Source organism: Syntrophobacter fumaroxidans MPOB, assembly GCF_000014965.1.
Classification (GTDB): Bacteria; Desulfobacterota; Syntrophobacteria; order Syntrophobacterales; family Syntrophobacteraceae; genus Syntrophobacter; species Syntrophobacter fumaroxidans.
This window is the reverse complement of record NC_008554.1, coordinates 1-847,500: the sequence shown is the minus strand read 5'-3', so window position 1 is coordinate 847,500 and position 847,500 is coordinate 1. Positions and strand designations below refer to the sequence as shown.

The 847,500-nt window shown below is 59.8% G+C and carries 679 protein-coding genes, 11 tRNA genes, 1 rRNA gene, 1 other RNA gene, 1 pseudogene and 3 riboswitches (1 of these 696 only partly in view); of the genes and pseudogenes, 332 read left to right on the top strand and 361 right to left on the bottom strand.

Annotated features, from left to right (window positions below; genetic code table 11):
• Positions 1-380 (bottom strand): 16S ribosomal RNA (locus tag SFUM_RS03610); it reaches 1,182 nt to the left of the window's first position.
• A 366-nt stretch (positions 381-746) separates the two neighbouring features.
• On the bottom strand, positions 747-1,679 hold the full coding sequence (locus tag SFUM_RS03605) for an NAD(P)/FAD-dependent oxidoreductase (RefSeq protein ID WP_041439758.1): 933 nt from the start codon (positions 1,677-1,679) through the stop codon (positions 747-749).
• 304 nt (positions 1,680-1,983) lie between these two features.
• On the opposite strand from SFUM_RS03605, the gene SFUM_RS03600 reads away from it, so the two are divergent.
• The 8 genes from SFUM_RS03600 (at position 1,984) to SFUM_RS03565 (ending at position 8,390) form a co-directional block, all read left to right on the top strand.
• Positions 1,984-2,406 (top strand): (deoxy)nucleoside triphosphate pyrophosphohydrolase, encoded by a 423-nt coding sequence (locus SFUM_RS03600; protein WP_086014335.1) that lies wholly within the window; start codon positions 1,984-1,986, stop codon positions 2,404-2,406.
• Positions 2,407-2,585: 179 nt separating this feature from the next.
• Positions 2,586-3,962: a cytochrome c biogenesis protein ResB gene (gene resB, locus SFUM_RS03595; RefSeq protein ID WP_011697568.1), complete on the top strand. Its 1,377-nt coding sequence runs from the start codon at positions 2,586-2,588 to the stop codon at positions 3,960-3,962.
• A 7-nt stretch (positions 3,963-3,969) separates the two neighbouring features.
• Complete coding sequence (gene ccsB / locus SFUM_RS03590) at positions 3,970-4,821, top strand: c-type cytochrome biogenesis protein CcsB (protein WP_011697567.1); 852 nt, start codon at positions 3,970-3,972, stop codon at positions 4,819-4,821.
• Between the two features lie 17 nt (positions 4,822-4,838).
• Positions 4,839-5,087, top strand: coding sequence for a twin-arginine translocase TatA/TatE family subunit (locus tag SFUM_RS03585; RefSeq protein WP_011697566.1), 249 nt, complete (start codon positions 4,839-4,841; stop codon positions 5,085-5,087).
• 290 nt (positions 5,088-5,377) lie between these two features.
• On the top strand, positions 5,378-5,917 hold the full coding sequence (locus SFUM_RS21340) for a twin-arginine translocase TatA/TatE family subunit (RefSeq protein WP_011697565.1): 540 nt from the start codon (positions 5,378-5,380) through the stop codon (positions 5,915-5,917).
• On the top strand, positions 5,914-6,687 hold the full coding sequence (gene tatC, locus SFUM_RS03575) for a twin-arginine translocase subunit TatC (RefSeq protein ID WP_011697564.1): 774 nt from the start codon (positions 5,914-5,916) through the stop codon (positions 6,685-6,687). Before SFUM_RS21340 ends, tatC begins: the two co-directional genes overlap by 4 nt.
• Before the next feature lie 36 nt (positions 6,688-6,723).
• Positions 6,724-7,422: an XTP/dITP diphosphatase gene (locus SFUM_RS03570; protein ID WP_011697563.1), complete on the top strand. Its 699-nt coding sequence runs from the start codon at positions 6,724-6,726 to the stop codon at positions 7,420-7,422.
• 248 nt (positions 7,423-7,670) lie between these two features.
• Entirely contained in the window at positions 7,671-8,390 is a 720-nt protein-coding gene (locus tag SFUM_RS03565) for a DUF4384 domain-containing protein (RefSeq protein WP_011697562.1), read from the top strand.
• A 113-nt stretch (positions 8,391-8,503) separates the two neighbouring features.
• On the opposite strand, the gene SFUM_RS03560 is transcribed toward SFUM_RS03565, so the two are convergent.
• The 4 genes from SFUM_RS03560 to SFUM_RS23245 form a co-directional block, all read right to left on the bottom strand.
• Positions 8,504-8,731 carry a rubredoxin gene (locus SFUM_RS03560; RefSeq protein ID WP_011697561.1) on the bottom strand — a complete coding sequence of 76 codons (228 nt, stop codon included), beginning with the start codon at positions 8,729-8,731 and terminating at the stop codon, positions 8,504-8,506.
• Between the two features lie 226 nt (positions 8,732-8,957).
• A complete protein-coding gene (locus SFUM_RS23070; RefSeq protein ID WP_153307199.1) occupies positions 8,958-9,122 on the bottom strand; it encodes a hypothetical protein in 165 nt (54 codons plus the stop codon).
• 393 nt (positions 9,123-9,515) lie between these two features.
• Positions 9,516-10,955 carry an HD-GYP domain-containing protein gene (locus tag SFUM_RS03555; protein WP_011697560.1) on the bottom strand — a complete coding sequence of 480 codons (1,440 nt, stop codon included), beginning with the start codon at positions 10,953-10,955 and terminating at the stop codon, positions 9,516-9,518.
• Positions 10,952-12,727, bottom strand: a complete 1,776-nt coding sequence (locus SFUM_RS23245; RefSeq protein WP_011697559.1) for a HEAT repeat domain-containing protein — start codon at positions 12,725-12,727, stop codon at positions 10,952-10,954. The genes SFUM_RS03555 and SFUM_RS23245 overlap by 4 nt, the downstream gene beginning before the upstream one ends.
• Positions 12,728-13,560: 833 nt before the next feature.
• Here SFUM_RS23245 and SFUM_RS03535 point away from each other — a divergent pair.
• Positions 13,561-14,841 (top strand): MFS transporter, encoded by a 1,281-nt coding sequence (locus tag SFUM_RS03535; RefSeq protein ID WP_011697558.1) that lies wholly within the window; start codon positions 13,561-13,563, stop codon positions 14,839-14,841.
• Entirely contained in the window at positions 14,838-15,398 is a 561-nt protein-coding gene (locus tag SFUM_RS03530; protein WP_011697557.1) for a protein kinase domain-containing protein, read from the top strand. The genes SFUM_RS03535 and SFUM_RS03530 overlap by 4 nt, the downstream gene beginning before the upstream one ends.
• 6 nt (positions 15,399-15,404) lie before the next feature.
• Here SFUM_RS03530 and SFUM_RS03525 read toward each other — a convergent pair.
• The 5 genes from SFUM_RS03525 to SFUM_RS03505 form a co-directional block, all read right to left on the bottom strand.
• Positions 15,405-15,480 (bottom strand) — tRNA-Val (locus SFUM_RS03525).
• Between the two features lie 74 nt (positions 15,481-15,554).
• On the bottom strand, positions 15,555-17,435 hold the full coding sequence (locus SFUM_RS03520; RefSeq protein ID WP_011697556.1) for a tetratricopeptide repeat protein: 1,881 nt from the start codon (positions 17,433-17,435) through the stop codon (positions 15,555-15,557).
• A complete protein-coding gene (locus SFUM_RS03515; RefSeq protein ID WP_011697555.1) occupies positions 17,428-18,180 on the bottom strand; it encodes a pseudouridine synthase in 753 nt (250 codons plus the stop codon). Before SFUM_RS03515 ends, SFUM_RS03520 begins: the two co-directional genes overlap by 8 nt.
• A 102-nt stretch (positions 18,181-18,282) precedes the next feature.
• The gene (gene trpS, locus SFUM_RS03510) at positions 18,283-19,275 is read right to left on the bottom strand and encodes a tryptophan--tRNA ligase (protein WP_011697554.1); all 993 of its coding nucleotides are present in this window, start codon (positions 19,273-19,275) and stop codon (positions 18,283-18,285) included.
• A gap of 165 nt (positions 19,276-19,440) precedes the next feature.
• The gene (locus tag SFUM_RS03505) at positions 19,441-20,106 is read right to left on the bottom strand and encodes a site-2 protease family protein (protein WP_011697553.1); all 666 of its coding nucleotides are present in this window, start codon (positions 20,104-20,106) and stop codon (positions 19,441-19,443) included.
• Positions 20,107-20,439: 333 nt separating this feature from the next.
• On the opposite strand from SFUM_RS03505, the gene SFUM_RS03500 reads away from it, so the two are divergent.
• A complete protein-coding gene (locus tag SFUM_RS03500) occupies positions 20,440-20,916 on the top strand; it encodes a deoxycytidylate deaminase (protein ID WP_011697552.1) in 477 nt (158 codons plus the stop codon).
• 35 nt (positions 20,917-20,951) lie between these two features.
• On the opposite strand, the gene SFUM_RS03495 is transcribed toward SFUM_RS03500, so the two are convergent.
• The 5 genes from SFUM_RS03495 to SFUM_RS03475 form a co-directional block, all read right to left on the bottom strand.
• Entirely contained in the window at positions 20,952-23,618 is a 2,667-nt protein-coding gene (locus SFUM_RS03495; RefSeq protein WP_011697551.1) for a CBS domain-containing protein, read from the bottom strand.
• A gap of 12 nt (positions 23,619-23,630) precedes the next feature.
• Positions 23,631-24,515, bottom strand: coding sequence for a site-specific tyrosine recombinase XerD (gene xerD / locus SFUM_RS03490; protein ID WP_011697550.1), 885 nt, complete (start codon positions 24,513-24,515; stop codon positions 23,631-23,633).
• A gap of 183 nt (positions 24,516-24,698) precedes the next feature.
• Positions 24,699-26,360 carry a hydroxymethylglutaryl-CoA lyase-like TIM-barrel protein gene (locus tag SFUM_RS03485; protein WP_011697549.1) on the bottom strand — a complete coding sequence of 554 codons (1,662 nt, stop codon included), beginning with the start codon at positions 26,358-26,360 and terminating at the stop codon, positions 24,699-24,701.
• Positions 26,361-26,489: 129 nt separating this feature from the next.
• Positions 26,490-27,923 (bottom strand): acetyl-CoA carboxylase biotin carboxylase subunit, encoded by a 1,434-nt coding sequence (locus tag SFUM_RS03480; protein WP_011697548.1) that lies wholly within the window; start codon positions 27,921-27,923, stop codon positions 26,490-26,492.
• A gap of 211 nt (positions 27,924-28,134) precedes the next feature.
• A complete protein-coding gene (locus SFUM_RS03475) occupies positions 28,135-28,398 on the bottom strand; it encodes a hypothetical protein (protein ID WP_011697547.1) in 264 nt (87 codons plus the stop codon).
• A 259-nt stretch (positions 28,399-28,657) separates the two neighbouring features.
• Between SFUM_RS03475 and SFUM_RS03470 the strand changes: the two genes are divergently transcribed.
• Positions 28,658-28,734, top strand: a tRNA-Trp gene (locus SFUM_RS03470).
• A gap of 144 nt (positions 28,735-28,878) precedes the next feature.
• Here the strand turns inward: SFUM_RS03470 and SFUM_RS03465 are convergent.
• Complete coding sequence (locus SFUM_RS03465) at positions 28,879-30,975, bottom strand: serine hydrolase domain-containing protein (RefSeq protein ID WP_167321310.1); 2,097 nt, start codon at positions 30,973-30,975, stop codon at positions 28,879-28,881.
• Between the two features lie 1,217 nt (positions 30,976-32,192).
• On the opposite strand from SFUM_RS03465, the gene SFUM_RS03455 reads away from it, so the two are divergent.
• Entirely contained in the window at positions 32,193-34,925 is a 2,733-nt protein-coding gene (locus SFUM_RS03455) for an MGH1-like glycoside hydrolase domain-containing protein (RefSeq protein WP_011697545.1), read from the top strand.
• Between the two features lie 358 nt (positions 34,926-35,283).
• Here the strand turns inward: SFUM_RS03455 and SFUM_RS23455 are convergent, their stop codons facing one another.
• Entirely contained in the window at positions 35,284-35,709 is a 426-nt protein-coding gene (locus SFUM_RS23455) for an Lcl C-terminal domain-containing protein (RefSeq protein WP_208597097.1), read from the bottom strand.
• A gap of 1,491 nt (positions 35,710-37,200) precedes the next feature.
• Between SFUM_RS23455 and SFUM_RS21335 the strand changes: the two genes are divergently transcribed.
• The 5 genes from SFUM_RS21335 (at position 37,201) to SFUM_RS24080 (ending at position 46,858) form a co-directional block, all read left to right on the top strand.
• Entirely contained in the window at positions 37,201-40,275 is a 3,075-nt protein-coding gene (locus tag SFUM_RS21335) for an InlB B-repeat-containing protein (protein ID WP_011697542.1), read from the top strand.
• Between the two features lie 1,684 nt (positions 40,276-41,959).
• Positions 41,960-44,062, top strand: a complete 2,103-nt coding sequence (locus SFUM_RS23450) for an ATP-binding protein (RefSeq protein WP_011697540.1) — start codon at positions 41,960-41,962, stop codon at positions 44,060-44,062.
• Between the two features lie 891 nt (positions 44,063-44,953).
• Positions 44,954-45,877 carry an ABC transporter ATP-binding protein gene (locus SFUM_RS03435; RefSeq protein WP_011697539.1) on the top strand — a complete coding sequence of 308 codons (924 nt, stop codon included), beginning with the start codon at positions 44,954-44,956 and terminating at the stop codon, positions 45,875-45,877.
• A complete protein-coding gene (locus SFUM_RS03430) occupies positions 45,874-46,662 on the top strand; it encodes an ABC transporter permease (RefSeq protein WP_011697538.1) in 789 nt (262 codons plus the stop codon). Before SFUM_RS03435 ends, SFUM_RS03430 begins: the two co-directional genes overlap by 4 nt.
• 25 nt (positions 46,663-46,687) lie before the next feature.
• The gene (locus tag SFUM_RS24080) at positions 46,688-46,858 is read left to right on the top strand and encodes a DJ-1/PfpI family protein (protein WP_011697537.1); all 171 of its coding nucleotides are present in this window, start codon (positions 46,688-46,690) and stop codon (positions 46,856-46,858) included.
• 43 nt (positions 46,859-46,901) lie between these two features.
• Here SFUM_RS24080 and SFUM_RS21325 read toward each other — a convergent pair whose 3' ends face one another.
• The gene (locus SFUM_RS21325; protein ID WP_011697536.1) at positions 46,902-48,992 is read right to left on the bottom strand and encodes a peptidase U32 family protein; all 2,091 of its coding nucleotides are present in this window, start codon (positions 48,990-48,992) and stop codon (positions 46,902-46,904) included.
• A 510-nt stretch (positions 48,993-49,502) separates the two neighbouring features.
• Here SFUM_RS21325 and SFUM_RS03410 point away from each other — a divergent pair.
• Both SFUM_RS03410 and SFUM_RS03405 read left to right on the top strand, forming a co-directional pair.
• On the top strand, positions 49,503-50,237 hold the full coding sequence (locus SFUM_RS03410; RefSeq protein WP_011697535.1) for a hypothetical protein: 735 nt from the start codon (positions 49,503-49,505) through the stop codon (positions 50,235-50,237).
• An 83-nt stretch (positions 50,238-50,320) separates the two neighbouring features.
• A complete protein-coding gene (locus SFUM_RS03405; RefSeq protein WP_011697534.1) occupies positions 50,321-51,055 on the top strand; it encodes a hypothetical protein in 735 nt (244 codons plus the stop codon).
• Positions 51,056-51,288: 233 nt separating this feature from the next.
• On the opposite strand, the gene SFUM_RS03400 is transcribed toward SFUM_RS03405, so the two are convergent.
• Complete coding sequence (locus SFUM_RS03400; protein ID WP_011697533.1) at positions 51,289-52,032, bottom strand: creatininase family protein; 744 nt, start codon at positions 52,030-52,032, stop codon at positions 51,289-51,291.
• Positions 52,033-52,110: 78 nt separating this feature from the next.
• Entirely contained in the window at positions 52,111-53,424 is a 1,314-nt protein-coding gene (purB, locus tag SFUM_RS03395) for an adenylosuccinate lyase (protein ID WP_011697532.1), read from the bottom strand.
• Positions 53,425-53,705: 281 nt separating this feature from the next.
• On the opposite strand from purB, the gene SFUM_RS03390 reads away from it, so the two are divergent.
• On the top strand, positions 53,706-54,686 hold the full coding sequence (locus SFUM_RS03390; protein ID WP_011697531.1) for a deoxyribonuclease IV: 981 nt from the start codon (positions 53,706-53,708) through the stop codon (positions 54,684-54,686).
• Between the two features lie 154 nt (positions 54,687-54,840).
• Here the strand turns inward: SFUM_RS03390 and SFUM_RS03385 are convergent, their stop codons facing one another.
• The 20 genes from SFUM_RS03385 to SFUM_RS22835 all read right to left on the bottom strand — a co-directional run bounded on the left by SFUM_RS03385 (position 54,841) and on the right by SFUM_RS22835 (position 79,143).
• Positions 54,841-56,262, bottom strand: coding sequence for a glucosamine-1-phosphate N-acetyltransferase / UDP-N-acetylglucosamine pyrophosphorylase (locus SFUM_RS03385; RefSeq protein ID WP_011697530.1), 1,422 nt, complete (start codon positions 56,260-56,262; stop codon positions 54,841-54,843).
• A 609-nt stretch (positions 56,263-56,871) separates the two neighbouring features.
• Positions 56,872-57,303: a response regulator gene (locus SFUM_RS03380; protein ID WP_011697529.1), complete on the bottom strand. Its 432-nt coding sequence runs from the start codon at positions 57,301-57,303 to the stop codon at positions 56,872-56,874.
• A 96-nt stretch (positions 57,304-57,399) separates the two neighbouring features.
• Positions 57,400-57,789, bottom strand: coding sequence for a response regulator (locus tag SFUM_RS03375; RefSeq protein WP_011697528.1), 390 nt, complete (start codon positions 57,787-57,789; stop codon positions 57,400-57,402).
• Between the two features lie 330 nt (positions 57,790-58,119).
• Positions 58,120-58,773 (bottom strand): sensor histidine kinase, encoded by a 654-nt coding sequence (locus tag SFUM_RS21320; RefSeq protein ID WP_011697527.1) that lies wholly within the window; start codon positions 58,771-58,773, stop codon positions 58,120-58,122.
• A gap of 273 nt (positions 58,774-59,046) precedes the next feature.
• Positions 59,047-60,288, bottom strand: a complete 1,242-nt coding sequence (locus SFUM_RS03365; RefSeq protein ID WP_011697526.1) for a response regulator — start codon at positions 60,286-60,288, stop codon at positions 59,047-59,049.
• 34 nt (positions 60,289-60,322) lie between these two features.
• Positions 60,323-62,449 (bottom strand): SulP family inorganic anion transporter, encoded by a 2,127-nt coding sequence (locus SFUM_RS03360; RefSeq protein WP_011697525.1) that lies wholly within the window; start codon positions 62,447-62,449, stop codon positions 60,323-60,325.
• A 147-nt stretch (positions 62,450-62,596) separates the two neighbouring features.
• A complete protein-coding gene (locus SFUM_RS03355) occupies positions 62,597-62,965 on the bottom strand; it encodes a response regulator (protein ID WP_011697524.1) in 369 nt (122 codons plus the stop codon).
• Positions 62,962-64,686 carry a sensor histidine kinase gene (locus tag SFUM_RS03350; RefSeq protein WP_011697523.1) on the bottom strand — a complete coding sequence of 575 codons (1,725 nt, stop codon included), beginning with the start codon at positions 64,684-64,686 and terminating at the stop codon, positions 62,962-62,964. Before SFUM_RS03350 ends, SFUM_RS03355 begins: the two co-directional genes overlap by 4 nt.
• Before the next feature lie 286 nt (positions 64,687-64,972).
• Entirely contained in the window at positions 64,973-65,944 is a 972-nt protein-coding gene (locus SFUM_RS03345; RefSeq protein WP_011697522.1) for a universal stress protein, read from the bottom strand.
• Between the two features lie 66 nt (positions 65,945-66,010).
• The gene (locus tag SFUM_RS03340) at positions 66,011-68,692 is read right to left on the bottom strand and encodes a PEP/pyruvate-binding domain-containing protein (RefSeq protein WP_011697521.1); all 2,682 of its coding nucleotides are present in this window, start codon (positions 68,690-68,692) and stop codon (positions 66,011-66,013) included.
• A 119-nt stretch (positions 68,693-68,811) separates the two neighbouring features.
• Entirely contained in the window at positions 68,812-69,234 is a 423-nt protein-coding gene (locus tag SFUM_RS03335; protein WP_208597169.1) for a response regulator, read from the bottom strand.
• A gap of 157 nt (positions 69,235-69,391) precedes the next feature.
• Positions 69,392-69,808, bottom strand: coding sequence for a response regulator (locus SFUM_RS03330; protein WP_011697519.1), 417 nt, complete (start codon positions 69,806-69,808; stop codon positions 69,392-69,394).
• 162 nt (positions 69,809-69,970) lie between these two features.
• The gene (locus SFUM_RS03325; protein WP_011697518.1) at positions 69,971-70,426 is read right to left on the bottom strand and encodes a universal stress protein; all 456 of its coding nucleotides are present in this window, start codon (positions 70,424-70,426) and stop codon (positions 69,971-69,973) included.
• Positions 70,427-70,435: 9 nt separating this feature from the next.
• A complete protein-coding gene (locus SFUM_RS03320; protein ID WP_011697517.1) occupies positions 70,436-71,158 on the bottom strand; it encodes a type 2 periplasmic-binding domain-containing protein in 723 nt (240 codons plus the stop codon).
• Between the two features lie 2 nt (positions 71,159-71,160).
• Positions 71,161-72,414, bottom strand: coding sequence for a sulfite exporter TauE/SafE family protein (locus tag SFUM_RS03315; RefSeq protein WP_011697516.1), 1,254 nt, complete (start codon positions 72,412-72,414; stop codon positions 71,161-71,163).
• Between the two features lie 504 nt (positions 72,415-72,918).
• Positions 72,919-74,355 carry a sigma-54-dependent transcriptional regulator gene (locus tag SFUM_RS03310; RefSeq protein ID WP_011697515.1) on the bottom strand — a complete coding sequence of 479 codons (1,437 nt, stop codon included), beginning with the start codon at positions 74,353-74,355 and terminating at the stop codon, positions 72,919-72,921.
• The gene (locus tag SFUM_RS03305; RefSeq protein WP_011697514.1) at positions 74,340-75,818 is read right to left on the bottom strand and encodes a sensor histidine kinase; all 1,479 of its coding nucleotides are present in this window, start codon (positions 75,816-75,818) and stop codon (positions 74,340-74,342) included. The genes SFUM_RS03310 and SFUM_RS03305 overlap by 16 nt, the downstream gene beginning before the upstream one ends.
• A gap of 23 nt (positions 75,819-75,841) precedes the next feature.
• On the bottom strand, positions 75,842-76,786 hold the full coding sequence (locus SFUM_RS03300) for a universal stress protein (protein ID WP_011697513.1): 945 nt from the start codon (positions 76,784-76,786) through the stop codon (positions 75,842-75,844).
• A gap of 42 nt (positions 76,787-76,828) precedes the next feature.
• Entirely contained in the window at positions 76,829-78,064 is a 1,236-nt protein-coding gene (locus tag SFUM_RS03295; protein WP_011697512.1) for an Nramp family divalent metal transporter, read from the bottom strand.
• A gap of 551 nt (positions 78,065-78,615) precedes the next feature.
• Entirely contained in the window at positions 78,616-79,143 is a 528-nt protein-coding gene (locus tag SFUM_RS22835) for a hypothetical protein (RefSeq protein ID WP_150109419.1), read from the bottom strand.
• A 57-nt stretch (positions 79,144-79,200) separates the two neighbouring features.
• On the opposite strand from SFUM_RS22835, the gene SFUM_RS03285 reads away from it, so the two are divergent.
• The 6 genes from SFUM_RS03285 to SFUM_RS03255 all read left to right on the top strand — a co-directional run bounded on the left by SFUM_RS03285 (position 79,201) and on the right by SFUM_RS03255 (position 85,444).
• On the top strand, positions 79,201-79,761 hold the full coding sequence (locus SFUM_RS03285) for a hypothetical protein (protein ID WP_011697511.1): 561 nt from the start codon (positions 79,201-79,203) through the stop codon (positions 79,759-79,761).
• Between the two features lie 19 nt (positions 79,762-79,780).
• Entirely contained in the window at positions 79,781-80,848 is a 1,068-nt protein-coding gene (locus tag SFUM_RS03275; protein ID WP_011697510.1) for a sulfite exporter TauE/SafE family protein, read from the top strand.
• Positions 80,849-81,072: 224 nt separating this feature from the next.
• The gene (locus SFUM_RS03270) at positions 81,073-81,261 is read left to right on the top strand and encodes a hypothetical protein (protein ID WP_041439734.1); all 189 of its coding nucleotides are present in this window, start codon (positions 81,073-81,075) and stop codon (positions 81,259-81,261) included.
• Positions 81,251-81,901: a hypothetical protein gene (locus SFUM_RS03265; protein ID WP_011697509.1), complete on the top strand. Its 651-nt coding sequence runs from the start codon at positions 81,251-81,253 to the stop codon at positions 81,899-81,901. Before SFUM_RS03270 ends, SFUM_RS03265 begins: the two co-directional genes overlap by 11 nt.
• The gene (locus SFUM_RS03260; RefSeq protein WP_011697508.1) at positions 81,898-82,272 is read left to right on the top strand and encodes a response regulator; all 375 of its coding nucleotides are present in this window, start codon (positions 81,898-81,900) and stop codon (positions 82,270-82,272) included. Before SFUM_RS03265 ends, SFUM_RS03260 begins: the two co-directional genes overlap by 4 nt.
• A gap of 475 nt (positions 82,273-82,747) precedes the next feature.
• A complete protein-coding gene (locus SFUM_RS03255) occupies positions 82,748-85,444 on the top strand; it encodes a PEP/pyruvate-binding domain-containing protein (RefSeq protein WP_011697506.1) in 2,697 nt (898 codons plus the stop codon).
• Between the two features lie 4 nt (positions 85,445-85,448).
• On the opposite strand, the gene SFUM_RS03250 is transcribed toward SFUM_RS03255, so the two are convergent.
• From SFUM_RS03250 to SFUM_RS03240, 3 genes are read right to left on the bottom strand one after another with little or no spacing between them, the layout of a single operon-like run.
• Entirely contained in the window at positions 85,449-85,850 is a 402-nt protein-coding gene (locus SFUM_RS03250) for a response regulator (RefSeq protein ID WP_011697505.1), read from the bottom strand.
• Between the two features lie 12 nt (positions 85,851-85,862).
• Complete coding sequence (locus SFUM_RS03245; RefSeq protein WP_011697504.1) at positions 85,863-86,270, bottom strand: response regulator; 408 nt, start codon at positions 86,268-86,270, stop codon at positions 85,863-85,865.
• Between the two features lie 9 nt (positions 86,271-86,279).
• Positions 86,280-88,046: a sensor histidine kinase gene (locus SFUM_RS03240; protein WP_011697503.1), complete on the bottom strand. Its 1,767-nt coding sequence runs from the start codon at positions 88,044-88,046 to the stop codon at positions 86,280-86,282.
• Positions 88,047-88,334: 288 nt separating this feature from the next.
• Between SFUM_RS03240 and SFUM_RS03235 the strand changes: the two genes are divergently transcribed.
• Entirely contained in the window at positions 88,335-90,962 is a 2,628-nt protein-coding gene (locus tag SFUM_RS03235; protein WP_011697502.1) for a PEP/pyruvate-binding domain-containing protein, read from the top strand.
• Positions 90,963-91,087: 125 nt separating this feature from the next.
• Here the strand turns inward: SFUM_RS03235 and SFUM_RS03230 are convergent, their stop codons facing one another.
• The 8 genes from SFUM_RS03230 to SFUM_RS21315 all read right to left on the bottom strand — a co-directional run bounded on the left by SFUM_RS03230 (position 91,088) and on the right by SFUM_RS21315 (position 98,223).
• Positions 91,088-91,870, bottom strand: a complete 783-nt coding sequence (locus SFUM_RS03230; RefSeq protein ID WP_011697501.1) for a hypothetical protein — start codon at positions 91,868-91,870, stop codon at positions 91,088-91,090.
• The gene (locus SFUM_RS03225) at positions 91,867-92,076 is read right to left on the bottom strand and encodes a hypothetical protein (protein ID WP_011697500.1); all 210 of its coding nucleotides are present in this window, start codon (positions 92,074-92,076) and stop codon (positions 91,867-91,869) included. Before SFUM_RS03225 ends, SFUM_RS03230 begins: the two co-directional genes overlap by 4 nt.
• A gap of 136 nt (positions 92,077-92,212) precedes the next feature.
• Positions 92,213-92,827 carry a DUF4881 domain-containing protein gene (locus SFUM_RS03220; RefSeq protein ID WP_011697499.1) on the bottom strand — a complete coding sequence of 205 codons (615 nt, stop codon included), beginning with the start codon at positions 92,825-92,827 and terminating at the stop codon, positions 92,213-92,215.
• Positions 92,828-92,877: 50 nt separating this feature from the next.
• Entirely contained in the window at positions 92,878-93,948 is a 1,071-nt protein-coding gene (locus tag SFUM_RS03215) for a sulfite exporter TauE/SafE family protein (protein WP_011697498.1), read from the bottom strand.
• A 49-nt stretch (positions 93,949-93,997) separates the two neighbouring features.
• Positions 93,998-94,297: a DVU0150 family protein gene (locus tag SFUM_RS03210; protein ID WP_011697497.1), complete on the bottom strand. Its 300-nt coding sequence runs from the start codon at positions 94,295-94,297 to the stop codon at positions 93,998-94,000.
• A 103-nt stretch (positions 94,298-94,400) separates the two neighbouring features.
• Positions 94,401-94,820 carry a universal stress protein gene (locus SFUM_RS03205; protein ID WP_011697496.1) on the bottom strand — a complete coding sequence of 140 codons (420 nt, stop codon included), beginning with the start codon at positions 94,818-94,820 and terminating at the stop codon, positions 94,401-94,403.
• A 590-nt stretch (positions 94,821-95,410) separates the two neighbouring features.
• Positions 95,411-95,785: a response regulator gene (locus tag SFUM_RS03200; RefSeq protein WP_011697495.1), complete on the bottom strand. Its 375-nt coding sequence runs from the start codon at positions 95,783-95,785 to the stop codon at positions 95,411-95,413.
• 176 nt (positions 95,786-95,961) lie between these two features.
• On the bottom strand, positions 95,962-98,223 hold the full coding sequence (locus SFUM_RS21315; RefSeq protein WP_011697494.1) for a sensor histidine kinase: 2,262 nt from the start codon (positions 98,221-98,223) through the stop codon (positions 95,962-95,964).
• A gap of 131 nt (positions 98,224-98,354) precedes the next feature.
• On the opposite strand from SFUM_RS21315, the gene SFUM_RS03190 reads away from it, so the two are divergent.
• Positions 98,355-99,773 carry a sigma-54-dependent transcriptional regulator gene (locus SFUM_RS03190; RefSeq protein WP_011697493.1) on the top strand — a complete coding sequence of 473 codons (1,419 nt, stop codon included), beginning with the start codon at positions 98,355-98,357 and terminating at the stop codon, positions 99,771-99,773.
• On the opposite strand, the gene SFUM_RS03185 is transcribed toward SFUM_RS03190, so the two are convergent.
• From SFUM_RS03185 to SFUM_RS03150, 8 genes are all read right to left on the bottom strand, one after another.
• Positions 99,748-100,176: a response regulator gene (locus tag SFUM_RS03185; RefSeq protein WP_011697492.1), complete on the bottom strand. Its 429-nt coding sequence runs from the start codon at positions 100,174-100,176 to the stop codon at positions 99,748-99,750. The genes SFUM_RS03190 and SFUM_RS03185 overlap by 26 nt on opposite strands.
• The gene (locus tag SFUM_RS03180) at positions 100,173-101,114 is read right to left on the bottom strand and encodes a sensor histidine kinase (protein WP_011697491.1); all 942 of its coding nucleotides are present in this window, start codon (positions 101,112-101,114) and stop codon (positions 100,173-100,175) included. The genes SFUM_RS03185 and SFUM_RS03180 overlap by 4 nt, the downstream gene beginning before the upstream one ends.
• A 99-nt stretch (positions 101,115-101,213) precedes the next feature.
• Positions 101,214-101,612: a response regulator gene (locus SFUM_RS03175; protein ID WP_041439726.1), complete on the bottom strand. Its 399-nt coding sequence runs from the start codon at positions 101,610-101,612 to the stop codon at positions 101,214-101,216.
• A gap of 87 nt (positions 101,613-101,699) precedes the next feature.
• Positions 101,700-103,364: a sensor histidine kinase gene (locus SFUM_RS03170; RefSeq protein ID WP_041439723.1), complete on the bottom strand. Its 1,665-nt coding sequence runs from the start codon at positions 103,362-103,364 to the stop codon at positions 101,700-101,702.
• Between the two features lie 264 nt (positions 103,365-103,628).
• Positions 103,629-104,693 (bottom strand): radical SAM protein, encoded by a 1,065-nt coding sequence (locus SFUM_RS03165; RefSeq protein ID WP_208597095.1) that lies wholly within the window; start codon positions 104,691-104,693, stop codon positions 103,629-103,631.
• Positions 104,660-106,615 (bottom strand): molybdopterin biosynthesis protein, encoded by a 1,956-nt coding sequence (locus SFUM_RS03160; protein ID WP_011697487.1) that lies wholly within the window; start codon positions 106,613-106,615, stop codon positions 104,660-104,662. Before SFUM_RS03160 ends, SFUM_RS03165 begins: the two co-directional genes overlap by 34 nt.
• Before the next feature lie 112 nt (positions 106,616-106,727).
• Positions 106,728-107,543 (bottom strand): carbon-nitrogen hydrolase family protein, encoded by an 816-nt coding sequence (locus tag SFUM_RS03155; protein WP_011697486.1) that lies wholly within the window; start codon positions 107,541-107,543, stop codon positions 106,728-106,730.
• Positions 107,544-107,591: 48 nt separating this feature from the next.
• Complete coding sequence (locus SFUM_RS03150; RefSeq protein ID WP_208597094.1) at positions 107,592-108,368, bottom strand: endonuclease/exonuclease/phosphatase family protein; 777 nt, start codon at positions 108,366-108,368, stop codon at positions 107,592-107,594.
• A 681-nt stretch (positions 108,369-109,049) separates the two neighbouring features.
• On the opposite strand from SFUM_RS03150, the gene qrcA reads away from it, so the two are divergent.
• From qrcA to SFUM_RS03120, 6 genes are all read left to right on the top strand, one after another.
• A complete protein-coding gene (gene qrcA / locus SFUM_RS03145) occupies positions 109,050-109,604 on the top strand; it encodes a menaquinone reductase multiheme cytochrome c subunit QrcA (RefSeq protein ID WP_011697483.1) in 555 nt (184 codons plus the stop codon).
• A 113-nt stretch (positions 109,605-109,717) separates the two neighbouring features.
• Positions 109,718-112,099, top strand: a complete 2,382-nt coding sequence (locus tag SFUM_RS03140; RefSeq protein ID WP_041439722.1) for a molybdopterin-containing oxidoreductase family protein — start codon at positions 109,718-109,720, stop codon at positions 112,097-112,099.
• A gap of 13 nt (positions 112,100-112,112) precedes the next feature.
• The gene (qrcC, locus tag SFUM_RS03135; RefSeq protein WP_011697481.1) at positions 112,113-112,871 is read left to right on the top strand and encodes a menaquinone reductase iron-sulfur cluster-binding subunit QrcC; all 759 of its coding nucleotides are present in this window, start codon (positions 112,113-112,115) and stop codon (positions 112,869-112,871) included.
• Between the two features lie 94 nt (positions 112,872-112,965).
• Positions 112,966-114,219, top strand: a complete 1,254-nt coding sequence (gene qrcD, locus SFUM_RS03130; RefSeq protein ID WP_011697480.1) for a menaquinone reductase integral membrane subunit QrcD — start codon at positions 112,966-112,968, stop codon at positions 114,217-114,219.
• A gap of 598 nt (positions 114,220-114,817) precedes the next feature.
• Positions 114,818-115,606 carry a hypothetical protein gene (locus tag SFUM_RS03125; RefSeq protein ID WP_011697479.1) on the top strand — a complete coding sequence of 263 codons (789 nt, stop codon included), beginning with the start codon at positions 114,818-114,820 and terminating at the stop codon, positions 115,604-115,606.
• A 31-nt stretch (positions 115,607-115,637) separates the two neighbouring features.
• Positions 115,638-116,078 (top strand): hypothetical protein, encoded by a 441-nt coding sequence (locus SFUM_RS03120; RefSeq protein WP_011697478.1) that lies wholly within the window; start codon positions 115,638-115,640, stop codon positions 116,076-116,078.
• Positions 116,079-116,425: 347 nt separating this feature from the next.
• On the opposite strand, the gene nadB is transcribed toward SFUM_RS03120, so the two are convergent.
• Positions 116,426-118,087, bottom strand: a complete 1,662-nt coding sequence (gene nadB / locus SFUM_RS03115) for an L-aspartate oxidase (protein ID WP_041439714.1) — start codon at positions 118,085-118,087, stop codon at positions 116,426-116,428.
• A 295-nt stretch (positions 118,088-118,382) separates the two neighbouring features.
• Here nadB and SFUM_RS03110 point away from each other — a divergent pair, with 295 nt between their 5' ends.
• From SFUM_RS03110 to SFUM_RS03055, 12 genes are all read left to right on the top strand, one after another.
• The gene (locus SFUM_RS03110; RefSeq protein WP_011697476.1) at positions 118,383-119,099 is read left to right on the top strand and encodes an HAD family hydrolase; all 717 of its coding nucleotides are present in this window, start codon (positions 118,383-118,385) and stop codon (positions 119,097-119,099) included.
• A 25-nt stretch (positions 119,100-119,124) separates the two neighbouring features.
• Positions 119,125-119,868: a hypothetical protein gene (locus SFUM_RS03105; RefSeq protein ID WP_011697475.1), complete on the top strand. Its 744-nt coding sequence runs from the start codon at positions 119,125-119,127 to the stop codon at positions 119,866-119,868.
• 79 nt (positions 119,869-119,947) lie between these two features.
• Positions 119,948-120,205: signal recognition particle sRNA large type (ffs, locus tag SFUM_RS22320), an RNA gene on the top strand.
• A 349-nt stretch (positions 120,206-120,554) separates the two neighbouring features.
• Positions 120,555-120,929 carry a c-type cytochrome domain-containing protein gene (locus SFUM_RS03100; RefSeq protein ID WP_011697474.1) on the top strand — a complete coding sequence of 125 codons (375 nt, stop codon included), beginning with the start codon at positions 120,555-120,557 and terminating at the stop codon, positions 120,927-120,929.
• 21 nt (positions 120,930-120,950) lie between these two features.
• Complete coding sequence (locus SFUM_RS21310; RefSeq protein WP_049766270.1) at positions 120,951-122,237, top strand: polysaccharide deacetylase family protein; 1,287 nt, start codon at positions 120,951-120,953, stop codon at positions 122,235-122,237.
• Complete coding sequence (locus SFUM_RS23240; RefSeq protein WP_011697472.1) at positions 122,224-122,733, top strand: GNAT family N-acetyltransferase; 510 nt, start codon at positions 122,224-122,226, stop codon at positions 122,731-122,733. Before SFUM_RS21310 ends, SFUM_RS23240 begins: the two co-directional genes overlap by 14 nt.
• 85 nt (positions 122,734-122,818) lie before the next feature.
• Positions 122,819-123,391, top strand: a complete 573-nt coding sequence (locus SFUM_RS03085; RefSeq protein ID WP_011697471.1) for an RNA polymerase sigma factor — start codon at positions 122,819-122,821, stop codon at positions 123,389-123,391.
• Positions 123,378-123,569: a hypothetical protein gene (locus tag SFUM_RS03080; protein WP_041439710.1), complete on the top strand. Its 192-nt coding sequence runs from the start codon at positions 123,378-123,380 to the stop codon at positions 123,567-123,569. The genes SFUM_RS03085 and SFUM_RS03080 overlap by 14 nt, the downstream gene beginning before the upstream one ends.
• A gap of 100 nt (positions 123,570-123,669) precedes the next feature.
• A complete protein-coding gene (gene lepB / locus SFUM_RS03075) occupies positions 123,670-124,314 on the top strand; it encodes a signal peptidase I (protein ID WP_011697470.1) in 645 nt (214 codons plus the stop codon).
• 611 nt (positions 124,315-124,925) lie between these two features.
• Entirely contained in the window at positions 124,926-125,627 is a 702-nt protein-coding gene (locus SFUM_RS03065) for a type 1 glutamine amidotransferase (protein ID WP_011697468.1), read from the top strand.
• A 538-nt stretch (positions 125,628-126,165) separates the two neighbouring features.
• Positions 126,166-126,600, top strand: coding sequence for an iron-sulfur cluster assembly scaffold protein (locus SFUM_RS03060; RefSeq protein ID WP_011697467.1), 435 nt, complete (start codon positions 126,166-126,168; stop codon positions 126,598-126,600).
• A 17-nt stretch (positions 126,601-126,617) separates the two neighbouring features.
• Entirely contained in the window at positions 126,618-126,872 is a 255-nt protein-coding gene (locus SFUM_RS03055) for an FmdB family zinc ribbon protein (RefSeq protein WP_041441554.1), read from the top strand.
• Between the two features lie 379 nt (positions 126,873-127,251).
• On the opposite strand, the gene SFUM_RS03050 is transcribed toward SFUM_RS03055, so the two are convergent.
• The 14 genes from SFUM_RS03050 to SFUM_RS02985 form a co-directional block, all read right to left on the bottom strand.
• Entirely contained in the window at positions 127,252-128,382 is a 1,131-nt protein-coding gene (locus SFUM_RS03050) for an AI-2E family transporter (protein ID WP_011697465.1), read from the bottom strand.
• A gap of 774 nt (positions 128,383-129,156) precedes the next feature.
• A complete protein-coding gene (locus SFUM_RS03045) occupies positions 129,157-129,474 on the bottom strand; it encodes a DUF1269 domain-containing protein (protein WP_083763928.1) in 318 nt (105 codons plus the stop codon).
• A complete protein-coding gene (locus SFUM_RS03040) occupies positions 129,475-130,032 on the bottom strand; it encodes a lipid-binding SYLF domain-containing protein (RefSeq protein ID WP_011697463.1) in 558 nt (185 codons plus the stop codon).
• Positions 130,033-130,154: 122 nt separating this feature from the next.
• Positions 130,155-130,646 carry a hypothetical protein gene (locus SFUM_RS03035; RefSeq protein ID WP_011697462.1) on the bottom strand — a complete coding sequence of 164 codons (492 nt, stop codon included), beginning with the start codon at positions 130,644-130,646 and terminating at the stop codon, positions 130,155-130,157.
• A gap of 145 nt (positions 130,647-130,791) precedes the next feature.
• Complete coding sequence (locus SFUM_RS03030; RefSeq protein ID WP_011697461.1) at positions 130,792-132,195, bottom strand: aspartate ammonia-lyase; 1,404 nt, start codon at positions 132,193-132,195, stop codon at positions 130,792-130,794.
• A 138-nt stretch (positions 132,196-132,333) separates the two neighbouring features.
• A complete protein-coding gene (locus SFUM_RS03025; RefSeq protein ID WP_011697460.1) occupies positions 132,334-133,641 on the bottom strand; it encodes an anaerobic C4-dicarboxylate transporter in 1,308 nt (435 codons plus the stop codon).
• A gap of 42 nt (positions 133,642-133,683) precedes the next feature.
• Positions 133,684-134,202: a hypothetical protein gene (locus tag SFUM_RS03020; protein WP_011697459.1), complete on the bottom strand. Its 519-nt coding sequence runs from the start codon at positions 134,200-134,202 to the stop codon at positions 133,684-133,686.
• Positions 134,203-134,690: 488 nt separating this feature from the next.
• Positions 134,691-135,602, bottom strand: a complete 912-nt coding sequence (locus SFUM_RS21300; protein WP_011697458.1) for a hypothetical protein — start codon at positions 135,600-135,602, stop codon at positions 134,691-134,693.
• Positions 135,599-136,414, bottom strand: a complete 816-nt coding sequence (locus tag SFUM_RS03010) for a DUF2092 domain-containing protein (RefSeq protein ID WP_011697457.1) — start codon at positions 136,412-136,414, stop codon at positions 135,599-135,601. Before SFUM_RS03010 ends, SFUM_RS21300 begins: the two co-directional genes overlap by 4 nt.
• Positions 136,415-136,676: 262 nt before the next feature.
• Positions 136,677-137,555, bottom strand: coding sequence for a tetratricopeptide repeat protein (locus SFUM_RS21295; protein ID WP_011697456.1), 879 nt, complete (start codon positions 137,553-137,555; stop codon positions 136,677-136,679).
• 62 nt (positions 137,556-137,617) lie between these two features.
• The gene (locus tag SFUM_RS03000; protein ID WP_011697455.1) at positions 137,618-137,989 is read right to left on the bottom strand and encodes a response regulator transcription factor; all 372 of its coding nucleotides are present in this window, start codon (positions 137,987-137,989) and stop codon (positions 137,618-137,620) included.
• A gap of 253 nt (positions 137,990-138,242) precedes the next feature.
• Positions 138,243-138,863: a response regulator transcription factor gene (locus tag SFUM_RS02995; protein WP_011697454.1), complete on the bottom strand. Its 621-nt coding sequence runs from the start codon at positions 138,861-138,863 to the stop codon at positions 138,243-138,245.
• A complete protein-coding gene (locus SFUM_RS21290) occupies positions 138,860-141,106 on the bottom strand; it encodes a sensor histidine kinase (protein WP_011697453.1) in 2,247 nt (748 codons plus the stop codon). Before SFUM_RS21290 ends, SFUM_RS02995 begins: the two co-directional genes overlap by 4 nt.
• Positions 141,107-141,330: 224 nt before the next feature.
• Positions 141,331-141,654 carry a hypothetical protein gene (locus SFUM_RS02985; RefSeq protein ID WP_011697452.1) on the bottom strand — a complete coding sequence of 108 codons (324 nt, stop codon included), beginning with the start codon at positions 141,652-141,654 and terminating at the stop codon, positions 141,331-141,333.
• A gap of 363 nt (positions 141,655-142,017) precedes the next feature.
• Here SFUM_RS02985 and SFUM_RS02980 point away from each other — a divergent pair, with 363 nt between their 5' ends.
• Positions 142,018-142,443, top strand: coding sequence for an iron-sulfur cluster assembly scaffold protein (locus SFUM_RS02980; RefSeq protein WP_011697451.1), 426 nt, complete (start codon positions 142,018-142,020; stop codon positions 142,441-142,443).
• 290 nt (positions 142,444-142,733) lie between these two features.
• Here the strand turns inward: SFUM_RS02980 and SFUM_RS02975 are convergent, their stop codons facing one another.
• The 9 genes from SFUM_RS02975 to SFUM_RS02930 all read right to left on the bottom strand — a co-directional run bounded on the left by SFUM_RS02975 (position 142,734) and on the right by SFUM_RS02930 (position 156,562).
• A complete protein-coding gene (locus tag SFUM_RS02975) occupies positions 142,734-143,063 on the bottom strand; it encodes a cupin domain-containing protein (protein WP_011697450.1) in 330 nt (109 codons plus the stop codon).
• A gap of 245 nt (positions 143,064-143,308) precedes the next feature.
• A complete protein-coding gene (locus SFUM_RS02970; RefSeq protein ID WP_011697449.1) occupies positions 143,309-144,073 on the bottom strand; it encodes a DUF6125 family protein in 765 nt (254 codons plus the stop codon).
• Between the two features lie 654 nt (positions 144,074-144,727).
• On the bottom strand, positions 144,728-146,140 hold the full coding sequence (gene glnA, locus SFUM_RS02965) for a type I glutamate--ammonia ligase (protein ID WP_011697448.1): 1,413 nt from the start codon (positions 146,138-146,140) through the stop codon (positions 144,728-144,730).
• A 530-nt stretch (positions 146,141-146,670) separates the two neighbouring features.
• A complete protein-coding gene (gene glnD / locus SFUM_RS02960; RefSeq protein ID WP_011697446.1) occupies positions 146,671-149,265 on the bottom strand; it encodes a [protein-PII] uridylyltransferase in 2,595 nt (864 codons plus the stop codon).
• A gap of 13 nt (positions 149,266-149,278) precedes the next feature.
• Positions 149,279-149,617 (bottom strand): P-II family nitrogen regulator, encoded by a 339-nt coding sequence (locus SFUM_RS02955; RefSeq protein ID WP_011697445.1) that lies wholly within the window; start codon positions 149,615-149,617, stop codon positions 149,279-149,281.
• 48 nt (positions 149,618-149,665) lie between these two features.
• A complete protein-coding gene (locus SFUM_RS02950) occupies positions 149,666-151,324 on the bottom strand; it encodes an NAD+ synthase (protein WP_011697444.1) in 1,659 nt (552 codons plus the stop codon).
• A gap of 306 nt (positions 151,325-151,630) precedes the next feature.
• Positions 151,631-153,157, bottom strand: coding sequence for a sigma-54-dependent Fis family transcriptional regulator (locus SFUM_RS02940; protein ID WP_011697442.1), 1,527 nt, complete (start codon positions 153,155-153,157; stop codon positions 151,631-151,633).
• A 573-nt stretch (positions 153,158-153,730) separates the two neighbouring features.
• Positions 153,731-155,308 carry a DUF4301 family protein gene (locus tag SFUM_RS02935; RefSeq protein ID WP_011697441.1) on the bottom strand — a complete coding sequence of 526 codons (1,578 nt, stop codon included), beginning with the start codon at positions 155,306-155,308 and terminating at the stop codon, positions 153,731-153,733.
• A gap of 192 nt (positions 155,309-155,500) precedes the next feature.
• On the bottom strand, positions 155,501-156,562 hold the full coding sequence (locus SFUM_RS02930) for a peptidylprolyl isomerase (protein WP_011697440.1): 1,062 nt from the start codon (positions 156,560-156,562) through the stop codon (positions 155,501-155,503).
• 516 nt (positions 156,563-157,078) lie between these two features.
• Between SFUM_RS02930 and SFUM_RS02925 the strand changes: the two genes are divergently transcribed.
• Positions 157,079-157,282 carry a cold-shock protein gene (locus SFUM_RS02925; protein ID WP_011697439.1) on the top strand — a complete coding sequence of 68 codons (204 nt, stop codon included), beginning with the start codon at positions 157,079-157,081 and terminating at the stop codon, positions 157,280-157,282.
• Between the two features lie 427 nt (positions 157,283-157,709).
• On the top strand, positions 157,710-158,450 hold the full coding sequence (locus SFUM_RS02920; RefSeq protein WP_011697438.1) for an MJ1433 family protein: 741 nt from the start codon (positions 157,710-157,712) through the stop codon (positions 158,448-158,450).
• A 465-nt stretch (positions 158,451-158,915) separates the two neighbouring features.
• On the opposite strand, the gene tgt is transcribed toward SFUM_RS02920, so the two are convergent.
• From tgt to SFUM_RS23235, 3 genes are all read right to left on the bottom strand, one after another.
• The gene (gene tgt, locus SFUM_RS02915) at positions 158,916-160,037 is read right to left on the bottom strand and encodes a tRNA guanosine(34) transglycosylase Tgt (protein WP_011697437.1); all 1,122 of its coding nucleotides are present in this window, start codon (positions 160,035-160,037) and stop codon (positions 158,916-158,918) included.
• Between the two features lie 75 nt (positions 160,038-160,112).
• A complete protein-coding gene (gene queA, locus SFUM_RS02910) occupies positions 160,113-161,186 on the bottom strand; it encodes a tRNA preQ1(34) S-adenosylmethionine ribosyltransferase-isomerase QueA (protein WP_011697436.1) in 1,074 nt (357 codons plus the stop codon).
• On the bottom strand, positions 161,176-161,379 hold the full coding sequence (locus SFUM_RS23235) for a DUF2065 domain-containing protein (protein WP_011697435.1): 204 nt from the start codon (positions 161,377-161,379) through the stop codon (positions 161,176-161,178). The genes queA and SFUM_RS23235 overlap by 11 nt, the downstream gene beginning before the upstream one ends.
• Before the next feature lie 516 nt (positions 161,380-161,895).
• Between SFUM_RS23235 and alr the strand changes: the two genes are divergently transcribed.
• The 4 genes from alr (at position 161,896) to SFUM_RS02885 (ending at position 167,506) form a co-directional block, all read left to right on the top strand.
• Positions 161,896-163,023, top strand: a complete 1,128-nt coding sequence (gene alr / locus SFUM_RS02900) for an alanine racemase (RefSeq protein ID WP_011697434.1) — start codon at positions 161,896-161,898, stop codon at positions 163,021-163,023.
• A gap of 208 nt (positions 163,024-163,231) precedes the next feature.
• Positions 163,232-164,911, top strand: a complete 1,680-nt coding sequence (gene argS, locus SFUM_RS02895; RefSeq protein ID WP_011697433.1) for an arginine--tRNA ligase — start codon at positions 163,232-163,234, stop codon at positions 164,909-164,911.
• 31 nt (positions 164,912-164,942) lie between these two features.
• Positions 164,943-165,728, top strand: a complete 786-nt coding sequence (locus SFUM_RS02890) for an SPOR domain-containing protein (RefSeq protein WP_011697432.1) — start codon at positions 164,943-164,945, stop codon at positions 165,726-165,728.
• 206 nt (positions 165,729-165,934) lie between these two features.
• On the top strand, positions 165,935-167,506 hold the full coding sequence (locus SFUM_RS02885) for an adenylate/guanylate cyclase domain-containing protein (protein ID WP_011697431.1): 1,572 nt from the start codon (positions 165,935-165,937) through the stop codon (positions 167,504-167,506).
• A gap of 83 nt (positions 167,507-167,589) precedes the next feature.
• Here SFUM_RS02885 and SFUM_RS02880 read toward each other — a convergent pair whose 3' ends face one another.
• The 4 genes from SFUM_RS02880 to SFUM_RS02860 all read right to left on the bottom strand — a co-directional run bounded on the left by SFUM_RS02880 (position 167,590) and on the right by SFUM_RS02860 (position 172,859).
• The gene (locus SFUM_RS02880; protein WP_011697430.1) at positions 167,590-169,587 is read right to left on the bottom strand and encodes an adenylate/guanylate cyclase domain-containing protein; all 1,998 of its coding nucleotides are present in this window, start codon (positions 169,585-169,587) and stop codon (positions 167,590-167,592) included.
• Positions 169,574-170,290, bottom strand: coding sequence for a DUF4384 domain-containing protein (locus tag SFUM_RS02875; protein WP_041439700.1), 717 nt, complete (start codon positions 170,288-170,290; stop codon positions 169,574-169,576). Before SFUM_RS02875 ends, SFUM_RS02880 begins: the two co-directional genes overlap by 14 nt.
• A gap of 57 nt (positions 170,291-170,347) precedes the next feature.
• Entirely contained in the window at positions 170,348-172,012 is a 1,665-nt protein-coding gene (locus SFUM_RS21285) for an SUMF1/EgtB/PvdO family nonheme iron enzyme (RefSeq protein WP_011697428.1), read from the bottom strand.
• A gap of 388 nt (positions 172,013-172,400) precedes the next feature.
• The gene (locus tag SFUM_RS02860; RefSeq protein WP_150109417.1) at positions 172,401-172,859 is read right to left on the bottom strand and encodes a hypothetical protein; all 459 of its coding nucleotides are present in this window, start codon (positions 172,857-172,859) and stop codon (positions 172,401-172,403) included.
• 984 nt (positions 172,860-173,843) lie between these two features.
• Between SFUM_RS02860 and SFUM_RS02850 the strand changes: the two genes are divergently transcribed.
• The 9 genes from SFUM_RS02850 (at position 173,844) to SFUM_RS02810 (ending at position 184,457) form a co-directional block, all read left to right on the top strand.
• A complete protein-coding gene (locus SFUM_RS02850; RefSeq protein WP_011697425.1) occupies positions 173,844-174,293 on the top strand; it encodes a hypothetical protein in 450 nt (149 codons plus the stop codon).
• Positions 174,294-174,952: 659 nt separating this feature from the next.
• On the top strand, positions 174,953-176,176 hold the full coding sequence (locus SFUM_RS02845) for an MFS transporter (RefSeq protein ID WP_011697424.1): 1,224 nt from the start codon (positions 174,953-174,955) through the stop codon (positions 176,174-176,176).
• A 116-nt stretch (positions 176,177-176,292) separates the two neighbouring features.
• On the top strand, positions 176,293-178,251 hold the full coding sequence (ftsH, locus tag SFUM_RS02840) for an ATP-dependent zinc metalloprotease FtsH (protein ID WP_011697423.1): 1,959 nt from the start codon (positions 176,293-176,295) through the stop codon (positions 178,249-178,251).
• 256 nt (positions 178,252-178,507) lie between these two features.
• Complete coding sequence (folP, locus tag SFUM_RS02835) at positions 178,508-179,368, top strand: dihydropteroate synthase (RefSeq protein WP_011697422.1); 861 nt, start codon at positions 178,508-178,510, stop codon at positions 179,366-179,368.
• A gap of 316 nt (positions 179,369-179,684) precedes the next feature.
• Positions 179,685-180,461, top strand: coding sequence for a type III pantothenate kinase (locus SFUM_RS02830; protein ID WP_011697421.1), 777 nt, complete (start codon positions 179,685-179,687; stop codon positions 180,459-180,461).
• On the top strand, positions 180,458-181,351 hold the full coding sequence (locus tag SFUM_RS02825; protein ID WP_011697420.1) for a S66 peptidase family protein: 894 nt from the start codon (positions 180,458-180,460) through the stop codon (positions 181,349-181,351). Before SFUM_RS02830 ends, SFUM_RS02825 begins: the two co-directional genes overlap by 4 nt.
• 4 nt (positions 181,352-181,355) lie before the next feature.
• Positions 181,356-182,483 (top strand): serine hydrolase domain-containing protein, encoded by a 1,128-nt coding sequence (locus SFUM_RS02820; RefSeq protein WP_011697419.1) that lies wholly within the window; start codon positions 181,356-181,358, stop codon positions 182,481-182,483.
• The gene (locus tag SFUM_RS02815) at positions 182,464-183,897 is read left to right on the top strand and encodes a UDP-N-acetylmuramate--L-alanine ligase (protein ID WP_011697418.1); all 1,434 of its coding nucleotides are present in this window, start codon (positions 182,464-182,466) and stop codon (positions 183,895-183,897) included. The genes SFUM_RS02820 and SFUM_RS02815 overlap by 20 nt, the downstream gene beginning before the upstream one ends.
• Positions 183,894-184,457, top strand: coding sequence for an epoxyqueuosine reductase QueH (locus SFUM_RS02810; RefSeq protein WP_011697417.1), 564 nt, complete (start codon positions 183,894-183,896; stop codon positions 184,455-184,457). Before SFUM_RS02815 ends, SFUM_RS02810 begins: the two co-directional genes overlap by 4 nt.
• A gap of 33 nt (positions 184,458-184,490) precedes the next feature.
• Here the strand turns inward: SFUM_RS02810 and SFUM_RS02805 are convergent, their stop codons facing one another.
• Both SFUM_RS02805 and SFUM_RS02800 read right to left on the bottom strand, forming a co-directional pair.
• On the bottom strand, positions 184,491-184,787 hold the full coding sequence (locus tag SFUM_RS02805) for a 4Fe-4S binding protein (protein ID WP_011697416.1): 297 nt from the start codon (positions 184,785-184,787) through the stop codon (positions 184,491-184,493).
• 48 nt (positions 184,788-184,835) lie between these two features.
• Entirely contained in the window at positions 184,836-185,429 is a 594-nt protein-coding gene (locus SFUM_RS02800) for a 2-oxoacid:acceptor oxidoreductase family protein (protein ID WP_011697415.1), read from the bottom strand.
• 264 nt (positions 185,430-185,693) lie between these two features.
• Between SFUM_RS02800 and SFUM_RS02795 the strand changes: the two genes are divergently transcribed.
• A complete protein-coding gene (locus tag SFUM_RS02795; protein ID WP_011697414.1) occupies positions 185,694-186,125 on the top strand; it encodes a hypothetical protein in 432 nt (143 codons plus the stop codon).
• 211 nt (positions 186,126-186,336) lie between these two features.
• Here SFUM_RS02795 and SFUM_RS21280 read toward each other — a convergent pair whose 3' ends face one another.
• The 5 genes from SFUM_RS21280 to pilM all read right to left on the bottom strand — a co-directional run bounded on the left by SFUM_RS21280 (position 186,337) and on the right by pilM (position 191,340).
• Positions 186,337-187,011 carry a L,D-transpeptidase family protein gene (locus SFUM_RS21280; protein ID WP_049766267.1) on the bottom strand — a complete coding sequence of 225 codons (675 nt, stop codon included), beginning with the start codon at positions 187,009-187,011 and terminating at the stop codon, positions 186,337-186,339.
• Positions 187,012-187,081: 70 nt separating this feature from the next.
• Positions 187,082-189,040 carry a type IV pilus secretin PilQ gene (gene pilQ, locus SFUM_RS02785; RefSeq protein WP_167321308.1) on the bottom strand — a complete coding sequence of 653 codons (1,959 nt, stop codon included), beginning with the start codon at positions 189,038-189,040 and terminating at the stop codon, positions 187,082-187,084.
• A gap of 37 nt (positions 189,041-189,077) precedes the next feature.
• Positions 189,078-189,665 carry a type IV pilus inner membrane component PilO gene (locus tag SFUM_RS02780; protein WP_167321307.1) on the bottom strand — a complete coding sequence of 196 codons (588 nt, stop codon included), beginning with the start codon at positions 189,663-189,665 and terminating at the stop codon, positions 189,078-189,080.
• A gap of 38 nt (positions 189,666-189,703) precedes the next feature.
• Entirely contained in the window at positions 189,704-190,291 is a 588-nt protein-coding gene (locus tag SFUM_RS02775; protein ID WP_011697410.1) for a PilN domain-containing protein, read from the bottom strand.
• Positions 190,288-191,340 (bottom strand): type IV pilus assembly protein PilM, encoded by a 1,053-nt coding sequence (pilM, locus tag SFUM_RS02770; protein WP_011697409.1) that lies wholly within the window; start codon positions 191,338-191,340, stop codon positions 190,288-190,290. Before pilM ends, SFUM_RS02775 begins: the two co-directional genes overlap by 4 nt.
• Before the next feature lie 149 nt (positions 191,341-191,489).
• Here pilM and lepB (SFUM_RS02765) point away from each other — a divergent pair, with 149 nt between their 5' ends.
• Positions 191,490-192,155, top strand: coding sequence for a signal peptidase I (gene lepB, locus SFUM_RS02765; protein WP_011697408.1), 666 nt, complete (start codon positions 191,490-191,492; stop codon positions 192,153-192,155).
• Between the two features lie 282 nt (positions 192,156-192,437).
• On the opposite strand, the gene SFUM_RS02760 is transcribed toward lepB (SFUM_RS02765), so the two are convergent.
• Positions 192,438-193,610 carry an exo-beta-N-acetylmuramidase NamZ family protein gene (locus tag SFUM_RS02760; RefSeq protein ID WP_011697407.1) on the bottom strand — a complete coding sequence of 391 codons (1,173 nt, stop codon included), beginning with the start codon at positions 193,608-193,610 and terminating at the stop codon, positions 192,438-192,440.
• A gap of 521 nt (positions 193,611-194,131) precedes the next feature.
• Here SFUM_RS02760 and SFUM_RS02755 point away from each other — a divergent pair.
• Both SFUM_RS02755 and SFUM_RS02750 read left to right on the top strand, forming a co-directional pair.
• Positions 194,132-195,526 carry an FAD-binding oxidoreductase gene (locus tag SFUM_RS02755; RefSeq protein ID WP_011697406.1) on the top strand — a complete coding sequence of 465 codons (1,395 nt, stop codon included), beginning with the start codon at positions 194,132-194,134 and terminating at the stop codon, positions 195,524-195,526.
• A 112-nt stretch (positions 195,527-195,638) separates the two neighbouring features.
• Positions 195,639-197,408 carry a M3 family oligoendopeptidase gene (locus SFUM_RS02750; protein ID WP_011697405.1) on the top strand — a complete coding sequence of 590 codons (1,770 nt, stop codon included), beginning with the start codon at positions 195,639-195,641 and terminating at the stop codon, positions 197,406-197,408.
• Positions 197,409-197,427: 19 nt separating this feature from the next.
• Here SFUM_RS02750 and SFUM_RS23890 read toward each other — a convergent pair whose 3' ends face one another.
• From SFUM_RS23890 to SFUM_RS02735, 4 genes are all read right to left on the bottom strand, one after another.
• The gene (locus SFUM_RS23890) at positions 197,428-197,562 is read right to left on the bottom strand and encodes a hypothetical protein (RefSeq protein ID WP_279614597.1); all 135 of its coding nucleotides are present in this window, start codon (positions 197,560-197,562) and stop codon (positions 197,428-197,430) included.
• A 77-nt stretch (positions 197,563-197,639) separates the two neighbouring features.
• A complete protein-coding gene (locus SFUM_RS02745; RefSeq protein WP_011697404.1) occupies positions 197,640-198,722 on the bottom strand; it encodes an aminoglycoside phosphotransferase family protein in 1,083 nt (360 codons plus the stop codon).
• 3 nt (positions 198,723-198,725) lie between these two features.
• Complete coding sequence (locus SFUM_RS21275) at positions 198,726-199,700, bottom strand: sugar phosphate nucleotidyltransferase (RefSeq protein WP_011697403.1); 975 nt, start codon at positions 199,698-199,700, stop codon at positions 198,726-198,728.
• A gap of 79 nt (positions 199,701-199,779) precedes the next feature.
• Positions 199,780-202,947, bottom strand: coding sequence for an SLBB domain-containing protein (locus SFUM_RS02735; protein WP_011697402.1), 3,168 nt, complete (start codon positions 202,945-202,947; stop codon positions 199,780-199,782).
• An 808-nt stretch (positions 202,948-203,755) separates the two neighbouring features.
• On the opposite strand from SFUM_RS02735, the gene SFUM_RS02730 reads away from it, so the two are divergent.
• Positions 203,756-203,830, top strand: a tRNA-Thr gene (locus tag SFUM_RS02730).
• Between the two features lie 126 nt (positions 203,831-203,956).
• Here the strand turns inward: SFUM_RS02730 and SFUM_RS21270 are convergent.
• From SFUM_RS21270 to SFUM_RS02705, 5 genes are all read right to left on the bottom strand, one after another.
• Entirely contained in the window at positions 203,957-204,271 is a 315-nt protein-coding gene (locus SFUM_RS21270) for a hypothetical protein (RefSeq protein WP_011697401.1), read from the bottom strand.
• A 147-nt stretch (positions 204,272-204,418) separates the two neighbouring features.
• The gene (locus tag SFUM_RS02720; protein WP_150109416.1) at positions 204,419-204,973 is read right to left on the bottom strand and encodes a hypothetical protein; all 555 of its coding nucleotides are present in this window, start codon (positions 204,971-204,973) and stop codon (positions 204,419-204,421) included.
• Positions 204,930-206,072: a helix-turn-helix domain-containing protein gene (locus SFUM_RS02715; RefSeq protein ID WP_167321306.1), complete on the bottom strand. Its 1,143-nt coding sequence runs from the start codon at positions 206,070-206,072 to the stop codon at positions 204,930-204,932. Before SFUM_RS02715 ends, SFUM_RS02720 begins: the two co-directional genes overlap by 44 nt.
• Positions 206,073-206,112: 40 nt before the next feature.
• Positions 206,113-206,730 (bottom strand): tyrosine-type recombinase/integrase, encoded by a 618-nt coding sequence (locus SFUM_RS02710; protein ID WP_083763920.1) that lies wholly within the window; start codon positions 206,728-206,730, stop codon positions 206,113-206,115.
• 24 nt (positions 206,731-206,754) lie between these two features.
• Complete coding sequence (locus SFUM_RS02705) at positions 206,755-207,246, bottom strand: site-specific integrase (protein WP_011697397.1); 492 nt, start codon at positions 207,244-207,246, stop codon at positions 206,755-206,757.
• A 1,712-nt stretch (positions 207,247-208,958) separates the two neighbouring features.
• Between SFUM_RS02705 and SFUM_RS02695 the strand changes: the two genes are divergently transcribed.
• On the top strand, positions 208,959-212,366 hold the full coding sequence (locus SFUM_RS02695) for an outer membrane protein assembly factor BamB (RefSeq protein WP_083763919.1): 3,408 nt from the start codon (positions 208,959-208,961) through the stop codon (positions 212,364-212,366).
• Between the two features lie 690 nt (positions 212,367-213,056).
• Here SFUM_RS02695 and SFUM_RS02690 read toward each other — a convergent pair.
• Both SFUM_RS02690 and SFUM_RS02685 read right to left on the bottom strand, forming a co-directional pair.
• Positions 213,057-213,800: a transglycosylase SLT domain-containing protein gene (locus tag SFUM_RS02690; RefSeq protein ID WP_011697396.1), complete on the bottom strand. Its 744-nt coding sequence runs from the start codon at positions 213,798-213,800 to the stop codon at positions 213,057-213,059.
• A gap of 770 nt (positions 213,801-214,570) precedes the next feature.
• Positions 214,571-215,407 carry an SDR family NAD(P)-dependent oxidoreductase gene (locus tag SFUM_RS02685; protein WP_011697395.1) on the bottom strand — a complete coding sequence of 279 codons (837 nt, stop codon included), beginning with the start codon at positions 215,405-215,407 and terminating at the stop codon, positions 214,571-214,573.
• Between the two features lie 577 nt (positions 215,408-215,984).
• Here SFUM_RS02685 and SFUM_RS02680 point away from each other — a divergent pair.
• Positions 215,985-216,791 (top strand): cyclase family protein, encoded by an 807-nt coding sequence (locus SFUM_RS02680; protein WP_011697393.1) that lies wholly within the window; start codon positions 215,985-215,987, stop codon positions 216,789-216,791.
• A 179-nt stretch (positions 216,792-216,970) separates the two neighbouring features.
• On the opposite strand, the gene SFUM_RS02675 is transcribed toward SFUM_RS02680, so the two are convergent.
• Both SFUM_RS02675 and SFUM_RS02670 read right to left on the bottom strand, forming a co-directional pair.
• The gene (locus tag SFUM_RS02675) at positions 216,971-218,095 is read right to left on the bottom strand and encodes a glycerol dehydrogenase (RefSeq protein WP_011697392.1); all 1,125 of its coding nucleotides are present in this window, start codon (positions 218,093-218,095) and stop codon (positions 216,971-216,973) included.
• 18 nt (positions 218,096-218,113) lie between these two features.
• Positions 218,114-220,222, bottom strand: a complete 2,109-nt coding sequence (locus SFUM_RS02670; RefSeq protein ID WP_011697391.1) for an alpha/beta hydrolase — start codon at positions 220,220-220,222, stop codon at positions 218,114-218,116.
• Between the two features lie 635 nt (positions 220,223-220,857).
• On the opposite strand from SFUM_RS02670, the gene SFUM_RS02660 reads away from it, so the two are divergent.
• From SFUM_RS02660 to SFUM_RS23885, 9 genes are all read left to right on the top strand, one after another.
• Positions 220,858-221,874: an SAM-dependent methyltransferase gene (locus SFUM_RS02660; protein ID WP_011697390.1), complete on the top strand. Its 1,017-nt coding sequence runs from the start codon at positions 220,858-220,860 to the stop codon at positions 221,872-221,874.
• A 544-nt stretch (positions 221,875-222,418) separates the two neighbouring features.
• Entirely contained in the window at positions 222,419-223,636 is a 1,218-nt protein-coding gene (locus tag SFUM_RS02650) for a hypothetical protein (protein ID WP_011697388.1), read from the top strand.
• 800 nt (positions 223,637-224,436) lie between these two features.
• Entirely contained in the window at positions 224,437-225,534 is a 1,098-nt protein-coding gene (locus SFUM_RS02645; protein WP_167321304.1) for an MBL fold metallo-hydrolase, read from the top strand.
• Positions 225,535-225,650: 116 nt separating this feature from the next.
• Entirely contained in the window at positions 225,651-227,699 is a 2,049-nt protein-coding gene (locus SFUM_RS02640; RefSeq protein ID WP_083763917.1) for an MBL fold metallo-hydrolase, read from the top strand.
• A 178-nt stretch (positions 227,700-227,877) separates the two neighbouring features.
• Entirely contained in the window at positions 227,878-228,408 is a 531-nt protein-coding gene (locus tag SFUM_RS02635; protein ID WP_011697385.1) for a YeeE/YedE thiosulfate transporter family protein, read from the top strand.
• Positions 228,405-230,396, top strand: coding sequence for a rhodanese-like domain-containing protein (locus tag SFUM_RS02630; protein ID WP_208597093.1), 1,992 nt, complete (start codon positions 228,405-228,407; stop codon positions 230,394-230,396). The genes SFUM_RS02635 and SFUM_RS02630 overlap by 4 nt, the downstream gene beginning before the upstream one ends.
• 1,333 nt (positions 230,397-231,729) lie before the next feature.
• Positions 231,730-232,560 (top strand): class I SAM-dependent methyltransferase, encoded by an 831-nt coding sequence (locus tag SFUM_RS02620; RefSeq protein WP_011697383.1) that lies wholly within the window; start codon positions 231,730-231,732, stop codon positions 232,558-232,560.
• A 143-nt stretch (positions 232,561-232,703) separates the two neighbouring features.
• The gene (locus SFUM_RS02615; protein WP_011697382.1) at positions 232,704-233,408 is read left to right on the top strand and encodes a M15 family metallopeptidase; all 705 of its coding nucleotides are present in this window, start codon (positions 232,704-232,706) and stop codon (positions 233,406-233,408) included.
• A 107-nt stretch (positions 233,409-233,515) separates the two neighbouring features.
• On the top strand, positions 233,516-233,953 hold the full coding sequence (locus tag SFUM_RS23885) for a DUF1573 domain-containing protein (RefSeq protein WP_271121192.1): 438 nt from the start codon (positions 233,516-233,518) through the stop codon (positions 233,951-233,953).
• Between the two features lie 259 nt (positions 233,954-234,212).
• Here the strand turns inward: SFUM_RS23885 and SFUM_RS02605 are convergent, their stop codons facing one another.
• Positions 234,213-234,476 carry a hypothetical protein gene (locus tag SFUM_RS02605; RefSeq protein ID WP_011697380.1) on the bottom strand — a complete coding sequence of 88 codons (264 nt, stop codon included), beginning with the start codon at positions 234,474-234,476 and terminating at the stop codon, positions 234,213-234,215.
• 521 nt (positions 234,477-234,997) lie between these two features.
• On the opposite strand from SFUM_RS02605, the gene SFUM_RS21265 reads away from it, so the two are divergent.
• The 3 genes from SFUM_RS21265 (at position 234,998) to SFUM_RS02590 (ending at position 238,046) form a co-directional block, all read left to right on the top strand.
• The gene (locus SFUM_RS21265; protein WP_049766265.1) at positions 234,998-235,654 is read left to right on the top strand and encodes a methyltransferase family protein; all 657 of its coding nucleotides are present in this window, start codon (positions 234,998-235,000) and stop codon (positions 235,652-235,654) included.
• A 119-nt stretch (positions 235,655-235,773) separates the two neighbouring features.
• Positions 235,774-236,142, top strand: coding sequence for a hypothetical protein (locus tag SFUM_RS02595; protein WP_150109413.1), 369 nt, complete (start codon positions 235,774-235,776; stop codon positions 236,140-236,142).
• Between the two features lie 84 nt (positions 236,143-236,226).
• Positions 236,227-236,308: riboswitch (cyclic di-GMP riboswitch) on the top strand.
• Positions 236,309-237,494: 1,186 nt separating this feature from the next.
• Complete coding sequence (locus SFUM_RS02590) at positions 237,495-238,046, top strand: Ros/MucR family transcriptional regulator (RefSeq protein ID WP_011697377.1); 552 nt, start codon at positions 237,495-237,497, stop codon at positions 238,044-238,046.
• A gap of 38 nt (positions 238,047-238,084) precedes the next feature.
• On the opposite strand, the gene SFUM_RS02585 is transcribed toward SFUM_RS02590, so the two are convergent.
• A complete protein-coding gene (locus tag SFUM_RS02585) occupies positions 238,085-239,110 on the bottom strand; it encodes a hypothetical protein (RefSeq protein WP_011697376.1) in 1,026 nt (341 codons plus the stop codon).
• 279 nt (positions 239,111-239,389) lie between these two features.
• Between SFUM_RS02585 and SFUM_RS02580 the strand changes: the two genes are divergently transcribed.
• From SFUM_RS02580 to SFUM_RS02570, 3 genes are all read left to right on the top strand, one after another.
• Positions 239,390-241,252, top strand: coding sequence for an ATP-dependent helicase (locus tag SFUM_RS02580; protein ID WP_011697375.1), 1,863 nt, complete (start codon positions 239,390-239,392; stop codon positions 241,250-241,252).
• A gap of 205 nt (positions 241,253-241,457) precedes the next feature.
• Positions 241,458-242,114 (top strand): methyltransferase family protein, encoded by a 657-nt coding sequence (locus SFUM_RS02575; RefSeq protein ID WP_041441503.1) that lies wholly within the window; start codon positions 241,458-241,460, stop codon positions 242,112-242,114.
• 375 nt (positions 242,115-242,489) lie between these two features.
• A complete protein-coding gene (locus SFUM_RS02570) occupies positions 242,490-243,230 on the top strand; it encodes a nucleoside-diphosphate kinase (protein ID WP_011697373.1) in 741 nt (246 codons plus the stop codon).
• Between the two features lie 801 nt (positions 243,231-244,031).
• Here SFUM_RS02570 and SFUM_RS02565 read toward each other — a convergent pair.
• From SFUM_RS02565 to SFUM_RS02505, 13 genes are all read right to left on the bottom strand, one after another.
• Positions 244,032-245,870, bottom strand: coding sequence for a VWA domain-containing protein (locus SFUM_RS02565; RefSeq protein WP_011697371.1), 1,839 nt, complete (start codon positions 245,868-245,870; stop codon positions 244,032-244,034).
• Positions 245,871-245,958: 88 nt separating this feature from the next.
• The gene (locus SFUM_RS02560; RefSeq protein WP_011697370.1) at positions 245,959-246,999 is read right to left on the bottom strand and encodes a magnesium chelatase ATPase subunit I; all 1,041 of its coding nucleotides are present in this window, start codon (positions 246,997-246,999) and stop codon (positions 245,959-245,961) included.
• 3 nt (positions 247,000-247,002) lie between these two features.
• On the bottom strand, positions 247,003-250,815 hold the full coding sequence (cobN, locus tag SFUM_RS02555) for a cobaltochelatase subunit CobN (protein ID WP_011697369.1): 3,813 nt from the start codon (positions 250,813-250,815) through the stop codon (positions 247,003-247,005).
• 36 nt (positions 250,816-250,851) lie between these two features.
• A complete protein-coding gene (locus SFUM_RS02550; protein WP_011697368.1) occupies positions 250,852-251,622 on the bottom strand; it encodes an ABC transporter ATP-binding protein in 771 nt (256 codons plus the stop codon).
• Positions 251,619-252,629: a FecCD family ABC transporter permease gene (locus SFUM_RS02545; RefSeq protein ID WP_011697367.1), complete on the bottom strand. Its 1,011-nt coding sequence runs from the start codon at positions 252,627-252,629 to the stop codon at positions 251,619-251,621. Before SFUM_RS02545 ends, SFUM_RS02550 begins: the two co-directional genes overlap by 4 nt.
• A 5-nt stretch (positions 252,630-252,634) precedes the next feature.
• Complete coding sequence (locus tag SFUM_RS02540; protein WP_011697366.1) at positions 252,635-253,606, bottom strand: ABC transporter substrate-binding protein; 972 nt, start codon at positions 253,604-253,606, stop codon at positions 252,635-252,637.
• Positions 253,606-255,999: a TonB-dependent receptor gene (locus SFUM_RS02535; protein WP_049766263.1), complete on the bottom strand. Its 2,394-nt coding sequence runs from the start codon at positions 255,997-255,999 to the stop codon at positions 253,606-253,608. The genes SFUM_RS02540 and SFUM_RS02535 overlap by 1 nt, the downstream gene beginning before the upstream one ends.
• A gap of 871 nt (positions 256,000-256,870) precedes the next feature.
• A complete protein-coding gene (locus SFUM_RS21260) occupies positions 256,871-257,722 on the bottom strand; it encodes an energy transducer TonB (protein ID WP_011697364.1) in 852 nt (283 codons plus the stop codon).
• A gap of 340 nt (positions 257,723-258,062) precedes the next feature.
• A complete protein-coding gene (locus SFUM_RS23230; RefSeq protein ID WP_167321303.1) occupies positions 258,063-258,407 on the bottom strand; it encodes a helix-turn-helix domain-containing protein in 345 nt (114 codons plus the stop codon).
• A 242-nt stretch (positions 258,408-258,649) separates the two neighbouring features.
• Positions 258,650-259,549, bottom strand: a complete 900-nt coding sequence (locus SFUM_RS02520; protein WP_011697362.1) for an ROK family protein — start codon at positions 259,547-259,549, stop codon at positions 258,650-258,652.
• A gap of 208 nt (positions 259,550-259,757) precedes the next feature.
• On the bottom strand, positions 259,758-260,723 hold the full coding sequence (locus SFUM_RS02515; protein ID WP_011697361.1) for a YheT family hydrolase: 966 nt from the start codon (positions 260,721-260,723) through the stop codon (positions 259,758-259,760).
• A gap of 36 nt (positions 260,724-260,759) precedes the next feature.
• Positions 260,760-261,155 carry a phage holin family protein gene (locus SFUM_RS02510; protein ID WP_011697360.1) on the bottom strand — a complete coding sequence of 132 codons (396 nt, stop codon included), beginning with the start codon at positions 261,153-261,155 and terminating at the stop codon, positions 260,760-260,762.
• Positions 261,156-261,436: 281 nt separating this feature from the next.
• Entirely contained in the window at positions 261,437-261,628 is a 192-nt protein-coding gene (locus tag SFUM_RS02505) for a hypothetical protein (protein ID WP_041439658.1), read from the bottom strand.
• Positions 261,629-261,782: 154 nt separating this feature from the next.
• On the opposite strand from SFUM_RS02505, the gene SFUM_RS21255 reads away from it, so the two are divergent.
• On the top strand, positions 261,783-263,042 hold the full coding sequence (locus tag SFUM_RS21255) for a lytic transglycosylase domain-containing protein (protein WP_011697359.1): 1,260 nt from the start codon (positions 261,783-261,785) through the stop codon (positions 263,040-263,042).
• A gap of 272 nt (positions 263,043-263,314) precedes the next feature.
• Here the strand turns inward: SFUM_RS21255 and SFUM_RS02490 are convergent, their stop codons facing one another.
• The gene (locus SFUM_RS02490; protein ID WP_011697358.1) at positions 263,315-265,909 is read right to left on the bottom strand and encodes a [protein-PII] uridylyltransferase family protein; all 2,595 of its coding nucleotides are present in this window, start codon (positions 265,907-265,909) and stop codon (positions 263,315-263,317) included.
• Positions 265,910-266,153: 244 nt separating this feature from the next.
• Between SFUM_RS02490 and hisH the strand changes: the two genes are divergently transcribed.
• Positions 266,154-266,792 (top strand): imidazole glycerol phosphate synthase subunit HisH, encoded by a 639-nt coding sequence (gene hisH / locus SFUM_RS02485; protein WP_011697357.1) that lies wholly within the window; start codon positions 266,154-266,156, stop codon positions 266,790-266,792.
• Between the two features lie 12 nt (positions 266,793-266,804).
• Entirely contained in the window at positions 266,805-267,584 is a 780-nt protein-coding gene (gene hisF, locus SFUM_RS02480; protein ID WP_011697356.1) for an imidazole glycerol phosphate synthase subunit HisF, read from the top strand.
• A gap of 193 nt (positions 267,585-267,777) precedes the next feature.
• Here the strand turns inward: hisF and SFUM_RS02475 are convergent, their stop codons facing one another.
• From SFUM_RS02475 to SFUM_RS02455, 5 genes are all read right to left on the bottom strand, one after another.
• Positions 267,778-268,086 (bottom strand): ferritin family protein, encoded by a 309-nt coding sequence (locus SFUM_RS02475; RefSeq protein ID WP_011697355.1) that lies wholly within the window; start codon positions 268,084-268,086, stop codon positions 267,778-267,780.
• A gap of 302 nt (positions 268,087-268,388) precedes the next feature.
• Positions 268,389-269,741 (bottom strand): phosphomannomutase/phosphoglucomutase, encoded by a 1,353-nt coding sequence (locus SFUM_RS02470; protein ID WP_011697354.1) that lies wholly within the window; start codon positions 269,739-269,741, stop codon positions 268,389-268,391.
• A 207-nt stretch (positions 269,742-269,948) separates the two neighbouring features.
• Positions 269,949-270,158 carry a hypothetical protein gene (locus SFUM_RS02465; RefSeq protein ID WP_041439647.1) on the bottom strand — a complete coding sequence of 70 codons (210 nt, stop codon included), beginning with the start codon at positions 270,156-270,158 and terminating at the stop codon, positions 269,949-269,951.
• Positions 270,159-270,351: 193 nt separating this feature from the next.
• A complete protein-coding gene (locus tag SFUM_RS02460; RefSeq protein WP_011697353.1) occupies positions 270,352-270,906 on the bottom strand; it encodes a nucleotide triphosphate diphosphatase NUDT15 in 555 nt (184 codons plus the stop codon).
• Between the two features lie 98 nt (positions 270,907-271,004).
• Entirely contained in the window at positions 271,005-273,731 is a 2,727-nt protein-coding gene (locus SFUM_RS02455; RefSeq protein WP_011697352.1) for a PD-(D/E)XK nuclease family protein, read from the bottom strand.
• Between the two features lie 425 nt (positions 273,732-274,156).
• On the opposite strand from SFUM_RS02455, the gene SFUM_RS02450 reads away from it, so the two are divergent.
• From SFUM_RS02450 to SFUM_RS02435, 4 genes are all read left to right on the top strand, one after another.
• Positions 274,157-276,478 (top strand): cysteine synthase, encoded by a 2,322-nt coding sequence (locus SFUM_RS02450; RefSeq protein ID WP_011697351.1) that lies wholly within the window; start codon positions 274,157-274,159, stop codon positions 276,476-276,478.
• A complete protein-coding gene (locus SFUM_RS02445) occupies positions 276,457-277,452 on the top strand; it encodes a 5-formyltetrahydrofolate cyclo-ligase (protein WP_083763914.1) in 996 nt (331 codons plus the stop codon). Before SFUM_RS02450 ends, SFUM_RS02445 begins: the two co-directional genes overlap by 22 nt.
• Before the next feature lie 123 nt (positions 277,453-277,575).
• On the top strand, positions 277,576-278,541 hold the full coding sequence (locus SFUM_RS02440) for a L,D-transpeptidase family protein (protein WP_011697349.1): 966 nt from the start codon (positions 277,576-277,578) through the stop codon (positions 278,539-278,541).
• A gap of 199 nt (positions 278,542-278,740) precedes the next feature.
• A complete protein-coding gene (locus SFUM_RS02435; protein ID WP_011697348.1) occupies positions 278,741-279,064 on the top strand; it encodes a DUF6684 family protein in 324 nt (107 codons plus the stop codon).
• Between the two features lie 109 nt (positions 279,065-279,173).
• Here SFUM_RS02435 and mlaD (SFUM_RS02430) read toward each other — a convergent pair whose 3' ends face one another.
• From mlaD (SFUM_RS02430) to SFUM_RS02415, 4 genes are all read right to left on the bottom strand, one after another.
• A complete protein-coding gene (gene mlaD, locus SFUM_RS02430) occupies positions 279,174-279,668 on the bottom strand; it encodes an outer membrane lipid asymmetry maintenance protein MlaD (protein WP_011697347.1) in 495 nt (164 codons plus the stop codon).
• Positions 279,669-279,683: 15 nt separating this feature from the next.
• Complete coding sequence (locus tag SFUM_RS02425; RefSeq protein WP_011697346.1) at positions 279,684-280,460, bottom strand: MlaE family ABC transporter permease; 777 nt, start codon at positions 280,458-280,460, stop codon at positions 279,684-279,686.
• Between the two features lie 135 nt (positions 280,461-280,595).
• Positions 280,596-281,384 carry an ABC transporter ATP-binding protein gene (locus SFUM_RS02420; protein ID WP_041441484.1) on the bottom strand — a complete coding sequence of 263 codons (789 nt, stop codon included), beginning with the start codon at positions 281,382-281,384 and terminating at the stop codon, positions 280,596-280,598.
• Between the two features lie 138 nt (positions 281,385-281,522).
• On the bottom strand, positions 281,523-281,885 hold the full coding sequence (locus SFUM_RS02415) for an STAS domain-containing protein (protein ID WP_011697344.1): 363 nt from the start codon (positions 281,883-281,885) through the stop codon (positions 281,523-281,525).
• Positions 281,886-282,212: 327 nt separating this feature from the next.
• Here SFUM_RS02415 and SFUM_RS02410 point away from each other — a divergent pair, with 327 nt between their 5' ends.
• From SFUM_RS02410 to SFUM_RS02360, 11 genes are all read left to right on the top strand, one after another.
• Complete coding sequence (locus SFUM_RS02410) at positions 282,213-282,737, top strand: nitroreductase family protein (protein ID WP_011697343.1); 525 nt, start codon at positions 282,213-282,215, stop codon at positions 282,735-282,737.
• Positions 282,738-282,743: 6 nt separating this feature from the next.
• Positions 282,744-283,391 (top strand): MBL fold metallo-hydrolase, encoded by a 648-nt coding sequence (locus SFUM_RS02405; protein WP_011697342.1) that lies wholly within the window; start codon positions 282,744-282,746, stop codon positions 283,389-283,391.
• A gap of 263 nt (positions 283,392-283,654) precedes the next feature.
• Positions 283,655-284,233, top strand: a complete 579-nt coding sequence (locus tag SFUM_RS02400) for a hypothetical protein (protein WP_041439636.1) — start codon at positions 283,655-283,657, stop codon at positions 284,231-284,233.
• A gap of 362 nt (positions 284,234-284,595) precedes the next feature.
• A complete protein-coding gene (gene coaBC / locus SFUM_RS02395) occupies positions 284,596-285,828 on the top strand; it encodes a bifunctional phosphopantothenoylcysteine decarboxylase/phosphopantothenate--cysteine ligase CoaBC (protein ID WP_041439630.1) in 1,233 nt (410 codons plus the stop codon).
• A complete protein-coding gene (locus SFUM_RS02390; RefSeq protein ID WP_011697339.1) occupies positions 285,806-286,600 on the top strand; it encodes a uracil-DNA glycosylase in 795 nt (264 codons plus the stop codon). Before coaBC ends, SFUM_RS02390 begins: the two co-directional genes overlap by 23 nt.
• Before the next feature lie 347 nt (positions 286,601-286,947).
• A complete protein-coding gene (locus SFUM_RS02385) occupies positions 286,948-288,267 on the top strand; it encodes an NfeD family protein (protein WP_167321302.1) in 1,320 nt (439 codons plus the stop codon).
• A gap of 55 nt (positions 288,268-288,322) precedes the next feature.
• Entirely contained in the window at positions 288,323-289,108 is a 786-nt protein-coding gene (locus SFUM_RS02380; RefSeq protein WP_011697337.1) for a slipin family protein, read from the top strand.
• The gene (locus SFUM_RS02375; RefSeq protein ID WP_011697336.1) at positions 289,101-289,430 is read left to right on the top strand and encodes a Rho termination factor N-terminal domain-containing protein; all 330 of its coding nucleotides are present in this window, start codon (positions 289,101-289,103) and stop codon (positions 289,428-289,430) included. Before SFUM_RS02380 ends, SFUM_RS02375 begins: the two co-directional genes overlap by 8 nt.
• 247 nt (positions 289,431-289,677) lie before the next feature.
• Positions 289,678-289,878, top strand: coding sequence for a hypothetical protein (locus SFUM_RS02370; protein ID WP_041439627.1), 201 nt, complete (start codon positions 289,678-289,680; stop codon positions 289,876-289,878).
• Positions 289,879-290,108: 230 nt separating this feature from the next.
• Positions 290,109-292,094, top strand: a complete 1,986-nt coding sequence (locus SFUM_RS02365; protein ID WP_011697334.1) for a pyruvate carboxylase subunit B — start codon at positions 290,109-290,111, stop codon at positions 292,092-292,094.
• A 42-nt stretch (positions 292,095-292,136) separates the two neighbouring features.
• A complete protein-coding gene (locus SFUM_RS02360; protein WP_011697333.1) occupies positions 292,137-293,126 on the top strand; it encodes a malate dehydrogenase in 990 nt (329 codons plus the stop codon).
• 175 nt (positions 293,127-293,301) lie between these two features.
• Here the strand turns inward: SFUM_RS02360 and SFUM_RS02355 are convergent, their stop codons facing one another.
• Together SFUM_RS02355 and SFUM_RS02350 are read right to left on the bottom strand one after the other, a co-directional pair.
• The gene (locus SFUM_RS02355; RefSeq protein ID WP_041439624.1) at positions 293,302-293,484 is read right to left on the bottom strand and encodes a hypothetical protein; all 183 of its coding nucleotides are present in this window, start codon (positions 293,482-293,484) and stop codon (positions 293,302-293,304) included.
• Between the two features lie 156 nt (positions 293,485-293,640).
• A complete protein-coding gene (locus SFUM_RS02350) occupies positions 293,641-294,009 on the bottom strand; it encodes a molybdenum cofactor biosynthesis protein MoaE (protein WP_011697332.1) in 369 nt (122 codons plus the stop codon).
• Between the two features lie 396 nt (positions 294,010-294,405).
• Here SFUM_RS02350 and SFUM_RS02345 point away from each other — a divergent pair, with 396 nt between their 5' ends.
• The 4 genes from SFUM_RS02345 to mce all read left to right on the top strand — a co-directional run bounded on the left by SFUM_RS02345 (position 294,406) and on the right by mce (position 298,322).
• Positions 294,406-296,085: an acyl-CoA mutase large subunit family protein gene (locus tag SFUM_RS02345; protein ID WP_011697331.1), complete on the top strand. Its 1,680-nt coding sequence runs from the start codon at positions 294,406-294,408 to the stop codon at positions 296,083-296,085.
• 51 nt (positions 296,086-296,136) lie between these two features.
• Positions 296,137-296,538, top strand: coding sequence for a cobalamin B12-binding domain-containing protein (locus SFUM_RS02340; protein WP_011697330.1), 402 nt, complete (start codon positions 296,137-296,139; stop codon positions 296,536-296,538).
• 405 nt (positions 296,539-296,943) lie between these two features.
• A complete protein-coding gene (gene meaB / locus SFUM_RS02335; protein ID WP_011697329.1) occupies positions 296,944-297,921 on the top strand; it encodes a methylmalonyl Co-A mutase-associated GTPase MeaB in 978 nt (325 codons plus the stop codon).
• On the top strand, positions 297,918-298,322 hold the full coding sequence (gene mce, locus SFUM_RS02330) for a methylmalonyl-CoA epimerase (RefSeq protein WP_011697328.1): 405 nt from the start codon (positions 297,918-297,920) through the stop codon (positions 298,320-298,322). The genes meaB and mce overlap by 4 nt, the downstream gene beginning before the upstream one ends.
• 107 nt (positions 298,323-298,429) lie before the next feature.
• Here the strand turns inward: mce and SFUM_RS02325 are convergent, their stop codons facing one another.
• The 14 genes from SFUM_RS02325 to SFUM_RS02255 all read right to left on the bottom strand — a co-directional run bounded on the left by SFUM_RS02325 (position 298,430) and on the right by SFUM_RS02255 (position 315,399).
• A complete protein-coding gene (locus SFUM_RS02325; RefSeq protein WP_011697327.1) occupies positions 298,430-299,071 on the bottom strand; it encodes a DedA family protein in 642 nt (213 codons plus the stop codon).
• A 99-nt stretch (positions 299,072-299,170) separates the two neighbouring features.
• The gene (locus tag SFUM_RS02320; RefSeq protein WP_011697326.1) at positions 299,171-299,890 is read right to left on the bottom strand and encodes an alpha/beta hydrolase; all 720 of its coding nucleotides are present in this window, start codon (positions 299,888-299,890) and stop codon (positions 299,171-299,173) included.
• A complete protein-coding gene (locus SFUM_RS02315; RefSeq protein ID WP_011697325.1) occupies positions 299,890-300,624 on the bottom strand; it encodes a class I SAM-dependent methyltransferase in 735 nt (244 codons plus the stop codon). The genes SFUM_RS02320 and SFUM_RS02315 overlap by 1 nt, the downstream gene beginning before the upstream one ends.
• 130 nt (positions 300,625-300,754) lie before the next feature.
• Positions 300,755-303,922, bottom strand: a complete 3,168-nt coding sequence (locus SFUM_RS02310; RefSeq protein ID WP_011697324.1) for an efflux RND transporter permease subunit — start codon at positions 303,920-303,922, stop codon at positions 300,755-300,757.
• Complete coding sequence (locus SFUM_RS02305; RefSeq protein ID WP_011697323.1) at positions 303,919-305,142, bottom strand: efflux RND transporter periplasmic adaptor subunit; 1,224 nt, start codon at positions 305,140-305,142, stop codon at positions 303,919-303,921. The genes SFUM_RS02310 and SFUM_RS02305 overlap by 4 nt, the downstream gene beginning before the upstream one ends.
• Positions 305,143-305,554: 412 nt before the next feature.
• Complete coding sequence (locus SFUM_RS02300) at positions 305,555-306,532, bottom strand: alpha-ketoacid dehydrogenase subunit beta (RefSeq protein ID WP_011697322.1); 978 nt, start codon at positions 306,530-306,532, stop codon at positions 305,555-305,557.
• A 35-nt stretch (positions 306,533-306,567) separates the two neighbouring features.
• A complete protein-coding gene (locus SFUM_RS02295) occupies positions 306,568-307,530 on the bottom strand; it encodes a thiamine pyrophosphate-dependent dehydrogenase E1 component subunit alpha (RefSeq protein WP_011697321.1) in 963 nt (320 codons plus the stop codon).
• Positions 307,531-307,569: 39 nt separating this feature from the next.
• On the bottom strand, positions 307,570-309,108 hold the full coding sequence (locus SFUM_RS02290) for an efflux transporter outer membrane subunit (protein ID WP_011697320.1): 1,539 nt from the start codon (positions 309,106-309,108) through the stop codon (positions 307,570-307,572).
• Between the two features lie 217 nt (positions 309,109-309,325).
• A complete protein-coding gene (locus tag SFUM_RS02285) occupies positions 309,326-309,988 on the bottom strand; it encodes a CerR family C-terminal domain-containing protein (protein WP_011697319.1) in 663 nt (220 codons plus the stop codon).
• Positions 309,989-310,713: 725 nt separating this feature from the next.
• The gene (locus SFUM_RS02275) at positions 310,714-311,790 is read right to left on the bottom strand and encodes a cytochrome b (protein ID WP_011697318.1); all 1,077 of its coding nucleotides are present in this window, start codon (positions 311,788-311,790) and stop codon (positions 310,714-310,716) included.
• Between the two features lie 24 nt (positions 311,791-311,814).
• Positions 311,815-312,819 carry an ethylbenzene dehydrogenase-related protein gene (locus tag SFUM_RS02270; protein ID WP_011697317.1) on the bottom strand — a complete coding sequence of 335 codons (1,005 nt, stop codon included), beginning with the start codon at positions 312,817-312,819 and terminating at the stop codon, positions 311,815-311,817.
• 85 nt (positions 312,820-312,904) lie between these two features.
• Positions 312,905-313,882 carry an ethylbenzene dehydrogenase-related protein gene (locus SFUM_RS02265; RefSeq protein ID WP_011697316.1) on the bottom strand — a complete coding sequence of 326 codons (978 nt, stop codon included), beginning with the start codon at positions 313,880-313,882 and terminating at the stop codon, positions 312,905-312,907.
• A gap of 30 nt (positions 313,883-313,912) precedes the next feature.
• On the bottom strand, positions 313,913-314,413 hold the full coding sequence (locus tag SFUM_RS21250) for a QcrA and Rieske domain-containing protein (RefSeq protein ID WP_011697315.1): 501 nt from the start codon (positions 314,411-314,413) through the stop codon (positions 313,913-313,915).
• Between the two features lie 416 nt (positions 314,414-314,829).
• Positions 314,830-315,399 carry an OsmC family protein gene (locus tag SFUM_RS02255; RefSeq protein WP_011697314.1) on the bottom strand — a complete coding sequence of 190 codons (570 nt, stop codon included), beginning with the start codon at positions 315,397-315,399 and terminating at the stop codon, positions 314,830-314,832.
• Between the two features lie 468 nt (positions 315,400-315,867).
• On the opposite strand from SFUM_RS02255, the gene SFUM_RS02245 reads away from it, so the two are divergent.
• From SFUM_RS02245 to SFUM_RS02225, 5 genes are all read left to right on the top strand, one after another.
• The gene (locus tag SFUM_RS02245; RefSeq protein ID WP_011697313.1) at positions 315,868-316,473 is read left to right on the top strand and encodes a nitroreductase family protein; all 606 of its coding nucleotides are present in this window, start codon (positions 315,868-315,870) and stop codon (positions 316,471-316,473) included.
• 58 nt (positions 316,474-316,531) lie between these two features.
• Positions 316,532-317,461 carry a ribonuclease Z gene (locus tag SFUM_RS02240; protein ID WP_150109411.1) on the top strand — a complete coding sequence of 310 codons (930 nt, stop codon included), beginning with the start codon at positions 316,532-316,534 and terminating at the stop codon, positions 317,459-317,461.
• Between the two features lie 63 nt (positions 317,462-317,524).
• The gene (locus SFUM_RS02235; RefSeq protein ID WP_167321301.1) at positions 317,525-318,637 is read left to right on the top strand and encodes a radical SAM protein; all 1,113 of its coding nucleotides are present in this window, start codon (positions 317,525-317,527) and stop codon (positions 318,635-318,637) included.
• Positions 318,638-319,049: 412 nt separating this feature from the next.
• Positions 319,050-319,331, top strand: coding sequence for a type II toxin-antitoxin system HicA family toxin (locus tag SFUM_RS02230; RefSeq protein WP_150109410.1), 282 nt, complete (start codon positions 319,050-319,052; stop codon positions 319,329-319,331).
• A 47-nt stretch (positions 319,332-319,378) separates the two neighbouring features.
• Positions 319,379-319,744, top strand: coding sequence for a type II toxin-antitoxin system HicB family antitoxin (locus SFUM_RS02225; protein ID WP_011697308.1), 366 nt, complete (start codon positions 319,379-319,381; stop codon positions 319,742-319,744).
• Positions 319,745-320,369: 625 nt separating this feature from the next.
• Here SFUM_RS02225 and purN read toward each other — a convergent pair.
• The 14 genes from purN to SFUM_RS02155 all read right to left on the bottom strand — a co-directional run bounded on the left by purN (position 320,370) and on the right by SFUM_RS02155 (position 336,235).
• Positions 320,370-321,221, bottom strand: a complete 852-nt coding sequence (purN, locus tag SFUM_RS02220) for a phosphoribosylglycinamide formyltransferase (RefSeq protein WP_011697307.1) — start codon at positions 321,219-321,221, stop codon at positions 320,370-320,372.
• 66 nt (positions 321,222-321,287) lie between these two features.
• Positions 321,288-322,097 (bottom strand): phosphoribosylformylglycinamidine synthase subunit PurQ, encoded by an 810-nt coding sequence (locus SFUM_RS02215; protein WP_011697306.1) that lies wholly within the window; start codon positions 322,095-322,097, stop codon positions 321,288-321,290.
• A gap of 46 nt (positions 322,098-322,143) precedes the next feature.
• Positions 322,144-325,173 carry an AIR synthase-related protein gene (locus SFUM_RS02210; RefSeq protein ID WP_011697305.1) on the bottom strand — a complete coding sequence of 1,010 codons (3,030 nt, stop codon included), beginning with the start codon at positions 325,171-325,173 and terminating at the stop codon, positions 322,144-322,146.
• Positions 325,174-325,190: 17 nt separating this feature from the next.
• Positions 325,191-325,739: a manganese efflux pump MntP gene (locus SFUM_RS02205; RefSeq protein WP_011697304.1), complete on the bottom strand. Its 549-nt coding sequence runs from the start codon at positions 325,737-325,739 to the stop codon at positions 325,191-325,193.
• A gap of 198 nt (positions 325,740-325,937) precedes the next feature.
• The gene (locus SFUM_RS02200; protein ID WP_011697303.1) at positions 325,938-326,321 is read right to left on the bottom strand and encodes a PilZ domain-containing protein; all 384 of its coding nucleotides are present in this window, start codon (positions 326,319-326,321) and stop codon (positions 325,938-325,940) included.
• Between the two features lie 21 nt (positions 326,322-326,342).
• The gene (pheT, locus tag SFUM_RS02195) at positions 326,343-328,745 is read right to left on the bottom strand and encodes a phenylalanine--tRNA ligase subunit beta (protein ID WP_011697302.1); all 2,403 of its coding nucleotides are present in this window, start codon (positions 328,743-328,745) and stop codon (positions 326,343-326,345) included.
• Between the two features lie 298 nt (positions 328,746-329,043).
• Entirely contained in the window at positions 329,044-330,054 is a 1,011-nt protein-coding gene (gene pheS / locus SFUM_RS02190; protein WP_011697301.1) for a phenylalanine--tRNA ligase subunit alpha, read from the bottom strand.
• A gap of 1 nt (position 330,055) precedes the next feature.
• Positions 330,056-330,409 (bottom strand): 50S ribosomal protein L20, encoded by a 354-nt coding sequence (gene rplT / locus SFUM_RS02185; RefSeq protein WP_011697300.1) that lies wholly within the window; start codon positions 330,407-330,409, stop codon positions 330,056-330,058.
• A gap of 33 nt (positions 330,410-330,442) precedes the next feature.
• On the bottom strand, positions 330,443-330,640 hold the full coding sequence (rpmI, locus tag SFUM_RS02180; RefSeq protein ID WP_011697299.1) for a 50S ribosomal protein L35: 198 nt from the start codon (positions 330,638-330,640) through the stop codon (positions 330,443-330,445).
• Positions 330,641-330,878: 238 nt separating this feature from the next.
• Complete coding sequence (gene infC / locus SFUM_RS02175; RefSeq protein WP_041441456.1) at positions 330,879-331,388, bottom strand: translation initiation factor IF-3; 510 nt, start codon at positions 331,386-331,388, stop codon at positions 330,879-330,881.
• A 93-nt stretch (positions 331,389-331,481) separates the two neighbouring features.
• The gene (thrS, locus tag SFUM_RS02170; RefSeq protein ID WP_011697297.1) at positions 331,482-333,416 is read right to left on the bottom strand and encodes a threonine--tRNA ligase; all 1,935 of its coding nucleotides are present in this window, start codon (positions 333,414-333,416) and stop codon (positions 331,482-331,484) included.
• 225 nt (positions 333,417-333,641) lie between these two features.
• Positions 333,642-333,716 (bottom strand) — tRNA-Val (locus SFUM_RS02165).
• A gap of 216 nt (positions 333,717-333,932) precedes the next feature.
• Positions 333,933-334,481, bottom strand: a complete 549-nt coding sequence (locus SFUM_RS02160) for a CDP-alcohol phosphatidyltransferase family protein (RefSeq protein ID WP_011697296.1) — start codon at positions 334,479-334,481, stop codon at positions 333,933-333,935.
• Entirely contained in the window at positions 334,478-336,235 is a 1,758-nt protein-coding gene (locus SFUM_RS02155) for an ICP22 family protein (protein ID WP_011697295.1), read from the bottom strand. The genes SFUM_RS02160 and SFUM_RS02155 overlap by 4 nt, the downstream gene beginning before the upstream one ends.
• A gap of 278 nt (positions 336,236-336,513) precedes the next feature.
• Here SFUM_RS02155 and SFUM_RS02150 point away from each other — a divergent pair, with 278 nt between their 5' ends.
• The 6 genes from SFUM_RS02150 to SFUM_RS02125 all read left to right on the top strand — a co-directional run bounded on the left by SFUM_RS02150 (position 336,514) and on the right by SFUM_RS02125 (position 342,234).
• Positions 336,514-336,792: a DUF4911 domain-containing protein gene (locus SFUM_RS02150; protein ID WP_011697294.1), complete on the top strand. Its 279-nt coding sequence runs from the start codon at positions 336,514-336,516 to the stop codon at positions 336,790-336,792.
• Positions 336,793-337,010: 218 nt separating this feature from the next.
• Positions 337,011-337,778, top strand: coding sequence for a Crp/Fnr family transcriptional regulator (locus SFUM_RS02145; protein ID WP_011697293.1), 768 nt, complete (start codon positions 337,011-337,013; stop codon positions 337,776-337,778).
• Positions 337,779-337,785: 7 nt separating this feature from the next.
• On the top strand, positions 337,786-339,156 hold the full coding sequence (gene miaB, locus SFUM_RS02140) for a tRNA (N6-isopentenyl adenosine(37)-C2)-methylthiotransferase MiaB (RefSeq protein WP_011697292.1): 1,371 nt from the start codon (positions 337,786-337,788) through the stop codon (positions 339,154-339,156).
• A gap of 110 nt (positions 339,157-339,266) precedes the next feature.
• Positions 339,267-339,764: a bifunctional nuclease family protein gene (locus SFUM_RS02135; RefSeq protein WP_011697291.1), complete on the top strand. Its 498-nt coding sequence runs from the start codon at positions 339,267-339,269 to the stop codon at positions 339,762-339,764.
• A gap of 118 nt (positions 339,765-339,882) precedes the next feature.
• Complete coding sequence (gene ade, locus SFUM_RS02130; protein ID WP_011697290.1) at positions 339,883-341,613, top strand: adenine deaminase; 1,731 nt, start codon at positions 339,883-339,885, stop codon at positions 341,611-341,613.
• Positions 341,614-341,772: 159 nt separating this feature from the next.
• Entirely contained in the window at positions 341,773-342,234 is a 462-nt protein-coding gene (locus SFUM_RS02125) for a ferritin-like domain-containing protein (protein WP_041439610.1), read from the top strand.
• A 174-nt stretch (positions 342,235-342,408) separates the two neighbouring features.
• Here SFUM_RS02125 and SFUM_RS02120 read toward each other — a convergent pair whose 3' ends face one another.
• Positions 342,409-342,954 (bottom strand): Smr/MutS family protein, encoded by a 546-nt coding sequence (locus SFUM_RS02120; protein WP_167321300.1) that lies wholly within the window; start codon positions 342,952-342,954, stop codon positions 342,409-342,411.
• 274 nt (positions 342,955-343,228) lie between these two features.
• On the opposite strand from SFUM_RS02120, the gene SFUM_RS02115 reads away from it, so the two are divergent.
• Both SFUM_RS02115 and SFUM_RS02110 read left to right on the top strand, forming a co-directional pair.
• Positions 343,229-344,116: a ribonuclease D gene (locus tag SFUM_RS02115; RefSeq protein WP_011697287.1), complete on the top strand. Its 888-nt coding sequence runs from the start codon at positions 343,229-343,231 to the stop codon at positions 344,114-344,116.
• 88 nt (positions 344,117-344,204) lie between these two features.
• Complete coding sequence (locus SFUM_RS02110; RefSeq protein WP_011697286.1) at positions 344,205-345,959, top strand: YcaO-like family protein; 1,755 nt, start codon at positions 344,205-344,207, stop codon at positions 345,957-345,959.
• A gap of 445 nt (positions 345,960-346,404) precedes the next feature.
• Here the strand turns inward: SFUM_RS02110 and SFUM_RS02105 are convergent, their stop codons facing one another.
• Positions 346,405-347,325, bottom strand: coding sequence for a prenyltransferase (locus SFUM_RS02105; RefSeq protein ID WP_011697285.1), 921 nt, complete (start codon positions 347,323-347,325; stop codon positions 346,405-346,407).
• A 902-nt stretch (positions 347,326-348,227) separates the two neighbouring features.
• On the opposite strand from SFUM_RS02105, the gene SFUM_RS02100 reads away from it, so the two are divergent.
• The 7 genes from SFUM_RS02100 to SFUM_RS02070 all read left to right on the top strand — a co-directional run bounded on the left by SFUM_RS02100 (position 348,228) and on the right by SFUM_RS02070 (position 359,042).
• Positions 348,228-351,422 (top strand): helicase-related protein, encoded by a 3,195-nt coding sequence (locus SFUM_RS02100; RefSeq protein WP_041441445.1) that lies wholly within the window; start codon positions 348,228-348,230, stop codon positions 351,420-351,422.
• Between the two features lies 1 nt (position 351,423).
• Positions 351,424-354,867, top strand: coding sequence for an Eco57I restriction-modification methylase domain-containing protein (locus SFUM_RS02095; protein ID WP_011697283.1), 3,444 nt, complete (start codon positions 351,424-351,426; stop codon positions 354,865-354,867).
• Between the two features lie 215 nt (positions 354,868-355,082).
• Positions 355,083-355,568, top strand: a complete 486-nt coding sequence (locus SFUM_RS22830; protein ID WP_150109408.1) for a hypothetical protein — start codon at positions 355,083-355,085, stop codon at positions 355,566-355,568.
• Between the two features lie 369 nt (positions 355,569-355,937).
• On the top strand, positions 355,938-356,237 hold the full coding sequence (locus SFUM_RS02090) for an AbrB/MazE/SpoVT family DNA-binding domain-containing protein (protein ID WP_011697282.1): 300 nt from the start codon (positions 355,938-355,940) through the stop codon (positions 356,235-356,237).
• 691 nt (positions 356,238-356,928) lie between these two features.
• Positions 356,929-358,281: an NHL repeat-containing protein gene (locus SFUM_RS02080; RefSeq protein WP_011697281.1), complete on the top strand. Its 1,353-nt coding sequence runs from the start codon at positions 356,929-356,931 to the stop codon at positions 358,279-358,281.
• 123 nt (positions 358,282-358,404) lie between these two features.
• The gene (locus SFUM_RS02075; RefSeq protein ID WP_041439604.1) at positions 358,405-358,632 is read left to right on the top strand and encodes a type II toxin-antitoxin system Phd/YefM family antitoxin; all 228 of its coding nucleotides are present in this window, start codon (positions 358,405-358,407) and stop codon (positions 358,630-358,632) included.
• Entirely contained in the window at positions 358,629-359,042 is a 414-nt protein-coding gene (locus SFUM_RS02070) for a type II toxin-antitoxin system VapC family toxin (RefSeq protein WP_041439602.1), read from the top strand. The genes SFUM_RS02075 and SFUM_RS02070 overlap by 4 nt, the downstream gene beginning before the upstream one ends.
• 292 nt (positions 359,043-359,334) lie before the next feature.
• On the opposite strand, the gene SFUM_RS02065 is transcribed toward SFUM_RS02070, so the two are convergent.
• The 6 genes from SFUM_RS02065 to SFUM_RS02040 form a co-directional block, all read right to left on the bottom strand.
• Positions 359,335-360,171 (bottom strand): rhodanese-like domain-containing protein, encoded by an 837-nt coding sequence (locus SFUM_RS02065; RefSeq protein ID WP_011697279.1) that lies wholly within the window; start codon positions 360,169-360,171, stop codon positions 359,335-359,337.
• A gap of 96 nt (positions 360,172-360,267) precedes the next feature.
• The gene (locus SFUM_RS02060) at positions 360,268-361,014 is read right to left on the bottom strand and encodes an arginase family protein (RefSeq protein ID WP_011697278.1); all 747 of its coding nucleotides are present in this window, start codon (positions 361,012-361,014) and stop codon (positions 360,268-360,270) included.
• 93 nt (positions 361,015-361,107) lie between these two features.
• On the bottom strand, positions 361,108-361,713 hold the full coding sequence (locus SFUM_RS02055; RefSeq protein ID WP_011697277.1) for a Tgt2/MlaC family protein: 606 nt from the start codon (positions 361,711-361,713) through the stop codon (positions 361,108-361,110).
• 130 nt (positions 361,714-361,843) lie between these two features.
• Entirely contained in the window at positions 361,844-362,284 is a 441-nt protein-coding gene (mlaD, locus tag SFUM_RS02050) for an outer membrane lipid asymmetry maintenance protein MlaD (protein ID WP_011697276.1), read from the bottom strand.
• A gap of 173 nt (positions 362,285-362,457) precedes the next feature.
• Positions 362,458-363,234 carry an MlaE family lipid ABC transporter permease subunit gene (locus SFUM_RS02045; protein WP_011697275.1) on the bottom strand — a complete coding sequence of 259 codons (777 nt, stop codon included), beginning with the start codon at positions 363,232-363,234 and terminating at the stop codon, positions 362,458-362,460.
• The gene (locus SFUM_RS02040) at positions 363,231-364,019 is read right to left on the bottom strand and encodes an ABC transporter ATP-binding protein (RefSeq protein WP_011697274.1); all 789 of its coding nucleotides are present in this window, start codon (positions 364,017-364,019) and stop codon (positions 363,231-363,233) included. The genes SFUM_RS02045 and SFUM_RS02040 overlap by 4 nt, the downstream gene beginning before the upstream one ends.
• 446 nt (positions 364,020-364,465) lie before the next feature.
• Here SFUM_RS02040 and SFUM_RS21245 point away from each other — a divergent pair, with 446 nt between their 5' ends.
• The 3 genes from SFUM_RS21245 to tmk all read left to right on the top strand — a co-directional run bounded on the left by SFUM_RS21245 (position 364,466) and on the right by tmk (position 366,855).
• Complete coding sequence (locus SFUM_RS21245; RefSeq protein WP_011697273.1) at positions 364,466-365,482, top strand: FAD-dependent thymidylate synthase; 1,017 nt, start codon at positions 364,466-364,468, stop codon at positions 365,480-365,482.
• A gap of 62 nt (positions 365,483-365,544) precedes the next feature.
• A complete protein-coding gene (locus SFUM_RS02030; protein WP_011697272.1) occupies positions 365,545-366,165 on the top strand; it encodes a dUTPase in 621 nt (206 codons plus the stop codon).
• A 51-nt stretch (positions 366,166-366,216) separates the two neighbouring features.
• Complete coding sequence (gene tmk, locus SFUM_RS02025; RefSeq protein WP_041439600.1) at positions 366,217-366,855, top strand: dTMP kinase; 639 nt, start codon at positions 366,217-366,219, stop codon at positions 366,853-366,855.
• A 181-nt stretch (positions 366,856-367,036) separates the two neighbouring features.
• On the opposite strand, the gene SFUM_RS02020 is transcribed toward tmk, so the two are convergent.
• From SFUM_RS02020 to SFUM_RS01995, 5 genes are all read right to left on the bottom strand, one after another.
• Positions 367,037-369,388 carry a RodZ domain-containing protein gene (locus SFUM_RS02020; protein ID WP_041439598.1) on the bottom strand — a complete coding sequence of 784 codons (2,352 nt, stop codon included), beginning with the start codon at positions 369,386-369,388 and terminating at the stop codon, positions 367,037-367,039.
• A 676-nt stretch (positions 369,389-370,064) separates the two neighbouring features.
• Positions 370,065-371,255, bottom strand: a complete 1,191-nt coding sequence (locus SFUM_RS02010; RefSeq protein WP_011697269.1) for an HD domain-containing protein — start codon at positions 371,253-371,255, stop codon at positions 370,065-370,067.
• Positions 371,256-371,474: 219 nt separating this feature from the next.
• Complete coding sequence (locus tag SFUM_RS02005) at positions 371,475-372,014, bottom strand: hemerythrin domain-containing protein (RefSeq protein ID WP_041439593.1); 540 nt, start codon at positions 372,012-372,014, stop codon at positions 371,475-371,477.
• Positions 372,015-372,456: 442 nt separating this feature from the next.
• Positions 372,457-373,770 carry a (Fe-S)-binding protein gene (locus SFUM_RS02000; protein WP_011697266.1) on the bottom strand — a complete coding sequence of 438 codons (1,314 nt, stop codon included), beginning with the start codon at positions 373,768-373,770 and terminating at the stop codon, positions 372,457-372,459.
• 2 nt (positions 373,771-373,772) lie between these two features.
• Positions 373,773-375,155: an FAD-binding oxidoreductase gene (locus SFUM_RS01995; protein ID WP_011697265.1), complete on the bottom strand. Its 1,383-nt coding sequence runs from the start codon at positions 375,153-375,155 to the stop codon at positions 373,773-373,775.
• 269 nt (positions 375,156-375,424) lie between these two features.
• On the opposite strand from SFUM_RS01995, the gene SFUM_RS01990 reads away from it, so the two are divergent.
• The 10 genes from SFUM_RS01990 (at position 375,425) to SFUM_RS01945 (ending at position 389,726) form a co-directional block, all read left to right on the top strand.
• On the top strand, positions 375,425-375,982 hold the full coding sequence (locus SFUM_RS01990) for a LutC/YkgG family protein (protein WP_011697264.1): 558 nt from the start codon (positions 375,425-375,427) through the stop codon (positions 375,980-375,982).
• Positions 375,979-378,144 carry an L-lactate dehydrogenase (quinone) large subunit LdhH gene (gene ldhH, locus SFUM_RS01985; RefSeq protein ID WP_011697263.1) on the top strand — a complete coding sequence of 722 codons (2,166 nt, stop codon included), beginning with the start codon at positions 375,979-375,981 and terminating at the stop codon, positions 378,142-378,144. The genes SFUM_RS01990 and ldhH overlap by 4 nt, the downstream gene beginning before the upstream one ends.
• Positions 378,145-378,453: 309 nt before the next feature.
• Complete coding sequence (gene scpC / locus SFUM_RS01980; protein WP_011697262.1) at positions 378,454-379,977, top strand: succinyl-CoA:acetate CoA-transferase ScpC; 1,524 nt, start codon at positions 378,454-378,456, stop codon at positions 379,975-379,977.
• A gap of 32 nt (positions 379,978-380,009) precedes the next feature.
• Positions 380,010-381,521, top strand: coding sequence for a succinyl-CoA:acetate CoA-transferase ScpC (scpC, locus tag SFUM_RS01975; protein WP_011697261.1), 1,512 nt, complete (start codon positions 380,010-380,012; stop codon positions 381,519-381,521).
• Between the two features lie 748 nt (positions 381,522-382,269).
• Entirely contained in the window at positions 382,270-384,120 is a 1,851-nt protein-coding gene (locus SFUM_RS01970; RefSeq protein WP_011697260.1) for a thiamine pyrophosphate-dependent enzyme, read from the top strand.
• Between the two features lie 17 nt (positions 384,121-384,137).
• On the top strand, positions 384,138-384,665 hold the full coding sequence (locus SFUM_RS01965) for an indolepyruvate oxidoreductase subunit beta (RefSeq protein ID WP_011697259.1): 528 nt from the start codon (positions 384,138-384,140) through the stop codon (positions 384,663-384,665).
• Positions 384,666-384,888: 223 nt separating this feature from the next.
• Positions 384,889-385,770, top strand: coding sequence for a branched-chain amino acid ABC transporter permease (locus SFUM_RS01960; protein ID WP_011697258.1), 882 nt, complete (start codon positions 384,889-384,891; stop codon positions 385,768-385,770).
• Between the two features lie 35 nt (positions 385,771-385,805).
• The gene (locus SFUM_RS01955; protein WP_011697257.1) at positions 385,806-387,650 is read left to right on the top strand and encodes a branched-chain amino acid ABC transporter ATP-binding protein/permease; all 1,845 of its coding nucleotides are present in this window, start codon (positions 385,806-385,808) and stop codon (positions 387,648-387,650) included.
• A gap of 18 nt (positions 387,651-387,668) precedes the next feature.
• Complete coding sequence (locus SFUM_RS01950; RefSeq protein WP_011697256.1) at positions 387,669-388,394, top strand: ABC transporter ATP-binding protein; 726 nt, start codon at positions 387,669-387,671, stop codon at positions 388,392-388,394.
• Between the two features lie 3 nt (positions 388,395-388,397).
• Positions 388,398-389,726, top strand: a complete 1,329-nt coding sequence (locus SFUM_RS01945) for a phenylacetate--CoA ligase family protein (RefSeq protein WP_011697255.1) — start codon at positions 388,398-388,400, stop codon at positions 389,724-389,726.
• Between the two features lie 89 nt (positions 389,727-389,815).
• On the opposite strand, the gene SFUM_RS01940 is transcribed toward SFUM_RS01945, so the two are convergent.
• Positions 389,816-390,478 carry a phosphatase PAP2 family protein gene (locus SFUM_RS01940; protein ID WP_011697254.1) on the bottom strand — a complete coding sequence of 221 codons (663 nt, stop codon included), beginning with the start codon at positions 390,476-390,478 and terminating at the stop codon, positions 389,816-389,818.
• Positions 390,479-391,053: 575 nt separating this feature from the next.
• Here SFUM_RS01940 and SFUM_RS01935 point away from each other — a divergent pair.
• The 19 genes from SFUM_RS01935 to SFUM_RS01845 all read left to right on the top strand — a co-directional run bounded on the left by SFUM_RS01935 (position 391,054) and on the right by SFUM_RS01845 (position 417,587).
• Positions 391,054-392,766, top strand: a complete 1,713-nt coding sequence (locus tag SFUM_RS01935) for an ArnT family glycosyltransferase (RefSeq protein WP_011697253.1) — start codon at positions 391,054-391,056, stop codon at positions 392,764-392,766.
• Between the two features lie 454 nt (positions 392,767-393,220).
• Positions 393,221-394,519: a phenylacetate--CoA ligase family protein gene (locus SFUM_RS01930; protein WP_011697252.1), complete on the top strand. Its 1,299-nt coding sequence runs from the start codon at positions 393,221-393,223 to the stop codon at positions 394,517-394,519.
• Positions 394,520-394,609: 90 nt separating this feature from the next.
• Complete coding sequence (locus tag SFUM_RS01925) at positions 394,610-395,800, top strand: ABC transporter substrate-binding protein (RefSeq protein WP_011697251.1); 1,191 nt, start codon at positions 394,610-394,612, stop codon at positions 395,798-395,800.
• Positions 395,801-396,122: 322 nt separating this feature from the next.
• Complete coding sequence (waaF, locus tag SFUM_RS01920; RefSeq protein ID WP_208597090.1) at positions 396,123-397,139, top strand: lipopolysaccharide heptosyltransferase II; 1,017 nt, start codon at positions 396,123-396,125, stop codon at positions 397,137-397,139.
• Positions 397,140-397,340: 201 nt separating this feature from the next.
• The gene (locus tag SFUM_RS01915) at positions 397,341-398,240 is read left to right on the top strand and encodes a lysophospholipid acyltransferase family protein (protein ID WP_011697249.1); all 900 of its coding nucleotides are present in this window, start codon (positions 397,341-397,343) and stop codon (positions 398,238-398,240) included.
• Positions 398,195-399,448: a glycosyltransferase family 9 protein gene (locus tag SFUM_RS01910; protein ID WP_049766257.1), complete on the top strand. Its 1,254-nt coding sequence runs from the start codon at positions 398,195-398,197 to the stop codon at positions 399,446-399,448. The genes SFUM_RS01915 and SFUM_RS01910 overlap by 46 nt, the downstream gene beginning before the upstream one ends.
• Complete coding sequence (locus SFUM_RS01905) at positions 399,445-400,194, top strand: glycosyltransferase family 2 protein (protein ID WP_011697247.1); 750 nt, start codon at positions 399,445-399,447, stop codon at positions 400,192-400,194. The genes SFUM_RS01910 and SFUM_RS01905 overlap by 4 nt, the downstream gene beginning before the upstream one ends.
• A gap of 72 nt (positions 400,195-400,266) precedes the next feature.
• A complete protein-coding gene (locus tag SFUM_RS01900) occupies positions 400,267-401,427 on the top strand; it encodes a glycosyltransferase family 4 protein (protein ID WP_011697246.1) in 1,161 nt (386 codons plus the stop codon).
• Between the two features lie 178 nt (positions 401,428-401,605).
• Positions 401,606-402,715 (top strand): glycosyltransferase family 9 protein, encoded by a 1,110-nt coding sequence (locus SFUM_RS01895; protein ID WP_011697245.1) that lies wholly within the window; start codon positions 401,606-401,608, stop codon positions 402,713-402,715.
• A gap of 135 nt (positions 402,716-402,850) precedes the next feature.
• On the top strand, positions 402,851-403,987 hold the full coding sequence (locus tag SFUM_RS01890) for a glycosyltransferase family 9 protein (RefSeq protein ID WP_011697244.1): 1,137 nt from the start codon (positions 402,851-402,853) through the stop codon (positions 403,985-403,987).
• Positions 403,988-404,021: 34 nt separating this feature from the next.
• The gene (gene rfaQ / locus SFUM_RS01885; RefSeq protein ID WP_011697243.1) at positions 404,022-405,080 is read left to right on the top strand and encodes a putative lipopolysaccharide heptosyltransferase III; all 1,059 of its coding nucleotides are present in this window, start codon (positions 404,022-404,024) and stop codon (positions 405,078-405,080) included.
• Positions 405,081-405,798: 718 nt separating this feature from the next.
• Positions 405,799-406,650 carry a pantoate--beta-alanine ligase gene (gene panC, locus SFUM_RS01880; protein ID WP_011697242.1) on the top strand — a complete coding sequence of 284 codons (852 nt, stop codon included), beginning with the start codon at positions 405,799-405,801 and terminating at the stop codon, positions 406,648-406,650.
• Between the two features lie 53 nt (positions 406,651-406,703).
• Positions 406,704-407,078, top strand: a complete 375-nt coding sequence (gene panD / locus SFUM_RS01875) for an aspartate 1-decarboxylase (RefSeq protein WP_011697241.1) — start codon at positions 406,704-406,706, stop codon at positions 407,076-407,078.
• A gap of 118 nt (positions 407,079-407,196) precedes the next feature.
• Positions 407,197-408,366, top strand: a complete 1,170-nt coding sequence (metK, locus tag SFUM_RS01870; RefSeq protein ID WP_011697240.1) for a methionine adenosyltransferase — start codon at positions 407,197-407,199, stop codon at positions 408,364-408,366.
• A gap of 194 nt (positions 408,367-408,560) precedes the next feature.
• On the top strand, positions 408,561-409,817 hold the full coding sequence (gene ahcY / locus SFUM_RS01865; RefSeq protein WP_011697239.1) for an adenosylhomocysteinase: 1,257 nt from the start codon (positions 408,561-408,563) through the stop codon (positions 409,815-409,817).
• A gap of 42 nt (positions 409,818-409,859) precedes the next feature.
• Positions 409,860-411,365: a murein transglycosylase A gene (gene mltA, locus SFUM_RS01860; protein WP_049766256.1), complete on the top strand. Its 1,506-nt coding sequence runs from the start codon at positions 409,860-409,862 to the stop codon at positions 411,363-411,365.
• A gap of 740 nt (positions 411,366-412,105) precedes the next feature.
• Positions 412,106-413,527, top strand: coding sequence for a DEAD/DEAH box helicase (locus SFUM_RS01855; protein ID WP_011697237.1), 1,422 nt, complete (start codon positions 412,106-412,108; stop codon positions 413,525-413,527).
• 150 nt (positions 413,528-413,677) lie between these two features.
• Positions 413,678-414,583 (top strand): ATP-grasp domain-containing protein, encoded by a 906-nt coding sequence (locus tag SFUM_RS01850; RefSeq protein WP_041439586.1) that lies wholly within the window; start codon positions 413,678-413,680, stop codon positions 414,581-414,583.
• Positions 414,584-414,854: 271 nt separating this feature from the next.
• Positions 414,855-417,587 carry a M16 family metallopeptidase gene (locus SFUM_RS01845; protein WP_011697235.1) on the top strand — a complete coding sequence of 911 codons (2,733 nt, stop codon included), beginning with the start codon at positions 414,855-414,857 and terminating at the stop codon, positions 417,585-417,587.
• Positions 417,588-417,729: 142 nt separating this feature from the next.
• Here SFUM_RS01845 and SFUM_RS01840 read toward each other — a convergent pair whose 3' ends face one another.
• The 5 genes from SFUM_RS01840 to SFUM_RS01820 all read right to left on the bottom strand — a co-directional run bounded on the left by SFUM_RS01840 (position 417,730) and on the right by SFUM_RS01820 (position 426,136).
• A complete protein-coding gene (locus tag SFUM_RS01840) occupies positions 417,730-418,671 on the bottom strand; it encodes a radical SAM protein (RefSeq protein ID WP_011697234.1) in 942 nt (313 codons plus the stop codon).
• 138 nt (positions 418,672-418,809) lie between these two features.
• Entirely contained in the window at positions 418,810-419,247 is a 438-nt protein-coding gene (locus SFUM_RS01835; protein ID WP_011697233.1) for a MerR family transcriptional regulator, read from the bottom strand.
• 414 nt (positions 419,248-419,661) lie between these two features.
• The gene (locus SFUM_RS01830) at positions 419,662-422,145 is read right to left on the bottom strand and encodes an alpha-amylase family glycosyl hydrolase (RefSeq protein ID WP_011697232.1); all 2,484 of its coding nucleotides are present in this window, start codon (positions 422,143-422,145) and stop codon (positions 419,662-419,664) included.
• A gap of 193 nt (positions 422,146-422,338) precedes the next feature.
• A complete protein-coding gene (locus SFUM_RS01825) occupies positions 422,339-424,345 on the bottom strand; it encodes an AGE family epimerase/isomerase (protein WP_011697231.1) in 2,007 nt (668 codons plus the stop codon).
• 288 nt (positions 424,346-424,633) lie between these two features.
• Positions 424,634-426,136: a DJ-1/PfpI family protein gene (locus tag SFUM_RS01820; protein WP_011697230.1), complete on the bottom strand. Its 1,503-nt coding sequence runs from the start codon at positions 426,134-426,136 to the stop codon at positions 424,634-424,636.
• Between the two features lie 1,503 nt (positions 426,137-427,639).
• On the opposite strand from SFUM_RS01820, the gene ilvD reads away from it, so the two are divergent.
• The 6 genes from ilvD to SFUM_RS01790 all read left to right on the top strand — a co-directional run bounded on the left by ilvD (position 427,640) and on the right by SFUM_RS01790 (position 433,244).
• On the top strand, positions 427,640-429,313 hold the full coding sequence (ilvD, locus tag SFUM_RS01815; protein WP_011697229.1) for a dihydroxy-acid dehydratase: 1,674 nt from the start codon (positions 427,640-427,642) through the stop codon (positions 429,311-429,313).
• Between the two features lie 17 nt (positions 429,314-429,330).
• Positions 429,331-430,218 carry a class I SAM-dependent methyltransferase gene (locus SFUM_RS21240; RefSeq protein WP_049766255.1) on the top strand — a complete coding sequence of 296 codons (888 nt, stop codon included), beginning with the start codon at positions 429,331-429,333 and terminating at the stop codon, positions 430,216-430,218.
• Between the two features lie 178 nt (positions 430,219-430,396).
• A complete protein-coding gene (amrS, locus tag SFUM_RS01805) occupies positions 430,397-431,410 on the top strand; it encodes an AmmeMemoRadiSam system radical SAM enzyme (protein ID WP_011697227.1) in 1,014 nt (337 codons plus the stop codon).
• Positions 431,407-432,075, top strand: a complete 669-nt coding sequence (locus tag SFUM_RS01800; RefSeq protein ID WP_011697226.1) for an endonuclease III domain-containing protein — start codon at positions 431,407-431,409, stop codon at positions 432,073-432,075. The genes amrS and SFUM_RS01800 overlap by 4 nt, the downstream gene beginning before the upstream one ends.
• A 46-nt stretch (positions 432,076-432,121) precedes the next feature.
• Entirely contained in the window at positions 432,122-432,601 is a 480-nt protein-coding gene (locus tag SFUM_RS01795) for a universal stress protein (RefSeq protein WP_011697225.1), read from the top strand.
• Positions 432,602-432,713: 112 nt separating this feature from the next.
• Positions 432,714-433,244 carry a hypothetical protein gene (locus tag SFUM_RS01790; protein ID WP_150109405.1) on the top strand — a complete coding sequence of 177 codons (531 nt, stop codon included), beginning with the start codon at positions 432,714-432,716 and terminating at the stop codon, positions 433,242-433,244.
• Between the two features lie 509 nt (positions 433,245-433,753).
• On the opposite strand, the gene SFUM_RS01785 is transcribed toward SFUM_RS01790, so the two are convergent.
• The 4 genes from SFUM_RS01785 to SFUM_RS01770 all read right to left on the bottom strand — a co-directional run bounded on the left by SFUM_RS01785 (position 433,754) and on the right by SFUM_RS01770 (position 436,624).
• Complete coding sequence (locus tag SFUM_RS01785) at positions 433,754-434,287, bottom strand: Ros/MucR family transcriptional regulator (RefSeq protein WP_011697223.1); 534 nt, start codon at positions 434,285-434,287, stop codon at positions 433,754-433,756.
• 720 nt (positions 434,288-435,007) lie between these two features.
• Positions 435,008-435,340, bottom strand: coding sequence for a ferredoxin-thioredoxin reductase catalytic domain-containing protein (locus tag SFUM_RS01780; protein WP_041439582.1), 333 nt, complete (start codon positions 435,338-435,340; stop codon positions 435,008-435,010).
• A 7-nt stretch (positions 435,341-435,347) separates the two neighbouring features.
• A complete protein-coding gene (locus SFUM_RS01775; protein ID WP_011697221.1) occupies positions 435,348-435,593 on the bottom strand; it encodes a glutaredoxin family protein in 246 nt (81 codons plus the stop codon).
• 218 nt (positions 435,594-435,811) lie between these two features.
• A complete protein-coding gene (locus SFUM_RS01770) occupies positions 435,812-436,624 on the bottom strand; it encodes a TIGR02757 family protein (protein ID WP_011697220.1) in 813 nt (270 codons plus the stop codon).
• 520 nt (positions 436,625-437,144) lie between these two features.
• Between SFUM_RS01770 and lpxK the strand changes: the two genes are divergently transcribed.
• The 10 genes from lpxK to SFUM_RS01715 all read left to right on the top strand — a co-directional run bounded on the left by lpxK (position 437,145) and on the right by SFUM_RS01715 (position 449,901).
• Complete coding sequence (gene lpxK / locus SFUM_RS01765; RefSeq protein ID WP_011697219.1) at positions 437,145-438,290, top strand: tetraacyldisaccharide 4'-kinase; 1,146 nt, start codon at positions 437,145-437,147, stop codon at positions 438,288-438,290.
• 205 nt (positions 438,291-438,495) lie between these two features.
• On the top strand, positions 438,496-439,455 hold the full coding sequence (locus SFUM_RS01760) for a ribonuclease FAU-1 family protein (protein WP_011697218.1): 960 nt from the start codon (positions 438,496-438,498) through the stop codon (positions 439,453-439,455).
• Between the two features lie 182 nt (positions 439,456-439,637).
• Positions 439,638-440,453, top strand: coding sequence for a DUF2760 domain-containing protein (locus tag SFUM_RS01755; protein ID WP_150109403.1), 816 nt, complete (start codon positions 439,638-439,640; stop codon positions 440,451-440,453).
• 280 nt (positions 440,454-440,733) lie between these two features.
• Positions 440,734-443,649, top strand: a complete 2,916-nt coding sequence (locus SFUM_RS01750; protein WP_011697216.1) for an Hsp70 family protein — start codon at positions 440,734-440,736, stop codon at positions 443,647-443,649.
• 515 nt (positions 443,650-444,164) lie between these two features.
• Complete coding sequence (locus tag SFUM_RS01745) at positions 444,165-445,499, top strand: sigma-54 interaction domain-containing protein (RefSeq protein WP_011697215.1); 1,335 nt, start codon at positions 444,165-444,167, stop codon at positions 445,497-445,499.
• A gap of 280 nt (positions 445,500-445,779) precedes the next feature.
• Positions 445,780-446,088: a hypothetical protein gene (locus SFUM_RS23445; RefSeq protein WP_011697214.1), complete on the top strand. Its 309-nt coding sequence runs from the start codon at positions 445,780-445,782 to the stop codon at positions 446,086-446,088.
• Positions 446,089-446,160: 72 nt separating this feature from the next.
• Positions 446,161-446,616: a flavodoxin domain-containing protein gene (locus SFUM_RS01735; RefSeq protein WP_011697213.1), complete on the top strand. Its 456-nt coding sequence runs from the start codon at positions 446,161-446,163 to the stop codon at positions 446,614-446,616.
• A gap of 71 nt (positions 446,617-446,687) precedes the next feature.
• Positions 446,688-448,007: a cytochrome ubiquinol oxidase subunit I gene (locus SFUM_RS01730; protein ID WP_041439579.1), complete on the top strand. Its 1,320-nt coding sequence runs from the start codon at positions 446,688-446,690 to the stop codon at positions 448,005-448,007.
• A gap of 14 nt (positions 448,008-448,021) precedes the next feature.
• Positions 448,022-449,062, top strand: coding sequence for a cytochrome d ubiquinol oxidase subunit II (cydB, locus tag SFUM_RS01725; RefSeq protein ID WP_011697211.1), 1,041 nt, complete (start codon positions 448,022-448,024; stop codon positions 449,060-449,062).
• Positions 449,063-449,535: 473 nt separating this feature from the next.
• Entirely contained in the window at positions 449,536-449,901 is a 366-nt protein-coding gene (locus tag SFUM_RS01715) for a PilZ domain-containing protein (protein ID WP_011697209.1), read from the top strand.
• A gap of 54 nt (positions 449,902-449,955) precedes the next feature.
• Here SFUM_RS01715 and SFUM_RS01710 read toward each other — a convergent pair whose 3' ends face one another.
• The 3 genes from SFUM_RS01710 to SFUM_RS01695 form a co-directional block, all read right to left on the bottom strand.
• On the bottom strand, positions 449,956-450,198 hold the full coding sequence (locus SFUM_RS01710) for a hypothetical protein (RefSeq protein ID WP_041439577.1): 243 nt from the start codon (positions 450,196-450,198) through the stop codon (positions 449,956-449,958).
• A gap of 107 nt (positions 450,199-450,305) precedes the next feature.
• Positions 450,306-450,551: a hypothetical protein gene (locus SFUM_RS01705; RefSeq protein ID WP_041439575.1), complete on the bottom strand. Its 246-nt coding sequence runs from the start codon at positions 450,549-450,551 to the stop codon at positions 450,306-450,308.
• A gap of 437 nt (positions 450,552-450,988) precedes the next feature.
• Positions 450,989-451,300: a hypothetical protein gene (locus tag SFUM_RS01695; protein ID WP_011697206.1), complete on the bottom strand. Its 312-nt coding sequence runs from the start codon at positions 451,298-451,300 to the stop codon at positions 450,989-450,991.
• Positions 451,301-452,033: 733 nt separating this feature from the next.
• Here SFUM_RS01695 and SFUM_RS01690 point away from each other — a divergent pair.
• The gene (locus SFUM_RS01690; RefSeq protein WP_011697205.1) at positions 452,034-452,495 is read left to right on the top strand and encodes a cache domain-containing protein; all 462 of its coding nucleotides are present in this window, start codon (positions 452,034-452,036) and stop codon (positions 452,493-452,495) included.
• 1,038 nt (positions 452,496-453,533) lie between these two features.
• Positions 453,534-454,853, top strand: a complete 1,320-nt coding sequence (locus tag SFUM_RS01675; RefSeq protein WP_011697202.1) for an SBBP repeat-containing protein — start codon at positions 453,534-453,536, stop codon at positions 454,851-454,853.
• A gap of 201 nt (positions 454,854-455,054) precedes the next feature.
• On the opposite strand, the gene SFUM_RS01670 is transcribed toward SFUM_RS01675, so the two are convergent.
• The 3 genes from SFUM_RS01670 to SFUM_RS01655 all read right to left on the bottom strand — a co-directional run bounded on the left by SFUM_RS01670 (position 455,055) and on the right by SFUM_RS01655 (position 456,931).
• On the bottom strand, positions 455,055-455,498 hold the full coding sequence (locus tag SFUM_RS01670; RefSeq protein WP_011697201.1) for a hypothetical protein: 444 nt from the start codon (positions 455,496-455,498) through the stop codon (positions 455,055-455,057).
• Between the two features lie 287 nt (positions 455,499-455,785).
• Positions 455,786-455,861 (bottom strand) — tRNA-Ala (locus tag SFUM_RS01665).
• Positions 455,862-456,463: 602 nt separating this feature from the next.
• On the bottom strand, positions 456,464-456,931 hold the full coding sequence (locus tag SFUM_RS01655) for a tetratricopeptide repeat protein (RefSeq protein ID WP_011697199.1): 468 nt from the start codon (positions 456,929-456,931) through the stop codon (positions 456,464-456,466).
• A 538-nt stretch (positions 456,932-457,469) separates the two neighbouring features.
• Here SFUM_RS01655 and SFUM_RS01650 point away from each other — a divergent pair.
• Complete coding sequence (locus SFUM_RS01650) at positions 457,470-458,042, top strand: flavodoxin family protein (RefSeq protein ID WP_041439571.1); 573 nt, start codon at positions 457,470-457,472, stop codon at positions 458,040-458,042.
• A gap of 159 nt (positions 458,043-458,201) precedes the next feature.
• Here SFUM_RS01650 and SFUM_RS01645 read toward each other — a convergent pair whose 3' ends face one another.
• The 9 genes from SFUM_RS01645 to SFUM_RS01605 form a co-directional block, all read right to left on the bottom strand.
• Complete coding sequence (locus SFUM_RS01645) at positions 458,202-458,402, bottom strand: hypothetical protein (protein ID WP_011697197.1); 201 nt, start codon at positions 458,400-458,402, stop codon at positions 458,202-458,204.
• A gap of 339 nt (positions 458,403-458,741) precedes the next feature.
• Positions 458,742-459,803: a nicotinate-nucleotide--dimethylbenzimidazole phosphoribosyltransferase gene (cobT, locus tag SFUM_RS01640; protein WP_011697196.1), complete on the bottom strand. Its 1,062-nt coding sequence runs from the start codon at positions 459,801-459,803 to the stop codon at positions 458,742-458,744.
• Positions 459,804-459,928: 125 nt separating this feature from the next.
• A riboswitch (cobalamin riboswitch) is annotated at positions 459,929-460,130 on the bottom strand.
• A gap of 26 nt (positions 460,131-460,156) precedes the next feature.
• Positions 460,157-460,432 (bottom strand): DUF3303 domain-containing protein, encoded by a 276-nt coding sequence (locus SFUM_RS01635; protein ID WP_011697195.1) that lies wholly within the window; start codon positions 460,430-460,432, stop codon positions 460,157-460,159.
• 295 nt (positions 460,433-460,727) lie between these two features.
• The gene (locus tag SFUM_RS01630) at positions 460,728-462,362 is read right to left on the bottom strand and encodes a protein kinase domain-containing protein (protein WP_011697194.1); all 1,635 of its coding nucleotides are present in this window, start codon (positions 462,360-462,362) and stop codon (positions 460,728-460,730) included.
• 535 nt (positions 462,363-462,897) lie between these two features.
• Complete coding sequence (locus SFUM_RS01625; RefSeq protein ID WP_011697193.1) at positions 462,898-465,417, bottom strand: hypothetical protein; 2,520 nt, start codon at positions 465,415-465,417, stop codon at positions 462,898-462,900.
• A 346-nt stretch (positions 465,418-465,763) separates the two neighbouring features.
• Complete coding sequence (locus SFUM_RS01620) at positions 465,764-466,381, bottom strand: GTP-binding protein (RefSeq protein ID WP_011697192.1); 618 nt, start codon at positions 466,379-466,381, stop codon at positions 465,764-465,766.
• On the bottom strand, positions 466,369-466,785 hold the full coding sequence (locus SFUM_RS01615) for a roadblock/LC7 domain-containing protein (protein ID WP_011697191.1): 417 nt from the start codon (positions 466,783-466,785) through the stop codon (positions 466,369-466,371). The genes SFUM_RS01620 and SFUM_RS01615 overlap by 13 nt, the downstream gene beginning before the upstream one ends.
• 141 nt (positions 466,786-466,926) lie before the next feature.
• Entirely contained in the window at positions 466,927-468,081 is a 1,155-nt protein-coding gene (locus SFUM_RS21235; RefSeq protein WP_011697190.1) for a pentapeptide repeat-containing protein, read from the bottom strand.
• Between the two features lie 482 nt (positions 468,082-468,563).
• Positions 468,564-469,553: a queuosine 5'-phosphate N-glycosylase/hydrolase gene (locus SFUM_RS01605; RefSeq protein WP_011697189.1), complete on the bottom strand. Its 990-nt coding sequence runs from the start codon at positions 469,551-469,553 to the stop codon at positions 468,564-468,566.
• 214 nt (positions 469,554-469,767) lie between these two features.
• Between SFUM_RS01605 and SFUM_RS01600 the strand changes: the two genes are divergently transcribed.
• From SFUM_RS01600 to SFUM_RS01580, 5 genes are all read left to right on the top strand, one after another.
• Complete coding sequence (locus tag SFUM_RS01600; RefSeq protein WP_011697188.1) at positions 469,768-470,961, top strand: ABC transporter substrate-binding protein; 1,194 nt, start codon at positions 469,768-469,770, stop codon at positions 470,959-470,961.
• 79 nt (positions 470,962-471,040) lie between these two features.
• On the top strand, positions 471,041-471,916 hold the full coding sequence (locus tag SFUM_RS01595) for a branched-chain amino acid ABC transporter permease (protein WP_011697187.1): 876 nt from the start codon (positions 471,041-471,043) through the stop codon (positions 471,914-471,916).
• Positions 471,917-471,929: 13 nt separating this feature from the next.
• The gene (locus tag SFUM_RS01590; protein ID WP_011697186.1) at positions 471,930-472,910 is read left to right on the top strand and encodes a branched-chain amino acid ABC transporter permease; all 981 of its coding nucleotides are present in this window, start codon (positions 471,930-471,932) and stop codon (positions 472,908-472,910) included.
• A gap of 2 nt (positions 472,911-472,912) precedes the next feature.
• Positions 472,913-473,626, top strand: coding sequence for an ABC transporter ATP-binding protein (locus SFUM_RS01585; protein ID WP_011697185.1), 714 nt, complete (start codon positions 472,913-472,915; stop codon positions 473,624-473,626).
• 4 nt (positions 473,627-473,630) lie between these two features.
• A complete protein-coding gene (locus tag SFUM_RS01580) occupies positions 473,631-474,335 on the top strand; it encodes an ABC transporter ATP-binding protein (protein WP_011697184.1) in 705 nt (234 codons plus the stop codon).
• A gap of 159 nt (positions 474,336-474,494) precedes the next feature.
• Here the strand turns inward: SFUM_RS01580 and SFUM_RS01575 are convergent, their stop codons facing one another.
• Positions 474,495-475,187, bottom strand: a complete 693-nt coding sequence (locus tag SFUM_RS01575; protein WP_011697183.1) for a CBS and ACT domain-containing protein — start codon at positions 475,185-475,187, stop codon at positions 474,495-474,497.
• A 32-nt stretch (positions 475,188-475,219) separates the two neighbouring features.
• A complete protein-coding gene (locus SFUM_RS01570; RefSeq protein ID WP_011697182.1) occupies positions 475,220-476,503 on the bottom strand; it encodes a CCA tRNA nucleotidyltransferase in 1,284 nt (427 codons plus the stop codon).
• 225 nt (positions 476,504-476,728) lie between these two features.
• Between SFUM_RS01570 and SFUM_RS23065 the strand changes: the two genes are divergently transcribed.
• From SFUM_RS23065 to SFUM_RS24075, 3 genes are all read left to right on the top strand, one after another.
• A complete protein-coding gene (locus tag SFUM_RS23065; RefSeq protein WP_153307198.1) occupies positions 476,729-476,869 on the top strand; it encodes a hypothetical protein in 141 nt (46 codons plus the stop codon).
• A 551-nt stretch (positions 476,870-477,420) separates the two neighbouring features.
• Entirely contained in the window at positions 477,421-478,932 is a 1,512-nt protein-coding gene (locus tag SFUM_RS01565) for a 2-isopropylmalate synthase (protein ID WP_011697180.1), read from the top strand.
• Positions 478,933-478,989: 57 nt separating this feature from the next.
• Complete coding sequence (locus SFUM_RS24075) at positions 478,990-479,148, top strand: 2-hydroxyacyl-CoA dehydratase (RefSeq protein WP_353743158.1); 159 nt, start codon at positions 478,990-478,992, stop codon at positions 479,146-479,148.
• A gap of 235 nt (positions 479,149-479,383) precedes the next feature.
• Here the strand turns inward: SFUM_RS24075 and SFUM_RS01560 are convergent, their stop codons facing one another.
• Both SFUM_RS01560 and SFUM_RS01555 read right to left on the bottom strand, forming a co-directional pair.
• The gene (locus tag SFUM_RS01560) at positions 479,384-479,743 is read right to left on the bottom strand and encodes a hypothetical protein (RefSeq protein WP_011697179.1); all 360 of its coding nucleotides are present in this window, start codon (positions 479,741-479,743) and stop codon (positions 479,384-479,386) included.
• 188 nt (positions 479,744-479,931) lie between these two features.
• A complete protein-coding gene (locus SFUM_RS01555; protein WP_011697178.1) occupies positions 479,932-481,038 on the bottom strand; it encodes an NAD(P)-dependent alcohol dehydrogenase in 1,107 nt (368 codons plus the stop codon).
• 345 nt (positions 481,039-481,383) lie between these two features.
• Here SFUM_RS01555 and SFUM_RS23880 point away from each other — a divergent pair, with 345 nt between their 5' ends.
• The 5 genes from SFUM_RS23880 to SFUM_RS01530 all read left to right on the top strand — a co-directional run bounded on the left by SFUM_RS23880 (position 481,384) and on the right by SFUM_RS01530 (position 486,106).
• A complete protein-coding gene (locus tag SFUM_RS23880; protein ID WP_049766254.1) occupies positions 481,384-483,102 on the top strand; it encodes a sigma-54 interaction domain-containing protein in 1,719 nt (572 codons plus the stop codon).
• Between the two features lie 293 nt (positions 483,103-483,395).
• Positions 483,396-483,668 (top strand): 4Fe-4S binding protein, encoded by a 273-nt coding sequence (locus SFUM_RS01545; protein ID WP_011697176.1) that lies wholly within the window; start codon positions 483,396-483,398, stop codon positions 483,666-483,668.
• Positions 483,656-484,717, top strand: a complete 1,062-nt coding sequence (gene vorB / locus SFUM_RS01540; RefSeq protein WP_041439567.1) for a 3-methyl-2-oxobutanoate dehydrogenase subunit VorB — start codon at positions 483,656-483,658, stop codon at positions 484,715-484,717. The genes SFUM_RS01545 and vorB overlap by 13 nt, the downstream gene beginning before the upstream one ends.
• Positions 484,714-485,517 (top strand): thiamine pyrophosphate-dependent enzyme, encoded by an 804-nt coding sequence (locus SFUM_RS01535; RefSeq protein WP_011697174.1) that lies wholly within the window; start codon positions 484,714-484,716, stop codon positions 485,515-485,517. The genes vorB and SFUM_RS01535 overlap by 4 nt, the downstream gene beginning before the upstream one ends.
• A gap of 7 nt (positions 485,518-485,524) precedes the next feature.
• Complete coding sequence (locus SFUM_RS01530; RefSeq protein WP_011697173.1) at positions 485,525-486,106, top strand: 2-oxoacid:ferredoxin oxidoreductase subunit gamma family protein; 582 nt, start codon at positions 485,525-485,527, stop codon at positions 486,104-486,106.
• A gap of 226 nt (positions 486,107-486,332) precedes the next feature.
• Here SFUM_RS01530 and SFUM_RS01525 read toward each other — a convergent pair whose 3' ends face one another.
• Positions 486,333-487,286: an aldo/keto reductase gene (locus SFUM_RS01525; protein WP_011697172.1), complete on the bottom strand. Its 954-nt coding sequence runs from the start codon at positions 487,284-487,286 to the stop codon at positions 486,333-486,335.
• A 393-nt stretch (positions 487,287-487,679) separates the two neighbouring features.
• Between SFUM_RS01525 and SFUM_RS01520 the strand changes: the two genes are divergently transcribed.
• The 5 genes from SFUM_RS01520 (at position 487,680) to SFUM_RS01500 (ending at position 496,068) form a co-directional block, all read left to right on the top strand.
• A complete protein-coding gene (locus SFUM_RS01520) occupies positions 487,680-489,176 on the top strand; it encodes an acyl-CoA synthetase (protein ID WP_011697171.1) in 1,497 nt (498 codons plus the stop codon).
• Between the two features lie 179 nt (positions 489,177-489,355).
• Positions 489,356-491,002, top strand: coding sequence for a thiamine pyrophosphate-binding protein (locus SFUM_RS01515; RefSeq protein ID WP_041439563.1), 1,647 nt, complete (start codon positions 489,356-489,358; stop codon positions 491,000-491,002).
• Between the two features lie 417 nt (positions 491,003-491,419).
• Complete coding sequence (locus tag SFUM_RS01510) at positions 491,420-491,662, top strand: hypothetical protein (RefSeq protein ID WP_011697169.1); 243 nt, start codon at positions 491,420-491,422, stop codon at positions 491,660-491,662.
• Positions 491,655-494,870: a PAS domain S-box protein gene (locus SFUM_RS01505; protein WP_011697168.1), complete on the top strand. Its 3,216-nt coding sequence runs from the start codon at positions 491,655-491,657 to the stop codon at positions 494,868-494,870. The genes SFUM_RS01510 and SFUM_RS01505 overlap by 8 nt, the downstream gene beginning before the upstream one ends.
• 880 nt (positions 494,871-495,750) lie before the next feature.
• On the top strand, positions 495,751-496,068 hold the full coding sequence (locus SFUM_RS01500; RefSeq protein WP_011697167.1) for a hypothetical protein: 318 nt from the start codon (positions 495,751-495,753) through the stop codon (positions 496,066-496,068).
• A gap of 187 nt (positions 496,069-496,255) precedes the next feature.
• Here the strand turns inward: SFUM_RS01500 and SFUM_RS01495 are convergent, their stop codons facing one another.
• The 4 genes from SFUM_RS01495 to rlmD form a co-directional block, all read right to left on the bottom strand.
• Complete coding sequence (locus tag SFUM_RS01495; protein WP_011697166.1) at positions 496,256-497,431, bottom strand: AI-2E family transporter; 1,176 nt, start codon at positions 497,429-497,431, stop codon at positions 496,256-496,258.
• A gap of 40 nt (positions 497,432-497,471) precedes the next feature.
• Complete coding sequence (locus SFUM_RS01490) at positions 497,472-498,101, bottom strand: tetratricopeptide repeat protein (protein WP_041439560.1); 630 nt, start codon at positions 498,099-498,101, stop codon at positions 497,472-497,474.
• A 181-nt stretch (positions 498,102-498,282) separates the two neighbouring features.
• Positions 498,283-500,556 (bottom strand): PBP1A family penicillin-binding protein, encoded by a 2,274-nt coding sequence (locus tag SFUM_RS01485; RefSeq protein ID WP_011697164.1) that lies wholly within the window; start codon positions 500,554-500,556, stop codon positions 498,283-498,285.
• Between the two features lie 66 nt (positions 500,557-500,622).
• Positions 500,623-502,047, bottom strand: coding sequence for a 23S rRNA (uracil(1939)-C(5))-methyltransferase RlmD (rlmD, locus tag SFUM_RS01480; protein WP_041439559.1), 1,425 nt, complete (start codon positions 502,045-502,047; stop codon positions 500,623-500,625).
• A gap of 722 nt (positions 502,048-502,769) precedes the next feature.
• Here rlmD and SFUM_RS01475 point away from each other — a divergent pair.
• The 7 genes from SFUM_RS01475 (at position 502,770) to SFUM_RS01445 (ending at position 509,846) form a co-directional block, all read left to right on the top strand.
• Positions 502,770-503,654: a UbiA-like polyprenyltransferase gene (locus SFUM_RS01475; protein ID WP_011697162.1), complete on the top strand. Its 885-nt coding sequence runs from the start codon at positions 502,770-502,772 to the stop codon at positions 503,652-503,654.
• 123 nt (positions 503,655-503,777) lie between these two features.
• Entirely contained in the window at positions 503,778-505,625 is a 1,848-nt protein-coding gene (locus SFUM_RS01470) for a menaquinone biosynthesis decarboxylase (RefSeq protein WP_041441348.1), read from the top strand.
• A 240-nt stretch (positions 505,626-505,865) separates the two neighbouring features.
• The gene (locus SFUM_RS01465) at positions 505,866-506,711 is read left to right on the top strand and encodes a phosphate ABC transporter substrate-binding protein (protein ID WP_011697160.1); all 846 of its coding nucleotides are present in this window, start codon (positions 505,866-505,868) and stop codon (positions 506,709-506,711) included.
• Positions 506,712-506,752: 41 nt separating this feature from the next.
• Positions 506,753-507,637: a PstC family ABC transporter permease gene (locus tag SFUM_RS01460; RefSeq protein WP_011697159.1), complete on the top strand. Its 885-nt coding sequence runs from the start codon at positions 506,753-506,755 to the stop codon at positions 507,635-507,637.
• Positions 507,621-508,499, top strand: a complete 879-nt coding sequence (pstA, locus tag SFUM_RS01455) for a phosphate ABC transporter permease PstA (RefSeq protein WP_011697158.1) — start codon at positions 507,621-507,623, stop codon at positions 508,497-508,499. Before SFUM_RS01460 ends, pstA begins: the two co-directional genes overlap by 17 nt.
• Positions 508,484-509,266 carry a phosphate ABC transporter ATP-binding protein gene (locus SFUM_RS01450; RefSeq protein ID WP_011697157.1) on the top strand — a complete coding sequence of 261 codons (783 nt, stop codon included), beginning with the start codon at positions 508,484-508,486 and terminating at the stop codon, positions 509,264-509,266. Before pstA ends, SFUM_RS01450 begins: the two co-directional genes overlap by 16 nt.
• A gap of 109 nt (positions 509,267-509,375) precedes the next feature.
• Complete coding sequence (locus SFUM_RS01445; RefSeq protein WP_011697156.1) at positions 509,376-509,846, top strand: HAD family hydrolase; 471 nt, start codon at positions 509,376-509,378, stop codon at positions 509,844-509,846.
• 234 nt (positions 509,847-510,080) lie between these two features.
• Here the strand turns inward: SFUM_RS01445 and SFUM_RS01440 are convergent, their stop codons facing one another.
• Together SFUM_RS01440 and SFUM_RS01435 are read right to left on the bottom strand one after the other, a co-directional pair.
• The gene (locus tag SFUM_RS01440; RefSeq protein WP_011697155.1) at positions 510,081-512,147 is read right to left on the bottom strand and encodes a PAS domain S-box protein; all 2,067 of its coding nucleotides are present in this window, start codon (positions 512,145-512,147) and stop codon (positions 510,081-510,083) included.
• Positions 512,148-512,914: 767 nt separating this feature from the next.
• Positions 512,915-513,517: a DUF1287 domain-containing protein gene (locus SFUM_RS01435; protein ID WP_011697154.1), complete on the bottom strand. Its 603-nt coding sequence runs from the start codon at positions 513,515-513,517 to the stop codon at positions 512,915-512,917.
• Between the two features lie 790 nt (positions 513,518-514,307).
• Between SFUM_RS01435 and SFUM_RS01430 the strand changes: the two genes are divergently transcribed.
• Positions 514,308-515,390, top strand: a complete 1,083-nt coding sequence (locus SFUM_RS01430; protein WP_011697153.1) for an IS110 family RNA-guided transposase — start codon at positions 514,308-514,310, stop codon at positions 515,388-515,390.
• 584 nt (positions 515,391-515,974) lie between these two features.
• On the top strand, positions 515,975-516,835 hold the full coding sequence (locus SFUM_RS01425; RefSeq protein ID WP_011697151.1) for an amino acid kinase family protein: 861 nt from the start codon (positions 515,975-515,977) through the stop codon (positions 516,833-516,835).
• A 44-nt stretch (positions 516,836-516,879) separates the two neighbouring features.
• On the opposite strand, the gene SFUM_RS01420 is transcribed toward SFUM_RS01425, so the two are convergent.
• Positions 516,880-517,098: a hypothetical protein gene (locus tag SFUM_RS01420; protein ID WP_041439553.1), complete on the bottom strand. Its 219-nt coding sequence runs from the start codon at positions 517,096-517,098 to the stop codon at positions 516,880-516,882.
• A gap of 105 nt (positions 517,099-517,203) precedes the next feature.
• Here SFUM_RS01420 and SFUM_RS01415 point away from each other — a divergent pair, with 105 nt between their 5' ends.
• Positions 517,204-517,590, top strand: a complete 387-nt coding sequence (locus SFUM_RS01415) for a PadR family transcriptional regulator (RefSeq protein WP_049766253.1) — start codon at positions 517,204-517,206, stop codon at positions 517,588-517,590.
• A gap of 45 nt (positions 517,591-517,635) precedes the next feature.
• Here the strand turns inward: SFUM_RS01415 and SFUM_RS01410 are convergent, their stop codons facing one another.
• The 5 genes from SFUM_RS01410 to SFUM_RS01390 all read right to left on the bottom strand — a co-directional run bounded on the left by SFUM_RS01410 (position 517,636) and on the right by SFUM_RS01390 (position 521,494).
• Positions 517,636-518,433, bottom strand: a complete 798-nt coding sequence (locus SFUM_RS01410) for a hypothetical protein (RefSeq protein ID WP_011697149.1) — start codon at positions 518,431-518,433, stop codon at positions 517,636-517,638.
• A 282-nt stretch (positions 518,434-518,715) separates the two neighbouring features.
• A complete protein-coding gene (locus SFUM_RS01405) occupies positions 518,716-519,207 on the bottom strand; it encodes a Spy/CpxP family protein refolding chaperone (protein WP_011697148.1) in 492 nt (163 codons plus the stop codon).
• 10 nt (positions 519,208-519,217) lie between these two features.
• Positions 519,218-519,625, bottom strand: coding sequence for an anti-sigma factor family protein (locus SFUM_RS01400; protein ID WP_011697147.1), 408 nt, complete (start codon positions 519,623-519,625; stop codon positions 519,218-519,220).
• Positions 519,622-520,185: an RNA polymerase sigma factor gene (locus tag SFUM_RS01395; RefSeq protein WP_167321299.1), complete on the bottom strand. Its 564-nt coding sequence runs from the start codon at positions 520,183-520,185 to the stop codon at positions 519,622-519,624. Before SFUM_RS01395 ends, SFUM_RS01400 begins: the two co-directional genes overlap by 4 nt.
• A 118-nt stretch (positions 520,186-520,303) precedes the next feature.
• Positions 520,304-521,494, bottom strand: a complete 1,191-nt coding sequence (locus tag SFUM_RS01390) for a putative sulfate/molybdate transporter (protein ID WP_011697145.1) — start codon at positions 521,492-521,494, stop codon at positions 520,304-520,306.
• A 276-nt stretch (positions 521,495-521,770) separates the two neighbouring features.
• Here SFUM_RS01390 and tsaA point away from each other — a divergent pair, with 276 nt between their 5' ends.
• Positions 521,771-522,253, top strand: a complete 483-nt coding sequence (gene tsaA, locus SFUM_RS01385; RefSeq protein WP_011697144.1) for a tRNA (N6-threonylcarbamoyladenosine(37)-N6)-methyltransferase TrmO — start codon at positions 521,771-521,773, stop codon at positions 522,251-522,253.
• Positions 522,254-522,276: 23 nt separating this feature from the next.
• Here tsaA and SFUM_RS21230 read toward each other — a convergent pair whose 3' ends face one another.
• Together SFUM_RS21230 and SFUM_RS01370 are read right to left on the bottom strand one after the other, a co-directional pair.
• The gene (locus tag SFUM_RS21230; RefSeq protein ID WP_049766252.1) at positions 522,277-524,670 is read right to left on the bottom strand and encodes a CocE/NonD family hydrolase; all 2,394 of its coding nucleotides are present in this window, start codon (positions 524,668-524,670) and stop codon (positions 522,277-522,279) included.
• A 228-nt stretch (positions 524,671-524,898) separates the two neighbouring features.
• Positions 524,899-526,305 (bottom strand): amidophosphoribosyltransferase, encoded by a 1,407-nt coding sequence (locus SFUM_RS01370; protein ID WP_011697142.1) that lies wholly within the window; start codon positions 526,303-526,305, stop codon positions 524,899-524,901.
• 352 nt (positions 526,306-526,657) lie between these two features.
• Between SFUM_RS01370 and hgcC the strand changes: the two genes are divergently transcribed.
• Positions 526,658-526,948 carry an HgcAB-associated protein HgcC gene (gene hgcC / locus SFUM_RS01365; RefSeq protein WP_011697141.1) on the top strand — a complete coding sequence of 97 codons (291 nt, stop codon included), beginning with the start codon at positions 526,658-526,660 and terminating at the stop codon, positions 526,946-526,948.
• A gap of 19 nt (positions 526,949-526,967) precedes the next feature.
• Positions 526,968-527,807: an arsenite methyltransferase gene (locus tag SFUM_RS01360; RefSeq protein WP_011697140.1), complete on the top strand. Its 840-nt coding sequence runs from the start codon at positions 526,968-526,970 to the stop codon at positions 527,805-527,807.
• Positions 527,808-527,912: 105 nt separating this feature from the next.
• Here the strand turns inward: SFUM_RS01360 and SFUM_RS01355 are convergent, their stop codons facing one another.
• The 6 genes from SFUM_RS01355 to dnaK form a co-directional block, all read right to left on the bottom strand.
• The gene (locus SFUM_RS01355; protein ID WP_011697139.1) at positions 527,913-529,016 is read right to left on the bottom strand and encodes a permease; all 1,104 of its coding nucleotides are present in this window, start codon (positions 529,014-529,016) and stop codon (positions 527,913-527,915) included.
• Positions 529,017-529,182: 166 nt separating this feature from the next.
• Complete coding sequence (locus SFUM_RS01350) at positions 529,183-529,527, bottom strand: ArsR/SmtB family transcription factor (RefSeq protein WP_011697138.1); 345 nt, start codon at positions 529,525-529,527, stop codon at positions 529,183-529,185.
• A 241-nt stretch (positions 529,528-529,768) separates the two neighbouring features.
• Positions 529,769-532,390 (bottom strand): ATP-dependent chaperone ClpB, encoded by a 2,622-nt coding sequence (gene clpB, locus SFUM_RS01345; RefSeq protein WP_011697137.1) that lies wholly within the window; start codon positions 532,388-532,390, stop codon positions 529,769-529,771.
• 85 nt (positions 532,391-532,475) lie between these two features.
• On the bottom strand, positions 532,476-532,808 hold the full coding sequence (locus SFUM_RS01340; protein ID WP_011697136.1) for a chaperone modulator CbpM: 333 nt from the start codon (positions 532,806-532,808) through the stop codon (positions 532,476-532,478).
• An 18-nt stretch (positions 532,809-532,826) separates the two neighbouring features.
• Positions 532,827-533,801, bottom strand: a complete 975-nt coding sequence (locus tag SFUM_RS01335; RefSeq protein ID WP_011697135.1) for a DnaJ C-terminal domain-containing protein — start codon at positions 533,799-533,801, stop codon at positions 532,827-532,829.
• A 204-nt stretch (positions 533,802-534,005) separates the two neighbouring features.
• Positions 534,006-535,901, bottom strand: a complete 1,896-nt coding sequence (gene dnaK / locus SFUM_RS01330) for a molecular chaperone DnaK (RefSeq protein ID WP_011697134.1) — start codon at positions 535,899-535,901, stop codon at positions 534,006-534,008.
• Positions 535,902-536,418: 517 nt separating this feature from the next.
• On the opposite strand from dnaK, the gene SFUM_RS01325 reads away from it, so the two are divergent.
• The 13 genes from SFUM_RS01325 (at position 536,419) to SFUM_RS01265 (ending at position 559,020) form a co-directional block, all read left to right on the top strand.
• Positions 536,419-538,605: a vitamin B12-dependent ribonucleotide reductase gene (locus SFUM_RS01325; RefSeq protein WP_011697133.1), complete on the top strand. Its 2,187-nt coding sequence runs from the start codon at positions 536,419-536,421 to the stop codon at positions 538,603-538,605.
• 19 nt (positions 538,606-538,624) lie between these two features.
• Positions 538,625-539,335: an endonuclease V gene (locus tag SFUM_RS01320; RefSeq protein WP_208597089.1), complete on the top strand. Its 711-nt coding sequence runs from the start codon at positions 538,625-538,627 to the stop codon at positions 539,333-539,335.
• A 107-nt stretch (positions 539,336-539,442) separates the two neighbouring features.
• Positions 539,443-540,738, top strand: coding sequence for a tetratricopeptide repeat protein (locus SFUM_RS01315; RefSeq protein ID WP_011697131.1), 1,296 nt, complete (start codon positions 539,443-539,445; stop codon positions 540,736-540,738).
• A 509-nt stretch (positions 540,739-541,247) separates the two neighbouring features.
• On the top strand, positions 541,248-543,110 hold the full coding sequence (locus SFUM_RS01310) for a hypothetical protein (RefSeq protein ID WP_011697130.1): 1,863 nt from the start codon (positions 541,248-541,250) through the stop codon (positions 543,108-543,110).
• Positions 543,111-543,153: 43 nt separating this feature from the next.
• Positions 543,154-544,323: an ABC transporter permease gene (locus SFUM_RS01305; RefSeq protein WP_011697129.1), complete on the top strand. Its 1,170-nt coding sequence runs from the start codon at positions 543,154-543,156 to the stop codon at positions 544,321-544,323.
• 875 nt (positions 544,324-545,198) lie between these two features.
• The gene (locus tag SFUM_RS01300) at positions 545,199-546,323 is read left to right on the top strand and encodes a glycosyltransferase family protein (RefSeq protein WP_011697128.1); all 1,125 of its coding nucleotides are present in this window, start codon (positions 545,199-545,201) and stop codon (positions 546,321-546,323) included.
• Between the two features lie 428 nt (positions 546,324-546,751).
• Positions 546,752-547,408, top strand: a complete 657-nt coding sequence (locus tag SFUM_RS01295; protein WP_011697127.1) for an ABC transporter permease — start codon at positions 546,752-546,754, stop codon at positions 547,406-547,408.
• Between the two features lie 26 nt (positions 547,409-547,434).
• Positions 547,435-548,169: an ABC transporter ATP-binding protein gene (locus tag SFUM_RS01290; protein WP_011697126.1), complete on the top strand. Its 735-nt coding sequence runs from the start codon at positions 547,435-547,437 to the stop codon at positions 548,167-548,169.
• Complete coding sequence (locus SFUM_RS01285) at positions 548,166-552,938, top strand: FtsX-like permease family protein (protein WP_083763896.1); 4,773 nt, start codon at positions 548,166-548,168, stop codon at positions 552,936-552,938. Before SFUM_RS01290 ends, SFUM_RS01285 begins: the two co-directional genes overlap by 4 nt.
• A 78-nt stretch (positions 552,939-553,016) precedes the next feature.
• Positions 553,017-554,996 carry a DUF6785 family protein gene (locus SFUM_RS01280; RefSeq protein ID WP_011697124.1) on the top strand — a complete coding sequence of 660 codons (1,980 nt, stop codon included), beginning with the start codon at positions 553,017-553,019 and terminating at the stop codon, positions 554,994-554,996.
• 115 nt (positions 554,997-555,111) lie between these two features.
• Complete coding sequence (locus tag SFUM_RS01275; protein WP_011697123.1) at positions 555,112-557,076, top strand: OPT family oligopeptide transporter; 1,965 nt, start codon at positions 555,112-555,114, stop codon at positions 557,074-557,076.
• 470 nt (positions 557,077-557,546) lie between these two features.
• A complete protein-coding gene (locus SFUM_RS22295; protein ID WP_041439546.1) occupies positions 557,547-557,714 on the top strand; it encodes a DUF1328 domain-containing protein in 168 nt (55 codons plus the stop codon).
• Between the two features lie 403 nt (positions 557,715-558,117).
• Positions 558,118-559,020, top strand: a complete 903-nt coding sequence (locus SFUM_RS01265) for a phosphodiester glycosidase family protein (RefSeq protein ID WP_011697121.1) — start codon at positions 558,118-558,120, stop codon at positions 559,018-559,020.
• 114 nt (positions 559,021-559,134) lie between these two features.
• Here SFUM_RS01265 and SFUM_RS01260 read toward each other — a convergent pair whose 3' ends face one another.
• Together SFUM_RS01260 and SFUM_RS01255 are read right to left on the bottom strand one after the other, a co-directional pair.
• Positions 559,135-560,238 carry a DUF362 domain-containing protein gene (locus SFUM_RS01260; RefSeq protein WP_041439543.1) on the bottom strand — a complete coding sequence of 368 codons (1,104 nt, stop codon included), beginning with the start codon at positions 560,236-560,238 and terminating at the stop codon, positions 559,135-559,137.
• Positions 560,239-560,377: 139 nt separating this feature from the next.
• Positions 560,378-560,659 (bottom strand): transcriptional regulator, encoded by a 282-nt coding sequence (locus SFUM_RS01255; protein ID WP_011697119.1) that lies wholly within the window; start codon positions 560,657-560,659, stop codon positions 560,378-560,380.
• Between the two features lie 360 nt (positions 560,660-561,019).
• Here SFUM_RS01255 and SFUM_RS01250 point away from each other — a divergent pair, with 360 nt between their 5' ends.
• On the top strand, positions 561,020-561,361 hold the full coding sequence (locus SFUM_RS01250) for a phasin family protein (RefSeq protein ID WP_011697118.1): 342 nt from the start codon (positions 561,020-561,022) through the stop codon (positions 561,359-561,361).
• Between the two features lie 225 nt (positions 561,362-561,586).
• On the opposite strand, the gene SFUM_RS01245 is transcribed toward SFUM_RS01250, so the two are convergent.
• The 3 genes from SFUM_RS01245 to SFUM_RS01235 form a co-directional block, all read right to left on the bottom strand.
• Positions 561,587-563,284 (bottom strand): ABC1 kinase family protein, encoded by a 1,698-nt coding sequence (locus tag SFUM_RS01245; protein ID WP_011697117.1) that lies wholly within the window; start codon positions 563,282-563,284, stop codon positions 561,587-561,589.
• A 59-nt stretch (positions 563,285-563,343) separates the two neighbouring features.
• Positions 563,344-564,759 carry a cardiolipin synthase gene (cls, locus tag SFUM_RS01240; RefSeq protein WP_011697116.1) on the bottom strand — a complete coding sequence of 472 codons (1,416 nt, stop codon included), beginning with the start codon at positions 564,757-564,759 and terminating at the stop codon, positions 563,344-563,346.
• A 257-nt stretch (positions 564,760-565,016) separates the two neighbouring features.
• Entirely contained in the window at positions 565,017-566,180 is a 1,164-nt protein-coding gene (locus tag SFUM_RS01235; protein ID WP_011697115.1) for an MFS transporter, read from the bottom strand.
• A gap of 94 nt (positions 566,181-566,274) precedes the next feature.
• Between SFUM_RS01235 and SFUM_RS01230 the strand changes: the two genes are divergently transcribed.
• Positions 566,275-566,940 carry a class I SAM-dependent methyltransferase gene (locus tag SFUM_RS01230; protein WP_049766251.1) on the top strand — a complete coding sequence of 222 codons (666 nt, stop codon included), beginning with the start codon at positions 566,275-566,277 and terminating at the stop codon, positions 566,938-566,940.
• Here the strand turns inward: SFUM_RS01230 and SFUM_RS01225 are convergent.
• The 6 genes from SFUM_RS01225 to SFUM_RS01200 all read right to left on the bottom strand — a co-directional run bounded on the left by SFUM_RS01225 (position 566,933) and on the right by SFUM_RS01200 (position 572,088).
• The gene (locus SFUM_RS01225) at positions 566,933-567,703 is read right to left on the bottom strand and encodes an endonuclease/exonuclease/phosphatase family protein (protein ID WP_083763894.1); all 771 of its coding nucleotides are present in this window, start codon (positions 567,701-567,703) and stop codon (positions 566,933-566,935) included. The two genes, SFUM_RS01230 and SFUM_RS01225, sit on opposite strands and share 8 nt — an antisense overlap.
• Before the next feature lie 361 nt (positions 567,704-568,064).
• Positions 568,065-568,679: a histidine phosphatase family protein gene (locus SFUM_RS01220; protein ID WP_011697112.1), complete on the bottom strand. Its 615-nt coding sequence runs from the start codon at positions 568,677-568,679 to the stop codon at positions 568,065-568,067.
• A gap of 143 nt (positions 568,680-568,822) precedes the next feature.
• The gene (locus SFUM_RS21225) at positions 568,823-569,881 is read right to left on the bottom strand and encodes a hypothetical protein (protein ID WP_011697111.1); all 1,059 of its coding nucleotides are present in this window, start codon (positions 569,879-569,881) and stop codon (positions 568,823-568,825) included.
• 430 nt (positions 569,882-570,311) lie between these two features.
• Complete coding sequence (locus SFUM_RS01210) at positions 570,312-570,965, bottom strand: lactate utilization protein (RefSeq protein WP_011697110.1); 654 nt, start codon at positions 570,963-570,965, stop codon at positions 570,312-570,314.
• A gap of 30 nt (positions 570,966-570,995) precedes the next feature.
• A complete protein-coding gene (locus tag SFUM_RS01205) occupies positions 570,996-571,469 on the bottom strand; it encodes a ferritin-like domain-containing protein (protein WP_011697109.1) in 474 nt (157 codons plus the stop codon).
• A gap of 73 nt (positions 571,470-571,542) precedes the next feature.
• Positions 571,543-572,088 (bottom strand): Ros/MucR family transcriptional regulator, encoded by a 546-nt coding sequence (locus SFUM_RS01200; RefSeq protein WP_011697108.1) that lies wholly within the window; start codon positions 572,086-572,088, stop codon positions 571,543-571,545.
• Between the two features lie 832 nt (positions 572,089-572,920).
• On the opposite strand from SFUM_RS01200, the gene SFUM_RS01195 reads away from it, so the two are divergent.
• Positions 572,921-573,346: a hotdog fold thioesterase gene (locus SFUM_RS01195; RefSeq protein ID WP_041439541.1), complete on the top strand. Its 426-nt coding sequence runs from the start codon at positions 572,921-572,923 to the stop codon at positions 573,344-573,346.
• 98 nt (positions 573,347-573,444) lie between these two features.
• On the opposite strand, the gene SFUM_RS21220 is transcribed toward SFUM_RS01195, so the two are convergent.
• The 3 genes from SFUM_RS21220 to SFUM_RS01180 form a co-directional block, all read right to left on the bottom strand.
• Entirely contained in the window at positions 573,445-575,955 is a 2,511-nt protein-coding gene (locus SFUM_RS21220) for a PAS domain S-box protein (RefSeq protein ID WP_011697105.1), read from the bottom strand.
• A 259-nt stretch (positions 575,956-576,214) separates the two neighbouring features.
• The gene (gene trhA, locus SFUM_RS01185; RefSeq protein ID WP_011697104.1) at positions 576,215-576,868 is read right to left on the bottom strand and encodes a PAQR family membrane homeostasis protein TrhA; all 654 of its coding nucleotides are present in this window, start codon (positions 576,866-576,868) and stop codon (positions 576,215-576,217) included.
• A 325-nt stretch (positions 576,869-577,193) separates the two neighbouring features.
• Positions 577,194-577,802 (bottom strand): SagB/ThcOx family dehydrogenase, encoded by a 609-nt coding sequence (locus tag SFUM_RS01180; protein ID WP_011697103.1) that lies wholly within the window; start codon positions 577,800-577,802, stop codon positions 577,194-577,196.
• A gap of 370 nt (positions 577,803-578,172) precedes the next feature.
• On the opposite strand from SFUM_RS01180, the gene tatA reads away from it, so the two are divergent.
• The 4 genes from tatA (at position 578,173) to SFUM_RS01160 (ending at position 580,160) form a co-directional block, all read left to right on the top strand.
• Positions 578,173-578,394, top strand: a complete 222-nt coding sequence (tatA, locus tag SFUM_RS01175; protein ID WP_011697102.1) for a twin-arginine translocase TatA/TatE family subunit — start codon at positions 578,173-578,175, stop codon at positions 578,392-578,394.
• Positions 578,395-578,652: 258 nt separating this feature from the next.
• Entirely contained in the window at positions 578,653-579,210 is a 558-nt protein-coding gene (locus SFUM_RS01170) for an NUDIX hydrolase (protein ID WP_011697101.1), read from the top strand.
• A gap of 11 nt (positions 579,211-579,221) precedes the next feature.
• Positions 579,222-579,689, top strand: a complete 468-nt coding sequence (locus SFUM_RS01165; protein WP_011697100.1) for a GreA/GreB family elongation factor — start codon at positions 579,222-579,224, stop codon at positions 579,687-579,689.
• A gap of 252 nt (positions 579,690-579,941) precedes the next feature.
• Positions 579,942-580,160 carry a hypothetical protein gene (locus SFUM_RS01160; protein WP_011697099.1) on the top strand — a complete coding sequence of 73 codons (219 nt, stop codon included), beginning with the start codon at positions 579,942-579,944 and terminating at the stop codon, positions 580,158-580,160.
• A gap of 129 nt (positions 580,161-580,289) precedes the next feature.
• Here the strand turns inward: SFUM_RS01160 and SFUM_RS01155 are convergent, their stop codons facing one another.
• The 14 genes from SFUM_RS01155 to dprA all read right to left on the bottom strand — a co-directional run bounded on the left by SFUM_RS01155 (position 580,290) and on the right by dprA (position 599,581).
• Complete coding sequence (locus SFUM_RS01155; protein ID WP_011697098.1) at positions 580,290-580,934, bottom strand: methyltransferase domain-containing protein; 645 nt, start codon at positions 580,932-580,934, stop codon at positions 580,290-580,292.
• 394 nt (positions 580,935-581,328) lie between these two features.
• Positions 581,329-581,829, bottom strand: coding sequence for a pyridoxamine 5'-phosphate oxidase family protein (locus tag SFUM_RS01150; protein ID WP_011697097.1), 501 nt, complete (start codon positions 581,827-581,829; stop codon positions 581,329-581,331).
• 238 nt (positions 581,830-582,067) lie between these two features.
• Positions 582,068-583,561 carry a C1 family peptidase gene (locus SFUM_RS01145; RefSeq protein ID WP_011697096.1) on the bottom strand — a complete coding sequence of 498 codons (1,494 nt, stop codon included), beginning with the start codon at positions 583,559-583,561 and terminating at the stop codon, positions 582,068-582,070.
• Between the two features lie 832 nt (positions 583,562-584,393).
• A complete protein-coding gene (locus tag SFUM_RS01140; protein ID WP_011697095.1) occupies positions 584,394-586,001 on the bottom strand; it encodes a hypothetical protein in 1,608 nt (535 codons plus the stop codon).
• Between the two features lie 371 nt (positions 586,002-586,372).
• The gene (locus SFUM_RS23060) at positions 586,373-587,977 is read right to left on the bottom strand and encodes a hypothetical protein (RefSeq protein WP_011697094.1); all 1,605 of its coding nucleotides are present in this window, start codon (positions 587,975-587,977) and stop codon (positions 586,373-586,375) included.
• 53 nt (positions 587,978-588,030) lie between these two features.
• Positions 588,031-590,925 carry an alkaline phosphatase family protein gene (locus SFUM_RS21215; RefSeq protein WP_011697093.1) on the bottom strand — a complete coding sequence of 965 codons (2,895 nt, stop codon included), beginning with the start codon at positions 590,923-590,925 and terminating at the stop codon, positions 588,031-588,033.
• 615 nt (positions 590,926-591,540) lie between these two features.
• Positions 591,541-592,536, bottom strand: coding sequence for a nucleotidyl transferase AbiEii/AbiGii toxin family protein (locus SFUM_RS01125; protein ID WP_011697092.1), 996 nt, complete (start codon positions 592,534-592,536; stop codon positions 591,541-591,543).
• 15 nt (positions 592,537-592,551) lie between these two features.
• Positions 592,552-593,148: a DUF6088 family protein gene (locus SFUM_RS22290; protein WP_011697091.1), complete on the bottom strand. Its 597-nt coding sequence runs from the start codon at positions 593,146-593,148 to the stop codon at positions 592,552-592,554.
• Positions 593,149-593,755: 607 nt separating this feature from the next.
• A tRNA-Phe gene (locus tag SFUM_RS01120) sits at positions 593,756-593,831 on the bottom strand.
• Between the two features lie 37 nt (positions 593,832-593,868).
• Positions 593,869-594,510 carry a hypothetical protein gene (locus SFUM_RS01115; protein WP_011697090.1) on the bottom strand — a complete coding sequence of 214 codons (642 nt, stop codon included), beginning with the start codon at positions 594,508-594,510 and terminating at the stop codon, positions 593,869-593,871.
• Between the two features lie 21 nt (positions 594,511-594,531).
• Positions 594,532-595,296 carry a 16S rRNA (uracil(1498)-N(3))-methyltransferase gene (locus SFUM_RS01110; RefSeq protein WP_011697089.1) on the bottom strand — a complete coding sequence of 255 codons (765 nt, stop codon included), beginning with the start codon at positions 595,294-595,296 and terminating at the stop codon, positions 594,532-594,534.
• Positions 595,297-595,311: 15 nt separating this feature from the next.
• Positions 595,312-596,103 carry a prepilin peptidase gene (locus SFUM_RS01105; protein WP_011697088.1) on the bottom strand — a complete coding sequence of 264 codons (792 nt, stop codon included), beginning with the start codon at positions 596,101-596,103 and terminating at the stop codon, positions 595,312-595,314.
• Positions 596,104-596,105: 2 nt separating this feature from the next.
• Positions 596,106-598,409, bottom strand: a complete 2,304-nt coding sequence (gene topA, locus SFUM_RS01100; protein ID WP_011697087.1) for a type I DNA topoisomerase — start codon at positions 598,407-598,409, stop codon at positions 596,106-596,108.
• An 11-nt stretch (positions 598,410-598,420) separates the two neighbouring features.
• Positions 598,421-599,581 (bottom strand): DNA-processing protein DprA, encoded by a 1,161-nt coding sequence (gene dprA / locus SFUM_RS01095; protein WP_011697086.1) that lies wholly within the window; start codon positions 599,579-599,581, stop codon positions 598,421-598,423.
• Between the two features lie 204 nt (positions 599,582-599,785).
• Between dprA and SFUM_RS01090 the strand changes: the two genes are divergently transcribed.
• Positions 599,786-601,072: a peptidase U32 family protein gene (locus tag SFUM_RS01090; protein WP_041441290.1), complete on the top strand. Its 1,287-nt coding sequence runs from the start codon at positions 599,786-599,788 to the stop codon at positions 601,070-601,072.
• A gap of 461 nt (positions 601,073-601,533) precedes the next feature.
• Here the strand turns inward: SFUM_RS01090 and SFUM_RS01085 are convergent, their stop codons facing one another.
• From SFUM_RS01085 to SFUM_RS23440, 12 genes are all read right to left on the bottom strand, one after another.
• Entirely contained in the window at positions 601,534-602,766 is a 1,233-nt protein-coding gene (locus SFUM_RS01085; protein ID WP_150109396.1) for a (2Fe-2S) ferredoxin domain-containing protein, read from the bottom strand.
• Between the two features lie 340 nt (positions 602,767-603,106).
• Entirely contained in the window at positions 603,107-604,528 is a 1,422-nt protein-coding gene (locus SFUM_RS01080; protein ID WP_011697083.1) for an NADH-quinone oxidoreductase subunit N, read from the bottom strand.
• Positions 604,529-604,552: 24 nt separating this feature from the next.
• Entirely contained in the window at positions 604,553-606,028 is a 1,476-nt protein-coding gene (locus SFUM_RS01075) for a complex I subunit 4 family protein (protein WP_041439538.1), read from the bottom strand.
• A gap of 61 nt (positions 606,029-606,089) precedes the next feature.
• On the bottom strand, positions 606,090-608,048 hold the full coding sequence (locus SFUM_RS01070) for an NADH-quinone oxidoreductase subunit 5 family protein (protein ID WP_011697081.1): 1,959 nt from the start codon (positions 608,046-608,048) through the stop codon (positions 606,090-606,092).
• Positions 608,049-608,053: 5 nt separating this feature from the next.
• Positions 608,054-608,362, bottom strand: a complete 309-nt coding sequence (gene nuoK / locus SFUM_RS01065) for an NADH-quinone oxidoreductase subunit NuoK (protein ID WP_011697080.1) — start codon at positions 608,360-608,362, stop codon at positions 608,054-608,056.
• Positions 608,359-608,886, bottom strand: a complete 528-nt coding sequence (locus tag SFUM_RS01060) for an NADH-quinone oxidoreductase subunit J family protein (protein ID WP_011697079.1) — start codon at positions 608,884-608,886, stop codon at positions 608,359-608,361. Before SFUM_RS01060 ends, nuoK begins: the two co-directional genes overlap by 4 nt.
• Before the next feature lie 20 nt (positions 608,887-608,906).
• Positions 608,907-609,356 (bottom strand): NuoI/complex I 23 kDa subunit family protein, encoded by a 450-nt coding sequence (locus SFUM_RS01055; RefSeq protein ID WP_011697078.1) that lies wholly within the window; start codon positions 609,354-609,356, stop codon positions 608,907-608,909.
• A gap of 16 nt (positions 609,357-609,372) precedes the next feature.
• Positions 609,373-610,362 (bottom strand): NADH-quinone oxidoreductase subunit NuoH, encoded by a 990-nt coding sequence (nuoH, locus tag SFUM_RS01050; RefSeq protein ID WP_011697077.1) that lies wholly within the window; start codon positions 610,360-610,362, stop codon positions 609,373-609,375.
• Between the two features lie 64 nt (positions 610,363-610,426).
• Entirely contained in the window at positions 610,427-611,548 is a 1,122-nt protein-coding gene (locus tag SFUM_RS01045) for an NADH-quinone oxidoreductase subunit D (RefSeq protein WP_011697076.1), read from the bottom strand.
• Positions 611,541-612,014, bottom strand: a complete 474-nt coding sequence (locus SFUM_RS21210; protein WP_011697075.1) for an NADH-quinone oxidoreductase subunit C — start codon at positions 612,012-612,014, stop codon at positions 611,541-611,543. The genes SFUM_RS01045 and SFUM_RS21210 overlap by 8 nt, the downstream gene beginning before the upstream one ends.
• Positions 612,014-612,544: an NADH-quinone oxidoreductase subunit B gene (locus SFUM_RS01035; protein WP_011697074.1), complete on the bottom strand. Its 531-nt coding sequence runs from the start codon at positions 612,542-612,544 to the stop codon at positions 612,014-612,016. Before SFUM_RS01035 ends, SFUM_RS21210 begins: the two co-directional genes overlap by 1 nt.
• Positions 612,523-612,906 (bottom strand): NADH-quinone oxidoreductase subunit A, encoded by a 384-nt coding sequence (locus SFUM_RS23440; protein WP_011697073.1) that lies wholly within the window; start codon positions 612,904-612,906, stop codon positions 612,523-612,525. The genes SFUM_RS01035 and SFUM_RS23440 overlap by 22 nt, the downstream gene beginning before the upstream one ends.
• A 784-nt stretch (positions 612,907-613,690) precedes the next feature.
• Between SFUM_RS23440 and proC the strand changes: the two genes are divergently transcribed.
• Positions 613,691-614,506, top strand: a complete 816-nt coding sequence (gene proC, locus SFUM_RS01025; RefSeq protein WP_011697072.1) for a pyrroline-5-carboxylate reductase — start codon at positions 613,691-613,693, stop codon at positions 614,504-614,506.
• Positions 614,507-614,539: 33 nt separating this feature from the next.
• Here the strand turns inward: proC and SFUM_RS01020 are convergent, their stop codons facing one another.
• The 7 genes from SFUM_RS01020 to SFUM_RS00990 form a co-directional block, all read right to left on the bottom strand.
• Positions 614,540-615,286, bottom strand: coding sequence for a translation initiation factor IF-2 (locus SFUM_RS01020; protein WP_011697071.1), 747 nt, complete (start codon positions 615,284-615,286; stop codon positions 614,540-614,542).
• Between the two features lie 158 nt (positions 615,287-615,444).
• Positions 615,445-615,765, bottom strand: coding sequence for an AzlD domain-containing protein (locus SFUM_RS01015; protein WP_011697070.1), 321 nt, complete (start codon positions 615,763-615,765; stop codon positions 615,445-615,447).
• The gene (locus SFUM_RS01010) at positions 615,758-616,465 is read right to left on the bottom strand and encodes an AzlC family ABC transporter permease (RefSeq protein ID WP_011697069.1); all 708 of its coding nucleotides are present in this window, start codon (positions 616,463-616,465) and stop codon (positions 615,758-615,760) included. The genes SFUM_RS01015 and SFUM_RS01010 overlap by 8 nt, the downstream gene beginning before the upstream one ends.
• 35 nt (positions 616,466-616,500) lie before the next feature.
• Positions 616,501-617,328: a carboxylating nicotinate-nucleotide diphosphorylase gene (gene nadC / locus SFUM_RS01005; RefSeq protein WP_011697068.1), complete on the bottom strand. Its 828-nt coding sequence runs from the start codon at positions 617,326-617,328 to the stop codon at positions 616,501-616,503.
• Between the two features lies 1 nt (position 617,329).
• A complete protein-coding gene (locus SFUM_RS01000) occupies positions 617,330-620,008 on the bottom strand; it encodes a valine--tRNA ligase (RefSeq protein ID WP_011697067.1) in 2,679 nt (892 codons plus the stop codon).
• A gap of 156 nt (positions 620,009-620,164) precedes the next feature.
• On the bottom strand, positions 620,165-621,160 hold the full coding sequence (locus SFUM_RS00995; protein WP_011697066.1) for a hypothetical protein: 996 nt from the start codon (positions 621,158-621,160) through the stop codon (positions 620,165-620,167).
• A 181-nt stretch (positions 621,161-621,341) separates the two neighbouring features.
• Positions 621,342-622,376: a deoxyguanosinetriphosphate triphosphohydrolase gene (locus SFUM_RS00990; RefSeq protein ID WP_011697065.1), complete on the bottom strand. Its 1,035-nt coding sequence runs from the start codon at positions 622,374-622,376 to the stop codon at positions 621,342-621,344.
• 202 nt (positions 622,377-622,578) lie between these two features.
• Between SFUM_RS00990 and SFUM_RS00985 the strand changes: the two genes are divergently transcribed.
• The gene (locus SFUM_RS00985; protein WP_167321298.1) at positions 622,579-623,754 is read left to right on the top strand and encodes an LptF/LptG family permease; all 1,176 of its coding nucleotides are present in this window, start codon (positions 622,579-622,581) and stop codon (positions 623,752-623,754) included.
• The gene (gene lptG, locus SFUM_RS00980; RefSeq protein WP_011697063.1) at positions 623,751-624,833 is read left to right on the top strand and encodes an LPS export ABC transporter permease LptG; all 1,083 of its coding nucleotides are present in this window, start codon (positions 623,751-623,753) and stop codon (positions 624,831-624,833) included. Before SFUM_RS00985 ends, lptG begins: the two co-directional genes overlap by 4 nt.
• Positions 624,834-625,041: 208 nt before the next feature.
• Here the strand turns inward: lptG and SFUM_RS00975 are convergent, their stop codons facing one another.
• The 5 genes from SFUM_RS00975 to SFUM_RS00955 form a co-directional block, all read right to left on the bottom strand.
• Positions 625,042-625,407 carry a response regulator gene (locus SFUM_RS00975; RefSeq protein WP_041441281.1) on the bottom strand — a complete coding sequence of 122 codons (366 nt, stop codon included), beginning with the start codon at positions 625,405-625,407 and terminating at the stop codon, positions 625,042-625,044.
• Between the two features lie 24 nt (positions 625,408-625,431).
• Positions 625,432-626,646, bottom strand: a complete 1,215-nt coding sequence (locus SFUM_RS00970; RefSeq protein WP_011697061.1) for a glycosyltransferase — start codon at positions 626,644-626,646, stop codon at positions 625,432-625,434.
• 16 nt (positions 626,647-626,662) lie between these two features.
• Complete coding sequence (gene hflC / locus SFUM_RS00965; protein ID WP_011697060.1) at positions 626,663-627,667, bottom strand: protease modulator HflC; 1,005 nt, start codon at positions 627,665-627,667, stop codon at positions 626,663-626,665.
• An 11-nt stretch (positions 627,668-627,678) separates the two neighbouring features.
• On the bottom strand, positions 627,679-628,734 hold the full coding sequence (gene hflK / locus SFUM_RS00960) for an FtsH protease activity modulator HflK (RefSeq protein WP_150109394.1): 1,056 nt from the start codon (positions 628,732-628,734) through the stop codon (positions 627,679-627,681).
• A gap of 94 nt (positions 628,735-628,828) precedes the next feature.
• Positions 628,829-629,017: a hypothetical protein gene (locus SFUM_RS00955; protein WP_041439534.1), complete on the bottom strand. Its 189-nt coding sequence runs from the start codon at positions 629,015-629,017 to the stop codon at positions 628,829-628,831.
• A 228-nt stretch (positions 629,018-629,245) separates the two neighbouring features.
• On the opposite strand from SFUM_RS00955, the gene SFUM_RS00950 reads away from it, so the two are divergent.
• The 4 genes from SFUM_RS00950 to SFUM_RS00935 are packed head-to-tail and all read left to right on the top strand — an operon-like array spanning position 629,246 to position 631,706.
• Entirely contained in the window at positions 629,246-629,656 is a 411-nt protein-coding gene (locus SFUM_RS00950) for a threonyl-tRNA synthetase editing domain-containing protein (protein ID WP_011697057.1), read from the top strand.
• 10 nt (positions 629,657-629,666) lie between these two features.
• Positions 629,667-630,155: a universal stress protein gene (locus SFUM_RS00945; RefSeq protein ID WP_011697056.1), complete on the top strand. Its 489-nt coding sequence runs from the start codon at positions 629,667-629,669 to the stop codon at positions 630,153-630,155.
• Positions 630,156-630,185: 30 nt separating this feature from the next.
• The gene (locus tag SFUM_RS00940; RefSeq protein WP_011697055.1) at positions 630,186-630,668 is read left to right on the top strand and encodes a universal stress protein; all 483 of its coding nucleotides are present in this window, start codon (positions 630,186-630,188) and stop codon (positions 630,666-630,668) included.
• Between the two features lie 30 nt (positions 630,669-630,698).
• Positions 630,699-631,706 (top strand): NAD-dependent epimerase, encoded by a 1,008-nt coding sequence (locus tag SFUM_RS00935; RefSeq protein WP_011697054.1) that lies wholly within the window; start codon positions 630,699-630,701, stop codon positions 631,704-631,706.
• Positions 631,707-632,496: 790 nt separating this feature from the next.
• Here the strand turns inward: SFUM_RS00935 and SFUM_RS00925 are convergent.
• The 3 genes from SFUM_RS00925 to SFUM_RS00910 all read right to left on the bottom strand — a co-directional run bounded on the left by SFUM_RS00925 (position 632,497) and on the right by SFUM_RS00910 (position 635,762).
• On the bottom strand, positions 632,497-633,807 hold the full coding sequence (locus SFUM_RS00925; protein WP_011697053.1) for an SBBP repeat-containing protein: 1,311 nt from the start codon (positions 633,805-633,807) through the stop codon (positions 632,497-632,499).
• 456 nt (positions 633,808-634,263) lie between these two features.
• Positions 634,264-634,704 carry an EF-hand domain-containing protein gene (locus SFUM_RS00915; RefSeq protein WP_011697052.1) on the bottom strand — a complete coding sequence of 147 codons (441 nt, stop codon included), beginning with the start codon at positions 634,702-634,704 and terminating at the stop codon, positions 634,264-634,266.
• Between the two features lie 614 nt (positions 634,705-635,318).
• Positions 635,319-635,762 carry an EF-hand domain-containing protein gene (locus tag SFUM_RS00910; RefSeq protein ID WP_011697050.1) on the bottom strand — a complete coding sequence of 148 codons (444 nt, stop codon included), beginning with the start codon at positions 635,760-635,762 and terminating at the stop codon, positions 635,319-635,321.
• 382 nt (positions 635,763-636,144) lie between these two features.
• Here SFUM_RS00910 and SFUM_RS00905 point away from each other — a divergent pair, with 382 nt between their 5' ends.
• From SFUM_RS00905 to SFUM_RS00885, 5 genes are all read left to right on the top strand, one after another.
• Positions 636,145-637,830, top strand: coding sequence for an FAD-binding protein (locus tag SFUM_RS00905; protein ID WP_041441273.1), 1,686 nt, complete (start codon positions 636,145-636,147; stop codon positions 637,828-637,830).
• Position 637,831: 1 nt separating this feature from the next.
• Complete coding sequence (locus SFUM_RS00900) at positions 637,832-638,494, top strand: succinate dehydrogenase/fumarate reductase iron-sulfur subunit (RefSeq protein ID WP_011697048.1); 663 nt, start codon at positions 637,832-637,834, stop codon at positions 638,492-638,494.
• Positions 638,495-638,703: 209 nt separating this feature from the next.
• Positions 638,704-640,059 (top strand): MmgE/PrpD family protein, encoded by a 1,356-nt coding sequence (locus SFUM_RS00895; protein ID WP_011697047.1) that lies wholly within the window; start codon positions 638,704-638,706, stop codon positions 640,057-640,059.
• Between the two features lie 558 nt (positions 640,060-640,617).
• A complete protein-coding gene (locus SFUM_RS00890; RefSeq protein ID WP_011697046.1) occupies positions 640,618-641,016 on the top strand; it encodes a CBS domain-containing protein in 399 nt (132 codons plus the stop codon).
• A gap of 489 nt (positions 641,017-641,505) precedes the next feature.
• The gene (locus SFUM_RS00885; protein ID WP_011697045.1) at positions 641,506-642,693 is read left to right on the top strand and encodes a hypothetical protein; all 1,188 of its coding nucleotides are present in this window, start codon (positions 641,506-641,508) and stop codon (positions 642,691-642,693) included.
• A 331-nt stretch (positions 642,694-643,024) separates the two neighbouring features.
• Here SFUM_RS00885 and SFUM_RS00880 read toward each other — a convergent pair whose 3' ends face one another.
• Positions 643,025-644,143: a M24 family metallopeptidase gene (locus SFUM_RS00880; protein WP_011697044.1), complete on the bottom strand. Its 1,119-nt coding sequence runs from the start codon at positions 644,141-644,143 to the stop codon at positions 643,025-643,027.
• A gap of 340 nt (positions 644,144-644,483) precedes the next feature.
• Here SFUM_RS00880 and SFUM_RS00875 point away from each other — a divergent pair, with 340 nt between their 5' ends.
• The 3 genes from SFUM_RS00875 to mtaB all read left to right on the top strand — a co-directional run bounded on the left by SFUM_RS00875 (position 644,484) and on the right by mtaB (position 647,494).
• Positions 644,484-644,909, top strand: a complete 426-nt coding sequence (locus SFUM_RS00875; protein ID WP_011697043.1) for an NIL domain-containing protein — start codon at positions 644,484-644,486, stop codon at positions 644,907-644,909.
• A gap of 160 nt (positions 644,910-645,069) precedes the next feature.
• On the top strand, positions 645,070-646,158 hold the full coding sequence (mnmA, locus tag SFUM_RS00870; protein WP_011697042.1) for a tRNA 2-thiouridine(34) synthase MnmA: 1,089 nt from the start codon (positions 645,070-645,072) through the stop codon (positions 646,156-646,158).
• A 13-nt stretch (positions 646,159-646,171) separates the two neighbouring features.
• Positions 646,172-647,494: a tRNA (N(6)-L-threonylcarbamoyladenosine(37)-C(2))-methylthiotransferase MtaB gene (gene mtaB, locus SFUM_RS00865; protein ID WP_011697041.1), complete on the top strand. Its 1,323-nt coding sequence runs from the start codon at positions 646,172-646,174 to the stop codon at positions 647,492-647,494.
• Between the two features lie 21 nt (positions 647,495-647,515).
• Here the strand turns inward: mtaB and SFUM_RS00860 are convergent, their stop codons facing one another.
• On the bottom strand, positions 647,516-649,204 hold the full coding sequence (locus SFUM_RS00860; RefSeq protein WP_011697040.1) for a DUF6178 family protein: 1,689 nt from the start codon (positions 649,202-649,204) through the stop codon (positions 647,516-647,518).
• Positions 649,205-649,571: 367 nt separating this feature from the next.
• On the opposite strand from SFUM_RS00860, the gene SFUM_RS00855 reads away from it, so the two are divergent.
• The 4 genes from SFUM_RS00855 to coaE are packed head-to-tail and all read left to right on the top strand — an operon-like array spanning position 649,572 to position 652,552.
• The gene (locus SFUM_RS00855) at positions 649,572-650,336 is read left to right on the top strand and encodes an ABC transporter ATP-binding protein (RefSeq protein ID WP_011697039.1); all 765 of its coding nucleotides are present in this window, start codon (positions 649,572-649,574) and stop codon (positions 650,334-650,336) included.
• Positions 650,315-651,541, top strand: coding sequence for a SufB/SufD family protein (locus tag SFUM_RS00850; protein WP_011697038.1), 1,227 nt, complete (start codon positions 650,315-650,317; stop codon positions 651,539-651,541). The genes SFUM_RS00855 and SFUM_RS00850 overlap by 22 nt, the downstream gene beginning before the upstream one ends.
• A 44-nt stretch (positions 651,542-651,585) precedes the next feature.
• Complete coding sequence (locus tag SFUM_RS00845) at positions 651,586-651,912, top strand: hypothetical protein (protein WP_011697037.1); 327 nt, start codon at positions 651,586-651,588, stop codon at positions 651,910-651,912.
• Between the two features lie 37 nt (positions 651,913-651,949).
• Positions 651,950-652,552, top strand: coding sequence for a dephospho-CoA kinase (gene coaE / locus SFUM_RS00835; RefSeq protein WP_049766247.1), 603 nt, complete (start codon positions 651,950-651,952; stop codon positions 652,550-652,552).
• Between the two features lie 149 nt (positions 652,553-652,701).
• Here the strand turns inward: coaE and SFUM_RS00830 are convergent, their stop codons facing one another.
• Both SFUM_RS00830 and SFUM_RS00825 read right to left on the bottom strand, forming a co-directional pair.
• Positions 652,702-654,600 carry a peptidylprolyl isomerase gene (locus SFUM_RS00830; RefSeq protein WP_011697035.1) on the bottom strand — a complete coding sequence of 633 codons (1,899 nt, stop codon included), beginning with the start codon at positions 654,598-654,600 and terminating at the stop codon, positions 652,702-652,704.
• Between the two features lie 19 nt (positions 654,601-654,619).
• Entirely contained in the window at positions 654,620-654,823 is a 204-nt protein-coding gene (locus SFUM_RS00825) for a PLDc N-terminal domain-containing protein (protein WP_041439527.1), read from the bottom strand.
• Between the two features lie 617 nt (positions 654,824-655,440).
• On the opposite strand from SFUM_RS00825, the gene SFUM_RS00815 reads away from it, so the two are divergent.
• The 6 genes from SFUM_RS00815 (at position 655,441) to SFUM_RS00785 (ending at position 663,980) form a co-directional block, all read left to right on the top strand.
• Entirely contained in the window at positions 655,441-656,487 is a 1,047-nt protein-coding gene (locus SFUM_RS00815; RefSeq protein WP_011697032.1) for a 3'-5' exoribonuclease YhaM family protein, read from the top strand.
• 53 nt (positions 656,488-656,540) lie between these two features.
• Positions 656,541-657,548: a DNA polymerase III subunit delta' gene (holB, locus tag SFUM_RS21205; protein ID WP_011697031.1), complete on the top strand. Its 1,008-nt coding sequence runs from the start codon at positions 656,541-656,543 to the stop codon at positions 657,546-657,548.
• Entirely contained in the window at positions 657,517-658,314 is a 798-nt protein-coding gene (locus tag SFUM_RS00805; protein ID WP_011697030.1) for a PSP1 domain-containing protein, read from the top strand. Before holB ends, SFUM_RS00805 begins: the two co-directional genes overlap by 32 nt.
• A 163-nt stretch (positions 658,315-658,477) precedes the next feature.
• On the top strand, positions 658,478-660,388 hold the full coding sequence (metG, locus tag SFUM_RS00800) for a methionine--tRNA ligase (protein ID WP_011697029.1): 1,911 nt from the start codon (positions 658,478-658,480) through the stop codon (positions 660,386-660,388).
• Positions 660,389-660,729: 341 nt separating this feature from the next.
• Positions 660,730-662,508, top strand: coding sequence for a glycosyltransferase family 39 protein (locus SFUM_RS00790; RefSeq protein ID WP_011697027.1), 1,779 nt, complete (start codon positions 660,730-660,732; stop codon positions 662,506-662,508).
• Entirely contained in the window at positions 662,505-663,980 is a 1,476-nt protein-coding gene (locus tag SFUM_RS00785) for a glycosyltransferase (protein ID WP_011697026.1), read from the top strand. Before SFUM_RS00790 ends, SFUM_RS00785 begins: the two co-directional genes overlap by 4 nt.
• On the opposite strand, the gene rsmB is transcribed toward SFUM_RS00785, so the two are convergent.
• The 4 genes from rsmB to def are packed head-to-tail and all read right to left on the bottom strand — an operon-like array spanning position 663,981 to position 667,613.
• Positions 663,981-665,330, bottom strand: coding sequence for a 16S rRNA (cytosine(967)-C(5))-methyltransferase RsmB (gene rsmB, locus SFUM_RS00780; RefSeq protein ID WP_011697025.1), 1,350 nt, complete (start codon positions 665,328-665,330; stop codon positions 663,981-663,983).
• Complete coding sequence (locus SFUM_RS22755; protein ID WP_011697024.1) at positions 665,327-666,130, bottom strand: DUF116 domain-containing protein; 804 nt, start codon at positions 666,128-666,130, stop codon at positions 665,327-665,329. Before SFUM_RS22755 ends, rsmB begins: the two co-directional genes overlap by 4 nt.
• A 26-nt stretch (positions 666,131-666,156) precedes the next feature.
• Entirely contained in the window at positions 666,157-667,134 is a 978-nt protein-coding gene (gene fmt, locus SFUM_RS00770; RefSeq protein WP_049766246.1) for a methionyl-tRNA formyltransferase, read from the bottom strand.
• Positions 667,101-667,613: a peptide deformylase gene (gene def, locus SFUM_RS00765; RefSeq protein WP_011697022.1), complete on the bottom strand. Its 513-nt coding sequence runs from the start codon at positions 667,611-667,613 to the stop codon at positions 667,101-667,103. Before def ends, fmt begins: the two co-directional genes overlap by 34 nt.
• Before the next feature lie 459 nt (positions 667,614-668,072).
• Between def and SFUM_RS00760 the strand changes: the two genes are divergently transcribed.
• Entirely contained in the window at positions 668,073-669,083 is a 1,011-nt protein-coding gene (locus SFUM_RS00760; protein ID WP_011697021.1) for a glycosyltransferase family 2 protein, read from the top strand.
• A gap of 45 nt (positions 669,084-669,128) precedes the next feature.
• Positions 669,129-670,241 (top strand): glycosyltransferase family 4 protein, encoded by a 1,113-nt coding sequence (locus SFUM_RS00755; RefSeq protein WP_011697020.1) that lies wholly within the window; start codon positions 669,129-669,131, stop codon positions 670,239-670,241.
• 336 nt (positions 670,242-670,577) lie between these two features.
• Here SFUM_RS00755 and SFUM_RS23695 read toward each other — a convergent pair whose 3' ends face one another.
• The 9 genes and pseudogenes from SFUM_RS23695 to SFUM_RS00710 all read right to left on the bottom strand — a co-directional run bounded on the left by SFUM_RS23695 (position 670,578) and on the right by SFUM_RS00710 (position 679,884).
• Positions 670,578-671,177: a hypothetical protein gene (locus SFUM_RS23695; protein ID WP_244148089.1), complete on the bottom strand. Its 600-nt coding sequence runs from the start codon at positions 671,175-671,177 to the stop codon at positions 670,578-670,580.
• Positions 671,178-671,789: 612 nt separating this feature from the next.
• Positions 671,790-672,536 (bottom strand): annotated as a pseudogene (locus SFUM_RS24070) (ArnT family glycosyltransferase); the annotation flags it as partial.
• A gap of 24 nt (positions 672,537-672,560) precedes the next feature.
• Positions 672,561-673,292, bottom strand: coding sequence for an SDR family oxidoreductase (locus SFUM_RS00745; RefSeq protein WP_011697018.1), 732 nt, complete (start codon positions 673,290-673,292; stop codon positions 672,561-672,563).
• 2 nt (positions 673,293-673,294) lie between these two features.
• Positions 673,295-674,593 carry an FAD-binding oxidoreductase gene (locus SFUM_RS00740; protein WP_011697017.1) on the bottom strand — a complete coding sequence of 433 codons (1,299 nt, stop codon included), beginning with the start codon at positions 674,591-674,593 and terminating at the stop codon, positions 673,295-673,297.
• A gap of 21 nt (positions 674,594-674,614) precedes the next feature.
• Positions 674,615-675,040 carry a GtrA family protein gene (locus SFUM_RS00735; protein WP_011697016.1) on the bottom strand — a complete coding sequence of 142 codons (426 nt, stop codon included), beginning with the start codon at positions 675,038-675,040 and terminating at the stop codon, positions 674,615-674,617.
• Positions 675,021-676,319: an NAD(P)/FAD-dependent oxidoreductase gene (locus SFUM_RS00730; protein ID WP_011697015.1), complete on the bottom strand. Its 1,299-nt coding sequence runs from the start codon at positions 676,317-676,319 to the stop codon at positions 675,021-675,023. The genes SFUM_RS00735 and SFUM_RS00730 overlap by 20 nt, the downstream gene beginning before the upstream one ends.
• Positions 676,320-677,196: 877 nt before the next feature.
• The gene (istB, locus tag SFUM_RS00720) at positions 677,197-677,976 is read right to left on the bottom strand and encodes an IS21-like element helper ATPase IstB (protein ID WP_011697013.1); all 780 of its coding nucleotides are present in this window, start codon (positions 677,974-677,976) and stop codon (positions 677,197-677,199) included.
• The gene (istA, locus tag SFUM_RS00715; protein ID WP_041439521.1) at positions 677,973-679,223 is read right to left on the bottom strand and encodes an IS21 family transposase; all 1,251 of its coding nucleotides are present in this window, start codon (positions 679,221-679,223) and stop codon (positions 677,973-677,975) included. The genes istB and istA overlap by 4 nt, the downstream gene beginning before the upstream one ends.
• 88 nt (positions 679,224-679,311) lie before the next feature.
• Entirely contained in the window at positions 679,312-679,884 is a 573-nt protein-coding gene (locus SFUM_RS00710; RefSeq protein ID WP_011697011.1) for an NAD-dependent epimerase/dehydratase family protein, read from the bottom strand.
• 618 nt (positions 679,885-680,502) lie between these two features.
• Here SFUM_RS00710 and SFUM_RS00705 point away from each other — a divergent pair.
• Positions 680,503-681,879, top strand: coding sequence for an IS1380-like element ISSfu1 family transposase (locus SFUM_RS00705; RefSeq protein WP_100255602.1), 1,377 nt, complete (start codon positions 680,503-680,505; stop codon positions 681,877-681,879).
• A gap of 193 nt (positions 681,880-682,072) precedes the next feature.
• Here the strand turns inward: SFUM_RS00705 and SFUM_RS00700 are convergent, their stop codons facing one another.
• Positions 682,073-682,447, bottom strand: a complete 375-nt coding sequence (locus tag SFUM_RS00700; RefSeq protein ID WP_011697008.1) for a UbiA family prenyltransferase — start codon at positions 682,445-682,447, stop codon at positions 682,073-682,075.
• A 1,590-nt stretch (positions 682,448-684,037) separates the two neighbouring features.
• Between SFUM_RS00700 and SFUM_RS22815 the strand changes: the two genes are divergently transcribed.
• Together SFUM_RS22815 and SFUM_RS00690 are read left to right on the top strand one after the other, a co-directional pair.
• A complete protein-coding gene (locus tag SFUM_RS22815) occupies positions 684,038-685,552 on the top strand; it encodes a hypothetical protein (RefSeq protein WP_150109392.1) in 1,515 nt (504 codons plus the stop codon).
• A gap of 418 nt (positions 685,553-685,970) precedes the next feature.
• A complete protein-coding gene (locus SFUM_RS00690) occupies positions 685,971-687,023 on the top strand; it encodes a glycosyltransferase family 2 protein (RefSeq protein ID WP_041441253.1) in 1,053 nt (350 codons plus the stop codon).
• Between the two features lie 19 nt (positions 687,024-687,042).
• Here the strand turns inward: SFUM_RS00690 and SFUM_RS00685 are convergent, their stop codons facing one another.
• Both SFUM_RS00685 and SFUM_RS00680 read right to left on the bottom strand, forming a co-directional pair.
• Positions 687,043-687,948, bottom strand: a complete 906-nt coding sequence (locus tag SFUM_RS00685) for a hypothetical protein (protein ID WP_011697005.1) — start codon at positions 687,946-687,948, stop codon at positions 687,043-687,045.
• A gap of 108 nt (positions 687,949-688,056) precedes the next feature.
• Complete coding sequence (locus tag SFUM_RS00680) at positions 688,057-689,238, bottom strand: bifunctional glycosyltransferase family 2/GtrA family protein (RefSeq protein ID WP_011697004.1); 1,182 nt, start codon at positions 689,236-689,238, stop codon at positions 688,057-688,059.
• Between the two features lie 169 nt (positions 689,239-689,407).
• On the opposite strand from SFUM_RS00680, the gene SFUM_RS00675 reads away from it, so the two are divergent.
• The 4 genes from SFUM_RS00675 (at position 689,408) to SFUM_RS00660 (ending at position 695,364) form a co-directional block, all read left to right on the top strand.
• Positions 689,408-690,757 carry a glycosyltransferase family protein gene (locus tag SFUM_RS00675; RefSeq protein ID WP_011697003.1) on the top strand — a complete coding sequence of 450 codons (1,350 nt, stop codon included), beginning with the start codon at positions 689,408-689,410 and terminating at the stop codon, positions 690,755-690,757.
• Between the two features lie 556 nt (positions 690,758-691,313).
• The gene (locus SFUM_RS23875) at positions 691,314-691,757 is read left to right on the top strand and encodes a type IV pilin protein (protein WP_086014334.1); all 444 of its coding nucleotides are present in this window, start codon (positions 691,314-691,316) and stop codon (positions 691,755-691,757) included.
• A gap of 193 nt (positions 691,758-691,950) precedes the next feature.
• On the top strand, positions 691,951-694,389 hold the full coding sequence (locus tag SFUM_RS00665) for a tetratricopeptide repeat protein (protein WP_011697001.1): 2,439 nt from the start codon (positions 691,951-691,953) through the stop codon (positions 694,387-694,389).
• 180 nt (positions 694,390-694,569) lie between these two features.
• A complete protein-coding gene (locus SFUM_RS00660; RefSeq protein ID WP_011697000.1) occupies positions 694,570-695,364 on the top strand; it encodes a hypothetical protein in 795 nt (264 codons plus the stop codon).
• A 67-nt stretch (positions 695,365-695,431) separates the two neighbouring features.
• Here the strand turns inward: SFUM_RS00660 and lspA are convergent, their stop codons facing one another.
• The 7 genes from lspA to pilB form a co-directional block, all read right to left on the bottom strand.
• Positions 695,432-695,893 carry a signal peptidase II gene (lspA, locus tag SFUM_RS00655; RefSeq protein ID WP_011696999.1) on the bottom strand — a complete coding sequence of 154 codons (462 nt, stop codon included), beginning with the start codon at positions 695,891-695,893 and terminating at the stop codon, positions 695,432-695,434.
• A gap of 179 nt (positions 695,894-696,072) precedes the next feature.
• Entirely contained in the window at positions 696,073-698,859 is a 2,787-nt protein-coding gene (gene ileS / locus SFUM_RS00650) for an isoleucine--tRNA ligase (protein WP_011696998.1), read from the bottom strand.
• A 366-nt stretch (positions 698,860-699,225) separates the two neighbouring features.
• Positions 699,226-700,857: a chaperonin GroEL gene (gene groL / locus SFUM_RS00645; protein WP_011696997.1), complete on the bottom strand. Its 1,632-nt coding sequence runs from the start codon at positions 700,855-700,857 to the stop codon at positions 699,226-699,228.
• Positions 700,858-700,913: 56 nt separating this feature from the next.
• Complete coding sequence (gene groES, locus SFUM_RS00640; RefSeq protein WP_011696996.1) at positions 700,914-701,204, bottom strand: co-chaperone GroES; 291 nt, start codon at positions 701,202-701,204, stop codon at positions 700,914-700,916.
• Positions 701,205-701,343: 139 nt separating this feature from the next.
• On the bottom strand, positions 701,344-703,059 hold the full coding sequence (locus tag SFUM_RS00635) for a two-component system sensor histidine kinase NtrB (protein ID WP_011696995.1): 1,716 nt from the start codon (positions 703,057-703,059) through the stop codon (positions 701,344-701,346).
• 1 nt (position 703,060) lies between these two features.
• Positions 703,061-704,278, bottom strand: a complete 1,218-nt coding sequence (locus tag SFUM_RS00630) for a type II secretion system F family protein (protein ID WP_011696994.1) — start codon at positions 704,276-704,278, stop codon at positions 703,061-703,063.
• Positions 704,279-704,344: 66 nt separating this feature from the next.
• The gene (gene pilB / locus SFUM_RS00625; RefSeq protein WP_041439514.1) at positions 704,345-706,039 is read right to left on the bottom strand and encodes a type IV-A pilus assembly ATPase PilB; all 1,695 of its coding nucleotides are present in this window, start codon (positions 706,037-706,039) and stop codon (positions 704,345-704,347) included.
• 414 nt (positions 706,040-706,453) lie between these two features.
• On the opposite strand from pilB, the gene SFUM_RS00620 reads away from it, so the two are divergent.
• From SFUM_RS00620 to SFUM_RS00610, 3 genes are all read left to right on the top strand, one after another.
• Positions 706,454-706,738, top strand: a complete 285-nt coding sequence (locus SFUM_RS00620) for a PxxKW family cysteine-rich protein (RefSeq protein ID WP_011696992.1) — start codon at positions 706,454-706,456, stop codon at positions 706,736-706,738.
• A 427-nt stretch (positions 706,739-707,165) separates the two neighbouring features.
• Complete coding sequence (locus SFUM_RS00615) at positions 707,166-708,374, top strand: transketolase C-terminal domain-containing protein (protein WP_011696991.1); 1,209 nt, start codon at positions 707,166-707,168, stop codon at positions 708,372-708,374.
• Positions 708,375-708,407: 33 nt separating this feature from the next.
• The gene (locus SFUM_RS00610; RefSeq protein WP_041439512.1) at positions 708,408-709,307 is read left to right on the top strand and encodes a thiamine pyrophosphate-dependent enzyme; all 900 of its coding nucleotides are present in this window, start codon (positions 708,408-708,410) and stop codon (positions 709,305-709,307) included.
• A gap of 357 nt (positions 709,308-709,664) precedes the next feature.
• Here SFUM_RS00610 and SFUM_RS00605 read toward each other — a convergent pair whose 3' ends face one another.
• The 10 genes from SFUM_RS00605 to mnmG all read right to left on the bottom strand — a co-directional run bounded on the left by SFUM_RS00605 (position 709,665) and on the right by mnmG (position 721,003).
• The gene (locus SFUM_RS00605; protein WP_011696989.1) at positions 709,665-710,663 is read right to left on the bottom strand and encodes a beta-ketoacyl-ACP synthase III; all 999 of its coding nucleotides are present in this window, start codon (positions 710,661-710,663) and stop codon (positions 709,665-709,667) included.
• 14 nt (positions 710,664-710,677) lie between these two features.
• A complete protein-coding gene (locus SFUM_RS00600) occupies positions 710,678-711,469 on the bottom strand; it encodes an SDR family oxidoreductase (RefSeq protein WP_011696988.1) in 792 nt (263 codons plus the stop codon).
• A gap of 57 nt (positions 711,470-711,526) precedes the next feature.
• Positions 711,527-712,207: a tRNA1(Val) (adenine(37)-N6)-methyltransferase gene (locus SFUM_RS00595; protein WP_041439510.1), complete on the bottom strand. Its 681-nt coding sequence runs from the start codon at positions 712,205-712,207 to the stop codon at positions 711,527-711,529.
• 47 nt (positions 712,208-712,254) lie between these two features.
• Positions 712,255-713,601 carry a DUF1015 domain-containing protein gene (locus SFUM_RS00590; RefSeq protein ID WP_011696986.1) on the bottom strand — a complete coding sequence of 449 codons (1,347 nt, stop codon included), beginning with the start codon at positions 713,599-713,601 and terminating at the stop codon, positions 712,255-712,257.
• 221 nt (positions 713,602-713,822) lie between these two features.
• Positions 713,823-714,539, bottom strand: coding sequence for a DUF434 domain-containing protein (locus SFUM_RS00585; RefSeq protein ID WP_011696985.1), 717 nt, complete (start codon positions 714,537-714,539; stop codon positions 713,823-713,825).
• A 36-nt stretch (positions 714,540-714,575) separates the two neighbouring features.
• Complete coding sequence (locus SFUM_RS00580) at positions 714,576-716,285, bottom strand: long-chain-fatty-acid--CoA ligase (protein ID WP_011696984.1); 1,710 nt, start codon at positions 716,283-716,285, stop codon at positions 714,576-714,578.
• A 96-nt stretch (positions 716,286-716,381) separates the two neighbouring features.
• Positions 716,382-717,353: an electron transfer flavoprotein subunit alpha/FixB family protein gene (locus SFUM_RS00575; protein ID WP_244148087.1), complete on the bottom strand. Its 972-nt coding sequence runs from the start codon at positions 717,351-717,353 to the stop codon at positions 716,382-716,384.
• A gap of 37 nt (positions 717,354-717,390) precedes the next feature.
• Positions 717,391-718,191 (bottom strand): electron transfer flavoprotein subunit beta/FixA family protein, encoded by an 801-nt coding sequence (locus SFUM_RS00570; RefSeq protein WP_011696982.1) that lies wholly within the window; start codon positions 718,189-718,191, stop codon positions 717,391-717,393.
• A gap of 352 nt (positions 718,192-718,543) precedes the next feature.
• Entirely contained in the window at positions 718,544-718,981 is a 438-nt protein-coding gene (locus SFUM_RS00565; protein ID WP_041441240.1) for a Fur family transcriptional regulator, read from the bottom strand.
• Between the two features lie 93 nt (positions 718,982-719,074).
• Positions 719,075-721,003 carry a tRNA uridine-5-carboxymethylaminomethyl(34) synthesis enzyme MnmG gene (gene mnmG / locus SFUM_RS00560; protein WP_011696980.1) on the bottom strand — a complete coding sequence of 643 codons (1,929 nt, stop codon included), beginning with the start codon at positions 721,001-721,003 and terminating at the stop codon, positions 719,075-719,077.
• A 303-nt stretch (positions 721,004-721,306) separates the two neighbouring features.
• On the opposite strand from mnmG, the gene mnmL reads away from it, so the two are divergent.
• From mnmL to SFUM_RS00510, 9 genes are all read left to right on the top strand, one after another.
• Positions 721,307-722,221: a tRNA modification radical SAM protein MnmL/YtqA gene (gene mnmL / locus SFUM_RS00555; protein WP_011696979.1), complete on the top strand. Its 915-nt coding sequence runs from the start codon at positions 721,307-721,309 to the stop codon at positions 722,219-722,221.
• A gap of 139 nt (positions 722,222-722,360) precedes the next feature.
• Entirely contained in the window at positions 722,361-722,810 is a 450-nt protein-coding gene (gene gspG, locus SFUM_RS00550; RefSeq protein WP_011696978.1) for a type II secretion system major pseudopilin GspG, read from the top strand.
• Positions 722,811-722,912: 102 nt separating this feature from the next.
• Positions 722,913-722,999 (top strand) — tRNA-Leu (locus SFUM_RS00545).
• Positions 723,000-723,062: 63 nt separating this feature from the next.
• Complete coding sequence (gene tig / locus SFUM_RS00540) at positions 723,063-724,370, top strand: trigger factor (RefSeq protein ID WP_011696977.1); 1,308 nt, start codon at positions 723,063-723,065, stop codon at positions 724,368-724,370.
• A 14-nt stretch (positions 724,371-724,384) separates the two neighbouring features.
• Positions 724,385-724,993: an ATP-dependent Clp endopeptidase proteolytic subunit ClpP gene (gene clpP, locus SFUM_RS00535; protein ID WP_011696976.1), complete on the top strand. Its 609-nt coding sequence runs from the start codon at positions 724,385-724,387 to the stop codon at positions 724,991-724,993.
• A gap of 563 nt (positions 724,994-725,556) precedes the next feature.
• Positions 725,557-726,810, top strand: a complete 1,254-nt coding sequence (clpX, locus tag SFUM_RS00525; protein ID WP_011696975.1) for an ATP-dependent Clp protease ATP-binding subunit ClpX — start codon at positions 725,557-725,559, stop codon at positions 726,808-726,810.
• Positions 726,811-727,009: 199 nt separating this feature from the next.
• Positions 727,010-729,457, top strand: a complete 2,448-nt coding sequence (gene lon, locus SFUM_RS00520) for an endopeptidase La (protein ID WP_011696974.1) — start codon at positions 727,010-727,012, stop codon at positions 729,455-729,457.
• A gap of 104 nt (positions 729,458-729,561) precedes the next feature.
• A tRNA-Val gene (locus SFUM_RS00515) sits at positions 729,562-729,637 on the top strand.
• A 13-nt stretch (positions 729,638-729,650) separates the two neighbouring features.
• Positions 729,651-729,727: transfer RNA gene (locus tag SFUM_RS00510), tRNA-Asp, on the top strand.
• A gap of 441 nt (positions 729,728-730,168) precedes the next feature.
• Here SFUM_RS00510 and SFUM_RS00505 read toward each other — a convergent pair.
• Together SFUM_RS00505 and SFUM_RS21195 are read right to left on the bottom strand one after the other, a co-directional pair.
• Positions 730,169-730,588, bottom strand: coding sequence for a chromate resistance protein ChrB domain-containing protein (locus tag SFUM_RS00505; protein WP_011696973.1), 420 nt, complete (start codon positions 730,586-730,588; stop codon positions 730,169-730,171).
• On the bottom strand, positions 730,585-731,055 hold the full coding sequence (locus tag SFUM_RS21195; RefSeq protein WP_011696972.1) for a Chromate resistance protein ChrB: 471 nt from the start codon (positions 731,053-731,055) through the stop codon (positions 730,585-730,587). The genes SFUM_RS00505 and SFUM_RS21195 overlap by 4 nt, the downstream gene beginning before the upstream one ends.
• Positions 731,056-731,261: 206 nt before the next feature.
• On the opposite strand from SFUM_RS21195, the gene SFUM_RS23435 reads away from it, so the two are divergent.
• From SFUM_RS23435 to chrA, 5 genes are all read left to right on the top strand, one after another.
• A complete protein-coding gene (locus SFUM_RS23435) occupies positions 731,262-731,438 on the top strand; it encodes a hypothetical protein (RefSeq protein ID WP_208597087.1) in 177 nt (58 codons plus the stop codon).
• 42 nt (positions 731,439-731,480) lie between these two features.
• Positions 731,481-731,822 carry a DUF2148 domain-containing protein gene (locus tag SFUM_RS23430; protein ID WP_011696971.1) on the top strand — a complete coding sequence of 114 codons (342 nt, stop codon included), beginning with the start codon at positions 731,481-731,483 and terminating at the stop codon, positions 731,820-731,822.
• 55 nt (positions 731,823-731,877) lie between these two features.
• Entirely contained in the window at positions 731,878-733,134 is a 1,257-nt protein-coding gene (locus tag SFUM_RS00490) for an MFS transporter (RefSeq protein WP_041439504.1), read from the top strand.
• The gene (locus SFUM_RS23225; RefSeq protein ID WP_011696969.1) at positions 733,131-733,451 is read left to right on the top strand and encodes a rhodanese-like domain-containing protein; all 321 of its coding nucleotides are present in this window, start codon (positions 733,131-733,133) and stop codon (positions 733,449-733,451) included. Before SFUM_RS00490 ends, SFUM_RS23225 begins: the two co-directional genes overlap by 4 nt.
• Before the next feature lie 104 nt (positions 733,452-733,555).
• Positions 733,556-734,752, top strand: a complete 1,197-nt coding sequence (gene chrA, locus SFUM_RS00480; protein WP_041439501.1) for a chromate efflux transporter — start codon at positions 733,556-733,558, stop codon at positions 734,750-734,752.
• 172 nt (positions 734,753-734,924) lie between these two features.
• Here the strand turns inward: chrA and SFUM_RS00475 are convergent, their stop codons facing one another.
• Together SFUM_RS00475 and SFUM_RS00470 are read right to left on the bottom strand one after the other, a co-directional pair.
• Entirely contained in the window at positions 734,925-735,593 is a 669-nt protein-coding gene (locus tag SFUM_RS00475) for a cytochrome b/b6 domain-containing protein (RefSeq protein WP_011696967.1), read from the bottom strand.
• A 3-nt stretch (positions 735,594-735,596) separates the two neighbouring features.
• Entirely contained in the window at positions 735,597-737,249 is a 1,653-nt protein-coding gene (locus SFUM_RS00470) for a tetrathionate reductase family octaheme c-type cytochrome (RefSeq protein WP_011696966.1), read from the bottom strand.
• Between the two features lie 1,220 nt (positions 737,250-738,469).
• Here SFUM_RS00470 and SFUM_RS00460 point away from each other — a divergent pair.
• On the top strand, positions 738,470-740,002 hold the full coding sequence (locus SFUM_RS00460) for a hypothetical protein (RefSeq protein WP_041439498.1): 1,533 nt from the start codon (positions 738,470-738,472) through the stop codon (positions 740,000-740,002).
• 137 nt (positions 740,003-740,139) lie between these two features.
• Here the strand turns inward: SFUM_RS00460 and SFUM_RS00455 are convergent, their stop codons facing one another.
• The 4 genes from SFUM_RS00455 to rbp form a co-directional block, all read right to left on the bottom strand.
• Positions 740,140-741,369 (bottom strand): nucleotidyltransferase domain-containing protein, encoded by a 1,230-nt coding sequence (locus SFUM_RS00455; protein ID WP_167321297.1) that lies wholly within the window; start codon positions 741,367-741,369, stop codon positions 740,140-740,142.
• Positions 741,370-741,557: 188 nt separating this feature from the next.
• Positions 741,558-743,414: an ABC transporter ATP-binding protein gene (locus SFUM_RS00450; RefSeq protein ID WP_011696962.1), complete on the bottom strand. Its 1,857-nt coding sequence runs from the start codon at positions 743,412-743,414 to the stop codon at positions 741,558-741,560.
• An 842-nt stretch (positions 743,415-744,256) separates the two neighbouring features.
• Positions 744,257-744,439 (bottom strand): hypothetical protein, encoded by a 183-nt coding sequence (locus SFUM_RS00445; RefSeq protein WP_041439495.1) that lies wholly within the window; start codon positions 744,437-744,439, stop codon positions 744,257-744,259.
• 810 nt (positions 744,440-745,249) lie between these two features.
• Positions 745,250-745,618 carry an RNA-binding regulator gene (gene rbp, locus SFUM_RS00440; protein WP_011696960.1) on the bottom strand — a complete coding sequence of 123 codons (369 nt, stop codon included), beginning with the start codon at positions 745,616-745,618 and terminating at the stop codon, positions 745,250-745,252.
• A gap of 553 nt (positions 745,619-746,171) precedes the next feature.
• On the opposite strand from rbp, the gene SFUM_RS00435 reads away from it, so the two are divergent.
• Positions 746,172-746,732, top strand: coding sequence for a DUF3558 family protein (locus SFUM_RS00435; RefSeq protein WP_011696959.1), 561 nt, complete (start codon positions 746,172-746,174; stop codon positions 746,730-746,732).
• Positions 746,733-747,197: 465 nt separating this feature from the next.
• On the opposite strand, the gene SFUM_RS00430 is transcribed toward SFUM_RS00435, so the two are convergent.
• The 5 genes from SFUM_RS00430 to eno form a co-directional block, all read right to left on the bottom strand.
• A complete protein-coding gene (locus SFUM_RS00430) occupies positions 747,198-747,974 on the bottom strand; it encodes a LutC/YkgG family protein (protein ID WP_167321296.1) in 777 nt (258 codons plus the stop codon).
• A gap of 45 nt (positions 747,975-748,019) precedes the next feature.
• Positions 748,020-749,447, bottom strand: coding sequence for a LutB/LldF family L-lactate oxidation iron-sulfur protein (locus tag SFUM_RS00425; protein WP_011696956.1), 1,428 nt, complete (start codon positions 749,445-749,447; stop codon positions 748,020-748,022).
• Positions 749,448-749,465: 18 nt separating this feature from the next.
• Positions 749,466-750,248, bottom strand: a complete 783-nt coding sequence (locus tag SFUM_RS00420) for a (Fe-S)-binding protein (protein WP_011696955.1) — start codon at positions 750,246-750,248, stop codon at positions 749,466-749,468.
• A gap of 163 nt (positions 750,249-750,411) precedes the next feature.
• Positions 750,412-750,486 (bottom strand) — tRNA-Cys (locus SFUM_RS00415).
• A 253-nt stretch (positions 750,487-750,739) separates the two neighbouring features.
• Positions 750,740-752,020 (bottom strand): phosphopyruvate hydratase, encoded by a 1,281-nt coding sequence (gene eno, locus SFUM_RS00410; RefSeq protein WP_011696954.1) that lies wholly within the window; start codon positions 752,018-752,020, stop codon positions 750,740-750,742.
• Positions 752,021-752,203: 183 nt separating this feature from the next.
• Here eno and efp point away from each other — a divergent pair, with 183 nt between their 5' ends.
• Positions 752,204-752,776, top strand: a complete 573-nt coding sequence (gene efp / locus SFUM_RS00405) for an elongation factor P (RefSeq protein WP_011696953.1) — start codon at positions 752,204-752,206, stop codon at positions 752,774-752,776.
• 4 nt (positions 752,777-752,780) lie between these two features.
• Complete coding sequence (gene epmA, locus SFUM_RS00400; protein ID WP_011696952.1) at positions 752,781-753,707, top strand: EF-P lysine aminoacylase EpmA; 927 nt, start codon at positions 752,781-752,783, stop codon at positions 753,705-753,707.
• A 52-nt stretch (positions 753,708-753,759) separates the two neighbouring features.
• Here epmA and amrB read toward each other — a convergent pair whose 3' ends face one another.
• The gene (gene amrB, locus SFUM_RS00395) at positions 753,760-755,004 is read right to left on the bottom strand and encodes an AmmeMemoRadiSam system protein B (RefSeq protein WP_011696951.1); all 1,245 of its coding nucleotides are present in this window, start codon (positions 755,002-755,004) and stop codon (positions 753,760-753,762) included.
• 189 nt (positions 755,005-755,193) lie between these two features.
• Between amrB and SFUM_RS00390 the strand changes: the two genes are divergently transcribed.
• From SFUM_RS00390 to SFUM_RS00375, 4 genes are all read left to right on the top strand, one after another.
• Positions 755,194-756,897, top strand: coding sequence for a tetratricopeptide repeat protein (locus SFUM_RS00390; RefSeq protein ID WP_011696950.1), 1,704 nt, complete (start codon positions 755,194-755,196; stop codon positions 756,895-756,897).
• 71 nt (positions 756,898-756,968) lie between these two features.
• Positions 756,969-757,754 carry a LolA-like protein gene (locus SFUM_RS22810; protein WP_011696949.1) on the top strand — a complete coding sequence of 262 codons (786 nt, stop codon included), beginning with the start codon at positions 756,969-756,971 and terminating at the stop codon, positions 757,752-757,754.
• Positions 757,751-758,227, top strand: coding sequence for a Mut7-C RNAse domain-containing protein (locus SFUM_RS00380; protein WP_011696948.1), 477 nt, complete (start codon positions 757,751-757,753; stop codon positions 758,225-758,227). The genes SFUM_RS22810 and SFUM_RS00380 overlap by 4 nt, the downstream gene beginning before the upstream one ends.
• 31 nt (positions 758,228-758,258) lie before the next feature.
• On the top strand, positions 758,259-758,654 hold the full coding sequence (locus SFUM_RS00375; protein WP_011696947.1) for a hypothetical protein: 396 nt from the start codon (positions 758,259-758,261) through the stop codon (positions 758,652-758,654).
• 267 nt (positions 758,655-758,921) lie between these two features.
• Here SFUM_RS00375 and SFUM_RS00370 read toward each other — a convergent pair whose 3' ends face one another.
• The 3 genes from SFUM_RS00370 to fusA all read right to left on the bottom strand — a co-directional run bounded on the left by SFUM_RS00370 (position 758,922) and on the right by fusA (position 762,803).
• Positions 758,922-759,461 (bottom strand): MogA/MoaB family molybdenum cofactor biosynthesis protein, encoded by a 540-nt coding sequence (locus tag SFUM_RS00370; RefSeq protein WP_011696946.1) that lies wholly within the window; start codon positions 759,459-759,461, stop codon positions 758,922-758,924.
• 10 nt (positions 759,462-759,471) lie between these two features.
• Positions 759,472-760,587 (bottom strand): DUF4388 domain-containing protein, encoded by a 1,116-nt coding sequence (locus SFUM_RS21190; RefSeq protein WP_011696945.1) that lies wholly within the window; start codon positions 760,585-760,587, stop codon positions 759,472-759,474.
• A gap of 140 nt (positions 760,588-760,727) precedes the next feature.
• Complete coding sequence (gene fusA, locus SFUM_RS00360) at positions 760,728-762,803, bottom strand: elongation factor G (protein WP_011696944.1); 2,076 nt, start codon at positions 762,801-762,803, stop codon at positions 760,728-760,730.
• Positions 762,804-763,316: 513 nt separating this feature from the next.
• On the opposite strand from fusA, the gene SFUM_RS00355 reads away from it, so the two are divergent.
• The 20 genes from SFUM_RS00355 (at position 763,317) to SFUM_RS00260 (ending at position 783,802) form a co-directional block, all read left to right on the top strand.
• Positions 763,317-764,303 (top strand): tyrosine recombinase, encoded by a 987-nt coding sequence (locus SFUM_RS00355; RefSeq protein ID WP_011696943.1) that lies wholly within the window; start codon positions 763,317-763,319, stop codon positions 764,301-764,303.
• A gap of 91 nt (positions 764,304-764,394) precedes the next feature.
• Positions 764,395-764,934, top strand: a complete 540-nt coding sequence (gene hslV / locus SFUM_RS00350) for an ATP-dependent protease subunit HslV (RefSeq protein WP_011696942.1) — start codon at positions 764,395-764,397, stop codon at positions 764,932-764,934.
• A gap of 5 nt (positions 764,935-764,939) precedes the next feature.
• Complete coding sequence (gene hslU, locus SFUM_RS00345; protein ID WP_011696941.1) at positions 764,940-766,340, top strand: ATP-dependent protease ATPase subunit HslU; 1,401 nt, start codon at positions 764,940-764,942, stop codon at positions 766,338-766,340.
• A 99-nt stretch (positions 766,341-766,439) separates the two neighbouring features.
• Positions 766,440-767,336: an acetylglutamate kinase gene (gene argB, locus SFUM_RS00340; RefSeq protein ID WP_011696940.1), complete on the top strand. Its 897-nt coding sequence runs from the start codon at positions 766,440-766,442 to the stop codon at positions 767,334-767,336.
• A 69-nt stretch (positions 767,337-767,405) separates the two neighbouring features.
• Positions 767,406-768,596 carry an aspartate aminotransferase family protein gene (locus SFUM_RS00335; protein WP_011696939.1) on the top strand — a complete coding sequence of 397 codons (1,191 nt, stop codon included), beginning with the start codon at positions 767,406-767,408 and terminating at the stop codon, positions 768,594-768,596.
• Positions 768,593-769,531, top strand: a complete 939-nt coding sequence (argF, locus tag SFUM_RS00330) for an ornithine carbamoyltransferase (RefSeq protein ID WP_011696938.1) — start codon at positions 768,593-768,595, stop codon at positions 769,529-769,531. The genes SFUM_RS00335 and argF overlap by 4 nt, the downstream gene beginning before the upstream one ends.
• An 86-nt stretch (positions 769,532-769,617) precedes the next feature.
• Entirely contained in the window at positions 769,618-770,823 is a 1,206-nt protein-coding gene (locus SFUM_RS00325) for an argininosuccinate synthase (RefSeq protein ID WP_011696937.1), read from the top strand.
• A 29-nt stretch (positions 770,824-770,852) separates the two neighbouring features.
• Positions 770,853-772,253, top strand: a complete 1,401-nt coding sequence (argH, locus tag SFUM_RS00320; RefSeq protein WP_011696936.1) for an argininosuccinate lyase — start codon at positions 770,853-770,855, stop codon at positions 772,251-772,253.
• A 23-nt stretch (positions 772,254-772,276) separates the two neighbouring features.
• On the top strand, positions 772,277-773,368 hold the full coding sequence (locus tag SFUM_RS00315) for a fibronectin type III domain-containing protein (protein ID WP_011696935.1): 1,092 nt from the start codon (positions 772,277-772,279) through the stop codon (positions 773,366-773,368).
• A gap of 206 nt (positions 773,369-773,574) precedes the next feature.
• Positions 773,575-774,849: a diaminopimelate decarboxylase gene (gene lysA, locus SFUM_RS00310; RefSeq protein ID WP_041441224.1), complete on the top strand. Its 1,275-nt coding sequence runs from the start codon at positions 773,575-773,577 to the stop codon at positions 774,847-774,849.
• Between the two features lie 175 nt (positions 774,850-775,024).
• Positions 775,025-775,888, top strand: a complete 864-nt coding sequence (gene dapF / locus SFUM_RS00305; protein WP_011696933.1) for a diaminopimelate epimerase — start codon at positions 775,025-775,027, stop codon at positions 775,886-775,888.
• A 10-nt stretch (positions 775,889-775,898) separates the two neighbouring features.
• A complete protein-coding gene (dapA, locus tag SFUM_RS00300) occupies positions 775,899-776,774 on the top strand; it encodes a 4-hydroxy-tetrahydrodipicolinate synthase (protein WP_011696932.1) in 876 nt (291 codons plus the stop codon).
• Between the two features lie 33 nt (positions 776,775-776,807).
• On the top strand, positions 776,808-777,611 hold the full coding sequence (dapB, locus tag SFUM_RS00295) for a 4-hydroxy-tetrahydrodipicolinate reductase (protein ID WP_011696931.1): 804 nt from the start codon (positions 776,808-776,810) through the stop codon (positions 777,609-777,611).
• 263 nt (positions 777,612-777,874) lie between these two features.
• Positions 777,875-779,041, top strand: coding sequence for an LL-diaminopimelate aminotransferase (locus SFUM_RS00290; protein ID WP_011696930.1), 1,167 nt, complete (start codon positions 777,875-777,877; stop codon positions 779,039-779,041).
• A 42-nt stretch (positions 779,042-779,083) separates the two neighbouring features.
• The gene (gene folK / locus SFUM_RS00285; protein ID WP_011696929.1) at positions 779,084-779,578 is read left to right on the top strand and encodes a 2-amino-4-hydroxy-6-hydroxymethyldihydropteridine diphosphokinase; all 495 of its coding nucleotides are present in this window, start codon (positions 779,084-779,086) and stop codon (positions 779,576-779,578) included.
• Between the two features lie 13 nt (positions 779,579-779,591).
• Positions 779,592-779,849, top strand: coding sequence for a TRASH domain-containing protein (locus tag SFUM_RS00280; protein WP_011696928.1), 258 nt, complete (start codon positions 779,592-779,594; stop codon positions 779,847-779,849).
• A gap of 21 nt (positions 779,850-779,870) precedes the next feature.
• Positions 779,871-780,536: a fructose-6-phosphate aldolase gene (gene fsa / locus SFUM_RS00275; protein WP_011696927.1), complete on the top strand. Its 666-nt coding sequence runs from the start codon at positions 779,871-779,873 to the stop codon at positions 780,534-780,536.
• A gap of 169 nt (positions 780,537-780,705) precedes the next feature.
• Positions 780,706-781,341 (top strand): lytic transglycosylase domain-containing protein, encoded by a 636-nt coding sequence (locus tag SFUM_RS00270; RefSeq protein ID WP_011696926.1) that lies wholly within the window; start codon positions 780,706-780,708, stop codon positions 781,339-781,341.
• Positions 781,342-782,099: 758 nt separating this feature from the next.
• On the top strand, positions 782,100-782,690 hold the full coding sequence (gene pgsA, locus SFUM_RS00265; RefSeq protein ID WP_011696925.1) for a CDP-diacylglycerol--glycerol-3-phosphate 3-phosphatidyltransferase: 591 nt from the start codon (positions 782,100-782,102) through the stop codon (positions 782,688-782,690).
• Positions 782,691-782,704: 14 nt separating this feature from the next.
• Positions 782,705-783,802: a putative NPN-dependent ornithine cyclodeaminase gene (locus SFUM_RS00260; RefSeq protein ID WP_011696924.1), complete on the top strand. Its 1,098-nt coding sequence runs from the start codon at positions 782,705-782,707 to the stop codon at positions 783,800-783,802.
• Positions 783,803-783,848: 46 nt separating this feature from the next.
• Here the strand turns inward: SFUM_RS00260 and SFUM_RS00255 are convergent, their stop codons facing one another.
• Together SFUM_RS00255 and SFUM_RS00250 are read right to left on the bottom strand one after the other, a co-directional pair.
• Positions 783,849-784,784, bottom strand: coding sequence for a carbamate kinase (locus SFUM_RS00255; protein ID WP_011696923.1), 936 nt, complete (start codon positions 784,782-784,784; stop codon positions 783,849-783,851).
• Positions 784,785-784,895: 111 nt separating this feature from the next.
• Complete coding sequence (locus tag SFUM_RS00250; protein ID WP_011696922.1) at positions 784,896-786,224, bottom strand: cyclic 2,3-diphosphoglycerate synthase; 1,329 nt, start codon at positions 786,222-786,224, stop codon at positions 784,896-784,898.
• Between the two features lie 658 nt (positions 786,225-786,882).
• Here SFUM_RS00250 and SFUM_RS00245 point away from each other — a divergent pair.
• Positions 786,883-787,119: a hypothetical protein gene (locus SFUM_RS00245; protein ID WP_150109391.1), complete on the top strand. Its 237-nt coding sequence runs from the start codon at positions 786,883-786,885 to the stop codon at positions 787,117-787,119.
• 251 nt (positions 787,120-787,370) lie between these two features.
• Here SFUM_RS00245 and aat read toward each other — a convergent pair whose 3' ends face one another.
• Genes aat through clpS form a run of 3 tightly spaced genes read right to left on the bottom strand, consistent with a single transcriptional unit; the run spans position 787,371 to position 790,739 of the window.
• Positions 787,371-788,075, bottom strand: a complete 705-nt coding sequence (gene aat / locus SFUM_RS00240; protein WP_011696920.1) for a leucyl/phenylalanyl-tRNA--protein transferase — start codon at positions 788,073-788,075, stop codon at positions 787,371-787,373.
• Positions 788,076-788,093: 18 nt separating this feature from the next.
• A complete protein-coding gene (gene clpA / locus SFUM_RS00235) occupies positions 788,094-790,424 on the bottom strand; it encodes an ATP-dependent Clp protease ATP-binding subunit ClpA (protein ID WP_011696919.1) in 2,331 nt (776 codons plus the stop codon).
• The gene (gene clpS, locus SFUM_RS00230) at positions 790,425-790,739 is read right to left on the bottom strand and encodes an ATP-dependent Clp protease adapter ClpS (protein ID WP_041439485.1); all 315 of its coding nucleotides are present in this window, start codon (positions 790,737-790,739) and stop codon (positions 790,425-790,427) included.
• Positions 790,740-790,869: 130 nt separating this feature from the next.
• Here clpS and aroC point away from each other — a divergent pair, with 130 nt between their 5' ends.
• The gene (aroC, locus tag SFUM_RS00225; RefSeq protein WP_011696917.1) at positions 790,870-791,925 is read left to right on the top strand and encodes a chorismate synthase; all 1,056 of its coding nucleotides are present in this window, start codon (positions 790,870-790,872) and stop codon (positions 791,923-791,925) included.
• Positions 791,926-792,126: 201 nt separating this feature from the next.
• Here aroC and SFUM_RS22805 read toward each other — a convergent pair whose 3' ends face one another.
• The gene (locus tag SFUM_RS22805) at positions 792,127-792,459 is read right to left on the bottom strand and encodes a hypothetical protein (RefSeq protein ID WP_011696916.1); all 333 of its coding nucleotides are present in this window, start codon (positions 792,457-792,459) and stop codon (positions 792,127-792,129) included.
• 372 nt (positions 792,460-792,831) lie between these two features.
• On the opposite strand from SFUM_RS22805, the gene SFUM_RS00215 reads away from it, so the two are divergent.
• Entirely contained in the window at positions 792,832-793,698 is an 867-nt protein-coding gene (locus tag SFUM_RS00215; RefSeq protein ID WP_011696915.1) for an ABC transporter substrate-binding protein, read from the top strand.
• 23 nt (positions 793,699-793,721) lie between these two features.
• On the opposite strand, the gene SFUM_RS21180 is transcribed toward SFUM_RS00215, so the two are convergent.
• The 12 genes from SFUM_RS21180 to SFUM_RS00145 all read right to left on the bottom strand — a co-directional run bounded on the left by SFUM_RS21180 (position 793,722) and on the right by SFUM_RS00145 (position 810,417).
• Positions 793,722-794,687: a formate dehydrogenase accessory protein FdhE gene (locus SFUM_RS21180; RefSeq protein ID WP_049766240.1), complete on the bottom strand. Its 966-nt coding sequence runs from the start codon at positions 794,685-794,687 to the stop codon at positions 793,722-793,724.
• A gap of 86 nt (positions 794,688-794,773) precedes the next feature.
• A complete protein-coding gene (locus tag SFUM_RS00205) occupies positions 794,774-795,427 on the bottom strand; it encodes a 4Fe-4S dicluster domain-containing protein (RefSeq protein WP_011696913.1) in 654 nt (217 codons plus the stop codon).
• A gap of 12 nt (positions 795,428-795,439) precedes the next feature.
• Entirely contained in the window at positions 795,440-798,490 is a 3,051-nt protein-coding gene (gene fdnG, locus SFUM_RS00200) for a formate dehydrogenase-N subunit alpha (RefSeq protein ID WP_150109390.1), read from the bottom strand.
• Between the two features lie 289 nt (positions 798,491-798,779).
• On the bottom strand, positions 798,780-799,583 hold the full coding sequence (gene fdhD / locus SFUM_RS00190; protein ID WP_011696910.1) for a formate dehydrogenase accessory sulfurtransferase FdhD: 804 nt from the start codon (positions 799,581-799,583) through the stop codon (positions 798,780-798,782).
• 71 nt (positions 799,584-799,654) lie between these two features.
• Positions 799,655-800,122, bottom strand: a complete 468-nt coding sequence (locus tag SFUM_RS00185; RefSeq protein WP_011696909.1) for a winged helix-turn-helix domain-containing protein — start codon at positions 800,120-800,122, stop codon at positions 799,655-799,657.
• Between the two features lie 27 nt (positions 800,123-800,149).
• Complete coding sequence (locus tag SFUM_RS00180; RefSeq protein WP_011696908.1) at positions 800,150-801,784, bottom strand: FmdE family protein; 1,635 nt, start codon at positions 801,782-801,784, stop codon at positions 800,150-800,152.
• A 780-nt stretch (positions 801,785-802,564) separates the two neighbouring features.
• Complete coding sequence (gene fdhF / locus SFUM_RS22265) at positions 802,565-805,279, bottom strand: formate dehydrogenase subunit alpha (protein ID WP_083763874.1); 2,715 nt, start codon at positions 805,277-805,279, stop codon at positions 802,565-802,567.
• 815 nt (positions 805,280-806,094) lie between these two features.
• Complete coding sequence (locus tag SFUM_RS00165) at positions 806,095-806,823, bottom strand: energy-coupling factor ABC transporter ATP-binding protein (protein WP_011696905.1); 729 nt, start codon at positions 806,821-806,823, stop codon at positions 806,095-806,097.
• Entirely contained in the window at positions 806,823-807,515 is a 693-nt protein-coding gene (locus SFUM_RS00160; protein WP_011696904.1) for an ABC transporter permease, read from the bottom strand. Before SFUM_RS00160 ends, SFUM_RS00165 begins: the two co-directional genes overlap by 1 nt.
• 33 nt (positions 807,516-807,548) lie before the next feature.
• Positions 807,549-808,394: an ABC transporter substrate-binding protein gene (locus SFUM_RS00155; protein ID WP_011696903.1), complete on the bottom strand. Its 846-nt coding sequence runs from the start codon at positions 808,392-808,394 to the stop codon at positions 807,549-807,551.
• A gap of 251 nt (positions 808,395-808,645) precedes the next feature.
• Positions 808,646-808,756: riboswitch (molybdenum cofactor riboswitch) on the bottom strand.
• A 182-nt stretch (positions 808,757-808,938) separates the two neighbouring features.
• Complete coding sequence (locus SFUM_RS00150; RefSeq protein ID WP_011696901.1) at positions 808,939-809,388, bottom strand: Fur family transcriptional regulator; 450 nt, start codon at positions 809,386-809,388, stop codon at positions 808,939-808,941.
• A gap of 90 nt (positions 809,389-809,478) precedes the next feature.
• Positions 809,479-810,417, bottom strand: coding sequence for a metal ABC transporter solute-binding protein, Zn/Mn family (locus SFUM_RS00145; RefSeq protein WP_011696900.1), 939 nt, complete (start codon positions 810,415-810,417; stop codon positions 809,479-809,481).
• A 682-nt stretch (positions 810,418-811,099) separates the two neighbouring features.
• Between SFUM_RS00145 and SFUM_RS00140 the strand changes: the two genes are divergently transcribed.
• The 12 genes from SFUM_RS00140 (at position 811,100) to hdrA2 (ending at position 828,746) form a co-directional block, all read left to right on the top strand.
• On the top strand, positions 811,100-811,933 hold the full coding sequence (locus tag SFUM_RS00140; protein ID WP_011696899.1) for a sugar phosphate isomerase/epimerase family protein: 834 nt from the start codon (positions 811,100-811,102) through the stop codon (positions 811,931-811,933).
• A gap of 63 nt (positions 811,934-811,996) precedes the next feature.
• Positions 811,997-812,302 carry an MTH1187 family thiamine-binding protein gene (locus SFUM_RS00135; RefSeq protein ID WP_011696898.1) on the top strand — a complete coding sequence of 102 codons (306 nt, stop codon included), beginning with the start codon at positions 811,997-811,999 and terminating at the stop codon, positions 812,300-812,302.
• A 27-nt stretch (positions 812,303-812,329) separates the two neighbouring features.
• Positions 812,330-812,566, top strand: a complete 237-nt coding sequence (locus tag SFUM_RS00130) for a KH domain-containing protein (RefSeq protein ID WP_011696897.1) — start codon at positions 812,330-812,332, stop codon at positions 812,564-812,566.
• 179 nt (positions 812,567-812,745) lie between these two features.
• Entirely contained in the window at positions 812,746-815,217 is a 2,472-nt protein-coding gene (locus tag SFUM_RS00125) for a Lon protease family protein (protein ID WP_011696896.1), read from the top strand.
• 953 nt (positions 815,218-816,170) lie between these two features.
• Positions 816,171-816,944 (top strand): DUF364 domain-containing protein, encoded by a 774-nt coding sequence (locus SFUM_RS00115; protein WP_011696895.1) that lies wholly within the window; start codon positions 816,171-816,173, stop codon positions 816,942-816,944.
• A 774-nt stretch (positions 816,945-817,718) separates the two neighbouring features.
• The gene (locus tag SFUM_RS00105) at positions 817,719-818,000 is read left to right on the top strand and encodes a 4Fe-4S dicluster domain-containing protein (protein WP_011696894.1); all 282 of its coding nucleotides are present in this window, start codon (positions 817,719-817,721) and stop codon (positions 817,998-818,000) included.
• A gap of 63 nt (positions 818,001-818,063) precedes the next feature.
• Positions 818,064-819,221, top strand: a complete 1,158-nt coding sequence (locus SFUM_RS00100) for a 2-oxoacid:acceptor oxidoreductase subunit alpha (protein ID WP_011696893.1) — start codon at positions 818,064-818,066, stop codon at positions 819,219-819,221.
• A gap of 351 nt (positions 819,222-819,572) precedes the next feature.
• Positions 819,573-820,415, top strand: a complete 843-nt coding sequence (locus SFUM_RS00095; protein ID WP_011696892.1) for a 2-oxoacid:ferredoxin oxidoreductase subunit beta — start codon at positions 819,573-819,575, stop codon at positions 820,413-820,415.
• A gap of 31 nt (positions 820,416-820,446) precedes the next feature.
• On the top strand, positions 820,447-821,067 hold the full coding sequence (locus SFUM_RS00090; protein WP_011696891.1) for a 2-oxoacid:acceptor oxidoreductase family protein: 621 nt from the start codon (positions 820,447-820,449) through the stop codon (positions 821,065-821,067).
• The gene (locus SFUM_RS00085; RefSeq protein WP_011696890.1) at positions 821,067-824,417 is read left to right on the top strand and encodes an FAD-dependent oxidoreductase; all 3,351 of its coding nucleotides are present in this window, start codon (positions 821,067-821,069) and stop codon (positions 824,415-824,417) included. Before SFUM_RS00090 ends, SFUM_RS00085 begins: the two co-directional genes overlap by 1 nt.
• Positions 824,414-826,036 (top strand): hydrogenase iron-sulfur subunit, encoded by a 1,623-nt coding sequence (locus SFUM_RS00080; protein ID WP_011696889.1) that lies wholly within the window; start codon positions 824,414-824,416, stop codon positions 826,034-826,036. The genes SFUM_RS00085 and SFUM_RS00080 overlap by 4 nt, the downstream gene beginning before the upstream one ends.
• 274 nt (positions 826,037-826,310) lie before the next feature.
• A complete protein-coding gene (gene hdrA2, locus SFUM_RS00070) occupies positions 826,311-828,746 on the top strand; it encodes a CoB-CoM heterodisulfide reductase HdrA2 (RefSeq protein WP_083764175.1) in 2,436 nt (811 codons plus the stop codon).
• A 196-nt stretch (positions 828,747-828,942) separates the two neighbouring features.
• Here the strand turns inward: hdrA2 and SFUM_RS00065 are convergent, their stop codons facing one another.
• Positions 828,943-831,693 (bottom strand): [protein-PII] uridylyltransferase family protein, encoded by a 2,751-nt coding sequence (locus SFUM_RS00065; RefSeq protein ID WP_011696888.1) that lies wholly within the window; start codon positions 831,691-831,693, stop codon positions 828,943-828,945.
• Between the two features lie 232 nt (positions 831,694-831,925).
• Here SFUM_RS00065 and kdsB point away from each other — a divergent pair, with 232 nt between their 5' ends.
• From kdsB to SFUM_RS00035, 6 genes are all read left to right on the top strand, one after another.
• A complete protein-coding gene (gene kdsB, locus SFUM_RS00060; protein ID WP_011696887.1) occupies positions 831,926-832,678 on the top strand; it encodes a 3-deoxy-manno-octulosonate cytidylyltransferase in 753 nt (250 codons plus the stop codon).
• Between the two features lie 570 nt (positions 832,679-833,248).
• Positions 833,249-834,424 (top strand): glutamine-hydrolyzing carbamoyl-phosphate synthase small subunit, encoded by a 1,176-nt coding sequence (gene carA, locus SFUM_RS00055; protein ID WP_011696886.1) that lies wholly within the window; start codon positions 833,249-833,251, stop codon positions 834,422-834,424.
• A 470-nt stretch (positions 834,425-834,894) separates the two neighbouring features.
• The gene (carB, locus tag SFUM_RS00050) at positions 834,895-838,137 is read left to right on the top strand and encodes a carbamoyl-phosphate synthase large subunit (RefSeq protein WP_011696885.1); all 3,243 of its coding nucleotides are present in this window, start codon (positions 834,895-834,897) and stop codon (positions 838,135-838,137) included.
• Positions 838,138-838,273: 136 nt separating this feature from the next.
• Positions 838,274-839,737 carry an amidophosphoribosyltransferase gene (gene purF / locus SFUM_RS00045; RefSeq protein ID WP_011696884.1) on the top strand — a complete coding sequence of 488 codons (1,464 nt, stop codon included), beginning with the start codon at positions 838,274-838,276 and terminating at the stop codon, positions 839,735-839,737.
• A 27-nt stretch (positions 839,738-839,764) separates the two neighbouring features.
• Complete coding sequence (locus SFUM_RS00040) at positions 839,765-840,838, top strand: KpsF/GutQ family sugar-phosphate isomerase (protein WP_011696883.1); 1,074 nt, start codon at positions 839,765-839,767, stop codon at positions 840,836-840,838.
• A gap of 95 nt (positions 840,839-840,933) precedes the next feature.
• Complete coding sequence (locus SFUM_RS00035; protein WP_011696882.1) at positions 840,934-842,763, top strand: M48 family metallopeptidase; 1,830 nt, start codon at positions 840,934-840,936, stop codon at positions 842,761-842,763.
• A gap of 80 nt (positions 842,764-842,843) precedes the next feature.
• On the opposite strand, the gene SFUM_RS21175 is transcribed toward SFUM_RS00035, so the two are convergent.
• Both SFUM_RS21175 and queD read right to left on the bottom strand, forming a co-directional pair.
• Positions 842,844-843,974 (bottom strand): DUF2333 family protein, encoded by a 1,131-nt coding sequence (locus SFUM_RS21175; protein ID WP_049766239.1) that lies wholly within the window; start codon positions 843,972-843,974, stop codon positions 842,844-842,846.
• A 35-nt stretch (positions 843,975-844,009) separates the two neighbouring features.
• A complete protein-coding gene (gene queD, locus SFUM_RS00025) occupies positions 844,010-844,393 on the bottom strand; it encodes a 6-carboxytetrahydropterin synthase QueD (RefSeq protein WP_011696880.1) in 384 nt (127 codons plus the stop codon).
• A gap of 399 nt (positions 844,394-844,792) precedes the next feature.
• Here queD and SFUM_RS00015 point away from each other — a divergent pair.
• Both SFUM_RS00015 and SFUM_RS00010 read left to right on the top strand, forming a co-directional pair.
• Positions 844,793-844,869: transfer RNA gene (locus tag SFUM_RS00015), tRNA-Met, on the top strand.
• 309 nt (positions 844,870-845,178) lie between these two features.
• Positions 845,179-845,466: an integration host factor subunit alpha gene (locus SFUM_RS00010; RefSeq protein ID WP_011696879.1), complete on the top strand. Its 288-nt coding sequence runs from the start codon at positions 845,179-845,181 to the stop codon at positions 845,464-845,466.
• A 336-nt stretch (positions 845,467-845,802) separates the two neighbouring features.
• Here the strand turns inward: SFUM_RS00010 and dnaA are convergent, their stop codons facing one another.
• The gene (dnaA, locus tag SFUM_RS00005; protein ID WP_083763872.1) at positions 845,803-847,170 is read right to left on the bottom strand and encodes a chromosomal replication initiator protein DnaA; all 1,368 of its coding nucleotides are present in this window, start codon (positions 847,168-847,170) and stop codon (positions 845,803-845,805) included.
• Positions 847,171-847,500: the final 330 nt, after the last annotated feature.

The window sequence follows — 847,500 nt, the reverse complement described above, 5'->3', positions numbered from 1 at the left end:
ATTCCTCACTGCTGCCTCCCGTAGGAGTCTGGCCCGTGTTCCAGTGCCAGTGTGGCTGATCATCCTCTCAGACCAGCTACCCGTCGTCGCCTTGGTAGGCCGTTACCCTACCAACCAGCTGATAGGACGCAGGCCCATCCCCGAACATCGGCTTCTCTGAGAGGCCGACTTTCATCGTAGAGCTCCCGCTCCACAATCGTATCCGGTATTAGCAGCACTTTCGCACTGTTATCCCGGTCCCGGAGGTAGGTTACCTACGCGTTACTCACCCGTGCGCCACTTTACTCGCCCATCCGAAGATTAAGGCTTTCTCGTTCGACTTGCATGTGTTAGGCACGCCGCCAGCGTTTATTCTGAGCCAGGATCAAACTCTCCAGTTTATCCCTTAAATCTCTCTCTCTAGGCCCAGCACCTTACCCACTATTTAGTTTCCAAAGAACAGACTCGTTCCCGCTCAGGGACTTTTCAATCTACCTTCTTCGTCAATACTTGTCAAGCGACTTTATTTCGCTTCCCTTCCGCGAGAACCGTTCGCGGTTCAATCTCCAGCGAACGGGGCTTTCTACACCCCCTAGCGGAACAGGTCAAGCAAAAACTTTCAAAAAACCGAATCGTCTCGATTTTGCCCTTCACGCCGCCGGAACGCCCGTCAACCTTCGCGCGGTTCCGGCAACAGAAGGCGCATTGTAGGGGGTTTGATCCACTTGTCAAGGACTATTCCGCGACGGGCCCATTCCCGGCAAACGTCAATCCCCGCTTTTCCCCGTTTTCATCCGCCGGGCGTATCCGCTCGCTTCCATGCCGGCCACGCATCCTTCCCCCACCGCCTTCGCCATCTGCCAGGGGGGGCCGCAGATGTCCCCGGCCGCATACACACCCGGCACATTGGTCTCCTGCTTCTTGTTCGCCCGGATGTACTGCATGGTCTCGGGATCGAGAGCGACATCGAGCTTGGTGGCCAGCTCGAGGGCGCCTTTGGCCCCGAGTTCGATGAACACCCCCGCGGCTTCGATTTCCTCGCCGTTGTCGAGCACCACCTTCTCAACTCCCATAGACCCGACGATCGCTTTGACTTTTCGCCCCGGATGTTTGTGGATGGGGCTGGAATTCACCTGAAATGCCAGGTTCTCGCTGACGCTCAGCTCCGTATAGATCAGGTGCACCTCGGCGGCGATGAGCAACAGAGAGAGCGCTCCGGAGCACGCCGCGCTTTCGTTCCCCGCCACCACGACAACCTGGTTGCGAAAGAAGTTCCCGTCGCATTCGACGCAGTAACTCACGCCCTTGCCGAGCAGATCACGTTCCCCGGGCACGTTCAGTCGGTTTCTCGAAACACCCATGGCCAGGATCAGGGACCAGGCGGTCAGGACGGCGCCGGATTCCAGCTTGATGGAGAATCTGCCGTCCTCCCCGCGTCGCAGGTCCAGCACATCCTCGTCGATGAAACGCGCTCCAAATTTTTGTGCCTGCGTCCTCCCCTGTTCGAGTATCTCCCGACCGCTCAAGGTGGTGTCCATGCAGCAGTAGTTTTCCACGTGAGCCTTGAACAGGGAGCTCTTGTGCATGCGCCCGAGGACCGCCACGGCGGCCTTGCCGCGGGCGGCGTGCACGGCGGCCTGGAGACCTCCCGGACCGCTCCCGAGAATGATCACATCAAAGTCGCGCAACCTCTCTTCCATATCGGTGCTCCTTCCTTCGATGCCGTCCGGCCCGCTTCTTTGCCGGGCATTGCGCTCCCGCCCGGCATGCGGGGTGGAAAGCGGGTTGAACGGCGCAAGTTGACTCGATCGTTCAAGGCGGCTACCATCGTCAGGTGACATACTGGCATATAAGGCCGTTCCCGCTCCGATGCAATCGCCTTGCTCCCGGTTCGCCGGGGGAATGGGACGCGGCCGACGAATGAGCTCGACTTCCGGTCCGGGTTCGCGCGGCACGGCAGGCAAGCGGGAAGTCCCGTCCGGCTCCGCCGCTGGGGATGAGCAGATGGACAAATGGATCGACAACGAACCGTATCCCAGGGTCACGGCGGCGCTGATCACCAGCCGGGGACGGTTTTTCATCGCGCGGCGCCCTGCGCACAAAAGCTTCGGCCTGTGTTGGGAATTCCCGGGAGGCAAAGTGGAACCGGGAGAAAGCCTCGAGCAGTCGCTGGTGCGGGAAATCCGTGAAGAGCTTTGCTGGGAGATCGGGGTCCGCGAATTGTTTCAGCGCATAAGGCATCGAAGCGAAGGTTTCTCCATCGAGCTCTACGCCTACTGGTGCGAAATCCTCGGCGGAGAAATGTGCCTCAAGGAACACATTGCTTTCGAATGGGTCCGTCCGGACGAAATGAGCTCCTTCGCCTTCACTCATGCGGATCGGGAACTGGCGAGGCTGCTCGCCCTGCTGCCTTCCGTTTCCGGTTGAAACCGGATGCACCTCCTGGAAGACGCCCTCCATCGTCAACCGGGCGGATTCCCGGGAATGCGCCGAGAAACGGATTGCGGTGCGTAGCATTTGTTTCCTTGCCATCTGAAATCTCAGAGGTTAATAAAGATCGATTGTTCGGAGGCTGCCCATCGACCGCTCTGAAAGGCTGACCAGACATGCAGCAGAAACCGGGACTACCGACACAAGTATACGAGGCATTCGCCTCCCTGAAGCTGACCCTGTTCATTTTTCTGGCCCTGGCCTTCGCATCCCTGGTGGGGACTCTTCTCCCCCAGGGCCTCACCGCGGAACAACTGGAGCAGCGTTTCAGCCCGGGGGTGGTCCATTGGATTCAAACCCTCGGCCTGCACGATCTCTACCGGGCCGGCTGGTTCCGAGTGCTGTTGTTTCTGCTCTGTTTGAACCTTGTGGTGTGCACTCTGCAAAGGCTTCCCAAGACCATCAAGCTGGTTCGCCACCGCGAAGAGGAAATCAAGCCGGAGAAGCTGGTGAAGTTCTCCCTTCACAGGCAACTCACCAGTGGATTGCCCTGGACGGGAACCAAGTCCTGCCTGCAGGAAACGATCAACGAGGTTTTCGGAGGCTTGAAGCCGTTTGAAGGCGGCGACAAGTCGTTTTCAGGCACTGCCGAGAAGGGGCGCTGGTCCCGGCTCATGGTCTACGGAGTTCACCTGAGCGTGCTCCTGATCCTGTTCGGCGCCATGCTCGGGTCCGTGCTCGGGTTCAAGGGGTTCATGAACATTGTGGAAGGGACCTCTTCCAACGAGGTCGTGCTCCTTTCGGGGAACGAAACGCTCACACTTCCCTTCACGGTGCGTTGCGAGAAATTCGATGTTTCCTTCTACGATACGGGCGCCCCGAAGGAATTCCGATCCGACCTGACGATCGTTCAAGGGGGCAGGGATGTGCTCAAGCACGCGCTGCTCGTAAACGATCCCCTGGAATACGATGGAATCACGCTTTACCAAGCCTCCTACGGATCGATTCTGAACGAAGCGGACGTCGAATTCGAAGATCTCGACAGCGGAAAAGTTTACAAGATGACGTTGCCCTACCGGGAGATCGTTACCGTTCCGGACACCCGAGACCAGGTGCAGATCATAAATTTTCAAAAGGATTTCAGCCGGTTCGGTACGGCGGTCGCCATCATGATGCGCAAGGAAGGGCAAAAGGCGGCCGGTTCCTGGATTCTCGCGGACAGACCCGATTTCCACGGAAACCGGATAGAAAACTACAAGATCAAGGTGACCCGCATGGGGCAGTCGTATTATACGGGGATCCAGGTCAAGAAGGACCCCGGCGTGTGGGTCGTGCTGTTCGGCTTCACGCTCATGGTTGTCGGGATCGGGCTGACGTTTTACACCAGTCACCGGAGATTGTGGGTGCATGCCGAACCCGTTACGGGTGCGGACGCTCTTTCGAAGGTCATCATCGCCGGCAGGACCAGCAAGAACACCGACGGATTCGAGGAAGAATTCGAGCGCTTGTGCGAACGCCTCCAGAATCGGCTGAAGCCTCAAGACAAGGGGTAAACGAACGATGATCGACAGCTCTCTCCTGCTCAGCATCACCACCTTCGCGTACCTGCTCTGCACGGTTCTTTACCTCTCCGGGGTCGTATTCCGCGCCAAGCGTTTGCTTGCCGCTGGAACCTTCTGCGCGGCGGCCACCATCGTGGTTCAGACCATCGGAATCATCCTGCGCTGGGTGGAATCCTACAGCCTTGGCTACGGTCACGCCCCCCTGTCGAATCTTTACGAATCATTGGTATTCGCCGCGTGGGCGATCATGGTGATCTACCTGGTTTTTGAGTTGCGAAGCGGGCAGCGCGCCCTCGGGGTCTTTCCGGCCCTGTTCGCCTTTCTCGCCATGGCCTACGCTTCATTCTCCACCAACATCGATTCCAGGATTCAACCCCTGATCCCGGCCCTCAAGAGCAACTGGCTGATCGCTCACGTGGTGACGTGCTTTCTCGGATACGCCGCGTTTGCCGTATCCTTCGGCATCAGTATCCTGTACCTGGTTGCGCGCGGCCGCTCCGGCAATCCCGGAACGGCGGCGTCCGTCTCGTTGCTGCCGACATCGAAGCAGCTGGATACGTTCAACTACCAGATGGTGCTCTTCGGCTTTCTGTGGCTTTCGGTGGGGATCATCACCGGTTCGATCTGGGCCAATTCGGCTTGGGGAACCTACTGGAGCTGGGATCCCAAGGAGACATGGTCCCTGATCACCTGGCTGATCTACGCGGCGCTGCTGCACTCGAGGGCCATGCAGGGTTGGAGGGGCAAGCGCGTCGCCTGGCTGTCCATTTTCGGTTTCGGCTGTGTCCTATTCACCTATTTTGGAGTCAATTTTCTCTTGAGCGGCTTGCACAGCTACGCCACCAAGTGAACCGGAGGAAAACGCGCATGTTTGGTCTAGGTCCCCTGGAACTCTTGCTCATTCTTATCCTCGTCCTCTTTTTCTATGGTGGGAAGAAACTCCCGTCCATCGGCGAGGGTCTCGGCAGGTGCATCACCGAGTTCAGAAAGTCCATCCGATCCCAACCCGTACCCGAACCCGGCAAGGAATCCGCCTCCTCGCCGGACTTGTCCCGGACGGGCGGAAGTCTTCCGCCGGGAACCGGGCGGCAGGGCGAGGAGCGGGCGGAGAAGTGACGATTGGGTGGGCGTCCGAAAGGGCTGTGTCTTCCTCGGCCTAAAACTCTTTTTTCCGGACCGATCTTCTGAACGATCCGGGGATGTGATAAGATGTGTTGGAATTTTGCGACACGAGGGCGGTTCCCCGCGATTCCCGCGTCCTGTAACGGCTCGATTCGCGCCATCCCGTTACGAAGGGAAGAGTCCTTTCTTATTGAGCGCGGCGGGTCGGCTCATCGGAGCGGGCGGTCTCAAGTCGGTTTTTCCTCCCGAAAGGTGATTCGAATACCCGTCGAGGAGTTTGTGCAATGTTTGGGATAGGGTTCGAAGAATTGCTCCTGATCCTGGCCATCGCGTTGATCGTGGTGGGGCCCAGCAAGATTCCCGACGTGGCCCGGGCTCTTGGCCGCGGTTATGCCGAGTTCAAGAGAGCGATGGACGATCTGAAGGGCACACTCGATCAGGACGAAACGGTGCGGGGTATCAAGGAGGAATTTCAGGCTGCGCAAAGACAGATCAACATCAGCCGGACGTTCGCCCAGGCGGCCGATGCGGGCCGCACGACCGCGCAAACCGCAGCGTCCGCGCCCGTGGAGACCGTTGCGGAACCCGCCGCTGAAGCCAGGAACGGGACCGATCCGGACGCTGGCTCCGACGTGATTCCCGAAAACCGTCCCCCGGAACGCCCGGCGATCGATTCCGACCCTCTCGCGCAAACCCGTTCGGAGGCGATATCGGCTCCCGACCTCAAACCTGAACCATTCCCGGGCGAATCCGCCGAAGAACCCGCGGCCACCGGTCCCAGCGGTCCTTCCGTCGCCAAACCCCAAGTCGAGACCGAAAAATGACCACTGACAAAATGCCCTTCACCCAGCACCTTGAGGAATTGCGCCGAAGACTCGTCATTTCAGCCATCGCGGTCGGCCTCGGCTTTATGATCTGTTACGCATTCAAGGAAATGCTCTTCGAGGTGCTGATGAAGCCATGGATCGAGGCCCTGCCCAAGGGACAGGGAGCGAAGCTGATTTACACGGCGCCTCACGAAGCATTTTTCACGTACATGAAAGTATCGCTCCTGGGCGGCACTGCACTGGCGGTGCCGGTGATTCTCTACCAAGTCTGGCGCTTTGTGGCCCCGGGCCTCTACGAAAACGAAAAGAAATACCTTCTGCCCATCGTTTTCGCCTCCTCCGTATTCTTCCTGGGCGGGGCAAGCTTCGGTTACTTTTTCGTATTTCCCGTCGGGTTCCAGTTCTTCACCTCGTTCGCCAGCGACTTCATCACTCCCATGATGAGCACCCGGGAGTTCTTTTCCTTTTCCATCCGAATGCTCCTCGCGTTCGGCCTCGTGTTCGAGCTGCCGGTGTTCATGTTCTTTCTCGCCCGGCTGGGGTTGATTTCGTCGGACTACCTCCGCAAGAAAAGAAGGTACGCCATCGTTATTATCTTCATCATCGCCGCGGCGGTTACACCCAGCCCGGATGTCTTTTCCCAGTGCCTCATGGCAGGCCCGCTGATCCTTCTCTACGAGGCCAGTGTCTGGATCGTGTACTGCTTCGGAAAGAAGGAAAAGCGTTCCGCCGGCACGGAGGAGGAAACCGCGGAGTCCACCACCTAACCGATCGGGAAGGAACCTGGAGGGAACACTCAGAACATGGAACACGCCATACTCGTCATCGCGACCAGGAACAAGGGAAAATCGAGGGAGATCGGGAAATACCTCGAACATTTTCCCGTGGAAGTCAGGGATCTGAATGATTTCGGTCCCATTCCCGAAGTGGTCGAGGACGGTGCGACTTTCGAGGAAAACGCGTACAAGAAGGCTCTGTTGACGGCCAGAGTCCTCGGCCTGCCGGCGCTCGCCGATGATTCCGGGCTGGAAGTCGCGGCCCTGGGCGGAGCGCCCGGTATCCATTCCGCCCGGTATGCCGGTCCCGACGCGTCGGATGCCGCCAACAACGAGAAACTGCTGGCGGCCCTTTCGGGAGTGGAAGACCGGGCAGCCCGGTTTTGCTGCGTCCTTTCCCTGGCGGTGCCGTCCGGTCCCGCCCTTACTTATGAGGCCTTTTGCGAGGGCACTATCCTGACCGCTCCGAGAGGGGATAACGGTTTCGGCTACGACCCGCTTTTCCACTATGCGCCGGCCGGGAAGACCTTCGCGGAGATGAGCCTCGACGAAAAGGCCAAGGTCAGCCATCGCGGCCGCGCACTGCTTGAATTGCAGCGCGAATTCGACCAGGTGCTCAAGTGGTTGCATGCCAGGACCGCCGACGAGAATCTGCGCCGCGGCGTGGGACATGACATGTGTGTCACGGGGGAAGACCCCCGGGGCACGGAGCCGAAGATGGAGTGAGAGAGCGTCGTCTCTGCCCTTCACCGGCGCAAACTGCCTGGAGCCGGGCGTACGCAGTGAAACACAAAGACCGTCGTCGTCATTCATTTGAAGCGTCATGTTCGCGGGACACTATTGACCGTGAAGATGCGCCGTGCCGGGGGATTTCCCCGGGAAAAGCGCCGAACCTTCCGGGCGACTCGTGATATGGAGTCCCGCGGAGAGCTTCGCCTTTCCGCATCGCGGGCTGGTTGAGGGGGAGTCGTGAGATGAAGATGAATCGAATGGCTTCAGCGCATCATGCGTCGGTAGTCGGATGCATCGCTCTCTGTTTTTTCTGTGTAGGCGTCCTGGCGGCTCCGCCCGCCGGTTTGGCGGCGGAAGCCAAAAAGGACAACATCCTTTTCAAGGTCGCGTTCGGCGCATTAATCGGAACCGAAACCGGCATGCGGTTGGAGCCGGTGAGAAACAGCACCATCCTCAAGAGCGGCGACAAGTTCAAGATGATGCTCGAGATGGAGAAGAAGTGCTATCTATACGTGATTTACAAGAACTCCCAGGGAGAGATGAGCCTGCTCTTTCCGTACGACATCGAGCAGTTCGAGACGAACTACCAGACTTCCAGGAAATACTTTCTGCCTCCCCGCGAAGCCTGGTATGAACTGGACAGCCGCACGGGCAGCGAAACGTTCTACGTGATCGCCTCCAGCCAGAGGCTCCGGGACGTCGAGTATCTGTTCACCCGGTACGATTCGGCCGAACCCTCAAGAAAGCGGGGCATCGCTTTGCAGGTGCTGTCGGCACTGGACAGAATCCGCGCGGAAAATCGCGATTACACGATCGTGGCCGAAGCCCCGCTGACATCCGACACGACCACTCGAGGGGTGGAGCGATCGCAGGGCGCAGACCCCACGGACATCTCTTCCCTGGCGACACAGGTCCGCGCATCCGACTTCTACTCGAAAACATACGTCATCGAACACCGCTGATAGACCGGGTGAGAACTTCATCGCCCCCCGGCGAAAGCGGCAATCCTTCGGGGGCAAGCCTCAGGGCGGTCCTGCCGTCAGCCGCCGCGCACACCGGCATCGACACGGCGTGGCTACTTCCCCGTGGGCAGCTCACACGGCGTTTCTCCGACGGAACCCGGACCCGCCAAAGGGCGAAAACACTTTTTCGTTCCCCCGCACACCGGGCATTTCCATGAATCCGGGAGGTCTTCAAAGGACGTGCCCTTGGGGATTTTTCCCTTCCGGTCTCCCCTGTCCGGATCGTAAACATAACCGCAGTTGACCGTCTGGCATCTCCACATCTCTTCCGGTTTCGACATATGATCTCCTCATTCCGGCAAACCGTTCATTCCATCCATCTCCATAGCCCCGATCGAACCGCACCCGCCCGCTGCCCGGCACCAAGGGCGACGGCCCGGCCACCGCTCTCCCACGGACGCCTCGCCCCGCGTATCGGCTGAGGGAACCGGCCGGCCCGGCAGCGGACTTGCCGATCCTTCGCGGTCTCCCTGGTGTGAAACCATGGGCCGGCACAGACTGGAATCCCTACCCCTTGCCTCGTTCCGGCACCGAGCGGCGCCTGAGGAGTATTCTGCGGTCCTCGGCGACCACCACTTCCCAGTCGTGCCTCAGCGTCCCACTGCGCATAATGATCTTCCGTCCGACTTCCAGCCGGTTCGGACCGAAAACAGGCACCCCGTTCCAGTGCATGGTTCCCTCCGTCTCTTGAACCCCTCTGGCACAAGGATATCTCAAGAACAAGAAGCGTGCCACTGCATCGGCGGCGACGCCATTTCAGAAAACATTGCAATTCCAATCTATTGTGAAAGATGGCCGATTCGGGTCGCCGGCAGGGCCGCAATTGAATTGAGACAGTCCTGAGACACTTCGGAAATGGAGGGCGCCGTTTCGTGGAGGTTCCGAACGCCGACGGGCGGGAAATCGTCTCAGGTTTGATTTTGAGACACACCTGTCTCACGACACACAGGAGGCAGACGACGAGGGAGTTTGTTGAGAAACAACGGAGCCACGGAATCGGCGCGAGCGAGCGGAGTCCCGGCATAGGTGAGCCTTCGTCCTTCGATGAAACGACACAAGCCGGATTCACCTTTCGAGGAGAAAGTGCACCGGCTGGATGCCGAAGGCGACCGGATGAGAGCTTTTGAGGATATTCCTGACCAATTCGCCTGTTCTTGAGTTCTTCTCGTCGAGATCGATGATTTCTCCTCCAACGAATTCGCCCTGGTCGTTTTTCCTGACGACGACGATACGAGGAAGCGTCCTGTCACGCCCGTTGGGATAGTCACAGACGATCCCCACGTCCCCCGTGTCGAGATGGAGGAGGGTGCCGATGGGATATACGCCGAGCATGCGGGCGAACACCTTGAGCAGAATGGGATCGAACTCCTCCCCCGCTTTTTCCGCCATCATTCTGACCGCCTCGTCGGGACTGTAGGCATACTTGCGATACGCGCGGGGGGACGTCACCGCATCGAAGAAATCCGCGATGTGCAGAATTCGGCCGAAAAGGCTCACCCTTTCTTTCGAAGGCATCTTCGGATAACCGGAAAGGTTGTGATTCAGGTGGTGTTCGAGCGGCGCCAGGGTGATCCTCGATTTCAGATCGTGAGAGGCATGCAGGTTGAGAATCTGCCGGGCACTCCACAGGGGATGCTTTTCGATTTCCGCCCGTTCAACCTCACTGAGCTTGCCCGGTTTCTTGACGATTTCCGGGGCGATCTCCACCTTTCCCAGGTCATGGAAAAGGCCGCATATTCCCAGGTGAACCTGGGAGCTCCTGGACAACCCGATGCGGTTGCCCAGACATAGGGAGAGCACGGCCACATTGACGGAGTGTCCGTAAGTATAGTCGTCGTAATCCTTGATGGTGCTCAAGCCCATGAACAGAGCCTCATCTTCCTGGACCAGGTCGACCATATTCTGCACAATGCGTTGCGCCTTCCACACCCCGACACTCGCTCCCCTGGACAATTTCCTGGTGATTTCGCAGACGGCGGCTCTGGACCGCAGGTAGGTTTCCCGAACTCTTTCCTTGACGCGGCTTCGTTGGCCGGGTTCATCGGTCTTGACCGCATCGAGGACATCCACCCAGCCGATTCTCTTCTCATCCCTTACGCGCCGGACCAGCCAGTCCCAATCCCTGTTGTCCCCGAGCGATTCGACCAGGAGCCGATGGAAGGAAAGGATTTCGGTTGCGGGCGCCTTTTTCATGTGACTGTGAAACACGAATCCCACAGGACCCTTCCGGGCGAAGGACTCAATCAGTCCTTGAAAATAGAGACCCGTCCCGTGGTGGTATCGAACCCTGGTCCCCTGCACGAAGAGCTGCCCATCGGAGAAAATGATCGTCAGCCCTTCCTCGGTCATGACGCCTTCGGCGGATGCGAGCAGGAGCGCGAGGCCCCTTCTCACAACCTGGTTGTTGTCCTCGTAGAGCCTGATGACCTGAATCATCCGGAAAAAGGCGATCAGGAACTTCTCTTCTCGAAACGCAACCCGTGAAGCTTGCCGGGCAAGGGTCATGAGCGTTCTCCTGGTGCGGACATCCGTGCCGACCGAACCGCCTGCCTGACACCGGGGAACGGGCTGCGGGCAGCCTCCTCGAGCACCCGTTCGGCCTCCTCGCTGCCAAGCGCGAGCAGGCCCGAGGCCGCGCCCTGTCGTCCGACGGATTTGAAGCACATCCCGAGCCGATTTCCCTGCACAAGCATCTTGCGAAGAAATATGAAAGCCTTGGTAGAACCGCACGCCCCCAGGGTCCTGAAGCATTCCAGCGCAAAGCCCTTTTCAAGCTTATGAAAACCCGGCGCCGAAATGGTGTTCATCAGGAGCGCCTCGGCTTGCTCGCATTTGCGCGATCCAAGGTAATCCAGGAGGGTCCTGCGGACAACGCTGCTGTTGCGGTTGATCAACCGGAAGACCCGGTCGGGGCACCAGGCCTTGATCCTGCCCAACGCACCGATCACCTGGCAGGGCACCGCGTCCGAGGGATGATCGATCATGCCGAGGAGAATCGTAACGGCGCGCGGCCCCCCTACCCCTGCCAGCAAGTCGATGAGCACCAGGATCTCGTGGTCGCCCGCCTGTGTGAGCATCCGTTCGATGGGGCCCACATCGCGCCTCGCCAGCGCGATGATCGTCTCCGTCAGCATCTCTCGGACCTGAGGCGACCACACCGCCATCAGAATCGGGACAAGTGCTTGAATCGACTCCGGCGGCAAAAACCCGAGGCACTCCCCAATCTGCCTCAGTTGCGACCGGTCGGCGTCTGCGGAGCCTTTCATCAGCACTTCAAGGGAGTCTCGTGACGACAGGGAATGAAACAGTCCGTCGACCTGCTCCGACACCCAAAGTCGATCGGAACCGCATTGGCTCCTCAGGTTGTGAAGTGTCTTGAAAATCCTGATGACCACTTCGAAACGGGAGATCGAGAAGGCTTTTCTCACCTCTTCCTGTATATATTCAAGAACGGCAGTGAACAGACTTTTCTCTTCCTGGTGTTCGAGGATGTCCACAAGCGTCTTCAGAAGCTCTTCGGTCGGGTCAAGCTCTTCTTCCCTCTCGACCATTTCGCGCAGGGCCGCTCTCTCTTCGGCACTCAAATCCTCCACGCCGTAGCCGACTGCCGGGAACAGCGGTGATTGAGGGTCATGTGAAGCCGAAGCCTCACTGAGCAACGAGGAAAAGGGCTGTGGAGAGCCGGGGGCGTCGAACGGAGGCCCGCCCTGTATGGTCCCGCTCTTGAATGGGTTGAATTCGGGCCGCTGCCCGGCCCGCGCGATTTCCTCCCTTGTTGCTCCCGCAAGGGAGGGGTCGTCAATGGCGGCCACATCCAGGATGCTGCTCACGGCCTCGAACTGAATGTGCGGCAGATTGGAATCCCAAAGTGCGGATACGAGGTCCTCCTCCGCGTCCACCGAGAGCCTGGTGTAGCGGTGGAAGATTTCAATGAGCCCTTCCACCTCCCAGGTTTCGATCCCTTCCTGGAACTCCAGCCACCGAAGTCCGTCGCAGTAGAGGAGGAAGGCGAATTCGCCCGAAGCTTCGCCGTCTTTGAAGATGATATCGCCGTTATAGAGGAAGTGGTTCTTCCCGATCTCAAGCGTCAGCGGACCGTAGGTGTCCAGGAACCGGGCCAGATTGGCCTGGAACCAGGTCAACGACTGCTGTCGGGTGGGATTGCTCTTAGGAAACATGGAGTGCATCTTGATGACGCGGACCAGCGAATCCATTATGGCCCTGGCTGCCTTTGCTTCCTTGAACGCGTAGTGTTTTTCCAGGTCGTGATCATCCATACCATCCGCCTCTGGAATACCGTCAAAGCGATCGCCCGGCAACACCGCGCCGCATGCCACCGATCATGATCCGGTACCGACACGACTCGATGATGATGTCTTTCTTCGAAGCATGGATTGTAGTACGTGCAGATTCAGCCGTGCGGAACCGTGACGGGGCCTGAGCCGAAGACCGCGGCGCCTTCCCCGACACGCGCGGCTCCAAGAAGACCCGGCATGCCCCCGCGGCCGCGCGGAATCCTCCCCTTCCCCGGCAGGCGTGAAGGACGGGCCCCCCGGAATTGCATACCGCCCGCCGGCAGGAACAGGCTGATCCTGACGACCGCTCCGCTTCGGGGGCCGCTCATCCAGGTCCGCCTATTCCCGATTGTCCAACTGGCTCTCATTTTCCGATATCGATATTGGCACGGCTGTGCCGCACAGCGGCCTATACTAGCTCAAGATCCGCCGGCACTCAAAGAAATTGCCGCATCGCGCTGCAATTATGGTGATTTTTTGCGGATTTCGTGATAGCGGGCTTTGGCGAAACCTCGACCGGGGACCTTGTGCCGAAAAAGGGAGCGAGACCGACCGGTGAAACAGGATTCGTGAGGCGGCCGGATGCGCCGCTGCGGTCTGCATGCGCTCGCTTCGGGCGAGACCGACCGGTGAAACAGGATTCGTGAGGCGGCCGGATGCGCCGCTGCGGTCTGCATGCGCTCGCTTCGGGCGACACCGACCGCTCCTCAAGGCCTCAATGCGTTGGGCTGCGAACCTTTCGTTCCATCCGGTCCGGTCCGGAGCTCGAAGGATGCGGTGACTTTCAATTTTTCACGGGCCGTCAGGAGCAAAGAATGAGCGATCTTCAGTTGGAACAGCGAACCGTAAGGAGAGTCTTTTGGCGTCTGATGCCGTTCCTGGGCCTGCTGTACATCGTCGCCTTCCTGGACCGTGTCAATGTGAGCTTCGCCGCGCTGTCGATGAACAACGACCTCGGATTCAGCAACGCCGTTTACGGATTCGGGGCAGGTATCTTTTTCGTCGGCTATTTTCTGATGGAGGTGCCGGGCAACCTGATCATGGCCAAAGTGGGAGCCAGGCTGTGGATCGCCCGGATCCTCGTCACCTGGGGCATCATTTCCGGTTTGACCGCCTGGATTTCAACCCCCCTGGAATTCTACATCGTCCGGTTCCTGCTCGGAGTGGCGGAAGCGAGCTTCTTCCCCGGCATCATCTATTATCTGAGCACGTGGTCCCGCATGAAGGACCGTGCCAGGGCCGTGGCGTTCTTCATGATGTCTTTGCCGCTCTGCAACATGGCGGCCTCCCCGTTATCGACCTATCTTCTCGGCATCGATTGGATGGGTTGGCCGGGCTGGAGGTGGCTGTTCATCCTGGAGGCCGTCCCTTCCGTGATCCTTGGCATCATCACTCCGTTCTACCTGACCAACCGGCCCGAGGACGCCAGGTGGCTGGACGATGAGGAACGGTCCTGGCTGGTGAGCGCCCTTGCCCTCGAACGGGCCGCAAAGCTGGAGAAGAAGAGCTATACCGTCTTGCAGGCCTTCGCCGACCGGGATGTGCTGATACTCTCCGGGGTCTATTGCGCCTGGATTTGCGGTTTCTACGGCGTGACCCTGTTTCTGCCCATCCTGGTGAAGGCCCTCTCGACGACTCTGAGCAACCAGGCGGTCGGTCTGTTGGTGATGGTGCCCTATGTCTTCGCTTTTTTCGCCATGTACTTTATCGGACGGCATTCGGACAGGACGGGCGAGCGCCGCGGTCATGCCGTCGCCGGCCTGTTGACCGGGGCGGTGGGGCTGGTGGGCAGCGTTTTCCTGGCCGACATCAGCGTGCCCGTATCCATGGTCTTTTTCACCATTGCGGTCATGGGCATCTACGGCGCCTTCGGTCCCTTCTGGTCCATTCCCTCCTCTTTCCTCGCCGCCACCGCTGCAGCCGGAGCAATCGCCATGATCAACAGCATCGGCAATCTCGGCGGATTCATCGGCCCCTATGCCATGGGGACCATTCATGACGCCACCGGTTCCTTCACCGGGGGAATCCTGTTCCTGGTCGTCTGCCTCCTCACGGCCGCCGGACTGCTCATGACGCTGCGTAAAACGGGGCGGTGAGGCCCCGTCCGGCAAACACGGGGCGGCATCTGCTGCCGTCCAGGCGGTTCATTCCCCCGGGCCGGACCGTGGGAATACTCTCAAGCGTCCTCGATGCCCTGGACTACGCCCACCGACAACACATCATCCACTGGGACATCAAGCCGGCCAACATATTGATCGAAACCCACACGAACCGTCCGATCATCACGGACTTCGGGATCGCGCGGCTCTTGCGCGGCCCCAGCGTCGAAACGCCCCGGATCGTGGGAACTCCGGTCTATATGTCTCGGGAGCAGATACTGGGCGGGCCGGTCGATGCCCGAGCCGACATCTACTCCGTCGGGGTCGTGCTCTTCGAAATGCTCGCCACGGATCTGCCGCTCCCGCTTTCGACCGAAGACGTAAAACGGCTGTCCCTTCACTCCACGAACCGAGCCCTCGATCGATACCTTGAAATCGACGTAGCCGAACTGCGGGCCGGGTACGCCCTGGCGAGGCCGACCGAAAAGGATTTCCGCACGGGGGCCGCACCAAAATCAAAGAGCCGACGCTTGCGAATCGGCTCTCCGTCTTGACTTTCATGGTGGGCGGAAGAGGATTCGAACCTCCGACTTCCACCGTGTGAGGATGGCACTCTCACCGCTGAGTTACCCGCCCTTGGTTGGTTGCGTTTATACAATGATTCTCCGCCCCGCGCAATACAAAAACTCCGCCGCGGCGCCAACCGCCCGCTACTCGGGCTTCTTTTTCGTCACCATCAGCATTTTGATGCGCAGGTAGTCCTCCTTGGCTTCCTTGTCCTTGGGATCGAGCTTCAGCAACAACTCGAGCCTCTTCAACGCCCCGGCATGGTCCCCCGAAGACTCACACAGGTTGGCGGCCTGCCTCAGGTGCTTCTTTTCTTTCGGCTGGAGCCTGTTCAGGTGATCCAGTTCCTTGATCGCCCCCTTGTTGTCCCCGGTTTTCAAGGCGGCGAAAAGCGCGTAGTTGTGCAGGGCAACCATCTCCGGATGCTGTTGGGATGCGGTCCGGAAGAAGGCCGCCATGCCCTTGTAGTCCTTTTTCTGTTCATAGGATTTGAAGATCGTATCGTAGTAGCTCGTGTTTTTTGGATCGAGCTGGGCCAGGGACTGGATCACGGCGGTAGCCGCCTTGTCGTTTTTCTGCTTTCGGTAGATGTCGAGCAGATACTTGCGCGATTCCACGTCCTTGGGATCGAGGGCTACAACCGCCTCGAAACATGCCGCGGCCTTGTCGTATTTCCTGGCATCGTAGTAGAGCACGCCCAGGTTGTGCTGGATCGTTTTGTTCCTGGGCTGAGTCGCGGCCAGTTTCTGATAGGCGGCCTGGAGCGCGCCCTTGTCCTTTCCTTTTTCGAGGATCGCCACCAGCCTCACCAGGGCTTCCCTGTTCTGAGGATTCTTCTGAAGCATCGCCTCGTACGTGGACCGCGCCTGCGTCAGGGCACCCTTCTTTTCCTGCAGCTCACCCAGCTGCAACCAGCTCTTTGTGTCGCCGGGATTTTTCTGCAGGTATTTTTCCAGGGCCTGTATGGCCTTGTCCGGATCGTCGCTTTGCTGATAGGTCACCGCCAGGTTGTACAGCACATCGGGATCCTTGATCCCCGCTTTGATCGCCTTCTCATAAGACGTGGCGGCTTTGGCCCAGTTTTTCGTCTGCGTGTTCAGATCCGCCAGGAACAGCATGAGGGAGCTTTGAAAGGCTTTCGGAATGTGCTGCTGGTGCTTCTCGAGGAACCGCGCGGCATCCTCCTTGGATTTCTTTTTCTGTATATATTGGAGGAACTCCTTGAAGGTCTCGGGTTCCTCGGACAGTTTGAAGAGGTCCAGGTAGACCATCAACGCGTCGTCCACCTTGTTCTGGATCTGGTAGACGAGCAGGAGCCGCTCCGAAATCGACTTGGACTTCCCGGACGCATCGATTTCCCGATATAACCTCCCGGCTTCATCGTATTTCTTGTCCTCGAAATAGAGCCCGGCCAGTTGCGTCTTCACGAGCACGTTCCCGGCGTTCTCCTGCAAGGCCTTCTCAAGAAAGAAAATCTTGCGGTCCAGGTCCGAGGTGGCGTTGGCCTTCTGCACCCAGTCGCGGGCATCCAACTGCACGAGAAAATTGACCTTCCCGATGAAACGATTCCAGAGCAGCACCCTGATTTCGATCGCTTTCGGCTTCTCGAAAGATTCCTGTGGGAAAAGGTCCTGGATGACAGCGGGTTTGTTCAAAATCGCCTTGACGTTCAGATCGGCGGATGCGGCCTTGGTCCCCCAGCTGACCCATCCGTCGGTCTGGATTTCCAGGAGCCGGAGCGAGTCCCGTGGGTTGAGGACCACCTGGGAATCCGGCAGCAGCACGACTTCCTGGCCGTTGTGCTGAAATCGCAGCGCCACGAGCTTCTTGGGAAAAGGAAGGTAGGAAGCCAGGTCGTCCGCGGACCCGGTGATCACCAGGGAATAGACCGATCCCGCCAGAACGGCGAGCAGCACGAACAGGACAATCCATCGTCCGCTGCCGCCCCCTTTTTTGACGGAACGGGTTCTCACCACGGATTCGTCCAGATTGAACGAGTATTTCCCTCGTTTTCTGCTACCCATCTGCGTTGCGTTGCTCCTTGTCCAGATGCACCAGTTTGTACAGGAGTTCAACCTCCCCGGATTTCAGATGCCTGGAACCGCCGGGTTTCAGGCTGCCGAGCTTGAGGGGTCCGAAAGCCACCCTTTTGATGCTCAGCACCGGATGGCCGACCGCCTCCCCCATGCGCTTGATCTGACGATTCCAGCCCTGATGGAGGACGATTCTCAACCGGGTGCTCCGGGGAGACGATCCGATCACCGTGACCTCCGCCGGCGCCGTCATGCCCTCTTCTAACATCACCCCGGTACGCAGCCGGTCGAGCGCCGCCGGGGTCGGATGTCCCATGGCCGCCACTTCGTAAGTCTTGGTCACTCCATAGCGGGGATGCTGCAGCCGGTTCGCCAGTAGGCCGTCGTTGGTGAGCAGGAGAAGTCCCTCCGCGTCGAAATCCAGGCGTCCCACCGGGAACAGGCGCGCGCCCGCGTCGGGAACGAAATCGAACACCGTCTTGCGCCCCTGTGGATCGCGGGCCGTTGTGACACAGCACCTCGGCTTGAAGAGGAGCAGATACACCCTCGATTCGACCATGGCGATCGTGACCCGGTCCACCGTGATCCGATCCGCATGCGGGTCAACCTTGACCCCGAGCTCCGTGACCACGATCCCGTTCACGACGACCCGCCCCTGCCGGATCACCTCCTCGGCACCGCGCCTGGAGGCAATGCCTGCCTGAGCGAGCACTTTCTGCAGCCTCACTTTTGTCATCACTCGTGTTTCACTGCAAACCACGAATCCCGGCAGCCCCCTGCTCCGAATGCTCCGCCGCCCGCGGGCGCATCGCCACTCGAGGGAACCGCCCGCATCCGCCTAGCTCATGCCGACGGCCTTCCGAACTTCCGCCATGGTCAGGGCCGCTTCTTTTCGAGCCGCGGCATTTCCCGTTAAAACGACTTCCCGAACCCGGTCCGTTTCCCGTTCGAGCTTCAATCTGCGCTCATGGATGGGACCGAGCCTGCTCAACACATTATGCATCAATATCTGTTTGCATTCAACACAACCGATCCCGGCGGTGCGGCAGCCGCGCGCGACATCGGCGACCTGCCCGGGCGAGGAGTACAGTTTGTGATACGCGAACACGGGGCAGACTTCCGGGTCGCCGGGATCGTTGCGCCGGATGCGCTGCGGATCCGTCATCATCTTGGAAATTTTGTCCTTGACGCTCTCTTCCGGCTCGCTGATGAAGATGCAGTTGCCGTAGCTCTTGCTCATCTTGCGCCCGTCCAGGCCGGGTAACACCGGGACTTCCGTCAGGAGCGCGTCGGGAATGGGGAACACCTCCCGCTCATACATGAAATTGAACCGACGCGCGATCTCCCTGGTCAGCTCCACGTGAGGCAACTGGTCTTTGCCCACCGGCACGCCGTGGGCGCGGTAGATGACGATGTCGGCGGCCTGGAGAACAGGATACCCCAGGAATCCGTACGTCGACAGATCCTTCTGGTCGAGCTGCTGCAGTTGCTCCTTGTACGTCGGAGTCCGTTCGAGCCAGGGCAGCGGCGTGATCATCGAAAGCAGCAGATGCAACTCGGCATGCTCCTTGATGTCCGACTGGATGAAAAGCGTGGATTGCGCCGGATCGAGCCCGGCCGCAAGCCAGTCGATCACCATCTCCCACGTGTTCTCCCGAATCTGCCCGGGAGTGGCATACTCCGTCGTGAGGGCATGCCAGTCGGCAACGAAGAAGAAACATTCGTACTGCTGCTGGAGCTGGATCCAGTTGTCGAGTGCTCCGTGCAGATTTCCCAGGTGAAGCCTCCCTGTCGGGCGCATGCCGCTCAGGATCCTTTTTCTTTCGGTCATTCGCAAGAACTCCTCTCTTTGAATTCATCGGGACGCGGAACCGAGCCCGCACAAACGATATGAGCGACCGCCGCCGGCAGGTCCGCGGATTCGCGCGAACTTCAGCCTCCGAGCCCCGCCAGGCCGGCCCCCGTATCGGCTCGCCGGCGAGCGGGCCCGGCGGCGTCATCCGAGAAACAAGTCCACAAAAGCTTTCAGAACCGGCCTGACGATCTGGCTCCAGGAACCCGTGGCGATCAGGACCACGAGGATCAGCATTCCAAATCGTTCCAGGCGGGCCAGCCGGTATGCAAGGCTCTCCGGAAGCAGCCCCACCAGGATGCGGCCCCCGTCCAACGGCGGGATGGGCAGCAAATTGAGGACCGTCAGCACCAGGTTGAATTCCACCGAAATACCGGCCATTTGAGCGAGCGGCACCACGATCCAGGGCGCCCATCCGGTCTGCGGGATGACACCGCCGGAAAGCCCGAGGACAATAAGACGATAGACAACGGCACTCGCGCCGGCCAGGACCAGATTCGTCATCGGTCCGGAGGCGGCCACCAGCGCCATGTCCCTGCGACCTCGCCTCAGGTTTCCGAAATTCACCGGCACCGGCTTGGCCCAGCCGAAGAGGAACGGGGATTTGGTCAGAATCAGGATCGCCGGCAGCAGCACCGTTCCGATCAGGTCGATGTGGACGAAGGGGTTGAGCGTGATCCGCCCCGAGAGGCGTGCCGTGTGATCCCCGAGCTTCTCCGCCACCCAGCCGTGCGCGACCTCGTGACACACCACGGCAAGCAGCAATGGAACCACGTACAGCGCCGCCTTCACAATGAACTCTTCACCCATCCCGACAGTGTCCTCCGGCCAAGTTGCCGCGCGGCCATCCCCGCGCTCCGTAGGCTCCCGTCCGCAAATCCGTTCTCAAACGCGCGTTTCACCGCTCCGCGCCGCGGAATCCCGGAGCCTTGCCCCGCCGATTTGCATTGTAACAAAGGCCTGCCAAGCGCGAACATCTTAAAGTAGAAAACCGCGGCCGGGTCAAGCAAATTCACGATTTGAAACCGTTTTCCCCCGGCGGGCGATGCCGTGCCTCAAGCCTCCCGGAGCCGATCGCGCGGGAGAAATCTGTTGCCAGATCGGGGCAAATCCCCTATTCTTCACCCGGCGGAAGGAGCAACCATGAACAGACCCACCAAGAGCGAGTACTACACCGAGATCGCTCTGTCCGTGGCGCAGCGCAGCACGTGCCTGCGGCGTCGCTTCGGGGCGGTTATCGTCAAGAGCGATCAGATCATCAGCACAGGCTACAACGGTGCGCCGCGAAAGACGGCGAACTGTATCGACCTCGGCTATTGCGCGCGCAAGCAACTGAGCATCCCCGCGGGGCAGAATTACGAACTGTGTCGCGCCGTGCACGCGGAAATGAACGCGGTCATTCACGCGTCGAGACTGGACATGGTGGGAGCCGATCTCTATCTGGCGGGACTCGACGTTGAGACCGGCAACCAGGTGATCCACCCGGAACCCTGCCTGCTGTGCCGTCGGGTAATCATCAACGCGGGCATCCAGCGCGTGGTGGTTCCCGCGGAATCGGAAGGATTCCATTACATCGACGTCGACGACTGGATCCTTCAGGACCGCGTCTCCTTCAAGTAGGGAGCGCGCCGAAGCCCGGTCCCTTTTCGCAGGTCTCACGAAGCCGGGTCGGGGACCTCCCCTTCCCCGCCGAAGAGCTCCGCATGCCGCTCGCGCAGATAAGCAAGCTCTTCCTGGCGGTCTTTCACTTCGCCGTTCAAACGCGCATCCAGCAGTTCATCCAGAATCACCCGGTAGATAGGCCCGGGCGGCACACCCATTTCCTTGAGATCCCTGCCCTTCAGTTCGGTGGAAACGTGTCGATAGCGATGGAAATAGTGGCTGACGGCACGCCGCGGTGTTTCGTCCTGCGCCTTCGCCATCATAAAAACCAGTTCTTCGGGCTTGAACGGCTGGAGCGCCCGGAAGATTGCGCTCGGTTTGTGCTCTGCCGCGGGGAAAAACCCCCAGAGCAGTCCGCTCACCGTCCGGTAAGCCCAGGCAATGCGTTCCCGCTGGCCGGCGGTGAACTGCAGCCTGCCGCAGGCGTCCTCCACGTCGGCCGCCGCCAGGCCTGAAAACAGGCCCAGCATGTAGACCCACCAGCGCTCGAGAGGCTCATCCAGGAAGCTCAACCGGTGCCAGGAAACCACTTCGCGCAACCGAACGAACAAATCCTCCAGCTTCTGATCGAACAGGATGTTGGCGCTCAGCACCGGCCACACGGCGAACTCGTTCATGCGGCGCAGAGGCGGCAAAGGATCGTCTTCCACCATGATGAGCTGGATTTCATGCAGGAGGCGACGGCCCCCCAGCTTCTGAAGCAACCCCATGCGGACCGCATTCCGGATGAGCGCCACGGTCTGCTTGCCGATCCTGAATCCGAATCGCTGTTCGAACCGGATGGCCCTGAGAATCCGTGTCGGGTCCTCCACAAGGCTCAGGTTGTGAAGGACCCGAATGGTCTTGTCCTTCAGGTCGCGCTGTCCGCCGAAGAAATCGATCAGTTGGCCGAATTCTCCGGGGTTGAGCGCAAGCGCCAGGGTGTTGATCGTGAAATCCCGCCGGTACAGGTCCATTTTCAGGGAGCTGAATTCCACAATCGGCAGGGCAGCCGGATACTGATAATACTCGAAACGCGCCGAAGCCACGTCCACTCTGCGGTCATCGGGAAAAATGAGCACGGCGGTATTGAACTTCTTGTGGAACCGGCAGCGGATGCCGTGTTCCCTGGCGTATGTCCTGGCGAATTCGATGCCGTCCCCTTCAACCACGATGTCTATGTCCAGGTTGGAACGCCGGAGCAGGAGGTCCCGCACGAACCCCCCCACCGCATAGGCCTTCATCCCCAGGTCCTTCGCGAGCTTCCCGAAATCCTTGAGTGTCTGGACAATTTCACGGGGCAATTGCTCCATTATCACCGCAACCACGTTCTTGCGTTTGGACCAGGCGGCAAGGTTCGTATCCCCGTAGAGCGACCGGGCGTTGGTGGTCTGGTCTTCAACCAGGAATTTCAGCAGGTCTCGGCGGGTGATGACTCCGATCACCCGGTTGTCCTCCATCACCGGCACGATCCTTTGATGGCGTTCGACCAGGTAGCTTTCAATCTCGAGCAGCGTGGCGTTGGGACCGACGGTGCTGAAGTCGGTGGTCATGAACTCCCGTACCGCCCGCTTTTCCAGCCCGTGAAATATGGCCTTCTCCAGGACCTGGCGCGTGGTCAGGCCCACGATCCGCCCATCCTCCATGACCGGCATCGAATTGATGTTGTAGCGGATCATGCTCTGCCCGGCTTCGGCCACGGTCACCTCGGGCTCCGTGAAAATCACCGGGCTGGTCATCATGCTCTCCGCCGTCGGATAGGGATGAATGTAGCTTCTGAGGAATTCGAGCAGCTTGTTTTCCACCTGGAAAAGCGTGAGGTCCTTGATGCTCGCGGAAGCCGCCGTCGCGTGCCCGCCGCCTCCAAAGTAGGCCGCCACGGTGCTGACGTTGATTTCGGGAATGCGGCTGCGCCCCACCAGGTAGACGCGGTCGTCCATCCGGGCCAGGGCGAAGACGACGTCCAGATTTTCAATGTCCTTGAGCTTGTGCACCAGCACGGCGAAATCCCCGACGTACTTCTCGACGGAGACCGTGGCGATGCAGACGTCGATGCCCGCGATGCCGTAGGTTTTGGCCGAGGTGATCAGCTCGTTGAGGAGGCCGACCTGCTCGGCCGTCAGTTCCTGGGTGACCATGTCCGATACGGCGTTCAGATCGGCTCCGCTGCGCAGCAGGAATGCCGCGGCTTCGAAGTCCTCGGGGGTCGTGTTGTTGAAGGTGAAGGAACCGGTGTCCTCAAAGAGCCCGAGGCTCATGATGGTTGCCTCCTCCGGAGTCACCTCCAACCCGCGCTCCCGGATGAGCTGCGTCAGGATCGTGACCGTGGCCCCCACCGGCTTGATCAGGTTGAAGACGCCTTGGATATCGTCCTCGGCGTCCGGATGGTGATCGTAGACGTGGATGTCCATCCCCGGACGATCGAGAATTTCCACGAACCTGCCGATCCGCGAAATCTGCCGGGTATCCACCAGGATGAGCCTGCTGACCCGGTCCAGGTCCAGATCCCGGAGCCGCTTGAAGCCGTAGATGTAGACCGTGGAGTTGATGAAATACTCGCGAAGCGTCTTCTCCTGCGAACCGGGAAAGACCAGCACCGCGTCCGGATACAGCTTTTTGGCGGCGATCATGGAAGCCATCGCGTCGAAATCGGCATTGATATGAGTGGTGATCACCTCCATTGCGGATTCCTGCTACGGTCGCGGGTGAAATTTCAGGTGAACTTCCTTCAACCGTTTTTTCGCCACATGAGTGTATATCTGCGTCGTCGAGATATCGGCGTGCCCCAGCATTGCCTGCAACGACCGAAGATCGGCTCCGTTCTCGAGCAGATGCGTCGCGAAGGAGTGACGGAGCACGTGGGGAGTCAGGTTCTGCCGGATTCCCGACTTGAGCGCATACTGCTTGATGATTTTCCAAATGCCCTGCCGCGTGAGCTTCACGGCGCGGCGGTTGAGGAAAACCTCCCGGCTTCGGCCGTCCTTCAAGAGCCGTCGCCGTCCGTCGCGGAGATAGATTTGAAGCGCCTCGCCGGCCGGTTCTCCCATGGGGACCGGCCTTTCCTTGTCCCCTTTGCCCCGGGCCACGAGATACCCGGCTTCGAGGTGGACTTGATCGAGTTGCAGGTCCGCGAGCTCGCTGACCCTCAGCCCCGTTGCGTAGAGCAGCTCGAGCATGGCCCGGTCTCTCTGTCCGAGCGGAGTGCCCGCGGCCGGCGCGGCCAGAAGCGCATCGACTTCCCTGCCCGTGAGGGTCTTCGGCAGACCCGGATTGAACTTCGGAAAACGAACGAGCGCGGCAGGGCTCCCGGACATTTTCCCGGTTCGCTCGAGATACTTGAAGAATGCGCGCAGGGCGGCCAGGCGTCGCGCCTTGGATCGGTGGGAAAGCCTGCCCGAAACGGATTCCAGGTAACTCACGATGTCCTCCCGGGATACCGCCTCCCAGCTCGACACACCGTGCTTCCCGAAGTAGCCGAGCATCTCCTGCAGATCCCCGCCGTACCCGGCAACCGTGTTCGGGCTCAACCCTTTTTCCACCGTGATATGGTTCAGGAACAGATCAAGCCACCGGTCCATCGACCCACCTTCGCCGCCCTCTCCATACACAAAAGGCACGGCAAGCCGTGCCTTGCTCATCCGGATGAATGACCGGGCGATGCGGGCAGAGCCCATCGGAACGCATCCGTCCCCAGTCGCCGCACGCCGCTCCCTGCCGCACGCCGCCTCCCACGCCGGGCACCGGGGCCCGGAAGCCCGGCATCAAACGGCCGGCTCCTTGGAACTCACGGCCGTCGTATAGGTCTGGAAATGATAATCCAGAAGCAGCGCCGTGTGAACCATCCCAGCCGACTTGCGGGTCGACACGATGTCAATGTGATGCGTCTTTCCGTCGTAATCGGCGAACGTAATCCGAGTCCCGTCCGCGAATCCGCCCCGGTTGAACCACACCTCGGGGGGCAGCATCCACGTTTTCCCGAACCGCTCCTCGAAAAGGAAATATTCCACCGCATCCCTGGGAAACTGAAGGGCCAGGCACAACTCCTCTTCCGTCACCGGCCGTTTCAGCTTCAACGCGAGCTGACGCCGCCTCTCTTCCAGGTCTTCATCCGCAAGATGCTGGACGCCCGCCTCCGTCGAAAGAATCTCATCCCATCTCTTGCCGTCCGTTCGCCCGGATTCCAGCACCTTCTGATAGATCCATTCATGCGGATCGTAAAATGGAAACGGCCCATACCGGCCCAGGAGCAGTCTTTTCAAATCGTCGGAAGGCTTTTCGTAACGGCCGTGCAGGATATTGTTCATGGCGGTTGCCCAGAGGATCTGGCTGCCGGGTGTCACCATCCATATGTTGCCCAACTCGCGATTGACTTCGCTGAGCTCGCTGAAGATCTCCTGAGTGCGGTCCATGAGGCCCGCCTTTTCCGCCTGCTCGAACGCGATACTCGCCGCCCCGCCGGGCAGCTTGTGCTGCTTCACCGTCGGATCGAACCCGTGATAATGGCCTTCGTACTTGTCGTAAAGACGGCGTTCGCGCCGCAAAATATCGGATGTTTCCAGGAGCGGCTGAATGTTCAAACCCGGCGCCGAACAGCCATAGTCGTGCAAGGTCTGAATGAAGCTCAATGCCGGAGCCTGACTGTAAATCCCCCCGAATCCGTGGTCGGAGACCTCGACGATTTTCACCCCTTCCTGAACCGCCGCGACCATTCGGGCAAGATCGTTGCCGTCGGTATTGTGGCCATGGTAGGCCAGAAGCAGGTTCGGGAATTCCCTGCGGATCGCTTTGACCAGTTCGCCGATTCGCAACGCGGATCCCAGCGAGGAGTGATTCTTGATGCACAAAATGATGTCCTCACCCATCGCGGAAAGGATTTCGGCGACCTTCCCCGCATAGAACGCATCGGTGTGTTCCGGCCCGGTGCTGAAGCAGATGCAGGGCATGAGAAGCTTGCCCGCCTTTTTCACCTCTTCGGCCGCCACCATCAGGTTCGGAATATGATTGAGGAAGTCGTAGAGGCGCCAGACGTCGATATACTCGGAGAACAGCCTCACGGTCATGCGCACGACATTGTCCGGATAAGGCCGGTAGCCGAACAGGTTTCTCCCCCTGCACACCGCCTGCAGGAGCGTGTTGGGCATGGCCTTTCGGACCAGTCGAAGCTTCTCGACGGGATTGATCTGCTTGCGCATCAGGTCCACGTGCACCGTGGCCCCCCCGGTGATCTCGAAAGCGAAGTAGCCCGTCTCATCACGATACGGCGCCACCCGGAGCGTCGTGGCCGGCATGATGCGCGCCTTGAAATCCGACTGGGAAACGTCCCTTTCGTTATTCGTCATGAAATATCCGGGCGTCTTCCGGAGGCATTCCAGGATTTCCCGGCTCGACATTCCGGGAATGATGGGTCGTCCGTTCTCAGCCATTGAATCGTTCTCCTTCAGGGTTCGGCCGATATCCGCGGGTGGCCGCCGTTCTTCACGTCCTCAGCCGGACCGCCGCCTCGATGCGGCCCGAATCCGTGCACCGTGGGGCGGCCGGGAACGGTCTCAGCCCTAGGCATAAGGATTATACCCGCGGGCATTGATCTCAGCAACGAGGCTTGCCAGCTTCTCCAACTCGGGAACCTCGTCCTGGTAGTCCAGAAGATGAGGGTGCGTCTCGATATAGGACGTGTCGAACCGCTGCTCGATGAAATCCGGGTCTTTCACAATCTGCTTGTAGTAGGGGATCGTGGTCTTCACGCCGGCGATGGCAAAACTTTTCAGGGTCCGGTCCAGGCGGTCCACCGCCTCCCGCCACGTGAATCCGTAGACGGTGAGCTTGACCAGCATCGAATCGTAGTACCGGGGAATCTCGTAGCCCTGGTAAACCGCACCGTCCAGGCGTGTCCCGTGGCCTCCCGGCGACTGGTAGATCTGAATCACGCCGGGGCTTGCCATGAAGTTGTTCTTCGGGTCTTCCGCATTGATCCGAAGCTCGATGGCGACCCCGCGAAAAGTGACGTCCTTCTGAGTGATGGAAATCGGCTCGCCGGCGGCAATCCGGATCTGCTTGCGCACGATGTCGATCCCGGTGATCATTTCGGTGATGGTGTGCTCGACCTGGATGCGCGTATTCACTTCGAGGAAGTAGTAATTGTCGGCCTCATCCAGCAGAAACTCCACCGTGCCCGCGTTCACGTAATTGCACGCCTTGGCCGCCTTGACGGCGGTCCGGCAGACGTTTTCCGACAAGTCGGCGGGAAGCGAGGCGGGGGCGATTTCGATCATCTTCTGGTGCCGTCTTTGAATCGAGCAGTTCCTCGTGCCGAGGTGAATCACGTCTCCAAACCGGTCGGCGACGATCTGGACTTCCACGTGCCTTGGATTGCCCAATCCCTTCTCCAGGTAGATGTCATCGTTGCCGAACGCCATCCGGGCTTCGGAACGCGCCATCTTCAGGCCCTTGATCAGCTCGCCCACGTTCGTCGCGACCCGAATGCCGCGTCCTCCACCGCCTGCCACCGCTTTCACCATAATGGGGAAGCCGTATTCCTCCGCGAAATCCACGGCGTCCTGCTCCCCCAGCTCACCCTCCTCCAGGATATCGGTCCCCGGGATGACCGGGATCCCGGCATTCTTCATGATCCTGCGCGCAACCACCTTGTTGCCCATATCGATGATGACCTGGGGGGGAGGCCCGACAAAGACCAGGCCCGCGTCGGTGCATTTTTTCGAGAACATCGGGTTTTCCGCCAGAAAGCCGTATCCCGGATGGATCGCTTCCGCACCCGTGCTCAGAGCGGCCTGGACGATCCGGTCGATGTTCAGGTAGTCCTTGCGCGGTCCCGATCCGAGACAGACGGCTTCGTCGGCGCGCATGATGTGCATCGCCGTCTTGTCCGTCTCCTCGTAGACGGCAACGGTCTTGATTCCGAGTTCCTGGGCGGAACGTATGATACGAATGGCAATTTCGCCCCGGTTGGCCACCAGAAGTTTCTTGAACATACGTGTAAGCTCGCTTGTGTGCAGCAGGACACTCTTCCTCCTGCTCCACGAAACAGGAAAGGCACAAAACACGACCCCTTGAAAACGGACGACTCTATCGTGGACAGTCTAAATAACACAGGTCGGGCGACAACATCAATGCCGAGGTATCGTCAGCAAACTCGAATGCGAGGTCAATCGCCGATGAAGTCTGAGCAACGGGGAAGCGCGTTCAGATCTGTATGCCGGAAGATTTTCTGTAGAGGCGACGCCTGCGGTTTCGTTCGTTGAGATACTCGCGATCCAGCAGATTGCAGTGGTATGGCTTGATCACAGCATTAACTTCCCACTTCGGGCGATTCTCGTCTTCCGAAAGGTCCTTGATGCTGTTCCAGTAGGCATGGTTATAGAATTCGCAGTCAAGACCGTTGTTAAAGAATTCACAATGCTGTTGGCTCACATACTTTTCATATTTCTTGCAGTATTTGATCTTCATTTCGCCCCCCCCCTTTTGAGAGTGATAATAGACAATTGGAAAGAAAATTCTGCGTCCGCGGTGAATTCAAGTTGAACCTAAGCAGAGCGACGAAGTTTGGCAAGATGTTTGCGAAAAATAGCTCGAACTGAGAATGTGAAAACGTGCACAATCAATCCCGGCCTGCACCGCTGTTTTCCTTCTACCACGGCTTTCGGCGCGTGTCCAAGATTTTTCTTTACTTCGCCCCGGGAAACCTTTATATAATTTTTCGCTTCGCAGGCCAGTAGCTCTAACGGTTAGAGCATCGGACTCCAAATCCGAGGGCTGGGGGTTCGAATCCCTCCTGGCCTGCCAAGCAAATACGAAGGGGTTGCGGCCGAGATGCCGTGACCCGTTTTTGTTTGAGCGCACGGTCGGGTTTTGAACCGCCGCGTGCACCGTCAGTCCCAGGTTTCCAGCAGAAATATGCTTGGAGATTCAGCCTTTCCCCCTGAACTCTCAAGGTTGCAGCGTCAGCGTGACGGTCGTTCCCGGCGCGCCGTACAGGAGCAGGTAGGAACCATCGTCGACCGAACCGACAATGGTCTTCTCCCCCATGCCCCAGTCCTTGAGATCGAATTCCGCATTATATAGATACCACGAGCACGCGCCGGCCAGGGTCAGAGCTGAAGCCGCCGGGCACCGGAACCACTCGCCCAGCCCTTCGGGGCCGATCGTCACCGTGCCGCGCCCCGACTCCGGAGCGGGGACGGTCTCCAGCGGGCGGTACCGGGTGCCGCACCAGAGAATCCATTCCTCTCCCTCCCTCGCCTCGATCACCAGATCACTGAGCCCCCACCCGTTGTCGATGGGAATCTTGAGACACATACGGGCGACATGATCACTATCCCTCGGATCGACGACCTGTGCCAGGTCAAGTCCCGCTGAACGGAGCGATACGGCGAGGTACCCTTCAAGACCCTGGACCTCTCCCAGGCAAATCAGGGGAGGCTGCCGCCCCAGAGCCAGAAAGGCGCTGCAAGGTTCATTGGCCGTCAGCCACCGCCTGCCGACGCGCGCCTGCCACCGGGCCGACAGGGGCTGGCCGGGGAGGAGTTCATGGCCGACGGGGAGTTCCATATCGTAGTGCCCCATCCCGAACGGGGCACGCACGGCCAGATAACGGCGGCCGGCTGCCACAAATCCGCGGTATGCCCTCTCGGGACAGCTGTCGGCCACGAAGCGACCATCCTGACGAAGCCTGAGTCCTTCAGGAGCGGGGTGCCAACGATCGTTGACGAAGCTCGAGAGGGTCAGGGTGCGATCGGCACCGACATCCAGCCGATACAGGCCGTAGCTGCCGGCGTAGATGCCGGTGAAGGCAGCCGGTTCCCCGTCACCGGCCGGGATGGCCGGGAGAGTGGCGGGTTCCGGCGGCACCGGCAACCGGGCGATGCGCCCCCGCTCGGCCAGCGCGTGGAGCAGAACCCGCTCGGCCAGGGGAGTGGCGATGCTCCCTATCCCCATGCTGTTGGTGACCATGACCACGACCGCGAGGCGCTCGTCGGGGGCGACGATGAAATAGCTGTGATAATGATCGGCGTCGCCCGCCTTGTGCCACCCCGTCACCCCCGCGGCCGCCAGCCCCCCCTGAAGTATGCCGTCCCAGCCGAGGCCAAAGTGGACGTGATGATCCGTGACCGGGTTGAACGCCAGGTTCACGGTCTGGTCCCGACCCATCTCGGCCACGGCTGCTGCGGAGAGAATGCGCCGGCCCCCCCGCCGGCCGCCATTGAGGAACATCATCGCCAGGTTTCCCAGATCGCTCGGCGTCGAGAAGAGGCCGCTGGAATAGATGTTGGTGTATTCCTGCGGCTCGGGCCGCCCCGCTTCATCCAGCCCGGGGGCAAAGCTGCCGGGGGCAAAGGGTTCCAGGGCGAAGCGACTGTGATTCATCCCCAGCGGTTTCAGGATTTCCTGCTCGACGAACTCGGTGTATGGCTGACCGGTGACTGCGGTGACCAGGCATTCGACCAGCATAAAGCCGTCGTTGCCGTACACCGCCATCTCGCCCGGCGCGTGCTTGAGGCGTTCGGTGGCCAGCATGTCCCGAACCTGGGCGGCGTAACCATGGAACGGCACAACGGTGAGAACGTTTGGGAAATGGATGCCGGGGAGTCCGGACGAGTGGTTGAGCAGCATGCGCACGGTGATGTCACGCCACGGTTCGTCGTCGGCCATGCGGAAATCGGTCACGTAGCGGACCAGCGGGGCATCGAGTTCCACCATCCCTCGATCGACCAGGATCATCGCGGCAACCGCGGCGATCACCTTGCTGCAGGAAGCGATGCAGAAGAGGGTTTCCGTGGTAGGCGCTGCACCGTGGGCCCGGTCGATGGAGCCGAACGCCTCCGCCCAGAGGAGGCGCTCGTGATCGACGAGGGCGACGGAGACGGCTGTCGTCTTGCTCTCACTCCCGGCCAGTTCCTTCACGATCTCGGCGCCGGAAGCGGCGATAGTGGCAGCATACGCGAGCGGCAGATCGCCGTTATCGCAACTGCGACGGGGCCGTAAGTGTAGGTGCCGGTCAGTGCCGGTAATTTTGGGGCTCGCCACGGTCGTCTCCTCTGAGGGTACCGAGTCGGGTGCCGGGGTACGCTGCCGCAATGAGCTTCACCCCTCAAACGGGTTTTGAGGTTTTGACCATAAAGGATTGCGGGTAGCCCCCTTTGAGCGGGCAGCAATCGCAAAGCCGCCGTCTTCGCCGGGGGACACTTAGTATTTCTCGCTCACCTTAAATACCATGAAAGTTCCGACGATTTCCATTCCGTTCCTTCTTCTGCACGGCCATAGAGGGTTAAGTATGGGCAGTAAACCCCAGGGAGCTCCGATCTGTGAAGATTCCCCCAAAGGCGGGGAAGTTCCCGGCGTGTGGTTGAGTTATGGATCCGGAGAGCGGAAAGCATCTGTCAGGTAATACGGATCTGCGTTCATAAGAGATGATACTCTAAAAGCGTGGGGGACGTATCCCCCACACCCCCTCGCCGCTTCGCGGCTCCGTGTGGCGCTGCGGCGGCGGCCTTCGGCCAGTCGCCGACAGCGCCGAGCACTCGGCCTCACGCGCTTGCGCGTGTGGCCGAAACTTGGGGGGTGCGGGGGAATCATTCCCCCGCTCTTTTGTGCTTGAAAGATCCATCTTGAACGCAATTATCCATGCCCCCTGCGACACCCGCGAAGCATGAAAACAGACTCCCGAGGGAGTCTGTTTTCTAGGTAACTTCGTATAAGACGTGATGCGCACGGCCCCGTCCTTCCCCGACACAATCCTGCGATAGAGCTTCCGAACGGCAAACACCGCTTGCACGAAAGGGAAAAGGCACAGCAACGGACTATGCTTGACTTCTTTGAGTAGAGAACTCATCATTGAGATACTCCATGAGCTCTTTCGGACGTTCATCTCGCCTTCTCCTCCCAACGCGGCGCAGGTCCTCTGTTCACCAGTGACGGCAACCGGCACTCGGTCAGGTCAAGATGATCTCATGCAGACGATTTGGCCATGCTCCGGGAGCAATCAGCACTTTCGATACGGATTCCGTATTCCCGGCGGAGTTTCGCCGCTAACCTGCGACGATGCGATTCGCATGCGATTGTACCACCGGTATCCCTCGCAGCGAGGGGAAAGACCGTTGAAAACCTGCCGTGGCAGGCAGAGAAGCCCAACGCAGCCCCTGTTCTCTTAAGGGACGACCTGCCTGCTCACTCCCGGGGGCTTTCGGGAAATGGTTTTGTGAGGAACACATCCAACCTGGAATATGAGAATCGGGAGGGAGCACATGACCGCAGAATCCATACGGCTGGAGGAATCCCGCGCAGGAAAGGCGGACTGGAAGAAGTGGGGGCCGTATCTCAGCGAGCGGCAGTGGGGGACGGTCCGCGAGGATTACAGCGAAAATGGCGACGCCTGGAACTATTTCACGCACGACCAGGCGCGCTCGCGGACCTACCGCTGGGGTGAGGACGGCATCGCCGGCCTTTCCGACAACAAGCAGCGGTTCTGCTTTGCCCTGGCCCTTTGGAACGGCAGGGACCCCATTCTCAAGGAACGCCTCTTCGGCTTGACCAACAGCGAGGGCAACCACGGCGAGGACGTCAAGGAGTATTACTTCTACCTCGACAGCACGCCGACCCACTCCTACATGAAGTTTCTTTACAAGTACCCCCAGGCCGCATTCCCCTACGAGGACCTGGTGGAGACGAACGGCCGGCGCACCCGGGACGAGATGGAATACGAGCTCCTCGACACCGGTGTCTTCGACGGCGACCGCTATTTCGACGTTTTCGTTGAATACGCCAAAAAGGGCACTGAAGACATCCTGGTGCAAATTACCGCTGTAAACCGAGGACCGGAAGAGGCCCAACTGCACCTCTTGCCGACCCTGTGGTTCCGCAACGACTGGGCTTCGTGGATTTCAAGGCCGTCGGAGAAACCGCGGCTCCGGCAAATAGACGGGTCACCGGGCGTGATGGCGGCTGTTGGCGCACATCCGCTCGGAGGCGAATACACCCTGTACTGCCAGGGAGATGTGCCGCTGCTCTTCACCGAAAACGAAACGAACAATGAGCGGCTCTTCCCCGATTACCCAAACGCCGGCCCGTACGTGAAAGACGGCATAAACAACTGCGTGGTGCTGGGTCAGCAGGGCGCGGTGAACCCCGAGAAGGCGGGAACGAAATTGGCCGCCCACTACCGGCTCACCTTAGGCCCCGGCCAATCGGCGAGGGTGCGGCTGCGGCTCGTCGGAGGGCCCCCTGCCGGAAAAGGCCGGAAAACAAAAGCCTCCGCATCCCCGTTCGGGCCGGACTTTGACGAGACTATGACGGCCCGCATCCGGGAGGCGGACGAGTTCTACCGGTCGGTGACCCCGCCTTCGGTCTCCCCGGACGCGGCCAACGTCATGCGCCAAGCCATCGCCGGCATGATGTGGAGCAAGCAGTTCTATTTCTTCGACGGTGACCAATGGCTGGACGAACACCGCGCCAACCCGCTCCATACGGGGAGCCGGGAGTTCCGGAACCGGGAGTGGTTCCACATGATGAACGAGGACATCATCTCGATGCCCGACAAGTGGGAGTACCCCTGGTACGCCGCCTGGGACCTCGCCTTTCACACGCTGCCCATCGCCATCGCCGATCCCGACTTCGCCAAGGAGCAGATGGAGCTGATGCTCCGTGGAGTCTACCTGCATCCCAGCGGCCAGATCCCCGCCTACGAGTGGAACTTCAGCGACGTGAATCCCCCGGTCCACGCCTGGGCGACACTTTTCCTGCACCGCACCGAGCAGGCCCTGCGCGGCACAGTCGACCTGGACTTTCTCAAGACCGCCTTCAACAAACTCTTGCTGAACTTCACCTGGTGGGTGAACCGAAAGGACCGCTTCGGCAAGAACGTCTTCGACGGAGGCTTCCTGGGGCTCGACAACATCGGCGTCTTCGACCGCAGCGCCCCGCTTCCGACGGGAGGCCACCTCGAGCAGGCGGACGGAACGGCGTGGATGGCCCTTTTCACTCAGAACATGGCGGAGCTCGCCGTGGAGCTCGCCACTCACGACCGCGCCTACGAGGACATGGTCGTAAAATTCATAGAGCACTTCTACTATATCGCCGGCGCCATGAACCGTCCCGGTCAGGAGGGCATGTGGGACGAGGAAGACGGCTTTTACTACGACATTCTGAGACTTCCCGACGGCAGCGCCCAGAGGCTCAAGGTGCGTTCGATGGTGGGTCTCTTGCCCCTTTGCGCCACCACGGTCGTCGACAAATGGCAGAGGGAACGCATTCCGCGGGCGATGGGACAATTGCATGAGCGTCTGCGCCGCATGCCGGAGCTTATGGAGCCGATTCACCCCACGGGGCCGGGTCATTTCGGCGTGGCGGAGCGGGGGATCATCGCTCTGGTCAACCCGGAACGGCTCCAGCGCATCCTCACCAGGATGCTTGACGAGGACGAGTTCCTGAGCCCCTACGGCATCCGCTCGCTCTCCAAGTTCCACGACCGGCACCCGTACATCTTCCACGTGCACGGCCAGGAACATCGGGTGGACTACCTGCCGGCCGAGTCGAACACCGGTATGTTCGGCGGCAACTCCAACTGGCGGGGGCCGATCTGGATGCCGGTGAACGCGCTCATCATCCGGGCGCTTCTGAGTTTCTACCTTTATTACGGCGATAACTTCAAAATTGAATGCCCCACGGGGTCCGGCAAGATGATGAACCTCTTCGAAGTGAGCAAGGAGATCGCCGACCGGCTCACTCGAATCTTCACCCGCGACGAATCCGGCCGACGGCCTGTCTATGGCGGGACGCAGAAGTTTCAGAGCGACCCCCTCTGGCGCGATCACATTCACTTCTACGAGTACTTCCACGGTGATAACGGTGCGGGGCTTGGAGCAAGCCACCAGACCGGCTGGACCGGGCTCGTGGCCAAATTTATCCAGCTCTACGGTCTCATCGAGCCCCAAAAGGCTCTCGAGGCGGGTAAGGAGGCCGCGTTTCGCAAGGGCTCCTGACGTCCGGGAGCGGGCAGGGAGTGGAATTGCGCACCGGAACTGCGCGCCGGGATCCCGCCAAGTCCGGCGCCCGGACGAATGGATGGACTACGGCTCGCTTGCTTTCCAGCGGGTCTTGCTCGAAGCGTTGTGCATGTGGAATTCCCTCTCGGGCACCGGGAGACCCTGTTAACGATCGGGATGGAGCGCGGGGGCCCGATGCCCGACGCCGCTTCCGGCTGCCTCTGACGGGTTGCGATTTGAATCGTCTGATGCACCTGTTGCGGCTGAGATCACCACAAAGGCGAATCGAAGTCCAGCTTCGAGCATGGTACCACAAACAGGGGCATCGAAATGTGCAGATGATTTCAGCTTGTATTCATCGAACCGGCCACACCCCCCACGAACCGGTTTTTGAAGCGCCGGCCGGATAGCCGAAGCTGAAGTCGTAGATCCAGGCAGTGTTCGAATTGGCTGCACAAGTGGTTGAAGACCAGGGAGTTCTTGCCCAGGTTACGCCCAGGAAAGGATCTCCCTCGCTCCAATGCCCGGTTCCAGCCCTGTTCGACAAAGCCGGATCCCAGAATCGGTAGGCCGTCAGGCTTTCCAACTCCCTCACATTGGGCAGGCGCCAATTGCCCGCAACTGAGCCGTCGCTGAGGCCGCAATAGCCACTTTTCAACCTGTTTGCGGAGACGAGGGCGCTGTTCCAGCTTCGAGAGTTGCTCGTGCCCGTATCGCCGGCATAGAACTTCTTGCAGTTCACATCCTTCAGCCAGATCAGGCCTGTCAGGTTATCCCTCACCGTTCCGTTCCCTTTGTCGGTAAAGCGGGGTATCGGCCAGGCAACTCCCTTCCGCAGCTGACCGTCGTCTCTCGGTCCATAAGTTATCCTCTGTCCCGTCTTTGGAACAGCAGCAGGAGGGGCAGCGGCCGCCTCGATTGCCGACACCGCAGAATCCGTGCAGGAAAACGCGTCTTCATCGTTGACGTCGATTTGACTTTGATCCGGGCTTCCGGCAATTCCAGCTCCCCAAAACCCCAGCATACCGGCTAAGCAAAGAGTTACCGTGATCATGGCTCTCATTTTATGCTCCTCTGCAAGGCTTATCCGAAGTGAAAACCCCGAAAGGCCCACCAATGAACGTGTGCCCTCGCCGCTTGCTCCCGGCTGTCGCCGCGGACGCGGCCACCTGGAGGCCCTCTCCGGCCGGACCGCTTCCTCCGTGGAGATTTCTCGGTCGGTTTTGTCTTTGACAACAATATATCAGGAGAAAACGCTTTGTTTAATTCTTTACTGATGAGCCGCTTCGAATTTTCGTACCCACTCCGGAGCCGGACCTCGATTCCCCTTTTGCGCTGCTCCAAGCGGCGAGGATCGCCGGGAGTGAGGCCCGCGGCGACTCGTCGGCGGCAGACCAAACGCGGCCTTTATCGTGAAATTCCCAACCCGCGCCTGTGTCCAGGCATCCGGGCGCTTTACCGAGAGGACATGGAAGGGTATTCCCTCGGCGTCTGCGGGGGTGAACCGCAACCAGGAGGAAGAAAAGACGATGCGCTGTTCGTAACCCCGAACTTTCCCAGGCGCCGGCATCTCTTTTTGCCCGACCCGTGCATTGTAACCTTACGGGGACGTCGTGTTTTCCAAGGAATGATACCCGTCGAAGAAAGCCTGCAGCTTCTAGCATTCCGTGCAAAAAATCCGGCTTTCCGATACTCTTTACAAAGGTGCGCAAGGACACCTCTTTGAAGCCATCTTCAGCGGTTTTCAGGCGCTTTCCTAAAGATTCGCCCGGATTGCCCGACGGATAATATCCATCCATCAACTCACAGATTGGAATGATGATTAAAAATCTTTAACCTCTATGATGTATGGACATTCTTTCAATCCTCAACAATATATTCTATCCTGAACAATAAGCTTATTTTTTCCCAAAAGGTTGCAGTGTGTCCCGAGTCTGCGGCGCTGTATGAAAAGATTGGAAATGCGTTGTTGCCAAGAATTGACTGTTCAACATCCCGGATGATGTCGATGGAATTATGACCATGTTGCATGGATGAAAGACGCCATCGACCCGGATCCCGGGTTGATCGAGGTGTATCCGGGGGTAGCTTTCGATTTTGACCATTTGAAGCGACAGAGTTTTTGGAACTGAAACCTTCTCCAACGCGAACATTCGGCCCGATCACGCGCTGCCGCCGATTGGCGGCAGCTGAGCATCCATATTCCTGAAGCGCTGAGCTGCAAATGTCGCGGCGCTTCGCAAAATTCATCTCGAGAACAAAGGGGCAATCCATGTCGACACGGTGGGTAAAGAGCGTTCTGGCGATCTGTCTGATCTTGGGGATGTTGTTCTCAGCGAGTAACGCACCCGCGGAATGGAAATGGGAATTTCCCACCAAATCCACCGGAGATCTCAGAGGTGTCTGGGGCTTCTCGGCGTCGGACATCGTTGGAGTCGGCACTTACGGGACCATCAGTCGCTATGACGGCGTCAGTTGGACCCCGATGTTCAGTGGAACCCATCAGAACCTGTCCGGCATCTGGGGAGTGTCTTCAGCAGACCTGTATGCCGTCGGCGATTCGGGCACGATCCTGCACTACGACGGTTCCGCCTGGAGTCCCGTCGTCGGCGGAATCTCGCAGCATCTTTACTGTATCTGGGGGACGTCCGCCGATGACATCTTTGCCGGAGGCGCCAACGGCACGATCCTGCATTACGATGGTCTTTCCTGGTCGCAAATGACCGTTCCCGTCACCGTCTCGCTTTACGGCATCTGGGGAACATCCGCCCAGGACCTGTTCGCGGTTGGCGCCGGGGGCACAATCCTCCACTACGACGGCTTTTCGTGGGGAATCATGACCAGCGGGGTCTCGTCCGAGCTGCGGAGCCTTTGGGGCGCATCTTCAGCGGATGTCTTCGCCGCGGGCTTGTCCGGCACCATTCTGCACTACGACGGCACGGAATGGGAACCTATGGACAGCGGGACCTCGCAGAATCTCCTGGACATCATGGGTACGTCGGTCGCAGATATATTCGCAGCGGGCTCAATGGGGACCATCCTGCATTTCGACGGCTCCGGGTGGACCTCCATGGCGAGTGGAACCACCCGGGATCTTTACGGTTTGTGGGAAGCATCTCCCACGAATGTCATTGCAGTGGGGCCTAACGAAACGGTCCGCCGCTTCGACGGCACCACGTGGAGCAACGGCGCGACCTGGACCTCGATTGGCTCCGGGACGATTCAGGCAGTTTGGGGAACCTCCACCTCGAACGTCTTCGCAGTGGGCTCCATAGGCCTGATCCTGCATTTTGACGGCAGTCAGTGGGGAAATATGAACGGGGCCGGCCTGCTGGGAACTCCTTTTCTGGAAGGCATCTGGGGCGCTTCCCCGTCCGATGTCTATGCGATAGGCCGCTCCGGAGCACTCTTTAAGTTTGACGGGTCATCGTGGACACAGCAGATGTTCCCGCAATACTATTCCCGTGACGTATACGGAATCTGGGGCACCTCTTCTTCCGACATTTTCGCTGTGGGCAACGGGATCAGACATTACGACGGTTCCTCCTGGTCGTACACCAGCCCGACCCCATACCTGCTTTACAGCGTATGGGGACTGTCCTCATCCGACGTTTACGCCGTCGGACAGTACGGTACCGTAATGCATTACGACGGCTCCTCGTGGACGTCAATGAATGCGGGGCTGGCCGGAAGTTTTGAACCTGTCGGTGTCTGGGGCACTTCTCCGGATAATGTCTTTGTGGCCTCAGGAGGTGCGCTCTATCGTTACGACGGCTTCGGATGGAACACCGTGAGCTACGGCAGTCCCGGCATCAACCCCGCGTGCATCGTGGGCACGCCCGGTTCAGAGCTCTTCGCCGGCGGCGACTTCGGAACGATTCTTCAGTACACGGGATCTTCATGGGACCGATCCCTGGTGATCGGAGGTTATCATAACAATATCGTCGGGCTGTACGTGGTGCCGGGCCCAAGGCTCTATGCGCTCACGGACAAAAAGGGGCTGCTGTACAACGACAGCTTCTACAAAATCACGGCTGCCGCAGGCCCCAACGGAACCATCTCGCCGGAAGGGCAAATTGATACGCTGGAAGGCGGCGCCAGGACGTTCTCCATCACTGCAGATTCCGGGTGGCATGTAGAGGACGTGCTCGTGGACGGAACGTCGGCGGGGGCGACGACCTCATACACCTTCACCAATATGACCGCAAACCACACCATCTCCGCGGCCTTCGCCGCAGACACTTACACCATCACGGCCTCGGCGGGCGCAAACGGCTCCATCGCCCCTCAGGGCGCCGTCAGCGTCAACCACGGCTCAGACCAGACCTTCACCATAACCCCGGCGACCGGCTACCATGTGGCCGATGTGCTCGTGGACGGAACGTCGGCGGGGGCGACAACCTCATACACCTTCACCAACGTCACCGCAAACCACACCATCTCGGCGACCTTTGCCGTCAACACCTACATCATCACGGCCTCGGCGGGCGCAAACGGCTCCATTGCCCCCCAGGGCGCCGTCAGCGTCAACCACGGCTCGGACCAGACCTTCACCATAACCCCGGCGACCGGCTACCACGTGGCCGACGTGCTCGTGGACGGAACGTTGGTGGGGGCGACAACCTCATACACCTTCACCAACGTCACCGCAAACCACACCATCTCCGCGGCCTTCGCCGCAGACACTTACACCATCACGGCCTCGGCGGGCGCAAACGGCTCCATCGCCCCTCAGGGCGCCGTCAGCGTCAACCACGGCTCGGACCAGACCTTCACCATAACCCCGGCGGCGGGCTACCACGTGGCCGACGTGCTCGTGGACGGAACGTCGGCGGGGGCGACAACCTCATACACCTTCACCAACGTCACCGCAAACCACACCATCTCGGCGACCTTTGCCGTCAACACTTACATCATCACGGCCTCGGCGGGCGCAAACGGCTCCATTGCCCCCCAGGGCGCCGTCAGCGTCAACCACGGCTCGGACCAGACCTTCACCATAACCCCGGCGACCGGCTACCATGTGGCCGACGTGCTCGTGGACGGAACGTCGGTGGGAGCGACGACCTCATACACCTTCGCCAACGTCACCGCAAACCACACCATCTCGGCGACCTTTGCCGTCAACACTTACATCATAACGGCCTCGGCGGGAACAGGCGGAACCATCTCTCCTTCAGGCCAGGTGAGCGTTCAGCACGGGGACTCCCGTCTTTTCACCATCACTCCGAAGAAGGGCCGCCGAGTCGCGAAAGTACTGGTTGACGGGGTTTCGGTGGGTGCGGTGACACAATACACCTTCACGAATGTCACCTCCGCACACACCATACGGGCGACGTTCAAATGAGGGCGATAAGGCCCGTTGCCGGCGCCGGGACGGGCCGCACCTCAGAAACAGAGGCCATGGCCGATATCGGCGGGAACGAGAACTCCGTTCTCTCATGGAGGCCTCCGGGCGATCCCCGGAGGCCGGTGGGCCTGCGCGACAATATTGCCTGTGCCGACAATCGCCGCGGCCGGTAAGATGCTTGTCGATCCGGCCGGGCGATTTCTCCGGGAAGAGTCCCGCACTCGACTCCTTTTCCGGATGCGCAAGCCGGGATCACATTGTGGCCATCGGGCGCGGATTTGAGGCTTGCCCAACGTTGCCTGTACCTGGGTATTCATGATGCTGCACATGACGCCGGGCGGCTCCGGGGCGGGTCGTTGTCGTCACGTTGCGCAGGGCGGATACGTCCCTCGTCACCGGGAGACACAGTTCCCGGTATTTGCAGGTCGTTGTCGTCACGTTGCGCAGGGCGGATACGTCCCGAGCCGGAAATGCCACAGCACGCAGTCTCGGGATTCACATTTCACGATTTCGGAATGGGAACCGGTCACGCAATCCAGGCATTTGCGCCGTATGGCTTTCAGGCAGGCCGGGTCGCCCCCTCGAATCCTCCCGAACCGGAATGGGTGCAACGGACAGCCTTCCGCCGCGCAGGACGAGACTTCCTTCCTTTGATCGGCACAGCACCACAGGCAATACTCCCGTATTGCCCTCAGCGGCGACCAGTTCAGTTGTCGGTAAGGATTCTGACTCATAAAACCTTCGTGCCGGCGGATCGCTTCGAACTGCCAGCCACACTCGCCTCCTTGCGGTGAGCCGCCCCGCCATCACTTCCCCCGACCAGAGCGCGGGTTGCCCGTATTTCCCGCCATTCCCGGAATGATCGAAGAGCGCCTTGTTTCATGAAAATCTCTACCGGGCGACGCAGCCTGCCTCATCGCGGCTACAGTCCGTGCATTTATCTCTGAAACAATCTGTTTCACCGGAAGAATACATTACTCATTCGGTTCCCGCAATGAACCCGGCGCGCTCTCCCGATATCCAAACCCCACAATACCCATTGGACGAATGATACCATGCCCCCTTGGGTACTCAAAATTCCCGAGCCGGGGGCGCCGTGACTACATTGCCTCGAACCGTCCCTACACCCGGCGCTCCCCCTTTTTACACCCTTTTCCCCACTTGCCTTTGCAGGGCAAGGGCATATGTTAGATCAAACTATACAGTGATTATTCAACGTCGTGGATTTCGTTCTCCCCGGCCGGCAGGGCGGCGGTGCGCTTCGCCGGTGCAACGAAAGCCGTTGTTCGCTGATTTGGCGGTGTTCTCCGGTGTGTTCCCTTCCGGGAGCCATGAAGACGCTCGCGACCGACAGTCAAAGACGTCCGGGGCATCTGCACCGGCCATTCCCGCGGAGCCGGAAATCCGCATCTGCAAATGCCTCCGGGCGCCGACCGCCTCCGGGAGATGTTCAGGGCGGATCGTTCGATACGCTCACAACCATCGACGGGCATATGAGTTTCGCGTTTTTGAACGCGTCGCTCGTGGACGTTCATGGGAATGACTGCCGGAAGCCGCATCCGGCAAGACCGTCGTGTCCGGCCTTCAAAATCTCTTACCGCGCCTCGACCGGTTCCCGTTCTTCCATCCGGTCGTTTCGAAGGCCGCGGTCCCGGGCCTGCAGAGCCGCGGGGGTCGTGTCATGGAGGAAGATATCAAGACGAGAAGCCAATTGCTCGCCGAGCTGAACGAACTGCGCACGCGCAACCTGCAACTTGAAGACGCTCTGCGGCAGCGGCCGTCCAACCAGGCGGACAAAGCCGCGACGGTGAGGCAGGAACCGGGATCGACCCAATACCGCCTGCACCTCGAACAACTCCTCAGCAAACGCACGCGGGAGCTTGCGGCGAGCAACAGGAGACTCGAGCGGGCGATTGCGGATCGAAAGAGAATCGAAAACCGGACCCGGGCCGGCAACTCCTTGCTCAAGTTGCTGACGGAAGCGGGATCCCTGCAGGAATACCTGGATCGGGCAGTGCTCCTCCTGCGCACCTGGAGCGGGTGCCGGTGCGCGGGCATCAGGCTTTTCGACGACGCCGCCCGCCCATGCGCGTCCTATCTCGGTTTCAAGAAGAAATCCCCGGAATCCGAAAATCCCTTCCTGCTCGATCACGACCATCCCGTATACGCGCGGGACATCGTCGATAGAGACAAATCGCAGGACCTTCCGTATCTGACGCGACAAGGCTCCTTTCTGTGTTCCGACACCGCCGCAACGACTGCACCCGATGACGATCGGGTAAGCACCCGACTCATAAGCGAATGTGTCCGGTCCGGATTCGCGTCGGTCGCCGTGATCCCCATTCGACACGCAGAGCGTGTCGCGGGCGCGATCCTCCTCGCCGACAGGAGACCTTGGAGGGTTGCCGCGCATGCGGTGGAGCTCATCGAATCGAACACCCACTTCATCGCGGACGCCGTTCACAGGTTCCAAACCAGGGATGAGCTCCGCTTTAAATACGATACCCAGGAGGTCATCGGAGCAATCCTCGGCCTGTCCCTCCAGGATATCCCCCTGGAAGAATTCCTTGCGCATTCGCTGAACAAGGTGTTGTTCAGTCCCAGTCCCTCGCTCGGCTTTCAGCCGCAAGGCGCGATCTTTGTCGTCGGAGAAGATCGCCAAACGCTCGTCATGAAAGCCCGGATCGGAATTCCCGACCGCGTGACGGCCAACTGCGCGCAGGTTCCGTTCGGGAAATGCCTCTGCGGGCAGACGGCGGTGGACGGAACGTTCCGCTATTTCGAGTGCGTCAAGGGCACGAACGGCTCCCCGCATGAAACGGCCAGGCCGCACGGTCACTACTGTGTCCCGATCCTTTTTTCGGACCAGACCCTCGGCGTCATGAACCTCACTTTGAAAGCCGGCCACCCGCACGACCGGCGTGAAGAAGAATTTCTCCTTGCGGTGGCCAATGTCATCGCGGGGATTCTTCAACGCAAACAGGTGGAAAAGGAGTTGCAGCTCCATACTCAACGCCTGGAGCAAAGCAATCGGAATCTTCAGGATTTTGCCTTCGTCGCATCCCACGACCTGCAGGAACCCCTGCGCAAGATTCAGACCTTTGGAGAACGTCTGCGTTCAAAATACGCCGACGTTTTGTCCGACACGGCGATCAACTACCTGGAGAGAATGCAGAACGCGGCCGCGCGGATGCAACGACTGATCGATGCCCTGCTCACTTTCTCGCGCGTGACCGCAACGTCCGGCCGGCACGAAATGACCGATCTGCGCGACGTGATCGGAAGTGTGCTCAGCGACCTGGAGCTTTGCATCGAACAAGCCGGAGGCCGGGTGGAGGTCGGATTCCTGCCCGTGGTCATGGCCGATGCCGACCAGATGTGCCAGCTCTTTCAGAACCTGATCGGCAACGCCCTCAAATTCCAGGCGGAGGGAAGCCCCCGTATCGGAATCCGCAGCCATTGGTTCGCGGACGGGCCATCGGACGAACCCGCGGACTCCCCCGGCTGGTATCGCATCTTTGTGGAAGACAACGGAATAGGTTTCGACGAGGCCGACCTCGAACGGATTTTCGCTCCGTTCCAGAGGCTTCACGGGCGCGAAGCCTTCGAAGGAACCGGCATGGGGCTGGCGATCTGTAAGAAGATCGTCGAAAGCCACGGCGGGGAGATCACGGCCAGAAGCACACCGGGAAACGGCGCAACCTTCATCGTCACGCTCCCCGCCGGCAGGACCGCAATAGCAGGTTGCGTTCAAGATGGATGCATTGGGCCGGAGGGCATTTAGTCCTCCCCTTGTATGTTGGCTATGACGGCAGGGGCAAGGGGTTTGGGACTGTGGGCTGCGCTGCCGCGCATCCCGCCCTTGCCGCGCGATTCAAGAGTTGACGAAGAACACAGTTGCCACGCACCGATGTGCACTTCAGACATACAAGAGGAGGGCTTTATCCCCGCCCGCCCGATGAACCCGCCTTGCATGCAAAATTCTATGAACCCTCGGCGCGGAACCCGACATGGGCGAACGGGCCGATCCATTCGGTCTTGACCCGCACCGAATCGCAATTACTTTCCAACTATGCATACTGATAGGAGAAACGATTTGGTAAAAGAGGCGGCTCCGGACTGGAGCCTCGACGCGACGGATTGGTTGAGGTTGCCAATGCCTGGATGCGAAGGTTCCGGGGTGCGATGTCGAGGCAAAGGGGTCCGGTGCCGGGGAGGTTGTGAGATGGAACCCGTTTCGATCAAACACCAGGAGTTTGCATGTGCCGCCTGCGGCGAGGAATACGATCGCGAGAGCGCCGTGTCGGAGTGCCGCATTTGCCATAGAACGTTTTGTGACGCGTGTGTCGACGAACACAACCTTTGCGTCCCTTGTAAAGGCTGAACAAGTCAATGGATGGAACCGCGGTCGGTTCCATCGTCCCGATGAAAGAATCGAGCGCGACGGCCTCACGCCGCCGCGCTCCCCGCGCACGTCCACCACTCCGGACGGACCCCCGGCCGTGTTCGAGACAATGCTCCTCGCCCGCACTGAAGGATTCCCATCGGGGCAAACCGGGATAAATGGTTGAGCTGAAACGGGCGGGTTTGCTATCATGAAGTGGAGCCTCAATCTCACGCGAAAACAACGCCGACCTGAGACGTTCGGGCGAAAGGAATTGCCGGGGCAGCACAAATGACCAACGCTCATGCACCAGTCATCGAGGCGCGGAACATCACCAAGCGGTTTGGTGATTTTCTCGCCGTGGACGCCATTTCGTTCGACCTTCTGCCGGGTGAATGCCTTGGCTTGCTGGGCCCCAACGGAGCGGGAAAGACCTCGACCATAAGGATGGTCTACGGTTTCTCGCCGCTCACGGCGGGAACCTTGAAGATTTTCGGCGTCGACGTGAGTTTCGGCTGGCGGGCGGTCCGGTTCGGCATAGGAGTCTGCCAGCAGGACAACAACCTGGATCCGGATCTCACCGTCCTGCAGAACCTCGAAGTCTTCGCGGGCTACTTCGACATTCCCCGCGGCGCGGCACGGGAAAAAGCCGATCAGCTCCTGCGGTTCATGGCGCTCGATCACCGTCGAAACGACATGGTGAGCAGCCTCTCCGGGGGCATGATGCGGCGAATGGTCCTTGCCCGCGCCCTGATCAACGACCCGCAGCTCCTGATCCTGGATGAGCCCACCACGGGGCTCGATCCTCAATCGCGGCACCAGGTTTGGGAAAAACTCGAGAAGCTGAGAGCTCAGGGGCTGTCCATCCTGCTCACCACGCACAACATGGATGAGGCCGCCAGGCTTTGCGACCGGCTCATCATCATGGATCACGGCAAAATACTGGTCACGGGAAGCCCCCTCGATCTGGTGCGCGAATATGCCGGACACCACGTTCTCGAAATCCTGGAACCCGCCGACGAACTGCGCGCGTTCGTCCGGGCACGGGAATTGATGCACGACAACCTCGACCACCGGCTTATCATCTACGGCGGCGAAAACGACCGGCTCTTCGAAAGCATCGGCATGGATTATTGCGGGGAAAACTGCATCCGACGCATGGCCACCCTGGAAGACGTTTTTCTGAGGCTCACCGGAAGGGAGCTGAGAGAATGAGAATCGGACGGTTCGACGTGTCGCGGCGGTTCATCCGCGTCTGGCATCGCAACCTGATCGTCTACAGGAAGATCTGGCTCGTCAACTTCCTGACCCCGCTCCTGGAGCCGCTCCTCTACCTGGCCGCATTCGGAATCGGTCTGAGCGCGCTCATCGGCAGCGTGCGCGTCGAGGGAATGGAACTTTCCTACGTCGTCTTCATCACCCCTTCCCTGCTCGCCATCACGATGATGTACAACGCCTTTTTCGAAAATACCTACACCTCCTTCGTGCGTATGTATTATCAAAAGACGTTCGATGCGATGCTGGCCACGCCGCTTTCCCTCGATGAAGTGATCACGGGAGAAATCATGTGGGGCGCCACCAAGTCCCTCATCGCCACGGTGATTATGCTGGGCGTGGTCAGCGCGTTCGGCCTGGTGCGCTACCCGGAGGGGTTGCTCGTCATCCCGCTGTCTTTCCTTGGCGGCATAGCGTTCGGCGCCATCGGGATGGTTTTCACAGGCGTCATTCCGAGCATCGACATGTTCAATCTGCCGATATTCCTGTTCATTTCGCCCATGTTTCTGTTCAGCGGGACCTTTTTCCCCATGGAAGGTCTGCCCGGGTGGGCGCAGAAGCTGGCTCTTCTTTTCCCGTTGACGCACCTGGTGCAGGCGACCCGCTGGCTCTGCCTCGGGGTGTTTCGGGTCGAAATCCTGTGGGGACTTGCCTATCTGGTTGCCTGCTGCCTCGTTTTCTTTCCCCTGGCGCTGATTGTCATGAAGCGACGCCTCATCCACTGAAGTCCGCAACTGCCGCACCCCCGAGGTGCCCGCGGGAAGGACGGTGACCGGGTGGAAATCGGCGGCCGTGGACGTCAGGAACGCCGGAGCCGAATGCTTCGATCGTGAGATGATGGAAGACCGGAACGTGGTGTCCGGCCGTGATCCGGCAGCTCTCCCGGCATATCTCGAGGTGTCGTTAAGGAAATTGAATTGAGCCGAACCCGGGAGGAGTCTTCTTCGCGCGGCTCCAGCCGAAATCAGGGTTCGCGGTCGAAGTTGAACGGATGGCAGGTCCCTTCGAATCTGGATCGTCTGAACCCGAGAATGAGCTTGTGAAACTCCAGGGCCTTCTCGTCCGGTGCTTCACTGATATCGATGAGAAAATGGCGGTGCCCCGCCTCGCGCAAACGGGACAACCTGTCGAACCAGCAAACGGGATGATCCGCGTAGACGCGGGTGCCGTCGGATTTCCTTTCCATCATGTAGACGTCCCCGCGCAGGGTCGAGAAGGGTTTGCCTTCTTCGAGTTTCGGAGTCAGCCTTGAAGTGAAGAGCGGCGGCCATGAATACACACTGACGATCGGCTGCGAGGGGAGGGGCATGCGGCCCAGGAGCTGCAATTCCTTGAAGGTGATTTCGGGGGAGAGCACACTCCAGCGGCAACCTTCCTCCGCCATGGCAGCCAGCGCCGCCCCGTTGCGCAGGTTGAACCGGGGACCGGCGATGAATCCCGGACCCTGCCTTTCGGCGAACAGATCGAAGTGACCCCAGTTGTTCAATTCCCAGAGCAGAAAGCCCTTGTCGACAAACCAGTTGACGGCGCGCGCGTAGTATTCGAGGTCGGACTTTTCGGAAATCAACGGCGGCAACGACCACACGAAGCGGCTCTTTTGAGCCTTCGGCAGCCGCTGCCTCGCCATGCGCTCGAGATTCGTCCTGGTAGCCGTGAGCAGGACCCGCCAGGGGTTGCTCTTGAATGCTTCGGCCATGTGATGGAGTGTTCCCGTCTTGATGGTGAGACGCTCCTCCTGTCGTTCGACACCACCGGCTTCCGGGCGTTCGCCGAGAGCTCCCGCCCTCCCGGCCGGGTCGGAAAAAGTCTTTCGGTAGGTCAGGGGCTTCACATTCTTGAGCCGGTTCGGGACAGTCGTGTGAGCCCCGGCGCTTTCTGAGGCGATTCGAAACAACCGGTCGCCTGCCTTGAGCCCTCCCCTGCCGCTGACGACCACGACATCTCCCGGCTCAGCCGCAGCCAGCCGCGTGCCGGCGAGCGCGGCAATCCCCGTCACTCTGAAGATGGGCTCTTCTTTCCCTTCCTTGGATTCCGGGCGCAACCGATCGCCCGCCTTCAGCCCGCGCCTCAGCGAAACATGCGCTCCATCCTGCGAGATCTTCTTTACCGTGCCGATCCAGAGACCGCTGGACCCCGATCTGTGAGGAGTCAAAACGGTCTCGTTGAAGTTTTTTTCCAAGAAGCCCGAAACCAGCCGTCTCGACGGAGCATCGGCGATCCACTGCATCCCCTCCCGGACCGCCTCCGATGTGTGAGCTTCGTCGGCGTCGAGGACAAGCCTGTAGGCCTTGACGACCCGGCTGACGTAATCCGCGGGCTTCATGCGTCCTTCTATCTTTAAAGCCGCGAGTCCCAGTTTCTTCAGCTCGGGCACGAAAGGCAGCGCGCTGAAGTCATTGCAGGAGAGAAAGTAGCCGGTTTTCCTGCCCTGCCTGAACTGCAGCCGGCAAGGCTGAACGCACCGCCCCCGCAGTCCGCTGTGACCGCCTCGGAAACTGCTCGTCAGGCACATCCCGGAGTACGAAAAACACAACGCCCCGTGGACGAAGACTTCCAGTTCCGCGCCGGTCGAAGCGCGAATCCGGGCGATCTCGTCCAGGGTCAATTCGCGGGCCAGGACCACCCTCGAGACTCCCATCCGCTGCATTTGACGCACCCCGGCGCTGTTGTGAATCGTCGTGAGCGTGCTGGCGTGCAGTCTCAAGGACGGGAACAGCCTGCGCGCCAGGTGAATGACCCCCGGATCCTGGACGATCAGCGCATCCACCTGAAGATCCGACAGCGATTGCAGCACATCCGGTATTCCGGACAATTCGGAAGCGGTCACCAGGCTGTTCAGGGCGACGATTACCGAGACCCGTCTCGCGTGGGCATATGGAACGAGCCGCGCAAGCTCATCGAGCGAGAAATTCACGGCCGATGCCCGTGCACTCAACTGTTTGAGCCCGAGATAAATCGAATCCGCGCCGTTATCCACCGCCGCGAAGAAACCCTCCATGTGCCCCGCGGGAGCGAGAAGCTCGGGGAGCTTGTCGTTCCTCTTGCCCGATTCCATCTTCAAAACGGTCTCCGGACTGAATGAATGTTGTGCCTCAACGGGTCGTCGCACGACGCGACCAACCCCCAAGTCGAGCGATTCCAGGGCCCGGAACGTCCATTCGGGATGCGCAAAGCCCGCCCCGCAGGAGGCCGGCCAACCCGTCGGAAAGGCACGGGGTTTATCCCCCGCGGTGAATCATGCGCTCCCCGTCTTCCGTACTGAATCGCTCAATGGTGATAACCGATAACGCCTCCAAGGAAAACCGTCTTGGGATCACCTTTCGGTTCGGCCGAAGATTCTCGACCCTCAATCCGTCCGTTCAGAACTCCGGTGCGGTATCCGTTCAACCCGCGCGGGACAGATTAAATCGGATTAAGCTGCACTCATTGATTGCGTATGTGTTTGACTCCGAACGGCAAGATGATAAGCTGTGAAATTGAAGACTTATGTTCGGACAACCACGGTCCCGCCGGACCCCGCGCGTGTGCCGCGCCAATGACCATGCCGACACGGAGGGAGTGTATCATGAGAAGAGTGTCTTTGTTGCTGAGTGTCGTCATCGTGCTTGCAGCCCTTTGCGTTCCTGTGCGGGGGGCCACAATCCAGGGGAGCGTTCTCGAAGCGAAGGCCCCCCACAATCCATTGAGCAGGGATGGGCGCGTGACGCTCTACAAAAAGAGCGGAACCGAATGGGTCTATGCAAGCGGCGCGTCCGTTGACGAGACCGATACCACCTTCGCGTTCAGCGGTCTCGCGGCGGGAGCGTACAGCCTGTTCGTTACGGGAGACGATTACGTCAGCGAGTACTACAACAACACCACCCTGGAGGGCGAAAGAACGGAAATTCCCCTGGCCGCCGACGACACCTACGACGCAGGCGATATCTATCTTCGGGACCTCCCCATCAGGCTCGACAATCCCGCCCTCTCCTCTCATTCTGTCCCCGCTTCCGGCGGAACCGTAAGCGCCACGGTCGATGTCGTGAACGACACCACGGCAGAGAAGACCGTGCTGGTGAGGGCGGTGCTGACGGCAATGCGGACCGCGTTCAACGCCACCTACATCCGCACCATGCACCAGTGCGGCAGCAAGACCGTCACGGTCCCCGCCCACACGACGGTATCGACGACCGTTTCGATTGTCATCCCCGGGTCCGCGAGCCCGGACGTCGACTACAACGTTCAACTGCACCTCGGCCTCGACAAATGGAGGCCCCTGTCCGACTCTTTGTACGCCGGGTATATTGCGAAGCTTCGCTAGGATTGCAGCGCTCCACAGACTCCGGGACGGCCCGCACCCCGGGCTGCGCCACGAAGAACTGAACCGCCTCGAGGAGGGGTAAAATGAAAAAATACTCGTTGTTCCTGAGCGCGATCATAGTTCTGGCGGCCTTCAGCTTTCCGACTCAGGCCGCGACCATTCGAGGGAGAGTGCTCGAACAGGCGCCTCCCCACAACGGTTTGGCCACTTACGGATCGGTGACCCTTTACAAAAAGAGCGGCACAAGCTGGGTGTATACCAGCACCGCGCACATCACCACGACCAACGTATCGTTTCTCTTCAAAGGTCTTGCAGCGGGAACGTACAGCCTGCGCATCGAGGGATATAATTACAAGACGGAATATTACAACAACACCACCGTGTACGAAAACAGGACCGAGATAACCCTGGCCGCCGACACGATCAGGAACGTAGGCGACATCTACCTCAACCCTCTCCCCATAAGGCTTGCCAACGCAAGCCTTTCCACGCACAACGTCCCCGCCGCCGGCGGAAGGGTGATCGCCACGTTCGATGTCGTCAACGACACCGCTGCCGACAAGGAGTTGCTGGTAATGATCATGCTCGAGGCAAAGCGGACCATCCAAAACGCAACCATCGTCAGCGGGGAACTTCAGGGCGCGAGCAAGTCCGTTACCGTACCGGCTCACAGCACGGTGACGGCAACCAAAGCCATCGACATCCCCGAGACGGTGCCCGCACACACAAGATTTGACGTCAATCTGCACCTGACGCAGGACAAGTGGTGGCCGCAGGCCAACCCGGAGTTTCTCGGAATTATTTATAAGAGCCCTTGAGAACGGGGTGTGCCGCCGCCATGCCCCCTTCACTCCAGTGTTTGTGGCTCCCGGATCGTTAAGGGCTTGCCTTCCGTGCCGTGATCATTTCGCCACGCGGAGCCGGAGATAGGGTTCTCTATGGGGTTTTCCGTTGATTGAAATCCAGGAGACCTCGATCCCCGGGCACACAACCCGGCCCCGGGGAAGCAGACCCGACATCCGGTCCCGGCCCCCCTGTTCCGGCAGGAGACTCAGGCGGGATCGGATTCGGGAGGTTCCGACCAGTTTTCCAGCTTCTCAATGATCTCGACGAGCGCTTTCACCGAGCGTTCCATGAAGAGCTTACCTTTTTCGGCGTTGCCCGCCGCGGGGTTTCCCCAGACCCCGCCCGGCCAGAAGGCCTGCTTGTTCCGCACCAGGATATGCCTGGGGAAAGTCGGGTACTCCTCCGGAGCCCTCCCCGTGACGCATTCCGGATGCAGGTGAAGCATGAGGGAGGTCTCCACCTCGCCGGCATGGGAGTCTCCGGGCGTCTCAATCAGATCGGTCCACACCGCCGCGCCGATATCCAGCACCGAGAGGACCGCTATCCTCAGGTCGTCGAATTCAAACAGCACCCGCTCGCAGGCATCGGCCAAAGCGGCCATGTGCGTCCACCCCGCATGACCGCTCAACACCAGTACGTTGAGCAATCCCTGCTGGTGAAAACCGCGCAGGATGTCTTCCACCAGACACTGCAGCGTGCTCCCCCTGATGCCGATGGTGCCCGGATGCCGACTGCCGCTGCGACACAGGCCGTAATAGATCGGCGGAGCCACCCACACGCCCGCCACCCGGGCCACCTCCCCGGCCAGCGCAACGGCGTGAAGCGCATCGGTCCCGAGCGGCAGGTGGGTGCCGTGCTCCTCGACCGCGCCGCACGGCAGAATGACCGTCCTGCAAGTCTTCCGTCCCTCGGCAAAGGCGCTCATCGTCACGTTTTCGATCAGCGGCATGGGGGCCTCCCCTGTATCCGCCGTGCTTCGAACCTTGAACGGATGATCCGAAATCCGGCAGTGACTCTTTGAATGGCTTCAGACAGGGTGTGGACTTCCCCGCCCGAACACCTTTTGAAAAATGGTGTCCACATGCTTCAAATGATAGCCCATGTCGAAAATGGCATCGACTTCCCCGGCACTCAGGTGCTTCATCACGTCGGGGTCCGCCTTGAGCGCATCCGGCAGTTGCCCTCTTTCATGCCAGACCTTCATGGCGTTTCGTTGGACGATGCGGTAGGCCTCCTCTCGGGATATGCCCTTGCGCGTCAGCGCCAGCATCGCCTGCTGAGAGAAATACAGGGACCCGGTCAGGTCGAGGTTCCGGAGCATGTTGGCGGGATAGACGACCAGTTTGTCCAGCAGTCGGGTCAGACGGGCCAGCATGTAATCGAGGAGAATGGTCGAATCCGGGCCGATGATCCGTTCCACCGAAGAATGACTGATGTCGCGTTCATGCCATAAGGCAACGTTTTCCATTGCGGCAAGCGCATTCCCGCGCAATACCCGGGAGAGCCCGGTCAGGTTCTCGGAAGCGACCGGGTTGCGCTTGTGGGGCATGGCCGACGATCCTTTCTGTCCCTCGGCGAAGTACTCTTCGGCTTCACGCACCTCGGTCCTCTGCAGGTGCCGGACCTCCACGGCGATCTTCTCGATGGAGCATCCCACGAGGGCCAGGGTGGTGAAGAATTCGGCGTACCGGTCGCGCTGGACGATCTGGTTCCCCACAGGTTCCGCCACAAGTCCCAGCCTGGCGCAAACCTGCTCCTCGACGGCGGGATCGATGTTCGCATAGGTCCCGACGGCCCCTGAAATCTTTCCCGCCCGGATCGTTTCCCGCGCGTCGGCCATGCGCTTCCGGTTCCGTTGCATCTCCGCATGCCACAAAGCGAATTTGAGCCCAAAAGTGATCGGCTCGGCGTGGATGCCGTGGGATCGGCCGATCATGACCGTGTCCTTGAACTCGAACGCTCTCCTCCCGAGCACCTCGAGAAGCCGGTCGAGATCCTGCAACAACAAATCCGAGGCTTCCTTGAGCAGCAACGCCATGGCCGTGTCCAGCACATCGGAGGATGTGAGACCTTCGTGAATGAACCGGGAGGACGGGCCGACATGCTCGGCCACGTTGGTCAGGAACGCAATCACGTCGTGCTGGGTCTCGCGTTCGATCTCCTGGATGCGATCGACGTCGAAGGCGGCTTTCTCCTTTATCCGCCGAAGATCCTCGGCCGGTATCCGCCCGCTTTCGGACAGCACCTCGCACACCGCGATCTCGACATCCAGCCACTTTCGATACTTGTTCTCGAGGGTCCAAATGTTGCCCATTTCGGGCCGCGTATAGCGTGGGATCATATTCCGGCTCCAATAACCGTGATTATTCGCGTTGTGCGGATGCCTCGGCGGCGTTCGATGAATACAATAGACAAAATCGACACGGCGCCTGGAAGGAAAACCGGGGAATTCCGCATTCGGAGAGTGAGCTTCACCGCGCCCAACCCGCGGAACTCCCTATAACACAGGGCAAATCCTTTGCCAAGACAAGGCGTGATGGCAACCGACCGAAACAGCGTTTCGCGGTTCCTCCGCGTCGCTCCCGCGGAAATTGCCGCGACCTGCGAAAGGAGTCCTCGAACATGCCTCTGCTCGGCGCTCACATGTCCATCGCCGGAGGACTGCACAACGCTTTTCAACGCCTGCTGCAGGTACGGGGAGAGGCCCTGCAGGTGTTTCTGAAGAATCAGAGGCAGTGGCACCCCCCACCGTTGAGCGCCCATGCCGTCCGCCTGTTTCAGGAGGAACGGGACAATTTCGCTCATGTCCCCGTCGCCGCTCACGACAGCTATCTCATCAACCTGGCCGCCCCCGATCCGGACATCGCGGAAAAATCGGTCGGTGCATTCGCGAGCGAGCTCGACGCGTGTGCGCAACTGGGCATCGAATTCCTGATCCTCCATCCGGGGTTTCACCGCGGCGCGGGAATATCCACGGGCATCGCCCGCTTCGCGAAAAACCTGGACCGTGCCTGTGCCCTTGCGAAAGCGCACTCCGTGACCGTGTTGATCGAAACCACCGCGGGCCAGGGTTCCGGAATCGGGTCGAAATTTGAGGAAATTGCGGACATGTTGATGAAGTCGAAGGCCGGCCGGCCCCTCGGAGTCTGCTTCGACACGTGCCACGCGTTTGCCGCGGGATACGACCTTCGAGACGAACGCTCCTACGAACGCACGTTTGACCGCTTCGAAAAGACCATCGGACTCCGTTTGCTGCGCTGGTTTCACCTCAATGATTCCAAGGCGGGCTTCGGTTCCCGCGTCGACCGGCACGAACACATCGGTCGGGGAAGGATCGGGCTCCAGGGGTTCCGCCTGCTCGTCAACGATCCCCGTTTCGAGTCACATCCCATGGTGCTCGAAACTCCCAAGGGCAAGGATCTTCGCAACGACAGGAAGAACCTGGCGACGCTCCGATCGTTGCTGAGATCCGTTGACGATTCTGAAAGCGAACCTTTCGAAGAAGATCGAGAGGCCGATCCTGAAAACGGGGGCGAACGACGCCCCACGCCTCGGGATCCGGCGGGATCGCTCAAACGAGGGAAACCTTCCGGTCACACCTGATCGAAAGGGAAATCTCACCCGCCGGGACCATGGTCAAACCGGAGTCCCGTTCGGGGGGATGTCCGGGGCGGGCGAAATGAAACCCGTCCCCGTCGTCCCGTGCACGGGACGCAGCGCGTCATTTCCCGGGCCGCCTGTGCCCTTCCGGTCCGTTCTAAGCCTGCAGCTCCATCGCGGGATGCAGTCCCTGCAGGGCTCCTTCCGTGATATGCCGTACAACGCTGTGGGAGATGTTGGCGTTTTTCTGTGCGTGCCCCATTCCGTGACCGCTCGCAAACAAAGCTCCGTTCGCTTCCAGGATGTGCTCGATACGGTGTTCGAACCCATGAACGAAGGCGGCTCCCTTCCCCCGGAAAACCAGGTTGCCGCGCTTCAATTCGCCGTCGCACCGGGATAGATCATCCAGGCTGACGGTGTTCGCCGCGAGATCGGCCCGATTTCGGATGTATCCGTAGACCAGGTGCCTGGGCGGAATATCGACGGCCTCATCGAGGTCCGCTATCGTGTGGGGCATGACGATACTGTGTTCCCCGATGGTCAACGGATGGTCGGAAGAACCCCGGAGGAAGGAATTGAAGCCGACGAACACGTTTTTCCCGAGTCTGGCGAATACGATCTTGCCGCCGTGCGCGGTGACATCCCGTCCTTCCAGGTTTGCCCCGACCAGGATACAGTTCTCCTGAGCGTTCGAACCGTCTCCCATGACCGTGTCTTCGACGTACGCCCGCTGGGCCACGAGAACGTCGGAGCCGATGCGGGCATTCCCTTTGACCACGGCGAATCGGCTCACCGAAGGACGTTCGGGAACCGGGACATCCGGGTGGCCCTCGGCCATGTCGAACCGCGCATCGATATCGGATTTCCGCTGCGCGACAAAATCACCGATGATACCGCCCGGCTCACCTCCCGGTTTGAAACGGACATAGCGCTCCAGGACATCGCGATCGAAGGTGTAGCGGCATTCAAACTTGTCTTTCGCCCTGACCCAGACGCATCCGTCCTCCACCCGTTCACGATACAGCTCTCCGGCCTGGACGTAGGAGAATGTTCCGACGACGCTGTCCTGCACCGACGTCAGGTCCACGGTGGCAAACGGACCGAGATAGCTCCCGCGGATGGGTGATCCGTGAATATTGGCGTAATGCATGGCGATCGTGTCCCGAATGTCGAACACCTCGGGAGACCCGGGATCGTGACAGTTGCTGTGGACGAGCGTATTGACAAGATAGCTGTTCCGGACATGGATCACTTCGTGGTCCTGGACGGGAACCTTCATGCCGGAGCAACTGACCGTATCCCCCTTGCACTTCAGTTCATCGCCGCGAACGTCCGTTTGGAAAAGCACCGAGCGTTCCACAACACACTGGCCAAGGAAATAGCTTCCCGCCGCGTTGCTTTCGCGTATCACGTAACGTGCGGGATGGTGCCCGGTAAAGGCGTAGACAGCCCCCTGCCGGGTGAAGCTCGGCAGGGGGATCAACTCGCGCACATACGGTCCCACGTCGGTGAACGGCTCCTTCAAGTGTAAGTTGGCGCGATCGATCACATGGCCTATGAGTCTTTGCAGCTGCTCCATGCGCACTCCTCTTCTGGTCGGCGGCGGCCCGCCGGCATCGTACGTTGAGAACCCCACCCGTCGGCACGTTGAGATGAAGGCAACTCGGAAGTGAAAGACCCCGTGCCGATCCTCGGCACCGCCCCGACGCCGCGGCCGCAAAACCGCGGCATTGCACTCCCGGGGTGAAAGGAGAAGACCCGCCCCGGCCGAATTCGACTCGCGAGGAACGGGACATCCCCTTTCGGGGCTGCCTGTTTCCACTCCGAAAGACGCAAAATGAAACACCGGTTGAATTGAAAGCGAACCTCAATCGCCTGATGGAACAAGGATTCATAATACAAGGTTTCACGGGAGTGTCAACGGGGGGGCAGGAGAAGACGCCGGTTCGCCGAGCACATGCTGAAAGACCCGACCGATCGCATGCACGGGAGGGCTTGACCGCATCATGTCAGAGTTCGTTCAGCTCGGGGGCAACACCACGAACACCGAGTGCCTGCGCGACCGACCGTGCAATCGCGATGATGCCGCGGCTCCGACAGACCCGAAAGAGCACTGGCGACGGCACGCAACGGGAAGCCGGAACGCACAAACCGCTCGCGCATCCCCGGCATGCCGATCGGTCCGTTGTCATTCCTCCGTCTGGGCCAGGAGGATCCTCTTGATTTCGGCGTTGCGAATCCGCATTTCGTGTTCGGATTTGCGGACATACGCATTCACGATCTTTTCGATCAGTTCCCTGTTCTCGGTCGGTTTCATGAGGTAGTCGAAAGCTCCCATCTCCATCCCCTTGACCGCCGTTTCAACAGTGGCGTGTCCCGTGAACATGATGACTTCGACGAGGGGTTTCAGGGTCTTGATCTCCCTGAGCGTGGAGATTCCATCTTTGCCCGGCATCAGCACGTCCAGAACCACCACGTCGACGTCCGTATCCCGGAGCATCCCAACCCCTTCGTCTCCGTCCAGAGCCTTTACCACCGAGAAACCGCGGTTTTCCAACCGTTCGGCGAGAACGTCGAGGAATTCCTTTTCGTCATCGATGATCAAAACACGGATTTTCATCTGCAAACCTCCCTGGGGTCCGACTAACGGCAACGATTTTACGTGCCTTCCCACCGAATCGAACAGCCTTCACGGCCGGAAACGCCGGCGCAAGCATCACCCGGCCTCGCATCCATCCGGGCTCCACGCCGGCACTCGACAGGCATCCTTCAAGGCATCGACAAGCGCATCGATATCGACGGGCTTTTGCAGGTAACCGCACGCGCCTTGGCGCAAAGCGCAATCCTTGTCCTTTTCCGAGCCGTGTCCGGTCAGGATAATCACACGAACCTCCGGATGGCGGCTCTGCAGGCGCCCAAGAATCGTCAAGCCGTCGATTCCCGGCATTTTGAGATCCAGCACAATCACGTCCGGAATCCTCTGCGCCACCAAGGCAATCGCCTCCTCGCCGTTCAACGCCACTTCCGTGTCAAATCCCCGGATCCTGAGCCGCTCGCACAGCGTGGTCACGAATTCCTCTTCATCATCCACCAACAGAATTCTCAAATCAATACATCCCCAAAATCTTCAGAATCGGCAACACCCCCTGGAACCGGCGACCTTACGGCGTCCATCGTTGTTATACCGAGGTCCGTTCAGGATTACACAACACCTGCCCGGCCGAAGGTGACGCTCATCGGGATAAACCCCACCCCTATCGACCGATATCCCGGTCAGAGGCAGGAGAGAGCTTTATGCCCTCCCGCCCCATGCACCCATCTTGAACGCAATTATCCATGCCCCCTGCGACACCCGCGAAGCATGAAAACAGACTCACCCGGGAATCTATTTTCCAGGTAGTTGCCCATGATGCTCGCCGCGCCCGCAAACCTGGTACTACGCGTTCACCAGAGCGATTTCCACGCCGAAACAGGATGAGGCGGGTTCGACCGTCGCGCCGATGCTTCCGGCCAACAGGACAAGCTCCTCCCAGTCCGCGGCACCCGTCATTTCGCACGTCAGCCCGACCCGATCGTCCGCGCCTCCGGTGGCATGCACCCGGACGATGGCTTCGCTATCGTTGCCGACGACATCGACCGCAACCTCGGTACCCGGCGGAAGCCGTGTCCAGCAGCATTCCATGGCCGCGAACACCGCCGACTGGAGCCGAAACGGCGAGACGCACAGCCGGGGCCTGTCCCCGGACGATCCGACGTTGAGCTCGATCCGCTTCAGCCTGGCGAATCGTCGTGCCAGGAACACGGCGTCCTCCAGGGCCTGGTGCAGGTCGACCCGCGCCCTGGACTCATCGGGAGTGTGAGCGAACCGGTTCAACCGGTCCGAAAGCTCGACGCCCCGGCGCACCTGGCCCATCACGCTCGCGAGGCCCCGGTTGAACCGGTCCCGCTGAGCAAATTCCACTTCACGGTTTACCGCCAGCAGATCCTCGAGCAATCCGGCGGTCTCCTTGATGATCGCCAGCACGTTCTTCATCTCGTGGGTAACACCGGCGGTGACTCTCCCAAAGAACTGCAATTCCTTCGGTTCCATCTTCCCTCCGTGCTCCTGGCGAGTATGAGTGCGCGGCGGTTGCCGGACAGGATTTTCATCGGGACCGACACCGCTCGACTCCCGGGCGCGAAGCGCCGATTCGGGAGGGCGTAAAGCCCGCCTCCTGGACCAAAGGCAGACCAACCCGTTGAGCGGGGGCGGAGCGCAGGCCCGCCTCCGGTGAATCGTGCTTTCCCCGTCCCGCGTATGGGAATCCCTCAGTTCGGAACTCCGTTCCGACGGGCGAATCGGGCCGTGCGCAACGATCCGTGATCAGGCTTCTCCGGATTCCCGGCTTTTCTTATCCTTGAGCTTTCTGTACGCGCTTTTCATGGTACGGGTCAGGGTATCGATATCGACCGGCTTTTCGAGATAGGCACATGCACCCAGCCCCAGGCATTCCCGCTCGATCTCCTTCGACCCGTGGCCGGTGAGCACGATCACTTCGACGTTGGGATGCTCCCGTTTGACCCGCCTGAGCACTTCGAGCCCGTCAATTCCGGGCATCTTGAGATCCAGCACCATGACCTCCGGCTCATCCTCGGCGACCAGCGAAAGGGCTTCCTCACCGTCATACACGACGGCTGACGCCATGTCGCGCATCTGCAGGCGTTCGGACAGCGTCTGAACGAACTCGCGCTCATCATCCACCAAAAGGACTTTCGAAGGCACCGGCAACTCGAAATCGAATTTCCGATAGACGTCGGACTGATAGTAGCCTGAACCGACCCTGGTTTCCACCCCTGTGACGCCGGACACCTTCCCGGCCAGCGCCTTGAGCTCCTGTTCGAGCGCCGACAGGCGCATCACGTGCTTGTTGATGCTCAGGGTAACGGTGCCGCACTCCGCCTCCACCCCGACGTCATGACCGGCCAGAGCGAGTTTCAATCCAACCTCGGCGGCAAGTATGAAATCCTCGACCGCCTGCCGGGAAGCGTCGGTGACCCGCAGGACATCCGAGCGAATGTTGTCGCACACGACAATGGCGGCCGACTCCACGGAGTTCTTGTCCATTGGAAGAACGATATCGTAGAGCTCCGGACTCCAGGGGTCCTTCGATTTGAAAAGATACTCCACCCAGAGCACGAAGCTCTCGTCTTCCCTGTGGATCCTGCGGGCGGCTTCCTTTTCGTCCAGGTTCTCCTTTTTCGAGAGGACCGTGGCCCGGTGTTTCATGTCCGCGATGGTGAGCACCTTCAGCACATGGGAAATGCCCCTCGGGATCATGTGACCGATGAGGCCGAACAGCAGAAAGTCGTCCGCGCGCATCCGATCGGCCAGCGCCCCCCGTAGAAAGGCCAGGGAACGTTCCCGTTCGTGGGTAAACTTGTTGAAAACCGACGGCTTCCCGGCCATTGCCTTGAGCAGTTTGGATTCCTCGACTTTGAACCGTTTGGAAGCCTCCCGGACGATCTCCCGGTCGTCAACCAGATCGTATCCCAGCATTTCCACGAGTTCTCGGGCCACCTCATCGCCGTTGCAGTAAGAGCCATAGAAAAGAGAGATGACTGGCATCGCGTTTTTCCTCTGAATCTCTGAAGTTCAATGTTTACAGAAAACACACCGCCTGCAGTGGACAACTGTCTTCACACTGTGTGTGCGCTTTCGAATGAATGCTTTCGACAGCCCTTTCGAGGCTCGGGTAAATGTTCTCCTCACCGATTTTTTCCAGGAGATGCGTGCGCTTCATGACCGCCAGGACATTCTCGTTCACCCCGCTGAAGGAAATCCCGTACCCCGCGCTCCTCACCCGGTCCACGATAAGGGACAGCGTTTCCTCCCCGGATGCGTCCATATCATTTATACCATTGGACACGATCAAGAAATGCCTCAACTCGGGCATCGACATTATTTTTTCGGATACCTGTTCCTCCAGGTAACCGGCATTGGCATAAAAGAGCTGTCCATCGAAGCGGATCACGGCGATGTGACGGCATTCCCTGAGGCCGAAATCCCGTGCGCTCTGGTACGAGCGATCGGGATACATGGAAAGGGTCGTCACTTTCGGTCGCATGCTCTTGTACAGGAACATCCCGAGGGAGAGCGCGACACCGATCATGATGCCCTTGTCGAGGTGGGGTGCCGTGATGAGCGTACAGACGAACGTGACGACGGAAAACACCCCATCGTACCATTGCGCCTTCCAGGCGTGAATGAAACCCGAAACGTTGATCAGGCCGATGACCGCCATCATGATCACCGCGGCCAGCACCGACTGGGGCAGATAGTAGAGGAGCGGGGTGAGAAACAGCAACACGATGCCCACCGTCACGCTGGTGAAGACGCTTGAGAGCCCGGTCACGGCCCCCGCCTGGATATTCACGGCCGACCGTGAGAAGGACCCGGATACGGGAAAGCTTTTCCCGAACGCTCCGATGATGTTCGCAATACCCTGCCCGATGAGCTCCTGGTTGGGGTCCAGCCGCTGACCGGTCTTTGCGGCCATTGCCTTGGCAATGGAAATGGCCTCCATGAATCCAAGGAGCGAGATGATGGCCGCGATGGGAAGCAGGTGAAGAACCGCCCTCAGATCGAACTTTGGAAGCGAGAGGGCAGGCAGCCCCTGCGGGACTTTCCCGACCACGCTGCCGCCCCCCATCAACATCAGCCCTCCCTCGTCCAGGGGTGAATTCCCGACCTTGACGCGCCACACGGAACCATCGGCCTGTCCCTCGACCGGAGCCCGACCTTTCAGATAGTAGGATTCCCGGCCGTCGGGTGAGGTCACGCGGGTGAAGAGCAGCGAGCGGATGGCGGTCCTTTTGTGGTGCGTTTCCTCCTTGAGCTGATCCATCCGGGCGACGATGAGAGCGGTCTGATGCCGCAGTTCGAGGGTGACGGACGCATGAGGCCCCTGGCGCTCTTCCGCATCGCTCAGCCTGGGACCCAATTCGGCGCGGTCCGCGCCGAGCTTTGCGATTTCCCTGATGCCCGCATTGAATTCTCGAACCAGTTCCCGGCATTCTTCCGATGCGATCAGGTCCAGCGGAGCCTTGACGTTCTTCTCGAAGCCCGTGGCCCACGAAATGATCGTCGTCAGCACCACGGCGACCAATACGTATGGAATGCGCTTGTCGATGCGCCGCAATACATACATGACCGCGAACGCAAACACGCCCAGCGCCAGGCTCGGCCAGTGCGTGTAGGTCAACGCCGCCTCGGCCACCCGGTACACGGTTTCGTAGTGATGCTCCGCATCATCCACGAAGACATCGAACATTTTGGACATCTGCGAGGTCGCGATGATGATGGCGCCCGCGTTCGTGAAGCCGTTGACCACCGGGTGGGACAGGAAATTCACGACCAGTCCGAGCCTGAGAATCCCTAGGACCAGTTGGAAACCGCCCACGATGAGCGCCAGGAGAATCGCGTATGCAACGAAACCCTCGCTGCCCACTGTGGCCATAGGCCCCAGCGCAGCGGCCGTCATCAGGGAAACGATGGCAACGGGGCCGGTGGCCAGTTGGCGGCTCGAGCCGAACAATGCGGCCAGCATCGGCGGGAGCAGCGACGCGTACAGTCCGTAGTGGACGGGCATTCCGGCGAGCTGAGCGTACGCCATGGATTGAGGGATCAATATGAGCGCCACTGTCAAGCCGGAGATAAGGTCCATTCTGACGGTCCCGATGTTGACCTCTCTGATCCAGCTCAGGAATGGGAAAACACGCCTTAACATGACAAGAACATCTCCTGTGTTTCCATTGATGTGAACCGACGGATTCACGCACCCGTCAATCCGTCGCGGACCCGGCGGACCGGGCGCCGTGGTTCATGATGCAGGCGAATGGCCGTGGAAAGCGGCATCCCGAAAAACCGCATCGGGCTATCCCGTATCGAGGATGCCGCCGATGGTTTTCATCAGTTCATCGATGCTCAAAGGTTTCATGAGGAAAACCGCGCCGTGGAGCGCCCCGATCCGGAGCTCCTCTTCGCTGATCCCCTGCCCGGTGAGCAGTATCACCGGAAGGGACGGGCATTCGATTCTAAGCCGTCTGAGGAGTTCCATCCCGCCCACCCCCGGCATCAGGACGTCCAGCAGCACGAGGTCGGGGCGCTCCTGCCTGATGGCGGGCAATGCGTCCTCTCCCCTGAATACCGTCCTGACATCAACCCCGCGCAGCCTCAGGCGCTCGGCCAGGGTCGAGGCGAACTCCTCCTCGTCATCCACCAACAATAATTTCCATTGCTTCATTTGCTATCCTGAAGATCCTCCGCGGATTTTCGGGGCAGGTACACGGTCATCGTGGTTCCATGCCCTACCTCGCTCTGCACCTGGATGTCGCCGCCGAGCCGTTTCGCGATCCCGTAGGTGATCGAAAGGCCAAGGCCCGTTCCGCTCCCCTTCTTGGTCGTGAAAAACGGTTCGAAAATATGTTTGATCGTCTCCGGCGACATGCCGCAGCCGTTGTCCTGAATGGAAACGGCAAGGGTATCAATGTCATGCTCCCATGAAGTCACGGAAATCCTGCCCCCGTCTTCCACGGCGGCAAACGCGTTGTTCAAGAGATTCAGGAACAGCTGCTGCAGCTGGCCCCGGTCGGATGCAATGCGGGGCAGGCTCTCCGCCAGTTCCATTTTGATCTCGAGGTTCCGGTAAAGCGCTTCCTTTTCCAGGAAAGAGAAGGTTTCCCGGATCACTTCGTTCAGATCCAGCGTCTCGATATGCACTTCCATCCGGCGGGCGAATCCGAGCAGCCGATGCGTGATGGACCGGCAGCGGTGCACGGAATTCAGGATCGAATCGATGAGGGAAAGGAATTTCGCCTTTTCGGGAAAGTCCGCCCCATAGCCGATCAGGTCTTTCATCAGGCCTGCTTTTTCATTGATGATGGCCATGGGATTGTTGATCTCGTGAGCCACCCCGGCGGCCAGCCGCCCGATGGAGGAGAGCTTGTGGCCGTGCTGCATCTCCCGAAACGCCGCCTCCCTGCGTTCGTCACTCTCCCGCAAATGCCTCACCATCACGTTGGTCAACCGAAACACCACCAGGAAGATGAGGATCACGCTCACGAGAAACACGAGGAACAGCTCGGTTTTCAGAGTCGTCCAGGCCCTCAGCACCTCGGCCCTCGGCTTCACGACTGCGAGGATGTACGGAGAATGGGGAAAGTAGGTGTAGGCCAGCAGTATTTGCCTGCCCTGCGTGTCCTGTTCCTCGAGCACGGTCGCCTCGTTGGTGAACGGAGGCAGAGGCATCGGAAAGGGTTCGAGCACTCCCCCGTACCACTTGGACGGAGTTTGAAAAATGCCGCTCCTGTTGAGCAGAAAGGCGTCGCTTCTCGGGTCGAGGCGCATGGAGGCGATCAGGTCATTGAACCTCTCCGTGTCTATGGTTGCGCGCAGGATCCAGATCCTGCCCTCGTTGTTGCGTTTCTGGATGGCGATCACGATATGCGGAAATTTCCGGTAGCCCATGAACACGTCGCTGATATAACTTCCGCGGATCTGCACTTCGTGGAACCAGCTCTGTTCATGATAGTTCTTACCTTTCAGCTCGTAAGGCCCCACGTAGCTGACCTGCACTCCATTTCCGTCGATGAGCCCCAGGTCGACGAATCCGCCGAATTCCTGCCGCGTCACCGTGAAAATCCGATTCAGGGTATTCTCGTCGGCCAACTGATCGAAGCTGTAGGCCGAAGCGATGAAACTGACGGCGGACAGCCGTTCGGCCAGGAACAGCTCGAAAGAATGCCGGGTCTTGTCCACCAGCACCCGCAGAGGATTGAGGATTTCGTCCTTGAGCGACGTCTGGTACTGGTGATAGTTCACCACGGCCATGAAAAACAGGGGAAAGATGGTGACCAGGATCATCAGGATGATCATGTTCCTGCGAAGCAACCGGTAGCGCTCCGGGGATTCCCCGCCTTCCGGAAAATCAAGCAGTCGAACCTTCGTCGGCCATTCCCATTTCATGGAATTCACTTCTCCGTCGCGCCGCCGTCGCCCGGGCGCGCCATGACCCGAGGCAATGCCGTGCCCTTCGGCGGCGGGCCGCATCATCCGTGTTATCGAAGCTCTGCCCGGGGGTTCCTGAAGAGGTTATCGCTTGAGGACTTGAACGCGGATTGGACGGGGCGCGCTTCCGCCTCCCGCTTATCCGAATGAAGCGTAGACAAGGAAAGGGAACCGAGGCCGGTTATCCCTATACAACAGCTTGCGGTCCGACCGCCATTAAATTCATAATTCGTGAAAAAGATCTTTAACTCACCACCCAAACCGTCCGGTCTTTTGCCAACTGGATCACCTTGTTGCTGATACGACCCATGAAGAACTCCTGCACCCTGGACAGGCCCCTTCGGCCCACGACAATCGTGTCGCACCCTTCCCGCTCGGCTTCCTCCATGATCGCCACCGCCCTGCTGGCGGCTCCCGTCACGATCTTATCGCGTATCCGCTCGGCGGGCGCCCCAGCATCCAGGAGACAACGCCGTGCCTCGGCAAAACGCGGCTCCATGGCCTTTCTCACCTGTTCGAGCTCTTCCCGGACTCGGTCCTGCAAGGCCGGATCGTCGTCTTTGAGCGCCATCCCCCCATACAATCGCTGGAAAAGCGTGACGCTGCGAATCGCATGGAACAAGGTCACATCGCACTGAAACGTGCCTCCCGGCATTTCGGCTACATGACGCACCGCCAACATGGCCCCGTCCGAGACGTCCATTCCGATCAGGATTCTTTCGGGGCCCGCATTGCCCCCAATCACCCAGATGGGCACATTCGAGACTTTCTCGATCACCTTCTGCGCGATGCTTCCCAGCACAAAGTCCTTCAAATCGCTGAGTCCGCTCCGGCCAAGCACGATCGCATCGTAGGAATCCAGGGCCTCGGAGGCGATGTCCCGAGCGATCCCCACCTTCCGGTTCCGGGTGAGGATCGACACGGCACCTTCGGGAAAACCCGCGGCCACGAATACTTCCCGCGACCTTTCCATGAAGTCCCGGGTCAGTTTCTCCTGCTGCTGCTCCCAGGCGCCGATATTTACGATCCGATAGCGATACGCAGGCTCCTTATCCATGTCCAGGAATGATTCCGGCACTCGTGTCACTACATGGAAAAGCACCACCTGCGCCGTCCCGGGGGAAACCGCCCGACTCACGTAGCGCACCGCCTCGAAGGCCTGCTCGGAACCGTCTACAGCCACCAGGATTCGCTTCTGCTTCTTGGATGTCGCCATCTGGCCTTCCTTCCTCGCTGAGCCGAAATAAACCCCCACTCGGTCCCCCGGAACGCGGCACGGAGATCATGAAGTCCGGGGTTCCCCCTCCTCCCGGGCGGAACTCTCGCCCGGTTGCCCGTCGACCACCGCGGCCGTCTCATCCCGGGAACCGAGGACCCTCGAGAGGTCCTTGAGTATCTTCTCCCGATGGTGATTGTACGATGCGTCATTGGACATGATCATGTCCAGTTGGCGCGTATGGATGATCAGGTAGCCGAGCATCTTGAGCTTGCGTTTCATGTACGATTCATCGAAACCCTCGATGCGGGCAAGAACCGCGTCTTCCTTTACCTCCACCCGAAAACCGTATTCGTCCAGGATGCCCGAGACGAAAACAACCCGGCGCAACCGTCTTTGAAAATCGGCTGCCCCCCCCTTGAACTGAAAGCTGATGTAGTTTTCATGGGGCCGTTCTCCGACAAGCGCCTCGATCGTGCAGAAATGGAACCCGAACCTGGAGCTGAGGCTGCAGAAATTCCTGGAGAGCATGAAATAGTTGCGATTGACGTAAGGGGACGGCATGGACGGATCGAGAGCCGGATTGGCGCTCGCTTCCAGAAGGATGGACATAAACCCCTTGGAATCCACGGGCGGCGGACCTTCCCACGGCACGGCCACGATCCCTTCCCACAAAGCGAGCATGGGAATGGAGACGATGTTGTCCAGATGAACGAACTTACCCGGAACATCCTCCCTGAAGCCGTCATCCAGGTTGATGATCCACCATTGCATGGGAACATCGCACACCAGCTGCTTACTGGCTCTTTCCGAGAAATGGTGGTCGTTTCCGAAGCTGAACATCTCCTTGACCGATTTTTCGTGGCAGAACCGGGTGATGTCGTGGAGGGTACGGCAGTTCTTGGGTTTGAAATCGGACGAATCGGGATCCAGGAGGTTCAGGGGCACGATGTGCTTGTCGACCTGGCGCAGTATCTCGTAGACCGGGCTTCCCACCATCAGGCCGGTCCTGGGCTTGGCCCGGCCGAGCAAGGCTTCCACCGTCCCTTTGTACACCCTCAAGGCGTCCGCGTCCACCGTCACCGCCTCGCCGTTTGCGAGCTTTTCCGTGGCCTCCGGAACACCGAAGATTGCCGGCACACCGAACTCCCGGGCGACATTGGCCAAGTGGCCCGCGGCGCTGCCCTGCTCGGTGATCACCGCCGAGGCATGTCCCAACAGCGCGGCCCACCTGGGCAAGGCCTGCTGAGTGACCAGCACGCTGCCCCTCGGGAAAAGAAGGGTGTCGCTGTTCTTGCGGACCACATACACCGGGCCGTATCCCACCCCCTGACTGGCCGTGACGCCCGAGCTCAGAAGCACCTCGCCGAAGACCGTCTCATCCGCCCCTTCGGCCCGAACGGCCGTGCCTTCACTCACTTTCAACGGTCTGCACTGCAGCAGGGTGATGGAACCGTCCTTGTCCACGGCCCATTCGATGTCCTGCGCACAGCCGTAGTGATCCTCCAGGACCATCGCGATGCGCGCCAGCTCCAGGGCCTGGGCGTCGGCAATCGACGGCTCGGCGCTCTTCTCCTCCACCACGTCCAATCGGCACACCCCCTCATCGGGATAGCACACGAACTGGTGGCTCTTGTGCTGAATCTCTTTTCGAACGATCGTGGGCGGCTCGCTCCTCGAAACGACGAACTCGTCGGAAGTCACGCTCCCGTCCACCACCGACTTGGGCAGCCCCCACACCGAGTGAATGTGTATCGAGTGATCCCTGATGTTCATGGGGTTGCAGGAGTAGGTCACCCCGCCGGCGATGCCGTTGATCATCACCATGCACCCGACGCTCATGGCGACCTCTTCGGCAAGGATGCCGCGCTCCACGCGGTAGGAGATCGCCTGGAGGCTGTACTTGCTGGCAACGATTTCCTTGTAGGCCTCCATGAGGTTTTCGGAGCTCACGTTCAGCTCGGACCGATACTGTCCCGCAAAGGACGCCCCCAGAGCGTCTTCACCGAGCGCACTGCTGCGCATCGAAACCTTCACCCCAGCCCCGGCCGTCCGTTCCAGCGCCTCGTATTCGGCGCGAATCGCCCGTTCGAGGTCTTCGGGCATTTCCGCCCGTATGATCAACTGCTGAATCTCCGAGCTTACCGCATAGAGCTCGTCGAGCTTGTCAACCGCCGAGGACTGCAGGATGCGATCGATTTCCGGCTGTAAGTCATTAGATTCAAAAAATCTTTCCTGAGCTGCCGAGGTGATCGCGAACCCGGGAGGGACTCTGAGGTTCAAATTGTTGAATATCTCCCCGAGATTAGCCATCTTGCCCCCGACCAGGTCGGCCATGTTCCTGTCGATCGATTCGAAGGGAATCACGTACCGGTCCCCCGCAAACGACTTCCTGGTCTGCAGGAGTTGGTTGATGGAATCCTGGATGTCCTTGAACCGCCCGAACAGGTCCCTGTATTTTCCGGGTGCAAGCTGGTCGAGGTTTTGGACCATGCGGAACACATTCACGGAAACCGCCGTGCAATTCGCGCGGATGAAGGACATCCCGAAAGGACGGTGTCCCCGCAGGGCGTACTCCATCTCCGACATGATCTCCAGTGCCTTGTTGTTGGCGGCCAGCAGCAGCTTGAAACTGTGATAACGATCCTTGAACGCAGTCCGCAGCGCTTCCACGTCCGAAGGACGTGGCGCTCCCTTATCTTTCCCGCCGAACTTCAGTTTTCTCAAAAATCCAAAGAGACCAGCCATATGGAACGATCACAGACTATGGAAACTCGAGGGTTGTCAACAGGTTTGCGCCCGAAGGCGCTCGCGGAGGGAATGAGCGGTCGCAGCGGCGGTTATGATGCCGCGTGCGCGCGTAGCCTCTACTTCCGGGTCGAGACCTTCTCGACGACTTGTTCCGCACGCCGCTGGTGCAGACTCTTTTTCTTGTAGGCATCCTGCAGCTTATACAGGAGCTCGTCGATGTCCATGGGCTTGAGCAGGTAGTCGAAGGCGCCCAGTTCCATTCCTTCAATCGCCACCTCCATGTTCGCGTGCCCCGTGAGCATGATGATCTCGATGACAGGATACTGCTTCTTGATTTCCCTGAGGGTTTCCAATCCGCTCATGCCCGGCATTCGCACATCCAGGACCACGACGTCCGCAGGCGCTTCCTTGAGGACCTCGAGGGCCTCTTCTCCACTGGTCACGGCATCCACTGCCAGGTTGCGCTTCCGGAGCCTCTTGACCAGCGTTTCCAGGAAATCCTTCTCATCATCGACCAGCAGGACACGAAACGAGTCCACGGAAATCCCCTCCTCCATTCTGGGCCATTTCAAAAGAGTCCTGTTCACGCGATCCAATCAAAAAATTATACACCATATGAGCCCTTCGACAAAAGGCTCCTTTTTGAAATAGTCCCGTGGATTCGGAGAAATCCTATCCGTTTTTAGACGCGCAAGGTCAGAGGTCTTCTCCCGCATCCTCCCCGACGCTTGAGAACCGCTCGGGGTAAAACCTCGCGAGCATCTCGCGGACGGCATCCTTCAACAGGTCCATATTCCCGTTCTTTTCGATATAGGTTTGGATGCCGTCGCCGGCTCCCCGTTCGGAGCTTTCGGCAAGAAAGGTGTGAATGACGATCGGGATTGGTGGGCGCCTGGCCTGGATTTTTTCGAGAAGAGCGACCTCCCCGGAGTAGGGAAGATCCGGGTCCAGGATCAGCAGATCGGGAGGGCTGTTTCCATGGACAAGCCGTGCGGCCTCTTCCCCGTTCCTCGCCGCCTCGACCTCAAAACCCTCCATGGCCAGTTCTCTCTGAATGAGTTCACGCACGTTCGGATTGCGATCTGCCACCAGTATTCGGAAATGCCGCCCCATGGGTGCCCGTCCTCGATGAACGTTGCTGAATACGCGAACCGCGATGAGCGCTTCGACTCCCTGCGGGGTCACCCCGGGCCAGAGAGCCGCAAAGGGCGGGCGCGGCGATGAAGCCGCGCCCGCCGGCCACGATCGGAAATCCTCACAACCGGACAAGGAACACTACGACGTCCTTTCCGCCGGCATTTTGACGAGGTACACGGAGCAGGGGCTGTATTTCATGACCTGGGAGGCCACGCTCCCGAGCTTGAAACGGGATGAAGTGCTCAACCCCCGGCTTCCCATGATAACGAGGTCGATTTTCTCCGTTTCCGCAAAATCGATGATCGCGTCGGGAACCGAGATGGAGGTCGCCACGGTTTTTGACCCGGTGGGAACGACGTTCTGGGCGTCAAGGACCTCCAGGGCCTGCTTCACGGCTGTGTTCGCCAGGTTTTCGATGCTTTCCATGGTTCTTTCCCTCCGCTTGGGAGAGATCTCATGGTCTTCCATACCGCCGATGAAAGGGACTACGCTGATAACATACACCTCAGCGCCCTTGCACTTGACGAAATCGACGGCGACTTTGAGCGCTTCCAACGAATGCGCGGAACCGTCTACGGGAACCAAGACCTTCATTTTCCCCTCCTATACTTCCTTTTTCACCTTCGCTTTTTTCATGCTGAGCCCCATCCCGTCGAACAGGTAGAAGATGGCGTATCCCCACCACATGGTGTACAGGACGTAGAAAACAAGAAGGCCGGTCATCAGAAAGGCCTTGTCGATAACCCGCTGTGACTCGATACCGTAAAAGTTGTACGACGGCTCAATCCCTTTTCGCATCACCGAGAGGATAACGCTCGCCTCTTCGATCTTCTTGGCTTTCTGGAGTTCCTTCACCGACTTGTTGAGCGCGCTCCACCACACACTCATCACTTCCTTCTCATCGAACCCGTAACGGGCGGCGATTTTCGCGCCCTCATTCTTGTACATCGCATCGGAGTCCGCCAGGGCGCTCGCCAGAGTTGCGCCGAGGTCCCCGTTCAGGGTCAACTGCTTGTCGTTCGCAACGGCCTGAGCTCCGGCCACGGTGAATACCTTGACCGCCTGCTTGGCCGCTTCCGCGCTGTCCATGGCCACCGTGACGGAAAACGGTTTTCCTTTGAACTGCTCGGCGTTTTTGCCTATTTCAGGAATAAAATAGGAGGAGCCTTTTGAGAGCTTGTTGAACAGTTCGTCGGAATATTCCAGGCCATTGATCTTGCCTTTCTGCCCGGGGAAAATCGGGGAGAAAATCAGCGCCAGAACCCCCACGAAGCTCACGGCAAACAATAAGCCCATATTGAAAGTCTTCTTGTGCCTGATCAGCATAGCTATTCCTCCTCCCTCAACGATCCGATATTGCTGAAGAACTTGCTGAAAATCCAAATACCGAAGGCTGCGACGACGATCCAGAACACGATGTTGCCGAAGGTCTCGATTGCCGAATATACCGGCTTCGGAATGTTAAACACCTCCAGCTCAGTGAGCTTCTTGGGCAACGTGGCGGCCCGGTTGACAAATCCGGCGATGATCGAAACGGCGTAGAATCCACGGATGTGGATGCCCTTCACGACCTTGGTGGTGAGCGCTCCGACCTGGATGCCGAAAAGCGAACCGATGAGCATGCCCATCGCCAGGGTGTAAAAGACGTAGCCGTAAATCGCGTACTGTCCGATCGCGGCAAGACCGGCGGTGAAGATGATCTGCAGAATGTCGGTGCCCACGGTCGTCATCGAGGAAACGCCGAAGATGTACACAAACATGGGAAACGTGACAAACCCGCCGCCGACCCCCATGATAGCGGCCAGAATACCCACCACGACGCCGCCCAGCGCCACAACGACGCCGGAGATGCGTTTCCCGCCGGGAACGAAATCCTCATCGAACTGGATCATGGGCGGAAGGTTCATGGACTGGAGCTTGAGGGCCACGGACGGGGTTCCCGAAGGGCCGCCGCCGTGAGCGTCGCCGCCTCCCCCGGGCGCTTTTCTCGAGCGCAGGAAGTCGATGAGGGCGTAGAAGCCCAGGAATCCGAGAAGAATTGCATAGACCGCGCTGATGAATGCTTCGCTCAGGAGGGGATCCTTGTTGTAGAGCCCCTTGTTCAAGGCGCCGCCGATAAACGTTCCGCCTGCGGACCCCACCAGGAACGCAACGGCCAGCTTGGTCGAAACGTTTCCCAGCTTTTTATGGACGGCCGTACCCATGATGGCCTTGGCAAAAATGTGAAACAGGTCGGTGCCGACGGCCAGGATGCCCTTGACCCCGGCGGCCATCAACGCGGGGGTGATGATGAAACCGCCGCCGGCGCCGATACACCCCGTGATGAGACCGGCCGCCAGCCCGATGGCCATGGACACCACGAAGATCATGGTCGAATAATAGGCGGGAGCGTAAGCTTCCTTCCCCCCCAGCAGGGAAGCCGCTTCAAGCAGCGACCCGGCCAGGATCGGCGTGAGCATGAGCAAGAGAATCAGCAGCTTCTTCCTGTTCCTGATGATGGACAACGAGACTTCGTAGTCCCATCGCGCGTGAGCCACGGAAGCGGCTTTCAAGAACTCATAAACCTTCCTGGGAACACTCATTGAAAAGACCTCCCTGATGCTGTTGGTTGCAAAAACATGTGCTCTTCCCCTCCTTTATCCAATCATCCCGTTATGTTGGCTTATTCCGGCGGGGAACCCGCCGGGATTGCTTGCGGGACACGCAAGTGATCCTTGGCAATGCCCGTGCCAAATGCCGCATGACCGGCGAGATTTTTCAACCGAACGATTTCAAAGGGGAAAAGCGACGGACTGAGAAATTGAAGTGCGTTGAGGCGCGCCACGGGGTGTCAGGTTTTTTTACAGTCCGTAAAGGAATGGTCGAAACGCGAAAAGACGGGGCCGGGGACCCCCTTCCCCACGGGCAGGCGTGGCGGGGGCAATTTCATGGAAAAACAAGGGGAAAGGGAGCCGGGCCGGGCATCGTCCACCGCCCGCGATTCGCACCGAGCGGTTGCCGGGGCGGCATCAGCCGGAAATTCATGGAGAGCCGACAGAGGGAACGGCGCGCCGGACCGGCTCCGGCAGGCAAGCGTGCGCAAGCGATCAGGGCGTCTCGCCGCTCAATGGAGCCCCGGCCTTCAAACGGTATTTTTCGATCTTGGACAGCAGTGTGGGGCGCGACAGCCCGAGCAGCCTGGCGGCTCGAGTCCGGTTGCCGCCCGTCAGATTCAGGGCCTCGCCGATCAGAAGCCCGGCCAGGCGATCCATGATCGAATCGAAAGCGTTTCCCTCGCCCTCGGAGAGCAATACTCTCAGCAACCACTGCCGGATGGTTTCGTCGCTGAATTCATCTTCAGTCCCTCTGAGCGAGGCTCCACTGCCGATCGCCTTGCTGAAGTCCTCGGCCGCGATCGGACACCCGCGGCTGAAGATCAGGGACTTCTGGACCGCATTGGCCAACTCCCTGACGTTCCCGGGCCAGGAATACCCCTGGAGCACTCCCCTCGCCGTGTCCGCCATCCCCGGGTTGTCGATCTCCATTTCCCGGGCATACCGCATGAGGAAATATTCGGCGAGGAGCGCCAGGTCCTCGGGCCGCTCCCGCAGAGGCGGCAGCCACAAGGTCACCACTTTCAGCCGATAATAAAGGTCTTCCCGGAATTTCCCCTCGGCAAGCGAGGCTTCGAGATCGCGATTGGTCGCGGCAATGATTCGAACGTCCACGGGAATCGGTTCGCGCCCCCCGAGACGCTCGATGCTCTTCTCCTGCAGCAGCCTCAGAATCTTCGCCTGGATCGAGAACGGCATGTCCCCGATTTCATCGAGCAGAACCGTGCCCCCGTTGGCTTGCTCGATTCTCCCGACCCGGCGATTGACCGCGCCCGTAAACGCGCCCTTTTCATAGCCGAACAGCTCGCTTTCGAGCAGGGTTTCCGGTATGGCCACACAGTTGATCACCAGAAACGGCTTGTCGGCCCTTTGGCTGTGCTGGTAGATGGCCCTCGCAACCAGTTCCTTGCCCGTTCCCGATTCCCCTCTGATCAGCACCGTGGCGTCGGTGGATGCGACCCTGCCGATGGCCTTGTAAACCTCCTGCATGGCCTTGCTCCGTCCGACGATGGCTTCCTTGGAGGCCGCCTCGGGGATGACGTCCAGCTCGACGCGCGATCTCATGAACCGCCCCGCCTCGATGGCCTGATCGATCAGCACCAGGATTTCGGGGATGTTGAAGGGCTTGAGCACGTAGTCGAAGGCCCCCATTTTCGTCGCCTCGATGGCCGTCTCGGTGGTCCCGAACGCCGTCATGATGATGACCGGCAGCCGCGGTTCGAACCGGCGTATCGCCTGGAACGTTTCGAGACCGCTCATGCCGGGCAGGCACACATCCATGATGAGCAGGTCCAGCTCGGCCGAGCGCGCGACGGCCAGCCCGGCCTCCCCCGAAGGCGCCGTCTTGACGGAATGCCCTTCCTGGCTGAGCAGCTTCTCGAAGCTCTGCCGCAGTTGAGGATCGTCATCCACAATCAGGATCGCAGCCAAGCGCCGTCCTCCTTACACGGAAGCGTAATGATGAACGTGGCCCCCTTGCTCTGCCGGGCCCGCAGATTGAGACAGCCTTTGTGTTCCTCGATGATCCTCGCGGCAATACTCAACCCCAGCCCGGTGCCCTCCTCCTTGGTGCTGAAAAAGGGCTGGAACACCTTCTCCCGGATAGCCTCCGGGATCCCGGGCCCATTGTCGCTCACGCGCACCACAGCCACGCGCCCCTGCGGTTCGGTGACCCCCTCCTCCTCGCGGATCAGGATCTTCCCTCCATCCCCCATCGCCTCGCAGGCGTTGACGATGAGGTTCACCAGGACTTCCTTGAGTTGCTCGGGATCCCCCTCGATCTCCGGCAGCCGGCGCTGCCGGTAAAGCTCGAGCGTGACCCCGTAAGATTCGATCCGGTGCCGCAGCAACTGGATCGCCATGTCCACGACATCGGACGGGCTGATCCGCTGCATCTTAAGCTTCGGAGGCCGTGAGAACTCAAGGAAGTTTTGCAGGATGTTGTCGATGTGACGAATCTCATCGGAGATCACGTCGAAGTCCTCCTTCTGGTTGGAGGACAGGTCGAGGGTCCTTTCCATCGTGAAAAGGCGCATCTTCACCGATGTCAACGGGTTGCGGATACTGTGCGCCACCCCTGCCGCCAGTTTCCCCACGAGGGCCAGCTTCTCGGACTGGAGCAGATGCTCCCTGCTCTGTTGCAACTGGGTCTGGGTCCGGTCCACGTCCTTGAGCAGCCCGTGCACATTCTCCGCCAGAGCTTTCACCTCATCGGCGGGGCGGGAACCCGTTCGTCCGGTCTCGACGGCCAGCCGGCCGATGGGCTCGAGGATCCGCCTGTGAATCAGGATCACAAGCCCAAGGCCGAGCGCGATCCCCAAACCCATGACCGCGAAGGAAATGGAACGCAGGAGGCTCATCCGTTCCAGGATGTTTGTCCTCACCAGGGATATTTCGCGGTACTGCATCTGTTTGTACTGCTCGCAAAGCTCCCTTACGGAATAGAAGGGATTGCGGGTTTCCCGGACGAGCTTCAGGCCGCCATCCCTGTTCCCGGAATCATAGAGGCTTATCGCCTGGTCCCTTGCGCCGTTATGACGAACGTACTTGGACTCGATTTCGTTGAGCAGCTCATGGTGCCTGTCCGAACGGGACAGCTCCCTCGCCTTCTTCAGCCATTCCTCGAATCCCAAACGGTGATGATCCAGCTGGGTCAGCCACTCGGCGTTCCCGTCCAGGAAATAGTAGCTCAACAACCCCCTCTGCATGGCCAGAGCCGTTTCGAGCTCCTGGGTGACGTTCACGGCCGCCACGCTCGTGTCAATGGAATTGACGAAAAGCGAGGTGGCGCGCCGTATCCACCAGATGCCCAACAGGCTCGAGGCAATGGTCACCGACACGAGCAAAACGATCACCGTCAGGATTCCGCCCCGCAAACCGACACGATTGATCATACCCCTCGGCACCCCTGTTCACTTCATGACGTTGTCCCAGTGCAGACGCGGCCTTGCCGTCCAGGCTCTTCCGGAGCCCGTATCAACAGCAGCGGACCGTCGAATTGCGCCGCCACCTTTCGTGCCGGCGCGTTCGCCCAAAAGCCGCCCAGCCCGGCAGGACCTTTCGTGGGCATGACGATCAGGTCGGCATCGACTTTGCGCGCACACTCGACCAGCACGGCCGCCGCCTCTCCGCGCTCGACCCTTCCTCTAACCTTGATCCCAGCCGCCGCAAGCCTCTCGACTTCGCCCGTGAGCGCAACGGCGGCCTCCTCCGCGGCCATCTCCAACACATGCCGGGCGGCGCGTGGAATGAACCGGCCGGTCGCGGCCTCTTCCGCACTCACGCTTCCCGGCGTTGGAACGATGCTCAGAAGGTGAAGCTCGCCCCCGGTCAACCCGGCCATCTCCGCCCCCGCCCGGACGGCGGCCTCCCCGGGTGCCCCCGGCTCGACCGGGATCAGAATCCGATCGGGTCCGAAAACCCGTGCCGCACCCTCCTCATCGGCCCTCACGAGCAGCACCGGCGTCAGGCCGTGCGTTACCACCTGTTCGGCGTTGCTGCCGAACACAAACCGCTTCACCCCTCCCCTGCCGTGTGTGCAGAGCACGACCAAGTCCTGATCGAGCTCCGCCGCGTGCTCCGCAATGCTCCGCGGAATGTCCCCCAGAGGCACGGTATGGACGTGCATGTCCACCGACAGCCCGCAAGCTCGCAGCCGTTCAGCGATCGTCCGGAGGTACGTTTCCGCTTCCCGCGCTTCACGCAGGTGCGTATCGCCATGGATGTTGAAGGGAGGAGCCTTCTCGATCACGTGCAGGAGCGTGACGGCACACCCCGTAAGTCTTCCCAGCCGCTCGACGATTCCCAGCACCGATTCGGCCAGGCGCGAGCCATCCAGCGGCACCAGCATGCGTGAAAACATCGAATAACCCTCCGGCACGGCGAGGCGCTCCCCACCCGTAAATCATCCGCCGAAAGCAAGAGTGTACAGCAGGTAAACGTTCAAAGAAAGAATCAATGCGGCCACGGCATAAGCGATTACCGTCGTCGTCGGCCGGTTCGCCAGGACGCCCATGAGCTTTGCATCGCTCGTGAAAATAACCAGGGGAATCACCGCAAACGGCAGTCCGAAACTGAGCACCACCTGGCTCACCACGAGCGTATGGGTCGGGTCCAGGCCGAGCCCGATGACGATCAGGGAAGGCAGGATGGTCACCAGTCTTCGAATCCACAACGGGATATGAAACCGCATGAACCCCTGCATCACCACCTGCCCGGACATGGTGCCCACGGCAGACGAGGAAAGCCCGGAGGCCAGGAGCGATATGGCGAAAATCGTGCTCGCGGCGTTCCCCAGCAGCGGGCTCAGCGTTCGGTACGCCTCCTCGATCGTCCCGACCTCGACCATCCCCTTCGCGTGGAACGTCCCGGCCGCCATGATGAGCATGGCGCAATTGACCGCCCCGGCGATGCTCATGGCGATCACCACGTCCATCAATTCGAAGCGGAACAGTCGCTTGAGCTTTGCGGGATCCCTCACCACGATACGCCCCTGCGTCAGGGCCGAGTGCAGATAGATCACGTGGGGCATGACCGTCGCCCCGAGAATTCCCGCCGCCAGCAAAACGCTTTCATCCCCCTTGAACCCCGGCGCCACGGCGGCCTGCACGATCTGCCCCCAATCCGGACGCACCAGCACGAGCTCGATGAGATACGAGAGCGCCACGATGCCGATCAGCACGCTGATCACCGCCTCGAAGGGACGGAACCCGTATCGCTGCAGACCCAGGATCAGGAAGGTGATCAAAGCCGTGAGCAACCCGGCCCAAAACAGCGGAATGTGGAAAAGAAGAAAGAAACCCACCGCCGCGCCGATGAATTCGGCCAGATCCGTCGCCATGGCCACGGCCTCCATCACCACCCACATGACCCACACCAGCGGGACCGGCAGCCTCTCACGACTGACTTCGGCAAGATTGAACCCCGATGCGATACCGAGCTTGGCCGACAGGACCTGGATCAGGATCGCCATTGCATTGCTGGCGATCACGACCCACAACAAGGCATAACCGAACCTGGCGCCGCTCTGGATGTTCGTTGCGAAATTCCCCGGATCGATATAGGCGACCGCCGCCACGAAGGCCGGTCCCAGGAAAGGCAGGAGCCGTCTGTGCCAGGGCAGCCGGGCGGATTCGCCCAAAATGGCCTGCGCTGCGGTTACGGTCCCGAATTCCCCGACGCTCCTTGTTGAGTCCGAATCGTTCACGATCGCACGGCTCTCATTTGTATTCCTAAACGTTTGCGGTCCCGCGGCCGATGGAGAGGCCCGCAGTCCAGGCCTTCCATCTGCCCGGAACGGGCGCCCAGGAGGTCCGAAACGACGGGTCGGGAAAGGTCGAACGACTTGAACTGAAATATAAGACTTTTGAGCTTAACCACCATGTTTTTCTTCATAATCCGTGAAATTCATATAGAATGTCCCTGCCTTCGCGCACTCCGGAATCGATGCGGAGGGCTTGCGAACAGCCGGTGCGGCGTCGCGGGCATTTCGACAGGACGGCGGCTCGCGAACGACATAAGAGAGTAAGGTCCCGTATCGGATGCGCATAAGATGTTCCGGACGCTCCGCGACTGAAAAAGCAGGCTCCCCGATGATTTTGCTGTGTCACCTGATAGTTTCACTTTAGTGATATCAGGTGATTATGTCACTTAATCGTGTCACATGATTGTTGACAAGCAGGTTTCGTCTATTTACAATGGGTCGCGCAAATGGTCGAGTTGGTTGAATGTGGCATCCTGAACTAACCAGCCTGCCCAGGCAGGCGGCTGAGCATCTGCGATGGTGCTTCTCCCGGTCTTGAAAGGAACGGTACTGCCCCGGGCAAGGGGTCCCGGGTTATGAAGGTCGTTCGAACGAGAGGGGTTTTCCGGGGTAAGCTCGGCCTCCCTGCGTCGGCGCATCCCGGTGTTTCCCTTCGCAGATTCCTTGAAAATGAAAAATGCGGACGTACCCGAGAACGGTATGTCCGACGACGGTCCGTCCGCGCTGGCGGGGTTTAGCGGGCGGGAATTGCGCGGCAAATTGTGCAATACTTCACGAGGTGAGTTTTTGGCGGCGCGGTCCCCGCGCAGCTTCAGACAAGCGTCGGCCGAGCGGCCGGTGGTGTTCTTTCCTGTTTCGACCGGCTCCCCCCTTGTTGCCGGTAGAGGGACTGTGGTGGGTTTTTCATAATCGACAACAGATAACGATAAGGAGGTGACTATCCACGGAAAGATCATGGGACGCTGACGACCTTTTGGAAGTGGAATTGCACACTGGATAGAGGAGTTACCGGCATGGCTGAACCATCAAAGACAAAAGGTACGATCAAGTTCGTCGTCTGGACTGCGATAGCCGCAGCACTCATTAGTTATCTATGGATCGAGTACTACAACGGAACTCTGGTATCGTGGTATTACTACAAGGCGAAATCCGACGGCTGGGCCGTCAATGCGAATGCTTTCAAAGATGCCGGCAAGGACAAACCGGCCGTTCTGCAGATCGGTTCCTTCGAGACAATCGAAGGGTTGCAGGCCGTCCCGGTGAAGAAGGGAGACCGTCTTCCGGCCAACACCAACGGCATCATCGACAAGAAAACGGTCGAGGAGGGCAAACGGGTCACTCTCGACGGAAATACCTTGAAGGTGACGGTGCCGATGCAGGTCAAAGAAGCCAAGGGGTTCAAGTTCAAGGACACCTTCAAGCACAAAGGCATCCAAACGAGCGAATGGGGCGGTGCCTGGTGCGTAGCGTTCATCCTGGTCCTGGGGTTTGCCCTGGGCATGATGGCCGAGGGGTTCACGGACATGTGCGGGCTTAAGCTCACCAAGATCAAGCACTACGAGGGTGTTCACTGACCTGAAAGGAGACGGATTCATGTTTGACTTCATCATTGCAGGAGTTCAAGCGCCAATATTCCTTCTCGTCCTGACCGGCATGACGGTCGGCATGGTTGGAGGTTTCATCGGGGTGGGCGGCGGTTACATGGTCACGCCCGCTCTGATCGTATTCGGTTTTCCCGGGTACATGGCCTCCGGAATCGACGTCACCCACATCGCCGGCAAGTCGGTCGTTGCGACCATCAGGCACCGCCAATTGGGAAACATCGACTGGGTCCTGGGGCTCGCCATGGTGGGCGGCACCATGATGGGCGTGGAGATGGGGGTCAGGCTCCTCAACTACACGAAGTCCATCGGCCTCTCGGGAATCGCCTTGCTCACCGGCTCTGTCGGAATCATGGTCGGTCTTTTTCTCTACACGCAGATTGAAACCCACCGGGCGCAGAAAAAGATCCAGGAGCTTGCCAAGGAAGGAAAGACGGTGGGACGCGAGTTGAGCACCAGCAACATCCCGAAGTTCTTCCAGAGCATCTCGCTTTTTCCCATCATTCGCTGCCACGTGGCCCGGATCGTCATCTCCATGTGGGTGGTCGTCCTGGTCGGCATCGCCACGGGCGTGTTGGCAGGGTTCTTCGGCGTGGGCGGCGGCTTCATTCGGGTTCCGGCCCTCGTCTACGTGGTTGGCGCCACCACGCACATCGCCGTGGGCACCGACCTCCTGGAAATCGTGGTATCCGGCGGGTACGGAGCGTTGAGGCATTTCGCAAGCGGCAACGTCGACATCATGGCGGTCTTCTTCATGATCATCGGCGCCATGTTCGGCGCGCAGTTCGGCAGCATTGCCACGTCCTACGTTCGTGGGCCCGCCATCCGGTACATCCTGAGCTACTCGCTGATCCTGGCGACGGTGGGGGCTTTCCTCAGGCTCGTTTATATGCTCTCCGCGCAGAAGTACGAGTTCCTCAACTTTTTTGCGGTCGTCTTCACCCTGGGCGAGATGATTTTCCTATGCCTCTTCATTTTGTCTCTCGTCTACTTCGCGGTGAGGCACCGCCACGGCAAGTGGGTCCCCGCGTGGATACCCTCGCTTGTCGTTGTGCCGTAGCGGGATGAGCTTCCGGCAGGGTTCCCGAATCCATGACGGGAGAGGGGACTCGGAATTGCCGAAATCGTGACTTTCGGATTGCAGGAAGGAGTGCTGGAAGATGAAATCGCTCTTGGATTCCATGGCGGTGTACTGGTGTATTCTCTTGCTCTTTTCCCTGGGAGCGGCGGGCTTGATCTATATATTCTGGTTGAAGGATGCTCTCATCTAAAGGAGACGGCACAATGCAGATCTTTCTCAACATACTGTTGTACGGGTTTCTTGCCTATTGGCTGTATGAATCCATCGCGGCAAAAGACTACTGGTATGCTTTCGTGGTCACCTTTGTCGTCGTCGTAGCCGTTGTCGTCTCACTGCTGCCGGGATATCACGCATCGAAGGTTTCGCCCGGTGCATACCCGTATGAAGACTGATCCCGCGGACCTGCGCAGGGAGATCGCGCAGCTCTACCCGAAGCGCGACAGAGGGGATCTGACGGAAAGGGTTTTCCAGGCGAAACTCGCCGAACGGACCGTCGCCCTCTATCGCGCGCTCATCACGGGAAGAATGGCCGAAGGTGAGTCCATTGAATGCGAGCACCACTTCGTGTGGACTCACTTTCGGCTCATGCAGTCTATCCTGCGCGAACCCGCGCAGCAGGCGACCAGCCTTTTCCTCACAAACAGGAGGCTGTTTCGCCTGCGATCCACCATCATGCCAACCCAGCCGCCCACGGCGGACACTCGGGACGAGACATCCATCGACGTTGTTCCCCTGGACCGGATCCTCGCCTTGAAGAAACGCTTCCAGGTCCGGTCCGGAGAGATCATTCTGGGGGTCATGTTCTGCGGGATTGCACTGGCTTTTCACAGCTGGCTCTCCATTACGGGCCCTTTCCTCCTCGGACTCGGCGCCTTGGGCGTGCTTCACGCTCTGCTCCTCCCCACCCGGTGGATCGAAGTGAAGACCGTGGACGCCGTTCCGGATACGGACCCCATCGTGATTTACGGGATTCGCAAGAAAGACGCGAAGAATCTCGTGCGCTGCCTTCGGGAGAAATTGAGTCGTTCATGAGCGGGATCAGGGTGCTCCTCGTTGACGATGAAGTCGAATTCACCGCCAGCATGAGCCGAGTGCTGCGTCGCCGGGGCTTTGACGTCGAGGTGGCCGACAACGGTCTCGCGGCCCTGCCGCTTGTTGCCGGGAAAGCCTTCGACGTGGTTGTCCTCGACGTGAAGATGCCCGGAATGGACGGAATCCAGGCCCTGCAGGAGATCAAAAGACTGTCGCCCGAAACCCGCGTGCTCGTGCTGACGGGCCATTTTTCCATTGGTGAAGAGGAAGAGTTGTCGGCCGGCGGTGCATACGCATACCTTCTCAAGCCATTTCCGATTCTGAAGCTGGTGGACCTCATCACTTCCGCCGCCGGGCATCCTCCCGCCTGACGGGTTTGGACGAGGCGGGAAAAGACAAAACCCTCTCCCGTACACGCAATCCCACACGGGAAGGGCTTTCCGCCCTTCCACCCGATGCCGCCGTCTTGAATGCACCCTGGAACAATATCCGGTTCCGGGCGCGAATTCAGGGCAAACCGGGGGCATCGCGGCTTGCGGCCCGGGATCGTTCCGGGCGGGCGCAAGCGCGGGGCTTGCCCGACCCGGACAGGAGGGCCTGCCCGATTTTCCGCCGGCCGGGAAAAAATCCGGCGGGCAAGGATTTTTCGCCGCCGGACTTCGCTTCGCCGCCGGTTGCGCGTGTTCATGGCATACGAAAACCCGATGTTTCTTACAGGCGCTCGGGATTATCCCCGATAACACAACCCATCCCGCTTTGCACCGGCTCGGCGTTCGGTTACACTTGACCGTCAAGTCGCGATCAGGGTGTCGTACCATCTCGTATGGCTCTACAGCAGGAGAACCCGTGAACTCACCACAACAGACGGGCATCGATCCCGGCCTCCCGCCGCAAACCGATGCGGCGACTCCTCCCGAGTCGGGTGGGGAGACGATTGCTCGCCGGGCGTGGCGCGCCTTGCTGCAATTCCTGGAGATCATCGGGCTGCGCCGGGAAGACACCGTGGACCACGCTCTGCAGGTAGCGAGGCTGCGGCTCTATCACACCGAGTTTCGCAAGCTCATCTCGGCAAACCACAGTTTCCTGGAAAACCTCGGCGAACTGGATGCGAAGCTCCAGGGGGGCGAGCTCACCGACCGCCCGCAGGTGAAGCGGAAGGTGATCCGCCTCATTTCGGACATTCATGCGATGGTCGAAAGCATCAACGCGATTTCCTCCGACCGCTATGCCGGGCTCAGGAGCGCATTCGAGCGGATCACGGCTTCCTTGTCGAAGATCATCGAAGAGGCGACGGAATCACCGTCCAGGGAACTGCTCCTGGACATGTCGGAGGTTTCGGCGGCGCATGCCGAACTGGCCGGAGGCAAAATGGCCCACCTGTGCGAGCTGGCCAATACCCTGGGTCTGCCCACTCCGGACGGTTTCGTGGTCACCACCGAGGGGTACCGTCATTTTCTTGAAGACGGCGGCATCCGTTCGTGGATACAGGAAACGCACCTCGATCCGCTGACCCCGCACGACGCCGATCGGCTGAGCCGCACCCTGCAGGACCGCATATTGTCGCTCCCCGTTCCACCCGCGCTCGCGCAAAAGATCGAAGAGGCCTACGACCGCCTTGCCCGCAGGCTCGGCGCCGAACCCACCCTTGCCGCCCGGTCCAGCGCCGTCGGCGAGGACAGCGACTTTTCGTTTGCGGGCCAGTTTCTCTCCCTGCTCAACGTTCCACGGGAGCATCTGTGCGATGCCTACCGCCGGGTCGTTGCAAGCCTCTATTCCAACGAGGCGGTGCAATATCGTCTTCTTCACGGCATCCCGGGCGAATCGGCGCAGATGGCCGTGGGTTTCATCGCAATGGTGGACGCGGCGGCCAGCGGCGTCGTCTTTTCACGCGATCCCACCCGACCGGATTCCGGCAGGGTGCTGATCCAGGCGGTCAAAGGTCTTGGCGTCCTCCTGGTGGACGGCAAAACCTCTCCCGAAGTGATTCACGTTTCCAGGAACACGGAGGCGCCTGAAATCCTCCGGGTTGCTTCCGCCCAGAAGAGTCATGTCGTCTTTGCTCCCGGCCTCGGCGTGCAGGAAGTGGAGATGAGCGACGTCGATGCGGCGAAGTCCAGCCTGACGGATGATGAAGCTTTGCAGCTTGCGCGCTGGGCGGTTCAACTGGAAACTCATTTCGGCGTCACGCAGGACATCGAATGGGCCATGGACTCGAACCGGCGCCTGATTCTCCTCCAGTCACGGCCCCTGCGCCTGGCGGCCCGGGAGGCTTCCGCCACGCGCCGGCCACTCGATTTGCCGCTGTTGCTGGACTGCGGCGAAACGGGTTGTCCGGGAGTCGGTGCCGGACCGGCCGTTCACATGTCGGACGATGACGACACGGAATCTTTTCCTGAAGGAGGGGTCCTCGTCGCCAGGCGCTCTTCGCCCCGGTTCATCCGGCTGATGTCCAAGGCGCGAGCGATTGTCACGGATGCAGGCAGCACCACGGGGCACATGGCTTCGCTGGCCAGGGAATTCAGAATCCCGACCCTGCTGAACACCGGGAACGCAACCCGGGTGATCCCCAACGGCGCAATCGTCACCGTCGATGCGGGAAACGGTTTTGTCTACGAGGGCGAAGCGCCCGACCTGATCGACAGGGAGCTCGAAAAACGACAGGAAGCGGATTCCGCCGCATGGAGGCGAAACACCCCCGGATTCCGTTTTCTCAAAAGCCTTTGGGACCTGATATCCCCTCTGAACCTCACGGACCCCGGTTCGGCGTCCTTCACGGCCGACGGATGCCGGACGCTCCACGACATGGCCCGGTACATCCACGAGAAATCCTATCGGGAAATGTTCATGCTGGGCGACAACGTCGGCGATCTGAGGGCATCCAGCTACTACCTCGACATTTTCCTGCCCATCGACCTGTATGTTCTGGACCTCGGGGGCGGTCTTTCCGGAACGCCCAAGAAACGCAAGATCAAGCGTGCCGACATCGCGTCGGCGCCGCTCTCCGCGTTGCTCAAGGGCATGCTCCACGAAAAGATCCCGCGTTTCGGGGCGAGACCGATCGATCTTCGGGGTTTTGCTTCCATCGTGATGCGGCACGCCATCACCAGTCCGGAGGAAGAATCCTCCTTTCGGGATCCATGCTACGCCATCATCTCCGACAACTATCTCAACTATACCGCCAGGGTCGGCTACCATTTCAGTGTGGTCGACACTTACTGCGGCCTCACGCAGAACAAGAATTACATCAGCATGGTGTTTCATGGAGGTGCGGCGGACATCGTACGAAGAGCGCGACGAGCGAAAGCCATCGCGGGCATCCTGAAGGAACACGGATTCACCGTGAAGCTCGAACACGACCTGGTCAGCGGCCGTTTGAGCAAGACGACCCGCGAGGAGACGGTCCAGCACCTCGAAATGCTCGGCTCTCTTTTGCAGTTCTTTCGCCAGATGGATGCGGCGATGACAAGCGACGACGCCGTCGATATCTTCAAGGATGCGTTCTTGAAAGGCGACTACGCGCTGGAGGAGATTTCACGCTCCTAAGGCATCATTCCTTTTGCGCAACGTCCATGGAGAAACACTTGCGTTCGTAGGCGTTTTCGATGCTCGTAACCAGGGTGTCCAAAGGGCACGGCTTGAGAAGAATCTCGTCGCATCCCATTCGGAGTGCCTCCGACACCTCTTTCATATCGATGTTCCCCGACAGGATGATCACCGGCGTGACGGGATCGAGCTCCCGTATGGCCTTGAAAGTCGCCAGGCCGTCCATGCCGGGCATCCGCACATCCAGGACGATGACGTCGCTCTCTTCCTTTGACAGCAGCTCCAGACCCGTCGGCCCGTCCGGGGCTGTCCGCACGGCCATCCCCCGCCTTCGAAGAACCTTCAACAGCGATTCGGTGAAAAGCACTTCGTCATCGATCAGCAACACTCGTATCGACTCTGCCATTTCGATTTGCCCTCACGCATCCTTTCCGGTGTCCAGGGCCGCCTCGTGAATCAGCTTGCGCTGGTGGGCCTGCCCGATTTTTTCCTGCAGCTCGTCGAGTTGGATCGGCTTCAACGTGTAGTCGAACGCCCCGTATTGCATCCCGTCGAGGCCGGTTTCTATGGAGCCTTCCCCCGTCAGAATGATGACCTCCACAAGAGGCTTTCTTCTTTTGAGGATTTTGAGTGTCTCGATGCCATCCATTCCGGGCATCCTGAGATCGAGAATCACCACGTCGAATTCCTCTTCGTCCACGGCGCGGACGGCGCTCTGCCCGTCATGGACCACCGCCACCGCGTATCCTCTCCTCGAGAGCAGTTTGGACAGGTTGTTCGCGAAAGCTTCTTCGTCATCGACCAACAGGATCCTGGCTTTCTGCATCGTCTGGTCCTATGAAGGCGGAGCCGCCTCTTCCCGGCCGGCGCCCTGAGATCCGAGCGGAAGGAAAATAATGAAATCCGTTCCCTTGCCCACCTCGCTGTTGACGGAAATCTCTCCTCCCAGGGATTTGATGATACTGTATGAGATCGACAATCCCAGGCCGGTTCCTTTCCCGACCGGCTTGGTCGTATAAAAGGGATCGAAGATCCTGTCGAGGTGCTCCGGTGGAATTCCGGACCCGGTGTCGGATATGCGGATCTCGATCCCGTTTCGCTTCTCGTCATGGCGTGTCTTGACGCGAATGGTTCCGTACGGTTTCCCTTCATGAGCGTCGATGCCGTTGGTCACGCAGTTCAGAAGCACCTGTTCGAGCTGGAAGGCATCGGCCAGCAAGGAGGGAAGCCCCGGCTCGAATTCCGCGACGATCTGCACCCCGCTCGTCTGCGCCCTCTTCTGGATAAGCTCGATCACCTCCGCAAAACACGCATTGATGTCCACCATCTCCGCTTTGGATTTGATGCGTCGTGAAAACCTGAGCAGGTTTTGCGTGATGCGGCTGCAGCGATGGATCTGGGCATCGATCTGGTCCATCGACTCATAGAGCTGCTGCTTGAATTCTCCGTCGAAGCTCGCCGCCTCGTCGGCCATATCCCTGACCAGTTGGTTTTCGGTCAGAATGACGGCCAGCGGGTTGTTGATCTCGTGCGCCACGCCCGCGGCCAACTCCCCGATGGAAGCCAGCTTGCTCGCCTGCAGCAACTGCCTGTTGAGTCGTTCCTCCCCTTCATCGCGTTTCTCGATGGTCTTGATCATGTGACGCGTCGTGATCACCGATACGATCAGGATGGCGATGATGCTTATGGAAAGAAAGATCATAATCGCCCGGTTGGCGCGGCTCACCTCCTCGACCACCTCGGCCTGGTCCTGTTTCACCACCAGGAGCCAGCGTGGTTCCTTGAGCCAGGAGTAAGCCACCACCTGCCGGGACCTGCGCAACCCCATCTCCTCGGAGTCGTATTCCAGCATCCTCACCCCGCTCTCGCCGCTGAACATATCCATGTCGAACGGGGACTGCATCATGATCTTGCCGCCGAGTCGGGGACTGGTCTGATAAATGCCTTGCTCGTTGAGCAGGAACACCTCGCCGCTCCTGCCGATCTTGACGTTTTGCAGCAGGGAGCTCAAAGACTCCGTGTATATGGTAGCTCTCAGTATCCACTTCGCTCCCCCTTCGGAACGAAGAATGGCAATGATGAAGTGAGGGATTTTACGATATCCCATGAACATGTCGCTGATATAGACCCCCTTCTCCAGGAGTCCCTTGAACCAGAAAGTCTGCGAATAGTCCTTGTCCATCAGGTCGAAAGGACCGTGGTAGGCGAGGTGTTTCCCGTTCTCCCCAATGACCCCCAGGTCGTCGAAATACGGGTCCTTGTGGTTGAGAATCCCGAAGAGCCTTTTTAGATTGGCGGGTTCCTTCAGATACTCCAGAGGGTGGCTCAGCGCGACCAGCGTCAGGTCCGCCGTCCGCTCCTTCAAAAACAGTTCGATAACATTCTGATTGTATTCAACTTTCCTCTGAAAGTATTCCTCCATCCGGGCTGTGGAGAACTCCGAGTAATACCTGTAGATGCCGTATCCCACCAGGAGAATGGGGACCACCGAGCAGATCAGCGTGAGTGTTATGAATTTGACGTACAGCTCGGAATAGCTCTTCCTATGGACTGCCTGCCCATCAGGGTGGAGATTCCCGCCTGCGTCGTCCAGTCCGCTCATGGAGTGACACCTTGTTCCAATAGAGGTTGATGAAATGAATAATATATGCGAAAGGCGCCGGCTGGCAATCGAATTCGGACGTCCCGGGCGGCTCGCGGCCACCGCCCGAACGCCCGGGAACCGGGCGTCGCAGAAGTGGGCCGTTCGCGTTGAAAGCTTTGCCGGCGGAGACCCGGAGGCGGATTAGCTGTTGAACTATGCATGCCCAACGTTTAGTATCCAAGAGAACAAGTATCGAATCCGGGGCCTTTCCTCGGAAAGCCCGCATTTTCGGAGCGACTCCCGCATATGTCGGAAAGATTCAAATTTCTCAGTTGGCTTAAGCCGCGCCGAGCCAAAGCCCCGAAAAGCGATTTTTCGGAGGCGTTTCGGGCGAGGTACGAGAGTTTTCAAGAGTTGCTCGCTTCCAATAAGGAATTGCTCAAAATCATCACTGACCTCGAAGAGAAACTCCGCGGCCAGCAGATTTTCGGCATGTCCTATGTGAGAACACAGGTCGCGCGCGCCACCTTTCACACCCTGCGCATGATCCGGAGCCTCAACGCGCTTTCCGCGCAGAAATACCCTCACCTCTTCGATGCATTCGAACGGATCAACACGCGAGTGAAGGAAGAAGTGCTGGTCAGGAAGGAGACCTCCCAGGCTCGGCTGACCCTGCCCTATTCGAGCGTCACCAAGGAAATGGTGGATACGGTGGGCGGAAAGAGCGCCAACCTGGGCGAGGTTCTCAACCGGGTGGGACTCCCGGTTCCCGAAGGATTCGCCATAACCACCGCCGCTTATGATCTTTTCCTCGCCAGAAACGAGCTCGTCGACGAGATTCAGAAAAGGAAAATGGAGCTCGATCCCAAAGACCCCGAGAGTTTCAATCTGGCCGGGGAGGACATTCAGCGGCTCATCATCACGGCACCGGTCCCCGAGGAGTTACGGGAAGCCATACTGGAATCCTACGAGCAAATGATCCGCCGGGTCCCGCAAGAGGTCTCCCGGGGCGGGCGCCCGCGCATATCCATGCGAAGCAGCGCCATCGGGGAGGACAGCGACCTTTCCTTTGCCGGTCAATATCTGTCCCTGCTCAACGTCTCGCACGACAAGATCGTGCAGACTTATGTCTTCATCATCGGCAGCCTTTTCACGCCGCGGGCCATTTCCTACCGTTTGAACATGGGAATCCGCGACGAAGATGTCGCCATGAGCGTTGCGTGCCTGCGCATGGTGGATTCCGTGGCGAGCGGCATCGTGTACTCGCGTCACCCCTTCAACCTGCTGCAGGACAACGTCATCATCACCGCCGTGTGGGGTCTTGGGCCCTACGCCGTGGACGGCGTCATCACCCCCGACTCCTACACGGTCGCAAAGGATTCGACATTCGCGATCCTCGAGACGAAAGTCTCGCACAAACCCGTTCAGTTGGCGAGCGACCCGGACGGGGGGCTGATCGAAATCCCCGTGCCTGAAGACCTCCGGGATGCTCCCTGTCTTTCGAGCGAACAGATCCGGCTCCTCGCCGACTATGCCGCACGGCTTGAGAAACACTACGGATGCCCACAGGACATGGAATGGGCGCTCGACCGGGACGGGACCATTCTCGTGCTTCAAACCAGACCTTTGCGCCTGGAAAGCCGCGGTGCGGAGCAGGAAGCCAGGACCATACCGGAACTGAGCCAATACCCTCTCCTGGTACCGGACGGCGCCGTCGCGTCGCCGGGAGTCGGTTTCGGAAAGGCGTTCCTGGTTCGCTCCGAAGAGGATCTCGTCGATTTTCCGGACGGCGCCGTACTCGTCGCCAAACACTCCTCGCCCAAGTACGTCGTCGTGATGAACAAGGCCTCCGCTATCGTCACGGATTCCGGAAGCGTGACCGGGCACATGGCCTCCGTTGCCCGCGAATTCGGCATCCCCGCGATATTGGACGCGAAAGTCGCAACGAGCTCCATCCCGGGCGGCACCGAAATCACGGTGGACGGTTATTCCGGAAGAGTCTACCAGGGGAAGGTGCAGGAGTTGCTCAGCCTGCAAATCCCGAGGGAATCCCATATGAAAGGGACCCCCGTGTACGAAACCCTCAAACGGGTGAGCGAATGGATCGTGCCGTTGCGCCTCTTCGACCCGAAATCGCCGGAGTTCACCCCGGAACACTGCAAATCCATTCACGACATCATGAGATTCGTGCACGAATCGTCATACACGGAGATGTTCCGGATCAGCGATCACGTCTCCGAAACCACCGGCGGCGCGGCCAAGCTCGAAGCTCCCATCCCGCTCGATCTCTACGTCATCGATCTCGGCGGCGGTCTCAAGGAATCAGCCGCAGGGCGCAATCGCATCAAGGTGAACCAGGTGACGTCCATTCCTTTTTGCGCCGTCCTCAAGGGCATGCTTCACGAGGACCTTCGCTACCACCGCCCGAGGCCCGTTCACCTCAGCGGCTTCCTGTCGGTCATGAGCGAACAGATGCTCACGCCGGCCTACTCCGGCGCCGAGAGATTCGGGGACAGAAGCTATGCCGTCATATCCGACAAGTACCTCAACTTCAGCTCGAGGGTCGGGTACCATTACGGGGTTCTCGATTCCTATTGCGGCCGGACGATCTCAAACAATTACATCACCTTTTCCTTCAAGGGCGGAGCCGCCGACGACATCCGCAGGTCCCGGCGGGCCCGGGCCATCGCGAAGATACTCGATGCCCTGGACTTCGTTGTGGAAGTCGTGGCCGACCGCGTTGACGCCAGGTTCCAGAAACATGAAGCGCAGATCATCGAAGACCGGCTCGACCAGATCGGCAGGCTCCTGCAGTTTACGCGGCAGATGGACATGCTGATGGACAGCGACATGAGCGTGGCCCTGATGGCCGAAGCCTTCCTCCAGGGCGACTACCAGCTCGAAGCCGGCGGGCGAAAGGAGAGCTCCCGGTAGGTTGTCCTTCCGGGCGCGGCATCGCTCTGGTCGCGGGGCGGGAATTGGTGAGCGCGGGAACCCCCGCCGGCCGCACCGCGGGGAAAAACTCCGGGGTTCCGTGGAGCCCGGGTCGTCTTGTCCCGTTATCCTTTTTTCACCAGGGTGCCGGGCTCCACTTCGCACTCGGACGACACCCGCGCCACGGCATCTCTCTCCGACGCAGCCCTCACTTCCACGGTCTCCAGGGGCGTTCCGCTCTTGTCCAGGAGCGTCACTTGCCCTCCCGCGCGCACGCCGTGGAGGGTCCCGAGGCCAAAGGCGATTTCGCGTCCGTGCTCCGTGTTGACGATGTGGTAGACTTCCGCCATTCCTTTCCGCAGAAGCAGCCGTTCCCTTTGTCCCGACATCAGGTAGACGACCCCGAGCGTCAACAGCAGCAGCCCCAGGGCGGCCAGGGCGGCATGCCACGGCGAGACGTCCGCATGCCGGAGGATGAAGGACTTGGAATCCAGGTGCATGCTCCGGGCGTTCCCGTATACTCTTACAACCAGGACGGCCGTGGGTTTTTCCGGCTGATTCCCCGTGCTCACTTTCACTTCGTAAACGCCGGGGCGAATTTCGGGATCGGTGCGCAAAGTCCCGCGCCACATGGCTCCACCCAGCCAGAAGCCCCGGTGCAGTCCCTCGAAAACCAGCTTGATGGAGCCTGAGGTGCTGACGTAGGAAAGCTCGTCCACCCCTTTGAGGTCGTCCTTCAAGGGGCCGTTGACGCCGACGGATTCCCCCGGAAGCAACTCGAAGTCGTTGGGCGAGCGCCCGAACTGGGCGTAGAGCCCGTCAATAAGGGCGAGGGCAAGGATGGCGCACAGAAGCGCGCCAAACCTGCCCGTCCAATTCCTCCACACGGTGATTTGATTCAGAGTCATAACGCGGGGTGAGTTTCCCTGGGGAAGTATTTCCGCATGAGCAGGCAGGCCAGAATGAGCGTGGGAACGAGCATGGAAAAGAAGCACTTGAAAAACAGCGGGGTGAAGTTGTCGAGATCCGAATTGGCAATGTAGATGCTCACCGTCAGCTGGATGAGAACGACAACGTCCACAATCGCTATGGCAATTTTCTTGTAGAAATCCATGTGAACAATTCCTTATCCGCCAGATTCCCTGGTCTTGCCGATGTCCTTGCCGATTGAACGCCCGGCTCGCTTTCGGAGGATTGGATAAAGAGCCGCCGCTTCATGCGGGCGGCGGCCCTTTGCGATCCTTTGAGACTTACTTCTTGTAGATGTCCGTCCTGCTGATGTTCATGAACCGAAGGGCCTTGCCGGGCTCTTTGAAAGTCATCCGCACCTCGTCGCCCGCATCCCAGGTATGGTCGGGCAGGGCGAAGTACTCGTCCGGCAGGGAGAAGGTGATAAAAATCTTCTGTCGGCCGGAATAGATGCTGATGGTCTTCTTTTCCCGGTCCACCGACGGGAATTTCTTGGCCTTGTTTTCCGCCTCGTTGAAAACGAGGGGATCGTTCCTGCCCACGTTGTCCTTCTCTTCGATCAGGGTATAGGTGATCGTTTTGAAGTTCTGCGAGGCAGGGTCGAAGATCGTGATCTGGCGGGACTTGGCATCCAGATTCATCCTGAGCCCCACCTTGGGTTCCGGACCCATTTCGGCCGGATCCGTCGGCAGGCTGTAGGTCATCGGGGGCAGATGGCTGTAATCCGGGTTTTGGGGATCGGCCTTTTCGTCCCTGATGATGGTCACCGTACGCTTTTCCTTGTCCAGCGCGATCGCCCTCCCCTGGTCAACCTTGGAGTATTCCGAGCACCCGCTCGCAAAAACCAGGGGCAGTATGAACAACAGAGCATATATCCATGTCCGATTCTTGGCCATTATGGTTCTCCCTCTCATATGTCTCATGACACCGTCGTCAACCCCACGGGCTAGCTCGCGATAGCGGCAGCCTTCTTTCTCTTCTGGGCCACTTCCTGCTTGGCGCCCTGGACCATTTTGACCATGATGTACAGGGACAGGGCACTGACAACGGCCAGCACGAAGAACGTGGCGGCAACGTCGCAGAAGGCCTTCGATTGGGGGAAGTATGTGGGTATGAGCTTGAGAGCCACGGAAATGGCGCAACCGATGACGGCGCAGCCGAACGCGATCCGGATTCCGTAACCCTTGATGTACTTGGTCGCGACCGTTCCGATCTGTGCTCCGATCGCGGCCCCGATCAGCATGATGATGGCCGCCACCAGTTCGGTCCTGCCCTTGTACGTGTAGGTGGCCGCGCCGTAGAGTCCGGAGATCATGACCTCGAAGAGATCCGTTCCAACCGCCACGTGAGTCGGACAACCAACGATGTAGATCAGGGACGGCATGCGGATGAGACCGCCGCCGATCCCGAGAATGCCGGCCAGCCAGCCGGTGAGGAAACTGACCATGATGGGCAGCCACGCGGAACAGTAGATGCCGGCGACGTCCAAATGGATCATCGGGGGGATCTTGATCTTGTGAAACGTCTTATGCCACTCGAGACCGGTGGCCAGCTTGTCGAGCTCCTTGCCGGCTGCGGCTGCTTCCTTCTCCTTCTTCCTCCTCTTGAGCACGTCGCCGAACACCATGTACGTGATCAACATGAGCAGCAGGATGTAGAGCCAGCGCACCACCAGTTCCACGCTGCCGATCCGCTCCAGCCACATGATCATCTGGGCCCCGATCTCGAAACCGATCACCGTGCCGACCAGCATGATCATGCCGAGCTTGTAATCGACGTTTCCGAACTTGCCGTGGCGCATGGTCGAAATCAGCGACTTGCCGGCCATATGGGCGATGTCGGTGCCAATGGCGAATGCCATGGGAAAGCCGAGGATGTTGAGTCCGGGGGTGACCATCCACGCGCCGCCCATTCCGAAGAAACCGCCAATGACACCGACACCGATGCCGAGAATGATCAAGCCGGGCCAGAAAATCTTGACGCCCGCAATGGGCATGAGAATATAGAGCCAATCCATATCATTAACCTCCTAAGTCGCAACAAAAAAACGCGTCCTCGCCGGACAATCAATGTTCAGCCAACTCCCTCGATTTCAGGTCGATGCCGATGTGAGTCATGACGATATCGGCCACGACACCGAAGATCACCCCGATCACCGGAATGAGTACCACGGTGAGAATCGTGAAGTAGAGATGGCTTTCATTGTAGAGATTGGCCCACCATGCCATGATGCCGCTGAGCTTGCGGGTGTCGGCCACTATGACCATCGGCGCAACCGGCCCACCACCGGCCGCGAGCGCCATTCCCGGTATCAAAAGAAATAGTGCGCTACTGAATCCAAGAATCTTCGACCACAACTTGTGCATTGGTTAAACCTCCATGTTCCCCAGATTGAGACTTCCTGCCCGCGTTCCTGTCGCCGAACCGAACGACGGCCGGCTCCACTTCCCTGGTTTACCGCCGGTTTCACTATCGAATCACCGCGACGCTGCACGGTGCGTGCGCGACGACCTTCGACGCCGTGCTTCCGAGCAGAAACCGCTTGAGCCCGGTGATGCCGGTGCTGCCCATGATGATAAGGTCGTGCTTGTCTTCCTCCGCCCTGCGGATGATGTTGTTCGCAGGAACCAGGCCCGTCTCGAGCACGGTCTTCACGGCGATCCCTTTTGCGTCAAAAAGCGCTTTGGCCTCCGTGAGGGCTTTCTGGGCCTGCGCTTCAAGTTTTCCCTGGATATTGAAAGGCATTTCCTCCAGGTCGTCCCGCGCATAATAGGCCACGGCCATCAGGGTCACTTTCGCGCCTTCCTTCTCCGCAATCTCCAGAGCCCTCTCCACCGCCTTGGCCGATCGTTCCGAACCATCAGTGGCCACCAGCACGTTTCCCCACATATACCGTCCTCCTCATCTCTTCGATGTGTGCAATATCGGTCACCTTCACCTGCGCCGGTGGAAAGAGCAACATGCGTGCCATTCATTGCAGCCGCGTCGAATTTAATGAAAGTCCACGCCCGTTAATGTTCCGTCAAAAAATCGGAGCGCACGCCGGCCCCGCAGACGATCGAATATGAAACTTCCAGATGACAGACCTGTCACCAATTGATGACAGGCAGACGGACGCGGCACCACCCGAGCCCCGGGATGACATCATGTCGAGCTGCGTCCAAGAAGGCTCAACACCTGCTCGGCGGGAGATGGACGCGGGCGGAGATAAACCCCGTCCCTACGGACCGATGTGCCCGTCATACGTAGGGGCGGACTTTATGCCCGCCCGCCGGATGCTGTCGGCTTGAACACAATCGCCCATTGCGTCGGCGGCACCTGCGGAGCATGGAGACAGGCCCAGCCGGGAATCCATTTTCTACGTGACAGGATATAAGAATGCGCTCCGTACCGGAGGCAGTCGGGCAGGAGATGACGGGCATCGCCTTCCGCCTGAAACGCGCTCCGAATCATGCGTGCTGAGCGGACACTTCAGAACGTCAGGCCACGGCAAAGCAGAGGGCATCCATTTTCTTTCTGAAGACCTCCACCGTGATGGGTTTGATGACGTAGTCTTCGGCGCCCAGGGAAAGCGCTCGGCTGATGTGGTGTTTCTGGTGCAGGTAGGCGTCGACCACCACCATGGTGGTGGGGGCGATTCTTCTGAATTTCCTGAGCAGCGAGTAGTCCTCGGCCATGACTGCGCCCATGTCCGCGAGGATCACGTCGAAGGTGAATTCTTTCAGCAGATCCAGGGCGTCGCGTTCGTTGGAAGCCAGGTAGCATTTGCAGTCCCGGTGGGTTTCGAGCGCTCTTGCAAACAGCTCGCTGACGTCTCTGTCCGGCTCAACGATAAGGATCATCTTGCGGCTCATTTCGGAGTCTCTCACAATCCACGGTCGGCTGAGTTGTTTCGCAGGAAATGCACGGTACAACGTTCGGAAAATCGGGCAGGACACCCCCGCGTCCCTGCCTCCCGCGCCGCCGAAGGCAACGCCTTCCCGAGCGCGAAGCAATCTTCCGATCCGGATCGCTTACAATTTTTGTGCCATCAACCCAGTGGAGGCACAGAAGGGTCGGTGGTTTCGTCGAAAGCGTCTTTCTTCGTTTTCAACGTGACAGTGAAAACCGTCCCCGTTTCCCCCGGACCGTCCTCCTCGGCGTGGCTCGCGCACTCAACGGTCCCGCCGTATTTCGAAACGATGCCGTAGCTCACCGAAAGGCCCAGCCCGGTGCCTTCACCCACCTTCTTGGTGGTGAAGAACGGGTCGAAGATCTTGGCGATGAGTTCCTTTCTGATGCCGCAGCCCGTGTCGGCAACGATCAACTCGACATCCTCCTCGCGACGCCCCGTTCTGCTGATTATCCTCAGGACCCCATCGCCATCCATGGCGTGGATGGCATTCCCCACAAGGTTGAGCAGCACCTGCTGCAACCCCCTGGAGTCGATGTTCACCGGGGGCAGGTCGGAGGCCAGAGCAGTCTCCAGCCTGATCCGGTTTATGTCAAGAGTGTGCTTGACCACCGAGACGACTTCCTGAATGTTCTCGTTCAAGTCACATCGGTCTTCGGCTTCCTCGCTCATGCGCGCGAAACTGAGCAGCCTTTCCACGATGCTCTTGCAGTGCAGCCCGTGCCGCTCGATTGTTTTGAGATCGTTGTATTCCATGGTTCCCGGATCCATGCGCTCGAGCATCAGGTCGCAGAAGCCGAGCATGATTCCGATGGGGTTGTTGATCTCATGGGCGACTCCCGCGGCCAGAGTGCCCAGGGAAGCGAGCTTTTCGGAATTGATCAACTGCCGCTCCAGATTTTTCCGATCGGTGATGTCCCGGGCGATGCCGAGAACGTGTTCGTGCTCCCTGCCGGCTTCCCGGACCGGTATGTACTGGATGTTGAACCAAAGCTCCCTGTCGTGCAGGTTGAAGCCCGATTCGGCCCGCTGCGCCTTGTCCGAGCTCAGCGCCTTGCGCACGATGTCAAGCTGCTCCGTTGCCTGCTCCCGCGGCAGAAAACGAAAAAGGCTCTGTCCGGCCAATTCCTCCCCGCTCACCCCGAAGACCCTGGCCATGTGCTGGTTGGCCGTCTTGATGACCCCCGCGGAATCCAGTGTGAAAATCATGTCTTCGGCGCTCTCGATGAGCGACCGGTACTTGGCCTCGGATCGTTCCAGCTCCCCCGTGTAGCGGCGGATATCATCGGTCTTGAGCGCGACTTCCTGCTCCAGAATCGTCGACCAGCGCAGCTCGTGCAGGACCACGCTGGCACTCCCGAGGACAATGATGAAAATAACGAATCCCTGGAGAAGAATCTGCTTTCCGTAAATCTGGCTGACCTCCGCCTCCACTTCGTCCGCGGGCGCGACGACGGCGACGGACCAGTTGTAGGTCAGGTAAGGCCCCTGGATTCGCACCGGGGAATAGGCGATGAGCTTTTCCATGGGCGCCGCCACATCGCGATGCCAACCGGACGTGTACGTCCCCCTGCCCTCCTTGCCCCTGAGCATCTCCTCGCGTTGGATCTGATTGATGTCATTGAACGAAATGGCGGGATTCCGGCTGCTTCTCACCTCGAATGCGTTCTCTCCGATAAAGGATGCCTCCGGATGGTGGAGAAAGTTCCCCGAGGAGTCGATCACCCAGGCATACCCGGTCTTCCCCGACCTTATGGGGGGAATGATTTCGCGCAGCAGCTTGCTGACGTCCAGGGTCACCTTCAAATATCCGGCGAATCCCCGGGACGGGCGCGGGTGCAAGGCGTCGACCGCCTCCTCGCGGGTGGGGGTGATCAAGTCCAGCACGATGGATTTCTTGTCCTTCGAAGGATCTCGGGGACGCGCGCCGGTACCCATCACATTTCCGCGGTTGCTGAGCTCCGAGGCCCACGACATGTACGCGCCCGCCTCCTGCGGAACGACCCCGTAATACCCGGTCGCTATCCCCTGATCGTTGGCGATGAACATGGTGTTCCCGTCCCGGTCCACCCGCCTGATTTCGATGATATTGTCCCTGTAGAGGACCGGCATGGTCGACATGAGCAGTTGATCGTAACTGTTGGGATCGTTGTACTGCACCGCAGGCAGGGAGTTGAGCAGGGTCAGGTCCGCGATGGCGTTCTGGATGTTCCTCTCGATCCTCTCGGCCGTCGTTCTGGCCAGAACGAGCTGCTGGTCGTTGAACTGCCCCCGGATGACTCCCTTCATGTGCCTGGACGAAGTGATTCCCAGGTAAAAAGCGATGCCGACCATCACCAGGCTGACGACGCCTATGATTTTCAGAACCCTGTGGAGCTTGAGCCGTTCCTTGGTTTCCATGAGTCCAACACTCCGCTTTGCACTCCTGGTGGTCACCCCCCTGAAACTTTTAGATGACATTTCTGTTGACTTGGCGTCAATAGTGCAGTCAATATGTCCGCACACACGGACAAAAACCCTGGGGGTACGAAATGCCCGGCAAAATCTTGATGGTCGATGACGAGCAGGATATGCTCTCGCTCCTGTCCCGCATACTGTCCGACCGGACGGACCATGAGATCACGTCCGTCGACGATCCCCTGCAGGTGACGGAACTGCTCAAGAAGAACGATTACGACCTGGTCATCACGGATTTGCGGATGCCGGGTCGCGACGGCCTGGGAGTCATGGAGGCCGTGAAACAGAAGAATCCGAACACCGCGGTCATCATCATGACCGCCTACGGAACCATCGAATCAGCCATCGAGGCGACCCGCAAGGGCGCGTTCGATTATGTCACCAAGCCGTTCCGAAAGGAACGCATCCTCCACGTCGTCGATCAGGCCTTGAAATGGCAGCAATTGCAGAAAGAGAACACTTACCTGCGGGAACGGCTCGAGGGAAAGTCGCAGTTCGCGTCTCTTATCGGCTCCAGTCGCGCCATGCGGACGCTGCACAACCAGATCGATCGCGTGGCGAAGACGAGCGCGACGGTGCTGATCACTGGGGAGAGCGGCACGGGCAAGGAACTGGTGGCCCGAGAGCTTCACAAGCACAGTCTGCGCAAGGATGAACAGTTTATTCCGCTGAACTGCAGCACTCTGCCGGAGTCCATTATCGAAAGCGAGCTGTTCGGCCACCTTCGCGGCTCTTTCACCGGAGCGCTGCGGGACAAGAAGGGATTGATCGAGGAAGCCAATCACGGCACCCTCTTTCTCGATGAGATCGGCGACCTGAGCATGGCGATGCAGGTGAAGCTGCTCCGGCTTTTGCAGGAAGGCGAATACAAGGCCATCGGCTCGAATACCATAAGAAGGGTGGATATACGGTTCATTGCGGCCACCAACCAGAATCTCCACGAAAAGATCAGGAGGGGCGAATTCCGCGAGGACCTTTTCTACCGTCTGAACGTGATCAACATCGTTGTGCCGCCTTTGCGGGAGCGGCTGGACGACATTCCCCTGCTGGTCCACAGTTTTCTCGAAAAATACAATGTTCTGCACCACAAGAACATCAAGCGGGTCTCCCCCGTGACGCTGAACGCCCTGATGCAAAGAGATTGGCCGGGAAATGTCCGGGAGCTCGAGAACACCATCGAACGCGGGGTGATCATGGCCTCCGGAAACACCCTGGAAACCGAAGACGTCACGCTCCCCTGCCGCGAAGCTCCTTCCTCCGAAACTCCGTTGTTCTCGGAGGGCGACATCTATTCCATGCCGTTCAAGGAAGCCAAGGACAAGCTCATCGAGGAGTTTCAGTCACAATACATCTCCAAGGCGCTCGCCCGGCATTCCGGCAACGTTTCGCAGGCGGCACGGGAATCGGGGCTCAAGAGACAATACCTGCACCGCCTGATGCGTGAAACCAACGTCGATTCAAAGACGTTCAAGAAGCAAGGTCCGACGGACTGACCTGCGCCTTTCGTCTGCGTTCCTCGCGGGCGACTTTGCGTTCGTAGGCGGATTCGATCTTGGCCACGAGCTCGTCCATCGCACACGGTTTCAGAAGATACTCGTAGCCGCCCAGTCGCATGATCTCCACGGCGATGTCCACGGAAGCGTGCCCCGTCAGTATGATCACCTCGAGATCCCGGTGCGTTTTCTTGATTTCGGCCAGGGCTTCGATCCCGCTGATCTCGGGCATCCTCACGTCGAGCAGCACGACGTCGTAAGGCCGGTTGTTCAATTCCTCCAGGGCCTCTCTTGCGCTTCCCGCAGTATTGGCTTCGACCCCCTGCACGCCGAGCAGTTTGCGAAGCGTGATCCTGAACCTCTCCTCGTCATCGACGATCAGCACCTTCGGTTTGCCTGTCATCCCGTTGTTCCTTTCCTGCGACCGACCGGAAGCCGCACCGCAAAGGTCGTTCCCTTTCCGACTTCACTGGCCACCGTGATCCGGCCGTCCAGTTTGGTGATTATCCCATGGCAGATGGAAAGCCCGAGTCCCGTGCCTTTCCCCGGGGGCTTGGTGGTGAAGAAAGGGTCGAAAATCTTGTCCCTGTTCTCTTCGGGAATGCCGCAGCCGGTGTCGCTCACCGAAAGCTCCACGTATCCGTTGTCCACGACCCTCGTGGCGACGGTGATGCACCCGCCCGCATCGATCGCGGCATTGGCGTTGATCAGCAGGTTGAGGACCACCTGCCTGAGCTGTGGAGCATCGGTCTGCACCACCGGCAAGTCGGGCTGGTAGTCTCTGTCGATCTTGATCTTGCGCTTGACGGCCTCCCTCTCCACGAGTCGCACCATGTCCTCGACCAGCTTGTTGATGTCCGTCGTCTGGATGAGAGGTTCCCGCTTTCTGGCAAAATCCAGGAGCTTATGCGTGATTTCCCGGCAGCGGTCGACCTGCTTGCCTATTTCCATAAGGGAGTCGAGGAATTCCGCCAGGTTTCCGCCTCCGCCCGTGCCCGCATCCTTTGCCTGGTGCTTCATCCATTCGACTTCCTGCCCGATGATCGCCAACGGATTGTTGATTTCATGGGCGATTCCGGAGGAAAGCTCGCCTATGGCGGCAAGCTTCTGCGACTGGATGAGTTGTCGATCCAGGGACAGTTTCTGCTCGTTCGCCTTTGCCAGCTGCAGCACCAGTTTTCGGGTGAGTAAAAACGCGCAGCACAACACGGGTAGGGAAATCAGACCGAATTCGGGGCCGGCCTTGATCCAGAGAAGCACGCCGAGCCCCGCTATCAGCAGGGCGATCAGGTATGGAAACCAGGCGCGTCGGAGAGCCATAAAATTTTCAACGATCTTCATGATGGTCGTTCATTCTGCAATCCGTACCGGCATGAAAAACCACGTTCGAATGGGGACAGGGAGGACGGGACCTTCGCCCGCGAGCACTCTATCCGGCCTCTAGCCCCGCCGGAGCTTTTCCTCGTGGATCGATTTTCTCTCGCGCGCCTGCCGGATCTTCTCCATCAGTTCATCGAAATCCGCGGGCTTGATGACGTAGTCGAACGCACCCAACTGCATTCCCTGCATGCCCGACTCGACGGAAGCGTGCCCCGTGAGCATGATGACCTCCATGAGGGGTCTCTTTTTCTTCATCTCCTTAAGGGTTTCTATGCCGTCCAGTCCGGGCATTCTGACGTCCAGGATCACCACGTCGAAATGCTCCGTTTCGAGATATTTCAACGCTTCCACGCCGCTGGTCAGGCCGACGGCGTCCACTTTGCGCTTTCTCAAGCGTTTCACGATGGTTTCCAGGAAATCGGTCTCATCATCGACAACCAGTACTCTGAAGCCTTCCATAAGCATGCCTTTCACAAGAAAGTCCCGATGACGCCGCACGCCTTGCGATCCGAATCCGGGGGGGGGCATCTTCAACCGCAGGCCCCCTCAGGCCGTCGCATGGTTGACGATAGGCAAGTGAATGGAAAACGTGGTCCCCTTGCCGACCTGGCTTGCCACCTTGATTGTGCCTCCCAGTTTTTCAACGATGGAATAGCTGATGGAAAGCCCGAGTCCCGTCCCCTTGCCGACTTCCTTGGTGGTGAAAAAGGGGTCGAAAACCCTGCCCAGCACTTCGCTCGGAATGCCCGGTCCGTCATCGGCGATGGAAACGCTCAACTCCCTGTTCTTGAGATCATATCCGGTCGATATGGTAATGACGCCGTTCTTCCCGATCGCATCGATGGCGTTGTTGAGGATATTGAGGAAAACCTGCTGGAGTTGAGATGAATCGCTCGTAGTCGTTGGCATATCGGGATCGAGCGTCGTGCGGATCTCGATGTTTCGATAGTGCGCCTCGTTTTTCAGAAAGTCGACGGTCTCCTCGATCACCCGGTTCATGGTCACCTGTTCCTGGATGGGTTCCATGCGCCTGGCGAACCCGAGCAGGCGATGCGTCACTTTTCTGGCCCGTTCCACATGATAATCGATCTTTTTCACCGCATCGTCAAATTCCTTGAAGTTCTCACTTGCCTCGACATCTTCTTCGCTCAAAAGGTCCTTCATCCAGCCGACCTTTTCTTTGATCACGGCAAGCGGGTTGTTCACCTCGTGGGCAATCCCCGCAGCGAGCTTTCCCAGCGCGGCCATCTTGCTCGACTGCACGAGCCCCGCATCCAGCGCCGCTTTTTCACGGTCCGTCTTGACCAGTTGCCGCACCACGGCGTTGCTGACCAGGAGCGTCCCCATGACGATCACCAGCACCCCACCCAGCACCAGGGCGATCACCAGCACCCGGGTCCTCAGGATCGGCGTCAGATTCTCCAGGGGATCCTCCTTGATGACAAGAAGCCACTGTTTGTCCTTGAGCCACACGATCCCGTACAGGGCTTCCTCGCCGCCGAGCTCCGTTTCTTCCACGCGCGCTCCCTGAAACTTCGGGAAAATCGGGTAGCCGACCTTGCCGAGAAGCTCCCCGCCGAAACGCGGTGAAGTTTGCAGGATGTTGTCCTTGTTCATCAGGAAGGCATCGCCTTTCATCCCGATCTGCGCCGCCTTCACCATGGCTTCGAAGATGTCCGTGTTGATGGTCGCCCGCAAAATCCAGGTCTTCTCTCCCTCGCGACGCATGATCGCGATCACGAAATGCGGGAATTTCCGGAACCCGGTGAAGACGTCGCTGATGTAGATTCCCCGGAGCATCGTCTCTCCGAACCACTCTTCGTTCCTGTAGTTCAGACCTTTGAGCTGATACGGACCGACATAGGCCACGTGATTGCCCTCGGCGTCGATGATGCCCACGTCGACGAACGACTTCGATCGCATCTGCAGCAGCGTGAAGACTCTCGTCAGGTATCTTTCATCCCCCAGTTGATCGATGGAGTTGGTGTACACCAGGGTGTTCAGCTGCGACACGCGCTCGTCCAGAAAGAGATCGACGGCGTTGGCCCTGTTCTCCGTCAGCGTTCTGAGACTCTCCATGACCTTGGCCTTGTAGGAAACGCTGAACTGGTAGTAGATGCTGAATCCGACCACGAAAAGGGGCACGAGCGAGAAACTCAACGTCGTCGCTACGATTTTCCAGTGCAGTTTTCGGTAGCTTCTGTCTTCCATTCTCATCATCCTGAACCCCCGGGGCACCGGGAGGGGGAGGAGCATCCGGATCGAATCCGAATCAGCGTGAATACACATCGGTCGCAGGCCGGCTTTGTCCCGCGCCCGATGATCGTGTTGCCGGGAACTGCGGGTCGGAGCACGAGAACGACCCCGATCGGTTTGGCACAATCATTGACATTCAGCAGAAACGCCGCCGCGTCGGATCAGGTCTTTGGGCGACACGCCCCCCATACGTCGGCGGCAATAATCCGAGGGCCGGTTTCACTGCATCTTCGGCAAACAGTCGACCTCGTCCCCCGTTGAACACGTCTGGGTGAAACCGTTCTCGAATTCCAACTCCGAAAGGACTCGAAAAGCATCCCCATATTCCTCGTCGGTGACTTTACGGTCAAGCGGAGGAAGGTTCAGCGCCTTGTGAGCGGGAAAGTACTGGTTCATGAGACTGACCCACAGCTCCGGCCCGATGTGCTCGGCAAGGAAGGCGAAACTGCCTCTCGTTCCCGCCGCGTCTGCCGGCAGCACCAGGTGACGGACCATCATCCCCCTGCAGGCAACGCCGTCGCCGTTCGTTTGGAGCGGCCCCACCTGCCGCCACATTTCCAGCAGCGCCCGTCGGTTGAACGCGACGTAGTCGGCGCAGCCGGAATAGCGCAAGGCCGTCCGCGGGTCGGAATACTTAATGTCCGGCAGGTAGATGTCGACGATCCCGTTCAGAAGGCGCAGGGTCTCCTCCGTCTCATAGCCGCTGGTGTTGTAGACGATGGGAACGCGCAGCCCCAGCGGCACGGCAAGCACCAGGGCTTCCAGGAACCCCGCCATCTGGTGGGTGGAGGTGACGAGATTGATGTTGTGCGCGCCCCCGGCCTGAAGCTCCAGCATCGCCTCCGCAAGCTCACGCGCGGAAAAGCCGCGGCCGACACCCATCTGGCTGATGGGATAGTTCTGACAGAATACGCACCTCAGAGCGCATCCGGAAAAGAATACGGTTCCCGAACCGCGCGTCCCGGATATCGGTGGTTCCTCCCACGGATGGATGCCGACGGCCGCAATCTCGATCCCGCTTCCGGTGCCGCACACCCCCAGCTCTCCCCGGCTGCGATCGACCCTGCAGCGCCGCGGACACATCACGCACCGGGAGAGGAGCCGGCGCATCGCCGCGGCCCTTCCGCTCAGCCTTCCTTCACGGTGCAATCGCATGTACCCGGGTTCGGGCGCGGAGGCCGGCTTCCCATCCCCGTTCGTACCGCTTCCGCCCGTCCCGCCGCGGCGGACCTGCTCACCCGTCTCGTCCATCATTTCCCGGAGAGCCACTTCTTCCCGTCCCACTGTCCCGCAAGGGTTCCCGACATGGAGACATCGTAGCCGCCGAGCTCGGAAACCATCTTTCGAAACCTGCCGGACGTGATGATCTCCATGAGAAGGCCCATCTTCGGATCTTCCCAGAACGATTCGGGGATCACCAGGTCGTAGCGCTCCTCGGCGACCGGGATAAAATCGAGACCGAGCGCCCGTGCCGCGGCGAAAATGGCCATGCCCGCGTCTGCCCGCCCGGAAAGGACCGTGACCGCAATCGCCATGTGGGTGAACTCTTCCTGGTCATACCCGCGGATTTCCTCCGGAGCGAGTTCTTCCTTGCGCAAGCAGTAGTCGAAGAGGATTCGGGTACCGGAACCCCCCTGGCGATTGATGAAGGCCACGTCCGGCCGCGCCAAATCCCGCACTCCACGGACCCCGGCGGGGTTTCCCCTGCGAACGAGCAGTCCCTGCTGACGCACGGCCAGGGTCACCAGCCGGATCGGAACACCCTGGAGGTAACGTTCCACGTAGGAATGGTTGTAGCCGCCCGTGGCGGGGTCCAGCAGGTGGGAGCCCGCCAGATGCGTCTGCGCGCGCCTCACCGCCATCAGTCCTCCGAGGCTTCCGACATTGCCGGACGACAGCTGCATGCGGCCGTCCCGGCGTTTGATCTCGTTGGCGAGCACATCGATGGTATTGTCGTGGCTTCCGATCATGATCATCGTGTGGTCGAGCTGCTCTTTGGGTCTGAGCAGTCTCACGCGGACGATTTCGCCCTGGTCGAGCCCTTCGAGCTCCTGGGGAACCCTGAGAATGCCGTCCGCCCTGGTGAGCGACGTGATCACGCCGGCGCCCCGCTGCAGGGGCATGGCGATGAGTTTGCCCTGAACCCGTCCCAGGATGACGCGCACGAATTCTTCCAATCCGAGCTTCGACGGCGTTTTCCGTGCGATCTCGGCGTCCACTTCATCGTAGGAAGGACAGGGCAATCCCTGGAGCCGGTACAGCAGAGGCCGCACGAACTGCTCGAAGGCCAGTATCGCGGAAACCGGAAATCCGGGAACCCCGACCACGGGCTTACCGCGGACGATCCCGAGAATAGTCGGCTTGCCGGGCATCATCGTGACCCCGTGCACGAGCACTTCCCCCAGTTCGGCAACGACCGCCGCCGTGAAATCCTCGGACCCGGCGGAAGAACCGGCGTTGATGAGGACCAGGTCCGCCTCCGAATCCACGGCCCTCGCCAGCCCTTCCCGTATGCCGGCATAGTCGTCGGCAATGATTTCCCGCAGCTCGGCAACCCCCCCGCATTCCTCGACCATGCCGCTCAACACCGTGCCGTTGAATTCGACGATCTCCCCGGGTGCCGCCTCCCCGGCACGGCTCGCCGGAATGAGTTCCGTTCCGGTCGGCTGAATCCACACCTTCGGACGGGCATAACAGCTGACGCTCAGCACCCCGGCCGCGAGCAACGCCCCCACGTCGGGCGGCCGAATCCGGTGGTGCTCGGGCAGCAGCAGCTCTCCCGCGACGATGTCCTCGCCCACCTTGCGCACGTGCTGCCAGGGAAATGCCGCCGCACGTATCTCCATCGTCGATTCGTCCACCTGATCGACATGCTCGATCATGATCACGGCATCCGTATCGGACGGCAGCGGGTCGCCGGTATCCACCGGGAATGCGGTCTTCCCCACCTGCAGCCGGATGGGAGTGGTGTCCCCGGCCCCGAACGTGTCCCGGGCCCTGACCGCAATGCCGTCCATGGCGGACCCGTGATAGTGGGGAACGGAACGATCGGCGATCACCGGACCGGCGGTCGTCCGGTGCAGCGCATGCGTCGTGGGAACGGTTTCCACCGCGCACCTCCGCTCCGGGTCCGCACCCATCCAAAGCGCGGCGGCCTCCTCGAGCGTTTTCATTTTCAGGTAAACGTTTCTACTTGGCTTTTCCATGAGTCTTTCGTCTCTTCGTCGCGCTCACCCCAAGACCCCGCTGATCACCGCCCGCAAACCGCCGGCCAGACCAGCCTGTCCGGAATCGAGGCAATGATGTCTCCAACCCGTGTCACACCGGGCGCTGAAAGCCGAACCGATCGAAGAATTCCTTTCTGAACTTGTTGCCGCTGCCGAGGTTGACTTCCCCCACGTAGACCTGCTCGAGCTGGTCGAGCTCGATCTGCACCCAGGGGTCGAGGGAATCCAGCCCTTTCACCCATCGCCTGAAATCATCCTTGTCCAACATCCTCGGGGGACCGATGACGAAACTTCCCCCGCCGTGGTGATGCACCCTGCGGCCGTTCAGCAACGCGTTGTAGTCCGCCGTATTCACCCCCACCACCGGTACGAAGTTGTCGAAGGCGCGAACCATCGCCCCCGTCTTCCAGTGCCCTCGCAGAACGGGGAACACGCTCATGTTGAAGATGATCTCCACCCCCTGGTCCACCAGTTGCCGACCCGCTTCGGGCTGCCCCCAGAAATCGATGCACACGGGAAGACCGATCTTCCCGAAGTCCGTCACGAAGGCACGGAACAAGCCGTCCCCGGGCGATATTCCCAGCTCGTTCCGCTCCAGGCTGCCGACATTGCGCTTGCGCTGCCGCCCCAGGATCTGGCCCGACCGGTTGAAAATCGTTGCAGTGTTGTAGAGCTTGTCTCCATCGCTTTCAACGATTCCGGCGACGATATAGGCCTTCAACTGCCGAGCCGCCCCTCCCAGTTCCTTCTCCCCCTGAAACGGGAAGTATTCCGGGAAGCAGATGATATCGAGCTTCTCGGTCCGGCACTTTTCCAGAAGTTGCAGGGCATGCCCGAGGTTTCTCGGATCGTCGAACAATGGGTATGGTTTCGGCTGGATAATGGCGATTCTCACGTGGTCCTTCATTTCGACTCCATGCCGCGGGCGCCGGCCTTTCAAGGCCGCGGCACCCGCTCAAGCCCATTTCACGTCGGCGAAACAGGGAAAATGGTCGGATGGGTAACGCCCGCTTTCCTGGTCGCGGACCACGACCTGATCCAGGACCCGCATATCCCGGCTCGCCAGGACCCAGTCCATGCGCGCGATCTGGGGGATCCCGGTGAACTTGTGATAGGTCATGCCGCTCTCGTCTTCGCTCCTTCCCAGGGCCTCCCAGCAATCCTGGAGAACATCGGTCAGCAGCCGGTGGGCAGGCGAACCGGGAACATCGTTGAAATCTCCCATCAGGATACAGCTCCCGTCGCGTCCACAGGCCCATTCGGCGACGCGCTCGGCCTGAGCGGCCCGCGCCGCGTCCCCGATATGATCCAGGTGCGTTACGCCCACCCACACCGCGCGTCCATCCTCCAGACTTTCGAAGCGCCCGAAGCTGATCATCCTCGGGAATGCGCTGTCCCAGGACTTGCTGCGATGCACCCGGGGCGTCAGGGACAGCCAGAACTCATCCCCCTCCAGGGGACGCATGACGTCGCGCCTGTAAAAGAGTGTCGGATACTGGCAGGACTCGTCCCAAAACCGTCGGGGAGCATACAGTTCGTAGCCCTGGAGATGCTCCTCGAGAAAGCGCAGCTGACTCACCATCCCCTCCTGGGTCCCGAGAACCGAAGGACCGTATCGAGCCACAATCCTGGCGACCATGTCCCGACGGCAGCCCCACCGGTTTTCTCCGTCGGAATCATTCTCGAAACGCAGATTGAAGGTCATCACGCGCATCAGCCTCGCCCCCTCCATGTACCGCCCTCCGGCCGATCCGTCATTCTTGCCGCGGATTGCGAATTCTCCGGTGTCCAACTCGATTCGATTTTTATGAATAGCACAAAACGAACGCATACAGCACTCCGGAATGAGCCTTCATTTTTATTTTACCCGGACGGAGATGCACCGGTCCACCCTGAAAACCCGCCCGAAGCCGCCGCCCGAAACGTTGCACGCGGCCGCGACCGCAGGCGGGGAACCGGCCAACGAGCTCCTGCGATACGACCGGACTCCGAATGTCCGCGCCCGCTCGCCGGCGACATCGCCCCAGTTTGCTCACGGATGCACAATCCTTTTTTTGTCAAAACCGGCACCGCACCACCCGGTTGGTTCGAAGGGGGAATCCCTTGCCAGGCGCCCCATTCCGGAAAATTCTCACAATAGGGGCGTGTTGTGCAATGCTTCACCCCATAATGCACAGTCCTGTGCATTCATTGAAGAATAGACGCAAAATCGGCATCTTGCTTTTTTTCTTGACAACCGAAACGAGAAGCGATTAAGTAGTCCGAACCTTGTGAAAAATAATTTTTGAAGTGGCGCCAGGTCTTGTTTTACGGGTCTCGGCGGCATCTTTTCGGTTTGGTTTCGGGTGTCTTGTTTTTTTGGTTCTTTTTGGATCGCACAATACTTGTAAATCGGAACAATCGAGGCTGTCCTATGAAAGAAGAGAACAAGAGCGCTTCCGGTAAGGTGGTGGGGGGAGTCGTCTTTGCTGTGGGGTTCATCGGCGCGTTGGTATTCGGCTGGGTGATCGGCCCCGACCTCCTGTACTCCCAGAAGGCCCAGCCCATCAACTTCAGTCATGTGGCACACCAGGACACCACCTGCGAAGACTGTCATGCTTTCCGCCCGGACGGCACGTATGTCGGTATTCCGAAAATCGACAAGTGTAAGGAATGCCACGAGAGTCAGATGGGACAGGAGAAATCGGAGCAGATCCTGGTGGACGAATACATCCAGAAGGAACGCGAGGTTCCCTGGCTGGTGTATGCCTGGCAGCCGGACAACGTCTTCTTTTCTCACGCTCCTCACCAGGCCAAGGGCGTCAAGTGCGAGAGCTGTCACCGGCCGGTGAAGGAGGAGAAGGTCGTTCCCTATTTTTACGAGAATCGTCTCACCGGGTACAGCAAGTCGACCATGAAGATGGTCGACTGCGAGAAGTGCCACGCCGAGCAGAACGGCAGCAACAATTGTGAAATCTGCCATAAGTAGTACGGTTGCAGGTCATCCTTTAGGGGTTACGGATATATTTTCAATAAAATACATACGCCGTTCATGAGAGGGTTGATCGAATGAAGGTTGGGAGGAGAGCTGTATTACAGTTTATGGCTGGAGCGGTGGGCGGCACCCTGCTCTCACCACTGCCGTGGAAGCTGACGGATGACGCCGCGATCTGGTCACAGAACTGGTTCTGGCGCCCATCCCCGGCACGGGGTGAGATAACCCGCAAACCGACCGTTTGTGCTCTGTGCGAAGGAGGCTGCGGCGTCCAGGCCAGGCTGGTCGACGGCAAGCGCGCCATCCTGCTGGAGGGGAACCCGAATCACCCCGTCAACCAGGGCGGCATATGCGCGCTGGGGGCCGCGGGTCTTCAGTTCCTGTACGCTCCGTACAGGATTGCGCAGCCGCTCAAGCAGACCAAGAGGCGGGGAGATCCGACGGGATTCCAACCCATCGCGTGGAACGAAGCCGTCGGTGAACTGGCCAAGAAGCTCGGTCAAATGCGTGCCGACGGCAAGCCCAACGGCCTGGCCGGCATCACGAGGCGTCGGTGCAGCAGCATGGATGCCTTGCTGAACCAGTTCTTTGCCGCCTACGGTTCTCCGAACCTGTTCAAGATGCCGGCGCACGCAGACAGCCTCAAGCTCGCGGGTGCCGTCACCACGGGCCGTGAAGCGCCGTTCGGCTGCAATATCGAGGACGCTCCGTACATCCTGAGTTTCGGGGCCGGCCTGGTTGAGGGCTGGGGTTCTCCGGGCCGCATGCAGGCCGCGTTCCGGCGTTGGCGCCAGGGCGGCAAGAGCGCCGCGAAGATTGTCCAGGTGGATTCCCGCTGTTCGACGACGGCCGCCATGGCGGACCGGTGGATTGCGGTGCCCCCGGGCACCGAGGCGGCCCTTGCGCTCGGCATCGCGCACCTGATGGTCAAGGACAAGCTCTACGACGCCGAATTCATGGCCGACCGGGTCTTCGGCTTCGAGGACTGGACGGACAGCCAGGGCAAGAACCACAAGGGTTTCAAGTTCCTGGTGCAGACCGATGCCTACACGCCGGAGGCGATTTCGAAGCTCACCGGTGTCGACCCCGCCAAGATTCGTGAGCTGGCCAAGGAATTCGGCACTCAGAAGGGTGCCGTGGCCGTTTGGGGCCAACCCCAGGGAAGCGTCCCCAAGGATATGTACAACGAGCTCAGCTTTCTGGCTTTGAACGCGCTCAAGGGCAACATCAAGGCGGGAGGAGCGATCGGCCTAGCCCCCGAGGTGCCGCTCGGCGCCCTTCCCGAACTGCCGGGCGACCCTTCGGCTTTGAAGGGGCTCAAGCAACTGCGCCTGGACCTTGCCTCCTCGCAAAAGGGCCCTCCGCCCGTTCTGCCCGGCAATAACCTGCATGGGTTCCTCGACGCGGTTTCCAATGGGGGCAAGTACCCCATCGAAGTCATGTTGGTTCACGAGGCCAATCCCGCGTACGGGCTTTGCGAAAACAAGCTCTTCCAGCAGGCTCTGACCAAGATCGGGACCCTCGTTTCCCTTTCGTCATATATGGATGAAACGGCGCAACAGGCGGATCTGATCCTGCCCATTCACACCGCTTTCGAGGGATTCGACGACGTCATCGGCATTCCCGGCGCGCCGTATGCCTACTACGGCGTATGCGCTCCGGTCCTGAAGCCGCATCTGAACACCAAGGCGGCCGGAGACATTGTCATGTCGGTTGCCAAGCAGTTGGGAGGCTCCATCGCGGCGGCCCTCCCCTGGGCTTCCCATGAGGAGTATCTGAAGAAGCGCGCTGAGGGGTTGGCGGCGTCCGCCAGGGGTGCCTTGGCCGACAAGAAGGGGGTGGAGCTGTGGAAGCTTCAGCCTGAGGAGGCGGTCAAGCCCAACTACAAGGATGGGGCCGATCTCTGGAAGAAGCTGGCCGGCGGGGCCTGCTGGTACGACGCGCCCGTCGATCCGCTCAAGGATCTCAAGACGGAGTCCGGAAAGTTCGAGCTTGCGGCGCAGCTTCTCCTGGCCAAGGGACAGACCGGAGACGACGACCAGGTTTACCTGCCGCACTTTTCCCAAGTGCCGCCTCGCGGGAGCGACAAGGATTATCCGCTCCTGCTGGTGACGTACCAGATGTCCGCGCTGGCCGATCGGGATCTCGCCAATCCGCCGTTCATGACCAAGACGGTGTTCGATTTCATTCTCAGGCAGAACGATCAGTTCGTGGAGATCAATCCCGCCACGGCATCGGAGCTCGGAATGGCCGAGGGCGATTCCGCGGTCCTGAAGACGCCGCAGGGCGAGGTCCCGGTGCGGGTGCACCTCTACGCCGGGGCGCGGCCCAAGGTGGTCTATCTTGCTCAGGGTTTGGGCCACAAGGCCTATGACGAATACATCAAGGACAAGGGTGTCAATGCGAACGGTGTGGTCGAAGTCCAGCTGGACCGGGTCACCGGCCTCGGGACCGTTTGGGCTGCTCGTGCTCATTTGCGTCGCGCCTAGGGGGGTATAATCCGTGAGCGATACAGGACATTCGGAAGGCAAGCTTCGTTACGGCATGGTGATCGACCTCGACAAGTGCACCGGCTGCATGGCATGCAGCGTGGCCTGTCAGGCGGAAAACAATATTTCGTTTCGCGCCGACGAGTCGAATAAGCTCCGTTCGATCACATGGATGGAGATTTACCATCTGAACAACGGCAAGGGGTATCCCGACTACCAGTTCGCTTACCTGCCCAGGCCTTGCATGCACTGTGATGCGCCGCACCATTCCCCGTGCACCTTCGTGTGCCCGGTGAATGCCACCACGCGGGATGAGCGCAACGGCCTCGTGACGCACATCTATCCGCGCTGCATCGGCTGCCGGTACTGTATGGTGGCGTGCCCCTACCATGCCCGCGACTTCAACTGGTGGGATCCGGCATGGCCGAAACCCATGGAATCGATGCTCAGCCCGGAGGTCAGCCCCCGGATGCGCGGCGTGGTCGAGAAGTGTACCTTCTGCAGCCACCGCATGATGAAGGCAAGGTCCAAGGCATACCTCGACAAGGCGGACCTCGAAGCCGTCGAATATACGCCGGCGTGCGCCGAAGCCTGCCCGACGAAGGCCATCACCTTCGGAAACATCAGGGATGCCAACAGCGAAGTGGGAAAGCTCATCAAGGATCCCAGGGCTTTCAGGATTCTGGCCAAGCTGCACACCGAACCCAAGGTCTACTATCTGAGCGGGCACGAATGGGTTCGCAAACAAGCGGACAATGTGGTGAAGGGTTGAGGCGGGTTGGAATTGCCGCCGTCAGGGTTTCTGCTCATCGGTTAGGCTGTTTTAGCATTACTCACTGTCAATGCACCAGAATGAGGGGTCGAGAATGGATAAGGCATTGATTCCCGAAGGATTGAAGCGCTGTCCGCTTCCCGTGTTTGGGATCTGGGCGCTGATTCTCCTCGCTATCATAGGATGGGGAGTGGGTGCCGGGGCCATGGTCTTGCTAAAAGCGCTGAATGTCACCGGGTTGAACGACTACTTCGGCTTCGGGGCATACATTACGGTTGACCTCGCGATCATTGCGCTTGGAGCCGGAGCGTTTTTCTCGGGCTTTTTATATTATGGTTTGTCCCGTTTCTTCCCGGCGCTCAAGGAACTCTACAAGATCATCAATCTCGCGGTCATCATCGGGTTCGTCTGCTACACCGGCGCCATCGTCATCCTGCTCCTCGAAATCGGGCAACCCGTTCGGGGCTGGTTTCCATACTGGCACGCCAATGTGCACTCGATGCTCACCGAAGTGATCTTCTGCATCACCTGTTACGCCATCGTGCTGCTCATCGAATACGTGCCGATCATTCTGGAAAACCGTAAGCTGCAGGAGCACAAGGCGGTGAGAGTATTCGGCCACAGCCTGCACGATTGCATGGCGATCTTCGCCCTCACCGGCACGTTTCTGAGCTTCTTCCACCAAGGCTCGCTGGGCGGCGTGGCCGGCGTCCTCTTCGCGCGCCCCTTCGCCTTTCGAGGCGGCTTCTTCATCTGGCCGTGGACGTTCTTCCTCTTCATCCTGTCCGCCATCGCTTCCGGACCGGCGTTCACGGCGCTCGTCTGCCGGGCGATCGAGAAGGTGAGCCGCAAGAAGCTCGTCGATTACAGCGTTTATGAGCTCATCGGCAAGATCGTCGCCGGCCTGCTGAGTTTCTACATCGTGTTGAAAATCATCGACACGCTTTACTGGGCATTCGTTCAATCCCCGGAATTCGGATTCACCCTGGGTGATTTCTATCATGGCTCCGCCTACGGCATATGGCTCCTCATCACCGAGATCATCATCTGCGGCGTGATCCCGGCGGCGGTTCTGCTCACGCCCAAAGGCAGGAAGAACAGCTTCCTCCTCTTTCTCATGTTCTTCCTCGACATCGTGGGGGTGTCGCTCAACCGCTACGTCATGACCGTGCAGGCCATTGCCGCCCCGGTGATGCCCTTCGACAAGTGGGAAGTCTATATGCCCACGGTTTACGAGGTGGCCCCCTCGCTGGCCATGCTGGCTTATTGCGTGCTGATCATTTCCTTGTCGTACCGGTACCTGCCCCTCTTTCCGAGGGAGAAGGAGCTGAACGCGGTGTACAAGTAAGCTGCCTCGATTCCTGGTTTGAGTATTCACACGGATACCCGGACCGGTTCGCACGCCTTCCGGAGGGCCGCTCAGGCCCCGGAAGGCGTTTTTCTTTGTCTCCTTTTCGACACCCCGGGGGACCGACCCCTGTCGATGTCGCGTCACGGCTTTTTGTTTGACTCTCCGGGTGCCGAATGTTAGCTTTTGAAACAAACCGCTTAGGATTTATGGGCATAACGCTTCGAGACGACAACGATTCGGAGGGCACATGAATTCCTTTCTGCGGCGATGTCGGGGGGACGGGTGGTGGACTGCGTCGCTCCCGGTGAAGTGCATTCCGGGCGCGGGCGGATTCGTCCCGGGTTTGAGGGATCCCCGGGGCGCGTGGCGCCGGTCCGGAAGGGCTCAAGGCCCGCCCCTTGTATGCGACGGCCTGACCAACCCTTTGGGGAGGGTCGCGGCTTATCCCTGCCCGCAGGGAATCGTGCTTTCCCCTCCCTGTGGGCGGAAGGGCTCTATTTGGATTTGCGTCTCCCGGATGGACGCTCGGTCGGGAGCGGAAGGGGAGTTTGCGCCCCGGACGGTTAAGCTCCCGGCACCATAACGAATTGAAACCATGTCTGACAAATTGAGACTATTGGACCTTTTCGAAGGGAAACGTCATCAACTGACGATCCTGACTGTAAGCGTCCTCGCTTTTCTCGTGCTCGAGCTTTTGATATACATGGCGGCGGCCGGACAGGCCGGGCAGAAATCACGCGTCATCGTCACCGACCCGAAGACCGGGGGCAGCGTTTACGAAGCAAACGGCACGGCGCTCACCAGTTACGAGAGGATGGTGTTCGAGAACAATCACGGTCCTCTCCAGAACTACAGCGTGCGCATCGACACCCGGGAGGTGCCCTTTCCTTTCCGGGCATGGATTTCGGCTGCGGTGGGAGTGCCGGTCGGCTTGGCGCTGCTTGTGTCCTTCCTGGTCAAGGTTTACCTGCTGCTGCTCTACGGCGATGACAGGCGCGCTGCGCAAGGCGAACCGGGAGCCCCGCTCGAGACGGCGGGGCGCTTTGGCTCGCTGTTTCGCCGACTCCACCAGGTTTCCGTCTTTCACATCGGTTTTGCGGTCCTTTTATGCGTGCTGCTGCTGTGGATGATCCCCAACGCGGTGGAGGACTTCGCCAGGGCCGGCATGACCGCGGTCCGCGAATACCAGTGGTTCTTCCTTGGGGCCTCGTTTTTCGTGGGAGGTCTCATCGTCTGGGTGATCTACCTGCGTTACCGCCTGTCGAGGCAGATGTTGGAGAATCAACTGGATCTCGAGAAATTCCGAGTGGAAAAACAGTACCTTTTGCAGTGCGAACAGGCTCGATTGCTCCCGGAAGCTGCAAGTGAAACGCAGGAAGGGTGAACCTAGGGTTCACGTCGCGAAGGATATGTAAATGTGGTTCAAGAACCCGTTCAAGAAGAGGCCTCCCAAACCCAAGGCCGACGAGGAAGCTCGGCAGGACCCGACAAGCATCAACGAGGGAATATACTATCTGTACCTCATCATCGGGCTGCAGGTGCTCTTCGTGCTTGTCCTGGCGTCCATCATCATGGTGGTGGGCAAAGTCATGGCCACTCCCGTGTGGGTGTTTCTGTTCGCGTTCGCCATGTGCATCGGCGGCGGATACACCATATACCGAAAAGCCAAGAAGCAATTTCAAAAGTTCCGTGACACCATCAGCCGCACGGATCTGTCCAACCGCAATTACGAAATCAGCTTCATGGGAGGGATGCTCACGATGAGGGTGGAACAGGCGCCCCCTCGGCCTCTCCTGGAAGCCCCGCAACCCAATGTCGTGGAAACCAAGACCATCGAAGGGGAGACGATCCGGTAAGCGGACGTGTCCCTCTCAGCCGCGCAAAACGGAGGTCCGTTCAAGCTTGCACCACACCTGCCCGGCGGGAGGTTGGGCGGGACAAAACCCGCCTTGGCGGCGGCCTTGCCAACTCAAGAGTTGACAAGGAACACAGTGGCCCCGATCGTGGGCACGAAAAACCCTGCCCACCCTTGCATGAGCCGTTGTGCCGGTCAGACGTACACGGGGAGGGCTTTTGCCCTCCCGCCGAACGCACTCATCTTGAACGCAAAATCGTATCAGCCGGCATCTCCGCCACCCCCGGCACGTTCACCTGAGCGGCGGTCGCAGGGTCCTTCCCATTCCCGGAAACGGGGACCGGCGCGCTATCCGAAAACCGTGCTGACGAATTCTTCCGCGGGGGGCCTGACGAGGATGGTATCCTTGAGCCACCTGGCATCATCCTTCTGTGGATGGTCGAGGTTGTAGTGCAGGCCGCGACTCTCCTTGCGCAGTATGGCGCTGCGAATGATGAGCTCGGCCACCAGCGCCAGGTTCTGCAACTCCACCAGATCGCTGTGAATGGGAATGTTGGGCATGTGTTCCCGGATTTCCATTCGAATGTGCGCGATGTGATTCTGAGCGAGCGCCAGCCGTTTGTCCGTCCGGACAATACCGACGTAATTCCACATCAGCCTGCGGATAATGTCCCAGTTGTGAGCGATGAGCACCATTTCACTGTTGAGCGGGTCGCTCTGCGCGCGCCGCGGCACAGGCCAGACGCCTATCTTGGGTAATCCCTCCTTGTGCCACAGTTCCATGCGCCGCGCGCAGTCAATGGCCGCCTGGTGGGCCATCACCATCGCTTCGAGCAGCGAATTGCTCGCCAGCCGGTTTGCGCCGTGCAGACCGGTGCACGCGCATTCCCCGATGGCGTAGAGGCGGTCGAGCGTGCTCAGGCCGTTGAGGTCGGTCAAAATGCCGCCGCACATGTAGTGAGCGGCCGGCACCACCGGCATTGGGTCCCGCGTGATGTCGATGCCCAGCGACAGGCACTTCTCGTAGATTCCCGGAAACCGCTTTTTCAGAACTTCGGGGTCCTTGTGACTGATATCCAGAAACACGCAATCATCGCCCGTTTTCTTCATTTCGCTGTCGATGGCCCGCGCCACGACGTCTCTAAAGGCGAGGTCCTTGAGGGGATGGTAGTGTTCCATGAAGGCCCTGCCCCGTCGGTCGATGAGGCGGCCCCCTTCGCCGCGCACCGCTTCCGAGATGAGGAAGTTCTTGGCCTGGGGATGATAGAGGCAAGTCGGGTGGAACTGGACGAATTCCAGGTTGGCGAGGGTCGCGCCGGCCCGGTAGGCGATGGCGAGTCCGTCCCCGGTCGCCACATCCGGATTGGAGGTGTAGAGATAGACCTTTCCCGCCCCGCCGGTACAAAGGAGGATGGCGTGGGCCCGGAAGACGTGTATCTCCTGCGCGGCCGTGTCCAGCACGTAAGCGCCGCGACAGATATCCTGCTGCTGCAGGGTGACGGATCCCGCCTTGATCGACTGGTGCTGCACCAGGAGGTCCAGCACCAGGTGATTTTCGAATATGGAGATGTTCGGATTGGCCTCCGCCGCGCCGATGAGCACTTTCTCCACGGCCTGACCGGTCATGTCGTGAGCGTGCAGGATACGGTTGCGGCTGTGTCCTCCTTCGCGCCCGAGGTCGAACTGGCCCGAGCTCGAGACGCTCGCATTGAAGGGCACGCCCAGCTCAACCAGTTCCCGGATGCGGTCCGGTCCCGTCCTGACGACCAGATCCACGGCGTCCTGGTGGCATAGACCGTCGCCGGCATTCAGGGTATCCTGGATGTGCAGCTGGAAGGAATCGTCGGGCCCCACCACGGACGCGATCCCGCCCTGGGCGTAATTTGTGCTCGTCTCCAGCTTGTCCTTTTTCGTTACGATCGCCACACTGCCGTTCCTGGACGCCTTGAGCGCAAAAGTCAGCCCGGCGATGCCGCTGCCGATTACAAGGTAGTCGAATTGAAAATCCATGGCTTGTTTCCACTCTGAGGAAAAAGCGGTCCGCGCCCGAGCGGGACTGAGGCCGAGCTGCGAACAACCGGTTGTCATTTCAAGCAGCGGCGAGGACTGCCGCACCTCCCGAGGTCCGGCCGACCCGCTTCGCTCGACGTGCAGTGTCCCTGAAGACGTGAGGCAATCCGGCGTGAGGCCGTCCCCCGGGGCGCTCCACGGGGAAAAACTCCATGAGTCATTGACAGTCGGTACTCTATTCTATAAGTAAGACCATGTAAAGGCTTCTGCTCTCGACGACGCGGCGAACCTCCCCATGAATTCGCGCATTGCGCAACGGATCGGCAAGATGGAAATGGTGAAACGACAGCGGACGGATGTGGTTTTCCCGGCCCCACCAAAGGTGGTCGCCTTCGATTGCGACGGTGTGCTCTTCGATTCCAGGGAAGCGAATATTCACTTCTACAGCCACATCCTGGAACAGGTGGGCCGGCCCCCGGTGCGTCCCGACCAGGTCGAATTCATCCACATGCACCCGGTTCGCGAATCGCTGATGTACCTTCTCGAGGACGGACCGTTGTTCGACGAGGCGTACCAGTACTTCAAAAAGATCGATTTCACTCCGTTCGACACCTATCTGCGCATGGAGCCCGGCATCGAGAACGCGCTCCGGTTCGCCAAGTCGCATTTTCTAACGGCCCTGGCCACGAACCGTACGGTTTCCACCCTCGAGCTTCTGGCCCGCTACGGACTGCGCAAGTATTTCGATCTTGTCGTTTCCGCATCCGACGTCGATCACCCGAAACCCCACCCCGGGGAGATGGACCGAATTCGTGCATTCTTCCGGGTCGGCGCCGAAGAAATCGTGTACGTAGGGGATTCCACCGTCGACGAAGAGTTCGCCGCCAACACCGGAGTTTTCTTCGTCGCCTACAAGAACCGTCGCCTGAAGGCACATTACTACATCGATCACCTGAAGGACCTCACGGTTCTGCTGGAATCCTGCCGAAGCGAATCCGCCAACGGAACGTAACCTGAACTCCGGGGAGCGTCCGAACGTGAATTCCCCACTTTCGACATCACCCGTTCTATCGAGACTCCGCCTCATGGGCACGGTCCACCATGACGCGAAGGGATACACCCGGCTCAGGGCTTTCCTCGGTGATTTTCGGCCCGACATCATTCTCCTGGAGCTGAGTCCCTACGCCTGGATGTTTCGCAAACGTTTTCAGGTGTCCTTCCAGCGCAAGCTCGAGACAAACCTGGCCCGTGCCGTCGCGGTCAGCGGCATGGATCCCCGCCAGGCCAGAAAGCACACCATGGTCACCGCCATCCGCCGCCAGATCGCCCTGCCTTTTGAATATCGCGCGGCCTCGGCTCACGCCGCCGGGACCGGCGCGAGTCTCGTCCTCGTGGACTATTCGGGCTTCAGCCGGAAATGGATCGAATCCTGGCCGGAAATGATTTCCGCCGAGAACCTCCGGGGTCTCCTCTGCCTGCCTTCCACGCTCGATTCCATCGACCGGGTGTATCGCACGGCGCAGCGCTGCATCGCGACCAATCAGCCGCCGGTGCCGGGCATCACGGTGTCCGCCTCCGATGTCGACCTCTGGCAGGAAAGGGAATGCCGCATGGCCAGGAAGATCGTCGCCGCGCTCTATGCCCGCCGGCCTGCAAGGCCTCTCTACCTCGGGGGCTGGTGGCACCTCACCAGGGACTCCCGCATCACGACTCTCCGGGAGTTGCTCGGCGCCGAACCGGGTCGCTGCATGCTCCTCGATCGCGGCCCGCTCGGGAACTGACCCCGGTTCCGCGGCAGCCCGTTGCATTTTGGCGCGAATAGTGTTACAAGTCCCATGCGGTTCCAGATAGTCCTCTTGGTCGTGCTAGACGGGGAGTTAGCGGTGCCCTGTGGCCCGAAATCCGCTCAGCGGGGTTGAATCCCCTTTGAAGGGCTCGTGCCTGGCCGGCTGTTATCATTTCTGGTGCCGATTGGACACCTCGCAACAGACGAATACGAACCCCGTCAGGTCCGGAAGGAAGCAGCGGTAAGTATCACCGGCTGTGTCGTGGTCTACTCTAATCAGGTCCCAGGAAGTCGGGCAGCCTGGTCACGCAGGTTCGACAAAGGGTGCACGGCCAAGTCTGTTTTCCCCGGGAGGCCGGACGGCTCGCGGTTCTCCGGAAGGGGCGGTTCGAGTGACTTTTCGGGTGGGCGGGGTCATATCCCCGCCCGTTTTTCGTTTCACGTCCGTCTGCCTTCACAGCGGCAACCCTTTTCGGAATACGTGACAAAAAGGCCCCGCGCCTTCCTCCGGCTCCGGCGTTGCGCACACCCCTTCGGCCGTGCCAAGGCACAAAAACCGCCATCCGCCGGTTGCGGCTGCCGCGTGCGCTCTCAGTCGACCGTGATTACAATGGAACCCGAAGCGGCGCCGGCTTTTCAGACCGGCACGGGCCATTAACCTCGTCCGAAGAGGATTCAACCATGCCAGTATTCGTCAGAATCGTTTTGCTCGGGTCGGCCGTTCTCCTTCTGGTTCTGACCGGCACTCAGCCCCGGACCGACGCGGCGTCCCCCGTTTACGCCGACGTGGCCAAGATTTTCCAAAAACACTGCACCAGTTGCCACAGCGGCGCTAGAGCGCCTGACAAGTTTCGCATGGAGACTTACATGGATGTGATGCAGGGCGGTAGAAACGGTGCGATGGTTCTGCCCGGCGATCCGGCCGGGAGCGAGATCATCAGGCGGGTCAAGGGCGCGAGCACGCCCCGCATGCCCAAGAACGGCCCGCCATGGCTTTCCGCCGATGAGGTCCGTGTCCTTGAGAAATGGGTTGAAAACGGTGCCCCCGAGGCCTAGCCGCATCCCAAAGGTTTTGCGATGATCGATTGCGGCGGTCGACGCCGGGCAGGCCCACTGCACAGATGGACGGCGGGAGCGGTTCTGACTTTTGCCCTTCTTTTCCCGGGCCTCGGCGGGTCCGTCCCCTTTCCCGGCATCGATGCATGGCTCGCGCAGGCCGGCGCGCCTCCGGAAAAGGACGGCGACCACCCGTTGAAGCTGCCTGCGGAGGGCAGGAGCGAGGCAATCGTGTTGCACGGATTCTCGCACAACGATAATCCCCCGGGAGTGCCGTCTCCGGAGAACGGGAAGAAAGCGGGCGGCTCAGGCGGCTCCGCGAGCGGTGACGAGCACCCGGCGCATCCGCAGTCACCCCGGGAGCCCCTGGCGTTCGGCTCCCGTGCGATTCTCGATGCGTGCTGGTCCGGAGAGGAACTGGAAGCCGACGCACCGCGACTCGAGCGGCGGGGTCCGACGGCAGTTCCGGAAAACCTTCGCACCGCGGTCGACTTCCGCATCGCGCGCCCTCCCCTGCCCCAATCGCTTCGCAACTCCATTCGCCGGGTCAGGCCCGTCGGAAGCGGGAAACCCGTTGCGCTCACCTTCGATCTTTGCGAGACGGCCGGAGGAGTCAGCGGATATGACGCCGGGATCGTCAACTGGCTGCGGGCCAATCGGGTCAGGGCGACCTTTTTCGCCGGCGGCAAGTGGATGCAGACCCACCCTGAGCAGACCCTGCAGCTGATGGCCGACCCGTTGTTTGAAATCGGCAACCACTCGTGGACTCATGCCAACTTCCGGGAGCTCGGCCGAAGCCGAATGGAAGAGCAGGTGCTGCGCACCCAGGATCAATACCGGTTGCTGCGCGGCCTTCTCGAATCGAGGGAATGCGCGCGGCGGGCGGGTGCCCGGGCAATGGACGATATTCCCCGGGAGCCGGTCCTCTTTCGCTTTCCCTACGGCACCTGCAATGCCGAGGCGCTCGGCTTTCTCGCGTCCCGCGGCCTGGCGGCGATTCAATGGGACGTGGTCACGGGGGATGCATCCACGAGCCAGACGGCGGGCGGGATTGCACGAATCGTCCTTTCGCGCGTCAAGCCCGGTTCCATCATTGTCTGCCACGCCAACAGGCGCGGCCACGGCACGGCGGCGGCTCTTCCTTTGTTCGTTCCCAGGCTCCGGGAAATGGGGTACGATTTCGTCACCGTCAGCGAGCTGCTGGCGAGCGGCACGGCGGAGACTTCGCCCGACTGCTATGAAGAACGGCCGGGCGACAACCGAAAATACGACAAGATCACGGGAGTCGGGAAGCATGCCGACCACTGAATCACCGTTTGCTGGGCGTTCGTTCGCCTTGGGCGCCTGCCTGCTCGAACGCCTGGAGGAGGCCGACGCGCGTCCGCTTGCCAAAATTCTTCTGAGCAACGAACCCTGGCTCACCCTTCATTCCACGCTGGACGGGATTCAGCGCTACTTTCTGCGACGCGACCCCGGCCTGTGGCGGTTCACCGCGCGCTTCGACGGAGCGCCCGGGGGAGTGGTCTGCGTGCGCCATCCCTGGTTGTTCGGCCCGTACCTGGAGCTCATCGCCCTCGACCGGCCGTACCAGGGGCAAGGGGTCGGCCGCGACATCGTCCGCTGGATGGAACGGCAGGCAAAACCCGTGTCGGCCAACATTTGGACGTTGGTGTCGGCCTTCAACGAGCCCGCGCAACGTTTCTACGCCGGGCTGGGTTTCGAGGAGATCGTTCCCATTCGCGACCTGGTGATCGCCGGGCACGTCGAAATCCTGATGCGCAAGACCCTCGAGGAACCCCGATGAAAGGCGTCCTTCAAAAAATACTTGGAACCTTTTCTTTTCCTCTCCGTATTAGAGAGAAAAAGAATCGGCGTTCCGAGGAGAGGGAATGGAAGAAGACCGCGCGGTCATAGCCAGGATAAAGAACGGGGATACCGGAGCGTTTGCCGTGCTGGTGCAAAAGTACCAGGGAAGGCTTCTGACCTTTATCCACCGCATGGTCCGGGACGGGAAGATCGTGGAAGACATCGGCCAGGAAGTCTTTCTGGACGTGTACAAATCCTTGAGGAACTTTGATGAAACACGAGGAACTCCCTTTTCTGCCTGGCTTTTCATCGCGGCGCGCAACCGTTGCGTGAACGAGTTGCGGAAGAGAACGGGAGAGCATTGCGTTCATATCGACGCGGTGGATGCCGCCGATCTCGGAGTGGACCTGCGGACGGCGGAGCACCTGCTCCTGGAACATGAGAGGCGAAGCGCGCTCCGGGATTCCCTGGCGAAAATTTCGGAACCGTTGCGCAAGCCGATTTTCATGTGGCTCAACGGCGGTTCCCTGGCGGAGATCGCCGAAGCGTGCGGGGTGTCGCCGGGAACGGTGAAATCGAGGCTCTTCAGAGCCAGGGAAAAGGTAAGGGTCTGCGTGCAGCACCAGGCGGGAGGCAAGAACCATGACGGAGTTTGAACCTTCGAACGAATTCGTGTCCAACGTGATGAAGCGCGTGTTCGCCTGCGAGGCGGGGCTCGCCGAATGCAGGCGGCCGTTGCGGGAGCGACTGTATGCGTCCAGGCCGTTCCGGTACTTGATGGTTCACTGTGGTGCCCTTTTTGGAGTTCTGTCCCTCCCCGCCACCTGCCTTTGAACCCTGGATCGCGTCGGCCCCGCGGCGCTCGAAGGCGTGACGGCGGCCCGCGGCTGTGCGATGCGCCGGACCGCACCGATAATGGAAGAAGGACCACACCATGACCAAGACCCCCATTCCCACGGACCGGAAACCCCGCCCCAGGCAGGCGGTCATCTGGGAATACACCCGTTCGATCCTCCTGGGCGTCGTTCTCGCCCTGCTGATCAGGACCTTCATCGTGCAGGCCTACGAGATTCCCTCGGGGTCCATGGAAGACACCCTGGCCATAAACGACCACATCCTCGTCAACAAGTTCATCTACGGCACGAAAATCCCCTTCACCGACCTGCGAATCCTCGAATGGCGCGAACCGGCCCGCGGGGATGTCGTCGTTTTCGAATACCCCCTGGACCCGAGCAAGGACTACATCAAGAGGATCATCGGGTTGCCGGGCGACCGGATCCGGATTGCCGACCGTCAGGTCTACATCAACGGCCAACTCTACGAGAATCCCCACGCGATCCACAAGGGACGCGAAATCGTACCGAAGCTCGCATCGCCCCGGGACAATACGGACCCCATCGTCGTTCCGCCGAACTCCTACTTCGTCCTGGGCGACAACAGGGACAATTCCTATGACAGCCGGTTCTGGGGGTTCGTGAGAAAAGACCGGATCAAAGGCCTGGCCTTCATCAAGTACTGGGCGTGGGATTCGGAGCGCCACAGTGTGCGCTGGCGAAGCATCGGGGACGTGATCGACTGATACGGATTTGCGTTCCAAATGATACTCTCAAAGCGTGGGGGACGTATCCCCCACACCCCCTCGCCGCTTCGCGGCTCCGTGTGGCGCTGCGGCGGCGGCCTTCGGCCAGTCGCCGACAGCGCCGAGCACTCGGCCTCACGCGCTTGCGCGTGTGGCCGAAACTTGGGGGGTGCGGGGGAATCATTCCCCCGCTCTTTTGTGCTTGAAAAATCCATCTTGCACGCAACTTCGTATGAGGCGTCATGACTGGGACCGGTGACCATCGGAACAAGGCGAAAGGATCGGCAGCGGCCGGTATGAAGATTGCACCGTCAGAAACCGCTGTCGGAGACGGATGCCCCCGAACGATGAAGACAGGTTGTGCCGGGGAACGCTGTCGTGTGGAAAGAGAAACGGACCGGCCCGTCGGGCCGTGCAGGAGGACGACGTGCGGCATACCCGCGCGGAGGCGACGCCGGCAGGCCTGACCCGGCGGACCGCAGGCACATGATGAGCGCATCCCGGCTTCTGAAGGCTTTCCGGTTCCCGGTTCTCACGGCGAGGAAGCGGCATGCCGGGCGCTTCCGGTTCGATGCCTGCGACACCTTTCAATTTTCGTGGAGGAGCGATCGATGAAACTGCACACCCTTCAGCATGTTCCCTTCGAAGGGCTCGCCAATCTCGAAAAATGGGCCGTGAAGGCGGGGTTTTCCATATCGTGCACGGGGCTTTACGCCGATGCGGCCCTGCCCCGCGTCGCCGATATCGACTGGCTGGTGGTCATGGGAGGCCCCATGAACATTTATGAAGAAGATCGATATCCGTGGCTGGTGGAGGAAAAGAAATTCATTGCCGAGGCGATTGAAAAGAACAAAATCGTGCTGGGCATCTGCCTCGGGGCGCAGCTCATTTCGGATGTGCTCGGCGGTAAGGTTTATCGGAACGGCGAAAAGGAGATCGGCTGGTTTCCGGTGTCGTTGACGCCGGAAGCCGCGGAGTCGGTGGTCTTCAGCGCATTGCCGCCCCGGTTCACGGCGTTCCACTGGCACGGAGACACCTTTCACCTCGCCCCCGGCGCAACCCGGACCGCCCGGAGCGACGCGTGCGCCGTTCAAGCCTTCGAAGCCAACGGCGGGCGGGTCGTCGGGCTCCAGTTTCACCTGGAATCATCCGCCGAGAGCATCCGCCTGCTGATCGACAACTGTGGCGATGAGCTGGCCCCCGCGCCTTACATCCAGCGGAAACATGAAATCGTCTCGCAGGAACATTACCTCGGGGAAATCAGTACGACCATGACCACCCTGCTCGACGCCGTGAAGCGGAACTTCGCCTGATCCCCTGCTGGAGCGGTCTGCGACGAATGCATTCCCCCGCCCCTCAGGGGCGGGAAGACGCAGGGGCAAATCCGCGGCGCGGGTCGCGCACGGGCCTTTCGTCCGTTGGTCGTCCAGCGGCCGAGCCGTTCCCACCTTCTTTCCCGAACGCGCGTTTTTTCGCCTCGGAGTCTGCCGAGGGCGGAGAGCGGTACGGCATCGTCGAGATGCCGCCGGACCGGCTTCCGGCCTACGGGATGCTCCGTGCGTCGGGAGGATGAAGATGCCTCGCGCTCGCACGTTTTCATGGTTGATTGTGAATTCACGGGTCATGCCGGTTTTTGAACAGGGCAGGTTTGACGGGTTTCCCCCCGGTCCCGACATTCCCGGCTTCGTGCCGTTCCGGTTGGTGAATGCGACAAATGCCGTGTGTTTTTCAACAGGTAGTTGACGCAACGGCAATTATTCGTTAATTCATATGACGCTTTTCCCGACGTTCGAAATCCATCGGCCCCGGGAAAATCATTTCGGCGCTGGACACTCAAGCGGGAGACAACTTGTGGACAATCAGAGACCAGGTACATCACAGGCCGATGTGGAGCATCTCCAGAAGATGCTGGCCGAATCCGGATACTCCCGGAAGGCCATCCGTCTCTTCATCGAGAAGCCCCATATGGGTACGATACCGGACGCGGATCACGTGAGTGAAATGACGGGCACGTGCGGCGACACCATGAGCGTTTGCCTGAAGGTCCAGGACGGCGTGATCCGGGACTTGAAGTACCAGGTTCTTGGGTGCCCCGGCGCGGTTGCTTCCGCCATGGCCGCCGTGGAGCTGATCAAGGGAAAGACCATCGAAGAGGCCCGCTCCCTCAATGACGGGGACATCTTTCGCCTTCTGGAAGAAATCCCGGCACAAAAGCACCACTGCATCCAGCTTGCCGTGAAGACCCTGAAGAAGGCACTCGATGAGTACGCCCGGAAATCCGATTGACAGCAAAGGACATCACCATGCCTCTTTTTGACTTTCTGTGCCTGGAATGTGGGAAGACGAGCGAAGTGCTGGTCACTTCCTCCAACGCATCGCCGGCCTGCAGCGAATGCGGAAGCGTCAAGCTGAAGAAACTCCTCTCCGCGCCGTCGTCCTTGTCCGGAGCGCCCAGGCACGGGCTTCCCGGAGCCGGTGACACGGCCTGCTGCGGCAGCTCGCCCGCACAAGCTCATTGCGCCGGGCCGGGGAGTTGCTGCGGGAGGAATTCGGGCTGATCCCCCCTGCCCGCACCTGATCGGGTCCGGCGAAGAACGCCCTGCCGGCAACCGTTGCGATGGTGCAGGAGCGCACCCAATTGTAGGGGTCCGTCACGTCCACTTGGCTGTCGCTCACGCAACTCACGAAAAGCAGCCTCTTGGCGGAGCGGCTTTGATGAGAGGCACAGCGGAGAGAATATCGATTTTTCCCGGGGCAGCTAACAATTGCACCATCCGCAGAGCCGACCGTCAACCCCGACGGCACCGTTGATGGTCGATTTGGGTGTCTTTCCGAAAAGTGAAAAGTGTAGGTTTGACCCCGTAATCCCGGCGATCGCCGACTCCTGAAGAATCAGCGCCGTCATCCGCGCGTTGCTCCAGAACGATGGCCGGCGGCTTAGCCCGCCTGCTGCGACTCGCTTTCCGCCTGCGCCTGCCCGGCATCCGGGTTGGCCGCCACCCAACCCATAAAGACCTGGTAGCCCAGCGTCAGCAAGGTGGCGCCGACGAACATCCCCAGGATCCCGGCGGTCCCCATGCCGCCCAGCGCGCCGAGCAGGATCACCGGCATCGGAGCATCGACCCCCCTTCCCAGCATCAGCGGCTTCAGCACGTTGTCCGTCATTCCCGAGAGGATCAACACCACCGTGTAAGCAACCGCTGCCGCGTTGCCGTAATGACCGCTCATCCAGATGTACACGATTGCGGGCAGGGTCACGATCAACGCCGGAATCTGGGCGATACCGAGAACCAGCACGATCAACGCAAGCGCACCCGCCCACGGGACCCCGGAGACCAGCAGAGCCAGGCCGACGATGATGGCCTGAATGAAGGCCACACCGATGACCCCCTGGGAGACGGCACGAATGGTCGACGTGGACAGTCTCGCAAATTCGCCGCCTCGCTCTCTGCCGACGATGCGCTCGAAGATCGCCAGGCTGCCGCGACCGCCCGACTGCCCGAAGGCCATGATGATGCCGGCGACGATGAACGAGGCTATGAACTGCAACAATCCACCGGCGATGCCGGCGACGAAGCCCAGTGCTGTCTTCGCCAGTTCTCCAATCTTCGGCTGCATGCTCTGCACCAGTGCCGGCAGGTCGGCATATGCCCTGGACCAGATGTCGTGGACCTTCTTGCCGACGACCGGCCATCCCTCCACGCCGGGACGCGGTGCCGGAATCTTCAGCGAGTTGTTCTGCACGTCGTTGACCAGCTGATGCACCGAATCGCCAAGTGAACTCATCAGCATCGCCGTCGGCACAACGATCAGCATGAGGCCGACGATGACCAGCAGGGCTGCGGCAAGTCCTTGCCTGCCCCCGATCCTGCCCGCCAGGAATTGGTGGAGGGGAAAGATCGTAACGGCCAGAATGAGCGCCCAGACCATCAGCGTCAGGAACGGGGAGAGCACTTGGTAGCAAAGCATGGCCAGGACGAGGATCAGGCCGGCACGGATCAGGATATCCATAAAGCGGGAGGCCACCCGCTGCTCGAACTCGTAATCAGACTGGGAGGGTATGTTCATTGGTATCTCCAGTAGTCCAACCACCATGTCTTCCACGCAGATTGTCGATCATACCCCCATTCGGGCCGATCGTCCGGCCGGCCGGATAATTCCAATAACCTGCGGTCATGATGGGATGGAGGCTATATGTGGTCGCCGGTTCAGCCGCGGTTCATTCTCCCTGAATGGCCTCAGGGGCAACCCTGGCCCGGAATTCCGCCGAGTATCGTTTCTGTTGCGTTCCGCTCATGGACAATTCTCTTTCGTCGGTGTGACTTTGTCCCGCAAAACGGGACCGTTCATTGCGTGGACTTCCCCATCGAAACCGTGCCGGAGCAGACTGATACGAAGTTGCGTTCAAGATGGATCTTTCAAGCACAAAAGAGCGGGGGAATGATTCCGCCGCACCCCCCAAGTTTCGGCCACACGCGCAAGCGCGTGAGGCCGAGGGCTCGGCGCTGTCGGCGACTGGCCGAAGGCCGCCGCCGCAGCGCCACACGGAGCCGCGAAGCGGCGAGGGGGTGTGGGGGATACGTCCCCCACGCTTTGAGAGTATCATTTGGAACGCAATTATCCATGCCCCCTGCGACACCCGCGAAGCATGAAAACAGACTCACCCGGGAATCTATTTTCTAGGTAAATCCGTATGAAGTCTTCCGGGGTCATGTGATCGCTCTTTTCTCCCGTGAAATGTCGGCGCACCGGCCCCAAGCCTCGTGCAACACCCAGTCTGCCGGTTCGCCAAACCAAATCTGCAATCAACCGCCCGCAACAGGAGGGAAATCTCGTCCTCACTCATTGATTGTCTGCCAGGACTGCCGCAAGTTTGGCCTCATTTTCGTGCGACAGGGAGGTTTGAAGAATCTTGCCCCCGGTTCCCTTTATCTCGTCAAGGACCTTATCCGGCGTTGCTTTCCTTGCAAGAACGAAGAGAGCAGAGGAGTTTGGATGCAACTGAGCAGCAAGTTCCTTCATAAACTTACCGTTTATTCCGACGTCGGCGAGGGCCCCTCCGACCGTGCCGGCCGTGGCGCCGGCGGCCATTCCCAGGAGCGGATTCAAAAAGATCACGCCGATGAGTGCCCCCCAGACCCCCCCTCTCGCTGCCTCCAGCTACTTGCTGATCCTGGTGACTTTCGTACCCTGCAGGCCCAGGCCGCCCATCAGTCCCCTTTGACTGAAGAAGAAGGCGTAGACATCCGACTGAAGCGTCGTGGTAGTCATCGATCCGGCTTTCCCGACATCCACGATAACAATGCTGGGGCCGGTACCAAACTCCCACCCATTGCTTCTGTTGACCCAATTGAGCGCAGAGTCAGTCATGAGGAACAGTGCGTACCCATACTTCTGCACCCCCGCCTGCAGTCCGTAAGAAGCCTGAACGGTGTTGTAGTAGCCGACGATTTTCCTGTTCATCAAAAGAGCACCCTCGCCATATTGGCCTCCCACGATGAAACCTCCCTTGACAATGCTCGGAAAGACAAGGATGGCTCTGGCTTTTTTGCCCAGCGCCGCGGCTGAAGGTGATTGCGCATACAGCTGCTGCAGTGCCTTTCCCACATCGCGGTTGATTTCTGCCGCGGATGCTCCCGAAGCCGAATTCGGGGTAATGAGTGCACTTCCCACAAACAGGAAGGTCAAGAGTGCCAACATCAAATGAAAATATCTCATACTCGCTCCCTCATTCTCTGTCAGTCTGGTTTTGCAAGGCCCGTGGACAATCCATGAAGAGCTCCGAAGACAGTGGACGGCAATGGTCCCGCCATTCACTCCCGCGCCCTCGGACATATGAGTTAGCCATCCGTTTTTGCCAGCGGTATTTTGCGGGCAAATTCATACATTAGAGCAGCCTGGACCTTGTTCTCTATCTGGTAATATCGGGCGACCTTTTTGTCGGGCAGAGCCTTTCGGAACTTGGGCAAGTAGGCCTGGTGGAGCTTCAGCCGCAAAGTCTCAATGGTCATATACTCGTCGAGCAGCTTTTTGGCCATTTCGTTGGTCAGCTTTTCGTAGGAATCCGCATAATCGTCAAGCAATTTGAGAGTTCGTGCGCGAAGAAGAAACAGCTCATCCTGATATCGTTCATAGACCGGCCAGAAGACTTTCCCTTCGGCCTCTGTGAGCTGCATGTTCCCTGCAACCAGGAGTTTCTTGTCGGCGCGGGCCTTTTCGAGGACGATCTGCATGTTATCCGCCGCTTTTTCCTGAGCGGGCACAGGGGCGGCAGCCAGCACAACGGCTGCAATCAGAAAAACGGTTAGAACCACTTTGTGTTTCTTCATCATCCGCCTTCTCCTTTCACGGGTCTTCTCATGTTCTTTCCCTTGATCGTGCTTCCATTTGCACGGGGAACATTCCGAGGCGGATCGAGGCAATTGCACTCCGATCCGCCCCGTTTCTCTTTGTTGGGGGCGGTTTCCGCGGGACTTCCTACTGTTCGAACTTCGGGCTGATGAGATTATCGAATGAAAAGACCTCGTCCCATTTTTCCTGCGTCAGCAGCTTGCGCTCATTGACTACGATCTCGTGCAGCGATTTCTCGGTCAGGAAGCCCTCACGTGCGATCTCCGCGCATTGCTTGTAGCCGAGAGAGGGTTTCAGCACGGTCACGATGCCAAGCGAGTTGAGCACCATGTCGCGCGTCCGGTCCGCATTGGCCGTGATGCCCTCGATGCAGTTTACCCGAAGGCTTTCGACCGCGCGCTGCATCGTCATGATCGAGGCGAAGAGAGCGAAGGTGATCACGGGCTCCATCACATTGAGCTGCAGTTGTCCCGCGGAGGCCGCCAGCGAAACCGTGAGATCGAGTCCGATCACCAGGAACCCCGTCTGGTTCACCACCTCCGGGATGACCGGGTTGACCTTGCCCGGCATGATCGACGAACCGGGCTGCAGCTGTGGGAGGTTGATTTCGCCGAATCCGCAGCGCGGGCCCGAGGCGAGCATGCGAATGTCGTTGCAGATCTTGGTGAGCTTGACCGAGGTGTGCTTGATCACGCCGGAGAGCAGCACGTAGTCGCCCGTATCCGATGTCGCCTCGATAAGATCTTCTGCCAGGGTGAATTCTATGCCGGTTAGCTCGGAGAGGTATTTCACCGCGAGTTCGGGGTAACCGGGTGCCGCAGTAACGGTCGTGCCGATCGCGGTCGCGCCGAGGTTGACGCCTTGCAGCATCTGCCGGACCTCGGCGATCCGATGCACCTCCTCGCCGACCGTCGTGCCCCAGCCGTGGAACTCCTGGCCAAGTGACATGGGGACCGCGTCCTGGAGGTGGGTTCGCCCCATCTTGAGAACATTTTCGAACTCCTTGGCCTTGGCGAAAAAAGCGTCCCGGAGCCGGCCCAGCGACTCCATGTAGCTTTCCAGCCGCAGGATCAATCCGAGGTGGAAGGCTGTCGGATATACGTCGTTCGTTGACTGCCCGAAGTTCACATGATCGTTGGGATTGACGTACTGGTACTCGCCCTTTTTATGCCCGAGGCTCTCCAGCGCGAGGTTCGCAATCACCTCGTTGGCGTTCATGTTGACCGAGGTGCCCGCACCGCCCTGGATGAAGTCGGTCACGAACTGGTCGAGCATCTCGCCCGCGATGATTCGGTCGCACGCGCTAATGATCGCTTCGGCAATCTTGGGGTCGAGCACGCCGAGGTCGCGGTTCGCCATGGCGGCGGCCTTCTTCACGTAGCCGAACGCCTTGACGAAGTTCGGCTCCTTGGACACCGGCATGTTGGTGATGAGGAAGTTCTCCTTGCCCCGCAGCGTCTGGACGCCATAATACACGTCGTCCGGAATCTGTTTCTCACCCAGGAAATCCTTTTCTATCCTGTATCCCATGGTCTCCTCCTTAAGGTTTAGCTCGCGAGTTCCGCTCACGTTCCGCGTTGTTCATCACCAAAAGACATCGATTTCTTACCGATTGTTCGACAAGTCTTATGTTCCTATGTTCATCCCTCACGATCGAGGGCTGGGATGTCAGAGAATGAGGCGCCCGAAGACATAACCGAGAACAATCGCAAAGGTGATGGTCAGCACGCCGGGGATCAGGAACGGGTGATCGAAGACGTATTTCCCGATCCGGGTCGAACCGGTATCGTCGAATTCGACCGCCGCCAGCAGCGTGGGGTAGGTGGGGAGGACAAAAAGAGCGCTCACGGAAGGAAACGCCGCCACGGCCGCCACCGGACTCACTCCGAGCGCCAGGGCAACGGGCATCAGGGCTTTGGCGGTGGCCGCCTGAGAATAAAGGAGCATGGCCGCAAAGAACAGGACGACGGCAAGCATCCACGGCTTGGATGCCAGAAGGTCTCCCGCGAGGATGTTGATTTCCTTGAGGTGCGCCGAGACGAACGTGGTCCCGAGCCAGGCGACGCCCAGGACGCAAATGCAGGCACTCATGCCGGATTTGAACGTGGCCGCGTTCACGATGTTGTTCGTCTTGACCTTGCACAGCAAGGCAATGAGCGAGGCGGCGGCAAGCATGAACGAGATGATGGCATGGTCCCGGGCCAGAATGGGCTTCTTGATCAGGCCCACGGTCGGGCTGATGGCCGTGGCGTAAAAGACCACGCAGACGATGGCGAGACCGAAAATGAGGACTGAAAGTTTCGCCCCGGGGGGAAGAACCTTTTCTTCGACGGATTCGGAGGGATCCTTGACGAGCCCTTTGGCGAGGCGGTCCTGATATACGGGATCATCCTTGAGTTCCTTTCCCATGAAATTGGTGATGATTGCCCCAAGCATGCACGCGATGAAGGTGCTGGGGATGGTGATGAGCAGGAGCTTGACATAATCGACCCCGACCGGTTCCAGCGCGGATGCAACGAAGACAACCGCCGCGGATATGGGGGAGGCTGTGATGGCGATCTGCGATGCAACCGTTCCGATGGCCAACGGCCGCGAGGGGCGTATCCCCTCCTTTTTGGCAACCTCCGCAATAACGGGCAGGGCCAGAAAGGCGGTATGGCCGGTGCCGGCAAACAGGGTCATGAAATAGGTCACGGCCGGCGCCAGGAACGTAATATATTTAGGATTTTTCTTGAGGACTCTTGCGGCGACCTGCACCAGGTATTCCAGGCCCCCCGCCTCCTGCATTGCTGCGATGGCCGCTATCACCCCCATGATGATAAGGATGACGTCGAACGGAATGTCGCCCGGTTTCAAACCGAACCCAAGACTCAGAACAAGGACTCCGAAACCACCGGCATATCCTATCCCGATGCTGCCGAGCCTCGCTCCGAGCCAGATGAAAAAAAGAACAACCAGCAGCTCAACGATCCACATGTCCTCTCTCCTTAACGAATGCGGTTGACTGACAGCTCGGTGTCAAGGGAGCTTGTAGGTGCCGCTCAGATCCTTTGCAAAGCCGCCTATTCCGGCCTCGCTCGTCGCCTGCTTGAACGACATCATGGACCAGGTAAAACGGATGGTGCCGGTTATGCCTTTGGCAGGACCGGTGCCGCCAATAATGGTTCCGGTGATGCTGCTTCCCTGTTCCATCCGCGTCCCTTTGAGGATCAGGTGGATTTCTTCCCCATCCAGACTCCGCCATACGCAACGCATGTCACTGCCCGTTTCCGAGTCTGCAAGGCCGATGCATTCGGCCCAGAAATCGCTTTCCTTCCCGATTTTTTTGATCAACCTTACGTGACCGGAAAGCTTGAAAAGCGCTGCTTCCCTCCCGTTCCCGAAAGCGAGCACTTCCTTGGAGCCATTGGCAACCCAGGTGCCGGTAAAGGTGCCTTCTTCAGCGGCCAGAACCTGTGAAACCGTGCTTTGTGATGCCGCCAGGCACCAGAGAGACAATGCGAGGAGAATGCACAATCTTTTTGTTCGATTTCCCATGCGAACACCTCTTTGTGGCTGTGTGTGAAGAGTTGTATCCCCACCTTGAAAACCCTGTGGCGGCCTACAGGACGGGAGCCAGGATTACCTGGGGCCCGCATCCGGCATTGGCAAACCGGAGGACATCCCGTGCCGGTTGTTTGGCGCGTGTGCCCTGTGTCCGAATCTGTCCCGGGTATGTGATGAAGCCTGATTCAGGTCATGAGAACGACAAGAACCGCACCCCCAATCGCGAGCAACATATTGCCCGCGGCGAAAGGCACGCTGAAGCCGAGCACGGGCGCACCCGGCTCCTGCCCACATCGCAAACCACGCCGAAGGAACCTACCGGGCGCACCAATCGAAGGGGTCACCGCTATTGAAGCGTAACCCCCTCTCTCCCATCGACATGAAAACGCAGTCAAGACTCCAACCAGGCAGGCCCATGGACTGAGGCCCAGCCCCATGGCCGAACTCAATGGATCGGAACCAAATCACCCGGTCAGCACTCAGTAGCCTGGAGGCGGGTTGACGACGACGTAGGTGACTCCGTCCCCGGAGTATGCCGGCTGATACCAGGTGCCGCCGCACTGACGATAGGAAACCCCGCCCACGACCACCGTGGTGCTCGTGCAGGGAAGCGAGGAGTAGGCTGTAGCGGAGATCGCGGTACCGACGGCATAAGCCGCGGCGGCACCGACGGCTGCAGCCCCCCAGTAACCAGGACCCCAGTAGCCGCCATCCCAGTGATCGTCATAATGTCCGTACCCGTGGTCATAGGCATCACCGACGGCATCCTGGCGCTGGCCCTGCCGATCAGTGCGCTGTTCCTGGCGGGTCCCCTGGCGATCGGTACGATTTTCCTGCCGGGTTCCCTGGCGTTCGGTGCGTGAATCCTGCCGACCCGAACGGACATCGCTTCTGTCCCCCGACCTCTGGGTGCGCGCCTCCTGGCGTCCCTGCCGGGTGTCCTGGCGTCCCTGGGCCCTATCGGTACGCTGCCCCTGGCGCTGGCCGCGCATCTCGGAACGCTGTCCGCCCATGCCGGCCTGCCGGCCCTGAGCGCCGTATGACTGGCCGCCGCGACCGCCGGAATAGCTCCTGCCACTCCCGCCATACCCTTGGCCGCCGCGACTGCCGGAATAACTCCGACCACCGCCGGAATAGCTCCGCCCGCCACCGGAATAGCTCCGACCGCCGCCACCCATCGAAGACCTCGATGAAAAGCCGCCGCCGCTGGCGGGCCCGGACCTGTTGAACCCTCCGCCTCCGCCCCTCGACATGCTGCGACCCCCGCCGCCGCGGCCGCCTCCACCGCGGCCTCCTCCGCCTCGGGCTTCTGCGTCAAGGGCGATTAGAAACATCGCAAATACAAGGATGGTCACTATGGACAGTATCTTCTGAAATGAGCCGTATCTCATTTTTTGCCTCCCTTTTTCACCTTCTTCACATCGGGCTTTGCCACCTCCAGCTCGGCCAGGAACGCAATTCGCTGAACCCCTTCCGGAGGGGTGAAAGAGAAGAATCCCTGGGGTGGATTCGGGGAGAGATTCCATTCGGTGAAATTCGCCCAGAACTGTGGCTGCCCCTCCGCAAGCTTGTACGTCATGACGACGCGACGCGGCAGCGGGTCACCCTCAGTGGGAATCCAGAACTGAAAATCCACGGTGTCGGTGCGACCCGCCAGGTGGATGCACGGGACGTCCATGGCGGCAACCTTTTCGACCACATCGACGGAAAGCATCCGGCGTTCCAGTTCCGCGGGGAAGTCGCGTACGTACATCAGGGACAGGGGCAGACGGAGCTGAAGATCATTGACAAGGTAACGGAGCGCGCTGTCCAGGTCGCCGGGTTTGCCGGCGGTGGCGTACACCTTGTCCCCGGGGCTGTAGACGATGATCTCCTGCCCGTTGAAAATCGCCTGCGCTTTTTCCCCGTCGCTGCGCTCGGTGTCCACTCGCATTCGGTCGGGCCGAACCAGGGTAACCTGGCGGACCTCGCCGAATTCGATCTTCTGACCCGTTTCCTGGAGCACATCGTACCCTGCGCTAAGTCGGAAACTGAACTGTCCGGCCTGTGCGAGAAAATTTGCCGTGCGCATGAGGATGGCCATGCCGTCGGCCTGGGAACCGGAGGGGACCGCGGCCTGGCCTTGCGCAGCGGATCCGGGGGCTGCGACCAGACATGCACTCAACAAACAGATTACAGCAATGAGAAGTTTTCGTAATATCATCTGGGTCTCCTATGTTGGGGTGGTGGAGGAAATGTCCTCCTTCCTCTGGATTGGCTTGACTCCCGGGGAACTAACCCGACGATCCCGCTGGTCTGACATGCCTGCGCAACCAGACCCGACAGACCAACGGCCGGCACGATCCCCGGCCACGCCCACTCCACAAGATGGAAGCCCCAGGCGGGGGAGAGCCACGCAAAGCCCTTGGTCGCAGAAGTCGTTGCCATCCCCTTCGTGCGCTTCGGTAGTGCACACGTCACGTCCTTCACCGTGCTTTCCCCGGAGAGGCTACATTCACGGATTTTCCAGCCGGCTCGCAGTTTTGCTCCTCCCGGCACTTCTTGAGCAAGGCCAACGCCTCCTGGCAATCATCCCGGGCACCCGCAGAATAGGCGGCCCGGCAGGAGGATGAAACCACCCGCTCCAATTCCTGGACGGCTTCCTCGGTTTTTCCCAGCTGATAAAGGGTCTCGGCCAGGAAAAGATGGTTGGTGCTGTTTTCCGGAGCGATTACCACCGCGGCTCGGAGATGTTCGAGCGACTGGTCCATGTTGCCTTCCGACAACGGCCAGACTGGCGCCTTGCAACGGATGCGCCCCAAAACACGATGCGGGCCGCCTTTGTCGTAGGTCTCATCGATGCCTAATGCGACCTTGAGCTCGTCGACGATAACCGACAGCAAACGAAGCGACCGGCCGGCTCCACCTGCTCGGGCCAGCCCGGCAAGGTTCATCGCCAGCCAGTAATGGCCTTCAACTCGTGCCGGCTGCTCCTTGCTGAGACACTCCGCATAATACCGACCCTTGTTGAAGTGCAGTTCGCTTTCGCTCTTCTCGCCGAGTTCCCCCAACGTGAAACAAAGCCTCGCCAGTTCAACCAGTGCGATGTCTCTCCGTCCTCCGTTCCGTTGCAGCTCAGTCTCGTACTGATTCACCTTCCGCCTGGCTTCGGCCGAGTCGAACGGGTATCCGGAAGGCGACGCGGCGACTTCTGCCGGATTCTTCTTCACAACCGGAGCGGTTTCAGTGGTGCCGGAGGCTTCGGCATGCTTCAGTGCAGGACTCCGCATGCTCTGAACGCAGCCACCGAGCATTATGGACAACACCATAGATGCAAAGACTTTCATAAAAGTGTCGGGTCTCATCTTGCGTCTCCCGTCGGAAACCGAGCTCCAATCGCCGTGTGGCAGAATTGGACCAAATGACCTCAATTCACGCAGTACGGGTGAATCGCATCGAGAAGCATCTGCTCGTCGAACGGCTTCCGGAGATAGGCGACAGCTCCAAGCCCCAGGGCCTGCGCTTCAATCCCGGGACAGTCGTGGCCGGTTATGAAGACCACCGGAATCGGGGTGTGTGACGCGGCGAGGACCTGCAACAACTGAAGCCCGCTCATTCCGGGCAGTTTGATGTCCAGAATGAGGCAGCAGGCGTTTTGCACCGAGCCGGATGCAAGCAACTCCTCCGCGGAGCCGAACCCCCTGCTTTGATATCCTGCCGATTCGAGCAGGAGCGCCAGAGACTCGAGGACGGACTTGTCGTCATCTGCGACAAAGACAGTGCATTGTTTCCAGGTCATGAGCAATCACCCCGATGACGATCAATCCCGGACAAAATGAGTGTCGCTTACAACATGTCGAAGACCCGATTCATTCCTTGCTTCATTCTGATGGGCACCTGCCCTGGACACGATCAGGGGGGCACCGGTACGAGATGGAGAGGGGTTTTCAAACGCTTTTGGGAAGTCTCTTGCGGGTATAATTCCAGAGTGGCGGGAATTGCGCAATTGTACCTTGGTACAATAGTGCCGGCTTTTCGGTCCGGGAGGTGGACTAGTCCTGTGGTTTTCCGAGGCCCAGCTTCTCGGCATAGCGGACCAGGTCGGCCATGGAATCCGCTTTCATTTTTTCCATGATCCGCCTGCGGTGGGCCTTTATGGTCCGCTCGGTGGTTCCGAGTCTGTAAGCTACCTGTTTATTCAACATGCCGGAAACGAGGTGGGTGAATACTTCGTGTTCACGAGGACTCAATGAATCGATCAACTTGTGTATTTCTCGCAATTTCTCTTTTTCACGCCTTGTCCGCCGGTCCTGCTCAATCGCCCGGTGAATCGCTCTCAAGAGGTCCTGCTCATCGCAAGGTTTCTGGAGAAAGTCCACTGCACCTGATTTGACGGCACGAACGCTCATGGGGATCGTACCGTGTCCGGTGATGAAGATGATCGGGAGAGAGATTTTCGCATTGAGCAATTCATTCTGGAGATCCAAACCGCTCATTCCGGGCATGAGCACGTCGAGCAGGAGACAGCCAGGGGTTTCAGGGTCGGCGCCGTCGAGAAAATCACGGGCCGAGGAAAAACTCCTGACCTCCAGCCCCGCAGACTCCAGCAGAAACTGCAGGGAATCGCGGTGTGAAGCGTCATCGTCAACGATAAATATGGTTGTGGGGTTCATCTTGCGGCAGCCTGTAGAGTAAAATAGAAAGTTGCTCCTCCGTCAGGATTATTCTCGGCCCCCATCGTGCCCCCATGAGCATCGATAATGTTTCGGCAGATGGCGAGCCCCATTCCCAACCCTTCGGGTCTGGTCGTGTAAAACGGCTCAAAAAGCCGATCCTTATGATCCTCGTCAATGCCCGCGCCAAAATCTCTGATTGAGACTTTCACGCCCTGATCTTCCCAGGCCTCGGTCCTGAAGACCAGCCGGGGGGAATCCGGCAGAACACCGCTCATGGCGGCAACAGCATTCAAGGTGAGGTTTATGAGTACCTGCTGCAGTTGAACCCCGTCGCCCCGAACCGCGGGCAGCCCCGGCGCGAGCTCGGTCACGATAGACAACCCCGTCAGGATCGAATCGCCTCGAAAGAGATCGACGGATTTCCGGATGACTTTGTTTATGCTCAGTGCACGGTAGTGGGGTTCCTGCTTTCTAATCAAGGCCCGGACTTCGCGGATCACCTGGGCCGCCCTTTTTTCATCCCGGATGATGCCTTGAAGGGCTTCGCTGACTTTGCTCAAATTGGGTTCGGCAGCGGCAAGAAATCGCCGTGCGGCGTTGGCGTAGTTGAGTATCGCCGCCAGGGGCTGATTGAGCTCGTGAGCAAGAGAACCGGCGAGCTCCCCGAGGGCGGCCACCCGCGAAATATGGGAAAGCTCGTCCCGGTGTCGCTGAACCCTGGCTTCGGCCATCCTCCTTTCCGTCACATCCCTGTTGCTTGCCCGGATACCCAGGAAGTCACCATTCTGATCGGTTACCGACCGGCAAGTGTGGTCTATCCAGCGGGTTTCGCCGGCGCGGGTGAGTATGCGGAACTGAATTTCCCGCGACTCCGATTCGGGTCCAATGCCCGCTTTGTGTCGATCCCAGATGTGGCGATCTTCCGGGATGATGATCTCATGGCGAAGAGATGGGTTTTCGATAAATTCCTGCGGGCTGTATCCCGTAATGCGCTTGCAGGAGGGGGATACATAATTCAAGCTCCCATCCGGGGCCGACCAGTCCTCCCAATCATAGGTGTAGTCGGCAACTGTCCGATACTTCGATTCCGCGTTTCGAAGAGCGCGATCAGCCCGGAGCTGCTTCCCACGACTTACGAAGAGGGCGGATATGAGGAACGCCTGGATGAAGACAATCAAAAAAACCCCGACGATCTGCCACCGGTATTCTCTCCAAAGGGAAAAATCCCTGTGGCGCAGAATGCTGCCTTGAGGGAGGTTTTCCTCCCCGACCCCCCACCGCTTGAGCTCGCGCGCGTCAAAAATATACCGATTCGCACCTCCCTCGGAAGACTCCCTGTCGCCGGGCCTTTCCCCGCCGAGGGTCCGAAGCACTGCCTGGGCCGTCCTGACTCCCAGGACGGATTGACTGACAAGATGGCCGCCTACAATCCCGTAATCGATGTATGTTTCGGATATACTATAAATGGGTGCGTTCGCCTGCCTGGACAAGAGGGCAAGAGCCTCGGGGGACCTAAAGGTCTTTCCGCTGCCATCCCGGGTGACAGTAAGGTAAAACACCAGGGAGTGCTCGGGAACCTTCGCAACTCGATCGATGAGCTCATCCATGGGGAGCCCGGAGAGGTACTGGAGATCAACCTGGTTTTCGAAACCGCGAAAGCCTTCCCTGGCCAATCCGTGAACCAATTCGTCGTATCGCGAGACCCCGCTTACAACGAAAACCTTGCGGGCGTCAGGATGCAGGCGGAGCGCGAGAGCCAGCGTCCCCTCCATATCCAGCTTGCCGGTCACCACCGCGGCAAGGGATGTCGATGGGAGGTCACCAAGGAGCCTGGGGTCCTGTTCGACGACAATGACAGGGACATTCTGAAACGTTTCGGGGCTGTGTTCCGCCACGAAATCGAGAGATGGTCGCAGCAAGGCAACAACGAGGTCGATTTCGATGCCGGAGTATTTCTCGCGGTACAGTCCGACGAGCTTATCGCGATAGTCCTTACTCGTGAACCTCGTCAGATCCATGCATTCGACGTAGAACTCGAACTGGTAATCCTTCGAGGCTGTCAATGTTGATCGAAGGCTGTTGTCGTAACTGATGAACCCGGGCACGCTGCTCTCAAACGGGAAGAGAAGCAAGATCCTCTTAACGGGCACCGATGCCGATGAGCCGTGAGAAACCGCAAGAAACAGGAGTCCAAGAAACAGAAATGCGGCGGCTTTCCCTGCATGCTCCATGGATCTCATAAGCCGTTTGTCTCCGAAAACGACTGGAAGGCAGAATATTTCAATGCACTACTCGGGTTTTGTGATCGTGGGTCACATCGAGATGGTGGCTCCCCCGTATTGAAAACGCTGAACGGAGTATTTTGTCAATTCGTTTTCAATTTTTCGCTTCTTTTTGATAACCCGTTTCCAATTCCTCTAACATATTTGGAATCAGACTGCAATCTACGGTCTGTGCAATGATCTCAGCCGCGAGAGCTGCCGGAAACGGGTCCAACCTCGACCCTGCGGAGGCGACCCGCGGGGGAGAACGCGCGAGAGAAGGTGAATTCAAACCCTGAAACGGTGGACTTCTTCTCCCAGAGCCTGCTCCGGGCATCGTGGTTCGAAAGAGTGGAGCCCGAAGGATCCGTGACGGTGGTCAGATGCCCCTTGCCGTTGGCGCGCTGGTCGTAGGCATACGTCACGCTGTAGGCCCCAAGGCCTCCCGCGGCCGGGGAGCTCGCCTGGAGCGGGCGGTAGAAGACGTCGGTGGTGTAGTGCGTGTGCCTCTTGCATCGACCCTCCACACCAGGGTCCCTCCCGCCCGGTACCCGTAGGCGGTGGTCCCGGAATCCGGGGAACTCGTCCCGATCAGCCGTTGACACGTATGGGCTCTCGCTCACTTGCCCCACGAAAACAGCCTCTTGGCACCCCGGAAGAAATGTCAAGCTTTCCGGGGCAGCCAAGAATTTCAGTATTGTCAGGACAGACAGTCAACCCTCCCGGCGCCTCTGATGGTCGATTCGGGTGCAAAAGTGAAAAGTGTAGGTTTGACCCCCATATCGCATTGGGATAGACTGGGGTGAAACGATTTCCCGGACCCCCGCCTCCTACAGCCCGAGGCGGCCGCAGGGCCCGGCCTTTGCTGCACTGCCGCGGGAGAATTGCAAATGGATGACAAGACATTGGACTTCTGGCGGAACCACTCCGTGCGATTCCTCGAAATGGCGCTTACGGATCACTATCGCGAAGTTCCGGCCAATCCCGACGGATACGCCAGAGTGGTCAGAGAGTGCGGAGACACGGTGGAGATGTTCCTGATGGTAAGAGACGGCAAAATCCGCACGGCCTCCTTCGAGACCAACGGCTGCATTTACTCGGTCGCCTGCGCCAACACCGCCGTTCACATGGCCTCCGGCTTGACTCCCGAGGAGGCCCGGCGCATCACTCCGGACCAGATCGTGGAGTTCTTGGAAACGCTTCCGCCCGAAGAAGAGCATTGCGCGGAACAGGCGGTGAAAGCGCTCCGCCTCGCCCTGGCCGATGCCCGCGACGGCGAACGGCAGCCCTGGAAGAAGTATTACCAGCGAAGGTAGCCTGACGGCGGGCCGGTGAAGTTTGATCCCGCCCGGTCGTCGTCGACCGTGACAGCCGGTCGGAACCACCGCCCCCGCAAAGGGCGCGATGGTCCAGGGAAACCCACCCCATGCCAAGTTGCATTCAAGTCCATATCGTTGGACGGAAGGGCATAGAGCCTTCCCCTGGCTACACCTTCCCGGCACATCGCTCCAGACAAGGCAGGGATTCATCCCCTCCTGCGTCACCTCCTCCTGCGTCACCTCCTCCCGCCGGGCAGGAGCCGTATGATCTTTGACGCACCTCGGTATCAGTAGTAGACGGCCAGCCAGATCGTCTTCTCGTTCGGGTCGGTCCATTCGACCCGGTGCTTTGCGTGGGCCGGGATATTGATCCAGTCGCCGGTTTGCAGGACGACCGGCTCCTCCCAGCCTTCGAAGAGCAGCCCTGCCCTCCCCTGCAACACCATCACCCACTCGCTCTTCTCCTGATCGTACCAGAATCCTTCATGGCTCGCCTGCCCGTGCGATACGATCCGTTCGATCACGATCGTGTCCGTCCTGACGATGGCCTCGCAAACCTCCTCGGGGATCTCGTCCGGGATCGATTGAAAGATGTTCTCCGGCAGTCGCAATTTCATGACACCTCGTATCCCTCTACTGCGTCCACCCGCGGCAGCGGCCTCCGGTGAACGCAACGGTTTGCACCCTCAACGGCATGGGACCTATTCGACTTATTGGACCTATGAGGCGATTTCTGCTTCAAGCAGAAAACAGAATAACCACGCTTCGTCCGCTATTGCGCCCCGATACGACTTCCGCGCCGGCTTTCGAACATCCGGGCCACGGCCTGTCGCCCCCCGGACGTCGAACCGGCCGCGACCGTTCACCGACCCCGGGGTTTGAGCATAAACTTCCACGCACAGAACCAGCCCTCCGGATGCCTGTCCGGCGGGCAGCCGATGCATTCCGTTTCGATGCCGGGATCGATGGCCGAGGCGAAGTAGGGATACTCGATCATCCCTGCCGACTTGCAGGGGTAATCGGGAAGCCCCTTGCGCTTGCGGGCCATCTGCACGCGGCATTCCTCCATGCGGAAGATGAAACTGTGTTCGTCCACGTCCTCGATGCTCTGTTTGTTGATCCTCGAGTACATCCGGAACGCCAGGGCGGTCTTGAGGCCGTCCAGTCCCGGCAGCTTGGGCAGCTCGAGGAACCTCTTGATCCTGAAGGCCTCGTAGAGCGAAAACCGCCCCCAGCACATGTCGTTGGCGTGCTTCGCACTGACCATGCCGAAGGGTTTTTCTACCTCCCGGAACCAGACCCCGTCGTTTGCCAGCCAGTTGGCGCAGACCGCATCGATGAGGTTCAGAAGCTCCTCCCTGCTCATGGCGGTGAGGGCGGCAGGATAACCCCTGTCATCGACTTCGAAGCCCATGGCGGCTCCCAGCCTTCTCATCACAATCCCCAACACCCTGTCCCCCGCCGTGGCCTCCGCCTCGGCGGCCCGCTCGAAACCGAGCCGGCTTTCAACCTCCCTGAACCAGTAACCGTAGTGGATCATGGTGCACCGAAGCCCCTCGATCACCCAGCGCACCAGTTGGCCCTGAGACAGTTCCGCAATGCATTTCGGTTTGGCGTCCTCCGACATTTCTCCTCCCTGGATGCGTTTCCCCGGTTGAGAGCGATCCCCCGCGTCAATTTTTCCACAAGACCGTGCCCATTTCCTTTATAGCTTTTCCCGGTCACGGTTGCCAGAGATTGAACGCCATGCGGACGGAATCCGCCGATCGGTTTCCGCCGGCCCCGGCTTCCGGGGTGCGCGCCCACGGCTTCGATCGATACGACAGGATTGACAACGATTGACGGGCAAACATTGAAAAGCAAGAAAAAAAGCGGGGGAATGATTCCCCCGCACCCCCCGGGGATTCGGCCCACGCGGTTACGCGTGGGCCGAGCGTCGGGCGTTGCGGCGCCTGTCCCGCGCTTCGCGGGGCGGCGCCGCAACGCCGCTCAGCCAAGTGCCTGCAGCATTGCAGGAAGCAGATCAAACCATGTCCCGCACAGCGGCGCCACAGCGCCGCGCAGAGCCGCGCAGCGGCGAGGGGGTGTGGGGGGCAACGCTCCCCACGCTTTTTAAAAGCATTCCTTGCGCCGTCCGCGAACGCAGCAGCCCAATGAAAAGACCGGCCCCTCCCAATGCATGGGGGAGCCGGTCTTGTGGGGAGCCATCCATACGAGGCGGCCGGGTCGAGAGCGGATTCGCGGCCGGACTCGGCTTACCTCTTCCCGGGCAGGCCGGGGTTTAGACGTCGAAGTAGAGTTTGAACTCGTGCGGATGCGGTCTCATGCGGATCGGATCCACTTCGTTCAGCCGTTTGTATTCGATCCACTTTTCGATGACGTCCTCGGTGAACACGTCGCCTTTGAGCAGGAATTCGTGATCGCTTTCCAGGGCATTGAGCGCCGCGTCGAGCGAACCCGGCGTCGAGGGCACATCGGCCAGTTCTTCCGGGGTCATGGAGTAGATGTCGCGATCCAGTGGTTCGCCCGGATCGATGCGGTTTTCGATGCCGTCGAGGGCGGCCATCAGCAGGGCGCTGAACGCCAGGTAACCGTTGCAGGACGGATCGGGGAACCGGACTTCCATGCGCTTGAGCTTGGGCGATGCCGAATACATGGGTATCCGCACCGAGGCGCTGCGGTTTCTGCTCGAGTAGGCGAGGTTCACCGGCGCTTCGTACCCCGGCACCAGCCGTTTGTACGAATTGGTCGTGGGGTTGGTGATGGCGCAGATCGCGGCCGCATGTTTGAGCACGCCCCCGGCGGCGAACAGGGCCATTTCGCTCAGCCCGGCGTACTTGTCGCCCGCGAACATGGGTTTGCCTTCCTTCCAGATGCTCATGTGGATGTGCATCCCGGAACCATTGTCGCCGTAGAGCGGCTTGGGCATGAACGTGACGGTCTTGCCGAAACGGCGCGCCACGTTCTTGACCACGTACTTGTACCACTGCAGGTTGTCGGCCATCTTCACCAGGGTGGACGCCTTCATGTCGATTTCGGCCTGCCCGGCGGTGGCCACTTCATGATGCTGGCATTCGACGGGAATTCCCACTTCCATCATCTTGAGAACCATCTCGGTCCGCAGGTCCTGCTGTGAATCCACCGGAGGGACCGGGAAGTATCCTTCCTTGTGACGGGGCTTGTACCCGAGGTTGGGGTTTTCCACGCGGCCGCTGTTCCAGATCCCTTCCACGGAATCGATGTGGTAGTAGCCGAACTGGCAGCCGTCGTCGAAGCGTATGTCGTCGAAAATGAAGAATTCCGCTTCGGGGCCGAACCACGCGGCGTCGCCGATCCCCGTGAACTTGAGGTATTCCTCGGCCTTGTGCGCGATGTAGCGCGGATCCCTGGTGTAGCGCTCCTTGGTCACCGGGTCCACCACGTCGCAGATCATGGTCAGGGTGGGAACGGCCATGAAGGGATCCATTTTCGCCGTCGTCGGATCCGGGATGATCAGCATGTCGCTGGCGTGGATCGGCTGCCACCCGCGGATACTCGAACCGTCGAAACCGTAGCCGTTTTCGAAATCGGATTCGCCGAGCTCATCGATGGGGTTCGTGAAGTGCTGCCAGGTCCCTACGAAATCCATGAATTTGAAATCCACCATCTTGGCGCCGTTCTGTTTTGCATACGCCAGAACTTCTTTCGGGGTCATACCTGATCCTCCTGTAGGTTTGGAATGAATTGGGAAAGGTCACCGAGTCAATAGGCAAATAGCTTGCCAAATCCTGTCCGAAACCCATGACGGGCGACTTTTTTTATCCCGGGGCGGCCAGTGTACATTTCCCCTTCGCCCGGCGGGGAAAACACGCCGCGCGAAGACCGCCTGAGCATCGGCTGGCGCGTCCGCGGGCTCGACCGTCTCCCCCAGTGAAAAAAATTTTCTCCCCGGCGCGATTTTTCCGCGCGATCGGCCCCGAGCATCCGAAAACCCGAGTGAAAGCCTTCCATCGAATGCAAAAACGGAACAAATTTGTTCTATCATTCTGCCCGTTCCGGGTCGTTCGGTACCCACAGCCTCAGTATCTGAAACCTAACTGCCCGATTCGTCAGGATTTCGTCCGGTGTGACGGCTCGTCGATTCGACGATACAAAAATGTTACCTTCGGATGCCGCTTTCCGAACACTCGACCCGCGCCCCACATTCTCACACCACTGGCGCCGGACCGCCTGCGTTCGGCCGCGTCAGCCCACCCGCGTGAGACTGTCCAGGAGGCTTACGCGAATCTTCTCGTGCATCTCATAGTCCATCAGCTTGTTGCCGCTCAGATCCGTCACGTAGAAAACATCTGCAACTTGAGCGCCGGGAGTGGAGATTTTGGCGAGCTGGATGGAGACATCCAGGTGGTACAGGGTGTCGGTGATGCAATGGAGCACCCCAGGACGGTCCCAGGTGTAGACTTCGATGATGGTGTAGAAATCGGACGCCTCTTCGTCGACGAGCACGATGTCGTCCTTGCGCGGAAGATTCTTCTGCTGCAAAATTGATGGTTTTCGTTTGTTCGACAGGAGCTCGTCCAGGTACCCGCGGTGCTCGAGCGCCCTGCCGAGATCGGCCTCCACCCTTTCCCACAGTTCCCGCGGATGCAGCGGGTCGGGAAGCCGTTCCACGATCAGCACATCCAGCGCCACGCCGGACTCCCAGGTGAAGATGTCGGCCGAGAGGATATTGAGCCCGCGCGCCCACAGGACTCCCGTGATGAGCGCGAACAGGCCGGGACGATCGGCGGTGACGACCGTCAACTGCCACATTTCGCCCTCGGCCGGGCTCGAGGCCAACACCAGGGGTTTGTTCCCCAGCGCCCGCTCCATCCGGTGATGCTCGACGATCGCGGTCGGGGCCTGGGACAGGAGATAACGGTACGAAACCCGTTCCAGCCAGTGCCGAACCCTTTCGCGCTCGGCCGGATCGCTCACCAGGTCGAGCACGTTTTCCTGGACCTCCCCGGACCGCTGCTCCAGGTCCTGTCCCTGGAGATCGCCCCGCGCAAGGACCCGGTCGACCTTGACGAACAACTCCCGGACCAGTGAGGCCTTCCACGTGCTCCAGGCGCCGGGGCCGGTGGCCCGGGAGTCGGCGATGGTGAGCAGGTAGAGCATCTGGAGGCGCTCCCGGTCCTTGATCTGGATGGCGCATTGAGCGATGGGCTTCTCGTCCATCAGGTCGCGCTTGAGCGCGGTTTCGGCCAGGATCAGGTGATGCTCCACAAGAAACCGGAGCAGGCCGGTTTCGTGCGTGTCCAAGCCGAGCCTTTCCGCAATGGGCCCGGCCATGGCGCCGCCGCGCACCGCATGATTCCTGCCGTCGCCCTTGCCGATGTCGTGCACGAGCGCCGCGAGGTAGAGGACCCGCCGCGACTTCACGTGTACGAAAATGTCACTCGGGTTCAGTTCGCCCGCGACCTCGTCGTCGCCCCGTTCCATCTGGTGCATCTGCCAGACCGTCCGCAGCAGGTGCTCGTCGACCGTGTAGAGGTGATACACGTCATTTTGCACCCGGTAGCGCACCGCGGCGAATTCGGGAATGAAGACCTCGAGGAACCCGGTTTCGAGCATCACGTTCACGACCGAAAACGCGTGCTCGGAATCCAGCAGGATATCGAAAAACTGCTTCACCACCTCGGGATCTCTTCTGGCTTCATCGGTGAAGACCGCGAGGTTCTCCCGGATGATCTGCCCGGCCTGGTGGTGGAAGTGCGCATCGGAGAGGGCGGCCTGCCAGAAGAAGCGCATCAGCAGGCGCGGATCCTTTTTGATCCATTCCGGTTCCATGAAGTTGAGGTGCTTGCCTTCGAGCAGGAACGGTCCGGGAAGAATCCTGCGCCGCGGGCGCAGACCCGGAAAGCTTTTCTGCGTTTCTCCCACTCGTTCCAGGAAGAACGACGCGGTGCGGCGGATGCGCGACGTGTGCCGGTAATACAACCGCATGAACACTTCCACCGCGGAACCCTGCTGACCGGCCATGCACCCGAACCGCTCGGCGATCTGTTCCTGTTCCATGAACAGCAGCTGATCCTGCCTGCGCCCGGTCAGCCGGTGCAACTGCAGGCGCACGCGCCAGAGGAAATCGTACGCCTGCTCCAGCCAGAGCTTCTCCTGGTTGGTCATCAGCTCCTTGCGAACCATGGCCGCAAAGGAAGGATCCCGCAGGAACACGTGGCCGGCCCAGCGCAGGATGTGGACGTCCCGCATGGCGCCGACCCCCTCCTTCACGTGCGGTTCCTGCAGGTAGGAGCTTCCGCCGTACTGCTGTTGGCGTTCCTCGCGGTAACCGACGAGGTTCTGCAGGAATTTTTTCCTGCTCTGCCTCCCGAAGCCGTTGAAAAAGGATTCGCGCCATTCCGAGAACAGCTTGGGATCGCCCGCGATGAGCCTGGCTTCGAGGATGTTGGTCAGCACGGTGAAGTCATCCTGGGCCATCCGTTTCATCGAGGACAGGGAAGCCGTTGCGTGGCCGACTTCGAACCCGCTGTCCCACAGGCAGTAGACCAGTTCCTTGAAAAGGGCCTCGTGGGATTTGACCAGCCGGTTTCGGTACAGCAGCAGGAGATCGATATCCGAGGCGAATCCCAGCTCGCCGCGTCCGAAGCCGCCGACCGCAAGCAGCCCCCAGCCGTCCTCGGGCACGACCGTTTCGGGAAAAGCCTTCCTGAGGCTTTCATGAAACTGGTGCGCGTAGGTGCGCGCCGCAAGCACGCCGGGGACGTCCTCCCGGCACATCTGCTGGAAGGTTTCCCGGAGGTCTTTGAGCTTTCGGGAGAGCTGGGGACGCAAGTGCATCGTGTTATCCGTTCTACAGCGCTTCTTCGCCGGTTTCACCCGTTCTGATGCGAATGCATTCTTCGAGGGGGATCACGAATATCTTGCCGTCTCCGATCTTGCCCGTATTGGCCGCGCTCCGGATGGCCTGCACCACTTCCACCACCTGGACGTCCGCCACGGCCACTTCGATCTTGATCTTGGGCAGAAAATCGACCACATATTCGGCCCCGCGGTAGATCTCGGTGTGTCCCTTCTGGCGCCCGAATCCGCGGACTTCCGTCACGGTCATCCCCTTGATGCCGAGCGCGGTGAGTTTTTCCTTGACGTCATCCAATTTGAACGGCTTGACAATGGCTTCGATTTTTTTCATCGGATTCTTCCTCTGAAACTGATGGTTCCCTGGTCGGTGCCGCAGGGATCATGAGCACTGCCGCGCCCCGCCTTCCCTGTAGCCGTGAGCGATGGGATTGCGGCGCCCCATCCCGAATGCCTTGGTGGTGACCCTGAGAATGGGGGGCGCCTGCCATCGCTTGTATTCGTTGCAGTCCACTCGATCCGTCACCCACTTGACCAGAGCGGCGTCCCAGCCGTGAGACGCAATCTCTTCGGCCGGCAGCCGTTTTTCCACGTAGTCGGCCAGAATGGCGTCGAGGACTTCGTACGGGGGCAGAGTGTCCTGATCCGTCTGATCCGGTCTCAATTCCGCGGACGGCGCCCTCACGAGGGTCCGTTCCGGGATCCAGTCATGCTGTGCGTTCAATTTTCTTGCCAGTTCGTACACCATGGTCTTCGGGACGTCCCCGAGGACCGACAGTCCACCGTTCATGTCCCCGTAGAGCGTGCAGTAACCGACGGCGATTTCCGACTTGTTTCCGGTGCTGAGGAGGATCCGGTTGAACTTGTTGGAAATCGCCATGAGGATCATCCCCCGGATGCGGGCCTGGAGGTTTTCTTCCGTGACGTCCCGAGGCTGCCCGTGGAACGGCGGGGCAAGCGTGCGCAACGCAGCGTCGAACAAATCCCCGATGGGCACCGTTTCGAAAGCGATCCCCAGCCGTCGGGCAAGCTCTTTTGCGTCTTCGAGGCTCTCCGGGGCGTTGAAGGGGCCGGGCATGCCGACCCCGAGCACGTTTTCCGCCCCCAGGGCCAGAACGGCGAGGCAAACCGTCAGGGCCGAGTCCACGCCTCCGCTCAGCCCCACCACGGCTTTCCCGAAGCGATTCTTGCGGACGTAGTCCCTGAGGCCCAGAACGAGCGCCTCGATGACTTCCTCCGCCTGGTCTCCGCCAACGGCATGCAGTTTCCCCGCGTGCGTGCGCGTATCGTAGACGACGAAGTCTTCCCTGAAGTCGGCGGCGCTTGCCACGAGCTTCCCGGCCTCGTCCCAGACCATACTGTGCCCGTGGAAGATCAGTTCGTCGTTTCCACCCACCTGGTTCACGTAGATCACCTGGGTCCCGGAGCGCTGCGCATGGCTTCGCAACAGCTCTCCCACGTAACTCGCCTTGCCCACGTGATAGGGCGAAGCCGAGATGTTCACGATCACGCTCACCGAAGCCTGTTCGAGCTCGCGAATAGGATCGCAGTGATACAGCCGGCGCGGCAGGAACCGCGGCACGTTCCAAACGTCCTCGCAGATGGTGATCCCCAGCCGCTCCCCCCTGAAGTCCACCCAAGTGGCATGCTTGCCGGGCTCGAAATAGCGCTCCTCGTCGAACACGTCGTAGGACGGCAGGAGCATCTTGTGCGCAATCGCGGCCGGTTTTCCGTCGTCGAAAAAAACCGCCGCGTTGTGGTACGGTTTGCCGGTCCCGTTCGGATTCTCGTCCACCGCCCCGAAAATCACTCCAATTCCCCGGCTTGCCTCGCGAATTGCCTCCCAGTGCTCCCTGCTCGTGCGCACGAAGCTCGGCTTGTCGAGCAGATCGCGCGGAGGATAACCGATGAGCGCCATCTCGGGAAAGACGACCAGGTCGCAGCCCTCCCGGCGGGCCCGGTCGACTCCGTCGCAAATCTTGGCCGCGTTCCCCTTGAAATCCCCGATGAAGGGATCGATCTGTCCTATGGCTATTCGCATTCGCGTATCCTGTCGCTTTCAGGTTCACCGTGAACGGCGGACGACGGCCTTCCCGGCGACGGCGAAGGCTCGGGGAAATCCGGTGCCTTCAGGCCCGCCGCGCAAACGGCGGGGTTGTCGGCCGGAAACCGGGCCTGCCCACCGGCCGCTGCTTCAAGGGGCAAGAACCGTGCCATGATGCCCTGACGTTCCGAATCGCCGGGGATTGCCTTTGAACGCTTCACCGCAATCGCTCTCCCACCCGGCGTGCGAGAGCGGGGCGGACCCATCGGCCTCCCGGAGCCTCTTTGCGCCCGGGTGCGCCGGCTATGCCGGGGCCTTGACCCGGAAGCGCCTCGGATCGATGCCGTATTTTTCCACCTTGTATTGAACGATCCGCTTGGTGGTGCCCAGGAGACGGGCGGCCTGGGACTGGTTGCCGCGCACGTCTTTGAGGGCGTCCGTGATGAGGTCCCTTTCGAAGGCGCTCACCAGTGCCTCGAGCTTTCCCCGGCTGACGTTCTGCATTCCGACCGGCTTCATCTGAAGCGTCGGCGGCAGATGCCAGGAATCGACGGCATTCCCGCCGGCGAGCAGCACGGCCCGTTCGATGCAGTTCTCCAACTCCCGGACATTCCCGGGCCAGTGATAGCACATGAGCATGTCGATGGCGCTGGTGGTGATTCGCTTCACATCCTTGTCCAGTTCCCGCGCGTACTTGAGCACGAAATAATCGGCGAGCAGCAGAATATCCGGTCCGCGTTCCCTGAGCGGCGGGAGGAAAATCGGGAACACGTTCAGCCGGTAGTAGAGATCGGACCGGAAGGTCCCCAGCGCGACTTCCTTTTCCAAATCCTTGTTGGACGCCGTAATGACACGGACATCCACCTTGACCGTCCGCGAGGAACCGAGAGGCTGGAATTCGCGTTCCTGGAGAACGCGCAGCAGCTTCGCCTGTGCGATGGGAGACAGCTCGCCCACCTCGTCCAGGAAGATCGTTCCGCCCTGGGCTTCTTCGAAGCGCCCGCGCCTGCGCGTGACGGCGCCGGTGAAAGCCCCCTTCTCGTGACCGAACAGCTCGCTTTCCAGGAGAGTGTCCGGCATGGCGGCGCAGTTGACCTGGACCAGCGGCCCCTTGGCTCTGCGACTGTTGTCGTGGATGGCCCTGGCCACCAATTCCTTGCCGGTCCCGGTTTCCCCCGAAATGAGCACCGTGGTGTTGGTGTCCGCCACCTGGTCGATGGCCCTCAACACCTCCTGGATCACCTTGGACCGGCCGATGATGTTCGTCGTGGGCCGTCGGGCCTCGGCCAGCATGCGCCGCAGACGGCTATTCTCCTCTTCCACCGCGCGAAAATGGACCACCTTGCCCAGGAGCTCCGCCACGGCCGACAGGATTTCGACTTCCTTGTCGAGGTCCTCCACCCGGCGAGCCAGCTTGTCGGCCGAGAGCACCCCCACGCTCCTGCCCTGATAGAAAATCGGCACGCACAGGAAGGCCAGTTCCTCGCGGTTGAGCGAACGCCTCGCCCCGGTGCGGTCCAGGAAGAGCGCCTCATCACCCAGGTTGGCAATCCCCATCGGACGGCCGCTCTGGGCGACCTTGCCGGTGATCCCCTCCCCGGGCCGATAACGGATGGTGCCCCTCTCGACGTCAACCCCGCGGGCCACGTCCAGCCATGCCTCCCCCGTCTGGAGATCCAGCACCGAGACCATACCCCTTTCCATGCCCAGCCGCGAGCTGAGAATGTCCAGCGTTTGCTGAAGCTGATCCTTCAATTCGGCGGAACGCGATACCACTCTCGCGATTTCGTGGAGTGTCCGCAGTTCTTCCAGGTTGTAGTTTTCGCTCATGTCCGGTGATCCCGCCCTTCCGCAGTGTGATGATTACCGGCATCAAATATCCCATTTCTACAAAATTGTCACTCTTTAGTTTGCCGTTTCAAAAAGGCCGCCTGCCCATGCGAATCGCCGGCACCGAATATTCTGCCGTAATCACATCACATTCCTTCAAGATATCGCGTCCCGTCCGACTCATGGCTTGCTCCGCGATCTCCCTGTACAATAAAAGATCGAATGAGTCTGAAAAGAACACGAAAGAACCCGGATCAGCGCTTTGGTTTCACCGTGCCGCGGCCCGGCACCATCTCATTTTTTTTGTCATTCGCCCAAGGTCGGCGCCCGGTTTCGAAGGGACAGGACAGAGTGGACGGGAGATGCGGCCTCACGCTTGGGCACGACGAAACCGTACCACCCTTGTACTCAGCTCAATAGTTGACAAGGAATACAGTCGCTACACTTTTGAGGGCGGAAATGACGACGCGGATTTTCATGTTTCTTCGGGAGCTTCGGGCTCACGGCGGTTTGGGGGATGCGGCGAAGAGTCGTTTGCGGCTGAAGATCTTCCCGGGCCGACCGGACGCCGGCCTAATATTCCTCGGGCTGGTGTTCGGGGCGGAGCAGATCGAACACGGACTTCACGGGATTGAAGGTTATCTTCGGAACCTCAACGATGTGAGTGATCCATCCGGCCATGCTGCCGTTCCACAACCCGGGTAGCTCCAAGGCCTTGAGATCCTTCCCGTCCTTGGATTTCCTGGTGATGAACACCGCATCGTCGTCGATGAACCGCCTCAAGTCGAAATTATTCCCCGCAAAATCCCGCAACCCGCAGACCAGGTCCACGGGATTGAAATGCGTGGAGGACATCCATGTTTCCCTTTGCCGGGCGGAATCGAAATCGACCTGGGCTTTCTCGACGATCTGGATCGAGACATCGCCGTTGTCATGCGCGACCCAGAACGGCGCGCCTCCAGGTTCCCCTGAGTTGGGAACGACTCCGCAGACCCGTATGGGCCGATTCAGCCTGTTCATCAACACGCGTCCTCTTTCTTCCAGGGAGCGCGCGGCGAAATCATCGGGAAAGCGGATGAGCAGCTTTCCCCTGGCATAAGATTCCATCTCCTCGATCAATTCCGGGGAAGGCTCTTCGACGAGTCGCCGCAAGTACCCGTGCACGGTATCCTGGATCTCCGCCAGGCATCCTGCAAGCACCTTTTTCCAGAACACGATGTGGTCTTTGTGGCGGTCGGGAATCAGGTTGTCCACGTTCTTGATGTAAACGATGTCTCCCTTGAGATCGTTCAGGTTCTCAATGAGGGCGCCGTGTCCGCCGGGCCTGAAGTGCAGGCGTCCGTAACGGTCCCGGAACGGACGGTTCTCCATATCGACGGCAATGGTGTCCGTGGATCTTTTCTGGAAGGAATAACCGATCTCGTACGTTGTGCCGTAGCGTTCCTCGTAGGCCACCCTGACTTTCTCCATCAATCTCTTGAACCGCTCCTCGTGATCGATGGACACGGTGAAGTGAACGCGGCACCTTCCACTGCGCTTGCCCATGTAGAACGCCGACTCGGTGAGGTGCTCCTCGAAGGCGGTCCGCGTCTCGTCCGGGTAGCGGTGGAATTTCAGCAGGCACTTGGGCAGGTTGCCATAGTTGATACCCCGTTCCGTGAGCAGGTATTCCAGAATCGTTCGGTATTCGCAATGGCGGATGAGCATCGCCAACGAGAAACCGTCCGCCTGCAGGACCTTTTCCAGATCCCCCACGAAGGGGAACAGGTAAAGCCCCTCCAGGAACGTCATGAAATCGCAGGCCACCGCCACACCCTGCCCCACTCTGCGGTGCAGTTCCTCGACGTCCAGAAACTGGGGCATGTAATAGATTTGAAGGAGGGATTGAAACATGCGCGTGGCGGCACCCGAAGCCGGGATGAACTTCATGAACCGCTCGGCCTGGGCCGCGCTTTCGTGATACCGCAGGAATCGCTCGATCTCGCTCGTGAGGATTTTGTGCACCCCGTCCTCGACGGTGCACGGTCGGTCCAAAGTGATGAGAGAAGAGGATTTTCGAAATATTTCGATCTGCGCCAGAACCCGGTCTACGGTAAGCCCATGGGATTCGATCTGCCGGCGGTCCGCATCACTGAACAAAACCCTTTCCATAGGATTGCATCCGCTCTGAGCTCTGCCCGCGGCATCGCCGGCGACAGGGGGCACCCCTGCCCGCCGACGTTCCTGTGGGGCCGGCGGGCTCCACCCGCCCCCGGGAATCTGCGGCTCAAGATGACTCGGTGCTGCACCGCAGGGCGTGACGGCGCGGATGCTCAGCACCCGCGCCGTCCACGTGCGCAACGATCAGTTGACGGGAAATATTTCTATCTTTGCCTGGGCTTTCAATTCTTCAATGTACTTGGCCAGTTGCTGATTGACCCTGTCCTGTTTCAGGTGCTGGGCTATCCGATCCTTGATCTCGTCGTACTTCATGACGCCGGCCTCTTTCTTGTCGGTGACCTTGATCACATGATAGCCGAACTGGGTTTCCACGATATCACTGACGGAACCGACCTTCAGTGCGAAGGCCGCCTGTTCGAAGGGGCCAACCATCTGGCCTCGCTGGAAAAAGTCCAGATCGCCGCCTTTTGCCGCGCTCGGACATTCAGACACCTCTTTGGCCACCTTCGCGAAATCCTCGCCCGCCTGCACCTTCTTCTGAGCAGCCGTGATCCGTTCCTTGGCCTTGGCCTTGTCCGCATCGCCGGCTTTGGGGTCGACCTTGATCAACACATGGCTTGCACGGACCATCTCCGGCGTTTTGAAAAGCTCCGGATTTCCGTCGTAGAATTTCTTCGTCTCTTCGGGCGTGATCGTGATCTTGGAAGCAACCTGCTCGTCAATCATCTTGCGGATGCCCAAGTCCTGGGTGAACTGGGCCTTGAGCGATTCCTCCGTAAGATTCAGATTCTTCAGCGCCTTCTTGAATTCATCCTCGTTGGGGAACCGCTGCTTGAGAGTCGCAATCTCCTTGTCCACCTCGGCCGGATCGACCTTGACGCCGAGCTTGGCCGCCTGCTGCTTGAGCACTTCGCGTCCCACAAGACCGTCCAGGACCTTCTTTTTCATCTCCGCGACCTGAGCCCCGTCGGGGGCCTGGCCGGACATTGCCATTTGTCGCTCAAACCGCTTGGTCTCGGATTCATATTCCGCCCGGGTAATGACCGTTCCGTTCACCACGGCCACTTTTTCGCCCTTGGCGGGTTCCTTTGAGGCCCCTGACTTGGCTGCCGTCTCGTTCGATGCGGCCGTCGGTTTGGCGTCCTTCTTGGCAGCCTTTTCGGCGGCCCCGACGGGAGAGAGAAAAACCACAACAAAAAAGGAAGCAAGGATCGCCGGAATCCATCGTGAACCTTTTCGCATCATGCCAATGCTCCTATCGAGTGAGAAAAAAATGAACCCACGACGACACTTGACGACCTTCGCGGGTTTGTGACAGCGCCCCCGTTCAGCGCACACGCGTGTGCGACCCGACCGGGACATTTGAAACGTCGCAGTATAATCATCTTAAAGGGAAAGAGTCAATAAAAGTGTCGTTTTCTTAGAAAAACGTTCACTTGAACCTCAGCGGCATTCCAATGCCTGCACGAAACCCGCAAAAAGCCCGGCGGTCCGGGAAAGACCGTATTCGGCATCCGAGCCGCAGTGCATTCATGCCATCCTTTTTGCATGTGCCATATACATCAACTCCTCATTTTCCTCTTGCATTCACGTGCAAAAGACGCTAAACGCTTAATTTATTGGATTATATCAAATAGCGAGTTGGGTTTGCTGTTTTGGAGCCCGTCGAAGTCGGTCTTGCGCCTGATCTAAACGGATTCAAATTAGCTCAACCTCAAATTCCCGACGAGCACTCATTCATTTGAAAGGAGGGAGACGAAGATGGCGGAAGGCCGAGTCAAATGGTTCAACGAGAAGAAAGGTTACGGTTTCATCGAGACGGACGGCCAGGGCGATGTTTTCGTTCACTACAGCGCAATCGAGGGAGCGGGCTTCCGATCCCTGAACGAAGGCGAACAGGTCCGCTTTGAGGTCGAACAGGGTTCGAAGGGACCTCAGGCCGTCAGAGTGCAAAGGGTTCAATAGCCGACGCAACCGAACACCGGCGACGACCGAGACATTTCACGGGCCGGGGCTGGCCTGAGCTCCGGCCCTGTTGTTTCCGCCCGTGGGCGGGACGGGACAGCCGCCGGAAGGCATCCGCGAAATCAACGGTTCCGCAGCCGCGCCGATCCCGTCTTCAAAGGGAAACTGCCACCGCTCAAATTGATCGAACGATCGATGGAGATTGCCGCAGTAACAGCGAAACAGCCTGCGTACACCATGGAGGACGGGCAAGCGCCTATTTTGACTATCCACAGGGAGAACCCTCTCGGAGCCCTTCGACATCGTTGCCGCCCTTCAGACCCTTCGCTGCGAGGTCCCGGAGCGTAGAAATTCGGCAGCGGAGCTTCTCAAGAAGACAGAAGGGAGATCGGGCGCCACAGATACAACAAACGTCCTGGAGTATCGCATGGTCCGCCTGTCATGGAAAGTCTGCGTCGGATTGATTCTGGTGGCTTCGTCCCTGCTGCTCGGGATTATCCATGTCGTCCTGTTCAAGGACCCTCAAACCCTCCTCTTTTATCTTGTCCTGGACATTGTGTTCGTCCCGGTGCAGGTTCTGCTCGTCACCATCATCATTGAACGGCTGCTCAACGAACGTGAAAAACAATCCATGCTGAACAAGCTCAACATGGTCATCGGTGCTTTTTTCACCGAAACCGGAACCACTCTCATCAAGCAGATGGGGCACACCTGCATGGACCTCCACGAACTGGAACAGCACCTTGCCGTCTCCGATGATTGGGACAACACCCGGTACGTGATCGCCATGCGACACATCGAAGACTTCACATGTCGTTTCGGATTGCCCATCGAACAATTGGAGCGGTTGAAAGCATTCCTGCTTTCGAAGAAAGGCTTCCTCCTGGGATTGCTGCAGAATCCGAATCTTTTGGAACATGACAGCTTCACCGACCTCCTCTGGGCCGTGTGCCACCTGAGCGAGGAATTGGAAGCACGGGGAGACCTGTCCGGTTTGCCCCCCAGCGATCTGAGGCATATCGAAAACGACATCCGAAGGGCTTTCGGAATTCTGGTGCGGGAATGGCTGGTCTACCTGCACCATCTGCGCAGCCACTACCCCCACATCCACTCGCTCCACGTCAGGACAAACCCGTTCAACCCGCAGGCCAGCCCGGTGGTTCAGTGAGACCCGTGTCTGTCAGTCCCTGAAGTTCGACCCACCGGGCGGGTGAAACATGAACCAGGTTCTGGACGGTTCCTCGCTGTCGTTCTTGTAGACCTCCTGGACCGGATGCCTGGCGCGTGGCCACAAGCAACCGATATTCAAGGATTTTTTCCACAAAATCCGGGTTCCCATCCAGTTGGTCGTCCAAATGTCAATCCTGCCCCCGGACGCGGTTTGTCGGAAGCGTTCACGATCCAGCCTGTAACCTACCCGTCATCGGTTATGCGGAAATCTTCGCAGCGGAGCGACTTGTCCGGCGTGCCGGCACTCGAATTGACCTCACCGCTGCTCCCCTCGACCCCCGCAATACCGTAGGGTTGGACCCGGCAAAAACAACAGCAACAGGCAAATCGCTAACGTTTTCATTCTGCATTTTCCTTCCAGAAATATTGCATTGAAAGGGGATTCCCATTAACACAGTCCGGTTCATTCCTCCGCCGGCTCCCTGTTTTCCCGGTCCAGATAGAAAGACCGGCGCCATCGATCGAAGGCATTGGCTTCGATGGCCTCGCGCATGGCCGCCATGAGCCCCAAATAGTAGTGGAGGTTGTGAAGTGTGTTCAGCCGGTAGGCGAGCAACTCCCGGGCCAGGAACAGGTGCCTGAGGTAGGCCCGCGAAAATCGCCGGCAGGTGTAACAGGAACATCCCTCCTCAATGGGACGATCGTCGTCGGCGTAACGGCTGTTCTTGATCTGGATGCCGCCGCGGACGGTGAAGAGCATCCCGTTTCGAGCGTTGCGCGTGGGCATGACGCAGTCGAACATGTCCACTCCGCAGCGGACGCCTTCCACGAGGTCTTCGGGCGTCCCCACCCCCATGACGTATCGGGGCGATGCGGCGGGGAGCCCGGGGGCCACCGCTTCGAGCACGGACAGCATCTCCTCTTTGGATTCCCCGACGGAGAGGCTGCCGAGGGCATATCCGTCGAAACCTGTTTCCACGAGCCTTTCCAGGCAATCCCGCCTCAGATCGCAAAAGACTCCGCCCTGGACGATCCCGAACAGCGATTGCTCCGGCAGCGTGTGGGCCTCTTTGCTCCGGGCCGCCCATCTCACCGTGCGCAGCATGGATTCCCTGGCGTATTCGTAGGTGACCGGATAAGCAGTGCATTCGTCGAAGCACATGGCGATATCGGAGCCCAGTTGCATCTGGCATTCCATGGAGGTTTCGGGGGTAATTGCGTGACGGGCTCCGTCGATGTGCGATTGGAAAACAACCCCATCCTCTTCGATCCGGTTGATCCGGGCCAGGCTGAAGACCTGGAAGCCCCCGCTGTCGGTGAGGATCGAACGGTTCCAGTGCATGAACCGGTGCAGCCCCCCCAGGCGGGCGACCCGTTCGGCTCCGGGCCGCAGGAGCAGATGATAGGTGTTCCCCAGGATGATGTGCGCGCCCAGATCTTCCAGTTCATCCGGCGAGAGACTTTTTACGGATGCCTGGGTACCGACCGGCATGAAGACGGGAGTGTCGAAGGTTCCATGAGCGGTTCTCAGCCGGCCCCGCCGTGCATGGCAGGAGGCATCGCGCGCGATGATCCGAAAATCCATGTTCGTGACTCCTTCCCCCGTTGGGCACGATAAGGAAACGCCGGGCGAAGCAGGCGGTTTCCCGGTCCGGGCCGGCTACAGAATCAGCATCGCATCGCCGTAACTGAAAAACCGGTACTCACGGCGGATCGCTTCCCGGTATGCTTCCAGGATTCGGCGGCGCCCGGCAAACGCCGAAACGAGCAGAAGAAGGGAGGACCTGGGAAGGTGGAAATTGGTGATCATCGCATCTACGACTTTGAACCGGTAGCCCGGGTAGATGTAGTGCGCGCAGGCCCCCGCGGCCGGCATGATTTCGCCGCGCCGGTGGGCGATCCACTCCAAACTCCTCACGACCGTGGTTCCCACCGCGACGATACGTCTTTTCCGATCGATCGCGGACCTGATCCGCTCCGTCGAATCCTCGTCCACCCGCACGTATTCCGGATGCATCTCGTGGTCCCGGATATCGTCGACCCTGATGGGGGCGAAGGTGCCGTATCCCACATGAAGGGTAATCCGGACGACTTCGACCCCCGCCCGTGCGACGGCCTCCAGCAGTGCCGAGCTGAAGTGAAGGCCGGCGGTCGGCGCGGCCACGGCTCCGGGATTTCGCGCATACACCGTCTGGTAGGCTTCGGCGTCTCCGGGAAAGTCACCGGTTCCGCTCCGGTTGATGTATGGCGGAAGCGGCACCGCTCCAATCTCCGAGAGGATCGTCATCAGCGGGCGGTCGTCAGGGAACCGGACTCGAATCCGCCCGCCGTCGCCTGCCTCGAGAACTTCAGCGACCGTACCGTCGGGAAGCGAGATCAGGCATCCGGGCCGGGTGCGTTTTGCGGCCGCGGCAAGACACCAGTAACCGTCCCGCCGCCCTTCGGCTTCGCTTTTGTAGGGTTCCGTCACCAGCAATTCGATCCTGCCGCCCGAATCCTTGAAGCCGATCAAACGCGCCGGCACCACCCGGGTGTCGTTGACCACCAGCAGGTCTTCGGCGTGCAGATGGTCCGGCAAATCCCGGAAGCGAACGTGATCCATCGCGCCGCGGCCTCGGTCCAGCACGAGAAGACGGGATTCCTCCCTTCGGGATAAGGGGGATTGTGCGATCAGGGAGGGAGGGAGATCGTAGTCGTATTCCCGGAGTCGGTAGGAAATGCGCTCATCCGCCATGCCGACGGCCCCAGTACACGAAAAGCAGGCCAAGGACCATGAGCACGCCGCCGAAAAGGCGCAGGTAACGGCTTGGCGCGGGGATGACGACCTCGATCAGCCATTTCTTCAGATAATCGGGGGAAGCCAGGTACGGCAACCCTTCCAGAAAGCAGATCAGTCCCAGTACGGTAAGCAGATAGCCCGCGTGCATTCTCTCGTCTTCCTCCCCGGGAAACCCTTCAAGAATTCCTTCCCATTGATGTGCGAATGGCCTAACATATTTTTCACGGAATAGGAAGGGTATCCGCGCCCATCGACGCGTCGCCGGGATTCGGGTTCCACGGCGCATCACGAGACCGCCGCGGGCATTGCGGCAAGAGGCTGTGAACCGGGTTGGTCCGCTACAAAGCATGAAGGCCTTCGCCGTCCCTTTGAATCGGCATGAGCGGGGCGGCTCGCGATGGAATGTGGAGCAGCACGGGGCTCCCGGACGTTTACAGGGGAAAGCGCGGCTGTCGGCGTTTGCGGGCCTTCAGGACACCCGTGCCGGCGGGGGATGACGGTTGCTCCTTCCTGAAACGGAGGGAATCCGGGAAGACCCGGCCGGTGCATGGCTGCCGGGGGCGCCACTCCGCGGTCCGCCGATATGAGCGGCAGACCCGGCCTTTCGCGCAAAATGGGGATGAAGCGCGAATCGAGGAGTCAACGAACGCATATGGAGTTGAAGATGGCTCACAGTTGGGTGGAAATCGATCTTGCGGCGCTGCGGCACAACTATTCGCGGGCAAAGGAGCGCCTCGCGCCGGGAAGCCGGATTCTCGGCGTGGTCAAGTCGGATGCCTACGGGCACGGCATGATCCCGGTGGCCAGGGAGCTGGTCGCCTGCGGCGCGTCCTTCCTGGCCGTAAGCAAACACTGGGAAGCCGTGGATCTGCGCGCGGCGGGCATCCGACTCCCGATTCTCTGTCTGCTCGGCGTGGAACCCTCGGAAATGGCCGAGGCGATCCGCAACGAGATTCGCCCCGTGATCTACCGCATCGATCATGCCCGCCGGCTGAGCGACACGGCCCGCAGCCTGAATGCGACGGCGACCGTGCACGTGAAGCTCGACACGGGCATGGGGAGACTGGGAATCCCCTGCCGGCATCTGGAAGCATTCCTCAACGAGCTTCTGACGTTGCCTGCAATAAGGCTGGAAGGCGTCCTCTCCCATTTTGCAAGCGCCGATGAAGCGGACAAAACATCCAGCACCCTCCAGTTGACCCGGTTCCGGGAAGCCATGGCGCTCCTATCCGCTCGAGGTTTGAGCGTCCTGGGGCACATCGCCAACAGCGCGGGCCTGCTGGACCTTCCGCAGGCGCATTTCGATCTGGCGCGTCCCGGTATCATGCTCTACGGCTCGCCTCCTTCCCTGGAGCTGCATAAGCCGGCTGATCTGCGCCCCGTGATGACGTTCAAATCGAAGATCATCCAACTCAAGGACGTCCAGGCCGGACAACCCATCGGCTACGGCGGGACCTTCGTCACCGCGGCGCCGGGTCGAATCGCCACGATCCCCGTCGGATATGACGACGGATATCCGAGGCTGTTGTCCAACCGAGGCCGGGTGCTCGTTCGGGGCATGAGCGCCCCGGTGGTCGGGAGGGTCTCCATGAACATGATCACCGCGGATGTGACGCACATACCGTCCGCCCGTGAAGACGACGAAGTCGTTCTCCTGGGTGCCCAGGGGACCGAGCGCGTCACGGCGGAGGAAATCGCGCAGTTGTGCGGGACCATCAGCTACGAGATATATTGCAGCATCGGGCGAAATCGGTTCAAGTCGTTCCATAACGGGATTGCAAACTCGAACTGAAGGCCGCACCGCAGGCCGCCGCGGCGTCCACGGCCGCGAAGGGGCGAAGACGGAGGCCGGTTTCAACGAAGTGAGCGCAGGCGCGCATCGGCTTTCCGTTCCAATCGCGGGGACAAGGCATTCGCGAGACGACGACAGGCTTGCGCAGGCGGGTGCAGCTGATATATAAGGACTCAATTTCAAAAGGTCGCGGAAGGAACACACACTAATGTCCACTGTCCGAAACGTTCTCATCGGGATGCTGTCCGATTCCCTGTCGCGCCTGCTGCCCGAAGCATCGGAGCATCTCGACCCGACTTGCATTGAACTGGACATTCCCAAGCTTCCCGAACACGGGGACTATGCAACGAATGTCGCCCTCGCCCTGACCCGCCGGCTGAAGCGGAACCCCAGGGAAATTGCCGGAAAGATCGTGGGCGGTCTCAACGACCCGGACAACCTGCTTCAGAAAGTGGAAATCGCGGGGCCGGGGTTTATCAACTTCTTCTTCCATCCTCGAGCCTGGCACGGAATCCTGACCGACATCCTGGCGGATCCTCGCAATTACGGGCGACTCGACTTGGGCGAGGGACACAGAGTCCAGGTGGAATTCGTCAGCGCCAATCCGACCGGGCCTCTTCACATCGGCCACGGCAGAGGCGCGGCAACCGGCGACGCCCTCGCGAACATTCTCGAAGCGTGTGGCTACGCCGTGGAGCGCGAATACTACATCAACGATGCGGGAAACCAGATGGACACCCTGGGAAGGAGTCTTTACTTCCGGTACCAGGAAGCGCTCGGCGAACCCGTCGAATTCCCCGACGCCCACTATCGGGGCGAATACATGAAGGATCTGGCCCGGGATTTTCTGCGCGACAACGGCGACCGTTATCTGCGCGCCCCCCTGGACGAAGTCCTCCCGTTGTTCACGCGCTTTGCCGCCGATCGCATCCTCGAAGGCATCAAGGACGACCTGGGTGAATTCGGGGTTTCCTTCGACCAATGGTTCAGCGAGCGATCCCTCCACGCGGAAGATGCCATTCGCCGGACCGTGGAAGACTTGAACCGCAGGGGATTCATCTACGAAAGCGAGGGAGCCGTGTGGTTCAAGAGCACGGCGTTCGGCGACGAAAAAGACCGGGTGGTGATCCGGGCAAACGGCGTCAGCACCTATTTCGCCGCTGACCTTGCCTATCACAGAAACAAGTACGACCGGGGCTACGACAAGGTCGTGGACATCTGGGGCGCAGACCATCACGGCTACGTGGAACGGATGCTTGCCGGCGTGGAGGCTCTGGGACGTAACCGCGAAGACCTGCGAATCGTCCTGGTCCAGCTCGTCAACCTGTTGCGCGCCGGGAAACCCGTAGCGATGTCCACGCGGGCGGGCGAGTTCGTCACGCTCAGGGAAGTCGTCGACGAAGTCGGCAAGGACGCCGCCCGCTTCATTTTCCTTACCCGGCGCTCCGACAGTCCGCTCGACTTCGATCTCGATGTGGCCAAGGCCAGGACCAACGACAACCCGGTGTTTTACGTGCAGTATGCGCATGCCCGGCTGTGCAGCATCTTTCAGGTGGCCGCGGAAAGAGGTCTGGTCTGTGACTGGGCGAACGGTAAAGACATCCCGGATCTCGGTCTTCTCACTCTCGCGCAGGAATTGCAGATCATCAAGTTCCTGGGCGAATACCCTGCGATCCTGGCCAATTGCTCGCGGTCCATGGAACCGCATTTCATCCCGTACTATCTGCACGAGCTGGTTTCGCTTTTTCACAGCTATTACAACCAGAACCGAGTGATCGGAGACGATCCGGAACTGACCCGGGCCAGGCTGTTCATGGCTGCGGCCATTCGCGAGGTTATACGGAATGCCCTGGAATTACTGGGAGTTTCGGCCCCGGAAAAAATGTAGACCACCGGCATAGTGTACAAGGAAATCCGCTTTGGGCACTCCTCCCAAAATATCCGCTCGTAATCTCGAGCAGCAGCAAGCTGCCAGGAATCAGAAGCGGTTTGTCTTTTCATTGGGCCCGAGACAGATCGTCCTCTGCGCGGCGGGTCTCTTGCTCGCCATGTGCTGGATGTTCATATTCGGAATCCTGGTGGGGCGGGGGCTGCCGATGATATCCTCGGAAGACGTTTCCGTCCGGGCGGAATTCATGCGTTTCCTTGGCCTGGACCGCCCGCCTCCCTCAACCGTCGAGAAAGCCGCGGAAACATGGCAGGCGCCGGAGAAGATGTTGGAGTCGCTCAAATACTACGAGGAACTGACCCGCAAGGAGGTCTTCACCCAGGCCAAAACCGCCGTTCCACCGGGCGCCCCGTCGACGTCGCCTGCGGCAAAAGACGCCGCGGCAGATACCCGGAACAAACCGACCAAGTCCCTGCCGGTCCCCTTGTCGACGCCGGACAAACCTGAGTCGTCGGACTCGGAAAAGACGGGTTCGGGGGCCGGCGGCCAGGAGCCGGTGGCGGCAAACAACGCTTCGGAACACTTCACTCTGCTGGTGGCGTCGCTAAAAGACGCCGACAACGCTCAGAAGCTCGTGGAACAGCTGCGCGCCAAAGGGTACGCACCACGGCTGCACACCCTCGACCTCAACGGCGGTGGACGATGGAACCGGGTCCTGGTCGGTTCTTTTCGCAACAGGGAATCCGCGTTGAAATTCGCAGCCGACTTCAATAAGAAGGAACGCATGGAAGGACTGGTCATTCGCGAGTCCAATTGAGTCGATCGCCTGTCGTGGGGCGTGTTTTGGAGAGGGGGGACGTGAAGCCGTCCCTTGTGTTTTTCCCGGAGTATGCAGGCCGGATTATGGACTTGAGCGGTCCGACGGTTCCAAGATAGTACGATTCCATGACCTTTGGCCGACGTTGAAGAATTGGACGCTCCCGGCAAACAGGGCTTCCACGGGAAGCGGACGGGACACGGAGCATGGCGAGACTGATCATCCACGACACGGAAGGCGTGCAGGAAATCGATCTGGTGGATCGCAATTCCATCGGAAGGCTTTCTCGAAATCGCATCAGGATTGCCGACGATCTGGTGTCCAAGGAACACTGCCTGATCTATCTCGATCCCAGGGGCGGGTACGGCATCAAGGATTTGGGCAGTCAGAACGGCACTTTCGTCAACGGACATCGCATCGTTCGCGAAACACCCCTGAGCGACAGGGATGTGGTCACCATCGGCAGGACAAGCTGTATTTTCCTGGCCGGGGACCTCCCGCACGGGACCAGCGACGGCATGGAAGCGACGATCCAGTTCATGGACGCCGACCGTTCGTGGTCACAGATTGCCCAGGACCGTTTTCTGCCCGAAGAAGAAATCTGGGATGAGAAGGTTCTGCGCGCCGATTATGAGAAGCTGCGCATCGCTCACGAGCTCCAACGCGAAATCGGGCTCGAGCTCAATCTCGACCGGATCTTTAATCGCATCCTGGACCGTACTTTCCAGCTTCTCAACTGTGATCGTGCCGTCATTTTGATGGTGGGCGAAAACGGCGGGATGGAAGTGCGGGCATCCAAGACCCGTCATTCCGGCGAGGACCTGGTGGTGTCTTCGACCCTGGTCAATTTCGTTCGCGAACACAAGGTGGGCCTGATTTGCGGGGACGCCCTGGCGGACGAGCGTTTCAGCTGCGCCGAATCCATATGCAATCGCAATATTCGTTCCTCCATGGCCGTGCCCATCGTTTACGAACAGGAGCTCCTGGGAGTCATGATCATCGATTCCTCGGCCTCGGTCAGAGCATACGCGGAAAAGGATCTGCTGCTCTTCAACAACATCGCCCACCAGACTTCTCAGTTCACGATGATGGCGAAAATGGCCAAGCGAATCGAGGAGGAAGCTCTGACGCGAGAGCGTTTTCAGCGGCTCATGTCTCCCGACCTGGCGGAAATGGTGGTCTCGGGCTCGATCAAGGTCGAAAAGGGAGGGCAAAACCGCGTTGCGACCATCCTCTTTGCCGACATCCGGGGTTTCACGTCCATGTGTGAGAACATGCGGGCGGCCGAAGTGCTCATCATGCTCAACGAGTTCTTCGAACTGATGGTCGATGTGGGCTTCCGCCACGAAGGCACCGTGGCGAACTTCATAGGGGACATGATCATGCTGGTTTGGGGCGCTCCCGTTTTTCATCCGGACGACCCGGTTCGAGCCGTCCAGGCGGCGGTGGAGATGCAGGAGGTTCTTGCCGAATACAACAGGGGGCGTAGAGAAAAAGGGCTGCCGGAAATCGGAGTCGGCATCGGCATCAACACGGGGGACTTAATGGCGGGGTACCTGGGGTCCACGCGAACCATGACCTATTCGGTGATCGGGGATCCCGTCAACGTGGCATCCAGGCTCTGCGCCCTGGCCAGGCAGAACCAAATCCTCATTTCGGAACACTCTCGTTTGAGTGTCGACAATCATTTCGAGACAGCCGAGATCTCCACTGTCAAGGTTAAGGGCAGAAAGGCTCCCATCAGGATTTACGAAGTGGTCGGAAGAAAGCGGAATTGATTGGAGCCTGCCGGCCTGCCGGCCCCGCATGCCGGCAACCCCCCAACACGAATCGGGTTCGGTCGGCCTTCCTGCCGCTTCCGTCACACATTCCCGGCACTGTTCGAATCCTGCACTTCACCCTGTGACACCGTTACCTCGTGCACGGCAACGGGCTCCGCGATTCCCTTGACCTTAATTTCCCCCAATGCCTTCGTCTGGAATCCGTCCCCGATCAACTGCCTGGTCCGTTCGGAAATGAGAATGCCCCCCACGGGAGCGTTGGATTCGAGGCGCTGGGCGAGATTCACCGGGGATCCGAGGACCGTGTACGAAAACTGCCTCCTGGATCCCATGTTGCCGACCACCACCTCACCCGTGTTGATTCCGATACGCACGGCAAGAGGAAACCCTCCCGCATTCCGCCAGGCATTTTGGAGCTCTCGCACGCGACGCTGCATGTCGATGGCGGCCTGAACGCATCGCGTCGCGTGATCCTCCTGGGGTTCGGGGTCGCCGAAGAACACCATCAGCCCATCCCCGATGTACTTGTCCACCGTGCCGCCGTGGTTGAACACGATCTCGACCATGGCGTCGAAATACTCGTTCAGAAAACCGCGAATCCGGTCGGGTGCGAGGGCCGAGGAGTACGTCGTGAAACTCGCGATGTCGCTGAACAGCACGGTCAGCTCCTTGCGCTGCGCGCTCATGGCCATCGATTCGGGATGGGCCATGATCTTTTTCACCACAGCCGGCGGGAAATAGGCTTCGAAGGATCTTCTGTACACTTCCTTCTGTTTTTCTTCGTTGATGTACCGGTAGGCAAGCACGAGGAAGACGGCGAGGCCGATGGAAAGGACCGGCCTGACGACCTGCGGGATCGCGTGCAGCGAAAAGAAGCTGACAAGCGCTCCGCCCGCGCACAATGCCACCATTCCCGCCGCACTCGCGGTGAACGCGACCGAAGAAAAACTTCGTGCCAGGACAATCAGGCACGCCATCAGGGAGAGCTCGACCAGGAACGCTTCCGCCGCAGTGCTCTCGCGAAAAAAATCTTCCGTGAGGATAGTGTGGATCGCGTTCGCGTGCATTCCGCTCAACGGATACTCCGTGTCGGTCGGCACCGGCCTGAGGTCGGTCGATCCGGTGGAGACATCGGAGACCACGACGATCTTCCCTTCCAGTTCGTCCCTCCATACCTCCAATTCATCTCGGCTGTCGGAAGCAATATACACGTCGGCGAAATTGTAATGCTTCATCGTCTCCCACGGGCCGATAAAGGAAACGATCATGCTCCCGGCCCGGTCGATGGGGATGCGGATATCGCGCGGGGGAGCCCCCGGTCTGCGCGCCTGCTGCAGCACGACCGCCTCCGCCGGGACAACCCGGATGTGTTGCGGAGGCACCCCGAGATAATCGCAAATGACGCGAAAAGGCAGGCTGGGATAGAAACCGTCTTCGTAGCGAACCAGCAGGGGCACCCTGCGTACGATGCCATCCGCGTCGATCTTGATGCTGATGTGTCCCAAGCCTTTCGACACGGCGGCCAAAGCGGGGAAAGTCGCCAGCGGGGCCGAGCCGCGATGGAAGCCCGTGACGTCGCCCTCCACGTTCAACACCCACTTCGTTGAGGCCAGGGTGCGGAGCGCTTCCTCGTCCACTTTGGTCTCGCGCGCGGCTCTTTGCGGGGAAAGCGCCAGGGCAAGGCCGAAATAGGCATTGCCCGCCTCACGCGCGGCTGCGATCAGTGCCGGATCGTCCCGGTCATCAGGTTTTGTCCCGAAAATAAAATCATACGCCTGGGCCGCCGTGCGCATCGCGGCGAGATTGCGCACCACGCGCGCGAATTGAACCCGTTTGAGATAGAAGTCATCGAGCCTGTGAAGCGTGGAATTGGTGATGTCCACGTGCACGACGGTCGGGTCGTAGACGGGTCGAAGCCACGAAACGGATGAACGCAGCACGAAGAGTTTATCGACGAGTTGAGAATTCCAGGGTTCGAACACCCATGGCAGGAGTCTGAAGCACAGCGCCACGACGGCAAAGGAGGCCACGACCAGGGCGGTCGTGGCCCGAACGTTCCCCCGTCTACTTGTGCTCAACGTTGTAGGTCCTGGACACGACACCGGACGAAGCGATCTCCTCGGCCAAGGTCGCCACGTCGGGCAAGGCGGGTCCGGCCTGCTTCGGGACTCCCCTGACCGCTCCACCTATTGCGACAGGCCGTTCCGCGGGGGCTGCCAGATCCCGGCCCTGCCTCTTGAGGGTCCGTATCTTATCCAGGATCTTGTTCGAGAGTTGGTGTTTGGTCTGGGCATCGCCGGCCCGGTATGAGGTATACAGCGCCTCGAGGCCGAGGAGGCGCTCGGCCGACGCCAACAGATAAAATTTTTCGGTTCCCGGCTGCTTGTCCAGCTCGAACCACGCCTCGCCGCGTGGAATGTAGTATTTGACCGCGGGCCGGTAATCCGCCGTGAACTGTTCGAAAGAATAGGGAAACAGCAGTGTCAAACCGTCTCGTTCGTTATGGTGGAAGACGTAAATGAAACTCTTTCTCTTCATTTCAATCATGAGTTTCAGACGATCGCCCGTTTTCAGCGCCGCATCCCGGCCCACAGGCACGATTCGCGACTGCCCGTCCTCCTCCGTCAAGGCTCCGAACGCCCATTTGAACTCCACCGCGGGTGTTTCCGCCGCACCTGTGAAGCACACGTTCGAGAGCAGCAGGCAGGCGCAAATCGCCAGAACCGACATCACCATCCGCGCCGGCACACTCCATTCCATCCTGTTCCTGAAGATGAACATCTCCCCCTCTCCTCGTAACCTCATGCGGACCCGTCCCCCGATCGGAAAGCGGACCGGCTAGGGTTCCCTCACCAATCGAAACCCGAGATCGTCGTTCATTGCCTCGGGCAAGCCGCTGCCCCGGTCGGCACACCTCGCGCCGCCCGGCTGCGAATGCCAGTATCCCCCCCGGACGACCCGACCGGTTCCGGCAGTCCGGTCCGTAAACGACGGATTCATCCGATCGTGCCTGGTATAGGCATCGACGCCGTATATGTCCTCGCACCACTCCCAGACGTTGCCGAGCATATCGTAAATGCCGAAATCGTTCGCCTGGAAAGTACCCACAGGGGCTATCGCCGCGTAACCGTCGTCGCAGTCGTGTGATTCCTCCCATTTCCACTGCCGTTTCGCCGTCAAATCGGCCACGTTCTCATGAGTGCAGGCCTTGTTCGGATCATCCCCCCAGTACCTGGAGGACTCCTTTCCGGCCCGGGATGCGTATTCCCATTCGGCCTCGGTGGGAAGCCGGAATTTGTACTGGCCGCCGTTTTGACCCTTCAGCCACTGGGCAAAATCATTGGCATCGTTCCACGTGACATAAACCACGGGCTGATTGTCTCCATTGAGCGATACCCCGGAATAGTCCCTGCTGTTGTGATCGGCACGGAATTTTCTGAACTGGCCGTTGGTCACTTCGGTGCGCGCCATCCAGAAGCCGTCCACGCATACCTCGTGCACCGGCCCTTCATCGGCTTCACGGTCCTTCTCGGTCTGGGGGCTGCCCATGAGAAAGCAGCCTCCGGGCACCCATACGAACTCCATCCCGGTGATCGGTTCCTTCCAGGTCTTGAGTGTCCTGGCAGGCTTCTCGCCTCTCGCGGTGACCGTTTGCGGCACTGGAACCGGCTTGTCCGGAACCGGAACGGGTGGGGTCGCGGCGGTGGGAAACTTGAAGTAGAAATCTCCTTCCAGGGAGGAGGACTCCCAGGGAACCTGTTTCCCCTGGGTTGTCTCCCGCACGCTGGACCGCACCTGCTTGAAAACGTCCTCGATCCGCAGCCCGGGAGCCTCCATCGCCTTGACCAGTTCGCCCGTGTAAACTCCGTGGTCTCCCGGCCCGTCGTTTGCCACCGCCCCTGGGGCCGTCGCATAGGCCACGATCGTACCCGTGGGGGCATTCATGGAAGCCAGTCCCTGCATGGAAGAACGGAAACTCCGCGCAAACGGATTGTCCCGGCATGCGTCCAATATGACGATGTTCAAACGATTTCTGGCGTAATCCATTTCCGTCAGAACCGCGCCGACATCCACGGCCTCGTATTCCACCTGTTTCTCGTGCTCGATGGCAGCCCCCACCGGAATCAGGTAGTTGCGTCCGTTCACCTGCATACCGTGTCCGGCATAATAAAACAACCCGACGCCCCCCTTGAGCAGCCTCTGGCCGAAGGCCTGGATTTCCTTCTTCATCTCCTTCTGGTTGAGGTTCTCATGCTCGACCACATCGAAGCCGAGTCCCTTCAGGGTCTCTCCCATGGTGCGCGCGTCGTTGACTGCATTGCGCAAGGGAGCGGAAGCGTAAGCCCCATTCCCGATCACCAGCGCGGTGCGTTGCTCCGCCTGGGAAGCATTTTCCACCGGCGGGGCCGCGTCGGCTCCCCAGACCCGGTCCACGGGCCCGGACGCCGCCAGCAGTACCGTCGCCATCATCAGTAAGAAAGTCTTGGTGCTCAATCCCAGCATCTTTTGTCCGTCGTCCTCCCTGCCCTAAAGTAAAAAAGGGAGTTTCCAACCCGGGTCAGCTCCCTGATTCGCAGACGCTCCCCGGGGTGGCTCCCCCGCAATACCGTACCGCGTCCGCCGACGCGGGCAAGTGTGCAGTTCACACGCGCTCCGGCGGCAAGTCGCCACCGTATCGGCACTTAGACCGGGAAATTCGGTCACTTCCGCGACGTTCCCCGAACAGGCGGATTATAAGAAAACCCATTACAGTCTTCAAACACAATGAAAAACAGCGTGTACTTCCAACAGGTTAAACTCGATATCGCCTTGTCGCGCGGTCCGGGCCCGCCTGTCCACCGGCGGCTCCATTCGCTCCAGCCCGGTCCGAATGTTCTTGCGATGAAGCCGTTTATTTTCTTCTGAGCACAAATGCCTGCCTCACGGGGATCGCGCCGAGCACTTCCCGGACCTCGGCCAACTGTTCCGGATTTGCCTCCACGGTTTCCCAGGACGCGACGAGTGCGCAGTCGCCGTCCTTTTTGATAAAGATCGGAACCGTCTTACGTGACGGCCGTTTCCCTTCGAACAGGACATTGCCTGGATCTTCCGGGCGAACCAGCTTGCATTCCACGCCGAACGACTCCACGACCTCGTAAAGCGTTGCAGCAGTGTATTCTTCGAGGGAGAAAGGCCTGAGCTTCCCGTCTTCCAGCAGGAAGAGGCCGTTGTCCTCCCGTTCCGGCACCGCCGCCGATCCCGATGAAGGAATCGCGGACTCGGGGCTCTCCAACTCGTTTCGTGGGGTATCCTTGCGTTTCATAAAGAAATGCTCCTTGATTTTCCCGGACCTGATCAGTTTTTCCAGCATGCCGTCATCATCGCCGCGATTCCGACGGAAAGCGTAACAATCATCCCGGCACAAAAGGCACCTGAAGTTGGGTACTCGGCACTCTTCATTCTTGCACCAGACGTAGGCGGACATTCCTGAGGCTCTTCCATTTGATTGTGGTGCGATGCTCCCCGACCTGAAAAAGGGGCTCGCAGGAGCGGACATCTCCACGGGAGAAAAACCGGCGCGCCGCGTGCGGGGACAAATTGCACGATTGCAGGCCTGACCCCGTTTGCACGTAGGTATATTACCTCAAATGGTCTCCGGATGGTACGGCAATATCCATGGCGACTGCATCGGCCAGAAACGGGACGGAAGAGCGGCGAACACCATTCGAACGCCTTTCCAGGCGGAACGCTCGCCCGGTTTTTTTCACTTCCTCGACCCACGCAGCAGGAGTTCTATTCATGACCCCACCGGCGCCGCTTTCACGAAAGGACCGCCGCGGCCCTTTCTTTTCCGTCGGCTCCGTGTCCGCTCCCTCCGGGGAGGGAGCGATCCTTCCCCCGCTTCCGGCGGCGACGGCGCGGTTTCCCGGATGCGCCATCCCGCGCGGTCGAGTCGCTCCCCGCGGGGTAAACCTCCGCGCCGCACATGCCGATTATGAGAAAAAGGAACCCACCGGAAAGCCGGCGGGCGAAAAGACTTTCGTGAAGCGCCCGTCGGATGCTCGTGAGTGTTTCGAATCCTCCGGGTTCCGCATATTGAGAGGTACTAATGCAGGCAACCACGTTCAGCACGCGCCGTGGGAGGACGCGACCACCGTCGGGTCCGGGTCCGGACGGTCTTCTTCTCTCCCGCAGAAGCCGGGCGAGTCCGCGGCGGCGGCCGGGGCCGGCAATGATCTACAATTGTCTTGATTCATGGGCGCTAATATATGAAAATGCGCCTCGATGACGAATGCACACTAACCTATTGAATAAATAAATAAACAGGGATTTCTCCGGAAAAGGGAGTATTGCCATGAGATCGGTCCATGCCGGATGCAATGCCGCCAAGATTTTGATTATTGTTCTGGCCGCCCTCATTACCGCTTCATGCGGCATGGCGACCAAAGAAGAGAAACAGCACGAACAATTCGTCGCCGCCATCGACGGGTACAATGCCGCTTTCCGGTGGCAGGACTACAAGACCGCATCGGGCTTCGTGGATCCCGCGAACCAGGAAGCGTTCTGGAAAGAAGCGGATGCGTTTCTCAAGGAAGTGAGGATAATGGACTATGAAATCAGGAACGTATCATTCGAAGCCAACGGTCTTCGAGGCACCGTGTTCATCAACTGCCGTTTCTACCTGACCAGGGAACCCAGCCTTCAGAGCAAGATGATTCGCCAGACGTGGCAGTTCCTGGAAAAACCGAAGACATGGCAAGTGACGAACAGTGGGTATCAGGCGATTCTGGCACAAACCCAATAGTCCGCCGACGTTTTGATTTGCATTTATCCGCGCTCCGATCCGGCGCCGGAGTCCATGATCGACGTTCATGCACCCCTTGAAGGGATGCATATAGGAGACAGCCGATACGGAAAAGCAACGAAGCCGTTTGGGCGGGCCGGGTTCCGCGCGAAGTCGCGGCAAACCCTGTTGATCCGACGGGATAACCTTTCTTTCCGGTCTTCGAGTGCTCATAGCAGGTTGCGTTCAAGTCCGCAGCATTGCGCGGGAGGGCATAAAGCCCTCCCCTTGTATGTTGGCTATGACGGCAGGGACAAGGGGTTTGGGACCGTGGGCTGCGCTGCCGCGCATCCCATCCTACGCGACTCAAGAGTTGACAGAGAACACTGTCGCTGCTCCTGACCGGCACATCGGTCCGCAGGGACGGGGTTTGTCCCCTCCGCGTCACCTGCCGCCGGGCAGGTGTTGTGTGATCTTGAACGCACCCCGGTCTCAATTGGCATTCTGGATGGAGCCAGCCGGCTTGTTCGCACGGTATCGACTCGCGAAACCGCTTCCACCGCACTCGCCTTCGCCGGCAGGTCGCCGACGTTTTCATCGGGTATGGTGTTCCATAATTCCCGAATGACGGGGCGGCACCATCCTTCACACTCACATTTGCGAATCGGACACGACACGACATGAATCCGGACGATCCATCGTTGAAGTCCACCGTGGCCTTTGTCCGTCTTCTTTTCCTGTGCTGTATCGTATGCTTTTTTTGTTATGTCGGCGCGTACATGCGGGTTCCGGTGGTTCCACTGTTTGCGCTGTCCCTGGGCGCGGATGCGTTCGAAGTCGGATTGATCAATTCTTCCTTTCTTTTCATGGCCGCGCTTCTTTCACTTCCACTGGGAATAGTGTCGGATCGGCTGGGCAGGAAGTCCCTCATTCTGGGAGGAATTCTACTGACGTCACTGAGCTCCTTTCTCCTCTGCCTGTGTCGAAATCCCATGCAGATGGTCCTCGTTTACCTCCTGTTCGGGGTCGGCTTGGCCGCTTTTGCCCCGACGTTGATGTCCTACGTTGCCGATTTCGCTCCCGCGACGCACCTGGGGCGCTCCTACGGTTACTACACCATGGCACTGTACGGAGGCATGAGCCTGGGACCCGCATTGGGCGGAGCCCTCGCGGAGGTCACGGGTTACCCGGCCGTGTTCGCGATTTCGGGAGGTTTCGGATTCCTGATGTTCTGCCTTGTCCTGGTGTTGCTGCCCCGGACACCCCGCACCGCCGCCCACTCTTCCCGAAAGCTCGACAGCATGGCCGTCGCGGGGACGTTCCTCACCAATCGTCCTCTCCTCGGCTGCTGGATGGGGACCCTCGGGGGGTGTTTCGGCCTGGGGATGTTCGTGACTTTTGTTCCCCTGCATGCCGCGGAACAGGGCATATCGGTGGCGAGCATCGGCCTCATTTTTGCCTCGCAGTCGCTTTTCAACGCGGTTGCGCGGATCCCGTTCGGCCACTTTACCGATCGAGTCAAGGACCGCGGTGCCGTTGTGGTCTTCGGGCTGATCGGCTTCTCGATCGCCGTTTCGGGGATCGCATTCTCGACCGGCATTTTTCACTTCATCGGCTTTTCGATCGCACTCGGGATCACCATGAGTCTGACGTTCACCGCGCTGGGAGCGCTCATATCCGAGGTGGTCCCGCATGATAGCCGCGGGCTCGCCATGGGAGGCTACAGCACCTGCATCTACCTTGGAATGATGCTGAGCGCCGTGAGCATGGGCGCACTGGCCCGCGACCTGGGATTCAAGAGCGCGTTTTTGGTCACGGCCGGGGTCATCGCATTGACGGGCGTCGTCTTCCGGGCCTTTGTGACCAGGATTCCGCCTTCCCCATCGGCCGGGAATCTGTTATAGAAGCGGCGTAGAGTGTCTGTGGGAGACTTTCCATTTGTTCTCTCGGCCAATAGCGAATAAAATATAATGTTACAAACGATATCGGGGAATCGACACCGTTCAAGGAGGCATCGCTGTTGAGTCCGTTCTATAAAAATCTGGCCCTATGGCTGGTCATCAGCCTTATGGTGATTTTGTTGTTCAACATGCTGCAAAAACCCCAGAGCTCCAGCATCGAGACCACCTACAGCCAACTGATGGCCTCGGTTCAGAAAGGGGAAGTCGCAAAGGTCACCATCCAGGGCGATCGCATTCTGGGAACCTACAATGACGGCAAGCTCTTCCGCACCCACGTTCCCAGAGACCCGGATATGATCAAGATGCTCAGGGACCACGGGGTCGACATCCAGGCCAAGCCCGAGGAGGAAAACCCCTGGTACGTGTCGGTCCTGGTGAACTGGTTTCTCCCTATGCTCCTGCTGGTGGGGATGCTGATTTTCTTCATGCGCCAGATGCAGGTGGGCGGCGGAAAAGCCATGAGCTTCGGCAAGAGCCGGGCCCGGCTGCTCAATGAGAATTCAAAGAAAGTCCTGTTCAACGACGTCGCGGGCATTGACGAAGCCAAGGAAGAACTGCAGGAGATTGTTGAATTTCTTAAAGATCCCCGTAAGTTCACGCGCCTGGGGGGCAGGATTCCCAAAGGCGTCCTCCTGGTGGGGGCTCCCGGCACGGGAAAAACCCTTCTTGCAAAAGCCATTGCCGGGGAAGCCGGCGTTCCCTTTTTCACCATCAGCGGTTCGGATTTTGTGGAGATGTTCGTCGGGGTAGGTGCGTCCCGGGTCCGGGATCTGTTCATGCAGGGCAAGAAGAACGCCCCGTGCATCATATTCATCGACGAAATCGATGCCGTCGGGCGGCACCGCGGCGCCGGCCTGGGTGGAGGACATGACGAACGCGAACAGACACTCAACCAGTTGCTGGTGGAAATGGACGGATTCGAGTCCAACGAGGGCGTGATTCTCATTGCGGCCACCAACCGTCCCGACGTATTGGACCCGGCTCTGCTCAGACCGGGCCGCTTCGACCGGCAGGTGGTGGTGCCCGTCCCCGATATCCGCGGACGAGAAGGCATTCTGCATGTCCATCTGCGGGCCAAGCCCCTGGCTCCCGACGTCGATCCCAAAGTCCTGGCGAAGGGAACCCCCGGGTTTTCGGGGGCCGACCTCGAGAATCTGGTGAACGAGGCGGCCCTGCTTGCCGCTCGTAAGAACAAGGATCTCATCGACATGGCCGATTTCGAATCGGCCAAAGACAAGGTGATGATGGGCCTGGAGCGCAAGAGTATGATCCTTACGGAGGAGGAGAAGCGCAACACCGCCTATCACGAAGCCGGGCATGCGCTCGTGGCCAGGCTGCTGCCGGGGGCCGATCCGCTCCACAAGGTGACCATCATCCCGCGGGGACGCGCGCTGGGGCTCACCCAGCAACTCCCTGAAGACGACCGCCACACCTATTCGAGGGACTACCTGCTGGACAGCATCGCCATCCTGATGGGCGGACGCGTGGCCGAGGAACTGGCGTTCAACCAGCGGACCACGGGCGCCTCCAACGACATCAAACGCGCCACTCAGCTCGCCCGTCGCATGGTGTGTGAATGGGGCATGAGCGAGGATATGGGCCCGGTCAGTTTCGGAAGGCAGGAAGAACAGGTTTTTCTGGGGCGCGATATTGCGCAACACCGCGACTTCAGCGAGCAGACCGCCATTTTCATCGACAAGGAGGTCCGCCGGATTGTCGATGAAAACTACCTTCGTGCCCGACAGATGCTGAGCGACCGCTTCACTCTATTGGAGAAGATCGCCGAGGGGCTGCTCGAAAGGGAAACCCTCGACCTGCGGGACATCGATCGGATCATCCTCGAGGTCGACCCGGGGCTATACGATGAGATCAAGCGCAGGGAGCCTCCGCGCCCCCCGGAACTTGAAATTGCCGTAGACGGCGTCGGCACGCAGGAAGCCGTCGCGGAACAGCCCGAAGGAGGCACGGCATCGCCGGATTCCACTTCCGCCTCCGAGCAGAAGAATCAGGGCACTTGAGGGCACGGGGAGGCTGACCGCAGTGCCGTTCGCGGGCCACGGGATGCGGCAACCTGTCCGGCCTTTCACCCGGGCGCATTCTCCGGCTCGATGCTTCCGGCACCTCCCCCCTTCCATCCACTGCTCCAGGCTTTCCGCCGCGACACCCCGCGATACCAGCCATGCCGTGGACCGGCGGTTCGGAGGCGGCTCCATCGGCACCGCCCCGCGGACTGTCCGGGAGATTCATGCGGAAGTTACCGCACAAAGGTGCTTCATGAGCATTTCGGAGCGAAAGGATTATATCCTCAGGCTGAAATCCGGTTGCCTGTCCCTTGGGCGGCGGACGCTCGTGATGGGGATTCTCAACGTCACTCCCGATTCCTTTTCGGAGGCCGGGAAGTTCTTTTCATTCGACTCCGCGGTCGAGCAAGCTTCGGCACTGATTTCCGCCGGCGCGGATATCCTGGATATCGGAGGTGAATCCACGCGCCCATTCTCCGATCCCGTGCCGCTGGAATCCGAGCTTGAGCGGGTGCTGCCCGTCATCGAGGCCGTCCGAGCCGTTGGAAATGTCCCGATTTCCATCGACACGACCAAGGCCGAGGTCGCAAAACGGGCCATCGAAGCAGGAGCGGACATCATCAACGATGTGAGCGCCATGCGATTTGACGAGAACATGGTCAAGGTGGCCTCGGATTCGGGCGCACCGGTGATTCTGATGCACATGCAGGGCAATCCGAAGAACATGCAGCAGGAACCACGTTACGCGTCCCTGCTCTCGGAGATCGTCGCCTTTCTGGAGGACCGCATTCAATTTGCCGTCCAAAACGGCGTGGACCGCTCGCAGATCATCGTCGATCCGGGAATCGGCTTCGGGAAAACCGTCGAACACAACCTGTCTTTGATCCGGAATCTCCCGGCTTTTGGTTGCCTGGATCGTCCTGTTCTGCTAGGAGCTTCAAGGAAACGATTCATCGGGAGTATTCTGGGGCGGTCTCCGGATGACCGGGAAGTCGGGACCGCGGCGGTGAACGCCGTCGCCATTGCGTCCGGCGTTCACATTCTGCGGGTGCACGATGTCGGTTTTCACCTGCAGGTCGCCCGGATGGGTGACGCGATACGGAGCGCCGGGTAAGCCGGCGGACTTCCCGCGAGCCGAATCGATGTGCCGGTCGACTGCACGGGACGAACGGACATCCCGGAGCCTTCTTTCCGGTCGAGGGGAGAGGCGCGAAGATCGGTGGGCCGGCACGGGCGTCCGGTCAGTTCAGTCGTTCGGCGCCGGACCGGTCACGCGCGTTCCGGCCGCAGACGTCGTCCGGAACAAGGCCGACGATCCCGCCCCGGGCGCGTTGCGAATATCCAAAGAGGTACACGGCAGGCGCTCGGGCGCGAACTTCGAGTCTTTCCAGCGGCTCGGCTCATTCGTCGCACTATGAAGGGGATTCGATATGCTCCTGGCAATGGACATCGGGAACACCAACACGGTGCTCGGCCTTTTCAACGAACAGCGGCTGGTCCATGACTGGCGGATCAGAACCGAGGTGAACACCACGGTCGATGAGTACGGCATTGCAATCCGCAGCCTGTTCGACGCTCACGGTTTTTTCGTCGCGGACGTCGGCAGCGTGATCATCTCCTGTGTGGTTCCACCGGTCCTCAATTCCATCGAACGGTTCTGCAGGAAGTATTTTAACATTCAGCCGATCATCGTCGGGCCGGGCATCCGCACGGGCATGCCCATTTTCTACGACAACCCGAAGGAGGTTGGCGCCGACCGCATCGTCAATGCCGTGGCCGCCTATGACTACTACCGGTGCGCCACTATCGTGGTCGACTTTGGGACCGCCACCACTTTCGACTACATCTCGGACAAGGGCGAATACATGGGCGGAGTGATCAGTCCCGGGATCATGATTTCCTGTGAAGCGCTCTTCTTCAAGACTTCGAAGCTGCCAAGGGTCGAAATTTTCGCCAGGCCGCCTTCGGTACTGGCCAAGAACACCATTGCGTCCATGAATGCGGGCATTGTCTACGGCTACGCAGGTCTCGTGGAAGGCATCATCACCCGGATGCGAAATGAAATCGGGACCAATCTGAAAGTCGTCGCCACAGGCGGGCTGGCTGCGCTGATCGCCAGTGAATGCTCACTCATAGACGACGTGGATGATTATCTGACGCTCAAGGGGCTTCGGATCATCTTCGAACGGAACAAGAAGAATCCATGAAGCTGCGCCCTCTCAAACCCGGCGATCGTATCGGTCTTGCGGCACCATCGAGCCCATTCGATCGGGAAGCTTTCGAGCGGGGCACGGCAGTCCTTGAAGCCGACGGTTACCGACCCGTACCCGGCAGACACATATTCAAGCGGAACCACTACCTTGCCGGAACGGACGCCGAGCGCGCCGAAGATCTGATGCAATTGCTCGCCAACCCCGAGATTTCAGCCGTGGTGTGCATCCGGGGCGGCTACGGAAGCGGCAGGCTGCTTTCCCGGCTGCCGTTTTCCTCCCTGCGCGATCACCGCAAGCTCTTTCTGGGCCACAGTGACATTACATTCCTTCATCTTGCTTTTGCTTCTCAAATGGGATGGATCACTTTCCTCGGCCCCAATCTTACCGGGATCGGACAGTTTGAATCGCAGTGGGAATACACCCGCAGGGTGCTTGCGGGAGAAACGGAATGCTCGTGGCGATTTACATCCGGTCAGGTACTCCGGGAGGGCACCGCCGTCGGAAAGGTCCTGGGCGGAAACCTGACCTGCCTGGTACACCTTGTGTCCACGCCGTTTCTTCCGGAGCTGGAGAAGGTCATGCTCCTCGTGGAAGACCGCGGAGAGGCCCCGTATCGACTGGACCGGCTCTTTACCCAACTGAAGTTGTCCGGCAGGCTGGAACGCCTCGCCGCCCTTTTGCTCGGGGAGTTTCACGAGTGCGGGGACCGCGCGCTCATCCACGAGATGATCCTCGAGCAGGTGCGAGACTATTCTTTCCCGGTCGTTGCGGACCTTCCGTTCGGCCATGGTTCGGTGAATGAAGCGATCCCGCTCAACGTGGAGTTTTCGTTGAACACGTACGAGGGAAGTCTCAGAGCGGTTCAGAGTCCTTTTTGCGGATAGAGCCTTGATTGCGCAAATCGAACAACTCTTTGAGGATGGTCTGCGGGAAGGCATCTTCTCGGGAGCGAGCCTCCTTGCGGCGGCCCGCGGGACAATCCTCTTCGAACGTCAGTGGGGTCACACCCTTTCCGGAGGATCGCCGATTTCGACGGAAACCCGCTTCGACCTCGCCTCACTGACCAAGATTCTCGTCACCACCCCACTGGCCGTTTGCGCGGCGAGCAGGGGCGCGCTCCGACTCGACCACACCCTGGATGCGTTTTTTGCGCCCGATGTGTTGCCGGCGGACAAACGGGACATCTCCATCCGGCACCTTTTGAACCATTGCTCGGGGCTCCCCGCCTATCATCCCTTTTACCGCGACCTGATCTCACTGCCGCCCCCGAGCAGACGGCCCGCGCTGCTCGACGCCATCCTCCGCACCCCTCTCGCCGCTCCTCCCGGGACGGTCGCGTGTTACAGTGATCTCGGCTTCCTCCTCCTGGGCATGATTCTCGAGAAGCTATTCGACGGCAGGCTCGACCAGGTTGCCCGCAAAATGGTTTTCGATCCCTTCCGGATCGATTCGCTGCACTTCCGTTCCATGGAGGTCCCCACCGGTCCGGAAATCATCCCGTCTCTTTCACCTGCCGACGGGCTGTCTTTTGCGGCAACGGAACATTGCCCATGGCGAAAGCGTCTGCTGGTCGGAGAGGTACATGACGAGAACTGCTACTGTCTTGGAGGTGTCGCCGGGCACGCCGGCCTGTTCGGGACCGCGCGCGGCATTTTCACCCTTCTTTCCCGCTTTTTGGATATTGCCCGGGGGGACTCCGGGGAGCCTGCCTGGTCCTCCGACATCCTGACGGAATTCTGGAGCAGGCAGGGCATCGTTGCGGACAGCACCTGGGCACTGGGATTCGATACGCCCAGCGCTTCGAATTCGAGCGCGGGCCGCTTCTTCTCACCCCGTAGCGTTGGGCACCTCGGCTTCTCCGGCACATCCGCCTGGATGGACCTCGAAAGGTCCGTGATCATCATCCTCCTCACCAATCGGATCTATCCGACCCGGTGCAATGAGAAACTCAAGGCGTTTCGACCTCTGGCACATGATCTCACAATGGAATTGCTGCATGCGACGCAAGAATTCTAAGACCATCTATCTGCTCGGCATTGGCGGAATCGCCATGGGCACCCTGGCGACAATGCTGACGGAAAAAGGCTTCAACGTCACGGGGTCCGATCTGAACCTCTATCCCCCCATGAGCACTCACCTGGAAACGCTCGGGATACCGGTCTGCCAGGGATACGACGCCGCCAATCCGGAGAAGTGCGCGCCGGATCTCGTCATCATCGGCAACGCCATCCGGAGAACCAACCCGGAAGCCGAGTACGTGCTGAGCCATGGTCTGCCGTACCTTTCGATGCCTCAGGCCATAGCGGAATTCTTCCTGTGCGCCCACAAGAGCATGGTCGTTGCCGGCACGCACGGGAAGAGCACCACTTCTTCCCTGCTGTCCTGGGTGCTGTCCCGGGGCGGGCTGGATCCGAGCGTTTTTGTGGGAGCGTTCATAAAGAACTGGAACAGCAGCTACCGTATCGGCCGCGGCCCTTTCATGGTCATTGAAGGCGACGAGTACGACACGGCGTTTTTCGACAAGGGACCGAAATTCCTGCATTACTCACCCTGGATCGGCATTGTGACCAGTGTCGAGTTCGATCACGCGGACATCTTCACGGATTTCGAGGCTGTCCGCCGCGCCTTTCGCTCTTTCGCGCGACTCATCCAACCCGACGGCCACCTGATCCTCAACGCCGACGACGCGAACTGCCTGGCCCTGGCAAAAGAATCCCGCGGCCGCGTAACCACCTACGGGTGGTCCCGGACTGCCGATTGGCGTATTGTCGATATGATTCACACCGACGGACGGATTCGATTCACTTATGAGAATCCCCTGTCGCGGGGAACGGAGTCGATACTGACGCGCATGCCGGGCAGGCACAATGTGAGCAATTCCATGGCCGTGATGGCCGCGGCCTCGCTTGCGGGTCTCGACAGGAACGCGGTGCAGGACGGGTTGCTGACTTTCGAAGGCGTGAAACGGCGCCAGGACATCCTGGGTGAAATCGGCGGGATTCTGGTCATGGACGACTTCGCCCATCACCCCACGGCAGTCCGGGAAACCATTCAGGCATTGAAGGACTTCTATCCCCGAAGGCGCATTTTCTGCGCCTTCGAACCGAGGACCAACTCGAGCCGGCGCAGCGTATTCCAACAGGCCTACACGACTGCTTTCGACGATGCTTTCTGCATCTGCATCAAGCATCCCCCCGGCATGGACGCCATTCCACGAGAAGAACGGCTGGATGTCCAGAAACTGGTTGCCGATATCGCCGAACGGGGAAAGGAGTGTCACGGCTTTGCATCGGCAGAAGATCTCATCGGCTTTCTGGTCGACCACTGCGCTTCGGGAGATCTTGTCGTGTGCATGAGCAACGGGAGTTTCGACGGACTGCCGCACGGACTTTGCACCGCCCTGGCGCAAAAGCATGCAGGTGCATCATGACGACGCGCCGCCTGCTGCTGCATATGTGCTGCGGTCCTTGCGCCATCTATCCTTTGAGAACGCTCAGAGCGGACGGCTGGTCCGTGCACGGGTTCTTCTACAATCCGAACATACAACCCTGCCGGGAATTCGAACGCAGACTCGAGGCCGCGCGCACGGTATCGGAACGGGAAGAGCTCCCGCTGATCGTTCGTGACGATTACGATCCGGTGGAATTCCTGCGGAACGTCGTCTTCCGCGAGCAGCAGCGGTGCGTCTACTGCTATTCGGTTCGAATCGAGGCGGCGGCGCGGATTGCCCGGAAAAGCGGTTTTGACGCCTTCTCCACCACCCTGCTCTACAGCAAGCTCCAAAAACATGAACTGATCGAGGAAATTGCGCGCGACACCTCGCGGAGAATCGGAGTCCCCTTCATCTACCGGGACTTTCGTCAAGGCTGGAGGGAAGGTCACGAAGCGGCGAAAATGATGGGCATCTATCGGCAGCAGTATTGCGGGTGTATCTATTCGGAGGCGGAGAGATACCATCGCGGAGGGAAGAAGGACCGCCCCCCGAAGTAATCCGTCGAACCAGAGGCTTCCGGTTCCTCCCGTTCATGCCTCCTCATGTTCTTCAACCATTTCTATGGCCTTGCCCGGACACTCCTCGGCGCAGATTCCGCATCCCTTGCAATAGTCGAGATCGATTTCAACAGGGATGGATCGCTTCACCACACCCTCCGGACAGTACAGCCAGCAAATGAAACAGGACGGACGGCGGTTTTTCGACGGAATACACTTCGCGTGGTCTATCCGGGGCCGAACGGACCTCCAGTCGCCGGTCCTGCCCGCCTCTCCCTTGCAGAGCGCGGATCGTGCCTGAGTGAATTTGTCTTCTCTCGCCTTGTTCATGAAGTCTTCCTTCCGCTTCCTTTTCTTTGCACGACAGCCGCTCACGTATCACGCACAAGCCAGTTTGCATTCCTGCAGGATCGAGGTCCCGGCATAGGCCGCTCGCGCACCCTCGACATTTCTCTCGCCGGCCTTTCCCGGGAAGTGATTCCGCAACGCCTTTTCGATGCTCTCCAGACTGATCAGCCCCGTGGCCCTGGCCACGCCGCCCAATATCGCGGTATTGAAGATAACCGCTCCCGATATGATGAGGCCCGCCTCCTTCGCCCATTCCGTGGCGTTGGTCGTTGCGACGTTGACCGCATTCTTCAACCGGATCGCACCGGGCTCTTTTGCGCTGTTGATGATCACGATTCCCTCGGGGCCCACGCCCGCGCTCACGTCCACGACCCTCAGCAGGGTCTCGTCCAGGACGACCACGATGTCAGGTTGTTCCACCAGTGAGAACGTGCGAATCGGCTCTCTTCCGAACCGGGTGGTCGCGATGATCGGGGCGCCTCTTCTTTCCGCTCCGAAGAAAGGGGCCGCAGTGACCCCCCGGTACCCCTCGTAGTAGGCGGCTTCCGCCATAATCATCGCCGCAGTGACCGCACCTTGCCCGCCGCGGCCGTGCCATCTCATCTCAATGCACTTTTTCGTCATTGCAAAGCCTCGTTCCCGTGTTGCCAGTCTCTCGTGCACGACCGGACCCCGGCGGGTTCGGATTTCACCTCACCGCGACCGCGCCGCCGCAATGCCGCCCGTTTCACTCGATAAGGGCGACGGCCGGTTTCAGCGCACTAGTTTAATAGCGCTTTGCCTGGTGCGAGTCAACACTGCCGTACTTTATTCTTGCACTTCTGCGGCCTTTCGGTCTATTTGCATGCCGTGATCCCACAAATTGAAGCTACACACGGAGGTTACACCATGGACGGCAAGCGCGCACCCATTCCCGAGATGCTGTTGGACAACGGGCTGACACTCCATTTCGAGGATCGTTCACGTCCGATCCCCGGAGGGCGCAGCCAGGTCGTTCTTTGCATATCCATTCCGTTTCGCGTCAGGGAATTCGTTGCCGAGGATCCCGAAATCACGCCCGAGCAGGCGGCACAAGTACTCGGCGACACGGTAACCTACTCCGTGGAGAAGGTCCGTAACTTCGTCCCGCAGGAATCCGTCGAGCAAAACCTCCAACAAATGAGGGAGGAATTCATCCGCTCCAACCTGGCCTACCTTCTCAATCCCTCATTTCCAAGGCGGTTCCTGATCAAGAAGGTCCGGGAAGCTCTCGAGGCACGCCGACTCGAAGAGGCACATTCCAGGGCGCTCCACGATTCCGCTCCGGAACACGACGATTGAACCTTGCGCGCCGATTCCGGTGACCGTTCGGCAAGAGGCTACCGGGACGCCGCCGCGGGTCCGGACGGCACTCTCCCAATGAAGCCAAACGGCACGCCTGGGGGGGGACGACTTCATCCACTTCATCGAGAAGCACACATGCGGGAAGACCCGCGATCCCCTTCGTTTTCTCTTGATTCGGGATAATTCGGGATAATTGCTGGATAGCGGATTAAGGACGGATGGAAACCGGCGTGCCCACCGAAGCGACCGTAAAGAGCTCCTCCATGTCGCTGTCGTAGAGGGCGATGCTGCCGTCGGTCCAGTCTTTGTGGGCTCCCCCGGCGTGGATAAAAATCTTCCCGCCGAGCACCGTGCCCGAGGGAGGGGCGGACCTGTTGTCCGCGGCGCGAAGAATGTCACGGAATTCCAACGGGGTGATCACACCGGAGAAATACGCCTTCTCGGCATGCCCACGGCCCGGATAGCTGATGGCAAGCGATTTTTTCAACCGCTCGGAAGAACCCTTGACGATAATGAAGAAATCTCCTTCGGGAGTCCTTCCATCGCCATCACGATCCTTGTCCCCGCTCGGATGCGGCCCCAGGCCGATCGGGTAATCACGAACGAGCACATTGGATTGGATGACGTACAGCCTCCGTTTTTCCTTGTAGACGAAAATTTCGGGACTCTTGATCGCTGAGGCGGGTGTGAGGTAATCGACACGGAGCGCGGCCTTCTCGTGGCCGGCGCGTTCAATGACGGAAGAGTCCCCGTCCCATGTTCCCTCCGCATGAGCCGATTCCATTTTGGATCCGGTCTTCTGCACGGAGCATCCGAACAGGCAGAGAACCGACATGCACAAGAGCAGGGACAACCACTTTTTCGTTGCTGGCTTGCAATCCATATTCAACATTCTCCCCCCAGGACCGGAAGCATTTTCCTATATGCAGATACAGATTGCAAGCCAGAAAACCCTATGTGCGATCAGAAGGTTTCGTCACATCCACAATTTTCGGGCAGATGAAAATCAAAATTTCGTTTCTTTGCGCATCGACCTCGTTTGATTTGAACAGCCTGCCCAGAATGGGGACGTCGCTGAGTCCGGGCGTGGCCGTCTTCTTGGCTTCATCCCGATTTCGGATGATGCCGCCGATCACAATGATGTTGCCGTCATCCACCAGCAGTTCCGTGGAAATCTTTCTCGTATCGATACCGGGCTGCCCCTGCGCTCCGGTTACGGTGCTCGAGGGTTCGTCCTGTTTTGCCTCGATGGTCATCCGCACCTTGTGGTCAGGAGTGATATGCGGCGTCACGGCGAGCTCGAGCACGGCGTCCTTGAAATCCGTGCCCGTGATGTTGGATGCCGTATCGCCGACCTTCAGGTAGGGAATTTGCACACCCTGGGAGATCACTGCCTTGACGTTGTTCATGGTCAGAACTCTCGGAGCCGCCATGATGCGAATCTCGTCGGCGGTTTCGAGGGCCGAAATAGTGAGGTCCACTTTCAGCAGCGTCGTACCGACCATCTGCGCAAGGTTCAGAGCGAACAGATTGGCCGGCGGGCTGTTGATCAGAAAATCCGTGAACGGCACGGTCGCCGAATGATTCGGGGTATCGCCGCCGAAGCCCAGGTTCATGCCGAGGGACCGTTTGACTTCCGAAGTCAACGTGATGATGCGGGCTTCGATGAGCACCTGGGAAGTGGGCCGGTCAAGCCTGTTCAGAAGCATCCTGGCGTTGTTGATACGGCCCGGATAGTCGCTGTAAATGATCAGGCTCGTCCGCTCGTCGACGGATACCTTGCCCTTATCGCTCTTCGCCTCGTTGATCTTGCTGGCGACATCGGTCACCTGGGCGTAGTTCACCGTAAGATATGCCGTATTGATCTCTCCCAGATCCTTGCTGGTCAACAGGTATTCCTGCTTGGCCCTGATGGCTTCCGCCTGCTGGGCCCATTCGCTTTTGAGCTTGCTCCGCCTGGCGATGCGAATCACGCTCCCGACCTGCTCCTGTCCCAGATCGTTCATGGATATGATCATGTCCAGAACCTGATCCCATGGGACCTGTTCCACCTTCAGGGTCACCTTGCCCGTGACGTCCGGTTCGATCACAATGTTCGTCCCGGTCAGATCGGCCAGAAGCCGCAGGACGTTCCGCAGATCGGCGTCGAGCAGATCAAGGCTGATCGGTTTGCCCGTGTACTGCTTCCTGGCATGACGCAATTCGGGGGCTCCCCCCCCCGGCCTGGTGGCTGAATATTCGGGGAACTGCTGGTCCGCCCCCTGGACTTCCTCCCCGGCATCGCCGGCTCCACGGCGCGCCGCAGCCTTGCCCGGCCTGGTCTTTTCCGCCGTGGCAGGTTTCTCCGCAGCGGCGCCGGCCGCCGCAACCTGCTTCTTTTCCGCGAAACGCAGGTTCACAACAATGTCGTTGTCGACACTGTCGACGGTATAATCACTGATGGGCTGCCGGACATTCCCGACGATCCGGACCCCCGCCTTCGCTCGCGCATAGTTGAGCTTGACCCTGCTCGACTTGCCGGGCAGCGCGGGCTTGGCCGCCCTGGCGGTCACATCCCCGATTTCCAGCACGAATCTGTCTTCGCCCAGGCGCCGGAATTGATAATCCTTCAAGGGGCCGCTGCCCGCTATCCTGAGCACCGTCTCCAACCCGGATTCGTCCATAGCGACACTCAACAACTTCGCGCCTTTTCCCGCCGTTGCAGATTCGGCCGTCGGCGTGGCTGCCGCAGGGCTCGGGCTCGCAACACCGGCTTTCGGGCTGGATCCGCCTTCGACGGAGCCGGGAATCGCACAAGCCCAGCACAAGGCAAACACCAATACAAAAGCGAAACAGCTCATTTTTCGAAAACCGACGTAATGCATGTGCCCCCCTCTTATCCCAACTCTTTCTTCCTTCAACAGCCAATCCATGTTCGGTCCTTCTCGATCGGCATGACGATTACCGGAATCATTTCTTCTTCTGGTCCTTCTTTGCATCCTTCTGCACGGGCCTGTCCACGAACCTGTACGTGACGATCGTACATCCCACCTGCAGGCCGCTTCCGCTTCCCTTATCCTTCACCCGATTCAGGGTCAGAGTCTCCACCTTCAGAATCCGGTTGAGCTTGCTGACGTTGTCCAGGAAGACTTCCAGATCGTTGAACGATCCCAACAAATCCAGCCGGATGGGGATGACCGAATAGAATTCCTTCGGCTGTTCCGGTTGAGGTTGGAACAAAACATTTTCCAGACCCACTTTTGCACCGAGTTGGGAAACGCTTTCGAGCAAGCCCGGAATCTCCTTCTGGTCCGGAAGCAAGGCGAGAAGACTGTTGAAATCCGCTTCCGAGGCGGCGAGCTCCTTCTGGAGCTTGTCCACTCGAGCGGCGGCCTCCTTGAGCGACGCCAGCTTCTTCTGCTGCTCGGCCACACTTGCGGTCACTTTCGCCAGCTCCTTTTCCTGGTCCTCATAGACGAGGTAGTAGAAACCGGCTCCGAGGATCGCGAGGGTGATCAAGAAGAGCAACGCCTTTTGAGCGAGCGGAAGGCCTGCCAACTTCTCCGTAAATGCACCGGTCGGTATAAGGCTCTTTTTCATGACGGTTTTGTCGCCAACCTCTTTTTGACTTCTGAAAAAGGAAAGAAACGATAACTCAGTTGAAATTCCCTCAGCTTCTTCTGCGCAATAACCGTTTGCCGCGAATGGATGAGGTTCACGCTCCCTTTCTCGATATAGGGAGACGACTCCAGATTTCTCATGAATTCCACGAGCGCCTCATTGCTCATCGCGGTGCCGTCCAGAGTGATCGTGGTCCCGACCTGGCTCAACCGATCGAACCACATTCTCTCGGGAGGGAGTTGGACGCTGAGGAGTGCCAGGACGCGCACAATCGTGTCGCGGTCTTGCTGCAGATCCCTGATGATCGTGCGCTTCTTGTCGACCAGTTCCTTCTTCTTGGTCAAATCCTTCAGCATCTCCTCAAACTTGGCGTACTTGGCGACCTCCTGCTGAAGGCGAGAGAGCTCGGCCTTCTTGTCCTGAATCTCGCGATCCTTCAGGAACCAGGCGGCGCCAAGGGCGATGGCCATCAGGATGATAGACAGAAAGTAGATGGAAACGAACTGCCTTGCTGTTTCCCTCTTCTTCTTCGCACGAACCGGAAGTAAGTTTATTTGGATCATTTCTCTTTTGTCTTTCTTAGCGCCAATCCAAGTGATATTGCCATCTGCGGGCCAATAAACTCAATATACTCCGGATCAAACAACTTCGGGTCACAGTCCACCCGTTTGAATGGGTTGAATATTTCCACCGCCACTCCCATGTTCTCCTGAAACACGCGGTCCAGTCCCGGAATACGGCAGGATCCCCCGCTGAGGAAAATCCTCTGAATGGTCTTGTCCGGATAATTGCTGTAGTAGAAATCTATTGCCCGTTTGCACTCGCTCACCCAGTTCCTGACCGTCGAGACGAACAGCCCCTCAATTTCCTTTACCGGAAAATTCACCGAGATTTCCCCCAGCTTCAACCGCTCCGCCTCTTCATAGCTCACCTTGAAGTAATCCCGGATGCTCTCGGTAATCTGGCTTCCCCCGATAGATATACCCCTTGTGAATACGGGAACCCCGTTGGAAGCAATATTCATAATGGCTTTGGCAGAACCTATGTCAATAAGAGCAATATTCCCTTCGAAACTGCCGTATGTCGCTTCAAAAGCATTGCTCAAGGCGAAGAAATCAACATCCACCACGTCCGTGTCCAGCCCCGCGGCCCTGACGATTCCCACGCAGTCGCCGATGGATTCCTTCTTGGCCGCGACCAGCAGCACGCCCATGTAATTCGGACGGTCCTTGGCGACATCCAGCACCTGGTAGTCGACATCCACCTCCTCGATGTTGTAGGGAATGTACTGACCGAGCTCCGCATGCATGCGACTGTCGAGTTCCTCCTCCGTCATGGTGGGCAGCTCGATTTTCTTGATCATCACCTCATATCCGGATACCGCCGTCGCCACGGTCCTCTCTTTGACCTTCAAGTGAGAGGTCAGATGCTTGATGCAGTTGGACACAAGGTCAGGTTTGTTCACTCTGCCCTCGTTGAACGCCTCACGCGGAACCGGGACTAGCCCGACGTTCGCCAGAGTGAGCCTGCCCTCCTTGGCTTTCAACTGTGTCAACTTGACGGAGTGGGAGCCAATGTCCAAGCCCAGTAGATTCTCTTTTTTTGCAAACATAAAGGCGACCCGTAAAAATCATTTAAGGTTTTTGATTGACATCTGCCGCTATTTCGACTTTACCATCGCCGGTTGAAACCATGCAATAAAGTTGTTATTTTAAAAAATTGTCGACCAGCATTTCTTCTTGATCACGAGAGGAGCCCAACTTGCGAAACCCGCCCGAGAAAAACACCGGTTCCAAGAGAACCAAGAGCCTTCTTCGGGAGTACACCGAAGCCATCGGCATTGCGATCCTGCTGGCCTTGTTCATCCGAGCGTTCGTCGTGCAGGCGTTCAAGATCCCCTCCGGCTCCATGAAAACCACCCTTCTTATCGGCGATCACATTCTGGTCAACAAGTTCGTTTACGGCATCAGGCTCCCGATCCTCAACAAGGAGATCCTCCATTTCAGCAACCCGAAACGCCGTGACATCATCGTGTTTCAATATCCCGTCGACCCATCCAAGGACTTCATCAAGAGGGTCATCGGCGAACCCGGCGACACCGTCAAAATCATCGATAAAAAGGTCTATGTCAACGATCAGCCGCTTGATGAACCTTACACCGTCTTCACCGACCCAAAGATCCAACCTGCCGGTGTGAGCCCCAGGGACAACATGGGCCCCGTGGCCGTTCCCCCCGACAGCCTGTTCGTCATGGGCGACAACCGCGACGAAAGCTACGACAGCCGGTTCTGGAAGTTCGTCAAGCTCGATGCCCTGAGGGGAGAGGCCTTTATCATCTATTGCTCCTGGAACCAGGATGGCGAACTCTCACTCTCATCCTCAGAAAGCTACATCCGCTGGAACCGGATAGGTAAGTTGCTGCACTGAAACACCCTCGCCAAGCTATTACAGATACTTGGAATTAACATCATATTAAGTTTCATGATTCTAATCGGAATGAAATCATTGGGACTTAAGTATTTTTTCAGACGAATGATACTTGTTCATTCCGAACGAATTTTTCCTAGGAACGCTCTATCTCAGGTGTATTGCTCTCCAATCACTAGGAATACGATGCGGGAATCCTCCGCCGGTCCCCTTGCCCTGCCGCTCAAATAGCGTTGTCCCCACGTCCGACCTCGCTTCCCCAGCCTATCGATCTCCCCCTCCTCAGGCGTAGAGAAAAAGCCCTGCACACTTCGCCCAATAGGCCGCAAGCGGGTTTGCCCAACCTCGCGCCACTCCTCCGGGGTCCGCTCCGTTGTCGAGCTTCTCCCTGAGCTTCCCGTCCCCAAGCAAAATATCGATGGGAAGCTTTTCCGTTTCATATTCGTACGGCGGCTCCAGCCATTTGAACTCATCCGGATTGAGAAGTCTCAGCCCGCGGATCAACGTCAGGCCCAGGCGATAGGGAGAAAAGGAAACACGGTCGGTGACATGGATCTGAAACCCATGGCAGAGTCTGCCCCGCCATTTGTCGAACATCGGCTCGAAGCTCACCGGCCGAAAAACAACCCCCTCCAGTCCCGCACCCGCCAGATAGTCTCCAAGGCGGCGCCGGTTGACGAACGGCGCACCGAATACGTGGAACGGGAGCGTTGTGCCCCTGCCCTCGCTCACGTTCGTGCCTTCGAGCAGCACCATGCCGGGATAGAGCAAAGCCGTTTCCCAGGTGGGCATATTGGGGGACGGGAAGAACCAGGGGAGGCCGGTGTCCGGGAAATAGTCACGCCGCCGCCACCCCTTCATCGGAATGACCTGAAGATCGCAGTCCACGCTGCATTCTTTGCAGATGAACCGTGCCAGCTCACCCATGGTGAGACCGTGACGCATGGGAATGGGATATCTGCCCACGAATGAACGGTACCCGTCATCGAGTATATTCCCCTCGATGGAGATGCCCCCGATGGGGTTGGGCCGGTCAAGGACCACCACCTTTGTCCCGGAGCGGGCCGCGGCCTCGAGGCACAGTCCCATCGTCACGCCGTAGGTATATACCCGCGTTCCGACGTCCTGCAGATCGATCACCAGGACATCGATGCCGTCCAGCGTCTCCCGGGAAGGCTGTCGGACTTTCCCATACAGGCTGACGACGGGAAGGGAGGAGTCCTCGTCCCAGGAGTCGTCGGACTCGATCATGTTCGCCTGCTTCTCGGAATGAAATCCGTGCTGTGGAGACAACAGGCAGGTCAGCCTTCCGCCTGTCCGACGCAGCAGATCCCTGACATGCTCGAAAGACTGAGTGACGGACGCCTGGTTTACCAAAAGACCGAGCCGGCCGGATCGAAACCAGCCGGGAGGGCTCGAGGCCAAAACCTCGCATCCGAGAATCACTTTCCCCATGGTCGACCTTCGCTTTGCCGTTTCACCCTCCCCTGCCGCAACACTTCACGGCAGGTCGAACCATGCTGCCGGGTCGAAAACCGGATTTTCGACCCGAATGACGCGTTTCCTGGTGCAGACGTTCTTCGCTCTAAGATACAATCGGCCGGAGGTCAGGTTTTATTAACTTGCTAGCCTATACCAGATGAGAATTAAATTTAATAGGAATATATGGACAGAAATTGCGAAACTCCGCTCCGTGCTGTATTTTTTCGGGACCGACCGCTTGAGGGTGCGGTTTCCCCGGGTCTCTCGACGGATCAGGTCCGGATACCGAGATGCGCTCAAGATCACGCAACACCCACATGGCGGGAGGCGCAAGGGCATTGGAGCTGTGGGCTGCGCTCTCGCTAAGCCCACCCTTTGTCTCCTTGCCGCCGCAGTCGGAAAGCCCCCTGTTGCGCGGGGCTTCAACCCCGCTCATGCAGCCGGTCTGCAGGTACCCGGCCGGATGAGCTCACTCTCTTCGCAAAAGGATGGCGATGACGATCCCGATAACCGAAATAACCCGCATCGTCGGCAAGGACCACGTGCTGACCGCTCCCGAGGAACTTCACTGCTACGGTTATGATGCGAGCAAAATGAAGGCCAGGCCGGAATGCGTGGTCTTTCCCGGAAGCGCCGCGGAAACGGCGGAGTTGCTGGTGCTTGCCAACCGGGATCGTTTCCCCGTGTACCCTCGAGGCGCGGGCACGGGAATGGTCGGCGCGGCCATTCCCAGCGGCGGCGGCCTGGTGGTGGCCCTCAACCGGCTGAACAGGATCCTCGAAATCGATGCTGAAAACATGACGGCGATCGTGGAACCGGCCGTCGTCACCGGGGATTTCCAGAAACGGGTTCTCGAGTGCGGGCTTTTCTACCCGCCCGATCCGGCGAGCCTCCAGTTTTCCACGCTGGGAGGAAACGTTGCGATGTGCGCGGGCGGCCCGAGAGCCGTCAAGTACGGAGTCACACGCGATTACGTGTTGGGACTCGAAGTCGTCCTTCCCACCGGTTCCATCATCCGCACGGGAACCCGGACCATGAAGGGGGTCGTCGGATACGACCTCACGCGACTCATGGTGGGTTCGGAAGGGACGCTCGGCATCTTCACCAAGATCATCCTCCGCCTGATCCCCGCCCCGGAAGGCGTTCGCACCATGATGGCCGTCTTTCCCAGGCTCGACGACGCCGCCAATGCGGTATGCGACATCATCAAGCACAGGATCGTCCCATCCACCCTGGAGTTCATGGATCAGCCCACCATTGGAGTGGTGGAGAATTACCTGCATGCCGGGCTGCCGACCGAGGCCGAGGCCATTCTGCTCATCGAGGCGGACGGCCGGGAGGCGCTGCTCGACGAGGACGCTTCCCAGATCGAACGGCTCTGCCGCGAGGCCGGCGCCGACGCGTTCAAGACCGGCAGATCCCCGGCGGAACGCGAGCAGCTCTGGAAAGCGCGCAGGGCCATTTCGCCCGCCCTGGGCCAGATCCGCCCCGGCAAGATCAACGAAGACGTGACCGTTCCGAGGACTCTCATCCCGTCGCTCATCCGCTTCATCCAGGGACTGGCGTCAAGGCACCGCCTGACCATCGTCTGCTTCGGCCACCTCGGCGACGGAAACATCCACACCAATATCATGCTCGACCGCAAGGACGCCGATGAGCGCAAGAGGGCCGAGAGGGCCGTCGAGGAACTGTTCCGGAAGGTTCTCGAGCTCGGCGGCACGCTTTCCGGCGAACATGGCATAGGAATCGCCAAGTCACCCTTTCTCGAGCTGGAAGTGGGACGGGACGGCCTTGCCGCCATGCTCAGGATCAAACAGGCCCTGGACCCATTGAACATTCTGAACCCCGGGAAGATGTTCGTCCCCAACCGGGCTTTTTTCGGCGAGTGAGCGGATGCCGCATGCCCGACGCCAACACGCCGGACGGACGGCGTGCGGTGCCGCGCGGGTCCCCGGAATTCGCGCCTCGACGCACCCTCAACGCGCGTCCACGAGGAGAACCATGAACGACCCCGCGGAACATGTCGTCTGGAACCTCAACGATCTATACAGCGGCCCCGACGCGCCGGCGATGGAGCAGGACCGCCAATCGGCCAACGATCTCGCCGTGCAGTTCGCAGCCAGGTACCGAGGCAAGGTTGCCGCGCTTTCCCCCGAGGAAGCCTCTGCCGCCATACGGGAATACGAAGCCCTGCAGGAAATCCTGCAAAAGCTCGATGCCTACGCCGCTCTCCATTTCGCCACGCGGACGCGGGACCCGAGTACCGGCGCGCTGCTGCAGGCGATTCGCGAATTTCGCAGCCAGGTTCATCGCGATACGCTGTTTTTCGAGCTCGAATGGGCTCAGATCGACGACGAAGCCTTTGCGGCCGCCCTGCGACACTCCGCACTCGGTCCCTACCGCCATTATCTGGAATTGTCCCGCCGTTACAGACCCCATCTGCTCACCGAGCCGGAAGAGAAGATCCTGGCGGAAAAGGAACCCGTGGCCAACGACTCCTGGACCACGCTTTTCGACAAGGTCCTGGGACACCTCCGCTTCGGCCCGGGCGAGCGCACGGAATCCGAAGTCCTGAGCGACCTCTACGCAGGCGATCGGACAGTCAGGCAACAGGCCGCGCGCGAGCTGACGCAAGGCTTGACGGAAATGCTTCCCGTTTTGACCCACATCTTCAACACGATCCTTTTGGACAAGGCCGTTACCGACCGGTTGCGCCGGTATCCGCACTGGCTCAGGGCGAGGAATCTCGCCAACGAGGCGGAAGATGTAATGGTGGAAGCTCTGGTTGAAGCCGTCTCTTCGCGTTACGACGTCGTCCGGCGTTATTACCGGCTCAAGCGGACGCTGCTCGGTTACGAAGAGCTGTTCGACTACGACCGCTATGCGCCCATACCCGGACTGCCGAAAAAGGCTTTTTCATGGGAGGAGGCAAAACACCTGGTACTTTCGGGTTTCGAAGCGTTTTCGCCGGAATTCGCTGAAATTGCGTCGGATTTCTTTCGTCACAACTGGATCCACGCCCCCGTGCTTCCCGGCAAACGCAGCGGAGCGTTTTCTCACCCCACCGTTCCTTCCTGCCATCCGTACGTGCTCGTCAACTTCACGGGAACGTCCAGGGACGTGGCGACCCTCGCCCATGAACTGGGGCATGGGGTCCACCAGGTTCTGGCGAGAAAACAGGGGCTGCTCAACGCCGACACTCCGCTCACCCTGGCCGAAACCGCCTCGGTGTTCGGGGAGATGATCGTGTTTCGGCACCTTCTCGAACGGGTCGAATCCCGCAAGGAACGCGCCGCCCTGCTTTGCAGCAAGCTCGAAGACTCTTTCGCGACAGTGTTTCGCCAAGTGAGCATGAACCGCTTCGAATCCGCCGTCCACAACCAGCGCAGGTCCGGCGGAGAACTCGACCCGGAGCGGATTTCACAATTCTGGCTCGATTCGCAGAAACAGATGTTCGGGGATTCCGTCACGCTCACCGGGGACTACCGCATATGGTGGTCCTATATCCCCCATTTCATTCATTCCCCGGGCTACGTGTACGCCTATGCCTTCGGCGAGCTCCTGGTGCTCTCCCTCTACCGGCAGTACCGGCAGACGGGTGCATCCTTCGTGCCCCTCTTCCGCGACCTCCTCGAAGCCGGTGGAAAAGCAAGCCCGAATGAGCTCCTGTCGCCTTTCGGCATTGATCTTTCAGACCCTTCCTTCTGGAAACGGGGGCTGGAGGTGATCGAAGGGATGTTGGACGAGGCGGAACAATACGCTCGATCCTGACAGGCCCGCAATCGAGGGTCTATTTCTCTTCTGCGGCACGCTTCAGCGCGGCGAGGCTTTCGTCAATTCTCTTCTGATCCGTCTTGATGTTGATCGGGTTGGGACGGTGCTTGCGCGCCCGGATCTTTTCCGTTTTCTGGGTTTTGGAAGCCATGGTTTCAATCTCCTTGACACAAGATGTCGTTTCAACTTCGCTGGTCGAGCGCCCTGGATCGGTGCACCCCGCCTATATCAGTTTGCCGCCGCAAAGTCACGAAAAACCTGAGCCCCACCGGTGGGGAAAGTGAAGGCGGCTTCGCGAGCAACGGTTTCGACGCATTCCTCGAGCCGCGGGAAGCACCCCGCGAAATGCTCCCTCAAGAGGCGCGTCAGCTCCGCCCAGGCTCCCGGCACGTAGGCCAGGAACCGGGTTTTCCCCTTGCTTGTGCCCAGATATCCGAAGGCTCCGAGGATCTGCAGATTTCTACACAACCGCACCCACCGGTAATGTTTCAGGAAGGCATCGATGGAGCCGCCCAGGAATTTCCGCGCGTCGTCCCAGTAGAGCCGGCACAGCACTTCCTGGAGCCTCGCGGGCAGCGCCACGTAGGGATCGATCAACAGAGAAGCCAGATCGTAAGCGGGAGGCCCGAAGCGCATTCCCTGAAAGTCGACCAGGCCAAGCTTTCCTTTGCAGACCATCAGGTTCCGGCTCTGGAAGTCCCGATGGAACACGAACCGGTCCGACCCGGTCCCGGCGGCTTCGGCGATCCGCTCGAAATCGCTCCGCAGGTCTTCCCGGTCGATCTGCAACCGCATCAGGGAAACGAGGAAGGCGCTTCTGAAATACTCCAGCTCCCGTTCGTAAACGAATGCGGGGTCGTAGAACGCGCCGTCGAAGCAATAGTCCGCTCTGAACCCGTCCCGCCCCTCCCTGTGAAGGCGCACCAGCACTTCAAGCGCCTTTCGGTAGACGGCCGTCACGCTGCTCCTGCCCCTCAGGACCTGTGCCTGGAGGTGCCGATCGCCGAAGTCCTCCAGGAGAAACCAGCCCCGGGCGGCATCCGCCCAGAAAATCCGGGGAACCGGGACGCCTCTTCGGTGCAGGTGCTCACCGATCTTCAGGTATGAGTCGTTTTCGTCCAGTCCCTGGTGGTTCTTTCGAGGCGAGATCAATGCGACGTAATGATCGGCGCCACGGCGCACGCGAAAGAAGCGCCGATCGGAACCGTCGCCCGCAAGCGGCGTCACGTCGGCCGAATCGAGGGGGAGTCGCAGCGCGCCGGCGGCGTGGTGCAGCATCGGGCGCAATTCCGGCAACATGATCGTAGGCATGGCTCACCCCTGCCGCGGTCCGGTGAAGATCTCATCCTCATGAATGCCGCCCACGACGCTTCCGTCGGTTGCGATGCATCCGCGCAGGCGGCTGCCGGGTTCGACCGTCACGTTGTCCCACAGGATCACGTCTTCGAGGACCGCGCCTTCCATGACGACGCAGCCCTTGCCGACCGTCACCACACCGCGCAGCTCGGCGCGCGGATCGACGAAAGCGCGCGGATCGATCCGGACCCTGCTTCCGCAGTGCAGCGGAGGAAGGAAGTCTTCGGGCATTCCGGCAAGTTCCACGGTAAGGTCCCGGTAGGCGCGGATCGACCCCATTTCTCTCCAGAACACCCGGGGACGGCGGATCGCGCGAGGATGGCGCCCCGCCCGGATCAATTCGCGGTAGAGCGCCAGGATATCCGAGAAACGATCGGGGGGAAGCACGGAAAGGATGGACGGATCGATGCAATGGATGCCGGTGAAGGCGAGCAGCCTCACGTTCGGGAGGCTTCGCTTCAGCTCCGACGCTTCGGATCCGAACCCGAGGATTCGATCGTTTTCATCCACGGCCACGTTGTTGAACCGAGGGCAGTCGTGCAGCAGGAGACTCACCGGTCCCCCGTGCTCGGAGTGCTTCCGCGGCAGTTCCCGCAGGGGAACGTCGCAGACGATGTCCCCGTTGATGACGAGAGCCGGTTCCGTTCCGAGGAAGTCGAGGGCGTTTCGCAAGCCGCCTCCCGTGCCCAGCAGAACCGGCTCGAAGCGGCTTTCCAGCGGGATCGGCCAGGTGTTTTCCGCGACGGTGGAAACGAGCTTCTCGCCCAGGTGATGAGCGTTGACGACGGCGGCGCAGGCTCCGGCGTCCCGCAGTCGCCACATCCAGAAATCGAGGACCGTCGTCCCCATGAGGGGCACCAGGACTTTGGGACGAGCCAAAGTCAGGGGGCGCAGCCGCGTACCGAGCCCCGCCGCCAGGATCATGGCTTTCATGCGGGACCGTCCGGATCGGCGCCCGCCATGCCGCGCCCCACTCGTGGAGAGAGGATTCCGATACGCACGGCGCCCGTGGTTAGAGCCTCAACAACACGCCGGTCCCGACGGCGATCTGGTAAAGGACTGTCGTGAGGTCCTTGAAGTTTCGCATCCATGCGACCTTGTCCAGCTTGTCGGGAACAATGACCGTATCCCCCGGTTCCAACCTGCCGTTGGCCCCGGTCTGCCACCTGGCGGTCGCAACACACCAGAAGATGCCTCTCCCGGGCTGGACGGCGGACCCGTCGGCCTTGAGGATGAAGACGTTGCCCTTGTCCGCCGTCGGGGAATATCCGCCGGCCTGGTCGATGTAGTAGGAGTAGTTCCTGCCCGGCTCGTATACGAAGGCGGTCTGGTTGTACACCGCCCCGATGACCTGAACCACTCGAGGATTGATGGGGATGTAGATCTGATCGCCTTCTTCGACTTCGATGTCGAAGGCCGTCCCTTTGAGCTTCCGGGGCTCATCCAGCTGCACCACCACCCTCCCCTTCGCCTGAAGCGTCCTGAGGGTGTCGAGGAACAGCTTCTGCTGCTTGGCCTGCGTGGCCTGAAATTCGGCTTCGCCGGGCGTCATCTCGCCCATCAGGTTGGCCGCACTGTTGGCCAGCACCTGGCGCCCGAGCATGTCGATGAGCTCCCCCATCTGCCGCTGCTGCAACTGCCTCACGCTCTCCCGGAAAAGGGAGGAACCGCGCTTATAGGCCCTGTCCGTGAAGCCCCCGGCCCGCTCAAGCAGGGAGGACAGCCTCTCGCCCTTCTGAAGCGCGTAATCCCCGGGGTATTTGACTTCGCCGTAAATGGACACCTTTCGGTACAACTGCCAGTCCGGAACGCTTTTCACGGTGAGGTAGTCGTCGCGGTGCAGCAGAATGTCGAAGTCGGGATCACCGGCCAGCGCCAGGGTGGGATTGACCTGGATCTGCTCGGTCCTCGGCCCGGCCTCGGTCGGAACCACGCGGGTGATTTCCGCGTTATCCGCGGCCGCCGTCTTCTTCAATCCTCCGGACAGCTTGAGCAGGTCGGAGAGCTTCATGTTTTCGCGGAACTCGAAATCACCCGGCCTGTTGACCGCGCCGCTGACCCTCACTCGTTCCCGTTCCTGCATTTCCCACTTGCTGTACACGGTGATCGTGTCATAGGGCTCCAGGAGGATGTTCTGGCTCCTGTCCGTCCCCGAGATCGCCTCCCTCAGGTTGAAAGTCCTGTATTCCTGGTGGTTGTCCGGTGCAACCAGCCTTTCCACGAGCGCATATTCCAGCATTGCGTCCGGGAGAAGCGCATCGAAATTCCGGATGATGTCCTTCACCCGCATCCCGTGCTTCCATTCGTACTCGCCCGGTCTGCGCACGTTCCCCTTGAGGATGATCCGGTTGGTGACGAACATGCTGATGGGGAAAACCTTGACGATGTCTCCGTCCTGCAGAACGATATCTTGTTTGCCCTTGATGCCCTGCATGTCCACATCGAGAAAAATCTTGGCCTTGCGCTGGCTGACCCGTTCCACCTGGATGCGCTGCAGATAGGCGTCCGCCGTGGGACCACCCGCCATCTTGATGGCTTCGGAGAGTTTCGTCTTCCCTTTCATTTCGAATATGGCCGGGCGTTCCACGTTGCCCGCCACCCCCACCATCGATCCGATGGGAGGAATGTACAGGACGTCTTCGGCCATCAACTGCCGGTCCTTGGTTTTGTCACCTTTCAGGAGCAGTTCGTACAGGTCGAACACGGCGATCGTGTCCCCGTTTCGCTTGAGCTCGATGTTGCGCATCGAACCCGCCTTGCTCGGGCCGCCCGCGGCGAGCAGACCGTTCACGATGCTCGACATGGACGTGACCAGGTAGGCGCCGGGATTGCGTGCGTTTCCAACCACGTAGACCCGGATGGTCTTGAGGGACCCCATGCTCACGTTCATCTGGAAGTCCTGGTAGTACTTGGAGAATTCATTCTTCAGAGTATCCTTGACCTCCTGGAAGGTCATGTTGGTGACGCCGATGATTCCGATCTTGGGAAGGGAGATGGTCCCGTCCCTGTCCACGATAACATCCCAGGTGCCTTCGACGCTCCCCCAGACGGCGATCCGGATTTCGTCGCCCGGTCCGATGACGTAGGAGGGGCTGACCGGAACATTGAGGATGGGCAGCCCGAACTGTGTGCTCATCGGGCCGGTATGCCCGGTTGTTCCGGGAATTCCGGGCATGCCCGGAATGGTCTGGACGCTTGTGCCGCCGAGCATGCCCGGCACTCCGGTGGTGCCCGGCACGGCAGTGCCGCTGATGGGAGACCCCGTGATCAGCGGCGAACCGGAATTGATGAACAGATCGTAGCCGAACTGCTTGATGTCGAACGATATGCTTGCGGGGGTTGAAGTGGATTTACCCGCGACGAATTCTTCGAAGGGAGAGAGCGGCTCAACCGGCAGAATGGGGGGGACCGCGAGCTCAGCGGGTTGCTGATACGGAACCTGGCCCGCCTGATAGCCTCTCGAAGTGGGGGGCGTCGGCTGGGGGTAGCCCGGCTGGCCGGGAACCATTGGCTGTTGCACGGGCATCTGCAGGGATACCCCGGGCTGCAGGGACGGAACCTGGCCCGGGATTGCGGACGGCTGATACGGAACCTGGCCCGCGACGCCGGGCTGCGTCACTGGGGCGCCCTGAACCGGAACCCCCGGTTGCTGGTAGGGCACTTGGGACGTCCCGACTCCAGGCTGGGTGACCAAAGCCTGCCCCGCCACACCGGGAGCGGGCTGATAGGGACCTTGGGCGGCCGTGCCCTGGGGCGGCTGATACGGAACCTGGCTCGGAATACCGGGCGCCTGGTACGGGACCTGTGTCGCCACGCCCGGCGGCTGATAGGGGATCTGGCCCGGCCCGCACGGCTGCAGATACGGGACCTGGCCCGCGGTGGAGGGCAAACCGGGAATCACCGGAGGTGTTCCGACCGGCGGAAGCTGACCGGGCAGGAGCGTCTCGCACGGAACCGGCATCATCGCCTGGGGAAGCGTCAGGGAAGGCAAGCCCGGGATCCCGGGGATCGTCGTGGTGGTCGGGCTGGACCCGGTGGTCGCACTGACCGGAGTGGAGGTCGTGGCAAAAGGCGGAGCAAGCGGTGAGGGAATCTGCTGAAGCTGCTGTGCGCAAACGCTGTTCCAACAGAGAAGGAAGGACAGGAGAGTGGCGCAAAACATTTTCCTCTTGGATCTCATACATATGCTCCTGAGTTGCAGACCGCCGAGCCCCTACCGGGCATGATCCAGACACGCGCTCCAGCGCAGCCGTCCGCCATATTTCCGAGGCAAAACGAGCACCTGGGGCGTCTTCGCAGGGTATCCGCCATTACTTGCACCGCTAAGAAGAAGCCGATTATCCTGGATACCCCTCCCGATGTCAAGCTCCTCTGAACTCACCCGCGCGCGAGCCGGGCGGAGGCGCTTCGAGCACGGTCTTGACGCCCATCACCCAGACGCATCCGCGCGAGCGGATTGCAGGGGTAGCAGCTCGAAAAGACATCTCGTTTGCTGCTGACGTATCCGCGCGCGGGCCGATTGCAGTCATATATGCAGCATTCCAATTATATTTCCAATGACGTATCCGCGCGCGGGCCGATTGCAGGCATACCGTTTCGGTGTGAATCTGATCATATCGCGATGTACCCGCGCGCGCGCAGCTTGCAGGCCTAACCGTGCGCTGCCCTGATGCATACCGCCGATGTACCCGCGCGCGCACAGCTTGCAGGGGTAGCGTTGCCCTCTGCTCATCCCATGCAAACGACGCATCCGCGCCACGGAGCGAATATCAACAATGTCCGGGAGATGACCAAATCCGGAACCCGGCGTCCGTGCCCCGCCGGGCGGAAGCGAGTGAGGCGATCAGGTCGGCAGCCGCGCTCTGCGCGTCCGTCGCACCCTTGTCCTGCCCCACCTCGCACCGAGCCCCAAACGACCTGCTTTTGCCCGCCTACAATTGCCTTGACCTGCTCTGAGAGCGCATGATATAAGGCCAGACGTTTCAAGGGCCGGCGTAGCTCAGTGGTAGAGCAGCTGATTCGTAATCAGCAGGTCGCGGGTTCGAATCCCATCGCCGGCTCCATGTTTACAGACATCCGATTTTTCGGGTGTGCGTATAGTGTGCACGCGGGCAAGTTGAGCGACTATTTTGCCGCCGTGTCCCTTTCTTCGGAGTTGTTGTATAGTTAAAATATTGCCACGGAACGTTTCAGGACGCTTTAGAGGGGGACTTCTGAAAGCGCGCAAGCACTTCAGAGGGGACATCGCTCGCTGTGGCCTTCTCCAAGACGGTCTTCGGACCGTTTTCTTTTTTGATGGACGCAGGCATATAAAGAAACGATTCGGACCCGGCCGGGGGCCGGATCTCCCGGTGCATTTGCAGATCAGCCTGGCTCATCCCGAGCTTGGCCCTGGCCTCGGCCACTTCGATGCCGATCCGGACAAGTTCCTTTTCTTCATCAAAGAGTTCTCCGAACCGTTTGTCCTGCAACTTCTCCTGCAGGTGATCCCTGAAAGTTCTCATCGAACAAGCTCCCTGAGCTTTTTCTCATCCACCCTGGCAAGGAAATCGCTTCGGCATCTCTTGGCTTCTCGGATATCGGATGCCGGCACCCTGGCGGCCGACTGTCCGCTTAACTCCATCACTCTCCAGCCAGAATGAGAGATGATTTCATACTATACTCTTGTTCAGTCCCTCCCCGGTGATGCGGCTCTGCTTTCCTTCGCCTATGCACCGCCGAAATAAACTGTCGCCAAATTGCGGTGCAACTGTTTTCTGCAATCCGGTTGTCTTCAGGAGTCTTTCCATCGATATCCCGCGGTCCGAATGTCCGAGCATTGCCAAGGCTCTGATGGCGTTGGCATCCCCAGAGGAATAGAGCGCTTCTCCAACGAGATTCTCATGGATCAATGCGAGCGCCTCGAGTTCCCCTTCGTGAAGTCCCTCGACAAACCTTCTGTCGAAGCAGAGTCTCAGGCCGGCCATTTGGGACGCTGTCGCAGCAAACTCCTGCACTTTTCCTTCGGCTATCAGTCTTTTCATATTGATAGGTTCCGGCAACTGCCCTTTGACATGAAACAGAGTTTCTTCGTGGGCAACAATCGAGGAAACCAGCACTTCGGCTCTTTCGATCAGACTTTCCCACACACCCAGGTTGAACGCTTCAATGATGATGCAGGCATCAAGCAACACGCACTTTTGTTTTGCCGGCGTTGTCTTTTTCATCACCAAACCCGTATTTTCTCAGGACATCATTGAGATCGGCAATACTGGCTCCGAGCAAGGAGGCGAATTTGGATCGGGACAATTTGCCTTTCTGGTGGGCCAGGAATGCGAGTCGAACGAAGCGTTCCGGAATCTCCGGAGGGCTGTGCCAACATTCGGACATGGAGCAGCGGTCCAGTTCCCTGAAGGCTGGGTCGCGCAGCATTTTGGTAACCGCTGCCCTCGGAAAACAATTCAAATTCAGGAGACGATAGAGGAGTGCCTCAGTCGAAACATCGAAACTCCGCGCCAAGTCAACTAGATCGCTGTACGCTATTTTGCTCTCCGTGACTCGAGCGTAGAATACCATCCTCACCGGATCAGCCGGCAGCAGGAGTTGTGACGCGAACGCGTTGGCAATCGATTCCACCTTGCTCCGCAGATCACTCTGTTCGGAGAGCAGACCGGGCGGGAGGCTATTCCAGGTTATGAGATGAAACACCTCGTGAGCAAAATTGTAGTTTCGGCGCCACGGCGCCTCCCTCGAATTCATCAGTATGGCGGGTCCGAACTTCCCCCAAACCGATGCGGCAGAGCCTTCCTCCAGTTTGTCATACCAGATCTTGACTCCGTAAACATCCTCCAGGGTTTTTTCCAAGACTGCAGCGGGCCTGTTCCCAAGATCGAATTGCCGTCTGACTTCATCTGCGAGCCTGGTTGCATCGCTGAGATTCACTCGTTCCGGGTCGACCTCCAGCGAGGGAAATCGGGCGAGACGCGTGACTCCGACGGCTTCCTCAAGCCAAGCATATTGGTTACATCTTTGAAGGAATCTTGCCTCTGTAACCTCGCGTCCCTGCATCGGCTCCGCCCTCCACAAGATGGAGGGGTCCGGCTCCGCCTCGACCGGCATCAACAAATCCGCCACCGGAACCAGGAGGATCCTTGACAATTGCGCAATCTCTACGGCCTTGATCTCCCGGTCGCCGCGCTCAATTGACGATATAGTCTCTGCGGAACCAAACCCCATCTTTTCGGCCAGTGTTGTCTGATTCATGCCGAGACGCTTCCTGAGTTCCTGTATTCGTCGACCGATGGCTTCCTGTATGCTTCCACTCACGACTTTCCTCCCAAGCTTCCAAGATTCTATGAATTTCTGCCTAAATGGTAGCATATTTTTTTATTTTTTCAAGCTTCTCTTGAAATTGTTTTCTCATCAGATCAGCCATTAAATTCTCAATGAAGAGCAGAAGCGTCTTCTGTTGGCCGTAATATGCCCTTTGCGCGGATTCGATATCATTCTCAACGGCTTCTTCCTTCTTCTCTTTTGGCGTGATCACTTCGGCACTCTTCTCAACTGCCCGGCGCATGGCCTCATCGCTGAGGTGTGCATAACGTTGCGTGGTAACAGCTTGTTTGTGGGTGCGCAACCCTCCGACGGTGTAGAAATCGACGCCGGAGGAAACCAGGTTGGAGGCAAACGAGTGCCGAATCCCGTGAAAATGGAACGACGCGGGGAGTTTGGCTTCCTTCCTGACCATCTCCCACGGTCCCTTGAAACCGGTCAGCATGGCGCCTTCCCTGCCGGGGAAGACATATTCACTCTTTCGGGCCAGGTCCTCAATCGCCGAAAGCGTCGTGTCGCTCAACGGGATGATCTCGGTCTTGCCGCCCTTCGGCGCCCGGAGGGTCAAGATCTTCCGCTCAACGTCGACATCGCCCCACTTCATTTTGAATAGTTCCCCGCGCCGGCATCCCGTGAACACGGCAAACCGGATGGACGCCGCCGTCTGCTTGAACGGCTAGGCGTCCAGAACTTTGAGAAGCCTCTCCGTCTTCTCATCACTGAGGAACTCCGTCACCTTGTTGTCGAGCTTCGGGAGTTCGACGCCGGCGCAGGGATTGGCACCCTTATGGATCCTCCACCGGGTGGCCAGGTTGAAGAGCCTCTTGAGCAGCACGACCACGTGTTTGATGGTCGCCGGTGTGCAAGGCCGTCCCTGCTTGTTTTTGGCCTTCTTCATGGCGAGCTTCATCTTGTTGATCTCGAAGGCGTTGATTTCCTCCAGCGCTTTGCCCACGAATCTGGGCTTCAGATGGCAATCGTAAAGGTATCGGTCATTCCGCCAGGTCCGCTTGTGTTCCTTCGTCCAAGGCAGGAAGTGGTTATCGAAGGAAACGTTGAGCGTGACTTTCTCCGCCGCCTTGTGGTCGGCGATGTCGTATTCGACACGGGCCAGGTCCCCCTTGATCGCCCCCTCCACCTTCCGCGCCATGGTGAGGTTGTCCACCACCCTTGTATGCCGCCTCCCTTTGTTCGACACGCTCACCCGGTATTTTTTTGAACGCCCGAAAGGTTTTCCGCACTTCGAGCAGTGGCCCGCATCCAGACCCTAGCTCGTTTTGCAGCTGGCACAAAATATGTGGATTGCCATGGTGCCCTTCCCTCCCCGGTACGCACGACCGTCTGGAAACCCGCATTCCACGGTGAGCAAATAGTGTGCACGAAAACATCACAAGGCGTAAGAAATGGCCCTACCCGATGAAACGAGAATACGGCTAACATGCTGGAAATATCAAGAAATGCGACAAGAGACGAAAAGGAGTGAAAAGTAGTATAACCTGATTCATAATTAACATGTTGCGGGTTCGAATCCTATCGCCGGGTCCTTGAAATTCAAGGGGTTACGAGTTTCTTTCGTAGCCCTTTTCTCATTTATGGGGAGTTTTGTTTGGATTGATCCTTGCACTCCTCCCCTATTCATGATATGCAATCACCTGCTCTTTGCCCCCCCCAATGAAATGGCATCCGGTGATCTTCGGGAAGATGCACCCCGGGGCTCTTTGGAAGTCATGTCGTAATACTTATTCAAACGAGAACCCAACATTGGATCCCAACGCTTCTGTCGCTCTTGGGGCGCATTTCTTGCGCCTTTGGCTGATCTTGGCAAGAAGCGAATTTCTCGGCGCGATTCAGACAGAGGGCGGACCGGGAGGAAGAGACCGATCGTTTCCTCCCTCATCCTGGCCGCGGTATTTGCTATGAATTCAGCAGTCGGCGCGGATGCGGTCGACATCGTCGGATATTTGGGCCTCGAGGCCGGGAACCGGTCGATCAGTCGTAAGACAGGGGCCACGTCCAAAAGCGATTATGTTGCCGTCAATTGGGCAGATGGGCGGATCGAGCGCCGGTTTCCCAAAATGAATGAAACAGCCGGCTCTTCGAAAGCTCGGACGTCTTCGAAGTGACATAGGCAACTATATGAATTTATAAATAATATATGGAATCATCAGTTCGTGCGATGGCTGGGAATGACTTGTGTCTTATTGAACTCGGGTTCACGATTTCAGGATTGCTCACCCTCAACACCGCCAGCCAGCATAGCGGAGCAATGAAGAATCGGAGAACGAATGCCGCTATGATCTTCGTCGCCGGTTTGCCTGGCACGTATAAGCACTTGGCTGTCTGTACCACGTCAGGAACCTTCGCCAGCTTCATTAAGCCTATGACTTATAGCTACTGGTCAAGGCAGGAGAGAAATATCAACACGCTGTTCGCGCCCGACAGTTCGAACTCGAAAATATATACTTAAATGATCACTAGAACAACGGAAGTTGCAGAAACTCGAAGTCAACACAGCATAGATCTGATTTCATTTCATAAATTCACTCTATCAATTAACTATCCTGATCTGATTTTGACAAATACAAAATAGAACATAACACACTGTTCCAATTTGTTTAATATGATTTAAATATTAATATTAATATAAATTTAAATGATGATTAAATATAGCACAACACGCTACAGTGCTTGTGACCAATCAACAAATAATGAAAATTTCTGAATACATCCTGCTTGTTGCATCACCATTTCGTCGATTGAAATGTATACGACTCCAATGCGCATTGTGGAATCTGTTGGGGACAAAATTCATGCATTATTATGTCGAAATCGCCGGAAGAATTTCGTTTGCATTGCATTTTTCAGAGTTGAGGTAAACAAATGAGAAATACTGAAAGCATCGGTCATTCATCCCTTCTGAAGATGATAACCTTCAACTTTTCCGCTCGACTCCGAAATTCGATTTTTGGATGTCTACTCTTTTGGGCCGTTCTGCTGTGCTTTTCCCACCCCGTTCTTGCCGGCGCCGAAGAGACGCCGGCATGGTCCTTTGAGACAGGCGGCCCTATTAAATCTTCACCGGCGATAGGGACGGACGGGATGGTTTACGTTCAGTCAAGCGATGGTAGCTTGTATGCGATCAAGCCCGACGGAAATGTGAAATGGTCTGTTGGAATTGAAGGCCACCCCAATTTGTCCCCGGCTGTAGGCGATGATGGAACAGCCTATTCAGCCGGCGCCGGGAATTTGCTTCACGCCATCAATCATGACGGAACGCCTAAATGGTTCATCGATATCGGCGGCGCTCCAACTTCATCCCCCGCAATGGGAGCAGACGGTTCAGTAATCATTACCGAGGGAGCGAATATCTTATCCATCAATCCGGATGGAACCCACAAATGGATTTTTTCACCCGGCTCGCGAATTCAAGCAGTTCCTGCGATAGGTAAAGATGGAATGGTATATGCCGTGACGGAGAATGCAGTTCTGTACGCAATCGATGGTTACGGAATTGCCAGGTGGTGCTTTGAATTGAAATCAAAACAGATGAATTGCTCCTCCACGTTGGATCCGGACAACACGATTTTCATCCTGTTTGACCGCATTCTCTATGCTGTCAACACCACCGGATGCATTCAATGGTCCCTCGATAAGATCCTCTCATCTTCCGCACCTGGTACGGACGGAATTGTCTATGTTACTGCCGATTCCAGAATCTGTGCGGCCGGTTTCAATGGAACCCTGAAGTGGTCCTTCCCGATTTCCGATCGCCTGGACAGCGCTCCGCCGCCGGCCGTGGGTTTTGATGGACGCATATACCTCGGCAGGCGCGACGGACGTATAGATGCGATCGGCTTGGACGGAAACCAGGTAGGCTTTTTTGATTTGCATCAGCAAATCGATGCGCCGGGAGTTGTGGGACCGGATGGGACCCTCTACGTGGGCTCCGAGGATTCCCGCCTCTACGCGATAAAGAGTCGTTCGAGCACAAAACCGGAGCTTGCCGGTCAGGAACGCGAATCTCCTATTCCCGGCATCACCGGTTCGGCAGCCTCCTGGACGGGAGCGGTCAGGGGGGTGCTGCACCAAAATTCCGCCACCGGCCCGGTCCTGGCGGGAGTAACCGTAACCTGCGGCGGGAAAACCACCACCACGTCATCCACCGGGGCCTATGTACTCACGGGGATATGGCAGGGGAGACAGGTCCTTTCCTTTTCCCGCAATGGTTTTCAGGAAAAATCCCGGTTGATACTCATCACTGCCGGACAAACTCTGAACGCGGGAAATGACTTCCTGGTCAAGACCCCGACGGGAACGGCCAGGGGGGTGCTGCACCGAAATTCCGCCACCGGTGCTGCCCTGGCGGGGGCAACGGTAACCTGCGGAGGGAAAACCACCACCACGTCGTCCACCGGGGCCTATTCACTCACAGGGATTCCGGAGGGCAGACAGGTTCTTTCATTCTCACGCAACGGTTTTCAGGGAAAATGCAAATGGGTGCTCATCCCTGCCCGACAAACTCTCAACGCAGGAAATGATTTCCTGGTTTCAGCAGCTACGAACTATCTGACTCTGGTCAAACAAATATCAACCAAATACCGTGCAAAGGCCGGGACAACTATTTCGGACAAAATAGACGCGACCGTTCGACCGCCCGCCAAAGCCACGGCCGGCGCCGACTTGGCGGCGTTCTTCCTGTCGGCGGGAGCGGGTTCCGCCGCAATATATTCGGCCGCCTGGAGTGCAATGAAAAATCCTAACGATGCGATAGCCGCCAACACTCTTGCCGTTGCACTGGATGGTATGGGAGACTCCGATTCCGCGCTCAAGATATTGCTCTATGCAGACGGGATCAAGCCCAATTTGCCGGTGATCGCCCTGGATCTCGGGTGGGTCTACCTTCACAAGGGAAATATCAAGAATGCGACGTTATACTTCAACAAAGCACTCGCGCTCTCTCCCGGCCTTTCCTCCGCCAAACTCGGACTGGGGCTTATCGCCGAATCGCAGGGCCATCACAAAACGGCGCAAACCAACCTTATAGCCGCCTTGACGACTTCCGTTTCAGCTTTCGGAGCCAGCCAGCTCCATGCTGCCGAGCAGGCGATATCCGATAGCGGCGGAGCGGAACGCACCGACCCGATCAGCAACAAGACGGCATCGGATTCCACAACCGTAATTCCGCCCATTCAGATTGCCTCCGGCATCAGCGGCCAGGATTCGTTGTCTTCAATCGCAAGCTCCGCTCAAAAGTTTGAAAACGCGTACGCCAGACTGAACAACTCGATTTCAACTGCTTCACAAGAATTTGAGGCTTTGGCGATCAAGGTGAATGAAGAGGCCCAATCCATGGTTCAAATCAATACGGATGGGATCAAAGAATACTTCATGTTTGACAAAGAACATTTTCTTATGACGGATATACAAGATATCATAAATCACAAGTCAACTATTCTTGTAAATGCATATATGGATTGGTGGGCTACAGAGAATGAGAATTATATGCAAGCAGATTCCACTTTAATAAATCAGGAAACTGCCGAGATCTACGCTTGCAATTACGATGAGACCTGCGAAGCCCAAGTCAGATATAAATACTGCATGAAGAAAAACAACCTTGGAAAGACACATTTTCTTGCGGATGCTAACAAGATTGCTTCAACGAGCAAAAGTATGGCTTCTGTTCTTACGAAATTTTCTGCATTGGCTCGTCCTATCATCAAGAAAATTCAATGGCCGACACTGAATCAATTTGAAAATAAATTCCTGCAGCTGAATACGCTTAACCTATACTACTTTCTGTCAGCAGCTGCCAAGAACTGCACCGAAGGCGCTCTCAATCTAGTCAATAGCCTTTATCTTTGCGTCCCGCCTCCGGAACCCGACACCAGCGCCACCGATGACCCCTCAATCGGAAGATCGGCCACGAAGTGGTGTCCCTTCAAGGATGCACCGCTTAAGCTCAACTTGATCGTGTTCAGCTATGAACTGGCTTGTGACCATGTTAAAATCGGCGGCACTTATAACTTCATTACCGGTTCCATCAAACGCGACTTCCTGAAGCACCAAACCGAAGTCTTCATAGGAGCGGGCGCCGTTGTTAGCTACGGCAATGGGGCCATTGGCGGCAACGCGGCGGTTGGCGTTGTTTTCACGGTGGCGGCCGGGCAGGTCCAGGACATCGGCCTGAGCAGCACGGTGAGCACATCGCTTGGCGGTGTTTACTCCGCTTCCGTCAACGGGCGCATCGGGGTCAACAGCGGCCCGAGCATAACCGGCCCCTTTTGAACCGGATACCGAAAAACTCGTTCAATTGCCGTTCGATGGGGCGTCTTGCCGCCGGAACCGAGCCTGTCAGCCCCGGTGTGCATGTATTCGGGGACGATTTGTCGCGGCGTTGTATCGACCCCGTCTGCCCCGATCGGGCAGAGATGCTTCCACGGAGCCTCGGCTTGCCCGCAACTCGAACATTACGCCGAAAACCGGACGGGAAAAAGGCGCCTGACAATCGCAAGATAGCGGAAGCAATCGCACCGGAGAGCCAGAACAACGGGAATCCTCCGGTATGTGCTTCCGGGAGGTTTGCCGCACGATTAAGGTCCTTGGCCTCGGAACGGGAGTAGCTCATTCTACCTTTCCGGCATCGGTACTGCCCGGAACCCCGTGCAGCGGAGCCGTCCCGACGGCGCGCCGAGCACCACGCACCCCCGGGTGCGCGGCCCCCATGAAACGAGGCTGCCCCACAAACTCCAACTACAAGCGGGCCGTGGTGGTATGGTGCTCATCAGTCCGTGAATGCGGCATTGCCGTCGGTTTCATGCCAAGGGAGCAAGACATAAGCAGGATCAGGCAATCCCCCTTGAGACCGCACGCAACTCCCGCCGGCACGCAGAAGATTCAGGCACCTTCCATGTCTGGAGAAGCCGATTTTTCACGAATGAGCAGAGAGACGTCGACCTTCTGGTGTCTCTGTCGCTCCTAGCGTTGCCGGGCGCCTTTGGGCAGTTCGTACCCGTACCGCGCCGGGTCGCTCAGGACCGCCTTGATCGCCAAAACCTTGAAAACGTAGCGCTCCGTCTCCTGCGGCAGCATCATCTTGTAAAAATCCGACTGTCCCTGCGCGCGGGATTCGTCCATGATGCGCTTCTCACCGCAGCAGTAAGCCGCCAGCGCAAGAGACCAGCTCCTGAAACTGCGGTGAAGATCCCCCAGATACTGGAGAGCGCTCTCCGGGGACCGTTCGAAGTCATTGCGCATTTCCGCCCATCTTTTCCTATCGGCGGTGCTCAGCGGAGGCTCGCTTTCCGCAAGGGCCACATATTTCAGGTCTTCGGGCAGGTTGAGGCGCCGCAGGCGTTCCTCCATCCACTGGAAATAACCGTCCCTGCGTTTCAACCACCGGTAAATCTGCGCATGGTTGTATACGACGAGAGTGAACTCCTTGTCGAATCGCTCCATGACCTCCTGGTTTTCCAGCGGGACGTGCTCCCCGCAGAAATCCATCCTGCCGGGAGGAGGATAATAGGCGACCATGCCGGGGCTCTGATGCGCCGGACGCTGGACCTGTACGGGCGCCGCCGTCCTTTCCGCCTGAACCGCCGCCTGAACGGGCGGACCGGCGGGGGCGCTGGTTTCCGCCGTTGCACAGCCGATCACGCCGGCCGCCATGAAAAGGGCCGCCACGAGGTAGACCAATCTCCGGGGTTTAGAGCAATCCTGCATAGGGTGCCTCCACATCCGATAATCCCTTCGACCCATATCCCTTACGAGTTCGAAACCGTCCACCGCACAAACCCCTCAACGTCCCAAGGGGTCACCCGCACATTTCACGAAATTCCATGAGCCGCCGCCCCGCAACGAAGCATGGAAATCTGTCGGGCCGGGGCATTTTCACAAAAAAGGGCCTCCATCCATAATAAGGCATCGACTTGCGCGCCACGCACCCGAACCGAATCATCAGGGTGGATTCTGCCAAGAATTTTGGAAAACAACCCCGGGGGCTCTCAAAACCATACGATTCTCCAATCGAAGATGCAAGCGATAGCTCATCGAACCCGATTTTTTCCAGGGCGCCGCCTGCCGTCCCCCTCCCCCGTCTCGACGATTCGGCAGGTGATACGGATTTACCTAGAAAATAGATTCACGGGCGAAACTGTTTTCATGCTTCGCGGGTGTCGCAGGGGGCATGGATAATTGCGTTCAAAATGATACTTTAAAAGCGTGGGGGACGTATCCCCCACACCCCCTCGCCGCTTCGCGGCTCCGTGTGGCGCTGCGGCGGCGGCCTTCGGCCAGTCGCCGACAGCGCCGAGCACTCGGCCTCACGCGCTTGCGCGTGTGGCCGAAACTTGGGGGGTGCGGGGGAATCATTCCCCCGCTCTTTTGTGCTTGAAAGATCCATCTCTTGAACGCAACTTCGTATGACTCGGCAAACCCGTCGTGCGCGTCCGGTGTTTTTCTCCACGTCCATCGTCGTGGCCCGCGACGGACCATCAGCGATCCAGCAGGCCCCTGTCAATAAACCGCTGTCGCCTGTCCCGTGCAATCGACCGCATGACGACATCGTTGCGGGCAGGATCGGTCCGGATGTTTTCGTACATCGCCCGCGCAAAGTCGGTGACGGGAAGGATCCCGCGGCCGGCCTCGACGCCTTCCAGGATCTCGAGGGCGGCATGATCGATGCCGATCGCCTCTTCGGGCATGGGCAGTTCCTCGTGGACCGTATAATCCAAGCCCCGCTGAAAGATTTGCGTGGCGACCGCGCCGGGGCAAACCGCCGTGACTTTGATGTTGTAAGGCTCCAGCTCATAGCGAAGACTCTCGCTGAATCCAACGACGGCGTACTTAGCGGCGCAATAGACCGCCTGGTAGGGCAGCGGAACGATGCCCGCCACGGAAGCCGTATTGACGATGTGCCCATGTCCCTGTTCGAGCATGAGCGGCACCACCGCCTGCACGCAGTGGATCACGCCGTAGAGGTCAACCCCGAGGATCTTATCCCACACGGCCAAGTCGACTCCGATAAACGGCATCTCCAGGCCCACGCCGGCATTGCTGAACATGTAATCGACGGGGCCCCCGGCGGCAATGTCCGCGATATATTCCGCAACGGCCCTTGCGTCGCGCACATCCAGTTCCCGCGAAAAAGCCTTTCCCGGGTATCTTTCCAACAGGTCCGCCGTTGTTCGCAGGTTTTCCCGGTTGGTTTCGCGCCAACCGGACATATGAACCACCGCGCCCCGCCCGAGCAGTTCCTTGGCGAGACCAAGCCCGATGCCGCTCGATGAACCGGTGATGATGCACACTTTTCCCTTAAACGGTTCGCTCATTTCTTCATGCTCCTTTGTTTCGCGGTTTTGGAACGAAGGGAGTGTCATGACGGGTTATATACTATAATACTGCAGGCATCCCTGCCCGGCCTTCCTCCAATCGATTCGGACGCCGTCCTTGTCAAGCTTGAGGCATTTGCGTCAGCCCGTTCCGAAAAGAATCTTGAAACCGTGTGTCGGACTGCATCATCCCGCATTTTGGAGAGCCGACACGGCTTTCATTCCGGTTCACACGCAATGACCCGTTGGTCACCGTCAAACATAAGCCTGGCACTGTGCGCAACGATGGCATATTGTTGCAGGACCCCGCCGGGGAACACGGAAAGGTGCATGCATAGAAAGGACGTGAAGAAGGCGCCGATGCCGGGGATTCTTGAAACCCGACGGGATGGCGCCACGGTGTGCCTGCCATGCAGTGTGAAACAACAATCTTTTGCCACTACCGGCCGATCGGCCGGGCAGGACCGATCGGCCATGACGGGGCTGATGGCCGGCAAACTCGGATGAGGGCAAGAAAAGGGAAAATTGCGCCGCCGTCCTGCGTGACGTCAAAACTTCCACTCGGAAAGGAGTTCCCATGCAACTCGACACCCGCTTCTCTTTCTTCGCTGCCGCGATCGTATCGCTGATTCTGCTTGCCGCACCGACGACCTCCTCCGCCGCCTCGGAAGAGAAGCTCGTCGACATGACCTTCCCTTTTTCGGAAGAATCGATCTACTGGCCCACCGACAAGCCCTTCACCCCGACGGTCGTATTCAAAGGGATCACGGACGGCGGCTGGTGGTATGCGTCGAATCAATATGCCGCCTCGGAACACGGCGGCACTCACGTCGATGCTCCGATTCATTTCCATGAGCACGGACGCACCATCGGCCAGGTTCCGCTTCAGGAATGGATCGGCCCCGCGGTCAAGATCGACGTCACCGGCAAGTCCCTGGCAAATCGCGATTACCAGTTGAGCGTGGAAGACCTGCTCGCGTGGGAGAAGAAACACGGGCCCATCCCCCAGGGGGCCTGGGTCATTATGTACAGCGGCATCGACGACCGTTTCTATCCGAACCGGAAAGAAGTGCTCGGCACCGACAAGACCGGAATGGATGCCGTCGCGGAGCTGCACTTTCCGGGATTTTCACCCGAAGCGGTCGACTTTCTCCTCGCCAACCGGGCGATCACCGGCATCGCAGTGGATACGCCGAGCATCGATCCGGGGTCCTCGAAGGACTTCAAGGCGCATCGAGCACTCTGCAAGGCGCAGAAGCTCGCCCTCGAGAATATCGCGAACCTGGACAAGATTCCGGAGTCCGGCGCGATGCTCTACGTGATCCCCATGTTCATTCAAAACGGGACCGGAGCCCCCGCGCGCGTATTCGCGAAGCTGCCGTAGAATCCAGGCCGGCCGCCATCGGGCGGGAAGGCGCGAAGCCTTCCGCTCACCTCAATTGCATGAGTCGAGGCGAGTCTATTCCCGCCTGTGTCAGTTCTTCTTGATTTCACATGATGTATTCTTGAGCGCAATTCGGGGATTGAATGCGAATTGGTGTCCATCGATCCCGGTGACGCCCGTCATTCGGGCGACGGGAGCTTTCCATTCCCCGGCAACGCTCTTCCCAGGGCATCGGCTTTCAGAATGGCATCGGCAACCCGGTTCGCGGACACCTCGAAAGGCTCGTTGTGAATGGACTCCCCCGTCCGGGTCGCTCGCAGGGCGATTCTTTCCAGCATCTCGCCGGACAGCTCCCGCAGCCCGATCTGAGCCAGCGTGACGGGCAGACCGACCTGCGCGCAGAATCCCATCACTTCATCGATCGCCGACCTGTCGCTCTTTTCGAGCACAAGCTGGACCAGCGTGCCGAAAGCCACTTTTTCGCCATGGGTGAAAGCGCGGGTCTGCGGGGCCGCGGTGAGTCCATTGTGAACGGAGTGGGCCGCGGCCAGACCCGATGACTCGAAACCCAGCCCTGAAAGCAGCGTATTGGCCTCAACGATTCGCTCGAAGGCCGGGGTGACGGTCTGCGTCCCGGCGGCCTCGACCGCCTCCACGCCATCCTCGAGCAGGGTCCGGTAGCACAGCTCGGCAAGAGCCAGCGCACTGCGCGTCGAGCGCCCGCCCCGAAGATTCCGGGCCCCGGAAGCCGCGCAGGCCCTGGCCTCGAACCAGGTTGCAAGAGCGTCCCCCATGCCCGAGATCAGGAGCCTCGGAGGAGCCTGCACGATCACCCGGGTATCGACCAGCACCAGAACCGGGTTTCGCGGCAGAATGCGAACTTCCTCCACGGCGCCCGATTCGCCGTACACGACGGAAACGGCACTGCAGGGAGCATCCGTCGAAGCCAGGGTCGGGCAACTCACAAAAGGCAGGCCGAGTTCCGCTGCGCTTGCACGCGCCGCATCCAGGGCCTTTCCTCCTCCGGCTCCGATGACGACCCTTGCGGGGAGAGCTTCCGCCGCATGCCTGATGCGAAGTATTTCCGCCAGAGAGCATTCGCCTCCGAAGCGGTGTATGCCGTAGCTGCAACCCACCTCTCCCAGGGTTTGCCTCCAAGTGCCGGAGAGCTGTGCGAGCGCCGATCCGCCCGCAACGATGAGAGCGGGGCCCTCGATGCCCAGTCCGGCCATTTCCGCGCCGAGGATGGCGGTGGCATCAAGGCCCTGTGTATACCGAGCCGGGGAGGAAAAGACGCTGAACATGCGAATGCGTTCTCCTTGTCAGCGGGCAAGCGACTTGTCGAGCAGGCCGAAATGCCAGGGGCGCGCGCCGCCGATGCGAACGCCGACTTCGGCTCCCTGCTCGATCGCCTCGAATTGGCCCGCCTCCAGGGTGAACACCAGTCGATCGGTGGCGCCGGACGGGTAGTGCGAAAGAGCGAAGGTCTTGTCGCCCACGACGAGCGTCGGCAGCGCTCCACCCACCGGAAACGAACGGCTCGAAGCGACCTCGATCTCCACGGCCGGAACGCGCGCCTTCTCCGATACGCCGGCGGCCGCCCCGCCCGGGAGGCGGATGGCGACGATCTCGTTGCGATCCGCTTGGGCTTCATCCCGCGCGCGGGTTTGCACCACGGTTTCGCTCCCGACTTGCGTTTGCGCATCCGATGCGAGAGCGCCGTTTCCGGCGCGGGCCTTGGTCAGGCGCACATTCGCAAGGTAAATGAAAGATTTTGGACTGCGATCGAAGGTGAAACGAACGCCGCGGAAATTGGACAGATCGGCACCCGTGAAATCGGACAGCGGAATGCGAACGGTCTGGAACAGCTCGTTATAGTTGACCCAACTGCCCTGAAACGAACCGCCCGGGCGGCGCACCACGGCCACGGATTTGAGAGACACCGGATTGGAGAGAACGGCATCGGCATTGGCGATGGCTATCGAAAAGTCGACGTCCCCGGTCGGATCGCCCGGCGAGCAGCAGAGTTTGTCGAAGCAGCGCAGCATCACGCGGAATTCGAGGGCGTGGTAGTTGCCGACGTCCAGCCCCTCGCCCGCGGCGGCGGCGTTGACCTGGAAAAATCCGCCCGCTCTGCGCCAGTCGATCGCGGCGGCACGCTGCGTCGGATCCTGGTTCTTGCCGGCCGTTCCATGTTCGTAGCCCGAAAGCCCCGAGGATTCATTGGCCACATTCCGACTCGAAAGCCCGGTCCGCCGGTTGAAATTGTCGATGACAAAATTCTCGCATCGGCGGGGGCTCCGCGTGAAACCCCGAGCGTATGACGTCTCCGAAGCCAGTCCCGACGGTATGGGGAAGCTGGGATCGAAACGCCTGGCCAGCCCTTCGACGGGCGCGGGCCCCAAATTGGAGCGGAAGAACGGCACCAGCGACCGCAGCGCAGTGCGGCGCTGAGACGCTGATCCTTTCAACTGGGGAAAGATCGCTGTCTGCCCGATGCATCCCATGGAGTCCGAAATCTGCCATTGCGTGTTGTAGAAATTGTGGTTTGCACCGAAGACCTGAAAGGTGGATTTGCTCAGCGAATCCGCCTCCGCCGCGTCCTGGAGCATCCGGTCGAACGGCTTCATCCCCTCGAGGTCCGCGACGTCCCCGTCGCAGCCGGGCAGAAGGACGTTCCACACAACACCCACAGGGTTCAGGGTGCGACTCGTCTGACCATCGACGGGGCCGATCTCGAACAGGGAGCGAAATTTGAGCCCCGGGATACGTTTCGGCCAAAGACTGTCGGGATCGTTCAACTGGGCCACGGCCGCGCGCATGCCCTCCCCGCCGCGAGAATGCCCCATCAGCCCGACCTGGGTGAAGTCGATGAAACCCTTGAGTTGAAAACCGAGCGAAGCGGGCGCGCCGCCTTCGGTGTTCCATTTCGCCAGTTCCTGCAGGTGGCGCAAAACAAGACGTCCGCGTCGCAGGTTGAGACCGTAGTCGTCGGTTTCCGGCTTGGCTCCGTTGACGCCGCGGTTGGCATTGATGGAAACGACCACGTATCCGTACGAGGCGAGAGTCCCCGCAAGATAGGCGTAACCGAGATGATTGGGGGTCACCACGTAGCCGGACGGGCACTCGCCGGTCGTCGTATAATCGACGCGATCGTCTATTCGCACGCCCAGTTCACTGTCGTATCGCCCGCAGGTGGGGTGGTTCCCATGAAGAAAAACCACCAATGGATAGGATCCGCGCGGGCGCGGGCGCCAGACATGAGCCCACAGTTCCGTCTTCACGTCGGATGCCACCGAGGCATGGATTCTGGCGGGCAGCTTGTATTCCCCGTCTATCACTTCAAGGGTTGCCGCACCCGCCCATGAGGTTCCGAGCGCGATTGCCAGGGCAATAACCGAAACGGCGATGGTTCTCTTCATGGAATTCATAGCGTGTTCTTTCCTCGCTCGCGGTGTTGGAAAACCCGTCCCTATGCCCAAAGCCGGCCCCTCCCCTCCCATCAAGGGGCGAGGCACGGATGAAACTCCCGACCGTCGATAGAATCCCTGTGGGTCATTCGAATTCTGCTGCATTGCCGTTTCCGGATAGCAGGTACTCCGAAGATTGTCAACGAGCCCCGTGGATGGAGCCTCGCGTCGTTCTCCGGCCGGGCGTGTGATTGGCAATGTACGGTCAAGAGTTTGCATGGATATGACCATGAATATTAAAAGTGAATGTGACGATCCATTTGTTCGTCGGAGATTCAAGCGAAGGTATGCATCGCGGCCCGGAAACGGGCCGGGAGTTCCCGGCGTCCTTGTCGCCGGCCTTCCGCGTCGGCGGGGAAGGCAGAGGGTCTTCTTCCTGTGTCCTTTGTATGTGTCCTTATGTGTTGACGAATTTTGAGCTCGAAGACATAATGCCCCCATTCCCTTTCCAGAGGCAGGTTCTATGGGTGAGCAAGCCGGACCGCTCGATCATCATATTCTCCGGGTGCATTTGAAAGGATTCCTCTCACCGGCCCCGCCAATCCCCGTCATGCGACCCGCCGAAACGTCCGAAACTCGAACAAGGAGATGATCCAATGAATCCGCGGTACCTGATAGCCTTCCTGCGAATTCTGAAAGTGCCCGGCCTGTTTCCCCTCATGAAAGACTGGCAGGCATTGGTGAGAATGCATTTCCTCCATGCCGCTTATGAATCGGGCCTGTTGAAAGCCCTGGCCGTTCCGTGTGAAAAGCAGGTGTTGATCGACAAGCTTCAGGTGAAGCGCCCGGAGCTGTTCGATGCCCTTTTGGACGTGGGACTGGCCACAAAAGAATTGGGAATGAAAAACCGGCTGTTCTCCATCAAGGGCAAACGGTCCAAAGCCGTCGTGGGTGCCAGGGGGGATATGCTGGCCGCCATGGTCCAGGCCAACATCACCTATTACAGCGACGCCTATCGCCATGCGGCCCGTCGCCTTCGAGGGGACGATCTGGGGGACGACCTGCACAGGATGGGCGATTTGGTTGCCCGGTTTTCGAAGCTCGCCGAACCGATCATGAAGGATTTTATCGTGGGCCTCGTTTCGGGCAGGAACCCCATGCGCATCCTGGATGTGGGGTGCGGTTCGGGTGTCTTTCTGCATGCCGCCCACAGCGCCAACCGAAATGCGACGGGCGCGGGCCTCGATATCGATGAGGCAGCCGTCCGACAGGCAACAAACAACATCGCCCAATGGGGACTCGAGGACCGTTTCCGCATTTTTCACGGAGACACGCGTCATCCCCCCGGAGGGCTCGAAGGCCCTTTCGACCTCATCACCCTGTTCAACATCCTGTATTACTTCAATGAAGAGGATCGTATCGAACTGGTTCACAATCTGCGCGCCATGCTTGCCCCTCAAGGCGTACTGGCGATCGCGACGACCTGCCACAGCATGGGAATGGATGTCGCCGCGGCACACCTGAATATGGTCAACTGTTCCCTGAAAGGACTGACACGACTTCCCCGCCTGGAGGATATTCTATCGCTGCTGCATCGATGCGGATTCCGCCGGATTGACACGCATCGTTTCATTCCGGGAGGAACGCTCTATGGAATCGTTGCGGGCAATTGATGAATCCAGGCCCGGCCGCAAGACACGGCGTGAAGGGTTCAACCTCCCAAAGAAGCGCTGAAAAGCCGCCCGGGTGAACGTTTCTGTTGCCGCGTGTCGCGCCGGTGCGCCGGTCGGACGTAGACGCAAAAGAGGGCTTTATGCCCCCGCCCGATGCACCCATCCCGAACGCAACCCGCGTATCACTCCCCGGCCCGGAATGGTCAAAGGATATCGGGGAGCCTTGCGAGCCGTATGAACGCCGGACGCAAAACGTTCGGCACCCGCCGCTTTGACCGTCCCGATCTGTTCGCTTGTTTGTTCGTCGCGGCCTGTCCGAAAAACCTGCGGCGAACCCTTCGGCTCTCTCCGCCACCCATTCGTGTCGACATCTCCCATTCGTGTCCATGGACACAGTTTCGCGGCGATGCTAGAATTGATCGAAAGCTGTCTGCCGGAGGCTTTCCGGCGAAAATCGGCGCGTTCGAGCGTTTTGTCCCGCAGCGGGGATTCATCAAATGCTCCGTTCCCGCTTCGAGATGCCACATCCCGGAGAACCGCATCGATGAAGAAAAAGTGGGCCTTTGCACTCCTCGCGGTGACGGCATTGATCCTGCTGTCCCTGCTGACTTTCATGATCAGCCACATCCTCGCCCTGTCGGAGATCCTGGGGAGAATACATCCTGCCCTCGGGCTCGTTTCCAATTGCCTGCTGCTGGGACTGCTGGCCCTGTGCCTTTTCTGGCTCATCGGCGCTCACGTATTTCGTCAGAAGCCTCTAACCATGCTCTCGAATCCGAGCGCCGCACAGAAAGAGCTGTATCTTGCGAAACTGTCCAAGAGGCTGGAATCCAATAAATACATCATCGCAGGCGGCCTTCGCGCTTCTTCCGTGGACCGCCTCCCCGAATTGACGGCTTACCTGGACGACCTTGCCGTCCAGGAGATCAAGCTGGTCGGCAAGAGAGTATTCGTTGCAACGGCCATTTCCCAGAACGGGCGGCTCGATTCGTTGATCGTCTTCTTTCAGGTGGCCTCCCTGGTTTGGAAGATATCGCGCATTTACAACCAGAGCCCGCACCCCATGGAACTCTGGAAGATATATACGAATGTCCTCACCGTTTCGCTCGTTTCCTACGGGCTGGACGAAGCGGATCTTGCCAACCAGATTGGAAGCATCATTTCCCCGATTATCCCCCACGCCGTCTTTGACAAGGTTCCGTTCGTGGCCACGATTGCCAGGACGTTCTCTCACTCCATTTTCACCGGAGCGGCCAACGCCTCGCTGGCATGCAGGGTGGGAGTGGTGACGAAGAACTACATCGGCCTCAAAACCTGCCCGGATTCATCCGTGAAGCAGCGTCCTTCCCTGGAAGCTCTGCAGATACTGAACGAGATTGTCGCCGAGTCATTGCCGAAGGTCCTGGGTGCGCTGGGCGGGTCGATCAAGAGTATTTCCGCCAGGGGCATGCGGAAAGCTTCCGGCGCGGTTGCGGACACCGCCACCGGCTTTGCCGGCGGCCTGGGGAATGCCTGTCAGGCCGTGGGCAGAAAATCGAGCGATGCCTACAACTCGACGAAGCACGGCGCAAGGAAGGTTGCCGGAGCCGTCCGGTCCGTTTATGACGCCGTGGGAGACAAAGCCGGTGACGTTTTCGAGGCAACCGCCGGCGGAGTGAAGAAAGTCTCCTCCACGGCCGCCGGTGTCGCCGGGAAAGCCGTTGCGGGTCTCAAGAAGCCGGTGCGCAGGATTTCATCCTTCTTGTTCAGGAACAGTGAATAAGCTCCATCACGCCATGCCGTCGAAAATGGGATTCAAGACCGGCTGACGCATCGCGGGCACCCGGTCCGCGGCACAAGGCCCCTCATTTGTGCCCGTCCACCCCTTTATTCCGGACCATTCCGCTCTGCTTCCAGGCACGGGCAAAATGCTTCAACCGCCGCCGGCTCCACTTTGCCGATCGCCCGCAAGGCATTCCACAACGCCGGGCAATTGACGGCTCTGCCGGGAAGGGCTTCGTTCCGGGCAGACCCCGTGGTTCGCCCGTGGAACGGCATCACCCGAAACCCGCCGCGTATTGAAAAAGCTACCGCCCGGCATTAACTTCCTTGCACTCGCGCTACAGCCATGAGGTGCAGTGATTTGAAGGCTTCTCCCCCATGAGGTCCAAGAGGTTGGGAAATGCTCGCGCCATAGCGAAACGTTGGAGCGGTCTGGAGCGGTTTCAGTGAGCTCCATTCCCGGGAAATCCCGCGGTGACGGGCCGTCCGAACTCCATCCGGCGATGGCCCGCTCCGATAAAGACCCCTGGACACAACCGGTCGTTAGCGTCCGGAAATCCACGCCGGGAGACGTCAAAGATACGCCGGTCGGGACTGTGCCCTGCAACGGCCCGGCGGGGTTATACGCTTGGCCCCGCCCTCGACCGACAAAAGCCGCGGCAACGGCCGATCATGAACAGCCCGCAAGGGGCATGGCGAGCGATGGCCTTTGCCGGTAGGCGGAATCGCAAGGACCCGTTGAATCCTGTTCTCGAGGAGTACGGGGAAACCGGGATGATCCCGGTTTCCGGAAGCGGCCTTATGAGAAAATCGATAATCCTTTTTCTTGTTGTTGTGTTGGGGACCGCCTTGTTTTTTTCCTGCATGCACAATCCCGCGCCTTTCGATGAGGCGAAGTGGCGCCGGCAGGTCGACGCTCAGAGCGTCGAACAGCTCTACGCGCCGCATTTCAACGACGGGCGCTACTTCAACCCCTGGGCGCCCATGGAACACGGGGGATTCTGGCGTCTGGTGAAATGGAAGATGTCGAGCAAGGCGCACTATTCGGAGGAAGAAAAGAATCACCGGCCGAAATTCATCCCGGAGTTGAAGGCGCGGATTCAAGGGATGCCCGAAGGCGATTTCATCGCGTGGATCGGGCACAGCACATTTCTGTTGAGAATAGGCGGGGACTACTGGATCACCGACCCGATCTTCTCGGAAAGAGCGTTTCTTCCCAGGCGGATCACTCCTCCGGCGATCACCGGCGAAGAGTTGAAAGCCCTGGCGCCCTCCTTGAATGTGCTGATTTCCCATAACCACTACGATCATCTCGACGAGGAGAGCGTTCGTTCCCTGCCCCGGGCTTCACGGTTTTACGTTCCGCTCGGTCTCGGGAATCACGTGGCGTCACTTCACGAAGGCGCGGTTCAGGAGCTCGACTGGTGGCGGGAAATCGATTTGGGAGGTGGGAACAAGCTCGTCTGCCTGCCGGCGCAACACTGGTCCAGGCGATTCGGTCAGGGGTTCAACGAAACCCTGTGGGCCGGTTTTCTTCTGATCACTCCGGAGATTTCCGTCTATTACGGTGCGGACAGCGGTTATTTCATCGGCTACAGGGAAATCGGAAGACGATACCCGAACATCCACTACGCCCTGCTGTCGACCACGGCGTACCATCCACGATGGTTCATGCACTACGCGCACAAGAGCATCCCGGAGGCGCTGGACGCCTTTCACGATCTCGGGGCGCGGTATTTCATCCCCACACAGTGGGGAACCTTCCCGCTGGGCGATGAACCTCCGGGTTATCCGGCCCTGGACCTCATGAGAACCATTCAAGAAAGGAAACTCGACCCATCCCGGTTTCTCGTCCTGGACATCGGAGAGATCCGCCCCCTGCGTGGAGCGCGGGAGTGAGCCTTCGCCGGAAATCGGCCGCAGTTTTTCGATCTTTTGGAAGACGCCGTCCCGACGGACTTCGTCATGAATGTTTGTTTTGATCTCACACAGAAATGACAAGGAAGGATTCTCTCATGAAGAACCCCACCGACTGCAAACGGCTTTACCTGAGGAACATCGCCGTCGCCACCGTGTTCCTGTTGAGCTTCGCTTTTCCGTGGAGCTTCGCCGGCGCGGCCTCGATCAAGGACTCGGAATCCGCGACTCACGGGAGTGAGGACGCTTTCCACCAGATCGTGGACACATACAGGTTTCCCGGCTTCGAGGTCGTGCAGTTCAACCTGCCCGTCTTGAGCCACTATTCCTACCTGCTGATTTCCGGGAAGGAGGCGCTCTTGGTTGATCCGGACCGGGACATCACCGCCTACCTCGACCATGCGAAAAAACACGGCCTGACCATCAAGGGCGTCTTTCTCACCCACTCCCACGCCGACTTCGTCGCCGGACACCTGGAACTGGTCCGGGCATTGAACGTCCCCGTCTATCAGAACGCCGCCAGTGGCGCAAAATACAAGATCGAACCGCTGAAAGAAGGCTCGACGTTCAAGGTGGGCGCGGCCATGGTGAAAGCCGTGGAGACTCCCGGCCACACGCCCGACGGCATGTGCGGCCTGGTTTTTTCGGAGGGGGATGACCAGCCGAAAATGATTTTCACCGGGGATACCCTGTTTGTCGGATCCGTCGGAAGACCGGATCTGCTCGAAGGGAAAATGACCGCCGCCACCCTGGCTTCCATGAGCTACGACACCTGGCACAATGTCCTGTCCAAACTTCCGGACACGGTCGCGGTGCTGCCCGCGCACGGTGCGGGTTCCTTGTGCGGCGCGCACCTGTCCGACGATCCTTCGTCGACCATCGGCAGGGAAAGGTCGTCCAATCCGTACATACGGCACAAGGGCCGCAGCGAGTTCATCTCGGCGGTGCTCGAAGGCCTGCCCGAGGCACCGCAGTACTTCAAGCACAACGCCGCCATGAACCGTGAAGGACCGCCCCTGGTGTCGTGGGATGCGGCGCCCGTCCAGGCGAAAGTCGATGAATCCATCACCCGGGTGGAAGACCTGTGGCTGGTCGACCTGCGGGATCCCAAGCCCTACTCTGAAGGGCATGTTCCGGGATCGGTGAACATCGGGCTGCGAGGCCGCCTGGAAACGTGGGTGGGCACAATCGTGCCTTGGAAGGCCCCGATGGTGCTGATCGGTTCTTCGGCGGAAATCAAGGAAGCCGTCCTGCGCCTGCATCGAGTGGGTTACACGGGATCGGTGCTGCCGTTCGAGGCCTGGACCAGGGCCGGCCTGAGTCTTGCCCGGAGCGGGACCGTCAAGCCCGGCGAGCTTTACGCTCAAATGCAGGACGGCAGCGCTCCCATCATCGTGGACGTGCGCCTGCCCAACGAATGGATGGCGCTGCGCATCGGGACGGTGGTGAACCTGCCCCTCAACCACCTGGGTGAGCTTTCCCGCAAACTCGATCCCGCTCTGCCGGTGGTGGCGGTCTGCAACAGTGCGTACCGGTCGAGCCTGGCGGTGGGCATCCTGCAGCGCAAAGGATTCAAGCAGGTTTCAAGCCTCGAAGGGGGCAGCGCGGCGTGGATTGAAGCGGGCTACCCGGTATTCGGAAGCGAGAAGCAAGCCGCCGGCTCCTCCGCACCCAGGCGTCACGTTCATCTTGCGGAACGGATCTCCCCGGCGGATTTGAATCGGCTGCTCAAGGATTTGCCGGGAACATTCGACCTGGTGGACATTCGCCCGCCGGAGGCATTCCGGGATTATTCCCTGCCCGGATCGACCAACGCCGATCCGGCGGACGTCCTGTCGAACGCGGGGTACCTCACGGGCGCGGGACCATTGATCATCGTGGACCGCGACGGCTCCCTGGCGATGATGATCGCCGGCATTCTTTCACAGAAGACCAAGAGACCGATCAAGGCCCTGCACGGCGGGCTCGATGCCTTCTGGGAGGAGACGGAGTTGAAGGCCGCCGTGCGGGCGGTGCCGCTTCCCGGCGGGGGACCTAAATTCCAGGGGCCAGCAGCCCCGGCCCCGGCTCCGGTCCCGCAGCCCGCGACTTCGGCGCCCGCTCCGTCCACTCCCGGCACGCCCAAAAAGAAGTCGGCCGGCTGTTGAGTCGGTTTACGGAAACCAGGCGAGACAATGCTTTTCATCGCGGGGAGCGACGGCGACACGGGCTGATTGATTCGCGTGTCGTCACCGCCCTGCGAAAGCCGCCATGGATAAAGCAACACGGAAATGGCCGCAAGCGGTTTTGTGCACTTGTAAGCCACTCAGCAAAGAGGACTAGACCATGAATCCCGACCAATCCATTCATTCAAACGGTCCCAGGCCATACATGAACCCCTATTTGGCCGGTTTGATCCTGGGCGCCGTGCTTCTTGCCGCCTTCCTGGTCCTGGGAACCGGTCTCGGAGCATCCGGAGGCATCGCCCGCGTGGGCGCCGCGGCGCAGGGCGCGCTGATGCCGCAACATGTTGCGGGCAGTCCCTACTTCGGCGCCTGGGGAAGTAATCCGCTCAGTTACTACCTGGTCTTCATGTTTGCGGGCACCCTTCTCGGGGGCCTGGTGTCCGCCGTTGCGGCACGCCGGGTCCAGCCGCAGCTCGAGCGCGGGCCGACGGCCTCGCCCCGACGGCGTATCCTCATGGCTTTGTCGGGCGGAGTCCTGGCGGGCTTTGCCAGCCGCCTGGCTTCGGGCTGCACCTCGGGCCAGGCGCTCACAGGCGGAGCAATGCTGGCCACCGGCAGCCTGCTCTTTCTCGTATCCCTTTTTGCCGCCGGTTACGCCGCCGCGTGGTTCGCCAGGAGGCAATGGTCATGATCACAACCTTCTTCGGCAACGATGCCTTGGGAAGCAGCACGGCCATGGCGGTTTCGCTGCTGGTGGGCTTCGGTTTCGGATTTGCGCTCGAACGCGCGGGTTTCGGGAGCTCCAGGAAGTTGGGGGGGATTTTTTACTTTCGGGACATGACGGTGTTGAGAGTCATGTTCACGGCGATGATCACGGCGATGCTCGGGCTGCACCTGGCCCTGTCGCTGGGGATCGTCGCTTCCGACCAGATTTACTTTCTTCCCACCGTGTACGGCGCGCAAATCGTCGGCGGCGTGCTGTTCGGTATCGGGTTCGGCCTGGCCTGCTGGTGTCCGGGCACGGCGGCCGTGGGCGTGGCATCCGGGCGCCTCGACGCGCTGATTTACCTTTTCGGGGCAGTCCTTGGGAGTATCCTGTTCAACGAGATCTACGGCCTGCTGGAACCCCTGTACACGTGGGGCGAGAGCGGAGTGAAATTCGTCTGGGAGGCTCTGGGCGTGTCCGCTCCGTTTTTTGCCCTGGTCTTTTCGGGCCTCGGCGTGGCCGCGTTCTGGTTCGCGGAATGGATCGAGAGGCGAACCGCCGGTACGGGTCCCTATTTTGGCAGTCCCTTCCTCAAAGCTTTCAGCGTGGCCGTCCTGGCCGCCGCTTTTGGCGTGGCGGTACTTCCGTCGGCCGGCATCGATCGGGCCGCCGTCTCCCGGCTCGGACCTCCCCCCGAAACGGCTATACTTCAGACCATGCAAGCCGGTGAAGACCACGTCGAGCCGGAAGCGCTCGCCGACCGCCTCATGACCGGCGATCCGTCGCTCCTGCTGGTGGACATCCGGACTCCGGGGGAATATTCCGCCTTTCACATCAAGGGCGCCTTGAACGTCGCCCCCGCCGACCTCCCTGAAACCCTCGCTCCCCGCAGGGACAGGGGGACCATCGTCCTCTATTCCAACGGGATGACCCACCCCGCCCAGGCACGAGATGCCCTGGCACGCATGGGGTTCAACAATGTCACCATCCTGACCGACGGTTTGCAGGGTTTCATGCACCGCGTGCTGAAACCCGTTTCACTGCGTGAAGCGCCGCTCACCGCCGAAATGGCGGCTCAGGTGGAAGCGTGGCGCGGGTTCTTCCTGGGGACCGCGACCGCCCGGGCCGATGATTCGCAAGGGAGCACCGGCGGCATGCCCGGGCTGGTCGAAACGGCGTGGCTGAACGAGCACCTCGGGCGCGGCGACGTGCGCATCATCGAGACACGTTCCCAGCCCGCCTACAACGGCGGTCACCTGCCCGGCTCGGTGCGGATGGACCCGGAGCATTTCCGCGGGGTGGTCGGCGGGGTGTCGTCCATGGTGCTGCCTGTCGACATGATTGTCCGGCACCTGGAGTTGCTGGGCATCAGGCCCGAAACGACGATCGTCGTCGTGCCGAGCGAGAAGATCATGGACGCAACACTCATCGGGACCGCCCTGGAACGGGCCGGGCACCGGCGCTACGCCATTCTGAACGGAGGCTGGGAAAAATGGCTGGCGGAACGTCGCCCGGTGGATACTCTGCTGCCCGCCATCACCGAAACCGCCTATCCCGCCCCGCGAGAGGCGGACCGGTTCACCGTGGATTACCGGACCGTGCTGGAGCATGTGCATCGGCGCAGCGCGGTGCTGCTGGATGTGAGGCCCGCCGACTATTTTTCGGGGGCGAAGTCCGACGAAGCCCGCGCAGGGCATATTCCGGGAGCCGTCAACCGTCCTTTCGCCGACGACCTGGCGACAATCGACGGCATCACGAGTTTCAAGCCGCGGGCGGAGCTCGAAGAGGCCTACGCGCGCCTGATTCCCTCCAAGGACACGACGGTGGTGGTCTCCTGCCGCACGGGGCATCAGGCCAGCCAGACGCGCTTCGTGCTCCAAAACATACTGGGGTATCGGAAGGTGTTCTGGTACGACGGCGGGTGGGCGGAGTGGTCCAGCCGGCCGGAACTGCCCGTGGAAACGTCCCCGTGAGCGGCCGCGGCGGCGGTCACCCGTTTCCTCCCTCCATGCTCTTCAATGGATGCCGCGTTCATGGCGAGGCCGGGGACCGCCCCCCGGCCTCAGCTGTCGGCGGGGTCCGTCGTCTCCTTGTGAAAGGGAAGTCGGCATTGTTACAGCCCGGGGTGGTGCGCCATGATCTTGACGGCGTGGCGTTAGTCGATCAGTTCGACCGGTTGCAGCCGTTTTGAAAGGAAAAAGGGCCGGGTTGCCCGGCCCTATAGGTACCGACCCCAACCCAGCCCCCGCCGAATAGGGTCCGTCCTCCGTTATTACGCATCAACTGCCTGATCTGCTGCCTGCCTTGAAATCAGCGTCGCTATCAACGACCGAATTTTGTTTGAGCAAGAAAAGTGCCAGAACCCGTTTCATAGCAGGCGGAAAGGTCAGATTCTCCATAGATCGGGTCTGCACAAAGGGAACGGGAGGACCCGCCTTCGATCGTCGCCCCGTGGCAAAACAGCTCGGATGACAAAAATTGTCAGTTTCCTGGCATCTTGTTAACAATTCTTGTCATGCCTTGACTCGTTCCTGTCCCTTGATGATTCGAGCACACCCATTCTCATGCTCCGGCGGTGTGGCCCGGGACAGGACAATTCCCTTGAAACAGAGAATAAATGTGGACATGGTCGAGAAGCCACACGGTTGTTCGATCGACGTCGAACAACAGGGTCTTCCCCATGTCCATTGTTTTTTCGCAGCCTTGCGGTGTTCGTATGCTGCACGAACCATAACGCCGATGCATGATGCATCGCCGGCGAGGCGGGCATCATGAAGGATTGCCCGGAGATCATGGCTTTCATGCGTTTAGGGTGGCGCGATTATCATTGACGTTTTGGGGGTCTTCCGGGAAATGAGGTCCTGCATTCTCAGAGCAAGATACTCATCAACCGGATGAATCCATTTTCGTCGGCATCGTCTCAGGCGTCCTGAGCACCTTGCCCGGTGCATCACTTGTTCACTGGTGAAAACTCCGCCACCTTCGCCAGGACTCCACCATCTGCGCGAATAATTCGCCACCTATGCGAAAACTCCGCCACCCGCACAAAAACTTCGCTGCCTCTTGATCGGATCGAACCGGTGCGTTAACCTGTCGGTGTTATTCGACAACGTGCGGTGGATTCCCCAATGAGAGCCGAGGCGGTCCGCGCGCCTGTACGACCCCGTGATTCCCGCCTTGCGGACGAAAGACGCTGCGGGCGGCGCACCCCGGATCCGTTTGAGGAACACCTCCCGGCGGCGGGGCGTTGTCGTACGGTGCGGCGGGGGTGAGCGGGCGAAGCACGGACGCGCGTTCATCCCGCGGATGATGTTCACGAACCCGGAGGTCATTCTCGTGGAAGCATACGTGCACGGATATTCCGAAACAGAGGCCGGACGGTTGCAGGACCAGGCGAGCACACTCGTGGAGCTCCTGCATCCGTCGGTTTCTTTTCCGGCCGGGAGCCGCATCCTGGAACCGGGCTGCGGCGTTGGTGCTCAGACTCTGTATCTTGCAGGGAAAAATCCCGCCTCCCGGATCACTGCGTTCGATATTTCGCCGGATTCGGTCCGGCGGGCGCGGGAGAAAGTGGCGCGGGCGGGATTGTCGAACGTCGCCGTGGAGGTGGCGGACATCTTCAATCTGCCTTATGGTGCTGGAACGTTCGACCATCTGTTCGTGTGCTTTCTGCTCGAACATCTGCAGGACCCGGCGGCTGCTCTCCTGAGGCTCAAGGACATGCTGCGGGAGAATGGTTCGGTCAGCGTGATCGAAGGGGACCACGGTTCCTACTACTGCCATCCGAGGAGCGAGCGGGCGGACCTTGTCGTTCGTTGCCTGGTCGAGGTCCAGGCGCGAAAGCGCGGCAATTCGCTCATCGGACGGGAACTCTACCCCTTGCTCGACCGGGCAGGCTTCCGAGAGGTGCAGGTTTCGCCGCGCATGGTCTACGTGGACCGGACCCGCCCTCAACTGGTCGAAGGATTCACCCGGAAGACATTCATCGCGATGATCGAAGGTGTGCGGGAAGAGGCCCTTTCCCTCGAGCTCACGGATGAAGAGACATGGGATGGGGGCATAGCGGATCTCTACCGGACGACCCGCGAGGACGGTACGTTCTGCTACACGTTTTTCACGGCCGTTGCGTTCAAATAAGGGCCGCGCCGCCATGTCCGAGCCCGGGTACGCCGTTGCTTTTTTGGATGAACTCGGCCCGATTCCGTCCGCACTCCGACCGCCCGAACGCCGTTTTCGGCGGTTCGTCCGGTCGGTTTGAAACCGTTTAAGAGGAACTTCGGATGTTCGAGCGAAATTCACGATTTCTCCTTCTCCTCTGCCTGTTCGTTCCTTTCTTCGTTCCCCTCGCCGTCGCACAGGAGGCCGGGCTTCCGGACGGTTTCGTCTACGTGGATGAGGTCGTTCCCGGTGTCAACGTCGAACTGCGCTATCACACCGAACACAATTTCGTCGGCACGCCCATCGACGGGTACCGGGGAGCCAGGTGCATTCTCACCCGGGAGGCCGCGGAGGCGCTCAAAGGTGTCCAGGAAGACCTCAAGCCCTTTGGTCTCGGGCTGAAAATCTATGACGGGTACAGGCCACAGCGAGCGGTGAATCACTTCGTTCGATGGGCTCAGGATCTATCGGACACGCGCATGAAACAGGAATTCTATCCGGGTGTGGACAAGGCGGACTTGTTCAAGGAAGGCTATATTGCCGAGAAATCGAGCCACTCGCGCGGCAGCACCGTGGACCTGACCATCGTGCCGCTGGAAGCGGCGGAATCGGAGGCTGAGCTGGATATGGGCGGCGCATTCGACTTTTTCGGCCCCGAATCCCGGCCCGATTGGCCCCTGTTGACTCCGAGCCGGCGCGCACACCGGATGCTGCTGCAGACCCTCATGCGAAACCACGGTTTTCAGCCGTATCCGAAGGAATGGTGGCACTATACGTTGAAAAACGAACCATACCCGGACACCGTCTTCGACTTCCCGGTTCAATAACGGAGACCGGGCATGCGAGCCCCGAGGCCGGAAGAGCGATATGCGCGCCCGGCCGCACCCGGCACGCCGGGCGCGCTCATCCAAATCCATGAAGAAAGAAGGGGAAGATGATACGATCGTTTGGAATGAAACCGTGGCTTATCGCCGTGCTCCTTGCGGCGTTCCTGAACGGTTCGGGCCTGTGCGCCGTCGAGAACCCGGGACCGGCCCTGCTCCTTTGCTCCGAACCCCAAGCCGGGCCCTGTGCCGAGCTTCTCGAGACCACCCACGACTTCGGCAAAATCACCCTGGGCGACGTGCTGGAACATGAATTCAAGGTGGGAAATCCCGGGAACGATACACTGGTGATCGAAAACGTCCGCGTCGGATGAGGATGCTCGACCCGATTCGATCGGGACATCCCGCCGGGCGGCGAGGGAAGCATCACCATCATTCTCGACACGAAACGCTGCCGGGGCATCAACAGGAAGTCGGTCCTGGTCTATGCCAACGATCCCCGAAACGCCTCCTTTTGGCTGAACCTGACATGGGAATACAAAGACTGAAGTCCAACCACGTGCACGAGGCGATCCGGGCAAGCCACCAACAGCCATAAAAACGGGACCAGACACAAAAACCATCAACGGCGTTCCGGGGAACGGTGCAAACCGCTGCAGTATTCCCGCCCTTGGTCTGCCTCGGACTTCGGCCGCGAACTCCCCGCGCAAGCGTTGTGCTCTCACCCGGACGGTTCGTCGCGGAGGCTCGATATCGTCGAAGGCGTGGAACGCCGCGCCGATGGAAAAGACCACCGCTGGACGCGCGTTAGAAACGGTAGATCCCCATCATTCCGATTCCGCCGTTGATCGAGTTACGTCCGATCCTTCCCAGCTGGAACTTCTCGTCAACGTCCAGTGCGAACAGGCTGGTGCCGTAGTTCGGATTGCTGAAGAGGAACTGAACCTCCGCCCTCGGCTCCACCTGGAGCAGACCCGAGTAGGGATCACCGTAGAGCCAATTCTGATCGGGCATGGTGGCACACCCCATGACTCCGGCCAACACCGCGAGGACCAGAAGTATTCGCTTCATCTTCCATTCCTCCTTTTTTCCCGTGTCCTGTAAGAAAAACCTAACCATCTTCCAGACGGGACGCAATCAGCATTCCCACAGAGCGAACCGAAGGGAAACGCGATCGGCTCCGCCCATGTTTCTCTAGAAAACAGGATGAGCCCCCCAGGAGCGCGTTGCCCCCGATCATGGTCGAGGTTGCCTGAGAATTATGCTGATTGTATCTCAAGCATCTGATATCATGCGTCAATCTGCCGGAACAAGGGGAAGTTCAACGCCCGCGCCTTGCGACATCGAAAGCGAGGCCGCTCGAGGCGTAATCAAGGGCAGATCAAACCCGGGTGCACAAGATCGTCATGGAGAAGCCTCGGCTTATTCATGCCGCCCCGGGCTCGCCGGCCGAGATGCCGGATGTAAACCGGGAGGTCTCTCGCGCGCTTGGCCGTAACGGTGCGCCGAATCCACGAGTGAAGGCCGCGGACGTCGGGACTTGGGGAGCGGATCTTCGGATTTTACACTTTGGCCCCGAAAGGAATCGGACCATGGTTGCCCCCGACAAGCCGGACCTCCGGCAACGCTTGTTCGACATGCTTCGCACCCCATGGGTTGACAAGACCATCGCCGTGGCGGCGGCTCTCCCTTTTGCCCACATCTTCCTTGCGGTAACGAAGCGAGGCGCCCTGAGCGTTCCGCTCGTCGTGATCATGATCAATCATCTGATCATCATCACGACCACCGTGCTGCGCACCTCCCCGGTTCGCATCACGCCCAATCCCTGGTACTGGCTGCTGGCGTTCGTGGCAACCTACGGCGGCCTTTTCGTGCCCGCCCTCGTCGCAGGAAAAGGAGTCCCCCTCCTCCCTTCCGCGGTCAGCGACGTTCTTTCCCTGCTCTCCCTGGTCGTGCTCCTGTTTGCGCGCCTCAGCCTGGGGCGGAGCATCGGATTCGTTCCGGCCCAGCGGGTTATCGTCACGGGCGGTGCGTACCGGATTGTCCGCCATCCGATTTATACGGGCATCTTCCTTTCCTTCATCGCCTGGACGCTGAGGGACTACTCACCGCGGGTTCTGGCGATATCGGTCATCGGGTGCGGCCTGTTCGTTCTGAAAAGCTTCATCGAGGAAAGGTTCCTGCGGGAGGACCCGGAATACCGTGACTATCTCACGCGGGTGCGCTGGCGCTGGTTTCCCGGAATATGAAGGGTTGATAGATTCCGCCGGACTCCTGCACAGACCGCCCGGCTCCCTCGTTCGATCGCGTCCGTCGCCCGCGCCCGCCCTGCACAAATCTCTTGAACTATAATCGCCAGGTTATAAAGTTGATCAAAGCAATGGGTATGTGGACGGTACCGACCATCAAATCTGAAAGGCGAGGTATGAAACGGCTTATTGCGGCAGTCTTCATTCCGGTCCTCCTGGCAGTGGGTTGTGCACCCGTCGAATGGGTGAAGCCCGGGGCGACCCATGCCGAATTCGAACGAGACCGAATCGCTTGCGAACGCGAGTCGGGGCTTACTTCTTCCGGAGCTTTCCGCCCTCTTGAAGAACCTCGAAACACCGGTATGAGCATGAAACACATTGGCCTGAACGAACAGAAATTTGAAATGTGCATGAAGGCCAGAGGTTGGCGCAAATCCGCCGACCGAATTCCTGAAACCCTGAAGTTGGAATCTGCCGCGCGGCAGTAAGAGATTATATCATGGGGAAACTAAAATTTTTGTTGACTGATACTCCTTGATGATTGATTATCTTCTTACATGTTGCAGTGACTAGTTAGAAAAAGCCAAATCCATCGCAAGGTGGAGACGGAAAGCCGCGGGTCTCCTTCCCATTCGAGACGGCCGGGTTGCCTGATCAAGCCACCACACATTTGCTTGTAATACAGTATTGTCTGAGACCTTCGCCGCAGTCATTTGAGACTGTGCGTTGCGAGGATGTGCAGAGGCGGATTCTGTCCGGCGCGGAGGGGAGCCGGGCCTGTACATGTTTGCATGGCGGAGCTTTTCAGGAATGATATGACCGCGATCCTATCGTTTCACGCCTACCCTAGGTCGTGCGGTTCAACAGGCGAAATCGTCCTTGGGCGAATTCCCGCCCGGGTGGCGATGACGACAGGAAGCGAAATCAAAAACTCAAACCAATCGTGGTTCCCAGGATTCGGATATAGGCTGAATAATCAACTGCATTGCTCACTGCGGGTACGGACGGGCGAACCTGACCCATCGAATATACATGGCGTACGCGGGGAATTGTAGCCGAACCGATATTATTCCGGCGGGCATTCGACAGATGTTTTTTGCGGACGGGTGTAGACTCATTGTCCTTGGCCTGCATCATATATGGGTGTGAGTCGGGTCGCAAACCATCGTCTTCTCGTGATGGCCCGGGCGCTCGCTGTATCGGCGAAGGCAGTGGGCCGTCGCGTCCGTCACTCTGTCGGGAAGCGGGAACGCAGTCGGCGTTTGGGTGACACCCTTTTTCGTGGGTTGTCTCGACCGAATTCCAAGCTTTTTCCCATTGATCGGCAGCCGCCGGACAAGACCGCCGCTACCGGTCGATCATGTTTTTGCACGTGTTTCGAGTGGTTTTTTCGATGCCGTTGGCGTGGGATAATTCTTGTCCGTTTATGGCAATAATAGTCAAATAACAACTATAATAGCATATTTTTACAGATTTTGAGTATTTAACTCACAGTTGCGGGCGTACGGGTTTGTCCGGGCAATGGAGAATATTTCAAGAATTGCCTTCTTCAAGCTGCTGTCCCATGGAGACGTTTGTGAATTAATCGATGAATCAAGTTTTTTTGTCGAATGGGGAAAAACCGTCTATTTGTCCTTAAGAAAAGACAATATTTGCCGATCAGAATTGTAGAAAAAGTAAATAATACCTATTCCGGGTGCAGGTTTATTTTTGTTGGTTGTCGATTGGTCGATACTCCATTTCTATTCTTGCCATAGTACGAGAATCACTGTGGCACGGCTTATGGGATTTGATCATTGGTTCCTGTTTGTGCCCTAACATCACAGAGGAGGAAGAGAGTATGACAAAAAAGCTGCTTGATATCGCTGCCGAAATCATTCAGGCCCAGGCGTCCGTCGGCCAGATGACGCCGACCCAAATTGAAGAAGCACTCATCAAGACCTTTTCCACGTTGCAGAAGATGCAGAAAGCGGAAGAAAAAGGCCTCTTTCTGGACGTGGCGGCCATTGGAGAAGGCGTTGCGCTCGAGGGTGGAGCTTCATTGAAGCAGGACCCGAAAAGCTCAATCCAGGACGACAAGATCACCTGTTTGGAATGCGGGACACAAATGCGCCAGCTTACGGCAAGGCATCTGAGCGCTCACGGTCTCACCCCGAGAGAGTATAAGAAGAAATGGGGGTTTTCGTTTAAGCAGCCGCTGTCGGCGAAATCGCTGACCAAGGCGAGAAGCAAAGCGGCCAAGAAACGCGGATTGCCGGAAAACCTGGTGAAGTTCCTGGAACAGAAAAAGCAGGAAAAGGCTATGGCCGAGCAGGCATCGGCCACCACCGAATCGGGCACCGGTTCTTCCCCGAAACCGATGACCAAGCGGAGGCCGGCAAAGCAGGTTTGATTCCGGCGTCTCTCCGCGCGGGTCTACCCCGGTGGCTTTTACGGTGGGCCCATGCGGAGAGGCGACCCCATGCCGGGAGCGGCCTGGAACTGGGACAAGGTGGAGGGCATTCCCCCCACGGGGGCCGCCATCCCGGGAATCGAGCCGGAGAAACGTCCGATCCCCGTGCCGGTCAAAGTGCTTCCCGGCAGTCCCGATGACGTCCGCAGCCGAGAGGACAGCGCATCGAGGATCGCCGTCACTGCCGCCGAGCTCAAAGCAACCTGCGTGGATTGATCCTGCAGGCTCGACGTCATGTCGTACTGGCCGGCGAAATAGCCGTACTGCCCCGCTGTGCCGCCGAGGGCGCCGGTAACGGGGACGAATCCGTATGCCCCGGCTTGAGGTCCGTAGGAGAGCGCGGCCATGCCCGTCTGCAACGGCAGGGTGCCATACTGCCCCGGAAACGCGGAGATCGAGGTCAGCTGGGGAGCCGCGAGTGCAAGCGACAGGTCGTAAGTGTACTGCCCCACGGCGGCGGAACCCGGAGTGGTCGGCGGGAGAATCTGAACGGCTGTCGGGAGCTGGAAGCGGCTCGACGACGGACGTCCTGCCGTCGCGGTCCCTTGAAGTCCGCTCAGGATGAGATCGGCCAAACCCGAATCCAAACCCATCGAAAGACCCGAGAGGATATCCGGGGCCCCCGGAATCGCGCCGGGCGTTGTGGAGGCGAACACGTCGGATTGTCCGAAGATCGGAGTTCCCTGACCGGTGCCTGTCGTGGAAGTGCCCTGCAAGGGACTCGACCCGGTCTGACCGATACTCGGACCGTATTGGCTCAGCAGACTTCCGTACTGACTGGCAAGGCTTCCGTAGTAAGACGTCACCGGCCCGTACTGGCTTGCGAACCCGGCGGAACCAAGCGACACGGCGGGTTGAGGTGGTCTATATTTTGCCGCCCGTGGCGCGGCGGCGCCGCCGGCGCCTTTCCCGCCGCCCTTGCCGCCGCCTTTGGCCAAGGCCGGCTCACCGCACCCGACGACAATAACGGCAAGAGCAACGAGTGCAAACAGCGTCTTCTTCATCAGGCATTCTCCCTTTCTGCCGGACATGCTTCGTTGAACCATAAGTCAGCGGGCTTTTCTTTTCAAGGCATTTCAACCCGACCTGTCCGTCCGGCGCATCCGCGGGGGGGATACGCATTTTCCCGCACCCCCGTTGTGCTCCCCGGCAAATTTGTACAAGCATTATGCCGTGATGCGATCGAAATAACACTTTCCCCTTGTGCCTCGACGTCCCCCGGAGTATCTTCCACTGCCGTCGACGGAATGCCGTCGACCTTTAACGCATTCGGGAGTGGCAACATGTCCATGCAGTCTCTCTCGCCCGTGCAGATGGAAGCCGTTTCCCACGTGGAGACTCCGGCCATCGTCACGGCGGGTGCCGGCAGCGGTAAAACCAGAACGCTCACGAATAAGATCGCCTACCTGGTCAACAACCTCCACTACGACCCGGAACGCATCCTGGCCATCACCTTCACCAACAAGGCCGCCGACGAAATGAAGTCACGGCTCGAAAAGATCACCGGCAGGAGTGCCGGAGATTTTCCGTGGGTCCGCACGTTCCACAGCGCCTGTTTCAAGATCCTCAAAGTCCATTGCGAACTGCTCGGTTACAGGAAGCCGCTGCTCATTCACGACGCCTCACAGCAGAAGGCGCACTTGAAAAAAGTGCTCGCCGAGCTCAATCTGGACCGCCACTATCTTTTCGCCGCGGCCAGCCTGATTTCCAAAGCCAAGAATTCGGCCGACCCCGTTCTCTATCTGGCGAGTAACGGTCGCGTGCCCAGGAGAAAAGAAGCCTACCGGATTTATAACGAGATGCTGGCTCAAAGCAATTCCGTCGATTTTGACGACATCTTGCTCCTCACGCGCGATTTGCTGCAAAAATATCCCGAGATAAGAAAGGCTTACCGCAACCGGTTCGATTACATCCTGGTGGATGAATTCCAGGATTCCAATGAAATCCAGAACCAGATCATCGATCTGCTTCTCAAAGACGGGCGTTTGACAGTGGTGGGTGACGACTACCAGAGCATTTACCAGTTTCGGGGCGCCAATCCATTTCATTTCATAAACTTTCCGCAAAAATACGCCAAGGCCAGGGTCTTCAGGCTTGAGGAGAACTTTCGGTCGACCCGGCAGATCGTCACCGCATCCGACCGTTTGATCGCTCACAATCTGCAGCGCATCGAGAAACAGTGCTTCAGCCGCAGGGACGGACAACCGGTGACGGTCGAAACATTCTACAACGAGCAGATGGAAGCCGAATGGGTGGCCGATCGGTGCCGGGAGCTCCTGAATGATGAGAATATCCCTTACCGGGAAATCGCCATACTCTACCGGACCAAATTCACGTCCCTGCCCTTCGAGCGCGCGTTGCGCTCGGCCGGGGTTCCCTACACCATGGTCGGAGCGCAGGGCTTCTTCCAGCGGCGGGAAGTCCAGGACATCAATGCCTACCTGATCTGTGCCGTGAACCCGAGCGACGACATTTCCTTCGAACGGATCGTCAACGTTCCCCGGAGAGGAATCGGACCGGGAGCCTTGAAGAAGATTTTCGGCTGCAAGGAAAGGAACATGTCCCTGCGCGACGCCGCCCGCAAGGCGATCGACGGCAGGCTCATTCCCAAGAAGGCCGCCGCCGAGCTGGACAAGCTTCTTTCCCTGCTCGAATCCATCGCGGAGGAGAAGCCCGACGCGGCCATGCACAGGGTCATGAAGGAAACCGATTACTTCGCCCATTTGAGTACCCTCTCGGATGATGGGGACGACCTCGAAACCCGGTTGGAGAACATCAAATCCATGATCTACGACGCCGCCGGGAAGGCCTCGATCCCTGAGTACCTCGAGGATGCGGCACTCATCCGGGACGATCAGGACGAGACCGACAACGGGAACGGAGTACGCCTTTCCACCATCCATGCCGCCAAGGGGCTCGAATTCAAGGCCGTGTTCGTTGTGGCCGTCGAGGAAGGCATCCTGCCCCACCGCAAATCGATTGAGACCGAAAGCGAGATCGAGCTCGAAAGGGGAATGGAGGAGGAACGGCGACTCATGTACGTGGCCATGACCAGGGCATCCGAGCTGTTATCTCTCAGCGCCGCCGCCACCAGGCGGGGAGAGCTCGCCAGGCCTAGCCCCTTTCTGGCGGAAACCGGGTTGTAGGAACGCGCAATGCACCCCGGCGGAGTCGCCGGTTGTGTGATGATGCCCTCGGCTCGGCGCATTTACATTGTCTGTTATGAGTCACCGGATCATGGAGGTTTGAGCGGGAATACTCCCGGCACCGGCGATTTTCGTGCTTCGTTGAGAACCTCCCGCTCGTGGAGACTTGTGAAGAGTGCAGGTGAACCCGACGCGACGGAAATTTGTGAAAAGTGTAGGTTTGACCCTGAAGATGTCCCTGGTCCTGTTCCTTGGAATCGTCGCTCTCGCCTGGACAAGGCAATGGCGGACAGCGAGCATCTGGAGCGACTACCCGGTCAATGCGGATAACGTGTTCGTCGGCTTGTACATCTTGTGGCTGCTGGTGGAGACACCGGTTGCGGGAAGGGATGCCGACAGCGAAGGCAAGAAAACGTCGGACTCCGCAACGTGCCTGGTCTATGGTACCGCCCAGGCCTTGACGTTCCTCTCCGCACTGTGGTTCCCTTCGGTTTGGCACTCGCCGAACATTGCGCATTTTTTCGGCATGGGTCTCTTCGCGGCCGGCGGCTGTTGCCGGCTGTGGGCGATCCGAACGTTGGGAAAGTTCTATTCGCACCTGGTTCGCACCATACCCCGGCACACAATAGTGGATTCCGGCCCCTATCGCTTCGTCAGGCACCCGGCCTACGCCGGAATGCTCATCGCCAATGCGGGGATATGCATCGCCTTTCTCAACGCGGTGACGCTTTGTATCTTTCTTTTTGCTCTTGTGCCCGCCATTCTTCTGCGGATCAGGATCGAGGAACGGGTACTTTTCGCAATCGAAGGCTATTCCCATTTTGCCCAGAACAGAAAGAGGCTGTTCCCGGGGATATGGTAACTGGAAAAGACAGCCGGCGAATACTTGAGCGCAACGAAGAAGCTCCGAAGCCGGCCGCACGCCGGACCCGGAGTGCGCGAGCCGGGCCCAATTGTCCTTCCCACCCGGTACAACCCCCTTGTAACCATGTGCGCTCTTGGTGCATAATTGGCGCCCATTCGAAACGGCCCACGCGGTCATTTCGAGCGAAGTGAGCGAGCCGTCGCCCGCCGCAACAGGAGAGGACAGCTCCCTTTCTCCGGAACGACTGCGCAACGCCGTGAATCCTGATGGAGCGTCGATTCCGGACGGATCGGGACCGACTGCGATGCGACGGGAACGGACGGGTTATGCGAAACGGCGGCATTCTCGAACTCCAAACGACAAGGAGAATACATGCGCGACGACCTCCAACAGACGCTTGTCCTGATCAAACCGGATGCCCTTAAAAACTCTCTGACCGGATACGTGCTCTCGCAGTTTTCAGAGTTTCACACCGGCTTGACCTTCGCCGGAACCAAAGTGGTGCACGTGACCAGAATGCTCGCAGAGGAGCACTATGCGGAACACCGCGGCAAGGTCTTTTTCCCGGCGCTTATCGAGATGATCACGGGGCACCTTCATTATCCCGGGGAACCGGACAAACAGCGGGTCATCGCCATTGTTTACAAGGGACCGGATGTCATACGAAAGGTGCGCGAGATCTGCGGCCCCACGAATCCCCATGTGGCCAGAGACGAAAAACCCGGATGCGTTCGATCCCTCGGAACGGTTGTCGCCCTCAAAGATGCGCAGGGCAACATTGTCGGGGATAGAATGGACAATCTCATCCATGCCTCGGCCACTCCGGAGGAAGCGGAACGCGAAATCAAACTGTGGTTCAGACCGGATGATATTCCCCCTGCAATAAGAGCTTTCCCCACGGTTCATAGCGAAGCGTGTTTCTACTACAAGGACGGACGCCTGTTCGAGAACTATGAACCCGGCACCGTTTGTGTGCTCGCCCCAGGGGATGTCGCGTGGGAATCGGACCTGAATACGCTCAAGGCCTTTGCCGAGGGCATTCCCACCGATTCGTCGCTCCAGGGGGTTGTGGCCAAGTACCTGTTGAATCGTAAAGTGTCCCTGTCCTGGTGACCGTCAGGCGGGATCGATTTCGAGCTGGAGACCGGAAGTCGGAGTTACACCTTTGTCGGGCGTTTTCATGCATGTCCGAAAAGGAAGGGGGCAGGCGCCCGAATCGCCTGCCCCCTTCCTTTTCGCGAAGGTATGAGCCGAACGGCGCCCGTCGTCGCGCCGTTGCGTGAGGCTGCTCTTTGCGTGAGCCCGGTCCTTGCTTTTCCCGAGGCGATTCGCATCCTCGCGAGAATCGCGCCATACTTTATGGCCCGAAAGTGCGGGATTTTGGCGGGATTTAATGCGCATGGCGGGATTATGGCGCTTTAAATGAGCCCAAAATCGCGCCATGGCGACCGATCGATTCCGTCCCGGAGCGGGAATTCCAGGCTGAACAATGGTTGGCATCGTTCTTGCTTAATAACACGGGCAAGCAAGAGAAAACTCTTTCCTCCTCTGAAGCCGGCCCGTCTGCCCCACGGATCGGCTTTTTTTTATTCGTTGATCGCGTGCAAAGCCGAAACCCCGGTGAGCGCTTTTGCCTGCTTCGCAGGGGGCGCCAATAAATCCCCGAATGACCGCCTCTCATACGGATTTGCGTTCGAGATGATACTCTAAAAGCGTGGGGGACGTATCCCCCACACCCCATCGCCGCTTCGCGGCTCCGTGTGGCGCTGCGGCGGCGGCCTTCGGCCAGTCGCCGACAGCGCCGAGCCTTGGCCTCACGCGCTTGCGCGTGTGGCCGAAACTTGGGGGGTGCGGGGGAATCATTCCCCCGCTCTTTTGTGCTTGAAAGATCCATCTCTTGAACGCAACTTCATATCAGTTCTTTCTGCGCGAAACCAGCTCGGCGAGGATTTCGGCCTTCAGGGTGTCGCAGGTAAAATAATCCGCGTCGAGACTCACGGCGAGCCGTTGCGCCAGGTCCAGCCGCATGATGCCGGATTTGTCTTCCGTGTCGACCACGATGAAGTCCGTGTTTTTCATGCCTTTGAGGAGCCCGGCGCATCTTTCGACCTCCTCGGGCACGGGAATGCCGGTGATGCCCTGATTGGCCCGCCCATCGCTCACCACGGCCGCGACGATTCTGAGAGCCGGTTCCTTTATGAGCACTCGCCTGATGAGGTTGTAAATCGCAACCAGAGCGGCCGGGAGCGGAGTTTTCCCTCCGACGGGAATTTCCGCGAGCCTCCTGGATGCCAGTTCGACACTGGAGGTCGGCGGCAGGACGACCTCGGCCCCGTCCTTGCGGAATGCGATCAGGGACACCTTGTCCCGCTTGTGATAGCAGTCGGTCAGCATCGAAAGGACCGCCCCCTTGGTCTCGATCATCCTCCTCCTGGCCCCCATGGAACCGGAACAATCCACGGCGAAGACCACCAGGTGCCCCATTTTCTTTTCGCGCCTTTTGAACCGCAGGTCTTCGCGCGAAACGATGAGGTTTCCCGTACGACCTCGCAGGATCTGCCAGGGCGCTGCCGCACGCAAAGTGGCATCGACAGCGACGTCGAGCTTTTTCGCCCGGAGTATGCTCCCGACGTACCGTCCCGCCTTGCCCGAGAATCGCGTGTTCGTTCTTCTCCCGGAAGCATTGCGTTCGATCCTGTCCTTCGCGAAGCGCATCCTTTTCACCTTGAAGGAATCGCCCACCGGGAAGACCTCTTCCCGGGAGTGCCCTTCCCGGGACTTCGGAGACGAATGGGCCTGGCTCCCGTCTCCATCCGCGGGCGCTTCCCGGGCCTCGGCCCCGCCGCGGCTCGAATCCCCCGCCTGTTCCCGCTCCTCGGCCCGCGGTATCTGCGACTGCTGCTCCCGCATCTCCTCTTCCCTCGGAGGAGCGGCACTTCGCCTTCTGTGGATCAACGCCAGGGGAACGACCCTCTTGACATGTTTGGCCGACAAGGCACGAGCACCACAAAACGCGGCATAGGCCCGCGCGGCCCTGAGCAGGGCGATATCCCCGCGGTGTCCCTCGATACCGGCTTCGATGCACGCCTCCACGGCAAGTGCCCGCATTTGGGAAGGCACGGCGACCCGTTCGAGCAGCCCCCGCGCTCGTTCGATTCTCTTCTTCACTTTCGCCTCAATCCGGCGCAAGCGCAGATCGAGGGCCTCATCCGGGCAATTGTGCGCGAGCGCCCTCGTCTTCGTGCCTTGTTTTTCCGGCGTCTCGAAGACGGCACACAGGCCGAAATGATCGATCGTTGCGGCCGAAACCGCTCCCTCCTCGGGATTCATGCCGGCAAAGAGGCAGAGCCGTCGAGAGATCGAGCCTTCCTCTATTGCGCCAACGATTCCGTCTCCCTCCCGATTGTTGAGTATTAGACTCAAGAGGTCCTGGTTCAAAAGATTGACGTCGTCTATGTGCAGCACGCCTCCAAGCGAGCGCTGGAGGAGGCCGGCCCGCATGGACCGCTCCCCCGTCCGGACGGCTTCCTCGAGGTCGATGCCTCCCAACAGGGCATCTTCGGTGACGTTTAAAGGCACTTCCACGAATGGTGCGCCTTCAGGAAGGAGATTCCTCGCCGAACGCGCCAGAGTGGATTTCCCCGTCCCCTTGTGCCCAAGGAAGAGAACGCCTCCGATGCCGGGGTCGATCAGGTTGAGGATGAGAGCCAGTTTTGCCCTCGCGTGACTGACTATCCTGGCAAATGACATCATGCATTCCTTGAAGACCAAACCGGTCTCACGCTACGATTGAACGGCAAACTTCGGGACGACGCTGTGCACGGGCGGACGCCCCCTGTCGTTACGAAATCGCAGCGCCGTCACTTCGGCCCAACTGCTCGATCACCGCTTCCATTTTGCTTGCCCCCGATCCGATCTCTTCGAACGGGGCCCGCTTGAGCCTGTGGTTCAGTGCCGGGCGAACGATATCCTTGATATCTTCCATTTCGATGCGCTCCCGCCCCTTCAAGGCGGCGAGCGCTCTCGCCCCTCTGAGAATCACGATGTCCGAGCGGTGGCCGTCCACATGAACCGCCGAGGTGACCCCGACCACCTTTTCCAGGATTTCGTCCGGCATCTTGATGTCCTGAAGGTTTCGCCTGGCCCGGACGATCCGCTCCGACAAGGATCGCTGGTCGGGCTCGATTTTCTCGAGAAAAGCAGCGGGATCCGCATCGAACTCGAAGCGTCTCCTGAGGATTTCCATGCGCGGCTCCCTTTCTCGAATGGACCGTACGTAGACACAGAGACCGAAACGGTCCAGAAGCTGGGGCCTGAGGTCGCCTTCCTCGGGATTCATCGTGCCCACGAGGATGAAGCGGGCGGGATGCGTGAAGGAAACTCCTTCCCGCTCGACGAAATTCCGCCCCATGGCCGCGGAATCGAGCAACAAATCGATGATGTGGTCTTCGAGCAGGTTGACTTCGTCCACATAAAGAAAGTTTCGGTTTGCATCCGCGAGAATCCCCGGTTCGAATCGCTTTGCCCCGTGTTTGAGGGCATGCTCGATATCGAGCGTTCCGACGAGCCTGTCCTCCGTGATGCCGAGAGGGAGCTCGATCACTTTCATCTTTCTCGTCTCGCTCTCCAGAGGGCGCCCCGGCGACGCTTTTTCCACGCAGGACGTGCACAGGTTTTTGCCGTCGGGATCGCAATTGAACGCGCAGCCCCTGGAAACGGCGATTTCGGGAAGGAGATCCGCGAGGGCCCGCACCGCGGTGCTTTTCCCCGTCCCTTTCTCGCCCATGATGAGGAGCCCCCCGATGGTGGGGTCTATGACGTTGAGAATAAGACCCAGCTTCATCTGATCCTGACCGACAATGGCCGTGAAAGGAAAAATCATCCCCTAACCCTTTCGTCCCAGAGTCTCATCCATTTTCCCCTTCCAACTTTCCACTTCGCGTGAAGTGATGATGTCGATCGAGCCGCCTTGAAAGTCGCCTTCCATTTCTCCGGTCTTTTCCTCGATCCATCCCTCGATCTCGACATAGATTTCCTTGAGCGCGTCCCGCACGTCGGCGGACGGAGCCCAAAGCCCCCGTTCGGCCGCCTCGATCAGTCTTCGGGCGGTCTCCTCGAGGGCGTACGGGTTGTTCTCCTCGAAGAACTTCCGATTCCCCTCGTCCATGAGGAAGGTTCGGGCAATGTCGTCGAAGATCCAGTCATCCACTTCCCTGCTCGTGGCTTCCCATCCGTAGACCCTGCCCACCCGCTTGCCGATCTCTCCCGCGCCCTTGTAGCCGTGTTCCTTCATTCCTTCGATCCATTTCGGGTTGAGCAGCTTCGTCCTCACGATCCTGCGGATTTCGTCGGCAAGATCCCTGACCCGGACCTCGCCCATTTCCCTCGTGTCGCCGTAGTATGTCTTGATGTCCCTGCCCGAAACGACTTTTGCGGCGTTGATGAGCCCTCCGTGAGTGCCGAAATGGCAGCAGCATCCGAGAAGGTCGTATTCGTCGGTGACCGTCTTGGCAAAAGTCAGTTCGACCGTTTCGAGGCTCCTGGACAAATGCCGGTGAGCGGGCTCGCCGAACACTCCCTTGCCGTAAGCGTACCCGTTCCAGTAAAGAAACACGTCGCAGAGATCCTTTTCGTCCTTCCAGGCGGACGCGTACACGGCAAGCTGGGTCCCCGCCTGGTAGACCCCGGGCATGCTCGAGAACAGCCGAAAGGTCCCTTTTCGGAACGCCTCGGCTTCATCCTCGGCCGCCCCGCTCTCCTCCATGTGCGCCAGGAGATGCCTGCGAACGAAATTCCGGTCCGGCGGTTCATCGAGCGCGGCCACGGCCTGCACCGCCTCGTCGATCAGCTCGATGACGGACGCGAAATTGTCCCGCGTGATGCCGGACACCCGCACCGTGATATCGATCCTGGGGCGTTTCAGCTCTTCCAGGGGAATGATTTCAAATCCCGACACTTTTCCGTTTGCCTGCCACACGGGCCGTACGCCGAGCAGGTACATCATCTGGGCCATTCCTTCGCCGTCGGACCACATGATGTCCGTGCACTGCCAATAGAAAGCGATGTTCTCGGGGTACTTCCCCTCCTCGTTCAGGAATTTTTCGATCGTCAGGCCCGCGAGTTGCACCCCCACTTCCCAACCTGCACGGGACGGCACCTTGTGAGGATCAAGCGAGTAGAAGTTGCGTCCCGTGGGGAGGATATCCGGCCTGCCCCGCGTGACGATCCCGGACGGCCCGGGCGGAACATATCCGCCCGCCGCTCCGTTCAGAAGCGCCGACATCTCGTCGGTGAGCGCCACCCGTTTTCGAACGTCGTCGATCTTCTCCTGTACGCAGGCGATCGCGGATTCGAACCGGGAGATATCGTCGAAGTGCGATTGCATGATGTGCGCAAGGGGCGCTTCTCCCTCAAGGTAGGCCGTGCAGATCGCTTGCGCTTTTTCATCCACGAGGTTTTTGCCGGCCGTCTCATCGAGCGCCCGGAACCCCTCGTCCCTTTCCATCAGGCTTTTCACAACCCCACGCAGCGATTCGGGGGTGTTCTCGTACCTCACGACCGCGTAAATGAATTCGGACAGCCTCTCGCCCTCGGGGATGCTTCCGAACACGTGCATGCCTTTGGGGATATAAGTGTTTTTGAGCAGCGAGAGCGCCTCGTGCGCCGCCTTCAATACTTCATCGAAGGGCGCGTCATGGTCGATCTTCATCCCCTGCAGCAGGTTCCCGGCTTCGAGCCGCGCCTCGATCATGTGTCGAAGCGTGTGGGCCTTGCCCGGTTCGACAAGCTTGATTTTGTCGTATTCGGACATGAGCCGTTCGAGCTCGTCCAGGTCCCCGTAAAGCTCCCCCCGGACCATCACCGCCTGCATGTGATCCACCAGCACGGCACAGCTCCGGCGTTTCGCCGTGGTCCCCTCGGGTGGGTTGTCCGCGTTGTAGATGTAGAGATTCGGCATCTCGTCGATGCCGATATCCGGAAAGCAGCCGCTGGACAGCCCCGTGCCCTTCCCGGGCAGGAATTCGAGATTCCCGTGCGTTCCGACATGAACGATCGCATCCGCGCCGAAATCCCGCGAAAGCCACTTGTAGGTGGCCACGTACTGGTGCGGCGGCGGCACATTCGGATCGTGCAGAATCCTGCAGACCTGCCCGTCGCACCGCGCTCCCGCGCAGCCCCTCTTCGGCTGGACACAGACCACGGCGTTGCCGTACCGCACCCCCGTGACAAGGATTTTCCCTTCGTGGACCATCGCCGCCGGCACGCCGTCCTTTTCCTCGCCGGGCGGGCGCCCCCATGCTTCGATCATTCTGTTGCGGGTCGCTTCGGGCAATTCATCGAACCAGCGCGAATAGCCCGCGACGTCGAGTTGCGCCAGGCAGCCTCCGCGCGCCGCAATTTCCCCGGTCGTGGTCCACCGGAACTCGGAAATCGCCTTTCGTTCGAGGATTTCATCGATGAGGGCCTTCCCGTTTTCCGGAGGAGTCACCGCGTATCCCTCATCCTTCATTCGACGCAGGACCCGGGCAACGCTCTCCAGGGTATCCAGGTGCGCTCCACCGCCGACCGTGGCTTCAACGGAGGCGCACGGATTGTTGTGAAGGATGAAGGCGATCTTTTTCAGGCGGTTGGGTGTGCGCCGCAACCGGACCCACCTGGAAATCCGGCGGGCCAGGCGGTCGATCCGGTCCGGAATGGCTTCGTACATTTCCTCCTCCGGATTGCTCACCCCTTTGCTCGCACCCACCACGAGCGGTTCGACAACCCCCTCGAACTCCGGGAGCGCGATGCTCCAGGCGACCTGCTGCCCGAGGCCCGCCGGGTCGTCAAGCCATTGCGTCCGGTCCTTGTAGTAGGAGATGACGGGGTTCACGAGGGGAACATTCAAGGCTTTGAGCAGACCGACGCCGGATTCCGCCTGCGACTCGGATGAATTCCCCTTTTTCTGCCCGAGGAAGAAAACCGTGAGTTTCACGACCGCCTCGACGAGAGGGCTGCCGTCTTCCGCCAGGAGGAACCCGCGCACCACGTCCTCGCCCCCCAGGTTGCCCAGGTTGGTGTCCTTGACGGAATAGAAGAACACGGGCAGCACGCCCAGGCCCTGCTCCTCGATGGCGGCGATGGTCCGACTTTCCACCTCCAGGTTCCCGGACACCCAATTGGAACGGGAGAAGAGCACGCCCACGAGCGGCCGGTCCTTGTGGGGATAGATTTCAAGGTATTCCCGGGTGGTATCGAAAGGTCCGCCCCATTGCGGGTGGAAAATCCCTTCCCATGCCGTCTCTTTCGGGGGGTCATAAGGAATCTCGATGGAAAAAACCGCCGCCGCGAGGTACTTCAGCATCTCCCTGAAATTGTCCCCGCCATTGAACAGGAGGTAGCGGTACACGTTCGCAACGATTTCGGGATTCACGTTGGAGAGCTTCCAGGAGGCGATGTCCGGCCCCACCGTCACAACCGGAATCCGACCGCGACAATCCTTCAGCTCATCTTCCAGTTCGTCCCAGAACGACTCGGTCGTCCTGTAGAACAGGATCAGGTCGGCGCTTTTGACTTCCTTCCTGCATTCCCGCAGTTTTAGAGGGTCGAGGTTCAGCTGCTTGTTCGAGTACGCCCTGAGATCGAACGTTCCGGTCTCGGCGGCGGCCTGCTTGAGGAGCGGAACATAATTCGACCACATGATGGACAGGAGCTTCATGCGTCTCTCCTTGCCGAGTCTACGATCCGGCTGTTTTCAGATTCTCGGGCATATCATCCGCAATCCGCTGCCCGTGAGGAACTCGACTTCCAGCCCGTAGACGTCCCAGAGATTCTTCCGGGTGATCGCATCGTCGGGCGTTCCGTGCGCGATGAGCCGCCCCTGCTTCAGGAGAAGCACCTGGTCGGAAAACATGAGGGCCATGTTGGGATCGTGAAGATTCATGATGACCGTCAAGCCTCTTTCCCGCACGATCTGCTTCACTTTGGCCAGGATCAGGTTCTGATTCCTGAAATCGAGGTGAGCGGAAGGTTCGTCGAGGAGCATCACCGGCGCGTTCTGAGCCAGGCAGCGGGCCACGAGCACCATCTGCCGTTCCCCGCCGCTCACCCTGGTGTACGGGCGGGAAGCCAGGTGACGAATGCCGAGGGCTTCCATCGCCTCGTGGGCCAGGTCCGAGTCCTTTTCCCCCGGCGACGAAAACACGTCCACGTGGGCCGTTCTCCCCATGAGCACAATGTCGAAGCAGGTGTAGGGAAACGGGGGCTCGTGCTCCTGGGGCACCGAGGAGATTCTTCTGGCGATTTCCACTCGTTTCAAATGCTTCATCGATTCCCCTTCGAACAGCACGTCCCCTTTCTGAAATTTCCAGATCCCCAGCAGGCATTGGAAAAGCGTCGTTTTCCCGGAGCCGTTGGGGCCGAGAACCGCCGTGATTTCACCCCCGCGGGCAAGAAAATCGATCTCGCGCAGGACCGTCTCCCGCGACCCGTTGTGAGAAAAGGTGACTCCCCTGACTTCGATCATTTTCCCCAGCTCTCCTTTGCGCCCCGTTTCATCAGGTAGACGAAAAAAGGCGTGCCGCTCAACGTCGTGATGATCCCGACGGGGAGGTCGAACGCCGTGAGGTTCCTCGCCAGGGTGTCGGCGAAGATCATGAAAGCCGCCCCCACGGCGAGGGAAAAGGGCACGAGCACCCTGTGGTCCGGCCCGACGAGCATTCTCGTGAGATGGGGCACCATCAACCCCACCCACCCGATGATGCCGCTGACGGATACGGCGCTTCCGACGGCAAGCGAGGCGGCCCCAATGAACAGAAGCCTGTCCCGCTCGACGGGTATTCCAAGTGCCCGGGCTTCGTCCTCCCCCATGGACAGCGCGTTGAGGCGCCACCGCATCAGGATCAGGGGGAAACTCACCGCAAGCATGGAGAGCGACACGACGCCCACGGCCCGCCAATCCGCAAGCGAAAAGCTCCCGAGAAGCCAGTAGACGATGCTCACCAGTTTGTGGGGGTCCACCAGGAACTTGAGTATGGAAACCAACGCGCTGAAGAATGCCGAAACCACTATGCCGGACAGCACGAGATGCAGGCGCGACACCTCTCCCTGGGTTCGCGCGAGCATGTAGGTGGAAAAGGAGGCGACCAGGCTGAACAGGAACGCCGCAACCTGGATCGGAAACTGTGGAAAGACGGCCACGGACAGGGCACAGCCGAATGCGGCCCCGGACGACAGCCCGAGAATGAACGGATCGACCAGGGGGTTGCGGAAGATTCCCTGGAGAGTGACCCCCGCCCCGGACAGGGCCGCGCCGACCACGCCCGAGAGAACCACCCGCGGAAGCCTGATTTCCCACACGATGGAAAGCTCCGGCGCGGGGGTCGCGTCGAAGAAAAAAACCTTGGACAGCAGGATCTTCGCCGTCAGGAGCGGAGAAATGCCGTATGCCCCCCAAAAGAGCGACAGCCCGCCAAAAAGCAGCGGCGATATCCCCAGTGAAAACTTCAGCCATTTCCTGTTCACGAAACCCATCCGACCTAGTCGAGAGCCAGTCCTTCCAGCGGAACCCCGAAACATTTCATGTGAAACTCCCGGATCGCCTCCAGGGCTTCCCTACTATCGAAGCATCCGGGATGCGCCTTGTAAGCCATCCAGAGCGCGAGCGTGCTGACGGCGGGCGACCAGGTGGACAAGGCGGGGGCCTTGTAAACGCGCCCGTTCCTGACCGCTTTGACGGACTTCCACTGCCGGTTCGACGCGAGATCCCCGGGACCGTACCGAGCGCTCCCCCAGATGAAGATCACATCGGGGTCCCACGCAACGATCCATTCCAGCGAAACGTCCGCCTGCTTCGACGGTATGTGTTCCGCGGGGTTGACCGCCCCGATCAGGCGAATGAGATCCTGCTGGAGGCCGATCCCGCCGCTGACCGTTGTGGGCTTCGTCCAGACCCACAGCACCTTCGGACGTTTCTCCGGCGCGACCTTCGACACTTTCGATGCCGTGGCCGCCAGGCTGTTTTCCATCAAGGACCGAACCTCGCGTGCCCGGTCCTCCTTCTGGAAGATTCTCCCGTACAGATCGATCACCTGGTAGAGCTCGCGGAGACTTTCCGGCCACACGGAGATGACCTTGAGCCCTCTTTCGACAAGGAAAGCCGTGACCTCCGGCTTGTAGGACCAGGTGATCACCAGGTCAGGGTGCAGGGACAGGAGGGTCTCGACGTTCACCGAATCCCCAGTGCCCACGGAGGTGCATGCCTTAAGCTCGGGGAACCCCTTGAGCACCGCGCTGTCGAACGCCCACCGGTTTATTCCCGCCGCGCGGTCCCATATGCCGAACACCGGGATGAGATCGTAGAGCGAGAGAAAGACGACCCTTCTCACGGGGAGCGCGATCTCGACGTCCTTTCCCGCCGCGTCCTTCAGGGTGAGCGCGTGGGCCAACGCCGGCGCGGCGCCGGCCGCCACGAACAGGACAAGTTGAAACCAGACCAGAATTGCCGCCATCAGAATCTCGCCGTCACCCCCCCGAAGAACTGCCTCCCGGGGGCTTTGTAGTAGCTGTAGTAGTTGTTGTCGAAGATGTTGTTCACCGCGAAATCGATCGTCGCCCAATCCGTCAGCTTGTATCTCGCCGCAAATTCGCCCACGAAATACGCATCGTAGGAACCGTACACCCCGGAGACGGTGTCCAGGTTCTGATCGCTGCTGTACTGCTTGCTGACGTAGCGCCCGATGGCGGTGAAAGAAAGCCTGCGGTATTTTACCTCGCCCCCGGCGCTGAACATGTACCGGGGGACCCCGGGGAGCTGCTTGCCTTCCGTGAGCGGATTCGCGGGATTGTCCAGCATCTCGCTGTGAGTGTACGTGAAACTGGTGAAGAGCTTCAGGCATTCCCACGGCCTGGTTTCCGCTTCCAGCTCGAAACCGTCGGTTTCGGCCTTTCCGGCGTTCGTCTGGACGAGAAGCGTGGGGGTCACGGTTCTGAAGTAGATGAAGTCATCGATGGTGTTGTTGAAATAGGTGAGCTTCAGCACGGTGCTCTGTCCGATTTTCTGCTCCACCCCGATATCCCACGAGAAACTGCTCTCGGGATCGAGTTTCGGGTTGCCCTGGTAGACCGTGCCGTAGCTGGTGACCCATGTTCGATACAGCTCGTACACGTTGGGGGGCCGGAATGCCGTCCCGACGGACGCCCTGAACGTCGTCCCGTCCAAGGGCTTGTAGACGACGGAGCCCTTGGGATTGACCGAAAACTCCCCTTTTGAATCGTAATACTGGGGATAGCCCGCGACGCCGACCTGGTCGGCCATGCCGTCGAAGGTTTCCCAGTAGTCGCCGCGCAGCCCGGCGTAGAGGGTGACGTCCCTGAAGAGCGCTATTTCGGCTTGCGAATAGAAGGAAAAGATATTGTCCGCTCCCTTGGCTTCATAAGTCAGGTCCGCCTTGGACCCGGTGTCGGTCCAGTCGGTCAGGGCGTGTTCCTGGTTGTTGGCCTCGTCGTGGCGGAAGGCGGTCCCCACGATGAGCATGTGCTTTTCGAGCACGGGAATGGACAGCTGTGCGTCCGCGTGGTAGGCGCGAGTGGGGGTTTCGCTGATCGTGCCGGGCCCGCCGGACCGGGTGGCGGTTGACGACGATGGAGTGACATACCAGTTTGTCGGCATGTCGATGAGCCCCCCGGAGAGCTTGAGCACGGAATCCCCGAAGAGGCGGGTTTCGAGGCCGCCGTTATATAGATTCTGGAGAATGCCGCCTCCGCCGCTGAGAAAAGACCCTTCGGTGAAGCTCAGCGTATTGCCCCTGAAGTTGACGGGGCCGGACCAGATGGTATCCCCCATGGCGTTCGTCAGATAACTGTTGGGATTGTCGTACCCGTAGCCGTACTGGTTGTTTCGGTATGAAAAGAATACCTTCGCCTCCTCACAGACGTCGTAGGAAAGCTTGAGCCCGCCGGACTGCGTCCACCAGCTGTTGTCGCCCGTATCGCCGATGATGAAGGCCGGGTTCCCGTAAGTGTCCGTCGTGGGAACGGCTCCCCTGGCTGGGGTCCCTCCCGATCCGCTCGGTTTTTTCACGACAAGGCCGCTGGGGTACCCGTCGCTCGACTTGTATCCGAAGCTGGCGAGCAGCCTCAGACGGTCGAACAGTTTGTCGCCGTACGATCCGTAGGTGCTCCAGTAATTGTCGCTGCCGTACCCGCCTTTTACGGTGAATTCCCGCTTCTCGGGCATGCGGGTGATGATGTTGACCACGCCGCCCATGGCGTTTCCGCCGTAGAGGGAAGAAAACGGCCCGCGGGCGACTTCGATCTGCTGCACGTCTTCCGGGTTGATCGAATTCCAGTCCACATGACCCGTATAGCCGTTGTTCAACGGCTGGCCGTCCAGCAGGACGAGGGTTCTCTTCTGGTCCGGCAGCCCCCGCAACGTCACCCGGCCCGTGGTGTCGAGCCCCTTGGCGCGCTTGTCGAACAACCCGGGGACCAGGTTCATGGCCTCGTCCACCTTCTGGATGTTCCGGCTTTCGATGTCTTCCCTGGTGACGACCGAAGTGGCGGCCGGCACGTCCACGATGGATTTTTCCGTCCGAGTCGCCGTCACCACGATGGGATCGAGCGGATGGTCCTTTTTTGCCGTCTCATCGGCATGGCCTGGTGCTGGAGCGCCTTCGGCGGCGGTGTAACCGATTTCGGAACTCCCGGTCCGGGATTCCGCCGGCGCGACCTTTTCCGCGGCGTCCGCAGCAACCGCGACCGCCGGCAGGAGAAGGCCGGGCAGCAACAACAGGAACATGACCAGGAAGCACGCGGCAATTCCGGGCCGTTCGTTCGCTTGAACCGAATGCGAACGTGAGCGTGACAATGCGACAAACCTTCGGACGATTCCTCTCGATTCCATGAAATACCCCTCTCTTGTCCGACGCCTTTTGCTGTGCTAGAAAAGGCGTGTGAATGGGTCTCCATTCATTCCGGGGAGCAGGTCCCGCCTCGGCCAAAGGACCGGGACCTGCTCCATTCCTCCTCCTGCGGGGGGTGGCTCTCCCATGCCCCTTCATCCCCGCGTTCAATCCGATTTCAAAGCCCCGCAGCTCCGTCACGGGAGCGCACGGGCGTCGTTCCCCGCTTCCCGTGAAAAGCTTCACCCCCTCTCTCTCTTCCCCTTCGCATACAATTTTACCTAGAAAATAGACTCCCTCGGGAGTCTGTTTTCATGCTTCGCGGGTGTCGCAGGGGGCATGGATAATTGCGTTCAAGACGAGTGCGTTGGGCGGGAGGGCACGAAGCCCTTCCCCTGTATGCGTCTGCCCGGCACATCGGTCCGTGGCAACGGTGTTGTTCAGTAGGGTGGGATGCGCGACAGCGCAGCCCACGGTCCCAATACCCCTGCCCCAGCGCTTGGCGCCATGAACGACCTGGAGCCGACGCGTGGAACGCCCCCATTGAAGAGGCAGGCGGCCGCACGCTTTCGCAGCGCTCATAACGAGTGCGGATGCACGAGAGGCCCGGCCTGATCGTGGGCACGCTGTTCCCTCCCGGCCATACCATCGGCCCGATGGGGAAGCTCCCGGCCGGACCGTGGGCACGGAGGAACCGTGCCCACCCTACGAATCCGCACGGTCCCCGGTGTTTATCCCCGCCCGCGTCACCTCCCGACTGCGTCTGACGGGCACATCGGACCGTAGGGGCGGGCTTTATGCCCGCCCGCATGACCTCCCGACGGGCAGATGTTGTGCCGTCTTGAAGCGCCTCAATGTCGCTCCCGCGCATACCTACCCCGAATTCGTGAGAGCGAACCGGATGGGGAGCACAGCCCTCGACTTGACGGCGTGTCCGTTCAACCTGGCCGGAGTGAAAGTGGATTCCCTCACCGCCAGGATCGCCTCCTCCTCGAAACCGGAGCCCGCCCGCGTCAAGACTTCAACGTGGATCGCGCGCCCCTTTTCATCGATCGTCACCCGCAGCACAACCGTGCCCTCCTTCCCCAGTTGCCGCGCAACACTGGGGTACCTCGGTTTCACCAGGCGATGGAACCTGGGACCGTTTGCGGCTCCGAACCGGGCGTCCACCACCCCTTCGCCCGGTCCTCCCGGGCTGAGGGACCCCGCGCCCGCGCCCGCATCCACGGAACCACCGGACGGAGTCCCCGAAGCAAAGGTGCCGGGCCCGATGGAGGCGTGCGATCCCGCTGCCGCCGCACCTTCTCCCGCGGAGGATTCCGCAGGGTCCGCCGGCCGTTGTGCGTCGGCGCGGATAGCCGCGAGCGGAACCACCCGGGAAGCACCCTTCGGTTTTGCCGGGGGTTTTTCTTTCTTTACGGACCGGTTCCGAACGGGCGGTTCAAGTTTCGGCTCCTCGGGCCGCTGTTCGGGAGGGGGCAATTGCTTTACCGCGCAAACCTCTTTCGGTGCGGCATGGATGTTGTCGTCCGCAGCGGGGCCGCCTTCCCCGGCTCCGTTCCCGTCACAGGGGATTTCCGCCCGGCCGTGGAAATCCGCCGGGGATATGAGCCGGACCTCCATCCAAGGCGGCGGCCGGTAGATCGCAAGCGGCGTGGCCCAAAGGACGCACGCAACGCCGAGATGACCCAGGATGGATATGGTGAGGTTCTGCCAAAGCCGCATGACTCGAAAACCGACCGGGCTGAAGGTAAAAAAAAGAAAAAGGCCGCAAAAGCGCTCCCCCCCGCCTACGGCGGAAGACAAGGCTTTCACGGCCTCATTGGACGAAATCGGAATACGGATATGGTTCCGGCCGCAACCCCGCGACCGGGCTCACGAGCAGGCGGCCCCGCACCTTCGTGGTGCGTTGCACTCCCCCGGGCCCATTGCCGGCTCATTAACGCTAAGTATCCATTAGACAGGGTCCCGTGTCAATGGATTTTGCCCGGAACCCAAACCGAGCAAGGCAACCGGTTGGAGGCCGAGAAGGTAGGGATCACCATAAACGAATCCACGGATTCAGCTACCGCGCTGCCGCTTTTTTCATCTTTTCAGGGTCTTCTTCCTCGGTCTTCCCGGAATCTCTTGCTGCAGCCCTGCGCCTAATGCCGATGCTCAAATCGCAATCCAGTGCCTCGGCAATTTGCAGAAGGGTCTTGAGCGTGGCGTTGGAACCGTTGTTCAGGAGCCTGGAGACCGAGGCCTTGCTCACTCCGAGCGAGTCGGCAAGCTGTTTTCGATTCATGCTCCTGCGCTCCATGGCTTCCAGGATTCTCTCCGTGACCTCGATTTTGAGCGCCGCGAGCTTGAATTCGAAGCTGTCCCGCGCTTCGTCGCGCATTTCCTTGAACCACCCGTAGGCCTTCACGTCATTCTCCTGGTATGTCCCCTCACTTGGCGTGACCGCAGGTCTATCGTTGCAGAAATGAGAGAAGATGCATGATTCGTTCCTGCCGGAAAGACAGATGTGAACGGACGGATGAGCACCCCGGGGGTCGAAAGACACGCTCCCGCAGCCGATCCCTTTCCGCCTGAAGTCGCGAAGTCCGCTCATGCGCCCTTCGTCGCCCGGCGGACAACCGCTGCGAGCGCATTCTCATCCCCCGCACTTCACCCCCAGAGCCAGGCGGCGCCGCGCACTCCGCTGGAGTCGCCGAACCGCGGAGGCACCAGGCGCGTGTCCACCCGGTCGGAAAAGACATAGGCGCCCCACAGCCGTGGGACGTTGCGGTACAGGCGCCGGATGTTGGACATGCCCCCGCCCAAAACGATGACGTCGGGGTCGAGGATGTTGATGACATGCGCCAGCGAACGGGCCATGCGGTCTTCGTACCGCAGCAGGGTGTGCTCGCACGAGGGATCGCCCTCGTCCGCCCGGGCGACGATTTCCTCCGGCGGGAGCCGGTCCCCCGTGGACAGTGCATGCAGGGCCGCCATGCCCGGGCCGGAAAGGAACGTCTCGATGCACCCGTAGCGACCGCAGTAGCAGCGCGGCCCCGGCCGTTCGTCGTCCTTCGGCCAGGGAAGCGGATTGTGACCCCATTCTCCGGCGATGGCGTTCACGCCTTCCAGCACCTCGCCTCCAACCACGATCCCCGCGCCCGTGCCCGTGCCGACGATCGCTCCGAAGACCACCCGCGCTCCGCGGGCCGCTCCATCCCGATATTCCGAAAGAGCAAAGCAGTTGGCGTCATTAGCGATGCGAACGGGGCGACCGAGCACGGCTTCCAGGTCCCGCGCAATGGGTTTTCCGTTGAGACACACGGAATTGGAATTCCTGAGCAGGCCGGTGGCCCTGGAAACGGCCCCGGGAGTGCCGATCCCGACGCTTCCCCGTTCCCCCCCGAGCTCGGCCTCGACTTTCGAAACCAACCGGGCCACGGCCTCGAGGGTGGACCGATAATCGCCCCGCGGAGTGGCTTCGCGGAATCGCGCGAGCTCATTGCCGCCGTCGTCCAGGGCGATGATCTCGATTTTCGTCCCCCCCAGGTCGACCCCCAGTCTGAGCATGGTCCCCTCACCTCCCGATCCGTCGCCTGTCATCCGGCCGCCGCCGCGGACGCCGCGCGGGCACGGCATCGCGACGATTGCTGGTCCGTCTCCCGGAATGCCGCGCCGGGGCGTCGGCGGCAAAGGCTTTCGACACTCATGGAAACCTCGTCTCGGCTCCTCGGGCCGTGCCGCGTTGCGGTCGCGACCCGGAGGCGCGCCGTTCGGCCTACATCGCGTCCAGGAATTCGACCGCTCGCCGCTCGGACCAGTACCGGCCGTCCCTTGCGAAGGACACGAAGCCGACGTGCCCGCCGCTCCCCGGCAGCTCCAGGAAGAAGAACGGGCTTCGGCGCGCTTGTTCCACGGGACGGCATTCCGGGGTCAGGAAGGGATCGTCGAGGGCGTTCACCAGCAGCGCCGGAACCCTGATTCTCTCGAGATACGGCTTACAGCTCGCCCTTCGCCAGTAGTCTTCGGCGTCTTTGAAACCGAACAAGCGCGCCGTATATCGATCGTCGAACTCCTTGAAGGTCTTGATCCGGTCATAGTCGCGATCGTCGATTTCACCGGGCATGAGCTCCATTTTCCGCCGGATTTTTTCATGCAGCAGCTTCAGGAAACGCCGCAGGTAGAACCGATTGCCCGGATCGGCCAGCCGACGGGCGCTCGCTCCGAGGTCGCAGGGCACGGAAAAGGCCGCCGCCCCGCAGACGGGCATCGCCAGGCTCTCTCCCTTTTCGCCCAGGTACTTCAGGACGATGTTCCCACCCGCGCTGAACCCGATCAGCGCAACCTTTTCGTAGACGCCGGAGGCAACCGCGTGAGCGATCACCGTGCCGAGGTCCCCGGTTTCCCCGCTGTGATAGAACCGCAGCCGCCGGTTGATTTCTCCGCTGCAGCCGCGATAGTTCCAGGCAAGAGCGTCCCATCCCGCGCCGTTCAGCGCCCTGACCATGCCCATGACGTACGCGCGCGTCGAATCTCCCTCCAGGCCGTGGCAAACGACACCCAGCCGCCGGGCCCCCATCCTCGACCAGTCCAGGTCCAGAAAATCCTCATCGGGGGTGGCGATCCTCTCCCTATGGTAAAAAACCCCGTCCACCTTTCGCAGCAGGGCCGGAAAGATCGTCTGGATATGCCCGTTGGAAAACAGGGCGGGAGGCACGTACGATGAAGGATCGATCAGCGGCATGTCACTCCGTACCGGGTTTCGAGGAAAGGTCCGAGGTTACCCCCACCGGTTGCCGTCTTTTTTCTTCAAGTCGATGATTCCGCCGCTTTCCCGGTCATCGATGAAGGCCGACAGCACCCAGCCGACCACGCTGATCACCAGCGCTCCGAAAACGGCGGCCCAGAACCCCTCCACGTGGAAGCCGGGAATCACCGAAGAAGCCATCTTCAGCATCAGGGCATTGATGACGAAGGTGAACAAACCGAACGTGAGCACGTTGATCGGCAAGGTCAGGATGAGGATCAGCGGCCGGAGGAAGACGTTCAGCACACCCAGCGTCGCGGCGGCGAACAATGCCGAGAAGAAACCGCTCACGCGGATCCCTTCGATGAGATACGATGCGCATACGATTGCGAAGGTCACAACGAGCCACCGCAAAACCAAGCCCCTCATCCACAGCCCTCCATTCAGCGCCGTCTGGACCGCACCGAATCACTTCCAATCATGCCCTCGAACATTCCGACGCGCTCAATCTAGCCCAAATCGGGCGCTTTGAAAACACCGTTTCCCCCGGTGCGCCGGCGCAATTCCAATTTGGGAATCACAACCCGTCGGGGGCTCGTTTTGGATGGACAGGAGGCGGATACTGAGGTAAAGGTTTCGGACGAGGAAGCATTGCCCGGGGCCCCGGGACATGATGAATCTACACAATCAGATTTGATTTGCCGGAATGCTCAGGACCGAGGAGCCTTGTCCATGGAAGGGACTTTGTCCGTCGCCAGGCCGGACGGAGTCCGCAGGGACCTGCTCGGAGAGGTCGTCTGAAGGCTCCAGCGGGCGACGATGAGAACCGCGAAAAAGCGGCCCGGTCCCCCCCCGGCATGGGTCCGATACATGGAGGGAAGATATAGGGCGTTCCGAGACATCGACGCCCCTCCCGGTGCCCGCCCGAGACAATCGGAGTGAACACGGCACGCGGTGCGCCCCCCCGATACCACCCGCATGGAGGATGGGCGCTTCTTCAACGGCTTGGAAACATCGTCATCGAATCAGAAAGGTCCCAGAGAACGAGGTTTGAACATGTTGAATCGAATCGGTTTCAGAGGCGTTGCTCCCGCCGTGCTCGGCATCCTGCTGTCCATCGTCTGCTCGGGCTGTACCACCACCCCGCAGCCATCCCCGAGCGTCTCCCCTCAGCCTCAGCCCCCGGCCGCCAGGGAACCCGTTCACGTCGCGCCGCAGGCCGCACCCGTATCCTGTGCCGCCACGTTTCCATATTACCCGCCCCCCGACCGGCTGGATCTCTGCGGGGAGCCGGTTCCATTGCAGCACGACTCCGTGAGGGAACGCTTCGACCGTGAGTTCACCACGGTGGTCTATAACCATGCCCAGGTTTACCTCTGGTTGAAGCGCATGGATCGCTATTTCCCGCAAATCGAGGAACGCCTGAAGTCCATGGGTCTGCCGGACGACCTGAAGTACGTGGCGATCGTGGAAAGCGACCTGGTGCCGAATGTGGTTTCCCCCAAGGGAGCGGCCGGCCCCTGGCAGTTCATGCCCGCGACCGGATCCGCCTACGGCCTGCATCAGCAGGGCTCCATCGACAAGCGATACGATTTCGAGCGATCCACGATCAGCGCTTTCCGATACCTGAGCGATCTGAACCGCAAATACAACAACTGGGCACTGGCAATCGCCGCGTACAACTGCGGCGAAAAACGGATCCTGGACGAATCCCGGGCACAGGGAACAAGGGACTATTACCACCTGAAGCTTCCGACGGAGACGGAGCGCTACGTAATGCGAATCCTCGCGGTCAAGGCGGTCCTCGGCAATCCGACCCGATACGGGTACTGCCTTCCCAAGGGAATGGGCTACGGTGAGCTGAAGGTGGACCGCGTGACCATGAACCTGTCCTGTTCCACCCCCATCCAGACCGTTGCCGCATGCGCGGGCACCACGTACCGGGAATTCAAGCGGCTCAACCCCGAGTTCCGTGCCGAGGTCATCCCTTCCGGCTGCCACGAGGTCAAATTCCCCGCCGGATGCGGTCCGGCCTTCGAACAGAATTTCAGCGCGAGCCGGGCGTCCATGTCCTCCTCCGTTCCGGAGCCGTCGTCGGATGAGGCTCCAAGGGAGCCGGCCCAGGTGCGTCAGCCAAAACCCTCGCCCCTCAAGGCCAAGTCCCGACAGCCCGCGGAAACTTTCCACACGGTCAGGAAAGGAGACACTCTGTTCAGCATAGCCAGGCATTACAGGGTGAACGCGCAGGACATCAAGAAGGCCAATCGTCTCAGGGGCAACGACATCGTTCCGGGACAGAAGCTGAAGATCCCCTGAGCCTGTGCGCTCGTCGTCCTTCCGGATGATCGCTCCTCCGAAGGCGGCGATCCATCCCCGACGTTCCGTCCCCCCTTCCGCGGGACGGGAGGCGGAATTCCGCGATCAACTCCGCCTCCGCGCCGGTTTGCGTTTTTCCGGGAATGGCGCCGGTCCCTCGCCGGCGTCGTCGGCCATGCGGTTCATGACCATGAAGTCTTCGTCATGATCGCACGCGGACCGCTCATCGAGGTCGATGGTCCCGCGGAAGGCCCCCGCCGACGTTGTACCGCTCAGGCCGGCATCTCCGCGGGGCCGTCCAACCAGAAAAGAAGCGCTCTTTTCAGCTCGTCGATCTGCTCGGGATCGCTGACTTTCTCTCCCTGATGGGTCCTGACGTAGAAGACGTCGGCGACCTGGTCGATCTTGGTCGTGATCTTCGCGACGGATATACGGATTTGCAGCTCGAACAGGGTCCTGCCGATCGTGTAGAGCAGCCCCACCCGATCCACCGTGTAGACCTCCAGGATGGTGTACATCGCCGATGATTGGTTATCCACCAGGACCTGGCTCGGCGCGGTCCGCATCGGGACCTGGGAGGCCGGCCGCCGCCGGGCATGCTCGGCAATGCGGTAGTCGAGCGCCATCTTGCCCAGCAGCAGGCGTTCCACATCCAGCCGAACCGCGTTCCAATCCATCCCGCCTCCCGCGCCGCCCGGCAGGCGACACTGAAAGATCAGCAGAATCAATCCGTTGTGCATGGTAAACACCTGCGCTCCCAGGATGTTCATGCTGTGAAGCGTCAGGAGGCCGGCACACCGGGAGAGCAGCCCCGGTTTTTCCCAGCTCACGATGGTGATTTCCGCGGTATCGCCCGAAGACTCGACCTCCCACACGAAGGGCGTATCGGAGGACTGGAGATGGCGCCACATGCGCAGGTGCCTGGCGACGGCCTTCGGCTGCATCGAAAGAAGGTATCGCGGAACCAGTTGGGAGAAATACGAGTCCAGCTGTGCCTCGTCCACCAGGTCGAGCACTTCGTTGCGGACCTGGTTTCGCAACCGTTCGATTCTTTCCGTGATGGCCCGGGCGCTCGGTTCTCCCTTCTCGAGCAGGTGTCGGATGCTGTTGTAGAGGGCGAGAACCGGCGTGTCCCTCCATTTCTGCCGGGCCTTGGGTCCGGTGGACAGCATGTCCGCGTAGCTCAGCAGAACGAGCAGATCGAGCAGTTCGGAACTGCCCACCGCAGCCGCGCATCCGGCCAGCATCTCCTGGTCCGCAAGGTCTCTGAGCGAAGCGCTGTCCATGAGCAACAGGTGCTGGGCCACAAGAAAACGGACCTTGGAGGTTTCCTCGGGTTCCAGGCCCAGGCGGCGCGCAATGGCCGGAATCATTTCTCCGCCTTTGGCCGCGTGCCCCCTTCCCGAACTCTTCCCGATATCGTGCAGCAATCCGGCCAGGTAAAGCCAGACGGGGTCCTCGATGCCCCGGGCGATCTGGGTGAGCTCGGGTTCGGCCGCCGAATAGAAGCCGGCCCGTATCTTCTTCAATTCGCTCAACGTACGCAGATGATGCTCGTGAATGGGATACAGGTGAAACGCGTCATGCTGCGCCAGCCCGTAGACCGCGGCAAGCTCCGGTATCAATGCGGTGAACAGGCCGTTGTCGCAAAATCGTCGGAACGCGGGAAGGTCTTCCGAATCCGCCCGGATCAGTGCGAACAGTTCCTCTTTGACCAGCGGATCTCCGGAGGAGGAATTCAGTGCGTTACGATGATGGTGGACCCATTGCCGCGTGACGTTGGCGAACCCCAGCCCTCCTTCGGCCGCGAGGCGGAACAGGTGGACGAGGTGTCCGGGGGTCGCGGGGTAGCGGTCCGTTTGAATGTGGATCTTCCCGTTCAACACGAAAAGGCCCTCTTCCAGGGGCTCGCCCCGCATTTCCCCGGCTGCGGGAAGGTTTTCCCGGCTCTCCCTCAGGCGCTCCCAAAACTCCGCGGAAACCACCCCCACCCCGTGAAACAGCTGGAACACTTCCTGCATCAGGCTTTCCACCGGGAGGTAACCGGCTCTTTCGGCGTAGCCGAGCTTGTCCGCCAGCAGTCCCTGCTCGTCGAAATGAAGCACGCCGGACGACTTATCCGACAGGCTCCTCAACAGGCCCAGCAGGCGCATGTACGATTTTTCCGCATGCCGGATGAAATCCACCTCCCGGCGCACCAGGTATCCCATGAAGATGGCATCATCCAGGCTCCGGATATTGGATGCGATGCGGCAGGCCAGCCGTATCGCCACGATGTCGGAAAGGGCGCCCGGATTGTCCTGCAAATCGGGCTCGAGCCAACTTTCGGGTTTCTGCAGCCTCCCCTCCCTGGCTTTGACCGTGCCGTACAGGCGGGAAAGCAATTCCTCGCGCCGCGCCTCGATAAATCCCTCGATGCCCTTCTCAGCCTGTTCCAGCAATTGGCGATTCCCGGAGACATACCTCATTTCGAGCAACTCCAGGAATGCCTCAAAATCGCCTTCGAGCGCGATCATCAGCGAATCGATGGTCTCCCGGCGCAAATCCACGGTCCAGCCCGCCTCGGTCAGGGGCACGGTGATTTCGTCCAGCCAGCTTGCATTCCACAACGCGGAATCCGTCATCAGGAAAAGGATGCGCACCGGCTGACCGGGGCCGATGACTCCGCGCGCGAAACCGTCCAGGCCGATCACCGCGGCGCTGGACCGGAAATGCTCCGTATCCTGGCTGAGCCGGTTCACGAGCCGGTTGTAAAGGGAGATGATGGCGATTTCCAGCAGACTCGTGTGCCGGATCAGGGCATCCTCGCTGCTGTCGCTCAGGACTTGCTCCCGCTGTTTTCTCAATGACTCTGAAATAGAATGCATCTCGGGTTACCTTTCCTTGGATGTCGTTGCGCACAACCCACGATGAATATTAAGCCATCGCCCGTCAATTTGCATTCCCGAAGCAGTTTTTCGCTGCGCGCTCCACCGGGTGGCGGTGGAAAGCGAACGGACGTCGCACCGCGCGTCACAACGCTCCACGGCCCGCGGCCTTGACCGTGTGCCTCGTTCCGACTATTTTACTTGAAAAATATTTTGAGGACACACCAAGTCGGAGGAGCACGCAGTGATCGCAATTCTGGACTACCGGGCCGGCAACCTGACCAGCGTTGAAAGAGCATTGAATTTTCTGGGATTCCCTTGCCGCATTACGCACTCGCACGACGAAATCAGGGACGCCGACCGTATCATCTTCCCGGGTGTCGGGGCTGCGGGGAAGTCCATGGCGGATTTGCGGGAGCTCGGCCTGGATGAGCTCCTCCGGGAACGCCGATCCTCGGGCATACCCATCCTGGGGATTTGTGTCGGAATGCAGGTCCTGTTCGACCACAGCGAGGAAAACGACACCGTTTGCCTCGGGATTCTGCCCGGCGCAGTCCGCCGTTTCCCGAACGATCTCACGGACACGAAAGGGGAAAGGCTGAAGATACCGCACATGGGCTGGAATTCCGTGGCGTTCGACAAGGCGCATCCCGTTTTTGCCGACGTCCGGGAAGGCAATGAATTCTATTTCGTGCATGCTTATTTCCCGGACCCGCGCGACAGCGATCACATTGTCGGCCGCACCTTGTACGGAATCCGTTTTGCCTCCGCAGTCGCCCACGACAGCCTCGTCGCGGTTCAGTTTCACCCCGAAAAGAGCGGACCTCCGGGATTGCGTATCCTGGCCAATTTCTGCCGGTGGGACGGCCGAGTGTCCCGATAGCGAGGAGAGAGAATGCTGAGCAAACGGATCATCCCCTGTCTCGACGTTCGCGACGGGCGGACAACCAAGGGGATAAAATTCAGGAACAACGTCGACATCGGCGACCCGGTGGACATGGGACGATTCTATTACGAGGAGGGCGCCGACGAGATCGTGTTCTACGACATCACCGCGTCGAGCGATCGTCGGGGCATCATGCTGGACGTGGTGAAAAGGGTTGCGGAGACCATCTTCATCCCCTTTTCCGTCGGCGGAGGGATCAGGACCCTCGAGGACATGCGGGACGTGCTCCTTGCGGGTGCCGAGAAGGTCAGCGTGAATTCCGCCGCGGTGCTCAATCCCGATATCATAAGCCAGGGCGCGGAAGCGTTCGGGAGCCAGTGCATCGTCCTGGGGATGGACGTCAAACACGTCGCGCCCTCCACCAGGATTCCTTCCGGCTACGAGATCGTGATCAACGGGGGCCGCACGACCACGGGATTCGATGCGCTCTGGTGGGCATTGGAGGCGGAGCGCCTGGGAGCGGGAGAGATCTGTCTCAATTCGATCGACGCCGACGGCACCCGCGACGGCTACGAGTTGAGGCTGACCCGGCTGATCTCCACCAGCGTCCGGATCCCGGTCATCGCATCGGGCGGAGCCGGAACTCCGAATCATCTGGCCGACGTGCTGAAGCAAGGCCGGGCGGACGCCGCGCTCATCGCCTCCATGGTCCACTACGGCACCTACAGCATCCGCCGGATCAAGCAGTTTCTGGACGACAACGGCATAAGGGTGCGGAAAACCTGGTGAGAACACCGTCCGCGGACCGCCGTGCCAAACGGTGAGAGCGAGTCGCCGAAGGGATTGTCCCTCCGACACCCCCCTCTTTTCCCGTCACGCAGGGGAATGGCGCCGGCCGTTACTCTAAGCGCCTCCCATCGGCTCATCTTCCCCCGTCACGCGCGGGAATGGCCGGGCAGTGCGGCGCCGCCCCGCTCACGTCCTATTTCTTCAGCTCCCGGATCATTTCCTCGACTTCTTCAGCGCCTTTCTTGTAGAAGCCTTCCTCTTCGGGCGCCAGTTCCTTCAACAGCCTCAGGAACTCCCCCGCATGGACGATCTCTTCTTCGGCAATGTCCCTGAGCACCGTCGCGGCAAGCTCGTTGTCGATTGATTCCGCAAGCTGCACATAGAGCTGCACGGCCTCATACTCGGCCGCAACCATGAACCGGATCGCCCTGATCAGCTCCTCGTGCGTCAGTTTTCTCTTCTCCAGCGCCAAACCCGAAAAAGCAGTCCCGAAGTCCGGCATGATGTCCTCCTTTAATCGAAGTCGGGGTCCAGACATGATATACGGGTCGTTCCCGCCCTTCGCGGCGAAAACCTTGCGAGCGCGCTCCCGGGCCCGTCGAAGACTCCGGCCGGCAGCGAGGCAACGCTCTCCCGCCCACGAAACAGCTGTGCAAAACCCAAGCTAATGTGCCCCGCGGGCGGGGTCAATAGCTTGCGCCTGCTCTGTTGAACGACCGTCGTCGCGCTCCATGCCGAACGCCGAAACGCACTCCGCCGTCTCGGCGCATTCGGGGGAAACCCGCCGTTCGGAATGCATTGCGGTCAACGGTTCATGATCGCGTGGAGTGTCCCTTCCACCAGGTTGCGGATCGCATCCAGGCGTTCGGGGGAATCGGCCTCGTAGCGAAGCACCAGAACGGGTTGGGTGTTGGATGCGCGCACGAGCCCCCAGCCGTCGGGAAATACGATGCGCGCGCCGTCCACATCGATAATCCGGAATTGTTTTTCTGCAAACGATCGCCTGGCCTGTTCCACCACCTCGAATTTGATATCGTCGGGACAGGGGATCCTGATTTCGGGAGTGCTGAAGGTCGGCGGCACGCCTTCCAGCAGCTCGGGAATGGTCTTCCCGGTAGCCGCCAGGATCTCGATAAGGCGGCAGGCGGAATAGATTCCGTCGTCAAAGCCGAAATATCGATCCTTGAAGAAGACGTGGCCGCTCATCTCTCCGGCCAGAACCGCGTCGACTTCCCTCATCTTGGCTTTTATCAAAGAATGCCCCGCCTTCCACATGATTGCCCGGCCGCCGTTGCGCTCGATATCGTCATACAGCGTCTTCGAGCATTTCACCTCGGAGATGAACAGCGAACCCGGACGGCGGGACAGAATTTCGCGGGCGAACAGGATCATCAGTTTGTCTCCGAAAACGACTTCGCCCCGGTGATCGATGACCCCCAACCGGTCACAGTCTCCGTCAAGTGCAATGCCGACATCCAGATTCTCCTTCACAACCAGTTCCTGGATGTCCCGCATGTTCTCCATGACCGTGGGGTCGGGCTCGTGATTGGGGAAGGTGCCGTCCATTTCGCAGTAGAGCGGGTAGACCCGGCATCCCAGGTCGCGGAGCAAGGGGAGAGCGACGGGTCCCCCGGTGGCGTTCCCCGCGTCCAGGCCGATTCGCAGGCTCCGCTTCGGGCGCACGCTTTGGAGCACGTAGTCGATGTAAGGCTCCTGAATGGCGAACTGCCTGATTTCTCCCCTTCCGCCCGCAAAATCCCTTGACTCCATGAGTTCCCGAATTCGCTGGATTTCAGCTCCCGAGATGGTGTCGACACCGTTGCAGATCTTGAAGCCGTTGTATTCCGGAGGGTTGTGGCTGGCGGTGATCATCACGCCGCCCTCCCGCTTCAGGTGATGAAGCGCAAAATAGAGGAGCGGAGTGGGACAAACGCCGAGGTCGACGATATCGAGCTCCGTTTCCAGCATCCCTTCCACGAGCAAATCCCGGAACCGATCCGAGCTCAGACGACAGTCCCTTCCCACGACCACCCGGGATTTTCCCTGACGGACCATATAGGTGCCGAAGGTTTTGCCCAGCAGGTAGACGTCACGGTCCCGGATTTCAGAACCGACAATACCCCTGATATCGTATTCTCGAAAGACGTTCGGATCCACGAAGATCAGCTCCTTTACTCGACATGGCGGCCACGCAGGCGGAATAGCTTGGGAATGCGGACGGCAAAACGACAACCGGCCCGCCCGATAAAGGCAGGCCGTGGCGGCGGTGCTCTGCCGGGCTCACCGAGGATCGTCTTCTCAGCCCGTCAGGCCATGATGGTGGAACGATGCGGGATGCAGCTCAACGCAGGCGGCAGGGCAGACTCAGTGATGCCCGCTTTCCTCGCCGCCCTTCATGCGCTTGATCGTCAGGATAACGCTCGCCACGAGGCCGATCCCGATCACCGAAAGCGCGCCGTACAACGCCGCGAAGAAGACGGTGTGGCTGGGATCGTACCAGGGTATGTCCATGGGCAACATACTGGAGACACTGCGTTTCAGTTCCGCACACAACAACTCGCCTACACCAAACATGATACCCCCTCATTGCGTATAAGCAGGCTTTTCAGCTGGACAAAACCATTCAAAACTCGTGAAACCTTTAGCAAACATTTCTTTGCGGGTCAATTACAAAAACGCTCCGAAAAAAATCCGACCGCCTGCGCCGTTCGGCTCGAACGCATGTCCTGGAAGGCCGAGCGTGCCACAGGCGCAAGAACGACCCGCCTCATGGCGCGCCGTGCAACTCTCTGAGCTTCTCGCACACCAGGCGGTCGGTCGGGAAGGCAAGATCTTCGGGCAACTCGTCCAGGGCGAAGAACCGTGCATCGGAGGCATCCGAGCCGGGACGAAGCGTTCCTTCGCAACGCGTCCCGAGGAACCATACGCCCACCGTGTGGTGTCGCGGGTCATGAAAATTCGAATGAACCTCAAAAACCTTGCCCGCTTTCACCCTCAGTCCCGTTTCCTCGAAAAACTCCCGCTCGGCGGCGCGCCGCACATCCTCGTGCCATTCGACGTGCCCGCACGGAATGCACCACATGCCTTCGTAGGTGCCGGAACGTTTTACAAGGAGCAGCCTGCCTTCTTCAACCAGGATCACGGCGACGCCGACCGTCGGGTTACGGTAATGGATGACGTTGCAGCTTGAACAGTGGAGTCGCGGGTGAGCGCCTTCCAGCCTGATCCCGAGCACCTTCCCGCAATACGCACAATATCGCGGCTCCCAATGCTTCCCTTTCAGAGCCGCGCCGCACTCTTTCTCGGTTTCCCGACAAGACATGCCCGACTCCCTCCATCCCGGTCGTTCACCGCCCGAAACCGCGAATCGGAAACCGCCGCCGTGCAGCGGATTCAATCGGTTCCGGCGGCCTCCGCCCCTTACCCCCGGCCGCGCTCGACCGGGTTGCCCGGCGCTGCGCAACCGCTCGCGGCTTCAGGCCCCGCAAAAAGCAGCTCTCCGCAGAGACATTCATAGTCGCAGCGCTCCTCGCACGGCTGCAAAACCCACAATGGCGCCAATTGGCCGCGCCTTGCAGCGTCGATCTTCTCCGCAAGGACCGATTCCCACTGCGACAGGAAGGATTCCATCCGCTCATCGGCTCCGATCACAAGGCAATGATTCAATTTGCGGACGGACTGAAGAGCGATGTACCCGGCGGCCAACGTCACCCGGCGGTCTCCGATCGCGGGGACCAGGCCCTTGCGAACGGCCAGCAGGTAGACCGGAAGTTGCGGGGCTTTGAAGTCTTCGAGCACTTCCTTCATGCCCGGCGCGGCGCCGGTCTTGTAGTCCCAGCATATGCAACCGAGCTCGGAATGAAGATCCAGCCTGTCGAGCCGCCCTTTGATCCCCACCGGGCAATCGCGGAGTTTCAAGTTGTCGAAGCTCGGTTCGAACGCCGTCCAACGCCACCCCTCCCCAAACCTGGAACACTCGAGCGCGAGCCATTCCTTGAGCAAGCCCGGCGCGCCTTCCGCTCCGCCCAGCAGCCTCGCGAGTTCCACTCGCCAGTGCGCAACCCGAGCCTGTTCTTCAATATCCTTGCGAACCATCTCGTCGAGCAGCCGGCACAATGCTTCGGGCTCCCGCTCGTGGCCGCCCGGAATCCCTCGGAGTCTTCTGCCGAAGCCGGCCAGGAGCGCGTGGATTTTCCGGCCACGGACCGCCGCGTCAAGACCGCGCGTTGGGACGGGAAGCGCTTCGAGTCCCAGTATGACCCGCAGAAAGAACCGCCCGGCACAGGCCAGCAAGAGCTCCAGTTCGCTGACGGAGACCTCGGACGGAAACCGGAGACGCTCGGCCCGGTAAAGGTCGGGAGCCGATTCGCCCCCGGCATGCGTTTTGCCGGCCGGCTCCTTGCGCTCCATGGCCGCGGCGATCCCTTCAATGCCGTCCCTCACCCATCTTGCCCTCTGCATCACGGGCAGGTCATGGCGCCACGGGATCACGGGGGCCATCGTCTCTTCGGACGCCGGCCAGAACGGAGAGGGCAGGCAAGGTTCGCCCCCCTCGCCGAGCAACGGGCGACTCACCACGGTTTCCCGAGCCGCCGCCTGAACCTGACCGAAGAGATGTGCCGCGAACTCGAACTGGCTTTCCGCCGTACCGCCGAGAACAAGCCTGCGCTCCCGCACGCTCAGAAACGGCAGGGACCTGGCCGGCTGCGGAATGACGCCGGAAAGAAAGCCGGGCACAAACAGCCTTTTGAAGGCCAGTCCCCGCAGTTCCAACTCGCCGATTACCTGAATGCCCGCGTCCTCGAAACCCGAAGGTTGAACCGGAGCCTTTTCTCCCGCCGCAGTGAGCCATGCCGCAAACTCCGCGGCACGCATCGAAGAATCGCCCAATTCGGCATCGAAGCCGTCGAGCAGGCCGGTCAGCCGCTGCCAGGCGATCCGATCGCGCTCATTGGCGATGACCGGAAATTCCATTTGCTTCCAGAACGATCGAAGGCCTGCGCTCCACTCGGATGCGGCACGCGTGCCACGATCCGTGAGAGCGCCGAGTCCTTCGGTCAGCTCCGCACCCCGCCGCGGCAGGACATCTTCCCGCCCGCCCAGGGAACCCAGCAGGGCCGTCAGCCCCTTCTCGATTCCCTGCTCCCGCCAGACCCGGTCCCACTGCGCGAGCGCCCTGCCGCGGGCTCCAAAATAACCGTAATACGGTGAACGCAACAGGCTGAACAGCTGCGTCCCGGATTCGCCGCCCAGGCAGAAATCCAGGGGCAGAAGCGCCGCCCTCCAGAGTGACTGGGAGGTCAGCACGTCGCCGGCCAACAGGTTGTAGGCGGCATTCTCGCCTTCGAGCTGGGCTCCGAGAAGATCCTTCAAATGTTGTGACAGGATGGGTGCATACGTCCCGCGATCGAGAAGCACCACGGCAAGCTCATGGAGACGGCCTTCCCCGGCTCCACGAATCAGGTCGCCGAGCAGCCCGAAGACTTCCTGTTCCCGATCCGCGTAGACGACGGCGCGCGGTTTCGCCTTCACCTGTGGAAGCGGCAGTGCGAGGGCACCATGCGTGTCGGCCAACCGGGAGAAAAGCTTCTTCTCCCAGTACCCGGCAAACTCGAATCCCGCTATCACCGTCTTCGACGGAACCGCGTCGGGGTTCAGGGACAGGAACGAACCCAAACGTTCGGGAAGCGACGCGGGATGGAAGAGCAGCAAGGCGCGGAGTGCGTCACGGTATTCCTTCCACACGCCGCGCCGCCATTCCACCAGGCGGTTGGCGGGATCTCCCTCTCCCGGGTCGATGCCGTAACGCAGACAGCCCGCAAAGCTCTCGTCGACGGCGACGACAAGCGGGAGGTCAGGAAGAAGCGGTTCCGGGGGGGGATTGTGCCGCAGGATTTCCCGGATCAGCCGCCATCTCGTGAAATCCGATGCGGGCCATTCGTTCGGCCATGAGTCCTCCCAGCAGTCCATTGCCCACGCGTTGAACGTCCCGACCGCAACCCCATCCCAGCCAGGCGCGCCTTGTCTGCGATACCGCCCGCGGGCACGCAGTCTCAACTGATTGGCAAACCGCTCCGTTTCCGAAAGCACCGTGTGCCCGTCGGTTATCAGGTCCAGAAGCTTCTCTTGATACTCGAGATTGGTCATGCGCAACCCAGCGATTACGGCCCGCGACTGCGCCGGGGGATCGGTCACCCTGCCGCCGGGCGATCCGGCGGGGCAATCAATGGAAAGACTTTGACAAAAGTCAGTCAGGCTGAATATATAATCAAAACTGAGCGAATCCACCCCGCGGAACGAGACGGAAGAAGGCGCTTTCCCCCTCGCTCGATACGTGGCGGATCGGGCTCACGCCCACAATCATCACCCGGGACGGGCTGCAGTTCCGCTTCTTCGAGCCGGTGCGCCCGGGAATGAGCTCCGGCCCCGTCGAAAAAGCGGGAAATCGGCCCCAGTATTAGTATCAGGTGTGGAACACGCTGGCAATTTCAAACTGCCGAAAGGTATGTCGTCCAACGGCAGGCGGCTCCATCACAGCGACTCATGACCCGGAAAAGGGAAGCTTGTCCGCGATGAAAACTGTCTTTTCAAACGTTCTTGAATCTATCGGCAACACGCCTCTGATCCGCATCAACCGGTTGAACCCGAACCCCGCGGTCACGCTGTATGCGAAACTGGAAGCGAAGAACCCCGGCGGTTCCATCAAGGACCGCACGGCGCTCTTCATGATTGAATCGGCCGAACGCGACGGCCTGCTGACTCACGAGAAGATCATCATCGAGGCCACGAGCGGCAACACGGGGATCGGCCTGGCGATTGTCGCCGCCGTGAAGGGGTACCGGCTGATGCTTGCCATGCCCGAGACGGCCAGTCTCGAGCGGCAGAAGATTCTCAAGGCGCTCGGCGCGGAGATTCTGCTCACTCCCGGAAACCTCGGCACGGACGGCGCCATTGAAAAGGTATACAGCCTGGTCCGGGAAAACCCCGACCGCTACTATATGCCCGACCAGTTCAACAACCCGGCCAACCCCGCGGCTCATCATTTCGGTACCGGCCCGGAGATCTTCGAACAGACCGAAGGCAAGGTCAATACGGTCGTGGTCACGCTGGGAACCACCGGGACGGCCATGGGTATACTCCAGGCCATGAAGGAGCGGGATCCCGCCATCAGGGTTGTGGGGGTTGAGCCCTACCCGGGGCACCGCGTCCAGGGGCTCAAGAACATGAAAGAGTCCTATGTCCCGGGAATATTCGACCGGCACGCCCTGGATCAGATCATCCATATCAAGGACGAGGATGCTTTCGAAATGGCCAGGCGCCTCGCGCGGGAAGAAGGGATTTTCACCGGTATGAGCTCCGGGGCGGCCATGGCCATAGCCGTCAGAGTGGCCGAGGAAATGCGGGAGGGCATCGTCGTGGCCGTGTTGCCCGACGGCGGGGACCGGTATCTGAGCACCAACCTCTTCACCACGCTCCTGGAACCCGATTTTCATTTCTTCAACTTCCTCGAAAGGAAAAAAGTCGACTTCAAGCCCGTGGTCGAGGGTAAAGTGAGAATTTGCGTTACCGGCCCGCCCCTCGACAATCCCCTGACCCTCGGCGAATCGCGCCGGTTCCTGCTGGCGGATTTCCTGGCTCGATTTCTCACGGCCAAGAGTTTCTCGGTGGAACAGGTCGTCCAGGTTCCCGATCTCGACAGCCGCACGATCGGTGGGTCCCTCGCCTCAAGAATGCCGCTCTCCGCCTACACGCGGCAGCAGCTCGACCTGATTCTCGAGGACCTGGATCGACTCGCCGTCAAGAGGGCCTACCGCTATCCCCGTTCTTCGGAGCACATCAACGCCATTACGGAAGACACCAAGACCCTCGTCAACAAGGGGTTGGCTTACGACAAGCTCCGGTCCGTGTACTTCAACCTGTCCGGCAGCAAGGACTATGGAGCCCTCTCCAGGGTCAACCTGAAGAAGATCCGAATCGGCACGACGGTGGATCTCGACGCCTATGAAAAACTGAATCCCAGGGATTTTGCCCTGCTCAAACGCGCCACCCTCGCCGAGCTCAAGCGCGGGGTGTGCCTCAAGACCGACTGGGGAAACGTCATCCCAACGTGGCATATCGCGGCGGCCTCCGTTGCTCTGCGCGAGCTGGGCGCCCCCATCGACATCCAGGTGAGCAGCGTGGACTTCCTGTTTCCGCACCTCGAGAACGTGCGCGAGATCGGTCATGCCCTCACGGGAAAACCATTCGCCAATGTCTGGATGCTGAGCGAGCGCATGTGGTCAGGCGCGGACGTCAAGCGGGAAGACGGGCTGAGCGAGGAAACCCCCATCCGCGAATTGAACAAGCTGGGGTATTCACCCATCGAAGTCCGGTACTGGTTGCTGAGCAACCACTATCGAAAGCCGATCCACGTCACCCCGGAGAATATCGACAATGCCCGGCGCGGATACCACCGCTTGAGAGAGTTCATCCATCGCGTGCAGCACGCCCGGACGGCGTCTCAAGATCACAAGCTGCTGCCCGAGATGATCTACGCCCTCGAGCAGGGGTTCTTCGATGCGCTCGCCGATGATCTGAACGTGCCCCGGGCCTTCGCATGCCTGTTTCGTTTCATCCGGCAGTTCAACCCGATTCTGGACCGCGAGGAGTTCAGCGAAGCCCAACGCCGCCAGATCACGGACGTGTTCTACAAGATCAATGGAATCATGGGCATTTTCGACCTGGAGCTGCAGCCTTTGTCCGAGGACGACCAGGAATTGATCCACAGGCGTGAGAAAGCCCGAGGCTCAGGGGAGTGGGATACCGCGGATCGTATCAGGGAGACGTTGCTCCAGCGTGGGCTGAAGGTGATCGACACTCCTCTCGGGACCCGATGGGAAAGAGTCGAACACTGACCCCGGAAGCCGATTCCGCCGAGGCCCTCGACCCTCCCCGCGGGGCCGAGCCGAACCCCGCTCCACGCACGCCGCGGTCGGAGGCGTCAGCCCAGCCGGGACCCGCATTCTTGTCTTATGGGCAATCACCGGTTAAAGTGCGAAGCAAGCGTATGCAGGCCCCGTTTCCGGAAAACCGGGTCGTGCGGCCCGAGAGTCCCGCGGCGCTCTGTCGCCGCCGATGCATGGGCAATGACGCGATCCGGGGCCGGGAGGTAATGCACCCGTTGGATATTGCGGACATCGTTTCACGGAAAGATCAACTGCGAACGAGCTTTTTGTCGGCCGGGGGCCGATCTCCGGCACTACCGCCCGAAGGTGCGCAGGGAAAAGCGGCAGAGCGCCTGAGACATCTTCCCCGCTACAGGGAAGCGCAATCGGTGATGATCTCTCCGGTCTCTTCTCTTTACCAGGTCAGGTTGAACGCGCTCACCGACAGGAAGAGGCTCGTCATGCCGACTCCGGGACTCCACAAGGGTTTTGTCGTCGTCGAGCCCGGGTTCATTCCGCCGAGACAGAGGCATTCCGCCGTTCAGCCGGGTCCGGAAAACCCTTTCGCGACGCGCATGCCCTACCGGGAACCGCCGGGGTTTCTCATTGACTTGATAGTGACCGAAGGTTTGATGGTGGGCCGCGATGGCGGGCGACTCGGGGACGGTTCAGGCCATCTGGATTTGCAGTGCGCGATCCTGAGCTCCCTTGGATGGCTCCACCCGGCCTTTGAAGTGGTCGGCCTCGTGGAGGATTGCCGGGTTGTGCCTTCTGTTCCCATGAAGCCCGGCGATGTGGAGATCCATTGGATTGTGACGCCCAGCCGCATGGAACGCACGCCGGCTACGGCGCAGGCCCGGATCGGGATTCAATGGGACAGGCTGTCGTTGAAGCAGATAAAGCGCAACGATGCGCTGTTTTTTCTCTATCGCGCGAGAAGTTGACCATCGTTGACCCGAAAGCCGGCCTCTTTCGAGAAAATTCTTGATCTGGCCGCCCATAGTCTCTATTGTACGGCGCATCTTGACAGGCATCACAAGCTTACTTAATTAACAGGGAATCGGACCATGAAGAACCGGGCTCTCTTGCTTCTGCAACTCCTGATCGCAATTTCGCTTTTTGTTTCCCCACCCGCCTATGCCGACGAAGAAGAGGACGAGGTATTCACAGCGACGCTCACCCGGTACAATTACCGCATCCCCGACTTGACGGTGGTGGGAGAACCTTCATGGTGCACTGTGAAACCCAAGGATACCCTGCTCGATATCGCGAGGCGCTATGGCCTGGGATACAATGAAGTCGATCTTCTGTTCCCGCGCATGGACGCATGGATACCCCCGGCGGGCAAGCGTATTGCAGTCCCCACGTTTTGGGTGTTGCCCCCGACGCAGCATCGGCAACTGGTGATCAATGTTCCGGAACTGAGGATTTATTTTTTTGACAAATCCGGCAATGCGGTGCAAACCTATCCCATCGGAATCGGCGACGAAGGATGGGAAAGCCCGATCGGAACGTTCAGCATCACCGAGAAGCGCCCCAACCCGACTTGGTATATCCCGGCGTCCCTGCAGGAAAAATATGGAATGGCGCAGATGCCCCCGGGTCCGGAGAATCCGTTGGGGGAATTCATGATGAAGTTCTCCGCCGGAGCCTACGGAGTGCATGGCACGGCGATGCCCTGGGGGGTGGGCAGACTGGTGAGTCACGGTTGCATCAGGTGCTATCCGGAACACATCCGGATCCTCTACCCGCAGGTTCCGGTGGGATACAAGCTGGAGATGATCTATGAGCCCATCAAGTTCGGGCAGAAGAACGGGCAGGTTTTCGTGGAGGCTCACCCCGACGTGTACCGGAAGATTCCCGACTACATTCAGTACGGCTTTGACAAACTTGCTCAATATCCTCTGGAAAAGCAAGTAGATCGAAAGAAATTTACGATGGCTCTGACATTGCAAAATGGTGTCCCTACGAATGTAACGCGATTGTCGCCTGACGATAATTCGCTAAAACTTGTTGAATTTTCTCAGGAATAAATCGTCCCAGTCCTGGCGCGAGATGGGGGACCTCCTTGTCCCGGGAAGAAAAATTTCTTGATTTTATAAAAGTTCTGACGTAGCATTTGTTCGTTTTATTGAAAATACTCGTGGAAGTAGCGTAAGGAATGTGGACAATTACTGGCGATTCTCGAGCGAAGAGAGGGGGTGAGAGGACAAGCAGCCCTAATCGTTTAGTGTGGTACAGAGGAGAGGTGGTTCAGTTTTTGGTTTCGATTGGTTTCTTAAGGAGGAAAGAGTTATGAAGAGAATAATGGCAGTTTTGTTTGTAGTGGCTTTGGCTTTTACCATGATTTCCGGCTGTTGCGCCACGACCGATTGCAAGAAGTGCGCCGATCTTTGCCAGGCAGCTCTCGACAAGGCTCAGGCTATTGAGCAGTCCTGCACCGCCAGCGCCAGGGCCGCTGAAGCAGCCGCTCAGAAGGCCGAGGCAGCCGCTCGCAGGGCCGAAGCCGCCGCCGACAAGTGCGAACAGATGCTGATGAGAAAGATGAAGAAGTAAGTTCGCAAACTCATCATGCTTTGTAAAGCCGGCGGGCTTTCCGCCGGCTTTTCTTTTTTCTTCATTGCGTCTCTCGCTTTCGTTTCTCGCTTCGTTTGCGGGAAACGGGCTACCGCAGCGCGCCGTCGTCCTGTTTGCCTTCCCCGCCCTGCCCTTTGGGCTGTTCCACACTGCCGAACACGAACCTGCCCAGCAGGTTTTCGATATCGAGCGGCGGCTGAGTGTCTCTTATGGCGCCGCCCGGCTTGATGTACTGGTCGGAGGCCCCCGCGGTGACGGACACGTATTTGTCGCCGATGAGCCCCGACGTCTTGATACTGGCGATGACGTCATCTTCCAGCTTGACGTCCTTGTTGATGGAGAGCGTAACCACCGCCTCTCCGTCTTTCAGGCCGATGCTCTGTACCTCGCCGATGGCCACGCCGGCCATGAACACCTTGGCTTTGTCCTTCAGTCCGGCCACCGTGGAAAATTTTGCCGTGACCGGATAGTCAGACCCTCCCCACAGATTCAGATGGCCGAGCTTGAACGACAGGTACCCCAGGCAGGCCAAACCGATCAGTAAAAACAATCCGACACCGAATTCCAACCCTCTTCGCTCCATCGTATCAACCCCTGCTCACAGCAACACCGACGTCACGACATAGTCGCAGACGAGAATGGAAATCGACGAAAGCACCACGGCGTTGGTCGTGGCGCGACTCACCTGCTCCGGGCCGAAGTTGTTTTCATCGACCCCCGCATAATAACCTTTATAGGTGCAGATCCAGATGATCAGGACCCCGAAGCAGATCGATTTCACGATCCCCATGTAGACGTCCTTCCACACCACGCTTGATTCCATGCTGTCCAGGTAGGCGCCGGCATTCACCCCCAGGAGATTGACGCCGACCAGGTACCCGCCGACGATCCCGACCACGTCGCAAAACGCCGTCAACAGAGGCAGGGCGATCAGCGCTGCCAGAAGCCTGGGGGTGATCAGATAGGAATGAGGGTCTATCGCCATGCACTCGATGGCGTCGATCTGCTCGTCAATCCTCATGATGCCGATTTCCGCGCACATGGCGGAGCCGGCCCGGCCCGTAACCATAAGGGCCGTCAGCACGGGCCCCAGCTCGCGGATCAGGCTCAAAGAGACCGCCTTGCCGAGCCACCCCTCCGATCCCACGCTGGCCAGGGCGTAATATCCCTGCAGTGCCAGTACCATCCCCGTGAATATCGCGGTGAAGCCGATGACGAGGAACGACTTGGTCCCGATGAACTGAATCTGCTTGACGACGGAAAGGAATTTTCCGGGAGGCCTGGTTATGCCCGCGAGCATTCGGCCCAGAAAGAGGCCGAGACGGCCGAGAAATCCCACTTGGACGACCGTGTAGGCACCGAGGGAACGGATCATTTCGAACACCGCGCCCTCCTCGCCCCGCCTTCACCCCTTCCGGTATCGATCATGCCTCGATTTCTCCTCATGAATACCGTCAAATACAATAGGCATTTCGCGCTTGGGACCTTCCCCGCCCGATAACTCCGCGCATCAACCCAACAGGCTGGAGAGATAGTTCTCGATCCCGGTCTGTCCCGAATCCGCCCGCCTTTGCAGAAACTGGACGACCCGCTCATCCGTGTTCGCCCTGATCGCTTCAGGGGTGCCGGACGCCAGGAGACGCCCCTGGTCCATCACGATGATCTGGTCGGCAATCTGAAACGCGCTTTCCAGCTCATGCGTAACCACCACGATGGTCATCCCCAGGGCCTCGCGCAAGTCCAGGATCAGCCTGTCCAATCCGGCGGCGGTGATCGGATCGAGGCCGGAGGAAGGCTCATCCACGAACAGGATTTCGGGATCCATCGCCAGTGCCCTCGCCATCCCCGCCCGCTTCTTCATTCCGCCGCTCAACTGCGAGGGCATGAAGTCGCAAAAATCGGACAGTCCGACCATGTTCAGCTTGATCAGGGCCATGAGGCGGATCGTCTCGTCCGCCAGCCGGGTATGGACCTTCAAAGGAACGGCGATGTTCTCGGCGACGGTCATGGAATTGAACAAGGCTCCACTCTGGAACAGGATTCCGACCCTGCGCCGGTAGTCCTCCAACTGCCGTCCGTCGAAGGACCCCAAATCCTCCCCTTCGATGAAGATCCTGCCCGGATCGGTGCGTTTGAGTCCCACCAGGTGGCGCAACAGGGTGGTCTTGCCGCACCCGCTCACCCCCATGATCACCGTCACTTGGCTCCCGGGAATGGTGAGACTCACATCGTAGAGCACCTGGTGCCCGCGGTAACGGCTGTTCAGTCGATCGACGACGATCATGTCGGAAGAATCCATTTCCAGTTCCCGTGCCCAACGCCCCGTTTGAAAGGTTTTGTCGAACCCCTTTTCTCTATCCCCGCGAACCGCCGTGAGCTGCGCCGTCGCCACAAGGCATGACGATCACCCGCGCCATCCCCGCGAACCGCCCTCAGCTCACCCGCGAGAATCGCGCCGCTGCGGGCCTGCGCCGGAGGCGGCCAATGGCCCCGAGGCGCCCTGCTCGAAGACCCCGTTGAGGCGCGCCAGTCGGATCATCCGCGTGGCGGGTTCGCTCGGGTTGGTCAAGTGCACTTTCCCCTTCCTTGCCGAAAGGACCCTTAAAACCTCCACCAGCATGGCGACACCGGAGGTGTCCATCCTCTCGACTTCCGCAAGGTCGATACGCAAGTCCTTGATCCCCTTAGCCTTCACCAGACGCAACAGGACCTTCCTGATGCCGGGGACCGACTCGCGGTCGAGAACTCCCCCCAGTTCCACAACAGGCCTGTGCTCCTCCCAATAAACCTCGAGACTCACTCTTGCCCTCCCGCAGCAACCGCCCGAAGCGCCCTCCCCTCGCAGGTCACAACACGTCGAACCCTTCTGGCGATTCAATACGAATCGGTCCGGCGATCCCAAAATGAACGGCGCTTCAGTCAAGAAGGGGAATTATATTTGACAAAGGCTCTTTTGTGTATCCCAAAACACCTTCCGATGTAAGAAATGCTTTTTACTCGGTTTTGTGCACCTTGCTTGACCTGACCGTGTTTTCCTCACTATACTGCTTTTCACTGTTTGCGAGCCTATGTGCCCTGTTTTCGGCACAGACCGTTTATTGAGCCGCAAGAACATGGAGGTCCCGCAGTGAGTGGGGTTACGACTGAAACGGATACGATCCGGACAATACTTGCCCGCCGCAGCGTCCGGCAATTCACGGATGCCGCCGTCGACCGCAGGTTGATCGTGGAAGCTTTGCGAGCCGCTTCGTGGGCGCCCTCCGGTCTGAACAACCAGCCATGGCGTTTCGCACTCGTGTGGGAACCCGTGCTGAAAGACAAGATAGGCGCCTTGACTCGGTATGCGACGGTTCTCAGGTCTTCCGCGGTATTGATTCCCGTGTTCATGGACAAAGAGAGCTCCTATGACTACGTGAAAGACTGCCAGGCTGTCGGCGCGTGCATCCAGAACCTGCTGCTCGCGCTCCACTCGCTTGAGCTCGGGGCGGTCTGGATCGGAGAGATACTCAAGAACAAGGAGAAAATCCTTGAAGTACTGGAACTGCCCGAACGCCTCGAGCTCATGGCGGTAGTCGCGGTCGGCGTGCCGGCCCACCGGAACCAGACTTCCCACCGGCGCCCGTTGGAAGAGCTCATTTTACTCGAAAGGTAGGTCTCGATGCCGTCCCAGGATTTGCGGATCGTCCTCGAACATATTCCGGTGGGCATGTTCCGGACAAACTGCTATGTCCTCGGCGAAACACGCTCTCATCGAGCCGTGGTCATCGACCCGGGGGCGGAAGGAGAGCGCATTGCCGGACGCATCGGGGCACTCGGGCTTCAGCCGGTCGCCATTCTGATCACACATGCTCATATCGACCACGTTATGGGAGCCTGGAGCCTGAAGGAGGAACTCGGCGGGGAGATCTTCCTCCACCCGAAGGATCAGCCGCTCCTCGACGACCACATGATCGGCCTGGACGACCTTGCATGTGCGCACGTCCCGCGGTTCGCGGCGGACCGCACCCTGGAGGAAGGCGATGTCCTGGACTTCGGTCCGATCCGTTTGTCGGTGATCGAAACCCCCGGTCACACGCCGGGACACGTATCCGTGTATTTCCCTGAAGCGAAAAGCATTTTCGTCGGCGACACAATATTCGCCGGCTCCATCGGCAGGACCGACTTCCCCGGCGGTTCGCACGATCGGCTGATCCGGTCGGTGAAGGAAAAAATTTTCACACTGCCCGGCGACACGCTGGTTTATCCCGGACACGGTCCCGGGACCACAGTAGAACGGGAGATGAGGACAAACCCGTTTTTTCGCTGAATCCCGTTCCGATGAGGACGCTTCCGACGTTCCCAATGTCGGGCGCGACCCGTTCCGGGACAGGCTCGCCTGCCGGGACAGCAGGCCCGGTCGCCTGCGTTGGCCGTTCGGGGGAACGGGGTCCGGAAATCCGGGCCGATTCCGGAGCCTCGGTGGAGGGGTGGTTTTCCTTCACCCGGGGATTGTCCGATCCGGTCTTATCGATATCGAGCCCGCGGGACACCATTGAAAGACTCGTCGACCAAGGATATGGAGGCAAGAGAATGAAGATGCCGAAGCACTACCGAATGATGATCGTCATTGGCGCAGCCATCCTCATCATCTCCCTTGGCGGGTGCGGCAGTCTTGGAGTAGGCCAGTCGAGCCCTCCCCCCAACCCCGTCGCTCAGTCGTCCGAACCGGACACCCCGCCCGGCGAGCCTCCGGCGAGTGCTCCCCCGGCGAATACGCCCGTGGCAAGCGCGCCCCCCGCAGCCGCTCCTCCAAGCCCTCCACCTCCGACTCCGACTCCGACTGCGCCGCGGCCCCAGTTCTACGATTTTCAGGACATTCCGATCCCTTCCGAGCTGGACCTGGTGTCCAAGGACTCATACGTGTTTCAGGCGGGTGCGCTCAAAGCCGGTTTGTTGACCCTGAGGGGGCGGGTCGACGTCAACTCGCTCATCAACTTTTTCCAGATGGCATTGCCCCGGGAGCACTGGAAACTCAAGGGCGGTTTCCGTTACAAGCGCTCCGTTCTGATTTTTGACAAGCCGGACAGAACCTGTATCATTAATCTGTATGAAAAAATGTTTTATACATACGTGGAGATATTGGTTGCGCCGGCCGGAAGTCAAGTCTGAATCGATCGAACCCGTGTCCGGCCCGCTCGTCCGTATGGTGGAGACGACCGCCGGCGCGGCATAAGCCGGAAGGCCGATATTTCCATGGGGACACCCGCTTGCGCGCAAGTGAGGACGGCCGCTTCCATGCCCCGCTGCGGCGCTTCCGATCACGACGGTTCGATGGCCGTGAAACCCCAGCCCGCCCAAACGGGTGATGCGTTCCCGACGCAGGGCGGGATGACGGTGGCGGATCGATGCAGGCAGGCCGGCAAGCCGTCGGGTTTCATTGGGACGGCGCATTCCGGAACCGCTTCAGCCCGCGCTCTTCGGGGCGTGCCATGGGCAATGGTCCAATCAGGTGGGACACGGGAAGGGATTGCATGCTCAAGGACAAGTCGATTCTACTGGGCGTCAGCGGCGGCATCGCGGCATACAAGGCCGCTGAGATCGTACGCTGCTTCGTGAAGGCGCAGGCAGCGGTACAAGTGGTGATGACGGCGAATGCCCGGGAATTCATCACGCCGCTCACTCTTCAGGCCTTGTCGGGCCGGCCCGTTCTCACCAACCTGTTCGACTTGGAACACGAATCTCGAATCGGGCATATCGAAGCGGCCCGCAGGGCGGATCTGGTCGTCCTGGCTCCGGCCACCGCCAACCTGATGGCCAAGATGGCTTCCGGAATCGCCGACGATTATCTCACCACGATACTACTCGCCACGACGGCGCCGGTGCTCGTTTGTCCCGCGATGAACGTGAAGATGTTCGAACATCCGGCAACGCAACGCAACCTCTCCACATTGCGGGAACTGGGCTGCCATGTATTGCCTCCCGCGGTGGGAAGCCTTGCGTGCAGGGAAGAAGGAACGGGCCGCCTGGCCGATATTCCCGACATCCTCGAGGCTTCCAGGCGTTTGCTCACCGCCCCGAGCCTTGCCGGAAGGCGGATCCTGGTCAGCGCGGGCCCTACCTGGGAACCGTTCGACCCGGTTCGATTCATCAGCAATCCATCCACCGGAAAGATGGGATATGCGCTCGCCACGGTTGCTGCCAGACGCTCGGGCGAGGTGCACCTGGTCTCCGGCCCCAGCACGCTTGCCGCGCCTCAGGGTGTGCGACTCAGCAAGGTGGTTACCGCGCGTGAAATGCAGGAATCCGTGCTTGCCCTCGCGCCGGGGATGGACGCCATCGTCATGGCTGCCGCGGTCAGCGATTTTCGCCCGACGGAGGAGGCGCCGCAGAAGATCAAGAAGATCGCCGGCGAGGAAGCCGTCCGGCTGACCAGGAATCCGGACATCCTCGCCGCGCTCGGGCGGTCGCGCCCCGGCGGCAGACACCAGGTATTGGTGGGCTTTGCGGCGGAAACCGAGAACCTGATCGAAAATGCCCGAGAGAAGCTCATCGAGAAGAACCTGGACTTCATCGTGGCGAACAATCTCACCCAGTCCGGCTCCGGATTCGGCTCCGATACGAACCAGGTCAAGATCCTCGACCGTGACGGCACCATCACCGAACTGCCCTGCCTGACCAAGGAGGAAGTGGCCGAAATGGTTATGGATCGCGTGGAGCAACAGCTTGGAAAGGGGGAACACGATGACGCCGTCCGGGAAGACTGAGCGAGATATTGCCGAAACGTTGCGTCAATTGCGACTGGTGATGACCGGTCTGCAGGTTGCCGGTATCGAGGATTGGGCGGCGGCTTGGAGCGATCCCGCCGTTGGCTTGCCGGAGCCCGAAAAGGCGATCGAGCAGGAGCCGGACCCGGCGGGCGGCCTGACGGTGATTGCCGGGGAGTTGGAGGGTTGCCGCCGTTGCCGGCTCCACTCGGAGAGGACTCGAATCGTTTTCGGAGAAGGTTCGGCGCACGCCCCGCTGGTTTTCGTGGGAGAAGGACCCGGTTTGGAGGAGGATCGACAGGGACGGCCCTTCGTCGGCAGGGCGGGCAGATTGCTCGACCAGATGATCAAGGCCCTCGGATTCCACAGGGAGGCTGTCTATATCTGTAACGTGGTCAAATGCCGTCCTCCGAAGAATCGGACTCCCGAGTCCGAGGAAATCGCCAGGTGCGGGCCTTTTCTGATCAGGCAGATCGAAGCGATTCGACCGCGCGTTATTTGTGCGTTGGGCGCGTGCGCGGCTCAGACGCTGGTCGGTACCGGCAGCAGCATTTCCAGGCTGAGAGGGAGCGTACACTACTGGCGGGGAATTCCGCTGATTTGCACGTTCCACCCCGCATACCTGTTGCGCACGCCGGCGCAGAAGGCTGCAGCCTGGGAGGACCTGATCCTGGTGCGCGACCTCTTGAAAACCGGTTGCGTTCAAGATGGCGGCATTGGGCGGGAGGGCATAAAGCCCTCCCCCGCGTCTGACCGGCACATCGGTCCGTAGCAAGGGGCGGGGTCTATCCTTGCCCGCGTCAGCTCCCGCTGGGCAGGTGTTGTGTAATCTTGAACGCGCCTTGATAGGAGAACATCGGTGGAGCCCGGCTCCTCGCCATCCGGCGGTACGGATTGAGCTCCACCCGCCGAGGGCTTTTCCTGAAAGACCCGCGCCTGTCCATGCGCGTCTCTTTCAGCCCGGCGAGTGCGTTGCCGACGGCACGGCACCCCCGCCCGCAGGTATCGATACCCTGGGCGCCGGCTGCCGCGGGACCTTTTTGGCAGGTCCGGTATTGTACCATTCAGGGTGAAGCGCGTACGATGTCTTTGAGCAGACATCCCCGGGGAGGTTTTGAGATGCTGAAGTCCCTTTATGCCAGGATCCCGTTTCATGCCGCATGGTTTCTTGTTGTCGGCGCCCTCGTCCTCTTCCCCTTCAACGGTTGCATTGCCGGTTCCGATCACGTCAACATCGTCGAAATTCAGGACACGATCAACCCGGGCGTCGAGGACTTCATCAGGTATGCCGTCGCCACATCCGAGGAGGACGGCGCTCAGTTTCTCGTGATTCTGCTCGATACCCCCGGGGGACTTCTCACTTCGACCCGGGGCATCGCCCAGGCTATCCTCAACGCGAAGGTCCCGATCGTGGTCTACGTGTATCCCAGCGGAGCACAAGCGGCGTCGGCGGGAGTGTTCATCACCGCGGCGGCCGACATCGCGGCCATGGCGCCCGGAACGAACATCGGCGCGGCACATCCCGTGATGGGCGGAGGAGAGAATGTCCCCAGCACCATGGATGAAAAGGTTCTCAACGACACGCTGGCGTTTTCCAGGAGTATCGCCGCCCAGAGGGGGCGCAATGCGGAATGGCTGGAACAGAGCATTCGCCGGAGCGTTTCCGCCACCGCCGAAGAGGCCTTCAAGGAGAACGTCATCGACCTGGTGGCCGACGACCTGCCCGCGTTGATGAAGAAGCTGGACGGATGGAACCTTTCCAAGGGGGGGAAGTCTGTCGTGCTGCAGACCCGGGCAGTCGAGCAGCGCACCCTGACGCCCAGTTGGCAGCACCGGGTACTCCGGGGAATCGCCAACCCGAATCTGGCCTATATTCTGCTCATGATCGGCCTGGCCGGGCTCTACTTCGAACTGTCCCAGCCGGGAGCGATTTTCCCCGGCGTCATCGGGGGCGTCTCGCTTATCCTCGCCCTGTACTCGCTTCAGACGCTTTCCGTAAATTACGCCGGCTTTCTGATCATTCTCCTTGCGGTGATTTTCTTCATTCTGGAAATCAAGGTGGCCTCACACGGGATGCTCAGCATCGCGGGAGTGCTCTGCCTGGTTCTCGGTTCCCTCATGCTTTTCCGGGCTCCGGGCAGCACCACGGCCCTGGCCATGTCCGTATTCATTCCGACGGTCCTCACGGTATCGGCGTTTTTCGTGACCGTGGCCAGTCTCGCCTTTCGCGCCCAGATCAGCAGGCCGCAGATCGGCGTGGAGGCGTTCGAGGGGCTCATCGGGGAAGCGCACACCGATCTGCGACCCGCGGGGAAGGTGTTTGTGAACGGCGAACTGTGGAATGCAGAAGCAGATGAAGAAATTCTTATGGGAGAACAGGTCCAAGTCGTCTCGATGCATAATTTAAAGTTGAAAGTAAGGAAAATCAGTGGTAGATAGTGAAAATTGTTTCTAGCCCACTCCAAAAGGGGTGCGGGGTTCCAAGGAGGAGGAAATGCCCATCGGCGTGTACATTGTGGTTGTGCTGGCCGTGCTGTTTCTCGCAACTGCCATTCGCGTTTTGAACGAATACGAGAGGGGCGTGATTTTTCGGCTGGGCCGGGTGATACGGGCGAAGGGGCCGGGCCTGATCATACTCATTCCGATGGTCGACCGCATGCAGAAGGTCAGTTTGCGCCTCGTGGCCGCGGATGTGCCCGCTCAGGACGTCATCACGCGCGACAACGTTTCGGTCAAGGTCAGCGCGGTGATCTATTTCAGGGTTGTGGACCCGGTGAAGGCGGTCATTTCCGCGGAGAATTATCTTTACGCCACCAGTCAGCTGGCTCAGACAACGCTGCGAAGCGTCTGCGGCCAGGGAGAGCTGGACGATCTGCTTGCGGAAAGAGACAAGATCAATTCGCACATCCAGGAGATACTCGACCGTCATACCGAGCCATGGGGCGTGAAGGTGTCCGTTGTCGAGCTCAAGCATATCGACCTGCCCCAGGAGATGCAGCGGGCCATGGCGAAGCAGGCGGAAGCCGAGCGTGAACGCCGCGCCAAGATCATCGGGGCGGAAGGTGAATTCCAGGCGGCGTCCCGGCTGTCGGAAGCGGCGAAGATCATCCAGGAACATCCCGTGGCGATCCAGCTCCGGTACCTGCAGACCTTGAGGGAGATTTCGTCCGAAAACAATTCCACCACGATCTTCCCGATACCCATCGACCTTTTCAGGCCGTTCATACGCCTGGCCGAACTCTACGACAGGAAACAGGAAAAGGAGCAGCCAATTGGGTAAGCAAAAGGATAAGACCACTAAGGAGAAACCTCTTGACAAAATGACCGCGAAGGAACTCCGGGAGCTCGCCATGACTCTCGAGGGAATCGTCGGCGTTCATGCGATGAACAAGAACGAGCTGATTGCCGCCATAAGGGAGGCGAAAGGCATCGTGGACGATAAATCCAAGAAGAGCTCCGTCGACGTTCGCGGCATCAAAGTGAAGATCAGGGAGCTCAAGGAGAGAAGGGAAAAAGCCAAGGAGGAGGGCAATCGCAAACTGGCCGACGCGTTTCGACGCAGGATCGGCAATCTCAAAAAGAGGAGCAGGCGAGCGGCCTGATTGCGAGATATCTTTCGGATCCCGGCATTGTTCAGTTGCAACCGATTCGGTTTTGATCTTAAAATAGGACTACGAGATAAAATTCACATAGTCGGGGGATCAATCTTCACCTTCTTTGTGAAGGTTTGAATAGCGCCGATGGAATTCGCGGAGCCGGAAATCGGCGGTGACGATTTTCAGCGGCGGCCTGCTGGAGTGGAAACGGCGCGAGAAGCGGAAACGGTGGCACTTGATGAGGAGGGAATACATGCAAGAAAAGAAGAAGGTGGTTGCGGCTATTGCTACAGCATTGGCTTACTATATGCAAGCCGAAGAACAAGCCATGCTTGCGCTCCAGCAGCAAAGGGCTGCACAAGGACCGCGCCAGCTCTTTAATCCGTACGCCCTGGCGGGCAGAACCGCCGCGATGGATGTCCGGTGGACCTGGCAGATGCGTTTGGCTCGGTAGTGGCAAGCACGCCCGCCGGCGAGGAGGCAGCGTTCTGTCGAGAACCCGGGTGGGTGCCATAACATTTCAATCATGGCCTTGAGCCATGCGATCTTAGGATATCCTGAGGGTTTGCGCGGTTGTTGGAGGCAAACCTCTCCAGGGTACGGTTCCTGATGTTGAAGTCTGATGCTGAGGTGAGCTGAGGCGGAGTGAGTACAATCTCTCGAATGGAAAAAGGAGACACAAGGATGGAGAACAAACATCTGCACGGCACGTCATTGATCGCGAAGCTGCAGGACGATCCAAAAGTGAAAGTGGACAACCCGATCAAAATCGGAGACCTTACTTTCCGTGACGGACATCAATCGCTCTTCGCCACCCGCGGAAGAACGGAAGACCTTTTGCCGATCGCCGAGGAAATGAACAAAATCGGATACTGGTCGATGGAAGTCTGGGGCGGAGCGACTTTCGATACGATGCACCGTTTTCTCAATGAAGACCCCTGGGAAAGACCGCGCCAGTTGAAGAAGTATCTCAAGGACACCCCCATGATGATGCTGCTTCGCGGTCAGAATCTGGTCGGATACCGCAACTACGCCGACGACATGGCCGAAGCCTTCGTCGACCGCGCCTGCATCAACGGCATCGACATTTTCCGCACTTTCGACGCGGTCAACGACTTCCGGAATTTTGAAACCGTTATCAAGCCCATCAAGAAACACAAGAAGCACTTCCAGGGGACCATTTGCTACTCCCTGACCGAACCCCGCATGGGCGGCCCGGTGTACAACCTGGACTATTACGTCAAGAAAGCCAAGCAGTTGGAAAACATGGGCGCGGATACCGTCTGTATCAAGGACATGGCCGGTTTGATCGCCCCTTACGACGCCTACTACCTGGTCAAGGCCTTGAAAGAAAACGTCAAGGTCCCCATTCATCTCCACAGCCATTTCACCTCCGGCATGGCCGACCTGGCGCTGCTCAAGGCGATCGAAGCCGGTGTCGATATCGTCGATACCTGTCTTGCTCCGTGGGCGTATCGCAGCTCCCATCCGGCCATCGAGCCCCTGGTCATGACCCTCAGGCACACCAGCAGGGACACGGGTTTCGACCTCCATCAGCTTGCAAAGTGCAGTACGCACTTCGAGAAGGTGTCCCCGAAGTACCGCCATCTTCTCGATGACCGTATGGCCACGATCGACATCGGCGTTCTGCTGCATCAGACGCCGGGCGGCATGCTGTCCAACCTGATCAATCAGCTGCGCGACATGGGCGCCTCCGACAAGCTGGACGCCGTGTTCAAGGCACTGCCGCAGGTCCGCAAGGAAATGGGCCAGGTTCCCCTGGTGACCCCGACCAGCCAGATCGTCGGCATCCAGGCCGTGAACAACGTTCTTTTCGACACCCCGCAAGAGCGTTACAAGATGATCTCCGCGCAGAGCAAGGACCTGTTCTACGGTCTGTACGGCGAAACCCCGGTTCCCGTGGATCCGGAAATCCAGAAGAAGGCGCTCAAAGGCTATCCTCGCGGTGAAACCCCGACGACCGCCCGCCCCGCCGACGTGCTGGAACCGGAAATGGAAAAGAACTGGAAGGATATGGAAGGTCTTGCCAAGGACATCGACGACGTTCTGATCTACGGCATGTACCCCATGACCGGCAAGCGCTTCCTCAACTGGAAGTACGGCAAGGAGCCGGTGCCCAAGGAAGTCATGCCCAAGACCCTCGAGGATTGCGCAAAAGAGGCGGATCTGGTCAAGAAAGCCAAGGCCGGCCTCCTCGTCGAGAAGCCGACCAAGGTCGCTCCCGAAAAGGGACCCGGTCTGCGCACCTTCAGCGTGTTTGTGGATGAGGAGTTCTTCGAGGTCGGCGTCGAGCAGATCGGCGGCGCTCCCGCCATCACTTCCATCACCCCCATGGTTGCTCCTGTAGCGGCTCCCGCCGCAGCCCCCGCCGCAGCCCCCAAGCCTGCGGCAGCACCCGCTGCAGCTCCCAAGCCCGCGGCCGCTCCGGTCGAGGGTGGGACCAAGCTGGAAGCTCCCATGCCGGGCATGGTCATTCGCTACGAAGTGAAGGAAGGCGATTCGGTCAAAGAGGGCGACGTCGTGATGATCCTCGAGGCCATGAAGATGGAAAACTCCATCACGGCCCCCGCTGCCGGCGTCATCAAGCAGATTTGCTGCAAGGACGGCCAGAGCGTGCAGAAGGGTGACGTGCTGGCGGTCATCGGCTAGCGGATATCGAATCGAACTCAAGCAAGAGAGGAGAATGTCGAAATGGCGAAAAAGCCTGTTCGTGTCACTGTCACCGGAGCCGCCGGCCAGATCGGCTACGCTCTGTTGTTCCGCGTAGCCAGCGGCCAGATGCTGGGCCCCGACCAGCCGATTATCCTCCAGATGTTGGAACTGCCGATCGACAAAGTCCAGGCGGCGCTCAAAGGCGTCATGATGGAACTGGAAGACTGCGCATTCCCCCTGTTGGCGGACATGATCGGTACGGGCGATCCCAAGGTTGCCTTCAAGGATTCCGATTATGCGTTGCTGGTCGGCGCCAGGCCGCGTGGTCCCGGAATGGAGCGCAAGGATCTGCTGCTCGAGAACGCCAAGATCTTCATCGAGCAGGGCAAGGCGATGAATGCGGTGGCCTCCCGCGACATTCGGGTCATCGTGGTCGGAAACCCCGCCAACACCAATGCCTGGATCGCCATGAAGTCGGCCCCGGATCTGCCGAAGGGGAACTTCACCGCGATGCTGCGCCTGGACCATAACCGTGCGAAGTCGCAGCTTGCCACCAGAACCGGCAAGCCCGTGGCCAGCGTTGAAAAGATGATCGTGTGGGGCAACCATTCGCCCACCATGTATCCGGACATCCGGTTCTGCACCGTCGACGGTCAGCCCGCGGTCAAACTGGTGAATGACGAAGCCTGGTATCGCAATGAGTACATCCCGAAGGTCGGCAAGCGCGGCGCGGCGATCATCGAAGCCAGAGGCTTGTCCTCCGCGGCTTCGGCGGCCAACGCGGCCATCGACCATATGCACGACTGGGCGTTGGGCACCAATGGCAAGTGGGTCACCATGGGACTTCCGTCCGATGGTTCCTACGGCATTCCGGAAGGCACGATGTACGGCGTGCCGGTCACTTGCACCCCGGGCAAATATGAGCGGGTAAAGGGGCTGGAGATCGATGCCTTTTCGCGTGAGAAGATGGACTTCACGCTGAAGGAACTCACGGAAGAGCAGGCCGGCGTGAAGGAAATGGTCAAATAGGATCCCTTCAGGTTCTCACGGGGGAGGGAACCGGTCTTGACGGCCGGAACGCCCTTCCCCGGGGAACCGCTTGTCAGGTGGAAACACAAAAGGCGGCTTTCGCCGCCTTTTGTGTTTCCACGATCATTCCGTTGTTCCGGGCTTGACGGAGGACGGGCCCCCCTGCCCTCCCCGCCTAATGCCGCTCGGCGCCGTATTTCAGGCGAAATTCCTTGATGTTTCGTTCGTCATATCTCAGGATCGCATCCTGGAAAGCATGCAACCGGGCGCAATCCCTGCTGCACTCGTCCTTGTTGAGATGCACATTCTCACAGGTCCGACAGGGACTCTCGACAGTCTTCACAAACGGAACAGCCATTTTTTTCCAATCCTCCGGAGTAGAGACACCTGAAAGCCGAAGCCATATCGAGTGACGAATCCGGTCCAGATATAGAACAATTTTTCACAATGTGTCAAGAGTAATTATGCTTTTGCATACACTGTCGGATAGGTGCCGCCCTCCCCGGTGTTTCACTTAACGCACGGGAGAAAGCCCCTCCTTTTTCCGCACGGCTTCCTTCTTCAGTCGGTTGACCGTTGTCTCGAACACGGGAAAGACGTTCTCCCTGATGTCCCCCGCCACAGCCACCAGCATCACGTCGTCTCCCACTTGTCGGCGGCCGGTGAAGAGGTGAGCCTCAACCGCAGAGATCCCGGGAGCCTGACGCATTTCGGCGATTATCTCGCGCCAGGCATTCCAGTCCGCATCGATTTCGAGGAACTCGGCCTTTTCCCCGGCGCGGGTGGTACCCCTCACCACGCCGTTGTGGCAGACGATCATGCCCACCTTGTCAGGATCCGTCTCCTTTTTGATCTTTGCGACGAGCGCGTTCAAGTCGGTCATGATTCCATCCTTTCCGGGTTGGTTGTTCTTTCTTGGCATGTTTGCTTTTTCGAGCCGAACCGGGCAAGCGATTGTACCATATTTACCAAATTCTACGCTCGAACCATTGATTCATGTTGATTCTTAGCGGCCTTGCTGCTATAGACTTTACGGGATAGTCTACTTGTTCCCGTGGGATCTTCCGTACGTCTGTTGGACAGAGGCCGGGTGCGCTATTGTATCCCATCAATCCACACCAAATCACTCTTTTTTGCCCGGGACCGGTCCCTTCTCGATTCGGTGGAGGCTGGTCCGCGAACGCTCGAACGCTTTCCGGTTCGTGCTTTTTTTAACAGAGTCCGTTGGGAGTGATCGAACGGGCAGCATCATGTGGAAATCGTGTTGAGGAGGGTAAGCATGTTTGACGAAAAAGCACTACAGAAAATCAAAGCTGGCAAGGACAAGTGGGAACAGGGAACTGTCGCCAAGACACTCGCCAAATCACCCGAGAGCAAGAAGGAATTCACCACCATCTCAGGCGCTCCCGTGGAACGGCTGTACACCCCTGCCGATGTCGCCGGGATCGACTACGAGAAGCACATCGGCTTCCCCGGCGAATTTCCCTTCACCCGCGGTGTCCAGCCGACCATGTATCGGGGCCGTTACTGGACCATGCGGCAGTACGCAGGGTTCGGCAGCGCCAAGGACACCAACGCCCGCTACCGTTACCTGCTGCAGCAGGGCCAGACGGGTCTGAGCGTTGCTTTCCATCTGCCCACCCAGGCCGGATACGACAGCGACCATCCCCTGTCCATGGGTGAAGTCGGAAAGGTGGGCGTGGCCATCGACTCGATCGAGGATTTGAAGGTGCTCTTCAACGGCATCCCCCTCGACAAGGTGACCACCTCCATGACCATCAATGCGGCCGCCACCGTGCTTCTCGGCATGTACCTGGCCATCGCCGAAGAGCAGGGAGTGCCTTACGACAAAGTGGGCGGAACCGTGCAGAACGACGTGCTCAAGGAAATCATCTGCCGCGGTCAGTACATTTATCCTCCCAAGCCCACCATGCGGTTGACCGTCGACCTGATCGAGTTCGCCCAGAAGTTCGTGCCCCGCTGGAACTCCATCAGCATCAGCGGCTACCACATCAGGGAATCCGGCTCGACGGCCGCCCAGGAGATCGCGTTCACCCTCGCGGACGGCATCGCCTACGCGCAGGCGTGCATGGATCGGGGCATTCCCGTCGATGCATTCGCAGGACGTTTGAGCTTCTTCTTCAACGCTTTCACCAACGTGCTCGAGGAAGTGGCGAAGTTCCGCGCGGCTCGCAGGTGCTGGGCGAAGATCATGAAGGAGCGTTTCGGTGCAAAGGATCCGCGCAGCATGATGTTGCGTTACCACGTGCAGACCGGCGGCGTGACGCTGACCGCTCAGCAGCCGCTCAACAACATCGTCCGTGTCGGCCTCCAGACCTATGCCACCGCCCTCGGCGGAGCACAGTCGCTGCACACCAACTCGTACGACGAAGCCCTGTGTCTGCCGACCCAGCAGGCCGTTACCGTGGCTCTGCGCACGCAGCAGATCGTCGCCGAGGAAAGCGGTGCCACCGACACCATCGATCCTTTGGCCGGGTGCTACTATGTCGAGGCAATGACGGACAAGATCGAGGCGGAAGTCCACGAGTACATCAAGAAGATCGACGCCATCGGCGGGACCCTGTCCGCCATCGAGCAAGGCTACATCCAGAAGGAAATCCAGAACAGCTCCTACCGCTTCCAGAAAGAAATCGAGAACAACGAGCGGGTATACGTGGGCATCAACAAGTACACCATGGAAGAACCGCCTCCCGAGGGTCTCTTGAAGGTGGATATGTCCGTTGGCGAAGTCGAAGCCGCCAAGCTCAAAAAACTCCGTGCCACCAGAGATCAGGCCAAGTGGAAAGCTGCGTTGGACAAGCTGAAGAAAGTCTCCCAGACAGACGAGAACGTCATGCCGACCGTCATCGAGGCGGTGAAGGCCAAGGCCACCGTCGGAGAAATCTGCGACGTATGGCGGGAAGTTTTCGGCGAGTATCGTCCAAAAGAATTCGTCTAAGAGATTTGACCACATACGGGATCATCAACTGTAATTAGCGGAGGAAATTTCATGGCTAGTAAGATCAAAATAATCGTCGCAAAACCCGGTCTTGACGGGCACGACCGGGGTGCCAAACTGTTGGCGAGAATATTTGCCGAAGCTGGAATGGAAGTGGTCTACACCGGCCTGCGCCAGACCCCCGAAATGATCGTCAACGCCGCTCTGCAGGAAGATGCCGACGTGGTTGGTCTCAGCAGCCTTTCCGGTGTACACAACTACTTCTTCCCCAGGGTGGTGCAACTGATGAGGGAGAAGGGACTCAAGGACGTTCTGATCGTCGGCGGCGGAATCATTCCCCAGGAAGATTACGAACCGTTGAAGAAGGCCGGCGTCCAGGGCGTTTTCGGTCCCGGCACGCCGACGACTGAAATCGTGAAGTTCATTCAGGACAACGTTCGCGCCAAGAAGTAGTCGAGATCAAGACGAGCCCCCGGGAAGCCGAACGGCTTCCGCCCGGTTTGTTCCCGGGGCGCTCGATGCGCTCCGATCATGCGCCCCTCCCCCGCACTTCCGGGGGGAGGGAAACGAGCGAGGTTGCGGGCGCAGGATAGCCTTCCCCCGTGTCTCTCCAGCGGGAGGGACTTGCTTCGATGACCTCGGAAGAGGGTGGTGAGGTGAAGAAGTTATCCGGTTCGCGATGATTCCACGTTCTTTCATTCCACTCACCTCGCTGATGAATCGCCCGATTGATGGAAAAGCACGAGGAGAATCCCACTTCTTCTCCGGAACACTGATCTCCGAATCTTTGCGGTATCGAAAAACGAAAACGGTCGCAGTTTAGGTCGCAGGCAGCGCAGTGAAAGGAAAGACATTGTAATGGCAACGGATTACGTCAAGGAAATCCTTGAAGGCACCCATCGGTACGCGGCACGACTGATCACTTGGCTGGAAGATGAAGACCCAAGGGGTCACGAAGTCATGGAACGGCTCTACCCTCATACGGGAAAAGCTTACGTTATAGGGATTACCGGTTCACCGGGTGCGGGAAAGAGCACTCTGACGGACAAGCTCACCCGCGTGATTCGCCAGGAGGGGCTCACTGTGGGGATTGTCGCTGTCGATCCGTCCAGTCCGTTCACCGGCGGAGCGATCCTCGGGGACCGCGTCCGGATGAGCGAGCTCAGCGAGGATTCGGGAGTGTATATCCGGAGCATGGCCACTCGAGGTTTCCTGGGCGGGATGGCAAAAGCGACCGGCGATGTGGTGAAGGTCCTTGACGCTTTCGGCCAGGACATCATCATCATTGAAACGGTTGGCGTGGGTCAGGACGAAGTGGATGTCATCGGCATTGCGGACACGACCTGTCTCATCCTGGTTCCGGGCCTGGGAGATGCCATTCAGAGCATGAAGGCGGGGATCATGGAGATTGCCGATGTCTTCGTGGTCAACAAGGCGGATCGGCCGGGAGCAGATCAGCTCGCGGCGGAGGTCTGCCATCGGGTGGAGCAGGACGCACACATCAAGCCGACGGATTGGAATCCTCCCGTCACCAGGACCGTTGCCGTCAATGACGAGGGAACCACCGAGCTTTGGCAGTCCATCCAACGTCACCGGCAGTTCTTGCACGAGAGCGGCAAGTTCATCGAGAAGCGCCGTCAGCACACCTGCGACGAGACCTTGCGGATGATCCACAACGAGCTCTTCCGCATCGTCAGGAGCCAGCTCGAAACCAGCGGACAGCTTGACCACCTCGTGGAAGACATCCTGGATCGCAAACGCGATCCGTACAGCATCATGCGGCAAATCGTCAACAAGTGGCTATCCATCCCACAAAAGCACAAGGAGGCGTCATGAAGGTTCTCAAACTGGATCATATCGGTATCGCGGTGAACAGCATCGAAGAATGCAAGAAGCTCTATGCGGACATCCTCGGGCTGCTCCATGCCGGCAGTGAGACCGTCGCCGAGCAGAAAGTGACCACGGCGTTCTTCCCGGTGGGTGACACCGAGATCGAGCTCCTCGAATCCACCGCCCCCGACGGCCCCATCGCCAAATATCTCGAGAAGAAGGGCGAGGGCGTTCAGCACCTCGCTTTCCGTGTGGACAACATCGAGGCGGCCCTGGCCGAGCTCAAGGCCAAAGGCATCAAGCTGATCGATGAAGTGCCGCGGCGCGGCGCCGGAGGAGCCAAGATCGCTTTCCTCCATCCCAAGTCCACCTTCGGGGTTCTGGTCGAAATATCCCAGAGGGACTAGCAGCTGAAACACCAAGGGGGCATGGTTCACACCATGCCCCCTTTTCGTTTATGCTTTCCCGGAAAACCACGGCACATCCGGCTTCCAAATCCCCAACGAGGAGTCTCCTATTCCCCCTCCGAGGAAGACGCCATCGCCTTCCGGCTCCTGGCGCCGATTCTTGCCCTGACAAACCACGCGGCGCCTGCCAGCAGCGCAAGAACCACCACGATATCCACCTGGTGCGAATAAGTCTGCACGACGGACCAGTGTTCGCGGAGGACCATGCCGCAACCCAGCAGAAAGGAGTTCCACAGGGTCGCGCCGATGAGGGTGGCGATCAGGAAGCGACCCAGCGGCATTTTGCCGGTCCCTGCGGGAATCGAAATCAGGTGCCTCACGACGGGAACGAACCGGCTGACAAAAATGGTCAGAGTGCCGCTCCGCCGGTTGAAAAACGACTCCGTCCTCTCCAGGTCGTGCGCATCGAGCAGCAGGTATTTCCCGACCTTGAGCACCAATGGCTTGCCTCCATGATAGCCCATCAGGTAAGAGGCAAGGGAGCCGATGATGGAACCGGCGCTGGTGGCGAGTACGGCAATCCAGAGATTCCATTTCCCGTCGGCCACCAGGAACCCCACGAAAGGCATGACCGCCTCGCTCGGGATGGGGGCGATCATGCTCTCCAGCGCCATGAGAAAGGCGGCACCAAGGTACCCGGTGGTTTCAAGGCACCGGATCGCGAAATTCGAAACCATTTCCGTCAGCAAGGCCGTGTCTCCTGTCGTAGATTAAAGAAAGCCCGAACTCCGTTCACTCCCGTTCACACTCCCGGGCAGGTGTTGTGTCATCTTGAACGCGCCTCGGTATCAGGTCGAAAAGCGCTCCCGAAACCAATCGACGCTCAGTCTCAGGGCGAGCCGCCGCCATTCGGGATCGAGGATGCGGTGTTCGGCCGTTCTCAGGAGCACCAGGTTCCTGGGTTCTCCCAGGCGTCGATAGATGTCCGTTGCCTGCTCCCAGTGGACCAGGTCATCCTCCTGTCCGTGAATCACCAGTATCCCCGGAATCGGCCCCAGCGATGCGAGCGTTTGCGGGTGTCCGAGCTTGAATCCCGCGGGGAAAACGTGCGCCAGCTCATCACCGTCTTCGAGAGCGGCCCTGATTCTTTCCAGTCGGAAGGGCGTCGACCAGCAGACCAGCGCGTTGACGGGATGCCTGCCGGAATCCCTCATGAGCAGGGAGACGTACCCTCCCATGCTGGAGCCGAGCAGTCCCAGGGGACCGGCCATCCAGGTCCGGGCTCTTACATACCCCAGGACCGCGTCCAGGTCCCTCAACCACGACTCCAACAGGTTGGGACCGAGCGGCGCGGTGCATTCGCCGGCCCCGGAAAAATCGAAACGAACGGCCGCAATGCCCACCGCCCTGAGTTCCTCGGCAATGGAGAGGTACTTGGTGCTGTCCTTGGAGCTCAACAGCCCGTGGCAACACACCACCGCGGGAGAAGGCAGCTTGTCCGGCAGATGAATTTCACAGGCCAGGGCGCCGGCTCCCACCGGGATCATGACACGGCTCACCGGGCTCATCAGGTTCCGCCCCCGTCCGCGCACGCAGCGGAATCCACCCCGGATTCCTCGGGGACACTCCGCTTGCGGCGTATGGCATAGAGACATATCTTCTCAGCTTCTCCGCAGCTTCGAACCTCCTGCACTTTCTCCTTGAACTCGAAGTACCTGGTCAGCTCTTCGAAAAACCTCGGAGCATGCAATCCCTGGTTCTTTGCCAGAAAGATCATCCCGTCGGGTGCGACGGCCCTGCGCAGGAACCGGACCAGCAGAGGATACGACTTCCGGTCGTAGATCACTTCGGACCCGAAAACGATATCGTAGGGCTCGAAAGGAGAGGGATCGTTCCAGTCGAGCTTCAGGATCTTCATTTCCGTCAGCCCGTTCAGCCGGGCATTGGCCCTGGCAAAAAGAAGCGCGTCTTCGTTGATGTCGCTGAGAGTGACCCGGTGTCCGCAAAGAGCTGCATAGAGACCGACCACTCCCATGCCCGCTCCTATCTCGAGCAGCCGCCGACCGGGCACCACGGGCTGCTTGCCGAGAAACCAGGCGAGCAGAAAACTCGAATCCCAGACCTTGGCCCAGAAGGGCAGATCCATGATGCCCACGCCGCCCGAATCCACCAGTCTTTCGATGTATGCTTCGAAATCCGTCAATTGCAGGAGTCGAAGGGTTCTGTCCCCGATCTTGAGGGGCACCACCTCGACTTCATACTTCTGCCGGATGAGATCCATCAATGTGTCCAGCTCGTCCACCGTTTCCGTCCCTGCCTGTTTTGAAACAATTCAACGACAAGCCCCGCCCTCCGCCCCCGCGGTTCCCCCGGAGCGGTTCGCCGCCACCGCCCGAGGCGAACCGCTCCACTGCGAGACGCACATCGGTCCCTCACAACGCCGACGTTTTCCGCCGCGGCCTCTCCATGACTTCGCTCCCAACGGCTTCCGGCGTCGCTTTGCGGGCGGCTGGCTTGAAAACCCTTCTCAGCATTTCCTGGAACGACTCCATGTACAAATAGACGACCGGCGTGATGTAAAGCGTCAGGAGTTGCGAGAGCACCAAGCCTCCGACGACCGCCAGACCGAGAGGCTGCCTGGCTTCCGCTCCCGCACCGATCCCGAGCGCAATCGGCAGCGTCCCCATCAGCGCCGCCATGGTGGTCATCATGATCGGTCTGAATCGGAGGATGCATCCCTCATAAATGGCTTCAGCCGGTGATTTGCCGTACTCTCTCTGAGCGCTCAGGGCGAAGTCGATCATCATGATCGCATTCTTCTTGACGATCCCGACCAGCATGATGATTCCCACAAACGCATAGATGCTCAGGTCCACGCGGAAGATCATCAGGGTGAGCAGCGCTCCCACGCCCGCCGACGGAAGCCCTGAAAGGATGGTCACGGGGTGGATGAAGCTTTCGTAAAGGATGCCCAGCACCATGTAGATGACCATGATGGCAACGATCAAAAGGACCCACATGCCTTTCATGGACTGCTGAAACTGTTGGGCGGTCCCCTGGAAGCTGCTGCTCAACGTGGCCGGCAGCCTCAGTTCCCGAACGGCCTTCTCAATCTGGTCCACAGCGTCGCCGAGTGCGACCCCGGGCTTCAGATTGAAGGACACGGTGACGGAAGCAAACTGTCCCGTGTGGTTTACCGTCATGGGACCGACATTCTGCCTGATTTTTGCCACGGCCTCGGTGGGCACCAGTCGTCCGCTGCTCGATCGCACATAGAGCAGGGACAGGGCGGAGGGGTCCTCCTGGTATTTCGGATCGACCTCGAGAATAACCTGGTACTGGTTGATCGGAGTGTAGATCGTGGAGACCTGCCGCGCACCGTATGCGCTGTAGAGCGCATTCTCGATCTGTTCAGCCGAAACGCCCAGGGACTGCGCCTTGTCACGGTCAATATCGACGACCACCTGAGGATTCGTGATCTGCAGATCGCTCACCACGTCCTGCAGTCCGGGCAGTTCTCTGAATTTTTCCTCGAGCGCGGGCGCCCACTGGTAGAGCTCCTTCGTGTCCGGTCCCTGGAGGGTGTATTGATACTGGCTCTTGGTTGCCCTCCCCCCGATCTGAATCGCCGGCGGGTTCTGGAAATAGACATTGATTCCCGGGACCGCGGCCACCTCCCCGCGCAGCCGGGCAATCACCTCGGTCACGTTCGATTCGCGCTCGGATCGCGGTTTCAACCGCATGAACAAGCGGCCGCTGTTCCCGGTGGGGGTTCCTCCCGTGGCTCCGGCGCCCGACATGAAACCGGCGACGTCCGGATCCTTGTTGATGATCGCGGCCACCGCTTTCTGGCGTTCGACCATGGCCGCGAAGGAAATGCCCTGCCTGGCCTCGGTGAAACCCTGCACCTGTCCCGTATCCTGGCTGGGGATGAAATCCTTCGGAATTGCCCAGAAAAGGTATCCGGTAGCGATCAGCAAGACGGCTGAAAGGAGCATCATGGAAGCCTTGTGCCTGAGGACGAGCTTCAGGCTCCAGTCGTACGCGCCGAGCATCCCCTGGAAGAACCGTTCGGCAGTGTTGTAGAAGGCACCGTGCCGTTCGGCGCCGGGAGCTTTCAGAAACCTGCTGCACAGCATCGGCGAGAGGGTCAGGGACACGACCCCGGAAACGAGGATGGCCGCCCCGATGGTGACCGCGAATTCGTGGAAAAGCCTTCCCAGGATGCCCCCCATGAACAGGAGGGGAATGAACACGGCCGCCAGGGACAAAGTCATGGACAAAATGGTGAAACCGATTTCCCTGGAGCCGTCGAGCGCGGCCTGGAGTTTGCTCTTGCCCATCTCCAGGTGCCGGACGATGTTTTCGAGCATGACGATGGCGTCGTCGACGACGAACCCCACCGAGAGGGTCAGCGCCATGAGCGACAGGTTGTCGAGGCTGTAGCCCAGCATGTACATCACCGCGAATGTTCCCACGATGGACAGGGGCAGCGCAAGGGAAGGGATGATGGTCGCGGACACGTTTCTCAGAAAAAGAAAAATCACCAGCACGACAAGGCACATGCTCAAGTATAGCGTGAACTTGACGTCCTCGATGGAATGGCTGATCGATTCGGAACGATCGTAGAGGATATCCAGTTTGACCGATTCCGGGATCTGCATCCGGAACATCGGCAGAAGTCCCTTGATGCGGTCGGCGACCTGGACGGTGTTGGTCCCGGGCTGCCTCTGGATGGCCAGAATAATCGCCCGCGACGTGTTTCCCCCGCTGTTGAACCACCCGGCCACCTTGTCGTTCTCGACGCCGTCGATGACTTTTCCCAGGTCCTGGAGACGGACCGGAGAGCCGTTGCGGTAGGCCACGATCACCGGCTTGTAGGAAGCGGCGTTGACAAGCTGTCCCGTGGCCTGAACCGTGAATGCCCGGTTTTGACCGTAGAGCGTTCCGGTCGGCAGGTTCACGTTGCTCTTGGCGATCGCCTGTTCGACTTCGTCGATTCCGATGCCAAGCGAGGTGAGCGCATTGGGGTTGACCTGCACGCGAACGGCATATTTCTGCGACCCGAAGACCAGCACCTGGGCCACGCCGCCGAGCATCGAAATCCTCTGGGCGACGAGCGTCTGGGCATACTCGTCCACCGTGGAAAGCGGGAGTATGGGGGAGGCCAGCGCCAGGTACAGGATGGGCTGGTCCGCGGGATTCACTTTGCGGAACCAGGGGGGCGTGGGAAGCTCCGGCGGCAGGAGACGCTGGGACTTGGCGATGGCGGTCTGGACATCCTGGGCTGCGGCGTCAATGTCCCGATCGAGCGAGAACTGCAGCGTGATCCGGGTGATCCCCAGCGCATTGACCGAGGTCATCGAATCCAGCCCCGCGATAGTGGAAAACTCCCGTTCCAGGGGGGTCGCCACCGACGCGGCCATGGTCTCCGGGTTCGAGCCGGGCAGGTTCGACGAAACCTCGATGGTGGGATAGTCCACGTTGGGCAGCTCGCTCACCGGCAGCGACCGGTATCCCATCAGGCCGAAGAGCAGGATCGCCAGCATCACCAGCGTCGTCGCAACGGGCCGTCGGATGAACAGTTCGGTGATATTCATCGAGCCTTTTCCCCGGTGCCTGCATCCCCCTCCTCAACGACCCTCACCTGGGAACCCTGCGCAAGCCTGAGCTGCCCGTCGGTGACGACCTTCTCCCCGACGGCGATCCCTTTTTCGATCACGAGTTCCCCGTCCACGTCCCGCCCCACCGTCACGCGCCGATATTCAACCGTGGCATCGGGCTTCACCACAAAGGTGTACTGTCCCTCCTGGCCGGTCTGAACCGCGTGCGAAGGCACGACAATCGCGCCGCTCCGAGTGGTCAGGGTCAACACGACATTGACGTACTGGCCCGGCCAGAGGAACTTGTCCTTGTTGGCGAATGTTGCTTTGAGCTGGATTGTCCCAGTGGCGGGATCCACCGTGTTGTCGATGAAGGACAGTTCCCCCTTCACAACGTCCCGCTCGTTGCCGGAAACCGTCGCGAGGACTTCGAGCTTTCCCGCCGCCATGTGTTTTTTCACCTCGGGGAGGTTCTGCTCGGGCACGGCAAAAGACGCGTAGATCGGGCTGATCTGATTGATCACGACCATCGGGTTGGCATCGTCGTTGTCCTTGACCAGGTTCCCCAGGTCGACCTTGGTTTCACCCGTCACCCCGTCGATGGGCGAGGAGATGTGGCAGTACCTGAGCATCAGGCGCGCGCTTTCGAGGGCCGCTTCGTCGGCCCGCACGGCGGCTTCCAGGGCCGTTGCATTGGTGAGCACCTGGTCGTGCAGCTCCTGTGAGACATATCCTTTATGCGCCACCTCGCCGTAGCGCCGGGTCTGCCTTCGAGCGTTCTCCAACTGAGCCCTGTTCTTGGCCAGGTTGGCCTCGGCCTTCTTCACCTCCGCTTCGAAGGGCCTCGGATCGATGGTGAACAACGGGTCGCCCTTCTTCACCTCCCGCCCCTCGGTGAAATGGACGCCCACCAGTTCTCCCGTCACCTGCGCGCGGATAGCCACCGTATTGTAAGCCTGCACTTTGCCGATGGCCTTCAATTGCACGGGAACGGTCTTCTCCACGGCGGCGCTCACGGTCACGGGCACCACCACCGCTCGCTTCGCGCCTCCACCCCGACCCTGCCCGGAAATGTTCTCCGAGCACGCCGAAACGGACAGGGACACCCAAAGGATCCCCACCGTCCACAAGAAACGTTTGGACCACATGGCCATCGTCGACTTCAAAGACCTCATCCTTTCGAGGACCTCGATTCCTCGCCTCACGAAGTCAACCATCGGTTCCTCAAACCGGCGAACGAAGCGATCAGCGGGCCTTCTCCAACCCCCCGTCAACCGCGGCCTCACAACCCGTCATGAAAGTCATCGTCATTCCCGCCCAACGGCATGAGTGGGGAGTCACCCGCGAAGCGTGCAACGCCATTTTGCGTTTCGGTATCAGTCATTTCCGGAGCTTTTCGCGCGACGCCCGCACTCCCGGATTATAATTGACCCGACCGGGCACGGGAAGTGGCGCCCCGCAAACACGCCCCACTCTCGACGAGCCGGGCGGAAGGTTCCGCCTTCGCCGGCCGTGGCGCGCCCCGCGGCAGGGTGCGGCCGCCCCCGGGCAAGTCGCCCCCCCTCGCCTCTTTCCGCTTCCATCGGGCGGGCTGTTACATTCAATACGCGCCTTGAGCCCGGGCACGACTCAGACGATGCTTTCCACCGCCTTTACCAGGTCGTGCTCGTCGGGGATGTAGAACGCTTCGAGCGGCGGGCTGAAAGGCACGGGGATGTCCGGGCCGGTCACCCGTCGGAAAGGCGCTTTGAGACTGCCCAGCGCTTCTTCGGCAACCAGGGCGCAGATTTCTCCGGCAAACCCGCCCGTTCGCGTGGCCTCGTGGAGCACCACCAGCCGGCCGGTCTTTCTCACGGAATCGAGAATCGCATCCTTATCGAGCGGCGCGAGGGTGCGCAGATCGATCACCTCGGCGGATACACCCTTTTGTTCCAGCAGCGCGGCGCCCTTCATGGCCGCTCCCAGCATCTTGGACCAGGTCACGATGGTGACGTCGGAACCCTGCCGTTTGACGTCCGCCTTCCCTATGGGAACCAGGTATTCCTCTTCGGGCACCGGTCCGGGCACGAAATAGAGCAACATGTCTTCGATGAACACCACGGGATTGTCGTCCCGTATGGCGGACTTGAGCAGGCCCTTGGCATCCGCCGGGGTTGAAGGCATCACCACCCTGATTCCCGGACAGTGCGCGAGCCAGGCTTCCAGGTTATGAGAATGTTGGCATCCCGCCTTGAACCCGGCCCCGCTCTTTATCCTCACCACCATGGGGAAAGTGCTCTTCCCGCCCGACAGGTACCGGAGCTTTGCGGCATGATTGACGATCATGTCCGAAGCGAGGGTCACGAAAGGATTGAACATGATTTCCACCACCGGCCTCAATCCCATCACGGAGGCGCCGACCGCCAGTCCGGCGATGGCCGCCTCCGAAACCGGCGTATCCTTCACCCGATCCGGGCCGAATTCCTCCAGCAGTCCGAAGGTGGGAAGGACCGGAGCGGCGTGAATGCTCACCCCGACGCCCTCGCCCGCGATAAAAACATTCGGGTCGCGAAGCATTTCCTCTCTGAGCGCCTGGTTCACCGCCTGTCCCATGGTCAGTTGCTGCATGATTCACCTCCCGCGCGATCCGTGATTGGTCTCCGTTATACGTATACGTCCGACAGGGCATCTTCCGGATCGGGCCAGGGGCTTTCCTCGGCAAAACGCACCGCGTCTTCGACAATCCTCGAAATTTCGTCCTCCATCGACTTCAGCGCTTTCTCATCGAGCAATTCCTGCGCCAAAACCTCATCCCGCAGCCTCGGGAGGGGGCAGCGCTCCTTCCACGAGGCGATTTCCTCCGGGGGCTGATACAGTTGGTGATCGCTCTCGCCGTGGCCGCGGCAGCGATACGTCTTGCATTCGATCAGGCTGGGACCTTCACCCGCAACAGCCCTCGCCCTCGCTCTTTCCGCGGCCGCGTAGACCACCCTGGCGTCATTGCCGTCCACCACGATTCCCGGAATGCCGTAGGCGACCGCCCGGTCGGCCATGTCCCTGATCTTCGTGTGCTCCTCGTAGCGTTGCGCCCCCGCATACAGGTTGTTCTCACACACGAAAAGAACCGGGAGGTCCCACAGCGCGGCCAGATTCAAGGCCTCATGAAAGGAGCCCTCATCGGCGGCCCCGTCGCCGAAAAAGCAAACCGTGACGTTCTTCTGCTTCCTGTACTTCTGAGCGAAGGCAACGCCGGCGGCTATGGGAATGCCGCCTCCGACCACCGTGGTGGTGCAGAGCGCATTCACCTCGGGCACCGCCACGTGCAGGGTACCGCTCTTGCCCTTGTTGAACCCGGTGCGTTTGCCGAAACACTCGGCCATGAGGGCGTTGGGATCGGCTCCCCTGGCCAGCAGGTGCCCGTGGCTGCGATGATTGGGCACGATCACGTCCTGCGGTTCGAGCGCGGCGCACACGCCGGCCGCAACCGCTTCCTGACCGGTGCACAGAATCATCATGCCGGGCACCTTGCCCTCGATTTGGCAGAGTTCCGTGAGTTTCTCCTCGAAGCGGCGCGTGAGGAGCATGGAACGAAGCATCTCCAGCAGTTTCTCTTTTGTAGGCGGCATGGCGATCCGTCTCCCGTTCTCATGAAATGGCGATGGGCATTATTGCCCCTGGCCGACCGGGTTCTCGGGAGCATTCCGAGCCACCGGACGGGCGGCTGCTTCGGGCGGCACATCCCATCCGCCCCCGAGGGCCTTGTACAGGGCCACGAGATCGGCGGACACCCGAAGGGTACTTTGAGCGTATTGATCCTGCGTGACAAAGAGGTTGCGCTGGGCGTCGAGCACGTTGAGGAAGTCCACGAGTCCCTTTGCGTACAGTTCGTAGGAAATGTCGTATGCACGCCGGTTCGAATCCACTGCAAGCTTGAGGGACTCCCGGGTATCCTGTTCCTTGGAGTACGCGATCAGGGCATCCTCCACATCCTTCAGAGCCACGAGAATCGTCTTTTCGTACGTGTGGAAAGCCTGCTCCTGGCGGGCGTCCTGCACCTTGATATTCCACCGGATCCTGCCGGCATCGAAAATCGCCCAACTCACCGAAGGACCGATGCTGAAGTAGTTGCTGCCGGGCGTGAACCATTTCGATGAAAACATGCTCTGCTGTCCCACCGTGCCGGTCAGGCTGAATTGCGGAAAAAGCTGCGCCGTGGCCACGCCGATGCTTGCGGTTGCCGCCGCAAGCTGCCTTTCGGATGCGCGGATGTCGGGCCGCTGCCGCAGCAGGTCGGAAGGCAACCCGGCAGGCACGCCGGGCGGCACGGGCGGTATCGGCTCCTCCTCGAGAAGCTCTTCGAGCAGCAATTCCGGCTTGCCGCCAAGGAGCACGCCGAGTTGGTGGATGGCCTGCCGCATGCCGCTCTCAAAGGCCGGAACCGTGGCTTCGGTGGCCGCGAGTTGCGCCTTCTGCTGCGCGACGGCCAGTTCGCTGCTCAAACCCGCCTCGAACCGCGCCTCGGTCAACTCCAGGGTCTGCCGCTGCGAGGCGATGTTGTTCCGGGCGATCCCCAGGCGGAGTTGAAAGCCGCGAATCTGCATGTAGCTCACCGCGACGTCGGAGACCAGCGTCACCAGGACGCCCCGGAGGTTTTCCACGCTGGCGGCGAGATTGGCGTCCGCGGCTTCCACCGCGCGCCGCGTGCCCCCCCACAGGTCCAGTTCCCAGCCGGCGTCGAACCCGACCTGGAAAAGGTTGGTCGAGCCGGTTGAGACTCCGCCGACGGTTGCCGCGGGGCTGCTTCCCGAGGACACGAGCGGCGGATTCGTGGTGGTCAGGCTCTTCTGGCTGTACACATAACTCCCGTCCGCGTTCACCGTGGGGAAAAGATCCGCCGCGGTCACGCCCCGCTGGGCGCGGGCTTCCCGGACCCGGGCCGCGGCGATTTTCAGATCCTTGTTCGCGCGGACCGCCCGTTCGATGAGGTCGTTCAGCTTCGGGTCCTCAAAGAGGGTCCACCATCGCGAAATGTCAGGCGCCGCGGCGACTTCGACCCCCTTGGGCTCCTCGCTCCACTGTCCGGGCATCTCCGAGGGCGGCGTCCTGTAATTCGGGCCCACCATGCATCCGCCGACTACGGCGACCAGCCCCAGTATCAGGCTCCGGGTCCACCGAAACCGCTTCATTCCCTGAAGGTCAATCATCGCCTGGCTCCATTCGCCCTCCCGTGCCCGGTGGGCCACTCGGATCAATTCAGTCTTCTTTTCACGCGGCGTGTTCGGCCTCCCCGCCCCCGGCGGGCCGCTGAAAACCGGGCAACCCGTCGTGCATGGATCGTCGCCCGACGCAGGGGAATCCGGGGTATCTCCCGGCCGGGGTCAATTGCGCCGGAGCCCTACCCCACTCAGCATCTCCCGCGTTTCAACCCATGCGCGGATTGTCCGTTTTCGCCTGCAGTACCCTCAATCCGTTCAGTGAAAAGCGCATGATGTGCCCCGCCAGCCGTTCGATTTCGGGAACGTCGAAAGACTGGGCATACAGTGCCTTGAGCACCGGCCGGCACAGGTGATAGTACAGACACTGGCCGAGGATGCTCATCGCGCAAAGCCGGATTTGCTCCTCGTCCCCGCCCGCCCCCGCAAGCTCCCGGACGATGGACATCAGGCTCCTGTGCAACGGGCCGAACCCCGTCAGCACCATTTCGTCGAGCGCTTTCGTGGGCTGTGCGATTTCCCTGATCATCAGTTTGCCGTGCCACGCCGGCCGCCCTTCATCCGTGACCCGGTAGAGCATGGAACGGATGAACGCGTAAAGCCTGTCCTCGGCCGTCGCGTCGCCGTCGAGGCCCAGATCGGGCGGATATTTCTTCAGTGCCGAATCCAGCGTGTACTTGAGGACCGCCGAATAGAGTCCTTCCTTGTCCCCAAAGTAGTAATTCACGGCGGCGACGTTCACCCCGGCCCGCCGGGAGATCTCCCGCACCGTGGCATCGCGGAACCCGCGCGCCGCGAACGTCTCCCCGGCCGCTTCGAGCAGCCGTTCCCTGGTGTCTGCGCTCCTGCCGCCGCCTTTCAGCATGCCCATGCCGTCACCCGGTTGATAACCCCCTGCCGGAAAGATATTCGAATTCAAACGAATCCCGAATTCAAACGAATGCTTAAAATATTGGGATCATGGTGTCAATGGTTTTCGAAGGACGTGGTTTTCGGACGGTATTTTGTGGGAAGGCTTTCCATCGAAGGCGGGAACCCCGGGGACCGGGCCCGCACGAACGCCGGGTCCTGAAGGCACGCGCCCGCCGGATCCGAGTCCCCGCGGAACCGGACGAGCGATTCGGTGACTTGAATCAAAAGACACGCGACGCGGGCGAACGCCCGATCCGAACAGTTATGGAGAGATTCGCCCCGAAGAGGATAATCATCGCGCCACACAGGCACATGCCATCCGAACAGGGTGCGGGGCATTGTGAAGAGCGCAGTGAACCGCCCGCGCGGGATGCACGGAATGATCGAAAATTGTCCGTTGTGCAGGTGCCTCCATAATCCACGTGGCCTCGTGCTCAACACCCTTCAGCCCAAAAGCGCGGTCAAGCATCGACGTGAACATGCTCTTGGGCTTCCTCCGTATGGTTCGATTGCCCTCAAACAACAGGGTCCTGGCATGTCCATTTTCTTTTATCGGCTATCCGGGTGAGCGTTTGCCGGATGAGCCTTGATCTTGACCACCCGTAAACAAATGCGAGCAGGGATAGGTCTGCCTTGCTTCCCGAGTTCTTTGACGAGAGAAACCGGAGGATGGATGGTGAGGCCTCACGGGCGCGGAGTCATGAAGTGTTCAATATAGCCCAGGAGGGAAAGACCTGAGAGCAAGATCAGCATTATGACCCCCAAAACCATCACCGTTTTTCGTTTTGCCGGGTGACGGGAGGGGGAACGGTCGAGGAACGGCAGGGCTATCAGCAGCGCGGCCAGGCCCCCGGGGATAACAGCCGTGCCGATGAACATGAAGGGGCCTTTGAAGATACTGACCAGTTGATTCAGCGCCAGGACCCACCACTCGGGCTTGGGCACGTAGGCGGAATCCGTGGGATCTGCCGGGCTGTCAAGGGGGGCCGGCCAGTACGCGGACACCAGGCCGAGAACCACCGCCACGGCTGCGAACAATAGGAGCCAACGGTTGATCAGATCCGGGACCAGGGGGATGCATCCTCGGTCCGTCTTGCCTTCCCTGAGCGGTTCCGATAACCCCCGATGCGCCAGAAAATGAAGGTGAATGACAATCAGGGCTACGAGTAGAGACGGCAGGAAGAGGCAGTGCAGTACGTAAAACCGGGTGAGCGTGACGATTCCTGTCCGGGGCCCTCCCTGCAACAGGCGCAGCGTCAAGTCGCCGACCACCGGGATGGACGAGATGATGCTGTTGCGAACCTGGGTCGTCCAGTAGCCCTTCTGGTCCCACGGCAAGAGATCGCCTGTAATGATGAAAAGCGGCACGACCAACATGATCAGTACCCCCGAAATCCAGACGAACTGCCTCGGGGCTTGGTAGGCTGCGGTGAGGAAAGTCCCCGCCAGGTGGAGTCCCAGGACAACGAGAAGCAGGTTCCATGCATAATAGTGTACGCCCCGGACGATATCCCCGAAGGGCACCGAGAACTGAGCAAAGTCCACGCTGTCGTAGGCTGCGCCGGGGGTAGGTGAATAGTAGAACATCAGAAAGGCCCCGCTCAGAAAGAGCATGACCACCAGCACCAGACTCAATGATCCGCAAAAACGCGTCCACCCGAAGGCATCGCTCGCCACGCGCACAGCGCAGAGTCGTTCCGCATAGCCGTCCAGGGCAAGACGGTTGAGCAGCTTCCCTGACGATTGTCCTGTGCCGTTCATTATATTTCCTTTCACCCAGTCCTTTCAGCGGCTGAACCTCAGGATCATTGCCCGGGTCGCCTTCGAATGATCATCGCCTGAGTCGTCGAATACGGCCATGGCGAAGCTGTATTCCTTGCGAGGATTAAACGCTACATCATCTTCGCGCCCCGTGTCGAGCTTTCGGTAAAGCATGACGGTCCAACCGCCGTCGGCATATTGACCGATGGCCTTCACGTCGGAGCGGGAACCGTCTGGTTTCTTGGGCATGCGGTATGGGATGATATCGCCCGCTTTGAACACCGCGTCGTCGGGAATATTGACCGCTTCTTCAAAAAGCAGAAAGCCCGGCGCGGAAGGAATCCGCGACGGGTCCTGCATATAGAGGGGCCTGGTCTTGTCTGGGGTTTCGTTATTGACGTCGCCGCCGCCGCCGCCATCCGCTCTGCGCCCGGTGGTCCGATAGGAGCCGGAGGGGTTGTCGGCCAATGTTAGCCAACCGTCATCGGCGTGATGGTAAGGGTTGGAGCGGGCCGCCTTCCAATGCCACAGGTCCCCTTTTTCAGCGGGGGTCTCGGTGGCAAATTTCCATTCTTTGCTGGGAACATCAGGGGGACTGTGGCAGACCACGGTGCAGCCCTTGGTGGCGAACCCGTTGATCCGGCTGATCTCAAAAAGTAGCGCAATCCGGTCCTCGTCGCCCTTCATGTGGGTCCAGTTTTGGCCGTCGAATTTCCAGGATTGCTTGACCACGCTCTCCGTAGGATCTTTCCACTTGAACAGAAAATAGATGCTTTCGGCGGTATATGCGGCCATCGCGGTCACCGTTACTTCCTCTTCTGCAAAGCTTCCCCTGCCCTTCAACCGGACTTCGACCGGGCGCACCTGTTGCCAGGCAGGATCATCCAGCCCGGTTGGAGCCTTCTGGAGATATTTGGCGGTGACGACCCACGACGGCTCGGCCGCTTCCAAATGACAGCGTCCTGTAAGAATCACCCCGAGGGCAACGACCAGAACCAAGGTCAGTGCCCTGGCAATCCCCGCTTTCATGCCTTCTCCTCTTCGTCCTCGACCACGATTTGTGGCCGCCAGCCTGGCTTTGCCTGGAGTCCTCAGCCTCTCTGGAGGGGTGCGACTAACGGCCGAATTCGAGCACCAGGGCTTCGGAGTCATAGGAATCGTAGTCCATTGAATCGTCGAAAAGCGCCAAGGCAAAGCTGTACTTCTTCTTGGTGTTGAAGGCGACATCGTCGTCGTTTCCGGTGTCCAGCTTGCGGGAGAGCATCACCGTCCAACCTCCGTCGGCGTAACGACTTTCAGCCTTGATATCAGCTCGAGATCCGGACGGTTTCTTCGGCATCCGATAGGTGAGGGTATCGTTGGCCTTGAATTTCCCATGATCGGTAATCTCGACCGTGTCTTCGGCAAGAAGTACGCCGGGGGCGGACGGTTTCTTTGAGGGGTCCTGCATGAATTGCGGCTTTGATTTATCGGCGGTTTCGTTGCGGGCATCGCCCCCGCCGCCGGCATCGTCCTTACGACCGGTTTTTTCGCCGGCTGCGGTCAACCACCCATCGTCGGCGGACTTGTACGGGTCGGAGCGGGCCGCCTTCCAGTGCCACAGGTCGCCCTTCTCACCCGCCGATGCAGTAGCGAATTTGAAGTCCTTCACCGCTGCTCCTGCGGCCCCGTGGCAGGTCACAGCGCACCCCTTGGTGGCAAAGTTGTTGATCCGATTGATCTCGAAGAGCAGCGAAATCCGATCCTCGTCGCCTTTCAGATGGGTCCATTTTTCACCATCGAACTGCCACGCCCCTTTGGTCACACTGTTGGTGGCATCCTTCCACTTGAAGAGAAAAAAAATCTCGTCGTCGGTGTAGACGGCCTGAGTGATTACGTTCGCCTTCTTGCCGGCAAACTTCTCTTTGCCCGCAAAGGGAATGTCGAGGGGTTTTGCCTTTTGCCAAACCGGGTCATCCAATGAAGTCGGGCCTTTCGGCACCTTGGCGGCCGCAAGCGTCTCGATAGCCGCGCTGGTGGCCAGATCCGCCATGAATGCGTTCCCGCAGATTAAAACAGCCAGGAAGAGCAATAAGATTGCCGGAGTCTTCATCTTGTCCTCCTCTGTTTGTGAGTGGGCCCTTCAGGCAGGCATTAAGACCATCAGTTTGCCTTCTTCCACCTTGTGAGCCCATGCAACCAGCGGTTTGGTCGGGGGCCCGGCAATCGGTCGGCCATTGATATCGAATTGGCCGCTGTGGCAGGGACATTCGAAAATTCCCTTTTCCTTCCGCCAGATCACGTTGCAGGCAAGATGGGTGCAGGTCGATGAAAAAACGGTGATTTTGCCAGGGCTGTCAAGTTTGGCCCAGACGAAGCCGCGTTGAGGAAGCACAAGCCACCCGTCCTTCACCATGAATTCGTAGGACAGCATCTCGATCCCGCCCGGTTTGAGCTGATCGACCGGTCCGAAATCGATCCACCTGGTCGTCCCTTTTTTCAGCGCCGGAGCGGCAACATAGGAGAGAAGAGGGACCCCGGCGAGGACTCCGGTTGCCCCGGCGAGCAGTGCGCATTTAATGAAAGCCCGTCGTCCGGGACGTATACTTTCATCCGGATAACCACAGGTTGTATCAGAAGCCATACACCACCTGCAGGTAAGGGAGTATTTTCAAGTGATGGAGAGATAGGACTCGATCTCAGTTAAAAAACAAGCTAAGAAAGCGCCTATGGGTTGTCAATAACACTTATGGTATTTGGGAAATACCTGGGCCCGCCCCTTCTGCCGCGCAGGCGCGATGCTTCGGTCCCGCAGATCCGTCCCTGAGGCTTCCGGAACTTATCGGCCGGACAATCGGCAAATGATATGGAAGATAGGATCGGGGGGCTTCGGGTCACGCAGCGGCGGGGCCGCTCTTCATCTCGTTCGAGCGTGCCCGCAGGGTATGGCCATTCGTGTGGTGTGAGGATATCATCAGCCCGGGAGTTCCTGGTTCTTCGTTGCGAACCCCCGGGTGATGGAGAATTGTGAAAAGTGAAAAGTGTAGGTTTGACCCCAAATTATTGAACCGTGACCCTGGTGGAATTGGAGACGGTGTTGAAGACCGGCGAATACTTCTGCGCCTCCCGGATCAGTTCCTGTTTCTCCTGCTCCGACAGGTCGGCATCGATTGTGAAATACACCCTGATCTCCCGGTATCCGACAGGAACATCTTTCGACAGACCCAGGAACCCCCGCAGGTCCAGGTCGCCTTCCAGGCGCGATTCCACCCCTTTCAGCTCGATCCCCTTCGCCGCCGCGTGATAGACCAGGGAAGAGGTCAGACAACCCGCAAGGGCCGTGAGAAGGTATTCGACCGGGTTGGGCCCCTTGTCTTCTCCGAGAAGCACCTCGGGTTCATCCGCGTCCAGTTCGAAGGGTTTCTCGTGGGGATGGTCTTTCAATGCGCCGTAGAAATCCGTGATCGTCGTGTGATTGTGTCCCCCTCCGATCCACTTGTTCTTCACGCGGAACCTGAATTTGGCGATCTCCGGTTCAGCCTTGACCGCATCTATCGTATCGAAGAGTCGGTTTACATCGACTCCATTCACCGTACGTTCATCTCTTTGTTCAGCTGCTTGGAAGCTCATGCGACTTCACCTCCCTTCTTCGTTGAAGTTAATCATCCAACGACCGGGTTCCAGACCTACGAAAGCCCCATTCGCCGAAGCGCAGCCGGGATCCGGGAAATCGACTTTTCCCCTCGAATTGCACCGGAGTCCCGGGACTGCCGTCAATGGAGACGGAACCCGTGGCGTCGTCCCTGCGACCGCCCCCTCGTTCCTGCCGGGGCGATGGGAGCCTTTTTCCTGTCCGCCACGAACAAGGGCGTCATCGACGCTCATGAGCGTGTTGATCTCCGCCTTGTGCCGGTCCGCCGGGAACACGGGCGCATTTTTCCCTGGACAGGTTGATCCCCGGGGGATATTGAACCGAAAACATGAGCCGAATAACGCGGCGTTTCAGTAATCGGGGACTTCGGCGATGCAACCGGGGGAATCGAGATCGAGTCGAAGTTGCCGAGTCGGGAAACCAAAACCGCAACCAGGAGAATCGCCATGCAAAATGCGCTGATCGTGAGCCTGTTGATGGGAATGATCATGATTCCGGTGGTGGATGCTTTTGCGCAACCGAAGGACGCGAACATTCCGGACGCCGTTACCGTCATCCACAGTCGCAAGAGCGTTCGCAATTTCACCGGGGAGACCGTGGGCAGGGACGTTCTGGAGAAAATCGTCAGGGCCGGCATGGCCGCGCCCACGGCGGTGAACAGACAGCCATGGTCGTTTGTGATCGTGACCGATCGAAAGACTCTCGACACGCTCAACGACGCGCTGCCCTACGCCAAGATGCTGAAAAAAGCCGGTGCGGCCGTCATCGTGTGCGCCATACCCGGCAAGGCATTTGAAAACAGCACGGAGTTCGCGGTCATCGACAGCACGTGCGCCAGCGAGAATATCCTGCTCGCAACGGAAGCATTCGGGCTCGGAGCGGTCTGGACCGCCGCGTATCCCTACAAGGACAGAATGGATATCGTGAGAAAGACCCTGAATATCCCCGAAAGCGTCATCCCCTTGAACGTCATTCCCATCGGGCATCCGACGGGAACCGACAGGCCGAAGGACAAATACCGGCCCGAGAACGTGCACTGGGAAAAGTGGTAGGCGCCGAAAAACGAACGCGGCGGGCCCCGGCGTTCAACCCTGCTGAAAAGGATATCTTTTGGATTGTATACTCTTGGGGAGCGGCGGCATGATGCCCATGCCGGGTCGATACCTCGCATCCATGGCGGTCAGGCTGGACGGCAGGCTTTACCTCTTCGATGCGGGCGAAGGAACGCAGCTTGCCTGGAAAACCTGCCGCATCGGTCTGCGCGGCCTCTCGGTCGTGGCCGTCACTCACCTTCACGCCGATCACTGCCTCGGCATTCCCGGCCTGATGATGCTCAAAGCCCAGCTGGACGATCCCGAGCCGCTCACCGTCATGGGCCCCCCCGGCATCCGCGAGTTCATCCTCGAGAATCACCGCATCCTCGACTTTCATTTGAATTACCCGCTCGAATTCATCGAGTGGTCGGCCGACGCACCGGATTGGAAAGCGTACGAAGACGAACTGTTGCGCATATTCTGGGAACCGCTGGAGCACACGCGGTTTTGCCTGGGGTACCGGGTCGAGGAACTGGAACGCCCGGGGCGGTTTCACCCGGATGCGGCCGACGCGCTGGATATCCCTGAAGGCCCCCTGCGCGGCAGGCTCCAGCGGGGGGAGAGCGTCACCCTGCCCTCAGGTACGGTCGTCGCCGCGCACCAGGTCTCCGGACCGCCGCGCAGGGGCAGACATCTCGCCTACGTGGTCGATACCCGCCCGACTCCCGCAATCCAAAGGCTCTGCCAGGGTGCGGACCTGGCGTTCATCGAGGGCATGTTCCTCCCCGAGCATGCCGAACAGGCACGCGCCAAGGGTCACCTGACCGTGGTCGAGGCCGCCCGGGCGGCCCGCAAAGCCGGGGCTCGGCGGGCCGTTTTGATCCATATCAGTCCCCGGTACGGCGAGGAAGACCTCGATCGCCTGGAACGCGCGGCGCGTGAGCACTTCCAGGATGCCGTCGTGGGCAGGGACCTCCAGGTCTATTCGGTTCCCCTGCCGGATTGAGGGATGCCTGGTCTCCACCTTTCCCGCAAAGGACCGTTTCCCAGGAAAAGGCTTCTTTTCTCCATGAAGACACGAATCAACCTGGCGTTTCTCAAGTCCCTCTTCTCGCGTGCCCGCGGCAGACCCTTCGGAGCATGGCAGATCGAGCTGACCACGCGCTGCCCCCTGCGATGCCGGATGTGTATCCGGTCCGGAAATCCATCCTGGCACCACGCGGACATGGACATCGAGCGTTTCCGGGCGCTCGCCCCGTATTTCAGGAACGTTGAAAGCGCCGTCCTCGAAGGCTGGGGAGAAACCCTTCTCTATCCCCACCTGGTCGAAGCGGTTCGCATCGTCAAGGAGGCCGGCACCGCGGCCGGCTTCGTCACCAGCGGATGGGGCCTCGACGCGCACCGCAGCGCTGAACTGGTGGAGGCCGGGCTCGATTTCATGGGCTTCTCCGTTGCCGGCGCGACCCCCGCAATGCACGACGCCGTCAGGATCAACTCCAGCCTGGACGCCGTGCTGGCCGCCGTCGAGGAGGTCCGACGCGCCAAAACGGACCGGAAGGCGCTCACCCCGTCCCTTCACTTCGTCTTCCTGATGGTTCGCGACAACTGCGCCGACAGTGTGCCGTTGATCGACCTGGCCGGGGAAAACGGCATCGACACCGTGCTGCTCATCAATCTCGTGCATGTGGCCGACGCCTGGCAGGATCGGCAAAGAATGTTCGTGTGCAGCGGCGAGGCCGACGAATCGGTTCTGGTCGAGGCAAACGCCCGGGCCGTGGAGCTCGGCGTCAAGCTGCGCCGGGCGTCCCTTTCCGCCTGCGATATAGCGGTCTGCGAGGAGAACCCTTTAAGGAACCTCTGCATATCCGTGAACGGAGAGGTCACCCCATGCGTGTTCCTCTGTCCGCCCGTCCCCTCCCCGTTCAAACGGATCTACTGCGGGACGGAGGTTTTCGTTCCGCGGGTGAGTTTCGGAAACATTTTCGAAGAGCCGTTCGAGGCCATCTGGAACGATCCGCGCTACGTCGCCTTTCGCGATGTGTTTTCTCAGCGCGAAAAAAGCTTCCGGGAGATGTACTCGGCATTGATGTCCGACTCGAACCGTTTCGCGGCGCTGCGACGCCATGCGCCTCCCCCGCCCCCGGAACCCTGCCGCACCTGCCACAAGATGCTTGGCGTCTGACCGGGACCATAAGCCGGGGCACCATTGCGGGAATTGATCGTCCAGCACCGGGCCTCACGCCCCCACTGCGGAGCAGTACAACCGGGCAGGGCTGCCCTGGTTCGAATACTACAACAGCGATCTCAAGGCCCTGGATGGAAGCGGCAAAATCAAGCGTCTGAAAAGCATTGCCGATTTGAGTAAGGACAAGAAGGAAACCGTCCTGCCCGAAAACACGCCCATCGGACAGGCAAAGACCATTACCATCAAAGGAGACGGCAAACGGAAGATCGTGAGGGAGGGAAGCTTTTAGAACGCGCGGACTGTCCCCTGTTCCCGGAATCCGAACACCCGCGGAGAGCGCGCCGCCGAGCTTTGCACGGCAGGGCGATGTCGAGTCGTTCCGGACGGAAAAGCCATGGATGGATGCACCATGAATGAAGAAGAAGGATTGGACCCGGCGCAAAGGCGAACCTTGTACGAGATCCTGGAAAACTCCTTTCGAGCGAAGTCGGGATGGGACAAGGTCGAGGGGTTGTTTCGCGCTCTCGGAGCCGGTTTCGCCGACAACGGGGATTCCCGCATCCAGGTTTTCCTCAACGACGTGGTCGCGGTCTTCCATCGCCCGTACACGCAAAAGGAAATCCACAAGGGGGCTCTTATGTCCGTCAAAAGGTTCTTGATCCAGGCAGGGGTGGCAAAACCGGGAGAATAATCCCCAGCCCCGCATTTCCAGCGGACCCGGTTGCACGGGGACAAACCATGATCACGATGCGATACGGAAAATACATTGCCTCTGTCGAATTCGATCAGCAGGCAGGGATTCTCTACGGGGAAGTGACCAATCTCAATGACGTGGTCACGTTTCAAGGCCGCTCGGTCAGTGAGTTGGAACAGGCACTCAAGGAATCCATCGAGAGCTACCTGAACGCGTGCGCCAGATTCGGCAAGGAACCGGAGAGGCCGTATACGGGAGTATTCCAGGTCAGGATACGCCCGGAAGTGCACCGATGGGCCGTCATGGCCGCACAGAGCGAAGGCAAGAGCCTGAACAAATGGGTGTCCGAAAAACTGGAGGAGGCTCTCAAGGGAGAGCATCGCATTGCCAACGATCAGCCGGTCCGATAACGGGACCATGGCACCCGTGAGGGCCGGATCCCCCGCGGCTTTTGTTCCGGGCGAGTCGAGCTCATGTGCGCCGGACGCCGGCGTCATGGGACATTGCGTGTAATACAATTTTGCATTCAAGATGAGTGCATCGGGCGGGCGGGGATAAAACCCCGCCCCTTGTATGTCTGACGGGCACTTCGGCCCGTACAAAAGGGGGTTATACCCGCCCGCGTCACCTTCAGGCGGACAGGTGCCGTGTAATCTTGAACGCACCTCGGTATAAGATCGCAGGGTACGGGACCCGCGAAACGGCGGGGCCGGGCATCCGCCCGCGTCTCATACGGATTTACCTAGAAAATAGATTCCCGGGTGAGTCTGTTTTCATGCTTCGCGGGTGTCGCAGGGGGCATGGATAATTGCGTTCAAAATGATACTCTAAAAGCGTGGGGGACGTATCCCCCACACCCCCTCGCCGCTTCGCGGCTCCGTGTGGCGCTGCGGCGGCGGCCTTCGGCCAGTCGCCGACAGCGCCGAGCACTCGGCCTCACGCGCTTGCGCGTGTGGCCGAAACTTGGGGGGGCGGGGGAATCATTCCCCCGCTCTTTTGTGCTTGAAAGATCCATCTCTTGAACGCAACTTCGTATCAGGCACTCGGGTCGGAAAAGCGGCAATCTTGCGGACCTGCGTCCAAGACCTTTCGGACCCAGGATTCCATGATGCGGGAATATTCGGGATCGCGGATCACCGTCCTGGCTCGACCGCCCGCCGCGGGGACCAGTTCGACCCGGCCCGCGGCCAGCCAGTTGATCACCTGGGCGTACATTTCATACTCCAGCTGCAATCCGCGTTGCCGGACCTTTTCGACATCATCTTCCGGCAGGATTGGGTAAACGGCTTGAGCGATGATCGGACCGGAATCCTCCCCTTCGTCCACGAAATGGATCGTGATCCCTCCCCACCTGCAGCCGTAGGAGAAGGTGTCCTCGTAACCGTGCTGTCCGGGAAACGCAGGCAACAAGGCGGGGTGAATGTTGATGACCCGCAGTTTCCCCGCCCGGTTGAAGTGATGGAGGAAGAAAGGCGTCACCAGGCGCATGAATCCCGCCAGGCAAACGTAGTCCGGCCGGTAGGCCTCGATGGCCGCGATCATTTCCGCCTCGGCGCTCATCAGGCGGACCAGCCTCTTGAGCCGCTCCTCCCGGTCTTCGTGATGCAGGATGTTTTGCGCGCGGTCCACTGCGTCCACGTCCACCGGCAGTTTTCGCTCGAGCACCGTCCAGTCCTGTTTCAGGAATCCCCTGTAGTCGACGACGCGCGCCGGGATGCCCGCCGCCTCGGCTCGAGCCAGTCCCCGTATCCCCGGACGGTCCGATGCCACGACCACGATTTCGGCCGCCAGCCTGCCGTCACGGGCCCGGTCGATGAGCGCCTGCAGATTCGTGCCGCTCCCCGAAACGAGGACGGCGATGCGCAGCCTGGAATCAGATTCGGACATGTCGCCTCATTCTCCCCGAAGTCGACCGGAATTCACCGCCCACGGGCATCAATGGAACCACGGTCATCAACGGAAATAGTTCACCGCGTTGCGGAACAGTTTCAGGCCCTCTCCTTCCCGGGGCGCGACCGTCCCGCTCCGCCTGGCGAGCTCTCTTTTGCGCGTCCATTCGGGATGGTTCGTCCAGTCGTTGAACGCTTCCGGGTGAGGCATCAACCCGGCGACTCTGCCCGTCGGATCGCATATGCCCGCAATGTCCGCCACGGACCCGTTGGGATTGGCGGGGAAGGCGCCGCCGGCAACCTTGCCGTCCGCCCCGGCGTAGCGCAGGATCACCTGCTGCCGTCGTTCGAGCCGTTCCAGGACATCCGTTTCAGCGAAGAATTTGCCCTCTCCGTGACGCACCGGGAGCTCGATCGCCTCGATGCCTTCGGTGAGAACGCAGGGAGAGGCCGCATTGCCGATCAAGTTCACCCACTGGTCCCGGAAATTCCCGCAGTCGTTGTTGATGAGCGCCACTTCGCGCTTGAGCACACCGGGCTCGAAACCGGGCAGCAGACCCAGATTCACGAGCACCTGGAAGCCGTTGCAGATCCCGATCACGATGCCGCCCGAGGCGACGAACGCCTGCAGATCGTCTCCCAGTCGATGCTTCAACCGCATGCCCATGATGACGCCGGCCCCGTGATCGTCGCCCCACGAAAACCCGCCGCCCACGACAAAGATGCGATAATCGGCCAGGCGCTTCTCCCTCTGCGCCAACGAATTGAGGTGGACCCTTTCGACGTCCGCCCCGACGATGGTCAAGGCATAGGCAGTCTCCAGGTCGCAGTTGAGACCGAACCCCGTCAACACCAGGGCTTTCACGCGGCTCATCGCTCGCTCCTGAATGATATCCGAAACACGCCGGGAAAGACCCGGCTCATTCGCCTCTTTCCCCGCCCGCTCCGAATTTCCATGAGTGCTTCAGTTCTCCCACGGGTTCCTCCAACAGCACGTTTCCACTCCTCCCGGCGACGACAAACACCGGTTCGGCCAGGACCTCCCCGACCGGAGCGCACGGCAGCCCGCCCGCCATGGCTTCGAAGGCGCCGCGCATGGCGGGTGAAACAGTGAGGATGAAGCGCCCGCACGACTCGCTGAACAGGATATGATCGTCGCGCGGTCCGGGACCGCTTTTCGCCTGCGCGCCCGCATGCGCAACCGGCACTTTCTCCAGGTCGAGCCTCATTCCGAGTCCCCCCGCCATCGCGGCCATGGCTGCGTGGACTCCCAGCCCGCCCCGGTAGATGCCGTGGCAGGAGGCGACCAGCCCCTCCCTTATGGCCTTTTCCACCACCCGATAGACGGGCAGCACCGATTCGGGATCGAGCTCGGGAACGTTCCGCCCGAGGTATCCGAAGCAATCGTAATACTCGGAACCTCCCAGCTCGTCGTGGGTCCAGCCGAGCACATAGACGAGATCCCCGGCGGTCTTGACGTCCATGGTCTGACAATCGGAGATGTCGGGCACGACGGTGGTCGCCGTAAACTGCATCGTCGGCAGCCCCGATATCTTGTGCCGTTCCCCGTAAGCCCCGCCAAGATGCCCGTCCACGTACATGCTGTCCTTGCCCGAGAGCAGCGGAATGCCGAAAGCAAGGCAGATGTCTCGAAGCGCCCAGTTTGCCCGCACGAGTTGAGCGGCCTTGTACCTGCCGTCCGGATTGCTCACGGGGTCGTATTGAACGCTCGGCCAGCAGAAATTGTCGACCCCTCCGATCTCCTCAAGTCTCCCCCCGACGGCCACCAGCCGCCGCACCGCTTCATCGATGGTCGCGGCAACCATGTGGTAGGTGTCGATGGCGGAATAGGTCGGATTGATCGACTGGGAAACCGCCAGCCCCCGCCTGCTTTCCAGGGCGGGGCGAAGGACGGCCGCATCGTTGGGCACGTCACGGTCCACGCCGGTCATCAGCTTGATGACGCTGCCCCCCTGCACTTCGTGGTCGTACTGCCGCTGGATCCATTCCCGGGAGCACACGTTGGGGCGGGCCAGGACATCGTGCAGCAACCGCCCGTAATCCGCCGGTTCCGCAAGCACCGGCTCATGCAGTCCGCGGTTGTCCGGAGGTTGCCAGTCGGCTTCGAATTCCCATTGCGGGAACGCTTCCGTGAAGAGACTCAGGTCGAGGCACGCGCAGGTCTTCCCCCGGTACGTCAGGTGCAGCCTGCCGTCGGAGCCGTATGTGCCGATGGCCGTGCTTTCCACTTCGTGCCTGCGCGACAGTTCCATGAACCGGTCGAGATGCCGGGGATTGACCGCCACGGTCATCCGTTCCTGGGATTCCGATACCCAGATCTCCCACTGATCGAGGCCTTCGTACTTCAGGGGAACCTTGTCCAGCTCGACGCGGGCGCCCCCGCAAAACCGCGCCGATTCCCCGACCGAGGAGGAAAGACCGCCGCCGCCGTTGTCCGTGATGAATGAAATGAGCCCCTCGTCGCGCGCTTCCAGCAGAAAATCGTGCATCTTCTTCTGGGTATAGGGGTCGCCGATCTGAACATGACCCGCGGGGGTGCTTTCACTGTAGATCTCGCTGGATGCCGTGACTCCGTGGATACCGTCCTTGCCCACGCGACCGCCGCTCATGATGATGAAATCTCCCGGGTCCGGGCGCTTGAGATCCGAAGGTTCCCCCCGGACCAGCCGCGGCATGATGCCCAGGGCGGCCACGAACACCAGGCACTTGCCGAGAAAAGACGGGTGGAAGAACAGGTTTCCGAAAGGCGTCGGAACCCCGTGCTTGTTTCCTCCGTCCTTCACCCCTTCCACGATGCCGTCGAGCAGCCGTCGGGGGTGCAGGTGCGGCCGCAACGGACCCCGGTAATCCTTGGGCCCCACGCAGTACCCGTAGAGGCCGGCCGTCAGCCTCGCTCCCTTGCCCGTTCCCATGATGTCCCGGTAAATCCCCACAATGCCCGTGAGCGCTCCGCCGTAGGCTTCCATGTTGGATGGGCTGTTGTGGGTTTCGCCGGTGATGACGTAGTTGTTGTTGTCGTCGAAGCGGGCAACGCCGGCGTTGTCCCAGAGGACCGATACCACCCAGTCCTTCTCCGCCTGGATGGCAAGCGTGGGGGCTTCGATACAGGTCTTGAAGAGGTTGTCCACGACCGTGCGCTCGCCGGTCGCAAGATCCCGGTAGTGGAACTTCCCCCGAAACGTGTTGTGATTGCAGTGGTCGCTGCGGGCTTGCGAAATCGCTTCGAGCTCGACGTCCGTGGGCGCCCCCAGGCCCATTTCGCGGCGCGCCCGGACGACCTCCGGACGAGCGAAGTAGTCGAGGATCACCGGAACGTCGAGGGGATTGAGCGCCAGGTTGCGCTCGTCGCTCAATCGCATCAGGTCTTCCGGGGATTCGATGGGCATCTCCCGGGTTTCGGGAGTGTGCGGAAGCACCACCCTGGGCAGAATGATCCCGACTCCCCCGGCGGGATCCCATTCGTCGTAACGGTATATGCGCCACTGCTGGACGATGTCGTTGGCAAGCAACTCACGCGCAACGGTTTCGACTTCCGTTTTACCGAGGCGGGTCCCCGAAAGGAGGTAGAGCCTGGACGTGTAGGCGGACTCTTCCGCGCCCAGCTTCCGGCCGAGCAGATCGGAGATGGCCTCGACAGCCACACTGCCCGCGGTATCCCTCACGCCGGGGCGGTACCCCACCCAGATCGCCCAGTCGAACCGAACCGCCGACGTTCCGTACACCGACACCTGTGTCACCGGGTTGGTGAATATCTCCTTGCGGACGGCCTCGAGCTCAACCCCGGTAAGCCCCGTGTCGAGTGTCAAGATATGAATGACACGGGCCCGTTGGACATCCCAGCCGAAGTAGTCCTTGATCTTTCGGCACAGGCCGGCCCCTTCGGCGTCAAACAGATGTTCTTTGAGCGATATCTCAAGTCGTGTCGCCATGGCATGATTCCAATGCGTCAGAACAGAAGCAATTTAACGGCTATCGCCACCAAAATCAGCCCGCCCACGGTCTCCATCCTTCGGCCAAACTGTCTCGAGAGCCGATTCCCGAGCCTCATCGCCCCCCAGGTCATGATTCCGGCGGTGATGCCGATCCACACCGCCGAGAGGAACAACTGCTGTCCGAGAATGCCGAAGCTGAATCCCACCCCCAGGGCATCCATGCTGGTTGCCACGGAGAGCATGACCAGGCTCGATCCTTTGGTGGGATCGGGGCACTCCCCGTCCTCGGCTTCGAGCGAGCGGAAGCTCTCATAGGCCATTTTCCCTCCGATGAAAAGCAGCAGCGCGAACGAAATCCACGGTCCCCACGTGCTCACCAGATCGGCGGCGCGACTTCCCACGAACCAGCCCGCGATCGGCATCATCATCTGGAACAACCCGAAATGGAACGAGAGGCGGAAAATCTGGCGGGGATTGCAGAACCTGGTCCCGACGCCCATGCCGACGGCAAAAGCGTCGCACCCGAGCGCCAGCGCCACCAGGACCGTTTCAACTACGCTCAAGGCTCTTTCCTTACATGCACAGCCGTTCGGGATTCCCTATCGTGATCCCGAGCGAAGGGAGAATTCGGGCACCGGCTATGGTAAACGGGGTATCGCGACAGCCTCGATCGATCGCCCGAGGCTGGACTGTCTCTCAGTGCGGCTTCCCGGCACGCACTCCTCTCGACGGGCATCCTGGCGCCCGCAACGTGAAAACTCTCAGGTGTAGTAACAGCTGTAACTCACGCCGATCGCCGGATATTGCTCGGCCAACTCGGCCAGCAACCGCTCCGTGTCGCGTTCCGCATTGACGAACTTGACCCCCATCCCTCTCGGGGTCAACGCATCCGACGGACCATGAATGTTCGCCCAGACAACCTCGCCGTAAACCTCGACGGGATTCCTCATGCCCGGAAACTGCAGCACGAGCCTGAGCTTGGCGTTCAGCGGCGCCGGCTCCTGGCAGACCACCAGAATCCCGCGCTCGTTGAAATGCATCGATGTCCCGCGGCGCAATTGATCACCCATGAAATACGTCACCAGACAGGGCTGTTTCTTCTCCGGTCCCCCGTCTTTCGATGATGGACGTTCCCGTTCGCTCATTCTTCGGTCCCTCGGCTGTGATCATCTCAACCTGGCGTCGAACTCCACCAGAACCTTGCTCACCAAACCTTCATGGAGGCGGTTCACTTCCTCGTCGGTCAAACTGCGGTCGGCAGCCCGGTAAACCAGCCTGTACCCGATGCTCTTTCTTCCGGCCCCCAATTGCGGGTCTCTATATATATCGAATATATCGATGTGTTCCAAGAGCGCTTCACCCTGACTCCGGATGAAATCGAACGGCCCCTGCACGGGAACGCTCTCGTCCACGACGAGCGCCATGTCCCGCGAAACCGACGGGAATTTCGGCAAACTGCTGAAAAAGGCGGGCGGCCGCGCGATTCCGAACAGTCTCTCGAAATCGAGATCGAACACGAACACGGGTTTCTTCAGGTCGAAGGCGGCCCGGACGTCGGCGGCCACCCTTCCCACGGCTCCGAGGTTCAGTTCCCCGTGCATGATCGTGGCGGCGCATGCCGCGTCCAGATAAGGAGGCGGAGCTTCGGAGTCAAATCGAACGCCCTCGATGTGCAAGAGTTCCAGGATCCCTTCCACGATGCCCTTGGCGTCGGCATAATCCACGTCGTCATCGCCGCCGTAGAGCAGGTTCAGGGAACGCTTTCCGGCCAGAATCCCGGCCACCTCGTGGACCTCCTCGGGGAGCGGGGCCCCCTCGACGGGCAGAAACACCTTGCTCAATTCGAACAGCTTCAGATCGTCGTTCTTGTGATCGAAGTTGTACCGGGCCGTTTGCAGCAGGCTCGGCACCAGCGTGGTGCGCATCACCGCCTGCTCCTCGCTGAGCGGGTTCCTGATCTGAACGGGATTCAGGCGCCTGTCGCCCGCCGGGAATTTCAATTTCCGAAGGGATTCCATCGAAACGAACGAGTAGTTGATGGCCTCAAAGAACCCCGCGCCCTCGAGATAGCCCTTGATGTCCATCCGCGCCTGCAGATGCCGATCCAGCGAAGCGGCTTCCATTCGCACCTCGGGGTAGGTCACGGGCACCCGGTCGTATCCGGCCAACCTGGCGATTTCCTCAGCAAGATCGACTTCGCGCGTGATGTCGGGCCGGAAAGTCGGCGGGATCACCTCGAGGCCGCCGCCGTTCTCCTCGACCTGCATCTCGATGGAGCGGAGCGCCCCGGCCATTTCCGCGGGGGTGAGGTCCGTTCCCAGAAAACGATTCACCCGGTCCGTCCTCAGGACCAGCACCGGTTTCTCGGCGGGGCGAGGATACGCGTCGACCCTTCCCGTCGCGAGGTCTCCGCCGCCGACTTCCACCATCAGTTGAGCAGCCCGGTCCAGGGCGCGGATCACACCCTCCGGGTCCACACCCCGCTCGAAACGGTAGCTCGACTCCGTTCGCAAGCCGAGCTTGCGACTGCTGCGCCGTATGCACCTTGGTTCGAAGCAGGCGCTCTCGATGAGCACGCGCCTCGTCCGCGCGCCGATTTCCGAATCGAGTCCTCCCATTATCCCCGCCACGGCAACCGGTCCCACACCGTCACAGATCATCAGGGTATCCCCGAACAAGATTCTCTCGGTTCCATCCAGCGTGGTGAATCGTTCGCCCTCGCGGGCATAACGCACGACGATCCGTTGCTCGCGCAAAAGGTCGAAGTCGAACGCATGCAGCGGTTGCCCCAATTCCATCAGGATGTAGTTCGTCACATCCACGATATTGTTTATGGACCGCAATCCGACGGCTTCCAGCCTGTCCTTGAGCCATTGCGGAGAAGGCCCGACGGTGATTCCTTCGATAACGCGCGCGGCATATCGCGGGCATCCATCCGGAGCATCGATCCGAACCGAGGCAAGGGAATCGACCTCCGGCCCGGTTTCCCGGCACGCAACGGCCGGATATCGCAACCGCACGCCGGAAATGGCCGCGATCTCGCGGGCAATGCCGACGATGGACAGGCAGTCGCCGCGGTTGGGGGTCACCGCGACGTCGAGGATCGTGTCGTCTAGATCCAGGGCTTCGGACAAGGGCACCCCCACAGGCACCTCGCCCGGCAGAGGCCAGATTCCCGAGGCGTCTTCGCCCAGTCCCAGTTCCTTCTGCGAACAGAGCATGCCCAGCGAGGCCACCCCTCGAATCGTTGCCTGCCCGATTTTGACACCACTTGCCAGTTCGGCGCCGGGAAGCGCCAGCGGAACGATCTGCCCCGCCTTCACATTGGGCGCGCCGCACACGACGGAGTACCGTCCGTGCCCGTCGGAAACCTCGCAGACGCTCAGACGATCCGCCCGGGGGTGCGGCTCAACCTTTTCCACCCGTGCCGTCACCACCCTGCCCAGGCATGGATGCAAGGGATGACAGCCGTCGATTTCGAGCCCCACCATCGTCAGTCGATGCGTCAGTTCCTCGACGGAAAGCGAGGTCTCAACATAATCCCGGAGCCACTTCAAGCTGACAATCATCTCGAATTCCTTAATGTTATTATCGGCATGGCAGCGTTTGAACCCAAGCGAATACTATCATCGACCGCCCTCGCGACACCCACTCCCTGCATCGGGCGCGCAGACGAATGCCGGCTTTCACGCCTCGGCACCGCGCGCACAACGGCTGCCCATTCGATGACGACGGCTGAAGATCGGAATTACAGGGTGGGACGGAAGGCGGATGCTTGAAAGTGACGGGGCTGCCCCCTGCGATTCCGCCACATATCCCGACTGGCGTCGCCTGGACGTCCGTTCGTGCGCCGGAACGGTTCCCGGCTTAAAACTGCCTGAGGAAGCGGAAATCGTTCTCGAAGAAAAGCCGCAGATCATCGATCCCATATTTGAGCATGGTGATCCGTTCGATTCCCATGCCGAAGGCAAAACCGGTCACTTCCTCGGGATCGTAGCCGACCATCCTGAAAACCTCCGGATCAACCATACCTGAACCGAGAATTTCCAGCCAGCCCGTCTGTGAACAGACCCGGCATCCCTCGCCCTTGCACATGACGCACTGAATGTCCACTTCGGCGCTGGGCTCGGTAAACGGGAAAAAACTGGGGCGGAAACGCAGCCCCACATCAGCTCCGAACATCTGGTGGACGAAAATGGTGAGTATTCCTTTCAGATCGCCGAAAGAAATGTCCTTTCCCACCATGAGTCCTTCCACCTGGTGGAACATGGGCGTGTGGGTCACATCCGAATCGCAGCGGTAGGTCTTGCCTGGAGCGATGACCCTGATGGGCGGACGACGCTTCTCCATCGTTCGCACCTGCAGGGGCGAAGTGTGCGTTCGCAGGACGACGTCGTCCGAAACGTAGAAGGTGTCTTGCATGTCCCGGGCCGGGTGGTCCCTGGGGATATTCAGGGCCTCGAAGTTGTAATAGTCCAGTTCCACTTCGGGGCCTTCCACGATCTCGAAGCCGAGCCAGTTGAAGATTCGGCACACTTCCCTGGCGACCTGGCTGATGGGATGCAACCGCCCGCGCGGCGGTCGTCGCCCCGGAACGGTGATATCGATTTGTTCGCGGCGTCCCGCCCCCTGCTCCCCCCCGCGTTCCAAGGCTTCGGCGAACAGGGCTTCGAGCCTGACTTTGGCCTCGTTGAGGACCTTGCCCACGGCCGGTCTTTCAGCTTCCGGGACTTTGCCCATCTCCTTGAAAAGCCTGGCCAATTCGCCCTTGCGACCCAGAAAACGCACCTTCAACTGCTCAATGGCCCTGGCATCGTTGGCCAAGGCAAGAACTTCGTGATCGGCGGAATTCAGGAGCTTTCGAACGGCGTCTTCCATTTCAGGCGGCTTCTTTGGCGATCCGGGCCAGTTTGGCGAATGCTGCAGGGTCGTTCACGGCAAGATGGGCCAATGCCTTGCGGTCCATGTCGATGTTTGCCTTCTTCAGGGCATGCATGAACCTCGAATAGCTCAGGTCATGCTCGCGGGCGGCGGCATTGATGCGCATGATCCACAGGCTTCGGAACTGGCGTTTACGGGTCTTGCGGTCGCGGTAGGCAAACTTGAGGGCACGATCCACCGTTTCGGAAGCACTGCGAATCAGCTTCCCGCGGCCGCCACGATAGCCTTTCGCCAACTTCAGGATTTTCTTGCGGCGCTCGCGCGATTTAACAGCTTTCTTTACTCTAGGCATTACCGATACTCCCTCTGTCTATTCGCCGATCCTCTACAGGTAAGGCAGCATGTGTTCCAGGGCCCGAACGTTGATCGCGTCCACCGCCGTACCCTGCCGCAGGCGACGCTTCCGCTGCGGGCTCTTCTTCGTGAGAATATGACTCTTGTTCGCCCTGGCCCGCATGAACTTGCCCGTTCCGGTCCGTTTGAACCGCTTCGCTGCCGCGCGGTTCGTCTTCATTTTTGGCATCACTCGATCCTTTCCACTGCTCCATTCACAAGAACATTCACGCCCGATCGCAGAAACTCAAAACGGCCCCGCCGCCCCCTCGCTGCTCCGCATACCGCTCAAGCCGCCGGCCGCCGCCGGGAAAGCCTTCTCCCGAGGCCGGGAAACGGGGGGATGAAGACCGAAACAATCTCCGATTCGGAAACACGTAAATTTATTAAGCTTCGAAAATCGTGTCAAGCCTTTTTTGTTCAGGCACTCATGCCTTCGGCGCCAATATCATGACCATGTTACGCCCTTCCATCTTGGGCGGTTGTTCGATCACGGCATCTTCCTTCAGTTCTTCCCTGACCCGCTCCAGAACCTTGGTTCCCTGGTCGGTATAAGCAATCTCCCGCCCACGAAAGAGGATGGTTACCTTGGCTTTGTCTTTCTGGGCCAGGAACCTCTTGATGTGCCGAATTTTCACGAGCAGGTCGTGTTCGTCCGTTTTGGGCCGAATCTTCACTTCCTTGACCTGGATAACGGTCTGCTTTTTCTTGGCTTCCTGGGTTCGCTTGTTCTGCTGATATTTGAATTTTCCGTAATCCATGATCTTGCAGACCGGCGGATCCGCGTTGGGAGCCACCTCCACCAGATCCAACTCGTCCTGCGCGGCCAATTCCAGTGCCTTCTTCAGACTCAAAACCCCCAATTGCTGCCCGTCCTGGCCGATCACCCGGACTTCAGAAGATCGAATCCTCTCGTTGACATTGACTTGCTTATCCAGAACCACATCCTCCTTTCCGATCGCAGATCCTTTGGGTTTGCATTTCTCGCCACCCGTCGAACGGCACCCGCACCGTCCGCGTCGGATGCCGTCCTATACGATTCCCAGCCCCACCCGTCCCTTGGTGGCCTCCAGACATTCCTTCTGGATCATCGCCGCAAAGGCTTCGGGGGCAATCAGTTCCAGTTGAGTCCCATCGCGCCGGCGCGGCGCTACGCCGCCCGCGGCAACCTCCCGGTCTCCGATCACCAGCATGTATGGGACCTTCTGCATTTGCGCCTCGCGAATCTTGTAACCGAGCTTCTCGTTGCGGTCGTCCAGTTCGACGCGCACACCCGCTTCCCGCAGCCGGTCGTACATGTTGCGGGCGAATTCGATCTGCCCGTCGGTCACGGTCACCACAATGGCCTGAACGGGGGCGAGCCACGTCGGAAACGCTCCCGCAAAATGCTCGACCAGGACCCCTATGAACCGCTCCAGGGACCCCAAAACCACACGATGCACCATCACCGGCCGGTGCCGGTTCCCATCGACGCCGACATACGTGAGGTCGAATCTGTCCGGCAACGTGAAATCGCACTGGATCGTGGCGCATTGCCATTTGCGATCCAACGCATCTCTCAATTTTACGTCAATCTTGGGCCCGTAGAACGCCCCTTCGCCTTCGCACACCTGGTACGGAATCCCCTTGTCTTCCAAGGCGTCGATAAGGGCGCTCGTGGCGCGTTCCCAGTCTTCATCCGAACCGATGGATTTTGCCGGGCGGGTGCTGATTTCCATTTCATGATTAAACCCGAAAATGCCCATCACCTCAATCACAAAGTCGATAATGCTTTGAATTTCACCGTGCAACTGCTCCGGCGTGCAGAGGATATGCGCGTCGTCCTGTGTAAACTGCCTTACGCGCGTCAGACCGTGCAGCACGCCCGACCGCTCATGGCGGTGCACGGTGCCGAGCTCGAAATAGCGCAGAGGCAGATCCCGGTAGCTTCGCAGCCGGGACTTGTAGATAAGCATATGGGCAAGGCAGTTCATGGGCTTGATGCCGTAGGACTGCTCCTCGATCTCGGTGAAGTACATGTTCTCCCGGTAGTGCTCGAAATGGCCCGACCGTTTCCACAGCTCCGTCTTGAGCAGGGTCGGCCCCATAACGATATGATACCCCCTGCGCAGGTGCTCCCGTTTTTCGAAGGCCTCCAGGATGTGCCGCAGCAACGCTCCCCTGGGATGGTAGATGACCATTCCCGCGCCGACCTCGTCGCTGAAGCTGAAGAGATCCAACTCCCGGCCCAGACGCCGGTGGTCCCGCTTTTGAGCTTCTTCCAGAAAGTGCAGGTATTTCTTGAGCGCGTCGCGATCGGCAAACGCCGTGCCGTAAATCCTCTGCAGCATGGCGTTGTGCTCGTCGCCCCGCCAGTAGGCCCCGGCCACGCTGGTCAGCTTGAACGCCCTGACGTACCCGCTGTGGGGCACATGAGGTCCGCGGCACAGATCCACGAAATCGCCCTGCGTGTAAAAAGAGACCGTCGGATCCGAAAATCCCTGCAACAGCTCGACCTTGTATCCTTCTCCCCGGCGCGTGAAGAAGTCGATGGCTTCGTCGCGAGGCAGCACTTTCCGTTCGAATTTCAATTTCGCCCCGACGAGCTCCTTCATCTTCGCCTCGATCCTGTCCAGATCGTCCTGCGTGAACGGCCGTTCCACCTCGAAATCGTAATAGAACCCGTTGTCGATGGCCGGCCCGATGGCCACCCTGGCTTCGGGGAACAGCGACTTGACGGCCTGGGCCATGACGTGGGCGGCACTGTGCCGAAGAATCTCGAGCCCCACCTCGGAATCGGCCCGTATTCCTTCAACGGCGGCGTCTTCCTCGATCCCGACGATCAGGTCCACGGGCACACCGTTGACCTTGGCCGCCACCCAACCGTTCGGCCCTCCGGAAGCTTTCAGGACCTCACCGGCGGAAACGCCCCTGGGAAAGGATTTCGTTGTACCGTCTGCCAGCGTTACACTTATCTCTGCGCTCATTTCGACTTCCTGCTGTTGGAAACCCTCGCGGTTTGGCCGCCGAACCCGGGAATTTAACAAAAAAGGCACCCTGCCCTACAAGGGAAGATGCCTCTCATGAGTACGATCCTGCATCTGATGAAGCTATTCTTCGAACTGTATTCAGGATCCAACGAGCCAACCAGGCGCCTTATCTCAGATGTTATTGACGCTCCTGCTTATGCGATACACAAAGTCCGGCAAATGTGGTAGGCACGGGCGGTTTCGAACCGCCGACTTCTACCGCGTCAAGGTAGCGCTCTCCCCCTGAGCTACGTGCCTACGGGTTCTTGTCTCTATAACGGCACGGCAGGATCATGTCAAGCAAAATGCGGAACGCAGGCCTTTCGCCCCGGGCTTCCGCGGCCGGGTCGGTTGCGGCTTCCGGAAGGCGCTTCGGTCGGCGGGAACGACATCGAGCGTGTTGTGCACGGCGACCTCCGCCGGCGGGCCAAAGAGCCCCGAAGGCGGCTCATTGACCTTCGGCGCGGCATCCCTTCAATCCGCGTGACCGCCCCGCCGGCTGTCCAGCAAGGCAATCCCGATCATAATGTACTGAACGCCGCCGGCAACGGTCAGCACCGCGGTGGTCACGAAAAGGGCCGTGTATCCCCCCTGAGGAAGCTGAAACAGCCCGGAACCCATGGTCGCGAGAATCGTCCCCAACTGAAAGAGCGTGGTGAGCTTGCTGAGCAGCACGGGCTGGATCTCCACCCGCACCTGGTGAAACATGAGGCTCAACAGGCCGAGCAGGATGATCGCATCACGGCTTACCGCCACGATCACGAGCCAGTAGGGAATGTACCCCATGTGCCCCAGCAGGACGAAGGAGGTGACCAGCAGGATCTTGTCGGCCAGCGGGTCCAGGTAGGCTCCAAGCTTGGACTTCTGATGAAACACGCGAGCAATCAGCCCATCGAGCCCGTCGGTCGCGCCGGCAATGAAGAAGACCGTCAGTGCTTCGTTGAGCCTGTTTTCTAGGAGCAGCCACACCAGCACCGGAGTGAGCAGGATGCGCAGAATGGTGAGCAGATTCGGCACCGTCATGGTTTCGGCCCGGGTTGCGGCACTGCCTGCCGAACGAACAACACTCGTGTCGTCCGCGTGTCGGGCGACAAGTCATCGATTTTGATCGTGACCCCGCCGGAGAGCACCCTCCCGTCGAGTGAGGAAAGCGTGCGGCCGTCGATTCCGCCGAGCCGGATCACGGTCTCCTGGGGCCCCATTTCCATTCCGAGCATGGTCATCCCCCGCGCCTGCTCCCGGAGCAGCTTCTCCACCTCCCTCCAATACGCGTGATGGTCCGCCGCCTGGAGCCTCAGCACCCATTCCCCCTCGCCGGCCACGGGCACCGGGCCGGCCGGAGCCGCGGCGCGAGTGTCCCCGGACAGCAACCCCGTCAGCTCATTCGTGACATCCCCGGCAAGCTCCATGGCTCCTTCCTGGTTGGTCAACTCTTCGAGGTTCCGGGTTTTGCGGAGCTTCCCCAGGGACTTGCCCGACGCCGCTTCGATGATTTGAAGCTCGGCATCGAGACGCGCGGGTTCCTTGCTCCGCTGGTGCAACACCACCCGGCCCACCACCACGTTCCGGATTCCCAGCATCCTGGCCTGGGATACCGCCTGGCTCGAAGAGGCGTTCCCCATGTTGTCGACTTTGAGGGCTCCGGGTTCCGGAAAGTGCAGGGTGTAGCGGTAGTCCAGCAGTTCCTGGACAACACTCGCCGCAAAGAGCCCCCGGGGGTCTTTCAGGTCTCCGGGCAGGTACCAGGTCTGGTCCCATTTTTCCGAGACCGCCCAGAATATCTCGTTGGAAGTCGAGGTTATTCCGCGTGGGCCGCCGGCCGGGACCGGGGCCGCTTCTCGAGCCTCAGGCCGCGCCTTGCCCTGCGCTCCGGCCGGAGCTCCACCCTGTCCTTCACGGGCAGGTTCACCGCCGGCCGTGTCGGAAGCCGCATCGCCATCGTCTTCCGCTTCCCCCGCGGGGGCTCCGGGGCGGATCCTCGCCGAAGGTTCCTCCCGAGCTCCCGCCGGAGGTCCACCCTGGTCCTCGGCCTCCTGCTCATCGCCCGGTTCGTCCGTCACCGTATCGCCGTTTGCTTCCGCGTCATCCGAAGGGGCTCCGGGGCGGATCCTCGCCGAAGGTTCCTTCCGGGCTCCCGCCGGAATTCCGCCTTGTTCCCCGACACTCTCCTCATCACTCTCCTGGTCGGTGACCCCCTCGCCGTCCTCATCCGCATCCCCCGCCGGGCCTCCGGGCGGGGCCTTGGCCCCGCCGTTCGAATCGTCCGTCACCCGGGCTCCGGGCCGGACGGGTGCGGGCTCCCCGGGGCCTGCGCGGGGAGGAACCGCGTCTTCATCTCTTTTCCCATCCTCCCCCGCATCGTCGGACGCGTAGATGTCGAAAGCGATGAGGTCTTTTTTCAACAGCCCCATTGCCACCGTAACCTGCCCCGCAACCTGATACCTGCCGTTCTCGACGGTTTCGGAAAAGACCTGGTATGCATCCACGTATCGTTCCGGCTGGCGAAGCACTTTGTCCTTGATGGCCTGAAACTTGGTCCCCATCTGTGACGTGCTCAGGAATGTACCCACGGCCTGCGTGATGGCCTGCACCTGAAATTCACGAACGGCATTCTGCTGACTTTTTTGCCGATTCTGGGGATCGTAGGGCGCCTGCCCCTGGCTGAAAAACACGGTCTGACTCCATCCGTCGCGAGGGTCGAGCCCAAAGGCGGAGGTCAACAAAAGCGCGGCCAGCGCCAATCCCGTCACAACGCATTTTCTTGCGGCATGTGTCATACGGATCGTCCTCGGAATAGACTCCCACCCGGGTTGAGCGATTCCGGGGCTCGCAACGCCGATCGGAGCGAATGCAAGGGCCGCCCCCGCAGGAGGCCGACAACCCCGTCGGCCGGAGGGCAGGGTTTATTCCCGCCCCGCGCTTGGAATCGGTCAATCTGCATATCCCACTGACTCCCCACCCGGCAATAGGAGTAGAAACAGTTGTGCAACTCCCGTCCTTGAGGGTATATTCCTGGTAACACAGTCGCCGGAGAAACTAAAGGGAGAAATAACCGTTGTCTGTTCCCACAAACTGCACGATTCACCGGTTCCTCATGGACCCGATTCAAATCCATTACCTCCGATTTGTCCTGGAGGCCTATGAAGGGATGGCCATCCTTTCCACCATCGACCGAAAACTCGGGCTCGTTCAACTCAACATCGCTCCGGGGTGCGAACGCGACCTGGACGCCATTCTACACCAGGAACGGAAATTCCTGAAGTATCGTCCCATCGATATCGAAAACCGACCCGAGCGACCCGCCCGCTCCGGTGAACCGGCAGGGTTCATGTAAGTCGAACGAATATCTTGCGTGGCTTGAGCTTGATCTGCAATTCACTTGCAATACCATGGGGAATTGGCTAAACAATATATCGAGCGATTGTTCCGCGCGGTTGATCTGAACAGGATACTCCAACTGCACTTTGCGGTCGGGGACAGTGATTTGCCGATCCGACGAACGGTTTCCCCCTCTCAGGGAAGCAGAAATCCCCTTGGTTGGGAACTTCACGAATGCACGCAATCGTTGACAACGTTGAAGAAGAGAGAAGCGGGCTGAATCCGGCCCAAGCCCTGGAGATACACACTTACCGTTACGGCGATGAGATATTCAGAGAGGGCGAGGAGTGCTCGTGTTTCTTCGTGATCCTCAGCGGTCAGGTGAGAATCAGTCAGCGGGGGAAAAAGGTACGTGTCCTGGAAGACCAGGATGTTTTCGGCCTTGAAAACGTCATTTTCAAGAGAGCGGCGCACTACACCGCTCGCGCCCTGACCAAGTCGCGTGTCGCCGCCTATGGCCCGGAAGCTCTCGACCACGTGATCCGGGAAAGCCCCAGGATGGTCAGGAGCGTCCTCGTGTCGACCCTGCATCAGCTCTCACAGACCACCAAGCACCTGCTGCACGACGCCGACGCGTTTGCGCTCGAAGACGTGAGCGTCAACTTTTACAATGATGGTGAAATCATTATCGAGGAAGGCACGACGGGAAGCAGTTTTTACCGGCTGGTTTCAACCCAGGGCGGTCTGCGTGTGACCATTGCGGGACATGAAGTGGCCCGAATCGAAAAACCCGGCGAGTTTTTCGGCGAAATGGCCGGGCTTCTCAGCCTGCCCCGACAGGCCACCATCACGAGTCTGGGAGACAGCGTGGTCGAGATATACAATATCGACGATCTGGAAATTATAATTCGAGATTATCCGGACGTTGCTCTTCAGATGATGCGCACTCTCGTTTCCCGGCTGGTGGAAATCAACCGCAAGTTCGCAGGAAGTCTCGCATAAGAAAACCATGATCACTCCGCTTGCCAAGACGGCCCCCGCGCCGCGTTACCTGTACGTTCGCACCTTCGGCTGCCAGATGAACGAATACGACAGTCAGCGGGCCCTCCGGCTGCTCTGCGCCGTAGGGTATCGTCCCACTTCGGACATTGCCGACGCCGACGTGATCTTTCTCAACACGTGCTCCGTGCGCGACAAGGCCGAGCAGAAGGTCTACTCCTTCCTGGGGCGTCTGCGCCGCCTGAAGGCGCACCGTCCATGGCTGAAAATCGTTGTCGCGGGATGCGTCGCTCAGCAGTTGGGCGACGGCCTGCTCAAGCGTTTCGAACACGTCGACCTGGTGGTTGGGACCCGCGGAATCGGCTCCATCGCCTCTTTGCTGGAAGAAGTCGAACGGTCGAAACGGAGGGTCGCGCATTTGCCCGCCGAAGAGCTGCAGGGGTTCACGACGGATAAGTGCAGGACGGTGGGGACCGGTGATGTGGTCGCTCAGGTGACCATCATGCAGGGCTGCAACAATTTCTGCACCTATTGCATCGTACCGCACGTTCGAGGGCGCGAAAGGAGCCGCGCGCCCGACGACATCCTGCGCGAGATCGACTTCCTGGCGTCCCGCGGCGCCAGGGAAGTGCTGCTGCTGGGACAGAACGTGAATTCCTACGGCCGGGGGCTGCCGGACCCGATTTCTTTTCCCGATCTGCTGCGCCGCATCGGGAAGGAAACATCCATCAGGCGGGTCCGCTTCACCACGTCCCACCCCAAGGACCTCACGGAAGATCTCATCGAGTGTTTCGCCGGCCTGCCCTTTCTGTGCAAACACCTGCATCTGCCCTTTCAGTCGGGTTCGGACGGCATCCTCAAGCTCATGCACCGCGGGTACACCGCGCGGCAGTACCTCGAAAAGATTGCCCGGCTGCGGGAGGTGTGTCCTGAAATCGCGCTTTCGACGGACGTCATCGTGGGGTTCCCCGCAGAGAGTGAGGAGGACTACCTGCAAACCCTGCGGCTCATTGAAGAGGTCCGTTTCGACTCGCTTTTCTCATTCCGCTACTCGGACCGTCCGCTCACGCGGGCAGCCGGTTTTCCCGACAAGGTGCCCATGGACGTCAAGGTCCGAAGGCTGGCACGGTTGCAGAGCATCCAGGCAGACATTACTTTGCAGAAGAACCTTGCCGAAACAGGGACTGTCCGGGAGGTGCTCGTAGAAGGTCCGAGCAAGGCGTCCAACGGGCAGATGACCGGCCGGACCCAGCAAAACAGGATCATCAACTTCCAGTGCCCTGTCGATCTCACGGGTAAAATCGTTCCTGTCCGGATTGTCGCCGCCTATTCCCATTCGCTCAAAGGCGAACTGTTGTCTCAACCGGGGAAAGAAAGTTAAGGGTTTCCTTTGCCGCCGATGCCGTTTAACATTCAAGGGCGTCGTGTCATGATCGGACCGGCCGACACCGAATCGCTCCACCGGTGGACGGGATCATCCAAGGAGGCATCATGTTCAAGGAAATGAAGGTCACGGGGCTGGTGATGGATCCGCAGACCAACACGCCCATCCTGATATTGAGGGACGTCAAGGACGATACCACCCTCCCCATCTGGATCGGCCTCCTCGAAGCGACCTCCATCGCCACCGAGCTGGAGAAGATCCAGTTCCCCCGTCCCATGACGCACGACCTGATCCGCAACTTCTTCAACCATCTCGATGTAAAAGTCGAACGCATCGAAGTGTGCGATCTCCGCAACAACACTTACTACGCCCTCATCTACATCCGCGATCGAGACCGTGTCAGCTCCATCGACGCGCGGCCCAGCGACGCCATCGCCATCGCGTTGCGCACGCAGGCTCCCATTTACGTGAAGGAGGAGGTCATCTCCAAGTTCCAGAAATCCGATGAATCGGCAAAACCGGTTTTCGACAAGGAAAACCGGGAAAAATGGTCCGAGCTTCTGGAAGGGCTCAATCCGGAAGATTTCAGCAAGTACAAAATGTAATTTCCTTCCCAACGACCACGCTTGTTTATATATTGCCGCAATCACCGTTCTTTTCGGGCGCCCGGTCGGCTGAGCGGGCGCAAAAAGTCGAACGTTCGATTCTGCATCGGAGGGGTGAATGAAGTGGGATACAGGCCGCATGGCGCGGATCATCGAAGCCGCCCAGGGCAAGCGTGTCGTTGATCTCTGCATACGGAGGTGCCGCCTGGTCAACGTGCTTTCGGGCAGCATCGACACCGTCGATCTGGCAATCCACGAGGGGTTCGTCGCGGGCTGGGGGAGCTATCGCGCCGCGCGCGAGATCGATGCCGACGGGATGTACGTCTGCCCGGGATTCATCGACGGACACATTCATATCGAAAGCACGCTGCTCGCTCCCGCCCAATTCTGCGCCGCGGCCGTGCCGCAGGGAACCGCGGCGGTGGTGGCCGACCCCCATGAGATCGCGAACGTTTTGGGGCTGAGCGGCATACGCTATTTTCTGGAAGCTTCCGAAGGCCTGCCTCTGGACTTCTTTTTCAATCTTCCGAGCTGCGTTCCCGCCACGCCCCTGGAGACGTCGGGCGCCGCGCTGCGCGCTCCGGATCTGGACGCTCTGCTGCCTCACGAGCGGCTCATCGGTCTTGCCGAGATGATGAATTTCCCCGGCGTTCTCTCCGGCTTTCCCGACGTGATCGACAAACTGCTGCTCTTCCAGGCGCGGCGCATCGACGGCCACGCTCCGCAACTGGGCGATTTGGGGCTCAACGCTTACGTCGCCGCGGGAATCACTTCCGACCATGAATGCACGACGCTCGAGGAAGCCCGCGAGAAGCTGGCCAAGGGCATGACCGTCATGATCCGCGAAGGCGGACAGTCAAGGGATCTCGCCGCCCTGTTGCCCGCGGTCGACGAGCACACCTGGCCGCGCTGCTGCTTCGTGAGCGACGACGTTCATCCGGACGGGCTTCTCCGGGAGGGTCACATGAACGTCATCGTGAATCGTGCCATGTCGTTGGGGATGGCCCCCGTGAGGGCGCTTTCCCTGGCCGCCCTGACGCCGGCAAGGCATTTTCGCCTGGACCGCCGGGGAGCCCTTGCCCCGGGGTACCACGCCGACTTCAGCATGAGTCCCACCCTCAACCCCTGGCAGCCGGAGCGCGTGTTCAAGGCGGGCGTCGAGGTGGCCCGCGACGGCCGCCTCCTTCTCGATCTCGGGAACGGCAACGGCGTAGCGGCTCCTCCCTCCCCCATGCACATCACGCGCCTTCTGGCCGAGGATCTCGTGGTGCCCGCACAGCCCGGCCTCCTCAGGATCATCGGGGTCCGGGAGGGGACTCTGCTCACCCGCAAGATCGTGCTCCCGCCCAAAATCCACGAAGGGGCCGCGGTGGCGGACCTCGATCGCGACATTCTGAAGCTCGCCGTGTACAACCGCTATGTCCCGGACCGCCCCCCCGCGGTGGCTTTCGTGCAGGGGTTGGGACTCAAGGAGGGGGCCATCGCCACCACGGTGGCCCACGATTCGCACAACCTGATCGTGGCGGGAGCTTCGGATGCGGACATCCTCCACGTGGTGGACGCCGTCAGGAAATCGGGAGGAGGAATGGCCGCGGGTCGAACGGGAGCCGAGGTGGACGTGCTTGCGCTGCCCATCGCCGGGCTCATGTCCGATCAGCCCGTGGAACGGGTCGCCGAACGGCTGGAACAGCTCCAGGGCCGCGCTCGCGCCGCGGGGAGCGGACTCCGCAACCCCTTCATGGCATTGTCGTTTCTGGCGCTTCCCGTCATCCCCGAATTGAAGTTGACGGATCTTGGACTGATCGACGTTTCGACGTTTTCCCCCGTTTCGCTGTTCGAAACGTCGTGAACGGCCCGGATCACCGCGGGCCATTCCGGACCGACACCGATCCGGACCGGGATTCCATGGAAAATGGATTCCCGGGTGAATCTCTTTTGTGCTTCGGGGTGTCGCCCGAAACATGACGGTTACGTTGAACAATTTAATAAGCAGACCCAGGAGGTGGAGATGAGCACGGTTTCTTGCAGTTCCATGGATGACGTCATCAATTTCGCCATATCGCGGGAAGAAGCCGCCATGGACTTTTACCAGAAATGCGCGGACCGGGCCAGGAACCCCGGCATCAAGAAATTCTTCCAGGAAATGGTGCAGGAGGAAGAACGTCACCGCGCGCTGCTCAAGGACTTGAATCCGATGGACCTTGGCACGCTCACGCTGGACAAGGTCGAAGACCTGCGGATCAGCGACTACCTGGTCGAAGTCAAGTTCACGGAACAGGTCACCTACCAGGAGGCGCTCACCCTGGCCATGAAAAAGGAAGAGAAGGCCCACGCCTTCTACGAGGCCTGGAAGAACAAGTGCATGCACGAAAAGACGGCCAAACTGTTCGAAATGCTCGCCGTCGAGGAACTGAAGCACAAGCGGAAGATCGAAACCCTCTACGACGAGGAAATCCTCACCTGGGATTAGCCCCCGGATGCCCCCCTCGGGAGGCCCCCTCGCGAGCCTCCCGGGACTTCGTCCTTCCCGCCTGCTCCATTAATCCCGTTCCCGCTTCAGACATTATAGTCCGTTGGCCGAGACACCTCTGTGCAGGTCAGTGCTCCGAATCGGGCAAATGCGGAAACGGCCCGCGGTGAACGCTCAATTCGCCGGCGTCACCAGCGGGGCGCCGCCCTTGTTTCGGCGCAGGAGAATGTAGAACGCCCCGGCCCCTCCGTCGTAGGAGCGGGCGGAGGCGAAGGCGAGCACCATGCTCTTGAGCGGGGCGCGGATCAGCCACGAAACGAGACCCTGCTTCAGCACCGGCTCCTTGTCCCTGGAATTGAGCCCGCGGCCCGAAATGATCAGGATGCAGCGCAATTTCCGGGCAAAGCTCTCCTGCACGAAGTCGATGACCACCGCCCTCGCCTCGGCCCGCGTGTAACCGTGCAGGTCCACGTATTCCTGGTAACTGAAGTCGCCGTTGCGGAGCTTCTTGAGTACCTTCGGGGACAGTCCCACCACCGCGCCGTCCACGTACTCGTCCGAGTAGACCAGTTCGAAGGGAATATCCCCGGACACCAGATCCTCGAGGTGGGTGAGGGCTTCCAATTCCTCCTGCTGGAGGAACCGCGCGGGAGTGCCGACGGGAGCCGGGGGAGGCACCCGCTCCTGCCCGGCCCGGTCGATGGGCACGACACCTTTCATCGCTTCCCGAAAGAGACGATCGCTTTCCTCGGCTTCGACGGAAACCGCGGCGGGAACGTCATGGGCCGGTCGGGTTTTCTTTGCGCGATTCTTTGACGGCGGCGCTGCCGGGTGTTGCCCCAAGGCGCTAAAAGGAGTATAGAAAGCCTGCACGCGTTGTTTTTTTTCACGCGGACGTTGTGCCGGATCGGGAGATCCTGTTTTGCGCTTGCGCATGGTCGGCCTCTCTTTCAGCATACAAATATCACAGCGGAATTTGACAGGAAACCCTTTCATGAATCCAGTTGTCGTCATCGAAAAGCCATCCGAGCTCGATGCCCTGGTGCGACAGCTTTCCACCGCCCGCCATCTGGCCGTCGATACCGAATCCAACAGTTTCTACGCCTACTTCGACCGGGTATGCCTCATCCAGATTTCGAGCCCGGAGCGGGACTACATCATCGACCCGCTCTCCCTCAAGGATTTGAGCGTGCTCGGACGACTTTTCGAAAATCCCCGGATCGAGAAGGTCCTCCATGCCGCGTCCAACGACGTCCTCGGCTTGAGGCGCGACTTTCAGTTCCGATTCAACGGGCTTTTCGACACGGCCATCGCCTGCAAGCTGCTCGGCTACAAGCAGCTCGGCCTGTCCAAGATCCTCGAAACCCATTTCGGGGTCTCCCTGAACAAGCGATGGCAGCGTTATGACTGGGGGAAGCGGCCGCTCGTCCCCGACCAGCTCGATTATGCGCGGTTGGACACCCATTACCTGATTGCGCTCCGGCATATGCTCGCGGCGGACCTGCAGTCCCGGGAGCTCTGGGCGGAAGCCTGCGAAGCTTTCGAAAAGGCCAGCGAGCAGCAGGTCCCGGAAAAGACGTTTCATCCCAGGGGCTTCCTCCAGATCAACGGCGCCCGGTCGCTTGACGCCGCGGGGAAGAGCATCCTGAAGGCGCTCTACATGTTCCGGGAAAAAGAGGCTCGCAGGCGGGACCGGGCACCGTTTCGCATCATGTCCAACGAGGCCTTGCTCCGCCTTGCCGACGCTCGGCCCGACAGCGTGGATGAAATCTCTCGGATCAAGGGGCTGCCCCGCAGTTTCCACGACCCGAAGGCGGCGTCTTTTCTAATCGAGATCATCAGGCAAAACAACAACTCGAACGATACCGAAGCCAGGGAATGACCCCCCGGGGAATCGTTCGCGACGCCGGGACCGGCCCCTGCGCCGGCCTCCCGGTGAGCGGCGACGGCGTTGTTCTCAGGAGACGCAGATGAGCTCACGAGTATTCGTTGCCGACTGCTTCAAGGCTTTTCGCCACGACCAGGACAAGGCCAGAAGTCCCGACGACACCGTCGCCTGGGTCAGGAAGCGGTTGTCCGGGCTCAACGTCGATATCCTGAACAAGACCATCCGCATCGACACCGGGCGCCTCGACATTCCCGTCTACATCAGCCTTTGCGGCTCGGATGCAACGCGCCTGACCGGCACCAAGAAACAGATGGGCAAAGGCGCCTCTCCAATCCAGGCGGAAGCGAGCGCCTTGATGGAGCTCATGGAGCGCTACAGCTTCTTCTCGTTCATCCACCAGAGCGATTTCCCCACGCTCCGCTACCGGGAAGTGCCGCAGCAGGTGGTGTCGCCCGAGGACTTCAAGCGGTCCATCCACGATGAGACCACGCCCGTCGACCTGGTGAGGAGCTTCCTCCAGGATTTTCCCCTGCGCTGGGCTGTTGCCCGGAACCTCACGCAGAAGATTTATCAAATGATCCCCATCGACTGGTTCTACCTCATCAACGAGTACAACGGTCCGGCGGCCGGAAACACCATCGAGGAGGCCATCCTGCAAAGTCTTTGCGAAGTGGTGGAAAGGCATGTCGGGTCCGTCATCTGCTACGGCGAACGCCCCACCCCGACGATCGATCCCGGCTCGGTTCGAGACCCGGCCGCGGTGGAACTGATCGACAAGTTCCGAAAGCAGGGGATCGTCCTGCATCTCAAGGACTTCTCCCTGGATACCGGGATCCCTTCCGTCGGAGCGCTGGCCTACGACCCGTCGACGTTCCCCGACCGGAGCGAGATCGTCTTCACCGTCGGGACCACCTCCAACCCCGAAAAATCGCTCTGCCGAGCCCTGACCGAAATCGCCCAGCTCGCGGGCGATTTCGAGAACCGGACCTCCTACCGGCCCACTCTGCCCAAGTACGCTTCCCTCGACCAGGCGCGCTACCTGACGGACGATCACGAGACGATCCCCATCAGCGCCCTTCCCGACCTTTCGCACGACAACATGCGGATCGAAATCGAGCGTTGCGTGGACGCCCTGAAACGGATCGGCATGGAAGTCATGGTCATCAACGTGGAGCACCCGGAACTGCAGGTGCCCGCCGTCTACACCGTCATTCCCGGCGCCCACTTCCTGGAGCACACGCGCGACACGGATTTCGCCCAGCACGCGGCGCGAACGATCCTCAGGGGCTGCGCCCCCGGGGAGGTCGTCGCTCAGATGGAACGGCTGCTCAACCTTTTCGGCCCCCGCTACGATCTGACCTTTTTCCTCGCCCACGGCCTGGAGCTCGAAGACAAACCCGGGCCCGCCATCCCGCTTTTCCGCAAGGCGCTCGAACAGGAACCGGACCCGAGAGAGCTGGCGAGCATCCACGTCCACATTGCCTCCTGCCACAAGGCGCTGGGAGAATACGAACCGGCGCTCGAAGCCCTGGAGCGCGCGGAGCTGCTCAACAGCGAGCTCAAGGAAATCTATAATCTGCGGGGATTCTGCTATTTCAAGCTGAAGAAGCATCACGAAGCGATCGAGGCGTTCGAGAAGGCGATCGAACTCGACCCGGGGTCGGCCATCGACTACGCCAACATCGGGTCCAACCTGAGGGACCTCGGCCACAGGGAAGAAGCCATCAAGGTCTACCGGATCGCCCTCGAGCTGGACCCCGGCATCGATTTCGCCCGGGAGAACATCGACCGGCTGGAAGCCGACCTGGCCCGGGAGCGGGCCGCGGGGCAGAGCTGAGACCGCGGCGCGTTCAGGATCACTCAACGCCTGCTCAGCGCGAGGCGGCACCGGCCGAGACGAAACCCGCCCATGCAAGGACCGATGTGCCGGTCAAACGTAGCAACCGTGTTCTTTGTCAACTTTCGAGTCGCGTAGGGTGGGATGCGCGACAGCGCAGCCCACGGTCCCAATACCCTTGCCCCAGCGCTTGACGCCCTGAACGATCTGGAGCCGACGTGAGGAACGCCCCCATTGAAGAGGCCGGCGGCCGCACGCTTTCGTAGCGATCATGACGAGTGCGGGGGCACGAGACCCGGCTTGACGTGGGCACGGAGGAACCGTGCCCACCCTACGGAACCGCACGGTCCCCGGGGTTTATCCCCGCCCGCGTCACCTCCCGACGGGCAGGTGTTGTGTCGTCTTGAACGCAACCTGGTCTGAGACCGGTTTCAACTGCTTTCCGTCACGATATGGGGAAGATCTTTCCCAGGATGTAACCCACCCCCAGCAAGACCTGGGTCAGCAGGATGAACATCACGTTCGTGCCCAGAGCCGGAACCAGCCTGCTCATATCCCTGTATTCCCCGGCCCCCCGCATGGCTTTTACGGCCAGAGGCAGAGTGAACAACGCGATCAGGCAATAGACCGGCATCACGACTCGACCGGTTGCAACGGTCAACAGCACGCACCCGACAATCCAGACATAAACGGATACCGTCGCAATCCTGAACACCCGGGCGGCGGCCTCCATGCCGTACACGACGGGGGTCGTCTTCCTGCCGCCCATCCTGTCCGCCTCCACATCGGGAAACTCGTTCAGCAGGAGCAGGTTGTGCACCAGGATACCGCTGGGAACCGAGGCGACCAGGACGACCCAGTCGTATCGGCCGGTCTGCACGAAATAGAAACCCATTATGGGCAATATGCCCAGCCCCAGCCCCGGCGACCACTCGGGCCGGTTGGTTCTCAATATCACGGGCGTATACAGGACCAGGCACAGAATTGCCGCAACCAGGAGCGGTATCAACTGCCAGCCGCTCACGATCACGAAAAAAACGCCGATCATCAGGGCGGCTACCGACGTGACGACGCCAACCCAGAGCGCATGTCCAAGCGGAAGTTTCCCGTCGGGGACGAGTCCGCTTCCCCCGCTGAAAGGGGTCCTGACGACGTGCAGGTCGATTCCGCTCTTGTAATCGAAATAATCGTTTATGGCATTGGCGCTGCCGTGGGTCAGCACCAGCCCGAAACCCGCAAGAAGAGCGTATCCGAGGTTGAAGGACCCGTAGTACCAGGCGATCGCCGTTCCAAGAAAGGCTAGAACAACCGACAGAAAGAGGAATTGGGGTCTCGTTTCCTTGAACCACAGTATCAGTCTTCCCATGACATCTCCTCCACCCGGAACACTGCATGAAACCGTGCGCTGTTCGTCCGAATCGCATCTTGAGACCGGGTCTTCCCCGAATGACCGCCGCCGCGAAGCCGAAATCCGCAAGACCATACGATTCTCCGGTCAAACGCGCAAGCGATATGTCAAGGAGGGCGGATTTGTCCCTGCACCGAAAGTATTGCGCGCCGGGAAGCCGGAGAGAAACCGGCGGATCTTGTTTATAGGATGGGAGCCACGGCCCCCGCCCGCATGCGAACGGGATACTTGCCGTCGAATACGCCTCGGTGGGCGGCATTGCCCTTCCGCCCGGACGCGAACGGGATACTCTTCGAATTCGACCAGCCGGGATTCCCCCACCGGTTTGATTAATGACATGGACAAGGGCTTGCGCCCGAAATTCCCGGCAAATCGGTAGCAGGGGAAGATCGGCCAAAGTGGTGTCAGGACATTTTAGGAACTTCAGCAGGCATTACCGGAAGATGTGTTCCGGGCGCGGTCCGCGGGATTCCGGCCGGCTCTTTTCAACACACCGACCAGACCCGGCGCCGCCGGACGTCGATAGTCTCCAACCACGTTCTGCGGGGGATTGAAGGCAATAGGGAATTGAATACCCCGAGCCAGGCCGGAATTAGCAGGGATGCTAATTCCGCCTGACCCAATATGAAAACGGCCTCAAGGAACCAGAAACCTCTACTTCCTTTCTCGTTTTGACACCTTGCACCTGATTGGAGTATTCTAAGAAAGTGCGAGCCGGCGGCAATCCCAGAACCGGAATGTACCGATTGGGAAGGCGCGTTGCAGCCAAGAATAATCCGAAAGAAAGGAACAGTATGGTTCAACAGCAATGCTCAAACAGCAAGAATTTCGAAGAACCTTCGTCAAGTTCAGCTGAGCATATGCATACTGATTTGTCTTTTATTACAAACGAACAGCATCAAAGTTTAAGAGATCGATTTGAAGTGCTCATTAAAGACACTTCTTTTTTTGACTGCCTGGTGGGATATTTCTATACCAGCGGCTTCCATGCGTTGTATCACTCATTGGAGAAAACCGAAAAAGTCAGAATCCTCATTGGTATCAGCACCAACCGGCAAACCTATGACTTATTGGTGAAAGCGGGCAGCCCCACGCAAGAGGTCATGCAATTCTCTCATGCCGAAACCAAAGAGGAAATCGAAAAGCTCGTTGAGGATGAGTTCGCAGACTCCGAAGACAACCGAAACGTTGAAGCCGGAGTCCACAAGTTTGTGGCGTGGGTCAAGGACAAGAAGTTGGAAATCCGGGCCTATCCGTCGCACAACATTCACGCCAAACTCTATATTATGACTTTTTGCGAGGGAGATCGAGATGTTGGCAGGGTTATCACCGGTTCGAGCAACTTCACCCAAGCCGGATTGATCGATAACCTGGAGTTCAATGTGGAGTTGAAAAACCGCAGTGACTATGAGTATTCCCGAAAGAAGTTCGAGGAGTTGTGGCAATCGGCGGTGGACGTCGGCGAGCGCTATGTACAGACCATCCAACAGAAGACTTGGCTCAGCCGGAATATCACGCCCTATCAACTCTATTTGAAATTGCTCTACGAGTATTTCAAAGATGAGCTCAGTCAGACCGATGAGGTGTTTATCAAATACCTGCCCGAGGAGTTCAAGAAGCTGGAGTACCAGGAGCAGGCCGTCTTGAACGCCAAGAAGATTTTGCTGGAATACGGCGGGGTTTTCATTTCCGATGTGGTCGGGTTGGGCAAAACCTATGTCTCGGCCATGCTCGCCGGGCAACTGTCCGGCCGAACCTTGATCATTGCTCCGCCGGTACTGCTCGAGAAAACCAATCCCGGTTCCTGGCCCAATGTGTTTTCCGACTTTCGCGTGTCTGCTGATTTTGAATCGTTGGGCAAGCTCGACGATCTCCTCAAACGGGGCACCGAGAAATATGAAAACATCATCATCGATGAAGCCCACCGTTTCCGCACGGAAACCACGGCGACCTATGAGAAACTGGCGGAGGTCTGCCGGGGCAAGCGGGTGATCCTGGTCACAGCGACACCGTACAATAACGCGCCCAAGGATATCTTGAGCCTGCTGAAACTCTTTCAAAAAGCCAAGAAAAGCACGATTCCCAATCTACCCGATCTTGAAGGATTTTTCAGCCGCCTGGAGCAGAAGCTCAAGAACCTGGATCGCCAGAAGGACTATGACAAATACATCAGCACGGTCAAAGAGAACGCCCGGGAAATTCGGGAAAAGGTGCTGAAGTACCTGATGGTGCGGCGGACCCGGACCGAGATCGTCAAATACTTTGCCGAGGATATCCACCAGCAGCGGCTGAAATTCCCCGTGGTGGAGAGACCGGTGCCGCTGTTTTACGAGCTCAACGGGAAGGAAGACCTGGTCTTTACCAAGACCGTTGAGCTCATTGCCCAGAAGTTCAAATATGCTCGATACATGCCCCTGCTTTATTATCAAGGCAAGGTGGACCAGCTGGAAAAACAATCTCAGCGGAACATGGGCCGGTTTATGAAGATTCTGCTGGTCAAACGCCTGGAAAGCAGTTTCTTTGCCTTCAGGAATTCGATTGACCGGTTCCTCCGTTCCTACGAGCTGTTCATCAAGGAATTTGACAACGGCAATGTTTACGTCAGCAAGAAGCACACCCGCAAAATCTTTGAACTGCTGGAAAACGATGACGATGACGCCGTGCAGCGGCTGATCGACGAAAGCAAGGCAGAGCGTTATCCCAGCAGCGAATTTGCCGAAGCGCTGCGGCAGGACCTCCAGCATGACCGGGATGTGCTCTTGGAGATCAAGGAGCTGTGGACCCGGGTGAAACGCGATCCCAAGCTCTTCACTTTTCTCAATGAATTATCGACCGACGCCGGACTCAAAAAGAATCATCTCATCATCTTTACCGAATCCAAGGAAACCGCGGACTATCTGTTTGCCAATTTAGAGCACCACTATCCGGAAAAGGTGCTGTGCTATACCGGCGCCTCGGGGGAAGCCACCCGGGACAAGGTGATTGAAAATTTCGATGCCCGAGCCCGCCATCCCAAGCAAGATCATCGCATTCTGGTAGCCACCGAGGTATTGGCGGAAGGCGTGAACCTGCACCGCTCCAATACGGTGATCAACTATGATATCCCCTGGAACCCAACGCGCATGATGCAGCGGGTCGGCCGCATCAACCGGATCGATACGCCGGCGAGCACGATCCACACCTACAATTTTTTTCCCACCACCCAATCCAATGACCAGATCAAGCTCAGAGAGGCGGCGGAAGCCAAGATCAACGCCTTCTTGACCCTCCTGGGCGGCGATGCGGAACTGCTGACCGAAGGAGAGCCGATCGGCTCCCATGAGCTGTTCGACCGGTTGCTGTCCAAGCACACCCTGGAAGGCGATGAGGAGCAAGGAGAGACCGAGCTGAAGTATCTCCACGTTATCAAGGAAATCCGCGACAAGCATCCGGACCTCTTTGAAAAGATCAAGCGGCTGCCCAGGAAGGCCCGCACCGCCAAGACTCACGCCGAACAGGCCGATTCCCTCATCACCTATTTTCGCAGGGGGAAACTGCAGAAGTTTTTCCTGGCGGCGGATCATCCGGAAGCCAAAGAGCTGGATTTCCTGCTGGCGGCTAAATTCATGGAAAGCGGATCGGAGGATGCAAAGAGAGAGCTGCCCAGTCAGTTTTATGACTTATTGGACAAAAACAAGGAAGCGTTCGTTCTGGCCACTACGGAAGAACTGCCTCAACCCAGGGCCAAGGGCGGAGGCCGGGACAGCGCCGCCAACCTTCTCAAGATTTTGAAGGTGACGCAGAAGAACACCCAAAAGCTGACCGACGATCAGGAACTCTTCCTCAAGAAGGTCTTCACACAGCTGGCGGAAGGCGGGCTGCCGAAGCAGACCGTCAAACAAACCCTGAAAGCCCTCAACGATCTCAAGAATGAATTGATCAATCCGTTCAAGGTGCTGGCAGTGCTCCAGACCCACATTCCCCCCAAGCTCCTGGAAGGGCATTATGCCGAACAAAACCCGTCGGTCTCCGGTAAGCGGGAAGTCATTTTGTCGATGTATTTGAGCGGTGAATAGCATGGATAAGCAACAGGCACGCAAACTCATCAAGCAAACATTTGAGCAGCCGTTTGAGAAGACGCGCTTTACCACGCTGATCAAAAATCTTCTCAATCGCTGTGAGGAAGCGCCACTTTCCTACAAGGGGCAGTACATCCCGGATGCCTACAAGCCTTATATCAGTGCCCTGGATCGTATCGGCAAATTCCACGACGGGGAGCACGCCGTTGATATTCTGGTGATCAAGCTCAAGAAGGAAACCTCGCTGGAACGCGCCCGCACCATGCAGCGGAATTTCGTCGCCTGGTACCTCAACGGCAGCCGCGGCGACAAGCTGAAAGACGCGGCACTGGTCGCGTTCGTCTCCCCGGAGGAAACCGACTGGCGTTTTTCGCTGGTGAAGATGGATTACCGGTTTGAACAGACGAAAACCGGCAAGATGAAGGTGAAGGAAGAGTTCACCCCGGCCCGGCGCTGGTCCTTCCTGGTGGGCACCAACGAACAAAGCCATACCGCCCAGAGTCGACTGATCAATCTACTGGCCAATGACGAACAGACACCGACGCTGGCCGAGTTGGAAGAAGCCTTCAACATCGAAACCGTCACTACGGAGTTCTTTCTCAAATACCGCGACCTGTTCATCCGGACCAAGGAAGCGCTGGACCGGGTGGTGCGGGGCGATCCCAGGATCGAGGCGGAATTCGAGGCCAAGCAGGTGAACACGGTGGACTTCGCCAAAAAGCTCCTGGGACAGATTGTCTTCCTCTACTTCCTGCAAAAGAAAGGCTGGTTCGGAGTGGGCCGAGATGCCCCCTGGGGAACCGGTTCGAGACAATTCCTGCGCGAGCTCTTTGAGCAAAAGCACGGCCGTTACGGTAATTTCTTCGACGATATCCTGGAACCTCTTTTTTATGAAGCGCTGCGCAACGACCGCAGCCACGATGATGATTACTACAGCCGGTTCAACTGCAAAATTCCGTTCCTCAACGGTGGGCTGTTCGATCCCATTGACGATTACGATTGGGTCCACACCAACATCAACCTGCCCGACAGCCTCTTTTCCAACCAGAACCGGACCGCCGAAGGCGACATCGGCGATGGAATCCTGGACATTTTCGATCGTTACAATTTCACCGTCAAAGAAGATGAGCCGCTGGAAAAAGAAGTCGCCATCGATCCGGAACTGTTGGGCAAAGCATACGAAAAGTTCAACGCCATTCGGCCGGACAACTTTGAAGAGTACAAACAGGTTTTAAGAAGCGGCAAGAAGGGGGATGAGAACAAATTCAACAAGCAGTTCGGCGTCTACTACACGCCCCGCGAGATCGTCCACTACATGTGCCGGCAGAGCCTGATCAATTACCTGCACACCGAATTGGGCAAGGACATAGTCACACACAAAAAGCTGTTTGAAAAACAGACCACGATGTTCGGGAATCAAGCGAAAAGGGGCCAACTGGACTGCACCATCGAGTACAAGCTGACGCCGCAGATTTCCAGGAAAGACATCGAAACCCTGATCCACCTGGGCGAACAGGTCAGTGCCAATGAGGCGCGGGTGGAAAACAAGGGCAAGGAGACCGTCACCTATTCTTACAAGCTGCCGGAAAGCATCCGCAAGAACGCAGGGCCGATCGACCGGAAGCTGGCGGATATCACGGTGTGTGATCCGGCGGTGGGCTCCGGTGCTTTTCCCGTGGGCATGATGACGGAGATTGTTCGAACCCGAAACGTGCTGTCCACCTTTATTCAGGAAGACAAGCCAACCCCGTATGACCTGAAGCGTCGCTGTATCGAGCATTCCCTGTACGGCGTGGATATTGACGCCGGTGCCGTTGAGATTGCCAAGCTGCGGCTGTGGCTCTCGCTGATCGTCGATGAGGACGATATCAAGAATATCAAGCCGCTGCCCAATCTGGAATACAAGATCGTCTGTGGAGACTCGCTTCTCGGGTATCCCTACAAGCCAATGGGACTTGATGAAGTTGAAAAACTCAAAGAGCAGTTCCTGGAGGAAGTCAATCCAAAACGGAAGAAGGAATTGAGAAACCGCATCGATGCAGCAATCTATGGGTTGTTCAAGAATACCGAAAAGAGCCTCGGATACCAAGTCACCATGGATTTCAGGACTAACTTTTCCGAGGTGTTTCGAACAAAAGGTGGATTCGATGTAGTGGTGGCCAATCCCCCCTACGTACGACAGGAGGCGATTCGACACCTCAAGCCCAAGTTTAAAAAAATTTTCAAGGATTTCTATTGTGGTACGGCGGATATCTATACGTATTTCTATAAATGCGGCGTCGACCTGCTGAAATCCAACGGGCATCTCTGCTTCATCGCTCCCAACAAGTTCATGCGGGCCAGTTACGGAAAGAATACCCGCACCCTGCTGACCACCCGGGCAACCCCGAGGCTGGTCATCGATTTTGGAGACCTGCCGATCTTTGATGCCACAACCTATCCGTCCATCCTGCTGATTGAAAAGCGGAAACCGGATGGGCGGGATAAAGCCGTTACGGCTACCTTTACCGATGCGTCCCAGCTTGCAAAGCTGGAAGATAGCCTCTTGGACATCGCTTTCCTCATGCCTGTGAAAGCCCTCAGCAAAGAAGGTTGGAATTTGGAGCGCTCGGATGTCTTGTCATTAATGGAGAAGCTGAAGAAAATAGGCGTCCCATTGGGTGAGTACATCCAAGGACGATTCTATCGGGGGGTACTGACAGGTTTGAATAAAGCCTTTGTCATTGACGCCGCCACGCGTGAAAGGTTGATTGCCGAAGATCCGGCCAGTGCCGACGTTATCAAGCCTTGGCTCCGTGGCCGCGACATTCGCAAGTGGAAGGCGGAATGGGCGGGATTGTATGTCATCAATATCGCGAGCAGTTCCAACAAAACATGGCCATGGTCGAATGTAAAAACAGAAGCTGAGGCTGTTCGCCAGTTCGAAGAGACGTATCCGGCGATTTACCGGCATTTAGCACCGTGGGAAAAAGAGTTGCAGAAGCGTGACGATCAGGGGAAATTCTGGTGGGAACTCAGGTCATGTGCCTACTATGAGGCATTTGAAGGAACCAAGATCATCTATCCTGATATTTCACAAGCATCGAAGTTTAGCTGGGATCAAAGCAATTCATATCTTGGCAACACGGTTTACATGATCCCAACGGACAAGCTCTGGCTTGTAGGGCTCCTGAACTCAAAATTTATCTGGTGGTATTACTCCAATATCACTTCAACTATTCGCGGCGGCTTTGTCCGTTTTTTCAGCCAGTATATGGAAACTATCCCAATTTCGCTAATTTCCGATAGCCAAAAAACCTCTATAATCGAACGCACTCGTGCCATTCTTGCTGCCCCTGGCAGCCCTGCGGTTCCCACGCTCGAAGCGGAAATTGATCAAATTGTCTATGTCCTTTACAACCTGACTCCCGAGGAGATTCGAATTGTGGAAGGGGTGAATTAAGATGTTTTTCACAGGAATGAGCACATTGGAATTAGCCAATCACATAGTGGTAATGATGAGTGCAGTTGATTATTGGATTATTATTGTATAATTATTTTTATATATTAAAACTTTTTGGTTTTGCACAGTTTTGGAGTGCAAAGGCATATCTTAGGATTGAGAATTTGTCGTGCGCACAGCGTCCACTCTGATACAGTAGATCGGAGGAACATCTTATGAAATCGGAACATAATGAAGAATTACTCAAGTTTACTTATAATTATCAAAAATCAGAATTGGAGTATCGCCGTAATCGGGAACACCAGATTTTTAGCTGGACTGCATCTATATTGTTGGCAATTATAGCTGCTTTGTTTTTCAAGTCTCCTAGTACTGAAATCCTTTTCAAAACGCAAAATATTGCATGGCGTTTATTATTTTCCATAGTTGTTATTGGCTTGACTATCTATTCCATTGGTTGGCAGCACTATCACAACACAAAGGCCGCCAGCCATAAAAAACTAATAATATCGATTATAGATAAACTTAAACTATTTGATGGCAACTCTCCTATTCTTTCCTCCAAATGGCGAAGTTGGGGAACCGAGTATGTTGGTTTTAGAGGTCAACATAAATATCCTAGCAAAATGTCGGCAACTGCTTTTTTGGGTATAGTCGGATTATTAGCTATTTGGATAGATTTTATATTGAAAATGAATTGATTTTATGTCGGTGAACTAAGAGGGATTCAAGATGGTGGCAGATAATTCTTATTTGCATTAATTTTGCTCGTGCCATACATACGAGTGAACGCATTTTCCTTCCCTCAGGCGTTTTCAGTATTCGTCAGGTTAGCTCTTTCTCAGTACGCACCTCACGGGCGCCTCGTGATGAAATCCTTATTTTACGCGGATCCTTGATTCTCGGATGACAAGATCCACCCAATGCCAGGTAAAGCATCCCTTCAAGGGCACCGGGCAATATGGAAAGGAAACTCAGGGGCGTTGACAGGGCGCTCCTTTCTGCTGTAATTTATTACGTAATTACGTAATATGTAATTTAGGTGAAATCCAAATGGAGTGAGGACAGCCATGCCGCTGGTCAGAGTGATCAGAAACGGACAAATCACGATCCCCAAGAAGTTGCGGGCCACTTTGGGCATTGAAGAAGGGGATCTTTTGGAAGTGAAACTGAGCCAAGGAGGAATGACCATCAAGCCTAAAACCGCCGTGGACAAGGAACTCTCCAAAGGGCGGTTCTTTCGGATGGTGGAGGAAATCCGGGAAAGCGTCAAGGACGCCGATCCCCGGGAGGTGGATGCGGCGCTGGCTGAAGCAGTGCGGGCCGCCGGGAAAGCCACGAGCAAAAAGATGAAGCCCCGACGCTCATGAAACCAAGAGTAGTGCTGGATGCCAACGTCCTGGTGAGCGCGATACTCAAGCCCGCATCCAATCCGGGTCACATTCTTGAGCCGGTACGGCGGAACGCTGTCCAGCCCTTGTTTCTCCGGCTATCCTGGCCGAAGTAAAAGCGGTGCTCCTTTATCCCCGTTTGCGTAGACTCCACCGTCGCAGTCCCACATGGATCAAGTCCTTTATGTAGGAATTGGCCGATCTCGCCGAAATGACCCCAGGCGCTTTGATCGTTGATGCCGTCAAAGCTGATCCGTCGGATAACATCTATCTTGCCTGCGCGGTGGAGGGAAAAGCGGATTTCGTGGTGTCCGGTGACAGCCACTTAAGAGATCTCAAGGCTTGTCAAGGAATCCGGATCGTTGATCCGGCTGCGTTTCTGCAGATCATTGCGCATCACTGGCCTGGAGCGAGGATCGATGGAGGGCCGCAGTCCCGTCCCCGCACAGCTTCACGCACGTGTGAACGATTGACCCGCACGGGATGCGAAACCCTAAAAGAATGTTATCCTTTCCTCCGGGATCGTATAAAATTGAAATATCATCGACACGCTGTAAACATACCCGGAAGCGCCGCTGATTCATTCCTCCCGCTCGCCTCACGTTCATCTCGGATCGCCTTCGCGACGCCGCCGGGGCCGAATCGACACATTTCCACGGGAGGGTCGGTCATGAGACAGTCGGAACGAGCTAATCCGTACCTGGGTACGATTGCGGCCGCGCTGTTCGTCTTTTCCGTTCTTTGCTGCGGAGCCGCCCGGGCGGGCGGCACGGACGAGGGCAGAGCGATACTCGTCGACGCGCATGGCAACGTCTATGTTTGCGCCAAGTCGTGGCGAAGCAGCGATCAGCAATTCGGCATTGTCACGATGAAGTACTCCTCCTCCGGCAAGAGACTCTGGGCAAGGCGCTTCACGGACATCAACAACAACGGAACCTGGGGTCAGGGCAGCGTCGCGTTGGATGGAAACGGCAACTTCTACCTCACCGGACAGACCCTGGATCGTAAATTACTGGTTCTCAAGTATACGCCGGCCGGATCGCCGGTCGTATCCAAATACAGTTTTGGCGGCATCCCGGTGGGAAGCGGAAGCAACGGAAGAGCCATCCACGTCACGCCCGACGGCAAGGGTATTTACGTCACCGGTGAATACTGGAACTCCAGCAACTCCACGTGGGACATTGTGACGGCAAGGCTCGGGCCGGACCCCGACATGGAGTGGACGACACGCAGAATTGCGTCGAAGCACCAGTTCGCCCGGGCCATGGTGGTGGGTACGAACGGCAACGTCACTGTCACCGGGCAAAATTTCGACGCCGAGGCCGACACGTATGACTACCTCACGATCAAGTACAACGCCCTGGGAAAGATTGAGTGGGCCAAGACGTACAATAAGGGCACGTGGGACGAACCTTTTTCCGTGGCGGTGGACCCCGGCGGGAATGCCATTGTGACGGGATCGGCCGGCAGCGCGGAAGCGACACGGGACTTCGTGACCGTGAAGTATTCGCCCGGGGGTGTCCAGTCCCCCGCATGGATTTATGACGGGGCGGCTCACGCGCTCGATTACGCCGAGACCGTCAAGACCGATGCGAACGGCAACGTCTATGTGGCCGGGACTTCATCCGGCGCCTACAACTGGGACATCGTCCTGCTGAAATACAACTCGTCGGGTCAGAAGGTCTGGACTCGAAGCTACAGCAACCTCTGCAATGACTTTTTCGACGAAATGGCCCTGGATAAGAACGGCAATATTTACGTGGCCGGACATTCCGGATCGGGAGGTTCAGGGACCTGGGACTACCTCACCATGAAATACAACCCGAACGGAAAGAGGGCTTGGACGAAGTTTTTCAACAGCAGCCACAACAGCGCCGACATGGCGCTTTCACTCACCGTGGACGGGAGCGCCAATGTGTACGTGACCGGCAAATCGTACAACGGGACGGACTACGATTGCCTCACCGTCAAGTACGATACCAATGGAAACCTGGTCTGGTCCAGGCGCTACGATTCGGCGTAGCCTCTTCTCCGGCAGTTCGCTGCGCTTTCCGCCGTCCTCTCCATGCATTGTTTTCCTTGCAAAACGTACATATCCGTGTACAATACGGATGGGATCGACATCCCCTGGAGTGAGGTGACGGTAATGCGAGAGACGAACGTGGTGGAGCTGCGAAAGCGCATCAAGCATTATTTCGACGCAGTGGAGAGCGGCGAGGTGGTCCGGGTTTACCGGAACGGCAAACCGATTGCTGAAATCCTGCCGCTCACGAAGAGGGAGGCTCCGTGGAAACGGGAAGGCCCACGGCTGACTGTTCCGGGCCTGTCGCTCAGCCGGGAAATTCTGAAGGACCGGGCGGAATCCGACACATGAAAGTCTTCTTTGACACCTCCGCGTTCGTCAAGAGGTACGTCGAGGAACCCGGGACGGAGAAGGTTCTCGAGATATGCGACAAGGCGGATCAACTGGTTCTTTGCGTCATTTGCCTTCCCGAAATGATTTCCACGCTCAACCGGCTCGTTCGCGAAGGCAGGCTGCAAAACGACGAATATCGGAAGCTGCGGGACCTCGTTTTGGAGGAAATCGAAGACGCCGAAATCTGCTTCCTCACCCCCGAGGTCGTCGCTCAAACGATAAAGTGCCTTGAAAGCAACGTGCTGCGCGCCATGGACGCGCTTCATCTCGGATGCGCCCTCGTCGTTGAGCCGGACCTGTTCGTGTCTTCCGATCGACGGCAACTTGAAGCCGCCAGAAGAGCGGGCTTGAAGGTCATGGAAGCGTGAGATACCCGAGTCCGCCCGGAAAACCCTGATCCGGCCGGGAGAATTTCCTTGCCGTCGGTCGGCAACCTCGCGGCGTGCAAGGCCGGGCATTGAGAAGAAGTGTCGTCACCCTTCCCCGGCGCCGTCCGAATCCGCCTTCCGGCTCGCCTGTTCGCGTTGCGCGCGGCGACAAACCCGACAATGTCGGTGATCGCGTGAGCCATCATGCACGCAGACAGGTCACGGGTCAGGATGTAGAAGACGGACAATGCGCCTCCCGATACGAAAAAGGTCGCGAGGTCCCCCGCTCATCTCACGCGCTCATCTTCTTCTCGAGCAGCTCGGCCAGCATGGACAGGTGCGCCTTTTCCTCGTCGGCGATGTGAAAGAGAATGCGCCGCGTCTTCTCGTTGGAGCTCGCCGCCCCCATCCGCAGGTAGAGATCGAGGGCCTGGCTTTCCACCATCATCGCGATGTCGAGGTACCCCGCCGTGGTCTTCATGAAGGACTCGTTTTGCTTCATGAAGTCCTGAATGTCCAATCCGCCTTCCATGATCCGCGACGAGCCCCCGGGCACATCCTCGGGCGGTGGCTCATCCGGGGCATGCTGTCGCAGCAGCTCGCGCAGCGTCTTCTTGTGGCTTTCTTCGGCCCGCACCAGCTTCACCAGCAGGTCGGCCAGGTCCGGCTCCGTGGTCCGCACTCTGACCGCCTCGTGGAAATCCAGCATGCCCTGTTCCATGGCGTAGGCGAGCAACACCGCTTCCCGCGGGGATTCGCGACCGCTTGCGAACTCCAGGTGGAATTTGACCGGGTTGGCCGCGGTGGGCTGCTCCCACGCCTGGATACCGCCCAGCAACTGGTAGACTTCCGAAAACCCATGGTGAGCGAGAAAGGAAGCGGCCGTCGCGCTGCGGCCTCCCACGGCGCAGTAGACCAGGACGGGCCTCTTCCGGTCGAGCCCCCCGATGGAGTCGGGCAGACTCGGCAAAGGGATCAATTGCGCCCCGGGCAGGTGTCCCTGTTCGTACTCGGTCGGTTGCCGCACATCGAGGAGGAGGTAAGTGCCCTCTTTGTGTTCGTCGATGAATTCCTTGGCCTCATCCGGGTAGAGTGACTTCACGTCCCCGGAACCGCTTCCCGCCGTCATTGATTCACTCCCTTCCCCGGCGTTCGGGCCGTATCGTCCGGACACTGCTCCGGCAACCCGCGCCGGCCCCAAGATACGGGACCTGCGAAATGCCGCCTACGACCCGCTCAGGCCGCGAAGAAAGGCCCGCACGTTCTCGCCCAGCACCTGGTGGTTGTAGCCGCCCTCGAGCAGGCCGAAACAGCCGACCTGCAGCCGTTTTGCGGTGTCGTGGACCATGCGGCCCATGGCCTGGTAGTCCTCGGTCAGCAGGACTCCGCCCCAGTCCTGGACATGATTGTCGAACCCCGCCGACACGGCGATGATGTCCGCCGCCGCGGATTCGAGATGCCTGGACACGTCCGAGAGGTATTCCTTTCGATCGTGCGATTCGGGGTTGTGAATGGCGACGTACCCTTTGGGCTTCAGGATGTTCACGGTGCCGTCGCCGTAGTGCATGTCGAAATCGAGCACGTATGCCGTCTTGATATGCCCGTTTCGCTTCAGGTGGTCCAGGGCCACGGCCATGTTGTTGAAGTAGCAGAACCCCCAGTAACTGTCCGCCGATGCATGATGGCCGGGAGGCCGGATCAGGCCGAAGCAGGGTTCCTTGAGCCCGGTGAGAGCGGTCTGGATCGCGCCTCCGGCGGCGAGGCAGGCGATGTTGTACAATCCCTGGTGCGTGACGCTCTGTATGTGCGACTTGCTGTGGATGGCGGCAATGTCCTCCGCTCCGGCGGGATAGGCATCCTCGAAGACCGCCTCGTCGCGGATGGCGCCGAGAATCGCCTCAATCCGGCCCGGGGCCGCCGCGGGTTCATGGGTATACACCTGCTTGAAGTCCTCGTGAGTCACAACCTTCATGCTTCACCTCCTCGATCTGATTCAGTGCAAGGCAACAGGCCGCATCATCCTCATCCGGCCTCGAAGGGCGCAATCCCGAGACGGAGCCCGGGCTCAGCCTTTTCCCGGACCCCCGGCTTCCTCGGCGATCTTCTTCATCAGCCCGCGGAACCCTTCCCTGCGAAACGTCTCCGCGAAACGGACCCGATAGCCGGCCACCAGCGAGACTTCTTCAATGTTAACGTCGTAGACCAGCCACTGTCCATTCACATTTCGCACGGAATAGTCGACGGAGATCGAACGCCCGCCGGAGACCACGGCGGTGTGCACCACGAAGTACTGCCTGCCCTTCGGTCTTTCCTCTTCGAACACGACGGATTCCTCGTCGAACCGCTCGATCGTCGCGATGTAGGAAGTCTCCAGCAGGCTCGCGAAGGCCACCTCGAACTCCCGCTGCTCCGCCTCCGAAATCTTCGGCCAGAACTCGCCCAGGCAGCGCTTCGCCATTTCCGAAAAATCGAAGCGCTCCTCCACCACTTTGAATATCCTGTTGCGCCGCTCCAGCATCCGATCCGGCGATTTGAGGCTCGGATCCTTCAGGATCTCGACGACTTTCTCGACGGAAACCCGCAACTGCTCCATCGGTTCACCGGCCGAAGCCGGCGCGGCAATGAAGAGCGACGCCGCCAAAAGCAAAGCAATCACCATTTTCCCGACCATTCCATTCTCCTGTGAGAGCCGAAAGGACGCTGGACTTTTCCCGACGATCGAGCGTCGGGCGGGCGGCTCCTCCCGGCACCCCCGCCGGAGGCTCCCGGCCCCGTGAAGCGATTGTCCGTCCGGCACCCCGTCACTTCTTCTCGAACATGTACTTGCCGATCAGCTCTTCGATACTGATCGCCGATTCCGTCTCGATCAACGTGTCGCCCGGGCCAATATCCCTGCCCGACCCGCCCGGAATCAGCTTCACGAATATCTCGCCGATGATCCCCTTTGTGCGGATGGAAGCCACGGTATCGTCGCTGAGGCGCACGCCGTCCCTGATCGCCATGACCACCCTGGCCTGGTTGTTTTCGAGGGTGATGTCCAGGACCTTTCCCACCCGGACCCCGGCAATCTCGACCGCCGCCCCTCTTCTGAGCCCGGTTATGGAGTTGAACAGCGCGTTCACCCGGTAGTGGGGTTCCCCCAGGGCGCCCGGCCCCCCGACAACCAGGGAAAGATAGGCCATGCAGACGACTCCCAGGATGAAGAAGACCCCCACCGTGATTTCGAGCGATGGACGATACATGAACACGCCTCCCAAACCTGGAGAAAATGACACGGCACGAATGGAAACCCGCCCGCTCGGGGTCCCCGCCCCTTGATGCGGCCCACCAGCCGGTTGATGTATGGAAACCCGCCCGCTCGGGGTCCCCTCGGCATGGCCCCGTCACGCCGACGGCTCCGTGCCCGAAAACCGTGTCAAAGCAACAGCGAGGTCACCATGTAATCCAGCACCAGGACCGCAATGGAGGTGATCACGACCGCGTTGGTCGTGGCCCTCGACACCCCCTCGGCGGTTGCCGCGGCGCCGTAGCCCATCATCGAGCAGATCCAGGACATGGCAAGCCCGAACACCGCCGATTTGAACAATCCGCCCGCGACGTCAAGGTACGCCACGGCTTTCGTCATGCCGCCGAAGAAATGGACTTCGGGCACCCCGTAGATCACCACCCCCACGAAATACCCGCCCAGTATCCCGACGACGTCGAAAAACGCGCATAGAACCGGCATCGAGACCACTCCCGCAACTATCTTGGGCGTAACGACGTGTTTGATCGGGTTGACGGCCATCATCTCGAGGGCGTCGATCTGTTCCGTGAGCCTCATGATGCCGATTTCGGCGGTCATCGCCGAACCGGCGCGGCCGGTGACGATCAGCGCGGACAGCACGGGCCCCAGCTCGCGCACGATGGACAGTGCGACCAGGGCTCCGAGGATGTTTTCCGTCGCGCCTCCCCGCAGCATGTGAAGGGCCTCAAGGGCAAGCACCATGCCGGTCGAGAGCGCGGTCACGAAGATGATGATCAGCGATTTCGCGCCGATGAAGACGATCTGCTCCAGCGACCTCCTGATTTTGAGGGGCGGCACGAACCCGTATCCGAGCGCTTCGCCCAGGAAGAGCAGGCTCCTGCCCGCAAGGCGGACGGCATGCACGCACCTGCGGCCGTTCAGGCCGAACGCCGAAGATATCGTCATGGGACCCTCAGAATGTCGTCGTAGTAATTCTTTTCGGTGCGGTTGAAAGGGATCGGCCCCTCGGGCTCCCCGCGGATGAACTGCAACACCCTGGCGTCTTCGCTGCCCCGGATTTCCTCGGGGGTCCCTTCCGCGATCTTCCTGCCAAAAAACAGAATGATGATTCGGTGCGCGATCCGGAAAGAGGAAGGAATATCGTGCGACACGACCACGGACGTCACCCCCATGGCGGTGTTCAGATCCACGATGAGCTTGTTGATCACGCCCGCCGATATGGGATCGAGACCGGATGTGGGCTCGTCGTAAAAAACCGCCCTGGGGTCCATGACGATGGCCCGGGCAAGTCCTATCCGCTTCGCCATCCCTCCCGAAAGCTGCGACGGCATGAGCTGTTCCATCCCGCGCAGACCGACCATCTCCAGCTTCATCGTGACCATGGCTCGAATGACCGGTTCCGCCAGGCGGGTGTGCTCGCGAAGCGGAAATGCGATGTTCTCGAAAACGTTGAGGGAATTGAACAGGGCGGCCCCCTGGAACAGCATGCCCATCTTCTTTCGTATTTCGTAGAGCTCGCTTCTCGACAATCCGGTCAATTCGCGATCCTCGAAAAATATCTTCCCGGAATCGGGACGTTCCAGCCCAACCAATTGTTTGAGCAAGGTCGACTTTCCCGAACCGCTTCCCCCGAGAATGACCGTGATTTTGCCTTTTTCGAAACGGCACGACACATCGTCGGACGCGACAAGCCCGTCATAGCTTTTGCGCAGCCGTTCGATTCTGATCATAACGCGTCCGCCCCCAGTGTGAGGGACCGCGGAGAAAACCCGCCCGCTCGGTCCCGGATCGATGAAATATATAGCACTTCGGCCTTTTGTACAAAGCGGATTCATTCTCATGCCTCGAGGCGCCGCGGGGCGAGGGCGGACGACCCGGTTGTTACGGTCCATATAGTCCGGATGATACCCGCCGCGGGGCGCGCGGGCGGACGAATCCGGACCGGAGGCCGCCTGCAGGCCGTTGGACGGAGTTATTCGGCTTCTTCGTTCAAATTGATTCCCGATCGTGATAGAATCGCGCTTGCTTGTCAGTAGGACTTCCACCCCGGCAGGGACTCCACTTTGCACAATGCGGCGGCTGGCCGCGGTCTTGTGCGCGCTTGCCGGTCAGGCGGCCTCTCACCCCCCTCGGGCCTGCCCGGGGATTTCCAATCCATCGCAAGGAGGGACGGACCATGAGCGTTCAATTCGTCAAAACCCGGGTGCAGCCCCAGGGAATCGCTCCGGCCGAAGAAGGCCGCGCCCTGCAGTTGGTCGAGCTCTGCGGCAGGACCGCGTACAAATCGGAAGACAAAATCACTCCCGATTCTGCGCGCAATTTCGTCCTGATGTTGAAGAGTCACGGTCACCTGTCCGTCCTGGAGCACAGCAACATCGTGCTGGAGATCGAGGCGACGCCGTCAAGCGGCGCTACACAGGCCCTTTCTTCGATTTCCGAGCTCTACGGGGCGCTGCTCGATGGCCTTGGCTTCCGAACCGCCTACCACCGCATCCACCTCTCGGCCCGGACTTCCCCCGGCGCTCTTTTCATCGCCGGCAACCTGCGTTCCTGGATCGAGACGCTCACCCATCTGGGCAACGGCGGAAGCCCCCTCCACGCCCTCCTGTCCGCGGCTTTGCGCGATTTCTTTCCCATCATCTTCGGGGGCGAGGAAACGGTTTCGAGCAACCTTTCCTTCAAGGTCACCCTGGTCCGCGAAGACGAACAACTGGCGCTGCTCCGGCGCGATGCCGCATGCGATCTGCCCGTCTTCGTGTTCAAGTTCGTCTGCGACCGCGGGATCACTCACGAGGTGGTACGGCACCGGGTGCTCTCGTTCACGCAGGAGAGCACCCGCTACGTGAATTACAAGAACAAGGGAATGGTGCTGATCCTTCCCGAAGAGCTCTATCCCTTTTACGACGATGCGACGCAGCAGCTCACGGGCCGGTCGCCCCTCGTGGACATGTGGATCGACAGGGCCGAGAAGCTCTTCGCCTGGTACCGGGAAGACCTCGACCGGGAAAAACCGGAAATTGCCCGGGACATCCTCCCCAATCTGCTCAAGAGCGAAATATTCGTGAGCGGCAGATGGAGCGGATGGAAGCACTTCGTTCAGCTGCGCGATTCCAAGCACGCGCACCCGCGCATCCGGGCCATCGCCAAGGAAGTGAGGAACCACTTCGATTCCCTGGGAATGACCGTCGAGTAAGGCGCGATTCAGACCCGCGCATGCCCTGCTGCGGACGAAGACCGCATTCGGGAAGGAGCGAGATGAAGGACATTTTCGATCGCCAGATGCAGCTCAACATCTATACGCTCAGGAACATCGGGCTGGATTTTTCAACCACCGTGGCTGACCCACTGGAGAAGACCGTCTGGATCGAAAACTACCGGAAGGCGTTCTCCGCCGAGCTGGCCGAACTGGTGCGGGAAGTCAGGGAGCGGGGAGTCGGCACGCACAACGGCAGGATCGAAGTGGTGGACCTGCTGCATTTCCTCGTGAGCCTGTCCCAGATCGTCGGCGTCGCCCCGTCGGCGGCCTTCTCCATGATGTCCGACGGCAATCCGGGCAAAGGCGGCGTTGCGGGGGGAACTGCGGAGCAGGCCGTTATGGAGTGTGTCGTCGAGACATTCCTCGCTTTGGACGACCTCCAGGGCTGCATGAAATGGAAATGGTGGGCAAAGGGAGGCGGTTTCAAGCCGGACATGGCCGAGAAGGCCGTTTTGGACCTGTGGAAGCGCTTCGGTGAAGTCTGCGCGCTGTTCGATCTCGATTTCGACACCACCAAGCGGATTTACACCGCCAAGAACGAAGTGAACTTCCGCCGGCAGGACCGGGACTACAATGAGGACACCAAGGACGAGTCCGACAATCTTGCCATTGAAGCTTAGCCGGGCCCCGGATCGGCGCGGATGCGTCCGCGACCCTCAATTCGAGTGCAGATGAAACCCATATCCCCGAAATTCGTGACGTTTGAAGGCATCGACGGCTGCGGCAAGAGTACTCTCATCGATGAGCTCGCATCCTGGCTGGACCGGACCCGGGTCCCTTATGTGAAGACCCGCGAACCCGGCGGAACGTCGCTGGGGGAGAAGATACGCGGGCTGCTGCTCGATCCCGCCCACCGGGGCATGAACCGGCAAACCGAAGTCCTTCTCTACACCGCCAGCCGCGCCCAACTCGTTGCAGAGATCATCCTGCCCGCACTGAAAAGCGGCGCGTGGGTGCTCGCGGACCGATACATCGACGCCACCCTCGCCTACCAGGGCTACGGCCGGGAACTGGACCCGGACCCGCTCCGGCGCCTTCAGCACTGGGCCACGCAGGCTCTCGTGCCGGATAAAACCGTGCTTCTCGATTGCGGAATCGATACGGCGGCGGCTCGCATGTCGGCCAGGAACCACAGGCCGGACCGGATTGAAATGGAGGAGCGGGCTTTTCATGAACGGGTGAAGGCGGGCTACCTCGATCTGGCTTCCCTCGATCCGGGGCGATTCATCGTGCTCGATGCCGAGAAGCCGCTCCCCGAGGTGATCGCCGATTTCAGAGCCGCCTTTCGCGAAATCGTGCCGGCTCCGTAACACGGAATGGCTCGCGCGGCTGTCGTCTCGCTGTCCGGCGGACGACCGGCGGCATCATTTCTGCCCGGGCGGTTTCGGCCTGGGCATGTGCGCTTGAAACCGCGATCGGCGCCGACCGGTGGAACCCGAAAGGCGGCGCACCTGGCGGGACCCGCCACGAATGACGGCCGGGAAACAAAGCTTACCGACGCGTCCTGGATTTCGCTTTCCGCTGAGGCTCCCGCTGAGGCTCCGGGAGCGTCAGGCGCACGGGCTGGCCCGGATTGCCCGGCGGATCGAGCGCCTGCCCGTCCCACACGATCCGGATTCCCCCCGCGTTCCCCACCACCAGGTTGATGCGGTCGCGCACCTTCCACTCGAACCGATTCCCGGGCTGCAGCGTCGTGGCCCAGGGTTTCCCCTTGTCGATGGTCACCTGGAGCCAACTCGGCTCAATCGCCTCAACGACGAAATCGTGGACCAGCGGGGTCCCGGGAGGAGCCGCGGGGGCAACATCTTTCGATTTTTCCGGGGCGGACGTTCGGGCTGAAGGAACCGGAACGGCCATTGCGACCTGCGGTCCGCCGACCATGGCGATTTTTTCCTCACCCGGCTCCGCCGCTTCCCCCTTTGGCTCCTGTCCGCCTCCGGAAATGGAAGCCGTACTTCCCGCGAATTTTCCCGCCCCGCCGTCCGGAGTGTCGCCGGGAACCGGAGAAGCCGTTCGATCCGGGGCGTTCCCCTGCGAATCGTTCCTTTCATTGGGCGCGGGATTCGGAACCGAGGTGTTCGTAAGGCCCGGCACACCCGCCGCCACAGGAACGGACGCGGCTTCCGCCTGAAGGGGCGACCGCTCCGGACGGGCCGTGGTCTCGGAAGAAGGCTGTTCCTTCACAGGGGCCGGCCCGCTCCCCGGGACCGACGCGAGCGCCTGCTCGGGCACGCTTGCCGGGATCGACGCGATAGCCCGTCTGCGCAACGTGCCCCGGGCATCATCGGAGGCATGGACATCGGGCTCCGGGCTCACACCGGCACCCTCCGCCGGTCCCGCGCCACGCGGCACAACCCCCACCGCAGGCGGACCAGGCGCGGCTTCCGCCTGCAGGGACGACCGCTCCGGACGGACCGGAGCCTCGGAAGAAGGCCGCTCCTTCGACCACATGAGAACCGCGATTCCGAAGCATATCGCCAGGATCAACGGGCCCATCACCAGGTATCGATCCATCCGGGGAAAACCGCGCCAGGTTCCCGACACCCGGCGGGCTTCATGGACCACTGCGGGCTCGACGTCCGCGTCCGGACCGAAGGTTTCCGTCAGCTTCCGCTCGAGGGCCGGTGTCCCGATCTCCTCGAATTCTTCTTTTCCCAGCAAATCCGAAGCCTTCACGGAAAGCCCGGACTTCCCGGCGCCCGTTCCGGCGGCAGTCCCTTCCCCCCACCTCCCCTGGCCGGCGAACGGACAGGATGACGACACCACGTCGATGAGCTTGTCCTTGAGCAATATCACCGAGCGTATCAGGAAGCTGTAGTAAATGAACTGCCGGTCGAACTCCGCTCCGTCGAAAACTCCCGGCAGATGGGAACGCAGGGCGAGGAAAGACTTGTAGACGGGTTTTATGCGGTCGTTCAATTCGTCCGGGGGCGGGATGGACCAGTTCCAGAAAACGATGGAGTCCATGAGCGCGTTCATCACGTCGTTTTCCAGGAAGCAGACCTTCTGATGCCGCCCCGAAAGCCCGCACTGATGATCCCGGTAAGGTTTCATGAAGAATTCCAGGGTGGCCTTGAACGGCTTGTCTCCTCCCAGCGCCCTCGCCTGCCTGAAATGAAGTGTCCGCAGGGACTCGAATTCAAACAACGTCCCCATGATTTCCCGATGATGCCGGCTTGTGACGCATTTTTCGGCGCATGCCTGCGCTTTGTAGAAGGACGCGACCGTCTCGAGAAACCTCAGGCGGAGGTTGTACAAAATGCTGAGGTAGGCATATACGCATGCCTGCGCGTGATCCTTCTTCGCCTTGGGAAGGTACTCGCCGATCAGAAAACTCACCAGCCTGTCGCTCAAGCTCACGAGAACGTGGGCCAAATCCTGGTTACGCTCCCGCGCCTCCGCGAACTCGAACCCCGCCGTATTCCCCTCGCGCGATATCTGGTACCACCTCAGCCACACGGGAAGCCGACTCGCCCCGATCTGGAAAAACAGCCGGTTCTGGGTGATCTTGAAAGGGTTTTCACACCGGAAGTAGACTTGAGCGCCTTCTTCCGAGAAGTCGAGGATGCATATATCGCTGACCTTTTCAAAATCTCCGCCGGGGGCAGAGTGACCTTCAGGACCGTCCCCGTGCCGGTCCGAGGCAGTCCCATGCTGTTGGCCCCGCGGCCTGTCCTTTCTGTAAAGCAGCATCCCGGAAAGATTGCCCGGATCGATTCGGCCGGTGAGGCCCTCCGGGGTCATGAATCTCGGATAAGCGCGTTTCTCGTCTTCCGCACGCCTCTGCGCAAAAGACTCGACCATCTCTCTCATTTTGTACACGTCCTCGGTATGATCATCCATACGATACTCTCATGCAGAGCCGTCTCGCGCCGTGAGCCGACGGCCTATCACATAATTCGGCACATGTTTCGGTTCACTGAATGATACTGATGTATGAAAATTCTCAGACCCACGTAAAACATGCCGGAAGCCGGCCGACCGGAGCATACGCCGCCGGCCTGACGGCGCGGATCCCAAGCGTCCGCCCCGCGGCGGAGAACTCCGCTCCTTGTGTCGCCCGGAGCCGGGAAAATCATCCTCCGATACCCGCAGGGGCTCAGCGTCGTGTGAAATCGCCGGAACACCGCGCGGCTCCATCCTCCGATACCCGCAGGGGCTCAGCTCTTTATGTGACCAGAACGCGATTGAATGAGAATAGTCTTATTTCCGAAAGGATCGTAAACCTGCCCGCGGCGTCCCGGTATAACCTTTCGGGACGCCGTTATACGCCGTCTGTCGAACGCCGTTGCCCAAACGCACGCCAAGCAATCGCGGCATGCCCGTTCCCCGCCGGACGAATGCCGGACGCCGTTCACCGGTATTGCCCGATCGGCGCATCCCGCCTGAGCGTTATGACAATGCGGTTCACTTTTCGTGTTCCCGTGCCGGGACGATGTTGAACCACGCCCAGCCGCACGCCGTTACTGCGCTCCATGCCGCGTGGTTCGGACGGACCGGAAAATCTCAATATGCGAAATCAATTATAATAATCAAACAGGTATCCGAAACGCAATTTCCCCACCCGCTTGTCCCGGTAGTTCTCATATGAGAACCGCTTTCCTTCTTCAAGCTGGTGCGATTTGATGCCGTGCTGAATCGAGAGAGAGGCTTCGATGAACGCGGCCAGCTTATCACACACCTCGATGATCTCTCCATCCAACGGAGAATACGCATCGCTGTTGCACGCGTCCATGGTCTCCCCGGATACGCCCTTCTTGACCGCCCCGGCATCGATGATCTTGTTTTTGAATTCGTCTTGAAGAAAATACACTATTTCTTCTCTCATGGAAGAGGGCAGCAAGGGAAGTATTTTTTCTTCAAGTTGGATTTCTTCATATTCCTTTACAATCTCCTCCAGCCCTTCCACCGACCTTTTCACCGGATGGATAATGTCCCGGGTCAGCACTTCGGGAAGATCGTGCAGCAGTCCCGCAAAGAAGTTGTTGTAGACTCTTCTGTCACAGGCGTCGATTTCGACCGAGAGGAAATAGCAGAGCATGGCCACGATCAACACGTGGCCAAGCACCGAGGTCTTGGGCACCCGGGGAGAGTGGGCCCAGCGCTGCTGAAATCTCAGCTGACCGCACAGGTCGATGAAGCCGAAGGATTTCTTCCGCAAGGAGATTTTCTGAACGCCGATCAGATCGTAGTGGTCTTCGATCTGGTTTTCGATTTCCTCCTTGGTTTTCTCAATTCCGTAGATGAAGGGGGCGGCACTGTAGATGATTTGAAACTCCCAGTTGGTGGCCAGGTAGTGGGCGGCCTTGAGCAGCCGCTTTTCAAACGGGCTGTAATCGCGATCGAAGAGATAGGACTTGAGCTTTTCCGCGAAATCCCCCCCGATGTCCCGAACGTCCTGCTCCAGCTTGCGGCACACGTGCGCATTGATTTCCGCGCCTTTCTTGCTCATCATCTTGTGAAACACGGGCGGCTTTATATCCGTCAGGATCACCCTGTGAAGAAATTCGAAGATCCCCCCCTCGATGAGCTTTCGCCAGTCGATTCGAGCCAGCCGTTGCCCTTCTTCCAGCTTTCCCAGGACGTAGGCGATGATCATTTTGTGGGCCTGCTTGTCGAGCTCCGTGAACTCGACCGGGCGCACGTGATCGTTCCATCTTTGAATGCTGGCGGCCTCGAAAAGCTTGTCGATCAATCCTTTCCTGATCATGCACGGTCTCCTCGCACGGGCAAGTCTACCAGAAACGGCGGGAGGACAGTGGCAAAATTTGGGTGAAAGGCTGGGGTCAAACCTACACTTTTCACATTTTCCATGTGCCGGGGCTTCTCACAACCAGTCATGAAATTTTGCCGAGCCGACGGCATTTTCACACAACCGGCGGTCCGCCTGCTTCGCCCCAGCCCGGAAGCGATCCGGCCGCAGGGGCACTTACGCGCCCCGAGCCTCCATTCGTTCAACAACGTCCCGATATTTTTCGTGAATCATCTTTCTGTCGAACTCATAGAACTCGGCGAGCATCCTGTCCTGCTCCTCTTTCGTGAAGTACTCCATGCAGGGGTGGAAGAAGTGCTTGTCCTCCTTTTCGATGTGCAACGGGTAAAACCGGGCCAACGCTTCGAGATGAGCGACAACCTCCCGGGCGGTGCCCTCGCCCCTGAGATACCTTTCCTTGGCCTCGACCAGTTGCTTCACGGTCTCCCGTGAATGGACATGTTCATCGACCAGTTCCTTCATGATCCGGGCGTGCTCCGGCGAAAGCTGCTTTTTCTCCAGGTCGCGGAAAAGGATATCCTCCTCCTTCCCGTGATGAGTCCGGTCCGCGTAGGTCCGGATGAAGTCGACGACCGCATCGATGAAAATGACATCCAATTTATTGGATTCCTTAACTTTTTCTATCTCTTTTTCACACACGCGCAGCATCTGTTCGATCAGGCGGTGCTCCCACATCATCGGGCCGATCGGTTTCATGAAGAATCATCCCCTTTCCCTGTTAAATTCCATTGAGTTGAGTTCTTTCCGCGCAATTGTCCGCACAATATTCAGCATAAGTCGAACGACGGCATCGCGCAACATCGCGACCTGGCATCGCACGCCCGTCCGCAAGCCGGGATCGCGGTCATTGCGACTCACCGCAGCCGGTTGTTCGCGCCCCGGGCGCCGCCGGACGGCTGCACCCGGTCATCGGCCTTTTGCCGCAATCGAAGAACGACACGCAGATGCGTTTCGGAGCCTGCCTTCGAACACGATGCGTGAAGGGACTGTTGCCCGTGTCAAGGAGCGCAACATGCAGATGATTTTCGGGGGCTGCCTGTAAAGCTGCTTCGAAAGTCGCCCGGGCGTCAGGGGGTTTCAGGATGCACCCATCCTGAAAACAATTGCCCATGGCAAGTCGCCCGGGCGTCAGGGGGTTTCAGGATTGTCGGTTGTCATCCAGGGCTTCGGCATAGACCTCCACAACGTGCCGGACCCGAACCCGGTCACCGGCCCGGGACAGCATGTCCGAGAGCTGGAGCATGCACGCGGGGCATCCCGTGGCCACCTCGGAACAGCCGGAAGCCGCAATGTTGTCCCGCTTGCGCCTGCCGATGGCGGCGGAGAGCTCGTAGTGCTGCAGGTTGAAACTGCCCCCGCAGCCGCAGCAGCGGTCCGGTTCGGCCATTTCCCTGAATGCATAGCGCGGATTGGCCCGGATCAGGGACCGGGGTTGAGCGTACACCCCCAGGGATTTCCTGAGATGACACGGGTCGTGGTAGGTGATCAGGCGCCGCTCCCCGGTTTCCTCCGCCCCCTCGGCCAAGGCTGCATGGAGCACATCGACCAGGAATTGGGACACGTCCAGCGTCTTTTCCGACAGCAACCGAACCCGTTCCCGTTCCTCCGCGCTCAAATCGCCGGCCATCAGAGGCCAGATTTTCCGGATCGTTGAGGTACACGTGGCACACGGCGTGATCAGGTGATCGAACTCTCCCGGTGCGAATCTGGACAGGTTGTGCCGCACCAGGGCGCGATAGCTTTCGAGATCCCCGGACGACAGGGCGGGAATCCCGCAGCAGGCCTGTCCATCGGGCATGAACACACCCACTTCGTGATGTCTCAATACCTTCAGAACGGCTTCGCCCACTTCGGGAAACACCTTGTCCACCAGGCAGCCCACGAACACCCCGACCTTGATGCCCGACCCGCCCGCGGGCGCGTTCAGCGCCGGTGTGCGCACATGCAGCGGCACCGCGGCGAGCGCCTTGAAATGCCGCTCTCCCAGCGGCGACTGGAAGCGCGCGCACGACGTCCCGAGCAGGTCGTCCACCGATCGGATGAACAGGGACTGGAACCTGGACCCCATCTCCACGATACGGTCAAACAAGGCGGGGCGCGCCAGCATCTGCCGGAATAAGAGTTTTTTCAGGGGCGAGAGCCCCATGTACCCGCCGAGAATGGCCCGCGCCTTGATAAAGATGTCGAGCACCCTGACCCCGCTCGGACAATTGGCGGCGCACGAACCGCACAGCAGGCAGCGGTTCAATCGATCGCTCACCCCCGCCGGATCCTTGAACATCTCCTGCATCAGTCCGTCCAGGAGTGCCAGTTTTCCGCGCGCGACGTCCGATTCCCTGCCCGTTTCGGCAAACAGGGGGCACACCGACTGGCACATACCGCATCGCATGCACACCACCAGTTGATCTTCGACTTCCCTGAGGAGCAACGCCAGGTGTTTCATCGATCGCATCGTCATTCTCCAATGATCTTGCCGGGATTCAGAATGTTTTTCGGATCCAGTGCTGTCTTGATGCGGCGCGAATACAGGATGGTCGCCCGGCTGGTCTCCTTTTCCAGGAAGCGGGACTTGGCGAGGCCGATGCCGTGTTCGCCCGAGAGCGTCCCGCCGAGCTTGAGAGCCTCATCGAAGATCGCGTCGATGGCGGCTTCCACGCGACTCCATTCCGCCCGGTCGCGGCGGTCGGTGAGGATGGTCGGGTGCAGGTTGCCGTCGCCCGCGTGGCCGAACGTCCCGATGGTCAAGCGGTAGCGCGAGGCGATGGCCTCCAGGCTGTTCATCATTGCCGGGATCTTGCTGCGCGGCACCGTGGCGTCCTCCAGGACCACGGTCGGCTTCAGCTTGGCCAGGGCCGAGAGGGCGGCGCGGCGCGCCTCCCAGACCTTGTCCCGTTCGGCGGCGGTGCGGGCAACACGCAAGGACATGGCCCCCCGGCCGCGGCAGACGGCTTCAACCCTGGAGGCGTCCTCTTCCACCTGGGCCGCGTGCCCGTCCACTTCGATCAACAGCAGAGCCGCGGCGTCCACGGGAAGTCCCGCATGACCGTAGTCCTCCACCGCGCGGATGGTGAAGTTGTCCATGAGCTCGAGGGTGGCGGGGACGATCTTGTCGGCGATAATGCCGGACACGGCCTCGCAGGCCTTGGCGATATCGTCGAAAACGGCCAGCATGGCCTTCCGGGCCGCAGGGATCGGTATGAGTTTCAAAATGATACGGTCGAACACTCCCAGCGTCCCCTCGGACCCCACCATGAGCCCGGCCAGGTTGTAGCCGGCGACGCACTTGACCGTGCGCGCCCCGGTCTTCACGATTTCACCGTTGGCGTCAAAAAAGCTGAGCCCCAGCACGTAATCGCCGGTCACCCCGTATTTCAGCCCCCTCAATCCACCCGCGTTCTCCGCGACGTTCCCGCCCAGGGTCGATACCGCCTGGCTGCCGGGGTCGGGCGGGTAGAACAGCCCCCGGGATTCCACCGCCGCAGCGAACCTGGCCGTAACCACGCCGGGCTCGACCACGGCGTAAAGATCGGCTTCATTGATTTCGAGGATCCGGTTCAGACCGTTGGTCACGATCACGACCCCGCCGCGGGCCGGGATCGTCCCGCCGCTCAGGTTGGTGCCGGCGCCCCGCACGGTGACAGGCAGAGCGTTTTCGCCGCAAAGGCGCACCGAGCGCCCGAGGCCCTCGCTGGAGGTCGGTCTCACCACCAGGGCGGGAAGGACCGGGTCGAGGACGGCGGCATCGTAGGAATAGGTATGCCGGTCCGCTTCGTCGGCGAATACATTGTCCCTGCCCAACAGCTTTTCGAATTCGGCGATCAAGGCACGGCCTATCATGGCGCCTCCCTCCGGTCCGGTTTGCGAGACCGTTTCAGGCAATTCTACTTGCTCCTGGAAATATCTCAATGTCCCAATACGCAAGGCCCCGCATTTCCTGATGGAACGACGCCCGGCACGGAACCGTCGAACCGGCATTGGAGGTGAGCCGCGCCCGCGCGGGAGCTGTATCCTTGTTTTGACTTTACTTCCGGCGCATGTTCTGAAATGGATATTGCCGAAGCAATGAAATCGACCTGCCTGCGCGTTGCCACGAAGGGACAAAAACCATGGACAGAGGGGAACTGATCGCAAAGCTGAAGGAAAGGGCCGCGGCCGTCCAGTCGGTTGCACTGGAGATCGGGTCGTTCGATGCCGCGATGCGGTATGCCGTCGATCTCACCGCAAGGCAGGGCGGAAGGAGCATCGCCGCGCCGGGGCTGCCCGACGACCGGTTGTCGGACCTGGCGACGCTGTGCGCCGGGAGGGACATCGAACTGCTGACCGGCGGCCTGCGACAGCGTCTGAGCGGCCTTCACACCGGGCTGACCGAAGCGGACTGGGGTATCGCCGAAACGGCGACCCTGGTGCTCGATTCGTCCGCCGAGGACATCCGCATCGCCACCATGCTGGTCGAAACGCATGTGGCGATCCTGCCCGCGTCCAGGCTCCGCGCCACGGCTTTCGACCTCGAACCGGAGCTCGGCCGCATGCTGCGGGGCCGCCCTTCCTACCTTGCCTTTATCAGCGGGGCGAGCCGCACCGCGGATATCGAGAGGGTCCTCACCGTTGGGGTCCACGGTCCCCAAGAGCTGCATATCCTTATCCTGGAGGACAACGGTTCATGATCACCACACCCCGGAATATGAAAGAATACAAGGCGCAGGTGCGGCGCGCGCTGAAGAACCGGTTCCTCGCGACCACCCTGGAGAATTTCGCCGCGGCCTACCCCGTTTCCCGCGCCAACGCCTTCGAAGGAATCGACGTGGAGGCACTGGTCGAGGAAATCGCCCGGTCCAAGGACGCGTGCATACCTTACCTCGAGGAGCTCTACGCCCGGTTCAAGACGAACGCCGAAGCGGCGGGCATGAAAGTGCACCGGGCGCGCACGGCGCTCGAGGCCAACGCGCTCATCGCCGGCATCGCGCGGGAGAGCGGCGTGACCCGGATCGTCAAAGGCAAGTCCATGACCGCCGAAGAGACCTTCCTCAACGATCGCCTGGAAAAAGACGGGTTCAAGGTGACGGAGACGGACCTGGGCGAATGGATCATCCAGCTTCGCGGGGAGGGCCCGTCGCACATGGTCATGCCGGCCATTCACCTGTCGCGCCGCGAGGTCGCCGAACTGTTTCGGCGCGTGACGGGACGTCCGATGGACCCGGACGACATCGACGGCATGGTCAAAGTGGCCCGTCGCGAGTTGAGACAGGCTTTCCTCGAGGCGGACATGGGCATCAGCGGGGCCAACTTCGCCATCGCCGATTCGGGCACCATCGGCCTGGTCACCAACGAAGGCAACGGGCGCCTGGTGACGACTCTGCCCCGCGTACACGTGGCTCTGGTCGGGTTTGACAAACTGGTGCCGGACCTCGAATCCGCCCTGCGCATCCTCCGGGCTCTGCCGCGCAACGCCACGGGACAGGTCATTTCGACCTACGTCACGTGGATCACCGGCGCCGTGGAATGCCCTCCGGCGCCGGGAGGCCGGAAGGAAACGCACATCGTCTTTCTCGACAACGGCAGGCTCGCCCTGGCCCGGGATCCCCTGTTCGCCGAAGCGCTCCGGTGTATCCGGTGCGGCGCCTGTGCGAACGTATGCCCCATCTACAAGCTGATCGGAGGCCACAACTACGGGCACGTTTACATTGGGGCCATCGGGCTGATTCTGACCTTTTTCTATCACGGGCGGGAGAACGCCCGCACCATTGTCCGGAACTGCCTGAACTGCCAGGCCTGCAAGGCGGTCTGCGCGGCCGGGATCGACCTGCCCCGGCTGATCAAGGAAGTGTACGGAAAGATACTTCGGATCGAGGGCGGCAAACCGCTGAAGAACAGGCTTCTCGGCCGGGTGCTCAAAGATCGCCCGCTGTTCCATTTTCTCCTGCGTCGAGCCTACCTCGCTCAGCAGCCGCTGACTCGCGGCCGGCCCATGCTGAGACACCTGCCCTTGTTCTTTTCCGGGGAACACGGCTTCCGCAGTCTGCCGGCCATTGTCGCGACGCCTCTCAGGGACCGGTGGGAAAAGATCAACCCGCCCGTGCCGAACCCCCGCCTCCGGGTGGGGCTTTTCGGGGGATGCCTGGTGGATTTCGCCTATCCGGAACAGGCCGAGGCGCTTATCCGTCTGCTCGAAGGCCGTCGAATCCGGCTCGAATACCCCATGGGCCAGACCTGTTGCGGCCTGCCCGCAAAGATGACGGCAGAAGACGAAACCGCGCGCCGGGTGGCCGCGCAAAACCTGCGGGCCATGGACCCGGACCGTTACGACCACATCCTGACGCTGTGCGCCTCGTGCGGCTCGCACCTGCGCGAGAACTACCCGAGGCTTCTGGCGTCGGACGCGCGGATGTCAGCGAAGGCCCGGCAATTTGCGGCCAGGGTGATCGATTTCAGCTCCTTCATGATCCATGTCCTCCATGTCGAACCCGGGTCGTTCCAGGGCGGAGGGCGCAAGGTCGCCTACCATTCCCCGTGCCATTTGTGCCGAGGGCTGGGTGTGACCCGCGAACCCCGGGAACTGCTCGCCGCTGCCGGCTTCGAGTACGTCCGGTGCAAGGACGAGGACGTGTGCTGCGGCTTCGGCGGGTCGTATTCCCTGGATTTCCCGATGATCTCGGCCGAGTTGCTGAAACGCAAGCTCGATATCGTGACGAGCAGCGGCGCGGAGCTGCTGGTCACCGACTGCCCGGGTTGCGTCCTGCAACTTCGCGGCGGGATGGACAAACGGGAAGGGCCGAAGGTCGAGGTGAAACACATCGCCGAAGCCGTGGCCGACGCCCGAAAAAGTTGATATACTGCGCGGTGCGCGAGCTGTTGAACGGTTGTGGTCCTTCAAGGAACCGGTTTTTTCGAGCTATTGTGCCGAAGGGGGAACGGGAGGGGCCCGGATTCGCCGTGCGTGTGCGGGCCGTACCCCCTCGATGAAGGGAGGAGAATGCCGTTCGGGCCTTTTCCGAAGGAGGGTAAGGAGAGGGACCTTGCGGCAGGAGCAGCGGATACGCCGGAGGCATGCCCGGCGGCCGGAGGTTTGATCCCGGGCGGCAGGCAACGCCGAAGGCCGTGACTTTTTCCAAGCTGTCTCAACCAGGAGAATGCCAAGATGCCGAATTCGAGTTCATGCCCTTTCCCCAAGCTCACCCCTGAAGAAGCCGCGGCTCTGATTTCCAACGGAGCCACGGTGGCTTTCAGCGGATTTGCCAACGCCGGCGCGGCCAAGGTCGTGCCCGGGGCGATCGCCGCCCGGGCCCGCCAGTTGCACGAGAGCGGCGCTCCCTTCAAAATCCGCGTCCTGACCGGATCTTCGAGCGGCAACAATATCGATGAAGAGCTGGCGATGGCCGAGGCGATCACCTGGAGAGCTCCGTACCAGAGTTCTCCGACCCTTCGCAAGCAGATCAACCGGCAGGAAGTGGAATACGTGGACATGCACCTGGCGCATGCCCCACAGGTTCTCGCGGCCGGTTTCTTCGGCAGGCTCGACTACGGGATCATCGAGGCCACCGAGGTCACGCGGGACGGCCGCGTTTACCTGTCTTCCTCCATCGGGGCCTCGCCCACCTATCTTCGATACGCGGACCGCATCATCCTGGAAATCAACCGGTATCATTCCATGCGGCTGCCCGAAATCGCCGACATCACCACTCTGCCGCCTCCGCCGCGCAGAAACCCCATCCCCATCCACGATCCTCTCACCAAGATCGGCTACCCATACGCCCTGGTGGACCCCAAGAAAATCGTCGGCGTGGTCGAAACGAACGAACCGGATGCGGTGAGGCCCTATACGGGCCCGGACCGGAAGTCCGAGCGCATTGCCGAACACGTGGTCAAGTTCCTGTTCGGCGAAATGATCACCGGCCATATCCCGAAAGAATTCCTGCCGCTTCAGGCCGGTGTGGGGAACATGGCCAACAGCGTCATGGCGGCCCTGGGGAGGAACCCGTACATCCCTCCGTTCAAGATGTACACCGTGGTCTTCCAGGACGCCCTGGTGGAGCTCATGGAGCAGGGCAAGCTCGAAGCGGCGAGCGCCACCAGCCTCACCCTGACCCCGGCTGTCCTGCGGCGCATCTATGACAACATGGACTATTTCGTGCCGCGGCTGGTGCTCCGCCCCCAGGAGATCTCCAACGACGCCGGCGTGATCCGCCGCCTCGGGGTGATCGCGATGAACGCGGCCATCGAGGTGGACATTTACGGCAACGTCAACACTTCCCACGTGTACGGGACGGACATCATCAACGGAATCGGCGGGAGCGGCGAATACACCCGCAACAGCTATCTTTCCATGGTCATGTGCCCGTCCATATCCAGGAACGGGAGAATCTCCTCCGTGGTCCCGATGTGTCCGCACATCGACAGTAACGAGCATTCGGTGCAGGTCGTCGTCACCGACCAGGGCCTCGCGGATCTGCGGGGCCTGGGACCCATGCAGCGGGCGAAACTCATCATCGACCAGTGTGCCCACCCGGTTTACCGCGACTACCTCCACGCGTACATCAGGGATTCCAAGGTCGGCCACATCCGTCACAACCTCAGGAAGTGCTACGAATTGCACAGGAACCTGATGGAGCACGGAGCCATGCTGCCGGATCTTAAATTGTCGGAAATCACGGACGCCGTCTGATCGTCCGGACAGATATCCTAAGGAGAAACACCATGTCTATCGTGGGTTCCTATCCCAAACCCAGCCCGGAAGAAGCCGTTTCTCATATCTTTCACGGCGCGACGGTGGCGTTCAGCGGGTTCACGAACGCCGGGGCGGCCAAGATCGTGCCGCGCGCGCTGGCGGCTCGGGCCAGGGCCGTGCACGAAAAGGGCGATCCGTTGAAGATCCGCGTGCTGACGGGGGCTTCGAGCGGGGAAAGCATCGACGAACCGCTGGCACAGGCACAGGCCATTTCCTACCGCGCGCCGTACCAGAGCGGTCCGCGGCTGCGCAAGCAGATCAACAGCCAGGAAGTCGAGTACGTGGACATGCATCTGTCTCACCTGCCCCAGACGGTTCTCTCCGGGTTCCAGGGCAGGCTGGATTTTGCGGTGGTCGAGGCCACCGAGATCACGAGCGACGGCCGGGTGTACCTGACGTCCTCCATCGGAGCCTCTCCCACCTACCTGAAATACGCCGACAAGGTGATCATCGAAATCAACCATCACCATTCGCCGCGGCTGCGGGAGATGACCGACATCCTCATCATGGCGCGTCCGCCTCACCGCAGTCCGCTGCCGCTCCACGACCCCCTGACCAAGGTCGGCTACCCGTACGCGGTCGTTGATCCCCGGAAGGTCATCGCCGTCCTGGAAACGGACGAACCCGACCGGGTGCCGAAGTTCACCGCGGGCGATCCCCGCAGCCACAAGATTGCGGAACACGTGGTGCGGTTCCTGTTGGACGAGATGCTCGCGGGCCGGATCCCCAACGAGTTCCTGCCCCTGCAGGCCGGGGTCGGCAACGTGGCGAACAGCGTGATGGCCGCCCTGGGGGAAAACCCCTACATCCCCCCGTTCAAGATGTACACCGAGGTGTTTCAGGACTCCCTGGTCGACCTGATGCAAAACGGCAAAGTCCTGGCCGCCAGCACGACCGCGCTCACCATCACTCCCGAGGTGCTCGGCCGAATTTATGCCAACATGGACTATTTCGTGTCGAAAATCGTTCTGCGTCCGCAGGAAATCTCCAATCATCCCGGCGCAATCCGGAGGCTGGGAGTCATTTCCATGAACACCGCGCTCGAATTCGATATCTACGGCAACGTCAATTCCTCGCACCTGTACGGAACCGACATCATGAACGGCATAGGCGGCAGCGCCGAATTCACGCGCAACAGCTACCTGTCCCTTTTCATGTGCCCGTCCATCGCAAAGGGCGGCAGGATTTCCTCCGTGGTGCCCATGTGCCCTCACATCGACAACAACGAGCACTCGGTGCAGGTGGTCGTCACCGACCGGGGGCTGGCCGACCTGCGGGGACTCGGCCCCATGCAGCGCGCCCGAACCATTATCGAGAAGTGCGCCCACCCGTTGTACAAGGATTACCTGTACCGGTACATCGAGAAGTCCCGGATCGGTCACATTCGGCACAATCTCGAGGACTGCTTCGAGCTGCACAGCAACTTGATGGATCATGGGGCCATGCTGCCGGATCTCGATCTCTCGGGCGTCACGGAGTAGGCGGCGGAGCTCGGATTCAAGGGTCGGACCCTTCCTGGGCGCGGGACCGATGGGGGCCCCCCCCACCCGTACCCGATGCCAAGAAAGAATCGTGCGCGGGGGCCGCGTCCGTCCGCGCCCGTTCCACCTTCGGACGATGCCGCCCGCGCGTTGACCGGGAAGGAGCGCCGTCCTCCTCTTCACCTGGAAAATACCTGTTTTTCTGCTTTGCCGGTGTCGCCGGCACCATGGGCAATGAGCTGTTTATCTGCCTTGCCCGTTCGTCCGCCACATGAACATGACCTTGAAAAGACCGGTTTTCATGCCTGGCGGGCGATGTTTCATCGCCGATTGCATAAGCAATCCATGGGATGCGCGGACGGGGCGTCCCGCCATGCCGACCGTGGGCGATGCGCCCGATGATTGTTGATGATTCTTGCTTGACCGTTACCGGAGGCTTTGTTAATAGGTGGACAATGCAGAGAAAAATGATCGCGACCAGGTTGCGATGGCACCCCGGCCGGCAATGGCCGGAGTTGCCGCAGGGGAAGGTTGTCCACTGCCGGGCAGGCTCAAGATTCAAACGAAGCCGTGGAGGCTGTGCACTTCGCGGCTCTTTTTTTGACTTTTCCGAACGCTTGCGCGGGTTGGACGACGAATGGCCGTGGGGCGGGAATCGCGGCTCGATCAGGTTTTCTTTCGGGGCGGCACGGCTGAAGGGAGTGCCCACCCCGCTTCTCGGATGTTCCCGACGTGCAAGGAGCGTAAATTGACGGAACGCAGCATATTATTGGGAAATGAAGCGATCGCGCTCGGCTTGCTGGAGGCGGAATGCACGATGGCGGCGTCCTATCCCGGAACGCCCGCCTCGGAGATCCTGCGCGCCCTTGCGAGCCTCAAGGAACGGCACAAGCTCGACCTCCACCTCGAATGGTCCATCAACGAAAAGGCCGCCTTCGAAGTGGCGCTCGCCAACAGTTACACCGGCAGGCGTTCCGCGACGATCATGAAGCAGGTGGGCCTGAACGTCGCCGCGGACCCTCTCATGAGCGCAGCTTATACCGGGGTGAAAGGCGGTTTCGTCCTCATCTCCGCCGACGACCCGGGGCCGCACAGCTCCCAGACCGAGCAGGACAGCCGTCTCATCGCCATGGTGGCGAAAATCCCCGTGTTTGACCCGTCTTCCCCGGAGGAGGCCCGCGAGTATGCCCGCCGGGCCTGTGCCCTGTCCGAGAAACATGAAATCCCGGTCATGCTGCGGCCGACCACGAGGGTGTGCCATGCCCGCCAGGACATGGACCTCCGCCCGGTCCCCCACCCGAAGCAGTTTCCTTTGTTCGAGAAGAATCCCGGACGCTGGGCGGCGACGCCGAAATTCAGGCTGGTCCTGCATCGTCAGCTCAACGAGAAGCTGGCCCGGATTTCCCGGGACCCCGACTGCGCCCCGCAGCTCGTGAACGGCGACGCGCTGGGGCCCGGAACCCGAGACGGCGGGCGGGCCTGCATCGTCGGCTCGGGCGTGGTCACGGCGCACGCGCAGGAGATCCTGGGCGAGCTCGGCCTCTGGGATCGGGTGCCGTTCTACCGTCTGCCCATGCCCTACCCTCTTCCCGAGTCTTTCCGGGACGACCTGCTGTCGAGCTACGACAGGATACTGATCCTCGAGGAAACCGACCCGGTCATCGAACTGCAGCTTCAGAACCGCGAGAAGATTTTCGGCCGGACGACGGGCCATGTGCCGACCGCCGGGGAGCTGCTGCCCGAGGTGGTGGAAGGTATTCTTCGGAGTTTCCTGGGTCTTGACCCGTCGCCTCCCGTGGAACCGCCGGCATATCCAGGCCGGCGCCCCACCCTGTGCGCCGGATGCCCTCACCGCGCCGCCTTCTTTGCCATCAAGAAAGCTTTCCCGAAGGGGATCTACCCGGGCGACATCGGCTGCTACACGCTGGGGCTCAACCTGGGCGTGGTCGACACGGTGCTGTGCATGGGAGCCTCCATCAACCAGGCCGCCGGGTTCTACCACGCGTATCGCTCGGCGCGCCGGGACATGCCGCCGATCTGCGCCACCATCGGGGATTCGACCTTTTTTCACGCCGGGGTTCCGGCCTTGATGAACGCCGTCGTACAGGGGGCGCGCTTCGTCCTGGTGGTCCTGGACAACAGCACCACGGCCATGACCGGACACCAGCCCACGCCCGCGCTGGGACGGAACCTCGACGGCATCCCGGTCCCGAGGCTTTCCATCGCGGAGCTTGCCAAAGCGTGCGGGGTAAGGTCCGTCGCCGAAGGCGATCCCTATGATTTCGACCGGTTCCTCGATCTGCTCAAAGCGGCCGGGCGGCATGCCGGCGCCGAGGACGGGGGCGTGGCTGTGGTGATCGCCAAGCGTCCTTGCCTCATGGACCGGAATCAGCCCCGCACGTGGCCGCGCCTGCGGATCGAGGTCAATGAAAAATGCAAGGGCTGCGATTTTTGCGTCAAGCAGTTCGAATGCCCCGCCCTCCGTCCGCGCGGCGAAAAGGAACCCATCGTCATTGATGACAGCCTGTGCTCGGGATGCGGAGTATGCGTGCGGGTATGTCCCCACGGGGCACTCGAGGCGGTCTCCGAGGGACACTGAAACGGGAAGGAAAGAACATGCAACAGATTATCGTGAGCGGCATCGGAGGCCAGGGGGTGTTGTTCGTGACGAAACTCCTCGCGCAAACCGCGGTGGACACCGGCCGGTCGGTATTGCTTTCGGAGACTCACGGGATGGCCCAGCGAGGAGGCAACGTCATCAGCCACCTGAAAGTTGCGCCGCGCGAGCAGTCCGGCACTTCCCCGGTCAGTCCCCTGGTGCGTCCCGGGCACGCGGACGTGCTCCTGGCGTTGCACCCGGACGCCCTCGCCGCCCATGGCTTCTTTCTCAGACCCGGCGGCCGGGCGTTTTGCAACGCGTCGGGCACTACGGCGGAAGGATCGCTCGATGCCTCGGCCATTGCCGGGTCGCTCGGTTCGGCCGTATCGGCCAACCTGGTGTTGCTCGGGTTTGCCGCCGCTTCCGGCGCGCTTTTCTGCGACCCGGCACAGCTCGAAACAACCCTCGCGCGCATCGGGGGCAAACGTACCGAATCGTCCCTGGCGGCATTTCGGGCCGGCCTGAAGGCCGCTTCGGCGCCCTGAAAGGACGGGATTCCCATTGCCCGGGAAACCGGCGCGGAACGGGCAAGGCAATCATGCCGGAAAGGCGTCGTCGTCATTTCCGCGGACGGTCATGGGCCCAAGATTCGGCAGGAAGCAGGAAAGCCGCCGTTGCTCTTCCCGCGCCGGGGGAAATCAGGGAGGTCGGCCTTCCCCACGGTCCCGGCCGGCATGACGGCCCCATTTTTACGCAAAGGCAAACGGGATGCCCTGGCAACTGATCCCTCATTTCTTCGTATCCGGCGTCACCAACGGGAGTATCTACGCCCTCATCGCACTCGGGTACTGCCTGATTCAGAACGCCACGGGCCTGGTCAATTTCGCCCAGGGCGAATTCGTGATGCTCGGGGCGATGATCGTCATCACCCTGCACAATGTCATGGGCCTGCCCATGCCTCTGGCCTTCGTGCTCTCCACGGCCGCCGTCGCCATCATCGGGACGGCGCTCGAGCGCGGGCCGATCCGCCTTTCCAGGAATCGCGACGTTCTCACGCTGATCATGATCACCGTCGGGGCCTCCATCGCCATTCGCGGCGCAAGCATGATGCTCTGGGGAAAAAGCTCGCATGTCTTCCCGTCGTTCGGAGGCGACGATCCGATCATCGTCCTGAACGCGGCCATACTGCCTCAGTCTCTTTGGATCATGGCACTTTCGCTCGCGGCGCTCGTCCTGCTATATCTGTTCTTCCACCGGACCCTGCTGGGCAAAGCCATACGCGGAGTCGCGGACAATTCCCTCGGAGCGGTCCTGATCGGCATCTCCGTGCGCCGCCTCGTGGCGCTGTCCTTTGCGCTCAGCGGAGCGCTCGGGGCCATGGCCGGCGTACTGATCACCCCGATCACGAGCATGAGTTACGACGGCGGGTTGATGCTCGGGCTCAAAGGCTTCGCGGCGGGCATTCTGGGTGGTTACGGCAGCACGCTGGGCGCGGTGGTGGGCGGACTTCTGCTGGGGGTCCTCGAAGCCTTCGGAGCCGGCCTCGTCTCCTCGGCCTACAAGGATGCCATTGCTTTTCTCGTGCTCCTGACGATCCTTTTCGTAAGACCGGCGGGGCTTTTCGGCAGCGTCCGGGTGCACCGCCTGTAGGGAGTCGTGTGCCTTAACCTGAGTTGGAGCGGTCATTGAATCTCATCATCGTGCCGAGACAATGGCGGGCATTGCTTCCACTGGCCGTCGTGCTGTGGGGGCTTCCCCTGGTGATGCGCAACGACTACCTGCTCCTGCTGTGCAACGTCATGGCCCTCAATGCCATGGTGGTGCTGGGTCTCAACCTGCTCATCGCGTCCACCGGCCAGGTTTCCCTGGGCCACGCCGCGTTTTACGGCCTGGGGGCCTACCTGTCGGCCATCGCGAGCACGACCTGGCAGTGGCCTCTTTTCGCGGCCCTCGCCTTCGCCGCGGCAAGCGTCGCGGTCATCGCCTTCCTGCTCGCGCTTCCCACCCTGAAGCTCGAAGGCCATTACCTGGTGATGGCGACGCTCGGTTTCAACATCATCGTTTTCATCTGCTTCAATCAGATGGAAAGCGTGACCGGCGGTCCATCGGGATTTTCCGGTATTCCCAGGCTCGCGCTCGGTTCCTTCGCGCTGAACACCGACCTCAGATTTTACGTCTTCATCTGGACCCTGTTCCTGGTCGCTTTCGCCCTGACCCTGAACCTGCTCGATTCGAGGCTCGGCAGGGCGCTCAAGGCGATTCACCAAAAGGAGCTCACCGCCGAGGTGCTGGGGATCCCCGCCCGCCGTTACAAGATCGTCACCTTCGTGCTTAGCACGGTTTACGCCGCGGTTGCCGGCTTCTCCTACGCCCATTACGTCACGTTCATCAGCCCGAAGACGTTCGACATCTTTTACTCGGTCCAGATTGTCACGATGGTGGCCGTGGGGGGCATGGGAAGCCTGTGGGGAGGACTCGCGGGGACCATCCTGCTGACCGCTCTCCCTGAATTCCTGCACCACTTCGAAGATCTGCACGTGCTGCTCTATGGACTGACCCTCATGGGCGTGCTGGTGTTCTGTCCCCAAGGGTTGCTCCCCGCGCTGAAGTCGCTTCTTTCGGCCCGCTTGAAGACCGGAGGCACGGCGATCCTTCGCCCCGCGGGGATGGATCGACCGCCCGCCTCCGTCCGGGCGGGCCGGGGACGAATCGTCTCCGCGCCGTTCCCGGCAGGACATCCGGCCGGGACCGGAATGCAGGGTGACCTTCCCGCCCTGAAGCTATCCGACATTTCCCTGGATTTCGGCGGCCTGCAGGCACTCAACCAGGTCGGGTTCGACATCCCGGGGGGGCGGGTGGTGGCTCTTATCGGGCCCAACGGCGCGGGTAAGACCACGCTGCTCAACGTCGTTTCGGGGCTGCTGCGGCCTCGAAACGGTCAAATCCTGCTCCGCGACCGCAGCCTTATCGGGAAAAGCCCCTGTCTCGTGGCAAGGGAAGGCATCGGCCGCACGTTTCAGGCGGTGCAGATTTTCCAGGATTTCACCGTGCTCGACAACCTGCTCCTCGGGTACCACCTGCAGGGGCGCGCCGGGTTCCTTGCCGGGTATCTCCACACCCGGGCCGAACGCCGGGAGGAGGCCGTGCTGCGGGACAGGGCACTGGAGCATCTCGACGATTTCGGCCTCGCGGAAAAGGCCCATTCCCCGGCCCAACAGCTCAGCCTGCTGGAACAGAAGCTCCTTGAACTGGCCCGCGCGCTGGCGCTCTCCCCGTCCATTCTCCTGCTCGACGAACCCGTCGGAGGACTCAATCCCCGGGAGAGCGAAGTCCTGGTCGAAACCATCTCCGGCCTGCGCGAACGCGGCATCGGGGTGTTGCTGGTGGAGCACGACATGAACGTGGTGATGCAGCTCTCGGATCGCATCGAAGTGCTGCAGCACGGGAACCGCATCGCGTCGGGTCCTCCCCGTGAAATCCGGCAGGATCCACGCGTCATCGCCGCGTACCTCGGAACGAGAAGAAGGTAGGAGGGAGGGCGCAATCCATTGCTTCGAGTCAAGGGTCTATCGGTTCGCTACGGTTCGGTCCAGGTCCTGAGGCGGGTCAGTTTTCACGTGGCCGAAAACGAGATCGTCGCCCTGATCGGGGCCAACGGCGCGGGCAAGAGCACTCTCCTGCGGGCGCTGTCCGGCATCAACCGGCCCTTTGAAGGGGAGATTTTGTTCAGGGGCGAGCCGCTCCTGAAAGTCAGCCCCGAGCGCATCGTCCGCATGGGGCTGGTTCAGGTGCCCGAAGCCCGGCAGTTGTTTCCGAACATGACGGTGCTCGAGAACCTCGAACTGGGGGGGTACCTTTACGGTCTCAAGCACGTGCGCGCCAAGCTGGCGGAAATCTACGAGCTGTTTCCCGTCCTGATGGAGCGCAGCAGGCAGAAGGCGGGAACCCTCAGCGGCGGGGAGCAGCAGATGCTCTCCATCGGCCGCGCCCTGATGGCCCGGCCGCGACTGCTCGTCCTGGACGAACCGTCGATGGGGCTGGCCCCCCTGATTGTCGAGGAGATCTACCGGACCGTCGAGGCGTTGCATCGTGAGGGCACCACCGTTCTGCTGGTCGAACAGAACGCCATGGGGGCGCTGGCCGTGGCGGAACGCGGGTACGTCCTCGAGACCGGGCGCATCGTCCTCTCGGGCAGGGCCGATGAGCTTATGGAGCACGACGATGTCCAGAGGGCTTACCTCGGCAAAGACTACGAATACAAATGGGAGAGGTAGAACATGGCCGTGTCGCAGAATCCCATCGCCGTGATGTCGCGGGATGAGGTAGGCCAGTTGCAGCTCGAGCGGTTGCAGATGACGCTGAACAGGGCTTACTTCAAAGTCGATTTCTACCGCAAGCGCATGGACGTTCTCCGAATGCTTCCCGAAGACGTCGGGACGTTCGAGGACTTCCGTCAATTTCCCTTCACCACCCGCGAAGATCTGACCGACCATTACCCTTACGGGCTCTTCGCCGTGCCGCTCCGGAGCATCGTGCGGCTCAAGATCACTTCGCCGCCTCTTCGGGACCAGACCAGGCCGATCGTGGTCGGGTTCACCCGACACGACACGGCGATGTGGCAGACGCTCATGGTGCGCCTGTTCGAGCAGCTCGGGGTGACGGACCGGGACATCGTGCAGGTGGCGTTCAACTTCAGCCTGTTCCCGGGAGCCTTTACGTTCAACCACGCGGCCGAGATGCTGGGGGCCACCCTCGCCCCTTCCGCCACTATTTCCGCGACCATGCAACTGCGCATCATGCAGGATTTCCGATCCACGGTGCTCGCCACGACGGCGGCATTCGCCCTGCACATCGTGGACACCATGGAGCGGCAGGGCTGGGATGCCTCAGGCCTTCATCTGCGACTCATCCTGCTGGGACCCGACCCACTCTCCGAAATCACCCGCAGGCGCGTGGAAGCAGTCTTCGGCGTCCCGGTTTACGGTCTCTACGGGGTTGCCGAGATGGGCGAGCCGGGAATGGCGGGCGAATGCCCGTCCAGGCAGGGGCTGCACCTGGCGGAAGACCAGTTCCTGGCGGAAATCGTGAACCCGGCCACCGGAGAGCCGCTTGCGCCCGGCCAGGAAGGGGAGTTGGTTCTCACGACGCTGACCGCCGAGGGCTACCCCCTCATCCGCTTCCGCACGGGCGACATCACCGTGCTGCGCGACACGCCCTGCGCGTGCGGCTCCACCCTCGCCCGCATCATTCCCATCCTGCGCCGCACCGACAACCGCGTCTCCATCCGGGGCATTCCCGTCTACCCGGAACACGTCGAAGAGCTGCTCAAAGGCGTCGATCCAGGCATGGAGGACTTCCGGTTGGTCATTCACACGCAATACGGCATCGGCGAGCAGATGGAAATCCTGATCTGCCGCTCCGCAACCGACGATCTGCCGGGAGGCAATCGCGCCCAGTACCTGGAGCTCCTGAGAAGCCAGGTGAGACGGGCGCTCGGTCTCGGTGTAAGAGTGCAGGTCGTCGAACCGGAACGCCTGCCCCGCGAAGGGCTGACCTACAAGACGGTCTTCCGAAACGTCTCTCCATTTTCGAACGACGTTCCGTGACGCACGAGGAAAGACCCGCGACAGATCGGCTCCCGCATGCACGGGGAATCGCGGGGCCCATGCGCGCGCCGGGCGAGAACACCATGCTTTCAGGCTGCGCCGTCGGTCCCCTGCACTGGAATCATGCGTTCACTCCGGCCTCCGATACCGGTCCCGAAACCCTTCGAGTCCATAACCCGGCCCACGGCCAACGCCGTGATCGCCCCCAGGTACGCACCGAAGATCACGTCGCCGGGGTAGTGGGAACCGATGACGACCCGGCTGGCCATAACCAGGAGCATCCCCAACGCGTAGAGGAATCCGTACCGGGGGAACATGAAATACAGGGCCACGGCCAGGGCCGCGACGGTGGCGGCGTGCCCCGAAGGAAAGGACAAGAAAGCGTACTTGGTCTCGAAAAAGTAGAACCCGTACCAGTCTTTTTCAAACAGCAGCGTCGGTCGGGCACGGCCCAAAACGAATTTTATGAGGTCGGTGATTATGCCGGACAGCGCGACGGAAAGGAACACCAAAAGACCGCGGTTCGACCAGGCTTCGCGCTTCCTCACGAACCGGAAGAACGCGAACACCGCCGCCGATGCCGCCATGTACCAGGTGGAAACCCCGAGGTAGGTGACGGTTCGGAAGACGTCCCTGACCGATTTGTCGAGCCCGCGGCAATAGACGGCCACGGGCCTGTCGAGGGTGAAATAGCTCAACGCGCAGATGGCGAGGAAAACCGGAAAGGAATAAAGAAGGACCTTCTTTCTCACGACGCTCTTTTCCCCGGAGGCCGCAGGCCGGCTTCGGCGGATGCCTGCGATTCGAATGCGTTTTGGCTCCGGCCCGGACGGCGCACCGCTCAGCCGCTGAAATCTTCCTGACGACGGCATGCGGCGCGGGCGGAGGTTGGGCCCGTCTCCCGAAGCGAACAAGAACCACCAACTCCAACCCTGGACCCAAGCCGGACGTGAAATGTTCCGATCCAGCCGTTCCCCCTCCGCCGACGGCGACGACATCTCGCTTTTTGCGTTCGCGCTCGCGCGAGCCCGGCGTTCGGGCCGGGGAACGCAAAGGATTTCTTATTGCTTTTCAAAGAATAAATGCCGATAAAGGTCACCGTCGAGGAGAAACATCCCGCCGGCCCGGGATGCTTTCGGGGTGCTCCGCGGGCCGGGCCGCGATCCCTGCCGGAAGCTCTTTTTCGGCGTTCCGGAGCGGCGCGCGTCCCGGGATGATGGTGCCCATGGGACCCGCAAGGCCTGTGGGACCGGTTGCTCCTTCGGGTCGGCATGCGCCCCGAATGCGACGCGTTCATGTATAGCATATTGCTTGTCCGGGGGTGAGCTTGTTTCGATCGGAAGGCCCCACGCCTTACATTCTGCTTGTCGTCCTGTGTTGCCTGCTGTACCTGCCGGGCCTGACACGGCTTCCGGTGGTGGATCGCGACGAGGCCCGGTACGCGCAGGCCACGCGGCAGATGCTCGAATCCGGCGATTTCGTGCGCATCCGCTTTCAAGACGAACCGCGGCACAAGAAACCCATCGGCATCTACTGGCTCCAGGCGGCCTCCGTCTCGCTTTTTAGCGCATCGGAGGGAAAGGATATCTGGCCGTTCCGGGTCCCTTCCGTTCTTTGCGCCACCCTGGCGGCCCTCCTGACCTTCGCCCTTGGAAGAAGATTGTTCGACGCGCGACGCGCCCTTCTCGGGGCCGCGCTTCTTGCGGCCTGCGTGATGCTCATTTTCGAGGCCCACCAGGCGAAGACGGATGCAGCCCTGCTAGCCGCGACCCTGGCCGCGCAGGGTTCCCTGGCGCTTGTCTATCTGCGCGCAAAGTCGGAGGAACCTGCTCTTGTGTGGCCGGTAATCAGCTTCTGGTTCGCCCTGGGTGTCGGCATCCTCATCAAGGCACCCGTCGCTCCCGTCCTTTCAGGGTTCACCATTGCGGCTCTGGTCATCGCGGACCGGAACGGACAGTGGCTCAAGCGGTTGCGCCCTCTTCCCGGTATCCTGCTGCTTGCGCTCGTCGTCTGCCCCTGGGCGTTCGCCATCTACAAGGCAACCGGCGGCTCGTTCTTTTACGACTCGGTGGCCAGGGACATTCTGCCCAAATTGATCTCCGTGCACGAATCCCACGGCTCTCCGCCCGGGTACTACCTTCTGCTCTCAACGATCACTTTCTGGCCCGCTTCCGCCTGTCTCGGGCCGACCCTTCACGGCGCCTGGAAGAAACGCCGGTCCCCCGGCGTCCGATTCTGTCTCGCGTGGATCGTTCCGTACTGGATTTTCTTCGAGCTGGCCCCGACCAAGCTCCCGCACTACACCCTCCCGGTCTACCCGGCTCTTGCCCTGCTCACGGCCGACGCCCTGTTCACGCTGAAGGAGGGCGGTGCGAAATGGCCGCGCTTCTGGCCCCGGTGGGTCCCGATCCTCGTGTGGTCGATTACGGGCGCCGCCATGTTCGGCATCAGCATCTTCTTCCCCTGGTATTTCGACGGGCGCTTCCTGCCGGAAGCCCTCCTGCCGGGGTTGGCGGCGGTCGCCGCCGTGGCTCTCGCGATTCGAAGCCTCGCCGGCGAGCGCCCGGTGAAATCGGCAATCATTATGATTGTGGGTTCGACGGTCATCTTCGGTTTTGCACTGCACCGAATTCTTCCGGAGGTCAGGGGATTCTGGCCGACCACCACCGTGGTCGACGCGGTGCACGCATTGGAGCGGGCCAGGGGAACGCGCATCCCCGTCGCGTCCGTCGGCTACCAGGAGCCCAGCCTTGTATTCATGCTGGGAACGGACACCGGACTGCTCACCTCGGCCAACGCCGTTTCCCTCCTGGCCCGGAACCCCCGGGCGCTGGTGATCGTGGACAACAAGTCGGAGGAAGAATTCCATCGCGACCTGGACGCCGCAAGGGTTTCGGTCCGGGAGATCGGCTCGGTCAGGGGCTTCCACTATACCAAGGGCCGCTGGATCACCCTGCGGTTCTGCGTCTCCACCGCGGCGCCGTCTGAAGAAGGAACGAACCTCCCCGGGACGAACCCGGCACGCCTGCCCGGCCCTTGAGCGGCGAGCGGATCGACGACGCCGCAGCCTGGTTATCGGCGCGGCGCGAGCCGCCGGGTGAGGATTGCAAGGCCGACGGCCCGACCGGCGGGCGATATTTGGGTTTATCCCCTCCTTCCGGAATGGTAGAATACGTACCGCCGACAGCTTCCCGGACCGGGCACCGGAGCCGTACGATCGGGCCATCCGTATGTCCGTTTGGAAGACCCGCCGCTTGCCGCGCGACGGGCGCTTCGACTTCCCGGGAACCTGCCGCAGTCGATTCGTTCGCTGCCTTCGCGGTCTTTCCGCAGAACGCGCCAACATCCAAAGATCCATGCAACTTTTTGCATTTTGTGATAAGGAGTGTCACGCGGTCCCGGGCGACCACCCGCAAGACCGGAAAATGCACGGCCGTTCGTTGGCGTGCCGGAACATTCCGGAATTTCAGCAAAGAAGGAGAAGGAGACCTGTAATGAGTGTCAGTTTCATGCCGGTCCGGGCATCCCGCGAAGACTTGCATGCCCTTCAGCTGCAGGGACTGCAGTGGACCGTTTCCCATGCCTATCGTAATTCCCCTTTCTACCGTGCAAAACTGGATGCCGCCGGGGTCGGCCCCGACGCGGTCCGCTCCCTCGACGACCTGAGCCGGCTGCCTCTCACCACCGCGTCCGACCTGAAGGATGGTTATCCTTTTCCACTTCGGTCCGTGCCTTTCGAGAAAATCGTCCGCATCCACGCCTCATCGGGAACCACGGGCAAGCGCAAAGTGCTGTGCTATTCGCAAAAGGACATCGACGACTGGGCCTGCATGTTCGCCCGGTGCTACGAGATGGCCCGGCTGACGAGAGAAGACCGGGTGCAGATCGCGGTCGGCTACGGCCTGTGGACGGCAGGGGTCGGCTTTCAGCTGGGGTGCGAGCGGTTCGGAGCCATGGCCGTTCCCATTGGGCCGGCCAACACGGAAATCCATTGCCAGATGCTGCTGGACATGCAGAGCACCGTCTTTTGCGCCACGGCGTCCATGGCGCTGCTCATTGCCGAGGAAATCGAGCGGCGGGGCATCCAGAAGAAGATCGCTCTGAAGAAATTCATCTTCGGGGCCGAGCGTCACAGCGCGGGGATGCGCCGCAGGATCCGCGAAATCACCGGAGTGAACGAACTCTTCGATATTCCCGGGCTGACCGAGCTGTATGGGCCCGGAACGGGGCTGGAATGCCCCGCTCACGAGGGGGTGCATTACTGGGCCGACTACTACATCCTCGAAATCCTCAACCCGGAGACCCTGGAACCGGTTGCGCCGGGCGAGGTGGGCGAGATGGTGGTCACGACGCTCCGCAAGGAGGCCGCCCCGCTCATCCGGTACCGTACCAGGGACCTGACCCGCCTCATCCCCGGGGACTGTCCCTGCGGAAACCCGCTGCCCCGGCACGATCATCTCCTGGGAAGGTCTGACGACATGTTCATCTTCCGTGCGGTGAACATCTACCCGGGGCAGATCGATCACGTGCTGTCCCAGATTTCGGGCATCGGGAGCGAATACCAGGTGCACCTGTACCGCCGTGAAGACGGCCGGGATGTGATGCTGGTGAAGGTTGAACAAGTCGGGAGCGACTCCCCCGACGCGGACAGGAAGCTTGCGGAAACGGTCGCGGCCGAGGTCCGCCGACAGATCATGGTGCGTTGCCAGGTGGAAATCCTCGAATACGGCACCCTCCCCCGCACAGAGCGCAAGAGCAGGCGCGTTTTCGATCATCGAACCGTCGAGGATTGAGGGATTCATTGTCCGGCTGCGGAAGAAAGTCTTGCGGACCGGCTTTTCGAAGCCCGTTCAGCCGGGCGGGCTGTCTAAAAAGGAGGGAAAATGAACGGAAACACGAGGCTGAGGGTCCTTTTCATCGTTGCGACGGCATTTGCCCTTGCGCTCTGCCCGCTGTGGACGGGAGCGCGGGCGGCCGATCCGATCAAGATCGGCGCGTTTTTCGCCCTGTCCGGGCCCGCATCGTCCATCGGCACTCCGACGAAGCTCGTCGCCCAGATGGTGGTGGACAAGATCAACAAGGAAGGCGGAATCAACGGCACGCCGCTCGAACTGGTCGTAGGGGACACGGAAAGCGACCCGACCAAGGCGCTCATGGAGGCCAAGCGGCTGATCGAGGCCGGAAAGGCGGCGGCACTCATCGGCCCCACAAGGACCGATGAAGGAATGGCGGTGAAGGCATATATCGAAGATACCGCCCACATCCCCATCGTGATGACCATCGGCGGCGATCCGGTCATCGCCGGAGGCAAGTTCGGCCCTTTCAAGTGGACGTTCAAGGCCCCCCAGAGGACATCGGTCGCAGCCCGAAAAACCTATGACTTCATTCGTTCCCTGAAGCTGACCAAGATCGCCGTCCTGACCGCCACCGACGGATTCGGCAAGGACGGCCTGACCTGGCTCGAACAACTGGCTCCCGAATTCGGCCTGGAAATCGTCGCCAAAGAGGCGTTCGGGGTGACCGATACGGACATGAGTCCGCAGTTGTTGAAGATCAAGGCGAGCGGCGCCCAGGCGGTGATCTGCTGGACCATCGGACCGGCCGGCGCGCGGGTGGCCAAGAACGTGAAACAGCTTGCCCTCGGGATTCCTCTGGTCCAATGCCACGGGCAGCCCGATCCCAAGTACATCGAGCTGGCCGGAGACGCGGCGGAGGGCAGCATCATGCCCTCCACCAAGCTGATGGTCGTGGATCAACTGCCGGACAGCGATCCCCAGAAAGCGGTCATCATGGAATTCATCAAGCTGTACACGGACGTATACCATTTCGATAAGCAATACCCGATCAACACGCATTCCGGGTACGCCTGGGATGCCATCTATCTTGCGGCCAACGCCATGCGCAAGGTGGGCACCGACGCCGAGAAGCTCCGCGCCGCCATCGAGCAGACCAAGGGCTACGTGGGGGTGAGCGGGGTTTTCAATCTCACGCCCGAAGACCACAACGGCCTTGGAACCGATTCCCTGGTCATGGTGAAGGTGGAAAAGGGCAAATGGGTGTTGTTGAAACCGTGATCGTGAGACGGCCCTTCTCCGTTCCCTGAAGGCGCAGGCTCGCTCACAGCCGCTCAGCCGACGGCGGGATCCGTTCACTGGTCCTTTCCGCGAAAGCGGGAATCCGGAGCGGCGTTCAGGCCCCCGGCGCCGACCCCGGCCTCCGCACCGGGGGCGGTGTCGGGCGACGGCTCGGGCCGGCCGCTTTCCATGGAGCCAATACCGTTGCCGCGGGGGAAAGCTCCCTCCCCTTGCGCTCACGTCGGCGAGCGGAATCGATTCGCCGATCCAGACAAGTCCTATGACCCGTTCTTCCGAACCTCTGCCTGATCTCCGCAGGATCATGATCCGCTCCGTCAACTGGATTGGCGACGCGATCATGACCACACCCGCGATGGCCGCAATCCGAGCCGCCTGTCCGGACGCCGAAATCGCGGTCGTCGCCAACCCTCCGGTGGCGGAGCTCCTGGCTCACCATCCCGCCTGCGATCGGATCATCTTGTTTGACAAGAAGCGCGAGTGCAAAGGCATCGGGGGTTTCCTGCGCTTCTGCGCGGAACTGCGCGATGAGCGCTTCGATGCCGCGTTTCTCTTTCAGAATGCCTTCGAAGCCGCCATCATGGCCTTTGCCGCTTCCATTCCCATTCGCGTGGGATACCGCACGGACGGCCGCCGAATGTTTCTGAGTCACGGGCTCTCTCCATCGATTTCGCGAGGGCTTCACCACACCCTCTACTACCTGCGGCTGGTCGAGCGGTTCGGCATGACGGGAGGGGACCGGCGAATCACGCTGGCCTGCACCCCTGAGGAAATGGACCGCGCGGGCGAGCTCGTGCCTCACCGCCGGTTTGCGGTCATCAATGCGGGGGCCGCATACGGTTCGGCCAAACGGTGGTTCCCGGAAAGATTCGCCGCCGTGGCGGACGCCGTTTTCGAAGAATTCGGCCTGCATCCCGTTCTCATCGGCGGCCTGGGCGAAACGCAAATCGGAGCGGAAATCGTGCGTGCGGCACGGACCCGGGTCCTCGACCTTACCGGCACGACCACGGTGCGCCGGATGATGGCGCTCATTGCTCGATCGGCACTCATGATCACCAACGACTCGGGCCCGATGCACGTGGGCGCCGCGTTCGGCGTTCCGCTCGTGGCACTGTTCGGACCGACCGATCCCGAGGCCACGGCCCCGGTATCGGCGGCCGCCCTCGTGGTCCGACATTCCGTCGAATGCTCGCCCTGCCGCAGGCGCGTTTGCCCGACCGATCATCGCTGCATGCACTCGATCACCGTGGACGATGTCCTTGAAGCGGCGCGCGCGGTGCTGCGCGAGACGAAACCGCCGAGCGCTTCGTCTCCCGCGTGAGCCCCCGGGAATCGGAGTTTTTCCGCGGTTTCACCGCACAATGTCTCGTTGCTTTTCGTACGCGCGGCTTCCCGGGACTTCGGGCGGCAACGGGATCGGCTATCAACGGGATAGGTTGACAACCGTGGACGATTCCGGCACTAAGATGCATCATCGAAGCGGGTTGGAATTGTTTTTTCGATCAGGAATGGAGTCAATAACGTGAACATCGATCCGGTGCCGCCGATCAGCCGCCTGCTGGACGCACTCGCCCGCATGGACAGGGGGACCTGCGCCCGGCTCGCCGATCTCGCCGGCGATCTGTGGCATCGGTTTGACAGACGGCACGTGGAAATCGTCCACAGCAATCTGCGGCGTGCTTTCGGAGACGACTTGAACGACGCGGACCGCAATAAGCTTTGCCGCGCCGTTTTTCGGAACCTTGCCCGCGTGATCCTGGAGTTCCCGTTTCTGCGGGTCCTGGACCGGCGAGTCGACGAATTCATGTGCTTCGAAGGATACGAACACGTCGTGCAGGCCCGGGCCAAGGGCAAAGGCGTCCTCATCATGGCGTCGCATTTTGGGAACTGGGAGATGATGTCCCTGGGGTGTTCCTACCGGTGCACTCCGTTCAGCGTGGTCGTGAGACCCCTGGACAACCGGGTGCTGGATGAACTGGTCAACGATATGCGCTCCGCCGGAGGCAACCGGATCGTCCCCAAAAAAGGGTCCATCCGGGAAGTCCTGCGCATCCTCCGCCGGGGCGAGTTGGTGGCGCTGCTCGTCGATCAGAATGTGGACTGGTACGATGGAGTTTTCGTTCCATTCTTCCGTGATATCGCCTGCACCAACAAGGCACTGGCCGTTCTCGCCCTGAGAACCGGAGCGCCCGTCATCCCCCTACACAATTTCCGGCGCCCGGACGGGAAATACCAGGTGGTGATCGAACCGGAGCTGGAATTGATTCGAACGGGGGATACCACAAGCGATATCGAAGAAAATACGGCCCTGTTCAATCGTGTCATCGAAGGCTACGTTCGACGTTACCCCGAACAATGGTTCTGGGTGCATCAGCGATGGAAGACTCGCCCCTGGCAGCCCTGGCCGAAAGGACGGGAATAGGTTACGATCTGCCGCGCCCGGGAGCGACGAAACGCGACGCCGTGCCTGACCGGGACGAAAATGAAAGCGTATGCCGAACTGACCGATATGATGGGGACTTCCGCCGGGTGCCGTACAGCATGACGATTTCGAAACCGCTCCGCAAGATGCTCGTGGTCAAACCGAGCGCCCTGGGCGACATCATCCACGCCCTGCCGTTCCTGGACGCGGTGAGCCGGAGTCATCCGGGAATCGCGATCCACTGGGTTGCGGCCCGCGGGTTGCACGAGATCCTTGTGGACCATCCGATGATCCGCAAACTGTGGATCATCGACAAGAACGCATGGAAGCGCCCGGCCGCCCTGCCCCGGACGGTGCACGAGATAATGAACCTGGCGTCGGGCCTGCGAAGGGAACGCTTCGACATCGTCGTCGACCTGCAGGGGTTGCTGCGAAGCGGTATGATTTGTGCCGTGAGCGGGGCCGGCATGCGGCTCGGGTTCAGTGATGCCAGAGAAGGAAGTCCTCTTTTCTACACTCATGGAATCAATGGAGGCAGGGACGTTCACGCGGTGACGCGCTGCCTTCGCATGGCCGAGACCCTGGGATGCGACACGCGGGAAGTCCGCTTTCCCCTGCCCGCGCTTCCCGCCCGGAACCTGTTCCCGCAATGGTGCGGCGACGACTACCTGGTGATCGCGCCGGGAGCGGGTGGTGCCGCAAAGCAATGGCCGGTGCGTTTTTTTGGAGAACTGGCGGCGAGGCTGCCCCTCAAATCGCTGGTGGTGGGGGGAGCCTCCGACGCCGTCCTCGCGGCGGAAGTGCAAAGGCTCTCGCACGGTCATGCCGTCTCCATTGCCGGCATGACCGGCCTCCGGGAGTTGGCCGCGGTCATCGGAGGCGCCAGGGCGCTCGTCTCTTCGGACACGGGTCCCATGCACATCGCCGCGGCCCTCAACGTGCCCGTGGTGGCCGTCTTCGGCCCCACCAACCCTGCCCGAACCGGTCCTTTCGGTTCCATTCACACCGCCGTCGTGGCTGACGTCCCTTGCTCGCCGTGTTATAAGAGAAAGCGCTGCCGAGAATGGCGGTGCATGGAATCCATCGGCGTGCGGCAAGTCCTGGACGCCGTGCTGTCCAGACTGGCGGAGCCGCCGCCCGCAGCGACGTATGGCGATGACGACCGTGCGGGACCGGCGGTTCGTCTTCAAAATGAGAAGGCGTCATGAAACCGGGCATATCCGCGGTCGTCATCACCTGGAACGAAGCCTCGAACATCAGGGACTGCCTTGCAAGCGTGCGGTGGGCCGCCGAGATGATCGTGCTCGACCGGTTCAGCACGGACGACACGGCCGCCATCGCCCGGGAGTGCGGGGCACGGGTTTACCAGGAGGAATGGAAGGGGTTCGCGCGCCAGAAAAACAGCGCCGTCGAAAAGGCCGTCAGCCCGTGGATCCTGAGCCTGGACGCCGATGAACGGGTCTCCCCGCTCCTGGCCGAGGAAATCCAGGCCGTGGTCGGGCGGCCCTACGCCCTCGACGGCTACCACATTCCGAGAAAGAACTTCTTCGACGGCCGATGGATTCGGCACGGCGGCTGGCACCCGGATTACGTGTTGAGATTGTTTCGGAAAGGCAGCGGCCGTTTCCAGGATCGCAGGGTGCACGAACGTTTGGTGCTCGAGGGAAAGTCGGGCTACCTGCGCAGCCCCATCGAACATTACACCTATCGTTCGGTGTCGGACTACCTGGCCCGCATGGACCGCTACAGCCTGCTGGCGGCACAGGAGACCGAGTCCGACGGGAAAGCCGCGTGGAGCTCTCTGTGCCTGAGACCGGCCTTCACCTTTTTCAAGATGTACCTCCTCCGGGGAGGCTTTCTCGACGGCAAGGCGGGGTTTTTTCTTGCGGTTTCCTATGCCTACTATACGTTTCTGAAGTATTACCGCGCCTCCATTGGAGACGCTTCGGAATAGCGCCGGATCGGATCGGGTGCCCGGACCGCCCAGAGGGTCCGGCCGGAATCCGTTGCGGGAATCGAGCTTTCGATGCCACCCAGGATCGCTTTTGTCCGATACAAGTACACGGCCTTCGGCGGTGCGGAGCGTTTCACCGACATGCTGGTCGAATCCATGGCCGGGCGCGGGGTGGAGGTGCATTTATACGCCCGCAAGTGGAAAGAAACGCCCGGCAACAACGTCGTCCTTCATCGCGTGGAGGGACCTTCCCGTCCCGCCCTGCTCGGTCAGGCGGGCTTCGTGTTCGCGGTGCACCGGATGCTTGCCCGCGGGCGCTTCGACCTGGTCCACTCCAATGAGCGCATCCTTTCCGCCGACGTCTACCGGGCGGGGGACGGCGTGCACGCCCGGTGGCTCGAGCTCCGGCGATCGCGCCAGAACGTGTTGCGCCGCCTGATCGTCTTGCTGAACCCGCACCACGTTTTCCGCCTCTGGCTGGAACGAAGGCTCCTGGAACACCCGGCGTTGAAGGCCGTCATCGTCAATTCCACGATGGTCAGGGAAGAAATCCTGGCGCGGTTCAGGATCGATCCTTCCAGGGTTTACACCATATACAACGGAGTGGACCTGGAGCGGTTCCATCCCGATAACCGCCGGTCCATCGGCGTGGAACTACGCAGGCTGCGGGCCCTGGCCGAGGACACTCCGGTGGTCCTGACGGTCGGGTCGGGGTTTGAGCGCAAGGGACTCGAACCGCTTCTCCGCGGCATGGCCTCGGCCGAGGGAAACGCCGAGCTCTGGGTCGTGGGAAAGGGACGGTCTGGCCGTTATGCCGATATCGCCCGCAGGCTCGGCATCGCCCACCGGGTCGTGTTCTGGGGGCCACGTGAGGACACCGCCCCCTTCTATGCCGGAGCGGACATCTTCGCCCTGCCCGCTCTGTACGATCCTTTTCCCACGGTGATCCTCGAGGCCATGGCGTCCGGCCTGCCGGTGATCACCACGGCGCAGTGCGGGGCAGCCGAGATCATCTCGAACGGCCGGGAAGGCTTCGTCCTGCGCTCGCCCGATGAGGTCGCGACCCTGGCTGAGCGCCTCAGGCAACTCTATTCGGCGCCGTTTCGCGCCGCCATGTCGGAAAGGGCGCGCGTGGCCGCCGAAGCGTTCCCCGTGGAGCGAACCATGCGTGAGCTGGAAGCGCTCTACGCCGGCATCCTGGATTCGGACTGCAGGAGTGGTTCAGGGCAATGAGTGAGTGAACGCGGCGTGAGGATTTGCGATCGAGACGCTTGTGTTGTCGTGCGCCGGAGGCACAGGAGAATGATTCTCCCGAAGGCCCCGGGGGTTCGGACCGCGCACGGACGCGCATGGCCGAGCGCTATAGAAGAAGGGGTTCCGACGTGAGGCCGGTACCTGGGAAACTGACCGCATGAGACTTTTTCACCCGACTTTCAAATGGATCATCCGAAAGATTTCCGGGCGAATGCCGCCGCCTCTCGATCTGGAAACCTTTCGCCCCGACGCGGTCAACAGCATCCTGATCGTCTCCTCGACGGCCATCGGCGACGCGCTGATGTCCACACCGGCCATCCGGTCAGTCCGGACGTCCTATCCCGAAGCCAACATCGTCCTTCTGGCAAGGCACCGGTACCGCGAGCTGTTCGAGAACAACCGGCACGTGGACAAGATCGTCTCCTATCACGGGGGGTATAAGAAGTTTCTGCAAACCGTGCGATTACTCCGCAAGGAAGCCTTCGACCTCGCCGTCATCCTGCACGGCAACACGCCTCAGGCGGTTCCCCTGGCTTATCTCACCGGGGCTCGCCACCTTGTGACCCTCCCCGTGGAACGGGAGTTCGCCTACCTGATCTCCAACCGCAACGGGGACCATTCCTCCCGCCTCCCGCAGCACACCATAAGGCAGCGGCTGGGCATAGCGCAGCTCGCGGGGGGCGCCGGCACGTCCGTGGACATGGAGCTCGAGGTGACCGGCGAGGCGCGACGGCAGGTCGATGCGTGGCTCCACGGCGCAGTGGATATTCCCGACCCGCTCCTTGTCGGCTTCCAGGCGGGCGCCTCGAAACCGTACAAACAATGGCCGGTGAAATCCTTTGCGGAGCTTGGGAAAAGGATCCTGGCGTCGCACCCCCGCGCCCGCATTTTCGCGATCGGTTCGCCGAAGGAAAAGGCGCTGTGCGCCGAGGTCGTGCGAGCCATCGGGTCCGATCGGGCCGTCTCCGTTGCCGGTCGTTTTCCCCTGACGCAGGTTGCGGCACTCATCGGGAGACTCGAGCTCCTGGTCACCAACGACACGGGGGCGATGCACATCGCCATCGCCTTGAAGACAAAGACGGTGTCCCTGTTCTGCCCGACCTCTTCCCGCGTGTCGGGGGCCATCCAGGACCCCGTGTTGCACCGGGCCATTGAGAAAGACCTTCCGTGTCGCCCGTGCATCGGCAAGAAATGCACTACCCCCTTCTGCATGGAGCAGATCACCGTGGAGGAGGTCTTCCGGGCTTTTCGCGAGTTCGAATGTTAGAAGCGCGGGGTTGCTCGATGGGACGCCCGTTGCTCGCATTGAAGAAATCATGATGGTACATCATCAATCCATCCGGCCCGCCGGAAACCTCGCAGGGTTCACCGCGTTTCCCGGGCATCGAAAGGTCTTCCGATCATGCGGATGACCGGCAATCAGAGCCATCACGACAACCGCACCGGCGGGGCCGATGCGGAATCGAGCGCCCCGCCGGGACTTCGTCTCCCTTCTCGCGAACGGGTCAAGTTCCTGCTGATTCGGCGCGACAACATCGGCGACCTGGTTTGCACGACGCCGTCCATTCTTGCCCTGCGCCGAACCTTTCCGCAATCCCGGATCGATCTGATGGTAAACGGGTACAACGCGGACGCAATCGTCGGGTTGCCGGAGCTGGACACCGTTCACATCTACCACAAGTCCAAACATGGACGCTTCCGATACGGGTGGCAGAATCACTTTCACTTGCTCGATCTTTTCCGCAAAATCAGGCGCGAACGATACGACGTCGCAATCGGTGTGGCCGGCCAGTTCAACAAGACAACCGCACGCTTCACGCTCATGAGCGGAGCCTTCCACAGGATCGGCTACGCAAGCCGTGCGTCTGCAATCCCGCTGTTCGAACGTCTTTGTTACACGCGGCTCGTGGCTCCGCCGGACCCCGGTTGCGGCGCGCACGAAGTTGAACTGTCCTACCGGCTCCTGGCTCCTCTCGGTATCAGGGACACTCCCGGCCCCATGAAGCTGGCGGTCCGCCGCGAGTGTTTGCAAGAAATCCGGGACCTGTTATTGTCCCGAAATGCCGTGGGACCGGTGGTCGGATTGCACATCAGCAGCCGTAGGCCGGAAAACCGTTGGGCTCCCGAAAACTTCGTCGAGTTGGCCCGAATGGTGTCGAGGGAAAGACCCGAAACGAAATTCCTGATTCTGTGGGCGCCGGGAGATGCCTCGAACCCTTATCATCCGGGAGACGACCGGAAAGCCCGCGACATTGCGGAAGCCTTGCGCGATTGTGCGGTTCCCTGCAGAACCGACACCATCCCCCGGTTGACCGCCGCGATGAGCGCCTGTAGATTGGTTATATGTGGGGATGGAGGCGCGATGCATATCGCGGCCGCCCTTCAGCGGCCCGTGGTCGCCATTTTCGGATCGAGCGACGCGTCCAGGTGGCGCCCCTGGGGAACAAAATGCGAACTGCTTCAGAAGGGACGGAAGGCGGACGACAACTCGGTGGAAGAAGTCTATCGATGCTGTGGAAAACTCATGATCGGCAGTTGAAACACTGCTTTTTTCGAAAGAAACGTTAGTCGCAATGACCTTGAACAACATAAACAACATATTGGTGATCAAGTTCAAACATATCGGCGACGTGCTCGTGACCACGCCTTTGTTTCGGAACTTGCGGATCCACTTTCCCGACGCCAGGATCTGCGCGAGCGTGATCCACAACACGGTTGAAATGCTGTCGGACAATCCCGACATCGACGCGATTTTCCCCGTGAACCGGAGGTCCGGCCTGTGGACACAACTCCGTCTCATCGGGGAGCTTCGCAGGAACCGGTTCGATCTGGTCATCGATCTCAGCGAGGGCGACCGAGGCGCCATCGTGGCGTTCCTTACAGGCAGCCCCTGCCGCCTGGGCTACCGCAGGCGACGCAGTAAATTCATGGGTAGAGATCTGCTCTTCACCGATTTGATGAGCAGCGTCGACAACGACAAACACGCCGTGCGCTACCACCTCGAACCCTTGCGCGCCCTGGGGCTCCCGGTCAAGACGGAAAAGATGCGCCTGCAATGGACCGATGCGGTGGAGGAAAAAGTGGACCGGCTGCTCCGTGAACGGGGACTCAAGGAACAGCCGTTTGTGGTGGTTCATCCGACGTCGCGCTGGCTTTTCAAGAGCTGGACCCCGGAAGGCAACTCCGCCGTCATCGATTTCCTGCGGGAACGCTGCCGATTGCCGGTGGTCGTTACCTGCAGCGATGACCCGAATGAGCTGGCCGTGGTGAAGAGCATCATGCACGGCGTCCGGGTGCCGGTCGTCGACTTGGCCGGACAGTTGACCCTCAAGGAACTGGCGTCCCTGATCCGGAAGGCGGTCCTCTTTTTCGGGGTCGATACAGCCCCCATGCACATCGCCGCGGCGGTGGGCACGCCAGTGGTGGCGCTGTTCGGGCCTTCGGGCGATCACATGTGGGGCCCCTGGGGCCACAGTCACGTCGTCGTGAGCCAACCGTGGGACTGTCGCCCGTGCGGCCGCGCCGGGTGCAATGACAGTGGGAGCAGCAGGTGCCTCGAAACGATCCGCGCGGAAACGGTGATCGACGCCCTGTCCGCGAAACTCCGGGACCTCGGCTTCACGCCCTCCTAGCCGCGGGGTCAAACCTACACTTTTCACATTTCTGCGGGAACCCCCGCATCGACCAGCAGACAGGACGGCGCGGGCTTGCGATCCGGTCAGCGATATCGGACTTTGAGGCCAGGGTCGGGGCGGGTCGCATTTGTTCCCATGCCCAAGGCGAGCCACAACCGGTCCTATCGTTGCAGTCGAGCCTGGTGACGTTCCCATCCCCTCCCTTTGTATTTCAGGCATCCGTGGGCAAAGATCGCGACCGCGTCGCTCGAGTTCGCATCGGCTGTCGGGGTGAGTTCCCCCAAGAGGCTCGCCTCCGCAGCCCCCGGCGATGCGGGTCAAATCCCGAGGCCCTTCAAAGGCGAGCGTCGGAGGCCGAACGGGTTCGCATCCACGTCGTTCGATTCAGCCGGATGATGCGGGGCGGGGCGAAGCGGAGCTGGTCCGGCAATGAATCGGACATCGCTCCAAGGTTGCGAAAAAGTGAAAAGTGTAGGTTTGACCCCGAGTTGATCCTCCTTGACAATCTGCGCTCCGCCTGTTACTGAACAGGCCAGTCTGACGGGATTTGGGTTCCGCTGGGATCCCTCGCCGAGGGACCGTGACGGAAGACGGGAACGAAGGCCCGCTGGTTCGATCGTGGATGAATCTCGTCGTGTCTTATTGGAGGAGCCTTCCCGACCCTGGTCTTGAAGGCTTTTTACTTTGTTGCGGAGGTTTGGTGAGAGGAGTCGACATGCGCATCATCGAAACGGTTTCCGAGATGCAGCAGCAAGCCGATGATTGGAGGAGAGCGGGGAAAAGGATTGGATTCGTGCCCACTATGGGCTACTTCCACGAAGGACATCTCATGCTGATGAGGAAAGTCCGGGGAGAGGCCGACATGGTGGTGGCGAGCATTTTTGTGAACCCCGCGCAATTTGGTCCCAACGAAGATCTGGCCACGTATCCCCGGGACCTGGACCGCGACCTTCGCCTGGCGGGGGAGGTCGGAGTGGACGTGGCCTTTGTGCCCCAGGTCGGGGAGATGTACCCCGACGGGTACCAGACCTACGTCGAGGTGACGAAGGTAACGGCCCCGCTGTGCGGGCGCAGCCGTCCCCTGTTTTTCAGGGGTGTGGCGACGGTGGTGGTCAAGCTGTTCCACATTGTCAAACCGCACGTGGCCGTTTTTGGAGAAAAGGATTACCAGCAGCTGGTGACAATCCGGCGCATGGTCAAGGATCTCAACCTGGATATCGAAATCCTGGGGCATCCCATCGTCCGGGAACCGGACGACCTGGCGATGAGCAGCCGGAACAAGTACCTGACGCCCGAGCAGCGGCCGTTGGCGCTGCGCCTGAGCCGGGCGCTCAAAGCGGCCCGTGCGCGGGTTGCACTGGGGGAAAGAAACGGGTCCGTCATCCTGAAGGAAGTGAAGGAGTTGTTGGACGCCGGAGGCGAAGTCAGAATCGATTACGCGGAGTTGCGTGACCCCGCGACCATGGAGGAAGTCGGCAGTATGGATGGTCCGTCGCTGCTGGCCCTTGCGGTCTTTGTGGGGACCACGCGGCTCATCGACAATTGCATTCTGCGGCCGGCGGCCTAGCCGAACGGAACACTCCAACAGCACTATCTCACTCACATTCAGGAGACACGATCATGCAAAGACTGATGCTTAAATCCAAAATCCACCGCGCGCGGGTCACCGAAGCAAACCTTCACTATGAAGGAAGCCTGACCATAGACGAAACCCTGATGAAGGCAGCCGATATTCTGCCCTACGAGCAGATCAAGGTTTACAACGTCTTCAACGGCGCCAGGTTCGACACGTACGCCATCGCCGGCCCCGCGGGCAGCGGCGTGTTTTGTCTCAACGGCGCGGCTGCCAGGATGGGAGCCGCCGGGGATCTGATCATCATCGCAACGTACGCGCAATACGACGAAGCCGAAATCGCGCGTCATCAACCGAAGGTCGTCCTGCTCGACGGAGACAACCGGCCTCTGTCGCAGGGATTGAAAGCGTGCTTGAGTTGAAGCGGCATCACAGACCGGGGAAATCCGAAGCCGTCCCGCGAACGATCCATACCGTGGGCGGACTCGGTTGCGTTCCCGTGATCGGCGCCCTGCATCATTCAAAGGAGGAGAATTTCCAATGTCCATGAGCAATTTTCTTTTCACTTCAGAGTCGGTCACAGAGGGGCATCCCGACAAGGTCGCCGATCAGATTTCGGATTCCATTCTCGATGCGATCATCACCGAGGACAAAACAGCGCGCGTCGCCTGTGAAACCCTCGTGACGACCGGTCTCGCCTTCGTCGCCGGCGAGATCACCACGTCCTCGTGGGTGGATATCCCGGACATCATCCGCAGCACGATCAAGGGAATCGGCTACAACGACTCCTCCATGGGTTTCGACTGGTCCACCTGCGCCGTGATCACCAGCATCGACAAGCAGTCCCCGGATATCGCTCAGGGCGTGAACCCCGGTGAGGGGCTGTTCGAGGAGCAGGGCGCCGGGGACCAGGGTCTCATGTTCGGGTTTGCCTGCAATGAAACCCCGGTGTTCATGCCCATGCCCATCTACTACGCCCACCGGATCACCCGCAAGCTGGCGGAAGTGCGAAAGAACGGCGTCCTGGAATTCCTCAGGCCGGACGGCAAGAGCCAGGTGACGGTCGAGTATGACGACCATCGTCCGAAGCGGATCGACACCATCGTCGTCGCCGCCCAGCATGCTCCCAACGTGTCCTATTCAATGATCCGGGAATCGATCATCGAGGAGGTTATCAAGAAGGTTTTTCCGCCCGAATTGATCGACGACAAGACCAAGTACTTCATCAATTCCACGGGGAGGTTCGTGATCGGCGGGCCGATGGGTGACTGCGGGCTGACCGGGAGAAAGATCATTGCCGATACCTATGGCGGCCAGGGCAGCCACGGAGGCGGTTGCTTTTCCGGAAAGGATCCCAGCAAGGTCGACCGCACCGCCTCCTACATGGCGCGCTACGTGGCCAAGAACATTGTGGCGGCGGGAGTCGCCGACAAGGTCGAAGTGCAGGTCGCCTACAGCATCGGAGTCGCGGAGCCCGTGTCCCTGATGATCGACACGTTCGGCACCGGCAAAATTCCGTCCGACCGCATCGCTGAAATCGTCAGGAAACTGTTCAGCTTCAAACCCGCCAACATGATCAAACAGCTGCGGCTCCTTCGTCCGATCTTCAAGAAGACCGCCTGCTACGGTCATTTTGGCCGGAACGATCCCGATTTCACGTGGGAAAAGACCGACATGGTCGAGCCGATCCGCGAACTGGCGGGCATCTAGCCCGATCATCCCACGGATCGAAGGGTCCGCTGCGGATTTGCGCGGATCGAAAGTGAACGGCGCGGTGCATTCACCGGTCATGGAGGGCCGGGTGCGCAAACCTACAGGGCTCCCACGGTTCCCTGCCTTTCGGGGACCTTCCGGCTGCCCTGTTTTGCTATTTGAACCTGCGACATTTTTTTTGAGGAGGATACATGGAATTCGACGTCAAAGACCCGGGGCTTGCAGAGAAGGGGAAGCTTCGCATCGAGTGGGCCGCGCAGTCCATGCCGGTGCTGCGTTCCATCCACAAGCGATTCGCAGCCGAAAAGCCTCTCCAGGGAACACGGATAGCCGCCTGCCTGCATGTCACCACGGAGACCGCGTCTCTTGCCCAGACGCTCAAAGCCGGAGGAGCGGAGGTGCGCATCTGCGCCTCGAACCCGTTGAGCACCCAGGACGACGTGGCCGCATCCCTGGTGGTGAACGACTCGATTCCCGTTTTCGCCATCAAGGGGGAAGACAAGGACACGTACTACAGGCACATCAATTCGGCGCTCGGGCACTCCCCGCACATCACCATGGACGACGGGGCGGACCTGGTGAGCACCCTGCACTCGGACCGCCGGGAGTTGCTCCAGGGGATACTGGGAGGCACCGAGGAGACGACCACCGGGGTGATCCGTCTGCGCAGCATGGCGGACAAAGGCGTCCTTCAGTATCCCATCATCGCCGTGAACGACGCCAGCACCAAGCACCTGTTCGACAACCGTTACGGCACCGGGCAGAGCACGGTGGACGGGATCGTCCGGGCCACCAACCGTCTCCTGGCCGGTTCCGGTTTTGTGGTGAGCGGCTACGGATGGTGCGGCAGAGGCGTTGCCATGAGGGCCTCCGGAATGGGCGCCAAGGTCATCATTACGGAGGTGGACCCGCTCCGGGCGCTCGAAGCGGTCATGGACGGATACCAGGTGATGCCCATGGAACAGGCCGCCGTCGTGGGCGATTTCTTCTGCACGCTCACCGGGGACATTCACGTCATACGCAGGGAGCATTTCGCGGTGATGAAGGATGGAGCGATCGTCTGCAATTCCGGCCACTTCAACGTTGAAATCGACCTGGATGCACTCGCCTCCATGGCTGTCGCCCGCCGCGAAATAAGGGATTTCGTCGAAGAGTTCAAGCTCGCGGACGGCCGGAGGGTCTACGTTCTGGGCGAAGGACGGTTGATCAACCTGGCCGCCGCCGAAGGCCACCCGTCGAGCGTGATGGACATGAGTTTCGCCAACCAGGCCTTGTGCACCGAGCACATGGTCAAACACCACACGACCCTGAAAAAACAGGTCTACCGGGTGCCGATGGAAATCGACAAGAATATAGCCAAGTTGAAGCTGGCTTCCATGAACGTGGACATCGACACGCTCACCCCGGAGCAGGACGCTTACCTGCACTCATGGGAAATGGGCACGTAGTCCATGTGCCCGGGGCGTAAACCGAGCAGCGCGGCTCCGGATATGTTGCCGAAAATTCTCTCCCTGGCTTTTGCGGCTTTGGTGCTGTTCGCGGGCTGCACACCGCAGCCCGCACCCAAACCGACCGCGGTCTCCGTGCTGCAACGCCTGCCGGAGGAGCAACTCCCCGATTTCAGCGACGACATGGATGCGGCCTCGCTGCTCACAGCCGCTGAACGGAGCATGAAGTTTTTCGACCGGGTTCCCGCGGACCGCCTGTATTCACTGGGTGAAGTGCAGGTCCGCGCGGACCTGCTCAAATCCACTCTGCAACGCTTCCTCGAGCTCTGCCGGGCTCAGCGCCTCGACAGGAAAACCATTGCCGCCGCCTTCGACGTATTCCTCGTCGCCCCGCCGGACCGCCCTTCCCTCGTCACGGGTTACTATGAGCCCATCCTCGAAGCCCGCGGTCGGCGCGACGAAACTTTCCGCCATCCTCTCTACGGGGTTCCCCCCGACCTGCTGACCATCGATCTGCCTTCCTTCGATCCCGTGAAATTCCCCACGGGCCGCCTGATCGGACGGTTGAACGAGCGCAAGGTCGTTCCCTACTTTACGCGGGCACAGATCGACGGGGAGAAGGCTCTCGACCGGTGGGGAAGCGAACTGGCATGGCTGGCCGACCCGGTGGACGCCTTTTTTCTTCACGTGCAGGGTTCCGGGATGCTCCGCATGCCCGGCGGGGACCGACGAATCGGCTACGCGGGAGCGAACGGACGCCCTTACAGGAGCATCGGCAAGGTGCTCATCGACAGGGGCGTGATGACCGTCGATGAAATGTCCATGCAGGCGATTCGCGCCTATTTGGGGGCACATCCGGAACTGATGGAGGAGATCCTGTGGCACAATGAGAGCTACGTATTCTTTCAATGGGTCAAAGAAGGCCCGATGGGAAGCATCAACGTGCCCTTGACCGCCGGGCGCTCCATCGCAACCGACCCGCAGTTCCACCCTTCCGGCGCGCCGTGCTTTCTCGAAACACAAAAGCCCCGCCTGGATGAACGGGGCAACGTGCTCGGATGGGAACCGCTCCATCGCTGGGTTTTGAACCAGGACACCGGAGGTGCGATCAAGGGGCCCGGACGAGTGGACCTGTTCTGCGGCACCGGGGAGCAGGGGGAATGGCAGGCGGGTCGGCTGAAGCACCCCGGAAAGCTGATGATTCTTATCAGGAAGGGCGGCATCCCCTCCGGCAGTTCCCAACCCGCAGTCCTGCGGCGCACGGACGCAGGCTTGCCGGAGCTCCGCCCTCAGGAGACGTGCGGGGCCTCGCCCCGGGGTGCGGCGATCGCCTGGCGATCGAGAAGGCATTGGAAAAGGATTCGCATTTCGTCGAAACACCGGCTGAGCACGATGATGGCCTTCAGGGGTTCATCTTCTTTGCGTTCCATGTCGGAGACCGATGCCAGAGAAGTCAGCAGAAACATCTGGGCCGCTCTGAATCGATCCGTGGTCAGCTCACCCCGCAGCTTGACCTGGCGAAGCAACATGGAAGGATCGGCCTGTTGAACGATTTCTTCAAGTTCCCGGGTTTTTTGTTCATATTCTCTGGCCAACTGCCCCATGATCTGGAGATGGTCGAGACCCTGATCTGTCATGGCGAGTCCTTTTTTTCTTTCAATTGGGATATTTTTGAATTATTAATCATTCTAAAAGCCTGTCGCCTGAGTTAGGATACGTATAACGTATTGAAATTGAGATCGGGTGTCAAACAGTAGTTTCTGCGTTGCGGCATTCGATCCGAGACGCCGGCGATCCGAAGAAGGAAGGTTTTCGGCTCGGGCGAGCGTGGCGGGTACAGGTACAAAGTCCGCTGCTCCCGTCCCTCCACGGGACCGGTGGACTGAAGGGGAAACGGAGTTTGTTTTCGGTTTTACCAGACTGAGCGCAAGTACGACATCGAGATTTTTGATCGAACCGATGATTCCTGTGCCATGTGAAAAGGACCGTCACGGAGCGGACAGGTAGGCGTGGGTGTCTACCCGAACGATTCCCGTGGCCCGTTCCCGCATTTCGAAACATGCCGGACGGGTTCACGAGAGCGCCCGCGCGTTGGAGCACGGTTGCACCCACTCCACCGGATTGTCTCCCCAACGCCGATTTCTTTTCCAGGTGCGGGCGGTTACGCCCCGATTCGCACGGAACTTGAGGAAGCAATTCGTGCTTGGATCGCGCCTGGCGAACAAGGTTTGGCAAATCCGTGAATGACACACTCGAGTTGATCCCATATTCATGAAAGGTTTTTTCTGATGTTCGTAAAGGTGCTGAACATATTGGTCGCAGAATGGATAAAGATTCCCGCGGAAGGTTTGTCGCCGTTGCTGGAGCGCAAGCTGCACGAGCGCCTTGTGTTCACGAATCCGGACTATGAGATGCGGCACAACAGAGGGGAATGGATAGGAAATATTCCACCGCAGATCAGTTGTCTGCGGCAGAAAGGACGTCACTACCTGTTGCCGCGGGGATTCCTCGACCAGTTCGTGGATCTGTGCAAGAAGTTTCAGCAGCCGTACCGCATCGTGGACAGGAGGCGTACGTTCGAACCGCTGCCCATCGAATTCCACGGGGAACTCAAATCTTACCAGCAGGATGCCGCCGAAGCGGTGCTCGATCACGACTGCGGGACCCTGGTTGGGGGACACAAGAGCGGCAAGACGGTGATCGCCCTGTACACCATCGCCCAGCGTCGTCAACCCACGCTCATTCTTCTTCCCAAACTGGATCTGCTGGAAGGATGGCTGACCAAAATCGAAAACTTCCTGCAGATACCAAGCTCCGAGGTCGGGATGTTTTCCACGGGCGTGCACCAGATCGGCAAATACATCACCATCGGGCATACCGGGGAGGTCATACGGTACTGGCGCAAGTTGTGGGAGCATGTGGGATACCTCATCGTGGACGAGTGCCAGCGCTGCCCATCGAAGATACTGACCAACCTGATTCCCAACTTCGACTGCCGGTATATCCTGGGACTCACCAACACCACCCAGAGAAAGGACCGCTTGTCCCGGCTCGTCTATTACTACGTCGGCGATGTGGTCTATACCATCAATGACAAGGATGCCCGCGAAGGGCGAGGCATTATCCACGCTCATGTGGTCACGAGGCAGACCGATTTCGAATACCCGTACAGCTCGCGCGCGGATTACCCCACCATGCTGCAGGCGCTCATGAAGGATGAGAAACGAAACCGGATCATCGCCGACGACATCGAAGCCGAGCTTCAAAAGAGCCCTCATCCCCTGATCGTTCTGTCCGGGGGCGAAGAGCAGGAGGACACGCTGGGAGGGGAACTCAGGAGGCGCGGCATTTCGGTCTTTCAGTACAGGGCCGCCGAACCCGAGGGGGGTGGTGATACGGACAGCCCGCCCTGTCCGCAGATGCCGGTGTCCGAAGCTCCTCAGGCGGTATTCGTCACTGCGCAGACACTCACCCGATGCTCGCAGGCGCTGAGCTCGAAAACCCTCGTCCTGGCTGTGCCCCTTTACTTCAGGAAGAACCTTGCGCTCGCCATTCGGGACCTGTTCCAGAACGGCAGCAGCCCGGAAAGCAAGTTCAAGATCTACGATTACGTCGATCACAAGATCGGCCTGCTGGAAAACTTCTTCCGAATGAGAAGCTACAATTACGGGGTTCACCCCGATGTGCTTCTCAACCCCAGCCTCAATTGATCCCCGGGGCGGTTTGAAGGGCGGCATCGGGCTGCCGCGTGCCGCCATCCGGCGGACCGGGCAGGGTCGGCCCGGCCTCCTTCGGAGGGTCGAGGCACGGTTGCCCGCGCGATGTTCTGGAGAGTTCCGCGATCAATTGCGATTCCGTGTATGGAAAGACAATCACTGTCCGCCGCACACCCCGTTTACGTTGCCCTCGCCCGCGGCCTTGAGTCATGCGCGGCCGTTCTGACGCTTGGTCTGAGGGAATCCATCGGCGCCTATTCGGCCGAGGAGCGGGACCTGCTTCGCGAGGCAAGGGTGGTCTTCTTCCCCTCCATCCGGTTTGTCGATGTTCTGGAAGCCACCGGGAAAAGAACGTTTCCCAGCCCATCCACCTATCGTTTCCAGCGCTCGCGGCTGCAACAGGAACTGCTCATCCGCTACCTGGGTATCCCTCACCCCCGTACCCGGTTCTACTATGGAGCGCGGCAGAAACGCCATATCCTCGAAGGGTTCGAATACCCTTTCCTCGCCATGGGGCCCGGACATGTCTCATCCCCTCCCCGAATCGTGCGCAACGCGGACGATTTGGGCCGGGCGTGTCGGGCCTTCAACCCGGTCGTGATTCAAGAGACCCCGGCATGGGATGAGCGGTTGCGCCTGATCTGCGTCGGCGACGCGTGTGCCGGCGCGCTGCGGCTGCACGGCGGAGGAGGCGAGGCGGCCGGATGGGAACCGGTGGACATTGAGGCGATGCGGACCGGAGATGCGCGGGCAACCCGATTGCCCGGAGGGAGCGAGACCGCCGCGGGGTCGACACGCGTCCATGGTCACACCGGATCCGGAAAGCGTGCGCCAGGGCGTGGCGGAGCCGAGGCTGCGGTTTTCAGGTCCACCCATGATCTCATGAGGACCGCGGGTCTGGACGATATGGTTTTTGAATGGGCACGCGCGGGCACTTGTTGGTACCTGGTGCGAATGGAGCGCCCTCCCTCGACATGGCTGACCCCTGCCGGCCGGGTGCATCACGGTCGCCACCTGTGCAAGCTGATCCAATCCGGCGCTTTTTCCTGAATCCCCCGGCCGCGTCCACGACAGCCTGCAGAACGCCCCGCCTTGAACATCGTGCCGGCAGAGGTCGGGGCTGACGAGAACGCACGCTCTCCGGCCGGTGTATTGACCCGAGGGATATAATTATCATTCGAGAAACGGCCTCCCGTTTACAGACGTGCCCGTCAGGCGCTGTCTTCCGGCGTGTTTGAGCCCCGTGACGGACCCGGGACGAACAAAGATCGCGGGATGGCAATCCACCATGGATAAACGGCAAAAAGGGGAAGTTTGCACCATGATCTGTAGACTGCTGTTCGGAATCTGCGTGGCCCTTTCACTCCTGGGGCCGGGTGTCGTCGCACGCTGTGCCGCGGCGCAAATCTGTCCTTCGCTGCCGCCCCCGCTTCAACCCTCCGTGCAACGAATCCTGTCGTCCAAACCCGGCGACCTTTTCGTCGTCTTGAAAAACGGCCTGACACTGCTCATGAGTCAGAAACCGAACTACGACGTGGTCTCGGCCCAGGTTTTCGTCCGAGCGGGCTCAATTTACGAAGGGAAATACCTCAAGTCCGGTCTTTCCCACTATCTCGAACACGTCGTCTCAGGCGGCACGACCCGCTCGTTCACCGAGGACCAGGCGAAAGAGAGGCTGAAAAAGATCGGCGGCAATTCCAACGCCTACACCAGCCACGACCGCACCGTCTACTACATCAACACTTCGGCGGAACACTGGAAGGATGCCCTGGACCTTCTTCTTTCCTACGTCTCCGAATGCACCCTGGAGCCCACGGAGGTCGCGCGGGAAAAGCCCGTGATCCAGCAGGAGATCAAGATGGGGGAAAGCAATCCGAGCAACGAGCTCTGGAAGCTTTTTCTCAGGACCGCCTACCAGGTCAGCCCCGTCAGGAACCCGGTCATCGGTTACGAGGAAGTCTTCGTGCGGCTGGATCGACAGGCGCTGCTCGACTACTATGCCCAACGCTATCAACCCGAAAACATAGTGGTCGTGGTGGCCGGGAACATTTCCCCCGAAGCGGTGCTGTCCTTTGTCGCCGACAAGACGAAGGATTTTCTCGGAACGGCCGGCGAGTTCGACGCCGTGCCCGTCGAGCCGGCACAGTCGACGACGCGTCGCCAGGAAAAGGAAATCCCCGTCGCGAGACTTACCCAGGCCATGGTCGGGTTCCCGTCCGTGGATCTGAATCACCAGGACATGTACGCGCTGGACGTGCTTTCTCTCCTGCTGGGAGGCGGCGAAACCTGCCGTCTCCACTGCCGCCTCAAGGACATGGAAAACAAGGTGCTCAGCGTGAGCGCCTCCAATTGGACCCCATCCTACACGAAAGGCCAGTTCATCGTTTCCTTCACACTGCCCCCGGATGAGTGGCCGGGAGTACTCTCCCAGCTCGGGGAGGAGATCGAGGTCTTCAAGCGGGACCTCGTACCGATGAAAGAGCTGGACAAGGCGAAAAAGACCGCCATGGCCAGTCACGTTTTCAGCAATGAAACCGTTTCTTCCATCGCGGCTTCTTTGGGCAGCTCCTACTTCAGCACCGGAGACCCTTATTATGACGACACGTATGTGGAGGAAATCCGCCGCCTGACGCCCGAGGGCATCCGCTCGGCGGCACAGCGCTATCTGATCATGGACCGAATCAACGTTGCGGCAACCAAACCGCTGTCCCGGCAGGCGGCGGCAACGCCGGACACGGCGTCGTGTCCGCCTCGGGAAGCTTCGCCCGCTCACATGAGCAAGCTTGACAACGGGCTGAAGGTTCTGCTCAAACGGGACGACTCGCTTCCCATGGTCACGATGCATCTGTATGGCCTGGGAGGGCTGATGCTCGAAGACGGGGACAAACCGGGGATCGCCTCCCTGACCTCCGCATTGATGACCTCGGGGACGCTGACCCGCACCAGACAGCAGATTTTGCAGAGTATCGAGGATGTCGGAGGCAGTATCGAGACGCAGTCCGAAAACAGCACGTATCACGTGTCGATCAAAATCTTGAAAGAAGACTTCCACACGGCGCTCGACATCCTTGCGGACATCGTGCGCAACGCCCAGTATCCGGAGGAGGAAATCGAGAAGAAACGCCAGGACACGCTCCTCGCCATCCAAAGGATGGACGAGAGCTGGCAGGCGGAGATCGTGCGGTTGTTCAAGAAGAACTACTTTGAAAAATCGCCTTATCGTAACGACCGTCTGGGGACCCGCGAATCGGTGGAATCCATTTCCAGGGACGACCTCCTCCGGTTCCACCGACGCATGGTGAATCCCGGGCAGGCCGTGCTCGCCGTGTACGGCGATATCGACGCCGAAAAAACGTCGGAGCGGGTCCGACAGCTGTTCGGGACCTGGGAACAGGGAGAAGTAAAATACCCCGAACTGCCTGATGAAACGACCCAAATCTCCGCGAACCGCGTGGTCGAGAAGAAGAACGAGAAAGGCTCAGCCGCTCTGTTTGTCGGCACCAACGGGTTTGCCATCCGGAATTCCAGGCGGGCGACACTCGATGTTCTGGACGCCGTCCTCTCGGGGGCGGGCAACCCCGGCGGGAGGATATTCGAAGCCCTGCGCGGGAAGCAGGACCTGGTTTACGTGGTCGGGGCATTTCCGTTCTATGGCAACAACGCCGGTTACTTCGGCGTGATCACTCAAACCACCATGGCCAACCTCGACAAAGTGCAGGGAATCATATTGGACAACCTGCGCATTCTGGCCCGGGAACCCGTTCCTGCGGACGAACTGGAAAAAGCGAAGAGCCAGATCGTCACCGCTCACCGGCTGCACATGGAAAGCCTCGATGCACAGGCCGGGAGCGCGGCGATAAACGAGGTGCTGGGACTGGGCTGGCAATACGACAAGGAATATCTCAAAGAGGTTCAGGCAGTCGGTCCGGCCGACGTCCGCAACCTGGCGAAGGAATTGTTCGCGCACACGCTGATTGCCCGCACCATCCCGGAACGACCGGTGGAGGTTCTCTCCGTGCCGCCGCCGTCCAAGTCGGATGTGCGCGCGCAATAGCGGGGTCGTGCCTGGTGTGCAGTCAAACAGGCAAAGACCTAGGCACGGTGAGGTCGCGTGCTCCCTGCGCGACTCCGCACCGGATGAGGCGCACGGGTGAACCGGTCGCCGATGCCGGTGTCCGGCATCGCCCCCTGCTTCGTCACCTCCTGCACTCGGGCGAGCACAGGAATTCGATTTCGTTGTAGAGGTAGCGCGTGAGGCGGTTGTCGGCTTCGAGCGACATGACGGCCCGCCGCAGCTCCACCTCGGGTACGCCGAGGGATGCCGCCATTTCCTCGATGGAACAGGGCCGCCTGGAAACCAGCTCCAGGATGCGTCCGCTCAGGTCAGGGTCCTCCCCCTGCCCTTCCGCGCGCTGGAAACGCCCGATCACATCGGTTTTTCCGGCCGGGAAAAAGCTTGCGCATTCTTCCATCCGCCGCGCCGAAAGCCCCGTCGTTCCCCATTGCGCGGGCGGGCGAACGACCGTGTTGAGCTCCACGCGCTCCGGCCCCAATTCCTCGACAAAACGACTCAGTCGCAGCAATTCCTCCCGGTTGTCGTTCAGGCCCGAGACCAGCATCACCTCGACGTGCAGCTGCCCTTTATACTCCTTCCGGAACGCTCGCAGACCGTCGAGAATCGAATCGTTGTCGAGCTCGGGGTGGGGCCGGTTGACGCACTTGAAGGCTTCGTCCGATATCGCGTCCACGGACGGGACGACACGGTCGGCCCGCAGCAGAGCGCGGCGCACTTCCGGATGCCACAGCAGCGAACCGTTGGTGAGCACGATCAGGGGCAGGGACGCGTAGGCTTCCTTCACGGCACGGACCAGCTCTTCCAGGGGCTCGTAGAGCGTCGGTTCGCCTGCGCTGGAAAACGTCAGCGCGTCGGCGCCTCCGGGATGCTCCAGGAAATACTCTCGCAGCTCCGCAAGGACGTCCTCAGGCCGGACAAACGCCCGCCGCTTCACCGTCAGATGCGTGGTAAGCCCCGATTCGCAATAGACGCAATTGTAACTGCACGTTTTCGGGGGAATGACATCGATGCCCAGAGACCGTCCCAGCCGACGGGACGGCACCGGGCCAAAAATCGTCCTCACGTCTTGACCTTTATCCTTTCACAAAACCGCGCCCGACCGCGGCGAAATCCGCGGTCGGGGATATCGTGCGCGCGATTCTCACGATCCCTCCCACGCATGCACAAGGTCGCACCCGCAGGCGTGCCCGGGTGAAGCGGCTCACGTCTTTTCCACGCCCGAATCCGGGCATTTCAGCATGATCACCCGGTCCATCTTGTGCCGGTAGACCTCGCAGTCAGAGCACGCCAGATCGGAATCCTTGCAGCAGCGAGGTTTCAACTCCCAGCAGGGCACCGGGAAATTCAGGATGGCCGGGCACTGCTTGCGCGTTTCCTCGTCGCAGTCCCGAATGCTCCAGCAGGGGGCTATCGTCAGCAGTTTCTTTATCCCCGCAATGTTGAGTCCCTCATCGGTCAGCAATTTACGAAGGCACCGCAGCCATTGGAGGTCAATGTTCGAATAGAAACGCTTCCCACCGCGTCTGGCCGGTTTGATCAACCCTTCCTGTTCGTAGATGCGCAGTGTCCGAGGATGAATGTTCAACAATTCAGCGACGATACCGATTGGATACAGGGCTTTTTGACGCTCCGGCTCCATTGGACCTTCCTCCCATACCGGTCATATAAAAAGTCTCACAAAGTCTCTTATAATGTTCGAGATTATAAAAATTGCACTATTCATTGTCAAATAGTATCCGGGAGACGATGGGAATGCGGGAGGGAGAGCGTACAAGACGCGGGGTTCGAAACCAGGGAATCGTGTGTGAGAGGATCGGGTTGCCGGGTGGGCGCAGTCCGGCTGAGCCCACCACGACCGGCGGATGGGAACGGCGTCCCGCGGCGTCACGATGCCGCCGGATCGAGCGATGCCAAACCGGCATTGGGCTGTCGGCGGATGTCCCCCGTCTTTCACGGCAGGCCCGTGAATCGGGGGAGGAGTCCGCCACCGTCTCGTCCTGCCGCGGGTGACGCCAGGCTCGTACACCTCGCCCGGGCGGCACCCGGTGCTCCGCTACAGCCTTTCGAAAACGACGAATCCGTTTGCGGGGATGACGGCGTCCATTGAACCGTATCGGGACTCACGCACCATCCCGCCGTTGCCGACGTTGTTGCCCCCGTAGACGGCCGCGTCGCTGTTGAAGATCTCCCGCCAGGCGCCATCGGGGATTTCGGCTTCGTTCACGCGATAGCCGTCGACGAATGCGTAATTGTTGAAACTGGCGAAAACGATGAGGTGCTCGTTTTCCAGGGAGCGCCTGAACACCAGCACGCGGTTGTCGTTGCGGACGTGCAGCGGAACGAGCCCGGCCGTTCGCAGCGCGGGTTTTCGGCGACGCAGCTTGATGATGTCCTGGTAGAACCTGAACAGGTTCGCACCGCTGCCACCGCGCTCGCGCAGAAAATCCTCCCGTTGGCTCAGAAAGAGATCGTACGGATAATCCTTCTGAAACCCGACCTCCTCTCCCATGAAGAACATGGGAACTCCCGGAGACAGCATGTTCAGGCCGCAGGCCAGGCGGCAGCGCGCTTCGGCCCAGCGCCTCGTCTCCCCCGAAAGAGTCGCCCGGTTGACGGCCACGGCGATGGTGCGCCCCGAGAACTTCGCGTTTCCGGCCTCGTCGTGGGATTCGTGGTATACGACGGTAAGGTTGCCCGCATGCCGCAGCGCGCCGACGAAATAATCGACGGCCAGGGGGCGGTCGTCGCCAAAGCCGCAGGTCTTGATGAGTTTTGCGTAGTCGGCGCCCTTGTCGGTATCGCCGATGAGGTGATGATAGAAATCGGCATACCAGTATGCATCGAAACCCAGACCGCCCTTGTCCGGGGGTTCCGTCACGGCGGACCATCCGGAATGGTCCTCGGCGATGAGCATGACCGTCGGCTTGATCAGTTTGAGGGTGCGCGTGAGCTCTCGAAGGAACTTGGCGCCGAAAATGCGGGCATCGGCGGCGGCGCGGCCGTCGGCATGGACCACGGCGTAGCTGTGGATGGAGGTGGTCTGATCCACCCTGAACCCATCCACGTGGAATTCATGCACCAGGGCCGCGGCGCTGCTGATGAACATCTTGCGCACCATTTCCTCGCAAAACCGGGGCGCATAGCCGGTGGACATGTTGTCGACGTACCCTCCGTGACCGGAAGCGGGCCTTTTGCGGGGATCGAGGGTCGGATCGCCGGCGGCGTGCTCGTAGTCGCGATAATCGGACGGCATGCCCTCGTACCAGTAGTAGATGTTCTTCTCGTGACGATTGGAATCGTACATCCATTCCGCTCTTTCGGCGTTGTGCGCGTAATGATTGTAAACGACGTCCAGGAGCACCGCAAGGCCGCGCCGATGGCATTCACGCACGAAGTGCTTGAACTGGTCACGCCCTCCCCCCGCGTACTCGACGGCGAAATAGTGGGACGTCGCATAGCCCCAGGCCGCCCATCCCTCGAATTCATTCATCGGCAGGACTTCCACGGCGTTGACGCCAAGATCGACCAGGTAATCCAGCATCTGCACGGCATCCTTCAGATCGCCGGTGAACGGCTCACCGGCGGCATCCGTTTTCCCGCATCCCAGCCCGGGGACATGCATTTCGTAGATGACCAGGTCGTCGATGCGCGTCGGCACCGGGCGCAGCGGATCGAACTCGTTTTTCCAGAACTCGTCCGCGTCCAGCCATTGCTTCTGAGGAAAGGGCTCATCGAAGAGCTCGGTGACGCGTTCGGGATCGACCACCACCGAGCAACTCACCGACCCGGCCAGCCCGGTCGGTCTTCCGTCGTACTTTTTCCCCTCGGGATTCTTTTTGCCGCTCCCGATCTGGCACCTGGAATAGAGGTCCGTCCGGTAGCAGACGGTATCGTCATCCTTGGTGATCCTGAACATGTAGGGCGTGTGATCGAACTGCGCAAAGCTCTCCAGACCCTCTGAATCGTCGTCGGTACGCCATATCCCGGTCCACGTTCCGTCGACCATCTCCTTGTGCATCGGGAACGCGGCCAGTGCCCCCGTGCCGTTGTCGTCAATGTAGCCCGTGGCGGCATCCCCGCGCACCATCTCGACGTGGAGCGCGTTGGGCGCCCAGACGGCAAAGCGTACGGCCGGCTCACCGCCGCCGGGACGGTGGAGCTTGTTGGCGCCCAACCGGCGGCAGTGGGTGAGATGGTATTCGTTGAACTGCTCGGGCCCTTTGAGCTGGAATCCGCGGAACCGTTCCGACGAGTTGCGGTCGTGCACTTCCGTGGTGATGCCCCATCGATTGGCGCCTCCCGGGCCGTCGAGCAGAACGCCCCAGCCGAAGGTCCACCCGGCCTGGTCGCCGTTGAGGTTCACGGTGGCCCTGAAGCAGGGGCAGCCGCTGTCCGAGACCTCTTCCCGCATGGGAACGCCGGTCCATTGGTCGGAATGGCTGCCGTTTGCATCCCAGCTGCCCACCAGCCTGACATTGCGGAATATGCCGCCTTGCAGGCCCACATGATAAGTGAAATGAACGGGTATCCAAGACATTGTTTCCCTCCTCTGCCGGGCACGAAAAACCCCCGGCTCGAATCCGGCGGAAATCGCCACGCCCGGCTTTCGAAATCTGGCAACGGGACGAAGCATCGGGCCGACACCGGCGCAGGTCAGGAATCGCTCGTGTTGCGCCCGGGATGAGCCGTCCGTCCTCCGGGCCGCATCGTTCCGGGGCCGGGCCGGCCGCTCACTGTTTGTGCAGCCGCCCGGACCGAAAACTGACCACGATCTCCTTACCGAGCTCATCGGGCTGAAGCGGGATCTGGAAGTCCTCCTGAGCCATGAACTTGCGCTCCTTTCCGTTCACTTTGATGCTGGTGATGTCGAGGACCCCCGGGCTCATGAAATCGGGCAGCACGTTCAGCGACTGGATCTGGCTCCGCTCGGCGGGCCAAAAATAGAGGCAGAAGTCCGCTCCCGCTTCGGAGCGGTCGTCCTTTGTCGCCACGCCCGCTCCCGAATACACGAAGGTTCTCAGGTAGATGTGAGCCAGGAAGTTCAGCTCGAACGAGTGGTAGCCCGCGATGTCGAAACCCGCCATGCCGCGGCCGGAGATAAACGGATCGCCGTTGTCGCTGACCCTGAAGAAGACTCCGCGGTTGTCCCGGTCCAACTGAAACGTGTTCCACCAAGCGGCGGCGTCCCGGAAGAGATCGCGGTACAGATTAGTTCCCGTGTAACCGTACAAAATGAGGTAGGCCAGTACGTTTTGCTCCTGCTGCCAGAAGTCCTTGTGGTTTCCCCAGACGAACTGGATTTCCCCGGGGCTCTTCGGTTTGCGCTCCACGGCGTCGAAACACCCGCCGCGCACCTTGTCCAGGCCGGCGTCGACCATGGCTTTCCCCAGTTGCTCGGCCAGTTGCATCGCCCGTTTGGCCTTCTGATCCTGCCCTTTGTAGCTGTAGTAATTGGCCACCCGCGTGAGATTCCAGGCGATTTTCAGGTTGTGGCCCACGATTGCCCTGTTCTGCTGCCATTGCCAGCCCTGATCGGGTGTCCAGTCGGCAAAGAACCGTTCGTTGACGTAGGGACAGTCCGCCTCCGGAAACTTCTCGATGATGAGGTCCGTGGTGAGGTCCAGCATGTCCTCGCACTTTTTCAAGAACCTCTCGATGTCCTTCCCTGCGCCCTGGGGAAGGGGGTCCAGGGCCAGGATGAGGTTGACGAGATAGGCCGGAATGTGGTCGCCGATGGAATTCCAGTTCTTACGGAGGCGGTTGTGCGCGAGCGCCGGCGAGTCGGCCCGCATGGTTGCCGGGTCGATATGGCTGAAATACCCCTTCTTTCCCGGATATTCGGGGACGACCGCACTGTCGTCCAGGAAAAAGGTGTTGAACGCGCGGACCGTCCGCATGATGTCGTCCAGGACTTCCGGGTCCCCGGTGATTCGAAAATACTGCGTCATGCCGGCAAGAGCGTAGATTTGTTCGTAGAGCGGTATGGTTCCCGCGTCATCCCCCATGAGGGAGGGAATATAGGTCAGGTTGCCGTTGACGAGCTTCCTGCGCGCATGGCTCCAGATGATGGTGCGCCCGTCGTGGCTCAACGAGCGGAAGGCGGTCCGCTGGAAATCCACGCCCGCTGCGGCCGCGTCCAGGTAGCGCCGGTCGCCGAGCAGCAGGTAGGCCGAGGAGAGTCCGTAGATGAGGCGCGACAGCGTTGCCATGTCCTGGATATCGTCGTCCGTCTTCCCCCCGTAGATGTTCAGATTCGTCCGGTAGAGGCGCGAGAAATCGCTTTCGTCATAGGTGCGGGAGTCCCCGAAAAGGCTCTGGAGCCACTGGTCGGCCATTGTGGCCATTTGCGACAGCCACCAATGCGTGTGGTGTTCGAAGAGGAACTTGTCGGGCTGGTAGTGAAACGGGCGGACCGCAAGGGCCTCGAACCGTTCGTTGCCCGCATTCTGAAAGAAAGTGCCCTGAACGTACATCTTTTGCCCGGAGCATATGTACTTTTTGACTTTGTACTTTATGCCCTTCGTGATGTCGTCGTCTCCCGCAACGACGGGGACATTGTCCGGTTCGGGAAAACGATCGTAGATCAAGCCGTCGAGGTTGCTCAGGACCATGAACGAAGTCCCGGCCCCGACACAGACCGTCAGGTTGTCGCCGGTGCGAAGACGCAGGGTAAAACCGAGGTCCTGCACATCAACGACCGTTCCGAGCACCGTCATTTTCTGATTGAGTGATTTCATGGTCTCCCTTTCGCAGGCGAGGAGGAAAAGGTTGGTTGTCAAGGCACCGGCCGCGTGCAAAAGCGGCCGTGCCCGTCCTGCCGATCGGATCGTTCGGATAAACCGGATCGGTTTGCGGCGATCGGGGCCGGTTTGGAGCTTCCGATGACCGCGCCCGGAACCCGCCGGTTATTCCACGGCGCCCGGGAAGGATTCCCGGATGCCGAATCCGCCCCCGCCGTGCCCCCTTGCTCCGGCGGGCCGTCGCAATGCCTCGAACCGCGACGACGGCTGTCGATTCGCAGATCCTTACCAGCCGAAGCGCCGGAGCGGTGGCTCACCGTCCAGCACTTCCACCAGCTTCTGCCCCGTGAGATAGGAATCCGGGGTCGACCTGCCGGTGATGAACGGGTAGTCCACGATGACGCTGGTCTCCCTGCCGACGTTGCCGTGGAAGCCCCCTTCGGGTCCCGTGGCGTCACGGAGGATGTACTCCAGGGGATAGGGAGGCGGACCCATGTTGATGTCGTAGAACTGTCCCCTCGCTTTCATGAAACCCGTGCCGTCCTTGTAGTCGTATTCCTTGCAATGGCCCGTCACATGTTTTCCCCAAATGAGGCTTTTCCGATCCTCCAGCTCACGGGCGAACGCCAGGCAGGCCACGCCGTAGCACTCCGCCGCGATGGGTTTGTCCGCCCGATGGAAACCCAGGATGAGGTCGTGGACCCGGTGATTGTTGGCGAGGTCGCAGATGGGGCCGCTGCCCCCCACGATAAGGAGCGCATCGTAGTTCTCGATCTCCCGGCGGGCCCGATCCAGGGCACGGTTGTAGTGCTCCATGGCGCGGATGAACTGCGGCGCGCTCCAATATGGCCGATCCGGAAACCATTCCGAGAGGTTGAGCGGCGTTTCCAGCCGCCTGCCCTGCACCGTGGCGGGATCGTCCCACTCCCGCGTCCTGGCGGCCACTTCCTTCGAGGTAACGGACCGCCCCAGCGGCGGATCGGTGTACTCCGGGTTCATGCTCACCGTGATCGCGACGGGCCTCTTTCCCGTGGGAGTCAGGAAATCCGCCCGGTAGCCCGCCGCATCGAACACCTCCACCGGACCGACCAGTTCTTCTCCCCAGTACCCGAATTCCGAGAGGAGAACGAGGACGCGGCGTCTTCCCGGCTTCACGTCGCTCAGGCTGAATCGGGGAGGGTCGGGTATCAAGGCGGGTGCCGTCAGAAGCTCTTTGATGGCGTCCACCATCGCTCCCGCCTCGTTCTTCGAATGACCGGTGACGAGATCCCGGTCGACCACGATACCGCTCGTCGACGGGGTGATGACGGCGCCGGCGTTGACGATGTCCGAGGCGACCACCTCGTGACAAATGACCTTCCTGCCCGTGAGCAACTCCGGGGTCGGAGTGAGAATCCAAAGACCGTGGCACAAAGCCCCCTTGACGATCCGGGGATTTCGCATAGCATCGGCGAAGAACTTCACGGCCGGGGTGTCGCGCATGGTGTGGGGCGGGCTGAAATAGCGCAGCCGCACACTCGTGTAGTTGGCCGCCATGATCACCGCGGCGTAATCCTCGGGTCTGACGGATTCCACATCGATATCCACCCTGAACGTCTCGGGCGTTCCCTGAGGATCCTCGAGCTCGCTGATGAACGTCTGGCTGGATTGTCCCCACAGGCGGGACACGAAATGACACGTCGCCCCGTATGCTTCGAATTTCTCGCGGTAGGCGCGAAGTTCCTCCGGGATGTACTGGCTTTCCACAAGGATCGCCACCTTCTTGTTGGAGAGAGGTTTGTCTGCCATGCTTCGCTCCACTCTTGATTGGCGGTTGTCCGGCTTGTTTGTTGGTTGGACAAGTTTTGTTCCGGGCGGCGCAGGCACGCGGCCGACCGGCCCCCTCAACGGCCCCCCGGCGCGGGACGACCCCGACGGACGCTGAAGCAGCCGAAAATATGGCGAATGCCCTCGGCTCGAAGCTGCTCCAGGAGCTTCCGCTGTCCAGTCGTCTTTGCCATGGTGGTTTTCCCGGTGACTCCTGTGGTTCTTTTCCGGAATACCAGGTGACTCCGAACCGTCTCTTCCGTGTTGACGCCGGGTGGTTCCTTCTCCTACGGCCAAATGCCGCGCGGATTCGCATGTCTCATTCAGAAAAGGCGTTCGATCGGCTCATACCGAAGCGCATTCAAGATCACACAACACCTGTCCGGTGTGAGGTGACGCGTTGGATAAACGTTGCCCTTACAAACCGATGCACCGGTCAGACGTAGGAGAGGGTTTTATGCCATCACGCCCAACACTGCGGACTTGAACGCAACCTGGGATCAGAACCTAAAAACCGCGCATGGAGTTGCCTTTGGAAATCAGAGAGGAAATGACGGTTCTTGAAATTCAAGCGGACATTGATGAGTTGATGAGAAAGGCTCCTGACAAGTTTTATGTAAGAACTCGCTCCACAGCAGCCATTGGATCGTGAGATTCATTCCGTGATTTCTGATTTTACGAATAAAACTCATGAAAAATACGATAGAAAGAATCACTGTATGCGTAAATGCTGTAAATCCTGCATTTTTGGATGAAGAATACTGTACATTAATTGGTAGGAAAGTAGAAAAGGCGTAGTTGTTCTACAGAAAAGGCGGAAGATTCCAATGAAATCGCCTTTGAATCCATTGATTTGGAAATCTGCTTTACGAGTAATTGAATACTGCATGGGTTGAGAAAGGGAACACCTGATGGGTGCGTCATGGGTTCGGCCAGGTTCCGTTTCGCTGATGGTGTACGGAAGGGGGTTGAGCGAGGGTGAAGCGAGGCCGGTTATTCATTTGTGTGATTTTGCGAATGAAAAACCGTGGGCACGATAAGACCTTGCCCGCCCTTGCATGCTCGTGCTTGCGTTGCGAATCGATGAGCGGAGCGGGGATCAGAGCCGTGCCCGCCCGAGCATGCGGACCAATGTCCCTGTCAGAGTTACAAGGTACGGGCTTTACGCCTTCCCGAGGCAACCCGGTATGAAAACTGCCGTGCAGGGTGACGCGAAAGAAGAGCGATTGGGGCGCCCGGGCATATCGTCCCACGCCAGGCGCATGGCTTCGCTTTTCGGTGATGCAAAAGAAAAACGAGCGGCCCACCTGAACGGGCAGGATGATGATCCGGCGCGAAGAGCAGAGACTGCCTGCGCGATGCATCCGGCCCGTCGGGCGGGATCCTTTCATTGCCTTTTCCCTTGCCATTTCCCTCGACAATACAGTAACTAATAATACACACGTCGAATGACGAATAAATCAGACCGTAGAGGAGGACAATTCGATGCGAAGTGATCTAATGAAGAAGGGCGTTGAGAAAGCACCGCACAGATCGCTGTTCAAGGCGATGGGATACACTCAAACCGAGCTTGATCGGCCCCTGATCGGAGTCGCGAACTCCGCCAACGAGATCATTCCCGGCCACATTCATCTGGACAAGGTTGCAGAAGCCGTGAAGGCGGGGATCCGTCTCGCCGGCGGGACACCCATCGAGTTCAGCACCATCGGGGTGTGCGACGGCATCGCGATGAATCATGCGGGGATGAGGTATTCACTGGCAAGCCGCGAGTTGATCGCCGACTCCGTAGAGATCATGTCCATGGCTCATCCTTTCGATGGTCTGGTAGCCGTTCCGAATTGTGATAAAATCATCCCCGGAATGCTGATGGCGATGCTGCGCCTGGACATACCGGCGATTCTGATCAGCGGGGGTCCCATGCTGGCCGGGCGTGCGGGGCACAAACAGGTCGACCTGGTCTCGGTATTCGAAGCCGTCGGTTCCTTCAAGGCCGGTACCATCACCATGGAAGAGCTGGAACAACTGGAGGATTACGCCTGCCCGGGATGCGGTTCCTGCGCGGGAATGTTTACGGCGAATTCCATGAACTGCCTGTCCGAGGCCCTCGGCCTGGCGCTTCCCGGCAACGGGACCATTCCGGCGGTCACCGGTGCGAGAATGCGCCTTGCCAAGCTTGCGGGCATGCGTATTGTGGAACTCATCAAGGCCGATATCCGACCCAGGCAGATCGCGACTCAGAAAGCGTTCGAAAACGCCATAACGGTGGACATGGCTCTGGGATGCTCGACCAACACGGTGCTTCACGTTCCGGCCATCGCCCGCGAAGCCGGGATCGACCTGGACCTGGGGCTTTTCAATACGCTCAGTTCCCGCACCCCTCACCTGTGCAGTCTGCGGCCGGGGGGCCCTCATTTCCTCGAAAACCTGGATCAGGCAGGCGGCGTGCAGGCGGTGATGAAGGAACTTCTGGCGCGCGACCTCATCCACAGGGATGCCATGACGGTCACCGGCCTGACGGTCGGCAAGAACCTGGAGAGCAGCAAGAACACCGATCCGACCGTCATAAGGCCGATCAGCGATCCGTATCACAATGAAGGCGGAATTGCGATTCTCTACGGCAATCTGGCACCGGAGGGCGCAGTGGTGAAGCAGTCCGCCGTCGCGCCGGAAATGCTTCAAAGAACCTGCCGGGCGCGGGTGTTCGAGAGCGAAACGGATGCGGCCGGCGGAATCCTGGATGGCAAGATCAAGCCGGGGGACGTGGTGGTGATCCGTTACGAAGGCCCCAAAGGCGGTCCCGGGATGCAGGAGATGCTCACACCCACCGCCGCGATCATCGGCATGGGACTGGGCAAGGATGTGGCCCTGATCACGGACGGTCGCTTCAGCGGAGGCACCCAGGGAGCCGCAATCGGTCATGTGTCTCCGGAGGCGGCGGTGGGAGGCCCCATTGCTCTGATCGAGGAAGGAGACGAAATCCTGGTCGATATTCTCAACAAGAGGCTGGAGCTGATGGTCGACGATGCGACGTTGAAGGCGCGTCGCGACAAATGGAAGGCCCCTGCGCCCAGGATGACTCAGGGCTACCTTGCCCGTTACGCGCACATGGTGACCTCCGGATCGACGGGAGCCGTCCTTCGCACGGAACAGGACAAATAGCGGGAGTGGAGCGATCCGTGGGATACGTGTTTCGCCCCGAAGATGCCCTGATGGTCGAGGAGTTGTCCCAGACTCCCGCGGGACGTCTTGCACTTCTCATCGAGCAGGAACTCCTGCTGAGACTGTGGCGCCCCCTGACTCCGCAGAGGGTCCTGGAAGTCGGATGCGGAACCGGGCTCTTCCTCGAGCGGCTTGTCCGGGAGGGGCACATTGTGACGGGCATCGATGCGTCGCCGGCGATGCTGGAAATCGCGCGCCGCAGGCTGGCTCCCCGGGTTGCGTTGCGCCAGGGATTCGCGGAGGATTTGCCTTTCGACGATAACGAATTCGACACTGTGGCGCTCATCGGCACACTCGAATACGTCAATGACCCGGTGGCGGCGCTCAGGGAAGCCTTCCGAGTTGCCCGGCAGCATGTGCTGCTGGGCGCCGCCAACCGATATTCGCTCGAGACTTTCAAGCTCTGTGCGCAAAGGCTCTGGAAACGTTCTTTCTACGATCATGCGAGGTTCTACAGCGTGTACCGTCTGCGGCATCTTGTGGAACGGGCGCTGGCAGGTTCGGTCCCCGTGCGGTGGGGAACCTGCCTCTCCTTTCCCCTGGGCCTCCTGAAATACGTGCGCTTCCTGGAACGGTCGCGCCTCCTGCAGTGGCATCCCCTGGGACATTTCATCGGCATGCGGGTCGACATGGTTTATCCCATGCAAACGATCCAGACCCCGCTGTTTGCAGAGGTGACCTCGAGGATGGACCGGAGCAGGGCCAGAGCCTCATGTTGGCGTTCCCTGGCCGGGGACAAAGGATTTTGCCGCTTTGCCCCGGGCCTCGACGGAACAGGGGCGTTCCATCCACCTTCAACGGCGGGGCGAATGAGAATAAGCCGGCCCCCCATATCCGATCGGTAGGGGCGAGGGCAGTCCCTCCGCCTGCCCCGCGATCATCGTCTTGAGCTCAGGCTCGTATTGCGTCCGGGAAAGGCCCCCTTCTTCCATGCCCGGCGAAGTCGGACGCAGTGTACCGCCGGCGATCCCGTCGCGGCTGCCTGACGGGTTCCCGTGCGCCATGGAACCGACAGGAGACGTCATGAAGGAGGCGATGTTCTACCGAAAGCTCGATGGGAACGAGACCGCTTGCTTTCTTTGTCCCCACCATTGCCGCATCCTTCCTGGAAAGCGCGGCAAGTGCGCAGTCCGTGAAAATCGGGACGGCAAGCTGTACAGCCTGGTTTACGGAAAGCTCATCGCGCTGCACATCGATCCCATCGAGAAGAAACCGCTGTTCCACTTCTGCCCGGGCACCACCAGTTTTTCCATTGCCACGGCGGGCTGCAACCTGCAATGTCGGTTCTGCCAGAACGCGGACATCTCCCAGGCGCCCCGGGATCATCGGACCATCTTCGGCGAAGACATACAGGCGGCGGTCGTTGTCGAGCGCGCCCGGCAGCATGGGTGCGCAACGATTTCCTATACCTATACCGAGCCGACCGTTTTCATGGAGTACGCCTTGGATACGGCCCGGCGCGCCCGCGCGGCGGGCCTCGGCAACGTGTTCGTGAGCAACGGCTTCATGACCGAGGAAGCGTTCGAGGCCGTCGCGCCCTTTCTGGACGCTGCGAACGTGGACCTCAAGGCCTTCAACGACGCGTTTTACCGGGAACAGTGCGGAGCCCGGCTCGATCCGGTCCTCAAGACCCTCGAACGGATGAAAAAGCGCGGGATCTGGCTGGAAGTCACCACCCTGTTGATTCCGGGCCTCAATGACGGCGACGAGGAATTGAAGTCGCTGGCGGGCTTCCTGGTCGAGCTGGGTCCCGAGACCCCCTGGCATGTCAGCCGGTTCCACCCCGACTACCTGATGACCCATGTCCCCCCGACTCCCGTCGAGACGCTTCGGCGGGCCCGCCGCATCGGGATCGAGGCCGGGCTGTGGTACGTCTATACGGGCAATATTCCCGGTGATGAGGGTGAGCACACTTTCTGTCGGAACTGCGGCCTCAAGCTTATCGACCGCTTCGGCTTCACCATCGGGCGCAAGCAGCTTTCGCAGGGTGCGTGCGTCAACTGCGGGACGCTCCTGCACGGCGTTGGAATCAGATGATGACCGACCGAAACGGGCTCATCCGGTTGATTTTCGATCGCCTCCACGGTTTCTTCGGCCCCCAGAACTGGTGGCCGGCGGACACCCCCTTCGAGGTCATCGTGGGTGCGATCCTCACTCAGAACACCTCATGGAAGAACGTGGCGCGTGCCGTCGCAAACCTGCGGGATCATGGGCTCTTGTCTTTCGAGGCTTTGTGCGCAGTCCCGGAACCGCTTCTCGCCGAATTGATCCGCTCTTCCGGTTACTACAACCAGAAAGCCCGCAAATTGAAGGCCTTCTGCCGGCACGTTTGCGAAACAGGGCACGCGGGCCTCGACGGATTTCTCGCCCAGGATACCGACACGCTGCGTTCCGAGTTGCTTCGCATCCGCGGCGTGGGTCCCGAAACCGCCGACAGCATCGTGCTCTACGCCGCCCATAAGCCTTCTTTCGTGGTCGACACGTACACCCACCGGGTATTCTCCCGTCACGGATGGGTGCAGGAGTCCCCGAGCTACGACGAGCTCAGGGGGTTTTTCATGGATTGCCTCGAACCGGATGTCGGTCTCTTCCAGGAGCTCCATGCCCTGCTGGTGCGGACCGGACACCTGTTCTGCCGGAAAACCCCGCGTTGCGGCGGTTGCCCGCTCGAGGGTCTCCGTGCGGGAACGGCGGCCGGATGATCGAACGGCACAGCCTGCGTCGGGCAATCCATCGAGAGAGGAAAAGATGGTCGATATCGGGAAAATACTCGTTCTTGTCGATTTCTCCAGGAATTCAGCCGAAGCGGTCCGGTACGGTCTGACCCTCGCCCACAGTCTCGGGGCCCGGCTGTGCTTTCTGCACACGGTCAATCAGCGCATTATGGATGCCCTGCAGGAATTGAGCAGCAAGGGCTACAAGGGTGACTTCCTGCAGGCTCTCAGGAAATTGATGGAGGATCGGGAAAACGACCTCCGGGAGTTCGTGTCGAAAGAAGAGTTGGCGGGAGTCGAGGCGGAATTCCTGATTCGCAAGGGCGAACCGGTGGAGGAGGTCGTCAGTGCGGCCGGGGAGTATTCGATCGATCTCATCGTTGTGGGGAGCCAGGGGCACGCCGCGTCGGCAAACGGCTCAGTCGGCACCGTCGCGCAGGACGTGATCAATCGGGCCCGGTGCCCGGTTCTGGTGGTGCGGCCCATTGAACACGATTTCATCGAGGAACCCTGACATGCCCGCGACACGCCTGAGGGGCCGCGAAGCCGGACCCCCCTTCCCTTTTCATCGGCTTTGCCCTGTGCCGATCACAAGGACCGAGGAGTCTTCCGAATTTCGCCGTCCGATGACCGACGAATGCTGGCAGGATGCCGTCAGGACCCTGGCCGGGCAGATCGACCCCGCGCACAGGCGCCTTCTTGAAGCCGTCGCAAACGAGATCTCCCTTAATATCAAAGCGCTGGACACGCTCATGGACCGTTACTGCAGGGAGACCTGCCCGTCCTGCGGGAACCCCTGCTGTGACGGCCGGGAAGTGTTCTATAACCGCGCCGACCTCCTCTACCTCCTTGGAACCGGCAAACCTGTCCCTCCGGGCCAGACTCGCAGGACCCCGGGTGAAGCCTGCCGATATCTGACCTCCGGGGGATGCCTGCTCCCCAGGGACGAACGGCCCTACGTCTGCGTGTGGTTCCTGTGCGAGCCGCAGATGGGGCTGTTTCAAGCCGAGAAGCCTGCGACCCAGAGACAAGTGATCAACACGCTGCTCGATACGAGGTCATACCGACTTGGACTGGAAAGCCTTCATGACAAGAGCGGTTGCAGACTGAAAGAGGTTCACTCGACCGGTTCCGAATGTCCCTGCACGGAAAAATAACCCAAGCTCGCGTTCCCGATGGGAATATGGACGGGAGAGCGTCAAATCCTCCCCTTGGATGTGTCCGGCCTTGCAGGTGTCCGGCCTGCGCCCCCTTGCGGACGATCTCTGCGGCGTGGGAACATGGCGTGACCGACCGGCCGCACAGCCCGGCCAACCGGTGTCGTGTGATCTTGAACGCGAAGAGGTAGGTATAAGCCGGGCGGCCTCGGGGCACTTCGCCACGGGCCCGGTTCTCACGCTTCGAGGATGCCCCCCGGGGAATGACAGCCTGTGGGAAGATGCAACCGTCATTCGGGCAGGAAACGCTCCGCCTGCCGAGCTCCAGCCTTCTTTCGAAGATGCCCTGTCATGACACATTTCAATAATGCGTTGCGAGCCCTCGGCTCATGACGATTCGCATGAATATCCGGAATGATCTGGACGTTGCGTTGTGAGCCCCCGCCTCACGGAAGCTCGAAGGGACGTCGCACTTCTCCCCGCACTCCCGGGTGGGACCCGCACGCTCCCTACGCACTGCCGGTTTTCACCGACTTTCCCGGCCTGCGCTTGGTTGTTTCGTGCATTTCGGGGGTGGCGAGGCCTTTTCTGCGCCGCTGGTCTTCCAGGTACTGCTGCAATTTCTGGGGCAGACCCCGCTTCTTTGCGGAACGGCTGCGCAACTTCGTCAGTACACGGGCAGCCAGCGGCTGCTTGAGCGGGAACCCCCACTTGCGTTTGTATTCGCGGGGCGTCAGTTGATGCGTGCGCAGGTGGTTGGCGGTGAGTTGCCGGAACTGAGAGCCGCATTCCATGCAGATGACCTGGTCTTCCTGGATCGAGTCGCGCGGATCGCCCTTTCCCGGTGGTTCGTGTTCGTCGGCGGCTCCGTACCCGATTTCCTCCATGGCCACCGGACGCCCTTCCTCCTCGGCGCGCCTCATCCGGTGCAGCGCATTGTATACCCTGACCAGAACCGATTCGATCTCCTCCCCTGTCATCTTGCCGATGGAAACTTGTGCCTGGACTATTTCCACCGCAAGTTCCAGCAATTTCTTGTCCATGGAATGTCTCCTTTGAGTGAACCTCGCTATAGGACTAAACGGGACCATCGTCATTGATATAATATGATAACTTACCCACCCTTTGTAAAGATAAGCATTTAATAAATTCTTAACGAACTGATACCAGCCTGCGTTGATAATGGTACCCATTTCGGGGCCGGACGGGAATAAATCCCGCCGGCCCCTACATTCACTCCGCATGGACAGGGGTTACCCCTGCCAGTCCTTGTGATGACTGAGAGAATGCTTGCCTGCTTTTGAACGCCCTGGCGTGAATTGTTCGGCGGCACCCCGTAATACGAAGTTGCATTCAAGATGGATCTTTCAAGCACAAAAGAGCGGGGGAATGATTCCCCCGCCCCCCCAAGTTTCGGAGCCGCGAAGCGGCGAGAGGGTGTGGGGGATACGTCCCCCACGCTTTTAGAGTATCATTTTGAACGCAATTATCCATGCCCCCTGCGACACCCGCGAAGCATGAAAACAGACTCACCCGGGAATCTATTTTCTAGGTAAATCCGTATAAGTCGCCGCCCCCATGACGAGGGCGGCCTCGCTCAATGCTTCATGGCGGGAGGCCTGCAAACCGGCGGGTCGTCATTCCCGCTCCCACGCCGATGGCGTATTGGAACGGGGCGCACCAAACGACACGGCCCCGATCCGGGCCGGATCGGAGCCGTAAGATGGGCGGCGGGCTTTGCGGAACCGCAGGCCCGCTTCGTCCTAAAAGAGCATCTTCTCCACGGGACGACGCTCCGGGACGTATGTTTCGGGAATTTTCCCTTCGTTCCATTCCCGGGATACGTAGAGATTGCAGTAGCAGCTCCCGAATTCCGCGACGTCCGGCTCCCGATAAACACACGGGCAGATGATGTCCCTGTCCCTCTCGCGGTCCTCGGATGCCAGGCGGCACGGACAGGCCATGTACCCGTACCGTTCCCGGTTGATCAAGAGGCTTTCGAGAAGTTCCAGGACCTTTTTCCGATCTTTGTTGAAGTAGTACCCCTTGGCTTCCTGGGCCCGTTCCAACATCTCGTAGAGCTGTTCCTTATCCATCACAGATTCAGAGCCTCCTTGATTTCTTCCTTCCTGAACCGACGATGATCTTGTCCCCGATGATGATCGTGGGAAAGGAACAACTGGGATTCACCTTCTTGATTTCCTCGATGATGTTCTTCCTTTCATCGCCTTCAAGCTTGTCCACTTCGACACAGTCGTATTTGACCCCGCAACCGTCCAGGTATTCCTTGGTGTTTTTGCAGTGAATGCAGGTGCTGAGCGCGTAGAGCATGACATCACAATCCGCCATCTTCGATCTCCTCGTTTTCGTCATGATATGTCGTTGTGCGTCACCGCGGGAATCATTCCCAACGCCTGTGACGCGGCCTTCCCATAAACCGGCGGCCAAGCCCCGGGCATTTTTGCTTGTCCTCCGCGTGTTCGCTCCCGGGAGCGATTCCGTTCCGCAGCGGGACGAGGCGCACCCGATATTTAATCATGCGACGACGCGAGCGCCACTGTCCCCGGTCAGGAGTTCTCGTTGAGAATCCCGATCCGTGTCAATGCGAAATCGTATCGTACCGGATCGCTCGGGCAGATGGTTCTGAAAGCGTCCGTTATTTCGAGAGCGGTCCTGAGATCCGCGCCGTTTCGCACGGTGAAGCCAAGTGCGCGTCCGATGCGGTGCATGTGAGTGTCCACGGGAACCACCAGTTGGGAAGCGGGTACGGCAGTCCATATTCCCGGATCCACCTCGTCGCGGCGGATCATCCAGCGCAAGAACAGGTTGAAACGCTTGCAGGCGCTCCCTCTTGCGGGAGAAGGCAGGAACATGCTCCGCGACCCGGGGGAACCGTCCAGTTCGCCGACGAAAGCACACAGGGCCGGAAGGACCGTCTCATCGGCATTCTTGCGAAAAGAGGCAAAACAGTCCTCCAGGGAACCGTGACGTTCCAGCATCCTTTTCACCCCGATCAGCATCGAGGCGACTTCATGCCCGGTGGTGAAACGGTGTTTGAAGCCCTCAAAAACGTTCCTGATTAACCCCGGGGAACTCGATCGCACGAAATCCGCGGGAGAGGCCCCCATCCTCCGAAGCGCCTCGGCAACGCTCCCGAGTATCTGCCTCACCCGGCCATAAGCGAGCGCGGACGCAACGATTCCCACCACTTCCCGGTCCCGCGGATCGTCATACTCATGAAGAAATTCCACCGGGTCGGGATGGACGTACTCCCGCCGGTTGAAACGATCGTACAGTTCGTCAAATGCGGCCTTCCCGGGTTTCGACTCCGACAGGCGGCCCAAATGCAGGGAACCGCGAACGATGTATTGCCGACTCATGCTTCTCCGTCTCGCGGCGCCATCCGCTACGTCCGGTTGCTCCCTTACCCCCGTGACGGCGCCGCCGGAGCAACCCGCCTTATCCCGGGAAACGGCCCTTCAGCGGCCCTTTGGCGGTCGTCATGAATTCCCTCGACTCAAGCCCCTTCAAAACGGGCGAAAAACGCATGCCATTCCCGCGAGGGCCTCGCCGCGGCGGACCCCGGAAAAGCTGGCTTCCCGGAGGACCTCTTTTTCTTCAGCCGCGGCCTGTTCCAAAATATCACATCCCCGCCTCTTTTCCTAGCCGATGCACCGGCACATGCTTGCGAGCTTTTCTCTCCTGTCGCATCGAACCTTTGTGGTATGGTTGAAACGAGCCGGGCGCGGGCTCCGAAGACCGTCGCATTGCAGCGGCGCAGGGCGAACGTGACCGGCGCGTACCCCCCTGCAACACGGCGGCCCCCGGAGCGGGGGCGACAGAAACGCGCTGCATCCGCTTCGGAAACATGCCCGGTCGAAAACCGTTGAAGGAAGGCACATGCAGACGTCAATCATCCTCGGCACGGGGCGTTTTCAGGCCATCAGACGGCTTTCGGCCCGCGTGCGGCGACTGTGGTACTCGGCCCCCGAGACCCTTCGCGGAGGTCCCCTGCTTTCCGCCATCAAGCTGACTTCCATGACTTACCGGGCAGGCTTCGAGATGGACCGGCGGCGATCCCGTTTCCGCCGACGCCGCCTGCCCGCATACGTCGTCAGCGTGGGGAACCTGGCCGTGGGAGGAACCGGCAAGACGCCCCTTACCCTGTGGCTCGCCCGATATTTCAAGAACGGGGGCCGTAGAGTCGCGGTGCTCAGCAGAGGATACGGGAGAAGCGGGAGCGCCCCGGGCCGCGTGCCTTCCTCGGGCGAGTTGTCCGTCCTGGCGCTCGAGTACGGCGACGAACCGGCCATGCTGGCACTCGAACTGGGAGACACGCCGGTATATGTCGGAAAGCACCGATGGGAATCCGGAATCCTTGCGATCGAATCTTCCCGGGCGGATCTCGTCATTCTTGACGACGGCTTTCAACATCATGCGCTCGAACGGGATCTCGATCTCGTCCTGCTGGATGCGTCAAATCCCTTCGGAAACGGTTTCACGCTGCCCCTGGGACCATTGCGCGAACCCAAGGCACACTTGGCGCGTGCGCACGCCATCGTCCTGACTCGAGCCGTCGAACCGGAGTCTGTCGCGCGCACTCGCGCGCAACTCGACAAAGCCTTTCCCGACAAGCCGGTATTTGCGGCACAGCACATACTGAGGGGGTTCCACGCGGGTCTGGGGGGAGCCGTCGTTCCCTTGAGGAGCATGGTCGCACGGCCTGCCGTGGCTTTTGCGGGGATCGCCGACCCCAAGTCCTTCTTTTCTCTGCTCGAAGCGCTGGAGATCGACCTGCGCATGGCGTTCGCCTTTCCGGACCATCACCGGCCGACGGCCCGCGATACCGCCGCCCTGTTCGACGCAGTCCGTGCCTGTTCGGCTGACTTGCTCATCACCACTCAAAAGGACGCCGTTCGGCTTCCCGGATTTCTGCGGCGCGTGGTGTGCGTGCCCGACCTGGAAATCGACTTTGGAGAGGACGAGACGCGCTTCCGCCGGTTCCTGGATCGGGAGACCCGTGGACGGCAAGCGATGCCCGAATGAGGGCGCCCCCGGTGGAATGTTGCCTTTGTGCGCCGCAGGGGTCCGAGGCGCATCAGGCGTAAAGTGCCCGCGCGGCCTTTTCGGACTGCCTGAGAGTGCTTATGAATAGCCGTAGGAATATGCTCTCCGTGGAAGTTGATAAAGTTGATGCGCGGCCGGAGTATGGAGCACACGATTCTTTGCATTCCGTGAGTTGGAGGACCCCATGACCATCAGAGCGAAGATTCGGAGCATCTACAGTACCGCCTTGACCAAGCTTCTCCTCGATTCGGGACACCGCGTGGTCGAGCCGTCCGTCAAAATCCGCGAGCGCTTTTCCATCGAACCCTGCGACGAAACCCACGATGTCCTGCTCATGGATCGAGACGATTTCCAGGGACTGGACATTTTCGGCGAAGCGGAGTCCATCTGCCGCTTGCTGGACTGCATCCGAAAGCATCTGCTCGATGCGGTGCTGGTCGAACTGGACCAGGACGATTCCGACGACGGCCTGATGAGCGCCCGGATGGAGCTGCCGGGCGCTTCCAAGGAAGCGCTCGACCAACTCCGCTATGCGGTAACGCCCACCCTGCTGCGGCATCATCGACTGCGGATCGTGGACAGCACCGCGCTCGAGCGCGCCGAAGGGACCCTCTCCCTGCATCCCGAGAAGAAAGGCGAGCTGGAGAAGGACCTTTTCCTGCAGGCAATCCTCGCGCCCCTGGAAAAGGCCGGGGTGGTGAGGGTCGAACACGTGAGGCCCTCTGGAAAATCCATGCGGCCGCGCGAGGGGGTGCTGGTCAACGCGACCCCGGAGTCCATCCTCTTCAGGCGCTCCTTTTCAAAGGGAGGCACCTACGACGGCCTCGATGTGCCCATCCAGGCCGGAGACTACGGACTGACCACCATCAGGGAAGGTGCCTGGTTCGTCAAACATGCTTATTACACCAAAGATGACAAGCTCATCGGAGAGTATTATAACGTCAACACCCCGGTAGAGCTCTACCCCTACGGTGCCCGGTACCTGGACCTCGAGGTCGATGTCGTGAAGAAGGCGGGGCGAAGACCCAGGTTGCTGGATCGTGAGAAACTGGCGTTGCTGTCCCGGCGGGGGGCCATCGGCAGCGCTCTCGAATCGAAGGCCATGGCGGTGGCGGGGGAGCTCATGCAGACGCTGGCGGGGTGAAGCGTCCATCGAGATGCACCCAAATTCGTCGCCGGGCTTGTCGGGCAACAGACGGTTCCAGCGTCGAGAAACCCAACTTCGGAATTCAGGGAATGCAACACGGCGGTCGCCAGCCCGCGGTCCCGGCCTGTTGCTGAAACGATCGCTGTCGTCGTTATTCATTCGCACGCGGAGGATCATTCATGAGGGCGAAACGCATTTGGAGCGTTCAGTCGCTGCTGACCTGTTTCTTCTGGAACGCCGTGCTTGTCGGGCTGCTGTACTTCATGGCGGACAGGACCGTTGACGGATTGCGCCAGTGGGTCGACCCCTTTCTCAAACCCGGGGGAACGGCGTTGCCCGAGGACGCCCGCTCCGCTTTTGCCTCGCTGGACCAGTTCCTCACCCAGATCAGGACCTACGTCGCACTGGTGGTGCTCGGTGTCGGAGGGGTCGCGACGTTCATCCTGTGGGTGTTCGTCATGGCCCAGGGCAGAAGCCTTGTCGCGCGAGTGGAGGCCGCCGCTCAAAGCGTCCTTCCCTCCCCGGCTCCTCAGACGGACAAGCCTGAGCCAAAAACCGACAGACCGGCGCCCGCCGCTCCCTCTCCCGCTGCGGAACCGTCTCCGCAGCCGGTGATCCAGTTGCTGTCCAGCCTTCAAAGTAAGGGACGCTTCATCGATTTCCTCCAGGAGGATCTGAGCCCTTACGGTGACGCGCAGATTGGGGCCGTGGCGCGGAGCGTCCACCAGGGATGCAACCGGGCGCTGGCCGAATACGTCGAAATGAAATCCATTTTCGACGAAAGTGAAGGAAGCGAGGTGGCGGTCCCTCCGGATTTCGACGTCAATTCCGTTCGCCTCACCGGGAACGTTTCGGGGAACCCCCCGTTTCACGGCATACTGCGTCACCGTGGCTGGAAGGCGGTCAAGGTGCGGCTTCCCAAAGCCGCCGCGGGGCGGGACAAAGAGCCCGTGCTCGCTCCCGCCGAGGTCGAAATCGGCGCAACTGCTCCCTGAGGGCCCATCGCACCGCGGGATGCGCGAAAGCCCTGCTTCGGGAGATGCCTTTTGCGGGGTTGCGTTCCAAATCGCGATGCGGATTCATGCCGAAGGCGGGAAAACAGCTTGAATTCGGACAGACCGGAGCCTTTCGCTCCGGCTCGGATGGATAAACGGCCGGCAGGAATCCTGCCGCCGACAGTTTCAGACCGGCACCGGGGAGATTCGGTGCGAATGGTTTCGCCCGGCGCGCGGGGAAATCGATAAATCAAGTGAAGTGATACGGAAGTCTTGGCGTATGACGGCGAATGCGTCCATGGAAGCGGAAACGCCTTCCTTTCAATATATCATCGGAATCGATCTCGGGACCACGAATTCGGCTGTGGGCTACGTGGACCTGTCGGCGAGCGGGGCAGACGACGCTGCCGTTCGTTTTCTCGAGATACCTCAGTTGGTTGCACCTGGAGAACTCGGCAACCGTCCGGTATTGCCTTCCTTTCTTTATCTTCCGGGCCCCTACGAGCTTCCCCCCGGGAGTACGGCCCTGCCGTGGGCGCCTGAGCGTTCTTACGCGGTGGGCGAATTCGCACGCGAACAGGGAGCCCTTGTGCCCGGCCGCCTTGTCTCTTCCGCCAAGTCATGGTTGTGCCACGGCGGGGTGGACCGCACCCATGCGATTCTGCCCTGGGGCGCGGCCGAAAACCTCGACCGCATCTCGCCCATCGAGGCGAGCTCTCGAATCCTGCTCCACATCCGGGAGGCATGGAACGAGGTCATGGCGCATGGGCGCGAGGAGCACTTCCTGGAAGAACAGCTGGTCGTATTGACCGTCCCCGCGTCCTTCGATGAGGTCGCCCGCGAGCTCACGGTTCGGGCGGCCCATGAGGCGGGGATTCGCCGGATCGTGCTGATCGAAGAGCCTCTTGCGGCCTTCTATGCCTGGCTGTGGAAGCACGAGGCGGACTGGCGCACCCTGATGCGCCCGGGCCAGTTGATCCTGGTCTGCGACGTGGGAGGCGGGACTTCGGACTTCACCGTGATCGCCATCCGCGAAGACGCGCTGGGATTGCGGCTCGACCGGCTGGCCGTGGGAGAGCACCTCATGCTGGGCGGCGACAACATGGACCTTGCCTTGGCGCGACATGTCGAGGAAGTCATGCAGGGCGGCACGGGACGGCTCGATTCGAGAAGGTGGCAGCAGTTGTGGCACCATTGCCGGAAAGCCAAGGAGACGCTGCTCGGAACGGTTGAGAGCGCCGGCCCGCCCGCCGGACGGCCAAGCGCCCCCGATTCCGTGGACCTCACCATCGTCGGTTCCGGAGGCAGGCTCATCGCCGGGACCCTCACGGCCACTCTCAGCCGGGAAACGGTGAAGGAGCTGACCCTCGACGGTTTCTTTCCGTTCACAAACTTGGACGATGTTTCGCCGCCGGCCGCCGGGGCGGTTTTGTCCGAAGGGGGACTCCCCTATGTCGGCGACCCGGCCGTGACGCGTCACATGGCGGCATTCTGGCGGCGGCACCGCCCGCTTCTGCTCCGGGAAACGGGACGCAGCCGGCTCTATCCCGATTTCCTGCTTTTCAACGGCGGAGCATTGATCCCGGAGACCATCCGGGACCGCCTGCTGCGCGTCGTTCGGGAGTGGTTCAGAGCGGAAGCCGGCGATGAATGGTCGCCCGTCGAGCTGGAAAACCCGCGACCCGACCTGTCCGTGGCGATCGGAGCGGCCTATTACGGCCGGGTAAGATTGGGGCGGGGAGTCCGGGTCGGGGCGGGAAGTCCGCGCACGTTCTACGTCGAGGTCGCCCCGCCAGGGGACCGGACGGTGGAGGAAGGACACCGCACCGCCGTGTGCCTGTTGCCGAGAGGCGCGGAGGAAGGGTACGAAGCCGAGCTTGAACGGCCCGAATTCCAGGTGCGCACCAATCAACCGGTTTCCTTCGGGGTGCTGGCTTCGAGCACCCGCATCGGAGACAGCCCCGGCGAAATCCTGTCCCTGCCGAATCATGAGCTCACGGTGCTGCCTCCCATACGCACCGCGCTGAGGTACGGACGGAAAGGCTCAGCGGCAGCACTTCCGGTGCGCCTTGCGGTTCATCTCACCGATATCGGCACCCTGGAGCTTTGGTGCCGTTCGACATCGGGTCCTCACCGCTGGCAGCTTCAGTTCGACGTCCGGCACAACGCCGAGGATGAAACCCGGCCGTCGCCGGCCGGGGAGACATTCGAGGCGGGCCGCATCGACGAGGCCGGGGCAGCGATTGCCGCGGTTTTCCGAAGGAGCGCCGGGAGGACTCTGCGCCCTCCCGAACGGCTGGTGAAGGACTTGGTGGAGATCTTCGAAGTGAAGCGGGAGAGATGGCCCGCATCGCTCGTTCGCAAGCTGGCCGACGCCTTGCTCGAAGACCGGGAGGGGCGTTCCCTGACCGCGCAGCACGAAGCGCGCTGGTTGAACCTGCTTGGGTTCTGCCTGCGTCCCGGATACGGCGACCCGCTCGACGAGTGGCGCGCAAAGGAAGCCTGGAAGCTGTATCCCGCGGGACTGAGCTTCGCTCGGCAACCACAGAACCGCTCCGAATGGTGGATCTTCTGGAGACGGGCGGCCGGGGGCCTCAGCGCCGGCCAACAACAGCGCATCTGCCAGGAGGTGCTCCCCGGGCTCCAACTCGAGGAGCAACGGAAAAAGGGGACCACGCGCAAAGGAGGCGCTCCCCGGACGGTCCAGGAAGAACTCGAGACCTGGATGATGCTTGCAAACCTCGAACGGCTGCCGGCCGCCGTCAAGACAAGCCTCGGGCGTCTCATGCTGCGACGGCTCCAACGAGGCGCCCCTCGGCCCCAGGAACTCTGGACGTTCGCCCGGTTCGGGGCACGCGTCCCGTTCTACGGTCCTCTGGATCAAACCGTGCCCCGCGAAGAAGCGGCTCTCTGGCTGGCCGCCCTCCTCGACCTGGACCTCGAGCCCACCCAGCCCCTTGCCCGAACCCTGGTCTCCCTTTCGAGGCTCACGGGCGACCGAGCCCGGGACCTCGATCGCGCGGACCGCGACAGAGTACTCCGCCGTCTCGAGTCGATTCCCGGGACGAGCCACTTGCGCGCGCTCGTCAACGATGCCCGTACGGACCTCGAGGGAACGGAGCGTGAATGGCTCTACGGCGAATCGCTGCCTTCGGGGCTCATCGTGGTGGAGGGGGCGGAGACGGTCGAGCCGTGAAAATCCGCGCGTGGCCGCCCATCTTGCCGCACGCGCATTCTCTGCCATCGGCTTGCAGTCCCTTTCATCCGGTATTAGATATCTATGCAGGGTTTTTCACGGACCCGGCAGGATCAGGAGGGGCGAGAACGGTCTCCAGGCATCGAGAACGAGAGGCGTCGCCGATCACCTGCCCTTGGCGCGTAGTCGGAGCGTTGCGCGCTCGGTTTTTCGTGAGGGTCGTGCCTCACCCGTGAGACATCGAGAATCGATGCTACTGGATAATTGTCTTGCCTGGAGCGGCACCTCGTAGACGAGAGCAGGCAATTTCCCTGCAATTCTCCGTGACCGCGGCGTCACCCACGAACGGTGTCTATTGGGGAATTCCGCATGATGCTCGCCTTACTCCACCACCATTGGAAAAGGGGTGGTTAAAGGTAACCGGCCATGCCCCCTGCACAGGAGGCGAGGCATGAATACCTTTATTTTCCGACTACTTCCCGTCTGCCGACAATCCGCACGGAAATGAGGGTGTGATGAGCGATCGTGCCTTTGACAGAATCCTTGCCGACAAGAGGAACCTGGAACACATTCTGGACAACCTGATGGAAGGGATCATCTCGCACGACAGGAACCGGCGGATCCTGTTCTTTAATCGCGCGGCGGAGAACATCACCGGGTATGCGCGGGAAGAGGTGATCGGCAGGGACTGCCACGAGGTTTTCGGATCGCCTTTCTGCGGGCAGCGCTGCTCCTTTTGCGGTGAAAGCCCGGACCTCATCGATCACAAGAGTTACGTCGTCAACATCCTCACCCGCAAGGGCGAGCCCAGGCGGATCGAAATGTCCGTCACGGGCATGGTCGACGAAGATGGACGTTTCCTCGGAGTCCTGGCCGCCTTCCGCGATCTCACCGATCTTTTCGGAATGAAGCTGCGCCTGGGGGAAATCAACAGTTTCGCGGGCATCATCGGGAAGGATCACAAGATGCTCCAGGTGTTCGACCAGATCCGCGACCTGGCCACCAATGACTTCCCGGTGCACATTTCCGGTGAAACGGGAACGGGCAAGGAACTGGCGGCGGCAGCCATTCACAACGAGAGCCACCGGGGCGGGGGGCCGTTCGTTCCCGTCAACTGCGGCGCGCTGCCCGAAGGGCTGCTCGAGAGCGAATTGTTCGGACATGTCAAGGGCGCTTTCACCGGCGCCATTCGCGACAAGAAGGGACGTTTCGAACTGGCCCACGGCGGCAGCATTTTCCTCGATGAGGTCTCGGAGCTTCCCAGGTTCATGCAGGTCAAGCTCCTGCGCGTGCTCCAGGAAGGCACTTTCACACGCGTCGGCGGGGAATCGACCATCGTCGTGGACGTAAGGGTCATCAGCGCGTCCAACCGTGACCTGAAAAAGGAAGTGGAATCCCACAACTTCCGTGAAGACCTGTATTATCGGCTCAACGTCGTGCCGATCCGCATACCGCCGTTGAGAGAACGCAAGAACGACATCCCCCTGCTCGCTGCTCACTTTCTTGAACAGGCCGTGAAACGCGGACAAAAATCGGCCGTCCTTTCCGAAGACGCCCTGGCCGCCATGATGGACTATTCCTGGCCCGGAAACGTGCGGGAACTTCAAAACGCCGTCTATTTCGCGTTGGTCAAATCCAGGGGCTCGACCCTCCACGTCGACGACCTGCCGCTCGAACTGGCGCGAACCGCGCCGATCTGCAAGCCCGGTCCCGCGCGCAAACTCGACCGGGACTCCGTTGCCGCCGCCCTCAAACAGAGCGGGGGCAACAAAGCGCGGGCAGCCAGGCTCCTCGGGGTGGGCCGTGCCACGCTCTATCGTTTCCTGGACGATTTCGAAAACGTCCCATGATACAGTTGTGTCTCAGGAGACATTGCGAGACATTGTCCGCTTTCGCCGATGCGGCCGTGGAAGGCAGGATGAGGCTGATTTCCCGTTCCTTGTCGAGTGTCTCGAAGGTGTCTCACCCATCCGCCCTTTCCGACCGTCATTCCCGGCCCGCCAAACGCAGCTCACCGAAATCATTGAATTTATTTTTCACACAAGACGCATTGTCCCGGCACGCAACTTGCCTTTATTGGAAAACGCGCAGGAACACACAACTGCAATCAGGAGGAGACGGAGCGAAGGCATGAGGCCGGGTGACGTGTTCATCGAGAGGACGCTCGAACTGGTCGAGAAGATGATAAGCATCGCCGACGAAGGGGATCGGACCCGGGAGGATCGCGGCTGCGGGGTGCTTTGCGGCGTGCTGCGGGATTCGGCGTTCAAGATCAGAAGACTCGCCGAGGAGGAACGGGAGCTCCACGCGCGGCAGGGACCCTCGGGACCGGAACAGCCGCTCCGCGGAGCGCGCGCTCCTTCCGGTCGGGGGGCAAGCGCACGGAATAGCGGCCGCGGGAAGTCCCGCGGAAAACCGGCCGGGACCGCTTCAAAATGAAACCAGGCAGGCCTTTTTCGAACGGACCGGAAGCGAGACACCGGCCTGCGCCGACAAAAGAGAGGAAAAACGATGGCTAAGGCACTTATCGTGTATGCGACGCGCCTGAATCAGACCCGCAAGATCGCGGAACTGATTGCGCAGGGACTCCGTGCGGGAAACGTCGAACCCGTGCTTTTGAACGTCACGGAGGCCGGCTTCAAGGGACTCAAGACCGACGATTTCGATGCGCTCGTGCTCGGATCGGCGACCTATCACGGTGAAATGATGCAGTCCATGAAAACTTTTTTGTTTTCACTCGAGAATCTCAATCTCGCAGGGAAAGTCGGCGGGAGTTTCGGGGCCTTCGGGTGGAGCGGGGAAGCCCCCGGAAGAATTTTCGATACCATGAAGAATCTCTTCGGCATGGAGATGGTCGGGGGTCCTCTCAGGGTGAAGTCCGCATCGGAGAGCGGAGCGGCGAAGACCGCGGAGGATTACGGCAGGCAGATTGCCGCGAAACTGGGTCCGGCGGCACCCAAGGCATAGGCATTTTCATGCGGTTTCGGGTTTCTTGCTTTTGATGCAGGTATGAACCATCACGGCAAGGGAGGAGTATGATGGACGTCCTGATGCTTTCGAGGCTGCAATTTGCCGCTGCGACCTTTTTTCACTTTCTGTTCGTCCCTCTTACGCTGGGGCTTTCCATCCTGATCGCCGTCATGGAAACCATTTACGTTCGCACCGGCGACGAGGAATACAGAAACATGGCGCGTTTCTGGGGAAAGATTTTCCTCATCAATTTCGCCATCGGCGTCGTCACGGGCATCACGCTGGAATTCCAGTTCGGCACCAACTGGTCGCGGTATTCACGCTATGTGGGCGATATCTTCGGCTCGCTGCTGGCCATCGAGGCAACGGTGGCTTTCTTCCTGGAATCGACTTTCATCGCCGTGTGGGCGCTGGGATGGAAGCGGCTGTCGCCTAAGGCTCATGCGGCGACCATCTGGCTGGTTGCCGTCGCCTCCAACGTGTCGGCCTTCTGGATCCTGATCGCCAATGCCTGGATGCAGCACCCGGTCGGTTACACGATCCGCAACGGCAGGGCTGAATTGACCGACTTTACGGCGATCGTCACGCAGTCCTTCGCACTCAACGAAATCGTGCACACCCTGGGCGCGGCCTACATCCTCACCGCGTTTTTCATGATGGGAATCAGCGCTTATCATCTGCTGCGCAAGCAGCACGTCGCGTTTTTCACCAGGTCGTTTCGCATGGCGGTCACCTTCGGCTTGATTTTCGCCGTCGTCGAGGTGGTTCAGGGACATATGCACGGGGCGGAGGTGGCCAGGGTGCAACCCGCCAAGCTTGCCGCCATGGAGGCGCTCTGGGACACCACCGCGCAAGCGCCCCAACACCTTTTCCTCATCCCGGACGAGAAGAATGAAACCAATCTCGCAGTGTTCGGCACCATTCCGGGCGCTCTGAGCATGCTGGCCTATCACGATCCCAAGGCCACGGTGAAGGGCCTCAAAGACTTTCCTCCCGAGGAACGGCCGCCGGTCACGCTGCCCTTCGCGGCGTTCCGGATCATGATCTCTCTGGGCTTCCTGTTTCTTTTTCTCACCGCCTACGGCTGGATACGGCGAGACCGGCTGATGGAAAGTCCCCGGTACCTCAAGCTCATGCTGTTCGCCGTGCCTCTTCCCTACCTGGCCATCCAGGCCGGCTGGGCGCTCGCCGAGGTAGGACGCCAGCCCTGGGTGGTTTACGGGGTGATGAAAACCGCCGACGCCGTTTCCAAACTGAGCGCGTCGCAGGTCTGGGCCTCATTCCTCGGGTTCATCGTGGTGTACACGTTGCTGGGAATTGCAGCCTTCACCCTCATTGTCTCCACCGCCCGCAAGGGGCCCGAAACCCATCCGGCCACGGCGCAGTAAGGGAGGAATCCGACATGCTCGAATCGATCTGGTTTGTGTTGTGGGGTGTGTTGTGGGCGATCTACTTCATGCTGGACGGCTTCGACCTCGGACTCGGCGCCCTCATGCCGGTTCTCGCCAGGGGTGAAAACGACCGGCGCACCATCTATCGCGCCATGGGCCCCTTCTGGGACGGGAATGAAGTATGGCTGATCACGGCGGGCGGGGTCACCTTCGCCGCGTTTCCGGTTGCCTACGCCGTGATGTTCAGCGGTCTGTACTCGGCGCTGATGCTCGTCCTGTTCGCCTTGATCTTCCGCGGCATCGCGCTTGAATACCGATCGCACCTGGCGAGCGAGCGCTGGCGAAAAACCTGGGACACCTGCCTGACGGTCGGGAGCTTCGCCGCCGCACTGCTGCTCGGGGTGGCGTTCGCCAACATCTTCAAAGGCATTCCCATCGATGGCGAGGGCGTCTTCCAGGGCAGTCTTCTCACCCTCCTCAACCCTTACGGCATCTTCGGAGGCGTGCTGTTCGTCCTGATGTTCACGGTGCACGGCTCCCTGTGGCTGACCCTGAAGTCCGACGGCGAATTGCACGCGCGTGCCGCGCGGCTTGCGGAGAAGCTCTGGATCGTGCTCGCCGTGGCCGCGGTCGGTTTCCTCGTGGCCACGTGGTATGCCACCCGGCTCTATGACAACTATCTCAAGGAACCGATGCTCTTCGCGGTCCCCATCGTCCTCATTCCGGTCATCACCATCGCCGCCCTCGCGTTCATTCGCGTCGGCATCGTCAAGCGGCGGTATTGGAGGGCGTGGTTTGCATCCAGCGTGTTCATCGTGGGCGTGACCCTGTTCGGAGTGGCGGGGCTCTATCCGAACCTGCTCCCGTCGTCGCTCGATCCGGCCTTCAGCGTGAACGTGCACAATGCGTCGTCGAGCCCCCTCACCCTCAGGATCATGCTCGTCGTGGCTCTCGTCTTCGTGCCCGTGGTGCTTGCCTACCAGACCTGGGCCTACCGGCTCTTCAAAAGCCGTCTGGAAGACGGGGAATCCCTGCACGACGAAGCCTATTGATCGAATTTCGAGCATTCCCCCGCCCGCGAGTCCCGCGAAACTGACGGCGGCAGGAACATCGGCAAAGCGATCCGGTCCGTCCTGCCGCCTTCCCATTTTGTTTTCTTTACGCCCGGTTTGTGAGAAAATGCGGCCGTCATTCCGGCAAGAACCGGCAGGCCGGAGTGCCTTCCCGGACTCGCGCCCGCGCGGGATCGAGGCAAAGGCTTTTCGCGCTTCGTTGTGAATCCCCGGCTCGCAACCGTTCCCGTGCGGATGGAAGCGAATCCGCAAACCGGAAACGGATGCGGAGCAATCCAACGAAGCGTTGCTCTTTTCCGCGTCGTGATGCCGGGCCGGGCGCGAGCAAGAGAAGCTCTTCCCCCCGCAACGGCCGAACCGTAACCTGGCAGGATTTCCATCGGTCAGGCGACCGAACGGGACCGTCTCAAACGGGATTCCCATGCCGGAAAGCCCTCACGGGGATTGCAGCCATGAACGAGCGAGAATTCACCAGAGTCACCCTGCACACAACGGCCGAAGTGAGATGGGGGGACGAAGTCGTCACCGGCGAGGTCGAGAACCTCAGCCTGAACGGAGTGTTCGTCAAATCGTCGGCACAGGTACCGGCGGACACCCCGGTGGAAATCACCATTTTGCTCGTGGGAGCATCGTCGGAGCTGTCCGTCAGGATCAAGGGAGAGGTGGTCAGGCGGGAACCCCACGGATTCGCGGTTCGGTTCCAAGGGATGAACCTGGATTCGTTCTTTCACCTCCGGAGCTTCTTCGTCGCCCGGAACGCCGACGAAAAAGCAATCCGCGCAGAATACCGGGAGCACATCCGGAAGAAAGGGTCTTGAACGCACCGTGCCGCCCGGGGCAATGCACCGCGCGTGCGGCAACTTCCCGGCGGTTCACTTCGTCAGGCTCTTCACGGCGGCATCGGTGTCATCGAGTCTCCCGTCCCCTGCGTCGCGAGCCGTCCTGGCTTTCCTCACCGGGGCCTGGGTGTGTTCCCGCAAGACGTTCGGAGATTCGGCGGCGGGAGTCTCGACACTGGTCGCCTTCTTCTCCGGCTCCTTCGCCCTGGAGCAGCCCGCGGCCCCCGCGCACCAGATCAAGGACAGAATTGCGATCCCCGCCAAAATCCGTCTCATGGCAGCCTCCAGTTTGCTCCAATGACGGTTCGAAACCTTGGCGCCCCCGGGTCATCAAGGAGGGAGGCGTCCCTTTCGAGACCTGACGAGGGCGAACCACCGAAGCCTCAACCGCCGGCGTCCCTGCGGCCGGGTTTCACCACTGTCAGCACGGCGACGGGGATGACGCACAGGGCCAACGGCAAGAGGCACGCTTCCGCGCTGCTGCCCTCCCGCAAAAAAAAGGTGCCCGACGCAATACCGATCAGGAGAACGATCATCGCCCACGCGATCGTGCGGCCGAGATGACGGATATAATTGAAGAACCTGAGGCGTTCTTCGTAACCGGGGCCGGATGGAGCTGCGTTTCTCATTTTGTGTATCGTTCCACATGCGGACGCGTGTCCCGACACGCCGGGTGTCGCCGGAACCTGCACGGACGGCGCAGTCCCCTTCCCGGCCAAGGCGCGCGAATCGTCCGCGCCGCGTTTCCTTCGGACGCCGGAGCGCAAACCTCGATCTTCGGGGCGAATCGGGCTCCCTCCGGCACGAACGCAATCATTATACAACATCGCGGATGTCTTGTCATTCAGGGAAAGGGACATCAGGGAAACGGGCGGCCGGTGCAATGTTTCACCGGACTGTGGCGGGTCTATTCGGAGGTGTTCCGACGTTCCCGCAACGGGGAGCGGATGGACCTCGCCTCCGGGCGAGGCGGCTGCGGGTGTCGGGCTCAGAGCCTTCCCGTTCGCGGCATCTCCCTCCCGACGCCGGAAAGAACACCCTGACGGCAAGATTTGCCCTGTGGAACCTAAGCCCCTTCCCGCAGGTTATTCGTCAACCGGCGGATCAACTGTTCGATGCACTTCCTTTCCGATTCCGGAGCACCGTCGGTATAGGTGGCGGCAAAGTAGATCGTTCCCGGCTTGCACTCATCGGCCCAGCACAAAGTCCGTTCGCCGTCGACAAGCTGCTTGCCGACGTTTTCCGACTGGCCGACGCCGATCACTTTCCACTTGTCTTCGATCTTGCACCAAACCACATACACACCCGCCCTGGGTTGAAGCCTGTCCGCGACACTGTACGCGCCGTCAAATTCGTAACCCCACTGTTCGAAGGACATACCATCCCCCTGCGACTGGCCCTAGAATGCATACCGTCAAACCACTACTGTGTGACTTTTTTAACAATAATCGCACAGGGGGCCGTTCCTCTGCAAGTTAAATTCGCATAATCGGGGCCGTTCCCCACCGGCGATGCGTACCGAAGACCCGTTACGCGTTCCGGATCTCCGCCATTCAGGTGCAGCCTTCCCCGCCTGCGATCGCCCGTTCGAGGCTTTCCATGCTGGGCAGCCTAAGAACCCGTGCGTTGACGACCCGCCGTTGTGCCGCCATCGTGGCGGACTCGGAGAATAAGACCGGATTGATAAGATATTCCTCCAGACTTATATTTAGGGTAAGCACATTCTCTTCGTGAGGCCCCTGTCTTCTGCGGAATTGCCCTTTGGGTTCACTCACAGCGCTGTTCTTCTTTTCCCTGCGCTTCAGGCTTGATGCGAGCTCGACAACCGTTTCTCAACCACCGATGCTGTCGTGCCGTGTTCCCATACCCCTGTGACGGTAAGTCGTGAACGCGCCTCCGGCAAATCGACACCACCGGGGGAAAGTACCTCCATGAAAGAGGATCACCGGTCCTGATGCGGCGAGCGCCACAATCCGCGAGACCGTCGGAACTCCGGCCCCAGCCGGAGAAACGACCCCGGTCGACAAGGTCTTTCTTGGAGCGACGGTATTTGCTTCCGCGTCGGCCCGCGGGTCGGAACGCCTGAAGAACCCCGGACAGGAGGTGACGTCATGAGCAAGAAGCTATTGATCGCCGTTGTGATCGTTGTGCTGGGCCTTTCCTGGGCGTATGCCCAGCAACAGCAGGCCGTAGACGAAAAGGCCTTGGCCAAGGCGATGGTGGAAAAGGCCGCCGCCTTTCTGAACGAAAACGGGAAGGAGAAGACCATCGCGGAAATCAACAAACCTGACGGCCAGTTCGTGCAGGGCGAGCTCTACGTATTCGCCTACGACCTCAACGCCGTCATGCTCGCCCACCCCAAGAACCCGAAGCTGATCGGTCAGAGCCTCATGGACAAGCCTGACAGCAAAGGAAAGCTGTTCCGAAAGGAAATCATCGACAAGGCCAAGAGCGCCGGGAGCGGCTGGGTGGACTACTTCTACCTGAATCCCCAGACGGGCAAGGAAGAAGCCAAGACCACCTATTTGAAGAAAGCCGGAGACATGGTGATCTGCTGCGGCGCGTACAGGTAACCTTTCATGGCCTGGATCAAAGGATGTTCCGGGCCATCGGGATTACGCTCCGGCATTTCGCGCGCCTGGGTGGAAGAGCAAGACTTTCTTCGACTGCGATCGCAAGGGATGATCGCACCATCGCGAAAGCCCTTCAGGTTAGCCCGAAGGGTTTTGCTTTTCGGCGCGTGGCATGCCTCCGCATCAACTTTAACCCGTCTCCCGATAGCTTGATCGGCGCCTCGGCAAGCATGTTCATGCCTCCCCCGCTCCCGGGCGGTTCGCCGGTCGCGGCACACCATCCGAGACCCTGGCTTCACCGGAATGGTAGGATCTGCTGCGGGTTCAAGACGTTTCGTATGCAAAACGCCATGAACAAGAAAGCGAGGCGCAACCAGGAAAAGGGAGCTGCGAATACATGCGAAAAGACGGGATGAACATCGCAACCGTCACGCGCCGGAAGAAGGATCCAACCATACATTAAAACTCTTTAATGTACTATCGCATTATATGCCATCATACAGCTACGATTCAAGATTTATTCAATAATTTCTATTCGACAATAATATTTATCTGAATAATTCCGATTCATAGTGCCTTTCGAGGACAGCTTCTCAGGAGTTCTCTGAAATTGTATCCGGGAATCGAGACTTTTTATGATCAGGAAAAACTTATTGCATTGTGCTCAACATGGGTCATTCATAATGCTCTCATTTTCTTATAAATGAGCTTTATGAGATTACTTATGCACTACAGTGCCTTGACTTTGAAAATCTTTAAGGAGTATAGTCCGTTAACAAAATATTCCTGGAGGCCGAGACCGAAGACCCCGGTTCCGGCCTCGATGATGCAACCGCCGGGAGGACCGCGCCGGTCCCCGCGGCAGAAGCCGTGGAATTCGGGCCTGCCGGGGGTTCCGTTCGAAGCGCAACGAGGCCCGGCGAGCCGTGGATTGGGGAGCAGGCACGGACTGTTGAACGCGGGCTCTGACACCTTGCCGTTCAGTCTGAATCGAGACTGCGCGACATGGGAGGCGCCCATGAAACCGGGAGGAGGAACATGCTGAAGATCCGTCCAGGCTTTTTGATGCGTTGGAGATTGAATCTGTTTTTTGCCTTCGCCGCCTTCTTCTGCACCCTGGGATGTGCGGCCGCGGTATCGGCAGAGTGGGTGAAAGAGTACGACGGACCTGGCAATGGCCGGGACTATTCCACCGCCATTGCCGTCGACGGCGGCGGCAATGTCTATGTCACGGGCCATTCCGATGGTATCTCCACATCTCTCGATTCCGATTATGCGACCATCAAGTATAGCGCGAACGGAAGCCGCGAGTGGGTGGCCCGATATGACGGACCGGCGAGCGACTCGGACTCTCCCACCGGCATCGCGGTAGACGGCGACGGAAATGTATACGTCACGGGCCGTTCCAGTGCTGTTGTTTCGGAGTTCGAAGGTGATTATGATTTTGCGACCGTCAAGTACGATACGGACGGAAATCAGAAATGGGTGACGCGGTACGGCACCCTGGAGGGCATTCATGACATTCCCGCGGGCGTAGCCGTAGACGGTCTCGGGAACGTCTACGTCGCGGGCGGATCAACCGACGGCACCTTGTGTCTGGACGCTACAGTCATAAAGTACGATGCCGACGGGAATTGCATATGGATCAGGCGATTCGACGGCGGAGCATACGCCATTGCCCTGGACGACAGCGCGAATGTCTACGTCACGGGCACTGTGACCATCAAATACGACTCGGATGGAAACCGGAAATGGGTGACGCGATCCAGCGGCATGACTTCGTCCATCGCCGTGGACGACACCGGGAATGTCTATGTCGCGGGCCAGATAAAAAGAACATCCTCAGGGTACGATTATCTAATCGTCAAATACGACGCCAATGGAAGCCGGAAATGGGTGAAGCGTTACAACGGTCCGGCCAATGGCAGTGACTTTGCCCATGCCATCGCCCTGGACGGCGCAGGGAATGTCTATGTCACCGGCGTTTCGGAGGGAACTTCTTCAGGCGAAGATTATGCAACCGTCAAGTACGACGCGAATGGAAACCGGAAATGGGTGAAACGCTACAACGGTCCGGCCAATGGGGGTGACTCCGCCTCGGCCATCGCCTTGGACGGCAAAGGAAATGTCTATGTTACAGGCTGGTCGGATTCAGATTCCTCAGGCAAAACTTATGATTGTGCCACCATCAACTACGACGAGAACGGAAATCAGAAATGGGTGAGACGATACGAGCAGGCTTCCGGCAGTTCCATGGTCGTCGGCGGTGGCGGGAATCTGTATGTCACAGGCACTACGTTGACAACTACAGGCCTTGAGCATTACCTGACCATCAAATACGATGCAGGCGGAAACTGACCGACGGGAAGACCCCTCGCCGGGCAAACGACTGCCGACCATCCATTGACGGCGGCCGGTGTGTAAACCATGCCCGCCCTCGAGGTCCAAATCCCTCCAGCCGGGGTGCCTGTAACCCTGTCGCCAACAGGCCCGAACAGCCAGACCCGGCGGGGAAATGCCCGAAAGGCAGGGTTCTGTTGAAACGCGGCGTTCCGGCGGTCACGGTGTTGTGTTCGGCCGGAACCACCACCATCTGCGTTTCTTCTTGCGTGCTTCCCTGATCTGTCGTTCGAGCTCCTCCACGGTGAGGCGCGGCTCATCGGAAGCGGTTTCCAGCGGCAGCCACTCGTCCAGGGCAACATCGCACCGCGGCGGGGCCCCGTTCAGGTAAACTTCGATATGCGTCGCGGACGCAAGCCGATCCAGAAACCCGCAGACCGGTCCCACCGGGACGTCGTCCCCCGGCCGGCAGACCCACACCGGGAAAACGACCCGGTCGCCAGGCCTCAGGTTACCGTCACTCCGAAAGATGCGAACGACGGTGCCTTCAACGAGCACCTGCGCCGGGGTCTGAATATCGGTGGGAATATTCCCGATTTTCACCTGGACATGAAAGCGCGCTTTCTTGCGGGCCTGCAAATGCCCAGCCAGCGGAACGGCCATATCCGGTCCAACTCCGTGTCGGTTGTCGTTGTTCGGTCTTGCTGCCTGCCCCGAAAACCCGCCAGAGACAAGGATGTCCATATGAAGGGGGCAAATGCGCGTGGTCGGCGCACGGATTGAATTTCTGCAACGAGACCATGCCTCACTATCACTTTATCTGCAAGGGGAGCCACTGGATTCGGAGGGGGACCTCTGCGTCCCGAACGCAACGGTCTAATTTCACCGCCGGTGAATGGATCGTCGACGCTGGAGGGCAAATTGGGAATTATTAACTCTTTGATTTTACTTGGTGGAGATGAGGGGATTCGAACCCCTGACCTCCGCGTTGCGAACGCGGCGCTCTCCCAACTGAGCCACATCCCCACTTGAACGCCCTCTTATAGCCCCCCGACGGGCAACTGTCAACCTTTCAGTTGCACCATTTCTTAGGTCCGCTCCCGCCCCGCGCCACAGGTTTCCCGGCTTCCCGCCGCGGGCGGAAACAACGCCTCTGCGACGGCACACAACGAGGACGGCATCCCTTCGGAACAGGCGGTTTCTCATTCCGCAACACAATCATTGTGCAATGCGTACCGAGGCTGCCCGGAAAGGCGCGCCGGATTCCCTTCGACCAGGCTCCATCGAAATGACGTCCGATGTGCGACCCTTCTTCCGGAACACTTCTTCGCGGCCGCCTTGCAGGGCGAAATTTCTCGGAAGACGCTCTCTTCCTGCTTGCCGGCACGATTTTCCCATACCGGGACGATCTTCCCGACGGCAACTCCGCACGAAGCATCCGCAAGCCGAGTTGAATTCACATCGCCGGTCTTTCAGCAGTGTTTCTCTTCCGGCCGGCGATCAGGCAGGAATGTATCGCTGCATCGAAACCGTTCCGGGGTCTCCGCCTGTCCATAGCAGACATATAGAACCGCCATGCGCAGGTATGTCTCGCTTCATCGAGGTTGTTCCCGGGTTTTCAGGTCGAGTCATTTTGCCACCCTCGGCCTCCAGTTTCGCGCCATTTCCTGAGCCCGCGCAACCTGTTCCGGAGTCATTTTCTGCGCGATGTGGTCCCGAAATCCGGCCATTCCCCTTTCGCCCTGCGCCGCCGCGAGGATCAACCACATATAAGCCTTGACATAGTCCTTCGGAACCCCCCTGCCTTCCTCGTATGCGGCCCCGAGCTTTCCCTGCGCAAAGGAATTGCCCTGTTCGGCAGCTTTCCGAAACCACTTCACGGCTTCAACGTCACTCTGCCCGACGGCTTCCCCCTTGAGGTGCATCTGCCCAAGCGCGACCTGGGCTTCGGCATGACCTTTCTTGGCCAGAATCTCAAATTCCCGGAAGGCCGTCTCGTAGTCGCCGCGGGAATAGGCGGCCTTGCCGGACTCAAAATCCGCCCATGCGGGACCAGCCAGCACCACCAGGCCGATCAAAAACGCAATCCGCTTCATAACGCCTCCCCCCCGGGATCCGCCGGCACCTTCATGAGTCACCCCTGAAGCCGATCTGTTCACCCAAATTAACCATTGATTTGATTCGTTGAAAGGTCTCCGGCCCGCCCCATGACTCCCCGCATTCATCATAAACCGCCATGAGCCGGGGGCTCGCAACGAAGCATGCAAATTTACCAGGCCGGGGCATTTTCACACTGAACGCCGTATCGCGGGTTTCTCCGAATTCCGGCGATGAGCGCCAACGACGCCCCGCTGATCGCACGCACCGCGACGGGAGTCCGGGACGGCCCAAGCGGTCGTTTTCCAGCGAGGCGCTCTCCCGACGACCCCGCATTCTCAATGGAAGGGTTTTTTCCCGGATCGTCCGCGGACTGCCGTCAACAACGGAAATGAATCTTGATGGAGTCCGGCTTTTGCGGTAGAGGTGAGATGCGACGACGGCCCCGAGGCGACGGCCGCGTTGCCGCCGCGCCTGAGTGAAGGGGCTCCGGGCGGCGGCTTTTCCTTTTTCTGTCCCCACACAGCGAGGTGACGCATGAAAGTGGTCGCATTCAACGGCAGTGCCCGACAGGATGGAAACACCGCCATACTCCTCAGGACCGTTCTTGCCGAACTGGATAAGGAAGGCATCGAAACGGAGTTGATCCAGCTGGCGGGAAAACCCCTTCAGGGCTGTACCGCCTGTTATTCGTGCTTCAAGACCAAGGACGGGACCTGCGCCGTCGAGACGGACGAACTCAATGAATATCTGGCAAAAATGATCGAAGCGGACGGCATTTTGCTGGGTTCGCCGACCTATTTCGCGGACGTGTCCGCAAGCATGAAGGCATTGATCGAGCGATGCGGGCTGGCGGTCCGGGCCGGAGGCGATCTGCTCCGGCGCAAGGCGGGAGCCGGTGTGGTCGCGGTCAGGCGGGCCGGTGCGGTTCACGCTTTCGATTCCCTGAACTACTTTTTCACCATCAGTCAGATGATCGTTGTGGGGTCCAGCTACTGGAATATCGGAATCGGCATGGACCCGGGCGATGTGCACCGGGATGAAGAGGGGCTCCAGACGATGAGGACCCTCGGCGAGAACATGGCCTGGCTGCTCAAGAAGCTGCGGTGAGCGTGGAGGACGATCGGCGGAAGGGCGAAGGAGCCCGCACCGGCTTCCGATTTCGGAAAGCCCGTCAAGACTCCCGGCCCCGCGCGGGCGCCGGGAATCCGTATCCCTGCCTCGGGTCGTCTTCGAAAGGTTCAGAAGGATGGCGTTTCGTGTGCGGACTCAGGCATCGGAGGAAGCGTCCGGTTTCGCCTTCTTATAAAACTCCATCAGGAACTCGGTTTCCTTGGGTGAAAGATCGAACCGCAACACCGCCTCCTGGACAAGCGACTGGGCAGCCTTGTCCGGATGCTCTTCCAAAGAGGCCGAAATCCACTTCACCGCCCTGCGAATCGCTTCCCCTTCAGGCATAACCGTCGTCATAGATCAAAGCTCCTCTCGTGGTTGGGTTTCATTCTTCGTTCCATTATACTCATGAACGGCCAAAGGAAGCGAAACAAAAACGATAGGCACCCCGATTTACAATCCATCAGGATGACGGCTCCCGTATTCCATCCAGGCCGCCGCCCCTGCCGGCCGGCCCGGCGGCCCCCCGCGCGCGCTTACGAGGGAACACCCGGCAAGGACGGATATCGTGTCTGCGCGGTCTCCCCCGCGCTTCCGCGGGGAGGGATTCGGCCATGCGCGGGAGCGCGTGAGGCTGACGGGCATCGTCCGGGAGCACTTCGCCCTGGTTAGACCATGCGCGTGAGTGCCTGGGGATCAGTGCCCCGTGTCCGTCACTCCCGCTTCTTCGAAGGTCTTGCACTCAACGAGCACTTTCGCCGCCGCTTCCACGATGTTCATTGCCAGCGCGGACCCCGTGCCTTCCCCCAGTCTCATGTCCAGATCGAGTATCGGGCGCATGCCCAGCATGTCCACCATGGCGGTGTGTCCGACCTCCCGGCTCCGATGCGACACAAAAAGGTAGTCTGCGGCTTTCGGCGCGAGCCTGCATGCGACAAGCGCCCCGGCGGTGGCGATGAACCCGTCGCAGATGATCGGAACGCGGAGTGCCGCCGCACCCAGAACGGCGCCGCCCAAGGCGGCGATCTCAAACCCTCCCACTCCGGCGAGCACGCCCAGGGGATCATTCGGGTCGGGCCTGTTCACTGCGAGCGCCCTTTCAATCACTCGGACCTTCCGCTCGAACGCGACGTCGTCGATGCCGGTCCCCCTGCCGGTGAGATCCCGCACGGGCTTGCCGCCAAGAGCCGCGATGATGGCCGTCGACGGCGTGGTGTTACCAATCCCCATGTCCCCCGTGCCGAACAGGAGATACCCCTCCTTCAGGTGCGCGTCCTGCACGATTTCCGCACCGATCGTCAGACCCCGGACCGCCACCTCCCTGCTCATGGCGGGGCCCACGGCGATGTTTGCGGTGCCTTTGCCCAGTTTACGGCGCAAAACAGGCCAGTCCGGAGGCAGATCCGATGCGACGCCGCAATCCACCACCCGCACGGCCGCGCCGCAGTGGACCGCCAGGATGTTGATCGACGCCCACCCGCGCACGAAGCTGCCCACCATCTGCGCGGTCACTTCCTGCGGATAGGCGCTGACCCCTTCCGCGGCCACGCCGTGGTCGCCGGCCATGGTGAAGATGATCTTCCTGCCCACCGCGGGAGTGAGGCTCCGTTTGATCGCCGCCAGTCGCGCCGCGATGACCTCAAGCCGTCCCAGCGAATCGCGCGGCCGAATCTGAGCGTGCAGTCTTTCCCATGCCTTCGCCTCCCAATCCTTGGAGGCCGGCTCGATGCGTTCCAACAAACGATCAAGCTTCTCCATATCCTGCTGGCTCCTTTGAAAGCATTTGCTTTCTCGAAAAAAAATGATCCTTCAAACCTCTGCATCGAGGCTTGAAGGATCGCTTTATGGCTTCGGCAATCCCACCGCCCAACAAACGGCACCGACCGCACCAAGTCTTCACGGCAGGTCTTCTGGCTCGCGGATCGACTTACTTCCCGGCCCCTTCCCGTTCTCCCCCTGCGCACGAGATGAGAGAGCACAGTGGTCGCCGCCGGGTTTCATCCCCGCTCACAGCGCCGGCCAAACGCGTCGGCATCGCACCGACTTCCCTTTTGAGCCCGAGGCACCGCAAAGACATCGTTTCATCCGGGCGTCGAAAACCGAACCCGTTTTTACTTTGTACCGACCCGTTTGAGGAATTTCAGGGCCTTTTCCGTTTCCATGACGGGAATGATTTCGGCGATTCCGAGGTCCGTCCAGGCATAGACGGACGCCGCCAGGTGGACCTCGTCGTCGGCCTCGAACAGTCTGAAAACCCGATGGCCGGAGATGTCGAACCATTCACCCTTGACTTCCACACCCTGGTGTTTGGTACCGGTTCCCATGCCTCTCTGGATAACGTCGTCCCGGTCTTCAGGGGAATAGCTGAAAATGGCAAGAAATAACATGAAAATTCTCCTTTCTGGAGTGACTTCGACTGCTTTCGACCGTCGGACCCGGCCGCACGCCGTTAGACGATCGCGGGGACTTCCGTGCCACAATCCCCCGGAATATTCCGGCCCCCGCAGCGCCCGGCCAAGGCGCGCCGCACACTTCAAGCCTCCCGGCGGACAATCGGGTGCCCGTGCCAATGCCGACCATTATAGATAAACACGGGATGTTAACGCAAGTCAATCCGGGGAGCGCGATCCGGCATGCCGCGGGAAAAGGCGAGGACGGGAAGACCATGGGGGCCGAAGAAGGCTAGATCTTGGACCGGAGACGATCGAGCAGCTCATAATACTGACGCTCCACCCCGCGTCCCACCCATTCGGAAAAGGACTTTTCGAAGGTCAGAGAGATCTGGGTTGCACTTCGCCAACGCTTCATCGGATCACAGATCAGGCAGTTCATGATGATTTCGTTCATCACTTCGGGAATTTCAGGCCTCCACACTTTCGGGGGTGTCGGATACTGCTCGCAGTGCTGGATTTCGAATTCTTCGATCGACGATCCGCTGAAGGCCTGGATGCCGGTCAGCATCTCGTAGAGCAACGCCCCGAACAGGTATATGTCGGTGAAAAACGGCGGTTTCTTCCGGGACAGGTAGGGACGGAACTGCTCCGGGGCACGGTAGGCGAGCAACGGCAGCGGCAGGTGCTTGAGCGAAGCCGCCCTCGGGTTGGCCCGCTCGAGCTCGCTCAACAGCCCGCCGTTGCAGATTTTCACCAGGAACCGGTCGTCGTGCAGGAGTATCTTGGACGGGCGCAGATCCAGGTGGTGGATTTTTCGGATCTCCTCATCCTTCCCCATATGCAGGTGCAGGTCGCCGATCCCCTCGAGGATCTGGTAGGACAATCCGATGGCCAGCGGGATCGGCAGCACCTCCCCCATGTTGAAGATATCGACCAGGGAGAGCGGAAGGTGTTCCCTGATGATGAAGATGCGGTCCTCGCACTGGGCGATGTCGTGGATGCGCACGATATGCTGCGAATTGCTCATCATTTGAGCCCGAGCCCAGCGAGAAAGCACGGCGGGGTCGACGCCGGCGCCGTAAGGCCCGCTCAGGATCTGCCCGGCCAGCATTTCACCGGTGTCATCGTCGGTCACCTGCATGACCAGGGAAGTGACTCCCACGTGGAGCAGATTCGAAATGGTATAGGTGTGTTTCTCCCCGGCAACGAAGCTGTTCCGGGAATCGTTCCAGGAGGCGGCGTGCTGCCCGATGAGCTGGTCCAGGGAATGCTGGTCCAGGGAACTCAACGAAGGAGAAAGCGTTTCCGATTCCGGTTTGGCGACCTTCGGGGGTGGAGCCGGGCCCGCAGCGGCAGCGGCGACGGCTTCGGAACGAGCCTGGATCGTCGAGGAGACATCGTTTTTCTTCCGATTCTGGGAGCACTTGGTGATTTTGAGCAGGATCTGCCGTTTGAGCTGCTCATCGGCGGCGGGATCAGCGTAGATGTTCTCGTAGTACCGGATGGCCTCATCCCACTTGCCCAGTTTCCCGGCGCAGTCCCCGCACAGCTCCCAACACTGCATGACGCGAAAGCCGACTGCGGCGGCGGTCTTGAATTCACGGATGGCTTCGTCCCAGAACTGGCCGTCCATGAGCGCCAGACCGTACTCGAAGGTTTGATCGGGCTCGGCCATTCCGTAAGCGGGGCCCTGCGGCGCGGAGGGCGGCTCTCCCGCGGCGGTCTCTTCCGGTATGTGTCCGTGCTGCTTCTCGATCCTGGACCGCAGATCACTCTTCTCTTCCTCGGACAGGGCGCTCTGCTCAAGATCCTCCAGGATGCCCTTGACGATTTCCCCCGCGCCCTCCCCCAGTCCCTGTTCGAGATACAGGCGCGCCTCTTCGAGGCGGTTCAGGTAGGATTGAAACAAATCACCGTAGGCCATGCTTGTGAAGATCCCGTGATACAATTTTGCGTTCAAGATGAGTGCATTGGGCGGGAGGGCATAAAGCCCTCCCCTTGTCTGACGGGCACATCGATCCGTAGCAAGGGGCGGGGTTTATCCCTGGCCGCGTCAACCTCCCGACGGGCAGGTGTTGTGTCATCTTGAACGCACCTCGGTATGAATTCCCGTCAAATTCAAAACGATGCCGACGCCGGCGGCATTCCCCGATTCTCCCGTATATTTGCCGCACCCCGAACACATCCGTCAATGATTTTGATGGGGAAACCTCTTTGGGCGGGAAAACGCCAACGATTGGGAAAGCCCCCCCGCGGTCTCCCGCTCCCGGCTTGACCATCACCGGCCACAGGTCGTTCGGTCCTGCAGAGGGGCTGCATCTTCGGATGTCCGTCGCGGCGCGGCCGCCGCTGAAGGACATCCGGTCTGCAATTCCAGGCCGCGTTGGGCCCCTTCGGAACCGTTCCATCCATTCCCTCGCGAAGCCCGCCGGAAAGAGGAGCGAGCGGCCTTCCGCGGGCTAACCCAGCGATCTTACGGTCCGGTCCAGATTCAGCACTTCAACGGGTGCGTCCGCCACGCCCATGATGCTTCCGAGCATCCGGTCATCGCTCGCCTTGCCGATCACGATCTCGACATCATTGTGAAGATCCACGACCGCGGAATCACAAAACACGATCCCGTGCCGCTTGCCGCTGCTCAGCAGAATCGCCCCGCCTGAGCGGGCGGGCAATGACTCGCCGCCAAAAACCTCTGCGGGGATAGGCACAAATCGATAGCCCTTGAGAACCTCGAGCGGCAGTCCTCCCCACGTTCCAAAAAGGCCTGCCTTGATGTTCTTGAACATGGGCTTGAAATCGTTGAGGGAAGCATAGCCCTGCTTGACGAACTTTTTCACCTTCGCCCCGGAGACCTTGTCGATCTTGACCACCTGCGAGGCAAGCACGGCGAATTTCCTGCCACCCATACTGAAGTAGTATACCTGGTCCGGTCTGACATCTCCCTCGACGGAAAACGCCGGCGCATATCCCGGTTCCCGGAGTTCCTCGGCCTCGAGCACCACTTCCTCCAGTTCCACGGCGTCTTCGGCCGGACGCGGCACTTGCCCGCCGCGGCTCGAGATCGTCACATCAAGCTCCCCAAGCCACCGGATACGCTCGTCCCATTCGGGCTCCCTCGACTTGAATGCCAGGACGTGCTTCTCCACGTTCGCCCGTATGCCCTCGAGACGCGCAACGAGCGGCTCCAGTGCCTTGGTCTTGCCCAGGATTTGCTCGATCTGCCGAAGCCGCCTGTTTTCAAATTCGAGTCCCTGAACCGTCTCACTCACCAGTGCCCGGGACGCTTCGAGCCAACCCTTCAAGGCGCTGATCGGTCGGCGGTCGACAAAAGCGATTTGATCCTCGGGAAGAGTGGCCAGGGGGACGGCCTGATCGACTTCCATCCCGGCGTCGGCTTCCGTCGCAAGCCGCGATGTGATCGGCGCCTTGTCCAGAGAGGTCTTGTCGCGCTGGGTCTGGAACCGTGCGATGAGGTTCTTGACCTTTTCCTTCTCCTGCCGGTCGAGATGGCCTTCCTTGAGCAGAATGGGTTTGAGCAGCTCCTGCGAATCGCGGACCATTTCGATCAATTGGGGATTGATGGCATGGGGTTTGGTCTTGAGACGCTCGAGCACGGCCTTCAGGATTTTGTAGATCGAGTTCGCCCCTGCGCTCTTGCGGCAATGGGGCTCGAGGCTGCTCAGGGAGGCCTGGAGGCTGGAGATGTTCTCGACGGAGAATTCCCAATCCAGGCTGAGGTATGCGATTTTGAACGCATCCAGCAGGGCGGCGAGCTCCGTTCCTTCCTCGGCTTCCAGCTCCGCGGCCGGCGCCGTTTCCGCCTTCTCGGCCCGCACTTCATCCAATACCGGTGCCGGAGTGACGGCAGGCGCGTCGGAAACCGGCTTAAACCAGTCGGGAGCCGGCATCACCGCTGTGGGAGCAGGCTCAGCCTTCTCCGGAGCCGCTCTGAACAGATCGGAAGCCGGCTTGTGCGGTTCGGCGGACAGTATCTCTTCGAGATTGAGGTCGGCGAGAAGATCCACTTGCGGCGCCTTGGGTGCGGGTTGCTCCGCAGCGACGCGAGGAGCGGGCGGTTCCTCGGCCTTCGCTTCCGCCCCGGGGATCTCGAACTGGAATTCGGCTGTCGGGGTTTTTGCCGAAGGCGCGGGCGGAATCGGACTCGACGGCACGAAGAGACTGTCGATTTCCTGGTCGAGCTGCAATTCAAAGTCGCCGGACTTGATTTCCACGGGTTTGACGGGAGAAGAAGGAGTCGCGGGAGGCGCCTCGGCTTTCAGAGGCTCGAAAACGGGTTCCTCCATGATGTCCTCGGTCTTGATCTTCCCGGTGGCAAGGATATCCGGAACAGGCCGGCTCTGGGCCGCCGTCGGCTCGGACTTCGGTGACGCAGCGGTCTCGGCCTGGAACAGGAGATCGATTTCCCGGTCGATCTCGACTTCCAGCTCACCCCCTCCGGCGACCGGCGCCGCGGCCTCGGGTTGCAGTTCCGTCATCCTGTGAAAGCCTTCAGCCGACTCCGGAAGGTCGGGAACGACCTTGGGGACCGTTTGGGCCGGAATCTCCGGCACCTTCTCGGCAACGGCGGGACCAACCGCCTTGAATGCGGTTTCAAGCGAGATCTCGGGAACGGGCTCGACATCCGGCTTCGACAACCTCTCGGGCGCAATCCCGGAAAGCGATGTGGCGGCAGGCTTCGGCGCCGTCTCGGGAACGGGTTCGACGGTCAGCTTCGGTACCATCTCGGGTGCAATCCCGGCAACGATCTCGGGAGCCACCTTGGGGGAAGTCGCGGGAGCCGGCCGGGGCGGCGCAGGTTGCGCTTCCTTCCCGATCGCCGCAGATGAGCCCGCATCCTGCGCAGTCTGACCGGCAGGAATGAACAGGCTGTCGATCTCCTGATCTATCTGCAGTTCAAATGCGTCAAAATCGATCTTCCTCTTTTTTTCTGCTGCATCATCATTTTGTTTTTCGGACATCGGCGTGTTCCTTCCTGACATAAGCCGGCCCAACCTTCTCCCGGGCCGCCGGACAAAGGCCGCAAGATATGCTGTATTCCCATTCGGCAACGTCGGATCGCGATGTCGTGAAGATCATCGGTTGCCGTCGATCCATTGACGATTGTTCTCGCTCATTTCCATTGGAAACGACCCGGAATAATAATCCCGAGGCCTTCAATCTGCCGGTAGCGGAGTGCCTGGCGCTGATGCGTGCCCTCCGGACACCGCCGCTCGGTTGGTTCGGAAGATTTCGACCCGGCCCGGATTGGGCGGGCATAAGAACTCCACACAATTGCTCCATCCGCGCGGACCGCCGGATGCCTCCCTACTTTAAATCTCCGCCCACTTTCTGGATCACGTTCTTTATGGTGCGCTTGCTGATTTCCCTCAAAGTCTCATAAACCCCGTTCCCCCTCATGGCGCTTGCCTCGAAGGCCGGAACTTTCAGGTCCTTGTTCAGGTCTTCCTGCATCTCTTCAACAGAGAGGAGAGGAATGTTGGATTCCATGAGGTCGCGTTTGTTGTACTGGAGAACGAGGGGGATATCGTGAATGTCGAGACCTTCGTCCGTCAGGTTTTCGGCAAGGTTCAGGAGGCTCTCCACGTTCTTTTGCTTCTGAACGCGCAACGAATCCGCCACGAAGGCAACTCCGTCAACCCCTCGCAGAACCAGCTTTCTCGTGGTGTTGTACATGACCTGACCCGGAACCGTGTACAACTGGATGCGGATGCTCAGGTTCAGGATCTTGCCGATGCTCAGGGGCAGGAAATCAAAGAAGAGAGTACGGTCGCCCTTCGTGTCGATCGTGACCATCTTGCCGCAAACCTGCTTGGACATCGATTCGTGAATGAAAAGCAGATTCGTGGTCTTGCCTCCTCGACCCGGACCATAGTAGACGATCTTGGCTTGAATTTCGTTCTTGTTAAGGTCTATAAAGGCCACTTGTTCTTTCCTTCCAAACCCTTGAAAATTGAGGCCATCTGCTCAATCGCGCGATTCAGCTTGAGCCTAATCAACCCGAGTGACACGCTTTCGTTAAACAGTGTTATAATAATGTGTTCTCTGCCCAATCTGCTGAAATGGATATTTCGCTTGTCCCCCTTGTGAAAGAGTAAGGAAAAGTCTTCTTCGCCGATCAGTTTGGCGATCTCGGCCGTGGCGGCGAAATTTGCAGCAGACAAGGCAGCCAGAGAGAATATGTCTTCCATATGCATGGAACCCTGCTGCATGATCAGATTGCCCGACATATCCACAATGATCACATGATCTGCGCCGGCATCGAGAAGTTCTTTTCCGACAATGCTTTCGAGCTGTAGGATTTGCTCTCTCGTCACAATCAAGCTCATTCTGAATCATACCCTTTTTGCTATGAATTCAGACCTTTGTCACCACCTCGCCAAGACGAATTCCGGACGGGTGCGCTCAAAACGGCTGCAATATCGAAGTGCTGAGCGAAAGACGCCTGTCCATCTGCTCTTTTAATATCGTCAAGTTTTTTTCATCTCTTTATGATAATTGACAGTCAAATCAAACAGCGGATGGTTGCGTTTGATACGGATAAAGCGCAACGGCGCAATGAACACATCCTCCTCGGCAACAATCGAGCAAAGGATTTCCCCCGTATCCGTGGACGCAAAAGCGTCAATAATCTGCACCTCCTGGGTGGGACGAATGTTCTTGCCTTCCGCGACCGTGAGTTTCATCAACTCCCTGGATGGATAGGCCGGGATGGGCAGATACCGGCGGATCTCGCGCAGCATGCTGCCGTGTTTCCCCCTCATGAACGCCGGCATACTTTCGTCGCGGCGGCGCATCGCTTCGATGATCAGGTTTTCCACGGGCTTGTTGATCGTACTCGCCCCCACCTCCTCGAGCGTCACCGTTTCGAAGCGCCCCCCTTCCCATGCCAGCATCTTGAACAGGGCATCCTCGCCGTCCAGCCGGTCCAGTTGGGCATGGTAGACCCTTCCCGAACCGACGTGAATGGTGCCGCACCCGCTCTCGGATTCAATCTTGAACATCAGGTTGGACCGGGACAGACAGACGATCTGGATCAGGTCGGTCAGTTGGATGCCTCCCACCGAACCGACAAATCCCTGGTACTGTGAGGGGTTTTTCGGCGGAGTCTCGTAGTGGTCGACCAGTTTCCCCTCGAGGTAGGCCTCCGACAGGTTTGCCCCTCGCAGATTCGTCATGCGCAGATTGGCCTGGCTGAGCTTGGCCTTCCAGAGATTCGCGCCCTGCAGATTGGCCCCCTCGAGGTCCGCGGATTCCAGGTTGGCCTCCTTGAGGTTCGCCTTCACCAGGGTCGTGCCGACCAGGGTTGCCTCGCGCAGGTTCGCTCCCGCCAGATTGACGGCGCGCAAATTCGCCACGTTGATCCTGGCCGACTGCAGAATGGCCCCTTCCAGGTTGGCGATCGCCATGTTGCAATTCTGCATGTTCGCCTGCTGCAGATTTGCGTTTCTCAGATTGGATCTGCTCAGATTGGCGCTCGACAGGTCCGCATTTCGAAGGTCGGCTTCGGCAAGCCAACCGGCGGATGAAAGGTCCAGGTTGGAAAGGTCTACGCCTCTCAAGTAGGCCGGCCCCCTCCCGGAAATAACGGCCATGAGCAGCTGCTTGCGGGTAATTTCGGGCATATGAATGTCCTCATGTTGTGAAATGCTTCGCATTTTCCGCAGAGAACGCGGTGATTGCGGCATGGCCCCGCTGCCGCCCGGGACAACACACTACAGGCAACCCCGGCCATACTACCCTATATTCGGCAGGATCACAAAGAACCATTACAAATGGAAAAGCTTTTCCGACCCGTTTTTTGGCCCGCACCCGCCACGAACCAACCACTTTCGGTCCGGACGCGACCGTGGCTCAACCCAAACCGCGCTCCCCCGTGAAAACGGGTCAAGGGAGCGGCACCGGCTTGACTCCTGCCGATCCGCCCGGTCAAAGGGAAAACATGTCATGGTTGCCGACCTTCCGGAGGGCTTCGTGCCGATTCGCGCTCAACAGCGCGCAGCAAGGAATCGGCGGGAGGTGAAGCGCACGGGGATGAACCCCGACCTAATACCGGTCTCCCGGAAAACAGGCTCCCCCGGGAATCCATCTTTCGGGCAAGCCGGGTTCAGTAATAGATCGTGCGACAAAGATGGTAAGGATACTTTCTGAAATACTCCAGCTGCCCCAACTGCCAGAGCCAGCCATCCACGCGCATGCTTGTCGGTTCGGCGCCCCGCCGTTCAAACGCTTTCTTCAGGGCTTCCACCGCCCATACCGTCGCCGCCCTGATCTCAACCTCTTCCTCGCTTCCGGCAGGCAGCCGCTCCCGCCTCTCGATCCTTTCCGCCAGTTCGGGGTGATACACGATCAGTCCGAACCGGCGCAGAACCTGGGGAAGCTTGTAGTCGGCGAACGCGGTAAGCCGTTCTATATCCTCGAACGCCCCCCAATCCCTTCCGTCGAATGCCGAATGAAGATCCGCCGCAAACAGCTGCGCCCTCTTCCAGAAATACACCGGCCGCCCTCGATACCCGCACTCGTCGCGAAAGCTCGAGAAGCTGTCGACCACGCCTTTCACGACGTCGACGGCGCTGCGCCCCGCGGAAGCAACCAGGTTGACGATGTCGCCTTCCCACCGCGCGAGCAGTACCCGCCCCGCTTCGCGCAGGTTCTCCAGGCGGGCCTCGAGGAGCGGAATCTCGCCCGTTCCGGCTAAAATCTCGCGCAATGTTCCCGGGGACAGACCTGCCAGGAACGATGCATTCGTCACCGGGACGCCGCTTTCCATGGCTCGCTTGAGAGAGGCGGCAAGGCCCGCATAGCCGGAATATTCGTTCCCCCGGTAACGCACGGACCAGAGCGGTTCATTCTCATCAGGCCAGAAACAGTGGTTGAGAACGTCCAGGACGAACACCCAGCGCACCGTCTCCAGGCCTCCGTCGAAGAAGTGCCAGGGCTGTTTCCAGGTGGGGACCGAGTCCAACAGGTGTCCCCATCGCTCGATGCACAATTCCGCCGACGCGGGATGGAACGTCACCCAGCGGCTGCGCTCCACCACCGGAGCTATCGACTCCAGCACCGGAAAAGCGCGCGGGCTTTCGTGCAGGTTTTCCATTTCCTCTCCCGACGTCGAATCCTTGGCCTTGACTTCTTTGTCCTCTTTAGACTAGTGTAATTTTCCACACGGTGCCAGCTCAAACTATTCTTCCTCCCCCTACCCAGCGTGCGCCGTGAACCCGGTTTGTGCTTTATTTCATTTGTTTCACGCTTCAGTGCCACGGGTTTGCCTCTCAAGCCCCAAGGATCCATCTTTGCCGAAAGGAGAAAAAATGAAGCGCATGGTGTCGGCTATTGTGACTTTGTCTTTTGCACTCGCGTTCCTGGTCCTGCCGGCTTTCGCTCAGGAAACCGTCAAGGTGGGCATCATTCTGCCGGTCACGGGAGAAAAGGCGAAATTCGGCGAAATCGAGAAGAAGTCTTTCGAGATGGCCCTGGAGGAGATCAACGCAGCGGGGGGCATCAACGGGAAGAAGCTCGAATTCCTGCTTGAAGACGACACCGGACGCCCGGATGTGGCTCGTTCGGCGGCCGAGAAGCTCATCACCAAGGACAAGGTGGTCATGCTCGGCGGCGGATACGGGAGTTCCGAGACGTTTGCCATTGCCGGCGTTGCGCAACAGAGCCGCATCCCTTTCCTCGTCAACACGGGATCGGACGATAAGATCACGGAAAAGAAATGGGAATACATCTTCCGCCTGAACCCCCCCGTGAGTGAGTATCCGAAGGGGCTCGAATCCTTCCTCACCGAGGTGGTGAAACCGAAGACGGCGGTCATTTTGTACGAAAACACCAACTTCGGGTCCTCGGGGTCCAAGGAGTTCAAGGCGACCTGCGAACGGCTGGGCATCAAGGTGCTCATGATGGAAGGCTACGAACACGGCGGAGTGGATTTCAAGCCCCTGCTGATCAAGGTCAAGCAGGCCAATCCGGATCTCGTTTACATGATTTCCTACCTCATGGACGCGTCGCTGCTCATGAGGCAATCCCTGGAGCTTCGCGTCACGCCCAAGCTCTTCGTCGGGGGGGCGGCGGGTTTTACGCTGCCCGAATTTCAGAAGAATGCGGGCAAGGCCTCCGACATGGTCTACTCCGCGACCCTGTGGTACCAGACCCTGCCCTACCCGGGAGCCAAGAAATACTTCGACGATTTCAAGAAAAAATTCGGGGTTGATACGGAATATCACGGTGCCGAGGCCTATGCCGCGGCTTTCGTGATCGCCGATGCACTGAAACGGACCAAATCCATGGGTCCGGAAGATGTCCGCCAGGCGCTGGCCGCCACCGACATGATGACGGTTTTCGGCCCCGTCAAGTTCATCGCTTACGACACGATGACCAACCAGAACAAACTGCCCACCTACCTGGTGCAGTGGATCGACGGGAAGCTCGAGCTGGTGTGGCCGAAGGACGTCGCCTCCAAACCATACGTGTATCCTATCGACTGGGAAAAGGTCTGGAAATAGTCGCATGGAACCGGGGCAGGCCCCCCTGCCCCGACCTCCACTTTCTTCAGCGCGGGTCTCACACGGAGGACAAAGTCCCATGGAAGTTCTTATCCAGACGCTTGTGGCAGGGATTCTGATGGGTGGCATTTATGCTCTCGTCGGTCTGGGAATGACCCTGATCATGGGTGTCATGAAAATCGTCAACCTGGCTCACGGTCAGTTGATGATGATTGCCATGTACATCACTTTCGTTCTGTTTGATCATTTCCATATCGATCCTTATTTTTCGCTCCTGGTGAGCATGCCGGCACTCTTCCTCCTGGGGGCTTTCATCCAGAAATATCTTCTGAATCCCCTGTTGAAAGTGGATTCGATTCTGCCCGAAAACCAGGTGCTCATGACGGTGGGCATCGGGATGATCCTGACCGAGATCGTTCGATTCATTTTCCAATCCGACTACAAGTCCGTCAAGACATCCTACAGTTTCTCCACCATGTATCTGGGAACGATATCGTTCAACACTTCCATGGTTGTTGCATTCTGCATCGCCGTCCTGCTGACGGGCGGCCTGTTTTTCTTTCTCGCCAAGACGGATGTCGGCAAGTCCGTACGGGCAACCGCTCAGAACAAGGACGCCGCACTGCTGATGGGTGTCAACGCCGAGTGGATCACCATTCTCACTTATGGTTTGGGCGCCGCGCTGGTCGCGGCCGCAGGCACGCTGCTCCTGCCCATCTATTACCTCTTTCCCGACGTTGGCGGCCGTTTTACGCTAAAGGCCTTTGTGATCACCATCCTCGGAGGCATGGGAAGCACGGTGGGGGCCATTGTGGGAGGGGTTTTTCTCGGCATTGCCGAGTCGCTGGGAGCCACGTATATTTCCATGGCCCTCAGTGATGCGGTCGGCCTGGTGATATTTCTCCTTGTGCTCATCTTCCTGCCGGGCGGCCTGAAAAAGCTCACCAAGATCTAGCAAGGGCGGTGATATGAAATCAATTCGTTGGTCGACGCTTGTCATCCTTTTATTACTTGCCGTTTTTCCCCTCGTGATCCAGTCCGATTACTACCGGCACATCCTCATCATTGCGCTCATGTGGGTGGTCATCGGATCATCATGGAATCTGCTGTCCGGTTATACGGGACAGGTCTCGTTCGGCCATGCCATTTTTTTCGGCATCGGCGCCTACACGGCGGGGCTGTGCACGACCCAGCTCGACATATCGGCATGGTACGGCATGCTGCTGGGAGGACCGGTCGCCCTTCTCATCGGGCTCGTCATCGGATGGATCTGTTTCCGTCTGCGCGGCCCTTACTTTGCCCTCGCGACCATCGCGGTGGGCGAGATCTTCCGGCTGGTCGCCACGGAGTGGGTCGACTTCACGGAGGGCATGCAGGGCATCCTCATCATCCAGACATTCCGGAGCAAGATTCCTTACTATTACCTGGCCCTCGGTCTGGCAGCCGCATGCATTTATTCCATCCACACGGTCATGAATTCAAAGTGGGGTTACTACTTCCTGGCCATCCGGGAAGACCAGGACGCCGCCGAAGCCCTGGGGATCAGCAGTTTTCGTTACAAGAGCCTCTCCCTTATGATCAGCGCCTTTTTCACCGGTCTTGCCGGTGCCTTTTACATGAACTACATGGCGTTCATCGACCCTCAGGTGGTCTTTTCGCTCCACTTCATCTCCATCATGGCCATCCTCGTGGGAATCATCGGCGGCGTGGGAACCCTCTGGGGCCCGCCGACGGGTGCCTTTATCATGGTCCTGCTCCAGGAGACATTCCGGAGCGCCTTTTTCGGCATGCTTCCGAAGTGGGTCAGTGAGGCCCACGTCCTGGTTTTCGGATTGCTGGTCATCTTCGTCATCCGCTACATGGCCAACGGCATTGTGGGAGACTGGGGCAAGATCCGCCAGGTTTTCTCCGGCCGGAAAGCATCACCTTCTGCAGGAAGTGGAAACTGATCATGAATTTTTTTCAAACACATCGTCTCGTCAAGGCCTTCGGCGGCCTGCTCGCCGTCAACGACCTGACTTTTGAGGTCGAGAAAGGGGAAATATACGGCTTGATCGGTCCAAACGGTTCCGGCAAGACGACCGTTTTCAACCTGATCACCGGTTACTACCCGATCACTTCCGGTTACATCGAGTTCCAGGGGAAGAGACTCAACGGCCTGCCGACCTGGAGGGTCTGCAAGCAGGGCATCGGGAGGACTTTCCAGATCGTGAAGCCCCTGCGTCGAATGACGGTGCTCGAAAACGTCATGACCTCCGCCTTCAACAGGACTTCACGGGAGGCGGAAGCCCGTGAAAAAGCCCTGGAAGTGCTGGATTTCTGCGAACTGACCAAAAAGCAGGACTATCCCGCAAAAGGCCTCACCATCGGCGACCGCAAGCGCATGGAGATCGCGCGGGCGCTTGCCACCGCCCCCGAGCTGCTCCTGCTGGACGAAACCATGGCCGGCCTGACGCCCCAGGAGCAGGCCGACGGCGTCCAACTGATCCGCAAGGTCCGCAATTCCGGAATCACGATCATCATTGTCGAACACATCATGCACGTGATCATGAACTTGTGCGACCGCATCCTTTGCATCAACTACGGTCAGGAGATCGCACGAGGAACGCCGGCGGAAGTGGCCAACAATCAAGCCGTTATCGAGGCGTATCTGGGAAAGGAATAGGATCATGCTGCGGATGGAAAATGTGAACGCCGGATACGGCGACGTCCAGGTGCTCTGGGATGTCTCCTTCGAAGTCAAGGCGCGGGAATTTGTGGTACTGGTGGGAGCCAACGGAGCCGGCAAGAGCACGATCATGAAGACCATATCGAGCCTGCTCCATCCGACGTCGGGGACCATCTGGTTCGAGGATCAGAGGCTGGATCACGTGCAGCCGTATCATATCATCGACGTCGGCATCGCCCATGTGCCGGAGGCACGCCAGTTGTTTCCCGAAATGACGGTCCTGGAGAATCTTGAAATGGGCTCGCTGTGCGCCAGGGCAAAGCCGCATCGAAAGGAAAGCATCGAGTGGGTGCTCGACCTTTTCCCCCGGCTTCGCGAACGCCGCAAACAACTGGCGGGCACGCTGTCCGGAGGGGAACAGCAGATGTGCGCCATCGCTCGCGGGCTGATGTCCAAGCCCAAGATGCTGCTCTTCGACGAGCCTTCGCTCGGGCTTTCCCCGCTGCTCACCCAGGAGATTTTCCGCCTTGCCTCGAAGATCCACGGCGAGGGAATGACGATCCTCATGGTCGAGCAAAACGTCAAGCAGACGCTTGCCATTTGCGACCGGGCCTATGTTCTCGAAAACGGCCGCATCGCGCTCGAGGGAAAAGGCCGCGAGCTGCTCGAGAACGAGGAAGTCAAACAGGCATTTCTCGGAATTTGATCCCATTGGCCGGAACAGGCCGGGAATTTTGCGTGTGTGAAAGGAAAACCGGCGGGTGAACACCCGCCGGTTTTCCTTTGTCGGCCCGTGGCTCGGTCGGGGGGAACGACTCGCGCAACGGACGCAGGGCGCATCGTTTGAACCGCCCGCACAGTTTTCTCATGCCACCAGGTCGTGGAATATTTCCCGCTTGTTGTCGCGGTGGTCCACGATGTAGATCAGCATGGCAACTTGCTTCAGTTCCTCGACCAGCTTCGGTAGGACGGCGCGGTCTATATCGTAGGTCCTGATGTATACGATGCGATGGCCGGGCGCCGCATATTCATACGAGCTCAGGATGCTCGCGATCCGACCGTCGTACTTGCGGATAACGTCCGTGATGTTCTTGATCGAGCCGGAACGGTCCTCCACCTGGAAAGCCAGTTGGATGCCCTTTTTGCCGAGCCCGCTCAGCATGATCAGGACCTTGAAAAGATCGTCGCGCGTGATGACCCCGACCACCAGTCCGTCGTCATCCAACACGGGACAGCCCGAGATCTTCTTCCTCATCAGCAGTTCCGCGGTCTCTTCCACGGTGAAGTTTTGCGAGACGGTGATGGGAGTCTTGGTCATGATGTCCTGGACCTTGATCTTGGAAATAAGGTAGAGCAGTTCGTGCATGTCCAGGGTCGTGGCATCGGAGGCCGAAGCCCGCTTGAGGTCCGTGTCGGACACCACGCCGACCAGCTTCCCCCTGGCAACCACCGGCAGCATGCGGATCTTGTGTTCCTTCATCAGGCTCATGGCATGTTGCATCGAATCATCTTCTTCAATGGTGACCACCGTCTTGCTCATCCAATTCTTAACCAGCATTCTTCATCCTCCAACGTTCGGATTTTGCGCCTTCACGACGTTTCGATTTCTGCCTCTTTATGGAATTCTTTTCGGATAAAATCCATAAGAATTTTTCTTTCATTCATAAATGGATTCTCGATAACTTCCAGGTGAGCCCTTTCGAGAATTTTTCCCACGCGTGGACCGGGTTTGAGCCCGGTGATGCGCATGACGTCTTCACCGGTTATGGGAAGGTCCCTCAGCCTCGGAACGGGACGCAACTCCACTTCCCCGCGATAGCGCCGGTACAGGCCGCTCAGTTGCTCCGCGCCGGCGGAATCGCCGCCCGCGGCGCGACAGGCCCGGGCAAGCTCCAGGACATCCCCGGCAAATTCCGGACCGGTCCGCGCTATGAAGCGTCGCAAATCCGCGTCAGTCCAATTCGCCGAGTCGCCCGGAAGCGGGTTCTCCAGAATGCCGAGAACACCCTGAATTTGCCTGCGCGACAGCCGCCACCGCACCATCACCTCTTCGGCCCTGCGGCTTGAAACGCAGCGCCCGCATGGAGAGACGGCTCCAAGGGAGGCTTCTTCCTCCACCAGGCCGTGGAGCAACGCGGCCATCCTGATCCTCAACCGGTTCGGACATCGTCCCATCGTGTCGATGGCGTGACTGCACCCGCTCTCGTGGAGCTCGGGCAAAACCGTTCGCAACACGCGGCTTTCCTCCATAAGCCGGAGGGCACTCACGGCGTTCCCGCCCGAAAGGATCCTGAAGACCTCCTCGCGTACCCTCTCCCCCGCAACCGCGGCGAGACCGTTCGCCTCGGAGCGGGCCGCGGCACAGGTTCCCGGCTCGACGTCAAGCCCGAGCTCACTGACGAACCGGAAGACTCGCAGCACCCTCAGCGGGTCCTCGCGAAAACGACGGCCCGCATCCCCCACGGCGCGAAGTATCCGGGCGTCGGCGTCGTTGCACCCGCCGTGAGGATCAAGGAACGATCCTTCCGGGTACGACAACGCCAGGGCGTTGATTGTGAAGTCCCGCCGGCCGAGATCTTCTAGAATCCCTTCCAGTCCGCTTCCCGGAGTGCTGGTGACCTCGACGTCCCTGGTCCTGGTGTGGACCTGGACCGTCCCATGCCGAATTCCGATGGGAATGACCCTCGGGAAGAGTCTCACCACTTCATCGGCCGAGGCGTCCGTCGCCAGATCGAAGTCCCTGGGCGCCTGCCCCAGAAAGTGGTCGCGCAACGCGCCGCCCACCAGCCAAACGCCATGGCCGGCGTCCGACAGGATGCCCATCATCGCCATGACATCCGGAGGCACAATGTCGAATCCGACCTTTTCCCGCATCGCCCATACCTTCCTAAATCCGGTCGCACCCGATCGGGACCGCGCCTGTTCCATATTGGTGCAACCATAACCCATCGGCCCGAGGATTCCCACCCGTCACACCTGTTGGTCGCTTTCAGGTCTTGAAGTTTTTCGATCCGACAATATAATCAATTTACATATCGGTTGCGAACTGATATATGAAGCAGAGCAAGGGTCACGAACGGAATCGGTCGGAGGAGCAAGGTGGACACGGCACAAGCCAGTCAGGTCATGCAGGAATCGAACCGCATCATCGAGGATCTTCCGGCAGGCAAGTTCGCGTTTTATTTGTTCGTTTTTGCGGTAGAGATCGCCCTGTGCTTCGGTATTGCCCTGGTTATCTGAGAGATTTTCGGCAACCGGGCACGACAACGACACCAGGAAGGCCACAAGGAAAGGTCATGATCCAGGCTCTCGTCCTATCCCTACTTCTTCTCGACCTGAATGGTCGGACGCGGAGACCTCGTGCCTTTCTCTTGCCCGCGCTCTGAAGCGCGCTGCATACCGTCCAAACCTAAGGCCATGGGGGAAACTCCATGGCCTTTTTGTTTTGGTGCGCCGTGCTTTTCGCGGCATTGACTTTTTCCGAAGGAGGTGACCGACATGGAACTATCGGACCTACAAAGCGTTCAGCCTGACGACCGGCATTCTCGGAAGCCGTCGTAGCAGGGGCGAGGCGTGCCCCGCCCCTCACGGACGCGCGCGGGGAGGTGTCGCGCGCTCCGACGGCAGGCAACACGGATTTGCAGGGCGAGTCAGGCCTCGTTTCTGCCGGAAACTCCCGAAAAGGTGGTTTCCCCGGATGGACTCCGGCCTCAGTCGCGCCCCGGCCTTCTCGGGGGTCGGTGCGCAACGGGCAAGCGACGACAGTGTTTGTTCAACGGAAAGGACATGACATGAGCAGGAAAATATTCATCTTCGATACCACATTGAGAGACGGTGAACAGGTCCCCGGAGCCAAGCTCAACAAGCGCCAGAAGATTGAAATCGCACAGCAGCTGGCAGTGCTCGGGGTTGACGTCATCGAAGCGGGCTTCCCGTGTTCTTCTCCCGATGATCTCGCCGCGGTCAAGGCCATCTCTGAAAACGTGAAGGGGCCGGTGATTACGGGGCTGGCCCGCGCCGTGGTGGAAGACATAGACATCGCCTGGGAGGCGGTGCGCAATGCGGAGCGTCCCCGCATTCACGTGTTCCTGGGTTCCTCGGACATCCATCTTCAGAAAAAACTGCGGCAGGATCGAGCCACGGCCCTGCGGCAGGCCGTGGACGCGGTGAAGTACGCCAAGCGATTCTGCGAGGACGTGGAATACTCGACGGAAGACGCCTCCCGCACGGATTTCGAATACCTGTGCCGGGTCCTTGACGCCGTCATCAAGGAGGGCGCCACCGTGGTGAATGTTCCCGACACGGTCGGCTATGCCGTGCCGGACGAATTCGGGGAAATCATCCGCAAGCTGCGCGAGAAGGTTCCCGGCCTCGACAAGGTGACCCTGAGCGTGCATTGCCACAACGATCTCGGGCTGGCCGTGGCCAACAGCCTGGCCGCCGTCAGCAACGGCGCCAACCAGATCGAATGCACGATCAACGGTGTCGGAGAACGCGCCGGCAATGCTTCCCTCGAGGAACTCGTCATGGTGCTCAAGACGCGCCACGCAACGTTTGACGCTCACACCGACGTCAAAAGCCAGGAAATCTACCGCACCAGTCGCATGGTCAGCCGCCTCATGAACGTGCCGGTCCAACCCAACAAGGCCATCGTCGGGGCCAATGCGTTCGCCCATTCGTCGGGAATCCACCAGGACGGCATCCTGAAAGATCGCAGCACCTATGAGATCATGAAGCCCGAAGACGTGGGCATCCGCCAGCACAAGATCGTCCTGACCGCCAGGTCGGGACGCGCCGCCCTGCGACACCGCCTCACAGAGCTGGGTTATACGATCTTACCGGAAGTGTTCGACCGGGTATACAACCGCTTCATCAACGTGGCGGACCGTAAGAAGGAGATCGGCAGCGAGGATCTGCATTCCATCGTGGAAATCGAACTGACCCGGGTGCCGGAAACCTACACCTTCCACAGCCTCCAGCTCATGAGCGGCAGCAGCATGGTCCCGCTCGCTTCGGTCACCCTGACCAGGGAGGGAGTGAAAATCACCGACGCCGCCACAGGCAACGGCCCGGTCGATGCCGTCTTCCACGGTATCGAACGGATCGTGGGCGTCAGCGGCAAGCTTCGCGACTACGATCTGAAAGCGGTCACCATGGGTCGGGACGCCCTGGGCGAGGCGATGGTGAGGGTTGAAATCGAAGGGACGGTCTATTCCGGCACCGGTGCCAGCCCAGACGTCATCGAAGCCAGTGCCCGGGCCTATCTGAACGCGTTCAACCGGTATTTCGCCAACTCACACTGAACGCGACGCCATGGATGAGCGCACTGCCCGCTCCGGGGTTCCGGAGCAGGCAGCGCGATCGAGAATCGGCACGGTCTTGCGTTCCTTCACGTCGAGACCGACTATTCGGATTCCGATGTCGAACAGCTGCGAACCGGAGTGGAGGCCTATCTCGAAACGGCAGAACGGCGCAGCCCGGCAGCGACCGCACCGCCGCACCGGCAATCCGCCGGCTGACGGGTGGTTGGGTTCAGGACGATGGTCCTGCCGCACAACGGAAGAGCATCGTAATGAGTCCCGCGCGCCTCCCGGCCTTCGACCCACGCACGAGCGCTCGAAGCTCGGCGCCGGGCGGCGGCTGCGAGAGCTCCCGATCCGCGGGTGCCGCCGCAGTCGCCCTCCCGGCGTCTTTCATGGTTTTCAGGAAGTGCTCGCATTCCCCGGGTATCCGACTCCGGAAAGAATGCGGCGTCTATCGATTTCCCCGCATGCAATTTCGATATGCCACGTCGTAGTGGTATTGCCAATTGCCGGCATGATGGGCGCCACCCGATACCGCACCGACTCCGGCTCCGATGGCCGCGCCCTTCCCCGCGCCTCTGCCGCCGCCGACGATCCCTCCAATCAGCGCGCCGCTCGCAGCGCCGGCAACCGCGCCGCCAACCACGTCCGCACCCGCGTTGGTGTGACGGTTGGCGTAGTCCTTGGCGTAATCATCACATTCAGTGGCAGACTGGGCGAACCCCGTCTGCGGTCCTCCAAAAACCAGGCAGGTTGCAACAACAGCCGCGGTCAAACACCACGCAATCCAAGAGCTCCGTTTCAACGTCATCGATCTCCTCCATCTTGTAGCACTGAAAGTGCATCGCGGGCCGGCCACGCGAAGAAGCGTTCCGCCGACCCGTTCATTCCATTCGGCCGCCGCTGAAGCATCGTTTCAGGGAACCTTACGAATGGAATCGGTGATTATCATTATAAGCACAAATACATTTCCTCGAAACAACTCCCGGCCGCGAAAACTCAGAACCGCAACACCGGCTTGACCGTGATCCCGGACAGGGAATCCTTCACCGCTTCGTTGATCCTTGACGCCGGGTAGATGCGTATCAGCCTCTCGAAGGGAAATGCGCCTTCCTTGTGCTTGCGGATCAGGAAAGGAATGAACGTTTGCGGATCGCTGTCGCCCGCGACGCTGTAAATGACGGACTGGCCGGGGTCGCGTGATTTCGGATGGACACGCTCCTCCCCTTCATCAGCGGAAACCGCGAGCAACGATATATTGCCCCTTGAGCCCAGGGCCTTCATGGCGCAATCGATCACCCGCGAGACACCCGTGGTCTCGACGGCGTGGTCGATGCTTCCCGCCGTTTCGCGCAGGTGCTCGACCACATCTCCCGCGCGGCCGTCAATGGCGACGGCCGCTCCCAGTTCCAGGGCCAGCTCCAATCGGGATGCCACCACGTCCACGACAACGATGGGCGCGGCTCCAGCCAGGCGGGCGGCCATGAGTGCCGCCAGGCCGACCGTGCCGGCGCCGAAGATCGCAATCGATTCCCCCCGCCGGGGCTTCAACTCGTTCAGTACCGTCCCGGCCCCGGCCTGGATGCCGCATCCCAGGGCGGCAAGGATCGTGAGTTCGTCCTCATCGACGGCTTCCACCCCCACCAACCCTCGTTCCCGGACCGTGGCATACCCGGCAAGCGAAGACTGACCAAAGAAAGAGCTTCCCAGCGGGGCACCCTTTGCATCCCGGATTGTCGAAGAACCGTCGGGTCTCGCGCCGCCGAAATTCAACGCGTCGAACTCCCCGCATCGGGCCGGATGACCTCCAAGACAGCCGGGGCACTCCCCGCAGGAACTGAACGAGAGCACCACTTTGTCCCCGGCACGGAACCGGCCCACTCGACTGCCGACGCATTCCACGACGCCCGCGCCCTCGTGCCCGAACACGGCGGGAAGCGGCACTCCCAGCGCCCCGTCGCGCCCGGCGATGTCCGTGTGGCAGATGCCGCAGGCAACCATTCGAACGAGGGCCTCATCCGCGCGCGGATCGTCGATCTCGACATCTTCAAACAGGAACGGCCCGCCACGCCGGCGGACCACCGCAGCACGAGTGCGGATCGTCATGACCGAATTCCTCCCTGACACCGAGAAGTCGCCATGCAAGTCCTCCAAATGCGGGTTAAACAGGATCACGTCCGCAGTTTCACCTTTTGCAGGATCCCATCCTTTGGCTGTATAATAACAAGGCACACCGTTCGCCTCTCGATTTCCCGGTTCAATCGCCCATGCGAAGCGCCGGCCGAATCGAGGAGCGACGCGACGGTTCCCTTTTCATGGCGGTCTACCCCTTGCGCCCGTTTCCCATGCGCCTCAGCCGGGACGGGATCCGCCGGGAGCTCCGCCGAGGCTCGGCCAATTTTGGCTCTTCGCCGACGACAACGGGATGCCGTGTCAGACATGGAGCAGCAGATGGAGCAAAGTCAAATCAAAGCCTTCCTCGACGCCGCTCACGAAGGCGTGCTGGCGGTCGATGCCGATGGCCGCGTCACGCTCTTCAATACCGCCGCCGAACGTCTGACGGGGATATCGGCGGATGTCGTTCTCGGGCATCACGTGCGGGATGTGATCCCCAACACCCGGCTGCACATCGTCCTCGAAACCGGGGAAGCCGAACTGGATCAAATCCAGGACACCGGAATGACCACCGTGATGACCAACAGGGTGCCGGTGCGCAATGCCCGAGGCGAGATCGTCGGGGCAATGGCCATTTTTCGGGACATAAGCGAAATAAAGCGCCTGGGATGCGAGATTGCCGAGCTCAAAGAAACGCGCACCCTGTTGGAAGCCATCGTCAACTCGACCCAGGACGCCATATCCGTGGTGGATGAAAGAGGGATGGGGCTTCTCATCAATCCAGCCTACACCCGGCTGACCGGCATGACGGAGCGGGAGGTCCTTCACCGGCCGGCCACGGTCGATATCGCCGAGGGCGAGAGCATGCACCTGCAAGTGTTGCGCACGCGCCAACCGGTAAAGCATGTTCCCATGAAGGTGGGCGCGGCGCGACGCGAAGTGCTTGTGGACGTTGCCCCCATTGTCGTAGACGGTGCTCTCAAGGGGAGCGTCGCGGTCATTCACGACGTTTCCGAGCTGCGTTCCCTGACCGAGCAACTGGACAGGGCCCATCGGCTGATCCGGCGCCTGGACACCAAGTACACGTTCGAGGATATTATAGCCGTAAGCCCGATCATGCAAGAACTGCTCGAACAGGCCCGAAAGGCCGCGGCAACGCCCGCAACGGTCCTTCTGTCCGGCGAAAGCGGCACGGGAAAGGAGCTCTTCGCCCATGCCATCCATCATTCGAGCGATCGCGCCCAACGGCCCTTCATCTCGGTGAACTGCGGCGCAATCCCCGACACGCTCCAGGAAAGCCAGCTTTTCGGTTATATCGAAGGGGCGTTCACCGGTGCCAAACGCGGCGGTCAGAAAGGCCATTTCCTCGAAGCCCAGGGGGGGACGATTTTCCTCGATGAGATCGCTGAAAGCAACCTGGCCGTTCAGACCAAGCTGCTGCGCGTGCTCCAGGAGAAGGAAATCGTCCCCGTGGGGGCCTCGCGCCCCGTCCCCGTCGACGTCCGGGTCATTACGGCGACCAATGTCGATCTGGCCTCCCTGGTCGAAAAAGGGCATTTCCGATCCGACCTTTTCTACCGGCTGCACGTCCTGCCGATCCACATCCCACCGCTGCGCGAACGGCGCGAAGATATCCCGCCGCTGCTGAGTGTTCTGCTCAACAAGCTCAACCAGGAATACAGCCGCCACGTCGAAGGAATCTCCCCGGAGGCGCTGGAAATGTTCTGCTCCTACCATTGGCCTGGAAACGTGCGGGAATTGGAAAACATGCTCGGACGCGCGCTCATCAACATGCAGCCCGGAGAAAAGACGGTGCGCGCCGAACACCTGCCGCACACCTTGTCGGCCTTTGCGCGGCCGGAGGCCAGGCGCGATGAAGGCGCGGAGCCTTTGCGCGTCGGGAGGAGTCTGGCCGAGGCTCATGCCGTCTGGGAGAAAGCCCTCCTGGAGAAGGCTCTGGCCATGACGAACGCCAACCGCACGCAGGTGGCCAGGCAGTTGAGGATCTCCGTGCGGCAGCTATACAACAAGCTCAAGCGTTACGGACTCGGGTGAATCAGGCAAAATATTGCCGGCACTTTATTTCATTACGGAAATAAAGTGCCGAATCTCCGCTCCTTTCCTCCTCCCTCTATTCCCCGGCAAGCCGACCGATTCCCGGCAATGCATTCCCAAAAATCTCCGATGACCGGCGGCGGTGAAATAACTCTTCCGTTCACTCCTTTTCGGGCTGCACCCGCGCCCCGCGGGGACCGCTCTTATGCCTCGCGTCGCATAATGCTTTTAGCCTCCACGAGAAATGGCACGAGATATGCTCTTGATTGAAAGTGAGGGAGAGGAGGAGTGCCATGTTTGCAGCTCGAGACCTTGCATTCGAAACCAGGAAGCGTCACACGTTCAAGCCGGTGATCCACGCCGACCGGTGCAAGGGTTGCGGCATCTGTGCGGCATTCTGCCCGGAGAAGATTCTCGTGCCCGGCAGCCATTTGAATGCCCACGGCTATCCGGTGGTGAAGCTGGTCAAGGGCGCGCTCTGCAGCGGCTGCCGCCGTTGCGTCCTGATGTGCCCCGACCTGGCCATCACCTTCGCCCATGAGGAGAACGGGTCATGCGCGTCATGATGAAAGGCAATGAAGCCCTGGCCGAAGCGGCCCTGCGGGCTGGGTGCCGGTACTACTTCGGATACCCCATAACGCCTCAGACCGAGCTCATGGAATACATGGCCCGCCGCCTGCCCGAGATCGGCGGGACCTTCCTGCAGGCGGAGAGCGAGGTGGCGGCCGTGAACATGGTCTACGGGGCTGCGGGCGCGGGAGCCCGCGTAATGACCTCTTCCTCCGGGCCGGGAATCAGCCTGAAGCAGGAAGGGATTTCCTTCCTGGCGTCGGCCGAGCTGCCCTGCGTGATTGTGAACGTCATGCGGGGCGGGCCCGGGCTCGGCACCATTCAGCCGTCGCAGGGAGACTATTTCCAGGCGACCCGGGGCGGCGGCCACGGCGACTACCGGGTGCCGGTCCTGGCGCCGTCCTCCGTCCAGGAAACGGCCGATCTCGTTTTTGAATCCTTCGACCTGGCCGAACAATACCGTACCCCCGTGCTGCTGCTCACCGACGGCGTGCTCGGCCAGATGATGGAACCGTTGCGGTTACCCGAAGTGCGCACTCCGCGCACTTCACGCGCGCCGTGGATCACGGACGGCTGCAAGGGACGTCAGAGGCGGATCGTCAAGACCCTTTACCTCGACCCCCGCGCCCTGGAGGCGCACAACCTTCACCTTCAGGCCAAATACGCGCAACTCGCGCGCGAAGAGGTCAGGTCCGAGGTCTATGGCATCGACGGCGGCATGGACGTATTGATTGTGGCTTTTGGGATCTGCGCTCGAGCGGCCCGCACCGCCGTGGACAACCTGAGGGAGAAGGGCTTGCGGGCGGGGCTGTTTCGCCCGGTTACCCTGTGGCCTTTTCCCGGTGCCGCCCTGGAAGCCGCCGCCCTGGCGGCAAGGCACGTCCTCACCGTGGAGTTGAACGCCGGCCAGATGGTTGAGGACGTGCGGCTGGCGCTGTCGGGGCGGGAGATCGCCTTCCATGGGCGCATGGGAGGCATCATGATCACGGCTTCGGAAATCGAGGCCGAGGTCCAACGGATCAGCGAAGGGAGTGAGGCAGCATGAGCCGAGCCGCTTCTATTCGTCCGAAAACGTTGACGGCAGCGAGGTTTCACTATTGTCCCGGCTGCGGCCACGGGGTGGCGCACCGGCTTGTCGCGGAAGTCATCGACGAGCTCGGCCTGCGGGAAAAGACGGTCGGCGTGGCTTCCGTGGGATGTTCGGTCCTGATCTACAACTACCTGGACCTGGACATGCAGGAATCCCCACACGGCCGGGCGCCCGCCGTGGCCACGGGAATCAAGCGGGTGCTCCCGGACCGGATCGTGTTCACTTACCAGGGCGACGGAGACCTGGCCTCCATCGGATTGTCGGAAATCGTCCATGCGGCGGCGCGCGGCGAGAACATCACCGTGATTTTCATCAACAATGCAAACTATGGCATGACCGGAGGCCAAATGGCCCCGACCACGCTGCCCGGGCAGAAGACGACGACTTCGCCCGCCGGCAGGGACGTAACCCGGGCCGGATATCCGCTGCGGATGGCCGAGCTCCTTGCGGGGCTGGACGGGCCCGTCTACATCGCGCGGGCGGCCCTCTACAACCCGGCACAGGTGGTCCGGGCAAAGAAGTGCATCAGGAAAGCCTTTCTGTGCCAGGAACGGGGCATGGGGTTCTCCCTGGTGGAAATACTCTCGTCCTGCCCCAACAACTGGGGAATGGAACCGACCGCGGCGTTGCGTTGGGTCGAGACGCAGATGACCGCTCGCTACCCGCTTGGGGTTTTCAAGGACGCGACGGTGCCGACGGTCCGCGGCGACACGGCCGGCAGCCGGGAAGACTCGTCGCCGGAACCGGGAAAGTGAGGGTGCCATGTATCATCAGGTTCTAATCGCAGGCTTCGGGGGGCAGGGAGTCCTGCTGTGCGGGCAGATCCTGGCTTTGGCGGCCATGATCGAGGGGAAGCACGTGACCTGGATGCCTTCTTATGGCCCGGAACAGCGCGGAGGCACGGCCTCCTGCGTGGTCACGCTCTCCGATCGGCCCATCGGTTCTCCTCTGGCGGAAAAGCTGTCCGCGGCCCTGATTTTCAACCGTCCTTCCCTCCTCAAGTATGAGCCACAGCTGAGCGACGGGAGCCTCCTTATCCTCAATTCGTCCATCGTCCAGGCGCACAGCGGGTACGACAGGCATCACGTGTACCACGTCCCCGCGGACACCATCGCCAGGAAAGCCGGGCTCCGAAGGGCCAGCAACATCGTCATGCTGGGAGCCTACCTCGCCGCGACCGGTGTGGTGTCGTTCGAGGCGGCACGGGATGCCATCGCCCACCATCTTGGACCGGCCAAGGCTCACCTCGTGGCGGCGGATCTGAAGGCGCTCGCCGCCGGGCAGAGCTTCATGCGCGCTTTCCAGGCAGGACCTTCCGAGCGATCGCTGAAACACGCCGTGTAGGATTGCGTTTCCAAAACCGCCTTACGCACCGGCGCACCACTCGGCCGCAGGCCGTTTCGCCCGTGAACCCCGATGAACCGGGGGTTCACGGCAGACGATGAAAAAACGCCGCATCGGGACATTCTCACAGCATCCCCGGGAATCCTGCCCCGACACGATCCGCCAACCGGCGAAAGCGGCCCCGCGACGCGCCGCATTCATCCCTTGCGCGCCGTCGCCGGAACGTTCATTCATACGCGCTTGCGCTGTCCAGAAGCTCGAAGTCTGCAGGGGCCGGCGCAAGCTCCGGCGCCCGGATCAATTCGTTCATCTGTTCCATGTTCGTGGCGCTGGCAATGGCGGCGGTGACGCCGGGACGGGCGATCAGCCATGCAAGCGCAACCCGCGCGGGGGTAGCGTGATGTTCGCGCGCCACTTGGTCCAGAGCATCGAGGATGTGAAATCCACGGTCATTGAGGTATCGTTCGAGATACCTGGCCCGGGCGCTTTTCGACGCGTCCGCCCCGCGCCGGTATTTGCCCGTAAGAAAACCGCTGGCCAAGGAGAAGTAGGGGAGCACGCCCAGCCCCTCCCGCCGGCAGACGGGTTCGAGCTCCCTTTCATATTCCCGGCGGTCGTAAAGATTGTAGAGGGGTTGCAGGCTCGTATAGCATGGATACCCTTTCCGCCCGCTCACCTCGAGCGCCTCAGACAGCCGCCCGGCCGCGTGGTTCGAAGCTCCGATTGCCCTGACCTTACCCTGTCGGATCAGTTGCGCGTAGGCCTCAAGAGTCTCTTCCAAGGGGGTTTCGGGATCGTCTTCGTGCGACTGATAGAGATCGATTCGATCGGTCTGGAGGCGTTTCAGCGAATCCTCGACTGCGCGAAGGACATAGGCTTTCGAAAGCCCTTTGGCTGTCGGGCCCATCTCCTTTCCCACCTTCGTCGCAATGACCACCTTTTCCCGGTTGCCGCTCCGTTTCAACCACTTCCCGATGATGGTCTCGGATTCCCCGCCCCTGTTGCCGGGCGCCCACCGGGAATAAACATCGGCCGTGTCGATGCAGTTGAACCCGGCCCCCACGAACGCGTCCAGCAACCCGAAGGAGGTCGGCTCGTCCACGGTCCACCCGAAAATGTTGCCTCCAAAAGCGATCGGAGCAATCTCCAACCCCGAATGTCCAAGCTTCCGTTTTTCCATCGCGTGTTTTCCTTTCTCATCTGAGCCAATATCCACGTCGAGCTCCGGACATCCGAAGCCGCACCGTCCGAATTCAATCTAGACACGCCCCAGTGGAAATTCCAGGCCGTCCGGCTTTCCGGCCGAAAGAGACGGGCGTGCGCGCGAACGGTTGCCGTTTTCGTTGTCCGCACCGGTCGGCTTCGGGCGTGAATCGCTCCGTGTGGGAATATTTCAGATATGGATATAATATAAGTTCTTGACGCTATATACTTATCTGACTTTGTGTTCGCACACTCGGGCGATCGAGGTGCTCGCGCGGGACCGCGGCGGGCGGTTCCGATTCCGCTCCGCGCGGCTTGAGAACAGGCCGCGAAACAAGGAGGCGCGGACTGAAGCGCCGGGAGAAACGCCATGTCCATACTTCTCGCCGCACAGGCTGCACGGTACTCCGACCGGGATGCAATTTCGACCCCGGAGGGTGTTTTTTCGTACCGCCGACTCCTCGACGCATCGGCGAGGGTTGCATCCTTTCTGTTGGGCGGCTCTTCCGATCTGGAGGAAAAACCGGTGGCCTTCCTGGCGCCTCCGGGGTTCCACTATGTTGCGGTGCAGTGGGGTATCTGGCGCGCCGGAGGCATCGCCATGCCGCTGTCCCTGTTCCATCCCCGCCCGGAACTGGAATACGTGCTCGACGATACGCACCCTGCCGCGGTCATCGCTCACCCGCAACTCGCGGCGGTCCTGAAGCCCCTCTCGGAGGACCTGCGCTTGAGGTTCGCCTTGAGCACCGAGGCGCTGGAGCACGCTCCGGGAGTCCTTCCGACGATCGTCGCGGACCGGCGGGCCATGATTCTCTATACGAGCGGCACCACGGGCAGGCCCAAGGGAGTGGTGACGACGCATGCAAACCTTGCGGCCCAGGTGACCAGCCTGGTCCTGGCCTGGGGATGGACGTCCGAGGATCGCATCCTGAACGTTCTGCCGCTGCATCACGTTCACGGAATAGTGAACGTGCTCGCCTGCGCCCTCCGGGTCGGAGCGGTCTGCGAAATCCTGCCCCGGTTCGATCCGGCCGAGGTATGGGGCCGCTTCTTGCGAGGCGGGCTCACCCTGTTCATGGCGGTGCCGACGATTTATGTGAAGCTCATCGATCACTGGGAAAAGTCGTCGCCCGCGGACCGGGAACGCATGTCCGAAGCCTGCCGCGGGATGCGGCTCATGGTGTCCGGTTCCGCGGCGCTTCCGGTCGGCACCCTGGAGCAGTGGCGGCGCATATCCGGCCACGTGCTGCTGGAAAGATACGGAATGACCGAGATCGGGATGGCTCTGTCCAATCCTTTGGAGGGGAGGCGTATACCCGGTTCCGTGGGGAGCCCGCTCCCCGGCGTGGAGGTGAGGCTGACGGACGAATCCGGCAAACCGGTCGCGATCGGCACTCCCGGCGAGATCGAAGTTCGCGGCCCCACGGTGTTTCTCGAATATTGGAACCGATCCGAGGATACTCTCAAGGCGTTCAGGGACGGATGGTTCCTCACGGGGGACATCGCCGTCGAAGAACACGGCACGTACCGCATTCTCGGGCGCAACAGCGTGGATATTCTCAAGACCGGCGGGTACAAGGTTTCGGCGCTTGAAATCGAAGAGACCGTGAGAACGCATCCGGACATCCGGGAATGCGCCGTGGTGGGGGTTCCGGACCCCGTTTGGGGCGATCGCGTGTGCGCCGCGCTGGTGATGCGGGAAGGCGCGAAAGTGGAGCTCGAATCCTTTCGGGCATGGGCCGGAGAACGGCTGGCTCCGTACAAGATTCCCAGAGAGATAGCAATCCTTTCCGAATTGCCCCGGAACGCCATGGGAAAGGTGTCCAAGCCGGCGTTGAAGGAACGCTTTCAGCGCGAGAAGCCTTAGCCGAATGCGCCTCGCGCGACAACCGCGCTCCGAGCGCGGCCCCCGGGCGCCCGCCCCGAGGGCACGAGAGCTGAGCGGCGTTTCGCTTTGCGGCGCCTCGGCCTCCGCGCCGGGGGGCAATGGGGTCCGCCGATCCGTTTTTCAACAACTTTCGAACTCACTCGAAGGAGGAAACACAGATGGCCGGATTGACAGGCGGCAAGCTGGTTGCAAAAACCCTCGCCACAGAGGGGGTTCAAGCCATTTTCACGCTCTGCGGCGCTCACGTCATGGACATTTACAGCGGGTGCCTGGACGAGGGAATCCGCATCATCGACGTGCGGCACGAGCAGACGGCGGCCCATGCGGCGGATGCATGGACCAGGCTCACCGGCGTCCCGGGGGTCGCCGTGGTCACGGCCGGACCCGGGGTGACCGATGCGGTCACCGGGGTGGCCAACGCGTACAGAGCCCAAGTGCCGATGCTTCTCATCGGCGGTCAGGCTCCGATCCGGAACCTGCTCAAGGGCGGACTGCAGGAAATGAATTCCGTGGACATGATGCGCCCCATCACCAAGTTCTCGGGCACGGTCTTCGATACCGTGCGCATCCCGGAGATGATCGGGCTCGCGCTCCGGGAAGCCTGCAACGGGCGTCCGGGTCCGTCTTTTCTCGAAATTCCCCAGGACGTGCTGGATCGGGAAGTGGAAGAAAACGAGGTCCGCGTCCCCGTTCAGTCCCGCTCCCAATGCCGCCTGACGGGTGACAGGAAACTCATGGCCCGGGCCGCCGGACTGCTCGCCAAAGCGCAGCGCCCCGCGCTGATCGCCGGGACGCAGGTCTGGAGCTGCCGTGCGGTGGAACAGCTGCGTTTGTTTGTGGAACGGGCCGGGATTCCCACCTACCTCAACGGCGCGGCGCGAGGTTGCCTGCCGGTCGATTCGCCGCACGCGTTCAATCGGACCCGAAAGTTCGCGCTTTCCAAGGCCGACGTCGTGCTGGTCATCGGCACTCCGTTCGACTTCAGGCTTGGATACGGCAGCCGAATTGCAGAGGGGGCGAAGATCATCCAGGTCGACCTCGACTACGCGGAGCTGTGTCATAACCGTGACGTGGAAGTGGCCATACAGGCGGACGCGGGTGCTTTCCTGGAAGAGCTCGAGGGCGCCGTGTCACCTGCCGGAGGAACCCGCAAGTGGCTCGACGAGCTGCGTACCATGGAAACCGAGCTTCTGGAGAGGGAAAGTCGTTTTCTGAGCTCGGATGCCGTGCCGATTCACCCGCTCAGGCTCGCGCGCGAGATCGATGCTTTCCTCCGGGACGACAGCATCCTCATCGCCGACGGCGGCGACACCGTCACGATGTCGGCGAGCGTGATACGGCCACGAGGGCCCGGCCAGTGGCTCGACCCCGGTCCGCTCGGCACGCTGGGAGTGGGAACGCCGTTCGCCATCGCCGCCAAGGCGGCCATGCCGGCCAGGGACGTCGTGGTGCTTTTCGGTGACGGAGCCTTCGGGTTGACCGGGTTCGATTACGATACGCTCATTCGGTTCAACCTGCCCATGGTCGGAATTGTGGCCAACAACGGGGCGTGGAATCAGGTGCGCTACGTGCAGTTGTTGAAATACGGACCCCAAAAGGGGAATACGGCCAATCTGCTCCATTCTCTGCGCTACGACCGGATTATCGAGGCCATGGGCGGACACGGCGAGCACGTCACCGAACCGGGCGAAATACGGGCCGCCCTCGACCGCGCCCGAAATTCCGGCAAGCCGGCATGCGTCAACGTTCTCGTGGACCGCGAGACGTTCAGCTCCAGCACCCGCGATTTGACCATTTACAAGTGAGTTCTTCGCCCGGCCCGATGGGTGGGCGCGGCGGAGCCGTGCCCACCCTCGTACGGACCGATGCGCCGATCGGACGTAAAGAAGGGGCGGAGTTTATCCCCTCCCGCCCGATGCCGTCATCTTGAACGTAACGTAATTGTCCATGACACCGGCGACACCCCGAAGCATGAAAACAGGCTCGCCCGGGAATCCATTTTCCAGGCAACCCGGTATCACACGATCCATCACGCCGCTCGATGTATTATTCCGGCTTGATTTGTCTCGGCGGATTCTTTATCGTTAATTCACCGCCAAAACTACTGAACTCAATCCTGATTACTGTCTCTCGATGCGCTCACTGATGACGAGGCGCCCGCACGCGGGGTGTTCGGCGCCGGTCCGCCGCCGTGGTCTTCATCTATCGAGGAGAGAAACCAGGTGAAACGGTTGAGAAGTGTTCTGCAGCGTTCGGAGTTTCACACCCTGCTGTTCGTCCTCGGATTTGCCCTGCTCAACTGGCCGTTCCTCGACATCTTTCGGTTGAAACGACCAGAGGTTCTCCTTGCTTACATTTATATCCTCTGGGCCATCGGCATCATCCTCCTGTTTCTTGTGAGCAGAATCGTCAGCAAGTCTGCTTCCGGGGACGAGGTCAGGAAGCGGAAGGACCACGGTGCTTGACTCCGGCATAGTGCTCAGCGCGTTCTGCCTGTACATGGCATGCCTGTTCCTGATTGCCCTGTGGGTGGAGCGGAAATCGGCGGCAGGCAGAAGCCCTGCCAACAACCCTTTCGTCTATTCTCTATCCCTGGCGGTCTACTGCACGGCCTGGACATACTATGGAAGCGTGGGTCAGGCCGCAACTTCCGGGTTTCTCTTTCTGCCCATGTATCTGGGTCCGACGATCGCCATCATGCTGTGGTGGTCCATTCTGCGGAGACTGGTTCATCTCAGGAACAGCCGTCGCATCACGAGCATTGCGGATTTCATCTCAGCCCGTTACGGCAGGTCCCAGTCCGTTGCCGCCATGGTCACCCTTATCGCGCTGGTGGGCATCACACCCTACGTCGCGCTTCAGCTCAAGGCGATCATTTCCACTTTCGAGATCATCACCGCGGCCGACGCATCCTCCTGGATCCGGGCGGATGTGGGTCCCCTGGTCGTGGTGCTCATGGTGGTCTTTACGATCATCCTTGGCGTGAGGCGGCTGGATCCCACCGAACGGCACGAGGGCATGATGATGGCCCTGGCGGTGGAATGTGTCATTAAATTGCTGGCCCTCCTCACCGTCGGCATCTTTGTGACTTACTTCATGTATGACGGCTTCGGCGACATCTTCAGGCGGTTCTCGGAGAGCCCTTTTCATCATGTCTTCGAACTGGGGAGGCACGATGCCGGTTCCTACGTCACGTGGACGGGTTATCTCGTCCTTTCCATGTCGGCGATTCTCTTTCTCCCCAGGCAGTTTCACGTGGCGGTCGTGGAGAACCACGACGAGAAACACATCCTGACGGCCATGTGGCTCCTGCCGCTCTACCTGCTGCTGGTCAGCATGTTCGTTCTCCCCATCGCCGCGGGAGGGCTGCTCGACGGCCGGCCGCCCGACCAGGCGGACACCTTTGTTTTGCGCATCCCTCTTCAGCACGGCAAACCGTGGCTGTCGCTCCTGGTGTTCATCGGAGGTTTTTCCGCGGCGGCGGGCATGATCATGATCACCTCGGTAACTATGGCAACCATGATCACCAACCATCTGCTGCTGCCCCTGGTGCAATGGATTCCCGGCCTGGCTTTCGTTAAGCGCCATCTTTTGAAATGCCGGTGGGGCGCTGTGGCCGGTTTCATCATCATCGGTTACTGGTTCGAGGAGCGAATCGGTGAATCCTACATGCTGGTCAATATCGGCCTCATTTCGTTCGCCGCGGGGCTTCAGTTCGCTCCGGCCATTCTGGGCGGCCTCTTCTGGCGGGGTGGGAACAAGACCGGCGCCATCCTCGGCCTCGCCGGGGGATTCGCCGTCTGGAGCTACACGCTGCTCCTGCCGTCTTTCATCAAGAGCGGCTGGATTTCAAACGCTCTGCTCGAAAAGGGAGCGTGGGGAATCGAGCTTCTGAAACCGGAGGAGCTGTTCGGCCTGACGGGGTTGAACCCCTTGAGCCACGCCGTTCTCTGGACGATGTTCGTCAATATCGGTCTCTATGTTGCCGGTTCCCTGTGTTCCAGGGAACGCGATGAAGAGCGGAGTCTTGCCGAGGAATTCGTGGGGGTTCTGGGTACGCCGGCTCCTCTGCGCCGCGCCCGCCGCTGGGACGCTTACATCGAGCTGGCTCCCAAGAGAAGCGAGATCGAAAAGGTTTTCGGCCAGTATTTTGCCGAACCGGAGGCGACGGCCATGGTGGAGAAATGCCTTTTCCAGACGGGAATACATCAGGCCGCGCGGATTTCGATCGTCCAGCTGGTCGAGCTGCATAACGAGGTGGAGCGATCCCTGGCCGGGGCCATCGGGTCGGCGGCCGCTCACAAGGCCTTGCAGCAGGGGACCATTTTTACGCCCAGGGAAGCCCAGGAGCTTTCCGAGGTTTATGGCGAGATCCTCGCCGACCTGAAGGTTTTGCCGAGCGAGCTGTCTGAGCGAATCGACTATTACCAGGAAAGGGAAAGGCTCCTTCTCCAACAGGCCAGGGAGCTGGAAGAGAAGGTGAACGAGCTGCGAAAGCAGATCCGGAAGCGCAAGCGGGCCCAGGCGGCACTCAGGGAGTCCGAGGAACGCTACAGGACACTGGTGGAAAGCACCTCGGACGCCATTCTGATGGTGGATAAGGACAGAATGATCGTTTCCACCAATCAGGCGTTCCTGGACCTTTTCGGCTACGAGCGCGGGGAGCTGGAGGGGCAATCCATACGAGTGGTTCACCCCTCCGAAGAGAGTTATGTCGTTTTCGGGCAACGAGCGCACCATGCCATCCGAACCGGAGCTCCCTTCCGGACGGAATGGAACCTCGTGCGCAAGGATGGAACCATACTCCCCATGGAAGGATCGTACTCGGCGATCAGAGGACCGGATGGTTCGCCAACGGCTTATGTCGCCGTCATCAGGGACATCACCGAAAGGAAGAAGGCCGAGGAAGAGCTGAAAAATTATCGCGATCGACTCGAGAATATGGTCAGGGAACGGACCCTGCAACTCGAGGCCGCTCAAAAGGCCCTGGTGCAGAGAGAAAAGCTCAAGACTCTCGGCGCCATCGCGGCGGAGGTGGCCCACGAAATACGCAATCCGCTCATGTCTTTGGGCGGGTTTGCCATGCGTCTCCAAAAGAAATATCCTGAGAGCCCCGAGGTGGAAATCATTCTGGAGGAATCCAGGCGACTGGAGAAGATCCTGGACCGCATCAAGGACTATCTCAGACCCGTCGACATCCGTTCCCGGGAATGCCCCGTGAACACCGTGGCGGCGGAATGCGTGGGGTTGCTCGCGCAGGACCTGGAACGCGAACGGGTGGTCTGGCAATTGGATCTCGCCCCGGAGCTCCCCCCTGCATTGGTGGACCCCGATGTCCTGGGCGAAGTCTTCGTTCATGTGATCACGCATATCGCAAAGGTCATGGATAAACAGGGACTTCTGACCATAAGAACCTACGAAAGCGACCGCAACATCCAGATCGATTTCCGGTATCGCCTCCCGGCGCACAAGTCCGTCCAGGATCCCGAACGGCTTTTTCTGCCTTTTGAGGAAGGCGATGCGACCGGCGGGGTGCCGCTGAGTTACCGGCTGCTCAAGGGTATGGGCGGTCTTCTTTTCGTTACCCAGGAAGAGCGCGACACGCTCTTTACCGTCTCCCTGCCCCGAGTCCCCGAATCAAGCGGCGACACCAAACAAAGCATCGACGAGTGATTGCGTCACCGGACGCCGGACCTCGCTCAAATCCCGCACATTTTCCGAACGCATTCCGCGGTCATCAGATACCCACCACCGCAGTTCATCAGGCCAATGAGGTCGAACAAGTTGCGGGAGATCGCCGCCGGCGCGGGCGGGACGATGCCGGCGCTGCACTGCGGGTTTCACCGGCGGGCGGTTTTTTCGCCGGATGTGTGCATCAGGTTCTGCAATCCGGTCTCGGCTGTCAGGTGACCCAAGCCGCGAAGGACTGCCGGGAACGGGTCCAACCCCTTTCCGCCGGATCGAAGCCCTGCCCGTGCCCGCACCGAAATCTCCGGCGCTCGCCGGAAGGTGCGGACAACGTCGTCCTCCCCGGGGGGAATGACGGACCGACACCTTGATGTCCCGGACTTCCTTGCTATATTAATACTATGGCACAGAGGGTGCTCGACCTGAGCGGACTCCCGTTCACATTCGTTCCACCCCGTCCGCGCGCGGACGGTCTGTCGGAAGCTCGCCTTCAAGACCTCAGGGACGGTCCCTCGCCAAAGCTTGCGGAGTCAGGTTGTAAAGTTTCGGGAGAGAGCCTGGCGCTACAATGACGAACCCGAACGGGGTGATGGGAGGGGCGTCGAGGATTGATGCCAGGTAACGTAGAAAATGGATTCCCGGGGGAGTCTGTTTCCATGCTTCGCGGGTGACGCAGGCGTCATGGGCCATTGGGTTCAAGATGAGTGCATTGGGCGGGAGGGCATAAAGCCCTCCCCTACGTGTGACCGGCACATCGGTCTGTAGCAAGGGGCGGGGTTTTTCCCCGTCCGCGTCACCTCCCGACGGGCAAATGTTGTGTCATCTTGAACGCACCTCGGTATGACATCCGGCAGAGGAGGGAAAGATGGAACAGAAAATCGTGAGCGAGAGACTTTACGTCAAGATCGACGAGACGGGAAAGCTTGTCGAGGCATCCTACCTGCCCATGGTCGATTCCCGCATCGAGCCGGTTCCGACACCGCTCATCCCCGCGGCCACGACGAAAAGTGCCAGTTTCCAGATCAATGAAGAGGGGATCATTGTTGAGGCTTCTCCGCCGAATCTCAACGGTCACAAGCTCGTGTTGCACGCGAAGTCCGATTCGGCCCTCGGAAGGACCGATGCGGTTACGCCCAAGAGGGTGTGGGTCCCGGACGGCAAAGGGGGTTGGATCTGCGTGTGACGGCTCCCCGCGGATCACCCTTCAACGCGTTCGACTCTCGCCGCCGATATCGATAACGGGTCCCCCGTTCGGGCGGATCCGCGGCCGGGGGACCCGAAGGAACGGCATGCTTTCTTCGTGGTGTCCTCCCTTGTGCCCAAAAAACAACAGCCGGGCGAAAAGCCCGATTCTCCGGCAAGTCTGAAGACTATTCTCCCGTCGAGGCTGGAAGCTCCCCGCCCGGCGTCTCCTGCGCCTTTTCCTCAACCGCATGCGTGCCGCTCTTGCTTTCCGCCAGATCCTCCCGGTATTCCGCACCGTAGAGATAGAGCATGATCATCGCAAAGGACACGATCAGCGGACCGTAGAGAATGCCGGTGAGCCCGAAGTACTGGACGGCACCGATGATCGACAGAAAGATGTAGAACGGAGACAGGTTCGATTGCCCCCGCATCAGGTAAGGCCTTACGAAGTTGTCGATGCTGCCCACCAGGACGATGCACCAGATGGCGAGGAAGAGGGCCGATTTCCAGGTTCCGAGCAACACGAGGTAAGCTGCCATGGGAACCCAGACCAAGGCGGTTCCGACGATGGGAATGAAAGAGGCGAAGCCCATCACCGTGCCCCAGAAAAGTCCCGGCAAACCGATCAGGGCAACTCCGATACCCCCGATCAGCCCCTGGCACAGCGCGGTCATGAAGGCGCCCATGAGCACGGAACGGGCCACCACCCGGATGCCGCCGAGCAACCGGTCCTCCTGGTCCTTGCGCAACGGGGAGAACCCCCTCGCGGCATCGAGCATCGCGGCCCCGTCGCGCACCAGGTAGAAGGAAATGAACACGAGGATGAAAAAGTGGGTGACCAGGCTGGCGACATTGCCCAGTATGGTCGCGGCACGGCTCAGGACGAACTGACCGAAGTTCTTGCTCAGTGCCATGATATTGCTGGATACGTCGAGTTTCTTCAGGTCCAGGAACGAGAGTCGAGTCTGAACCCAGTCCATCAACTCCATGACCCGTGGATCTTGTGCCAGCTTCTGGATATTGCCGGCGCGAAGCCAATCGTTGATCTGGTTGATGGTCTGCACTCCCTGGGCGATGAGCGTCGATGCGAAGAAAAATATCGGTATGGCGATGACGAACGTGATGATGAACACGATGGTCAGGGCGGCAAGGGTCTGCCGGCCGCGGTACTTTTTCACCAGCCAGGTTTGCAGCGGATAGAACAACGAGGAAATCACGATGGACATGATGAGCGTGTCCAGGAACGGGTGGAGTATCAGGTAAGTGAGATAAAGGGAATAGAACAGCACAACGAGAAGGAAAGGACGATACCCCGGGAAGCGGGGCGTCCCGTTCAGCGTCTCCAGGAATCGTTTGCTCATACCCTTCTCCGCGGATTGAAGACGAATCCGAAGCCCGTTCTCACAGCTCGGACGCTTTCTGCTTATAGAGGTTGGACTTGTTCGTATCCCCCAGTTCCCTGTACAACTCGGCCTCGAGGAGATACGCCTCCTTCAGTTTCCTGGAGTCGTCCTGAAAGAGCACTTCGGCTTTCTTGGCGAATTCGACGGCCTTCCGGCGAGCTCCTTTCATCTTCCAGGCACGAGCCAGCCCGAGGAAGGCGTCTCCGTTGTGCACATCCACCTGGACCGCCTGTTCCAGGACGGGTATGGCCGCATCCGGCCTTCCCCTCGAGAGCTCGGCCCTGGCTTGGTCCACCAGGTGCATGGAAGCCAGATGCTGGGGCGGATGGACGACCGCCTGCTTCTTCTCCGGCACGGGCGGCTGGATCGTCTCCAGTCCGGGTTCGACGTCCTTTTCCTTGAATTGCGGCGGCGGTTTCAAGATCAAACCCGGCGCGGGTGGAGGTGCCGTGGACGGCGGAACGGCGGCGGGCGCGCGTTGAGCCTGGGTTGTTGCGGAGGGAGGCGTACGCCATTCGGACGGAATTTGGACCTGTTTCCTGGACCCGCATCCGGAACTCGCCAGCAACAGGAGCCCGACCACCAGGCAGGCCGCACCCGACACGACTTTTCTCGCGGTTATTCGCATTCCGGGGCCTTTCCACACGGACGACAACACGCACCATGCCGCACTGAAGATGCCTTCGATCTTTGTTTTTCAGGTATCGACACGTGCTCCGTGAAACTGAAGCGGATTCGGAAACTCCGCACGACCGGCCGGCGCACGAGGCGCACCGGCCTCCAATGCGGACGTTCGAAAGGGAGTCGGTTCATTCCCTGCGATGAATATTACAATATTCTTTCAGCTCGTTTTCCGCCAGAAAATATTCCATCCGCTTATCGGGACACCTGGGATTCGCCAGCTTTCCAGACTGCCCGCAGATGACGCGCTGTACCACCCCCGGAGGAACACGGAAAGCCTGGGGATTCATCCACGGCCGCACTTCGTTCATGAAGCGCGCCCAGATTCTTCCGGCCCCCCGAGCCCCGGTGAGCCCGGTGGGGCGATTGTCGTCGTATCCGACCCAAACCACTGCAAGAAGGTCGGTCGTGTACCCGACGAACCACGAATCGCGGTAGTCGCTGGTTGTTCCGGTCTTACCGGCGCAGCGAAAATCGATTCCCATCCTGCGCACGCTTTTCCCGCTGCCCCGCTCCATCGCCCCCTCCAAGAGGTTCGTAATGAGAAACGCCTTGGCGGGCGTGGTCACCGTGACGAAATCCATATCGCGCCGTTCCTGGACCTCGCCGTTTTCCGCCACGACTTCTTTGAGGCTGAGCAGAAAGGGCCTCTGTCCGTCATTGTCCAATGCGGCGTACCCACCCGCCAGTTCAATGGGAGTGACTTCGAAGGCGCCCAGCGCAAGGGATGGCACCGGCTGAAGCGGAGACTGGATTCCCAGGCTTCTGATCGTCTTGATCAACCCGTCCAGCCCGACCGTGGAGGCCAGGTTGACCGTCGCCGCGTTGATCGATTCTTCAAGCCCCAACCGGAATGTCACGCGTCCGCGGTAGTGATCGTCGAAGTTGCGCGGAGTCCACGAATCGCCGTCCACAACATACGGCGTCGGTTCGTCGGGTATCCAGCTGGCGGCCGTGTAGCGGTCCAGGGAGCCCAGGTAGATGAACGGTTTGATGGTGGAGCCGGGCTGGCGGTGCGCTTCCAGCGCACGATTGAAACTGCTTTCGGCATAGTCCCGGCCCCCGACCAGCGCAAGTACCGCCCCGGTTTTCGGCTGAATGGCGATGAGCGCAGCCTGTAGCGGGGGTGAAGCGTCTCCTTCGCCTCGCGCCCCCTCGGCCCGCTCCTTTTCAAGCTCCTGAAGACCCTCGACAACGGCCTTGTGCGCAGCGAGCGCCATTTCGGGGTGTAGCCTGGTGTATATGTTCAGCCCCTCCGATTCCAGCACCCCCGGCTCGTAGAGTTCCTGCAGCTGCCGCCGAACATAGTCCACGAAGTACGGGGCCGTGTTCACCGGCAAAAAGGTCCCCGGCACCCTGACGCGCTCCGCCCGCGCCTGTTCGTATTCCTGGGCCGTGATTTTCTCCAGGTCAAGCATCCGCTTCAAGACAGTGTTTCTGCGCTCGAGGGCCGCATCGGGGTGGGTAAGGGGCGAGCAGTTATTCGGGCTCCTTATCATCCCGGCCAGGGTAGCGGATTCGGCCAGGGTGAGATCCTCGACGTTTCTTCCGAAAAAAAAGCGTGACGCTTCCCCGATGCCGTGGATGGCCACGCCGCCCCGCTGTCCCAGGTAGATCTCGTTCAGGTACATCTCGAGGATCTCGTCCTTCTCGTACATCGACTCGATGATCGAAGCCATCGAGACTTCGAGCATCTTCCTTTTCAGACTGCGTTCGGGCTCCAGGAAGTAGTTCTTCACCAGCTGCTGAGTGATGGTGGAGCCTCCCTGGACCAGGCGCCGAGCCAGAACGTCCGTCCAGACGGCCCTCAGGATTCCCACCCAGTCCACTCCCCCGTGCTCGTAAAAGCGGTGGTCTTCGATGGCAATCACCGCGTCGCTCAGATGCTTCGGGACCTGCCGGATGTTTACCAACAAACGGCTCTCGCGGTTTCGTCCGAAAAGGCGAGCGATTTCAATGGGCTCGAGCTCGAGATAGGCCAGATCGCCTTCCTGGCTGCGGATTCTCACCAGCCGGTTCTGCTGGAACTCGAACATGACCCTTTGCGCTCGCAGCCAGTGGCCGGGGAATTTGAAGTCTCTGAGGAAAACGATCAGGCTGCCCCTGTGCAGCTTGAATTCCCCGGCGCGCAAAGGTTCCCTCAGGGACTCCCGGTACCGTCGCTCCTCGAGCATCTGCCTGAGTTGACTCAAGGCCAGCGAGTGGCCGGGGTAGATCGGAACGGTGGCCGAAAAGACGCGCGCGGGGATGCTCCACCTGCGGGATTCGAACCGCTGCCTGACTTCATTGTAAAGATAGAAATAGTAACTGGTCGCGAACAAAACGCAGACCAGCCCGAGCAGAACGACCAGTCTCCACCAGATAGAGCGCTTGCGAACCGCTTTGTCAGTGAAACTCATCATAAGGAATGATCGTCGCCCGCATCCCGGCCGCGCCGGAAGGCTTCAAAGGTCTTGTCCCGACCCGGATCATCTTTTCCTGTCCATCCGCACCACGCACTCGATGTGCGGAGTGTGCGGAAACAGATCGAACGGACGTACGGTCCCGATTTCGTATCGTTCCGTGAAAAAAGCCAGGTCCCTCGCCAGAGTCGCCGGATTGCAGGACACGTAGATGATTCGCCCGGGTCCCATTTCCAGCAGCGCCCCGACCACCTGCGGATGCATCCCGGCGCGTGGCGGATCCGTGATGACGATGTCCGGGTGATGCTCACCGCTTCCCGGCCCTCGCGCATGGTTGATCCGTTCCTTCAAGTCTCCGGAGATGAACCGGGCGTTTTCGATCCCGTTCAACCGCGCGTTGACGCAGGCGTCCTCGATCGCCTGGTCCACGACTTCAAAGCCCACCACCCGGGCCACCCGCGGCGCGACCGAAAGGGCGATGCTGCCCGTTCCGCAATACAGGTCCCAGACCGTTTCCGTGCCCTGGAAGGCGGCAAGGCGGGACACCTCGTCATAGAGCTTTTCCGCGGAGAACGGATTGGTCTGGAAAAACGACTCGGCGGAAATCCGAAACCTGAGCCCCCCCAACCGCTCCTCGATGACCCCCGGCCCGGCAACCACCCGACTCTGGTCGCCGAACGCCACCTGGGCCTTCTTCCGACTGACCGAGTGCACGACGGTCGTGATGTGCGGAAATCGCGAAACAAGGTGCCGCGTGAGGGTGTTCACGGCTGCTTCGTGTTCGGGTTGATCGGAAGTGACCAGGTGCAGAAGAGTCTGCCCCGTCCGCTTTCCTTCCCTGATCACGAGAAACCGCCAGAAGCCGCGCTGGCTCTTTATGCCGTACGCGGGAACGCCGCTCCCCCGGCACCAGTCCCTGGTCTCTTTCACAATCTCGACCGCCTCGGCCGACTCCAGTAAGCAGTCCTCGACGTTGAACACCTTGTCGAACCAGCTCCGGACGTGGAGCCCCAGGGTGAACGTATAGGCATCCCGCATCCCCGCCGCATCGATTTCCTCGGGCGTGAGCCAGCGCCGGTCGGAGAATGTGAATTCCATCTTGTTCCGGTAGTGGATCAGCCGGTCCGACGGAACGGCGGCTTCGATTTTCACGCCCTGCGCCCCCGCCAGGTGTTCCAGGGAATCGGCGACTTGGACTCGTTTCCATTTCAGTTGTTCTTCGTAAGCGATATCCTGCCATTGGCAGCCGCCGCACACGCCGAAATGGGGACACACCGGTTCGGTATGCGCCTCGGATTGCGAGAGCACCTCCACGACCCTGGCTTCGCAATACTGGCGTTTCTTCCTGGTGATCAAGGCCCTGACCCGCTGACCGGGAACCGCATGGTCCATGAAGACCACCAATCCCTCCACGCGCGCAAGGGCTTTCCCGCCAAAAACCAGCTTTTCCACCAGGAGCTCGTACTCCCGGCCTTTCTTCAAGTCGTCCATCGTCGGCAATCGGTCCTTGCTTCCATGGCGTCCCCCCCACACCCGACCTGCCTCGCACCCGCAAACCGTCCCCGCAACGGGCCGTGTTCACGGGCGCTCCGACACACCCTCGGCCCGCGGGACCGCTTCACCTTCCTGAAATCATCAACGGGACCTCAAGCCGGGCGATTGCCGTCCTGATGAATCCCCCCTGGGGAAACGACGGATTCATACCGAGGTGCGTTCGAGATTGCACAACACCTGCCCCGCGGGAGCTGACGCGGGCGGGGATAAACCCCGTCCCTACGGACCGATGTGCCGGTCATACGTAGGGGAGAACTTTATGCCCTCCCGCCTGATGCACTCAACTTGAACGCATTTGTCCATGGCGCCCGCGTCACCACAAGGCATGAAAACAGACTCACCCGGGAGTCTATTTGCCAGGCAACCTGGTATCGCAGCCCACGGTGGATCCCGCTCATCCTCCAAAACTACGCCTGACATTGTCGTTCGAGCGCTCGTGACGCGGAACCCGCGCCTCGGGCTTTCCGAATCGAGACCGGTTCGGAGCGATTTTTGGAATCGTAAGGATACTGCGTTTTTCTTGAGGAGGGAACTCCTATCCGCAATCATTTTCGGGCGGATCGGCGGTTGCGTCGTCTTTTTTTTGTGGCGCCGTTGTGATAAGAGACTTTCACCTCCGGAACACGGAGAATGGGCTCCGCCGGAGGGCCGGATGACCTTTGAGGGAGAGTGAACGCGTCGCCATGTTGCTCACTCGAATCAGAACCTACGGTCGATTGATCAAATTCAGCCACACGATCTTCGCGCTCCCGTTCGCTCTCGCCGCCGTTTTGCTCGCAAACCGCCACCAGCCCGTTTCCTGGGCGACCCTGGCGTGGATCGTGCTCGCCATGGCGTCGGCCCGTTCCGCCGCGATGGGATTCAACCGGCTGGCGGACTACGAATTCGACCGAAGGAACCCGCGCACATCCGACAGGCCTCTGACGTCGGGAGCCATCGACCGGAAGTCGGTACTCTGCTTCATCTTCATTTCGTCGTCGGTCTTCGTATTGAGCGCCGCAGCCCTTGGCCGACTGTGTTTCGTTCTCTCCGTGCCCGTTCTGCTCGTCCTGTTCTTCTATTCCTACACGAAGCGGTTCACGGCGTTCTCGCACCTCGTGCTCGGGTTCGGCATCGGCCTTGCTCCCATCGGAGCCTGGATCGCCGTCACCGGGTCGCTGACGCCGGGCATAGTCCTGCTCTCGCTGGCGCTCATGACCTACATCGCGGGCTTCGACATTCTCTACGCCTGCCAGGACATCGACTTCGACAGGCAGTCCGGTCTTTTTTCACTGCCCGCCAGGTGGGGCGCATCCAGGGCACTGACCGCCTCCTCCCTGCTCCATGCCGCGACCTTCCTCTGCCTGCTCGCGGTCACCTTCGCCTTCAGCCTCGGTCGAGTCTACCTCCTGTTCCTGGCCCTCATCAGCCTGCTGCTCATTATCGAACACCTTCTCGTCAGGCCGGATCGACTCGACAGAGTAAACGTCGCCTTCTTTCACGTGAACAGCGCAATTTCAGTTCTGCTGTTCGTCGGAATCCTGGCGGACGTGGCCGTCTATTAGAGTTGCCTCCGACGATTGGGCACCCCCGGCGGAACGCGCCCATTCCCGCCCATGCCGCTCTCCGGGCTGCGAAACATCGGGGAACTGAACCGAAACCGCATGGGAACAAGGAACCCAATGTCCATGAAGACCGCATTCCGAAACCTGCAAGACTTTATCGCCGACCTCGAGCGGGCCGGAGAATTGCTGCGGATCAAGGCCCCGGTCTCGAGCGACCTCGAAATCACGCAAATCACCGACCTTGCCTCCAAGAGCCCCGGAGGAGGCAAGGCTCTGCTCTTCGAAAACGTTGAAGGCTCGCGCTTTCCGGTCCTGACCAACGCTTTCGGCAGCGAACGGCGCATCTGCATGGCGCTGGGCGTCTCCCACCTCGACGAGCTCGCCCGCCGCCTCAAGTCCTTCATCGAGATGAAACCGCCGAAGTCCCTTGCCGATGCGCTCCGGCTGATCCCGCTCGGGCTGGAGCTCCTCCGCTTCCTGCCTCGAAAAACCCGCAAGGCGCCGTGCCAGGAGGTTGTCACCACCGGCCGCGACGTGGACCTGTCCATGCTGCCGGTGCTCAAGTGCTGGCCATCGGACGGAGGGCCGTTCGTAACGCTCCCGGTGGTGATCACGCGCAGCCTCGTCACCGGCAAGCGCAACGCGGGGATGTACCGGCTGCAGGTTTACGACCGCAAGACCACGGGGATGCACTGGCACATTCACAAGGACGGGTCCCACTACTTCCAGGAATTCAGGGAACGGGGCAAGCGCATGCCCGTGGCGGTGGCGATCGGGACCGATCCAGCCGTGACTTACGCCGCCACGGCCCCCCTGCCCCGAGGCATCGACGAAATGATGCTGGCCGGGTTCATCCGGCGAAAGCCCGTGCCGATGGTGCGTTGCCTGACCGTCGACCTCGAGGTGCCGGCGGAATCGGAATTCGTGCTGGAAGGTTACGTGGATCCCGGAGAACTGCGCGTGGAAGGGCCTTTCGGAGATCACACCGGCTACTATTCGTTGGTGGGGGAATACCCGGTGTTTCACGTCACCGCCCTGACGCACCGGCGCAATCCGGTGTATTTCGCAACGGTCGTCGGACGCCCCCCCATGGAAGATTGTTTTCTTGCCAAGGCCACCGAGCGTATCTTCCTGCCGCTCCTGAACGCCGTATTCCCGGAGATCGGGGACTACTGGATGCCGTGGGAAGGGGTCTTCCACAACATCACGGTCCTGTCCATCCGCAAGGAATATCCGGGCCATGCGCGCCGCATGATGAGCGCCATCTGGGGGCAGGGACAGATGAGCTTCTGCAAGGCCGCGGTCCTGGCGGATCCTTCGGTGGATCTCGGTCACCCCCGGCGGGTGCTCGAACACATCCTGAACAACATCGACATCGAAAGCGACATCACCCTCTCCGAAGGCATCCTGGACGTCCTCGATCACAGCGCCCCGGAACCTTTGTTCGGCAGCAAGATCGGCATCGACGCAACCCGGCGGCTTCCCGGCGAAAAGGAGCGTCCCGCCGCCCGGCCTGTCGGCGCTCTTCCGGACGCGGAGCGGATCGCGTCCGCCCTGCGGGACGTCTCGGAGTTCCTCGTGGCTTTCCACGTTCCGGACCTTGAAGTCAGGAACAGGCTGCTGTGCGTGAATTTCCTCAAAAACGGGTCGGTACCGGCGCAAAGCTTCGCGCAACAACTCCTCGATCACCCGGTCCTGCAGCCGTTTGCGATCTTTCTGCTCTACGACGCAACCATCGATTTGCGGGATGGGTCGCTCATTCTCTGGAAGCTGTTCAACAATGTGGACCCGCGAAGAGATACAGTGCGTTCGGGCGGCAGGATCGTCGTCGACGCGACGAAAAAGGGGCCCGAAGACGGCCATCACCGTCCCTGGCCGGACGATATCGTGATGGATCCCGAAGTGGCGGCAAGGGTGGCGCGGCGCGCAAAGGAACTCGGGATCGAAGCGTTTCTGCCGGCCGGGAGCTGATTTCGCTCGAGCCGACCCTCAACGGTCCAACCCCATCCGTTCGAACTCATTGCGAAACCCGATGCTTTTCTCTTTTTTCATCGGAAATATGAATTTGGAGAATTCAGGAAATTGAACCATATAAATGGAGAGTTGCCTTGCGGCGACGGGTTTCGGTGGGGACAGAACGTTTTCGGACCTACAGGCACAAACTTCGAGAGAATCGACGACATCGACCGGCCGGGCCGGCAAGGGGGAAGAATGGGTATCCAGAAAAGGCGCGTTGATGGGGTTGTCATACTGGCGGTTTGCTTCTTCTTCGGTCTCATGCAGGGTGTTGCTTTCTGCGGCGCTTTGGATGGATTCTCAGGCCTCGAAGGAACCATCGCCATCGCCGGCGGCACGGCTCACATACCCGTAATGAACGACGCGGCGAAGAACATCATGACGGTCAACCCCGGGATCCGAATCACCGTCGAAGGCGGAGGATCGGGGGTCGGAGTCCAGAAGGTCGGGGAAGGGCTCGCGGATATTGGAAACACCGGCCGGGCGCTTTCCGAGCTGGAGATCGCCAAGTACGGCTTGAAGTCCTTCGCTTTCGCCCTCGACGGAGTGGCGGCCGCGGTCCATCCGGAAAACCCCGTCAGTGACCTGTCCCCTCAACAGGTGCGGGATATCTTTGCCGGGTCGATCACCAACTGGAAAGCCGTCGGCGGGATGGACGCCCCCATTCATCTTTTCTGCCGGGATGAGGCAAGCGGCACACGCGAGGTCTTCTGGGAAAAGCTGCTGAAGAAAGGCCCGGTTGCCGCCACGGCCAACATCGTTGCATCCAACGGGGCGATGAAGGTCGCGATTTCCCAGGATAAAAACGCCATAGGATACGTGGGTATCGGGCATGTGGACCAGAGCCTTAAAGCCCTCAAGCTGGAGGGCATTGCGGCAACTCAGGAAAATGCGATGAACGGAAGTTATCCTGTGGTTCGAAAGCTTTACATGAACACCAGGGGGGAGCCTTCCAAGCTTGTCAGGACCTTCATCGACTACGTCATGGGTCCCGAATGCGCCGATATCATCAAAAAGTACGGATACATCCCACTGAAGTAGGAATAGCCCTTTTGGAGGAACACGCCAGGACCCGTTTACCGGTGAATCATGTTCAGCTGGTCCGCGAGAGATGGATCCGAAGGAGTCTTCTGATCGCCACGGGGATATCCGCGGGCGCGATCCTTTTCATCTTCGTTCTCCTCGTCTATTTCTGCCTGCCTCTTATCACCTCGGGCGGGATGAGCTCCGTTCTTTCGTGGCAGTGGAAGCCTTTCGCAGGTGAGTTCGGAATCCTGCCCATGTGCGCGGGCTCGCTGTTACTTTCGGTATTCGCCCTGGGACTGGCGTTCCCCGCGGCCATAGGCATCTGCGGCTTCGCGACCGTCCTTGCCGCCAGGAGCCTTGCCCGTTTCACCCTGGTCCTGGTCCACTTCATGACAAGCATTCCGACCGTCATTTACGGCTTCGTTTCCGTCTTCCTCCTTGTTCCTCTCGTGCGGGACTGGTTCAGCACCGGAACCGGCTTCTCTTTCCTGACCGCGGGACTCTCTTTGAGTCTGCTCATCCTGCCGACCATCGTCCTGGTGTTCCATGCCCGGTTGCAGCAGATCGATCCCGCCCTTCGTCTTGCCGCGGAGGCCATGGGACTGACGCCGGTCCGCCAGTTTCTGCACGTGCTTGTTCCCGCGGCATCGAGGGGCCTTGTCGTTGCAGCGATACTGGGATTTGGACGGGCCATCGGCGACACCCTGATTTCCTTGATGCTTGCCGGCAACGCGCCCCGGATTCCGGATTCTCTCTTCGATTCCATCCGGACGCTCACAGCCCACATCGCCCTGGTCCTCGCAACGGACAGTCAGAGCATGTCTTACCGATCCGTATTTGCTTCGGGCCTGATTCTTTTCCTGCTGATGGGCGCCGCCAATTTCTTTATTCGCAGGATGGACCGCGGTCCCGGGGAGAACCGGTATGAAAACGGCCGCTGATCTTCTCCTGACCGCATATGCCTGGTTTTGCGCGATTGCGGTTTTTCTCGCGACTTCGTTTCTGCTCGGTTTCCTGTTCAAGCGGGGAATGGGCGTCATGCACCCGAGCCTCTTTTTTGGTGATACCCCGTGGTTTTCAGCGCTCCTGGGGGCAAGCCCCGTGTTCGAAGGAATATGGCCGGCACTCGTGGGGACCCTGGCCCTGGTTCTCGTTTCGTCGGTAATGGCCATCCCGGTCGGCATTGCAAGCGGCATCTATCTTTCCGAATACGCGTCGGCGCGCGTCCGTTCCATGCTCGGGTTTGCCGTGGATGTTCTGTCCGGTACCCCATCCATCGTCATGGGGCTGTTCGGATTCACGATGATCCTCTTCCTTCGCAAAACCGCATTGCCGCAGGCCAGACCGTCCCTTTTCCTCGCGGCGGTTTGTATCGCGCTGCTCATCCTGCCCTACGTGATTCGAACGACGCAGACGGCCATGGAAGCCATACCCGAGCACCTCAGGCTGCTTGGTCCGAGCCTGGGGCTTACCCGTTGGCACCACGTCCGACACGTGCTGTTGCCGTCGGCAAGCCGGGGAATCCTGAGCGGCGCCATCCTCGCCCTGGGGAGAGCGTCCGAGGACACGGCCGTTATCATGCTGACCGGCGTCGTGGCGCGCGCCGGCCTTCCCGCCAGCCTGTGGGACAAGTTCGAGGCGCTGCCCTTCCGCATATACACCCTGGCGGCCGAGCACCGGAGCGTCCAGGAACTGGATCAGGGTTTCGGCATGGCCCTGGTGCTCCTGCTCATGACGGGCAGCCTTTTTGCCGTCGCGTCTTTTCTTCAAAGAAGCCTCGAAAAACGATGGAAAACAACGTGATCGACCAACAGGTGGAACCTTCCGTGACCATACGGGGTCTTTCGGTTCGGTTTTCGGAGAGAACCGTTCTGGATCGGATCAGCTTCACTGCCTGCCCCGGCCGGATCATCGTGATCGTCGGCCCTTCCGGGTCGGGAAAAACAACCCTTCTGCGGGCCGTCAACCGGCTGAACGAATGCTTCCCCAACTGCCGAACCGAAGGTTCCGTGGAGCTTCGCCTCAACGGCAGGGATGGGGACATCTACCGGGACTTCGTTCCCCTCCCGGATCTGCGCAGGAACGTCGGAATGGTTTTCCAGACCCCGAGCGTTCTTCCCTTTTCAACGAGGAAGAACCTGGCCATGCCACTCAAGGTGACGCTAGGCCTGGACGGCGCGAGGCTCTCCGAGAGAGTGGAATGGGCTCTGCGTGAAGTCTCGTTGTGGGATGAGGTCAAAGACAGGCTGCACGCCGATGCGTCCACTCTTTCAGGCGGGCAGCAGCAGCGACTGTGCCTTGCAAGGGTCCTGGCGCTCGAGCCGCAGATTCTCCTCCTCGATGAGCCGACGGCCTCCCTTGACTTCAAGGCCACCGAAAAGATAGAAGAGCTTCTGACAAGGCTGAAGAAGCGCTACACCATCCTGGCCGTCTCTCACAGCCTGAGTCAAACGCGACGACTGGCCGACAGGGTCTGCGTTCTCAGGGAGGGCCGGATTGTTCGGGAATTGGACCATCAGCACCTGCAAGACCTGAACGAGTTCCAGAGGCTTGTCGAGGATGCCTTCTAGCGGGACGGAACCGGGACACAGGACCGGCGGCGGGATGGACACAGTGCCGCATGCTCCACTCCGTCCCATCCCGGCTTCCGTTCCCGAGTTCAGAGAGGATCGCGCGAGTATGCTGAAAATTGAGATCCCCGGCTGTGAGCCCTTGCACTTATCGGACCTGGTCCTGGATTACAATGGAACGATCGCGGCCAGCGGCCGGTTGATCGATGGAGTGAAAGAGCGCCTGGAGGTTCTTTCGCAGTCCCTGGACATTCACGTCCTCACGGCCGACACCTTCGGAAGCGTTCGCAGCGAGCTCTCGGAGGCCGTTTGCCGGCTTTACGTCATACCGCCCGGCAATCAGGCGCAGGCCAAGGTGGATTATGTACGGCGGCTGGGATGCGAGGGAGTGGTCTGCGTCGGGAACGGGCGAAATGACACGCTGATGCTCGGGGAGGCCGCCCTGGGAATCGCGGTGATTCAGTCCGAGGGCGCCTTCAGCCGTGCCGTTCTTTCCGCGGATGTCGTGACGACCGACATACTCGATGCCCTGGATCTGGTCATCCATCCGTTGAGGCTCGCCGCAACGCTGCGCGCATGAGAAAGGCGCGGGGTTTGCACGACACGTCCGACTCTCTGTCCGGCATGAGGTTCCCGACATCCCGCAGCACACGGACCGCCTTTCATTTGATAGGAAGACGGTTTTGATGGTTGTTCGCAGGGAAGTGTGTCAGACCGGGCAAGACGGGTAATGTCCATACGGGGGAGCCCCCCTCCGGCAGCCCCCATGGGTACCGGGTCCGGCCCCCGGATGTGCACTTGGCGGTGCTTCGGCTTACAGGTTCTTGGAGATGGACATGCAGAACGTGATTCCCCTTTTCGCCCTCGGTTCCACCCACACCCGGCCGCTGTGTTGCGCCGCTATTTCCTTCACGATGGCGAGGCCCAATCCCGCCCCCTCGACTCCTTTCGAGGCCGGATTCCGTTGAAACGCCCCGAAGATTCTTTCGGCATCCCCCTCTTTCAAACCTTTTCCGTTATCGCTGAATGAAAAGATGTGGAAATCCTCCGATTCCTCATACCCGGTCTGGATCGTGCTCAGCTTTTCCCCTCCGTATTTCAATGAGTTGTCGACGAAATTCCTGAAGGCCCTCAGCATGGCCACGCGATCCGCCCTGATTTCAATCCGGGCCTCGGGTTCGAGCCAGTCTATGCGGCGCAGGCTCAGTTGCGCGGAGAACTCGTCCCTCAGCATCCTGATGATTTCCGCAATGTTGATTTCTTCAATGGCAAGGGGGGCTTCCTTCGTCGCTATGTAGACATTGATCTTGTCGACCAGGGCAGCGATGTGCTCCGAAGTCCTCAGGATCTGATCGCAACAGACCTTCCCTTTTTCGTCGAGGAGGCTCCTGTAATTCCTGTTCAGTCGTTTTGTCAGGCCATAGATGCCGATCGCCGGACTCTTGAGATCGTGGGCGACGGAATAGGCGAACAGCTTCAGTTTTTCCGCACTGTCCTGAAGCGCTTCCTCCGCCAGCTTTCGGTCGGTGATGTCGCGGTTGCTCCCGCGGCGGCCCATAAAGCAGTCCTTTTCATCGAACACCGGTTGGCAGAGGTGTCCGATCCACCGCGTCGCCCCATCCCGATTGATGATGCGGAACTCCAGCCCGTGTCGTGTATGCGCCGTCCGATCCATGGCCACGTGGGCGTTGAAACGGTTGACGTCGTCGGGGTGAACGATGCGGGAAAGCAACCGGGGATCCGCCTCGAACGCGCCCGCCGGGTAGCCGGTGATCCTTTCACAGGACGGAGAAATGTACAGGAACCGGCCCTCGGGACTCATCCAGTATTCCCAGTCGTGCGTGTTGTCGGCGACTATTCTGTACTTGGTTTCGGAAACCCGCAGCATTTCCTCGATACGCTTACTCTCAGTAATATCTTCGTAAGTCCCGAGGACGCCTTTGATCCTGCCTTCGGAATCGAGCAGGGGGACCTTGTTCGTGCGCAGCCATACCCGGCCGCCGGACGGCGTCGTCTGGGGCTCTTCGTATCCGAGTTTCGGCCTGCCGGTTTCCATCACCATGCGGTCATCCGCGCGGTAGAGCTCCGCCAGGTCCGCCCAGATCATCACAAGGTCGTTCTTCCCCACGATCTCTTCCGGCGACTGCAGACCCGCGTCGCGCGCAAACGGGCCGTTGCAGCCCAGGTAGTTCGAATCGAAGTCCTTCCAGAATACCCTTACGGGAATGGTGTCCAGGACGGACTGCAGCATTTGCTGCGATTCGCGCAGCTTCTGTTCGGCCTTCTTCCGCTCTTCGATTTCGTGCGTGAGCTGTTCGTTCGCCCTCGCCAAATCGGCGGTGCGCTCCTTCACCAGATCCTCCAGGCGGTCGCGGTATTCATGAAGTTCCGCTTCCACATTCTTGCGGTCGGTTATGTCCTCCGCGATCCCCGCAATACGATAGGGCGTCCCTGCCGCATCGCTAATGGGAAACCCGCGGTCCAGCACCCAGCGAACCGAACCGTCGGGACGCACGACCCGGTATTCGACGCTGTATCCCCCGCTGGCCCTTTGCGCCAGTAGCTCGTCAACCCTCTCCCGATCGGCCGGGTGTATCCCTTCCATCCAGGACGTGGGATTCGCATAGAGGCTGTCGCATGTGCGGCCCCACACCCCCTCGTAGGCGGGGCTGATATACAGCATCCGGCTCTCCTGGAGGTCGGCCATCCAAAAGACCTCCCTTATGTTTTCCGCCATCTGGCGGTATCGCCCGGCACTTTCCCGCAGAGCTTCCTCCATGCCTTTCAGCTCCGCCAGTTCCTTATCCTGCCGGCCCAGGCGCCGGCGCATCTCCTCCAGTTCACGGATGAGTTGCTCCCTGCTTTTCTCTTCGTCCTGCATTTCGAGCCTCCCGAAACATCACCGGCAAGATCGTTGGAACTCCGTGGTTTCCTGAACGCCGCAGTGTCGAGAATTCCGCAGTACGCGATTCGATGTGTGTCGTCGTGACGGGGTGGATGAGATTTTGAGCTTGCGGCAGGGAGCCTTTGTTCTTCTCCCGTCCTGCGCGAATGGAGAACATCCCCGGACGAAACCGCACGGGATGGGCACAGTGCCGCGCACAACGAGAGGCGGGCCGCCTCCGGTCATCCGTTGGAGCGCTCCATGGCCGGAATCGGCTTCAATGCCTTGCAAAAGGAATGCCCCGGATTATGAGCGATTTTTCCGTGGAGGATTGACTTCGAGCGGCACCGGTTTGCCCGGCTCCTGCCGGACGCCGTGCGGCGGCTTACGGTCGCGGCTCCCAGTACATAAAATTCTATCAGATTTCAGGCGATTTCGGGTAGTGAAAGATGGGAATTACGATTCTTTTCCGCTGATTCTCCACAATGGTTTGAAATAACTTCGCAAAACTATATTTCCCATTTCCGGTATCCGTTATGGACCGGAAGTTCACGGCAACACATGGACGGTATGCCGTCGTGGCGGCGCGGGCCGGATGAACCTCCCCCCCTGCCCCTTGCTCCGGGGCGAAGGTCGTGCGTTGATCCCATGCGAAAATTACGGGTTCGGCGGTCTTGCCGGGCGCCGGGGCTCAGGATTCCCCCAGGGACTGCGCGCCGCGGTTCGTCGGCGGGAGCGGGTGCGGCGGATCATCCCACGCGCGCTCAGCGGGCGCGGCCCTGCACGCTGCGCCGAACCCGCGGTTCGTTCGTCTTGATTCTGTAGTGCCCGGTCAGCGGGAACTCGAACAGCCGGTCTTCCTCTTTGGCCCCGGCTCCGATATTGTGGATGACCAGGGGAACTCCTCCGGCATTCGTTCTGTCGCTGACGATCATGATGTGAGGCAGGTTCGGCGGGAGAGTGCAGGTGACGAGATCCCCGGGCTTGTAGTCCTTGGCCTCCCTCGTGACGGGAAGGGCATATCCCATCCTCTTGAAATAGGTCTGCAGGTTAGGCACCCGTCGATGGTCGATACTGCTGTCCGGGCGTTTCAACCCCCAGAGCCGGGGGTAGCCGCCAAAGTTGAGGATCATGTCTTCGTGGACCAGTTTTTGAAGATCCATTTGGAGTGCCGCGCGATACGCACGCACTACCACGTCGCTGCATACGCCCCGCTCCAAGGGAACATCCCCGCCCGGATACGCCAGCTTTTCGTAGCCGGGGTCGTAGCGAATCGTCTTGCCGACCTGTTCGCGGGCAGCCCTGACCACGCGGCTTTCCGGGCTCTCCTGGGCCGCGCTCAAAGGAACCGTCGCAGCCAGCAGCATCGCCGCACCCAACACGAACTTTTTCATAATCCTCCTGCGTGGAATCGGACCCTCGGTTCACCCGCCCGCGCCACCCGAACCCCTTGATCGGCAGGTGCCTGGGCCGCGATCGAAGGCCGCCGCCGACACCCCACTCGCCCCCGGCGCCGGATAACCCATCGGGCGCCGCGATGCGCCCCGCTTCCGAACCCCACTTGACGCATCCCCCCCGCCCCTTGTATGTTGGCTATGACGGCAGGGGCAAGGGCATTGGGACCGTGGGCTGCGCTGCCACGCATCCCACCCTTCGCGACTCAAGAGTTGACAAAGAACACAGTTGCTGCCGTTGGTCACGCCATGCACGCGACCATCGGGAGCCGGTCCCGAGACCACCCTTGATTCCGCTTCGGGGTACGCCCTGTGCCTTCCTCGGCCCGGCGGTTCCCCGTCACGGCAGGTACATGCCTCCAGCCCACGAAATGAACGAGACGTGAAACCGCCATACCCATACCACTCAACATGCCCTCTGACAAATCCTATCCGCTGAGTGCCCGAGAGCCGCCCGGACGAGGCAAATTGCAGATTTGCACGGCAGGTTTTCGGGTGGGCGATGCCGGCTGATTGTACACACGCCCTTTCACTGACTTTGCGGTGAAGGCCTCCCGGATCCCTTTATCAGCCGGGAGATCCGGGAGCATATGTGAAAAGTCAAGGTTTGATAATCATATAAAAGGCACCTCCCTCCATAGCAGGGAAAGATGCTATCCTGTTATGGCGCTAAAGCTGACGACTTTAAACGGGGAGGTGCCCTATGGGATTGTATGCGGGGATAGACCTACATGCAAGCAGCAATTATCTGGCAATTGTCGACGAAAGCGGGAAGAGGACTCTGAGGTGCAAGCTCCCCAATGACGGGGAGGAGGTGGTGTCGGCACTTGAGCCTTATCGGGATCAAATGATGGGCGTGGCGGTGGAGTCGACCTTCAACTGGTACTGGCTTGTGGACACGCTCAATGAAAGCGGCCTGAGAGTGCATCTGGCCAACCCCGCAGCCATCCAAAAGTACTCGGGGCTCAAGCATTGCGATGACAAGTACGATGCATTCTGGCTGGCCGAGATGCTGCGACTCGGGATACTGCCCGAGGGGTACATCTACCCGAAAGAGGAAAGACCCTTACGGGATCTGCTAAGGAAGAGAGGGCACCTGGTCAAGCTCAGAACCTCGCTCATCCTGAGCTTGCAGAACATAGTGGCCAGAAACCGCGGTTTGCGGGTAAATGCAAATGAGGTCAAGAGGCTTAAGAAGAACCGCATCCCCCCGTTGCTCGAAGAAAACGAGGATCTGGCCATGGCCGGCAGGGTCAGCAAGGAGACCATTGATTTTCTCACCCGGATGATCCGGGATATCGAGATTGCGGTTGCCAGGAAGACGAGCCTTAAAGATTCCTACCGGAATCTTCTTACAATCCCTGGAATCGGAAGGATTCTGGCGCTGACCATCATGCTGGAGACCGGGCCGATCGGCCGCTTCCCCAAGGTGGGCAATTATGTCTCCTATTGCCGTAAAGTCGGTTCCAGATGGACCAGCAATGAGAAAGCAAAGGGAAAGGGCAACAAGAAGAACGGCAACAAGTATCTGGCTTGGGCCTTCTCGGAAGCCGCCGAATTGGCAAGACGATTTGATCCGGAATGCAGAAGCTATTACAATCGCAAGATGCATCGGAGCAACTTCCTGGTGGCCCACCAGGCCCTTGCCCACAAACTGGCCAGGGCGGCTTATTATCTCATGAAGGACAACGTTGTTTTCATGCCTGAAAAGCTATTCGGGCGATCACCCCCGGCACAGGAGCCGGGCAGAGCGCATGTGCCATGTCGGGAAAGGGGCACGCGTTAAACAATCGGCTGGGACGGCAAACCTGCAATGGGGTTGGCAAAACCACGAGGTTTGATTGGAAAGCCGTTCCACCCGGCCCGATAAAGTCATTGACATCTTTGCCGCCCATGCCGTGAGCCACTAAGGGGTGGTTAACAACCATGAGGTTTGAAAAATCGTTTGGACATGGCATGGAACCGAAGATTTTCTGGTCCGCCTCGGGCGGAAAGGGTCGAGAACACAGGAATTCTTTCCGAAACGACCCTAATCCTGATGGGTGACTGGTGCGGCAGAAACTGACCGCGAAAACCCAAGGAAACTGCGGGAGCTGCGAGGATGTAGGTGACGATTGCACATAGCAGGAAAACAGTGAGCGAAACGCGATCCGCCCCGGGAGGCAAACTCGGCCTGGATCGTTTTTCGCAAAAAGGTGTCTTCCTTGCGTTGGGGGAGGTTTTTTCTCTTGACCCCAGCCTTTTAAATGGGTGACCCCGGCTTGCGGAGCGGATACAATGGCAGCGCATGTCCGCAAACACAAGATTTGGGATGAAATTCGAGACGTGCCCGAGCAGGACCGGCGGGCGAACCGGTGGAAGAGGAGTAACATGGCGAAGCTTGTCAAGGAAGGAAGCGAGAAAGGAAGGCTGCACATCGAATCCCCGCTCATGGGTGAATCCCTGGTGAGCAAGGAGTTTCTGAAGAGAACGGAGGCTAAGGAATACTTTCGCATGCAGCCCGAGATCAACGTCGTCAAGATCGGAGGGCAGAGCATCATCGACCGCGGCGCCACGGCGGTGCTGCCGATTGTCGATGTGCTGGTGCAGGCCAAGGAGCAGTATAAAATCATCCTGATGACCGGTGGAGGCTCCCGCGCAAGGCACGTCTACAGCATCGGGATTGACCTCGGAATGCCCACCGGCGTACTCTCGAAACTCGGGGACAAGGTTTCCTGGCAGAATGCCGAAATGATGAGCGTGCTTCTCAATAAACACGGTGGCGTCAAGATCGGACACGGGGATAACCTCGAGCAGCTCACCATGTTTTGCCGGCGGGGATACCTGCCGATCACCTACGGAATTCCGCCGTACGGCTTTTTCGAGCACCCCGCCGAAATCGGGTCCATCCCGCCTCACCGGACCGACTGCGGTGCTTTTCTCCTGGCCGAAAACATAGGCGCCCGCTCGCTCATCTACCTCAAGGACGAAAGAGGCCTCTTCAGCAACGATCCGAAGAAAGTCGCCAAAGCCGAACGCAAGAAACTCCGGTTCTTCGACCGGATTTCGGCCAGGGAGCTCCTTGAGCTGGATCTCGACGACCTGATCATCGAGCGTCCGATCCTCACCCTGCTCCAGCGGGCGAAGTGCCTCAAGGAGCTCCAGATCATCGACGCGCTGCACCATCCGGAGCATATTCTCGACGCCCTGGAGGGGAAGCACGTGGGCACCATCATTTACAAGGAGGAGTGATTCTCCGCACGGGCGGCTCAGATGGTGCGCGCGGTGCGGAAATGCTACTCCGCCTTGCCCTGTGCCGCCTCTTTTTCCTCCTTTCCGCCCTTGAGGATCACCACGGTGGCTCCGATGGCCTCCGCAAGTTGATCGAGCTCCTTCTTGCGGATGTGCTCAACGTAGATTCTAAGGTTGAGGTCATGGACGCCGACGACCCGGTAGCGGGGTTTCTTTTCGCCGGTTTCGATCTTACGTCTTTCACGAACGAAAATGGTGGGCATGGCTTTCTCCTTTGCGACCAATGGTGGCGGGTGAACGGAAAACGTTCCTGCCGACTGTTTCCATTAAGATTATATATGCTTCATGGATATAGATCAAGGAAAGATATGCCGGAACCGAAGGGAAAAAAAGCTCGACCGGAACAGGGAAAACGCGAACGCTACATGCAGCCGTCCATCCTGCTGGGCCTTTATCCAAAGCCGTCGTACGGGTATGAGCTCATCCAGAACATCCAGAGATTCGGATTCGTGGAGGGGCAGGCTCCACCGGGAATGATCTATCGACACCTGCACCAGCTGGAGGGGGATGGATTGGTCTCGTCCGAGTGGGATACGGGGGCGGGGCCGGCAAAACGCATGTATCGCCTCACTGAAGAGGGCAGGCAGATGCTCGCCCTGTGGGTCGAGTACATGGAGAGGCAGGCCAGGAACCTGAGCGCCTTTGTCGAGCAATACCGCTCAACCCGCGCGGCCGGAAGCGCCGAGCCGTCCTGAACGCGTGGTCGGCGGCCCGACCCGGTTCCCGGCGGTTGGCGGAAATCACGAACGAGACTGCCCCGGGGATTCTTCCACGGGCTGCCGGGCGCCGCCAAGATGGCGTCCCGCCTCTTTTGCTCCCTTCCTGCGCTTTTCGCCCAGCGACTCCCAGACGCCCTTCTCCCTCGGGATGACGGGCAGAATGGGTCGATTCCCCCAAAGGCGCGGGCGCAGCCATCCTCTCGTGTCAACCAGGTCTTCGGGACCCGGGACCTGCCCGTCCCGATCCAGGGATACGGGCATGATGTCGAGTCGTTCGAGCTCGGACACCCGGACCCTTTCCGGCAGACCGCGCAGCGTTCCGAATTCGATGAACCTGCCGCTCCATCCGTGAACCGTCAGCCCGACGGCCGCGGCGGCCCCGATGATGCCGTCATTCGTTCCGCCGTGGCCGGAAAGATGCATGTTGCGCGCGGCGCGCATGGCATCCTTCTGCTTCACCACCTGCCGGGTGCATCTTTGACCGAAAGCGACCAGGCCGGCCAATGACGGGTCTCCGTCGCAGGCGACGCAAAGCCCGGGATCGCTCCCTTCCAGAGAATGGCGTTCGAGATGCCGGGCGGCCCTCGAAGCCAGGTCGTCAAGGAGGCCCGCGTCAGGCATCTCCACGATCACGCATGCACTGCTGTTATGCGATGTGTAAGGGATGTCGTCGTGCACCAGGAGTTGCTGGCGTACCACTCCCCACACGTTGCAGCCTTCCGGCAATTCCCGTTGGAACCATCGGGCCAGCTTGCCTGTTCCACGATCCGAATCGGGGCAGTCCGTGTCGTCAAATCCCACATAAGCGCGAATCATCATCGTCAGCGTGTCCTTCGAAATCTTGCCCGGAGGGAAAAACGGAAAAATCGGACGGTTCCGCCCGATGCCGCTATCCTGTCAAACCGGTCACAGCGGTAATGAAGGATAGCACTTTGTGAAGTCCGGTTCAATCAAAAGGACACGGACCGGACGAAACGGGCCTGGCGACGCCCGGCGACAATGGACTGTGCGATGTCTGAGTAAAGCTGCGGAAGCGATGCGCCCCACGCCGCGCGCCGGGCTTGACCCCATCGCGCCGCATTGTGCGGCGCGACTTCCGCATCAGCGGTTTCGGCCGGCTTCTCCCGTCTTCTTTCCCGCCCTCACGTCGTGGACGCCAAGTCCCCCGCCCGAGAACTGATCGACGATGATTTCGTAGAATCTCCGCTTTTGGGCCGGGGTGAGCAGATCCTTTTCCTCGAGGATGTGTTCGATGACTTCGTGTTCGAGCTCCGACTGCTTGCCGATGATCCCGTCCGCTACTTCGTAAATGCGTTCCCGGTCCGCCGGCTCACCGAAAAGAAGCTCGGCCAGCTCGCCTCGCCTGAGACGCATCTCCCGCCGGATTCCTTCCACTCTGGGCAGAAACACCGTGCGAATCTCCCGGAGTCGCGCGCGTTGTTCTTCCGTGAGATCGGGAATGAGATCGAGGTATCCCTTGATGTCTCCTTTCCTCGCGCGGGCCTTGCTGAGAGCCAGGTAAGCGACGCTCAGGGCAACGGAAACGAGGATGACGGCGGCAACAAAACCATAGAAGAAAGATGCAGCGTTCATTGAGAAACCCTCATCTTTGCGGGCCGAGAACCTTGAAGTATGCGTAGCCGATAAAAGAGTCGGGAATGTCGTTGAACTCATCGAGGGAGCGCGTGCCGACGCGTCTTTCGGGCTCGAGAAGCTCGACGAATCTTCCTGTATATTCGAGCAGGGTCTTCCATGCCCGCTGGAGAATAGGACCCTTGCGCACGGGGGCAACCGTGTATCGAACCTTCGATACGAGGATGCGGGCGAAATCCGCGGACGGACCGTACCGGGGAAGACCCGTGACCAGCGCGTCGACGTCGCCGAGTGCCTCCAGCTCCTTCCGGCAGTCCTCGCACTGCCGCAGATGAGCGGTAAATTGCCCGTGCAGTTCGGTATCGAGCTCGCCGTCCATGTAGGCGACCAGCCTCAGCCGGATTGCTTCGCACTTCACTTCGTCCCTCCCTGTTGCTTTCTTCTCCTCAGGCTTTCTCTCAGGGTCTTGCGGGCTCTGAACAGCAGAGACTCGACGCTCCCGAGGCTTGTCCCCAGGATTTCAGCAATCTCCCGATAGGACAAATCCTGGTGCAGGCGCAGGAGCAGCACCGCCCTCTGATTGCCGGGGAGTCCGTCGAGCGCCGATGCGATTTCCTCCTGGAACTCGCGGTCTTCTCCCGGGTCGGCCAAAGCCTCCCGGGAAGCTTCCTCCCCGTTTCGGTGAAGGGCCTCCGCCAGGGTCCGCCGCCGCTTCCGGCGGTCGAGCTCGGTCATGGCCAGGTTGTAGGCTATCCGAAAAACCCAGGTCGAGACCTTCGTTCTCGCCTCGAACCGGGGGGCCGCGCGATAGACCCTCAAGAAAACTTCCTGGGCGAGGTCTTCGGCCGCGCCGCGATCCCCAAGGATCCTGGCGATGAAATTGAGCAGCGGGCCCTGGTAGCGCCCGACCAGCGACTCGAAGGCGTCCACGTCGCCGCGGCCCGCGGCATTCACCAGTGCAAGATCAGGGTCATCCATGGACATCGCTCTTTGCCCGCCCCTGCCCGAGCAACCTCCATCCGGTTGCCGCAACAGCGCCCGACGCTCCCGGGGCGGTCCATGAAAAACCCGATCCTCCGCCTTCCGCCCCTTCGTTTCAGACCTTTATCCAGCCCCTTCGCAGGGAAACATCCAGAATGATCCCCACCAGGAAGGCCACTCCCATATTCCACATCGCAAATGCAGCCACGATGAGCATCACGTAGAAATCGGATTTCTTGTCACCGATATCCCTTACCACGATCGCCAGCTCGGAGCCCGCAAAAAACAGGATCACCCCCAGGATCGCATTGGGAAAAATCTTGAAGATGAGAGCGACGGACTCGCTGAAAAACAGGGCAAGAACGATCACGATGCTTCCGAGTATCACCAGCGCGCCGCCCGTTCTCGCCCCGAAACGAACGTGTCCCGCCATCCCGCCCGCGCCGTGGCACATGGGAACCCCTCCGAAGAAAGGCGAGACCAGGTTCATGATGCCCTGGGAAACGGCGATCTTCTTTTCCGTCACTTTCCGGTCGGGAAAGAGCTCGTTGTTCTCGGCGGTGATGGCAATGACCGCGTTGCCCAGGGTCAAAGGTATCTGGGGGATTGTAAACAGGAGCGTGCCCGTGACGATGTCGTTCCAATTGATCATGTCGAGGCTGAAGACGGGCAGGCGGAATCCGACATGGATCCCGGCCAGTTGCGACAGGAACTCCGGATTCATGATCACCGCCGACACGATTCCGATGATCAAAAGCATGAACATGGCCGGGATTTTCGGATTGGTGAGGAGAAAGTACGTGACGACGAGGGCGATGCCCGCCAGCACGGGAGCCGTCTTCATGCGGTTGACCCCATCCACCATGAAGGAGAGGCCCAGTCCCAGCATGATGCCGCGTACGACCGGCTTGGTCGCAAGCCGGGCTATGGGTCTTATGGCCCCGGTCGCGCCGGCGAGAAACCAGAAGATGCCCGTAGTGAGGCCCGACCCGAAAAGAGCCGCCGGGCTTATCCCCCCGGCAATGGCCGCGGCCCCGATGGCTTTCATGGGCTGAATCGGTATAGGCGTCTTGTAGTAGAACCCGGCAACGAGCAGGCAGATTCCGAACATGAAAAGCAAACCCAAAGGATCCACCTTGACGATCGTTATGTAGGCCACCACGAATGGAATCAGCGTGCCGACATCCCCGAACGCCCCCGCCCACTCCATCTTGTTGTAGGAATTCTTCGTTCTTGGCGCGGCCGCCGTTTCGGCATTCACCGTGCCCCCGCTTTCCAGCCCTTCAACCCGGTCGTCCGCTGACATTGCGTCTCGCCTCCCTGCTTTCAGGTAAGTCTCAGTACAAGGTTCCACAATCCAGGGCTGCCCGATTTGCAGGCGAACGAACCGCTCTCGAAAGCGTCATCCGCTGCGCAGCTTCGTTCCATTTTTCCGGTCCCTGCCCGTTAAACCCGCCAAACAGGAAAAACTTGCGCTCGGATGGAATTTTTCTTAATTTGGGCTACTGTCGGAGGGAGATTTTCCCTCCCGCTCCGCCGGTTTTATCAACCATTACGGCAATATGACGCAAAGGAACCCGCCATGCAAGGACTGACCTGTTTTCCCGTCGGAGTCATTCGGTCCCCCTATAAGGAGATCCAGGGGATGCCCATCCAGGCCAAAGGAGCCGAAGGTGTTCCGGGAACGGTGGAGCTGAACGCGGAATTGGAAGGCGGATTGAAGGACCTGCAAGGCTTCTCGCACATTATCCTGATCTACCATTTCCACAGGAGCGAGGGCTATTCCCTGGAGGTCAAGCCCTTCCTGGACGACCGATGCCACGGGGTGTTCGCCACGCGGGCTCCCAGGCGTCCCAATCCCATCGGCATTTCCATCGTGAGACTTCTGAAGGTGGAAGGGAACATCCTGCACATCGAGGATGTCGACGTGCTCGATGGGACGCCCCTGCTGGACATCAAACCCTACATCCCGGAATTTGACGCGCGGGAAACGGACAGGATCGGGTGGCTGTCCGGCAAAGCCGGCCGGGTGAAAGAAACGCGGGCGGACGATCGGTTCAAATGATGTGTCGGGAGCCGATGCGCGTTTTACACCCACAACCGTGGAATCGTCCCCTCGACGGTCTTGTTCTCGAACGGTTCCCAGCCGCCGCCGGGTTTGCCGATAAATGTCCGGATCGTCGCCTTGTACCTGAACACCAGCCGACCTCCGGAATCCCACTCCGTCGAGACCTTGGTCGTTCTCCTGGCCATCACCTTCCAGTGCGATCCGCCCGTGTTCCTGTCCAGGATCACCCTCGAGCTGGTGAACCCGCAAAAAGTGAGGGGCTCGTCGTGGACAACTATGAAGTTCTCGCGATCCACCTCGTCGACCCACAGCCCCTCGAGAGGCCCGTCATAGCGGTATCGGCCGTAGTCGGTCGTTTTTCTGACCACCGTGCCCTTTCTCCCCAGAACGGTAAACTGCCTCACCAGGCGAGAGTCCTCCCCGTTTCGGGCGGTTACGGTCGGCACGTAGGTACCGGAATCCACCCATAAAATCCGGGGAGCCGGCGGTAGCAGGCTTTCCAGGCGCCCGTCCTCCGGTCTCGGCTTGCGCTCGGGCAAGGAAAGCGCGCTCATGCGGGAACCGGTCCCGGCACGGCCTGCGTACACGGTGATGGTCGCGAGCTCCGGGCTCGGGCACATCGTCGGGAAGAATGAAGGCGAGACGGAAAGCCGGATACGCCAGCCCTGCTTGAAGGTGTGACCGATCACGTTGAGCGGCACGACCACATCGAAGACGACACCGGGCTCGACCGGCCGTGGCTTTGCCATGTCGCCGTCCCGGCAGCAAAGGTTGAAGAAACGGTAGCTCACCAGGTGAGAAGCCCCTGTGTCGGGGCTCACTTCACACAGGCGAACCGCGATGGACGCAACGGGCTTGTTGCATGAGAGCTTAAGGCATGCCGTCGGATAACCGAAACAATCCAGATCCTTCGGGAGCGGAGCGCTGTCGAAATGCAGCGACGCGGCGTCGGCTTGCGACTGGTCCCCCGGGAGATCGTTGTTTCCGCAATGGCCCCATGAGGAGGTTTCGAGCATCCTGGCGGCCACAACGAGGTCGCCCGTGCCGACGTAAGTCGCGCCGGAATCCGGCAATCCGGATCTGAGCCGGCCATCGGGCCATAAATAGAAGATTCTCTCCCTGACACGGGTCGTCCATTCCCCATCTTCGGCCGCCCACCTGCCCTTCTCCGGCCGGCAACTGGAACTGCCGGGTTCTTTGGACTCGCCGAGCCATACGGTCATCTCGGGCAACTCCGCGTCGGGGTCCGGCGTCTTTCCCTTGAGCCACCTGTCCCACCAGTGCGTCAGGACGTAGGGAAGCCAGTCAATCCTGGGCCCGGGATAACCCGAGTTGGGGCAGGCATGCCCCCAGGGACCGAGCAGCCCCTGCACCGGCATCCCCGCGGCGCGCAGTCCGCCGACAACGCGAGGCACCGGATTTTTGTAGCCGTCCTGGTAACCGGACACGATGTAAACGGGCACCTGCACTCGGCCGTATCTGTCCCTGACGCTTGAAGCACTCCAATAGAGATCCCTAGCCTGGTGCTTCCCCCAATGCTTGAACCAGAAATCCGCCGCGCGGATTCGCTCACGCCACATGCTCTTCCAACGATCCCCGACCACGAGGGGATCCGGAGGCTGAGCAAGCCAGCCGAACATCGAGGACGCCCACCCGATGTTGTCCTGCATCATGGCGCCGTTCATGTAATGCACGTCATCGTTGTAACGGTCGTCCGTCCCGCAGATCACGAGAACGGCCTTCAATGCCGGGGGACAATCGGCTCGCGCGGCCACCATCAATGAATTGATGGCGCTCCAGGATGTGCCCGTCATCCCGACGTTCCCGTCGCAGGAGGGGTGGACGGCGATTTGTTCGATCACCTGCGTGCAATAGACGAGCTCTTCATCCGTGTACTCGTCAATGAGAATGCCCTGCGAATCCCCCGCCCCCTGCAGGTCGACCCGGAAACACAGGTATTCGTGGTAGGCAAACCACGGATAATAACCGCTGTCGGAGGACATCATCCCGTCCCTGCGCCGGTAGGGATTCAGCTCCACAATGGCGGGACACTTTCTGCCTGCCGCCCTCGCATCCTTGTTGTACCAGAAATGTCCTTCCAGCTTGATGGGGTCCTTGCCCGGGTACCGGACCGTAAAGGTGATCCGCTCCGGGTCGGGGACCTTGTCCCTGGCCGGGAATGGAGCCGGCAGGGAATCAATTCCTTCGGGCGGACCGGCCGCCGCCGGCCGGCCGCCTTCTCCGGCATGTCCCGGCACTCTCAGCAGGAAACCGGGAGCGATGCCGGCGCCGATCAGCCAGGCGGCAGCAAAGAGGAAGGATCGGCGATCGGCGGATACTCCGCCGTCCACGTCGTCAAAGGGCGCGGGAACGTCCCCGGCCTTCCGCGAAAGCACTTCGGTGGGCTTGAACATGGAGCCTCCTGCTCAGAGAACATGATGAACCGCTTCAGATATGAGTTTGTCCAGGGAAATGCCTCCACCGGGCATCTTGCGTGGCTGGAGCGCCCTTCGTCCGTTCCACCGCCCCGCACCCGGGGTGTACGGGAAAACATAGGCCGCACCCGCGTTTGCATGGATGTGCGCGAGCCCGGCCATGGTTGCGGGCATACCGGGAAGGGCGCGATGCCTTTTCCCCACCGCTCACGCGCCCTTGCTCGAGCCGTCCCAGCAGTGTGTGCACAGCTTCTCTTTCGGCAGCCCGATGGACGCCACCAGGTCGTCGAGCCGTTGATAGCGAAGCGTGGTGAGGCGCAGGCGTTTGCGTATCTCCTCGACCATCGCCAGGTTCTTCTTTGACCCCGCGGTGATATAGGATTGCAGGTCCTTGTCCCGGCCGTTTTCCAGCTCATGGATGATCTTGCGTCCGATCAGATCCTCGGTGGATCGCGAAGCCGAGAAATTGAGGAACTCGCAGGGAAAAACCAGGGTCGGGCAAGCCGGCCTCATGTGCACCTCGCGAGCCCCGTAGTCGAACAGGATCTGGATGTTGTCCTTGAGTTGCGTTCCGCGAACGATGGAATCCTCACAGAACAGGAGGCGTTTGCCTTCGATGAGGCTGCGCACGGGAATCAGTTTCATTCTCGCCACCAGGTCCCTCAGACGCTGGTCCTGCGGCATGAAGCTGCGCGGCCAGGTGGGAGTGTACTTGACGAACGGACGGCGGTACGGGATTCTCCTTTCGTTGGCGTACCCGAGGGCATGCCCTATCCCCGAGTCCGGAATGCCCGCGACGTAATCCACCTCGGCATCGTCGTCGCGTGCCAGGGCGCATCCGCACGCATTCCGGACGAATTCCACGTTGATGCCTTCGTAGTCGGACGCGGGGTAGCCGTAGTACACCCAGAGGAAGGAGCAGATCTGCATGTCCCGCCCCGGCGGCAAACGCTGTTCCCATCCGTCGCAGGCGACGTAAACGACCTCTCCGGGCCCCAGGAACCGCTCCACCTCAAAACCCAGGTTCGGAAAGGCGCACGACTCCGAGCTGACCGCCCGCGCCCCGTTGCGGCGGCCGATCACCAGGGGGGTCCGCCCGAGCCTGTCCCGCGCGGCGTAGATCCCGTCGTCGGTGAGCAGCAGCAAAGAACAGGAGCCTCTTATGGACGCCTGGACCTTACGGATTCCGTCCTCCAGGTTGTCTTCCGAGCAGATCAGCTTGGCCACCATCTCGCTGGGGCCGACCACCCCGCCCGCCGTGTCGAAAAAACTCCGCCTTTCATCGAATGCTTTGTGGAGCAGTTCTTCCATGTTGTTGATCTTGCCCACGGTGACAATGCCGAACGTCCCCAGGTGCGAACGGGCGATCAACGGCTGCGGATCGGTGTCGCTGATGACTCCGACGCCCTTGTTGCCGGAAAATCGCGCCAGGTCGGACTCGAACCTGGTCCTGAAATAACTGTTTTCGATGTTGTGGATGGAGCGCTGGATTCCCTTGGAGTTGCAGACAGCCATCCCTCCGAGCCGGGTCCCGAGGTGCGAGTGATAATCGGTTCCATAGAACAGATCGGAGACACAGTCGTCACGAGACACAATTCCGAACAAACCGCCCATACCATTGCCCTTTCAGGAAGGATTCCGCAGCCGACGCCCCGTCGATCCCCACGCTCTGCCCCGCCGGACCGATGGACGCATCAAGGCGGCATCCCGCGCACGAAGACCAACCACCGTCCGCATGATACATTGCCTTCCCGCATATGTCCATCACAGCTCACACCAACGGCAGACCCGCAATAACGGAAAAATTCCGCCCGGCCTTCGCCCTCCCGGAACATCCCGGCTCGATGCCGTCGTGCCACGCCCGCCCCCACCTTCACCCGTTTCCCTTGACTTCTTTCGCTGATCGGGTTACAGAATATTCTGAAGAATCTGTAAAATAGGAAAAGAGTGAAAGGGAATACGGTCGATGTCGACGGAGAAAACTGAAGGATCGTGTTTTTCGCAAAGCGCCTGCAGGAGCTGTTGCAGGGTCGAGTCCGTGGTCAGCCTGGACGAGCGCGGGCAGATATTGCTGCCCAAGGATTTGCGCAGGAAGGCGAACCTCCGGGCGGGCGACAAGCTGGCCGTGATCAGCTGGGACAAGGATGGGGAAATCTGTTGCCTCACGCTGATCAAGGCCGACACCCTGGCGGCGCAGGTGAGCGATTTTCTCGGCCCCCTGGTGAAGGGGATGCTCGCCGGTCAGGATGATCGATGAGCGATGGAGGAAGCTGGGCATGAAAGCCGAAGAGATCAGGAAAGCCGTTCGCTCGGGGTACGCGAGGGTTGCGCGGCTCGAAGGTTCCTGTTGTGGAAAAACCGGCAGGTCGTGCTGCGGGGGAGACGCCGGCTCCCTTCCGGACGATGTCGGCCTGCAAATCGGATACGGCGAGGATGAGTTGAAGACCGTTCCCGAGGGCGCGAACCTCGGGCTCGGCTGCGGCAATCCGACGGCCATCGCTGCTCTCCGGGAAGGCGAAACGGTTCTCGACCTGGGATCGGGAGCGGGTTTCGACTGTTTCCTCGCTGCGGCGAAAGTTGGGCCCAGCGGGAGAGTCATCGGCGTGGACATGACGCCGGAGATGATCGCCAAAGCACAAGAGAACGCCCTCAAAGGCGGTTACGCGAACACTGAATTTCGTTTCGGGGAGATCGAAAACCTTCCCGTCGAAGACAGCTCCGTCGACGTGATCGTATCGAACTGCGTGATCAACCTCTCGCCCGACAAGCCGAAAGTCTTCAAGGAGGCATTCCGGGTCCTGAAGCCCGGTGGACGGTTCATCGTCTCCGACATCGTCCTGACGGCGGAACTGCCCGAATTCATCAGGAATTCAATGGATGCTTACGTTGCATGCCTGTCGGGGGCCGTTCTGAAGCGCGAATACCTGGCGGGTATTGAAACGGCGGGGTTTCGCCATGTCCGGGTCGTGAACGAAACCGTGTTTCCGATCGAACTGGTCGCCGCCGATCCGGCAGTACGGGAAACCGCCGGGAATTCCGGGCTGTCGAGCGAAGATGCTTGCAGCTTCGCGGATTCCATCACGAGCATCACCGTCGCCGCGATCAAGCCGCTCTGACGGCCGGGCCGTGGCTCCCGGAAGGATCCCGTCCGCGACGTCGCGTCCATATCTTCTCTCAGAAGGACACTTGGTCCCCGACGGCCCGCCCCCCTTGTTTCCGGGTCAAATGAGAAGGTTGAACAGGTATCCCACGATGACGATCCCGACTCCCACCGTCCCGAAGAATACTCCGATCAGCCGCGGCTTGAGGACCTTCCGCAGGATGATCGCCTCGGGCAGGGAGAGCGCGATGACCGACATCATGAAGGCGAGCACGGTGCCGAGCGCGGCCCCCTTCTCCAGGAGCGCGTGTACCACGGGAATGATACCCGCGGCGTTGGAATACATCGGGATGCCGATCAGCACCGAAAGAGGCACCGACCACCAGGCGCCCCTGCCCATAATGGAAGCCATGAAACCTTCCGGCACATACCCGTGGATGACGGCCCCGACCGCTATGCCCAGAACGACGTACTTCCACACCTTGCCCACGATGTCGCGCACGGCGTCGAGGCCATAACGAATGCGGTCCGTCCAGGTCTTTTGTTCCTCGACCACGCAGCCCTCGCCCATCTGCACCTGCATGACCCAGTCTTCAAGCTGGTGTTCCATCCGCAGTCGCCCGATGACCCAGCCCGACACCATGGCGATCATCAGGCCGGTACCGAGATAGACGGCCGCCACTTCCCAGCCGAACAGCCCGAACAGCAGCACCACGGCAATCTCGTTCACCATGGGAGCCGAAACCAGGAATGAAAAGGTCACCCCCAGGGGAACGCCGGTCGTCACGAAGCCGATGAACAGCGGAATGGCCGAACACGTGCAGAACGGCGTCACGATTCCCAGCAGAGAGGCCAGGACGTTGCCCGCGGTCTCGCTCCTGCCCGCAAGAATCCTGCGTGTCCGTTCCGGCGTAAAGAAGGAACGCACGACCCCCACGCCGAACACCACCAGGGTGAGCAGCATGAGGACTTTCGGCGTATCGTAGAGGAAGAACTGCATCGCGCTGCTGAAGTGGTTGTTCGGCGGCAATGCCAGCAGGTTGAAGACGACCAGCCGGGAAAAGGCCTCGAGGTTCAGGTAGACGAGCACCCAGGCGGCAAGCACGAGTACCCCCGCAAGCAGGTACCGGACCAGCGCCCGCCGTTCGCCCGAAGCCTCCGCCGGGGCCGCTCCCTCATGGTTCGCGACCGGGCAGCAGCATGCGTTCTGATCGATTGTTTTCATGGTGAATCCTCATCCGTGGAAAACCAAAGACATTCCAATATCGCTTTCCGGGAATTCCCATCCCGGCGTTGCACGGGTTCGCACCGCCCAGGCAGACGATCTGCCGAAAACCGGCCCCTCGCGCGAACCGATCACGGCGTTGCACCGCCCGGGCCGCACCCACCGGTCACTTTCCGCAGACGTCCTGCCTGCGGATGTTCGGAAGGTTTTCCGTGACCCGCAGGATTTCCGGTTCATCCCGGAGCCAGTGTTTCAGATTCCCCAGAAGGGCTGCCGCATATCGATTCACGCTGCCGTCGGACAGCGAATAATCGACCCATGGCCCGTTCTTTTTCGCGCAAACCAGCCCGGCGTTCTCGAGCAGCTTGAGGTGATTGGACACCGTCGGTTGGGCGAGTCCGAGGGATGCCTGGATTTCACACACGCAGAGCGTCCTTTCTTGCAGCATCTTGAGGATCTTCAAACGGTTGGGATCGGAGAGCGCTTTCATGACTTTGATAAAGGTTCTCACGGGCATCTCCCTGCTCGGTTCTTTCGCGCCGCACTATATAGTCGAATGGGAATATATGAATCAAGGCGTGGAAAGTCAATCGGAAAATCGTTGCGGACCGCAGAGTCGATGGAATCGATGAATCCACCTTCCCGGGCATGTACACGGGCCGGCGAGGAGGCTGCCCGAAAGCGGCCGACGCATCCCGCGGGAAAAAACAGCGCGGCCGGCGGGTCCATCCCGCCGGCCGCCGCATTCGCGCCTATTCGTTTTCATTCACGGTGTGCGTCACCGAGAGGTCCCCGTCCTGGATGTCAACCCGGATCGTTGAGCCGTCGGGGATATCCCCGGCGATCAACGCCCGTCCGATGCGGGTTTCCAGGTTGTGTTGCAGGAACCGCTTGAGCGGCCGCGCACCGAATACCGGGTCGTACCCGGCCCTGGCGATGAACTCGCGCGCCTGCCCCGTGAGCTCCAGCTCGATGCGCCGATCTTTGAGCCTCCTGGTGAGGTCCTTGGTCAGCAGGTCGATGATTTTCTCGATTTCACCGACGGTCAGCGGCTTGAACAGAACGATGTCGTCGACCCGGTTCAGAAACTCCGGGCGGAACTGGCGCCTCAGGTCGGACATCACCTGCTCCCGGGCCCGTTCCTTGATTTGCCCGTCGTCCGTGACGCCATCGAGCAAATAGACCGACCCGATGTTGCTGGTCATGATGACGACGGTGTTCTTGAAGTCCACCGTCCGGCCCTGGGCGTCCGTCAGACGGCCGTCGTCCAGGAGCTGCAGGAGCACGTTGAAGACGTCCGGGTGGGCTTTCTCGATTTCGTCGAACAGGATCACCGAATACGGCTTCCTGCGAACGGCTTCGGTGAGCTGTCCGCCCTCCTCGTACCCCACATAGCCCGGAGGAGCGCCGATCAGACGCGACACGGCGTGCTTTTCCATGTATTCGCTCATGTCGATCCGGACCACGTTGTCCTCGGAGTCGAACAGCGCCTCGGCAAGGGCCTTTCCCAACTCGGTTTTGCCGACTCCGGTAGGGCCGAGAAAGATGAACGACCCGATGGGCCGGCGTGGATCCTTGATTCCGGATCTCGCCCGGATGACGGCGTCGGCGACCAGGCTCACCGCCTCGTTCTGGCCCACGATCCGCCGGTGCAGCACCTCGTCGAGTCGCAGCAGCTTCTCGCGCTCTCCTTCCACCAGCCTGGTCACGGGAATTCCCGTCCATCGCGAGATGATCTCGGCGATCTCCTCTTCGGTCACCTCTTCGCGAAGCAGCCGGTTGCCGTCCGGATCCGCCGACAGTCCCCCTTCTTCCGTCTTCAGCTTTTTCTCCAGGTCGGGCATGAGGCCGTGCTTCAGTTCGGCAACCTTCTGAAGGTCGAACTGCCGCTCGGCAACTTCGATATCCCGTCGGACCTTCTCGATCTCCTCCCGGATCGCCTGGACCTTTTTGATCGCCTGTTTTTCGGCTTCCCACTGGGCGCTCATGGCGTCGGTGCGGGCGCGCAATTCGCCGATTTCCTTGCGCAGCGCCTCGAGACGCTCCTGGCTGGCCTTGTCTTTTTCCTTCTTGAGGGCCACCTCCTCGATTTCGAGCTGCATCACCCTCCGCATGACCTCATCGAGCTCTTCCGGGCGCGAATCGATCTCGGTGCGGATCATCGCACAGGCTTCATCCACCAGGTCGATGGCCTTGTCCGGCAGGAACCGGTCCGTGATATAGCGACCGGACAGCACGGCCGCGGCGACCAGGGCGCTGTCCTGAATCTTGACGCCGTGGTGCACCTCGTAGCGCTCCTTGAGCCCGCGCAGGATCGAGATGGTGTCCTCGACGGTGGGCTGATCGACCAGAACCGGCTGAAAGCGCCGTTCCAGGGCGGCATCTTTTTCGATGTACTTGCGGTATTCGTCCAGGGTGGTTGCGCCGATGCAGTGCAGTTCCCCCCGGGCGAGCATGGGCTTGAGCATGTTGCCCGCATCCATGGAACCCTCGGCCTTTCCGGCTCCCACGATGGTGTGAAGCTCATCGATGAACAGGAGGATGCCGCCTTCGGATTCCTTGATCTCCTGGAGCACGGCCTTGAGCCGCTCTTCGAATTCCCCGCGGTACTTTGCCCCGGCCACCAGGGCGCCCATGTCCAGGGCGAAAATGGCTTTGTCTTTCAGCCCCTCGGGCACGTCGCCCCGAACGATCCGGTGAGCGAGCCCTTCCACGATGGCCGTCTTGCCCACTCCGGGCTCGCCGATCAGGACCGGGTTGTTCTTCGTCTTGCGGCTGAGGATCCTCACCACGCGGCGGATTTCCGAATCCCTGCCGATCACCGGGTCCAGCTTGTTGGTGCGGGCTTCCTGCACCAGGTCCCGGCCGTATTTTTGCAAAGCCTCGTAGGTGGTCTCGGGAGATGCGCTGGTAACGCGCTGGTTCCCCCTCACCGAGGTCAGGGTCTGCAGGAAAGCATCCTTGCCGACTCGATTTTCCTGCAGGAGCCTGCCCGCGGGAGTGGCTCCGCCCTCCTGGATGAACGCCAACAGCAGGTGTTCCACGGATACATATTCGTCCTTGAGCCGGCCGGCCTCTTCTTCGGCCTTGATCAGGAGCTGATTGAGCCTCTGGGTGATGTAGACCTTCCCGGGCTCGATGCCGGGGCCGCTGACCCTGGGTTTTTTCTCAAGCTCCTGCTCCAACCGCTCCCTCAGGCGGTCGACCTGAACGTCCATCTTTCGCAGCAGGCTCGGGATGAGTCCTTGTGATTGCTCCAACAGCGCCAGGAGCAAGTGTTCGACGTCGACTTCCACGTGTCCGTAGCGGATTGCCTTCGTTTCGGCGGCTTTGAGCGCCTCCTGGGATTTGATCGTGAGCTTGTTCAGATCCATCAAGGGATACCCTCCTCTATTCGGGATATGTGGACTTCGCTCCGAATCCGGTCCGAATGCGCCGGTTCGACGGCGCTGGCACGGCTCAGGCGAAGATTCTGCTTTCCAGTTCCTTTATATGGTTTTCCAGTGTTTCCACGCGGGCCATAAGTTCGAGCACCACTCCTATCCCCGCGTAGTTCACACCCAGTTCGTTGCGAAGCCTCAGAATTCTTCTCACCAGAGGAATCACTTCGGCTGAAAACACGGCCTCTCCATCGCTATCGCGGTCCATGAAATCAATCAGCCCGAGTCGAATAAACCGGTCGATCAGGTCGGGATGAATTCCACAATGCACGGCAAGTTCGTTCCGGGTCAGGAACGGCGAAGAGGAAGTGACCGTTTTGACATTGATCATGAAATAACGCTTTTCCACCATGGACCGAACCTCCTCGATCTAGAGCCGTGGATTGAAAGCGGATTCTTTTCGGAGCTCTTCGAAAAGCTCCTGTTCACGTCTGGAAGGGTGTTTCGGGACCATTATCTGAACCACGACGTAAAGGTCGCCGGCCGTTTCCTTGGGATTCGGCATCCCCTTTCCCCTCAACCGCAGCTTCTGACCGCTTTGAGTTCCCGGAGGAATCTTGAGCGTCACCTGGCCGGACAGGGTTGTGAGCTGCACATCGGCACCCAGCACGGCTTCCCAGGGTGCAACCGGAAGATCCACGTAAATGTCCCTGTCCTTGAGCCTGTAAACCGCGTGGGGCTCGATCTCGATCTTGAGGTAGAGGTCGCCCCGCGGCCCGCCTCCCATGCCTTCTCCCCCCTGGCCGGAGAGACGGATCTTCCGGCCGCTCATGATTCCGACCGGGATCTTGACCTCGTAGGTCTTCTCCTGCACCGCGACCTGACCATCGGGAGTCAGGCTCTGCATTTGCAGCGTGATGGACTTGGTGGCCCCGTGGAACGCATCCTCGAGGCTGATCCTGACGGTGGCTTCCTGGTCGGCTCCCGCCTGGCTCCACACCGGCCCGCCGCCGCGCCTCGCGCCGCCGCGCGCACGTCCGCCGCGCTGGCCGCCGAACAGCATCTCGAAGAAATCGCTGAACCCGCCGGATCCTCCCCACTGGAATTCACCCTGACCTCCCCCGCGCCCGAAATCGTATTGGTAATCCCAGCCGGGTGGCGGCCTGAATTCCTGACCGGTCTTCCAGTTTTCACCCAGAAGGTCGTATTTCTTGCGCTTTTCCGGATCCTTCAAGACCTCGTAGGCCTCGTTGATCTCCTTGAACTTGTCCTCGGCGTCGCGCGCCTTGTTCACATCCGGGTGGAATTTCCGCGCAAGCTTCCGGTACGACCTCTGGATTTCTTCCTGGGTCGCCGTACGGGGAACCCCCAGTACCTCGTAGTAGTCTCTAAACTTCACTGCCATGCTGTACCGTTGCGTCCCTTCTGTTCATGTTCGTGTATAGCTCCGCCGCATCAATGAATCCCCGTGCCCGCGCGCGTTCAGCGGGACTCCCTTTGGTCTTCAGTCGAATCCCCGGCCGGCCGCGGGAGTGTGCCGGGCCAGGGTATTTCCATGGTTGAATCGCGCGTAACCGGGCCCGCGCCCGTTCGGGGGGCCGCCTCAGGCTCAGCGTTCGGTGAATTCCGCGTCGATGACGTCATCACCTCCTGCCGGACGTTCCCGGGTTCCTCCCGCCGCCCCCGCCTGTGCACCCCCGGCCTGGCTGTACGCCGCGGCGGACACCATCTGAACGGCCTGCTGGAGATCGCTGATCAATTGCTGATAGCGCTCCTTTCCGGTGCTTTCATCCTTCACGGCGGCCCGAGCGTCCTGGACGAGCTGCTCGGAGCGGGCCTTCTCATGCAGCGGCACCTTGTCCCCGAAGTCTTTCAAGGAACGCTCCAACTGGTAAGCCAGGCTGTCCGCCTGGTTGCGGTTCTCTATCGTTTCCCGGCGCGTCTTGTCCTCCGAGGCATGCGACCGGGCGTCGTTCACCATGCGCTCCACCTCGCTCTTGGGCAGGTTGGTGGATTCCGAAATGGTGACGTTCTGTTCCTTCCCGGTTTCCTGGTCCCGTGCCGTGACGCTCAGGATGCCGTTGGCATCGATATCGAAGATCACCTTGACCTGTGGCACCCCCCGCGGTGCCGGGCGAATGCCTTCGAGTCGGAACCGGCCGAGGACCCGGTTGTCCCGCGCCATCTCCCGCTCCCCCTGGAGCACCACGATGTCCACCGCGGACTGATTGTCCTCGGCGGTCGAGAAGACCTCTTCCCGACGCGAGGGAATGGTGGTGTTGCGCTCGATGAGCCTGGTCATCACGCCGCCGAGGGTCTCCACCCCGAGAGACAGCGGGGTCACGTCGAGCAGCACGACATCCTCGACCTCGCCCTTTAGAACGGCGGCCTGAACCGCCGCTCCCACCGCCACCACCTCGTCCGGGTTCACGCTCATGTTCGGCTGTTTCCCCCCGGTGAGCTTCTTCACGAGCTCCTGCACGGCGGGGATCCTGGTGGACCCTCCGACGAGGATCACCTCGTCGATGTCTTTGGCGGTCAGCCGTGCATCGGCCAGCGCCTGTTCCACGGGCTTCATGCAGCGTTGCACCAGCTCGTGCGTCAGGTCCTCGAATTTCGCACGGGTGAGCTTCATCACCAAGTGCTTCGGCCCGGTGGAGTCAGCGGTGATGAACGGAAGGTTCACCTGGGTTTCCGTCGTGCTCGACAGCTCGCATTTGGCCTTTTCCGCAGCTTCGTAAAGTCTCTGCAAAGACTGCCGGTCCCCGCGCAGATCGATTCCTGTTTCCTTCTTGAATTCGTCCGCAAGCCAGTCCACCACGCGCTTGTCGAAGTCGTCTCCGCCCAGATGCGTGTCACCGGACGTCGAGCGCACCTCGCAAACCCCCTCGCCCACGTCCAGGATGGAAACATCGAACGTCCCGCCCCCGAGGTCGAAAACCATGATGGTTTCATTCTTCTTCTTTTCGAGCCCGTAAGCAAGGGCCGCGGCGGTCGGTTCGTTGATGATGCGCAGCACCTTGAGCCCCGCGATTTCACCGGCATCCTTGGTGGCCTGTCTCTGGGCGTCGTTGAAATAGGCCGGCGTGGTGATGACCGCTTCCGTGACCTTCTCGCCGAGATATTTGGATGCGTCGTCCACCAGCTTGCGCAGCACCTGCGCGGACACCTCCTCGGGAGCGACCGTTTTGCCCCGCACCTCGAAGCGCACCACATCGCCCTGACCGCGTACCACCTTATATGAAACGATCTTCGATTCCTCATCCACTTCGCCCCACTTGCGGCCGATGAACCGCTTGGCGGAATAGACGGTTGCGGATGGATTGAGGATCGCCTGCCGGCGCGCGATCTGCCCGACCAGGCGCTGACCGTCCTCGGTGTATCCCACCACCGAGGGAGTGGTTCGAGACCCCTCGGAATTGGCGATCACCGTGGCGGCCCCGTTTTCCCAGATTGCAACTACGGAGTTGGTGGTTCCAAGATCGATTCCTACCGCTTTTGCCATTTTCTTGTTCCTCCTCATATCAGCATACAAACACGAACCCCCGCAAGCGCGATCTTTCACAAATGGGGGGCGGCGCCTGCACATTTTGTGTAAACGCACTGAATAATTACATTAATTTCGAAATCGCAACTAATTTAATCATCATTTTGACGGTTTCCAGGGTCGCACCGCATTTATCCCGCGAAATCCCCGGGGGGGCCGTGATGCGGACGGGCGGAGCCGACGCATCGCGGCAAAATCGATCGATTACGGAAGGATAGCCATTATGCCGGGTTTTCGCCATGAAATCTTGCGATTGGCTCAAAGGGGGTCTTTTTCCATGACAAATTTGATTTTGACACCCCTTGTTTTTTCCCTATCATGGTCATTCATGTCCAGGGGGACCGATCGGTTCTTTATGTTGATGCATTGCCACGATCATTCCGAAAAGGATAAAATAACGATGGAGACCGGCAATCCGGCTTTGAAAGAACGAAGCGGACACCAATCGAAACTCGGGAGCTCGGACAAGAAACGCATGACCCTCGTGAAAAAAGAACATCCGTTGCGGATGACGCCCAACGCCCTGGTGGTTCTCAGGAAACGTTATCTCGAGAAGGACGACGAAGGCAAACCGATAGAGACCCCGGAGGAGCTCTTCTGGAGAGTGGCGCGCACCATTGCCCAGGCGGACGTTGCCTTTCAGGGGCCGGAGAAGGCGGAGGAGACCGCGGACAGGTTCTACGCCTTGATGACCTCGCTCGATTTCATCCCCAATTCACCGACCCTTATGAATGCCGGACGTCCTCTGGGGCAGTTGTCGGCCTGTTTCGTTCTGCCCGTGGAGGATTCCATCGACAGTATTTTCGAAGCCATCAAGCACGCCGCCATGATTCACAAGAGCGGCGGGGGGACGGGCTTTTCCTTCTCGCGGATCCGTCCGGAGAACGACAAGGTATTGTCGACCCAGGGGGTGGCGAGCGGCCCGGTGTCCTTCATGTCCGTTTTCGATACCGCCACGGAGACCATCAAACAGGGAGGGACCCGTCGCGGGGCCAACATGGGCATCCTCCGGGTGGATCACCCGGACATCGAAAAGTTCATCACGTGCAAGACCGACAACGACCGGATGACCAATTTCAACATATCCATCGCCGTGACGGATTCTTTCATGAAGGCCGTGGAGGAGGACGCCGAGTACGAACTGATCAGCCCGCGCACGCGTGAGCGCGTCCAGTCCCTGTCCGCCCGCAAGGTCTTTGATGAAATCACGCAGTCGGCGTGGAGAAACGGCGAGCCGGGGATCATCTTCCTGGACGTCATGAACCGGCACAATCCGACCCCTCACGTGGGCGAGATCGAGAGCACCAACCCATGCGGCGAGCAGCCCCTGTTGCCTTATGAATCGTGCAACCTGGGTTCCATCAATCTCGCTTCCATGCATCGGGACGGAAACATCGACTACGAACACCTCAAAGAGGTGGTGTGGGACGCGGTTCATTTCCTGGACAACGTGATCGAGGTCAACAACTACCCGCTGCAGATCATCGAGGACATGACCAGGGGAAACCGCAAAATCGGACTGGGCGTGATGGGTTTTTCCGACCTGCTCATTTCGCTCGGGGTCCCGTATAATTCCGAGGCTGCGGTGGAGACCGCCGAGAAGGTCATGTCCTTCATTCAGCAGGAATCCAAGGCTGCATCCGCCCACTACGGCAAGGAGCGGGGCAATTTCGTCAACTACGCCGGCTCGATCTACGAACGGCCGGAAACGCCCCATATGCGCAACGCCACCACAACGACCATCGCTCCGACCGGCACGATCAGCATCATCGCGGGCTGTTCGAGCGGAATCGAGCCCCTCTTCGCCATAAGCTTCGTGCGTAAGGTCCTGGACGGGCAGGAACTGGTGGAAGTGCATCCCCTGTTTCAGAAGGTGGCCAGGGAGCGCGGATTCTATTCCGACGACCTGATGAAAAAGATTGCGGAGAAAGGGAGCATCAAGAATTTCCTGGAGATCCCGGCCGACGTGCGCAACGTTTTCGTAACGTCCCACGACGTCACCCCCGACTGGCATATCCGGATTCAGGCCGCGTTTCAGAAACACACCGACAATGCGGTCAGCAAGACCATCAATTTCCCTTTCAGCGCAACCCCCGAAGACGTCAGCTCCGCATACCTGCAGGCCTACAAGTTGGGATGCAAGGGCCTCACCATCTATCGTGACGGCAGCCGGGACGTGCAGGTGCTCAACATTCAGCGCAAACCGCAGTACCCGCAGGTGGAGCCCCGACCGCGTCCGGACAGGACCACGGGCATCACGGAGCGGGTCAACACCGGTTGCGGCAAGCTCTATGTCACCATCAACTCCGATGAATACGGGTTTTGCGAGGTCTTCGCGCAAATGGGTAAAGCGGGAGGCTGCGCCTATTCGCAGATCGAGGCCACCAGCCGCCTGATTTCGCTGGCGCTGCGCTCGGGCGTGAAGGTCGAGGCCGTGATCAGACAGCTTGTGGGAATCCGCTGCCCGTCTCCGACCTGGGGAAACGGCGAACAGGTCGTGTCGTGTTCCGATGCCATCGCCAAGGTTCTCAACCGCCATGCTCACGCCAACGTCACGTCGGTGGGCGACGAGATGGGAGCGTGTCCGGATTGCGGGGCCGCCGTGGAACATGAAGGCGGGTGCATCGTCTGCCGGTCGTGCGGCTTTTCGCGCTGCAGTTAGACCGGCCGGAACCAGCGCCTTGGAGCCGGCGGATGTGATGAGCGACGGGATCAGACATTCCTGGGACCTGACACCTAGAGAAGCGATCGCCCTGCAGCGGGAACTGGCCGGAAGAGTCGTCCTGCGGGCGCTTCCCCGGAATTTTCGCATCCTGGGAGCGTCCGACATCGGGTATGTCAAGGCCGGCGAACGCCTCGCGGCGGTCATGCTGACCTTCAGCTGGCCGGACCTGCTGCCCCTCGAAGCGGTTCACGCGATCTGCCCCGTACGCTTCCCCTACATCCCCGGACTCCTTTCCTTCCGCGAAATCCCCCCGTTGATCGAGGCCTTCGAGCAGCTCAAAAAAAGGCCCGACGTCCTCCTGTGCGACGGACAGGGGATTGCCCATCCACGCAAGTTCGGACTGGCCGCCCACCTCGGCCTCTACCTCGGTCTGCCCACCATCGGCTGCGCCAAGAAACGGTTGTGCGGAATACACGCCTCGCCGCCGAACAAGAAGGGCTGTTCCGTGCCTCTTTATCTCGACCGGGAAGCGGTGGGCAGCGTCTATTGTTCCAGGGACAACGTGAAACCGATTTTCGTATCGCCGGGGCACCTGTGCGATCAGAAATCCGCCGAGCGGCTCGTTGCCCGTTGCCTCGGCAGATACCGAATCCCCGAACCGCTGCGCCAGGCGCATCTCCTTGCCACCAAATTGCGGCTGGAAATAAGTATTTCTTCCAACGGTTGAGGATTTCCGTATAATAATTGATTGACTTCAGTTTTTGTTGCGGAACCGGGCTTGCACGGAACACCGCGCGTTGGTGTCCGGAGGCGAACGACGCTCAAGGAGAGGTCATGAACCAGGCGATCTCACAAAGGGATTGGATCACGCTTGTTGAAATCCTCGATGCCGCCATAAACCTGCTGAGAGGGAAAAACGTCGACCCCGTCCGTTTGGCCATTCTTCATTTCGGAAACAATGCCAGCATGTTCGGCTTGCCGGCGCTTGCCCGGGTGGCCAATAAGCTGGACGCCTTCCTGATCCAGCACCTTACCCCCGATTATGAAGATGAGCCGGCATCCCTCCTGTGCTTCGCCATGGAGGGAGTGCGGACGAAGATGAAAACGCTGGGCTATGACCAGGACTTCTCTGCGTCGCTGGAAGAAACGGTTCAATTTCTGGAGTTTTTCTCGGAAGCGGAGAACTGGCCTTCACACACCGGGTATACACTCACAAACGACGCCCGGGTCACCGTTCCGGCCCGGCAGGCTCACCCTCCGGAATCCTCGCCGGAAACACCGGATGAGCCCGTTTCGCTTGACTATTCACTCGATTCGGCCGGTCTCGAGGAATCCCCGCAAAGCGTTCAATCGAGTACTGAAACACCCGGATCGGAACCTTTGCATCCCGGCGATTCGACCCCGAGGCAGCTCGAAATGACATTCCCGGGTGGAGCCCCGGCCGCTGCGCACGCTGCGCCGCCCCAGGGTGCCGAAGGCGCCTCGAGCGCCGGGGAGAAACGCCGAACAAGGCGGGCACTGCAGCACCTGATCGAGGAAGCGGGACGAGCCGCGGCTGCGTTCAAGCCGGAGGACCAATCCGCGGACGAGGTGATGGCCTACAAGACCCTCTTGAAGCACGATCCCCGCTCCCTGGTTTTCGCCATGCTGGCTGATGCTCTGTGTTCGCAGGGCCGCTGGGCGGAAGCGGTGGAGGTCTGTGAACAAGGGCTGATTTTCCACCCGCAGCACCTGAGAGCGCGTGTTCTGCTGGGGTGGGCGCTCTGGGAGCTCAAGGAATCCAGGGAAGCCTTTGTCGTCCTCTCGGGGGCACGCGAAGAAATGGAAAAGAACGCTCTCGTATACCTGGTGCTGTCGAAGATCGTTGAAACCGAAGAGCCTGAAAAATCCAGAGAATATCGCGAAATCCACAGAAAACTGCAGCCCGCGGGAGGAAAGCCGCCGATCCCGGAAGATGTCCCGGCGGAACCCGAAACGGCGGCAATGCAAAGTTCGACCCTGCTCTCGTTTCTTTCGCGATTAGGCGCCGAGTTCCACGATCGGAAACTGCTCCGGCAACGCGGGATCGACCTTCTGTCGGCCCGGGAAAGACAGGCTTTGATGGAGGCGTTTCGCTCCGCCATGAATTGAGGGGGCGTGCCCGGGAACGAACCCCCACGCGATGTCGTACGGTGACTTTGCGCCATACTTTGCCGCCTTTTTCACATCCTTCCCTTGGCATTTTCTCGAACTGAGTGTAATGTAAAGGCTTTGGGGCGCGCACTGCTCATGGGACGGGCGAACGCATCGCAGGAATTTCGTTTTCCGGGAATCGACGATAGAACCGCTCTGAGTGTTGAGTGTTGCCGGGTGGGGGCCGATTATGAATATGGATCGACAACGGAAATCGGCTGGAGGCAATTCTCAAACACGTGGGGCGCGTTTGTGTGCGGTCCGAAAAGATCCGGTATGGGTTTCTCCTGTGAGGCCGGCGCGCAATGAGACCGTCCATCCGGTTTTTCGGGTCTGCGTGTCCGAATGGTCCGTTCCCCCGGCATCACCTTGGACCGGAGCGCGAGAGCGGATCGGCTTCGAGTCGGCTGCCACCTGTCGTGGCCGCGTTTTTCGAGAACAATCCTGATGAGTGAGAGAACAACGATATGAGCGAACTGTTACACTCGTTCCACATCCCGGTCATGGGAACCGCGTTCACCATCGAATCGCCGTTCAAGGTCGCCAGGTACGGAATTTCGTCCGTGATTTCCCTCGTCGACGACACGCTCATTGAAAAGATGCGGCGTTTCTACTGCCGGGTGATGGGCCGGGAGTGCACACATATCCGGAAGCAGGATCACGATTCGCGGGCTGATCGAATCACCGCCTATTTGAACCTGATGGATGAGGCGGTCAAGGAGCAGTTCGAGAAGCTCAAAGCTTCGGCGTTCGAGATGGGCAGTGAGATCACGAAATACTTCGAGCTTCTCCCGGAGACCTCCCCCCTCAAGCAACTCTACAAAGCCATGCAGTCCCTGAAAGATTCCGTCGAGAAAAGGCGGATACAGGACGAGTTGCGGGAGAGGATCAAACCGGGCGCCATCGATGTCAACATCATGACCAAGGTGGATCGCCACACGTTCGACGGGAACGGAGAGCCGCTGCCGTCCGAGTTTTCGGACGCCCTGGCTGCGCTGCGGGGGTACGCCAGGAGCAGTGTGGAATCTTCCATCGTGTTTTCAGCCGGCTTCAATGGTCGTCTGTACGGCTACGCCGAGCAGTTCGACGACTTTCATGCCGACGAAAACGGGAATATCAAGAAAAAAATCGTCATCAAAGTGAACGACTATCGTTCGGCGCTGACCCAGGGCAAATTTTTCGCCAAGAAAGGCTTGTGGGTTTCCGAATTCCGCCTGGAATCCGGCCTCAACTGCGGAGGGCATGCTTTCGCCCACGGGGGCGCCCTGATGGGACCGAGCCTTGAGGAATTCAGGAACAGGAAGGACGAACTGATCGCGACATTGTTCGAAATTTACAACCGGGCCTTGCGCCAGAAAAAGAAGCGCACCTTCGACCGTCCGCACGCACTGCGGATCACCGCCCAGGGCGGAATCGGCACGGCCGGCGAACAGAGCTTCCTGCTCCGTCACTACAGGCTGGACGCCACGGGCTGGGGGACACCTTTTCTGCTCGTTCCGGAGGCCACCACCGTGGATCCGACAACCTTGAAGAGACTGTGCGAAGCCGGACGGGAAGACCTTTTTCTGAGCGATGTGTCTCCGCTGGGGGTGCCTTTCAACAACCTGAGGACGTCGCTCAGCGAGGAGGCGAAGCGGGCGCGGATCCGGACGGGTAAACCGGGAAGTCCGTGCACCAAGGGGTATTTGAAATCGAATACGGAGTTTTCCGAAACCCCCATTTGCGTCGCCTCGCGGGCCTATCAGGAGCGCAAGATCGAGCAAATCCTTGCCGGCGGGAGCGACCCGGAATCCGCCCGAGCGGCAATCGAAGCCGTGACTTCAAAATCCTGCCTGTGCACCGATCTCGGGGGAACCGCGATCCTCACTCACGGCTTGGCCGAATCCGAGGACGGCCCATGCGTGCCGGCAATCTGTCCGGGGCCCGGACTCGCCTATTTCACCAGGGCGGTCAGTCTCCGGGAAATGGTCGATCACATTTACGGACGCGCCGACATCATCGAGAATCGGACACGTCCGAACCTGTTCATCTCCGAGCTTGAAATGTACATCGACTACTTCGACAACGAGCTGCGCCGGTCTCTCCCCCACCCCAACGAACAGACCGCGAAATACCTCAGGGAGTTCGAAACGAACCTGCTGGAAGGAATCGCCTATTACCAGGAATTGATCCCCCGGTGGAGCGACGGGCCGCCGGAATATCGGGCGCGGATGAAAAGGGATCTCGGACTCTGCCGGGAACGGTTGCTGGAGGTGGCTTCCCATTTTCATGACATGCCGTCCCTCGATCCCGACGCAGGCCTGGCAATTGGACGGGAAACCGCTCTTTAGCGCCGAATCCGGGCAATAATCCGCATGGGGTTTCCGATCGGCCATGTTCCTCCTGGCTCGCTACAGTTATCGCAATTTATGGGTTCGTCGCCTTACGACCGCTCTGACGGCCGGCGGGATGGGGCTGGTCATCTTCGTCTTCGCGGCTGTCCTGATGCTGGCCGCAGGGTTCCAGAAGACGCTCGTGACCACGGGGAGCCCCGACAACGCGGTGTTCGTGCGCAGATCATCGGAGGCGGAAGTGCAGAGCCTCGTTTCCCGGGAGGAGGCCGCCATCGTCGAGAGCATGCCCGAAATCGGCCTCGGCCGGGACGGCACGAAGCTGGCGGCGCGCGAGGCGGTCATTCTGATCAACCTGAGCAGGCGGGATACCGGCAACCTGGCCCACGTCACGGTGAGGGGCATCAACCCTAAGCTCTCCATGCAATTGCGTCCCCGGGTACGCATCTCGGCCGGACGCGAGCCCCGGTCGGGGACGTCCGAAATACTGGCCGGCAGGAGCATCATGCAGAGGTTCGCGGTCGGCGGGCTCGGGCAGACCATGTCGTTCGGTTCCCGCACCTGGACGGTGGTCGGTATCCTCGATGCCGGCGGAACGGGGTTCGACTCTGAAATCTGGGCCGACGTCGAAGTCCTGATGACCACTTTTCGCCGGAGCGCATATTCTTCCGTAATCGGCCGCCTGAGGGAACCGTCGGCTTTCCAGGATTTGCGCAAGCGCGCGATGAGTGACCCCCGTCTCACGTTGGAAACCTGGCGAGAAACGGACTACTACGCCTCTCAATCCGAACTGATGGCCCGTTTCATTCGGATCCTCGGCCTGACCCTGACGCTTATCTTCAGCCTTGGAGCAGTGATCGGCTCCATGGTCACCATGTATTCGGCCGTGGCGAACAGGGTGTCGGAAATCGGGACTCTGCGGGCCCTGGGATTTCGCCGCGCGACCATCCTGACCGCATTCCTCCTCGAATCGGTTTTTCTCAGCCTGGTGGGTGGCGGCCTGGGGCTGGCGGCGGCATCGTTCATGAACCGCATCAGTGTTTCCACCATGAACTGGCAGACGTTTTCCGAGCTTTCCTTCCGCTTCGCCCTGGACTCCTCCATCGTCGTGAACGCGCTGGCCTTCGCGGTGGTGATGGGCCTGGTCGGAGGGATTCTGCCCGCGCTGCGGGCCGCGCGGATGAACATCGTGACCGCGCTGCGGCTCCAGTGACCTTCCCGTGCACGTGAAGCCGCCGGGCCGTGCCGAGTTGGGCTTCAGACGCCGTAATCGACGTCTCCGCGCACCTGAAACCGCCGGGGCCCCCCGGTACCCGAGTCCTCCATTTCCGGAACTGCCCGCACACATGAAGCCACCTCGGGCATTAAATCACATAAAATCAATGGAATACAAAACCCCACCGACGTTCCCATGGGCATTGAGGCGGTTCAAGGGTCGCCTCCGCCGCACCTACCCTTTACGGTAGGTGCCCCGGTACAATCAAATACGTGGATTCCCCCATTCGAAATACGTGATCCGCCCCATTTCAGCACAGGTTCAGTCTGTTATTCTACGCTCGAATAGTCACCACAATCCATACCCTCTTTGTGCTTCTCTATTCAGAGAGAGAGCCGGGACCCACCCCTCCCGGCTCTTCCCTTTTTTGCGACAAGCAAGGAAGCGCTTTCCCCCTCATTCGCGCCAACCGCCTCCTATGTTTGCCTTCCTCCCGTCAGCCTCGCCCATTTTCACGGCGGAATTGTCCGGGCCGGGAACATCAGAACCGAGGGGTGCACCGGCGCAGGAAGGAGCCCTTCATCGCGCCGTGGCGTCGTTTCGTGAGGCGAGATGACGCCTGGGCTGAGCCGCGAAGTCATGCGTATCGCCGGAATGCGGGAGCCTGCGGATCCTCGCATCATTTCACTTGGCTTTTGTCCCCGGGCGACATAGACTTGGCCGCCATGCAGGCGTCCGGATGGGCTGAAGCATCGCACCCCCGGATTCATGATGGGATTCCGTCCGTTTGGGACGACCCGGGACCCGCTCCGCGCCATTCCGGATTGACGAAGGCCGACAACCCTGTCCCCTCAACGAGCCGGACGTGTTTTATGAAGATCATGTTCTACAGCCAGCACGTGCTTGGAATCGGGCATTTTTTCAGAAGCATGGAGCTCGCTTCGGCCCTGGCGAACCACGAGGTTCTGTTCGTTGAAGGCGGCGACGCTCTCCCGGGCTACGTCCCGCCGCCTCACGTAAGAAGGTTGCCCCTTCCCGGCCTCATGATGGACCAGGATTTCAAAGCGATTCACGCCGTGGAGGGAACGGTCGGGGAAACCCGAGCCAGGCGAAAACAACTTCTGCTGGGCACTTTCCTGTCTTTTCGACCCGATGTCCTGATCACCGAGCTGTTCCCCTTCGGGCGCAAGCAGTTCAGATTCGAGCTGATGCCGCTGCTGGAATGCATCCGGCAGGAAGGCATGTCCACCGGGGTGATCTGCAGCCTGCGCGACATCCTCGTCGAGAAAGCGGACCAGGACGCCTATGAAAAAGGCGTGCTCGAAATCCTGAACGCTCACTACCACCACCTGATGGTTCACTCCGACCCCCGCATCATGAGACTCGACGAGACCTTCAGTCGCGTCGATGAAATTGCGATCCCCATGAGCTACACGGGATTCATTGCTCGAAAACCCGGACGACGGCGACGGCCGCCGAGGAGAAGAACCATCGTCGTCAGCAGCGGAGGGGGCAAGGTGGGAGTGGATCTCCTCGAGGCGGCCTTGACGGCGTTCCGTTTGCTGCCCGAGCTTGACGCCGGGCTGCGCATGTTTATCGGTCCCTTCATGGAAGCGGCGGACCGCAACGTCCTGGCAAGCCTGGCAGCCCGCGACTCCAGGACGAGCATCGAGGAATTCTCGTACGACTTTCTCGACTGCATGGCTGAATCGAGTCTTTCGATCAGCATGGCGGGCTACAACACATGCATGGATATCCTGAGCGCGGCCGTGCCCGCTCTCGTCTACCCGTTCCCTCAGAACAGGGAACAGATGCTGCGGGCACGCAAGCTTGAGGAATTGGGCTTTCTCAAGGTGCTGGACGGGCTCGACCCGCACGGGATGGCCTCGGCCGCTGCAGCCGCCATGGCTCGCCGTAAGCTCCAGTCCGAATCCATGCCGCCGGATCTGGCGGGCGCGGCCAATGCAGCTCTCATAGTTGAAAAATGCCTCGGGTGACGAAAGTATTTTCAATCGGGCCTCTTCTTTGCGTATACTGATACTCTTTCGCGTTCGGGAAATGCTCTTGTCTCCGGGCAGGCGCCCGGCCGAAAGCCTGTGTCGAACCAGTGTCCATGGCGTTCGGGAAAGCCCGTCGAGCAATCCGCTCCGGATATCTGCCCGGCGGGCATCCGGGGCCGATCCGGTTTCCCGGCTTCCCGTCCGTGCGCGAGAATACCTCCGCCGGAGCCGGCACAAGCCGCTGGACCGGCAGTTGTTCCGGATTCCCGCCCGCACCGGAATAACGACGACGTTTTTGACAGGTTCCCCGGGAGCCCGCGGTTCGTGGCGGTCGCCAGGCATGAGGACCGGTGTTCTCTCCGATTTCCGCCGGGGCCCGAGGCGTTCGGGTATCGCTGCGACAACCGACCCGGAGGTGACGAAAAGTGGATGACCGGATACAAAGGCAGGTGGTTCTGCCTTTCAGCCAGCTGGTGAAGATATCTTTCAATTCCATTCGGGTGCGGTTCTTTCGATCCCTGATCACCACCTTGACGCTGGCGCTTGCCGTTGCCTTCGTTTCCTTCACCTGGTCCGGTTACGAGCTGCTGAACGCCTTCTTTCCCCACGCGGACGGCACCGTCCAGGCGGGGATCCTCGCCGGCGGCTACGAGCTCGAAAACGGTCGATTCGGCGCCGGCGCAAAGGATCAGTGGCTGGTGATCCTGTCTTTGCTGGTGTGCGTGGTGGGTATCGTCAACGCCCAGCTCATGGCGGTCACCGAGCGATTCCGCGAGATCGGGACCTTCAAGTGCCTGGGAGCGCTGGACAGCTTCGTGGTGCGCATTTTCGTCCTGGAATCGATCTACCAGGGGCTGTTCGGCGGCTTTGTGGGAGGGCTGGCGGGTGTCCTCATCGCCACGGGCTCCTTTCTTTTCCGGGCGGGCTGGATTTGTCTCGCCTGCTGGCCCCCGGGCTCGATGCTGCTGACCGTTGCCGGAACCACCCTGCTCGCCGTTGTCCTGTCCCTGCTGGGGGCAATTTACCCTGCCCTCGTGGCCGCTAAAATGCAGCCGGCGATCGCCCTGCGCAACGAGGAATGAGATCTGAAACGCTTGGAAGGGAAGTCATGAATCCGGTTCTGTCCCACAATGTCGTCAGGCTCTCGGAAGTCACCAAGGTCTTCAAGATGGGCAACAATGTGGTGGAAGCGCTCAAAGGGGTCAACTTTTCCATCAAGGCCGGGGAATACATTTCGATCATGGGGCCTTCGGGTTCCGGAAAATCCACATTGTTCAACATGATCGGCGCACTGGACAAGCCTTCCACCGGGCGTGTGTTCATCGACGAGGTCGACGTCGCTCAGCTGGATGCCTACGAGCTGGCCTGGCTGCGCTGCCGCAAGATCGGCTACATCTTTCAGACCTTCAATCTGATCCAGGTCATGACCGCCATCGAGAACGTGACTCTGCCCATGATCTTCGCGGGCATGAGCAGGGACGAATACATGGAAAAGGGGATGGTGCTGCTCAGGCTGGTCGGGCTGGCCGAGCGATGCCATCACAAGCCTTCGGAGCTGTCCGGAGGGCAGCAGCAGCGCGTTGCCGTGGCGCGGGCTCTGGCCAACGACCCCGCCATCATCCTGGCGGACGAACCCACGGGCAACCTCGATCTCAGCACGGGGGAGGAAATCATCGCCCTGCTCAAGCAGCTTTCCACGGAAAGAAAGGTGACGATCATCTCCGCAACCCACGACATCAAGATGCTCAACGTCTCGGACAGGGTCGTATGGATTCGTGACGGACGGATCGACCGGGTCGAAGAGCGCGACAAGCTCAAGATCTCCATCGGACAGGTGGCATGATGCCCACGGACGCAAAAACCAGGTCCGGTTTCAATCGCGCGGCCCGGATCGTGTTGCTCGCCTGGTTGACGGCGTGTCCGCTGTGGAGCGGGCTCTTCCCCGGCGTGGGATACGGCCGGGAGGTGATGGACCACGTCGCCTTCTTCACCGATTTGAAAGACCGGTCCGCGGGGAGCCCGGGAAGCGATGCCGCAGCCGACTACATCCTCGACTTTTTCAAAAAAGCCGGTCTCTCCGAGGTTGCCTCCCAGCAATTCCTGACCCCTGTTCCCGAGGTCGTTTCCGCGTCCATCGAAGCCGAGGGCCGAACGGTGAACCTCTATCCATGGGGGCCCAACCTGGTCTATCTGCCGATGACCCCGGAAAACGGGCTCCGCGGTCAGCTCATCTACGCCGGGCGGGGGGATTTCAAGGACTTCGACAGGACCCGTCTTTATGAGAGCATCGTGCTCATGGACATGGAGTCCTCGGGGAACTGGATCAACGCCGCATCCTTCGGCGCCGCCGCCATTGTGTTCATCGGGCGAGACGACTCGGTGAAAGGACAATTCGAGGAGAAAGACACTCGAACTCCCCTGACCATCCCGAGGTTCTGGGTGCCGGCAGGCGATGGCGAGGCGCTGAAACGGCTCGCCATGGAAAAGACGCCCCAGGCGGTCGTCAAGTCCAAGACCCGGTGGCAAAACAAGCTGGTCCGCAACTGCTACGGCCTACTCAAAGGCAGCGATCCGAAGCTGCGGAAGGAAATGGTCGTGGTCGACGCCGCCTACGACGCCTCTTTCCGAGTGCTCGGACTGGCTCCCGGCGCGGACGAAGCCACATCCGTCGCCGCTTTGCTCATTCTTGCCGAGGAATTCTCCCGGCACCCGCCGGCACGCTCCGTGCTCTTCGTGGCCACCGTGGGAAACAACGAGAGTCACGACGGCATGAGGCACCTGATCTGGAGCGTCAAGACCAAGAAGAAATCGCTCAAGAAACTGACCAACCAGTTGAAGGACACGAAAGCACGGATCGACGACCAGTACGATCTTCTGGAAAAGGGCCGGTATCTCGAACAGGAAAAACCCGCCGACCGCGAGTCCATTCTGGAAATCCTGGTTGAAAAGGCGAAGGACCGGGCCGACGCGTTGAGTCGGGAAATCCAATACCGCAGATCGGCGTCGGCCCTCGAGCTCGCGGAGGCACAGGAAGGGCCGCGCGCCTACCGCCAGATCGCGATGGTCAACGACATCGGAAGGCTGACCGCGCAACAGCGCGAGCTTGCCGTGCAGTTGCTGGATGAAGCCGTGGAGGACCGGCGGGCGACTCACAAGGAGCTCAAAGTCCGCGTGCAGGCCATGAAATCTTCCACCGCCTTGCGGGGACTGCTCGAGGAATACACCCAGGTTCTTTTCTTCGACCTTCACCTGTCTTCGCATTACGAAACCTTGGGTTTGATCGAAACGGGCGAGACCTTCCCCGTCAGGGAAAGCATCAGGAAGATTTCGCGGGCCGGCCGGCTCATCGGCCTGTTCACGCAAAGCGGGCGCGAGACTGCAGCCGAGACCGGCATACCGGACATCTTCCGAGACACATCCCGGGGCGCCTCCCCGGAGGAGATTTCGGTCCGGGCCGGCAGTGTGTGCCATCCCGCAAGCGACGTGGCGAGCATCGCGGGACTTCCCGCCGTTTCCCTCGTATCCCTCGAGGATCGTCGCCTGCTCTGGTCCACGCCCGCCGATACGCTGGACCGCATGGACCGAAAGAAGGTCGAGACCCTGTCCGGGTTCCTGCCCCCGGCGTTGCGGCGCCTCTTTTCCGAGCCTTCCCTGAAGTCGGCCGTCGATGCGGGGGTAAGCGGCCTCTCGAACCTCGAGGGGCAGGCCATGTTCATACGGCAGGGCGAGTTGTTTCCCGACCAGCCGGCTTCGGGAACGATCATCTCCATACTGCAGGGCGATTCGGTCTTCCGGACGATGGTCCTTCGAGACGGCACGTACTTCATGCCCGGGCTTGCCAACAAGCGGGTTTCCCTCGAAAAACTGATCCTGGAACCGTACGGCATCGATCCGGCCACGGGAAGGATCGGGATCGCCGCGGACAAAGCCAAGACGGGCAAGGAGAACTACCGGATCAGCGTCAAGAGCGACCTGGCATCCGCCCCGCTGATCATGTTCCGGTGCCTCCAGACGGACATTCTGCCCATATTCAACCCGCGCAACATGGGGTACCTGACCAAGCTCGAACTGATCGACGCCGCCACCGAGGCGCCTCCGCTGCGGCACTGGTACAGCCGCGTGGACGGCAGAGACACCATGAGCATTTCGCTGTTCCTGGAAAAGGGGACCCGTTTCAAGCTCATCATGTCCGAATCTTTGCTCGGAAAGGAGTTCTTCCTCCTGAACGGCATTCCCGAGAACCCGAACGGGATCGGATTTCTCGTAGGAGAGCCGCCGACCGTTTCCGTGGCGCCCTATCACGTGGCGAAAGACCTTTACTCCCTGGTGGGGGGACGGCTTCGGAACCTGTTTCAGCACGGCATTGTAAACGTTCACCTTGAAGAACTGTACCGGCAGGCCGGCACCGAACTTGAGCAGGGTATCCTGGCCCTGTCGGAACACCGTTACGGCGATTTCTGGGACCGGGTCGCCACGGCGTGGGCAAAGCTGGACATCGTCTATGCGGAAGTCGAGGGCAATCAGCGCGACGTGCTCGGAGGCGTCATGTTCTTCATCGCCTTGTTCGTTCCCTTCGCCTACTGCATGGAACGCTACATTTTCTGTTTCAGAGGCATCTATCAGCAGATCGTCGCTTTCTTCCTCATCCTGATCATGACCATTCTCGCCATCCGCGGCCTCCATCCCGCTTTTCAACTCACCTACAGCCCCATGGTGGTGATCATCGCCTTTTTCATCGTCGGACTGTCCCTGCTCGTTTCGGCGATTATTTTCATCCGCTTCGAGAAGGAGATGGAGGATCTGCAGACCCGGCAGGCCCATTTGAGGACGCCTCAAGCCAGCAAGTGGCAGGCCTTCGGCGCGGGATTCTCCATCGGAGTGTCCAACCTCAACCGCAGGAAGCTGCGCACGGGACTGACCTGCGTCACGCTCATCATCCTGACCTTCACCGTGATGTCGTTCACCAACGTGAAGAGCCTGCACCGGTCGACGCTCACCCGCATCGCGGAGGACAACCCTTATGAAGGGGTCCTGCTGCGGCACCAGTTCCGCCTGCCGATGACCATGCTCACCCTGGAGGACATGAAGGCGCGTTTCGGCCCGGAGGGCGCATCCATCTGGCCCCGAGGCTGGATCGAGCCGGCCGGCCTGACGGAACGGACGATTTCCGCCGTTTACGCATCCGGCCGTCATGCCCCCGTGGAGGGTCTTCTCGGCCTTGGACCCAGCGCCCCCGAAGTTTTCACGCGCCTGGTGACCAAGGGGCGCTGGCTGAACGAAACCGACGACCGTGCCGTTCTTCTACCTTTGGCCATGGCCGCGCGGCTGGGTCTCGACCCGGAAAGGGATCTGAACGTCCCGGTCGAGATCATGGGTGCCCGCTTCACCGTGGTGGGTTTCTTCGATGGTTCGGCCCTGGACGAAGCGAAGGACCTCGACCGGCATCCGATCACCCCGGCCTACCTCGAGGTTAGCCATGGCGAGGAGCTTTCCGAGGTGGAAATCGAGGCGATGCAAACCGGGGAGGAGCTTCTTCCACAGACGGAGCGATTCCGCTACGCGGCCGGCAATCGCACGGTGATCATGCCGTTTGCGAAATGCGTCGAATACGGCGGGAAGTTGAAGGCGGTGTCCATTCTGCCCCGCTCCAGCCCGACCGAAATCGCCGACCGACTCTCCACGTGGCTGGCCTACCCCCTGTTCGTCGGTGAAAACGGCACGTGGTATCACAGCGCAAGCACCACCCTGCGCTACAGCGGCGTCGCCAACCTGCTCGTGCCCATCCTGATCGTCATTTTCATCACCCTGAACACCATGATCGGGCACGTGCACGAGCGGCAAAAGGAGATCTCGACCTACACCTCGGTTGGGCTGGCCCCCACCCACGTCGGATTCCTTTTTATCGTGGAAGCCCTTTCCCTGGCCGTCATCTCGACGGTTCTAGGCTACATCCTGGCGCAGTTGAGCGCCAAATACCTCGGGAACACCGCGATGTTTTCCCAGCTCACTTTCAACTATTCCTCGCTGGCCAGCGTCGCCTGCATGTTCCTGGTGTTTTCCGTGGTCTTTCTCGCCGCCCTGTACCCCGCCCGGCTTGCCGCCCAGATCGCCATGCCGGACGTCAACCGTTCCTGGACGCTGCCGGCGCCCGAGGGGGACGTCATCCACATGAACCTCCCCTTTCTGCTCAAAGCGGAAGAAGAGGCCGGGATCATGAAGTTTCTCAAGGCATTCTACGGCTCCCACCAGGATGTCGCCCACGGCTCGTTCATCGTTGACGAGATCGACATGGATGACGCCCTGCCGCCGGTGAGGCCCGGCCAAAACCCGATCCCCGTCTGCATTGTGATTCGCACCAACGCATGGCTGGCACCCTTCGATTTTGCCATCAAGCAGCGCGTTCACTTGCACTGTTGCCCCTCGGAGGAGAACCCGGGATACCTGGAAATCGCCATCCAGATGACTCGGATTTCGGGTGAGCGTTCCGCCTGGGTCAGAGCAAACAACAGTTTCATCAAGGCGTTGCGCAAGCAAATGCTGCTTTGGCGCCTGCTGGATGCCGACACCAAGGCCATCTACTATTTGCCCGAACAGAGTGAAACCGCCGGGTAGTCCGACGGTGGACGAAGGGGCGGCTCAGACGGCGTTCGGAGCCGGCCCGTTCGCTGACGACCAAAGGAAACTCGCTCGATGAGAGAATTGCGGATACGATTCCCCGCGCTGGCGTTCGGACTGGTTCTGGTTCTTCTGTGCTGTGTGTTCACGCCGTACAACAACATCAGGCTGCAGAACAGTCCCGTCGCGGGCGGCCACTTTCCCCTCGCGTCCTTTGTCTGTCTGTTCATAATCCTGGTCGTAGTCAACCCCGCGCTCGGTGCGATCAACAGGAAATGGCGCTTCCATTATCACGAGCTGCTCCTGATCTGGGCCATGGTCACCGTTGCTACCGGGATCGCCTATACCGGGCTCATGCGCACCTTCATCATCAATATCACCAGCCCGACATGGCTCAAGCTCTCTTCGGGAGAAACCGGGCAATTGCTCCAGTCGTTCCTGCCGTCGGCTCTGTTCCCGAACGATCCCGAAATGGTTCGAACGCTTTACAGCGGGTTCAGCGGCGGCATCGATATGACCTGGTGGCAGGTGCTCAGCCGCATTCCCTGGTCGGCCTGGCTGACGCCGATGTTCTGGTGGGCGATTTTCATCGGCCTCGTCTACATGGCGATGCTGGGCATGGTCGGCTTGTTTTCTCACCAGTGGATCGAAAACGAGAAGATGAATTTCCCGCTCCTTCGCGTGCCGGAAGTGCTCAGCCAGGAGGCGGAAGACAAGACCCTGCGGCGCTTTCTGACCCACCGCTATTTCATCGTGGGCCTCACCATCCCCGTGCTTCTGCATCTGCTCAACGGATTGCACACCTACTTCCCCCAGGTGCCTCAGATCCCGACCCTGGTTCTCGCTCAACCGTACATTCCCAAGGAAGGCCTCCTGTCGGGTTTTTACAAAATGAAGATCTACATCTATCCGGCCTTCATCGGATTTGCCTTCCTGGCCTCCAAGCAGGTGTCCTTCAGCCTGTGGAGCTTTTTCATTCTCGGCGGGCTGCTGCCCGGCATTCTGAAGCTCGTGGGCTGGCGCTTTCCGGCGGCCGCGCTCGGCACCACCTTCGGCCCCGTGCTCTCGAAAGTGGAAGAAATGCAGATGATCGGGGCCTTCGGAATGTACTTCTTCTTCCTGCTCTGGCTCTCGAGGCAACACCTGCTGGCGGTCCTGAAATCCGCTTTCTCCAGGAGCCGTGAAACCCCGGAGTACTGTGGCCTCATGTCGCCCCGGCCGGCGCTCTACCTCTTTTTCATCGGAATCGTCGGGATCACCGCATGGCTGACCTTTTTCGGCATGAGCCTGCTTTCGGCGATCCTTTTCCTGGCGGTCTGCTTCATGCTCCAGCTGGTCGCCTCCAGGCTCATCTGCCAGGGCGGCCTGCCCTACTTCACCTTGACCCTGGCGCCCTCCGACGGTTTCCTGGCCTTCCTCGACACCCGGCTCATCGGTCCGGCGACCCTGGGCATGGCCGTGATTCTTCAGAAAGTCACCTTCCTGGACATGCGGGAATCGCTCATGCCCTCCATCTGCCACGCCTCGAAGCTTTCGGACGGAAGCCGTCCGCGGAACCGTTTTCTTTGGGGAATCGTCTGGGCCATCGCGCTCGGAATGGTCGTGTCCTTTGCCGCCATGCTCGCGCTTTATTACAGATACGGGGTGAACGCTCTTCCCGATGACTGGGCCATCGAGTCCACCAGGCGCGTTCATGAGAACGTCACCCATCTTTTCAGCCACCCGGAAGAGCCCAAGAGCTGGAGCATCGCCTTCACCCTGATCGGGGCCGCCTTCATGGGCCTGCTCGTGATGGGTTATCACCGGTTCATCTGGTGGCCGCTCCATCCCATCGGCTACTTGGTCACCTACAGCTCCGCCATGCAAATCCTGTGGTTCGGGTTTTTCATCGGCTGGCTCTGCAACACCCTGGTGCTCAGGTACGGGGGAGCCAATCTCTACCGCGAGATCAGGCGCCTGTTCATAGGCCTGATCGTCGGCGACATGATCATGGCCGTCATCTGGCTGATCGTCGGGCTGTTCACGCCGATCAGCTACCACGTGCTGCCGCTGTGAAGCATTCCGCCGGTTCCGCCCCCGGACCGGCACTGCACCCCGCGGCCTCTCATCGCGCCGGGGAAGACGACGATTTGATACATCTCCCATCGACAACGGGCATCGAAGGAAGAACATGTACGAGGACAAGGAACTTAAAGAATATCGCGATCTCCTGAAACCGCCGGAGAAATTCGAGGAGGGATTTGGCTGGAAATCCATCGTCGGAGCGATCTTCATCGGTTTTCTGATGATGCCCGGATCGATGTACCTCGGCCTCGTGGTGGGCACCGGCATAGGTCCGGCCGCTCGCTGGGTGACCATCATTCTGTTCGCCGAAATCGCCAAGCGCGCCTATACCCGTTTGAGCCAGCAGGAGATTTTCGTCCTCTACTACATGGCGGGCGCCGCGCTCGCCAGTCCTTTCTCGGGTCTGCTCTGGAACCAGTACCTGGTCCAGTCCGAAGCCGCCCGCATGCTCGGGCTCACCCAGCACATCCCCGCGTGGATCGCCCCGCAGCCGGGCTCCGAAGCCCTGGTGGATCGCACGTTCTTCCACCGCGATTGGCTCATCCCGGTCCTGCTCATGGTGGGCTTCGAGCTCATTTCGGCGGTGGATCACTTCGGCCTCGGCTACGCCCTTTACCGGCTCACCTCCGACGTGGAGAAACTCCCATTTCCCATGGCGCCGGTCGGCGCTCTCGGGAACATGGCCCTGGCCGAATCGACGGAGAAGGAGGAGTCTGGTTGGAAATGGCGGGTATTCTCGGTGGGAGGAATGATCGGTCTTGCCTTCGGGGCGCTCTACGTCCTCCTTCCGGCCGCATCGGGAGTCATACTTTCGGAGCCGATCCGGCTCTTCCCCATTCCCTGGATCGAGCTCACCCACGCCACGGAAGACTTTCTGCCCGCGGTCGCCACAGGTATTCAACTGGACCTCGGGCTGCTTTTCCTGGGGATGGTTCTGCCCTTCTGGGCGGTGATCGGCGGAGGAGTGGGCCTGATCATCACCATGGTCGCAAACCCGATCCTTTACAACTACGGCATCCTGCATCGCTGGCACAAAGGCATGGGGACGGTCGATACGGTCTTCGCCAACAACTTCGACTTCTACATGAGCTTCAGTATCGGGCTGGGGCTGGCGATCGCGGTCATCGGCATCGTCCACGTCTCCATCAGCTTCAGGCAAAAGTACCAGGGCACCCTCAAGGAGCGGTTCCGGGTGCTGTTCTCCCCTCCCCCCGGACGCGGCGATTTCAGCGTCTGGATCGCCATCGCCATCTATGTCGTCTCGACCACCGCCTACGTCATTCTCTCCTCGCTGCTGGTTCCGGGTTTTCCATGGATTTTCCTGGTGGCTTACGGTTTCATCTACACGCCCATCATCTCGTACGTTTCGGCCCGGATGGAGGGCATCGCCGGGCAGTTCGTGAGTCTGCCCATGGTCAGGGAGGCAAGCTTCATCGCCGCGTCCCGCTTCTTCGGGTACACCGGCATAGGCATCTGGTACGCCCCCATTCCGTTCCACAACTACGGGAAGGCGACGGTGAGGTGGAGGGAGATCGAGCTGACCGGCACCAGTTTCAGGAGCATCATCAAGGCGGAAATCCTGGTGATACCCGTGGTCCTCATCGCGAGCCTCCTTTTTTCTCAGTATATCTGGAAACTTGCGCCTATTCCTTCAACCCAGTACCCTTATGCGCAGGAACTCTGGCACCTCCAGGCGCTCAACAGCCTGCTGCTTCAGAGCGCCACACTCGAAGGGAATTCCCCCTTCTTCCAGGCGCTCAAGCTCAATTACCTGGGCTGGGGAATGGGACTCGGAATGGCCACCTATTGGCTGCTCGCCGCATTGCGCCTGCCGGTCATGCTGATCTACGGAGTGACCAGGGGAATCGGTCAAACCACGCCGCACGGAATCATCCTGGAGATCCTCGGCGCCCTGCTCGGCCGCTACTACTTCACGAAAAAATACGGCCTGTCCTGGCGACAATACGCCCCCGTACTCCTGGCCGGTTTTTCGTGCGGCATGGGACTCATGGGCATGCTCGCCATGGGTTTCACGCTCATCATGCGATCTCTGCGCAGCATGGCCTACTGACGCCGGGCTTTGCCCGCTTTTCGAGCAAGGCCGGCGCCGACCGGCGCATGGCCTACTCACGTCGGGCTCCCTCCTCTCCCGGGGACACAGCTTCGCTCATTTGACCGCGTTTTCCTGCATTCTCCCCTTTTCCCCGCGCATGGGGACACAGCACACCGTCTGCGACACGAACTTGCGATCAAGATCACACAACAGCTGCCCAGCGGGAGGAAACGCGGGCGGGCATAAAGCCCGCCCCTACGGGCCGATGGGCCCCTCAGACGTAGCCGGACCTAACGCGGGCGGGCTTTATGCCCTCCCGCCCACTGTACCCGTCTTAAACGTGACCCTGTATAAAAAAAGTTCAATCGGCAATACAATATGTTGCACCACATACAAGAATCATTACTTTCAATGTGACTCGTTGGTTTCAATATCGCCGGAAGGCGTCGGGCCTTCCGCGCAAAGAAGTGAAGAAAGGGGTGTTTCCTATGATTGCATGGGCTTTGATATTCCTGGCAGTGGCTATTGCAGCCGGCGTACTGGGATTCGGCGGGATTATCGGCGCGCAGGCATGGATCGCGCAAGTCCTGTTCATCCTGTTTCTCGTGTTCTTTCTCGTTTCACTGCTCTCGGGCAGAAAACCCCCGGTGACGTGACCGGCGGACGGCTCGTTGTCCGGGGTTACATCGGTCAGACAGGGGTCGGCCGCGCTCCGGGGTAGCCCTCACAAGAGGAGCCGGTCGGGGCAAAGCACATTATGGAGGCGATCTCTACGCCGAGCAAGCCCGCACATGAGGGGCCGGTCGGTCATGAGAGTCAAAAACGGGGCGCCCGATGACGGGAAGCCGCCCTCATGCGGATCAGCTCGAAGAAGGCGCGAGGATTCGGCCGAATGGAGAGCGCACGCCGATTCATGCTCTTTTGGCTTTACAGAAAAGACCCACGAGTGGAAAATGAGCGGCGGAAAGTTTTATCCTCATTCGCTTCATTTCGTGATGCGGCCGCAAGGGGCCGCCGCGTGGAAACTGCCCGGGAACCTTAGCGGACAGGATGGTCTCGATGAGGTTTTCCAAAGGTTATGACCGAAAGCCGGAATTGCTCCCCGCGCGACCGGGAACGGCAACTTCGCCCCGGTCTCGGACAAGTTTCCTGCTCCTCGTTTCTTTCCTGCTGTTCACCTGTGTATTCCCCGCGTGGGCAAGCGACGAGAAAGACCCGTGGAAAGTCCTCGATGAAGGTCTGGGGGTCGCGGAGTTTTCCTCATCGTCTTCCGATGAGCTCGAATACAGGATCACCGTGGTCCGGATCGACCCGCGATACTATGCATTCAAGCTGATCAACGCCTCCGAGAACACCCGCGAAAAGATGACCGCGCGGGAATGGAGCCGGCAGTTCAACCTGATTGCCGCGGTCAACGCGGGGATGTACCAGGAGGATGGACTGGCCAGCGTGGGCTATATGAAGAATTTCGACCACGTGAACAACCCCCGACTGGGCAGGGACAAGACCGTGCTGGCGTTCAATCCGTCCGGTCCGGACGTTCCGGAAGTTCAGATCATCGACAGGGAATGCCAGGATTTCAACAGCCTGCGTCAGAAATACCGGACCTTCGTGCAGAGCATCCGGATGATCTCGTGCGATCGGAAAAACGTCTGGCGGCAGCAGGCCGGCAGATGGAGTACCGTTGCGATCGGGACCGATGAAACCGGCAAGGTTTTGCTGCTGTTTTGCCGTTCCCCGATAACGGTCCACGATTTCATCGAAGTCCTGCTGACCCTCCCGCTTTCGCTGCAGAGGGCGATGTACCTCGAGGGAGGCCCTCAGGCATCGCTCTATCTCTCCACGGGGAAAACCACCCTGGAACGATACGGAAGCTGGGAGCCCGCCTTGGAACAAAACAGCTCCATCCAGATTCCACTGCCCGTCCCGAACGTGATCGGCATCGTCAAGAAGACTCCCTGACCTCCGCTCGTCAGTCTGAACCCGGGGTTTGGCCCCCCCAAGGCGCGGGCTTTCGCTTCCGTCCGAAAGGACCCGCTCGTCAGTCTGGACCCGGGGCTTGGCCCGGCCGAAGGGTCAGCGCCGTATGATCCGGTTGAACAGGCGCCCGGGATAGGGCTCCACCGCTCGGAGCGCTCCGTGCGGGCACACTTCGATGCAGCAGTAGCACCGGATGCAGCGATCGTAATCGAATTCGATTTTCGAGCCGGCCTGGGTGATCGCGCCGGCCGGGCAGTACTTGCGGCAGTCCCCGCATGCCTTGCACAGGAGCGGATCCGCCTGGGGTCTTTGGACGAGGAATTTTCTCATGAGTTTATGAGTGAACTTCGGCCCGAAGACCAGGGGGGTCATTTTCGGAAGCTGGAAGCCCTGAATGCGGAACTTGTCACCCCGCACGTCGATCCGCGCCGGAGCGATGCCCGCCCGCGCGGCGGCGGCGTTGGTGAACAATGCGTCCGCGGGGAGGCCCAGCATTTCACACACCGTCATGTCGACGGCAATCGCATCCGTGCTCGCCATCAACAACCCCAGTTCCTTCGGTTTTCCGCCACGCCCCGGGCCGTTGCCCTCCATGGCCAGGATGCCGTCCAAAATCGTGACGGAAGGCATGAGTTTCCTGTAAATCGTCACCAGCAGGGCGGCAAACATCTCCCGGTCGACTCCCGTCCGAAGGTGCCACTGGGGTTTTCTCAAACCGACGACGCATCCGAAGAGGTTCTTCACGCCGAGAGTGAGAAGCATCTGACCGTGCGTTTTGAGCTTGGGAAGATTGATCAGGACGTCCGCATCGAGGGCGTCCGCCGCAAGTTCCAGTCGATTGAAGGGGGGACCGACCTCCACGGGGACACTGTCCCGAAATTCCTTGAACTCCACGGGGAGACCCGCCAGGGCATCCTTAATGCCGCTTTCCCTCAGGACTTTGTCGAAACCGCCCATCGCGGGGCTGTCCGACAATTGAACGACGCCTCCCTTTTCCAGCACGTACTCCGCCGCGACCCTGACCACGAGGGGGTGCGTCAACATCGCTTTTTCCGGGGATGCGGGCGCGAGCAGGTTCGGCTTGAGCAGCACTTTGCGCCCCTCGCCCACTGAAATTCCGCATGATTCCAACATCGAAAAAATGTGGGTTCTGAGACTGCCGTATTCGTACGACGCTCGTTCCAGGATCACTTTCGTCATGGGGTCAAACCTACACTTTTCACATATTCCATGAGCCGCAGGCTCACGACAAAGGATTAAGCCCTCTCGCCCCGAGGGTATTCTCATCGAAACGTCGTTCCCCGCGGGCACCCTTGAGCTCAGGGGGGTGAAACCCGCGTCACTCGATTCGATATCTGGGATCCTCGATGTGCGTCCCCTTGCACCTGGGACAGCGCCCCGGGCTGGTGAATCGATTTCTGCTCTCGAAGAGGTATCCGCATTCCAGGCACCTCGCGGGCACGATGGTGAGCCGTTTGCCTTGCGATGTCAAGGAACGGCTGATGTGCTCCAGGTGCTCGTAAATATCCTTCTCGCTCCTGCGCAGGCTCTTCGAAAGACCCAGCGCGGTTTGCTCTCCTTTGACAAGCTCTTCGATCATCTCCTGACGAACGGTCTTCATAGGGTCGATCCTTCCGGCCGTCGCCCCCTGGAAAGGGTGAGCCGGACATGCGGCACGCCGGCGTGTCAAGGTTTTGCGGCCGCCGCTCCCAAGGATGGCCGGCTGTCCCCATGGCGGCATGAACGCCCGCCCGCTCGGCCATTCCCTATTTAGAACGGATCGCCGTCTGCTGTAAAGAATCCTTTCCGGCGAAGCCGTTTCCCCCGGGAGATGCGGCTGCGCCTGTAATTCGGTTGCCATGGTTTCGATCGGTTGCTATTCTATTTCAAGGGTGACTTCCGTACGGGAAGAAAACGGAAGGCACGCCGGCAACCGCCGTGGTCTTTACCCTGTCTTGACTGATGAAAGGAGATTTGAGTGATGTTCGAATTGATCAGAAAGAGTTTCCTGGCGGGTCTTGGCGTTGTGGTTCTGACCAAGGAGAAGGTGCAGGAATTCACCCGCATGCTGGTCGAGGAGGGGAGGCTTTCGACCGAAGAGGCCGACAAGCTGGCCGACGACCTCGTCAAGAGCGGCCAGCGCCAGTGGGACGAGATCAACGCAAAGACCCAGGAAACCGTCAAGAAATTGGTGAACGCCGTGGACTTCGTCAGGAGAAAGGAATTCCAGGACCTCACGGCCAGGGTCGAAGCACTCGAACAGCGGCTCGGCATGACGGCAGACACCAAAGAAGCGGATGAGCCGAAAGCCGAGGGAAGTTGACGTTCCCCGAGCGTTCCACTTCAGGCCGAGAAGCTCTGCTCACCGTTCGGCCCTCAGCCCCGGCCCGAATCCGGGACACGGCGCCACATCATCTTCCCCCGGGTTGGAACATCGGGGCGTCATGCCGCACGCAGCGGCGGGAATGTTGATCCGGCCCCGCGGATTCCGACCGCCGAGCGTGCAGGTTCCCGTGCGCGGTTCTTCCAGCGGGCAGGAGCCGTGCCTTCATTTTTCGCCGTCTTCGTCGCGCGGCCGCTTCATTCTTCTTACCCGTTCGTCGTGGATGACAATCGAGAATACCAGTGCCAGGCTGCCTATAACGGCAACGAGAAAGAACAGGATCGGAATGCCGGGATATCCGAAGAGGGTGAACTCCGTGCGAATGCGCATCATCAGCGCGGCTCCCACGATGAGAGCGGCCAGGATGAGCCCGAGGGTCAGGCGGTTGGCGATCTTTTGCAGTCCCGTCATGAGATATTTTTCGTCGATCACGTTGGCCTGCATCCTGACCCGGTTCTCAGCCACCAGGTCGATGATTTTGCCGATCCTCTTGGGCAACAGCCGCAGAAAGTCCTGTGAATCGATCAGCATTTCGAAAACATTGGCGGCGGAAACGGTTTTTCGAATCCGCTGCCGAAGCAGTTGGCCGGAATAGCGCCTGAGTGCGGCATTGGGGTCGTAGGAGGGGTCGAGTATCCTTCCGATGGCATCGAGGTTCATGAGTGTCTTGCCGAGCATCGTGAACTCCGAGGGGAAGCGGATTCCGCTGTTGCCGGCGGCTTTGAGCAGTTCCAGGAGGATTTTCCCCGCCTGGATTTCCTTGATCGTGGCCCGCTGATACCTGATGATGAGGTCGCTGATTTCCTTCCGGAAACGTTTCTCGTCGAACAGAAGCGTCTTTTCCCCGAGCTCGACGGCGAACTCCGCCGCCTCCTCGCTGCGTCCCTCCCCGATGGCGACCATCATGCGCAGCAGTTTTTGCTGGCTGGCGCCCGAGATGCGCGCGACCATGCCCAGGTCGACCAGGGCCAGTCTGCCGTCCCCGGTGAGGTAGAGGTTCCCGGGGTGCGGGTCGGCATGGTAGAACCCGTCCAGGAAAATCTGTTGCAGATAGGCCCGGAAAAGGTGGTCGGCAAGCTTGGAACGCTCCGCAGCCAGGGGTTCGGTGAAACCGATGGTTGTCAGCTTGCGGCCTTCGAGGTAGTCCATCGTGAGGACACGGGTCGAGCTGTACTCTTCGATCGGTGTCGGCACAACAATGAGATCGTAATCCCGCAGGTTTCTGGCCAGGACGATCAGGTTCTGAGCCTCCTGCCGGAAATCGAGCTCCCGCATTACGGCCTTGCGGAATTCGGCCACCGTTGCCTGGAGCATGAACCGCTTGGCAAGGGAGAGGTGCCGCTCGAGGAATTCCGCCAACTCATCGAACGCCTCCAGATCTTGAATCACGCGGCGCCTGATGCCGGGCCGCTGCACTTTCACCGCCACCAGCCTGCCGTCGCGCAGCACGGCCCTGTGCACCTGGGCCAGGGAGGCGGCGGCGAGAGGAACCGGATCGAAGGAAGCAAACTCCCTGGTCGTCCGCTGCCCGAGCTCAAGGATGAGGATTTCCTCGACCTTTTCGAATGGGAACTGTTCCGCGCTGTCCTGCAGGCGGGAAAGCGCTTCGAGGTACTGGGGAGGCAGCAGGTCCGAACGCGTGGAAAGGAACTGGCCGAGCTTGATGTAGGTCGGACCGAGTTTTTCGAGGTCATGCGGCAGTTCGTCGACCTTGGGGCTCACTACCGGCGAGGGCAGCTCCTGCTCCGGAATGATCGTATCCAGTCCGGCCTGGCTGATGATGTCCGACCTCCCGTACTTCACCAGGAGCCAAACCAGGTCCTTGTAGCGTTTCAAATGCTCCGGTTTCAGGGAAATGGTCATGGGACAGTCCCTATCCGGGGTCGCGGTCGAGAGCGGACGACTTCCCCCGTTCCACAGGTCTAGAGCACCGGGCTCAACAATTTGAGAATTTCATCCCTGCTTCTGCGAATCACCGATCTTCGCTTCCATCGCGCCGGGTCCACCTTGTCCGAATGCGCGATGTACTTCGACTGCAGATCGCGCAACCGGGCGGTGACTTCCCGTCCGTAGAGAAAAAGGCTCAGCTCGGAATGAAGAAAGAGCGATCTTCGATCGAAATTAGCCGTCGTCACGAGTGACACTTCATCGTCGACGCTCATGGTCTTGGCGTGCAGCACTCCCCGGTGGAAATAAATGTTGACGCCGCCGTCGATGAGACACTCGAAATGAGCCCTGGCCACTGCCCCCACCACCGGGTGGTCGGCATTGAAGGGGATGACGAGTTCCACGCTCACCCCGCGCAACGAAGCCAGATGGAGGGCGACGCGAAGCGATTCGTCCGGAATGAAGTACGGCGAAGTGATGATGATCCTCTCGCGTGCTCCGCTGACTGCCGCAATGAGCAGATCCCGCAGCACGGTGGTGGGGTCCATGGGACCGGTGGGCACGGCCTGCATGGGAACGGTTCCGCCCCGATCGAGAACGGGATAGATCCCCGGCCCCTCGAGCAGCTTATCGGTCGCAAGGTACCAGTCTTCGCCGAACACCAGCTGCAATTGCATGACGACCGGACCCGTGACGCGGACCATCAGGTCGTGCCAGGCTTCGGCCCGCCCCTGATCGTAGTCTTTTGTCTCGATATTCATGGAACCCGTGTAGGCGATGGTCCCGTCGATCACCGCGAGCTTCCTGTGATTGCGCAGATCCAGGCGGGTGAGGTGCCTGCGGAAGGGATTGATCGACATGAGGGTCTGGAAATCGATCCCCCGCTTCACCATCCATTCGCCCAGCGAACCGTTCAGCGATCTCGACCCGAAGGCGTCCACCACCACTCGACACGGCACCCCCCGCGCGGCCGCTCCGGCAAGAGCTTCGGCAACCCGCCGGCCGACCTCATCGTCGTTGAAGATGTAGAACAGCAGGTGCACATGGTCGCGCGCCTTCCCGATATCGGCGATCATCCGGTCGATGACCGCAAAACCGTTGTCGATGAACTCGACCTCGTTGCCCTGAAGAATGGGCATGCACGCCAACCGCTCCGTCATCTTCGCCAGCCGGTGTTCCGTCTGCTCCGACGAAAGCCCGAACACGTGAGGTTCCATGATCGCCAGGTCGGAAAACGACCGCACCTCTCTGAGCCTCTGACAGTAGCTCTTGGTGAGCCTCCTCATGACCAGGTTGGTGCCGAACAGGAAGTAGAGGATCAAACCCGCCCACGGCTTGAAGAAGATGAATAGAAGCCACGCGAGGGCTCCGACCGGCGAATGCCCGTGAGCCGCGACCGGTACCATTGCAATGGGAATGATCCACTGCGCTGCGGTGAGAAAGCCGTCCATAGTGTCGGGAACCTCATGAGGCTGAATACTGTTGCGGCGCGACACCCGCGGGCGATGCACACTCCGGGCGCCGAATCTCTCCGGGCGGCGGGTCGGGAATGCGAGGCAGGGGATTCTCTCCTGCGGAGCCGCCTTTTGTAATAGTAAAACAATGTGCAAGTCCGCGCACCTGTGCCGAGGGCTTTTGTTGCATCTTTCCAGCCCGGTTTGGGCCTGGGCTTCGTCCCGGGAAGGCGCTCCTGTCCCTCGCCCGCCGCTCAAATTCCACGCGCGCGCAACGCTCTGCCGGCGGTGGCGGCGAATATCCCCAGACCCGCCAGGAGCGCGACGCCCGCGCTGAGAAAGAGCACCCTGAACCCCAGCAGATCCCCCACATATCCGAGGATGATCGAACCGGCAAAAACCCCGGCATCGATGCTGCCCGTATAGACCCCGACGATTTTCCCCCTTATTTCGATCGGCTGACCGCGAATGGCGCGCACGTTAAGCGATGGATAGAGAATGCCGTGGCCGCATCCCGTCAGTAATCCCGCCGCGAAGAGCACGCCCGTTCCGCCCAGAAAGACCATGCTCATCAGCCCTAATCCGGTCAGGAGCAACGCATAGGGTATGATCCGATCCTCTCCGAGGCTGTCGACCAGGCGGGCCCCCCCGACCCTGGTCAGAATGGCGGCCGTGGAATAGGCGACGTAGTAGACGGAGATGAAGCTCAGATGGACGGCATGAGCGAAGGGCGATACGAAGTTGTTCACGGCCGCCAGCCCGATGCCGAACAGGACAGCTATCACGGCGACGCCGAGAATGCGGCCCTGCTTCAATACGGCGAAAAACGGGACTTTCACCGTCTTGAGCGTGTGAATGTAAGTTTCCGTGAGAGGCAGATGCACGAGCAGACCAATCAAAGAAAAACCCGCCGCGGAATAGAAGAGCGTGTCGAAGTCGAACCTGCGGATGATGAGCTCCGCCACCGCCGGCCCCAGAGCGGACCCCACCAGACCCGAAACGCCGAACATCCCGATGCCTTCATTGAGCCGATCCTTGGGGACCAAATCCGCCACAAAGGTGAACGCCGCCGTGATGCAGACGGCAAACCCGATGCCGTGGACGATTCTGATGATTAACAAAGGCAGATAGAATGAAACGATAGTACCATCAAAATACAGGTAGACAAGCGGCAGGACGGTCATGAGAAATGATCCCAGGGTATAGCTTCGCTTGCGCCCCATGCGGTCGATCATTTCCGATATCCAGGGCCTGAAGACCACGGAAGCGAGCGCGGTCGCTCCCATGATGATCCCGACATCGGCCTTGTCGCCGCCATGCTGCGTGATGAACAACGGAAACAGGTAGAAGACGCTGAAACTCGCAAGACAGCTGAGGTTGGCGACCGCCATGCTGAAGAAGGTGGGGCTGTAGAGCATCGAACGTCCTCTTGCCCTTCGGGTCCGAGGTCCCGCGCAAGATCGGGACACGCGTCATCGTGCCGCCGGGCGGCGAGGAAGCGGAACACGAGGTATGAACGACATCATGGAAACCGATTCCGGCGATCGCTACCGGCGGTTGGCGCCGCTCTACGACGGGCTGACCGCACCTTTTCTGTGGAGCGTCCGGTCGGACATCCGCCGGATCGTTCAGGAATGCGGTTATCGCACGGTGCTCGACGTCTGCTGCGGAACCGGGCGGATGGCGATGATGCTTCATGGAAGCGGCTTCAGCGTGAGCGCGGTGGATCTTTCCCCGTCCATGCTGGCCCGGGCGCGCAAGAACAGTCCGCCCGGAATTCGATATTTTCTGGAGGATGCCGCCCGCCTGCACTTTCAAACCGCGTCCTTCGATTGCGCGATCATTTCATTCGCCCTGCACGAAATGAATCCGTCCAAGCGCATGCATGTGCTTGCCGAAACGTCGAGGGTCACGCGCAAAGGAGGCGCAATCATCGTTGCGGACTATATCAGACCCCGCGGGATGCTTGCCAATGGATTTCGAGCCGTGGTGAACATTGTCGAGAGAATCGCCGGCAAGGACCACCACGCCAATTACGTGACTTTCGTCAGGGAAGGCGGCCTCGAACCGCTGGCGGCAGGCCTCGGCATGAAGCTCACGGTGCGGCGTCGCGCCTTCATGGACAACGCCGCGGTGATGGTGATCGAGGCAAACGGAACTCCCCGCACGCTCATTTGACTCCGGACAAAGAACCGGCACATGCGGCCGTTGCATCCATCCTGGTGATGGTGGCCTTGATCGGCAGGTGGTCCGAGGCCACCCGGCTCAGAACGGTATCGTGAACGCTGATTTCCATCAGGGCGTCCAGCGGTTTCACCCAGATCCGGTCCAGCGCCAGGACCGGAAGAAACGAAGGGAACGTGCGGCGCGCCGGGGATTTCCCGAAATGCCGATGAAGCCGGTGCAACGGCCGTCCCAGGGGAAACCATTCGTTGATGTCTCCCAGGACGACGTGCAACTGTTCTTGCTCCGAGGAGCACCCGTGCAGCAGTCGGTTCACCTGCCTGCGGCGCTCGAGCCCGCCGAGGCCGAGGTGCACGACCATCACCCTCACGATTTCGCCGTCAACGTCCAGGTCCACGTCGATGGCGCCTCGGGGTTCGCGACCGTAGACGCTCAGATCGATCCGCCGCACTCCGACGACCTTGCGGGATGTGAGCAGGACATTTCCGTAGTGACCGCCGGTACCTCTTTTCGTCGGACCGTTCACCACATTGAGTCCCGTCGCGTCGGCCAGCCGTTCCAGCTGCCTGGAACCCTGCGACCGGTAGAACCCCGCGTCTATCTCCTGAAGACCGATTATGTCCGCGTCCAGCTCGCGAATCACCCGGGCTGTGCGCTCCGGATCGTATTTTCGGTCAATACCCACGCAGCGGTGAGTATTGTAACTCGCCACGGTGAAGCTCGCCTCATTGGGGCGACTCTCAGAATACGGCTGCATCGTCAAATCGCTTTCACCTTCATGTCGGATGCCGCTCCGCGCTCAAGACGGCGACATCGGGCGGGAGGGCATCCCCCCTTTAAGTTGCGCGGGTTGCAGGGCGGAGCTTCTCCACGCCCGCCTCGTCTTCCGCTGATCCCCCGTTCCGCGATCTTGAACGCGAACCGGCACAAAACGAGGTCGCCCGGTTCCCGATCACACGCGGCCAATCTCCTCTCAAGATATTATCGGTAATTCATAACTCGGATTTGACTGAATTCAAGAGGCGCGGCCCGGTCCGTTTCAATGCCGCCGTTCGGGCTCCTCCACGGCTGCGCGCAGAGCGCATGGACGTCGTTCCGGGTCTATCGCGGGCACCTCGCTATGCTTCAAGGTAGTGGCGCAGATCCTCGGTCCGGTTGATGCACAATATCCTCGGAGGACCGTCGTTCATTGCGAGAACGCTCACTGAAGCGAGGCTGATGGTGACTCGGTGGGACAACTCCGGGGGAATACCCGCGTAATGCGCCAATACCGCCCGTATGGGGTCCGCGTGGCTGACGAGCGCCACCACACCGGTCGGGAAACGCCGTTGCAGTTCCTCCACCTCCCCGACCATTCTGACCCGTACCTCATCTATATGCTCCCCGCCGGGAATGCGCATCCCGCCATGGAACGATCTGAACATCCGCCACTGCTCGTCCGTCATCAAATCGGTGAGTTTCCACCCGGTCCACTCTCCATAGTCGATCTCGATCAGACCGTCACGGATTTCAACGGGAGCTCCGGTCGTCCCGGAAATGGCTTGAGCGGTCTCCAGGGTCCTTTCCAGGGGGCTGCTGCAGATCACGTCCAGGGGAACCTGAACGAAATCCGCCGCAAGGCGCTCCGCCTGCTCCCTTCCACGGTTGCTAAGACATACCCCGGGCATTCGGCCGGAAAGGGCGACACCGATCATGTCCGTATGCGCGTGGCGGATCAGCAGAATCCTGCTCACAGATGTTCACTCCGGAAGAATCACGAAAGGGAAAGCCGGGATCACTCGAGCCTGGTTCTTCAGGGACCGCTGCGCCACACAAAGACCCGGACCCCTTCGGTGGGTGTGACAAGAGCCTTTTCCACCCGTGGCCGTTCCGTTCATTATCGAACCGCCGCGCGCTCCACCCAGAAAATCTCGCATGCCCCGTCGCCCAGGTCGGTTCTGCTGAGCGAGCTGAACCAGACCCACTGCCCGTTTTCCTTCACGCCGACCAAGTATCCCTGGAGCTCGACAATGTCCCCGGGGCGAAATCGAAAGACGGCCTCCTCGATTTCCTCGTTGGCCGGGATAATGTGCACATTGGAGCTGTGGGACATGATTTCGGCCCAGGGCAGCCTCACATTGGGGTCCAACGGTTCCAGCGCGTAACGACGGTTTCCCTGGGCGATCACCAGCTTGTCCAGCATCCTCTGATCGGACATGATGCCCCATCCCAGGGCCAGATCCAACGGACAGAGTTCCGCCTGTTCACCAAACCGATACCGCTCGGTGCTCAGAACACGGGCTTTTATCCTGAAGCGCGCAAGTGGAACGACGGTTTTGGTGCCCTTCACCCAGGATTGACTGCTTCTGCCGATGATCTGAGTCGGCTCGGAATCGACGAGTATCCCGGGGGGATGGCGGACTTCACCCTTGAACCGGATAAAATATACCCCCAATCCCAGGACAACGAGCAGGAGAAGCAGCTTGAACGGTGTCCCTTTTTCGCGGCCCTTGCCCGTGGAAATGGAGAATGAATCATCGGCACCGGTTTCCGGGACCTTGGCCTGCCTGTAACGCGCGTAGATGATCCCGCACTTGACGCACTCCTCCGGCGAGGACCCGGCATGCCCGCAATTGGGGCACACCACGGGCGGGGTCCCGACCACGGGCGCGGCCGGCCGTTCCTCACCGGAGCCGGGACGAGTCGGCTCCGCTTCGAGCTCGGCGGCATCCTCGATCTCGCACACCACACCGGCTTCCCTCAGGACGGTCGCATACTGCATGGCGACGGCGCGACTCACATTCTTTTTGATCACCACCGCTTGACCGCCGACCAGGATGTCCGCCACCGCCCGGTCACACCCGAAAGACCTGCACAGATGGTTCTTCGCCTGCTCGGGTTCCATTTCCCCCGTGAGATCTCCCGTGACGACGACATTGCAGGAACCCTTGTCCATACCCTATCCCAACCCCGGTGGAGACGAACCATGCGGCGAGCCGGATGCAAAGACCCTCAGGGCGCGCCCTGGCCGAACCGCTCCATTTCCCCCTCGCCCCCGGAAACCGCATGGGAGCAGCGGAACAGGGAAACTCATTACCCCATCCGGCGCTCGATGTGCCAACCCAATATGAAAGACAGCGGGCGAGCATGCCGGCCAGACGACCACACCTCGCGTCTCTTGAGCTTGCGGGCGATCGCCGCGCCAAGCGGCCGCGCGGCAACCGGTTCATCGGCATCGCCTCTGCCCGGTGACGCGTTGCATTCCCCGGGCGCCCCTTTCATCGTCGACAACCCCGAAACGCAAAAGCAGGATCCGGTGGTTTTGCCGTGTCGGGTCCTGCCTCGTATCCTCCGCGCTTGCACGGGCCGCTTCGCTCCCGGGAACTCTAGATTCCAAGGTCTTCATTGATCAGGACGATCTTGATCCGCCCCTTGGGAAACGATTTTTCCGTGATCGTCCAGGTATTGCAGATCCTGGATGGGCTCTTGCACTCCTCGCAAAACGACGTGCTGACGCAGGGTGTCTGCATATCCAGCCGCATGGCGTTAACGGGTGCAGTGAAATTCTTGACGCGAAGCATCGCGTCTTCCAGGTCCGGAACCACCTTGTTCCTGCCGATCAGGAGAATCACGTTCCTGGGCCCGAAGATGATCGATGCCACGCGGTTGCCGGTCATATCGAGGTTCACCAGTTTTCCGGTTTCCGTCACGGCGTTTGTCCCGGTGATGTAAAGATCCACCAGCAGCGCCCGTCTGCGCCTTTCCGTCGCCTCTTCCCGTGGAATCGAACGGTCGTACGTGTCAATCACTTCAAGCCCGGGCAAAGCCTTTACCTTTTCGTACAATCCCGTGGCAACGAACGTCATCGATCCTCCCCAGGAAACCGACTTCGCCCCGATTCCCGGGATGATTCGTTCCAGCACCAGCTTGCAGGCCTGTTCCTTGTTGTCGGCCAGAAAAACCTCAAAATTGTTGGCCTCCAGAGTCTCCTTGAGGTCGCTCAATCTGAGTTGCCAGTAGTGATCAAACGGTTTGTCCATCACAAGCTCCTGAATTAGGGATTCCTCCGATCAGACGGCTCGACTTTCCAGTACGTCTTTACGTTCCGTGAGTACCTCGATGTGTTTGCGCTCCTCATCGCTGATTTCCCTGATAAGCGCCAGAGTCTCCGGTTCATCGATAAAGCCCTGCATGATCTCGTAGAAGGTTATGCCGTCTTTCTCGAAACCGATCGCAATGTCCACCAGCATGGCCTCATCGACGATGGAGGAGTAGTCGACCTCATCCAAAGAAAAGGCGTGATCCGAAACGGCACTCTGCAGGATCGAGCCGCCGACACGCTCCGCACGGCTCTCTTCCCGACGCAGAAAACCCGCCTTTATGGCAGCGAACTGCTCCCTGTGCCGCACCTCTTCGTCGGCAAGCCATCTCAGAAGTTGGCGCATCGAATCATCCGATACCATTTCGATGCCCCTGCGATAAAAACGCTCCCCATTTCTTTCAAGCTGGATGGCAACATCCACAATTTCGCTCACTGAAAACATAGTCACCGCCTCGAGATCGTCCACGGAATGCCGACCGGGTGACAGTATACTCTTTTGAGACGAAATTGGAAAATCATTCAACCGGCTTCGGGGGACCTCCCGTCTTCTTCCCTTCCCCCGGTCTCTGCCCCTGTGGCGCTGCTGCCCGGGAGGCTTCCGCCTTCTTGCGCTTCCGTTCCTCCTGGAATTTGACCAGATTGGCGGGCAGCCCTCTCTTCCTGGCGGCCTTGCTTCGGGCCTTCGACAGCGATTTTGCGGAAAGGGACTGCTTGAGGGGCAGGCCCCATTTTCGTTTGTATTCGCGCGGGTTCAGGTTGTGCGATCCAAGGTGCTTGGCGGTGAGTTGCCTCATTTCCACCCCGCACTCGAGGCACACGACCTTGTTCTCCTGGATCGAATCCATGGGCCCCCCCTTGTCCCCGGTCCTGTCCTCCAGTCGGGAATCCTCGCACGGTGCGCCGGGGTCCAGCGGTTTGCCCCCATCCTCCGCCGTCTGCATTCGTTGCAGCGTGGCAAACGTCCTCACCAGCGTAAGCTCGATCTCCTCTGGAGACATCTTGCCAACCGTCGCCTGAGCTTGCACAATTTCCGCCGTGATTTCCAAAAGTTTCTTTGACATAAGCAGTCTCCGTATTGATGCCCCATCTTCATTAACATCTCTGCAATACAAAATATCTCTACCCAAACGCCCAGCTTGTGGCCGTCATTTGTGATAAGGCTTGATTATTGAGAATATTTCTAATAAAGTCAAATTGTATCACATTTTGATAGAATTTTAATGTATCAGTTCAGGGATGCTTGCATCAGTCGCTCGATTGACGTAGTAGCACCATTCTCCCAAATCTCCCAACGCCTGTATATCCGAGGCATTTTCTTCCCGGATCATTGTGACTTTCCGGACCACCGTCTCATCATATGTTTGCGAAACCGCTAGATGCGATTTCCGCCTGTTTCCCGGGGAGAGCGCTGTCGTAGAAGAGCCTTGGCAACGACTTCAAGAGCAGCTCCCATGGAGGAATACTATCAATAGGCGGGGAGGAATGGAAAATTAAACCAGATTCTTTTTTCAGACAGAGAATTTTAAGCACATTATACCGCGAAACCTGCTCATGAATCTTTCGCCAGCCAAAACACCCGCCGCGGAACAGACCCGATCCGCCGAAGCGACGGCACTTCCCGGCTCATGCACTGCACCGGAATGACGGGAGCGCCCTTTCCGGGCAGAGTCGCGGTGCTCCCGCCGGGCCGCGCGGCGCAAACGTCGTTGGTGCGGTGGAAATTGACGCCGGAGCCGCCTGCTGGTAGGATCGGTTGGGAAAGGGACCCCATGCGATACGACGGGCTGGCGCGATCGGTCCGGTGATGCGGGACTGCACGGCTCATCATCGGCATCCGGGCGCACCCCCGCGGTGAATGAACCTTCTGCCGTCGTGAAGGAAAGGCTTTCCGTGATGGATGAAGCAGTGAGAGAAGCGATTGTCCGGCGGATGTCGGAAGAACCTTTTGCAAACAAGCTCGGAATACGGCTCGTCGCGATCGAGGCGGGTTATTCGAAGGTCAGGATGGAGGTCACTTCGGAGATGGAAAACCTGTGCGGCATGGCCCATGGAGGGGCCGTCTTCGCGCTGGCCGACGCCGCTTTCGAGACCGCCTCGAATTCTCACGGCACGGTGGCTGTGGCCCTCAGCATGACCATCACCTACCTGGCCGCCAGCTCGGCGGGCGCAGTGCTTGTCGCCGAGGCCACGGAGGTCAATCGGACCCGGAAAACGGCGTGCTACGATATTCGCGTCCACGACGGGGACGAAAAGTTGATCGCGATGTGCCAGGCCACGGTGTACCGGAAGGAAACCCCGCTGCCGTACCTCGGAGTCTGAGCGGGAAATCGAGAAGCCCACCGAACCGGAAGGGCCGCGCAGCGGAGCCCCCCGTGTCCACGCCCCGTCGTCATCGCGAGCACCGGGTCCGCCTCAGTTTACTCGACCGCGTCCCACTTGCGCCGGACGATTGTTTTGAGCAGTTCCCCGATCTGTTCCAACTTGTACGGCTTGGTGATCACCCCCCGAAAACCGTATTCACGGTACTGAGACATGATGGGATCGTTGGAGTAGCCGCTCGAAACGATGGCGTTCACCTTGGGGTCGATTTCGCGAAGCCTTTGCATCGCCTCGACTCCGCCCACCCCCCCGGGAACGGTCAAGTCCATGATAACGGCATCGAAGGGACGCGACAGCCCCACGGCTTCCTGGTACAACTCCACCGCTTCGGCCCCGTCCCGGGCGAGCTCGACTTCATACCCCAGGTATCTCAGAAGATCGTAGGTGCAGTTCAAAATGATGTCCTCATCATCCATGACGAGGACCCGGCCCCGTCCGCGAAGTGTGTCGTCGCCCATTTTGTCGTGCTCCCGCAGAGACCATCCCGCCACAGGCAGATAGATGTGAAATGCGGCCCCTTCTCCGACTCGCGACTCGACCTGGATGTATCCCTCGTGCTTCTTGATGATGGAATAGGCAGTGGCAAGCCCAAGACCGCTTCCCTTGAGCTTGGTCGTGAAGTAGGGATCGAAAATGCGCGTCAGTGCCTCTTCCGGTATCCCATGCCCGTAATCTTTCACTCCGATCCGCAAGTATCGGCCCGGCTTGAGCGGCAGAGCCTGATCCCCGGCGTTGAGGATGACGTTCTCGGCGGATATCTCGATTGTACCTCCGTCAGGCATGGCCTGCTTGGCATTGATGATCAGGTTGTTGATCACCTGCCCCATCTGGCCTTCATCGCACTGAACGGGCCAAAGGTCGTCGGGAAGAAAGAAGACGCTCCGGACATTCGAGCCGGTCAGGACAAAATGCACCGCTTCATGGAGGAAATCGGAGACGTCGATTACCTTTTTTATGGGCTCCCCGCCTTTCGAGAAGGTCAGCAACTGCTGCGTGAGGTTCTTCGCGCGCATGCATGCCCGCTCGGCCTCCGTCAACTTCTCGGAGACCCTGCCGCCCTGCCCGCCGTACAATTTTGCCAGTGAAATATTGCCGATGATGGCTGTCAGGATATTATTGAAATCATGTGCAATACCACCCGCAAGAACGCCGATGGATTCCAGCTTGCTGGCCTTGATGCGTTCCTCCTGGATCTTCATATGCTCGGTCAGGTCTTCGCAGGTGACGAACTTATCGCCGTTTTCCATGGACACCAGGCGGAATCGGATTTCCCGGCTCGAACCATCCTTGCACCGAACCCTGTGCTCGTGGCTGATGACCTCGTATTTCGATGCGGCTTGCAGGTCCGACCGTATCCTTTCGATGATCGTCCGGCTTTCCCCGGGGTCCGGACAAGCCTGGTTGAACCAGTCCCACAGCGTCGGGATGTCGCTTGCAGTGTACCCGAACAGATCGACGAACCTCTGGTTGAGGTAAATGATCTTTCCATTCCGGTCGACGATGGCAATAGGGAACGGAGAGAGGCCGGCCATGTTTCTGAACCGTTCCTCGCTTTCCTGCAACGCCTCCTCCGCCCGCTTGCATTCCGTCACGTCCGATAGGATGCCGACGGAGCCCACAAGGCCTCCCGACTCGTCGTACCAGGGGAAGGAATGATCCCTCACCCATTTGCGTTCCCCCAGTCGGGTCCGGATCAGGTAATCGGCCCTGTATTCTCCCGTTCTTCCTTCCTTCCGAAACCCGATCAGGGTATCCGGCGTGACGTCCTCTTCCCCCGGAATTTCAATCTTCTCGATCAGCTCGGAAAACTTCGATACGTCGAACTCGTCCAACGGGTACCCGGTAAGCCTCGTAATGGCGGGACCGAGGTGATCGTAGGTCCGGGAATCGCATCTGAGCCGATACGCCGCGTTGCCGGTCTTCTCCGCAAGAAAGCGGTATTCGTTCCATGGCCCGGGGTGGGCTATCCGTTCTCCCTGGACACAACTCATGCCGAGGTATTCGATCACGTCGGTCCGTTCACCGATCATGGCGCGATAGACCCATCGGGATAAACGAACCTCTCTGCCTCCGAGGAGCACTCCGTGTTCGACGGTCTTGACGGGACCATCCGGGACCAGCGAACCGATTTCCTCCCTGACCCGATCGTGGTCGGCCGGATTGACGCAGTCCAGGAAATTCCCTCCCACGCACGGCGCTTCGGTATCGGCAAGATGTCGGCAATAGGCCTGGTTTGCATACACGAGCGTGAAATCGGGCCGGAAACGAACAATCAGCTCATCGTGATCTTCCAGTGCCGTCCGGAATGGATTTTCCGCGGACTCCAGTTCCCTCACCCGTTCCCGAAGGCTGCTGCATTCACTCATTGCGTCTTCCGGCGATTCCATCGAAACCTTCACGGCGTTTCCTTCCAGGGAGGGGGCAATCCATTGCGGACCGCCGGGCGTGTCGTTTTTCATTGTCCGGAAAAGGGCAACGGACGTCTGAACCTTATCGGTGAAGCTCCGCTTCGTCAAAACCGGCATGAACCGGAAGGCCCATGCCGGCATTTCCTCTCCCGGGATGCGGAAAAGAAAGAGGCTCCGGTCTCGTCACACATTTCCACAAAACCTTATCGGAATTATGCCGGTGGTGCATTAGACTTTGCTGGGGGTCAATCAGGAGGTCCGATCGCGGGTAAAATCACTTGCCCCTCCCCCCTTCCGTGTCTCTCCGGTCACCTTCGAGGCAACATGGATCACCAGGTCGTCGGCGGCACGAACGACGTTCCTCTGCGTCCCGCCGCCAAAGAACGGACGCAGCGAGGCCTCAGTCGATTCGAACGACATATTCGTATAGAACCCAGAAGTGGGAAAAGCTCCCCATCACCACCAGAACGTGAAAAAGCTCGTGGAACCCGAACGCCCTGGGCCACGGATCGGGTTTCTTCAGGGCATAGACCAGGGCTCCCGCCGTGTAGAACAGTCCGCCCGCCACGAGCCAGGCAAAAGCGGCAGGCTGCAGCGCGCGGTACAGGGGATAAACCGCGACCACCGCAAGCCAGCCCATGGCGACGTACACCGTCGTGGAGAGCCAACGCGGAGTCTGCAGCCAAACCATTTTCATCAGCACTCCCGCACAGGCCAGAGCCCAGATACCGCCGAAGAGCGTCCATCCCCAGGGGCCGCGTAAAGGGATGAGACAGATCGGGGTATAGGTTGCCGCTATCACCACGAATATCATGATGTGATCGAGTCGTCGCAGCCTCTGGAGTCCCTTGACCGAGCACTGCGCCCAGTGGTACGCGGTGCTTGTCAGGTAGAGCAGGATCAGAGCCGTTCCGAACACGAAGAAGGAGAGCAGGTGCAGCGGCCTGGGAGGATCGACGGCTCGGAGCATGAGCACCACCAGTCCCGCCACGGCAAGCAGAGCCGCAATGCAATGCGTCAACCCGTTCATCAGCTCTCTCGGTTTGTATCTCATGTCTCTCCCGCGGTGTTCAAGGCAGGCCGTCGAAAAGTGTCGCCGACCGACTCCAGAAAAGCATCAACCGTTTTCCCAGGGATCGCCCGCCCGCACCGTCCAAAAGCATTCCGTCCACTCGAGCTCCCGCCCGAACGGGCTGTGTCCGCTCGGACCGGGCGGGCGCCTCGCGCGCAGGGAGCACCCGCCCGTGACTCGTCGCACGTGGAGGCCCGTGGCGCGGGCGCCTCGCGCGCAGGGAGCACCCGCCATAGAGACCGCGAAAGCCCTGTTTCCCGCCCGCGGGCGCCTCGCGAGCAAGGAACACCCAATCCCGCGACCGCCGTCATTTGCCGACCGGCATCAGGTAAAGCGGCTCCTCATTCCCGCCGAGCTCCAGCACGCTTTTCACCTGGTCATCCCGAAACGCTCCGATCAACACCGTTCCAAGGCCCAGGCTCACCACCTGCAAATGCACGTTCTGAGCTGCATGCCCGGCTTCCATCATCGCATACCTGACTCCGCGTTCTCCATATTTGCGCGTCGTCCTTTCATAAACGGCACAGAATATCAGCACGGCCGGGGCATTCCCCACCGCAGACTGATCCAAGGATGCACGGCGCAGATTTGCGCGCCTGTCGCCCTCACGGTGGAGCACGATTTCATGGCGATGCGGATCGTACCGGTAGACACCCGGAGACAGGGCTCCGACACGCCCCGCCGCGACGAGAAGCTCAAGCGGATACAGCGCTCCCGCCGACGGAGCGGTACGATACCCCCTGGGGTGGCTCATTCCCTGTGCCGCCCAGAGCAACTGGGACAGATCCTCGATGGAAAGCGGCACCCCCGTGTAGCTTCGGACCGATCTCCTCTTGAGCAGAGCCTCCTCGATGGAAACCGAACCTCTCGTCCTCGGATGGGACAGCTTGATCGGCTGCATTTTCTTCTCCGCCATTTTTCCCCTCCTCTCGAGCCGTATTCCCCCGTGTGGCCCGCAAGGCAGGCGCGCCGCAAGTCGAAGCGCGCTTCACCCGGGTCCCGCCTCCACTGTTTTTCATTATAGCAGAAGAGGCCGGAGGTTGCCTCGGCGAACTGCCGCGACCGGGTGCAGTCCGGCAAACGATCCCCACCGCGGCATTGCAGACGAACGGTCCCTTTGCCGTAAAATAGAGCCGGCACTGTCCAAAAACGCGCCGAGCGTTTATAATGGGCGCGGAAGGCACGCGGGGGGAGTTTTGCGGTTGGCCTCGTCCGTCAGCGCGACAGAGGACGCCTTAATCGACCGGGCACATTCCGTCCGGAACCGTATTGCAGAGGGGGAATGCATGTTCAGCCTGCCGGAGTTGGCCGTCATCCTGGCGGTGGTTGCGGTCGTTTTCGGCCCGGGGAAGCTTCCCGACATCGGAAAGTCCCTGGGAAAAGGAATCAGGAATTTCAAGAAAGCAACCGACGAGGAGTCGCCGGTTCCGCAGGTTCCGTCCAAAACCGCCCCGGCGGAATTGGAGGCGGCTGAGCGGATCGAGCAAAGACCCGCCTCGAACGAGTAGATCGTTTCGCCTCCCGGCAATCCGGGCAACGGCCGGAAAAGACGGTGGGCGTCCCTGCCTTTGGCGGGCATTGCAGAGGGCCGGGTGCGTCGGACCGTTTCACAGTCCGTGGCGCTTCGGTCGAAAAACGTTGAAGCCGCCGTCGGCGCTCCCGCCCTGTGATTTTCATTGAGAATGGAAACCGATTCAGCGAAAATACTCTCGCGGGACGCGCCGACGGCGCAACGGGATGTTTCCATCATCATCTGCGGGTTAATTATGGAAGAAAAGATCAAGACGCTCAGCATGATTTTCGCGAGCCATTTCAGCGCTCAGCTCGATGTCGTTCGGTTGCGCACGGGCAGGCTCACGGAACGGATCAAGATCGATCACCCCGAAGCCGCGGCCGTTGTGCCTTTCCTCGATGCCGAGCGCATCCTGATGGTCCGGCAGTGGCGTTACGCCATCGGCAAGGAAACCCTGGAGATTCCGGCCGGGAAGGCGGACCCCGGGGAAGAGCTCGAAGCGTGCGCCGCGCGGGAACTGCGGGAAGAAACCGGGTACGAGGCGGCCCGCATTCTGCCGATTTTCGAGTATTACCCGGCCATTGGATACTCGAACGAGGTCATACGCCTTTACGCCGCTTCGGGCCTGCGACGCATCACCGGCAAATGGGATGAAGACGAGATTTCCAAGGTGGAAATCGTGGGCTTGGATCGTGTTCAGGACTTGATTCTGCGTGGTCTCATTCAGGACGGCAAGACGGTCATCGGCGTTTCGCTGTTCAAGGCCAGGCGGGAAAAAGGAGAAATCCCGGAGGGGTTCTTCAGGGATTAGCGCATGCCGCCATGAAAGTACCCATTACCCGCCTTGGCTATCATCGCCTCCTGAGGGAACTTTTCTTTCTGCGGCACGTGGTTCGCCCTGAGGTGATCGAAGAGCTCCAGGAGGCGCGAACCGGAGGAATCAAGATCGAAAACCAGCAGTACATGCTGGCCCGCGAACGGCACATGGTGCTCCAGAAGAAAATTCAGGACCTCGAGCGAAAACTGGCGTCGTGCGAAATCGTCGTGGGCCGCAAGTTCTTTTTCAAACAGGCCGAGTTCGGGACGATCGTCGTCATTCAGAACATCGAAACCGGCGAAACGCAGCGCTATCAGCTTGTCGGCCCTTACGAATCCAATGTCGTCGACGGCAAGCTTTCCATCGACTCGCCCGTCGGGCGTCATCTTGTGGGGAGGCGGGAAGGGGAGGAAGTGCTCGTCTACACTCCCGCCGGCGTGCGCATGTACCGCGTGGTGTCCATCACCCTGTGATACCGATTCATGTTCATAGTGAGGTACGTTCAAGATTGCACAACACCTGCCCGGCGGGAGATGACTCGGGCGGGCAAGAGCCTCATCCCTTGCAGGAACCGCGCAATCGCAGGGCGGGGCGTTGTTCTTTCCCCCGATGTTGCCGTCTTGAACGCAAGCCGGCATGAGTCGGCTCGCTCGGACCCCCAAATGGAACCAGAGAGCTTGCAGCATTTCACACGCACGAGGAAAATCGGGAAAGGAGTCTGACTCATGGTCGAACTGGTCGACGGACAGAAATACCGGCTGCCCAACGGGGAGGTCGTCACGGCAAGACTCTACGACGGCAGCTTCATTCTGGAATACCGGAGAAAATACCGCTACCCCCTCGCGGTGGGCAAGGACGGCCGGCTCTTTCTGCGCGGGGAAGGAATGAGCTGGACCGTCCAGGATCTGTCCCCGGACGAAGAAGAGGAGCAGACGGTCAACTGAGCGGGCAGGCCCCCGTGAACCGGGGGCGTCTTCCGCCCGCGGCCCATTCGCGGTAAAGCCATATCCGCCCGATGCACGACGCCCTCGCGAATTTGGGCGGTCTTTAGCCCGCAAAGGCGGGACCCCGCATCAGGATTCTTTTTTCCTGGCATAAACGGCGTAAATCGGATCGCTCGGAATGCCCAGGTGCGCGTACTTGTCATCCTTGGGGCGCGGCTTGCCCGCGGACAGGAAATCTTCCGGGAAATCGAAGACCGGCACGCTCCGAAAGAAATCCTTGACGAGAACCACCCGCGCCCCTTCCTTGGAATCCCGCCACAGCTTCGTGGCTTTCTGGGGAAAGAACCGGTTGGAAAAAACGACCAGAAAGAGCCCTCCCCGCTTGAGGATTCTTCCGACTTGGGCAAATACCTCGAAGGGTCTGGTCATGTAGTCCACGGAAACCGTGTTGATCACCGCATCGAACGTATCGTCGTCGAAAGGCAGTTCCGGGTTCCGGTTCAGATCGTGCAGGATGAATTCCGTAAGGGTCCGGTTGTGGGCAAGCTCGTTTCGGTTCAAGCCGAGACCGACGACCTTGGAGGGCTGTACGCTGTCGGGAATATGCGAATCCCAACTGGCCATAAGGTCCAGAATCGCGGGTTTCGGCCCGGTGACGAGCCGCCCGATCAAGGATTCAACGGTGCGCAGGGCAACCGAATCCAGATGTGCGACCAGCCTGTCCCGTTCATAAAAGACGCGGTCGTCCTCTTCGTCCATCCTCGAAAACAACATGGGGTCAAACCTACACTTTTCACAAATCTTCGTCTTCGTAAGCCCGAGGCCCACAAAGAAACATGAGAATCCTCAACGTCACCCGCGCGCAGGGGGAAATTCCGGTTCAACCCGGCCCGCCCCTTGTAGACATAGGGCGTCACCCCTCGCGCAAGGGAAATTCCGAAAACTGTCCTGAACCCGGCCTTGACCGGGGTGGAGGGCCCATCCTCACGTAGATCGCGGACCCGCATCTCGAGTCCGTTTGTCTGCCGTGTTGACCTTCCGGTCGCTTTGGCCCGCATTCACCCAAAGTTAATGCCCCGGGTCCGCAGGTCAACCTCGATCGGTCAATCTCTCCGCCCCCTTGTTATTCTGCCGAGCGCGGCCCCTATTCCCCGACGTTCAGCCTCCGTTATAAGGATTCGTAACTGGCCCGGTAGGCCCCTTCCAGCAGCTGCAACGATTCCACGCGCACCGCCAGCACCTCCGCATCGGCGTCGTCGACGAGTTTTCGGAGGTGCGGGTGTCTGCCGCGAATCGCTGCAAGGATCTTTTCTTTCGCTGCCGCATCCGACAGCGGATGGAAGGTGCCGTGAACGGTCAGCGCCCTGGTCCCGCCACGGTCCGTCGCGGACTTGTGCCGGGTATCGACCAGAAGGCTCACGTGCGGATTTTCGCAGACGTGTCGATACTTCCGGGTCGATTTCAGCGTCACCATGTAGACGGTCTGAGCCGCTTCATCGGTGACGTAGGCCATCAGGGAACAATGCGGCCTGTTGTCCGCGCAGGTGGCTAGCACACACATGTCGTTTTCCCGAAGTATATCTTTCATGACTTCGATCACTGGGTCTTTCCCCGTTTGGTGCGAGTGGATATCGAGGACGGGACGGTCTCTCTGCGACCAGGTTTCCATTGCAGTCTCCCGGGAAGGCCGGCTCGGTCCATACCCCCCGTGACTGTGCTTTCCCTCATATTCTGACACAACCGCAACAAAAAACCAAAGCCCGCTTTTGACGGGCTTTGATCGGTCAGTCTGAGACTCCCTCAGACCTCGAAAAAACTGATTGTTCAGTGCGCGCGGTCATGGAGGCCACGGAGCGGAGGCGCCAAACGGACTTCGCCGCGCGCCTCCGCTCCAGGCTCCAGGCGCCTCAGGAAGCCCTGCCAAACGCCTTGATGCACACGTTGCAGGTCGAATCATAGGTGGTGATGTCGGTCCAGGCAACGCCGTCCGTGGAGTAGAAGCTCTGATTCGCGGAGGCGGTGGCGCCGCTGGAATAGTCGGCCGCGGCAAGTTCGACCGGCAGAGGATATTTGAATCCCGGGGTATTGAACTTGATCAGGACCGAGAATTTCTTGCCGGCAGTGACCGCCTTCGGCGTGGAGAAGACGACCGTGTGGTATCCCATGGTCGGGATGGTCTTCGTCACCGCCGCTCCGACCTGGGTCCCACTTTTCGGGTTGGTCGCCGACACGTTTTTGCGGACATATATCGTCACCTTGGTATTCGGTGCTCCCGTGTAGAAGCTGACGGCCTTGATCGCGGGGGCATCGGATCTGGCGGTGAAGATGTTGGCGCCCCACAACACCGTTGTGTCGACGCCCAGACTGGTGACCCAGCCAAGGGGATCGTACTGGTAGCTGCGTTTGTAGTTAGATGTCGCTTGAATCCCCCTGAACGACGTGCCGGTCTGCAACGATTTGTCGTAGTAGGACATCCAGAAGTAGCCCTTGTTGCCCCAGGTGGTTCCCCAGCTGTTCTTCACGAGAAACGCGCCGTTTCCGCCGGGCAGTGCGGTGCCGGCCTTCTTGAAGTTCGTTCTGGAATAATTGTCGTTCCAGCCGATGATGGCCACGGCATGACCTTCGCCGCTCGTCCCGTTGTTCCAGTAGGCGTATTTGGCCGCATTGTAGCGGGTATCGAGCCATTTGAAGGAAATGTAAAGAGCGCCGTGATTGGTTACGGCCGCCTTGATCCTGTTGTTGTCGGTATAATTGGCGCGGTCCTTGATCTGGTCCACGTCCTGGATATGCTTCCTCACCACGGCCGCCGTCTCATCGACGGCGTACGGATACGGAACATCCGCTTCATTGACGGGACCGCTCCAGCGTCCCAGGTAGGCCATGGAAATGAAATCGTTCCCGCCGTCGCATTCCGCCCAGTCAAAACCGTGGGTCGCGTTGAGATGCTGTTCGGAATAGTTGGTCGACGGACCGGTTCCGGAAGCGCCCTTGAGCTTGGATTCCACGGAAGCGTAGGTGGCGAATGCCCAGCACGAACCGCAGTCCCCCTGGTCCCTGACCGAGGTGACCCGATGCTGGGTGCGCAGGTCGTAGGTCGCCGGATAGGTCACCGCCTCGACCGCGGCCGCCCGGCTGTCGGCATCCGGGAGGTTCTTCGCATAAGAAAGGTCGATGGGAGGGGGAATGTACCCCAGGGCATGTCCCTCCCCGGTGACTCTCAGAGGGCTTCTTCCCTGTCCGAGCTGCTCCCTGTATTTCAGAAAATCCGGGTTCAAAGGTGCCTGCCGCAGCTGTTGCGCCTGCGACACGCCCGGCGACACCGCGAAGAAAACACCGATGACGACCACCAGGCTGACGGTGCAGAGTATCCTCCACGCTGCATACTTTCCGGGTGAACGCATTTTCTCTCCTTTTCGATCCAATGTTCGCATTCGATGGGCCATTGGCTATACCGCCGCCAAACAAACGCGCCCGCCAATGCCCACGCAAGAGACAGGCTGCTTCCCGCGAGCATGCGTACAGATGCCGCTCTGTCTCGCTCAATCGACGCCTCCTCGATTCACGCCCTTCGCTTCATGCGGAGCTGAAAAAGAGGCGTCTCCCTTCACGTGCTCCACCTTTCCCGGCATCGCGATTGGGTGCCGGTCAACGTCGGGATTCGTCGACCGAAGCCAACACAGTCGAGGACCGGCCGCGAGCAACCGAACGCAAAAACCCGCTCCATGCCCTTTCCCTGGGCTGATACCGGGCAGGCCGCACAAACGCGCTAGCTCCGTAAAACAATATAATCGGCGTTTTTAAACTTCCTCCAAAACAATAATACACCGAGAGGCAAGTCCCGCGCCTGAATCGCAAATCCGCAGGAGAAACCGCTCCGTGCAAACAATGTTCATTATTCTCAATCAGCCAGCCACGGAACCGGTCCGCGGCGAGACTGCGAAGCTCCGCAATCCGTCGATACTCAGCCCGGTGGGAGCGGACTGGCTTTCCCCTCTTTCGGACAAGTCCCGTCAAGCAGGGCAAAACACGGCCGCACGAATCACCCCCGGTTGTGTGCGTCGAGTTATGCAGTTCCCGGTCACGGCACTTGATCGATCCAACCCCCGTCAGGACGGGCACTGTGCCGTGCCGTCACCCCCAGGCTCGGGTGACGGTCTTCACATCCGGCATCCCCGGCCGGCGCGCCGCCCCCCCGGGTCTGCTCTTTCCTGCCTTACAGGAGCCCTTGCGGAATCAAGGTATCAGGATCGTCTTTATCAGACTCCTGGTGACGGGATCCCGGATTTCGATTCCCGTCGTTGCATCGAGCAGATTGATCCCGAGAACGCCCAGATCATAGACGCCGTCACCGTTGATGTCGCCCGCGGCAAGCTTTTGGGGCAAAAACGCGCTGTTGAACGATACGTTTCGGAGCGCTTTGCCCGCGCGCAGGTCCATGATCTTCACCACCACTTTCTCCCCGGTTGCGCTCCTCGCAAGCACGCCCTGTTCGAGGCTACCGTTCCCGTTCAGATCCCCGATCGATGCGATGTCGACGGGAATCCACGATTCACTGAGGCATGGGATGGTCTTGATCGTCCTGCCGGTCCCGGTGTCCACCACTTTAAGGTGGCTGACCTGCGTGGCGGCCTTCCTCTGAAGCACCACCAGCTCCTGGGAGCCGTTGCCGTTCAGATCGTTCGAGTACGACAGCCCGATGGACTCGACCGTACTGTCCGGCCCCACGGTTATTCTCTTCACCAGGGCGCCCGTGAGCAGGTCCCTGATCTCCACCATCGATCTGCCGCCGTCCGGATGGGTGCCGAGCACCGCCAGCTCCCCGACGCCGCTGCCGTTCATATCCCTGTTGAGCCACCTCAGAGCCACGGGTCTGCAGCCCTTGGAAAAGCCGATGTTTCTTATGAGCTCACCGCTGGCGGGGTTTCTCAGCTCAACCCGGACCGCAAGGATTTCTTTCGCGGCATTTTCCCGCACGCCCAGAATCGCCAGGGCGGGGTTGCCATTGCCGTCGACGTTACTGATTCTGGCCATGCTCACGGGACGAAACAGGGGCCCAAGGCACTGCACCTGCCTGATTTCATCTCCGGTGGCGATGTCCCGGATCAGTACGGAGCCCCCGAAGGAGGAACCCTGCGTCACCTGGAGCAGTGCAAGCTCGGGGGAGCCGTTGCCGCTGAGATCGGACAGAAAGGCGTGCGCCGCCTGGCTGGTGACGGCTCCCGCCTTGATGGCCCCGCCGGAATCCTCGTAGGCCCACTCGTCGATCGTTCCGGAGAGGTCCGCCGGATCATTGCCTCCGGTGAAGTGGACCCAGCCGTTGTAGTCCTTGCCGCTCCCTCCCCGGAATTTCACTCCGACATAGCCCTTCGCCTCCTTGTTGAACGCCCCGTCCCCCCAGACAGTCCACCATCTGCAAATGATGGACGTGTTCGTGCCATTGGCGGGATAGCATGTAGTGAAATAGCGCTCGTTCATCAATACGGCCGCATCGGCATCCAGGGAGGGGGTCACCATGCTGCCTTTCTCCAGCCTTCGCACCAGGCGGCCCGTGCCGTCGAAGCGGCCGGCCGCATTCTTTCGGTTGACGGCCAGACTCCAGAACGTCTTCCCCATCGGCTGCAAGCCAAAAGAAATATCGCCGGTTCCATCGTTGTCCATGTCGATGGTCTTGGTATGCGAATGATCGACCTCAAAAGGTGTGGAGGGATGGAACCAATGGATGGCCGATTCCGCCTGAGGGCTCATCGCCAGCACCAGGCCGGCGGCCGCAGAGTATGCGGTGAGTCGTTTCGCAAGATGTGCCGCCAACAAACCGTCCTCGTTGTTTCTCGGTTTTGTCATGGCATCGATCCTCGTTGCTGAATTGCCCGTGGAACTGGGTCCGACTTGAATCATGAACCCGTATTTCTGAAACGACCGATTCAACCGCTATATGGAGACCCGGGATTTAATGACCTCAGTATACAGCGGTCAGATTTTATGTCAACCAGGCGACGGCGAACCCGGCTCCATGGGGCGTGCGGAATCACTCCGCATGGGCGAGACCTGCCCGGACGCGGGAGAAGCGGCTCGACAGCCATGTCAGGATGGGTTCAGTGCCTGCGGAGCCGCCCCCCTTTCCCGGGTCACGGTCTCTAAATGCGGCATTGCGGGCCGCTGCTCCGACCTCTTCCAAGTCTCCGTTTTCCTGCCGCACAGGGGCCTTCCCGGGATCACGGTATCAGGATGGTCTCTTTCAGACTCCCGGTAACGGGATCCCGGATTTCGATTCTATTCGTTGCATCGGCCGGATTGGTCCCGAGGACCCCCAGCTCATGAACTCCATTTCCATCGACGTCCCCTGTGGCAAGAGCCTGGGGCGAATACCTGCTGTTGAAGGACACGGTGCGAAGAATGCTGCCCGTGCGCACATCCATTATCTTCACGACTACTTTGTTCGCGGTTGCCCTCCTGGCAAGAATTCCCTGCTCGAGGCTCTTGTTCCCGTTCAAGTCCCCAACCGATGCGATGCCGACGGGAACCCACGATTCACTGAGGCATGGGATGGTCTTGATCCTCTTCCCTGTTTTGGTGTCTACAACGTTGAGGCGGCTGCGAAGCGTCTTGGCATTTCTCTGAAGCACCACCAGCTCCTGGGAGCCGTTGCCGTTCAGATCGTTCGAGTACGAAAGCCCGATGGATTCGACCGTACTGTCCGGCCCCACGGTTATTCTCTTCACCAGGGCGCCCGTGAGCAGGTCCCTGATCTCCACCACCGATCTGCCGGTGGCCGGATGGGTGCCGAGCACCGCTATTTCCCCCACACCGTTGCCGTTCATATCCCTGTTGAGCCACCTCAGCCCACTGGGCCTGTAGCCCTTGGCAAACCCGATGTTTCTTATGAGCTCACCGCTGGCGGGGTTTCTCAGCTCAACCCGGACCGCAAGGATTTCTTTCGCGGCATTTTCCCTCACGCCCAGAATTGCCAGAGCGGGGTTGCCATTGCCGTCGACGTTATTGATTCTGGTCATGCCCACGGGACGAAACTGGGGCCCAAGGCACGGCACCTCTTTGATCCGGGTCCTGGTAACAATGTCATTGGTCAGGACTGAGCTAAAGTAGGAAGCTCCTTGTATCACCCGGAGCAGTGCATACTCGGAGAAACCATTGCCGTTCAGATCGTCAAGAAAGGCGTGCGCGATGGTGCTGGCCCCCGCCTTGATGGCCCCGCCGGAATCCTCGTAGGCCCACTCGTCGATCCTGCCGGAGAGGTGCTGGGCACTGGTGCCTCCGGTGAAGTGGATCCATCCGTTGTAGTCCTCGCCGCCCCCTCCCCTAAATCTTACTCCGACATAGCCGCTTGCGCCCTCATTGAACGCGCCTGCTCCCCATAGATAGGTGGGGTAGCAGGTCATAGGCCGTGCAATGCGCCGGGCAGAAGAGGAAGGAAGGCAGTCCCATTCGGCTCTCATCAAGAGAGCTGCACCAACATCCAATGTTGGATGAACCACGTAGCCCTTCAGGAGCCTTTGTGCCACATTGCCTGTGCCATCGAAGCGATTTGCGGCATGCTTCCTGTTGACGACCACACTCGCGACATCAAATGTAGAACCCGTCCAGGCAAAAGAAAAATCGGGGATTCCATCGTTGTCCATGTCGATGCTTATGCTGGTCGAATGATCGACGGTAAGAGGTGTCGCGGGTTGGAACCAGCGGATGGCCGCTTCCGCTCGCGGGCTCATGGCCAGCACAACCCCGGCGGCTGCCGAGTAGGCCGTGAGTCGTTTCGCAAGATGCGCCGTCAACAAACTGTCCTCATCCCGCCTTGGTCTTGTCATGGCATCACTCCTCGTGTTTCACTCGCTCAAGCGAAAAGGGGCAAGTCGTCGACTCAAGCACTCTTTGCCCCGATGACCGTTTTCAACCGGGGGTCCACCGCCGCGGCCATGCGGCCCTCATCCAGTCCTCCCCCGAGGAAAGCGTTGACTCTCGCCGCCGTCTCCCGAGGTTTCTCGAGGCTGTCACCATATGCAATGGAAAGTGTGGGGATGCCGCGCGAGGCGAGCATCTTCCTTATCGCTGAAACCTGGGCGGAGAACACCTCCTTCAGCTTCCCACTCGCCGGGACCGCCCCCTCTTTCGACCGGTGCCCCAGCATCCGTTCCTGGGATTGCAGGACTTCCTCCATCTCCCGTTCCATGAAGACCACCCGGTAGTCGAGGCCGGGGCTGAGATGGGGGAGCAACTGCGCCACGACTTTCACCGCCTTGCCCCTGGCGCCCGGCAGCCACGATGCGTCCCGCTGGAGGTTTTTTGCCGGTTCGAACTCGAAGTAGCCCTTCGGGTTCAGGGCATCCGGCTCCCGCTTGCCGTCGGTCAGGGGCTCTATGCCTCCGGCGGCGAGCATCTGCATCATCATGGAGGTGCCCGAGCGTGGAAGGCCCGTGACCACCACGACGGTCTCGCGCAGGTCCACCGCGCCGCAAGTCGGTGAGACCGCCGGCACGGAGCATGTGTCAACCTTCGCGGCCACGGGCTCGATTCCCGCCCGCATACCTATTGCCTCTGCCGCTTCTTCCCGGGACGTCGCGACCCTCTTTCTCCGGACGTTCCAGACGCGCCGGGCCGCCTCGACGGCTAGTGCGTGGTGTATCGCAGCCCGTTCGACATCCTGAAGGCGGTTTTTGTAGATGAGGGAAAGCCGCCGATGAGCCCGGGGGAAGTTCGGGTTTTGCGAGACGGCGACCTTCAGCGCCTCGAGCGCCCTCGGGATGTGCCCAAGCCGGTGCAGGGCGACTCCCAGCAGGAAATGGCTCATGGGGTCGAAGTAAACCCTGCCGATGGCCTCGAGGGCCGCCTGCGCCGCATCCGTGTTGCGCCGCCGTGGAAGATGGCAGAGGGCGAGCCCTCGGTAGGCTTCGGCACAGTCCGGATCGAGCGCCACGGCTTTGCCGAAGGAAAGCTCCGCGTCCTCCCAGCGTTTCATGCGCAGGTACACCGCCCCGAGCTTCGCATGAATCCCGGGCTCCCCGGGAGCGGCGGCTTCGGCCCTTTTGAGGTGGTCGAGCGCGGCTTCCTTTTGCCCTTCGGAGAAGAGGAGGGAGCCCATGAGGTATTCCACGGCATAGGGATTCCATGAAGACCTCCCCCTGAGCTCCCGCAGCTCCCTCAATTCCTCCTCGCTCCACTCCTCCGGCTTCTTCCCCGTTCTCTCTTCCGTGAACAGGCGGAGCTTTTCCCGCGAAGCAAGCGCGTCTTCCTCTTTTCGTCGAAAAAGGCTCTCCAGCAGCTTCCGGGCATCCGCGAGCCATCCCATGGCCTGGTAGCAGGTGACGAGTTGAATTCCGAATCGGTGTTCGAAGGGCCACCCTTCAACCAGGTCCTCGAGAATCGACACGGCATCCGCATAACGGTTCGCGTCCATGCAAGAGCGCGCCTGGTTGTAGCGGAGCTCGCGCACCGTCTCGGCGACGGCCTCCTCCCGGTCTTCGCTCGGCTTTTCGATGTAGCCCAGGGCCACGAGCTGTTTTATGGCCTCGCTCGCGTCCACCGGATCGATCTTCATCTCGGGACCGTGCATTCCCGCGGAGCCTTCGAGCTGGTCCCAGCTGGCGATGGTCTCGATGCCGGGCCGGTCTTGGAACGCCCCGCCCAGGGGTTTTCCGTCCATGTCGAGCCCCACGGGAAGGCCGAAAAGGCTCAGGACAGTCGGGCAGACGTCCAGGATGCCGGCCCCGTAGACCCTTTCATCTTCTTTTATTCCGGGGCCCTTCATGGCAAAAACCCCGTAATGGCGGTGCATCACGGCGGGACCCGCGGGCTCCCGCGGGATATGGCGCGGCCGCAGATTGTCGCTCTTGAACCCGTGATCGGAGACAAGAAGCACGGTCGCGTCCTCTCCCGCCTTCTCGAGGAGCCGGCCCAGCATGATGTCGTGCAGGATGTAGCCGCTCTCCACCACCCGGCTGTAGAGCTCGAAGTCCCGCTCGTCGACCCAGTCCGCGCGCGGGGGGTGATAGCGCATGAAGCCGTGGCAGAAATGGTCGATGCCGTCGAAGTAAACCGCCGTGAAGTCCCAGGGTTCGTGGTGCATCAGGGCCAGCGCGGCGGCCTCTATGCTGAGGCACTCGCTGATGATCTTCGCCAGGCTCTCGAGCCTGTGGTCCCGATCCTGGTCGATTTCGGAAAACTTCGGAACAAACGGGTGGATGTGCCCGGAGTGGAGTTGCTGAGGATGAAAGCGAAGATTCGCGAGGTTTCGAACCAGCCGCGCGGGGTGCACAGTCCCCGGCACGAGGGGCCATGGCCGATCGAGCGGGCCGACCGCCTTCTGGTACCGGTTGGAAACCATGACCCCGTTGATCGGTTCCGCCGGATGGGAAGGCCACCACCCGACGACATTGCACTTCCTGCCCGTCTGGCTGAGAATATTCCAGATTGTCTTGGTCTTCCGGGACAGGTTCGTGATGGGCCGAATGCCGCCGGTGTGAGGATCCGGCTCGATGAATCCGAGGATGCCGTGTTTGAACGGCCTTTTCCCGGTGGCGATGGACGTCCACAGCATGGGGGAGAGGTCGGGGTAGAGAGTCGCGAGATTGCCCATGACCCCTGAATTGATGAAGCGATCCAGGTGGGGCATCTTGCCCGCGTCGAGAAGCGGACCGATCACCTTCCAGTCGGCGGCATCCCAGCCGATGAGGAGAACCCTTCTATCGGGAACCTTGGCCACGGCAAATCCTCTCGTGCTTGCAGAGTGGAAGTGCAGCCTCATGATCCAATATATCATACCTGTTAAATCATCGAAACCACAAGCCCTGAAATTCGTGTCCAAGTAGCGCTCGGCATTGGATTGTTTCGGCCGGAGAAGCCGACCTGCTCTCGATATACGGGTACATGTGTTCAATCAGAGTCAAGCAGAGCCTTAACGGTCAAAAAATGGAAGGCGGCGAGGACGAGAAGGGCTTTTTCCCGTGAGCAGACTATTGATGCCGATTCGCTTCAGGACTGAACAACACTCGTTCACCAGGCTGTTGGGATGGCGTGTCATGCCATATCCCTACGCCAAAGCGATCATTCAAAAAGATCATTCGTAAGGTTACGTTGGTTGAATATATGAAAGGCGAAATTTATGCGTGATTGATAATGTTACCATCTTAAACGCCAATTCGTATGAAAAACCGCCGAAGGCCGAGACATTGCCTGAACATGGACAAATTGCGGCTACCGTGAGCCAAAAGCCGGCGTTTACGGAGCAAGCATACTCCTGATCGAGGAGGGCAAACAGCAGAAACTCCCCTGAGCTCCTTCCTGATACCCCTATCCGTATTTCCGCAGCGCCCTCGGGAAGTCATGGCAGCTCTTCTGTGCGTTGCGCATAATCACCTCACCTATTTTTTGGTATTTATCGGTTGAATTCCTCTTCAAAAGCTAGGATAACTTCCAATAATTGGTCAAAGGGAGGTGGATCATCAAAGAACATGTCCTCCCGCATTGCCTCATAATCCTTTCGCCACTCAGCCATTTGCTCCGGCGGAGGCACCAATCGCAGGCTCCCTTTTTTGAGGGTTTCATAGTTTACCCAACTCTGCCTAAAAAAAATTTTTCGGTGCTGAGCAACACGATCAAATAGTTCCACATCGGCCAGAGCTTCTTTCCCAATGCTTTTGTTTATCATGCACCACAGGTCGTAGTAATGGCGTGACAGTCTGCCCTTTCTTGGCTTGTCTGTGGGTCGAAAGGTCTCCTCATGCAAGAGCATCGCTTTTTCCCAAAATGTCCGACGTGCAGTAACTGTCCTGATAAAAAATGTGCTGTTCCCGAAAATATTAGGAAATGCCTCGGCTAAGTAGGATTGTATGGGGCGATCTTCAATCGGTTCGGTTTCAGACCGAGCACCCAGTTCAACTTTGACAATGCGTTTTAAGTAACTGATTTCGGTTTTGAAAATAGTCGGATACTGAAAAAACATGCTTCGATCAGGATCTCCAATTGCATCCTCCAATGTGAGAGACCATTCCAGATCATCAGGGAGCACTTCTCTTAATCGAGATTCAAACGTCGGCTTCAAATCTTCCTGTATGCGCCTACCGCATTCCTTTCGGAGTTTTTCCCGGCGTTTACTGCCGAGATGATCATCAGGAAAACCAAGGAATCCCCGTCTTATGACCACATCAACATCTTCGGAGAACCTTGAAATTAGCTGCCATCCTTTGGAAAGAGAAGTGCCCCCCTTGAATGCCAGATGCTGACCCCAATTCTGCAGACCAAAGAGTTCCCGCAGGATGAAACAAACCCAAAAATCCTTTTCGATAGTGATCGGTGGATAGCCAACTATACTCTTTGCCTCTTCACAGAACTTTCGTTGTTTCTCAGCCGAAATTCCGTAGAATCTTTCCATAATCCGATTCTCTTCTCATTGGGCAATCAAACGCATTTTGTCAGCGATCCAAGCCGGTGCATATCGAAGATCACGAAGGAGTTGTTTTTTATCTTGGGTAGAAAGCTGGTCTCGCAATCGTTTCACAACTGAAGCGTCAACTCGGCGTTGACCGAGTTGACGAAGCGCCTGTATCACTAATCCGCTAACCCGGCCAGCAGTCGCCATGGTTCGAGGGGTTGTCTGTTTGAGAATTATCAACTGCTTACCGAGCCGAACTTGACGTTTAGGCCCATCTGTGAGGAAAACGATCTTTGTAGGTACCTGCTCGGACAATCCCAAAAGATTTGCAGCATAACCGCCGGATGGTTGCAGACGAATCTTGTCACGGCCTTTCAGGGCATTTACTACCGAGTCAATCGTAGGTGAAAGTGTGCCAAGATCGGGATCGACTCGTGGATTGTCGTAGAGTCCACGAGACAATCTGCGCAGAGATCCCTCATTCACTAAGCGGTGTAAAGCCACATCGACTGCTTTGCGGCTCCCCAAATCAAGAAAATCCCGTGGGGTCACGACGCAGCCTTTTCCACACCGTCTTATCCTATTACGTATTTTGGAGTCGACGCTGTCCACGATGCACCTCCATTCATTTTGTAAGAAATAATAATATTATTTTCTTACAAAAACAAGACCTAAGATCGCATAACTGCTCAATAATGCTCAGACACAGTCTCCTGTGAGTGCTCTTCCGAGAGACCACTGCGGGTTCCCTTCATAATGTAAGAAAAAATAACATCATTTTCTTACAGGCATAAAACATAACCTATTGGATTACCTAATCTTAATTAGATAGACCTTTTGTGAGAGGCTTTCCGACGGGCTGCTGGGGGTTTCTTCGATTTGCATGGTGGAGACCGGTGGCCATGGCTCATTCTTCAAAAATAGCGTCGTACCTCCTTGTCTGTAAGAGTAAATTTGTTTGGCGGTGCAAGAAAGTGTCACTGGTTACAGCCGCAGATGCGGAATGAAATCGAATCCGAGACATGTTTTATCTCAAATGAACATCTCATAGCCCCTATGCAGGGGGATGGAACAATAGAATCCGTGATGTGAGGAAAAAACGCTGATCGGATTTTAGCCGCAACCGCCCCTCGGGCGCGGAAAAAACGAAAGCCCGCTTTTGGCGGGCTTGATCGTTTAGTTTGAGGACTCTGTAAGCCTCTGAAACTATTTTTTTGTCTGGTGGCGAGGCTCAGAATCGAACTGAGGACACGAGGATTTTCAGTCCACTGCTCTACCGACTGAGCTACCTCGCCCCAAACGCGCGGATGTTAACCAAATGTCGATTCCGTGTCAAGAAATTTTTGCCCTGCCCTTGCCGGGATGCGGCGGGTCGGGCGGCACATCTTTCAGGTCTTCGAGAATGTTTTCAAGATCGCTGTCGGAGAGCTCGATCACCAGGCTATCGTCGGCCGTCCCCGAAGGCTTCGCGGGGGCAGCCGGGCTCGGGGCCGCCTGCGGCATATACCGGCCGACATTCCCTTTCCCCGCGCCCGCATCCACAGCACTGGCGGCCGGGGCCTGCGCCCGGGACGTCGGCTCCTCGGTCTGGAGGAAGTCCAGATCGAGCGAGAAACTGTCTTCCTTATCCGCACCCGCATCGGAGCGGGAGATCAGATCCTCCATGGAAACCCGCGCCGCGCCCCCGGATGGAGGCGCCGGAGCCTGTTCCGCGCTCGGCTTGGAACCTCCCTGGTATTCATCGTCGAACTCGATGTCCGGGAGTGTCGAGTCATAGGGTTCGTCCAAAACAAGCCCCTTCACCTCGGTCTGTTTCGTATCGATCTCCTTGGTCAACGATCCGAGGGTAAAGGGGAGCGCGGATTTGACGTGCGGAAGACCCAGCTCATCCCGCACAGCAGCCAGGCTCGCGCCGCAGCCCTTGCATTCGGACTGGTGATCGAAGCTTACGAAACCACATTTGCTGCATCTCATGATCTTTTCCTTCCCTGGCGCTCATGCACCCAAATCGCCCCACAACAGTTGGACCGACGACAACACAATGGCCGCCGCCGTCTCCAGACGTAGAATCCTCGGCCCCAGATGGACCGCATGAAAACCATTGCGGGTCAGCAGCTCCGCCTCTTCGGAGCTCCATCCCCCTTCCGGCCCGACCGCAACCATCACCTCCGTGCACTGCGGAAATGCGCGATGCAAATCCACGATGCCCTTGCCGTTCCCTCTCTCGAAGGCGAGAATCCGCAGCAGGTTTCCGGAACGCTCCCTCTGTTCGATCTTCGCGAGCAATTCCCGAACGTCCGAGAGAATGACCATCTCGGGCACGTTCAGTCTACCGCACTGGCAGACCGCCTCGCGCGCGATCCTCTGCCAGCGTTCCAGCCTCTTTCCCGCCGCCCTGCCCGTCAGAGCGTACTGGCTTCTCCGCGATCTGAAAGCGATGAACCGGTTCACACCGATTTCCGTAGCCTGCCTCAGAACCAGGTCCATCCGGTCGGCACGGGAAAAAGCCAACGCCAGTGAAAGATTGAGCGAAGATTCGGCGGGCGGACCGAGCCTGCCGGTAATCCTCACCCGCACCGTTCCCGTTCCCGCTTCCACGATTGCGCCCAGCCAGCCGCCACCAACCCCGTCGATCAGCTCCACTTCTTCTCCGGCTCTGAGACGGAGCACATGTTCGATATGGTGCGCGGCGTCAACGCCGAGATCAATCGTTCCTTCGCCGGGAACGGCCCTTTCCACAAAGAAGCGTTTTCGAGTCATTCCCGGCAATTTCCTCTAAATTCCGAGAAGGTCTCCCAGATACCAGGCGTAAAAGCTGTGGCCGAAAAATATGTAGCCGATCGCTCCGAGCGAGAGAAAAGGTCCGAACGGAATGGCCGTCTTGAGCCCCTCATTGGCGCGGCGCATGGCGATCATGCCGACCGCGGCCCCGATCACCGAAGCCACCAGGATGGTGAACACCACCCCGGCCCAGCCGACGTAAGCGCCGATCATGGCCAGCAGGTAGACGTCACCCCGGCCCAGTCCCTCGTCGTGCCGTATCCACTGATATCCCTTCTCGATGAGAAAGAACAGCCCCCCGCCGAGAATGATGCCGACGAGCGACTCCTCCCACGTGACCTGGATCGAAATGAACGAGAAGCCGAATCCGGCGACCAATCCTCCCAGGGAGAACAAGTCAAAAATCTTGAACGTGTCCAGATCGATGTACGTGATGACGATCAACAGCGAGATGAAGAAGAACTCGATTCCGAACTGCGCGTGCCAGCCGTACCGTCGGAACAGCAACACCGCGAACAAACCGGTCAAGGCTTCCACGAACGGGTAGCGCAAGCCGATCGGCTTGCCGCAGTGCCGGCACTTCCCCCGCAACAACACATAACTCAACAGCGGGATGTTGTCGTAGAACGCAATTTCCCGACGGCAGCCCGGACAGCGCGATCCGGGGTGCACGAGGGATTCGCCGGCCGGGAGGCGGTGGATCACCACGTTGAAGAAGCTCCCCAGGCAACACCCGACGACAAACACCAGCACCTGTTGAATGGTCATCGGAAGGACAACGGGCATCGTCAATCCTTTGCGGCCTTCCGGTCCGCCGCGGCGGGAACGGTTTCCACATACTTGCAGGACGGATTGACGCAGACCCGCTTCACACTCCCTCCCTTGCCCCCCTTTTCAATCAACGGCCCGGTGCCGCATGAAGGGCATTTCCCCGGGACCGGCCGCCCCGAAAAGGCCGTCTTGCATTCCGGATATCTGCTGCAGCCGAAGAAATGCCGGCCGCCTCTGCTGACCCGTTCCACCAACTCCCCCGAACATCCTTCGCGCGGACACGGGATTCCCGTACCGGGCGCCTTGGTGTTCTTGCACGCCGGATAGCCGCTGCAAGCCAGGAAGTTCCCGAAACGCCCCTTCTTCAGGATCATCGGTCGCCCGCACTTCTCACACGTCTCGCCGGTGGATTCCTCGGCCACCGGCTCGATGTTTCCCTTTTCATCCCGCCTGTAGTCCGACGAGAACCGGCAGTCCGGATAGCCGCTGCAGGCCAGGAACGGCCCGTTGCGACTCCACCGGATGTGCAGCGGCAGGCCGCACTGCGGGCACTGGAGATCGGTCCGGCGTCCGACCGCCTTGAGGTTCACCATGTTGGTCCGCGCGGATTCGAGCGTCTTCGAAAACTGCTCGTAAAATTCCGCCAAAAGGTTGCGATAAGGGTGCTGCCCCTGTTCGATTTCGTCCAGGCTTTTTTCCATTTTGGCGGTAAAATCGACGTCCACCACGCTGGGGAAGTTTTCCACCATCAGGCCGTCGATCAGCCATCCCAATTCGCTGGGGAAGAGGCTCTTCTTACGGACCACGGCATATTCCCGATCCAGGATCGTCGAAAGGATCGTGGCATAAGTGCTGGGCCGCCCGATGCCGAGATCTTCGAGCTCCTTGATCAGGGAGGCTTCGGTATACCGCGGCGGAGGCTGGGTGAAATGCTGATCTGCCTTCAGGTCTTCCAGCCTCAGGACCTCCCCTTCCTTCAGCTCGGGCAGCAGCCCCTCGGTCTCCGAATCCTCATCCCCGTTCTCCCGACCCTCGACATACAGCGTCATGAAACCCGGAAACTCGACGATCGAGCCGGACGCACGCAAGACGTAGTCCCCGGCCGCGATATCCACCGAGGTCTGGTCGAGAACGGCAGGCGCCATCTGGCATGCCGTGAAACGTTTCCAGATGAGCGTATAGAGCTTGAGCTGCTCTTTTGTCAGAAAGCCCGCAACGGTTTCCGGGGTCCGATTCACGTCCGTGGGCCGGATCGCCTCGTGCGCTCCCTGGGCGCCCGCTTTGCTCTTGTACGCGGCGGGCTTGGCCGGCAGATAGGCCTTGTCCCAATGTCCGGCGATGTAGTCCCGGACCGCCTGAACGGCATCCGCGGACAGCCGTGTCGAGTCGGTACGCATGTACGTGATCAGGCCGACGGCCCCTTCCTTTCCCAGTTCGAGCCCCTCGTAGAGCCGCTGGGCCACATTCATGGTCTGCCTGGCAGAGAAATGCAGCTTCCTGGCCGCCTCCTGCTGCAGCGTGCTGGTGATGAAGGGAGGCGCCGGATGGCGTTTCTTCTTCCTGCGTTCGACCTTGCTCACCCGATAGTCGAGCGGCCGCAGCCGGTCTACCAGCTCGCGGGCTTCCTCTCCCGTGGAAATCGTGCATTTCTTCTTCCCGCAACGGAACAGCTCCGCCTTGAACCGCCGGGACGCGCTCTTCGCGGGCGCATCGGCCGATGCCTGCGTCCCCAGCAAAGCGGTTATGGTCCAGTACTCCCTGGAATCGAAATCCCGGATCTCCTTTTCCCGCGCGCAGATCAACCGAAGGGCCACCGACTGCACCCTCCCGGCGCTCAACCCTCGCTTCACTTTCTGCCACAGGATCGGGGAAATCATATATCCTACCAGGCGGTCCAGAATGCGCCTGGCCTGCTGGGCTTCGTAGAGCTCCCGGTTCAGCCTGTCGGGCTTGGCAAGAGCTTCCTGTATCGCTTTCCGGGTCAGCTCGTAGAAAAGCACCCGGTATACGGGCTTGTCCGTGGCACCGATTTCTTCCGCGATATGCCACGCAATGGCCTCACCCTCGCGGTCGGGGTCCGGACCGAGAAAGATCGCTCCCGACTTTGCGGCGGCCTCGTGCAGTTCGCTGATGACCTTCTTCTTGCCGCGTATTACCTGGTATTCCGGCTGGAAATCCTTTTCCAGATTGATTCCGAGCCTGTTCTTGGGAAGATCCTTCACATGCCCCACAGAGGCTTTTACAATGAAATCTTTTCCAAGGTATCTCCCAAGTGTCTTCGCTTTTGTCGGGGATTCGACAATCAATAATGACTTAGACATTCAACCTATCCTCACTTACTCTTTCGGCAAGTCTGTTTCCAAGTATGAACAAAATATTTCCCGGGCAGTTGCCGCGCAACCCCTTTGAGCTCAAGATTCGACAACACGGCCATGACTTTTCCGACCGGCCATTGCGTCGAACGGGCAATCTCGTCGATATGCCTCGGATTCCCGTCCAGCTCCCGAAGAGCCTGAAGCTCGTCCGGCTCCAACCCGGATACCGGCGTTTCCCGTTCATCGGGCTCGCCGGGCGGTGCAGCGCTCCGTCGAATCAACGGGCGCAACTCCTCCAATACGTCTTCGGCGCCTTCCACCAGCTTCGCTCCCTCTCTGAGCAGCCGGTGAGGTCCGACACTCCGATAATGATGGGCCATTCCCGGAACCGCAAAAACCTCTCTTCCCTGCTCCAGGGCCAGCCTCGCCGTGATGAGCGATCCGCTCCGATGCGCCGCTTCGACGACCACCACTCCCAGTGACAGGCCGCTGATGATCCGATTTCGCTGGGGAAAGTGCCCGGCGACCGGAGGAGTCCCCAGCGGGAATTCGGTGACGAGCGCCCCGGACGCCGCAATCTCGTCCCGCAGGCCGCCCTGCCCGTATGGATAATCGATGTCGAGCCCGCACCCCAACACGGCGATGGTGCGGCCCCCGGCCTTGATCGCCCCGCGATGGGCCGCGCTGTCGATGCCGACGGCGAACCCGCTCACAATCGTCACGCCATTGAGGGCAAGCTCACCGCTCAGTTTCTCCGTGAAGATCATTCCCATGGGGGATGCCGCCCTCGAACCCACCACGGCAACCGCAACCAGGTCCCTCGGTTGGAGCTCCCCCCGCACGAACAACACGGCAGGCGGATCGGGAATGGCCGAAAGATTGGACGGGTACTCCGGATCGTTCAGAGCCAGAAGCTTGACGCCTTTCCGTTGTAGCGTCTCCCATTCGGTTTCCGGATGGCGAAGAAACTCCTTCCTTTGCAGGGCTGAAATCGCCTTTCCCCGCAGCCCCTCCACCGTTGCGAGCTCCTTCGGCTCCGCGTCGAGCACCGCCCGCGGAGACCCGAAACGATTGATCAGCCGCAACACGGAGCGATTCCCCAGGTCGGGAACGAGCCTCAACGCCAACCAGGCAATCCTGTCACTCTCACCGGAAGATGCTCCATGCGGCGTGTCCATGGCCGACCCTCTTCTCCGGGGCGCTGCTCCCGAAAAGCATTTCTTCCCGCGCTACACCCTCTTGCCTCCCTTATCCACTGAGTGATAAGTACAGATGCTTTGAATAATTGTCAAACCATGATCGGAATTTTCCGGATTTGAATGCCCGCGCGGCATGCAATCCTCAAGAAAAGAGGCGCTCCCGTGACGAATACGGCTCCCAAAATGTCGGCGAAGAGCCCTCCCGAGTTGCTCGCTCCGGCCGGCAGCCTGGAAAAATGCCGCATTGCATTCCTCTACGGCGCCGATGCCGTCTATCTTGGAGGCAAGGCGTTCAGTCTCAGGGCCTATGCCCGCAATCTGCACGACGAGGAGCTGGCCGCAGCGGTCTTTCTCGCCCACCGCTCGAACCGGAAAGTGTACGTTGCGGTGAACGTCTTCGCGCGCGACTCGGATCTCGACCGGTTGCCGCCCTTTCTCGAGTACCTCGAGGGCATCCGGGTCGACGGCCTGATCGTGAGCGACCCCGGGGTTCTGGTCCTGGCCCGCAGGCACGCGCCCGGCACACCCGTTCACCTCAGCACCCAGGCCAACACGATGAACTCGATGAGCGCGCGGTTCTGGCAGGAACAGGGGATCAGGAGGGTGAATCTTGCCCGCGAGCTGACTTTTCAGGAAATAGCGGAAATCCGGCTGCGAACCTCTCTTGAGCTCGAGATGTTCGTCCACGGCGCCATGTGCGTGTCCTATTCGGGGAGATGCCTGCTGAGCGCCTTTCTGTCCGGCCGCAGTGCCAACCGGGGCCTGTGTTCGCAACCCTGTCGCTGGTCCTACCGGCTGGTCGAGGAACACAGACCCGGCCAGTACCTGCCCATCCATGAAGACGACTCCGGAACCTTTATTTTCAACTCCAAGGATCTGTGCCTGATCGACGAACTGGGGGACTTGACGGCAATGGGAATCGACGCCTTCAAGATCGAAGGGCGGATGAAAGGGGCGCTCTACCTGGCAAGCGTGGTGCGCGCCTACCGCCAGGCGCTCGACACCTGCCGCACCGCCCCCGAAATACGCGGGGCCGGCGCGAGCCGGCGCCTGGACCTGGACCGGGTAAGCCATCGCCCGTATTCGAAAGGGCTTCTATTCGGGGATTCCGCGGGACCGGACGGGAATATCCACGCGACCGCCGACTACGAGCAGACGCACACACTGGCCGGCCTGGTCCGGCTCGACCCTCGCGACGCGGGCGCTGACGAATTCGACGCGCCCCTCATGAGCGGCCGGGTGTGCGTCGAGGTCAGGAGCAGGCTCGTCCCCGGCATGGACCTGGATTTTCTCTTTCCGGACGGAACCACGGAGACGCTTCGATTGAGCGATTTCGAGGACCTTGGAGGCAACCGCCTGGAATGCGCCCACCCGAACACCCGGATTCGAATCCCGGTCCACTTCCCCACGTTTCCGCTGCAGGTCATTCGCACGTCCCTGGGCACTCAGTCCAGGTCACATGAAAAATAGATTCCCGGGTACATCGGGTTTCATGCTTGGCGGGTGACGCCGGTCTCTCGGGCAATTACCTAGAAAATAGACTCCCGGAAGAGTCTGTTTTCATGCCTCGCGGGTGAAACGCAGCCTCATGGATAATTGCGTTCAAGTCCGCGGCATCGGGCGGGCGGGCATAAAGCCCTCCCCTTCCTACGTCTGATCGGCACATCGGTCCGTAGCAGGGGGCGGGCTTTATGCCCGCCCGCGTCGCCTCTCGACGGGCAGGTGTTGCGTGATCTTGAATTCACCTCGGTATCGGACTGCACGGGGGATGACGGAAAAGCCAAAGTGACCGTGAAGGATGTCACCATGCGCCGGGTGCACCCTCCCCCGCGTCATCGGCCGGACGCGCCCGACGGCCGCAGGATCGCGATTGCGTGGAAACCCCGCAAGGGCGGGGCTCGCAGCGTTACATGAAAAGCCCTACAGCCGCCCTATTTCTTCTTCTTGGAGCTCTTGCCTTTCGAAGAAGCGTCTTTTTTCTTCCTGCCGGACTTTTTCTTCTCTTTTTTCGGCGCCAGGGGCTGTTTTTCGACTTCGCCCCGCGGCACATCGGGAATCGCCGCAGCTTCCTCCACCGGCGGTACCTGGCAGGAAGGAGGAGTCTCGATCCCCATCGCTTCGGCCTGAGCGGAAGCTTCGGGCATTTCCTCGGACAGCACGCATTCCCTGTGCGCCAGATCCGCCGCGGCGGACACGGTGTCCGCTGCTTCGGGAACGGCCTCGGGCATCTCCGCGGGCCCGGCGCCATGCTCCTCGACGGCAGTCGTGACCGGCATCACCGCCGGGACTTCCGCCTCCGCGGGGCGCTCGGCCGCGACCGGCACCGCGGCCTCGACCCTTGCCGCCACCGGTCCGCCGTGAACGGGCGCAGCTGCAGGTGTGGCCGATTCCGCCGCCGGAACCGAGGGTTCGGGGGCCGGAGCCGCCGCCGGGACTTTCTCCCGCTTCCCACCGGGTGCCTCCACAGGGCGGCTTTCTTCGGCGGGCGCAGGTCCCTTCTTCTCCGCTTTCGGAACCTCCGGCTTCGCCTTCTTCGCCATTTCGGCCTGGGTCGCGGCGGTTGCCGCCAGCACCTGTTCCTCGGTGAGCTTCGAACATACCCCCAGCGGGCATCCGCCCTGCTCCACGTGTTGGCGGAATTCATCCTGGAAATGCGAAACGGCGCTCAGGAGCCCGCTTCCCAGCTCCGTCGGATCGGCTTTGACCTCAAGCCTCAGCTCATCGAGAATGGCCCGAAGCGCTTCGAGGTCCGCCCTGGTCCCGATGCCTCCCGATATTCGGCGGACTTTCTCCTGAATTCGGACCATCACGGCCGCCACGGCCGGAGACTTGGCGGCCGAAGCCCCCTCCATGTCCGCGAAACAGCGGGCCACATCCACCATGCAGACATGCTCGTCGATTCCGACCAACATTCCGGAGTCCCTCTCATAGATGATGTCCGGCCGATAGGAGCGTTCGGGATTGACGGAAACCAGAGGGAAAAGGATCCGTCCGTTGATGAGCGTTTCGTTCACTATGCCGGGAATGTCCCGTGGATTCACCTTGCAGTAGAAGAAGTCACGTTGAGGAAATCCGAGGAACGGGCCATTCCTGCAGTTCCCTCGGCAACCGAATTTCGCACCTCCCACCACGACGCCGACGCGGCGTCGGGCAATTTCCTCCATGAGTGCATCCCGGACCGCATTGCAGTGACACGAACACTCGCCCCTGGGAACGCACACGCTCACACAGGCCCTTACCGATCTCGGATCGCAAAAGGGTTTCGCTTCCGGAACCGCGGCCCTCCGAGGTGCCGGCGCCGCTTCCCGCGCGCGGGTTTTCGGATCGCGCGGTATCCACGGTTCGCGCAAGATGTCTCGAATCAAGTCCATCCAGAATCCCATAGTTTGTTCCTGCCTCCTAGAGGTTGCACCATCAATCCGATCGCAAGCCCGCAACGCCCGCGCCGACGGAATCCCGCGCCAAAGGATCGCCTCACGGGGCCGCGTCGGGCATCCCCGCGCCCTAGGGCAGACTCCGTGCCGCCGCCTCCGTCAGAGCGACGAACTGGTCGGGAAACACTCCCAGATAGATCATGAGGACGATCAGCCCGTAACTCAGGGCTCGGGTCCATGTGTCCACCCGGACATCCGGATACGGCCGCTCCGGTTCCAGAAGATAAGCGGCCTTGATCACGATCAGATAATAATACAACGAAATGGTGGCGTTGATCATCCCGATAATGACCAGAATCAGGTAACCTTTGCGGAGGGCGGCGGCAAACACCAGGAATTTTCCTGTGAAGCCCACCGTGGGCGGGATGCCCGCAAGGCCGAACAAGCCAAGCATCAGGGTCATTGCGAGGAGGGGGGAACGCTTGTGCAGTCCCGCCAGTTCCTTGATCTGCAGGTTCCGTCCGTCATCGGCCACTTTCATGATCACCATGAAGCAGGCGAAGTTCATCACCAGATACGCTGCTGAGTAGTAAATCGCGCTCGCCACGCCGTGCTCGCTCATGGTCAGAATGCCGATCATCATGTACCCGGCGTGCGCAATGCTGGAGTAGGCCAGGAGACGTTTCAAATCCTTCTGGATAATGGCCACCAGATTCCCGAAAGTCATCGACAGCACCGCCAGGCCCACCAGGACCTGCGTGAACAGGGGGCTCTCTCCCCCGGACAGATTGACGAATCGAATCACCATGGCCGCGGCGGCCATTTTCGAAGCCGTGGCGATGTATGTGGTCACCTGGTTGGCAGCCCCCATGTAGACGTCGGGCGCCCAACTGTGAAACGGAAAGAGGGCCTGTTTGAAGAAGAAACCGCACAGGGTCAAAACGAGCCCGATAATGGCGGCAGGTTCCTTGATCAGGGAGGGAAGCGTTTTCACCAGGTCGGGCACGTAGGTGGTATGCGCCACGCCGAAGATGAAGCTGATGCCGAACAGCATGAAGGCGGACGCGGTGACGCCGATCATGAAATACTTGATTCCCGTCTCGACGTATATTTCCGTCTGTTTGCGCATGGGCACAAGAAGGTAGAGCGAGTAGGAGGAGAGTTCGATGGAGACGTAGACCGTGAGCAGTTCGTTGGCGCTGACGAGCATCATCATGCCGAGCGTGCATACCGTGGTCAGCAGAAAGAATTCGGCGTGGTAGCGCGAGTCGATCCCCTGAAGCTCGCTGCAGGAAAAGATCACCCAGAAGGTACCCAGTGCCAGCAGGATCTTGAACAGCTGGCTGTAAAGGTCGACCCTGTAGCAATCGAAGAAGATGAACCCGTTCTGGTTGACCGCCAGGACTGTCGCCAGGAGGCCGCCGCCGGCCAGGATGACCGCCCATCGGTAAAGGACGCCCGACTGCAGCCTTCTGCTCAGCGAACAGGCGAAGAAGACCACCGCCATCAACAGGTAATACAGCTCAGGTATAAAAAGGACCCATTTCATCATTGTCGCTTTTTCCCTTTGTGAGTGCTACAGACTGCCGACAAACGGGATCACCGCACTCTGAATGACGTCCAGCATGAGTTTGGGGAAAATCCCGAAGAAGATGATGATACTCACCAGGATGATCCTGGGCGTGGCCAGGAACAGCGGAACATCCGGGATGTGAGCCCAACGCTCGTTCCTTTCCCCGTAGAACGTCCTTTGCACCACGCGGAGCATGAACAGGGCGCTCACCACCAGGCCGAACACCGCAAGTATGCCGCGGACCGGGTAGGTTTTCACCGCGGACAGAAACACCAGCAGCTCCGCCCAGAAGCTGGCCATGCAGGGAACCCCGATGCCGGAGAAGGCCGCCACGATAAAGAAGGCGGAAGCCACGGGCATGGTCCTGGACAAACCGCCCAAATCGGGGATCATCTTGGTGTGCGTCCGATCGTAGATATAGCCGACGGCGGAGAAGAAGAGCGCCGTCATCACGCCGTGGGCAAACATCTGAAAAACGGCTCCGTTGATGCCGTTGACCGTCATGGTGGAAAGCCCCAGCCCGACCATGCCCATGTGCGACACGCTCGAATAGCCGATGACATACTTGAGGTCGGTTTGGGCCAGGCCGACGAAGGCACCGTACACGATTCCCACCGTCCCGAGCAGGGCCATGAGATCCGCCCAGTACGCGAGGCCCTCGGGACACAGCGTCATGCCCAGCCGAAGGATCCCGTAGGCTCCCAGCTTCATCAGAACGCCGGCATGGATCATGCTCACCGCCGTGGGAGCCGCCACGTGACCAACCGGAGACCAGGTATGGAGCGGCCAGACGGCGGCGAGAATTCCGAAGCCGATATAGAAGAAGATGAAGGCGAGCTTCTGCGCGAACGGGCTGAAGCCTATTTTCTGCAGCTCGAACAGATCGAACGTGACTCCCCCGGCCTGCGCCCACAGGTACAGGATGCCGGGCAGGATCAGAGCGCTGCCCGCGAGCAGGTAGAGGGTGAGCTTCATGGCGCCGTATTCTTTGCGAGTGCTCCCCCAGATGGCGATCAGGGGATACATGGGAAAGAGCGAAACGTCATACCAGACGAAAATCCAGAACAGGTCCATGGACATGAAGACGCCGTAGACTCCGGCCACCAGGAGAAAGACCAGGGCGAAAAACTCCTTGACGCGCAGTTCCAGGTCCCACATGGTCCAGACTCCCGTGAAGAGGACCACGGCGGTCAGGAGCAACATCGGCAGGTTGATTCCGTCCACGGCGTTGAAGTAGTAAATGCCCAGGCTTTCCACCCAGAGGAAGCGCTCGACGAATTGCAGGCCGCCTTTTTGCAAGTCATAGGCCTGGTAGAGCCAGAGGCACAGCACCAATCCCAGCCCCGCGAACCCCAGGCTCACTTGCTTGATCAGTTTGGGACGGTCTGCCGGGATGAACAGGATCACCAGCAAACCGAGCACCGTCGACAGCAGAATCGTCGACAGGATGGGAAAATGGGCCATTTCCATGGAAGTCATAAGCCAGTCCGTTGCTGTTGATTGTTGGTTCAGTGTGCGAAACAAGCCTTCCTGAAAGGTTCTACACGAGGAACAGGAGAACCACGACACCTACCCCGCCGATCATGACCAACAGGTTGTACTGCAGCATGCCCGACTGGAGAAAACTGAACAATCGCCCGCCGGTCACCGTAAAGAAACACAGGCCGTCGATGCCCCCGTCGATCACGCGCCGGTCGTTCCGGGTGAAGAGGCTCGTTATCCCGGCGTAAATCCCTCTGTCCAGGAACTGCCGATACAGTCGATCCAGGTACCAGCGTTCCGCAAACAAATCCCACATCCTGGGAAACCGGCCGAGAAAACCTACCTGCGCGGCCTTCTTCCGGCCGAACTCCACCCAGGCCCAGCCAAGCCCGCCCAAAGCCATGCAGACCGCGAACACGAGCAAGACGTAGTGCCCGGCTCCGTGGCCGTCATGGGCCGCCTTTCCTGCTTCCTGGGCCGCCCCGTGGGCGGCGGCCGCAAGCCGGCCGGCATTCCCGGTCAGGAAATGCTCGATGGAACTCTGGAAGAAGCCGAGGAACAGGGTAAGGGTCGCCAGGATCATCACGGGTACCGCCATGGCCCAGAAAATCAGCCCGCCGTGCCCGCCCGCGTGCGCCTCATGTTCGTGACCTTGCGAGTGACCGTGAGGTGTTTCGATTCCACCCCGGGGGAAAAGAATGAAGAAGATCAGCCGGAAGCTGTAATAGGCGGTCATCAGGGCGCCGAGCAGCCCCGCCGCAAGCCAGAGTTTATTGGGATGGGCGGCGAGCACGCCCAGGATGGCCTCCTTGCTGAAAAAACCGGAGAACGGAGGCAGACCGGACAACGCCAGCGCCCCGACGGTCATGCACGCCATCGGGATCACCAACCGTCGCCCTCCGCCCTTTCCGATCAGCCTCATGTCGTTGCTGTGATACTCGTGAATGAAGATGCCGGAACAAAGAAACAGCAGGGCTTTGAAGCCCGCGTGGGTGGTGAGGTGAAAGACTCCGGCGAAATACCCGCCGGCAGCCAGAGCCATGACCATGAACCCCAGTTGACTGATGGTGGAATAGGCCCAGACCTGTTTGATGTCGTAGGTGACCATGGCCATGGTCGAGGAAAGCAGCATTGTCGCCGTGCCGATGGCAAGGGCCATGGCCATTGCATCGGGAGATGCCGCAAAAAGCGGAAAAATCCGGCTGAACATATACACGCCCGCGGCCACCATCGTCGCGGAGTGGAGCAGCGCGCTGACCGGAGTGGGACCTTCCATCGCGTCGGGCAACCAGGTGAGGAGCGGGAATTGAGCGCTTTTGCCGATCACGCCCCCAAAGATGAGCAAAGCGGAAACGGTCATGAGCAGTTGCGAGATCTGGTGCGTCCGAGCGGCCTCATTCAGGTCCAGGATCCCGAGGTTGCCGAAACCGAGCGTCAGAACGATCAGGCCCAGGAAGAATCCGAGATCGCCCAGGCGGGTCATCACGAAAGCCTTCTTGCCGGCCTGGGAGGCGCTTTCCTTGTCGTAGTAAAAGCCGATCAGGAGGTAGGACGCCAACCCGACCAGTTCCCAGAAGATGAACAACTGGAGCATGCCCGGAGCGATCACCATGTTCATCATGGCCCATGCGAACAGGGACTGAAAGGCGTAGTAGCGGCTGTAGCCGGTGTCCCCCGCCATGTACCCGATGGAATAGACCTGCACGAGGAAACTGATGCACGCCACGATGGCGAGCATCAGGAGGCTCAGGGGGTCCAGCAGGTATCCGAACGGAACGACCAGCGTGTCCGATGAAAGCCATTCGGTCTGATATTGAACGGGCCGGCCGGCCCCATGCAGCTTGTAGAGGAGATAAAGCGCCGCGCAGACGGAAACGGTCACCGCGCCGATGGAGATGAAGCTCGAAAGGCGCGGGTTATGGCGCGTAAAGATCAGAATCACCGCCATGGCCAGAAATGGAAGCGTCGCTCCCATGACTACGGCCAACAATACCGGGTCTTTAAGCAATTCAGTCATAGCACCTATCCCCTCAACTCCTGAGCGCGTTCCACGTTGATCGAATGCATCCTGCGGAACAGGGCAAAGATGATGCTCAGTCCGATGGCCGCTTCGGCGGCGGCCAGCCCCATGACGATCAGGGCGATGATCTGCCCGACCGCGGGTTCGGGCGCCAGGAACCGGTTGAACGCCATGAAATTCAGATTGGCCCCGTTCAACATGAGCTCCAGGGAAATGAGCATCCCGACAAGGTTCCGGCGCTGCAGGATTCCGAGGAGCCCAAGGCAGAACAGAACGGCCGCAATCACCAAGTACGTGGTCAGCGTATTCATGAACTCAACCTCCTGCTGAATCCGGCCGTGATGATCGCACCGATGATGGCGATCAGCAGAATCAAGGAAATGACTTCGAAGACGAGGGCGTAACGCGTGAGCAGCAAGTCCCCGATGGCTTCCACCGACCAATCCGTTCCGCGCTCGACGGCCGGCACCCAGTTGGTCCTCAGGACAACGCCCACCATGGCCACCAGGAAGACAACGCTCGTCGCTACCGCCATGGCCACTTTAGGCGCCTCTCTTTTGGGCACCTCGAGGTGCAGCGGGCGGGAGAGCATGATGGCGAAGACAATGGCGACGCAGATTGCTCCGACGTAAATGAGCAACTGCATGAGCCCCATGAAGAAGCTGCCGAGCGAAAGATAGAGGCCGCCGATCCCGGACAAGGCCAGGATGAGACCGAGGACGTTGTGGAGGATGTTGCGCGGGAACACCGCGAAAGAGGCTCCCGCCAGAGTCAGGCCGACGACGATCCAGAACCCCGCGTGGGCCGCCGCATCCATTCCAGTCAAGACATTCATGATGATCACCTTGCCTCCGGTTAAAGGGACTGGGGCCTGCGCGCCTCGAACCTCTGCATCAGGTCGATGACCCCGTCCCACCTCGATTCTCCCGCCAACTCGTACTCGGTGGAATACTGCAGCGTACCGGTCGGACAGCTTTCCACGCATATCCCGCACAGGCTGCAGCGGGTAAAGTCGATCACATAATGCGTCGCGACTTTCGCTCCCTTGGGCTGGGCCTTCGTTCCCTGGACCTTGATCACGTTCGACGGGCACATCCTTTCGCAGGTGCCGCACGCGATACACTTGTGAGTCCCGGTGTCCGCGAACGACTTCAGCTCGATATGCCCCCGAAAGGCGGGCGAAAGAGTCACCACCTCGCGTGGATACTGCACGGTGACCACCGGACGCAGAAGCCGGCGGAAAGTCACCCGCATCCCCTCCACCAGACTCCAGCCGCCTTCAAGAATTTCTTTGAGATTGCCCATCGTTTCTCATCCCAGATCAGTTCAGATCAATCAGTTTCAGGACCACGGCAGTCACGACCAGGTTCACGAGACTCACCGGAATCAGGAATTTCCAGGAGAAATTCATGAGCTGGTCGAAGCGGATCCTGGGAAAAGTCCAGCGCACCCACATGATCACGAAAATGAGCACGTAAGTCTTGATCAGGAACCACACCACCCCGGGAAGCCCGAAGTCGAAGCCGAACGGGCCGTGCCACCCGCCGAAGAACAGGCTGGTGGCAACGGCGGTGACAATGAACATGTTCGTGTATTCCGCCAGGAAGAAGAGCCCGAACCGCATCCCGGTGTACTCGGTGTGGAAACCCGCCACGAGCTCGGATTCGGCTTCGGGGATGTCGAACGGCGCGCGGTTGGTCTCCGCGGTCGCGCAAATCAGGTAGAGCAACCCCGCCACGGGTTGCAGGAAAATGAACCAGACACGCCCCTGCGCTGCCACGATTTCCGAGAAACGCATGGAATTCACCATCAGCACGACACTCATGACCGTCAACAACAGGGGAATTTCGTAGGCGACGTTCTGCCCCACCGACCGGATCGCGCCGAGCAGAGCGTACTTGTTGTTGGAAGCCCATCCGCCGGCAAGAATGGCCAGCACGGTGAAGGTCGAAAAGGAGAAAATCAGGAGGATGCCGACGTTCATGTCGCGCAGGATCAGCCCGGGTCCGAAAGGAAGCACGAGGAATCCCACCAGGACCGGCATGAAGACCAGGACCGGCGCCAAGATGAAGAGCTTCCTGTCCACCGACCGCGGAGTGATCAACTCCTTGCCGACCAGCTTGATGCCGTCCATGATCGTTTGCAGCAGGCCGTGCGGACCGACCTCCATGGGGCCCGGCCTGAGTTGGATGCGCCCAGCCACTTTCCGTTCCAGCCAGACCAGAAACAGGGCATTGAGCTGAGAAAAAGCCAGGATGATCACGAGGCCCACGATCAGCCGCACCCACTCCGTTCCACCTTCATGTCCCATTCTATGTTTCCTCCGGGATGTGAAAGCGAGAACCGTGCGCCCGGCACGTTCCCGCCCCTTTCCTCTATCGGTCGATCTCGGGGATCACCAGGTCCACGCTGCCCAGGATCGAGATGGCATCCGCCACCAGAGTCCCGCGCAAAACTTCCGTGAGCACGTGGAGATTGCCAAAGCTCGGCACGCGGATATGACACCGGTACGGGCTGGGGGTACCGTCGCTCACCAGGTAGTAAGCAGCCTGCCCCCGCGCGCTCTCGAATGCGAAGTAGACTTCCCCTTTGGGCGGCTTCAACCGGGTGGGAACCGAATCGTTCATGAACGGACCGCCCGGCAGTCGATCGAGGGCCTGTTCGATGATCCGCAGGCTCTGCTCCATCTCTTCGAACCGGACCCTGTACCGGTCGAGTGCATCGCCATCGGAACCGACCGGGATTTCGAAGTCGAACTGGTCGTACACTTCGTAAGGTTCGGCCTTGCGCGTGTCGAACGCAATGCCGCAGGCGCGCAGATTGGGGCCCGTCACTCCGAATTGCCGTGCCTGCTCGGGGGTGATCACCCCTACGCCCCTGGTGCGATGAATGAAAATGATGTTCCTGGTGACCAGATTGTGATAGTCGGGCCACCGGCTGCGCAGCCGCTTGATGAAATCCCTCGCCATGTCCGTGAAGCGGGTGTCGATGTCCCGGTCCACGCCGCCGAACCGGCAGTACGAATAGGTGAGCCGCGAGCCGGTCACCCAGTCGAGGATATCCAGGATCCGTTCCCGGTCGTCGAAAGCGTACAGAAACGGGGTGAACCCGCCCAGGTCCATGACGTAGGTCCCGAACCAGAGCAGGTGGCTGGCGATCCGGTTGAACTCGGAACAGATCGTGCGGATGAACTGCGCCCGGGGGGGAACCGGAATGCCGGCCAGCTTCTCCACCGCCAGAACATATCCGTGGTTGAAGAGAAACCCCGAAAGGTAATCGAGCCGGCTGGTGTTGGGCAGAAATTGCTTGAAGAGACGGTTTTCCCCCATCTTCTCGTGCCCGCGGTGGCCGTAGCCGATCACCGGATCGGCCTTGACGATGAATTCCCCGTCAAGATCGAGCAAAACCCTGAGCACGCCATGCGTGCTCGGGTGCTGGGGGCCAAGATTGAGGGTGTAAATCTGTTCGGTAACGGGGGCTAGGAAACGTTTAGGCATAGATTTCATCCCGTTTGCGATAGGCGGCTACAATGCCGAAGGTCTTCCTGAGCGGATGGAATTCCGCGTCCTCAGGCAGCAGGAGCGGCCTGAGATCGAAGCTGCCGGCGAACTGGATGCCGAAGAATTCATGGACTTCCCGTTCCAGCCATCCGGCGGAGGCGAAAATCGTGCTGATCGTCGGAGGGGTTTGGTCATGGCCGCACAGGACCCGCAGGGCGAAACGGGACCCGGGTTCGTAGCAGTTGAAGTGGTAGACGAGTTCCTTGGTGTCCTTGAAATCGAGGGCGGTGATCGTTTCCAGGTAGAATCCGCCGGCGTTGCAGGCCGCCGCGACCTCCTGAAGCCGTTCCATCGGAACCCTCACGGAAAAAGCGACCCCGGTCCGGTACCCGTCGTCCGCAGAAATCGCCTCGCCGCCCAAAATACCACGCAATTCCCCGCAAAAATCGGCTGTCTTGGACATCACTTCCTCGTTCCTCCACGGCGATGAAATCGTCTCAGGTAGTTTCTGTGCTCGCCCCCGGTTATCTTGTCCCCCAAGGCCAAAAACCCCTGAATGAGCGCCTCCGGCCGAGGCGGACACCCGGGAATGAAAATGTCCACCGGTACGATCAGATGGGCGCCGGGAACGATGGCGTACTGCCCTTCGTACTCGAACGGCCCTCCGGAGATGGCACAGTTGCCCATGGCGATGCACCACTTGGGGTTGGGCATCTGATCCCACAGCATCTGAACGGCCGGCCCCATCTTCTTGGAGATCGTTCCCGCCACGATCATCAAGTCGGATTGGCGGGGTGAAGGCCGGAAAACACCCGCTCCGAAACGATCCAGGTCAAAACGGGAAGCCCCGGCGGCCATCATCTCGATGGCACAGCACGCCAGGCCGAAAGTCATGGGCCACAGAGAGTTGGCTCTCGCCAGATTGAGGATATCTTCCAGAACGGCGAATTGGATGGCCGGCTCTTCCGGTGCTACTCGGTTCTGCTCTTCCACTCGAACACTCCTTTGCGCCAGGCGTAAACGATCGCAAGCGATAAAATGCCTATGAATATCATCACTTCGATCAGGTCCCGGAGGCCGTACTTGCCGTACACCAGCGCCACCGGAAACAGGTAGAGCACGTCCACGTCGAAGGCCAGGAAGATCAAGGCATAAATGTAGTAGGCGACCGTGAACTGAATCCATGCGCTCCCGATCGTCTCCATCCCGCTTTCATAGGTTTCGTCCCGCCTGGCCCCACGGCTCCGCCTGACGATCAGCCTGGAAACGATCAACGGAACCACGGCAAATCCGATCCCCGCCAGCAGGTACAGCCCAACAGCCAGAAAATCGATCTTCAATTGCATGGGAAGCATGCCACTCTCCGCAAATGCCGTTTGCTCGCCGGAACCCGCCGGTCGGCGAATTCACATCCTCACTGCCCCGATTGTCGAACCTGGGGGCGCACCCCTTCCTGCCGCTGCTCTGCTCGCGACACACCTCAGCGCTCACCCTGACCATCGGAATTCGTCGTTCGAGAAACGGCAATTCAATGTGAGAAAGGTTGGCGAGGCCGGATCTGATGGCCTCATTGACAGGAAACGGGAATTGCCATCTGCAAAGATAAGCTTCGTTTTTCTGAGGCCATGGATATTTCGCATAAAGCCTCACCTGAGTCAAGAAAATTGTGCATTATGGGACCCCAAACAACAGTGCAAAAAAGCACGGTCTCTAGAGCCCGATCCTAAGCACTCGAAATCAACAAATAAAAGTACAAAGCCCAAGAACGTGTCGAAGGTGGAAAGGCAGATTCATGTGGAGAAGATGAGGCTCACGTGATCAATGCGGCACCTGGGACGATGTCTTCGTGAATATGTTCACATCCACACTTGCCGTGTCCGCGGCATCCGCACAACACTCGCATAAAAGGAACACTCGGGCACTTCCGCCGCTCCCGCGCGCGCCTTCGCCGCATGTCTTCATGCGCCATGACCGCATCCCGAGGGAAACCCTTGATGCGATCCCGCAATACCCGGTGACGCTTGCACGGTATGCCGAGAACTGCTATTTTGAGGTGCTTGCGGCTTCATCGTTGGCCCGAATTACCGGCAATATATGGATCGTAAGGCCGGCTCTCAAGCCCTCCCGGAGGAAAAATTCATGCCGGATCAAAAGAATTTCGGTTTCATCGGCGGTGGAAACATGGGGGAAGCATTGATCAAGGGCCTCCTCCGCGCTTCCCTCTGCGCTGCCGGACACATCCACGTTTTCGATGTCAGCCCCGCCCGTCTGCGGGACCTCGAAAGCACTTACGGGGTCCGATGCCGGACCTCCGCGGCCGAGGTGGCCGATTCCGCCCAGGCGATCTTCCTCGCGGTAAAGCCGCAGCACATGGAACCAGCCCTCGACGGGATCGCCTCCCACCTCTCCCGCAGTCAGCTCATCATCTCCATCGCCGCCGGCATCCCCATCTCCATGATAGCCGATGCGCTCCCGGAGGGGCAGCCGATCATCCGGGTGATGCCGAACACTCCCGCGCTGGTTTTGCAGGGGGCTTCCGCACTCGCCCGGGGCCGTCACGCCACGGACGAACACATGGACCTTGCACTGGGCTTGTTTCGATCCGTCGGGACCGCGGTGGAGGTGGAGGAAAAGCTGATGGATGCCGTCACGGGACTGAGCGGCAGCGGTCCAGGGTATGTGCTTCTGATCATCGAGAGCCTGATCGAGGCCGCCGTGCTCCTTGGTCTTCCCCGAGCGGTGGCCCGGGAGCTGGTCCTTCAGACGGTCTCCGGCACGGCGGGTTTGGTGAGGGAAACCGGCAGGCACCCGGCAGAGCTCAAAGACCTCATCACCTCACCGGGCGGAACGACCATTCGCGGCCTGCACGTGCTTGAGGAGCGCGGCCTGCGGGGAGCGCTCATGAGCGCCGTCGAGGCCGCCGCCCTGCGATCTTCGGAGTTGGGGAAAAAGTAACCGGGTTCGAGCACCGGCACGAAACCGGCGGGCTCAGGCGTTTTCATCGAACCGCAGCACCGCCCCGCGCGGGCTCCAGGCAGAGCTCCGTCTGCCGACGGGGGGATCGAAGCACTCGATGTAATCTCCGACCCGGACATCGACGAACCCCGTCACCTTGAGTCCCGCCTGCTGTCCCGCTCTTACTTCCCTGACGGGCCTCTTTTCCACCTGCAGGGATTCGATCCGCGATGTGAAGACCGGCCCCATGGCCTTGACGACCCTGAAATTCCGGCCGTGGGCCAGAACGCCGTCCAGCACCTCACAGCCTGCGATGATGCTCCCGCGGCTGCTCTTGAACGTGGCGATCACCTTCGCCCGGCCGAGAATCCGCTCTTCCGGCTCGGTTTGAATCAGGCTGCGGGCCAGCGCTCCGAGGTCTTCCGCCAATGTGTAGACAATGTTGTAGAGCCGGACTTCGACTCCGTGTTCCTTCGTCCACTGCTCCAGGCGGGGGGCAAGCCCGACGTTGAAGCCGGCCACCAGCCTGCTTCCCGTCAATGCCATCAGGATGTCGTTCTTCGTGACGTCCCCCACCCCGGAATGGATGACCTTTATCTCGACCTCCCGTCCCCCGATTTTGCCCAACAGCGTCGTAACGGCCTCAACGGTCCCGAAGGAATCGCATTTCAGCACGATTTCAAGGGTCTCGACGGCCGGCCCCGGCCGCTGAGCTCTACTGCCGATCACTCTCAGCGGGCCGGCAGGGATACCTCGACGTTTTTTCAGTTTATGAATCATTTTCGCCTCCCTCGAAAGGGACCTTGCCGGTCGTTACCAAAACCGATCGAAGCCGGCAAAACGTCTGCATCGATCCTTCACGACCTAATAATAAACACTCATTCTCAGGAAGCTACGATCCGCGGACCGGGAAAGGACAGCATCCGCTTCGACGCGGGTCAAAGTCTCCCCGCCAGCCAGTACAGAAGCATGCCGACCAGGACGGTTCCTCCCGGGGACTTCGTCTTGAAAGCAAAAAGCAGGGTGGGAACGGCCACGATGGATTTCACCTGGAAGAGATCGAGATGTTTCGGAGCCCCCGAGGTCAGAAGGTCCGGGAAGACCAGCGCACTCATGATGGAAACCGGGATCAGGTCCAGCCACTCCACCAGCCCGCGGGGCAGGACCATTCGCGAGAAGAAGAAGAGCGGCACCCAGCGAAGCAGGTAGGTCACCAGTCCCATGCCGGCAACCAGGAGGAGGTATTCGGTTTCAGGCATGGGTGTCTTTTACCCTCCGCGACGCCTGTCTTCTCAGCACAAACCCGAAGGTGGCCGCGACAAGGGAGGCCGCCATCACGTGGATATTGCCGGGCAGCAGCACCGCCAGCAGGACAGCCAGCGATCCCGAGATCAGGGCCGTCAGGATGTAGAGGCGCCCTCTCAACTGAAGCACCAGGAGCGAGATGAACATGGCGCTGAGGGCATAGTCGATGCCGAAGCTTCCTTCGGGGATCAATTCTCCGCAGTACCCGCCGAGAATGGTGCTCGAAACCCAGGCCGCATTCGAAACCTGGTTGACGGCGAGCGCTTCGCCCGGTGTCCATGAGCCGCTTCTGAAACGGGTTTGATTGACGGCGAAGCTCTCGTCGGTGACTCCATAAGCGGTCAAAGAGATAAACTTCCGGCTGCAGTGCTGGAAATACACCGACAGCGAGGAGCTCATGAGGATATGCCGCAGATTGACGACAAAGGTGGTCAGGACGATCGAGACCGGGTCGGTCCCTGCGCTCAGCATGGAAACCGCGATGAACTGGGCGCTCCCGGCAAACACGAGCAGGGACATCGCGCCGATATACAGAGGCTCGATCCCGGCTTTCCGGGCCAGCACGCCGAAGGCCAGGCCGATGGGGAAGTAACCCAGGCAAATGGGCCACGCGGCCTTTATCCCCGCAACGAATATCTTCCGGAAATCTTTCATGGAGGTGACGAAACCACTGAAAGGCCTCGCGCGGACTACGAGGAGTATTCCATGGTGATATCGACGGCCGGTGCGGAATGGGTCAGCGCCCCGCAACTCACGAAATCCACGCCGGTTTCGGCGATAACGCGAACGCGTTCGAGCGTGACCCCGCCGGAGGCTTCCAGCAACGCGCGGCCTGCGTTGATTGCGACGGCGCGCTGGAGCAAATCGAGGGTGAAGTTGTCCAGCAAAATGATATCGGCCCCGGCCTGCAGGGCTTCCTCGAGCTGTTCCAGGGTTTCCACCTCCACCTCGATTTTGAGCCCGTGCGGCGCCGAGCGGCGTGCCCTGCGAACCGCCTCGCGCACCCCGCCGACCGCGGCCACATGGTTGTCCTTGATCAGAACCCCGTCAAAGAGACCGAAGCGGTGGTTCGAGCCGCCGCCGTGTCGGACCGCGGCTTTCTCCAGGACACGCCACAGCGGTGTGGTCTTGCGCGTATCGAGCAGGCGACAGGACGTTCCGGCCAGAGCGTTCACCATTCGGCGCGTCAAGGTGGCCACACCCGAAAGCCTCTGCAGCAGGTTGAGCGCCGTGCGTTCCGCCGTCAGCAGCGAGCGTACGCTGCCTTCCATCCTGAAGAACGGGACATCGGCCGGAACCTCTTCCCCGTCGGAAAAAAGGGATTCGACGCGCACCTGCGGATCCACCAGGCGAAATGTTCTCCTGAAAGGATCGGACCCCGAGAGCACCAAAGGTTCGCGCCCGAAGACGACGGCCCGTCCCGTGAGCCCCGCATCGATCGTGCCCTCGGTGGTCACGTCGCCGTGCCCCACGTCCTCGACCAGCGCCATTCGAAGCAGGACATCCAGTTGATCCATCTTACTCCCCCGCGGCGGCGCTCGCCCGCAGTCCGTCGATAAGGCCGGACTGACGGCTGAGTTTTTCGATCTTCTCGCCGAGCCGGCCGCTCTTTTCGCGTTCTTTTTCGATGACTTCCGGTGGAGCCTTCCCCAGAAAGTCCTCGTTGGACAGTTTCATCCGGGTGATGCCGAATTCCTTTTCGAGCTTTGCCAGTTCCTTGCGAAGACGCTTGGATTCGCTCTCGAAGTCCAGGATGTCCTTCAGCACGACGTGCACTTCCACGCCGGGTATAACGGCTCCCGCCGCCTGCGCCGGCTTTTGCATCTCGCCCGCGATTCCGACTTTCAGCTCCGAGAGGCGGCCCAGGTCGATCACCGTGACTGCATGCGCATCGAGAAGCTCCTTTGCGGCGCTGTTTTCACACAGGCACACCGCCTCGACCCTGGTGGCCGGCGGGACGTTCATCTCCCCACGGATATTTCTGATGCCGCTGACCACGCCCATGATGATTTCCATGGCCCGTTCGGCTTCGGAGTCGATCCATTCCGGCCGCACCGCCGGATAGGAGGCTTTCATGATGCTGCCGGTAATTCCGGGCAGCTTCTGATAGATTTCCTCGGTCACGAAGGGCATGACCGGGTGCAGAAGCACCAGGATCTGCTCGAGAACCCGAACCGATATGGACTTCGCCAGCCTCCCGGCGGCTTCGTCCTCCCCGTACAGATCGGGTTTGATCATTTCAAGGTACCAGTCGCAGTACTCCCGCCACAGGAATTGATACAGTACATTGGCATACTGGTTGAAATGATAGTTTTCCAGGGCGGAGTCCACTTCGCCGACAACGCGCTGCAGGCGGCTGAGAATCCAGCGATGCATGAGCTGCACGGGTTTGGACGGGATTTCTTCCAGGCTTGCTTCCCCCTGGAGGTTCATGAGAAGCAGCCTTGCGGCATTCCATATCTTGTTGACGAAGTGTTTGTACCCTTCGATCCGCTCTTCCGAAAGCTTGACGTCGCGCCCCTGAACGGCAAAGGCGGCCAGCGTGAACCGGAACGCATCCGTTCCGTAGCGCTCCATCATCACCAGGGGATCGATGACGTTCCCCTTCGATTTGCTCATCTTCTGGCCCTGCGCGTCCCGAACGAGCGCATGGATGTAGACTTCCCGGAACGGCACCTCGTGCATGGCGTGGATGCCCATCATCATCATCCGCGCCACCCAGAAGAACAGAATGTCGAAGGCGGTGACCAGGACGGACGTGGGATAGAACTTGTCGAGCTCGGGAGTCCGGTCCGGCCAGCCCAGAGTGGAAAACGGCCAGAGACCGGAGCTGAACCAGGTGTCCAGCACGTCGGAATCCTGTTCGAGCCGCGTGCCCTTGCACATGGAACACTCGCGCGGCTCCTCGCGCGCCACGATCAGCTCCCCGCAGTCCCGGCAGTACCAGGCCGGAATGCGGTGTCCCCACCAGATCTGCCTGCTGACGCACCAGTCTTCGAGATTCTCCAGCCAGATGAAATAGTCCTTCTCCCACTTGGCGGGAACGATGGCGGTGCTGCCGTCGCGAACGGCCTTCATGGCGCGATCGGCAAGGGGCCTCGTGGAAACGAACCACTGCAGGGACTGCATCGGTTCCACGACGCTCTTGCAGCGGTAGCAGTGTCCGACCCGGTGATGATAGTTCTCGACCTTGACCAGGAAGCCGCCGTGTTCCAGTTCCTTGAGGATCTTTCTGCGGCATTCGTACCGGTCCATCCCGGCGTAAGTGCCGGCCTCCTCGGTCATCCGGCCGTCCTCGGCGATGACCTGGACCAGTTGCAGGCCGTGTTTGCGGGCAAGCTCGAAGTCGTTGAAATCATGCGCCGGGGTGACTTTGAGCGCCCCGGTTCCGAATTCACGGTCCACATAAGCATCGGCAATAACGGGGATTTCACGCTTCATGACGGGAAGCAGCACCTTGCGGCCGACATATGCCGCATACCGCGAATCTTCCGGATGCACCGCCACCGCGGTATCCCCGAGCATGGTCTCCGGCCGCGTCGTCGCAACCACCAGCGCTCCGGTTCCGTCGAGCAGGGGGTATTTGAGATGATAGAGAAATCCGTCGGTCTCCTCGCCGTCCACTTCAATGTTGGCCAGGGCGGTCATGCACCGGGGGCACCAGTTGATCATCCGCTTGCCGCGATAGATGAGCCCTTCCTCGTACAGCTTGACGAAAACTTCCCGAACCGCGCGCGAGAGGCCCTCATCCATGGTGAACCGTTCCCGCTCCCAATCGCACGACGCCCCCAGCCGTTTCAACTGGTTGATGATGATGCCGCCGTACTTTGCTTTCCAAGTCCAAACCCGTTCCTGGAAAGCGTCGCGTCCCAGTTCGTACCGGTTCAACCCTTCGGCCGCGAGCTGACGTTCGACGACGTTCTGCGTCGCGATCCCGGCATGGTCCGTTCCCGGCAGCCAGAGCACTTCGAATCCCTTCAGCCGTTTATACCGCGAGAGGATATCCTGGAGCGTGTTGTTGAGGGCATGGCCCATGTGAAGTTGCCCGGTTACGTTGGGCGGTGGGATGACGATGCAAAAGGGTGGTTTGGAACTCCGTTCGTCCGCGTGAAAATAGCCGTGCTTTTCCCAGAAGTCGTACCAGTAGGATTCCACTTCATCAAACGCGTATGCCTTGGGCAGAATGCCTTCACTCATCGAATCGCTCCATGCCGTCGAACCGCCCGCGGGCACACCGTTCCGAATACGGAGGATGCGCCGGACGGCCGTACTCCATTTGGCGGGACGCCCCCCTGAGGCCTGCGGGCCTCGCGGGATCACGAACGCCCCTCAAATCGTTTCACCCACAGGGTCTCAGGCGAGTTCCTTTTTCAACCGATCGATCTCCTCCCGCAGCACCGCCTCGACGATGCCCGGCAGCCTCGCTTCCACGATCTCGCGAACCGCTTCGAGCAACTTCGACTCAATGCGAGACGCCAGGTCTTCAAGCTGCGCTTCGGATATCGGTTCGGGCGAAATGGTCTTCGGCGCGGGAACCTCGGGTTCGGAAACGACCGGCGCCATGACCTCGACGGTCCCCACCGGGGGCACGACCGGCTCGGCAACAAGCTCCGGCGGCGCGGCCGGGGCGGGCGCGGGAGAAACTGTCGCAACCGCTTCCGCGGCGAGTACCGCCGGAGCGACGGCGGCCGCGGTGACGGCGACATCGACGAGCTCCGGGAGTTTTCCCACGGCCTCCTCGACGGTGGGCTGCGGTTCCTTTTCGAGCGACCGGCTCATTTCGGCCGCCAGCAACGTGTCGAAGTAGTCGGGTTCCTTCATTCGCACTTCGGGAGGGGGTTCCTCGACCTTCACCTCCGGTTCGGGCTCGCGCGCTGGTCCCTTCCGCAGTCCCTCGAGGAGATCGGCGAGCGGATCTACTTCCGGTTCGGGCGCGCGCGCGGGTCCCTTCAGCTCAGAAGGGGGCTCCTGCACCTTCACTTCGAAAGCGGGCGGGATTTCAATCCTCGGGACGGTGATCTGCGCCGCGGGAGCCTTGAGCTCGTCCACGGACAGGGAAGGCGCAGGCCACTGGGTGACTTCCAGCCGAAAAGGTTCTTCCCGCTGTTTCCCGGTCGAGGACGCCACCTCGGGTTCGAGGTCGTCGAGGTCGAGGTCCGCATCCAGATCGATGAGCTCCACGTCGAGATCGAAATCCTCGTCATCTTCCAGGACGCCCGCATCCACCTCGATGATCTCGTCCAGATCGATGATTTCATCCTCGTCATACCGATCCGCGCCGAGCTCGAGGCCTCTCCCCAACGTCCTGTCATGGTCTTCCAACTCGATGGGCCTTCTGCCTTTTTTCATATCAGTTCTCTCGTTTGCGTTTGCATTCACCAACCAGCTGAAAGCATATAATCTAGCATTAATAATTCACAGATATGAATTCTTTTTATGAACCGGATGCAAGCAACCGATACCATGCTGGAAAATTTCCTGTCAAGACAAAGCTTTGGAACGCGATCCGGCGACTTCGACTCGAATCATCTCACAGTTTCATCCATGGCTTGGGAAGAAAGATCTTTTTGTACAGGTCGAGAGCGTAACGGTCAGTCATTCCCGCGATATGGTCGTACACCTGCCGCTCCTTGAGCGTGCCGTCGCGCGGCGTGCCGATCTCTTCCCGAAACACCGCATCATCCTTCATCAGTACGTCGAAGAGATCCTCGATGATCTTCCGGACGCGCCTGAATTCTTCCCTGACCTGAGGCAGATCGTAAACGTGCTCGAAAAGGAACTCCCTGAGCTGGTCAACCCGGGCGAGCATCGCCTCGCTCATGCGCACTTCGATGAGATCGCCCTCCAGGGTCGAGTGAATGACATCCTCGACCATCGCGTGGATGCGCTGAGAATGACGGGCTCCGAGGTGCATCCGGATATCGGGGGGAATGGCATCGGCACTGAGGATTTCAGCCCTCAGGGCGTCGTCCAGGTCATGGTTGAGATAAGCCGTGATGTCCGCAACCCGGACCACCTGACCTTCCAGCGTTTCCGCTCTGGCTTCAGGGTCGAGCAGGATCGGATCCGCGCGCCCCTTGGAATGTTTGAGGATGCCGTCGCGCACTTCGTGGGTGAGATTGAGCCCCTCCCCGTTTTTTTCGAGGATGTCGACAATGCGCAGGCTCTGCTCGTTGTGAAAGAAACCTCCGGGAACGAGATCGTTGAGCACGCTCTCGCCCCCGTGGCCGAACGCCGTGTGGCCCAAGTCGTGTCCGAGCGCGACGGCCTCGATAAGATCTTCGTTCAAGGCCAGCGCCCTGCCGATGGTGCGGGCAATCTGGGAGGTTTCCAGGGTGTGCGTGAGCCGCGTACGGTAGTGGTCTCCCGTCGGAGACAGGAAGACCTGAGTCTTGTGTTTCAGCCTTCTGAAAGCCTTGCAGTGAACGATTCGATCGCGGTCCCGCTGGTAGGCCGTGCGCAGAGTGCATTCCGTCTCGGGTTTCAGCCGTCCTCTGGTCTCCCTGCTGAGCTGCGCACGGGGATCGAGAAACCGTGCTTCACGTTCCTCCAACTCGTGGCGCAAGACTGCCGACCCGATCCTTTGGCGTGTTTCCTCTTTTGGCATTGACCTGGTCCGATGAATTTCGTTAGATTGCCTTTGCTTGGGAATCCCCGCCTTCTGCCCCGTCATGCAGGGCAGGCCAATCCGCGATTCGGGCCGGGGCCGCCCACGGAACGCAAAACCGGCCGGTGGGGAATCCCGGCGGGAAACCGACGACGCCATCATGAAAATGACTCTATACCGGTATTTAATCAAGGAACAAATGGTTCCGCTCGGCGTCTGCCTGATGGGAGTGAGCCTCGTCCTGATCACTGGAAGGCTCTTTCAGCTGCTCAAGGTCCTCTTCACGAGTTCCTTCACCCTGGGCGATCTCATGGCGCTGGTCGCCCTCGCCATGCCCAAGCTCATGCTTTTCGCCCTCCCCATGGCCTCATTGCTCGGCGTTCTGCTCGCCTTCGTCAGGCTGAACAGCGACAACGAGCTGATCGCTCTGCGCGCGGCCGGGATCGGTTTCCACCAGTTCTTTCCGGCGGTGGTGTCCCTGCTTCTTGGCGTGACCCTGATTTCCTTCGTCAACATGATATTCGTCATCCCGCCGACGGGCAAGGCTTTCGAGGTCAAGCTCAGGAGCATGGCCCGATCGGGTCTCCCTGTTCTGATGAAGGAAGGAACCTTCATCACCGCCATCCCCAAATTGACCTTTTTCTTCCAGTCCGTCAATCCGACCGAACTGTCCGTTCGCGGGATCTTCGTGCAAGACCGGCGGGAGGAAAAAGTGCGCCTTGCCATCGTCGCCGAAAGCGCCCGGATCGTCTATCAGCGCGACTCGAACCATCTGACGTTCAAAATTGCCAACGGCAGCATCACTCGTGTGGCCGATGACATGAAGAACGCCCAGGCGGTGTCTTTCAAAGCTTACGATCTTTCACTCTCGCTCGATGAATTGATCGGTTCCGCACGCGGATCGAAAATGAATAAAAGGGAGATGACTTTGCGGGAGCTCTACCGGGTTATCGTGGAAAAGACGGGCGACGTCGGGCATGCCCTCGAATTCCACCAACGGCTTGCTTTTCCTTCGGGCTGCCTGCTGCTCGGATTGATCGGCGCGCCGCTTGGGGCGGTTTTCCGTCAGCGGGGCCGCATTGCCGGAATAACCATCGGTCTGGTCGTGTTCCTGGCCTACTACGTGATCCTCTCCGCCGGCAAGGGACTGGGCGAGAATCACCTGGTACACCCTTTCCTTGCCTGCTGGGCTCCAAATCTGCTGTGCATCGCGGCATCTTTCTACCTTTGGCGAAAAATGCGACTGGAGACTCCCTTCAAGACTTTTCAGCTCCTGCAGGAATGGGCGTCGTCGTGGTATCGGCTCCGTAGAGCCCGCAAGGGAAAGAAAACGTGAGAATCATTCCGCGCTATGTTCTGAGGCATTTTCTGCCCGTATTCATGTTGGCGCTCTTCACTTTCACGAGCCTGTACCTGATCGTGGATTTCTTTGAGAACATGGAGCAGTTCATAGAGAAGCGGGTCCCTGCGGCGGACACCATCGCCTACTTTCTGAACAAGACCCCTTCAGTGGCCGCGCAGGGAATTCCCATGGCCGCCCTGCTCGGAGCACTGATCACCCTGGGCCTGTTGAAACGCAACCGTGAGCTGATCGCCCTCGAGGCCGCCGGGGTCAAGACCGTCACCTACGTCACTCCCATCGTTGCGGCCGCTTTCTTCATTGCCGCCGTCCACCTGGTTCTCGGCGAGACTGTTTCGCGTTCGATGAACCAGGTGTCCACGAAGATATGGAACGAGCAGGTCCAGCGCCGCAAAGGCCATTTTTCCTGGGGAGTCGAGAACGTCTGGTATCACGGCCAGAATGTGATCTACCAGGTCCGTTTCTATGACAAGCGGACGCAGACCCTGGAGAAAGTGTCCCTGTTCTTCCTCGACCCCTCGTTCAGACTGGTTCAACGCCTGGATGCCAGGCGATTCCGCTGGGACGGCGCCAGGTGGCAGGCCGAGCAGGGGCTTTTCCTGAAATTCTCCGAATCCGGCACGGAACAGGAGACATTCGACCAGCGGGCATTCACGCTACAGGAGACCCCCGCGGATTTTTCCGGCCTGGAAACGATCCCGGAGGAATTGGACTGGTTGGATCTCTACCGGTATGCTGAAAAAATCCGTCAGGAGGGGTACAATTCGCTGCCCTATATAATCGAGCTGCACCTGAGGGTCGCCTTCCCCCTGAGCGCGATTGTCCTGGCGATACTCGGCATCATCATCGCCCTGCGGCAGAGCATGCACGGAGGGATTGCCCTGGGGGTGGGGATCGGCCTGCTGGTTGGTTCCTCGTATTTTGTCGTGCAGCAGCTGGGGTGTGCGTTGGCCGGCGCGGGGGCACTTCCGCCGGTCGTGGGCGTGTGGGCGGCAAACGTGATCTTTCTGGCAGCCGCCGTCTACCTCTGGATTTCGAACCCGTCCGGCGGCTGAGCGTCGGACCTGGGAACTTCAAAATAAAGAAGACGATGAGGGGATGGTTGAATGCGCGATGGAGCATCTTTGCGGGAGCCGTTTGCGGTCGCGGTTTTCGCTCCGCCCCGGAGCGCCTCCCCCGCAAAGACGTCTTCGGCAGGGATTGTTTTTTCCGCGTCACTCGGCGTCTTCGGACGGCTCACGGTACGCCGGCCGCCCGATTCCGTCAGGTCGGCAGGCGCGTCTCCAGCGCCATGGCGATTTTCTGTTTCAACTCCGTGAGGTCGAAGCTCTTCACCACGTAAAAATCGGCGGCGATGGATTTCATGTCTTCCTTGAACGTATCGTAGGCGGTCGACAGGATCACCGGCAGGTCATAGAAGCGGTTACGAATGTCCTGCAGCAGGTCCAGGCCGTTGTAATCGACCATCTTGATGTCCAATATCACCAAGTCGGGCTTTTCCTGTTCGATCAATTCGAGCAGCTTGAAACCGCTTTCGGCCGTGATCACCTCGTAACCGACCTCCTTCAACTCCTCCGAATACAACAGCCGAATGTGCTCCTCGTCATCCACGACCAATATTTTGGGCATCATTGAATCTCCTTGTCCGCACGATCATTCCCAGACTTTTACCATGTAGGGTTTATGTTCCTCAAAAATCACGCATTCGTTCTCCACGTACTCCTCCGCCTGCTGCAGGGACATCCGCTCGGTTTTCTTGACAAAGGACAGCACCTTGCCCACATAGAGAGGGAGGAGCGAATCGAGGAGCGTGGACCGCTCGGCCTCGCTGGAACGTCGATAGACGTTGGCCGCGTCAAACAGGACCCTGGCCCAGGTCGGCGTAGGGAAAGAAAAATGCTGGGGTTCCAGGCTCCGGATTTCCTGAAGCTTGGGGAACACCGTCTGATCGTAAATCCGCTGCCATATCCCGCTGTACTTGTCGAACCCTTCCAGGAAACGTTCATGCAGCTTGACAGGCTGTATGTCCACCGGCATCGGCGTTTCGACTTCGTGGGCGTCCGTGCCGAACAGGGCCGCCGGTTTGCTCCATTTCACCTGGCGCCAGAAGTCCGCGTACACGGACATCAGGTCGAAAACCGTGCTCAAAACCTGGTGAAACATCACTCTGAGATGTGCGTACGGATCCTTGACCCTGTGAATTTTCGGGCACCCCATGAACGACTGACAAATGGGCACGCGGGAGCTGAGGGCAATATTGGTCATCCAGATGTCGATGCCGAAATGCCGGACGGCTTCCGTCCAGACAGGCGAATCCAGGAACTTGTCCACCAGTTGCCCCTTGAATCCGAAATCCCCGACATTGGGCTGCCGGATCCGCCGCCCGTAAAGGCACCTCAAAAAAGGGTATATGAGCGAGCTCGTAAGCGTGGCCTCGTACTTGTGGCGAACGTAAAGGGGCACGGCGTAACCGGCTCCCCTGACGATGGGCTCCCCGAGATTTCTGATCCAATAGGGAGCGATATTTCGAACATCGGATTCAACCACCACCACCACCGACGCGCTCAGTTCACGAACTTTCTCGAAGAGGTTGCGCAGGTTGTTGCCTTTGCCGCTGGTCCCCGGAGCGGTTGACAGGTAGATGCGGGGAATTTCTCCAGGGGAGGCGAAAAATTGTTCTTTTGTGCCGTCGGTGGAGTGGTTGTCACAGTTCACGATCACGGTGTTCAGAGAACCGAAATACTCCTTCAACCCCTGTTCGACCACCCGCACGGTATGCCCGATACTCGCCGCTTCGTTGAACGAAGGGATTCCCACCACGAGATCGGCTTTCGTGATATGCTGCGGATTTTCTTCATAAAATGCCATTCATTTCTCCCCTGTGCTACCTGCCCGCAGCTTTGCCGCCGTTCTTCAGATATTTGAACACATCCGCGTCCGTGCCCAGTACGAAAGAGCTGCCGGAACTGTTGAAATCCCTGTAGAGTTCCAGGGACCGATAGAACGAATAGAATTCAGGATTCCGGTTGAAGGCTTCGGCGTATATCCTGGTTGTCTCGGCGTCCGCCTTCCCGCGGAGTTCCTGCGATTTGCGGTAGGCTTCCGAATTGATCTTGGCCAGTTCCCGCTCCATTTGCCCGAGAATGGCGGCTCGTTCCCCCTCGCCTTCGGACCGGTACTGGGCCGCAATCCGTTTGCGCTCGGAAATCATGCGGTCGAAAACCTTCTTCTGCACCGATTCCACGTAATTGATCCGCTTGATGCGGATATCGTGCAGCTCTATGCCGAACTCGGGCAGCAGCTTCGCGGCATCGGCCACCATTTCCCGGGTGATCTTCTCCCGCCCCTTGACCAGGTGTTCGGAGGCCGCCCCCGGATCCGTGCTTTGAAAATCGGGGATTCCGGCTTCTTTAAGCCGCTGCCAGGCTTCTTCCCAACCTTCGCTCCGAACCAGCTCGATCAGGTCATTGTTCGAGACGTAGTCCCTGACCACGGAATCGAGGATCCCGTCGAGGCGGCTGTGAGCCAGTTGAACCGATCCGACACGTTTGAGGAAAAGGAGCGGATCCTTGATCCGCCATCGGGCGGTGATGTCGACCCAGATGTACTTTTTGTCCCGGGTGGGAATCTGATTCGGACTGCCGTCCCACTTCATGATCCGCTTCTCGAAATAGTTCGCCGTCTGAATGAAGGGGGTCATGAAGTACAATCCCGCCTTGGTAACGGGTTCCCCCACGGGGGCACCCATCTGCGTGACGACCACCTGCTCCGTCTCGGTCACGATGTAGGCGGAGAAATAAAGAACGATTCCCACAACAACGGCCAGGACGGCCACAACGCTCATTTTGCGTGAAATCACATCGGTTCCCCGGCTTTCGGTCTGTCTCATCGAAGGAGCCTCTACTTTCCAGGTTTCGCGTCGCCTTTGTTTCCCCTGTTCAGGTCGAACAAGGGCAACAGGTTCCGCTGGTTCTCGTCGATGACGTAAAGATGCTCCACCCGCCCCATGAGTTCTCCCATGGCATCCAGGTACATGCGCCGCCTCGTAACATCCGGGGCTTTCTCGTATTCGGCAAGAATGTTCTGGAAACGTTGGACCTCGCCCTGGCTGCGATTCACCCGCTCCAGGGCGTACCCTTCGGCCTGGGAAATCGCCTGTCGCGCCTCGCCCATGGCCTTCGGAATTTTCTGATTGTAAGCCTGCTGGGCCTCGTTAATCATCCGCTCGCGTTCCTGCTGAGCTTCATTGACCTCGTTGAAGGCGGCCTTCACCATATCCGGCGGATTTGCATTCTGCAGCTGCACGGTCACGATCTTGACGCCTGTCTGGTAGGTATCCAGGATGGCCTGGATCTCGACCTTGGCCATGTCCGCAATGGATGCCCGTCCCACGGTCAGGACGTCGTCCGAGTAACGGTTTCCCACAATGCGGCGCACCACGGACTCCGAAATATCGTCCAGCGTGCCTTCCACGTCGTGCACCCGGAACAGGAAGTCCGCCGGGTTCTGTATCTTGTACTGCACCATCCACTGCAGGTTGACCACGTTCAAATCGCCGCTGAGCATCACGGCTTCCTCTTCATACTCCTTTTCCTTGAACGTGGAGCGCACCCCCGGTTTGACGGTGCGATAGCCGTATTCGTGCTGCAGGACTCTCCCCGTGGGCACCTTCCGCACCGTGTCGATGCCGAAAGGCAGTTTCGCGTGCAACCCGGCCTCAGCCGTGTGACTGTATGCTCCGAACCTTTGAATGACGGCGGTTTCCTGGGGCTGGACGATGTAGAAGCTGTTGTAACCGATGAGGATCATCGCTGCGACGAGCACGATCAGAAACACCGGCCCTCCGGTGATGGGAGGGAGCTTGTACCGGTTCTTCAGACGTGCCAGGATCTCCTCGAAATCTTTGAAACTGTCGTGTCCCGGCGTTCTACCGGGCGGATTCTGCCAGACCATCATGTCTCCTTCGGGGCTCCACTGCTTTTCTTCAGCTTGCACCCATGATGTGCGACAGTCGCAAGGCCGTGCGGCGCGCCCGGCATCGGGCGATGGGTCAGTCCCTGCCTTTGTGCACCCATTCCATTCCGTAGGCGAAAAAGACCAGCAACGCTGAAATGAGCAACATGAAGCCCATGGTCGAGCGCGGGAAAAAGAACCGCGTGACCATAAACCCGAACACAAGTCCCATCAGGATTCGCAAAACCAGGACTCTGAGACGCACTTGGGAGAAACGCTCTTTCATTGGCCACTCGTCACGAAAGCGGAAAGGGGGAAAGGCGCAGCCGTTCGCACTCACGGCGCCCTGTGGTCGCAGGGAGCATCCTAATGAGACAACCGTACAATGTCAAGCTCATCCCTCCTTGCCCGGGGCCGTAACATGGCGACTGTCGGCTTAGTTGTTGCGTTTTTCGTGGCGTCGGAGGTATAAAGATATGTTTGGAGCCGAAATGCTGCGGATGAAGGGCCCGTTGTGAAACTGCTGATGTTCCATGCCCCGGAATTCTGGTTCAAGACCTTTGATAAGGCGATTCCCGACGCTCCGGACTGCAAAGAGGAAAAGTCTTTCCGGCAGGCCGTGGTTATCTTTTACCAAGTCGAAGGAGAAGACGTTGGCAGAGAGGACGGAATTGTTTCCAAGTGGGTCAAGAACGCCAAATGGATTGCGGGCAAGTTCGCAACCAGAACCGTCATCCTTCATTCGTTCAACCACCTTTCCCTGAGCAAGGCGCCGCCGGAGACGGCACATCGACTGGCCGCGCAGGTCCGGGGGCGCCTGGAGCGCGCGGGCTTCTCCGTGTTCGAAACCCCGTTCGGTTATTTGAACGAATGGAAACTCCATGTCTCGGGTGAATCCCTCGCCAAGGTATTCAAAGAGATATGAAAGGGGGCCGATGGAACGGTTTCTGATCGCCTTGGACTGCACGCCCGGTCCTCTGAGGAGTGTTCATTACGTCAATCGAGTGTTGCGGGGGGCGGTGGATTCGGGTTTCGTGCTTTTTCACGTTTTGCCCACGGCCTCGCCCAACCTTTTGAAGCGGGCCGAGGTCCAGCGCCTGGAGAGTCTCCAGGAGGAATCCCCGCGTCTGCGCGGATACTTTTGGAAGCGAGAAGACGAGGAGCGGATGGACCGGACTTTCCGGGAGGCTCGACAACTGCTGATCGAAGGCGGTTTCGCGGAGTCCGGGATCGTTACGCACTTTGCCTTGGAATCCGACGAGATTGCGCAGATCATTTTCGACGCAGCCCGGGAAATGGGGTGTTCCACGGTCGTGGTTGGGCGCAGGAGGCTCAGCCGGGTGAAGGAGCTTCTGCTCGGCAGCGTGTCCAACTCCCTGGTGAAACTGGCACGCGGGATTTCCGTCTGGGTTGTGGACTATTGAGGGGCCTTATTTCAAAGGAAGGAGCAAACCATGTCGAAGGAGTCTTTTTCGAATATTGCGTTTTGTACGGACTTTTCGGAGAATGCCGACTTGTCCTTCGAGACGGCCAGGGACCTGGCATCCCATTACGGAGCCACGCTCCACATCGTGCACGTCATGGTGAATTTCTCCCTTGCTCCGCCCATTCATGCCACCTACATGCCCATCGAGTACGATCCGAAGTTCGTCGAACAGGTCACTGAAGCCGCCAGGGGTTCGATCCAGGAAAGATATGTGAGCAAGCTCGCCGGAAGTCAAAGGTTCGATGTGCACCTGCTCTCCGGTTACGCTTCCACCGAGATCATCCGCGTTGCGGAAGAACGGGATATCGACCTTATCGTCATGGGTTCTCACGGCTTGACGGGTCTGGCCCATGTCCTGTTCGGCAGCACCGCCGACCGGGTCGTCCGCCGGGCGCCGTGTTCGGTCCTCACAGTGCGAATGAAAAAGAAAAAGATGCCGGAAAAGCCTTGAAACAGTCTTTCGGAAAGGAAACATGGCTTCATGAACATCCTGGTCACCGGCGCCGCGGGCTTTATCGGATACCACCTGGCATATCGGCTTCTCAAAGACGGAAACACCGTAATCGGTCTGGACAATGTCAACGATTACTATGACGTCAACCTGAAGCGGAACCGTTTGAAACGGCTTGCGCCGTTTCAAAGCTTTGCTTTCCTGAAGCTCGACCTGCACGATACGGCGGGCATCGAAGCCATGTTCAGGGAGAATGCCTTCGATGCCGTCGTGCACCTGGCCGCCCAGGCCGGTGTGAGGCATTCGCTGACCCATCCGCATTCCTACGTCGAGAGCAATCTCACCGGCTTCGTGAATATTCTCGAAGGGTGCCGACACCACCGGATCAAGCACCTCGTCTTCGCTTCGTCGAGCTCGGTCTACGGCGCCAACGTCGTCATGCCCTTGTCGGTACACCACAACGTCGACCATCCCCTCTCGCTCTACGCCGCCACAAAAAAAGCCAATGAGCTCATGGCACACACTTACGCTCATCTTTTCGGCGTCCCCTGTACCGGGCTGCGCTTCTTCACCGTTTACGGCCCCTGGGGGCGACCCGACATGGCCCTGTTTCTCTTCACCCGCGCGATCCTTGCGGGAGAGCCCATCAGGATATTCAACTACGGCAGGATGCGACGGGATTTCACCTATATCGACGACATTATCGAGGGCGTGGTGAGAATGATCCCCGCGCCCCCCTCACCCAACCCGCAATGGGATCGCGAATCATCGGACCCGGCCACGAGCTACGCCCCTTACCGGGTGTACAACATCGGCAACAACCGGCCCGTGGAGCTGATGGAGTACGTGGCGGCCATCGAAAGCTGCCTGGGGAAGGAAGCACAAAAGGAATTCCTGCCGCTCCAGCCGGGGGACGTTCCGGCAACCTGCGCCGACGTCAGCGACCTGGAGCGGGATTTCGGGTTCCGGCCAAGCACCACGATTCAGGAAGGAATCACGCGGTTCATCGAATGGTACAGGGCTTACTATTCGGTGTAACCACGGTTTCCCCCTCATTTCTTCGGTCGACCGTATCCTTGACGTTACAATACAGAGCCGACCCCGTACGGCATTCCCCGAGCTCAACGGTATTTGTGAGTTGCCTTGATCGGCTCCCGTGGGCGATATCCGGCATCCCATGGTATCGAGCTGCCTGAAAAATGCCACCCGAAACGCCCCGTATGCCCGCGCACTGGTTGCCGTGAGCGGAATTCCTCGGCATGAACGCCTCTCCGCTTCGCTGTAAACCCATACTCTCACCGCCGCCACCCTGACATCAAGGTATTTCCGCCCACTCATCACCACTGTCAGCGGATTCGGATATTCCCACATGCCTTCCCATGCATTTGCACGAAAATCTCTTGGTGAATCCCCTCTGTTCGTGTATATTCATCACTATTGAGAACGATATCGAAGGTCGAAAAGTCAACATCAATCATCATAAGTCCAGGTTCTTATAAGGTTTTTTTAATTCATCAGCTGAATAATCCCATCGAAGAAGAGATCGACTCAGATAAACGATATCATGTCAGATGACTTTCACAATCGAAAAAGGCAATTCTATGACGATTAATAATGGTATCGTTATGAGCGGAATTGTCGGAGGAATGACGTTCCTCGTGATTGTTCTTTCTTGTGTCGCGTGGAAGCTCAGGCAGATGCACCGAAGGGACAAGATCATGCAACGCCTGCTCCGGTACACGCATGATGCGCCAATCATCATGAAAATGGGCAAATGAGCATGGACGGCGCATTGTTCAATGCACCGTCCATGGCGACCGGCCGTCAATTACTGGCGTTCGAAGCGCCGCGCCCAGCGACGTCTGCCGTCCAGATCGTATTTTATCGTGACGTAGTCGGCCAGTGAGTTGGCCCCATCCGATTCGCCCGTTACGTACAGCGCCCCCCCCCGTACAGCCACCGCCGTCGCAAAATCGTGCCCGTTCGTTGCGCCGTTGAACTGTCTTGTCCAGAGGAGACTTCCGTCGGGGTCGTACTTGACGGTGAGATAATTCCCGGAAGCGCCGGCGACATCCGATCTGCCCGTGACGTAGACATTTCCATCGGGGTCCAAAGCGACGCTGTAGGCCATATCGGTATCGCCCGCCGCCCCGTCGTAGCGCTGGACCCAAAGCCGGGTCCCGGCGGGGTCGTATTTTATGGTGAGATAGTCATAACCGTCGGCGCCGGTGGAATAACCCGTGACATGGACGTTCCCGCTGCCGTCCACGGCCAGGGCATAGGCCGCATCTCCGAGATCCGAAGCCCCGTTGGCCGTCCTGACCCAAAGCCGGTCGCCATTGGCCGCATACTTTATTGTGAAGAAGTCTTTGTAACCGCCCGAGGGTATGATGGAGCCGGTGATGAAGACATTGCCGGAGCCGTCAACGGCCATGGCCTGCGGATCGATCAGCCCCGCGTGGATACGGCTCCAGAGCAGGTTCCCGTCAGAGTCGTATTTCAGGGTCAAAAGCCGGTCGTACGGACCGCTCGACGGTCGGGAGGGACCCGCGACGTAAACATTCCCGTCTCCATCCACGGCGAGGACCCGCGCCTCATTGTGCCTTCCCGCCACTCCGCGGTATGGCCTGACCCAGACACGGCTGCCGTCGGTCTTGTATTTCACGGTTGAAATGCATTTCGCCGAGTCCAGTTCAACCGAGCCGGTGACAAAGACATTCCCCGCCTCGTCCACCGCCATGGCCTGAGGTTCGTCATTGGTGGGTCGCCCATAGAACCTGGCCCACAGGAGGTGGCCGTCCGGATCGTACTTCACGGTTCCGAAATCGCCCTGGTAGCCGGTGTTCCTCACCTGTCCGAAAAGGTAGATATCGCCGGTGGGGCCTACGGCGATCGCTTTGAGCCAATCCCCGGCGGCGTCGGGACCATCGTAGCGCCTCACCCACTGCCGGACCCCTGCGGTGTTGTACTTGACCAAAGTGAAATCCGTCGAACTCCCCAGGAGGGATGATCCGGCGACATAGGAATTCCCGTCGCCGTCAATGGCCAAGACGGGCGTCATCCCGGCCTGAAGCCCGGGCGAACCGATCAGGCCAAGAAGGATTCCAAGAAAGAAGCAGACATATCTTTTTCGTTTCATAGCTCCCCCTCTTCGCTATTCCCCGGATTAAGAACAGCTCTTGAGACCTTGCCACACCATGAACACTGGCCGATTCGACGTTTACGTCCGTTTGATGCAGTATATCCGTAAACCGCAACAACTTGTCGGAGATATTACAATAACACTGTTCTTATCGCATCACAAATTAACACAAGTTCAACTCGAGGGATTCCTTCGCCCGAGGCAGGAAAAGAGGGAGGCGTGAGCTGGTTCATATTCGTGTGGATTGCCCGGACTCGGTGGGCTGTCGCCCAGCGTCCCTTCAACCTGAAGGCGATTGCCGGAGCCGGCCCCTGCGCGGGAGGCCCCGCAAAAGGAAAAACCGCGGGAACCGCGCAACGATGGCGCGCGCCCGATCGGAAACATCAGCGCTATCGAGAAATGTGATCGACGCATCCGGAGGGAGGACGCATGACGACAATCGAAAACCGATGGTCAAAATTCGATCTTGAACAGCTTGACCCCTTCGAGGCGCTTTTCCTCGCCCCGCGACAGCATGCCGTCTTTTTGACGATCCAAGGAAATATAGACGTCTTCCGAATCGACGTAGCTGTTCTCCGACTTGATGAATTCGTCGTAGCCGATCTTCGCGTCCTTGTCCCCGTCCAGCGTGTCGAATCTCGCTTCAGCCTCCTGGCTGGTATCCTCCTGCTGCCACTCTTCCCAGGTGATCGCTCCGTCGCCGTCCTTGTCCATGGAACGAAAAGACCTGACCTTGGCGCCCTGCATGACGTCCTCGGTCGGCAACACTTCCACGCGGCTCATGTCCACTTTTTCGATCACGCCCTGCGATGGCGAAGAGTCGCCCATCGAGGAGCACCCGGTCAGGAGCAGCACCGCCAGGACGTATGTCACGATTGAGAATATCTGTGTCATACCCAGGTTCTCCCGTGCTTTGGGATTTTGTTTCCAGGTTTTCTCAGCAACTCGGGATTGATATGAACTGTTTGTTATTATGACTTCTGCGGATCGGGACTTCAAGTGCGGATTGCCGCCCCCGGCGAATCGTGCCTTTCCGCCGCCTCCCCGTACAATTCCAGCCGGCGTTCTTCAATGATGACCCGGTGGGCGGTTGAGGATTCCGCCGGCGCACCTCATTCCTCAGGGCGACGGCGGGCATGGTGTCGCCGCATGAACACCCGCCGCCATCGTCATCACGTGGACTGCCTCATGGCCCTGGTGTCACCGGACGTGGCTTTGCGCAACGGGAATATCCGGTTTCCCGGACATTCCGGCAAACAGGCGGGAAACAAACGCTCGCGAAGAAGTGGGGGACCCTCTCGGGGCGAGGTGTTTTCACGGGAAGACGGGGACCCGGCGAGACTCTCCCGTCACAGCCGGCTTGCGCTGTCGCGACCGCTGCATCTTCCGTACAAGACCGCATGAGATGAACATGTTTCACGGCCGGCTGGGAACAAGCCTCCCCGAGGGACTTTGAAAAGGACGATCGCTTCGGCTCACGGATCGAATTCTCAAGCCGGGACCCCGATCTAGAATCGAACGGTGAAAAGCCTGACGCCCTTGAAGCCGGTGGTTTCTCCCCTGGACAACAGGCCGTCACGGCTGGTGTCGAGCGATATATATACGTCGTCGATATCCATGTAGGCGCCGGACGCCTGGAGGAAGTCCTCGTAGGTGACCTTGCCCGTCTTCTTCGTATCCATGGCGTCGAAGTGCTCCCTGGCCTTCGGGCTGGTATCCACTTTTTGCCATTCCTCCCAGGTGATCTGTCCGTCGGCGTTCCGGTCGATTGCCTTGAAAACCCTCAGCTTCATACCCTGAGAGAATTCATTGCGCGTGACCTGACCGTCCCGGTTCACATCGAGCGTTTCGAAAAGGCCTGCGGTTTGAGCTTGAGATTCCGTGAAGGCACAACCGGAAAGACACAACACGACCAGGACCGAGACCGCAAATCGGTGTACATATGATCTCATGATTCGGTTCTCCTGCTGCTGGAAGATTGACTGCCCACGTTGTTGCATATCGGGATGCCTGCAAATGCGGGATTGTATTATGACGGCATGTCGGCGCATCTTCAAGCGAAGAGTGACGTGCCCCGCCGTTCGGCTGCGGGACCGGTTCGGCGCGGAAGTGCGGCAGGCATCCGCAGACCCATGCGATGGCGATGATACGCCTTCGAGCGGGCGGACGATGAAATTGCTTTATTGCATGCTTGACCCGACTTACGGTAATTACTACCGAGACGAGGCTTGGCGGAAAGTCACGGAACGGACGGAGCCGCGGTTGATCCGCGCAGTCCGGGACGAGGACGGTTGCGCGGGAGGAGCCGGACGAATCGATCGAGGAGTGGTCGCTATGATCATGCACGAGGTACTGATCGTCGGAGGCGGGCTGGCGGGGCTCATGGCAGCGATGAACGTCTCGGGGAAAGCCGATGCGGCGGTCTTGAGCAAAGTCTATCCCACCCGCTCCCACAGCGGGGCGGCCCAGGGAGGTTTCAACGCGGTCATGGGCGAAGACGACAGCATTGAGGCCCATGTCTTCGACACTGTGAAGGGGAGTGACTACCTGGGCGACCAGGAGGCCATCGAGGTGCTTTGCTCCGACGGCCCGCGAGTGATCCTTGACCTGGAAAGGATGGGGGTCCCCTGGACTCGAGCGGAAGACGGCCGCATTGCGCAGCGGTCGCTGGGTGGGGCGGGTTTTCCGAGAGCGTGCTTTGCGGCGGACTTTTCCGGCCACGTGGTGCTCCACACGCTCTACGAGCAGGCCCTGAAACGGGGCGTGAAAACCTACCCGGAATGGCACCTGCTGGAAATCCTGGTCGACAAAGGTCGTGTCTTCGGAGCGGTGATCTATGACCTTGCCCGCGCAAGACTCGAGGTCATCCGCGCCAAGCGGATTGTACTGGCCACCGGCGGCTATGGCCGTGCCTTCCTCAAAACGACCAACGGGCATGCCAACACGGGGGACGGGATGGCCATCGCCTACCGGGCGGGAGCGGTGCTTTCCGACATGGAGTTCGTGCAGTTTCACCCCACCACCCTGTACGGCACGAATATCCTGATCTCGGAAGCCGCCCGAGGCGAGGGAGGGTACCTGCGCAACGCTTTGGGCGAGCGGTTCATGGCGGAATACGCCCCGGGAAAGATGGAGCTGGCCCCCCGGGATGTGGTGGCGCGCGCCATATTTAAAGAAATCAAGGAGGGCCGTGGGTTTGAAGGACATTATGTTCACCTGGACTTGACCCATCTCGGCGAGAGGCTGGTTGCGGAGCGTCTGCCTCAGGTCAGAGACCTTGCGATACGATACAGCGGCGTGGACCCGGCCCGAGTGCCCATGCCCATCGAACCCGCCCAGCATTACAGCATGGGAGGGGTGCGAACGGACGTCTGGGGGATGACCGGCCTGGAGGGGCTCATGGCGGCGGGCGAAGTCGCCAACGTGAGCGTTCACGGGGCCAACCGGCTGGGAGGAAACTCGCTTCTTGAAACGGTCGTCTTCGGCGCCAGAGCGGGCAGGAAAGCCGCCGAGCTTGCACCGGGGGAGCCATGGCCGGACGTCTCTTCGAACACGGTCAAGGACGCCCTGGATCGCTGGAACCGGCTGTGCCTGGCTCCCTCCGCCCATTCCCGTTCGGACGACGATCAGTTTGCCGTTCGCCGCGAGATGGCGACGATCATGACCAACCAGGTGGGGGTCTTTCGAACCGGCGTCGAGCTCGAAGACGCGGTGGCGCGTTTGGAGGGGCTTCGAAAGCGTTACAGGGACTTGCCGGTCCCGGTTGGACCGCAACCGTTCAATTACGGGCTCATGGACTACATCGAAGTGGGTCATCTGCTGGATTTGTCGGAGATCATCGCGCGGGGTGCGCTGGCCCGCCGGGAAAGCCGTGGAGCCCACTACCGGTTGGACTTTCCTCAACGGGACGATCGGAACTGGCTGCACCATACGTTCGCGCACACCACCGACCGCGGCCCCGAATTCAGTGCAGGCCCCGTTTCCATCACTCGCTTCCAGCCACAGGAGAGAGGCTACTGAGATGGACGTCGTGCTCAAGATATCCCGGTTCGATCCCGGCATGGACACCGCTCCCCGTTTCCAGCGTTTTGTGGTCGGCGTCGAGCCCAACCAGACGGTGCTTGACGCGCTGCTGTGCGCATGGCGGCAGGACATCGGCCTCTCGTTTCGCCGTTCCTGCCGAAGCGCCATTTGCGGGTCGTGTGCCGTGCGCATCAACGGGCGACCGGCACTGGCCTGCCAGACGCTGATGGAAAAGGCCGTCGCCGAGGGTGAGCCCGTGACCATAGAACCGCTTCCTCATTTCAAGCTCCTCAAAGACCTCGTGGTGGACCTGGAGCCGTTCTTCGAGTCGCTCAAGGCCGTCGTGCCGTGGCTCATCCTTCGGGAGGACTACGGCGGCCGCATGTCTCCCGAGGTCGCGCGGAGCCTGGAACATCCCGCGACATGCATTCTGTGCGGGGTGTGCGAGGCGGATTCCGAGACTTCGGAAACCCTTCACCCGGCAGGTCTCGTGAAGGCCTTGCGCCTGGCCCGGGACCCCAGGGACGCCCTCGGTGCGCATCGTATCCGGCTCCTGCAAGTGCCGGTCGAGGTCTTGAGGCTGTTCGTCAGGGAACTCCCCGACAAATGTCCGAAGGGAATCGAAATCACGGACGACATTCTGAGGCGCGGCGTTACGTAGAAAATGGATTGCCGGGAGAATCCGTTTCCACGCTTCGGGCTGTCGTCCGAAACACGACAATCGCGTGGGATTTGAGTCGGGCCGCTCCGCCGGACCTGCGCGTTCCAGTTCCCCTTTTGCCGTGAAACCCGGATGCGCGCGGCGGCTTTCACACATGGCGCGTGCTCGGGGCGGGGAAGAACCCTCGCCCCCGTGGAGGGAGTGTTTCAATGGGCAAATCACCCCTGCTGAGTCTGAAACTGGCCGAATTTGTGGAGGGGTTGCATTATGAGGATCTGCCTCGGGAAACGATCCGCATGGCGCGGCTGGCTTTTCTGGACTGGCTGGGATCGGCCCTGCGCGGCAGCCGCGAACAACCCGCTTTGATGGTCCTGTCCGTGTTGAGTGCCCAGGGGGGCACCCCTCAGGCGACTCTGCTTTCCTCGAAGGAAAGAACCTCCGCGCTCAGTGCCTCCCTGGGCAATGGTGTTGCTTCGCACATCATGGAGCTCGACGACGTCCATCGCGCCTCCATCGTCCACATTGGGGCATCCGTCATTCCCGCGGCCCTGGCGGCGGCCGAGATGCTCCACGCCGATGGCAGGCGGCTGATCGAAGCCATTGTGACGGGGTACGAAACGGCGGCCCGGGTCGGTGAAGCCGTTACCCCCGCCCATTACTATTTCTTCCACAACACCGGCACCTGCGGCACTTTCGGCGCGTGCGCCGCGGCCGGCAAGCTTCTCGGACTCGACCGTCGGCAGATGGTCTGGGCGCTCGGCAACGCGGGAACCCAGGCCGCGGGACTCTGGGAATTCCTCGTCGACGGGGCCATGTCCAAACACCTGCACCCGGGAAAGGCCGCGCAGAATGGACTGCTTGCGGCACTGCTCGCCGGGGAGGGGTTCACCGGAGCCTCCGCCATCCTCGAGGGCGACAGAGGATTCTGCCGGGCCATGGCTTCAGAATTCAACCTCGCCCGCATCACTGACGGTCTCGGCAAGCCGCCATACAAGGTCGAAGAGAATTCCTTCAAGATTCATTCGTCCTGCCGGCACACCCATCCCGCCATCGACGTGACGATCGATCTGGCGGCGCGTCACGCCATCGATCCTTCCCTGGTGTCGGGAATCGTCGTTCGCACCTATCGCACCGCCGTACAGATAACGGATAACCCCGCTCCCGGGACGATCTATGCCGCCAAGTTCAGTCTCCCCTTCTGCGTGGCGCTGGCTCTGGTCCGCGGCTCGTGCGGGATCGAAGATTTCAGCGAAGCCAACCTCCACGATGCGCAGATTCGCGACCTCATGGGTCGGGTACGGCTCGTCGTGGATGATGACCTGGACGCAGCCCATCCGGCAAAATGGGCGGTGGCCGTTGAGATCACCACCCGAACGCGGGAAACGTACTCCGGTCGAACCGATTTTCCCCGCGGAGACCCCGAGAATCCGGCGGATGAGGCGGAGTTGATCGCCAAGTTCCGGCGCATGGCCATCTCCTCCCGGGACGGGCAGACCGTGGACCGCCTGCTTGAAAGCGTCATGAATCTCGAAAACGTCGAGGATTGCGCGCGACTTCCGCTTTAGAACCTGAATCGCGCTCAAAGCGGCTTCGCTCCCGGGCTTGCGCCGCTTTTCCCCTCTTCCGCCTCTCGGACCCCGCATTCCGGCCGCATTGATCTGCCGGCTTTCCATGGTTACAATAGGGTTAATTCCAATCTGAACGTCAGGCTCCTTGTTGCGTGGGTGTGCAAATCCTTTCCGCGATGATACCGAGCGAAGAAGCACCGGGATTTTCACCGTCGAGCTGCTGCCGTCGCGCGATGCCGGCTCCGAAGAGACGTCCTTTTCTTCGGCGGATGCGGGGTCCTCTGCCGGCGCTGCGGCAATTACTCGAACAGTCGTTCATCGCGCTCGCGAGCTCAAGCGGTCGATGCTCATCGTCGGTTTCCGCACGGAGGGTCTGTCGATTTCGGGTCCCCGGGGAATCACGAATACGTCCGCCTGCCGGAGGACAGGGCGAGATGAGGTTTTCCGGCGCGGGAGGGAAAGGACAAAGCGAGGGAGCCTCTTCGACGGTGTTCCCGCGACGAGGCCTCCTCGAGTCGCCGTAGGCTGCCGGACGTGAAGGAAGGAGAAGATGCCATGAAGGATCTCAAAGCCGGAAGCGTGATGACCAAGCCGGTCGTATTTGCGAGAAAAGACACCACGGCAAGGGACATAACCGTCCAACTCCTCAATGGTCTTTACAGTGGAATGCCCATCACGGACGAGGAAGACCAGGTTATCGGCATCGTGACGGAGCTCGACCTGCTGGAAGCCGCGAGCGAAGGCAGGGACCTCGGTGAGCTCACGGCGGAGGAGGTGATGACCAAAGACCCCTTCACCACTGACATCGACACCCCCATCAGCGAAGTGATCAACCTGATGCGGGAATACAACATCATCCGTCTGCCCGTCACCGAGCAGGGTGCTCTGGTGGGAATCGTCTCCCGGTGCGACATCCTCCGAAAGATCATCGATCCGGCTCAGTACGTTTTGTAACAGGCGCATCCCCCGGACGACCCGCCGTTCTCCGGATGCCCTGCGTCTCTGCACCGGAGCGCCGGATTCCGGCCGCGGTCGCCGTCCGTGCCCGACGCACCGCCGGCGGCCCGCGGTCAATGCCCTGTCGCCCGGTATCGCACTGTGGAAACACCCTTCGATACGCGCGGCCCGTGCAATACCCGCCCCGCGACGGCAATCCTGTCGATCCGCCGTCGATGCACGCAAAACTTCGAAAGGCGGCTCGTCGCCGCCCGCGATTTGCCCCCTCGCCGCCTCCGACGCCGGCCTTCCTTACCGGCCGGAATGCGGGCCTGCCCGATGTAGTTTGTGGAAAAAACAACTATATTTGTTGAAATTGACAAGAATGTCGTCCACACTGGGCGCCGCCGAATCCACCCCTGCAACCCGGGCGCGGGGCTCGACCCGCAGCGGCCCGGAAACAGGCCGGGAGCGGCATTGCACTGCACAATCCAAGGTGAGCGTTCGATGAATATCAAACAAGGTCCCCGTGAATCGACTTCCGGATGGCTGGCTTTGATCGGTTTGGCATCTTTGTTGATATGGCCCTGCCCGTCCGCCCACGCCCAGGCCAACAAGCCCCTGGCCGCCGGCCCGCCGCCGGTTCCCGTGAGAATCCTGCTGGCAATACCCGATGAGTTTGCCTCCTTTTCCTATGCAAGCCTGATTCGAGGGCGGGAAACGCGGCATCTTTTCGGCGCGGAGGCCCAGGCCGCTTTTAAAAACATGATTGCCCCCGAATTCATGGTGTTCAAGACGAGGCGCGTCAGCAGCCCGGCGGCCGCGATGGCCATGCTGTCCCCCGGCGATCCGAACAACGCGCAAACGCGTGAGTTCGATTACCTGGCGATTCCCAGGTTCGCCCGCGTGAATGTATCGGCCAGGGGAAGGAAGTACGGATTCGACGTGGACATCCTGGTCGACTTCCACGCCACGGACGGCAGGACGATCACAACGATCGAGGGGCACGGGGAATCCACAACCGGCGTTCACTTCTCGATCAGTCCGCAGGAGGCGGGCAACCTGGCCTTGAGGTGCTCGATGGAGGCCCTCAGGGACGCGATCATCGGCCGGAGGGAACTCTTCGTTCCCATCCGGGCGCGCGTTGAGCCGCCCCGGGAAGAATCGTCGCGCTCGGGTCCGCAAGCCGGGCGCGGTTCAGCGCCGCTCCCCGTAAAAGTTCTCCTGGCCGTTCCCGACGAGTTCAGCCGGTATGCTCACCAGATCGACCCGGGGGAAGGCGGGATCGAAAACGACATCGGCGGCGAGGCGGAGCGGCAGTTCCGGATCATCCTGTCTCCGGGATTCGAAACACTCGTGATAAGGCCGACAGAGAGCGAATCTGCGGCCATGGAACTGCTTTCCTCCCATAGCCCGGCCAACATCGACGCACGCGGATTCGATTATGTCGCCATACCCCGGTTCACCCGGATCGACTCACGGGTCAGGGGCTCGCATTACATGTTCTCCGCGGAGATACAGTTGCGGTTCTATCCCGTGAGCGGGTTGAGGGAAGTGACCATCAAAGGCCTCGGCAAGTATGAAGGGGACCTGGACGGGGGTGCCGCGGAGGAGGCGACCGGCCGCGCGATCAAAACCGCCGTCAAGGCGATCCGGGAAAGCATCGACCAAAGGCACGATCTGTTTCTCCCCTGATCTCCAGGTGCGTTCAAGGTTGCACAACGCCTGCCCGGCGGGAGATGACTCGGGCGGGTATAAAGCTCGCCCCTTGTACGAACCGATGTGCCGGGCAGAGGCAGTCGGAGGTGACGCGGGCGGGATAAACCCGGAAGACCGTGCGGATCCGTAGGGTGGGCATGGTTCCTCCGTGTCCACGATGAGGCCGGGTCTCGTGCGCCCGCACTCGCTAGAGGCTGACGAATCCGTTGGGCGGGGGCGGGCCTACTCCCCCTCGCGGCAAATCATGCTTTCCCCGCCCCGAGCGCTGAACCGCTCGATTTCGAGAGCAGGACACCCGGGAGAACCCTCACCCGGCCTGCTCGAGGAAGAGATCCCGGGTGTTAAGGACTTCACAGCCGGTGGCGGTGATACGCACCATGTTTTCCAGCCTGACGCCCCCATAGCCGGGGAGATAGATCCCGGGCTCAACGGTGACCACCATGTTTTCTTCGAGTATTGTCCCGTGGAATCTCCGCAAACTCGGCCCCTCATGGACTGCAAGGCCCACCCCGTGGCCGAGCCCGTGGCCGAAGTATTCGCCGTATCCGGCCTTCGCGATCAGGTCGCGCGCCACCCGGTCCACTTCCACCGAATCGATTCCTGCCCGCAGTTGGTCCTGCGCGGCCAACTGCGCCTCCCGGACGACCCGGTAGATCTCCGCCAGCTTCGGTTCGGGGTTGCCTGCGATCCAGGTTCTGGTCATATCGGAACAGTAGTGGCGGAGTTTCGATCCGAGATCGAGGATGAGCGAGTCCCCCTTTGCGATTCTGCGTTCGCCGGGAACGGCATGGGGAAGAGCTCCATTCGGACCTGCCGCTACAATGGGCGGAAATGAAACAGCCTCTCCTCCCCCTTCACGGATGTAACGCTCGATACGCCAGGCGATGTCCTTTTCCTTGCGCCCCGGCGCCAATTCGTTCCACACCGCCACCAAAGCGTCCTCCGTCAGGCGCAGGGATGCCTTGATCCACTCGATTTCCATGGGCTCCTTGATCACCCGCAGCCGTTCGACCAATCCCTCGAAACCCAGGACGACGGCCGAAGGATTGGCCTTGCGGAGCTGTTCCTCGACATCCTTGTACCTGCTCCAGGTCAGGTACGAGCTTTCCGCTCCGAGGCGCTCCGGGCGAATTTCGGGAAGAAGCTCCGCAAGCACCTGGGAGAGTCCCTGTGTGTATATCCGCACCGCAAAACCCGGTGCTTCTTTCCTGGCCGCCTCCTCGTATCGTGGATCGGTCAGCAGGTATCGGCGGTCAGGGGTAATCAGAAGGAAGCCCGAGCTTTCGGTCAGATGCATGTCATCCGCCTCGTATCCGCTCAGGTAGTAGCGATTTTCCGGGTTGGCGACGAGAAAGGCGTCCAGACCTTCCTCTCCGCACAGCTTCCGGAACCGTTCCAATCTCACATCGAACATGCTTTCGCTCATGATCCGCTCCTGTTGCCGGCACCGCCGCCCATTGACCGAAAAATCCGTCCGCTAAAGCCCCGCGCCCTCAATGTGTCTCACGGACGGACACTTAATATAATCCTCCGGACAACTTTCCGCGAGCGCCGTAATTGCGAATTCACAACCCGCAGTTTGAGCGGGTGAAGCGGCTCCCGCCTGCATTTTTCCAGCTTCCGCCCGACGTGCTCACGGGCCCAACAGCTTGCGTTCGCACTTCACCATAAAAGGGGGAAAAACCCTCTGAAAAATAGTTTGGCATTTTGTTTCAAGGTGTTATGCTTCAACACTCTTGCTTGGACATTTGAGAGGAGCGTGCCTCATGTATGCCAGAATGCTGGTCCTGCGGTTTCCCAAGGACATCGTGGACAAACCCATCATCACCTACCTGGTGCGTGACTATAACTTGACCTTCAATATTCTGAAGGCGCAGATATACCCCCGCAAGGAGGGCATGCTGGTGCTCGAACTGCGGGGAAGCAAACGGGACTACGACAAGGGAATCAAGTTCCTGAAGCAGGTCGGAGTCGTAATCGAACCGGTCGCGCAGGGAATCCGGCGCGATGACGACAGGTGCTACCAGTGCGGCGCCTGCACGGCGGTTTGTCCCACGGGCGCGCTTCGCATCAAGCGACCGGAGATGGCGGTGCTCTTCGAATCCGAACGGTGCAGCGCTTGTGAGCTCTGCGTGAAAACTTGCCCGGCCCGAGCCATGATCGTGACGTTCGACAAGACCCTGGCGCTATAGCCTCCGCGGCCTCGGATCGATCCCCGCGGATCGTTGCGTCGGGGAGGGTCGGACCTCTCCGCCGCGGCGCTCTGAGCGGCGGGTCCGACACCGACACCGGCTCCGCGATGCGATCGGCCTGGGGACCGTACCTTCCGGCTTATTCACTATCGATGCAGAAATGGAACGATCATTGCGCGTTGCAGTTGCCATGAGCGGCGGGGTAGACAGCCTCCGGGCCGCGATTCTTCTCAAGGAACAGGGAAATGACGTTTTCGGCGTTCACATGAGACATGTGCCGCCGTCCAGGACGGGACGGTGGTGTGCCGGGGCGATGATCCGCGAGAAGGAAGCATTTCTTTGCGAACTGGGCCTGCGATTCGGGTTCCCCATCGCCGTCGTCGATTTGAGGGACGCGTTCGAATCCCATGTCATCGAACCCTTCATGGAGGCCTACCTTCTGGGACAAACCCCAAATCCCTGCATATTCTGCAATCCCGCCGTGAAGTTCGGTTTTCTTATGGAGAAGGCTCGCGCTCTGGGAGCGGAGCGCTTCGCCACCGGGCACTACGCGAGAGTGAGTCCGCCCGGTCCGACCTCCCGGAGATTTCGTCTGCTCCGAGGCTCCGATTTATCCAAGGACCAATCCTATTTTCTCTACGGTTTGAGCCAGGATCAACTGGCCTCGACCCTTTTTCCCCTTGGCTCCACCCGGAAACGCGACGTCTCCGCCTGGGCCGGGCAACTGGGAATTGCGTCGCTGTTCCCGGGCGAAAGCCAGGAAATCTGCTTCGTTCCCGCGGGAAAATATCATGAATTCCTGACAGAGCGCCTCGACACGCTCCATGCGCCGGCGGAAGGCCCCATTCTCGACCTGGAAGGCCGGGAACTGGGCCGGCACAAGGGAATTTTCGCCTACACGATCGGACAGCGACGCGGCCTGGGAATCGCCTCCTCGGCTCCCCTTTACGTGGTCGGCCTGGAACCCGCCGCCAATGCGGTCCGGGTCGGTCGGGTCGGCGATCTCGACCGGGATCGGCTGGAGGTCGGCCGCGTCAACTGGGTCTCCATCCCAGCTCCGAACGTGCCCGTCCGCTGCAGGGTACGCATCCGCAATCAACATGCGCCGGCCGCCGCGGTGGTGACTCCCGTCGGTGAGCGCTCGGCCTCCGTCCGCTTCGAAGCCCCGCAGCGGGCCGTGACACCCGGGCAGTCCGCCGTTTTCTACGACGGTGACGTCGTCCTCGGCGGAGGCACCATATCGAAATGAACGGGAGCCGGCTTTGACGTCGAAAAAAGTGGCCGTGGAGACTCTGGGCTGCAAAGTGAACCAGTACGAGTCTTCCGTAATGATGGAATCCTTGATGCAGGCGAACTGGCAGCCGGTTTCATTCAAAGGCGCGGCCGACCTCTACGTCGTCCACAGTTGCGCGGTGACTTCCAGTGCCGCGTTCCAGACGCGGCAACTGCTCCGCCGCGCACGGCGACTGAATCCCGGAGCATTGATCGCCGTGGTGGGTTGCGATGCGCAACTCGACCACGACCGGTTGGCGGCCGGAGAGTTGGCCACGCACATCCTGGGCACGGCGGAAAAGTTCGACATCGCGCGATGGATCGAGGTACCCGCAAGCTTTGCCGCGCCGTGTCGCGCCGTGAAGGGTGTGAACGACATCCCGCGTTTGAGCGCCCAGGCGGTTTCGTGCATGCACACCGGACGCACTCGTGCTTATCTGAAGGTTCAAGACGGCTGCAACGCGTACTGTTCCTATTGCGTGGTCCCGTACACGCGCGGCCGCAGCCGCAGCCTGCCGGCCGACGAAGTTCTTTCCCGGTTGCGCCGGTTCGTCGAGGTGGGATATCGGGAGGTCATCCTCACCGGGATCCATCTTGGCCAGTGGGGAAAAGACCTGACACCGACCCGGGACCTGGCCGGACTGCTCGATCGCATCGGGGATTCCGACTCGCCGCCCCGGGTGCGCCTCAGTTCCCTCGAACCCCTGGAGTGGAGTGCCGGTCTCCTGCGCAGGATTTCCACCGTCCCCTGGATTTGCCCTCACTTCCACATTCCATTGCAGAGTGGAGACGACGATGTTCTGGCCGCCATGCATCGCCCCTATACGGCACTACAATACGCGAACCTCATCCGGGAGCTCCGCATGTTGTTCCCCGAGGCCGCCCTGGGTGCCGATGTGATGGTGGGCTTCCCGGGAGAAACGCAACGCCGGTTCTTGAACACGCTCCACCTGGTTGAGGAGCTCCCCCTCACCTACCTGCACGTATTCCCCTTCTCACCCCGCCCGGGTACGCCCGCCGCGGACATGCCCGGCAGAATTCCGGGTGACGAGACGAAAAAGAGAGCCCGACTGCTGCAGGACATCGGCACAAGAAAGCGAAGGCAATTCAGCGAGCGGTTCCTCGGGCGAAGCGTGGAGGTACTCGTGGAATCGGCCGCGCCCCGTGCCGGCTGGCTGAGGGGTACCACCGCGAATTATTTGCAGGTTTTGTTCCCGGCAGGTCCACCCGTGCTTCCCGGCTCCATTGTCCGGGTGCAGGTCGTTCGATCCGGGGACCGCGAACTGATCGCCGCGGCTCCGGCAGGCGGGTGAGCGGTTCCCGGCGTTGCGCCGCTATCCCTGCGTGAAGAGAAGCAGCGGCACGTTCCGAGGATCGGGAGGATCGGAAGAGGTGAAGCCCGACATGTCTTCCCGGAAGGCGACGAGGACCGAGTCGAGGTATTCGAGGACGCCTCCCTGGAGGTCATTGTCCGGAAGAACCGTTTGCGCCCATTGGACAATCACCTTCCGGAGGGTCTCCGGCCGAGCGAGGCCGAACAGAACCGGCCATCGTTCCAAGGGGATGAGGTCGAGCCTCCACTGGCCATCGAGAACGGCGCGTGAGGCCGACGTCAGGATCATCGATCCGAGAGTCACTTCGGCAAGGCTTCCTATCTGACCGCCGCGCCAAAGTTTGCGATCCAGCAGGTCGGGATCGGGCATCAGTGCGGCGTACAGCCGCCCGATCCGGGAAACGCTTTCAATAAAACGGCCCGCCTCCAACAGGTCGCTTTCGCGACGGAAAAAGTCCTCACCGCTCCGGGCTCCCGCCGTTGAGGCCGGTCTCAACAGCTTCGGTGTCCTGCGAATCAGCAGTTCGGCCCGTTCCAGCCATTCCCGATCCAGGCACCTGATCCCCTCCGGCCACCGGGACAACCATCCGCCCCGGAGCAACTCCAGGAGGCGGTTCCGCAGGTTGCCGATCTCCGTCTGGGCCAGACGAAACAACTGCTCGAGATGAATGTTTTCGACCGCGCCGACGGCAACGGCAAGGTCTCCGTCGCTCAGAAGCTCGAGACCCAGGTTGACGCAGGCCACCGTCTTTTCCACCGCCCGCCGCAGCATTTCAGGTTCTTCGGGCGGGAGCCGGTCGGCGACGATCACTTTGTTGGCCAGCGATGCCAGCTCCATCTGAACCAGATCGAGCGACGACTTCCGACGCACTTCCTGAAGCGCGCGATCCAGCAGGTCACCCTCGGGAATCAGGGCCAGAGCGAAAGCCGGCGGGCGGAATTCTTCAGAAGGCGATTCGAAAGGCTGCTTGTCCGCTTTTATTTCCCGCAGGCCAATGCTGCGGTAGACCTCCAACGCATCGTAGAAGTCGGGGATGGCCTGGTCTTCCATCCGGCCGCGGTGAAACCGGTAGGCGTCCTCTTCCATTTCCGGGTCCAAAGCCCAGATCGCGGCGTTCATGAGCTCCCGGTAAAAGCCGGGATGCGCTTCGAAAAGGAGACTCAGCATACGGTTGATCAGATCTTCGTACTGCGGGTAGAGCGCTTCCCAGAAATACACGTCATCGATGGTGTTGCGCGGGAGTTGCTCTCTTGCTTCGACGGGATCCGTGTCGTCGGGCATCAACTGCACCCGGATCCATTTCTTGAAAAGGATCACCAACAGCTCAAAATCGACTTTGTAAAGCCATTCCAGGAGATTGCGTTCATTGGCCTTCTCGATGCGTTCCAGCCACTCGATGGCTCTGGAGACCTTGACCCGGTCCGCCTCCCACCATTCGAGATCGAACAGATGGATCAGTTGTTCGACATTGGCCATGGCCAGAAGCGGCAGTGCATCGTCGGGGCCGATCTCCATGACCGAAAAATAGTAATCCCGCACTTCCATTGCGGCCACCACGGAAGCCGCATCGCTGCGTTGCAGGATCAGCTCCAGCCTCTTTTTGGCCGGAACCTTCATCAGCTCCCCGGCAAGGTCCCGCGGGGACAGCTTTCCCAGTCGTTTTTCTTCAAGATCCAGAACCTGAGCCATCTGATCTCCGGAACGTTCTCTGTTGGGACATTCGCGCTATTCCAGCAACGAGCAGTATAGTCGAGTCTACCCCGGTGGGCAAGCGGCACCCCAGCCGTCATCCGGGCCGGGAGCGGTTCCGCCCGAAGTCGGCCCTCGCGGCGCGGGCCGCCGGCATGACTTTCGGAGAAGCCCGAAGAACCACGGGCACCTCGCGAGGGAATCTCCTGGCGGACTTCTCCATTAAATATTGGGAATCAAGGGTCTTTCCACGGCCGCTGCCGCTGCATTCCGCTTGCGTCGCCCGATGCGAGAGTTTATAAATAGAGTCGGTATCGGATTCAACGCATATTCTTGACTTACGGCGGGTATTGACGGGAGATATCGCATGTTGCTCATCGAGGACCTGCAGGTTGAACTTGCAGGCCAGGTCATACTCAAGCACATCGACTTGGAAATCAAATGGGGAGAGACGCACGTGCTCTTCGGCCCGAACGGTTCGGGCAAGACGTCCCTGCTGATGACCATTATGGGCTATCCGCAGTACAAGGTGATCGGCGGCAGGATCCTGTTCAAGGGCGTGGACATTACGTATATGCCCATCAACGAACGGGCCCGGCTGGGCATCGGGATGTCCTACCAGCGACCGCCGACGATTCACGGCCTGAGGATTCGCGACATCGTCGGTATTTGCGCGCGCCGTGAAGTCCCCGTGGAAGACCTGGCCCGGAGGGTGGATTTCGAGGAGTTCCTGGACCGGGACGTGAATGCGGGGTTTTCCGGCGGAGAGATCAAACGCTCCGAGTTGCTCCAACTGCTGGCGCAGAATCCCGACCTGATGCTCTTCGATGAACCCGAATCCGGCGTGGACCTCGAAAACATCGCCCTTGTGGGAAACACCATTGCGGAGCTGCTCCAGAAAGAACTCGAGCCAACCCTGCTCAAGTCGCGCCTGAGGATGATGCGTGAACGCACGAAGATGGGACTGATCATCACTCATACCGGTTACATCCTCGACTACGTCGAGGTGGACAAGGGACAGGTTCTTTACGACGGGGTCCTGAGCTGTTCGACCAACCCCCGCGAAATTCTCAGATGCATCGGCGAAATGGGTTACGAGGAATGTGTGCGATGTACGATCGACAGGAACTGAAGGAACGCGCCGCCAAGGCGGCGAACAAGAAAGCCGCGATCGGCCCGGATGTCGATCTCGGCGAATTCCGGAGGACCCCGGTGGAGCACCATTATTTGTCGGACCGGGACCTGCGGAATGTGCCCGCGGAAGATCGGGAGCGGCTGATCATGTCGGGGGTGGACGTCGACGAAAACGAACGGATCGCGACCTATTTTCAAAAAGACACTTCGGTCGTGCACTGCAAGAGCCGGCAGAAGGATATCCAGGTCATCCCCATCCGGCAGGCACTCAAGGAATGCGACTGGATCCGGGATTACTATTGGAAGCTCGTCTCCGTGGATGCGGACAAATACACCGCCTCCGCCGAGATGGAGCTGCACGACGGGTATGTGATCCGGTCTCTGCCCGGAGCAAAGTCCGAGTATCCCGTGCAGGCCTGCCTTTATCTCGACAAGGAGGGAATTCAGCAGAACGTGCACAATATCGTCATTGCGGAGGAGGATTCGGAGCTGCATATCATCACCGGTTGCTCCACGTCGCCGCATTTGACGAAGGGGCTGCATGTGGGGGTGTCCGAGTTTTACGTCAAGAAGAACGCCAAATTGAGCTTCACCATGATCCACAATTGGGCGGAAGACCTGGTCGTGCGGCCCAGGTCCGTGAGCCGGATCGAGGAAGGGGGCCTTTTTCTCAACAATTACATTTGCATGAAACCCGTGCGCTCGCTCCAGATGTATCCCACGACCTTTCTGACCGGAGAAGGCGCGGTCGCCCGCTACTACAGCATCATTGTGGGAAGCCCGAATTCGGAGTATGATGTGGGAGGTCGTATTGTGCTCCAGAAGCCGGGCACCCGGGCCGAGATCGTCGCAAGGTCCATCAGCAACGGAGGCAGAATCATCTCGAGAGGACACCTCATCGGCGAGGTGCCGGACATACGGGCGCATCTTGAATGCAAAGGATTAATATTAAAGGGTGGAATGATTTATGCCGTACCTGAACTAGAAGGCCACGTGGACGGGGTTGAAATGTCCCATGAAGCCGCTGTCGGGAAAATTGCCCAGGAGGAGATCAATTACCTGATGTCCAGAGGTCTCGACGAGGAAGAAGCGACTTCCACCATCGTGCGCGGCTTCCTCAACGTCGATATCCCGGAGCTGCCGTCTCAACTCAGGGCCGAGATCGACCGGGCGATCGAGATGAGCGGAAAAGACGTGATGTGAGTTGCAGGACCGGTTTTCTTACAATAGTAAAGGGAGATTTGGTCATGAAGAAGAAGATGCACCTGCTGTTCATCATTCCCCTGCTGTTCGGGTTGCTCTGCACCCCGGTCTGGGCCGAAACGCTGGCCCCCGAGCCGGTTTCGCAGCGGGCCCAGATGCTCTACGAGTCACCGCCGGCGGAGCTTATCCTGGCGGACGTCTTTATTCTGAGACCGGCGGGTATCGTTGCCACGGCCCTTGGACTGGCGGGCAGCATCGTTGCCTACCCCTTCGGCGTGACGAGCTGCAGCACCGAAATCATCGATCAAAAGCTGGTCCGGGAACCTTGGGATTACACATTCTGCCGGCCGGTGGGACGCATCGATTACTGAGCTTTCCCGGGAACGGCCGAATACGGGCTCGGTGAGAGTGAATGCGAAGAGGATCGCCCTGACGGGGGGAATTGCCTCGGGCAAGAGTACCGTTGCCCGAATGTTCGCCGACCGTGGAGCGCTCATCCTCGATGCGGATGTGGCGGCTCGCGAGGCGGTCGAGCCCGGGTCGGAGTGCTGGCAGCGGTTGCGTGAGTGGCTCGCACCCGCTTTTTTCGATGCGGAAGGACGCCTCGATCGGCGCAGACTGCGGGATCTGATTATCCGCGATCCGCAGTGCCTCGTGCGTTTGAATGCAATCCTGCACCCTTTTATTTTCGCCCGTATGGAATCCCAATGGCGCCGGGAGATTGAGGCTCGCACGAGGCGTGTGGTGATCTTCGATATTCCGCTGTTGTTCGAATCACATGCCGCGGACCGCTTCGATATTGTCATTCTGGTTCATGTGCCTCCCGAAATTCAAATCGGGAGGCTCATGAAGCGCGACGGTCTGACCCGCGCCGAAGCCGAAAAAACCCTCGAAATCCAGCTTCCCATCGATTCAAAGATACCCTTGTCGCAGATCGTCATCGACAACAGTCTCGACCTCGACCATACGTCGCGCCAGGTCCTGGATGCCTGGAACAGAATTGCGTCCTGAAGACGAAGAGAAACCGGCGCGGCAAAACAGGCGCAAGGCAGCCCCGATGCACGGAGGGAGATCGGGGATTCCATTAAGAAAAGCCCCTTCCCGTCCGTCACTCCCCCGAATCGCCATGGACCGGGGGCACACCGGAACCCTGCCCGAATCTAGAGCTTCTTGAGTGCGACTATTTTGGACTTCCCCCGCTGCTCCTGCAGCCACGCGGTCCACATCATGCTCTGTTTCTGCTGGGTCAGCCTCTTGACGATATCGGCCCGTACCTTTTCCAATTCACCCTCGGGAAGTCTCCGCCCCAGCAACTGGCAGACCAGGAAACGGTTGCCGAACTCAAGGGAACTGTCGGGAAAAGGCTGGTTTTCCTCCAGCCGGAACACCTGATCGACCGCCCCCCCGCGCAGCAGGCGCAAGTCTTTGTCCGGCGCGTGCCGCGAAAACCAATCGCTTTTCCTCACGGCAAGCTTCAAGCCGCTTGCGGCCGTCTCCAGGCTGTTCGCCTTGCGCGCCGCGTCCAGCAGTTCCGCCGCTTTCTGCTGGGCCAGAACTCGCGCCCGTTCCGCCCGGCAATCTTTTTCAACTCTTTGCTTCACCTTGTCGAAGGACGGCACCTGAGGGGGTTGGATCCCCGTCACCTGCGCGATCAAGTATCCCTGAGGGGTGTCGAAAATATCGCTGAAATCCTTCTCGGGAAGCTCGAAAAGCTTCCGGCTGATGTCCGCCAGAGGGGTCTGAAACCCCGGCAGAGGATCCGTTTCGGCTATCCACATGTCGCCTCCCGTGACGGGCATGTTCTGTTCCTCGGCCGATTTTGCCAGATCCTTTTTCGCGTATACCTGGTCGAGCAGCTTCCTGGCCTTTTCGTAGGCGGCCTCCCGGGCCTTCTGACGCTTCACCGCCTGTTCGATGCCGCTTCTCGCCTCCTCAAACGATGTCGTCTTTTCGGGAATGATCTCTTCGACCTTGATGATGTGAAAGCCGTCCGGCGTTTCCACCAAATCGCTTATTTCCCCTTTCTTCATTGCGAAGGCCGCATCGGAGAACGGCTCAAGCATCTGCCCGCGGGTGAAGGCCCCCAAATCGCCCCCGTTTTTTGCAGTGGCCGTGTCCTGGGAATACTTCCTGGCGAGCTCCGCAAAATCCTTTCCTTTCCTGGCCTCTGCAAGCACCTTTTCAGCTTCGGAGCGGGCCTTGGCGATTTCCTCCTCGGCGGCATCCTCCTTAAGCCTGAACAGGATTTGCCTCGCCCGCACCTGTTGCTCATGCCGATATTCCGAAATATGGTCGTCGTAGTAACGGCGCATATCGTCCCCGGTGACGCCGGCCTGGTCCATGTAGGCCTCGGGTTTGTAGAGCACCAGCGAAAACCGGCGTTTCTCCGGTTCCATGTAACGTTCCCTGTGGTTCTGGAAGTACTCCTGCGCGCCCTGCTCATCGACGGTCACCTTGTCCTCGAAGGACTTCGGATCGAACAAGGCGTAGGCGATCTGCACCTGGCCGTAGTTCGTTCGATAGTCCGCCGTCACTTCCTCATCCGTGACCACGACCTGCCTCTTGATGAAGTTGAGCAGTCGCTCGTAGGCGATGCTTTCAGCGATGTCCTTCTCAAAACCTTCAGGTGTCAACCGCTCCTGACGGAGGACCCTTTCATAGGTGAGCTGATCGAACCGGCCGTCATTCAGGAAAACGGGGTATTCGAGGATCCTGCGCCGGACTTCCTCGGTGCTCGCCGAAAGCCCGAGCTCGCGGGCCGCCTTGGAAACCAGGTAGCGATTGATGAGCATGTCCAGCACCTGGCCCTTGAGGTTCATCTCCTCGACCAGTTTCTCAGACCAGGCCTTGCCCAGTTGAGTGCGGTACCTCGTGACCATCTTTTCGTACACGTTATAGTAATCGCGCTCGCTGATGAACTCGTCATCGATCTGCACGACCGCGGTGTCGCTTTTCGACTGGTAGGTGGCTCCCCCCCACCACACGAACACGATCGCCACGAGGATGAGAAGTGCCTTGATCATCCAGGACTTTGAGTGTTCTCTGAAAAGGTTGAGCATAAGTCGGCAACGCCTCCTTCTACGAGATGGGTTCGGTGTGACGGCGAATCAGGATAATATAGATCATGGCTCCGATGAAAGGGAAAGTGGACACGATCGCGAACCACACGGCCTTTTTCCGGGGGCTTGCAAAGCGGCGTTTGGGTATATCCAGAATCGCCCAGAAAGTGGGTACGAGCGGAAGACTCAAAATCGCGATCAATGCCACGATATTCAAAGGCATCAGACACTCCTCGACGCCGTGTCGGCGTTTCGTGAGAAGAACCGCAACCAACGGGCTGCGCTCGGACAAGCCGCGAAGGACAATCCACCGGTCCGCAGCGGCTCTCATGACAGCCCGAAGAGGAAACCCTGAAAGCGCCCTTTCGCCCTTCTGCGACACCGCCGTGAGCGCGAGGCTCGCTTCGAGGCACGAAAACGCTCATCGTCCTTCCCGAGTATACCGGAACCCGGGGTGGCATTCGCCATTGCGCATGTCGTCAGGGTCATGTTCAGAGTGTATTGCCTCACGGACTCCATTTGGAATCCGAGTGTTTCTATAAACTTTTGTGGATTCCCCTGCAAGGATTTCTTGGTCGGGAACCGCATCTCCCCGGTGAACCCGCTCCTCCTCGCCTTGCGCGATCGCGTGGAATCCGGCGTCGAATTGCGCTACGGGCACGTCCCGCGCCGGTCACGCCGGTCCGGTGTCCATTTTGCCATTGAGATCAACCTGATCGGAGAGTAGAAAAGGAAATTTGACATGTTTCGCGTATATAATATAGAAGTATTGTTTTGATTCGCGGGGCGGGCAAGCACCTCGTTCCCTCTTGAATTGAACCGATCACAAGGCAGGACGACGTGTCGAAGACCTTTATCGCCGACATTCAGCCCAACCAGGATATCGCGGCGGCTTTCGTCGTGAGCGAGAAGCAGCTGCGGACCACCCGCTCCGGAACGGCGTTCCTCACGCTTCGGCTTGTCGACAGGACGGGAGAGATCACCGGCCGTGTCTGGGACAACGCGGCGGAGCTTGCCGCCGTCATCCCTCTCAAGGGAGCGGTGTTCCTGCGCGGTCGCAGCGAGACGTATCGGGACGAAATGCAGTTGAACATCCAGGAAGCTCGTCCACTGAAACCGGAAGCCGTCGACCCGGCGGATTTCCTCCCGGTGTGCCCGACGGACCGGGATGTTCTGTTCGAGAAACTGAGCGGGCGCATATCGGAGGTTGAAGACCGGCCCTGCAAACAGCTGCTCAAAGCCATCTTCAAGGATCGGGTTCTGCTGTCCCGGTTCAAGTCGGCACCGGCGGCCAAATCGATGCACCATGCCTATCTCGGGGGGTTGCTCGAACATACGCTTTCCGTCGTGGAACTCGTTCTCCGCATCTGCCGGCTGTACCCGTTTCTCGACCGGGACCTGCTCGTGGCCGGCGCCATATTGCACGACATCGGGAAGACCGATGAGTACGTTTACGACCTCGCCATCGACTATTCCCACTCCGGCCGTTTGCTGGGCCACATGGTTCTCGGCGTCCAGATCGTGGATGAGAAACTTCGTCTTTTGAAGGACTTTCCCGAGGAAAAAGCCTGGCTGATCAAGCACATGATTCTCAGCCACCACGGCGAGGCGGAATTCGGTGCCGCGAAGCTCCCCATGACGAGGGAGGCCTTCGTCCTTCACCACGCCGACGATCTGGACGCGAAGATGAACAACCTGACCCGGATCCTGTCGGAGCCCAAAATGGGGAACGAGGTGTGGACCGCCTACCAACCGCTGTTCGAACGATTCTTCTACCGTGGCCTGCCCAAAGAGCAGGCGGAAACCCCGCCCCTCGAAGGGGAAGAGACTGAAGATGAACGAGGGGTTCAGCTGAATCTCTGGAACCCGGAAAAACCGAAGAAGTAAGCGGAGACTGGAAAACTCGGCACCCATTCTTCACCCGATCGCGAAAGAAGATCATGTCGTTCAAAGATATTCCCGGGCAGGAACGAACGAAGCGGCTGCTGAAGCGGATGGCGCGAGCCGGAACGCTTCCGCATGCGGTTCTGTTCAGCGGCATGGCGGGCGTGGGCAAGCTGCGGGTTGCCCGGGAGCTCGCCAAGCTGGTCAACTGTCTCGAACCCCGGGACGACGAGAGTTGCGATCGCTGCATTTCATGCCGAAAAATCGATGAAGGGCATCATCCGGACCTTTTTGTCATCCGGAGCGAGGGCACGTTCATCAAACTGGACCGGATCCGGGAATTGCGGGAGCGCGTTCGCTTCCGTCCCTTCGAAGGCAGATTTCGAGTCGTCATCATCGAGAATGCCCAACACCTCCATGACGAGTCCGGCAATGCCCTGCTCAAGGTGCTCGAGGAGCCGCCGCGCGCAAACCTTTTTCTCCTTACGGCCATTGAGCCCCAGATGCTCCTGCCGACAATCGTGTCGCGGTGCAGTCACTTGCGGCTGCAGCCGCTCGAAGACGAGGTGATCGCAGGGGAGCTGGCCGCTTCCCTGAAGATCCCCGAGGCGCAGGCACGGGAGCTGACCCGGCTGTCGGGAGGCAGTCTCGACAGGGCACAGTGGCTGGCACGGGAAGAACACCTGTCCCACTGGAAGGAGATTGTCGAGAATCTCCGGAAATCCGAGCGGAGCGGCACGGCCGACGTTCTCGCCATGGCGGGGCGATGGGCCCAACAGAAGGAAGACTTGGAGCAGGATCTGGAATGCGTTAAATTGTGGGTGCGGGATCTCCTGCTCTCCCGCGTGATCGACGGTTACAGGCAGGCTTTCGAGCCGGATGACCCGTGCGCCGTTTGCGGTGGGGAGGTTTCTCCCGACAGTCTGTTGACCCTTTACGACCGGGTCGAAGAGTCGATCGGTCGTTTGCGCGGGAACGCCAACAAGCAGCTCGTCATGGAAAGCATCTGCCTGAACATAAAGGATGTCTTATATGGAAAAGGTTGTTGGAATCCGCTTCCGTAAAGGAGGCAAGATATATCATTTCGACCCTTCGGAATATGCTTTGAAAAAGGGCGATTTCGTAATGGTTCACACTGAACAGGGCATCGGGCTGGGACAGGTCGCGGAAGGCCCGCATGGCAAAGATCCCAGGTTTCATCCCTCGGAGGTGAAGAAAATCGACCGCCCTGCAACGACAGAGGAAATCCGGACTCACCAGAACAATCTTGAAGTCGAACAGGACGCCAAGAACTACTGTCTGGATCGCATAAAGGCACACCAACTCGCCATGAGTCTCGTTGACGTCGAATACTTCTTCGACGGCAGCAAAATCATTTTCTATTTTACGGCGGACGGCCGGGTTGATTTCAGGGAGCTGCTTAAAGATCTCGTCAGGCGATTGAGGACCAGGGTGGAACTGCGGCAAATCGGCATCCGCAACCAAGCCAAGATGGTCGGTGGTCTTGGGAATTGCGGCCGCCCGTTGTGCTGCGCCACTTTCCTCAAGAATTTCCACGCGGTTTCCATCAAGATGGCGAAGGAGCAGAACCTCAGCCTGAATCCCACCAAGATTTCTGGTGCCTGCGGAAGATTGATGTGCTGCCTGCAATACGAATACGATACCTACAGGGAACTCAAAAAAGACATGCCGAAACTCGGCAAGAAGGTGGAAATCCCGGAAGGACGCGGGAAGGTGATCCGCCAGAATGTGATGGAGAGATCGGTCACCGTCCTGATGGAGGACGGGCGCGAGATCGAAAAGCAACTAGACCCCCCGCCGAAAGGCTGACCTTGGGGCATCCGCGGCAACCCGGAGCTCGCCGCACCTGCAGGCACAGGAGCTCTCCGTGCCCCGGGAAGGCCATGCCGATGCGGCATTTGCCGGTACGCCGCCGACGGCGACGGGAATCGATCAGCGCAACCGGGCCGGACACCGAAAGAAAGGCATCTTCATGAATCGTTTCTACATCACCACCCCCATCTACTATGTGAATGCCGAACCGCATATCGGACACGCTTACACCACCATTGTGGCGGATGTGATGAATCGTTTCCACAAGCTGATGGGATTCGGGACATTCTTTCTCACCGGCACGGATGAGCACGGCGACAAGATCGTCCAGGCGGCCGCCGATGCCGGTACGGCTCCCAAGGAATATGCCGACCGCATCAGCGGGATGTTCAAGGAAGCCTGGTCGAAGCTCAACATCAGCAACGACCACTTTATCCGCACCACGGACCCGGAACACATCCGGGTGGTTCAGCACATCCTCCAGCAGGTTTACGACTCGGGAGACATCACCTTCAGCACGTACCGGGGCCTATACTGCGTGGGTTGCGAGCGTTTTTACACGGAACGCGAGCTGGTGGACGGCAAATGCCCCGATCACGACAAGGAACCGATCGAGCGGGAGGAAGCGAATTATTTTTTTCGCATGAGCAAGTATCAGAACTGGCTCATCGAGCATATCGAGTCGAACCCGGATTTTATCAGGCCGGAACGGTATCGCAACGAAGTGCTTGCCTTCCTGAGAGAACCCCTCGAGGATCTTTGCATCTCCAGGCCCAAGGAACGGCTCGCCTGGGGGATCACTCTGCCCTTCGACGAGCGTTACGTGACTTACGTCTGGTTCGACGCACTGATCAACTACGTATCCGCTCTCGGATACCCCGACGGACCGCTCTTCGGAGAATTCTGGCCCGTGGTGCAACACACCATCGCCAAGGACATCCTCAAACCTCACGGCATCTACTGGCCGACCATCATCAAGGCGGCGGGCTTCCCGGTTTATCGACACCTCAACGTCCACGGCTACTGGAAGATCAATGAGGGGAAGATGAGCAAGAGCAGGGGGACGGTGGTGCGACCGCTGGATATGATCCCCCTCTACGGGCTCGACGCCTTTCGTTACTTCCTGCTTCGCGAAATGGTGTTCGGCCTCGACGCCAACTTCAGCGAGGACGCCCTGGTGCAGCGTTTGAATTCCGACCTGGCCAACGACCTGGGCAATCTTTTCAGCCGGACGCTGGCCATGACGCTCAAGTATTTCGACGGCAAGGTGCCTCCCTTCGGCTCCGAACCGGACGATATGGACCGGGACCTCATCTCCCGGGTCGAACGGACCGTTGCGGAGTTCCGCGAGGAGCTTCCGGTATTCTGCTTCCACAAGGCTCTGATGTCCATATGGGAATGCCTGAATGCCGCCAACAAGTACATCGATACTGTCGGCCCCTGGGGGCTTGCCAAAGACCCGAGCCGGCACGGCCGCCTCGAGACCGTGATCCGGATTCTGCTCGAACTGAACAAGACCATGGCGGTGCTGATCTCCCCGTTCATGCCGTCCACTTCCGAAAAGATGCTCGAGCGGCTGGGCGTGGTGAAGCGTTCCATCGATTTGAGGCTCGCTGAAGACGGCCGCTGGGGCACCCTGGTCGAGGGGACCCCGGTTTCCAAGGGAGATGCGTTGTTTCCCCGGATCGACATCAAGGAGGAACGAAAACCCGCCGTCCCCCGGCAACCCGAGAAACGGCAGCCGAGCTTGCCCCTCCTGGACCTGGAAGCATTCAAGCAGGTGGATTTGCGCACCGGCGTGGTGAAGCATGCCGAACGAGTCCCAAAATCCGAGAAGCTGCTGCGGTTGTTGGTGGATATCGGTGAAGAGCGGCAGGTGGTCGCCGGAATCGCCCAGAGCTATTCGCCGGAGGAGCTCACGGGCAAACAGGTCGTCGTGGTGGCAAATTTGAAACCTGCCAAGCTGATGGGTATCGAGTCCCACGGAATGGTCCTGGCCGTCAGGGATGGCGATGCGCTGCGCCTTCTCACCACGGAAAAACCTGTCCCGGCCGGCTTGAGAGTCTCTTGAAACACATCGCCCTTGCCGATCGCATGGATGAGCACTCGAATCCCCGGCGTGCCGCCTTCTTTCCGGCGGGTCGGCCTCCCCCCGGGCGCGCGCGGCGGCGCATCGGGTCGACCGGCAGCCGCGCCGTGCCGACGCTCTCAATCGAGTGCCCGCCACGGCCCGCTCCCCTCTGCCGCCCGGTTCCCGCGCCGACGGACCTCCCGGCGCAAGTGCCGTGTTTTTCCTTCAAGCGGGAAGGAAATGTTTCCGTTTATCCATCGTGCATACCGCTGCCCAACAGCCGAAGACATCACGGCGCGCAAAACCTCGGCAAACGGACACTCTGAGAGGGACGGCAAACCATGTCGAATGAGCGGAAGACTTTTCTGTTCGGACTCATTGCACTGACCTCGATCTCCCTGGCTCTCCGTCTGCACGATTTGGACGCCGAAAGTCTCTTCATGGACGAGGCGCGCCAGATATCCTATTATGCGCTCAGCCTGCGCGATATCATCACCTACGCCGCCACCCAGGTTCAACCGCCTCTCGACTACTGGATCGGCCACGCGGTGTTTCTCATCGACCGGAGCGTCTTCGCCGCGCGGCTGCCCGCCGCGTTGTTCGGGGTGGGTTCGGTCGGCCTGCTTGCGATACTGCTCTCAAGATACTGTTCCTGGCAAGTCAGCCTCCTGACCGGGCTCCTGATGGCCATACTGCCGTTTCACCTGTATTTCTCACAGGAAGCACGGCCCTACTCCATCGTGATGTTTCTTCTGCTCGTGGTCCTGTGGCAGTTGGATAATTTCATGCGGGATTCCTCGTTGAGGGCGCGACATTTGCTCGCGCTGCCGGGTGCCTGTGTCCTGTTCCTGTACTCCAGCGGGCTCTCGCCGCTGATGGTGATCGTGGCGCTGTTTTCGGTTCTCGGGGCACCGGTTCTCGTTTCACTGGTGCGCCCGGGCCGGCTCGCCCCGGAGCGCCGAAAACGCAGCCTTGCCGCCATGGGAACGATCTGCATCGCCATCGGCTTGTATTTGCCGATTTTTTTCATCCTGGTCCAGACATCCAGGCGATACGCCCCGCATCTTTCCAAGGCAGATCCGGCCATTTACCTGACGCATCTCTTGAACTTCTCGTTCTTTCCCTTGTGGAGGGCCTATGTGACGCAATTGGAACCCATCGGCCTTCTGCTTTTGCCTTTTGTCCTGGCGGCGATTGTCCTGGCGATCAAACGAAGAGGCGAGCCCGGATTCTTCCTGCCCAAAATCGTGGCCGCCACGCTCCCGTGTGCGGCCGTCCTGCATCTTTTCGCCTACGGCGCCAACACCGAGTCTCCGTTCCGACCTCCCTATCCCATGTACATCTTGCCCCTGACGCTGTTTCTTGCCGCCTGCGCATGGCATGAACTCGCGTCCCGACTTCAAGCCGTCAAGATACCGGGACGGCGCGTACTGCTTGCCTCCATCACGGTCCTGATGTTTGTGTTCGTCCTTCATTCCACATGGGCCTTCAAGACAATGCGGAGGAAAGCCGACGTCAACGGAATTCGAGAATACATCGCAGGCGTCCGCCACCCGGGCACCGTGTTCTTCACGGGGGGCCTGGTAGGGTTCGGCGGCTGGTACCCGGAATTCGAACTGGGCAAGTCCCCGCACTGTCCCCTGGAAGCGCTTCCGCTGGTCGATGATCGGCGCTTGCTCTCGGAGGGCGAACCGGTGTTCCTCTTCTTCACCTTTCACGAGTATTTCCTGACGCCGTTTTCGAAATACCCGATCGTTCCCATTCCCGGCGACAAAACACCGTTGCCCCTGGAAAGACTTAGGAACAGCCCGGTCCTCTCCTGCGCCGAATACATCGGCTACGAGGGCGTCCGGCTGAAGAACCCGTCCGGGCGACTTGCCGAGGATGCCTTCAGGATTGCGGAAGCCATCCTCGAGCAACTCCCGGACAACAACGCGCTGGTCGATCTGCGTGTGGCGACGGCCAAGCTTGGGCGCGCATTGGGGCGGACCGACTACGAGGAGCACATCCGGAAGTCCATGGCCGTCCTCGACCCCTCGGAACGGGCCGTTCTGACCGCCCGGCTCCTGCGGGCCTCCCCTCCCATGATCGCTCATCCGAAGGAAAGCAACCAACCATGAAAGACAAGGCTCAGAAGCGAGAACTTTTCGACTCCCAGGCAGCGCGGCGAGACCATTGGAAGCAGAAAAACCAATATTATTACAAGGAATTGGAATCATTCCTCTCCTTCCTTATCCCGAGCGATGCATCGGTCCTCGAAATAGGATGCGGCACCGGCGACCTGCTGGCGCGGCTGAATCCTCCGTGGGGGCATGGCATCGACTTTTCTCCCGCGATGATCGAAGTCGCCAGGAGGAAGTATCCGCCCGACCGGTTCGAGAATCTGGCCTTTTCGGTCGATGATATCGAGGACTTGAAACACCGGGACACGTACGACCATATCATCATGTCCGATGTGCTCGGGGATTTGACGGACGTGTGGGCCGCTTTCAGGAACATGCGAACGGTATGCCATCCGGGCAGCCGGGTCATCATCACGTACTTCAATCCCTTGTGGGAGCCCGTGCTGCGACTGGGTGAACGCCTGGGAATGAAAATACCCCAGGATTATCAAAACTGGCTGTCGCTGAACGATATTCACAATCTCCTGGATTTGAACGGCTTCGAAGTCATCAAGAAGGGGCAGCTGCTTCTCCTGCCCAAACAGGTCCCGTTTCTTTCAACCTTTCTGAACCGTTACGTCGCCAAGATTCCGTTGCTGTGCAGGTTGCCCCTGGTCGTGTACCTCATTGCCCGGCCGGTGGTTCCCGAACGGACTCCGGACCGCAGGCCGTCCGTTTCGGTCATCGTCCCGTGCCGCAATGAGGAAGGGAACATCCGGCCGGCGGTGGAACGCATTCCCGAGATGGGAAGTCATACGGAAATCCTTTTCGTGGATGGGCTGTCCACGGATGGAACCGTGGCCGCCATCGAAGATGCCATAGGGGAATTCAAGGGGATCAAGGACATCAAGCTTCTGCACCAGGTCCCACCCGGCACCGGTCATGCGGGGCGCGAGGGCAAGATGCTCAAACTGGGCAAGGGGGACGCGGTTCGAAAGGGCTTTGCCGCCGCCTCGGGAGACATCCTCATGATCCTCGACGCGGACCTGACCGTCCCGCCCGAGGACCTGCCGAAATTCTACCTGGCCCTCACCGAAGGGGTCGGAGAATTCATCAACGGCACGCGCCTCATCTACCCGATGGAGGAGCAGGCCATGCGCTTCCTGAACAAACTCGGGAACAAGTTCTTCAGCCTGGCGTTCACCTGGCTGCTCGACCAGCGCATCAGAGACACGCTTTGCGGGACAAAGGTCCTCTTCAAGAAGGATTACCAGAAGATTGCCAACGGCAGGAGCTTTTTCGGAGACTTCGATCCGTTCGGGGACTTCGACCTGCTCTTCGGAGCGGCCAAGCTGAACCTCAAGATTGTAGAGGTTCCCATCAGGTACCGACGTCGAACGTACGGGGACATAAAAATCGAGCGGTTCAAGCACGGTTTGATTCTGCTGAAAATGAGCGGCGTGGCGATGCGGAAGTTAAAACTGCGCTGATCAGGCAGGTCGCTTCAAGCGGGCGGCAAAGAAGCCGTCCACCTGGTGGCGGTGCGGCCAGGTGCGGAAGAAGGGGCCGGACGCCATCCCCCGGCAGGCATCGGGCAAATCGGGACCGACGGGCTCGATTTGCCAGTCCGGATGAGAAGCCGCAAAGTGCTCGGCGACCGCATCGTTTTCTTCTTGAAACAGCGTGCACGCGGAATAGACCAGGGCGCCCCCCGGCTTGACGAACCGTGCGGCATGGTCCAGCATTTCCTTCTGAATCCTTCCAAACCGTCGGGGATCCTTGAGGTGCCGCCGCCATTTGATGTCCGGGTTGCGCCGGAGGGTCCCGAACCCCGAACACGGCGCATCGAGCAGAACCCGATCGAAAAGGTCCTCCGTTCCGGGAGAGAATTCGAACAGGTCCGCCGTGCGCGGCTTGATGATGCGCAGGCCCTGTCTCCGGGCGTTTTTTCGAAGCTCTTCCAGTTTCCAGGCGGAATTGTCCACGGCGACGACCTCTCCCCGGTCACCCATGAGGATGCCCAGGTGAGTGGACTTGCCGCCGAATCCGGCACACAGGTCCAGCACCCGCTCCCCTGCCCTGGGAGCCACAAGCGTGGAAACGATCTGGGACGCCTCGTCCTGCACCTGCACCAAACCGTCCCGGTAGATGGACGTCTCGGCAAGGTCCCGTCGCAAACCGCTCAAGCGCACCGCCGTCGGGACAACTCCCGACGGCTCGGCGTCGATCCCATGTTCCGCGCACCATTGGAGGATCGTGTCGATCGAAGTCTTGAGGGCATTGACGCGCAACGTCATCGGGGCAACGGTGTTGTTCGCATTGCAGATATCGAGGGTCTCCTCGAATCCGAATTCGTGCAGGAGCCGCTCCACGTACCATATCGGATGCGCGGTGGTCACGGCGATGTACTTGCCCGGTTCTTCGCCCGCTTCCGGCCATATCCAGCGGCTCCGGCGGCGCAGAGCCTCGCGCAGGACCCCGTTGACGAACTTTACGAGATACGCGGGCTGGGTTGTTTTCGCCATATTCACGGCTTCGTTGACGGCGGCATGGTCGGGGATGCGGTCGAGCATGAGTATCTGATAAAGGGCGAGTCGCAGAAGAATGCGGACGGCGGGGTCGATTTTTTCCGGGCGGGTCCTGCTCAGCTGGTCGATGTGCCAGTCAAGCCGGCCCTGCCAGCGAAGAACTCCATACACGAGCTCGGTCAGGAGCGCTCTGTCCCTTTCCTCGAGGCGCTCGTGCCGGCCGAGCATGCCGCGTATGAGACGATCGGGGTGAGAGGCATCGCGGTCCATGTGCAGGAGAATCTGAAAGGCCAAGACCCTGGCGTTGATCATGATTTTTCCCGGTTGATCTCCATCACCTCCTTGAGGATCGATTCGACCTGGTCCATGGCAACCTGGGTGTTCAGGCACGGACCGAAAGGACGCTGGTTGAAGATGCCGTAGACCGGCAGAGGCGTGGTATCCTGTATCCCGCTCGTTAGATCCCGTTCGCAAGCGACGGCGATGATCAGGTCGGGCCTTTTTTCGATCACGATCCTGCGCGCGATGGTCCCTCCCGTCGCCACCGCGAGGCTCACTCCGTATTTTTCCGAAAGATCGAGCAGATCTTTGATCCGGCATTTGCCGCACCGCTTGCAATTCTCGACCCGGTAGGTGATTTTCACCGGGCAGTCGGCGTTCTGAAGGCAGTGCGGCATCAACAGCAGAACGTTCCTGGGTGGATGTCCGTTTCTGCATTGAGCCATCACGAGCTCATTGTTCACGGCCACAAAAGCGTGCTGGACTTCCTCCTTGCGCAGTCCGATCAACTTGCCCACGACGGTCAGGGTCGGCAGCAGCCCCTTGACGGCAATACTGCGCAATTTCTTCGAAAACGGCACGTCGTGTCCCACGATGAATACCACCATGAGAAGCACGAGGCTGAGAACCACGAACCCCCCGACAGCGGCGACCAGAACCCCCATCACGATGGGCAGACCTGCATGGATGCGACTGAACCCGTAGTAGGGAACGATGTAGAACAGAACCAGGAGGATCGTCAGCAAAACGGCCGTTAGAGCGACCAGGATGAGAATGGTCTTTTTCTCCGGCTGTCCGGGAGGCATCTTGAACGAGGTTAGGCGCTGCGTCATGGATTCGGTTCTTTTCTTTGCGAATGTTATCCAAGCCTCGTGCCGGGCGGCAAAGGACGACCTCGAACGAATTCGGGCGCCGGAACCCGGCGCTGCCCTTCCATCTGCAGTTCGCCTATCAGCAGGCTCCGCCCGTCACCACCCAGAACGACCAGTCCGCCGGCTTGCAGCCCCACGATCTCCCCCCCCTGGCCCGCGGTTCGAAGGGAAAGCAGCGAAGCCCCGAAGCATTTGACCCGTTTCCCGCCACACATGAAAAAAGCACCCGGCTGAGGATCGAAGGCTCGAATCCGGCTAACGATATGCCAGGCCGGTTGAGTCCATTCAAGCCGGAACTCCTCCTTTCTCAGAGGCGGGGCATAGCTCGCATGGGCGTCATCCTGCGGCTCGGCGGCGACACTGCCCGCCTTCCACCCCTTCAGCGTCTCGATCAGCAGTTCGGCTCCCGCTGCGGCAAGCCGGTCATGCAATTCGCCAAACGTCTCGCGGTCCCCGATTTCCAGCCCACGGCGCGTCAGCACCGGCCCCGTATCCATCCCGGCGTCGAGGAGCATGACGCTGATCCCCGTCCCGGAATCCCCCTCGAGTATGGCGCGATGGATGGGGGCGGCTCCGCGGTACTTCGGCAGCAATGAAGCATGAACGTTCAGCGCGCCCCGTGGAAACACGTCAAGCAGAGCCTGGGGCAGTATTTGACCGAACGCGACCACCACGGCGCATTCAGCCCCGGCCGATCTGATACGATCGATCGCCTCCGGCTTCCTCACTCGATCCGGTTGAAATACGGGAATGCCAAGTTCTTGCGCCAACAGCTTGATGGGTGGGAGCGTGACTTTTTTTCCCCGCCCGCTCGGGCGGTCCGGCTGAGTTACGACAAGGAGTATGGGCGCACCCGCTTCCGCCAGTTTCCGCAAAGAAGGCACCGCAAATTCAGGCGTCCCCATGAAAACGAGCGGCGGCAGTCCGGTCGCTATGCTGTAGCCTCTTTCAGTTTTTTCTTCCATTTCCTCTTGAAAATGTCCCTGGTGATGGGATTCAATCGATCGATGAACAAGCGGCCTTCAAGATGATCGATTTCGTGCTGCAATGCCACGGCAAGGAGGCCGCCTGCCTGAATTTCCATTTCTTTCCCATCCCGGCCATACCCGCGAACCACCACCTCCGCATGGCGTTTTACCGCGGAAAAGTACTCGGGAACGCTGAGGCACCCTTCCTCCCAGGTGATTTCTCCTTGAGTCGCCACGATCTGCGGGTTTATCAGCACGATCAGGCCATGCTCTTCGTCCTGACGCTGCAAGTCGACCACAATGAGGCTGAGCGATCTGCCGACCTGATTTGCGGCCAGTCCGATGCCGGGAGCCTCGTACATGGTTTCGGTCATGTCGTCTATTAATTTAATGAGCGCCTCGTCGATGTTTTCGACGGAGGCGGCTTTCTGGCGTAAGATGGGATCGGGGTATGTACAGATGTCCAGAATGGCCATGAATCTTTCCTCGACAGCAAGAACCGGTAAGCATCCCCGGGCAGGCGGATCGCGGAAGCCGCACGGGAAACGCCTCCGAATGTTCCTTAATGACAATCAAACCTTTCAATTGTAACGCTTTAAGCCCCCGATTTCAACTGAGTTTCAGCGTCCGGGACAACGATGCGCCATCGCGCGATTGACACCCTCGCCGGATTCGTGCCATATTCCACGAGCCCGAAGGAAGCCAATCCCGTCACGGTTAATATTAATTCTTTCATCTCATAGAGTCGAATATAATGGGTGGAACGGATGACCCGCGGATATGCGTCGGGCGGGCGGGCATCCCTTGGCCCGGCGCAACGCCTCCTCCCGGGGCATGAGACGTGGGCCTCATCCGGATGAACAGGTTTTTCGGCTCGCGGAAGATCATGCGCAGACCCCGGGGCCTCGCGGCTCCTCGAAAAGAAAGTCCAAGCAGTGCTCACGAAGCGATTCTCCACAACCACGACGGATGCGACGGCGCCCGAAGTCAGCATCGTCATTCCGGCCTACAATGAAGCAGACGGCATCGGCAATCTCATCTCGCGGGTCCACGCGGTGATGACCTCGGCCGGCCGTTCCTACGAAGTGATCGTCGTCGACGACGGCTCAGCCGACGACACCGCGGACAATGCGCGGCGCGCCGGCGCGAGAATCGTCCGGCATCCGTACAACATGGGCAACGGCGCGGCGGTGAAGACCGGCATACGCAGCAGCAGAGGCGGGATCCTGGTCATGCTCGACGCCGACGGCCAGCACCCCCCCGACTACATTCCGGAGATGCTCGAAAAGACGGCGGACTACCACATGGTCGTCGGCGCCCGGACCAGGTCGTCGGAAACGAGCATCCACAGAGACCTCGCCAACACCATTTACAACTGGCTGGCAACCTATGTTTGCGGTCGCAGGATCGAAGACCTCACCTCCGGCTTCAGAGCCGTCAGGGCGCACGTGGCCCGCGAATTCGTGTCCCTGCTGCCGAACACCTTCTCGTATCCGACAACCATCACCCTAGCGACGATCCGCTCCGGGTACGGACTGACCTACCTTCCCATCAAGGCGGATCGGCGTGCATCCAACAGCAAGAGCAAGATCAAGCTCCTGCGGGACGGTTCCCGGTTCCTCCTGATCATTTTCAAGATCGCGACACTCTTTTCTCCCATGAAAATATTCCTTCCCGCCAGCGTTGTCACTTTCCTGCTCGGCCTGGGTTACGGTCTCTACAAGGTTGTCGTCCTCGACGGGCGGTACGGCCCGACATCCGCCATGTTCATGACTTCCTCGATCCTGATGTTTCTCATCGGCCTGGTGTCCGAACAGATCACTCAGAGCAGATTCGACCGCATGGAGTTTGTCGTCGACCCGGCACCCGTCGTCGATGCGACGGACAGCGCCGGTCAATCACCGCTCGCCGGCGATGAGCTTCCCGGGAAACAGGCCGGGCTTTGATCCGTGCAGTCACCGCCGACACAATCCCCCGAACGGACGAAATCCATGCGCGTTACGATGGTGAGCACATCCTATCCCTTCGATCCTGAAGACTGGCGCGGACGATTCATCAAGGAAATGGTTTACGCCCTGGCCGAAGATCGGGCCGTCGAGCTCTCCCTTTGGGCGCCGCCCGGGAAAATCCCCGACAACGTCGCCTACCGGCCGACAGCTGCTGAAGCCGCATGGCTCAAAGACTTGCTCGCCCGGGGAGGAATCGCCCACCTGATTCGCTCGCGAACCCCGCGCGGCTTCGAGGCGGTTTTCAAGCTGCTGTGGCTCCTGCGGAGGAACTGCCTGCGGAAACCCGAGGCGGACGTGGCCCACGTCAACTGGCTGCAAAACGTCCTGCCATTTTGGGGCACCTCCATTCCGGCCGTCGTGAGCGTGCTCGGCACCGACTTCGGATTGTTGCGCGTGCCCGGAGTCACCGGCCTGATCAGGACGGTGCTCCGGCAGAGGGAATGCCTCATCGCTCCCAATGCCGACTGGATGGTTCCGGAGTTGGAAAAGCGCTTCGGCGACGTGGCACGGGTCCGCGCGATTCCGTTCGGGGTGGACGACAGGTGGTTTTCGGTCAAGCCGATAAGAACGCCGGGGGCACCGAGGCAATGGCTGGTCGTGTCACGGGTGACCGAAAAGAAGATCGGCCCCTTGTTCTCGTGGGGAGAAGGGCTTTTCGGCACCGACGACGAGCTGCACCTGCTCGGTCCCATGCAGGAGGACCTTTCCATCCCGGGTTGGGTGCGCTACCACGGCCCGACCCATCCGGATGCGCTGGAAAGCGAGTGGTTCCCCCGCGCGGCCGGGTTGATTTCCGTGAGCCGGCACGACGAAGGGAGGCCGCAGGTCATTCTCGAAGCCATGGCGGCGAGGCTGCCCATTCTCGCATCCGCCATTCCCGCGCACCGCAACGTCGTCCGGCACATGGAAACGGGTTGGCTCGCGAGCTCGAGGGAGGAATTCGCCGGCGGCCTCGAATGGCTCGCTCGGCCGGACCACAACGAAGCCGCCGGTGCGAGCGCCCATGACTGGGTCAGGCGGGAAATCGGAACATGGCGGGATTGCGCCGACCGATACAAGACGGCATACCGGATGGTGACGGGGGTGGAGGGTTGAACGCAGGGGCCATTGACAGGGCGATACTCGTGCCGGGATGGGGCGGATTCAGGGGCCGGGCCGGTCTCCCTGCTAGAGCGGTTGCCGGCCGGCCAGGAGGAATGCGTTCAAACCGACCTCGCGCCGGCGCCGAGCACGGTCGGACAAAGGAGGGAAGCTCGCCCGCAGCGGGATGAAAAGCTCTGTTTTCACCCGAAAATGGAGCGGCGATCACCTGCCTGCCGTGACTCCGCCCGGAGGACACTCCCCCAGGGATGAGCTGCATGGCTCGACCGCTCCCACCGGAATGCTCTCGGCCCCGTGAAACCGATCATCCCCCTGGCGCGTCGAACCGCCTCAATTCAGCTCGATATCCGACCAGAACGACCATTTGCACGTCTTTCCCGCCCCGGGAACGGTCTCCAGCAGAATCTTTCCCGCCCCCCGCTTCGCCAATTCCACCTCCGCGTTACGGACTTCGCGGTCCGCCTCGGACCGGACCGGGTCGAGGTGAGTCCTCGACAGTTCGGTGCGGACACCGTCGTGACTTTCATGCGCGATCACAAAATCCACGCCCGCGAGAATCTCGGCATCCCTGGGATCGAAAAGGACCCCGAACTGGGCCCTCAATTTCGAAACCGGAGCGGGCAGCGGTACCACCATTGTGCTCCCCGTGGCGGAAAACAGGCGAAACCGCCTGTTCCAGAAGGATATTTTCACCGGAAGGGCCGATGACGACTGCTCCACATCCACGTGAAACATCCTCATGAAAACGCTTTTGTACAGGTCTTTCCGAAGATAGACACAGGTCATCACCGGATCGGGGTGGAAAGAGAAAAACGCGTTCAGCCCTTCGTCACGGGAATCCTTGACCATCACGGATATTCTCTCCTTGCCCGTCGTTCTTATGGATTCCTGGAATCGAGGGTCGGAAAGCGGCAGGTTGGATCGATTCATGACGGCGCGCCGTTCCGCGTAGAACGGAATCGTCGGATTCCAATCTTCTCCGTAGATCAAGACCACGTCGTCCGGGGCCGTTACCGCCCTGATCAGGAGGCATTCAACCGGAGGTCTCGAAATTCCGTTCGTTGGGCTTTGAATCATGTAATAGTGCGATAAGTAAGAATAAATCATGGTTATTATACAAAAAGGTATCAATCCATAGAGAGCAAATTTTTTCATTTTATTTGTTTTTATTAGTGCTATAATACTTAATGAAATCGCCAAAATCAAAAATAGACTATTTGCATAACAATAGTATCTATGCGTGTAATAAAGATTGGTAAAAATAATTGGACCCGATAGATATGCAATTAGTGAAAATATTACAGCGCAAATATAATAAGAACTTGTAATGAAAACAAAAAGAGGTATTATAAGAATTGCCGGATATCCTATTCCATGAATCACATCTCCGACCATTATTTTTTCCCAGCAATCCAGGGATAATTTCTGAGACCATGTTCCAAAGTTCCATTCGATGAGATGAGTGCTGGTGATGAAATCTCTTGCCAATGGATTCAATGATTTGTGAAAATCTGCAAACCTTGTCCACATCAATCCCATCAGATATGGAACAACAAGAAGCATGGCATATTTGAACTCGTTTTGAAACCGATTGAGCGAGGGATTATTCGAGTTCTTTCGTAAGAGACCCTGCAATAAGCTCAACCAATCATTTGATAAGATTGCGATTATCGGCACAGTCACAACGATCAAGGTGGTTATTTTAACTGCAGCGGCCAACCCCCCAAACAGCGCCCCTATAACAAATAGATGAATTTTTCTATTTTTATAGAATTTCATAAAACATAATAAATATATAAGACTCAAGAAGACGGCCAGAGATTCTATCATGAAGGTTCTTGACCAAAATATATAAACAGGACAGCATAGCATCATAACTATTGATATACAGCAATATTCCCGCTCGATGGAAAGAGATCTTAGAATGTGGAATATAGCCAGTAGACTAAGATAGAAAAATATCATTGATACCAATCTTCCAGACTGCTCCAATTTGATATTGGATGCCTGTGATAGAAACGCAACTATCCATTGGTAAAGAGGAAATTCGAATGGAATACTCCACGGTTTTCCAAGAACCGGTGTCTCATATGCAAGTCTATAACCTTCTTTGATAGTATAATAGCTTGATATGGCTGTTTGTGTTTGTCTGAAGCCATGGTAATCCAGTATTGTATTTCTGAATCCAACTGATATAAACACGGAGTTGGCCACAAAACATATTGCAAGCAGGGTGTATATATATTTTGCCGCTGATGGTTCGCTTTTTCCATGCTCGGTATTCGGCATAACAGATCCTGTTTGGAAGTGGAGTTAGAGCCGCAGCCTTTTGAAGATTCTTTCCGGGAGCATTCTGATGACCGTCATGATCCATTTCCAGAACCATTTTGTGTACACCTCGTCAGCCCCGCTCTTGAACGCCCGGAACACGTCATCGGCCGTCTCTTCCGGAACGGCGGACAGCATTTTCGGGAACCTCAGCCCGTCGGTCATTTTTGAGCGCACAAACCCCGGGAGGACCGTAATCACGCGGACATTTCTCCGGTAGAGCCGATTGCGCAGGCCGGAAAGATACGTCGTCAGCGCGGATTTTGCCGATCCATACATGTAGTTGCTCTGCCGGCCTCGTTCCCCGGCCACCGAGCTGATGGCCAGTATGGTCCCTCTCCCCCTGGCCTCGAAGTCTTCGGCGATGATCTCGAGAATCGAGACACACCCCAGGAAGTTGGTTTCCACGATCTTTCTCGCCTCGTCGAATTCCGCCTGGGCCCGCGACTGGTTCCCCAGGTAGCCGAAAGCGACGACCACCGTATCCGGTTTCGGATCGAGACTTTCGTAAAACAGCCGGTGCGAGGCGAATTGCAGCGCGTCGAAACGCGCGATCTGCACCCGGGTTCGGTGCCGGACCTCGATGTCTTTCGCCAGCCGTTCGAGCTCGTCGGTATCCCTTGAGGCGAGGCACAGGTGTGCGCCCTCTTCCCGCGCGAACTTGTCCGCGATCGCGCGGGCGATATCGGAATTGGCACCCAAAATCAACACAAACATCCTCAGATCTCCAGTCGCCTGGCTTGAAGGGAATTGAACCTGTCCACCAGCCCATGCGTTTCCCGAATGCCGCGAAACACCTCCCACTTCGGATATCCCCGACGAAAAACGCCGGCTCGCATGCGCGTGTCCTTGGCCAGGTACAGGCGGCCTCCATGATCCGTGACGATGTGGTCCAACTCGTCCAGGAGCGGGAAAAGACCGCGCTCGATCTTGAAGTCAAGCGCCAGGCTGAAACCTTCCATGGGGAAGGAGAGCAGGTTGTCGTTGCCTTTGCCGAAGAGCTTCAACACGGCGAGAAACGAGCCCCGGCCCGATCGGGCGATCCGGGCCAGTATGGCCCTCAGCCCCTCTACGCCGGCGGCTTTCGGCAACACGAACTGATATTGAGTGAATCCGCCGGCCCCGTAGATCCTGTTCCAGTGCAGGATGGAATCCAGCGGAAAGAAGAAGTGGTCCAGTGAAACCGTTTGTTCCCCCGTTGAAGCTCCCTTGCGTCGATGATACAGGTGATTGAACGCCGAAACGGAGTACCGGTTCAGGCAGAACCGCGGAAAATCGAAGGGAACCGAGAGAGTCTTTGCCGGGCTGCGGAACAGGGTGCCCTTGTCGGCGTGTTCGCCGACCATCAGGAGCGACCGTCCCAGCTTCGTCCCCGTCGCGAGACAGTCGATCCATGCCACGGAGTAGCTCCATGCACTCTTTTCCTCAAATAAAGCGATCACTTCCGAAAGGTTGGCAGCTTTGAAGATTTCCTGCCTGATCAGGCAGCTTTTCACCTTCTGCAACCGAAAGCTCCCCCGCAGGATCACCCCCGTGAGCCCCATTCCCCCGCAGGTGGCGTGAAACAAGTCCTCGTTTTCGCTCCTGGAACACCGGACCGTGGCACCGTCTGCGATCATCAGGTCGAAACCGAGCACGTGATCGCAAAAGGATCCCGACAGGTGGTGATTCTTGCCGTGCACGTCACTGGCGATCGCGCCTCCCAGCGATACGAACCTTGTGCCCGGCGTCACGGGCAGAAACCACCCCCGCGGCAGAATCACATCGATGATGTCGGACAGGGACACTCCGGCTTCACAGGTGATGATTCCCGTCTTCGAGTCGAAATCCAGGAAATACCTGAACCCGCCGGTGAGGATGACCTCGCGGTTCAAGGCGCTGTCCCCGTAGCTGCGGCCCATGCCGTGGGCGATCTTTTCCCCTCCCGCCAGGACGCAGGCTCTGAGCGCGGCTTCGTTTCGAGGGGTATGCCCTACGGCATCGATCCGGGGGAATCTGCCCCAGGATGTCATTTCCATGGCAATCGTCGCTCCCGGCGGTCACTTGAACGTGAAGTGCTTGTGTCCCACATAACTGGTGAAGGCGGGCACCATGATCCCGACGGCATGGGCAATCTCCTCCCCGTGGCTCGAAACCCCGCAATACGGCAGGACCACATAGGCCAGGAGGAGACTGATTCCCAGCGTCTGTAGAACGGCGAGACCGTTCACCAGGCCGAAATTGATGAATTCCCGTGCCGTGCGCGAACTCCTCCGGGACTGAAACACGAAGCATTTTCCCAGCACGAACGCGAACACCATGGCGATCAGGTACGCAACCACGATCGCAGCGGCATAGGACAAATACCCGCTCAGGAACACCCGGCAGAAAAAATTCAGGATCGCCGCGGAACCTCCCACCACGAGAAAACCCGCGAACTGTCTCGAACAAAATTCGTTCTTCAGCCTAAAGGCCACGCCGTTCATTCGCTATCATCCGGGCAAGCATGCCGGCAATCCGCACGCTTTCGTTGATCGACCGGTCTTCAGGGTATGAGTGGGTGGTGTCCGCCACGTACAATCCTTCGATTATGCCCGACACAGGAGGCAGTTTCGAAAAAAAACCCGGCGTGCATATGGGCTGAGCGAATTCATATTCGAACAGTCTCGCATCGACAAGCCATCCGTCGTCAAGGGCGGGATTGATCCGGCGGCAATAGACGAACGCCCGCGCGATGACGGCCTCAGGCGCCATGCGCCATTCCTCGCTTTCGGTCGGCATATAGTGGGGAACATAAACGATCCCGTCGCGAAGCGGATTGAGGTTCGAATATTCGATCAGGCCGGGTATGCCGAAACCCGGGTCGTTGACGTTGATCCAGAAGTAGTCGCTGAGCGGATGCTTCAGCCTCAGAACCACGCATCGCACTCCTATGTTGTTGACGGCACGCACGGCGCAAAGATAGGAATCCGGAAGGTCGTCCGCGATCCTCAGGACATACGGGAGCGGAACGGTCGAAACGACCACGTCATAGTCCCGATCGATCCCTTCCACGCTGACACCGGACACCCTTCCGTTGCGGTGCAGGATCCGGCTCACCGGGGCGCTGAGAAAAACGTTCCCTCCCATTCCTTCAATGAGCCCTTTGAGGCGGCCAAGGAAAGACTCGGTCCCTTTCTCGATATAGCCCATTTCCTCGCTGAAGAGCCCTTTGCGGGAGCGTGCCACCCTCCGGATCCGCGAACCGATCCAGGCGGCAGACAACGGCTTGGAAAAACGATGAAACTTCTTTCTGAACAGGCTTTCCCACAGGATTTCATAGCCTGAGCCGCCGATCCATTTCGTGAGCCAGCCCGAAGCCTCCTCCCGGTCCAGCTTCCTCCAGTCCGTGATCCTGCTCGTATGAAACGCGTGCAGGGCATAGCGAAGCTTGGTTCCGACGTCCAGGTGCGGGAACCGGAACAGAGCGCGCGGATTGCCCCATTCGTAAAGCTTCCCGTGATAGTAGAAGCCCATCCTCGTTTCCGCCCAGCGAACCTGGTCGAGCATGCCGATTTCATCGAGAAGACCGAGGTAATCCTCATCGGGCCCGCAGATGAAATGATAATAGCGTTCCAGCATGAGCCCTCCGAAGTCAAAGGAAGCCGACATGCCTCCAACGACTCCGTCCTTCTCGTAGACATCGACGTGGAACCCTCGCTTGAGCAAATAATACGCACAGGCCAGTCCCATGGGTCCTGCGCCTATTATTGAAATCCGTTTCATATCCTGCTAACCACTCTGGGAAACAGCATTATTATACCCTTATAAATGAAACTAAATTCCTAATTTAACCATGAATAAGTTTACATTTGTCAAAAACCAGGCACAAAATTTAATATGTTCATATAATGCTATCATATTTTTATTCATATATAAAATTATTAATTCAATTTCTAATCTCTAACCACAATCATGATGATTTTTTTGAAAAGTCATATACATAGCATCATCAAATTTAGTTTGATCAAATCCGAACTCTTTTCTTATGTCAACTCCATGAAACATATCGCCTGCCGTCAGTGCCTTAAGCTGATCTGCGGTAAATGGAGGATCGCTGCTGATGAGCGAATACAACTTTAGAAGTTTTGAAAACAATACGTATGGAATGTTCAGTATAATCGTATTGAGTCGCTTGTGCTTCTTTATGGATCGGATCATGTCGATATAGTAAATCTGTTCCTCTCCGACAATGTCATACGTCTTCCCTGAAGGCTTATGCACCAGGCAATACTCGATGATCCTGCAGAAGTCGATCGAATACAACGGTTGCCGGACATACCTGCCATGCCCGGGAATGGGAAACTGTCAATACGAATTGAAAATTTACCCTTTTTACGAATTGAATTTTTACCCCCCCCTCGGTTTTGGTGACTGACTTTGGGAACAGGCCCCTTTGATTTTGGTTGAGAAATGAAGGGCGGAGCGGAGCGCCGACGCAGCGTGGAAACCGACTTGAGGGAAGCGGAGGCGCGGCGGCGTCCGGGATCGAGAAAGTGGCCCTCCTGCGGGAGTGCCGCTTCGATCCCGCAAGACGACGGCAGCGCAGCCGCGGAGCGAGTCGGAGGTTCCGCGTGAGTCGAGGCGCTCGGCGCAGCCCGTGTCACGTTTGCTCCAGTTCGGGGCTTTGAAGAAGTCCGGCTTTGACCTTTTCTTTGAGCCGGTACGAGTTGCCTTTGATGTTGACCGTTGTGGAATGATGCAGGATGCGGTCCAGGATGGCGGTGGCGATCACCGTGTCGCCGAAGATTTCATTCCACTGGCCGAAGCTGCGATTGGAGGTGACGATCAGCGCGCCGCGCTCATAGCGCCGAGAAATGAGCTGAAAGAACAGATGGGCTCCATGCCGGTCAATGGGGATATAGCCGATTTCGTCGATGATGAGCAGTTTGGGTTGGCAGTAGAATTTGAGCCGCTCCTCGATGCGGTTTTCCGCATAGGCCTTGGTCAGGGAGGCGACCAGGGGCATCGCCTGGGTGAAATGGGTACGGTATCCCTCGGTCACCGCCTTGATCCCGAGGGCCACGGCCAGGTGAGTTTTGCCCACGCCCGGCGGTCCCAGCAGGATGACGTTTTCGCCGTTGGCAATGAAACGACAGGCGGCCAGTTCATTGATCCGTTTCTTGTCGATGGAGGGTTGGAAGGCGAAGTCGAAGCTCTCCAGGGTCTTGACGAAGGGGAACCGGGCCATCGAGGTCCGCATGGAAATGTTCTTCTCCTTCTTGGCCGAAACCTCCTCGTCGAGGAGTTGATCGAGAAAGTCGCCGTAACTCACGTTGCCCCGGGAAGCTTCTTCCAGCCGACTCTCGAGTTGTTCGTTGATCCGGTAGAGTTTGAGATGCTTGAGGCGTTCCTGAATGCGAACGAGTTGCGTGCTGCTCATGAGGCACCTCCTTCCTGCGCGAGGCGCTCGTAGAAGGCAAGGTCTCGAACTTCCACCTCCTCCCGGCTGCAAAGGGGAAGAGCGTGGTCGAAGGCGAGCATGCGCACCGAGGGAAGCTCGATGCCGTAGAAGATCCCGGTGTAGTGCTCCCGGTCCACCAGGGACTGGTGTTTGCCCGTGCAACAAGGATGGCTCACGATGAGACTCCCCTCGTGGAAAATCAGAATGCGATCGTTTGCGCACTGAACCTCGACCGGTTTTCCCACAAACCGCAGCGGCACCGAATAGCGGTTGGTTTCAAAGCTTACCATGCAGTCCCGGGCCACATAGCGCACGGCACGTTCCCGGACCTGGTAAGGGGGCTTGGCCCCGGTGGGCAGGAGCAAAGTCCGTTCCTGCTCGAAAAGATCGATGGGACGCTGATGGGTTGTGCCGTGAATCCTCAGATCGGCAACCGTTGCCAGCCACCGGCCAAGGAGCGTGTTCAGATGAGCCATGGATTCGAAGGCCTTGCCTCTCACGAAACGCTTGACATAGCGCACGCCCGATTCCACCTTGCCCTTGGTTTGAGCCCGGTAGGGGCGATGGGCCCAGGCCCGGAAACCGTAGTAGGTGCTGAAGTCCCAGAAGGTCGCATTCCACTTCACGTTTCGTCCCTCGACGTCGCGCGAGACCACGACCGTTTTGGCGTTATCGTAGACGAGCTCATGGGCGGCGCCCCCAAAGTGCTCGAACGCTTCCTCGTGACAAGCCAAAAACGTTGCAAGCCTCTCATCCCAGGTCGCCTTCGCAAAAAGACGCCGGCTGTAGCCAAGGGTCATGACGAACAGATGGACCTTGATTCTCTTACCCGAAATGAGGGTCCAACATTGCCCCCAGTCCACCTGCGCCTGCCGTCCGGGCGGGGTTTCAAAACGCATCGTGGCTTTTGTCTGCGCTTCCTTGCGCAAAGGCTGAACAAAGCGTCTTACCGTGTCGTAACAACCGGTGTACCCCTGTTCCACCAGCTCTTCGTAAATCGCCCGGGAGCAGTAGCCGAGTGCCGCCAGTCGCCTGTGGATGTGGTCCTCGAAAGGGGACAACAGCGTGCGCTTCCCCGGCCCCCGGCGGTAGCTCGGAGCCGCCTTCTGCTTGAGAACGCTTCGGACCGTTTGCACACTCAATTCCAGGGATCGGGCAATCGATTTCTTCGATTCCTTCAACTTGAACCGGCTCTGGACCTCATACCAAAGTTCGCGCTTGACCATGTGTCTTCCTCCCAAGGCTTTCCTTGAGAGGAAACGTAACGTTTTTCTTCGCATCGTTACCCCCTTTTGAGTTCAGGGGGGTAAATTTTCAATTCGTATAGGGGGTAATTTTTGCATTCGTGCTGACAGGAAACACCGGGACGCGCTCCATAAACCGGGACAGCCACCCGAGGTGCTTGGGATCGAACGGGCCGAACATGAGTGTCGGTCTCAAGATGCAGTGCTCGATCCCGGAGTCGATGACCATCCTTTCCTGGGTCTTCTTGCTGCGGGTGTAATCATCGTCGGCAACCGAGTTCACCACCGAAGAACTGACGTGGACAATATAGTCGATGCCGTGTTCCTTGCAGCCGCTCAAGACGTTGGCGGTCGACCGAACGGTGTTGCGCTCGAAACGCTCACCCTCCTTGGCCGTGACCTGGGCCTGAAGCTGAACGACCCCCCTGCCCCCCTCGAATCCCGCCCGCCAGGAACCCGGTTCGGCGAGGTCCGCATGGATGACCGTGACGCCCGGACAGTCCCGTTTCATGGCGGCCAGGCTGTCCGCATCCTTGTCGACGACCGTAATGTTTTCAAAACCGTCGGCCACCAGCAGGCGGACCAGGTTCTGGCCCACCAGCCCGGCCCCACCGGTGATGACGATCTTGTCTTTCGAAAGCATCGAGAACCTTACTTGACATAAAGTATGAAAATAATGTGGACAACCCACAAAACCGTGATAATCTTCAAAGGTATATCCTCAATGAGTATCCTGGATGGAGAACCGCTCCTTTGATAAACGAAAGTGAGTTGCATGTATCTTATAATTCCCATTATTACCCAGAAAGAAGAACTATATAAATTATGGGTACCGTGCTTGGCAACAGTCTCTGGCGACAGTGTAAATAGAATGTAACAAATAATTACAACTGATGCAAGAACTGACATTATCGTTGATACAAATTCAAGACTATAACCAACAATAACGCACCTTATCAATCCATTATTATTATTTCCACTTAATACAATATCATCTCTTCTTTTTGCAAATGAAAGAAAGAGTGCCAGTAGAAAAGTCATCAAAATAATCCAATGATTTGGGAGCACAGATACGGCATACGCCCCAACCAGGATACGCAATACGAATCCTGCCGAAACACACAAAACATCTATAATAGGAATTTCCTTCAACTTTGTAGAATACAAAATGTTAAGTACCATATAAATCAACAACCATATTAGCCCGGAAAATTCATAAATAGTGCTTGAAAAAGAAACGGACATCCTGTAACGTGTTGACTTGACAAGAGAAAACACGAAACAAAAGGAATGTCCGTTGAATACAGTCTGTCATAAACAACTCTCTTTTGCAAACCTTGATTCGCGCTCTGTTGTGGCCGAGTTTTCGGCCGGCCCAATGACCTCGGACGGCGGCTCATTGCTGCTGCGGGAAATCGATCGCGCAACGGATCTTTCTTCCTCCATGAGCCGGGCACTTTCCGACCGTCGCGATCAGGCCAAAGTGCACCATGGCCAGGAGGAACTCTTGCGCCAACGCCTTTTCGCCATTGCGATGGGCTACGAAGACGGCAACGATCATCAATCCCTGCGCTTTGATCCGGGGCTCAAAACCGCCGTTGGCAGGTTGCCCGAAACCGATCCGGCACTGGCTTCCCAACCGACGCTCTCACGTTTCGAAAACCGTGTAGGGAACTGTGAGCTTCGCCGCCTGAGCGACGCCCTGATTGACGCCTATGTGGCCGCACACCCGGCTCCGCGCAAGGTAATCGTGCTCGATATGGACGCAACGGATGATCCCGTTCACGGCTTGCAGCAACTCTCCTTCTTCCACGGCTACTACGATCAGTACATGCTGCATCCGCTGCTGATCTTTGACGGGCTCACCGGTTTTCCGGTAGCCGCGGTGCTGCGCGCGGGCAACGCACACGCGTCCAAAGGAGCGGCGGCAATCTTGAAGCGCATCATCCGCCGCCTCAAACATGCCTATCCGGGCGCCACTATTCTGGTGCGCGCCGATGCAGGCTTTGCCGTACCGGCCATCTACAGGCTCCTTGAGCGCGAGAAGGTCAAATACACGATCGGCCTGATCACCAATGACCGTCTTCGCAAACGTGCCGCCAACCTGGTGATCAAAGCCGAGAGGCAGTTCGCCAAAACCGGAGCGAAGCAAAGACTCTTTGGCAGCTTTTACCATCGAGCCGGATCCTGGCAACGATCACGTCGGGTTATTGCCAAGGTCGAGCGACTCTCCCGGGGCCTCAACACCCGCTTTGTGGTGACCAACATCCTTGAATCCGCCGCAGGGATTTATGACGGCATCTACACCGGCCGGGGCGATGCCGAGAACCGGATCAAGGAGCTCAAGGTTCATCTCAAAGCCGATCGGCTGAGCTGCACCCGGTTCCAGGCCAACCAGTTTCGGCTGCTGCTGCACACCTTCGCCTTCGTTCTGTTTTGGCACCTGCGCCGGAGCCTTGCCGGAACGGAACTGGCTGCCGCCACAGTCGACACCCTCAAGCTCAAACTGCTCAAAGTCGGCGCACGGGTGGTCCAGAGCGTGCGGCGCATCCTCTTTACCATGCCGCGCGCCTATCCCTATCAACGCCTCTTTGCCACCGCACTGCAAAATATTCGGCAAATGCCGCTCCGATGCTGAAGGCACGGCCTCCCGTACCGAAGCCTGATCACCATGAAAACCGATGTCAACACTACAGGTGCGCCCAATATCGGGCTGTCGGGCACAAAAATATGAGGCGAAAACCGAAACACAGGATTCGGGACCGATTCCAGTGCCTCTCAACAGCACGGACCACCGAAAAATCCGTCTCCGTCACTCATGATGGTCACATTCAACGGCTTTCTCGCCAAGCCTCGTGAATAATGCGGGTTAGAGAAGAATATGGAAGAAGCAACACGCTGAAAACGATGGACAAAAATCCCAGGGCAATTCCAAAGCAGCTCGCCTCTCTGACTGTAATTTTGCCTGACGCCAGCGGCCGATGCCGCTTTGCGGGATGATGGCGATCCTCGTCGATGTCCAGTATGTCGTTGAGCACATAAACACTGCTCGCCATTCCGCAAAACGCCAGGAATGCGCCTGCCGCGGTCGCCAGGGCGGTCCAGTCGTTGAGTTTGTAACTGAAGACCGCGGGAAGAAAGACCGGCACGTTCTTGGTATATTGGTATATTCTCGCCAGTTTTATGAATTCACGTACCTTTGACATCGACTCACGCCCTCGACGCCCTCCGATGAGGAGATCAAATCATTCAGCTCTGCCGAGAATGCAGATTCCAGGCGTCACATCCTGCCCCTAAGAGCCTGGATCGGGATTGGCCCAATCAGAACTCCTCCCAAGTTTGCATCCCATTCTTTCCATCACCAGCGGCGTTTCCATGGGGTGTCATGGAGCACACAGTCCCTTCTCCCTTGGAGTCCTCACCGTTGCCCCGGTTTAGATCTTTGAGCTACAGCAATTGCAGCCTTTTCGGACAGGGGGCATTCGATTCCTTTTGGAGAAAAGCACAACAGGAGTCAAGTGCTTTTCGCCCCTCTCGCACGCTTTACAACCCCTCGGGCATAATGTGGGACGCTTTGGCAATCTGCAAGAGTCCCTCCCCCCTGTCGGGTACGAAGGAACCGGGCTTGGCCATCCCACATCCCCGTCACGAATACTCTTAAGGTCTATTAGATATCGGCCGAATTCATTTCCGGTATGACACTTTTGGGCCCGAGTGATGCGTCGTTAGACGGCAAAATCACCTTGCATGAGCTGTAACCCATCAATTTTACGCTATAAATAAGTCAGAGCGAGTAGAGGGAGAACATGGCTGGGTTGGTGAGATCAGAATTAGGGCATTCATCCCAGTGGCGACCGGCTGGATTCCATCGACTGCAAACCTGCCATGGTCACTTTTGACACGGCTTCCGCGTCATGAAGCCAGCAAGTGAATGATTTGGGCATCGGGAACAACCAGCGCCCGGATTTAACAACGATCCCAAAGCCTTCCGCTCTTGTGGACTGTCGTCTGCTTTCAACCGTTGCGCCGGAGGTTCTATCGGTGGTTTTGGTATGCTCAGACTGAATAGACATCAGGCTGAGGAAAAAACTGGGGAATTCCCATGGCAGAGAACAAGACATGCCGTTGACGGCTGCCGATGGCGTCCAGCCTTCTGTTTAGATGTCTTGCATGCCTTGCCTGCCTGTCACCCCCTCACATGATCCAAGGTTCAGCTCTTTGGAAAGAAAGGGGCACGTCGTCCATCGATTCGGTCATTTGGCGGCCAACGAGAGTCGGCCCAGCGGGGTTTTCCTCGATGGAAAACGATACGTTCACTCCAGTATGTCAGACCTTCCAATGGCCCACCCTTATCGTGTCTTATGCCCCAGGGTCGCACTTTACTGCTAAGGAATGATAAAACAACCGTTGACCGAAGTATCAAGAAGAAGTCCAGGAACAGCCGGAGGAGATATCCATACGCTTTTTCACACTTGTCAGAAGGTCATCCAATGGTCCCAAGAGTCTGCGTGTGCCCTAAACCTTTTTCAGACGCAATTGGTCCGTGAGATCCTCTTCGGGATTCCATGGTGGTCAAACTGAGGCATTATTTAAGGTGTTATAATAAGAATACAGAACTCAACATATTGAACTTGTTTTCTGCGAGGCAGAATATGTGGTCAGGATCATTTTCCTCTTCATACTCCTGTTGGAAGCGAACATGGGTAACATTACCAATTGGTTTACTCCTACTGGTAATCCGAACTTGGCCCAGACTGCTTCATCCTGAAGTTTGGCAAGAAGATGGGACATACAATTTGCCTGGATTTTTCCAGAATGGCCTCACTGATCTATTGGAACCAGTAAATGGATATTTGATTGTTGTACCCAAAATGATCACAATGCTGTCAGTTTCAATCAGCATTACTCAATACCCAATGATCAGCACATTTTTGGCTTGTGGTGTTATGTTGGTGGTTTTCTACATTGTGGCAACTGCGCCAATTCACATACATGGAGGCATATTACTCGCAGCTGCTTGTCTCTTGTTGCCAAGTAATCCTGAGGTCTTCGGTCTACCTCTTTATAGCTTTTGGTGGACATCAATTCTACTTTTTGTCGTTGTGTTTTGGAACGCCAATCAGAACGATTGGATATTGAGAGCAGTGATTATTATAATGGCATCGCTTTCATCTCCAGTCTGTATTGCCACATTGCCACTTTTGTGGGTGAGGGTATGTTTCTTACGCAAGAATCCACGGGAAATATCCCTTACATTGCTTGCCACATCTTGTGTTGCGATTCAGATTTGGATAATGATTCATAGCAATATTTATGTAGTATCACAAATTAACATAGCATCATTTTATTTAATCATTACAAAATTCATTGGATCATATGCAATAGGTAATATTTTCCCTATGTTTAGATGGTATTTTGGACTTTTTATTCTGTCTTTGTTGATTGTCACAGTTCTTCGTGACCTGCGATCACCGGCGAAGTGGGGACTGGCCTATCTTTTGTGTGCAACCATACTCATGTCGATAAGTCGGCTCAGCATCAATCATCTTCACCAGGCCATCGGCTCGCCACGCTATTTCTTTTTCCCGTTCATCATTCTTTCCTGGTTTCTATTGCAGATTGCCCTGACTGAAACGAGTCGATTGCTCCGGATGGGGGCATTATTCATCCTGTGTCTCTCTATACTGAACGCCATCCCCGTCCTTGACAGGAAGCACGACGATTTGAATTGGGCAACGCATTTGGCCTCATGTCCGCATTTCAAGGAGTACGAGCTGCCCGTTCATATTGATGGCAACATTGCAGGAACATGGGCTTTGAAATTGACAAAGCAGCAATGCAATTCCCTGCTGGACAAAGATCCTTTCTTCAAACCCGCGGTGACTGGGGGCTTCCCGTTCCGGGTTATCCGGAAACACCCAGATGACCGACCGTTTGAGCAGAACGATGTGACCGTTGCAATCAACAAGGTGCAACCGGGCAATGAGTGGCTGGGTGCAGATCCGCAGAAATCTCACAAGAACGGTATCGTCGTTCTCGGGAGTTTCATGGATTCCGGTGCGGGCACAGGATCACTCACCCTGAAAATGAGGCGTGGCGATAAGTTGCTCTATCGCTCAGGCCTGCTGAGAAGCGGGCAGTTCATCGAAGTTCAGGCACCTCTGTTCCGCGTCACGACATCGCCGGTTGCCAGAGAGTGGGTGCAGCTGGATTTTTCCAACGATCTTCTTCCGGATGAGTTTTCCGTGATATTCTCTGATCGAAGCACAGACTGGCATGAATGGTCGGCCATTATGCTGAAGGCCGATTGATGGAACCGACCGGGCGACCAGCTTGTGTCAGCTCATGGCCAGGTTTGGTTGCAGGAACGATCGGGATTTCTTCAAGCCTTGGTCATGTCAGGACAGGAGGGCAATCCGCCCGAGATCACCCTTAAATGCCCGTGAGAGGCACGACCTGACCAAGAGATGGCCAAAACCGCTCTGGGCCTATATCGCACTGTGCAAGCGCCTGCCACATCGCTTCAGCTTTGCTCGTGACGGGCGTGCGGGTCATCCGGGCGCGGCTTGGCCAAGTCATCGTGGACAGCGCAGAGGTTTGGTGATATCCACAAACGCGACGGAGCGATATTTTCGGCATCGAGTAGAGGCGCGCTTGTCGAGCGGCCTGTCTGGCCGTGGAGGTTCATACACTCGCGGATGACTCCGCGGGTTTGTTGTGGGGATGTTCATGATATCGGTCAAGAACCCGGACAGCGATTCGAATCTCCCGGACAGGCCCGTCTGTTCGGTATGCATCGCCAACTTCAACGGGATCGACGTCATCGGCCCCTGCCTGGACTCCGTCTATTCTCAGGTTTGCGATTTCCCCGTCGAGGTCATCGTTCACGACGATGCTTCCCGGGACGGCTCCGTCGCTTTCATCCGGAAGCATTTCCCCGGGGTCGAGTTGATCGAAAGCGGCGAGAACGTGGGCTTCTGCGTCAGCAACAACCGCATGGTCGCCCGGGCCAGGGGACCGTATGTTTTGCTTCTGAATAACGACGCGGCGCTACACCCCGATGCGCTGGCGACGTTGCATGCGGCTGCCGAGTCCCCGGGGAGCCAGGCGATTATGGGGTTGCCGCAGCACGACATGCAAACGAAGCAGATGATCGACATCGGCAGCCTCTTCGATCCGTTCCTCAATCCCATCCCGAACCTCAACCCGGCCCGGCTTCACGTGGGAATGGTCATCGGCGCCTGTTTGTGGATTCCGCGGGTGCTGTGGAACGAACTGGGCGGATTCCCCGAATGGTTCGGAAGCCTAGCGGAGGACATGTATTTGTGTTGCCTCGCCAGGCTGAGAGGCTGCCGTGTGATCGCGCTGTCCCGCTCGGGCTTCGATCATCTCGTGGGCAAGACACTGGGGGGCGGGAAGGTAGTCGGCAACGCGTTGCGCACGACCCTGCGCAGAAGGGCCTTGAGCGAACGCAACAAGAGCTTCGTCATGATCCTGACCTTTCCACCACCTCTCCTTCAACTCGTTTTGCCCGTTCACCTGCTCGCCCTCCTTGTGGAAGGCGTGCTGATCGGCCTGATCAAGAGGGATATGCATGTTTTTCAAGATATCTACCTTCATTCCCTGAAGGAGATATTTCGCAGGAGGCATCAGCTTCGCCAACTCCGCAGGGAAGCACAGACCGGCAGGAAAACGGGTGTCCGCGACTTTCTTGCGCCGTTTACGCTCATCCCCCACAAACTGCGGATGCTGGTCCGGCACGGTGTCCCACGCATCGAATAGAGAAACTCTCAAGGCTCGGTCAGCCCTCTTCCCCGATTTGGCCGTCCTCCCGCGGCTTGAAACACCAGGATACCCCCCAGCCCGCCGCATCCGAAAGCAATCGGATCAGCCGGAACCCCGCGATCAGGACGGCCACGCTCCCAAGCGCACTGGGGGGGGCAAGAAGCGCGCCCGCCACCACCTCGAACACGCCGATTCCCTGAGGGGCGAAGAAAGCGAGAACTCCCAGTCCCCATGAATACAGGTAGGCGCCCGCGATCTCGAGCAGCGAAACGTCGGCTGTAATGACCCGCAACGAGAGCAGGTAGAGGATAAAGGCGGCCGGGCCTATGCACGAGAACATTGCATAGGCTCCAAGCGCCTCGAGATACCGAGGCAAGGACACCTTGTATCGGGCCTGTCCTACAGCCAGCGGGATCAGCATCGGAGTAACGGCCAGACCGGCCAGGCTCATCCACAGCAGAACCGCGGCGGAAAGCCCCAGCCACCCGCCGGTGCCGCGAAGGGCCCAGATACACCCTCCTCCCAGAATAAACGCCATTCCCAGGTCGAAGGCCGTTTCCAGGAAAATGCCCACCGTCACCAGGGAGGAATCGATGCCGTACCGATGATACCGGATACCGCGCCCGACCGTGTGCCATATCCCGCCGGGCAGATAGCGGGCGGGCAGGAGACCGAGATGAGTGCCCAGGGCAAAGCGGTAGGGGACCGTTCGTCCCAGGCTTCGGTAGATCATGGAAACACCGAGGGGAGCCGTCAGGTGAGAGAGACTCCAGACGCAAACGGCGGCAAGAAGATAGCCGAGATGAGCGTTCCGAAGAACCGACAGGATCAGCGAACGCGACTGCCATGCGATATAACAGAAACAGGCAATACAGACGAGAACCGACAGGAATTTCAGCTTCGAAACGAAACGGGAAAGCATCGCTTTGGCATCGCTTGCTCGCCAGGGGCGCAAGAACGCGTTTCAAGCCATCGGGCGTGACTCGGCATCCGCCCGCCCGGGGACGGGCATCCGTCGGCAGGCCTCCGCTCACCCACCGGGTCCCGGCCGGGACTTCCACGGCCCCGCCGAAGGCTGAGGGAACACGAAGTATTTCCTGCCCAGGAAGTTCAGTATCAATCCCGCCACCGAGGCGGCCGATTTCGCCAACCACGGCGCCATACCCGACAGCAGCAGCACGTGGGTCAGCCCCACGTCCAGCACGCCGACCAGGATGACGATCAGGCAATAGACCGCCAACTCCATCAGGGAGTTCCACCTTGCCTTGTGCCTGAAAAGAAGCGCGATGCAAAGCAGATAATTCATACCGGCGGCGGCGACGTATGCGGTTGCGGCGGACAACGGAGCGGTCCAGCCCAAGGCCAGGGTTCCGAGGAATAGAAAAAGGTTGAAGAGCGCGGACAGCCCACCGATCAGCAGGTAGATGAGGAATTGAATGGGCATCGGCGCGGTGGGGGCATTGTAGTGAAAGATGCAGTAAAAAGCCCGGAGCCCGTCTTTTGCCTTTATTTTTTTTCCTTCCTCATAGGTGCGGCCGTAGTAGGAAATGCCCATCTCGAAAATGCGCACGCGTTTCGCAGCCATCTTGGCAACGAGCTCGGGTTCGACTCCGAACCGGTTTTCCTCGATCGTGATGTCCTGGATGAACTCTCTCCTGAATACCTTGTAGCAGGTTTCCATGTCGGTGAGGTTCAGGTCGGAGAACATGTTGGAAAGCAGGGTGAGGAACTTGTTTCCCAGGGAATGCCAGAAGTAGAGCACGCGGTGGGGGCCGGCGGTCAGGAAGCGCGACCCCAGAACGACGTCCGCCTCATCGTTTACCAGGGGAACCAGCAGCTTCTTCAGGTCCCACGGGTCATATTCGAGATCGGCGTCCTGAACGGCGACATAATCGCCGGTCGCTTTTTGAAATCCTGTCCGCAGTGCCGCTCCCTTCCCCATGTTTCGATCATGACAAACGACGGCGATTTCTGGTATGCGTTTTGCTAGTGACAAAGCGATGGAAGGACTGTCATCCTGAGAATGGTCGTCCACGATGATGATTTCCAGGGTCAATTCCTCGTCCCGGATCCGGAGGACTCTTTGCACGCACTTTTCGAGCGTCTTTTCCTCGTTGTAGCAAGGAATCACCAGGGTAAGCCTGACCGGTCGGCCCAGCGAGGTGGAGCCTTGCGTGGATGTCCAGGCTCGGGACACGCTGTCATTGCCCATGATGCGCTTCTCCAAAGCTTGGGGGAAACCCTCCGTCGGCGGCTGATCCAATGCTTGTTTCCCCTGAATGGTTGCTGTAGTCTGCCTCGGTTGTCCGAGACCCGCTCAACCGATGCCCGGTTGCGCCAATATCTCCGTCCCCGTTCTGAAACGCAAGAGGATTAACCAAATGATCAAGAAATTGGGTCCGGCCTGTTTGATCGCCCTGGTTCTGATCACCGCACTGGGATTTTACATGAGGTGCGAATCGGTTTCGGAAACCAAGGTCACCAAACCTTTGCGATCGGATGCCCTGGACTATTTCTGTTACGCGTACAATCTGCGCCACAAAGGCACATATTCCCGCGAAGGCCTGGTTCTATCCGACATCGGGGCCCCCGCTTCCCCGGACGCAGTGCGTTCACCGGGATACCCCCTTTTTCTCCTGCCGTTCGTGGACAGTCCGCCCACCCATGCAATGCTCGGCAAGATTGTGTTGACCCAGGCCGTTCTGAGCACGCTGACCATCCTGATCGCGTTCTTCTTCTTCCTCAAATTCCTCCCCCGCCCTGCATCGTTGGTCGCCACGCTGCTGACCGCGCTGAGCCCGCATCTCATCGTCGGCAACAGTTATATCCTGTCGGAAAGTCTCTTCTGTTTCCTGCTCGTGCTGTCCGCCTGGGCTTCGAGCCTGCTCCCGAAAAGTCCTTCTCCATTGCGCGCCGGGCTCACGGGGCTATCGATGGGACTTGCCTCCCTGGTGCGCCCGGTTCTTCAGTATCTGCCCGTAGCCATGTTCATTCCCCTCATCCGTGATTTCGGACGCGCAAAAGGACTCAAACTCGGTGCGTTTCTGCTCCTGGGGTGCATGCTCGCACTCTCGCCGTGGCTCACCCGCAACATGTCCGTGCAAGACAAGCCGGGCGACAACAACCTGATGATCGATTTCCTTCACCACGGCATCTACCCGGATTTTATGTTCAACAATGACCCCAATTCATATGCTTTTCCATACCGCTTCGACCCCCGAACTCCTCAAATAGGGGCGAACCTCGGTTCCGTCCTCAAGGAGGTCTTGACTCGGTTTATCGACCAGCCCGCGCCGCACCTTAAATGGTTTCTCGTTGGAAAACCGGTCGAATTCTGGTCCTGGAACACCGTCCAGGGAGTTGGGGATGCCTTTATCTATCCGATCTCCAGCACTCCGTACACGAACAGGAGACTCTTCGCATGGACCCATTCATGCATGTATTACCTGCACTGGCCTCTGGTGGCTCTGTGCCTGCTCGGAAGCCTGCTGGCCTGGCACTCGTCGGCGATGCGCGTGTTCGAGCCCGCTACAGCGGGCGTTACCAGGCTGGCCTCCTGCTATGTTCTCTATTTTACGCTCGTGCACATGATCGGTGCGCCGTTTCCACGCTATGCATTTCCACTCCGGCCTTTCCAGTTCGGAATGGCCGTCTTCACAGTCGTTCTCATCCATCGCCATGCGCGAAACCGGTTCCGCCGTTCCGCGCATGGCGTCAGCGCCGCGTCGTGATCACCGGTCCTGCACGCAGCAGGTCCCCCCGTAACACTCCTCCGGCTGTGCACTCGCATAGCGGGAGAAGCCGGACCACACATCCCCCAACCACGAGCATCCAAATACCGGGCGGGGGTGAAACCCGCCCCCGGGTCTGTCGGTTCCGGTCCGAAACGGTGTTTCCTCCCTACGCCAGATTCAAACCATTTGCCATCATGATGCCCGACGCGAGCATACACATGCCGTGTATTGTCATTTTCGCTGACAATTTTCGTCACTTTGGCCGAACTTGCGCAAAACGTCGATGGAGTCGCCGACGAATGCCTTCTTGAAATCATCGAGCAACCATCGCATTTCGGGGCAATTTGGCGCTTTCTTTTTTCATTTTCGAGATTTCGGCATCCTTTTTGCTTAATGCTTAGGTCGCGAGGAAATTTGCGAAGCGTGCTGTAAATGGAAATACCGTATGTGGAAAGTGAAAGGGGGGTTGGGTTCATTCAAGTGTCTTACTTGGTGAATAATTTGAGGACTGAAACACATTTTTTCGAAGGAGGAGATGGAAATGTTTATCAAGATGCGTGAAAGTAAGGGTTTCACCCTGGTTGAGTTGATGATCGTCGTGGCTATTATCGGTATTCTGGCCGCCGTGGCGGTGCCGTACTATCAGAAATACATCCAGAAGTCCCGCATGGTTTCGAAGGTTTTCCCCGGCATGCATGCCATCGAGACCAACATGGGCACGTACTTCAGCTTTAAGAACACGTTGCTTGACGTCGGTAGCACTGCCACCTTCGGGCAGTTTGTGCAAGACGCCGACACTAAGTGCTTCTCCCCCAGTTGGGCGGGCGAATATCTGCTGATCACGATTAAGGATCCCACCTTGTGCCAGGAACTGAAGGCACTGACGGGGATGACCCTCTCCGCGACGCCGAGGATGGATACCAGCCGGACCAAGATCAGGGGCTGGGCTCTCGCTGGTCCCCTGGCCGTTCAGCTCGGACTCGAGGGCGAGCAATAGAAATTTAGGAGCGTCCCAAACCCCAGGGCGCACATCTTAACTGGCAAGGGAGTGCAGGCATCCTGCATGCGCTCCCTTGCTTTTTTTTGTCTTCTTCCCCCTTTGATCCGATACATGTATAGTAGGGATATTATGGAATAATCACAGTTGAGCAACAACGAGTGATATGGAATAATTTTCCTTAAGGATATCAATGAAAAAAAGACTGTTGGAATGCGGCTCTCTCTTCGTACTGGCGCTGATGATCGTCTCCGCGTACTGCAATACATTCTTGTCGCCACCCTACATGGACGATTATCATTCTTTCATCAACACGGACCACGTCTACCTCAAGGATTTTTCCCCCGAGAGCCTGATTTCGCTTGCGAACACGCCTTTCGGTTGGAAGCGCTGGGTGCCCATTCTGACTTTCGCCTTGAACCACAAACTGGGGGGCAGCAGCCTGGTTCTGTTTCACGCCACCAACCTTGCCATTCACCTCCTGGTAACGCTCAGCGTGGCATTTCTTGCCTTCCAGGTCTTCAGGTTATCCAAGCACAGACATGATGACGACATGAGGGCCGGTTTTTGGATGGCATTTTTTGTCGCGTGTCTTTGGGCGCTCAATCCCGTTCAGACCAGTGCGGTGACTTACCTGGTCCAGCGCATGGCATCTTTGCAGGCTCTTTTCTATGTCATTAGCGTTGCGTGCTATCTCAAGGGACGCATCCTTCGCCAACCCCCGGTGAGCGCAGAGAACTCCTCACGCCTGTTTTATCTGATCTCATTTCTGGCCGGAGTATGCTCCTTTTTCTCGAAGGAAAACGCCGTGACGCTGCCAATCATGCTGATCATTTCGGAAATCTGGTTTTTCCAGCCGGATCTACTCCCGAAGTCCTTCCAGAGACTCAAAAGGTACGCCATCAAGACGAAAGTCCTTTTGTCCGCCTGCCTGCTTGCATGCGGCGCGTTCAGCATTTTCGTTTTTCTGCATATTATCTCACAATACGACCTCAGACATTTCACAATGACCGAACGGCTATTGACCCAGGCGCGCGTCGTCGTCTGGTACATTTCCCTGTTGTTATGGCCTGCCCCTTCGCGGCTTTCCATGGAACACGACGTTTTGGTCTCGACATCCCTTCTCTCACCCCCGACCACGCTGATCGCAATTCTGTTTCTCGTTCTGCTGCTGTGGCTTGCTATTCGCTTGCGTCATAGATTCCAGATTGTCTGTTATGGAATGGTTTGGTTTCTGCTCAACCTGTCGGTGGAGTCAACCTTCGTCCCCCTGGAACTGGTATTCGAACACAGGCTTTACCTGCCTTCCGTCGGTTTCTTCATCTCCATTATCGCCGCAATCGAGCTGGCCTTTCGCCGCGTCGTGCCCAGGCTCTTGACCCGCGACCGTCTTCTTGCGATGGGCAGCATTGTCATGATCCTGTCGTCGCTGCTCACCTTTGCCACTTTCGAGAGAAACGAGGCATGGGAGAGTACGATGACTCTCCACAAGGATGCTGCCGAGAAAGCGCCGAACCACCCGCGCGCACTTGCCAACCTGGCCAACGCCTACTACTTCGCCAAAGAATATGACAAGGCTGTCGAGGCAGGCGAGAAATCAATTGCGCTGGCCCGACCCAGGTTCGAATCTTACGCAGTTGCGACAAATGCCATATTGATTTCACTTATCAGGTCCGGCGACCTGCAGAAAGCGATAGAACGCACCGAGGAACTGCTTCAATCCCGTCCCAGAGAGTTTGAAGCAGACGTCATGGCAACGATCTACACGAACCTTGGCGAAGCTTACCGCCGACAAGAAAAACTGGACCGCGCGCTTGAATCTGCGCTATCGGCACTGTACTGGACTCAAAGGCTTGGCAGCCCGACAATCGACAAGGTCAGGGTTGCGACCCTTATTACCTCCATCCTTAAGGACGCAAAGGCCAAACGCATCAACCCGGATGAAGGCTGGGCGACCGCGCCGTTCGACATGCCCTCGCAAACCTGGGCGGCGAAAGTATTCTATCGTTACGGGGACGCCGATATCGCCAAAAAACTCATCGCCGTCGCGCTCGAGGAACACCCCGGCGATGCCGAAACCCTCAAGCTGTCGGAAGAAATCCGCACCGATGAACAATTGAGCGAGGAACAGAAAGGCAAGTGGAGCTTCACCGCAAAATATGTCCGTCACCCGTTCTCCAGGTTCAATTTTTCCATGGCCATAGCATTTATTATTCAAGAAAAACAGATGCCCATGACGATAATGAAATTGGGAGAGGCTTTCCTGGACTATGCCCTGGAGCTTCAACCGGATTCGACCGACGCGCACCTGCTGAAAGGCTGGTATTATTACCAGAGGGACGACGCGCAAAACGCGGTGGCCGAGGCGAGACTGGCGCTGAAGCACGATCCGGAAAACGGGAAAGCATGGCTCGGTTTGGGTTTCTTTCTGATCAAAGCCGAGCAGAAGGAGGAGGCCGCCGCGGCTTTGCGCAAGTCGTTGGCGCTCTACCCGCGGTATTCCAAGAGATTTGTTGTCCGCGATATTGCGGACAATCTTTTGAAAAAGGAGTCCCTGGAGGAAGGTGTGGACAGCGGCCCGGGAACTGCGGCAATGACCGGGGAGGTCAGTCAGGGCGTTCGCGCGGATTAGCCGGAGGTCCACAACATTAAAATCAGGAACAGATCATAGCTGCATCGTCGTTGTTTCCCAGGGACCGTTCCTCACTGGAGCTCAACGTATTGAATTTGGTTGCGATAACTTCCGTGGCGTGTAAGAATATGCGTGGCTGATCCGATTGCAGGAGTCGATTGCATAAGCAGGAGTGTTTCGATGAACAGATTCCTTCGAGGGCAAGAAAGTACGCGGTTTGTTTTGCGAATTGTCAAGGTCTGCTGCTGTCTGCTGGCTTTGTCGTTCTGCGGATTCGTCGTTGCCGCCGCGGCGCAGAATCAGGCACCGGCCCAGGCTCAGAATGCTCCGCAGCCGAGCACTTCTCCCCAGCAACCCGCGGCGCCTGCAGCCGCACCCGCGGCACCCGCCCCGGTCGGAGTTGCGGCCCCAAATGCACCGGCACCGGCAGGCGAGCCCGCGACGCCAAACGTTGCGGCGGCGCCTTCTACGGCTGCACCGCCCGGCCCTCCGCCCGTCGAACCTGTCGCCAAGCCGCCCTCTCCCGAGCACGCCCCCATCGTCCAGGCGACGCTCGCCGCTCTCATGAAAGATGAATTCACCTATGTCCCCAACAGGGTCATCGATCCCTTCAAACCGTTCATCTCTCCGGTGGCCGTTGTCGCTCGAGGCCTGAGGGCCGGTTCCGACGACGACGACGGTTCGCATGAGCTGCAAAAGCCCCTGACTCCCTTGCAGAAGATGACCGTCGCCGAGGTCGAGAAGGGGCTGCGGGCGATCACCTGGGGAGAATACGGGCGCAAAGCCGTCATCGAAGACGGTGCCGGGAAAGGCTATATCGTGAGCATCGGGACCCCCGTTTCGGACAAGAACGGCGTGATCAGCCAGATATTCAACGATCGCCTGATCATTCAGCAGGAGAACTGGGACAGGGAAACCAAACGGATGGTCCCTCAAGATACCGTGGTGAGACTGAAGAAAAAGGACGAAAAGTAACGCCGCTTCCTTCCATCCCGAGACCGATAGCGAAAACGGGCGCCGCTTCCCATGCGCCCGTTTTCGTTTACTTGCCCCTGAGCAGCGCGATGATGAGCATGACCGCGCCGGCGGAAATGGCGCTGTCCCCGACATTGAAAGCCGGCCACGAATAAGTCCCGATGTGAAATTCCAGGAAGTCCACCACTTCCCCGAAGCGCAGACGATCCGAGAGATTTCCCAGAGCGCCTCCGCAGATGAGCGCATAGGCGGTGCGGGTCCAGAGTTCCCGCCTGTCGATTTTCCGGTAGGCCCACACGATGATCCCGACAACAATCAGGGTCATCGCCACGAAGAAAGGCAGGCGCCACGTTGCGTCGGCTCCCGCCAGCATGCTGAAAGCTCCTCCGGTGTTCCGGACGTGGATCAGGTTGAAAAAACCGGGGATGACGACGTGTCCCGTGTTGACGGGCACATAGTACAGGATGAGGAGCTTGGTCAGTTGATCCAGAAGAATGATCGTGCCGGCGACGGCCACCAGGAATACCATGTCTGCACTTTGTCCTTTCCCGTGCGTGAACCCGCTGTGACACAAGGTCCGCCGCGGGTTTTCCCCTGCGGCGTTTATCCCCGCCCGCGTCAACCTCTCACCGGGCAGGTGTTGTGTCATCCTGAACGCAGCTCGGTATCAGTCGATTCAGCCTCCCATCGCCCGGAGTTTGCCCCGGTTCAGTGGGCCGCGACCACGTTGCGGCAGCGGCCGCACAAGGCCGGATGATCGGAGAATTGACCGACCGTCTCCGAGCGCATCCAGCAGCGCTCGCATTTCTCTCCCGACGCCGGCTCCACCCGGATCAACAGCCCCGGGACCTCCGTTCCCTCGACGGCGCCGGCCAGTTCTTCACCCGAAGCCAGGACAACCTCGGAGACAATGAAGACCGTGCGAAGCATCTCCTCCTGCCCGGCAAAGTCGGCAATCCAATCGGGGGGAAGCGCCAGTTTCACCTTCGCATCCAGTGGATGCCCGATGGCCTTGGCCTGGCGTGCCCCCTCCAGGGCCTTCGTCACATCGCTTCGCAGGGTCAGGATTTTCTGCCACCGCTGGTTCAGGGCTTCATCCGCCCAGGTCGCGTCCGGCGCCGGAAACTCCTCCAGGTGCACGGTTTCGCTCGATTGGTGCGGCAGGTGCCACCAGGCTTCCTCGGCAGTGAAGGAAAGAATGGGGGCCATCAGCCTGAGCAGAGCGCTCAGTATCCGGTAAACGGCCGTCTGCGCCGATCGGCGGGCGGGACCGGCAGCGCCGGAGGTGTAGAGCCGGTCCTTGAGGATATCCAGGTAGAAGGCGCTCAGGTCCACCACGCAATAATTGTGGAACGCATGATACACTCGGTGGAATTCGAAGCGTTCGTACGCCTGTCGCACCCTGCGCACGAATTCCTGCAACTGGTGGAGCGCAAACCGGTCGAGCTCATCCATCCGGTCGTAAGGGACGGAATCCTTTTCCGGGTCGAAATCATTCAGGTTGCCGAGCAGAAACCGGCACGTGTTCCGGATCCGGCGATACGCTTCGCTCAGTCGTTTCAAGATATCGGGAGAAATCCTGACGTCGTCCCGGTAATCCTCGGCGGACACCCAGAGCCGCAACACCTCCGCGCCGTATTGCCGGATGATCTCCTCGGGCGCAATGACGTTTCCCAGGGACTTGGACATCTTGTAGCCCTGTCCGTCAACCACGAAACCGTGCGTTAGCACGCTCTTGTATGGGGCCGCATTCCGGGTGCCGACGGCCGTCAGCAGGGAGGAATGAAACCAGCCCCTGTGCTGATCGCTGCCCTCCAGGTAAAGATCCGCGGGAGAGCGCAGATCGGGACGGGCCTCGAGGACAGCCGCGTGCGAAACGCCGGAATCGAACCAGACATCCAGGATGTCCTCCTCCTTCTCGAAATCCTGCCCGCCACAGCCCGCACACGTCGCCCCCGGCGGAAGCAGCTCTTCCGAGGTCATTTCAAACCAGCAGTCCGCCCCGTTCCGTTCAAAAAGCGCCGCGGTTTTTTCGAAGAGCTCCTTCGAAGCCAGCACGGTTCCACACTTTCTGCACGTGAAAACACAGATGGGAACTCCCCAGGAACGCTGCCGGGAGATGCACCAGTCGGGCCGGTTGGCGATCATGTTGTGGATCCGGTCCCGTCCCCATCCGGGAATCCAGTCCACGCGGTCGATCCATTGGAGCGCTCTGCCGCGCAGATCGTTCTTCTCCATGGAAATGAACCACTGCTCGGTCGCACGGAAAATCACCGGGTTCTTGCAGCGCCAGCAATGCGGATAGCTGTGGGTGATGCTCTTTTCCAGGATCAGCTTCCCGGTCTCTTCGAGCTTGGCGTTGATGGCCCGGTTTGCGTCGAAAACGAACCGGCCCGCGAACAACGGTACATCGTCGGTGAAACAGCCGTTGTCGTCCACCGGCGAATAGACGTCGAGCCCGTATTCCAGGGCCATGTCGTAGTCCTCGCGTCCGTGGCCGGGCGCCGTGTGGACGCAGCCCGTACCGGCTTCCAGCGTCACGTGCGTCCCCGTCACGATCACGGATTCCCTGTCCACGAAAGGATGGCTGCAGGCGAGGCCGCGCAGTTCTCCGGCCTCAAAGGTTCGCAGTACCCGGTAGTCCTTGATTCCGAAGCTTTCCATGCAGCTTTCCAGCAGGCCCCTGGCCAGAATCCAGACCTCCCTGCCCACGTCCGCCGCCACATAGGTGAAATCGGGATGAACGGCGATTGCCAGGTTCGCGGGCAGCGTCCAGGGCGTGGTGGTCCAGATGAGCACCGCAACATCCTTCCCGGCCAACTCGGGGAACTTCGCACGCCCCCCGGCACTCATCGGGAATTTCACATAGATTGAAGGAGACGTGTGATCGTGGTACTCCACTTCGGCTTCAGCGAGCGCGGTCTTGCAGCTGGTGCACCAGTAGATCGGTTTCTTGCTCCGGATCACCCCGCCTTCCTGGAAAAACCGCCCGAGCTCGCGGGCGATGCTCGCCTCGTAGTCGTAAGACATGGTCAGGTACGGGTTATTCCATTCGCCCAGCACTCCCAGCCGCCGGAATTCATTTCTCTGGATGTCGATGAACTTCTCCGCATACTTGCGGCAATGCCGGCGAATTTCCACCTGGGACATGGTCTGTTTTCGTTTGCCGAGTTCCTTGTCCACCTGGTGCTCGATGGGCAGGCCATGGCAATCCCAGCCCGGCACGTAGACGGCGTTTTTCCCGCTCATCTGCTGCGACTTGACGATCATGTCCTTGAGGATTTTGTTGAGCGCCGTCCCCAGGTGGATGTGCCCGTTGGCATAAGGAGGTCCGTCATGGAGGATGTACGGCGGGCGCCCCCGACTCCGTTCCCGCAGCATGTCGTAGAGCCCCATCGCCTCCCACTTTTCCAGGATCTCGGGCTCGCGCCTGGACAGGTTCGCCTTCATCGGGAAATCTGTCTGGGGCAAATTCAACGTCGCTTTGTAATCCATGGTGGACTCCCCCCTGAAAATCAACATACGACTCGGCCAAACAGCCGGCCGGTTCTCGGCAATTCAAGTATAACTCTACGGACCGAAAGCAATTTTACCGCTTTCCACAAGGTTTGTCACCCGTGGGCTCTCCACCCGCCGCGCCTTCCTCACATGGGGCAAATTCTCTTAGCACACCACTGTGACAAGTCAAGCAGATAACGGCACGGCTTCAGCGCGGCATCCAACCCGGTTGAAAGAACCGCCCCGCGGAAACGGAGCGTCTGAAAAGAAAACAAAAAACCCTCCGTCGCGCAAGAGCAAACGGAGGGTTGGTCAATCTGTGGGACGCGCCGCGCTCAACTCACACCGCGGCGGCACCCGCCTTTAGTACATTCCGCCTCCGGGGGGCATTCCGCCCATCCCTGCAGGGGCTCCCTTGTCCTCTTTCGGGATTTCCGAAACCATGCACTCGGTGGTCAGCATCAATGCCGAAACGCTGGCCGCGTTGAGCAGAGCGGTACGGGTCACTTTGGTCGGATCGATGACACCCGCTTCGATGAGGTCGCAGAACTGGCTGGTTTCCGCGTCGAAACCGAAAGCGCCCGTTTCGGACTTGACCCTCTGCACGATTACGGAGCCTTCCTCACCGGCATTCATGGCAATCTGGCGGGCGGGCTCTTCAAGTGCGCGTTTGACGATGTTGAGCCCCAGTTTTTCGTCGCCTTCCAGGTTCACCGCTCCCAGTGCCCCGAGGCAGCGCAGATAGGCCACTCCGCCGCCGGGAACGATGCCTTCCTCCACTGCGGCCCGGGTAGCGTTCAAAGCGTCCTCGACGCGCGCCTTCTTCTCTTTCATTTCGGTTTCGGTGGCCGCGCCGACACTGATGACCGCCACTCCGCCGACCATTTTTGCCAGCCGCTCCTGCAGCTTCTCACGGTCGTAATCGCTGGTGGTCTCGTCGATCTGGGTCCGAATCTGGCGCACCCGCCCTTCGAGCGCCTTGCGATCGCCCGCGCCGTCGACGATGGTGGTGTTGTCCTTGTCGATCCGGATGGTCTTTGCTTTCCCGAGATCGTTCAGCCCGACGGACTCGAGCTTGATGCCCTTCTCTTCACTGATCACCTGGCCGCCGGTCAGAATGGCGATGTCGTCGAGCATGGCCTTGCGGCGATCGCCGAATCCCGGTGCCTTCACGGCGCACACATGCAGCGTTCCGCGCAGCTTGTTCACCACCAGGGTGGCCAGCGCTTCGCCTTCGACGTCTTCGGCAATGATCAGCAACGGTCTGCCCATCTTGGCGATCTGCTCCAGGACCGGCAGCAGGTCCTTCATGTTGCTGATCTTCTTCTCGTTGATGAGAATCAGGGGTTCGTTCAGAAGGACTTCCATCTTTTCGGGGTCGGTCACGAAATACGGGGAAATATAGCCGCGATCGAACTGCATGCCCTCGACAACTTCCAGGGTTGTCTCCATGGCCTTGGCTTCCTCGACCGTGATCACACCTTCCTTGCCCACCTTGTTCATGGCTTCGGCGATGATGTTGCCGATGGTGGGATCGTTGTTCGCCGAAATGGTGCCGACCTGGGCGATTTCCTTCTGGTCCTTGGTGGGCTTGCTGATCTTCTTCAGTTCGTCCACCACCACCTGCACAGCCTTTTCGATGCCGCGCTTGAGCGCCATGGGATTGGCACCGGCGGCAACCAGCTTGGAACCTTCGTAATAGATGGACTGAGCGAGTATGGTCGCCGTGGTGGTCCCGTCACCGGCAACGTCGCTGGTCTTGCTGGCGACTTCCTTCACCATCTGGGCACCCATGTTCTCGAACTTGTCCTCGAGCTCGATTTCCTTGGCAACGGTCACGCCGTCCTTGGTCACGGTAGGCCCGCCGAATGCCTTTTCAATCACCACGTTGCGGCCTTTGGGACCAAGCGTTACCTTCACTGCGTCCGCCAGAATATTCACTCCGCTCAGCAAAGCTTCGCGAGCTTTGACATCGTAGATCAGCTGTTTCGCCATGAGGGTTTCCTCCCTTTCGTACGTGTAAGCTTGAATTCAAACAGGCAAAAAGTCGCTTATTTTTCAATGATCGCCAGGATATCGTCTTCGCGCATGATCAGGAGTTCTTCTCCTCCCACCTTGATGTCCGTGCCCGCGTACTTGCCGAACAGGACCTTGTCGCCGGCCTTCACATCGAGGGGCCGTCTGGAGCCGTCTTCCATGACTTTGCCGTTGCCGACGGCAACCACTTCGCCCTGGATGGGCTTTTCCTTGGCGGTGTCGGGAATGATGATGCCTCCGGCCGTTTTCTCTTCCTCTTCGGTGCGTTTTACCACCACACGATCATTGAGCGGTCTCAGGTTCATTGCACAACTCCTTTCTGAAACATGGTCTTTGAGTTTAGGCTACATGAGCGGTATCCCGGAAGAATGGGCACCTTGGTTTATTAGCACTCACCGTCAGTGAGTGCTTATAATCACTTCCGTTTGAGTTGGCAAGAGGCAATCAGGATGCAAGGGGGAAAAAAAGCGAGAAGGTGGTACCGCACGGTTCTTCGTGATGGGTGACTTCGATGCGGCCGTTCGCCTTTTCAACAAGGTGATAGACGATGCTGAGCCCCAGGCCGGTTCCCTGGCTCTTCGTGGTGAAGAACGGTTCGAAGATGCGCGTCCGCGCGTCCCGCGGAATCCCGGACCCGGAATCGCTGATATCGATCCGGGTTTCCCGGCCGGAGCCGTCGCCTGAGGGGTGCAATCCAACGGCAATCGTCAGATGGCCGCCTCCGGGCATGGCGTCCAGCGCGTTCACGAGCAGATTCCACACGATCTGCCTGAAATGGTGGGGGTCGATGCGCGAAATGGGAGAGGCCGCGAATGCGGTCTTGATGACGTGTTCGGACGCGACCCGGTTCCGCGCGCTCAGAAGATCGAGGATTTCCTGGATGAGATCGCACACCGGCACGTTTTCGACATTCTCCGGACCGTGAGTGCTCTTTGCAAGCCACAGAAAGTCCTTCACGAGGCTGTTCATTCGATCGATCTCGCGATGAATGATACTCATCAACCGCGCCCGGCTGCCGTCGGGGATCGACTCATCCTCGAGCATCTGCACCGCGCCGCTCATCGCCGCGAGGGGGTTCTTGATCTCGTGTGAAATCTCCGCCGCAATCCGCCCCGCAAACACAAGCCGTTCCAGGCGCTTGAGGTGCTCCTCCATGGCCTTGAACTGGGTCAGGTCCTGAAAGATGAAGATCCATCCGGCCCATTTGCCGGTCTCATTCTGGAGAACGGAGACGGCATACCCCAGGTGAAGCTCCTCGCCGAGAGGGTTTCGATAAACGATTTCAGGGCGTTCCGGAGGCCCTTTTTTATGTCCTGGTCCCGGGCCGACCACTCGAGGCCACGTCAAGGGATCGAGGCCGGGGAAAATGGACGAAAACCGGCGACCCGTGACCGGCTCGGAGCGCAACCCGAGGATGTCCTGTGCGAAGTTGTTGCAGAAGAGGATTTCTCCGCTCGGCCCGATGGTTATGAGACCGCTGGTGATGCTGTGGACGATGTTCCGATGCAGAACCTCCAGGCGCCGAAGGTCCTTGCTCTGTTCGACGATCTTCAGACTGGATTTTTGCAGTTCCTCCGCCAGATAACCGCTCATGAACGCAACCAGGTAAAAAACGGCGATGTTCATGAGGATGCTGTGGAAATAGGAGCCGCTGTCCCGCGCTTGAGCGGTTTGGTTGACCACGTGTAGGGGAAGCAGCCACCCGAAATACTGAAGATCCAGCAAGGTTCCGTAACAGACGCTGCTGAAGGCCGCGGTGAGCAGACTCCCGCGGCGGTAGAGGAGCACGGCGGCGCAAATGATGACGGGCATGTAGAGAAATGAGAACAGGCTTTCCACGCCGCCCGACAGGTAAATCAGCACGGTCACCGCTCCCACGTCGAAAAACAACTGGACGTAGGCAAATCGCTTCAGGTTCCGGATACGTCCTAGGCTGAGCGCCCCCACGATGGTGAAAACGAAAAGGATGCAGGAAAAGAAGTAGATGGGCTGAAGATGGGCGGAGAGGAGGTCCTGATCGCGCCGGCTCTGCACGATGATGGTGAGCAGCAGGAAGAATACAGCAAGCAGCAACCGAAAGAGGAGCAGCCCCTGTATCTTCCTGCGCAACGCCAACTCACCGTTGATTGTATTTACCTCCAGGTCGTAGTCGACCTGCACATTACGCTCCTCTGCCCACCACGTCCGCGATCTGGAAGATGGGGAGATACATGGCGACCAGCAATCCGCCGATGGTCACGCCGAGAAAGACGATCAACATGGGTTCGAGCAAAGACGTCAGCGCATCGACGGCGGTATCGACTTCATCGTCGTAAAAGTCGGCGATCTTCCCGAGCATCGTGTCCAGGGCGCCCGTTGCTTCGCCCACCGCGATCATCTGGGTCACCATCATCGGAAAGACCTTGGTTTCACTGAGCGGCTCCGCGATGGGCCGCCCTTCGGAAATCGCGTTCCGGGCCACGCGGATCGCCTTTTCGATGACCATATTGCCGGAAGTGGCCGCGACGATGTCGAGGCCGTCGAGAATAGGCACTCCACTGGCCAGCATGGTTCCCAGGGTCCGGGTGAAACGGGCGACGGCGACTTTCCTCAAGAGCCCCCCGAACACCGGGATCCTCAAGGCCAGCCGATCGGTGAGTTCCCGCCCCTTATCGTTTTTCCTGAATTGTCTGAAACCGAGATAGGCCAAAACGAGTCCCAGTATGATCCAGTGGAAGTAGTTCTGCGCGAAGTCGCTCAAATTCATGACCGCAAGGGTCATTGCCGGGAGCTTTGCCCCCGCCTCTCTGAAGAGCCCCGCAAACACGGGAATGACGTATATGAGGATGACCGCCACGACGAGCAGGGCGATGGTGACCACGATCGCCGGATAGGTCATGGCGCCCTTGACTCTCCTCTTGAGCTTGGCCACCTTTTCGATATAGGCGGCCAGGCGGTTCAGAATGACGTCCAGGATGCCGCCCACTTCCCCGGCGGCGACCAGGTTCACAAAAAGATTGTCAAACACTTTCGGGTGCTTGCGAATTGCATCGGAGAGCGTCGCCCCTTCTTCCACATCCTTCTTCACCTTCTTGATGATCCTCTTGAAGGTGGAGTTCTCCTGCTGCTCCTGGAGGATTTCCAGGCATTGCACGAGGGGCAGGCCCGCATCGATCATGGTTGAAAACTGGCGCACGAAGATGACCAGTTCCTTTTCCTTGACCCCGCCCTGCAGCGCCGGAATATACTCGCTGATGTCCTTGGGTTTCAGCCGCATATTCTTGATGGTGATGTTCTTGCGCGAGATCATCTGGCGGGCAAGAGCCAGGTTGTCCGCCTCGATTTCCCCTTTCTGCTTCTTCCCCGCACGATCGGTCCCCGACCAGAGATAAATGGGCATTTCTCGCTCCTAACCTAATTGGGTTTCACCGCTGAAGGATGACCGTCATCAGGACATCTCTCCGCGTTAGTCCTTGGCGGAAGACCTTATGACTTCCTCCACGGAGGTAATCCCAGCCTTAAGCTTGTTGATGCCGCTCCGCCTCAGAGTGATCATCCCCAGGCGAATGGACTCTTTCTTGATCTCCGCGGCGGAAGCCCCCATGAGCACCAGTTCGCGGATCTGTTCATGCATGGGCATCACTTCGTACAATGCCACTCGCCCTCGATATCCCGTGTCATTGCACACCGCGCACCCCCGCCCCCGGAAACATTCGAAAGTCCCCAGCTCATCCTCTCTCAACCCCAGGTCGAGAAGGGTTTCATGAGTCACATCCTCCACTTCCCGACATTCCAGACACACCCGCCGCACCAGTCTCTGCGCGATGACCAGGTTGACGGCGGATGAAACCAGGAAGGATTCCACGCCCATGTTGAGCAGCCGGTTGATGGTGCTCGGAGCGTCATTGGTGTGCAGGGTGCTCAAAACCAGGTGTCCCGTGAGCGCCGCTTTCACGGCGATTTCCGCCGTTTCGAAATCCCGCACCTCACCGACCATGATGATGTCGGGGTCCTGACGCAGGAATGATCGCAGCGCGTTCGCGAAGTTGAGCCCGATGGCATCGTGGATCTGCACCTGGTTGATGCCGACCATGTTGTATTCGACGGGGTCCTCCGCGGTGGAGATGTTGTGGCTCAGCTTGTTGAGCTCCGAGAGGGCGCTGTAGAGCGTCGTGGTCTTCCCGCTCCCTGTGGGGCCGGTCACCAGCACCATTCCAAAAGGCTGGTAGATGGCCTCTCGAAAATGTTTGTACTGGAGCTCCTCAAACCCCAGCTTGGTCATGTCCAGTTGCAGACCGGACTTATCCAGCAGACGCAGAACCACCTTTTCGCCGAACAGCGTCGGCAGGACGGAAACGCGAAAATCCATCTCGCGCCCCTTGGCCTTGAGCTTGATGCGGCCGTCCTGGGGCAGCCGCCGCTCTGCGATGTCCAAACGAGCCATGATCTTGATGCGCGAGATCAGCGCGTTTTTCAGTTGCAGCGGCGGTCGCATGATTTCGTAGAGCACGCCGTCGATTCGAAACCGTACCCGCATCAGCTTTTCATATGGCTCGAGATGGATGTCCGACGCCTGTTTCCGGATTGCATCCATCATGATGAGATTCACCAGTTTGACCACGGGCGCCTGTTCCGCGGCGTCTTCCAGGAAAGAGAGATCCATCTCCTCCGCGGTTTCTATGACGTCGACATCGACGTCTTCCTTGAGCATGCCAAGGACGTCGTCGAAATTGTCATCCGGCGCGTAGAACTGGCTGAGCAGTTTCTTGATCGCCGGTTCGGAAGCCACGTGAACCTGGATGTTCTTCCTCGTCAGGAAGCGCATGTCATCGATCACGAACAGATTGCCCGGATCCGCCATGGCAACGTTCACGGTAGTTCCCATCACACCGAAGGGAACGGCCTGGTACTTGGCGGCGATATCGAGGGGAATCAAACCGAGTACATCTTTAGGGACGGTCAGTTTAGCGATGTTCACCTGAGGAGCGCTGTACTGCTTGGCAATGAACTCCGTGAGCATTTCTTCACTGACGAATCCCAGTTTGAGTAGGACCCCTCCGATTCGTTCCCCGGTTTGGTGTTGCTCGTTCAGAGCCCGGTCAAGCTGTTCCTTGCTGATCAATCCTTCCTGAAGAAGCAGTTCCCCGATTTTCTTGGCCACAAATCTCACCTTTCCAGCCAACAATCCTCAAATTAACAAGCAACTAGTCTCTATAACGGAGACTTTCGCCTTAGACTTAAATTGCTCGCCTCAAATCAGCGCAACTCTTTTAGCCAACTCGTTTTTTGGTCTGAGAGGTAGTTTCTCCCGGTGGTACCGTCCCGGCCGGTCGCTCTTCAGCAGCCCGCATGTCCGAACGGCTAAGGGGAAAAATCGTCACTTGAGTTTATACTGTACCCGTTCACAAGGGAAAAGGAGTTTCTCGGCTTCGACGCAAAGGTTCACGCAAAAAATGAATCCCCATTGCGAGAAACCGGGTCGAATCCTCTTGACACCGCGAAAAACCTGGATATTATTCGCTGCGGTTTGGACTCGAATTGACTCAAAACAATATCAGAATCGGAGGTGCTTGTCATGATTTGTGAGACTGTAAAGACCGGAGCGGAGTGTGCCTTCATGACCAAATCGGGATGCGGCTACAATGGAGGCTTCTGCCACCCGGTCGTCGAACAGTGCGAGGGCTGCCAGCGTACGTCGGAATGGTCCAATGGGATCTATTGCACCAGTTACCCCAACCCCGCCGTCAAGTGGAGGTCGAGCACCTGCAACTTCGCAACCCATGCGAAGGCCGAGCAGCAGGGTCTGCAGCAAAAGATCAACCCTCTCAAAGCTTCCAAGCGCAGCAACAAGAAGAAATAAGCCCAGGTTGCCCGGAGAGCGGCCTGCGCCCGGTTTCTTTCCCGTGTGGAGGTTGCTCTGCCCGGCAAGGGGACGTTTCGCGCCCCTGGGACGGACGCGTTTCCCCCCGGCCAGCTCCTCCGGACTCCCTGCCTTCCTGCTCTCCTCCCGCTCGGAATCGACTGTCGCCACCCGCGACGCCCGCCTCAGCCGCGGAGCAATCCAAACCTTCGTTTCCCACAGCAATCTCGAAATCCCACCCCCTCGGGGTTTTCTTTTTGTTTGACTTCTTCATTATCCCCCGTTATGGGATTAGGGGGCCGCGACGGGCTCCTTTTTTTCATCGTAACAATGTGTAAAACGTGGGAATTCGCGCGAGAGCGCCCCCTCGGGGTGGAGTTCATACACAGTCCGACGCGTGGAGCATTCGAGAAAGGAAATCGTCACAGTGGGACAGACACTCATTTTAACCGGAACTCAGGCCGCGGCACTGGCGGCCAAGCTATGCCGAGTGCAGGTCATAGCGGCTTATCCGATCACGCCTCAATCGAAAATCCCCGAAGTGCTTTCCGAGTATGTGGAAAAGGGTGAGCTGCAAGCGGAATTCGTCCGGGTCGAAAGCGAGCATTCGGCCATGGGAGTGTGCATTTCGGCTTCGCTGGTCGGGGCCAGGGTCTTTACCGCCACCGCGGCCAATGGGCTGGCCTACATGCACGAACAGCTCCACTGGGCCGCGGGCGCCCGTGTTCCCGTGGTCATGCCGGTCACCAACCGCGGCCTCGGTGCGCCGTGGACGATCCTCAACGACATGCAGGACACCATCGCCCAGCGCGATACCGGCTGGATGCAATTTTACTGCATGAACAATCAGGAAGTCCTGGACCAGGTCATTCTTGCCTACAAGGTCGCAGAGCAGCTCATGGTACCCACGATGGTCTGCTTTGACGGCTTCAGGCTCTCGCACACGATGATGCCCGTCTCCATCCCGGCCCAGAGCGATGTCGACAAGTACCTTCCTCCCTATGAGCCCCTGCACTCCATCGACTCGGGAAATCCGGTGAATATCAACCCGGTGGTGATGACCGACCCGCTCAGGGGACCCGACGGGGAACTGTGCCCAAGCTACATGGGATTCCGATTCCGTTTGCAGGAAACGATGGAATCGGCGCTTCCCGTTATCGCCGAAGCCGGTCGATCTTTCGCCGAGCGATTCGGCCGCTCCTACGAGGACAATCTCCATCGCTACCGGACCGAGGATGCCGAATTCATCTTTCTCACGATGGGTTCCCTCGCCAGCGAGGCGAGCGACACGGTGGACATTCTGCGTGAGCGGGGTGTGAAGGCCGGAGTCGTCGGCATCCGCGTCTTCCGTCCTTTTCCCGCTGCATCGCTGGTCGAGGCGACGTGCAGGGCCAAGTCCGTTGCGGTGGTCGAAAAGGCCATCAGCTATGGGTATGAAGGCGCCCTGGCGACGGAGCTCAAAGCGGCTCTTTTCAGTCGAAACGGGCATCGTCCGGTAATCTACAACTACATTACCGGCCTGGGCGGAAAGGACGTGAAACCCACGGATCTCCTCGAGGTCGCTCAGGAAATCATCAACGGCGCCGCCGGAAACATTCCCCAGGAAAAACCGCGTTGGCTGGGGTACGGTGTCTGAACCAAGCACAACGGAAAGGAAACGACGCATATCATGTCAGTGACAACGATGGAACTCCCGGAAGTCGAGTATATTCTGCCGGGCACCCGCACCTGCGCCGGCTGCGGCCTGCCGATCGCCTATCGCCATATGCTCAAGGCTCTCGGCCCCAAGATGATAATGACCCATCCCGCCTGCTGCCTGACGATCCTCCACGGCATCTACCCCAAGACCCCTGTCGCCATCAACGCCGTCAACAACACCTTCGCCGGCACCGCGGCATCGGCATCCGGACTGGTCGCCGGGCTCAAGGCAACGGGACGCACCGACTACACGGTGGTTGCCATGGCCGGGGACGGGGGAACCTTTGATATGGGCATCCAGGCCTTGAGCGGTGCCGCCGAACGCGAGACGGATTTCATTTACGTCTGCTACGACAACGAAGCCTATATGAATACCGGGGTCCAGCGTTCAAGCGCCACGCCCAGCGGCGCGGTCACGACGACAACCCCCGTCATCCCCAAGGAGCAGGCCAAAAAAGACTTCATCCAGATCATGGAAGCTCACGACCCGGCCTACCTCGCCACCATGTGCTCGTCGTACCCCGCGGACATTTACAACAAGTTCCTCAAGGCAAAGGCCATCAAGGGGACCCGCTTCATCCACATGGCGGTGCCCTGCCCCACGGGATGGAGCTTCCCGACCAAAGACACGGTCAAAATCGGGCGGCTCGCCGTGGAGTCGGCGGTCGTGGTCCTCTATGAGGTCGAGAACGGCGCGTTCAGGCTTACGGGAAAGAGCCTCAGCATGGCCAGGAGCGGCAAGAAGCAGCCAGTGAATGAATATCTCGAGATGCAGGGCCGATTCAAGCGGATCTCTGCGGAGCAATTGGCCGAATTCCAGCGTCAGATCGATGTCAAGTGGGAAAGGTTCAGGAAGCGCGCGGGGTTCTGAACCCCACGAGTCGGCGTGGTGGGCAATAACGCCCGGAACCTGCCGGCAAAAGCGACGAAACGGCTTTCGGGATTCCGCCAAAACACCTTTTCATACCCGGTTCGCAGGCGCGGCGAGCATCATGGAAAATTGCATTCAGGATGAGTGCATTGGGCGCCAAAGACGAGGGGCGGGCATAAAGCCCGCCCCTTGCTACGTCTGACCGGCATATCGGTCCATAGCAAGGGACGGTAGTTATCCCCGCCCGCGTCTGCCTCCCTGCGGGCAGGCGCTGTGTCATCATGAACGGACCTCGGTATCACCACCGGGGAAGATCACGCGCGGGGATCATGAAAGCCCGCCGACGAAACCCGGGCCTCATCGCCACCATCGCAGGAGAATGCTCCCCCAGGTAAACCCCGCGCCAAAAGCGGACATGACGACGTAGTCGCCCTTCTTGAGACGCTCCTGTTCCACCACGGCGTCGTAGAGGCAAAGCGGCAGAGTCCCCGAAGTCGTGTTTGCGTAACGATCGATGTTGATCACCACCTTGTCGTGATCTATCCCCATCCGGTTGGCACAGGCGTCGATGATTCTCAGATTGGCCTGGTGGGGAATGAACAACGCCACATCATCGCCGGTCAACCCGTTGCGTTCCAGGATTTCCGCCGACACGTTCGCCATTTCCGTAACGGCCGCCTTGAATACCTGCTTGCCTTCCTGGGTGACAAAATGCTCTTTGTTTCGGACCGTTTCCGGACTGGGAGGATACAGACTGCCGCCCGCTTTCATGTACAGGAGCGGCCCCCCGGAACCATCGATGTGGTGGATGAAGTCGATCAACCCGTGCCCCCCTTCGGGGCACGGTTCAAGGAGCACGGCGCCCGCGCCGTCACCGAAGAGCACGCACGTGTTCCGGTCCTCGTAATCGAGAATGCTGCTCATGACATCGCTCCCGATCACCAGAACCTTGTGGTTCCGCCCGGATTCGATCAGCTGCGCGCCCGTGGTGAGGGAGAAGAGGAACCCCGAACAACCGGCCGACAGGTCGTATCCCCAGGCGTTCTTCGCCCCGAGAGCGTTTTGCACGAGGCACGCGGTGGCGGGAAACAGCATATCGGGAGTGACGGTCCCAACGATGATGGCATCGAGTTCCATCGGGTCGACACCCGCGCGGTCCAGGCACTCCCGAGAGGCCCTGACGGCCATGTGCGAATTCCCCAGGCCGGGCTCCAAAATGCGCCTCTCCCGGATACCCGTGCGGGTCATGATCCACTCATCGTTGGTGTTCACCATCTTTTCCAGGTCTTTATTCGTCAGCCGCCGTTCCGGAAGGAATCGGCCGACCGACTTGATGTATGCGGTTCGAACAGGCATGAGACTTCCTTATTCTAGGCGACACCCTTGAAAAAACCGCCATCGATCTGAACGGACGCACCCGTGATGTATCCAGCCCGCTCAGAAGCCAGGAAGGTCACCAGAGCGGCAAATTCCTCGGGTTTCCCGAGGCGGCCCATCGGGATCGTCGCCTCCCACCGCTTGATGATGTCTTCGGGACGGACTCCTTCCGCATTCGCCACAGTCACCGACAGGGAACGCACGCGTTCGGTCATGGTATATCCGGGGCAGACATTGTTGACCGTGATGTTGTAGGGGGCAAGCTCGTTGGAGAGACTCTTGGCCAGGCCGATGACCCCGGAGCGGACCGTGTTGGACAGGATGAGCCCATCCAGGGGCTGCTTCACCGATATCGAGGTCATGTTGACGATGCGGCCCCACCGTTTCTTCATCATGGTGGGAATGACCTCACGGGCCATGATGATCGTACTCATCAGGTTCAGCCGAAATCCGTAGTGCCACAGCTCATCGTCTATCTCGAGGAAAGTCTTGACGGGAGGGCCGCCCGCATTGGTCACCATGATATCGACCGTACCGTAGTGCTCCAGTCCCTTGCGCACGAAATCGGAAGCCTGGGCGGAATCCGTCAGGTCCGCCGGTATTCCGATGATCTCGGCCCCCGTGGCCGCACGAATCTCCTCGACCGCCTTCGGCAGCTCCGGATTGTCGAGAGCACACACGGCGATCTTCGCCCCTTCCCGAGCCATTTCCATGGATACCGCCCGGCCCAGTCCCTGGCTCCCACCCGCGATGAAAGCCACCTTTCCCCTCAAACCCAAATCCATTGTTTTTCTCCTTCCGCATCAAACCGCCTCGATTTCCGACGTCACCGCGAGCAGGCATCACGCTTCGTACAAAGCCCGCATCGCGTCGGTAGGGCCTCCGTCTTCCCGGTAGATGAAAAACGGAGCAGTAACGAGCAGTTCCTCCCCGCCCCCCTTCCGGCACTCGAAATACACCAGGCGCGCCGGCTCCGAGGCGTTCGAATGGATGACGGTGAACCGCTTCGCGTTGAACCCGTACCGGCGTGCCAGGACAAAAAGAAGCCCGACGCGCGAGGCCGGGTATATGAGCGCCAGCCTCCCCCCCTGCACGAGAAGATGAGAAGCCGCGCGAAAAACGTCTTCCGCGGATCCCGCCAGTTCATGCCTGGCGACGGCTTTTTGCCGAACCGCGTTCATTCGGCCCGATGCCAGGCGCCTGTAAGGAGGGTTGCTCAGCACGAGGTCAAACGTCCCGGGCGGAAAAGACGATGTGATCTCTTTGAAATCCGCTTCGAGGATCCGAATCGAATCAACAAAACCGTTGACCTCGACATTCTTCCTGGCCAGCCTCACCAGCTCGGGCTGTAATTCCACCCCGACGACACTGCGCCCCTGTCCGCGATACGCCACGATAAGCGGGATAACCGCACACCCCGTCCCCAGGTCCACAACGCGTTCGCGCGGGCGAACCCCGACGAGCCCGGCAAGCAGCACCGCGTCGAGGGAAAAACGATAACCCCTTTTCTCCTGAATAACAATGAGCCTGCCGCCAAAAAGGGTGTCCGAGCTGAAAGAAACCGCTTCCGCTACCAGACCGTCTCCTCTTCGGGCGACAGCGAACGGATCACCATTCCGCTGCCGACCTTCGGATAGAAGTAGGTGGACTTGTGGGGCATGACGAGCTTTGCGCTCGCCACTTCCTGGACCTGTTCGATCCGGGTCGGGTTGATGAGAAAAGCGGCCTCATAGTCTCCGGACCGGACTGCGCCGATGCTCTCCGCGAGATCGTGTTTAAAGTGAATATTGTGCTCGCTGGACAGGTACTCCTCCGAAAGCCCCAACAGGTTCCGCAAAACGACCTGATCCAAAACCACCACATCGAGACCGCGCGTTTCCACGGGAATACCCCTGCCGGCCAGATAGGACGAGACGGGCTCTCTTCTCGCGGACAAAAGGAAAAAGGACCCGACGTTGTCCCAGAAAAACCCGATGGCGGTTTCCTTGCGGTCCCCCCGCGACGCCAGTTCGGAGCACAGCATGCGCTCCCCCGGAACGTCGGATGAAAACCGCTTCACCTCAAAGAATGCTTCGGCTCTTTTCAAGATCGATTCGGGATCCCACGAGCCGAGGTTTCTGAGCAGCCTGTGGGTGGGAAGAATCGTGAGCCCTTCCTGATTGAGGTTGGACAAATACATCATAATGTACTCGAACGCGGCATGCGGACCGGCCGACGGATTCCGCCGTCTCTGGAGGTCCCGGTAATTCAGGCCGGTTTCATAACGGTGATGCCCGTCCGCAATGAAAATAGCCTTCCCCTTCATCAGCTCCGCCACACGCTGCAACACGCCGCGGTCGGTCACCCTCCAGATGCGGTGGCTCATTCCCTGGCGGTCCACGAAAGCCATGGCCGGTGCGGCTTCACGGCCCGACCGGAGCGTTTCGTCCACGACGCTTTCGGGGTCCGAATACAGTGAAAACACCGAACTGAGGTTCGCTCCGCAGGACAGCATCAGACCCAGGCGCTCATCCTTGACTGCCTGAAAGGTCTTTTCGTGGGGACGCACCGTGCCGGATCGGAAGTCCTCCAGGCGCATGGCGCAGATGAAGCCGCGGCGCGTGGCCTCCTTTCCGGGCGAGAGCGCGTAGTCGAGCTCGTAATAATACACGGCCGGCAGCGCCTCGCGAACCAGCACTCCATTTCGCACCCAATCCTCGAAGGTGCGTCCCGCGCGGGTGTGACTGTTGTTCTCCGGTGTGTCCGAGCGGTCGCTCCTGCCCAGCTCCAGGTGAACCATGTTGTAAGGGCTGGTATGCAGAAAGAGCTCCTGCTCGGCGGGTGAGATGACGTCGTAAGGTGGAATGACGACCTTTGCAAGATCCGGCGCTGCTTTCGGACTGTAGCGCAATCCGCGAAACGGGGCAATCTCCGCCATAACCTCAGTATCCTTTCGTGGAAGGTGTGCCGCCGGTGTGGCCGGGTCACCTGGTCGCTCCCCAACAGGTACCCGCCGGATGAAAGCTTTTTTTGCTAGCACAGCTTTGCGATTTTGACAAGGGCGCATGAAACGGGCCTTGCAGCAAAGGGGCAACCCGGGAGTGCGGAAAGGATCGAGGCGGGCGCAACGGAACCGCCCGACAGGAAGGGCGGGCCGGATCAGGACCGCCGGGATTGAGCCAGGATCAAGTCTGAAAAATCCACGAACATGTTGCAGGGACATGAAAGGTCGATCACTTCGTGGGCCAGGTCGTGCCATCGGCTGCAGGCGTCCAGGACCGCCCGGTCGCTGCCGGCCACGATGCATTCCGCCCGGGTCATTTCACGCTCCGGTACGGGCACCGCGCGCGCGTCGCCGTCCAGCCCGAGGGACTTCAACCGCCGTCGACAGGCACTTGCCAGCATGCCGCTGTGGCTCATCGGAGCATCAAACAGAAAATCGACCCGCCCGGGCCGAAAGATGCCCAGGAATTGAAAAATCATGTCCAGAGCCACCTCGCTCGTTTCCGACAGCCGATATCGAGCCGACTGTCCCGCCACGTCACGCACCGCTCCATCGTTGGCCTTGAGCAGGGGGCGCCCCAGAACGGCGCTCTCCACCGTTATCTGCACGTTGTGGCCGTCCACCACCAGACATTGCCCGCCCAGGGCGGACGCACATCTCCTCTTGGCCTTGCGGGCAAGGGCCTCCGCCTGCCCGAATACACCGCGATTGAGCAGTTCCCGCTCCCGAACGGTCAGCCGATATCGGTTACCCACCCACTCAAGCGCGGCCCTGCGCGGGTACAGCCGATTCTGCAGGAGGTAGAAGTCGGCGGCGGCCTGATTGAGCACCCATTGCCGCTCATCATGCAAGCCCGGGAACCGGTCCGTCATGACCGATCGTGGCTCGGCTCGGATGCCGGAGGAACCTCAGCGCCCGTCATCGGCCTTTTCCCGCGTCTTTTTCGACTCATGCTCGTCAAGCGCCTGCTTGCGCAGCTCCTTCCTGGAGATTTTCCCAACCGCCGTCTTCGGCAGGGAATCCCTCAGTTCAATCAGCCGGGGGACCTTATAGGCCGCCAATCTGGTCTTGCAAAACTGCTTGATTTCATCTTCCGTCAGGGTCTCCCCCACTCGGGGCACAATGAACGCCTTGACGATTTCTCCCCGGTAATCGTCGGGAACGCCCACGGCCACGGCGTCGAGAACCTTCGGATGCTCGTAGAGCACCTCATCGACCTCCCGCGGATAAATGTTGTAGCCCCCGGATATGATCATATCCTTCTTGCGGTCGATGATGTAGACATACCCGTCTTCATCCATCCTCGCGATGTCTCCGGTGTAGAGCCAACCGTCTCTGAGCGCGTTGGCCGTCTCTTCCGGCATCTTCCAGTAGGCCTTCATGACCTGCGGCCCTCGGATCACCAGCTCACCCACCTCACCCACAGCCATGTCACGGGTTCCCAATTCCAGGTCGACGATCTTGCAGTCGGTATCCGGCAGCGCCAACCCGATCGAGCCCGGCTTGCGCACCCCCTCGACAGGATTGGCGTGAGTGACCGGGCTCGTTTCCGAGAGGCCGTAGCCTTCAAGAATGACACTGCCGGTGAGACTTTCGAACCTGCGCAAAGACTCCACCGGCATCGGGGCCGATCCGGTAACGCAGATGCGAATCGAGGACAGATCGAACGTCTCCGCTTTCGGATGACCGTTTATGGCCGCATATATGGTGGGAACCCCCGGGAACAGAGTGGGCCTCGCCTTCCTGATGGTCTTCATGATTTCGTCGATATCGAACCTCGGAACGAGCACCAGCGCGCTCCCCGCATACAGGGGCAGATTCATTGCGACGGTCATGCCGAAAACGTGAAAGATCGGCAGAAGGGCGAGAAAACGCTCCTCCCCGAACCTCAGGTCCTGCACCCAGGAGGCAAGCTGGATGACATTGCTCAGGATGTTCCGGTGGGACAGCATGACTCCCTTGGCGATGCCCGTGGTTCCACCGGTGTATTGGAGCAGTGCCAGGTCGTCGAGCCTCACCTCGCAAGGTGGAGGCGTCGGCTCCGTCGAGCGGATCAGCCGGGTGAAATTGAAAATCGTCCGCTCATCGTAGGGAACGGCCGTGAAGAGTTTTTTCAGTTTCGCCTTGAGTGGATAGAGATGCTTCAGAAGGAACGGGAGACATTCCGCTATGCCGGTCACGATGACCTTTTCGATCGCCGTCTCCGGGATGACCTTTCGGGCCTTGGGATAGAGGTGATCCAGAACGACGAGGTACTTCGCACCCGAGTCTTTCCACTGATGTTCCATCTCGCGTTCGACGTAGAGCGGATTCGTCAGTACGACCACGCCTCCCAGCCAGAGGACCGCGTAATACGTGATCACGGTCTGGGGGCAGTTCGGGAGCATGACGGCGACCCGGTCGCCGTGTCGCAAGCCGAGGAGCCGGAGGGCGTTGGCGAGGCTGGAAATCTGCTTCCACAAGGCCTCGTAAGTCAACCGGGCACCGTAGAACTCCGTTGCCGAATTCCCGGGGAGCTTCTTCACTCTCGCTTCGAGCAGCCGCGGCAGACATTCTTCCGGGTATTCTGCGTGGTGAGGCACTCGGGGATCATAGCTCTTCAACCAGATGCGATCCATAAAACACCCCTCCGGAACAGGCATTCGACGCTTCACCACCCCCACAATACCCGGCGCCGGGATTCACTTTCCCCGGCTCGGGACCGCCTGGTGGACTCACGAGCAGGTGCTTTTCAGTCTCTTGACTTCCTCCGTAAAAGCGGGAACGAATTTGAAGAGGTCTTCTACAATGCCGTAATCGGCCCTGCTGAAAATCGGCGCTTCGGGATCCTTGTTGATGGCCACGATGTACCTGGAGTAGCCCATGCCGGCCAGGTGCTGGATGGCGCCGGAAATCCCCACCGCCACGTAAAGAGCGGGGGTGACGACTTTTCCGGTCTGGCCGACCTGGTCGGAATGGGGACGCCAACCGGCGTCCACTGCTGCGCGGGAAGCGCCCACGGCGGCCCCCATGGCTTTGGCCAATTCTTCAACGAGGGCGAAATTCGAAGCTTCCTTCATGCCTCTGCCGCCGGACACGATAATGTCGGCCTCCGACAGCTCCACCTTGCCGGAAGAGTCCATGTCGACGGCCTTGACCCGCGAGCGGCTCTCCGGGATCGGAATATCCGCCAGTTCCACCTCCGCCCGCTTTGACGTGTCGGGCGGCAGACAATCCATCACGTTGGGCCGGCAAGACATGATCGGCAGCGTTCCATCGGCCCATTCGCTCCACGCAAAGCATTTTCCTCCAAAGATGGGCCACCGGGCCTTGACTTTCCCCCCTTCGCACACGACCTGGGTAACGTCTTGAACCAGAGTGATGTCGAGCCGGGCTCCCAGTCTCGCCCCAAGGTCCCGCCCGTCCACGGATGCGGGGAGGATGACCACTGCAGGGTCGCATTTCTTGATCATCTCCGCCACAACCGGCACGTAGATTTCCGCAAGGTAGTGCTCCAGCGCGGGATCGTCCCTCACCAGCACCCTCTCCACCCCGTATTGTCCCAGTTCCGCAGCCTTGCCCGCGACGCCCGAACCGACGGCGACGCCACGCAGGCCGATCCCCAAAGCATCCGCGATCCTCTTTCCTTCGCTGGCGACCTCAAACGACACGCGGCGAAAATTTCCGCCACGGAATTCAGCAATCATGCACACGCATTTCCCCATCTCAGCTCTCCTTCTCTTCCTAGATCACCTTGGCTTCTTCGTGCAAAGCCGTGACAAGCTTTCTCGCCTTGTCCTCCGCGTCGGCGCCGTCGATAATGCGTCCCGGAGCGCGTTGCGGAGGCATCTCGAGAGAGGTGATCCATATCCTGGCCGTTTCCGGCTTGAAAAGCGCGGGGTCCAGTCCCAGATCCGCAATCTTCTTCACCACCAGGGGCTTCTTTTTGGCTTTCATGATTCCCGGCAACGAAGCGTACCGCGGATTCCAGATGGTGTGAGAACCGCCGACGGTCACCAGGGCAGGCAGGGCGGCCTCGAGGGTGACCTTCCCGCCCTCGATGGGACGCTCGATAGTCACCGTTTTGCCGTCGGACTCGAGGGATACGGCCAGCGCGAGATGAGGCCAGCCCAGATGCTCCGCCACAATCGCGCCGCGTTGTCCCTGATCGTAGTCGACGGCCCGCGAACCGATCAGGATGATGTCCGGGTTCAATTCCTTGACGGCGGCCGTCAGTGCCCGGGTCACTCGAAGGAAGTCGACGCTCTTCAATGCGATGTCGTCCAGGTGGACGGCATCGTCGGCCCCCATGGCCAGAGCGGTTCGGAGCGCCTCCACGACCCGGGAGGGGCCGTAACTCACCACGGTCACTTTGCCGCCGTGCTTTTCCTTCAGCCTGAGCGCAGCTTCTATTGCAAATTCATCGTAGGGGTTGATGATCCACTTCAGGTCCCGCGTGACAATCGACTTCTTGTTCTCGGCAAGACGAATCACCGATTCCGTATCAGGAGTCTGTTTGAGTATGACAACAATATTCACAGCCATTCCCCCCTCTCATTTTGATGGATTGGGCGCCGGACGGACTCCCCGTCTGGTCGGGGCAATCAGGGTACGGCGCCCCTGAGGACAGTCCCTTAGCATATGAACGTCCGCTGATTCAAGAAGAAACGAAGCCACCTGGGATAAGGCGGTTGGCGGGAATATCGGCAGGAACTTCCACACCCCGTTGCAGGAACCCCGCTCACGGCCGGCCGCCGGGCGCGGGCCCCGCCCGAACAGGGGAAAATCAAGGCGAAGATCAGCCCTCCTCTTCACGGCACAAGGAAAGGCAAACCCTCAAGGAGGGAGCCGACGAGAACCGAATCAGCCCCACCGCGTCCCGAGATTCACCCGGTTTTCAGTTCTCCGCCGCATCCGGGCGGCAGCCTCGGCAGTACCCCTGGAGAACCACCTGTTGACGCAGAACTCGAAAACCGTTCTTACCAACGGATGCAAATTTCTGTTCCGGGATAATGTCCTCGGCGTCCTGAATAGACTGGCATTCCAGGCAAACCATGTGATGATGAGGCTGAGTATTGGCGTCGTAGCGGGCAACTTCGGTTACCGGGCTTACCTTCTGAATCAGGCCTACTTCATAAAAGCGTTCCAGCGTCTTATACACAGTTCCCAGGGAAATCATAGGAAACCGTTTCTTGACCTGCTGATAAATCACTTCGGCGCTCGGATGCTCCTTCGTGTGATACAGCGCCTGGTAAATCGCCAGCCGCTGATAGGTCACCTGCAGACCGTGACCCCTAAGAGTCGCGATAAAATCTTTGTCGTTTCTCCCCTCCATAACCATGTGCCTCCCTGAGCTATAAATACCCGCATGAAATTGGTCGCGCGCGCGGAACTATCTCTGCTCCTATTGTAGAAGAAGGCTCTTGGATTAAGCAAGCTTTTTCTTTTGAGAATGCATATTTACACCCGGATCGAGCACTGGCGCTAAGAAAGGCCCGCCCTGGGCGCGGCGTCGCAGATGAACCATCAGCACGGAAACGGCCGCGGGCGTCATACCCGGAATCCTCGTCGCCTGGCCGAGAGAGAGCGGCCGTACCGCCCCGAGCTTCTGCCGGAGCTCATTGGAAAGGCCGGGGATGTCGTCATACATTAAATCTTCCGGAATAGCCGCCTGCTCGAGTTGCCTGAACTTCGCGACTTCCGCCTCCTGGCGTTTCAGATATCCCTCATATTTGCATTCCACTTCGACCTGTTCCGTCACCTTGCTCGACAACGGCTCGGGAGGCGGTGACAGGATGGCCACGGTCGAGTAATTCAGCTCGGGACGTTTGAGGAGCTTGTCCAGAGGAGCAGGAGCATCCAGGGGAGGCGAATGGTTTTCCGCCAGGGTTTGATTGACTTGCGCCGAGGGGCGCACGTGGGTCAGGCGAAGCCTCTCCAGTTCATTCCGGATCGCTCCGCGCCGCTCTCTCAACTCCTTGGCCGCATCGGCCGAGTGCAACCCCAGTTCGCACCCCTTCTCGAGCAGCCTGAGGTCCGCATTGTCTTCCCGCAACAGGAGCCGGTATTCCGCGCGCGAGGTGAAAATCCTGTACGGCTCGTTGGTTCCCCTGGTCACCAGATCGTCCACCATGACGGCCAGGTAGGCTTCCGAACGATCCAGGATGAAGGGCGGTCTTCCCTGAGCCTTGAGCGCGGCATTGATCCCGGCCCACAGCCCCTGCCCGGCCGCCTCCTCGTAACCCGAAGTCCCGTTGATCTGCCCGGCCATGTACAAACCCTCGACCAGCTTGCTCCCCAGGGTGGCCTTGAGTTGAGTCGGCTGAACGAAATCGTACTCGATGGCGTATGCCGGGCGCATCACTTCCGCTTCTTCCAGGCCGGGCACCGAGTGGATAAGCCGGAGCTGGATATCATAAGGAAGGGAATTGCCGGTGCCGCTGGCGTAGACCTCCTCGGTATCGAGTCCCTCGGGCTCCAGGATGATCTGGTGGAAGTCCTTGTCTGGGAATCGCATCACCTTGTCTTCCAGGGACGGACAGTAGCGCGCGGACACCCCCCGGATGGTGCCGTTGTAGAGCGGGGACAGGTGAATATGGCGTCGCACCAGCTCATGGGTGCGTTGGTGAGTCTTGCCGATGAAACATGAGACCTGTGGCAGAGCGATCGAATCGGTGAAAAGAGAAAACGGCTTCGGCGCCTCATCCCCGTGTTGCTCTCTGAATCGGCTGAAGTCGATGCTTCGCCGCCCCAGTCGTGCGGGGGTCCCGGTTTTCATTCGCCCCAGGGTGAACCCGAGTCGCTGCAACTGGTTCGCGAGCGGATACGAAGCAAGCTCCCCCGCCCTGCCCGCCTCCACGCTGGTCGTTCCGATGTGGACCAGGCCGCGCAGGAAAGTGCCCGTGGCCAGGACGACCGCATCGGCACCAAAAAAGACACCCAGTTGATCGATCACTCCCACGATCCGGTTGCCTTCCACCGCCAGGGATTCCACGTGCGCCTGCTTGAGGTCCAGGTTGGGTTCCGATTCCAGGCAATGTTTCATGCTGATGCGGTAGCGCGCCTTGTCGTTTTGCGTGCGTGTCCCCCATACTGCGGGTCCCTTCTTGGTGTTGAGCAGACGGAACTGGATGGCGGTCCGGTCCGTGATCAGAGCCATTCGGCCGCCGAGAGCATCGATCTCCCTCACCAGGTGTCCCTTGCCGACCCCGCCCACCGAAGGCGAGCACGGCATGTGGGCAACGGTGTCGAGGCATATGGACAACACCAGCGTGCGGCAGCCCATGCGCGCGGCCGCCAGGGCCGCTTCACACCCCGCATGGCCCGCCCCCACGACAATCACCTCGTATTTGTTCATCGTCGGTAACCTGCTCTGATCGATCCGATCCCCTGCGAGAAATCGTCCGCCTCGCGCGCCGATTCCCACGCGCGCGGTCGATGCCGACCGCTCGCCGGGCCCGATTTTTCGCGCAAACGCACCCCCCGGCGTCCGCCCCCTCCTCGGCCCAGCCTTCCCGCATCCGGCGGAGCCCCGCGTCCGTGAAGGATATTCTTCACCGTTGACCGCTCAGGAGTTATGATACCATTCGCAAATGAAAATTTCGACAACCGGTGTTTTTTTCGACAACCGGAACATTCCGCAGCCCCACGGGGACGTCCCATGTCCGAAGACCTTTATCGGAGCTACAATTCCTATCTTCGCGATCTCTTCGGATGCCGCGTTCAAAAGATTTCCCTGGACGCCGGACTGAGCTGCCCCAATCGCGACGGGACGCTCGGCTCCAGTGGCTGCATCTACTGCAACGAACGCGGTTCCGGCACCGGCGCCGCAGAGGAAAGCTCCATCGGCGCCCAGATCCGGGAAGCAAAAGCCATTCTCCGCCGGCGCTACAATGCGAAAAGATTCATCGCCTACTTTCAGTCGTTCAGCAACACTTACGCCCCGCTGCCCAGGCTCAGGGAACTATACGCCGAGGCCCTCGAAGACCCGGAAGTGGTCGGTCTGTCCATCGGCACCCGTCCGGATTGCGTTCCCGACGAGGTGCTCGACCACTTGCGCGCGCTCTCGGCAAAACACCTGATCTGGCTGGAATACGGTCTGCAATCCGCAAAGGATTCCACTCTCGAACGCATCAACCGCCGGCATTCCGTCGAAACTTTCTCGGACGCCGTGCGGCGCACCCGAACGCGAGGCCTTTCCGTCTGCGCGCACGTGATTCTCGGGCTCCCCGGCGAAACCTCGGAAGACATGCTGAACACGGCTCGTTTCATTGCGGGCCGGGACATTCAGGCCGTCAAGATTCATTCGCTCTACGTGATCCGCGGAACCGTTCTCCACGGGTGGCACCGGGCCGGAAAATACGTCTGCCCGAGCCGGGAGGAATACGCTGCGACGGCAGGCGATTTCCTGAGCCTTTTGCCGCCCGGGATGATCGTGCAGCGGCTGACCGGAGACCCCCACCCGAGCGAGCTGGTCGCGCCCTCCTGGGCATTGGAAAAGCGGAAAAACATCGAAGCCGTTCACGACCACATGCGCCGTCATCGCTTGCGCCAGGGCAGCGCTTTTCAGGGTTGACGGGCATGCCCGGCATCTTTCCGCGTCCCTTCGCATTGACACGAAGGGATGCGTCAGTTAAATACGTTAACGGCAATTTCCATTGGAAACATCGGGTTGTACGTTTCCACACGGGGAGCAACCTCCACGGAGAATGATTATGCATGGTTCTCAAGACACGTGCCATGGCGGGAAGAACCCGAGACGGTCGAAGGCGGGGTTCACCCTCATCGAATTGCTCATCGTCATGATCATCCTTGGGCTGCTGGCCGCCCTGGTAGGCCCCAGGCTGATCCACAAGCTCGGCGGTTCGCGGCAGCAGGCGGCAAAGACACAGATCAGCATGATCGGAACCGCCCTGGATGCCTACCGCCTGGACATCGGCAGATATCCGACCACTGAAGAAGGCCTCGGCGCGCTGCGCAAGAACCCCGGCTACAAGAAATGGGACGGGCCGTATCTGAGTAAGGAACTGCCGGACGACCCGTGGGGTCAGGCCTATCTCTACCGGTCACCGGGAGAACACGGCGAGTACGATCTCTACTCGCTGGGAGCGGACGCACAGGAAGGCGGCGAAGCGGAAAACGCGGACGTGGTGAACTGGAACTGACCGCCTCCTTGCCTCGTGGACGGCCTCCGGCGCTTTCCCTTGACATAACGGTCGAAAAATGGTTTTTTCTCATATTTTGGGCTGAATAAGGGCTATGCGTTGGCGAGAGTGGCGGAACTGGTAGACGCACTGGACTTAGGATCCAGCCCTGCTCGCAGGATGGGGGTTCAATTCCCCCCTCTCGCACCAGACGCATCAAGGGTTCCCTAACTCTGGTACCGCTTTTCCGCAGAAAGGTGAAAGAAGGTGGAAATGAACGTTTCCGTTGTCGATCTCAGTGAAAACCAAAAAAAGCTTCAGGTGGAAATACCCCCGGAAAAGGTGCGGCAGGAAATCGAGGGGAAATACCGGGAGATGTCCAGGCGGATCAAGATCAAAGGGTTTCGGCCCGGCAAGGTGCCCCGCAGCATCATCAAGTCCTACTACGGCAAAACCATAGAGCAAGAGGTCTCTTCACAATTCATCCAGGAGACCTTCCCTGAAGCGCTCAAGGAAACGGACCTCAAACCGCTCGTCGAAGCGGACGTCAGCGAGACGCACTTCAACGACAGCGGTTCTTTCTCCTATACGGCGATCGTGGATGTCTGTCCGCCGTTCGAGCTGGAAGGGTACAGGGGCCTGGAAATCCGCAAACCGAGTATAGACGTCGCGGATGAGCAGGTGGACTCGGAACTGCAGCGCCTGCGCGAGCAGCACGCCGAGCTCCGCACGCTCGAGACGGAACGCCCGGCAAGGGAAGGCGACGTCGCGGTCATCGATTTCACCCCTTCCGTTGACGGCAAAGTGTTCGAAAAAGGAAAATCCGCCGATTACATGGCGGAAATCGGCAAGAAGGCCGTCCATCCCGACTTCGACGCCAATCTGATCGGTCGCCGTGCCGGGGAAACCGTCTCCTTCGAGGTCGACTATCCCGAGAACGCTCCCATGCGGGAGATTGCGGGAAAAAGGGTGCTCTTCGAGGTGACTGTCAAGGAGGTCAAGGAAAAAGTTCTGCCGGAGCTCGACGATGACTTCGCTCAGGCCGTCAACAGCCGCTTCGACGCTCTCGACGCCCTGAAGCAGACCATTCGCGAGGAGCTCCTGAAAAGGGAAGAATACCAGGCGCGGTCGGACGTTCAACAGCAAATTCTGGACCAGCTGCTGAGCAAGGTCAAGATCGAGCTGTCCGCCAAGGTCATCGACCGCGAGGTCGACCGGATGGTGGGAAATCTGCTGCACCAGTTTGAGAGCCAGGGACTGAAGATGGACGTTTCCAAGTTCAACACGCCGGAAATCAGGGCCGACTACAGGCCGCAGGCCGAGCGGAACATCCTGAGGCGGTTGATCCTGGAGAAGATCGCCGACCAGGAAAATCTGAAGCTCACGGACGAGGAGATCGAGCAGGTCTACCAGGAAGTGGCCCGGTACGCCCGCATGGACGTGGCCACGGTGAAGCATGAATTTGCGGACAGTGCCGTCGTGGAACAGTCCAAGGAAAGCAAAATCCAGGAGAAAGTGTTCCGGTTCCTCGAGTCGGAAGCGGTCTCCGGTCACATCTCGCAGGAAGAAAAGAGCGAGTAGCTCAGGAGCGATTTATGTCCCTCATTCCCATCGTAGTCGAACAGAGCAGCCGCGGAGAAAGGGCTTTCGACATCTATTCGAGGCTGCTCCGTGATCGCATCATTTTTTTGGGCACGGCGATCACGGACGAAGTGGCCAACGTGATCATCGCGCAACTGCTTTTTCTGGAGTCGGAAGACCCCGACAAGGACATCCACTTCTACATCAATTCGCCCGGGGGGCTCGTCACTGCCGGCCTGGCCATTTATGACACCATGCAGTTCATCAAACCCAACGTTTCGACACTTTGCATGGGGCAGGCGGCAAGCATGGCCGCGATCCTGCTGGCCGCGGGCGTCAAGGGCAAGCGCTACGCTCTCCCGCATGTCCGCATCATGCTCCACCAGCCCATGGGCGGATTCCAGGGACAGGCGACCGACGTCGAGATCCAGGCCAAGGAAATCCTGAAGTTGCGTGAAGAGTTGAACGACATTCTCGTGAGGCATACCGGCAGGCCGGTGGAACAGATCCAACGCGACACGGACAGGGATTTCTACATGTCCGGAGAGCAGGCCCGGGAGTACGGAATGGTGGACCACATCTTCACCAGCAGACTCTCGATACTGCCTTCCGCCACCTCCTGAAACCGCCTCGTCCCGACGGCTCTTTCCCGAAACGCCGGCGCCGGCCGGTGTTTCGCGCACCGCCGATGGGTTCGAAGGAACCCGGCATGCCGCGCGGTCCTGTCGCCTTCCTGAAAATGTTTCAGCAATTGGGCTTGCTTTGTCCGCACGCCGGCCGCGTTGCGCACCGGGAGGTTCCCGCGCGGCCCATCCGGACAGATGAGGATACCGCCGTGTATTCTCCGGTTGCGCAGCTCAGTCGCTGCGGGGGCGGTGACCGGCGGGGCCGGAGGTGAATCGGCCGGAAGTGTACGGATCGTCGGGGAATTTCGCTTTCATTTTCGGCCTACCATGTTGGACTTTCTCACAAAAGTGGTTGACCTTTAGGATTTCTCAGGTTACGTGTGTAAGCCGGTGCGCATGAAATGCGGCCGGTTTTCGAAGTGGCTAAACGCGCCGCAGCTGATTATAATGATACATAATCCGTCACAGGTTGGATTTGTAGCATTCATAACCGCACAACAGGACTCACTGCCGACGATTCGGTTTGTCGGTGTTTTCTCATAATAGCCGAGGAGGATTGAATGGCTAGGAAGCGGGATGATCGAGGCGGGGAGCTGCGCTGCTCTTTTTGCGGGAAGAGCCAGGACGAGGTCAAGAAACTGATCGCCGGGCCCACGGTTTACATTTGCGATGAGTGCGTGGAGTTGTGCAACGACATCATCGCGGAGGAGTACGAGCGCGAGGAAGCGGCCCGTGCCACCCAGATTCCCAAGCCGGCCGAGATCAAAGCCATACTCGATCAGTACGTGATCGGCCAGGATCGGGCCAAGAAGATACTCTCCGTTGCGGTGCACAACCATTACAAGCGCATCGAACTGAAAATCGACAAGAACGACGTCGAACTGCAGAAGAGCAACATCCTGATGATCGGCCCCACCGGGTCGGGAAAAACGCTCCTCGCACAGACGCTGGCCCGCATTCTGAACGTGCCCTTCACCATCGCCGACGCGACGACCCTCACCGAAGCGGGGTACGTGGGCGAGGACGTCGAAAATATCCTGGTGAGCCTCATCCAGGCTGCCGATTATGATATCGAGAAGGCATCCCGCGGGATCGTCTACATCGACGAGATCGACAAGATCGCGAAGAAATCGGACAGCCCATCCATCACCCGGGACGTTTCCGGGGAGGGCGTTCAGCAGGCATTGCTCAAGATTCTCGAGGGGACGGTCGCCAATGTTCCGCCCAAAGGGGGGCGCAAACACCCGCAACAGGAATTCATCAAGATCGACACCACCAACATCCTGTTCATCTGCGGCGGCGCCTTCAATTACCTCGAAACCATCATTCAGTCGCGGGTGGGCGTCAAGGGAATGGGTTTCGGAGCCGAAATCAGGAGCAAGGAGGACAAGAGCGTCGGGGAGATCCTGATCAAGGTGCAGCCCGAAGATCTCCTCAAATTCGGGATGATCCCCGAGTTCGTCGGGCGCCTGCCGGTCATCGCGACACTCAACGAGCTCACGGAGGACGAGCTGGTCAGCATCCTGACCGAGCCCAAGAATGCGCTCGTCAAGCAATACAAGAAGCTTTTCGAACTGGAAGACGTTCGCCTGAGGTTCACCGAAGGGGTGTTGCGGGCCATCGCCAAGGAAGCCATCAGGAGGAAATCCGGAGCGAGAGGATTGCGGTCCATCATGGAAAACATCATGCTCGACATCATGTACGATCTTCCCTCGCACCCGGAGATTCAGGAATGCATCATTAACGAAGACGTGCTCGTGAAGCAGGCCAAGCCGCTGCTGCTCTACCGCAACCAGAGCCAGGAATCGGCATAGCGGCGCAGGTGTTTCCGCCCGGTTCTCGGAGGCCGCCGGGCGACGGAAGACCTGCCCTGGAACAACGTAAGGCGTAACACGCCTCGGTTTCGACCCTCGGGACGAACGGGTGCCGCTGAAGCGAGGGCCGGAAACGAGGGGGGTTCGTCGACAGGGTGATTCGATCAGCCTCTCGAAAAACAGGGAGACTCAGGGACATATGTTCAAGCTGACTCGCAACAAGGATGAACAATCCGGCAGCGCGACTTTCGCGATGCCGCTTCTGCCGTTGCGCGACATCGTCGTATTCCCATCCATGGTGGTGCCGCTGTTCGTCGGCCGGGACAAGTCGGTGAACGCGCTGGACAAGGCCATGGCCACCGACAAGAAGATTTTCCTGGCGGCGCAAACCAAGGCAAAGACGGATACTCCGGGAGAATCCGACATCTACCGGGTGGGCACTGTCGCCAATATCCTGCAGATTCTGAGGTTGCCGGACGGGACGGTGAAGGTCCTCGTGGAAGGCGATTTTCGAGCCCGAATATCGAGCTTCATTCCTCATCCGGACCACTTCTTCGTAAGCCTGGAAGGGCTGGAGGAATCTGAGGATGAATCCGTGGAGATCGAGGCGCTGCGTCGCGGAGTGCGGGCGGCCTTCGATGCGTATTCAAAGCACAACAAGAAGATCAACCAGGAGATACTCGATGCCGTGGCGGCCATCGACAATGCGTCGCGCCTGGCCGACACCATTGCCGCCTACATGCCCTTCAAGCTCGACGTCAAGCAGAAGCTTCTCGAAACGCTCGGTGTGGCCAAACGGCTCGAGAAACTTTTCGGCCAGATCCGTTCCGAAATAGAGATTCTCCAGACGGAGGAGCGCATCAAGGGCCGGGTCAAGAAGCAAATGGAGAAGACCCAGCGCGAGTATTACCTGAACGAGCAAATGCGCGCCATTCAGAAGGAAATGGGCGAAAAGGACGACTTCAAGTCCGAGCTGGAAGAGCTGGAAAAACGCATCAAGCGAAAGAAGCTGAGCCAGGAGGCCGCGGCCAAGGTTCGGGCGGAATTCAAGAAACTCAAGTTGATGTCCCCCATGAGTGCCGAAGCGACGGTGGTCAGGAATTACATCGATTGGATCCTGTCGCTGCCCTGGTATGAAAAAACCAGGGACAAGCTGGACATCGACGAGTCCATCCGCATCCTGGACGAAGACCACTACGGGCTCGAGAAACCCAAGGAAAGGATCATCGAGTACCTTGCGGTCCAGGCGCTGGTCAAGCGGATCAAGGGTCCCATCCTGTGCTTCGTTGGACCTCCCGGCGTGGGCAAGACATCTCTGGCCAAGTCCATCGCCCGCGCCATGAACCGGAATTTCATCCGGTTGTCGCTCGGAGGCGTTCGGGATGAAGCCGAAATCCGCGGTCACCGGCGCACTTATATCGGCGCCATGCCGGGCAAGATCATCCAGAGCCTCAAGAAGGTGAAATCCAACAACCCGGTCTTCTGCCTGGACGAAGTAGACAAGATGAGCATGGATTTCCGGGGAGATCCCTCGGCCGCCCTGCTCGAAGTGCTGGACCCCGAACAGAACTTCTCGTTCAACGATCATTACCTGGATCTCGATTACGATCTCTCGGAGGTGTTTTTCATCACCACCGCCAACAACCTGCATTCGATTCCGCCGCCGTTGCGGGATCGCATGGAGATCATCCAGATTGCCGGGTACACGGAATTCGACAAGCTCAATATCGGGAGGAACTTCCTGGTGGCCAAGCAGTGCAAGGCCAATGGCCTCTCGCTCGATAACATCGCGTTCTCGGACGACATGCTGCTCTACATCATTCGCCACTACACCAAGGAAGCCGGCGTGCGGAACCTCGAGCGGGAAATCGCCTCCATTTGCCGCAAGGTGGCCAAGGAAGTCGTCCGGCGCGGCCCTGAAACCAGGATCGAGCTCACCGAGGATCTCGTGCAGGAATACCTCGGAATTCCCAAGTTCCGTTACGGCGTCGCCGAAGAGAAAGATGAGATCGGTCTCGCGGTGGGTCTTGCCTGGACCGAATTCGGCGGCGATATCCTCGGCATCGAAACCGTGGTGATGCCCGGCAAGGGAAAGGTCCAGATCACCGGGAAACTGGGCGACGTGATGCAGGAGTCCGCCCAGGCGGCCCTGAGTTACGTCCGATCGCGAGCCAAGCGCCTGGGGATCGACCCGGACTTCTACCAGAATTTCGATATCCACGTGCACGTGCCGGAAGGAGCCATCCCCAAGGACGGACCTTCGGCGGGCATCACGATGGCCACCTCCATCGTTTCGGCCCTTGCGCGCATCCCCGTGCGCAGCGACCTGGCCATGACCGGTGAAATCACGCTGCGCGGCAGGGTCCTGCCCATCGGCGGGCTCAAGGAGAAGATCCTCGCCGCCCACCGGGCTCTGCTCAAAACCGTGCTGATTCCCAAGGACAACGCAAAGGATCTCAAAGACATTCCGGCCAAAATCCTCGAAGAGATCCAGGTGGAACTGGTGGAGCACATGGATGACGTGCTGCGCAAGGCAATGGTGGTGCCGGAAGACCGTGAACTGTTCCATGAGGAGGAAGCGGGAGCTCAGCAGGCGGTGATGTTCGAACAGAAGCCGCCCGCGGCGGACGAAATCAGGGCCCATTGAAGCCGATCCCAAAAGGGTCTTGACTTCGCCTCCCTTATGACGTACATAGAGAGTCTCATGTGCGCCGCAGGGCGGAACGCTTCTGCCCCGGCCGATCGTCAAGAGGGCGGATAGCTCAGCTGGGAGAGCATCGGCCTTACAAGCCGGGGGTCACAGGTTCGAGCCCTGTTCCGCCTACCAGGGATACTTTATCGGGGTCGTAGTTAAGCTGGTTATAACGCCGGCCTGTCACGTCGGAGGCCGAGGGTTCAAGTCCCTTCGACCCCGCCAGTCAAAACAAAGGGCTTAGCCTGTTGGGCTAAGCCCTTTTTCTTTGGTGTTGTTGTTGTTGTTGGTTGCGGATTGTTGTGCGAGAGTCGTCATCCGATCGATCGACCGCCGCTCTGTTTCCTTCCGGAGCCAAGTGTCCATTGATGTCCGCTGCAACCTGGATGCTTTGGTGACCCCGTTGGTCTTGTACATAGGCCAAGGATTCTCCAGCCTGGATCAGCAGGCCGGCGTAACTGTGCCGAAGATCGTGGGCATTGATCTTGCGTACCCCCCTGTTCCAGTGCCCGTTTTAATGCGCGGTTCCGCCAGTGGCTGCCCTCGAGAGGCGTTCTCGCCTCACTCACAAGAACCCGTTCAGGGATGGCGCCCCACCTCTGTCAAGGTTCGCGGTGTACCGCTCCGATAGTCTCACGTTGCCGAAGCCCCGGGTAAGATGAAGAGTCATTGGAATTCTTCGGCCAATTGGACATAGAGTGCCTCAAACAAAATGGCGCCCACTTCCAGGGCCTTGACATCATGCTTCAGGACTTTGATCAGGCCGCGGCAAATCACATCGATCCCGGCCGCTTCGGGCGGCGGCAATAGATCGTTGACTGAGTCGGCCGCATCCACAATGGCACAAATCTGATCCATGGTTCGGTCACTGATCGAATACTCCTTCAAAACCGTGCAGAAGGTGCATCGCCCTCGCCGGTGACTGAGGTTGGCGCCGGGAATATCGAAGGCAATGCCGTCCAACTGCTTCCAGTCACTGCCCCGTGGGATGAAGATGAACTCCGCATCGCGATCCACCATGCGGCGAATGAGCCAGGCGCAGGCGATGCGATCCACGCCCACACCCGACCAGGTGATCCATTTCATGAGTCTCTCCGTTTTTGCATCTCCCGAGCTTCGGATATTTCCTGAGCCCGGCGCTCACAGGCTGCCCTTACTTCCATCGCAAGCGGCGACTTAAGGTAATCCTGCGTTTTCACTTTGTGGAACTGGCTCCACAACTGCTGCAGCCGCTCTAGATCCAGACCCTTTCGCGCATCCTCCAAGATTTTGCGGTACTGCGCGTTGGCCTGTTCCAGGAAGAATTCGCGCATTTCCCGCTCTTGAGTTTCAGTCCGCGCCATCACCTCCCAAACCGAGGCCTCTCCCCCTCCTTCGCGCAGCTCGGCAGCCACCCACTCCAGCAGCTCCAGCGTCCGATCCGAGCGCGGCAGCACATACACGGAATCCTGGAGCGTGTAGACCCCGAGACGCTTGAGCTTGCGCCACAGGGCGACCTTGACCGCGGTGGTGCGGGCACGAGGCAACTTGGTGATGAGCATGATCCAATCCATTCAATAGCTCCTCGAATCGATCAGAAAAAGTAATTGTAGTTACACTAACTACCGCCTGTTCAAGGGAAAGTCAATCCCGTTAAGCCAAAGAATAATTGTCGTTCGGCCTTCAATTGCCCACTTGACAAGAAACTCGAGCATGGATATTAAAGTAACGTTAGTTACATTATGTAGGCAGGTTATGCATTACAGAAAGGAACAGCTCGATGAAACAGGTCGCAACGATGGCTGCAATTCTCATGGCCGCTGCGGCCAGAACCGCCCCAAAGGCAGGCGGCAAGGATTTTCCGGAGATCGTCGTTATCGGCGGAGAAGAGGACTTGAAGCGCAATGCCGAAAGTATGAAATCCTATGCGCCGAGGAGTGGGAACGAAGACTATTAACTCCGGGACGCTGGCAACATCGAGCACTCGGAGGCAGCGCTTGTGGTTGGGCTGAAAAAGTTCCAGGCTGCGGGCTGCCATTGCGGTGCCTGCGGATTCCCGACATGCGCTGAATTGAATAAGGAACGGCAGCCAGGCGAGAAAGACCGGGAATACACCGGGCCACACTGTGTCATGCGCATGATGGACATCGGGGCGGCCCTGGCATCGGCGGCTAAAACAGTCGTTCTTCTCAACATCGACAACCGGGTGCGGCAGCGGTTTGGTGCCGTGGCCCGCGCCCTTGGGCTCATCGATGCCGAGATGGTCATGGGCGTTCAGGTGAGCATCACCGGAAAAATCATCGGCTATGACGGCAAGGTCCCTGCGGTAAAAGGCCGCTAAAAACCTATGGGGGCGGGGTACCTTGGATGTCGAACCAGCGACGGAATCAAAGACCATGAATCCATTCAGTCAACTGTTTGGGCTGTGTGCGGTGGGTTTCTTCGCCCGGTTGTCCTATGCCCTGGCCAGAAGTCCGGTGTTGCCCCTCTTCGCCCTCTATCTGGGGGCAGCACCAGAGATCATTGGCTGGGTCGTGGGCATTTCCACGGTGACGGGGATTTTTTTCAAACTCCCCTCCGGTGCGCTGTCGGATGTCATCGGCCGTCGAAAAACCATGCTGGTGGGCCTGGTCGTCTTTGCCCTGACCCCCTTCGCCTACTTCTGGGTAAAAGATGCCGCGCTGCTGCTCATCGTTCGTTTTGTTCACGGATTCGCCACGGCCGTTTACGGCCCCGTGGCCATGGCGGTGGTGGCCGACGTGGCGGGGTGCCGCAAGGGAGAGATGCTCTCCTGGTTCTCGTCGGTCACCATCGCCGGTAGCCTCCTGGGGGCCCCCCTGGGAGGTTTTTTGTTGTTCACCCTGGCGCGATCCGGCAGCCCTTCCCTGGAGCACTTCCACTGGGTTTACCTGGCAAGCGGGGCGTTCGGATGTGTGGCTCTGATACTGGGGGGAAAACTCCTTGCCGGTGGAGATGAAACCGTGACCCAAGTGGGTCTCAAGGCATCGCTCGCACAGTTCGGAGCCGGGATTCGGGAGGTGGTGAGCGACCGCAGAGTGGTTCTTACCTCCAGCATGGAAGGGCTCCAGAACATGACCATGGGCGCCCTGGAGGCCTTCCTTCCCATCTACGCGGTGAAAGTGGCCGGGCTCAACGAATTCCAGGCCGGTCTCCTGTGGGGGGCGCAAGTGCTCGTCACCATCGTGTCCAAACCCTTGATGGGTCGCCTCTCGGACCGCTACGGGCGCAAACCGGCCATCGTCATCGGCATGTTGGCTTGTGCCGTGGCCTTTGCCGCAATCCCCCTTCTTACACGGTTTGAGCTTTTGATTTTGGCTTCACTCCTGTTCGGTCTGGGGGAAGCCTTCGTGACCTCGTCTTCGGCGGCTCTGGTTGCCGACCTTTGCCAGGAACGGCATTTTGGCACGGCCATGGGGACCTTCGGGACCATCTTCGATGTGGGCCATGCATCGGGTCCCATTCTGGCGGGGGTGCTCATCGCCTCCTGGGGCTACCTTCCGGCCTTCTCCATCATGAGCGCCGCGCTGGTTGTTGCCCTCCCGGTCTTTATCCTGGGGGTAAAGGTGGAATCTCGAACATCCATGGTCACTTCGCGCGTTTGGCGTCGTCGTCACCGGAAAGGATTGCCGTGAAATGCTCGGTGGATCCGGAAGAACTGAAGAGAGCGCTTGCTGACGCGCCGGACGAGACGGTCGTCATCGACGTGCGTCGCAAGACCGATTTTGAAACCGACCCGCGCCTCATTCCCGGTGCCCAATGGAAAGATCCCGAGCAGGTGGATGACTGGAGCAGGGAGCTTCCCAGGGACAAGACCGTGATTGTGTATTGCGTGCGCGGCGGCCCCGTCAGCCGGCCTGTGTCGGCGAAGCCGGCAGAGAACCAGGTCCGAGTGAAGTATTTGGAGGGAGGTCTGGCGGGCTGGGATCTTAGCGCCAAAGAGGATCGATGAAGGGCCAGGGATGGATGCCTGTCGCGTCGAGCAATGAAATCCCCTGTATTTGCACAGGCTACGGAGACGCTTTGGCCTCACTAACGAACGCAAGGAAGCCTTTCATGCAAAACCACACTCCTGAAATCATTGCGGAGAGCTACCCGGCGCTCTTTTGGAGGTTTCTGCGCTTCGGATTGCTGGCATGGGGCGGCCCCATTGCCCAAATCGCCATGATCCGTCAGGAACTGGTCGAAGAGGAGAAGTGGGTCTCCCCGGAGCGCTTTAATCGCGTGCTGGGTCTCTATCAAGCCCTTCCAGGTCCCGAAGCGCACGAACTGTGCGTTTACTTTGGCATGGTGAATCGCGGTCGCTTCGGAGGTTTCCTCGCCGGCCTCGGCTTCATGTTGCCCGGGTTCGTCCTCATGTTCCTCTTGTCCTGGTTCTATCTGTCCTACGGAATGGCTATCCCCCGGTTCCAGGCGGTTTTTCTGGGTCTTCAGGCAGCGGTCGGTGCCCTCATTGTGCGGGCCATTCATCGCATTGGCGGCCACAGCCTGACGAATGCCTATCTATGGGGCATCGCCGCCATGGCGGTCCTGGCCGAGGTGCTCGGTACGCCCTTCCTGTTGACCCTTACGGTTGGGGGAGCGGCATACCTGCTTATCAAAGAGGAACGGCGCACCTGGTTCTATCTGGTCAGCGCCCTGTTCGTGGCGGGTGTCATTCTCGCGTGGAAAGTACAGGGATCGGGGGTCTTGCATAACATCAACCAGCCACCGACGGGAGCCATCCATGCGGCCTCCCTTCCCGGTCTGTTCGTTTCCGGCCTGAGAAGCGGGATGCTGACTTTCGGTGGGGCCTACACGGTGATCGCCTTCCTGCAGCATGACGCTGTCGCGGTGCAGGCCTGGATGACCAATGCCCAGTTCCTGGACGGCCTGGCGCTTTCGGGCACGCTTCCGGCGCCGCTCATCATCTTCGCCACGTTCGTCGGCTTCGTTGCCGGAGGTGGCCTGGGGGCTTTGATCATGACGACGGCCATATTCCTCCCGGCTTTCGGCTTCACCTTGATCGGCCACAGCACCCTCGAGAGAGTCATTCAAAATGAACGCCTGCATGCGTTCCTCGACGGGATTACTGCCGCGGTGGTGGGATTGATGGCGGTCACCACCCTCAACCTGCTTCGGGCGGGAATCGGCGACTGGCGGGCCTTGGGAATTTTTGCCCTGGCCCTGGCGGTGCTCGCATTGTGGCGAGCCAAACTGGCCATTGCGGTTGTGATGGTTGCCGCCGGTGCCGTCGGTGTGGCATTGTTTTGAGTACACAGCAACAAGGATAAGCCCCTGCCGGCAAGGTGTACCCACCTTCATCGAGAAAGCAATACACGATGAGGTCAAAAGGAGTAGAAGCTCCACCGGGGGTTTTCAAGCTGTCGGACTGCGCCTGTCGATTGTTAACGCGGCAATACGATACCCGGACGCCGGCGCTCTCTCAGGAACACTCCGCCGATTTCCCGCGATCCTTGCGCTCCCAATCGTCGATCGGAGTACCCTCCGCCACCTGTTCCCAACCGGTGATCATGGCTCTGGTGTGGGCGAAAAGCGTGTGGCCGGTAGTGATCATGTACAGGTGCACAATCAGAAAAGAGAGAACGCCGAAGGCCCCGGCCAGATGGATGCTCGCAACCACCTCCAGGGACAGCCAATTCAGTCCCCAGTCCGGCCAGGAATTGTAACCCCAGTAGAGAAAGCCGGTGATCATCTGGATGGGGAGGAGAATCGCCGCCAGGGAAAGGTACACCAATCGCTGCAAAGGGTTGTGTTTGGCGTCCTTGCGTTTCGGAACGGGGTGGGCTTCCCCGCGGAAGATCCCGTAAGTGTAATAGCGGATAACGGTCAGCATCTTCCTGGTGGTGGGGATGTACTGGCGCCATTCTCCCGTAGTGAAGAGCCAGAAGACAAAAAAGGCAAAAGCGATGAGCCAGGAAAGACCGGCGTACTCGTGGATCTCGGTGGCCAGTTTGAACCCGAAAAGCCGGAACAGGCCGTTTATCTCGAATCCCGTCATCAGCAGCAGCACGATGAGAGTGGTCTGCAGCCAGTGCCAGAATCTTTCGTACCGGGTGTAAAGATAGACGTTGACCATCTCAGTCTGCGTCATGGCTCAGTCCTCCTTTTTGCCTCTGGCGACCATCCGACCCAAACCGTGGAAAAAGACCCCCGCCAGTGAACCCAGGACCAGGATCCACCCCATCACCTGGATTGGCTTGTTGACATCACGGCCGGGCATGTAAAAACCGCCCAGATTCCGCAGACGACCGTTCTTTGAGTGGCATTCCTGGCATTGGACGGCCTTGTCTTTAGGGGCTACCATGTGCGTGATGGGAAAGACGTAGGTGGAGTCGACAAATCCCAGTTCCCCGCTGAACGGCAGGCCGGCATAGGCCATGCCCGCGGCGGCGGATTTGTCCCAGTCGTAGTCGGCCCAGTAGGCCCCCGTGCCTTCCTTGCCGAACAACCGCGGAATCACCAGCGTTTTGTTCACCTTGTCATAGGGTTGCCGGCCACGGTGAACCTTGAAGGGGAAGATTCGCGCATTGGCGTCGTTCTTGTCGCCGTTCGGCCAGCCGACGGCAACCACGCCGCTCGGATCGATGGTGTCCCTGGCGGTCAGAGTGGTAAGGGAACCGTTGAACCAGTAGTATTCAGGAACCACGTTCCTGGCCCATTTGAACTCACCCTTTTTCGTATCGTACCCGGGCTTGCCGAACTCATCCAGTTCCTTGTACGGCTTGCCTTCCTTCATCTGCCCCGCTTTGGACCAATCCCACCACATGGTCGTGGGGTTGACTCGAGCATAGGTCGAAATATGACAGCTCTGACAGGCCACCTTGTCCGTGTGCGCATTGGCTTTAACACCCGGTTTGTGCGGCGTGCGCGAGTGGCAGGACTCGCACATGATCTTGGGCGTAAGATCGTCTTCGATCAGGCTTTTTCGACCTTTGGCCGCCGGAGTCGAATAGATGCGGCCGGCGATATGGTGGACCCTGGTGGTATGACAGCGCACACAGTCGAAGTTCTGCCCATCGGTTCCCATGTGCACATCGAGCTCTTTGTTGGGCTTCATGAGCGAGGAATCCATGTCCCCGTGCTTGACGCCATCTCCACCTCCCCCGAAAAAATGACAGGTGCCGCAGTTCTGCCGCGTCGGCCGGCCGACACTCTGGGCCACCTTGTTCCATTCCGGCGGCATGTAGGTCTTGCCGTCCTCCTTGAAAACCGTCGGTTCGCTCACCGGATTCCCGGCGCCGGTGGGAAACTTGTGATAGGTGCCCGTCTGTTCGTGACACGCCAGACAATCGACGCTATGGGCGTTGCTGAAATCGAATGTCTTGTCCTTCCAGCCATAGCCGGCATGGCACGAAGTGCAGCGCGGTTCGTTGGATTGAATGTTGATGCAGAAGTTGTTCATGCTCAGGCCGCCCTTGCCGACCCTGAGCTTCGGATCGACATTGGGATCGAGCCAGGTCCAGTGGATGGTCTTCTGAAACTGCCCAGCCGCCAACTCGTGACAGGAGAGGCAGGACTCGGTCACTTCAGGTCCCGACTTGAATTCTTTCTTAAGAATGGGGTGGAGCGAATGGTCGGCGGTAATCCAGATTTCCCGACCTTTCGTGGCCTGTTGAGCCATGGCTCGACCCGGCGCCTGGTTCTCGTCGAGCACCTTGATTTGCGCCCACCCCGGCACGGATGAAAAGAACACGGCAGCCAGTGCCGCCCCCGCAAGCCAACGACCGCACACACTCCAAGCGTTCATAGCTTCCTCCCTCGCACCGCGGCGTCTCACGGCGCTGCTGGAAGACAACAACCCGGGAGTCGGTGTTCCCCCTCCCTCCGAATATGTCCTGATTCAATTTGACTGGGAGCTAATGTACTGAATGAATAATGCCTCAATCTGAGTGCCGACGAACTCCGAGGCGCATTCCGATCTTGAATCCCGCTCGAAAAAGCTCCAGGCCCGCACTGAAGACCTATTGAGACTTCAAATAACTCAATGAATAACGCAAGGCAACGACAAAAGAGGAGAAACCGAAATCGTCGGGTAAGAAAAATCGCGGTCCGTTCATGGTCCGCTTTGTTGAAACGCGCGCCGGGAAAGGGCCTGCGACCAACCGGGAAAGACCGACCTGTCGAGGAGCTCAAAGACGACGGGTGCCGGGTTGGCCTTCGAGCCGGTCCGGACAGACTCCCGTCGCACTTGGGCATTCTTCTTGGATATGAAAAAACCCGGGACATCGATCATCCCGGGTTCTTCATGCGTCCAGAATTACGCCCTATGTTTCAGTGAGAGGTTGACCCGGGCTCAGCACCCGCAGTCGTCGTCCAAACGCCCGCCCGACAGAAGGAATTCCGCATCCTGCGCGTTGTAGTCTTCGTCCGCAGGCACATCCGTCACTTTTTTGAGCTTATCGTCAGCTTCCATGGCACCCTCCGTTGCCTTGATCGACGTTTCATCATAGTCTTCATGGATGTCAGAGAATCATTCCTTGTTAATAAGGAGTATAATCACGCAAACCGCTGTGTCAAGAAAAGCACCACGTATCACCTCAATTCTCGGGAGCGGGAAAAGAAGACCGCAGCCCCCCCGCGCACAACCCGGCATCGATGACGGGAGGAGCGGCCGGATTTCGCGCGTGTTCCCGGGCCGCCCGGTGAGCCGCCGGGCAAGGCGGCCCCGCGAAGACCGATCAAAGGTCTTTGATTGACAGGAATTTCCGGCTATTATATACGCCAAGCTGTAAACGTGCCGATGCGGGACAACCGATTCATCCGGCCGGTCTCGCCGCTTTCGGGAAAAGCGGGTCGCAGTCGAGCTGCATCGAGACTTCTCAAACTCGCCGGCGGAGGAGCAGAGCGGCTGGAATACCACCCCCGGGTCGGCGAGCCTCCTTTCCCCGGGAAAGGGACCGTCGCCCGCGAGCCGCACGGGGGATGACGCCGGGAACGTCGAAGCTGTCACCGGATGCGAACCAGTCTATGGATCGAGAATCACGCGCACTGAAGTTTTTGATCGACACCAATTCCCTGCCCTCGCCTGAAAGGGCTGCGCCCGGGGACGCGACCACTCCCGCCGCCGCGCTGAACCGCTTGGCGGGGCAACTCACGCACCGGCTCTACGTTCATCCGGCGGCCTGTATCGACACCAGTGCGAGCAAGCCTTCCTTCAAGCTTCATCAGCACCCGAATCTGCCCGGGAAGTGTCTGCTGCTTCCGACCCCGCCCCAGGTTCCACCCCCGTTCGAGACCGTCTTCGGCCCGGCGCCTTCCGGCACCGAGGAGTGGCTCGGCCACCGCCTGCTGGCCGCTCTGGCTGCCGACGCCGTTGATTTCCTGATCTCGGCCGACGGCGACCTCTACAGGAAAGCCAGGCGGCTGGGACTCGAGCGAAGGGTCCTGACGATCGCGGAAGCGGTTGCTCTCATCACGGACCTCTCGGAGCGTCCGAGCTCACCCTTCCCCATCGTGGAAGAGGTCAAGGCCGAGACGTTGTCCCCCGACGACCCGATCTTCGACGGCATTCCGGACGGAGGAGCGGTCGTTCTCGGCTCGGACGAGGACAGCCGTTCGGCCTGGGTCATCCGGGACGATCGCCGGAACGTGACCGGTCTGTGCATCGCCGGCCTGGACCGCCTGCCTCCGCCGCTTCTGAGCGGCAAGGTTTTGAAGGTCTGGTTCTGCCGGCTGTGCGCGCAGAGCAACAGCTCACGCTCTGGCGAACTGCTGCTGAGAGCCCTGTTCGATCATGGGGCCAGGCATCGATACGACTGGGCCCATTGCAGGGTCCCCCGGGGTCGGGAAGCCCTCGTTCAACTCCTGGAAGACTTCGGTTTTGGGCGGCTGAGCGGACAGGACAGCTCGGAAGAATTAGTATTGGCAAAACCCCTCCACCCCATGCAGGATGAGATCGGCGTTCCGCACCCCCTCGCCTTTCACATCAGGTTCGGCCCCACTCATTTTCGGATGGAGGACGTCGACTATTATCTGGTCCCCATTTCTCCCGACCTCTCGCAGCAGCTTTTCCCCGAATGTGAATCCCAGAGGGCGCTGTTCCGGAACAAGCGCCCTTTCGGCAACCCCATCCGGAAGGCATACGTTTCGAGGTCGCCGGTCCTCAACGTGGCTCCGGGCTCGGTGCTCTTGTTCTATCGTACCGGCGACCAGCGCGGGTTGGTCGCATCGGGCGTCGTCGAGGAAACCATCCCTTCTCAAACGACCCGGGATGCGATCCGGGCGCTCGGCATGCGCACGGTTTACACTTCCGGAGAATTGGATGAGCTTTGCGTACGCCCTGTTTCCGTGTTGCTCTTCCGGCAGGCGCTGGCGTTTCGGCCTGAAATTCCCCTGGCGAAACTGATCGATCACAAGGTATTCAAGCAAGTCCCGCAGTCCATTGCAAAGCTCGATGGGGAGGGCTTGGCGTGGCTCCGCGGTTTCCTTGCCGGTTTTCAATCGGCTCCATCCTCCACCCAGGCAGCGCAAATTCACCCTCTGCCGTCGCCGGCATCCTGACCGCCGGGAATCGAATCCCGACACCCGCGAAAGCTCTTCCCTTCCCTCGTCGCGTCGTTTTCGGACGATCCGATGCCTTGAACAAGGCGGATGAGGCCTCCTCTCTTCATTCCCGTAGAAGTGGAAATCCGGGCCTTTCAGGGTTTGTCCGACCCCGACGTTCGCCTCGCGCCCGTGCGATCCGGGGTCTGCCGCCGTGGTGTTCGAAGCGCTTTGTTCAACACGCTCCTGACCGCCAGCCTCAACAAGCGGCAGGGGTAGTAGAGGAAATACAACCTCGCGGGAAGGCGGATGAGGGACAATTCGATGGATGTGGGAGTGAACAGATTGAGGACGATTTCATGGAGTCTGTCCGTGAATCTCGACATTGTCCTCATGTGGAAGAGGTTCAACCGGTCGGCAACATCCACCGTCGGCCGTTCTTCGGAGCTGAACAGGGAACGGATTACCTTCCCTGCCAGGACCTCTCCTTTGCGGTCGGCACGCATCCAGTCCCCGATGTTTTCCGGTACTTCGGCTCCCGCTAGTTCAGCCGCCAGTCTCAGGCCGAGCGCGAGCATCACCGTGCTGTTGGTCCGCTTCGCCCGCGCCAGGACGCCGGGCCAGTCCATCGCGCGGTGCGCCGCAATCAGCACGGCGACATCGGAAATCAGGGAAAGGCCTTCCCAGCGGTGTTTCGCACCGTGCCGGCAGAGAAACAGGAGCAGGTCTTCCATACCCGGAGCCCTGACCGTTGCGCCTTCGATTGCGACCGTCACGCTACGGGGCCAGAGCCGATCCAGGTCCTGGAAGAAGGAGAAGCACGGCGGCGACAGTCCCCAGTGCAGATCCACCGTCGCCTTGCCGTCATTGCGGACGAAATGGTGTTCCGAGCGCGTCAGGTAGAAATGTTTTTCGTAGGCTTCCGGGAGCCTCAGCGCGGGTTGATAGCCGATTTCCCGCAAGAGGTCCTTTGTCTTGAGGAAATCGTTCCTGCGAACCAGAAGGTCCAGATCCTGGAACCGGCGCATGGCGATGCTTCCGTAGGCGGCCACGGCCAAAGTGGGGCCCTTGAACACCAGGCAACGGATGCCGCGGCTTCCCAAGGCTTCGAGTATTCTGATCAGTTCATAGCTCAGCAGGAGATTTCCGGCGAAATTGGCTGCATGCTTGCGCTTCATCGTCTCCAGCACGGATTCCGGCACTTCGCGCCAATGGGATTCCTTGAGCACCGCGTGCAGGATCGGCAGGATTTTGTGGGCCTCCGCCAGGCGGAGGAGGGCGTCCCAGTCGAGGCGGCCCTGAAGCTGCCGCGCGATTCGCGTCCTTTCGTCCCTGCCGGAGTAGTGGCGCACGCATCTCAGGATCAACCCGGATTCAGGGGTCAATGGAATTCCGGCAATTGTGTCGGGTTCCCGGGCTTTCAAGTTCACTCCCCGTCAACTTTGGGGTTCCGGAATGTCCCCCTGCCGCCGCAAAACGTATCCCGGCCGCCCGTGAAGCGCCCGTCTTGAATCCGCCCGTCCGACACGGGTTTTTCTCGTTCCGGACGTGACGGGATCAACAATGGAGACCCTCACGGCTCCGGCGTCGAGTCCCGGTCGAGATTTCGCATCTGCCGTCGCCAGGATTCGGCGTATCGGCCCCCCTGTCGGAGCAGTTCCTCGTGAGTCCCCGACTCCACGATGCCCCCGTTCTCCATGACGTGAATCATGTCGGCCCGCATGGCGGTAGTGAAACGGTGGGTGATGAGAATGGCCGTCCGCCCCTGCGCGAGTCCCCTCAGCCTGCCGAGCCAGTCGGCCTCGGCCCATGAATCCATCGAGCTGGTCGGTTCGTCCAGGATCAGTATGGGAGACTGCCGCAGGAAAGCTCGAGCCAGAGCGATGCGCTGCCATTCGCCCGCACTCAGATCGATCCCGCCCTCAAACCACTTCCCGAGCAAGGTATCGTAGCGGTCCGGGAAGCGCTCGATGAATCCGTCGGCTCCCGCCCGTCGCGCCGCGACTTCGACGGCGGCCGAGTCCTTCATTTTCCCAAGCTCTCCGTAACCGATGTTTTCATGCACCATGGCGCTGTATTTCACCGGCTCCTGGAACAGGATGGTGATGTTGTCCTGCAACTCTCTCAGGGGAATGGATCGCAAATCTACTCCGTCCAGTTCCACCTGTCCCGCCTCGGGATCGTAGAGTCGGCACAGAAGTTTTATCACCGTGCTCTTCCCCGCCCCGTTGGGACCTACCAGAGCAACCATTTTGCCGGCGGGAACGGTGAGGCTGAAATCCCCGAGGGCCCACTTTTCACTGGCGGGATAGCGGAACGCCACGTGCCGGAAGCGGATTCCTTCCCGCAAAGGCGCAGGAGCGCTCACAGGCCTTTCCGGTTCGCGGATTCCCGGTTCGAGGCGGAAGAACTCGAAAAGGTTTTCAAGAAAGAGGCTGTTGCTGTAAATCTGGCCGACGTTTTCCAGCAGCCCTCCCATCATCTGCTTGCCCTGGTTGAAGGCCTGGTAGAACAGGGCCAGGTCCCCAAGCGTGATGGCGCCGAGCAGCACGCGCCAGACCATCCATGCCATGGCGGCCCCTGTGATGAGCAGCCCCACGATGCGCGCCCCCAGATCCGCCAGGGCCCGGTTACGGGTCAGAGCAAGCCGGTCGCGGCGCAACGCCTCCCGCAGGGTGCGGAAGAGCGCGCTGAAATGACTCCCCAATTCGAACACGCGGAGCTCCGCAGCGGTTTCACGGCTGGTCATCACCCAATCGTAGTACCTGCTCTTTCTCTCATCCACCGTTGTGCGCAGCCACAATTCATGTTCGCGCAAGTTCTGGCGCAGCACCACGCAAAAGGCCGGCAGAGTGCTGACGATCAATATCAGCGGCAGCCAGGGTCCAAACTGCAAGAGCACCGCAGCCATGGCCACGAGGGTAATTCCGTTCTGAGCCAAACTGCCCAGGTTTTCCAACAGGATCATCGGACGGTACCCCGCCTCGAACTGCGCGCGGTACAGACGGTCGAAGAATTCGGCCGATTCATAGAAGGCCAGGTCCAGTTCCATGGATTTTTGCTGGATGAGGTGTTTCAGGTGATCCTGGAACAAGCCGGACTGGGCCGTGCGAATCCAGATGGTGAGGCTCCGCAGGGCATCGGCGACCAATGTGACGGCGGCCATTGCGACGATGACGAGGAGGAGCGAACGGAAACGGGGCGCGGGCTGCCCACTGCCGACCGCGGCCGCAAGGCCGTCCACCAACACCTTGAGCAGCCACACGTTGGCCACGGGAAGCAGGCCCTGCAGCACCACGAGCAGGCCCCACGCAAGGGTCCAGCCCCTGGTCGCCTCCCAGACCATGAATACGGCACGCACGAGATTCGGGAGTTGAGCGGCCGCCTTGCGAAATTTTGCAGCCAGCTTGTGATTGCTTCGGCAGACCATCCGTTCGACTCGAAATAGGTACGGGAATTGCGGTCACCGGGTTTTCACGCCGTGCGGGGCGTCTGCCTCCGTGCAATCGGGGCGTCCGAACGACATGATGAGGTTGAAGGAGCTTAGGAGAGTTTCCTCAAGGACGCAAGCACTATGTGCGTTCGTCCACGCCGGGGTGGGTTCGAGAGTCGCGACACGGGTTGCCGGAGCGCCGCGGGCAGAAATGCATCGACGCGGAGGGGGACGATGTTGCCTCCGCTCATCCATGGGCTCCGCGGTGAGCGCCCGGCAAAGATGAACCGAAGCCATGCGCGCCGGTCCATGCCTTTGAGCGACCAGGCGCCGGGAATCCGCGGCCGGGCGTTTCGCTATGAATAGCAGGGGATTGCTGCACGAAAACAGACGTCGGGTCAGGAGCTTCCCTATACGTGACGCTACAAATGATTGCGCCGGGTTATGCTCCTCACCGTCCCGGACGCCCCGGATCGCAATCCGGGGCGGTCCCCGGGGAACGGTCTTTTTCTCCCGATTCCGCCCTGCGCTTCAATGATGCCGATGACTCACCTTCTTCGTCGCGAGCCTGATGCCCGGGCAGTCCGGCTCATCCAGGCCGTTTTTTGCGCAGGAATCATTCATGTTGCCGTGCGGAAATCTGATCGGATGGATGGAGTTTCGATTATTGCGATTCTATGAGCACCTTCAGGCCGCTTCAGCGCGATCGGGAATCCGCGCACACGGCTTCAGCAGCCGGTTTCCCGGCATTCGGCGGCGCATGATAAGGAAAACGCGCCCGGAAGGAGCACCCCGCCGGGCGCGCTCTCAAGAATGTCCATGATGTCGTCCGTTCGATCCTATTCGTCGAAGTCGATGATGAGGTCCGCTTCGTTGCCGCACACCTTGCAGACTCTCGTCTCTTTCTGCTTCTTCTTCATGACGCCCGCTTCGGGAATCTCCACCATTTCGCACGTGATCGTCATTTCCGCTTCGTTGCCGCATTTGTCACACGTACATACTTCCCTTCTCTCCGTCGCCATCGTATCTTCTCCTTTTGCGTTAATAATGAGCTAATGGATGAGCACTCCAGCCTGAATATCACGGCTATCACTATAATCATCCTTTGAGCAAAACAAGGGGGGCAAGAGCATTTTTCTTCCGCAAAAAATTCTTCGAACGTGCCGCTACCCGATTTTAGTGTTATCTCAATAGGATGGAAAATCAGGACCCATGTCGGAAACCCCTTTCCCATTGACCGGAGGATCGATTGTCCGCGCGACATGAGCAGATGAAAGCGGCGGGACGCCGCCGGGAAGGATGTCTTCCTCAGTCCTCCCGAAGTTCGAGAGACAGGCACGGGGCTTCAAGCTCGGTCCTTGAGGTAAGGCGGTTCTCCCGGGACGGCCCCGAACTCACCGGAATTTACGAGAAAGCCCCGAGAGCCGACCACATCCCCGGGGCTTGTTGCGAGCTTTCGGCCTGTTCCGATCAGCAGGAATCTCGACAAGAACCTTTGCGATTCGTTGAAAGCTGAAAGGTCATGGCCTTCCGAGGGCGAAGCGGGCCGCCCCCGGGTTGCGCCCCGACCATACTGACCAGCGGACCGCACGGATGGAAAACCTTCCGGCCCACCGATCGGGTGATCGAGGCACACCACTGCTTCATGGAATTCGCCGTGAAAGGGGGTAGCACTGCGCGCAGAGCCGACCGTCACACGGGACGACGCCCACAGGGTTCCGTGTTTGCCCTCCCGAAAGCGGACTCCATTAGATGTTGAATTCTTCCGGGAATACCCGTTCGATCCTTCCCACCCGCCTCGGGATGGGAAGGGTGTTCAAAAGCGGACGGGATTACCAGCCTTTCTTCCTTCCACCACCGCCGCCGCCGAATCCGCCGCCGCGGCCTCCACCTCCGCCGTAGCCGCCACGGCCGCCGCCGGATCCCCCACGGGGCCCGCCGCGTCCCCGGTCTTCCCTCTGCTTGGCTTCATTGACGGTCAAGGGCCTGCCGTTAAAATCCTTCCCGTTGAGCTCGGCGATGGCCTTTTGGCCTTCCTCCTTGGTCGACATTTCAACAAAGCCAAAACCGCGCGACCGTCCCGATTCACGGTCCTCAACGACAGTGGCCGACTCCACCGTGCCGACCTGCGAGAAGAGTTCCCGCAGCTGCTCGCTGGAAGTCTGAAAAGACAGGTTGCCCACATAAAGTTTCATTGACATAAACTAAAATCCTCTCCGCTGTGCGATTGACGATACACTTATGAAACAGACTACTCCTGAAGAAACCCGGGCCTGCGTTCAAAGCCCACAAGACTTCCCAATGCTCCTCCTCCCGAACTATCCCAGGCACAGCTTCCTCTTTTTCACAGCGGAGAACGCGGCCGTTGATAAACGAGAGAGACATCTTGGTCCAATTGTAAAGACATCCCGAAGCATTTGCAAGGGAAGTTCCATTAAATTGAGCGGCACGCGGCGGCGCCCCCTCCCAAAACCGGGAAAAGCCCCATGTCCTCACCCCCGCGAGCCCCCGTGTGCCGGAAGCTCACGATGAAACACCACGATCGGCTCCAACGGGCGGGCCGGAAGGGTCGAGACCGTGGGCCGCGCTGCCGTTTGGCCCACTTTTGTGTGCGACCGTCGTCCGGGTCCCACCTTGTCCCGGTCCCGCCTGCTTGACAAGAATCTCTTTTCTGGCATGGTATAAGCTTTCGGCATTGGAACGCCTGCCCGGATCGGGCGAGATGAACGGCACCCGAGAAAAGGAGCTCGAACCATGCAAACGCCGCGGACGCTGACGGTCCTCCTGGCTCTCACCGTTTTCCTGGTGTGCTCCCCGGGCTGCGGCCAAAGCAGTTCCTCCGACAAGCCGCAGAAACCGGCGGCGGCTTCCACCACGCTTTCCAATCATCCCACGCCTTCACCCGCGGGCAAGGCTTCCGCGTCCGTAAACCGGCGTGTCGATCTCGCCTCCCTCAAGCCCTGCGGCATCCTGTCCCGAGAGGAAGTGGAGTCCGTCTTCGGAACCGTCAGGGGCGAACCGCGGGAAGACGTCTCGATCAGTGGCGAGAAAGGGTGCACCTATCGCAACCTCAAAGGCAATTTTGCGGACATTGTTGTCTACGAGCCCGAGAAATGGAAACTGCAAAAAGTCGTCCGCAAGAATGTCAATCCCGCGGAAGGCATGGGCGATGAGGCCTTCTGGGCCAGGGTCGACAACACGGTGGAGCTCTGGGTCCTGCTTCGAGACCGGGCGGTCGTGGAAGTCAGGGTGAGCACAAAGGATTTGGAGCAGGCCAGGAAGCTGGCCCAGTGCGTTATCGACAAGCTGCCGTAGAGTTGGATGACACATCGTTCCGCTCCACCGGCCATCGCAGCCATGCAGCGGTGCGGATCCGCGAAAAGCGCCGGATCGAGCGAGCCGCGCGCGCGTCGGCGTTCACCCGGACCCTGCGATTTGCTCTTGTTTCTCCCCGCTTGCGAAACGGGAGGGACTGTCTATATTCAAGAGCACAGAAGACGATTCCTGACGGATTCACACTTGCGGGGACTGAGATGAAAACGTCTTTCGAGGACGGAGAACGGGGAGCTCGGAATCCAGGGACGGGCATGGACCCCGTTTTCGGGTCGAGCGCTCCCACGAAATGCCGTGTTCCCGTAGACATTCCTTCCGAACTGCACGGGCCTCTGTTCTACCCTCTTTCGAGGACTGAGCGGCCATCAGGCCGCGGCCGGCGAGAGCCAAGAGCATGGAGTCTCCCCGCGAAAGCAAGGGATGTATTTCGAGAGGCCCGCCGCGCGCTCAGTTCGCTGTTGAAGCAGCGGGGCCGATGATCACCACAATATGGAGCTCGCGCGGTCCGTGTGCGCCGTGAACCATGGACAGCTCGATGTCCGCCGTCTTGCTCGGACCCGTCACCATCGTCAAGCAGTTGGTCAGCCCTTCATCTTCCCTTTCCCGGGCTTCCCATCTCAGGAACGCGTAAAGCTCCCGGAGGTCCGCGAGAATCTGATCCAGGGTAATCACCGCAATGTGAACGGAAGGAACGAGGGAGAGCATCCGGGGCTGACCGGGTCTGGTCTTCATCACCAGGGTCGCGGTGTCCGCGACGCAATAATCCGCCGCCGTCACTCCGATGCAGGATTCCACCACGTTTTTGCGGATGTGCTCTAGTGATTCTTCCGCAGGCATGCCTTCAAGCCCGGGAGCGCACAGGCCGGCCGTGAACACGGGCACGTCCGAGTCGGCCAGAATGCGCGTCAGGTCCAGGCGAGCCGGCAACGGATGCCGCCACACCGCCACGCGCTTCTCCACACCCCACTCCGGGCACGTTTCCCGCACCAGCCGCGCGACGGCCAGGGCTGCGGCCCCGGCGTCCTCGACCGCCGTCACGCCGATTTTCAGCGGACCTGCCCTCTCTCTCAGCAGCTCGAGCAGTTCCAGGCGGGAGTCCCGGCTGCGGGTTTTCGCATCGTGGATCGCCCGCAGAACCTCGCGATCCGGCCTGTCCCGGAACAATCCTGCGGGGACTTCTCTCCGCCCCGGAGGAAATCCCAAAGCCCGTCTGACATTTTGCATGAATCGTGTTCGGTCCGTCGCCTCGCTCGGCTTCATCTTCTTCCCCTATCGGAGTTCCTTCCACCGTTTCCTGAAGGCTCGTCCATCGAGACGCTTGATGTCGCGGCTTTGCGTCCACTCGTGAAACGGGTAAGGCAGCCGGGTTATGGTGTCCTTTGCGCCCGGCGGCAACCGTTGCAGGAAAGCCGCCGCGGTGAGTGCAAGCGCGTAGAGACCGGGTGACCGTACGAGTCCGGCCCACAGCGTGAAGAACAGCTTTTCGGCGGGCCGCTCACGCTTTACGCCCCACCCGTCATCCCCGTCGGCGAGCTTGGACCGCAGCCGCAGGAGCATCCCGGGAATATCGATGTGAAGAGGGCACGCGTCCCGGCACGCCCCGCACAGGGTCTCGCCGAGACACAGGTCTTTCGCCCGGTTCACGCCCACGAGCAGCGGAGTCAGGACCGAGCCCACCGGACCGCAATAGACGTGTCCGTAGGCGTGTCCCCCGATCTTCCCGTACACCGGACACACGTTGAGGCACGCGGCGCAGCGGATGCAACACAGGATTTCCCGGAAATCCTCATCGGCGAGGATCCTGGACCTGCCGTTGTCGAGAACGACGAGGTGGAATTCATCGGGGCCGTCTTCCTGGTCGGGCTGCCTCGGACCGCCCAGGTAGGAGACATAGCCCGCCAGCCTCTGGCCGGCGGCGCCCATGCAGAGCAGGCGAAGCAGGACGTCGTGGTCTTCGAGGCGCGCCGCGATCCTTTCCATGCCCATGATGGCGATATGCACCCGCGGCAAGGTCGAGGCCATGCGAATGTTGCCCTCGTTGGAAACCGTAGTGATGTGGCCGGTCTCGGCGCAAGCCAGGTTGCAGCCGGAAATTCCCATGTCCGCCTCCAGGAATCTCTGCCGAAGCGCATTCCTGGCCGCCCGAGTGAGCGCAACGGGATCGTCGGTGTACGGAATCCCGAGCTTTTCCGAGAAGAGCCGGCCCACTTCCACCTTTGTCTTGTGAACCGCGGGGGCGATGATGTGAGAAGGAGGTTCGCCCGCCAGTTGGACGATGAATTCGCCCACGTCCGTTTCGCACACCTGGATGTCGGCCTCCTGCAGAGCCTCGTTGAGGCCGATTTCCTCGGCGACCATGGACTTGCCCTTCACCACTTTCTTCACTCCAAGCCGCCTGGCCGTCTCAAGGCAATACTCCACGGCTTCCCGGGCATCCCGGGCAAAAAAGACCCGGCCTCCACGGTTGAGAATTTTGTCAGCCAGCCTATCGAGTAGAACGTCGAGGTTTTCGATGGCCCGCATACGGGCCCGGCGGGCTTCCAGCCTCAACCCCTCCGCATCCGAAAGACTGGAGAAGGCGGTGGCCGTGGCCTTGCTGATGCGCTCCTGAAAATCGCTCAAAGCTTCCTGCAGGTGCCGGTTATTGAGGGCTTTCCCGGCTTCCTGCCTGAACAGTTCGGTCCTTATGCGGGTCATACGGAGTCCCCGGAGTGTTCACCGACACGGCGGGTGAGGAACCCGCCGGGCAGGTGACGGCAGGGCATCGCTGGAGCCTGCCAGGAGTTGAGCGATATGCATCGCCCGAACGGGATGCCGAGTGCGGCTGAGAATCCCCTGGATGTTCATCAGGCAACCCATGTCGCATCCAACCACGGTGTCCGCCCCGGAATCGAGGATGTTCCTCACCTTGTCCTTGAGGATAGCCGTCGAGATGTCGCCGTACTTGAACGAGAAGACGCCTCCGAAACCGCAGCACCGCTCGGAGTCCTTCATTTCCACGAACTCCACATCCCGCACCCGCCCGATCAGCTTTCGGGGCTGTTCGCGCACTCCGAGACCACGCAGCAGATCACAGGAATCGTGATAGGTGACCTTCCCGCGGTATCGCGCTCCGACATCTTCGATCCCCAGCACGTCCACCAGGTATTCGGTCAGCTCGAAAACCCGCCCGCCCACGGCGCGGGCCTTCTCCAGCCACCCGGGGTCGTCCCTGAACAGTTCCGGGTATCGGTGCCGAACCATGGCCACGCAGGACCCGGATGGGCAGACAACGGTCCCGGCACTTTCGAAGGTCCTGATGAAATGCCTGGCCGCCACCACGGCTTCCTTCCGGTACCCGGCCTTGAAAGCCGGCTGGCCGCAGCATGTCTGGCCGGCGGGATAGCACAGCTCCACTCCCAGTCTTCGAAGTACCTCGACCATGGCCTCACCCACTTCGGGGTACATGCCGTCGATGATACACGGAACGAACAACGTCGCTTCTTTACGCCCGTTCATGGCTTTCCCGCGCAAATTGAAAGGATGCGTACCCAGGCAAACGATCCCGTCGTTCGGCGGCCATAGGCCGTTCGGGACGTCGAAAAATCAATCGATATTTTTGAACCGGAAGAAAAATCAAAAAAGGGGCCACGGTACCGGGACCGTGACCCCTTGATTTTTCTGGAGGCGGCAAGCGGATTTGAACCGCTGAATAACGGTTTTGCAGACCGCTCCCTTACCACTTGGGTATGCCGCCGGAACATGATCTGCTCTTTGTACCGGAAATGCGGGATCCTGTCAAGGGCTAGTTCACCTCAATGTAGTTCACCTCAAGACGGGTTCCGACCGGTTCGCCTCAAGGCGTGCCGCGGCAATGGCGAGCCGTCCAACGGTTCCGTTCGATACCGGAGCTCACCGGTTCGAGCCGATTCGAGACGCAGCACCCGTGACGCCGGCAACCCTTCAAGCCCTGTCCCGTCATTTCCGCAAACTGCCGTGAGCCGGGCGCACTAGACTCGAAACGCCGACATTCCGGCGTAGCAACCCGAAGCCCCGAGCTCTTCCTCGATCCGGAGCAACTGGTTGTACTTTGCGATCCGCTCCGACCTCGAAAGGGACCCCGTCTTAATCTGACCGGCGTTGGTGGCGACGGCCAGGTCGGCGATCGTCGTGTCCTCGGTCTCTCCCGAGCGGTGGGAGATGACCACGGTGTAACCGGCTTTGAAGGCCATATTGATGGCCTGGAGGGTCTCGGTCACGGTGCCGATCTGGTTCAGCTTGATGAGAACCGAATTGGCCACTCCGTCAGCGATGCCTTTTGCAATGATGCTCGTGTTCGTCACAAACACGTCGTCGCCCACCAACTGGACATTGTAGCCGAGCTTCCGGGTGAGCGCCTGCCACCCGCCCCAGTCGCCTTCCGCCATGCCGTCCTCGATGCAGATGAGCGGATAGCGCCCTGCCCAGGCTTCGTAGAATGCGATCATCTCCTCGGCGCTTTTCGTCGGGCTCTGTTCGGCGCTCATGTGATAGGAGCCGTCCTTGTAGAATTCGCTGGCCGCGGCGTCGATGGCGATGTAGATGTCCTCGCCCGGTCGGTACCCGGCCGCCTCGATAGCCTGCATGAGCACTTCCATGGCTTCTTCATTGGAGCTCAGGTTGGGAGCGAACCCGCCCTCATCACCCACGGCGGTGTTCAATCCCTTGGACTTGAGCACCTTTTTGAGGTTGTGAAAGGTCTCGGCTCCCATTCTCAGGGCCTCGCCGAAGGTCGGCGCGCCCGCGGGAACGATCATGAACTCCTGGATGTCCACGTTGTTGTCGGCGTGAGCGCCGCCGTTGATCACATTCATCATGGGCACCGGAAGAAGAGAGGCCATGGCCCCGCCCAGGTACCGGTACAGGGGAAGCTCGCACTCGGCCGCCGCCGCTTTGGCCGCGGCCATGCTCACGGAAAGGATTGCGTTTGCACCCAGGCGGCCCTTGTTCTCCGTTCCGTCCAATTCGATCAGAAAACTGTCCAGGCCGACCTGGTCGCGCCCGTCCATGCCGATGACTTTGGGAGCGATTTCATCATTGACATTTTGAACCGCCTGTAGCACTCCTTTGCCGAGGTATCGGGCGGGGTCCCCGTCACGCAGTTCGAGGGCCTCCCTGGAGCCCGTGGAAGCCCCGGAAGGGACAGCGGCGGTGCCGGAATAACCGCTGTCGAGGATGACCTCGGCTTCGACGGTGGGATTGCCTCGCGAATCCAGGATCTCTCTGGCTTTAACGGAGAGAATCTCGCTCATGATATGGTTGCCTCCTTCGAAATGTTGGATTGAAAGAACGGCCGGCGACCGCATCCATGGGGCATCGTCTTGAACGTACGGAATCGAAACGGTCGCCGGATCAAGCGTCTTGACCCATTCAAAGACATTTCATTACAATAGGTAATTTGATTTGGGTAATCAATCCGAAAGAAAGGAAATTACATGGGAGTCACACTGACCGCGGGCGACCTGCGCAAGGGCCTCAAACTGGAAATGGACGGAGAGCCGTACATCATCGTCGATTTCGAATTCTCCAAACCGGGCAAAGGGCAGGCCCTGTACCGCTGTCGCTTGAAAAACATGATCACCGGGTCGCAGTTCGACCGCACCTACCGGTCGGGAGACAAGTTTCAGAGCGCCGATCTGGAAGAACAGGACATGCAGTTTCTCTACAAGCAGGGAGACAGCTATCACTTCATGAATACGACTTCCTACGAGCAGATCGAGATGTCCGCCGCCCAGGTCGGAGACGCCACCAACTATCTCATCGAGAACCTCGTCGTCAGCATGCTGATGTTTCAGGGGCGCCCGATCGGCATCAGCCTTCCCAACTTCGTCGAGCTGAAGGTGATCCGGTCCGACCCCGGGATAAAGGGCGACACCGCGGCGGGGGCTACGAAGCCCGCCACGATGGAAACCGGTTTCATCATCCAGGTTCCTCTTTTTATCGAAGAGGGAGAAACGCTCAAGATCGACACGCGCAACGGCAGCTACGTGGAACGCGTCAAAGTGTAGGACCATGCCGGAACGGAATATCCTGTCCGCAAAGCGCGACGCGCTCGAGCTCCGCTCCCGGGTCATCGAGCGCATTCGCAGTCACTTCCGGCGGGCGGGATTCCTGGAAGTCCAGACCCCGTTGCTGACCCCGGCTCCCGCTCCCGAGCTCAATATCGAAGCCGTGCCCGCCGGTGACGGCTTTTTTCTCGCAACCAGCCCGGAGCTTTACATGAAGCGCCTCCTGGCGGCCGGATACGGGAAACTCTTCCAGCTCACCCCCGTTTTCCGAAGCGGAGAAAGGGGCCGATTGCACCACCCGGAGTTCACTTTGCTGGAATGGTACCGAACGGGAGCGAGCTACAAGGACATGCAACGGGATTGCGTGGAGCTGCTGCACGAGGTTTGTGCCTTCGGAGCGGCCACGGGTGGGGGGACATGCCGCGGCAGCGTGATCGAACCCGGAAAACCATGGGAATCCCTGACCGTTCGCGACGCCTTCTTACGCCTTGCGGGATGGGACCCGGTCGTCGACTTTGACCCCGACCGCTTCGATGTCGACCTGGTGACGAAGGTGGAGCCCTATCTCGGGTTCCCCAACCCCTGCTTTTTGGAAGACTATCCACCCGAACGGGCCGCACTGGCCCGTCTGAAGGACTCCGCCCCCCCCGTGGCAGAGCGCTTCGAGCTGTATTGGGCAGGAATCGAGCTTGCCAACGGCTTCACGGAACTGACCGATCCCGCGGAGCAGCGGAAGCGCTTCGAGGCGGTACTCGCGGACCGACACGAGGCGGGGCTTTCATCAAGACCGATGCCGGAAGCCTTTCTGGCCGCCATAGAGCATCTTCCGCAATGCGCCGGAATAGCCCTCGGCCTTGACCGGCTCGTGATGCTCCTGGCCGGAGCGGACAGCGTCGACCGGGTGGTTGCGTTCCCTCCCGATCTTCTCTGACAGACCGTCATGAACCGGCGGCTCCCTCTTGAGCCTTGCGGCATTGCGGGCATCACTCCGAATCCGACCCAGGGCTCGCCTGCGTCCCATGGAAAATCATGCTCGCAAAGGTGACGAAAGACCCATAGGGATCGACCCTGACGTGCGCGTGATCCAGGAGCCGTCCCTGCGCGAGACCGGAGAGCGCTTGGGCCAGCACATACAGGGGCGCGACCCCGCAGATTTTCCGCCGGTTTCCTTCGAGGCGGATCTGGCGGATGAAAGCTTCGGCGTCGCATTCGCGCAGGCTTTCCACAAGCCCGCGGTCCGAGGCCATGTGGTCCTTCACCGTGCTGTCGGTCGGCTGGAAGCGGTCCCCGTAGCGCGGACCGATGTGGGCCAGGTCGACGCTGGCCAGAATTCCCACGGAACGGGTAAGCACCAGGTCGCGAAGGAGACCGGCGAAATGATCGATGTATTCCCCGTCCGTTTCCAGGTCCTCGTGCGAAAAGGAGCACAGGAGGGGCACGATCTTCGCCCCCGGCTGGACATAAGCCAGGAATACAGCCTGGAATTCCACCGTGTGTTCCCGTACGTGGTTGTATTCGCCGGCAAGGATATCGCGCTTCGCCGAATTAACCAGATGCGCGCAGCATTCTTCGTCATGACCGACCAGCCCCAGGGGGGTCTCGAAGTCCTTGGCGGTCAGAGCGAAATAGTTGGATACCAGTTCATGCCCGGTGCCGAGCACGATCCAGGTCCGCGGCGAAACGGAATCCGCGGCGGCCTTGTAGGCATGCGCAAAGCACCGGCCGCCAGCCTGAATGTCGATATGTGGAGCGACCAGTCCCAGCACGGGCCGGTTGTCGCGCGCCGCCCCCGGAAGCCCGGGGCCTCCGTCTTCCGCCGAGAAAAACCCCTCCAGCCGCCGATTCAACAGCTCCGCATCGCTCGGGTAGCTCTGCCCGGCGTGCCGCATCCTTCTCACGGGATCGTCCCGGTAGCGCGCGACCTGCCTTGCCACATGATCGATGAATCTCGCATTCTCGAGGAAGAGGTTCTGGTCCAGTTTCTGCACGATTTCGTCGAGCGTCTCCGTGTACAGCATTTCACCGGTCATGCGCAGGAAAAGGGCCTGCAGATCCCGAAAGGAATTCGTTCCGTCCATGCGGATCACCAGTTCCGCAACAACGGGAGAAAGCAGCAGGGAGTCCGAGCTGTGGCCCATTCGGTCCCTGAGAAGGATCATGTTCTGTCCTTCGTGTTGCATGGGCAAAGCTTCCAGTCCGTAACGCAGCTTGGGGTGTTCCATTGTCATCTTGAAGGGTCCTGTCGGTCCTGAACAGTCGAGCTCCCACGGGGGTCCATTCCGACCGGCGGCAAATCGGCGCAAAGCCCTGTGAAGCCATTGACTCCTGCACGAACCTGTGTTAGTAGAGAAAAGTTCTACTTCATTGTTATTTATGGAATTTCATAATTTGCCGCAGTTCGGGGACATACAGCTTCTATGATTCTGCGATACCTTCTCATCATTGCAGTGCTTTCCGTGTGCAGTTGCACCCAGCTTAAACCGTACGCGGCGACATCTTCCACCCCCAAAGCCCCGGCAGCCCGCTCCGAGTCGGGCTCACGCGCCGACTTGTACTTCGAGTACCTGCTCGCCCAATATTATGTCAGCGTGAAAGAAATCGACAAGGCCATTGAAGCATACCACGAAGCCCTGAAAAAGGATCCCCGATCGCCGATGCTGCTCACCGAGTTGGCCGCTCTCTTGATCCGGCAGGGCAAGATCGAACAGGCCCTCAAGCTCACCGAAGACGCCACGAGCTTTGACCGCACCTACGAGCCCGCCTACATGCTCCTCGGACAGCTGTATGCCGGAATCGGGCAGAATGCCAGGGCCATCGATGCATATAGCCGGGCCATCGAGATCAATCCTTCCAACGAGGATGCGCACCTCCTTCTGGGCGCGCTCTACGCCCAGGAGAAGAAATACGATGAGGCGATGGAGGCATTCGACCACCTCAAGGCCCTGCTCCCGGACAACCCTGTGGCACTGTACTACAAGGCACGGGTTTTCCTGGACATGAAACTTTACAAACAGGCCGAAAAGATCTACCTCGACGTTCTTGCGATCGAACCCGCATTTGAAAACGCCTCTCTCGACCTGGCATACGTTTACGAGGTGACCGAACGGCTGAAGGACGCCGAGCAGACCTATCTGCAGATCCTGTCGGCGAATCCGGCCAATGTAAACGCCCGCACGCGGCTGGGCAACCTTTACATGCGCCAGGACAGGCCCGCGGAGGCCTTACGGCATTTCTCCCATCTTCTGAAGCTCAACCGCAAGGATGTCGAGAGCCGTTTGAAAGTGGGCATCATCCACCTTCAACAGAAGGATTACGAGGAGGCCATCAAGGATTTCACCTACCTGTTGAAGGACGAGCCGCAGTACGACCAGGCTTTGTACTACCTGGCCAGCACCTATGCGGAAAAACAGGACTTCGAGCAGGCCATCCGCAACTTCCGGCTGATCGCACGGAGCAGCCCGCTCTGGCCCATGGCCCAGACCCGCCTCGCCTTGATTTTCTCCAAGCAGAAGGACTTCCAGAACGGTGCGGCGGTCCTCAAGGAGGCGATCGACGCCCAACCGGAAGTGGCCGATCTGTATCTCTATCTCGGCATCATCTATGAAGAAGCGAAACAATACGAGGATGGCGTCGCGGCGGTGGACAGGGGTCTGGTCAAGACTCCGCGAGACACCGATCTCCTGTTCCGAAAAGGGGTCATTCTCGACAAGATGTCCCGAAGGGATGACGCCATCGCCGTGATGAAACGGATCCTCGAGATCGAGCCTCAGAACGCCAATGCCTTGAACTACATCGGGTACACGTATGCGGAGATGGGAATCAACCTCAACGAAGCCCGCCAGATGATCAAGGCGGCCCTGGCCACCGCTCCCGATGATGGTTACATCATGGACAGCCTCGCCTGGGTCTACTACAAGCTGGGGCAACACAAGAAGGCTTTGGAGACCATTCTGGAGGCATTGAAGCGCGTTCCGCAGGACCCCGTCATCCACGAGCATCTCGGGGACATTTACTTGAGTCTCGGAAAGAAGAACGAAGCCATCGAGGCCTATGAGAAAGCGCTGGAGTACAGCCACACGGAGCCCGAGAAGATCCGGGAGAAGCTGGACCGGCTCAAGTAGGCGCATCGTTGGAACGCTCGAGATCGAACCGTCCCTTTTCCGCCACTGTCTGTAACGAAGATCGGAACCCGATGAAGACCTCCCGCTTTCATGCCGTGCTGCTGGGTCTGATCATGCTCTGCTGCCTCTCGTGCGGGAAACCCAAACCGCCGGAGGTGCTGCCCCGGCCCGTTTCCTTCGACGAAAACCTCGGCAAGCTTGAAGCGAGGGCCGCCCACTGGCGAAGTTATCAGGCAAAACTGCGTATCAGGCTCGAGGGCGCCAAGGGCAAGATGCGTTTTCAGGCCATCGTTCTGGCCGTTCTGCCGGATCAGTTGCGCCTGGAAGCCTTCAACCTGGTCGGGCAGACCGTTGCGCTGTTCACCATGAACAACGGCAAGCCTGCCCTGTCCATTCCTTCCGAAAAGATGATCTTCACGGCCGAGCGGCCCGAAACGCTCATCGAGTACTTCTTCGGCATGCCTTTGCCCGCCGGGGTCTTCGCATACGACCTTGCCGCGGTCGTGCCTCCGGAACAGCTCGACAAGCTCAGTCCACGCCGGGAAGCACCGGGCTGGAAGGCGGATTTTTCTCCCGAGGGAAGTGACGCGTCCTTTCTCTGGGAGTTCGAGGACAATCCTCCCGCCCTGAAATCTCTTGCTGCAAGAGACGGGTTGTGGGACCGTCGCATCACCTACGATCCCGCAGTCGAACTGGAACCGCAGAATGCACCTCGGAAACTCCGACTCGAATCGGCGCAATGGCGGATGGAAATAACCGTCGAACAGATCATGCCCACTTCCGGCTTCGATGCGTCGGTCTTTGTCCCGCCCGTTCAAGAGGGCGTCCGTACCGTCGACCTGGATTCGATCAAATGAGCGAGCGGCCTTCGCCCGAAAAGCGTTTCGTGGTCGATATCATGCTCGGGAAGGTTGCCAAATGGCTGCGCATCCTCGGCTTCGACGCCCGATGCCTGCGGGTGGACAGTTCCGCTCAAGTGACTCGGTTTCGGGAAGAAGGCCGGATCATCGTGACGAGGCGTCGGCAGTGGTGTGGTTCGACCGGGGTTTTTTGCCTGACATCCAACGATCCTTCCGAACAGCTCAAGGAATTGATCGCGGCCGTGCCGATCCGGCTGGAGGAGCTCAGACCACTTCGCCGCTGCATCCTCTGCAACCTGGACCTCGAAGTCCTCCCGCGCGACCGGGTATTCGGCAGAGTCCCCGACTTCGTTTTCGAAACGAACGAGTGTTTTCATCACTGTCCGGGATGCGGTAGAATCTACTGGCCCGGAACCCACCTCGTGCGCATGGTGGAGCGCATGCGGCGTGAATTGAACTGGTCCGGCTGATTCGGACATTGGACGAGGAGGAGAAGAAGTTATGAAGAGCGTATTCGAAAAGGTTTCCGATCTGGTCAAGCAAGCCGGATATTTCGGGCTGCAAAATGCTCTCGTGTCCGTCGCCTGGCTGAAGAAGCTCGCCAAGATCCGCCTCCGGAAATTCAGGAAATGCTCGGCGCGTAAGGAACTCGACAAGGCCGGGGCACGTCTCGGGTCTGAGGTCTATTCCCTGTATAAACAGGGGCAGACGGACTGGTCCGACAATGCAATGGTGAAGCAGTTCCTCAAGGTCGTTGAGGACGCGGAATCGGGTATGTTTCGATTCGATGAGGACGTGGAGAGAATCAAGGAGGGTTTTCAGAAAAGGAAACAAGAACTCGTGGAGCGCTACACTCTCAGGAGGGCTCAGACAGGGAGGGAAGACTCGGAAGACTAGAGGCCTGAGCCGGCTCTTCGCCCGGCAGGAGCCCCTTTGCCCTTCATTGCCGCGGGTCGCGGAGGAACGGGGCTTCAAAGGAAGCGGGAAAGCCCACGTGGTCATTCCCACGCCGGTGCGGTCGTTCGACAAGGTTTTCGAGCGCTTTTCGGACCTTGGCGCCCCCCCCCCGCGGTCAGGTCTGAAAGGCGCCAACGTGACGGTTCGGATGGATGCCGTTCATCCATGGACGGAACGATTGACGATTGCCCGCGGCCCTGCCCCGGTTCAGCCCCCGGCCGGCCTGGCGCAATCCGACATGTCGCCCTGGATCTTGTCCAATGCGTGCGGCAACGCTCCCAGCAGCACGCTTAGATTTTCAACGGCGCCGGTCGGGCTGCCGGGCAGGTTGATGACGAGCGTGGCACCGCGAATGCCGACGACGGCCCGCGAGAGCATGGCATGAGGGGTCTTCAACAGGTTTGCGGCGCGCATAGCTTCCGCCATGCCCGGGACCAGGCGTTCGATCACCGCGCGAGTCGCCTCCGGCGTTACGTCTCGCGGCGATACCCCTGTGCCGCCCGTGGTGAGCACCAGAGCGACTCTCTTCACAACGGCGCATTCCCTGATCGCCTGGGAAATGACCTCCGCTTCATCCGGTACGATGGTCTGGTAGCAGACGTCGAATCCATGCCTGGTCAGGAGGTCATGCAGTGCCTGTCCCGAAGCGTCTTCGCGCTCGCCGCGCGCTCCACGGTCACTGACGGTGATAATGGCGACCGTGCGGAGGAATTCCCGTTTCGCCTGTTTTGTCGTCCGGCTTTCCATCGTTGTCCCCCTATGGTTCATGGATCAACCGCCGCGCGGTCTGGGCCAGCCCGATCGGTACGGATTTGCTCTTCGCGATTTGTCTGATGTCGTGCTGCGTAAGCCCCTGGAGAAGTCTCAGGGCACTGGGCAACGGACACTTCGGGTTGGTCGTGAGGGCCAGCCTGACGGCGTAAATCTTCATCCACTCACGGGTATTTGCAATTCGGCGCAACACCTCCTCGTCCACGTTCCGACTGCTTGCAATCGCGCTCACCTCACCTTCCGTGATGCGAGGGTTGTTGATGATGGCAATTTGAACCAGCTTGTTGGGTTCCCTGATGAGCAGGGAGCGTACTTCCTTGTCCCCGACCATCGCCGCCCGGATCTTCTCGCTGACCTTCATCCTGTGCAATTTTGTCAGAAGACTCTGGATTTCCTCCTCAAGCTCCTCCCCGGCGCCGCCGGTCTTCTCGTCGCGGTAGCGCATGGCATCCATGAGGAGGTATTCCCAGGGCTTGGCTATGGTCTCCGGGGGCTCGCCTTCGAGAGAAACCGTCCGGAATTCGCCGGTTTCGGCCAGGAGCAACTCGCAGAAAGCATCTTCCCCCTGCAGCTTACCGCATTCGGAATGATAGACCTGACCGGACCGGGCGTAGATTCTCCCCGTTCTTGGCTCGGTCTTGACTTCATAAACGTGGTCGGTTCGGGACATGCAGGCGAGTTGAACGAGATCGGAAAGTTGGACGCCGCCGAGCCGACCGGCAAAACCCGCCGACAGCACTGGACCCGCACTCTCGCCCGCCGCCTCTTCGCCCGTGAGGCGCGATCGCATGGCTTCGATCAGCAGGTATTCCCAACCCCGGGTGATCGTAGCGGGTGTATCCGATGATTGAGACGGGGCGGCATCGAACTTTCCACTCCGCCATCTCAACATTTCGAACAGGGGTTCCTCCCCCTGAGCGCCGCCCAGTACGGCATGGCAAACCTGGCCCGAACGCACGAAAATGGCTCCGGTTCCCGATTCGTGCTGCACGACGATCGCATGGCTCATTTGAGCCAGGCAGATCATCTGCATCAGGTCTGCCAGTGCCACGCGTTCGACAGTACCGGAGAACCTATCCGGGGCGGTCTGACCTTGAGCCATTTCTCAACCCTGACGACGCACGGGAATCCACACCGGGAACCATCATCCGAAGGCGACTCCCGGTCCCAACGCGAAACCCTCCCCGTCCGGAGAGGTCGCTTCCTCGGGCGGAAAACCGGAACGGCGCGGAAACGGTCATCCTACTTTTCTTCCGCCTTGGCCGCCTCGACGATCTTCTCCTGCAACTGGCCCGGTACCTCCTCATAGTGAGAAAACTTCATCGTGAACATACCTCTGCCGGCCGTCATGGATCGCAAATCGGGAGCGTATTTCAGGACTTCGGCAAGCGGCACGTTCGCGCGGACGATCTGCTTTTTCCCCTTGCTCTCCATTCCAAGCACTCGCCCGCGCCTGGAATTGAGGTCGCCTATGATATCTCCCATACAATCGTCAGGAACCGTGATTTCCATCAACACAATCGGCTCGAGCAGCGTCGGCTTGGCTTCCATCATGGCTTTCTTGAACGCCATCGACCCCGCGATTTTGAACGCCATTTCGGAAGAGTCCACGGGGTGGAAAGAGCCGTCCACCAGATCGACCTTGAAATCGACCACAGGATAGCCCGCCAGAGCACCCTCCACCAAGGCTTCGGCGATGCCTTTTTCCACTGCCGGGATGTACTGTCTCGGGATCACCCCGCCTACGATCTTGTCATAAAACTGGAAGCCTTCGCCCCTGGGCAGAGGCTCCATCTCGATCCAGCAGTCTCCGTACTGGCCGCGGCCTCCGGACTGCTTCTTGTATTTTCCCTGGACGCGGGCTTTCCCCTTGATCGTTTCCTTGTACGTCACCTTCGGGATGCGCAGATTGACCTCCACGCCGAATTTGCGCTTCAGCTTGTCAACCGTGGCCTCGATATGGATTTCCCCCATCCCGGACAGGATCATCTCCTTGGTTTCCTCATTCCTTTCGAGCTTGAGCGTAAGATCTTCTTCCATGAGACGGGAAAGGGAGGAAAAAATCTTCTCCTCGTCACCCTTGCTCTTGGGCTCGACAGCCAGCGAATAAATGGCGGGCGGGAGCTCCACCGGAGGGAAGCTGATGACGTCCTTTTCGGAACACAGGGTGTCCTGGGTGGTCGTCTCCTTGAGCTTGGCCACCGCCACGACGTCGCCGGGACCGCAACCCTGGATGGGTTCCTGGTTCTTGCCCTTCAACCGGAGCAACTGGCCGAATCTTTCCTTGGTTTCCTTGGTAGAGTTGAAAACAGTCGAATCCGGCGACAAGCTCCCCGAGAAGACGCGCATCACCGACAGGCGCCCGGCGTAAGGATCGCTGATGGTCTTGATCACCAGTGCGCTGAACGGCGCAGCCGGATCCGGCTCGCGATCGGCCTCGGCTCCACGGGCCCCTTTGCCGGTCCGCGGTCCGCGGTCCAGCGGGGACGGCAGACAATCCGCGATGAGGTCCATCAGGCCGTGAATGCCGATGTTGGCAACCCCCGAACCGCATGCAATGGGGACCAGAGTCCCCGAAGTCACGGCGCCGCGAAGCGCGTTCTTCACTTCCTCGGGAGACAGTTCTCCGGATTCCAGATATTTCTCCAACAGCTCGTCATTGGATTCGGCGACCCGTTCGACCAATTCTTCATGGTAGTGCGCCACCTGATCGGCCAGATCGGCGGGCATTTCCTTGACCTCGAACTTGCCGCTGTCCCCATGTCCGTACAGGCAGGCCTTCCGGTTGAGCACATCGACCACGCCTTTGAAGCTTTCCGCGCTCCCGATGGGAATCTGCAAGGGCACGCACGACTTGCCGAAGTTGTTCTGGATGTCTGCGACGGTCTTGGCGAAGTCCGCCCGCTCGCGATCCATTTTGTTCACGAAGATGATCCGCGGCTGTTTGAATTCGTCGGCAAATTCCCACACTTTTTCAGTTTGGACCCTGACGCCGTCGATGGCGTCGACCAGGACGAGGACGGCATCCGCACCCTGCATGGATGTCTTGGTTTCCGCGATGAAATTGAAGTCCCCGGGAGTATCGATGATGGTGAACTGGTGTTTCTTCCAGGTCAGGGTATTGAATGCGGTGCTGATCGTAATCTTCCGCTTCACCTCCTCGGGTTCGTAGTCCATGACCGAGGTGCTGTCGTCCACCTTGCCGAGCCGGGTGGTCACACCGGCATCGAAGAGCATGGCCTCGGCCAGGGAAGTCTTGCCCGCACCACCATGGGAAATGATTGCGAAAGTACGAACACCTGCAACGTCCTCTTTCATATCTCTTCCTTTCTTCAATTATTGCGGTCCCCGGGGGGGACCGGGCTTCACGACCGGCAAACAACTCCCCCTTGGCGGTAAATCGAAAGCAGAGGCTCTGAACCGAACGGCTGTTTGACAATGAACGCCCGGGCCGCCTGCGCGTTTCTGTAGACCCCGCATCATTCGACCAGGCACATTCATTCGCTGTGCGGGACGTTCCGGAACCCTCTACCGTATCTCAATATTCTGAAATCGTAGAGAAATCCAAAGGAGGAAGGATAGGGCAAAATAGACGCCAAAGTCAAGAAAATTCCTTACCGTACCCCCATCCATCCGGAATCGATCTGACTTACCCTTTAATTTTTCGGGCGCGTGTGCTACTTAATTTTTTTCGTTTGTGAAGTCCGGTGCGGAAAACTTTCTCAGGCACCCGTTCGCGCCCTTCCCGGCGAAAGTCCACGGCGCCTTGCATGGGCCGGGTCCCGAAGCCTTTTAGGAGGGTGGCGCGACGGATGGAAACGGGGGGGCACATTGGCGCCCGGGACTCTTGACGATAACTCCGCCGACGGCAGCGAGGCGACCTGGTCGGAGGCATCGGCCCGATTCATCGCGCACCTGCGGCACGAGCGCGGATTGAGCGCCGAGACGGTGCGGGCTTACGCCGGCGACCTGGATCAATTTCGGGAACACATGAACGCAACGGCGGGCACAGCCGATCCGAGGCTGTCACAGGTCGACGCGGATGCGATCAGGGGGTATCTCGCCGCGTTGCACAAAACCCGCAAGAAGACCAGCCGGGCCAGGAAATTGTCCACGTTGCGCTCTTTCTACCATTTTCTCAATGACCGCGAGCTCGTCCGCGAGAATCCCGCGGCCCTTGTGGCCTATCCCAAGCTGGGGACGAAAATCCCCTCCTTCCTCGGGGTCGACGACGTGTTTCATTTGCTGGACTCGCTGAACGCCGGAGCGGCCCGGGCCGGCGCATCCTGGCGGCGCTGCCGCAACTGGGCGCTTTTTGAATGCATGTACTCCACCGGAGTCCGGGTCAGCGAGCTTGCCGGGATGGACGAATCCGACGTCGATTTCCACGAGGGCATGGTCCGGGTCCTGGGTAAAGGGAGTAAAGAGCGCATCGTGCCGGTGGGAGGGAAGGCCCTTGACGCCGTGAAGCTCTACCTGCGGGTGCTGGACAGCCAGTTCCCGGAAGCCAGGCGCATGGGTTCCGCGCTGTTTCGCAACGCCAGGGGGCGGAGACTGACGACGCGTTCGGTGCACCGGCTGCTCCGCATGGAGCTCCGAAGATGCGGACTGTGGCAGCATCTCAGCCCACACGGGTTGCGGCACACGTTCGCGACCCACCTGTTGAACTCGGGAGCGGATCTGCGCGCCATTCAGGAGATGCTGGGACACTCGAACCTGTCCACGACGCAACGCTACACTCATGTTCACGTGGACCAGCTCATGAAGGTCTACGATGCGGCCCACCCCAGAAGCCGCAGGGATCGGTCGGGAAAGTAAACGGGCTTCGGCTTACCGGTCGCGGGACATGTGCCGATTGGGTTCATGGTCATGAATTGGCGTAGTTCTGTTAGAGGAGAGTTGAAAAGACATGGGTGAAACCGTTGTGCACGGGACAACCGTGCTGGCCATCAAGAAGGACGGCAAAGTGGTCATGGCGGGCGACGGCCAGGTGACCATGGGAGACACGGTCGTAAAACACCAGGCGAAAAAGGTCCGCAAGATGTATCACGACCGCATTCTCACGGGGTTTTCCGGCTCAACGGCGGACGCGTTCACGCTGTTCGAGAGGCTGGAGGGCAAGCTCGAGCAATACAATGGAAACCTCAAGCGCGCCGCGGTCGAGCTCGCCAAGGACTGGCGCATGGACCGGGCGTTGAGGCGCCTCGAGGCACTGCTCGTGGCCGCCGACCGGAACGACTGCTTCATTCTGAGCGGCACGGGCGACGTCATCGAACCGGACGACGGTCTTGCGGCGGTGGGCTCGGGTGCGCCTTACGCTCTGGCGGCGGCCCGCGCGCTCATCAGGCATACCGGGATGTCCATCCGGGAGATCGCCGAAGAGGCGATGAACATCGCCGCATCCATCTGCATCTATACGAACAGGGAATTCACTTTCGAGGAGCTCTGATCAACATGCAAAAACCGCTGACGCCTGCGGAAATCGTTCAGGAACTGGACAAGTACATCATCGGGCAACGAGACGCCAAACGCATGGTCGCCATCGCCCTGCGCAACAGGTGGCGTCGACAGCAGGTCCCCGAGCACCTCAGGGATGAGATCGCGCCGAAGAACATCATCATGATCGGCCCCACCGGCGTGGGGAAAACGGAGATTGCACGCCGCCTGGCCAGACTGGCCCAATCGCCGTTTCTCAAGATCGAGGCGAGCAAATTCACCGAGGTGGGTTATGTCGGCCGTGATGTGGAATCCATGATCAGGGACCTCTCGGAACTCGCGGTCAGCATGGTGCGGACGGAGGAAATGGAAGCGGTCAAGATCAAGGCGGAGGAATTGGCCGAAGAGAAGCTCCTCGATATCCTGCTCCCGCCCAAACGGCAGCAGGAGTCCAGGGAACAGGAACTGCCGGTCCCGGTGGAGCCGCAGGAGGCGCGCGAGCCCCGGGAGGCCGCCCGGGAAGAAGCTGTCCAGGCCGACTCCACGCGCGAAAAGCTGCGCAAGCTACTGCGCAAGGGCGCCCTCGACGACCGCTACGTCGAGTTGGACGTTCCGGACCGCAATTTCCCCATGGTCGAAATCTTTGCCGGGACCGGGATGGAGGACATGGATTACAACCTGCGCGACATGCTCGGGTCCATGCTGCCCCGGCGCACCAAGCGGCGCAAGGTGAAGATCCCGGAAGCCCGCGAGATACTGGTCCAGGAGGAATCCCAGCGGCTCATCGACATGGACAAGGTGATCAAGTCCGCCATCGAGAGAGTCGAGCACTCCGGCATCATTTTCCTCGATGAAATCGACAAGATTGCCGGGCGGGAATCCGGCGGACGCGGACCCGACGTGTCCCGCGAAGGGGTCCAGCGGGATCTGCTGCCCATTGTGGAAGGCTCCACGGTCACCACCAAGTACGGCATGGTCAAGACCGATCATATCCTGTTCATCGCCTCCGGGGCCTTTCATATTTCCAAGCCCTCGGACCTCATTCCCGAGCTTCAGGGCCGGTTCCCCATCAGGGTCGAGCTCGCTTCCCTGACGAAGGAGGATTTCGTCCGCATCCTCAAGGAACCGGAGAACGCGTTGATCGTTCAATACAAGTCGCTGCTGGCCACGGAGGAGGTTGAGCTCACTTTCGACGATGAAGCCATCGAAGAGATCGCAGGTCTCGCTTTCCAGGTCAACGCGAGAACGGAGAACATCGGAGCGAGACGACTGCATACCATCATGGAGAAATTGCTGTCCGACATTTCATTCAACGCGCCGGATCTGAAGGGCCAAAAGATACCGATCACGCGGCAATACATTCAGGAAACCCTGAGCGACATCATCAAGGACGAGGACCTGAGCCGCTATATTCTTTAGGGAAAGTTCATTCCGACAGGTTTTTCCCGTCTCCCCCGGGGCGACGGGTTTCCCAATGAGCTTTGGACACGCCAGACCAGATCGACAGGATGAAACGAGATGATCGAAAAAGCCGGCATTTTGATCGAAGCCCTGCCTTACATCCGGCGCTTCTACGGGAAGACCGTGGTGATCAAGTACGGAGGGAACGCGATGGTGGCCGAAGAGCTCAAGGAGAGCTTCGCCAAGGACATCGTTTTGATGAAATACATCGGGATCAACCCCGTGGTGGTCCATGGCGGCGGGCCTCAAATCGGCCGGATGCTCAAGAGGATCGGCAAAGAGAGCGATTTCTGCGCCGGGATGCGCGTCACCGATGCGGACACCATGGACATCGTGGAGATGGTCCTTGCCGGAAAGATCAACAAGGAGATCGTGTCGCTCATCAACCGTCACGGCGGTCACGCCGTCGGATTGAGCGGCAAGGACGGGAATCTCATCGAAGCGCGAAAGCTCCACGTGTATCGGTACAAAGGCGATGACCAGCCGCCTGAAATCATCGATATCGGCCTCGTGGGGGAAGTGAACCGTGTGAACGTGAGCATTCTGGACACCCTGGCAGGAGGCAACCTGATCCCCGTGATCGCTCCGGTCGGCGTCGGGGAACAGGGTGAAACCTACAACATCAACGCCGACCTCGTCGCGGGCCACATCGCCGGCGCCCTGCAAGCCGCCAAGCTCGTGCTGATGACGGACGTCGAGGGAGTGCTCGATGGAGGCGGGAACCTCATTTCCAGCCTGACCGTGGCCGAGGCCGCCGATGCGCTTCAGGATGAGACCTTGAAGGGCGGGATGATACCCAAGGTGCAATGCGCCATCGACGCCCTGCAGTCGGGGGTCGACAAGGTTCATATCGTGGACGGCCGGGTGCCGCACGCCATCCTGCTGGAAATATTCACCGACGCCGGGGTCGGAACGGAAATCGTGCGCTACCGGCGCGGACAGTCCGTAGGTTGAACGCCGTTGAACCGTTGGCATCAGAATGCGCCGTCGCCCCGCATGAACAACCGGAAAGGAGCCACTCCCATGGAAGACTACAAGGCGTTGTCTCAGGAGCACATCTTCAACACTTACGCACGACTCCCCGTGACCTTCGTGCGCGGCAAAGGCTGCCGCCTGTGGGATGATAACGATAAGGAGTACCTGGACTTTCTGGCCGGAATCGCGGTGTGCAACCTCGGTCACTGCAACCCGGAAGTGACGCGGGTGCTGTGCGAGCAGGCGGATACGCTCATTCACGTCTCCAACCTTTTTTACACGCGGCCGCAGATTGAACTGGCGGCGGAATTGACACGGCTTTCTTTTGCGGATAAGGTATTTTTTTCCAATAGCGGAGCCGAAGCCAACGAGGCAGCCATAAAGCTGGCGCGCAAGTACAGCAAGGACCGCTACGGAGAGGGCCGTTTTCATATCGTCACCATGAAAGACTCCTTTCACGGCCGTACCCTCGCAACCCTTTCGGCAACCGGGCAGGAAAAGGTGCACAAGGGATTCGAGCCGCTGGTGGAAGGGTTTGCCTTCGTCGACTTCGGATCGCCGGCCGCGGTGGAGAACGCGATCACGGAACGCACCTGCGCCGTGATGGTGGAACCCATTCAGGGCGAAGGGGGGATCAACCTGCCTCCCGCGAACTATTTGGAGGGTCTCAAGGAACTGTGCCGAAAGCATGACCTGCTGCTGATTTTTGACGAGGTGCAGGTGGGCATGGGGCGCACCGGAAGGCTGTTCGCCCACGAGCACTACGGGGTCACCCCCGATATCATGACGCTTGCCAAGGCCCTCGGCAACGGACTGCCCATCGGGGCGATGCTGGCCACCAATCAGGCCGCCGAGGCCTTTGTGCCCGGCACGCACGCCACGACCTTCGGGGGAACTCCCCTGGTGACGTCGGTGGCACTGCGGGTCTTGAGGATCATCTCCGAGCCTTCCCTGCTCGAGAGAGTTCGTGAAACGGGAGAATATCTCATGGGGCGCCTGAGGGAGCTCCAGCAGCGCAGACCCTCGATCCGGGAAGTCCGCGGCCTCGGGTTGATGGTGGGGGCCGAGCTGGACAGGCCGGGACAGAACGTGGTGACGAAGCTGCTGGAGCGGGGCTATGTCATCAACTGCACGCACGACTCGGTATTGAGGTTCGTTCCCCCACTGGTTGTCGAACGGGCGGAAATCGATCGTCTCATTCAGGCTTTGGACGATGCTTTGGCGGAGGAGACACAATGAAGCGCGATCTGCTTTCCATCAGGGATCTCAGCGCTGATGAAATCGTCGCACTGATCTCGAGAGCGGAGACCATGAAGCGGGAACTGGCCGAAGGGAATCTGCGGCAGTCTCTCAGGAACAAGGTCGTAGCTCTGATCTTCGTGAAACCGTCCACGCGCACCCGGGTCTCTTTCGAGGCGGCGATCTATCGTTTGGGTGGGCACAGCATCTTCATGAGTGCCAGGGACACGCAGATCTCGAGGCAGGAACCGCTGGCGGATACGGCCCGAGTGCTGGCGCGATACGTGGATGCCATCGTCATAAGGACTTTCGCCCAGGAAGACGTGACCGAGCTGGCCCGCTACGCGTCCATTCCGGTGATCAACGGGCTCACGGACCGCACCCATCCCTGTCAGGTGCTGGGAGATCTGCTCACCATCAAGGAAAAGCGGGGGACCCTCGAGGGTCTGCACGTGGCCTGGATCGGCGACGGTAACAACGTTGCCCACTCGTGGATCAACGCGGCGGCCAGACTCGGTTTCACCGTATCGCTGGCCTGCCCGTCCCAGTATCTTCCGGACCGGGAGATTCTCGACTGGGCCGATACCCAGGGCAAGGGCAAGGTGATCATGGCCGCGAGCCCCAAAGAGGCGGTGGCGTCGGCCGACGCTATCTACACCGACGTGTGGGCGAGCATGGGGCAGGAAGAGGAAGCCGATGCCCGCAGGTCGATCTTTCGCCCGTTCCAGGTCAACGAAGAACTCCTGTCGGCGGCCCCCGCTCACGCCATCGTTCTCCACTGCCTGCCGGCGCATCGCGGCGAAGAGATCACCAACGCGGTCATGGAGGGTCCGCATTCCGCCATCTTCGACCAGGCGGAAAACAGGCTCCACATCCAGATGGCGCTGCTTGACTGGCTTTTGAGCGACAACGCCCCGACACAGGGGAGCAAGTAAGAGGATTCCCGGGGCGATCCGCGGCGAAGCGATCGAATAGCCGCGGACAGGACCGGTGAGGGACAAAGAGAGGACGATTCGATTTCATGGACGTGAAAAAAGTGGTTTTGGCTTATTCGGGCGGCTTGGACACCTCGATCATTCTCAAATGGCTGATCGAGAGTTACGGTTGCGAGGTGGTCGCATTTTCCGCCGATCTCGGCCAGGCGGAGGAACTTGACGGCCTCGAGGCGAAGGCCCTTGCGACGGGCGCGGTCAAGGCGCGTATCGTCGATCTGCGCGAGGAGTTCGTGCGCGATTTCGTTTTTCCCGCGTTCCGGGCCAATGCAATTTACGAGGGTCAGTACCTGTTGGGGACATCCATCGCCCGGCCGCTGATCGCCAAAGCCCAGATCCGGATTGCGGAGGAGGAAGACGCCGATGCCGTGAGCCACGGCGCCACCGGCAAGGGAAACGACCAGGTCCGGTTCGAGCTCACCTACATCGCGCTCAATCCGGCCATCAAGATCATTGCTCCGTGGCGGGAGTGGGACCTGAAGTCGCGCAGCGATCTCGTGGAGTTCGCGCGCAGGCACGGGATTCCGATCCCGGTCACCAAAGAGAAACCCTACAGCTCCGACCGCAATATGCTGCACATCAGCTACGAGGGGGGCATCCTCGAAGACCCATGGCTGGAGCCGGATCCGGCGATGTTCACGTTGAGCGTGGCACCGGAAGAGGCGCCGGACGCGCCGGAATTCGTCGAAATCGATTTTGAACGAGGCAACCCGGTGGCGGTGAACGGGGAGCGGTTGAGCCCCGCTCAGCTGCTGACCCGGCTCAACGCGCTCGGCGGCAGGCACGGCATCGGTCGCGTGGACCTCGTGGAAAGCCGTTTTGTCGGCATGAAATCACGGGGCGTTTATGAGACTCCGGGCGGGACCATCATGCGGACGGCACACCATGCGGTGGAATCCGTCACCATGGACCGTGAACTGATGTTCCTGAGGGATTCCCTCGTCCCGCAGTATTCCCGCCTGATTTACAACGGTTTCTGGTATTCCCCGGAGATGCGCCTGCTCCAAAATACGATGGATCTCGCTCAGGAAAACGTGTACGGTACCGCAAAATTGAAACTCTATAAGGGAAACTGTGTCGTGATCGGGCGCAGGTCGGACCGGTCACTGTATCAGCCGAGCTTCGCCACTTTCGAAGAAGACGACGTCTATCGGCAGGACGATGCAACCGGTTTCATCAGACTACATGGATTGAGGCTTCAGATCGAATCCCTGGTCCGCGGCAAATCGCGCTGACGATCGGTGATGCCGAGGAGAATCGATATATGACGGAGAAGCTTTGGCAAGGCCGCTTCGATCAACCCACCAACAGGCAGGTCGAGGATTACACGGCTTCCATTCATTTTGACAACAGACTGTACCGGTACGACATCGAGGGAAGCATCGCACATTGCCGCATGCTTGCCCAATGCAAGATCATATCCCACGACGACGCCTCCCTTATCGTCCAGGGACTGGGGGAGATCCGGCGAGAGCTCGAACGCGGGAAATTGCACCTCGGCTCCTCCAACGAAGACATTCATATGGCGATCGAGCAGGAGCTGATGCGCAAGATCGGCGAGGTTGGAGGGAAGCTCCACACCGCGCGCAGCAGAAACGACCAAGTCGCGCTGGACGTGCGGCTCTATATGCGGGACACGCTGCTCCAGTGCCGCGGCCTGATCCTCCAGACGCAGAAGGTCCTGGTGAGCTGCGCCGAAGAAAACCTGGGCGTCGTGATGCCCGGCTTCACGCACTTGCAGCATGCTCAGCCGATTCTGCTCTCCCACCACCTCATGGCCTATTACGAGATGCTCAAACGTGATGACGAGAGGTTCGAACAGTGCTTCCACCGGACGAATGTCCTGCCCCTGGGGAGCGCGGCGCTCGCAGGCACGACGTTTCCCATCGACATGGAATGGACGGCCAAATATCTGAACTTCCCGCGGGTGACCTCAAACAGTATCGATGCGGTGAGCGACCGGGACTACCTGATCGAATTCGGAGCCGCGTCGGCGATGCTCATGATGCACGTAAGCCGCCTGGCCGAGGAACTCATCCTCTGGTCCAGCACCGAATTCGACTTCATCGAGATCAGTGACGCGTTCTGTACGGGTTCCAGCATCATGCCCCAGAAGAAGAACCCCGACGTGCCGGAGCTGATGCGGGGCAAGACGGGACGCGTCTACGGCAATCTGATGGCGCTTCTGACCCTCACCAAGGCGCTCCCGCTGGCCTACAACCGGGATCTTCAGGAAGACAAGGAGCCGGTTTTCGATACTGCCGATACCATCATCAGCACCTTGCGTCTCCTTTCCAGGTTGATCCCCGAGATTCGATTCCACCGGGAACGCATGGGCGAAATGGCCATCCAAGGCTTTACGCTCGCAACCGACCTTGCGGACTACCTTGTCAAGAAGGGAGTCCCGTTCCGTAAGGCTCATCATATTGTGGGTCAAATCGTGCAGTACTGCCTGAAGAACCGCAAGCAACTGCACGATTGCACCGTCGAGGAGCTCAAGACATTCCACAAGACCATCGATCAGGACGTATTCCCGTTTCTTGAGGTTGCCGGCGCCATCGATCAGAGGGTCTCCATCGGAGGCACCGCGACGACCCGAGTGGTGGAGGCCATCGAGAAGGCCCGCGCCGAACTGGATGCCTTGGAGCAGTCCCTGAGTTCGTGATCCTAACAAGCGGAAATCGACTTATGAAGACATCAGTCCATCGTTTCATGCAGACTCGTCGTTTAGCCGGTGTGATTTGTGTCCTTATCCTTGGATTGACGGTCGGCAGTTGCGGCAGAAAGACTTTCCCCAGGCCCGAATCGACCGACGCACAGCCTCAGATCCGAGACCTTCAGGTCCAGGTACGGGCCAAAGGGGTCGAGCTTACATGGACCATCCCGCCTCAGATGCGAAAGATTTCGAAGGAAAACCCGTATCGTTTCAACATCCTGAGATCGGAACTGTTGTGGGAGAACAGAAACTGCCTGGATTGTCCGGCCACCGTGCAGAGGGAACTCCAGATGATCGATCCGGTCTATCCCGATCCCGCTCTCGTTCACGACGGCAAACTGAGCTGGACGGATCCGGCGGTTTCCCTGCAGCACGCGTATCGTTACCAGATTGTCATTCAGGACAAGGACGGGCGCCCTGTAACCATGTCCAACACGGCGATCGCCAAGGTTTTCCATCCGCCCGGTCAGATCAGGAGCCTGAGCGCCATGCCCGGGCCGCAGGGCATCCTCGTGCAGTGGAAGCCGCCCGCCAGGGATAATCAAGGACAACCCATGCAGGGAGAGTTGCTGTTCGTGGTGGAACGACTCTCGGCCACCAAGGTTTGGGAACGCATTTCGCCTGCGCCGATCAAGGCCAACAACTACCTGGACCAGGGCATTGCGGCGGATCGCATGTACGGGTACCGGGTCACGCCCGTTCTCTACTTCGAGGACACGCCCATCGTCGGCGAGCCCGCCCTGACGCACCAGGTCAAAGCTCCGGAAGCCCTTCCGCCGCCTCCTCCCGCCAATGTATGGGTCATCCCGTCCAAGGGCACTCTGGAAGTCCAATGGACCGAGAGCACTGAAAAAGTGGCCGGGTATCACGTGTATCGTCGTGAAGGCAAGGAGATGGTGCGACTGACTGCCAACCCGATCCAGCATCCCCCGTACGTCGACCACACCGCGAAACCCAACACGGTTTACTTCTATGCGGTTTCTTCGGTGAGCAGTCAACACGACAACCGGGAAGGTCTGCTGTCCAAATGGGCTGAAATCAGGAGCCTGATGTTCGAGAAATAAGACCGGATGATGTGCTTGCGATCTGACGACAACGCATACACCTTTTCGCAAATTCAACGTCATTCCGACCGTGCCGCCCACGTGGGAACTCTTCCGGGGTTCTCACGGCGGTCGTGATCGCTCAAACACCGCTCGAAGGTCGGAGCGGCAGCAAGAACTCGCAATACCGGAGCTCCATGACGGGTTCCGCCGACAGGGGATTCTTGATGCACCATTTCCACTATCACAACGATGAGCTTTACTGCGAACGGGTTCCCCTGCGCGAACTGGCTGCGCGCGTGGGAACTCCATGCTACGTTTACAGCCACGCCACGCTGCTCCATCACTTCACGGTGTTCGACTCGGCGTTCGAGGGCGTGCCCCACCTGACCTGTTTCTCGGTCAAGGCCAATTCCAACCTGGCGGTACTGCGGCTGTTCGGTTCCCTTGGTGGCGGGGTCGACATCGTTTCGGGCGGTGAGCTCTATCGAGCCCGACAAGCGGGGATAGCTCCGGATAAGATCGTTTATTCCGGGGTGGGCAAGACCCTGGAGGAAATCGACTACGCACTGCGGGAAAACATCCTGATGTTCAACATCGAATCCACGCAGGAACTGGAGGCCATCAACGCGCGGGCCGCCGCTTTCGGGTGCCGGGCACGCATCGCACTGCGGGTCAACCCCGACGTCGATCCCAACACCCACCCGTATATTTCCACGGGAATGAAAAAGAACAAATTCGGAATCGAGATCGACAGCGCGGTCAAAGCATACGAACGCGCCAGGAGCCTCGACCATGTCGAGGTGGTCGGTGTCGACTGCCACATCGGGAGCCAATTGACCGAAATCTCGCCGTTTGTGGATGCGCTCAAGCGGCTGCGCTTGCTGATCGAGAAGCTCGAGGCGGTCGGAATCACGATCCAATACCTCGATCTGGGCGGCGGACTCGGTATCGTTTACGACCAGGAGGCCCCCCCGGAGCCGCGCGAATATGCCCGAGCCATTCTGCGGGAGCTGAAGGGAATGCATTGCACATTGATTTTCGAACCGGGGCGCGTTATCGTCGGCAACGCAGGGGTTTTGCTGGCCAGAGTGCTCTACACCAAGAGAACGCAGAGCAAGAGCTTCATCATCACCGATACGGCCATGAACGATCTGATCCGCCCCAGCCTGTACGGTTCCTATCACCAGGTCCAACCATTGCGGAGACAGAGCAGGGAAAGCCACATTGTGGATGTTGTGGGGCCGATTTGCGAATCGGGGGATTTCATCGCCAAGGACCGGGGACTGCCCATGGTCGAATCGGGAGACTTCCTGGCGGTCATGAGCGCAGGCGCCTACGGGTTCACCATGTCGTCGAACTACAATTCGAGGCCGCGGGCCGCGGAGGTATTGGTCAAGGACGACCGGTATTTTGTGATAAGAAGACGGGAGACCTGGGACGATTTGATCCAGTGCGAAACCATTCCCGCTTTCTTGAGCTCGGACAAACAGCCGGCCTGACCGGGGGGCGCTCGACCGGGAGGACGATTTCGCCGCGTCCTCTCCTGTCGGCGTACGGGGAGCCCGCCGACGAAACGCGGCGGGGAAAAGCCGCGGTTGCAGCGTCTGTGGGATTCCCGCTGAGTATTGATGCTTGAATAAAAAACCGGAGCATCCGGCAATCGGAGTCGAATCGATGCCCGTTGAAAACGAACGGACCCGCTTTCTAAAGATGACCGGGAGCGGGAATGACTTCATCGTGCTCGACAACCGCGCTCAGGGGATCAGCCCTGAGCAGGGGCGGGAACTGGCGCGCCTGGCCTGTCGCAGGAAACTTTCGGTGGGCGCCGACGGGTTGATCCTCATCGAAAACGACCCCGAGGTCGATTTCAGATGGCGCTTTTTCAACGCGGATGGAAGCGAGGCGGAGATGTGCGGCAACGGCGCGCGCTGCGCCGCCAGGTTCGCTCATATCAAGGGGATTGTCGCCAAATCCCGCATGTCCTTCCGGACTCTGGCGGGAATCATCGAGGCGGAGATCAAGGAACCGCGAGTCAAGATCCGAATGACTCCGCCCCATGGTCTGGAACCGGACCTGAATGTCGAGGCCGAACAGCGCTCGTTTCGTCTTCATTTCATCAATACCGGCGTGCCGCACGTCGTATGCTTCCTCGAGAACGACCGGGCGCTCGAGGAGATGAACGTATTCCATTGGGGGCGTCTGCTGCGTCACCACCGGCGATTTCAACCCGCCGGCTCCAACGTCAATTTCGCCCTCGTGGAAGACGCGAACCACATGGCGATCCGCACCTACGAGCGAGGGGTCGAAGACGAGACGCTGGCGTGCGGAACGGGCTCCATCGCCTCCGCGCTGGTCGCCGCCGCCAAGGGCATGGTGCAATCGCCGGTGGAGGTTCGGACGAGAAGTGGAGAAACCCTGACCATCTATTTTGACAACCCGTCCACCGGGGCCGCGGCGGAGTTCTCACAGGTATACCTGGAAGGCGACGCGAAAGTGGTCTACGAGGCGGAACTTTGGAAAGAAACATTGAGGGAATAGGGAGGAACGTATGTTTCAGGGCGCGATGGTGGCAATAGTGACACCGTTCAAAGCCGGTCAGGTGGACGAAGAGACGTTCCGCAACCTGATTGAATTCCAGATCGCCAATGGAACCCACGGCATTGTGCCTTGCGGAACCACCGGCGAATCGGCGACGCTCAGCTTCAATGAACACGAGCGCGTCATCGAAATCGCCGTGGAGCAGGTCGACAAACGTGTTCCGGTTATCGCCGGGACTGGCTCCAACAACACCGAGGAAGCCATCCGCCTGACGAAACATGCCAAGAACGCCGGAGCCGATGGGGCATTGCTGATCAGTCCTTATTACAACAAGCCGACGCAGGAAGGTTTGTATCGTCATTACGAGAAAATCGCCAAAGCGGTCGATATCCCTCTGGTGCCGTACAATATTCCCGGTCGGACGGCCGTCAATATGGAACCGGATACGATCGCGCGGCTCGCGAAAATCGATAACATCGTGGCCATCAAGGAAGCCGCGGGGAGCATGAAGCAGATCACGGACATCATTGCGCGGTGCGGAGACGAGCTGGTTGTGCTGTCCGGAGAGGACTTCCTCACCTTTCCCCTGCTGTGCGTGGGCGGCAAGGGCGTCATATCCGTGGTCTCCAACATCGCCCCGGCGGACATGGCCAATCTGTGCAACCTGTTCCTCGGCGGCGATTTCGACGCCGCGCGGAAGCTGTACTACCGGCTGCTGCCGCTCTGCCACGGGCTCTTCTACGAGACGAACCCGGCTCCGGTCAAAGCCGCGCTGGCCATGATGAACAAGATCCCGAGCGATGAGTTGCGCCTGCCTCTGGCCCCCATGTCACCGGCCAACAGGCTGCGTCTCCGCCAGGATCTCCAGGCTTACGGACTGATCTAGCGAGCGCCCCGGCGTTGAGCGGAGGAGAAAGCAATGGTTCGCGCTGCGGTTGCCGGGATAGCCGGCAGAATGGGCTCCAGAATCGCCCAGTTGATCCGTGAAACGGACGGCATCGAGCTGGCGGGTGGTTTCGAACATTCGGGCCATCAGGCCGTGAACAGGGAAATCAGCGAGATCATCGGTGGTTCGCCCACCGGGCTGAAAGTGACAAGCCACATCGCACAAGTGCTCGACACCGTCGACGTCGTGCTCGACTTCACTCTTGCGGCCGCGTCTCTTGAGCACCTGAGGCAGGCGTCCGCCAGGGGAAAAGCGATGGTGATCGGGTCCACGGGATTCGCCAGGGAACAGTTGGAGGAAGCCGAAAAACTCGCCGGAAGAGTGCCGTGCGTGATTTCCCCCAACATGAGTATGGGCGTGAACGTTCTGTTCAAGGTGGTGGGGGACGTGGCCCGGCTCCTGGGTGAGAGTTTCGACGTGGAGATCATCGAGGCCCATCACCGGCTCAAGAAGGACGCTCCGAGCGGGACCGCCCTGAAGTTGGCCCAGGTGGCGGCGGGGGCGCTCGGCAGGAATCTTGAGGAAGTCGGTGTCTATGCGCGCCGGGGCTTGATCGGGGAGCGGACCGGCAATGAGATCGGCATCCAAACCATTCGCGGCGGTGACATCGTCGGGGAGCACACGGTGATGTTCGCCGGCTCGGGTGAAAGGATCGAAATCGTTCACCGCGCTCAGAGCCGGGACAACTTCGCCAGGGGCGCCATCCGGGCCGCTCTGTGGGTAGTCCGTCAGCCCCCGGGGCTTTACGGCATGGACCACGTTTTGGGCATGAAGTGAGGTGCGACGCCGGCATCCGCCGACTTACCCCGCAAAATCGCATCAACGGTTTTGAGCGCTTGTCCGATTGTATTTAATACCGAGGGAGTTCTCCTCCACCTCAATCCCGACCCCGCCCGGCGGGAGGTGCGGATTCCGGTCGAACCGGATCGTCCCGCCCGCCGGGCATGACGCGGGAACCACCGGGTGGGCTGCCCGGCCTGACTTGCGGCGGCAACGGGGAGTCCCCTCACGAGGTTGCAGTTGAATCAGCGGAGGCACAGATGGCATTCGTCAAAGCGGAACGGTTGAAACTCCTTCCCCCCTACCTCTTCCAGGAAATCGACCGGCTCAAAGCCGAGCTCACAGCCAAGGGCGTGGACGTCATCAACCTGGGCGTCGGGGATCCGGACCTTCCGACTCCCGACCACATTATCGCAAGGCTCAAGACAGCCGCCGAAGACCCGTCCACCCATCAATATCCTTCTTACTCCGGCATGAACGATTTCAAGGTGAGCGTCGCGGGGTGGTATAAGCGCCGGTTCGGCGTGGAGCTCGATCCCTTGAGCGAAGTATTGACCTTGATCGGTTCCAAGGAAGGGCTCGCTCACTTCCCGCTGGCGGTGATCAATCCCGGGGATCTCGCCCTGGTACCCACTCCGGCGTATCCGGTCTATCATGTGGCGACGATGTTCGCCGGGGGAGAATCCTACTTCATGCCCCTGGTGCGGGAGAACGGGTTCCTGCCCGATCTGGACTCCATCCCCGCGGACGTGGCCAGACGGGCCAAAGTCATGTTTATCAATTATCCCAACAACCCTACAGGGGCCACCGCCGAGCGGGATTTCTTCGAAAAGGTCATTGCGTTTGCCCGCGAATACGACGTGATTGTGTGCCATGACGCCGCCTATACGGAAATGGCTTTCGGCGGCTACCGGCCGCTGAGTTTCCTGGAGCTCCCCGGCGCCGGAGAAGTCGGCGTCGAATTCCATTCCCTTTCAAAGACCTATAACATGACCGGCTGGAGGCTGGGATTTGCGGTCGGGAACGCGGACATCCTGGCGGGACTCGGCCAGGTGAAGAGCAACATCGATTCCGGGGCGTTCAACGCCGTCCAGTGGGCCGGCATCACGGCACTCGAAGGCGACCAGGGCTGCGTCGTCGAAATGCAGCGGATTTACAAGGAACGCCTGGACATCCTCATCGAAGGCCTGAAACGCATCGGGTTGCATCCCGAGGTGCCCAGGGCGACTTTCTATGTCTGGTGTCCGACGCCTCCGGGCTATTCGTCCAAGGATTTTTCGTCCCTGCTGTTGAGAGAAGCGGGCATCGTGGCGACGCCCGGAAGCGGCTTCGGGGCGCCGGGTGAAGGATACATCCGCATGGCGCTCACGGTGGACAAAGAGCGGGTCCGGGAAGCGGTCGAACGGATGCGGAAGTTGTCTTTTTGAGCGCGGTCCCGCATGGACGGCGCCCCGGACTTGTGTGAACGAATGGAGACGGTCTTCATCGGCATCGGCGGCAATCTGGGCGATGCACGGGGCATCTGCCTGGGGGCCATCGAAGCCTTGAGGCAGCGCAGGGAAATCGACGTCCAAAAGGTCTCCTCGCTCTACCGGACCAAGCCTTTGGGACCGATCGTGCAGGAATGGTTCATCAACGCGGCTGTCCAGTGCCGGAGCAGACTCGAGCCGGAAGCGCTGCTGGCGGTCCTGATGGAGATTGAAGAGCAGTTTGGCAGAAAACGCGATGTGAGATGGGGCCCGCGGACTCTGGATCTCGATCTGCTGGCGTTCGGCGACCGAATCGTATCGTTGCCCAATCTGCGGATACCCCACCCCGGGCTGCATGAACGCCTGTTCGTGCTGGTTCCTCTTGCCGAGATTGCCCCGAAGTGGGTTCACCCGGAGCTGCGGATGACCGCCGAGGACCTGTTGAAGCGATTGTCCGGCGCCGCGACCGACCGGGAAATATGGCGATTGGAATAATTGGAATGAATACATGGGCCGATTCATTATTATTGCAACACTCATTTTTGTGGGCTATCTGTTGGCAAAGCGCTATTTTCATTTGCTTGCCGGAAAAATGAACCGGAACGACAGTGCCGAGAACGACGCCACGGAGCTCGTTCAGGACCCTCAGTGCGGCACCTATTTTGCCAGGCAACAGGGCGTGGAAGCCAGAATCGACGGGCAGACCGTGTACTTCTGCAGTGAAACCTGCCGCGGCAAATACCTGGAAAAACACCGTTCCGGGTAGATGTGGAACAGGAGAATCGGAATGAAGTTTTTCATCGATACCGCCAATCTGGACGAAATCAAGGAAGCGCACAGCTTGGGGATTCTGGATGGCGTGACCACCAATCCGAGCCTCATTGCCAAAGAAGGCATCGCAAATCGTGAGGACTTCATACGGCATATCAAGACCATCTGCGAACTGATCCAGGCCCCGGTCAGCGCGGAGGCCGTAAGCACCGATGCCGAAAAGATGATCGTGGAGGCCCGGTCTTTGGCCGCCATCGATCCTCATGTCGTGGTCAAGATTCCAATGACCATAGACGGCCTCAAGGCTGTTCGGCAGCTTTCCGAAGAAGGCATCAAGACCAACGTCACCCTGGTGTTTTCACCTCTGCAGGCCTTGATGGCCGCCAAGGCCGGTGCAACTTACATCAGCCCGTTCGTCGGGCGCCTGGACGACATCTCCGCGGACGGCATGAACCTGGTGGAAGAGATTCTCGAAATCTTTTCCAACTATCTTTTTGAGACCGAGATCATCGTCGCCAGCGTGCGCAACCCGCTGCACGTGCTTGCGGCGGCCAAGCTCGGGGCGGACATTGCCACAATCCCGTTCAAGGTGATCGACCAACTCGCTCATCATCCTCTGACGGATCTGGGAGTGGAGCGATTTCTGAAGGATTGGGAAAAGGTTGAGAAACAGAGGGTCTAGGAGCATATGGAAAAAGTCCGGGGAACCCTCTTCTTCGTGCGCGCGAAGGCGCGAATCCGGGTTTCCCGGGACTTCCCGAACCCCGGCCTTCGCAGGCGCGACATTCGGGGCGGATTGTTCGACACGCTTTGCGGCACCCGGTAACAGTAACAGATCGTGAGGTAAGATCATGAAGCATCCGACAAGACTAGGTGTGGCCTCCATAGCAACCGCCTGGGGTATGATTTGCCTGTTGCTTCTCTTTCAATCTCATGCGCGGGCGGACATTTACAAGTACGTGGACAAGGACGGCGTGATCCACTTTACCAATACGCCCGTGCAACCGGAGGCCAAATCGCTGACCCTGCCTCCGGTTACGCAGGCGAACTTCGTCAAGTATTTTCCGCACCGTACGTTCTACTCCGCCTGTAACCCCAAGAATCAGAATTACTTCGACCCGCAGATCAGGATGGTTTGCATGCGGCACGGACTGGACTACAACCTCGTGCGGGCCGTGATCAGGGCCGAATCCGGGTACAATCCACAGGCGGTTTCCCCCAAGGGTGCCATGGGCCTGATGCAGCTGATGCCCGGCACATCCAGGGATCTGGGAGTGCTCAACCCCTTCGATCCCGGCGAGAACATCGACGGGGGAGCCCGCTACCTCAAAATGCTCATCGAGCGGTTCAACAACATCCCCCTGGCTGTCGCCGCCTACAATGCCGGTCCCGAAAATGTCGAGAAGTACAAGGGAATTCCACCCTTCGATGAAACGCAGGTTTACGTACAGCGTGTGATGGATTACTATTCCCGCTATAGACAATGATCCCGGCAGTTTTTTCATTTCACACGGGCACGCCGTGTTCCGTTCCCTGACCGGGATCAAGGGAATCCATGACCTGAGCGAAACGGGCAGGTTACGGGCACCCTTGCCGCCGTTCCCTCCTCGTGGTAAAGACGGGGAGAGAGGAACCGATCGCTCCGAACGGATGAGAGACGGCATGAGTGGAACGGTTTTCAGCTCGACGCCTATCCATAACGTCGCAAGCAGGCTTATCGGCCTTTGATGGGAGGACCGAATCGGGCACCACATCGGAAGCCGTCAAGCTCATCTTATACCGAGGTGCGTTCAAGATTGCATAACGCTTGCCCATCGGGCGGTGACGCGGGTGGGGGAAATTCCCGCCCCTGCGGACCGATGTGCCGGCCAGACGTAAAGGAGGGCTTGATGCCCTCCCGCCCAATGCATCCATCTTGACCGCCAATTGCTCATGGCGCCGGGGTCACCCGCAAAACATGAAAACAGACTCCCTCGGAAGTCTATTTTCAAGATAACCTGGTGTCATTCCCTCGGAATGGCTGAAACGGAGGGAAGCTGGGCCGGAGGTCTCCGGTGTTGTGTCCGCAGCGCTCACACCGGCTCGAACCGCGTCACCCGCGCCTCCAGGGATAGGCCTTCAGAGCAGGCGTTGGAAGCCGGAAACGCTTCGCCATCCTTTTCTTCCCGTCCGCGGAGCGTTGACGGCCTGCGTGCCGAATGTGGTGAAGACAATATTCTCGGTGAAGAAGAACTCGGCGACCGCGATGAACAGAAGTGATCTTTCACGTCAGAGCCTCACCAATCTGCCCAATATCCTGACCTACATCAGGATGGCCACGATACCGGTCATAGTGGTTCTGCTCACCCCCCCGGCGTCCATGAATTCCTCGAACCTGGCTTTCCTGCTTTACGTGCTTGCCTCGATAACCGACTATCTGGACGGCATTCTGGCACGCCGCCGCAATCTCGTGACTTCCGTCGGCAAGCTCCTGGACCCTCTCGCGGACAAACTGCTCACCTCCGCCGTGCTGATCATGCTTATCCCGCTGGGCAAGGTTCAGGCCTGGCTCGTTTTTCTCATTATCGGACGAGAGCTCATCATCACGGGACTGAGGTCCATTGCCGCCGGCCACGGCCTCATCCTGAACGCGAGTCGCATGGGGAAGAACAAGATGGTGTCTCAAACCATCGCGCTGATCTTTCTCCTGCCTTCCGTTCCGCGAATCGACTGGATGCTGGACTATGCGGGGCTGTTTTTCCTTTGGGTTTCCGTCGTTCTCGGTTACTGGTCCGCGATGGATTACTTCTCTCATTTTTACCGGGAAGCAAAGCGTCGCAGTCAGTCCAAGGAATGAAAGATTGAACGGCAATGGCATTCATACTTCCGGAATACCGCACCCCCGATTTCACGGCGGAGCCGTTCAAGTCGGCTCCCGCAGCCAGGTTTGAGGCCGCCCCCAAGGCCGGTGTCGCCCCCGGGGACTATCACGCCACATCCATCTATCCCGAGTACTTTCAAGTCGCGCCGGGAGACTGGCGCCTTCCCCGGGAATCCCGTATGGACTGCGTGGTCGTGCTGCAAAGCGACGGCTCGCTGACCGTGAAGGAATTCAGGCACATCGCGGCCGGGGAGTTGGTTGCGATCGGTCGGCGGGAAAACTGCGAAGATGGGATTTTCGTCCATTCGGGAGCGTTCGGGCAACCCGACACACTTTCCGACAAGTTCGCCTTCCGGACCCAGGTTTCCAGGGAGACGGCATTTTCCGCGGACTACGATGAGCTCTACGGACTTCTCGACCATGAGCGCAACCACGGCTTCATTCTGTGGGTCCTCGGGCCGGCCGTTTCCTTCGACCGGGACGCCAGGAACGCCTTCACCCTGCTGGTCCGCAACGGCTATGTGGACGGCTTGCTGGCGGGAAACGCCCTGGCCGCTCACGATATCGAGGGCGCCCTTTTCAACACGGCCCTCGGGCAGGACCTCTACACCAAACGCCACGTCCCTCTCGGCCACTACAAGCACCTGGACGCCATCAACAGGATCAGGGAACTGGGATCGATCGAAGCGGCGATCCGCATCGGAATGGTGAGCGGCGGCATCATGGATGCGGTGACCAGGGCGGGAGTGCCGTACGTGCTGGCGGGTTCCATCCGGGATGACGGTCCTCTGCCGGAAGTGATTGCCAATGTGTACGCCGCCCAGGACCGAATGCGCGATCTGGCCCGGCGCGCCACCACGGTTATCGCCATGGCGACCCAACTGCATTCCATCGCCACGGGCAACATGATCCCGGCCTACAGGGTCATGCCGGACGACTCGGTCCGGCCCGTGTACTTTTACACCGTGGATATGTCGGAATTCGCCGCCAACAAGCTCGCCGACCGGGGCTCGCTGACCGCCAGGTCAATACTCACCAATGCGCAGGATTTTGTGGTCAACCTGGAGCGCGGACTGCTCGGAAAATAATGCCGCTAACGACGGCCTCGCGCACACGGACTCGGCAGGCCGTTCTTCACGGAGCGAATTCCGTGCCGGCCGCGCCTTGGACGGCGGCCTCGATCCGCTCGATGGAAGCGATTACGGCGCGTGTTCCCCCGTGTTTCATGAATTCGATGCACGCCTCCACTTTCGGTCCCATGGATCCCGGCGGGAAATGTCCTTCCTCGAGGAACCGGCCGGCATCGCCGACACTCACGCTGCGCAGCCAGCTCCGGCGCGTCTCCTGTTCGTAATGCAGCGCCACGCCTTCCACGTCCGTGGCGATAAGAAAGATGTCCACGCCGATCTCCCCCGCCAGCCGCGCACTCGCCAGGTCCTTGTCGATCACGGCGTCCACGCCGTGAAAAGTCCGGCTGTCCCGGATCACCGGAATGCCCCCGCCGCCGCAGGAAATGACGATAAAGCCCAGATCGATCAACCGCTTGATTTCCCTTTTTTCCACGATAGTGACCGGTTTCGGGGACGCAACCACCCGCCGGTACCCCTTGTCGGTTCTCACCGTCGGGTACGGAAGCCGGGCCGCCTCCGCTTCGTTGAAGGCCGGGCCGATGGGTTTCGAAGGATGCAGGAAGGCCGGGTCGTCTTCATTCACCACAACGTAGCTGAGGACACTCACAATGTAGTGTTCCTTGTCGACGCCGAGGCTCATGAGCTCGCTGTCCAGAGTGGATTCAATCATGTAGCCGATCTGGCCCTGCGTCTGGGCCACGAGGATTTCGAGAGGCAGCCTCGGAACCTCGGAACAGCATTCCTGCTGCAGCAACAGATTCCCGACCTGGGGGCCGTTGCCGTGCGTGATGATAATCCGGTGCGCTTCCGCCAGCCGCGCGATCTGTCGCAGCGGAACGCGCAGGTTCTCCAGCTGTTCGGGGATCGTGCCCTGCTGTCCCTTGCGAATGAGCGCATTGCCGCCCAGGGCGACCAAAAGGATGGGTTTCCTTACAGCCATGCTCGCGACTCCCGGAACATCACACGGTTGCGGGGCATCAAGGCGTGAAAGGTCCGGCGGAATCGACCGCGGACCGCGCCCTGCATGGAACAGGCAACGCGCGGCGGACCATCAGAGGATGCCCGATTCGACCAGCCTGCGCGTCAGCACTTCTTCCAGCCCCGGGCGACCATGATCCTTGTATTCATAACGAACGCGCAACGTCGGCTTGTTCATGGACAGAAGACCGCTCAGGTCGACGGGAGTCGACGCCAGGACGAGATCGCAATCCACGGCATTGATGGTGGCTTCGAGGTCCCGCATCTGGCGTTCGCCGTACCCCATCGCGGGGAGCTCGGCGCCGATGTGCGGATACTGCAACAGGGCTTCACGAATGGTTCCCACGGCATAAGGATGAGGATCGACGATCTCGGCGGCGCCGTACTTGCGGGCCGCTATGGTTGCCGCCCCGAACGGCATCCCGCCGTGGGTGAGCGTGGGACCGTCTTCCACCGCCAGGACCCTGCTGCCGCGCACCCGCCGGGGATCGGACACCGTCACCGGAGACTCGGCCAGGATGATCTCCGCGCGGGGGGCAAATTTCCCGATATTTTCCCGCACGGACTCGATGTTTTCGGGAAGTGCCGTATCCACTTTGTTGATGATGGCCACATCGGCCATGATCAGGTTGGTTTCGCCCGGGTAGTAGAGAAGCTCATGACCGGGACGGTGCGGATCGAAGACCACGATATGCAAATCCGGGGAAAAAAACGGCGTGTCGTTGTTTCCGCCGTCCCAGATGATGATTTCGGATTCGGACTCCGCCCGTTCCAGGATGCGGGCGTAATCGATTCCCGCATAGACCACGATCCCCCGATCGACCAGGGGTTCGTACTCTTCCCGCTCCTCGATGGTGCACTGATTGACGTCGATGTCTTCTCGGCTCGCAAACCTCTGCACAATTTGGCTGCGCAGATCCCCATAAGGCATCGGATGCCTCACGACAACGGCCTTCTTGCCCAGATTTTGCAAAATTCTGCAAATCTCTCTCGTGGTCTGGGACTTTCCCGACCCGGTCCGAACCGCGCAGACGGCAATGACCGGTTTGCGGGACTTGAGCATCGTGTAGGTGGCCCCCAGGAGGATGAAATCCGCCCCTTCGGCCATGGCCAGGGATGCCCGGTGCATCACGTCCACGTGCGCGACGTCGCTGTAGGAGAACGCCACGAGATCGATCCGGTGTTCGCGAATCAGTCTGGCCATGTCGGCTTCCGGATAGATGGGAATACCTTCAGGATAGTGCTCGCCTGAAAGCTCGGGAGGAAACAGCCGGCTTTCGATGTTTGGGATCTGGGCCGCGGTGAATGCGACCACCCGGTAACGGCGATTGTTCTTGAAGTAGACGTTGAAATTGTGAAAATCCCGTCCCGCGGCGCCCACGATGATGACTTTTTCCACCATCCCGTTCTCTCCGTGTAGCCTCAGAGTCCGTTGCCTGCAGCCCCTGCACCGGCTCGCACCGGGCTGCGCTCGAGGAAGGCGTGAACGACGAACCTCGGAAGAGAAGGTTCGCCACCTCCCGGCCCTGGCCGCCCCGCGACTCCACCGGGGCGGTGCCGACCCGCACCCCGCCCCGACCGGGACACGGGAAGCCATCCTATATTGCCCCAATTCATCGGGAGTGCAATGAAAAAGGCGCGGCCCCCGGCGCTTGCCCGGCTTCCCCGCCGCGGAACCGCCACCATACCAGGGTTGATAGGGTCCACCCGCGAGGACGACGCGCCGCCCCCTGTCCCGAATCCTGCATCTTTGCCGCATGAGAGGCGTGAGCATAAACGGCATGTAATCTTATCATCATTACATTTCATTCACTTGATTACAAATTACTGCTGTTGATATGATGAATTATGAGACTGGGTCTGAACTGGGACAATGAATTATTAATTTACAGCGGTTCGTCGGCATTTTGCTAATCTTATTGCAGGCAGAGCAGTATTTCTTCCGATTAGAATTATAGCGGAACCTCAAGATGAGTTTTGATAAGTTGAGCGGGAAGGGAGAGAGCATGAGGGAGTGCCCAAAATGCGGCCACGTGCGGCGACAAGAGGATGATGGCTTCGTGCCTGCGGAGGAATGCCCCAAGTGCGGTGTGATATACTCCAGGGCCAGGCCCGACGTATCTCTGCAGCCCTATTCAAACCGACCGGCCGGCAAGGGAATCGGCGAAACCATCAAGTTTGTGCTGTTGATCGCCCTGGTGCTCATCGGCTTCTACCTCTGGACTCACTACTACGGGAGCTCCGCGGAAGGGAAGAGCACCTTCGGGTTGGAATTCCTCATGGTCCCACGGGGATAAGATGAACCCGGTCAGCCGCGGTCCCGGCCGTCGGTCCCCGTTGAGGGGGCACGCAGGCCCAGTAAATCGACACTGCCGACGAGAAAGGTCATGCGCCTTGAGACGGCGGGAGGGCATAAAGTCCTCCCTTTGCGGCGTCTGACCGGCATATCGACCCGTAGGGGAGCATCCCCGCCCGCAACCCCTTCCGCCGGGCAGGTGTTGCTTAGTCTCGAACGCACCTCGTTATCACAGGCGGACCAACCGGCAAGTCAAGGGCGCTTTCCACAACAGCTTTCTCCTTCCCAGCTTTCCCCGTGCACCACCTCCGGGATATTCTCGGCAAGCAGCGTCAGGAATCTGCGCCGCGAGATTTCACGCGCGCCCATGCTCTGAAGGTGAGCCGTGGTCACCTGGCAGTCGATCAACTGGAAGCCGCCACGAGTCAGAAGGTCCACCAGATGCACCAGGGCCACCTTGGACGCATCGGTTTTCCTCGTGAACATGGATTCTCCATAGAAGACCCGCCCAAGGGCCACTCCATAGAGTCCCCCGACCAGTTCACCTTCGTGCCAACTCTCCACCGAATGGGCATACCCCAGCCGATGCAGCCGGGAATAGGCCGTCACCATCCCGGGCACGATCCAGGTACTGTCGTCCCTGGCCCTGCGCACCTCGGCGCATCGCCGGATCACATCCGCAAAAGCCCTGTCGAAAGTAACCGAGAAGACGTTCTTCCTCAAAACCCTGCGCAGGCTGATCGAGATCTTCAATTCGGCGGGAAAGAGGACCAGGCGGGGGTCCGGGGACCACCACAGAATCGGGGTTTTCTCGGTGTACCAGGGGAATATGCCCTGTCGGTAGGCGAGCAGCAACCGCTCCGCGGAAAGGTCACCGCCCACCGCCAGCAGGCCGTCCCGCTCCGCAAGGTAGCTCGGCGGAAAAATCAACTCTTCCGTCAGTCGGAAAACCGGCATGATGCCTGCTCGAATCCGCTATGCCGCAGGCACGCCCGGAACGTCCGGAAAAACGAAGACCAGGTTGGACGTCTTCAGAATCTCCTCGCCTGCCGGTACGGCCTCGTCAGGTCTGAAGACCTGCACGCGGCCCCCGTGCATGAGCCTCCCGAAAAGAATTTCGTCAGCCAGCACATCCTTGACTTCGGTCTGGATCAACCGCGCAAGCGGCCGTGCTCCGAACGTCACGTCGTAGCCCTGCCCGCCCAGCCAGCGCCTCGCCTCGGCGCTCAATTCCATGCGGATCTTCTTCTCGCCCAGTTGCGTTTCCATCTCGACGACGAACTTGTCGACAATCTGCTCCATGATCTCGAGGTTCAGACCGTTGAACAGGACGATCCCGTCCAGGCGATTGCGGAATTCCGGGCTGAAGAGGCTCTCCACGGCCTTCAGGCCCTTGATCGCGCGGTGGTCGGGTTCCACCGTGCCTCCGCCGAAACCGATGGACGACATGCTCATCTCCCGCGCCCCGGCGTTTGAGGTCATGAGCAGGATGACGTTGCGAAAATCCGCCTTCTTGCCGTTGTTGTCCGTGAGCGTCGCATGGTCCATCACCTGCAGGAGAATGCTGAAAAGGTCGGGGTGGGCCTTCTCGATCTCGTCCAGCAGCAGGACCGTGTAAGGCTGCTTGCGGATGGCGTCGGTCAGCAGACCTCCCTGGTCGAATCCGATATACCCCGGAGGCGCGCCGATCAGCCGTGCGACCGTGTGCTTCTCCATATATTCGCTCATATCGAAGCGCAGGAAATTGACCCCGAGGATGCGTGCCAGTTGCTTGGCGACTTCGGTTTTTCCGACTCCCGTAGGCCCGATGAAAAGGAAAGACCCGATGGGCCGCTCCGGAATCCTCAGACCCGCTCGAGACCGCTTGATCGCCTTGACCAGGACATCGATGGCCCCGTCCTGGCCAAACACCTGGCCCTTGAGCTCCTCGTCCAGGCTGTGAAGCCGCAACTGGTCGGAGGCGGAGACCGACCGGGGAGGAATCTTCGCGATCCTGGCCACCACCAGCTCGATGTCCTTCGGCCCGACCACTCGCCGCACCCGCCGGTCTTTCTTCAGCCGCAGGCTGGCCCCCGTCTCGTCAATGACGTCGATGGCCTTGTCCGGCAGATAGCGATCGTTGATGAACCGGTTGGAGAGTTCCGTCGCCGCCCTCAATGCGGCGTCCGTGTACCGGATCCCATGGTGCTTCTCGTAGTATTGCCGCAGTCCCAGCAGGATTCGGTAGGTCTCCTCCACGGAGGGCTCGTGGATTTCGACCTTCTGGAACCGGCGACTCAGCGCACGGTCTTTCTCAAAGTGGTTCTTGTATTCCTCATAGGTGGTGGACCCGATACACCGCAGCCCTCCGGTGACCAGAACGGGCTTGAGGATATTGGAGGCGTCCATCGAGCCGCCGCTCGTCGCACCAGCCCCCACCACCGTGTGGATCTCGTCGATGAACAGGATCGCGCCTTCCTTCTTCTTGAGCTCCTGGATCACGCTTTTGAGGCGCGCCTCGAAATCGCCCCGGAACTTCGTGCCCGCAAGAAGCGCTCCCATGTCCAAGGCGAAAATCTCTATGTTCTGGAAGACCTCGGGCACCTCTCCCTTCTGGATTTTCAGCGCCAGCCCCTCGGCAATCGCCGTCTTCCCCACTCCGGGGTCTCCGACGAAGATCGGGTTGTTCTTGCTCCTGCGTCCAAGGATCTGGAGCGTCCTAAGGATCTCTTCCTCACGCCCGATGAGTGGATCGATCCGTCCCTGGGCAGCCTTTTCGATGAGGTTCACGGCGAAGCTTTCCAGGGCCGACGTCCTCCGCGGTTCGCCTTCCTCCCCGGGCGCGACCTCGTGTGCAGGCTCGTCCCGGGCCCCCTCATCCTCTTCGGGATACCCGACTTTGGAGATGCCGTGCGAAATATAGCTCAGCACATCCAGGCGGCTCACGCCCTCGGACTTCAGGAAATAGACGGCGTAAGAGTTCTCTTCGTAGAACATCGCGGCCAGTATGTCCCCGGCATCCACTTCCTTCTTTTCGGCCCCGTGCACGTGCATCACCGCCCGCTGCAACACCCTCTGAACGCTCAAGGTCTGAATCGGATCCTGGTCGATGCCCTCCGGAAGCTTCTCCGCCCGCTCCTCAAAAAACTTGAGCAGCTTCCCTTTCAACGTCTCCAGGTCCGCTCCGCAATGGAAAAGGACGCGCCGTCCCGTTACATCGTGCAGCATCGCGAACAGCACGTGCTCCAGGGTGAAGAATTCATGCCGTCTGGTCTTGGCCTCCTTGATCGCGGCCGACAGCGTTATTTCAAGCTCTCTGTTGATCATCTAAGTTTCTTCCATGCTGCATTGCAGCGGAAATCCGTTTTTTCGCGCCAGGTGATGCACCAACTCCACCTTCGTCTCCGCCACTTCGGCCGTGAACACCCCACACACGCCGGTACCCGATTTGTGGACCAGCAACATGATACGGGTGGCCTCCGACGGAGATTTGTGGAACACCGACTGAAGGATTTCGACTACGAACTCCATTGTAGTATAATCGTCGTTGTGAAGCAGAACTCGATACATCGGAGGCTCCTGGATCTGCTCCTCGGTGCGGCTCTCAAGATCCTCGCGAAATTCCGGATGATGCTCGCTCATCCCGATTCCTCCCTAACCGATGATGTATCTGTCGCAGACCGTATCTGCTTCAGCATATTCTTCAATCATATAGAATAACTTTTTCGACCGGAGTGTCAATGCCGACGGCATGGGACGGCGAGGAGGCAAAGTGGCAGGGAGCAGCTTCGGCAGGCTTTTTCGTATCACCACCTGGGGAGAATCGCACGGCCCCGCACTGGGGGTCGTAATAGACGGCTGTCCGCCGGGAATCCCGTTGGCTCCCGAAGACATCCAGCGCGATCTCGAACGGCGCCGTCCCGGCAAGCGCCTCACCTCACCCCGCGGCGAACCGGACCGGGTGGAGATTCTCTCGGGCGTCTTTCAGGGGGTCACCACAGGCACGCCCATCAGCCTGGTGATTTTCAACCGGGATGTCCGCAGCGGCGATTACACGGAATTGGCCGAAGTTTACCGACCCGGGCACGGCGACCGCACCTACGAACAAAAATACGGCGTCAGGGACTGGCGCGGAGGAGGCCGGAGCTCGGGGCGCGAGACCGCCGCCCGTGTGGCCGCCGGCGCCGTCGCCCGCAAGTTCCTGGCCGGCCGTGGCGTTGAAGTGAAAGCCTACACGGTTGCCTTCGCCGGCTTGCATGTGGACTCCTTCAACCGGGACGAAATCGATCGCAATCCCTTTTTCTGCCCGGATGCGACAGCCGCAGCCGCCATGGAGCGTCGCGTCGAGGAACTGCGGGATGCGGGGGACTCCTGCGGAGGCGTCGTCGAAGTGTCGGCAAGAGGCTGTCCGGCGGGCCTCGGAGAGCCTGTCTTCGACAAATTGGACGCGCGCCTGGCCGGGGCGCTCATGTCCGTGGGAGCAGTGAAAGGAGTGGAGATCGGCGCCGGTTTTGCCGCCGCCGCCATGCTCGGCAGCGAGAACAACGACCCCCTTACCCCCGATGGCTATGCAAGCAACAATGCCGGCGGCGTTCTGGCGGGAATTTCCACCGGGATGGACATCGTCGCGAGGGCGGCCGTCAAACCCATACCCTCCATCTCAAAACCGCAACAGACCGTCAACACCAGGGGTGAACCCGTCACCCTCTCCATCAAAGGACGACACGACGTATCGGCCATCCCGCGCATCGTCCCGGTGTGCGAAGCCATGGTTCTCCTGGTGCTGGCCGACTTCATGCTTCACCCGGCGCCCGTGGAAAAGCGGTGAACCATCCGCCGACGGTCCGGCGAAGAAACCCGTCGTTTGGTGTCGAAATCCGGCGATTCCATGCACGGGGCGGGAAGAGCACGACTCGTCGCGAGCAGGGACAGGTCCGCCCCTGACCACCGGGTTGCCCAGGGTCACGCAGGCGCGGGCACTACGCCCGCCCGAAACGGCGCTCCGAGTGTTCGAAGCGCTCGACGCGGGTCATATTTTCATGTCCAGCCGCCGGATCATCTCGTCGGCGTAATCCATGATGTAGTCCCTCTGCTTCGCCGTCGCGTAAGCGATGCAACTGCAGCGAATGATCTGGCGGCTGCGGATCAGGAACTCGAAGTCCACCTGGGTAGGAGACAGGTTGACGGCAAAATAAAACGGGTGACAGCTTTCGTGCTCCTTTTGCACGGCGGAGTACAACCCGGGGGGAAGATTCACCCAGTACATGTCTTCCATGAACGTTTTTTCGGCATTGGCGTCCAGATAGTCCCGAATCCGTTCGTAGTCGGGCCCGCGCAATTGATCGATCACATATTGTTTCATTCGTTCGGTATCCTTGCATGGTGTCGATGAACGATCCCCGGGCTTCCCCGGAAATCCCGGCCGGCTCGCCGGGCCGGTGTACGATTCTCCCTTCCCGGCTCCCGTGCGAATATAGTGGAAACGACGCATCAAGACAAACGCCTTCACAAGATTGAGCGCGCTCACGCCGGCCTTATGGGCAAACAGGCGCAATAGGCGCTTGCATTCGAACGCCCTCTTGATGCTATACTGCGCCTTATGTCCATTCCGGCATATCCCTCGTGGCGGATTGGACTTCCTGACGGCGCTCATGGCGCGAATCAGTCCTTTTGCGCTCGCTAATTCGGCGCATATTACATTGTTCACCCTTGACTCGGACGAAGGAGGTCCCTCATGAAAGCTCTTTTCTTCAAAGCGGCGGTGTTCTCGATCTGCCTGGCGATTGCGGGCACGGGTGCGGTGCCTAGCGCCGGCGGCGAGCCGTGCGACGGCACCTATGGCTCCGGTCCGAACCGGTTTGTGCTGGCAACCGGAAGCCCGGGGGAGCTCGGATTGGTCAAGGCATTGGCCGACGTGTTCACCGCACGGACCAACACCACTCTGTGCTGGAAGAAGGCCGGATCGGGCGAATCCCTGAAAATGCTGAAGGAAAAGACAGCCGACGTGATCATGGGACACAGCCCCGACGCCGAAAAAAAAGCGGTGGCGGAAGGCTGGGCCGCAAACCACACGCTTATCGGCTCGAATGAGTTCTTCATCGTCGGACCTGCAACGGACCCCGCGGGTATCGCGAACACTTCGTCAGCCGTCGAGGCCTATCGGAAAATTGCGGAAACCAAGGCAAAGTTTTTTTCACGGGGAGACAATTCCGGCACGCACAAGAAGGAACTCCAGATTTGGGCCAAGGCGGGAGTCACCCCATCCGGAGACTGGTACGTCGTGACGAAGCAGTTCATGATCGCAACGCTCAGGATGGCGGATAGCGAGCGGGGCTATTTCATGACGGACAGCAGCACCTGGGTAGCCGAAAAGAAGAACCTGAAGAATCTGAAAGTGCTTCTTAAGGGGGACAAGATCCTGGTCAACGTCTACCACGGGTTGTGCCAACCGCCGGGGAGCACACCGGGCGCCGAATGGGCGGCCAAATTCATCGCTTTCGTCGCGTCCGATGAAGGACAGAACATCATCCGCGGCTTTGGAAAAGACCTGCACGGAGAGGGTCTCTACAACGACGCCGCATACGCGAAGCAATTCGAATAGGACTTCGACGCCGGCGCAGCGCGCTAGTGGAGCATGGTGCCCCCTGAAGCCCCGGATGCGCGGCCGCTTGCCTCATCCGCGGCGGCGCCCGCCGGTGCCGATTTCGTCCATCCGGTCGGGTTCATGGGTCGAAATTCTCTTCTCTGGGCAATGGCGTCGAGGTGCAACAGGCCCAACCGCGCGACTTCGGGAACGATCTCGTCGGCGAGGGTCCTGACATCCACGCTCACCACGTAGGTCATGCAATTGTGGCACAACTCGACCCTTTCGTGTTCCCTGCCTTCGACGTAGCACAATTCAATGTCGTCCGGTTTCTGGCTTTCGCAGTTCGGACAGGTGGTCCTGTGAAAACGCCATTCACCCGCACAAAACGCGCACCGCAGCCAGCGATGCCCTTCCTTGCCCTTGAGAAGACTCAATTCGGGAAGCGATCCGCAGATCGGGCAGTATCCCTTGTTCCAGGTCAGGCTCTTGATCAGGGGCTGTAAACCCTCGGCACGTCTTTCCACAACCGGCTTCGCCAACTGGATCAGGGCAAACTGGAGAACCTCGGGTTCCAGACCGATCGCTCGGACCTCGTCGGGCACTGCCGCATTCCGGTTCTTCAGCACGCGGCTCCAGTAGGAGTCCGGATCGAACCCGCCCTTGAGTATCGCGTACTGCAGCCGCCTGAGCCCATCGGCGACTTCGGCAAACCCATCGGCAAAGGGCGGAACGAGGCGCTCGGCGGCCTCTTTCCACAAATCCCCGAGGCAAATGAGGCTCTGCCTGTCCGTCACCGGGATTCCGTTGCCGAACCTCGTCGCGTCCGGAGCGAGGGCATTTCCGGCCTCCGTTTCGGGCAGCTCGGCTTTCCAGCGCGCCTGCTCCATCAGAAGGCCGGCAAAGGGCGCCAGCACCGTACGGAGATAACGGTTTTCTTCCGAGGTCTTCTTCAACGCATCGGCTACTCTTCCCGCGGCTCTTGCCGCCAGGGATTCCTGTTCCATGAGATACTCCTCTTCCGACAACCGTCGTCCGTCGCGATTTCGCAAGGAAAGGGGCGCTCCCCCGACTGGAAGCACCCCTCTCTTCCTCATGCCACCGCGTACTGATGGTACTTCTTCGGATCGTCCGTGACGATGTAGATCACCCGGACCTCGTCCGGGTTGAGCGCCATCGCTTTGGGATAGGTCTTCTTCAACTCCTCGACGCGCTTCTTCACCATTTCGACGATGGCGTCCCGCTCCCCGAACGCCATCGCGCCGGTGGGACAACTCTGGACGCACGCCGGGATCCTGTTGTTGGTGATTCGGTCAAGACACATGGTGCACTTGAAAAACACCTTGCTCTTGGCGTCCTGGCGAGGAATGTTGTACGGGCAGGCGCCCTTGACTTCCTCGAAAGGCGCCTCCTTGGATGCCGGTTTGAAGATCACCGCCCCCGTCGCCTCATCCCTCGTCGCACCCTCCGGCTGGTATCCGCCGATGGAATCCACGCACGGCGGTTCGAGGCAATGCCGGCATTGCTCCGAAAAGAAATACCAGTAGGGTTTTCCGTTTTCCTTGATCCCCTCCGAAAACCGGACCAGCTTCCACGTTTCCGCGGAGACGTCCTGGGGGTTCTGATACGTGCCCACCTGCTTGGTCTTCGTGCCGGGCAAACCGTTCCATTGTTTACAGGCCACCTGGCAGCCACGGCAGGCGGTGCACCTGGAGGTATCGACCATTATGGATTTTCCCTTCGACATGTCTCACTCCTCCTACACCTTCGTCACGTTGACCATGAAGGCTTTATATTCCGGGGTCATGGTGTTCGCATCACCGGCGGTGGGGGTCAGCAGGTTGGCGGTATCACCGCAATCCTTGGGGAAAAGCCAGCCGTAGTTGAAGGTCATCCCCACCTGGTGGATCGTCTGCCCGCCGACCTGGAAGGGACGGAACCGCGTGGTCACCATGGCCACGCATTCCACCTTGCCGCGTGGAGACTCCACCCGGACCCTCTCCCCGTTCTTGATGCCGCGGAGCTCGGCAAGCTCTCTGCTGATTTCGACATAGGCCTCCGGCTGGGCTTCCGTGAGCCATGACTGCCATCTGGTCTCGGCGCCGGTGCACCAGTGTTCCGTGCAGGAATATGTGGTGCAGACGAAAGGAAACTTGGGATCGCACCCCGAGTACAGGTCGCACTCCTTTGTAAATATTTTGATGGCCGGATTGTTCAGTTGCGAAGACATCGGGTTCTTGGCCAGCGGCCCCTCGAGCGGCTCATAGTGCTCGGGGAAGGGTCCGTCCGCCAGCCCCGGCCCGAAGAGGGAGGCCACGCCGTCCGGCTTCATAATGAACGGCAGCTTTCCCTTTTCTTTGTCGCTCAGAGGCGGCCAGGGGCCGTCCGGAACATCACCCACCCATTTCCCGTCCACCCACTTTAGAAGGGGACGGCTGGGATCGAAGGGTTGCCCGTTCTTATCCACCGAAGCCCGGTTGTAAAGGATCCGGCGATTGACCGGCCAGGCCCAGCCCCATTCAGGGTACAGGCCGAGGCCCGTCGGGTCGTCCTTCTTCCTGCGGGCCATAAGGTTGGTCCCGTCCGCGGCGAACGCTCCGGAATAGATCCAGTTGCCGCAGGAAGTCTTCCCGTCGGCCTGCAGATTGCCGAAACCGGGAACGCACTGCCCCTTCTTGAACGTCTTGTCGCCGATGGTCACATCCTCCAGGAAAAGCCCGTTCACCGCCTTGGAAGTCGCCAAGGCGTCGTAGTGGCCCTTGGCATCTCCATAATTCCACACCAGGTTGACGATCGGGTCAGGGAATGCGCCCTTCTCTTTCTTGTAGAGATCCTTCAACTTGTTCACCAGTCGATAGAGGATGTCCCCTACCGACAGTGCGTCTCCCGGGGGCTTCTCGGCCGTGTATTTCCACTGCAGCATGCGCCCGCTGTTGCTCATGCTGCCTTCTTTCTCCATGGATGCCGCCGCCGGAAGCAGGAAGACCTCGGTCTTGACCTTCTTCGGATCCAGGCCCGGGCCTTTCCAGAATGACGCGGTCTCGTTGTCGAAGATGTTCACATGCACCATCCAGTCCAGCTTCGTAAAGGCCTGCCTCACCTTGTTCGCATTGGGCAGGCTGACGGCCGGATCCTGGCCGATACACGTGAATCCCTTGATCTTGCCCTCATACATCTTGTCGATCATGTTCAGAACCGTCGCGTCCTGCCCATCATCGAGCTTGGGTACGTTGGCATAACCGAAATCGTTTTCCTTGACGGCCTTGTCTCCGTACCAGGCCTTCAAGAGGCTCACCATGTACTTGGGCGTGTTCTGGTACCAGTTCGCCGATTGAGGTTCGCTGGTCTTCGGCGTGTTCTTCTTCAAATACTCCTCCAGGGTGGTCAGAGAGGCCACAGGCGCCTTCAAATAGCCCGGAAGAATGTGTGAAAGGATCGCATGGTCGGTCGATCCCTGGACGTTCGGCTCGCCGCGCAGCGCGTTGATCCCGCCTCCGGCGATACCCATGTTGCCCAGCAGGCCCTGAATGATCGACATGGCCCTGATGTTCTGAACGCCGACGGTGTGCTGCGTCCAGCCGAGGGCGTAGAGCTCCGTTCCGGCTTTGTCCTTGACTCCCGTCGAGGCGTACAGTTCATAAACCGTCTTGAGATCTTCCACCGGCGTGCCGGTGATCGAGGAAACCTTGTCAATGTCGTACCGGGAGTAATGAGCCTTCAGCATCTGCAGCACGCACCGCGGGTTCTCAAAGGTCGGATCCTTTTGCGGAATGCCCTTCTCATCCACCTTGATGGCCCACGTCGACTTGTCGTACTTTCTCGCGGCAGGGTCGTACCCCGAGAACAGACCGTCGTTGAAACTGAACTTCTCGTCCACGATGAAGGAGGCGTTGGTGTAATCCCTTACGTACTCTTCGAAATACTTCTTGTTCTCGAGAATGTACTTGATCATCCCGCCGAGAAAAGCGATGTCGGTACCCGACCTCAGGGCGATGTAATGATCCGCCAGGGCTGAAGTCCTGGTGAAACGGGGATCCACGTGGATGATCTTGGCTCCTCTCTCCTCCCTGGCCCGCAGCACCCACTTGAAGGAAATCGGATGCATCTCCGCGGCGTTGCTGCCCATGATCAAAATAACGTCGGCATTCTTGATATCGATGTAATGATTCGTCATTGAACCACGTCCGAACGACTCTCCCAGAGCCGCTACGCTCGGACCGTGTCAGACTCTGGCCTGGTGGTCGATGTAGACGAGGCCGAGTGCCCTCACCGCGGCGGTCACCATCCAGCACTCTTCATTGTCCAGCTTGGAACTGCCCAGATGCGAGATGCTCTCCAACCGGTTGACGACCTGTCCTTTTGCGTTCTTGACCATGAAGTCCTTGTCGCGGGTGGCTTTGATTCTCTTTGCGATCTCGGTCAGAGCCCAATCCATCGTCTTGGGTTCCCACTTGTCGCCGCCGGGCTTGCGATAGAGGACCTTGGTCAAACGATGCTCGTTGCGGGCCGACATCTGAAGGCTTGCCGCACCTTTCGCACAAAGCGATCCTTCCGTGACGGGATGGTCCGGATCCCCTTCGATGTTGATGATTTTGCCGGTTTTCTGATCGGTGCTGCAAATCAACCCGCACGTTACCGAACAATAGTAACAGAGCGAGTAGGTCTGCTTGGCGCTCTTCACCTTCTCGATCTTACTGAGTTCCTCCGCGTGGGCCATGATCGGGCGCATGTCGACTCCCAGAGACGACAGCGCCAGACCGGCCCCCATGGTGCCGGAGATCAAAAGGAACTCACGTCGTGTGACTCCCATGTTCTTCTCCTCCTCTCGTGTAAACCTTCGGAAGAATTACATAAGTTTCCCTGACATCCGCCCGGTTTCCGACCGTGTGTCACAAAACCGCCGCGTTCCATCCTTATTCATACTTGTGATACCTAGAACAATTAGTTAATGATTTCAATATGTTAATTTAAACACATAAGGCGCAAACCTGGCCTCCAAAGAGTCGAACGGAACGCGAAAGGTCTGGATTTGACGGAACAAACCGGCCGGGGGGGAGACTTCGAGGTCGGTTGCGTACATAAATGCACAACCCCGCTGTTCAGCAGCGAAGGACCCTTTCGGGATGGGTGTATATGCTCATGCTCTTCTCGCGCAGAAAGCCGATCAGGGTCATGTTGAGCCGGTCGGCCATGGCCACCGCCAGGCTCGTGGCGGCCGACAACCCGGCGAAAACCTCAAAGCCCGCGACGCCGGCCTTCTGCACCATTTCAAAGCTCAACCGGGAGGAAACCACGCCCAGGAAAACCTTTCCCAGTTCCCTGGTCTTCAGGAGCGCCCCGATCACCTTGTCGAACGCATTGTGACGGCCGATATCCTCCGCGAAAGCAAGCAGGTTCGCCCGGTCGTCAAACGCCGCGGCCGAATGGGTGGAGCCGGTCCGGGGGAAAATGGCCTGGCGGCCTTCGAAAACATCCTTGAGCCGCAGGATCTCCTCCAGCTCGATATGGCGACAGGTTTCCACAGGGGGAATGTCGTCGAAGATCTCCTCGGCCTCACGCTTCCCGCAAAGACCGCAGCTGGACTTGCTCAGGTACTCCGCGCGCTCTTTGCGCACCGATTTCGCCCTCTTACGGTCCCGGCTGAGGTGGACCATCACTCTGCGTTCCCCGGGAATGGCCTCGCAATGTTCGATGGACGCAATGTCGTCGTAGGATCGGATGATCCCCTCGGTAAAGCAGAAGCCGGCCGCCAGGTTGATATCGTCTCCCGGGAGGCGCATGGTGATGGCATACGGCGAATCATCGACATAGATTTCAAGAAGCTCCTCCACCGCCAGCTCGTTCTCGGCGGAGAACAGCCCGTTGTCCTTGAATCTTGCCGTCATGTGCTTGAGGGTTTGCATTCTCCGCATCCTCCTTCAAACCATGGATGTGAACAGCGCTTCCATGGGGCCAAGGGCCATGGAGAGCGCGATCATTGCCTCAGGAACTTGTCCCCGCCCTTTTCCTTGTACCCTCGCACGGGCCAGGGAAAGATTTCCGCGGCTTTTCGCAAGGCTTCCCGCTCGATTTCCTGGAACCAGAGGAGGTATTTCTCCTTGAGCATCCTTCCCTCCTCGGTCAAATTGTGTCCCTCCTTTTTGCTGCGGCACTGCGCGATCAGCTTGACACCGAGAACCTTCTCGGTTTTTCTTATTTTACCCCACGCGGCGCGATACGACATTCCGAGATCCTCGGCCGCTTTGCGCAACGATCCGTGCTCCTCGATTTTCTCCAGCAGGAACGCTCGCCCGGCGCCAAAAAACACCCCATCGCCCGTTTCCAGCCAAATATGCAGCCGGATGGTCGGTTCATTCAGAACCTCCACGGGTTTGGTCTTCCCCTTGGACTCGGACCGCCTTGCAGGACGGGCGGCAGAGTCCTCCTGCGATTGCGACGGCATCGCCACCTCCCTCGTTCGACAGACCCGTCAGCCCCCGAACGGGCATTTGGGAAAGGTACAGGCCTTGCACTCCAAGCAGAACGAACCGTGCCCGAGCTTCGCCAGATCGCGGCGGGCAATGTCCACTCCCGCAAGCAGGCGCGGAAAAAGCAGGTCGAAGCTCGTGGTCTTGAAATAGAGGGCGCAGGCCGGCACGCCCATGACCTGCACCGAACCGATGCGGGCCAGCAGAGTCATGGCTCCGGGAAGGACCGGAGCGCCGTAGAGCATATCCATTGCGCCGGCATCCTTCAGGCCCTGGCGCGTGACATCATCGGGATCCACCGAGAGCCCGGCGGTGGTCACAAGCAGGTCGGCACCGGCCCGCACAAGCTCGTGCACGCCGTCACGGATTGCCACGCGGTCGTCCGGAACAATCACCGCCTTGACCACTTTACAGTCCAGCGCCTCGACCTTTGCCCCGATAATCGGAATGAAGCGGTCTTCGATGAGTCCCTGAAACACCTCGCTCCCGGTGACCAGTATGCCGACCCGGGCCTTGCGCATGGGCAGAACTCGAAAGAGCGGTCCGTAGCGCAGGACGGCCAAAGCCTTCATGAAAGCGGAACGAGGCAGATACAGCGGAATGGCCCTGGTCCCGCCGAGCATCCTGCCGTTTCGCACCAGGGTGTATCCTCTTCGCGAGGCGCACATCACCCCGGCGACCATGTTGAACTCTTCGAGGGACTCCTCTTCCACGAGGAACAGGCCGTCGCGGTCCGCCACGAAATTGATCTTCCCCTCCCTGGGAGGCTCGACGAACCGCACGCCCTCGCCCGCCATGGCCCGAGCGAAGGCAAGTGCCGCCTGGTCTTCGTGAATCCATTCGCCGTCGGGCGTATTGCCCTGGTCCACGTAGACTCTCTGCCGGCCCATCTGCTGCAGCCGGCACAGGTCGCCCACCGATATCTGCTGGCCGCGCCGGAAGGCGGCTCCCTTGCTTTTTCCGGGCAGAATCTGGGTCATGTCGTGCAGCATGGATCGGCCCACGGCGTCCTGCACGGGCACCGCCAGGAGATCCGGACCGTCCGGGAAGCCATCCGATTCAACTTCCCCGGGAACCGCATAGGGAGCTTCTCCCTGACACCCCCGGCAAATCCCTCCATCGTCGGCCGGATAAGGCTCCCCGCAGAGCGTGCAGGTGCCGATGCTGCCTTTGTGGTGCCGCACCAGGAACTGCGGTTGGATTCGGATGTCCTGCACCCCGTAGATCCCGTAGCCCGCTTCCTTGATTTGCCTGAGAAGGAGCCCGGTATCTTGCGCCGCTTTCGGCTTCAGTTTGAACAGCCACGCCTCCGCCTCCGGCCAGGCACGTATCTTGGCCGCATCCACGAAGACCCTCACCCCGCTGCCCGTGCTCTTGTCATAAAGGCTCAGCGCATACCGGCCGAGGTTCAGCACTCGCACCCATCCGTTCCCCACCGTGCAGGGGGTGAGCAACTGAACGGCGTCCGGCAGACAACTCGCCGTTTCGCACACGGCATCGAACAACACGCCTTCGGGCATGCGGCTCAAAGCCAAATCCACCATCACCCCGCCCATCATCAGGCCGGGCGCTGCATAGCCATGGAAAGATTTCACCAGTTCCAGATACTCGTCGTACGAATACCGTCCTATTTTCATTTCGAATTCCCACCGCATCTTCATGCCGATTCAGGATTTCTTCCACCAGTCTCAAACCGGGTTACCTGGAAAACAGATTCCCGGGTGAGACTTTTTCAGGCTTCGCGGGTAACGCGGGCGCCATGGACAATTACACTGTATAACAAACTCTCGGGTGAAACTTTTTCACGCTTCGCACGTGAGGCGCAGCATCATGGATAACTGCGTTCAAGATGATCGCATCGGGCGGGAGGGCATAAAGCCCTCCCCTTGTATACGTCTGACCGGCGCATCGGTCCGCACGGGCGGCGTTTATCACGCCTCCGTCACCTCTCACTACGTCTGGCAACCATATCGGGGCGGGGTTTATCCCACCCGCGTCACCTCCCACCGGGCAGGTGTCGTATAATCTTGAACGCACCTCAATATCAGAGCTCTCCAGGGTTTTCCCCCGTTCATGGGAGTATACCCGTTATGCCAACAATAATACAACCCTTATGTCTGTGCCGCCCGCATCCCGGGCCATTTCCCCCGGATTTCGGCCTCCTGACGGGTGCAACCGCTTCCCCGTCGAGACCCGGACTAAGGATTGTTCCGTTGGATTTCGGTGTGCGTCGGGATGACGACGATGACTTTCCTGCTTCGTTGCGCGTTTCCGCCCCGGCGGGTCGCCGGAGCGGCGGGTTTGCCCCTGATCGTCACAATCACATGCCGCCCGGTTCAAAGAACAAGAATCCGTGGGCCTCAGGCACGGCGGGCGGGGATAAACCCCGCCCGCCGATGAAATCCCGAGGCCTGCGATCAGGCCTTTTCGATCTTGACCGCGCAGGCTTTGTATTCCGCGGTCTGCGTGACCGGATCGAAGACCGGGTTGGTCAGCCAGTTGGCACAGCCATCGCGGAAATGGAAGGCCATCCAGACCATGCCCTTCGGAACGCGGTCGGTGGGATTGGCCGTAACCACCACTTCCCCGCGGCGCGATTTCACCCGGACTTTGTCGCCGACCTGAATTCCCATGGCGATGCCGTCTTCCCGGGACATGTCGGCCGTCTCTTCGCCCAGAAGGTCGTTCAATCCCTCACACCTTCCCGTCTGGGTCCGCGTATGGTAGTGGAACAGCCGCCGGCCCGTGCTGAGCACGAACGGATACTCCTTGTCCGGCACCTCCGCCGGGGGTGTCCAGTCCACAGGAACCAGATTCCCCAGTCCGCAGGTGAACTTGCCGTCCCGATGCAAGGTCGGCGTTCCCGGATGTTCTTCGGTCGGCGCGGGCCACTGCAGACCATCCTTCTCGATGCGCCGATACTTGATTCCGCCAAGAGCCGGAGCCAGCACCGAGATTTCATTGTCCCACAGTTCCTGCGCGCTTGAAGACGCCCACTCCTGTCCCATGCGTCGGGCGATTTCCTTGAAAACCCACCAGTTGGGCTTGGCCACACCCGGCGGTTCGCTCACGGTCCGCACCCGGCTCACCCGCCGCTCGCTGTTGCTGAAGGTTCCGTCGTTCTCGCTCCAGGCAGCGACCGGAAATACGACGTCCGCAAAGCGCGTCGTCTCCGTCGGGAAGATATCGTTGCAGACCAGGAATTCGGCCGAATCCAGGCAGTGCTCCACGTGCCGGATGTCCGGCTCGGTATTGGCCAGGTTCTCACCGAAGATGTAAAAGGCCTTGACCTTCCCCGACGCCAGGCCGTCCATCATCTGCGGCATCATCAGACCGGGTTTGTCGGGAAGTCCCTTGACGTTCCAGGCCGCTTCAAACTTCGCCCTCGCCTTGGGATCCGCCACCTGTTGATACCCGGGGAAAACATTGGGCAGAGCGCCCATGTCGCAGGCTCCCTGCACGTTGTTCTGGCCGCGCAACGGGTTGACGCCGCCGCATTCGAATCCCACATTGCCGAGGAGCATCTGCAGGTTCGCGCAGGACAGCACGTTGTTCATGCCGCAGGTGTGTTCGGTGATGCCCAGCGTGTAAGCCAGCATGGCCGGGCGCACCGTGGCGAGCTTGCGCGCGACCTGCCGGATGGTCTCGGCGTCGACCCCGGAGATCTCGGCCGCCCGCTCCGGCGGATACTCCATGACTTTCTTTTTCAGCTCGTCAAAACCCGTACAGCAGTTCTTGACGTATTCCTTGTCGTAGAGATCCTCCGTGATGAGCACGTGCATCAGGCCGTTGAGGAGCGCGATGTCGCTGCCCACGCGGAGTTGGAGGTGCTGGGAAGCGTGATCGGCAAGGCCCGTGCGGCGCGGATCCACCACGATCAGTTCCCCACCGTTCTGCACCGCGTTCTTCACAAAACTCGAAGCCACGGGGTGCGCTTCCGTCATGTTGGTGCCTATGGCCAGAATCAGTTTCGCCCGCGCAAAATCGCCGAACGAGTTCGTCATTGCTCCGGAACCGAAAGATTTCGCCAGACCGGCGACGGTTGGAGCGTGTCAGGTACGTGCGCAGTTGTCGATGTTGTTGGTTCCGATCACCGCGCGGAACAGCTTCTGCATCTGGTAGGAGTCTTCGTTGAGGCTGCGCGACGAGCTCACCCCCGCGATGGCGTCCGGACCGTGTTTTTTCTTGATTTCCGTGAACTTCTTTGCGACCAGATCGAGCGCCTCGTCCCATGAAGCCTCACGAAACGCACCGTTTTCCTTGATCAAAGGCGTCTTCAGCCGCTCTTCCGAATAGATGAAGTCATAACCGAAGCGGCCCTTCACACACAACCGGCCTTCATTGGGAGCGCCGTCCTCGACCCCCGTGACCTTGACGATCCGGCCGTCCTTGACGTGCAGCCACATCTGGCAGCCCACGCCGCAGTAGGGGCAGGTCGTGCGGACCTTTTCCATCTCCCACGCCCGGCCCTTGAACCTCGACTTTTTCTCGGTCAGGGCACCCACCGGGCATGCCTGAACGCATTGACCGCAGGAAACGCAGTTGGATTCCATCAGGTTGGTGTTGTTGAACGTCGTGATGTAGGAATCCGAACCGCGAGCCGCGACATCGATGGCGCCGTTCACCTGCACCTGCAGGCAGGCCCTGACGCAGCGGCCGCACAGCACGCACTTGTTGTGGTCGCGGACGATCATCGGATGTGAATCGTCCTTGATCTTGGGAACGAATTGCGACTTGATGCGAACATGGTCGATGCCGTGCTCGTAAACCAGGTTTTGGAGCTCGCAGCTGCCCGTCTGCTCGCACAGCAGGCAATTGTGGTCCCCGTAGGCGAGGAGCAGTTCCAGCACCGTTTTACGCACCCCGACCACCTTGGGTGAGTGCGTGTTCACAACCATCCCGTCGGTTGCGGGGGTGGTACAGGAAGGCGGGAGACCGCGCATGTTCTCGATTTCGACGATGCACAATCTGCATCCCCCGTAGGGTGGCATCTGGGGATGGTAGCACAGGGTGGGCACATGAACGTCGTTGGCCCGAAGAACTTCGAGGACCGTCTGCCCTTTTTTTCCCTTGACCTCCCTTCCCTTGAAATCCTTCCCGTTGACCTTGAGAGTGATGATATCGTCTTTCATAGGCCCTCTTTCTGTGTGTGTTCGTGAAGACAATTTCCCGGTAACCGCTTGACAACCGCCGGGCCGGCGCCCTCAAACCGCCGATCCGACCCCCTGACCCGAAAGACTCCCTCGTTTCCGGCCACGCCTCCTCCGGACCTCTCATCGGCACTCCCACACCCGGGCAAACCCGGCGCATCAAGCTTCCGAAGCGGCCCTGTTCGCGGACCCGACAGCAAAGGGACTCCACTGAATCGTTGTATCCGGCTTGACATAACCACCGCCAGTATAGACGCCTTCACCCTGAAGTCAAGAGAAAGGTTTCACATTTTCACTTTGCCTTCTCGAAACAATAACGAAGTGAACTATTTATTGCGAAATGCACATGGTCGGCTGCAAAACGTGATTGCCGGCGGGATTGGCTGGCGATCGCGCATCGCTTTCAGGTTGGTTTTGCGGATTTCCCATCGGCGGGAAAGGAGACGCGCGCGCTTCGGACCCGTGAGGCGGTCAACGGCCGTCGTTGATGCCGACGGGGACGGCATCAGGCCGGGATATCTTTGTCCCGGGCGGATTCGCATCGAGTATGGGGAAATTTTTCAAGTTTCGTTATATCAGACTTGACATAATAAAAATCTTGTGAGATTCTTCATTCGCAATCAGCTTTATGCTCTGTTCCTTTCTCTGTGATTGGGCCTTCGGGCCCAATCTCCTTTTTGAGGAACGGCACCGGACCCCGGACGATGCCGACCGGTCCGCGGCAATGCCCCGCCCGGTGCATCCGGAGCGTTACACGTCTTCCGCCCGGCAGGCTTCGGGCGGGAAAACCCCCTTCGCTACTCGGCGTCCTCCCAGGGCGCCCAGACCTTGCGCTCGACGATCTGATCCCCGAAGACCTGCCGCACCGATCCCGTCTTGATGATCCGCCCTTCATAGAGGACCATCACTCGATCGGCGAGATAGGGAATTTCCGTGTAGTCGTGGGTGACGAACAGGGTGGTCATGTTCATGTCCTTGAGGAGCTTCCCGAGCTCGCCGAGCAGGGAGCGGCGCGTGGGATAATCGAGCGAAGCGAAGGGTTCGTCCAGGAAAAGGACTTCCGGCTCCAGGGCAAATGCGCGGGCCAGGCTCGTTCGCTGAGCTTCGCCGCCTGAAAGCCGACGCGCCTTTCGGGAAGCGAGATGGGCGATTCCGAAACGATCCAGCCAGCGATTGGCCCGCTGTTCGGCCTCCCTCCCCGTGACTCCCCGCAGGCGGAGTGCGATCATGAGGTTGCGGCGCACCGTGGCATCCAGCAGCAAAGCCTCCTGGAACACCAGCGCCATGCGGCGGCGCAACGCCAGGGCATTGTCCCTGCCCGCCGGACGGCCGTCAAAGCGTACCGTCCCCTCCGTCGGCTCCTGAAGCAGGGCGAGGGTGAGAAGAAGGCTGGACTTGCCGGAACCGTTGGGACCGACGAGCGCCAGGACTTCCCCCCGCTGAAGGGAAAACTCCGGGATATGGAAGATGTCCCGCCCGTCCAGCCGGAGTCGCAAATCCTTTGCCGCGATCAAGTGTTCGGCCATCACCGGCCCCTTTGCTGCAGGTAGCTCAATGAGGCCATGATGCCGAAGGAAAGCGCCAGCAGGATGATGCTCAGCCCCGTGGCGAGCGCGAAACTCCCCTTGGAAACCTCAAGGACCGTGGCGGTAGTGAGCACGCGCGTATAGCCGCGCACGTTGCCGCCCACCATCATGGACGCGCCCACCTCGCTGATGACGCCGCCGAAACCGGCTATTACAGCGGCCAGGATGCCCAGGCGCGCCTCCCAGAGCAGCAGGAACAGGAACTGGATGCGGGTCGCTCCCAGGGACAGGATTTGCAGGCGGAGCTTGGGGTTGACCGACTGGATAGCCGCCATGGCGAACCCCGCCACGATGGGCGAAGCGATGACCGCCTGCGCGATGACCATGGCCGTGGGGGAATAGAGGAGACCCAGCGTGCCCAACGGCCCGTATCGGGTCAGGAACAGCCACGTGACGAGCCCCACGACCACGGGGGGAAGTCCCATCCCGAAGTTGACCAGGCTCACCACGAATCCGCGGCCGAAAAATCGGGTCAGGGCCAGGAAAGTGCCGAACGGAAGGCCGATCAGGACACTGATGAAGGTTGCGGTCGTGGAGACCTGGAGCGTCCTCAGGGTGATGGCCACTACATCGGGGTCCAAAGTGACGAGCAGCCTTGCCGCTTCGACGATGCCTTCGGAAATGACGTTCAAAGCTGACCTCCCGTCATACGCTCCGGGCCTTCCCTACATCTGCTTTCCAGCGTCGGGGAAAAAGAGCGGCTGACCGAACTTGTCCTTGCCGAATTCACCGATGAACTTCTGGACGTCGGGCCGCACCATGAATTCGACGAAAGCCTTGGCGCCGGGGCCGTTGACCTTGGCGAATTTCTCCGGATTCACCTGCATGACGTGATAGATGTTGAGCAGGGCCTTGTCCCCTTCGGACAGGATGTCGAGCTTGACGTTCTTCTTCTGGGCGAGGTAGGTTCCGCGGTCCGTAAGCGTGTATCCCTGCTGTTCGGAAGCCATCAGCAGGGTCGCCCCCATGCCCTGCCCGGATTCCCGGTACCATTTCCCTGCGGGCTGAATTTCCACCTTCTTCCACAGAGATTTTTCCTTTTTGTGCGTGCCGGAATCGTCCCCCCGGGAAATGAACACGGCTTCCTTCGCCGCGACGGCCTTGAGCGCATCCGCACTCGGCTTGCCTTTGATCCCCGCCGGGTCTCCCGCCGGGCCGACGATCACGAAGTCGTTGTGCATGACCAGCTGATAGTTGATCACCATCCCGCCGTCAACCAGCTTCTTCTCCGCCTCGGGAGCGTGAACCAGGAGCACGTCCGCTTCGCCCTTCTCACCCATTGCCAAAGCCTGCCCCGTGCCGGCGGAGATGGTCTTGACACGGTATCCGGTTTCTTTTTCGAACTTCGGGATCAATGCGTCAAGGAGTCCGGTATCCACGGTGGACGTGGTGGTCGCCAATATAAGATCCTTTATTTGGGGTTCCGCGCAATCCCCGTCCCGCACACCGATGAAGCCGAAACAAACCAGGGCAACGAGCACCGCACCAGCCAAAACCGATTTTCTCAACATGGCTCCTCTCCTTTATGGTGAATGGTGACCTTCCGTATCGCATTCCGCAGGCTGTCTCAGGACACTCGGCGATCCGCGTGAACCGCCGCCGCAATCGGCACGCCGTTTCATCCCCGGCGGAAACCCGCGGGACTCCGCGCGGCACCCAAACCTCCCCGCCCGGACCATCCACCCCGCCGCTCCGGCCCCTGCGGGGCCAACGAGGCAAAAAAACCGGAACCCGCGAAAAGGGCAGGCTCCGGCACTGGAAACCCGGTTTGACCTGCTCCCCTTTCCGCAACGGGAGGCATGCCCGTTTCCAGGCACACCCTGCCGGCCGCCGCAAAAGCCTTAGACCCGGCGGCTCGGGGAGCGACCGTTCTTTTTATCCGAAATCGAAGTGACGCGTGCCTCCCTGCACGAAACGAGTCGTTCCGTCGACTGGCCGGCAGCATAGGGGCATCTCATCCTTTTAAACCCAAAAAGGAAGACAAAGTCAAACTGAAAACCGGTGGGTCGGGGAAACGGCCGGAGTGCGTCACCTTCCCGTGCTCCGGCCTCCCCCTCAGTTATCCTTGGCGCCGCGATTCTCCAGGCAGTTCCCGCATATCCCGTCCAGGCGCACCTCGACGTTGCGGATCAAGGACGCGCAGGACCGTTGCAGTGCCTGCAAATCGATGGGAAGCGCACCGGGATCGAGACATTGCATGTTCCCGCAAACGCTGCAGAAAAAATGATGATGGGAGGGATGGTTCGAGCTGGGGGCCAGGCCGTACCGGAAACCCCTGTCGCCCGAGCTGATCCGCTGGACGACCCCCTTGTCCACGAGAAGATCGAGTATGCGGTAGACCGTCACCCGGTCCACGACGCGGGATCGTTTCAGCGTCCGGTGAATCTCCCGGTGACTCAGCGGACACGGGCTGTCCCCGATGACCTCCAGCACCCTCAACCGGTGAACCGTCAGGCTCACTCCCGAGCGTTTCAGAAGATCGGAATAATCGCATTGGCGGCACATAACGGCTCCCATGCAACCCGAGCCCCGGAGTCGGCGCGCTTCACCGGACCGCGGGGCATTCGCGTAGTCGGTGCATCGCGGGATGCGGCATCAGTGCAGTGATGCGTGGATTTTCCCCGCGAATTCCCGCAGGTTCCTGTCCCAGTCGGCCGACATCGGATCGGCAAATTCCACCCGCGAGCCGATGGCCTCGGCAATGACCTTGGCGCTCCTGTCGGAAAACTGCGGCTGCACGAAAACCGTTCCGACCCTGCGTTTCCGCGCTTGTTCGATCAACCGCTGCAGATCGGCCGCCTTCGGTTCCTTGCCTTCGATTTCGATGGACACCTGCTGGAGGTTGTAGGCTTCGGCAAAATAGCCCCAGGCCGGATGAAAGACGATGAACTCCCCTTTCGGCCTGTCTTGAAACAGGTTCAGTAGAAAGTGATCCAGCTCGACCAGTTCCTCCACGAACTTCCGGTAGTTCGTCTCGTAGGCCCCCCGGTGAGCGGGATCCGCCTCGACCAGCCCGGCGAGGATGTGCCGCGCCTGGATCATCACCAGCGGAGGGGAAGTCCACACGTGAGGGTCCTCCCCGCCGTGAGAATGCTCCCTCGCAGCGGACTCCGGATGCGTGTGCGCCTCTTCCTTCTCCGGGGTAGCATGGTCGTGTTCCATGGAAAGCTTTGCGATTCCGGCATCGGTCCGGACGATGCGCATTTTAGGATTGGCCGCGGCGAACCGATCGAGCCAGACGTCCTCGAACGGCGCGCCGACGGCAAAATAGATTTTCGACCGGGTAAGCCCCGTCATCCTCTGCGGCTTGGGATCGTAGACGTGCGGTTCCGCTCCCGGTTCCACCATCACGGTGACGGAAACCAGGTCCCCGCCGATCTTCTCCACAAAATACTTCTGAGGCAGAATGCTGACGGTGACCTCCAGACGACCTTTCGCCTCCGCGGCGCCGACGGCGGCCGGAGCCCCGGCGACCGCAAAAACCAGGCTCAAACCAAGCAGAAGTTTTGCGACAACTCTCGCAGGATGTGTCATGGTCTCCCTCCGGAATTTGCCGAGTGCCCCCTTGCAACGGCGTTGGAACAAAGTTCTTCTCCTTCCACCAGAATCCGAATATCCTGCCCGCCCGTGAAACGGCCGTCTTCCGCCCTTCGGCCTGCTCAGCAGGCAAATTCCCCGCCCGTCAGCGCGAAAGGCGCAATCTCCGACCACGGGCATGAATTCTCCGCCCATCGGAAGGAAAGGCGCCAAGCCGAATCGCATGCAGCGCCGTCCACCGCTGTGCCACCGCGCCGCCCTCCCTGACGGAAGCGAATCGCGGCCGCATCGCGCCGGGCAGCCCATGATGCAACAAAGTTGCATCCCGTGCAACCGGTATCTTCGCGGTGCCGTTCGCCGGCCCATTCCCGCAAGGAAGGCACCCGGCGGCACCGCTCGTTTTCCGCCATGCGCCATCACCGCGGGCCGGAATCGGCAAAACCCGCAAAATGGAAGCGCACGATCGGACTTGCATTGACAACGAGGATGTGGCCTTCTATACAGGACCCCAGCCATTCCATGACGGGAATTCGCGCATCGGTGCCTTCGGGGCTCGTTTCCCCGGTTTTTTCGATGGAGCGTGGGCGACAAATGAAGTAAACAAAAAGAGTCCGTCGTATTGACACGCCTCATGGAGATGGTGAGTATATACACGTAAATTTTGGTCAATCAGGGGAAAATGAAACCATATTTCAGCGACGCCATGCAGACCCTCCTCAGGCAGGTTCACATCAACATGCCGATCAAGCTCCTGCCGAAATACCTGGAGATGATTCTGCATTACCGGCTCAACGTGGAGCTGGGCTTCGAGGCGGTGGAGCTGGACCGGATGTCGGGGAAAGAACTGAGTGCCGTCGCCGGGAAGCTTCACGGGAGGAACTGCCGCATCAGCCTGCACGGGCCTTTCTGGGACCTGAGCACGGGCAGCGTCGATCCTTTGATTCGCAAGGTTTCGGTTTCGCGGTTTCAGCAACTGTTTGAAACGCTGGACATTTTTCGCCCGGTCCAGGTGGTCCTGCACACGGGGTTCGACCCACGGCATCATCGCGGGCACCGGCGCGCCTGGCTGGACAACAGCATGGCCATCTGGGAGCCGTTGGTGAAACGCGCCGAAGGGCTGAACATCCCGCTGCTGCTGGAAAACGTCTGGGAAAGGGACCCGGAGCTGCACCTGGAACTGTTCGGGAGGATCGATTCACCGTTTTTCGGCTTCTGCCTGGATGTCGGACACCAGCACAGCTTTTCCGGGACTGCCCTCTCGGTATGGCTGGAAGCCTTGTGGCACGTTCTCAGGGAGATTCACGTGCACGATAACGACGGGAGCCGGGATGCTCACCTGCCGGTGGGGCGCGGGAGCATCGATTTTGCGCTCCTGTTCGATTTCCTGAAGGCCAGGAACCTGACTCCTCTCTTGACTCTCGAACCCCACCTGGAAGAACATCTTCCCGAGAGCCTGTCCGGTCTGATGAGGGTGATGACGGCCTGCGGAACCGCGTGGCCCGTCTTGTCGTAGCGGTCCTCTTCGAGGGGCCGAACGGCTTTGGTTGACCATATCGTGATGAGGGAGTGATCGAAGATGGCGGTGGTTGAGGTCAGCATCGTTCCGATCGGGGTGCCGGGCACGAGCCTTAGCACGCACGTGGCAAAGGTCCTCAAAGTGCTCAAGGAAAGCTCGCTTCAGTATGAACTGACGGCAATGGGCACGATCGTGTCGGGGGATCTCGATGAAATCCTGCCGGTTCTGAAGCGAATGCATGAGAGCTGTTTCGGTCCAGAGGTGACTCGGGTGCTGACGCAGATCCGGATTGACGATCGCAGAGATCGGAAGGGCACTCCCGAGCAGAAGATTCGATCCGTCATGGACAAGTTGACCGATCGATAAAACAATCGACCCACCACGGAGGGGGCTGTGGCATTTAAAGATCTCGTTGAATATCTGGTCACATCGCTTGCGGATCACCCGCGGGAAGTGGTTCTTACGGAACGGGAAGAAGACGACACGGTGATACTGGAATTGAAGATCTCCACCGAGGACCTCGGTCGGATCATCGGCAAGAACGGCAACACGATCAACGCTATTCGGACAGTGATTCAGACGGCGGCTTCGAGCACGAAGAAGAAAGTGAAACTGGACGTGCTCAGCTGAAGGAGCGCAACATTCGCCGCGCCGGCGACCGGCTTGCGGCCCGGCAGCGTCGCGGGACGTTGTCGGATGCTTTTGCATGATATGGAATGAGACGTTGGAGGCGGTTCGCGGCGTTTCCGATTGCCGAAAACGGGCCGACGACGACAGGCATATGCATACAATCAGGAGGGAAACACACTATGGCAAGAAAATTCCCGGAACTTTCAGTGAAAGAATTGAGAGCATACATCGAACCGGAAACACTTCCCTTTGAGACGACCGCTTCCCTGGAGGCTCCGGGAGACCGGGTGGTGGGGCAGGAAAGGGCCATCGACGCCATACAGTTCGGTATGGGCATGAAGACGAGCGGCTACAACATCTTCATCGCGGGGCCCGCCAAGGCCGGTCTGACGTTCATGGCGAAATCGTTCATCGAGGAACGGGCGCGCAAGGAACCGACGCCCCCCGACTGGTGTTATGTCTTCAATTTCAAGGAGCAGGACAAACCCAAGTGTCTCAAGGTGACGCCCGGTCGGGGCAAGGCGCTCAAGAAAGACATGAATGAGTTCATCGATACGCTGCAGGCCAAAATCCCCGAAGTTTTCGACAGCGACGATTACCGGGCCAAGGAAAGCGAGGTGCACCAGGCCTTTGAGAAGCAGCGCCGGGAAATCATCGATGAGCTCTCGCAGCAGGCAAAGGACCAGGGGTTCATTCTGCAGTTCTCCCAGGTCGGAATGGTGATCATCCCCGCCAATAAGGAAGGGGAACCCATGACCCAGGAGGATTTGCGGCACCTGGGCGAGGAAGAGCGGTTGGTGCTGCGGGAAAAGAGCGACGAGCTCCACGAAAAGATGAAAGAGGCGATCAAGCACATCCGCGAGGCCGAAGCCGAATTCAAGGATAAACACACGAAATTGGACAATGAGATCGCGCTCTTCGTCGTCGGCCAGCTCATGGATACCTACGAGGAAACGTACAAGGACGACGAACAGGTACTCGAATACCTGAAGATGGTCCAGGAAGACATCCTCGAAAACATCGAGGATTTCAAGAAGAAACCCGAAGCGGCCCAGCAGCAGGGACAGCCCGGCACACCTTTCCCGATGCCCACGCGGGAAACCGCCATGCGCAAGTACGACGTGAATGTCCTCATCGACAATTCGGAAACGGAAGGCGCTCCCGTGGTCATCGAATCCAACCCCGCTTACCCGAACATTTTCGGGTCCATCGAACGGCAGGCGTGGTTCGGAGCGCTGTTCACCGACCATACCATGATCAAGGCGGGAGCGCTTCACAAGGCCAATGGCGGGTATCTCGTCATGAAGGCGCTGGACCTGTTGAAGTGGTTCGTCACCTACGAGGCCCTCAAACGGGCGCTCCGGGACGGTGAGGTCCGGATCGAGGATCTGGGCGAACTGTACGGTATTTTCAGCACCCGCACCATTCGCCCGGAGCCCATCCCGCTCAACGTCAAGATCGTCCTCACCGGCGACCCGTACATCTACCAGTTGCTCTACACCTACGATGACCGCTTCCAGAAGCTGTTCAAGGTCAAGGCCCATATGGACGATCAGATGGACCGCAGCGAGGACAAGCTCCTCCAGTGCGCCGGGATGATCAGCCGCTATTGCGAGGACCACAAACTGCGCCATCTCGACCGGACCGGCGTATCCCGCGTGCTCGAATACAGCGTGGAGCTCACGGAAGACCGCGACAAGCTCACTTTGGAGTTCGGCACCATCGGCGATCTGCTCAAGGAAGCCAATTACTTCGCCGGGATCGAGGACTGCGAATTCGTCAAGCGCGAGCATGTGGAGCAGGCGATCAAGAAACGGATCTACCGCTCCAACCTCATCGAGGAGCGCATGAAGGAGATGATGCTCAAGGACATCTTCTGGGTGGAAACCACGGGCGGCAAGGTCGGCCAGGTGAACGGCCTTTCCGTGCTCATGGCGGGGGATCACGTGTTCGGAAGGCCGAACCGCATCACGTGTTCGGTGTCGGTGGGCCGCGAGGGCATGATTTCCATCGATCGGGAATCCAAGATGAGCGGGCCGACCCACACCAAGGGCCTCATCATCCTGAGCAGCATCCTCAAAGACCGCTTCGCCCACAACAAGCCGATCTCGCTCAACGCGTCCCTGTGTTTCGAGCAGAGCTACGGCATGGTGGACGGCGACAGCGCGTCGAGCACCGAGCTGTACGTGCTCCTGAGCGCCATTGCCGACGTCCCCATCAAGCAGGGAATCGCCGTCACCGGGTCGGTGAGCCAGAAAGGCGAGATTCAGCCCATCGGCGGGGTGAACCACAAGGTCAAGGGATTCTTCGACATCTGCAAACACAAGGGATTGACCGGAAAACAGGGCGTCATGATCCCGTCCAAGAATGTCCGCAACCTGATGCTCGACCAGGAAGTGATCGATGCCGCCAAGGAAGGCAAGTTCCATATCTGGCCGGTTTCGACCATCGAGGAAGGGATCGAGCTCCTCACGGGAATGAAAGCCGGCAAACTGCAGCCGGACGGAACCTACCCCGAGGGCACCCTGTTCCGCAAGGTCGATGACCGCCTCAGAGAGATTGCGGAGATCGTCAAGACCTTCGGAAAGGACTCCGACAACGGCAGAAAGTCCTCCGAGGAGGAGGGCGGCTGCTCCGGCTGCGGAGCCTGATGACGGCTTGCCGGGCACGGGGCCGCGGTCCGCCGCGGGACCGTTCCCGTGCGAACGCGCCCGCTCGACCCCCTGGTACCGGGTTCGTTCAAGTCCGTAACACCGGGCGGGAGGGCATAAAGCCCTCCCCTTGCTACGTCTGACCGGATCATCGGGCAACGTCTGACCGGCACATCGGGCTGTAGGAGCGGGGTTTATTCGCATTCGGCCTCAAGCGGACCTGGAGTGTTCCACATCGGTCTGTAGCAAAGGGCGGGGTTATCCCCGCCCGCGTCATTTCCCGCTAAGTCTGACCGGCTCATCGGTCTGTACAAGGGGAGGGCCCATCCCCGCTTCACCTCCCGCCGGGCGGTTGATGTGCGATCCTTAACGCCCTCGTCATGAAACGGTTTCCATTGGATGAACGAAGCGATGAGCCCGCCGCCGCGGGCTCACTGCTTCTCGCCCCCCCCCAGGGTGAAGAAGAAACCACGCAGGGGACGTCCGCACCCCGTACGGCCTTCCTGCGGAAGGCTCTCGTCCGTCTTCCGATGCGATCACGCTTTCCCCGCTTGATTCCGCGATGATAAAAGAGTAGTTTGTTCGATATACACGACATTTTGTACGGCTCAGAACCCGAGACGACTGGCGCGGACACTCCGGAACCCTCTTGACGGCATGCATCATGACGGCCCATGGCGACTTCGGAGGGCGCCCGGTCCGGGAGGGCAGAAACGGGAACAAAAGAACTACGGCGCAGGAAGAAGCCGGTACCCGCGCGGTCTCGGGCGATCGCTTCCGGATCCTGGCCGACATGTGTCGCAGGAACGGCCCGGCTCCCGCGACCGGGCGCATCTTCGACCATGGGGAGCAATGAGCGCGTTGCCGTTGCGCGCGGGACTCCGGGCATTTCGCCGGCGCCGGGGTGCTCCATGCGTTTGCCGAGTTTTCGATGACGACGGAGGGCTTACTCGATGCAACTGATACGGAATCTCTACGATCACTTTCATGAGAAGGCGCAAAAGACGAAAATCGCATGTCTTTGCGTGGGATTGAGCTACACGGCCGTGATCACCGACGATGGCGGGATGGGGATTGCCTACACCTATGCGGAGGATACGCATTGTTGCAGGATGAACAGGAATTACCGGGATTACGAGGGCGAACGGGCCATCGAATTGCTGGAGGAAATCAGGAGCCCCGATGCCTTGCGACGCAGTATGGGACTCGCCTGCGTCAACGCCATGAACTACCACGATGCGAGCGGATTTCCGGAGGACTCAACGGATCGTCTCTGGATGGATTCGTTTGGCATCGGCTCGGGAACCCGAGTCGCGATGGTGGGCTTCTTCCGGCCTCTCATGAAGCTTTTCAGGGATCGTGGAGCGTTGGTGGAAGCCCTGGACGACTTTCAGGGCATTGGAGATCGGGACAGCTTTTACGGGAAATTGGACGGATGGGCGGAAGTCCTGCTGCTCACCTCGACTTCCATTTTGAATCACACCACGGAAGAGATTCTCGGCCGCATTGCCCCCGAAGTGAAGGTCGTCATGCTGGGACCGAGCACACCCATGGTCGCCGATGCCTTCCGCCACCTGCCCGTCCGGGTGCTGGCGGGAACCGTTCCCGTGGACAAGGAAGCCGTGCTGAGAGCCGTTCGCCATGGGGCCGGCACCCCCGTCATCCATCGGTTCAGCCGCAAGGCCTACGTGACTCTGGCCGATGGGCGGGTGCGTGCGCCTTGTTAGAGCATACCCCCTCCCCCGCTCACCCCGAAAACGACGCCGGCATTTCTCGCCGGACATTCCTCCCGATGGCCCCGGGCCTTGGACCCGGTGTGCCTCCGATTCCGGGCCGGGAAATGCCGGAAGCGATTCCAACACCGCCCGCCATTGGAGGCCATTGCCAAGTCGGTCGGCGGCCGCATCCCGCAACGGCCTCGTGAAGCATTCCACGGCACGGCGACGATCGCTCGGCCGGGGACGGTCACGGCCTCCACGGCTGCTGCACGCTCTCCGACCAGGGAGTCCGCCCTGCGGAGCGAAACCCGGGACGAACGCGCGGGGCCTGCCGAGCCCATTCGCCAATCGAGGCGATGAAGCAAGAAGAAACACGCAAATAGTGACATCCCCCCCGTTTTTCAAATACCTGATCGCCCAATCGATTCGCTTTTGCATGCATTTCGGCTCAAATATTCTCCGATTGATTCGGAGATTCCCGAGGAGGCTCCCATCCCTCGGGAGGTCAAACCCGGATCAGTTTCAGACACCCCCGGAAAATATTTCACTGTATGCCACATTTTTGATCCACGCCGGCATCGAATCCGCTTGACTTGCTCAATCGATCTTTTAGAATACCAGAACTTGCGCGGGAACAGCCTTCCAGCGCGCCTGACAGGGTGTTGCGTTCAAGACGATGCTTTCAATGTGAAAACCTGCATTTTCCGGGCGACCGGACCCGACGCCCATCGGGCGCGACCGCCGGCCGATCCGGGTTTGCCCCGAAAATGAGGACGATCGATCATGAAATATTGGCGAATTCCGCTGGATACCGACCAGATCCAGGTTTCGAAGGGAATCGTGTACATCCTGGAGGAGCGGTGCAAGGGCTGCGGCTTCTGCATCGAATTCTGCCCTCGTGATGTGCTGGAAATGGCCAGGCATTACAATGTGAAAGGCTATCATCCGCCCCGCGTCAAGAAACCGGAGGATTGCGTTAACTGCCATTATTGCGAAACCATATGCCCCGATTTCGCCATTTATTCCGTCGAGGCCCCCGCGGAACCGAAACCATCGGAACTCTAGCCGGCGAGGCTCGCGGATTCACGGCATGACCCCGATTTTGACTTCTGCACGAAGGGTTCGAACATGAAACCTGCGGTACTGACGGGTGAACATTTTTTCACGGGCGACATTGCCTGCGCCGAAGGCGCTTTGGCGGCAGGCTGCCGGTTTTTCGCCGGCTACCCGATCACTCCCGCCACCGAGATCGCGGAACACATGGCCTCCAGGCTGCCGGACGTCGGCGGGACGTTCATCCAGATGGAGGATGAAATCGCGGCCATGGCTGCGGTCCTGGGAGCATCCAACGCCGGCGTGAAGAGCATGACCGCGACTTCCGGTCCCGGCTTCAGCCTGATGATGGAGAACCTCGGATTGGGAATCTGTACCGAAACCCCCTGCGTGGTGGTGAACGTCCAACGGGCGGGTCCTTCCACGGGCCTGCCCACGCTCGGGGCGCAGGGGGACATGATGCAGGCCCGCTGGGGTTCGCACGGTCACTACGAGATCATCGCGCTTGCGCCGGCTTCTCCGCAGGAGATCTTCCACCAGACCATAACGGCGTTCAACCTGAGCGAGACCTACCGCGTCCCCGTGCTCATCATGGCCGACGAGGTGGTCGGGCACCTGAGCGAACGCGTATCGGTCCCCGACGCTCAGGCCATCAAGCTTCGATCCAGGCCTCGGCCCAAGGGCAGAAAAGACCGCTTCAAGCCCTTTCTGCCGGGCCCGGGCGGCGTCGCGCCCATGGCCGTCGCCGGTGAAGGCTACGGCGTCCATGTGACCGGTTTGACCCACGATGAAAGGGGTTACCCGGTCATGACGGCTGAGGCGCACGTGGAGATGATCGACCGATTGACCGCCAAGATCAGGAACAACATGCGGGATATCAGCATGACCGAGCGCTACCGCCTGGAGGATGCGGACATTGCCGTCATCTCGTACGGAGTTTCCTCGAGAAGCAGCATGGCCGCCGTGGACGAAGCGCGCGAAGCGGGAATCAAGGCGGGGCTGCTCCGGCTCGTTACGGTCTGGCCCTTTCCCGAGGAGTTGATCCGGGAGCTGTCGGAGCGTGTACGCAGTTTTGTGACCGTCGAGATCAATCTCGGGCAGATTCACCTCGAGGTGCAGCGCTGCGCCGCGGGCAGGGTTCCGGCGTACCTGGTGGGGCACGCCGGCGGGACGGTTATTCCCCCCGAGCAGGTATTGGAGACTCTGCGCAAAGTGAGCGGGTCCGGATCGTGACGAACGGTTGAAAGCGCGCGGGAAGCCTTCTTTCGTCATCTCCCGCGAACTACGGGAATTTATGAAAACGCTGCGGTCTCCGGCTTTCGCGGAGGCGAGGGTTGCCCTCTCAAACGAAAGGCCATGAACCGGAGGTTCGCCGCAAAGCATTTGGATGCGCCATGCCGGGAAATTTTCCCGCAGGGCCTGGGAATCATCCCCGTCGTTGCCGTGCCGTCGGGAAGGCCGGCTCATCGAGGCCTAACGGATTCCGGCCCCGAGCCGGACGACATTTGGGGCCAAACGTCAGCCACGCGGCCGGGGAAGACGCCTCCCCGGCGGCTTGACCCCCGTTTTGAAACAGGAGGTCCAATGGACAGGACCAGGAAACGAAAAGACCATCCGCTGGACGGTTTGCTGCGCACGGATCGCATCCCGCACATCTGGTGCCCGGGCTGCGGCATCGGCACCGCCTTTTCCGCCTGCCTGGTCGCCATGCAGGCGAGCGGAATCGATCTCAAGAAGACCGCCGTGGTATCGGGAATCGGGTGTTCCGGGCGGGGTGCCGGCTACACCAGGCTCGACTCCTACCACACCACCCACGGGCGGGCCATCCCCTTCGCCACGGGCATGAAGCTGGCCAATCCCGAATTGAACGTGGTGGTGTTCAGCGGCGACGGCGACCTTTTTGCCATCGGGGGTAATCACTTCATCCATGCGGCGCGGCGCAACATCGATCTGACGGTGATCTGCGTCAACAATCTGAACTACGGGATGACCGGCGGCCAGGCTGCGGCGACGACCCCGTGCATGGCCAAGACGACCACGACGCCCTCGGGGAATCCGGAACCGCCGTTCAACCTGCCGCTGTTGGCCTTTGCCGCGGGGGCGACCTACATCGCCCGCTGGACGGTGCTGCACACCCGGGATCTGACGAAGTCGATGGAAGAAGCCCTGACGCGTCACGGGTTCTCTTTCATCGAGGTGCTCGCCCCCTGCCCCACCGGCTACGGGAGGCGCAACCGTGAAAAGCCCCTGGATTCCCTGCGGTTCTACCAGGAACGCACGATCACGAAAAACGGCGCGCATCCCGCCGAAGTCATTCTGGACTACAACCGGGGCATCACCCTGGGCAAGTTCATCGACACCGAGCGGCCCACGTACTCCGATTCGTACGACAAGACGTGCCGACCGGCCTCGTCCGCTTCCATGTAAGCGTGCCCGGAGGCAGGAGGATTTGCGGAATATGACCACAAAGCATGGCAACAGCGTGAAGGCGGCGGTCGCCGTCCGAAAGGAGATTATCATCACCGGTTTCGGCGGTCAGGGAATCGTTCTGGCCGGGCAGATCGTCGGCAAGGCCGCCGGGCTGCGGGACCGCAAGCAGAGCACTCTGACCCAATCCTACGGCCCCGAAGCCCGGGGCGGTGCGTGCAGCGCTCAGGTGATCATCTCCGATCAGGCCATTCACTACCCTTACGTGCGGAAGCCCGACATCCTGATCTGCATGTCCCAGGGCGGTTTCGAAAAGTACGGGGGGCTCCTGGGGGAGAATTCCATCCTGATCGTGGACCAGGACCTGGTCAACCCTCCGGAAGCCCGGTGCGCCGCGTTCTTTTCCATCCCCGCCACCCGGCTGGCCGAAGAGATGGGCAGGAAAATGATGGCCAACATCGTGATGCTCGGGTTTTTCACCGCGGTTGCCGGCGCGATCAGTACGGAGGCCGCCCGACAGACCGTGACGGAATCCGTCCCCAAAGGCACCGAAGAGCTCAACCTTGCCGCGTTCAACAAGGGCTACGACTATGGCGCCGCGGTCCTCAAGGGCCGTCAGAAGAAGGCCGAAGGAAAGAAAGGAGCCCTGTGATGCGAACCGCCAAAGACCGCCTTCACCGGGTTCTGGTCATCGGTGCGACCCCCGCCGGAATCGCCGCCGCCAACAAGCTGGGGGAAATGGGGATTCCCGTGACGCTCATCGATCGCGACCCCGATCTCAATGAAAAGCTGGCCCGCGAGGAGTGGCGGCTCTCCTCGGGGCTGCTGCTCAACTACGCACACCGCCCCGGTTTGCTGCGCATACTGAAGAACCCTCGCATACGGTGCATCCTTCCCGGCGAAGTGCAGTCGATCAAGCACACTCCCCAGGGGTTCTGCGCTCGATACCGCAAGAATCCGACCTTTGTCGATCCGGAGCGCTGCACGCTCTGCGGACGCTGCGCCGAGGTCTGTCCGGCGGCGGCCGGGGACGGGACCAGACCGATCCGGTACAACGGCAGGCAGAGTCTGCCCGGGCGGCCGTTCATCGACAAGCGGCGCAAGCCCCTGTGCCAGGCCAACTGTCCTCTGGGCGTGAATGTCCAGGGCTACGTGGCCCTGATCCGGGTCGGGAGATTCGCCGAGGCCCTGGAGCTCATCCGCCGGGACAATGTCCTGCCGGGCATTTGCGGCCGCGTGTGCACTCACCCCTGTGAGGCGGCCTGCCGTCGAAACGAGTTGGACGCTCCCCTGGCCATCCGTGACCTCAAGCGCTTCGCGGCCGACCACGCCGGAACGGAACCGCAAAGGCCCCTCGTCCCGCAAAGCGCCGGGCGGTCCGAGTCCGTCGCCATAGTGGGCTCCGGCCCCGCGGGGCTGGCGGCGGCGGCGGATCTGGCAAGATGGGGATATCCGGTCACCGTGTTCGAAAAAGAATCCCTGCCCGGAGGCCTCCTGCGCTTCGGCATGGGACCCCATCGCCTGCCGCGCGATATCCTGGACCGCGAAATCGGCGCCATCGAGCGGATGGGCGTTTCCATCCGGACGTCATCGGCCATCGACATGCGGACGGACATTCCCGGGCTTCTTGAAAGCCACGCCGCCGTCATTCTGACCACGGGCGCCTGGACCGACCGGAAGCTGGGGGTTCCCGGCGAAGCACTGGAGCGCGTCGAGGGCTGCCTCGAATTCCTGGGGCGCCTCTACCGGGGGGAAATCGCCGCCCTGCACGAAAGCGTCGCCGTCATCGGGGACGGCAACGCGGCGTTCGATGTAGCCAGGGCATGCGTGAGGCTCGGAGCGAAGGTCACCATCCTGTCCTGGTTCCCCGAAGACCTCATTCCTGCGGACCCCGACGAGGTCATCGCAGCGCGCGAGGAAGGCATCGCCATCGTGGACCGCGCCAAGGTGGTCGAATTCCTCGGCGGCGGCGGCAAACTGAGCGGTCTTCGGTGCGTTGAGACGAAGCCCGGAGAACCGGACGCCAACGGAATCCCCTGGCCGGTTCCGGTCCCGGGCGGCAAATCGTTCGAAGCCGCATTCGACCGGGCCGTCGTGGCCATAGGCCAGGTTGCCGACCGCGAGGGATTCGAAGGCTGCATCGAGCTCACCCGGAGCGGAACTATCCGGACCGATAACGACCGGATGACGAGCCTGGCCGACGTCTACGCGGCAGGGGACGCCGTCACGGGGGCCTCCTCCGTAGTCAGGGCCATGGCCTCGGGCCGTGAAGCGGCCCTGGCCGTTCACTGTCGGCTGAGCGGCGAAGCCCGGCCGCACCATCTCCCGAACCGGCCGGAAGACAGGGACTTCCCGCCTATTGCGCCGGATCTTCCGTCCATCGCGCGGGTCAAGATGCCCGAGCGGCAGCCCATGGCGAGGAAGGACGGATTCGTCGAGGTGGCGCTCGGCCTGGACGAAACCCAGGCCTGTTCGGAAGCGGCCCGCTGCCTTCAGTGCGGGATATGCTCGGAATGTCTCCAGTGCGCCGAATACTGCATCTCCCCCAACACCATCATGCACGACGACCGCGTTTCCGAAGGCGTGGAACACGCGGGAGTCGTCATCATCGCGGACCCGGAGGCGGCGCCCGCGGTGAAGGGCGAAGACGTGCTCCGTGCGTACAGCACCAAGTCCGCCCGCGAAGACGCCCATGCCATGATGATGCGCGGTTTTGCCGCGGCGGCCGAAGCCATGGTCATGGTCGGCGGAGGGGTGCAGCGGTTGAGAGGGCACGGGCTGTCCATCTCGCCGCCCGATCCGCAGCTTTCCGCCGATCTGCGCATCGGCGTGTTCGTCTGCCGGTGCAACGACGCCTACGGGTGGCCGGCGGAGCTGAACCACTATGCCGAAGAGCTCGGTGCGCGGCCCAACGTGGAGGTTCTCGAGGTTATCGCGTCGGCCTGTTCCCCGGAAGGTTCGGCGGCCATCCTGAGGACCATCCGCGAGAAGGGATTGACCCGGATCGTCCTGGCATCCTGCGTCTGCTGCCCGCTCGACTTCATCTGCAGCGCCTGCACGGACCAGCGCGCCCGTCTCAAGAACTCGCTTTTCCACGGCACGGGCGTCACGCGGGCCATGGCCGAAACCTGCAACCTCCGGGGCGAGGTCCTGCGACTCCTGAGAACCGATCCCCAACTTGCCATGAAACGCTTCAAGGGGCTTTTGGACCGGTCCATCGGCCGGGCGAGGAAACTGAAAAGCATGCCGTCTCCCGCCCGCCCGTACAATTTCACGACCGCCGTGATCGGGGACTCGGAGGCGGCTCTCAAGAGCGCGCTGACCCTGGCCCGAACCGGCATGGAAGTGTTCCTGTTCGGGACCGTCGGGGAACCGCTCGCCGAGCAGCTCGATCACCCGAATATCCACAATTTCAGGGGATCCGCCGTGACGAGCCTTCGAGGCACCGTCGGCAATTTCCAGGTCATCGTCGAAACGGATGGATCGTTGCAGGTGTTCCACGTGGGCGCCGTGATCCTGGGAGAGGAATCCCGCAGGAGGGTCCCGTACGTGCCCATGACCGAGCTGCCGCCGCACCCGGTGGAATCGCGCATGCAGAAACGGGGAATGACCGGAACCCCCTATTTTTTCCCCGGTGCCACTTCGATTCCCGGGCTGTTCCTGGCGAATCCTCCCGGGATCAAGCTTTCCGAGAGGATCAAGGGCACCGCGTCCGCCATCCTCGCGGCATCGGTGATGCCTCGCAGTCCGCGGCAGAACAAGGGGTACACGGTTTCCGTCGACGAAAGCCGCTGCCGCGGGTGCGGGCGCTGTCTGCAGGCATGCCCCTACCAGGCGATCAGCTTCCGGAAGAACGGGCTGGGCGGCTCCCATGCCGTGGTCGATGAAGCCCTCTGCAAGGGGTGCGGCAACTGCATCTCCGTCTGCCCCTCCGATGCGGCCGACAGCCCGTATCGCGATCAGCTCTTCCTGGAGCAGATGATCGAGGAGATACTGTCGTGACGTTCACGCGCGACTTCGATGAAACGAGCAGGGGAATGGACGAACTAAAGATCGTACTGTTTGTGTGCAACTGGGGTCCTCACGCGGCTCTTCAGACGCTTCAGGACCAAGACCGCGACATCCCGCACCAGGTGAGGATGATCCGGATCCCGTGCACGGGGCGAATCAGCAAGACCTTGCTGTTCAAAGCCTTCGAACGGGGCGCCGACGGCGTGGCGCTCATCGGGTGCACCCCGGGAACCTGCCGCTACGGCGCGGGCACCTACACCGCGGAACGCAACGTGGAGGGAGCCCGGGGAATCCTCGATCTTCTCGGCCTCGGAAAGGACCGTTTGCGCCTGGCCACCTTTCTCCCCGAGGAAGCCTCGCCCCTGCTCGATTTTCTCAACGACTTCACCGACCAGGTACGGGGCATGGGAAAAAGCCCCGTCACCCCCGTGCCGCTGAAGCAACCCGCGCACGACGGAAGACGCAACACCGCCGAAGTCTTGAAGGCTCACGACGTCTATGCGTGCCAGGACTGCGGGAAATGCTCCTCCGCGTGTCCGATGGCCCTCTCGGGAAGGCCCTATTCCCCCCGCGCCATCGCCAACTCCATCATCGCGGGCTCGGGCAATACGCCGGCCGTGGTAAACGATGTCTGGTCCTGCCTGACCTGCGGCATCTGTTATGACCGGTGCCCTTCCGCCGTCGATTTCCCGGCGTTTATCCGTGAAATGCGCTGCGTCCAGAAGGCGTCCGGGAAGAGCGGGCATGAAGCCCACGAAGGGTTCTTCCAGTCCCTGATGCGGGCGATGACCTCGCCGGACCTGCGCACCCAACACTGGAAATGCCTCCCGGAAGGGATCCGCACGGACCAGCAGAGCAAGACCCTTTTTTTTGGCGGTTGCGCTCCGTATTTCGACGAGTTCTTCCGACGCCATCTCGACGTCCACACGTCGGACATATTGGCCGACAGCCTGCGCCTGCTCAATTTTTTCGACGTGACCCCCGCGCTTCTCCCCGGTGAGCGGTGCTGCGGGCACGACCTGCTCTGGTCCGGGGACCGGGAGAATTTCCTGCGCCTGGCGCGGTTGAACGTGGAGGCCATCGAGAAGATGGGCATCGAGGAGGTCGTGACGGCGTGCCCCGAATGCTACCGGTCGTTCGCGCGCGATTACCCTGAAAACGGCGTCCCGGTGAACTTCCGCGTGACGCACATCTTCGACCTGGCGGAAAAGGAGATCGACAAGGGGGCCGTCGGCTTCGAGGCGCTCGACCGCAGCCTCACCTTCCAGGACCCGTGCCGTTTATCGCGCATGGAGGGTCGTGCGGACCTGCCGCGCAAGCTCATCGACCGGCTGCGGGTCAAAGGTTTTCGCGAGATGCAGGACCGGGGCGTTTCCGCCCTGTGCTGCGGCAACTGTGCGTGGACCGGATGCGACGGCTACACCAAGGCGCTGCAGGTGAAGCGGCTGAGGCAGGCCCGGGCCACCGGGAGCGATCTGCTGGTGACGGCCTGCCCCAAGTGCCAGATCCACCTGCGCTGCGCAATGGAAGACCCCCTGCTCGGGAAGGAGATCGGGATGGACTTGATGGACCTGACCAGCGTGATCGCCAGGACCATCCGTTGGGAGTAGGCGGTGTCCGGGAGCTTGCATCCGGCGGGTTGCGCATCGCGTGCGCCGGCCCGGTTGACGCGCGGCCGGTGCCTTGTGGGTCGGCGGATCGATTCCGTCGACCAGGACGAGGCGGAATCCGACCTTGCCGCGACTTTCGGGACAAACCCCGGCACCCCTTGACGGGCGGGAATGACCATTGCCCGATCGGGTGCGGCGAAACCCCGATCGTTTCGGGTTGGGAACCCGCCCAAAACAACAAAACGACAAACGCTCATTCGGAAGAGATTCGAACATGGGAAAAACGAACGGTCTGACAGCTCAGCCCCGCATTGGAGTTTACGTCTGCCACTGCGGGCTCAATATCGGCCGAACCGTGGACTGCGGGGCTGTGGCGCAAGCGGCTTCCGTCCTCGAGGACGTGGTGGTCGCCAGGGACATCCCCTATGCCTGTTCCGAACCCGGCCAGCAGGGTATCAAGGAGGACATCTCCGAACACCGGCTGGATCGCGTCGTGGTGGCTTCCTGTTCCCCCCGCCTGCACGAGCCGACTTTCCGGCAGATGGTGAACGCGGCGGGCATCAACCCCTATCTCATGGAAATGGCCAACTTGAGGGAGCACTGCAGCTGGGTTCACATGAACGATCCGGTCGCCGCCACCGAGAAGGCCGTCGATCTCACGAAAATGGCGGTGGCCCGGGTTCGCGGCCTGCGCCCTCTCGAACCCGTCAGGCTGCCCCTCAACAAGAAGACCCTGGTGATCGGCGGCGGCATCGCGGGCATTCAGGCCGCCCTGGACCTGGCGGACAACGGCTACGACGTCGTGCTGGTGGAACGAAAGCCGTCCATCGGCGGCACCATGGCCAAGCTGGACAAGACGTTCCCGACCATGGACTGCTCCATTTGAATTCTCGGTCCGAAAATGACGGATGCCGGGCGGCATCCCCGCATTAAGCTTCACACACTGAGCGAAGTGGTGGACGTCAAGGGTTACGTCGGAAATTTCGAAGTCAAGATCCTCAAGAAGGCCAGGTACGTTTCCGAAAAGGAATGCACCGCCTGCGGCGAATGCGCGAAGGTCTGCCCGGTGGTGCGCCCGGACGAGTTCAACCTGGGGCTGTCCTCGCGCAAGGCCGTCTATTCGCCTTTTCCGCAGGCCGTCCCTTCGGCCTACGTGATCAACGTGAACGAATGTCTCGGGCACAACCCCGCCGTGTGCGCCAAGTGCGTCGAGGCATGCGACAAAAAGTGCATCAACTTCCACATGTCCGACGAGGAAATCCTGGAGAATGTGGGGTCCGTGGTCGTGGCGACGGGCATGGAACCCTACGATCCCACGGAATTGGACGAATACGGGTACACCCGGTTTGAAAACGTGCTGACGAGTCTCGAGTTCGAGCGGCTCGTCAACGCGGGGGGACCGACGCGCGGAGAGCTGGTCCGCCCCACCGACCGCAAACACCCGCGTTCCATCGGGTTCGTGCAGTGCGTCGGCTCCCGTTCGGCGCGCAAGGGAAGCTCCTACTGCTCCAATGTCTGCTGCATGAACACCGTGAAGAGCACCCTGGTCTTGAAGGAACATTACCCGGATGTCGACGTGAAGGTTTTCTACATCGACATCCGCGCCTTCGGAAAGGGGTTCGAGGACCTCTACACGCGCAGCCGGCGCCTCGGCGTCCATTATGTTCGAGGGCTGCCGGGAACGGTGGAGGAAAAAGAGGATGGGAGCCTTCGCGTGGCGGTGGAGAATACCGCCACGGGCACGGTGGAATTCCACGACCTCGACATGCTGGTGCTGGCCATCGGCATGAAGCCCTCCAAGACGGTCCGGAAGCTCCAGGAGATGCTCGGCCTGCAGCTCACCTCGGACGGTTTTTTTCTCGAAGCCCATCCCAAGCTCCAGCCGGTGGACGCGGCCACGCGCGGGTTTTTCTACGCGGGCTGCGCCGAAGGCCCCAAGGATATCAAGGAAAGCGTGACCCAGGCGTCCGCCGCGGCGGCCAGAGCGATCCGCCTCATGCACAAGGGAGAAATCCTTACCGAACCGATCACTTCCGAGGTGATCCCGGAGCATTGCAAGGCGTGCGGCCGTTGCGCCGAGGTCTGCCCTTACAACGCCGTCACCGTGGACACGAAGAAAAAGACCCCCGCAGTAGTGAACACAGCGGCGTGCGCCGGGTGCGGCACGTGTGCCGCCGAATGCCCTTTCGGCGCCATTACCATGCACCACTTCACGGACGTTCAGATCCTGGGCCAGATCGACACGCTGCTCGCGGATCGCCCCCGGGACAAGATCCTCGCCTTCGCGTGCAACTGGTGTTCCTATGCCGGCGCGGACTACGCGGGAGTCTCGCGGCTGCAGTATCCGCCCAACGTCCGGCTGATCCGCACCATGTGTTCGGGCCGCGTGGACGAGTCCTTCATCTGGCACGGGTTTGCCCTCGGCGCCCCGGTGATCCTCGTGAGCGGCTGTCACATCGGGGACTGCCACTACATCAGCGCCAACCACTGGACCGAAAAACGGGTGGCGAAGGTGAGAAGGAAGATGGAGAAGCTGGGAATCCGGCCCGACCGGCTCCAGCTCGAATGGATCAGCGCGGCCGAAGGCATCCGGTTCTCGAACGTGATGCTGAACCTCGAGAAGATGCGCCGCGAGGTGACCCCCGAAGAGATCGACGAAACGATCCGCATCCTGGCCGAGGCCGGCAACGGGAAGAAGAAACCCTCATAATACAATTTTGCGTTGAAGATGAGTGCATTGGGCGGGAGGGCATAAAGCCCTCCCCTTGTATGTCTGACGGGCACATCGGTCCGTAGCAAGGGGCGGGGTTTATCCCGCCCGCGTCACCTCCCGACGGTCAGGTGTTGTGTCATCTTGAACGGACCTCGGTATAAGGGCTATTCCGACGGCCGTTCGCGCCCTCCTGTTACAGATCGGGGCAGAATTCCTGCAGGGCCGCCCTGATGATCCGCCTGTATTTGAGGATATCCTCCCAGGTCTCGATGGTGGTGCCCACGTGGGCGGGAGGCCAGAGCCCGAGCCCCTTGAGCCCCTCGAACTGCTCCGGGGTGATTTTCGCCCCGCTCTGGTTGAGGTGCAGCCGCAACCGGTGGTCCAGCGCCCGGATGGCCTCGAATGCGGCGCGAATCTCCCGGCTGTGGCCCGCGGACTCCGTGATTTCCTCGAGGAAATCCTGAATCGCCGCGCGCACCGACCGTACGCGGATGAGCGGGTTGTCGTAGCCTTTGACCAGGAGGTTGCCCTGGATGAGAAATTCGAGGTCCACGAGCCCGCCCGCTCCGAGCTTCAGGTCGAGGCGATCGGCCTTCTCGTCGCTGCGCTCGCGCTGCATGCGCCCCCGGAGGTGACACAGTCTCCGCCATACATCCTCGGGCCTGTTTTCACGATAGCAGATTTCCAGTGCCTTGTCTTCGAGCCAGAGGCCGAGCTGGCGGTCTCCGGCGATCTGGCGCAGGCGCAGAAGCGCCTGGAGCTCCCACAGGTCGGCCTGTTCCGAATAGTATTCGAGCCACGAGTTCTGCGTGACGATGAGCGGACCGTACGATCCGGTGGGACGCAACCGGGCGTCCACCGCATACCCGGGACCGTCCTGAAGGGGCGTGCTCAGCATCCGCATGAATCGTTGGATCAGTCGCACGACGTCGCCGGGCACCTGGTCTTCAAGCTCCCCGGGTCTCGGCTGGTAGACGAAAACCAGGTCCATGTCGGAGAGGTAGCTCATCTCCCGGCTGCCCAGCCGGCCGAGTCCCAGCACGGCGAGCGGCAGGTCGGGAGCCAGGCCCAGGCTCGCCTTGATGTGCTCGTAAGTGTACCGAGCGACGAAGTCGGCAAGATCGCTCAACTGCCGCTCCAGGGCCGCCGGGCCGAAATCTCCGCGCAGGTCCGCCAAAGCCAGGGTCACGGTGCGCTCATTTTTCAAGCGACGAATCCATTCCAGCCCCTCCTCGTACCCGGTGACGGTTTCGAGGAGCCGCGAAGCGGCCTCGGCCCAGGATTTCGAATCGGGACAGCGCTCCTCCCCGAGCGCGATGCCTTCCGCAAGCCCGGGATGATGGGCCAGCAGATCGGCCAGCATTTCGGTTCGGGCGATCCCTTCACACAATCCCTGCAGCCACGGCCCAGAAGCGTTGAAAATCTGTTTCAGACCGGGCCGCCTGGAGACCTGGCTGAAATAGCGCTCCGTCCGAAGCAGGACTTTCTCGGAAAGCTCCCTGCTCCGAACCAGGGGATAGCGCTTGACGACGTCGAGAACGGTCTGGCGCACGCCCGGCGGAAAATCCTGGAGCATTCCCAGGAGACGATGCATGGAGTCCCCGTTGACGGGGCCGGAGCCATCGTCTTCGGCCTCGTGCCGGGCGTCGCGTTCGTCGGCGTTCCGTCCCGCGGGCGCGGTGTCCCCCGCGGGAGCATGGAAAAGCCCCATGAAATGACCGTGAACGATTTCGGCGCACGTTCGAAGCTTGTCGTTGAAAGCCTTCTCGCTGCCGCCCAGACCGAGCGCCGAAGCGAGTCTGGCCATGGCTTCCTCCGACTGCGGCAGTTTCTGCGTCTGACGATTCTGATCCAGTTGCACCCAGTGCTCCACCCGCCGCAGAAAGACGTAGGCCTCCCGAAGCTCCTCCACGGTTTGCGCGGGCAGCAGGCTCAGCTCGTTCAGGACCTGGAGGCACCGCAGGGTATTGGGTTCGTCCAGCTCGGGATAGCGGCCGCCGTAGATGAGCTGCAGGGACTGCACCAGGAACTCGATTTCCCGTATCCCCCCGATTCCCAGTTTCACGTTGTATTGCCGGGCGCCTTTCCCCAGTTGCAGCGCCTCGGCGAGAATGCGGTCGCGCATGGACCGCAGCTCGTCCAGGGCCTGGAAGTCCAGGAAGCGCCTGAAAACGAAGGGCCTGATCTGCTGGAGAAACGACATTCCCGATGATCTTCCACCGGCCACGGGTCGCGCCTTGAGCAGCATCTGCCGCTCCCAGGGGCGCCCGTGAAGGAGATAATGCTCGGCAGCGGCATCCAGCGACGGAATCAGGAGGCCATCCTTGCCCTGAGGCCTCAACCGCACGTCGACGACGAAAACGCGATCGCCTTTCACGCGGTCTCCCATGAGGCGGGAGAGCCAATGGCAGAGCCTGTCGAGGAGCATCGAAGCGGCGTGCGACGGAATGGGATCTCCATTCCTCGGGTGGCTCAGAAAAATCAGATCCACGTCCGAAACGTAGTTGAGCTCCTGCCCGCCGAGCTTGCCCAGCCCCATGACCACGGTTTCATACGCCTCCCTGACCTCGGGCCATCGCTCGACCTCCCCCGCTCCGGCCCACCACTCCGGATGATCGGACAGGACTTCGAGCCCCACCTGCAAAGACACACCGGCCAGGTCGCTCAACTGCGACGTGGTCTCGGCAAGGTCGGAGAGTCCCAGCAGGTCCCTGCCCCCGATACGCAGGAAGTGACGTTGCTTGAACTCTCGAAACCGCTCGGCAAGCTCGACGAAGGAGTGCGCATCGCGGGTCGTCTGCCGCAGATCGCTGTACAGGCCGGTCAAAGGGTAGCGCCGGTAGAGGTGTTTGCGGAGCCGCAGCCAGTCGGCAAAGTCGGGCCGTGTGCGCAACAGTATGGTCAAGTACTGTGAAGACTGCCTGATGCGTTCGAATTCATCCATTCGCGCGGAGACCTTTTCTCTGTGAATAACTGTCCATACAGGCGACCAAAAGAACCCTGGATAGCATTTTTTACCTTATCATAGTATATGTTTCGCAAAAAGATCGGCGGCCGGCGGAGGGAGCTCCCACTCATCCGGCGGTTCCCCCGCAATGGGGAAGGGATCGAAAGGAACGTCCGGCGGGCTCACGGCTCCGCCCCGGCGCGGGGCAATCGGCCTGGAGGCGAAATTCATGCGCATTGTGGGTATCATCCCGGCGAGATACCAATCCAGCCGGTTTCCGGGAAAACCTTTGGTCGATATTCTCGGCAAGCCGATGATCCGGCACGTCTACGAACGTTCGGCTCGGGCCGGATGCCTGGACCGGCTGATCGTGGCGACCGACGACGCGCGCATCGCCGCCGCGGTGGCGGGCTTTGGCGGCGAGGCCCTGCTCACCCGTGCGGATCACGCCAGCGGAACGGACCGACTGGCTGAAGCCGCCCGCCTGTTGGAGCTCGACGGCGCGGACATCGTGGTGAATATCCAGGGAGACGAACCGCTCGTCAATCACCGCATGATCGAGGCCCTGGTCGAGGCGCTGCAATGTGACCGGCACTGTCCCATGGCCACGCTCGCCTTTCCCTCGGAATCCCTTCAGGACTACAACAACCCCAACGTGGTCAAGGTCGTCCTGGACCGCGGCCTGCGGGCGCTCTACTTTTCGCGCGCTCCGATCCCCTTTGTCCGCGACGGAGCCGCCGATGCTCCCGCGTTCTTGAAACACCTGGGGTTTTACGCCTACAGCGCCTCCTTTCTGCAGACCTTCTCCCGCCTTCCTCCCGGGAGGCTGGAAGGACTGGAAAAGCTGGAACAACTGCGCGCCCTGGAACACGGCTACGGGATCCGGGTCGCCCTGTCCCCCGTCGACACCCGCGGAGTCGACACCCCAGAGGATCTCGAAGCAGTCGTCCCCGTGCTCGCGCAGGACGCAGTCGGCGCCTAGGACCCCTCACGACCGGAATCAGGCGGGCCCGGGCGCCGGGGGGCGCTCGGTCGGGATCATGCGTGCAACGGCAACAACCAGGATCGGGCCTGGGGCATGCGCGCATTGAGTGTCCCGCCGGCCGCGCCCCGCGGATCGGCCGTCCCGCCTCCCCGGCCGGCCGTGACCATGCCCCGGGCATCTGCGATTCGCAAGGCATGTCGCGTCGCATCCGTTTGTCCGGCTGTGACTTGCAGTAATTGGACAAATGACGATAATGCAGGCTTGAACGGCAGATGGTGGTTGCCATCCGTCGATTTATCGTTAAAATTGATCGGTTTAGTACCGCTTGGGGCGACCTGGCCGACACGGCGGGAACGCATCGGCGATCGGTTTGCGGATGGGGTTTGCCGGGAAAATGAGGGAGACTCCGGTTTGCGCTCGTCCCGGACCGGTATTCAACATCCGCCCTAACCTCTCGGCCTTTGTCCCCGAAGGGGTCCCGGTTGCTCGAACATCTCGCGGGTCCTTGCCCGGGCAGCCGAAAAAGGGGCTCGGGCCGCGTGGAAACGGCGACATCGAGGAAAATTCATGACATCTCCATGGAAAAGAAACAGTGCCCTGCTGCTGCTTGAGGACGGCACCGTGTTTCGAGGCTACGCTTTTGCCGGCGGCGGAAGAGCGCTGGGCGAGGTGGTTTTCAACACCAGCATGACCGGCTACCAGGAAGTGCTCACCGATCCCTCCTACAAGGGTCAGATGGTGACGATGACCTATCCCTTGACCGGCGCGTACGGGATCAACGACGAGGACATGGAATCCGCCGCCGTCCAGGTCGAGGCTTTCATCGTAAAGGAGTACCAGGAATTTCCGAGCAACTGGAGGAGCAATCGAAGCCTTGCCGATTTTCTCAACGAATACAATAAGATCGGGATAGAAGGCATCGACACTCGGGCCTTGACGCGACACATTCGCATGGGTGGGGCCATGCGCGGGATCATCGCCACGGACACCGACAACGTGAAGGAACTGATGGAAGAGGTGCAGGCGTACCCGGGGCTGAACGGAATCGACCTGGTCAAAACGGTCACCTGCTCGAAGCCCTACCTCTGGCGCACGGGCGTAAAACCCGGCACCCTGGAGCCGAAATGGCCGGAAAACCGGCCGGAGCTGAGGGTGGCCGCCATCGACTGCGGCGTGAAGTACAACATCCTGCGCAAGCTGGAAGCGTCGGGGTGCCAGGTCATGGTGTTTCCGGCACACGTTTCCGCGCGGGAAATCGCCGCCTGCAAACCGGACGGCGTTTTTTTGTCCAACGGTCCCGGGGACCCCTCGGCCGTCGGCTACGTCATCGAAACGGTTCGGAGTCTTCTGGGAGAAAAGCCGGTCTTCGGCATCTGCCTGGGTCACCAGATGATGGGCCTGGCCCTCGGGGGACGGACCTTCAAATTGAAATTCGGCCACCGCGGCGGCAATCAACCGGTCAAAGACGTCACGACGGGCAAGGTCGAGATCACTTCTCAAAATCACGGCTACTGCGTGGACATCGATTCGCTCGGAAACGTCCCGGTCAAGCTCACGCACGTGAACCTCAACGACAACACCCTGGAGGGCATGGAACACCTGGAAATCCCGGCATTCAGCGTTCAGTATCACCCCGAAGCGTCGCCCGGGCCTCATGACGCTTCCTACCTGTTCGACCGTTTTGTTCGACTCATGCAAGGACCCGAACGCGGGCACGGCGCATCGGCACCCAGAGGCCGCTGAGGATCGCCGCTTCGGGGTTTTTCCGCGCAAACCCCTTGACTTCAGGCATCCACGACTGGTGACGGATTGACCGAAAATGACAACGGACATCTTTGAGTTCAGACCGAGAACTGCGTGCGTTCCGCGCGATCGCTTCATTAGAGCGGCTTACAGGGCAACCCGTCCTGTTAGTCCGAACAATTGCGGCGACATTCCGGGGACGGCCCGGCCGACCTCGGCACGGTATTTGTATAGATATCGTGGAATCCGGCGTGCGGTTTCTTCGGACGCGATCCGGCCCACATTGGTGATGTGATATCAGGTTGCGTTCAAGCGCACGCAAAACCTGCCCGGTTGAAGGTGAGGCGGGCGGGGATACCCCCCTTGTACGGACCGATGTGTGGGTCTGATGTAGAAGGGGAGGTTTCCATGTCCTCCCGCCCAAAACCACGGACATAAACGCAACCTGATCTGAAAGGGAACGGGAGGTCATGCCCAAGAGAACCGACATACGAAAGATATTGATCATCGGATCCGGCCCCATCATCATCAGCCAGGCGTGCGAGTTCGACTACTCCGGGACCCAGGCCTGCAAGGCATTGCGCGAGGAAGGGTACGAGATTGTCCTGATCAACAGCAACCCCGCAACAATAATGACCGATCCGGAAACGGCCGACCGCACCTATATCGAGCCGATCACGCCCGAAGCGGTGGCGAAGGTGATCGAGCGGGAGCGTCCCGACGCGCTGCTGCCCACCCTGGGCGGGCAGACGGCCCTGAACGTGGCGGTGCGCGTGGCCGAAACGGGTGTGCTCGAACGTTTCGGCGTGGCTCTCATCGGAGCGAGTGTTGAAGTCATCAAGAAAGCCGAAGACCGGGAATTGTTCCGCGATGCCATGAAGCGGATCGGGCTGCGCGTTCCGGCCAGCGGCATTGCGCGTTCCATGTCGGAAGTGGAATCCATTGCCCGGGAGATCGGTTTCCCGATCATCGTGCGGCCTTCTTTCACGCTGGGCGGCACGGGGGGCGGCGTGGCCTACAACCGGGAAGAATTGAAGGAACTGGCCCAGAGCGGGCTGGATGCCAGTTTCATTCACACCGTCATGCTCGAGGAGTCGGTGCTCGGCTGGAAGGAATTCGAGCTCGAGGTCATGCGCGACTGCATGGACAATGTGGTCATCATCTGCTCCATCGAGAACATGGACGCCATGGGCGTCCATACGGGGGATTCGATCACGGTGGCTCCGGCCCAGACCCTGACCGACCGGGAATATCAATTGCTGAGGGACGCCTCGATTGCGATTCTGCGGGAAATCGGCGTGGAGACGGGGGGGTCCAACGTCCAGTTCGCCATCAACCCCGCCGACGGGGAGATGGTCGTCATAGAGATGAACCCCCGGGTCTCCCGGTCATCGGCCCTCGCATCCAAGGCGACGGGGTTTCCCATTGCCAAGATCGCCGCCAAGCTGGCCGTGGGGTATTCCCTGGACGAGATCGCCAACGACATCACCCGGGAGACCAGGGCTTCGTTCGAGCCCACCATCGATTACTGCGTGGTGAAAGTGCCCCGGTTCACGTTTGAAAAGTTTCCCAGGACGGAGGATTTCCTTTCCACTTCGATGAAGTCCGTGGGCGAGACGATGGCCATCGGCAGAACCTTCAAGGAAGCGCTCCACAAAGCCGTCCGGTCCCTGGAGATCGGTCGCTTCGGATTCGTCGACCCGCCGGCGAACGCGGACCGCGAATACATGGAGCGTCTGAGGCAGAAGCTTCGCCGACCCAATTCCATGCGCCTTTTTCAGATCGGGGAAGCCCTGAAGCTGGGCATGCCCATCGAAGAGCTGCACGCGCTGACTTTCATCGACCCCTGGTTTCTCCACCACATCCGGCAGGTGCTGCTGCTCGAGGACGAAATCCGGGGCGACGCGGACCGCTCCGGTTTCCTGGACGATCCCGAGCGGGTTCGTTACGCGAAGTCGTGGGGCTTTTCCGACGTGCGGCTGGCCCAATTGAGCGGCTCGGACGAGGAAACCGTCCGTCAGCTTCGGATCAAACACGGCATAAAGCCGGTCTACAAGCTGGTGGACACCTGCGCGGCGGAATTCGAAGCCTACACTCCGTACTATTATTCGACCTACGAAACCGAAGACGAAGCCCGGCCTACCGGGCGTCCGAAGGTCGTGATCCTCGGGGGCGGACCCAATCGGATCGGACAGGGCATCGAATTCGACTACTGTTGTGTCCACGCTTCTTTTTCCCTGCGCGAGGAGGACCATGAGTCCATCATGGTCAATTCCAACCCGGAAACCGTCTCCACCGACTACGACACTTCGGACAAGCTTTATTTCGAACCGCTGACCCGCGAGGACGTGCTCCACATCCTCGATACCGAGAAGCCCAAAGGGGTGATCGTGCAGTTCGGAGGGCAGACCCCCCTGAACTTGTCGGTCCCCCTTGAAAAGGCCGGGGCCAGGATTCTCGGTACATCCCCCGACGCCATCGATCGCGCCGAAGACCGCAAGCGGTTCCAGAAACTGTTGCAGAAACTGGGTCTCAAGCAACCCCGCAACGCCACCGCGTTCACCTTGCGGGAGGCCGCCGAGGCGGCCGGGCGGATCGGCTATCCGGTGGTGGTGAGGCCGTCTTACGTATTGGGCGGCAGGGCCATGGAAATCGTCTTCGACGCGGCAATGCTGGAGAGTTTCATGAAGACCGCGGTGCACGTATCACCGGGGCACCCCATCCTGATCGACCAGTTCCTCGAGGATGCCGTCGAGATCGATGTGGACGCCATCAGCGACGGCACGGTGACCGTGGTGGGCGGAATCATGGAGCATATCGAGCAGGCCGGAATCCATTCGGGAGACAGTGCCTGCGTTCTGCCGCCCATGAGCATCTCCCGAAGCATCCAGGAAGAGATCAGGCGGCAGACCAGGCTGCTGGCGAAGGAACTGGGGGTCGTCGGGCTGATGAACATCCAGTTCGCTCTGCAGAACGGGGAGATTTTCATCCTCGAAGTCAACCCGCGCGCCTCGCGGACCATTCCATTCGTCAGCAAAGCCATTGGATTTCCCTTGGCAAAGCTGGCCACCAGGGTTATGCTGGGAAAGTCATTGAAAGAACTGGGATTTGACACGGAAGTGGAACCCGAACACATCTCCGTCAAGGAAGCGGTATTCCCCTTTTCGCGATTCCCGAACGTCGACGTTCTGCTCGGCCCCGAAATGAAATCGACCGGCGAGGTGATGGGAATCGGGAGCACTTTCGGCATTGCCTTCGCCAAAGCACAGGCGGCGGTGGGATACGAGCTTCCGACATCGGGCACCGTGTTTATCAGCGTGCACGATGCGGACAAGCCGAAAGTGCTGTCCGTGGCGCGCAAATTCGGCGAAATGGGATTCCAGCTGATCGCCACCGCGGGAACGGCCGATTTCCTGAACGGGAACGGGATACGAACCAGACCGGTGTTCAAGCTAAAAGAGGGACGGCCTCACGTCGTGGATCGCATCAAGAACGGCGAAGTCCAGCTGGTGGTCAACACCAGCATGGGCAAGAAAACCACTTCGGATTCGTACGAAATAAGACGAACGACACTCATCTACAACATTCCCTACGCCACCACGATCGCCGGCGCAAAGGCGATGGCGGAAGCGGTGAGCGAGCTGCAGCGCGGCGACTGGGATGTGAGAACGCTTCAGGAGTATCACCACCGGGAGCGGTCGAGAAGGCAGTGATGATCACCGTGACAGGACGGTCGGAACAATCGGGGAAGCGGCCCGCATTCCCGCGGCTTCCCGGAAACGCCGCTGAGGGCGCCGGATGTCGGCGGGAGCGCTTCGGCGCCGGGCTGCGCTTGAGTGGAGAACGGCCATGAACCGCTACGATCGCCTCATTGGCCACGTATCGAAACCTCCTCTTTCGCCCTTTATTCCGAGCAGGAAGGAAGAATGCGGAGTTTTCGGAGTTTTCGGCAATCCGGACGCGGCCAAGCTGACCTATTTCGGCCTGTACGCCCTGCAGCACCGCGGCCAGGAAAGCGCGGGGATCGCGGTGGGGGACGGGTGCCAAATCAAGGAATACAAGCACATGGGGCTGGTCAACGACGTGTTCAACGAAGACCGGCTCAAATCCCTGAAAGGCCACCTGTCCATCGGTCATGTACGGTACTCGACGACCGGCTCCTCCCTGCTCGCCAACGCCCAGCCCTTTCTCATGTTTCACGGCGGCGAATACTACGCCATCGCGCATAACGGGAACCTGGTCAACGCCGTCCAGTTACGCCGGGAACTGGAAACCCAGGGCGCGATCTTTCAGACCACGATGGACACCGAAATCGTGATGCACCTCCTGGCCAGGAATCTGATCTACGGTCTCGAGGAAGCGCTCGTGGCCGCCCTGACCCAGATCCGGGGGGCCTACTCCCTGGTGATGTGCACGAGGAACAGGCTCATCGGCATCCGGGACCCACGGGGATTTCGCCCGCTTTGCCTGGGCAAGCTGAATGGAAGCTATGTGCTCGCCTCCGAAACCTGCGCCCTGGATCTTATCGAGGCCACCTACATTCGCGACCTGGACCCCGGCGAGGTGCTCATCATCGATGACAAGGGGTTCCGGTCGTTGCATCCGTTTCCGAAGGTGAGGCCCGCGCACTGCATTTTCGAGTTCATCTATTTCGCACGGCCCGACAGCAGTGTTTTTGAACAGAACGTCTACATGTTCCGCAAGCGGCTGGGGCATATCATGGCGCGGGAAAACGGCTCGCTTACCGCCGACCTGGTCATGCCCTTTCCCGATTCGGGGAACTATGCCGCCCTGGGCTTTGCGGAAGCTTCACGGATTCCCCTGGAAATGGGGATGATCAGGAACCATTACGTCGGGCGCACATTCATCCAACCCAGCCAGGCCATGCGGGACTTCGGGGTCAGGATCAAGCTCAACCCGGTGCGGGAGCTGCTCCGGCAGAAACGGCTGATCCTGGTGGAAGATTCGATCATCCGGGGCACGACGACCAGGACTCGAATCAAGGCCCTGCGCCAGGCCGGGGCCAAGGAAGTGCACATGCTGGTGAGCTGCCCTCCGCACCGGCATCCATGCCCGTACGGGATCGATTTTTCGACCAAGGGCGAACTCATCGCCGCCAGCCATACGGTGGATGAAATCCGCAGCTTTATCGGCCTGGATTCCCTGAAGTATTTGAGCATCGAGGGACTGCTGGAAGGGGCGGGAGCGTCCGTTGACGATCATCCCTATTGCCTTGCCTGTTTCAACGGCGACTATTCGGTAACGTTCGAGGAGCAGGTCCGCAAGGACTGCTTCGAACAGCATGAACCCTGAGAGCACATTGCGGCGGGAGACATGGTCGTGACAAAGAGCGCGCATCGGGCGGGGGGGCCGCAAGAGGAGCCGTCGGCGGTCCCTCTTCTCCGGAAAGGGAGTACGGAACACCCCGCCGCCTCCACGAAGGGCATTCTCGAGATTGCAGCCGATGTATTGCGCATCGAATCGGAAGGCATTCTCCATCTTCTGGATCACATCAGCGAGAGCTTCGCCAGGGCGGTTCTGTGGATCTACGAGGCCGGCGGCCGAATCATCGTAACGGGCATCGGCAAATCCGGCATCGTCGGCCGCAAGATAGTGGCCACCCTGAGCAGCACGGGGACGCCCGCCCTGTTCATTCATCCGGTGGAGGCCATGCATGGAGACCTCGGCATGGTGCGTGCGGGGGACATCGTTCTCGCCCTGTCCAACAGCGGTGAAACCGACGAGTTGAACATCATCCTGCCGAGCCTCAAGAATATCGGCACCCGCATCATCGCCTTCACGGGGGATACGTCGTCGACCCTCGCGCAATACAGCGATCTTACCGTCTACACCGGGGTTCCGAGGGAAGCCTGCCCGATGGGGCTGGTTCCGACGGCAAGCACCACCGCGATGCTCGCCATGGGGGACGCCCTGGCCGTTGCGCTGCTCAGGCTCCGCAACTTCCAGGAACGCGACTTCCACCGGTTTCATCCCGGTGGGCACCTGGGCGAACGGCTTCAGGTGCCCTTGCGCGACGTGATGCTCAAGGGCGACGAGATCCCCGCCGTGCCTGCCGCCACTCCCGTGCCGGCGGCGCTGGCCGAGATGAGCCGGAAGGGACTCGGAGCGACGCTCATCCTCGACGAAGACAAACGGCTGCAGGGTATCTTCACCGACGGCGATCTGCGCAGGACCCTGAACAGCTGTTCGAATTTCACGGAAAAGCGCATTTCCGAGGTGATGACTCCCGGCCCGCGCACCATTTCGTCGCATCGTTCGGTGGCCGACGCCCTCGAGTTGATGGAAAGGCACCTGATCACCGTGCTTCCGGTGGTGGACGAAAACCGGAACGTCGAGGGAATTCTTCATCTGCACGATCTGCTCGGCAAGGGCAGAATCCGATTCTCCCGCTGACCCGGCCATCCGGAACGGCACCGCATCCGCGAGAACAGGAACCGGGAACCGCCCGGACCACTGTCTCCCGCTGGACTGAACGGAACGACTGATTCATGTACAGCCAGTTTCTGTACTTCATCATAGTCCTGCTGCTTTTCACGATGCAGCAACCGGGCTCCTCGGCCTCGCTGTCCCTGCCGCTCACCGCATCGATGGCCGCCGCCGTCTGGGGACTGCTGGCGTTGGCGGCCTACCGTGCGTGCCGGGGAATGAGTCTTGCCGCATCCGATTTTTCGCAGTCAAATCTTGCGGCCCGTTACCACAGGCTGCAATTCCGGCTGCAAATCCTTGCGCTGTCCTGCTTTGCCTTCGAAGTTTACGTTCTGGACGTCAAGTTCTATTTCAACCTGATTCCATTCGTCGAAAAATCTCTTTCCCTCTCGGGTCTCATCGGACTGGCCCTGTATCTCTCGCACACGACGGTGATCTGGTTTTTCAGCCATCCGGCCTATCAGGCCGTCTTCCGATCCGCCATACGTCGCTCGGCGTTCATAAAGACGCATCTTTCCTTCAGTTCCGCGATCCTTTTGTCGTGGCTGCTGGTCGCGATCGCTTCCGACCTGCTGGAGGCGTTCAAACCGTTCCCTCCCAAATGGACCGCGACCGGAGAATATGCCGTTCTGGCCGGGGTCATGGTTTTGTTCATGTTCTTCGCTCCGGGCCCGGTGGTCCGTCTGTGGGGATGTCGGCCGCTGCTCGAGCAGCCTTTGCGCGCCGAACTGGAAATCTTCTGCCGAAAACACGGGTTCCGCGTCGGCGACTTCATGCTCTGGCCCCTCTTCGGAGGCGAGATGCTCACGGCCGGGATCGTGGGCGTCCTGCCCCGCATGCGCTATATCCTGGTGACCCGCGGACTTCTGTCCATCCTCAATCCCGAAGAGCTCAGAGCCGTGGTCGCCCATGAAATGGGACACGTACGACGTTTCCATCTGCCCATGTTTTTGCTGTTTCTTCTGTCCTACCTGCCCGTTGCGGGTGTCGTGAGCACCCTTTTCCTGTTCGTTCTGCTCGATCAGGACATTGTCCTCGAATGGGTGCTCTCGGCCGGTGCAGGCGCGCCCGAACGCATCTCGATCATCTCGAGCGTATTGATCGTATTGCTCTTCCTCGTGTTTTTCCGCTTCATCTTCGGCTATTTCCTCCGCAACTGCGAACGCCAGGCCGATCTTTACGCGATGAACCTGATGGGAGATCCTTACCCCCTGATCACCTCGCTGCAGAAGATCGCGCTGCACAGCGGCCGGATCGAAGACCTGCCAAGCTGGCACCATTACAGCATCCGGCAGCGCATCGAGTGCCTGATCGATTCCTCCCGCGATACGACGCTCATACGTCGGCACAACCGAAAACTCTATGCCTCGGCGCTCGCCTTCTTCGTCTCGGTCGCGGTTGTCTTCACGACCGTCACCGGCCTGTTGAATTCATCCGGCATGAGGAAGTGGACCTTCAATCCGGACCGAGACAGCGTCGAACGGGCACTTCGGGAGGAGCCCGGGAACCCCGACCTTCTGGCCTCATACGGCGGGCTGCTCCTCGAAGCCGGCAGGATCGGCGAAGCGGAGCGGCTGCTCCGGAAGGCCCTGCACCTCTCGCCGGACGATCCTTCCCTCATGAACAACCTCGCTTGGCTCTATGCGACCTCCCCGCCTCCGCACCACAATCCCGAAGCCGCCCTCAAACTCGCCGCCAAAGCGGCTGAATTGAGGTCCGACGCCGTAATTCTGGACACCCTGGCAGAGGCCTATTATGTGAACGGGCGTTACAGGGAAGCGGTGGATACCATCGAGAAAGCGCTTCGGCAGGCCCAATCGGACCATTCCGAGTATCTGACCCACAAAGAAAAATACCAGAAGGCCCTGGCGGCGGAGTCGGACAGATCCTGACCGGATATCGTGGAGCGGGCGGAACGCGGAATGCGCGGGAGGGGCGGTACGAGACCGTCCCTCCCGTTCGGTGGAATGTCCTACAGCAGAGCGAGGATACCCATCAGGTGGGTCGCCTCGCTGAGCGGCGCGTTGATGTTGGCGCGATGGTTGGCGAGGAGACTGCCGAGGTCGCTGTCAAGAATGAGCCACGGATCTATATTCTCAACCCGGTAGAGCTCATGCACGATCGTGTCCATCATCTCGATGCCGTACATGGTCGAAGCCAGCTGTTTCTGGTAACCGACCCGTACGACCCGGAGGATCTCGTAGCACACGTGGGCCACGCCCTTGGCGTAGTAAAACGAATCATCGGCCTGGAACCAGCTGATGGGAGAAACGACCAGAGTCTTGTTCACGTTGCCCAGGAGGTCCTTGTACACGGACAGCAGCGAAATGAGGTTGTCCTTGCGATAGTAAAAGGTGCGCTGGCCCTTTTCCAGCTTGGCCCGGAAGTTCCGGAGATGTTCGATGGCCTTGTCGTATTCCCCTTCCGCGGTCGGAAACCAGAAGGAGGTCGCCCGGATCATGAACAGGTTCAACGCATATTCGAGGTCGGGATCGTAGGTATCGGCGTCGCCCATGCGCGTCAGGCTGTCTTTCAGACGCAGGGTGGTGAACCGGATCGCCTCCAGGACCCCCAACTGGTAGTTGTTGATGTTGTCCGTGAAGCGGCCGACGATGATATCGTTGGGACGCCAGCCAAGAACACGCCCGTGGAGCTCGTTTTCCATCAGGTTGATCATGGTGTCCACGAAAGTCACGCCCGCGATCGGCGATATGGTGGGCAGCGCAGGTCCGTGCTCAGCGCCGTGCTCGGCGGCGTGCTCACCTTTGGCTTCCGCTCCGTGCCCTTCCTGGCCCACGGGTGCCGGGGCATGGCTCGGGGCGGCTTGCGGCGCCGCGGCATGCTCCTCCTTGGGGGCAGGAGCGGGATGTGACGGTTCCGGAGCGTGTCCCTGGACCGGCGCGGGCGCCGAAACCACGCCGAGCTGCGCCGCGGGGGCGGCCCCGTGTTCCGATTCCGGGGTCTGGCGCTGCACCGCCCGGGCGGAAGGCGCGCTCACCAACGCAACGATCGAAACAACCACGAGAAGGATCAAGAGTTGTATGTGCCGCCGTCGCATGAAATCACCGCCGCGGCATTCGGCTTGTGTATTCAGAATTCCCATGGTTCTCACTCCTTTTCAAGATCGGCCAGATAAGTTCACTCACGCATGAATGTCGCACAGGCATCGTCGGATTCCCAAGCCGATACCCTATATAACCGGAGCTTGTCATTATCGAACTTTTCAGCCAGACGCTCAAACAAATACCGGGCGATATTCTCGGATGACGGGTTTCGATCCGCAAAAAACGGGATTTCGTTCAGATAATGGTGGTCCACCTCGGAAAGAAGTGCCCGAGTCGCTTGCTTGACTTCGCCGAAATCGACCAGGACCCCTATCTCATTCAGTTCGGTCCCCCGCAGGACGATTTCGATCTTCCAGTTGTGGCCGTGCAGGTTCTCGCACTTACCGCGAAAGTCCCTGAGGTGGTGCGCGGCGGAAAAATCGGTGATGATCTTTATTTCATAAAAGGTGTTTTTCAAAATGACGCTCTCCGTCCCTTTCCCCGAACGACGAACCGGACCTGTCTTCAAACGGATCCGTCAGCCTGAGTCATCCATAAACCGTCCGAGAGGGCATAACGAGTGCTGAGGCTACTCCCCGAGAGCCATGAACCATCTTTCATCGGTGAGTTGTCAAACATCTAGCGGAAAGGTCCTGTTTTGTCAATCGCAATCCCCGGTTTCCTCGACATCGCCATTTGGGATGGGGTCAGGACGGAGGCCGGTTCGCAGCGGATTCCCGGTCTGATGGCGACCTTGCGCCGCATGGGGCGCTCATCGGCTCGGCACCCCCAAGCGGAAAAGGGCGCCGGCTTGGGCCGGAAGCCAATTTGCTATTGACTCAGGGTTGTTTTTCCTTTAAATATCACTCTGCTTCAGGGCGGTGTAGCTCAGTCGGTCAGAGCATACGGCTCATATCCGTAGTGTCCGGGGTTCGAAGCCCTGCACCGCCACCACACTAAAAAGACCACAGGGTTTCCACACGGCGTCTGGAGACCCATTTTTTTATTGAAAAACAGTCAATTATAAATTAATAGCTTGGTAGACTCTAAATTGTCATCCCAACATGCGTGCGCCTCGCGGGCCTCCCGCCGCGCCGGAGGCAGTCGGAAATGGTGACAGGCGATCTGGAGTGTGATGGTTTTTCTCTCTTACGGTGATTCTTTGATTGGGATACATCCGGATTCAAGGCCGGTTGCAGGTCTTGAGGTTTGATCGACGAGCGCTTCAGGTTCGCGGTTCCGAGCAAGGAAAGGAAATCGACCATGACGTTGACCAAGGCACACATCGTAGAGAATCTGTTCGCAAAAAATATTTTCACCAAAACCGAGTCGGCTCAGATCATTGAAACGCTCTTCGAGATCGTCAAACAGACCTTGGAGCACGGCGAGGACGTCCTGATCAGCGGCTTCGGGAAATTCAGCGTCAAGGAAAAGAATCAGCGCAGGGGGCGCAATCCTCAGACCGGCGATCCGATCATGCTTTCTCCCCGAAAGGTGGTCACTTTCAAGTGCTCGGGTGTCTTGCGGGAAAGAATCAACCTGGCGAAATAGTCCCGGACGCCCCTCGGGGAGCGGTTCACCCCCCGATTGCGGCTCATCCTTCCGAACGATCCCCGCAATCCCATCCCAATGCCGTTATTTTGAGGCAGCGAACGGCCGCCGGGCCGTTCCCTGCCCTTCACCGGCAGGTTCCGGTGTGGCGCGCGTTCAGGCGACCCCGACATTCGCTCCCGGGAGCGGTGTCGGCCGTCCTCTCCGTCCGGCGAACATGCTCCGGCCTTCGATCTCAGCTCTGCCCGGAGTGAGTCTTCGGGCGGAGGCGGGTCTTCCTGAGGCAACCGCGATGTTGTTGAGGCCCGGGCGCGCGTTCCAGCGCCGTGGAGGGGTTCAGGATTCCGAGAGGCAGCTGGTTTCGAGCCGGCGGCTGAGGTATTCGACTTCTCGTTTCAACCTGCCGTTGGCTTCCCCCATTCCCTTCTGTACCTCGTTCACTGCGTAGAGAACGGAGCTGTGACTTCTCTGGAAGGACTTTCCGATGCTCTGCAGAGACTCCGTAGTGTACTCGCGCGACAGGTAGATGCCGATTTTCCTTGCCAGGGCGACCTGCTTGCGCCGCGACGTCGACCGAAGCTCCTCCAGCGTGATCCGGAAGTTCGCGCAGATGATTTTCTGAATCTGCTCGACGCTGATCTTGGGCAGCTGATCGAGCATGGTCTGGCTGACTTCCCGCGCGAGATCAAGGGTGATCGGCGTTCGCAGAATATTCGATTTCGCCATCAGTCCCACCAGGCAACTCTCCAATTGACGAACATCCCCGGTGATGCGGTCCGCGAGGTATTCCACGACTTCCATGGGGACTCGAATGTTTTCCGTGTGAGACTTGCGCTTGATGATCTCGATCCTGGTCTTGAAGTCGGGTTTGTCGATGGGGGCAAGAAGTCCCCCTCCGAGACGCGACTGCAACTCCGAATTGAGTTTTGGAATGTCCTTCGGATAGGCGTTCCCGGTGCAGAGGACGGTTTTCCCCCGGTCCATGAGTTCGTCGAGAGTGTAGACCAGTTCCTTCTGTATCTTTTCCTTGCCGCTCAGGAACTCGATCTTTTCAAGCAGAAGAACGTCGCAGCCCGTCCTGAACTTGTTCTTGAAAGCCTCCATGTTGCCGTTCTTGAGTGAGAAGATCATCTCGTTGGCGAACTGTTCGGTGGTTACGTACTGGACTCGCAGCTCAGGCTTCCGATTGCGCAGGTAGTTCCCCACGGCATGAGTGAGATGGCTCTTGCCGAGGCCGGTGTCCGAAAGCAGGTAGACCGACTGGTTGTAGAGCTGCTGGTTGTTGGCCATGCCCATTGCGGCAGCGTAGGCAAACTGGTTGCAGCCGCCGACCACGAAGTGGTCGAAGGTGAAACGTGGGTTGAACGCGGGGCCGACGCACTTGACCACATCGGAAAACGCGATCTGTCGAGGCCCTGCCCCCTCGATCTCGGGAGCGCCCGCTGCACAGCCCTGTGCGACCCGATACTCCAATTTCCGCACACCGCGGAAATGCTGGCTCGCGATGGGCAGCAGCTTCGCTTCGAGCTTCTCTCGAAGCCATTCGATATGGAACCGGTTCTGACAGCCCAGAATCAGATTGCCGTCCTCAATCCCCAGGAATTCGAGTGTCGAGACCCAGAGGTCGTACTGGCCCTTGGACAAGCTTCTTTGAAGTTTCTTCCTGACCTGCAGCCATTCCTGCTCCATAGCGCCCCGTCCCATCCTCTTTCCCGTGTCTTGAACCAGAACAAACAGCAGCCCCTTTCAGTGTTCGCAACGAACACCCCACCGTCCATGCGCGTTTGGCACAAGCAACTTCGTTTGACTCGAACAGCAATGAAGTGGGGGAGAAATACTTCTTCTCGGTGTCATTTGATAACTGGGGCATGTTTTAATGAAGAACGCGGAAAGGGTCAAAGTTGATCTGGAGAGTTTTGCGGGAGTTCCGAACCGAACGCCGCCGGACATGAAAACCTTCACGATGAATGGAGGTTAGCTCAAGGGGACAGGTAAGGCCTTGAGAGCATGACGGATTTTAATAATTACCTTTTA

Excerpts from the sequence above, each read along its gene's own strand:
- SFUM_RS21235 (WP_011697190.1), bottom strand. The coding sequence starts at position 468,081 with ATGCCCGAAATTACCCGCAAGCAGCTGCTCATGGCCGTTATTTCCGGG.
- SFUM_RS02450 (WP_011697351.1), top strand. The coding sequence starts at position 274,157 with ATGAAAACTGTCTTTTCAAACGTTCTTGAATCTATCGGCAACACGCCT.
- SFUM_RS01655 (WP_011697199.1), bottom strand. The coding sequence starts at position 456,931 with ATGAAGCGGATTGCGTTTTTGATCGGCCTGGTGGTGCTGGCTGGTCCC.
- purB (WP_011697532.1), bottom strand. The coding sequence starts at position 53,424 with ATGATCCCACGCTATACGCGGCCCGAAATGGGCAACATTTGGACCCTC.
- SFUM_RS02455 (WP_011697352.1), bottom strand. The coding sequence starts at position 273,731 with ATGACCAATCTCGAGTATCAAGAGAAGCTTCTGGACCTGATAACCGAC.
- istB (WP_011697013.1), bottom strand. The coding sequence starts at position 677,976 with ATGAGCAGCACGCAACTCGTTCGCATTCAGGAACGCCTCAAGCATCTC.
- SFUM_RS02160 (WP_011697296.1), bottom strand. The coding sequence starts at position 334,481 with ATGACGGTGCCGAATCTGCTCACCATTCTGCGCATCCTGCTCACTCCG.
- SFUM_RS01435 (WP_011697154.1), bottom strand. The coding sequence starts at position 513,517 with ATGCTGCTGGCTGCGACGGTTCCTTTGAGCGCGGCCCAGGAGAGCCCG.
- SFUM_RS01450 (WP_011697157.1), top strand. The coding sequence starts at position 508,484 with ATGGAAAACAACGTGATCGACCAACAGGTGGAACCTTCCGTGACCATA.
- SFUM_RS02425 (WP_011697346.1), bottom strand. The coding sequence starts at position 280,460 with ATGATCCGTTCCCTCGGTGCCTACACGGTCGTCCAAGTGGGATTTCTC.
- SFUM_RS01565 (WP_011697180.1), top strand. The coding sequence starts at position 477,421 with ATGAGCAGGAAAATATTCATCTTCGATACCACATTGAGAGACGGTGAA.
- SFUM_RS02340 (WP_011697330.1), top strand. The coding sequence starts at position 296,137 with ATGGCTAGTAAGATCAAAATAATCGTCGCAAAACCCGGTCTTGACGGG.
- SFUM_RS03085 (WP_011697471.1), top strand. The coding sequence starts at position 122,819 with ATGGAAGAAGACCGCGCGGTCATAGCCAGGATAAAGAACGGGGATACC.
- SFUM_RS00115 (WP_011696895.1), top strand. The coding sequence starts at position 816,171 with ATGCAACTGATACGGAATCTCTACGATCACTTTCATGAGAAGGCGCAA.
- SFUM_RS00630 (WP_011696994.1), bottom strand. The coding sequence starts at position 704,278 with ATGCCCATTTATCTCTGGTCGGGGACCGATCGTGCGGGGAAGAAGCAG.
- SFUM_RS02620 (WP_011697383.1), top strand. The coding sequence starts at position 231,730 with ATGATGTTCACGAACCCGGAGGTCATTCTCGTGGAAGCATACGTGCAC.
- trpS (WP_011697554.1), bottom strand. The coding sequence starts at position 19,275 with ATGACCGAAAGAAAAAGGATCCTGAGCGGCATGCGCCCGACAGGGAGG.
- SFUM_RS01770 (WP_011697220.1), bottom strand. The coding sequence starts at position 436,624 with ATGAGTCGGCAATACATCGTTCGCGGTTCCCTGCATTTGGGCCGCCTG.
- SFUM_RS01570 (WP_011697182.1), bottom strand. The coding sequence starts at position 476,503 with ATGCGGGAAAAGGTCGGATTCGACATTGTGCCTCCGGATGTCATGGCG.
- SFUM_RS01900 (WP_011697246.1), top strand. The coding sequence starts at position 400,267 with ATGCCACCCAGGATCGCTTTTGTCCGATACAAGTACACGGCCTTCGGC.
- SFUM_RS01580 (WP_011697184.1), top strand. The coding sequence starts at position 473,631 with ATGCTGCGGATGGAAAATGTGAACGCCGGATACGGCGACGTCCAGGTG.
- fusA (WP_011696944.1), bottom strand. The coding sequence starts at position 762,803 with ATGAAAGAGGACGTTGCAGGTGTTCGTACTTTCGCAATCATTTCCCAT.
- SFUM_RS01290 (WP_011697126.1), top strand. The coding sequence starts at position 547,435 with ATGAATCCGGTTCTGTCCCACAATGTCGTCAGGCTCTCGGAAGTCACC.
- SFUM_RS01155 (WP_011697098.1), bottom strand. The coding sequence starts at position 580,934 with ATGTTGTTTTCGAGGATGGACGAAGAGGACGACCGCGTCTTTTATGAA.
- SFUM_RS03330 (WP_011697519.1), bottom strand. The coding sequence starts at position 69,808 with ATGGGGCGGCATTTCCGAATACTGGTGGCAGATCGCAATCCGAACGTG.
- SFUM_RS00470 (WP_011696966.1), bottom strand. The coding sequence starts at position 737,249 with ATGAACGCTTGGAGTGTGTGCGGTCGTTGGCTTGCGGGGGCGGCACTG.
- SFUM_RS01795 (WP_011697225.1), top strand. The coding sequence starts at position 432,122 with ATGGTCGATATCGGGAAAATACTCGTTCTTGTCGATTTCTCCAGGAAT.
- hslV (WP_011696942.1), top strand. The coding sequence starts at position 764,395 with ATGGGTGAAACCGTTGTGCACGGGACAACCGTGCTGGCCATCAAGAAG.
- SFUM_RS02045 (WP_011697275.1), bottom strand. The coding sequence starts at position 363,234 with ATGACGATATCTTCGGCGTTCGGCCTGAACGGCCGCAGGTGCGTGCAT.
- SFUM_RS03535 (WP_011697558.1), top strand. The coding sequence starts at position 13,561 with ATGAGCGATCTTCAGTTGGAACAGCGAACCGTAAGGAGAGTCTTTTGG.
- SFUM_RS03355 (WP_011697524.1), bottom strand. The coding sequence starts at position 62,965 with ATGAAGCAATGGAAATTATTGTTGGTGGATGACGAGGAGGAGTTCGCC.
- SFUM_RS21325 (WP_011697536.1), bottom strand. The coding sequence starts at position 48,992 with ATGGAATCGGGCAAGAGGAACGACAAGCTCCCCGAGCTTCTCGCTCCC.
- SFUM_RS21180 (WP_049766240.1), bottom strand. The coding sequence starts at position 794,687 with ATGGAACAGGAATCCCTGGCGGCAAGAGCCGCGGGAAGAGTAGCCGAT.
- SFUM_RS02970 (WP_011697449.1), bottom strand. The coding sequence starts at position 144,073 with ATGTCGGAGGACGCCAAACCGAAATGCATTGCGGAACTGTCTCAGGGC.
- SFUM_RS01600 (WP_011697188.1), top strand. The coding sequence starts at position 469,768 with ATGAAGCGCATGGTGTCGGCTATTGTGACTTTGTCTTTTGCACTCGCG.
- SFUM_RS23060 (WP_011697094.1), bottom strand. The coding sequence starts at position 587,977 with ATGACAAGACCAAGGCGGGATGAGGACAGTTTGTTGACGGCGCATCTT.
- SFUM_RS00100 (WP_011696893.1), top strand. The coding sequence starts at position 818,064 with ATGAAACCTGCGGTACTGACGGGTGAACATTTTTTCACGGGCGACATT.
- SFUM_RS03565 (WP_011697562.1), top strand. The coding sequence starts at position 7,671 with ATGAAGATGAATCGAATGGCTTCAGCGCATCATGCGTCGGTAGTCGGA.
- panC (WP_011697242.1), top strand. The coding sequence starts at position 405,799 with ATGCGCATCATCGAAACGGTTTCCGAGATGCAGCAGCAAGCCGATGAT.
- SFUM_RS02925 (WP_011697439.1), top strand. The coding sequence starts at position 157,079 with ATGGCGGAAGGCCGAGTCAAATGGTTCAACGAGAAGAAAGGTTACGGT.
- SFUM_RS03430 (WP_011697538.1), top strand. The coding sequence starts at position 45,874 with ATGAGAATCGGACGGTTCGACGTGTCGCGGCGGTTCATCCGCGTCTGG.
- SFUM_RS01125 (WP_011697092.1), bottom strand. The coding sequence starts at position 592,536 with ATGGAAAGATTCTACGGAATTTCGGCTGAGAAACAACGAAAGTTCTGT.
- SFUM_RS01255 (WP_011697119.1), bottom strand. The coding sequence starts at position 560,659 with ATGAAGACCGTTCGTCAGGAGATGATCGAAGAGCTTGTCAAAGGAGAG.
- SFUM_RS02420 (WP_041441484.1), bottom strand. The coding sequence starts at position 281,384 with ATGGATTCTTCCGACATGATCGTCGTCGATCGACTGAACAGCCGTTAC.
- SFUM_RS02515 (WP_011697361.1), bottom strand. The coding sequence starts at position 260,723 with ATGCCGCTGATCGATCCTTCATCGTACGTGCCTCCCGCCCTGTTTTCC.
- pgsA (WP_011696925.1), top strand. The coding sequence starts at position 782,100 with ATGAACAGAAGTGATCTTTCACGTCAGAGCCTCACCAATCTGCCCAAT.
- SFUM_RS02800 (WP_011697415.1), bottom strand. The coding sequence starts at position 185,429 with ATGACGAAAAAGTGCATTGAGATGAGATGGCACGGCCGCGGCGGGCAA.
- purF (WP_011696884.1), top strand. The coding sequence starts at position 838,274 with ATGAACCGCTACGATCGCCTCATTGGCCACGTATCGAAACCTCCTCTT.
- SFUM_RS21320 (WP_011697527.1), bottom strand. The coding sequence starts at position 58,773 with ATGGAACCGAAGGAATTGCAGTTCTTTGGGAGAGTCACCGCCGGTGTT.
- SFUM_RS02385 (WP_167321302.1), top strand. The coding sequence starts at position 286,948 with ATGCTGAAGTCCCTTTATGCCAGGATCCCGTTTCATGCCGCATGGTTT.
- SFUM_RS01440 (WP_011697155.1), bottom strand. The coding sequence starts at position 512,147 with ATGCAGGACGAAGAGAAAAGCAGGGAGCAACTCATCCGTGAACTGGAG.
- SFUM_RS00885 (WP_011697045.1), top strand. The coding sequence starts at position 641,506 with ATGAATATCAAACAAGGTCCCCGTGAATCGACTTCCGGATGGCTGGCT.
- SFUM_RS00890 (WP_011697046.1), top strand. The coding sequence starts at position 640,618 with ATGAAGGATCTCAAAGCCGGAAGCGTGATGACCAAGCCGGTCGTATTT.
- SFUM_RS01675 (WP_011697202.1), top strand. The coding sequence starts at position 453,534 with ATGCTGAAGATCCGTCCAGGCTTTTTGATGCGTTGGAGATTGAATCTG.
- ilvD (WP_011697229.1), top strand. The coding sequence starts at position 427,640 with ATGCGAAGTGATCTAATGAAGAAGGGCGTTGAGAAAGCACCGCACAGA.
- SFUM_RS00975 (WP_041441281.1), bottom strand. The coding sequence starts at position 625,407 with ATGCCCAAAATATTGGTCGTGGATGACGAGGAGCACATTCGGCTGTTG.
- SFUM_RS03380 (WP_011697529.1), bottom strand. The coding sequence starts at position 57,303 with ATGAAAATCCGTGTTTTGATCATCGATGACGAAAAGGAATTCCTCGAC.
- SFUM_RS01820 (WP_011697230.1), bottom strand. The coding sequence starts at position 426,136 with ATGGCAGACAAACCTCTCTCCAACAAGAAGGTGGCGATCCTTGTGGAA.
- tatA (WP_011697102.1), top strand. The coding sequence starts at position 578,173 with ATGTTCAGCCTGCCGGAGTTGGCCGTCATCCTGGCGGTGGTTGCGGTC.
- SFUM_RS01605 (WP_011697189.1), bottom strand. The coding sequence starts at position 469,553 with ATGGAAAACCTGCACGAAAGCCCGCGCGCTTTTCCGGTGCTGGAGTCG.
- SFUM_RS02775 (WP_011697410.1), bottom strand. The coding sequence starts at position 190,291 with ATGATCCAAATAAACTTACTTCCGGTTCGTGCGAAGAAGAAGAGGGAA.
- SFUM_RS01235 (WP_011697115.1), bottom strand. The coding sequence starts at position 566,180 with ATGCTCTACAGCCCCACCTTCTTCAGCATGGCGGTCGCCAACCTCAGC.
- SFUM_RS03390 (WP_011697531.1), top strand. The coding sequence starts at position 53,706 with ATGCCTCTGCTCGGCGCTCACATGTCCATCGCCGGAGGACTGCACAAC.
- SFUM_RS00215 (WP_011696915.1), top strand. The coding sequence starts at position 792,832 with ATGAAAGCTCTTTTCTTCAAAGCGGCGGTGTTCTCGATCTGCCTGGCG.
- SFUM_RS03515 (WP_011697555.1), bottom strand. The coding sequence starts at position 18,180 with ATGACAAAAGTGAGGCTGCAGAAAGTGCTCGCTCAGGCAGGCATTGCC.
- nuoK (WP_011697080.1), bottom strand. The coding sequence starts at position 608,362 with ATGAATACGCTGACCACGTACTTGGTGATTGCGGCCGTTCTGTTCTGC.
- SFUM_RS02145 (WP_011697293.1), top strand. The coding sequence starts at position 337,011 with ATGCACGCAATCGTTGACAACGTTGAAGAAGAGAGAAGCGGGCTGAAT.
- SFUM_RS01785 (WP_011697223.1), bottom strand. The coding sequence starts at position 434,287 with ATGGACAAGAAATTGCTGGAACTTGCGGTGGAAATAGTCCAGGCACAA.
- SFUM_RS02535 (WP_049766263.1), bottom strand. The coding sequence starts at position 255,999 with ATGGAATCGAGAGGAATCGTCCGAAGGTTTGTCGCATTGTCACGCTCA.
- SFUM_RS02845 (WP_011697424.1), top strand. The coding sequence starts at position 174,953 with ATGAATCCGGACGATCCATCGTTGAAGTCCACCGTGGCCTTTGTCCGT.
- SFUM_RS21315 (WP_011697494.1), bottom strand. The coding sequence starts at position 98,223 with ATGGAAACCAAGGAACGGCTCAAGCTCCACAGGGTTCTGAAAATCATA.
- SFUM_RS02795 (WP_011697414.1), top strand. The coding sequence starts at position 185,694 with ATGGACGGCAAGCGCGCACCCATTCCCGAGATGCTGTTGGACAACGGG.
- SFUM_RS01745 (WP_011697215.1), top strand. The coding sequence starts at position 444,165 with ATGAGCGATCGTGCCTTTGACAGAATCCTTGCCGACAAGAGGAACCTG.
- xerD (WP_011697550.1), bottom strand. The coding sequence starts at position 24,515 with ATGGACCGGTGGCTTGATCTGTTCCTGAACCATATCACGGTGGAAAAA.
- SFUM_RS00585 (WP_011696985.1), bottom strand. The coding sequence starts at position 714,539 with ATGACGGACCGGTTCCCGGGCTTGCATGATGAGCGGCAATGGGTGCTC.
- SFUM_RS02355 (WP_041439624.1), bottom strand. The coding sequence starts at position 293,484 with ATGGCTGTTCCGTTTGTGAAGACTGTCGAGAGTCCCTGTCGGACCTGT.
- fsa (WP_011696927.1), top strand. The coding sequence starts at position 779,871 with ATGAAGTTTTTCATCGATACCGCCAATCTGGACGAAATCAAGGAAGCG.
- SFUM_RS01210 (WP_011697110.1), bottom strand. The coding sequence starts at position 570,965 with ATGGACAAACCGTTTGATCACTACTGGCAACTCAGATTGAGCGACCTC.
- SFUM_RS02370 (WP_041439627.1), top strand. The coding sequence starts at position 289,678 with ATGCAAGAAAAGAAGAAGGTGGTTGCGGCTATTGCTACAGCATTGGCT.
- SFUM_RS02040 (WP_011697274.1), bottom strand. The coding sequence starts at position 364,019 with ATGATCAGAATCGAACGGCTGCGCAAAAGCTATGACGGGCTTGTCGCG.
- SFUM_RS00505 (WP_011696973.1), bottom strand. The coding sequence starts at position 730,588 with ATGAAATGGATCACCTGGTCGGGTGTGGGCGTGGATCGCATCGCCTGC.
- ahcY (WP_011697239.1), top strand. The coding sequence starts at position 408,561 with ATGGAATTCGACGTCAAAGACCCGGGGCTTGCAGAGAAGGGGAAGCTT.
- eno (WP_011696954.1), bottom strand. The coding sequence starts at position 752,020 with ATGAGCGAGATTCTCTCCGTTAAAGCCAGAGAGATCCTGGATTCGCGA.
- SFUM_RS02615 (WP_011697382.1), top strand. The coding sequence starts at position 232,704 with ATGTTCGAGCGAAATTCACGATTTCTCCTTCTCCTCTGCCTGTTCGTT.
- SFUM_RS03065 (WP_011697468.1), top strand. The coding sequence starts at position 124,926 with ATGAAACTGCACACCCTTCAGCATGTTCCCTTCGAAGGGCTCGCCAAT.
- SFUM_RS01405 (WP_011697148.1), bottom strand. The coding sequence starts at position 519,207 with ATGAACGCTGCATCTTTCTTCTATGGTTTTGTTGCCGCCGTCATCCTC.
- SFUM_RS02660 (WP_011697390.1), top strand. The coding sequence starts at position 220,858 with ATGAATCCGCGGTACCTGATAGCCTTCCTGCGAATTCTGAAAGTGCCC.
- SFUM_RS02070 (WP_041439602.1), top strand. The coding sequence starts at position 358,629 with ATGAAAGTCTTCTTTGACACCTCCGCGTTCGTCAAGAGGTACGTCGAG.
- SFUM_RS00745 (WP_011697018.1), bottom strand. The coding sequence starts at position 673,292 with ATGTTTGTGTTGATTTTGGGTGCCAATTCCGATATCGCCCGCGCGATC.
- SFUM_RS01060 (WP_011697079.1), bottom strand. The coding sequence starts at position 608,886 with ATGAATGTCTTGACTGGAATGGATGCGGCGGCCCACGCGGGGTTCTGG.
- SFUM_RS01015 (WP_011697070.1), bottom strand. The coding sequence starts at position 615,765 with ATGCCTGAAACCGAATACCTCCTCCTGGTTGCCGGCATGGGACTGGTG.
- SFUM_RS02605 (WP_011697380.1), bottom strand. The coding sequence starts at position 234,476 with ATGAAGCGAATACTTCTGGTCCTCGCGGTGTTGGCCGGAGTCATGGGG.
- SFUM_RS21340 (WP_011697565.1), top strand. The coding sequence starts at position 5,378 with ATGTTTGGGATAGGGTTCGAAGAATTGCTCCTGATCCTGGCCATCGCG.
- SFUM_RS03315 (WP_011697516.1), bottom strand. The coding sequence starts at position 72,414 with ATGAGTGTTCCCAGGAAGGTTTATGAGTTCTTGAAAGCCGCTTCCGTG.
- SFUM_RS02265 (WP_011697316.1), bottom strand. The coding sequence starts at position 313,882 with ATGAAGACTCCGGCAATCTTATTGCTCTTCCTGGCTGTTTTAATCTGC.
- SFUM_RS01625 (WP_011697193.1), bottom strand. The coding sequence starts at position 465,417 with ATGTCCGAAAAACAAAATGATGATGCAGCAGAAAAAAAGAGGAAGATC.
- SFUM_RS23440 (WP_011697073.1), bottom strand. The coding sequence starts at position 612,906 with ATGCTTCCCATGCAATTGAAGATCGATTTTCTGGCTGTTGGGCTGTAC.
- SFUM_RS01690 (WP_011697205.1), top strand. The coding sequence starts at position 452,034 with ATGAGCAAGAAGCTATTGATCGCCGTTGTGATCGTTGTGCTGGGCCTT.
- SFUM_RS01650 (WP_041439571.1), top strand. The coding sequence starts at position 457,470 with ATGAAAGTGGTCGCATTCAACGGCAGTGCCCGACAGGATGGAAACACC.
- SFUM_RS23890 (WP_279614597.1), bottom strand. The coding sequence starts at position 197,562 with ATGGCTTCCAAAACCCAGAAAACGGAAAAGATCCGGGCGCGCAAGCAC.
- SFUM_RS00875 (WP_011697043.1), top strand. The coding sequence starts at position 644,484 with ATGTATGCCAGAATGCTGGTCCTGCGGTTTCCCAAGGACATCGTGGAC.
- SFUM_RS02920 (WP_011697438.1), top strand. The coding sequence starts at position 157,710 with ATGGTCCGCCTGTCATGGAAAGTCTGCGTCGGATTGATTCTGGTGGCT.
- SFUM_RS02080 (WP_011697281.1), top strand. The coding sequence starts at position 356,929 with ATGAGACAGTCGGAACGAGCTAATCCGTACCTGGGTACGATTGCGGCC.
- SFUM_RS00255 (WP_011696923.1), bottom strand. The coding sequence starts at position 784,784 with ATGGCTGTAAGGAAACCCATCCTTTTGGTCGCCCTGGGCGGCAATGCG.
- SFUM_RS01165 (WP_011697100.1), top strand. The coding sequence starts at position 579,222 with ATGAAAGTACCCATTACCCGCCTTGGCTATCATCGCCTCCTGAGGGAA.
- SFUM_RS21190 (WP_011696945.1), bottom strand. The coding sequence starts at position 760,587 with ATGGCTCAAGGTCAGACCGCCCCGGATAGGTTCTCCGGTACTGTCGAA.
- SFUM_RS03485 (WP_011697549.1), bottom strand. The coding sequence starts at position 26,360 with ATGGCTGAGAACGGACGACCCATCATTCCCGGAATGTCGAGCCGGGAA.
- SFUM_RS01780 (WP_041439582.1), bottom strand. The coding sequence starts at position 435,340 with ATGGATAAGGAACAGCTCTACGAGATGTTGGAACGGGCCCAGGAAGCC.
- SFUM_RS00420 (WP_011696955.1), bottom strand. The coding sequence starts at position 750,248 with ATGAACGGGCGTAAAGAAGCGACGTTGTTCGTTCCGTGTATCATCGAC.
- resB (WP_011697568.1), top strand. The coding sequence starts at position 2,586 with ATGCAGCAGAAACCGGGACTACCGACACAAGTATACGAGGCATTCGCC.
- SFUM_RS01340 (WP_011697136.1), bottom strand. The coding sequence starts at position 532,808 with ATGGTGGAAAAGCGTTATTTCATGATCAATGTCAAAACGGTCACTTCC.
- SFUM_RS01495 (WP_011697166.1), bottom strand. The coding sequence starts at position 497,431 with ATGAGCAAACGATTCCTGGAGACGCTGAACGGGACGCCCCGCTTCCCG.
- nadC (WP_011697068.1), bottom strand. The coding sequence starts at position 617,328 with ATGGATCAACTGGATGTCCTGCTTCGAATGGCGCTGGTCGAGGACGTG.
- rbp (WP_011696960.1), bottom strand. The coding sequence starts at position 745,618 with ATGTCAATGAAACTTTATGTGGGCAACCTGTCTTTTCAGACTTCCAGC.
- SFUM_RS03150 (WP_208597094.1), bottom strand. The coding sequence starts at position 108,368 with ATGGAGGGGGCGAGGCTGATGCGCGTGATGACCTTCAATCTGCGTTTC.
- SFUM_RS00135 (WP_011696898.1), top strand. The coding sequence starts at position 811,997 with ATGGCGGTGGTTGAGGTCAGCATCGTTCCGATCGGGGTGCCGGGCACG.
- carB (WP_011696885.1), top strand. The coding sequence starts at position 834,895 with ATGCCCAAGAGAACCGACATACGAAAGATATTGATCATCGGATCCGGC.
- SFUM_RS00850 (WP_011697038.1), top strand. The coding sequence starts at position 650,315 with ATGTACGATCGACAGGAACTGAAGGAACGCGCCGCCAAGGCGGCGAAC.
- carA (WP_011696886.1), top strand. The coding sequence starts at position 833,249 with ATGACATCTCCATGGAAAAGAAACAGTGCCCTGCTGCTGCTTGAGGAC.
- SFUM_RS01470 (WP_041441348.1), top strand. The coding sequence starts at position 503,778 with ATGAAGACCGCATTCCGAAACCTGCAAGACTTTATCGCCGACCTCGAG.
- SFUM_RS03260 (WP_011697508.1), top strand. The coding sequence starts at position 81,898 with ATGAGCGGGATCAGGGTGCTCCTCGTTGACGATGAAGTCGAATTCACC.
- SFUM_RS02720 (WP_150109416.1), bottom strand. The coding sequence starts at position 204,973 with ATGAAAAAGACAACGCCGGCAAAACAAAAGTGCGTGTTGCTTGATGCC.
- SFUM_RS00860 (WP_011697040.1), bottom strand. The coding sequence starts at position 649,204 with ATGGCTCAGGTTCTGGATCTTGAAGAAAAACGACTGGGAAAGCTGTCC.
- SFUM_RS01670 (WP_011697201.1), bottom strand. The coding sequence starts at position 455,498 with ATGGCCGTTCCGCTGGCTGGGCATTTGCAGGCCCGCAAGAAAGCGCGC.
- SFUM_RS00755 (WP_011697020.1), top strand. The coding sequence starts at position 669,129 with ATGCGCGTTACGATGGTGAGCACATCCTATCCCTTCGATCCTGAAGAC.
- SFUM_RS01055 (WP_011697078.1), bottom strand. The coding sequence starts at position 609,356 with ATGGGCAATCTCAAAGAAATTCTTGAAGGCGGCTGGAGTCTGGTGGAG.
- gspG (WP_011696978.1), top strand. The coding sequence starts at position 722,361 with ATGCATGGTTCTCAAGACACGTGCCATGGCGGGAAGAACCCGAGACGG.
- SFUM_RS02400 (WP_041439636.1), top strand. The coding sequence starts at position 283,655 with ATGAAGATGCCGAAGCACTACCGAATGATGATCGTCATTGGCGCAGCC.
- SFUM_RS00165 (WP_011696905.1), bottom strand. The coding sequence starts at position 806,823 with ATGGCCGAACACTTGATCGCGGCAAAGGATTTGCGACTCCGGCTGGAC.
- SFUM_RS03030 (WP_011697461.1), bottom strand. The coding sequence starts at position 132,195 with ATGGGATACAGGATAGAAAAGGATTTCCTGGGTGAGAAACAGATTCCG.
- ldhH (WP_011697263.1), top strand. The coding sequence starts at position 375,979 with ATGATCACCACACCCCGGAATATGAAAGAATACAAGGCGCAGGTGCGG.
- SFUM_RS22830 (WP_150109408.1), top strand. The coding sequence starts at position 355,083 with ATGAAATCGGAACATAATGAAGAATTACTCAAGTTTACTTATAATTAT.
- SFUM_RS00575 (WP_244148087.1), bottom strand. The coding sequence starts at position 717,353 with ATGATTGCTGAATTCCGTGGCGGAAATTTTCGCCGCGTGTCGTTTGAG.
- SFUM_RS02860 (WP_150109417.1), bottom strand. The coding sequence starts at position 172,859 with ATGCTGGAAAAACTGATCAGGTCCGGGAAAATCAAGGAGCATTTCTTT.
- SFUM_RS01760 (WP_011697218.1), top strand. The coding sequence starts at position 438,496 with ATGACCATCAGAGCGAAGATTCGGAGCATCTACAGTACCGCCTTGACC.
- SFUM_RS03320 (WP_011697517.1), bottom strand. The coding sequence starts at position 71,158 with ATGCTGATCAGGCACAAGAAGACTTTCAATATGGGCTTATTGTTTGCC.
- SFUM_RS02585 (WP_011697376.1), bottom strand. The coding sequence starts at position 239,110 with ATGAAGAAGACGCTGTTTGCACTCGTTGCTCTTGCCGTTATTGTCGTC.
- lon (WP_011696974.1), top strand. The coding sequence starts at position 727,010 with ATGTTCAAGCTGACTCGCAACAAGGATGAACAATCCGGCAGCGCGACT.
- SFUM_RS02975 (WP_011697450.1), bottom strand. The coding sequence starts at position 143,063 with ATGAAATTGCGACTGCCGGAGAACATCTTTCAATCGATCCCGGACGAG.
- SFUM_RS21285 (WP_011697428.1), bottom strand. The coding sequence starts at position 172,012 with ATGCTGGGATTGAGCACCAAGACTTTCTTACTGATGATGGCGACGGTA.
- clpA (WP_011696919.1), bottom strand. The coding sequence starts at position 790,424 with ATGATCAACAGAGAGCTTGAAATAACGCTGTCGGCCGCGATCAAGGAG.
- SFUM_RS02005 (WP_041439593.1), bottom strand. The coding sequence starts at position 372,014 with ATGAAACCGATCGGCCCGATGATGTGGGAGCACCGCCTGATCGAACAG.
- SFUM_RS03265 (WP_011697509.1), top strand. The coding sequence starts at position 81,251 with ATGAAGACTGATCCCGCGGACCTGCGCAGGGAGATCGCGCAGCTCTAC.
- SFUM_RS00430 (WP_167321296.1), bottom strand. The coding sequence starts at position 747,974 with ATGCAAAATGTCAGACGGGCTTTGGGATTTCCTCCGGGGCGGAGAGAA.
- SFUM_RS00600 (WP_011696988.1), bottom strand. The coding sequence starts at position 711,469 with ATGGATTTGGGTTTGAGGGGAAAGGTGGCTTTCATCGCGGGTGGGAGC.
- SFUM_RS03125 (WP_011697479.1), top strand. The coding sequence starts at position 114,818 with ATGTCTGACAAATTGAGACTATTGGACCTTTTCGAAGGGAAACGTCAT.
- SFUM_RS01310 (WP_011697130.1), top strand. The coding sequence starts at position 541,248 with ATGAGCGAACTGTTACACTCGTTCCACATCCCGGTCATGGGAACCGCG.
- miaB (WP_011697292.1), top strand. The coding sequence starts at position 337,786 with ATGATCACTCCGCTTGCCAAGACGGCCCCCGCGCCGCGTTACCTGTAC.
- pheS (WP_011697301.1), bottom strand. The coding sequence starts at position 330,054 with ATGGAAGACGCCGTTCGAAAGCTCCTGAATTCCGCCGATCACGAAGTT.
- SFUM_RS03215 (WP_011697498.1), bottom strand. The coding sequence starts at position 93,948 with ATGGATTGGCTCTATATTCTCATGCCCATTGCGGGCGTCAAGATTTTC.
- SFUM_RS01530 (WP_011697173.1), top strand. The coding sequence starts at position 485,525 with ATGTATCATCAGGTTCTAATCGCAGGCTTCGGGGGGCAGGGAGTCCTG.
- SFUM_RS00785 (WP_011697026.1), top strand. The coding sequence starts at position 662,505 with ATGAAAGACAAGGCTCAGAAGCGAGAACTTTTCGACTCCCAGGCAGCG.
- SFUM_RS00900 (WP_011697048.1), top strand. The coding sequence starts at position 637,832 with ATGGACGTCGTGCTCAAGATATCCCGGTTCGATCCCGGCATGGACACC.
- SFUM_RS01300 (WP_011697128.1), top strand. The coding sequence starts at position 545,199 with ATGAAGATCATGTTCTACAGCCAGCACGTGCTTGGAATCGGGCATTTT.
- SFUM_RS01150 (WP_011697097.1), bottom strand. The coding sequence starts at position 581,829 with ATGGAAACCTGGTCGCAGAGAGACCGTCCCGTCCTCGATATCCACTCG.
- SFUM_RS01070 (WP_011697081.1), bottom strand. The coding sequence starts at position 608,048 with ATGACTGAATTGCTTAAAGACCCGGTATTGTTGGCCGTAGTCATGGGA.
- SFUM_RS03400 (WP_011697533.1), bottom strand. The coding sequence starts at position 52,032 with ATGCCGCTGATCGAAAACGTGACGATGAGCGCCTTTGCCGAGGGACGG.
- SFUM_RS21210 (WP_011697075.1), bottom strand. The coding sequence starts at position 612,014 with ATGTCCAAGACAGCCGATTTTTGCGGGGAATTGCGTGGTATTTTGGGC.
- SFUM_RS03050 (WP_011697465.1), bottom strand. The coding sequence starts at position 128,382 with ATGAACATACCCTCCCAGTCTGATTACGAGTTCGAGCAGCGGGTGGCC.
- topA (WP_011697087.1), bottom strand. The coding sequence starts at position 598,409 with ATGTCTAAGTCATTATTGATTGTCGAATCCCCGACAAAAGCGAAGACA.
- tgt (WP_011697437.1), bottom strand. The coding sequence starts at position 160,037 with ATGGATTTTCGGATCATCGCGCGCGATGCCTCCTGCCATGCACGGCGG.
- SFUM_RS01715 (WP_011697209.1), top strand. The coding sequence starts at position 449,536 with ATGAACGAGCGAGAATTCACCAGAGTCACCCTGCACACAACGGCCGAA.
- SFUM_RS01225 (WP_083763894.1), bottom strand. The coding sequence starts at position 567,703 with ATGCAGCCGTATTCTGAGAGTCGCCCCAATGAGGCGAGCTTCACCGTG.
- SFUM_RS00610 (WP_041439512.1), top strand. The coding sequence starts at position 708,408 with ATGTCAGTGACAACGATGGAACTCCCGGAAGTCGAGTATATTCTGCCG.
- pilM (WP_011697409.1), bottom strand. The coding sequence starts at position 191,340 with ATGTTTGCAAAAAAAGAGAATCTACTGGGCTTGGACATTGGCTCCCAC.
- SFUM_RS00185 (WP_011696909.1), bottom strand. The coding sequence starts at position 800,122 with ATGCCGTCGCAATCGCAGGAGGACTCTGCCGCCCGTCCTGCAAGGCGG.
- cobT (WP_011697196.1), bottom strand. The coding sequence starts at position 459,803 with ATGGAGAAGCTTGATCGTTTGTTGGAACGCATCGAGCCGGCCTCCAAG.
- SFUM_RS01000 (WP_011697067.1), bottom strand. The coding sequence starts at position 620,008 with ATGAGTGAAGGCATTCTGCCCAAGGCATACGCGTTTGATGAAGTGGAA.
- clpX (WP_011696975.1), top strand. The coding sequence starts at position 725,557 with ATGGCTAGGAAGCGGGATGATCGAGGCGGGGAGCTGCGCTGCTCTTTT.
- SFUM_RS02095 (WP_011697283.1), top strand. The coding sequence starts at position 351,424 with ATGGATAAGCAACAGGCACGCAAACTCATCAAGCAAACATTTGAGCAG.
- argB (WP_011696940.1), top strand. The coding sequence starts at position 766,440 with ATGATCGAAAAAGCCGGCATTTTGATCGAAGCCCTGCCTTACATCCGG.
- qrcA (WP_011697483.1), top strand. The coding sequence starts at position 109,050 with ATGAAAGAAGAGAACAAGAGCGCTTCCGGTAAGGTGGTGGGGGGAGTC.
- SFUM_RS00565 (WP_041441240.1), bottom strand. The coding sequence starts at position 718,981 with ATGGAGGGGAGAAACGACAAAGATTTTATCGCGACTCTTAGGGGTCAC.
- groL (WP_011696997.1), bottom strand. The coding sequence starts at position 700,857 with ATGGCGAAACAGCTGATCTACGATGTCAAAGCTCGCGAAGCTTTGCTG.
- SFUM_RS01705 (WP_041439575.1), bottom strand. The coding sequence starts at position 450,551 with ATGAGAAACGCAGCTCCATCCGGCCCCGGTTACGAAGAACGCCTCAGG.
- SFUM_RS01390 (WP_011697145.1), bottom strand. The coding sequence starts at position 521,494 with ATGTCAGCGGACGACCGGGTTGAAGGGCTGGAAAGCGGGGGCACGGTG.
- SFUM_RS03340 (WP_011697521.1), bottom strand. The coding sequence starts at position 68,692 with ATGGCTGGTCTCTTTGGATTTTTGAGAAAACTGAAGTTCGGCGGGAAA.
- SFUM_RS01595 (WP_011697187.1), top strand. The coding sequence starts at position 471,041 with ATGGAAGTTCTTATCCAGACGCTTGTGGCAGGGATTCTGATGGGTGGC.
- SFUM_RS03305 (WP_011697514.1), bottom strand. The coding sequence starts at position 75,818 with ATGATCAATCGTGTCGGTTTGCGGGGCGGAATCCTGACGGTGATCGTT.
- dapB (WP_011696931.1), top strand. The coding sequence starts at position 776,808 with ATGGTTCGCGCTGCGGTTGCCGGGATAGCCGGCAGAATGGGCTCCAGA.
- SFUM_RS01370 (WP_011697142.1), bottom strand. The coding sequence starts at position 526,305 with ATGGGCGGTTTGTTCGGAATTGTGTCTCGTGACGACTGTGTCTCCGAT.
- SFUM_RS03505 (WP_011697553.1), bottom strand. The coding sequence starts at position 20,106 with ATGGGTGAAGAGTTCATTGTGAAGGCGGCGCTGTACGTGGTTCCATTG.
- SFUM_RS01775 (WP_011697221.1), bottom strand. The coding sequence starts at position 435,593 with ATGGCGGATTGTGATGTCATGCTCTACGCGCTCAGCACCTGCATTCAC.
- SFUM_RS03020 (WP_011697459.1), bottom strand. The coding sequence starts at position 134,202 with ATGGGAAATCGAACAAAAAGATTGTGCATTCTCCTCGCATTGTCTCTC.
- SFUM_RS03385 (WP_011697530.1), bottom strand. The coding sequence starts at position 56,262 with ATGGAGCAGCTGCAAAGACTCATAGGCCATGTGATCGATCGCGCCAAC.
- SFUM_RS00710 (WP_011697011.1), bottom strand. The coding sequence starts at position 679,884 with ATGCTTTCGAAAGACAAGATCGTCATCACCGGTGGGGCCGGGCTGGTG.
- SFUM_RS03240 (WP_011697503.1), bottom strand. The coding sequence starts at position 88,046 with ATGAGCGGACTGGACGACGCAGGCGGGAATCTCCACCCTGATGGGCAG.
- SFUM_RS01415 (WP_049766253.1), top strand. The coding sequence starts at position 517,204 with ATGCCGGAACCGAAGGGAAAAAAAGCTCGACCGGAACAGGGAAAACGC.
- cls (WP_011697116.1), bottom strand. The coding sequence starts at position 564,759 with ATGGACGGCTTTCTCACCGCAGCGCAGTGGATCATTCCCATTGCAATG.
- clpP (WP_011696976.1), top strand. The coding sequence starts at position 724,385 with ATGTCCCTCATTCCCATCGTAGTCGAACAGAGCAGCCGCGGAGAAAGG.
- SFUM_RS02305 (WP_011697323.1), bottom strand. The coding sequence starts at position 305,142 with ATGGTTGACTTCGTGAGGCGAGGAATCGAGGTCCTCGAAAGGATGAGG.
- SFUM_RS03600 (WP_086014335.1), top strand. The coding sequence starts at position 1,984 with ATGGACAAATGGATCGACAACGAACCGTATCCCAGGGTCACGGCGGCG.
- SFUM_RS22755 (WP_011697024.1), bottom strand. The coding sequence starts at position 666,130 with ATGACGCAGCGCCTAACCTCGTTCAAGATGCCTCCCGGACAGCCGGAG.
- SFUM_RS03500 (WP_011697552.1), top strand. The coding sequence starts at position 20,440 with ATGAACAGACCCACCAAGAGCGAGTACTACACCGAGATCGCTCTGTCC.
- SFUM_RS01585 (WP_011697185.1), top strand. The coding sequence starts at position 472,913 with ATGAATTTTTTTCAAACACATCGTCTCGTCAAGGCCTTCGGCGGCCTG.
- SFUM_RS02805 (WP_011697416.1), bottom strand. The coding sequence starts at position 184,787 with ATGAACAAGGCGAGAGAAGACAAATTCACTCAGGCACGATCCGCGCTC.
- SFUM_RS03245 (WP_011697504.1), bottom strand. The coding sequence starts at position 86,270 with ATGCAGAAAGCCAGGATCCTGTTGGTCGATGACGAAGAAGCTTTCGCG.
- kdsB (WP_011696887.1), top strand. The coding sequence starts at position 831,926 with ATGCGCATTGTGGGTATCATCCCGGCGAGATACCAATCCAGCCGGTTT.
- SFUM_RS21265 (WP_049766265.1), top strand. The coding sequence starts at position 234,998 with ATGGTTGCCCCCGACAAGCCGGACCTCCGGCAACGCTTGTTCGACATG.
- SFUM_RS03025 (WP_011697460.1), bottom strand. The coding sequence starts at position 133,641 with ATGTGGATCGTTGAGCTGCTGGTTGTTCTTTTTTTCATCTGGCTCGGA.
- SFUM_RS00910 (WP_011697050.1), bottom strand. The coding sequence starts at position 635,762 with ATGAGATCATATGTACACCGATTTGCGGTCTCGGTCCTGGTCGTGTTG.
- SFUM_RS23445 (WP_011697214.1), top strand. The coding sequence starts at position 445,780 with ATGAGGCCGGGTGACGTGTTCATCGAGAGGACGCTCGAACTGGTCGAG.
- SFUM_RS00375 (WP_011696947.1), top strand. The coding sequence starts at position 758,259 with ATGAAGAGCGTATTCGAAAAGGTTTCCGATCTGGTCAAGCAAGCCGGA.
- SFUM_RS00790 (WP_011697027.1), top strand. The coding sequence starts at position 660,730 with ATGTCGAATGAGCGGAAGACTTTTCTGTTCGGACTCATTGCACTGACC.
- SFUM_RS02550 (WP_011697368.1), bottom strand. The coding sequence starts at position 251,622 with ATGATCGAAGTCAGGGGAGTCACCTTTTCTCACAACGGGTCGCGGGAG.
- SFUM_RS02630 (WP_208597093.1), top strand. The coding sequence starts at position 228,405 with ATGATCACAACCTTCTTCGGCAACGATGCCTTGGGAAGCAGCACGGCC.
- SFUM_RS22835 (WP_150109419.1), bottom strand. The coding sequence starts at position 79,143 with ATGATCTTTCCGTGGATAGTCACCTCCTTATCGTTATCTGTTGTCGAT.
- SFUM_RS01075 (WP_041439538.1), bottom strand. The coding sequence starts at position 606,028 with ATGACTTCCATGGAAATGGCCCATTTTCCCATCCTGTCGACGATTCTG.
- SFUM_RS02105 (WP_011697285.1), bottom strand. The coding sequence starts at position 347,325 with ATGGGAAGACTGATACTGTGGTTCAAGGAAACGAGACCCCAATTCCTC.
- SFUM_RS00335 (WP_011696939.1), top strand. The coding sequence starts at position 767,406 with ATGGAAGACTACAAGGCGTTGTCTCAGGAGCACATCTTCAACACTTAC.
- SFUM_RS03175 (WP_041439726.1), bottom strand. The coding sequence starts at position 101,612 with ATGGAAGGCTTCAGAGTACTGGTTGTCGATGATGAGACCGATTTCCTG.
- SFUM_RS00065 (WP_011696888.1), bottom strand. The coding sequence starts at position 831,693 with ATGGATGAATTCGAACGCATCAGGCAGTCTTCACAGTACTTGACCATA.
- SFUM_RS02345 (WP_011697331.1), top strand. The coding sequence starts at position 294,406 with ATGTTTGACGAAAAAGCACTACAGAAAATCAAAGCTGGCAAGGACAAG.
- SFUM_RS03275 (WP_011697510.1), top strand. The coding sequence starts at position 79,781 with ATGTTTGACTTCATCATTGCAGGAGTTCAAGCGCCAATATTCCTTCTC.
- SFUM_RS01525 (WP_011697172.1), bottom strand. The coding sequence starts at position 487,286 with ATGGAAAAACGGAAGCTTGGACATTCGGGGTTGGAGATTGCTCCGATC.
- SFUM_RS00140 (WP_011696899.1), top strand. The coding sequence starts at position 811,100 with ATGAAACCATATTTCAGCGACGCCATGCAGACCCTCCTCAGGCAGGTT.
- SFUM_RS03185 (WP_011697492.1), bottom strand. The coding sequence starts at position 100,176 with ATGACAGGCAAACCGAAGGTGCTGATCGTCGATGACGAGGAGAGGTTC.
- SFUM_RS01615 (WP_011697191.1), bottom strand. The coding sequence starts at position 466,785 with ATGAGCTTGATTGTGACGAGAGAGCAAATCCTACAGCTCGAAAGCATT.
- SFUM_RS02520 (WP_011697362.1), bottom strand. The coding sequence starts at position 259,549 with ATGCTCAGACTGGGGGTCGACCTGGGGGGGACGAAAATCGAGATCATC.
- SFUM_RS00660 (WP_011697000.1), top strand. The coding sequence starts at position 694,570 with ATGAACAGATTCCTTCGAGGGCAAGAAAGTACGCGGTTTGTTTTGCGA.
- SFUM_RS01635 (WP_011697195.1), bottom strand. The coding sequence starts at position 460,432 with ATGTTATTTCTTGCCATTTTCAGCTATTCCCCTGAAGACCGGGACGAC.
- cobN (WP_011697369.1), bottom strand. The coding sequence starts at position 250,815 with ATGAAGCTCCTGTCCATCATGTGGTCGAATTATGTTCCGCTCCTCAAG.
- SFUM_RS22295 (WP_041439546.1), top strand. The coding sequence starts at position 557,547 with ATGATTGCATGGGCTTTGATATTCCTGGCAGTGGCTATTGCAGCCGGC.
- clpB (WP_011697137.1), bottom strand. The coding sequence starts at position 532,390 with ATGGATCTGAACAAGCTCACGATCAAATCCCAGGAGGCGCTCAAAGCC.
- SFUM_RS03345 (WP_011697522.1), bottom strand. The coding sequence starts at position 65,944 with ATGGCGACATCCAAGAAGCAGAAGCGAATCCTGGTGGCTGTAGACGGT.
- SFUM_RS01590 (WP_011697186.1), top strand. The coding sequence starts at position 471,930 with ATGAAATCAATTCGTTGGTCGACGCTTGTCATCCTTTTATTACTTGCC.
- SFUM_RS23450 (WP_011697540.1), top strand. The coding sequence starts at position 41,960 with ATGGAGGAAGATATCAAGACGAGAAGCCAATTGCTCGCCGAGCTGAAC.
- SFUM_RS02440 (WP_011697349.1), top strand. The coding sequence starts at position 277,576 with ATGAAGAACCGGGCTCTCTTGCTTCTGCAACTCCTGATCGCAATTTCG.
- SFUM_RS21255 (WP_011697359.1), top strand. The coding sequence starts at position 261,783 with ATGTTGAATCGAATCGGTTTCAGAGGCGTTGCTCCCGCCGTGCTCGGC.
- SFUM_RS02995 (WP_011697454.1), bottom strand. The coding sequence starts at position 138,863 with ATGAACCCCACAACCATATTTATCGTTGACGATGACGCTTCACACCGC.
- SFUM_RS02255 (WP_011697314.1), bottom strand. The coding sequence starts at position 315,399 with ATGAGCTTCCAAGCAGCTGAACAAAGAGATGAACGTACGGTGAATGGA.
- SFUM_RS01905 (WP_011697247.1), top strand. The coding sequence starts at position 399,445 with ATGAAACCGGGCATATCCGCGGTCGTCATCACCTGGAACGAAGCCTCG.
- SFUM_RS02735 (WP_011697402.1), bottom strand. The coding sequence starts at position 202,947 with ATGAGATCCAAGAGGAAAATGTTTTGCGCCACTCTCCTGTCCTTCCTT.
- dnaA (WP_083763872.1), bottom strand. The coding sequence starts at position 847,170 with ATGGGACGGGGCGCTATGGAGCAGGAATGGCTGCAGGTCAGGAAGAAA.
- SFUM_RS01395 (WP_167321299.1), bottom strand. The coding sequence starts at position 520,185 with ATGGATGACCCTGATCTTGCACTGGTGAATGCCGCGGGCCGCGGCGAC.
- SFUM_RS03080 (WP_041439710.1), top strand. The coding sequence starts at position 123,378 with ATGACGGAGTTTGAACCTTCGAACGAATTCGTGTCCAACGTGATGAAG.
- SFUM_RS01325 (WP_011697133.1), top strand. The coding sequence starts at position 536,419 with ATGACCCTCGTGAAAAAAGAACATCCGTTGCGGATGACGCCCAACGCC.
- dnaK (WP_011697134.1), bottom strand. The coding sequence starts at position 535,901 with ATGGCAAAAGCGGTAGGAATCGATCTTGGAACCACCAACTCCGTAGTT.
- SFUM_RS02125 (WP_041439610.1), top strand. The coding sequence starts at position 341,773 with ATGAGCACGGTTTCTTGCAGTTCCATGGATGACGTCATCAATTTCGCC.
- SFUM_RS01430 (WP_011697153.1), top strand. The coding sequence starts at position 514,308 with ATGGGATTGTATGCGGGGATAGACCTACATGCAAGCAGCAATTATCTG.
- chrA (WP_041439501.1), top strand. The coding sequence starts at position 733,556 with ATGCAAAACCACACTCCTGAAATCATTGCGGAGAGCTACCCGGCGCTC.
- SFUM_RS00940 (WP_011697055.1), top strand. The coding sequence starts at position 630,186 with ATGTCGAAGGAGTCTTTTTCGAATATTGCGTTTTGTACGGACTTTTCG.
- SFUM_RS01750 (WP_011697216.1), top strand. The coding sequence starts at position 440,734 with ATGACGGCGAATGCGTCCATGGAAGCGGAAACGCCTTCCTTTCAATAT.
- SFUM_RS01710 (WP_041439577.1), bottom strand. The coding sequence starts at position 450,198 with ATGAGACGGATTTTGGCGGGGATCGCAATTCTGTCCTTGATCTGGTGC.
- SFUM_RS01945 (WP_011697255.1), top strand. The coding sequence starts at position 388,398 with ATGGCCGTGTCGCAGAATCCCATCGCCGTGATGTCGCGGGATGAGGTA.
- SFUM_RS21220 (WP_011697105.1), bottom strand. The coding sequence starts at position 575,955 with ATGCCGGCATGGGCCTTCCGGTTCATGCCGGTTTTGACGAAGCGGAGC.
- SFUM_RS00590 (WP_011696986.1), bottom strand. The coding sequence starts at position 713,601 with ATGGCGGAGATTGCCCCGTTTCGCGGATTGCGCTACAGTCCGAAAGCA.
- def (WP_011697022.1), bottom strand. The coding sequence starts at position 667,613 with ATGGCCATTCTGGACATCTGTACATACCCCGATCCCATCTTACGCCAG.
- lspA (WP_011696999.1), bottom strand. The coding sequence starts at position 695,893 with ATGGTATTCCTGGTGGCCGTCGCCGGCACGATCATTCTTCTGGATCAA.
- SFUM_RS02540 (WP_011697366.1), bottom strand. The coding sequence starts at position 253,606 with ATGGCGGCAATTCTGGTCTGGTTTCAACTTGTCCTGTTCGTGGCGGCC.
- SFUM_RS02380 (WP_011697337.1), top strand. The coding sequence starts at position 288,323 with ATGCCCATCGGCGTGTACATTGTGGTTGTGCTGGCCGTGCTGTTTCTC.
- SFUM_RS00985 (WP_167321298.1), top strand. The coding sequence starts at position 622,579 with ATGAAAATGACTCTATACCGGTATTTAATCAAGGAACAAATGGTTCCG.
- tatC (WP_011697564.1), top strand. The coding sequence starts at position 5,914 with ATGACCACTGACAAAATGCCCTTCACCCAGCACCTTGAGGAATTGCGC.
- SFUM_RS01420 (WP_041439553.1), bottom strand. The coding sequence starts at position 517,098 with ATGCCCACCATTTTCGTTCGTGAAAGACGTAAGATCGAAACCGGCGAA.
- pilQ (WP_167321308.1), bottom strand. The coding sequence starts at position 189,040 with ATGGATTGGCTGTTGAAGGAAGAAAGAGTTGGGATAAGAGGGGGGCAC.
- mltA (WP_049766256.1), top strand. The coding sequence starts at position 409,860 with ATGTTGCCGAAAATTCTCTCCCTGGCTTTTGCGGCTTTGGTGCTGTTC.
- dapF (WP_011696933.1), top strand. The coding sequence starts at position 775,025 with ATGCCCGTTGAAAACGAACGGACCCGCTTTCTAAAGATGACCGGGAGC.
- SFUM_RS00730 (WP_011697015.1), bottom strand. The coding sequence starts at position 676,319 with ATGAAACGGATTTCAATAATAGGCGCAGGACCCATGGGACTGGCCTGT.
- proC (WP_011697072.1), top strand. The coding sequence starts at position 613,691 with ATGCCGGATCAAAAGAATTTCGGTTTCATCGGCGGTGGAAACATGGGG.
- SFUM_RS02745 (WP_011697404.1), bottom strand. The coding sequence starts at position 198,722 with ATGCCTACGATCATGTTGCCGGAATTGCGCCCGATGCTGCACCACGCC.
- SFUM_RS21260 (WP_011697364.1), bottom strand. The coding sequence starts at position 257,722 with ATGCGGCTTTGGCAGAACCTCACCATATCCATCCTGGGTCATCTCGGC.
- SFUM_RS01260 (WP_041439543.1), bottom strand. The coding sequence starts at position 560,238 with ATGACGAAAGTGATCCTGGAACGAGCGTCGTACGAATACGGCAGTCTC.
- nadB (WP_041439714.1), bottom strand. The coding sequence starts at position 118,087 with ATGGATTTTCAATTCGACTACCTTGTAATCGGCAGCGGCATCGCCGGG.
- SFUM_RS00325 (WP_011696937.1), top strand. The coding sequence starts at position 769,618 with ATGGACGTGAAAAAAGTGGTTTTGGCTTATTCGGGCGGCTTGGACACC.
- SFUM_RS00735 (WP_011697016.1), bottom strand. The coding sequence starts at position 675,040 with ATGAACGGCGTGGCCTTTAGGCTGAAGAACGAATTTTGTTCGAGACAG.
- SFUM_RS01410 (WP_011697149.1), bottom strand. The coding sequence starts at position 518,433 with ATGATGATTCGCGCTTATGTGGGATTTGACGACACGGACTGCCCCGAT.
- SFUM_RS02815 (WP_011697418.1), top strand. The coding sequence starts at position 182,464 with ATGCGACGCAAGAATTCTAAGACCATCTATCTGCTCGGCATTGGCGGA.
- mlaD (WP_011697276.1), bottom strand. The coding sequence starts at position 362,284 with ATGTATCGTCCATCGCTCGAAATCACGGTGGGGGTCTTCTTCATCCTG.
- SFUM_RS02310 (WP_011697324.1), bottom strand. The coding sequence starts at position 303,922 with ATGAATATCACCGAACTGTTCATCCGACGGCCCGTTGCGACGACGCTG.
- SFUM_RS00155 (WP_011696903.1), bottom strand. The coding sequence starts at position 808,394 with ATGTTGAGAAAATCGGTTTTGGCTGGTGCGGTGCTCGTTGCCCTGGTT.
- SFUM_RS00085 (WP_011696890.1), top strand. The coding sequence starts at position 821,067 with ATGCGAACCGCCAAAGACCGCCTTCACCGGGTTCTGGTCATCGGTGCG.
- vorB (WP_041439567.1), top strand. The coding sequence starts at position 483,656 with ATGCGCGTCATGATGAAAGGCAATGAAGCCCTGGCCGAAGCGGCCCTG.
- SFUM_RS00150 (WP_011696901.1), bottom strand. The coding sequence starts at position 809,388 with ATGTGCCGCCAATGCGATTATTCCGATCTTCTGAAACGCTCGGGAGTG.
- SFUM_RS00740 (WP_011697017.1), bottom strand. The coding sequence starts at position 674,593 with ATGGAAATGACATCCTGGGGCAGATTCCCCCGGATCGATGCCGTAGGG.
- alr (WP_011697434.1), top strand. The coding sequence starts at position 161,896 with ATGGCTCACAGTTGGGTGGAAATCGATCTTGCGGCGCTGCGGCACAAC.
- ade (WP_011697290.1), top strand. The coding sequence starts at position 339,883 with ATGAAGTGGGATACAGGCCGCATGGCGCGGATCATCGAAGCCGCCCAG.
- SFUM_RS03475 (WP_011697547.1), bottom strand. The coding sequence starts at position 28,398 with ATGAAGATCAAATACTGCAAGAAATATGAAAAGTATGTGAGCCAACAG.
- SFUM_RS02635 (WP_011697385.1), top strand. The coding sequence starts at position 227,878 with ATGAATCCCGACCAATCCATTCATTCAAACGGTCCCAGGCCATACATG.
- SFUM_RS02885 (WP_011697431.1), top strand. The coding sequence starts at position 165,935 with ATGGCGAGACTGATCATCCACGACACGGAAGGCGTGCAGGAAATCGAT.
- meaB (WP_011697329.1), top strand. The coding sequence starts at position 296,944 with ATGGCAACGGATTACGTCAAGGAAATCCTTGAAGGCACCCATCGGTAC.
- SFUM_RS01335 (WP_011697135.1), bottom strand. The coding sequence starts at position 533,801 with ATGGCAGTGAAGTTTAGAGACTACTACGAGGTACTGGGGGTTCCCCGT.
- SFUM_RS02200 (WP_011697303.1), bottom strand. The coding sequence starts at position 326,321 with ATGAGCGAACGGGAACGTCCATCATCGAAAGACGGGGGACCGGAGAAG.
- SFUM_RS01180 (WP_011697103.1), bottom strand. The coding sequence starts at position 577,802 with ATGGCGGAGAAGAAAATGCAGCCGATCAAGCTGTCCCATCCGAGGACG.
- SFUM_RS03040 (WP_011697463.1), bottom strand. The coding sequence starts at position 130,032 with ATGAGATATTTTCATTTGATGTTGGCACTCTTGACCTTCCTGTTTGTG.
- SFUM_RS03100 (WP_011697474.1), top strand. The coding sequence starts at position 120,555 with ATGCCAGTATTCGTCAGAATCGTTTTGCTCGGGTCGGCCGTTCTCCTT.
- SFUM_RS03300 (WP_011697513.1), bottom strand. The coding sequence starts at position 76,786 with ATGTTTTCACGCATGCTGGTGCCGCTGGATGGCTCGCGCCTGGCCGAA.
- SFUM_RS00460 (WP_041439498.1), top strand. The coding sequence starts at position 738,470 with ATGGATCGAGAATCACGCGCACTGAAGTTTTTGATCGACACCAATTCC.
- SFUM_RS01445 (WP_011697156.1), top strand. The coding sequence starts at position 509,376 with ATGCTGAAAATTGAGATCCCCGGCTGTGAGCCCTTGCACTTATCGGAC.
- SFUM_RS02590 (WP_011697377.1), top strand. The coding sequence starts at position 237,495 with ATGACAAAAAAGCTGCTTGATATCGCTGCCGAAATCATTCAGGCCCAG.
- SFUM_RS01790 (WP_150109405.1), top strand. The coding sequence starts at position 432,714 with ATGACCGACGAATGCTGGCAGGATGCCGTCAGGACCCTGGCCGGGCAG.
- SFUM_RS03155 (WP_011697486.1), bottom strand. The coding sequence starts at position 107,543 with ATGAAGGACCACGTGAGAATCGCCATTATCCAGCCGAAACCATACCCA.
- SFUM_RS02465 (WP_041439647.1), bottom strand. The coding sequence starts at position 270,158 with ATGTTTGGTGTAGGCGAGTTGTTGTGTGCGGAACTGAAACGCAGTGTC.
- trhA (WP_011697104.1), bottom strand. The coding sequence starts at position 576,868 with ATGAGATACAAACCGAGAGAGCTGATGAACGGGTTGACGCATTGCATT.
- SFUM_RS00090 (WP_011696891.1), top strand. The coding sequence starts at position 820,447 with ATGACCACAAAGCATGGCAACAGCGTGAAGGCGGCGGTCGCCGTCCGA.
- SFUM_RS02760 (WP_011697407.1), bottom strand. The coding sequence starts at position 193,610 with ATGGGGAAAGTGATTCTCGGATGCGAGGTTTTGGCCTCGAGCCCTCCC.
- SFUM_RS01245 (WP_011697117.1), bottom strand. The coding sequence starts at position 563,284 with ATGACCATTTCCCTGAAACCGGAGCATTTGAAACGCTACAAGGACCTG.
- holB (WP_011697031.1), top strand. The coding sequence starts at position 656,541 with ATGTCGTTCAAAGATATTCCCGGGCAGGAACGAACGAAGCGGCTGCTG.
- SFUM_RS03010 (WP_011697457.1), bottom strand. The coding sequence starts at position 136,414 with ATGATATTACGAAAACTTCTCATTGCTGTAATCTGTTTGTTGAGTGCA.
- SFUM_RS02135 (WP_011697291.1), top strand. The coding sequence starts at position 339,267 with ATGTTCAAGGAAATGAAGGTCACGGGGCTGGTGATGGATCCGCAGACC.
- panD (WP_011697241.1), top strand. The coding sequence starts at position 406,704 with ATGCAAAGACTGATGCTTAAATCCAAAATCCACCGCGCGCGGGTCACC.
- SFUM_RS02065 (WP_011697279.1), bottom strand. The coding sequence starts at position 360,171 with ATGACGGCGGGAAGCGGTTCCGGGGACGTGAAGTCACTCTACCCGGAT.
- metK (WP_011697240.1), top strand. The coding sequence starts at position 407,197 with ATGTCCATGAGCAATTTTCTTTTCACTTCAGAGTCGGTCACAGAGGGG.
- SFUM_RS01730 (WP_041439579.1), top strand. The coding sequence starts at position 446,688 with ATGGACGTCCTGATGCTTTCGAGGCTGCAATTTGCCGCTGCGACCTTT.
- SFUM_RS21310 (WP_049766270.1), top strand. The coding sequence starts at position 120,951 with ATGATCGATTGCGGCGGTCGACGCCGGGCAGGCCCACTGCACAGATGG.
- glnA (WP_011697448.1), bottom strand. The coding sequence starts at position 146,140 with ATGACCCCGAAAGAAGTTCTGGCGTATGCAAAACAGAACGGCGCCAAG.
- SFUM_RS21275 (WP_011697403.1), bottom strand. The coding sequence starts at position 199,700 with ATGAAAGCCATGATCCTGGCGGCGGGGCTCGGTACGCGGCTGCGCCCC.
- SFUM_RS02505 (WP_041439658.1), bottom strand. The coding sequence starts at position 261,628 with ATGTCTCGGAACGCCCTATATCTTCCCTCCATGTATCGGACCCATGCC.
- SFUM_RS03270 (WP_041439734.1), top strand. The coding sequence starts at position 81,073 with ATGCAGATCTTTCTCAACATACTGTTGTACGGGTTTCTTGCCTATTGG.
- SFUM_RS01645 (WP_011697197.1), bottom strand. The coding sequence starts at position 458,402 with ATGACGACGGTTATGCCTGAAGGGGAAGCGATTCGCAGGGCGGTGAAG.
- rpmI (WP_011697299.1), bottom strand. The coding sequence starts at position 330,640 with ATGCCAAAAATGAAGACGAACCGCGCGGCAGCGAAGCGGTTCAAACGG.
- SFUM_RS01995 (WP_011697265.1), bottom strand. The coding sequence starts at position 375,155 with ATGATAGGCCGTGCCTTGATCGCCGAATTCGAAAAGCTGTTGGGCAGG.
- SFUM_RS00995 (WP_011697066.1), bottom strand. The coding sequence starts at position 621,160 with ATGAAAAAAGGCAGAAGGCCCATCGAGTTGGAAGACCATGACAGGACG.
- SFUM_RS21215 (WP_011697093.1), bottom strand. The coding sequence starts at position 590,925 with ATGATATATTGGATCATGAGGCTGCACTTCCACTCTGCAAGCACGAGA.
- SFUM_RS00180 (WP_011696908.1), bottom strand. The coding sequence starts at position 801,784 with ATGAAAATAGGACGGTATTCGTACGACGAGTATCTGGAACTGGTGAAA.
- SFUM_RS03405 (WP_011697534.1), top strand. The coding sequence starts at position 50,321 with ATGAAAAAATACTCGTTGTTCCTGAGCGCGATCATAGTTCTGGCGGCC.
- qrcD (WP_011697480.1), top strand. The coding sequence starts at position 112,966 with ATGGATAAGGCATTGATTCCCGAAGGATTGAAGCGCTGTCCGCTTCCC.
- ileS (WP_011696998.1), bottom strand. The coding sequence starts at position 698,859 with ATGGATTACAAAGCGACGTTGAATTTGCCCCAGACAGATTTCCCGATG.
- SFUM_RS03455 (WP_011697545.1), top strand. The coding sequence starts at position 32,193 with ATGACCGCAGAATCCATACGGCTGGAGGAATCCCGCGCAGGAAAGGCG.
- tmk (WP_041439600.1), top strand. The coding sequence starts at position 366,217 with ATGAAACCCATATCCCCGAAATTCGTGACGTTTGAAGGCATCGACGGC.
- SFUM_RS02680 (WP_011697393.1), top strand. The coding sequence starts at position 215,985 with ATGCAACTCGACACCCGCTTCTCTTTCTTCGCTGCCGCGATCGTATCG.
- SFUM_RS02275 (WP_011697318.1), bottom strand. The coding sequence starts at position 311,790 with ATGAACGGCACAGGACAATCGTCAGGGAAGCTGCTCAACCGTCTTGCC.
- SFUM_RS03160 (WP_011697487.1), bottom strand. The coding sequence starts at position 106,615 with ATGGAAAAGCCAAGTAGAAACGTTTACCTGAAAATGAAAACGCTCGAG.
- SFUM_RS02690 (WP_011697396.1), bottom strand. The coding sequence starts at position 213,800 with ATGCAGGATTGCTCTAAACCCCGGAGATTGGTCTACCTCGTGGCGGCC.
- SFUM_RS03520 (WP_011697556.1), bottom strand. The coding sequence starts at position 17,435 with ATGGGTAGCAGAAAACGAGGGAAATACTCGTTCAATCTGGACGAATCC.
- argS (WP_011697433.1), top strand. The coding sequence starts at position 163,232 with ATGTCCACTGTCCGAAACGTTCTCATCGGGATGCTGTCCGATTCCCTG.
- SFUM_RS00955 (WP_041439534.1), bottom strand. The coding sequence starts at position 629,017 with ATGAAAGAGCGTTTCTCCCAAGTGCGTCTCAGAGTCCTGGTTTTGCGA.
- SFUM_RS02950 (WP_011697444.1), bottom strand. The coding sequence starts at position 151,324 with ATGCGAATAGCCATAGGACAGATCGATCCCTTCATCGGGGATTTCAAG.
- SFUM_RS02285 (WP_011697319.1), bottom strand. The coding sequence starts at position 309,988 with ATGGGCATGCTGAAAGGCGGCGGCAGGAGCGCAGACACCAGGGAACGG.
- istA (WP_041439521.1), bottom strand. The coding sequence starts at position 679,223 with ATGGTCAAGCGCGAACTTTGGTATGAGGTCCAGAGCCGGTTCAAGTTG.
- SFUM_RS03210 (WP_011697497.1), bottom strand. The coding sequence starts at position 94,297 with ATGCACAAGTTGTGGTCGAAGATTCTTGGATTCAGTAGCGCACTATTT.
- SFUM_RS02830 (WP_011697421.1), top strand. The coding sequence starts at position 179,685 with ATGCTCCTGGCAATGGACATCGGGAACACCAACACGGTGCTCGGCCTT.
- mnmL (WP_011696979.1), top strand. The coding sequence starts at position 721,307 with ATGTCCGAAGACCTTTATCGGAGCTACAATTCCTATCTTCGCGATCTC.
- SFUM_RS02810 (WP_011697417.1), top strand. The coding sequence starts at position 183,894 with ATGACGACGCGCCGCCTGCTGCTGCATATGTGCTGCGGTCCTTGCGCC.
- SFUM_RS02020 (WP_041439598.1), bottom strand. The coding sequence starts at position 369,388 with ATGGATGATCATACCGAGGACGTGTACAAAATGAGAGAGATGGTCGAG.
- SFUM_RS03435 (WP_011697539.1), top strand. The coding sequence starts at position 44,954 with ATGACCAACGCTCATGCACCAGTCATCGAGGCGCGGAACATCACCAAG.
- SFUM_RS01535 (WP_011697174.1), top strand. The coding sequence starts at position 484,714 with ATGAGCCGAGCCGCTTCTATTCGTCCGAAAACGTTGACGGCAGCGAGG.
- SFUM_RS01265 (WP_011697121.1), top strand. The coding sequence starts at position 558,118 with ATGAGGTTTTCCAAAGGTTATGACCGAAAGCCGGAATTGCTCCCCGCG.
- SFUM_RS21280 (WP_049766267.1), bottom strand. The coding sequence starts at position 187,011 with ATGGATTGCAAGCCAGCAACGAAAAAGTGGTTGTCCCTGCTCTTGTGC.
- coaBC (WP_041439630.1), top strand. The coding sequence starts at position 284,596 with ATGCTCAAGGACAAGTCGATTCTACTGGGCGTCAGCGGCGGCATCGCG.
- amrS (WP_011697227.1), top strand. The coding sequence starts at position 430,397 with ATGAAGGAGGCGATGTTCTACCGAAAGCTCGATGGGAACGAGACCGCT.
- SFUM_RS01230 (WP_049766251.1), top strand. The coding sequence starts at position 566,275 with ATGAACGACATCATGGAAACCGATTCCGGCGATCGCTACCGGCGGTTG.
- SFUM_RS00105 (WP_011696894.1), top strand. The coding sequence starts at position 817,719 with ATGAAATATTGGCGAATTCCGCTGGATACCGACCAGATCCAGGTTTCG.
- SFUM_RS01630 (WP_011697194.1), bottom strand. The coding sequence starts at position 462,362 with ATGGCCTACGGTGATTTGTTTCAATCCTACCTGAACCGCCTCGAAGAG.
- SFUM_RS03225 (WP_011697500.1), bottom strand. The coding sequence starts at position 92,076 with ATGGATTTCTACAAGAAAATTGCCATAGCGATTGTGGACGTTGTCGTT.
- SFUM_RS01105 (WP_011697088.1), bottom strand. The coding sequence starts at position 596,103 with ATGCCCGTTGTCCTTCCGATGACCATTCAACAGGTGCTGGTGTTTGTC.
- SFUM_RS01360 (WP_011697140.1), top strand. The coding sequence starts at position 526,968 with ATGAAAGCCGAAGAGATCAGGAAAGCCGTTCGCTCGGGGTACGCGAGG.
- argH (WP_011696936.1), top strand. The coding sequence starts at position 770,853 with ATGACGGAGAAGCTTTGGCAAGGCCGCTTCGATCAACCCACCAACAGG.
- SFUM_RS02010 (WP_011697269.1), bottom strand. The coding sequence starts at position 371,255 with ATGATCAGGAAAGGATTGATCGACAAGCTTTTCGAGGCCGCCAGCATT.
- SFUM_RS21175 (WP_049766239.1), bottom strand. The coding sequence starts at position 843,974 with ATGGGAATTCTGAATACACAAGCCGAATGCCGCGGCGGTGATTTCATG.
- SFUM_RS01085 (WP_150109396.1), bottom strand. The coding sequence starts at position 602,766 with ATGGAGGAAATTGCCCGACGCCGCGTCGGCGTCGTGGTGGGAGGTGCG.
- scpC (WP_011697261.1), top strand. The coding sequence starts at position 380,010 with ATGTCTATCGTGGGTTCCTATCCCAAACCCAGCCCGGAAGAAGCCGTT.
- SFUM_RS02290 (WP_011697320.1), bottom strand. The coding sequence starts at position 309,108 with ATGATTGACCTTCAGGGAATGAAGCGGTTTCGGTGGACCCGGAGCCTG.
- aat (WP_011696920.1), bottom strand. The coding sequence starts at position 788,075 with ATGCCGGTTTTCCGACTGACGGAAGAGTTGATTTTTCCGCCGAGCTAC.
- rplT (WP_011697300.1), bottom strand. The coding sequence starts at position 330,409 with ATGCCTAGAGTAAAGAAAGCTGTTAAATCGCGCGAGCGCCGCAAGAAA.
- SFUM_RS00250 (WP_011696922.1), bottom strand. The coding sequence starts at position 786,224 with ATGGTGGAAAAAGTCATCATCGTGGGCGCCGCGGGACGGGATTTTCAC.
- SFUM_RS23245 (WP_011697559.1), bottom strand. The coding sequence starts at position 12,727 with ATGGATGATCACGACCTGGAAAAACACTACGCGTTCAAGGAAGCAAAG.
- SFUM_RS00915 (WP_011697052.1), bottom strand. The coding sequence starts at position 634,704 with ATGACACAGATATTCTCAATCGTGACATACGTCCTGGCGGTGCTGCTC.
- SFUM_RS00390 (WP_011696950.1), top strand. The coding sequence starts at position 755,194 with ATGATTCTGCGATACCTTCTCATCATTGCAGTGCTTTCCGTGTGCAGT.
- SFUM_RS03250 (WP_011697505.1), bottom strand. The coding sequence starts at position 85,850 with ATGGCAGAGTCGATACGAGTGTTGCTGATCGATGACGAAGTGCTTTTC.
- SFUM_RS03325 (WP_011697518.1), bottom strand. The coding sequence starts at position 70,426 with ATGAAGGTCTTGGTTCCCGTAGACGGTTCCGCGCATTCGTTGGAAGCG.
- SFUM_RS02875 (WP_041439700.1), bottom strand. The coding sequence starts at position 170,290 with ATGTTCATCTTCAGGAACAGGATGGAATGGAGTGTGCCGGCGCGGATG.
- mce (WP_011697328.1), top strand. The coding sequence starts at position 297,918 with ATGAAGGTTCTCAAACTGGATCATATCGGTATCGCGGTGAACAGCATC.
- SFUM_RS22805 (WP_011696916.1), bottom strand. The coding sequence starts at position 792,459 with ATGAAACAATATGTGATCGATCAATTGCGCGGGCCCGACTACGAACGG.
- SFUM_RS03170 (WP_041439723.1), bottom strand. The coding sequence starts at position 103,364 with ATGGAAGACAGAAGCTACCGAAAACTGCACTGGAAAATCGTAGCGACG.
- SFUM_RS01275 (WP_011697123.1), top strand. The coding sequence starts at position 555,112 with ATGTACGAGGACAAGGAACTTAAAGAATATCGCGATCTCCTGAAACCG.
- SFUM_RS02060 (WP_011697278.1), bottom strand. The coding sequence starts at position 361,014 with ATGAAGGTTGTGACTCACGAGGACTTCAAGCAGGTGTATACCCATGAA.
- SFUM_RS00895 (WP_011697047.1), top strand. The coding sequence starts at position 638,704 with ATGGGCAAATCACCCCTGCTGAGTCTGAAACTGGCCGAATTTGTGGAG.
- SFUM_RS02225 (WP_011697308.1), top strand. The coding sequence starts at position 319,379 with ATGATCACGATGCGATACGGAAAATACATTGCCTCTGTCGAATTCGAT.
- SFUM_RS02270 (WP_011697317.1), bottom strand. The coding sequence starts at position 312,819 with ATGAAAGCGGGGATTGCCAGGGCACTGACCTTGGTTCTGGTCGTTGCC.
- SFUM_RS01200 (WP_011697108.1), bottom strand. The coding sequence starts at position 572,088 with ATGTCAAAGAAACTTTTGGAAATCACGGCGGAAATTGTGCAAGCTCAG.
- SFUM_RS01170 (WP_011697101.1), top strand. The coding sequence starts at position 578,653 with ATGGAAGAAAAGATCAAGACGCTCAGCATGATTTTCGCGAGCCATTTC.
- SFUM_RS02075 (WP_041439604.1), top strand. The coding sequence starts at position 358,405 with ATGCGAGAGACGAACGTGGTGGAGCTGCGAAAGCGCATCAAGCATTAT.
- SFUM_RS01990 (WP_011697264.1), top strand. The coding sequence starts at position 375,425 with ATGGACAGAGGGGAACTGATCGCAAAGCTGAAGGAAAGGGCCGCGGCC.
- hflC (WP_011697060.1), bottom strand. The coding sequence starts at position 627,667 with ATGAGACAGACCGAAAGCCGGGGAACCGATGTGATTTCACGCAAAATG.
- SFUM_RS01250 (WP_011697118.1), top strand. The coding sequence starts at position 561,020 with ATGTTCGAATTGATCAGAAAGAGTTTCCTGGCGGGTCTTGGCGTTGTG.
- SFUM_RS02365 (WP_011697334.1), top strand. The coding sequence starts at position 290,109 with ATGGAGAACAAACATCTGCACGGCACGTCATTGATCGCGAAGCTGCAG.
- SFUM_RS23875 (WP_086014334.1), top strand. The coding sequence starts at position 691,314 with ATGCGTGAAAGTAAGGGTTTCACCCTGGTTGAGTTGATGATCGTCGTG.
- SFUM_RS01560 (WP_011697179.1), bottom strand. The coding sequence starts at position 479,743 with ATGACGTTGAAACGGAGCTCTTGGATTGCGTGGTGTTTGACCGCGGCT.
- purN (WP_011697307.1), bottom strand. The coding sequence starts at position 321,221 with ATGTCCGAATCTGATTCCAGGCTGCGCATCGCCGTCCTCGTTTCGGGG.
- SFUM_RS02980 (WP_011697451.1), top strand. The coding sequence starts at position 142,018 with ATGGATGACAAGACATTGGACTTCTGGCGGAACCACTCCGTGCGATTC.
- SFUM_RS00700 (WP_011697008.1), bottom strand. The coding sequence starts at position 682,447 with ATGTCAAAGGTACGTGAATTCATAAAACTGGCGAGAATATACCAATAT.
- SFUM_RS21300 (WP_011697458.1), bottom strand. The coding sequence starts at position 135,602 with ATGAGATACGGCTCATTTCAGAAGATACTGTCCATAGTGACCATCCTT.
- SFUM_RS01555 (WP_011697178.1), bottom strand. The coding sequence starts at position 481,038 with ATGACGATCCGCACTCGTGCTGCGGTGGTCCGCCGGCGTGGCGGGCCG.
- SFUM_RS01425 (WP_011697151.1), top strand. The coding sequence starts at position 515,975 with ATGGCGAAGCTTGTCAAGGAAGGAAGCGAGAAAGGAAGGCTGCACATC.
- SFUM_RS01850 (WP_041439586.1), top strand. The coding sequence starts at position 413,678 with ATGGAAAGACAATCACTGTCCGCCGCACACCCCGTTTACGTTGCCCTC.
- SFUM_RS02390 (WP_011697339.1), top strand. The coding sequence starts at position 285,806 with ATGACGCCGTCCGGGAAGACTGAGCGAGATATTGCCGAAACGTTGCGT.
- SFUM_RS02030 (WP_011697272.1), top strand. The coding sequence starts at position 365,545 with ATGAAGGACATTTTCGATCGCCAGATGCAGCTCAACATCTATACGCTC.
- dapA (WP_011696932.1), top strand. The coding sequence starts at position 775,899 with ATGTTTCAGGGCGCGATGGTGGCAATAGTGACACCGTTCAAAGCCGGT.
- dprA (WP_011697086.1), bottom strand. The coding sequence starts at position 599,581 with ATGGACACGCCGCATGGAGCATCTTCCGGTGAGAGTGACAGGATTGCC.
- SFUM_RS00825 (WP_041439527.1), bottom strand. The coding sequence starts at position 654,823 with ATGCCTTTGAATATCGTGGCATTGATCGCGATTTTGAGTCTTCCGCTC.
- folP (WP_011697422.1), top strand. The coding sequence starts at position 178,508 with ATGAGCATTTCGGAGCGAAAGGATTATATCCTCAGGCTGAAATCCGGT.
- SFUM_RS03205 (WP_011697496.1), bottom strand. The coding sequence starts at position 94,820 with ATGTGGGGAAACGTGCTGGTGGCCACTGATGGTTCGGAACGATCGGCC.
- SFUM_RS02245 (WP_011697313.1), top strand. The coding sequence starts at position 315,868 with ATGCAAAATGCGCTGATCGTGAGCCTGTTGATGGGAATGATCATGATT.
- nuoH (WP_011697077.1), bottom strand. The coding sequence starts at position 610,362 with ATGGGACATGAAGGTGGAACGGAGTGGGTGCGGCTGATCGTGGGCCTC.
- mnmA (WP_011697042.1), top strand. The coding sequence starts at position 645,070 with ATGGAACGATCATTGCGCGTTGCAGTTGCCATGAGCGGCGGGGTAGAC.
- SFUM_RS03585 (WP_011697566.1), top strand. The coding sequence starts at position 4,839 with ATGTTTGGTCTAGGTCCCCTGGAACTCTTGCTCATTCTTATCCTCGTC.
- SFUM_RS01010 (WP_011697069.1), bottom strand. The coding sequence starts at position 616,465 with ATGAAAGATTTCCGGAAGATATTCGTTGCGGGGATAAAGGCCGCGTGG.
- SFUM_RS00880 (WP_011697044.1), bottom strand. The coding sequence starts at position 644,143 with ATGAGCGAAAGCATGTTCGATGTGAGATTGGAACGGTTCCGGAAGCTG.
- SFUM_RS00905 (WP_041441273.1), top strand. The coding sequence starts at position 636,145 with ATGATCATGCACGAGGTACTGATCGTCGGAGGCGGGCTGGCGGGGCTC.
- SFUM_RS00665 (WP_011697001.1), top strand. The coding sequence starts at position 691,951 with ATGAAAAAAAGACTGTTGGAATGCGGCTCTCTCTTCGTACTGGCGCTG.
- fdhD (WP_011696910.1), bottom strand. The coding sequence starts at position 799,583 with ATGCAAACCCTCAAGCACATGACGGCAAGATTCAAGGACAACGGGCTG.
- SFUM_RS03570 (WP_011697563.1), top strand. The coding sequence starts at position 6,724 with ATGGAACACGCCATACTCGTCATCGCGACCAGGAACAAGGGAAAATCG.
- SFUM_RS01930 (WP_011697252.1), top strand. The coding sequence starts at position 393,221 with ATGAGTGTCAGTTTCATGCCGGTCCGGGCATCCCGCGAAGACTTGCAT.
- SFUM_RS03055 (WP_041441554.1), top strand. The coding sequence starts at position 126,618 with ATGCCTCTTTTTGACTTTCTGTGCCTGGAATGTGGGAAGACGAGCGAA.
- SFUM_RS03495 (WP_011697551.1), bottom strand. The coding sequence starts at position 23,618 with ATGGAGGTGATCACCACTCATATCAATGCCGATTTCGACGCGATGGCT.
- SFUM_RS00260 (WP_011696924.1), top strand. The coding sequence starts at position 782,705 with ATGGCATTCATACTTCCGGAATACCGCACCCCCGATTTCACGGCGGAG.
- SFUM_RS00570 (WP_011696982.1), bottom strand. The coding sequence starts at position 718,191 with ATGGCTGTGAATATTGTTGTCATACTCAAACAGACTCCTGATACGGAA.
- SFUM_RS00315 (WP_011696935.1), top strand. The coding sequence starts at position 772,277 with ATGAAGACATCAGTCCATCGTTTCATGCAGACTCGTCGTTTAGCCGGT.
- groES (WP_011696996.1), bottom strand. The coding sequence starts at position 701,204 with ATGAACCTGAGACCGCTCAATGATCGTGTGGTGGTAAAACGCACCGAA.
- SFUM_RS01735 (WP_011697213.1), top strand. The coding sequence starts at position 446,161 with ATGGCTAAGGCACTTATCGTGTATGCGACGCGCCTGAATCAGACCCGC.
- clpS (WP_041439485.1), bottom strand. The coding sequence starts at position 790,739 with ATGAGCGAGCATCATCCGGAATTTCGCGAGGATCTTGAGAGCCGCACC.
- SFUM_RS03000 (WP_011697455.1), bottom strand. The coding sequence starts at position 137,989 with ATGACCTGGAAACAATGCACTGTCTTTGTCGCAGATGACGACAAGTCC.
- lepB (WP_011697470.1), top strand. The coding sequence starts at position 123,670 with ATGACCAAGACCCCCATTCCCACGGACCGGAAACCCCGCCCCAGGCAG.
- SFUM_RS23240 (WP_011697472.1), top strand. The coding sequence starts at position 122,224 with ATGCCGACCACTGAATCACCGTTTGCTGGGCGTTCGTTCGCCTTGGGC.
- SFUM_RS00925 (WP_011697053.1), bottom strand. The coding sequence starts at position 633,807 with ATGAAACGAAAAAGATATGTCTGCTTCTTTCTTGGAATCCTTCTTGGC.
- hslU (WP_011696941.1), top strand. The coding sequence starts at position 764,940 with ATGCAAAAACCGCTGACGCCTGCGGAAATCGTTCAGGAACTGGACAAG.
- SFUM_RS01545 (WP_011697176.1), top strand. The coding sequence starts at position 483,396 with ATGTTTGCAGCTCGAGACCTTGCATTCGAAACCAGGAAGCGTCACACG.
- SFUM_RS00620 (WP_011696992.1), top strand. The coding sequence starts at position 706,454 with ATGATTTGTGAGACTGTAAAGACCGGAGCGGAGTGTGCCTTCATGACC.
- SFUM_RS21335 (WP_011697542.1), top strand. The coding sequence starts at position 37,201 with ATGTCGACACGGTGGGTAAAGAGCGTTCTGGCGATCTGTCTGATCTTG.
- cydB (WP_011697211.1), top strand. The coding sequence starts at position 448,022 with ATGCTCGAATCGATCTGGTTTGTGTTGTGGGGTGTGTTGTGGGCGATC.
- SFUM_RS01910 (WP_049766257.1), top strand. The coding sequence starts at position 398,195 with ATGGAAGACTCGCCCCTGGCAGCCCTGGCCGAAAGGACGGGAATAGGT.
- SFUM_RS03365 (WP_011697526.1), bottom strand. The coding sequence starts at position 60,288 with ATGCCAGTCATCTCTCTTTTCTATGGCTCTTACTGCAACGGCGATGAG.
- SFUM_RS02670 (WP_011697391.1), bottom strand. The coding sequence starts at position 220,222 with ATGAATTCCATGAAGAGAACCATCGCCGTTTCGGTTATTGCCCTGGCA.
- SFUM_RS01830 (WP_011697232.1), bottom strand. The coding sequence starts at position 422,145 with ATGTCTTGGATACCCGTTCATTTCACTTATCATGTGGGCCTGCAAGGC.
- ccsB (WP_011697567.1), top strand. The coding sequence starts at position 3,970 with ATGATCGACAGCTCTCTCCTGCTCAGCATCACCACCTTCGCGTACCTG.
- SFUM_RS02685 (WP_011697395.1), bottom strand. The coding sequence starts at position 215,407 with ATGAGCGAACCGTTTAAGGGAAAAGTGTGCATCATCACCGGTTCATCG.
- SFUM_RS01090 (WP_041441290.1), top strand. The coding sequence starts at position 599,786 with ATGTCGGCGAAGAGCCCTCCCGAGTTGCTCGCTCCGGCCGGCAGCCTG.
- SFUM_RS03410 (WP_011697535.1), top strand. The coding sequence starts at position 49,503 with ATGAGAAGAGTGTCTTTGTTGCTGAGTGTCGTCATCGTGCTTGCAGCC.
- efp (WP_011696953.1), top strand. The coding sequence starts at position 752,204 with ATGGGAGTCACACTGACCGCGGGCGACCTGCGCAAGGGCCTCAAACTG.
- SFUM_RS00010 (WP_011696879.1), top strand. The coding sequence starts at position 845,179 with ATGACGTTGACCAAGGCACACATCGTAGAGAATCTGTTCGCAAAAAAT.
- SFUM_RS00450 (WP_011696962.1), bottom strand. The coding sequence starts at position 743,414 with ATGGTCTGCCGAAGCAATCACAAGCTGGCTGCAAAATTTCGCAAGGCG.
- SFUM_RS00580 (WP_011696984.1), bottom strand. The coding sequence starts at position 716,285 with ATGGATCGCATCTGGTTGAAGAGCTATGATCCCCGAGTGCCTCACCAC.
- SFUM_RS00805 (WP_011697030.1), top strand. The coding sequence starts at position 657,517 with ATGGAAAAGGTTGTTGGAATCCGCTTCCGTAAAGGAGGCAAGATATAT.
- SFUM_RS02350 (WP_011697332.1), bottom strand. The coding sequence starts at position 294,009 with ATGACCGACTTGAACGCGCTCGTCGCAAAGATCAAAAAGGAGACGGAT.
- SFUM_RS01835 (WP_011697233.1), bottom strand. The coding sequence starts at position 419,247 with ATGGAGCCGGAGCGTCAAAAAGCCCTGTATCCAATCGGTATCGTCGCT.
- SFUM_RS02320 (WP_011697326.1), bottom strand. The coding sequence starts at position 299,890 with ATGAGCCCGGTGAGCCGTGTCATGATCCCGGTGGGAGCCGGCGCCCTG.
- SFUM_RS23235 (WP_011697435.1), bottom strand. The coding sequence starts at position 161,379 with ATGCACGCGGGCTATCTGCTTACCGTACTGGGACTGATCTGCTTTCTG.
- queA (WP_011697436.1), bottom strand. The coding sequence starts at position 161,186 with ATGGCGGATGAGCGCATTTCCTACCGACTCCGGGAATACGACTACGAT.
- pstA (WP_011697158.1), top strand. The coding sequence starts at position 507,621 with ATGAAAACGGCCGCTGATCTTCTCCTGACCGCATATGCCTGGTTTTGC.
- SFUM_RS00605 (WP_011696989.1), bottom strand. The coding sequence starts at position 710,663 with ATGCCTGTTCGAACCGCATACATCAAGTCGGTCGGCCGATTCCTTCCG.
- SFUM_RS03190 (WP_011697493.1), top strand. The coding sequence starts at position 98,355 with ATGCCCGGCAAAATCTTGATGGTCGATGACGAGCAGGATATGCTCTCG.
- SFUM_RS21195 (WP_011696972.1), bottom strand. The coding sequence starts at position 731,055 with ATGGATTGGATCATGCTCATCACCAAGTTGCCTCGTGCCCGCACCACC.
- SFUM_RS02475 (WP_011697355.1), bottom strand. The coding sequence starts at position 268,086 with ATGCCGGACTTCGGGACTGCTTTTTCGGGTTTGGCGCTGGAGAAGAGA.
- SFUM_RS23695 (WP_244148089.1), bottom strand. The coding sequence starts at position 671,177 with ATGAATCGATCCAACCTGCCGCTTTCCGACCCTCGATTCCAGGAATCC.
- SFUM_RS02445 (WP_083763914.1), top strand. The coding sequence starts at position 276,457 with ATGGGAAAGAGTCGAACACTGACCCCGGAAGCCGATTCCGCCGAGGCC.
- SFUM_RS01485 (WP_011697164.1), bottom strand. The coding sequence starts at position 500,556 with ATGATGAGTTTCACTGACAAAGCGGTTCGCAAGCGCTCTATCTGGTGG.
- SFUM_RS22810 (WP_011696949.1), top strand. The coding sequence starts at position 756,969 with ATGAAGACCTCCCGCTTTCATGCCGTGCTGCTGGGTCTGATCATGCTC.
- mlaD (WP_011697347.1), bottom strand. The coding sequence starts at position 279,668 with ATGGAGCGAAGAGGGTTGGAATTCGGTGTCGGATTGTTTTTACTGATC.
- SFUM_RS01020 (WP_011697071.1), bottom strand. The coding sequence starts at position 615,286 with ATGATTCATAAACTGAAAAAACGTCGAGGTATCCCTGCCGGCCCGCTG.
- lysA (WP_041441224.1), top strand. The coding sequence starts at position 773,575 with ATGCACCATTTCCACTATCACAACGATGAGCTTTACTGCGAACGGGTT.
- SFUM_RS23435 (WP_208597087.1), top strand. The coding sequence starts at position 731,262 with ATGAAACAGGTCGCAACGATGGCTGCAATTCTCATGGCCGCTGCGGCC.
- rsmB (WP_011697025.1), bottom strand. The coding sequence starts at position 665,330 with ATGATCAACGCCAGGGTCTTGGCCTTTCAGATTCTCCTGCACATGGAC.
- SFUM_RS02755 (WP_011697406.1), top strand. The coding sequence starts at position 194,132 with ATGACGATCCCGATAACCGAAATAACCCGCATCGTCGGCAAGGACCAC.
- SFUM_RS01965 (WP_011697259.1), top strand. The coding sequence starts at position 384,138 with ATGCAACAGATTATCGTGAGCGGCATCGGAGGCCAGGGGGTGTTGTTC.
- rlmD (WP_041439559.1), bottom strand. The coding sequence starts at position 502,047 with ATGGACGACTTGAAGAAAGGCCGGGAGTACGAGCTCCTGGTGGAAAAG.
- SFUM_RS01845 (WP_011697235.1), top strand. The coding sequence starts at position 414,855 with ATGATCTGTAGACTGCTGTTCGGAATCTGCGTGGCCCTTTCACTCCTG.
- SFUM_RS02490 (WP_011697358.1), bottom strand. The coding sequence starts at position 265,909 with ATGCATTCTATTTCAGAGTCATTGAGAAAACAGCGGGAGCAAGTCCTG.
- SFUM_RS03360 (WP_011697525.1), bottom strand. The coding sequence starts at position 62,449 with ATGTTAAGGCGTGTTTTCCCATTCCTGAGCTGGATCAGAGAGGTCAAC.
- SFUM_RS21250 (WP_011697315.1), bottom strand. The coding sequence starts at position 314,413 with ATGGCTTCTGATACAACCTGTGGTTATCCGGATGAAAGTATACGTCCC.
- SFUM_RS00935 (WP_011697054.1), top strand. The coding sequence starts at position 630,699 with ATGAACATCCTGGTCACCGGCGCCGCGGGCTTTATCGGATACCACCTG.
- SFUM_RS01925 (WP_011697251.1), top strand. The coding sequence starts at position 394,610 with ATGAACGGAAACACGAGGCTGAGGGTCCTTTTCATCGTTGCGACGGCA.
- SFUM_RS02360 (WP_011697333.1), top strand. The coding sequence starts at position 292,137 with ATGGCGAAAAAGCCTGTTCGTGTCACTGTCACCGGAGCCGCCGGCCAG.
- SFUM_RS03140 (WP_041439722.1), top strand. The coding sequence starts at position 109,718 with ATGGCTGGAGCGGTGGGCGGCACCCTGCTCTCACCACTGCCGTGGAAG.
- SFUM_RS00970 (WP_011697061.1), bottom strand. The coding sequence starts at position 626,646 with ATGGCATTTTATGAAGAAAATCCGCAGCATATCACGAAAGCCGATCTC.
- SFUM_RS02510 (WP_011697360.1), bottom strand. The coding sequence starts at position 261,155 with ATGAGGGGCTTGGTTTTGCGGTGGCTCGTTGTGACCTTCGCAATCGTA.
- lpxK (WP_011697219.1), top strand. The coding sequence starts at position 437,145 with ATGCAGACGTCAATCATCCTCGGCACGGGGCGTTTTCAGGCCATCAGA.
- SFUM_RS01115 (WP_011697090.1), bottom strand. The coding sequence starts at position 594,510 with ATGAGATGCAGCAAATGTGGTTTCGTAAGCTTCGATCACCAGTCCGAA.
- SFUM_RS21225 (WP_011697111.1), bottom strand. The coding sequence starts at position 569,881 with ATGGACAAGGGTTCCTGCAATGTCGTCGTCACGGGAGATCTCACGGGG.
- SFUM_RS03035 (WP_011697462.1), bottom strand. The coding sequence starts at position 130,646 with ATGATGAAGAAACACAAAGTGGTTCTAACCGTTTTTCTGATTGCAGCC.
- glnD (WP_011697446.1), bottom strand. The coding sequence starts at position 149,265 with ATGCACTTGCGTCCCCAGCTCTCCCGAAAGCTCAAAGACCTCCGGGAA.
- folK (WP_011696929.1), top strand. The coding sequence starts at position 779,084 with ATGGAGACGGTCTTCATCGGCATCGGCGGCAATCTGGGCGATGCACGG.
- SFUM_RS01465 (WP_011697160.1), top strand. The coding sequence starts at position 505,866 with ATGGGTATCCAGAAAAGGCGCGTTGATGGGGTTGTCATACTGGCGGTT.
- SFUM_RS01500 (WP_011697167.1), top strand. The coding sequence starts at position 495,751 with ATGGAACAGAAAATCGTGAGCGAGAGACTTTACGTCAAGATCGACGAG.
- SFUM_RS02230 (WP_150109410.1), top strand. The coding sequence starts at position 319,050 with ATGAATGAAGAAGAAGGATTGGACCCGGCGCAAAGGCGAACCTTGTAC.
- SFUM_RS00475 (WP_011696967.1), bottom strand. The coding sequence starts at position 735,593 with ATGACGCAGACTGAGATGGTCAACGTCTATCTTTACACCCGGTACGAA.
- SFUM_RS03555 (WP_011697560.1), bottom strand. The coding sequence starts at position 10,955 with ATGACCCTTGCCCGGCAAGCTTCACGGGTTGCGTTTCGAGAAGAGAAG.
- hgcC (WP_011697141.1), top strand. The coding sequence starts at position 526,658 with ATGTCGACGGAGAAAACTGAAGGATCGTGTTTTTCGCAAAGCGCCTGC.
- SFUM_RS00095 (WP_011696892.1), top strand. The coding sequence starts at position 819,573 with ATGGACAGGACCAGGAAACGAAAAGACCATCCGCTGGACGGTTTGCTG.
- SFUM_RS01355 (WP_011697139.1), bottom strand. The coding sequence starts at position 529,016 with ATGAAAACAATCGATCAGAACGCATGCTGCTGCCCGGTCGCGAACCAT.
- mnmG (WP_011696980.1), bottom strand. The coding sequence starts at position 721,003 with ATGAACAAATACGAGGTGATTGTCGTGGGGGCGGGCCATGCGGGGTGT.
- SFUM_RS00270 (WP_011696926.1), top strand. The coding sequence starts at position 780,706 with ATGAAGCATCCGACAAGACTAGGTGTGGCCTCCATAGCAACCGCCTGG.
- SFUM_RS02850 (WP_011697425.1), top strand. The coding sequence starts at position 173,844 with ATGAGATCGGTCCATGCCGGATGCAATGCCGCCAAGATTTTGATTATT.
- SFUM_RS01490 (WP_041439560.1), bottom strand. The coding sequence starts at position 498,101 with ATGCGAATAACCGCGAGAAAAGTCGTGTCGGGTGCGGCCTGCCTGGTG.
- SFUM_RS00435 (WP_011696959.1), top strand. The coding sequence starts at position 746,172 with ATGCAAACGCCGCGGACGCTGACGGTCCTCCTGGCTCTCACCGTTTTC.
- SFUM_RS01890 (WP_011697244.1), top strand. The coding sequence starts at position 402,851 with ATGCGGATGACCGGCAATCAGAGCCATCACGACAACCGCACCGGCGGG.
- SFUM_RS01825 (WP_011697231.1), bottom strand. The coding sequence starts at position 424,345 with ATGAAATCACTCAATCAGAAAATGACGGTGCTCGGAACGGTCGTTGAT.
- SFUM_RS02580 (WP_011697375.1), top strand. The coding sequence starts at position 239,390 with ATGTCCATGCAGTCTCTCTCGCCCGTGCAGATGGAAGCCGTTTCCCAC.
- SFUM_RS00280 (WP_011696928.1), top strand. The coding sequence starts at position 779,592 with ATGGGCCGATTCATTATTATTGCAACACTCATTTTTGTGGGCTATCTG.
- SFUM_RS02295 (WP_011697321.1), bottom strand. The coding sequence starts at position 307,530 with ATGCCGCCTACAAAAGAGAAACTGCTGGAGATGCTTCGTTCCATGCTC.
- argF (WP_011696938.1), top strand. The coding sequence starts at position 768,593 with ATGAAGCGCGATCTGCTTTCCATCAGGGATCTCAGCGCTGATGAAATC.
- SFUM_RS02155 (WP_011697295.1), bottom strand. The coding sequence starts at position 336,235 with ATGACACATGCCGCAAGAAAATGCGTTGTGACGGGATTGGCGCTGGCC.
- SFUM_RS00445 (WP_041439495.1), bottom strand. The coding sequence starts at position 744,439 with ATGGCGACGGAGAGAAGGGAAGTATGTACGTGTGACAAATGCGGCAAC.
- SFUM_RS02675 (WP_011697392.1), bottom strand. The coding sequence starts at position 218,095 with ATGTTCAGCGTCTTTTCCTCCCCGGCTCGGTATACACAGGGCCTTGAT.
- SFUM_RS00380 (WP_011696948.1), top strand. The coding sequence starts at position 757,751 with ATGAGCGAGCGGCCTTCGCCCGAAAAGCGTTTCGTGGTCGATATCATG.
- SFUM_RS23070 (WP_153307199.1), bottom strand. The coding sequence starts at position 9,122 with ATGCACTGGAACGGGGTGCCTGTTTTCGGTCCGAACCGGCTGGAAGTC.
- SFUM_RS21270 (WP_011697401.1), bottom strand. The coding sequence starts at position 204,271 with ATGAGAACTTTCAGGGATCACCTGCAGGAGAAGTTGCAGGACAAACGG.
- SFUM_RS02110 (WP_011697286.1), top strand. The coding sequence starts at position 344,205 with ATGAGCTCACGAGTATTCGTTGCCGACTGCTTCAAGGCTTTTCGCCAC.
- SFUM_RS01145 (WP_011697096.1), bottom strand. The coding sequence starts at position 583,561 with ATGCGTTCACCCGGAAAGTATGCAGCGTGGAGGATACTCTGCACCGTC.
- SFUM_RS01515 (WP_041439563.1), top strand. The coding sequence starts at position 489,356 with ATGGCCGGATTGACAGGCGGCAAGCTGGTTGCAAAAACCCTCGCCACA.
- SFUM_RS02090 (WP_011697282.1), top strand. The coding sequence starts at position 355,938 with ATGCCGCTGGTCAGAGTGATCAGAAACGGACAAATCACGATCCCCAAG.
- SFUM_RS02000 (WP_011697266.1), bottom strand. The coding sequence starts at position 373,770 with ATGCGATCGATGAAACACCTGGCGTTGCTCCTCAGGGAAGTCGAAGAT.
- SFUM_RS01205 (WP_011697109.1), bottom strand. The coding sequence starts at position 571,469 with ATGTTTTCAGTGAGCGAAATTGTGGATGTTGCCATCCAGCTTGAAAGA.
- SFUM_RS01140 (WP_011697095.1), bottom strand. The coding sequence starts at position 586,001 with ATGACAAAACCGAGAAACAACGAGGACGGTTTGTTGGCGGCACATCTT.
- SFUM_RS03230 (WP_011697501.1), bottom strand. The coding sequence starts at position 91,870 with ATGACTCTGAATCAAATCACCGTGTGGAGGAATTGGACGGGCAGGTTT.
- SFUM_RS03285 (WP_011697511.1), top strand. The coding sequence starts at position 79,201 with ATGGCTGAACCATCAAAGACAAAAGGTACGATCAAGTTCGTCGTCTGG.
- SFUM_RS02100 (WP_041441445.1), top strand. The coding sequence starts at position 348,228 with ATGCATACTGATTTGTCTTTTATTACAAACGAACAGCATCAAAGTTTA.
- SFUM_RS02695 (WP_083763919.1), top strand. The coding sequence starts at position 208,959 with ATGAGAAATACTGAAAGCATCGGTCATTCATCCCTTCTGAAGATGATA.
- SFUM_RS21230 (WP_049766252.1), bottom strand. The coding sequence starts at position 524,670 with ATGTTCAAGCCCACCGAAGTGCTTTCGCGGAAGGCCGGGGACGTTCCC.
- SFUM_RS01285 (WP_083763896.1), top strand. The coding sequence starts at position 548,166 with ATGATGCCCACGGACGCAAAAACCAGGTCCGGTTTCAATCGCGCGGCC.
- SFUM_RS03350 (WP_011697523.1), bottom strand. The coding sequence starts at position 64,686 with ATGAAATGGGAATGGCCGACGAAGGTTCGACTGCTTGATTTTCCGGAA.
- SFUM_RS03180 (WP_011697491.1), bottom strand. The coding sequence starts at position 101,114 with ATGAAGATCGTTGAAAATTTTATGGCTCTCCGACGCGCCTGGTTTCCA.
- SFUM_RS02940 (WP_011697442.1), bottom strand. The coding sequence starts at position 153,157 with ATGAGCGAAAACTACAACCTGGAAGAACTGCGGACACTCCACGAAATC.
- SFUM_RS03560 (WP_011697561.1), bottom strand. The coding sequence starts at position 8,731 with ATGTCGAAACCGGAAGAGATGTGGAGATGCCAGACGGTCAACTGCGGT.
- SFUM_RS02935 (WP_011697441.1), bottom strand. The coding sequence starts at position 155,308 with ATGGAAAGGGTTTTGTTCAGTGATGCGGACCGCCGGCAGATCGAATCC.
- amrB (WP_011696951.1), bottom strand. The coding sequence starts at position 755,004 with ATGACAATGGAACACCCCAAGCTGCGTTACGGACTGGAAGCTTTGCCC.
- SFUM_RS01755 (WP_150109403.1), top strand. The coding sequence starts at position 439,638 with ATGAGGGCGAAACGCATTTGGAGCGTTCAGTCGCTGCTGACCTGTTTC.
- SFUM_RS00945 (WP_011697056.1), top strand. The coding sequence starts at position 629,667 with ATGGAACGGTTTCTGATCGCCTTGGACTGCACGCCCGGTCCTCTGAGG.
- SFUM_RS02055 (WP_011697277.1), bottom strand. The coding sequence starts at position 361,713 with ATGGTCGGGAAAATGGTGATTGCTTTGCTTTTGGCGGCGTCGCTCTTC.
- SFUM_RS00035 (WP_011696882.1), top strand. The coding sequence starts at position 840,934 with ATGTACAGCCAGTTTCTGTACTTCATCATAGTCCTGCTGCTTTTCACG.
- SFUM_RS00145 (WP_011696900.1), bottom strand. The coding sequence starts at position 810,417 with ATGACACATCCTGCGAGAGTTGTCGCAAAACTTCTGCTTGGTTTGAGC.
- scpC (WP_011697262.1), top strand. The coding sequence starts at position 378,454 with ATGCCGAATTCGAGTTCATGCCCTTTCCCCAAGCTCACCCCTGAAGAA.
- SFUM_RS02650 (WP_011697388.1), top strand. The coding sequence starts at position 222,419 with ATGAAGAAAAAGTGGGCCTTTGCACTCCTCGCGGTGACGGCATTGATC.
- SFUM_RS00680 (WP_011697004.1), bottom strand. The coding sequence starts at position 689,238 with ATGGGCAATGACAGCGTGTCCCGAGCCTGGACATCCACGCAAGGCTCC.
- SFUM_RS02645 (WP_167321304.1), top strand. The coding sequence starts at position 224,437 with ATGAGAAAATCGATAATCCTTTTTCTTGTTGTTGTGTTGGGGACCGCC.
- hflK (WP_150109394.1), bottom strand. The coding sequence starts at position 628,734 with ATGATGGTCTGGCAGAATCCGCCCGGTAGAACGCCGGGACACGACAGT.
- SFUM_RS01855 (WP_011697237.1), top strand. The coding sequence starts at position 412,106 with ATGTTCGTAAAGGTGCTGAACATATTGGTCGCAGAATGGATAAAGATT.
- SFUM_RS02545 (WP_011697367.1), bottom strand. The coding sequence starts at position 252,629 with ATGGGTTTCGTGAACAGGAAATGGCTGAAGTTTTCACTGGGGATATCG.
- epmA (WP_011696952.1), top strand. The coding sequence starts at position 752,781 with ATGCCGGAACGGAATATCCTGTCCGCAAAGCGCGACGCGCTCGAGCTC.
- SFUM_RS01520 (WP_011697171.1), top strand. The coding sequence starts at position 487,680 with ATGTCCATACTTCTCGCCGCACAGGCTGCACGGTACTCCGACCGGGAT.
- SFUM_RS02640 (WP_083763917.1), top strand. The coding sequence starts at position 225,651 with ATGAAGAACCCCACCGACTGCAAACGGCTTTACCTGAGGAACATCGCC.
- SFUM_RS02565 (WP_011697371.1), bottom strand. The coding sequence starts at position 245,870 with ATGATGTCATTTGCCAGGATAGTCAGTCACGCGAGGGCAAAACTGGCT.
- SFUM_RS00685 (WP_011697005.1), bottom strand. The coding sequence starts at position 687,948 with ATGCTTTCCCGTTTCGTTTCGAAGCTGAAATTCCTGTCGGTTCTCGTC.
- SFUM_RS01305 (WP_011697129.1), top strand. The coding sequence starts at position 543,154 with ATGTTCCTCCTGGCTCGCTACAGTTATCGCAATTTATGGGTTCGTCGC.
- SFUM_RS00370 (WP_011696946.1), bottom strand. The coding sequence starts at position 759,461 with ATGGAAAGCCGGACGACAAAACAGGCGAAACGGGAATTCCTCCGCACG.
- SFUM_RS01195 (WP_041439541.1), top strand. The coding sequence starts at position 572,921 with ATGGATGAAGCAGTGAGAGAAGCGATTGTCCGGCGGATGTCGGAAGAA.
- SFUM_RS03110 (WP_011697476.1), top strand. The coding sequence starts at position 118,383 with ATGAATTCGCGCATTGCGCAACGGATCGGCAAGATGGAAATGGTGAAA.
- metG (WP_011697029.1), top strand. The coding sequence starts at position 658,478 with ATGAATCGTTTCTACATCACCACCCCCATCTACTATGTGAATGCCGAA.
- SFUM_RS01695 (WP_011697206.1), bottom strand. The coding sequence starts at position 451,300 with ATGTCCTTCGAACAGTGGGGTTACGAATTTGACGGCGCGTACAGTGTC.
- SFUM_RS23880 (WP_049766254.1), top strand. The coding sequence starts at position 481,384 with ATGGAGCAAAGTCAAATCAAAGCCTTCCTCGACGCCGCTCACGAAGGC.
- SFUM_RS01960 (WP_011697258.1), top strand. The coding sequence starts at position 384,889 with ATGCCCTGGCAACTGATCCCTCATTTCTTCGTATCCGGCGTCACCAAC.
- SFUM_RS02570 (WP_011697373.1), top strand. The coding sequence starts at position 242,490 with ATGCGCGACGACCTCCAACAGACGCTTGTCCTGATCAAACCGGATGCC.
- SFUM_RS02930 (WP_011697440.1), bottom strand. The coding sequence starts at position 156,562 with ATGATGCGAAAAGGTTCACGATGGATTCCGGCGATCCTTGCTTCCTTT.
- thrS (WP_011697297.1), bottom strand. The coding sequence starts at position 333,416 with ATGAGCGCAGAGATAAGTGTAACGCTGGCAGACGGTACAACGAAATCC.
- SFUM_RS02750 (WP_011697405.1), top strand. The coding sequence starts at position 195,639 with ATGAACGACCCCGCGGAACATGTCGTCTGGAACCTCAACGATCTATAC.
- rfaQ (WP_011697243.1), top strand. The coding sequence starts at position 404,022 with ATGACCTTGAACAACATAAACAACATATTGGTGATCAAGTTCAAACAT.
- SFUM_RS02405 (WP_011697342.1), top strand. The coding sequence starts at position 282,744 with ATGCCGTCCCAGGATTTGCGGATCGTCCTCGAACATATTCCGGTGGGC.
- SFUM_RS00290 (WP_011696930.1), top strand. The coding sequence starts at position 777,875 with ATGGCATTCGTCAAAGCGGAACGGTTGAAACTCCTTCCCCCCTACCTC.
- SFUM_RS02300 (WP_011697322.1), bottom strand. The coding sequence starts at position 306,532 with ATGCAGCAACTGACCATGGGACAGGCGGTGAACCAGGCGCTCAGAGAG.
- SFUM_RS01110 (WP_011697089.1), bottom strand. The coding sequence starts at position 595,296 with ATGACTCGAAAACGCTTCTTTGTGGAAAGGGCCGTTCCCGGCGAAGGA.
- SFUM_RS02825 (WP_011697420.1), top strand. The coding sequence starts at position 180,458 with ATGAAGCTGCGCCCTCTCAAACCCGGCGATCGTATCGGTCTTGCGGCA.
- SFUM_RS02560 (WP_011697370.1), bottom strand. The coding sequence starts at position 246,999 with ATGATTTTTCCTTTCACGGCCATTGTCGGTCAGGATCAGATGAAGCTG.
- SFUM_RS03480 (WP_011697548.1), bottom strand. The coding sequence starts at position 27,923 with ATGTTCAAGAAACTTCTGGTGGCCAACCGGGGCGAAATTGCCATTCGT.
- SFUM_RS03200 (WP_011697495.1), bottom strand. The coding sequence starts at position 95,785 with ATGAGCCGCAAGATGATCCTTATCGTTGAGCCGGACAGAGACGTCAGC.
- pheT (WP_011697302.1), bottom strand. The coding sequence starts at position 328,745 with ATGATTGTCAGCTTGAAGTGGCTCCGGGATTATGTTGAGACCTCGCTT.
- SFUM_RS00830 (WP_011697035.1), bottom strand. The coding sequence starts at position 654,600 with ATGCTCAACCTTTTCAGAGAACACTCAAAGTCCTGGATGATCAAGGCA.
- SFUM_RS03605 (WP_041439758.1), bottom strand. The coding sequence starts at position 1,679 with ATGGAAGAGAGGTTGCGCGACTTTGATGTGATCATTCTCGGGAGCGGT.
- SFUM_RS00425 (WP_011696956.1), bottom strand. The coding sequence starts at position 749,447 with ATGACCCGCATAAGGACCGAACTGTTCAGGCAGGAAGCCGGGAAAGCC.
- SFUM_RS03235 (WP_011697502.1), top strand. The coding sequence starts at position 88,335 with ATGTCGGAAAGATTCAAATTTCTCAGTTGGCTTAAGCCGCGCCGAGCC.
- SFUM_RS00490 (WP_041439504.1), top strand. The coding sequence starts at position 731,878 with ATGAATCCATTCAGTCAACTGTTTGGGCTGTGTGCGGTGGGTTTCTTC.
- SFUM_RS01280 (WP_011697124.1), top strand. The coding sequence starts at position 553,017 with ATGAGAGAATTGCGGATACGATTCCCCGCGCTGGCGTTCGGACTGGTT.
- SFUM_RS01315 (WP_011697131.1), top strand. The coding sequence starts at position 539,443 with ATGAACCAGGCGATCTCACAAAGGGATTGGATCACGCTTGTTGAAATC.
- SFUM_RS01045 (WP_011697076.1), bottom strand. The coding sequence starts at position 611,548 with ATGCCTAAACGTTTCCTAGCCCCCGTTACCGAACAGATTTACACCCTC.
- SFUM_RS21245 (WP_011697273.1), top strand. The coding sequence starts at position 364,466 with ATGAGCGTTCAATTCGTCAAAACCCGGGTGCAGCCCCAGGGAATCGCT.
- SFUM_RS01575 (WP_011697183.1), bottom strand. The coding sequence starts at position 475,187 with ATGCTGGTTAAGAATTGGATGAGCAAGACGGTGGTCACCATTGAAGAA.
- SFUM_RS21295 (WP_011697456.1), bottom strand. The coding sequence starts at position 137,555 with ATGAGACCCGACACTTTTATGAAAGTCTTTGCATCTATGGTGTTGTCC.
- SFUM_RS01160 (WP_011697099.1), top strand. The coding sequence starts at position 579,942 with ATGGTCGAACTGGTCGACGGACAGAAATACCGGCTGCCCAACGGGGAG.
- SFUM_RS00675 (WP_011697003.1), top strand. The coding sequence starts at position 689,408 with ATGATCAAGAAATTGGGTCCGGCCTGTTTGATCGCCCTGGTTCTGATC.
- SFUM_RS02115 (WP_011697287.1), top strand. The coding sequence starts at position 343,229 with ATGAATCCAGTTGTCGTCATCGAAAAGCCATCCGAGCTCGATGCCCTG.
- SFUM_RS21290 (WP_011697453.1), bottom strand. The coding sequence starts at position 141,106 with ATGAGATCCATGGAGCATGCAGGGAAAGCCGCCGCATTTCTGTTTCTT.
- fmt (WP_049766246.1), bottom strand. The coding sequence starts at position 667,134 with ATGGAAGAAAAAACTGAAAGAGGCTACAGCATAGCGACCGGACTGCCG.
- SFUM_RS01080 (WP_011697083.1), bottom strand. The coding sequence starts at position 604,528 with ATGATGAAATGGGTCCTTTTTATACCTGAGCTGTATTACCTGTTGATG.
- SFUM_RS00845 (WP_011697037.1), top strand. The coding sequence starts at position 651,586 with ATGAAGAAGAAGATGCACCTGCTGTTCATCATTCCCCTGCTGTTCGGG.
- tig (WP_011696977.1), top strand. The coding sequence starts at position 723,063 with ATGAACGTTTCCGTTGTCGATCTCAGTGAAAACCAAAAAAAGCTTCAG.
- SFUM_RS02215 (WP_011697306.1), bottom strand. The coding sequence starts at position 322,097 with ATGAGCCGCGTGAAAGCCCTGGTGTTGACGGGGTTCGGTCTCAACTGC.
- tsaA (WP_011697144.1), top strand. The coding sequence starts at position 521,771 with ATGCAAGGACTGACCTGTTTTCCCGTCGGAGTCATTCGGTCCCCCTAT.
- SFUM_RS01800 (WP_011697226.1), top strand. The coding sequence starts at position 431,407 with ATGATGACCGACCGAAACGGGCTCATCCGGTTGATTTTCGATCGCCTC.
- SFUM_RS00205 (WP_011696913.1), bottom strand. The coding sequence starts at position 795,427 with ATGTCGAAGGGAAAATCCATAATGGTCGATACCTCCAGGTGCACCGCC.
- SFUM_RS02235 (WP_167321301.1), top strand. The coding sequence starts at position 317,525 with ATGAAGACACGAATCAACCTGGCGTTTCTCAAGTCCCTCTTCTCGCGT.
- SFUM_RS00125 (WP_011696896.1), top strand. The coding sequence starts at position 812,746 with ATGGCAAGAAAATTCCCGGAACTTTCAGTGAAAGAATTGAGAGCATAC.
- SFUM_RS02120 (WP_167321300.1), bottom strand. The coding sequence starts at position 342,954 with ATGAAAGGTGTCGTGCCCATCGACCGGGCCGGGCAGGAGCGGGTGCCT.
- SFUM_RS03120 (WP_011697478.1), top strand. The coding sequence starts at position 115,638 with ATGTGGTTCAAGAACCCGTTCAAGAAGAGGCCTCCCAAACCCAAGGCC.
- waaF (WP_208597090.1), top strand. The coding sequence starts at position 396,123 with ATGATCCGCTCCGTCAACTGGATTGGCGACGCGATCATGACCACACCC.
- SFUM_RS02460 (WP_011697353.1), bottom strand. The coding sequence starts at position 270,906 with ATGTCTTGTCGGGAAACCGAGAAAGAGTGCGGCGCGGCTCTGAAAGGG.
- SFUM_RS01895 (WP_011697245.1), top strand. The coding sequence starts at position 401,606 with ATGAGACTTTTTCACCCGACTTTCAAATGGATCATCCGAAAGATTTCC.
- SFUM_RS02955 (WP_011697445.1), bottom strand. The coding sequence starts at position 149,617 with ATGAAAAAAATCGAAGCCATTGTCAAGCCGTTCAAATTGGATGACGTC.
- SFUM_RS00690 (WP_041441253.1), top strand. The coding sequence starts at position 685,971 with ATGATATCGGTCAAGAACCCGGACAGCGATTCGAATCTCCCGGACAGG.
- SFUM_RS03220 (WP_011697499.1), bottom strand. The coding sequence starts at position 92,827 with ATGGCCAAGAATCGGACATGGATATATGCTCTGTTGTTCATACTGCCC.
- hisF (WP_011697356.1), top strand. The coding sequence starts at position 266,805 with ATGCTGAGCAAACGGATCATCCCCTGTCTCGACGTTCGCGACGGGCGG.
- SFUM_RS00855 (WP_011697039.1), top strand. The coding sequence starts at position 649,572 with ATGTTGCTCATCGAGGACCTGCAGGTTGAACTTGCAGGCCAGGTCATA.
- SFUM_RS02210 (WP_011697305.1), bottom strand. The coding sequence starts at position 325,173 with ATGGCGACACGACTTGAGATATCGCTCAAAGAACATCTGTTTGACGCC.